General features: G+C 55.1%; 643 protein-coding genes, 7 tRNA genes and 4 pseudogenes (2 of these 654 only partly in view). 260 read left to right on the forward strand and 394 right to left on the reverse strand.

Features of this window, described 5'->3' with window-relative positions; genetic code table 11:
• The 3 genes from CRO08_RS12295 to CRO08_RS12305 all read right to left on the reverse strand — a co-directional run.
• On the reverse strand, positions 1-358 hold the 5' portion of the coding sequence (locus tag CRO08_RS12295; RefSeq protein ID WP_097036435.1) for an iron-containing alcohol dehydrogenase. 821 nt of this gene lie to the left of the window's left edge; the window shows 358 of its 1,179 coding nt (coding positions 1-358); the start codon lies at positions 356-358; the stop codon falls past the left edge of the window.
• A 125-nt stretch (positions 359-483) separates the two neighbouring features.
• Positions 484-3,048: an InlB B-repeat-containing protein gene (locus CRO08_RS12300; RefSeq protein ID WP_097036436.1), complete on the reverse strand. Its 2,565-nt coding sequence runs from the start codon at positions 3,046-3,048 to the stop codon at positions 484-486.
• Positions 3,049-3,156: 108 nt separating this feature from the next.
• Positions 3,157-4,620 (reverse strand): glycosyl hydrolase 53 family protein, encoded by a 1,464-nt coding sequence (locus CRO08_RS12305; protein ID WP_255252358.1) that lies wholly within the window; start codon positions 4,618-4,620, stop codon positions 3,157-3,159.
• 141 nt (positions 4,621-4,761) lie between these two features.
• Between CRO08_RS12305 and CRO08_RS12310 the strand changes: the two genes are divergently transcribed.
• Positions 4,762-6,171: a class I SAM-dependent methyltransferase gene (locus CRO08_RS12310; protein ID WP_097036438.1), complete on the forward strand. Its 1,410-nt coding sequence runs from the start codon at positions 4,762-4,764 to the stop codon at positions 6,169-6,171.
• An 86-nt stretch (positions 6,172-6,257) separates the two neighbouring features.
• Positions 6,258-6,935, forward strand: a complete 678-nt coding sequence (ung, locus tag CRO08_RS12315; RefSeq protein WP_097036439.1) for a uracil-DNA glycosylase — start codon at positions 6,258-6,260, stop codon at positions 6,933-6,935.
• A 23-nt stretch (positions 6,936-6,958) separates the two neighbouring features.
• Here the strand turns inward: ung and CRO08_RS12320 are convergent, their stop codons facing one another.
• Complete coding sequence (locus CRO08_RS12320; protein WP_176495148.1) at positions 6,959-8,614, reverse strand: fibrobacter succinogenes major paralogous domain-containing protein; 1,656 nt, start codon at positions 8,612-8,614, stop codon at positions 6,959-6,961.
• Between the two features lie 106 nt (positions 8,615-8,720).
• On the opposite strand from CRO08_RS12320, the gene CRO08_RS12325 reads away from it, so the two are divergent.
• Entirely contained in the window at positions 8,721-9,050 is a 330-nt protein-coding gene (locus tag CRO08_RS12325) for a DUF4321 domain-containing protein (protein WP_072811277.1), read from the forward strand.
• On the forward strand, positions 9,050-10,468 hold the full coding sequence (gene gatA, locus CRO08_RS12330) for an Asp-tRNA(Asn)/Glu-tRNA(Gln) amidotransferase subunit GatA (protein ID WP_097036441.1): 1,419 nt from the start codon (positions 9,050-9,052) through the stop codon (positions 10,466-10,468). The genes CRO08_RS12325 and gatA overlap by 1 nt, the downstream gene beginning before the upstream one ends.
• 175 nt (positions 10,469-10,643) lie before the next feature.
• On the opposite strand, the gene CRO08_RS12335 is transcribed toward gatA, so the two are convergent.
• Both CRO08_RS12335 and CRO08_RS17400 read right to left on the reverse strand, forming a co-directional pair.
• Positions 10,644-11,570 carry an FISUMP domain-containing protein gene (locus tag CRO08_RS12335; protein WP_097036442.1) on the reverse strand — a complete coding sequence of 309 codons (927 nt, stop codon included), beginning with the start codon at positions 11,568-11,570 and terminating at the stop codon, positions 10,644-10,646.
• A gap of 19 nt (positions 11,571-11,589) precedes the next feature.
• Positions 11,590-12,198, reverse strand: a complete 609-nt coding sequence (locus CRO08_RS17400; protein WP_255252359.1) for an FISUMP domain-containing protein — start codon at positions 12,196-12,198, stop codon at positions 11,590-11,592.
• A gap of 22 nt (positions 12,199-12,220) precedes the next feature.
• On the opposite strand from CRO08_RS17400, the gene CRO08_RS17405 reads away from it, so the two are divergent.
• The gene (locus tag CRO08_RS17405; protein WP_255252360.1) at positions 12,221-12,532 is read left to right on the forward strand and encodes a hypothetical protein; all 312 of its coding nucleotides are present in this window, start codon (positions 12,221-12,223) and stop codon (positions 12,530-12,532) included.
• On the opposite strand, the pseudogene CRO08_RS17640 reads toward CRO08_RS17405, so the two are convergent.
• Positions 12,508-12,894 (reverse strand): annotated as a pseudogene (locus CRO08_RS17640) (FISUMP domain-containing protein); the annotation flags it as partial. The gene CRO08_RS17405 and the pseudogene CRO08_RS17640 overlap by 25 nt on opposite strands.
• A 38-nt stretch (positions 12,895-12,932) precedes the next feature.
• A pseudogene (locus CRO08_RS12345) lies at positions 12,933-14,291 on the reverse strand (FISUMP domain-containing protein); the annotation flags it as partial.
• Positions 14,292-14,354: 63 nt separating this feature from the next.
• On the opposite strand from CRO08_RS12345, the gene CRO08_RS12350 reads away from it, so the two are divergent.
• Complete coding sequence (locus CRO08_RS12350) at positions 14,355-14,909, forward strand: methylated-DNA--[protein]-cysteine S-methyltransferase (protein WP_072811283.1); 555 nt, start codon at positions 14,355-14,357, stop codon at positions 14,907-14,909.
• A 45-nt stretch (positions 14,910-14,954) separates the two neighbouring features.
• On the opposite strand, the gene CRO08_RS12355 is transcribed toward CRO08_RS12350, so the two are convergent.
• The 3 genes from CRO08_RS12355 to gatB form a co-directional block, all read right to left on the reverse strand.
• A complete protein-coding gene (locus tag CRO08_RS12355) occupies positions 14,955-15,689 on the reverse strand; it encodes an IMP cyclohydrolase (RefSeq protein WP_097036445.1) in 735 nt (244 codons plus the stop codon).
• A gap of 6 nt (positions 15,690-15,695) precedes the next feature.
• Positions 15,696-16,040: a hypothetical protein gene (locus tag CRO08_RS12360; RefSeq protein ID WP_255252362.1), complete on the reverse strand. Its 345-nt coding sequence runs from the start codon at positions 16,038-16,040 to the stop codon at positions 15,696-15,698.
• Positions 16,041-16,111: 71 nt separating this feature from the next.
• Positions 16,112-17,569: an Asp-tRNA(Asn)/Glu-tRNA(Gln) amidotransferase subunit GatB gene (gatB, locus tag CRO08_RS12365; RefSeq protein WP_097036446.1), complete on the reverse strand. Its 1,458-nt coding sequence runs from the start codon at positions 17,567-17,569 to the stop codon at positions 16,112-16,114.
• Positions 17,570-17,757: 188 nt separating this feature from the next.
• On the opposite strand from gatB, the gene CRO08_RS12370 reads away from it, so the two are divergent.
• Positions 17,758-18,558: a hypothetical protein gene (locus tag CRO08_RS12370; protein ID WP_097036447.1), complete on the forward strand. Its 801-nt coding sequence runs from the start codon at positions 17,758-17,760 to the stop codon at positions 18,556-18,558.
• 11 nt (positions 18,559-18,569) lie between these two features.
• Here the strand turns inward: CRO08_RS12370 and CRO08_RS12375 are convergent, their stop codons facing one another.
• Together CRO08_RS12375 and CRO08_RS12380 are read right to left on the reverse strand one after the other, a co-directional pair.
• Positions 18,570-19,019, reverse strand: a complete 450-nt coding sequence (locus CRO08_RS12375) for a PIN domain-containing protein (protein WP_097036448.1) — start codon at positions 19,017-19,019, stop codon at positions 18,570-18,572.
• The gene (locus tag CRO08_RS12380) at positions 19,016-20,092 is read right to left on the reverse strand and encodes a hypothetical protein (protein ID WP_255252363.1); all 1,077 of its coding nucleotides are present in this window, start codon (positions 20,090-20,092) and stop codon (positions 19,016-19,018) included. Before CRO08_RS12380 ends, CRO08_RS12375 begins: the two co-directional genes overlap by 4 nt.
• Positions 20,093-20,230: 138 nt before the next feature.
• Here CRO08_RS12380 and CRO08_RS17060 point away from each other — a divergent pair, with 138 nt between their 5' ends.
• Positions 20,231-21,682, forward strand: coding sequence for a hypothetical protein (locus tag CRO08_RS17060; RefSeq protein ID WP_176495150.1), 1,452 nt, complete (start codon positions 20,231-20,233; stop codon positions 21,680-21,682).
• Positions 21,683-21,740: 58 nt separating this feature from the next.
• Here the strand turns inward: CRO08_RS17060 and CRO08_RS12390 are convergent, their stop codons facing one another.
• From CRO08_RS12390 to CRO08_RS12425, 6 genes are all read right to left on the reverse strand, one after another.
• Entirely contained in the window at positions 21,741-22,514 is a 774-nt protein-coding gene (locus CRO08_RS12390; protein ID WP_097036450.1) for a TIGR03915 family putative DNA repair protein, read from the reverse strand.
• Between the two features lie 117 nt (positions 22,515-22,631).
• Entirely contained in the window at positions 22,632-23,981 is a 1,350-nt protein-coding gene (locus CRO08_RS12395; RefSeq protein ID WP_097036941.1) for a putative DNA modification/repair radical SAM protein, read from the reverse strand.
• Between the two features lie 777 nt (positions 23,982-24,758).
• The gene (locus CRO08_RS12410) at positions 24,759-25,727 is read right to left on the reverse strand and encodes a fibrobacter succinogenes major paralogous domain-containing protein (RefSeq protein ID WP_097036453.1); all 969 of its coding nucleotides are present in this window, start codon (positions 25,725-25,727) and stop codon (positions 24,759-24,761) included.
• 463 nt (positions 25,728-26,190) lie between these two features.
• Positions 26,191-27,960: a PA14 domain-containing protein gene (locus CRO08_RS12415; RefSeq protein ID WP_176495151.1), complete on the reverse strand. Its 1,770-nt coding sequence runs from the start codon at positions 27,958-27,960 to the stop codon at positions 26,191-26,193.
• A 424-nt stretch (positions 27,961-28,384) separates the two neighbouring features.
• Positions 28,385-28,846 (reverse strand): 23S rRNA (pseudouridine(1915)-N(3))-methyltransferase RlmH, encoded by a 462-nt coding sequence (locus tag CRO08_RS12420; protein ID WP_072811314.1) that lies wholly within the window; start codon positions 28,844-28,846, stop codon positions 28,385-28,387.
• Between the two features lie 153 nt (positions 28,847-28,999).
• The gene (locus tag CRO08_RS12425) at positions 29,000-29,728 is read right to left on the reverse strand and encodes a metallophosphoesterase (RefSeq protein WP_097036455.1); all 729 of its coding nucleotides are present in this window, start codon (positions 29,726-29,728) and stop codon (positions 29,000-29,002) included.
• Positions 29,729-29,756: 28 nt separating this feature from the next.
• On the opposite strand from CRO08_RS12425, the gene CRO08_RS12430 reads away from it, so the two are divergent.
• Positions 29,757-30,353 carry a peptidylprolyl isomerase gene (locus tag CRO08_RS12430; RefSeq protein WP_097036456.1) on the forward strand — a complete coding sequence of 199 codons (597 nt, stop codon included), beginning with the start codon at positions 29,757-29,759 and terminating at the stop codon, positions 30,351-30,353.
• An 85-nt stretch (positions 30,354-30,438) separates the two neighbouring features.
• On the opposite strand, the gene CRO08_RS12435 is transcribed toward CRO08_RS12430, so the two are convergent.
• From CRO08_RS12435 to CRO08_RS12475, 9 genes are all read right to left on the reverse strand, one after another.
• Positions 30,439-31,068: a hypothetical protein gene (locus CRO08_RS12435; protein WP_097036457.1), complete on the reverse strand. Its 630-nt coding sequence runs from the start codon at positions 31,066-31,068 to the stop codon at positions 30,439-30,441.
• Between the two features lie 252 nt (positions 31,069-31,320).
• Positions 31,321-32,424, reverse strand: a complete 1,104-nt coding sequence (locus CRO08_RS12440; protein ID WP_097036458.1) for a glycosyltransferase family 4 protein — start codon at positions 32,422-32,424, stop codon at positions 31,321-31,323.
• Between the two features lie 47 nt (positions 32,425-32,471).
• Positions 32,472-33,764, reverse strand: coding sequence for a pyridoxal phosphate-dependent aminotransferase (locus tag CRO08_RS12445; protein ID WP_097036459.1), 1,293 nt, complete (start codon positions 33,762-33,764; stop codon positions 32,472-32,474).
• The gene (locus CRO08_RS12450; RefSeq protein WP_176495152.1) at positions 33,764-34,729 is read right to left on the reverse strand and encodes a fibrobacter succinogenes major paralogous domain-containing protein; all 966 of its coding nucleotides are present in this window, start codon (positions 34,727-34,729) and stop codon (positions 33,764-33,766) included. The genes CRO08_RS12445 and CRO08_RS12450 overlap by 1 nt, the downstream gene beginning before the upstream one ends.
• A 47-nt stretch (positions 34,730-34,776) precedes the next feature.
• Positions 34,777-35,115, reverse strand: coding sequence for a hypothetical protein (locus CRO08_RS12455; protein WP_097036461.1), 339 nt, complete (start codon positions 35,113-35,115; stop codon positions 34,777-34,779).
• Between the two features lie 12 nt (positions 35,116-35,127).
• Entirely contained in the window at positions 35,128-36,699 is a 1,572-nt protein-coding gene (leuA2, locus tag CRO08_RS12460; protein ID WP_255252364.1) for a 2-isopropylmalate synthase LeuA2, read from the reverse strand.
• A gap of 612 nt (positions 36,700-37,311) precedes the next feature.
• Positions 37,312-37,518, reverse strand: a complete 207-nt coding sequence (locus CRO08_RS12465; protein ID WP_255252365.1) for a type II toxin-antitoxin system Phd/YefM family antitoxin — start codon at positions 37,516-37,518, stop codon at positions 37,312-37,314.
• 3 nt (positions 37,519-37,521) lie between these two features.
• A complete protein-coding gene (locus tag CRO08_RS12470; protein ID WP_097036462.1) occupies positions 37,522-38,703 on the reverse strand; it encodes an OmpA family protein in 1,182 nt (393 codons plus the stop codon).
• On the reverse strand, positions 38,703-39,101 hold the full coding sequence (locus tag CRO08_RS12475) for a hypothetical protein (protein WP_097036463.1): 399 nt from the start codon (positions 39,099-39,101) through the stop codon (positions 38,703-38,705). Before CRO08_RS12475 ends, CRO08_RS12470 begins: the two co-directional genes overlap by 1 nt.
• Positions 39,102-39,275: 174 nt before the next feature.
• On the opposite strand from CRO08_RS12475, the gene xseA reads away from it, so the two are divergent.
• On the forward strand, positions 39,276-40,562 hold the full coding sequence (gene xseA, locus CRO08_RS12480) for an exodeoxyribonuclease VII large subunit (protein WP_255252366.1): 1,287 nt from the start codon (positions 39,276-39,278) through the stop codon (positions 40,560-40,562).
• Positions 40,563-40,634: 72 nt separating this feature from the next.
• Here the strand turns inward: xseA and CRO08_RS12485 are convergent, their stop codons facing one another.
• The gene (locus CRO08_RS12485; RefSeq protein ID WP_097036465.1) at positions 40,635-42,026 is read right to left on the reverse strand and encodes a folylpolyglutamate synthase/dihydrofolate synthase family protein; all 1,392 of its coding nucleotides are present in this window, start codon (positions 42,024-42,026) and stop codon (positions 40,635-40,637) included.
• A gap of 159 nt (positions 42,027-42,185) precedes the next feature.
• On the opposite strand from CRO08_RS12485, the gene CRO08_RS12490 reads away from it, so the two are divergent.
• Positions 42,186-42,911 carry an endonuclease gene (locus CRO08_RS12490; RefSeq protein ID WP_097036466.1) on the forward strand — a complete coding sequence of 242 codons (726 nt, stop codon included), beginning with the start codon at positions 42,186-42,188 and terminating at the stop codon, positions 42,909-42,911.
• Positions 42,912-43,427: 516 nt separating this feature from the next.
• Here CRO08_RS12490 and CRO08_RS12495 read toward each other — a convergent pair.
• The 16 genes from CRO08_RS12495 to CRO08_RS12565 all read right to left on the reverse strand — a co-directional run bounded on the left by CRO08_RS12495 (position 43,428) and on the right by CRO08_RS12565 (position 65,487).
• On the reverse strand, positions 43,428-44,528 hold the full coding sequence (locus tag CRO08_RS12495; protein ID WP_097036467.1) for a type IV pilus twitching motility protein PilT: 1,101 nt from the start codon (positions 44,526-44,528) through the stop codon (positions 43,428-43,430).
• Positions 44,521-47,355: a tetratricopeptide repeat protein gene (locus CRO08_RS12500; RefSeq protein WP_097036468.1), complete on the reverse strand. Its 2,835-nt coding sequence runs from the start codon at positions 47,353-47,355 to the stop codon at positions 44,521-44,523. Before CRO08_RS12500 ends, CRO08_RS12495 begins: the two co-directional genes overlap by 8 nt.
• Positions 47,356-47,613, reverse strand: a complete 258-nt coding sequence (locus CRO08_RS12505) for a Trm112 family protein (protein WP_072811351.1) — start codon at positions 47,611-47,613, stop codon at positions 47,356-47,358.
• 78 nt (positions 47,614-47,691) lie between these two features.
• Positions 47,692-49,380 carry a glycosyltransferase family 2 protein gene (locus CRO08_RS12510; RefSeq protein WP_097036469.1) on the reverse strand — a complete coding sequence of 563 codons (1,689 nt, stop codon included), beginning with the start codon at positions 49,378-49,380 and terminating at the stop codon, positions 47,692-47,694.
• 5 nt (positions 49,381-49,385) lie between these two features.
• The gene (locus CRO08_RS12515) at positions 49,386-50,099 is read right to left on the reverse strand and encodes a polyprenol monophosphomannose synthase (protein WP_097036470.1); all 714 of its coding nucleotides are present in this window, start codon (positions 50,097-50,099) and stop codon (positions 49,386-49,388) included.
• A 25-nt stretch (positions 50,100-50,124) separates the two neighbouring features.
• Positions 50,125-51,054 (reverse strand): glycosyltransferase family 2 protein, encoded by a 930-nt coding sequence (locus CRO08_RS12520; RefSeq protein ID WP_072811357.1) that lies wholly within the window; start codon positions 51,052-51,054, stop codon positions 50,125-50,127.
• 13 nt (positions 51,055-51,067) lie between these two features.
• Positions 51,068-54,169 (reverse strand): DUF2723 domain-containing protein, encoded by a 3,102-nt coding sequence (locus tag CRO08_RS12525; RefSeq protein ID WP_255252367.1) that lies wholly within the window; start codon positions 54,167-54,169, stop codon positions 51,068-51,070.
• A gap of 21 nt (positions 54,170-54,190) precedes the next feature.
• Positions 54,191-54,649, reverse strand: coding sequence for a transcription antitermination factor NusB (gene nusB / locus CRO08_RS12530; RefSeq protein ID WP_072811361.1), 459 nt, complete (start codon positions 54,647-54,649; stop codon positions 54,191-54,193).
• Positions 54,650-54,651: 2 nt separating this feature from the next.
• Complete coding sequence (ribH, locus tag CRO08_RS12535) at positions 54,652-55,116, reverse strand: 6,7-dimethyl-8-ribityllumazine synthase (protein ID WP_097036472.1); 465 nt, start codon at positions 55,114-55,116, stop codon at positions 54,652-54,654.
• Position 55,117: 1 nt separating this feature from the next.
• Positions 55,118-56,359, reverse strand: a complete 1,242-nt coding sequence (locus CRO08_RS12540) for a bifunctional 3,4-dihydroxy-2-butanone-4-phosphate synthase/GTP cyclohydrolase II (RefSeq protein ID WP_097036473.1) — start codon at positions 56,357-56,359, stop codon at positions 55,118-55,120.
• Positions 56,346-56,945, reverse strand: coding sequence for a riboflavin synthase (locus CRO08_RS12545; protein ID WP_072811528.1), 600 nt, complete (start codon positions 56,943-56,945; stop codon positions 56,346-56,348). Before CRO08_RS12545 ends, CRO08_RS12540 begins: the two co-directional genes overlap by 14 nt.
• Before the next feature lie 90 nt (positions 56,946-57,035).
• Positions 57,036-61,085 (reverse strand): ATP-dependent RNA helicase HrpA, encoded by a 4,050-nt coding sequence (hrpA, locus tag CRO08_RS12550; RefSeq protein ID WP_097036474.1) that lies wholly within the window; start codon positions 61,083-61,085, stop codon positions 57,036-57,038.
• On the reverse strand, positions 61,082-61,219 hold the full coding sequence (locus CRO08_RS17065) for a hypothetical protein (RefSeq protein ID WP_175547229.1): 138 nt from the start codon (positions 61,217-61,219) through the stop codon (positions 61,082-61,084). The genes hrpA and CRO08_RS17065 overlap by 4 nt, the downstream gene beginning before the upstream one ends.
• A gap of 68 nt (positions 61,220-61,287) precedes the next feature.
• Complete coding sequence (gene rfbD, locus CRO08_RS12555; RefSeq protein ID WP_097036475.1) at positions 61,288-62,202, reverse strand: dTDP-4-dehydrorhamnose reductase; 915 nt, start codon at positions 62,200-62,202, stop codon at positions 61,288-61,290.
• Between the two features lie 36 nt (positions 62,203-62,238).
• Positions 62,239-63,069 (reverse strand): Cof-type HAD-IIB family hydrolase, encoded by an 831-nt coding sequence (locus CRO08_RS12560; protein ID WP_097036476.1) that lies wholly within the window; start codon positions 63,067-63,069, stop codon positions 62,239-62,241.
• 48 nt (positions 63,070-63,117) lie between these two features.
• Positions 63,118-65,487 carry a sodium-translocating pyrophosphatase gene (locus tag CRO08_RS12565; protein WP_097036944.1) on the reverse strand — a complete coding sequence of 790 codons (2,370 nt, stop codon included), beginning with the start codon at positions 65,485-65,487 and terminating at the stop codon, positions 63,118-63,120.
• Between the two features lie 103 nt (positions 65,488-65,590).
• On the opposite strand from CRO08_RS12565, the gene CRO08_RS12570 reads away from it, so the two are divergent.
• The 3 genes from CRO08_RS12570 to tsaA all read left to right on the forward strand — a co-directional run bounded on the left by CRO08_RS12570 (position 65,591) and on the right by tsaA (position 68,263).
• Positions 65,591-66,373, forward strand: a complete 783-nt coding sequence (locus tag CRO08_RS12570; protein WP_097036477.1) for a hypothetical protein — start codon at positions 65,591-65,593, stop codon at positions 66,371-66,373.
• 84 nt (positions 66,374-66,457) lie between these two features.
• Positions 66,458-67,567, forward strand: a complete 1,110-nt coding sequence (locus tag CRO08_RS12575; RefSeq protein WP_097036478.1) for a histidine phosphatase family protein — start codon at positions 66,458-66,460, stop codon at positions 67,565-67,567.
• A gap of 12 nt (positions 67,568-67,579) precedes the next feature.
• Positions 67,580-68,263 (forward strand): tRNA (N6-threonylcarbamoyladenosine(37)-N6)-methyltransferase TrmO, encoded by a 684-nt coding sequence (gene tsaA, locus CRO08_RS12580; RefSeq protein WP_097036479.1) that lies wholly within the window; start codon positions 67,580-67,582, stop codon positions 68,261-68,263.
• A 131-nt stretch (positions 68,264-68,394) separates the two neighbouring features.
• Here the strand turns inward: tsaA and CRO08_RS12585 are convergent, their stop codons facing one another.
• Positions 68,395-69,639, reverse strand: a complete 1,245-nt coding sequence (locus CRO08_RS12585; RefSeq protein WP_097036480.1) for a sialate O-acetylesterase — start codon at positions 69,637-69,639, stop codon at positions 68,395-68,397.
• Between the two features lie 177 nt (positions 69,640-69,816).
• Between CRO08_RS12585 and CRO08_RS12590 the strand changes: the two genes are divergently transcribed.
• Positions 69,817-70,323 carry a lipocalin family protein gene (locus CRO08_RS12590; RefSeq protein ID WP_097036481.1) on the forward strand — a complete coding sequence of 169 codons (507 nt, stop codon included), beginning with the start codon at positions 69,817-69,819 and terminating at the stop codon, positions 70,321-70,323.
• A 212-nt stretch (positions 70,324-70,535) separates the two neighbouring features.
• On the opposite strand, the gene CRO08_RS12595 is transcribed toward CRO08_RS12590, so the two are convergent.
• From CRO08_RS12595 to nadE, 4 genes are read right to left on the reverse strand one after another with little or no spacing between them, the layout of a single operon-like run.
• Entirely contained in the window at positions 70,536-72,524 is a 1,989-nt protein-coding gene (locus tag CRO08_RS12595; protein ID WP_097036482.1) for a transglutaminase family protein, read from the reverse strand.
• Positions 72,521-73,777: a DUF58 domain-containing protein gene (locus CRO08_RS12600; protein WP_097036483.1), complete on the reverse strand. Its 1,257-nt coding sequence runs from the start codon at positions 73,775-73,777 to the stop codon at positions 72,521-72,523. Before CRO08_RS12600 ends, CRO08_RS12595 begins: the two co-directional genes overlap by 4 nt.
• Before the next feature lie 14 nt (positions 73,778-73,791).
• Positions 73,792-74,700, reverse strand: a complete 909-nt coding sequence (locus CRO08_RS12605) for a MoxR family ATPase (RefSeq protein ID WP_097036484.1) — start codon at positions 74,698-74,700, stop codon at positions 73,792-73,794.
• Between the two features lie 44 nt (positions 74,701-74,744).
• Entirely contained in the window at positions 74,745-76,307 is a 1,563-nt protein-coding gene (gene nadE / locus CRO08_RS12610; protein ID WP_097036485.1) for an NAD(+) synthase, read from the reverse strand.
• 216 nt (positions 76,308-76,523) lie between these two features.
• Between nadE and CRO08_RS12615 the strand changes: the two genes are divergently transcribed.
• Complete coding sequence (locus tag CRO08_RS12615) at positions 76,524-77,720, forward strand: ATP-binding protein (RefSeq protein WP_097036486.1); 1,197 nt, start codon at positions 76,524-76,526, stop codon at positions 77,718-77,720.
• Positions 77,721-77,982: 262 nt separating this feature from the next.
• Here the strand turns inward: CRO08_RS12615 and CRO08_RS12625 are convergent, their stop codons facing one another.
• The 14 genes from CRO08_RS12625 to CRO08_RS12685 all read right to left on the reverse strand — a co-directional run bounded on the left by CRO08_RS12625 (position 77,983) and on the right by CRO08_RS12685 (position 98,806).
• Positions 77,983-79,161: an RHS repeat-associated core domain-containing protein gene (locus CRO08_RS12625; RefSeq protein WP_097036488.1), complete on the reverse strand. Its 1,179-nt coding sequence runs from the start codon at positions 79,159-79,161 to the stop codon at positions 77,983-77,985.
• A gap of 162 nt (positions 79,162-79,323) precedes the next feature.
• Positions 79,324-79,704 carry a hypothetical protein gene (locus tag CRO08_RS17070; protein ID WP_176495153.1) on the reverse strand — a complete coding sequence of 127 codons (381 nt, stop codon included), beginning with the start codon at positions 79,702-79,704 and terminating at the stop codon, positions 79,324-79,326.
• 5 nt (positions 79,705-79,709) lie between these two features.
• The gene (locus CRO08_RS12630; RefSeq protein ID WP_217990594.1) at positions 79,710-81,467 is read right to left on the reverse strand and encodes an RHS repeat domain-containing protein; all 1,758 of its coding nucleotides are present in this window, start codon (positions 81,465-81,467) and stop codon (positions 79,710-79,712) included.
• A gap of 82 nt (positions 81,468-81,549) precedes the next feature.
• Positions 81,550-82,731, reverse strand: coding sequence for a hypothetical protein (locus tag CRO08_RS12635; protein WP_097036489.1), 1,182 nt, complete (start codon positions 82,729-82,731; stop codon positions 81,550-81,552).
• A gap of 71 nt (positions 82,732-82,802) precedes the next feature.
• Complete coding sequence (locus CRO08_RS12640) at positions 82,803-83,669, reverse strand: SDR family oxidoreductase (RefSeq protein ID WP_097036490.1); 867 nt, start codon at positions 83,667-83,669, stop codon at positions 82,803-82,805.
• On the reverse strand, positions 83,669-85,108 hold the full coding sequence (locus CRO08_RS12645) for a DnaA/Hda family protein (RefSeq protein ID WP_255252368.1): 1,440 nt from the start codon (positions 85,106-85,108) through the stop codon (positions 83,669-83,671). Before CRO08_RS12645 ends, CRO08_RS12640 begins: the two co-directional genes overlap by 1 nt.
• Positions 85,109-85,516: 408 nt before the next feature.
• Positions 85,517-86,998, reverse strand: coding sequence for a hypothetical protein (locus CRO08_RS12650; protein WP_097036492.1), 1,482 nt, complete (start codon positions 86,996-86,998; stop codon positions 85,517-85,519).
• Positions 86,995-89,748, reverse strand: coding sequence for a TIGR02171 family protein (locus CRO08_RS12655; RefSeq protein WP_176495154.1), 2,754 nt, complete (start codon positions 89,746-89,748; stop codon positions 86,995-86,997). The genes CRO08_RS12650 and CRO08_RS12655 overlap by 4 nt, the downstream gene beginning before the upstream one ends.
• A 42-nt stretch (positions 89,749-89,790) precedes the next feature.
• On the reverse strand, positions 89,791-92,592 hold the full coding sequence (locus tag CRO08_RS12660; RefSeq protein WP_097036494.1) for a TIGR02171 family protein: 2,802 nt from the start codon (positions 92,590-92,592) through the stop codon (positions 89,791-89,793).
• Between the two features lie 35 nt (positions 92,593-92,627).
• The gene (locus CRO08_RS12665) at positions 92,628-93,398 is read right to left on the reverse strand and encodes a transglutaminase family protein (RefSeq protein WP_097036495.1); all 771 of its coding nucleotides are present in this window, start codon (positions 93,396-93,398) and stop codon (positions 92,628-92,630) included.
• Position 93,399: 1 nt separating this feature from the next.
• A complete protein-coding gene (locus CRO08_RS12670; protein ID WP_255252369.1) occupies positions 93,400-95,391 on the reverse strand; it encodes a hypothetical protein in 1,992 nt (663 codons plus the stop codon).
• A gap of 17 nt (positions 95,392-95,408) precedes the next feature.
• On the reverse strand, positions 95,409-95,861 hold the full coding sequence (locus CRO08_RS12675; RefSeq protein ID WP_097036496.1) for a hypothetical protein: 453 nt from the start codon (positions 95,859-95,861) through the stop codon (positions 95,409-95,411).
• 9 nt (positions 95,862-95,870) lie between these two features.
• Complete coding sequence (locus CRO08_RS12680; protein WP_097036497.1) at positions 95,871-97,205, reverse strand: U32 family peptidase C-terminal domain-containing protein; 1,335 nt, start codon at positions 97,203-97,205, stop codon at positions 95,871-95,873.
• A gap of 5 nt (positions 97,206-97,210) precedes the next feature.
• Complete coding sequence (locus CRO08_RS12685; protein ID WP_255252370.1) at positions 97,211-98,806, reverse strand: capsule assembly Wzi family protein; 1,596 nt, start codon at positions 98,804-98,806, stop codon at positions 97,211-97,213.
• Between the two features lie 219 nt (positions 98,807-99,025).
• Here CRO08_RS12685 and CRO08_RS12690 point away from each other — a divergent pair, with 219 nt between their 5' ends.
• The 5 genes from CRO08_RS12690 (at position 99,026) to rpsD (ending at position 107,008) form a co-directional block, all read left to right on the forward strand.
• A complete protein-coding gene (locus CRO08_RS12690; protein ID WP_176495155.1) occupies positions 99,026-101,176 on the forward strand; it encodes a carbohydrate-binding domain-containing protein in 2,151 nt (716 codons plus the stop codon).
• Positions 101,177-101,513: 337 nt separating this feature from the next.
• Entirely contained in the window at positions 101,514-104,228 is a 2,715-nt protein-coding gene (locus CRO08_RS12695; protein ID WP_176495156.1) for a glycoside hydrolase family 55 protein, read from the forward strand.
• Complete coding sequence (locus tag CRO08_RS12700; protein WP_141398365.1) at positions 104,132-104,512, forward strand: hypothetical protein; 381 nt, start codon at positions 104,132-104,134, stop codon at positions 104,510-104,512. The genes CRO08_RS12695 and CRO08_RS12700 overlap by 97 nt, the downstream gene beginning before the upstream one ends.
• Before the next feature lie 12 nt (positions 104,513-104,524).
• Complete coding sequence (locus CRO08_RS12705; RefSeq protein WP_141398366.1) at positions 104,525-106,231, forward strand: hypothetical protein; 1,707 nt, start codon at positions 104,525-104,527, stop codon at positions 106,229-106,231.
• A gap of 171 nt (positions 106,232-106,402) precedes the next feature.
• Complete coding sequence (gene rpsD / locus CRO08_RS12710) at positions 106,403-107,008, forward strand: 30S ribosomal protein S4 (protein WP_072811493.1); 606 nt, start codon at positions 106,403-106,405, stop codon at positions 107,006-107,008.
• A 228-nt stretch (positions 107,009-107,236) separates the two neighbouring features.
• Here the strand turns inward: rpsD and CRO08_RS12715 are convergent.
• A tRNA-Arg gene (locus tag CRO08_RS12715) sits at positions 107,237-107,310 on the reverse strand.
• A 90-nt stretch (positions 107,311-107,400) separates the two neighbouring features.
• Here CRO08_RS12715 and CRO08_RS12720 point away from each other — a divergent pair.
• The 8 genes from CRO08_RS12720 (at position 107,401) to CRO08_RS12755 (ending at position 115,900) form a co-directional block, all read left to right on the forward strand.
• Positions 107,401-109,689, forward strand: coding sequence for a penicillin-binding protein 1A (locus tag CRO08_RS12720; RefSeq protein ID WP_097036502.1), 2,289 nt, complete (start codon positions 107,401-107,403; stop codon positions 109,687-109,689).
• 150 nt (positions 109,690-109,839) lie between these two features.
• A complete protein-coding gene (gene rlmN / locus CRO08_RS12725) occupies positions 109,840-110,907 on the forward strand; it encodes a 23S rRNA (adenine(2503)-C(2))-methyltransferase RlmN (RefSeq protein ID WP_072811500.1) in 1,068 nt (355 codons plus the stop codon).
• Positions 110,907-111,527 (forward strand): methyltransferase, encoded by a 621-nt coding sequence (locus tag CRO08_RS12730; protein ID WP_072811501.1) that lies wholly within the window; start codon positions 110,907-110,909, stop codon positions 111,525-111,527. The genes rlmN and CRO08_RS12730 overlap by 1 nt, the downstream gene beginning before the upstream one ends.
• 162 nt (positions 111,528-111,689) lie before the next feature.
• On the forward strand, positions 111,690-112,187 hold the full coding sequence (locus CRO08_RS12735) for a YchJ family protein (RefSeq protein WP_072811502.1): 498 nt from the start codon (positions 111,690-111,692) through the stop codon (positions 112,185-112,187).
• A gap of 49 nt (positions 112,188-112,236) precedes the next feature.
• On the forward strand, positions 112,237-113,199 hold the full coding sequence (gene argC, locus CRO08_RS12740) for an N-acetyl-gamma-glutamyl-phosphate reductase (protein WP_097036503.1): 963 nt from the start codon (positions 112,237-112,239) through the stop codon (positions 113,197-113,199).
• Entirely contained in the window at positions 113,199-114,251 is a 1,053-nt protein-coding gene (gene obgE / locus CRO08_RS12745; RefSeq protein ID WP_097036504.1) for a GTPase ObgE, read from the forward strand. The genes argC and obgE overlap by 1 nt, the downstream gene beginning before the upstream one ends.
• 3 nt (positions 114,252-114,254) lie before the next feature.
• Positions 114,255-114,728, forward strand: a complete 474-nt coding sequence (smpB, locus tag CRO08_RS12750; protein WP_097036505.1) for an SsrA-binding protein SmpB — start codon at positions 114,255-114,257, stop codon at positions 114,726-114,728.
• Positions 114,729-114,745: 17 nt separating this feature from the next.
• Entirely contained in the window at positions 114,746-115,900 is a 1,155-nt protein-coding gene (locus CRO08_RS12755) for an N-acetylmuramoyl-L-alanine amidase (protein WP_097036506.1), read from the forward strand.
• Between the two features lie 26 nt (positions 115,901-115,926).
• On the opposite strand, the gene CRO08_RS12760 is transcribed toward CRO08_RS12755, so the two are convergent.
• The 4 genes from CRO08_RS12760 to CRO08_RS12775 form a co-directional block, all read right to left on the reverse strand.
• A complete protein-coding gene (locus CRO08_RS12760) occupies positions 115,927-116,958 on the reverse strand; it encodes a hypothetical protein (RefSeq protein ID WP_176495157.1) in 1,032 nt (343 codons plus the stop codon).
• 186 nt (positions 116,959-117,144) lie between these two features.
• Positions 117,145-117,891 (reverse strand): YebC/PmpR family DNA-binding transcriptional regulator, encoded by a 747-nt coding sequence (locus CRO08_RS12765; protein WP_097036508.1) that lies wholly within the window; start codon positions 117,889-117,891, stop codon positions 117,145-117,147.
• Positions 117,892-117,922: 31 nt separating this feature from the next.
• Positions 117,923-118,663 (reverse strand): hypothetical protein, encoded by a 741-nt coding sequence (locus CRO08_RS12770; RefSeq protein WP_097036509.1) that lies wholly within the window; start codon positions 118,661-118,663, stop codon positions 117,923-117,925.
• A 29-nt stretch (positions 118,664-118,692) separates the two neighbouring features.
• Positions 118,693-120,306: a phosphomannomutase gene (locus CRO08_RS12775; RefSeq protein ID WP_255252371.1), complete on the reverse strand. Its 1,614-nt coding sequence runs from the start codon at positions 120,304-120,306 to the stop codon at positions 118,693-118,695.
• A 220-nt stretch (positions 120,307-120,526) separates the two neighbouring features.
• Here CRO08_RS12775 and CRO08_RS12780 point away from each other — a divergent pair, with 220 nt between their 5' ends.
• From CRO08_RS12780 to CRO08_RS12790, 3 genes are all read left to right on the forward strand, one after another.
• Positions 120,527-121,036 (forward strand): hypothetical protein, encoded by a 510-nt coding sequence (locus tag CRO08_RS12780; protein ID WP_097036510.1) that lies wholly within the window; start codon positions 120,527-120,529, stop codon positions 121,034-121,036.
• 67 nt (positions 121,037-121,103) lie between these two features.
• On the forward strand, positions 121,104-122,060 hold the full coding sequence (gene dapA / locus CRO08_RS12785) for a 4-hydroxy-tetrahydrodipicolinate synthase (RefSeq protein ID WP_097036511.1): 957 nt from the start codon (positions 121,104-121,106) through the stop codon (positions 122,058-122,060).
• Positions 122,061-122,177: 117 nt separating this feature from the next.
• Positions 122,178-122,864 (forward strand): hypothetical protein, encoded by a 687-nt coding sequence (locus tag CRO08_RS12790; protein WP_097036512.1) that lies wholly within the window; start codon positions 122,178-122,180, stop codon positions 122,862-122,864.
• Between the two features lie 397 nt (positions 122,865-123,261).
• On the opposite strand, the gene CRO08_RS12795 is transcribed toward CRO08_RS12790, so the two are convergent.
• A complete protein-coding gene (locus CRO08_RS12795) occupies positions 123,262-124,608 on the reverse strand; it encodes a BamA/TamA family outer membrane protein (protein WP_255252372.1) in 1,347 nt (448 codons plus the stop codon).
• A gap of 117 nt (positions 124,609-124,725) precedes the next feature.
• Here CRO08_RS12795 and CRO08_RS12800 point away from each other — a divergent pair, with 117 nt between their 5' ends.
• Entirely contained in the window at positions 124,726-125,193 is a 468-nt protein-coding gene (locus CRO08_RS12800; RefSeq protein WP_073114916.1) for a hypothetical protein, read from the forward strand.
• 80 nt (positions 125,194-125,273) lie between these two features.
• A complete protein-coding gene (locus CRO08_RS12805; protein ID WP_097036514.1) occupies positions 125,274-127,889 on the forward strand; it encodes an ATP-dependent helicase C-terminal domain-containing protein in 2,616 nt (871 codons plus the stop codon).
• 216 nt (positions 127,890-128,105) lie between these two features.
• On the opposite strand, the gene CRO08_RS12810 is transcribed toward CRO08_RS12805, so the two are convergent.
• Entirely contained in the window at positions 128,106-131,117 is a 3,012-nt protein-coding gene (locus CRO08_RS12810) for a CotH kinase family protein (RefSeq protein ID WP_255252373.1), read from the reverse strand.
• A gap of 171 nt (positions 131,118-131,288) precedes the next feature.
• On the opposite strand from CRO08_RS12810, the gene CRO08_RS12815 reads away from it, so the two are divergent.
• The 3 genes from CRO08_RS12815 to CRO08_RS12825 all read left to right on the forward strand — a co-directional run bounded on the left by CRO08_RS12815 (position 131,289) and on the right by CRO08_RS12825 (position 137,146).
• Positions 131,289-132,488 (forward strand): glycoside hydrolase family 18 protein, encoded by a 1,200-nt coding sequence (locus CRO08_RS12815; RefSeq protein WP_255252374.1) that lies wholly within the window; start codon positions 131,289-131,291, stop codon positions 132,486-132,488.
• 85 nt (positions 132,489-132,573) lie between these two features.
• Complete coding sequence (locus CRO08_RS12820; RefSeq protein ID WP_097036516.1) at positions 132,574-134,133, forward strand: DUF4832 domain-containing protein; 1,560 nt, start codon at positions 132,574-132,576, stop codon at positions 134,131-134,133.
• Positions 134,134-134,368: 235 nt separating this feature from the next.
• A complete protein-coding gene (locus CRO08_RS12825; RefSeq protein ID WP_097036517.1) occupies positions 134,369-137,146 on the forward strand; it encodes a valine--tRNA ligase in 2,778 nt (925 codons plus the stop codon).
• Between the two features lie 233 nt (positions 137,147-137,379).
• On the opposite strand, the gene CRO08_RS16780 is transcribed toward CRO08_RS12825, so the two are convergent.
• Positions 137,380-137,748, reverse strand: coding sequence for a hypothetical protein (locus CRO08_RS16780; protein WP_141398368.1), 369 nt, complete (start codon positions 137,746-137,748; stop codon positions 137,380-137,382).
• A gap of 25 nt (positions 137,749-137,773) precedes the next feature.
• Between CRO08_RS16780 and CRO08_RS12830 the strand changes: the two genes are divergently transcribed.
• Positions 137,774-138,103: a transposase gene (locus tag CRO08_RS12830; protein ID WP_097034692.1), complete on the forward strand. Its 330-nt coding sequence runs from the start codon at positions 137,774-137,776 to the stop codon at positions 138,101-138,103.
• Between the two features lie 17 nt (positions 138,104-138,120).
• A complete protein-coding gene (locus CRO08_RS12835) occupies positions 138,121-138,969 on the forward strand; it encodes an IS3 family transposase (RefSeq protein ID WP_176495013.1) in 849 nt (282 codons plus the stop codon).
• Positions 138,970-139,039: 70 nt separating this feature from the next.
• Here CRO08_RS12835 and CRO08_RS16785 read toward each other — a convergent pair whose 3' ends face one another.
• Complete coding sequence (locus CRO08_RS16785) at positions 139,040-139,462, reverse strand: hypothetical protein (RefSeq protein WP_141398369.1); 423 nt, start codon at positions 139,460-139,462, stop codon at positions 139,040-139,042.
• A gap of 419 nt (positions 139,463-139,881) precedes the next feature.
• Between CRO08_RS16785 and CRO08_RS12840 the strand changes: the two genes are divergently transcribed.
• The gene (locus tag CRO08_RS12840) at positions 139,882-140,601 is read left to right on the forward strand and encodes a class I tRNA ligase family protein (protein WP_255252375.1); all 720 of its coding nucleotides are present in this window, start codon (positions 139,882-139,884) and stop codon (positions 140,599-140,601) included.
• Positions 140,602-140,733: 132 nt separating this feature from the next.
• Here CRO08_RS12840 and CRO08_RS12845 read toward each other — a convergent pair whose 3' ends face one another.
• From CRO08_RS12845 to CRO08_RS12875, 7 genes are all read right to left on the reverse strand, one after another.
• Positions 140,734-141,069, reverse strand: a complete 336-nt coding sequence (locus tag CRO08_RS12845; RefSeq protein WP_072808079.1) for a GerW family sporulation protein — start codon at positions 141,067-141,069, stop codon at positions 140,734-140,736.
• 125 nt (positions 141,070-141,194) lie between these two features.
• Complete coding sequence (locus tag CRO08_RS12850) at positions 141,195-142,058, reverse strand: hypothetical protein (RefSeq protein ID WP_254794705.1); 864 nt, start codon at positions 142,056-142,058, stop codon at positions 141,195-141,197.
• A gap of 21 nt (positions 142,059-142,079) precedes the next feature.
• Entirely contained in the window at positions 142,080-142,931 is an 852-nt protein-coding gene (locus tag CRO08_RS12855) for a hypothetical protein (RefSeq protein WP_097036519.1), read from the reverse strand.
• A 19-nt stretch (positions 142,932-142,950) separates the two neighbouring features.
• Positions 142,951-143,802 (reverse strand): archaetidylserine decarboxylase, encoded by an 852-nt coding sequence (gene asd, locus CRO08_RS12860; RefSeq protein WP_097036520.1) that lies wholly within the window; start codon positions 143,800-143,802, stop codon positions 142,951-142,953.
• A gap of 111 nt (positions 143,803-143,913) precedes the next feature.
• Positions 143,914-144,759, reverse strand: coding sequence for a hypothetical protein (locus tag CRO08_RS12865; protein ID WP_255252376.1), 846 nt, complete (start codon positions 144,757-144,759; stop codon positions 143,914-143,916).
• 148 nt (positions 144,760-144,907) lie between these two features.
• Positions 144,908-145,849, reverse strand: a complete 942-nt coding sequence (locus CRO08_RS12870; protein WP_097036522.1) for an asparaginase — start codon at positions 145,847-145,849, stop codon at positions 144,908-144,910.
• Positions 145,849-146,811, reverse strand: coding sequence for a hypothetical protein (locus CRO08_RS12875; protein ID WP_141398370.1), 963 nt, complete (start codon positions 146,809-146,811; stop codon positions 145,849-145,851). Before CRO08_RS12875 ends, CRO08_RS12870 begins: the two co-directional genes overlap by 1 nt.
• Before the next feature lie 82 nt (positions 146,812-146,893).
• On the opposite strand from CRO08_RS12875, the gene CRO08_RS12880 reads away from it, so the two are divergent.
• From CRO08_RS12880 to fliB, 5 genes are all read left to right on the forward strand, one after another.
• Positions 146,894-147,715, forward strand: coding sequence for a TIGR02147 family protein (locus CRO08_RS12880; protein ID WP_097036524.1), 822 nt, complete (start codon positions 146,894-146,896; stop codon positions 147,713-147,715).
• Between the two features lie 5 nt (positions 147,716-147,720).
• On the forward strand, positions 147,721-149,268 hold the full coding sequence (locus tag CRO08_RS12885; RefSeq protein ID WP_097036525.1) for a DUF2341 domain-containing protein: 1,548 nt from the start codon (positions 147,721-147,723) through the stop codon (positions 149,266-149,268).
• 226 nt (positions 149,269-149,494) lie between these two features.
• The gene (locus tag CRO08_RS12890) at positions 149,495-150,262 is read left to right on the forward strand and encodes a prohibitin family protein (protein ID WP_097036526.1); all 768 of its coding nucleotides are present in this window, start codon (positions 149,495-149,497) and stop codon (positions 150,260-150,262) included.
• Positions 150,263-150,303: 41 nt separating this feature from the next.
• A complete protein-coding gene (locus tag CRO08_RS12895) occupies positions 150,304-151,059 on the forward strand; it encodes a fibrobacter succinogenes major paralogous domain-containing protein (protein ID WP_097036527.1) in 756 nt (251 codons plus the stop codon).
• 67 nt (positions 151,060-151,126) lie between these two features.
• A complete protein-coding gene (gene fliB / locus CRO08_RS12900; RefSeq protein WP_097036528.1) occupies positions 151,127-152,221 on the forward strand; it encodes a flagellin lysine-N-methylase in 1,095 nt (364 codons plus the stop codon).
• Here fliB and CRO08_RS12905 read toward each other — a convergent pair.
• The 3 genes from CRO08_RS12905 to thiL all read right to left on the reverse strand — a co-directional run bounded on the left by CRO08_RS12905 (position 152,218) and on the right by thiL (position 156,713).
• Complete coding sequence (locus tag CRO08_RS12905; RefSeq protein WP_097036529.1) at positions 152,218-153,636, reverse strand: MATE family efflux transporter; 1,419 nt, start codon at positions 153,634-153,636, stop codon at positions 152,218-152,220. The genes fliB and CRO08_RS12905 overlap by 4 nt on opposite strands.
• Before the next feature lie 162 nt (positions 153,637-153,798).
• A complete protein-coding gene (locus tag CRO08_RS12910; protein WP_255252377.1) occupies positions 153,799-155,733 on the reverse strand; it encodes a GspE/PulE family protein in 1,935 nt (644 codons plus the stop codon).
• On the reverse strand, positions 155,730-156,713 hold the full coding sequence (gene thiL / locus CRO08_RS12915) for a thiamine-phosphate kinase (protein WP_097036530.1): 984 nt from the start codon (positions 156,711-156,713) through the stop codon (positions 155,730-155,732). The genes CRO08_RS12910 and thiL overlap by 4 nt, the downstream gene beginning before the upstream one ends.
• A gap of 153 nt (positions 156,714-156,866) precedes the next feature.
• Between thiL and CRO08_RS12920 the strand changes: the two genes are divergently transcribed.
• Positions 156,867-157,289, forward strand: a complete 423-nt coding sequence (locus CRO08_RS12920; RefSeq protein ID WP_097036531.1) for a hypothetical protein — start codon at positions 156,867-156,869, stop codon at positions 157,287-157,289.
• A gap of 63 nt (positions 157,290-157,352) precedes the next feature.
• Positions 157,353-158,330 carry a hypothetical protein gene (locus CRO08_RS12925; RefSeq protein WP_097036532.1) on the forward strand — a complete coding sequence of 326 codons (978 nt, stop codon included), beginning with the start codon at positions 157,353-157,355 and terminating at the stop codon, positions 158,328-158,330.
• 86 nt (positions 158,331-158,416) lie between these two features.
• On the opposite strand, the gene CRO08_RS12930 is transcribed toward CRO08_RS12925, so the two are convergent.
• The 3 genes from CRO08_RS12930 to efp all read right to left on the reverse strand — a co-directional run bounded on the left by CRO08_RS12930 (position 158,417) and on the right by efp (position 161,846).
• On the reverse strand, positions 158,417-159,997 hold the full coding sequence (locus CRO08_RS12930; RefSeq protein ID WP_097036533.1) for a carbohydrate-binding protein: 1,581 nt from the start codon (positions 159,995-159,997) through the stop codon (positions 158,417-158,419).
• Between the two features lie 100 nt (positions 159,998-160,097).
• A complete protein-coding gene (locus CRO08_RS12935; RefSeq protein ID WP_255252378.1) occupies positions 160,098-160,871 on the reverse strand; it encodes a fibrobacter succinogenes major paralogous domain-containing protein in 774 nt (257 codons plus the stop codon).
• A 390-nt stretch (positions 160,872-161,261) separates the two neighbouring features.
• Positions 161,262-161,846 carry an elongation factor P gene (efp, locus tag CRO08_RS12940; RefSeq protein ID WP_088636920.1) on the reverse strand — a complete coding sequence of 195 codons (585 nt, stop codon included), beginning with the start codon at positions 161,844-161,846 and terminating at the stop codon, positions 161,262-161,264.
• Positions 161,847-161,887: 41 nt separating this feature from the next.
• Between efp and CRO08_RS12945 the strand changes: the two genes are divergently transcribed.
• Entirely contained in the window at positions 161,888-162,862 is a 975-nt protein-coding gene (locus tag CRO08_RS12945; protein ID WP_097036535.1) for a KamA family radical SAM protein, read from the forward strand.
• 99 nt (positions 162,863-162,961) lie between these two features.
• On the opposite strand, the gene CRO08_RS12950 is transcribed toward CRO08_RS12945, so the two are convergent.
• The 6 genes and pseudogenes from CRO08_RS12950 to rpsT form a co-directional block, all read right to left on the reverse strand.
• On the reverse strand, positions 162,962-164,413 hold the full coding sequence (locus CRO08_RS12950) for a BamA/TamA family outer membrane protein (protein WP_176495158.1): 1,452 nt from the start codon (positions 164,411-164,413) through the stop codon (positions 162,962-162,964).
• Positions 164,414-164,421: 8 nt separating this feature from the next.
• The gene (locus CRO08_RS12955) at positions 164,422-167,295 is read right to left on the reverse strand and encodes a hypothetical protein (RefSeq protein WP_097036537.1); all 2,874 of its coding nucleotides are present in this window, start codon (positions 167,293-167,295) and stop codon (positions 164,422-164,424) included.
• A 4-nt stretch (positions 167,296-167,299) separates the two neighbouring features.
• Positions 167,300-167,809: a hypothetical protein gene (locus tag CRO08_RS12960; RefSeq protein WP_097036538.1), complete on the reverse strand. Its 510-nt coding sequence runs from the start codon at positions 167,807-167,809 to the stop codon at positions 167,300-167,302.
• 11 nt (positions 167,810-167,820) lie between these two features.
• Positions 167,821-168,237, reverse strand: coding sequence for a roadblock/LC7 domain-containing protein (locus tag CRO08_RS12965; protein WP_072808144.1), 417 nt, complete (start codon positions 168,235-168,237; stop codon positions 167,821-167,823).
• 379 nt (positions 168,238-168,616) lie between these two features.
• A pseudogene (locus CRO08_RS17645) lies at positions 168,617-169,204 on the reverse strand (ATP/GTP-binding protein); the annotation flags it as partial.
• A gap of 199 nt (positions 169,205-169,403) precedes the next feature.
• Positions 169,404-169,664 (reverse strand): 30S ribosomal protein S20, encoded by a 261-nt coding sequence (gene rpsT / locus CRO08_RS12975; protein ID WP_072808151.1) that lies wholly within the window; start codon positions 169,662-169,664, stop codon positions 169,404-169,406.
• Positions 169,665-169,775: 111 nt separating this feature from the next.
• Here rpsT and CRO08_RS12980 point away from each other — a divergent pair, with 111 nt between their 5' ends.
• Complete coding sequence (locus CRO08_RS12980; protein WP_097036540.1) at positions 169,776-171,026, forward strand: DegT/DnrJ/EryC1/StrS aminotransferase family protein; 1,251 nt, start codon at positions 169,776-169,778, stop codon at positions 171,024-171,026.
• Positions 171,023-171,535 (forward strand): acyl-CoA thioesterase, encoded by a 513-nt coding sequence (locus CRO08_RS12985; protein WP_097036541.1) that lies wholly within the window; start codon positions 171,023-171,025, stop codon positions 171,533-171,535. Before CRO08_RS12980 ends, CRO08_RS12985 begins: the two co-directional genes overlap by 4 nt.
• Before the next feature lie 55 nt (positions 171,536-171,590).
• Here CRO08_RS12985 and CRO08_RS12990 read toward each other — a convergent pair whose 3' ends face one another.
• Positions 171,591-172,280 (reverse strand): fibrobacter succinogenes major paralogous domain-containing protein, encoded by a 690-nt coding sequence (locus CRO08_RS12990; protein ID WP_097036542.1) that lies wholly within the window; start codon positions 172,278-172,280, stop codon positions 171,591-171,593.
• 116 nt (positions 172,281-172,396) lie between these two features.
• Between CRO08_RS12990 and CRO08_RS12995 the strand changes: the two genes are divergently transcribed.
• Positions 172,397-173,737 (forward strand): MATE family efflux transporter, encoded by a 1,341-nt coding sequence (locus CRO08_RS12995; RefSeq protein WP_097036543.1) that lies wholly within the window; start codon positions 172,397-172,399, stop codon positions 173,735-173,737.
• Between the two features lie 82 nt (positions 173,738-173,819).
• Here CRO08_RS12995 and CRO08_RS13000 read toward each other — a convergent pair whose 3' ends face one another.
• Both CRO08_RS13000 and CRO08_RS13005 read right to left on the reverse strand, forming a co-directional pair.
• Complete coding sequence (locus CRO08_RS13000) at positions 173,820-174,749, reverse strand: fibrobacter succinogenes major paralogous domain-containing protein (RefSeq protein ID WP_097036544.1); 930 nt, start codon at positions 174,747-174,749, stop codon at positions 173,820-173,822.
• A gap of 8 nt (positions 174,750-174,757) precedes the next feature.
• Positions 174,758-176,392: a fibrobacter succinogenes major paralogous domain-containing protein gene (locus CRO08_RS13005; RefSeq protein ID WP_141398372.1), complete on the reverse strand. Its 1,635-nt coding sequence runs from the start codon at positions 176,390-176,392 to the stop codon at positions 174,758-174,760.
• 624 nt (positions 176,393-177,016) lie between these two features.
• Between CRO08_RS13005 and dnaG the strand changes: the two genes are divergently transcribed.
• Genes dnaG through CRO08_RS13020 form a run of 3 tightly spaced genes read left to right on the forward strand, consistent with a single transcriptional unit; the run spans position 177,017 to position 180,667 of the window.
• Complete coding sequence (gene dnaG, locus CRO08_RS13010) at positions 177,017-178,942, forward strand: DNA primase (RefSeq protein WP_097036546.1); 1,926 nt, start codon at positions 177,017-177,019, stop codon at positions 178,940-178,942.
• Positions 178,943-178,946: 4 nt separating this feature from the next.
• On the forward strand, positions 178,947-179,690 hold the full coding sequence (gene sufC / locus CRO08_RS13015; protein ID WP_097036547.1) for a Fe-S cluster assembly ATPase SufC: 744 nt from the start codon (positions 178,947-178,949) through the stop codon (positions 179,688-179,690).
• A gap of 2 nt (positions 179,691-179,692) precedes the next feature.
• The gene (locus tag CRO08_RS13020) at positions 179,693-180,667 is read left to right on the forward strand and encodes a SufD family Fe-S cluster assembly protein (protein ID WP_097036548.1); all 975 of its coding nucleotides are present in this window, start codon (positions 179,693-179,695) and stop codon (positions 180,665-180,667) included.
• Between the two features lie 348 nt (positions 180,668-181,015).
• Here the strand turns inward: CRO08_RS13020 and CRO08_RS13025 are convergent, their stop codons facing one another.
• The 3 genes from CRO08_RS13025 to CRO08_RS13035 form a co-directional block, all read right to left on the reverse strand.
• The gene (locus CRO08_RS13025) at positions 181,016-182,923 is read right to left on the reverse strand and encodes a SulP family inorganic anion transporter (protein ID WP_097036549.1); all 1,908 of its coding nucleotides are present in this window, start codon (positions 182,921-182,923) and stop codon (positions 181,016-181,018) included.
• A gap of 88 nt (positions 182,924-183,011) precedes the next feature.
• Positions 183,012-183,527: an OmpH family outer membrane protein gene (locus CRO08_RS13030; protein ID WP_073114874.1), complete on the reverse strand. Its 516-nt coding sequence runs from the start codon at positions 183,525-183,527 to the stop codon at positions 183,012-183,014.
• Between the two features lie 16 nt (positions 183,528-183,543).
• Positions 183,544-186,279 carry an outer membrane protein assembly factor gene (locus CRO08_RS13035; RefSeq protein WP_255252379.1) on the reverse strand — a complete coding sequence of 912 codons (2,736 nt, stop codon included), beginning with the start codon at positions 186,277-186,279 and terminating at the stop codon, positions 183,544-183,546.
• A 299-nt stretch (positions 186,280-186,578) separates the two neighbouring features.
• On the opposite strand from CRO08_RS13035, the gene CRO08_RS13040 reads away from it, so the two are divergent.
• Positions 186,579-187,916, forward strand: a complete 1,338-nt coding sequence (locus CRO08_RS13040) for a phenylacetate--CoA ligase family protein (RefSeq protein ID WP_097036550.1) — start codon at positions 186,579-186,581, stop codon at positions 187,914-187,916.
• Positions 187,917-188,033: 117 nt separating this feature from the next.
• The gene (locus tag CRO08_RS13045) at positions 188,034-188,459 is read left to right on the forward strand and encodes an ACT domain-containing protein (RefSeq protein ID WP_072808187.1); all 426 of its coding nucleotides are present in this window, start codon (positions 188,034-188,036) and stop codon (positions 188,457-188,459) included.
• Positions 188,460-188,605: 146 nt separating this feature from the next.
• Here CRO08_RS13045 and CRO08_RS13050 read toward each other — a convergent pair whose 3' ends face one another.
• The 19 genes from CRO08_RS13050 to CRO08_RS13140 form a co-directional block, all read right to left on the reverse strand.
• Positions 188,606-189,034 (reverse strand): FISUMP domain-containing protein, encoded by a 429-nt coding sequence (locus tag CRO08_RS13050; RefSeq protein WP_255252420.1) that lies wholly within the window; start codon positions 189,032-189,034, stop codon positions 188,606-188,608.
• Between the two features lie 118 nt (positions 189,035-189,152).
• Entirely contained in the window at positions 189,153-190,001 is an 849-nt protein-coding gene (locus tag CRO08_RS13055; protein WP_176495016.1) for an IS3 family transposase, read from the reverse strand.
• Between the two features lie 17 nt (positions 190,002-190,018).
• On the reverse strand, positions 190,019-190,348 hold the full coding sequence (locus CRO08_RS13060; RefSeq protein WP_073321178.1) for a transposase: 330 nt from the start codon (positions 190,346-190,348) through the stop codon (positions 190,019-190,021).
• A 39-nt stretch (positions 190,349-190,387) separates the two neighbouring features.
• Positions 190,388-193,477, reverse strand: a complete 3,090-nt coding sequence (locus CRO08_RS13065; RefSeq protein ID WP_141398374.1) for a collagen-like protein — start codon at positions 193,475-193,477, stop codon at positions 190,388-190,390.
• Between the two features lie 214 nt (positions 193,478-193,691).
• Positions 193,692-195,251 (reverse strand): choice-of-anchor I family protein, encoded by a 1,560-nt coding sequence (locus tag CRO08_RS13070; protein WP_255252380.1) that lies wholly within the window; start codon positions 195,249-195,251, stop codon positions 193,692-193,694.
• Positions 195,252-195,261: 10 nt separating this feature from the next.
• A complete protein-coding gene (locus CRO08_RS13075; protein WP_097036554.1) occupies positions 195,262-195,759 on the reverse strand; it encodes a hypothetical protein in 498 nt (165 codons plus the stop codon).
• A gap of 10 nt (positions 195,760-195,769) precedes the next feature.
• Complete coding sequence (locus CRO08_RS13080; protein ID WP_097036555.1) at positions 195,770-196,981, reverse strand: hypothetical protein; 1,212 nt, start codon at positions 196,979-196,981, stop codon at positions 195,770-195,772.
• Between the two features lie 87 nt (positions 196,982-197,068).
• On the reverse strand, positions 197,069-198,031 hold the full coding sequence (locus CRO08_RS13085; protein WP_097036556.1) for an adenosine kinase: 963 nt from the start codon (positions 198,029-198,031) through the stop codon (positions 197,069-197,071).
• Between the two features lie 26 nt (positions 198,032-198,057).
• The gene (locus CRO08_RS13090) at positions 198,058-198,924 is read right to left on the reverse strand and encodes a rhomboid family intramembrane serine protease (RefSeq protein ID WP_255252381.1); all 867 of its coding nucleotides are present in this window, start codon (positions 198,922-198,924) and stop codon (positions 198,058-198,060) included.
• 44 nt (positions 198,925-198,968) lie between these two features.
• Positions 198,969-199,469: a pantetheine-phosphate adenylyltransferase gene (coaD, locus tag CRO08_RS13095; protein WP_097036558.1), complete on the reverse strand. Its 501-nt coding sequence runs from the start codon at positions 199,467-199,469 to the stop codon at positions 198,969-198,971.
• A gap of 34 nt (positions 199,470-199,503) precedes the next feature.
• On the reverse strand, positions 199,504-200,406 hold the full coding sequence (locus CRO08_RS13100) for a hypothetical protein (protein WP_097036559.1): 903 nt from the start codon (positions 200,404-200,406) through the stop codon (positions 199,504-199,506).
• 82 nt (positions 200,407-200,488) lie between these two features.
• Complete coding sequence (rsmD, locus tag CRO08_RS13105) at positions 200,489-201,049, reverse strand: 16S rRNA (guanine(966)-N(2))-methyltransferase RsmD (RefSeq protein WP_073116142.1); 561 nt, start codon at positions 201,047-201,049, stop codon at positions 200,489-200,491.
• A 2-nt stretch (positions 201,050-201,051) separates the two neighbouring features.
• A complete protein-coding gene (locus CRO08_RS13110; RefSeq protein ID WP_141398375.1) occupies positions 201,052-202,065 on the reverse strand; it encodes a hypothetical protein in 1,014 nt (337 codons plus the stop codon).
• The gene (locus CRO08_RS13115) at positions 202,062-202,979 is read right to left on the reverse strand and encodes a hypothetical protein (protein WP_073116135.1); all 918 of its coding nucleotides are present in this window, start codon (positions 202,977-202,979) and stop codon (positions 202,062-202,064) included. The genes CRO08_RS13110 and CRO08_RS13115 overlap by 4 nt, the downstream gene beginning before the upstream one ends.
• Positions 202,980-203,016: 37 nt before the next feature.
• Positions 203,017-203,493, reverse strand: coding sequence for a ComEA family DNA-binding protein (locus CRO08_RS13120; RefSeq protein ID WP_097036561.1), 477 nt, complete (start codon positions 203,491-203,493; stop codon positions 203,017-203,019).
• Positions 203,494-203,513: 20 nt separating this feature from the next.
• Complete coding sequence (locus CRO08_RS13125; RefSeq protein ID WP_097036562.1) at positions 203,514-204,236, reverse strand: 3-deoxy-manno-octulosonate cytidylyltransferase; 723 nt, start codon at positions 204,234-204,236, stop codon at positions 203,514-203,516.
• 36 nt (positions 204,237-204,272) lie between these two features.
• Positions 204,273-204,560 (reverse strand): Asp-tRNA(Asn)/Glu-tRNA(Gln) amidotransferase subunit GatC, encoded by a 288-nt coding sequence (gene gatC, locus CRO08_RS13130; protein WP_072808223.1) that lies wholly within the window; start codon positions 204,558-204,560, stop codon positions 204,273-204,275.
• A 56-nt stretch (positions 204,561-204,616) separates the two neighbouring features.
• On the reverse strand, positions 204,617-207,070 hold the full coding sequence (locus CRO08_RS13135; protein ID WP_097036563.1) for an ATP-dependent helicase: 2,454 nt from the start codon (positions 207,068-207,070) through the stop codon (positions 204,617-204,619).
• Positions 207,071-207,174: 104 nt separating this feature from the next.
• Entirely contained in the window at positions 207,175-207,813 is a 639-nt protein-coding gene (locus CRO08_RS13140) for an alpha/beta fold hydrolase (RefSeq protein ID WP_097036564.1), read from the reverse strand.
• Positions 207,814-207,953: 140 nt separating this feature from the next.
• Between CRO08_RS13140 and CRO08_RS13145 the strand changes: the two genes are divergently transcribed.
• Together CRO08_RS13145 and CRO08_RS13150 are read left to right on the forward strand one after the other, a co-directional pair.
• Positions 207,954-208,895, forward strand: coding sequence for a DUF6175 family protein (locus tag CRO08_RS13145; protein ID WP_097036565.1), 942 nt, complete (start codon positions 207,954-207,956; stop codon positions 208,893-208,895).
• Positions 208,896-209,861 (forward strand): YgcG family protein, encoded by a 966-nt coding sequence (locus CRO08_RS13150; RefSeq protein ID WP_097036566.1) that lies wholly within the window; start codon positions 208,896-208,898, stop codon positions 209,859-209,861.
• A 245-nt stretch (positions 209,862-210,106) separates the two neighbouring features.
• Here the strand turns inward: CRO08_RS13150 and CRO08_RS13155 are convergent, their stop codons facing one another.
• Complete coding sequence (locus CRO08_RS13155; RefSeq protein WP_097036567.1) at positions 210,107-211,261, reverse strand: DUF3300 domain-containing protein; 1,155 nt, start codon at positions 211,259-211,261, stop codon at positions 210,107-210,109.
• A 194-nt stretch (positions 211,262-211,455) separates the two neighbouring features.
• Here CRO08_RS13155 and CRO08_RS13160 point away from each other — a divergent pair, with 194 nt between their 5' ends.
• The gene (locus tag CRO08_RS13160) at positions 211,456-213,261 is read left to right on the forward strand and encodes a CotH kinase family protein (RefSeq protein WP_097036568.1); all 1,806 of its coding nucleotides are present in this window, start codon (positions 211,456-211,458) and stop codon (positions 213,259-213,261) included.
• On the opposite strand, the gene CRO08_RS13165 is transcribed toward CRO08_RS13160, so the two are convergent.
• Positions 213,236-216,841, reverse strand: coding sequence for a fibro-slime domain-containing protein (locus tag CRO08_RS13165; RefSeq protein ID WP_255252382.1), 3,606 nt, complete (start codon positions 216,839-216,841; stop codon positions 213,236-213,238). The two genes, CRO08_RS13160 and CRO08_RS13165, sit on opposite strands and share 26 nt — an antisense overlap.
• Positions 216,842-217,400: 559 nt before the next feature.
• Here CRO08_RS13165 and CRO08_RS13170 point away from each other — a divergent pair.
• Positions 217,401-219,572, forward strand: a complete 2,172-nt coding sequence (locus CRO08_RS13170) for a fibrobacter succinogenes major paralogous domain-containing protein (RefSeq protein WP_097036569.1) — start codon at positions 217,401-217,403, stop codon at positions 219,570-219,572.
• Positions 219,573-219,585: 13 nt separating this feature from the next.
• Here CRO08_RS13170 and CRO08_RS13175 read toward each other — a convergent pair whose 3' ends face one another.
• From CRO08_RS13175 to CRO08_RS13195, 5 genes are all read right to left on the reverse strand, one after another.
• On the reverse strand, positions 219,586-220,572 hold the full coding sequence (locus CRO08_RS13175; RefSeq protein WP_097036570.1) for a hypothetical protein: 987 nt from the start codon (positions 220,570-220,572) through the stop codon (positions 219,586-219,588).
• 18 nt (positions 220,573-220,590) lie between these two features.
• Entirely contained in the window at positions 220,591-222,036 is a 1,446-nt protein-coding gene (locus CRO08_RS16790) for an FISUMP domain-containing protein (protein ID WP_176495159.1), read from the reverse strand.
• Positions 222,037-222,152: 116 nt separating this feature from the next.
• Positions 222,153-223,838, reverse strand: a complete 1,686-nt coding sequence (locus CRO08_RS13185; protein ID WP_072808248.1) for a glutamine--tRNA ligase/YqeY domain fusion protein — start codon at positions 223,836-223,838, stop codon at positions 222,153-222,155.
• Positions 223,839-223,977: 139 nt separating this feature from the next.
• Positions 223,978-225,276 (reverse strand): DUF1565 domain-containing protein, encoded by a 1,299-nt coding sequence (locus CRO08_RS13190; RefSeq protein ID WP_097036572.1) that lies wholly within the window; start codon positions 225,274-225,276, stop codon positions 223,978-223,980.
• A 43-nt stretch (positions 225,277-225,319) separates the two neighbouring features.
• Positions 225,320-226,018, reverse strand: coding sequence for a hypothetical protein (locus tag CRO08_RS13195; protein ID WP_097036573.1), 699 nt, complete (start codon positions 226,016-226,018; stop codon positions 225,320-225,322).
• An 89-nt stretch (positions 226,019-226,107) separates the two neighbouring features.
• On the opposite strand from CRO08_RS13195, the gene aroE reads away from it, so the two are divergent.
• The 6 genes from aroE to CRO08_RS13225 all read left to right on the forward strand — a co-directional run bounded on the left by aroE (position 226,108) and on the right by CRO08_RS13225 (position 232,956).
• Positions 226,108-227,001: a shikimate dehydrogenase gene (gene aroE / locus CRO08_RS13200; RefSeq protein WP_097036574.1), complete on the forward strand. Its 894-nt coding sequence runs from the start codon at positions 226,108-226,110 to the stop codon at positions 226,999-227,001.
• A 1-nt stretch (position 227,002) separates the two neighbouring features.
• Positions 227,003-228,613, forward strand: a complete 1,611-nt coding sequence (aroB, locus tag CRO08_RS13205; RefSeq protein WP_097036575.1) for a 3-dehydroquinate synthase — start codon at positions 227,003-227,005, stop codon at positions 228,611-228,613.
• A 10-nt stretch (positions 228,614-228,623) separates the two neighbouring features.
• Positions 228,624-229,607 carry a GDP-mannose 4,6-dehydratase gene (locus CRO08_RS13210; RefSeq protein WP_097036576.1) on the forward strand — a complete coding sequence of 328 codons (984 nt, stop codon included), beginning with the start codon at positions 228,624-228,626 and terminating at the stop codon, positions 229,605-229,607.
• Positions 229,608-229,689: 82 nt separating this feature from the next.
• Positions 229,690-230,736, forward strand: coding sequence for a hypothetical protein (locus CRO08_RS13215; RefSeq protein ID WP_097036577.1), 1,047 nt, complete (start codon positions 229,690-229,692; stop codon positions 230,734-230,736).
• Entirely contained in the window at positions 230,736-231,539 is an 804-nt protein-coding gene (hisA, locus tag CRO08_RS13220) for a phosphoribosylformimino-5-aminoimidazole carboxamide ribotide isomerase (RefSeq protein ID WP_097036578.1), read from the forward strand. Before CRO08_RS13215 ends, hisA begins: the two co-directional genes overlap by 1 nt.
• Positions 231,508-232,956 (forward strand): glycosyltransferase, encoded by a 1,449-nt coding sequence (locus CRO08_RS13225; protein ID WP_097036579.1) that lies wholly within the window; start codon positions 231,508-231,510, stop codon positions 232,954-232,956. The genes hisA and CRO08_RS13225 overlap by 32 nt, the downstream gene beginning before the upstream one ends.
• On the opposite strand, the gene CRO08_RS13230 is transcribed toward CRO08_RS13225, so the two are convergent.
• Positions 232,951-233,493, reverse strand: coding sequence for a DUF4416 family protein (locus CRO08_RS13230; RefSeq protein ID WP_097036580.1), 543 nt, complete (start codon positions 233,491-233,493; stop codon positions 232,951-232,953). The two genes, CRO08_RS13225 and CRO08_RS13230, sit on opposite strands and share 6 nt — an antisense overlap.
• 7 nt (positions 233,494-233,500) lie before the next feature.
• Positions 233,501-234,739 (reverse strand): hypothetical protein, encoded by a 1,239-nt coding sequence (locus CRO08_RS13235; protein ID WP_097036581.1) that lies wholly within the window; start codon positions 234,737-234,739, stop codon positions 233,501-233,503.
• A gap of 137 nt (positions 234,740-234,876) precedes the next feature.
• On the opposite strand from CRO08_RS13235, the gene CRO08_RS13240 reads away from it, so the two are divergent.
• Complete coding sequence (locus CRO08_RS13240; protein ID WP_097036582.1) at positions 234,877-237,204, forward strand: DNA internalization-related competence protein ComEC/Rec2; 2,328 nt, start codon at positions 234,877-234,879, stop codon at positions 237,202-237,204.
• A 43-nt stretch (positions 237,205-237,247) separates the two neighbouring features.
• Here CRO08_RS13240 and hisN read toward each other — a convergent pair.
• Both hisN and hisC read right to left on the reverse strand, forming a co-directional pair.
• Positions 237,248-238,050: pseudogene (gene hisN / locus CRO08_RS17650) on the reverse strand (histidinol-phosphatase).
• Position 238,051: 1 nt separating this feature from the next.
• Positions 238,052-239,140 carry a histidinol-phosphate transaminase gene (hisC, locus tag CRO08_RS13250; protein WP_097036583.1) on the reverse strand — a complete coding sequence of 363 codons (1,089 nt, stop codon included), beginning with the start codon at positions 239,138-239,140 and terminating at the stop codon, positions 238,052-238,054.
• Between the two features lie 64 nt (positions 239,141-239,204).
• Between hisC and CRO08_RS13255 the strand changes: the two genes are divergently transcribed.
• A complete protein-coding gene (locus tag CRO08_RS13255; protein WP_097036584.1) occupies positions 239,205-239,903 on the forward strand; it encodes a hypothetical protein in 699 nt (232 codons plus the stop codon).
• Positions 239,904-239,994: 91 nt separating this feature from the next.
• Here CRO08_RS13255 and CRO08_RS13260 read toward each other — a convergent pair whose 3' ends face one another.
• Positions 239,995-242,547 (reverse strand): ATP-dependent Clp protease ATP-binding subunit, encoded by a 2,553-nt coding sequence (locus CRO08_RS13260; protein WP_097036585.1) that lies wholly within the window; start codon positions 242,545-242,547, stop codon positions 239,995-239,997.
• A gap of 272 nt (positions 242,548-242,819) precedes the next feature.
• Here CRO08_RS13260 and CRO08_RS13265 point away from each other — a divergent pair, with 272 nt between their 5' ends.
• On the forward strand, positions 242,820-243,137 hold the full coding sequence (locus tag CRO08_RS13265) for a hypothetical protein (RefSeq protein WP_097036586.1): 318 nt from the start codon (positions 242,820-242,822) through the stop codon (positions 243,135-243,137).
• Between the two features lie 84 nt (positions 243,138-243,221).
• On the forward strand, positions 243,222-243,851 hold the full coding sequence (locus CRO08_RS13270; protein WP_097036587.1) for a hypothetical protein: 630 nt from the start codon (positions 243,222-243,224) through the stop codon (positions 243,849-243,851).
• Positions 243,852-244,218: 367 nt separating this feature from the next.
• Here CRO08_RS13270 and CRO08_RS13275 read toward each other — a convergent pair whose 3' ends face one another.
• From CRO08_RS13275 to CRO08_RS13345, 14 genes are all read right to left on the reverse strand, one after another.
• A complete protein-coding gene (locus CRO08_RS13275; RefSeq protein ID WP_097036588.1) occupies positions 244,219-245,607 on the reverse strand; it encodes a TldD/PmbA family protein in 1,389 nt (462 codons plus the stop codon).
• 1 nt (position 245,608) lies between these two features.
• Complete coding sequence (hisF, locus tag CRO08_RS13280; RefSeq protein WP_072808310.1) at positions 245,609-246,400, reverse strand: imidazole glycerol phosphate synthase subunit HisF; 792 nt, start codon at positions 246,398-246,400, stop codon at positions 245,609-245,611.
• Between the two features lie 105 nt (positions 246,401-246,505).
• Positions 246,506-246,829, reverse strand: a complete 324-nt coding sequence (gene trxA / locus CRO08_RS13285; RefSeq protein ID WP_072808313.1) for a thioredoxin — start codon at positions 246,827-246,829, stop codon at positions 246,506-246,508.
• Between the two features lie 40 nt (positions 246,830-246,869).
• Complete coding sequence (locus CRO08_RS13290) at positions 246,870-247,529, reverse strand: hypothetical protein (RefSeq protein ID WP_097036589.1); 660 nt, start codon at positions 247,527-247,529, stop codon at positions 246,870-246,872.
• Positions 247,530-247,573: 44 nt separating this feature from the next.
• A complete protein-coding gene (locus CRO08_RS13295) occupies positions 247,574-249,349 on the reverse strand; it encodes a PCMD domain-containing protein (protein ID WP_097036590.1) in 1,776 nt (591 codons plus the stop codon).
• Positions 249,350-249,358: 9 nt separating this feature from the next.
• Positions 249,359-250,780 carry a PCMD domain-containing protein gene (locus CRO08_RS13300; protein ID WP_141398376.1) on the reverse strand — a complete coding sequence of 474 codons (1,422 nt, stop codon included), beginning with the start codon at positions 250,778-250,780 and terminating at the stop codon, positions 249,359-249,361.
• Positions 250,781-250,789: 9 nt separating this feature from the next.
• A complete protein-coding gene (locus tag CRO08_RS13305) occupies positions 250,790-251,746 on the reverse strand; it encodes a hypothetical protein (protein WP_097036592.1) in 957 nt (318 codons plus the stop codon).
• A 101-nt stretch (positions 251,747-251,847) separates the two neighbouring features.
• Positions 251,848-253,410, reverse strand: a complete 1,563-nt coding sequence (locus CRO08_RS13310; RefSeq protein ID WP_097036593.1) for an FISUMP domain-containing protein — start codon at positions 253,408-253,410, stop codon at positions 251,848-251,850.
• 118 nt (positions 253,411-253,528) lie between these two features.
• Positions 253,529-254,119 carry a DUF1007 family protein gene (locus CRO08_RS13315; protein WP_097036594.1) on the reverse strand — a complete coding sequence of 197 codons (591 nt, stop codon included), beginning with the start codon at positions 254,117-254,119 and terminating at the stop codon, positions 253,529-253,531.
• A 13-nt stretch (positions 254,120-254,132) separates the two neighbouring features.
• Entirely contained in the window at positions 254,133-255,737 is a 1,605-nt protein-coding gene (locus CRO08_RS13320) for a hypothetical protein (protein WP_141398377.1), read from the reverse strand.
• A gap of 88 nt (positions 255,738-255,825) precedes the next feature.
• Positions 255,826-256,596, reverse strand: a complete 771-nt coding sequence (locus CRO08_RS13330; protein WP_097036596.1) for an RsmB/NOP family class I SAM-dependent RNA methyltransferase — start codon at positions 256,594-256,596, stop codon at positions 255,826-255,828.
• A 59-nt stretch (positions 256,597-256,655) separates the two neighbouring features.
• Positions 256,656-256,726: transfer RNA gene (locus tag CRO08_RS13335), tRNA-Gln, on the reverse strand.
• A gap of 53 nt (positions 256,727-256,779) precedes the next feature.
• Positions 256,780-258,183 (reverse strand): hypothetical protein, encoded by a 1,404-nt coding sequence (locus CRO08_RS13340; RefSeq protein ID WP_097036597.1) that lies wholly within the window; start codon positions 258,181-258,183, stop codon positions 256,780-256,782.
• A complete protein-coding gene (locus CRO08_RS13345; RefSeq protein ID WP_072808341.1) occupies positions 258,180-259,034 on the reverse strand; it encodes a TIGR02147 family protein in 855 nt (284 codons plus the stop codon). Before CRO08_RS13345 ends, CRO08_RS13340 begins: the two co-directional genes overlap by 4 nt.
• A 418-nt stretch (positions 259,035-259,452) precedes the next feature.
• Between CRO08_RS13345 and CRO08_RS13350 the strand changes: the two genes are divergently transcribed.
• From CRO08_RS13350 to CRO08_RS13360, 3 genes are all read left to right on the forward strand, one after another.
• A complete protein-coding gene (locus CRO08_RS13350; protein ID WP_097036598.1) occupies positions 259,453-260,232 on the forward strand; it encodes an alpha/beta hydrolase in 780 nt (259 codons plus the stop codon).
• A gap of 210 nt (positions 260,233-260,442) precedes the next feature.
• The gene (locus CRO08_RS13355; RefSeq protein ID WP_097036599.1) at positions 260,443-261,126 is read left to right on the forward strand and encodes a hypothetical protein; all 684 of its coding nucleotides are present in this window, start codon (positions 260,443-260,445) and stop codon (positions 261,124-261,126) included.
• 14 nt (positions 261,127-261,140) lie between these two features.
• Positions 261,141-261,584, forward strand: coding sequence for a hypothetical protein (locus CRO08_RS13360; protein WP_072808347.1), 444 nt, complete (start codon positions 261,141-261,143; stop codon positions 261,582-261,584).
• Between the two features lie 9 nt (positions 261,585-261,593).
• Here the strand turns inward: CRO08_RS13360 and CRO08_RS13365 are convergent, their stop codons facing one another.
• On the reverse strand, positions 261,594-262,313 hold the full coding sequence (locus tag CRO08_RS13365) for a UDP-2,3-diacylglucosamine diphosphatase (RefSeq protein WP_097036600.1): 720 nt from the start codon (positions 262,311-262,313) through the stop codon (positions 261,594-261,596).
• A 108-nt stretch (positions 262,314-262,421) separates the two neighbouring features.
• Between CRO08_RS13365 and CRO08_RS13370 the strand changes: the two genes are divergently transcribed.
• The 4 genes from CRO08_RS13370 to CRO08_RS13385 all read left to right on the forward strand — a co-directional run bounded on the left by CRO08_RS13370 (position 262,422) and on the right by CRO08_RS13385 (position 266,266).
• The gene (locus CRO08_RS13370) at positions 262,422-262,979 is read left to right on the forward strand and encodes a hypothetical protein (protein ID WP_097036601.1); all 558 of its coding nucleotides are present in this window, start codon (positions 262,422-262,424) and stop codon (positions 262,977-262,979) included.
• 1 nt (position 262,980) lies between these two features.
• Positions 262,981-263,664 (forward strand): 16S rRNA (cytidine(1402)-2'-O)-methyltransferase, encoded by a 684-nt coding sequence (gene rsmI / locus CRO08_RS13375; protein WP_097036602.1) that lies wholly within the window; start codon positions 262,981-262,983, stop codon positions 263,662-263,664.
• Between the two features lie 6 nt (positions 263,665-263,670).
• The gene (gene lnt, locus CRO08_RS13380) at positions 263,671-265,638 is read left to right on the forward strand and encodes an apolipoprotein N-acyltransferase (RefSeq protein ID WP_255252385.1); all 1,968 of its coding nucleotides are present in this window, start codon (positions 263,671-263,673) and stop codon (positions 265,636-265,638) included.
• 214 nt (positions 265,639-265,852) lie between these two features.
• Positions 265,853-266,266 (forward strand): hypothetical protein, encoded by a 414-nt coding sequence (locus CRO08_RS13385; protein WP_141398378.1) that lies wholly within the window; start codon positions 265,853-265,855, stop codon positions 266,264-266,266.
• A 50-nt stretch (positions 266,267-266,316) separates the two neighbouring features.
• Here the strand turns inward: CRO08_RS13385 and CRO08_RS13390 are convergent, their stop codons facing one another.
• The gene (locus tag CRO08_RS13390; RefSeq protein WP_141398379.1) at positions 266,317-267,381 is read right to left on the reverse strand and encodes a hypothetical protein; all 1,065 of its coding nucleotides are present in this window, start codon (positions 267,379-267,381) and stop codon (positions 266,317-266,319) included.
• 109 nt (positions 267,382-267,490) lie between these two features.
• On the opposite strand from CRO08_RS13390, the gene CRO08_RS13395 reads away from it, so the two are divergent.
• Complete coding sequence (locus tag CRO08_RS13395) at positions 267,491-271,300, forward strand: SNF2-related protein (protein ID WP_097036605.1); 3,810 nt, start codon at positions 267,491-267,493, stop codon at positions 271,298-271,300.
• A 65-nt stretch (positions 271,301-271,365) separates the two neighbouring features.
• On the opposite strand, the gene CRO08_RS13400 is transcribed toward CRO08_RS13395, so the two are convergent.
• From CRO08_RS13400 to CRO08_RS13440, 10 genes are all read right to left on the reverse strand, one after another.
• Complete coding sequence (locus CRO08_RS13400) at positions 271,366-271,833, reverse strand: hypothetical protein (RefSeq protein WP_097036606.1); 468 nt, start codon at positions 271,831-271,833, stop codon at positions 271,366-271,368.
• Positions 271,833-272,297: a hypothetical protein gene (locus tag CRO08_RS16795; RefSeq protein WP_141398380.1), complete on the reverse strand. Its 465-nt coding sequence runs from the start codon at positions 272,295-272,297 to the stop codon at positions 271,833-271,835. Before CRO08_RS16795 ends, CRO08_RS13400 begins: the two co-directional genes overlap by 1 nt.
• A 17-nt stretch (positions 272,298-272,314) precedes the next feature.
• Positions 272,315-273,208, reverse strand: coding sequence for a riboflavin biosynthesis protein RibF (gene ribF / locus CRO08_RS13405; protein WP_097036607.1), 894 nt, complete (start codon positions 273,206-273,208; stop codon positions 272,315-272,317).
• Entirely contained in the window at positions 273,205-274,131 is a 927-nt protein-coding gene (truB, locus tag CRO08_RS13410; RefSeq protein WP_097036608.1) for a tRNA pseudouridine(55) synthase TruB, read from the reverse strand. The genes ribF and truB overlap by 4 nt, the downstream gene beginning before the upstream one ends.
• Positions 274,132-274,485, reverse strand: a complete 354-nt coding sequence (gene rbfA, locus CRO08_RS13415; RefSeq protein WP_072808365.1) for a 30S ribosome-binding factor RbfA — start codon at positions 274,483-274,485, stop codon at positions 274,132-274,134.
• A complete protein-coding gene (gene infB, locus CRO08_RS13420; protein ID WP_097036609.1) occupies positions 274,485-277,508 on the reverse strand; it encodes a translation initiation factor IF-2 in 3,024 nt (1,007 codons plus the stop codon). The genes rbfA and infB overlap by 1 nt, the downstream gene beginning before the upstream one ends.
• Positions 277,509-277,546: 38 nt before the next feature.
• Positions 277,547-278,764: a transcription termination factor NusA gene (gene nusA, locus CRO08_RS13425; RefSeq protein WP_083535450.1), complete on the reverse strand. Its 1,218-nt coding sequence runs from the start codon at positions 278,762-278,764 to the stop codon at positions 277,547-277,549.
• Positions 278,765-278,778: 14 nt separating this feature from the next.
• The gene (gene rimP, locus CRO08_RS13430) at positions 278,779-279,225 is read right to left on the reverse strand and encodes a ribosome maturation factor RimP (RefSeq protein WP_097036610.1); all 447 of its coding nucleotides are present in this window, start codon (positions 279,223-279,225) and stop codon (positions 278,779-278,781) included.
• A gap of 164 nt (positions 279,226-279,389) precedes the next feature.
• A complete protein-coding gene (locus CRO08_RS13435; RefSeq protein ID WP_097036611.1) occupies positions 279,390-280,430 on the reverse strand; it encodes a hypothetical protein in 1,041 nt (346 codons plus the stop codon).
• A gap of 118 nt (positions 280,431-280,548) precedes the next feature.
• Positions 280,549-281,988, reverse strand: a complete 1,440-nt coding sequence (locus tag CRO08_RS13440) for a nitroreductase family protein (RefSeq protein WP_141398381.1) — start codon at positions 281,986-281,988, stop codon at positions 280,549-280,551.
• A 207-nt stretch (positions 281,989-282,195) separates the two neighbouring features.
• Between CRO08_RS13440 and CRO08_RS13445 the strand changes: the two genes are divergently transcribed.
• Together CRO08_RS13445 and CRO08_RS13450 are read left to right on the forward strand one after the other, a co-directional pair.
• The gene (locus CRO08_RS13445) at positions 282,196-284,211 is read left to right on the forward strand and encodes a cellulase family glycosylhydrolase (protein ID WP_097036613.1); all 2,016 of its coding nucleotides are present in this window, start codon (positions 282,196-282,198) and stop codon (positions 284,209-284,211) included.
• A 109-nt stretch (positions 284,212-284,320) separates the two neighbouring features.
• Positions 284,321-287,995, forward strand: a complete 3,675-nt coding sequence (locus CRO08_RS13450; RefSeq protein ID WP_097036614.1) for a PD40 domain-containing protein — start codon at positions 284,321-284,323, stop codon at positions 287,993-287,995.
• Positions 287,996-288,054: 59 nt separating this feature from the next.
• On the opposite strand, the gene CRO08_RS13455 is transcribed toward CRO08_RS13450, so the two are convergent.
• The 5 genes from CRO08_RS13455 to CRO08_RS13475 all read right to left on the reverse strand — a co-directional run bounded on the left by CRO08_RS13455 (position 288,055) and on the right by CRO08_RS13475 (position 293,271).
• Positions 288,055-289,956, reverse strand: a complete 1,902-nt coding sequence (locus CRO08_RS13455; protein WP_176495160.1) for a homocysteine S-methyltransferase family protein — start codon at positions 289,954-289,956, stop codon at positions 288,055-288,057.
• A gap of 4 nt (positions 289,957-289,960) precedes the next feature.
• A complete protein-coding gene (locus tag CRO08_RS13460) occupies positions 289,961-290,410 on the reverse strand; it encodes a hypothetical protein (RefSeq protein ID WP_073114626.1) in 450 nt (149 codons plus the stop codon).
• A 3-nt stretch (positions 290,411-290,413) separates the two neighbouring features.
• Positions 290,414-291,301, reverse strand: a complete 888-nt coding sequence (locus CRO08_RS13465; RefSeq protein WP_255252386.1) for a hypothetical protein — start codon at positions 291,299-291,301, stop codon at positions 290,414-290,416.
• 66 nt (positions 291,302-291,367) lie between these two features.
• Entirely contained in the window at positions 291,368-291,817 is a 450-nt protein-coding gene (locus CRO08_RS13470) for a hypothetical protein (protein WP_141398382.1), read from the reverse strand.
• 116 nt (positions 291,818-291,933) lie between these two features.
• Entirely contained in the window at positions 291,934-293,271 is a 1,338-nt protein-coding gene (locus tag CRO08_RS13475) for a class I SAM-dependent RNA methyltransferase (RefSeq protein WP_255252387.1), read from the reverse strand.
• A gap of 81 nt (positions 293,272-293,352) precedes the next feature.
• Between CRO08_RS13475 and CRO08_RS13480 the strand changes: the two genes are divergently transcribed.
• The 9 genes from CRO08_RS13480 (at position 293,353) to CRO08_RS13520 (ending at position 306,355) form a co-directional block, all read left to right on the forward strand.
• A complete protein-coding gene (locus tag CRO08_RS13480; RefSeq protein ID WP_097036619.1) occupies positions 293,353-295,137 on the forward strand; it encodes an FISUMP domain-containing protein in 1,785 nt (594 codons plus the stop codon).
• Between the two features lie 15 nt (positions 295,138-295,152).
• The gene (locus CRO08_RS13485) at positions 295,153-295,983 is read left to right on the forward strand and encodes an FISUMP domain-containing protein (RefSeq protein ID WP_097036620.1); all 831 of its coding nucleotides are present in this window, start codon (positions 295,153-295,155) and stop codon (positions 295,981-295,983) included.
• A gap of 115 nt (positions 295,984-296,098) precedes the next feature.
• Positions 296,099-297,157 (forward strand): ABC transporter permease, encoded by a 1,059-nt coding sequence (locus tag CRO08_RS13490; RefSeq protein ID WP_097036621.1) that lies wholly within the window; start codon positions 296,099-296,101, stop codon positions 297,155-297,157.
• A gap of 9 nt (positions 297,158-297,166) precedes the next feature.
• Positions 297,167-297,949: an ABC transporter ATP-binding protein gene (locus CRO08_RS13495; RefSeq protein ID WP_072808392.1), complete on the forward strand. Its 783-nt coding sequence runs from the start codon at positions 297,167-297,169 to the stop codon at positions 297,947-297,949.
• Between the two features lie 12 nt (positions 297,950-297,961).
• Complete coding sequence (locus CRO08_RS13500) at positions 297,962-298,888, forward strand: MlaD family protein (RefSeq protein WP_097036622.1); 927 nt, start codon at positions 297,962-297,964, stop codon at positions 298,886-298,888.
• 10 nt (positions 298,889-298,898) lie between these two features.
• Positions 298,899-299,564 carry an ABC-type transport auxiliary lipoprotein family protein gene (locus CRO08_RS13505; protein WP_255252388.1) on the forward strand — a complete coding sequence of 222 codons (666 nt, stop codon included), beginning with the start codon at positions 298,899-298,901 and terminating at the stop codon, positions 299,562-299,564.
• Positions 299,565-299,725: 161 nt separating this feature from the next.
• Positions 299,726-302,089: a CotH kinase family protein gene (locus CRO08_RS13510; RefSeq protein WP_097036623.1), complete on the forward strand. Its 2,364-nt coding sequence runs from the start codon at positions 299,726-299,728 to the stop codon at positions 302,087-302,089.
• A 123-nt stretch (positions 302,090-302,212) separates the two neighbouring features.
• Complete coding sequence (metH, locus tag CRO08_RS13515; RefSeq protein ID WP_097036624.1) at positions 302,213-305,857, forward strand: methionine synthase; 3,645 nt, start codon at positions 302,213-302,215, stop codon at positions 305,855-305,857.
• 78 nt (positions 305,858-305,935) lie between these two features.
• Complete coding sequence (locus tag CRO08_RS13520) at positions 305,936-306,355, forward strand: hypothetical protein (RefSeq protein ID WP_072808402.1); 420 nt, start codon at positions 305,936-305,938, stop codon at positions 306,353-306,355.
• Between the two features lie 4 nt (positions 306,356-306,359).
• Here CRO08_RS13520 and CRO08_RS13525 read toward each other — a convergent pair whose 3' ends face one another.
• Entirely contained in the window at positions 306,360-307,190 is an 831-nt protein-coding gene (locus CRO08_RS13525) for an ATP-binding cassette domain-containing protein (protein ID WP_097036625.1), read from the reverse strand.
• Positions 307,183-307,395, reverse strand: a complete 213-nt coding sequence (gene xseB, locus CRO08_RS13530) for an exodeoxyribonuclease VII small subunit (RefSeq protein ID WP_072808406.1) — start codon at positions 307,393-307,395, stop codon at positions 307,183-307,185. The genes CRO08_RS13525 and xseB overlap by 8 nt, the downstream gene beginning before the upstream one ends.
• A 60-nt stretch (positions 307,396-307,455) precedes the next feature.
• Here xseB and CRO08_RS13535 point away from each other — a divergent pair, with 60 nt between their 5' ends.
• The 7 genes from CRO08_RS13535 (at position 307,456) to CRO08_RS13565 (ending at position 315,961) form a co-directional block, all read left to right on the forward strand.
• The gene (locus CRO08_RS13535) at positions 307,456-308,205 is read left to right on the forward strand and encodes a hypothetical protein (protein WP_141398383.1); all 750 of its coding nucleotides are present in this window, start codon (positions 307,456-307,458) and stop codon (positions 308,203-308,205) included.
• Positions 308,202-309,785, forward strand: coding sequence for a carboxypeptidase regulatory-like domain-containing protein (locus CRO08_RS13540; protein ID WP_097036627.1), 1,584 nt, complete (start codon positions 308,202-308,204; stop codon positions 309,783-309,785). Before CRO08_RS13535 ends, CRO08_RS13540 begins: the two co-directional genes overlap by 4 nt.
• Complete coding sequence (locus tag CRO08_RS13545) at positions 309,782-311,173, forward strand: hypothetical protein (RefSeq protein WP_097036628.1); 1,392 nt, start codon at positions 309,782-309,784, stop codon at positions 311,171-311,173. The genes CRO08_RS13540 and CRO08_RS13545 overlap by 4 nt, the downstream gene beginning before the upstream one ends.
• The gene (locus tag CRO08_RS13550) at positions 311,170-311,796 is read left to right on the forward strand and encodes a hypothetical protein (protein WP_097036629.1); all 627 of its coding nucleotides are present in this window, start codon (positions 311,170-311,172) and stop codon (positions 311,794-311,796) included. Before CRO08_RS13545 ends, CRO08_RS13550 begins: the two co-directional genes overlap by 4 nt.
• Positions 311,797-311,818: 22 nt before the next feature.
• Positions 311,819-313,441, forward strand: coding sequence for a PEGA domain-containing protein (locus CRO08_RS13555; RefSeq protein WP_176495161.1), 1,623 nt, complete (start codon positions 311,819-311,821; stop codon positions 313,439-313,441).
• Between the two features lie 96 nt (positions 313,442-313,537).
• A complete protein-coding gene (locus tag CRO08_RS13560) occupies positions 313,538-315,175 on the forward strand; it encodes a hypothetical protein (RefSeq protein WP_141398384.1) in 1,638 nt (545 codons plus the stop codon).
• Between the two features lie 171 nt (positions 315,176-315,346).
• Positions 315,347-315,961, forward strand: coding sequence for a DedA family protein (locus CRO08_RS13565; RefSeq protein ID WP_369684805.1), 615 nt, complete (start codon positions 315,347-315,349; stop codon positions 315,959-315,961).
• A gap of 36 nt (positions 315,962-315,997) precedes the next feature.
• Here the strand turns inward: CRO08_RS13565 and CRO08_RS13570 are convergent, their stop codons facing one another.
• Entirely contained in the window at positions 315,998-316,642 is a 645-nt protein-coding gene (locus CRO08_RS13570; protein ID WP_097036633.1) for a toxin-antitoxin system YwqK family antitoxin, read from the reverse strand.
• A 51-nt stretch (positions 316,643-316,693) separates the two neighbouring features.
• Here CRO08_RS13570 and CRO08_RS13575 point away from each other — a divergent pair, with 51 nt between their 5' ends.
• On the forward strand, positions 316,694-318,199 hold the full coding sequence (locus tag CRO08_RS13575) for a radical SAM protein (protein ID WP_097036634.1): 1,506 nt from the start codon (positions 316,694-316,696) through the stop codon (positions 318,197-318,199).
• A gap of 413 nt (positions 318,200-318,612) precedes the next feature.
• On the opposite strand, the gene CRO08_RS13580 is transcribed toward CRO08_RS13575, so the two are convergent.
• A complete protein-coding gene (locus tag CRO08_RS13580) occupies positions 318,613-319,575 on the reverse strand; it encodes a hypothetical protein (RefSeq protein ID WP_141398385.1) in 963 nt (320 codons plus the stop codon).
• Positions 319,576-319,682: 107 nt separating this feature from the next.
• On the opposite strand from CRO08_RS13580, the gene CRO08_RS13585 reads away from it, so the two are divergent.
• From CRO08_RS13585 to CRO08_RS13615, 7 genes are all read left to right on the forward strand, one after another.
• Entirely contained in the window at positions 319,683-321,032 is a 1,350-nt protein-coding gene (locus tag CRO08_RS13585) for a hypothetical protein (RefSeq protein ID WP_141398386.1), read from the forward strand.
• Between the two features lie 25 nt (positions 321,033-321,057).
• The gene (locus CRO08_RS13590; protein ID WP_097036637.1) at positions 321,058-321,414 is read left to right on the forward strand and encodes a histidine triad nucleotide-binding protein; all 357 of its coding nucleotides are present in this window, start codon (positions 321,058-321,060) and stop codon (positions 321,412-321,414) included.
• A gap of 188 nt (positions 321,415-321,602) precedes the next feature.
• Positions 321,603-322,418 (forward strand): DNA repair protein RecO, encoded by an 816-nt coding sequence (gene recO, locus CRO08_RS13595; protein WP_097036638.1) that lies wholly within the window; start codon positions 321,603-321,605, stop codon positions 322,416-322,418.
• A 168-nt stretch (positions 322,419-322,586) separates the two neighbouring features.
• Positions 322,587-323,333 carry a 3-methyl-2-oxobutanoate hydroxymethyltransferase gene (gene panB / locus CRO08_RS13600; RefSeq protein ID WP_097036639.1) on the forward strand — a complete coding sequence of 249 codons (747 nt, stop codon included), beginning with the start codon at positions 322,587-322,589 and terminating at the stop codon, positions 323,331-323,333.
• A 435-nt stretch (positions 323,334-323,768) separates the two neighbouring features.
• A complete protein-coding gene (locus CRO08_RS13605; protein WP_097036640.1) occupies positions 323,769-324,047 on the forward strand; it encodes a hypothetical protein in 279 nt (92 codons plus the stop codon).
• A 211-nt stretch (positions 324,048-324,258) separates the two neighbouring features.
• On the forward strand, positions 324,259-324,672 hold the full coding sequence (locus tag CRO08_RS13610; protein ID WP_097036641.1) for a hypothetical protein: 414 nt from the start codon (positions 324,259-324,261) through the stop codon (positions 324,670-324,672).
• Positions 324,665-325,687, forward strand: a complete 1,023-nt coding sequence (locus CRO08_RS13615; protein ID WP_097036642.1) for a phosphatase — start codon at positions 324,665-324,667, stop codon at positions 325,685-325,687. The genes CRO08_RS13610 and CRO08_RS13615 overlap by 8 nt, the downstream gene beginning before the upstream one ends.
• A 78-nt stretch (positions 325,688-325,765) precedes the next feature.
• Here CRO08_RS13615 and CRO08_RS13620 read toward each other — a convergent pair whose 3' ends face one another.
• The 5 genes from CRO08_RS13620 to CRO08_RS13640 form a co-directional block, all read right to left on the reverse strand.
• Positions 325,766-326,725, reverse strand: a complete 960-nt coding sequence (locus tag CRO08_RS13620) for a class I SAM-dependent rRNA methyltransferase (protein WP_097036643.1) — start codon at positions 326,723-326,725, stop codon at positions 325,766-325,768.
• A 76-nt stretch (positions 326,726-326,801) separates the two neighbouring features.
• Positions 326,802-327,248 carry a transcriptional regulator NrdR gene (nrdR, locus tag CRO08_RS13625; protein ID WP_097036644.1) on the reverse strand — a complete coding sequence of 149 codons (447 nt, stop codon included), beginning with the start codon at positions 327,246-327,248 and terminating at the stop codon, positions 326,802-326,804.
• A gap of 57 nt (positions 327,249-327,305) precedes the next feature.
• Positions 327,306-327,965 carry a fibrobacter succinogenes major paralogous domain-containing protein gene (locus tag CRO08_RS13630; RefSeq protein ID WP_097036645.1) on the reverse strand — a complete coding sequence of 220 codons (660 nt, stop codon included), beginning with the start codon at positions 327,963-327,965 and terminating at the stop codon, positions 327,306-327,308.
• Positions 327,966-327,971: 6 nt separating this feature from the next.
• Positions 327,972-328,985: a fibrobacter succinogenes major paralogous domain-containing protein gene (locus CRO08_RS13635; RefSeq protein ID WP_255252390.1), complete on the reverse strand. Its 1,014-nt coding sequence runs from the start codon at positions 328,983-328,985 to the stop codon at positions 327,972-327,974.
• A gap of 166 nt (positions 328,986-329,151) precedes the next feature.
• Entirely contained in the window at positions 329,152-331,227 is a 2,076-nt protein-coding gene (locus CRO08_RS13640; RefSeq protein WP_097036646.1) for a transketolase, read from the reverse strand.
• 149 nt (positions 331,228-331,376) lie between these two features.
• On the opposite strand from CRO08_RS13640, the gene CRO08_RS13645 reads away from it, so the two are divergent.
• Both CRO08_RS13645 and CRO08_RS13650 read left to right on the forward strand, forming a co-directional pair.
• The gene (locus CRO08_RS13645; protein WP_097036647.1) at positions 331,377-333,983 is read left to right on the forward strand and encodes an NPCBM/NEW2 domain-containing protein; all 2,607 of its coding nucleotides are present in this window, start codon (positions 331,377-331,379) and stop codon (positions 333,981-333,983) included.
• 16 nt (positions 333,984-333,999) lie between these two features.
• Positions 334,000-334,914: a glycosyltransferase family 2 protein gene (locus CRO08_RS13650; RefSeq protein ID WP_073187659.1), complete on the forward strand. Its 915-nt coding sequence runs from the start codon at positions 334,000-334,002 to the stop codon at positions 334,912-334,914.
• Positions 334,915-334,998: 84 nt separating this feature from the next.
• On the opposite strand, the gene CRO08_RS13655 is transcribed toward CRO08_RS13650, so the two are convergent.
• The gene (locus CRO08_RS13655; RefSeq protein WP_097036648.1) at positions 334,999-337,014 is read right to left on the reverse strand and encodes an FISUMP domain-containing protein; all 2,016 of its coding nucleotides are present in this window, start codon (positions 337,012-337,014) and stop codon (positions 334,999-335,001) included.
• 10 nt (positions 337,015-337,024) lie between these two features.
• Positions 337,025-338,350 carry a hypothetical protein gene (locus tag CRO08_RS13660; protein WP_097036649.1) on the reverse strand — a complete coding sequence of 442 codons (1,326 nt, stop codon included), beginning with the start codon at positions 338,348-338,350 and terminating at the stop codon, positions 337,025-337,027.
• Between the two features lie 233 nt (positions 338,351-338,583).
• Here CRO08_RS13660 and gmk point away from each other — a divergent pair, with 233 nt between their 5' ends.
• The 12 genes from gmk (at position 338,584) to CRO08_RS17435 (ending at position 347,245) form a co-directional block, all read left to right on the forward strand.
• The gene (gmk, locus tag CRO08_RS13665) at positions 338,584-339,147 is read left to right on the forward strand and encodes a guanylate kinase (RefSeq protein ID WP_072808880.1); all 564 of its coding nucleotides are present in this window, start codon (positions 338,584-338,586) and stop codon (positions 339,145-339,147) included.
• Positions 339,148-339,328: 181 nt separating this feature from the next.
• Positions 339,329-339,778 carry a 30S ribosomal protein S16 gene (rpsP, locus tag CRO08_RS17515; protein WP_072808458.1) on the forward strand — a complete coding sequence of 150 codons (450 nt, stop codon included), beginning with the start codon at positions 339,329-339,331 and terminating at the stop codon, positions 339,776-339,778.
• 78 nt (positions 339,779-339,856) lie between these two features.
• Positions 339,857-340,426 carry a ribosome maturation factor RimM gene (gene rimM, locus CRO08_RS13675; RefSeq protein WP_097036650.1) on the forward strand — a complete coding sequence of 190 codons (570 nt, stop codon included), beginning with the start codon at positions 339,857-339,859 and terminating at the stop codon, positions 340,424-340,426.
• Positions 340,426-341,130 carry a tRNA (guanosine(37)-N1)-methyltransferase TrmD gene (gene trmD / locus CRO08_RS13680; protein ID WP_072808882.1) on the forward strand — a complete coding sequence of 235 codons (705 nt, stop codon included), beginning with the start codon at positions 340,426-340,428 and terminating at the stop codon, positions 341,128-341,130. The genes rimM and trmD overlap by 1 nt, the downstream gene beginning before the upstream one ends.
• 16 nt (positions 341,131-341,146) lie before the next feature.
• Positions 341,147-341,494 (forward strand): 50S ribosomal protein L19, encoded by a 348-nt coding sequence (rplS, locus tag CRO08_RS13685; RefSeq protein ID WP_073114659.1) that lies wholly within the window; start codon positions 341,147-341,149, stop codon positions 341,492-341,494.
• 24 nt (positions 341,495-341,518) lie between these two features.
• A complete protein-coding gene (locus tag CRO08_RS13690) occupies positions 341,519-342,430 on the forward strand; it encodes a cyclic nucleotide-binding domain-containing protein (protein WP_097036651.1) in 912 nt (303 codons plus the stop codon).
• Positions 342,430-343,356 carry a cyclic nucleotide-binding domain-containing protein gene (locus tag CRO08_RS13695; protein WP_097036652.1) on the forward strand — a complete coding sequence of 309 codons (927 nt, stop codon included), beginning with the start codon at positions 342,430-342,432 and terminating at the stop codon, positions 343,354-343,356. Before CRO08_RS13690 ends, CRO08_RS13695 begins: the two co-directional genes overlap by 1 nt.
• A 75-nt stretch (positions 343,357-343,431) precedes the next feature.
• Positions 343,432-343,818 carry a preprotein translocase subunit YajC gene (yajC, locus tag CRO08_RS13700; RefSeq protein WP_097036653.1) on the forward strand — a complete coding sequence of 129 codons (387 nt, stop codon included), beginning with the start codon at positions 343,432-343,434 and terminating at the stop codon, positions 343,816-343,818.
• The gene (gene def / locus CRO08_RS13705; RefSeq protein WP_097036654.1) at positions 343,818-344,357 is read left to right on the forward strand and encodes a peptide deformylase; all 540 of its coding nucleotides are present in this window, start codon (positions 343,818-343,820) and stop codon (positions 344,355-344,357) included. Before yajC ends, def begins: the two co-directional genes overlap by 1 nt.
• A gap of 76 nt (positions 344,358-344,433) precedes the next feature.
• Entirely contained in the window at positions 344,434-345,864 is a 1,431-nt protein-coding gene (locus tag CRO08_RS13710) for a SpoIID/LytB domain-containing protein (RefSeq protein WP_097036655.1), read from the forward strand.
• 212 nt (positions 345,865-346,076) lie between these two features.
• Entirely contained in the window at positions 346,077-346,361 is a 285-nt protein-coding gene (locus tag CRO08_RS17430) for a hypothetical protein (RefSeq protein ID WP_255252392.1), read from the forward strand.
• 5 nt (positions 346,362-346,366) lie between these two features.
• Positions 346,367-347,245, forward strand: a complete 879-nt coding sequence (locus CRO08_RS17435) for a MiaB/RimO family radical SAM methylthiotransferase (protein WP_255252393.1) — start codon at positions 346,367-346,369, stop codon at positions 347,243-347,245.
• Between the two features lie 797 nt (positions 347,246-348,042).
• On the opposite strand, the gene CRO08_RS13720 is transcribed toward CRO08_RS17435, so the two are convergent.
• Positions 348,043-350,754 (reverse strand): fibro-slime domain-containing protein, encoded by a 2,712-nt coding sequence (locus CRO08_RS13720; protein WP_176495162.1) that lies wholly within the window; start codon positions 350,752-350,754, stop codon positions 348,043-348,045.
• Between the two features lie 267 nt (positions 350,755-351,021).
• Between CRO08_RS13720 and CRO08_RS13725 the strand changes: the two genes are divergently transcribed.
• The gene (locus CRO08_RS13725; RefSeq protein WP_097036657.1) at positions 351,022-351,636 is read left to right on the forward strand and encodes a hypothetical protein; all 615 of its coding nucleotides are present in this window, start codon (positions 351,022-351,024) and stop codon (positions 351,634-351,636) included.
• Positions 351,637-351,957: 321 nt separating this feature from the next.
• Here CRO08_RS13725 and CRO08_RS13730 read toward each other — a convergent pair whose 3' ends face one another.
• Entirely contained in the window at positions 351,958-352,833 is an 876-nt protein-coding gene (locus CRO08_RS13730) for a DUF3078 domain-containing protein (RefSeq protein ID WP_072808482.1), read from the reverse strand.
• A 105-nt stretch (positions 352,834-352,938) separates the two neighbouring features.
• Between CRO08_RS13730 and CRO08_RS13735 the strand changes: the two genes are divergently transcribed.
• Positions 352,939-353,490: a hypothetical protein gene (locus CRO08_RS13735; protein WP_097036658.1), complete on the forward strand. Its 552-nt coding sequence runs from the start codon at positions 352,939-352,941 to the stop codon at positions 353,488-353,490.
• 102 nt (positions 353,491-353,592) lie between these two features.
• On the opposite strand, the gene CRO08_RS13740 is transcribed toward CRO08_RS13735, so the two are convergent.
• Genes CRO08_RS13740 through CRO08_RS13750 form a run of 3 tightly spaced genes read right to left on the reverse strand, consistent with a single transcriptional unit; the run spans position 353,593 to position 356,567 of the window.
• Complete coding sequence (locus CRO08_RS13740) at positions 353,593-354,864, reverse strand: argininosuccinate synthase (RefSeq protein WP_097036659.1); 1,272 nt, start codon at positions 354,862-354,864, stop codon at positions 353,593-353,595.
• Between the two features lie 42 nt (positions 354,865-354,906).
• Complete coding sequence (locus CRO08_RS13745) at positions 354,907-355,770, reverse strand: hypothetical protein (protein ID WP_097036660.1); 864 nt, start codon at positions 355,768-355,770, stop codon at positions 354,907-354,909.
• A 47-nt stretch (positions 355,771-355,817) separates the two neighbouring features.
• Complete coding sequence (locus CRO08_RS13750) at positions 355,818-356,567, reverse strand: phosphatase PAP2 family protein (protein ID WP_097036661.1); 750 nt, start codon at positions 356,565-356,567, stop codon at positions 355,818-355,820.
• Positions 356,568-356,646: 79 nt separating this feature from the next.
• Here CRO08_RS13750 and CRO08_RS13755 point away from each other — a divergent pair, with 79 nt between their 5' ends.
• The 3 genes from CRO08_RS13755 to CRO08_RS13765 are packed head-to-tail and all read left to right on the forward strand — an operon-like array spanning position 356,647 to position 358,453.
• Entirely contained in the window at positions 356,647-357,057 is a 411-nt protein-coding gene (locus tag CRO08_RS13755; RefSeq protein ID WP_255252394.1) for a very short patch repair endonuclease, read from the forward strand.
• A gap of 52 nt (positions 357,058-357,109) precedes the next feature.
• On the forward strand, positions 357,110-358,045 hold the full coding sequence (locus CRO08_RS13760) for a bile acid:sodium symporter family protein (RefSeq protein WP_097036663.1): 936 nt from the start codon (positions 357,110-357,112) through the stop codon (positions 358,043-358,045).
• Positions 358,046-358,048: 3 nt separating this feature from the next.
• Positions 358,049-358,453, forward strand: a complete 405-nt coding sequence (locus CRO08_RS13765; protein ID WP_097036664.1) for a GNAT family N-acetyltransferase — start codon at positions 358,049-358,051, stop codon at positions 358,451-358,453.
• Here CRO08_RS13765 and CRO08_RS16800 read toward each other — a convergent pair.
• The gene (locus CRO08_RS16800; RefSeq protein ID WP_141398387.1) at positions 358,434-358,664 is read right to left on the reverse strand and encodes a hypothetical protein; all 231 of its coding nucleotides are present in this window, start codon (positions 358,662-358,664) and stop codon (positions 358,434-358,436) included. The genes CRO08_RS13765 and CRO08_RS16800 overlap by 20 nt on opposite strands.
• A 56-nt stretch (positions 358,665-358,720) precedes the next feature.
• Between CRO08_RS16800 and CRO08_RS13770 the strand changes: the two genes are divergently transcribed.
• The 3 genes from CRO08_RS13770 to CRO08_RS13780 all read left to right on the forward strand — a co-directional run bounded on the left by CRO08_RS13770 (position 358,721) and on the right by CRO08_RS13780 (position 363,297).
• Entirely contained in the window at positions 358,721-359,065 is a 345-nt protein-coding gene (locus CRO08_RS13770) for an addiction module antidote protein (protein WP_097036665.1), read from the forward strand.
• 363 nt (positions 359,066-359,428) lie between these two features.
• Positions 359,429-361,084 (forward strand): site-specific DNA-methyltransferase, encoded by a 1,656-nt coding sequence (locus tag CRO08_RS13775; RefSeq protein ID WP_097036666.1) that lies wholly within the window; start codon positions 359,429-359,431, stop codon positions 361,082-361,084.
• Positions 361,085-361,092: 8 nt separating this feature from the next.
• A complete protein-coding gene (locus tag CRO08_RS13780) occupies positions 361,093-363,297 on the forward strand; it encodes a DEAD/DEAH box helicase (protein ID WP_097036667.1) in 2,205 nt (734 codons plus the stop codon).
• Between the two features lie 61 nt (positions 363,298-363,358).
• Here the strand turns inward: CRO08_RS13780 and CRO08_RS13785 are convergent, their stop codons facing one another.
• A complete protein-coding gene (locus CRO08_RS13785; protein ID WP_097036668.1) occupies positions 363,359-364,657 on the reverse strand; it encodes an ATP-binding protein in 1,299 nt (432 codons plus the stop codon).
• 834 nt (positions 364,658-365,491) lie between these two features.
• On the opposite strand from CRO08_RS13785, the gene CRO08_RS13790 reads away from it, so the two are divergent.
• Complete coding sequence (locus CRO08_RS13790) at positions 365,492-366,457, forward strand: IS110 family transposase (RefSeq protein WP_097036669.1); 966 nt, start codon at positions 365,492-365,494, stop codon at positions 366,455-366,457.
• A gap of 141 nt (positions 366,458-366,598) precedes the next feature.
• On the opposite strand, the gene thrS is transcribed toward CRO08_RS13790, so the two are convergent.
• Together thrS and CRO08_RS13800 are read right to left on the reverse strand one after the other, a co-directional pair.
• Positions 366,599-368,536 carry a threonine--tRNA ligase gene (gene thrS, locus CRO08_RS13795; RefSeq protein WP_097036670.1) on the reverse strand — a complete coding sequence of 646 codons (1,938 nt, stop codon included), beginning with the start codon at positions 368,534-368,536 and terminating at the stop codon, positions 366,599-366,601.
• Between the two features lie 136 nt (positions 368,537-368,672).
• Positions 368,673-369,638, reverse strand: a complete 966-nt coding sequence (locus tag CRO08_RS13800; RefSeq protein ID WP_097036669.1) for an IS110 family transposase — start codon at positions 369,636-369,638, stop codon at positions 368,673-368,675.
• Positions 369,639-369,844: 206 nt separating this feature from the next.
• Between CRO08_RS13800 and CRO08_RS17440 the strand changes: the two genes are divergently transcribed.
• The gene (locus tag CRO08_RS17440) at positions 369,845-369,973 is read left to right on the forward strand and encodes a hypothetical protein (RefSeq protein ID WP_255252395.1); all 129 of its coding nucleotides are present in this window, start codon (positions 369,845-369,847) and stop codon (positions 369,971-369,973) included.
• A 101-nt stretch (positions 369,974-370,074) separates the two neighbouring features.
• Here the strand turns inward: CRO08_RS17440 and CRO08_RS13805 are convergent, their stop codons facing one another.
• The gene (locus tag CRO08_RS13805; protein WP_097036671.1) at positions 370,075-371,121 is read right to left on the reverse strand and encodes a hypothetical protein; all 1,047 of its coding nucleotides are present in this window, start codon (positions 371,119-371,121) and stop codon (positions 370,075-370,077) included.
• 265 nt (positions 371,122-371,386) lie between these two features.
• Between CRO08_RS13805 and CRO08_RS13810 the strand changes: the two genes are divergently transcribed.
• The gene (locus CRO08_RS13810) at positions 371,387-373,252 is read left to right on the forward strand and encodes a glycoside hydrolase family 9 protein (protein WP_176495163.1); all 1,866 of its coding nucleotides are present in this window, start codon (positions 371,387-371,389) and stop codon (positions 373,250-373,252) included.
• A gap of 94 nt (positions 373,253-373,346) precedes the next feature.
• Here CRO08_RS13810 and coaE read toward each other — a convergent pair whose 3' ends face one another.
• Together coaE and CRO08_RS13820 are read right to left on the reverse strand one after the other, a co-directional pair.
• On the reverse strand, positions 373,347-373,934 hold the full coding sequence (gene coaE / locus CRO08_RS13815) for a dephospho-CoA kinase (RefSeq protein WP_097036956.1): 588 nt from the start codon (positions 373,932-373,934) through the stop codon (positions 373,347-373,349).
• 61 nt (positions 373,935-373,995) lie between these two features.
• Positions 373,996-374,868 carry a DMT family transporter gene (locus CRO08_RS13820; protein WP_097036673.1) on the reverse strand — a complete coding sequence of 291 codons (873 nt, stop codon included), beginning with the start codon at positions 374,866-374,868 and terminating at the stop codon, positions 373,996-373,998.
• Between the two features lie 84 nt (positions 374,869-374,952).
• Between CRO08_RS13820 and mscL the strand changes: the two genes are divergently transcribed.
• On the forward strand, positions 374,953-375,393 hold the full coding sequence (gene mscL / locus CRO08_RS13825; RefSeq protein ID WP_097036674.1) for a large-conductance mechanosensitive channel protein MscL: 441 nt from the start codon (positions 374,953-374,955) through the stop codon (positions 375,391-375,393).
• Positions 375,394-375,637: 244 nt separating this feature from the next.
• Here the strand turns inward: mscL and CRO08_RS13830 are convergent, their stop codons facing one another.
• Genes CRO08_RS13830 through CRO08_RS13845 form a run of 4 tightly spaced genes read right to left on the reverse strand, consistent with a single transcriptional unit; the run spans position 375,638 to position 380,197 of the window.
• Entirely contained in the window at positions 375,638-376,909 is a 1,272-nt protein-coding gene (locus tag CRO08_RS13830) for a DNA replication/repair protein RecF (protein WP_097036675.1), read from the reverse strand.
• Entirely contained in the window at positions 376,906-377,937 is a 1,032-nt protein-coding gene (locus CRO08_RS13835) for a hypothetical protein (RefSeq protein WP_255252396.1), read from the reverse strand. The genes CRO08_RS13830 and CRO08_RS13835 overlap by 4 nt, the downstream gene beginning before the upstream one ends.
• Complete coding sequence (locus tag CRO08_RS13840) at positions 377,934-379,559, reverse strand: hypothetical protein (protein ID WP_141398388.1); 1,626 nt, start codon at positions 379,557-379,559, stop codon at positions 377,934-377,936. Before CRO08_RS13840 ends, CRO08_RS13835 begins: the two co-directional genes overlap by 4 nt.
• Positions 379,560-379,561: 2 nt before the next feature.
• Positions 379,562-380,197 (reverse strand): outer membrane lipoprotein carrier protein LolA, encoded by a 636-nt coding sequence (locus CRO08_RS13845; RefSeq protein WP_097036677.1) that lies wholly within the window; start codon positions 380,195-380,197, stop codon positions 379,562-379,564.
• 107 nt (positions 380,198-380,304) lie between these two features.
• Here CRO08_RS13845 and CRO08_RS13850 point away from each other — a divergent pair, with 107 nt between their 5' ends.
• On the forward strand, positions 380,305-381,447 hold the full coding sequence (locus CRO08_RS13850; protein WP_097036678.1) for a hypothetical protein: 1,143 nt from the start codon (positions 380,305-380,307) through the stop codon (positions 381,445-381,447).
• Positions 381,448-381,481: 34 nt separating this feature from the next.
• Complete coding sequence (opgC, locus tag CRO08_RS13855) at positions 381,482-382,534, forward strand: OpgC domain-containing protein (protein ID WP_141398389.1); 1,053 nt, start codon at positions 381,482-381,484, stop codon at positions 382,532-382,534.
• Between the two features lie 288 nt (positions 382,535-382,822).
• On the opposite strand, the gene CRO08_RS13860 is transcribed toward opgC, so the two are convergent.
• Positions 382,823-383,884, reverse strand: a complete 1,062-nt coding sequence (locus CRO08_RS13860; protein ID WP_097036680.1) for a lipoprotein — start codon at positions 383,882-383,884, stop codon at positions 382,823-382,825.
• A gap of 146 nt (positions 383,885-384,030) precedes the next feature.
• Here CRO08_RS13860 and CRO08_RS13865 point away from each other — a divergent pair, with 146 nt between their 5' ends.
• From CRO08_RS13865 to CRO08_RS17520, 5 genes are all read left to right on the forward strand, one after another.
• The gene (locus tag CRO08_RS13865) at positions 384,031-385,461 is read left to right on the forward strand and encodes a glycogen synthase (RefSeq protein WP_097036681.1); all 1,431 of its coding nucleotides are present in this window, start codon (positions 384,031-384,033) and stop codon (positions 385,459-385,461) included.
• Positions 385,452-385,525: transfer RNA gene (locus tag CRO08_RS13870), tRNA-Ile, on the forward strand. Before CRO08_RS13865 ends, CRO08_RS13870 begins: the two co-directional genes overlap by 10 nt.
• Positions 385,526-385,615: 90 nt before the next feature.
• Positions 385,616-385,810 carry a DUF362 domain-containing protein gene (locus CRO08_RS13875; RefSeq protein ID WP_255252397.1) on the forward strand — a complete coding sequence of 65 codons (195 nt, stop codon included), beginning with the start codon at positions 385,616-385,618 and terminating at the stop codon, positions 385,808-385,810.
• A complete protein-coding gene (locus CRO08_RS13880) occupies positions 385,803-387,020 on the forward strand; it encodes an NAD(P)/FAD-dependent oxidoreductase (RefSeq protein ID WP_097036682.1) in 1,218 nt (405 codons plus the stop codon). The genes CRO08_RS13875 and CRO08_RS13880 overlap by 8 nt, the downstream gene beginning before the upstream one ends.
• Positions 387,021-387,142: 122 nt before the next feature.
• On the forward strand, positions 387,143-387,952 hold the full coding sequence (locus CRO08_RS17520; protein ID WP_303621506.1) for a prepilin-type N-terminal cleavage/methylation domain-containing protein: 810 nt from the start codon (positions 387,143-387,145) through the stop codon (positions 387,950-387,952).
• A 58-nt stretch (positions 387,953-388,010) separates the two neighbouring features.
• Here the strand turns inward: CRO08_RS17520 and CRO08_RS13890 are convergent, their stop codons facing one another.
• Positions 388,011-388,739 carry an NAD(P)H-binding protein gene (locus CRO08_RS13890; RefSeq protein ID WP_097036683.1) on the reverse strand — a complete coding sequence of 243 codons (729 nt, stop codon included), beginning with the start codon at positions 388,737-388,739 and terminating at the stop codon, positions 388,011-388,013.
• A 9-nt stretch (positions 388,740-388,748) separates the two neighbouring features.
• Positions 388,749-389,357 (reverse strand): fibrobacter succinogenes major paralogous domain-containing protein, encoded by a 609-nt coding sequence (locus tag CRO08_RS13895; protein WP_097036684.1) that lies wholly within the window; start codon positions 389,355-389,357, stop codon positions 388,749-388,751.
• A 332-nt stretch (positions 389,358-389,689) separates the two neighbouring features.
• On the opposite strand from CRO08_RS13895, the gene CRO08_RS13900 reads away from it, so the two are divergent.
• Complete coding sequence (locus CRO08_RS13900; protein WP_097036685.1) at positions 389,690-389,926, forward strand: hypothetical protein; 237 nt, start codon at positions 389,690-389,692, stop codon at positions 389,924-389,926.
• 21 nt (positions 389,927-389,947) lie between these two features.
• Here the strand turns inward: CRO08_RS13900 and CRO08_RS13905 are convergent, their stop codons facing one another.
• Complete coding sequence (locus tag CRO08_RS13905; protein ID WP_097036686.1) at positions 389,948-391,123, reverse strand: ATP-binding protein; 1,176 nt, start codon at positions 391,121-391,123, stop codon at positions 389,948-389,950.
• A gap of 793 nt (positions 391,124-391,916) precedes the next feature.
• Between CRO08_RS13905 and CRO08_RS13915 the strand changes: the two genes are divergently transcribed.
• The 5 genes from CRO08_RS13915 to CRO08_RS13935 all read left to right on the forward strand — a co-directional run bounded on the left by CRO08_RS13915 (position 391,917) and on the right by CRO08_RS13935 (position 396,648).
• Positions 391,917-392,462: a hypothetical protein gene (locus CRO08_RS13915; protein WP_141398390.1), complete on the forward strand. Its 546-nt coding sequence runs from the start codon at positions 391,917-391,919 to the stop codon at positions 392,460-392,462.
• Between the two features lie 20 nt (positions 392,463-392,482).
• Positions 392,483-392,833, forward strand: coding sequence for a DUF2019 domain-containing protein (locus CRO08_RS13920; RefSeq protein ID WP_097036689.1), 351 nt, complete (start codon positions 392,483-392,485; stop codon positions 392,831-392,833).
• A 15-nt stretch (positions 392,834-392,848) separates the two neighbouring features.
• Positions 392,849-393,205, forward strand: coding sequence for a hypothetical protein (locus CRO08_RS13925; protein WP_097036690.1), 357 nt, complete (start codon positions 392,849-392,851; stop codon positions 393,203-393,205).
• Positions 393,206-393,209: 4 nt separating this feature from the next.
• On the forward strand, positions 393,210-394,049 hold the full coding sequence (locus CRO08_RS13930) for a hypothetical protein (protein WP_141398391.1): 840 nt from the start codon (positions 393,210-393,212) through the stop codon (positions 394,047-394,049).
• Between the two features lie 124 nt (positions 394,050-394,173).
• Entirely contained in the window at positions 394,174-396,648 is a 2,475-nt protein-coding gene (locus CRO08_RS13935) for a glycogen/starch/alpha-glucan phosphorylase (RefSeq protein WP_097036692.1), read from the forward strand.
• 222 nt (positions 396,649-396,870) lie between these two features.
• Here the strand turns inward: CRO08_RS13935 and CRO08_RS13940 are convergent, their stop codons facing one another.
• Entirely contained in the window at positions 396,871-397,845 is a 975-nt protein-coding gene (locus CRO08_RS13940; RefSeq protein WP_097036693.1) for a Gfo/Idh/MocA family protein, read from the reverse strand.
• Positions 397,829-398,524: a 4'-phosphopantetheinyl transferase superfamily protein gene (locus CRO08_RS13945; protein WP_255252398.1), complete on the reverse strand. Its 696-nt coding sequence runs from the start codon at positions 398,522-398,524 to the stop codon at positions 397,829-397,831. Before CRO08_RS13945 ends, CRO08_RS13940 begins: the two co-directional genes overlap by 17 nt.
• 63 nt (positions 398,525-398,587) lie before the next feature.
• Between CRO08_RS13945 and ybaK the strand changes: the two genes are divergently transcribed.
• Positions 398,588-399,088, forward strand: a complete 501-nt coding sequence (gene ybaK, locus CRO08_RS13950) for a Cys-tRNA(Pro) deacylase (RefSeq protein WP_097036694.1) — start codon at positions 398,588-398,590, stop codon at positions 399,086-399,088.
• A gap of 72 nt (positions 399,089-399,160) precedes the next feature.
• On the opposite strand, the gene CRO08_RS13955 is transcribed toward ybaK, so the two are convergent.
• Positions 399,161-400,168 carry a glycoside hydrolase family 11 protein gene (locus CRO08_RS13955; RefSeq protein WP_097036695.1) on the reverse strand — a complete coding sequence of 336 codons (1,008 nt, stop codon included), beginning with the start codon at positions 400,166-400,168 and terminating at the stop codon, positions 399,161-399,163.
• Positions 400,169-400,294: 126 nt separating this feature from the next.
• Between CRO08_RS13955 and CRO08_RS13960 the strand changes: the two genes are divergently transcribed.
• On the forward strand, positions 400,295-401,269 hold the full coding sequence (locus tag CRO08_RS13960; protein WP_097036696.1) for a glycoside hydrolase family 16 protein: 975 nt from the start codon (positions 400,295-400,297) through the stop codon (positions 401,267-401,269).
• A gap of 17 nt (positions 401,270-401,286) precedes the next feature.
• On the opposite strand, the gene CRO08_RS13965 is transcribed toward CRO08_RS13960, so the two are convergent.
• On the reverse strand, positions 401,287-402,174 hold the full coding sequence (locus tag CRO08_RS13965) for a hypothetical protein (RefSeq protein WP_141398392.1): 888 nt from the start codon (positions 402,172-402,174) through the stop codon (positions 401,287-401,289).
• The gene (locus CRO08_RS13970) at positions 402,167-403,027 is read right to left on the reverse strand and encodes a TIGR02147 family protein (protein ID WP_097036698.1); all 861 of its coding nucleotides are present in this window, start codon (positions 403,025-403,027) and stop codon (positions 402,167-402,169) included. The genes CRO08_RS13965 and CRO08_RS13970 overlap by 8 nt, the downstream gene beginning before the upstream one ends.
• Before the next feature lie 197 nt (positions 403,028-403,224).
• Between CRO08_RS13970 and bioB the strand changes: the two genes are divergently transcribed.
• Genes bioB through rph form a run of 4 tightly spaced genes read left to right on the forward strand, consistent with a single transcriptional unit; the run spans position 403,225 to position 406,580 of the window.
• Positions 403,225-404,196 (forward strand): biotin synthase BioB, encoded by a 972-nt coding sequence (bioB, locus tag CRO08_RS13975; protein WP_097036960.1) that lies wholly within the window; start codon positions 403,225-403,227, stop codon positions 404,194-404,196.
• Between the two features lie 49 nt (positions 404,197-404,245).
• Positions 404,246-404,929, forward strand: coding sequence for a C40 family peptidase (locus CRO08_RS13980; protein ID WP_097036699.1), 684 nt, complete (start codon positions 404,246-404,248; stop codon positions 404,927-404,929).
• Between the two features lie 55 nt (positions 404,930-404,984).
• Positions 404,985-405,836: a prephenate dehydratase gene (locus tag CRO08_RS13985; RefSeq protein ID WP_072808584.1), complete on the forward strand. Its 852-nt coding sequence runs from the start codon at positions 404,985-404,987 to the stop codon at positions 405,834-405,836.
• A gap of 18 nt (positions 405,837-405,854) precedes the next feature.
• Positions 405,855-406,580, forward strand: a complete 726-nt coding sequence (gene rph / locus CRO08_RS13990) for a ribonuclease PH (RefSeq protein ID WP_097036700.1) — start codon at positions 405,855-405,857, stop codon at positions 406,578-406,580.
• Positions 406,581-406,648: 68 nt separating this feature from the next.
• On the opposite strand, the gene hisH is transcribed toward rph, so the two are convergent.
• From hisH to pgk, 5 genes are all read right to left on the reverse strand, one after another.
• A complete protein-coding gene (hisH, locus tag CRO08_RS13995; protein WP_097036701.1) occupies positions 406,649-407,263 on the reverse strand; it encodes an imidazole glycerol phosphate synthase subunit HisH in 615 nt (204 codons plus the stop codon).
• A gap of 101 nt (positions 407,264-407,364) precedes the next feature.
• A complete protein-coding gene (locus CRO08_RS17525; protein WP_097036702.1) occupies positions 407,365-408,639 on the reverse strand; it encodes a prepilin-type N-terminal cleavage/methylation domain-containing protein in 1,275 nt (424 codons plus the stop codon).
• Between the two features lie 150 nt (positions 408,640-408,789).
• Positions 408,790-409,143: a hypothetical protein gene (locus CRO08_RS14005; protein ID WP_097036703.1), complete on the reverse strand. Its 354-nt coding sequence runs from the start codon at positions 409,141-409,143 to the stop codon at positions 408,790-408,792.
• 8 nt (positions 409,144-409,151) lie between these two features.
• On the reverse strand, positions 409,152-412,352 hold the full coding sequence (locus tag CRO08_RS14010) for a glycoside hydrolase family 9 protein (RefSeq protein WP_097036704.1): 3,201 nt from the start codon (positions 412,350-412,352) through the stop codon (positions 409,152-409,154).
• A gap of 342 nt (positions 412,353-412,694) precedes the next feature.
• The gene (pgk, locus tag CRO08_RS14015; protein WP_097036705.1) at positions 412,695-413,951 is read right to left on the reverse strand and encodes a phosphoglycerate kinase; all 1,257 of its coding nucleotides are present in this window, start codon (positions 413,949-413,951) and stop codon (positions 412,695-412,697) included.
• Between the two features lie 197 nt (positions 413,952-414,148).
• On the opposite strand from pgk, the gene CRO08_RS14020 reads away from it, so the two are divergent.
• A complete protein-coding gene (locus CRO08_RS14020; RefSeq protein ID WP_097036961.1) occupies positions 414,149-415,195 on the forward strand; it encodes a hypothetical protein in 1,047 nt (348 codons plus the stop codon).
• The gene (gene folB / locus CRO08_RS14025; protein ID WP_097036706.1) at positions 415,189-415,554 is read left to right on the forward strand and encodes a dihydroneopterin aldolase; all 366 of its coding nucleotides are present in this window, start codon (positions 415,189-415,191) and stop codon (positions 415,552-415,554) included. The genes CRO08_RS14020 and folB overlap by 7 nt, the downstream gene beginning before the upstream one ends.
• Before the next feature lie 72 nt (positions 415,555-415,626).
• Here the strand turns inward: folB and CRO08_RS14030 are convergent, their stop codons facing one another.
• Positions 415,627-417,153, reverse strand: a complete 1,527-nt coding sequence (locus CRO08_RS14030) for a YifB family Mg chelatase-like AAA ATPase (RefSeq protein WP_097036707.1) — start codon at positions 417,151-417,153, stop codon at positions 415,627-415,629.
• A 9-nt stretch (positions 417,154-417,162) separates the two neighbouring features.
• Positions 417,163-417,498, reverse strand: a complete 336-nt coding sequence (locus CRO08_RS14035) for a SpoVG family protein (protein WP_254794687.1) — start codon at positions 417,496-417,498, stop codon at positions 417,163-417,165.
• Positions 417,499-417,688: 190 nt separating this feature from the next.
• Between CRO08_RS14035 and CRO08_RS14040 the strand changes: the two genes are divergently transcribed.
• Positions 417,689-418,240, forward strand: coding sequence for a carbohydrate-binding family 9-like protein (locus CRO08_RS14040; protein ID WP_073114735.1), 552 nt, complete (start codon positions 417,689-417,691; stop codon positions 418,238-418,240).
• 16 nt (positions 418,241-418,256) lie between these two features.
• Complete coding sequence (locus CRO08_RS14045) at positions 418,257-418,808, forward strand: pseudouridine synthase (RefSeq protein WP_097036708.1); 552 nt, start codon at positions 418,257-418,259, stop codon at positions 418,806-418,808.
• A 4-nt stretch (positions 418,809-418,812) separates the two neighbouring features.
• Here CRO08_RS14045 and CRO08_RS14050 read toward each other — a convergent pair whose 3' ends face one another.
• From CRO08_RS14050 to CRO08_RS14060, 3 genes are read right to left on the reverse strand one after another with little or no spacing between them, the layout of a single operon-like run.
• On the reverse strand, positions 418,813-419,151 hold the full coding sequence (locus CRO08_RS14050) for a hypothetical protein (protein ID WP_072808607.1): 339 nt from the start codon (positions 419,149-419,151) through the stop codon (positions 418,813-418,815).
• A 9-nt stretch (positions 419,152-419,160) separates the two neighbouring features.
• Entirely contained in the window at positions 419,161-419,751 is a 591-nt protein-coding gene (locus CRO08_RS14055) for a hypothetical protein (RefSeq protein WP_097036709.1), read from the reverse strand.
• A gap of 9 nt (positions 419,752-419,760) precedes the next feature.
• Positions 419,761-420,297 carry a sulfurtransferase TusA family protein gene (locus CRO08_RS14060; protein WP_097036710.1) on the reverse strand — a complete coding sequence of 179 codons (537 nt, stop codon included), beginning with the start codon at positions 420,295-420,297 and terminating at the stop codon, positions 419,761-419,763.
• Positions 420,298-420,485: 188 nt separating this feature from the next.
• Between CRO08_RS14060 and CRO08_RS14065 the strand changes: the two genes are divergently transcribed.
• On the forward strand, positions 420,486-422,036 hold the full coding sequence (locus tag CRO08_RS14065; protein WP_097036711.1) for a glycosyltransferase: 1,551 nt from the start codon (positions 420,486-420,488) through the stop codon (positions 422,034-422,036).
• Positions 422,037-422,040: 4 nt separating this feature from the next.
• On the opposite strand, the gene CRO08_RS14070 is transcribed toward CRO08_RS14065, so the two are convergent.
• The 7 genes from CRO08_RS14070 to CRO08_RS14100 all read right to left on the reverse strand — a co-directional run bounded on the left by CRO08_RS14070 (position 422,041) and on the right by CRO08_RS14100 (position 428,015).
• Entirely contained in the window at positions 422,041-422,250 is a 210-nt protein-coding gene (locus CRO08_RS14070; RefSeq protein ID WP_097036712.1) for a PilW family protein, read from the reverse strand.
• Positions 422,229-422,738, reverse strand: coding sequence for a prepilin-type N-terminal cleavage/methylation domain-containing protein (locus CRO08_RS14075; protein WP_176495164.1), 510 nt, complete (start codon positions 422,736-422,738; stop codon positions 422,229-422,231). Before CRO08_RS14075 ends, CRO08_RS14070 begins: the two co-directional genes overlap by 22 nt.
• Complete coding sequence (locus CRO08_RS14080) at positions 422,735-423,754, reverse strand: hypothetical protein (RefSeq protein ID WP_097036714.1); 1,020 nt, start codon at positions 423,752-423,754, stop codon at positions 422,735-422,737. The genes CRO08_RS14075 and CRO08_RS14080 overlap by 4 nt, the downstream gene beginning before the upstream one ends.
• Complete coding sequence (locus CRO08_RS14085; RefSeq protein WP_097036715.1) at positions 423,744-424,910, reverse strand: hypothetical protein; 1,167 nt, start codon at positions 424,908-424,910, stop codon at positions 423,744-423,746. Before CRO08_RS14085 ends, CRO08_RS14080 begins: the two co-directional genes overlap by 11 nt.
• Positions 424,910-426,664 carry a type II secretion system protein GspD gene (locus CRO08_RS14090; protein ID WP_097036962.1) on the reverse strand — a complete coding sequence of 585 codons (1,755 nt, stop codon included), beginning with the start codon at positions 426,662-426,664 and terminating at the stop codon, positions 424,910-424,912. The genes CRO08_RS14085 and CRO08_RS14090 overlap by 1 nt, the downstream gene beginning before the upstream one ends.
• Positions 426,665-426,814: 150 nt before the next feature.
• On the reverse strand, positions 426,815-427,354 hold the full coding sequence (locus CRO08_RS14095) for an alpha/beta hydrolase (protein ID WP_097036716.1): 540 nt from the start codon (positions 427,352-427,354) through the stop codon (positions 426,815-426,817).
• 16 nt (positions 427,355-427,370) lie between these two features.
• Positions 427,371-428,015 (reverse strand): ABC transporter permease, encoded by a 645-nt coding sequence (locus tag CRO08_RS14100; protein WP_097036717.1) that lies wholly within the window; start codon positions 428,013-428,015, stop codon positions 427,371-427,373.
• A gap of 147 nt (positions 428,016-428,162) precedes the next feature.
• On the opposite strand from CRO08_RS14100, the gene CRO08_RS14105 reads away from it, so the two are divergent.
• Together CRO08_RS14105 and CRO08_RS14110 are read left to right on the forward strand one after the other, a co-directional pair.
• Positions 428,163-428,534 (forward strand): hypothetical protein, encoded by a 372-nt coding sequence (locus CRO08_RS14105; protein ID WP_141398393.1) that lies wholly within the window; start codon positions 428,163-428,165, stop codon positions 428,532-428,534.
• A 20-nt stretch (positions 428,535-428,554) separates the two neighbouring features.
• A complete protein-coding gene (locus tag CRO08_RS14110; protein WP_097036719.1) occupies positions 428,555-429,019 on the forward strand; it encodes a hypothetical protein in 465 nt (154 codons plus the stop codon).
• Positions 429,020-429,111: 92 nt separating this feature from the next.
• Here the strand turns inward: CRO08_RS14110 and CRO08_RS14115 are convergent, their stop codons facing one another.
• The 5 genes from CRO08_RS14115 to CRO08_RS14135 all read right to left on the reverse strand — a co-directional run bounded on the left by CRO08_RS14115 (position 429,112) and on the right by CRO08_RS14135 (position 431,344).
• Entirely contained in the window at positions 429,112-429,399 is a 288-nt protein-coding gene (locus tag CRO08_RS14115) for a BrnA antitoxin family protein (protein WP_097036720.1), read from the reverse strand.
• Positions 429,377-429,571, reverse strand: coding sequence for a hypothetical protein (locus CRO08_RS14120; RefSeq protein WP_141398394.1), 195 nt, complete (start codon positions 429,569-429,571; stop codon positions 429,377-429,379). The genes CRO08_RS14115 and CRO08_RS14120 overlap by 23 nt, the downstream gene beginning before the upstream one ends.
• Positions 429,572-429,730: 159 nt before the next feature.
• Positions 429,731-430,036, reverse strand: coding sequence for a hypothetical protein (locus CRO08_RS14125; protein WP_097036722.1), 306 nt, complete (start codon positions 430,034-430,036; stop codon positions 429,731-429,733).
• A 112-nt stretch (positions 430,037-430,148) separates the two neighbouring features.
• Entirely contained in the window at positions 430,149-430,997 is an 849-nt protein-coding gene (locus CRO08_RS14130) for an IS3 family transposase (protein ID WP_176495013.1), read from the reverse strand.
• A gap of 17 nt (positions 430,998-431,014) precedes the next feature.
• Positions 431,015-431,344: a transposase gene (locus CRO08_RS14135; RefSeq protein WP_097034692.1), complete on the reverse strand. Its 330-nt coding sequence runs from the start codon at positions 431,342-431,344 to the stop codon at positions 431,015-431,017.
• Between the two features lie 238 nt (positions 431,345-431,582).
• Between CRO08_RS14135 and CRO08_RS14140 the strand changes: the two genes are divergently transcribed.
• Complete coding sequence (locus CRO08_RS14140) at positions 431,583-431,993, forward strand: hypothetical protein (protein ID WP_097036723.1); 411 nt, start codon at positions 431,583-431,585, stop codon at positions 431,991-431,993.
• A 141-nt stretch (positions 431,994-432,134) separates the two neighbouring features.
• Here the strand turns inward: CRO08_RS14140 and ettA are convergent, their stop codons facing one another.
• A complete protein-coding gene (gene ettA / locus CRO08_RS14145; RefSeq protein ID WP_097036724.1) occupies positions 432,135-433,829 on the reverse strand; it encodes an energy-dependent translational throttle protein EttA in 1,695 nt (564 codons plus the stop codon).
• Between the two features lie 109 nt (positions 433,830-433,938).
• Here ettA and CRO08_RS14150 point away from each other — a divergent pair, with 109 nt between their 5' ends.
• Entirely contained in the window at positions 433,939-435,090 is a 1,152-nt protein-coding gene (locus CRO08_RS14150) for an A/G-specific adenine glycosylase (protein ID WP_097036725.1), read from the forward strand.
• Here CRO08_RS14150 and CRO08_RS14155 read toward each other — a convergent pair.
• From CRO08_RS14155 to fmt, 4 genes are read right to left on the reverse strand one after another with little or no spacing between them, the layout of a single operon-like run.
• Positions 435,087-436,799, reverse strand: coding sequence for a hypothetical protein (locus tag CRO08_RS14155; protein WP_097036726.1), 1,713 nt, complete (start codon positions 436,797-436,799; stop codon positions 435,087-435,089). The genes CRO08_RS14150 and CRO08_RS14155 overlap by 4 nt on opposite strands.
• Positions 436,799-437,431 carry a hypothetical protein gene (locus CRO08_RS14160; protein ID WP_097036727.1) on the reverse strand — a complete coding sequence of 211 codons (633 nt, stop codon included), beginning with the start codon at positions 437,429-437,431 and terminating at the stop codon, positions 436,799-436,801. Before CRO08_RS14160 ends, CRO08_RS14155 begins: the two co-directional genes overlap by 1 nt.
• Positions 437,428-438,669 (reverse strand): transcription antitermination factor NusB, encoded by a 1,242-nt coding sequence (locus CRO08_RS14165; protein ID WP_255252399.1) that lies wholly within the window; start codon positions 438,667-438,669, stop codon positions 437,428-437,430. Before CRO08_RS14165 ends, CRO08_RS14160 begins: the two co-directional genes overlap by 4 nt.
• Positions 438,663-439,589, reverse strand: a complete 927-nt coding sequence (gene fmt, locus CRO08_RS14170; RefSeq protein WP_097036729.1) for a methionyl-tRNA formyltransferase — start codon at positions 439,587-439,589, stop codon at positions 438,663-438,665. The genes CRO08_RS14165 and fmt overlap by 7 nt, the downstream gene beginning before the upstream one ends.
• 42 nt (positions 439,590-439,631) lie before the next feature.
• Between fmt and CRO08_RS14175 the strand changes: the two genes are divergently transcribed.
• The 3 genes from CRO08_RS14175 (at position 439,632) to CRO08_RS14185 (ending at position 441,062) form a co-directional block, all read left to right on the forward strand.
• The gene (locus CRO08_RS14175) at positions 439,632-440,057 is read left to right on the forward strand and encodes a CidA/LrgA family protein (protein WP_097036730.1); all 426 of its coding nucleotides are present in this window, start codon (positions 439,632-439,634) and stop codon (positions 440,055-440,057) included.
• Positions 440,054-440,743 (forward strand): LrgB family protein, encoded by a 690-nt coding sequence (locus CRO08_RS14180; protein WP_176495165.1) that lies wholly within the window; start codon positions 440,054-440,056, stop codon positions 440,741-440,743. The genes CRO08_RS14175 and CRO08_RS14180 overlap by 4 nt, the downstream gene beginning before the upstream one ends.
• A 106-nt stretch (positions 440,744-440,849) precedes the next feature.
• Positions 440,850-441,062, forward strand: coding sequence for a hypothetical protein (locus CRO08_RS14185; protein ID WP_072808652.1), 213 nt, complete (start codon positions 440,850-440,852; stop codon positions 441,060-441,062).
• A gap of 1 nt (position 441,063) precedes the next feature.
• Here CRO08_RS14185 and CRO08_RS14190 read toward each other — a convergent pair whose 3' ends face one another.
• The 5 genes from CRO08_RS14190 to CRO08_RS14210 all read right to left on the reverse strand — a co-directional run bounded on the left by CRO08_RS14190 (position 441,064) and on the right by CRO08_RS14210 (position 445,896).
• Positions 441,064-441,801, reverse strand: coding sequence for an NUDIX domain-containing protein (locus tag CRO08_RS14190; RefSeq protein WP_255252400.1), 738 nt, complete (start codon positions 441,799-441,801; stop codon positions 441,064-441,066).
• 33 nt (positions 441,802-441,834) lie between these two features.
• On the reverse strand, positions 441,835-442,902 hold the full coding sequence (locus tag CRO08_RS14195) for a hypothetical protein (protein WP_141398395.1): 1,068 nt from the start codon (positions 442,900-442,902) through the stop codon (positions 441,835-441,837).
• 31 nt (positions 442,903-442,933) lie between these two features.
• On the reverse strand, positions 442,934-443,761 hold the full coding sequence (locus CRO08_RS14200; protein ID WP_097036732.1) for a peptidase M23: 828 nt from the start codon (positions 443,759-443,761) through the stop codon (positions 442,934-442,936).
• Between the two features lie 97 nt (positions 443,762-443,858).
• On the reverse strand, positions 443,859-444,524 hold the full coding sequence (locus CRO08_RS14205; RefSeq protein ID WP_097036733.1) for an STAS domain-containing protein: 666 nt from the start codon (positions 444,522-444,524) through the stop codon (positions 443,859-443,861).
• 76 nt (positions 444,525-444,600) lie between these two features.
• On the reverse strand, positions 444,601-445,896 hold the full coding sequence (locus tag CRO08_RS14210; protein WP_097036734.1) for a hypothetical protein: 1,296 nt from the start codon (positions 445,894-445,896) through the stop codon (positions 444,601-444,603).
• A 198-nt stretch (positions 445,897-446,094) separates the two neighbouring features.
• Here CRO08_RS14210 and CRO08_RS14215 point away from each other — a divergent pair, with 198 nt between their 5' ends.
• Positions 446,095-447,054, forward strand: coding sequence for a tyrosine-type recombinase/integrase (locus CRO08_RS14215; protein ID WP_097036735.1), 960 nt, complete (start codon positions 446,095-446,097; stop codon positions 447,052-447,054).
• 26 nt (positions 447,055-447,080) lie between these two features.
• Here the strand turns inward: CRO08_RS14215 and CRO08_RS14220 are convergent, their stop codons facing one another.
• From CRO08_RS14220 to CRO08_RS14300, 17 genes are all read right to left on the reverse strand, one after another.
• A complete protein-coding gene (locus CRO08_RS14220) occupies positions 447,081-448,232 on the reverse strand; it encodes a hypothetical protein (protein WP_097036736.1) in 1,152 nt (383 codons plus the stop codon).
• An 8-nt stretch (positions 448,233-448,240) separates the two neighbouring features.
• Entirely contained in the window at positions 448,241-449,410 is a 1,170-nt protein-coding gene (locus tag CRO08_RS14225; RefSeq protein ID WP_097036737.1) for a hypothetical protein, read from the reverse strand.
• Between the two features lie 14 nt (positions 449,411-449,424).
• Complete coding sequence (purT, locus tag CRO08_RS14230; RefSeq protein ID WP_097036738.1) at positions 449,425-450,609, reverse strand: formate-dependent phosphoribosylglycinamide formyltransferase; 1,185 nt, start codon at positions 450,607-450,609, stop codon at positions 449,425-449,427.
• A 36-nt stretch (positions 450,610-450,645) separates the two neighbouring features.
• Complete coding sequence (locus CRO08_RS17180) at positions 450,646-451,767, reverse strand: fibrobacter succinogenes major paralogous domain-containing protein (RefSeq protein WP_217990596.1); 1,122 nt, start codon at positions 451,765-451,767, stop codon at positions 450,646-450,648.
• A 30-nt stretch (positions 451,768-451,797) separates the two neighbouring features.
• Positions 451,798-453,357 carry a hypothetical protein gene (locus CRO08_RS14240; RefSeq protein WP_255252401.1) on the reverse strand — a complete coding sequence of 520 codons (1,560 nt, stop codon included), beginning with the start codon at positions 453,355-453,357 and terminating at the stop codon, positions 451,798-451,800.
• A 524-nt stretch (positions 453,358-453,881) separates the two neighbouring features.
• A complete protein-coding gene (gene ftsZ / locus CRO08_RS14245) occupies positions 453,882-455,447 on the reverse strand; it encodes a cell division protein FtsZ (RefSeq protein WP_073114770.1) in 1,566 nt (521 codons plus the stop codon).
• Between the two features lie 41 nt (positions 455,448-455,488).
• The gene (ftsA, locus tag CRO08_RS14250) at positions 455,489-456,730 is read right to left on the reverse strand and encodes a cell division protein FtsA (protein ID WP_097036739.1); all 1,242 of its coding nucleotides are present in this window, start codon (positions 456,728-456,730) and stop codon (positions 455,489-455,491) included.
• A complete protein-coding gene (locus CRO08_RS14255) occupies positions 456,723-457,565 on the reverse strand; it encodes a cell division protein FtsQ/DivIB (protein WP_255252402.1) in 843 nt (280 codons plus the stop codon). Before CRO08_RS14255 ends, ftsA begins: the two co-directional genes overlap by 8 nt.
• Complete coding sequence (gene murC / locus CRO08_RS14260; RefSeq protein WP_072808677.1) at positions 457,562-458,944, reverse strand: UDP-N-acetylmuramate--L-alanine ligase; 1,383 nt, start codon at positions 458,942-458,944, stop codon at positions 457,562-457,564. The genes CRO08_RS14255 and murC overlap by 4 nt, the downstream gene beginning before the upstream one ends.
• Complete coding sequence (gene murG, locus CRO08_RS14265) at positions 458,944-460,014, reverse strand: undecaprenyldiphospho-muramoylpentapeptide beta-N-acetylglucosaminyltransferase (protein WP_097036741.1); 1,071 nt, start codon at positions 460,012-460,014, stop codon at positions 458,944-458,946. The genes murC and murG overlap by 1 nt, the downstream gene beginning before the upstream one ends.
• Positions 460,011-461,243: an FtsW/RodA/SpoVE family cell cycle protein gene (locus CRO08_RS14270; RefSeq protein WP_097036742.1), complete on the reverse strand. Its 1,233-nt coding sequence runs from the start codon at positions 461,241-461,243 to the stop codon at positions 460,011-460,013. Before CRO08_RS14270 ends, murG begins: the two co-directional genes overlap by 4 nt.
• Before the next feature lie 30 nt (positions 461,244-461,273).
• Positions 461,274-462,662: a UDP-N-acetylmuramoyl-tripeptide--D-alanyl-D-alanine ligase gene (gene murF / locus CRO08_RS14275; protein ID WP_097036743.1), complete on the reverse strand. Its 1,389-nt coding sequence runs from the start codon at positions 462,660-462,662 to the stop codon at positions 461,274-461,276.
• On the reverse strand, positions 462,656-464,080 hold the full coding sequence (locus CRO08_RS14280; protein WP_073114775.1) for a UDP-N-acetylmuramoyl-L-alanyl-D-glutamate--2,6-diaminopimelate ligase: 1,425 nt from the start codon (positions 464,078-464,080) through the stop codon (positions 462,656-462,658). Before CRO08_RS14280 ends, murF begins: the two co-directional genes overlap by 7 nt.
• Entirely contained in the window at positions 464,080-465,948 is a 1,869-nt protein-coding gene (locus CRO08_RS14285; protein ID WP_255252403.1) for a penicillin-binding protein, read from the reverse strand. The genes CRO08_RS14280 and CRO08_RS14285 overlap by 1 nt, the downstream gene beginning before the upstream one ends.
• The gene (locus CRO08_RS14290) at positions 465,941-466,255 is read right to left on the reverse strand and encodes a hypothetical protein (protein WP_097036744.1); all 315 of its coding nucleotides are present in this window, start codon (positions 466,253-466,255) and stop codon (positions 465,941-465,943) included. The genes CRO08_RS14285 and CRO08_RS14290 overlap by 8 nt, the downstream gene beginning before the upstream one ends.
• Positions 466,252-467,265 (reverse strand): 16S rRNA (cytosine(1402)-N(4))-methyltransferase RsmH, encoded by a 1,014-nt coding sequence (gene rsmH, locus CRO08_RS14295; RefSeq protein ID WP_097036745.1) that lies wholly within the window; start codon positions 467,263-467,265, stop codon positions 466,252-466,254. Before rsmH ends, CRO08_RS14290 begins: the two co-directional genes overlap by 4 nt.
• Entirely contained in the window at positions 467,252-467,728 is a 477-nt protein-coding gene (locus CRO08_RS14300; RefSeq protein ID WP_097036746.1) for a division/cell wall cluster transcriptional repressor MraZ, read from the reverse strand. Before CRO08_RS14300 ends, rsmH begins: the two co-directional genes overlap by 14 nt.
• Positions 467,729-467,736: 8 nt before the next feature.
• Between CRO08_RS14300 and CRO08_RS16810 the strand changes: the two genes are divergently transcribed.
• The gene (locus CRO08_RS16810; protein WP_141398399.1) at positions 467,737-468,174 is read left to right on the forward strand and encodes a hypothetical protein; all 438 of its coding nucleotides are present in this window, start codon (positions 467,737-467,739) and stop codon (positions 468,172-468,174) included.
• Between the two features lie 339 nt (positions 468,175-468,513).
• On the opposite strand, the gene CRO08_RS14310 is transcribed toward CRO08_RS16810, so the two are convergent.
• Positions 468,514-469,377, reverse strand: coding sequence for an NAD(P)/FAD-dependent oxidoreductase (locus CRO08_RS14310; protein ID WP_097036748.1), 864 nt, complete (start codon positions 469,375-469,377; stop codon positions 468,514-468,516).
• A gap of 121 nt (positions 469,378-469,498) precedes the next feature.
• Between CRO08_RS14310 and CRO08_RS14315 the strand changes: the two genes are divergently transcribed.
• Positions 469,499-470,611, forward strand: a complete 1,113-nt coding sequence (locus CRO08_RS14315) for a glycosyl hydrolase family 8 (RefSeq protein WP_097036749.1) — start codon at positions 469,499-469,501, stop codon at positions 470,609-470,611.
• 15 nt (positions 470,612-470,626) lie between these two features.
• Entirely contained in the window at positions 470,627-471,553 is a 927-nt protein-coding gene (locus CRO08_RS14320) for an FISUMP domain-containing protein (RefSeq protein ID WP_097036750.1), read from the forward strand.
• A 126-nt stretch (positions 471,554-471,679) separates the two neighbouring features.
• Here CRO08_RS14320 and argJ read toward each other — a convergent pair whose 3' ends face one another.
• Positions 471,680-472,897 (reverse strand): bifunctional glutamate N-acetyltransferase/amino-acid acetyltransferase ArgJ, encoded by a 1,218-nt coding sequence (argJ, locus tag CRO08_RS14325; RefSeq protein ID WP_097036751.1) that lies wholly within the window; start codon positions 472,895-472,897, stop codon positions 471,680-471,682.
• 74 nt (positions 472,898-472,971) lie between these two features.
• Here argJ and greA point away from each other — a divergent pair, with 74 nt between their 5' ends.
• Both greA and holA read left to right on the forward strand, forming a co-directional pair.
• The gene (gene greA, locus CRO08_RS14330; RefSeq protein WP_073115074.1) at positions 472,972-473,439 is read left to right on the forward strand and encodes a transcription elongation factor GreA; all 468 of its coding nucleotides are present in this window, start codon (positions 472,972-472,974) and stop codon (positions 473,437-473,439) included.
• Between the two features lie 12 nt (positions 473,440-473,451).
• Positions 473,452-474,420 carry a DNA polymerase III subunit delta gene (gene holA, locus CRO08_RS14335; RefSeq protein WP_097036752.1) on the forward strand — a complete coding sequence of 323 codons (969 nt, stop codon included), beginning with the start codon at positions 473,452-473,454 and terminating at the stop codon, positions 474,418-474,420.
• Between the two features lie 109 nt (positions 474,421-474,529).
• Here holA and pilQ read toward each other — a convergent pair whose 3' ends face one another.
• The 9 genes from pilQ to pyrR all read right to left on the reverse strand — a co-directional run bounded on the left by pilQ (position 474,530) and on the right by pyrR (position 484,446).
• The gene (pilQ, locus tag CRO08_RS14340) at positions 474,530-476,134 is read right to left on the reverse strand and encodes a type IV pilus secretin PilQ (RefSeq protein WP_097036753.1); all 1,605 of its coding nucleotides are present in this window, start codon (positions 476,132-476,134) and stop codon (positions 474,530-474,532) included.
• Positions 476,131-478,215, reverse strand: coding sequence for a hypothetical protein (locus CRO08_RS14345; RefSeq protein ID WP_097036754.1), 2,085 nt, complete (start codon positions 478,213-478,215; stop codon positions 476,131-476,133). The genes pilQ and CRO08_RS14345 overlap by 4 nt, the downstream gene beginning before the upstream one ends.
• On the reverse strand, positions 478,212-478,811 hold the full coding sequence (locus CRO08_RS14350) for a type 4a pilus biogenesis protein PilO (RefSeq protein ID WP_097036755.1): 600 nt from the start codon (positions 478,809-478,811) through the stop codon (positions 478,212-478,214). Before CRO08_RS14350 ends, CRO08_RS14345 begins: the two co-directional genes overlap by 4 nt.
• A 1-nt stretch (position 478,812) precedes the next feature.
• Positions 478,813-479,448 carry a PilN domain-containing protein gene (locus CRO08_RS14355; protein ID WP_097036756.1) on the reverse strand — a complete coding sequence of 212 codons (636 nt, stop codon included), beginning with the start codon at positions 479,446-479,448 and terminating at the stop codon, positions 478,813-478,815.
• Positions 479,448-480,584 carry a pilus assembly protein PilM gene (gene pilM / locus CRO08_RS14360; protein WP_255252404.1) on the reverse strand — a complete coding sequence of 379 codons (1,137 nt, stop codon included), beginning with the start codon at positions 480,582-480,584 and terminating at the stop codon, positions 479,448-479,450. Before pilM ends, CRO08_RS14355 begins: the two co-directional genes overlap by 1 nt.
• A gap of 101 nt (positions 480,585-480,685) precedes the next feature.
• A complete protein-coding gene (locus tag CRO08_RS14365; protein WP_141398400.1) occupies positions 480,686-481,705 on the reverse strand; it encodes a PilZ domain-containing protein in 1,020 nt (339 codons plus the stop codon).
• Positions 481,706-481,708: 3 nt separating this feature from the next.
• Positions 481,709-482,956 (reverse strand): dihydroorotase, encoded by a 1,248-nt coding sequence (locus CRO08_RS14370; RefSeq protein WP_097036758.1) that lies wholly within the window; start codon positions 482,954-482,956, stop codon positions 481,709-481,711.
• On the reverse strand, positions 482,949-483,884 hold the full coding sequence (locus tag CRO08_RS14375; RefSeq protein WP_072808723.1) for an aspartate carbamoyltransferase catalytic subunit: 936 nt from the start codon (positions 483,882-483,884) through the stop codon (positions 482,949-482,951). Before CRO08_RS14375 ends, CRO08_RS14370 begins: the two co-directional genes overlap by 8 nt.
• 1 nt (position 483,885) lies before the next feature.
• Positions 483,886-484,446 carry a bifunctional pyr operon transcriptional regulator/uracil phosphoribosyltransferase PyrR gene (gene pyrR, locus CRO08_RS14380; RefSeq protein WP_072808725.1) on the reverse strand — a complete coding sequence of 187 codons (561 nt, stop codon included), beginning with the start codon at positions 484,444-484,446 and terminating at the stop codon, positions 483,886-483,888.
• A gap of 104 nt (positions 484,447-484,550) precedes the next feature.
• Here pyrR and CRO08_RS14385 point away from each other — a divergent pair, with 104 nt between their 5' ends.
• The 4 genes from CRO08_RS14385 to CRO08_RS17085 all read left to right on the forward strand — a co-directional run bounded on the left by CRO08_RS14385 (position 484,551) and on the right by CRO08_RS17085 (position 487,379).
• A complete protein-coding gene (locus CRO08_RS14385) occupies positions 484,551-485,096 on the forward strand; it encodes a peptidylprolyl isomerase (protein WP_097036759.1) in 546 nt (181 codons plus the stop codon).
• 131 nt (positions 485,097-485,227) lie between these two features.
• Positions 485,228-485,300, forward strand: a tRNA-Ala gene (locus tag CRO08_RS14390).
• Positions 485,301-485,391: 91 nt separating this feature from the next.
• On the forward strand, positions 485,392-486,135 hold the full coding sequence (locus CRO08_RS17080; RefSeq protein WP_176495166.1) for a M23 family metallopeptidase: 744 nt from the start codon (positions 485,392-485,394) through the stop codon (positions 486,133-486,135).
• Positions 486,136-486,164: 29 nt separating this feature from the next.
• Complete coding sequence (locus CRO08_RS17085; RefSeq protein ID WP_176495167.1) at positions 486,165-487,379, forward strand: hypothetical protein; 1,215 nt, start codon at positions 486,165-486,167, stop codon at positions 487,377-487,379.
• Positions 487,380-487,434: 55 nt separating this feature from the next.
• Here the strand turns inward: CRO08_RS17085 and CRO08_RS14400 are convergent, their stop codons facing one another.
• Complete coding sequence (locus CRO08_RS14400) at positions 487,435-488,172, reverse strand: DUF2334 domain-containing protein (RefSeq protein ID WP_097036760.1); 738 nt, start codon at positions 488,170-488,172, stop codon at positions 487,435-487,437.
• Between the two features lie 156 nt (positions 488,173-488,328).
• Here CRO08_RS14400 and CRO08_RS14405 point away from each other — a divergent pair, with 156 nt between their 5' ends.
• Positions 488,329-489,177, forward strand: a complete 849-nt coding sequence (locus CRO08_RS14405) for an undecaprenyl-diphosphate phosphatase (RefSeq protein ID WP_097036761.1) — start codon at positions 488,329-488,331, stop codon at positions 489,175-489,177.
• Between the two features lie 4 nt (positions 489,178-489,181).
• On the opposite strand, the gene CRO08_RS14410 is transcribed toward CRO08_RS14405, so the two are convergent.
• The 7 genes from CRO08_RS14410 to trpS form a co-directional block, all read right to left on the reverse strand.
• The gene (locus CRO08_RS14410) at positions 489,182-489,973 is read right to left on the reverse strand and encodes a hypothetical protein (RefSeq protein ID WP_141398401.1); all 792 of its coding nucleotides are present in this window, start codon (positions 489,971-489,973) and stop codon (positions 489,182-489,184) included.
• A gap of 19 nt (positions 489,974-489,992) precedes the next feature.
• Positions 489,993-491,159, reverse strand: a complete 1,167-nt coding sequence (locus tag CRO08_RS14415) for a hypothetical protein (protein ID WP_097036763.1) — start codon at positions 491,157-491,159, stop codon at positions 489,993-489,995.
• Between the two features lie 20 nt (positions 491,160-491,179).
• On the reverse strand, positions 491,180-492,328 hold the full coding sequence (locus CRO08_RS14420) for a hypothetical protein (protein WP_097036764.1): 1,149 nt from the start codon (positions 492,326-492,328) through the stop codon (positions 491,180-491,182).
• Positions 492,329-492,558: 230 nt separating this feature from the next.
• The gene (gene cysK / locus CRO08_RS14425) at positions 492,559-493,491 is read right to left on the reverse strand and encodes a cysteine synthase A (protein ID WP_097036765.1); all 933 of its coding nucleotides are present in this window, start codon (positions 493,489-493,491) and stop codon (positions 492,559-492,561) included.
• A 171-nt stretch (positions 493,492-493,662) separates the two neighbouring features.
• On the reverse strand, positions 493,663-494,949 hold the full coding sequence (locus tag CRO08_RS14430) for an O-acetylhomoserine aminocarboxypropyltransferase/cysteine synthase family protein (RefSeq protein ID WP_097036766.1): 1,287 nt from the start codon (positions 494,947-494,949) through the stop codon (positions 493,663-493,665).
• A gap of 388 nt (positions 494,950-495,337) precedes the next feature.
• Positions 495,338-495,796: an Rrf2 family transcriptional regulator gene (locus CRO08_RS14435; RefSeq protein ID WP_097036767.1), complete on the reverse strand. Its 459-nt coding sequence runs from the start codon at positions 495,794-495,796 to the stop codon at positions 495,338-495,340.
• A gap of 15 nt (positions 495,797-495,811) precedes the next feature.
• Positions 495,812-496,807: a tryptophan--tRNA ligase gene (trpS, locus tag CRO08_RS14440; RefSeq protein ID WP_073115093.1), complete on the reverse strand. Its 996-nt coding sequence runs from the start codon at positions 496,805-496,807 to the stop codon at positions 495,812-495,814.
• A 73-nt stretch (positions 496,808-496,880) separates the two neighbouring features.
• Between trpS and CRO08_RS14445 the strand changes: the two genes are divergently transcribed.
• The 11 genes from CRO08_RS14445 to CRO08_RS14495 all read left to right on the forward strand — a co-directional run bounded on the left by CRO08_RS14445 (position 496,881) and on the right by CRO08_RS14495 (position 512,258).
• Positions 496,881-498,035, forward strand: coding sequence for a ribonuclease D (locus CRO08_RS14445; RefSeq protein WP_097036768.1), 1,155 nt, complete (start codon positions 496,881-496,883; stop codon positions 498,033-498,035).
• Position 498,036: 1 nt separating this feature from the next.
• A complete protein-coding gene (locus CRO08_RS14450) occupies positions 498,037-498,627 on the forward strand; it encodes a 5-formyltetrahydrofolate cyclo-ligase (RefSeq protein ID WP_255252405.1) in 591 nt (196 codons plus the stop codon).
• 30 nt (positions 498,628-498,657) lie between these two features.
• Entirely contained in the window at positions 498,658-499,572 is a 915-nt protein-coding gene (locus CRO08_RS14455; RefSeq protein ID WP_097036769.1) for an RNA methyltransferase, read from the forward strand.
• A gap of 59 nt (positions 499,573-499,631) precedes the next feature.
• Positions 499,632-501,377 carry an AAA family ATPase gene (locus CRO08_RS14460; protein WP_097036770.1) on the forward strand — a complete coding sequence of 582 codons (1,746 nt, stop codon included), beginning with the start codon at positions 499,632-499,634 and terminating at the stop codon, positions 501,375-501,377.
• Positions 501,378-501,396: 19 nt separating this feature from the next.
• Positions 501,397-502,734 carry a hypothetical protein gene (locus CRO08_RS14465; RefSeq protein ID WP_097036771.1) on the forward strand — a complete coding sequence of 446 codons (1,338 nt, stop codon included), beginning with the start codon at positions 501,397-501,399 and terminating at the stop codon, positions 502,732-502,734.
• A gap of 48 nt (positions 502,735-502,782) precedes the next feature.
• The gene (locus CRO08_RS14470) at positions 502,783-503,964 is read left to right on the forward strand and encodes a LysM peptidoglycan-binding domain-containing protein (protein ID WP_072808753.1); all 1,182 of its coding nucleotides are present in this window, start codon (positions 502,783-502,785) and stop codon (positions 503,962-503,964) included.
• A gap of 125 nt (positions 503,965-504,089) precedes the next feature.
• Positions 504,090-506,129: a cell wall metabolism sensor histidine kinase WalK gene (locus CRO08_RS14475; protein ID WP_097036772.1), complete on the forward strand. Its 2,040-nt coding sequence runs from the start codon at positions 504,090-504,092 to the stop codon at positions 506,127-506,129.
• 1 nt (position 506,130) lies between these two features.
• The gene (locus tag CRO08_RS14480) at positions 506,131-506,841 is read left to right on the forward strand and encodes a response regulator transcription factor (protein ID WP_097036773.1); all 711 of its coding nucleotides are present in this window, start codon (positions 506,131-506,133) and stop codon (positions 506,839-506,841) included.
• A gap of 11 nt (positions 506,842-506,852) precedes the next feature.
• Complete coding sequence (locus tag CRO08_RS14485) at positions 506,853-509,378, forward strand: PQQ-binding-like beta-propeller repeat protein (RefSeq protein WP_097036774.1); 2,526 nt, start codon at positions 506,853-506,855, stop codon at positions 509,376-509,378.
• A 135-nt stretch (positions 509,379-509,513) separates the two neighbouring features.
• On the forward strand, positions 509,514-511,286 hold the full coding sequence (locus tag CRO08_RS14490) for an ABC transporter substrate-binding protein (protein ID WP_255252406.1): 1,773 nt from the start codon (positions 509,514-509,516) through the stop codon (positions 511,284-511,286).
• Positions 511,287-511,454: 168 nt separating this feature from the next.
• Complete coding sequence (locus CRO08_RS14495; RefSeq protein WP_255252407.1) at positions 511,455-512,258, forward strand: phosphatidylcholine/phosphatidylserine synthase; 804 nt, start codon at positions 511,455-511,457, stop codon at positions 512,256-512,258.
• Here CRO08_RS14495 and mpaA read toward each other — a convergent pair.
• From mpaA to ruvC, 3 genes are read right to left on the reverse strand one after another with little or no spacing between them, the layout of a single operon-like run.
• Positions 512,255-512,956, reverse strand: coding sequence for a murein tripeptide amidase MpaA (mpaA, locus tag CRO08_RS14500; RefSeq protein WP_255252408.1), 702 nt, complete (start codon positions 512,954-512,956; stop codon positions 512,255-512,257). The genes CRO08_RS14495 and mpaA overlap by 4 nt on opposite strands.
• Before the next feature lie 6 nt (positions 512,957-512,962).
• Complete coding sequence (locus CRO08_RS14505) at positions 512,963-513,643, reverse strand: M15 family metallopeptidase (protein ID WP_097036775.1); 681 nt, start codon at positions 513,641-513,643, stop codon at positions 512,963-512,965.
• Between the two features lie 5 nt (positions 513,644-513,648).
• A complete protein-coding gene (ruvC, locus tag CRO08_RS14510) occupies positions 513,649-514,227 on the reverse strand; it encodes a crossover junction endodeoxyribonuclease RuvC (RefSeq protein ID WP_097036776.1) in 579 nt (192 codons plus the stop codon).
• 253 nt (positions 514,228-514,480) lie between these two features.
• Between ruvC and CRO08_RS14515 the strand changes: the two genes are divergently transcribed.
• The 6 genes from CRO08_RS14515 to CRO08_RS14540 all read left to right on the forward strand — a co-directional run bounded on the left by CRO08_RS14515 (position 514,481) and on the right by CRO08_RS14540 (position 521,657).
• Positions 514,481-514,810 (forward strand): transposase, encoded by a 330-nt coding sequence (locus CRO08_RS14515; RefSeq protein ID WP_073321178.1) that lies wholly within the window; start codon positions 514,481-514,483, stop codon positions 514,808-514,810.
• Between the two features lie 17 nt (positions 514,811-514,827).
• A complete protein-coding gene (locus CRO08_RS14520; protein ID WP_176495016.1) occupies positions 514,828-515,676 on the forward strand; it encodes an IS3 family transposase in 849 nt (282 codons plus the stop codon).
• A gap of 56 nt (positions 515,677-515,732) precedes the next feature.
• Entirely contained in the window at positions 515,733-516,371 is a 639-nt protein-coding gene (locus CRO08_RS14525; RefSeq protein ID WP_097036777.1) for an FISUMP domain-containing protein, read from the forward strand.
• Positions 516,372-516,499: 128 nt separating this feature from the next.
• On the forward strand, positions 516,500-518,380 hold the full coding sequence (locus tag CRO08_RS14530; RefSeq protein WP_097036778.1) for a CHC2 zinc finger domain-containing protein: 1,881 nt from the start codon (positions 516,500-516,502) through the stop codon (positions 518,378-518,380).
• The gene (locus tag CRO08_RS14535) at positions 518,380-519,582 is read left to right on the forward strand and encodes a glycosyltransferase (RefSeq protein WP_097036779.1); all 1,203 of its coding nucleotides are present in this window, start codon (positions 518,380-518,382) and stop codon (positions 519,580-519,582) included. The genes CRO08_RS14530 and CRO08_RS14535 overlap by 1 nt, the downstream gene beginning before the upstream one ends.
• A gap of 20 nt (positions 519,583-519,602) precedes the next feature.
• On the forward strand, positions 519,603-521,657 hold the full coding sequence (locus CRO08_RS14540; protein WP_176495168.1) for an LTA synthase family protein: 2,055 nt from the start codon (positions 519,603-519,605) through the stop codon (positions 521,655-521,657).
• On the opposite strand, the gene CRO08_RS14545 is transcribed toward CRO08_RS14540, so the two are convergent.
• The 9 genes from CRO08_RS14545 to CRO08_RS14585 all read right to left on the reverse strand — a co-directional run bounded on the left by CRO08_RS14545 (position 521,654) and on the right by CRO08_RS14585 (position 533,645).
• On the reverse strand, positions 521,654-522,271 hold the full coding sequence (locus tag CRO08_RS14545; RefSeq protein WP_141398402.1) for a hypothetical protein: 618 nt from the start codon (positions 522,269-522,271) through the stop codon (positions 521,654-521,656). The genes CRO08_RS14540 and CRO08_RS14545 overlap by 4 nt on opposite strands.
• Positions 522,272-522,489: 218 nt before the next feature.
• The gene (locus tag CRO08_RS14550) at positions 522,490-525,138 is read right to left on the reverse strand and encodes an MMPL family transporter (RefSeq protein ID WP_097036782.1); all 2,649 of its coding nucleotides are present in this window, start codon (positions 525,136-525,138) and stop codon (positions 522,490-522,492) included.
• A 92-nt stretch (positions 525,139-525,230) separates the two neighbouring features.
• Entirely contained in the window at positions 525,231-527,249 is a 2,019-nt protein-coding gene (locus CRO08_RS14555; protein ID WP_255252409.1) for an LTA synthase family protein, read from the reverse strand.
• A 72-nt stretch (positions 527,250-527,321) separates the two neighbouring features.
• Positions 527,322-528,509 (reverse strand): glycosyltransferase, encoded by a 1,188-nt coding sequence (locus CRO08_RS14560; protein ID WP_097036783.1) that lies wholly within the window; start codon positions 528,507-528,509, stop codon positions 527,322-527,324.
• Positions 528,506-529,543: a hypothetical protein gene (locus tag CRO08_RS14565; RefSeq protein ID WP_097036784.1), complete on the reverse strand. Its 1,038-nt coding sequence runs from the start codon at positions 529,541-529,543 to the stop codon at positions 528,506-528,508. The genes CRO08_RS14560 and CRO08_RS14565 overlap by 4 nt, the downstream gene beginning before the upstream one ends.
• Positions 529,544-529,568: 25 nt before the next feature.
• The gene (locus CRO08_RS14570; RefSeq protein WP_097036973.1) at positions 529,569-530,297 is read right to left on the reverse strand and encodes an NTP transferase domain-containing protein; all 729 of its coding nucleotides are present in this window, start codon (positions 530,295-530,297) and stop codon (positions 529,569-529,571) included.
• Positions 530,294-531,328 carry a histidinol-phosphate transaminase gene (locus CRO08_RS14575; RefSeq protein ID WP_097036785.1) on the reverse strand — a complete coding sequence of 345 codons (1,035 nt, stop codon included), beginning with the start codon at positions 531,326-531,328 and terminating at the stop codon, positions 530,294-530,296. The genes CRO08_RS14570 and CRO08_RS14575 overlap by 4 nt, the downstream gene beginning before the upstream one ends.
• 59 nt (positions 531,329-531,387) lie before the next feature.
• A complete protein-coding gene (locus tag CRO08_RS14580) occupies positions 531,388-532,197 on the reverse strand; it encodes a phosphorylcholine transferase LicD (RefSeq protein ID WP_097036786.1) in 810 nt (269 codons plus the stop codon).
• Entirely contained in the window at positions 532,197-533,645 is a 1,449-nt protein-coding gene (locus CRO08_RS14585) for an oligosaccharide flippase family protein (RefSeq protein WP_097036787.1), read from the reverse strand. The genes CRO08_RS14580 and CRO08_RS14585 overlap by 1 nt, the downstream gene beginning before the upstream one ends.
• A gap of 94 nt (positions 533,646-533,739) precedes the next feature.
• Between CRO08_RS14585 and rpiB the strand changes: the two genes are divergently transcribed.
• The 4 genes from rpiB to CRO08_RS14605 all read left to right on the forward strand — a co-directional run bounded on the left by rpiB (position 533,740) and on the right by CRO08_RS14605 (position 538,490).
• Positions 533,740-534,213, forward strand: a complete 474-nt coding sequence (rpiB, locus tag CRO08_RS14590; protein WP_217990597.1) for a ribose 5-phosphate isomerase B — start codon at positions 533,740-533,742, stop codon at positions 534,211-534,213.
• Between the two features lie 82 nt (positions 534,214-534,295).
• On the forward strand, positions 534,296-534,790 hold the full coding sequence (locus tag CRO08_RS14595; RefSeq protein ID WP_141398403.1) for a hypothetical protein: 495 nt from the start codon (positions 534,296-534,298) through the stop codon (positions 534,788-534,790).
• A 21-nt stretch (positions 534,791-534,811) separates the two neighbouring features.
• Positions 534,812-536,830 (forward strand): UbiD family decarboxylase, encoded by a 2,019-nt coding sequence (locus CRO08_RS14600; RefSeq protein WP_097036789.1) that lies wholly within the window; start codon positions 534,812-534,814, stop codon positions 536,828-536,830.
• Positions 536,820-538,490, forward strand: coding sequence for a hypothetical protein (locus CRO08_RS14605; protein ID WP_141398404.1), 1,671 nt, complete (start codon positions 536,820-536,822; stop codon positions 538,488-538,490). The genes CRO08_RS14600 and CRO08_RS14605 overlap by 11 nt, the downstream gene beginning before the upstream one ends.
• Before the next feature lie 86 nt (positions 538,491-538,576).
• Here the strand turns inward: CRO08_RS14605 and CRO08_RS14610 are convergent, their stop codons facing one another.
• From CRO08_RS14610 to CRO08_RS14640, 7 genes are all read right to left on the reverse strand, one after another.
• Positions 538,577-540,040: a T9SS type A sorting domain-containing protein gene (locus tag CRO08_RS14610; RefSeq protein ID WP_141398405.1), complete on the reverse strand. Its 1,464-nt coding sequence runs from the start codon at positions 540,038-540,040 to the stop codon at positions 538,577-538,579.
• A gap of 56 nt (positions 540,041-540,096) precedes the next feature.
• Entirely contained in the window at positions 540,097-540,945 is an 849-nt protein-coding gene (locus CRO08_RS14615) for an IS3 family transposase (protein WP_176495013.1), read from the reverse strand.
• 17 nt (positions 540,946-540,962) lie between these two features.
• Positions 540,963-541,292, reverse strand: a complete 330-nt coding sequence (locus CRO08_RS14620; RefSeq protein WP_097034692.1) for a transposase — start codon at positions 541,290-541,292, stop codon at positions 540,963-540,965.
• Between the two features lie 135 nt (positions 541,293-541,427).
• A complete protein-coding gene (locus tag CRO08_RS14625; protein WP_097036792.1) occupies positions 541,428-543,044 on the reverse strand; it encodes a glycoside hydrolase family 57 protein in 1,617 nt (538 codons plus the stop codon).
• A gap of 30 nt (positions 543,045-543,074) precedes the next feature.
• Positions 543,075-544,241 carry a DUF4912 domain-containing protein gene (locus CRO08_RS14630; protein ID WP_097036793.1) on the reverse strand — a complete coding sequence of 389 codons (1,167 nt, stop codon included), beginning with the start codon at positions 544,239-544,241 and terminating at the stop codon, positions 543,075-543,077.
• Positions 544,242-544,261: 20 nt separating this feature from the next.
• Complete coding sequence (locus CRO08_RS14635; protein ID WP_097036794.1) at positions 544,262-545,503, reverse strand: hypothetical protein; 1,242 nt, start codon at positions 545,501-545,503, stop codon at positions 544,262-544,264.
• Positions 545,500-546,885: a hypothetical protein gene (locus CRO08_RS14640; RefSeq protein ID WP_097036795.1), complete on the reverse strand. Its 1,386-nt coding sequence runs from the start codon at positions 546,883-546,885 to the stop codon at positions 545,500-545,502. Before CRO08_RS14640 ends, CRO08_RS14635 begins: the two co-directional genes overlap by 4 nt.
• A 134-nt stretch (positions 546,886-547,019) precedes the next feature.
• On the opposite strand from CRO08_RS14640, the gene thrC reads away from it, so the two are divergent.
• Positions 547,020-548,360 carry a threonine synthase gene (gene thrC / locus CRO08_RS14645; RefSeq protein ID WP_097036796.1) on the forward strand — a complete coding sequence of 447 codons (1,341 nt, stop codon included), beginning with the start codon at positions 547,020-547,022 and terminating at the stop codon, positions 548,358-548,360.
• 395 nt (positions 548,361-548,755) lie between these two features.
• Here thrC and CRO08_RS14650 read toward each other — a convergent pair whose 3' ends face one another.
• From CRO08_RS14650 to hemW, 6 genes are all read right to left on the reverse strand, one after another.
• Positions 548,756-549,214 (reverse strand): hypothetical protein, encoded by a 459-nt coding sequence (locus CRO08_RS14650; protein WP_097036797.1) that lies wholly within the window; start codon positions 549,212-549,214, stop codon positions 548,756-548,758.
• Between the two features lie 25 nt (positions 549,215-549,239).
• Positions 549,240-550,172 (reverse strand): fibrobacter succinogenes major paralogous domain-containing protein, encoded by a 933-nt coding sequence (locus tag CRO08_RS14655; protein ID WP_097036798.1) that lies wholly within the window; start codon positions 550,170-550,172, stop codon positions 549,240-549,242.
• A 3-nt stretch (positions 550,173-550,175) separates the two neighbouring features.
• A complete protein-coding gene (locus CRO08_RS14660; RefSeq protein WP_097036799.1) occupies positions 550,176-553,826 on the reverse strand; it encodes a S8 family serine peptidase in 3,651 nt (1,216 codons plus the stop codon).
• A gap of 72 nt (positions 553,827-553,898) precedes the next feature.
• Positions 553,899-558,119: a hypothetical protein gene (locus CRO08_RS14665; protein WP_141398407.1), complete on the reverse strand. Its 4,221-nt coding sequence runs from the start codon at positions 558,117-558,119 to the stop codon at positions 553,899-553,901.
• Positions 558,120-558,140: 21 nt separating this feature from the next.
• Positions 558,141-560,861, reverse strand: a complete 2,721-nt coding sequence (locus CRO08_RS14670) for a hypothetical protein (protein WP_141398408.1) — start codon at positions 560,859-560,861, stop codon at positions 558,141-558,143.
• Positions 560,862-560,959: 98 nt separating this feature from the next.
• Positions 560,960-562,096 carry a radical SAM family heme chaperone HemW gene (gene hemW, locus CRO08_RS14675; RefSeq protein ID WP_097036802.1) on the reverse strand — a complete coding sequence of 379 codons (1,137 nt, stop codon included), beginning with the start codon at positions 562,094-562,096 and terminating at the stop codon, positions 560,960-560,962.
• Between the two features lie 66 nt (positions 562,097-562,162).
• Between hemW and CRO08_RS14680 the strand changes: the two genes are divergently transcribed.
• The 3 genes from CRO08_RS14680 to CRO08_RS14690 all read left to right on the forward strand — a co-directional run bounded on the left by CRO08_RS14680 (position 562,163) and on the right by CRO08_RS14690 (position 563,534).
• A complete protein-coding gene (locus CRO08_RS14680) occupies positions 562,163-562,342 on the forward strand; it encodes a hypothetical protein (RefSeq protein WP_072808828.1) in 180 nt (59 codons plus the stop codon).
• Between the two features lie 7 nt (positions 562,343-562,349).
• Positions 562,350-563,438 carry an adenylate/guanylate cyclase domain-containing protein gene (locus CRO08_RS14685; RefSeq protein ID WP_072808830.1) on the forward strand — a complete coding sequence of 363 codons (1,089 nt, stop codon included), beginning with the start codon at positions 562,350-562,352 and terminating at the stop codon, positions 563,436-563,438.
• 23 nt (positions 563,439-563,461) lie between these two features.
• Positions 563,462-563,534 (forward strand) — tRNA-Gly (locus CRO08_RS14690).
• Between the two features lie 305 nt (positions 563,535-563,839).
• On the opposite strand, the gene CRO08_RS14695 is transcribed toward CRO08_RS14690, so the two are convergent.
• From CRO08_RS14695 to CRO08_RS14735, 9 genes are all read right to left on the reverse strand, one after another.
• The gene (locus CRO08_RS14695; protein ID WP_097036803.1) at positions 563,840-565,429 is read right to left on the reverse strand and encodes a hypothetical protein; all 1,590 of its coding nucleotides are present in this window, start codon (positions 565,427-565,429) and stop codon (positions 563,840-563,842) included.
• Between the two features lie 127 nt (positions 565,430-565,556).
• Positions 565,557-566,114 (reverse strand): anaerobic ribonucleoside-triphosphate reductase activating protein, encoded by a 558-nt coding sequence (gene nrdG, locus CRO08_RS14700; RefSeq protein ID WP_097036804.1) that lies wholly within the window; start codon positions 566,112-566,114, stop codon positions 565,557-565,559.
• Between the two features lies 1 nt (position 566,115).
• Complete coding sequence (gene nrdD / locus CRO08_RS14705) at positions 566,116-566,262, reverse strand: anaerobic ribonucleoside-triphosphate reductase (RefSeq protein ID WP_072808836.1); 147 nt, start codon at positions 566,260-566,262, stop codon at positions 566,116-566,118.
• Positions 566,263-566,287: 25 nt separating this feature from the next.
• Positions 566,288-568,618 carry an anaerobic ribonucleoside triphosphate reductase gene (locus CRO08_RS14710; RefSeq protein ID WP_097036805.1) on the reverse strand — a complete coding sequence of 777 codons (2,331 nt, stop codon included), beginning with the start codon at positions 568,616-568,618 and terminating at the stop codon, positions 566,288-566,290.
• A 342-nt stretch (positions 568,619-568,960) separates the two neighbouring features.
• Positions 568,961-569,743, reverse strand: a complete 783-nt coding sequence (locus tag CRO08_RS14715; protein ID WP_097036806.1) for an SIMPL domain-containing protein — start codon at positions 569,741-569,743, stop codon at positions 568,961-568,963.
• Between the two features lie 32 nt (positions 569,744-569,775).
• Positions 569,776-571,245, reverse strand: a complete 1,470-nt coding sequence (locus CRO08_RS14720) for a sodium:solute symporter (RefSeq protein WP_097036807.1) — start codon at positions 571,243-571,245, stop codon at positions 569,776-569,778.
• A gap of 2 nt (positions 571,246-571,247) precedes the next feature.
• Positions 571,248-573,032 (reverse strand): sensor domain-containing diguanylate cyclase, encoded by a 1,785-nt coding sequence (locus CRO08_RS14725; protein ID WP_255252410.1) that lies wholly within the window; start codon positions 573,030-573,032, stop codon positions 571,248-571,250.
• Between the two features lie 81 nt (positions 573,033-573,113).
• Positions 573,114-574,229 (reverse strand): LptF/LptG family permease, encoded by a 1,116-nt coding sequence (locus CRO08_RS14730; protein ID WP_073114944.1) that lies wholly within the window; start codon positions 574,227-574,229, stop codon positions 573,114-573,116.
• Positions 574,226-575,626, reverse strand: coding sequence for an LptF/LptG family permease (locus CRO08_RS14735; protein ID WP_097036808.1), 1,401 nt, complete (start codon positions 575,624-575,626; stop codon positions 574,226-574,228). Before CRO08_RS14735 ends, CRO08_RS14730 begins: the two co-directional genes overlap by 4 nt.
• 64 nt (positions 575,627-575,690) lie before the next feature.
• Between CRO08_RS14735 and CRO08_RS14740 the strand changes: the two genes are divergently transcribed.
• The 5 genes from CRO08_RS14740 to CRO08_RS14760 all read left to right on the forward strand — a co-directional run bounded on the left by CRO08_RS14740 (position 575,691) and on the right by CRO08_RS14760 (position 580,818).
• Positions 575,691-576,545, forward strand: a complete 855-nt coding sequence (locus tag CRO08_RS14740) for an outer membrane protein assembly factor BamD (RefSeq protein WP_097036809.1) — start codon at positions 575,691-575,693, stop codon at positions 576,543-576,545.
• 7 nt (positions 576,546-576,552) lie between these two features.
• A complete protein-coding gene (locus tag CRO08_RS17090; RefSeq protein ID WP_176495169.1) occupies positions 576,553-577,602 on the forward strand; it encodes a hypothetical protein in 1,050 nt (349 codons plus the stop codon).
• Positions 577,602-579,272 (forward strand): PHP domain-containing protein, encoded by a 1,671-nt coding sequence (locus tag CRO08_RS14750; RefSeq protein ID WP_097036810.1) that lies wholly within the window; start codon positions 577,602-577,604, stop codon positions 579,270-579,272. The genes CRO08_RS17090 and CRO08_RS14750 overlap by 1 nt, the downstream gene beginning before the upstream one ends.
• 80 nt (positions 579,273-579,352) lie before the next feature.
• Entirely contained in the window at positions 579,353-579,763 is a 411-nt protein-coding gene (locus CRO08_RS14755; protein WP_097036811.1) for a hypothetical protein, read from the forward strand.
• Positions 579,764-579,834: 71 nt separating this feature from the next.
• Entirely contained in the window at positions 579,835-580,818 is a 984-nt protein-coding gene (locus tag CRO08_RS14760) for a rhomboid family intramembrane serine protease (protein ID WP_097036812.1), read from the forward strand.
• Positions 580,819-580,837: 19 nt separating this feature from the next.
• Here CRO08_RS14760 and CRO08_RS14765 read toward each other — a convergent pair whose 3' ends face one another.
• On the reverse strand, positions 580,838-581,524 hold the full coding sequence (locus tag CRO08_RS14765; RefSeq protein ID WP_097036975.1) for a tol-pal system YbgF family protein: 687 nt from the start codon (positions 581,522-581,524) through the stop codon (positions 580,838-580,840).
• A gap of 118 nt (positions 581,525-581,642) precedes the next feature.
• Here CRO08_RS14765 and CRO08_RS14770 point away from each other — a divergent pair.
• Positions 581,643-581,715 (forward strand) — tRNA-Thr (locus tag CRO08_RS14770).
• A 111-nt stretch (positions 581,716-581,826) separates the two neighbouring features.
• Positions 581,827-583,605: a DNA repair helicase XPB gene (locus tag CRO08_RS14775; RefSeq protein WP_097036813.1), complete on the forward strand. Its 1,779-nt coding sequence runs from the start codon at positions 581,827-581,829 to the stop codon at positions 583,603-583,605.
• 68 nt (positions 583,606-583,673) lie between these two features.
• Here the strand turns inward: CRO08_RS14775 and CRO08_RS14780 are convergent, their stop codons facing one another.
• Together CRO08_RS14780 and rfbA are read right to left on the reverse strand one after the other, a co-directional pair.
• Positions 583,674-584,564 carry a flavodoxin gene (locus CRO08_RS14780; RefSeq protein ID WP_097036814.1) on the reverse strand — a complete coding sequence of 297 codons (891 nt, stop codon included), beginning with the start codon at positions 584,562-584,564 and terminating at the stop codon, positions 583,674-583,676.
• 68 nt (positions 584,565-584,632) lie between these two features.
• Positions 584,633-585,520 carry a glucose-1-phosphate thymidylyltransferase RfbA gene (rfbA, locus tag CRO08_RS14785; RefSeq protein WP_072812910.1) on the reverse strand — a complete coding sequence of 296 codons (888 nt, stop codon included), beginning with the start codon at positions 585,518-585,520 and terminating at the stop codon, positions 584,633-584,635.
• A 78-nt stretch (positions 585,521-585,598) separates the two neighbouring features.
• Here rfbA and CRO08_RS14790 point away from each other — a divergent pair, with 78 nt between their 5' ends.
• Positions 585,599-588,217, forward strand: a complete 2,619-nt coding sequence (locus CRO08_RS14790) for an RNA helicase (protein WP_097036815.1) — start codon at positions 585,599-585,601, stop codon at positions 588,215-588,217.
• 17 nt (positions 588,218-588,234) lie between these two features.
• Here CRO08_RS14790 and CRO08_RS14795 read toward each other — a convergent pair whose 3' ends face one another.
• The 5 genes from CRO08_RS14795 to CRO08_RS14815 are packed head-to-tail and all read right to left on the reverse strand — an operon-like array spanning position 588,235 to position 592,098.
• Complete coding sequence (locus tag CRO08_RS14795; protein WP_097036816.1) at positions 588,235-588,924, reverse strand: hypothetical protein; 690 nt, start codon at positions 588,922-588,924, stop codon at positions 588,235-588,237.
• A gap of 16 nt (positions 588,925-588,940) precedes the next feature.
• The gene (locus CRO08_RS14800; RefSeq protein WP_097036817.1) at positions 588,941-590,086 is read right to left on the reverse strand and encodes an SPFH domain-containing protein; all 1,146 of its coding nucleotides are present in this window, start codon (positions 590,084-590,086) and stop codon (positions 588,941-588,943) included.
• Positions 590,087-590,115: 29 nt separating this feature from the next.
• Positions 590,116-590,637 (reverse strand): membrane protein insertion efficiency factor YidD, encoded by a 522-nt coding sequence (gene yidD, locus CRO08_RS17185; protein ID WP_217990598.1) that lies wholly within the window; start codon positions 590,635-590,637, stop codon positions 590,116-590,118.
• A gap of 57 nt (positions 590,638-590,694) precedes the next feature.
• Positions 590,695-591,480, reverse strand: a complete 786-nt coding sequence (locus tag CRO08_RS14810; RefSeq protein ID WP_097036818.1) for a hypothetical protein — start codon at positions 591,478-591,480, stop codon at positions 590,695-590,697.
• A gap of 18 nt (positions 591,481-591,498) precedes the next feature.
• Entirely contained in the window at positions 591,499-592,098 is a 600-nt protein-coding gene (locus CRO08_RS14815; protein ID WP_141398409.1) for a tetratricopeptide repeat protein, read from the reverse strand.
• A 192-nt stretch (positions 592,099-592,290) separates the two neighbouring features.
• Here CRO08_RS14815 and ispD point away from each other — a divergent pair, with 192 nt between their 5' ends.
• Positions 592,291-593,010 carry a 2-C-methyl-D-erythritol 4-phosphate cytidylyltransferase gene (gene ispD, locus CRO08_RS14820; protein WP_097036819.1) on the forward strand — a complete coding sequence of 240 codons (720 nt, stop codon included), beginning with the start codon at positions 592,291-592,293 and terminating at the stop codon, positions 593,008-593,010.
• A 63-nt stretch (positions 593,011-593,073) separates the two neighbouring features.
• Here the strand turns inward: ispD and CRO08_RS14825 are convergent, their stop codons facing one another.
• The 8 genes from CRO08_RS14825 to rbr form a co-directional block, all read right to left on the reverse strand.
• Positions 593,074-594,561, reverse strand: a complete 1,488-nt coding sequence (locus tag CRO08_RS14825) for an SO_0444 family Cu/Zn efflux transporter (RefSeq protein ID WP_097036820.1) — start codon at positions 594,559-594,561, stop codon at positions 593,074-593,076.
• A gap of 2 nt (positions 594,562-594,563) precedes the next feature.
• Positions 594,564-594,725 (reverse strand): hypothetical protein, encoded by a 162-nt coding sequence (locus tag CRO08_RS17095; protein ID WP_176495170.1) that lies wholly within the window; start codon positions 594,723-594,725, stop codon positions 594,564-594,566.
• 56 nt (positions 594,726-594,781) lie between these two features.
• A complete protein-coding gene (locus CRO08_RS14830; protein ID WP_176495117.1) occupies positions 594,782-595,630 on the reverse strand; it encodes an IS3 family transposase in 849 nt (282 codons plus the stop codon).
• A 17-nt stretch (positions 595,631-595,647) separates the two neighbouring features.
• Positions 595,648-595,977 carry a transposase gene (locus CRO08_RS14835; RefSeq protein WP_073321178.1) on the reverse strand — a complete coding sequence of 110 codons (330 nt, stop codon included), beginning with the start codon at positions 595,975-595,977 and terminating at the stop codon, positions 595,648-595,650.
• Positions 595,978-596,317: 340 nt separating this feature from the next.
• Entirely contained in the window at positions 596,318-597,163 is an 846-nt protein-coding gene (nudC, locus tag CRO08_RS14840) for an NAD(+) diphosphatase (protein ID WP_097036821.1), read from the reverse strand.
• Between the two features lie 3 nt (positions 597,164-597,166).
• Entirely contained in the window at positions 597,167-599,065 is a 1,899-nt protein-coding gene (speA, locus tag CRO08_RS14845) for a biosynthetic arginine decarboxylase (protein WP_097036822.1), read from the reverse strand.
• 14 nt (positions 599,066-599,079) lie between these two features.
• The gene (locus CRO08_RS14850; protein WP_073188957.1) at positions 599,080-600,354 is read right to left on the reverse strand and encodes a saccharopine dehydrogenase family protein; all 1,275 of its coding nucleotides are present in this window, start codon (positions 600,352-600,354) and stop codon (positions 599,080-599,082) included.
• A 220-nt stretch (positions 600,355-600,574) separates the two neighbouring features.
• Positions 600,575-601,114, reverse strand: coding sequence for a rubrerythrin (gene rbr / locus CRO08_RS14855; RefSeq protein ID WP_097036823.1), 540 nt, complete (start codon positions 601,112-601,114; stop codon positions 600,575-600,577).
• Positions 601,115-601,327: 213 nt separating this feature from the next.
• Between rbr and CRO08_RS14860 the strand changes: the two genes are divergently transcribed.
• Together CRO08_RS14860 and CRO08_RS14865 are read left to right on the forward strand one after the other, a co-directional pair.
• A complete protein-coding gene (locus tag CRO08_RS14860; protein ID WP_097036824.1) occupies positions 601,328-602,161 on the forward strand; it encodes a TIGR02147 family protein in 834 nt (277 codons plus the stop codon).
• Positions 602,154-603,500 carry a hypothetical protein gene (locus CRO08_RS14865; RefSeq protein WP_097036825.1) on the forward strand — a complete coding sequence of 449 codons (1,347 nt, stop codon included), beginning with the start codon at positions 602,154-602,156 and terminating at the stop codon, positions 603,498-603,500. Before CRO08_RS14860 ends, CRO08_RS14865 begins: the two co-directional genes overlap by 8 nt.
• 93 nt (positions 603,501-603,593) lie before the next feature.
• Here CRO08_RS14865 and CRO08_RS14870 read toward each other — a convergent pair whose 3' ends face one another.
• The gene (locus CRO08_RS14870) at positions 603,594-604,799 is read right to left on the reverse strand and encodes an aspartate aminotransferase family protein (RefSeq protein ID WP_097036826.1); all 1,206 of its coding nucleotides are present in this window, start codon (positions 604,797-604,799) and stop codon (positions 603,594-603,596) included.
• Positions 604,780-605,571 carry an acetylglutamate kinase gene (gene argB / locus CRO08_RS14875; protein ID WP_073115270.1) on the reverse strand — a complete coding sequence of 264 codons (792 nt, stop codon included), beginning with the start codon at positions 605,569-605,571 and terminating at the stop codon, positions 604,780-604,782. The genes CRO08_RS14870 and argB overlap by 20 nt, the downstream gene beginning before the upstream one ends.
• Positions 605,572-605,706: 135 nt before the next feature.
• Here argB and CRO08_RS14880 point away from each other — a divergent pair, with 135 nt between their 5' ends.
• Positions 605,707-605,904 carry a ferredoxin gene (locus CRO08_RS14880; protein WP_097036827.1) on the forward strand — a complete coding sequence of 66 codons (198 nt, stop codon included), beginning with the start codon at positions 605,707-605,709 and terminating at the stop codon, positions 605,902-605,904.
• A gap of 118 nt (positions 605,905-606,022) precedes the next feature.
• On the opposite strand, the gene CRO08_RS14885 is transcribed toward CRO08_RS14880, so the two are convergent.
• From CRO08_RS14885 to CRO08_RS14900, 4 genes are all read right to left on the reverse strand, one after another.
• The gene (locus tag CRO08_RS14885; protein ID WP_097036828.1) at positions 606,023-607,465 is read right to left on the reverse strand and encodes a LamG domain-containing protein; all 1,443 of its coding nucleotides are present in this window, start codon (positions 607,463-607,465) and stop codon (positions 606,023-606,025) included.
• Positions 607,462-608,310: a TIGR02147 family protein gene (locus CRO08_RS14890; protein WP_097036976.1), complete on the reverse strand. Its 849-nt coding sequence runs from the start codon at positions 608,308-608,310 to the stop codon at positions 607,462-607,464. Before CRO08_RS14890 ends, CRO08_RS14885 begins: the two co-directional genes overlap by 4 nt.
• Positions 608,311-608,465: 155 nt before the next feature.
• Positions 608,466-609,215 carry a hypothetical protein gene (locus tag CRO08_RS14895; RefSeq protein ID WP_141398410.1) on the reverse strand — a complete coding sequence of 250 codons (750 nt, stop codon included), beginning with the start codon at positions 609,213-609,215 and terminating at the stop codon, positions 608,466-608,468.
• Positions 609,216-609,828: 613 nt separating this feature from the next.
• Complete coding sequence (locus tag CRO08_RS14900) at positions 609,829-612,234, reverse strand: Tex family protein (RefSeq protein WP_097036830.1); 2,406 nt, start codon at positions 612,232-612,234, stop codon at positions 609,829-609,831.
• A 304-nt stretch (positions 612,235-612,538) separates the two neighbouring features.
• Between CRO08_RS14900 and CRO08_RS14905 the strand changes: the two genes are divergently transcribed.
• On the forward strand, positions 612,539-612,919 hold the full coding sequence (locus tag CRO08_RS14905) for a hypothetical protein (protein ID WP_097036831.1): 381 nt from the start codon (positions 612,539-612,541) through the stop codon (positions 612,917-612,919).
• Here the strand turns inward: CRO08_RS14905 and CRO08_RS14910 are convergent.
• Positions 612,907-613,836 carry a lysophospholipid acyltransferase family protein gene (locus CRO08_RS14910; protein ID WP_097036832.1) on the reverse strand — a complete coding sequence of 310 codons (930 nt, stop codon included), beginning with the start codon at positions 613,834-613,836 and terminating at the stop codon, positions 612,907-612,909. The genes CRO08_RS14905 and CRO08_RS14910 overlap by 13 nt on opposite strands.
• Before the next feature lie 164 nt (positions 613,837-614,000).
• Here CRO08_RS14910 and CRO08_RS14915 point away from each other — a divergent pair, with 164 nt between their 5' ends.
• The 4 genes from CRO08_RS14915 to putP all read left to right on the forward strand — a co-directional run bounded on the left by CRO08_RS14915 (position 614,001) and on the right by putP (position 618,743).
• On the forward strand, positions 614,001-614,834 hold the full coding sequence (locus CRO08_RS14915; protein WP_072812243.1) for a TIGR02147 family protein: 834 nt from the start codon (positions 614,001-614,003) through the stop codon (positions 614,832-614,834).
• Positions 614,827-616,158, forward strand: coding sequence for a hypothetical protein (locus CRO08_RS14920; RefSeq protein WP_097036833.1), 1,332 nt, complete (start codon positions 614,827-614,829; stop codon positions 616,156-616,158). The genes CRO08_RS14915 and CRO08_RS14920 overlap by 8 nt, the downstream gene beginning before the upstream one ends.
• Before the next feature lie 66 nt (positions 616,159-616,224).
• On the forward strand, positions 616,225-617,148 hold the full coding sequence (cysK, locus tag CRO08_RS14925; RefSeq protein WP_097036834.1) for a cysteine synthase A: 924 nt from the start codon (positions 616,225-616,227) through the stop codon (positions 617,146-617,148).
• A gap of 53 nt (positions 617,149-617,201) precedes the next feature.
• On the forward strand, positions 617,202-618,743 hold the full coding sequence (gene putP, locus CRO08_RS14930) for a sodium/proline symporter PutP (RefSeq protein ID WP_097036835.1): 1,542 nt from the start codon (positions 617,202-617,204) through the stop codon (positions 618,741-618,743).
• An 88-nt stretch (positions 618,744-618,831) separates the two neighbouring features.
• Here the strand turns inward: putP and CRO08_RS14935 are convergent, their stop codons facing one another.
• A complete protein-coding gene (locus CRO08_RS14935; RefSeq protein WP_097036977.1) occupies positions 618,832-621,393 on the reverse strand; it encodes a sialidase family protein in 2,562 nt (853 codons plus the stop codon).
• Between the two features lie 191 nt (positions 621,394-621,584).
• Here CRO08_RS14935 and CRO08_RS14940 point away from each other — a divergent pair.
• Positions 621,585-621,657 (forward strand) — tRNA-Gly (locus CRO08_RS14940).
• Positions 621,658-622,514: 857 nt separating this feature from the next.
• On the opposite strand, the gene CRO08_RS14950 is transcribed toward CRO08_RS14940, so the two are convergent.
• Positions 622,515-623,468: an FISUMP domain-containing protein gene (locus tag CRO08_RS14950; RefSeq protein WP_097036837.1), complete on the reverse strand. Its 954-nt coding sequence runs from the start codon at positions 623,466-623,468 to the stop codon at positions 622,515-622,517.
• Between the two features lie 390 nt (positions 623,469-623,858).
• Between CRO08_RS14950 and CRO08_RS14955 the strand changes: the two genes are divergently transcribed.
• A complete protein-coding gene (locus tag CRO08_RS14955; RefSeq protein ID WP_097036838.1) occupies positions 623,859-624,542 on the forward strand; it encodes a hypothetical protein in 684 nt (227 codons plus the stop codon).
• On the opposite strand, the gene CRO08_RS14960 is transcribed toward CRO08_RS14955, so the two are convergent.
• From CRO08_RS14960 to CRO08_RS14970, 3 genes are all read right to left on the reverse strand, one after another.
• Positions 624,520-625,425 carry an HAD-IIA family hydrolase gene (locus CRO08_RS14960; RefSeq protein ID WP_097036839.1) on the reverse strand — a complete coding sequence of 302 codons (906 nt, stop codon included), beginning with the start codon at positions 625,423-625,425 and terminating at the stop codon, positions 624,520-624,522. The two genes, CRO08_RS14955 and CRO08_RS14960, sit on opposite strands and share 23 nt — an antisense overlap.
• Before the next feature lie 16 nt (positions 625,426-625,441).
• The gene (locus CRO08_RS14965) at positions 625,442-626,104 is read right to left on the reverse strand and encodes a hypothetical protein (RefSeq protein ID WP_255252412.1); all 663 of its coding nucleotides are present in this window, start codon (positions 626,102-626,104) and stop codon (positions 625,442-625,444) included.
• Positions 626,105-626,207: 103 nt separating this feature from the next.
• Complete coding sequence (locus CRO08_RS14970) at positions 626,208-627,119, reverse strand: aspartoacylase (protein ID WP_097036840.1); 912 nt, start codon at positions 627,117-627,119, stop codon at positions 626,208-626,210.
• Between the two features lie 34 nt (positions 627,120-627,153).
• On the opposite strand from CRO08_RS14970, the gene dusA reads away from it, so the two are divergent.
• Positions 627,154-628,179, forward strand: a complete 1,026-nt coding sequence (gene dusA, locus CRO08_RS14975; protein ID WP_097036841.1) for a tRNA dihydrouridine(20/20a) synthase DusA — start codon at positions 627,154-627,156, stop codon at positions 628,177-628,179.
• Positions 628,180-628,512: 333 nt separating this feature from the next.
• Positions 628,513-629,472, forward strand: a complete 960-nt coding sequence (gene argF / locus CRO08_RS14980; RefSeq protein ID WP_097036842.1) for an ornithine carbamoyltransferase — start codon at positions 628,513-628,515, stop codon at positions 629,470-629,472.
• A gap of 152 nt (positions 629,473-629,624) precedes the next feature.
• Here the strand turns inward: argF and CRO08_RS14985 are convergent, their stop codons facing one another.
• The 3 genes from CRO08_RS14985 to CRO08_RS14995 all read right to left on the reverse strand — a co-directional run bounded on the left by CRO08_RS14985 (position 629,625) and on the right by CRO08_RS14995 (position 633,605).
• Complete coding sequence (locus tag CRO08_RS14985) at positions 629,625-630,824, reverse strand: hypothetical protein (RefSeq protein WP_097036843.1); 1,200 nt, start codon at positions 630,822-630,824, stop codon at positions 629,625-629,627.
• Complete coding sequence (locus CRO08_RS14990) at positions 630,821-631,675, reverse strand: DUF4423 domain-containing protein (protein WP_097036844.1); 855 nt, start codon at positions 631,673-631,675, stop codon at positions 630,821-630,823. The genes CRO08_RS14985 and CRO08_RS14990 overlap by 4 nt, the downstream gene beginning before the upstream one ends.
• A 292-nt stretch (positions 631,676-631,967) precedes the next feature.
• On the reverse strand, positions 631,968-633,605 hold the full coding sequence (locus CRO08_RS14995) for a fumarate hydratase (RefSeq protein ID WP_097036845.1): 1,638 nt from the start codon (positions 633,603-633,605) through the stop codon (positions 631,968-631,970).
• 232 nt (positions 633,606-633,837) lie between these two features.
• Here CRO08_RS14995 and CRO08_RS17100 point away from each other — a divergent pair, with 232 nt between their 5' ends.
• Positions 633,838-634,512 carry a hypothetical protein gene (locus CRO08_RS17100; RefSeq protein WP_176495171.1) on the forward strand — a complete coding sequence of 225 codons (675 nt, stop codon included), beginning with the start codon at positions 633,838-633,840 and terminating at the stop codon, positions 634,510-634,512.
• Between the two features lie 770 nt (positions 634,513-635,282).
• Here CRO08_RS17100 and CRO08_RS15005 read toward each other — a convergent pair.
• Positions 635,283-636,479 carry a hypothetical protein gene (locus CRO08_RS15005; protein WP_176495172.1) on the reverse strand — a complete coding sequence of 399 codons (1,197 nt, stop codon included), beginning with the start codon at positions 636,477-636,479 and terminating at the stop codon, positions 635,283-635,285.
• Between the two features lie 208 nt (positions 636,480-636,687).
• Here CRO08_RS15005 and CRO08_RS15010 point away from each other — a divergent pair, with 208 nt between their 5' ends.
• The 17 genes from CRO08_RS15010 to CRO08_RS16820 all read left to right on the forward strand — a co-directional run bounded on the left by CRO08_RS15010 (position 636,688) and on the right by CRO08_RS16820 (position 665,979).
• On the forward strand, positions 636,688-643,275 hold the full coding sequence (locus CRO08_RS15010; RefSeq protein ID WP_176495173.1) for a glycoside hydrolase family 9 protein: 6,588 nt from the start codon (positions 636,688-636,690) through the stop codon (positions 643,273-643,275).
• A 57-nt stretch (positions 643,276-643,332) separates the two neighbouring features.
• Entirely contained in the window at positions 643,333-648,981 is a 5,649-nt protein-coding gene (locus tag CRO08_RS15015; RefSeq protein ID WP_141398411.1) for a glycoside hydrolase family 9 protein, read from the forward strand.
• Positions 648,982-649,025: 44 nt separating this feature from the next.
• Entirely contained in the window at positions 649,026-649,355 is a 330-nt protein-coding gene (locus CRO08_RS15020) for a transposase (RefSeq protein WP_097034692.1), read from the forward strand.
• Positions 649,356-649,372: 17 nt separating this feature from the next.
• Positions 649,373-650,221 carry an IS3 family transposase gene (locus CRO08_RS15025; protein WP_176495013.1) on the forward strand — a complete coding sequence of 283 codons (849 nt, stop codon included), beginning with the start codon at positions 649,373-649,375 and terminating at the stop codon, positions 650,219-650,221.
• 72 nt (positions 650,222-650,293) lie between these two features.
• Entirely contained in the window at positions 650,294-650,533 is a 240-nt protein-coding gene (locus CRO08_RS15030; protein ID WP_097036850.1) for a hypothetical protein, read from the forward strand.
• 21 nt (positions 650,534-650,554) lie between these two features.
• Positions 650,555-652,918, forward strand: coding sequence for an ATP-binding protein (locus CRO08_RS15035; protein ID WP_097036851.1), 2,364 nt, complete (start codon positions 650,555-650,557; stop codon positions 652,916-652,918).
• On the forward strand, positions 652,918-653,292 hold the full coding sequence (locus tag CRO08_RS15040; protein ID WP_097036852.1) for a response regulator transcription factor: 375 nt from the start codon (positions 652,918-652,920) through the stop codon (positions 653,290-653,292). The genes CRO08_RS15035 and CRO08_RS15040 overlap by 1 nt, the downstream gene beginning before the upstream one ends.
• Before the next feature lie 3 nt (positions 653,293-653,295).
• The gene (locus tag CRO08_RS15045; protein WP_255252413.1) at positions 653,296-654,759 is read left to right on the forward strand and encodes a sigma-54 dependent transcriptional regulator; all 1,464 of its coding nucleotides are present in this window, start codon (positions 653,296-653,298) and stop codon (positions 654,757-654,759) included.
• Positions 654,760-654,783: 24 nt separating this feature from the next.
• A complete protein-coding gene (locus tag CRO08_RS15050) occupies positions 654,784-655,512 on the forward strand; it encodes a pseudouridine synthase (RefSeq protein ID WP_255252414.1) in 729 nt (242 codons plus the stop codon).
• Between the two features lie 86 nt (positions 655,513-655,598).
• On the forward strand, positions 655,599-656,426 hold the full coding sequence (locus CRO08_RS15055) for a metallophosphoesterase (protein WP_097036855.1): 828 nt from the start codon (positions 655,599-655,601) through the stop codon (positions 656,424-656,426).
• Positions 656,427-656,519: 93 nt separating this feature from the next.
• Complete coding sequence (locus CRO08_RS15060) at positions 656,520-657,182, forward strand: hypothetical protein (protein ID WP_141398412.1); 663 nt, start codon at positions 656,520-656,522, stop codon at positions 657,180-657,182.
• A 42-nt stretch (positions 657,183-657,224) separates the two neighbouring features.
• Entirely contained in the window at positions 657,225-658,409 is a 1,185-nt protein-coding gene (locus CRO08_RS15065) for a DUF6588 family protein (RefSeq protein WP_097036857.1), read from the forward strand.
• A gap of 29 nt (positions 658,410-658,438) precedes the next feature.
• On the forward strand, positions 658,439-659,971 hold the full coding sequence (locus tag CRO08_RS15070; protein ID WP_097036858.1) for a carbon starvation protein A: 1,533 nt from the start codon (positions 658,439-658,441) through the stop codon (positions 659,969-659,971).
• A gap of 31 nt (positions 659,972-660,002) precedes the next feature.
• Entirely contained in the window at positions 660,003-662,126 is a 2,124-nt protein-coding gene (locus CRO08_RS15075; protein ID WP_255252421.1) for an ATP-dependent RecD-like DNA helicase, read from the forward strand.
• 125 nt (positions 662,127-662,251) lie between these two features.
• Positions 662,252-663,250: a hypothetical protein gene (locus tag CRO08_RS15080; RefSeq protein WP_097036860.1), complete on the forward strand. Its 999-nt coding sequence runs from the start codon at positions 662,252-662,254 to the stop codon at positions 663,248-663,250.
• 329 nt (positions 663,251-663,579) lie between these two features.
• Positions 663,580-665,214 carry a 2,3-bisphosphoglycerate-independent phosphoglycerate mutase gene (gene gpmI, locus CRO08_RS15085; RefSeq protein ID WP_097036861.1) on the forward strand — a complete coding sequence of 545 codons (1,635 nt, stop codon included), beginning with the start codon at positions 663,580-663,582 and terminating at the stop codon, positions 665,212-665,214.
• 93 nt (positions 665,215-665,307) lie between these two features.
• Positions 665,308-665,979: a hypothetical protein gene (locus tag CRO08_RS16820; RefSeq protein ID WP_141398413.1), complete on the forward strand. Its 672-nt coding sequence runs from the start codon at positions 665,308-665,310 to the stop codon at positions 665,977-665,979.
• 132 nt (positions 665,980-666,111) lie between these two features.
• Here the strand turns inward: CRO08_RS16820 and CRO08_RS15095 are convergent, their stop codons facing one another.
• Both CRO08_RS15095 and CRO08_RS15100 read right to left on the reverse strand, forming a co-directional pair.
• The gene (locus CRO08_RS15095) at positions 666,112-667,116 is read right to left on the reverse strand and encodes a hypothetical protein (protein WP_097036863.1); all 1,005 of its coding nucleotides are present in this window, start codon (positions 667,114-667,116) and stop codon (positions 666,112-666,114) included.
• A gap of 124 nt (positions 667,117-667,240) precedes the next feature.
• Positions 667,241-668,719 carry a carbohydrate binding domain-containing protein gene (locus CRO08_RS15100; RefSeq protein WP_097036864.1) on the reverse strand — a complete coding sequence of 493 codons (1,479 nt, stop codon included), beginning with the start codon at positions 668,717-668,719 and terminating at the stop codon, positions 667,241-667,243.
• Positions 668,720-668,987: 268 nt separating this feature from the next.
• On the opposite strand from CRO08_RS15100, the gene CRO08_RS15105 reads away from it, so the two are divergent.
• From CRO08_RS15105 to CRO08_RS15120, 4 genes are all read left to right on the forward strand, one after another.
• A complete protein-coding gene (locus CRO08_RS15105; protein ID WP_097036865.1) occupies positions 668,988-669,929 on the forward strand; it encodes a hypothetical protein in 942 nt (313 codons plus the stop codon).
• Between the two features lie 218 nt (positions 669,930-670,147).
• Positions 670,148-670,390 carry a hypothetical protein gene (locus CRO08_RS15110; RefSeq protein ID WP_097036866.1) on the forward strand — a complete coding sequence of 81 codons (243 nt, stop codon included), beginning with the start codon at positions 670,148-670,150 and terminating at the stop codon, positions 670,388-670,390.
• Positions 670,375-670,674: a hypothetical protein gene (locus CRO08_RS15115; RefSeq protein ID WP_097036867.1), complete on the forward strand. Its 300-nt coding sequence runs from the start codon at positions 670,375-670,377 to the stop codon at positions 670,672-670,674. Before CRO08_RS15110 ends, CRO08_RS15115 begins: the two co-directional genes overlap by 16 nt.
• A gap of 15 nt (positions 670,675-670,689) precedes the next feature.
• Positions 670,690-672,483: an NAD(P)H-hydrate dehydratase gene (locus tag CRO08_RS15120; RefSeq protein ID WP_097036868.1), complete on the forward strand. Its 1,794-nt coding sequence runs from the start codon at positions 670,690-670,692 to the stop codon at positions 672,481-672,483.
• A 14-nt stretch (positions 672,484-672,497) separates the two neighbouring features.
• On the opposite strand, the gene CRO08_RS15125 is transcribed toward CRO08_RS15120, so the two are convergent.
• From CRO08_RS15125 to CRO08_RS15140, 4 genes are all read right to left on the reverse strand, one after another.
• Positions 672,498-672,752 carry a hypothetical protein gene (locus CRO08_RS15125; RefSeq protein WP_097036869.1) on the reverse strand — a complete coding sequence of 85 codons (255 nt, stop codon included), beginning with the start codon at positions 672,750-672,752 and terminating at the stop codon, positions 672,498-672,500.
• 95 nt (positions 672,753-672,847) lie between these two features.
• A complete protein-coding gene (locus tag CRO08_RS15130) occupies positions 672,848-674,623 on the reverse strand; it encodes a polysaccharide lyase family 1 protein (RefSeq protein WP_097036979.1) in 1,776 nt (591 codons plus the stop codon).
• Between the two features lie 244 nt (positions 674,624-674,867).
• Positions 674,868-676,025, reverse strand: a complete 1,158-nt coding sequence (locus tag CRO08_RS15135; RefSeq protein ID WP_097036870.1) for an FprA family A-type flavoprotein — start codon at positions 676,023-676,025, stop codon at positions 674,868-674,870.
• A 53-nt stretch (positions 676,026-676,078) separates the two neighbouring features.
• The gene (locus CRO08_RS15140; protein WP_097036980.1) at positions 676,079-676,780 is read right to left on the reverse strand and encodes an SIMPL domain-containing protein; all 702 of its coding nucleotides are present in this window, start codon (positions 676,778-676,780) and stop codon (positions 676,079-676,081) included.
• 53 nt (positions 676,781-676,833) lie between these two features.
• Here CRO08_RS15140 and polA point away from each other — a divergent pair, with 53 nt between their 5' ends.
• A complete protein-coding gene (gene polA / locus CRO08_RS15145) occupies positions 676,834-679,680 on the forward strand; it encodes a DNA polymerase I (protein WP_097036871.1) in 2,847 nt (948 codons plus the stop codon).
• Here polA and CRO08_RS15150 read toward each other — a convergent pair.
• From CRO08_RS15150 to CRO08_RS15165, 4 genes are all read right to left on the reverse strand, one after another.
• Entirely contained in the window at positions 679,677-680,771 is a 1,095-nt protein-coding gene (locus CRO08_RS15150) for an FISUMP domain-containing protein (protein WP_097036872.1), read from the reverse strand. The genes polA and CRO08_RS15150 overlap by 4 nt on opposite strands.
• A gap of 253 nt (positions 680,772-681,024) precedes the next feature.
• Positions 681,025-681,873, reverse strand: coding sequence for an IS3 family transposase (locus CRO08_RS15155; protein ID WP_176495013.1), 849 nt, complete (start codon positions 681,871-681,873; stop codon positions 681,025-681,027).
• A gap of 17 nt (positions 681,874-681,890) precedes the next feature.
• Positions 681,891-682,220, reverse strand: a complete 330-nt coding sequence (locus CRO08_RS15160) for a transposase (RefSeq protein WP_097034692.1) — start codon at positions 682,218-682,220, stop codon at positions 681,891-681,893.
• A gap of 55 nt (positions 682,221-682,275) precedes the next feature.
• On the reverse strand, positions 682,276-684,225 hold the full coding sequence (locus CRO08_RS15165) for an FISUMP domain-containing protein (RefSeq protein ID WP_097036873.1): 1,950 nt from the start codon (positions 684,223-684,225) through the stop codon (positions 682,276-682,278).
• A gap of 193 nt (positions 684,226-684,418) precedes the next feature.
• Here CRO08_RS15165 and CRO08_RS15170 point away from each other — a divergent pair, with 193 nt between their 5' ends.
• Positions 684,419-686,095 carry a glycoside hydrolase family 5 protein gene (locus tag CRO08_RS15170; RefSeq protein WP_097036874.1) on the forward strand — a complete coding sequence of 559 codons (1,677 nt, stop codon included), beginning with the start codon at positions 684,419-684,421 and terminating at the stop codon, positions 686,093-686,095.
• Positions 686,096-686,571: 476 nt separating this feature from the next.
• Positions 686,572-688,764 (forward strand): glycoside hydrolase family 5 protein, encoded by a 2,193-nt coding sequence (locus tag CRO08_RS15175; protein ID WP_097036875.1) that lies wholly within the window; start codon positions 686,572-686,574, stop codon positions 688,762-688,764.
• 214 nt (positions 688,765-688,978) lie between these two features.
• Here CRO08_RS15175 and CRO08_RS15180 read toward each other — a convergent pair whose 3' ends face one another.
• The 8 genes from CRO08_RS15180 to CRO08_RS15220 form a co-directional block, all read right to left on the reverse strand.
• Positions 688,979-691,300, reverse strand: a complete 2,322-nt coding sequence (locus tag CRO08_RS15180; protein WP_097036876.1) for an NADP-dependent malic enzyme — start codon at positions 691,298-691,300, stop codon at positions 688,979-688,981.
• A gap of 168 nt (positions 691,301-691,468) precedes the next feature.
• A complete protein-coding gene (locus CRO08_RS15185; RefSeq protein WP_097036877.1) occupies positions 691,469-692,221 on the reverse strand; it encodes an AgmX/PglI C-terminal domain-containing protein in 753 nt (250 codons plus the stop codon).
• Between the two features lie 19 nt (positions 692,222-692,240).
• Positions 692,241-693,026, reverse strand: a complete 786-nt coding sequence (locus tag CRO08_RS15190) for a hypothetical protein (protein WP_097036878.1) — start codon at positions 693,024-693,026, stop codon at positions 692,241-692,243.
• Positions 693,027-693,126: 100 nt separating this feature from the next.
• Positions 693,127-693,282: a DeoR family transcriptional regulator gene (locus CRO08_RS17655; protein WP_097036981.1), complete on the reverse strand. Its 156-nt coding sequence runs from the start codon at positions 693,280-693,282 to the stop codon at positions 693,127-693,129.
• Positions 693,283-693,570: 288 nt separating this feature from the next.
• Complete coding sequence (locus CRO08_RS15200; protein WP_097036879.1) at positions 693,571-694,161, reverse strand: hypothetical protein; 591 nt, start codon at positions 694,159-694,161, stop codon at positions 693,571-693,573.
• Positions 694,162-694,247: 86 nt separating this feature from the next.
• Complete coding sequence (locus CRO08_RS15205) at positions 694,248-695,519, reverse strand: IS256 family transposase (protein ID WP_097034567.1); 1,272 nt, start codon at positions 695,517-695,519, stop codon at positions 694,248-694,250.
• 258 nt (positions 695,520-695,777) lie between these two features.
• Entirely contained in the window at positions 695,778-696,728 is a 951-nt protein-coding gene (locus CRO08_RS15215; RefSeq protein ID WP_097036881.1) for a hypothetical protein, read from the reverse strand.
• 180 nt (positions 696,729-696,908) lie between these two features.
• The gene (locus tag CRO08_RS15220; protein ID WP_097036882.1) at positions 696,909-697,754 is read right to left on the reverse strand and encodes a metallophosphoesterase; all 846 of its coding nucleotides are present in this window, start codon (positions 697,752-697,754) and stop codon (positions 696,909-696,911) included.
• Between the two features lie 155 nt (positions 697,755-697,909).
• Here CRO08_RS15220 and CRO08_RS15225 point away from each other — a divergent pair, with 155 nt between their 5' ends.
• The 3 genes from CRO08_RS15225 to CRO08_RS15235 all read left to right on the forward strand — a co-directional run bounded on the left by CRO08_RS15225 (position 697,910) and on the right by CRO08_RS15235 (position 701,027).
• A complete protein-coding gene (locus tag CRO08_RS15225; protein WP_255252416.1) occupies positions 697,910-698,893 on the forward strand; it encodes an Rpn family recombination-promoting nuclease/putative transposase in 984 nt (327 codons plus the stop codon).
• Between the two features lie 169 nt (positions 698,894-699,062).
• Positions 699,063-700,496 carry a sodium:alanine symporter family protein gene (locus tag CRO08_RS15230; protein WP_097036883.1) on the forward strand — a complete coding sequence of 478 codons (1,434 nt, stop codon included), beginning with the start codon at positions 699,063-699,065 and terminating at the stop codon, positions 700,494-700,496.
• Positions 700,497-700,514: 18 nt separating this feature from the next.
• Entirely contained in the window at positions 700,515-701,027 is a 513-nt protein-coding gene (locus tag CRO08_RS15235) for a hypothetical protein (RefSeq protein WP_097036884.1), read from the forward strand.
• 5 nt (positions 701,028-701,032) lie between these two features.
• Here CRO08_RS15235 and CRO08_RS15240 read toward each other — a convergent pair whose 3' ends face one another.
• Both CRO08_RS15240 and CRO08_RS15245 read right to left on the reverse strand, forming a co-directional pair.
• On the reverse strand, positions 701,033-701,356 hold the full coding sequence (locus CRO08_RS15240; protein ID WP_097036885.1) for a hypothetical protein: 324 nt from the start codon (positions 701,354-701,356) through the stop codon (positions 701,033-701,035).
• An 8-nt stretch (positions 701,357-701,364) separates the two neighbouring features.
• Entirely contained in the window at positions 701,365-702,570 is a 1,206-nt protein-coding gene (locus CRO08_RS15245; RefSeq protein WP_097036886.1) for an NAD(P)-dependent oxidoreductase, read from the reverse strand.
• A gap of 219 nt (positions 702,571-702,789) precedes the next feature.
• Between CRO08_RS15245 and CRO08_RS15250 the strand changes: the two genes are divergently transcribed.
• On the forward strand, positions 702,790-704,181 hold the full coding sequence (locus tag CRO08_RS15250) for a polysaccharide deacetylase family protein (RefSeq protein WP_097036887.1): 1,392 nt from the start codon (positions 702,790-702,792) through the stop codon (positions 704,179-704,181).
• 233 nt (positions 704,182-704,414) lie between these two features.
• Here the strand turns inward: CRO08_RS15250 and CRO08_RS15255 are convergent, their stop codons facing one another.
• The 21 genes from CRO08_RS15255 to CRO08_RS15355 form a co-directional block, all read right to left on the reverse strand.
• The gene (locus CRO08_RS15255; protein ID WP_097036888.1) at positions 704,415-706,121 is read right to left on the reverse strand and encodes a Na/Pi cotransporter family protein; all 1,707 of its coding nucleotides are present in this window, start codon (positions 706,119-706,121) and stop codon (positions 704,415-704,417) included.
• On the reverse strand, positions 706,118-707,509 hold the full coding sequence (locus CRO08_RS15260) for an ATP-binding protein (protein ID WP_097036889.1): 1,392 nt from the start codon (positions 707,507-707,509) through the stop codon (positions 706,118-706,120). Before CRO08_RS15260 ends, CRO08_RS15255 begins: the two co-directional genes overlap by 4 nt.
• A complete protein-coding gene (locus CRO08_RS15265) occupies positions 707,506-708,183 on the reverse strand; it encodes a winged helix-turn-helix domain-containing protein (RefSeq protein ID WP_097036890.1) in 678 nt (225 codons plus the stop codon). Before CRO08_RS15265 ends, CRO08_RS15260 begins: the two co-directional genes overlap by 4 nt.
• 299 nt (positions 708,184-708,482) lie before the next feature.
• Complete coding sequence (locus CRO08_RS15270) at positions 708,483-710,168, reverse strand: Na/Pi cotransporter family protein (protein ID WP_255252417.1); 1,686 nt, start codon at positions 710,166-710,168, stop codon at positions 708,483-708,485.
• A gap of 233 nt (positions 710,169-710,401) precedes the next feature.
• The gene (locus CRO08_RS15275; protein ID WP_097036892.1) at positions 710,402-714,061 is read right to left on the reverse strand and encodes a peptidase A26; all 3,660 of its coding nucleotides are present in this window, start codon (positions 714,059-714,061) and stop codon (positions 710,402-710,404) included.
• A 61-nt stretch (positions 714,062-714,122) separates the two neighbouring features.
• Positions 714,123-714,608, reverse strand: coding sequence for a 2-C-methyl-D-erythritol 2,4-cyclodiphosphate synthase (gene ispF, locus CRO08_RS15280; RefSeq protein ID WP_097036893.1), 486 nt, complete (start codon positions 714,606-714,608; stop codon positions 714,123-714,125).
• 32 nt (positions 714,609-714,640) lie between these two features.
• Positions 714,641-715,225: a hypothetical protein gene (locus CRO08_RS15285; RefSeq protein ID WP_097036894.1), complete on the reverse strand. Its 585-nt coding sequence runs from the start codon at positions 715,223-715,225 to the stop codon at positions 714,641-714,643.
• Positions 715,226-715,248: 23 nt separating this feature from the next.
• A complete protein-coding gene (locus tag CRO08_RS15290; RefSeq protein ID WP_097036895.1) occupies positions 715,249-718,176 on the reverse strand; it encodes an FISUMP domain-containing protein in 2,928 nt (975 codons plus the stop codon).
• Between the two features lie 168 nt (positions 718,177-718,344).
• Positions 718,345-719,820 (reverse strand): NADH-quinone oxidoreductase subunit N, encoded by a 1,476-nt coding sequence (locus tag CRO08_RS15295; RefSeq protein ID WP_097036896.1) that lies wholly within the window; start codon positions 719,818-719,820, stop codon positions 718,345-718,347.
• A complete protein-coding gene (locus CRO08_RS15300) occupies positions 719,813-721,615 on the reverse strand; it encodes a NuoM family protein (RefSeq protein ID WP_097036897.1) in 1,803 nt (600 codons plus the stop codon). The genes CRO08_RS15295 and CRO08_RS15300 overlap by 8 nt, the downstream gene beginning before the upstream one ends.
• Positions 721,615-723,651, reverse strand: coding sequence for an NADH-quinone oxidoreductase subunit L (gene nuoL / locus CRO08_RS15305; protein ID WP_097036898.1), 2,037 nt, complete (start codon positions 723,649-723,651; stop codon positions 721,615-721,617). Before nuoL ends, CRO08_RS15300 begins: the two co-directional genes overlap by 1 nt.
• A gap of 1 nt (position 723,652) precedes the next feature.
• Positions 723,653-723,967, reverse strand: a complete 315-nt coding sequence (nuoK, locus tag CRO08_RS15310) for an NADH-quinone oxidoreductase subunit NuoK (protein ID WP_072812383.1) — start codon at positions 723,965-723,967, stop codon at positions 723,653-723,655.
• On the reverse strand, positions 723,967-724,509 hold the full coding sequence (locus CRO08_RS15315) for an NADH-quinone oxidoreductase subunit J (protein ID WP_072812386.1): 543 nt from the start codon (positions 724,507-724,509) through the stop codon (positions 723,967-723,969). Before CRO08_RS15315 ends, nuoK begins: the two co-directional genes overlap by 1 nt.
• Positions 724,509-725,075, reverse strand: coding sequence for an NADH-quinone oxidoreductase subunit I (locus CRO08_RS15320; protein ID WP_073115156.1), 567 nt, complete (start codon positions 725,073-725,075; stop codon positions 724,509-724,511). Before CRO08_RS15320 ends, CRO08_RS15315 begins: the two co-directional genes overlap by 1 nt.
• Positions 725,075-726,430: a complex I subunit 1 family protein gene (locus CRO08_RS15325; protein ID WP_097036899.1), complete on the reverse strand. Its 1,356-nt coding sequence runs from the start codon at positions 726,428-726,430 to the stop codon at positions 725,075-725,077. Before CRO08_RS15325 ends, CRO08_RS15320 begins: the two co-directional genes overlap by 1 nt.
• A complete protein-coding gene (locus tag CRO08_RS15330) occupies positions 726,430-728,022 on the reverse strand; it encodes a 2Fe-2S iron-sulfur cluster-binding protein (RefSeq protein WP_097036900.1) in 1,593 nt (530 codons plus the stop codon). The genes CRO08_RS15325 and CRO08_RS15330 overlap by 1 nt, the downstream gene beginning before the upstream one ends.
• A gap of 4 nt (positions 728,023-728,026) precedes the next feature.
• Positions 728,027-729,334, reverse strand: a complete 1,308-nt coding sequence (gene nuoF, locus CRO08_RS15335) for an NADH-quinone oxidoreductase subunit NuoF (RefSeq protein ID WP_097036901.1) — start codon at positions 729,332-729,334, stop codon at positions 728,027-728,029.
• 2 nt (positions 729,335-729,336) lie between these two features.
• Positions 729,337-730,398 (reverse strand): NAD(P)H-dependent oxidoreductase subunit E, encoded by a 1,062-nt coding sequence (locus CRO08_RS15340; protein WP_097036902.1) that lies wholly within the window; start codon positions 730,396-730,398, stop codon positions 729,337-729,339.
• A complete protein-coding gene (locus tag CRO08_RS15345) occupies positions 730,395-731,588 on the reverse strand; it encodes an NADH-quinone oxidoreductase subunit D (RefSeq protein ID WP_097036903.1) in 1,194 nt (397 codons plus the stop codon). Before CRO08_RS15345 ends, CRO08_RS15340 begins: the two co-directional genes overlap by 4 nt.
• Entirely contained in the window at positions 731,585-732,187 is a 603-nt protein-coding gene (locus CRO08_RS17190) for an NADH-quinone oxidoreductase subunit C (protein ID WP_097036904.1), read from the reverse strand. The genes CRO08_RS15345 and CRO08_RS17190 overlap by 4 nt, the downstream gene beginning before the upstream one ends.
• A 6-nt stretch (positions 732,188-732,193) precedes the next feature.
• Positions 732,194-732,829 carry an NADH-quinone oxidoreductase subunit B gene (locus CRO08_RS15355; RefSeq protein ID WP_072812402.1) on the reverse strand — a complete coding sequence of 212 codons (636 nt, stop codon included), beginning with the start codon at positions 732,827-732,829 and terminating at the stop codon, positions 732,194-732,196.
• Positions 732,830-733,168: 339 nt separating this feature from the next.
• Between CRO08_RS15355 and CRO08_RS15360 the strand changes: the two genes are divergently transcribed.
• The 5 genes from CRO08_RS15360 (at position 733,169) to CRO08_RS15380 (ending at position 739,422) form a co-directional block, all read left to right on the forward strand.
• On the forward strand, positions 733,169-733,993 hold the full coding sequence (locus CRO08_RS15360) for a TIGR02147 family protein (protein ID WP_097036905.1): 825 nt from the start codon (positions 733,169-733,171) through the stop codon (positions 733,991-733,993).
• A 53-nt stretch (positions 733,994-734,046) separates the two neighbouring features.
• A complete protein-coding gene (locus tag CRO08_RS15365; RefSeq protein WP_097036906.1) occupies positions 734,047-735,702 on the forward strand; it encodes a carboxypeptidase-like regulatory domain-containing protein in 1,656 nt (551 codons plus the stop codon).
• A gap of 190 nt (positions 735,703-735,892) precedes the next feature.
• The gene (cysS, locus tag CRO08_RS15370) at positions 735,893-737,347 is read left to right on the forward strand and encodes a cysteine--tRNA ligase (RefSeq protein ID WP_097036907.1); all 1,455 of its coding nucleotides are present in this window, start codon (positions 735,893-735,895) and stop codon (positions 737,345-737,347) included.
• 172 nt (positions 737,348-737,519) lie between these two features.
• Entirely contained in the window at positions 737,520-738,176 is a 657-nt protein-coding gene (locus CRO08_RS15375) for an MBL fold metallo-hydrolase (RefSeq protein WP_097036908.1), read from the forward strand.
• A gap of 55 nt (positions 738,177-738,231) precedes the next feature.
• Complete coding sequence (locus tag CRO08_RS15380; protein WP_097036983.1) at positions 738,232-739,422, forward strand: acyltransferase family protein; 1,191 nt, start codon at positions 738,232-738,234, stop codon at positions 739,420-739,422.
• 134 nt (positions 739,423-739,556) lie between these two features.
• Here the strand turns inward: CRO08_RS15380 and CRO08_RS15385 are convergent, their stop codons facing one another.
• Positions 739,557-739,826 (reverse strand): hypothetical protein, encoded by a 270-nt coding sequence (locus CRO08_RS15385; RefSeq protein WP_097036909.1) that lies wholly within the window; start codon positions 739,824-739,826, stop codon positions 739,557-739,559.
• 81 nt (positions 739,827-739,907) lie between these two features.
• Here CRO08_RS15385 and uvrB point away from each other — a divergent pair, with 81 nt between their 5' ends.
• Entirely contained in the window at positions 739,908-742,139 is a 2,232-nt protein-coding gene (uvrB, locus tag CRO08_RS15390; protein ID WP_097036910.1) for an excinuclease ABC subunit UvrB, read from the forward strand.
• A gap of 96 nt (positions 742,140-742,235) precedes the next feature.
• Here the strand turns inward: uvrB and CRO08_RS15395 are convergent, their stop codons facing one another.
• The 4 genes from CRO08_RS15395 to CRO08_RS15410 form a co-directional block, all read right to left on the reverse strand.
• On the reverse strand, positions 742,236-743,258 hold the full coding sequence (locus CRO08_RS15395) for a branched-chain amino acid aminotransferase (protein WP_097036984.1): 1,023 nt from the start codon (positions 743,256-743,258) through the stop codon (positions 742,236-742,238).
• A gap of 295 nt (positions 743,259-743,553) precedes the next feature.
• Entirely contained in the window at positions 743,554-744,369 is an 816-nt protein-coding gene (locus CRO08_RS15400; protein ID WP_255252419.1) for a fibrobacter succinogenes major paralogous domain-containing protein, read from the reverse strand.
• A gap of 15 nt (positions 744,370-744,384) precedes the next feature.
• A complete protein-coding gene (locus tag CRO08_RS15405; protein WP_141398415.1) occupies positions 744,385-745,908 on the reverse strand; it encodes a hypothetical protein in 1,524 nt (507 codons plus the stop codon).
• 181 nt (positions 745,909-746,089) lie between these two features.
• On the reverse strand, positions 746,090-751,087 hold the full coding sequence (locus CRO08_RS15410) for an InlB B-repeat-containing protein (protein ID WP_097036913.1): 4,998 nt from the start codon (positions 751,085-751,087) through the stop codon (positions 746,090-746,092).
• 318 nt (positions 751,088-751,405) lie between these two features.
• On the opposite strand from CRO08_RS15410, the gene CRO08_RS15415 reads away from it, so the two are divergent.
• The 5 genes from CRO08_RS15415 (at position 751,406) to CRO08_RS15435 (ending at position 756,960) form a co-directional block, all read left to right on the forward strand.
• Positions 751,406-752,698: an aminotransferase class I/II-fold pyridoxal phosphate-dependent enzyme gene (locus CRO08_RS15415; RefSeq protein WP_097036985.1), complete on the forward strand. Its 1,293-nt coding sequence runs from the start codon at positions 751,406-751,408 to the stop codon at positions 752,696-752,698.
• 33 nt (positions 752,699-752,731) lie between these two features.
• Positions 752,732-754,021: a citrate synthase gene (locus CRO08_RS15420; protein ID WP_097036914.1), complete on the forward strand. Its 1,290-nt coding sequence runs from the start codon at positions 752,732-752,734 to the stop codon at positions 754,019-754,021.
• A 92-nt stretch (positions 754,022-754,113) separates the two neighbouring features.
• On the forward strand, positions 754,114-755,133 hold the full coding sequence (locus tag CRO08_RS15425; RefSeq protein ID WP_097036915.1) for a YafY family protein: 1,020 nt from the start codon (positions 754,114-754,116) through the stop codon (positions 755,131-755,133).
• A gap of 135 nt (positions 755,134-755,268) precedes the next feature.
• The gene (locus CRO08_RS15430; RefSeq protein WP_097036916.1) at positions 755,269-756,702 is read left to right on the forward strand and encodes an ATP-binding protein; all 1,434 of its coding nucleotides are present in this window, start codon (positions 755,269-755,271) and stop codon (positions 756,700-756,702) included.
• 21 nt (positions 756,703-756,723) lie between these two features.
• Positions 756,724-756,960: a WYL domain-containing protein gene (locus CRO08_RS15435; protein WP_255252422.1), complete on the forward strand. Its 237-nt coding sequence runs from the start codon at positions 756,724-756,726 to the stop codon at positions 756,958-756,960.
• A 1-nt stretch (position 756,961) separates the two neighbouring features.
• Here the strand turns inward: CRO08_RS15435 and CRO08_RS15440 are convergent, their stop codons facing one another.
• The 8 genes from CRO08_RS15440 to CRO08_RS15475 form a co-directional block, all read right to left on the reverse strand.
• Positions 756,962-758,686 carry an AAA family ATPase gene (locus CRO08_RS15440; RefSeq protein ID WP_141398416.1) on the reverse strand — a complete coding sequence of 575 codons (1,725 nt, stop codon included), beginning with the start codon at positions 758,684-758,686 and terminating at the stop codon, positions 756,962-756,964.
• Positions 758,687-758,804: 118 nt separating this feature from the next.
• On the reverse strand, positions 758,805-759,653 hold the full coding sequence (locus CRO08_RS15445; protein WP_176495066.1) for an IS3 family transposase: 849 nt from the start codon (positions 759,651-759,653) through the stop codon (positions 758,805-758,807).
• Between the two features lie 17 nt (positions 759,654-759,670).
• Entirely contained in the window at positions 759,671-760,000 is a 330-nt protein-coding gene (locus CRO08_RS15450; RefSeq protein ID WP_097034692.1) for a transposase, read from the reverse strand.
• Positions 760,001-760,240: 240 nt separating this feature from the next.
• Complete coding sequence (locus CRO08_RS15455) at positions 760,241-761,389, reverse strand: hypothetical protein (RefSeq protein WP_097036919.1); 1,149 nt, start codon at positions 761,387-761,389, stop codon at positions 760,241-760,243.
• Positions 761,390-761,445: 56 nt separating this feature from the next.
• Positions 761,446-762,294 (reverse strand): IS3 family transposase, encoded by an 849-nt coding sequence (locus CRO08_RS15460; protein WP_176495013.1) that lies wholly within the window; start codon positions 762,292-762,294, stop codon positions 761,446-761,448.
• 17 nt (positions 762,295-762,311) lie between these two features.
• Positions 762,312-762,641: a transposase gene (locus tag CRO08_RS15465; RefSeq protein WP_097034692.1), complete on the reverse strand. Its 330-nt coding sequence runs from the start codon at positions 762,639-762,641 to the stop codon at positions 762,312-762,314.
• 668 nt (positions 762,642-763,309) lie between these two features.
• Positions 763,310-764,158: an IS3 family transposase gene (locus CRO08_RS15470; protein WP_176495013.1), complete on the reverse strand. Its 849-nt coding sequence runs from the start codon at positions 764,156-764,158 to the stop codon at positions 763,310-763,312.
• A gap of 17 nt (positions 764,159-764,175) precedes the next feature.
• Positions 764,176-764,505 carry a transposase gene (locus CRO08_RS15475; protein WP_097034692.1) on the reverse strand — a complete coding sequence of 110 codons (330 nt, stop codon included), beginning with the start codon at positions 764,503-764,505 and terminating at the stop codon, positions 764,176-764,178.
• Positions 764,506-764,751: 246 nt separating this feature from the next.
• Between CRO08_RS15475 and CRO08_RS15480 the strand changes: the two genes are divergently transcribed.
• Entirely contained in the window at positions 764,752-765,300 is a 549-nt protein-coding gene (locus tag CRO08_RS15480; RefSeq protein ID WP_141398417.1) for a hypothetical protein, read from the forward strand.
• A gap of 23 nt (positions 765,301-765,323) precedes the next feature.
• Here CRO08_RS15480 and CRO08_RS15485 read toward each other — a convergent pair whose 3' ends face one another.
• The 3 genes from CRO08_RS15485 to CRO08_RS15495 are packed head-to-tail and all read right to left on the reverse strand — an operon-like array spanning position 765,324 to position 769,877.
• Entirely contained in the window at positions 765,324-765,662 is a 339-nt protein-coding gene (locus tag CRO08_RS15485) for a DUF1232 domain-containing protein (RefSeq protein WP_097036921.1), read from the reverse strand.
• A gap of 3 nt (positions 765,663-765,665) precedes the next feature.
• A complete protein-coding gene (locus tag CRO08_RS15490; protein ID WP_097036922.1) occupies positions 765,666-768,623 on the reverse strand; it encodes a glycoside hydrolase family 44 protein in 2,958 nt (985 codons plus the stop codon).
• Positions 768,624-768,656: 33 nt separating this feature from the next.
• Positions 768,657-769,877 carry a tRNA-dihydrouridine synthase gene (locus tag CRO08_RS15495; protein ID WP_097036923.1) on the reverse strand — a complete coding sequence of 407 codons (1,221 nt, stop codon included), beginning with the start codon at positions 769,875-769,877 and terminating at the stop codon, positions 768,657-768,659.
• Positions 769,878-770,004: 127 nt separating this feature from the next.
• On the opposite strand from CRO08_RS15495, the gene CRO08_RS15500 reads away from it, so the two are divergent.
• Entirely contained in the window at positions 770,005-770,361 is a 357-nt protein-coding gene (locus CRO08_RS15500) for an HU family DNA-binding protein (protein ID WP_176495176.1), read from the forward strand.
• Positions 770,362-770,429: 68 nt separating this feature from the next.
• Here the strand turns inward: CRO08_RS15500 and CRO08_RS15505 are convergent, their stop codons facing one another.
• The 7 genes from CRO08_RS15505 to CRO08_RS15535 all read right to left on the reverse strand — a co-directional run.
• Positions 770,430-771,134 (reverse strand): pseudouridine synthase, encoded by a 705-nt coding sequence (locus tag CRO08_RS15505; protein ID WP_097036924.1) that lies wholly within the window; start codon positions 771,132-771,134, stop codon positions 770,430-770,432.
• Positions 771,134-772,210, reverse strand: a complete 1,077-nt coding sequence (locus CRO08_RS15510; RefSeq protein WP_097036925.1) for a hypothetical protein — start codon at positions 772,208-772,210, stop codon at positions 771,134-771,136. Before CRO08_RS15510 ends, CRO08_RS15505 begins: the two co-directional genes overlap by 1 nt.
• Positions 772,210-772,788: a phospholipid-binding protein MlaC gene (locus CRO08_RS15515; protein WP_097036926.1), complete on the reverse strand. Its 579-nt coding sequence runs from the start codon at positions 772,786-772,788 to the stop codon at positions 772,210-772,212. Before CRO08_RS15515 ends, CRO08_RS15510 begins: the two co-directional genes overlap by 1 nt.
• Before the next feature lie 9 nt (positions 772,789-772,797).
• On the reverse strand, positions 772,798-774,162 hold the full coding sequence (locus CRO08_RS15520; RefSeq protein ID WP_097036927.1) for a TolC family protein: 1,365 nt from the start codon (positions 774,160-774,162) through the stop codon (positions 772,798-772,800).
• Positions 774,163-774,230: 68 nt separating this feature from the next.
• A complete protein-coding gene (locus CRO08_RS15525; RefSeq protein ID WP_141398418.1) occupies positions 774,231-774,917 on the reverse strand; it encodes a transglycosylase SLT domain-containing protein in 687 nt (228 codons plus the stop codon).
• On the reverse strand, positions 774,907-775,596 hold the full coding sequence (locus CRO08_RS15530; protein WP_072812453.1) for a hypothetical protein: 690 nt from the start codon (positions 775,594-775,596) through the stop codon (positions 774,907-774,909). The genes CRO08_RS15525 and CRO08_RS15530 overlap by 11 nt, the downstream gene beginning before the upstream one ends.
• A gap of 3 nt (positions 775,597-775,599) precedes the next feature.
• Positions 775,600-776,987 carry the 3' portion of an alpha-amylase/4-alpha-glucanotransferase domain-containing protein gene (locus CRO08_RS15535; RefSeq protein WP_097036929.1) on the reverse strand. 466 nt of this gene lie beyond the right edge of the window, so the window shows 1,388 of its 1,854 coding nt (coding positions 467-1,854); the start codon falls outside the window, past its right edge; it ends in the stop codon at positions 775,600-775,602.

A 776,987-nucleotide genomic window follows, 5' to 3' on the forward strand; every position in this document is an offset into this window, starting at 1 on the left:
CCCAGAAATCGCCATCGTAAACAGCACCCATCGCAATGGCCTTGGAGCTGTCAATCGTAGAGCCGCCGCCCACCGCAAGGATAAAGTCTATGCCGTTCTGGCGGACAATCTCGATGCCCTTGTACACGAGCGAATCGTGCGGGTTCGGCTTCACGCCGCCAAGTTCCACATGCGGGATACCAGCCGCATCCAGGCTCGCCTTCACGCGGTCGATGAGCCCCGAACGCACGGCGGAACCGCCACCGTAGTGGATAAGCACCTTCGTGCCGCCATACTTCTTGACGAGCGCACCGCATTCATTTTCGCGGTCCTTACCGAATACAAATTCCGTGGGGCTGTAGAAATTGAAATTTTCCATGTTCCATCCTTTTTCTTGTTTTTTTGCTTAAAAATACAAGAATTTTGCCGAAATTGCGCACAAATTCGGCTTTTTTCTGTGTACAGGGGGAAACAGGAATTCTTTAACCCGCTGCGGCGAGGGTACTATTTCACATTGACCCTGTGCGCCTGGCGGCCCACTTGAACCAGATAATTGCCTGCACGGCGTATTTCAAGCGCGAGGTTTCCGCCGGCATCCACTTGTCCGCGGGCAATTACCCGGCCCTGCATATCGAACACGTTTACCTTTGAGCCCGCATGGGCGCCATAGACTTGCAGCAGGCGACCCGCGGCATTGACGCCGAACGAAAGCGTCTTGGAAACTTCGCGAAGCGATTGCCTTATACCACTCGACCAGATGGTACCATTGTTTGTGTTTACGCAACTGTTCACGAAATTCGGGAAGGTGCCCGCATCATCCGGATGCCAGAAAAATTCTTCCCATACGGACTGGCTGTAATAATCGTTGACAAACAGTCCCGAAATGCTGTGGCCGTTGGATTGATAAACAGGAGTGGTGTCGCCCCTGCTCAGTACGCCAATGGGGTGCCACAGTACAATTCCGTCCACCCAGTTGCTGTCGCCGTCCACGAGGGCCTCGTTGACGACAATGTCGTTTTTCTGCCAGGCGCAGGGATGGGTTTCCGTAACCTTGACGCTATCAAGCTTGTTGCTCGTATACAATGCAAACCAGTACAGTTCATTGCGATCCGAGAGGATGTAGCAGCCGTTTTCGTTTTTGGCGGGCTTCTTGGGTTCGGGATACCAGTGCGCATAAAGGTCGAAATCGCGGCTGTAGTAGGATGTTTTCCCGAAACTCTTGATTTCGCTGGAATAAGTGAGTTTGTCAAACCAACCTACAAAAATAAAGCCTTTACGGGTCGGTTCTTTTAAGGTGATGTCGGTGTCGAAATTGAATGTTGCCGGATTAACGGGGTCATTCTCGCCACCGTTCAAGTGGTACGTGATCTTATAGTTGTTCGTTATCCACTTTGCATATAACGTGATATCGTCGTGGCGTTCCTTCGCAAGCTCTTTCACAAGCGTTTTGAACGTGGAATCGGCATACCAGCCGTCAAAAGTGTAGCCTACTTTTTCAAGCCCCTTTAATGTATAGGCCGCGGAATCCGAGGACCAGCGCGAGGGATTGATTTCGGGCTCCATGCCGCCATTGGCAACATAGGTCACAAGATATTCGCTCTCCCACCTGGCGTAAAGGGTATAGTATTTTTTGGTACCGGCCTTGATGGTGTCAATCCGTTCCTTATACAGGCTGTCGGCAAACCATCCTTCAAAGGTATCGCCCTCCTTTGTGGGACTTGACAGAATAACGGCGGAATCGATTGTGTAGTACTCCGGGTTTTTGTCGCTGTTCACGCCACCGTTCAATTTGTAGTCAAGGTAATACCTCACATTGGAACTTAAAACCGGGTATGGATCTACGCCCACGCTTTGTTCCCATGCGGCACCATAGGTGCCCTCCTGCAATTTCCCTAGAACGGTCCCGTCCCTGAATTCGTCCGCAGTCGCCTTTGATCCACCGTATTGGGCTGCCCCATCGCCGGCATAGTAGGAGTTCTTGATTTCAACATGGTGGCGGGAACTGTCATAGTAACACCATTCAAGATTATGATAACCAAAAATGGCATCGCCACTGTCAGAAACGGTTCCGATGTTGAATACGTTCTCGAGGGTTAAATCCTGCGCTTGACCGACAATGCCTCCGGTTCCATCATATGGGCGAGATGCACCGGAAACGCGGCCCGCATTGTAGGCGTTGATAATCTGAGTCACGTTGCTCGGGTTCATCGTGGGCCATTCGGGCTTTGCTAGGGCAGGCTTTGCCAAGGGAGGCGGAGCACAAAGGCACGACCAGTCTTCCTCGCTTATAATTGCACCGGCAATGCCGCCGGCGCTACCGCGCGCGACAACCGTCGCCTCGCTAAAAACATTGACAAGAAGCGCCGACTGTTTTATATAGCCGACAATACCTCCTGCATAAGGGGTACCTTCAAAATAGGAATCCTTAATACCCAAGTTCCTTACGACGGGGGGCTTGCCGGCGCCTTCATAAAGCTTAGAGAAAAACCCGGCTTCATACTGTTTTTTTGTATAAAGCCCCGAAATGGTGTGGCCGTTGCCCTCAAATATTCCGCCAAATGCAAAAGGCTGCCAGTACATGATGTCATTGCGGGTGGAGTCCGGGTTCCCTTCCGCATCCAGCAGATTTTCATTGACCACGATATCGTTCTGGAGTTCTATGCAAGCAAAGGTGGAAAGTTTGGGGATGGCGTAAAGTTCCTCCTTGGAGGTGATTTGGTAACAGCTGTCAGCACTTAACTGGGGTTCCTTGACTGCAGGGGCCCAAAGCGCTATCAACGTGTATTTGTCTCCACTGCAACGGGATATACTTTTTTGGGGAGCGTCGTAAAAAACACCGGTGGGAGCTTCTTTAAACCAGCCCAGAAACCGGGATCCTTCGCGGGTCGGCTCCTGGAGCGTAATCGTGCATTCGCTAGAATCTGCTTTTATGACGACATAGCTATCCGGATTCGCGGGGTCATTCACGCCCCCGTTCAGGTAATAGGTGATAGTCCGCGTGTCGCCTACCGCGGCAAAGCCGAAGCCAGCCAACGACAACAGCAATAAAAAGGAATACAAACACTTCATATCCTTAATATAATCACAAATAAGTTAATCCGAGCAAAAAAAAGTAGAAAAACACGTAATTTCACGGAACGACGCACCATCTTTGTGCCATCTTAGGTGTAAAAAGAACTACCGCATAGGGAATTCTTCGAAGGCCTTGCTGTTCGCCTGCAAGTTGCTACCCTTCCAGTCGAAGAGCGCGGGGCCCCAAGCACCGCTGAGTGTCGGTTCCCAGAAGAACGTGCCTATCCAGCGGTCAAGACCCTTCACCATCTCGGTCGTGCGCTTGCGCGAGCCGTCGAAATTGTAGTGGTTCTCCGCATCGCCGCCGTTGTATTCCGCGACGATGAATTCAAGATTCGGATAGCTTGAAGTGACCGTCTGGAAGAGCGATTTCCAGTCATCGGGAGCCTTGTCGCCATACGCCGTGTAGGCGGAGAATCCCATCACGTCGGCGGGGACCTTCTGGTTCTTGAATATTTCCGTCATCCACCAGGTGACGGTATTCGCCTGGCGTATGCGTTCAATATGCAGCACAGTCTTGGTATTCGGCGAAACTTCCTTGACGGCCTTGATGCCCGCCTTGAAGTACTTCGCCGCGTTCGCCTTGCCGCTCGAGGTGCTCATGTCGCCGGCAATCGCAGCGGAGGCCTTGTCCACATTGTCGCCCCAGCAGTTTGTACTGCTGTTCGGCACGTGAACGAGGATGCCCGGCGTGGTCTCGTTGCCAATCTGCACCATCTCGGGAACCGCCCCCACCTGCTTGAGCGCATTCATCAGGTCGAGCGTGTAGGCATACACGGAATCGGCAAGGGCGTCGGAGCTGTTCACCTTGCGCCAGCGCTCCGGAATAATCTGCTTACCGGGATCGGCCCAGTTGTCGCTGTAGTGGATGTCAAGCAGAAATGCCATGCCCGCAGCCTTGATCTTTTGCGCGTAGGCAACGATGTGGTCCTTGTCGGCATAGGCTTCTGCATCGTGGTCGCAACCCGCAGCGGCATAGCCGTACTGCGCCTTCGGGCTTACAAAAGTCTTTAAACGGATGGCGTTGAAGCCGTGGCCCTTGAGGAGCGTGAAAATGTCCTTCTCAGTTCCGTCAACGTCGAAGAACTTCGCGCCGAAGCGTTCGTATTCCTGCACGGTCGAGATGTCGGCGCCGGTGTAGAAACCGAAACTGAGCGGCGGTTCGGAAGCGGAGGACTGCGGAATTTTAGACGAGGACGAAGGCGGAGGTTCATGCGCCGAGGAGCGCGGGGGTTCCATGCCCGAAGAAGAACGCGGAGGGATACGGATCGAGCTGGAACTGAAATACGAATCCCACAAATAAGACGAAGATGAAGCAAAGGGCGGGAGCGGTACAGAAGAAGAGAGCGGCCCTGCGGACGAACCTGCGGGGGGATTGTCGGAAGACTGCGGGAATTCGGAAGACCGCGAGACATCCGAGGATGACGAGATTGCCGCGACATCGGAGGAGCCACCCAAATCGGGCAAGGACATGCCCGCGGAGGAATCCCCCACGATTTCGTAGTCGTAACCGGCACCGCTGCCGGAATCGCCGCCGCATGCAACGAAAAGAACCCCAGCCGCAGCCATCGCCGCGACACACCCAAAACGGCACAAGTGCCGTACTCTAAAACAACCCTGTTTGTATCCCATGCCTTAAATTTAAACTAAAAGTTTGGCAAGCGGTGCGCCGGAGCCCATAAAATCGTGCAAATAATTTAAATTTACAATATGCAACCGTGGAATTTGCTCGCATCTGACACTGTACAGGGCTTTATCGAAGAGGCCCTTACGCGCAAGTGGGACGCCTTGCAAGTTTCGACCGCGCTCCAGAAGGCAGGCTACAGCAACGAGGAACGCGCGGCTATCATGGACTACATGGCGCTCGTGCCCAAGTTCCGCGAGAAGTTCTGTGCCGCTGAACACATTGCAAAAGTCGGCGCTGCCCGCAATTCCACAAATAACGAGACCGCCCGCGGGATGTTCCTCCTGTGCGACAAACTCGCGCTAGAACAGAGCACCGCACAGGATATCGGGCGCTGGAAGGCGAACCTTTGGCCGCGCGGGAACGACGCAACCGAAAATGCAACTGGCGCAGGCGCGGAAGTTCACGACCTGTGCTGCGGCATGGGCGGAGACAGTTTTTACCTGCCTGCGGGCCTGAAAGTGACGGGAGTCGACCTGGACGAAAACCGCCTCGCGATGTATAGCCACAATATGCAGGCGTTCGGGAAGGCCGCGGAGACACTCAACAAAGATGTCCGCGAAGTCGCTCGCGAGAACGGCGCAAAGATGCCCGCCTCCGCGGGCATGACGAAAGCGGACTACTTCACCATCGACCCGGCACGCCGCGCCATTGAAGGCGAGAACCAGCGCGACCTGAAGAACCTCACGCCCACGCTCGAGGAAGTCGTGGAAATCAGCAGGCACTACAGGGGCGGCATGGCGAAACTCCCGCCCGGCTACCCGCCCGCCGAAATCCCGGACGGAACCGAAATCCTCTACCTGGGCGGGCACAGCGACTGCCGCGAATGCCTCGTGCTCTTCGGGGAACTCGCAAAACACCCGGACACCGTCCGCGCGGTCATTGTCGGGAAGGCAGGCGAAACGCTTGCAGAATGGACCCGCAGGCGCGACCGCTCGCTCGAGACCCTCGACGACGACCTGCAGGAAAAACTCGACCGGAACGACAGCCTCGAAGGCAAGGACCGCACCTACCGCACGGCGACGAGCCGGAGCGACCTGCCCCTCGGGGAAATCGGCAAGTACATCGCAGAACCCGCGCCGGTACTTATCCGGAGCCACCTCTTCAATGCGGCTGCCCTCGCCCACGACCCGAATGCTCACCTGATTTCGGAAGGCATCGCGTATGTTTCGAGCGACAAGCCGCTCCCTGCACCGGGATTTTCCTGCTACGAAGTGCTCGCGCATACCGAAATCGCGACAGGCGCCGTCCGCAGCATGCTCAAGGAACACGACATCGGGAAAATCACGCTCAAGCTGCGCGGCGTAAAACTCGACCCCGATGCCGAAACCAAGCGACTCAAGCCCAAGGGCAAGAATTCCGCAATCCTGTTCTACACCCGTGCCAAAGGCGAAAAGGTTGCTATACTAACAACAAAAACGAAAAATCAAACCTAGATTCTTCGACTTTGGGCTTCGTTCTCCACTCAGGATGACACTTTTTTATCATAACTAATGACTATTGACCAACAACTAATGACTATATGAGCGTAAAACTTGAACAATCCTGGCTGAACCTGCTCGCCGACCAATTCGAGCAGCCGTATTTCAAACAAATTAAAAACAAACTTTTGCAAGAGAAGGCGGAGCATCACGTGGTCTATCCGCCCGGCTCCAAGATTTTCGCGGCACTCGACTACTGCCCTGTAGATAAAGTAAAAGCGGTCATCATCGGGCAGGACCCCTACCACAATCCGGGCCAGGCGCACGGGCTGTGCTTCTCGGTGCCCATGGGTATCGAGCCTCCCCCGTCACTCGTGAACATTTTCCAGGAACTTCACGATGACCTCGGCATCACGCCGCCCCCGCACGGAAACCTCGAAAGCTGGGCGCACCAGGGAATCCTTCTCCTGAACGCATCGCTCACGGTCCGCGCCCACATGGCGGCAAGCCACGCCGGAATCGGCTGGCAGCAGTTCACCGACACCGTCATCCAGCGCCTCTCCCAAGTGCGCGAGAATCTCGTGTTCTTGCTCTGGGGCAGTTTCGCCATCAAAAAGCAGGCACTCGTGGCCCCGAACCGTGGCCACCTGATTCTCACCGCGCCACACCCGAGCCCGCTTTCGGCCTACCGCGGTTTCTTCGGTTGCAAGCATTTTAGCAAGGCAAATGCATACCTCGTCAGCAAGGGTCTAGAACCCATCGACTGGAGCATCAAGTAAGCATCGGCCGACAGGACTGTTGCCTAATCCAATATGCAGCGGACCGAATAAGCCCTCGCTTTATAGAGGGATACATGTTCGGCCTCGCGTTCGCTAGAATAAAGGGCCATACCTTCCGCCCTATCGGTAAAGTCTTCACTGGTCGACCAGAAATATGTTCTATAGCCCAAGCCCGTATAAAGTCCTGAACTTTCCCCCTGGCCTGCAGGCAGTGCAGAAAAGCCATTGTCGACGCTTTCGTAACTACCGGACCAACCGCTAGTCGATTTCAATTTCGTAGTCGTGCTGTCTGCCGCCAACAAGGCCGACCAGTCATTATGCGAAGGCAAGTGCCAACCTTCAGGGCAAACACCTCGAGCCTGGCCATCCGGGCTCTTGCGGACTGAATTACCGCACCCCTTGCAAGCGTCACTCCAGACACCCACGCTATCGACGGCAGCGCTCCAGGTGTAAAGGCGACCATACCTGGCGCAATTGGTCGAGTCATCCTTATAGCAATAACTTTTCGGAGTCTTGTAGTTGAGGTTCTGCGCCATCCAAATACGGCGTGCGATGTAAACCATCCTGTAAGTTTGGCCATCGCGGGCATCCACAAAGCAGCTGTCATCCGTTTCTACATTGCAGGGAGGCGGCACCGGTTCCGAACTTGACGATTCCACGACACTGCCAGAAATTGCCGGCGTATCGGGGTCATCCATCACACAGCGAACAGAGGCTCCCTCGTACTTCGTCAAGGATGCCGTAAATGTCGTGGACCCTTGATCCAGCCTTATGGCAGTGGCCTGTTCGCTCCGTTCATCCGTCGATGTCCAGAAATATGCTTCCTTGCCCTCGCTAAAGAAATCTGCTGATTTGTAACCGGCAGGGAGTGCAGCAAATCCGAAAGAATCATAACCATTACCGTCATCCTCAAAAATGGCACTCCAGTCCCACCCCGAAGTGGCCTTGAGGTACATTCCCGCCGTCGTTATGGAGCCCTCTACCCGCGCACCTCCGACGCCCGAGTAGAACAGAACGACCCACTCCGCCTTGCTCGGCAAGTGCCAGCCGCTGGGGCACACGCCCCGTATGGGTTGCTTGAATTCGCAAATATATCCATTGCCACAGATCCTGTCGATTGCATTCCGGAGAGCCGCGCTATCGATGGCAACGTCCCACGTGTAATACCTGCCGTACTTGGAACAGTTGGCGGCATCGTTTTTGTAACAGGTACTGTACCGCGCCGCATAGTTCAGATTTTCGGCCATCCAGGTTTGCGAGCCGATCGTTACCGTCTTGTACGTCTGGCCGTCGCGATCGTCGACCAGGGTCCCATACACGCAGTTGTCCTCCGTCTCTGTCTTGCAGGGAACTATCTGCGAAGAACTGGAGGAACGGGCAGAACTACTGCTGGACACACTTGTCTCGCTAGAGCTCGACCGCGGCGTGACGTTACTGCTGCTGGATACGGCAGACGAACTGCTCGACTTGGCCAACGAACTGCTAGACTTGGCCAACGAACTGCTAGACACGCTGGACGAAGACGACTCTTCGGTGCTGCTGCAGGATTTTTCATCCTCTCCCGGCCTCACTGCAAAGGACTCGTCGTCACCGCATGCCACAAAAATGGCCACGACAAGCATAAACGAGGCAATCAGACTGAATTTTTTGAGGGGGGCGCTGTATTCTAATTTTTTCATATACATCATTTTCTCCATTACAAATATAAATAAAGTGTTCCTTCCGGGCATAGTTCAAGGAGTATTATCCGGTTCAAACAAACGATTTCTTACTATATTTAGCCATATGACTAACAGAAACACCTTCGGACGACTCATCCTCTTTATCGTGCTCGGCCTCATCATCGGCGGAGTGCTCGGTGAATGCCTCGGGCTCCTCTTCGGGGAACTCGGCGAACTCATGAACGCGGGCGGTTACGACAACATCGTGCACAACTTCTTCGTGAAGTCCTTCTCGCCCTCGTTCGGGTTTAACGGAGATAACGCGAGCCCTGCGGTTCTCGACCTCTACATGATCAAGCTCGCCCTGGGAATCAGTTTCAAGTTTAACGTCGTCAGCATCATCGGCATGGCCATCTCGATATACATCATGAAATGGTCCGGAGGAAATAGGTAATGGATACCATCAAGAATTTGAGCGCCAAGCTCGCCAGCGGCGAGACTTCGGCAGTTGCTCTCGCGCAGGACTCTCTCGCAAAAATTGAAGCTACCAAGAATTTGAATGCATATATCAGCGTGCTGAACGAGCGCGCCCTCGCGAAGGCCGCGGAATCGGACAAGCGCCGTGCCGAAGGCAAGAGTCTCGGCGCGCTGGACGGCATCCCCGTTGCCGTGAAGGACAATATGTGCCTCGAAGGTACGCGCACTACGGCAGCCTCCAAGATTCTCGACAACTTCGTCGCCCCCTACACCGCTACCGCCATCGAAAAGCTCGAAGCGGCAGGTGCGGTTATCGTCGGCAAGACGAACATGGACGAATTCGCGATGGGCTCGAGCAGCGAGACCTCGTACTACGGGCCGGTAAAGAACCCTCTCGACGAATCCCGCGTGCCGGGCGGTTCCAGTGGCGGTTCGGCCGTAGCCGTGGCCAGTGGCACGGTCGCCTGTGCGCTCGGCTCCGACACCGGTGGTTCTATCCGTCAGCCCGCCGCCTGCACAGGCGTCGTGGGCTTAAAGCCCACCTACGGCCGCGTGTCCCGCTATGGCCTGCTGGCCTATGCAAGCTCCCTGGACCAGATTGGACCCTTCGGCACTACCGTCGCCGACTGCGCCACTCTCCTTAACGCCATCTGCGGCATCGACCCGCACGACAACACCACGAGCACCCGCGAACCCGAGGACTTCGGCGCGAAGCTCGACGCAGGCGTGAAGGGCAAGGTCATTGGCGTCCCGAAGGAATACTTCGCCGAAGGTCTCGACCCGGAATGCAAGGCCGCTATCGAGACAATGCTCAAGAAGATGGAAGCCGAAGGCGCTACGCTCAAGGAAGTGAGCCTCCCGCACATCGGTTTCGCGGTATCGAGCTACTACATCATCGCAACCGCCGAAGCGAGCAGCAACCTCAGCCGCTACGACGGCGTGCGCTACGGCTACCGCAGTAAGGAAGCCCGCAAGCTGTTCGACCTGTATGCCAAGTCCCGCAGCGAAGGTTTCGGCAAGGAAGTCCAGCGCCGTATTCTCCTCGGCAGCTACGTGCTTAGCGCAGGCTTCTACGACGCCTACTACGTGCAGGCCCAGAAGGTGCGCCGCCTCATCACGGACGACTTCAGCAAGGCGTTCGAAAGTTGCGACGTGATTGCAAGTCCCACGATGCCGGGCCTCCCGCTCAAGTGCGGCATGAACGAGTCCGACCCGATGGCGGTTTACCTGAGCGACATCTACACCGTGAGCCTGAACCTCGCCGGTCTCCCGGGCGTGAGCGTGCCCTGCGGCATGGCAGGCGGTCTCCCCGTCGGCCTGCAGTGGATTGGCAAGCCGTTCCAGGAAACGGACCTGCTCAGTGTCGCCGCCGCGACCGAAAAGCTTGCAAAGTGAGTGTCGCACCGTCAAGTTTACTTGACGGTATGACCGAACGCAGCAGCGGACGCCAAAGGCGTCAAAAGCTGAACAAGTAGTTTAGTGGATCCTATCGGGCTTCGCCCTCCAGGATGACATTATGAAAAAGGCCTGACCCGCGGCAGGTCTTTTTTTTGCGCAATTAAGCTCGCTATTAGTCCTTTATGCAGCGGACTCCGAAGAAGTTATCAGTCATTTTTTCAAGACTAATATCATCAACGTACATTCTCTGTTCTACAACTTTAATCAAGAGATAGGAATACACACTTTCAGAAACAGCCCACGTTGCCGAGTAAAGGCCCTTAGAAGTGGACCTACCATTAACATATTCCCCCATGCCAACGAAAGACAGTCCATAAACATCGAGCCCGGGAGCAATTATCTTTACCCCGTCTCCCCAGCCGTTCGCAGACCTTACATAGTCAAGACGGTCGTCCACTGCCCAGTCAAAATAATACATCTCTTTCCAAGAAGGGATATGCCAGCCGTCAGGACAGATTCCCTGAACAGGTTCATCACCCAGATTGCAGACTTTACCTGGAATACATGCATCATTATTCATCGCCGCAGTACGGTTGTAGAATCTACCAAGCAGTTCACAATTCCGTTCATCGTTATCGTAGCAATGGGTATTCCCTTTTATCACAGTACTCTTTGTAGAATCTGCATAATTCAGGTTCTCTGCCATCCAGACCTGTCCATTGAATTCTATGGTCTTGTACTTTTTACCGTCGCGCGGGTCCGTCATTTCGCCATAATCGATTTCCGGATTAAATATATCGTCTTTCGTCGTGATGTTAATTTCAATTGCGGAAGCAGGGTCGTCGGGCGGGTTATTGCTGCTAGAAGAACTGACACGCGAACTGCTGGAGCGGGAATTTTCGCTCGACGAGGAACCGTCACTATCCGAAGATTTTACGCTACTGGATGATTTAACACTATCCGAGGATTCAACGTCATCAGCCCCCTGTTTTCCAGAGACCGGAGAAAAATCATCATCGTCACCACACCCCACAAGAAATGCGAGGCCAAAGGCAAGAGCGACAAGGCCGGCTATTTTACAATTAGAAAAACGTTTCATATACACCTATTAAACTCCATTAGTTCTTCACGCAGCGGATAGGGAAAAACGGGTCATACTCGGCATCATCCATGACCGCTATGGTCCCGTTTCCCGATGCGCTTTTTCCTACATCCATCAGATACCAATTTTCATTCGGGGTCGACGCGTCGTAAACCCACAGATTGGTATAGTTTCCCTTTCCCTTAAATCCGACAGAGCCGGTTTGGCGTTGATACACACCGGTTCCTACAAAGGACATGCCCGTAGAATTGTTGCCTCTACGGTCCGTAGCCCACCCATAAGACGAATTCAGACTACTAGCCTGATTCCCGTTCAAGTTCGCCAGTTGTTCCGCCTCGCTTTTCGAAGGGATATGCCACCCGCTGGGGCAGATGCCCTGAACATTGCCAGACATCGAGGGGCACGTTCCGTTATAACATGTGCACCGACTGTCATTCAGCGCAGCCTCTCTGCTGTACAGGCGCCCGAAGGCTACACATTCGCTCGGGTCATCGCCATAGCAGCGGTTGTTCCCCTCCAGGATGGGGAGTTTCGAAGAATCCGCAAAGTTCAGGTTTTCCGCCATCCAGGTGTGCCCCGCTATATTCAACGTCCTGTACGTCTGTCCATCGCGCGAGTCCGTCATTTCACCATAGCTTTCCGCCGAATTGAAAAGCACGGTCTTATCAAACGAACTCGAAGATTCTTCGCTCGAGGAACTTTCGCTGCTCGACGAGACTGTTGACGAACTCATACTGCTAGAAGATTTCGCACTGCTCGAAGACACACTTGACGAACTGAACGACGACGAACTCACGCTACTCGATGATTTCACGCTAGACGAAGACACGCTCGAAGACGAACTTTTCGCGGAACTAGAAGATGCAGGAGCCTTGTCTGCTATGCAGCGGACGGGAAGGTGTACCGGGAAGGTGGTAAAGCCGCTGACGGATACACTTTCCCCATTGAGAGAAAGGTAGGAACTGTTTGTCGAAGGCTCGTAAACCCAAATAAATCCAGCGGTACCCATACTCTTGAAGCTGGTGCCATTATTCGGCCAAAGAGCCCCCGTTCCAACAAAGGATAGCCCGTAGATATCTGTTCCTGGCGGGACTGTCGGCTTCCAGCCCTTAGCGGACCTTAGTGCGCTGGATTTTCCTTCCACAAAATTCTTCAGCGACAGCGCTTCATTATAGGATGGGATATGCCATCCGGACGGGCACACGCCCTGGACAGGCTTGCTTCCCAGTTCGCATGGGAATTTATAATAACACACGGAGGTATCCATTGCCACATCTCGGGCATATAGGCGGCCATACAACTCACAATACGCCGTGTCCATATTGAAGCAGAAGGATTCCCCCCCTTGTGACGTGCATAGTTCAAGTTCTCCGCCATCCAGGTCTGTCCGTTAACGACGACTGTTTTGTATACTTGGCCGTCGCGCGAGTCCCTCATTGTACCATATTCGATGTCCGGGTTAAACTGTTCGCCCTTTTCTTTCAGGTAAGGCTCGACATCCATCTTGGAGTATCTTTCCGATGAACTGCTGGTGGGGAAAATGCTGAAGGAAGAAGAACTAGACGAGCTGGAGCTGACTCCGCTGCTCGAAGATGAAATGCTCGAAGAACTACGGACACTTGATGACAAAGAGACTACATTCAGCGTGTCATCCGATACACAGCGGACAGAAGCAAAAAGATTGTATGAAAAACCAGAATGTATAATAATATCATTACCCGACTCTCCGCGGAAAACTAGGTAACTCAAATACGGTCCTTTTATATATGCCCAAACGATTCCAGTCCTTCCAAGATTATCAAAATCTTTATTATAGAAATTGAGCCCCCCCGTTGCCGGCATCGAAAAGCCCGTGGTATTACCCCCTTCGTTATAAAAGGACCAGGTTTTTGCAGACCGGACTTCTTCAAATTTATCGCCAAATGCGTCTACTAGAGCCGTAGCCTCGTCGCTAGATGGAATATGCCATCCCTTGGGACATACACCGCGAACCAAGGTATCCCCGATATCGCAGGAAGATCCAAGTTTGCAGGCGATGTTGTCCATAGTTGCTTCACGTGAATACAAGCGGCCCAGCAGGGCGCAGTTATCATCATCGAAATTAATGCAAGCCGAACGTTCGAGCACTAGCGGATAATCGTCGTTGCCAGCAAAATTGAGGTTCTCGGCCATCCAGACTCTGTTTCCAATGACAACGGTTCTATAGACCTGGCCATCGCGTTCGTCCGTCATTGTTCCGTATTCGATTTCCGGGTTAAACAATTCGTCCTTAGAAGTCATGGTAAAGGGGATGGACGCCAGTTTGAAATCGTCCTTATCATAAGACCAAGTGATATCAAAATCAAAACTTGAGGAACTGTACAGCAAACTGCTAGACGATTCCGCTTGGTGGAACTCGCGACCTTCCGCAGTTAGCGTATCGAACTCGCCCACCCAGATGTAGACGGAATCGGCGCGGTCAAAGCGGCACTCGTAACGGTCCTTGTCTCGCCCGATAACGGCTTCTCGGCCCTCGCGCATCTCGTTGCACGGGGTTTCCGACAAGCCCTTCGCCGTCGTGTACGCATAGTCGTAACCGCGGTCCTTCGCGACCGGAGAAAAGTCGTCATCGTCGCCACAGGCGACCAAAAAGAGAGCAAATAGCGTGCCCGCAACAAAAAGCGAGCCATGACCCGGCAGCAACAGGAACTTTTTCATGATTTCTCCTTTATCCCACATACCCCAACAGGTACAAAATATAGATTTTTTTCTTTCTCCCCGTAAAAAGTGTATATTTCTAGTATGAAAAAACCGGAAGTAGACATACTGACCATCAAGCACCGCAATATGTGGGGCGAGTGGACCTTCAAGTTCGAAGGGAACCTTCTGTGCGGGCTCCGGTTTACCGGCGCTGATGAATCGATTGTGCCAAGCACGGTCAAGGCCTGCGCATACGCAAAACCCGACAGCGACGAAGCTCTCCCGCGCGCCACAGCAAGGGTTTACAACAACGTTGTACGCGAACTCAACCAGTACCTTTCGGGCAAACTCAAAAAATTTTCCATCCCGATTAAGTTGTCCGGCACCAAGTTCCAGATGAACGTCCTCGAAGCCATCATGGACATTCCCTACGGCAAAACATGGACCTACAAGCAGGTTGCCGAAATTATCGGGCACCCGAACGCAGTCCGTGCCGTCGGGAATGCGCTCCACAGCAATCCCCTGCAGGTCATAATCCCCTGCCACCGCGTGGTCACGAGCCGCGGGCAGATTGGCGGTTACGCCCTCGGCACCGATTTAAAAAGGCGCCTCCTGTGCATGGAAGGCGCCATTCAAAACGAGCTGGAACTGGAATAAATCCCGCCGTCATCCCCGCGCAGGCGGGGATCTGCGAGCATTCTTTTACTTGTTCTTATTCACGATAAGCGTTTTCGCCTTGAAGGTCTTCTTGTCGATCCACTTGACCATCAGGGAAACCTTGTTGTCCTTGTTCAGGGCGGCCCAGTACTTCTTGAGCGTGTCTTCGGCGTTGTCAAAAATCGGCATCAGCTTCGGGAAGCCGTTGAAGCTAGGAATCGGGCATCCATCGGTTTCGTAGGTGCTGATGAAGTGGCCAAGACCCGGCAGAGCCTTCTCGTATTCGAACGTCATGCGTTCGCAACCGGCATCTTCACTGTTCCCCCTGCTCTTGAGGATGGAGAGCTTGTACACGGCGGGGCTTGCGTTCTTGTAGTGGATGCCGGAAATACGCGGCGTGAAGTTCGGGGCGTCGTCTTCGTACTGGCGCGTGCGGAGGGCACTTTCGAAGGTGCCGCCGAGCTTGATAGCATCGTAAATCGTGTCGGTCTGGTCGCCGTTCGTGATAATCTGGACGTCGGAAGTGTGGCGTGCCGGGTAGTAGATAATCAGGTGCGGGTCCGAGAGCTTGGATTCGTCGAAGGCCTTCGTCTTCATGAAGCCGGTCTTGGATTCCATTTCGAAAATGCGGTTACGGCTGTTGACGCTACGGCCCATAATCCAGTAAACCTGCACGTAGGACTTGCCGTCGGCACTTTCGCCGAGGATAATTCCGCGTCCGGGATAGGGGTTGTTGGAAAGGGCCTTGAAATTCTGTTTTGCTTCGTCTGTGTATTTCATAAGAATCTACCTTTTCGGGTTATAATTGTTCATCAGGACCATGGCGACGGCAACGCAGAGCATAATGACGCTCCCCACGACAACCTGCTGCTTGTGGTCGTAATCGCGCTTGATGTACTTCGGGTCTTCTTCGTTGAGTTCCTGGAGGGTCGGTCCCTCGGCGAGTTTCGTGGAATCAATGCCGCAAATTTCAGCAATCTGCTCCTCGGTCATGTTCAGCGTACTCACGCGCAGGCTATCGCACTTGTTCGTGACTTCAGCGGCAGCCGCGGGAATCGCGAGGACGAGAAAGAACAACAAAAGAATGAAGAATGTCTTATTCACATTCACTTTTAATCCTTCTTTCTTCATTATTCATTCCTGGATCCTTCGACTTCGTGCTACGCACTCCGCTCAGGATGACACCTTCTACAATAAACCAACTAGCCTTCCTTCGCGAGCTTGTCGAGAATCTGGTTCACGAGGCCCGGGTTAGCCTTGCCGCCGGATTTGCGCATGGTCATACCCACGAGGAAGCCCTTCAGCGCAACCTTGCCCGCCTTGAATTCGGCGAACTGGGCAGCATTTTCGGCACAGACCTGTTTAACGACTTCTTCGATGGCACCGGTGTCGGTCACCTGCACAAGCCCCTTTTCCTTAACGATGGCTTCGGGGTCCTTGCCGCTTTCGAACATCTCGGCGAAGACCGTCTTTGCAATCTTACCGTTGATGGTGTTGTCAGCAATCAGGTTCACGAGCTTGCAGAGGTCTTCGGGCTTAATCTTGAGGGCGCTGAGGCCGCCTTCCAGTTCCTTCACCTTGGCCAAAAGTTCGGTAATCACCCAGTTGGCGAGCACCTTGCCGTTCTTGCAGTTCTTCGCGGCGGTGTCGTACCATTCGCTCACGTCGCGGTCTTCGGTGAGCACCATGGCGTCGTATTCGGAAACACCGAAGTCGTCCATGAAGCGCTTGCGGCGGGCATCCGGCAGTTCCGGAAGCGTGCGGCGGATTTCTTCCACGAAGGCAGGGTCGGTCACGAGGCGGACCATGTCCGGTTCCGGGAAGTACTTATAGTCGTGGGCGTCTTCCTTGGAGCGAATCACGATGGTCTTGTCCGCATTGGGGTCGTAACGCTTGGTGCACTGTTCCACTTCCTTGCCTGCATCGAGGGTCGAGGCCTGCAGGTTCATTTCGCAGTAGAGAGCCTTTTCCAAGTTCGTGAAGCTGTTCAGATTCTTGATTTCGGCGCGGATACCGAACGGAGCGTCTTCACTGGCACGCAGGGAAATGTTACCATCGCAGCGCATGTTGCCGTTTTCCATGTTGGCGTTGGAAACACGGGTGTATTCAAGCGTCTGCTTAATCTTCTTGAGAACGAGCACGGCTTCTTCGGGGCTACGGATATCCGGTTCGGTCACGATTTCGCAAAGCGGGGTGCCGCAGCGGTTCGCGTCGAAGTGGGAATCGGTCGGGCTCATGTCGTGGATGAGCTTACCGGCGTCTTCTTCCATGTGGATACGGGTAATGCCCACGCGCTTCTTGGTGCCGTCTTCCTTCACGATTTCGAGCCAGCCGTTCTTGCAAATCGGGTGGTCGTACACCGGAAGTCCGCCCGTCTGGGTAATCTGGTAGCCCTTCGGCAGGTCCGGGTAGAAGTAGTTCTTGCGGGTCCACATCGCGTTCAGGTCGATTTCACAGTTGAGCGCGAGGCCCAGGCGAATCGCGTATTCCACCGCCTTCTTGTTCGGCACGGGCATGACACCCGGCATACCGAGGCAAACAGGGCAAACGTGCTTGTTCGGGGTCGTATTCACTTCGATTTCGCAGCCGCAGAACATCTTGGTTTTAGTTGCGAGCTGGCAATGGATTTCAAGACCGATAACAGGACAATAGTTAGGCATAAAAACTCCGTAATTTTACGGGAAAAAGATAGTATTTTAGAACTTAAAACTTAGAACTTAGAACTTGATATGCGGAAAAAAACGGGGCCGGGATGCAGGAAACAAGAAGAATACTGACATTACGTTACCCTCTTCGTAAAAAAAAGATTATTTTAAAAAGCAGCCCATTTTTTTCCAGGAGTTCGGCCATGAAAACTTTAAAGATTCTTGCCATCATCGGGGCCACGAGCCTGTTTGTCGGTTGCGCCTCCATGCCGAGAGAACTTTCGGACCACAAGGAAATCCCCGGCGGCGAATACACCGGCGAAGCGCAGAACAACCGCCCCGAAGAAATCAAGTACCAAAAGCTCCCCGACAACATGCAGTACGTGCGTGCAAGCGACTCGCTGGTTATCGCGACTTACAACAAACTAAAAGAAGACCTTTCCGTCGAAGAGGGCAATCTCCCCATCGCTGACTACCTGTTCCTGATGCCGGGAACCTGGGAAAAGATTTCTAGCACCGGCCAGAACGAGAACTTCAACAAGCGCAAGAACACCTACACCGTCGAGGCGGGCCCGGAAAAGTTCAAGTTCAAGTACGCAATCCCCAAGACCGACAAGTCCGCAAGGCACGCCTGGGAGGGAGTCCGTAAGGAAATCCGCCACCCCGCCTTCTACACGGCACCCGAGGGCAGCGAAGAAGCAAATGCCGTTGGCGAAATTTCCATACGAGCCATAAGCACCGAAGAAATGGCGACCATCGTGTGGTTCAGCCCGTTCAAGATGGTGGAACCGCTCTTCATAGTGAACAACACCTACATGCTCGGATTCAACAAGAAGGGTCAGTTGGAAGTCATCGACGAACTCCCCTACTACCTGCCCTACGCCGAAAAAATGAAGGCCATCATCGCCGATTACGAGCGGCAGAAGCAGGAGTATGAGCGACAGAAGCAGGAATACGAGCAGAAGAAAAAGGAGTACGAAGAGGCCAAGAAGAATAGCAAGTAGCCTAGACCAGCCTACACTTCGTCCAGCGTAACAACAAGCGCATCCGTGAGGGTGCGGAAGTTCGCGCATTCCGTGAGAATGCAGTCGGCACCGTTCACAAACGCCGTTGCAAGGCGAAGCGACTCTGCCTCAGTAATTTTGTGATTCGTGCGGGAGGCCGCGGCAAAAAGTTCCGCCGCCTTCACGGAGATCTCGGAATCCACGGGGCACACCTTCACGTTCCTCGAATGCTCAAAGAACTCGCGATACTGGCGGGCAAGCACACCCTCATTTGCACCGAACGCTTTCTGGCTAATTTCAAACAAGGTAACAGGAGAAACAAGAACCTGCACGTTCTTCTCGTACACCATGTCGAGCACGCCCGATACCGCCGGATAAAAATCCGGGTGCATCTGCAATAGCCGGACCAGCGGGCCGGAATCCAGAAAAAGAACGCGGCTCTGTCCGATATCCCTTATCACTCGTAAATTTCCATGTAGGCGATATCGTAGCGCATGCCGGCACGCACCATCTTGAAGCGTTCTGCCTTCGGGTAGTAGTACCAGATCATCCACTCGCCGCTCATGTCGGTACGCTTGGTCTTGATGGCTATGGGCTTTTCGCCCTTGTAGAATTCGCGCTTGTGCGGGATCACGTGTTCGAACGGGCGGTAGGTATGCACGGTCTCGCCCGCCTTGCGTTCGATAAAGCCCTTGCCGCCCTTGCTCCAGGTAATGAACACCGGGCCGTTTTCGTCCTTCATCTCTTCGCAGCTGTCAAAACCGCTACCACACCAGAAGAACTCCTTGAACTTGAGCTGCACCTCGGGCATGTTGAAACTCGCGACCTTGCGCGTGTTGCCCTTGTAGGTTCCGTAGTCGCCCTCAAGCTTGTACTGGCCAGCATTGTACTCGTTGCAGCCGCGCTGAGCGACCTTCACCTTGCGGCCCGTCACCGCGATATCTACCGTACAGCCATCTTCCTGGTAAGCCAGACGCGCGTTGCCGTTGGATTCGCGAATTTCCAGGTTGCCCATCTCGATTTCGGCGCGGTTGCCCTCGGGCCCGTTCTGGATGGTCACATCGAACCGCTTGGGGTTGTTCGGCGACTTTTTCAGATAAACGCTACCCGTCGCAGAGGCATACTCGCCGCTCAGGTCGAGCGCTTCCTGCTGGAATCGGGCCAGTTCCGCACGGCGCACCCACACTGTGCCCATTTTACAGTCAATAGGCACGTATGTCGGCGGTTCCTTCGGATCCTGTTCAACCCAGGTCACCACCTTCTTCTTCTTGGTCTTCGTCTTGACGCGGCCCTTCTTGTCCTTTACCGGGCGACCCTTCCTGTCGGTCACCTCGACGGTCTCCTTGACCCAGCTAACCTTCTGCACCTTGTCCTTGGGGATGGGCAGTTCCTTTATCCAGTCCGACTTGGAAAGCTGGCCTACGGGAGCGGACTCGTCCACATCGTTTTTTACTTTCTTGTAAACGGGAAGGGTTTCTTGTGCGAGCGCGAACGTTACGAACAAAACGGCAATAAAGCAGAAAAGTCTTTTCAAATTAATCCTCATGGCACGAAAAATTAACTTTTTTTCAAAAAGTTGAAGTAATTTATCCCATTTTTGGGGGGAATTCTCCCATTTGTTCGTTAAATTGCTAAACTTTTGACATATTAATTACCAAAGGAGAATTCCGAGATGAAAAAGATGATCCTCGCTTCTTGCATTATGGCAGCGGCCGTATTTGCCGCCCCTGATGCAGCAGCAACTGCCGCAAAGGCAGACGTTGCACAAAAGGAACTGGACAAGGCTACAGCCGACAAGGCAGCCCCCGCAGCAGCCCCTGCCGCTGAACAGGCTGCACCGGCCGAAGCAGCACCTGCCGCTGAAGCCGCTGCCCCCGCAGCAGCCGCTGAAGCACCCGCTGCAGAAGCCGCTCCCGCTGAAGCAGCCCCGGTAGCCGAAGCAGCACCTGCCGAACAGGCCGCCGCTGACGCTTCGACAGGCTCAGCAACCGCCGCTCCGGCTGAAGAAGCTCCGGCCGCAGACGCAGGCTTCGCCGAACCCGCGGCTGCCGAAGAAAAGGTCGCAGCCGCCGACGAGCAGAAGCCCGCCAAGAAGAAAAAACGCCACAAGAGGAAGAAAATGATCCAGAACGCCGTGCTCGAGACCCCGAAGATCGCGTTCGATATCAATGCTGACTTCGAATTGGAAGCCGGCAAGGTCTTCTGGACCACCGAAGACGACGAAATGAGCGACAACCTTGAAACCTGGAACGGCGAAGCCAACTTTGCCGTGCTCGCCGAAGGCGAAGACTTCAAGGGCAAGATTGCCGTAGCGTTCTACCCCGGCGATCTCCGCATGTCCGACGAATCCCTCGACAAGAAGGCCAAGAAGGAAGCCCTCCGCGAAGGTACCGAAAAGGGCACTGACGACTACTTCAGCCTCGACGAAGCCTGGGCATTCCAGGAAACCGACATGTTCAACTTCAAGGTCGGTCGCTGGGACAACACCGACAAGAACGGTGACTACTTCGGTGGCTACATCGACGGTTACCTGACCGGCTTCATGTCTACGCAGGCTTCCGAAAACCAGCTGCAGTTCGGCTTCACCCCGTCCGAGACGATGGATCTGAATATTTCTCTCATCAGCAAGTCCGTCAACCTCAACAAGGGTGACCTCCGCGCCGTGTTCAACTTCCACAACCTCGAAGCCCTCAACAACATGAAGATTCAGCTCGGCTACCGCAGCAACATCTTCGACGTTGTCTACGACTCCGACGCCGAAATCAAGCACAATGTGTCCCTCAAGGCAAACGTCCCCGTGGTCACGAACCTGTTCAACATCTTCGGCGAAGTGGCTCTCATGAACCTGAGTGCCGATGACGACATGGTCATGCCCATCACGGGCGGTGTCTCGATTTCGCTCCCGGTTATCGACCGAATCATCCTCGAAGCCGAATACGTGGGTGACCGCGACGAGCACAAGGAATACCAGGGCTTCGCAGCCAAGCACGTGAAGGACGTTCTCGGTGCAGTCTACGTCGAGAAGGCCTTCACCGACCGCTTCAGCCTCTCTGCCGGCTTCCACAGCTACGGCAGCACGAAGGACTGGATGCTCTCCGGCAACCTCGTCGGCAGAATCAATTAGTTATTAATTGCATAAATTTCAAAGAGCTCGCCGATGGCGGGCTCTTTTTTATTGGGGATTAGAGCGCGGGGGTGCGGGCTGCCTGACGTTCGGGCAGGTTCTTCCAGTAGCGCACGGGTAGGCAACGCCGGAGCAGTTTCGGGTTTTCGCGCTCCTTGATGGCGATGGACTTGTAGTAATCCTGCCACAGCTGAGTAAAGCCATCGGACTGGATAGCCTTCACGAACGATTCCTCGTCGGGAAGCGTCACCACTTTGCTCTCCCCCACCTTGTCGTGCAACAGGGCATACTTGCGCTTGGAATCATATATAATCCACTTCTCGAACGCGAACCTGTTACGGAAATGCGGTTCCATCATGAGGAGGATATCGTACTTCGGTTCTATCTTTGATATGTAGAAATTGCCTGGCCCTTTCGAAAAGCGGACCATCCCGAGCATATTGCCCGCCTCATGGCGCACGGAACCCGCAATCTTGTACAGCGGGAGCATCTCTAGCGATGCGGGGTTCTTGCCGTAGTTCGGGTCATCGCCCGAAAACAGTTTGCGGAGGTAGGCAAAGATTTTCATTTCTATCCCGCGCTCTTCCGAGAGGAACGCAGTTTCTAGCAGGGTAAGCACTTCTTCGCTTGCGTTGTTCACTATGGCGCGGCGCAGGCGCATCGCGGAATCCTCGTTCGTCTCCACGCGAAAATTCTGCTGGAACAAATCAACGGGGGCATCGGTATCACGATCCGGGACGAAGTTTTCGACATCGAGCCGCTGGGAATAAATTTCGAATATGGCGGAAAGGAAACCGTCAAATGATGAATCGTATGAAATGGAGAGAGTCATAAAAACAATTGATGATTGATAATTGATGATGCAGGATGTGTAATGTATATTTCGGGATGCGGGATGTTTTTAGTTGGCAGAACTTAGTTGGCAGTAGGCAGTGTTTGTCGCGGGCGACTACGCGGAGAGTGCCGCGGGCTGCGGGAAGTTTATCGAAGGCGTCGGCGCAATTGTCGGCATCGCTGGCGCCGGCGCTATCGCTGGCATCACGGGTGTCGGCGAAGGCAGCGCAATCGGATTGCTGTCGAACAGGTCGAGCTGGCCGGATTTCGGACGCGGGAGCAACAGCGGGCGAATCATCTCAGGGTAAAGCCGCCGGAGCGACGCGGGAATATCGGGATGGTAGATGAAGTACTTCGCGCGTTTCAAAACCACGCCCATCTTCTTCAGGTTCTCGAGCCGTATCTTGCAGTACCGCCGTCCCGAAACAATCAGCCGGGCAGACTTCACGCCGATTCCGGGAACCCGCAACAGCATCTCGTAATCGGCAGTCTGGATATCTATCGGGAACAGTTCCAGGTGCCGTAGCGCCCAGCCCGCCTTCGGGTCCAGATTCAGGTCCAGGTTCGGGTTCTGCTCGTCAAGAATCTCGTTGTACTCGAAGTTGTAAAAACGCATGAGCCAGTCGGCCTGGTAAAGCCGGTGCTCGCGCAGGAGCGGCGGCTTGGTGGTAATCGCGGGCAGGCGCTTGTCGGCATTTACGGGAACGTAGCCCGAAAAATACACGCGTTTCAGGCGTTGCTGGCGGTAAAAGCCCGCCGAAAGCGTGAGAATCTGGAAATCCGTTTCGCCCGAGGCGCCCACAATCATCTGCGTGCTCTGCCCCGCAGGCAAAAAGTTCGGGGTGTACCTCCCCCGCGCGCCGCCGTACTCGATCTTGCGTTCGGCAAAGTAGTTCATGGGAGCGTACACCGAAGCGTAGTTCTTGTCGGGAGCGAGGTAAGTGAGCGACCTCTCCGAAGGCACCTCGATGTTCACGCTCGTGCGGTCTGCATAGAGGCCAGCCTCATGAAGCAACTTCTCGGAGGCGCCCGGAATGCTCTTCAGGTGGATGTAGCCCCCGAAACGGTGCACGGTACGCAGTTCCTTCGCGACCTTCACCAGCAGTTCCATCGTATAGTCGGGCGAGCCCACCACCGCAGAACTCAGGAAGAGCCCCTCGATATAGTTACGGCGGTAGAATTCCAGCGTGAGGTCTATGACTTCCTTCGGGGTGAACGTCGCCCGCGGGATATCGTTGCTCCGGCGGTTCGCGCAGTAGGCGCAGTCGTACTTGCAGGCATTCGAAAGCAGGACCTTCAGTAGCGAAATGCAACGGCCATCGGAAGACCACGTGTGGCAAATACCCGCCGGGCAAGCATCGCCCAGCCCCCTCGGGGGCGCAGAACGCCTAGAGCCGCTCGACGTGCACGAGACATCGTACTTGGCGGCAGCGGAGAGAATATTCAGTTTTTCGCGGACATCCATACTTGCCTTTTTGTTTAGTTGCACCTTTGTTCACTACAAATATAAATAAAACTGCACAAAAAAGCAAGTGTTTTTTTTTGGCTATGTCAAGTCATTCCGTATTTTTTTACAAGGCTGCGGTGTCATTGCGAACCAACTGCGTTCCGGCTGCGGTTTCTTGGCGGACTCTGTCAAGCTTGGCTGTATGTTTGCGAACCTGCTACGGTTATGCTGCGGAAACCGAAAATGGCCAAAATAGCCTAAAAACAGCATTTCCGAGGTGAATTTGCAGGTTTCGATGGGCTGACGGATTCGGAAAGTTTTGCTAACCCAAAATTCTACAACTGGATCAACCCCATATTCGAACGCCAGTTCATTTACGACAGCTATAGCAGCCGCATAGGCAAGGGAACGCTTAACAAGACTCTCCATGGGGCACCGCCCAATTGCGGGCTGCCCATCGGGAATTTGACCAGCCAACTCTTCGGGAACATCTACCTGAACCCGCTGGACCACTTCATCAAGAGAGAACTAAAGCTTACCTTGCACCCTAAGAAAATCTACCTGCAACCGGTTACCAACGGCTTCCCCTTCCTGGGAGCATACCTCCTCCCCTACCGCACCTACCCCAGGCGACGCTTTGTGGGAAACTTCAGGCGGGCCATTATGCAACCGGACAAAGACAAACAAAAGCAGGATAACAGGATTACAAGCTACAAAGGGCTGTTTTCCCATTTTGACTGTTACAAAATGGAAAAGAAGTGGATTCGTTAAAAAAATTTTCGGCCCGGCTCCGCCCTAGTCCTTGAGACAACGAACAGAACGCCCGTAGTACTTATAGCTGCCGTACAGGCCCGCGATGTCGTAGTCGTAGTTCAAGTACATGCTGTACGCGCTGCTGCTATTGCCCTCCGTAGAACTCCAGAAGTCCGCGTAGTGGCCCTCGCCGTAGTAATTCCCATCGTAGTCCCTGTAGCCGGCAGGCAACGCCGAGAACCCGAAAGCATCCGTGCCGTTGCGGTCATTATACCAGCCACCGGTGGATTTAAGGGCCGTACCAGCTCCATGCCACTTATAAGCGTAATCTTCATCCTGCACTCCGCCCACCGACGTGATCAGCGTGTTCCATTCCGTGGTGTCCGGTAGGTGCCAGCCCTCGGGGCAAATGCCGCGTATAGTACCGGTTGGTGAGCATTCCGAACCATAGCCGCAACCCTTGCCATTTGTGGTCCATGTGCCGACGCTGTCCATGGCTGCCGCCCAGGTGTACAGGCGACCGTACTTGGCACAGTTGGAGGGATCGTCATCATAACAGTAGCTGTTCTCCGTCTCGTAATTCAGGTTCTCCGCCATCCACACTTGGTCGCCGATGGTCACCGTCTTGTAGGTCTGGCCGTCGCGGGTATCGGTCAGGGTACCGTAATTGCAATCACCCCCTGGCAATTCGCTACAGGGAGACGCCTCGCCTGTAGCACCGCTCGACTTCGGCGTGACGCTGGAGGAAGACTTCGCTGAACTGCTCGACTTCGGCTGGTCGTAGGACCGGAACCACTCATCTCCGTCACATTCATAGTTCTCCCCGAGGTCGACCACATAGACCTTCTCGCCGATGACGTCCATGCTGCACTCGTAGGTTTCCAGCTCTGCCTTGTCGGCCACCTCGGCAGGCAAGCCACCGGACGGGCGCTGGATAAAAGAGTCGTCGTCGCTGCAGGCCACGAGCAGGGCCCCGGAAAAAAGGAACGCCAAGGACAATCTGTTTCGCATACGGGTTTCCTCCTGTTTTTTTTACAAAATAGCAATTAAGTTGACATTTCTCGGCACGGGACGCACTAGTTTATCCCGCATCGTCATGCCAATGGACACACTTGCCACTACGTGGCGGCGGTGTGACGAGGGTTCCCGACTGCGGGTGCGGCGCCATGCGGGTGCATTGCCATGGACCCTATCGCCTTCGGCTCCAGGGTGACAGCGGGTGTGTGACGGTCGGCAACGCCGAGAACAAGGTCTCGAATTCAGTTTTGCTGGGCAGGTGCCAACCCTCGGGACAAATGCCACGAACGGGATAAGTCGGCGAGCAAATCTTATTGTACAAATAGGCAAAAAATACGTTTCCGCTACGAACTCGCTGCGGCGGTCAGATTGCCATTTTCGGGGAAATGGCGTAGAGCGGGCAAATCTGAACTGGAGGATTCCATAGCAAGATCAACCGATTCGAAACAAGTGTTGATTACTTGATGTTGGAATAGCCTTTGGTTCTTCCCAAAAGGTCGTAAAGCTTGCCATTTTTTTGTGGTATCTGTCGTGCTTTGACTTTATGGATGCGAGTCGTTGTTTGTTGTGGCACTGCCAGTTTTTGCATCGGGTCTCCGATAATCGATTCTCCATAGAACCAATCGTAAAGGTCTTCCTTGTGACTGTACTGGTTCCTTTTCACCCTTTCGTTTACCCATTCCCGGAACGATTCGCCAATGAATTTGTGTTCAAAGGCGTAGTACATGAAACCATCCATTTGGTCGCTTCCGCTGGTTTTGGATGAACCGATACTTACAAAACCGCCGTTAATCGTGTTAAAGATATGCTCGCTTCCAACAGAGGCGCTATTGGCGTTGCCGTAGAAATCATAGCAGGTAAGTGGACCACAGCAAGCAAAGTGGAAAAATCTCGGTGACACGCACATGTTTCTTTCCACTTGTGTTATATCCAGCCCGTTTCCAAGGCCAGTCTGGCCTCCGTGCCCACCGTAAAGGGCCCAATCATACTTATCTGATTTTATGTTGTCTAGATATTCCTGCCCGTCAGCGATAGACTTATCAAGGGAGTCTGGGGAATAAAGAAGACTCAAACCATCAACGAATTTCTGGTCTAGAGGATTGTTTAAGCCTCCTTCCTCAGTTAGGAACATGGCACTACGCGTACGTTTCTTGAACAAACCGAGATAGTAGCTGTGGATTTTCTTGAAATATCTCAATAAAAGTGTTTTTGGGTTACCGTAGAAACCAGCCGTGTTGGGGTCAATTCGAGAAACCCATATTTCAAAGGAATCAGAAACCGCGCCACTTTTGGAATAGTGCCCGTCAAAAACTCCATTGGATTTTCCAGAAATCCAAAGGTGCTTTATGTCTTCTTCGGGGAGCGAATCTTTCATGAAAATATTTCCGTAATAGGTTTGGTTGAGACCGCGTGTGCTCTTGTCATTTTGACGCCAAACGGAATCAGGGATTGGTTCATAGGAGGCATTATTCCCGCATTTCCATTTTAGTGTAAGATAAGCGGCGCCATATTCCTCTGCATAGTTTAGTTTGAATTTGTAGAGACTGTCTTTCTTGAATTGAAAAGCGCTGTAATATGGAATGTCCCAGTTGTTGAACCATGCGTCAACGAGCAGGGAATCGTTTATCCAAAGGCGTCTGTCGTTGTCCGTGGTAAGTTGCAGGGAACAAAGTGCGCTGACTGGAGATTTGATGTATCCGGAATACGCAATTGAAAAACTATCCACCGGTACTTTCCCTGGTATCGGAGAACCGTCGAATGCATTGAAGTTTAATGTTGTCGTGGTGGTATCGAACAACTTCCCGCCATGGGCTTCGGGGCCTCCGGCAGCAGTGTCTTTCCAAATACCGTCAAGATCCATGAAGTAAAAGTCCGTTACCCAACGTTGGTATCGGAATCCGTATTCTGTTTTCTGGTAGAATTCAAATTGAGCCCGCGGAATGTCTCCAACAAAAACGGCTCCCATGATGGAATCCTTCTTGCTTACGAGTATTTCTTTTAGGTCGGTGGCCTTCCCGCCGTTCTTCTGGGATTTGAAAGATACAATAGAGGCGTTTACTTGATAAGTATTCCAAATGTCATCTGTATAGGTGTTTAAGGCATTCCTGATTTCGTTGTCTTTTATCATTTCGTCGTCAACGACGATGAGGATGTCAGATGCTCTACTCCATGCGCAAACAGAAAATAGGAGAAGCACCCCCAACAAATATTTAAGTGTATTTTTCATGAAATCCTCCCTAGACCTCATTATGGACAAAGTCCTTTTTTTGGGAAAAATATAATTTTATTCTGCTCGAAAGGGCTACGATAATCTTCATTGTGCATGTATATGAATGGGTTCTGCCAAAATTCCGTCAAAAGACTCCCTGAAACAACCTGCAGACGCTTCATGACAAGGACGATTTCGAGACAAGCCTGTTCGTGGAGCTATATGCAGGTGCCTTTATCGGAAATTTCTACCCAAGCTACAGCATAGGCAACTACTCTCCCGGTCTGGATGCCGAAGACACAAGCGTCCATATGCCTTCAATCACCTCGAACTACTTTACGCTAGGATACCATATAAACAAGAATTTCGCGATATCTCTAGGGGCCGTCGGCTCCGATATCGATTCCCACTGGCATTGGGCTGGGTCGGGCGGACTGCATTACTACCTATGATGGTACGGGTGGTTCTGCATCACCATCTGCACGCGGTATAGTTGCTCCGCCATAATCACGCGGGCATGGTCGTGCGTGAACGTGAGAGGCGAAAGCGACAAGAGCAAGTCCGCGGTCTTTTTCAGGTTCTCGTCGATACCGTAGGCAGAGCCAATAAGGAACACAATATTCCCCGGGAAACGGTCGCGCAACGTATCGGAGAGCTTTACCGTATCCATGAGTTTGCCCTCTTCAGACAAAATAACGCGACGGTATTCCGACTTGGGGAACTTCTTCTCGAAGAGGGCCGCTTCCTGGGCAAGCGACTGTACGCGGTCATCGAGTTTGGATTCCTTGAGTTCCACGACCTCGAGCGGGAACATGCCACCACGCAGGCGCTTCACATACTTTTCCACCTCGTCCGCAATAAACGGCGAGCCGGCCTTACCAAAAACTGCGAGAACCCATTTCATACTAGACGAAAGACGAAAGACGATAGACGATAGGAAAACTTGTTAGACGAAAGACGAAAGAGAAACACCTCTATAACATCATATATTTTTTTATATGGAGTACTCATACCTAAAATCTTTCGTCTATCGTCTACCAGCGCAGCGGTCTTTCGTCTATCTCCCTACGCTCAGGCGTTCGATGAGGAACTCGGGCATGCCCGCCTTGCGCATGCGTTCCTGCGTCTGGAACACGTCGTATTCCACGCGTATAATGCGCACACACTTCGTGTCGGTATCGAGCAGGCACCAGCTGGCACGGCAATCGCGGTCACGCGGCTGGCCCACGCTGCCCACGTTCACCAGCAGGCGTTCGGTATTCGCGATGGTGTACTCGTACTCGTCCAGAATCTTGGGGATAGCCATCGGGCGGCTCGCCACAATCACCGGGCTGTGCGTATGCCCGATAAAGCAGTACGTTCCGTGAAAATGGTCAAAGGCGTCGAGAGCCTCTTCGAGGTCGGTCACATACACCCAGTCCGCAGGGGAAAGCGGGGATGCATGCACGAAGGTAATATCGTTTTCTTCCTTGATGTAAGGGAGCGCCTTAAGGTACTCGATTGATTCCTTGCACATGTGCGACTGCGTCCATTCGATGGCCTGCTTCGCATACGGGTTGAACCCTACGCTCGACTCGTACTTGATGGCCACGCTGTCGTGGTTACCGATGAGGCAAAGGTCCATATTGTCGCGGGCAAGTTTCACGCACTCGTCGGGGTCTGCGCCGTAGCCCACAAGGTCGCCCAGGCAGACTCGCCTTTCAACGCCGTTGTCATTCATGGACTGGAGCACGGCCTCGAACGCCGTCGCATTGGAATGAATATCAGAACAAATACCGTAAAGCATGCGGAAAATTTAATATATTTGCGCGCGTATGGAAGTAATCGAAGACAAGACCAAGGTAAGCATCGCCTACGTGCTGCTCGAAAAGGGCGGACGCATACTGGAAGAAATTCCCGCGACACACCCGTTTGTCTATATCCACGGCTACAACAACATAATCCCGGGGCTCGAGACGGCACTCGCGGGGCGCAAGCTCGGCGAGAGATTCAGCGTCGACATCCCGGCGAACCTCGGTTACGGCCCGTACCGCAAGGACCTTATCCTTAAAGTCCCCAAGGCAGAACTGCAGGACGTGGGCGAACTCTGGCTCGGGATGGAACTCGAGATGTTCATGGACAACGACATCCGCGAATTCCAGTTGCCCGAAACGGCGGACGAGTTCGTCGAAGACCTGAACCTCGACAGCGACGAGAGCGACGGCATATACACGGTCAAGGAAATCTACCGCGACTCCGTGCTCGTTGACGGGAACCACCCCTTCGCGGGCAAGGACCTCACATTCGAAGTCGAAGTCGTCGATATCGAGGCGCCTAGTTTTTCGGAACTGGAATCCGGGTTCCCCGACCAGGACGAATACGACGACGGGTACGAAGACGGCTACGACGACCAGTACGGAGAGAAATTCTAACCCGCAGCGAGATGCGCGAGTACACATAAACTAAAAATCCCCCGGCAAAGCCGAGGGATTTTTAAGTTCGCAATTTTCCGCGAGACTAGGCTTCGTCAGCGAGTTCGGGAGCCTTCTTGATCACGTTGCGGCGGCCATAGCGGACCTTGCTCGGGTCGAAAGTCGTTTCGACCGGGGCAACTTCAGCAGCGGCGGGAGCGGCAACCGGAGCGGCTTCGACTGCGGGGGCAGCCGGAGTTTCAACCGGGATACGCGGAGCGAGCGGGCGGCGGGCTTCGGCAGCTGCAGGGGCAGCGGCTTCGACTGCGGGGGCCTGTTCGGCGGCGGCAGGAGCAGTAGCTTCGGCAGCCGGCTTATTGAATTCGCGGCGCGGACGGTCGGGACGGCCTTCACGGCGGTCACGGCGCGGGCCACGGTCGGGGCGCTGTTCGTTGCGGTCACGGTTCTGGGCAGGCTGGGCCTGCTTGTCACCACGAGCGTCCTTGTTATTCTGACGATCCTTGCCATGATCCTTATTGTTGTTACGGTCACCGCGCTGAGCCATTTCCTGGGCACCGACGGGGCGGCGGGAATTCGGCTTCAAGTTCATGTCCGGGGTGAGCTTTTTAACAATCGGAGTATGGAGATTGTCGAGAATCTTGTTAACCTTAGACAGGATAACGATGCTCAAAATCACTGCGACGAGCGACAGAGCAATTGCGATGTAGTTTTCCATCTGGGCACCTCATAAGTAAGGGTTAAGCCACAACGGAAGGCTGGAAAAGACCCGCCGTAGGGGTGATTGCGAGTGTGTGTTGTTTAGGGCCATCTTAATAGCGCTTCTATGGAAGCTTGACGGCCAGGAAGGCTCCTATCCAGCGGATCTAGTCCGGCTCAGGAATCTGGAGCAGGGCGGTTTTCGCCGCAGCGATAAACCGCAGGGGGCAATCACGGGCGGAAATTTAAAAAAAATTTGTGTCAAAAAACGCTAATTCAGCGCTTTTTCGATAACTTTTTCCATTTTTTCGGCCATGGCATCCCAACTCATAGTCAGGGCGCGCTCGCGGGCGTTCCGTTCGAGCTCGGAGAGGCGGTCCTTGTCGTGCAAAACGGCCGCAGCCTTCTCGCAGAACCCCTCGGGATCGTCGTTCTCGTACAGGAGGCCGGTCACGCCATCCACCACGGAATCCTTGAGGCCAGCAACGTTGTTGCTCATCGAAATCGTGCCGCAGAGGTTCGCCTCAATGTTGTTGATGCCCCAGCCTTCCTTGAAGGAGGGGTTGATGAACAAGGAGGAGCGGCTCAGGAGGTCGCGCTTTTCGTCTTCGGAAACGCGCCCGAGGAACTTCACGGAATCGCGCACGCCGAGTTTATCGACCAGTTTTTCGAGTTCGGCGCGATAGTCCCCACCACCGGCGACTTCGAGCACGATACCCGGCACCAGTTCGCGGAGGCGCGGCATGGCATTGATGACAAACTGCGCGTTCTTGTACTTCATGAGGCGACCCACGTAAGAAATCACCGGAGGGTCGGCCTTCTTCTCGGTCGGGTGGAAGTACTCCGTATCGATGCCCGGCTCCACCACCTCGATCCACTTGGCCTTGATGCCCATGTCGGCAATCTCGTCGGCGGTGCTCTGCGAAATCGCAAGGAAGTTCTCGCCCTTGTAGAAGAGCGCCACCGCACGTTCCATCAGGTACACGTAAAGCGCCATCGGGAAGAACGCCTCGCGGAAAATCGACTTGCGGAAAAAGTGCATCACCATGTGGAGGCGCTTTACCTTCGTGTTGCAAGGCGTGAAGAACGGAATCTTGTTCAGGTCTTCCACGATGAGGTCGTATTCGTGCTGGTGCTTGCGGGCATAGCGGTGCGCCGTGTAGTTGAACAGGAACTTGTTGCCCGTACGGATGGTGCGCATGCCGTCGACAACTTCTTCGTCGGGCAGGCCCTTCACGCTATGCGAAAGAACCGTCACCTCGTAGTTGCGGGCGTTGATGCGCTTGAAAATCTCGTGAAAGTACAGTTCGGCGCCGCCCGCTTCCGGGTTCTTGATATCGCGCCAGTTGATAAGCAAAATCTTTTTCTTTTCCACGTTAGAACCTAATTTTTATCCGCGTGTAATATACAAATTTTCAGGTGCTAGGAATCCGCAAGCGAGCGCATCCTCGCAACAGCGTCCTTAAACAGCGCCGGTTCCTGCAGGAGCGAGACCACCACCCAGCCGTCCTCGTCGAAATCGAAGAAGAACCCGGGCTGCACCAACACGTGCTTTTCGCGGAGTAAACGGAGCGTGAGTTCCTCGTCGTCTTCGCCCAGGCGCACTACCGCGTACCAGCCGCCGAGAACCTCGGGGCAGTACTTGGAGGGGAAAGCTTCGCGGAGGGTCTGCCAGTTCTGCAAAAGGCGTTCCTTGACGCGCGATTCGTAGGCGGCGGCCGCGGGCAATAGCGCGGTGCCGAGAGCCTGTGCGGGTGCGGACACGCTCAGGTAGGCGTCTTCCACGAATTCGAGAGCGGCTCGGATAGGTTCGAACTGCTCGCGCGGGGCATAGAAAGCCATCCAGCCTAATTTGAGCTGCGGGGAACCCACGGCCTTGCTTAAGCCATTCAGCCAGAAAATCGGGCACTTCGGACCATCTTCGGGCAAATAGGCCAGGTCGTTTCCGCCCGCATCGAAGAAGTTCGCAGGCTCAGGCTTGCCGCCCATCAGGTATTCCCAACTGCGGCGGACCTCCAGCGAAAAACCGTAATCGCCGAAGACTTCGTCCACCACGAGAATCATGTCGTTCTCTTCGCAAAAACGAACCGCCGCATTCCATTCTTCGCGGGAAACGCAGTGCCCCGTCGGGTTGTGCGGCGAAACGAGCAGCAGGATTTTCGCTTTCTCAGGAGCTGCCAGCAGGCTGTCAGAATCCAAAACAAAGCGGAATGAGTTCACTTCGGCTGGCGCAGAGCGCCGCTCAGTGACCTTCTTAAGGTCGGTGAGCTTGTCGAACCGCTCCCGTTGCAATTTTAAAAAGTACGGCGCACATTCCAGGTGTTCCAACTGCGCAAGCGTATCGAGCAGCGGGTAGCCGGGCATAGGCGTGAGGATTACGTCGCCCGGGTCGCAGAATGTCTTGAACAGTACGGAGTAAGCTTCGCTGGTGCTCGCGGTCAAAAGGATTTGCCCCGCCGTAAAGTTACCGCCACGTTCGCGGTAATATTCTACCACCGCCTCGTGCGCAGACTTCCACCCCGCTGCATCGGGATTCCAGCAACCGAAATCCTTGCGCGTCTCCTCCACCGCTGCATCCAAGTCAATCGGCAATCCCGCCCTTACGGGGCTGCTTACCGTCATATCGATAAACGGTTTCGCGGAGGCCTTCGCACGTTCCAGTTTGGCAAAGAACGGCGACGGAGAAAGGTCTTTAGGGAGTCGGGATGAGAGCATCAATCCTCATCCTTTATGCAACGAACGGAGTACGCGCGATTAGCGCCATCATCGTCGTAGTAATTAAATCCCGCGTAGAAATTAAGGTACAAATAAAAGGCAGTAGAGGTTGAATTTCCATTTTGTACCGGAGTAGAACTCCAAAACAGCGCATTATCGCCCAAGTATATGTAGTATGTGAGGCTGTCATTAAAGAGACCTGCAGGTCGAACAGAGAATCCGTAAGCATCAGTACACCCAGTACCGCAACTGCTCCATTCATCGACAGTCATCAATTTTCGCTTAGCATCCTTACCGCCTACGGATTCATAAAGAACATTAAATTCCGTCCGTGTAGGCACATGCCAACCCTGAGGGCAAACACCCTGCACCCTCTCAGCGGGATTGCAACCGTGAATATACCCGCATCCTATGCCGTCATCGCTATAAACAGCAGCACTGTCCATCGCGGCACTCCACATATACAAGCGACCATATTCCTCACAATTCGAAAAATCATTTTCATAACAGAAACTGGAGGAATCCAAATTAGCGGTCGGCCACAAATAGGCAAAATTCAGATTCTCGGCCATCCACCACACATCACCAATTTTCACGGTCTTGTAGGATTGTCCATCACGGTCATCAATCAAAGTTCCATATTCGCAATCGTCAAAGCCCTCGCCTCTACAAGGTTCCACATAAGCCACGCTTATACTACTGCTATACGAACTAGAAGAAATTTCGGAACTGCTACTAGACACCCTTGTCTCGCTTGAGCTCGACTGCGGTGTGACCGACGAAGAAGACCTCACACTCGAAGAATACCTGTCCGAAGACGAGGATGATTGGGCGGAAGATGACGAAACATCCGAAGACTCCGTGTCAGAGCGCGTCAGGAAGACATCGCTTCCATCGTCTCCGCAAGAGACAAGCATTGTGCAGGCAAAAGCACCGACCAAGGCCAGCAACTTCCACGGAGACAACCTTAAAATTGATTTCACCATTTTTCCTCCTCTTTACAACAAAAAAACTACTTCTTGCGTTTCAGCATGCTTGCGAGCGCCACCGCGATGAGAATACCCGCAGGGAGCACGACCGCGATGGTCAACAGGATGAGCTTCTGGAAGTCGGAGAGGCCCTTGATGGATTTCTTAAAATCCTTGAGTTTGGCTAACAGGCCGGGCTTGCCGCCCGAGGTGGAGCCGTCGGATTCCTGGCCCAATTCCTCGGAACCCGCAAAGGCTTCCATCTTCGGGAGCATCGCGAACAACTTAGACGCCGATTCCTTGACCGGTCCGACAAAGCCATCCAGCTTACCGCGGTACTTTTCGTAGTGTCTCTTGAAAGGGCGCTTGAGTTGTTCGAGCATGGGGCCTCCGAATTACTTCTTATACAGGAGGTTCACGCCGCCGAAGAGGGCGCGCATGTTGGCCTTGAGCGTATCGCTACTGACGCCGCGGCCTTCGACCTCGACATCGCCCGCCTTCAGGAGCATGCGGCTAAGCCCGCGGCCAGCCCACAATTTGTCCTTCTCGGGAACGACGAGCTGGCGGTATTTGACGAGTTCCACCGGCATGCCGATTTCACGCATGAGCATGAGGGCGGCCTCAATTGGGCCTTCTGCAGTAATGGACCTCACCAGCGGTTCGCCATCCTTCTTGAAGTGGAAAATGAAGCGGTTCTCATCGGGGATAACCTCGATGTTGTTGAACACCAGGCGGCCGTTCACGTTCACGCGCTGCTCGCGGAACACGTCGAGCACGCGCTCGGCGCTGAGTTCGCCTTCCTTTTCGCTGTAGGCCTTCAGGATCGGCTGCAGTTCGGCAGCTTCGGCCAGCGAGAGCTTGTAGCCGAACTTCGTGATAATCTCGTACACGGCGGTACGGCCGCTCTGGCTCGTGAAGCTCAGGGCGTCGTTCTGGTGGCGGCCGATGATGGAGTAGTCGATCGGGCGGTAGGCGCCCTTCTTCATGTCCTTCGTCTTGGAGGCGCCATCCTGGTGGATGCCGCTACGGTGCACAATTGCCTCGGCGCCGATCAGCGGGGCGCGGCTGTAGATGTTGATGCCGGACCACTGCGAGATGAGAATTGCCGTCTCGTAGATGCGTTCCATGTGCAGGCCGGTCTCGACGCCGGAGTTGTGCAGCGCGACCGCAACCTCGTAGAAATTCGTGTTGCCGCAGCGTTCGCCCAGGCCGTTCAGAGCGACTTCCAGCTGGGTCGCACCCACGAAGAAGCTTTCGACCGTCGCGGCCGTCGCCATGCCCAGGTCGTTGTGGCAATGCACCGAAATCGTGATGTCCTTCGGGAGCGCCTCGTACACCTGCTTGATCTGGTTCACGTACAGCAGCGGGCGGTAGCGTTCCACGGTGTTCGGCAGGTTGATGGTCGTCGCACCCGCTTCGACCACAGCCTTCAGCACGTCAATCACAAAATCCATGTTCTCGAGGCAGTCGCCGAAGTGCTCGGCGCTGAACTCCACGTCGCCCTTGTCACCCACGAGCGACTTCGCAAACTTCACGCAATGAACCGCCTTCTCCTTGACCTGTTCGGGGGTCAGGTGCAGCACGTGCTCCATCGAGAGCGGGCTTGTCGCAAGGAAGGTATGGATGCGCGGGTGCGGCGCAAACTGAACAGCCTCCCAGCAGCGCTGAATATCACTTTCCACGCAACGGGCCAGGCCCGAGACAACCACGCGCTTTGCCACCTCGTCGCCTTCCTCGGCCATCTTCGCGGTGAGCTGCGCCAGTTCCTTGCACGATTCAAAATCCATCTCGCTCGAAGCCGGGAAGCCGACTTCGGCACCCTGCACGCCGAGCTTCAAGAGCTGCAGGTATACGTCCTTTTTCTGGGCATTGTTCCAGGGCTTCGGGAGCGCCTGGTTGCCGTCCCGCAGGGTGACATCGTAAAAGAAAGGTTGTCTGTTCGCCATATCGGCACTTACATTGCTCATTTTTCATCTCCTTGCCGGCTTCCATGCGCCGCAAAGTTCTTTTTCGTGTTCAAAAATAGCATTTTGCCATAAAAAAGAACCCGCTTCGTCACGGAAGCGGGCCCTTTAAGTTAATTCCTATTCAAAACGAAATAGCCTAAAACCTCGCTCCGTGCGCGATGCTAAGTAGAAGTCGAAGGTTAAGGATCTTTCTCATGCTATAGAATATACAAAGTTTCAGGTAGATTGGCAAGGGCCCGTTTCAAGACGCCCGCAACAGTTGAACTGGGGCAAATGACGAAAAATAGGGGCGGAAAGGGCGCAAATCGGGGGTCAAAAAGGGAAAAAACGCAAAATTGGGGATTAAACAGCCTGATTTTCGCCCGTTCAATCCCCAAAATTTTAATTTATCTGTAATAAAAACGGCAATATTTATGTTCATTGGGGATGAAACCGCCATAAAATCTCATTTTAATCCCCATAAAAAGAGATTTCACCCACCCTGACGGGTCCGCGGCGCTCAAAATCCATTACTTTGTATACAAAAATGGGGATTAAAACGCCGAAAATTAACGTTTTAATCCCCAATTTCGGGCAATTTCGCTTTTTTCGTTCCCCCCATTTCTGGACGGCCTAGCGTTCCTCCCAGATGCTGTTCGGGAGCTTGCCGATATCACGAAAGTCCAGTTCACCGCCGGAGCGCGCAGAAGAAACGTTCACGAGACGCGCGAGCGGCTTGCCCGCACGTTCAATCACGATTTCTTCTTGCGAGAGCGAGACCTGGTTCAGCAGGTTGCCGAAGTTCTGCCTCGCCTCCATGGCGGTCACTGTCTTTGCCATCGGTTACTTAGCCTCCGGAGCGGCACCTTCAGCAGGAGCAGCGGGTTCAGCCGCAGGTGCAGCATTCTGCAGGGCCTTATCCTGAATGACGAGGTCCACGCGGCGGTTCTTCTGGCGACCTTCCTTCGTCTTGTTGTCGGCAATGGGCATGGTCATCCCGAGCCCCTTGGCGGTAAGGCGGCCAGCGTCAATGCCCTGTTCCACGAGGAAGTTCTTCACGTTGTCGGCACGCTGCTGCGAGAGTTTCATGTTGTGTTCCGCAGAACCCGTGTTATCGGTGTTGCCCTCGATGGAGACATTAAACTGCTGGTACACGGAGAGGATTCCCGCAACCTTCGCGAGGCTCGTCTTGAGGTCGGCCTTGAGGGAAGCCTTGTTCACGTCGAACAGGATGTCAGACATGGAAAGGATAATGCCGCGGGCGTCCTTCGTCACCTGGATGAGCTTGGACTGCAGTTCGTTCAGCTTGTTCATGGCTTCGGCCTGGCGAGCCTCGGCCTTCGCGCGTTCTTCGGCAAGGGCCTTCTTCTCGGCCTCGAGCTGCTTCTGCAAATCGGCCTGCTGTTTCTGCAGGTCGGCCTCGCGCTTGCCCGCCGCCTTGAGGGCGGCCTGCTGTGCGGCGGCCTCGGCCTGGAACTTTTCCTGGTTCTGCTGCATTTCGGCCTGGAGGCGCGCGCCCTGGTCCTGCAACTTGGCCTTTTCGGCCTCGAGGTCGTTCACCTTGCCGCTACGGGCCTGGTTGATCTGTTCCTGGATAGCCTCGATGGAGCGGGCAGTCGCGGCGCGCTTTTCCCAGTTTTCGGCAGTACGGTTGCGGAGAGCCTGCGTTTCGGCCTGCGCGGCAATCAGCTTCACGTAAGTGTCGCAATTCGCCGTAAGCGTCTGGACCGTCGCGGATTCCGGGTCCTTCTCGAGGGCGTAAGAAAGTTCACCCGCGTTGGCAAGCGCCTCGCCGTAGGTAAACTTCGCCGTAACGGCGTTCGACGGGATTGCCTTGCCCGCATTTTCCACAGCGGCAAGGCACTTTTCGGCAACGGTCTGCTCGGCGGCCCCTTCGACTGGCTCAGGGACCTTGTCAATCTCGGTTGCTTCCGAGCCACCGGTTGGTGAGCTTGTCGAACCATCGGCAGCAAAGCAAACAGATGCGGCAAGCGCAGAGATAACAAACAAATTCCTAGTCTTCATTACTTCGCCTCCGCCTTCTTGGTTTCCTGGTCAAGAATGCTCTGGTAGATGAGCTTCCGTTCCACCTCGCTGCGGAGTTCCGCCTCGACGCGTTCGTCTTCCTTCTTGGCGGCATCGCGTTCGGCAGTCGCAATCGCAAGCCTGTACTCGAGGGCGCTCTGGTCTGCAAGGGCAACAGCCTCCTCGTTCTTACCCGCGGCTTCGAGGGCCTTCGCGGAATCAAGTTTCGTATTTGCCGAAAGCATCTGGAGAGAATCGGCACTCGCCTCTTCAGCGATGGTCTTGGCTTCGCAGGCCATAGTTACCGAGCGGTTCGCCTGGGCGGCACCACCGGCGCAGCCAGAAAGTACAGCAAGCGATGCCACGGCAAGGCCTGCTACAAAAAATTTCATTTTCATAAATGCTCCTTTATCAAAACCAATCAAAAAATAATATAGCAAAGGACGCCTTGCCAGACAAATAAATTCTTTTTTTCGTTTGCAATAAAAAACGGCAAACCGGCGTTTCAATTTATTTACAGGATTTTCCTGCGCTCAAAAATTTACTATTCTTCACCCACAATGGAACAGCACGTGCGCACATTCTCTGTCATGCAGTACATGACCTCCATCAAGAACAAACTCGCCGATACACCGGCGGTCTGGGTGCACGGGGTCATTACCCGCCTCACGGACAAGGGCAAGGTCGTCTACATCAGCATCGCGGATTTCGAAGAAGGCAACGTGAAGCCTATCGCGACGGTCGACCTCACCTGCTTCGCAGGGCAGTACGCAATACTCCGCGCAAAAACGGAAAACTCTGCAACACCGTTCACCATCAGGGAACAGCTCAAGGTCTGTTTCCAGATAAAGGCCGACGTCTATATCCCGAGCGGCAAGCTGCAGGCGAAGATACTCGACATCGACCCGGTCTACACGCTTGGTGAACTCGCTCTCACGCGCATGGCCATATTGAAGCGACTCGCCAGCGAAGGGCTGCTCGAAAAGAACAAGCAGACCGAACTTGCACAAATGCCGTTACGCGTGGGGCTCATTACCGGCGAAAGCACTGCGGCCTACAAGGACTTTAGCACGAGGCTATCGGCATCGCCGTTCAAATTCACGGTCGTGACAGCGTACGCGAAGATGCAGGGGAACGACACGGAATCTAGCGTGATTGCCGCACTCGATGCGCTCCGCAAGGACGAAGAAATCGACGTAGTTTGCATCGTGCGCGGGGGCGGCGCAAAGACGGACCTGAACTACTTCGACAGCGAAGCGCTCTGCCGTGCCGTGGCAAACTACCCTATTCCGGTATTCACGGGCATCGGGCACGAAATAGACAAGAGCCTGCTCGACGAGGTGGCGTACCTATCGTGCATCACCCCGACCGATTGCGCCAAGCGCCTTGTGGAACGTGCACAGGAAAGCTGGACCGACCTTGTAGAAACCGCGCGGAGCATCGCAAGTTCTGCACGCGACATGCTTACCGAAAACCGCCAGCGGCTAAGTTCTGCGGCAGCGCGCCTGCAACAAGACGTAACCCTGCGCATCCAGGGCGAAAAGACAAAAATCGTGAGGATGTTCACTTCGCTCGAAAGGGATACGCGGTTCATGCTCCGCGAAGAGACCGCAAGGCTCGACCGCAACGTTGAAGGCCTGCGGCAAGGTACGCGCAAGATTCTCGACCTCGCCCAATCGCAGTTCAAGCTGACGGAACTGCGCGTCAAGAGCGCAGACCCCGAGACGGCACTCGCGAAGGGCTACACGCTCACTCTCGATTCCAGCGGCAAGTTTATCCGCAACGCGGCACAACTGAAGTCCGGAGACACCTTACGGACAAAGTTCCGTGACGGGACGGTAGAATCCGTAGTACAATAAGACGTACACATAGACTGCGTATTTGTGTAATAGCAGTGTATTCGTGTAAGAACTGCGCCGGACTCGCGCCGGTCAGCGGTGTTCGTTTGTCGTGGGTTCGAGTCCGCGGAAGAATGCGAGTTCCGTAAATTCATCGCGGAGCAACTGGATGCTCGCGCCAATCATGTAAAGACTACCCGTTATCAGGAGCGGGGCTTCGTTTTGTTTATCCGCGTCGCTAGCGGCCCGCACCTCATCAAGGTATTCGCGGGAAAGTTCGCCCTCGCTTGCAACAGGCAGGCCAAGCGCCTGCATTTCGCCACGCAGGTCAGCAAGTTCACGGAAGCGCGGGTACGGCGTCTTTGTAATATGCCAGCAGGCAACGTGAGGCGCCATAAGCTTGAGCATCTCCCCCACATCCTTATCCTTGAGGGCGCCAAACAGGCAGTGGAACTTTTTCCCCGGGTAATACGTGCGCAAGGCTTCCACCAGGCGGCGAACCGCGTGCGAGTTGTGGGCTCCGTCCAATATAACGCGGGTCCTGCCGTCCGGGCCTGCAAGCAGTTGCATGCGGCCAGCCCACGAGCGGGTCGCGAGAGTCTTGAGCGCGAGGGCGTCGTCATAGTTTATTGCGCCATCTATAAACTGCGCACCGTTTATAGCCTGCGCAGAATCCGATATAAACTGCGCGGCAGCCGCCAGCGATAAACTTGCATTCTCGACGTAATGGCGCCCGAGATTCGGGAGCACGATGTCGCCACGAATTTCGGGCACAACGCACTTGCACCCAAGCGCAGCCGCATATTCGCGCGCTTCCTCGAGCAAGGCACCAGAAATTCCGCCAACGATAAACGTCTTCCCGCGTGCGACTTCGCGCGTGTCGCCCCGGCCTTCGCCCGGCACGCCCAGCACCCCCATCTTCTCGCGGAGAATCGCCGATTCCGTAGGCCCCAAAACCTCGGTGTGCTCGAGCCCGATGCTCGTCACGACCGCAATCTCGCCACCCGCAACAGCGGTGCTATCGAGCCTGCCGCCCATACCCGCCTCGAGAACAGCGACATCAATCTTCTGCTCCGCATAGTAGAGGAAGGCGACCAGCGTCAGGACTTCAAAAAACGTGGGTTCGACCGGAGATGCACCCGCGGCCACGCGCCCCGCCGACACGGAATCTGCGGCGGCCTTCACTTTTAAAAGCAACCGGTCCAAATCTTCTGCCGGAATGGGAACGTCGTCTATCCGGATACGCTCCCGCAGGCTTACCAGGTGCGGGCTCACGTACAGGCCCGTCTTGAGCCCGTGCGCCTGCAATACGCCCGCGAGGTAATAACTGGTGGAGCCCTTCCCGTTCGTACCGACCACGTGAATCGACCTGAACTTTTTTTCGGGATTGCCGAGAGCGTCGCATAGCGCACGCGTCGATTCGAGCCCAGGAACCATCCCGAACATCAGGCGCGATTCCAGATATTCCATGCCTGCAGATTGCATGCGCCAAATATAGTTATTGGTCATTAGTTGTTGGTCATTAGTTGTTGGTCATTAGTTATTAGTTGCTGGTCATTGGTTACCGGGGGGCGGGTTTAGTCTTTTCTATTGATTGCAAGCAATAATAATCTATATTCAAGATATCACACTACGGTTTTTATTATGAAATTATTAGGCCCTATCCTGGTTCTGGCGGTGCTTTCGTCTATTGTATTTGCGCGCGTAGACCCGACTGCCGCACCCCGGCATTACAACTACCGCGATGCAAGCAAACAAATGCGGCGCGTCTATTACGGCGAACTGCAGGAGACTCTCTACTGCGGCTGCAAATACGACGACAAGAAGAACGTCGACTTCAGCAGTTGCGACTTCAAGCCGCGCGAAAACCCGAACCGCAAAAGCTACAAGCGAGCCGAGCGCATCGAGTGGGAACACATGGTAACCGCGCACAACATGGGGCACTTTCTGCCCTGCTGGAAAGACGGCGGACGCAAGAACTGCAGCGCAAACGACACGACGTTCAAGCTGATGGAAGGCGACATGCACAACCTCTACCCCGCCATCGGCGAGGTGAACGGCGACCGCAACAACTTTATGTACAGCCAGTGGACAAACAATCCAGAACCGATGTACGGCGGCTGCAAGACCATCGTAGATTTCAAGGAAAAGAAGGCGCAGCCCCGCGAAGAGGCCCGCGGAATCATCGCACGCGCAAGTTTCTACATGGAAAAGACGTACGGCGTAAAGCTATCGAAGCAAGACCGCAAACTATTCGAAGCCTGGGACAAGATGTACCCCGTTACCGAAAAGGAATGCGAACGCGACCGCCGCATCTTCAAAGTGCAGGGCGACCACAACCCCTTCGTATACGAAAAATGTCCGCATTGAAATAAAACGGCTCTTGAAGCAAACATTTCCAGCATCTATAGCCGTTTAATTAATTACCCGACTTTCGCGAAGCCCGCAGGGATTAACAATCACAAGGGCTTCGCAGTGCAGACAAACAACATCTTCCCTGCAACATACATTCCTTTTTAGATACACTCTTTTCTTTTTTGCGTAGAGAGCCGTTTCGTTAAGCGAACACTGGAACGAAGTGATTGTGAGAGCGAACAAAACGGCTCTTGAAGCAAACATTTCTAGCATCTATAGCCGTTTAATTAATCACCCGACTTTCGCGAAGCCCGCAGGGATTAACAATCACAAGGGCTTCGCAGTGCAGACAAACGACATTTTCCCTGCAACATACATTCCTTTTTAGATACACTCTTTTCTTTTTTTTTGCGTAGAGAGACGTTTTACTAAGCGAACACTGGAACGAAGTGATTGTGTGAGCGAGTAAAATGGCCCTCGAAGCAAACATACTTCGAAGGCCTTTTCAATAACGTATTGCGGGGCTGACAACTACATCCAGCCGCGGTCGGACGTACCAGAAATACCGCGAATCTTGAGATCGAAGTCATCCTTGTTCGTGGCGGCATTCATTGCCGTCTCGAGCGAAATCTGCTCCGTCCTGTAGAGTTCAAGCAAGGCCTGGTCGAACGTCTGGCTATGATACTGCATGTGGCCTTCGGCAATGGCGTGTTCCACCAGCGAAAGCTTGTCCTTGTCGCGGATGTATTCCTTGATGGCAGCAGTATTCACGAGCACCTCGGCGGCGGGCACGCGGCCCTTGCCATCGGCAGTCGGCAACAAGCGCAGCGAAATAATACCCGCAAGCACTTCAGAAAGGAGAATACGGATTTCGTCGTGCTGGTGCGGCGGGTACATCGAAAGCACACGCTGAATCGTTTCGGTCGCATTCGTCGTATGGATGGTCGCAAACACCATGTGGCCCGTATCGGCCGCAGTCAGCGCAATCTGCATCGTCTCGAGGTCACGGACTTCGCCCACCAGCAGCACGTCCGGGTCCTGACGGAGGGCGGCGCGCAGGGCATTCGCGTACGAAAGCGTATCCACGCCAATCTCGCGCTGCGAAATGATGGACTTGTTATCGCGGTAAAGGTATTCAATCGGGTCTTCGACGGTAATGATGTTCACCGATTCCGTCTGGTTGATGTAATCCAGCATGGAAGCAAGCGTCGTCGACTTACCCGAACCCGTCGTACCCGTCACAAGCACAAGGCCACGGCGAGTAAGCGCAAGGTCACGGATAACTTCGGGCAGGTGAAGTTCCTCGAATGCAGGAATCTTCGCCTTGATATGACGAATCACCATGGCAATCGTGCCGCGCTGGCGGAAAACGTTCACACGGAAACGGCCCATGTCGCGGGCGCCCACGGCAAAGTCGCATTCCTTGTTAGTCTCGAAACGGTTTTTCTGGTCGCGGTTCATGATATCGTCCATGAAGGAATCCATCATGCCGGCATCCACACGCGTTTCGAACAACTTTGTCAGTGCACCGTTAATACGGTAAATCGGAGGAACGCCCGTACGGATGTGCAAGTCAGAAGCCTTGTTCTCGACCATCGCACGGAGCAACTGCTCGATTCTCAAATCAGCCATTCTGTTCGCCTCCGAACTTGGAATCGTAGGCCTTCTGGACTTCGGCCAGGCGGTTGGCTATAGCCTCGTTTTCGGGGTCTTTTTCGGCAAGTTCCTTATAAATTTCAAGCGCCCTGTCATAGTGACCCTGTTCAAAATAAATCTCGCCAAGCGTCGGCGTTTTCATGCCATCGTCCAAATCCGAAGACTGCTTATCAAGCGGAGCCGTCGGGTCTGCAACGAGGCCCGCAGAAACTTCATCATCGGAATCTCCCGACATAAGGAAGTCTACGCCCTTGTTACTCGGAAGGTCGGCCTTCTCGTCGAGGGAATCATCGTCGGTATTGAAGAGTTGCTTGAACGCACCGGAGAATTCCGATTCAAGACTGCTTTCGATACCGGCATTGCCTTGCGTTGCTGATACTTCGGGCAGTTCTTCCGCAGCAGCAGGTTCTGCAGTAGCATCTGCAGCAGGCGCTTCTGCAGGCTTCAGGTCCGCTTCATCAAGCGCATCGTCTTCGCCAAACAGGCTGCTGAAAGACTTGTCCAAATCGGATTCGAGAGCTGCATCGGCAAGAGGGGCTTCCTCGAGCGCGGCGCCCGTATCTTCCTGGGTCGCTTCCGGAGCGGCAGCGGCTTCCGGCTTCGATTCTTCCACAGGCAGGTCGTCATCTTCGGCAAACAGAGACGAGAATGCGGAATCCATTTCCTTGTCGAGCTCCGCCCTATCGGAATCAGATTCGGCAGCATCTTCGACAGGCTCAGTTGTCTCAGTTACGTTGTCCAAAACTTCCGATTCGGCACTCGCGGTTTCGGCAGGCTTTTCTTCCGGGAGTTCGTCGTCATCGGCGAACAGCGCATCGAAGGCCTTGTCCACACTGAAGCCGACATCAGCAGATTCATCTGCAGGCTTTTCCTGTGCGGGTTCTTCAGCGGGCAGTTCAAGGTCTGCGGCCTCTTCTGCCGGAGTTTCCTCCGCGGGCAGTTCAAGCGAAGGCTCTTCTGCAGGAATATCCAGCGCAAATTCTTCAGCAGGGGCTTCTTCAACAGCAGGTTCTGCCGGAGTTTCCTCGGCAGGCATTTCAAGCGCAGACTCTTCCGCGGGCATTTCAAGCGAGGGCTCTACCGCCGGCTCTTCAGCGGGCAGTTCAAGGTCTGCAACCTCTTCTGCCGGAGCCTCATCTGCGGCGGGCAGTTCTAATGTAGGCTCTTCCGCAGGAGTTTCTTCTTCGGCAGGCAGTTCGAGACTTGCATCATCCGCAGGCTTTGCATCCGGGCTCCAGTTCGCGATATCGAAGGTATCGAGCGATTCTGCAGGCTTGTCGTCAGCGGGTTTCTCTTCCGACGGCATTTCCAATTCGTCGGTCAAAGCGCTTGTAGAATCATCGAGCGAGGGCAGTTCCAGATCCGCATCTTCGGTTAGTGCGCCTGTCGAACTATCAGCCGGGAGTTCAAGGTCGGCGGAAACATCGGATTCACCAGCAGGCTGTGCCGGCGGCAATTCCTCGGGCAGTTCGTCTTCGCCGAAGATATCGGCAAAAGCGCTGTCCAGACTCTGCGGCTTGTCCGCTTCCTTCGCGGGTTCCGGTTCGGGCTCCTCGAGCTTAAGGTCATCTTCTTCTGCACCCAGGCCCATATCGGCCGCGGCAGACTTCTCGAACATACCACCAGAGAACGATTCTTCCTCAGGCTTCTGTTCTTCGGCAGGTTCTGCCTTCGGGGCTGCAGTATTGCTCGGCAGTTCCTCGGGCAGTTCGTCTTCACCAAAGATATCGCCAAACGCATCGTCAATGCTCTGCGGCTTATCTTCAACGGCTTCCTCGCCAAACACGTTCTTCGCAGAATCCTCGGGAGCGGCTGGTTCGTCGTCGAGGCTCGTGGGCAGGTCCATCTGGGCAAAAGGCGAAGCGGGCTTCGATTCGGTTGTTTCGCCAAACGAATCCATGTCGTCTTCTTCACCGAACAGGTCGGCAAACGCAGAACCCACGTCGTTGCCCGAAATCTCTTCGGCTTCCGGGATGTCCTGGTCCAGTGTAATATCGGTCGCGGCATCGCCCAGCGCCGATTCAAGCGACTGCTGGAGAGAATCAATCGAGGATTCGTCCGCAAGGGAATCATCGTTACCGAGCGAACTCAGGGCCGCAAACGGATCTTCGTCATCAGAAGCAGAGAACGGGGACGCGCTGGCCTTCGGCTGTTCCGGTTCTTCGGCAGCTTCCGTCGCAGGAGACTCGATATCCATGTCGAGCGACTTGGAGAACAGGGAATCCTCTTCCTTCGCGGCAGGTTCTTCGCCTGCAGTTGCATCAGCAGAGGCCTCCACCGCCGGTTCGGCAGATTCGGCAGCGGTATCCATCGTAAACTCGCCCATGTCGGGCATTGCAAATTCACTATCCGCGGCAGCCTCGCCCGCAGCGACAGCACCGGCAACGGCGGCAGCATCGACCGCCGCATCAGGAACGGCTTCGTATTCTTCTTTCCAGAACGTATCGATCGGGTCCATATCGTGAACACGGCGGTAGCAACGGTTACGTTCGTCTATGTTTTCAAGTTTCTCGTAGGCCTCGCCCATGCGCTTCTGGGCAGAAAGGCAGAACGGCTCCTTCTGGAGAATCCGCTCACATTCCTTGACGCACTCCTCGAAGTCGCCCAACTGGAACAACAGCTTGGTGCGGACCAGCATACCGGGAATGTCGCCCGGGTAAAGCTGCAAGCCGGCATCGACACGGGCAAGAGCGGTCGTTGAATCGCCCGCCTGGTTCTCGTAGTCGGCAAGCCAGGCAAACGCCATGGACTTGACTTTTTTCTTGCCAACGGTCTTTTTCAGGGAATCCAGAGTAACAGCCATTTATCCCTCCAAGGGAAGCAAAATCGCTTCATCTGCCAAAAGGACAGGTATGCCTTCGCGAACGATATAGGCACGGGAGCCCGCCTCGTTCACGAGAGCCTCGGTCAAAGTCTCAGAAATTTTCTCGCCCGCGGCATTCTTCAGGGTGCCCGCGGCACTGGCCTGATTGAGGGTCGCCAAGAGGGCATCGTCTGCCATACGGAGTTTACCCCGGGTCTCGGGGCAGCAAAGAATATCCAAAAGTTTATAATCGAACATAAAGCCTTTATAATCAACAACTTATAGTTGATATAAAAATAACTCTATTTTCAAGAAAAGGATAACCGGAGAGGGCTTTTAGTGCAGATATTTGAGGTCTACGAGGGCAAAATTGCCGTTTTTGCCGTTTCCGATGAGCAAATATACCCTCAGGCCGAGCTTATCGAGCCAATTTATGTCAAAATCCTCGCGATAACCCGAGAAATTGGACACGACCAGGAGCTCGCGGCAGCCCGTGCGGTTGCAGATGCTTTCCATGTCGGAAAGAGGGCCGAGCAGGTGCTTGCGGTTCTCTTCGGAGAGCTTTTCGGGCTCCCCGCTCACGCAACCGAGAATCTCGATGCCGGGAATCACGTTGTAGCTATCGAACCAGTTGTTCAGGGAATCTTCGCGACCGCCGAGCAAGATGGAGCGGTGGCGTTTTTTGGCAAAGATGCGGTAGAAATAGTTTATCCAAAATGCGATACGGCGCCAGGCAAGGAGAGCGAGCGGGATAAAGAGGCTGGAGCAAACCACCAAGGTAATCCAATGAGATTCGTAAGGCAAATAAGTTGAAGCGTCATCGATAATTGGAGTTTGGGTAAAATAGCGGAACGCAGAATATCCGCCCACAGCAAACAGGTTCAGAGGCACAAGGTAGCGCAAGAATTTTTCGCCCTTGAGGCTGGATTCTGTGTATTCACCACGGAAAATAAGGAATACCATATTGATAATGGCGACCAAGCCGACAAGCCACCAGTCTTCGAACTGTGCTAAATCCATAATGGGATGTTTTATAATCGTGCTAGTCCCAGCACACCCACTTTCAAGGCAACTATCTTGGAAGCATATATCCGAAACGACACTCTCATAGTTCAGGAACGTAAACGCCCACAAGGCAATCACGCCCAAATCGAGGAACATCTTCCAGAACTTCGGGATAAGGCGCGAGAACATGCCCACGAAGGCCGCAAACATGATACCGAACGACACGAGGAAATTCGGGACAAAGTAAAGGTCCTTGTGCTTTTTCACAAAGATGAGCATCGCCTTGTAGAAATCCAGGTAGGAATCCCAGCGGCGGGTACGGCAACTCTGGCCCTTGAAATGCAGAATATTCGTCGAAGGCGTGTAGTAGTTCTTGCAGCCGGCAACCTTCGCCCTGAAACACAGGTCCAAGTCCTCGCCGTACATGAAGAAGTCTTCGTCGAAACCGCCCAGCTTTTCGTACAGGTCGCGGCGCATGCAGAAGAACGAACCACTGATGGCATCGACCTCGGTCACTTCGTCCGGGTCGGCGTACGTCATGTTGTAGCTTGCAAGAGTCTTGTTCTTCGGGAAGAGGGCGGCAAGGCCAATCGTCTTGGAAACAGCGGAGACAATCGTCGGGAACGAACGGCGGCAAGCCCACTGGAGCGAACCATCCTCGTTTAGAATGCGGCAGCCGACAGTACCCGATTCAGGGTGTTCTTCCATGAAGTCGAGCACCTTGGTAAAGGAATCACGCGAGACGACCGTATCGGGATTGATAAAGAACAGGTACGGCTTGGTCGCACGCTTTTCGGCGAGGTTACAGCCCTTTCCAAAGCCAAGGTTTTCCTTGGAATCAATCCATTCCACTTCGGGGAAGAACTGCCTGATTTCGGGCAGAATCGGCTCGACCGAGCCATTATCAAGCACAATAACCTGCGCATCGATTCCCTCGCACGCATCGCGAACGGACTTCAAGCACGCGGGAATGAAATCGCAGGAATTATAGGCAACGATGATAATGGAACAGGAATACATGAGCGCTATGCGAGTCCAAGACGAAGCTTGAGAACCAGGAAGAATGCTTCGGAGATGATTCCGCCGCTCATCTTGGAGGTTCCGCGGGTGCGGTCAGTAAACACGATGGGGATTTCCTTCACGCGCATGCCCTTCTTCCAAATCTTGAAGGTAGTCTCTATCTGGAAGCAGTATCCGTCGCTCTTCATCTTGTCGAGGTTCAACGCCTGCAGGGCCTCGCGACGGAAGCACTTGAAACCGCCGGTGGCATCACTCACCGGGAGGCGCGTCACCATGCGGGTATAGACGTTCGCACCGTAACTAAGAATCAGACGGCGCAAATCCCAGTTCACCACGCTGATGCGATGATTCTGGTAACGACTCCCGAGAACCAGGTCGGCATCCTCAGCGGCTTCCAAGAAGCGCACGAGGTCTGTCGGGGCATGGCTAAAGTCTGCATCCATCTCGAACACGCGTTCATAATCGCGCTCGAGCGCCCACTTGAAACCGGTCACGTAGGCAGAGCCGAGGCCCATCTTGCCCTTGCGGCGGATCAGGTGCACGCGCGGGTTAGCCTTCGTGAGTTCGTCGACCATGTCGCCGGTACCGTCGGGGCTGCCGTCATCTACGACAAGCACCTCGAGGCATGCGTTCTGCTCGAGAATCGCCGAAATGATGAGGAGGATGTTTTCCTTCTCGTTATACGTGGGAACAATAACCAGACTCTTCGGGAATTCCATAATCTATACAACTCCTAACGACAATCTACAAATCTTTGACTCCAAAATTTTCCGCCACAGGGTACGTTCTGCGCCGGTTGCCGTTCAGCATCTCGCCCAGAAGCCCGAGCGAAAAGAACTGCACGCTCATCACGAGCGAGAAACCGCCCGCAAGCAGGAGCGGACGCACGTGCATCGCACCCGTCTGGAGCCATTCGTAACCGAAATAGCCACAAACGCCAAGCCCGAGAAGCATAAAGACAAGGCCAATCAGGCCAAAGAAATGCAACGGCTTGTTCGAGAAACTGCGCATGAACATGAGCGAAACCAGGTCGAGGAACCCGGAAACGAGGCGCGAAATGCCGTACTTGGACACGCCATGAATGCGGGCGCGGTGCGCGACGGGCATCTCGGTAATGCGGAAGCCCTGCCACTTGGCCATCACGGGGATAAACCTGTGGTAATCGCCATAGAGTTCAATATAGCGCACCACGGAACTGCGATAAGCCTTGATGCCGCAGTTGAAATCGTGCAGGCGCTTGCCACAGACAATCGATACGGTCAGGTTGAACAGCTTGGAGGGGAGCGTCTTGTGCCAGGGATCGAGCCTGCGCACCTTCCAGCCCGAAACCAGGTCGTAACCTTCCTCGAGAATCTTTATCATCTTGGGAATCTCGAGCGGGTCATCCTGCAGGTCGCCATCGAGGGTCGCCACGTAGCGACCCGTCGCCTTCGAGAAACCGAAGGCGAGAGCGTCGGCCTTGCCGCAGTTGAACTGGAAGCGGAACCCCTTCAGGAAGGGGTATTCCTTCGAGAGCCCTTCGAGGACTTCCCACGTGTTGTCGCGGCTGCCGTCGTCGATGGCGATGACCTCGTAGGTAAAACCCGTGGGTTCCATCGCGGCGACAATCTCTTTCATGAGTTCCGGAAGGTTTTCGCTTTCTTCCTTGACCGGAATGACCATGCTTAAATCCATCACGACCTCTACGCTAGTTGGCGGCGGCTACCACCGGATTGGAATCTGCGCTGGCGGAATCGGGCTGTGCCGTATCTGCGGCAGGCTCCTCGACCACCATCGGCTTTTCGGGGCTATTCTTGATCTGTTCCTTGCTCATCATCAGGCGGGCACGGCCACCTTCGTCGTATTCAGGAACGTTCTTGAGCCCGAGTTCAAGGACATCCATCGCCTTCTGCTTTTCGCCCACGATATCGTAGACAAACGCAGCGGCCCAGTAGCAGCGCCATTCGTCGCTAAACTGCTTCTGGCCGAGTTCCAGGTACTTGATTGCAGCACTGGTAAGGCTATCCGCCTGGGCCTTCTTTTCGGCGGTAAACGGACGGCTCGCACGGAGCGCCGCAATCTTTTCGCGGGCGTCGAACGAAATCTGCAGGTACAGGGAAACGTAGCTCGAAAGCAGGCGGTTCGTTTCGTCGTTGATGTATGCCGTGCCATCGCCGAGACCGCGGAACTTAAACACGGTATCGATGAGATCTGCTGCATACTTCGCGTCAAACGCGTTGCGCTTCGGTTCAAGGTCGCCCTTCACCAGGTTATAGACGAGGCCTTCCTGCACCATGTACTTCTCGAGGCCCATGAAGTTGGAGGTACCGACCGTCGTCGAAATCTCGATGGGCTTGTCCATGTTCTGGAGGGCAAGGTCAATCACGAGCTTGTGCTGGGTAAGCATCGTCGAACTGCGGGTACGTGCGGCCCATTCGGTAAAGGCATCCCACACCTGGTAATGCACCTTGAACTGCAGGAGCTTCGCGGAATCGGCAGCAGAAAGCTGCTGGCCTTCCATCTGGTCGATGCGTTCCTTGAGTTTCGGCATCAGGCGCTGGGCGTTCTTGACCCAGGTAGAAGTCGCATGGTTCGGGTTGTTGTACGAACTGTTGTCGAGCACCATGTCGCTATCGATGGTCTTGTGCGTGTAGCTGAGCTTCAGGACCGGCTCGTTATCGAGCATCTGCTTGATATACCAGTCAGTATTGCCCAGCGAGAGGTTCACCACGCGCACGTCCTTGCGGATGCCCGCCACTTCCTGTGCAAACCACAGCGGGAAGGTATCGTTGTCGCCGTTCGTGAAGAGAATCGCGTTCGGGCGGCAGCTATTCAGCAAGTTGTAAGCGTAATCCCAAGGCACCCACAGGCCGGAACGGTCATGTTCCTTGTAGTTGGAGGCGCACGGGACTGCAAAGGAAACAAGCACGAGAATTGCGGCAAGAGGCATCGTAAACGCAGCCGCGGAACTTGTCGCGCAGGTAAACACGAGAATGCCTGCACCCACGCCAAAAATCAGGCTCATGAAGATGAAGGCAGGCGTGTAGAAATAGTCACGTTCGCGCACTTCCATGTGGACTGGTTCCGGGAACGGGGCACGGAGACCGCGCTGGGCAAAGCCGCTCTCGGTTTTCTTCCAGTTCACCCACGCTGGAGAATGCTCGTAAACGTCAATTTCCTTCTCGACCTTTGCAATGTCGCCCGCAGAAGCACCGCGCTGGCGCATAGTTTCTACGCGCAGTTTGGCACGTTCGATATTCTGGCGGAGGTCAATCAAGTCGTTCGGATCGGGCACGGAGCCAATCTGTGCGCCCATGGAATTCAGGTCGCCCACGTTACGGGTCATGACGGACACCCAGTAATCGTGCTCGCGGCCTTCCATGCGGGTACCGTCGGCAAAGTTGATGTAGAACAGAAGCCCGAGCGAGCAGAGCCCGTAAAGCACCGACGTAAATATGCCCAGATGCTTGTTGCGCTTGTAGATGAACACGCAGACAAGGACCAGGAGGCCGTTAAAGATGAGGAATACGAAGAACTGCTTGATAAAGTTATCGCCCATCATCGTCATCTGCGTCGGGAAATCATAGCCGAAGCGCTTGAGGGGCACGTTTTCGGACTTGTCGAAGGTATAGACACCGTTCGCGTAGTTCACGCCACCCACCTTGTAGGGCAGGTACTGCGCCATCTGGTAACCGCCGTAGCTCATGTTCGGGAACGAGAGCACCTGGTGTGCCACCTGGGAACGGCGGTAGAACGCGCGGGTAAGCATGCTTTCGGAACCGTACTGCTTGCGCTCCACGAAGTTGTTGAACGCTTCCCAGTTCTGGCTCTTGAACAGGTTACCGAGCTGCAGGTTGCCCTGCTCGTCACGGATGTTGATTTCGGGATTGTTCTCGTCGATAATCGGGTTCAGTTCCGAACGGATAGGAATGTAGAGGTGCGTGCTGTAGCCAATCAGGGCAAAGAACGCAAATGCGAGGGAGAGTCGCACGGCGTGGTTCACGTTCGCAGAGAACGGCTTTGCAAATGCAAGTATGGCAAGCAAGACAAGGCAAATAAAAGAAATCTCGATGAAAGCCGAGACCATGTATATCACGGAGCAGAGGAGCGTTCCCGTAATCCAGATGGGCAGACGTTCCGGGATTTTCTTGGGCTGGGCAACGAGCAGGAGCACGAACACGGCAGGAACCGTGAGCATCGTGTAGAGGTGCGCGCCCACGCCGAGGAAGGCGATGTAGCAGATGAAAATCAGAATCTTGTCGCTGCCCTCTTCGTCGCGCTTCTTGTACCACACAAGTCCCAGGTACGAGATGAGCATCAAAATGAACATAGCGACGCCGTAGACTTCGGCTTCGACCGCGTTGAACCAGAAGGTGTCGGAGAACGTGAGGAGGAAACCGGCCACGAGAGCGGCTGTGCCGAGAACGATCGTGCGGACATTGCCGCTAATCTTGTCTGCAAGCCTATCAATGATGGTTTCACCATTCCGCGCAACGCTGGTCTTCACGGAATCGAGAACGGCGGCAAGGAGTTCCCAGGCAAAGAGGGCCGTCACATAGACCGTTGCCGCAGAACTGAACACCGAGATGTAGTTCACGCGCTTCGCGATTTCTTCGACAAACGGGAGCAGCACGATTACCGCACGGGCGAAGAACACGAAGAAAGGCGTTCCAGGAGGGTGCGGGATGCCGAGGGTGTTAGCGCAGGCAACAAACTCGCCACAGTCCCAGAAGCTCACCGTGGGCGCCATGGTCAGCGCATACACGACAAGAGCGACGAGGCAGGAAATACCTGCAAATATGTGTTTCATCCATTTTTCCTTGAGCATGAACTATACTCCCTTATTCGCTTTAGATTTTTGAGTCGGCGTGGTTGCGACAATATTGTGTTTCTGCATGAACCCGGTAAGGAGTCCGTTCACAAAGGCACCCGAGCCATCCGTGCTGTACTTGGTCGCGATTTGCACCGCTTCGGAAATAGCCACCTTGATGGGGATATCGGGAACGTACAGGAGTTCGACCATCGCGATGCGCGACACAATGCGGTCGAGTTTCGCCATACGGTCAATTTCCCAGTGGGCCGATGCCGACTTGATATCTTCGTCAAGTTCATCCCTGTGTGCCTGCACCAGGTCGACAAGGTTCATGCCGTACTTTTTCTGTTCGTCGGCAAGAGGCTGGGATTCAAGAATACCCGGAAGCGCCTCCCCCGGAGTCTGGCCCGTAATTTCCATGGCATACAGGAGCTGCATGGCAAAAACGCGCGCGGGTCTGTAAGATATTTTCGGCATGATTAAATGACCTTATACAAATTCGCCATTTCGACGGCGGTGGATGCCCAGTTTGCACCGAGGTTACCCGCCTTGAGGCCAGCGCGGTTCATCGCCTGGTCAACGGTATCGGTCGTGAGGATTCCGAGAATCACGGGGAGCTTGCCTTCGGCAGCGATGCTTGCGACACCGCCGGTAGAGGCGTTCACCACCACGTCGTAGTGGCTCGTCTCGCCGCGGATTACTGCACCGATGGCCATCACTGCACTGTACTTCTTGGAATCGGCGAGCCTGCGGCAAACGCCCGGGAGTTCGAATGCGCCCGGAACGCGCACGACAGTCATGTCCTTGTCGGCAACACCCAGCAGTTCGAGCTGGCGGAGCGCCCCTTCCAGGAGCTTGTCGGTCACCACCTCGTTGAAGCGGGCGACCGCGATTGCAATCTTGAGGCCAGAGCCATTCAGGGAATTCTTGATTTCTTTAGCCATCTTATTTTTCCTCTTTCAAATTCTCTTCGGGCACCGCGCCATCGATATGCAGCTGGTGGCCCATCTTCTTCTGCTTGGTGAGCAGGTAGAACAGGTTTTCCTTGTTCGGCTTGATTTCTATGGGAACGCGCTCCACAATCTTGAGCCCGTAGGCGGTAATGCCCGAAATCTTGCTCGGGTTGTTGGTGAGCAGGCGCATTTCCTTCACGCCGAGGTCGGCAAGGATCTGCGCGCCAGTGCCGTACTGGCGGAGGTCCGACTTGAACCCGAGGTGCAGATTCGCCTCGACCGTGTCCATGCCCTTTTCCTGCAGTTCGTAGGCACGCAACTTGTTGCAGAGGCCAATACCCCTACCCTCCTGCCCGCGCATGTACAGGAACACGCCGCCGTGCTCGCCGATGAACTTCATGGCGGCGGCGAGCTGTTCGCCGCAATCGCAGCGGAGGCTACCGAAAATATCGCCCGTAAGGCATTCGCTGTGCACGCGCACGTAAACCGGCTTGCTGAAGTCGGGGTTACCCGCGACCCACGCCACGTGTTCCACGCCGTCGGTCTTGCTCTTGTAGGCGTATGCGGTAAAGTCGCCGTACTTGGTACTCACATGCGGGGCGGCCACGCGCTGCACCAGCTTCTCGTTCTTGAGGCGGTAGTCGATGAGGTCGCGGATGGAGATAATCTTGAAGCCGAACTTCTTCGCCACTTCCTGAAGCTGCGGCATGCGAGCCATCGTGCCATCCTCGTTCATGATTTCGATGAGGGCGGCGGCGGGCCTTAGTCCGGCAAGCTTCGCGAGGTCAACGGCTGCTTCGGTATGGCCTGCACGGCGAAGCACGCCTTCTTCCTGCGCGTAGAGGGGCGAAATATGCCCCGGACGGCCAAAATCGCTCGGCTTGGAAGCAGGGTCCGAAAGGGCAAGAATCGTCGCAGCACGGTCGTGGGCAGAAACACCCGTGGTGCAGCCTTCAATCTTGTCCACCATGATGGTGAACGGCGTACCCAGAATCGAGGTATTTTCCGCAGTCTGGCGGGTCAAATTCAGTTCATGGCAGCGCTGGATAGGCAGCGGGCAGCAAAGCACGCCACGGCCCTCGTGGAGCATGAAGTTCACCTTCTCGGGCGTAATCTTTTCGGCGGCGATGACGAAATCGCCCTCGTTCTCGCGGTCTTCGTCGTCGACCACAATCAAGAACTTGCCGTTCTTAAAATCTTCAATGGCCTCTTCAATCGTATTAAGCAAGGTCACGTTCCTTCAGATAATTTTCAATGTACTTGCCGAGCATGTCGACTTCCACGTTCACAATGGTCCCGGCAACCCAGTTACGCAGGTTCGTGCGGGCAAGGGTTTCCGGTATGATGCACACGCGGATGGAATCCTCGAACTTCTCGGCGACCGTAAGGCTGATGCCGTTCAGGGAGATGGAACCGCGGCGGATAATGTAACGCTTGAGATCCGCAGGCATCTTCAGGTCGACTTCCACGCCCGTTTCGCGCGGAACCACCTGGATGACCTCGGTAACGCAGTCCACATGGCCCATCACGAAGTGCCCGCCCATAAAGCTGTCGGCACGGCACGGAAGTTCCAGATTGACCAGTTTACCGACTGCAGCCTGCTTGAAGGCGGTATTTTCGACCGTCTGGTGCATCAGGCAAAAAACCGCTTCATCATCGGTACAAGATTCAATGGAAAGGCACACACCGTCGTTAGCGACGCTATCGCCCAGTTTGCAATTCTTGAAAAATCCCGGCGACCTGAGGCGCATCGAAAGCGCATCGCCTCGAGACTCTATCGAGACGATTTCGCCGGTAGATTGAATAATTCCCGTAAACATACGGGGGAAAATGTAGAAAAAAGGCGAGAGCTGCGACAACGCAAGTATTGCGTTGGCATAGCCGAGCCGCCCTAGTTTGGCGCGCGGGGCTTACTTTATCCGTCCAAAGCGGCTCTTGAGCCTGGCGAGGCTATCTTCCTCGATGGAATCCTCGCTATCGTCGCCCTTGCGCTTGAACTTGAGGATTTCGAAGTCCTCGAGCATCGCGCAAGCCTGCAGGTAGAGTTCCGGATATTCCGGATCGTCCTGCTGCATACGTTCCATCTTCGAAAGGATTTCACGTGCATTTTTGAGTTCGTGGTCCTTCATGAAGCGAGCCTTGAGGAAGGGACGGAACTTTTCGCGGAGGTCCTTGACGGAGAGGTCTATTTTTTCTCCGGTTGGGGATGAATCGCGGGCATCAAGTGTTTTTGAATCGCAGGCTTCAAGTGCGCCGCCGAGCACGTTGAGCCTTTCAAACAAAGTATTATTCCGGTCAGGGGAATAAAGAGTGACAATGTGCGTGATGGACTTGTTCCTTGCCATGAGTGCGGCAATGGAATCGCGTGCGTGGTCGCCTCCCTGGCGCATCGCAACCGAAAATTCCCGAAGAACATCCCAGAACTTGACAAAGGATTCGGCCCCGAGAAGGGCGGATTCATACGTGGCTCGCACGAGTGCAAGGCGGACAACCTCATCTTCATTGCGGGTAGTTGCGGCAAGGTTCCTGAAGTCGCGAATTTTCTTGCCGCGGGAATATTCAAGGCCCGAAAAACGCACGCAACGGTTTGCATCTAGTTTATCCGCAGTGAGCGATTTCAACACCCACGACTTGAGCGCGGTCTTGAACCCGTCGGAATAGAGGCCGCCCGACTCAAGCATGTTCAGGCGGTCGACAATGAGCGAGGAGGAAGCATCGGTCACTTCGGCTGGCTCAGTGACCTTGCCAGGTTGGTGAGGTCGGTTGGTGAGCATTGCCGAACCATGCCGAACCACCACGCGTTTGCGGAACGCCTGCCAGAAGGCGGATTCTGCCGGGGTCATGAGAGCTGATTCGCCTAGGCGCCAGCCAAAGCGCATGTCACCGAGGGCAAAATCGATACCGAACGTTACGAGAACGGGGCGGACCGCGGCAAAGAGCCGGAAACTCCCCCACTCGGGATTGAGTTCGACGGCAAACTTTTCCGGGAAACCGGGCTTGAACACCTTCATGTGCAAGCGCAGGTGGTTTTCCTTTTCGGGCGTGACCGTCGGGATATCGGCAACGGTTCCGCCGGTGCCATCGCGCAGTTCCTTCAGGTTCGCAAGCGTTTCGTACAGGAGCAACAACGGGGCCTTGTGCGGGTTCGCCTTGAGCTTGTCGCAGAAGGCGTCATCGATAAACGTGCGCCTGCCTTCCAGTAGCTTTTTAGCGGCCTTGGGCATCGCGCGGATGATAGATTCTGCCATCCATTCGCGCCACTGGTGAATTGAAAGCGCGAGTGTCGCGGGCGTCACCTGCGGGAGCATGTCGTAAGGCAAGTCCAGCGTGATACCGTCGCAGTCGCGCATCGCATCGAAGACCATCTCGCCCACCACCATACGGCTGGAACCGTCGAGCCCTTCGATGCGGAACTGTTCGAGGGAGCCGCCGAGAGTGGGCTCCGGTGCCTTGGCGGCGTTTTTCTTCTTGTCGCCCTTCGCTAGTGTATCGAAAGCGCGGTTGCTGAATCCCGAATCCGTGTAGCTTACGCCCGTTTCGCTCTGGTCCAACCAATACTTCGTATCGAATTTCAGGAACTGGTCCGTGTGCTCGCGGATGTAGTCCTTCAATGTCTTGATGGAATTGACTTCATGCGCGATGCGCGTGTAGTAATCAACCAAAGCATCTTCGCTCGGGGCTAGCCCGAACTGGCGCTTGCGGGCTTCCAGCGCATGCAAGTCATCGACCACACGCTCATTGTGCGTCATGAAGGCGAACGGGCGTGCCATCTGGCCGAGCACCACGGCCTCGCGCCAGAAAATCTCAGCGCATTCCTCGGGGTTCACGCGGGCGAAATCCACGCGGTGACCGCGGCTAATCACGAGCCCGCGGAAGCACACCTCTTCCACCGCTTCTACAAAACCGCGTTCCTGGTTCCACGTGGGCGCAAACCAGCGACGCGTGCAGAAAGGTTCCGCCACCTGCATAATCCATTCAGGCTTTATTTCGGCAGCCTTGTTGAGGAATATGCGGCTCGTCTCGCGCACTTCGGCGCTAAAAAGCCATTCCACGCTTTTGCCGTAAAGGTCACTGCCCGGGAACACGTGCGTCTCGCGCCCGCTCACCAGGCGGTAGCAACCGTTCTCAATATCACGCAGGGCAATGCCGCCCAGGAATCCCGAAAGCAAAGCGATGTGTAGGTTGTCGCGATGGAAGCTGTCCAGCGGGCACACGCGATTCTCGAATTTCACGTCGAGGATGCGCCCGAACTGTTCATACAGATCGATCCATTCGCGGCACCGCAAAAAGTGAAGGCTGTTCTTGTCGCAGAACTTGCGCAGCTTATTCCAGGTCTTGCCATCCCATTCGCTACAGAAGGCGTTCCACATGCAGATGAACGTGAGGAAATCGCTCTTGTGGCCAGCAAACTTGCGGTGCAGTTGGCGGATGCGGGTGCGTTCGGGCTCCTCGCTCGGCACCACGCGCGGATCCTGGATGGAAAGCGCCGAGCAAACAATCAATGCGGGCTGCAATACGCCGGCATCGCGCGCCCGCAGGAGCACCGCCGAGAGTGCCACGTCCATCGGGAGGCGCGTCATCTCGCGGCCGAGCTTGGTTACATGCCCGCTGGAATTATCGGCGGTAAGCGCGCCGAGTTCAAAAAGCGTCTTGTACGCGCCACGGAACGCCGAATGCGGTGGCGACTGCAGGAACGGGAAATTTTCGAGTTCCAGCCCGAGGCTGCGCAACTGCAGGACAACGTTCGCGAGATTACTCCGCCGGATTTCCGGCTCCGTAAACTCGTCTCGCTTCTCGAAATCCTCGGGAGAATAGAGGCGGATGCAAACGCCGGGCTTTACGCGCCCCGCACGCCCTGTACGTTGCCGCGCAGACGCTTTCGAGATGTCCTCGACAGGCAATCCCTGGATACGCGACTGCGCGTTGTACCGCGAAATGCGGGCCGTACCCGTATCCACCACGTAGGCGATTCCCGGAATCGTGAGCGAAGTCTCCGCGATGTTTGTCGCGAGCACCACGCGGGTCTTTTCCGTATGCTTGAAAATGCGACGCTGTTCATCAGGGCTCATGCGCCCGTACAGCGGGAGAATATCGAACGTCGCAGAATCTAGTTCGTGAGCAAGTTCGCCCGCCAAATCCTGGATGTCGCGTTCCGTCGGTAAAAAACAGAGCAGGTGGTCGCGGTGGCGCGTTTCCAAATCGAGAATCGCATCACGCGCCTCGTCGAGCAAGCCCGAATCGCCCTTGCCGCTGGTGTCGCGGTTTCTCGGCCCTTCGGCAAGCTCACTTCGGCTACGCTCAGTGACCTTACTTAAGGTCGGTGAGCCTGTCGAACCGTCGCCGAAATAATACTCCACATCAACGGGGAACGTTCTTCCCTCGGCTTCCATCACGCAGCTGTTGTCGTAAAATTCCTCGAAGAGCTTGGCATCGAGCGTCGCGGAGGCCACAATCAGCTTGAATTCCGGTCGGGCCTGCAAAACCGTCTTGAAAATGCCGAGCAGAATGTCGATGTTCAGCGAGCGTTCATGCGCCTCGTCAATCACGATGGCCGAATACTGCCTAAAAAGCCTGTCGCGGCGGAATTCCTGCAACAAGATGCCGTCCGTCATCACCTTGATGGGGGCGTCACTCTGGCCCTGCTCCCAGAATCGTATTTTCGTAGAGACGAGCGTTTCGTCCTTGAGTTCTTCACGCAGGCGGTCCGCAATGGAAATCGCCGCCAGCCGGCGGGGCTCCGTCACACCTATTTTAAAATGCCCTAGATCCTTCGACTCCGCTTCGCTCCGCTCAGGATGACACTTCGCAAACCACTCTAGCAAAAACTTCGGCAACTGCGTCGACTTGCCGGAACCAGTGTCCGCTTTAACAATCACCACCTGATGCTTCTCGAGCATCTCGAAAAACTCTTCCCGATGTTCAACAACAGGAAGTTCAGGATAGGTGATTTTTAGCGTCATTCCTTAATGTGTCCGCACTTGTCGCAGGTGAGCTTGTAGCTGTTGTCCGGGTCGACGACCATCACTCCGTCACATTCCGGCACTTCACACGGGAGTTCTCCCGGCATCACTTCGCGGTAAGTTTCCTTATCCATTTTACAATTCCTCACTAGATTCTTCGACTTCACGCCTGCGGCGTTTCGCTCAGAATGACACAACAAACCTACGCTTCAATTTCCTTCAAGTAACGGGCCAGGGCATCCTGCCATGTGGGGAGCGGCTTGAATCCGGCTTCCACAAGTTTGCTCTTGTCAAGCCTGCTGTTGAACGGGCGCGCAGCCTTGCTGAGGCCGTATTCGGCTGTAGTCACCGGAACGACCTTCGTCGCAAGCCCAGCCTGCCTGTAGATTTCGCAGGTAAAGTCATACCAGCTGATGAACCCGCCCTCGTTTGTCGCATGGTAATAGCCGTACTTCTCGGTTTCGTTCATGTCGATGAGCAAGCGAGAAAGGTCGAGCGTGTAGGTAGGCGTGCCAATCTGGTCGTTCACCACGCGCACCGTGTCGTGAGTCTTGCCCACGTTGAGCATCGTCTTGATGAAGTTCTTGCCGTTGAGGCCGAACACCCAGGCGATACGCACAATAAAGTACTTCTCCAAGGTTCCGCTCACGGCGAGTTCACCTTCGAGCTTTGTCTGGCCGTAAACGTTCAGGGGCTTGTAATCCTTGCAGTCGGGCTTCCAGGGTTCCGTTCCCTGGCCGTCAAAAACGTAGTCCGTGCTGATGTAGGTCATCTTGCAGCCGAGTTTCTTGCAGGCATTTGCGATGTTCTGCGTACCGCCGGCATTTACCGCACGGACTTTCGCCACGTTCGCATCGTCTTCGGCCATATCGACCGCAGTCCATGCCGCACAATGAATCACCGCATCCGGGTTCACTTCAGAAATTGCCTTTTCGACAGCGGCGGCATCCGTAATGTCGAGCTGCACGTAGGGCATCGTCGTCACGGCACTGCCATCGGCAACGCCGCTATAGGCCGGAGCCATATCCGAGCCCACACCCGTATGTCCGCGCTTCGCAAGTTCATTCATCACGTCGTGGCCCAGCTGGCCACCCACACCTGTCACAAAGAATTTCATAGTAAAACCTCTGGGGAGAATATAGAAAATCTATCCCTAGCCCAGCACGAACTTCTCGATAACCTCGGTGATTCCCGAATGGTTGTTATCGTTTACCGTCACGTAGTCGGCAATGTCCTTCGCCACCTGCGAGGCGTTCGCCATCGCGACACCTGTACCTGCCGCCTCGATCATGGGGCAATCGTTCTCTTCGTCGCCCACCGCAATCGTATCGGCAACCGGCACCTTGTAGAAGTCGGCCATAAAGCGTACCGCAGCTCCCTTGTTGCTCTGCATGTGCGAAAATTCGAGCATTTCGGGCTTGCTGAACACGTCGAAAAGCTTGCCCTCAGTAGTCTTGCGCATCTCGGTACGGAAATCCACGAGGCCCGAATGTTCGAAGGGCGTAATGATGTTCACCTTGATGGGGGGCTTTACGACGACATTCACAAACTTGCCGTAATACTCGCGAATGTCATTTACAACAACGTAATCCATCTTCATCAGGCGGCAATACGTCTTGAGCTGTTCCGTCTCGTATTCCGAAACAACCAGGTCGCCCGAGTAGGTGTGCGCGTGCATCCCGCGGGCGTGAGCAGCATCCATGATGGCCTTGACCTCATCGACGGGAATGTACCGCGTGAGAATCGGCTTCTTTTCGCCGCAATCGTAGATGAGCCCGCCGTTGAAACTCACGAGGAAAAATCCCGGTTCCAGGAACCCGTACTGTTCTGCCAACTGTTTGACGCTCGTGAGCGGCCGGCCCGTAGTCATCACGAACTTGTGGCCCGCATCGATCATCGCGCGGATAGAGCGCATATCGGTTTCCGAAATGCGCTTGCCGTCGGTCAATAGCGTGCCGTCAAGGTCTGTGAACAGGATTTTCATCGCAGGCAAATATAGAATTAGTCCTGGACGTAACGGACGGAGAGTCCACTAGAAGAACATATCTCCAAAGCGGACGATGACGCCGGCAAACACGACGCTCACCATAGTCATGAGCTTGATGAGGATGTTGAGCGAGGGGCCGGCGGTATCCTTGAACGGGTCGCCCACGGTATCGCCCACCACGGCTGCCTTGTGCGTATCGGAGCCCTTGCCGCCGTAGTTGCCCTTCTCGACAAACTTTTTCGCGTTATCCCAGGCGCCACCCGAGTTGTTGAGCATGGTGGCAAGCGCAAACCCGCTTGCAAGCCCGCCGGCCAACAGCCCGAACACGCCCGCTACACCCATGAACAGCCCCACCAGCACGGGCACGACCACCGCAAGGATGGAGGGCACAATCATCTCGTGCTGGGCACCCGTCGTCGAGATATCCACGCAGCGCGCGTAGTTCGGCTCGGCGGTGCCCTCCATGATTCCCGGAATCTCGCGAAACTGGCGGCGTACCTCCTCCACCATAGCACTTGCAGCACGCCCCACCGCCTTGATGGTGAGCGCACAGAACACGAACGTCATCATCGCGCCGATAAACAGTCCGCCGAGCAGCATGGGGTTCATCAGGTTCAGGTTGTATATCTGCATGAAGTCCGCGTAATTTACCTTGTTCGCGACCATACCGAGCAGGTCGCCGTTCTCGGCAATCGCACGCGTGCCGCCATCCAGGAACTTGACGCCAGCGACTCCCGAAAGCGCATTCGCAAGGTCGCTCGCGCCGTTCGCAAACGCGACGGAGCCCACCTTCCACACGCCCTCCGCAGAGGTCGCGAGGTGCCCGAGCCAAATCTTCACTTCTTCTACGTAAGAAGCGAGCAACGCCATCGCGGTAAGGGCGGCAGAGCCAATCGCGAATCCCTTGCCCGTCGCGGCGGTAGTGTTCCCGAGCATATCGAGTTCGTCGGTACGGGCGCGCACTTCGGGGTCGAGGCCCGCCATCTCGGCGTTACCGCCCGCGTTGTCAGCAATCGGCCCGAAGGCATCGGTCGCAAGCGTGATGCCGAGCGTGCTGAGCATGCCCACCGCGGCAAAGCCCACGCCGTAAAGGCCCATCGCCATGTTGTCAAATCCGCCGGAGCAGCCGAACGAGAAGATGATACCCACCACAATCGTCACCACCGGGAGCCCCGTGGAGAACATGCCCACGGAAATGCCGTCGATAATCGTAGTCGCGGCCCCGAGTTTCGCCTGGCCCGCAATGCCGCGCGTGGGCTTGTACGCATCGGAAGTGTAGTACTCGGTAAACTGCCCGATAAGGATTCCCGCGGCAAGGCCCGAAAGCACGGAGCCGAAGATTCCCATCGAGATGAAGTCGAGTTTCACGAGCACAAGGAGCGCCACGAGGATAAGCACCGAGGAGCCGAGCGTTCCCGTAAGGAGCGAACGCAACAGCGACTTCGTGTCGGCGGTTTCCTTCGTGCGGACTGCAAATATACCCACGAGCGAAAGGAGTATCCCGATTGCCGCCACCACCATCGGGGCGATTACGAGCTTCATACCGCCCATCGGGAGGGCCGCCCCGAGGGCAGCCGTCGAAAGTATGGACCCGCAGTAAGATTCATAGAGGTCGGCGCCCATCCCGGCGACATCCCCCACGTTGTCACCGACGTTATCCGCAATGGTCGCCGGGTTGCGCGGGTCATCCTCGGGGATGCCCGCCTCGACCTTGCCCACAAGGTCGGCACCGACATCGGCCGCCTTCGTGTAGATACCGCCACCCACGCGGGCGAACAGCGCCTGCAGGGAAGCGCCCATCCCGAAGGTAAGCATGGTCGTGGTGATTTCCACCATCTTCGCGTGCGCCCATTCGGCGTTATTCACCATATCGGCGCTCCAGACCCCGAGCGAGAGCTTTGTGGCCACACCGGCACCGAAATTCCACACGTTGTGGTCGTAGATGTAGTTGAGCGCAAAGAACCAGGCCGAAATATCGAGCAGGCCGAAACCCACCACCACGAGCCCCATCACAGCACCGCTCCGGAAAGCGATGACAAGCCCGCGGTTCAGGCTGCTGATGGCGCCGTTCGCCGTCCTGGAACTCGCGTATGTCGCGGTCTTCATGCCCAAAAATCCGCAAAGCCCACTGAAGAAGCCGCCGGTCAGGAAGGCTACCGGCACGAACGGGTTCTGGATGCCCATGATGGCAAGCACCACGAATATCACGAAAAGCACGGCAAATACGATGGAGACCGTCTTGTATTGCCGCCTGAGATAGGCAAACGCCCCTACGCGCACGAAATGCGCAATCGCCTTCATCTTGCGGGTGCCGTCGGGTTGCCGCTTCATGAAACGGTAGAAGAAAAACGCCATGGCGAGCGCAATCAACGCTGCAACCGGGACCAAATACCAATAGCATGGAATAGTAAGCATAGAGACCTCTTTTTTACTAGACCTGGCCGGCATCCGACGACCTTATAAAGAAATCTATACCCAAAAGAGCCGAAAAGGACTAATTTTTTTAAATTTTCCCTCCATGTTGGAAAGCCTCAACCTCCATTTCGCGTTCTACGACTGGCTGCTCGTGTTCATGGTGACCGCATTGGGCGTTTTCAGCGCCTACACCAAGGACCCGCAACTCAAGGCCGTAGCCGCCACCATCCCCATCCCCTGCGGGTTCGCCTACATAGCCGTCGGGCTCCCGATGGGGGCCGCAAACGCCATTTCGGGGTTCATGTGCTTTCTCTACGTGCATATCGTGCGAATCCTCCACTACAAGGTCAAAATCCCGATTATTCCCTCCATCGCGCTCGGACTCGCCTTCTTTGTCGCCCTCGGCACCTTCCTCATGCCTATCGTCCCCGATACCGAGGCCATGTTCCTCGGGGTGTGCGCATTTGACTTCATCGTAGGCATAATCTTCTTCCAAAAGCAGAAGTACAAATCCGGCGTGCGGTACAAGACCCCGCTCCCCGTGTACATCAAGGCCCCGGCAATCGCGGGCGTCGTCTCGGGCCTCATGGTCATCAAGCACCTCATGGGCGGTTTCTGCACGAGTTTTCCGATGATGAACTCCATCGTGAGTTACGAGAGCCGCTATTCTCTGGGTGACCAGTGCAGGCAACTCCCGCTGTTCCTCATCGCAGGCCCGATCATGTTTATCGAGATGCGCTACCTCGAGACGCTCCTCCACCTGAACCACTGGATTGTGCTCCTGTGCGGGTATGCCCTGTTCGCATGCATCTACTGGCCGCTGAACCAGGAACTCAAGCGCCGCAACGAGCGCGCCGACGCATCGTATTCGGGCGAAAAGAAGTGAAAATTGCCACAAAAGGGCGTTTTGGGGCACCTTTTGCCAAATTTTTACTTGTAAATCAGGGTGGAATAAGTTAGATATAGAATTATGAAAAAGTTAGCAGTACTCCCCATTTCCCTGTTTGCCGCCCTGGCTCTTACCGCCTGCGGTGACGACAGTTCCAGCGGTCCCGACAACACGACCCCGAGTTCCGGCATCGAACAGCCGGGTTCCTCCGACGGTACCGACCCCACGTCTTCGGCAGGGCCAGAGGGAACTCTCCCCGGCACGTCTTCCGACGGCATTCCGCTTTCTTCTTCCAGCACTGACCCGGTCGGTCCCACCCCGACTTCGAGCGGAACCATAGACGCAGTCGCGTTCTCGACCGAAGCGGTCGCGCTTCCGGACATGGGCTGCGTCACCGAACCCGTAACCTTCGGTTCGGGCGTAAAGGTCACCTGCAACGGTGAATTTGCGGGCAACATCCTCGACGACAGCGACACCTCCCCGTTCGACCCGAACGCAGCCGCCTACACGAACTTCGTCGGCATCAAGAAGATCTTCGCATCGCTCCAGCCCACCGACAAGGCAGTGTTCATCCTGCGCCACGCCCACCGCACGGCCAGCACCGACGTGGACGGAGTCCTTACCGGACTCGGTTACGAACAGGCTATTTCTGTCGGCAAGCAGATTGCAAGCACCGAAGACGTGAAATACTGGCATTCCGAAATCCCGCGCACGCAGCAGACCTGCATGGCAATAGCCCAGGGTCGCGGGCAGACAACATTCTCGCACATGGCCCTCAAGGACCTGAACGGAGGCTGGTTCGAGAAGGATCACGCAAAGATTGAGGAATACAACGCGACTGTTTCGAGCAGCTACGACGTCGTTTCTCGCTGGGCGTACAACGAATACCCTGACCCGACCGTAAACTACGACGAAGGATTCTACGACCTCATGGAACGCGGCACCCAGTTCATGAACGAGATCATCATCGCCCAGGTCGCCGCACAAAGCCGCATAAGTGTCGTGGTCTCGCACGACCAGATGCTCTACCCGCTCACGATTTTCGCAACGAGCAGGCTCCTGGAAATGAAGCACCACGAAGACAAGAGCTGGCTCAACTTCCTCGCGGGCGTCGCCGTGATTATCCACGCCGACGGTTCCGTCAAGTACGTGCCGGTCATGGGGCTTGACGAAGGTACGGTGCAGTCGTAGGCCATTCCGGGCATGGACAGCCTGAACCTCAAGATAATCGCACGCATCAAGAGCGACTTTCCCGAAAAATTCGGGATACCCAGGCAGAGCGGGCTTGCACCCGCCCTGCATTCTGTTATACGGTTCGAGCCCGAATTCAGGAATGCGGACGCACTCCGCGGGCTGGAAGGATTTAGCCACCTGTGGCTCCTCTGGATATTCTCGGAGAACGTGCGCGAAACCTGGAAGCCGACAGTGCGCCCGCCGCGCCTCGGCGGGAATACGCGGCTCGGGGTGTTCGCCACCCGCAGTAGCTTCAGGCCGAACCCGATTGCGATGAGCTGCGTGAAGATTGAGGAAATCCGCCTTGAGGGAAACGACGGTCCCGAGATTGTCGTGAGCGGCGCCGACCTTATGGACGGCACCCCCATCGTAGACATCAAACCCTACCTGCCCTACGCGGACTCTATCCCGAACGCATCGGGCGGCTTTGCAGAAAGCAGGCGCTACGACAACCTGCAGGTAGAAATCGCACCGGAAATTCTCGGGCACATTCCCGGAGACAAGCGGGATGCGCTCATCCAGGTTCTGGAACAGGACCCGCGGCCCCACTACCACGATGACCCCGAACGCATCTACGGGATTGCGTTCGCCGGAATGAACGTGAAATTCAAGGTAGCGGGCAAAGTGCTGACTGTAACCGGAATCGACAAATAAAAAGCCCCGAGGCTTACGCCCCGGGACCTACTCGAACACTACCCTATCACTCCATTCCAAGCCAAACCCAAGGTTGCCTCATAACCGGCTTTTCCTTGTTTGCGATTAGAGTTCGCGTTCCAGTATTCTAATTACTTTATCTGAACCTTCTGCACGGAGCGTTCAGAACCGACCTGCACGGAGAGCATGTAGCTGCCCTGCGGGAGCCTTGCGGTATCGAACCCGAGCGAACCGCCTGCAAAACTGTCACTGAAGTCGAGGACGGCCTTGCCCTGCATGCTGAACACCTTAGCGACAATCGGACTCTTTTCCATCGCGACCGGGATTGTTACCTTGCCCGCATTCACGACAGCCTTGCCGATAAAGCGGGACTGGGCCTGCGGCACATTGATTGCTGTAGGATCGATCGTACCGATATAAGAAGAGGAGTACGACGGCCAGCCGTGATGGCGGCTAGAGCTGGACGATTCCACTACAGCCTCGCTCGAGGAGCTCTCAACGACAGCTTCACTACTGCTTGACTCGGCTGCAGTCCCGACAGGCTTGACCTTGTCGCCCAGGACCTCAATCATCTTTTCGGCATAGCGCTTACCGAAGTCGCGGTATTCCTGTGCGGTAAAGTGCACGTTCTGACCATCGCCCAGAGCCTGGTTGAAGCCTTCGGAAGAGACCACGTAGAAGTTCTTGGACTGCTGCGGGAGTTTCGCGATGTTGTTGTTCGCTCCGGCACTGCTACCGCTGCGCAAGACCTCACCCGCGAGGAACGGGATATCGTTACCGAGCCCCAGATCCTTGACGATGTTGTCGTAGACGCTCTTGACCTTGGAGGGCCACTGGCCGTTACCGGCATCCGTTTCGCCCTGGTGGAAGATGATGCCCTTGATGACGCCGACTTCCTGCGCTATCTTGCCCATCTCGATCAGGCGGCCATAGGGATTGCCTCCGTATTCGTTGATGCGCTGGGTCATCCAGCTCTGCTGCGACCTCGCATAATTTGCGTAGTTGTTCTTGTCAAACAGGTCGATACTGCATCCTGCAACAGCCACCACGATGACACCCACCTTGATCTGGGAATCCGTTTTTTCGACCATGGTACGGCCGAAGTAGTCCGTGGGGCCGAGTTTCGCTCCCTGACAGTGCGCCAGCGGAGGCACGGCAGTAGACCATTTGCCCTTGGTCTTGCCCGAGCAGGAACCGTTATTGGCGGCCCAGAGAACCTGGAAACGCTCATCGACAGTCTTGTCCTGCTGCCCGACATCGCCCTGACCTTCCATGTTGGACTGGCCAAACGCGAGATAGATGTGGAAATTCGGGTCCGGAGCAGCGTATACAGCCGTAGCGGCGCACGCTGCGAGCGCCAAAGTCTTAAGATTCATTTTTTACTCCATAAACAACATAGGCCCATAACCCAAGCCTACAGGAGTTAAAATAAATACAAATCGGGGCCACTTGACGCCCAAAACAGCAAATTCCGTTGTATAAAAGAGCAACACCAGCCCCTTTTTGCCCCAAAATTTATATATATTCCTAAAAAACATTCCCGGAGGAATACTATGAAGAAAATTTTCCTGACCGCCATCGCCGCAGCGAGCCTCTGCTTCCTTTCTGCCTGTAGCGAAGACGAAAGCGAACCGACCCTTGAAGAACTCTGCGCCGCGGGCCTGAACGAGGACTGCCTCGTAGGCACCTGGAACCTGAACGGCATCGAAACCATGGACGGCTCCCAGGTATGGCACAATTACGGGACAGCACCGAGCACGCTCGTCATTACCGACGACGGCAAGTTTGAATTCACGTTCACCACGAGCAATGTTTCTGAAATGGCATCAAGCGGATGTGGCGGAACCAAGACCTACGGCAGTTGGGAAATCCTCGGCGCAAGCCTCAAGATCAAGATTGGGCGTTCCGATTGCCTGATTACGGGACAATCCTACACGCTTACACCGACCCTCAGCGTAACCAACCTCAACTTGAACAAGGTTGTGTTCCACGAGAACGACATGACGGACGCACTCACGAAGGCGAACTCTACCGAGAACTTCGTCCGCGTGATGCAGTAGTCTGGTACCGGATATTACACGAGAAGCCCCGCCGCAAGCGGGACTTTTCTTTTTTGCACCGAAGGGGCCGCCGTGCGAGCCCCGCCCTAGTCCATCGCACCGAAGGTGCGCATGCTCTAACACGCAGACACGTTGTTTAACTCATGCATGGCGTGTTTGAGCGTGCCGGGTGGGTCTTAGGGAGGGGCCGCCGTGCGAGTCCCTCCCTAATCTCATATTCTCCAGCGCTGCTCCTCGTACTCCCGAAGGAACTGAATCGCAGACTGCAGGCGTGCCTGCATCCTTCGGGATACGCGAGAATCCTTTTCGCCCGCAGGCATTTCGCTTTCGCAGCGGGCAAGGAACGCACCGACCGTTTCTCCGGGCTCGCGTACAAGCCCGATTCTTGCAAGTGATTTTTCCGCAGCCTCGAGACCCTTGACCCAGTGCTGCACGGACTGTGCCAAAACCGCATTCGACCTGCGACGGCGTAGCGCCCGCACAAACCTGAACAAAACAACCGCAAGCGCGATGCACCCGAGAACAACGTAGAGGGCAGTCCCCGAGAAGATGTTCTGCACGGCATCTTGCCAGGAATTCAGCGCAAGCCTCCATTCCCCGTCACGCAGCACATGGAATATGCGGGCTGAACGCGCGCGGAGTGATTCTAACTTCATCGCAAACCAGGAGGGGCGCTCCACCTTTACCACGAACAGCGGAGGCGTCGGGTCAAACGTTGTCCAGAAACCCATGCTGCGCATTTCTACCCACGCATGCGACGAGTTGCGGCGGAATATGGCATACGGGCGTCCCGGCTCGATTTCCGGGCGGGCAAAACCCGTCACGTAACGCGCCTTGATACCTGCACGGCGCAACAGGAGCACAGACAACGTCGCATAATACTCGCAATAACCGGAACGGGTCGCCCAGAAGACGCGCAACGGGTCAGGTTTCGCACCCAGTTTGTCGGCCACCTTAGATTCGTCAACACGCAGGGAATAAGCAAAATGGCGCAAGAAGTAATCGCTTATTGCGCGAGAGTATCTAGAAGCCCTCATTATAGCCGGCTTGTCAGGAATCGTATCGAGTCCAATTTCCATCGCAACCGTATCAAGGAAGCCTGCGAGGGGCGCAAAGACCTGCAAGTAGGAACTGTCCGGCGTATCGCTAGCGTACGTACCCATGACGTACGGCCCCGTGGGGCCGCTCGGCAGCGGCATATAGTAGAACCAGTCTCCCCGCCGGGTTTCGCCCTGCTTGAACACATTCGACTTGAAATACTCCACGGAATCCGCATTCTTCACAGCAACCGCAACGGCATTGTAGGGGGCGAAAATAAACCCGAAATTATCGAGCGTAGACTGTACCCACACCGGGTACGTGCTATCGGCTGACGACACGGAATCGCGAGTCTCGAACACGGCGTAATCCACCTTGTAGCGGGCAGAATAAAGCATGCGGTCACGGTGTGCCGGGAGTTTCCAGATGCCGCCCACGTATTTTTCGTACACGGCGGCGCGCATGTATGTCGGAGCGAGAGTGTCCCATACGCGCAGGACAACCTCGCGATTGTACTTGCCCGCAAAGTTAGATTCAAACGATCCGAGCTTTACCACAGGATCAAAGCCCATCAGGTGGCGCTTGGCGTAATAGTCGGCCATCCTTTCGGCACGGTTATGCCCATGCGATTGCCAGTACTTGAGCCCCCCGAAAGATATTGCCGAGAGCCCCAAGAACAGCAGCAGGAACAGCGCATGCTTCCACCACTTGACTCCAGGACGAGCATAGGCATGCAGCAGGAGCAACAACGCAAAGACATTAAGCAAGACTCCATAGCGCGATGCCTGAAAACAACTGAGCAGCAAAACGGCAACACCGTTGAACAGCACGAAAACATCATAACCGCCATTCCCGAGACTGCGTTTTTGCAGGTACGCGAGCGAAAGCAGGTAGTAAGCGGGGATGAACACGAGCCAGGGAGACATCCCGTATTCCATCTCGGGGCTAAGCACCCACCAGATGGCGAAGGGAACAATTAACCCGTAGGCGATTGACTTGCGGTAAACGGGAACGTGCGACGCATCGTAGCGGAAAAGGAGAACGATAAAAGCTGCGACAAAGATAATGCCAAGCCAGGACAAGTCGGAAGATAAGCCCAGGTTCAGCGAAGCTGCGCAAAGGAGGAATGTCTTCGCCTTTTCGCGGAGGGAGAACCTTCTCATAGGGAGACCTCCCCCGCATCCAGGTTTTCTGCGGGCACAAACAAGGTGTCGTCGCGCGATTCAGCCGGCTTGTCGCAAACCACGACCTGCTTGTTCACAAGCGGGTCGACTGCCGCAAACAGCCCCACGCGGAGCACGGGCCCCATCGGGCGCGCCGCGGGCGACCAGAGTTCCGGCTCGCGGGAAGTTTTTTTCGGGTCGCGGGCATTTTTTTCGCGTGCATGTTTATCGCGCGCATGTTTATCGCGGGTATAAATTTCCGCGCGGGGTATGCGCGCAAGCGTTTCGAGCAATACGTTCGCGCCGTCGGCCCCTGCAAGCGAAAACTCGTCATCGCATACGAAGAGACGCCCGAGAATGCCGCGGTCCAAAAGCCACATCCCGATGCCTGCCGCAAGCCGGATCATCGGTTCCAGCAGGGACTTTTCACGCAGATTCCGCGCCCGCGTATCGAGTACGAGCACCACACCCGCACCGCGTTCGCCCTCGAACTCCTTGGTGAACGGTCTCCCGTAACGGGCGAACGCCCTGTAGTACAGGTCGCGCAGGGAATCGCCCTCGCGGTATTCGCGCACGCCCGCAAAATCGAGCCCGCGCATAAAGTTGCTCATCAATAGCGGCACGAAGGCGAGCCCGCTCTGGCCCGCCGTCAAAAACGGGAAGGCGACAAGCTTCTTCGGGCGAGGGTAAACAAGCAGTTCAGCCTCGCCCACCTTGAACGGATAGCAGAGCATGCCCTTGATTTCGGGAAAGGTGAGCGAAACCTTCGGAATGCGGTAGGCGCCCCGGAACCTGGTGCGGATGCAGGCCCGCAGTTCGCCAGTACCGCCCGCGGGTAGCCCGCGGATTTCCGGAGAGTTCTCGCCAGCGAGCGACGGGTCCATGCGGGAGCACGACGCCCACACGCAATCTATTGCGGTTCCTGCCTGGAGGTGCACCGAGACGTAGGCGTTTTCGCCCTCGGTAGCGTGCTCGACGCGGGAGATTGTACCCGAGACCTTTGTCTTTTTCGCCGTGAGGAAGAGCGACGGGACCAGCGAGAGGAAGAAGAGGAAAACGAAACCCGAGAACACCCAGGCAGCCCAGAAGCCGGCGAATGCACCCGCGAAAATCGAGAAGAGGAACAGGGCGGCGCAAGCGCGGCCCGGGTACGTGAAATACTCCCCCCACACGTAGTAGAGGCGCATCAGGAGGCCCGCACGCTTGGGCGCACGGGGTATCGCACCCAGGAACCAGCTCAAGAATCGGCGCATAGTTCCCCGCGGTTCTATTTCGGGATTTTCACTTCGCGCACGATGGCTTCAAGAATCCGGCGACTCGCCCCCTCGCCCGCATTCTTCGGGAACACGCGGTGTTCCATGACCGGGTAGAAAACTTTCTGGATGTCGTCCGGATTCACGAAGTCGCGCCCCGCGACATAGGCCGAAGCCCGCGCCATTTTCACCAGGTTGAGGCCGGCGCGGGGGCTTGCGGCAAGTCGCACGCCAGCGTCACTGCGGGTCGCCTGCACGAGCTGTACCGCATAGCGTTCGAGCGCCTCGTCGATATGCACCTTGCGCACATTCTCGCGAGCCACAAGAATCTCCTGCACGTTCGTAACCGGTTCCAGACGCGAAAGCGGCGTGCCTTCGCGGTGCCCGTGCAGTATCTGCATTTCGGTTTCGAGAGTCGGGTACCCGATGGAGAGCCGCACCATAAAGCGGTCCATCTGCGCCTCGGGCAGCGGGAAAACCCCGTGGAACTCCACCGGGTTTTCCGTCGCAAGCACAAAGAAGAGTTCGGGCAGCCTGTGGGTTTCGCCCTCCAAACTCACCTGGCGTTCTTCCATCGCTTCCAAGAGCGCACTCTGCGTGCGGGGCGATGCGCGGTTAATCTCGTCGGCCAACAGCACCTGCGTGAACACGGGACCCTTGCGGATTTCAAAATCTCCGGTATTCGCCCTGTACACGGCGCCCCCCGTAACGTCGGCCGGCAGCAGGTCAGGCGTAAACTGGATGCGGGCAAAGTCCGCCCCTATGGCCACGGCGAGCGCCTTCGCAAGCGTCGTCTTCCCGGTACCGGGAACATCCTCGATAAGCACGTGACCGTCGGCCAGGAGCGCCATCACGAGCATTTCAACACTTTCGTGCTTGCCAAGCAGCACAGAATCGAGAGCATCCAACAAGCGCTTCACCATAACTTACCTGCCTGTCTAACGTTAACCTTCCAGAAATTCCGGGCCTACACGCCCTGGCTCTCGCGGTACTCGCCGCCAAAAGCCATCCCGCTCAGCGAAAGGATGGGCGGGAACTGGATGCGTTTTGCCACAGCTATGCCACGGAAGCGCCTGTGCCATGCGCGCATGTCTTCGAGCGCATCGGCCTTCGTCTTGAAAAGCTTCTTGAAGTACTTCGGGTCCGCCCCGATTTCCCTGCAGAGAGTTCCCTTCTCGAGCAGTTTCTCCGTATCCTCGAGACCATGGTTCTGGTCCACCCAGTAGGCGAACAGCCTGTCGTGATATGGGTACTTGATCGGGTCGCCCTTGCCCTCGTCCACGTTCATCGCCTCGCTGAGTTCAGCACTCGCCGGGATATCGATGGAGGCCTTCGGGATAATTTCCTTCTTGCGGTTGATGTATCGGGCCAGTTCGTACACCTGCGTCTTCCACAGGTCACCGAGCGCACACATCACGCCGCAGCTGTCGCCGTAAAGCGTGCAGTAGCCGGCAGTGGCCTCGCTCTTGTTACCGTTGCAGGTGACACCGGCGCCAAGCACGGAGGCAACGGTCAGAAGCACCGAAGCCGAACGCGTACGCGCCTGCAGGTTCTCGTAGTTGAGGCCTTCCACCTTAATCTTCTTGTCGCTACGGACAAACTCGCACTTGCCGAGACTATCGCAGACCGCATTCAGCATGTCCGAAATCGGGGCCACCATGTAGGGCGTCTTCAGGTTCTTCGCAAGGTCGCGGGCCGCATTCTTCGTCGTGTCGGAATTGAAGCGGGTCGGCATGTTCACGAGGTACACGTTCTCGGGCCCGATCGCTTCCGCATACAGAACCGCAGACACGGCGCTATCGATACCGCCGCTCGCACCGATGACCATGCGGGCGATATGGAACCGCGCGAGGTTCTCGCGGATCATGTACACGAGCGCATCGTGAATTTGGGCAATCCTTTCGGCAGGCTTCGCGGACTTCGGCGCGGGCTTGCCGTTCAGCGGCAAAGCCTTCACCTTGCCGTTCCTGATTTCGACGAGCGCCTCGCCCGCCTTGAACTGCTCCATGCGGAAAGCGACCTTCCCGTTTGCATCGTAGACACGGCTTGCACCGTCAAGCGCGTAGATGTTCTTGCCGGAATTTTCGGTTCCCACCGCGTTCACGTAGATTACGGGCTTCCTGTTGTCCTTCGCGAACACTCCACAGACGGCGTCCACCTCGCTTTCCTTTTCCAGCGTAAACTGCTGCAGGCCGGAATACACCTCGAAATCATGCTCCCAGCCGTCCATATTGCCGTTCACGTAGTGGTTGTACATGCACACGTCGAACTCCTCGCTGCAACCCACCAGAATCTCGATACCCTTCGAGAGTTTCTGCAGGGCATTTTCCGCATCGCAGCAAGCCTTCTGGAACGACCATTCCGTATTCCTCGAGCCGAGCCCCTCGTAATTCCCGGAAACGGCACAATCCGGGAACACGACCATTTCCGCACCCGCCTTCTTGGCGCGCGCGACAGCGGCCTTCATCGTCTTGAAATTTTCTTCCGGCTTTCCCGGAACAACGTTCATCTGCGCTATATAAACCTTCATGGCAAGCCTCTTATATACTCAATCCAATCATAGGAAATTTTAAGTTTATCCGTTTCAGGCCCGTCTCGCTAGACCAGTTTTTTGCAACGAAAACGACGTTTTCAGGCTCTTTTTGACATTTGCTTAACTAAATAAGCAAATTTTGCACAAAAACGCTCGTTTCATTAAGCAAAATAACGTATATTTAAACAAAAACAGCAATCAGAGGTCCGGCTTATGGAACAATTGCAAGCCCAACATTTACGTATGCTTTCCCGGCTCGACATGCCCAACCAGCGAAGCCTGATGTCGAAAATCAACTGGGAATCGCGTCTGATTGCCATACGCGGGGCACGCGGTGTCGGCAAGACCACCCTGCTCCTGCAGCATATCAAGAGCGAATACGGAACCGCGCCCGATGCATGCCTTTACGCAAGCCTGGACCACATCTACTTTGCCCGTCACACGCTTCTCGATTTGGCGGATGAATTCTACAAGCGGGGCGGGAAATGCCTGTGCCTGGACGAGGTCCACAAGTACGATGGCTGGAGCCGTGAAATCAAGAACATCTACGACGGTTTTCCCGACCTGAAAGTCGTGTTCACGGGTTCTTCTCTCCTGAACATCCTGAACGCCGAGGCGGACCTTTCGCGCCGCTGCGTGAGTTACGACATGCAGGGGCTGTCGTTCCGCGAATACCTGCTTTTCAAGGAGGGTATCTCGCTGCCGGCTATTCCGTTAGAAGACATCCTGCAACATCCGCTAGACGCATCCACAGCAGTTGTCAGCGCCTGCAAACCGCTCAAGTACTTCAAGCCCTACCTAAAGGAGGGCTACTACCCCTTTTTCCTGGAAAAGAACATCGACTACCTGACGCAGGTTCAAAAAGTGGTGAACCTGATTCTGGAAATCGAGTTACCGCAACTGAGTGGCGTCGATATCGCAAACGTGCGGAAACTCCGCAGCCTGCTTGCGGTCGTGAGTTCCGGGGCTCCATTCGCCGTCGACATCAGCAAGATGGCGCAGACGGCGGAACTAAACCGCAACACCATCGTGAATTACCTTTCTCACCTCGGCAGGGCGAAGTTGATTAACCTGCTGTATAGCGATACACAGAACATCAAGCGGATGCAGAAGCCCGACAAGATTTATATGGAAAACTGCAACCTGCTGCATGCGCTGTCGCTTATGCAAGTCGAAATCGGGACGGAACGCGAGACATTCTTCGCCAACCAACTCTCGTACCAGCATACGCTGGAATACGCAAACCGCGGAGACTTCCGCATCGATCGCAAATGGACTGTCGAGGTGGGCGGGCAAAGCAAGGACGGGAAACAGATTGCCGGAGTCACGAACGCGTTTATCGCTTCGGACGATATCGAGTATGCCCTGGGCAACAAAATTCCGCTCTGGCTTTTCGGCTTTTTGTATTAGTTCTGGAAAAAGGCCGCCGTGGCGACCTCTAAAAGTTTTTATTTAACTGGATAAGTGCTATAAATGATATTCATGTCTTGTAGCATCCAAATAAATAAAAATATCAAAAATACAACATACATAATAAGAAATAATATAAAAACTATAGGACTTTCTTCCCAATTTACTTTAACACTACGATATCCGATGCTTTTATTTTTTATGGAATAGCAAATACAGAATAGTGTTATAAAAAAACAAAAGAAATTTATCATAATTCTATTTACTCCTCAAAATAAGGAATAGATGTGTTTGTTCTATCTGCAGGAGCTGGGCCAGAAGTCGGTAACATCATTGTAGGGCCATCATCTTTCATATATGTAGATATTAAATGCCTCGCTTCAAGAGATAATAAATCTAAAGCCAAATTTACACCAATGCGTCCTTCAAGTGTTTTTGCATTGGCTGTAATTCCAATAATACCTATAGTAACTTCCACAGGGTCTTTTGTGTAGATACCTTCTGCTAGACTCATCCCGCCATAAAGAAGAGTGAGGAACAAACGACTTTCCGGATCTGAATCAAAGGTTGCTCCAACGGCGGCCATATCTTTAGAAAGACGCCAAAGCTCTCCAGAAAGCTCTTCTGCTGTTTGTTTTAATGCTTCGCCAGTATTGTATTCTAAGTCACGCAAAAAGATGCCAAGAACCTGACTTCCTAAATCATCCTGGTTCCCATCTGGATCAATTCGCATAATCGGATTATTTCCGGCATAAAGATACGGATTCTGGTACTGCCTTGCTGGATCAACTGAAGTCCACATTCCGAGCATCGGGTCTAGATAACGTGCACCGAAGTAATCCAGCTGAGTCTCGTCATCCTTCTCCTTGCCGGTGAAATTCTCGGTCACCTTGCCCGTTGACGGTGACGTGAGTTCTATCTGTTCGCCGAAACTGCGGTAGTCGTAGGCGGCACGCAGTTCGCCCTCGGGCGAGATGCCCAGCGGGTCGGGGAATCCAGTCCCGTACACGACCATCGTGGAGCCCAGGTGGTTCTTCAGGTACCACTCGAACGCCTGCGGGGCGCCGTTCTCGTTGACTTGGCCCACATCCTGCAGGGCGTAGCGCCCGAGTCCATGCGGCAGCGGGATGACTGCCTTCACCGTGTCGGGCAGGGGGCATGCGGTAGAAGCGTTGCCGCCATAGTCCGGGTTCGCGGAAACACAGTGTTCCACCCCCGCAGAGTCCGTATACCGCACGAAGTTCCTTGGCTTGTATTCGCGTATCTCCGTGCCTATGCCCGTGTAGTGCGTCACGAGGGTCGTGTCCCAGCCCTGCGAGTCGCTCGCCCTCGTAAGGAGAGTCTTGGAGATGCGTCTGCCCGACCCGTCGTACATCATCACGAGGCGGGTTGCATGGCTGGAACCTCCGGAAGGTTCCTGCTGTAGGAATTCTACGGGCATACTTCTTTAATTATAGGAAATTTTCAGGCGCCTATTATTTGCGGAAGCACCTCTTGTCTGATGTTTTTAGAATATCAAGTAACAAATTATTTTTTTGAGAAAAGCCGGTATAAAGTGGTCGGTTTTTTCCTGTCGAAAAAAAAACGACCTCTTTAGAATTTTTTAATTATCATCTTTATTATGCGAAAAAGGCCATGATATTATCATTGGTTTTCCATGAATAATTCTGTTCAAGAAAACCTCAAACCATGCTGCCAAGCCCATACATGGGCATAATATCAAAACTAAAGCGCTATCCCAAATTGTTCCGGTAGATTGAATTATTTGAGGGATTACCCACAAAATTAACCATGGAATTGGAATAAACAAGGAGGCGAACAAATAAGCATTTAAACTAGATCGCATTATTCGTGACCATATCCAGAATAAAAATGAAAATCCCAAAAATGGCATAAATAAGCCATTATATTTGAAAATTAAGACAAGTATAATGGAAAGAGATTCTAGGGATGCAATAAATGTAAAGATGATAGATTTCGTCATATTTTTTATTTAGAGTCTGAATCCGTGTTATTGAGATCTGCTTGGTCCTCTAATGCTTCATTACGTTTACTTTCAGTTTTGTCAGAAAAAAATTTGCCAAGATCAATGGTATAAGTATCATAATAACCTCCTCCAATACCTATTCCGACTGAAGAAGGAATTGTAGAACCATCTTTAAAAGATCCTTGTAAAGGAATCATCCCCAAACTAACATCTATCTGTGAATGCCATCCCGTTTCATCATCTTTAGCATCACCACTAGAGCCTCCAGAAACACGTTCTGCCTTTTTCACGGCTTTAAGCACCCTAAATCTTGGAAGTTTTTTTATGGGCAATCCAAGATCAAGACCAACACCATAGCCTACAGTAAGTAAAACTTTGTTTCTGGCAGGGTTTTCAGAATCATATCTCACAGTAAGATTAATTAACCCACCAGCAATTGCGGCTCCTTTACAACCCACATTAATATCTAAGCCCCAATCCCCTTCCGGATCAATAATATTCACCGGATTCATGCCATTCCCTGCATACAGATACGGGCTCGCAAATTGCCTTGCTGGGTCTACAGAAATCCACATTCCCAGCATGGGGTCCAAATAACGGGCACCGAAGTAGTCCAGTTGCGTCTCGTCATCCCGTTCCTTGCCCGTGAAATTCTCGGTCACCTTCCGCGTGAACACGAGCAGGTCAAGCTGTTCCCCGAAACTGCGGTAGTCGTAGGCGGCACGCAGTTCGCCATCGGGCGAGATACCCAGCGGGTCGGGGAATCCGGTCCCGTACACGAGCATCGTTGAGCCCAGGTGGTTCTTCAGGTACCACTCGAACGCCTGCGGGGCGCCGTTCTCGTCTACTTGGCCCACATCCTGCAGGGCGTAGCGCCCGAGTCCATGCGGCAGCGGGATGACTGCCTTCACCGTGTCGGGCAGGGGGCATGCGGTAGAAGCGTTGCCGCCATAGTCCGGGTTCGCGGAAACACAGTGTTCCACCCCCGCAGAGTCCGTATACCGCACGAAGTTCCTTGGCTTGTATTCGCGTATCTCCGTGCCTATGCCCGTGTAGTGCGTCACGAGGGTCGTGTCCCAGCCCTGCGAGTCGCTCGCCCTCGTAAGGAGAGTCTTGGAGATGCGTCTGCCCGACCCGTCGTACATCATCACGAGGCGGGTTGCATGGCTGGAACCTCCGGAAGGTTCCTGCTGTAGGAATTCTACGGGCATACCTCTCCAATCATAGGAAATTATCAGTCCCTTGGACCTGTCCTCGACGAGATTTCCATCACAGTCATAAACGAAGTTGTCACCCACACTCATATCACGACCGTCGCCCGTACCACCCATGCCTTCCGCTACGGATTTCAGTCTGTTCGTACTGTCATAGTAAGCATATTCGCCACCTTGTGCGCTATCGGCCCTATGGGCACGGCGCTGCGCAGTAATTCGACCCTGCGCATCGTATTCAAAAAAGTCGTCAAAATAATCCTGGCTCAAGTCATCCGTCTTTGTAAGACGGTTCAGTTGGTCGTAATAATACGCCACGTCGCGAATTTGCACGAAATCGCGGTTGTTGTGGGCAATTCTCTGTACCATATAGCTGATATTGCCGTTATACTGCAGTTCACATTCGTTGTCACCGCAATCCTCGTAATGAAGCATCTCAGAATACAGTTCACCTCCATTTGCGGTTTCAACTTTTGCAGTCTTTAAGGCCCCGCTGATATGGTAGGTATAAGAAATCGTGAGCGAATTGCCCATGTTTACAGTCTTCACGCTCCCTGTCGGGTAGTAGGAGTAGGTAGCAAGCAACAAGACCGGCAACGTCAATATCGCTCAATGGCGTTCAGCCTCTTCACTATTCGTACTCCGGAGCAATCCAGTCCTCGGGAATCGGCGGATCGTCCGGGTCCGAATTGCCGTAGTTGAAGAACGAGCCGGCCATCCATTTCGAGACGGAGCCCATCACGGCCGGAGTGCACTTGCCGCCCAGGCAGCCGGTCACCTTCATCAGCAACTGGTTACCGTAGACATCCCACGTTCCCTGCTTGAGCGCCTTGTTCTCGTTGCCCTTGAAGGCCTTCACCTCGAAGGTGCGGTCGGTGCGCATGTCAAGGGACCAGGCGAGGCCGCCTTCGTCAGACTCCCATTCGCCCTCGAGATCGGCCGCAGGAACTTCGTTATACTTCAATTCGCTCAACGTGCACGAGACATCTTCCGCTGATATAGTCAACGTCTTATAATCCGAACTTACGGAAGCCGACACCAGCGCATATACGGCACTGCTATAGAATAGCGGGCGCATCAGGAGCTTGCCGCGGTGGATGTCGTAATAGCCGGCAGACCAGGATACAAGAGAATCGTTCGTTTGTTCGGCATTTCGGACAACATCGGTAGCCACATAGCGGCCCTTATAGAAGCTATAACCCGTAAAAGTATTCTCGCCGGTCTTGCAAAAGAGTTCCTTCGATGCAAGGCTGTCGCCGTTCCAGACAACCGAGGAATTCTTCTTGACGGAAGTCTCGCCAACATCCTTGTATTCCCCGCCATCCAGGGAATACTGCAGCTGGTCTTCCTCGTTCACGATAAATCTCATGGAGTGGTCGGAATCCTTCTCCACAAGCTTTTCCATGGACTTAATCGCATCGGCTTCGACCTTGATAGACGTAATGGCACCCTGGCTGAATTTCAGCACGCCGTCATCGAAATCGGACGGGGCGGCAAGCCATGCCGTATCGGGAATCCAGAGAGAGAACAGGCCGTGCTTCTCACCCGTCGCAAGGTAGATGTCGCGCCCGAACAGGCCCTTGAGGGCCATGTTCTTCTCGAGGTCATCGAGGGTAGCAGCGCGTGCCCCCTTGGGAATATCCTTCGAGACAGACGAGGAAGACTCGTCTTCAGTGACCGACGAAGAAGATTCGGTCTTTTCGCCCGGGGAAGAAAGAATATCGTCTTCGGTATCGGACGGAGAACTGTCGCCACAGGCGAACAACGCTAACGACGCGGCGGCAACACCCGCCAACAGGAAAGAATGCTTCATATCATATCCTCTTTTACAGGGAATATACTTTCTTTTAGGGCAAAAATGCAAAAAAAAGCAAAAAAACAGGGCTAGAGAGCCTTTTCCGGGTTATAATCGAGGTCTTTTCGCGCGTTTTCGATGTCAGGAACTGCATCATAGAGGAATCCGGCCAGCGCCTGCTCGGCAGAAACGCGCCGCCCGCCAATCCAGTTCCGGAGTACCGCAAGCCTTTTCGCAATCCACCAGGGCAGCGGAACCATCAGGTGGCGTTTCCCCGCAGTTCGCAAGATGCGCGCCGCCATCCCGGCCATCGTCAAGACCTCCGGGCCCGCAAGCGCATACGTATTCCCGATAGCCTCGGGAGCAAGGCCCGCGGCGGCGATTCCCTTCACAAGGTCGACACTCCGGACAGGTTTCTTGCGCGCCGTACCGCCCCCCGGGAGCGGGTAGACCGGGAACCTGCAGACAAAGTCCGCATACATCCTGAATTCCACGCCCCCGCCGTCGCCAATCACGAGGGTCGGCCGCACGATGGTCCAGTCGAGCCCGGATTCCCTTACCGCAGATTCCCCCGCAAGCTTGCTTGCCCCGTAGGGAGTGAGCACCGGGTAGGTCACCGAAATGCTGGAGACATAAAGCAGGCGATGCACGCCTGCATCCTGGCAGGCAGAGACCACGTTGCGCGTTCCGCCCGCGTTGATGCGTTCGAACGCGGATGCATCCCTCGAAAGGAGTATCGCCGCCAGGTGGAAAACGCAGTCCACCCCATCGAACGCGGGCCGGATGGAGGCATAGTCGGCGACATCGCCATAAACAACTTCTACGCCTTCCGGGAGCAAATCCACGCCGGTATCGCCCGGGAGAGTCAGGACACGCACACACACTCCGCGTGCCTGAAGTTCCCGGCAGAGCGCCTTCCCTACGACGCCTGCACCTCCCGTTACAAGGACCTTCATCAGGTTTCCAGCATGTAACGGAGGTCCTGTACCCTTCGCGCCAAAGCGGCGTCGGATTCCATCATGGATACAAGGGACCTTATGGCGGCGATTACCGTGGAATAATCGCGATTAAAAATCTTCCCCACTTCGATTTCGGTTTCGCTCGTGAGTTCGCGACAGAGGAACATGGCCACCTTGCGCGGGATGGAGGCTCCCCTGTCCTGGCGCTTCGACGAGAGCACCACCATGTCGACATTGAACGAAGCGGCGACCGTTTCGCTGATGTTCTTCAGCGTGAGTGTCGCACCGTCATTCTGCGGAGATACAAGCAACTGCTTTACACAATACAGGCTCAGTTCCACGCCGTTCAGGCTGTGCATCGCATCGAGCCAGTTCAGCGTCCCTTCGATAAGGCGGAAGTTCGCACGCGGCGGAATGGAAAGGAACCTGCAAATCTCTTCGCGGTCTTCGCTAGCAAACGGGAGGCGTTCCGACTTCTGGCGGATGACTCCCATGCGCGTGTTCAGGTCGGGCTGGTCGACGCCCACCGCCACGCAGTTCTCGAGATGGTTCAGCAGGGCGGAGGTCAGCTCGGCCACGTCGGAATCGTTCGACGGGCGCGCACCTTCGGCAAGTCGCTTGAACGATGCGGGCTTGCGGTCGCTCGAGAGCAGCACCAGCTTGCCCTCGTTACGCATCTTGTTTATCGTCTTCGCGAGGAATTCCTGGCAGTAGACGCTCTTCTTGAGCAGCTGAATATCGTCAATGACGAGCACGTCACATTCCGAATAAAGTTGCTGGAACCTTTCGGCGAGTTTGTCGCGGAGTTCCCAGTTCTTCGCCTTCGCCGCCTCGAACACCGAAACCGTATCGCGCAGAAAATCGTACGCCTGGCGATAGACGACACGGAACTCGGGCCTATCCTGCACGAGCTTCGCCGCCACCGCCTGCAAGAGGTGGGTCTTGCCGAGGCCCGATGCACCGAAAACCAGCAGCGGGTTCATGCCCTTGTCGCCCGGGTTCTCGGCCGCGGCGAGGCATGCCTTGTATGCCGTAGAATTGCACGAGCCCACGACAAAGTTATCGAACGTATAGCGCGCGTACATCGGCGATCCGAGTGCGCGGTTCTTGCGCGGGCGCGCAGGTGCCGCCGGGCGCTTTACCACAGGCTTTGCCGGCGTAAACTTCATCTCGGGAACAGGTGCGGACACAGCACGGAGGATCACGCGGTAATCGACAAACGCGCTACCCATGACGCTTGCAAACGCCTTGCGCAAAAGGGAACCATAGTGGCTATCGAGCCAGGTTTCACGGAACTTGTCAGGAACAGACAGGCAGACGATTCCTTCTTCCATACCTTCGTAACTCACGGTATCGAGTATGGCCATGCCGAAATCGTTGCACTGGGAACGCACGTAGTCGAGCACGGACTGCCAGGGCGACGCTGATAAATTCAATAAGGTAACAGTATTTTCCACAATAAACCAGTAAAAACGAGAGAGGCAACTATTGGGTTGGGTCAAAAAAAATAGATAACGGCCCCTGCCGAAAAATTCCACTTTCGTAAGGTTTTTATAAGCCCCCCGAAAAATGCCCAAAAAAGGCATTTTGCCCTCAAAAAAAATTTATTACCGCTTCAATCCCCATTTTTGGGGTGTTTAATCACGCAGGAATCAAACTATCATCCCTACCCAAAGCACAACATATCAACAGAAAAATTTTGAACTATCCCTTGACAAAGAAAATAATGAACAAATTAGCACCATTTTGCCAAAAATCGCCATTTTTTGTCAAATTTCGGCAATTTTCAAGATACAAATTTTCGTAACTCGTTGATATTGTTGTCGTTATGTGAGTTTAAAATATTATTTTTTGCAGAAAACGATATAGAAGTCATCCACATGGCAGGCGTCCCATTCCGGGGAGTCCCGGAGAACGCCCAAAAGTGCGCCCCAGCGGGCATAAAAACGCAGCGGAAACACGGCCCGGTCGACCCCCAGCGAGTCCGCGTCGCGCAGGAACGTTTCGGGCTCGCGGGCATAGCTCAGGTAGCGCGCGAAAAACTCGGCAGATTTCAGGATAAACCGACCATCCATATATATGGAGTCGCGCGGATTCACGAAGGCCAGGTAACCGCCCGCACGGTCATCGTTGAAAAGGCGGCCACTATGCGGGTGTTGCGCCATCCAGGCGGCCGCATTCACGGGAACGCGCTGGTAGGCGACCATGTGTTTATCGTACGAAGTGAGCGACTTAGCCCAGAAGCCGAGCAGGCAGGCTATGATGACGACAGAGACAATGTATGCGCGGGACCGGTTCATCAGCCCCAATTGCAAGGAACATGCCATCGCAACAAGTAACGGCAACAGCAGCACAAAGTTTCTTTCGGCCACAAGCGCAAGCACCGCCGTTACAAACAACGTTGTCCAAAGCACAAGCTTTTCGCGGCTACGGACCAGCCTCATGACGGCATATACCGCCCCGAAAACAGCGAGCACGACCATCAAGGCACTTGCAAGCACGTTTTCGCGGGCAAGGAGAAGGGTAAGCGGGCTACGGTTCTCGGCGATCTCGCTCGCAAAGATTGCGGCAGAAGGAGTGAGGCCTAGCAGTCGGTCGAGAAGCCCGAACGGATAGAGGAAAAGCCGCAGGCCATCTGCGTGCAAGAAGGGCATCGCAAACAGGAGGGCGAAAAATGCGGCAGGCAAAACAACAGACGCAAACCTCCGTGCGGGCAAGCGCGCAGGCCGGTTCCTGTACAACGCATCTGCAAGGCACAGGAGCGCAAAGAGCGGGCCCAATATGTACAGCCCTTGGAACCTGCACCAGAGCCATTGCAATACGAGCAAGGCGATTGCGACAAGGCATGTCCTTGCGCATTCCGCGGCACGTCTATCACCAGGTATCGCTTTTTCGCCCGCATCAAGCCGCGCAAGCAGCCACGGCACAGCATTCCAGTAAACCCCAAGGAACAGCAGCGTAAATACGACCGGGCGCATCTCCATCTGGTAACGGAATACAAAGAGCAACACCGCCGAGGCTGCAACCGCGAGCGGGTTACCGAATACGCGGGCATTCCTTCCCCGCCGCCCGACCGCGGGCACCAGGAACAGCGCAAAAACGCCACCCCACAGCAAAGCCTTGAAGGCGACAAGCAGCGGGGCACCTCCGGCGCAGTACACGGCATAAACCACCTGCTGAAAGTATTCGTGCACGTTCACCACAGGGCCACGCACCGGCGTCCACGCGGTTACCCACTCCCGCGCGCACGCCATGTGCCACCATATATCCGTATCCGTAAGCGGAAAAATGGCAAACAGTACCGCAAGCAGGAGCAAAAGAATCATTCAAGCGTTCCCAGGAGAGAATCCAGTCGTGCAGTCAGCTGGCTAGCCCCCTTCTTGCAAAGATGGTCCATGTTGAACGCCATATCGGGGCCGTAGTCATGGTTCCCCATCTTGTGCTCATCCATAAGGATAAAGTTGGGGTACTCTTCCTGGTACGCGGCCAGGGCATCCACAATGTTCTGCGCCTCCGCGTGGGTCAAGCCGTACCTTCCGTACGCTTCCGTCGACCTGTATTCCGGATTCTGCGGGAACACGATTCCTATTACAGTCACGTTCTTCTCCCGCGCGCTCCTGATTATCTCCACCAGACGCAGCATGTTGGCGTTCAGCAAGGCAGGGTTCAGCGAGCACCAGTTCACATCGTAATCGGTAGTGGGTTCCGCCCAGTCCTCGCATTCGACAACATGATACCCGCGAGTCGGCATATACTGCTTGTTGTAAGGTTCCGGAGCATTTTCCGTCATCTCGAGCAACCCTTCCGGGTACCCGTCACTCCAGTAATCGTGATTCTCGTCGTACACGTATCCGGGGTAGTTCCTGTATTCCTTATAGAAGAAGTTGTCGTAGTCGTTGTCGTACGTCTTGAACCACATATCAATATCGAGCGAAATCACCAGGTACTTCACCTTCTTCATGTGGAGCAGCACGTAGTTTTCGAACAGGTAGTCCGAAACGAAAAGCGAGTTCGGCACGTTGGAAAGGTTCACCGCGAAGGCATTCTTTATCTGGCCGGGATCGAGACCGGCCTGCGGGCGCGAGGAACCGAGAATCACGAGGTCAGCCGAGTCACGGAACTTCCAGAGGTTTTCCATCGCGACGCGTATGCTCGCTGCCGCGGCAGAGCCCTGCGCCACGTAATACACGCCCGCACTGTCCGGAGAAAGGCCCGCATCTTCATCAATAACGCTGGTAGACTTCACCCACACGCACGGGTGCCAGATTTCTTCGCCCTTCAATATCTCGGTAACTTTCCCGCTGGAAAGGTCGACCAGCGCGACCTTCTCGTGTGCGCCATTGGTATTCACGAGCGTCGCCACGAGCAGGTTCGGCGTCGAGGAAGTTCGCCCGATGGCCCATTCCGTATGGTCGAACGAATAGCCCGAAGGAGCGGCAATACTCGCGACAAGTGCACCCGTGCTGTCCATCACCAGCAGGCGCTCGTGGACCGCATACGACTCACCAACAAATTCGCGGCCTGTCGCCGATGCAAAATCGAGGAACGCCGTACGTTTCGAACCGTCCTTCGAGAGGCTCGCATTGCACGCCTGCTCGCCATTGTACCACACCGTATCGCGGGCGTCGGTGTATGTGTTTGCACCCGCCTTCGCAATGCGCGCACGCAGGAGCCTTGCACCCGTAACAGCAAGCCGGCCGTCGTCGCTTATGCCTCCATGATACGCGCCGTCAAAAAGTTTTTGCGGTTCGCCGAACATGCCTCCCGAAAACTTCACCTGCCAGGTAGACTTCGCACGGAACGCAGTTTCATCCTTGTTGTTGCCCGCATCGTTCACGTACACGATTACCGTATCGCCGTTCTCGAGAACACGCCAGCGCGGAATTGCTGCCGATTCAACATCGAGCTTCACAAGCCCCGTTCCCGAATCGTCGAGGTCGCGCACGTACAAGGCGGACTTTCCGGAAACACCCTCAAGGCCCGTGCAGAATGCAACACGCATGCCATCGGGCGATATGTCGGGGTGGTAAACCTGCATGGTGTCCGCGATTTCGTGAACCAGGTAACCCGCGACAGAATAGTCGATATACGCGAGATTCCCCGTAACGTCGTTACGGAACGCGAACTTTGTCTTGAACGTTCTCGTAAGCGAGCGCACCGTATTCGCCATCACGAGCGACGAGAAACCTCCACCCACCGGAGGTTTCTCCGTCCCTTCAAACCACGTGGCAGCCGGGATATTCCCGAAGGCGAGCCTGAACCCGACATAGTTCGTCCTCGATGCGGATGTAGTCGTATAGACATCCCCGCGCGTGACAAGCCCGACCGTCGAGGGTTCCTGCCTGTACGAGCCACCCTTCAGCACCCGTTCCCCCAAGGGACCGCCATCGGTAGCCCCCACATAGTTTGCCACCAGCGTGTCCTTGAAATTCCCTAGCCAGTCGTTTACCCACTCCATCGCGTTCCCCGCCATATCGCAGAGGCCCGCAGCACTTTCGGGGAGGGAGCAGACGGCGTGAAGGGTATTGCCCGCATTGCGCGACGTCCATGCATTTTCGGTATTCCATCCAATCCCTGCAGCATACACCCATTCCGCTTCCGTAGGAAGCCTGAACGCATCAACCGTCGGGTCGAACTTCAGGTCAGACAATCCCGAACAGCCGTCCTCTCCAAAAGATGCAACCGCATAGGTATAGGCGGTATCGTAACCTAGCCTTTTCGACATCTCGTTCGCGAACAGGACTGCATCGAAATAGCTCACGTTCACTACCGGCAACGAGTCGCTTTCGCAATCCGGCAGATTAGCATAGGCGTCATAGTCCTTCAATACACTCCTGAAATCCTCGCAGGTCACCTCGTTCTTGCCGATATAGAACCTGTAATCGAGCACCACGTCCATCGAAGGCTTCTCGCTGGTTTTGGCCTTCTCGTCATCGGAACCGAGAGTCACCATCTTGTCCTTATCCGCGAAAACGACAAATTCCATCGAGCCGAACTTCTTTGTATCCGCAGAATCATCCGACACGGAATCCGCATTGGAACACGCCACCAGAGAAAGCAGGCTTGGCAAAACCAAACACAGCATCCACAACACAAGCAACTTATTTCTTTTCAACCGTTACTCCTTCCCCAACGTCTTTAGCAGTGAATCCAGGCGATGCGTCATCTGAACTGCGCCATCAAAGGCAAGATGGTCCGTATTGAGCGCCATACCGTCGGTGTAGTCATGCGCCCCCATCCTGTTTTCGTCCATCACGTAAAAATTCGGGTATTCCCCTGCAACCGCACGCACGGAATCCAGCAGGGCACGGGCTTCGCCCCGCAACAGGCCATAGCGCCCGAACGAACCCGTTTCACTATACCGGGGGTTCTGCGGGAAAACAATACCCACCACGGCAACGCCCTTCTCGCTTGCTGCCGCAACAAACGTTCGCAGGCGCTCCATTTGCCACCCGACAATTTCGGGTTTCGAGGAGAGCCAGGCGGAATCGATTTCTACAAGAGGTTCTCCCCAGGAGGCCGCACTGTTGTAGTGATAGCCGCGGCTCGCATAGAATACATTCCTGTTTTCCTCGCTTGCAGGGTACGACTCGTTCACGAAATCCACGAGCGATTCCGGCACGCCGGATTTCCAGAAGTCGTGATTCCTGTCGTAGGCGTAGCCGGGAGCCCCGGAAACGAGTTCATCCGTATATTCGCCCGCAATCTGCCACAGGTCAAAGTCCAGCGAGAACACGACCGCCTTCAAATTCCTCGCGTGATTGAGCGCGTAGTTGCGCGCCACGTAGAACGAGGCGTCCATCGAGTTCATCGGGTGGCCCATGTTGAGCGCAAACCCCGCAGTAAGCGAATCCGGAATCAGCCCGTCCTCGACGCGCGAACTGCCCACAAAGATGTATTCGAGCCTCTCCACGTTGTTCCAGAAGAGTTCCATCTTCACGCGGAGCGCCTCATGCGAGGCGTCGAGCCCCGGCACAAGATATGCGCCCGCGCTGTCCGGGTCCAGGAGTGCATCTTCAGAAGGAGAAACCCCTTGTTTCGCCCACAAGGCGGGGTGCCAGAGTTCATCGCCCTCGGCTAGTTCCACGATGGAAGAATCCGCGAGATTCACGACCGCAATCTTTTTGTGCGCACCGTCATTGTTTGCAAGTGTTGCAACGGCAAGCGCGACATTCCCGCTACCCGCCCATTCGCTATGGTCAAACGAATAGCCCGCAGGGGCGGCAACAGACTGCACCAGGTTGCCGGTAGAATCAAGCACCAGCATACGCTCGTGCACCCCGTAATCCTCGCCCACAAATTCATGGCCCGTCTTGCTTGCGAAATCCAGGAATAACGTGCGCTTGCTGCTATCCTTGGCAAGCGATGCATTGCAGGCCTGCTCGCCATTGTACCACACCGTATCGCGGGCATCCCCGAACACCGTCGAACCGTGAGAAGCGATTCGCGCACGCAGGAGCCTTGCGCCGCTCACCGCGAGAGTCCCGTCATCGCTTATGCCACCATGATACGCGCCGTCAAAAAGTTTCTCGGGTTCGCCAAACTTGCCACCCTTGAAAGGCACCTGCCAGGTAGAGGCCGCCCGGAAGGTTGCTCCGTCCTTGTTGTTGCCCGCATCGCTCACGTAGACAATCACCGTATCGCCATTCCCGAGTACGCGCCAGCGCGGTATGGCTGCAGATTCAACACGAAGTTGCACAGGGCCCAAGCCAGAGCCGCCAAGAGAACGCACATACACAGAAGACTTTCCGGAAACGCCCTCAAGCCCCGTGCAATATGCGACAAACCTTCCATCGGGAGATATGTCCGGATGGTACGCGCCGTAGGTATCCTGCAATTCGACAACGGACTGGCCTCCCGTAGAATAGTCCACATATGAAAGGGAACCCGTAACGTCGTTGCGGAAAACAAGTTTGCTCCGGTATGTTCCCGTAAGCACCCTGATTCTCGTGGAATTCGCCAGCGGAACAACTCGGCTTTCGGCCGCATAGCCATCGCGTCCGATCCAGGCGGGTTCGGGAATTGCTCCGAACGCCAGGCGGAACCCAACATAATCGGCACGGGTAGAAGACGTCACCGTATAGACATCGCCACGGGTGTATAGCGCAATCGAGGACGCAGCATTGCGGTAGCTGCCTCCCTTAACGACGCGCTGTCCAAGCGTTCCCCCGTCCGATGCGCCAACGAGATTCCTGTACCTCGACGAATTGTAATTGCCAAGCCAGTCATTCACCCACTCCATCGCGTTCCCAGCCATGTCACAAAAACCGTCTTTTGCAACCTTCCCGCATACGGCATGCAGGCTATAACCCGAATTTTCGGCAGTCCAGCCATCCTCGGCATTCCAGCCCTGGCGCGCGGCAAGCACCCATTCGGCTTCGGTCGGGAGTCTATATGCATCTATTTCCGTGTGGAACGCAAAGCCCTCCAGATTCGTGCAATGATTCCCCGCATCAAAGCTGGCCGAGGCGTAAGTATAGGCGGTATCGAGACCTTCGGCCTTGCTGCGGGCGTTGGCAAAAAGTACAGCATCGTAGAAAGTAATGTCGGTCGCAGGAATGTCACCGTTTTCGCAGGCCAGTTCGAGACCTGCCGCTTCTTTCATCAGCGCGTTAAATTCACCACAAGTCACTTCATGACGACCCATCGAATAGTCATAAGAGAATTCTGCAATGGAAACAGGACGGTCGATCGGGCGGGAACTTTCATCCGAGCCCAAAATTACCGATGCGCCAGCAGCCCTTACACGGAGCATGCCTTCGAGAGTATCAGAGGCTATTTCGACCGATGTGGAATCTGCCGGGTCGGAGGGCATTTCCGAATTCGAACACGCACCCATGATGCAACACAGGAAAGCGCTCGCCAGGGCAAACGCACTCCGTACACCAAAAATGGCCTCAATGTTAGACACGGGTCGCATATCCCTAAAATAGATTTTTTAAAGGCGTGAGCCCATTAGAACTTGTCGGGAAGGCGGCTCTTCGCTATTTTCTGGTTCTCGGAGATTCCCGGATACTCGGGGAAAAGGTCTCCAGCCAGCCGGTACCAGCGCAGCGCGCGGGTCGGTTCCGTTTCTAGATACAAATTTCCCATGTCGAATGCGGCTAGGCCCGTAAACTGCGCAGGCGTAAGCGGTTTGAATTCAAGGCCGGTCCATCGACCCGCCTTGTACTTCTCGCGGTATTCCTCATCCGTGTAGGTATAGCCGCGCCGATTGGGTTCCAGGTTCACCGTTTTTGACGCAGATTCTGCCTGCGCGCGGCCGTCATCCTTGCCGTAGCGCAAATAAACGTGCCCCGGCAGGAGAATTACCTCAAGCGGAATTCCGCGGGCTTCGGCGACCATCATCGCTAGCCACGAAAGCCCCATGCAGCCCGACTTCCGCGTTTCAAGTACCCGCAGCGGGAGTACCGCATCCTGGACGATGGACGCCTCGCCCGCCCCCGCAAATTCAATGTTCCAGAATTCCCACAGGAGTGCCTTCAGCGATGCAAGCGTATCGCCTGTTACAGACAAACTACTGTCATAAAAAGCAAGACCCTCGTGCCAGTCGCGAACACTGTCAATACACGCGGGTGCTCGGTTCTCGAACGTGCACGCCATCTCGGTATAGCGCACGTTTTCAGGGCGGCCCGTCCACAGCACAAGCGTGAGCGAAACCGCCAGCAGCACGACTAGCAGAGGCCAGAAAAAACGGGAGAATATCGACGAGAGGCGTGCAAGCATCTTACCTTAGCGCGTCCCATTCCATCGGGGACTGCCAGAAATCGCGCGCGGTCATCATGTAGACGACAAGCCTCTTGCTCTGCATATCCTTCTTCATCTTCATCATGCGGTGGTAAACGCCCGGGCCTCCGCCCCAGCTGGTAAGCACCTGCACGTCGAGCCCCGTCGCATAGGCCAGCAGGGAACCCGGCCCGCCGCTCTTCTGGTCCACGGACTCGAACACGCCCGTAAAGGAATCCCCCATCAGGAGAATCGGCGCATTCTTGCCGCCCTTGTAGGGTTCGGCGCCCTTGAAAATCTTCATTGCAGGCAATGTGTCTGCAGGGTACTTCGCCTTCTCGGCATCGGGCAGGTGCGCCACCAGGTCGCCCTCGCGCAAGGTAGTCGTCTCTTGCATGTTGAGCGAACCCGGCTTCGCTCCGGCATCGCCGTACCAGCTGTACTGCGTCACACGAGCGGCAAGCTGTTCCATGGCGGCAAGCATACCGGGGAGCGACCAGTGCGTGTCGTAGCGCTGGTAGCTAAAGTGCGGGGGCTCGTCGCCCGCCTTGGCCGCCATGAGCGCCGGGTAAATGTCAAGCACGTCAAGCCCTGCGGCAAGCATCTCGCGGGTAAACTCGCGACCCGCGGGGTTCACGCAGAGGTCAGCAGGCGTCCCCGCCACAAGGCGCTCGGCGTAAATCTCTTCCTTCACGGGAACGGGAACCACGAGCAACTGCACCCCGATGGAATCCAGGTAGTGTTTAAGTTCCAGCAGGCGCGGGAGCGGGTTGTGCAGGCTATCCTGCCCGGTTATCTTGTCTGCAAGCAGGTAGTTCGCATTGCGGCGGAACCAGAGGAAGGTCTCTGCGGGCGATGCTCCCGCAGTCGCCCAGGCGTTCTGTTCCTTCGGGAGTTTCGCAAGCGTATTCTCGAGCGCCGAGCGGAACTTCGCGGTTTCCGCGTTCGCGGGGCAAGAGCCTTCCAGCGAGGCAAGCGTCTGCAGGCGCGCATCCGAGGTCGTGTCAAGCACGCGGTTTACCGGCACAACTTCGCCCGCGGCGGCAAGCGAATCGGCCACCTGCTGGGCACGCAGAGCCTCGTCCGTAAGGCGGAAGGCAGGCACGTCAAAGGCAATCCACATGGGTTTCCCCATCGGGTTCCCGCGCATTACGGCAAAGGGCCTGCAGTCGGCCTTCGCCTCCCACGGGACGCCCGCAGAATGCGGTTCCAAATCGGTATTGAGCGTCGGGTACCAGTACGAAGACAGCGTACGCGCCCAGTTCTGGGCATCTTCCGCATTCATCTCCGCCGTGAGGTAAAAGTTCAGCACCTCGGCAGTTTCGCCACGTGAAGCTAGTTTCAGTTTCCCGTAAAAAGCCGTACGTCCGGTCCACTGCGCAGGCATCACTTCGGCCCACCACTCGACAGAGCCGTCACTCATGGGCACGCCCCACAGGCGGGTCACCGTCTGGAAAGCCCTGAACACCTCGGGTTCATCCCACTTGACCGCCTCCACTGCGCCAATGACCTGCGCAAGGGAATCACTCCCCGTCTGCGTATAGAGCAACTTGGACAAAGGTTCCCACGCCACCGGCATACGCCCGTTCACGGCAGAAGGTTCATGTTCCTGTATCGAGTCAAGCATCGGGAACGGATAGTCCGGCAACTTTACGCCGGCCATCTTTCCCTTATAGTTCTCAGGCTTTTCGTCCTTGCCCGCAAGGCGAATCGGGTTCGCAAAGTAGGCGGCAAAATCAAGGGCGGCCATCGTGGGCTTGCCGACAATTCGCCATTGCCGGTCCTCGTCGACCACCCGCATCTCAAACATCGTCGAAGGTACAGTCGAATCTGCCGGCAAAGCCGTCACACCGGGTGCACCCGCACTCATTTCCGTCGATTCTGTCTCGGGTTTCGGGGTATCACCCGAAGCACAGGCAAACAGGGCAAGCGAAAAAGATGCAAACACAACGCCCGCTAAAGCGCCGTTCCTACGCAAAAAATTACGGGTCATAGGTTCTCCCGGTTACCTTATGTCTTGTTAGAATCTTCACCGTGGCCCGATTCCTTGGCCTTCAAGGATTCGATACGGCGTTCCAAAAGTTCCTGCACCTGCGGGAGGAGCGAGCCCTTCACGCGTTCAAGGTACAGGCACTGCAGCTGAATCATGCGGTCGCGATGCCTTCCCGCGTGTTCCTGAATCCAGTTGCTTACCGCCGCCTGGCGGTTTTCGAGCTGGCTTCGCAGCGTCTGCTGGATAAAAGTCCTCTGGACTTCCATGTAGCGCTGCATGTTGAAAGGGAGGCGGTACGTGCGAATAAACTGCTTCAAGAGTTCCAGGAGCGAAAGCCCCTGCCCCTTGTGGGCATCGACAAACTTCTTCAGGTCTTCCAGATGATCCTTGAAAAAAGGCACGATTGCCTTATCGTCAATCTGGTAAAGTTCTAGTTCGTCCTGTTTCTTTGTCGCTTCGTCGACTGCCATACTTATAATTTACGTTTTCAGCGATTCCCGCGCTGTGATATTCTTTACAAAGAACCCAAAAACAGCCTTTTCTGTGTCCTTTAGCACATTTCCCTGTAAAAAAACACGCCCTTCCGTACCCGGGTTCAACCGGTCGGCGGCAGCGCCCCTGAAATCGAGCAGGCTATCCACCTCGCAGCGGCACATGCCCGATGGGGTCATCAGTTCGAGCGTATCGTCCATGCAGAAGGGGTTCTTCACGTTCACGCGGCAGGAGTTTGTCGCGGGGTCGTAATCGAGCACCTGGGCAGCAACGCACCCGCCTTCGGCAGCCACATGGGTAGACTCGTAATTCTGCGGGAGCGGTCCACGCAAAAAGCCGGGCATGAACCCGCGGCCATCCACGAACTTTATCGCCCTGCGGGATTCCTGTGGCACAAGTTCCGGTGAAACCTCGGCACCACCTTCCAGCGCCCCGTGAACGGCATCGATTGCCATGCGGTAGGCGCGTACCACCTGCGAGAGGTAATAGACCGAGCGCGTACGTCCCTCTATCTTGAAGGAATCGAGCCCGCCCTTCACCAGTTCCGGGATAACATCCAGCGCACACAGGTCGCGACTGCTCATGAAGTAGGTTCCCCAGGTATCCTCGTCGAGCGCTACCGGAGGGAGTTCCGGGCGGTCCGTGCGTTGCAAGCTGAACTCGCCCTCGTGCTCGCGGTAATCCTCGACCTGCGGGCCGGAGTTGGCATACAGGCGGTAAGGCATGCGGCAGCTGTTGTCGCAGGCGCCCTGATTCGCATCGCGGTGGGTCACCCAGTTGCTGAGCATGCAACGGCCCGACATGGCCATGCACACCGCCCCGTGAACGAACACTTCCAGTTCAAGGTCCGGCAACTTTTCCTTTATCTCTAAAATTTCAGACAAACGAAGTTCGCGGCTCAATATGATGCGGCGCACCCCCAAGTCGTGCCAGAACTTTGCGGCCAGGTAGTTCGTGGTATTCGCCTGCACCGAGAGGTGTATCTCCACATCGGGGCGTTCCTTCCGGAGCCAGCCCACAAAACCGGGGTCAGCAACAATGAGGGCATCGGGCCCCAGTTCTATAGCCGCAAGCAGAGCCTTCTGGAACGATTCCACCTTCACGTTACGGGGAATCACGTTGCTCGTGAGGTAAAACTTCTTCCCGAGTTTTCGCGCATACGCAATGCCTTCGGCGAGGTCGTCCAGGTTCTTGAACCCGTTCTCGCGGGCACGGAGAGAAAACGCGGGCTGCCCCGCATACACGGCATCCGCGCCGTATGCATAGGCATACTTCATGCGGGTCAAATCGCCCGCAGGCGCCAACAATTCAGGCTTTTTCATCCGTACTACCACTTGAATCCGGCACGCAGGTAAACCTTGCGGTCGTCAATGAAGGTAATCTCGCCCATGAAGCTCACGTATTGCCCCTCATAGCTTATCGCGGGCGTGATTGAGTACTGCATCTTCGCGCCGTCGAGGAACTTCTTGTGAATCTTCATGTGGTTGTGGTGCGGGGTCGTATCGTTCACGGCACTCCCGTAATCCGTCCCCTTCCAGAACCAGGTATTGCGAACCGATGCAAATATATGCTTGTCGAGCCGCCCGTACACGGTCCAGTCGATGGTCTGGCTATTGGGGCCACCCTGGTTCCCGAGCGGGTAACCGAGATGCGCCATCTGGGCGGTGTTCTTTATAAAGTGCGAGTAAACATAAGGTTCCACACGGGCGTATTCGGCAATCGTACCGGCCTCAATCCTGTGCCCCTTGAGATAGAAGTCATGGCCCGCCTGCAAACCGGCCATCCAAGCCCACTTCGCCTCGATGTTGTCGTTTTTCACGAGGCTAATCGGGGATTCCATGTCGTCCAGGAAGAATTCCGTGTAAAGGCGCACGGTATTAAAGAGCCTGTAGTTAAAGTCCATCGCCAAGGCACCGTTGTTACTGCTCTCGGAATAGTTGCCTTTCTCCATAAAGAGCGGTACAGTCGGCACAAAGAGCCAGGGTTTCAGGTTATCGTAAAGAATCGTAAGTTCGCTGATGCCAAACGTGGCGTTCCCGACAGCAAGTTCATAGCGATGACCGAATATATTGCGGGTTTCATCCTTGTTCTTGTCGCTCATGCTGCCATAAATACGCAGGTCGCCGTAAAAACTGAATACATGGAGAGGTCCAAGCTGCAAATCCACAGAAAGCATATTGTACGGGAGCGCGAACTGGTTCAACGTCAGGTTGTTGTAATAGCCCGGGCCCCAGTGCAGCACGTCGCGGGCAAGGTCCACGCGAATCCAGTCGTAATTGAACGCGAAGTGCGTACGGTAGCGAGCGTAACTCGTGTACTCCATGCCGGAATTGTTTTCTTCTTTCTGGAATTCCAGGAACTCGCGGTCCCACGATTTCGGGTACGAGGCAGAATGCCCTTCGTCATAGATGCGCGCATCGAGCACGAATTCTAGAGAATCCGCGTAGCCGCGCAGGTAGACACCTCCATCGATTCCCGGCCAGATGGTATCGCCGAGAGTTTCTCCCCCGCGGTAGTCAATACCGCCTACGACGCTTGTCGCAATCGCAATCGACGGGAGTTTCGTCTGGAGTTCGTTCTTTACGCGCACGCACGCCGTATCACCGTCGTGGCACGTCATATCGATTCCGTGCCCCGATATGGCGCCGCCCCGCATGTTGTCGTAATACAGGAGCGCCTTGCCTTCCGTTTCGGCAAAGTGCCGGATAAACGAGGTATCGCGCTGCGGGTAGGCAAAGAACTGCCTGCCCTCCCCGACAGTCTGCCGGTGGTATTCCAAAAGCATCGGCGCCATCTCGAGCGTGCGCAGGTTACGGGAGTGTTCCGTACCGATTACGGGCGAACCCGCAACCGCTTGCGTAGAAAGTAACGTCGTGGCTACAAGAGCCGTAAAGGCGTATGTGCGTGATTTTACAAGAATCATAACCGCAATTTAGTTTTTTTTAAACTGTACGCAGAATGTTGTCAAAAACGCAACAGGTCTTTTTTGACCCGATTCGTTCCGAACGGAACAAAAGCCCCCGATAACTTTTTCGTATTTCAAAAAAATTTGCAAAAAAATATCCCAAAATCGAGTTGCAACAAGGTAACTTTTCAAGAAGACAAGCCCATCCCGGGTTGTTTGGAAAAAGGGATGTTTATCATGAAAACAAATATTAAAAAAGGACTCACAATTTCTAGCCTGATTGCGTTCGGGCTCCTCGCAGGCTGCTCCGACGACAGTTCCAGCGTTCAGTCTCCCGCAACAGGCGATTCCGGAACAGATTCGGCAGAAGCTACTGCAAACATCTGCAACGCAGACGGATACACCGGCTTCTACGCCGCCGACGGCGCGACCATCATGTGCCTCGACGCAAACGGCAGTCTCGCCTTCTGGATTAACCCGGACGGCACTATCGGCACGCCTGTAGAAGAGGCTCCCGCAAGTTCCGCGGCAATGGATGTTCCACAGGATCCGGGCACAACGCCGCTGCCTCCCGAAGACGTACCCGTCATTCCGTCTTCCGCATCGGCCACATGCGATGCAGGCACGGCAACCTTCCTTTACAAGCTTGCGGATGTTTCGTACTACCGCGACACCGACGGAGCAACGTTCTTCTTCGACAGCGATTGCAACAAGCAGTTCCTGACAGAAATCGTCGTGTCGTCTTCGTCCGAAACTCCGGCAGAGAAGGCCAGTTCCAGCAGTACCACAGGCGACAACCCGTACAAGCCCACGTCTTCGGCAGGCACCGAAACGAGCAGTGCAAGCGTTGTCCCGGTTGTCGAGCCCTCCAACGGGAACACACCCGTGATTACCTACGCCGCTAGCGGTGCAAGCGTAGCAAACAACAACAACTGCGTCGAGGTGAACGGCGGCGAGGTTCTCATCACCTGCGCGGGCGACTACGACTTCAGCGGTTCCTACACGGGTAACGATGCACAAATCCGCGTATACTCTCCCAAGAGCGACAGCGGCGTATACCTGAACCTGCGCGGGCTCACGCTGACCAACAATGCCGATGCCGTCATCTACGTGCAGATGGCAAGCAAGGCGTTCGTCGTCGCGAAGAGCGGAACCGAAAACACGCTTTCTGACGGCAGCTCCCGAACCAAGTCGTTCACCTACGTGAACGCGGACGGCGAGACGAAAGTGGATACGACCGGCGCCTGCATCTACGCGAAGGACGACCTTACCATCAAGGGCGAAGGTTCGCTGACCGTGAAGGGCAACTACAACAACGGCATCCACACGAGCAACGACCTGCGCTTCCGCGGCGAAACCACCGTAAACGTGACCGCGAAGAACCACGGCATGAAGGGCAAGGGACTTGTTGACATCGAAAAAGGCACCATTACCGTCAAGGCGACTAGTGGCGACGGCATCAAGAGTGACGAATACGCAGTGAACGGCAACGACACGGTTATCGTCGAGGGCAAGGGCATCGTAAGCATCACCGGAGGCACGATTGACATCACCGCAGGCGATGACGGCATCCAGGCATTCAACAACATCATCTTTGATGCAGGAACCGTGAAGGTCAACGCCTCCAATGATGGCATTCACAGCGAGCAGAACGTGCAAATGAACGGCGGAACCATCTCGGTCACCGCAGGCGACGACGGCATCCACGCCGATTCCGCGCTCCACCTGGCCGGTTCTACCGTGAACGTCGTGAAATCGGGCGAAGGCATGGAAGCCTTCTACATCTTTGCAGAAGGCGGCATCACCGCGACATACGGCACTGACGACGGCTGGAATGCGGCAGGCGGTTCTGCCGACCCGGGCACCTCCAGCGGTTCCCAGTGGGGCGGCTTCGGCGGTGGCGGCATGCAGAGCAGCAGCAAGGGCTACATCGTCATCACCGGTGGCTACCACTACATAAGCGCCTCGGGCAACGACATCGACGTGCTCGACGCGAACGGCACGGCAAAGCAGAGCGGTGGTGTAGTCATCGTAGAAATTCCTGCAAGCAGCGGCGGCATGGGTGGCGGCAGCAGGCCCGGCCAGAGCGGCAGCTCCGGATCTTGTTCCACCAATATGGCAGGCGGCCTCATCGATACCGACAACGGGTTCACCATTACGGGCGGTGTGTTCCTCGGGTTCGGTAGCCAGACCGAAGAATACCCGAACTGCACAGCCACATCGTACACCGCAGGTACAGCCTACGGTAGCGCAAGCGCGGCATTCTCCCCGAAAGGTTCGGGCAGCATGATCCTCTACGGCGGCTCCGTGACCTCCGTAGCGCAGGTAAATACCAGCGGCATGCAGACGGTGGACTTCCCCAACGGTCTCAAGTACTACTACAAGTAGCGAAAGTGATTTAAATCACACCCGCAAAACTGGCGAAGCTTTTTTTGAGTAAAAGCCTTCGCTAGCCACCCCAAAATTACTATACTTGTAATACTCCAAACCAACCCCAAGGCCAGGCAATGCTCTGCACTGCCTGGCTCCTTTTTTAGGCTCAAATCAGGCCCAAAAGCCTATATATTCATGTCATTTTGGTGACCATGCGTCCACACCCCATCAAAAAAAGGTAATTTAAGGGTGTATGGTACCCCAGAACGAGGTCTCAATGTATTCTTATCGCTTTTTTTTGAGTTTTTTGTGCTGTCTCGCACTTTCTGCGTACGCCCAGATGGAATTCCCGATGGGTTCAGACGTTGTCAATGTGAAGGAAGAACCGTATAACGCGAAGGGCGACGGCAAGACCGACGATACCGAGGCCATCCAGAAGGCTTTGAGCGACCATCCCGACGGCGACTTCATCATCTACCTGCCCCATGGCATCTACAAGATTTCATCCGCACTTACCTGGCCCACCGCCGACAAGCCCGAAAAGGACTACCGCCGCACTATCCTCCAGGGCGAAAGCATGGGCGGCACCATCATCTCGCTCCAGGACGACGTTCCCGGATTCGAGAACCCCGACTTTCCGCAGGCAGTGATTTACACGGGCGACGGCCCCAACGCACGCCAGCGCAACTCCATCCGCGACCTTACCCTCCGCACAGGCAAAAAGAACCCGGGCGCCATCGGTATCCGCTTCAACGCCTCGGTGCAGGGCACCATCAACAACGTGAAAGTCGCATCGGGCGACAGCGCAGGCGTTATCGGCATAGACCTCGGTTTTACCGAAAATATCGGGCCCCTGCTCCTCAAGAACGTAGAAGTGGACGGGTTTGACGTAGGTGTCTATACCGCGGGCAAATCGAACAGCATGACGTTTGAGCACGTGACGCTCGGTGGCCAGAAAAAATTCGGTCTCGACAATGACAACCAGATGCTCGCCATCCGCGGACTACGTTTCAAGGGTTCGACCACGGCGGTCTACAGCCACGGGCCCGACGCCTCCATGGTATTCGTGGACGGCACCCTCGAATACGACCCCGGCAAGAAATCGGCAAAAGGAATTACCGCCATCGTGAACGAAGGCGAGCTCTTTGCACGCGCGGTCGTCGTAAGCAAGTTCAAATCCAAAATCAAAAGTACCAAGAAGGCCTACAACGAATCCTTCAGCAACACTGAGATTGTCGAGTTTTCCACGCAAGAAAACCACCAGCTCTGCCACAGTCCCAAGCAGGCCATGAAACTCGCCGTCACCGAGACACCCAACAAGGCCGAACAGAAGTCCATGTACTGGACATCCATCACCGGCGAATACGGCGGCAAGGCAAACGACGGTTCCGACGATTCCAAGGCAATCCAGGACGCCATTGACGACGGTGCCGAAACGATATTCTTCCCGCCGGGAGGCCGCTGGACCATCAACCGCGACATCTACCTGCGCAACCGCATCCACAGGCTTATCGGTACCGAAGGCAAAATCGACGGCAAGGGCAAGTTCATCATCGAAGACGGCGCATTCGTCGATATCACCATCGAGAGGTTCTCCACGTTCGCAAGCGGCATTACCAACCGCTCCAAGCGAACCGTGGTGCTCAAGAATATGTACGTGAAATCCTACGAATCCGACGACTTCGCCACGGGCGACATCTTCCTGGAAGACGTTTCTGTCGGCACGATTCGCACGAATTTCCAGCGTCTGTGGGGCCGACAGGTTACCATGGTCGGTGACACGAAGGGCCCGAAGATTTCAAACAACGGCGGAAGCATCTGGATTCTGGGCCTTACCGCCCGGGACGGCAACACGGTCCTTCACAACTTCAATAAGGGCTTTGCAGAACTCCTGGGCGTCAACGTCATCGCAAGCGACAAGGCGAAGAACAGCCCGATGTTCATCAACGACAACTCGAGCATGTCCATTGCAGGCCTCAAGGAAACGCTTACCCGCGGGAACCCCTACTCGAAAATCGTAGAGGAATCCCGCCAGGGCTCCAAGGTCTACGCGCTCAAGAACACAGACCTGCCCCACAACGAGACGGGCGGCGTGATGATGGCGCTCTACACGGGATATGCTCCCAAGCAGGGCCAGAATGAGCCGCCGAAACCTTCGATGGACAAGGAGCACATCCTGGTGCAGCCGGGCAAGCTCCACCTGCAAGGAAACGTGGAAGACGACGGTCGCGGCGACGGCCTGTGCCGCGTGCCCGTGGCATGGCGCAAGGGCGCGGGCCCCGGAAAGGTATCCTTCTCGGACTCCACCGAGTACGAGACCGACGTGACGTTCACCGCCAGCGGGCGATACAACTTGCTGTTCAACGCCAATGACGGCTACCAGGACAGGACAGATACTGGCAAGGTCTACGTGTTCGACAAGCGATACACGACGCTCGACCATTCTGGCGATAATATCCCGAGCGGGCGCGGCGCCGATGCATGGATTTCGCAGTTCGACAACTACACGCCGCACAGCACCGACGAACACCTGCGCGTGGCGAACGACCAGAACGATGCCGGAAAAATTTACCTCAAGTACGACCTGTCCGCGCTCCCGGGCCCGCTGTTCGATGCGGCCCTCAAGCTGGAATTCGACGCAGATTCCATCAAGAAGCCCGTACAACTGAACATCTTCGGCCTCAAGGAAACGAGCAAGGAGATGAACTTCGGCGAAGACAAGCTGGGTATCGACTGGAAGAGCGACGAACTCACCTGGGAAAACGCGCCCGCGAACCTCCAGCAGGCGGGCGGGCAGTTCAACATCCGCAAGAACTCCGGTGGCGGCATCGACACCAAGTACGCGGACTTTATCGGCATTATTACGATTAACCCGAAGGCCCCCTCGGCGCGTTCCTGCGTACGCCCGCCCTTACGGAATTCTTCAAGAGGAAGCACGCATCGGGACTCTACACGCTTATCCTTACCGCCGTGGAACCCGGAGAAACGTTCATCAAGTCGAGGAACGCGGGCAAGAACATGGCTCCCGTGCTCTACGTGGGCTACTACGACAATTCCCGCTCCGTAGGTGGCGAGGCGATGGATGGCGGTTACACCCTCACGAAGGTGAACATCGACATCGTGAACCTGGAATGCAACTTTGACCTCACCGTGGGCTACCCGCAGTTCGTGCAGATTGAAATCCTGAACGAATCGGGCAAGCGCATGCTTACCGTCGCTGCACGTGAACTCGCCGGCGAAAAGAAGACCAACTTCAAGTTCAAGGCGAAGGCGTTCCCCACCGGCAAGTACACCCTCAAGATTATCGGCGAAGCCTTCACCGCCGAACAAAAGTTCTTTATCCTCAACTAGGACCGCGCCACTATGACTATGAAAACGACAATCCTCGCTCTCGTACCGCTTGCGCTCCTTTTCGCCTGCAGCGAATCCACGCACACGAACTCGTCGTCCATTACCGACGATAACGGCAGCTACGCCGAAGATTCGTTCAATTCCAGTTCCTCCATCAGCGAACGACTCGACATCGAATACCTCGACACGATTGCTGCCGGCGATACGCTCAACTTCTACATGGAAATGGCCGACTGGGATACCGTCAAGGTCAAGAGGGATACGACCAAGGAAGGTTCAAAGGATTCCTCCTACGTAAAGAAGGTCTGCCACGACGACGTCGTGTGTGTGGATAGCGCGAATTCCACCGTATCGCTGTTCCTCGGGAACTTTCCGAAGGGAACCCGCGTAAGCGTACTCGCCGCAACGAGCGGCATGGAAGGTGACACGATCCGCATCAGGAGCGAGAAGGGCGAAAAGGCCAAGACGCTCAAGCCCGTATGGAACGAAAGCAAGAAGGATTCCCTCTACAGTGACTACATGTTGCCGGGCTCGGGCGCCGACATGCTCCAGAACCAGTTCGTACTGTTCAGCGACGACTTCTATTACCTCGACCTGAAGGCAAAGTTCGACACGACGGCGCACCTGCGCGTCAAGGTCGACGTGGATACCGCCTACTACAACTACACGGGCGATTCCTCGCACGTGGATATCGACCTGCGCGATACCGTCCGCGGGATTCTCGTTATCGGCAGCGCCCCGAAGAACATCGAGATTGCGTTCAACGTCGAGACCGGCTTTAGCGTGAACCTCTCGGTGCAGGGAGAAGGCATCAACAAGTACGAACTCACCGACAAGGACGGCAAGACATACTCCCCCGCCGCCGACTCGCTCGATACGCTGCTCGTGACCAACGATTCCTCGCAGTGGACGCTCAAGCTTACGCCGAGCAACGTGGTGAGTTTCCTCTCCGGCCCGTTTGCCACGTTCGAGGCGGCCACCCGCTTCCGCAGGCTGAACCAGGGCGAATACCTCGCGAAACCCGACTCCATCGTCTACCCCGGCGATACGCTCACGATTGTACGCCCCGCGAACGACTCCACCAAGTACTACCTGCGCCAGGACCACTACGTGTGGCTCGCCGACCTCAAGAAAGGCGACTCGCTCATCGTTTACCACGAAATGGAAGGCTACTGTAAGTACGGCGAATGCAAGGGCACGCCGAGAGCGTACTACGCCCTGCTCAACGCCGATGGGGATTCTGTCGGCACCATAAACAGCCTCGAGCACAGTTTCAAGGCAAAGAGCGACGGCCCCGTGTACCTGCGCTACCTGCAGCTCAATTCCAAGGCCCTCACCGATTCGAACCTCACCCTGAGGACGTTCATCCAGAGGCCGGGTTCGCTCGATTCCCTCAAGTTCTACAACGAGGAGAAAGAGAACACCTACACCTCCATGCGCGTCAAGGCGGGCGACACCGTGAAACTCGCCGACTTCGCGTTCCAGACCGTCCCCTACAAGACGAGCTACAACGTCAAGTGGTACGTGCCCTGCGAGGACCTCACTACCCTCGGGACGGCCTCCTACATCAGCCAGCTGGAAAACTGCAAGAGCGAACAGGAGATTTCCTCGTTCTACCTGATTGCGCAGAACGATGCGGCCGACAAGGATGCCCGACTCATCGCCCAGAGCATGGCTGACCCCCTCATGAGGGACACCCTGACCGTAAACGTCCGCTAAAAAGGCGAATTTTGGGTAAATTTTGGGCAATTTCGGGGCAAAAACGCGCCCGAATCGCCCCAAAACCTTGAATCCGGCAACGGATTTGCTATATTTGCCCTCACTTGCAAGTCGCGCCAAGCTCTGCCAATTTGCAAGTTTAACCAAAGAGCTTCCTCAAAGAGGTATAATATGTCCTCCTTCCGTGGACCCAAAGGCAAGGTCGCCCGTTCCCTGGGCATTGCCGTTTCTCAGAAGACTCAGAAGGCGCTCGACCGCCGCAACTTCGCTCCCGGCCAGCATGGCCAGAACCGCAAGAAGTCCGCTTCTGTGTACAAGCAGCAGTTGGTCGAAAAGCAGCGTCTCCGTTTCACCTACAACATCTCCGAAGCTCAGCTCGCCAAGGCATACAAGGAAGCTAACCGTCGTGAAGGTTCTGCTGGTGATAACCTGATGATTCTTCTCGAAACCCGTCTTGACGCTCTCGTCTACCGCATGGGTTTTGCTCGCACGATTTTCGCCGCCCGCCAGTACGTGACCCACGGTCACTTCACTGTGAACGGCGTCCGCAGCTTCTCTCCGGCCCGCCTCATCAAGGCCGGCGACGTGATTGCTATCCGCGAGCAGTCTAAGGAACACGTCCAGATCAAGGAAGCCGCTGCTAACGCTCCGGCCGCTCCGGAATATCTGGAAGTCGACACGAACAAGATCGAAGGTAAGCTCGTGAAGCTCCCGCTCCGCGAACAGATCCCGGTCAAGCTCGAAGAACAGCTCGTCGTGGAATACTACTCCAGGTAGTAGCAATCTCAGACGCAAGTTTGAAAAGCACACCGCTCCTGCGGTGTGTTTTTTTGTTGCTCACGACCGCTCGTTCGTCGTTCCTAGTGCAGAACCTCCGGTTACTCACTCGCTCTCGCGTTCACGCCCGGCTTCCGCCCGGGCGCGACCTGCTCGCAAAGGCTCCCGCTTCTCGTCCGTCGCGGGTATAAACAAAAGACCCCTCTCTTACCGAGAGGGGCCTTTTTCTGCGGGTGCCAGGACTCGAACCTGGAGCCTTTTGGTTCGTAGCCAAACGCTCTATCCAGTTGGGCTACATCCGCTTGAGTGACCCCAAATATAGCATTATCGGTTGAATTGTCAAGGGATTTTTCTAAATTTGTTTCATAAATTCTTCTTTTTTTGAATCTACGATGGAAAAAGTCAAGCCCATACTCAAGTTCTGCCTTTCTTACCTCAAGAAACTGTTCACGAACAAGAAATTCGTCATTGCCCTTGCAATCCTATGCCTCCCGGTGATTGCCGGGTTCGTCACTGTCATCGTAGTCTACAACCACTACCTGCCGGAACTCCCCTCCCTGTCGCAGCTCGAGCAGATCAACCCGAAACTCGTGACAAACATCTACGACATGAACGGGAAGATTGCACACAAATACTTCGTGGAACGCCGCGAATGGGTCAGTTTCGACTCCATCCCCGAAAACGCAATCCACGCCGTCATGGCGACCGAGGACCGCGCCTTCTACAACCATTGGGGCATGAACGTGTGGGCCATTCCGTCGGCAATCATCGAGAGCGCCCTCAGCGGCAAGCAGCTCCGCGGCGCATCCACCCTCACCCAGCAGTTGACCAAGCTCCTGTTCCTCACGCCGGAACGTTCCATCGCCCGTAAAATCAAGGAGGCGATGACTGCCATCCGCATCGAACAGACCTACACCAAGCAAGAAATTCTCGAATTCTACATGAACGAGGTCTACCTGGGCGGCGGCAACTACGGTTTCCAGGCGGCAGGCAAATACTACTTCGGGCATGCGCTCGACAGTCTCTCCATTCCGGAATACGCAGTCCTCGCCGGTATGCTCAAGGCACCCGAATCGTACCGCCCCGACCGCCACCCCAAGGCATCGCTCGAGCGCCGCAACACCGTCCTTTATGCGATGTACGACGCGGGCTACATCAGCAAGGAAGACTACCACAAGTACGTAGCGACCCCCATCGTGCTCGCCGAAAAGGAACCCGAGAAGGGTTCGGGTCTCTACTACTACGAAGAAATCCGCAAGTACATGGAAAAGAAGTACGGGCAGAACTCGCTCTATGCCGACGGCGTCTCCATCTACAGCACCATCGATCCCGAAATCCAGGAAGTGGCCGACAGCGTAGCGAAGGCGCTCGTCGCCAAGTACCGCACCGAGTTCAAGAAGAAGGCCATCAAGAACCTGAAGCTCGCCGACAAGTACAGCATGGAACCGGACAGCGTGTTCGCCCACTTCGACAGCGTCTACACCCTGTTCAAGAAGGAATACCTGAGCAAGGACACCTCCTCGAACATCAAGAAGTGGCGCTACCCGCCCGAAGTCCGCTACCACGATGCCGAAATGGCGATGGTCATCATCGAGAACGAGACGGGCGCAATCCGCGCGATGGTCGGTGGCAGCGACTTCAACGAATCCCGCTTCAACCGCGCCGTGCAGTCGCTCCGCCAGCCGGGTTCGAGCTTCAAGCCCATTGTCTATTCCACCGCAATGGATAACGGCGCCAGCCCCTGCGACTCGGTGAACGACGCCCCCATTACCATGACCGACGAGACCGCGGCGACCGGCATGTGGCGCCCGCACAACTCCGAAAAGAACTTCGAGGGCATGATGACGCTCCGCAAGGCGCTCTACCGCTCGAAGAACATCCCCGCAGTCCTTACCGCATCGAAGTACGGCCTGAGCAACGTGGTGAACTACGCCCGCGCGTTCGGCATCCGCAAGGCACCGCTCGTCGCAGTCCCGAGCCTCGCCCTCGGTTCCGTGGGCGCGACGCTTCTCGAAATGACATCGGCCTACACGGTGTTCCCGAACCTCGGTACGCGAATCGAGCCCTACATGATCGAATCCATCGAAGACAAAAACGGCGAGATTATCGAGAAGAACTCGAAGGTCGAAAGCGTGGTGATGAAACCCTCTTCCGCATACCTGATGGTGGATATCCTCAAGGACGTGAACATCCGCGGTACGGGCTACAAGATTTCGGCCAGCGGGTTCAACCACCCGAGCGGCGGCAAGACCGGAACCACAAACGACTACACCGACGCCTGGTACATCGGCTTTACCAAGCACTACACCATGGGCGTGTGGGTCGGCTTTGACCAGGCAGTCTCCATGGGCGTGGGCAAGACCGGCGGCAACTACGCGCTCCCCGCATGGCTTGCGGTGATGAGCAAGATTCACAAGGGACTCCCGCAAAAATCGTTCCCCGTACCTCCTGGCGTTATCGGCAAGGGCGTCTGCAACATTACAGGCAAACTAGCAGGCGAGTTCTGCTCCGAAAAGACTTACTGCCTCTACACCACGAACAACTACCCCGACGAAGTCTGCGATGGCGACCACTACAAGGTAAAAACCAAGTCCGCCGACGACGCGACGCTGTTCAGCAACAAGGGCGCCAGGGAAACATCGCCGACGACAACACAGAAAAAGACACGCAAGATGTTCTAGGCATATTTGCTGTTTTTTTGATGTAGAAAAACGTACCGTATCAGGCAGGGTTCACTCGTCAAAGTGGGCCCTATTCCTTTATTTTAAAGGGATTTCGGCCATTTTGACCCTTAACAAAAAACTGTTTTTTTTCTATCTTTACGCGGAACTATGGAATGGCCGCACAACATAAAGTCACTGACCACGGACGAGCTCAAGGCTTGGCTCAGGGACGTGAACGAGAAGCAGTACCGTGCCGACCAGATCCAGAAATGGCTCTTCTGCCAGCAGGTCCGCAGCTTCGACGAGATGGTGAACGTGCCCCCAGCACTCCGCGACAAACTCGCCGGACAGTTCTCCATGCTCGCCCTCAAGGAAGACCAGCACCTGGTCTCTACTGACGGAACGGTCAAGTGGCTCTTCGAGACCCACGACGGCCACCACATCGAGACGGTCATGATTCCCGCGAACGGGCGCTTTTCCGTATGCGTTTCCACGCAGATCGGCTGCGCCCAGAACTGCGCCTTCTGCCGCACCGCAAAGATGGGCTTCACCAGGAACCTCGAGGCGGGCGAAATTCTCGAGGAAATCCTCCACGTGAACTGGTACCTGAAGGACAACGGCATCCTCGATGCAGACGGCAAGATAGCCCAGGTGACAAACATCATCTTCATGGGCATGGGCGAACCGCTCAACAACCTGGAACAGGTCCACCGCGTGTGTTGCACGCTGCATAACCAGAGCCTGTTCAACATGGGCGCCAAGCGCATGACCGTGAGCACCTCGGGCGTTGTTCCCAAGATCAAGGAACTCGTGGACAGGAACACGCCCTGCTGCCTCGCCGTAAGCCTCAACAGCACGAACAACGAGTACCGTTCGTCGGTAATGCCGGTCAACAAGGTGTGGCCCATCGAAAAGTTGCTCGAGGCGGTTGACGAATACATCAGAAGAACCGATAATTATGTGACATTCGAATTCGTACTGATACAGGGAATCACCTGCACCCCAAAGGCCGCGAAGGAACTTATCCGCATCTGCGCGCCCCGCCGCGTGAAGGTGAACGCCATCGTGCTGAACGACGGGGACGACCCGACGCTGCACGCGCCGACACCCGAGGAGGTGGAGGATTTCCTTGCCGCAGTACGTGCTGCCGAAATTCAAATAACGATCCGCAACCCGCGGGGTCGGGACATCCTGGCCGCCTGCGGGCAACTTGCGTACAAAAAGGAAGGTAAATAATGTTAACGCAGAACCTCCCGGAATTCTGGGACAATCTCTATGCCAACGGCAAGGATTACTGGAATTTCAAGAAGGCGACTCCTGCCCTGCTCGAATTTTTCAAGCACCCCTCCTGCCCCGCCACCGGCTCCGTGCTGATTCCCGGCGCAGGTTTCGGCTACGATGCAGAAGCCTGGGCCAAGCGTGGCCACGACGTCCTCGCCGTCGATTTCGCCGCCACCGCGGTGGATGAACTCGACCACCTGAGCCGCGCCCACAAGAACCTGCGTTCGCTCGACCTCGACCTGTTCACGCTTTCGCCGAAGGATGCGAACCGTGGCGGCCAGCAGTTCGACATCGTGTACGACTACGGCACGTTCTCCGCAATCCATCCGGGCCGCCGCGACGAATTCTTCGAAGTGTGCTACCGCATGATGAAGGATGACGGTGTCCTTATCCTGTTCCTCTACCCGCTCATGAACGGCAAGACCCTGCAGGGCCCCCCGCACCCGACGAGCGAAGGCGAGCTCATGGCACGTCTCGGCGGCGTTTTCGACGTTGTCGAACGCATCAAGCCGGTAAACAGCCTCCCCGAACGCGAGGGCAAGGAAGAAATCTGGCTGCTCAAGAAGTGCCTGTAATCTAGAACGGCTCTACAAGCATACAGACGAGAGAAAATATCTCTCGTCTTTTTTGTATACAAGCGCAACTAAACAGAGTGTATTCTCTTTCAAATTTTTCTATTTTTTCATCAAATTTTCTACGCGGCCAAGCCGCTTCAACGAAGACACAAGGATTGAATTATGACTAAAGATTTATGCCCCTGCGGATCTGGTAAAGAATACGGCGAATGCTGCGAACCCATTATCAAGGGTACAGCTCTCGCCCAGAGCCCCGAAGCCCTGATGCGTTCCCGCTACACCGCATACGCCAAGCACGAAATCGCATGGCTGAAGGATTCCCTCGAGCCCACCCAGCGCGGCGACTTTGACGAACCGAGCGTAGAGGCCTGGAGCCGTGAATCCGAATGGCTCGGCATCGAAATCAAGCAGACCAAGACCGAAGAAGAAAAGAACATCGGCTGGGTCGAATTCAACGCCCGCTTCAAGCAGGGCAACGTGACCCGCAACCACCACGAACTCGGCGAGTTCCACAAGGTGGGTGGCGCATGGTTCTTCTACGACGGCCGTGCCGTGAAGCAGGAAACCGTGCACAAGGAAGGCCCGGATGTCGGCCGTAACGACCCGTGCCCGTGCGGATCTGGCAAGAAGTACAAGAAGTGCTGCGGCGCCGGTAAATAGACGAAAGAACGGCTCTTCGAGCCTTTAGACGAAAGACGAAAGAGAAACCATGTTTAAGATATTCGTAGATGGCGAAGCAGGGACCACAGGCCTGCAGATTTATGAGAGACTTGCAAAGCGTAACGACATCGAAGTGTTGCGCATTGCCCCCGAACTCCGCAAGGACATTAACGAGCGCAAGAGGCTCATCAACGAGTCCGACGTGACGTTCCTGTGCCTGCCCGATGCTGCGGCCGTCGAAAGTGCTGCCCTCTGCGAAAATCCGAACACCCGCGTGATTGACGCCTCCACAGCGCACCGCGTGAACCCCGCGTGGACCTACGGGATGCCGGAACTCAGCCCCGCCCAGCGCGAAGCCATCGCGAAGGCCAAGCGCATCGCGAACCCCGGCTGCCACGCCTCGGGCTTTATCCTGGGAGTGCACCCGCTGGTTGCCGCAGGAATCCTCCCGAAGAGCGCGAACCTCGCCGCCTACAGCATCACCGGTTATTCCGGCGGCGGCAAGAAGCTCATCGCCGAATACGAAGAAACCGCAGCCCTGTCGCACGCAGCCGGCGAATCGAAGGCCATCATGGCGCCCGCCCCGTACGCGCTCGCGCTCGCCCACAAGCACCTCCCCGAAATGAAGAAGTACTGCGAACTCGAAAACACGCCGTTCTTCAACCCGGTGCTCGGCCCCTACTACAAGGGCATGGCGGTCACGGTCGCCATCTTCGCGAACGAACTCACCAAGAAGGTCGGCCCCGAAGGCCTCACCGAAATCCTCGCCAAGCATTACGAAGGTTCCCGCTTTGTGAAGGTGATGCCCTATGAAGCAGCCCCCGTGCTGTTCAACGGCCGCCTTGACGCCACCGTCTGTAACGACACGAACAACGCCCGCATCCAGGTGTTCGGCAACGAGAACGTGATGCAGGTGACGACGATTATCGACAACCTGGGCAAGGGCGCCAGCGGCGCCGCCATCCAGAACATGAATATCGCCCTCGGGCTTGACGAAGGGATTAGCCTTTAATGTTCCTAGACGAAAAATCTATTGAAGTTCGCTCCGGCAAGGGCGGTGACGGCATCTGCAGTTTCCACCGCGAAAAGTTCGTACCCCTCGGAGGCCCGGATGGCGGCGACGGCGGTCGCGGCGGTCACGTGATCCTGCAGGTGAACGAGCAGTACTCCACGCTCCTCGACATGGGCAACGCACGCGTGTACAAGGCGGAGAGCGGCCAGCCGGGTGGAGCGAAGCGCTGCACCGGGCGTAGCGCCGAAGACCTCATCGTCGATGTCCCGCGCGGCACCATCGTGAAGGATTCCGACGGGCGCATCCTCGCCGACCTCACGCAGCCGGGCCAGAAGTGGATTGCGGCGCGCGGCGGCAAGGGCGGGATGGGCAACCAGCATTTTGCGACTCCGAAGGTGCAGGCGCCCCGCAAGTGCACGCCCGGCGAAAAGGGCGAAAGGCGCGAACTCTTCCTGGAACTGAAACTCATGGCAGACATGGGCCTGGTCGGGTTCCCGAACGCGGGCAAGTCGAGCCTCGTGAACAAGATTTCGAGCGGACGCCCGAAAGTCGGCGACTATCCGTTTACCACCCTCGAACCGGTTCTCGGCATCGTGCAGACGAACGGCCACAGTTTCGTGGTCGCCGACATTCCCGGCCTGCTGGAAGGCGCCAGCGAGGGCAAGGGCCTCGGGCACCAGTTCCTCAAGCACATCGAGCGCACGCACACACTCCTGTTCGTGATTGACGGTTTTGCCGAGAACGCCTACGAGCAGTTTACCGTGCTCAAGAGCGAACTCAAGGCATTCCACCCGAAGCTCGCCGAAAAGCCGTTCGTAATCGCACTCAACAAGGACGACCTCGGAATCGAGAATGCCATCAAGGAATTCAAGAAGCACCGCCAGAAGGTCATCGTGACCTCTGCCATGACGGGCGACGGCTGCAAAGAACTCGTGCAGGCTCTCGACGAGGCTGTCCCGCACATGCAGAAGAAGAAGGTCGGCTGGGAATCGAAGTCCCTCGAAAGCAGCAAGGCCAGCGGCAAGAAGAGCGGCTGGAGCAAGAAGGCTTAGCGCATGGCCAAGAAGGAACAACAGGGTACACCGGTCATCGCAAACCGCAAGGCGTCGCACCTCTATTTTGTGGACGAGACGTTCGAGGTGGGCATCATGCTCATCGGCTCCGAGGTCAAGTCCATCCGTGACGGCAAGTGTACCATCGGTGAAGCCTGGGTCGATGTCGACGACAAAAAGGACGAAATCTGGCTCATTGGCGCCCGCATCGACGAATACCTTTTCGCGAACAGGTTCAACCACTTTCCCGCCCGCAAGCGCAAGCTGCTCGCCCACGCGCACGAAATACAGAAAATGCGCAAGGCGAAGGAACTGAAGGGTTGCACCATCGTCCCGCTGAAACTATACTTTAAGAACAGACGGGCAAAACTCGAAATTGGAATATGCAGAGGCAAGGATCAACGCGACAAGCGACAGGATATAATCAACCGCGAAGCGAAGCTGGAAATGGACCGAGCCGCAAAGGCACACCGCTAGTTTTCGCCCTGTTGCTGATGGTCGGCTGGGCACTGTCCTTCGCCGATGTCACCGCGGTCGACGCCGAATCCGTATCCCAAAAGATTGGCGCCTCGTTTCACTGGTTCCCCGTCCAGAAATCGTTCATTCTCGTTACCCAAAAAGATACCGCGAAATTTGCTGTCGGCATCCCCTACGCCTCGGTGAACGGCAGTACCATAGACCTAGCGGCAAGCCCTGTTCTCGAAGATGGCCACCTGTGGATTGCAGAAGAAGACGTGAGCAAGCTGTTCCCGCCCAAGAGCGAGGCAACTGCCGCGAAGGCTGAACCCGCGGCAAAGGCTGAGCCCGCAGCAAAGGCTGAACCCGCAGCAAAAACCGAACCCGCGAAGGCCAAGCCCGCAGCAGCGCCCGCAAAGGCAGACCAAAAGGCGGTTACCGCAACCAAGCCGAAGAACGAGACCGCGGGCACCCGCGAAGTCAAGACCATCGTGATTGATCCCGGCCACGGCGGCAAGGACTCCGGAGCGCTCGGCAAGAACGCGCAAGAAAAGGACATCGTGCTCGCCGTCGGAAAACTCCTGAAGAAGGATCTCGAGAAGGCGGGATTCAACGTGAAGATGACCCGCGACAAGGACGTGTTCATCGAGCTCGGGCAACGCGCGAACCTTGCAAACCAGTGGGACGGCGACCTGTTCATTAGCCTGCACTGCAACGCCATCGATGCGACCCCCGAACGCAAGAAGCAAATCAAGGGCTACCACGTGTACGTACTGCGCGCCCCCGAAAGTGAAGAAGACAAGGCGATTGCCCGCCGCGAAAACAAGGTGGCGACCCTCTACGGCGAAAAGAACGCGAAAGAGGAACTCTCCCCCATCGAATGGTTCAAGCTGGAAGCGCGCCTCGAAAAGTACAAGCAGAACAGCTATATGTTCACCGAAGAAATGCTCAAGGCTTTTGACGGCGGCAAAATCAAGCGCCAGGCCGGCGGCGTAGGCGGTGCCGGATTCATGGTGCTCGTGGGAGCGCTGATGCCCGCAGTGCTATTCGAAATCGGGTTCATCAGCAACCTCGAGGACGAGGCCTACATGATGAGCAAAGCCGGCCAGCAAGATATCGCCGCACGCATCGCGAAGGCCGTAAGCACCTACAAGGATGCCGTGCACAGCTACCGCGAGACGCTCGGGCGATAAGCCTCCCCCAAAATAACCCGGCTTTGCTATTCCGTTATTTCGTCAAGTTGTTTTTCGATTAGATTTAGACATTCCCAAAAGATATCTTCGTACTTTTCCCGATAGAGTTCGGTCATCTCGGGCGTTCCGTCCGCACAGGTCTTGGTCTTCGCGATGTATCCGTTAAACCAGCATTCGGAATCGTACTTCAGGCTCACGTATTCCAAACCATAATACTGCCCCCTTTGATAGGGGTACAGATTCCCTCTCAGGGTCTTCTCTTCTCGATTGATGATGCTATCCAGGAACGCCCTTTTCGCTTCGGGCAGGGTATCGTTTTTATCAAGTTCCTTCACTATCTCTTCGTACAGTCCCTTCTGCACATCGGCAAGAATATCTACAAACAGGGCAAAGGAGTCCTGCGGGCAGTTCGTGACCAAGTCTTCAGGCACGGAGCTAGAAGAACTTTCCGCCACAGAGCTGGAACTGTGCGTCTCGTAGTATTCCTCTTTTGTAATATAGGCGATTCCATCTTCATCCGCATACGGCTTGTACGTCTTGCCATCGGAACATTTTAGGTACGTGACCTGATAATGGGGGCAGACACGTGACACGACACCGTAAACTGTCACCGGCTCCTGAACGGCGCCGCACGAAAACAGTTTTTCTTCCCACTTGTTCAAAATCTTTTCCGAAACCGTGGTATCCTTTTTCAGGAACTCCTGCAAATCCATACAAGAATAGTACGGTTCTGTAGATCCGGGGCACTGTTCCTCGAAAGAAAAGGACTTAGTACAGGTTATGGAAGGGTCCCGCGCCAATTTAAGCTGTTCGGCACTTGAAGAGTTCACCCCGTCAGACGAAGAACTCTGCGCCAGGTCAGGCCCGGAAGAAGATTCCGGCACCTGTTCCTCCGAAGAAGAACTTGAGGTTTGTTCGGAATCAGAAGAAACTGTCCCTAGTGCATCGGACGAACTTTCCGGCTCGATACCGGGATTGACTCCCGTCGCCCCGGTTGAAGAATCCGAGTCGCTACCGCAGCTGGCCCAGAAAAATCCCATAACGGACAGACAGCTCAAACGAATAAATCTACGAATATTCATACTTCCTCCTTTTCCCATAAAAATATTCTTTTTTTTCGGCTCGGTAATAATTTATTCAAAAAAAATGTGGACAAAATGTAAAAACCGGATGCATACAGCACCCGGCTTTTAAAGTTTCATGGATTCTATCGGGCCTTCGGCCCTCCAGAATGACACACGAGATTACTCAGCAGCGTCCATGTCGGCTTCGTCGATTTCGGCGTTGTGGTAAACGTCCTGGACATCGTCGTGGTCTTCGAACTTGTCGATGAGCTTCAGGAGCTTCACGGCATCGTCGTGACCGAGCTTCACCGGGTCGTTGGCAACGTAGGTGATTTCGGCGCTCATCATCTCGATGTTCGCGGCTTCGAGAGCCTTGGAAACAGCGTCGAAGGCTTCGGGGCTCGTGGAGATTTCGTGCACGCCGTCTTCGGTGCTCATGTCTTCGGCACCCGCTTCAATCACGAGGTCCATGACCTGTTCTTCGGGGTACTTCTCGGCATCGACGACAATCACGCCCTTGTAGGTGAATGCCCAGGACACGGAGCCGGATTCACCCATGGAACCGTTGTTCTTGTTGAAGATGTTGCGGATTTCGGCAACGGTACGGACCTTGTTGTCGGTCAGGCACTGCACCATGATGGCGATGCCACCCGGGCCGCGTCCTTCGTACAGCGGTTCCGTCATTTCGGTACCGGAGTTCGCACCCGTGCCCTTGGCGATGGCGCTCTCAATGTTCTTAGTCGGCAAGCTCTGGCTCTTGGACTTGAGGATCGCCGCGCGGAGACGGGGGTTGGCGTCAGGGTTTCCGCCGCCGAGCTTTGCAGCAATGGAGATTTCCTTGATAAGCTTGTTCCAAGCCTTCGCGCGAGCGACGTCAGTCTTGGCTTTCTTGCGTTTGGTGGTGGCCCATTTGGAGTGACCGGACATAGATTACCTCTAATATACTAGGTTGTGAAACTTACTTTTTCTTTTTCATCATGAGGCAGCGCTTCTTCTCCTTGGGAGTCAAGCTCGGATCGTCGCATTCATCGCCTCTAGATGCCTTTTTCTTCTTTTTCTTCTTCGGCTGATCTTCTTCGTCAGCCATGTTCTTCATGCGCTGCTTCTTGCTGTCAGAAACAGACACTTCAGATTCCTCCGATGCCGCGCTCTTCTTGCGCTTCAGAGCCTTGAGTTTGCCCTTGTCCATCGGGTCGGCAGAAGCCTTCGTGATGGCCTTCTCGTACTTGCCGCCCCAGATATTACCGAGGAGCGAACCCGAAGAGAGCGCATCGTTCAGGCCCGACTTGGACCAGTCGTCATCGACCGGCGGCAACAGCTTGAACTTGAGATTGCGAATCGTGGTAGGTTCGTCATCATAGTAAAGCATGATGTCGAAAAGGCCCACCTGGTATTCCTCGCCGTTCACTTCCACCGGGGAATTGTCGATGTAGGCAAGCACCGCATAAAGGTCGCCCTCGAAGAGCGCCTCGCGGATGGATTCCGCATCGCCTGTCGGGGAACGGACTTCGCCAATCGCCTGGAATGCCCACGGAGCAACGTCCACCTTCAGGGAGAACTTGAGTGTACCGGGCTTATCGGTATCCTTCAGTTTCAGGAGCGCTCCGGAGAACGCCTGGAACTTCGGTTTAATCGAACCTTCCTGTGCATAGCCGGCCATGACCAGCGCTAGCACGAGCATCATGATTATCTTTTTCATAGAACCTATCCTTTTCCCCAATCCAAAAGTTAATTCTTGAAGAACAGAGCCTTGGCAGCCTCGAACATCGGGTCCTTTTCATCCGGGTTGCGGCATTCGGTGTAAATGCGCACCTTCGGTTCGGTACCCGACGGACGCACGAGCATCCAGGAGTCGTCTTCGAAGATGATCTTCACGCCGTCGAGCGTGAGGAGCTGCTTCACGGTCTTTTCGTTCTTGCCGACCATGACCTTCGCACCCGGCTTCGCGATCGTTGCGATAGCGTCGACCTTGGCCTTGAGCGGGGCACCCACGAGGGACTTGTCCACTTCGAAGCCCGAACGGGTCGGGTAGAAGCGGCCGTACTCTTCGTAAAGGGCATCGAGGTATTCGCTGAGGTTCTTGCCGGTAACGGCCATGATTTCAAGAGCGATGAGGAGGCCGAACTGGGCGTCCTTCTCGAGCGTGTTGTTGAGGCCCGAGATACCGTCGGATTCTTCGAAGGCAACGAGTGCCTTCTGCTTCGCACCCCGGCTGAGCCACGGGCGGAAGTTCTTGAAGCCCACCGGAGTTTCCATCACGGGCACGCCGAGCTTTTCGGCGATGATGTTCACGAAGTTGGAGGTCGCGACGGACTTGGCCACGCAGCCCTGTTCCTTGCGCCAGGTCGCCATGTAGTGGAACGCGATGGCACCGAACTGGTTCATGTCGATTTCGCGCGTACCGTCATAGAAGCGGATGCGGTCGCCATCCGGGTCAAAGATTGCACCCAGGCGGAATTCGCTCTTGCTTTCGTCCAAGACCTTGCGGACCTTCTCGAGGTTCTTGCTGGACGGTTCCGGGGCGATGCCGCCGAACAGGGAGTCATCCTCGTTGCGGAGCGTGATGAGGCATTCCGGATTATCGAGCAGCGCGGCCGGGCGGCGGCGGGTAGAGCCGTGCACGTGGTCGCACACGAGGGTCAGGCGGCCCTTCTTGATGAATTCCTTGATGCGGTCGAACTTGATGGTTCCCTGCTTGACAAGGAATTCCTTGTAAATCTTGAGGGAGTCGATGATTTCCCAGTCAACCTTGCCTACCGGTTCAAACTTCCAGGTGGCCATCATTTCGTTGCTGAGCTTGGTAATGACGTTCGTGATTTCCGGACCGGCAGGACCGCCATCGGCCGGGTTGAACTTGATGCCGTTGTAGTGGCTCGGGTTGTGGCTCGGGGTCATATTGATGGAGCAGGCGGCACCGAGCATCTCGATTGCGGCGCTGAATTCCGGAGTCGGCATTTCGCCACCGTAGTAAACCTTCACGCCGGCCTTCGCGAACTGGTCTGCAACAGCCTCGCAGAATTCGTGACCGAGCAGGCGGTTGTCGTGACCCACGACCACACCGCGCTTCTGGAGTTCGGCAAAGTCCTTCACGCCGAGGGCAGCAAAGAGTTCGGGAGTAGCTTCCTTATAGAGACGCACGATGGCTGCACCCACCACCTGGAGGTTGCGGAGCGTAAATTCGGAACCGATTTCGCCACGCCAGCCAGAGGTACCAAAGCTTACCTTGGCGCTCTCCTGGGAAGTCAGGGCAACCTGCTTGACCTGTTCGACCAGGCCCATGTCGGTAGCCGGGTTGAATTCGGGGGACTGAATCTTCTTCCAAATCTGCGTAATGTTTTCCATAACGGTTCCTTTTTAGTTTTAACGCGGAAAATTTAGAAAAAAAGACGATAGACGATAGACGATTGACGATAGAAAAAGAGGTGCGGGACGAGTGTTTTGGGGATTTAAGGGGGGAAGTCTCCCCCTCGGCGGCACTGCGTTGCCACCTACCCCCACGAGCGGGGACACCCCCCGCAACGCCCCCACAAAATCATATTACAGATTTTGTTAAATTACGAACATGAATCATTTTTTATACAAAGTATTCTTTTCCCTGATTTTCCTCTCAACATTCTGTTTTGCCCATAACGAGCCCCCAGTAAAACAGGAAGTCGATTCTGCCGCCTACTATAAACAACTGTACCAGAACAATCTGGACAAGTACAATTTTGACAAGAAAGCGGCTAACATAACTTGGATTACAGCATGGGTTTCTACAGGATTAGCCGGAGCGTCCACATTCGCAATGTTTTTTTACGCCTTAGAGCAATTTTCAAACAACAACGACCAAAAAATTTCCACATCACATCCATGGTTCATCACAACAATGATAATATGCGGCATTGGAGCCACTTCGTTCCTTGTTTATGGTGGATTTGAGATTGCGGCCGCGATACGAAAAAACAATTATACGGAATATGATATTCAAAGGAAAAAACATGCAACCACCTCCACCGTAAGCATCCGCATAGCCCCGATTATAGACCCGATAAACAAAACCTACGGCGGAGCATTAGCACTAAATTTCTGAAATAACCACAACAATTTACCGCCTACTGCCTACCGCCTACTGCCTACTTTTATATATTTACAGCACTATGCAGATTACAAAAGCTTCTCAACTTACTGGTGTTTTCCCCGCGTTGTTCACCCCGCTGATGAACGACGATCCCAAGTGTCTCCGCAACTCCGTCGACTACAAGAAGATGGAGCATATGATTGACGACCTTATCGCTTCCGGCGTTTCCGGCATTCTCCCTGTGGGTACCACGGGCCAGAGTGCGACGGTCACCCACAAGCAGCACCTCGACATCATCAAGTTCACGCTGGACTACGTGGACGGCCGTGTGCCCGTGATTGCAGGTGCCGGCAGCAACTGCACCCGCGAATCCGTCGAGATGATCGAAGAAGTGTTGAAGATTGCGGAAGTCCCGGTCCTCTGCGTCACGGGTTACTACAACAACCCCTCGCAGGAAGGCATCGAGAAGCACTTCAAGACGCTCAGCTCCGAAACGGGCGCGAAGATTATCATCTACAATGTGCCGGGCCGTACCGCAAGCTACGTCCACCCCGACACCCTCATCGCCCTTTCCGAAGACAAGAACATCATCGGACTCAAGCAGGCGGTCGATTTCCGCATTGGCGAAAAGTTCCACGAAGACACGAAGCGCGTGATTAACGAAACGAAGAACAACGACTTTGCCGTTCTGAGCGGCGAAGACGGATTCTTCATCGACATGCTCGAGATGGGCGGCACGGGCCTCGTGAGCGCAACGGCGAACATCCCCGAAGCGGCAAAGATTTTCGTAGACCTGTACAAGGCTTTCCAGGCCGGCGAGTTCCAGAAGTGCGACGACCTGCAGGACGCCGCCCGCGACTACGTGGAAGCGACCTTCTGCCGCAAGAACCCGATTCCTCTGGGAACCATGTTCAACAGCCCGCTCTTCCAGCCGATGACGAGCGTGAAGGATACTGCCCGCGGTGACGAAGCCGTGGCCCGCATCATGAAGCTCATCAACGAAAAGGCCGAAAGCCTGAAGAAGTACCATATTTAGGCGAAAGAACGCCGCTGCGCGGCTACAGACTAAAGACGAAAGATTTCTCTGAAAAAAAATGGAATTCTTTCGTCTATCGTCTTTCGTCTATCGTCTATTTTAACTAAGGAGAATCCTATGGCCAAGAAATCCATTATTGACGAAATCTGCGACTACATCAAGAAGCAGAAACTCTCCCCCATTCCCGTCCAGACCCTGAACGAGGAAGCTGAATCTACCCGCTACTTCGGTGGCGACCTCAAGGAATTCATTGCCGCGGCCAAGACGCTCGGCGCAAAGGGAATCTTCGTGGAAGAACTCTACCTCGAAGACGATGAGTTCTACTACGACAGCGGCATGGACGATGACGAGTACATGGCGCTCTACGGCAACGAGAACGTGGAATGCGAGTGCTGCGGCGAAGACTGCAAGTGCAAGAAGGGCAAGAAGAAGGTCAAGGACGACGACAGCGATGTCGACGCCGTCTACTTTGAACCCGAAGACCTCGATGGTCTCGACCTCACGCTCCTCAAGCCGCAGATGGCGAAGTTCCTCGACCGCATCGGCGAAGCCTGCGGCGCACGCCTCACGGTTCCGGGTGTCGACCACCTCGAAGTCGAAATCTTCGCTGACTGGTACGACGAATTCGCCGAACTCGTGGACGAAGCCTCCGAAGCAATCGAAATCGACCCGACCGACGCTCTCCGTCAGGCACAGGCCGTTTACGAAGCCGAAGAGAAGACTGCAAAGAGCGTGAAGAAGATTGCGGCTCATCCGCCGAAGGGTAATAAGAAGACCGCAAAGTCTAAAGGCAAGAAAAAGTAATCTGGTCTAAAAAACTTTGTATTAAACGGCCCGCACTGCGGGTCGTTTCTTTTTTTGCGAGCTACGCGTGATTTTTGGTCAAATTAATGCGGACGAACTGCGGCTTTCGGGCTATCTGGCGGTGAAATCAGGATTTTTTCAGTTTTTTCACCGCCACTTTGTTATGTTGTGTGTAGTAATTTGGTTCAGTGAGGAGAATTTCTGAGCGATGTGGCGGTGATTTCTCCATATTTTCTCCAATTTCACCGCCAAAGAAAGCATTTCAACGCAACAATTCCGCACTTTTACTACATACAAAGTAATTTTTGGCGGTGAAATCAAGATATTTTTTGCAATTTCACCGCCACTTTTGCAATTTAGCGGTTTCAACGCCCGATACAACGAGCGAGCGGTCTCATTACCTACTACGCCAACGTGATGAAGTCACCTTGTCGAACAGCCCGAAGTAAAACACCGGTTCACCCCTGTCGGGGCTGTACCCTACCTCGAAGCGAATGCGGTCAAGCGCCGGAATCACGAGATGCACTCCGCCATAGACGGCACCCTCGTAGTTATCCCAGCCGGGGCGGCCCTTGTCCCAGAGCAGGCTCCCGTCGAAGCCCGCCACAAGTTGCACGCCGTAGAAGAAGTTCACACCCATCACGCTTGCGGCCCGGCGCTCCAGCAGTACAAAGCGTTCCTCGAGCGTGAGCAGAGCCTCGTGGGTCCCGAGAGAGCCCGAATCGGCCTCGTGCCCGCGAAACGTATTGGCTCCGCCATGGTAGTAATAGTCGTAAAATTTCACGTCTCCCGGGCGGTAACGCACAAGCGCCGTCGCACCTGTTACAAAGCGCCCGAAGGTCTTGTAGGCGCGCGCATCGGTCAGGAGTTCCCAGTAATTTTCGCCATTATCCGTGTTGCAAAAACGCGATTCCGTTTCGACCGGTTCGTCGGATTCGATATTGGCGCCGCACGCAACATATTCTTCACCCGCGCCCACGTGCGTAAGCATATATTCGAAATACACGCCATCGCGCGTGTCGAGCTTGCTGTCACGATAATCGAAAGCAAAGCCAAGCCCCAATTCAGGAAGATTCGCAAAGTCCCTCAACCGACGGTAGGCGGCAGTCCCCAGCAGCGACAGGTGCGGCAAGAACTTGTATTCCAAATCCAGGTCGAGCAAGATGCTTTTTTCCTGGAAATCGCGGATGTTGTCGTAGCTGTCGGTCAAGAGAAACTCGAAGTTCCACCCGAGCGGAAGCCCGAACAGGTAGGGGGAACTCGCATAGAAGGCGGCCTCGTTCTTGTCGAAGAACGGGTCCACCGTCGTGCGGTACTGCACCTCAAGCCGAATATCTTCGCCCGCCACATTGATGTTCGCAAGCGCGGCTCCGAGCATCAGACCGTCACGGTCGGTCTTCTTGCCCGCGGGTGCCGGAATCCAGCGGAAGATTTCCTTGAAGGAATATGTGAGTTTTACAAGACCCGGTTCGGCAGGCTCACCGGCCTTTTCGCAAGAAACGGAAATCTCGGTGAACAGGTCGAGGTCCTGCAGGCGGAGCTTTTCAGCCTCGAACTTTTCGGCAGAGAACGGCTCCCCCACGCGGTTCACGAGTTCGCGCTCCACCACGCGGGGGTTCGTGTGCTTGAGGCCATCCAGCCGGATAGACTGGACAACGGTACCGTCGGTACAGGTTCCCTGGGCGGCAAGGCCAAGCGAAGCCAGCAGAAGCGCGAGGGCCGATGTCTTTACATAATTTGTCACCACCTATAAAATAGAAAAAACTCGGTACCCACCGGACAGGTACGGGCTGCCAGTGCACAAGGGCTCCTGCGAAATTTTTTATATTTGCAGGCGAAAAATAGACTGTTGAGGTTCCCTATGCTAGATTTTCTTGCCAACTACTGGCCGTGGCTCATCGCCGTTACCGTTGTCGTCCTCGCCGTATTCGCGTTCCGCGGGCTCCGCAAGGCACTCAAGGAAGGCGGTGGCGCGTTCAACCTTGAAACCATCAAGCGCAACACCGACCCGAACTTTGCCGCTCTCAAGCAGAAGTCCAAGGCCCTCCTCGCCGATGCCGACATGATTTGCGAAACGAAGGAAGGCAGCAACCTCGTGATGCCCAAGAAGGAAGACATGATGTTCTTCCGCCGTGCGGTGAAGCAGAAGTACAAGCTCGCCATGTTCCTCGTGCCGGGCACCAACAAGGTCGTGTACTTCTTCTGCAAGACGGAACAGGGCCTGCGCCGCCGTATCGAGAACCTGGTCATCAACCAGAAGTTCCGCGAAGGCAAGCCGCCCTACATGGACGTGGCCACCGGCGAAAAGCTGAAGTACCCGAGGTCGTAATTAGACAAGAGACCGCTGCGCTGGTAGACGAAAGACGAAAGATTTTCTTTCACTCTCTCGTCTAGCAAAAGCCCCGCCTCATGACGTATTACGATTTAGCATTAGCCGAAGAAGAAGGCAAGCTTGAAGCGGCTCTTGCGGAGTCGCGCAACTTGTTGATAGAGGCGCCCACCGGATCGGGCAAGTCGCTGTTTATCCCCTACTTTTTAAGCAAGCACTGCAAGGGACGCGTAGTGGTTCTGCAACCGCGCAGGATTGCGGCACTTTCGCTTGCGCAGTTCTCCGCAAAGTTGCACAACGAGCCCTGTGGCAAGACCATCGGTTACCAGTTCCGGCAGGACAGTTGCAAGAGCGCAGGCACGCGAATCCTTTTCCAGACGTACGGAAACTTTCTGCAGGAACTTTTACACGGCAAGTGCAATGCGGAATGGATTGTGTTCGACGAATACCACGAGCGCAAGGCCGACATGGATTTGCTGTTCGCGTATTTTAGGAATACCGAACGGCCTCGTATTGCGGTGATGTCGGCGGCGCTGAACCGCTCCGAACTCGAAGCGGTTCTCGGCGTCAAGTGCCTAACGCTCGGCCACCCGCTATACCCCGTACAGATTATCAACCAGACTCCCGCCACAGGGAACTCGCTCGTCTCGGGCGTGGGCCTTGACGCCGAAGTGGTGCGGGCGCTAAAGACGCTCTACCGCAACAACATCTGGCAGACCACGCTGGTATTTTTACCGGGCAAGGCCGAGATCACCCGCTGCCACAGCGCCGCCGCCGAAGCGCTCGGGCAAAACTGCGCCGAATTCCTGGAACTGTACGGCGGGCAGGACCGCGAAACGCAGGACCGCATTTTCGAGGTCACGGAACGCCCGCGTGTCATATTCACGACGAACATTGCCGAGACATCCATTACCGTCCCGAACGTTACAGGCGTAGTGGATAGCGGCATCGAGCGCGTAAGCATCTACGACGACAGCGAAAAGGTGAGCGTTCTCCGCACGCTCCCCATCTCGATGCAGAACGCAATCCAGCGTAGCGGCCGCAGCGGCCGTACGCAGAACGGCTGCGCCATTCGCCTCTGGAGCGAAGAAAGCGAAAAGCGCATGCCGCGCGGAATCATTCCCGAAGTCACGCAGATCGAGCCCTCGGAACTGTTGCTGCAGAAGGCGGCACTTGAATCCATGGACCCTATCGGTCGTCCTGCGGACTCCCTCCAGGGTGACAAGCCAGAACACAGGATTAAACTGCCCACGGCGATTCCGGAAGAACGCGAGCAGGCCGCCACCAAATTACTTGAGGGATTCGGAATGCTCAATGGCGGCGCCATTACGGAACTTGGCCTCAAGGCCATACGCACTCCGGTTTCTAGCATCCCACTCGCGCTGCTTCTCGCTACGGCAAACGGCCCGCAGGACCTCCCCGACCTGCTTCTCGCAGCGCTCGCGTGGATTCACTCCGGCACGGAGTACCTGCAAAAAACGAAGTACCCGCAGGATGTATTGACGCTCGCCGCCGACACGCTATCAAAGACCGTCACCGCCCCGCGGGAAGTGAGCTTTACACTCCGGCAGTTGCGGGAATACCGGGACACACTTGCCGCTTCGCGGCTTCGGGGTGACGAGGGGGCGACTTCGCAACAGTCTGACGACCCTAATCGTCATACCGCAGTCGAGCGCCAGCGAGACAAGGGTATCCAAAGCGCATTTCTCTGCAAGCAACTCCTCAAGGCATTCCCGGACAGGCTCGCCACCCCGAGCGGCAATGCATATAAACTTGCAAACCAGAACGTTATCCGTTTGCAGGTCAGCGAACCGCCCTACGCGATTCTCGCGCTCAGCATGCTGCGCACCGGCACCACCAAGTCGGAACTGAAGGTGAACCTCTTTGCCCCTATCGCGCAAGAAATGCTTGCCGGCAAAAGCGCGCAGGCCCGCTACGAACTGCTGTGGCGCAGCGGGCAGGAGCGTTTCATCGGGGTCGAAGTTAGCGAAGCCGCAAATGCGGACGGGAGCACTACGGAACTATCGCGTAAGGAAATCCTCACGCAAGAGGCACCTCCGAAGGTTCTCGAAGAACTCAAGAAGCTTACCGTCGCCGCCTGGAAGGAAAAAATCGAGAAGGAAAACTGGAGCGGGCGCTACCTCACCGAATCCGTGCAAACACTCCTTACCAAGATGCGGCTCGCCGCAAAGCTATACCCGGAATACGGGCTGCCGGAATTCAACGACGAGGACATGGAAATCATCTTCGACGAGTTTGCCGACGGGAAATTCCTGCTCCGCGACATCAACGAAGACCGTTACAGGAACATCGTCGAAGATTACTTCGGCAAGTCGATGCTCGCCTGGCTCGGGAAGACATTCCCCGACCATTTCATACTCCCGAACGGCAAGCGGGCGCGTTACAGTTACCAGGAGGTTGCCACCGACGAGATGCTCGGCGGGCAGGCGGTAGAAAGTGCCGAGGGCGTCCTGGTCGAAATTTCCGCCCGCATCGAGGACTTCATGCAGTTGCGCGGCGAGCACAAAATTGCAGACGGCAAACTGAAAGTGCGCTACGACATCCTGGCACCGAACTTCCGTACCATCCAGAAGACGTGGGACCTGACCGGATTCTGGCAGAACACCTACGCCGAAGTGCGCAAGGAACTGCGCGGGCGTTACCCGAAGCACCCCTGGCCCGAAAAAGTTATTTAGAAAAGACAAGGGAGGGGCTCGCACGACTGTTACTCCCTAAGACCCTCCCAACACGTCGAATTCGCCCTAACTTCTTGTTAAAAAATTCAATGGGTGAATACGAACGTGCGCACACCTTCGGTGTGCATAAGACAAGGGAGGGGCTCGCACGACTATTACTCCCTAAAAAAAACGGTTCCCCTTGCGGGCAACCGTCTTGGGGTTGGTTTGGAGTCTTTACTTGAAACTTGCCGTAAGGGTGGTGACCTCGCCCGGATTGAACGTGCGTGTCGCATTCGTATTGCCGTCGCTCCAGCCGGCAAACACTGCACCCGATTTCGGGACCGCCGTCACTGTCACGGGAACATCCCTGAAGAAGTTCACCGTCATGCTAGCCTTATCGAGCGGCAGGTTGTGTACCAGAATTTGGCCAGAACCTTGCACAGACAACGTTGTTTGTGCAGTTTCGCCTAGGCTAAAGTACTGCTTCATCTCGCTCATAATCGTCTGCTGGCGGCTCTGAGCGAAACTCTTTATCTTCTCCAGATTGCTAGACATTGACGAAGCATCGTAATTCCAGAACGAGGCGTCGCCCGAAATTTCGGCCTGGACCTGCGACTGCAATTCATCGATTTGCGCCAGGAGCCTGTCGGCAGCAAAGTTCATAGACAGAAGCACGCAGAAACGGTTGATGAAGGCCTTCTTGAAGTTCTCGTTTCCGAGCAAGCGAATCATGAGAATCGTATGGTCCGAAATCGAGCCGCTCTGCTGGCCACCCTGCTGACCCATGCCCGGCATCATCATGCCACCCATTCCGTTGGTGCCGTTCGGGTTAGTCACGTAGTTGAACACGTTACCGTTCTGCGTATTGTAGCCTACACCAAAACCGAAGTCCACATCGTACAGGAACCATTTCCATTTTGTCTTCTGGCTTGCCACGCGCCATTTTTTCAGGTTATTGTGCGGCCAGTCTCCATTATTCAGGAACATTTCCGCCTGCATGTAGTTCATGTAGTTTTCCACGTCGACCTGCTCGGCAATTTTGTTGTAGTTCGCATCGCTTGAAAGTTCGTTGCTCTGTAGCCAGCTCAGCATATTCTTGTAATCCGTCGCCGAGCCCGCACCCGCCTCGTTACTGGCGTCAACGAGGTCAATGTCGTTCGGGTCGAGCCCGTACTTGGTTTCGTAATAGTATTCGTTGTTGCGTTCACGCAGGTCGTGCAAGCCGTAGTACTTGCCGTTATAGTACACCACCACGTAGCGCCCACGCTGGTAATCTACGCCGAGCCCTTCCGTCATCGAGGTTCCCAGGCGGTCACGCACATAGTCGTCGCCGCTGTTGTTGCCAAAATTCCTGAGCGAGAATGCCTTGAATTTTTTGAGTTCCGGATTATCCGGGAACAGCGGGTACTTGAGACGCTTGCTTCCATACTCCTCGCGGAGCGTCACGGAGAAGGACTTTTTCTCCTTCGCGCGGCTGTACTGGCCCGAAATCTTGTAGTCGCCCATCACGCCGAACGCGGGTGCCTTCGGCGAGCCGGGTTCAAAGAGTTCCACATACACGGGGAGTTCGCGGTTGCTCCAGAAATTCGCGCCGTATTGCGGGTCCATGCCGCTCGCTCCGTTGCCCTTCACATACAAGCCCGAATCCGCGCTGAACATCGAAAGCGGGTCAGTCGTCACGAACATCGTGGCAATGGACGGCATCTGCCCAAAAACATACGTGCGGACAATCTCTTCGCTCGGGTAGCTGCCGTCGACGTAGGTACGGCAACGCAGCACCGTCGTGCCAGAAACATTCAGGGACTGCACCACGGGGGAATTCGCAGTAGCTTCGGCACCGCCCTGCTCGCAGCGCGTGCCCGCCGCAAACGTCACGGAAATCGCCGAGGAATAGAATCCGGAAGGAGGAATGTTCACCTCGCCAGATTCGGCCTGAGCGGCAAACACCTCGCCCACCGCGTTACCGTACGGGGACGGAGCCGCAAAGCCCCACTTACCCGCATTGTCGCGCGACCACGACGCACCTGTCGGCACGGCGGAATAGCGCACGGAATCCAGCACGCCCGTTTCGCTCACCAGGTACAGCACACCACCCTGGTCCTCTGCCTTGAACGTCGTGTGCGGTTCGTGCCCGCGCTTACGCGCGATGTAAGACGTAATCTTGAGCGTCGTAGATTCGCTACCTTCCGTCTCGGTAGCAAACGTCGTGGCAGTCACGTTATTGCGCTTGATGTCGCCCGCATTGTCCGCAAGCCTTACGTAATACACCGCCGAGGAATCGCCCGTGCCGCGAAGGTTCTTGCCGGTCCACGCACTGAGGGCATCGCCCTCCTTGAAGTTCAATCGGATCTTGTGGTTCTTGGTAATGAACCCTCGGACCACGAGCTGGTCGGCATTGCCGGGCTTCGCGCAGGACTTCATCACCACGCGCGTATAGGAGCCCTTGTTCGGGGAAACCTTCACGACTGCGCCAAGTTCACTTGCACCACCCTCGCTGTAACACAGGGAAGACTTGCCCGGCAAGTTTTCTGCATTCGAGGTCGCCGCACCAGCACCGGCTCCGGCACCACCTACGCCAGCACCGCCACCGATGCCACCGCCCATGCCGCCGCCAAAGTCGCCCATGCCGGGGAACGCGCCGAACCCGCCCGTAGAGGATTCGGAACTGCAATCCGTACCCATCATGTTCACGGAATCAGAAGGCGGGATATAGTCCGCATAGTTCTTGCCCGAAAGGAACACCACCATGTGGCCCTTCGCGGGTATCGTCGCATCGCCGAACACCCAGCGACGCGGGAACTTGATGTCGTTACTCAGGGCAATACCCTTGAGGCTCACCGGAGCGTCACTCGTATTGTAGAGTTCGAGCCAGCCGGGATCGTTGCCGTCGTTGTCCTTGAAGTTCGCGTTCGAGGGGGACACCTCCGAAAAGACCACCGGGAAGTTTCCGACAAAGGGAACCGCCGTATCGACAGCGACCATCTGCTGGTCTTCGCCAGGTAGAGGGCCATCGTGAGAACCTTCAGTTTTTTTTGAGGAAGAAGACGCGACAACCACACCGGAACTTGCGCCACCCTGCTGCGGAATTCCGCCTATCGACGAAGAACTCGCAATAACCGGCAGGCCATCATCACCGATGACGAAACCGCTGCTAGAAAGGCCTTCGGCACCCGAATCTGGAGAAACCGGGTCAGTCCCGGAATCGTCGGAGCATGCCACCACGCATGCCAATCCCAAACAAGCCATGCACCAGAAAGAAAAACTCCTGATATGCATACCCTAATTATACCCGCAAAAATGTCGTTTTTCAAGAAAAAACGCGGTTTACAAGCCTTTCGCCGGCCGCAAAAACGGAACATTTCACCCCTTTTTACGCCTCACGGGACTATTCGCCCCAAAAAAGGATATATTAAAGCCATGAAAGTAGCAACTCTCCTCTTTTTGACAATCGCGGGCGCATGCGTGGCAAACGCAGAACCGCTGTTCATCGGCTATTACCCCGACTGGGGAAAGTGGCACAAGCCCGCCTACACCGTAGACAAGGTGCCGTACGAAAAGCTGACTCACGTGCTGTGGAGCTTTATCACTCCGGATACCGACGGAAGTTTGCGTGGCGATGCCGCAGACGACCCGAGCGCCCTCGACGAGATGGTTACACTCGGGCATGCCGCAGGGACAAAGGTCATCGTCTCGCTCGGCGGTGGCGGACAGAGTGAAAACTTCGTGCCCGTCGCATCGGACGACGCGCTCCGTCAAAAGTTTATCGCGAACCTCGTGAAGTTCGTTGCCGACCACAACCTGGACGGCCTCGACATGGACTGGGAATGGGAATACAATCCCGTGCCCGACGCCGACACCATCGCCTACAACAAGCTGCTCACGGAACTCCGCGCAGCACTGCCCCAAGGCAAGACCCTCTCGGCAGCACTCCCCTGCTCACAATATTACGGGAAATACTTCACGCCCGAAGTCCTCGTGAAAAACCTGGACTGGTTCGGGTTCATGACCTACGACATCACCGGCGACTGGGACGAAAAAGCCATGTTCGATTCGCCGCTCTACCCGCACGATGGTTACACCACCTGGTCGTGGGAACAGACCCGCGACTACTGGAAAAAACGTGGAGTCCCCACCGAAAAGATGGTATTCGGTATTCCCTCGTTCGGGTTTGAATTCAAGGGAGCGACAGGCCCCGGCACCGATTTTACCAAGGGAACCGCCAAGCAAGTCCCGTACAAGGATATTGTCGCGAACACCGAATGGGAATTCTTCTTTGACAGCGTCTCCGTGTCACCTTACGGTGTTTCAAGTACCGGATACGTGACCTTCGAAGACCCGCATTCCTCTGCCGTCAAGAGCCGCTGGGTCAAGGATAACGGCTACGCGGGCATCATGGTGTGGGAAGTCTCGCACGACTACATCGAAGGCACCGGGAACCCGATTCTCGACAGCATCGCGGTAGTTTTGCGCGACGGTTCAACCGACGCAATTCCATACGCCCGCAAGGTCCGCACTAGCTCACAGCCCCGGGCGCAGGGCGTTACAGGCAAGCAGGTGGACGCCCTCGGGAAGAGCGTGAAGGGCAAGCCGAAGTTTATCCGTGTTTTCGAACCGTAAAAGACCCGTTTTTTTACTTGACTTTACGCAAATTCTGTATTAGATTAATAACATCGGGTCTTTTCCCGAAAGGTGTGTGGATTATATGGTGAAAAAATATCTCGCGGGCGCCGCCCCCGTTATCACAACTGCGGCATTGGCAACAGGATTGCTTGCCGCAATGTCATTCGCGGCGGACCGTTCCGTCGCCCTCAACAAAGAAATCGAGACTCTCGAGCCCATGAAAGGCATCGTGTTCTGGCCCGACCAGGCAAAAGACCAGAAGGATTTGCAAAAATCCATTTCGCTCGAATTCTCGTACTGCCTCCCCTGCGCCGTGGTGAAGGGCAAGACCGACGACAAGATTGACTACGACTGGAGCAGTTTCGAAAAGATGCTCGACGATATCGCGAGCCGCGGGCACCAGGCCATCGTGCGTTTCCGCATCGAGTACCCGAGCGCGACCATCACGAACGCATCGGGCTGCACCGAGAAGGTGAAGGGCGCCACCGCAGTCCCCAACTACATCAAGGCGAACAAGTCATACACCGAGACGTATTCCGAAGACCCGGGCGGCGACGGCCCCACCTATTATGCCGACTGGAGCAACAAGGAACTCCTGTGGTTCTACAAGCAGTTCTACACCGACTTTGCCGCGAAATACGACAACGACCCGCGTATCGCATTCGTGCAGGCGGGTTTCGGGCACTGGGGCGAATACCATATCTACGGCACCAAGCTCAATTTCGGAGTCAACTTCGCCACCAAGGATTACCAAGCCGAATTCCTGACGCATCTTGATAGTTTGTTCAAAGAGACCCCGTGGAGCATCTCCATCGATGCGGCAGACAACAACTACACGCCCGTCGCAGGCAACAAGACCTTGCTCGGGCTCAATTTCGGGTTATTCGACGACTCGTTCATGCACAAGGAACACGACATTTCGCAGGGCAACGGCGACAACGAGCGTAACTGGCGCGACCTGGGTACGGACCGCTGGAAAACGGCTCCCGGAGGCGGCGAAGTCAGTTACTACACCGAAAAAGACCAGCACGAATTCCTGAACCCCGCCGGTCTCTACGGCGTCACCTGGGAAGATGCCGCCGCCAAGTACCACATGACGTATGTAATCGGCAACGATGCACCCGAAGGCAGTTACGCCACCAAGGAGCGCGTGTACGAGGCCAGTTCCTATGCGGGCTACAAGTTCGAAATCACGGGCTATGCGGTCAACAAGATTTCTGCCGCCGTCCGCGTAAAAAACATCGGCATTGCACCGCTGTACCACAACGCCTACGTGACCGTGAACGGCGTTCGCAGCGAGAAATCGCTCAAGGGCATCCTCCCCGGTGAAGAAGCGACCTTCACCGTCGCGGGCCTCACAATCGGCGATAGCGAAACGCCCGAGCCCACCATCACCGGCGACAAGCTTTTGAAAGACGCGACCATTCCCTACAAGGCAAACCTCAGCGCCAGCGCCGAAGTCATCGCAGGCCTACTAGACGAAAACGGAACCACCGGCATTGCGGGCGCGCGCAGTTTAAGACCCGATAAAGGCAAAGCCACAAGCAGCCTCGGCAAAGCCCGCGCCAAAACCGACTTGAAGGGCCGCAACGTCCCGAGCAAAGCCGCACACGGGGCGTATTACCCCGTTACAAAGCGCTAGTTCTTTGCACAAAAAAAGAGTCGGATATCTTTTACCGCATCACTAACCACTTTTTCTATCTTGGCGCCCCTTTGGGGCGCATTTAGTACGGCTCGGCCATGTCAAAGCAATGAATTGCTTTGACGTCTGCGACGTCCGTGGCTACGGCTCGAAAATGCAAAAACAAGTTTTTTGCGCTTTCTCGCCTTGCACACTTTTGCCGCGGCACTCGCCTTTTTCTAAATTTGTGCCCACTATGGAAACTCGTTACAATTCTAAAGATGTGGAAGCCCGATGGCATAAGACCTGGGCTGAGAATAACAGTTTTGCACCCAGCGGAAAGGGCGAACCGTTCTCGGTCGTGATTCCGCCCCCGAACGTTACCGGCGCGCTCCATCTGGGACACGCGCTCAACGATACGCTCCAGGACATTTTGGTACGCTACCGCCGTAAGACGGGCCGCGACACGCTGTGGATTCCGGGTACGGACCACGCCGGTATCGCCACGCAGGCAGTCGTCGAAAAGCGCCTTTTCCAGGACGAACACAAGACCCGCCACGACATTGGCCGCGACGCCCTGGTGGAACGCATCTGGAAATGGAAGGACGAATACGAAGCCCGCATCACCCGCCAGCTCAAGAGCCTCGGCGTCAGCTGCGACTGGAGCCGCCAGCGCTTCACGCTCGACCCGGTCTGCGCCAAGGCCGTGCGTCACGCCTTCTTCAACCTGTTCAAGAAGGGCCTCATCTACCGCGGCAAGCGCCTGGTGAACTGGGATACCAAGCTCCAGACCGCCGTCGCCGACGACGAAATCTACTACGAGACCGTGAAGGGCCACTTCTGGACGTTCAAGTACCCCCTGGCCGACGGTTCGGGATTTATCCCCGTTTCGACGACCCGTCCGGAAACCATCATGGGCGATACGGCCCTCGCCGTGCACCCGAACGACGAACGCTACGCGCAGTTCATCGGCAAGATGCTGAAGGTGCCGTTCGTTGACCGCGAAATCCCGGTGATTGCCGACGCCATCTTGGTGGACAAGGACTTCGGTACGGGTTCCGTGAAGGTGACGCCCGCACACGACCCGAACGACTATGCGACGGGCCTGCGTCACAAGCTCCCGATGATCAACATCATGAACGATGACGGCAGCCTGAACGAGAACGCCGGCAAGTTCCAGGGTCTCAAGGGCCAGGCCGCACGCGACGCCGTGGTGGCAGGTCTCGAAGAACTCGGACTCCTCATCAAGGTGGAAGACCACGAAATGGACGTGGGCCACTCCGACCGTTCCAAGACAGTGATCGAGCCGTACCTCAGCGACCAGTGGTTCGTGAAGATGGACATGCTCGCCGAAAACGCGATGAACGCTGTGAAGTCGGGCGAAATCAAGATTATCCCGGAACGCTACGCCAACAAGTATCTGGACTGGCTCGCCGAAAAGCGCGACTGGTGCATCAGCCGTCAGCTCTGGTGGGGCCACCGCATTCCTATCTGGCACACGGACGCTAGCGAAGACGAATTGAAGGCCGCATTTGCCGGCCGCGACGACATCTACTTTTACAAGGCCGAAAACGGCGGCTACCTCGTGTGCAGCCAGGAAGAAGACCTCAAGGAAGACGCCGTTCCGGGTCACGAACTCAAGCAGGAAGAAGACGTGCTCGACACGTGGTTCTCCAGTGGCTTGTGGCCGCATTCTACCATGGGCTGGCCGGAAAACACCGACACGCTCAAGCGCTACTACCCCACCAGCGTGCTCGTGACAAGCCGCGACATCATTACGCTGTGGGTCGCCCGCATGGTGCTCTTTAGCCAAGAGAATATGGGCACGGTCCCGTTCCACACGGTGTACATCCACCCGAAGATTTTGGACGGCAATGGCCAGACCATGAGCAAGTCCAAGGGCAACGGCGTGGACCCGATGGATATCGAAGAGAAGTACGGTACCGACGCTCTGCGTTTTGTGATGGCAAGCCTCTGCACCGACAACCAGGACGTGCGCCTGCCGGTGAAGAAGGAAAAGCAGCCGGATGGCCGCGAAATCAACACCAGCGAAAAGTTCGAAATCGGCCGTAACTTCAGCAACAAGCTGTGGAACGCCTGCCGCTTCCTTTACCCGCAGCTCGAACAGGCCAAGATCAAAGTCAATCCCAAGTCCCCGTGGTATGACGCTAATTTGTTGAAAATTGAAGATTATTGGATCCTCAGTCGTCTAAACACGACCATCAAGGACGCCACCCGCATGCTCGAAGAATACCACTTCGCAGAACTAGCAGGTTTCCTTTATCGCTTCGTTTGGGACGATGTATGTTCTAATTATCTGGAAATAAAAAAATCCGTCATTAATTCTGAACAGCTTACAGATGAAAAAAAGAATGCTATGACTATTTTAAGTCATGTACTTAAGAACGTCATAGATTTATTGCACCCAGTAATGCCGTTCATCACCGAAGAACTCAACAGTATTCTGTTCCCTGAAGATGAGATGGTTATTAGTCGTCCTTGGCCCAAGGCCGACAAAAGCCTTATCAACTTGGACATCGAAAAATCATTCGACAGAGCCTTTGCTGTTGTCGAAGCCGTTCGTGGTGTCAGGGGACGCTACAATGTAAGTCCGTCAACCAAATTGTCGGCTATTATTTCTATCGATGAAGCCCCTGCGTTTGACGGTAAAGAATATGATGTGGTTACAGCATACAACGACAGCAAGGCTATCATTACAGAATTGAGTGGTCTGGAAAAATTCGATGTCGCTGTAAAAGCACCCAAGCCTAAATTCAGTGCTTCGGCGGTGATACCCAACGGAGAACTTTTCATTCCTCTTGAAGGCATTCTCGATCCAACTGCGGAGATTACCCGCCTTGAAAAAGAAATTGAAAAGGCAAAAGCTTTCGCGGCTTCTATTGAGCGTAAGTTGTCAAATGAAAAATTTGTCAACGGAGCTCCGGAAGCGGTGGTAAATGCTGAAAGGACAAAGCTTGCAACGCAGCAAGACATCATTGCGAAAAACGAGGCGGCGTTGAAGGAACTGCGCTAACTCACGTCATTGCGAGGCTCCGCAAGGAGCTGTGGCAATCCATTTTAAAGAGGTGCCCCACGCGGGCACCTCTTTTTAATTCAATCAGAGTCAATCGAATGTGGCAGGATTGGCTGCAGAATATGCGCCCATTTTAATGTTGGGAGCCAATGCCCTTGTTCTTTATAAACATCTGGCCAGAAGAGGATGGATTTGGACATATATAACCTTTTTTTTAATCTATTTACCATTAATTAGAATGATTCTCGCACTTCAGGGGGGACATCATAAAGACTGCTGAGTCGTTTAACATAACAAAGTGCATCTACTGTTCTATATAACGAATAATAATTCTCGTTGTATTGATAATAGTAATAACGCTTTGGGAAGTCACGATCTTCGTAAGATTTCCATCCAAAATCGGTTATTCTCGATGGATCGATTTCATTACAACTGCAATAAACGAATGTATTTCCACTTTTTTCCGGTTTCCAACTATCAATACATAAATCAGGATATATGAAATTTTCCACAACAACAGAGCGGTCTTCATACATGTACTCACGAGCCGTTTGGACCATGCAGGAGTTTAATAAGAGGGTAGCATAAGCTACTATATTCATTGCGCAACCCCCAAAAGGTAAAACAATGGCAAAAATCAACTATAGCTCCGAGACAAGGGAACAGGTCATCAAGCTGGTCCTGAAAGGCGAAAAGTCAGCAAACCAAATAGCCAAGGAACTCGGAATCGGGCCCAATACAGTCGGTCGGTGGGTAAACGAGTACCGCAAGGAACACAACCTGCCGAGCTACCGCGAGGAACGGCGAATCCGCAAGGTGTCCGTCGAGGAACTCGCCGCCAAGAACAGGGAACTGGAAAAACTCCTGAAGAAGCGTGAAAAGGAGCTTGCGGACGAGAAGGAGACGGTAGAGATCCTAAAAAAATCCCTGCACATCTTTATGCGACCACACGACTGAAATGCGAGGCGATACACGTGAACCGCAAGAAATACTCAGTCAGGAAGATGTGCAGAGCCCTAGGAATACCGCAGTGTTCCTACTACCAGTGGTCGCGCCAGCAGGAAAAACGTGCCGAGAAGAAGGCCCGCGAAGAACGGCTTGTCCAGAAGGTCCGCGACACCTTCGAAGAAAACCACCGCGTGTACGGTTGCCCGAAGATGCAGGCGGCACTCCATGACAAGGGTGACGAGGTAAAGGTGTGGAAACTGCGCCGCATCATGCGCGAGAACGGTCTCTATCCGGTCACGCTCAAGAAATGGAAACCCTACCGCAAGGGCAAATGTGACTCCATGTACAGCGAGAACCTGGTGCAGCGGAAGTTCGATCCCGACAGTCTGAACGCCGTCTGGGCCGGCGACATCACCTACGTCAAGACTACGCTTGGCTGGGTGTACCTTGCCGTGGTACTTGACCTATGCAACAAGGAGGCGGTGGGTTATGCCGTGAGCAAGAACATCGACACGGAACTTGTCAAGCGCGCGTTGTCCAATGCCATCATGCAACGCGGCCATCACGACGGACTAATCTTCCATTCCGACCGTGGCGTGCAGTACAGCAGCATGGGCTACCGCACGATGCTCTCGGAGAATGGGATAACGCCCTCGATGAGCGCCCCGGGCTGCCCCTACGACAACGCCTGCATGGAAAGCTTCTTCGCAAGCTTCAAGAAGGAGATGGCCTACAGGCGAGACTTCAAGGACATCGAAGACGTGCGGGAGGCCGTTTTCAGGTACATCGAGCTGTTCTACAACCGGAAACGGCTCCATAGTTCGCTCGGTTACATGACACCGGTGGAATATAGGCTGTCAAAACAGGCTGCCTAGACCACAAGGGTATACCACTTAACAAGAAAAAAGGATATATTTTAACTTAACCGGTAATGAATATGGTTGTTCATGAACCCACTATTAAAAAAACTACAAATCCAGTTTCTTGCACGGAAGCAATCAAAGAACCTTGTGAATATGATAAAGTCACTAATACAGTAGAGTCTATGTTGACATTTTTTTTATAATTATATAAATCTACCGACACTGTTGCTTGTTCAAAGCCATTTGCAACAAGTAAATTTGAATATTCGGTTGCCTGTTCAACAGACATTGTTGCATTTGCCTGACAACCTCCACCAAAGGCATCTGTGTAAGAAATTAATGAATATTCAGGCAAATAAGCATTCGCCAAAGAACATGTGGATGTTGATGGATTTGTTGGATTGAGCGAATTTATTGAATCGGCTCCGCTGCCGGAATCAGAAGAACAGGCAGCAATCAAAAATGAAGATATACCAAAAATAGTTGAAAAGATATTCCTTCTCATAATAACTCCTTAGTTAAATCTTACTGTAAATATACACTTAGATTACATAAAAAGGAATCTCTTTCTAGCAAGCAAAGTTTCAAAAAGCCCCCTTAAAGCCATACAAACGGGCGATTTCAAGGTGATTGTTACCTTGAGAAATGTTGACACGCCGTTTTTGAGCGTTATGTAGTCATCTACCGCATTCAAGAAAACGAACTAATCCTGGAAATGGTCCGCATGGGAACTCATTCGGACTTGTTTAAGAAGTAACTTTTGCGTTAGGGATAGTGACCCCTTGGGGCGGCGCTGTGGCGCCGTTTTAGCAGGTGAGCGGCGAGCGGAGCGATGACGATTACCGCTAAAATATAGCCCGACCTGCACGGGTAGTGCGGGGAACGCCCAAATAAAGAGAGCTCGCCGGGTTCCTGTACCGCTTCGTGTGGGACGACGTCTGCTCCAGCTATCTTGAAATCAAGAAGGCCGTGATCAACAGCGAAACGCTCACCGCCGAAAAGAAGAACGCCATGGCCATCCTCAGCTACGTGCTGAAGAACGTGCTTGACTTGCTCCACCCGGTGATGCCGTTCATTACCGAAGAGCTCAACAGCATCCTGTTCCAGGGCAGTGAAATGGTCATCAGCCGCGCATGGCCCAAGGCCGACGAATCGCTCATCGACGGGTCGATCGAAGCAGCATTCGACCAGGCATTTGCCGTGGTGGAAAGCGTGCGTGGCGTGCGTGGTCGCTACAACGTGAGCCCCGCTACCAAGCTGAACGCCGTGGTGAGCGTCGATGACGCCGCAACGGAAGCAAGCGTGAAGGACTGCATGGCAATCATCACCGAACTTTCGGGACTTGCCGACTTGAGCGTTGCCGTGAAGGCCGCCAAGCCGAAGTTCAGCGCCAGCGCCGTGGTTCCCGGTGGCGAACTCTACATCCCACTGGAAGGCATCCTCGACCCGGCTGCAGAAATCGCTCGCCTGGAAAAAGAGATTGAAAAGGCCAAGGCATTCGCCGCTTCGATTGAGAAAAAGCTTTCTAACCAGAAGTTCGTCAGCGGAGCTCCCGAAGCCGTGGTGAACGCCGAGCGCACCAAGCTCGCAACGCAGCAGGATATCATTGCTAAGAATGAGGCTGCGCTGAAGGAACTGAAGTGACAAAAGCCGCAAAAGCGGAGTCGAAAGATCAAATAAGATTTAAGCCTCGGCCATGCGCCGAGGCTTTTTTATATAAAAGACGCCCGACAGAGCTTGTTCTGAGCAAGCCGATAGGGCGGGCATGACAAAGCGCTATTCTGCGTCAGTCTTCTTGCTGAACTTGTTCACCACGTCGGGGACGATGTCCATGACCTTCGACACTAGCGAGCTATCCTTGCTGATGGGCATGATGCGCACGTCGTCGCCCTTGATGACGAGGAACGCTACCGGTTCGACCGAGGCGCCACCACCGGAAGCGGAGGTGTCACCCTTGGACTGGTGGCCGCCAAAGCCGAAGCCGACAGACACGCGGCTCACAGGCACGACCGTAGATTCACCGGCCTGGATAGGTTTTCCGATAACAGTCTCCGCCTGCGTGATGAAACGGAGCTTTTCCAAAAGAGTTTCTGCAAGTTTTTCGATAGCCATGATTTTAATATAGTTTAAAGACGATAGACGAAAGACGAAAGACGATAGATTTTATTGAAAAAAACACCATTTTTCGTTTCTTTCGTCTTTAGTCTATAGCCGCGCAGCGGCGTTCTTTCGTCTAATCAATAGCGGGCCTCGTAAACGCGGTCGCTTGCGGTAAAAAAGCGGCGTTCCAGGTCGAACCAGCTGAGGTACCCCCAAACAACCACCACTCGACCGCCCGGCAGGTGCGTCGCCATCCCGTTTACGCCCTCACCCACGTTAAAGTACGAGACCTCGACATCCCGTGCGATTCCCTGCGGCGTAACCGGCTTCAACTGGGCTGCCCACTGGCGGTAGACATCGTCTTCCACCTGCTCCCAACTGCGGGCCACGCTCCACTGCAGGTTCGCATCGCGGTAACTTTGCACCAGCACGGGGAAAAACGACTTGAGCCCGAGAAAATTCTGCGTTTGGATAGACGTGCGGTTCGCATCGCGGTGCTCGAATGGCAAACTCAGGAATTCTTGCGGGAACCCCCCGTGATAGCCCGGGAAACCGCGCACGTAGTTTTCCAGGTCTATGCGTTCGTACCTGCGGAAACTGTCGTGCGTGAAGATGAATATGCGGGCATCGGAACGGATACTTTGTTCAAGATGCTCCCCGCGGAGAATCGGGGTTATACCCTGGAAGCGCCCGCTGTTGATGTAGTAGTCCATCGCGTACACGTCACTCTTGAATTCGAGAATCGTCACGTCGAGCGTATCGCCCACCATCATGGGGTAGCGCATATCAATACGCTTCTGCAGTGCCGCGATATGTTCGCCCGCCGGAGTTTCGTTCTCGCGGACCTCAATCGGGCGCACGCCCTTGTAGAGAATTGCCGTATGGTCCACAGGCGGTTCGGGTTCCTTTTCGCACCCGAGCAGCCCGAACGTTACCGCACTCAAGGCGAGCGTGGCGGCTATGCGGGCAACCCCCGCAATATGGCAAAAACGTTCCGGCATACTCCTAAAATTTAGCATTGATTACCTTGAACGTCGGGTGGCATAATCGCAATATTCATAGAGCGGGCACTTGGCACAGCGCTTGGTGCGCTCGCGACAGACAAAATCATCTGCCCCCGCCTCCAGGAAAAACTGCAGGGAATGTGCCACCGTGTACGGGACCTCGGGGCAAAGCGCCTTGCCGTACACATCCATGAGCTTCTGTTTCTGTGCAGGAGCGAGGTCGGCAAACCCTTCTTCGCGGGCGGGGCTGAACATGGCAAGGAACCGGCGGGCACCCATCGTCAAGGGAAGCGGGGGGAGCCCATGCAAGGCCTTCCTCGCGCTGCCTTCCGGCATGCGACACTGCACGCCAAGCCCGAGCGGTTCTGCCGACACGATGCGGTAAATCGCGGCACAGGCCTTCGGGCGGACGGCCGCCTTCCCCATGAAGTAAATTTCACCGAGGTCGCGCCACATTTCTTCGGGAGAGCGTTCGCGCGCCCAGGCAACCAGGTCCGGATGGTGCCGCACAAACAGGCCCACGCTCCAGAAGATTCCCGCGACATGCTCGAACATGCTCCAGTCCCTGCTTTCGAACGTGTGTTCGACCACATCGTTTATCGCACCCGCCGCAGGTACCGGGAGAGTCCAGAGTTTTTCTTCCGGGAAGGCTTCGTAGAAGGCGGAAAGCAGCCTCATGATTTCGGGAATGTCCCTGTCCTGGTAAATCGCCGTCCCGAATAGCACCCAGGCGACTTGCGCCGTCTTGCTTTGGGCGCGCGAGGCTACAGCGACAACCGGGTCAGGCAAGTGCGAAAAACCGCAGATAAACTTGCGGATCGCATCGACCAACGCAGGTTCATCCTGCATGAATCGCTTTACCGAAACCATCTACCCCACCGCAATATCGCTAAAGGGCCTCGCCCACCTTGACCGCCTGGCCAAGCCGCGAAGTAAACAGTTCCGGGTGACGTTCATGGATCTTCTTGTCGACAACGAGAATCACGGTACTGCCCATCTCGAAACGGCCCAGTTCACCGCCCTTCTCGAAGGTAACCTTCGTGCTCGGGACCCAGTCAAAGCGCTTGCAATCCCTGGGAAGCCTGCCCGCATTCACAAGCAGTTCATCGCTATAAACGACACCGATGCGGCCCACGTTCGTGGCCCCCACCTTCACCACGAGAATCTCGGAACCGTCCTCAAGGCGGATACGGCTCGTAAGACGCTCGTTAATGCAGAAGAGCCCTTCCACGCGTTCGACACTCCCCACATTCACCGGCCAGAGCGTGCCCGGGCAGTAGGCGGCATCCACGAGTTCACCCTTCACGGGGCTATGGATGCGGTGGTAGTTGAACGGAGCGAGGTAGATCGTCGCGAAGGCACCGCCCTCGAAACGTTTCGCCATTGCATCGTCACGGAGCAGGTCCTTGAGCGTGTAGTACTTGCCCTTCGCCTGGATCAGTTTCTGGTTCTCGTCGAACACTCCTGTCTGCGATAGCACGCCATCGACCGGAGAGACAATCTCGCTATCGGCAATCGGGCGCGCACCGGGCTTGAGCCTGCGGATAAAAAGTTCACCGAGGTTGCGGTAATGGCTCAGTGGATACTCGGCTTCGGACATATCCAGCTTGTAGTAGTTGGCAAAAACGTTGCGCAGGGCCTTCGACACAAAGGGAATGCGGAGGCGCGTGACAATACCGAAGGCACGGCTCGCGGCGTTCTTCGGCAGGAGTTTCATAAAGACGTAGAAGGGAGTATTCATATTTCTAAAATTAGTAATTAGTCATTAGTCAATGGTCAATCGTTTCTTATAATCGCGCCGAAGGCGCCATATCTTAATCTAATAGCCAATGACTAGGAACCAGTAACTAGATTAGTGGTTTTCCAGTTTGTTCACGTCGGTGCTGAACATTTTCCAAAGGCGCGAAGCAAACGGGGACGCCCATTCCTTTTCGGGAGCGACACGGCTTGTCGTTTCGGCGGTAAATTCAGAATACACGAGGAATACAAGTTCACCATAGCGGGCATCCCACATGCACCAGAGAATCTTCCAGGTGAATCCGCCGCTCTTGCCCAGGTCAGGGAGCATTTCCACATCGAGACGTACGGGCATCGTGATGTAGCGCAGTTCGTACCGGGCGGCGACATCGTTCAGCAAGTTCTTGAATGCGGCGGGCAGTTCGCGGGTCAGCGTCTGTTCCACCCCGTCACGGGAAACCCACGGTTCCAAATTCGAAAGCGCCTTCCCCTCGACAAACTCGCTCTTCAGGAACTTGACCGACAGCGTATCTATGTAAAGGGAATCCGCTTCGGGGAGTCGCATGCCGGGCAAAAGCAGTTCACGGCGCATTTTCGGGAAAGCCTTCATGAACAGGGAATCCTCGACGCGCGCGAGGTCAAAATCGAGGGCATCCGCGCTGAAGCTATGGCACATGCGGCACTTTTCGGGTTGAAGCGCCTTCACCCTGAGCGTCGGGAGCACGCCCACCACCGCAGAGGAATCCAAGCGGGAATACGCCTCGCGGTTCCATTCCCGGTAAGATTTCTCATCGCTTATCTTGAGTTCAATTTCGCCGCGGGCCCCGCATTCCTCGCACGGAGCGTCGCGCATGCCGGAATCCCCGCCCGCAGAGCCCCCGCGGGCATCATCGCGCAGGCCTGCACAGGAAACAAGCCATGCGGCAACAAAAATCAGGGATATTTCAAGAAGGGTTTTCACGCTCTGCAATCTATAAAAAAGTCGCATGAACCGTCAAGAAGAAGTCGCGGGATTGGCAAGGAGATCCCCACCTTGGTGGCCACGCGCACTAAACAACAAGTTGTTAAGTGCTGTCCGCCCGCCTTCGCGGGGATGACAAAGAAATTTCTCAAACAAAGAACTTCTGGATGACCGCATTCTTGTGCGTCACCGTGAGGGCCAGCCGCAAGAGCACCGCCGCCTTCTGCGGCGGGAGCGTCCCTGCGCAGATGCATCCGGGAGCAAGACGTTCGTTGAGCGTCACTACCCCATGATGCGTGCGGCTCGCAATCACGACAGGAATATCAATCTCCCTGAGGGCTTCTGCCCAGGAGAGGCTGAACTCGCCCGAGCCCGCACCCGCAACCACGAGCCCGTCGGAAACGCATGCGGCATACTTGAGCACCTTCGGGTTCGCATCTACGTTAAAGTACACGATATTCACCTGCGGGAGGCATTCCTGACAAGAGATGTCAAAGAAGTTCCTTTCGGCAGGGGCGTTCAGGACTGCGCCAAATCCCGGAGCATCCACCCCCATGGCGTTCAGCGCGCTCGCGCTGCACTTCTGCACGCCACGCGCATCGAAGAGTTCCCCCGCAAAATAGACCCACACCTTGTTCGCGGGCTTGTCGTCATCGACGGCGAAACCCACCGCCACGCGCACCGCCCCGAGCAGGTTCGAGGGCCCGTCCGGGTTCTTCGCCGTCGCGGGCTTCATCGAGCCCGTAAAGATTACCGCCTTCTCGCACCTCACAGTAAGGCTCACGAAGTACGCGGTCTCGTCCATCGTGTCTGTCCCGTGGGTAACGACAATCCCGTCTACGGTGTCATCTTCCTGCAGTTCAGCAATGCGCCGGGAAAGCGCAATCCATATTTTGTCTGTAATATCGTCGGAATTCACGTTACAGACCTGCTCGGCAACCACGTCGGCATATTCCGCAAGTTCCGGAACCGAGGCCACCAGCGCCTCGCCCGAAATCTGGCCCGACACGTAGCCCGAATCCTTGCCCGCCTCGCCCACGCCGGCAATCGTGCCGCCCGTGGCAAGTACCACAATACGTTTTTTCGCCATCACCTTACCTCGTCGAGCAACTGCGCAGCCGTTACCCCGTAAAACTTCTGGAGAGCCTCTTCGTCGCCCATCTTGTGCATGCTCTGGATAAAGTCCCTGAAATACACGAAACTCGCATTGCGTGCAAGCAGGCGTTCCACCATGCGCTGCGAATACCAGTACAGCCGTTCCGCATTGTCGCTCCGGCTTTCCTTCACGAAGGGCGCCGTCAGCGCATCGAGTGTCGGCGCCGCCCCTTCCGGCCTCGGGAGCGCGGTTCGCGAGGCATCGACTACCTGCGCAATGCCCTCGTTTACCCAGAAAGGCACGTGGCTGCGCGTCATCGCCCGAATAAAGGCGTGCGTGAGTTCGTGGAAAAGTACCGGCCTGTAGAGCTCGCGGTACTGCATCATTCCCACGGGAATGCGGAGTTTCCCGTCGAATATCGCCCCCACCCACTCGGGTCGCGGGCCCATTCCCTGATACTCGCTCGACCTGTACAGCACCAGGTGCATCTTGTTTTCGGGCCTAAAGTCAAACAGGTGGCAAAGCGAATCGTAGGCGACCTCGAGCACCGCGAGAGCCTCCATCACGTCGATCTTCGAGAGATTCCCCTCGAACTCCACGCGAAAATGCATGGATCGTTCAATTCCGAGTTCGGCCATTTCCTTCAGGAGCGCCCCTGACTTTTCGTGCAAGAACTTGAGATCTTCGCTTGTGTACCCGAGGCTTTCCACATACGCACGGCAATCCTCGTAACGCTCCTGCTCGTAAAGGATGCCCGCCAGGTGCAGCTGCAGGTTCCTGTCATCCGGAGTCTCGGCAAGCAGGGCGCGAACGCCCTTTTCGGCACAGTTCCAGTCCGCCATTTCCAGACATCCTGTGACCTCCGTCACAAGCGCCTCGTGCCTGTCGAAAGCCTCTTTTTCGCCCTTTTTGACCAAAAAGACCTTTACCGCAAAAGCCGCAACAAGTATTGACAAAAAGGTAACGATATAATTCTTCATAACTGGGAATCCGCTCATATCAAATTATATATTTTTTTACAAATACGGGGCAAGAACAATGCCAACTATATACGATTATACAGACTACCGCGACGCCATTCGGGACTTCTACCTCGAAAAGAAGAAGAGTAACAGCAAGTACTCCTATAGCGTGCTCGGGCTTGCCATTGGCTTGAACGCAAGCCATGTGTTCTGCGTCGTGGAAAAGAAGCGGAACCTGCCCGTCCGTTGCGTCCCCGCCATCAAGAAGCTCCTCGGCCTCACGGGCCGCGCCGCGCAGTACTTTGACCTGCTGCTCGCCGCCACCCGCACCAAGTCCGAAAAGACCCGCGAAGAAATCCTCGCGAAGGCAAGCCTGCTGCGCGACGTGAAGAAGCACTACCTGCAAGAGAAGGAACAGAAGTACCTCAGCGACTGGTGGACCCCCGTCATTCGCGCCCTTATCGAAGTAAACCAGGGCAGAATCAACGCCCAGGAAATCGCCGAGACTCTCGAGCCCAACATCGGCGTCGAGAGCGTACAGGAAAGCATAGACCTCCTAAACGAACTGGGTTTCATCCAGCCGCTCGGAAACGGGCTCGTGAAGCTTGCCGACGCCCATATCAACATTTCGGGCGAGGAACGCGCCCAGGCCATCCGGAAATTCCAGGCAAATGTGATGCAAATCGGCGCCCGTTCCTTGAACGCGATACCCCCTGCGGACAGAGATATTTCTACACTTACAATGGCAGTTGACCAAAAGGGATTTGAAGATATCAAGAATATGATCCAGGAATTCCGGAAGGAAGTGCAGGTACGGGTAGACAAGTGCGGTAAGCCGACACGCGTCCTGCAGATGAACCTTGCATTATTCCCGGTCGCATTCAACAAGAAGAAATAGTAACCATGAACGCCTTGTATAAAACACTTGTACTTGCTCCGTTCGCGTTGTTCTGTGCGTGCACCAATTCCGGTACCGCCGGCAGCACCACCGAAACGGAAAACGCCATCGCACGCGGTGACGGTACGGTTACTATTCGCCTGAACGATGCCGCCAGGGCTGCATACAGGGTTCTCCCCAACAGTTTTGTCGCCGATACGGCCGGGACCCCCGTCCCCGACAGCGCCTATACCTACATGGGCGAAACAGACTCCGCCGGGAGCATCCTTATCAAGGACCACCTCGAAGGCTCGTTCACCATAGAGATTGAAAAAGGCGATTCCGCCATTGCGTTCCAGTACACGCTGAGCAAGGAAAACAAGGAATTCGCCGTCAAGAGTGCGAAACTTACCGCAAGGGGCGCCGTAATGGGAGCCGTTTCCGTTCCTGAAAATGCTCCGCACGCCTGGGTGCATGTGCCGGGTGTCGGCAGGGTCGTCAAGACCGACACGCTCGGGAACTTCCTCATTGAAGGCCTCCCCACGGGCAAGCTCTCGATTGTCTCCTGGAACGTGCAGACGCAAGACACGATTGCGGAAACCTCCGTCGAGGTTCCGGCGAAGGACACCCTCGACCTGGGGCATATCCTCGCCCCGGGCGAAACAATCAACAAGCAGTCCATGTCCGTGAAGGCAAGCGGAATCATTTCCAGCTGGATGAAGCCGGTGAGCATACCCTCCGTGATGACCCTCAGGCTCGATTCCAGCAATTTCGACTTTGCAAGCGCGAAGGGCGACGGGAGCGACGTGCACCTGCTAGACAAGGACGGCAACGAAGTGCCGATGCAGGTTGACTTCTGGGATTCCACTCGCCAGAGCGCGGCTATTTTCGTGCGGCTCGAAACCCAGAAGGATACATCTGCCACATGGACTCTGGAATGGGGCGACCCGTATGCCAAGCCTCAGGAACAGGTGGATGTCTGGAAATCCGTTAGCGACTCGCTCAAGTACGCCCTCAATTCCGTGGAATTTTTCAACTTCGACAGCAAGGCTATCGTAAACGACCTGCCCTCCCCGCTCAAGAAGTACGACTGGTACGTGCAGTTGCATACGGTCGACACGCTTTCTGACTCGGTGACGGTCAAGACCCTCACCCCCGCAAGTTTCTTGCAGGCCGATACCAAGGGGCGTCCGGGAACGGTAGCACATATCGAGTACACTGCCGACTATCCAGACTACATCGTGTTCGGGACCCGCGTTGCACAACACACGCACGACTGGGGCCGCATGGATTCGCTGGTCGTATGGCTCCGTGGGGATGGCGACTACGAGATTATTCTCGAGAACCTTATCGACAGCCTGAACTACAAGGCATCGCACAAGGGCAAGTTGAGCAGCAGTTGGGAACGCATCACGCTCAAGCCCAAGGATTTCGACTATGTCCAGCGCGATTACCACGGATGGGAAGCGGCCCGCGACAAGATAACGCACTTCACGATTTTCGCCTACAATGGCTCGGAAATCTGGATTGACAACGTGCGCGCCTACGGGATAAACGTCGACGAATTCAAGTAAGATTCGCGGCTTTTTACTACAAATAAGTTAACAAAATACAGACAAAAACCGCATCTTTGCGAGCATTTAGTGCGTATCCAGCGCGATTCCAGCGTGCATTTTCGGCAATCCGCCGATTTCAAGCCCGCATTCACCCCGATTTCAAAAAAATCCACCCACATTTTTGCACAAAGAATTATATTATGCAGAGAAATTCAAAAGAGTTACACTCAAAAGGATTTTGATAATGAAAAAGATTTTCCTCACTATGGCAACAGCCCTCGTCTTTTTCGGCTGCGCACAGATTGACGAAACGGAACGCGGCGTCGTTCTCCAGTTCGGCAAGTACAGCGAGACGTTCGAGCCCGGCCTCAACTTCTACAACGTTATTACCAAGGAAGTCGTCCGCATCCCGGTCAGCACGCAGCTCGAAACCGTCAAAATTGAATCCGGTTCGAAGGACCTGCAAACCGTCTACGTAGGCACGAACGTGAACTACCACGTTGACCCGCTGAACGTCGACAAGATTTACTCCAAGTACGGCACACGCTACGTATCTACCGTGCTCCAGCCCAAGATCAAGGAAACCATCACGGGCATCACGCCGCAGTACGTTCCCGAAGAAATGCTCCAGAAGCGCGAAGAAATCCGCAGCCGCATGGAATCGGCACTCAAGGCAAAACTCGATTCCGCGGGCGCACATATCGTGATCGACGGCTTCACCATCACCGAATTCCAGTTCAGTCGCGCATTCAACGAGGCCATCGAGGCCAAGCAGGTACAGGAGCAGGAAGCCCTCAAGGAAAAGAACATCAAGATCAAGATGGACTACCAGAACGAGCAGCGCGTCGCGAAGGCCAAGGCGGACTCCGCCGTCATCGCGCTCCAGATGGAAGCCCTCAAGAAGCAGAACGGCAAGGAATACCTGATGCTCAAGTGGATTGAGAAATGGGACGGCAAGCTCCCGCAGGTAAACGGGAACGATAAAGTCATCCCGATGATCAACATGCAATAAAAAAAGGTTATATTTACATACAACTTGCACCAGGAGTCCATATGAATACATCGTTTGTCGTTTTTGTAGTCCTCGCCATAGTCATTGTCGCTATCTCGGCTTACCGTCTAGGCATCAGGGTCAGCAGGGCCGCAAAACAGGAAGCCCCCGAGGCCCAGAACAAGATTCCGTACGAAAAGTGCGTCGAGAAAAACACGAAGGCGTTCAAGTACGGCACCTTCACCGATGCCCGCGATGGCGAGACCTACCGCACCATAAAGATTGGCGGCCAGACCTGGATGGCAGAGAACCTGCGTTTCAAGACCGAGGGAACATTCGCCCCGAACGACGAGGAATCCAACGTGAAGCAGTTCGGCCGCCTCTACACATGGACAACCGCGCTCGATATTCCGGCGAAATACACCGAGGAATCTACGGGCAACGACAGCGAACTGCACAGCAAAATCAAGGACAAGGACTTCCAGGGAATCGCACCGGAAGGTTGGCACATCCCGAGCAACCAGGAATGGGAACAACTCCTTGCCAATATCGACCCCAAATCGGACGGCAGCGAGTTCCGCAGCGCATGCTCTTGGCAAAAACCGGGCAAGGATACCTTCGGGTTCTTCGCCCTGCCGGCAGGCTACCGCTTCAACAACGGCACGTACCACCACTTCGGCAGGCGAGCACGCTTCTGGAGCAAGGACGAATACGGCAAGGCGAACGCCTTCCGCCTGAGCATCACGAACAACTCCATCGACATCGAGGGAGTATACCGGTCCGACGCAGTTTCCATCCGGTGCGTAAAGAACGCCTAACGCAACAATCCATAGCGAGGCCCCGAGCCCCGCTATTTTTTTACCCTCTTCGCCAGGAACTCTCAAGATGATTCTGCGGAAGCCTGATTTCTACGACACTTTCAAGTGCATCGCCTCGCAGTGTACCGACACATGCTGCGTCGGCTGGGAAATCGATGTGGACAGGAACTCGCAGGAGGTTTACAACAAAGTAGCAGGGACGTTTGGCGAGAAGTTGCGTGCGAACATCGAGGACGGGCATTTCAAGCTGCTCCCCCACGACCGCTGCCCGTTCCTTACCGGCGTGAACCTCTGTGAAATCTACACGAACCTGGGAGAGGGCGCGTTGTGCGACATCTGTCGCGAGCACCCGCGATTCGTGGAGGTCTACGGCAACGTTATGGAGCGGGGGCTCGGCCTCTGCTGCGAAGAGGCAACGCGCCTGCTGCTTGCGGGTAACGGCCCGCTTGCATTCGTGAACGAGGAATGCGACGAGCCCGAAGACGAACTGAGCGAAGATGACAGCGAGATATGCAACGAGGTGCTGTACGAGCGGGAATACATTTTCAGGACTCTTGCCGATTTCGACAAGCCTTTTGGCAACCGGCTATACGACGCCTTCGGGTACACGGGCGACAAGCCATCCGCCCCGCTGAACGATGCCCGCGGACTATATGAATTGCTCGCCAAGACGGAAAGTTTTGGCCCTGCATGGGACGAAGCGCTCGCCCGCATCAAGGCGCGCGTAGATGCAGCGGGCGCAATTCAAGATGCCGCGCAGTCTAAAACAGCCTCGGGTGTTAAAAATATTGTGGGTGTTGAAAACGCCGCAGGGCTCCAGGACGAGGGCTACTTCTCGGAAACAGAAAGTGCACGCCTCCTCGCCTACCTCGTGTACCGTCACTACGCCAAATGCCTCTTTGAGGGGCGCGAAGATGGCAAGCGCAACTTCGCCCTGTTCTTCTGGAACGCAGTTCGGTTCTTTACCCGCGAACTTGCGGACATCCCGGCATCCGAAACAAACAAAGCATCAGAAATAAACGGCATCGCAGAATTAAACAGCGCCGCGCACGAAAAACAGACCGCACAGCGCGTAAAAATCAACGCTATCAAGATTCTCTCCCGGCAGCTGGAATACTCCGAGGAGAACATGGAAATTATCGAAAAAGAACTGGATGGCTAGTTGCCCTTTTCCAGCACGTGCCTGCGCCACTTGCCGCTTTTCCACCGCATCCAGAAAATTATCGGTGCAGTCCCGTACACGGCAACGACGGCAATCCATGCGTAATGCGCCGGCAGGTGGAACACGTATGCGACAACGTACAATGCACCCGCAACACACCAGTTCATTATGGCGCAAGTGAACATCACCCACACCGTATCGCCCGCGCCGCGCAACGCCCCCGCATACACCACAAGCAGCACTTCCACGAATATGTAGACAGTCGCAATCCGCAGCATGAATATGCTCATGGGCCGCGCCGCATCGAAAACCGCAATCGCTTCCGCAGTCGCCTCGGCCACATCGGGCTTGAAGATATCCGTCAATACGCCCGGCAAGAACACGAAGAAAATCCCCATGATAAGCGAGTAGCCCCACCCAAGCTTAAGCCCCGAATAAGTGGAGCGGCTTGCGGCAGCGCCATCCCTTGCCCCCACGTAACGCCCCACAAGGCTAGTAGACGCAATTTCCAATCCCATCAGGGGCACGTACGCCACCATGTCCCAGTTGAACATCACCGAAGATGCCGTCGCCGCCTCGGACCCGAGGGCATGGAACATGAGGATAAGCATCTGGAAGGCGGCCATGTTCAGGAACATCTCGACGCCCGAGGGGATTCCCTTCTTCAACAACTCGCGGGTAAGCGGTGCACTAAACGCAAACGACTTGCGGGAACCGAACCGAGCGTCACAATCGCGCCCGAAGAACTTCACGAACAAGATGACAGTCGATACCAGGTTCCCGATGAGCGTCCCGTACGCGGCACCCGCGACACCCAGCGCGGGGATTGGCCCTAGGCCGTATATCAGCACAAAGTTGCAGGCAACGTTCACGATCATGCCCACGAAGGCAGCCTTCATCACAATCTTGGTCTCGCCGATGCCGCTAAAGAAGCAGGGAGCCGCGTTCCTTACCAGGTTTATGACCCCGCCGAACATCAGGATGTTGAAATATGTCTTCTGGTATTCCAGCTGGTCCGTAGGCAAATTTTCGAGACCGAAAACGAAATGGCCCAAGGGAATCGTCAGGTACAAAATCGGCACGCTCACAAGCGAAACATACAGCGCCTGCATAAAGACCTTTGCGCAATCCCCATGCCGCCTTGCCCCCAGTCGCTGCGCCACCATCGCGGTCGTGTAGCTGATGGCGCCGGTAAAGAACGTCGTGAGAGCAAGCTGTACAGCGCCAGCACCGAGCGCGGCATTCATCTCGGCGGGGCCGAGCTTCGAAAGAAACAGGCGGTCGATAAACGTCATGATGGTATCGAAAGACATTGACAGAAGCATCGGGAGCGCCACGACGAGCACATCCTTCACGTCGCCGTTCTTCTTGAATTTTGACGGCCTGTAGAACCTGTTCAATATTGCATCGACCATATTGGGCGGCAAATATAGAAAAAAAGACAAGGGAGGGCATCAGCCCTCCCTAAGACCCTCCCGACACTTAATAATCCGCGACATTCTTGTCACTAGATTATGGTCCTGCGGATTATTTGCGTGGGCACCTTACGGTGCCCTGTACTTCAACAGAATTATTTATCAATCATCCGGTGCAGATGCGCCCACGGCCTGTTCGAGCGTGGTAAGGCCCTGCAACGCCTTGTTGATACCGTCCATACGCAGCGTAATCATGTCGCATTCCTTCATGGCGCAACGCTTGATTTCGTCACCGGAGGCGCGCTTGATAACCAGGTTACGCACGGATTCGTTCGGCACGAGGAACTCGTAGATACCGCAACGGCCCTTGTAGCCCGAACCATCGCACTTGTCGCAGCCCTTGCCGTGATAGAACTGCATATCGGGAGACAGGTGCAGTTCTTCGCGCAGGGAGTCGGAAATTTCCACCGGCTCCTTGCAGTACTTACAGATGCGGCGCACAAGACGCTGGGCCAAGATGCCCTTGATGGCAGTAGAAACAAGGAACGGTTCCAGGCCCATTTCCAGCAAGCGCGGGAACGAACCGGCAGCATCGTTTGTATGCAACGTACTGAAGACCAAGTGACCCGTCAATGCAGCTTCGATAGCCATGGACGATGTCTCCTGGTCACGCATTTCACCGATCATGATAACATCCGGGTCCTGACGGAGCAGGGCGCGAATGCCCGCCGCGAAGGTAAAGCCCGCGGCGTTGTTAATTTGTCCTTGGTTAACGCCATCGATATTCAATTCCACCGGGTCTTCCATGGTAGAAATGTTAATCGTGGAATCAAGAATCTCGCGAATGGAAGCGTAAAGCGTAGTAGACTTACCGGAACCCGTCGGGCCGGTCACGAGCACAATGCCGTTAGGAGCGTTAATCGCATCGATAAACTGCTTGAACACGCGCGGGTCAAAGCCCATGTCCTTCAGCGGGAACTGACCCGAGTTCGGGTCCAAGATACGCATAACAATCTTTTCGCAAACACCGCGCTTACGCAGCGAAATCGGGAACGAGCTCACACGAAGGTCAACTTCCGAGCCCTTGTAGCGCACGGTAAAGCGTCCGTCCAACGGGCGGCGCTTTTCTGCAATGTCCATCTTGGAAAGGAGCTTGATACGCGAAAGAATCTGCGGCATCAGTCGCGCCGGAATCGGGGCCATCACCTGCAGGTCACCGTCAATGCGGTAACGCAGCTTGAGGAAGGTTTCCTGCGGTTCCAGGTGAATATCGGATGCGTGGCGCGCAATCGCTTCGTGGATAAGCGTCGTCACAATCTTCACGACCGCGCGGCCTTCCTCGTCGGTCAGTTCCGGTTCGTCGTTGCCGCCCTGACCGCGTTCCACGGTCTCAAGTTCTTCGCCATCCTTGCTTTCGCTGATAAGTTCGGCAAGCGATTCCTCTTGCGGGCCGTGCCCCGCAAACACTCGTTCAATGGTCTTCTGCACGTCGACTTCGGATGCCATCACGACATCCACTTCCATCTTGACCTTGAACTTCACAATCTGGATGACGCGCATGTTCGTGGGGTCGGTCATCGCAAGCGTCAAGGCCTCGCGGACTGCCTTGCGGTCGTCATCGTTCTTCGAAACGAACAGCGGTACAATCTTGTACTGCTTGCACATGTCCTCGGGCAGGTACGTGTAGGCGTCCGGGTCGATATTGAAGTTCTCGAGCTTCACGTACGGGACTTCGAACTGCCTCGAGAGAATCTCGACAAGCCTCTCTTCGGGCATGTAGCCCAGTTCCACGAGCGTGCGTCCCAGGCGCTTGCCCGTAGTCTTCTGCGTTTCGAGAGCCTTCTCCAGCTGTTCGGGCTTGATGTAGCCCTGCGCAAGGAGCATCTCGCCGATACGCATCTTGGTCGTGGACTGCATCTGCACGCCAAGGATGCTCGTGAGCGTATCTTCCGACACCATGCCCAAGCGCACAAGGATTCGCGCGAGGGGAATGCCGGTACGCTTGTGTTCGGATGTAGCGTGAGCCAGCTGGTCTTCGTCGAGCACGCGCTGACGGAGCAACAACTCACCGAGGTTCATTTTCACGTTACTAATCATAAATGTGACCAAGCCTGTGCTTTAACAATCGAAACCTTCCCGTCCAAGCCCCGCATGCGGACTTCCGTACCTTCTACGACAGTCCCAATCCTGTAGGCTCCGCCCGGGAGGGCCCCTTTTTCAAGAAATATATCATTTTTGAAAGATTCGGTGAACAGGAGTTCGTACTCTTCGCCACCATTTAACGCAAAATCAAGAGGGTCAAGGCCATAGCGCTCTGCCATTCGCAAGACTTCGGGGTCTACCGGCAACTTTTCGCAGTCAATCTCGATACCCACGTGCGACGCTCCTGCCAGGTGGTTCAGTTCCGAGGAAAGCCCGTCGCTTATGTCCATGCAGGCACCCGAGACGCCAAGTTCCACAAGGCGTGCCCCGCAGCATTCGTCTATTACGGGAGCGAGGTGATAATTTACCAGCGTCGGGAACTCATCGCGCGCTTCCGGGTGGTTCAGCAGTAACCAGAGCCCCGCGCCCGACTTGCCGAGGGTGCCTGCGACATACACGCCATCACCCGGTTTGGCGCCCGAGCGCACCAGAGGCTTTCCACCCGCACATGTTCCTAACAACGTTGTACTGAACATACCGCATTCACCCGCAACCGTATCACCGCCAATCAGCGCTATTCCACGCCTAGCGAAACCTTCGGCAAGGGCCTTGCCCACGCGGGTACGCACCTCATCGTTCCAGCCCCTGTTCACGCAGAGCCCGCAAACGGCAAACCTGGGCACGCCCCCCATCGAAGAAATGTCCGACACGTTAGAAACGATATGCTTCTCCACCGCCTGCTCAGTGCTCGACCAGTCCATGCGGAAATGCGTCCCTTCCACGGAAAGGTCCTTCGTCACGAGCCAGCCGTCGAACATGGCGCAGTCATCGCCCACGGGGAGCCACCCCCGCTTTTCGGGTGCAATTTCACCCATCGGGAGCGACTTTTTTAGCACGGAATCGATAAACTTGAACTCACCCAAATCAACAGACATACCGCAAATTTAAATAAGTCTTGGAACCGCGCAAAAAACATCTTGGCGACAAACGGTGGATAAGTTGGCAATATTCGTGGGGTAAAAAATAAATTTTGAAAATACCCCTAAAAATCTATCCACAATCCGCAATAAATACCTATCTTTTAGGCCATGGGACACATCTTCTTCATATCGCCGTCCGCCCCCGGCAGTCTCGACAAGATGAGCCAGTGGACTCTCCGCTGGCTGCTCGAGAACGACATGGCGGAAGACTGCACGATGTACACCTGCAATTCCGTGGAAGAAGCCACCGGAATCCTCGAAACAGCGCTCATCGTCGGCGAATCCCCGTCCCTCATCATCTTCGACCATGCCGACCGCCCCACTGACGTGAACATCGCGTTCAGCAAGACGCTCCACAGCAGCATCCCCGAATCGTGGATTGTGGAGATTGTCCCGGATTCCATGCCCATCCAGAAGAGCGATGACAGCAGCCTCTACTGGGTACGCAGGCCGCTCGACGAGGACGAATGGCGCGAGACCCTCGAGCAGGTGCTCCGCAAGACCCCCACGCCGCAGTGGGCGAATGATTAATGTGACGTGTGAAGTGTGAAATGAATTATTTCACACTTTATTTTTAAATACTAAATTCTACACATGATTAAAGGTGTAAGCTACTTTGGCGTGCGCGCGCCCAAGCATGTTTTGGCCGACATGGCCGACATCAAAGCGGCAGGCTACAACGCGGTACTCCACACGTGGAGCGAGGAAGACCAGCAGTATTACTACGGCACGATGAAGGATATCGTGGACGGGAGCGCCGGAATGGGCCTCAAGGTCTACGTGAACCCGTGGGGCGTGGGCCGCGTGTTTGGCGGCGAGGCGTATTCGGAACTCACCGCACGTAACCACGACTTGTGCCAGGTGGCGCTCGACGGCAAGCCCAAGGTAGCAGCCTGCCCGAACCATCCGGAATTCCGCGCCTACATGCACAAGTGGATTGAAACCGTATGCGCGACGAAGCTCGACACGATTTTCTGGGACGAGCCGCACTTCTATTTCGAGAAAGGTGGGCTACAGAACTGGAGCTGCAGGTGTGAAAAGTGCCGGGCGCTGTTCAAGGCGCGTTTCGGGTATGAGATGCCCGCAGAACTCACCGACGATGTGAAGAAATTCCGCGAGGACAGCCTGATTGATTTTCTGAAGGAAATGACCGAGGACGTGCATGCCCGAGGCAAGCGTAACTGCGTTTGCATGCTCCCGCCGTGGTTCCCCGCGGGGCTCGACGACTGGGGCCGCGTCGCGAGGCTCGAAAGCGTCGACGAGGTGGCCAGCGACCCGTACTGGGAACGCGGCGCAAGCGAGGAATGGGTGCGCGAGAAATATGCTGAAACCGCCAAGAAGCTCACGGATGTCGCGGCCCGCTACGGGAAGGCCGTACAGATGTGGGTGAAGGCTTACCAAATCGAGGCGGGCCGCGAGAACGACCTCGCCATCGCAGTTTCCGAGAGTCGCGCCGCAGGTATCGACAACATCTTCGCGTGGAGTTACCGCGGCACCGAGACGCTCACCTGGCTAAAAAGCGACAACCCGGATGAAGTCGCCCGGGTGTTCAGAACGGCCGTGTCATCCTGAGCAAGATGCCGCTACGCATCGCGTCGATATACGAAACTAGCCAACTTGTTGACTTAGTTGAGTTAGGTTCGAAGGAGCAGGATCTATTACTTCATCACTCGAATCGTCGTGGAGCCTGCGCGGGATTTTGCGATGAACGTGCCGCCGGTTTTCACGAGGGTTTTCGCGCTGGCGCGGAGTTCCTGCAATCCAGAGGCTCGCACCTTTCCCAAATAGTTGCCGTTCATGTCGAAGATGCGGTAGCTTTCGGTTCCGGACGCATGCGATAGCGCGGGCTTTACAAAGTCCGTACAGTTTGCAAAACATACAATTTCGTCTTCTCCGAACACAAAGTAATCCACGTCCATCCAGGAACCTGTCACCGTGAAGCGCAATATGTGTTCGCCCGCAGGGAGGTTCACTGTCGCCCGCACCTTGTTGTAGTCGTCGTAGTTGTCCTCGCCTTCGTTTTTCGGGACAGAGATTACTTCCGTGATGTTCTTGCCGTCAAGCGACATCTGGAAGCCTGAAGTCTCGTTTGCGGATGCGACCGACGCGTAGAAGGAATATTCGCCCGCTTCCTTCACGTTCACGCTATATTCGAGCCATTCGCCTTCCTGGTTGTAGCCCACGATGTAGCCCGTCGCCTTCTTGTAAATGTCGACGCCCGTACCTTCGCGGTAATTGCTGCCGCCGTGGTCTTCGGAATCGTTTTCCTTGAAGGAGTCGTTGCCCGAGCCGACGCCCGGAATGTCGAAGTCTTCGGCTTCGATCTTGCCCGGAATTTCAAACGACTTACCCTTGAAAGGCTTTTGCGGTTCGGGAACCACCGGAGCGCGGTTGACCGCCTTGAGCATCTGCGCCGCATAGCGCTTGCCAAATGTCACATAGGCATCGTGACCGAAGTGGTAGCGGTCCACGCCGTTGCCGTCAAGGCCTTCGGAAGAAGCGTAGTAGGTATTGTCCATCGTGTTCGGGAGTTTCGACACGCGGTCGGAATAGCAGCAGCCCGAACGCAGAAGTTCGCCCGCCACGAACGGCACCGTATCGGAACTCATGTCGAGCGCCTTGAGGATATCGTCGCGGGTCTTCTTCACGATTTTCGGCCAGTCCGGATAGCCGCCGTCCGTTTCGCCCTGATGGAAGATGAAACCCTTGATGACGCCCACCTGTTGCGCCTTCTTCGCGATATCGATAATCGTCTTCGTCACGTTGCCGTCGCTCGCGTATTCCTTCGCGTAATTCTGGAGCCAGCTTTCGGCAGTCGAGAGGTACGTTGCGTACTGGTCCTGGTCGAAGAGCTTGATGCTCGCGCCGCCCACCGCGACCGGGATAATCCCGATAGTCACGTCGGGCATGCTGTCGGCCATCGTGCGCCCGAACCAGTCGGCAATGGAGATCGTGTTGCCGCAGTTGAAGAGCGATGGCACCGCCGGATAGACCTCGCCGATGGTGTTGCGGCCCTTGCCACTGCACTTTTGCGAGGCGAAAATCTTGAAACGCGGGTTTTCGGCCTTATCGGCGCTCTGGGCATCGGCAGTGCCGCCCATGTTGGACTGGCCATACGCGATATAAATGTGGAAATTCGGGTCCGGAGCAGCGCCTGCAGGCGCGGAACCGAACGCAGCGAAGCCCGCGGCAAAGCACGCCACGGACGTAAACCGAGTGAGTTGTTTAAACATTCCCATACATACTCCTTTCAAACAACATTCTAAATCTACCCTCTAAAACGCGAAAAAGGCGCCCGAAGCGCCCTTATTCCATAGACAGATTGTCAATGGGGAGATTTTAGTCCTGGAGGCAACGAACTGAATACCCGTTGCCCTCGTTGCTGTAGTCCAGGAGCGCACCGTCGTAGCCGTAGTACAAGTTCATGTGGTACGCGCGGTTGCTATTGAACTCCGTAGAACTCCAGAAGAACGCGTTGTCGCCCTCGTGGCTGTAATTCCCATTGCTGTTCCTGTTGCCAGCAGGCAACGCCGAAAACGAGAAGGCATCCGTGCCGTTCCCACTATTATACCACCCAGATGTGGACTTGAGTTTTGTTCCGGCGACCGATGAACCGCCCACCGCCGTGAACAGGGTGCTCCATTCTGTTGTGTCAGGCAGATGCCAGCCTTCGGGACAAACGCCGCGAACCAAGGTCGCTGAGCCCATCGAAGCGACGTTACAAGTCACGCCTTCGCCGCAGCCCTTGCCGTTCGCGCTCCATGTACCAACGCTGTCCATGGCCGCAGCCCACGTGTAGAGGCGACCGAATTTCTCGCAATATTCGACAGAATCGTTGTAGCAGAAACTTTTATCCGTTTCAAAGTTCAGGTTCTCCGCCATCCATACCTGGTCGCCGATCTTTACAGTCTTGTAGGTCTGACCGTCGCGGTCATCCTTAAAGCAGTTTTCGTCAGTTTCAACTTTGCACGGCCCACTTCCATATACAGAACCCGATGACTTCGCCGAGCTACTGCTCAACGAAGACCCGTCCGAAGGACGAGCCGCAAAATCGCTGTCGTCGTCACCGCAGGCAACAAGAACAAAAAGCAGGCAAGAGATTGCCACGGTCACTATGTTCCCTCGCAATGACACTCTAAGCATATTTCCTCCAAATTATGGTCCGCCAAATAATAGAATTTTTTCCTTTCTGGCGGTGAAATCGAGTTTTTTTTATCATTTTCACCGCCATTTTGTTAGTTTATCTACACTATTTCTCTCGTTTTTGGTCAACAAAGGCAACATGTGGCGGTGTTTTTCGTTATTTTCACCCAATTTCACCGCCAACAGAGGCATCAATCAGCGTCTATCGCTCCATTTTTATACATACAAAATAATTTTCGGCGGTGAAAACAGCAATTTTTCTTCCATTTCACCGCCACTTTTGCATTTTCAAGCATTCTAGCAATAAAAAAAAGACCCCCGAACGAGTCGGGGGCGACAAAACGATGGACGACAGCCCTATTACTTCGCGCGTTCGAGGTAAGAACCGTCGCGGGTGTCCACGCGGATCTTGGTGTTGTTCTCGATGAACAGCGGAATCATCACCTTGGCGCCGGTTTCGAGGATGGCTTCGCGCATCACGTTACCGCTGGTGTTGCCCTGCACTGCCGGAGGAGCTTCCACAATCATCAGGTCGACGAAGGTCGGCGGGATGACTTCGATGGGAAGCGTAGAACCGCTCTTCGGGTCCTTCCACCACGTGACTTCGACGGTAGCGCCGTCAAGCAGCCACACTTCGCAGCCGTTGAGGGCTTCCTTGGCGATTTCCATAGTTTCCTGAGTGGTATTGTCTAGGAAGTACCAGGTAGAACCGTCGTTGTAGAGGTAGGTCATTTCGGTGTAGGTCACGTCGGCTTCTTCGACAGTGTCGCCGCTCTTCCAAGTACGTTCGAGAGTACGGCCAGTCACCAGGTTCTTGATGCGAACGCGGTTGAAGGCCTGGCCCTTGCCCGGCTTCACGAACTGGTTCTCGATGATTTCGTACGGCTGACCATCAACCATGATTTTTAACTTCTTGCGGAATTCGTTGGTGCTTACAGTACCCATATTATCCTCTTGTTGATTTTGATGCTAAATTTAGCAATATAATGGACGACGCCACAAAAGTTTTCACGCAAATTAACGATTTTTTGGAATATCTGGGCCCGGAATGCGCGGCAGCCGTCGCAAATGCGGCCCCGCACGGCAAACTAGACTTAAGCCCCAAGTTTCCCTTCGTATGTTCGAGGCACTATGCCGACCTAATCAGGAAGGCCACTGAGCCCGAAGCACTTTTACGCGAAATCTTGCCGCATATTGCCGAGCGTGAAAATGTCGCCGGATTCGTGGACGACCCGGTAGGCGACCTGCCCGCGGGCAAGGCGGACTGCGTCATCCAGAAATACGACCGGAGGGCGTTGATTGTCTCGACCGCCACCTGCGGTGCGCGTTGCCGGTTCTGTTTCCGCAAGAACTACCCCTTCCAGAACATACCCGATGTGGCACGGCAGGTGAGCGACTGGCTCGACACGCACAGCGACATATGGGAAGTCATCCTCTCAGGAGGCGACCCGCTCATGTTGGGCCCCGGAGAATTCCGCGACCTGGTGGAGGCGATTGCCATGCACGGCTCGGTTACCATACTGCGCATCCACACGCGGCTCCCCATAATGCGGCCCGATGTGGCGATGCAGCACTTCGAACTGCTACGCGAACTGCCCGCGCGCTTTGACTGCGTGCTCGTGGCACACGTGGACCATCCGGACGAACTCGACGAGGAATCGCAGATGGTTTTCGGGCAGCTGAAGTACTCCGGCTGGACGCTTTTAAACCAGAGTGTGCTTTTGAAGGGAATAAATGACAGCGCCGAGACTCTCGAGAAACTGAGCCGCAAGCTGTTCACGCAGGGCGTGCTCCCCTACTACCTGCACCAGCTGGACCATGCAAACGGCGTCGCGCATTTTGAAGTGAGCGACGAGAACGCACGTGCGCTTATTGAAGAAATCCGCAAGCGCCTGCCCGGCTACCTCGTGCCGAAGCTGGTGAGAGAAATTGCGGGTGAAAAGAGCAAGACGCCGGTTTAGACGATAGACGATAGAAAGCGTCGCAAGTAAGACGCCTGTGTAAAAGATGCTCGCCTTCGCGAGCATGACGAAAGAATGTGTCGCGAGCACGAATTTCATCTAGAACAGCGTCTTGACGCCGAAGCCGATGATACCGTCGAGGTAATCGCAGCCGTTGCGGAGCGCATAATACAGGTTCACGCTCCAGTTGTTGCGGTACTGCGTAAACCCGATGCCGTAACCCTGCTCGCGCGCCCAGCCGTGGCCAGGAGCGAGCCTGCGGTACAGTCCCGGCTGGTAGAACGCCTCGATGCTCAGGTCATAACCGTCCTGCCACAGGAGAGCAAATTCCGAAAGCCCGTAGGCGCGACTGCGGAGCATGCGGTACTGCATTCCCTTGAAATCGCCCGGGCCGCCAAGCGCAAACAGGTCGGTGCGCCGGAGCGTCGCCCCACTCGGGAAAATTCCGCCCGCCATGCCGGCAAAGCGCGCGATGAAGTTGCCGTACAGCGGGTAATACGCCATCACGTTCGCCTTCGCCGCGAGGTAGTTGTCGAGCGAATCGGGCCGGGCCATCTTCCATGTGGCAGAAGCATCCATTCGCCAACCACTGCGGGGCAAGACAAACCTGTCGAGCGACACGTAAGACATCTCAAAAGAAGTGTGCTTGTCGTCTTCGCTTATACCGAAGAACACGCCGATGCTGAAATCAAACCCGATATCCCGTGTGATGCCCGCCTCGCCCACGATAACCCTCTCAACCGTTTCCTGCGTGGCACCGGACGTGTCGGCGACATCGGCAATGTCGCCAGCATCGGCTGTACCGCCGTTCATGCCGTCTGCGGGTGCATCAAGCGTCTCTTCGTCAAAGTTCCCGCGCACCACTACATTCCAAGCGGTCCCCAGAATCCAGGGCTCCTTGTAGCTGCCCGAAAGGTGCCGCGTATTTTCGCCCGTAAAGCCTTCCAACTGCAGGTCGCGCGCCGTTCCGGCGATGTTGTACAGGTTCACATCCAGCTTGCCTTCCCACACGTTGTCTTCGCTGGAATAGGTCAGCACGCCTTCCGCTTCCGACACGTTCGCCTTCCGCATACTGAACACGGGTACAATCCTGTTTCTTGCGGGGTCGCGGAAGAGGCGCGTAGGAGCCGTGCGGTTGTAGTACCCGATGCGCGAAAGCCTGCGTTCGCTGCGTTCCAGGTCCGTGAGGGACACGGCCTCTCCCGCCTCGATGCCGGAAAGTTTCGCGAACACCTCGCGTTTTGTCCCGCTGGAATCGAGATTCTCGGGCGGCGCCCACACATAACCCGCACCCCGCTGGATTTCAATTTCCAGCACATTCCTTTCGCGCAATTCGCCCCGCACGCGAGCCGCGATAAATCCCTGGTCCTCGTAGTAGCGCGTAAGCTTGGCGGCGGCAGCCTTCCACGCGTCACAAGGCTGCCCGAGGGCGCCCTTCATCAGTGTCTCGTCAAAAGCGGTATGTTCGCCCTTCCATGCAATGCTGTCGACGGTACACGCGCCCTCGCCCTTCGCAAATGCGAAGGCCGCCAAGAGTAATATGTACAACATCCACCTCATCAAAACATCGCCCTCGCTTCCATCGAAAGTTTCTGGAAAATATTCTCTTCCGCATCACCGAAGCGCAAAACATAATGCAGTCCAAAAGAAATGTTCTGGTTCACCGACAGCTGCGCCGAAGCCTCAAGGCGGTTCGTCATGCCTGCGCTGTAGCCCGACATCATCTGGTACGGGATATTATCGTCGGTTTCTACCCGCACCGTCGAAAAACGCGCATATCCGTCGAACAACTTGGTTCTCGTATAGCCGAACCGCAGGCTCGCCTCCCAGAGATACGCGTCAAATTCATTGCCAGCAATTTCTTCACCGGAGCCGTAACGGTAGCGGCCACCGGGTTCAATACTGAATCCATCCAAGAAACTGAAACGGTAACGGCCGGCGACACTCTTGATATTCCATTCCAAGTCCTGCAACGCCTGCAGTTCCACGTTTTCCGTAAACGCTTCCACCCCCACGTAATGGTTATCGTTTATCCTGAATCCGCCCACAATTTCGTGATGGAAAACCGACTCGTAGTATTCGATAAACGAAAGCTTCTTGTCAAACGCAGCAGAAGGCTTGTACGCGAGCGTCGCTCCCGAAGGGTGCGCCCATTCCACATTGCCCGTCCACTGTATGGAACCCGAAGAAAAATCACTGAGCGTAGACGGCAATACCATCGGGAAGTAGATTATCTTGCCCGACGTATCCTCGGTAACCAAACTAAGCGTACCGCCAAGCTTTATATCGCGAAGGATTCCGTAATCAATGCCGAACGCACGACCGGGAGACCACTCGAGACTCGCGTTAAAACTCGCGTTCGAAGCAAGCACCGCCCCGATGGAATCGTTACGGCCCATGCCCTCGTACACGAAGTCGCCGTTATCCACGCCCTCGATAAACGCGCCCGTCAAACTGTCGTACCGCACATCGCCCGTGCCCTTCGCCACCGCCTTGTAAATCGCCGTGTAGGTCTGTTCCTCGGTAAAACCCAGCTTGTACGATACATTCCCGTGAATCGCGGTACGTTCGTTACCGAATCTGGCGTTCAAATCGCCCGCCCAGGCGTGTTCCTCGCCCGAAGCCTCCAGGTCGCGGTGCTCGTACTGCAAAAAGTGCGAAAGGTCAAAATCCTTGAAGTGCATTTCCGCCGACTGCGTCCACCTTATCTGCCTCAGGGAATCGACCCAGTCGTCGAAAGTTTCTTCTCCGGGCTCAAAGTAGGAATCACCGCCGTGGCTTATTTTCCATACTTCGACAACCTCGCGCACATTCCAGGAACTTGCGGCAAGCACGGTACCCACATTGCCCCGTAGCGAAAGTTCAGCATCGTCAAGCGATGCGCTATCACGTTCGGTATAGCGGATATCCGCCCCGACAAGGGGCTGCACCAGGCCGCGAATCCACTTCTCGGAGAACATGCCCTGGAAACGCCGGCGTTCCGCCTCCGTCTCGCTCTGCACATGCACGAGGGAAATTTCCCCTACGCGGTTTTCCTGCTTGTGTACCAGCGTTCCCTTTATGCGCGAGGAATTCCAGTTCATGTCATCGCCCTGGCGGTAGCCCCACGACAAGTTACCCGACCATTCCGGCCCCAAGCGGACACGCATCGCGAATTCATCGTGTCTGTAATTCCCGCGGGAAAGCAAGGAACTGTCCAGGTCCCACTCGTCCTTTAGCTTGTACGAACTCCAGTCGTCATCGCTCCCCTTGAATCCCGTAACATCAAAGCCATTCTCAACATAATTGCCATACACGGAAAAAGCCACCGGGAAGCGTTTCATCGCCGCAGAAGAATCCGTTGTCAAGAACCAGCGGAAGGCGCGGCCCTCGGGCCCACCGATGTTTTCCGAAACCGTATTGGAATCACGCCGCGACATGGCCAGTTCAAGGTCAATAAAATAGCGGTGCCTCCCCTGGAATCGCAATCTTGCTGCAGCCGCATCTACCTTCGACGGTCGGGATAGGCTCCCGAGCGAATCGTCACGCACAAAATCGCTTCCGTCGTCATGTTTCAGCTGCGCATAGTCTTCGTCGGTCCATACGCCCTTCTTTAAGCGGCTCACGTCATTTTCCAGGCGGAAACCCGATACGTCCAAATACAGATTCGGGTGCCGGAACTTACCCGTAGCCGCATACAGGTTCTCGATTTGGTCTTCATCGTAAGCATCGTACTCCACGCGGATTTCATCTTCGATACCGGGCATGCGGAGTCCCTTGAAATTCAGGAGGCCACCCGCATAGTTCACCTCGTAATCGGTACCCCTCTGCAACTTTTCGCCATTCAGCCATACGGTCTCGGAACCGGGAACCACCGAGATGTATTCACCGAACGCGCTAAGTGCATATCCTTCGCGCTGGCCGCTCACTCCGTTGAACGTGCGCACAATGCGGTTTGCCTCGCCCGTACCTGCCGCCGCCCGCACTTCAGACAAATTTGTCTTAAACCCAACCATTGCCCCCAGTGTACTCCGTTCTATCGACATGAGCCCCAGGTCAAAGTCAGTCCAGGTAAGGTCGCCCAGGTGTAGCATCCAGTGCCTCGAAGTGGCGCGGAAATACACCTGGTCCACTTCCTGCAGTGTCGCCGTGGTCTGGTCGCCCGCCTTGCGGTCCACGTCGCTGAGCAATGCGTCGATATACACGCTATCGCCCACATAGCCCATTATGGAAAGCTTGAGCATCTGGTCGACCTGCGTATCGCCGTCGCCCACCGTCACCTGCATGGTCTTGATTCCGTGCGTCTCCAGGTGTGACTGCGTACCCGCCGAATCCTGCGCAACAGGCTCAACGCCTCGCACGAGAATCTCGGGGTTCCACACCGGGAGAGAATCAATATCGAGAGCGAAGGCCTCTACCGCCACAAAGGCGCCCACAAGAAGCATTCGCCACATAAGGCTACCTATCGGATTCTATCCGGAATTGCTTGCTAGATAAAAGCCTACGCCCGGCAACCAGGTCAACGCTCCACTCTCCGGGCTTGAGCAGCTTGGGGGCGATTTCGGTATGGCACACGCTAAGGGTCGACTGCGACTGTCCGCGTGGATCCATACCCTTGCGGAGTTCCTCTGTTTTCAGGATGCAGGGCACCTTCTGGATGGTATCCGTGCCCCAGAACCAGATATGCAGGAGCGTATCGCCGGAATAGCTCACGGCGTTCGAGATCGTGGAGTAGAAATACAGGCGCGTGTTTTCCTCGAAGACGCTATCCACGCCGAAGGGAGTGCCGCGCACCACGTCACGGCACACGACGCTCTGCGCAGGGGAAAGTTCCGCTCCGTAGAAATTCTGGTACGAGGAGTCCTCCATCCAGAAGTTGACGAACCGGTGAACGAAAAAAGCAAAAAAGACAAGCGCCACGACGACGGTCGTCTTTCTCAAGTTGCGAAGTGGCGGAAGGCCTGCCACGGGAAGGGCTCCTACCTGAGTTTACTCGTGTTCTGCGTGAACGCGGGAACGGCATCCACAAGTTTTTCGACCAACAGGCGGTTGAAGTCGTCGATGCGGTTCGGGAGCCTGGAGCCCGGGAAGACCTGCACCAGCAGTAGCGCCTCGTCGACCGGGGAAATGTAGATGGAGCGGTTTTCGCCCGAATAGGATACGGACTGGAACGTTTCGCCGCCAAGCATAAGTCCGACCTGCTTTGCAGAGTCGAATGACGCGGTGCTAAGCACGGCAAGCGGAGTCGCATCGATACCGAGAGAGCCAACTTCGGCGATAATGGAACCGTCACGATGGCAGAGTACGATATAGTCAGCCTTGACGCTCGCCTGGTAAGCGAGCATGAGCCTGCGAACCTTACCTACGTCATCAGAATAAATCGTAAAATCACTCATTCAAACCTGCTACGATAGTCGTAAACTACTTCTTTTTCGGCACGTACGGGCGCAGTTCGATTTCGTCGTCCGACACCTCCGCATTGCCCTTGTCCACTACGCGGCCGAACGTCGGCATGCGCGGGGGTTGCGGCACGGCACGGGGCCTGCCAAACGGGGACGACACCGGTTTCTGGAACGGACTGCCACCGCTAGACGGCATTGCGCCGACAGGGGGCTTGGCTGCGAACGAGGGCATCTTGAACGGGGTCGCTGCCGCGGGAGCGGCGGGAGCGGCGGGCTGGGCCGGTGCCGCCTGCGATACGGAAACGCCTTCCTTGGTGAGGTTCACGTCGTGCACGCCCGTGTTGTTCACGCTTTCGGCCGCCTTGCGGAGGAACCCTTGCTTCACGTTGAACTTTTCAATCACGAGCATCGCGATAGTCTTAAGGGTCGTAACCACGCCCTTGCCGTTGTGGGCCGTAGCCGGGAAGAACGGCACGTTGCGCAGGTTGAGTTCCGCGTTCATCTCTTCGAGGGTGAACACGTTCTCCATATCGCGCTTGTTGTACTGGAGCACGAACGGCATATCGTCGAGGTCCATGCCGTAGTCCTGCAGGTTCTGCCGCAAGTTCTGGAGGCTCTCGAGGTTTTCGGCCTGGCGGGAGCGCTGCGAGTCAGCGACAAACACGATACCGTCTACACCGCGGAGCACGAGCTTACGCGTACTGTTGTAATAAACCTGGCCAGGGACCGTGTATAACTGGAAACGGGTCTTGAAGCCTTTAATATCACCAAGATTCAGCGGAAGGAAGTCAAAAAACAGCGTGCGGTCACCTTCCGTAGCGAGCGACACCATGTCCGTGCGCTTGTCCGAAGGCATCTTCTGGTGGATTACCTGCAAGTTCGTGGTCTTGCCACTAAGACCCGGTCCGTAATACACCACCTTACAACTGATTTCGCGTGTTGCAAAATTGATTGAAGACATTTCTAATCCTTGATACTTGTCCGTAATCTAGTAAATTATCAATCAATGATTTAGCGATATTGTCAAAAAGGGCGTTTTTTCGGAATTTTCGCCACTTTTGAGAAGTTCATCACATATTTATGCACATCTCAAAAAACACAAAACACCGGTGCAGGGGTATGCACCGGTATTAAACCGGACTAAGCCGTTTGCCTAACGATTAGGCGAAGCCGTTAACGAGCTTTGCGACCTTGGCCTTGTAGTTGGCGGCACGGTTCGCATTGAAGCCAGCGCGGCTCTTGTTGGCAGCAACGTCCAACAGACGGAAAAGCTTCGGCATTTCGGCAAGGGCGGCATCCTTAGAGGTAGCAGTACGGATGACCTTGAGGCTTGCGCGAATTTCTGCGCGGGCAGCACGGTTCATGGCATTGGCCTTTTCGGCCTGACGCAAACGCTTTTTGCAAGATTGATGTTGAGGCACCTTATATCTCCGGGTAAAACCTACTTAAAATTTTTTGTAGGGACAAAGATAGTAAAGAATGGGAATTTGTCAAGCCCCCAAATTGGGCGAATTTGCTAAATTTTAGCCATTATGATGCCATTCGTGAACCTGACAGCGCAAAGAGAGGCCTATCGAGAAGAACTCGAGACCGCAGAACGCGCCGTTTTGGACAGCGGATGCTACATTGGCGGGCCCGAGGTGGCGGCCCTCGAAAGGGAACTTGCGGATTTTTGCAATTCTGGGAATTCGGACGCCGGAAAGCAAGGCTCTTTTGCTGGAAAAGGTGGGGTTGTCGCCGGGAAAGACCGCCCGGAGCCTGAAACCAGGGCCATCGCGTGCGCAAGCGGCACCGACGCCCTCACCATCGCGCTCATGGCCCTCGGGATTAAACCAGGGGACGAGGTCATCGTACCCGACTTCACGTTCATTGCGCCGGCGGAATGCGTCGCTTTTTTGGGCGGCACACCGCGTTTCGCGGACATCGACCCCGAAACGCTCCTGATCGACCCGGAAAGCGTAAAAGCGCTGATTGGCCCCAAGACACGCGGGATTATCGGCGTGGACCTGTTCGGGCAAGTTGCGGATTTCAACGAGCTATGGGAAATCGCCGTCGCGAACGACCTCTGGCTTTTAGAAGATGCAGCACAGGCATTCGGGGCGAAGTACGACATCGGAGTGCCGCCATATTCGGATATCATAACGAGCCGCGCCTGCACCCTCGCCACCATTTCCATCACGAGTTTCTACCCGAGCAAGCCGCTGGGCTGCTACGGGGACGGCGGAGCGCTGTTCACTTCGGATGTAGAGCTCGCTGAGAAGGTGAGAATGTTCGCGAACCACGGGAGCAGGGAACGCTACCTTCACGAGACCGTGGGCATGAACAGCAGGCTCGATGCCCTGCAGGCAGCCATCTTGCGGGTCAAGCTCCGCCACCTCGAAGAAGAACTGAAGGTGCGCCGCGAGAACGCCCGCAAGTACGACGAGTTTTTCGCGGAATACAATGCGGGTCTTCGCACTTCCGCAGGTGCGGGCATTTCGGGCGCAAGCGCCGGTGCAAAAATCGTGCCGCAATACATCGAGCACGGATGCACGAGCACCTACGCGCAGTACACCGTGCTGGCCGATGACCGCGAAGCTCTTATCAAGAAACTGGACAAAGCGGGAATCCCGCACTGCATCCACTACCCGCAGCCGCTGCACGAACAGCCCTGTTTCAGGGGGCTCGCACAGGGCAGCGAAAACAAGAACTCCATCATGGCGAGCCGGAAGGCAGTAAGCCTCCCCGTCTGCGCGTTTACCGATGTAGATTTTATCATAAACAAACTGAGGTCCGTCCTATGAGAAACACTGGCCTGATACCCGGAATCGCCAACGACAAGACTCCCCGCAAGGTCTCGGAGTCCGCGCTGGAATCGCACGCCATCGTGCACCCCGTCGACACGAACGCGCTGAACAACGCCTTCGGGGGCTACCTGATGAGCCTCATGGACGAAGCCGCCTGCATCGTCGCCTTCAGGCATGCGGGCCGCAAGGTGAACACCGTCTCCATCGACGGCGTGCGGTTCTTCCGCCCGACGGCGGTCGGCACCATCCTCAATATCCACGCGAGCATGAACCGCGTGTTCAACACCTCCATGGAAATCGGGCTCAAGATAACCGAAACCGACCCCGAGAACGGAGCCGAACTCCCGGTCGCGCACGCCTACTTCACGTTCGTCGCCATCGACGACAACGGCAGGCCCACCGCCACTGCCCCCGTGGAACCCGATTCCGACGAAGCCCGCCGCCGCTACGAGCAGGCGCTTGTCCGCCGCGAAGCAAGGATTGCGCTGGGGAAAAACTTGGGTTAGTCACGAAGGATTTTTATATCCAACGAGCCAGGACTTCAGGTTTGCCAGAGCCCTTTTAGTCCTTAATACAACGGACAGAGCACTTGAGACTCTTAACGTAGTTGGCCAAGAGTGCACCATCATAGTCGGTGCTCAGCAATAGGCAATACGCATAGTCGTGGTTGTTGAGATTGAAGAGTGGTGCGCGTTCGACGGAGCTCCAGAAACGTGTGTATAATCCCGTGTATAATTCCGTTGCGGCCGGCAACGCGGCAAAGCCGAAGGCATCCGTACCGTTGCCACTTTCATCCCAAAGTCTTTCTCCCCCACGATCTTTCCAGTCGACGGTGGACTTGAGCTTTTTTCCAACATTTTCACAAAAAACATTACAACCATCCGGCACATAGCATTCTTTCGTACATTCAAGCCCGTTTCCAACAAATTTCAGCAAAGCATTCCATTCCACGGTATCGGGCAAATGCCAGCCTTCGGGGCAAACGTTCATTGCCGCATCCCATGTGTATAAACGGGCGTACTTGTCACAATTTCTGGACTCGCTACTATTGCAATGACTTTTCGCAGAACCCTCGTTGTATTCGTAATCCAAATTCTCCGCCATCCAGGTCTGTTTGCCGATGGAGACCGTCTTGTACGTCTTACCGTCGCGGGGGTCCGTGAAGGAACCTGTCTGCGGGGCAGCGAAAGCGCAGGCAGCAAAGAGAAGAATAAAGTTCAGTATCAAGATAAGGGATTGAAAAAAGCTCATTTTATCCTCATTTTTTCAATGTAATAAAAAAAACGGTCCAGATTCTGTATACACCGGGAACCATATTATTATATCGGTTGTCTTTTCGCGGGGGTGGCTATTTCTAAAATTGTGCCATGCGCGGACCCCAAAAAGACGTCAAAGACCGCTCCCTGATAAGCCTCTCCTGGCCGCTTATCCTTACGTTCGCCGTGGGCATGATCCAGCCCATGATGGACAGCTGGTTCCTTTCGCGCACTTCCGAAACCGCAGCCGCCGGCGTCGGCGCCATGCTCCCGATTCTCGGGGCACTCTTTACCGCACTCCACGCCTTCGCGCAGTCCGGCGCGAGCATCGTCTCGCAGTACATCGGCGCCAAGCAGAACAGCCACGCAAACAGCACGCAGACGATGGTCCTCTTCGGGAGCATCTTGCTCGGGGTGGCCCTCACGCTCGTCATCTTCCCGCTTTCGGGGCATATCCCGCAATGGATGGGCCTCACCGAGGAACCCGCGAAATACGCGACGATGTTCCTGAGCGTCGTCTCATTCGGGTTTGCTTTCCGCGCACTGCAGACAATCCTCACCGCCCTCATCGCCACGCACGGCCTTACCGTATGGAACCTCGTGGGCAACACGCTCACCATCGCAAGCAACGCCGCCCTGAACGTCGTGTTCCTGGAAGGGCTCTTCGGGCTTCCCAAGATGGGCGTTTACGGCGTGGCCCTCGCGACAGCGCTCTCGTGGCTGATATCTTCGGGCATCCTGTGGTTGGTGCTCAAGTTCAAGGTAAAGCACCAGAGCAGGGCCCGCGACTGGAAGCGCTCCCGCATACTCCTCCCCGACTGGATCCGCATCGGCCTCCCCGCCGCCGCGGAACCCATCAGTTTCCAGCTTTTCCAGGTATTCATCACCGCGATGGTCGTGTACGTGGGCACCACCGCGATGACCGCCCGCGTGTTCGCGGGTAACTTCGCGGCCCTTTCCGTGATTCTCGGGGTCGGCCTCGGCAGCGGAAACCAGATTCTCGTAGCGCACCTCGTGGGCGCACACGACTTTGTGAAGGCGAACCGCCGCGTTTACCAGACGCTTGCCGTGGGCATCACGAGCGGGCTTCTGCTCTCGATAATCGTCGCACTCTTGGGCGAGCACCTGCTACGGCTCTACACTGACAATCCCGAAGTTCTCAGGCTCGGCAAGATCTGCCTCTGGTGCGACGTGGCCGTACAGCCGTTCAAGGCGGTGAACTTCATCCTCACCACGTCGCTGCGTGCCGCGGGCGATTCCAAGTTCCCCGCTATTGTCGGGAGCGGCATGATGTGGACGCTCGGGCTTGCGACTTCGCTTATCCTCGCGTTTGTCGTGGGGCTAGGCCTCCCCGGCCTCTGGCTCGGCATGGCGAGCGATGAATTCTACCGCTCGTTCGCGAACATCTGGCGCTGGCGCAGCGGCCGCTGGAAAAGCAAGGCCGTGGTTTAGTCTTGGCGCTACTGCGTAGCGCAGATACTGCGCCTCGGAAATGGTCGCTCAAGTAAACTTGGCGACCGCTTCACTCGGCTTGTTAATCTTTGAGACAACGAACTGAGAACACGAAATACTTACTGAAGTCATCCAGGAGCGCATCATCGTAGCGCAAGCGCATGCCGCCATCGTCGTAGCCGAAGCGCAAGAGCATGCAGTCAGCGTAACTACAATCGTTCTCCGTAGAACTCCAGAAGAACGCGTCGCGGCCCTCAAGGCTAAATTCCCCTCTGACGTTCCTGTCGCCAGCAGGAAGCGCCGTGAACCCAAAGGCATCCGTGCCATTGCCACTGCTATTCCACCCAGATGAGGACTTGAGTTTTATGCCAGCGGTTGATTTTCCACCTACAGCGTTAATCAAAGTTTCCCATTCAGCCCTGCTCGGCAGGTGCCAGCCACTAGGGCATACACCCTGGAGGTCTCCTGATGGCAGAGAGCATGTATAGCCATAGCCACATTCACTCTCCGACTTGCCTACCGTCGCAGCCCACCTGTAAAGGCGCCCGAACTTTTCACAATACTCGGCAGAATCGTTATAGCAGAAACTAGAATCCACTTCGTAATTCAGGTTTTCAGCCATCCACCACTTGTCACCAATTTTCACAGTCTTGTAAGTCTGACCATCGCGGTCGTCCACCAGTTCACCGTATTCGCAAGTATCCGTGCTATCGGTTTTGCACGGAGTCGCCAAAGTGACTGAACTCGAAGACTCCGCAGAACTGCTGCTGGACTTGGCGCTCGACGAAGACCCGTCATCGCAATCCTCGCACACGCTCGACGACGACCCGTCCGAAGGACGCGTCGCGAAACTGCTATCGTCGTCACCACACGCGACAAAGAAAAATGCCAAGAAAAGCGCAAATACAAGATGTATGGATCCTCGCCGGAGCCTGCCCTGAGCATGCCGAACGGGCGAGGATGACAACAGTCCTAGATGACGACGTTCAGGATGACACCACAAATTCTTCATAATTTCTCCTAATCCTTGACGCAACGCACCGAGAACCCATCGACCTTATAGATGCAGCCCAAGTACGCATAGTCGCCGGATCCCAAGTCCATGTGGTACGCGTAGCTGTTACCGTTCTCCGTAGAACTCCAGAAGTCCGGGTCGCTACCCTCGTCGAAGTAATCCCCATCTTCATTCCTATAACCAGTAGGGAGCGCCGAGAACCCGAAATCATCCGTACCGTTGTCACTACTATTCCTTCCGGACATAGACTTGAGCACATTGCCAGCGGTCGATTGTCCACCGACAGCATTGATCAAAGTTTTCCATTCCGTTGTGTCCGGCAGGTGCCAACCACTAGGGCAAGCGGATGACGCAGCACCCCACATGTAAAGACGGCCGTACTTTTCACAATACTCGGCAGAATCATTGTAGCAGAAACTAGAGTCCGCTTTGAAGTTGAGGTTCTCCGCCATCCACCACTGGTCATCAATTTTCACTGTCTTGTAAATCTGACCATTGCGGTCATCCACCAACTCGCCGTATTCGCAAGTGTCCGTGCTATCGGTTTTGCATGGAGTCGCCAAAGTGACCGAACTGCTGCTAGACACACTTGTCTCGCTATCGCTCGACAGCGGTGTGACGCTGGAAGAAGATTTCGCCGAACTGCTGCTGAATTGCGCAGTTTGCCCAGGAACATCGTCCTTGACGCAACGGACCGAAACAGGATAGTCCTTACTGCCGGTAAACTTGGACATTTCCGCCTTGTCCCATTGATTGCACAAGAACACTTCATACGCATCAATGCTCCTGCGCTGTACAGAACTCCAGAAATACGCGTCTTCGCCTTCGTCGTAATACCCATCGTCACCCAAAAGGCCTGCAGGGAGCGCCGAGAACCCGAAATCATCCGTGCCGCCGCCTTTTTCACCTTTGTAATCATACCAACCAGACATGGACTTGAGTTTTTTACCAGCGATTTCTCTACCGCCAACCGCGGCAAGTAAGGTCGCCCATTCCGTTGTGTCCGGCAGGTGCCAACCGTTAGGGCATATCCCGCGCACGGGATAAATCGGCGAGCAATCCTTCCCAAAACGGCCACAACCCTTGCCGTTCGTGCTCCATGTCCCTGCACTATCCATTGCATCACCCCAAGCATAAAGGCGCCCGTACTTGACGCAATTGGGATCTCCATAACTGAAGCAATCGCTACTTCCAGTTTCGTAGTTCAAGTTCTCCGCCATCCACCACTGGTCACCAATCTTTACCGTCTTGTATTTTTTGCCATCGCGGTCGTCAGTTAATTCGCCGTATTCGCAGTTGTCTTCTGTCTCTGTTTTACAGGGCGTTGCCAAAGTGACCGAACTGCTGCTGGATATAGTACTGCTACTGTACCCTTCGACAGGCTCAGGGACCATTGAGGAACGGCTCGACTGCGGTGTAACGCTGGACGAGGAACCATCTTCGCAGTCATTGCACACGCTCGATGAAGAATCGTCCGAAGGCGAGGTCGTAACATCGCTATCTTTGTCGCTACAGGCGACAAAGAGTGCCGCCAAGATAAGCGAAAGTACAAGATGTATGGATCCTCGCCGGAGCCTGCCCTGAGCATGCCGAATGGGCGAGGATGACCGCAATCCAGGATGACACCACAAATTCGTCATATTTCCTCCTTTTTCCATTATCTGCATAAAATATAAGATATCCTTTTACGTTCAAAATGCCGAAGTGGCGGTGAAATCGGAACTTTTTTGCTATTTTCACCGCCATTTTGTTAGTTTATTTGTAAATATTCGGCATAAAATGAAGTTCTTCCGCGATCATTGGCGGTGAAATTCACATTTTTTACCCCATTTCACCGCCGTCAACACCCTCCGCGACAAGAAAAAGATACATTTCAATACACACAAGTTAATTTCTGGCGGTGAAATCGACACTTTTTACTCCATTTCACCGCCACTTTCACATTTTTTCACATTTTTCTGATCGTGTGAGCGTGCGAAGCGCCCCTCGCAGCAAACATTACCTGAATAAAAACAGTTTAATCTTTCCCCTGCAGTTTAAAGGAAATCCGAAGTGACTAACAGTCACGAGGATTTCCTCCCGCCGCTCATTCCCTACATGCGCCATAGCAATAAACTATTTTCTACCGGAGCAACCGCTACTTTTTGGCGGAGGAGCACACCCCGCTAAGAGAGCACTGGAACGAAGTGATTGTGCGAGCGTGCGGGGCGTGCCCGAAGCCAACATAATTAATCTCCAACAATAAAAATTGCTATCTTTGGCGCATGCCCTTTTACCCGGATGACGTCATTCAGCAGCTCAAATCGCAGGCGGACATTTCGCTTGTGATTCAGCAGTTCTTGCCGCTGAAACGCTCCGGCACAAACCGCTTCGTGGGCGTATGCCCCTTCCACGACGACCACTCCCCATCCATGACGGTAAACCCGACGCTCGGCATCTACAAGTGCTTTGCCTGCGGGGCCGGCGGCGACGTCTTTAAGTTCGTGCAGGAACACGAGAAAATCGACTTCAATGGCGCCGTCGAATGGGTCGCGAACTTCGTAGGGTTCAGCCTTCCCAAGTTCGCATCAAAAGAAAACGCGGAAGTGCAAGAAGAAAAGGGCATGATCCGCAAGCTGAACGAACTTGCCTGCAACTGGTTCGAGCAGCAGCTTTCGCTGAGCGAGAAAGCCCTCAAATATCTCGCAAAGCGCAATATTTCGGAACAGACGCGCAAGCAGTTCCACATCGGCTACGCCCCCGACAAGCGCGAAGGTCTCATCGCCTATGCGGCAAAGAACGGCTTTTCGCCCAAGGACTGCCTCAGGGCGGGCCTCGCCGTCGAAAAGAAGAACGGCGGAATCGACGACAAGTTCCGCGACCGTCTGATGATTGCCATCCAGAACCAGTCGGGGACAGTCGTCGCATTCGGGGGCCGCGACCTCGCGCCCAAGCAGGAAGGCTTCGAACGCCCGAAGTACATGAACAGCCCGGAAACGCCCCTCTACAACAAGAGCGAAATTCTCTTCGGGCTCAACCACAGCCGCACTGCCATCGCAAAGGAGAATGCGGTCATCATCGTGGAAGGCTACTTCGACCTCATCAGCCTCTATCAGGGCGGCGTGCAGAACGTGGTCGCGGCATCGGGTACCGCCCTCACCGAATTTCACGCGAATATCCTCGCCCGCTACGCGAAAACCGCATACCTCGTGTTCGACGGCGATGAGGCGGGGCGCAAGGCAACCCACCGCACCATAGAAATTGTGCTCCCGAAAGGAATCGTTCCGCGAATCTTCGCGCTCTCCCGCCCCGACGGCACAAAGATCGACCCGGACAACTTCGTTAACGAGCAAGGCGCAGAGGCTTTCCGCGAGCAGTTAAAAGGCGCAGAGGACTGGCTTTCGTACCTTTCGCACAACAGCGACCTCCAGGGCATCGAGGACCGCGCGAAGTTCATCACCTACGTGAAATCCGTCGTCAAAAGCATCCAGGACAAGGAACTCCAGAACCAGTACGTGGAACTCATCGCCGAGCGTTTCAACACGAAGCCCACGCTGGAAGGCATCCAGGGAATCCGCCCGCAAAAGAAACCCAAGGCAGCCGCACCCCAAGCCCCGCAAGATATCGCGGAATACGCGGAATACGGAGAAGTGCCGCAACAGTCTGCCGAACCCGAACGCGTCCCGTGGGAACTCCTCTCTCCGCTCGAGGTGCGCTTTGCAAACCTGCTTGTCCGCAACCCCACGCTTTTGGACCGCGCCTGTGAATACTTTGACGTGGAACTCGCCGCAAGCGGCATACAGATATTCGAATCGAGCATCATCGACGAGTTCGTGAACACGGTCATCGCGGGCTACACCGAAACAGGTTACTTTTCGCCCCAGACGCTCTACGAGCAACTTTCCCCGCTGCTCAAGCAGTTCATGGAAAACCTGCCCGAAGAAACGTGGACCAGCCCGAAAGAAATCTACGAATTCTACGAAAGCCTCATGGTCTTGAACCTGCGGCTCTGCGACCGGTTCCGCAAGGGTATTGCGCTCGACACGCCCGAAGGCGTGCAGAAAAGGCTCGACCTGAACAAGTTCATGCAGAACATGGAAAAACTCTACAGCCTCTACAAGCAGGGCAAGCTTTCGCTCGACGCACTCGCCGACCAGCTTATAAAAAGTAAACAACCGCTATTACATATTCTAGCCGCCACGCAAGGATAGTCCTATGTTATCAATCAAGAATCTCAAAGCAAGCATCGAAGACGGTACACAGATCCTCAAGGGAATCAACCTCGAGGTGAAACCGGGCGAAGTCCACGCCATCATGGGCCCGAACGGCTCGGGAAAGAGCACGCTCTCGAAGGTCATCATGGGCCACCCCGCCTACCGCCTGGACGAGGGCAGCGTAGAACTCGACGGAAAGAACCTGCTCGAGATGGATATCAGCGAACGCGCGAACTCCGGGCTGTTCATCAGCACGCAGTACCCGACAGAAATCCCGGGCGTGAACAACGTGGAATTCCTGAAGATGGCGCTCAACAGCAAGCGCGCGTACCTCGGGCTCCCTGAAATGGGCGACGAAGAATTCAAGAAACTTTGCGAAGAAAAAATGCAGTTGCTCGAAATGGACGCACGCTACCGCGAACGCGGCGTGAACGACGGCATGAGCGGCGGCGAAAAGAAACGCAACGAAATCCTGCAGATGGCGATTCTCGACCCGAAGGTGAGTTTCCTCGACGAGACGGACTCCGGCCTGGACATCGACGCGCTCCGCATCGTGGCAAACGGGATCAACCACATCATGAGCCCCGAGAAGGCGGTTATCCTGGTGACGCACTACCAGAGGCTTCTGGACTACGTGAAGCCCACCTACGTGCACGTGCTGCGCCACGGCAAAATCATCCTGAGCGGCGGGCCGGAACTCGCCCTCAAGCTCGAAGAACAGGGCTACGACTGGATCGAGGAATAACGATGGACGCCATTACCCGCATAAAGCAACTGGGAATGCCCCGCAGGAACAACGAACTGTGGACGTTCTTCCCTGTGGCAAAGATTCCCGCGCCCGAATTCCCCGACGCGTGCACCTGCAGTGACGACTTTTCTGCCGAAAACGACTTCGCGGCGCTCCTCCCGGTGGCGCAGAACGCCCGCACGATGGTCCAGAACATCGCCGACGGTTCCGAAGAGATGGCGATGCTCAAGTGCAACAACGACTTCGGGCATACCGTGCTGAACATCGGCAAGAACGCGAAGGTGAGCATCGAGATTCTCGACAACAAGGTGATGCACCCGATTTGCGCCGAACGCTTCGACGTGAACGTGGGCGAAGGCGCCGACGTGGAAATCTTCTTCGCGAACCCCGCGAACGACCTGCCGCTCACCTTCAGGCATTTCCGCATTACGCAGGCAGCCGGCAGCAACGTGCGCTTTTCGGCCATCGAGCGCGGGAACGGCATTACCCGCGTGAGCATCGACGCCTTCCTGAACGCAGCAGGGGCAAGCTTTGACGCACGCACGCTGAATATCCTCGGCGGGGAATCGTCGAGCCACCATAGGCTCCACATCTACCACAACGCCCCCGAAACCACGAGCACGCAGCTTTCGCGCAACCTGCTCGACGGCAACGCAACCGCCAGCTACGACGGGAGCGTCATCGTGAACGCGGACTGCACCAAGGCTTTCTCGAGCCAGCTCGTGAACACCATCCTGCTTTCCGAAAACAGCAGCGTTTCCGTGAAGCCGGTGCTCAAGATCTACCACGACGACGTGGAATGCACTCACGGCAATACCGTGGGCGAACTCGACGCCGAGCAGATGTTCTACCTGGTAAGCCGAGGAATCCCCGAAAAGGCGGCCCGCAAGATGCTCATGAACGCCTTTGCGTTCGACACCTTCGCGCCCCTGCCCGAAGGCCCCGCAAAAAAGCGCCTTTTACAGGAAATCTAAGCGAAAACTTCGGCAAAAAAAGTTTGCCTCGCGCCGAAATTCGCACAAAAAAGGCCACCTCTCACGCAAGAGGCGGTCTTTTTTTAGGAGTCGATTGGAAATTTTATGAGAGAGTATTAAGAAGGTAGAGGGTTACGCCCATGAAGGCAACCATGAAGTTCGCGAAGAACGTTCTAGACGCGAGATCCTTGAGAATTGTTGTCATCATTTTATCCATCCCTTATCCTTACGCTCCATAATATAGAATGTAATATTCCATTTTCAAAGTAATGAAAATCACACTGCGATTTGCGTCACGCGAAATGCGAACGGTCCTTGACAAGCGGGAACCAAGTTCCCAATTTTTCGCTACTTCTTCTCGTTCTCGATAATCTTGATGGGTTCGTCCATCATCTTCTCGGCAATAACTTCGGGCGTCTCTTCGGCAATCGCGGCGTTGGATTCCTCGGGCATCCACGGCTTGTCGAGGCTCTTTTCCCAAGAAACGGTGGGCGCCTGCGGAACCTCGTGCGAGGCATCCACCACAGGCAGGCCAAGCAGTTCACGCGCACGGTTCAACGCCGCGTCGATGTTCCCGAGGGCATTTTCTTCACCGAGTTGCTTGAGCACGCCGGCACGCGTCAAGGCCACCACGGGCTGGGCATGCACGCCACTGAGCAGGAGCTGCGTCCCTTCGCGGTTGCAACGGGAAAGCAGGTCCTCGATCATCTGGATGCCTGCGGCATCGATGCTCGACACGCTACGCATGCGCAGAATAAGAATCTTCGGCTTGTCCGAGATGCGGGCCATCGTGTCCTTGAACTTGTCGACCGCGCCAAAGAACAGCGAACCGGCCAACTCGTAAACCACCACGCCCTTCGGCACCTGGCGGCTGAGCTCGTTGTGCGCGGCCTCCTCGTCGTCATCCTTGAGGGCCTCGGTCACCGTCTCCATCTCAGAAACATCGCTCATGCGCTTAATAAACAGCACTGCCGCAAGCAACACGCCCACTTCGATCGCCACAGTGAGGTCAATTATCACCGTAAGGGAGAACGCCACGAGCATCACGATAATATCGCTCTTCGGGGCCTTGAACATCTTGATGAAGCTCCGGTAGCCGCACATGTTGAACGCCACCTGGAAAAGCACTGCAGCAAGCGCCGCCATCGGGATCATTTCGGCATACTTGCCGAGCACGAGCATAATGAGCAAGAGCACCACCGCATGCACCAGGCCCGAAACCGGGCTCACCGCGCCGTTACGGATGTTTGTCGCGGTACGGGCAATCGCGCCCGTCGCGGGGATACCGCCAAAAATCGGGGAAAGGATGTTCGCCACGCCCTGGCCAAAAAGTTCGGTATTGGAGCGGTGCTTGGTGCTGGTCATACCGTCGGCAACGACCGCACTCAGCAGGGATTCGATGGCACCGAGAATCGCAATCGTGAGTGCCGGCTGGAACACCTTCTGCATCATCTCGATGCTTATGTTGGGCAGGTGCGGCACCGGGAACCCGGTCGGGATATGGTTCTTCATGCCGATGGTCACCACGCCGTGACCCGTAAGCGGGTCATCCCAGCCAAGCACTTTCACCATCACGGTCGCGACGACAATCGCGACAAGCGAGCCCGGAATCTTCGTGGTGATCTTCGGCCACAGGATGCAAACGGCAAGCGCCACGAGACCCACAATTACCGCATACATGTTCACGGTATCAAACGAAGTCGCATACAGCTTGATTTTTCCGATGGCATCGGCCGGGTCCTTCGCGAGGAAGCGGAGCCCGAAGAAGTTCGGGACCTGGCCGAGCGCGATGATGATGGCGATACCCGCGGTAAAGCCCACGGTTACCGGGTACGGAATGAACTTGATTATTGCACCGAACTTCGCGATGCCAAAGATAATGAGCAGGATACCCGCGAGGAGCGTCGCGGAAGCCAGACCGTCGTAGCCGTACTGGCTTACGATACCGTAGACAATCACGATGAAGGCACCCGTGGGGCCGCCAATCTGGAAACGGCTACCGCCCAGCAGGGAAATTGTAAAACCCGCTATAATCGCAGTGTACAGGCCCTGTTCGGGGCCCACGCCCGAGGCGATGGCGAATGCGATGGCGAGCGGAAGCGCGAGGATTCCCACGATAAGGCCCGACATGAGGTCGCTCACGAAGTTTTTCTTGGTGTAACCCCGGCGGAGTACCCGGACGGATTCAGGGGTTACGGTCGCTTTTACGCCCAGTAGGAAGTTCTTGAACGATTCCTTGGCGTGAATATTGGTCATCTGGCACTCCGTGATTTAAAGACGGCGCCAAATTTAGAAAAATTTACACGTTTTGTGTAGGGGGATTTTACCCGCAATTTTTTTTGTACTAACGGCTGTTCAGGTAATCAAGTACCTTGTTGGTCAGGTCGTTTTCCTTCTTCCAGAAGAGTACCGCACCCGTCGCGCGGTCCACGACCATATCGTAGCCTTCCTGCAAGGCAATCTCGTTCACCGCCTTGCGGATAAGCTGGATAATGGGCGCGCTCACCTTCTCGTTCTGGGTCACAAGTTCGCCCTTACGGCCATACACGCGGTCGATAAACGTCTTGAGCTCGATATCCTTCTTGTTGTATTCCGCCTCGAGTTCGCGCTTCTTTTCGTCGCTGAGCATCAGCAACTGCTTGTCGAGCTTTTCCTTGATGGCGGAAAGTTCCTTCTGCAAGAGGTTCGCCTGCTGTTCCCACTTGGCCACCTGGCGGTCGTATTCTTCCTGCGCCTTCTTCGTGCCCTTGTAGCCGTCGAAGATGAGCTTGGAATCCACGTGAGCGATGCGCAGGCCGTCTTCGGCGAAACTCGCGCACGCGAAAACCATCATCAAAGCGATTAGAACCTTGCGAATCATAGAGCCTCCCGATTCCTTAGAATCCCTGACCGATGACAAAGTTGAATTCCATGTCGCCCACCTTGCTGCGCTGCAGGCCCGTGTAGGTTTCGCCCACATCGAGCGGCCAGGCGAAGTCAAACCCGATAATACCGAGCATCGGCACCACCACGCGGAACCCGAAACCGATATCCTTCTTGAGGCTCGTCGGGTCCCATTCGCTGAGCGGGTTCCTGCTCGGCTTTGCGACCTTCGTCTTGGGGTCATAGCGTTCACCGAACACGTTACCCGCGTCAAAGAAGAACGGCAACAGGTAGAACACCTGCGGCACAATGCCGAGCTGGAGTTCTGCACCCGTGTACTGGTAGCTGCGGCCCAGGCGGCGGTAACCAATGGAGCCCGAGCTGTAACCGCGCATGTTGCCTTCGTAGCCCATCACGCCACCCATCGTGAACAGCGTGCGGTACTGCAGCTGGTCGCCGAACATAACGCCGTACTCGTTGGTAAGCGCAATCGCGAGGCGGTCGCGGAACAGCGGGAACCACCACTTGATGGTGAGTTCCGTCTTGATAAATTCGAAATCACTGAACAGCGCGCCGTCCGCCACCTGGATATCAAGCTGGTAGCGGGAACCTTCCGTCGGGAACTGCGGCAAGTTCTTGTCGTCGCGCACCAGTCGGAAGTTGATGGCCGATTCGATACCGGTGTAAACCACATAGCTGCCGTCGATGTTGGGGCCCTGCTTGTTCATGAGCCAGCTGTAGCCGACCTGGCCGTAGAAGTAGTCGTCGGGCCACTTGAGGCGCTTGCCCAGGTACACGGAACCGCCGTAGCGGGTAATGTTCGGGTCGCCGTAATCTTCCATGTTCCACCAGGAGTAGCTGAGGCTTGCACCGAGCGTAATCGGCTTGTCGAGCAGCCAGGGTTCCTGGAAGCTGATGGAGGCGCTCTTCTTGTCGGCACCGTATTCCACGCTCAGGCTTGCGGCCTGGCCGTCACCCATACAGCAGTTCGGGATAGAGATGCTCGCCGTACCCACAAGGCCGTCGCTCTCGCTGTACGATACACCCAGGCTGAACTGGCCGGTACCCGCTTCCTTCTCCTGCACGGTGAAGTCGAGGTCCACTTCCTGCTCGCCGTAAATCTTGATATCGGGCACGACCATGTCGAAGTAGTTGAGCTGCATGATTTCGCGGAAGCTGCGTTCCAGCAGGGACTGGCGGTACGTATCGCCCGGGTACAGGCGCACCTCGCGGCGGATAACCTTCTCGTTGGTCTTCGTGTTGCCGTGGATATAAACCTTGTGGATGCTCGCAGGCAGGCCTTCGCGCATGCGGTACGTGAGATTCACCACGGAATCGTTCACGAACGTGCGTTCCTCGTCGAACTGGGCAAACAGGTAGCCATCTTCGCGGTAAACTTCAAGCAGAGCCTTCCTGGAGGCATCGTAGAGGTACTGGTCGAACACCGCACCGCTATCCAGGCGGAACGCATACCCGAGCACCTTGTCGTTCAGGACTTCGTTCCCCGAGAAGTGCACGTCGCCCATGTAGTAACGGCGGCCTTCCACCATGCCGATATGGATGCAAATATCGCTCGAAGTGTGGATGTTGTCGTACTTGTTCAACAGCGGGAACATGTCCTCTATCATGTAGCGCACGAGCAACTTTTCCTCGTATTCCGAGAGTTTCTTGATTTTCTTGAGCGAATCGATTTTCGGGTTGTTGAACTTGCGGCCTTCCACAATCTTGAGCCATTCCTTGCGGGAATCCTCGTAGCGGATAATGTCGTTGATGAGCTTGAGGGCGTCTTCCTCTTCCTTGACCTGGGGGAGCGGACGGGTCACGTACCCGTGGTGCGACATTTCCTTGGAGGCGCGGAAGAAGTGCGAGACCTGCATCGTGGGCTTGCCCGCCATCTTGTACATGGCAGTCGCCGGGTCGCCCATCGCGCGGTTCAACTGGTCGTAGAGCGGCTGCAGACGTTCGCCCACCGGCACCATGCGTCCCAGGTAGAACAGGCAGCTGGAATCCGGCAGGTATTCGGCACGGTATTCGGTCAGTTCCGCATCCAGGTAGCCAAAGTGGCGGATGGCGTTCAACACCGTGTCGCGGTCGGCCTCAAATACAGTCTCCTTGAACTCGCCACCACCGTACCACTGGTCCACCTTCGTGAGCATGTGGTCGGTAATGTCTATCGCGGGCACGTTGTCGTTACCCGTAATCTTGATATCGCGCACCTTCACCTTCTCGCCCTCGCGGATAATGAAGGTCACCATGTTCTTGTTGTCGTCTACGGGAGTCTCGCGGTAGCCCACCTCGGCAAGCAAAAAGCCTTCGGAATGGTAGTAGTCGATCATCGCCTGGCGGTCACGTTCCAGCTGGCTCTTGCTGTACACCTGGCCCGGAATCAGGCGCATCTTGAGGCGCAAGTCGTCCTCGGAAATCTCGTCGTTACCGTCCAGCACCGCCGTATCGAGGGCGGGCAGTTCCTTAATCTTGAATATGAGGTCCACCTCGGTGCTGTTGTCGATGTAGTCGACCCATGCAGAAACATCGTCGAAGAGGCCCGACTTGTAGAGGGCGGACACCGCCTCCTGGACCTTGTCAGAAAGGATCGTGGGCGAAAAAGTCTGGCCGTCGCGGATGCCGATTCGACTCAACACCGCACGCTGGTCCATGTTCACGTTACCTTCGACCTTGACCTTCCTCACCTTGTTTTCGGCCATATAGTCCACAGGCATCTGGGACATGTCCAACAGCTGGGCCTGCACAAGACCAACAATACACAGAATCAATAAAAACAGACGGGTACGCAGAATAAACCTACCTATAGATTCAAAAAAACTTAAAATACCGCACAAAAATACAAAAATTGAAACTTTCTGCCCAACCGGATTTGCCGAAAAACGCACTTTGTTCGTCAACTTTTCACGTAATGTAAAGAAAGCGGTGCCAAGCGCAAGAAAAGCGGCGTCACAGAAAACATTTTCAAAAATTTTTCTTTTTCTCAGCCATAAAAAGACTAAATTACTTTCCGTAAAAATTTAAACCACTCTTTATTGAGGATTATATGCGTTCAACCGCCTGGAATGACGAAGAAAACAAGGTCCTGCCCGAAATGGCGCTGGATTTTATGCCCGAAGAAAAATTGCGCGACCTGCAGCTGCAGCGTATGCGCGCCACCGTGAAACTTGCCTACGAGAAGGTCCCGCTCTTCCGTGAACGCATGGACGAGAAGGGATTAAAGCCCGAAGATATCAAGAACCTCAAGGACGTAGCGAAGCTCCCCTTCACCATGAAGAAGGACTTGCGCGACACCTACCCGTATGGCCTGTTCGCCGTAGACCTGAGCGAAGTCGTGCGCCTGCACGCAAGTTCGGGCACCACGGGTAAGCCCATCGTGGTCGGCTACACCAAGGAAGACATGGACGTGTGGGCCCAGGTCGTCAAACGCGGCCTCCTCGCCTGCGGCTTCCGCAGCACCGACATTGTGCAGAACTTCTTCGGCTACGGCCTGTTTACCGGCGGTCTCGGCATCCACGGCGGTTTCGAAGCCCTCGGTGCGACCGTCATCCCCATCAGCGGCGGCAATACCGAACGCCAGGTGATGCTCATGAAGGATTTCGGCGTCACTGCGGTGGGCGGAACCCCGAGTTACTTTGTCCGCATCATCGACGTCGCCGAAAAGATGGGTGTCGACATCCGCGACCTGAAGGTCAAGCGCGGCATCTTCGGTGCAGAACCGTGGAGCGACGGCATGCGCGACTACATCGAAGAAAAGACCGGCATCAAGGCGTACGACATCTACGGCCTTTCCGAAATAGTGGGCCCGGGCGTGGGCTGCGAATGCGAGTGCCGCGACGGCATCCACATTTTCGAAGACCACTTCTACCCCGAAATCGTCGACCCCGAAACGCTGGAACCGCTCCCGGACGGCGAAGAGGGCGAACTCGTGCTTTCTACGCTCAGCAAGAAGGCCATGCCCATCATCCGCTACCGCACCCGCGACATTACCGCCATCGAGAAGACCAAGTGCAAGTGCGGCCGCACCATCCGCCGCATCCGCCGCATTGGCCGCCGTAGCGACGACATGATCATCATGCGTGGCGTGAACGTGTTCCCGAGCCAGATCGAGACGGCACTCCTCCGCGCAGAGAAGGCACTGCCGCACTACCAGATCGTGCTCGACACCAAGAACAACATGGACACGCTCGAAGTGAAGGTGGAAGTCTCCCGCGACATGGTGAGCGACTCCATGAGCGCCATGGAACAGCTGAACAAGAAGTTCAAGCACTCCATCGAACAGATTCTCGGCATTTCCGTCATCGTCACGCTGTGCGAACCCGATTCGCTGCCGCGTAGCGAAGGCAAGGCCAAGAGAGTCATCGACAACAGGAAGAAGATGTAGCGCCGATGGCGCAATGTGGAATGTGTAATGTGGAATGAGAAATGAATCATTTAACATCTCACATTTCACATCACACTCTTTATTCCTAACTAAAAGTTTTAAAATAGGAGTATAAAAATGAAGATTCCTCAGGTTTCTGTATTCGTGTCAAACCGTCCGGGCCGTCTCCAGGCGGTGTGCAAGTCCCTTGCCGACGCCGGCGTGAACCTCCTTTCGCTCACGCTTGCCGACTCCGGCGAGTTCGGGCTCATCCGCCTTATCGTGAGTGACCCGGAAAAAGCCGTCGACGTGCTCGCCAAGGCAGGCCTCAGCGCCACCATCACCGACGTGGTCGCCTGCCCCGTGAACGCCGCCATCGGTGGCCTCGCCGAACTGCTCTCCACTGCGGTCGGTAGCCAGCAAATTGACTACATGTACGCCTACCCCTCCACACTGAACGGCAGCAACATCATGATTCTGCGCTTCCAGGATGTGGACAAGGCTATCGAAGCCCTGAAGGCCACAAACTTCAAGGCCATCAGCAAGGAAGAACTGCTGGGATAACGAGCCGTCATCCCCGCAACCTTAGTTGTCATCCCCGCGACCTTAGTTGTCATCCCCGCGAAAGCGGGGATCTTTTTTTGCAAAAAAGCCTCCCGAGGGAGGCTTCAGTTTTTCAGATATCCTAGGTGCGCACGGAGCGCGCCGTGCTATTTGTCCAGGATACAGCGGATGGGCCGATAATCATAAGAACTGTTTTCCTCTTCCACAAATTCAACTCCATGGTAGTAATTAATGCTCATAATATAAACATCACCTGTACCGTCACTATACTTTGTAGAGGATGTCCAGAAGTATGCACTTGTGCCCTTCCCTTGAATTCCTTTTGTTCCATAAGTATAATAATAGCCATCTGGGTATGCCGAGAAGCCAGATTCATTCGTGCCATTTCTACCGCCATCCCAACCGGTTGTTGATTTGAGTGCAGCCGCAGTAGTATGGTCAATCAACGTTTGCCACTCGGCCTTTGTCGGCACATGCCAGCCAGTAGGGCACGCATCTTTCTCTCCAAACCACGCATTTTTCATTCCACCCACATTATAATAGCGAACACCATCCTTAACAAGACTATAGGAGATACCAGCCGAAGAAGTGGATTTGTAGTTTTTTTAATAGTGGGTTCATGAACAACCATATTCATTACCGGTTAAGTTAAAATATATCCTTTTTTCTTGTTAAGTGGTATACCCTTGTGGTCTAGGCAGCCTGTTTTGACAGCCTATATTCCACCGGTGTCATGTAACCGAGCGAACTATGGAGCCGTTTCCGGTTGTAGAACAGCTCGATGTACCTGAAAACGGCCTCCCGCACGTCTTCGATGTCCTTGAAGTCTCGCCTGTAGGCCATCTCCTTCTTGAAGCTTGCGAAGAAGCTTTCCATGCAGGCGTTGTCGTAGGGGCAGCCCGGGGCGCTCATCGAGGGCGTTATCCCATTCTCCGAGAGCATCGTGCGGTAGCCCATGCTGCTGTACTGCACGCCACGGTCGGAATGGAAGATTAGTCCGTCGTGATGGCCGCGTTGCATGATGGCATTGGACAACGCGCGCTTGACAAGTTCCGTGTCGATGTTCTTGCTCACGGCATAACCCACCGCCTCCTTGTTGCATAGGTCAAGTACCACGGCAAGGTACACCCAGCCAAGCGTAGTCTTGACGTAGGTGATGTCGCCGGCCCAGACGGCGTTCAGACTGTCGGGATCGAACTTCCGCTGCACCAGGTTCTCGCTGTACATGGAGTCACATTTGCCCTTGCGGTAGGGTTTCCATTTCTTGAGCGTGACCGGATAGAGACCGTTCTCGCGCATGATGCGGCGCAGTTTCCACACCTTTACCTCGACACCCTTGTCTTGGAGTGCCGCCAGCATCTTCGGGCAACCGTACACGCGGTGGTTTTCTTCGAAGGTGTCGCGGACCTTCTGGACAAGCCGTTCTTCACGGGCCTTGCGTTCGGCCCTTGCCGTTTCCTGTTTTGACCACTGGTAGTAGGAACACTGCGGTATTCCTAGAGCTCTGCACATCTTCCTGACAGAGTATTTCTTGCGGTTCACGTGTATCGCCTCGCATTTCAGTCGTGTGGTCGCATAAAGATGTGCAGGGATTTTTTTAGGATCTCTACCGTCTCCTTCTCGTCCGCGAGTTCCTTTTCGCGTTTCTTCAGGAGCTTCTCCAGTTCCCTGTTCTTGGCGGCGAGTTCCTCGACGGACACCTTGCGGATTCGCCGTTCCTCGCGGTAGCTCGGCAGGTTGTGTTCCTTGCGGTACTCGTTTACCCACCTACCGACCGTATTTGGCCCTATTCCGAGTTCCTTGGCTATCTGATTTGCGGACTTTTCGCCTTTCAGGACCAGTTTGATGACTTGTTCCCTTGTCTCGGAGTTGTAGTTGACTTTTGCCATTGTTTTACCTTTTTGGGGTTGCGCAATGAATATAGTAGCTTATGCTACCCTCTTATTAAACTCCTGCATGGTCCAATAATTAGTGTCAAATTCCTTACACTTTTCACGGTAATCCTTGGTATCGATATAAACGTCGGGAGCCTGCACCCACATGCGGGCTGTATCGCCAACTGCCTGGTCCATACACACATAATAATTGCCTGAATATGTGAAACTTGTCGTATCACCATCTTTCATGCACGCAGAACCGCCTTGACTAGCATATTGCTTTGCAAATATGCTATCCAAAGCCGTACCATACCGCCAGCAGGTATCCTGATAGACGTACGTAATCTCTGTATTCGCCCTTCCATTACGGACGGTACCATTCTTCCAGCCTCCGTCGGGTGCCAACTGCGCCCAGCCAATGGTATCCACCATAATGCCATAGGGGTCCACCCAATTCTTTTCGGATTCACTGCGGATATAGCATGTATATTTCACGCCATTAGAACCATAGGCAACAGCACTGTTGAGGCCATCCACACAGCCCATGCCAACAAGGGCGTCCATCGTCTTGTTATAACTGATAACCCATTTCCCCTTTTCATAGACATATAGCACGTTATTGTGCAACCGGCCCCAGGCAGTATCGCCCACGGCGTGCGAACGTCCAAGCCCGTTCGTATCTACTTCGATATCCTGAGCCTTACGCCAGGTAAACGCAACCGTGAAGGTATCTACACGAGTACTGACTTCGCCCGTACACTTGTACCACCCGGCAGGAATATGGACTAGGGTGTCTTCTTGCTTTCTCGTACATGCCCCTAGTCCAGACATTTCCAAGTCCGTTGCGGGCCTCCAGCCGTTTTCGTCTTTTACATAGTACAGGTTTTCATTAACATTACCTTGTATATAATCACCAAAGACTCCTTCCTTGCCAACAGTATCCTTTTCGTAGTTGGTCGCCTCGCGCCATTCCGTAGGCACAGGCTCGCCTTCTACGAGCGTGTTCCCGTCATTGACACACTTGAACCACATATTTTTAGAAGATCTGACAACACCGTCAACCTTATCCGACGTGCAAGGGCCCAAATAGCTGTCAAGGTCCAAGACCGTGCCGTAGCGCCACTTGCCATTACCGTCGCCGTCAGCATCTTCAAACACATAGATGTGCGACTTGTTCACGTTTCCAAGTCTGACAATCGGGTTGCCATCGCCGGGAACGCCAAAGCCAGCGGTATCGGCCTCCGCAGTTGTCGCTTTGCGCCAAGCAAAGGAATCGGACGCGCCATCGTTTTTGTCGCAAATGTACCACACAGGCTCGCGCTCTACTATGAGGCTGTCGGTCATGCCCCTGTTGGACTCAACACAGGCGGCGTCAAGGGAGGCATCCAGTTCCGTGCCTCGGCGCCAGTTGCCTTCCTTTACGTACACGTAGTTGGTATTGATCTTGCCGTAGACAGCCGTATCTTTAGGCAATTCAGGAGAAAGCGCAGCGACATCCTTCTCAAGGTCGGTCGCGAAACGCCATGCGAACGAGTCGCCGGAAGCCGCGCAAATCAGACGCACCAGGCTGCTGTCGCCGTCGGTGTATGCGGAATCGTTCGCGGCATAGTAGGCGGAGTTCTTGTTTTTGACGGCGAAGAGCGCGCCTTCGTTGTCGGATGAGCACGTGTCCACGCCGAGTTCCTGCATCCAGAAGTTCGTCACGTGCTGTTCGAACGCGGGGGCTGCGCTCTCAGCAAGTTTCCAGCCTTCCACATTCGCGCGAATCTTGGGGAGGCCACCATTCAGGTCGGTTTTCATCGCCCAGTCCGCAATCTGCGCGCGCTGCTTCACGTTGTCCCACTGGCCGTTGTCGCCCAGGTCCACGCTCAGTGATGCAAGGAGGGCAGTCAGTTCGGATTCATTGCGGTCGCCCTGAAGGAGAACGGAGATTGCGAGCAGGGCGGCATTGCCCTTGCCTTCCTTGAGCACGTTTAGGTCTTCGGCCATGCCTTCGAAACCCGAATTGTTGATGCCGAACGCAGTGAAGAGTTCCTTCTCGGCGGCCATCTTCGCCTTGGTTACAGAAGAATCCTTCCTCGTGACAAGATACTGCACGCGGTCATACTCAAGGTGAGTCACCAGGTTGATGTTCGCGGAGGAGCGTCCCTTCAGGTTCGTCAACGCGCGCAGCTTGATGGCGGCGGAACTGTTCTCGCCCGTCACCTCGTTGCGGTAGAAGCCGTCCGCCACAATGTAGGCAAACGCGCTGTTCAATTTTACCGTCTTGATATCGAAGGTACCGTCGGCGCGTTCAATCTTGCCGCCGAACGTCTTGCCGGTCTGCTTGAGCGAGCGTCCGTTCTGCAGTTCGTATGCCGTAATATCCGTGCCGGTAACGAACGGGCCCTTCTGGCTCACGCCGCTTAGGCTAATAGCACTATCCAGAGTAGCGCAGTCCTCGGCACTCACGTTAGCGTCGCATACCTCGGGCTGATCCGCATAGCCTGTCAAATCCATCGTGAAGGATTCTGTACCGCAAGCGATTATAACGGATGTGGCTGTCGATCCCGTAATTGCACAGCTCGTGCCGTCCTTGCCGTTCGTACCATCGGTGCCCGGAGCGCCGTCCTTGCCATTGGTTCCGTTGGTGCCCGGAGCGCCGTCGTCACCCTTCTCGCCCTTTGCGCCGTCATCGCCCTTGTCACCCTTCGCGCCGTCTTTACCGTCGGCGCCGTTCTTGCCGTTACGCACCGTGCCGATGGATTCCCCGTTACAGAAAATCTCGAAGCCCGTGCCGTCGTTCAGGCTCGTGGAGGTACAGACGTTGTCGCCCACGCTCACCGTGTTCACGCCAAGCGCCACCCATTCCTTGCCGTCGCAGCCCAGGAACTCGTGAGTCTCCTTGACGAACGCCGTCTGGCCCGCGATGTCCTCAGTACACGCCGGGAGGTCGTCGGTGGACTTGATTGCGCCAACGTTCGCGTTTATCTGCTCAGTGATGTCGTCACCGCAGGCAGAGAGCCCAAAGGCAAGAGCAGCGGCAAGGGCAAGAACAATACTTTCAGATCCTCGCTGGAGCCTGCCCTGAGCAAGCCGAATGGGCGAGGATGACGTCAAGCAAGAGTGTGACGCGGGTAGAAAACGGGTTAAACGTTTCATAGGACGGCTCCTCATTAGGATACAAACTTACAATTTACATACAAATGTAGTAAATACAGATCCTCCCCGTTCCGAGGATTGTGGGCACATAAGCAATGAATTGCAAGTGCCCACTAACCGCCTTCTCCTCAAAGGGGATAACTCTACTATGGCAACAAGTTGCCAAGTATCGTATAGCGGGGATGACAATGAAAGCCAGGGATAACAATGCCGGTTATTTCACCTGGTATATGGTCAGCGTCTTGCTGTATTCGTAGCCGACAACGAGAAGTGCTGTGCCGTTCGGGCTCTTTTCGGCAGGGATAAATAGCACGCCTTCGGGGCCACGGTCGCTCGGGTCAAGGTAATAGTCAACAAGCCTTGGCGAGGGGTTGCTTGTCTTGCCGAAATCGGAAATGTCGAATACGGCAATACCGCTCGTGCGTTCAAGCCCCACGAAGGCGTATCGCTTGCCCGCGACCTCGCCCACGGTCACATTTTCGGGTTCGCAGCCCTTGTCTTCGCTGCGGGAATCCATCTTGACCTTGTTCTTTTTCGCATTCCAGTTAAAGTAATCGGGAGCGACCTTCGCAATCATGCGTTCGAGCATATCGCCGCTATCCCAGACAAGCGCGCCAGTCGCACCGTCGAAGATGCTCACGCTGCGGGAACCGAACGTGTATGCGTACGGGCAACGGCCACCGGGCGCCATATCGGGCACGGCATCGCAATGTTCCAGGTTACTCACGGAAATCCCGCCCAAATCCCTGACCAGCTCCGGAGTAAACACCTTCGGGTCCAAACGCCCCTGCTGCGAAAGCATCACGAGGCTCGTCACGTCGGTCCAGGCCTTGTAATCGTTCACGGGAGCGCCCTCGTTCGCCGTAACCACAAAAGGCCTGCCGTTTACAACAAACGAAGAAATGCCGTCGGGTTGGCGCAGTCCGCGCAGCGGGTAGTTCGCAATTTCAACTTTCGAATTCTTCTTGGCGTCGAGCCCGAACCCGGGAACGGAATGGTCGACAAAGCCGAGCGGGTACACGTTCGTGATTTTCTTTGCGGCAATGTCCACAACCGCTATAGCATTGTTCTCTTGCAGGCTCACCCACGCCGTCTTGGAATCCGGCGAAACGGTGATGTACTCGGGCTCGAGCGACTTCACGAACCCCTGTGCTCCGGTCCTACGGACGCCCTGCGCCATCAGCGACGCGGTATCGAGCCCGTCAAAGCCCGCAACCGCAATCTCGAGGCGTGACCACGGCCCGCTCTTCGGGGCGGTTACAATCGCGACACCGCCCTCGGGATCTTCGTGGAAATTCATGTCGGGAGAGCCCTCGCAGGCAACCAGGAGTGCCGAGCCATCGGGCGTAAACGTGAGCATATCGGGCTGGTGGCAGACCTCGAAGAACCCGAGAACCTCGAGGCTGTCGGTATAGCGCATCACCTGCACATGGCCCTTTTTCCATTCAGGTGCGTTCAGCAGGCTCACTGCGAAAAGGTTCCCGTTCACAGTCACGCTCGAGGCATCGCCCCCCAGCGAAACAGTCCTTACGACCCTCGGCTTCGCCACGTCGGAAAGGTCGACTATTTCGAGCAGGTTATCGCCACCCACGACAAACAACTTCTTCTTTTCGGGCATGTACGCCGATATTTCCGCAGACTTCATGGGAATTGACGCGAGCGGCTGCAGCGTAGCCCCCAACTGGAACTGGCCCGCAGGCGCATCGCCACCCTTCGCGAGGCACAGCCCCGCACCCAGCAACACCCCCATAACAGCACACAGTCCAAGTCTCATACGGCCTCCGTCAGTCAAAAATCAACCAGAACAGGAGCGCCCCGACAAGCAGGCCCCCCATAAACGAAGACGAGCTCATCACGGCCGCCTTGCGGCGTTCCTCGTCGGCACGGTCCTTGTCCTTCTCGCTCGCCTCGATAGCAATCCCGAGGGCCTTCGCGCAGACCTCGTTGTTCTGCTTCATGGTCTGGTAGCTCTGTTCCCAGTTGGCGCACTTGGCCTCCTCGACCACCACAGACTTGCGGAGCGAATCCTTCTCCACGGCGCAGAGGCTATCGCGAACCTGCATCACGCTATCGCGCAGGGCGAGTTCCTCTTGCATCACGTCTACCGGGACCATTTCTGCAGGGGCGGCGGCAGGCGATTCACCCGCAGGCTGTGCGGGCACGGCTTGAGAATTCGCAACTTGCGCATCGCCTGCATTAGACGGCGCATTGCCTGCATTAGACGGCGCGGCAAACGCGAACGCAACTGCAAAAAGTAGAACAGCGAAAGACTTCACGAACATCGGTTACAACCTACCTGGGCAACACGGCAGTCTTGTGCCACTTGCCGTCGGAACATTTCATGTAGTAGACACCCGGAGCGAGCGTAGCGGAATTCTTCACGATGGAGCCGTCGAGGGTACGGACCTGCACCACGCGGGCAGTTGCACCCTGGGCGGGAGCGGTCACGAGACGCGTAGAACCCTCGGAAGAACTGGACGCAGGTTCGGTTCCCGAAGAAGAACTTGCGGGTGCATCGCCAGACGAAGACGTTCCCGGTTCTGCAGAGGACGAAGTCTCGGGCTTCGTAGAAGAGGACGTGCCGACGCTCGAGGAGGATGCATCCATCCCGTGGCTAGACGAGGATTTCTCTTCGGAAGAGGTCGGCCCCGGAGTCCCGCTGGACGACGAAACAACAGGTGTCTCGCTCGAAGAAGACTTGCCTTCGGAAGAGGAACTCGCGGGCGGATTGCTCGAAGAAGATTCGGGCAAGAGCGGCTTGCGGGAATCGACAAGCACTACCTTGAGAGCCTGGACGCGGACATATTCCGAGCGTATAGTCCTTGTCGGCTGGGAAAAATCCATAGCGTTACGAGCAACCTCGAAAACATGCAAGGAATCCATGCCAATAGAAGAGGAATAGGACCTGCCCGTCGCTCCGTACGTCTTACCATCAATAACCGTATCGAAAACGAACTCGTGGGTAAGCCCGACAAACCACCATTCAAAGGCGAATTCGAACGTCTTGGAAGCCAGCATGTAACCAGAACTGTAGCTATTGTCTTCAGGAATCTTTGCGGGAGCCATACCCAGCAAATTGTACGTATTCGTAGAATCGTACCCATCCAGTTTCATGTTGTGAATATCGAAAATGTATGTAGCAATGCCATCTTCCGAATCCTCTTTCCACTGCTTGCTATTATCCCATGTCGCAAACTTGAACTCCGTACCTCGCCTTTCGCGACACTCCGCACTTATCGAAAGCGGAAGCTTGTTTGCGAACGATTTTGCACTGACCGTCACCGTCTTATACGATTCATGCCGCGTGGAGTTAGAAGAATCCTTCGCCCAGGTGTGCGGATTGCCGTACCAGTTCGATTCCTCAATATAGGCCGGCACAAGTTCAATCACAGGCTGATCGCCAAGCGAAAGGGAATCGCAGACGTTCCGATACGGCGTATCATCCGCCGCATAGAGGGCGGGCACCATCGCGAGTGCCGCAAGAGCAAGGAAAAACTTCTTCATAAAACCTCCCTTTTCTCCTAAATATATATCGTTTTCACGCGAATCGTTAGCGGGCAGGGCTCGCCGGCAACCAAATCTGCAGGCATACTACCCACGGGCAGCCAAAATGCGCTTCCAGCCGTCTTCGGGAATCTGCGCACCCATTACCTGCACCACCTCGTTGCTCACTACGCTCCCGAGGTTGCCGCTGCGTTCCATGTCCCAGCCGTTCATGTAGCCGTACAGGAATCCCGATGCCCACAGGTCGCCGGCACCAGTCGTATCGATGGCCTTCGCGGGGCCAGCCTGCACGCGGGTCACCTTGCCGTCCTTCGCAATGAGGGCGCCACGCTTGCCAATCTTCACCACAGCGACCTTCGCCTTCTGTGCAAGTACATCAAGTGCAGCCTCTTCCTTCACGCCCGCATACGCATACGCCTCGTCCTCGTTCGCGATGATGATATCAATCATCTTTTCGGCAAAGAGTTCATCGAACAGCTTGCGGCAGGCTTCCACCACGCCAAAGCTACTGAAGTCAAGCGCGGTTTCCACACCCAGGCTACGCGCCAGCGTGAAGGACTTCTTGAAGCAGTCCGCATTGAACGCGCGGTAGCCTTCCGCATAGAGCAGGCCCACGCCGTCGTAGAGCGCAGGCACAAAGTCCTCGCTCACAAGGAAGTCAGAAGCCCCGAGGTACGTCCACATGGAGCGCTGGGCATCGGGTGTGACCGCACTGAACACGCAACCCGTAGCCGCATCGCTCATCCCGAGTTTCGATTCCACGCCGTTACGTTCCAGGTGCTCGCGGAAAATCTTCCCGAGTTCGTCATCGCCGACCTTCGAGATAAACGCAGCCTTGCCGCCCAGGCGCGAGAGCCCGACCATCGTATTGCAGGTAGAGCCACCCGGCACGCGCAGCGGGTTCTTGAGCGCCGCAAGGAACTTTTCCATCTGCGGCCAGTCCACCATGTTCATGCCGCCCTTCTGCACGCCCTGAGATTCAATCCATGCGTCATCCACGTTCGCGAGAATATCAACGAGGGCAGCGCCCATACCAAGAACTTTCTTCATAACATTTCCTCTAAAATTGCCCTGAACTAAAAGCCACCCCTGCGGCGGCGCAACTTTTCGCCCGCGCGCAGCAGGAACTGCCGTTCGGATTCAGTCAGCGAGTTGATTCCCTCGCTATTGACCTTCTTCAGGATTTCGTCCATGCGCTTCTGCTCATCGACGTAAAAGACCTCGCCCTCGATAGGCTCGTCACTGCGGGCAGGGCCATTGCGGTAAACGGTACCCTCGCCATCGTTACGGCCACCCTCGTGAACCTTAAAGCGACGGCTGCGGATTTTTTCTTCCATACTGCGGCGCGCCCCCGCAAGCGTATTGCCGAACCCGTGTTCGTACAGGTACATGTAAAGGAATCCGCCCACGACACCGCCCAGGTGGGCAAAGTGAGCCACGCCATCGCTCGAATGCGCCATGAACACATCTACCGCGACCATGAACCACATCGCATACTTGATGCGCATCGGGAAAAAGAAGAACATCAAAAGCATACGGTCCGGGAAGAACTTGTAGTAGGCGACGAAAATGCCCATCAACGCGCCCGAGGCGCCGATAATCGGTGCGTTCGTCATGCCGAGCCAGTACATCGCGAGGCTGAACACCGCAGCAAAAATCCCGCAGAAGAAATACATTCCCGTAAAGTGTTTGGAGCCCATCATGTCGGCGATATCGCTGCCGAACATCCACAGCATGAGCATGTTGAAAAGGAAATGCCAGAAGTCCACATGCACGAACATGTAGGTCACAAATCGCCACGCCTGCTCCGGAGCGAACGGCCAGAAGGCGCCGAAGTATGCAATGTATTCGGCAAGGTTTCCATAACCGAGGCCAGGCAGGTTCAGGTGCAAGCCAAGGATTTTCCCGCCCACATAGGCGAGCAGGAAAATTACCGCATTCACAATCAGCAGGGTCCGCAGGACTTTAGGTAAAAACTGGAAAGGTCTCATAAATCCCCAAGCAACATCGGTACAATACTTTCAGGTACATACTTCGCGAGCAGCTTGCGGCCTTCCTCGTCCTTCGCGAGTCCCGCCTTCAAAAGTTCGCGCACCACCGTGCTCGAAATCATCAGGTGCTCGGGAGCGCTGGAAAGGAAAACCGTCTCGCATTCCGGGTAGAGCATCTTGTTGTTCCACGCAAAGGACTGCTCGAAATCCAGGTCGGCAGCGTTGCGGATTCCGCGAACCAGGTAACTCACGCCGACATCCTTCATGAATTCGGTCGTGAGCCCGTCGAACGCATCCACGTACACATTCGGGATTCCCTCGACAGCCTTCTTGATCATCTCCACACGCTGCGATTCGGAAAACATGTAGTTCTTGGAAACGTTCTTCGCCACAAGCACGTACACATCGCCAAAGCACTCGGAGGCACGCCTCACGATATCGAGGTGCCCGAGGGTAAACGGGTCGAACGACCCCGCGAATACGACATTTCTCTGCATGCCGTAAATATAGAAATTTTGCGATTACCTTCTTTTACAAAAGGACGTAGTAATTACACTCGCCGAGTGAACCTAGTTTCTGAATGAGAATATCGCCCGTAGTTCCGGCCTCGCCCTTAAATTTCAGCTTGATTGCAGCGACCTTTTTTAAGACATCCTCTATAGAAGGGCCAGGGCCCCAGTCTCTCCTGAACTTCGCCCAGGAAAAGTCAACAGCAGTTATAGTATTTGACACAGAAACCGAGGCACGATAATTGACGTATTCAGTCAATGTAGCCTCGTCTTCCACACCGAGTTCAATAAAGAATGGAATCGTAGACTGATAACTGATACACAAGCCTCCCCATTCCGAAACATCGACCCCTTCCTGATTCTCGCTCCATACATTGAAGCCTAGTCCCACATAGGGGTAGTCATAGCCCTCATCCAGGGTCACACTCGCCTTGATTCCGCCATACGCCTCGACAAGCGGGCCAAAGAAATTGTCGTATATGTCCGGTTCCACATCCGAAGGAAACGTGAACCTGGAACTACCACCTTCATAGTCATCGCTGTAATTAAACCAGTAACCAGACGTTTCTTCCGGAGAACCCGTTTCAACTTTACCTTCGGTATCGGTGGTCCCATCCCATAAGAAACGGCTGTAAACATTCTTCCCACTAGAAGAAGACTTTACCGAAGAACTCGACACGTCACCCTTGCTACTGCTGGATTCCGCAGAACTGGACTCTGTAACGGGATTGGGAGCATCACTGCTGCTGGATTTTGCAGAACTGGAACTAGAACTAGCCGGCTCGTCGCCAGAAGACGAGGAGCTCATGATACTCTCGTCAGAACTACTGATCAAGTCATCGGACACAGCCGAAGACACATCATCGTTGCAAGCAGAGCAGAAAAAGGCAATAGCGCCTAGTCCTAGTAGCAGAAACTTTATCATCGCAAGATTCCTCACAAGTAATATACACTATTCCTTGCGAAGTTGCAAACCAGTTTTTCAGATATTAAGAGTAGATCCCCGCCTACGCGGGGATGACATTGCGGTATATCACGAGCGAGGATTCGCCGTAGCGACGGACCTGAACCGTTTCCGCTTCCGCGGCCTCTTTCACCCATGCGGGGAGATTCTTGCTCGGGGCCTCGAACACGGCGACACCACCCGGGTTGAGCCATTCCCAGTACTTGCGCAGGTCAGGGTATTCCCTGTCCTTGAACGGAGGGTCCGCATAGATAAGGTCAAAGCCCTCCGTTGCGCAGAGCGATTCCTTCTCGAGCGTGAGGACGTTCTTTTCTAACAAAGTAACTTTTTCGGAAAGGCCGAGCGCCTTGTACGCCTGGTACACGAGCCTCGCCTGCGAATGCACAAGTTCTACCGCTACAACGCTTGCGGCCCCGCGGCTTATCGCCTCGATGCCCATGATTCCCGAACCCGCAAACAGGTCGAGCATGCGGAAGTTCTCCACTCCCTGCAGAATGTTAAAGAGGGCTTCCCTCGTGCGGGAAGCCGTCGGCCTGGTCTTGTTGCCCTCCGGAGAAGGAACGTTCCTTCCGCGAAGAGCACCTCCGGTAATGCGGATAGACATGCTTACGGGGCGACAAACATCACCAGCGTGAATGCCGATGCGATTGTGCGCTTGGCGAACTTCATTTCGGCCTTCGTGACACCGATGCGAATCGGGGATGCATCGAGGGCGCTCATCAGGGACTGCAGTTCCGGGAAATCGGAGTTCGATGTCACCTGGTAGGTAAAGCGCTTGTACACGCCGAATTCCTCAACGGCAGGCTTGTCGAAACCGTTAAGCGTTACTTTGTTCGCAGCAGCGAGAGCCTTGAAGGCCTTGACTTCGTCGGCAACCTCGCCCACGTTCACGAACTTCGAGACGGCAGCCTTGTTTACGTTGTTCACATTGAACAGGCCAAACGCAGTAATGTCGGTCGCGGGTGCGTTTTCGGGCAGCGGCGGAGTCCTGAAATCGGAACTCACCTGCTTGATACGTTCAAGGAAGCTACGCTGCGACGTGGGCTTGACCGACACGCCACGCACGTAGAAGTAGTTGGGCGACTGGAACACGCAGTCCGAGAACCCGACATCGTCCGGGGTAGCCGTCGTGAGGAACGTAAAGAACTGGTTGATGGCGGCGCGCTGGAACGAAATCTTTTCCATCGGGAGGAACGAGCTGTAGTCTTCGCGTTTGTTGTTGAACAGCACCTGCGGCTTGACCTCGCCCACGACCTGCTTCACGGTCAGGGAATTCCTGTGCTTGATGGCCTCCTCGGCTGCAGCGTTCTGTGCCGCGAGCGAACCACCGGCGGAGGTCTGCTGTCCGCTGCTCAGGGTAAGTGCGGTACGGCTCGGGTCCTCGGCGCCAATAAGCGAGAGGTACGGGCCCGGCAGAACACCCTGCAACGGCTTGGGAACGCCGAACACGCTGATAAAGCAGCTGAAGGCAACAAACACGAACAAGGCGGCAAGCAGCCCGACCAAGGTTTTCTTCTTGGAGGTCTTTACCTGCGCCGAAACGTCGGTCACGCGGACCGGGGTAACGATATCGACGGTGGCCGCGCGTTCGGCGGCTTCCATCAAGTTCAAGCGAATCATACACCCTCCATCACGCTGAGTGCAGTCCCGATAGCGCCGGCGCAGTTAAGTACCGCGGCAGAATCGGCCTCGTCGACCGGGAGCCTTAAGTTGGAGAACGAATCCATCAGAATGAGCTGGCAGCTGTCCGTAAGCTTTTCGCGGAGTTTCTGGACGAACAGCGGTTCCATGGCCATTTCGCCGCAGATATTCACCTGCTTCACTTCGGGCACGGAGTTCTGTTCCTTCGCGAGCTTCATCTGTTCACAAATGCCGTTGGCTAGAATCTCGGCAGCCTCTTCCATCGAGGCGTTCACGAGCGAAAGCGTAGACACGCAGCGGAGCGCATGCAGGTTGTCCTTGCTGAGCCAGAGCATAGTCACGCCAAAGTAGTCGGCCTTGATGACGCACTCGACCTGGTTTATGCCGTCGGCCACGTCCATGAGGTTCATGAGCGAAAGCACGTCCACTTCCATGCTCTTCGGCACGAGGCTCTTGCTGCGGAAGCCCTTGCGGAGCGCCTCGGCCCATTCACGCCGGACCGCGATAAGCAGAACGGTCTCGCCCACGGAGGCGTCGCCGCTCAAGACCTTGTAGTCGAGGATATAAGAATCCTTGTCGCCGTTGGTAATGAGGCCCAGGTACCACTGGACGTAGTCGTCGATGTTCGCGACGGCCTCGGCAGGCACACAGATCTGGCGGACTATCGACCTGAAGGCGGGGACAGTCACCGAGATGGCCTCGACATCTTCCAGACCGTTTTCTTCCATCCAGCCCTGGAGGACGGTCTCGAAAGTGAAAATGTCATCGATGGGGCTCGTTTCCGTCTGGAGCACGGCAGTCTTCAAGACGCGCTTTTCGGCAGCGTCCAAGAGGGCGACTTTCAGGGAAACATCACCGACCTCAATACCTAGGTACAATTTCGTATCACTCATATACTCAACGACTTATGAAGATTTTGACACCCTAAAACTAATCAAAAATCACCCACGGGAGAATGCCCTCCAGCTTTTTTTTACCGATTCCGGGTACTTTTTGCAGGGAGGACGGCCCTCCGAAGGGTCCGTTCGCCTCCCGGAAGGCAATAATCTTGTCGGCGAGCTTGGGGCCGACCCCCTTCAGGGCGCAAAGTTCATCTGCCGTGGCATCGTTGATACGCAAGGGAAAGCGGACGACCGCCTTCTTTTTCTTGCCCCTTTTCGGGGGAGATTTCGCCTGCGGGTCGCCGGCGCTCTCGGCCACGGCGGGCATGTCCGGGACACTCTCCCCCGCATATTCCAACCTGGACTGCGCCACGGCCGAAACTTTGCTCGTTTGAGCATACTTCTGACGGTCTGCAATGTCCACGTTCTCGATGGCGGGCAGCCCCCAGGGGGCAAACCTCACCAGCGTACCCACCGCAAACAGGAATATTGCGATGCGCACGACTTTCTTTTCGGCAGCATTCATCGGACCCCTCCAATTTTAATTTATCTGCTTCCGCGGTTCATCATTTCTTTTTCTATCAGCGCCTCCACCGTGCCCGCGTCAGACGGGACATCCACCGACACCGACGGGTAGGGGCTCTGCACAATGCGTATCGGGCGCCTGCCCAGAATGCGCATCTGCTCCAGCGAGCGTTCCTTCTCCACGGCGTTCTGCGGGAGGGAGGCGAACTCGTCCCGCGACACGCGGGAATACGCGTATATTCCCTGGTGCTGGAACCAGCGGGGAGCATCCGCCGGAGCCACGTTGCGGGTAAAATCTACGGCAAGGTTACCTTCCACGCGGACCTTGACTACGGTTTCCAGAGTCGATTCCGCAGGGTTCAGCGGGCAGGCGACGGTCACCCAGCAATCGGGGTGCAAGGCAAGTTCCTGCGCGACATCGGCGAGCACGGAAGGTTCCACAAGGGGCTCGTCGCCCTGAAGGTTCACCACAAGGTCCAGGCCCAGCATGCGGGCGGCCTCGGCGACGCGGTCGGAGCCAGTCGCCGCGGGGCCGGTCATCACGAAGTCGAAACCCGCGTTAGATACCACCTCCGCAATCTGCTCGCTGTCGGTCGCGCATACGATACGCCCGAAACAGTCCGCAAGGAGCGCGCGTTCCAGCGTCCTTACAATCATTTCCTTGCCGCACAATTTAAAAAGAGGCTTCCCGGGAAACCGAGAAGACCCAATGCGTGCGGGTACAATGCAGTGTACATCCGTCATAATTCTAATAACGCCACTTAGGGCAAAAAGGTGCGACTAGCCGCCGATGACCTTCGGGATGGCGAAGTGGTCGTTTTCCACGGCGGGAGCGTTCGCGAAAGCCTGGTCAAGGGTAAAGCCCTGCACCGGGACGTCTTCGCGGAGAATCGTGGCGCCGTTTTCGACCGCAGTCATCGGTTCGACATTCGAAAGGTCAAGAGCCTTCAGAGCCTCGAGATGGCCGAGCATCTTGTCCAGATGCCCCTTCACCGCAGGGATATCCTCTTCTGCGATGCTCAGGCGCGAAAGCTTCGCCAGTTTCAGTACTTCATCATTCTCTAACATATAACCTCGTTACTTACAGGCAGTAAAATAGCAAATTATTTTCGCAGGGACAACCGCTAACCGATAATCTGGAGGGCGGCGTACTTGAGGACGATGGTCCTTATGGTTCCATCGCTGTTGAACCGCACGTCCACGCGAGCGTTATCGCCGGTGCCGTAGCACTTGACGATGGTCCCGATGCCATACTTCGCGTGGCGCACGCGCACTCCCGGGTGGAACGGGTTCTCGCTGAACTCGTCATATACGACACGCGGGCCACTCGGTACTGCGGGCTTGGGCACGTTGTTTACCTTGATGGGGTTACGGTAGACGATACGCTGGTCGTTCTTGCGGACAGAAGAGGGTACGGACGGCTTGGAGAACGTGCCCCGCGACATTCCGCCTCCAAACGAAGAACCGCGCGAAGCCCCCGGGAAACGGCTTGCACCCGGGAACTGTCCGGAGCGCGGGTAAGGCGCACCCGAGGAGAACCCCTGCGACATGCCACCGATGCAGGGCGTGAACTCCACCACCGACGGGTCAAGTTCCTTCAGGAATCTCGACGGCAAGAACGGGCGGATGGTACCCTGGAAAAAGCGTCGCTCCGCATGGTACAGATAAAGTTTCTTTTCGGCGCGGGTGCAGCCCACGTAGAACAGTCGGCGTTCCTCTTCCATCTGTTCACGCATTTCCTTATCCGTCGCAAACGAGGAACCGCGGACCAGCGGGAAAATTTCCTCATCACAGCCCGCGATATGCACCGTATTGAACTCCAGGCCCTTCGCCATGTGGATAGTCATGAGCGTCACCGCGCCCTTGGAGGTATCTACCTTCTTGTCGGCATCGGTCAAAAGCGATATATCCTGCAGGAAGGCGTCGAGGGTCGCATTCGGGTGTTCCTCGTCGAATTCGCGGATGGCGTTCACCATTTCGTCGATGTTCGCGATGCGCTCGTCCGCCGTAAGTTCGTCGTCCTTGCGCAAGAACTCCTTGTAGCCCGTATCGGCAATAATCGTTTCGGCAAGGATGGGGAGCGGTGTCTCGCCCGCCTTAACCAGTTCCTTCCATTTTAGAATCATGTCGGCAAAGCCCTTGAGTTTCGGGGCGCCACGGCCTGCGCCGTTAGCCTCCGCCACGAGCATCTGCCAGAAGGTTCCTTCGCCCCTGCGCACGCGTTCGAGAATCGACTCTACGGTAGTTTTCCCGATGGCGCGGGACGGGGTGTTGATTACGCGCAGGTGTGCGGCATCGTCCTTCTCGTTGGCAAGGAGCCTGAGGTATGCGAGAATGTCCTTGATTTCCTTGCGGTCCCAGAAGCGCGTGCCCCCGAAAATAACCGAAGGAATGCGCATGTCGTTGAGCGCCTTCTCTATCACGCGGGACTGCGCGTTGGTGCGGTAGAAAATCGCCGTCTTCGAGAAGTTACTCATGCCCGCGGCGCTGATGTTTTCTGCAATCTGCTGCGCCTCGGAGCGGTCATCCATCATGTGTCGCACGCGGATCGGGTCGCCCGCCTCTTCCTTGGAGAACACGTTCTTCTGCATTTCGACAGGGCGGACGTTATGCGCGATTACGGAACCCGCGCCCTTCACGATGTTGCTCGTGGAGCGGTAGTTGCGTTCGAGTTTCACGATGGTCACCGGGGCGAAGTCACGGTGGAAGTTGCGGATAATCTTGATGTTCGCGCCGCGCCAGCCGTAAATACTCTGGTCGTCGTCGCCCACCACGGTCACGTTCTTGTTTTCGTTTATCAGGAGCTTCAGCAGTTCGTACTGCACGTCGTTCGTATCCTGGTATTCGTCGACCACGACAAAATCGAAATGATTCTTTAACTGGTTGGCAAGTCCCGGAACCTTCTGCAGCATCAGGACCGTGTTGAACAGCAGGTCATCAAAGTCCATCGCGTTCGATTCACGCAGGCGCTTCTGGTATTCGGCATAATAGCGCGCGCGCTTTTCTTCGTCGGCAAACTCCGCATGCGCCATCGCCACCTCGGGCGTCTGGAGGACCGCGGAACCAAACTCGTAGAGCACCGTATTCTTGTAGCGCGAAATGGCCCCGTGCACGCGCTTGATTTCGGCGGCATCGCAGTCGTCGCCCAGATCTTCCTTCAATATCTGCTTCAGCAGGCGTTTCTGATCGTCGTCATCGTATATCGAAAAATTGCCGTCGTACCAGGTACCACCAAAAGCCTGGAGAGCCTGGCTCGTGTTGAGGCATTTCTTGAGCAGACGCAGGCACACAGAATGGAATGTCCCCATCCACGAAAAGCGCAACGGGGCATCGAGCAACTTCTGGATACGCGCGGTCATCTCGCGGGCAGCCTTGTTCGTGAACGTCACTGCCAAGATCCTGTCGGATTCCACGTTGTGGTACGACACCAGGTGCGCAATCTTGTACGTGATGGCACGGGTCTTTCCCGAACCCGCACCCGCCAAAATCAGCATAGGGCCTTCAATTTTCTTCGCGGCAGCCGCCTGTTCCGGATTCAGCTCGCTATCCAACACACTCGCATCGACAACACGTGCCATTAAAAACTCCCAAAAGACTCAAAATATCGTTTAATCTATAGCGCGCAAAATATAAAACAATCCCGCCGAAACATTGTCCGGCGGGAACAAAAAAGCAGTAATTTTTAGAACAGCATCATCGGGGGCCAGTGCCCGGACTTGGGGCGTTCCTTGAACGTCGCCTTCGGCAGGAACTCCTTGAGTTTCAATGTCATCGCGGGCGTCACGTCCTGGTCCATGCGGCCATAGAGCACCTGGATATCGTCGCCGTTTTCAATCACGCGGTCAATCCTGTTCTGCACCATGAACCTGAGCCCTTCGGCAAGGCAGTCCGGGTCCATTTTCTGTGCGGCATCGAGCCATTCGTCGGGCCAGTCGCTGAACTCCTCGCCGAACTGATCCTTGAACGCATCCAGGGCGACATTCTTCGAGCCGTGCATCTCGCGCGCCTTGAAGAGAATGTTCTCGGAATTCCACGGGCCGTCCTCGTCGCAAAAGTCGGCGAACGGCGAAAGCAGAATCCACTTCTGCGACTTGGGGCGCTTGGACTGCGCGCACATGAGCAAGAGCGCGCCCAGCCCCCAGCCTACAACAGTTTCCGCCTTCGGCATGCCGTCGATGGCGTAAACGTTGCCGAGGTTAGCGGCCATAGTTTCGTAGGGCACAAAGATATGGTCGGCAGAAGCATCCGCATCTGTCAGGTCGTCTTCCCAGAGGGAAAGATCCGAGGCCCAGTCGGGCAACCATATCCATTTTTTACTCATACCACAAATGTATATATGCAAATTCAAAAAAGAAAACTTTTTTCAAAAAAAATTAATTTTTTTACAGATACTATATTTTGGAATAAGCAAATTGTAATTTTTTGAACAGAACAGCAAAAAATAATATAGATAGGCCACCCATGCGACACCTTGCAATCACTGCAGCTTTCCCGATTATACTCGCCGCCTGCGCCGGCGCACCCGAAGTCGAAACTGAACCCGCAACCGACACCGCGGCCCCTTCGGCAAGCTCAGGGACCTTATCAGTAACCGACGAAACCGCAGCAACCCCCGAACCGGCGAAGCAGCTCCCGGACAATTCGTCGCTCCCGAGCATCCTCGTGACCCCCGCCCAGAACGGCAAGGGAATCTCGGAACTGCAGGTAGTGCAGAACAACCCGATGGCGCGCGCCATGATGGAAGCGGTAAACGAATACCTGACCAAGAAACTCTACGACGTGAAGTCGCTCGAGGGGGACGCAAACCTCAACTCCGTGGTGCAGATGCAGAACGACATCGCCGAGACGGACGAAGACCTCTCCTACCTCGCGAGCCTCGCCCTCGGTGCGGACGTGTACATCAAGTTTTCCGGCAACGTGAAGCCCGGCGCCATCTCCGTCGACCTGAACGCCTACGAATCTTCCACCGCAAGGCTCCTCGGGAGTGAATCCGCCATGGATGACGACTGCGGCGGCAACGACCAGACCGCTATCGCCGAATGCCTCCACAAGGCAGCAAGGCGCGCCATGCCCCTGCTCGAAAAGAAAATCAAGGCATACTGGCAGAAAGATTTAGAACAGGGGATTCAGTACAAAATAATAATGAATATCAAGGGAGAATTCGACGAGGAAGAAATCGAGGACCTGCACGACGATATCGCCTCGGGGCTCAAGAAGGCTTTCAAGCGCGTAAACGTGAACGTGATGACCGCAAAGACCATCGACGCCATCATCTACGCCGACGGGAACGAGTTCCCGGATTCGCAGAGCGTGTACAGCGCCATCCGCGGTATGCTCAAGGGCAAGGGCCAGACCAAGAAAATCAACCTCACGAGAAAACTCATCCTGATGGATATCGAGTAGGTGACCCCGAACCTGAAAAACATTCTCGCGGCAACGCTCGTACTGTGCGCAATCGCGCAGGCGCTCCCCTCGCGGCCCGAAAACAGCCATATATACGACGAGAACCGCCTAGTCCCGGCGCAGCAGCTCAATTTTTTTGACCGGCTCTCGGACGAAGTCGCGAACGAGACGGGAATCAGCATCGATGCCGTGCTGCTGGACGACATCGGGGAGCGCGTCGCTGCAAAATACGCCGAGGAGATTGCGGAAAAATGGCAGACGGACGCCGGCAGTGAAGGCGAAGTCCTGATATTTGTCGCCCAGAAGCAGAGACGCAAGTTTGTCGTGACAAAGGGAACCGCAAGCAGCATCCTTGACGAGGCAAGGATACGCAAGGCCGAGCAGGAATTCCTTGTGCCGAACTTCCGCCAGGAACGCTACGGCGACGGCATACTTTCACTTGCCGGGTGGCTTACCTTCGCCATCAGCGACAACACAGGGAAAAAATTCGACATCGACATGCAGGAAGCACCCGCCGAAGAAGGCATGACCGTGCGCGGGTGGATTTTCATCGCGGTCGTGTTCGGCCTGCTCATCGCCTTCGGGAGAAAGGGCCGGAGGTTCGGGTTCTTCGACAACATGAAGAAGTTGCTATGCGTTAGCGAAATCGAAAAGTCGCAGTGGCCGGGAATCTTCCGGGACGCCTTCGGCGAGAACCTCGTTTCGGCGTTCATCTCGGGCAGGTGCCTCGTGGAAGGTTTCGATGCGCTCGCAACGCCCTGGACTATAGACTTTATCCTCAGGGACAATTCGCCCGAGGTAATCGCGAAGCTTGACGCCTTCCGGGAAAAGGCCCGCAGGGAGAACATCGCGTTCGGGCACTTCTACACCCCGGCAGAAATTGCGCAAATCCGCGACCCGCAGGAACTTGAATATCTGCAAATCGCAAGCAGGAACGCGCCACTATGCGGAAGCCCGCGCACCTAAGGTGCGCTCATGCTCGCAACTACGTCACCAGCGCGGCACAACCTGCATCATGTAGTTGCGTGCGTGCCGGGAAGGTCTTAGGGAGGGCCAGCCCCATAGGCGCCCTCCCTAGTCGCATAAATCCACGCGCTCCGAAGGAGCGCCCGCGCAAATAATCCGCGCATACCTCAACCCCTTGGCCTGAACGAAGCGGATTATTAAGCGCCAGGTAGGTCTTAGGGAGGGCGGAGCCTTCCCTAATCTCACTACCTCCGGCGGATTGCTCCGCCGAAGCCGCCACGCGATGACCCGCGGTCATCGCGCTCCTGGTCGTCACGGCGCGTAGAGGGCGGCGGAGGCGGTGCGGACGAAGAGCCCGAAGACTGCCTGCGATTGTTCGCAATATCCATCGGGTCGTAATCGCTTCCCCGACCGTTGTCCCAACGGTCGTCCCGCGGGCTCTGCGCCCTCGGTGGAGGCGGAGCCGCCTGCATGTTCCTGCGGGTAACGTCGTTACGCGAAGATTCGCGATACACCTGCGACTCGCGGGAATTCAAGTCCACAGGGCGCGTTGCCCCCGAATGGCGCGACACCGCTGCCGCAGGCCTTGAGGCCTGCGGGGCAGGCACCGCCGAAGAACGGCGATTCAGGTCCGGCCCGACGGTATGCCTGTGGCGAGGAGGAGGCGCATAGCGGTGCGGGTGCCTGGGCCCGCGCCTAGGCGCGTGCCAGCGGTGGTCGCGCATGTATATTGCGCGCGCATTCCAGTCAAACCAGCAGGAACCCCATCCCCAGTACCCATAATGCGTGCCGAGCCATACTCCCGGAGCGTAGCTTACACGCACGTACCCGTCGTAATAATTGTAATAAACGACATACGGATTGTACACGGGAACGTAGACGTATTCCGTACGTACCGGCAAAATCGTGATGTTGTCGCCAGTCGTGACCTTCACGTAGTCGTCATTCCGCAAGTGCCCGTGCTCGTTTGCCGCCCTACGCAAGCGCTGCACCGCCTGCATAACGTCTTCCTTCTGGATAAACACTGCATCGCCAAGCTGGTCGGTCCATGCGGCATACCTATTCATCATCGAGAGCACGCGCGGGAACGGGATAAGCGCCTGGACACTCACATCGTAAGGCAGTTCTGCGGCAGCAATCGCGTTCGAAAGCGCGTCGCCCTTCAGGTGCTTGTGCGATTCCGCCCATTCGCTCGCGGGGGCAATCTGTTCGCCGTAAGTAGATGCGGCCAGCACCTGAACCAGGAGCGGGTCTGGGTAAAGTGCGATATTCGCCACCAGCGTGTCCAGTTCCGAAGCGCTGAAGTAACCCTGCGCGCGGCCAACCCCCGGCAGGCAGAAAACTGCCGCCAGCAAGAGAACAAGCCAAATTTCGGAACGTTTCGTCTCATTTCTAGACATAGGAACCTCCTTCCCTATCAATATACAACTATTTGATGAACGGGAAAACCCTTCGGTTTCAAAAAAAATCGCCATTTTTCGCTTTTTTTCGAGTTGTAAGCAAAAACAACGCGTAAACGACAATTAACATAGAAATTCGACATATTACATATACTTTTAGTCTAGACAAATGAACAGGTTTGGTTGGAGGTCACATGTCAAGCCTAAAAAAATTCTCTCTCGCTGTCGGATTCGGCCTGGCTGGCGCTTTCGCGCAGACATACGATTTGCCCATCGTGTTCATCGACACCAAGGGTGAATGCCTAGACAACACTGTGAACGACAAGATGCCCGCCACGATGAGCGTGCTGGACGCGGCAACGAACAACGTAGCCGACAGCGCCAAGGGTACGCACTACGACATCGGCATCAAAGTGCGCGGTCAATCTTCGGCCAAGTTCCCCAAGCCCGGCTACAGCGTGGAAGTCCGCGACAACCAGGGCGAAGGCATAGACGTAAGCATGCTCGGGCTCCCCCCTGCCGACGACTGGGTGTTCCATGGCCCGTACGTGGACAAGAGCATGATGCGCAACGCGCTCGCCCACTGGCTGTTTAGGCAGGCGGGCCACTACAGCCCCCGTACCAAGCATTTCGACCTCTACATCAACGGCGTGTACCGCGGCGTGTACGTGCTTATCGAAAAAATCAAACGCGGCAAATACCGCGTAGACGTGAGCAAGCTCAAAGAAACCGACATCAGCGGCGACGACGTGACCGGCGGCTACATCTGGGCTTTCGACAAGACCGGCACCAATACCGGCGGCATGGGCAACGAAGACATCAACAAGGAAGGCTTCAAGACCGCCGACGGCCTGAACGTCATCATGCACTACCCCAAGAAGGAGAACCTCCAGCAACAGCAACAGGCCTACCTGAAAAAGTACCTGGAAGATCTCGAGAACCTGTTCAAGAACGGCAAGAACGGTAGCGGGTACGAAAACTATGTGGACATGACTTCCGCGCTCGACTACGTGCTGCACGAAGAAGTGACCAACAACTCCGACTCCTACTGGTGCAGCTTCTTCTTGCACAAACCCAAGGATAGCAAGGGCGGCAAGGTGACGCTTGGCCCAGCTTGGGACTTTAACCTCGCCATGAGCAACGGAAGCCAGCCCGAAAACGGCGGCAACAACAACGGCGGCAACAACGGCTTCAACTGGAACATGTGGGGCGGTGGCGGCATGGGCGGTGGCGGAATGGGAAGTTCCGGCACCACCGGCTGGCAAATCGAAAGTACCATGAAAACGGGCATGAGCGGGCTCAAGATCCCCAACTGGCTGCTTGGCATGTGGAAAGACAGCCATTACCAGAGCGAACTGAAAAAGCGCTGGGCGGAACTCCGCAGTGGCGTATGGCACACCAAGACCATGGACGTGTATCTCGACTCCATGAAGACGTACCTGACGAAGGCCGCCGACAGGAACTTCAAGCGTTGGCCGAACCTCGGGCAATCCAGTGGACAGGGTGACAGTGACCCGCAGCCGATGAAATACTGCAACCAGGGCGGTGGTCAGCAAGGCATGTGGGGCATGAACATGCCCATGGGCGGCTACAATGCCGACACCTGGGACGGCGAGTTCGAGCACCTCCGCAAGAAGATGAAGGAACGCATGGCATGGATGGACCAGCAGCTCGGATTTACCGAACCTGCGCAGCCCATCGTCACCGAGCCCGTAATCCACGTTCCCGACTGGGCGAAGGATACCGTATCCAAGGTCGAGCCCCCGCCCGTTGCCCTGGACGATTTCAGCAGGCTCTCGCCGACAAACTTCTTCAACGTGAACGGCGACAAGATTGAAATCATGACAGACCTGGGCGGAACCTTCGCGCTAGTCGACCTGAACGGCGTCACGCTGTTCAAGACCAGAATCAAGAAGGGTGTTACGACCCTGAAGGTGCCGGAAAGCGCTCAGGACAAGCACTGGATTGCAACGCTCAACGGGAAGATGCTAAGCCGCTAAAGTTTTTACCGCGGCGCACGCCCCAGAAATTGTCGTGAACTTGGTGAAGCGTATTTTTACCGTTCACGACAATTTTTATTTCTAGGCGCGAGATGTAGACGCCAGTCCCGACTAGGCGGCCGCTATTGGAACGCATGTTCCATGCAAGGAAGATATTTCCCTTGTTCTTGAGGCAGCCCTCTTCGCCGTACACGCCCTTGTCGGAGCACCTTATCGTATTGGACGTTCCGCCCACGTACTCGCCGAACTGACTGTAATAGAACGTGCGGTAGTGCAATTCCACGGCATCGTCAGATACAATCGTCCTTTCGCCGCTACGGTACTCTTCGAGATTGAATTCGGTTACCTCGCCCGCCTTTACGGCATCGATAAGTTCACGCGCAACGCCCGCTTCCGCAAGTTCCGCATCCAGCTTGCCGCTACGGATGGCATCGAAGAGGTCGGCCTGCGTCACGGTCTGGACGTTCCCTATGGTGATTACCGTATCGCGGCTTGCCTCGATATTCGCCTCCGCCATTTTCGCGAAGAGCTCCAGGTCGCCCTCGCCGACAACGGACCTGTAGTTGTCCTCGGTAATGGAACCGTCCAAAACCCCGTTGATTACCTGCTCGCTAAAACCGTACGAGGTATCCACCAAGTTCACGCGAATGTCGTTGAACAACTGCGTCAAGGCTTCCTGCTCGCTGATGCCGACAATCGTCGTGTCGTAATCAGTTTCGCTCCCGACGCGAGACTTCACGAAGGCATCGAACTTCTCGACGGCATCCTTCGTCTGCTCTACCATAATCTTCGCGATATCAAAATCGACAAGCGAGCCCTGCACGCCGAGCGAATCCGCTATCTGCTGGGCGCTCTGGCTTATATCCGTAATAAGCTTCACCTGCGTAACCGTATCGTTCCCGATAACGCCATAGGGGTCTTCTCCCAGCGAGACTACGCCCGGGTTCTCTACACCGAGTTCCTGGTCGCCCGTAATGGCAACCCACGGATTGTCCCTGTGCGGTACATTCCCGGCAAGGTCCTGCGCACCGCCCTTGGGTGCAAACCTGATCAGGTCACCATCCGTCGGCAGTACAGCCCCGTTCCCGCCCGAGGTATAGATGAGCGTCATGCGCGCTCCCGTTCCGCCCTGCTGCAGAGGCCTTTCGGGCTTCTCGTTTATTCCCGAGCGCATGCAGGTGTATTCAAAGATTTCAGTAAACAGGTGCCGGGACTCTTCAGAAATCGCCTCGCTGAAGGTAATGTCTATAAGCCTGCTCCCGTCCTTGCTTAACTTTTTCGAGGCAGAAAGCACGATGGGTCCGACACCGTCGGCAACCTGCTCGTTCTCGATAAAGAAGTTGCTGACCTCGCCCTCATTTTCGTAGGTAAACCAGTTGTTCAGGCTTCCAGAATAGATTCCCGACGCATCTCCGGTAAACTGCCTACTACCAAAACCGCAAACCTTCCCGGTACATTCCGCGCCAAGGTCTTCGGCAGTAAGCACGATATCGGTCTCGTTCACAATCTTGAAGTTCGATGTCGCCACGAACGTTTCTCCGAAAGTCAGCTGGATAGAATCCAGACGGCTCTTGCCATTGACTGCGCGCTCAAAGTGAACGTACAGGCTGTCGGCACGCCCGTCCCCGTTCCGGTCCATCGCAATAGCCTTCTCCACACGCGGTGCGGGAGGTTCGGCAAACTTCAGGTCGGTCCATACCGAAACGCCCGCCGCGGCGCCCTTCGCCGTGAGCACGGCTCCAGATACGGGAGCATTCGCATGCACGTAGAATGTCGCACGCCCATCCTCGTCCAGGTTCACCGCGCTGATTTTCTTTCCGCCCGGCGCATCCAGGATATCTATCGCCGCATTCGAGAACGATAGGTTTATCTTGCGGTTGTAATTGTTGACGACGGCCCATTCCTCGAAGAACGTGATATTCACCTGGTAAGTCGCATACGCCCAGGGGCCAATCTGCGCCGTATCGCCAGAGACCTGCGTACCGAGGACAGTCCAATCTTCCTTCGCGAACGCGACGCTCGGCACGGAATAGGACGGCACGGTAATTTCCACCTTCGTCACCTGGCTCGGGTCAGCCTTCAGGGTAACCTCCAGGAAGTAGTGCCCGGGAGCAAGCGCGTAGTTCGAAACAATCGCTGCAGAATCTATCGAGAACGTGGAATCGCTCGTAATCTTGATTCCCTCGTAATGGGTACCGATCCCGAGTATCTCGGGCCCCGCGAGGTTACCGCCGGTAAGCTTGAAGGTCGACGCGCCACCGGTCGTATCGCGCTCGGCAGAATTCGCGTCGAAATTGCAGGAAAGCTTGCTCTTCTTGTTGATCTGCCATACCTCGTAACTCATTCCGGAGCCGCGCCTGTCCGAAGTCAGGAACAGCGACGCCTCGACCTGCAGGTCAATAGAAGTGCGCATGCGGAAATTAGACGAACCAGTATGGCGCTCCACGTAAAAGATATGGAAGTCATACGTCTTTCCCGGAACAAGCATGTCGCCGGTATTCTGCCCGATGGTATCGAGATCTACAGCACCCGCCACCTGGCCATGCTGCCCGCCGATATCCACCGCAAGGCGATTGTCGATAAACACCCAAACATCGTCGTCGCCGTAAAAGTCGAAGTACTGGCCCGGGACATACTCGAACGTCGCCTGTATCTTTGCGGCATACCCGAAGTTGTGCTTCCCTATCTTCGTTCCCTTCAGCTGGTCGTAGTAAGGGTTCGGAACCTTCTCCGCATCGTCGAGAAACTCGAAATCGTCCAGCAGGAACATACCGTCCGAATTGGCCTCGTTGCCTTTCGATATCTGGTCCTTCGAAACTTCCGCAAGCCAGAAACCCTCGTCATCCATAGATACATACAGGTCGCGGCAGGTCATGTTCGTGTATTCGTTGCCCGCACTGTCCTTGGCGACAACCTCGGGCAGGAACCAGCTGTCGAGATGCTCCGTAATCTTGCACTTTTCCGGGAAGGGGTCCGCACGCACGGGAACCCCGTTCGCACCGAGCCTGTATTCGACCATACCCGTAACAGCCTTGTCCTTGCCGGAGCACCCGCCCGAACCGAAGTCCGCGCTGACGCCGTTTGCGGGGTCACCGTTTTTTCCGCTTCCGTCGCCATCGCCATCGGTACCGTGCAGCCAGTCGTAGACGGTCACGGGAATCTTCTTGAGCGGGCAGTCGCCAAGCACGCCGGGGTAACCGGAAAACAGCGCGGGAACGTCGGTCTTGTAGCCCTGCACCCAAACCGTATCGGAGAGGGCGGCAACGGAATCCAGCAATATCTCGCTTGATTCCGTAGGTTCCTCGGCGACCATGCCCTCGGCACCCACGTAGTTGAGGCCGACAGTCTGCTTGAAGTAAACCCCGAAGCCCTCGGCGGGCGCATCCACTGTAGCCTTGAACCAGCCGCAGTAATTTTCGAGAGGCGTCATCGTGGCTACGGAATCACCCCCCACGAACAGCACCGCATTTGTGTTCGACCACGGCGTAAAGAAAACGACCGTCTTTTCGGCATGAGCCGTTCCGAGCGTCAAGACGGCTGCCACGGCCAGCATCCTGGCCCTTTCAACCCAATTCACCATAACATCCATCCCTGAGATCATCTACAATGTTCTCAAATTTCAGAAACAAATATAATATCTTTACAATAAAATATATTGTTTTTAAATAAAATTTTACCATTATTTAATAAAGAATGTTCTCACTTTTTAAAAAATGTTCTCATTTCCCCTCAGAAACGACCAAATAAAAAAAAGGCGGCGCAAGGCCACCTTATTCTCCACGTTCTCTCGATATGTATATGGTTTTTGTATTGGACGCTCCGCTACATCTCATTCCCGTGGGAGTCGCGGCAAAACCATAAATGTCCGTATCGCCCTGCCTATCGTACCAGGCGTCGACAGACCGCAGCAACTTGCCCGCAGAATCCGGCCCTCCCTAAGACCCTCACGACGCTTAATAATCCGCTCCATTCAAATCAAGGATTTGTGGTTTGCGCGGATTATTTGCGCGGGCACCTTCGGTGCAAGGATGCCCTTTTTTATGTGATTTGCCCCATACATAGCTGGTTCAAGAACGAAAACATATACACACCTGCTTTCTTTAAATGTATATTACCGTAAAACAGAATGCAGGGCCTATATGACTTCACAAAGAATCCTTGCCGCATTCGGCACAATCAGTTCGCTCGGGCTTTTCGCCTGCGGAAACGCCACCTCCGATGATCCAAATGTATATTTTCCGCCAGAGGACGAAGAACTTGAAGGTTGCTCAATGGAGTCCCTCGCCGATGAATCGGGCGTAAAGGTCCTGTGTGACGGTGATTCCGTCGCCACTCTACTGAATGGGAAAGACGGCTCCGACGGCAAGGATGGCAAAAGTTGCACGGCAGAACCCCTGCAAAACAAGACCGGATTAAAAATCCTATGTGGCGAGGATTCCGTCGGCGTCGTGTACAACGGTCGTGACGGCAAAGACGGTAAGGACGGTGCAGGCTGTTCCATCACAAAGATTGACGAAATCAACGCCCGAATTATCTGTGGTTCGGATTCCATCACGTTCTACGTAGGGCGTTCCGACAAGATTCCCGTATCTATCGATTCGCTGGCAGGCTTTGCGCAGAAGGGCCCCTTCCAAAAAGGTTCTTCCGTTTACCTGTACGAACTAACCGACGGCAAGACACTAAAACAGACAAAGGGGAATTACATCACAACCATCGAATCCGATGACGGTCGTTTCAAGTTTTCAGATATCGACTTGGAATGCCAATACGCCATGCTCCTTGCCGATGGACGATACAAGAACGAAATCACGGGAAAGGGGACTGTTTCCACGATAAAGTTAAAGAGTCTTGTAGACATTTCCAAAGATAGAACCGCAAACATAAACCTCCTGACACATTTGGAGTACGACCGTATACAATATCTTGTTACGCAGAAAAAGATGAGTGTCGATTCCGCCAAGGCAATTGCGCAATCCGAAATATTCAAGACTTTCCATATCGATGCAGAAAAATTCGACAAGTCCGAAAAACTTGACGTAACCGGCAAAACAGATGCCGATGCGGCATTGCTGGCCGTATCTGTATTGTTGCAGGGAGAACGAAACGAATCCGACTTAAGCATTCTTTTAACCGACTTTTCTACGGACATTCGCGAAGATGGAAAATGGAACGACGCAAAAAAACTAGCCTCCATAGCCGACTGGGCCCGAGATTTTGACGCAACCGACACAACCCTTATGAAATCAAACGCAACATTCGCCAAAATCATTCGCCAGTACTGGAGCTTCGAAAACGGGCTCGGCGCATGCGGTAGCGACAGCATTCCCAAAGGAACCGTAAAGAGAGTTACAAACAGCGATTCTAGATTCTACGCTAAGACATACGCCGACACAGCCAAGTCCAAGGAACGCTTTACCTGCGTGGGCGACTCCAAATGGAGACTCGCCACAAATGTCGAGAAAGATACTCTGGAATGGAAACCGAAAAATAGCAAGGATGGCGCAATACTGACGGGACCGATTTCCGGGAGCAAGTACGTATTTGACAAGGACACGCTTCGCCAGGCAACAAAGGAAGAAATCAAGTGGAACAAGGGGTGCGTGAGTTACCTGAAAAACGAAAGCGTTCTACTCGAGAATCAGTATTCCTACTACAAGTGTACCGATGATGGCTGGGCATTCGATTTCGAGCACCTGAACTTCGGTACGCTTACAGACAAGAGGGATGGGAAAACCTACAAGACCGTAGGCATAAAGAGTCAGATGTGGATGGCCGAGAACTTGAATTACGACTACAAGATAGACTCCCTAAGTTACGGGAACTACTGCTTTGACAATGTTCCCGAAAACTGCGAAAAGTTCGGGCGCATTTACCTGTGGTCAGCCGCGATGGACACCGCAAAAACCGGGTGCGGTTGGATGCACAAGTGCTCCCCCAAATATCCGGCACAGGGCATATGCCCCGACGGTTGGCACCTTCCCGATAATAGCGAATTCAACACGCTAATTGAAGCCGTTGGCGGCACAGAAAATGCCGTAACCGCCCTCAAATCCACCGAAGGGTGGGCCATCAACAACGAAGGAAATAGTTCCAATGGAACAAACTTGTATGGATTCAACGCGACTCCTGACGGGTACCGAGAGGAAACCGGGATTTTCATCTCTGACGGGATAATCGTCAACTACTGGAGTCCCACAGAAGATGGCGTGTATTACGGGCATGTGTTAGAATTCCATCACTACACCCAGATAGCGAAAGTTGGAATCGAATTAAAGGATCGAGGAAACTACATCCGTTGCGTAAAAGACTAAGGAATCCCGCCAGTTATTTCTGATTTGACCAGATGACGTAATCCCCGAGGGATTCTATCTGCTTTTTATCAAGGTAGTACGCCAGCGAGGGTTTATTCGGAAGAATAATTTCGTACATGATAAAGGAATTGATCTTCCCTGCCGAAAGGGCCTTGTCCAGGCGGGTAAGAGTCTTTGAATTCGCCTTGCGTTCATCAATTTTCGGCAACAGGCCGGCAAGGCATTCCTTGATCATCGCCTCGCCCATGTCCTTGTTTGCCTCGGCACGCTTCTTGTACTCGGGTTCGAACTTCCACGCAGCCTCGATAAACGCGTAATACATCCAGAGGGTATCGGCCTCCACCACCACGGAACCATCGGGTGTCTGGAGGACACGTGCCTGCGGGTTGAACGCCCAGTGGCTTGAATCAAGCCCGTTAGCCGCATAGATTTTCTGGCGCAGGGATTCGAGCCGCGGGTTGTTGCGGTTCAGCACCTTTGCGATAGAAATCTCCTCGAGGGCCCTTTTCCTGTCGCCCTTGTTGCGGTAAACGTCGGCAAGTAGCCAATGCGCAAGATAATCGATGTAGTTCGCCTCAATCGCCTTCTTGTACCAGGACTCAGCCATGTCCCAGTTCTGCTCTATACCGAAGGTCTGTGCGATGTAGGCCATCACGATGGTCGCATTCGGGTCAAGCAGCAGCACGCGCTTGTAAGCATCGCGGGCCTTCGCGTATTCCTTCTTGGAAAAGAGGTCCTCCGCCTTGTCTAAAGCCTTCTTCACGTCACCCTTGAACTCGAAGGCGGTCACCTTGTATCCCCCATCCACAAACTTGCGGTAGGCGGGCATGTTCAGCAAGTTGCTGCGGTCCGGTTCCGGGAAAGGTTTCTTGAGTTCCTTCACGGAATAGGGAATCTTGGAAACGTTCAATGTCTCCATCGCGCGCTTCAAGGGGTTGTCGTTTTCCGCAAAGGCAACTGCGGCAGATATGCAAAGAATGAGAAGCGTCTTGAATTTCATACTGTAAGTATAAAAAAGTTAATCCTTTACGCAGCGAACGTAGCAACCGAATAGTTTCTCGTTCTTACTCATGCTCGCATAATCACTGCCAACATACAAATAATAGGCAAAACGCGGAGAAACGTCGTAAGAAGCCCAAAGACATGTGGAACTGCCTGTTTGCTGATTATTGAAGACGGGTGGCAGAACCATCCCGCCAGGCATCAGCGAAAATCCGTATTTATCACGGAAAGCACTTTCAACGGTTCTAGAATCATTCTGCCACAAGTTAGACGCCTTCAAGTTGCTATTCCCGGAATGCCGTTCATTGACTGCGTAGAGCATAGTCTGGAATTCAGCCAAATCCGGCAAATGCCAGCCTTCCGGGCAAATTCCGCGAACATCTCTCGCTCTTGTGCAATATGAATCATTGCCACAGCCGACCGCATCATCGGAAAACTTGCCCAGGTAGTCCATGGCCGCAGCCCAGGTATATCCATATCCGTACTTGGCACAGGAATCCTTGTCATCCTTGATGCATCCTGCCCCTTCCGGATAATCAAGCCTCAGATTTTCCGCCATCCATGTTTGATCACCGATCACGACAGTCTTGTATTCACGGTTGTCGCGACTATCCTTGAGTGTCCCGTATTCGCAGTTGTCCTCTTCTTGCGTCTTGCACGGTTCCAGTTGCGCGACATCCGCAGAATCGGGTATCACCTTATAGAAATCGTCATCCTTCACGCACCTTACGGCCATATAGCAGCCACCACTATTGTCTTTCCATTCCACCGGTTTTTCTGCTTCCAAGTTAAAGGAATACAGGCTACCGTACTGGGCATAGTCTGCCGACATGTATATGGCTTTCGTATTGGACCCTCCGCTACATCTCATTCCCGTGGGAGTCGCGGCAAAACCATAAATGTCCGTATCGCCCTGCCTATCGTACCAGGCGTCGACAGACCGCAGCAACTTGCCTGCGGAATCCGGGCCGCCAACAGTCGTCACCAGCTTGCTGAAATCCATAAATCTCGGAAGATGCCAACCCGCGGGGCACGATACTTTCGCATCCATGTCCCAATAGTAGCGCCATACATCAGTGTCGGCAATGTCCGGGGTATAATTATATGAATATTTCGTGGCAGTATCCGTATAGTTCAGGTTCTGCGCCATCCAGGTCTGTTCCCCGATGACCACGTACCGGTAAGCCTGTCCGTCGCGTTCGTCGATAAACACCTGCACGCTGCTCGAACTCTCGGGTTTCTGCGAACTGCTGGATTCTTCTACCGAGCTACTCGATACAGAACTGCTAGACACAGAACTGCTCGATTCCTCGATAGAACTGCTAGAAGCTTCTTCGGAAGAACTTTCCACGGAACTGCTAGATTCCGGTTCCGGGTAATCGAGCGACGACGAGCCGTCATCGGAACACGCCGCCATCGCCAGCGCAACAAAAGCACCCGTCACACATTTCTTGAAATTCATTTGCCTCTTCATTGAGAAACCTCCTATTCAATCTTTTCCAAAGATATATTAAAAGGCGGCACAAGGCCACCTTTAATTTGTTTTTAACACGCGGTATCGCAAAAAAAATCAACGAATTACTTCGCGACGGTTTTTGCGAAAGAATCCTTCAGATCGACAGTCCTATTAAAGACAAGATGACCCGGCTTGGAATCTTCGCTGTCGAGGCAGAAGTAGCCCTGGCGCATGAACTGGAAGCGGTCTTCAAGCTTGGCGTTCGCGAGGCTCGGTTCCACCTTGGCCTGCTTAATCACCATGGATTCCGGGTTCAGGTAGTCGTGCCAGTCTTCGCCCTCGGGAACCTGTGCCGGGTCTTCCAGCGTAAACAGGTTGTTGATGAGGCGCACTTCGGCGTCCACGGCATGCGCCGCAGAAACCCAGTGGATGGTGCCCTTGACCTTGCGGCCATCGGGAGTCTCGCCGCCCTGGCTCTGCGGGTCGTATTCGCAGTGGATCACCGTCACCTTGCCGTTTGCATCCTTCTCGACGCTCTTGCAGGTCACGAAGTAGGCGCCCTTCAGGCGGACTTCGCCATCCGGCTTGAGGCGGAAGTACTTCTTGGGCGGTTCTTCCATGAAGTCGTCGGCCTCGATGTAGAGTTCCTTACCGAAGGGGACTTCGCGGGTACCGGCGGCGGGATCGTTGGGGTTGTTTTCAACCTTGATCATTTCCACCTTGCCGTCTTCCCAGTTGTCAATCACGAGCTTCACCGGGTCGATAACCGCCATCACGCGGTTCGCCGTCTTGTTCAGTTCTTCGCGAATGCAGAAGTAGAGCAGGTTCACGTCCACCATGGAGTCGGCCTTCGACACGCCGATGCGGTCACAGAACTCGCGGATGGAACTCGGGGTAAAGCCACGGCGGCGGTAACCGCAGACCGTCGGCATGCGCGGGTCGTTCCAGCCCATCACGGCCTTCGTCTCCACCAGTTCAAGGAGCTTGCGCTTGCTCATCATGGTGTAGGTCAGGTTCAGGCGGGCAAATTCAATCTGCTGCGGGCGGTTGTCGAGGCCCAGCTCAATCAGGAACCAGTCGTACAGCGGGCGGTGCGCCTCGAATTCCAGCGTACAAATGGAGTGGGTAATGCCCTCGATCCAGTCGCTAAGCGGGTGGGCAAAGTCGTACATCGGATAGATGCACCACTTGTCGCCAGTGCGGTGGTGGGTGCAGTGCTTGATGCGGTAGATGACCGGGTCGCGCATGTTCATGTTCGGGCTAGCGAGGTCCACCTTCGCACGGAGGCACTTCTCGCCGTCAGCGTACTTGCCGTCGCGCATCTCGCGGAAGAGCTTCATGTTCTCTTCGATGCTGCGGTCGCGGTAGGGGCTCGGGCGGCTGGGCTTGCCGGCGTCGTTGCCGCGGTATTCCTGCATTTCGTCGCGGGTCAGGTCTTCCACGTAGGCCTTGCCCATTTCAATCAGCTTTTCGGCAAAGGCGTAAATCTGGTCGTAGTAGTCGCTGGCGAAATATTCGCCGCCCTTCCATTCAAAACCCAGCCACTTCACGTCTTCGCGGATGGAGTCCACGTATTCCACGTCTTCCTTGGAGGGGTTCGTGTCGTCAAAGCGCAGGTTCGTGATGCCGCCGAAGTCCTTGTACTTGATGGCGGTACCGAAATTCAGGCAGATGGACTTCGCGTGCCCGATGTGGATGTAGCCGTTGGGTTCGGGCGGGAAACGGGTATGCACCTTGGTGCGCTTGCCCGTCTTGAGGTCGTTGACGATGATGTCCTGTACAAAATTCGAAGATTCGGGAATATCCATTGTGGCATCCTTTAAAAAATTACGGGGAAAATTTAGTAAAAAAACGCCATGTCGCAGTCACGCCGCAGGCGGGACAAGGGCATCTATAGACACACTTGTCGCTCCGCGACTTCGGTGTGACGAAGGAATGTGACGCAGGCTATTTCGGCATCTGGGCGCCGTAGCCTTCCATGAGGCCAAACAGCAGGAGAGATTCTTCCATCGGGTACTTGTTCATGAACATGGACACCTTCGAAGAGATGGAGCCCTGCTTGTTCATGCCCATCGCGGCGCGGAACAGGTTCGCCGGAGAGTTCTCGTTATACGAGGTCTGTTCGGTGTAGGTCGCATTCAGGAAGCCTTCAAGGTAAGCCTGGTTGATCTTACCCTTGAAAATGCTCGGGTCGCTGATGGAGATGTTCCCGCTCAAGCTCTCGATGCTCGGGGCATCTTCGAGGTCTTCGAACTGGTCGTCGGCAACATTGAGCCAGAGGATGCTCGGGCTCACCGTAACGGTCACGTCGCCCTTCTTGTTCAAGATGAACGCGTTCTTGTCGAGCCAGACCTTCTTCGTTTTCGGGTCACCCTTCGTGTTGTCGAAACCCGCCATCATGTTGAGTGCGAGCAGGTTGTTGTGGATGCGGCTAAAGCAGTTCGTGTTGGAACGCACGCCGAAGCCCATGTCACCGAATTCCTTGGTGCGGGTCCAGGTGAACATCACCGTGTTGTACGCAAATTCGTAATCGACTGCGCCCAGCTTGTTCTGCTTGGCAAGCACATTCGCACCGATAATGCGGTTCGCGATGAATATGTTGTTCAAAACCTTCACGTTGCCCGCGAAGTGGTTCACCTGCAGGGCAATGTTACCGGTGTTCACGAACACGCAGTTCTGGATGGTGAGGTCACCCTCGGAATTTTCGCCATAGAGGCTGTACACGTTCAGCGAGGGGTTCGTGGTGTTGCCCTTTGCGGGCGGTTCAAGCCACATGCCGGTCGCAACGCCTTCGGGCTTGCCGTTTACCGCGTGGTAGCTGTTCGCTTCGCCCTGGTCGAAAATGAAACCGTCAATCACGACCTTTGAGTTCGCGCCCTTGTAGTTGATGTGCAAAATGCCCTGGCCCTTGGTGGAGTTCATCTCGTTGGTGGGCTGGAACATCGTCTTGTTCTTGATGACGTCGCGGGTCTTGAAATCGTCGGAATAGCCGCCGATGAGAGATACCGGCTTGTCGAGCAGAATCCAGCCCTTCTTCATCTGGCCGTTGTAGTTGCCCGCGGCCACGTGAATCACGTCGCCGGCAGAAGCAAGTTCAATAGCCTTCCAGATGTTCTTGAGGGGCGCAGACGGGGACGTACCTTCGTTCTTGTTCTTGCCGCTCGGGCTCACGTACCAATCTGCCGCAAAAGCCTGGCCAGCAAGCGCAAGTGCTGCAGCCACTGCAATCATCTTAATGCTTTTCATATTACTCCTTTAGAAATTATACGGGAAATATAGTTCAAAATCGTTACTGACGGCGCTGTTCCTCGCGAATCTGTTCCATGCGGTTCCTGTATTTCGTATTGACCGCCTTGAGCCTCTCGTCCGAGACGGCCTTCCTGAACGACGGGTTCATCGCCTCGTAAACAAATTCGCGCACGCCCTGGACAAAGAATCTCGCCTCGAAATCCTCGTTGAAACTCTTCCTCATCCCGTCAAAGAGCATGTCGATTGTCACGCCCTGCGCGTAGGAATACTTGACAATCATGGACGTGGTATCGGCAATGACAACCTTCTGGCCCGTAATCGGCCCCGCAAGGGCAATCTCCGGAGCCTTGTCTCCCGCCGCCCTACGTTCCGCGGCCACCTTCTCGTAATGCTCGTTGATATCCTTCCGCTCTTCCTCCGAAAGCTGGAGTTTCCAGGTCGAATCCTTCAGGGCCCTCTCGTTATCGACAATTCCCTGAATCATTGCATCGAGATCGACCATCGCGCCGACCCGCTGGGGCGTATTCATGTACGACGGCAACCCGTAGACCGAGCCCAGGATGTAAGCAAATACTTGCGCGTCCGTCATCGCGCTTGCGGCATCGTTCTGGGGCTGGGCTGCAGCTTGCTGGGCCTTGACCTGTTCCGGAGCGGCCTTTTCCGCGACCTTCTGCGGTTCATCCGATTCACAGGCAAGCAGAGTAAACGCGCAAATACATAAGGCAACAAATTTTTTCATAGTAAATCCTCTTTTGCCTTAAATATTATATATCTTTTGTAAGGATTATTGAGAGTTCAGCCCCAGGTGGGCGGACAAAAGAGGTAAAATTGGACCGTATCGACGGAAAAACAGAGACGCTCTGTATCTTCGGGCATCCGGTGGCGCACAGCAAGTCGCCCGCGATGCACAACGCCCTTTTCGAGGCGCTAGGAATCAACGCACGCTACCTCCCCCATGCACCGGAACCGGAAAAATTCGCGGACGCCATCCGCGGATTCAGGGCCATGAAGTTCCGCGGGGCAAACGTCACCATCCCGTACAAGACCGAATTCGTGGGTTGCGAGGGAAGCCCTAGGCTTGTAGACGAACTCAGCAACATCAGCAAGTTCACCGGCAGCGTGAACACGCTCTACTGGAAAGACGGAATTGTCGGGGGCACTCTCCGCGGGACGACGACCGACCCGTACGGCTGCATCCGCAACCTCGAAGAAAACGGCGTAGACGTCAGCAACAAGCGCGTGGCGCTCCTCGGGAACGGCGGTGCGGCGAAGGCAATCGCGTTCACGCTCGTGGAACAGGGCAACGCGCTCACCATCGTGTGCCGCACGGCAGAAAAGGGCCAGGCGCTCGCAGACAGCCTGAATGCGGTATTTGTCGAAGTCGGGGTAAAGGTTTCGACCTTCGCCGACTTCGAAAGCATCTCCGCCGATTTCGACATCATCATCAACGCGACATCCGTGGGCATGACCCCGAACGAAGGCGAAAGCCCGCTCCCCGCGGAATGCCTCCACAAGGGGCAGGTCGTGTGCGACATCGTGTACGCGCCGCCGCGCACCAGGCTATTGCAGATAGCAGAGGCGAAGGGCTGCAAGGTCGTCACGGGCGAAGGCATGCTCGTACACCAGGGATTGGAAAGTTTCCGCAAGTGGTTCCCGAAGGAGACGGAGGGCCGCACCAACGAAGAACTGACTGCGATTATGCGCAAAGGGATGCAGGGCTAACATGAAAGAGCATATTTTCCTCACCGGATTCATGGCCAGCGGCAAGAGCCGCACGGGCCGCACCCTTTCCGAACGCCTGGGCCGCCCGCTCGTCGATACCGACGCGGTTATCGTCGAGCGCGCAGGCAAGAGCATCAGCGAGATTTTTGAACAGGATGGCGAAGCGAAGTTCCGCGAGATGGAACGCGACGTGATTGCAGAAATCGCGGCCAACGAGACACCCCAGGTGGTATCGCTCGGCGGCGGCGCCATCAACAATCCCGAAAACGTGAAAGTCATCCGCGAATCGGGAACGCTCATCCGCCTGTGGGCCAAGCCCGAAATACTGAGTGAACGCATCGGCCGCAAGAACACGCGGCCGCTCCTCGCGAACCTGAGCGACGAGGAACGCCTCGCGAAAATCAAGGTGATGCTCAAGGAGCGTGAAAAGAACTACGCGCAGGCGGATTTCAGCGTGGAAAGCACGAACGACGTGAACGATTCCCACATCATCGAGCGGATCCTGCGCATGTTGCAGTTCTGGAAGAGCCACGCGCTCGATGTTTACCCGAGCAGCGGGGGCCGCTACCCCATCTTTATCGGGAAGGATATCGTCCCCGAGACTGCATGCCTGCTCGAAGGCCTTCAGCTCGCCCCCTCGCACGAATTTCTGGTATGCACCGACACGACCATCGCGAAGGCGCAGGGCAACATGCTCAACATGCTCCGCGGCCAGGCCGGCAGGTGCCCCGTATTCAAGTTCCAGGCGGGCGAACGCAACAAGACGCTCCACAACCTGAACCAGCTTTTCACGTTCATGCTGCACCGCGGCTACACCCGCAAGAGTTGCCTGTTGCAGTTCAGCGGCGGCGTGGTCGGCGACATGGCCGGCTTCGGGGCCGCCACCTACCAGCGCGGCATCCCGTTCATCCAGTTCCCCACGACCCTCCTCAGCATGGTCGACAGTTCCGTGGGCGGCAAGGTGGCGGTGAACCACCCCGAAGGCAAGAACATGATAGGCGCGTTCTACCAGCCCCGCGCGGTGGTGTGCGACATCTCGGTGCTTTCGACGCTCAACGATACCGAATACCTCGCGGGCCTTGCCGAAATCGTCAAATACGGCGTCATCTACGACGAGGAATTCTTCCGCTACCTGGAAGGCAACGTAAGCGCCATCAAGAACCGCGACTTCGATGCGCTCAAGCACATGATTTTCCGCAGTTGCCAGATCAAGGCAGAGGTCGTGGGCATCGACGAGAAGGAATCGGGCCTGCGCGCCATTCTCAACTACGGGCACACCTTCGGGCACGCCATCGAAAAACTTACCGGCTACAACATGTTCAGTCACGGCATCGCGGTTTCGCTCGGGATGCGCGTCGCCGCAAGGGCCGCCGTAATGCTCGGCATGATGGATGCCGCGGCAGAATCCCGCCAGAACGCGCTCCTCGACGCACTCGGATTCCCGAAAACGTTCAACGTGGATACGGAAAAGGCCTGGGAAGCGATGGCGGTCGACAAGAAGGCCGAAAAGGGCACGCGCGTCTACATTCTGCCCACCAGAATCGGTGCGGTCGAAAAAGTGACGAACATCGAAAAAGAAATTGTAACGAAAGCATGGGATGCAATTAGGTGAGGAATAGCATATGAGCATATTAGTTACAGGCGGTACGGGAGGACTCGGTTTCCACATCCTCTCGAACTTGAGCGGAACAAGCCATGGGCTTTACAGTTTCAGCGACGAACAGCCGCAGCCCTGGCAGAAGGTGGACGGCGTGGAGTTCCTCACTGGCGACATGCTGAACTTCAAGGACGTGCTGGAGATGATGCAGAAGGTCGAGCCTACGCACATCTACCACCTTGCGAGCCAATCCTCCGTGGGCCTCAGCTACAAGAAGCCCTACGAGACCCTGAACATCAACCTGCTCGGCACGCAGACGCTCCTGGAAGCCGCAAGGCAGGTGGTCCCGAAGGCGAAAATCATGCTGCTCAGTTCGAGCGAAATTTACGGCCGCACGGAACAGCACCTCACCTACCTCCACAAGGAAACAGACCTGCCGAACCCGCTCACGCCCTACGCGACATCGAAGGCGTGCATGGAAATTCTCGGGAACCAGTTCAGGAACGCAAACGACATGCACATCGTCGCCGTGCGCCCCTTCCATTTTACGGGCCCGCACCACAGCAGGCGTTTCGCAATCCCCTCCATTACCTACCAGCTGGTAAAGATAAAGTATTACCACGCCGAACCCGTAGTGTATTCGGGTAGCCTCGACATCAGCCGCGACGTGGTGGACGTGCGCGACGTTGCCCGCGCCATGATACAGATTCTCAACACGGCCCCCTCCGGGCAGGTGTACAACATCTGCAGCGGGAAATCTTACACCTTCCGCGAACTCGTCGACATGCTCGTCGAGATTGCAGACGTGAGCGTAGACTTCCGATTTGACCCTGCCTACGAACGCACGAACGATATCCCGTTACTGATTGGCGACCCCACCAAGGTAAACGAAATCGGCTGGAAGCCCATGATCAGCATCGAGGACAGCCTCACCGACCTCTTCAACGAAATGGTCGTGCGCAGGCGCACCGAACTCAAGCTCGGCATGGGCAAGGACCTGCCGCTGTAAAAGCGCTCGTTATCCCGATATTACGCCAAGCGCCCCGATAAAGGGGCGCTTTTTTTCGCCTCATTTTTTTATTTTTAGGAATATGAGACGTTCCTTCGGCATGTTATTTTTTGCAGTCCTCTCCGCATTTGCGGTCCAGGCCGCTTTCGCGGGCGATGTGACGCCCCCCTCTGGCGCCGTGCGCAACCTTACGGCAAGCGATTTTATGCCGCACCAGAACAGCGCGAAGGAATTCAACGAAACATGGAGTTACCAGTTCGTGTTCGACAACGGGACGCGCGCATTCGTGAACTATTCCACGCTTTACGTCCCGGCATCGGGCAAGAAGATTGGCTGCGACATGAGCTTCTGGAACTTCAAGGGTAAAAGTTACGCCGTGGGTCGCCAGTACCCGCCCGAACGCCTGAAGGCCATCAAGGAAAAGAACACCATCGACATCAAGGGCGAATACGCGATGGAAGGCAAGCCCGGCAAGGGTCACCGTGTGTACTTTACCGCCGACAAGGGCGGAAAGTTTTTCATGGACCTCACGTTCGAAAGTGCCGAACAGGGCAAGGTGCTGGGCGACGGCATCTGGAAAGTCGGGGACGCAAAGTTTGCGCAGTACGTGCACATCCCTTACGGTCGCGTTTCGGGCCGCATCGGCTACAACGAGGATACGATTAGCGTGAAGGGCTATGCCTACATGGACCAGATTTGGCAAACCGTGCAGGCGACAGACCTCGCGGTCCGTTCCATCAATTTCAGCACCAATACCCGCTCGCCCTACTATGCGGGCAGAATCTCCATAAGCGAAAAAGGCGGGTTGTTCGGCTATGCGCTCTACAACGCGGGTGAAGGCACCAAACTGCTGTTACCCACGCAGGTCAAGGACGGCGAGGAAACCTACAGCGGCAAGAAGTTCCCGAAGAACAAGCTTACCATCGCATGGAAGGAGGGAGCACCCGAGCTTTCGTTCCCCGTGAACAAGACGTACCAGAAGGCAAGCCTCCTGGACAAGGTGGACGGGTGGTTCGCGAAGAAGGCGATGAAGATAGCCGCGGGCGGAGAGATTCTTTTCTACCGCGGGCGCAGCGATGCGAGCCACAACAAGAAACTCGACTGGACCGTAACGGGAGCGAAGGACTAATGACGAAGTTTCGCCCCTGCATAGACCTGCACGACGGAAAGGTAAAACAGATTGTCGGCAGTTCGCTCAGCGATAGCGGTGCCGGCCTCAAGACGAATTTCGAGACGGACCGTTCCCCCGCCTGGTTTGCAGAACTCTACAAGAAGGACGGTATAAAGGGCGGACACGTGATTATGCTCGGGAAGGGCAACGTGGAAGCCGCAAAGGCGGCCCTCGCGGCATACCCGGGAGGCCTGCAGGTCGGGGGTGGAATCACCGCCGACAACGCGATGGAATACATCGGGGCGGGCGCAAGCCACGTGATTGTCACCAGCTGGATTTTCCCGGAAGGCAAGCTCGACCGCGAGCGCCTGGAACGTTTATCGAAAACGGTGGGCCGCGACCACCTGGTACTCGACCTGAGCTGCAAGCGCATCGCCAATGCAAGCACAGGCGACTCCGTTTTGCACGGGAAAGATTGCCCGCGCTGGAAAATCGCCATCAACCGCTGGCAGACGCTTATCGATATCGAGATTACCGCCGAGACGCTCAATGACCTCGCCCGGTACTGCGACGAGTTCCTGATACACGCTGCCGACGTGGAAGGCAAGCAGCAGGGCATGGACGACGAACTCATCGTGTTCCTCGCCGAAAACAGCCCCATCCCCTGCACGTACGCAGGCGGCGCCAAGTCGCTTGCCGACCTGGAACACTGCAAGCAAATTTCAAACGGAAAGATTGACCTCACCATCGGATCGGCGCTAGACCTTTTCGGTGGCAAAGGAGTGAAGTATGAAGACTGCGTCAGGTTCAACAAAGCTTAAGGCTACCGACGCGCTGGACACGAGACCGCCGATTTTCGGGCGCACGGTCACGAGTACGTTCAGGAAGATGTTCAGTTTCAGGCATCAGCCCCCCGGAAACCTGCGTACCGGCATGATTCCGCCGATTGTTTTCGGGTCGCTACTCCTGAACATCCCGAAGTTACTGAAGTTGCGCGGCTACCTCAAAAAGGAACGCGCCAAGAGACCCGCAGACGACGTGCGCATCCTGTTCTATTCCGACAACCTGGACGAAACGAACGGGATTGCGAACAACCTGAGGAACGTTATCCCGTACATGCGTGCACATGGCATGAAGGCCTTCCTTGCAGGCAACGCGTTCAACACGCGCCCCTGCGGCGTGGTGGAAAACGGCTACTGCATTCTGCTCCCGAGGCTATTCAGCATGGAACAGCTCGGGTACGCGAACAGCGAACTTGCCATCCCGCGCGTGGGCCCGGTGCTCAGGCTGTTGAAGCGCTACCCCGTCGACCTCATCGAGTTCGAGACCCCGAGCCCCGGCGCCTGGCTCGTATGCTTCTGCGCGAAGGTTGCAGGCATCAAGGTATTCAGCCACTACCGCACCGACGTCCCTACCTACACGAAGACCCTCGTGAAGGCAAAATGGATGTTCCACTTTGTGCTGTGGCTCATGAAGATTTTCTACGGGATGACAAAGCCCGTGGTTAGCCCCTGCAAGGACTACGCGGACATTCTCACCTCGCAGCTGAAAATCCCCGCGAACCAGGTGCAGATTCTGCCCCGCGGGCTCCCGCTCGAAAAGTTCTCGCCCGACCTGCGCGGGAAGGGCGTGTGGGAAAAGTACAACGGCTCCACCGAAGCGGTTCAGACCGGAACCGCGCGCAAGGTCCGTTTCTCGTTTATCGGACGTATCTCGAAAGAGAAGAATCTCGAGTTCTTGAACGGCGTGTGGAAGAAGTTCGCCGCCCAGCACAACGACGTGGAACTCATGTACGTGGGTTACGGCTGGTACCTCGAAGAAATCAAGAAGTTCTTCGCAGGCGACAACAGCGTGCATTTTGCAGGCGAGCAGGGCGGCGAGACGCTCGCGAGCCTCTATGCGGATTCGGACTTTTTCCTGTTCCCGAGCGTGACGGACACCTTCGGGAACGTCGTGGTAGAAGCGATGTCTACGGGGACGCCCGCAATCGTGAGCAACTACGGTGGCCCGCACGATATCGTCATGGACGAAGCCGCGGGGCGCATCTTGCCCATCGACGAGAATGCATGGCTGAACGCGATGGAAGAATGCCGCACGATGTTCCTGGAAAAAACCGAAGAATACGCCAAGATGCGCGAGGTCGCCCACGAGCGCACGCTCAAGTACACGATGCAGAATTCTACCAAGGCGCAGTTCGATTTCTTCAAGAAACTGAAGAAAGAAGCCTACAAGCTATAGTTTCACTTTCTGCGCCTTGCGCCAGCGCTCACGTATAAGCTGCAGGTCGTGCTGGTAAGGGTTCCGCTTGAAATCCTCGAACGCCCACGCCGTCGGGTGGAAAAAGCCCTTCGCGTACGTGAGCAGCATGTCTAGCCACACGCCCTCGCCCGCATACAGCTTGAACGGCCCGCGCTTGTAACTCGGAAGTACCACCTTGTCCAAGTCCATGTAGCCGATATCGATATTCACGGTACGCATGTCCGGATTCTCGGCACTTGCCATCGTGAGTTCAAGCTCATTACTGCGCGCCTTTTCCAGGGCAATCGTCTCTGCCGGGATGCACTTCTCGAACGAAACCACACCGCGGTAGAGCCCCTCGCCCATCTCGGGCTCGTAATACGGAGTCTTGTCGAAGGCGAAAAGCGCTCCCTTGTGGCGCAGCGGCCCCCAGGTATTTTCCAGCGCGCACAATACTTCCGGGTTCCATTCCGCACCCTTCTGGAGAACAAACGCGAGCAACTGCACCGGCTCGCAAAACTGTCGCTTAGTCGCCATCGTAACCTCAGTGCGGGTAGACCCGCAAGTTCTTGCGGATGTGTTCCAGCTGCTGTTCCGTAAAGCCGTCCACGCCATCCTCGTTCACTGCGGGGAACATCATGTTATGCGAATCCGGGCAAGAGTTCATATCGAACGCGGTCGCAAACCTCCCGCGCAAGGTGGGCAACCTGGCAAAGTCGCTTACGGGCTTACCGCCACGGCTCTTTAGAAGTCCCGAGGTAAGCAGGTCCTTGCAATACGGAGTATCGGTAAAGCCATCCTCGTAGTTCGAGTAGTCCATGTCCACCTCGAAATCTGCGAGGGTCGCAGTCGTGTGCCTCAACCCGAAGAAATGCCCGGTCTCGTGAATCGCAGTCGATATCATGGATGTGTACGGCACACCCTCCTCGCCCGAGGGAGTCTTGTTGTACGCGCCAATGACGACGGTACTTCCCGTGCCGCCCTGCAAGTTGCTTCCATACAGGAGCGAATATCCCAGCACCCAGTCCGCCTCGATGCGGTGCACCAGCAGAATATCAAGAGCGTTCTTCAGCTTGGGCTCTGGCCAGCCTCCCAGTTCGGTTACAAACATGTCGTCGGAAGACCTGCCTGCAACCCAGGGCTCGTTCGCCGGGTACTTCGAGCCGAGCGTCGGATGTTCATGCGCGTATCGCACATACAAGGTATCAATAACGATAGACGAGTAATACGTCCTGAAATTTGTGAGCAAGAGTTCCGCAAACAAGTTCTCGTTCATGAACGAATCAAGGAAATCGACCTTGCCCACGACAATCAGGTTGAGCGAAAGCGTATCGGAATAGGGGCCCTCTGCAGCAAGGCGAGCCCAGCGCGTTGTACCCTTGTAGAGTTCGCCGTCCAGCACAAGCGTGGTCACCCATGTATTGCGGTCAAGTTCCTCGCACAGGAATTCATAGACATAGCGGCTGCCTTCGAGCTTCGGTTCCAGCGTGCGCACGTGGCTGGTCGAAACGCGGCCTTCACTTACCATCTCCCCTAGGCGGAAAAGCTGGAGCACGGGCGCGTCCTCGATATTCGGATCCTTCTCGAAAGAAAGGGTGTACGAGACCTTCGGGTGCACAAGCAGTTGCAAGCCTTCCGCCACATGGGCCGAGGCAGAATCGTTGTTCGCGAGGTCGTTGGGGTAAAGCACATACGGAGAAAGCGTCCGCGGAAGAATTACGGGTTCACCCGTTTCTTCTTCGGCACAGCCCCAAAAACCGGCCACGAGGAGGGCTAAAAGCATGTAAAGAATTTTTTCACGCATGTTTTGGCTCATTTTCGCATTTCGGGCGTCTTATAGATAGAGGCACCTTCAACCTGGAACAAAACTATAAAAATATGAGAAAAAAACAAAACAGGAAAGCGGTTCTTTTACAGAACATGCGCGATTTGATGGACCCGCTTGCGGGGAAACCGGCACTCGTCGCGGCACTCACCGTGATGGCGACATACGCTAGCCTAGACGCTCCGGAATTTGCGGTGGCACTGCTCGCCCCCATCGCAATATGCACGAGATTTTTCCCGAGGAGCGTGCAGTGGTGCATCCTGGGGGCGCTTGTTGCCGGAGTGACGTGCCACGACCTGCTCGTGGGCCCGCGGGGGGCAAGCCTCCCGGACGACCTGCCCACGAAGGCGTGCGGTAAAATCGAGGCGATGCTCCCGAGGGCGAACGGGACCGCGTTTATCATTGCGGTAAATGAGTATCGCGTGAGGATAACCGAAAAGCGGGATTTGCCCGCACTCCCGGAACCGGGAGACAGCATCTGCTACGAGGCAAAGTGGTACCCGGTCATGGACCCCACGGTTCCCGGCGGGTTCAACACGCGGGAATGGCTCACGAGCCAGAAGTTCGCCGCCTACGGGAAAATGCTCCACTGGGATTCCTGGCGCGGAGGCTGGACGTTCGAGCGGTATTTCCACCGGTTCCGCCGCTGGCTCAAGACGCGGTTCGACGACTACTTGGAACCTGCGGAGACGGGGCTCCTGCTCGGGCTACTCGCGGGCGACAGGAGCGGCATTCCCGAGGCGCTCCGGAACGACTTCCAGCGTTCGGGCCTCGTGCATGTCCTCGCGATTAGCGGCTTCCATGTGGTTCTGCTCGCGGGCATGCTCATGGTGTTCCTGAAGGCGACGCGCCTCCCCCACAAGGCGGCAAGCATCATCGCAATCTGCCTGCTCGGCGTGTACGTGCCGGTCACCGGCGGGTCGCCCGCAGTCATACGCGCGGTGCTGATGTTCGCCGTCCCGCAACTGGGCACGCTGTTGCAACGCCCCGCGAATACACTGAACAGCCTGGGGGTCGCCCTCCTGTGCATTCTCCTGCATTCGCCCGCAGAACTCTGGAATACGGGTTTCCAGCTTTCCGCAGCGGCAACCGCGGGCATCCTCGTAGGCAACAGCTACAACCCGCTCCGCCACCTCCCGGAATTCCTGAAGCGGAGCAAAACCTGGAACGTGCTCGAATCTCTCGCCATCGCCCCTACATACGTTACTTTGTGCGCAACGCTTGCCACGGCGCCGTTCCTGATACATCACTTCAAGACGCTCTCCCCGATGGCGTGGCTCGGGAACATCGTCGTGGTTCCCCCGATTTCGTGGGGAATGCAGGCAGGGCTATTCGCGGCTCTTTCGCCCATCGACTTCATGCGCGAAACATTCTGCTATGCGGCAGGATTCTTCCTCCGGCTTGCAAGTTTGCTTACGCGGCTACTTTCCGATTCGGCGCAGGCATCGGTAACCGTCGGGCCGTTCAATGCCTGGATACTGCTCCTGCTCGGCCTGCTGTTCGTCACGTTGCCCGTGTGTCGCAAGAACCTGGTCGCCCGCGGGTACTGCATCATATGCACGCTTATTTTTTCCATCACGTTCTGCGTCCAGGGCATAACGCAAATTCTGGGCCCTACCTGGAGCATGACCGTCATCGATGTAGGGCAAGGCGACAGCATATTGCTGAAAAGCCCTGGCGGGCGCTACATCCTCGTCGATGCGGGCGATATCGACTACACTGATTCCGGCAAGGACATCATCGTGCCCTTCCTGCACCACATCGGCGTGCAGAGGCTCGACGCGCTCGTGATAACGCACCCGCACAAAGATCACTTCGGGGGTGCCGCAAGCCTGCTTCGCATGTTCCCGGTGAACGAGATATGGACAAACGAATGTTCCCGCACAGCAGACGGCGTAGAATGGCGCGAGATGGTCGAGGAAGCGGTAAACCGCAAGGTTCCCCTGCGCGAAATAAGACGCGGATTTACCTGGAAGGAATCTTTTTTCGGGAGCGACTTCTTTCAACTGCAGGCGATACACCCGAAGGGGCTAAAAGACCGCGAAAGGGAATGCCGCGACCTGAACGAGGCAAGCATCACGTTACGGGCGAGTGGGCTAGGGCATTCCGCAATTGTCACGGGCGACCTGACCGTCCCGGGCGAGAAGACGATTCTGGGGTCGCTCGCCTACCTAAGGAGCGACGTGCTGAAGGTGGGGCACCACGGGAGCAAGACTTCGAGCAGCGAGGAATTCCTGAAGGCGGTGGGCCCGCAGGTTGCCATCATCTCGAGCGGGCGCAGGAACAGGTTCCGCCATCCGCACAAGCAGGTGACTGAACGGCTCGACGCGCTTGGGATTCCTTACCTCAATACGGCGAAAAGCGGGACCGTTACCGTAACGTTCTCGGAAGATTCCGTCACCGTAGAAACAATGCTTAAGTGAGACTAGGGAGGGGCTCGCACGGCGGCGCCTGGCGGCGCATCATTTATTTCAAGCAGTCAAGCGCGACACTATGCAGGGTGCCGTTCGTCGCGACACTCGAGAACCCTTCGTAAATCGGGGCCGTGGGCTTGCCGTCTGCATCAAAGAGCTCGGTCTTTCCGTCGATGGTGCTGAACTTTCCGCCCGCTTCCTTGAAAAGGAGCGGATACGGCGCGATGTCCCAGAGGGAAACGACCGGGTCCACCATCACTTCGGCGCGCCCTGCCGCCACAAGGTAATACCCGTAGCAATCGCCCCACCCGCGGTGGAGCCGAGCCCCGCGCCGGAGCTTCGCGAAACCTTCGCCATAGCCCGAAGTTTCCATGGTGTTTACCGTACCCGAAAGCACGAGAGCCTCGTTCAACTGCGACACGCCCGATACACGAACTGCGCGGCCGTCCAGGAAGGCCCCCCGCCGTTTACCGCCCAGACAGCGGTATTCATCGCGGGAATGCGGATGAGTGAGCATACGGGAATGTTCTTCTTGTAGAGTGCGATAAGCGTGCCGAACAGGGGGACGCCGTGAATAAAAGCCTTCGTACCGTCAATCGGATCAATCACCCACTGGTATTCCGCATCGGGGCTCTCGATTCCGAATTCCTCGCCAATCACGCCGAAGCCCGGAGTTTCCTTCGCCCAGAACTTGCGGCAAAGTTCTTCCGTACTCTTGTCGGCAACCGTCACCGGCGTGTTGTCCTTTTTCCACTCGACGCCGATACCGGACTGGAAATACTTCAGGATATTTTCCTGGGCCATTTCCGCCGCCTTGAGGGCGATTTGCAGCAGGTCGTTGAATTCCTGGGCCATATTACGCCTCGCACCATTTTTTCACGAGTTCCATCAGGAACGCGTTCTCTTCGGGCTTGCCTACGGTCACGCGGATGTATTCCGGCATACCGAAGCTCGTAAGCCCGCGGACAATCATGCCGTTGCTTTCCAGGAACGCGACCAGGTCGCGGGCCTTGGGGCCGATTTTCACGCAAATAAAGTTCGCCTGAGTCGGGAGCACCTTGAGCCCGAGCGCACTGAATTCGCGGGTCAGCACAGCAATGCCCTCGGCATTCATCTTGCGGGTCGCCTGCACGTGTTCCTTATCGCCCAGAGCGGCGATCGCCGCCACCTGAGCAGCCTGGTTCACATCGAACGGCGGTTTTACCTTCCACAGGGCACGGATAACTTCGGTACTGCCGAAGGCATAGCCCACGCGGAGCCCCGCCAGCCCGTAAATCTTGCTGAAGGTGCGGTTCACGAACAGGTTCGAGTACTCGCCAACAAATTTCGCCATGTTCGGGTAGTCCGGTGCCGTCGCGAACTCGGCATACGCCTCGTCCAGGAACACGAGCACATTCTGCGGGACTTTTGCAAGGAAAGCACGAATTTCCGCTTCGGTGTAGTACGCACCCGTCGGGTTGTTCGGGTTGCAAATGAACGCCACGCGGGTCTTCCCATCGATTTTCTTCGCCAGTTCATCGAGCGACGTGCGCGCCTCGCCCTCGCCCACACCGATAAAGTCGGCGCCGTTCGAGAGCGTGGTAAACTTGTACACCGAGAACGTCGGCGTAATGCCCACGCAGTTGTCGCCCTGGCGGATAAACGCCTTGCCCACCATGTCGATAATCTCGTCGGAACCGTTCCCGACCACAATCTGGCTCGTTTCCACGCCGTACATCTTGGCGATGGAGTCTATCAATTTCGGGGCATCGCCGCGCGGGTACAGGTGCAGGCTGTCCGCAATCCCGTGAAACGCCTCGACCGCCTTCGGGGAAGCCCCGAGCGGGTTTTCGTTGGACGCTAGTTTCACTACCTTGTCAAGGCCAAAGCGCTCGCGGATTTCCTCGATGGATTTTCCGGGAACGTAATCGGACAATTTCGAAAGTTCTGGACGCGGTTCTATCATATCAACCTCTTTTCGTGCACAAATCTACATTTTTCGCCAGAGGATTATTTTAAATTTATCGCGTATGAACCGCCTTGTAGCCCTGTTTGTCGCCGCACTATGCGTAAATGCGTTCGCAGTCGATCGCATGTGGGACATCCGCTACACGTTCGGCCCGGACACGCGCCCCTCGCCCCGCTGGGGAATCGGCGTCGGCGCCGTGAGCAACTACGGCTCGGACATTCTCTTCCCGGCAAACATCACTATGGCGCTTTCGCGCGAATGGAACATCGGCGGCAAGGTAAACGTGCAGAGCATCGACAAGTTCGACCAGGTCATCGTTTCGCTAGATGTCGGCGGGCGCTACCTAATAAATGCGAACAACTTCGTAGAGCTCGACGGTAACTTCGGCCTGAACCGCAACAACAGTACAGCAGTCGTGCTGACCTACGGCAACGAGCAGTTTATCTCGAAAAACTTCGCGAACTTCTACGAACTGCGTGCAGGTGCGCTACAAGGCGTTACCGGAGAAGACGGTTACGTAAAATTCGCAGCGGGCATGACACCCACCCTCTATTTCACGACATTCTTCCGCACCTACATCGAAATCAACATGTCCGGGAGCATCGGGAACTTGACGGACGATTTTATGATAGACATCATCCCGAAATTGGAACTGAGCCTCGGGCCCGCGCGGGTCAGACTCGATTTCGACATCGGGATCATGCAGAAGAAAAACAACGACGTGCAAACCATCGCACTCTACGTGATAAGCGCGCTGTAGCCACAAATTGATAATTGATAATGGAAGATTGATAATGCGAAGTGTGTAATTTCACATTTGTCACTACACACCTCACATTTCACATCATTTACTATTTCACCGTAAACGCGGCTCCGTCGTAGTCAATGACCACGGGCTTTGCGGCACTCACGGTACCGGCGAGAATGGCGTGGCTCAGCGGGCGTTCCACGTTCCTTTCCAGGTAACGCTGGATCGGGCGGGCACCGAATTCCGGCTGGTAGGCACCGTCGGCAATGGCATCGAGCGCCTTGTCGGTCAGCGTGAGCTGCAAATCCTGACGGGCGGCGCGTTCGGCGAGCCCCTTGAATTTGAGCCTTACGATGTCCCTGATCTGCGGTTTCGTCAAGCTCTGGAACACCAGCACTTCGTCCAGGCGGTTCAGGAATTCCGGCCTGAAGAAGCTACGGAGTTCCGGCTCGATTTCCTTCAGGGTCACGGGCTTTGCATCACCCGCGCGGTTCTGGAAGTGAGCGGCACCCAGGTTCGACGTCATGAGAATCAAGGTGTTCTTGAAGTTCACGGTACGGCCCTTGCCATCGGTCAGTCGACCGTCGTCAAGCACCTGCAACAGCGTGTTGAACACGTCGGGGTGAGCCTTCTCGATTTCGTCGAGCAGAATCACGCAATACGGATGCGTACGCACGGCTTCGGTCAGCTGGCCGCCTTCTTCGTAGCCCACGTATCCCGGAGGCGCACCGATCAAGCGGCTCACGCTGTGCTTTTCCATGTATTCGCTCATGTCGATACGCACCAGCGCGTTCTCGTCGTCGAACAGTTCCACGGCAAGCGCCTTCGCAAGTTCCGTCTTGCCCACACCTGTGGGGCCCAGGAACAAGAAGCTACCAATCGGCGCATTCTCGCGGCTAAGACCGCTACGGTTACGGAGAATTGCCTCCGAAACCGCTTCTACGGCCTCGTCCTGGCCAATCACGCGGGCATGCAGGCGTTCGTCCAGGTGCAACAACTTGGCCTTTTCGCCTTCGCAAAGCTTCGTGACAGGGATTCCCGTCCAACGGCTCACTACAAGCGCGATGGTTTCTTCCGTCACCTCTTCGCTCAGGTCACTGTCGCTTGCGGACTTCTTGATTTCTTCCGTCTTCGCGGCGATTTCCTTTTCCAGGTTCACAATCTTGTTGTACTTGAGTTCGGCGGCGCGATTCAAGTCGTAGCGGGCTTCGGCCTGTTCCATCTCGTCCTTCGCTTGTTGCAAAGACTTTTTAAGGCCCTGCAATTCGGCGTTCTTCGCGCGCCTCTCCTGCCAGCGGTCCTGCATCAACTTGACTGCAGCATCTGTCGTCGCGAGTTCTTCACGCAACTCTTTCAGGCGCTTTACACTGGTGTCGTCAGTTTCCTTCGCCAAGGCCTGCTCCTCAATTTTCATCTGGAGTTCCTTACGCTGCAAGGTATCCAAGGCTTCGGGCACGGTATCCATCTGCGTCTTCACCAAACTAGCCGCCTCGTCAATCAAGTCAATCGCCTTGTCCGGCAAGAAACGGTCACTGATGTAGCGGTTCGAAAGTTTCACCGCCGCCACGAGCGCGTTATCGTGCAGACGCACGCCGTGGTGCGCATCAAAACCGTCCTTGATGCCACGGAGAATAGAAATCGATTCTTCTTCGCTCGGCTCGTCAACCTGCACGGGCTGGAAACGGCGTTCCAAGGCGGAATCCTTCTCGATGTACTTGCGGTATTCCTGCGTGGTCGTCGCACCGATGCAGTGCAGCTCACCACGGGCGAGTTTCGGCTTGAGCATGTTGCCCAAGTCCATGGAGCCTTCGGTCTTGCCCGCACCCACGATAGTGTGGATTTCATCGATAAATAGCAAGGTATTGCCGTCTTCTTCAAGAGCGTCCAGCACGGCTTTCAAACGTTCCTCGAAATCTCCACGGTATTTTGCGCCCGCCATCAAGGCCGACAAATCGAGCGCGAACAACTTCTTACCCTTCAGAGCGTCAGGCACATCGCCGCGGTAAATACGCTCGGCAAGCCCTTCGACAATAGCGGTCTTACCCACGCCCGGTTCACCGACCAGGCACGGGTTGTTTTTCGTCTTACGGCTCAAAATCAAGATGACGCGGCGGATCTCTTCTTCACGGCCAATCACCGGCGAGAGTTTTCCGTCGGCAGCCATTTCCACAAGCTCACGGCCGTAGAGTTTCAGCGGAGACTGTTCCTCGGCATTGGCGGCACCCGCAAACGGGTCCGACAGCCAAGTTTCCACGACCTCCACGCTGCCCAGCGCATCTTCAAAAACCTTCGCAAGGCCGCGGTCGCCCGAGAATTTCATCAAGGCCACGAGCATATCGCCCGGGGTCACCATACGGTTCACCTGACGCGCCGCCTGCACAGAGGCACGCAAAATGCGGTTCAAGTCGTTATCGGGTTCCACGTCGGGGTTTACGCCCTCCATGCGCGGAATCTTCTGCACGAACGGCTCCAGCTTGCCGCGGAGTTCATTCGTCTTCGCGCCCTTCGACTTATAAAGTTTCTTCAAGGTGGCATCGGGGCCTTCGACAAGCCCCACCGCCAAATGCGCCGCACCCAGGTAGGAATGCGAGCAACGGTCGCGCAAGCTTTGCGCCTTCGCCAACACCTTTTCTGCATCGTTATTAAAATCGGACATAAATAAACCTTCTTTTTATATTTACCGCTTTCTAAATGCAAAACCCGTGCCAAGGGTCTCGTTCGGCAAAAAACGCCCCAAATAGCGCAAAAAACGGCAATTTTCGCCGTAAAAAAGCAAAAAAATGTCGCATTTTTCAGCATCATTTTTTCAAAATAAGACGTCCTGGTGTTTAATTCCGCATAAATAAAGATATGTCCAGAAAGAAGATGAGTTGAAGAACTCACCCTCTTTTTTTAGAGTGCATAGAGCTTTGTGGAGATTTCAGAGTTGTGCTTGAAGGAACTAAAAATCCGGCAAATCCAGTCGGGAAAAAAATAGGCGGCCAGTTCCAGGGAACTGCCGCCACTGCTATAAAAACAGCACCATCAAAAGAAAACCTGACGGCAATCCCATTTATACCGCCCCCAGCTGTTTTGTCGATGCTTCAGATTCGCGACTCCAAAACATTTCTGTCTCAACTGGGGGCCCTTAAAAAGGACTGTCAGTCCCCTTTCAATGATAATCACACCAAAAGGCATGTTGTCCACATGGACGCCCCACACGGGGTGCGCTTCTCGCGCGGTTTATCATTTTATTGGCAGAATTAAATATACCTTTTTTGGGGGCAAAAAGCAATCAAAACTTTTCTAGTTTCCCGTTTTTTACGTAAAAAATTAAACTATATTACCATCATGAAAAAAATTTTTCTCCTATTCGCTGTAGCAGCCCTCCTTTGCAGTTGCTTCAAACCCAGTCGAATCGAGCCCTCTGTCAAGGAGTACACCTTCAACAACATGGGTCGCACCTATGTAAGCAGCAGGACGGTTTTCATCCCCGTTCCGCTCCCCTTCAAATACGAGTTTGGCGGGGCCTGGGATATCCGTTTCAGCGCATTTTCCCTCGAGCAGGAGTTTTCCGCCTTCATCGTCCTGAAAGACGACAAAAAAATCTCAATCCGCGGCGCACGAAAGGACTTTTTCGCCAAGGACTCCACCTTTACCAAGCCCTTTGACGTAAGTGACGAAGAATTTGTCATGTACTACCTGAACTGGGACATGGATTACTGGAAAGATCAAGTAAGCAAAAACGCCCATGCGGGTGACGGGCACGGCCCCAACTACACCGCAGGCAAGGCAACCTACAATTCCGAAAAGAAGTATGGGACCATCAGCCGTTCCCTTCCTTATAGCAAGACATGCACCCTGGCCAGTGTCCAAAAAAACAACTACATCTATATGATTACGGGTTCAACATCCACTGACGACAAGGACGACATGTGCGAAGTCATCGTGGAGATCTGGGAAGGCCGCGCAGAATTTTAATAACGGTCTTTTTTGAACGCGATTTCGCCCCCGTCCCCGGCCGCATTGTAAACCTTTCGCAACAAACGACAATTAAATCGCCTTAACAGCGCCCCTACCCACTCAAAAAACGCTTTTTTTCGCGTATTTCGCGCATTTTCATGTTGTAGGTGTTGTAAACCTTTACAATGGAATTTGGCCCGACCTACTCCCCATAGAGCCCGAATAAATCTACTTTAAACACAGAAACCAAACATCCCATACACCAACAACGGCATCCCTTCGCGGGGTGCCGTTGTGGTTTATACAGGCTTGCGCTAGGCGGCGCAGTTTTCAAACGGCGCAGTTTTTCAGGCGGCGCTATTTGCCACACGCCATTTTTCTGAAATTACCGACCGCCGACGAGAATCTGGTCGACCTTGATACTCGGCTGGCCCACAGTCACGGGAATGTGGCCCGAAGAGGCTCCGCAAATGCCCGCGGCCTGCTCGAAGTCGCTGCCGACCATGCTGATGCGGGGCATAATCTCGTGCCCCTTGCCGATGAGGGTCGCGCCGCGCACCGGTTCGCAAATCCTGCCGTTACGGATAACGTAACCTTCATCGACAGCGAAGTTGAACTCGCCTGTCGCGGGGTTCACGGAACCGCCTGCCATGCGGGCTGCATAAAGCCCGTTATCTACGCTCGCGATCATGGAATCGAGCGTATCTTTACCGGGGGCGATAAACGTGTTGCGCATGCGGCTCACCGGCGCATACTTGTAGCTTTCGCGGCGTGCCGAACCCGTGCGGGCAATGCCCACTTCTGCGGCGCCCACGCGGTCGCTCATGTAAGTCTTCAATATGCCATTTTCAATAAGCGTCGTACGCTGCGTGGGCATTCCCTCGTCATCGTACTTGAGGCTCCCCCACACGCCGTCCATCGTGCCGTCGTCTATTGCGGTAAGGCACGGCTGGCCAATCGCCTCGCCAATCTTGCCGCAGAAGGGGCTCGCGTTCCTGCGTACGGATTCCGTTTCGAGCGGGTGCCCACACGCCTCGTGGAATATCACGCCACCGAACCCGTTGCCCATCACCACGGGCATCTGGCCGCCTGCGATGTAGCCCGCATCGAGCATGCGGACAACGCGTTCGGCACACTCCGTCGCGATTTTTTCGGGAGAGTAGTTTGCCAGCAGTTCGTAACCGCCAAGCGCCCCGGGGGCCTCGTGCGTCGTGAGCCTCTCGGAGCCATCGCTTGCAGTAACCGTCACGTTCACGCGAACCCTGGAACGGTCCAGCACAAGGTTCAGACCCTCGCTGTTCATAATCGTGATAGACGAGCACACGTCGGTCACCGTAGACCCGACCTGTGCAACTTTGTCCGAAACGCTACGCGCTGCCTTGTCGGCGCGGAACAAGAAATCCTGCTTGACCGCCTGGCCCAGCAGGCGCGGGTCCTTGAACGCCGCCATATTGAAGTCGCTCACGCGCTTTTCGGGGCGCAGTTCAAACGGGGCATTCAATGCACCCGCCTTCGCGATACGCCCGAAGGCAAGCGTCTGCACCAGCTTCACAAGGGCATCTTCGCTGTCGTCGCTCGTGAAACCATACAGCACCTCGGTCCCGTACAGGAGGCGGATTCCGATACCATATTCCGTACCCGCCGTAGCGGTCTCTATATGGCGGTCCTTTATCCCGAGCACCGAGCTGCGGGTCTCTTCCTCGAAAATTTCCACAAAGTCGGCGCCGGCATTCCTGCCCGCCTCGAAAATCTTCACAGCGACTGACGGATTCACGCTAGACCTCGCCGTTCATCTTCTTGCGCACAGGGATACCAGCCGCAAGCATTTCCTTCTTGATTCCGGGAACCGTGTAATCGCCAAAGTGCACCATCGACGCGACCAGCGCCGCATCTGCAGCAGTCTTGCGGAACAAGTCCACAATGTGCGCCGGGGTACCCGCGCCACCGCTAGCAATCACCGGCACCTGCACGGCACGCGCCACCTGGTCGGTAATGTTCAGTTCGTACCCGTTGCGCACGCCGTCGGTATCGATGGCGTTCAGGCAAATCTCGCCCACGCCCAGGTCTTCGGCCTTCTTCGCCCACTCGACGGCATCAATGCCCATCGCCTGGCGGCCACCGCGGATATACACCTCGTAACCGCTCTTGAACTTGTCCGAAACGCCCACGAACTTCGCGTCCATGCCAAGCACCACGCACTGGCGACCGAACGCCTTCGCGCCGTCGGCAATGATTTCGGGGTGCAGCACGGCGAGGCTGTTCACGCTCACCTTCTCGGCACCGGCCAACAGGGCCTCGTGCATGTCGTCAAGGTTACGGATACCGCCACCCACAGCAAACGGGATAAACACGCGCTTCGCAATCTGGCGAATCATTTCCATGTCGCACGGGCGGTTCTCGGCGCTCGCGGTAATATCGTAGAACACGAGTTCGTCCACGCCGTCGGCACTGTACTGCGCGCCCATCTCCACGGGGTCGCCAATGTCGATATTTCCCTTGAACTTGACGCCCTTCGTGACCTTGCGGTTACGGACGTCGAGGCAAACGATTAAGCGTTTAGTAAGCATAATAATAGACAGGTCACCCTATGCAATAGTGAAGAATCCAGTTTTGTCATCCACAGCTGGATCCTTCGACTTCGTGCTACGCACTACGCTCAGGATGACTCCAGGTTACAGATTACGGTCGATAACGGCCTTGACGGTCGCCTTGGGCACGGCACCCACCACGTTCCCGACTTCCACGCCGTTCTTGAACAGCTTCATGTTCGGGATGTTCGTGATGCCGAAGCGGGCGCAAATATCCTTCGCGCCATCACTGTCCACGTCCATCTTCGCGATAATGGCCTTGCCGTTGTATTCGTCGGCGAGTTCATCGATAATGGGGCCCATCATCATGCAGGGGCGGCACCAGGTCGCCCAGAAATCAACGAACACCAACTGGCCAGACGAAATGGCCTTGTCAAAATTTTCTGCTGTAAGGTGAATTGCAGGCATAGTAAACTCCGATTTTTTCCCTTAAAATAGAAAATTCGGACTAGAAAGCGTAGCCTATCGCGTAGTTGAGGTCTATACCGAAGCCCGATTCCGCGACCTTGTCGGCATCGCCATCGTCGATATCGTTCGAAGACATCATCGTGTAGCCAAATCCAACTTCCGTAAACGTGACAAAGTGTCCGCTCTGGATCTTCAATCCCAGATAGCAGGCAAAAATGAAGGCGGACGCCTCACCGGACGAAGAACTGCGATGATTGTAGTAATCGCTATCATAGTCAACAGAAATGCTCTCGTAACCGATTTGCGGCGACACGTAAAAACCCTTGTGGCCTTCATTGAAATAGAACCGCACCCCCTCGTAGAGCCCGTAAGCAAAAATATCTCCGTCGGCAAAACTCGCCCACATCAGTTCCGGGCGCGAAGAGAGCGAAAGCCTCGAGGAAAGGTTGTTCTCCACCGTCACATTAAACCAGGGCACCCCGAATATAGCGGTAAAGACAAGCAACGATACGGGATGGATGGAAATAGACCAGCGGGTATTGGGGAGGGTGGGTTCAGGCGAGGGCTGAGCGGGCTGGGTCGAAACATGATCGTCGGAGGACGCAGCGGCCTGGTCAGAGCCATAGTTCGACCAGTTGTTCCCCTGGGCTCCAGCAAAAATGGCAAGGAACAGTGCTACAACAGCAATGCGCTTAATCATTTGTTCTCCTTTTTATATACAACTTTGCCCAAAATTTAGCAAACTCAGTAAATCAAGCGCATTTCGTCGGCCCAGAGAGTCGCCCCGACAGAGCCCTTGTACAGGTTCCCGAGCGCACTGGAGGCCATCACCACGCGGATATGCGTCACGTCGAAATCATCCGGAGAATCCGTCGGGACAACATGATTGTCGATGCCGGCAGAATTCAGAAGTTTCTTGGTAAACAGGCTCGAATTATGGATTGGCGAATTGTCGTGAGGTTCGCCATACTTGAATGCAAGGCGAATAGTCTTGTAGCCGCTGCGCCCCGCATCGGTAATGGAGACCACATCCGGATCGTCCTCGCTCTCAACCGTCGTCGCGCGGTACCAGGCCGAGGCAATCATCGTATTCACGTCGCTGGAAGTACGGTACTGGTTCTTGCCCTCGTTGCTTGCGCGGCTACGGTGTTCCAGAATCACGTACAGGTCACAGGAATCGCCCTTACCCTCATACTTCACGTCAAACTCCACATACTTGGGCCTTCCATAGAACGGCCTTCCAAAATCGATAAGTTCGTTGCCGTCATCGTACTTTGTCAGGTTTAACGTACCCACGCCCTTGGGGTTGAAATAAGCGACAAGCATGTTACCGCTAGCGAATTTTCCTATGCCGAGAATCTTCGCATCAATGGATTCCATCTTGACAACTTGTTCATCCTCGTTCACGGTAAGCGTCTTGGTCGACGAAATGGCAGAGTTATTGCCGTTGTCCCAACCAGCAATATCATTCTTGTTGCCAAAGTCATCCTTGATCCATTCGTTAAATTCGCTACCCGGATACTGATAGCCCGCCTTCACGGTGTAGGTACGCTCGACGCCATCATTTTCCAGCGTCACCTTCAATCCGCGCGCAAAGTTGTAGGACTCGCCCACCTTCACGCTTGCCGTAGCGCCGTCCGAAAGTTCCAGACCCTTTATTTCGAGGTCGCGCAAGTCCAAATCAATCGCGTAATTCATATTCAGGAATACCGTACCGGCATCCTGGTCGATTTCAGCCTCAACTTCACCCGCACCGGCAATAAGCCTCAGGAGTTTCGGGGCATTCGCAGGAACCACCACCGACGAAGAAGATTCCGGCTCATCGCCACCCGCCGAAGAATTGCCGTCGCCGCTGCTGGCAGAATTATCCTCTTTCGCAGAAGAGGAACTGCCGGCAGGTTCCTTGCTGCTGCTCGACGCATCGCTCTTGCCCGAAGAAGAATCGCCTGTCTTGGAACTGCTGGAGCCTTCCTTCGCGGAAGACGAACTGGACTTTGCATCCGTATCGCCGGACTCCTTATTCGACGAGGAAGACTTCACCTTCTTCTCGGGGATTTCAAACACGACCTGCCACAGCGAAGGAATCCCGCTTTCGGAAACGAGCATCAGGTAAACCGTCCCGCTCGAAGGAATGCGCACCTTGTCGCCCTCGTGCAGGCGGTCCTTCGCGTACGAGAGTTCCTGCGCCAGCGAATCCAGCGCGGCGGAATCGCTCGGGAACTCCTTGAACTTGCCATCGACCAGATGGAGCGTCGCCATGGAGCTTATATCGAGCAGGGAAATCGTCGCGGAGTCCCAGGTTTCAAGGCTATCGGGAATCTCGTCAAGACTCACGACAATCTTGTGTTCGTCCGCATAGAGCATCGCCCCACTTTCGCCCTCCTCGAAGGCGATTTCATTGAACACGCGGTAATCGGACTGCCCGAAGGTATCGTAGTCGGCAGTACAGCCGAAGAGGGCTGCGCACAGGAAAGCCGCCAAAAGCCATTTCAGAGAAAGTCCATTCTTAAACATTTTCATTTCTTTCTCCTAGTATATCAGTTTAAAATCATCCAACACGAGCGCCGAATTTTCGCCGCCGCGGTACTTGCCCGAATTGCCCACCGTCCCGCCACACACAACATGCGCGTACGCCGAAGAAGCGAACATCACGTGAATCGAGGTTACGTCCTCTTCACCCGTCCCGAGCGAAAGGCCTTCGGCGACGGGATATTCGCCCGAAAGCAGCCCGAACGGGTCCTTGCCGTAAGAAAGTTCAACCGTACGGGATTTCATTTCCGCGCTGGCCTCGTCCGAGAAGGCGCCGGTCGCGACCACCTTGCCGTTCTTGCCCACGAGCATCACGTACACGAGGCTCTTTTGCGGGTAGTCCGTAGACTTGTTCGCCACATGGCTGTAAGAATACTTCACCGTAAATGCGGTCGGGCGTGCCGTAAACGGCTTGCCGAAGGTCATATCCTTCGAAATGTCGGAGCAGTCCGTTGAAGGAGTACCTCCGTCAGAACCCTGCTCGTAGATATCCAGCGCAGTTTCACCCGCATAGGATCCAGCAAAGTAGAAGCCACCCGCCATCTTCCAGCTACCATCAATAAATAAGAATGAACCTTCCACCTCGCGGGTTGTAACCGTCGCCATACCGCCATCGAATTCAAGGTTCGCCTCAGAAGAAACCTTTATGGCGGCAGAAGATGTCTTCGTCGCCATCGCATCGCTCGTGGTGGCCCAGAAGTCGTTGCGGGCGCTAAAGTCGGAGCCAGGCAGTTGCGGTTCCTCACGTTCGATGCTCGAGGACTCGGGTTCTTCACTGCTCGATGATTCTGCGGAAGAACTGGATTCGGAAACCTCACTGGACGAAGATGCATCCTCCGACGAACTCGAAGCAATCTCGCTGCTCGAGGCAGGAGCAACAGAAGACGAAGAACTTTCCGCGGGCTTCTCGCTCGAGGAACTTTCCACCTTTTCACTGCTGGAAGAAGCCTTCTCAGCATCGCTTGACGACTTAGGTTCGGCGCTGCTCGAGGCCGGAGCAACAGATGACGAAGATTCCACCTCGGGCAAGCTCACCGTCCAGACGGCAACTACGCGGTTCGCATCGTCAAGCACGACAAGCCTAAGGCCTTCTTCGCCAATTTCAAGTTCCGTTCCGGTACTTACCGGGTTATCCCAGTCGATTTCGGGGTCCACCGGGTCGTCGTCGAGCGCAAGGTAGCACTTGTTGCCGCCAAGAGCCGCAATGTTATCGACCTTGAAGGACGATGTGCCCTCGGGGAGCACAATCGAGCGCGATTCCACATCGATTTCGGCTTCATCGACATTTTCGAAAAGCTCGGACAGGTCAGGAGCGGCAACCTGCGTATCCGTTTCGCCAGAACAGGCCCACAGGCCAAACGCCAGCGAGCACAGCGTACCCGCGATAAGCGACTTCATTTTCCCGTGAATCTCAAACCGCATAGCAAACCCCTAGAAGAACGTCACCAGCGAGAAATCCAGCGCCAGGAGGTTTATGGTGAAATTCACGATATTGTACACAAAGCGGCTGCTCGTCTCGTCGTTCTCTTCCACATCGATAATGCTGGAACTCAGGCCGAGCAAGCCCACCGAGGTTTCGAACGCGAACCGGTCCAGCACCATCACGCAGATACCCGGATTGAGACCCGCCTTGATAGACCAGCCCCTGTTGCGGGTCTTCTTCATGTCCTCGCCGTCATCCGTCTGCGAAATGCCGTACGAATACTCCACCGAAACAGAAGTCTCGTTGAACAGATAGAAGATGCGGGAATCCAGGACCTTCAGGTAGTTTTTCAGGAGCGGCTGCACAAAGAACCCGTTGCTCACGTACTTGCGGCGCTCCTTCACGTCCATAAGGTCTTCCATGAGCGAGAAATCGATATCGAACCAGGTGCGCGAATACCCGGCACGCACGCCGAGCGCCATGGCATCGCGGATAAAGTACCCGCCAAAAGCCTCCACCGTGAACGTGTAGCCGTAAGCCTCATAAACATCACCAATGAGAATATTCAACGCATCGTCCTCGGTATTCGCCTGGATAAGCGAGAGCGTCGTGCCCGCATAGAAATGCCCCTTCGATATCGACTCGTCAGGTTCTATCGGGAAAAGCGCATCCAGCAGACCAGCCTTCTTCGCAGGCTTTGCAGAATCGGTCACAACCGGGGCCGTTTCCGTAACCTTTACCGCAGCAGGTGCCGCCGGGGGTTCCACGGCAGGAGTTTCAGCAGCTGGAGCCTCTGCAACCTGGGATTCCTGAACCGGAGCAGATTCTGCCGGTTCAGCCTCCGGCACAGGATTCTCTACCGCCGTGGCTTTAGTTTCGGCCTGCGCAGAATCCGGGACTATGTCCTGGGCTAGCGCGGGCAAAAAGGCAAAAAACAGGGAAATAACAAAGGCGGCTTTTCTCATATACTTTAATTTACATTATTATAAAGCAACGAGGAGCCGCCTACCAAGCGTATGTGAGGAATTTCAACGATTTTGAGCCTGCAAGGGCTTTCTTACAAGCGCTATTCCACATCCTTTACGCAGCGCACGGCATAGCCGAAAGATTTCATGTAGGATTGTTTTTGAAGAAGGTGATCTCCGGCATAGTAATACCCTTCAAAAGCAGAACTGCCAGCGTCCTCTTCAACAAGCCAGAAACGGGCATATCCATCGTATTTCACGATGCCATTGCCGTTCCGTTCCCCGGTCGGGAGCATACCGGCGGCATCGAAGGATACAGAGCCATCGTTAAGTGCATACCCGAGCCAGTTCCAATCAGCCTTTTTCGGAAGGCGCCACCCTTCCGGGCAAATTCCGCGCACCTGTTTTTCAGATTCAAAACATACTTTTGTCGCACATTCCAAGTCGTTCACGGCAGCGGCGTAGGTGTAAAGGTTTCCTTCTTCGCAGCGTTCCCCGTTCGCGCCAATGCACACCGTGTTCCCTACAAGCGCAGGTGATGCTGTTGAATCCGCGTAGCGCAGGTTTTCCGCCATCCAGATAATAAACTCGTTTACCTGCACAACGCGGTACTTGTTGCCGTCGCGCTCATCGGTAATCTGTTCCAGGCTGTTCCAATCTTCGCCGTGACTGTAGGAGTCCCACGCCGAAGACGATGAAACGGAAGAAGACGAGACCTCCGACGAAGACGAAAGTGAAGACGAAGAAACCTCGCTCGACGACGATTCCGCAGAAGAGGAACTTTCCACGGATGAACTTGAACTTTCCTCAGACGAACTCGAGGAAACGCTCGAACTGCTCGGGACCGAGACTTCGACAAACTTGTCGAGTTTCACCTCGCCCGCATCGGCAACGCAGCGGAGCGCATACCCGAAGAACTTCGTATACGACTGGCCCCTGAACGTCGTTTCCTCACGACAACGATAATACTCGTACGCGCCATCGGAATTCGACTGCGTCGCCGTCCAGAACCGCGCGCATTCATCCGAGCGAACATACCCGGCGAACTCACCCGTGGGGGCGGAAGCAAAGCCCGCGCTATCGTTGAGGGAAACGCCCTGGTCGGATGCTTCTGCGAGCAGGACCTTCCATTCGCCCTCCGTAGGCACATGGAAACCTTCGGGGCAAATTCCCCTATGCGGATTCTCTACAATACAAAAAGAATCTGCACATTCGGGATTGTCCATCACGGCAGAAAAATCGTACAGGCAGCCGCTGGAAGCGCAGTCATCAACGATACTCCAGCTGTGCCCTTCAAGCGACGGGGTCGCCACCTTGTCCCTATACCGCAAGTTTTCAGCCATCCATACCTGGTCGCCAATTTTCACCACGCGGTAAACTTCGCCATCGCGCTTGTCGGTAAAGGAATTATACAGCGTATCGCTCACGTAGGATTTTGCAATCGAGCTGCTCGACAGTACGGAAGAACTCGAGGCCAGCGAAGACGAACTTGCCCACCTCGCAGAAGAACTGGAAACATCATCAGAACTATCGGGAACGACCGGGCCCGCCTTTCCGTACGGGGCCTGCAAAAAATCTGAGCCTTCGTCGCCGCAGGCAACGAACGCCAGCGTGCAACAGGCAAAAGAAACAGGAAAAAGCGCCTTATAAAAACTGTTCATCATTCCTCCTTTTCTTGCAAAAATATAGCAACGCAATTCCGAAAGCAGGCCTACAAACCGTAGCCTTCGGACAAAACACCATTTTTTGCCGAAGAAACGCACACGGCAAGGCAATTACGGTCTATTTCTTCTTAAATCTCAAATAAAGCCCCTCTATTTCGGAGCGGAACGCCTTGAACAGGCTCAGGCCATCCAGCGCGTCGGCAAAGTATTCCACTTCCAGCGACTTGGGGGCATCTACGTCCGCGTTTTCCATGTCGCTTGTCATTTGTATGTAATTCGTGGGGTCGGCCACCACCACGACAAGCATAGTCCAGTCCGCAGTTGCAGACATCGAGAAATCGACGACAAAGTCAAGCACTAGCTTGCCCTTGACCATGCTCGCCTTGAAGTTCCTGATTTTCCGGGCCTTCAAGAAGTCAGAACCCGCCTGTACGTAGTTGTAGTAGTTGTTCTTCTCGATAGGGCCAAGGATTGCCGTTTGCAGCGGGGGCTGTTCATCCGCCGAGATTTTCCCGTCGCCGTTCTTGTCGACGGACGAAAGCATTGCAGCACTGTAGATTTCGTCATAGGACCAACGGTTTTCGACACCAACAAAGCCGGTCGCATCGTAGAGGACCTTCACCTTGACATCGGCAAAAACATGCGGATGCGCAAAGGCCTGCACGGCAAGCACCGCTACAAGCGAGACAAGCAGCAACAATCCGCGCATTGCATGGCCCCCGCTAGAAGGCAAACACGACACCCGCCACGAGTAGACCCGCACCGATTACGCCAAGGCCAATGCCTACCGCCGCCTTCGTGTCGCCGGACTTGTTCAGGTCGTGGTTGTCCTTGATGAGCCGCTGGGCCTTCTCGCTGTCGAACACGGAACGGTTGTATTCGTGCTTCTTGTCGGCAGCGTCGCTCCAGTTGCGTTCGGCAAGGTACCAGAGCACCCCGCCCGCAAGGATAGGCGCAATGGAACTCCACAGGAGCACCTTGCCCACGCGGCGGTCGCTGCGCTTCTGGTTGAATTCCCTCTGCCCCTGGATATACTCGATATCGTCTATCGGCTGCAGTTCCACGTTGATGAAGTTCGGCATGAATGCCTTGATTTCAGTGGTAATGGAGGTGTCGCGGTAGCCCACCTTGCGGAAGAACAGCTGCATCTGCGGTTGCGGTTTCACGTCATCCACGATGAGGTCGGTCATGTAGTCGGGGAAGCGGTTTATCGTAGGTTCCTCGCCCACGTACACTTCGACCGCCTCCGGGTTCGTGCTGAGCGTTATCCTCGTAGAGGGGCGCCGCACCGGAATTTCCACCTTGTTCAGGCTATCCGCGTTGATCTTCACGGTAGCCGTGCCCCACCATTCCACGTCGCGCAGGACCTTCATCACGGAAATCGTGTACTTGCCCGGCTTGATGTTCTTGATGGTGTCGGGAGCAACCTGCATAAGCGCAATCCCGTTCACGAACAGCGAGCACGCCTCCGGGTTCGAAGTAACGAGCAGGTTCGCCTTTCCGGGAGGGTACAGTTCCATCTCCTCTTCCTCGTCCTTCACGACGGGCACCACGTAGTTCGAGAGCGAAAGGTCTATCATCACCTTGTCTTCAAGGTTGTACAGGCGCTTGAGGTCAAGCCTGAAAATCTTGATATACGGGTTCTCGACCACGTTTGCAAGGCTATCCTGGATTTCACGCTCGCGGATTTCGGCCTCGACCTTCGCGACCTCTTCCATCTTGAGGCGCTTTTCCTCTTTCTCAAGAGCCGCCTCGAGGTCATCCTCGGCATCGGCGGCAATCTCGGCAGCCTTCGCAGCCTCGGCAGCGGCAATGGAATCGGCGACGGCGGCGGAATCAGTCTTCGCGGCAAGGGAATCCTTCACCGCGTCGGTCATGATAACCTCGGCGGGCTTCTGCGGTTCAGGCTTATCGTCATCCTCGAATTCTTCCTCTTCCTCGACCTTCTGGCCGTTACTTTCCTGGAGCGCAACCGCCTCCTCGTCGCGGATTTCTTCCAGCACCTTCTGGGCGGCATCGTCCGGGGCACGCAGGTAGACGGTATCCTTCTCAATCTTCACGAAGATGGCTTCCTGTTCCACGGAATCACCCACAAGGAAGTAGCGGACGGGCACCTCGCGGGTCGTAGCCGTATCGGCGGGGTTCACTGCAGCAGCCTTCGGGGCCGGGGCGGCAGCAGGCGCCGGAGTAGCAGCGGGTGCTGGCGCGGGTGCCGGGGCAATGGCCGGAACGGCCTCAGGCGCTGGGGCATCCTGTGCAAAGGGTACGGAAAAACACGTCGCACAAAGTACGACCAAAAACACGAAAAGGCTTATTCGTTTCTGCATACCCTAAAGATATATAAAAAAGCGGGAAATGGGAGATTTTTCGTTGGCAGAATGCTATCGGCAGTCGGCAGAATGCAGTTGGCAGAGTTTAGTCGGCAACCGGATTCTTCACGAGGCGGGCGCAGTATATGGGGCCGCAGCCGTTGCACCTGTCGGGCAATATGTGCACCCCGCATTCGGTGCGGTCCGCCCCCTCGGGGAGGTTTTCGAGCGGTTCCACGCGCATCGCGGGCCTTTTTTTCAGGATTCGCTTCACCACATCGTCGTTTTCCATAGGCGAAAGCGCGCAGGTGCCATACACGAGCGTTCCACCGGGTTTCAGGGCATCGATAGCGGATGCCAAGAGCCCTCCCTGTTCCACCGCAAGGCGCTTCACCCGCTTTACCGACCACACCTTGAGATGTTCCGGCGCATTGAGCACGTGCCTGTCCGAAGAACAGGGGGCATCGAGCAGGATCCTGTCGAAACTCTCCTTGCGGTGGAGCCCGAACTTCACGCCATCGTAACCCGAGACGGTCACGACCTTCCGCCAATCCTCCGGCAGGGAATTCTCGATAACGTGCGAAAGGCGGAGTCTCCTGTCCGGAGAGCGGTCGTTACTTTGTAAAAAACCTTCCCCCGCAAGCATAGAGGCAATCACGAGCGTCTTGCCCCCGGGAGCGGCGCACATGTCGAGCACGCTATCGCCGGGGCGAACCCCGAGGGCGCGGGCGGCAAACACGGACGCTTCGTCCAGATAATACGGTTCGAGTCCCTCGCCAAAGCGCAACTCCGTCGCGCGCCCCTCCCCCTTCAGGGATTCAAGGAGTACCGGCCAGCGTTCGCCAAACAGGTTCGTGAAGTAGTCAAAAAATTCCATAAGGCAATTTCAAGATAAAAAAAAACTCTCTGCTCAGGGGTATGAACAAAGAGTTTTCGTTGAGCTACCAGGATTCGAACCTAGACAAACAGAGTCAGAATCTGTTGTGCTACCATTACACCATAGCTCAGTGTGGGCACAACTTTAGAAAAAATTCTTCAGTTGTGCAAGGGGTAATTCCAATTATTTTACAGATTTCGGCAAAGTCGGCGGGGTGTAGGTCATTCCCTGCCATTCCAGCATGTCGCCCTTGGGCAGGTTCACGAAGGTAGTCACCACGTATTCATCGAGCGGGGTTTCCGCCGCCTGCAGGGTCGAAACGACCTTCGTATCGCCAGAATAGAGGAGCAGCTCCTGTTCGCCGGAAGGTATATCCTTGATTCTCAAGGAGTTACAAGTCACCGTACGGACAAAGTGCGCCGTACCCTTCGCGCCCACAACCACGCTGTTCACCATGCAGTTGCTCGACTGCGTAGAATCGCGCGGGTCAATCACGAGGGCAATCGTACTGATCAGCCCGGACTGCGGGGTAAGGCTCGCCTTGCCCAGGTTGAGCGTGTCGTTATCCAGGTCCTTGATTTCGGCATACCTCGCATAGCGGCTCAGGCCCATCATCTTCGTCTTCACGGAATCGCCGAGCCTGTATTCCACGCGGAAACTATCGTAGGGGACGCTGTCGGGCACAGGCAGCCACCAACGGCCCGTACTGTCGGTCACAGTCTGGGCCACGAACTCGGAAGAATCGCCCACGAACTCGAACCCGTAGATGTCGGTAATCGCCATGACCTCGACCCCGGCACAGGGATGCCCCGCACCGCAGGCGACAGAACCCATTATCCTGCTGAGGTTTTCGGGCTCTTCGGGAACCTGCTTCATGAGGCTGTCCACGTCGGAGGTCGTGCTCCAGATAAACGGCCCCACATCGAGTGTATCGCCCGCCTTTGCCTCGAGGGAATCCATGCTCCACACTCGGTAGATGAGGCTATCGGCAATACCCTTGTCCTGGAGCTTCGCCACAATCTGCGGATCGCCCGGGCAGAACCCGAACCACCACGTACCGGCAGGAATCATCATCTTGAACGAATCGCCCGCGAACACGCTCTGCGCGAACGGCATGCCGGGCATGTACACCGTGAAGTGCGACCCGACCGCCACAGCAGGACTGTCCGGTTCGGCGTAGTACATCACGCTCTCGAAGAACGCCGCCTTCTCGAGCTTGATGGTATCCAGGTCCCTGGAACCGCTAACCACGCGCGGCAGGTAAGAGATTTCCTCGGCATCCTGGTCGATAACTGCAATCTGGAACGTATCGGCAATCGCGGAATCGAATGCGAACACGCCCAGCGTATCGGTCTTGACCTCGATAAATTCAGGCACGACCGCCTTATCCTTCGAAGAATAGATTCTCGACATGCGGACGGCGGCTGCAGGCGCACGCGCGCCATCGGTACGGGTAACGGTACCCATCACGGCAGAGGCGGTAAGCATGTTCTCGGTATCGGTAGCGGTACCCGAGAGTTTTTCTGTATCGGAACAAGCAAAAAACAGGGCACTACAGGCGACGGCCAAAGTCAAAGCGTATTTCATTTCGCGTCCTCCCCGTCCTTAACAGACTTGGATTCCTTCTCCTTGCTGAGAGGGAAAAACTGAACGTTCAACTCACACACCATTGTTTCACCGCTATCGGAGCGCACAATATCCAAAACTTCCTTACGGAAAACGTCAATCTTGTTGATGATGCGCTCGAGCCCCTCGGCCGAGACACTCATCGTGGTACAAGATACATTTCTGCGCTCGGTACTGTAGTGGTCCAGGGCGCTTTTCGCAAGGTCAATCATCTGCTTCTGGAACTGGTGACCGAAAATCGGGGCGATTTCGCGCCCGCTCGATATGGTCTTGTTCACGGAGCGGTAGAAGCCGTCTTCGGCAAGGTCGATAAGCCCGAGGTCGAGCAGCAACTGGATAGCCTGCTTCGCCTGCGGGAGCGTAATCTTGGGGTTCAGGAACAGGGCAACTTCCTGAATGTTCTTTTCGTTGATATTGAGTACCGAAAGGGATTCGCGAACCGCCACGTAATACCACTTGCTGTAGTATTCCTGCTGGTTCTTGGTGAGCGTCTTGACCGTGCGGGGCAGAAGCGCCGACATCTGGTCGAATATCTGCTGCTTGGACGCGGGAGTGGTCGCGTGGGTGAAATCCACCATCAGGGTGAAGTAGCGGCTCTCGCGTTCGTTCAGGCCGAGTGCGGCGATGAACTTCGGGAGCATCTGCGGGGTCAGCGACTTGCGGCCGCGGATCAAGTCGAGGTAGAGCCCCGACGAGGAATACCCGGCCTTCTTCGCGAAGGACCTGTAAGAGAAGTAGCGCTGCACGGACTTACGGTACTCATAGTAGTCCTGCAGGTACTTCCTATAGTTGTAATAGGCGTAGACGTTCATTAAAAGCAAAGATAATTTATTTATTTCTTGGGAACACCCCCTTTTTTGCAAAAAGTGGCAAAATTCACCTTTTTCGGACAAAAAGAGCAAAAAAGAACACTTAGAGAACACTTTTTGCTTTTTACCTATACCCTTTCGCCAAAAATTTGGGTATATTTGGAGAACACCCAATCCCATCCCTCGGACCTTCGCTAATACTCCTAGCGAAGGTCCTTTTTCATACCGTGCGCTCGACGTTTCGGGTATCAAGACCTCCGGTAACTCGCGCACTCTCGCCTTCACGGCCGGTTAATACCGGCCGTTCTCGGCTCACGGATAACCGCTCGTTCGTCATTTCGGGTGAGGCCCCTCCGGCTCACGGGAAGCTGCTCTATGTTTATTGCGCCGAAGGCGCCTTTTTATTTTTAAATTTGGGTACATGGATTTCAAGAAGAAGGCTTTAGGGTTGGGCGCGCGGGTACTGCGCATCGCGGGCATCATACTCGTGATATATGTGAGTATGGTGTTCTACCTCGCGCTGACCGAACGCAGGAACGCCTTCCCGCGCGCCATCACGCACAAGGAGGCCCGCGAAGCCATCGCAAGTACCGCGAAGGGCATCACCTGCACTACCGCAGACGGCACCGTTCTCGAAGGCTGGGCCATCGGGAACAGGGGCGACAAAGCCCTCCTCTACTACCCCGACGCCGACGAAGATGCGGCCCAGTTCCTCGCCGAAGTCCAGTCACTGGAAGGAACAACGCTCCTCACGTTCAACTACAGGGGCTCGGGCAACAACAAGGGCACGCCTTCGGGCGAAACCTTCGAACCCGACGCTAACGCCATCCGGGAATGCGCCACCGAATGGGGCGGCGCCCCCGCATTTATCGCGGGTCGCGGCACGGGAGCGATTCTCGCCGCAAAGAACACCAGCAAGGGCCAGACGCTCATTCTCATCGACCCGGTCAAGAGCATCGCAGACGCCATAAACGGAAAATACGGGAACCTTTACCCCAAATTTTTGGTACGTGCAAAAGTGGCCATGCCGGCCGACTTGTCCTATATCACGGAAAACCGCAAGGTACTCGTTTTTGACCGTGAAAAACATCGTGTCAAAAATCACGCATTTTTGAAGGATTTTGACAAACTAGACACCCTGAAGCGGGGCGAAAAAACGCTTCGTAAAACGTTGTCTGTCCCAACAAGCGAACAGCCGTAAACACCCGCGATCCCTTATTTTATGCGGGATTCAGCCTTTCATATACTCTCCCATTGAACAAGTTTCCTTTGTCTAAATTTGTCAGTAATTTACACAAAAACTATCTTTTTTCAAATAACCTTGTCTGAAAAAGGGACTTGACAAAGGGCCCCGAATTATATTAATTTACTTGTTAGGGAGCGAATTAATCATTCACAAGAGGTGTATATTATGGAAAACAAAATTACAATCAAGATGGATATCCGAGGGTTTATCCGTTTTTCCAACCAGGCCGTCAAGGACCTTAAGATCGACAAGAACCCGTACGCGGACGTCGAAATCGATACCGTGGGCAAGCGCATCGCCGTGACCCCGACCAAGACTCTCAAGACGACCTCCTTCCGCTTCATGCCCAACGGCGCAGGCTACCTGCTCTACTTCAAGGGCGCCATGAACAACACCGGTTTCCAGGTCGTTCCCGGTGCCTACACGATGGTCAAGGAAGGCAACAGGGTTGTTTTCTCCGGCAACGCTCCCGCCAAGAAGAAGGGCAGCTGGGAACTGTTCCCCTGCCGTAACTCCGTCGGCATCCCGATGCTCTCCATCGACAGCCGCGGCACCATCATTTTCGACAAGCGTTCCTGCACGGCACTCGAAACCGCGAAGAACGACACCATGGTCGCCGAGTACGACGCAAGCAAGAAGATGTTCAAGCTCACCTTCAGCAAGAAGGGCTTCATCAACGTCCGTACCATCGCAAGCCACGCCAACGCCTCGTTCATGGGCACGCTTTCTTCCCACGGCATCGCCCTTCCCACGAAGAGCTACCGTACGGAATGCAAGATTGCGGGCAAGGTCGTGACCTTCAGCGTCGCACCGCTCATCGCCGAACAGAAGAAGGCAAAGGCTAAGTAACCAAGTAGGCTCCTATGGTAGACGTACTCAAGGCATTCTATTCCGTTCACTACAACTTCGGCATCCTCGCCATAATCATATTGCTTATCGGCATCTTCTTTGCAACGAAGAAGATGTGGATATTCCTTGCGATTACGGTGGCTGTCGTGCTCGTCATGAACGTAGTCCTGTACAAGATGACGGACGGAAAGTCCTGGACCATCGAGGCGGCTGTCGTGAAGAACGCATACGGGACAGAATACAAGGCCGACCCCATGACCTTCTCCGTCCAGAAAAACTGGGTAAGCAAGGAAGGCATCGTGGTGGACCGCGGAGACACCATCCATCACTGGTGCTGGGTCGACCAGCTCTGGGAGGAATTCTCGCAGACTGACGTCATCGGAGCGCTCTGGGGCGAAAACAAGAGCAAGAAGATGATCAAGGCGTCTGAATCGCACGGCGAAGGGGTCGGCGAATAAAAGTTCGCTCTAGAGATTCTCAAGAATTAGCCCGCCTTTTTCCATACGGAGGAAGGCGGGTTTCCATATCCACTCCCCGGGAGAGGCGACCACGCCACCCTCGACATCCCACATGCCTGCGAGATGATGGTGACCGTGGATGCAGAAGTCGCAATTGTTGCGCTTGAGGACGGACTTGCCCCAACTCAGGTATTCTTCGAGGCGGATCTTTCGGGATTCGCCTATTTTTCGGCTATTGCGGCCCACAAAACGCGCAAGCGCCATTCCCCAGTCCGGGTGAACCTGCTTGAAAAGGAAACGGTTCAGCGGGAAGTCGAGAACCCGGCGCATAATCCGGTACCCGAAATCGGATTTGGGAACGCCGTCGCCGTGATGGAAATAAACGCGCTTGCCCTGAATTTCAAGGATCAGGCTCCTGTGGACCTGCACCCCGAGCGCCTTCGGAAAAAAATCCCCGTAGGCAAAGTCGTGGTTCCCGCGCAAGACGTGCACCTCGCAGCCCGCCTGGACAAGTTCACGGAGCGTGAAGAAGAGTTCCATGTGGTTCTTGTTCACGTAGTCGTTGTACTCGTACCAGAACTCGAACAGGTCGCCCACGACAACCAGGTGCGACGCCTTGCCCTTGATGGAGGCGAGGAAGTCCACGAGCATCTTCTCGCGGTCGGGCAACGCTCCCGGAGGGTTTACCCCCAGGTGGGCATCGGATATGAAGTAGGCACAGGATTCCATCACGAGATGAATATAGTAATTGGAAGTTCGTAGTTATTAGTTATTAGTTGTTAGAATATGCGGGTTGCGGGAAGTTTATCGCCAAACAAAAGAATTATATTTAGGGTAATGAATTTTTCCGTAGCAAAATCGCTGGTCTTTGCAGGTTGCGCCCTCCTTGCGGGGTGCTCGATGAGCCTCACGAAATACGACCTGCAGGAATACCCGAAGACTATCCCGTTCTTCGAGCCCATCACGATTGCATACGGCGGGGACACGCTCTACCTCGATACGAACTTGCAGCGCGCCTACACGCGGGTAATAGACACGCTAAGCTACCCGATGGAAAGTTGCCGCGGGGTAGCCCACATCGATGCAAGCGTCTCGCAGGACGAACAGCCAAGCGCCTGGAACGTGGGTCTCGCATTCGTGCCGTTCTGGCCGATTGCCCCCGTGAAAGAAACGTGGACCTACAGGATGGACGTGCGCATTTTTTGCAACGGCTCCCTCACCTTCAAGGCGGAACTCGAAGAAAACGAACACGTGGACGCCTTCTGGTACGGCAAGTTCCGGGCCGACCTCGTGAACGATGCCTCGCAGGAGATGCACCGCAAGCTGCTGGAGCGCATCCGGTACGAAACGCAACTCGGAAGGAACACCGACCTCAATTCCGCGCAGGACTTTTAGCATGCACACTCTCTATATTGTCGCAACCCCCATCGGGAACATGGAAGACATCACCTACCGCGCCGTGCGGATCCTCAAGGAAGTCCCGCTCGTGCTCGCCGAGGACACGCGACACACGCGCATCCTGTTCGACAACTACGGGATAAGTACCCCGATGGAAGCCTACCACGACTTCAACAAGGAGAAGGTGACCCCGAAGTACGTGGAGTTTCTGAAAAACGAGGGCGATATCGCGCTCGTGAGCGACGCGGGAACGCCGGGCGTCGCCGACCCCGCATTCAATCTGGTGCGGCAGTGCGTACGTGAAGGTATCGACGTACGTGCGGTTCCAGGCCCCTGCGCGATGATTACCGCGCTTGTTTCGAGCGGCATGCCCACAGACCACTTCACGTTCCAGTACTTTTCGCCCAAGAAGAGCGCCCAGCGCATCCACCTGCTCGAAAAGCTGAAGGATGAAGAGGCGACGCAGATTTTTTATGCGAGCCCGCACAACATCGACAAGTTCGTCGAGGAAATCGGCCAGGTTTTCGGCGAAATCAAGATTGCGCTGATGCGCGAACTCACCAAGAAGTTCGAGGAACACCTGATTGGCACGCCGGCCGAGATTACGGCACACTTCAAGGCGCACCCGCCCAAGGGCGAATTCGTGCTGATATTCAACCCGAAGGACAAGAGCGGACTGTAAAAACATATGATGGACAAAATTAAGAATTTACTTGGTTCGCTCCCGAAAGTTTTCTGGATTTATTTCGCAGCCCTTTTTATAGCGGAACTTGTCGCGTTCGCGCTCCGGCCCAACGAACCGGGGCTATACTCGAACCCCGTGCACTTCGCGCCGCTCGCCATCGCGCTCGGGTTCCTGTTCACGCGCGAGGCCCGCAAGAACTTCCGCCGCCACATATACACCTACGGCATATTGCAGTTTGCATTCCTCGCCCTCGATTACACCCTCGGGGATTCTACCGGAGTGGGGCATGCTGGCCTGTACCAGATAGCGACCCTCGCCCTCCCGCTGTTTATCTTCTGGCTCGTGCTTTTCGCCCGCTGGAACGTGGCCCGCATCCGCGAGTTCGATTCCCGCAGGGCGCTTCTCCTGAGCGGTATCGCCTGGGGGCTTTTCGCATTCGCCTTCCCGCCTCTCCCGCTCGGGCCCGCCGCCCTCCTGCTTCTCGTGCCCTGGTTCATGGTGCTTGACCGCTACAACAGGAACACCGCGATATTCGCGACGTTCTGGTCGGGAATGATTTACAACACGGTGAACTACTACTGGATTTACAACGTGATGAACGTGGATTCCGCGCCCTCCGGCCTAATCTGCCTCGGCGTGTTCCTGCTCATCGCGTTCTTCAGCGCGTACAGCGTGTTCGCCGCATTCATCTACACGCTCGCAAAGAACATCAAGTTCGGTGGCCGCGCCTGGCTACTCGCGCTCTACCCCATATTCTACGCGGGTCTCGAGATGACGCGCACCCGCGGGGATTTCGCCTTCCCGTGGAGCCACCTCGGTTACGTTTTCGGGAACACGCTCGAATCCCTGCAGGCGCTCTCCGTCATCGGCATCTTCGGGTACACTGCCCTCATCATCGCATCGAACATGATGGTCGCGAAGGCCATCGAAAGCCCGTGGACGCGCAACAGGCGCGACGTTCTCGCGAAACTCCCGCTGGCCGTGCCCGCGCTGGTATACGCCGCCCTCCTGGTTCACGGGAACGTGGTGCTCAGCAGGCCCGAGGCACAGCCCTTCTACGGCGCAGAAGCACCCGAAACGCCCCTGATGGCGATGGTCCAGCCGAGCATCCAGCAGGGGGAAAAGTGGAGCAAGGCGCGGTTCGATTCCATTACCGCAAAGACCTTCGGCATGGTAAACGACAGCGTAATCGCAGGGACAAACCTCATCATCCTCGCCGAGACTGCCGTCCCTGACCACATCCGCAGGCAGCCCGCGACCATCAGGCAACTCCACAGGCTCGCGGAGCGCCACAACGCAGCGGTTCTCACGGGAGCGCTCGATTTCAAGCGCAACGGCCCCGGGAGCCCGCGCAAGTACGACATCTACAACGCGTCGTTCCTGTTCACGCCCGAAGATTCCCATTCTTACCAGCGCTACATCAAGAAGCACCTCGTGCCCTTCAGCGAGCGCATTCCCTTCGACGACATCTTCCCCATCCTCAACTACGTGGACCTGGGCGAGGGCGACTTCGTGCCCGGCAAAGAGACTCCCGTGTACGAGCCGTTCATGTGGACGCCCTTCATCTGCTACGACGCCATCTTCGGCGATCTCGTACGCGAAGCCATCAACGCTGGCTCGCGCCTGATGGTGAACATCACGAACGACGGCTGGTTCGGCCGCAGCACAGCCCCCTACCAGCACCTGAACCTCGTGCGTTACCGCGCCATCGAGAACGGCATGCCCACCGCAAGGCTTGCAAACAGCGGCGTCACGGCATTCATCGACCAGTACGGGCATTTCGACAAGAACACCGAAATCTTTACCGACCGCGTTGTCTCGCGCAAGATGCAGCTCAAGACCCGCGACACGCCCTACCAGCACTACGGTGACAGCATAGAGACCGCCCTCCTGTGGTTCTTCCTGTTGTACCTAATCGCCGTAGCCTCTATGACCATCCGAAATACGGTACGTTCCGACAACCGCAAGTGAAAACTTAAATAAGCGGGGCGTTATAGCCCAACCGGACTTTTCTTCCCGCTTTTTGCAGAACGTCACTCGACATTTTTTGAAAAAAACTGCGTTTTTAGCCCGTGTTTATCTATTTTCCTTCTTGACAGAATGTTTGGCACGCTTTTTGCGACAGCAAAACTGAAAAACAAAACTGAAAAGTAAAAAGCGTAAAACCAATCAACCAAAGAGGTGTATGATGAAAACCAAACTGATTCCCATACTGACACTGTCTATCATGGGTATCTTTGCAACAACGTCCTTCGCTCAGGACGAAGTTGTCCCGGCATCGGACGAAAGCGTTGCTGAGGAAGTCGTTTCTACAGACAAGGCTGACCCCAGGGCTGACCGCGCCAAGGAACGCTTCGAACGCAAGGATGCCAAGAAGGCAGAAATTGCAAAACACAAGGCCGAAATGAAGGCCCTGAAGGAAGAACGTGCCGCGGCCCGTGCCGAACGCAAGGAAGCGAAGAAAGCCGAAATTGCAAGCCACAAGGCCGAAATGAACGCTCTTAAGGAAGAACGCGCAGCGGCCCGCGCCGAACGCAAGGAAGCCAAGAGGGCCGAAAAGGAAGCCCGCAAGGCGAACCGAGTCAAGGGCCACTCGTAATATTCCTGCCGAAAGCAAACCCTAAGGGACGCGATCCAAATCGCGTCCTTTTATATTTCCCAGCTGACGCCCGCCTTGAATTCGGTAAAGAACGTCCGCCTGGGTTCCGTAAAGTACTTGTATTTTTTCGGTATCGCAAAGAACAGCCTATAGAACTGTTCCGCCCCCGCATACACTCCGAACACGCAGGGTTTCCAGGACAAAGTAACCGCCCAGGAACCACTGAGTTTTTCAACCTTTTCGTACTGTTTATCCGGGCCGTCCACTACATACCCGTAGAACAAGTTCGCCTTCGCATCTATCGATATCTCTGTCTTGAACCTGAACGAAAGGGACGGATTGAACGACGGGCCGAACCACTTGAGCCAATACGGCGTGCTGATGGAATCGGCCTCGAAACGCGCACCCGCGAAAACGGAAGCCTTCCATCCGTATTTCACATAACGACGCCACGAGACATAGGCCGCCGCGTACAGGGGACCATCGAGGTTTTCGTACCCCCAAAGGGAGATGCCCAGTTTGTGCGTCCCCAGATGCACGGGCTGAAACTCGAACATGGCGTAGAATTCGGGGACCCAGTCATCGACTTCAGAAACATTGAAGTTCGCCCCGACATCCAGGGCCAGGGACTTGCCGACAAGGCCATACCCCACCCCGAGCGAAGATTCCCACGCGCTCGTATCCAGCGAACGCAAGTCATCCTTGTCTACAAACCAGCCTCCCGACACGCTAAGGTCAAAGGAATGGCTCCAGTTCCAAGAATCGTACTCCAGCGATGCCGTCGCCGCAGTAGCTATTTCGCTACCGAACTCGCTCCCGGAAATTCCGCGGCTCTTGTAAAGCAGCCCGACATACCCCACCCGGCCCGACGAATGGAATTCCCAGGAATCGGAGAAGAGCGCCTCGTTGTAGTCATCGATGATTTCCTGGAGTTCCGCCGTATAGGGGCCACCCGCAGTCACGGCAGAATCAAAGAGAGCAAGAGCCCGCGTGATATCGCCGGCCTCTTCCGCCTTCAATGCACGGTAGTAGAGTTCCCCCTGGGTTTCCTCGTCTGCAAGAGAAAGGCCCGCAAGGAAAAACAACAAGCAACAAACAACCACACGACACCGCATAACCACCAGTAAATATACCTAAAAAAGCGCCACGGAGAGCATTCGCCGCATCACAACATTTTTGCAAACTTTGCCCAAATGTGCAGTCAATTTTACTATATTTGGCGCGATGGATTTTGGAACACGCGTAAATACCTGGTGGAGCCGCAAGTGGCTCGACACGCTCCTGGAATCGGCCGACGAGCAGGCCGTGAAGCAGGGGCTAAAGTTCGTGGAACACGGACAGGTAACGAGCATCGACATCATCGACAACCGCGTGATTTCCGTAGTGAAGGGCCCGAACGGCGGCGTCCACAACAACTACATCGTATTCCCGAAGTTCAAGGACGAGAAGGCCGACGTGTTCATGAACCTGCTGATGCAGCAGCCCGCCGAGATGCTCGCGCTCAAGAACGGGGCGATGAACCCGCCGCTCGAACTTCTGCTCGCAAAGAGCGGGCTCACGCTTTTCGACAGCATCGCCGACGTGAAGATGGGCTGCGACTGCCGCGACCCCGTGCCCTGCAAGTACATCGTGGCGACCTTCGTGAAGATTGCCGAGCAGGCCGATTCGAGCCCCAACCTGCTGTTCAAGCTGCACGGGCTCGACCTGGAGGCCTACCGCGAGCACCACACGCTGGAAGCGAACCTCGAGGCCCCGCAGGAACAGAAGATCGTGCGCGCCCTGGGCGGCAAGAGCAAGATTTTCGAACAGACGATAGACAACCGGCTCGACTTCGCCGAGGATTCCAGCGACAGCTTGTTTGCAAACTCGCAGGGTTCCGTCACCCGCACGCCCCGGCAGATACTTCCGCAATTCGATTTCGATTCCTGGAAGGACTACTCGCGCATACTGCCCGCGATGCTGCCCAACTACCCCAAGTTCTGCCCCGCCGGGAACTTCCGCAAGAGCTTTACCGACGAGCTGGAAGGCTGCCGCAAGTTTTTCGCAAACTACGAGTACTTCGACCAGTTTCTGGAGCACTACCGCGTAAACAACTCCAAGACGTTTATCGCCGAGAACGAGGCCCTGCGCATCTACCACAAGAACGGCTGGCGCTGGCATTTCGACCACCTGAACGAAGGCGGGAACGTCATCGAGACGGGCCTCAGCGTGCCCCAGGTAATGGGAGCCGTGAGCTGGCTCGGGGGCCGCAACCTCGCCTGGCACCACTACACCGCATGCTACCTGTTCTTGCTACTGAAGGTGGCGTTCCACCTGGTACGCACTGGCGCCATCTACCCGCAGGTTTTCTGGACGCACAAGGATGTCGCGCAGGTGCGCTGGCTCCCCGCCGAAATGCTGCCCGATATCCTCGGGATTGTCGCGGACCTCGAGGCGGCCGCCCCGCAAAAGTTCGCGTTTACCGCCCGCGAGGAGGAATTCGTGGAAATGGCGGAACCCGCGGAACAGGTGCTCTCGCTTTTCATCTCGCAACTGCTGCGGTTCGCGCACACGTACAAGCCCGCGCTCAAGACAAACCACGGGAACCTGCTCTCCTTCTTCTTCACGTGCGTCTCGGGCAGGCTCGCAGGCAACATGCTCTCCGTACCGGCGGGCATCCAGAAGTGGTTCTCTGTCTATTCGAGCCTCGACTTCCGCACGCAACTGCTATTCAAGTGCTACGAGAGCGGCGAGCAGGTCGCACTCGAAGTTTTCGTCATCGATACGGACAAACTCACACCCCTTTCTACTTTATTCGAAGAGAACGATGCGCGTCTGCTCTCGATTTTAAACATCCTGAACGGCATCGCAGATTCCTTCAAGCCGATGGGCACCTACATCGAGAACCGTGCGGCCTCCCCCATCATGATGCAGGGTGCCGTACTGCTCCAGTTTTTACAGGATTGCCTCAAGAAACTCGAGATTTTCGGCATCAAGACCGAAATCCCGAAGAACCTGATGAACGTGGGCAAGCCCAAGCCCAAGATTCGCCTGCAGGGCAGCATGAGCTTCGGCGCGTTTACCGCGAACGACCTGCTCGATTTTGACTGGGAAGTGGCGATTGGCGACGAGAACGTGTCGGCGGAAGAATTCCTGGAACTTGCCGAGAATGCGGATGGGCTATTAAAATACAAGTCGCAGTATGTGGAGGTGAGCGCCGAGGACCTGCAACGCATCCGCGAACAGATTGAAGGCCGCGCGAAAGGTGCGAAAGGCCCAGATGCGGGTACGGAAGGCGCCGCAGACAGCGAAAACGCGGGTAAAGACGGCGCGGGTTCCGCCGCAGGTAATGAAAGCGCGGACAGCGAAAATGCAGACGACGCCCCGGTCATCACGCAGGCGAAACTCGTGCAGGCGTGCTTCACCGGAGAATGCGACGGCATCCCGGTCGACATGGCGGGCGAATTCAAGCAGCAGTTCGATTCCTGGCGCAGCGAAACCGAAGTCGCCCTCCCCGAACACCTGAACGCAACCATGCGCCCCTACCAGGTGCGCGGCTACTCGTGGATGTACAAGAACCTCGAAATCGGTTTCGGCTGCATCCTCGCCGATGACATGGGCCTCGGAAAGACCCTCCAGGTCATCGCGTTCCTCCTCAAGATGCACGAAGAAGGCAAACTCGCCGAAAAGAAGGCTCTCGTGGTGATGCCCGCGGGCCTGTTGTGCAACTGGCAGGTCGAAATCAAGAAGTTCGCACCCGACCTCACGTTCTTCGCCTACCACGGCGGGAGCCGCGACCTCGAAAAATTCCACGCCGATGTGCTGCTCACGACCTATGCCACCTTCCGCAAGGACTTCGAAGAACTGAACGAACGCCCGTGGCAGGCCATCGTCATCGACGAAGCGCAGAACATCAAGAACGCCGACAGCGAGCAGAGCAGGCTATTGCGCCGCATGCGCGCCCCCATGAAAATCGCGATGAGCGGCACCCCCGTCGAGAACCGCCTCATGGAATTCTGGACCATCATGGACTTTGCGAACCGCGGGTTCTTCCCGAGCGCAGCCGAATTCCGCGAAAAGTTCGAAACGCCCATCCAGAAAATGGGCAACGAGAAGATGGCGGAAACGTTCCGCAAGATTACGGCACCCTTCATGCTGCGCCGCCTCAAGACCGACAAGAGCATCATCAGCGACTTGCCCGACAAGATTATCCAGGACGAATACGCCGAACTCACCAAGCCGCAGGCCGCACTGTACCAGAAGACGCTCGAGCACTTTATGCAGGAACTCGAGATGGAACAGGCGCTGAGCGAGAAGGCGAACGACGCGCACGCGCTATTCAAGCGCAAGGGAATCATATTGCAGATGATTCTCGCCTTGAAGCAGATTTGCAACCACCCCGCGACATTCCTGAAGGGAGCCGCCGCATCGCAGGAGAAGATCGCTGAGCCGGCCGAAGCGACACCAGCAGAAAATGTGCCGGCCACAAGCGCGCCAACAACAAGCGCGCCGGCACTTTCCTCCGGCAAGATGCAGATGCTCCTCGACCTGCTCACCTCCATCCAGGAACAGGGCGAAAAGACGCTCATCTTCACGCAGTTCGCCGAAATGGGATTCCTGCTCGAAAAGACCATTACGGAGGAACTCGGGCTCCACACGCACTTCTACCACGGCGGATGCACGCAGACGCAGCGCACCTCCATGATCGAGGACTTCCAGAAGAACCCCGAATGCAAGGTGCTCATCCTCTCGCTCAAGGCGGGCGGTACGGGCCTCAACCTCACCGCCGCATCGCAGGTCATCCATTACGACTTGTGGTGGAACCCCGCCATCGAAGCGCAGGCCACCGACCGCGCCTTCCGTATCGGGCAGACACGCAACGTGCAGGTCCACAGGTTCATCACCAAGGGAACGTTCGAAGAAAAAATCAACGCGCTTTTGGAAACCAAGAAGTCCATCGCGAACATGACCGTGAGCGCGGGCGAAACCTGGCTCGCTGACATGGACGACAAGCAGCTCGGCGAAGTCTTCGGGCTCGACAACACCCTCGTCTAGCAAGCCTCCAGCACAGGCACATAACGCAAAAGGCCGCCGGAGCGACCCTCTTATTAAAACTTAATCTATTTTGATTTCACTTTTTCTTTGATGAAGAAAAAGTGTAAATCCCCGCTAGGTTCATTTTCTCTTTGTACTATATTGGTCCCATTCACACAAAAAACTTGCGTTTCTTCAATCATCCAATTTCCAGGGAATTTTTTCGTAAACCATTCCTTATATTTCTCGCGAAACGGAACCAACTTGTACACAAAATAACACAGAGAATCACAAATTTTAGGATTTTCTTGGAGATTCCCGTCTGTTATAGGACAGTAATATCGGTCAACGAGACCTAATCGATAATGGATCGAATCACCCTCATCTCGTTTAAATTTTTCGATATACTTTAAAACAGAATCGGCATCTACATAGTCAGGGCAATACACGCCATTTACAACTTTATATTCAAGTTCTTTGTTATTCTTTTCACCTTGTCCAAAAACAAGACAAAAAGAAGAAAGCAACAATAAAAAAAGCAACTTTTTATTCATTAGAATAGAATTCCTTCTTTTATATTGTAGCAAGCACCTGAATTATTCACATCAATCCACGCATTTTCCCATATAGGAAAGCCATCTATTTCTGCATTGTAATAATAGTCATAATCAACAAGAACAAAATTTAAAGAATCTATTTCTGCAACTTCAGCCTTCGAATTCCATTTTTCTATACAATAACTAAAGGCATCCTCTGAAATACTACGCACAACATAAACAAAGGAATCTTCTTCAACACTGCAATAGTTTGAATTATCACAATGATTTTTTCGTCCAGATGTATTAAAGATCTTTTTCGCAATATCTTTATCTAACCGGCAAGGATAAGGAACAGGGACGTCGCTATCCGAACAAAGAGGGCTTTGACTCTGTTTTGGATGAGTAAAACAAGAACAGAGAATCAAGCATAGTGAAAGAATTAAATGCTTTGAAATCCTCATATAACTGACGACATTCATTAAGAAAGGCCTGATTTCTATTCGGCCCAGTGGTTGCCGTTGTAATTCTTGGCAGTGTCGGCATCCATGCCGATTTGGCGCACAAGGTCTTCCATGCTGGCAAATTTCTGTTCGGGGCGCAGGTAGGCCATCAGGTCGAGCACCAGATGCTGCCCGTAGATATCCTCGCTAAAGTCGAGAAGGTAGGCCTCAATAGCCATCTGGTGAGGCCCGGGCGCAGAGGGCTGCACGCCGATATTCACCACGGCGCGGCAAATGCGGCCATCCGCAAGCCTCGCGGACGCCACGTACACGCCGGATTTCGGCAGGAACTTGTACTGTTCCACCTGCAGGTTCGCGGTCGGGAACCCGATGGTATGCCCGAGGCGCTTGCCCACGACTACGGTTCCGGAGAGGCGGTAGGGTCGCCCGAGGTATGTCTGCGCGCGGGAAACGTCGCCGTTCAATAGCGCGTTGCGCACGGCAGAAGAACTCACGCGTTCGCCCTTGTGCAGCACTATGGAAAGCATCTGCGTGCTGAGTTCCGGGAACGCGGCGGTAATCGTCTCATAGTTGCCCTTGCCACCCGCGCCAAAGCAGTGGTCGTGCCCGAAGAACATGGAGCACACGCCGCGCTTCTCGATGAGTTCCTTACGGACAAATTCATCGAACGGGAGTCTAGCGACTTCGGGCGTAAACGGCAGCACCAGAAAGTCGAGCCCGAGACTCTCGATGAACTCTCGCTTTTCTTCGGTGGTGGTAAGGAGCAGCGGGTCGCCGGGGCCACGCAACACGTAGTTGGAATGGGGTTCGAAGGTGATGACGGTCGGAATCCAGCCGTTCACTTCGGCGACGGCCTTCAGGGTGCGGAAAAGCGCCTGGTGCCCCAGGTGGCACCCGTCAAAATTACCCATCGTCACGGCACGTTTCATTCGTCTTCCCCTAGATATATCTTCGGGCAAATACGTCCCGGTTCATAGCGGCACACGCTCAGCACATTGCCATTCGCATCGGCAGCAAACACGAGCCTTTCGCAATCGTCGCCACGGCCCTGCTGCTTTTCAACACCTTCAATGGCTTCGCGCCACGGGACCCAATTGCCCTTGCGGATAACCGCCATCTGGTCTGCATCGAGTTTCACGACCGGAAAGTCGAGCACCTGCTCCACGGACTTGAGGTGTTCGCGCGTCAGGTCTTCCCCGCGCACAGCAGATTCCACAGAGACCTTCCCGATGCGGTGGCGACGAATCTGCGAGACGCACCCGCAGGTCCCGAGAGCACGGGCAATGTCGCGCCCGAGCGCACGCACGTAGGTTCCCTTGCTGCAAACGCACTCGATATCGAACGTCGCAAATTCCTTGCCGGAGCATCCTTCGGTAACGCCGCCCTCGCCCACAACCTTGAGCGACTCGATGTGGATGCGGCGCGGCTTCATCTCGAAATCCTTCCCGCGTTCGGCCCAGTCGCTCGCGCGACGACCGTCAATCTTCACCGCGCAATAGCGGGGCGGAACCTGGTCGATATCGCCCGTGAACTGCGGAAGAACGCTTTCAAGGGCGGTGCGGTTCACTGCACACGCAGGCCCCTGCTCCACGACATCGCCATCCCATTCGAGCGTGTCGGTCTCGTAGCCCAGATGGAGCCTGAACGTGTAGCACTTGTCCTTCGCCTCCACGTAAGGCAACAGGCGCGTCGCACGCCCGGTGGCAGCGATAATCAAGCCCGACGCCCGCAAGTCGAGCGTCCCGGCATGCCCCACGCGCTTAGTACAAAAGACCCTTTTCAACGGGAAAAGGGCCTTGAACGATGTTTCGCCGGCAGCTTTGTCCAGCAGGATGAATCCCGAAGGAGCCAACTAGAGTTCCCCTTTCTGCTTCAGCTCGGCGAGGATTTCCTCGATGTGCATCGCATGTTCCAGGTTCTCGTCCAGCACGAACTTCAGTTCGGGAATCTTGCGTATCTTGAGCGACTTACCCAGCACGCCGCGGATAAAACCCGCGGAATTGTTGAGGCCTATCAGGGAATCGGTCTTTTCCTTGTCGGTACCCATGACGGACACGAGAATCTTCGCATAGCTCAGGTCCTCGGTAATCGTCACGCGGGTAATGCTCGCAAGGCTGCTCACGCGAGGATCCTTCAAGCCCTTCTGCAAGAGCTTTCCGATTTCCTCGCGGAACTGTTCGCCCAGTCTGTCTGTTCTGCGACTCATTAGGCGTCCTTTTCCTCGGCGGCCTTCTTGGCCTTCTCTTCGGCTTCTTCGCGGGCGACGTCTTCAAGCGTACGGGCAACCTTGACTTCCTTGAAGAAGATGAGGCTGTCGCCTTCCTTGATATCGTCGTAGCCCTTGAGGCCGATACCGCACTCGAAACCACGAGCGACAGACTTGACGTCGTCCTTCATGCGCTTGAGCGACTGAACCACGGTCGTACCGAGTTCCACGCCGTTGCGGTACACGCGAACGTGAGAGGTGCGGTCCACTTCGCCGTCGGTAACCATACAGCCGGCGATGAGGCCGATCTTCGGAATCTTGAACACCTGGCGGATTTCGGCTTCGCCCGAAAGTTCCTCGCGCATGATCGGCTTGAGGAGGCCTTCCACGGCGTTCTTGATATCCTCGATGCAGTCGTAAATCACGCGGTAGTTGCGGATTTCGATGCCTTCCTTCTGCGCCATCTCGCGGATAGAGAGCGAGGGCATCAGGTGGAACGAGACGATAATGGCAGATGCGGTCGTCGCAAGCAGAATATCGGATTCCGTAATGGTACCCACACCCTTGCGGATGATGTTGACGCGCACTTCCCTGTTGGTAAGCTTTTCGAGGGATGCGGCAAGAGCTTCGGCAGAACCTCCCACGTCGGCCTTGACGATGAGGTTGAGTTCGGAGAGCTTGCCTTCCTTCTTGTCGTTGAAGGAGTTCTCAAGAGAAACGGTCTTGCGGGCGCGCAGGTCGCGTTCGCGAGCGGCCATGCGGCGCTTGCTCGCGATCTCACGTGCCGTCTTTTCGTCGTCGACCACGATAAGGTCGTCACCGGCCTGCGGCGTACCGTCGAAACCGAGCACCTGGCACGGGCTGGAAGGCGGCACGGCCTTGAGCTGCTCGCCACGTTCGTTGAACATGGCGCGCACGCGACCGGCGTAGATACCACACACGAACGGGTCACCCACATGGAGCGTACCGTTCTGCACAAGGATCGTAGCCATGGAGCCCTTGCCCACGTCGAGCTTGGATTCCACGACGGCGCCACGGGCGTGAGCGTCCGGGTTCGCCTTGAGTTCCTGAACTTCGGCTTCGAGCGCGAGCGTTTCCAGGAGCTGGTCCATGCCCTGGCCCGTACGGGCAGAGACTTCCACACAGCTCGTGGTACCACCCCACTGTTCCACTTCCACGCCGCGTTCGGCGAGCTGGGCGCGGATCTTGTCGGGGTTCGCCGTCGGAAGGTCGATCTTCGTGATGGCGACAACCATCGGGACCTTCTCGCGCTTTGCAAGATCAATACATTCTACCGTCTGGGGCATCACCATGGAGTCGGCAGCCACGACGAGCACAATCACGTCGGTCACCTGAGAACCGCGGGCACGCATGGCGCTAAACGCCTCGTGACCCGGAGTATCGAGGAAGGTCACCTTGCCCTGTGCCGTCGTTACTTCGTATGCACCGATGTGCTGAGTAATGCCACCCGATTCGCCAGAAACCACGTGGGTCTTGCGGATCCAGTCGAGGAGAGAAGTCTTACCGTGGTCCACGTGGCCCATCACGGTCACCACCGGATGGCGCGGCTTCAGGTTTTCCTGGGATTCCTCTTCCACGCCGAGAGCTTCCTCTTCGTATTCTTCCATGAGCTGGGCCTCGTAGCCGAACTCGTCTGCAAGAATCTGGATGGTCTCGAAATCGAGGCGAGCGTTGATGGTCACCATCATGCCCATCTCCATGCACTTCGCAATCACGCGGGCAGGCATCTGGTCCATAAGGCCGGCGAGTTCGCCCACGGTAATGAAGTCGGAGGTCTTGAGAATCTTCTTCTCTTCGCCGGAACCGTTGTCGTTGTGTTCCTTGCGATAAACTTTCTTGACAGGCTTCTTGGAAAGGTCGGCCATCACGCGCGAAACGTTCTGGCGTACCATTTCCTGCTGCTGTTCTTTCTGCTGTTCCTGGCGGTCACGGCTGTTGCCACGGCGATTCTTGTCGTTGCCATGACGGCCATTCTGGCCCTTGCCCTGAGCGTTGCCGCCCTTGCCGGCATTCTGCGCGCCCATACCGGATGCGCTCGCGTTGAACGCCTCCTGCATGGAACCGCTGGAGAACCCGCCGTTACGGCCGGTGTAGCCGCCGCGGGAACTGCTTGCGCCACCCTGACCGGGCCTGCGCTGGCCACCGTTACGGTTATCGCCCGGGCCGCTGCTACGCGGGCCGAACGAGCCGGTGTAACCCTGGGCATTGCTCGGGCCACGTCCACCGGGGCCGGGGCGACGGTTGCCACCCGGACCGCGGCCGCCCTGCTGTTGCTGCTGGCTCTTCGCGATACGCGCGAGGATTGCTGCATCGGGCTTGAAGACCTGGGCCTTCATCGGGGGCTGCTTGAGTTCAGTATTCGCCGTCATCATCGTCGGCGCTGCCGGTGCGGGTGCCGGAGCCGGAGCTGCAACAGGCTTTTCGGGAGCAGCAGCGGGTTTTTCGGCAGCCGGGGCCTGCGGCTTCGGAGCCTCAGGCGCGGCAGACGCAGGAGCGGGAGCGGGCTTCGGAGCGGCAGGCGCTTCGGCCTTGGCGGGCTCGACCTTCGGGGCCTCGGCGGGAACCGCGGGGGCAGCCGGAGCTGCCGGTGCGGGAGCGGCCGGCTTTGCCGGGGCTTCGGCAGCGGGCGTTTCGGCAGCGGCAGGCTTTGCCGCAGCCTTCGGCGCAGCGGGCTTGGCCGTCGCCTTCCTAGTCGTGGTCGCCTTCTTGAGGCTAATCTTCACGCCGTCCTTCGTCGTCGACGTAGTCGTCGACTTCTTCTTTTCGGTAGAAGATTCCGCATCGGAAGATGTGTTCTTCTTCAGGTTCTTGGTGCGGGCTTCCTGCTTCTTCTTTTCATCGGCGACGGCCGCTTCGATCTTTTCGAATTCCGAAGCGTTCACCTTCGACACCTGCGTCAACACCTTGACGCCGTTGTCGCGCAACAGTTTCACGACGAAGTCACTCTTGACTCCGTGTTCCTTAGCCCAATCGACCGGTTTAATCTGTTCTTCAATACTCATTAATTAGCCTGTTTATTGATCCCGTTTTTTAAGAGAGACTAGCCTTCCTCTCCCTGTTTTTCTGTATTAGCAAAGAGGGATTCTGCCTTGCTTACAGCACTGTGGCGAAGTTCGTGAGCACGCGGAGCCAAGACCTGGGCCTTAGCATCGGCGTCCTTCTCGGACCATTCCTTCTCGCCGAACACGTCGAGGTCACGTTCCACGAGCTGGGAGGCAAGCTTCACGTTCTGGCCGTTCTTGCCAATTGCCTGTGCGAGGTTGTCGTCGTTGATGACCACCACCACGCGGGAAGTGCCCGGCACTTCATTGAGCATCACGACGTTCGCCGGAGAAAGCGCACGGGTGATGAAGGTCTGGATATCCGGATTCCACTGCACGATATCGATGCGTTCGTTGCCAAGTTCGCGCACGATGGTCTGCACGCGGGCACCCTTCATGCCCACACATGCGCCGACCGGGTCGATCTTCTCGTCGCGGGAGTACACGGCAATCTTGGCGCGGTAACCCGGTTCGCGAGCAACGCCCTTGATTTCGACGGAGCCTTCGTAAATCTCCGGAACTTCCTGGCGGAAGAGTTCCTTGAGGAAGTCGCCGCTTGCGCGGGAAAGCACGACCTGCGCGCCGTTCTTCGCGGATTCTTCCACGCGGGCGATGACGGCCTTCACGGACTGGCCCTGCTGGAGGCGTTCGTGGCCAATCTGTTCGCGGGGCGGAATCATGGCTTCGGTCTGCTTGCCCAGGGAAACAATCACGTTGCGGCCTTCGAGGCGGAGCACTTCGCCGCTGATCATGGAACCGATGCGGTCCTTGTAGGTATTCATGATCTTCATGCGTTCGGCATCGCGGATCTGCTGGGTCAAAAGCTGCTTGGCGGTCTGGATGGCCTGGCGACCGAAGGAGGTGGTCGGAACTTCCATTTCGAGGAAGTCACCCGGCTGCGCGTCCTCGTTGTATTCCTGCGCCTCGGCAACGAGCATGTAACCTTCGTCCATCTCCTCGACTTCCTCGGCGGTCATGTTCGGGTCGTAGTCCGGATAGTCGTCCACCACTTCGACGCGGAGGAACACGTGGATTTCGTTCGTTTCCTTGTCGATATCCACTTCAATCTTCTTGTCGATGTGCAGGTACTTGCGTGCGGCAGAAATCAGGGCCTGCTTGAGTGCGCCCTCGATGACGGAGTCGTCCATGTTCTTGGCGTCCATCACTTCCTTGAGCACTTCAACCAGATTAACCTTGGGTTCGTTCTTTTTAGCCATTTTAGACCTTCCTATTATATTTGTACATCTACTTTCGCAACCAGCACCTCGGAGCGGGGAACGACCACGTCGCCCGCGTTACCCTTGAGGGTGAGCGTCAAACTTTCTTCGTCTGCAGCCTTGAGCTTGCCCGTAACGGGCTTACCGGTGCTGCGCGTGACCCGCAAAAAGCGACCGATGTTGCGGATAAAATCGGCGACCGACTTCAAGGGGCGGTCCAACCCGGGGGACGAAACTTCGAGCGTGTACGCCCCCTCGATAATCTCCGGGTCCAGGTCGAGGGCATCGGAAAGGTGACGGCTCACGCTTGAGCAGTCGTCTATCGTGACGCCTTCGGGCTTGTCGATATAGAGGCGGAGCGTCTTGCGCTTGCCCGCACGGAACATATCCTGTTCCACCAACGTGACGCCTACGGCCTTGCATGCCTCGGCGATAAGCGTATCCAGTTTCTGGTTAGCCAAATAGACCTCGTATAATAAACGGCGTTCGTATACGGCCCCGAATTCTGCTCATTTAAGCCGAAATCGGGTCCACGAACGTCAAGACGCACCAAATAGAGAAATTTTTTCGCCTTCGGGCAACCGGCAAGGCCGGAAACAGGGGCTGTTGGAGGGGAAAGCGGGGCTTACTTTATGGTCCAGCGTTCCAGTTCCTTCCACCAGTCGGCAAGCAGGTCGCCCTTCTCGATGCTGTTTACCAGCTTCTGCTTGGCCTCTTCTTCGTCAAAGCGGCCAACGCCCTTGAGGGTTGCCCCGAGGGTAAAGTACGTTTCGCCCTTGCAGGAACTACCGTTCAGGGCCACCACCTCGGTGCAGGTAACGCCAAGTCCGCCTTCCTTGCACTTCGGGTCCGAAAGTTCAAGGCTCAGCACGAGCCCGATTTCGCAGGCGGAATCCAGCACCGTCTGCAAGAACACCTTCTTGGAAAGCTCCTGGAAAATCTTCGCGCCTTCCTCGGCCTCGAGCACGCCTTCAAAATAGATGTGGTAGCGGCTCTTGAATTCCTTGTAGCCTTCCTGGGCCTTCTTGTAGTTTTCCTCAATCTCCGCCTGGTTGTCGGCAGCCCCGAGGGACTGCAGCACCAGGGCAGATTCCCTGTAACGGGAATAGGCGGCAGTCATCTTGTCGTAGTTTGCGAACTTCTCAAGCGGGTGGTTCGTCATCTCGAGCACTGCCATCGAAGACACCAGCGCATCGCGGGCACTCTGATAATCCTCGCGGTAGGGCTTAGCCGCATCGGTTTTTGCCATGCAGGCCACCACACCGACAACGCCTTCGCGGGCAACAGTCTCCAGCACACGCACGTCCTGGCGATTCCTTATGGTAGCAGAAACCTGCGAGGTACGCTCGTACGAAGATGTCACGCTCTCCTGGCCTTCGGCATTCACATCAGAACCGACCTGTGCCTTGCTGATGGAGGTAACCGAACTCTGAATCTGGATGGCAATCTGGTTCACCGCGTTCTCGAGAGCGTGGTCATAATCGCCCGCAAGGCCCGACCCGCGGAGGTTACCCTCGGGGCAGGTAAACAGTTCAAGTTCGTGGGATACCGGCACCTGCGGTGGCGGAGGGGGCGGCGGAGTCTGCTGCACGACTTCCTTTGAAGAGCAGCCGAGAAGGATCAGGGCCATACCGCCCATGGCAATTATGTTACGCGAGAGTTTCACAAATCACTCCTAAAAGCACTGTTTTTACGCAAATAATATAATTTAAATGTGGTGTTAGTGAACTTTTCTTAACAGAAAATATTGTGAAAAAGAAATGCAAAACGGTCAAAAGCGGAGTCTAGCGCCCCACGAGTACTTCGGAAAGGATGCTTTCGCTCTCGGGGATGCGGAGCGCCTTCTTGAGTTCAGCCTCGCAGAAGAACGGCTCGCGGCGCGCGAACTTGCCGAGCCCGCGGGCAGATTCGCGCAGGATTTCTGCGACATAGCCCGCGTTCATGTTCAGATAGCGGTAGGCGCGTTCGCCCAGCATGTTGCAGGCCTCGTTCAGGTCCGCCGTGAAGATAACCGCAAACGAGACGTTCTCTACGGAATCGTCGCACAGGTGCGCGCCGGCGAATTTTTTGCGGTCGCTGAAGTTTGTCTGTAAAAAGAGCGACTTCTTTACGGGAAGGTAGCGGTAGAGTCCCGGATAAACTAACTGCACGTCAAAGGAGAGCACCCAGATTTTCAGGAGGCCCGCGCCGAATGCATTCAGGTTGCAGATTTCCATCCAGCGGAGCACCGTCGAGAAATCGTCGAGGGATGCCTTCCAGGGCTTGAAATTGCGGAAGCTGACCGCGCCGGGCCCGAGGAACTCGTACTCGCGGAAAAAGTATTCGTTCGGGAACTTGAGCGGGGTCAGCGGGAATTCCTCGCCCTTGAAGGGGCTCGCGACCACGCGGCACACCTTCATGCAATGCGAGAGATCGGTAATACATTCCACGCGGTTCTGGAGCATGAACCGCGCCATGTAGCGGTTCGCGCCCTCGCTCGAAACCGGGTGCATCTCGGTGCGGTTGCTATAAGCAAATTCAGATACGGTCTCGTACTTCTTGAGCGCCTTTGGCATAATGCAGAGCGCCGCGAGCGGGACTTCCGAAGGGGACAGCGAAAGAGCCACGGCCACCTCGTCGTCGACAAAGGCGCTGAACGGGATGGCGATGCCCCCGAGGGAGCGCGCGAGGATGGCAACTAGCCCGGCGTAACTGCCCGCGTCCAGCTGCAACTCCCTGTAGGCGGCCTCCTTGTAGCGCCACACGATGCGGTCGAGGATTCCCGTGAAGAACAGCGTTATGCCCGCGGCCTGCATGATTTCGTTCGGCGGGAAGGCGCCCTTGAGCGTCTCGATGTTCGCGCGCTTCGCCTTTGCACCTGCGCCCGAGCCACCAGCGGGCAATTCAACCAGTTCGTCTGACGTGGGGTCGAAATAATAGAGCCCGTCGGGGATATTCTGGCCCTGCAAGAGCGCGTACACCCCGATGGAACGCAGGCCATCGGCACACACGTCGTTTTTCAATTGCGAAAACACGCGGTTGAGCATGGAGGAAGGCTCGCCCACCAGCGAGAAGAGGTCGCCGTCCAGCGCCTTCGTGTGGTTTTTAGACACAGAGTAGCGCTTGGCCCCCGCAAAACGCTTGTCGGGCGGCATGCGGGTTTCCCAGTGCAATGTGATCGGGTCCCCTGCCGAGCGGCGGGAATAGCGCAAGGAATCGTGATATGCGACGGAAAAGAAGCCCACGGGCAAAATATATTAAGAATTGCGCCCGATGGAGGGCTTTTTGCGCCAAATGGAGGGTGGATTGCCCGCAAATTTTCCATAATTAATGTGATTTTCCTCAAAAAACCGTAAAACACTTGATACACTTTAGCACATTTTATCCCATTGAGAAATTCTCCGGGGAGCATAATTACATATATTAGACTCGTAAAGTAAAAGAGGTATACTATGCTTTTCAAGAAATTACTCCCCATCACCGCAGCAGGCATCCTCGCCATCGGGCTTTCCGCCTGCGGCGATTCCGACAGCGCATCCAACCCGGGCAATACGCCCGAAGATCCGGGCACCGTCCCCACCGACTCCATCCCCGACAATCCGGCCAACCCGGGCGATAGCATCGTAACCCCGACAGACTCCCTGCCGCCTGCAACCGACACGACAACGACGCCAACCGAATTCACGGTGCCCGAAGAGGCAGCCGAAATCACTCCCGCAGTCACTATCCCGAAAGAGGCCGGCAAGGGCTTCCTCATTGACGATTTCGAGGACGGCGACAACGAGAGCCTCATCCCGAAGGCATTCTGGTACACCTACGACGACAACGACAACGATGGCGCGTCTGTCATCCTGACCCCGCTGAACGACGAGGGCTACCCGAAGGCAAGGCGTTCCGACAACGGCACCGAATACGCATTCGCCGTCTACTACAACCTCGACAAGGGCGAATACGCCTACGACCCGTACGTTGGCTGGGGCGTGCAGATTCCCGACACTCTCAACCTGGCCAGTTTCGGCGGCATCAGCTACTGGTACAAGGGCGGCAAGCACGAAATCCACGTGGAAACCTCCGACGTGAAGGACTACGACGTGCACCTCGCCACCGTGAAGGCCTCGCGCACATGGAAGCAGGTCTTTATCCGCTTCAAGGACCTCGCACAAGGCGGCTGGGGCGAAGAAGTTGAATTCGACCCGGCCCACATCACCGCAGTCAGTTTCCAGGCCAAGGGCAACCGCGTGAAGGACTCCGTGCTCATCGACAACGTGTACTTCCAGGACACGAGCGAAGTCGCGAAGGACACCGCCGACATGCAAATCATGGATCCGGAAATTCCCGAGGTGACCATCGGTGATATCGCCATCGCAAACCCGCTCCAGGAAAAGGCGATGAAGTACCTCAACAAGGGCATCAACATCACCAACTGGCTCGAAGAGGACAAGACCTACTTCAAGGGCGAATTCAAGTTCAATGAGGATGACGTGAAGCTCATGGCCGACAACGGAATCAAGTCGCTCCGCTTCCCCATCGACCTCGACAGGTACGCCACCAACCGCGATGAATTCGTGGCCGACACCACCAACACCATCGAGCTCAAGCTCGACGACGCAAACCTCTTCGCCGTACTCGACTCCTTCGTGGAATGGACCGGCAAGCACGGCATGTCGTTCGTGATTGACTACCATGAATACGACAACAGCTACAACGCCACCAGTTCCAAGAACCCGCGCTACATGAAGATGATGGCGAACGTGTGGAAGCACGTGGCTGCCCACTACGCAAGCAACGAGCGCGAAGACATCTTCTACGAACTCCTGAACGAGCCCGACATGAGCAACGGTAAGGCGACCTCTGCCAACTGGCGCAAGGCTGCTCAGGAAGACATCGACTCCATCCGCACGGTCGACAAGAAGCACACCATCATCTTCGGCGATGCTCAGTGGTACTCCATCGACCTGCTCAAGAAGGGCAAGCCCCTCAATGACGACAACGTTGTCTATGCCGTGCACACCTACGACCCGTTCGTATTCACGCACCAGAGCGCAAGCTGGGCCGATACCAAGACCATCAAGAACCTGATGTTCCCCTACGACAAGGAAAAGTGGTCCGAATTCTCTGCCGACTTCGGCGTGAACAAGAGCACCGCCAAGTGGGTGAAGGATGCCGTGAAAGATTACTACAAGAACGGCAGCAAGGAAGCCATCCTGAAGATTGTGCTCCCCGCCAAGGAATGGGCTGTGGCGAACAACGTGCCGGTCATCATCAACGAATTCGGCGCTTACAACGTGAAGACCGACAAGCAGTCTGTGCTCAACTACATGACCGCCCTGAGGGAAATCAGCGACACGCTCCAGATTCCTCTCCAGCACTGGGGATACACCGGCGGGTTCTCGCTGTTCGAATCCACCGACGGCGTGAAGGGCACCAAGCTCATCGAGGGCATGAAGGAAGCCTACGGCCTGGAATAACTCTTTTTCAAAGTTCTCCTCCTAACAAAAGCGCTGTGCGGGCAACCGCACGGCGTTTTTTGCTTTTTTTATGGGTTTTCAAGCACGAATTTCCTAAATTTATAAGACAATGCTCTTCGACGCGAAAAAAATCCGCGCTAAGGTTGCGGCTACACTTGCGGGCACATTGCTGCTTGCGGGTTCTGCCTTTGCGGCCGGTTTCTACGGCAACCAGAGCGACATCAAGTGGAAGACCGCTGACACGAAGCATTTCCAGTTTATTTACCCGCAGGAATACACCGAGCACGCCTCCGCGCTCTCCGCATACGCAGAGGCGGTCTACGATTCGGTGGTGGGCCGCTACAAGAAGGACTTGCCGGGTCGCGTGAACGCGGTGCTCAACAACGCACTCTACAGCAACGGCAGCGCCGTCCCGAGCGAGAACGCGGTAAACCTGTGGCTCACCAACTGGGATTTCAAGATCCGCAGCAGCCACGGCTGGCTCGCCGACGTCATCACGCACGAATTCAGCCACCTGGTGAGTATCGAGAACGGGAGCAAGTTCAAGCCGAGCATCTACGGTGTACAATTCAGCTACACCGACTACTACAACGAGCGCATCACGAGCGACTTCGCGACGTTCATCCCCTTCACGCTGCAGCCGCTCTGGTTCGCCGAAGGTACGGCGCAGTTCGAGTCCGCCCGCATGGGCTTTGACGCCTGGGACACACATCGCGACATGCTGTTGCGCGTCGCGGCCCTGAACGACACCCTGCTCCCGCTCGAATACATGCACGACTTTTCGGACAACTCGCTTTTTGCCGAACTCGGGCCCTACACGCAGGGGTTCTCGCTCGTGCTCTACATCTCGAGGCACTACGGCGAAGATGCCGTCCCGAAAATCTGGACGGAACTTTCGAAGCCCTACCGCGTGACGCTCGACGGCGCACTCAAGAAGGTCATCGGCATCGGCGAGAAGGAACTCTACGAAGCCTGGAAGAAGGAAATCACCGAGGCGTACAAGGCGCAGAAGGATTCTCTCGGGCCCCTCGTCGAAGGCAAGAAGATTACCGCCGAAGCCTTCTGGCAGGACTTCCCCGTAGTCGCGGGCAAGCACCTCTACGGCGTTTCCAACTTTGGCGGGCCGTGGTTCGACGGCGCAGTTTTCAAGATGCCGCTGGAACCGGACAGCAGCGCTACGGACTCTACGGCAAAGGCCGACGAAAAGATTGACGGTATCGAGATCGGGCAGATTTCCATCGAAGAAGAGGAAAGCGACTCGACCATCGATATCAACGACTACGCGAAGAGCGGCTTCCGCGCCAAGAAGCCCTGGTTCGACAAGGGCATCGACGTGTACGACGCTCCGGACAAAGGCCCGATCCTCGCATACGTGACATTCCAGAACCGCGACAAGGACGGACACGCTCACTTCGACATCGCGGTGAGCGACACGAACAAGAACAAGCTGAACCTCACCCACCTCGTGGACGCGGTCTACCCGGCATTCAGCCCCAAGGGAAACGAGGTCGCCTTCGTACGGCGTGAACCCTTCAGCACGCGCTTCGTACTGAGCAAGGTTCCCTTCACCGCGGACTTCAGCGAATACACGGCAGAAGACCACATCGACATCTACGTGCCCGACGCGAAGTTCAAGTACTACAATATCTATAGCCCCAAGTACAGCCCCGACGGGAGTCGCATCGCGTTCAGTTTCTTCGACGACGTGCACCGCGGTATCGCCGTGATAGACGCGGACGGCAAGAACATGAAGGTCATGAGCACCGAGGGCTACGACGAGCGCGACGTAAACTGGATCGACAACAGCAAGATTGTGTTCGCGAGCAACAGGAACGGGATATTCAACCTCATCGAGAAGAACATCGACACCGGATACGAACGCCCGCTCACGAACGTGGTCGGCGGCGCATTCACGCCGGTACTCGCAGGCGACACACTCTACTTCACGCAGTACGACAAGGACGGGTTCTCGCTTTACAAGCTCCAGTACACGAGCGTCGCGATGGTAAACGACACGACGATGAACATCGTGGAAGACGAAGAGAGGATGTCGGCAAACACCGTCATTAGATGGGCGTGTGTAAACGATTCCCTTGAAAAAATCATAAGGGACTCTATCGCCACGTTCAGATCCCAGAGTGACAGCAGCTGCATAAGACTTCCTGTTCACACGATGCCTGAAGACATCGTTACCGATTCAATATGGAGATGTACAGACTCTACTAGCTACATAATAGATTCAGTTGCTTATGCACGGATTCAGGGTGATACAACCTGTACAAAGATTCCGATGCCTACAAAGGGCGATAGCGTCATCAGGTTCTACGACACGACATACACAATCACGCAGAGGCCCGCCCCGAGCGAAATCGTGCTCAAGGGCTCGCCCCTCCCGCGCATCGAGAAGCATATCGAACTCGAAAGCCGCGAATTCGCCGGCACCGAACGCGACTACAAGCCCATCCCGACAGTCCCGCTGTTCATCCCCATGCTCGCCTTCTACGAGAACGCCCCCGACCTCACCGTATTCGGCGACGGCCAGCTCAAGGCAAAAATCGGGCTTGCCGCCATCATCGCCGACCCGCTCAAGAAGAACACCCTGCAAATCGGCCTCATGCTCGAAATCGGGAACGGCATCGACTACATCAACGGTTCCGGCCTCAACCCGGAACAAGAAAAAGAATTCTTCGTCGCATGGGAGAACAGGAGCACGCCCATCGATTTCGGGATTTCGTACACGTACGCGAGCTACACGAGCAAAGATACCGTGCGTTACGAGGATGTGCGCGCCAATGACGGAGACAGCCTCGGCATCAGCAACTACGCCGTCCCGATGCAGTCGATTGTCGCAATGGCGGGTTACAGCCCGTTCAAGAGTGTCGACACGCTTCAAATCGCCGCAAGTTACGACTGGGCAGACTTCAACCTGTACGAAGACAACTTCGCGTGGACATACCAGAAGCGATTCAGCGTGATGGCGCTATTCGGGCTCTACGGCGACAGTGAAGGCGAAGACGGAACGGGAATCAGCGGGCAGGGCGACGGAGCCGTAATATCGTACCAGTATTCCAACAGCGACCTCTACCGCCCCGGTACGTTCGCCGAAAGTTTCGTCGTCACCGAGAGCGGGAAAATCAAGCCCAAGTACAGGAACTTCAACATACACGAATTCGGCCTGAGCCTCTACGGGAGCATTCAGAGTCCACTCACCGGAGCGCGACTCGCCGCAGGTGCTAAGCTCGGAGGCATTTTCAACTGGGATACCGACGCGAAGGATTCTACCGGCGCCAAGGTGGATACGCTTGACTCGTACTATTACAGCGCCGTGTTCCTGGAAGGTTACCCCTACCTGCGCAGTTCAGAGAACTACACGCGCGCAGGCACCAAGACCGCTATGGCGGAAGTCCATTACCTGTTCCCCGTCTACGACGACTGGCGTAAGGGTTTCTGGATTTTCGAGACGCGCGCATTCTACATCGACGCATTCGCGCAGATCGGTGCCGCATGGAACAGCAAGTGGTTCGATACGGACAAGTTCACGGACCACGATTTCTGGGACCGTTCTGCGGGCCTTAGCTTCAGGTGGAGCAACAAGATTTTCTACAGCATCCCGCTCGACATAACGCTCACGTTCGCACGAGCACTCAGCCGCATCGGCGACGATGAAGGCCGCGAAGGCAGTTGGAAGCCCACGACAATCGACGTGCCGCTTTTACCGGACGCGATTGCGCCCACGCGAATCAAGTTTACGCTCGGGATGGGATTTATCAACAGCTGGCAGTAAAGATCCCCGGTCGGAGCCGGGGATGACGATCGTGCATCGGTCAAAGCTGGGGATGACAGCTACATTGCCTTCAATGCGGCAGCGAGTTTTTTCTTCGCATCGGGTACGCGCGAAAGCACTACGTCTTCGAGCAGGCAACACATGCGGTAAGGGATTTCCTCGTAAGCGGGGATTTTCTCCGGCTTAGCGATGTAAAAATCAAGCCCAGCCTTTTTTGCATAGTGCAGGAACACGGACGTAAGTCCGGGCCTCGCCTTCTCGAGCCCGCTTGCATGCAACCCGAGCTTCTGGACATCGCCCAGGATATGCGCGTACGGCAGGTTCGCCTTCACGTAGCGGCACACCTTGAACAGCAGGTTCATCGCATCTTCCAGTGGTTTGCCCTCGTGTTCCACGCAGGGTTCGAACACGATATCTTCGGCAAGGAAATTGAGTTTGCCCACCAGCAGGCGGTACATGCGCTCGATAATTTCGGTTTCGCGCGCGAAGGTATCTGCAGCGCCCTTCTCGTCTTCGGCAAAGCATACCAGCGCAAACCCGCGCTTGCGAATTTCCTGCGCCTTCGTGAGGAAGATTTCTTCACCTTCTGCGAGGCTTATACTGCGCGCGATTCCCTTCCCCGAAATGCATTCGATTCCGGCGATAAGCAGGTCCCAACCGCGTGAATCCATCATCACCGGGCATTTCGCAAGCGACTTGTCATCGAGCATCTTGCCCATGAACGCCTGTATCTGCGGAGGCTCGGTATCGTAGGAATCCAGGTTTACGTCCAGGATTTCAGCACCGTAGGTAACCTGCCTGTGCCCGAGCGCAATGGCATCGGCAAGGTTCCCTTCGCCAAAGATTTTCGCGAACTCGGGAGATTCCTCCCGATTAAACACGTTGCCCACGCAAATGCAATTCCCCGCACCTGCTACCGTCATGGGAGCAAGCCCGCTCAACAGCATGTTGTACCGGCGGGCAGGGATTCGGCGGGGGCGGCTACCCTTGAGCGCCTTCACCATGAACTTGAGTGACTCGGGCGTGGTTTCCTTGCCGCCACCCACGATATTCACGAGGCCCGAATCGGCATAGCGCCAGAGTTCCTTTGCGCGGCCCTTCACGGAATCGCTGTCGTGGGGTTTCATGCCCTCGAGCGAAACATTCACCATCACGCTCATGCGCACGGGAGCATTCTCGATTTCTTTCAGGAGGTCATGCAGGTCACACGCTTTCTCTTCCGCCGAAAGCCCGATACTGAATACCGGGAAACTGCTCACGGTATGCTGCAACGCCCTTGCGGTAAGGCCTGCCAGCGTGCCTGCACCCGCTTCGGCAATTTCGCCCGAAACCATCACGGGCACAAGTTCCTGGCGTTCGGAACACACCTTGAATACGGCGTGCAGGGCCGCCTTCACGTTCAACAGATTACGGAACGAATCCAACAGCAGTATGTCCGCATTCCCGTCCAGAAGGCCACGCACAACCTCGCTGTAGGCATCGACCAGTTCACGGAAGCCCACATCCGCGGAATCTTCCGCAGGTCCCATCACGCCCGCGACATACTTGCGTTCGAGCGTCTGGCCCAGCTTGCCTGTTTTGCACTGAAGAATGTCGTCGTTGTATTCGGCAATCGACTCGCAGGCGATGCGCGCCCCCGCAAGAGCAATGTCGTACGCCATGTTCTCGAGCCTGAACTTTCCCTGCACAATCGGGTTTGCGCGCACGGTGTTGGTGCGGATAATGTCGGCACCCGCCTCCAGGTAGGCACGGTGGGCCTTTTTCACGACCTGCGGCGCAGTAACGCAAAGTATATCGTCGTTGCCCTGCAGGTCCACCGCGTGGTCCACGAACATTTCCCCGCGGTAATCTTCTTCACGCAAATCGCACGCATCAAGAACAGGCCTTGCCGGCCCATCCATCACAAGGATGCGCCCGATGCTCGCCCTCGCGAGTTCCTGGTAGGACTTCGAGAGGTTCATGGAACTATCTCCGCGTGTTCGGGACCTCGCCCGGGAGCAACTGCCCCGGGCTCGTGCGCTGGGCATCGCGCCCCTTGAAATTCGGATTGTACTGTTGGACCTTCGCCTTCTTCACCTCGGACTGCACCTCCATCAGGTGACTTTCCCAGTCCTTCATCGCGTCGTCAAGTTCGCCGCGCGCCTGCAGCATGAGTTCGCGCAGTTGCAGCAGTTCTTGCATCTGTTCGCGCTTCATTATCCAGAGTTCCTCTTCCTCGGGCATACGCTCGATATTGAAGAGCAGGTTCAGGTAACGTTCTTCAGCTTCCTTGTACGCCTTGTACGTTTCCTTGTACATCATGTAGCGGTCGTCGACCATCGTCTGCTGGGGCGAAGGGTGCGAGGTACAGCCCGAAAGCACCGCCGCAAAAGCGACAGCAAAAACGGCACAGGCTTTGCGGAAGGGGGTCATCATAGGCTACTCCGCGGTCTGGTTGCGCTTGATGTTGAAGAGGCGTTCGTGCGTGATGTTGCTTTTGAAGGTGGCCGTGTCCTTCGTGACCGGGTGCACCATGTAGTGCGTCCCCACCTTCACTTCACGTTCCTGGCACGGGATGCCCGTCTCGGGGTCGATCATGATTTCGTACTCGGTGTCATATTCCGCCTTGTGGCCGGCAGTGTACGCCATGAACTTTTCGGGCACAATCTTGCTGTTCACGTGCTGCTCCCAGATGTAGTAGGGGAAGCTTTCCGTCTCGTGCAGGTAAATCTTGTAATCCAGGCAACGACGGTGGTCGCGGTTCTCAAAGCCCTTCGTGACCACGGAATCAATCTGGATCAGCGCAAAATTGAGCCTGCCCTGGTCCTTGAGCATCTGCGTGATGTTCGCCTTCACAGGGACAGTCCCCTTGAGCAGGTGGTCCATTTCCCAGCGATGCTTTTCGAGGCGGCGCAGGTGCGGCTTGTAATCCGGGTTCAGGAGCTGCTTGCGCCAGCGTTCGGGCATCGGGATGTGCGCGAGAAGCGTGTCGTAACCGTCATCGAGGCCGGTAATGCTCGTCACTTCGCGGTCCACGGCCGCAAGGTTCACCTCCTTCACGCGCCATGCAAGTTCGGAGGGCATAAAGTTCTTGAGGTAGCCGCGAGAATTGTTCACGCGGTACAGGCGCTGCACCTTCGTGGTATCGCCCGCAGTAGAGTAGTTCAGGTCCACATAGGCGGCAGTAATCGTGCCCATCTGCTCTTCGCCCTTCAGATCAATCGTCGCGAAGTAGCTTTCGGTATAGACTTCCACGTCCACAGGCTGTGCAAGCTTGTAGTTGAGCGTAACCTCAGATTCGCCGCAACCGACAAGGGAAAAAGGCATAACACAAAGAGACAGGAGCCCGCCGAAGCCGGCCAGAAGTTTACTACGAATCATCGAAAATTCCAATTACTGTTTGTTCTTGATAAGCGTGATTTCTTTCACGGCTAGCAGGCGGTCGCCCGTAGTAGCCTCGATAACAATCTGGCCCGGAGCATGGTGGCGAGTCATTTCTGCTGCGGTCATAAGCCCTCCGCGCTTGGAGTGGCCCTGGAGCGTATAAACGCTCACCTTCTCGTTCACCTTGGTTTCGTACTTCCAGATTTCCTTGCCCTTGTTAGCGGCAGTACCCTCGTAGAAGGCTATCTTGATGGTCGGGAAATCGAAGCCCGTACCGTAGCGGAACTGCACGATCATCGGGTTGATAAGTTCAAATTCGCTGGTAGTATCGGCAACCAGCTGCAAAGCCGGATTCCATTCACGACCACACACGATGTGCGGATCTTCGGTGGAGCAGGACGAGAAGAATGCCCCCATGGCAATCACCAAGAAAATAGCGAGTTTTGAAAGTCTGATCATTTTAAGCCTTCCTGGAAAAACACCTGATTAACAAATTAGCAAAATCCCCCCGAATTGCCATATTCGTTGCGTTGTTTTTTACAATATGTGGCGTTTTTGGCCGTTTTAGGCGGTTTCTAGCGGGTCAGAACGAGCATCATTTCGAGGTGGGGAGTCTGCGGGTAGAAGGCAAAAGCCTCCGCACGGCGGATTTTGAAGCCCTTTTCGGCAAGGAGGGCGGTATCGCGGGCAAGCGTCACCGGGTGGCAGGACACGTAAATCAGGCGATTCACTGAGGAATCCGCTATGGCGTCGAGGGCTTCTTTCGGGAGGCCGGTGCGCGGCGGGTCCACGATGAGCGTCGCGGGGATGTTTACCACGTTGCTCGCGAGCCATTCCTCGGCCGGGGCGGAAACATTTTCTATCGCTGCGGCCTGTTTATCGTTTATTGCGCCGCGCGTTTCAGACAAATTAACTTCCGCGTGTTGCAGGCATTTTTCTTCGCGTTCCACGGTCGTCACGCGCTTGAACTTGTCCATAAGCATCGCGGCGAAGAACCCTACCCCGCTAAAGAGGTCGATAAGCCATTCGTCGCTCGCCTCCCCGCTTGCTAGGCCCTCGTCTACGGCATCGCGCACGGACTTCACCAGCGCGGGCAACAGTGCGAGATTGCTCTGGAAGAACACGCCCGCGTCGGCCTCGATTTTCTTTCCGCAGATTTCGGAGACGCTTACCGCATTCTCGCAGAATTCGCGGGCAGGCATTCCCTCGTAATAGTACGAGATTTCACCCGCGCCGTTATCGAAGAGGTTCACTTCCATCTCGCGGCCGGGGCGGAACTCGCCCGCAAAAATCTCGCGGGCACGCCCCTGTAGGAACTCGTTCAATGCGGGCGTCAATACGGGGCAGTTCTTGAACAGCGCCACACTATTGCTTTCCTGCTTGCGAAATCCGAAACGCACAATCGGCTTGTCGCCGGCCTGGTCGCAAACCACGACGACCCGTGCGCGGTTGCGATAACCCCACGCGGGGCCCGTGTGCACAGTAAAGCTTTCGGGCAATTCTATGCGGGCAATGCGCCGGAAATTCTCGCGCTCGACTTGCGCCAGGTATTCCGCCTGCTTTTCGCTGTCCAGGTGCTGCAAGCTGCACCCGCCGCACTTGCCGTACAGCGGGCAGCGCGCCTCTACGCGGTCGGGATTTGCGCCTTCCAGCACTTCCACAACATGCCCGCGGGAAAAATCCTTTTTCGTGAACGTCACCGCCACCTTGCAGAGTTCGCCCGGCAACGCGCCCGCGACAAAGCACACGCGGCCATCAGGCAGGCGCGCCATACCCTCGCCGCCCTGCACCATTTTCTCGATGCGGACTTCTAGCACCTCGCGGGCGGGCGCAGAATATGCGGGGCGTGCAGACGCAGGGCGCTTGTGGCCCGGCCTGCGCGGCTTGCCAGGTTTGTCAAAACGACGGAACATGGGCATAAAGATAGAATTTAAGGAGCAAAAAGTAAAATCAGCGGTGAAATAATATATTTTTCTTCTAAAGGAGGAAATTAAATGAAACCCCACGCACTTCTATTCCCGGTACTCCTGTCTTTTGCGCTCCTCACTGCCTGCGGCGATGACGACTCGTTCATCCCGAAAGTCCCCGAGCTGCCCGGCGAAGTGGCAGACATGGACGAGCTCAAGGAGTTCGAGTGCAACGACGACCTCATGGGCGAAAAGGTCTACGTAAGAGACCTCGAAACGGACTACGAATGCGATGGCGACCACTGGTTCGAAACCATCGATACGGGCAAGTCGAGCTCGTCTTCCAAGAAAACATCTTCGAGCAGCGCAAAGTCCAGCAGTTCTGCAGAATCTTCGCCCAGCGAGAAATCCAGTAGTTCCGCAGAGTCTTCATCCAGTGGAAAGTCGAATTCCAGCGAGACAAGCGTGTCCAGCTCCGCAAAGTCGAGTTCGAGCTACACAACCCCATTGCTCTCTCACTGCGATATAGGTACCGACGAAAACTGCTTTAAGGACGCCCGCGATGGGCAAACATACAGAACGGTCAAAATCGGAAATCAGGTTTGGATGAGGGACAATCTGAACTTCAGAACAGGAAGTAGTTCCTGTTATAACGATGACACCAGCTTCTGCACTAAGTACGGTTTACTCTACACCTGGGCAACAGCCTTAGACAGCGTTGGCGTATTCAGTACAAACAGCAAGGGCTGCGGATATAACGCATTGTCGTGCCGACCAGTTTCTCCGACATACGGAATCTGCCCAGATGGATGGAGAATTCCTTCAACCATCGATTGGAGTATTTTGTTTGGTAAGGTTGGAGGCAAGGATGTTGCCGGCAAAGCCCTCAAATCCGCATCTGATTGGCTAAATGACGGCAACGGGACAGACGAAGCATCGTTCACGGCCTTGCCGGGAGGACGTTTCGAAGAAGGAATATTCTATCTCATAGGTAACGACGCATCTTTTTGGGCCAGCAATCCCAATACTACCACATATGTCAAATTAGTTGATTATGTAGCTATGTCTGACGATCTCGACAAGGCAGCTGATTACCAGACTGAACCATACAACAAGCGTTACATTCGTTGCATCAAGATTGATACTGCTCAAACAGCATCTTCGTCCAGCATCACATCGAAGTCGAGTTCAAGCGAGTATACACCTTACGACCATCAGAGTGATCTTTTTGCAGACAGCCTGAACTCCGGTGCGTACAAGAAATTTACCGACATACGAAACGGAAGGTCGTATTACTATCTCACGATTAACGCAAAAGATGGTGACGAAGATGTTTCGGTAACGGTCATGGCCGAAAACCTGAATATCGGCATCGATGTGCCGGGAACAGAAGACCAGAGCGACGATGAGAATATTGAACGCTACTGCTACAATGACGACACGACCAACTGTGACAAGTACGGCAGCCTTTACCAGTGGGCCGAGATGATGCAATTGCCGAGTCGCTGCAATGTTGACGCTTGCGAAGACCTTATCGAGGAAAATCACCGGGGCATCTGCCCTGAAGGCTGGCACGTGATGACCTATGACGAGTATGTCATTGTATTAACGGCCAATAAGGAAGAAAAAAATATTCGAGCTATATCCTTTGGCGGGGATAATCTAACCGGATACAGCTTAATCGGAGCTGGTCATAACCGGAATCATCAATTCGCTGATTTAGACAACATGACATTCTGGTTTTACCCGGAAAATGGCACTATGTCAGAACCGTCAGCATTTTCAGGCTATCAACTAAAATCTTCCGCCGGAATGGATTTTACAAGCAGTCGCAAATCATATGCCAACTCCGTTCGCTGCGTGAAGGACTAAAAGGGGGGAAATAAAATGAAGCACTCACTCTACACCGCATTTGCATGCGCAGCATTCCTCGCCGCCTGCGGTGACGACGACAGCGATTTTATCGCGCGCCCTGATGGCGCAAAGTCTTCGTCGAGCATGGCAAGGAATTATTCCAGTACAACGGAACCTTACACCATCGTAGACCAATTTAACCCCAAGATTTCGTACGGCGAGATGGTTGATGACCGAGACGGTCAGACATACAGGACCGTAAAAATTGGGGACCAAACCTGGATGGCAGAAAACCTGAACTACCGAGACCTGCGCAAAGTATGGGATTATGATTCAAGCAGCTTCTGTTATAACGATTCAGCCATTTATTGCGAAAGATACGGACGTTTTTACCCATGGAGTACAGCCATGGACAGCATTGGGACTTGGAGTACTAACGGCAAAGGTTGTGGAGGAAACGGATGCACTCCGACTTATCCAGTACGAGGCATTTGTCCAAGTGGCTGGCACCTGCCAGACTCGACAGAATGGAGAATCTTGATTAACTCAGCGGGTGGAGACTCAATCGCAGGCGAACATTTAAAATCCAGAAGCCCAGATTGGGAAACTCAAGTCAATTATGATGACAAAAAAAGATATGGAGGAAAAGACACTTACGGATTTTCCGCACTTGCTTCTGGCACATATTGGGACATCCGTGTAGGTGTTGCATGCATTCCACGCCTTTCAACGGAAATATGGACATCAACATCTTACTATTCGACAGACGCATACGCCATACATTTGGATATATTCAACAACAACGCGTGGTATTATACCCCCAAAAAAAGATCAAGTAATCCTGTCCGCTGCGTGAAGGACTAGCGCTTTTAGCCCGCGACAGCAACACTTTGTCGGCAAAACATGCCCGCTATCCGCTTAATGGTCAAAAGCGGGCTTTTTTGGGTGTATTTTTCTATATTTCGCCCGAAATTGTACCATGACGACTATTCTCTTGCCAGATACGCTTACGGCGGCGAACAGCAAAGACTTGCTGAGGAATTGCAAAAGGCAACTCCGTAGCGGTGCGCTGTGCCTTGACGGGAGCAACCTTGCAAGCATGGACTATAGTGGCGACGCGTTCTTCGCGCTACTCGCCGAACTTTCCGAAAAGACGGGCAACACGCTTACCCTCGCCCACTTCAACGCCGACATCAAGGCGCACCTTTCGGCACTCCGCAAGATGGAACCGCCCGCAAGGCCGGCGAAGGGTACGAACAACGTTCTCGAGATGCTCGGCGGCATCGGTTTTTCTGTAATCAAGGAAACCTTCGAAGTTCTGACGCTCCTGTTCATGTCCATCTACTGGACCATCTTCGGGCCGTTCGACAAGGGCAAGATCCATTTTGGCGGTGTCGCCAAGCAGATGTTCAAGCTCGGGAGCGAAGCCATGGGAATATGCTTCCTGATGGTCGCCCTCATCTGCCTTACGATGGCGCTCCAGAGTTCCATCATGCTGAACGCGGTGGGCGGCGGCTCCTACCTCGCCTCGGGTCTCGGCTTCCTCATCTTCGCAGAAATCGGCCCGCTCCTCACGACCATCATCCTCGCGGGCCGCTCCGGCAGTGCCGTCGCCGCCGAAATCGCGAACATGAGCGTGTGCGAAGAAGTCAAGGCAATCAAGTCGATGGCTATCCCGCCGGTGCAGTACCTGGTGGTGCCGCGCTTTATCGCCATGAGCATCGCGACCCCCATTCTCTCGTTCTGCGCCTCCATTTTCGGGTGCTTCTCGGGGTTCCTCATCGCCTACTTCTTCTGCGACATTTCTTTTTCCAACTACATGATGGGCATCCGCGACGGCATTGCGCCCATCACGTTCTTAAAGAGCAGCATCAAGGCGCTCGTCTTCGGTTGGATCGTCACGCTCATCGCCTGCAACAAGGGCCTGAACGCGCACGGCGGCGCAGAAGCCGTGGGCAAGGCAACCACATCAAGCGTGGTCGCCGCAATTTGCTGCATCGTGCTCGCCGACACCCTCTTCGCCTTCATATTCTACTAGGGAGCAGCAATGGAAGAAATCCTGAAAGTAGACCACCTGAAGGCAAGTTACGGGCGTGAGTCCATTCTGAAGGATATTTCCTTCGGGGTGAAGCGCGGTGAAATCCGCATGGTGCTCGGGAGTTCGGGCTGCGGTAAGTCAACACTCCTGAACAACATCCTGAAGTTCATCAAGTCCGACGCGGGCACTATCACCTACTTCGGCAAGACCTTCGGTGCAAAGGAAGGCCTCGACAGCGAGACCCGCATGCGTACGGGCGTGCTCTTCCAGAGCGGGGCCCTCATTGCGGACTTGACCATCGCCGAGAATGCGATGTTGCCGCTCAAACGCAGCATGCCCTACATGCCCAAGAGCCAGATGGAGGCGATTGTTGCCGACCGCCTGGAGAAGGTGCACCTGCTACACGCCTTCCACAAGTACCCGGGCGAAATTTCGGGCGGCATGAAAAAGCGCGCAGCCCTCGCCCGCGCCATCGCGCTCAAGCCGGAACTGCTCTTTTGCGACGAACCTTCCACGGGCCTCGACCCGGTAACGGCCCGCTCCCTCGACGAACTTTTGCTCGAACTGCGCGACACGCTCAAGGTATCGATGGTCATCGTGAGCCACGAACTCGAGAGCATCAAGATTATCTGCGACCGTTTTGTGTACCTCAAGGACGGCTACGTGCTCAAGGACGCTACGCTGCAAGAAGGCATGGAATCCGACGACCCCACGTTACGTCACTTTTTCAACCGGCAGTGCCCCAAGGAAGAATACTCCGAGGGACTCTACCACTTTAATTTTATAGATTGATTCGGAGAAACGATGGAAACCACCCGATCCGAAAGAATTAAACTTGGCGCGTTCATGCTGCTGTGCGGAATACTCATCTGCGTATTCCTTGGCTACGTGCTCAAGCGCTACCTGAGCGAACAGTACGACAACTACTACACCATCTTCGACACCTCGGTGAACGGGCTCTTTGTAGACGCGAAGGTCAAGCTGAACGGTATCGATGTCGGTAGCGTCACGCGCATCACCATCAACGAAGAAAACCTGAACGAGGTCGTAGTCGCCTTCAAGGTGACGCACGGCACGCCTATCAAGATTGGTACCCGCGCAGGCATGACGGCGGGCATGAACCTCACCGGCGAAAAGCAGGTGGTGCTCTCGGGCGGCTCGTTCTCGGAACCGAATGTGCCCGAAGGAGGGCTCGTGCCGGCGGAAGTCTCGCACTTCGACCACATCACGAGCCAGGCGGGCGATATTGTCGCGCACGTGGATTCCGTGCTCGTGAACGTGAACGCGCTGCTCTCGGCCGAAAATGCGGAGAACCTGAGCAAGGCCATCAAGAATTTCGAGGAAGTGACGCAGAACCTGAAGCGCATCACGCAGGGGCTCGCGAAGCCCATCGAGAACATTTCCAAGTCCGCCGAATCGATGCACCGCGTGATGGGCGAAATCGAAGAAGCAAAGATTGCCGCAAAGGCGGGCGAAGACCTCGACATACTGAAGCAGAAACTCGACGCGCTTGACACGAAGGCGATGAACGAGAATTTGACGAAGGCGATGGAATCCATCAGCCAGCTCTCGAAGCGGCTCGACGGCATGGTCTACAAGAACCAGGACCAGGTGGGTGAAGCCATCGTGGAACTGAACGCCGTGCTCGAGAACCTCGAAGAGTTCAGCCAGAAAATCAAGAACAACCCCTCCGCGCTCATCCGCGAGCCCGCGAAGACCCGCCGCAAATAAGAGGTAGAATATGAATAAAGTTTTTAAGATTCCCGCCTGCGCGGGAATGACGAAGAAGGCCGCGGGAATGACGAGAGCCGCGAAAGTGTTGTTTGTCGCAATTGTCGCGCTTGCCGCCATGACGCTTACCGCATGCTTCGGCGGGAGCACGAGCGAACCCACCCGCTACTTCACGCTCGCCGTCGAAAACATCGACATGCCAAATGCAGGTGAAGTAAACGGCCGCCTGCAGGTGCGCAAGTTCACCATCGACCAGGCCTACCAGAGGAACAACATCGTCTACCGCGAATCCGCTTACGACTTCATGTTCTACGACCTGGACCTGTGGGCATCTCGCCCCGAGCAGATGGTGGCGCAGGTCGCCGCAGAATACATCGTGAGGAGCGGGCTTTTCGCATCGGTGGATACCCGCGCCTCGGGCAAACCCGATTTTGAACTCCTGGGCCACATCGACGCCATTGAGGAAATCGACGAAGGCTCCTCGCAGTACGCACGCCTTTCCCTCAAGCTTACGCTCCAGAAACCCGACAGCGACGCCCCCCTCTGGGAGAAGCGTTTTGACGAAAGGCAATCCGTGAGCAGTCGCGAGCCCCGCCTTGTGGCAGAGGCCATCTCGAAGCTCCTCGGCAAGTACATGGAAGAAGCCCTCGGGGCCATCGCCGGCGCAGGCAAGTAAATCTGGCACGAGAATGCCCGCCGGCGGCCATTTTCGGGCATTTCACACTATTTTAGCGTATAAAAACGCACATCGGATGTAAAAAAAAGTGAAGGTTTAATCCCTTTGCTTTTTTTGATTTTAAATTTACTACGGGTTTGGTTGTATACTCAAAATACGGTATGGTGTACAAGATGTTTGACAATTCCATCTCTCGCAAGTTTTTCCCCGCGACGCTCGCCTTTGGGCTGAGCCTCTCATTCCAGGCATGTTCTGACGACCCTTCCTCGCCCAAAGGCGAAGACGAGTCCATACCCGTCCCGAAAGAGGAACTGCATACCTCCGAAGCACCGACGCTCAGGCTTACCGAAGTTTCTTCGCTCAACCTCTCGTGGCTCGATCACGAGGGCGATGACCCCGCGTGGGTAGAAATTTTCAACTCGGGCGACAAGGACGTGAACCTCAAAGGCTACTCGCTGGTCGAGAACCTCACGAACCCGCAAAAATGGGTGTTCCGCGGCGAGACCATCCCCGCGGGCGCATACCGCACCGTATTCCTCGACAAGAAGGACATCTCCACCATCGAGGGCATGGTGGACGGCGTCGATGACGAAGGCCACGTGCTGCACGCCCGCACGCACACCAACTGGAAGCTCGACAAGAAGGGCGGCACGCTCTACATCATCGACAACCACAACGCCATTCACGACAGCCTCACCTACCCCGCACTCCCCGCCGGCATCAGCTACGGCAAGGTTTCGGACGGAAGCCTCAAGTATTTTGCCGTCGCGACTCCCGAAGCCCTCAACGACGATGCGGGTGCATACGCGACACTCGCCCCCACGTTTGACTTCGGCACCAAGAGCGCGGGCTTTTACGCAAGCGAAATCACGCTCGACCCGCCCGCCGTACCGGAAGGCACCACCGTCCGCTGCACGCAGAACGGCTCCAAGCCCACCGAAGCCTCGCCCGAATTCACTGCACCGATTACCATTTCAAAAAACACGGTCTTCCGCTGTGCCGCGTTCCAGCCCGGAGCGCTCACGACCGACGTGATTACCAAGACGTTCTTCATCGGCGAAACGGCCCGCATGCCGGTCGTCGCGGTCAGCGTCGATTCCGCGTTCTTCAAGGAAAGCTACATCAAGACCAACGCCGAAACTCCGAAAAGCGCACCCGCGGGTCTCTTCGAAGAAAAGGAATTCCCCGTGCACGTGGAATACTTCCCCGACGGTAGCAAGTCCACTGCACCCGCATGGGAAGTCGACGCAGGCATTTCAATTATGGGCGGCTACAGCAGGCTCAAGGACAAGAAGTCCGTCGCAATTGTGATGCGCGAGCAGTACCAGGACGGGAAAATCGACTACCCGCTGTTCGAGACCCGCAAGGACATCAACAGCAAGTTCCGCGGGTTCAACCTGCGCAACAACGGCAACCGATTCGTGAGCGACTACATCGGCGATGCAATGGGCGGCGCAATTCTCGAAGGGAGTGGCGTCGACTACCAGCGTAGCCGCCAGGTGGTGGTGTTCTACAACGGAAAGTACTACGGCATCCACGACATGCGCGAGCGTTTCAACAAGCATTACGTAGAAACTAACTACGGAATCGACGCGAACTCGGTCACGATGGTAAAGCACCTCGGCCACGACGTCACCGCAAGCAACGGATCTGTCGACGAATACAAGACTCTCCTGAGTTTCGTGGCGCAGAACGACTTCAGCGGCGAAGGCAACAAGAACTACGAAATGGTAAAGACCCTCATGGACGTGGGCAACTTCGCCGACTACATGGCGGCAGAAATCTACATCCACAACGGCGACTGGCCGAACAACAACGTGCGCGCCTGGAAGAGCCCCGAACAACCGTGGAAATTCATGGTGTACGACCTCGACCACGGATTTGATTGGATGTGGGGCGTGAACGGCGGCGAATTCAGCCAGAGCACCGACATTTTCCCGTGGATAAAGAAGGGCGGCGGAAACAAGCCCTGCAAGGACGAAGGCTGTTTCGCGAATCTTTACATACAACTTATCAAGAACCCGGAGTTCCAGCGCGTGTTCCTGAACAGGTCCGCCATGATGCTGCAAAACAACCTGAACGGGGCCAACGTGACCCGCGTGGTTGACGCGATGACAGCGACCATCGACACGGCCGAAATAAACCGCGACCTGAAAAAGTTCAAGCAGGACGAAATGTACTACAAGAACTCCTGCGGCAAGGGCTTCAGCAAGACGGGCAGTTGCCTCAAGGAATGGTCCGAAGAGCGCGACGCAAGCGTTGTGCAGGACTACTACTTCGAATTCGGTATGACGAGCATGGTGACCATGAACCTGAACGTCACCGGAAACGGCTACATCGCCGTGGAAGGCAGGCCCGCCCCCACGCCGGCTTATGCGGGCAAGTTCTTCGCGGGCATCGGGATGATCATCACCGCAGTCCCGGTCAGCGGCTCCGTATTTACCGGATGGAGCGATGGCGAGACCGCAAACCCGAGATTCGTCGTGAACGAAGAAGGCGCGAGCTACACCGCCGTGTTTAAGTAGTAACCCTTTCAAAAGAACGCTATGGCGACCCTCAGGCCGCCATTTTTTATAAAAAAGATTGACTATCCAGGCAGTCTTTTCTACATTTATGCATAAAATTGAATAAATGCATAAGGGAAGAAGATGACGCTACGCGAAGCTTTTGAAAGCAAGATGATGCTGTTGGATGGCGGAATGGGTTCCGTTATCCAGACTTACGGCATCAAGGGCGCGAACAACGACATGCTCTCCATCGAGAAGCCGGAAATCATCCTCGATATCCAGCGCCGCTACGTGGATGCGGGCGTAGACTGCCTGACCACGAATACGTTCTCGAGCCAACGCGTAAGCCAGCACGAATACCACCAGGAACACCGCATTGCCGAGATGAACCGCGCCGCCGTGAAGATCGCGAAGCAGGCTGCGGCAGAGGCCATGGAAAAATACGGCCGCCAGGTGTATATTCTGGGCGACGTGGGCCCCACGAGCAAGATGCTCTCCATGAGCGAAGACGTGAACGACCCCGCCAGCCGTAGCATTACCTTTGACGAACTCGAAGACGCCTACTTGGAACAGATTCAGGTGCTGGTGGAAGAAGGCGTCGACGCCATCCTGATTGAAACGATTTTTGATACGCTGAACGCGAAGGCCGCTGCCAGTGCATTTACTAAAGTCATGGAAAAGCGCGCTGCCGCCACCGGGAAAGCCGCCGACCTCAAGCCCGTTGAGGTAATGTTCTCCATGACAGTGAGCGACGCCTCGGGCCGTACGCTTTCGGGCCAGACGGTGGAAGCGTTCGCCGTGAGCGTGATGCACATGCACCCGCTTTCTATTGGTTTGAACTGCGGTCTCGGTGCCGACGGTATGGTGCCGTACCTGCGCCGCATGGGCAAGGTCGCTCCCTGCTACATTAGCTGTCACCCGAATGCGGGTCTCCCGAACCAGTTCGGCGGTTACGACGACACGCCCGAAGACATGGTGCGACTCATGGGCGTTTACCTGGACGACAAACTCGTGAACATGATTGGCGGTTGCTGCGGAACCACACCGGAACACATCGCCGCCATGCGCAAGATGCTCGATGCCCTGCCGGCCGATTACGAACGCCGCAAGCCCGCACCCAAGTATGCCACGAGCCCGTTACTCCGCCTCGCCGGCTTGGAGCCGCTGTTCAAGGAACAGGTGCGCCCCAGCGACGGTGCTGACAGCTGCAATGCCGAAGATTTTGTGAAGGTGGGCGAACGCTGCAACGTGGCTGGCTCCAAGAAGTTCCTGCGACTGATTAACGAGAAGAATTACGACGAAGCTCTTGACATTGCCCGCAAGCAAGTGGAAGACGGTGCCGACGTGATCGACGTGAACATGGACGATGGCTTGCTCGACGCCACCGCCGAAATGCAGACCTTCCTGAACCTGATTGCCTCGGACCCGGCCGTGAGCCGTGTGCCCATCATGGTGGATTCTTCCCGTTTCGAAGTCATCGAGGCGGGCCTCAAGTGCATCCAGGGCAAGAGCATCGTGAACTCCATCTCCCTCAAGATGGGCGAACAGGCGTTTATCGAGCATGCGCTCACCATCAAGCGCCTGGGTGCCGCCGTCATCGTGATGCTCTTCGACGAAGAAGGCCAGGCCACCAACTACGAGCGTCGCGTGAATATTGCCGCCCGCGCCTACGACATCCTGGTGAAGCAACTGGATTTCGCGCCATCGGACATCATCTTTGACCCGAACGTGCTGACGGTCGCAACCGGCATGGCAGAACACAACGCCTACGCCATAGACTTTATCCGCGCGGTCCGCTGGATTATGGACAACCTGCCCGGCGTGCGCATCTCGGGCGGTCTTTCGAATCTTTCCTTCGCCTTCCGCGGCAACAACTACCTGCGCGAAGCGATGCACACGACCTTCCTGCATTACGCGATCCCGAACGGCATGGGCATGGCCATCATGAACCCGAGCGCGATTATCGAATACAAGACGATTCCGCTGGAACTCCGCATGGCCATTACCGAAGTGCTGTTGAACACGGAACCGGATGCGAGCGAAGCGCTGATTGAAATTGCAAGCCGCATGACCGCGGCCGCCGCTGCCGCCAAGGAAGCGGGCACCAAGTACGACCCGAAGGCGATTTTCGCCATGAGCACAGGCGCGGGTTCCGCGACCAGCGATGCCGGCAACGCATCCGACTCCGCGCAGGCAAAAACCACGCCCGAAGAACGTTTGCAAGAAGCTCTCCTCAAGGGAACTTCTACAACACTCCAGCCCGACCTGATGGAACTCATCAACCGCGGCGATAGCCCGGTGGGAATCATCTCCGGCCCGCTTATGGACGGCATGAACGAAGTCGGTCGCCGCTTCGGTGAAGGCAAGATGTTCTTGCCGCAGGTGGTGAAGACTGCACGCACCATGAAGAAGGCGGTGGAAATCTTGCAGCCCTACATCGAGGCAGGCAAGGACGCCAACGCATCGAGCCGCGGGAAAATCGTCATCGCAACCGTCAAAGGCGACGTGCACGATATCGGCAAGAACATCGTCTCCGTGATTATGGCCTGTAACGGCTACGAAATGGTGGACCTCGGCGTGATGGTTCCCGAAGACGTCATCGTGAAGGCAGTCATCGAGAACAAGGCCGACATCTTGAGCCTCTCCGGACTGATTACGCCCTCGCTCGAAGAAATGTGCACCGTGGCAAAGGCCATGCAGGCTGCGGGCCAGCGCATCCCGATTATCGTCGGCGGCGCAACGACCTCGCCCACGCACACGGCCGTAAAGATTGCCCCGTGCTACGAAGGCCCCGTATTCCACGTGCGCGACGCCGCCAGTAACCCGGGCCTCGTGCAAAAGCTCTTGGACCCCGCGACCAGCGAGCAGACCATTCAGGAAAACCGCGAAGAACAGCAGCGCATTCGCGACAAGCAAAACGGCATCCAGACCGAAGCCGCAAGCGCCATGGCCGCAGCAGAGAAGACTCCGCTCGAACGCCGCTACCTTTGCGACTGGAGCAAGTACCAGCCCGTGGAGCCTCCGTTCATGGGCGAAAGCAAGCTCCCGCCGATTCCGCTTGAAAAAGTCATCCCGCTTATCAGCTGGGAATACTTCTTCTTCACTTGGAAAATCAAGCCCGACCAGGAAGAAGCAAAGAAACTCAAGGCCGACGCCGAAGCACTCATCAAGAGTCTCACAAAGCCCGAGTATGCGCTGCGTGCCGTGCAGGCGTTCTACCCTGCAGCCGGTACAGAAAATTCCATCAAGTTCAACACGGGCCGTACCGGCACCGACTCCGACTTTGTCGAAGTCGCCACGGCACGCCAGCAGAACCCGGAAGGTACCTGCCTCGCCCTCTGTGACTACGTTGCACCCGCAAACGCGAACACCGCAAGCATCTTCGCCGCTCCCGCCGGTAAGGACGCTTTCCGCGACATCGTGGGTGCCTTCGCCGTCACCGTGAGCGACGCCTTCGTCAAACGCCTCGAAAAGCTGAAGGCCGAACAGGGCGGCAGCGACTACGACGTTCTCCTGATGCAGACCGTCGCCGACCGCCTCGCCGAAGCGGGCGCCGAATACCTGAGCCAGGAACTCGCCCACACCAAGGGCTGGAAGGGAATCCGCCCGGCCGTCGGCTACCCCGTGCTCCCGAACATCAAGGAAATCTTCAACGTCGCGAAGCTCATCGACTTTGGCAGCGTGGGCATCAGCCTCACCGAGAACGGCGCCATGTACCCGCAGGCCTCCGTGAGCGGCCTCTACATCAGCCACCCCGAAATCGACTACTTCCACGTGAAGGTGTAAATCGCCCGTTTCGCAAAAACGCCCTATTGACTTCGCACTGTTTTTTGATTAAATTAACAGCAGATTGCGAGGTACATTATGAAAGACAGACAAGATCTTCCCGAACTAGCCAAGGCGTACCTTTTTGCTATAAAGATTACATTTGACAACATTCTCCCCGACAAGGCAGAGGAATTTAACGAGCTCGCGAACAACCTTTCGGCACGCTGCCGCAAGGTCAAGTTTCTCAAGGAAAACACGAGCGACGTCTACACCATCGTGGAAATTTCTTTCGACGAGTTCGAGGACTTCCTCGTCACGACCTGCATCAAGAACGAATACCTGAAAAGCTTCCGCATGACAATCGACCACTACTCGTCGAACATGAAGCTCGTCTACAGCGAGAAATTCTTTGACTGCAAGGCCGTCTACGTCGAGGAATTCGCCTACGACAAGTTCGACACCAACCAGGAACGCCTAGTCAAGACCATCGGCGTCAAGTGCAAGCGCGGACATTAAAAGATTATCTTTTTATAGTAGGTACACACGAAAGTAGTTTTTTCGTGTATTCGTGCTGAGGGTCCGTAAGCACGGAGTCTGCGGGCCCGCGCTCCACCACCTTGCCGAAGTACATGACAAGCACGTCATCGGAAATCGCGCGCACCACCTGCATGTCGTGGCTAATGAAAAGAATGCTCAGCCCGAGATCGCGCCTCAGGTCGTCGAGCAAGTGTAGAATCTGCGCCTGCACCGACACGTCCAACGCGCTCGTAACCTCGTCGCAAAGCAGGACCTTCGGTTCGACCATCAGGCTACGCGCAATGCAAAGCCTCTGCCGCTGGCCTCCCGAAAACTCGTGCGGGAACTTCTCCATCGCGCCGTGCGGAATGGACACGCGTTCCAACAACTCGACTGCACGCTGCCGCGCCTTCTCGAAAGCAACCTTGCGGGCCACCAGCGGGGCTGTCAGGATTTCCTCTACCGTCTGTCGCGGGTTCAGGCTGCTGAACGGGTCCTGGAACACCATCTGCACCACGTCGCACACGCGCGCAGGCTTCTCGCCCCCCTCGGGAGCAATCTTCCCGCACTGCACGCCCCTCCCGAAAATTTTCACGCTGCCCGACGCAAGCGGCACGAGCCCCACCAGGGACTTCACGAGGGTGGACTTCCCGCAGCCCGATTCGCCCACCACGCTCAGGGTCTTGCCCTGTTCCAGCGTGAACGAGACGCCATCGACCGCGGTGAAGTAGTCCTTCACCTTTCCGAACACGCCACCCCGCACCGGGAACCGGACCGTAAGCCCGCTCGCCTCGATGGCGGGTACACCCGCGGGAGCCGCCTGCTGGTTAGGCATCGGCCTCCCCGTCCAGGCTTTCCAGGGCTTCCTGGACATTCTTCTCCGTCTCGAGGAGAATCTGGCGGCACTTCTTCAGCAGGGCCGTCGCCTCCTGGACACTCCCCGCCAGCTCGTCAATCTCCATCTCGGAATTGTCGATACGCGTAAGGATGGCCTCCAGGCGCTCCATCGAGTTCTTGTACTCTAGATTTTCTTTGCTCATGTGTGGGAATATAGTTATTTGTACAAAACATTCGTCCGCTTTTAATTACATTTACCCCCAGTGGAGAAAAAAGAGACTCACAGCCTGCGGATGACACCCGCGGGTATGCGCAAGGGTTTCCGCATCGCGTGCGGGGCGGTTTTTGTGGTCGTTGCGCTCGCGCTCTCCGGCTGTCTCGACATTCCCGACGCGCCTAACGAGAGCCAGTACGTGGAACGCGTCGACGTGTTCCTGTTCCAGGACGGCACCCCGGATTCCACGCTCCTCAAGATTCGCCCGAACGACTCGGCCGTCATCAAGGCTTCCGTCTATCCGAGGCAGTTCAAGAACAACCTCACGTTCCGCTGGCTTTTCTGCATCGGGGATTCCACAGCCGTCATCGGCGACAGCCTCACGTACACAATCCCGAGTTCGCCCAAGATACACGACATCCCGAACGCGCTTGAGGTCGCGGACGGGGTCGGGAACACCATCCGCAAGGATTTCAAGGTCAGCGTGAACATGGCTCCCGCGCTCCATTCCACCACCATCCCCGCCAACGGAGCAACGCTCTACGGCAACAAGCACACGTCCATCCTGTTCAAGTGGAAATCCTACGACTTCGATTCCTTCGACGAGAACAGGCTCGAGCACACGCTCGTCATCGACGGTGTGGAGTACCCCGTAGGCCGTCTCGAAGAGATTATGCAGTCCGGATTCGGCGAAGGCGAGCACACGTTCCAGATTATGGTGAAGGATTCCTTCGGCGATGCGGATACGCTCCCGGTCTACAGGTTCTACATGCTCGACACGCTCGGGGGCAGCCTATGATGCTCGCCCTCCGTACGATTTTCGCGTTCACGCTCGCGCTCGCACTCGCGGGCCAGTTCTCGGCATGCAGCAACGGCGAGGACTACCTCTACGACGAGGAACAGTCCACGTTTATCGAGGTTTCCGCCGAGATGGCGTCTTCGTTCGATTCCAGCAGCACGCGGGCGAAGTCCGACACGCTCACTCCCGCCGACACGCTCATTTTCATCGCGAACATTCTCCCCTCCAAGTCCATCAAGATAAAGCGCTACCTTTGGACTATGGACGGCGAACCCCTCTCGTACGATTTCAGTTTCCGCAAGAGCATCGAGGAACCGGGCCTGCACAAGATTGCGTTCTTCCTCGAGACCTACCTGGGCGACACGCTCTCGGACACGCTCTCCCTGCTCATTTCGAACCTCCCGGTACTCGACGAGAACAAGTTCATCCCCGCGCGGCACTCGCAGGGGCTCCCGACATCGGGCGGGGTCTCGTTCGCGTGGGATGCCTACGACCCGGATTCCATCGCGGCCCTCTACTACCACTTTACCATCGAGGGCATTGTCGATACCGTAGTTCCGGAGCAGGGCTTTACCTACTGGGGCGACCTCCCGCCGCTCGAACACCTGCGGTGGAGCGTGCAGGCGATAAACGAGTTCGGGTTTGCTTCGCGCGAAAAAATCCACGGGGATTTCTTTACCCGCGGTGGCATCGGCGAGGCGGGCCTTACGGGCGCGGTCACCACGAGTGCCGCGACAAGCGGCTCGGGTCAATTCGATTTCGGTGTGAACGTCACCGTACGCGACACCTTCGAGCGGGTTGTCCTCACGAAAGACTTCCCGAGCAACAACCTTACCACGGGGCCATTCGCCGTATCGCCCTTAAGTGCGGGCAGATACAGCATCGAGGTTTCCATTCCCGAATATCCCAACTTTGCCGGCGATACGTTCGACGTTACGCTCCAGGCGGGCGAAGTGCTTGACCTGGACACGATTACCCTGCGCGATACCGTGCGCCCGCACATTGCCGTGCTTGCCGCGGGCTCAGCATTCACGAAAATCGACACGCTCGACTACAGCGACACGCTCAAGTTCCTCGTGCTGGATTTCGGTACGCCCTCCTCGCAGGTGACCGTTTCCGCGTTCCTGGAATCCACTCTCCTTACCGAGACAGCGGTTTCGGGCGACACGTTCACGGTAATCCTCCCCTCGTCCGCACGCACATGGAACAGGCGCCTGCTCGATATTGTCGCCATCGACGCGAGCAAGAACAAGACCGTGCGCAACTACGTCATCGAGGGGGCCGATTCCTGGTTCAGGTCGAACCCCAACCCCACCCTAATCACGAGCGATTCCGTCCGCCTCTACATCCTGGACAACAACCGCTACGGATTCAAGCCCGACACGTTCTACTTCCACTTCGGCAACCGCAAAATCGCGCAGTACGCCAACGACGTTCCGCTCTACTCGCAGACGTTCCTGAAAATTGAATTCAACGAGGGCGAAAACACAATCATGAGCGGGATCCGCTACACGAACGGGATTACGCAGTGGAAGCGCTGGACGCTCATCCGGAACAACTCTACGGGAGGCTCGCCATGAAACGCCTAGCCTCCGTGATTTCCATGCTCGCAACCGCGGTCGCATTCTTTGCCTGCGGAGATTCGCACCTGGTCGAAGACAGCGACCAGCCTACACTCGACCAGCACATCTTTGTGCTGCCCGACCGCTTTGCTGGGCAACCCTACAACTTCGGCTCGCCCGCAACGAACGTCTATCTCGACACGAACCAGTCCGTGAAATTCTGGGCGACATACAGCCTGGACGGGCAGTTTATTTCCACGGATGCCGGCGAGGAACTCTACCTGAACCACAACTGGATTATCGACGGAGAGAACTACAACATCTCGCCCCTGCGCCACAAGTTCTCGACACCCGGATTAAAGCGCGGAATACTCGAGACGGTAGACCTGCTGAACGACACGCTACGCGATACGGTGAACATCTACGTGAACACCCCCGTCTCTGTCGACATCATCGCCCCGATCAACGGTTTCAACCGCGTGTATCCCGGCCCGAACAGCAGCGTGGAACTCCGCTGGACCCTTGCAGGCGCCGACCCCTGGGAAAAATCCACGTGCTATGTGCACGCGGCTTACGACAGGGAAAACGTGTGGCGTAACGCCATCGGCAAGGTAGACTGCAACGAAGGCGCCACTCTCAACGGCACGTTCCTGGGCGATTCCCTCACGAGCTACATCATGGCCCACCCCGAGCGCGACACGTCCGTTTCCATATACTGGGGCGTAAAGGCAATCCTTTCTACCGATGACGGCTTCGAGGAACGCGACTCCACCGACATCTTCTATTTCTCCACGATGTTCATGCATACCGATTCTGCGGTCATCAGCATCCCTGTCGTGTACGACAATCTGCGCAACATGTCGATACACACGAGGCTCCTTGTAACAAGCAGTACCGGCGACACGCTCGCCCAGCTCAATTCGAAGACCAACCCGACGACTTTCACCACGAAGGTCGCGGCACAGACCGGTATCCGCATCCATGTCGACGACGGCAACAGGAAGGAATTCCTGTCCGACGACGTTATCGTGAACACGTCCGCCGGCGCATTGACCATCGTGGATACAATCCACATGCAGGACCATGTGCAGCCGCAGGTGGCCCCGCTCAGCAACGCCATTGGCTTCAACGACAGCATTGCCTTCTACGTTCTCGATGACGGCACGGGAATTAACCCCAACCGCATCCACGTTTCCGTAGATTCCGATTCCGTCGAATTCAATTACGACGAGCCGTTCATCAAGTTCAGAAGCAGGTGCTTTGTCGGGTGTACCATCCGGATTTCTGTCGAGGACAACGCCCGCAACATGAACCCCAAGGTGTTCTGGGAAACCAGGGCAAAGCAGGGATTCCTCGACACGCTCTATATAGACGGTCCATTCACCGAACTTTCGGGGGAAAGATGATTTCGAAGTTTCCCCTGATATTCGCGCTCGCTCTCGCCTCCCTCGCCCTTGCACAGGAGGCGCACAGGTATCTGCACATCTCGACGAACCCCTCGTACGCAGATGCCTATGTGAATTCCACCCGCAAGAACTTTGCCGCGAATCCGGACATAAGCCTCCCCGGCTACATCGAGGTTCCCGCTGGCGAGGGCAACGTGCTCGTGACCATATTCAAGCCGGGCTACAGGGACACGACCATCAACGTGACTGTTTCTGACAAGGATACATCGTACCTCATCGTTTCGCTTTCGCCCAGTTACGACGACGTGTATCTTGAACGCCAGCAGAAGGCGCTTTCGCACCGTACGCGCAGGAACATAGGCTTCAAGCTCGCCATCGCATCGGCGGCCCCGCTTGTCGCAAGCGGAATCGCGGCGCTCGTGACCGAATACAACATCGGCAAGGCGAACGACAAGAAAGACCTTATCGAGAAGAGCGTCATACGGGAAGGCGACGAATATGCGCGCAACCTGGAGCGCTACGGGGAATACCGGGATGATGCGGAATCGGCAAAAAAAGTCACCGTAGGGACATTCATTGCGGGGGTAGCACTCCTCGGATTCGGCTTGATACTTTCGTTTTAGCGGGTAAACCATGAGCAGCACCATGAAAAAGATTTTCCTCCTTCTAGCGGCAAGTTTCTTATCGCACGCATTTGCGGAAGACCCGCAGGGCATGCAAGTTATGGTCGAACTTGTCTCGGGCACAAAACAGAAGGCGCAGTTCCTCGGCATCGCAAACGATACCGTGAGCCTCGGGGGCTATATCAAGAACGAATTCACCGTGCTGAAGTTCCCGAAGAGCCAGTTCAAGAGCATTCTCGATTCCCTCGGGAACAACATCCTTGCGGCCCCAAGCGCACCCGCCCAGGCAGATCCCGCGCAGGAATACGAGCCGGTAGACCCGAACGCCCCCGGATTTGTAAATGAGGAGGCCGCCGCAGGCGACACCGCAGGCGATACGCCCGAAGGTGACACCGCCGGGCTCGACACGGGTAGCGAACGGCCCGCAGGCACAAACCCCGAGCCGGCCGCAGGCGACTACATTCCAGACAAACTATTCGCCGGGTTCGAAACCGACGGCGTAGATTCCGGCAAAGCGAGCCTCCTTACGGCAGTGACCTTCGAGATAATGCGCGAACTCGACCCGCGGTTCGGAATGCGCGGGTTCAGCGCCACCCCGCAATGCAACGACCGCGCCTGCGTGCAGGATTACTGGAAGACATACGGCGTGAAGGATATCTACTTCGGGAAGATTTCGAGAGCATCGCACCCGGATTCCGCGAACGTGGAAATCACGCGGGTGCTTTACGAGGAGGAACTCCCCACCATTTCGAAAGAGCAGGTGACGCTCTCGCTCGACTCGCTCCTGCAGGATGCCGTCAAGGATGGGGCCCTCGTGAACCTCGTCAAGAAGGCGGCCGGGTTCCCCATACCCTCGAAGCGCAAGCGCAGCTACATCCACGTGGAAACCGACCCGGAATCCGCCACCATCTCGCGCCCCGAAAAGGATGCGATATGCAAGTCTCCCTGTACCTTCGCCGTTACGGATACGGGCAAGATTGAGATAAACGCGTACTGGAACGTGGATAAGCACCTGTGGGGCGCACAGACCTTCGTGCGCCCGCTCCCCGGCGATACGGTGAAGGTCTCGCTCAAGCTGAAGCGGGTGATTCCCGAAATAAAAATCGTGTCGAACCCGGTCGGCGCAGAGATTTTCCCGGGCCAGGAAGAAATTACCCGCAACAGCAAGTCCATCGGCTCGACTCCAAAGATTGTCTCGCTCACCAATCCGGGCATGACCCACCTGCGCCTCCGCCGGGAAGGCTACCGCGATACGCTCGTGAGTTTCTACGTTGCCCCCGTCTCCGAAATCAATCTCGACATCTCGATGGAGCACCTCACCGACTTCGAAGAAATCAAGAAGCAGGAGGAATGGGTGAAGCAGCGCCGCAAATCGTTTATCGGGCAAGTGCTGATGGGTTCTTCCGTCGCCCCGGTACTCGCGGGTGCACTCCTTTTTTACCTCGCCCAGCAGAACTACGACGACGCCGACGACATCAAGGCCGAACTCAAGATGCCGAGCGCCGCGAAAGGCGAGAACTACAACAGCAAAAAGCAGAAGAACAAGGACCTCGTGGACACGGGCGACCGCTACAGCATCATAGGCGGGAGCCTCATCGGTGCGGGTATAGCCGTGTTTGGCCTGGGGCTTTTCCTCACCTTCTAGCAAAAAACGCATAATTCGCCGTAAAAAAGGCAAAAAAACACTTTTTTAAACGGACAGCCGTCCGTTTTTGCTTTTTAAAAAACTAGATTTAGAGCGATGCGTAAACTACTTATTTCATTCATGCTTTTGACCGTGGCGGTCTATGCGGCTGATTTCGAGCGCTCCAATTGGCGAGCCCAGATGTACCTGCAGGCCGAACCCGCCTTTATTCACTTTGAATCCGAAGAACCGCAACTGTTGAAAGAGTCCATCGACAAGGAACTCCTCACCATCCCCGTGAGCGTGGGCTTCCTGTTCAACCCCTTCTTTACTCCGCTGTTCAAGGCCGATATTCCGTTTACCTTCTGGCTCGGTGCCGAAGTCAACTCCATCCAGTTCCGTGAAATTGCGAGCGACCCCGCCTACTGGGGTGTCGGCGACGACGGCAAGCGCGTCGAAGACGAAAAGCACGACCTTTCCGAAGCGGGCGAAGGCCGCACGCTCTCGTTCCGCGCATACGCCCCGTCCGTGGTGGGCGGTTTCTCGTTCAACCTCGGCGGCGACTTTGACCTTCGCGTGCTGGGCGGCTACGGGTTCCACTTCTTTACCTTCGTGGACAACTACTCCACCAGCACCAAGGACCACACCGAGATGGTCCCGACGGCATTTGTCTCTGGCGCTCTCGAATACCGCATCACCGAGATTTTCCAGGACGTGGACATGAAAATCGGCATCAACGTGCGCAGGGAATTTTTGCCCTACGAAGACATGATGGCGACCTACCCCTACAAGTACGACAAGGAAAACCCGACCCCATCCTCCGGATTCTCGGGAATCACCTTCAGCAAGGTTTCTTACAAGTGGCCCGTACGCGTGGGCCTCGAACTTTCGTTCGACTTCGGGCGTGAAAGCCGCCGCGACCGCCGCATGCGCTTTACCCTGCGCGACCGCGACCAGGTGCTGCGCGACAACAGCGAAGTCAAGGACACCCTCAGCGATTGGGACTGCATGGCCATCGAGCGCGACTACCGGTTCTTCCTCGACGAGAACGGCGAACTGCCCGACATGAGCGACGCCTACACCAAGACCCAGTTCTCCGACGTGCTGGAAAGCTTCCTCGCCTTCTGCCACCCGGCAGACCTCGCCACGAAGGAAAAACTTTACGCCTCTCTCGATTCCGGAAAGGTTGAACTGAAGGAATACCAGGTACGTCAGGAAGATTCCCGTTTCGACCAGGTCATGGCGTCTAACGACCCGGAAATGCTCGAGATGTTCCTGCAGTACTACCCCGATTCTCCGCGCCGCGGCGAAGTCGAGGCCAAGATCCGCACCCTCAGCGAATACCACAAGTTCCGCGAGATCCAGGCACAGAACACCTTCAAGGCATACCTCTCCTACCTGAACGACAACCCGAACGGGGCTTTCAGGGACGAGGCCGAAGCAGGCATCTTTGAACTTGTCCGCAACAGCAACCGCATGAAGGACTACGAGATTTACCTGAAGCGCTTCCCGAACGGCAAGTACGTCGAAGAAGCGAAGGCCGCACTCAAGGGCGCAAACAACAGCGCTCCTTCCCAGATAGAATACCAGGCCCCCGAATACGTCGAACCTCCTGCAGAGGAACCGGCGGTCGAGGAACCCGAAGAGGAAGAAGAAGAGGAAGAGGTAAAGCCGACGCCGAAGAGCAAGAAGGCTAAGGCCAAAGCCAAGAGGGCCGCAAGCAAGAAGAAAGCAAAGTCCAAGAAGAGAAGATAGGCCTTGAAAAAATTCGCCCTACTCGCAATCCTTGTCGCAGGCATGAGCCTCGCGACGTTCGCACAAGTTGATTCCAGCACGGTGCAGGCAAGTCCGGCAGCCCAGGTCGAAGTTGTTCCGGAAGCGACCTCCGAAGAAGGCGCGACCGCCGACGGCCCCCCGAAGACCAGCATCTACGACCAAGTCATCAACTGGTACAACGCGAACCTGAACTACGGCACCGTCGCTCTCCTCATGGCGGTGGAATCCTCGTTCATCCCCTTCCCGTCGGAACTGGTGGTGCCGCCCGCCGCATACAAGGCGATGCAGCCGGAATCGGGCCTGAACATCGTATTCATCGTGCTCTTCGCTACCCTCGGGGCACTCGCGGGAGCATTCATCAACTACTTCCTCGCGAAGCTCCTCGGGCGCCCGATTGTGTACAAATTCGCAGACAGCCGCCTGGGGCACTTTCTGCTTCTCGATTCGGGCAAAGTAACAAACGCCGAGAGGTTCTTCCTCGAGCATGGCGCAATCTCTACGCTCGTCGGCAGGCTCATCCCGGCAATCCGCCAGTTGATTTCTATCCCGGCGGGGCTTTCCAAGATGAAGCTCTGGGCGTTTTCGCTCTACACCGCCATCGGCGCCATCTTCTGGAATATCATCCTCGCAGTCCTCGGGTACATCGCCCACGGGCAGAAGGACCTGATTCAGGCGTACAGCCACGAACTTTCCATCGGGCTCGTTGGGCTCGGCGTATTGTTTATCGGCTACATGACCTGGTGCGCGCTCAAGCCGAAAAAGTAGAAAGCGTGAAACTACTCATTTCACACTTCACATTAGTTAAAAGTCGCAGTTCTTGACGCAGCGGTTGTTTTCGAAAATCGCCTCGAGCGTCTTGACGCCCTTGGTAAACCGGCGGTACGGCCCGTTGCGGAGCCCTTTCTCGAACGTCATCTCTTCCTTGATGGCACCGAGGTCGTCGTAGATTTTTGCGATGCCGTGGATTTGCCCGTTCACGTAGGGCAGCGTGCGCACCAGCAGTCCGCGTTCGCTCCACACTTCGCTCGCGCCGTCAAGCACGCCCATCTTGTAGACCTCGCGGGATTTCTTGATTCCGTTCTCGTAAAATTCCGTGCTGGTCCCGTCCTCGATTCCTTCCTTGTAACCGATGGTCTGCCAGACCTTGCCGCTTTCGTAGTAACTCTTGAACACGCCATCGAGCTTGCCGTTCTTGTACGGGGCCTCGACCGCCAGGTTGCCGTTGGGGTGGTACGTGTAGGCAACCCCCTCGCGGATGTCGGTACCCTTCTGCACCGTGTACAGGCGGGCGATCGAGCCGTCATCAAGCGTAGTGCGGACAGTATCCAGTTCCACCCCGCCTTGCGATGCGGGCTTGGCCGCGGGCTTCTTCGGGGCCTTAGCAGGGACAGCGAAGGCGTTGAGAAAACCGCAACACAGGAGTAACACGAAAATTTCTTTTTTCATCACCGATAAATGTAGTTTTATCGTCGAGAATTATGTATTTTGCAGTTGCTTATGCGTATTACTTTTTTGAATCCTCCGTTCCATCCGATGTTCAGTCGCGAGTCGCGCAGCCCCTGCGTGACTAAATCGAGCACTCTTTACTGGCCCATGTTCCTGAGTTACGCCGCCGGCACTGCCGAGGCGGATGGCAACGAGATTCAGCTGATTGACAGCCCCGCGATGGAGCTGGACTTGCCCAAGACGCTCGAGGGCATCAAGAAGTTTGACCCGGCGCTTGTCATTTGCAGCACGAGCACCCCGAGCATCTTGAACGACCTCAAGGTGGTGCATGCCATCAAGGATACGCTCCCGAATGTGAAGGTCGCCATCATGGGTACGCATGCGACGGCAGAACCGCTCGAGAGCCTGGAGATGGAACCCGCGCTCGACTTCGTGATTATCGGCGAGGCGGACTACACCTGCCGGAACCTCGCAAGGAGCCTGCGCGGCGACGGTGTTCCCGTAAACCAGATTGCGGGCCTCGCCTTCCGCAAGGAAGACGGCACGACCGACTTCCAGCCCGAGGGCCCGAAGATCGAGAACCTGGACGAACTCCCGTGGGTCTCGAAGGTCTACCGCAAGCATTTGTACAGCTGCTACAAGAAGTATTTCTACGGTGCGAACCTCAACCCGCTGATTGTGATTTTGAGCGGGCGCGGTTGCCCGAACCGCTGCAGCTACTGCGTGATTCCGCAGACGCTCAACGGCCACAAGTTCCGCCGCCGCACGCCCAAGGACGTGGTGGACGAACTGCAGTACATCAAGGACAATTTCGAAGATCTGGGCGAAGTCTTCTTCGAAGACGACACGTTCACCGCAAGCCACGAGCACGTGCGCGAAATCTGCAACCTGATTCTGGAACGCGGCCTCAAGATTACGTGGAGCTGCAACGCGCGCGCAGATGTTCCGCTGGATTTGCTCAAGCTGATGAAGAAGGCGGGCGGCCGCGAGATGTGCGTTGGGTTTGAAAGCGCCTCCCCCGTGGTTCTTGAGAACATCCACAAGGGCGTGAAGAACACCGACAAGGCAATCGAGTTCACGAAGAACGCCCGCAAGGCAGGCCTGCTGGTGCACGGCTGCTTCATGGTGGGTAACCCGGGCGACACTCCGGAAACACTCCGCATGACGCTCGACTACGCCAAGAAGTTGAACCCCAACACGGCGCAGTTCTACCCCATCATGGCGTACCCCGGAACCGAGGCCTACAAGGAAGCCCTCGAGAGCGGCGCATTACAGACAAAGGATTACAACCAGTGGCTCGACAAGGACGGGTTCCACCGCACCACCATCCAGCGCGGAGAACTCACCAGCCAGGCGCTCGTTGACTTCTGCGACAAGGCCCGCCGCGAGTTCTACCTGCGCCCGAGCTACATTTTCCGCCAGGGAATCATGGCCATCAAGAACCCGCGTGAACGTTACCGCGTGTTCCGCGGCTTCGGCACGCTCGTGAAGCACCTGTTCCGCAAGCACGGGCAGCTCGCTCCTGTCGCGCGCCAGGCCCCGACGATAAAGCAGTAGCCCGCGGATCTGCGGGTCGCGACGGTTGTTCCACGGGTCCGCGGCGGCGATTCTGCGGGTCTACGGCTTAAGGGACGCCCGCGGCGGTGGATTTTTGACTTTTGGCAATGTATTTTATTGTTTTGGCGGTGAAATCAGGAATTTTTCTTCAATTTCACCGCCACTTTGATAATTTGTCTGCAACATTCTTGATAAAAATGCGCGGTGCGGGCCGTTTGTGGCGGTGATTTTCGGGATTTTTGCCGGTTTTCACCGCCAGCAGGAGCATGAGCAGGCCACCAAGCCCCCTTCTCCCGCCGTTTTTACTACACACAAACTAGTTTTTGGCGGTGAAATCGCGATTTTTTTGTTCATTTCACCGCCACTTTTGCATTTTCAGGCCTCCACTCGAGCTTTCACCCCCCCCCAAAACGTCACACCAGCTGCTCGAGCATTTTTTCCACCATCATAGAATTGAGCGGGCGGTCGTGCGTTTCCGTGGTCATCACGAAGTTCTTGCCCATACAGAAACCATTCTGCAAGTACATATCCATCTTGGAGGCCATGTTCTGGCAATACTCCGGCACATCGATCATCCCGAAATGCTCCCAGACGAACTCCTGGTGCGTCCGCACGTTCAGGCACGTAAAATCCGGATACACGACAACGCGCTTACAGCCTCGCGCCCGCAAATCACCGCGACCGCCAGCACCGCGGCGACCCGCGAGAACTCCGCCACCACCGCGACGACCCGCACGGGCACCACCGACATGATCCCCAGCCGCGTGTGAATCCTCCACCCCGCGCGCCGCCCCCGCAAGCAATTCGTGCGGATACTCATAGCGGTAAGGAATCCCCCTGCGGAACAACGCATCCGCAATGATGATTTCGGACTTCGAACGCACACGCTCGCCCCGCGCCGTCATCAGCACAGGCCCGTCCGCATCGAAATCACGCCCGGCGTACTTCACCGCACTCCAGCGCTCCACAAAATCTTCATCGGGATACACAAGCGGGGTCACCAGCGAGCGCCGCGCCGGATGCAACTGCGCGTACAGGTTTTCCGCAATCGACACATTGTATTTCTCCACGCATTTTTCCAAAACCCAGCGCAGCCTCTGAATTTCGGCCAGGATTTTCGCGTCGTAATCGCGCTGGGCAATAGCCGCCGCAAGCGACATTTTCTCTTCCGGAATATACTCGCCCTTGCGCCCCGTCTTCGCCGTCGCGCGAAAATACTGAAACCCGCCACGATGCGGCGACACATTCAGCACGCCAGCCGGCGCCCGCGAAAGCCTTTTCGAAAGCGCCGCCTCGACAGCGGACAAATCTGCTATCCGCCCGCGAAGCAACGGCAACACACAATCCTTTGGCAAATGCTCTATAACATTTTCCATAATAATTCCCTAATAAATGATGTGAATGGGCGTAAAATACAAATTTATTTCTACATTGACCCGCAGAGGCCAACATGATTTGCAAGAAGTGCGAAACGGAATGCGATTTGCGCGCAGGGAAAGCCCTGCGGTGGCTGAAATTTTTCTTTCTAAGCCTTATCGCCTCCGTTGCTATCGCATGGATTGCAAGCCTTTTCATTGACCCTGAATTACGAAGGGGGTTCGTGGATTTTTGCGCAAGATGGCTAGTTGCGGCAATTGCATTCCCCTTTTATCTACCCTTCATCATCCCGACTATCTTCGCCATCGTTTCGCTATGCATCGCCGTTTATAAATGCAGCAGATGGCTAATCCACGCAGAAAAAGAACTGAACCGGGTCTCCGAAGCAAAGATTGTCCCGTGGGAAGACGTCTCCAGCGCGTTGATTCTCCCCTTATTCCCTTTTATACACTTTTTCATACTCAAGGAACTGCTCTCGCAGCAAAAAGAGACGCTCGACAAGAACAATCTCGAAAGCGAAACCCCTCCGCAGTGGGTTCTCCCCGGCATACTCGGTGGCGGCATCGCCGCCTACGCCTCCTTTTTCCTGATACTGAGCAACAAAAGCCCCGCCATCAGCCACATCTCCATCGGATGCTTCATCGCGTTCGTCATTCTCCTTTTCGCAAGTTACATCAAGATTATACGCACCATCACCGCGAACACGAGCGCACTGTATTCCCTGCCGGATGCCATCTCCACAGCCGACTCACCAACCGACACCCCGCCTACCGACGCACCCGACGACACTGCGGCCAGCACCGAACCAGACTACGGCACCCAAGAACAAAACAGCGACGACGACAGAGCGGAGGCCAGCATAATTTGCCAAAAGCGCGCCAGCAAGACAATATTCTGGTTCATGGTCTGTTGCACACTGTTCCTTGTCAATATAATTCTCAATGACACTCTGCTCACGCTTGCCTTGATCTTTTTAATGTTTGGCGCACCGGAACTCCTTCTACTAGCCATGCTCCCCTTCCTGATTGCGCTTTATAAATTCTGCAGGTGGTTGCTCTGCATCGAAAAAGAACTGAACCGCTTTAGGAGCAAGCCTGTTCCACCATGGGGAACACTCATCAGCGCCCTGATACCTTTTATATTTCCGCTAGCCCATTTTAGTATTTTCCGCGAACAGCTTTTACTGCAAAGAGAGGCCCTCGAAAAGAACAAGCTGGAATTCCAGGATATCCCGAAATGGGGGCTTTTCGCCATACTTATTTTCGGATTTTTAATGCAACTCTGCCTGTACTTCTATTTGGGAGGAACCATTGCCGCGAAGATAGTGACCTTCATCGTTTGCATCGTTCTTTTGGTCAGTTACATCAAAGTCATCAGGACCATCACAGCGAACACAATCGCGCTCCTTTTCCCGCCCACCGACGCTCCCAGCGACACCCCAACCGACATTTCCTAAAACTTTTACTACTATTTATAATACTATGAGTGAAAACTGCCTTTTCTGCAAAATCATCAAGGGTGAAATCCCTTCCAAGAAAATCTACGAAGACGATGACGTTTTCGCCTTCTACGACATCGCCCCGCAAGCTCCGGTGCACTTCCTTGTGGTGCCGAAGCGCCATATCGCGACCATCATGGACATGAAGCCGGAAGATTGCGAACTGGTGGGCAAGATGCTCTACCGTGCGCAGCTCATCGCCAAAGACCTCGGCCTCGAAGAGGGCGGCGCCCGTTTCGTGTTCAACTGCAAGGCCGATGCCGGCCAGACCGTGTTCCACATCCACCTGCACGTCGTTGGCGGGCAGCAGATGGGCTGGCCTCCGTTCCCAGCGAAATAGACGAAAGAACGGGCCTTCGGCCCTATAGACGAAAGACGATAGATATACCTGTCCAAAATTCTTCATAAAATTGCTTGGTATATCAACAAATACAATTCTTTCGTCTATCGTCTACCAGCTATACAAAACTTGGCAACTTGTTGCCTTAGTTGTTGTTATCCACCTTGTGGAGAAGCGATCTTTCATCTATGATTAAAACCCGCGCGATAGTCCTGCACCGCTTCCCCTACAGCGATTCCAGCTGGATCGTGAAGGCGCTTACGGAAGAAACCGGCACAGTCTCCTTCATCGTGAAAGGAGGCAAGCGCAAGGATAGCCCGTTCAGGGGGGCGCTCGACCCGCTCGCCCTGTGCGAGATAGTGTATCGCGAGAACCCGAATACGGAACTGCAGTTCCTGAAGGAAGCGAGCGTCATCAACTGGCACGCGCACCTTCGCGAAGACCTGCTCGCCCTCGCGAAGGCGCAGGTGATGGCCGAAATCGTACTGCGGTACGCACCCGCGGGTGTCCCGCTGGAAGGGGAATTCGCCCTGCTGGAAGAGGCGCTCGCGACACTTGACGAACCCGATATTAAACTGCCCGCGGGCAATTCGCCGGAATCTAAACTGCCCGAAGCAGGCGTTGCTGCCGATATTAAACCGCCCGCAAACAAGTCGGGTGTTTTCGCCCGCTGGCTCCTGGACATCAGCGAACTCTGGGGCTACCACCTGGACATGCGCTCCTGCAGCCGCTGCGACCACCAAATCGAAGGCGTTCCGGCCGATTTCCATCCGGAAACAGGCGCATTCGTCTGCAAAAGCTGCCTCGGGGTCGAAACTCCCCGCGCTCGGCCCGAGACGCTCGCCGGTTTCGAGGCGCTGCGCACCGGCAGGGCAATCGCGCACCCGGAATACGTCGAGAACGCTCTCCTCGCCTACCTGCGCAGCCACATCGGGTTCATGCGCGAAATAAACTCGCTCAAGTTCCTGAATGAAACACGAAAGTTATACGACCGCTCGCGCTAGATTCCTGAATTAAATTACTCCGGTTTGCGCTCACTCCCACCTGCGACGACCTCGCGCCAAGTTCCAACATAATTTCTATCTTTTACACGCTGTGAAAAGCGCAGTTTATAGAAAGCGCTGTTCACAGAAAGCGCGGTTTATAAGCGCGGTTCATAAATAGGAGATGCTATGCTTACTGCGGAAAATATCCGCGCCTTGAAGGGCACGGGCAAGAAAGTTTCGATGATTACCGCCTACGACTTCGCGTTCGCCCAGATGGCAGAAGCCGCCGGAGTCGACCAGATTCTCGTGGGCGACAGCCTCGCGAACACCATGCTCGGCTACAAGAGCACCCGCGAAATCGGCATGACCGAAATGCTCATCTTCGTCGCCGCCGTCTGCCGCGGCGCACCCAACACACACGTGGTGGCCGACATGCCCTACAGAAGCGACAAGGATCCACAAACCGCATACGATAACGCCAAGCGCTTCATGGACTTAGGTGCAGCAAGCGTCAAGCTCGAGGGCACCCCCGCAGGCGTCATCGAATACCTGAGCAGCAAGGACATTCCCGTCTGCGCACACCTCGGACTGCTCCCGCAGACCGCCGAGAACTTCAAGCAGAAGGGCAAGACCGAAGAAGAGGCCCGCGCCATCGAAGACGCCGCCAAGTTCGTGGATAGCCTCGGATGCTTCGAGACGGTGCTCGAGCACATCCCCGAAGAACTCGGCAAGAAGATTACCGGCGAAGTGAAAAGCGTCACCATCGGTATCGGCGGCGGCAAGTTCACCGACGGACACGTGCTCGTGATGCACGATGCGCTCGGAATGCACCAGAAAAAGCTCCCTCCGTTCGCGACGAAGTTCGTCGACATGTATTCCCTGGGCGTAGAAGGCTTCCGCAAATACGTGGAGAGCGTGAAGAACGAAGCGTAACGCACCGCAAGCAGAATATTTTCACGGCGCGATGAAAAAGAAATGCCGCCGCGCAAAAAAATCTTGATTGAATGAAAAATTTTCTCTCGCGAATGAAAAATTTTTGGTGAAAAGAAAAAAAATCTCGTCGATGGCGGGATTTTTTTTGCAAGTGTTACGAAAATCACAAGTAATTCTTTGAGTATCATCAAGTTACAATCACCACGTAACGCACAGGTCAAAAAAGAGGCCAATCGCCTGTAACCCGCGTCGTTATTGGGCTCGCGTCATTTTACATACAAAGTAATTTTTATCCCTTATAAGACAACTTTTCCATCTTGTCAATATCTTTTTGAAAAAAAATGAAAAAATTTTTAAAAAGGTGTTGACTTTTTGTGAAAATAAAGTTATTTTAATGTCATCAAAACAATTAACCCTCAAAAAAGGAAGAATACAATGGCTACTACAAAGAAAACTGTTGCTAAGAAGGCTCCTGCCAAGAAGGCTGCTCCGGCTAAGAAGGCTGCCGCCAAGAAGCCGGCTGCTAAGAAGGCTGCTCCGAAGGCTGCTGCCAAGAAGGCTCCGGCCAAGAAGGCTGCCCCGGCTAAGAAGGCTGTTGCCAAGAAGGCTCCGGCCAAGAAGGCTGCTCCGGCTAAGAAGGCTGTTGCCAAGAAGGCTCCGGCTAAGAAGGTCGCTGCCAAGAAGGCTCCGGCTAAGAAGGCCGCCAAGAAGTAATTTTTATTCTTCTTTAAAGCTCTCTTTTGGAAAGGTCCCGCTCTGCGGGCCCTTTTCATTTTTGCACGTTTTAAACACAAATAAACATCCCGAAGCCATCAATCAATTTGAAACTTCATTTTATGCAGGGTATAAACAGTCTTATAAATGGAAGGCGTCGGCCAAGGCATCATTTAAAATCATTTTAAAGATAATTTCTATCTTTAAAAACATGATTTCGGAAAAAGACCTCGAAGAACTCCAGAAAATTCCCCTAGATGAACGTGTCAAGCGCGTCGAAGCGCTGCTCGAAACAAAGGAAAACCCGCGCGGTTTCGAACTCGGGCTCCTCCTCGCCCTCAAAATGGGTCAGGAAATCCGCGAAAAGAAACCCCTCGGGAGCGAATCGGGCGACCTCGTGGTAAGCTGGAAGGACAGATATTCCGAATATGTGATTGAAGAAGCCATCGCAAGTGCGAAGGAATTCCTGCTGCACCCGGCAAGCATCGCCGAAAAGATCAAGGCGGGCATGGACAAGTTCAACAAGGTGCCGGAGGATGCCGGGCATGACGTAGCCGGGCATGACGAAGCCGGTCAGCAAAACGCCACCGAGTCGAAGGACCAAAACGAGGCAGAAAATGGATAACAAACTCCAGGCCACCGTAGATATCGGAAGCCACAGCTGCATATTGCTGATCGCCGCATTCGAAGACGCTCCCGCAAGTTCACCAGCCGAAACAGCCGAAGCAGAAGTTAAGCCGCGCCAAAATTTGGTGCCAAAACTCCAGAAAGTGGAAATCTGCCGCCTGGGTGAAGACATTTACGAACATGGCGCCATCACGCCGGCCCGCATCGAGGAACTCTCGAGAGTGCTGACCAAGTTCCGCATGGACCTGCACGCGCTCGGCGCCGACCTCAAGGCGGCCGTCATGACCGAAGCGATGCGCAAGGCATCGAACCCGGACGAAGTTCTCGACGCGGCAGAAAAGGCGCTCTGGATGCGCCCGCGAATCATCAGCGGCGAAGAAGAAGGCAAGCTCACCTACCGTTCCGTGAAGGAATGGCACGGCGAAGGCATCGTCACCATCGATATCGGTGGCGGTTCCACCGAGCTCAGCAACGGCGAGACAACGTTCTCGATACCCGTCGGCGCACTCAAGATGTTCAAGGCGATGGGCCCGATTCCTGGACCGGAATACAAGAAGTTCGTGAAGGAGACATTCAAGGAAGTGAGCTTCAAGGGCATGACCAAGAAACCCGTCTACCTTATCGGCGGCACGGGAACCGCACTCGCGATGGTCTACCTCGACAAGCCGAAGTTCGACTACAAGGCCATCGAAGGGCTCGAGATGAGCATCGCCGACCTCGACGCGGTCACCACGCGCATATCGAACCTCTCGAAGGAACTGCGCGCGATGCTCCCGGGACTCGAGAACGGCAGGAGCGACGTGATTATCTGCGGGCTTTTCTGGCTCAAGTCGCTCCTGGAAAAACTGCGCGTAGAAACCTTCCGCATCAGCACCGCGGGCATCCGTTTCGGGCTCCTGTACCCGCCGGAACCCGAACCCGAAGCAAAACCGAAGGCGAAAAAGACACCACCCTGGCTGAAGAAGAAGTCCGAAGAGAATTCTGCGGAAGAAGGCGCGACCGACGCCGAATAACGTCATCCTGGAGGCCCATTGAGGCCGATAGGATCCATAGACTCTATCGCTGCTACGCTGCTCCAGAGTGACAGACCGTCATACTTCCACGAGCGTCGCGACGAGGCAAGAATCCTTCGTAGCGCCACTACCTGCAAAATCGATATCCTGTCCGCGCTTCCAAGCAGTGCGGGCTTTTTCGTGTACCGACCTGACAGCGGCAAGCACGTCGTGCGCAAAGGAATCAAGTGCGAACTCGCTGTAGTTGGAACTCACCATAATGAAGGCTCCCGCGTTCAGGAGCGCCGCACATTCCGAGACGAGCAGCATCAAGTGTTCGCGCACGTTGAAGTTGAACCCCTTGAAGCGCGCGAAACTCGGCGGGTCGAGCACGATACCATCGAACTTGAGTCCCTTCTTTGCGGCCCAGCGCACATATTCGAGCGCATTCCCGCGGAAAAATTCACCGGGGCGCAAGTCGAGCCCGTTCAGCGCATAGTTTTCGCGGCCCTTGTCAAGAATCTTCCCGCTGATATCGGCGTTCGTGGCGACTGCGGCACCCCCGAGGCGCGCGTGCACCGAGAAACTGCACGTATAGCTGAAGAGGTTCAGGAATCGCGCGTTATTAATCATCGCGCGGAAGCGATCTTCCACCTCGAGGCGCACGTGCCTCATGTCGAGGAACAGCCCCGGATTGACGGTATCGAGCAAGTCCACATGGAAGCGCGCGTTGCCCTCGCGCACCGTACCTACGGCCGCATCGCAGGTCCCGAACGCCACCTCCATGGGCGCGTTCTCAAGCGACTTGCCCGAACGGGAAAGCCTCTCCTTCACCACAATGCACGCGGGGTTGAACATCGCGGCCACCGCATCCACGAACTCGCGACGGCGCGGGAGCATCTCCGGCCCGAAGAACTGCACCTGCAAGCGGTCGCCGAAGCGGTCGAGCGTAAGCCCCGGGAACCCGTCGGCGGCTCCGTTCACAATGCGATAAGCGTCCGTCACCTCGAACAGCGACGCACGCTTTTCAAATGCAGTCCTAAGTAAATTCTTCATCATCTATAACGCATGCCCAAAATTTTCGAAGACTTCTTTCGTCTTTCGTCTGTAGCGAGCATGGCGAGCGTTCTTTCGTCTAAGTTTTGTCCATTGACTTGATCTGGTCCACGAACTCGCCCACTTCCTTGAACTCGCGATAGATGGAGGCGAAACGCACGTAGGCGACCGCGTCAAGTTTCTTGAGTTCCTGCATCACGAGGTTTCCGATGGTATCGTAGCCCACCTCGGAATTGTCGTTCACCGGCAGGGCGTTTTCCACGCGGGTCGCGAGTTCTTCGATGTCCTCGGGCGTAATCGGGCGCTTCTTGCACGAGTTCATAATGCCGCGAATCAGTTTTTCGCGCTGGAAAGGCTGCTTTTCGCCGCTCCTCTTCACGACCGTCAACGGCTGGAGTTCAATATACTCGCGGGTCGTGAACCTGCGACCGCAAGCCAGGCACTCACGCCGTCTGCGGATGGCGGTTCCACTCACGCGGCTATCGACCACCTTGTCGTTGTCGTTCTTGCAAAAAGGGCAAATCATGGCTAGAATATAGGTTATTTTGCGAAAAATTGCAAATTTTTTATTCTTTACAGCCCGCTAGTCCTTAATGCAGCGGACACTGAGCCATGTATCCTTGGGGAATGCGCCCGATTCCACGGATTCCTTTTCGTAGTGCATCACGAACATGAGCGCCCTCGCGTCGTTTTTCTCCGTGGCGGTCCAGAAGAAGGCGCCGTTGTTGCTGAAGCTACGCACGCCGTTCGTGTTGACATGCGAAACGGCCGCAGGCAAGGCAGCAAACCCGTAGTCATCCGTACCGACGACATAGTCCTTCTTGTCCTTGTCCCAATCGCGAGCAGCCTTGAGTTTCGTACCCGCGGTTGCGGAATCGCCCACGGCAGCAACCAGGTCGTTCCAGTCGTCTTCGCCCGGCAGGCGCCAATCGCGGGGGCATGCGTCAATCGCATCTTCCCAGGCGTACAGCCGCCCGTACTTTTCGTGAGACTTCCCGTTGTATTCAGGGAAAACCACGCTAGTTTCCGTTTCGTAATTCAGGTTCTCTGCCATCCATACACGCCCGCCGATAGTGACCGTGGCGTAAGTCTGGCCATCGCGCAGGTCGTGCAGGGTACCCGCGTCGGCATCGTATTCGCTTCCGCCGTTCCCATTCCCCGGCGTAACAAAGTCTCCGCCGTCATCGCTACAGGCGGCAAAGAAAAATGCCAAGGCAAGTGCCATGTAGAAAGCGTGTTTCATAGTCTCCTAGTCCTTTACACATCGGACAGAATTCAGACGACACTTATAGCCATTGGAGATGTACGCATCGTCATTATAACGCAGGTATAGGTAGTACGCCGAGTAGTTGTTTTTTGCTTTCTCCGTAGAACTCCAAAAATACGCGTAATCGCCCTCATCTTCGTAATTCAAACTAGAGTTATCGTCAACCTTGTAGCCTCCAGGTAACGCCGAGAATGCATAGGTATCCAAGCCGTTACCATTACCACTCCAGCCATTCGTTGACTTGAGCTCTTTAGCCACTACATCGGAGCCGCCAACTGCCGTGAACAATGTATCCCATTCTTCTTTAGTTGGCAGGTGCCAACCCTTGGGACAAACTCCGCGCACAGGGTATGTCGGAGAACACATCACAGTGTAACCGCACCCCTTGCCGTTCATGCTCCAAGTACCCACGCTATCCATGGCCGCAGCCCAGGTGTAAAGGCGACCATACTTGGCACAGTTGCGAGAGACATCGTCATAGCAAAAGGATTTTTTCGTCTCGAAGTTGAGATTCTCCGCCATCCAAGTCTGCGTCCCGATCGTGGCTGTTCTATATATCTGATTATCGCGCAAATCCTTAAGCGTTTTTGCAACATCATCATATTCGCTCCCCAAATCTATTGTCGAAGAAGAAAGAACAACGCTGCTGCTAGATTTCACAGAGCTGCTGCTGGACTTCGCGGAGCTGCTTGAAGCAACACTGGAGCTTGACTTAGCGCTCGAAGAGGACTTCTCGCTGCTAGATGTCATGCCGGCCGATGTGCCGGGATCGCCATTTTTGCTACTACTAGACACACTTGTCGAGCTAGAGCTCGACTGCGGTGTGACGCTAGAGGATGACGATGATGGCGCAATGCTACTGCTAGATAGATTCCCGGACGAGCCGGGGATGACAGAAGAAGAGGATTCTTCCTCCTCCGGCCGCACGAAACTACTCTCGTCATCACCACATGCCGCGAGGAAAAATGTCAGGGCAAGTACTGTCAGTAGATACACTTGCAACTTCGCTGCTGCGGTATGACGTATGGATCCTATCGCGCTACGCATAAAGTTCCTCCTTCATTAGTCCATATATAATATAAAAAAAGGAGACCCCCGCTCGGAGGCGGGGGTGACACTTAATAACGCAAGGGTGAAAAATTTGCAGTGCGGAGACTACAAATTACCCGTTCACCTTCTTGAAGTCGGCGACGTTCTGGGCAAACTCGGCGAGGTATTCCTTGGCCTTCGCAGCGACTGCCTCGGGCACGTAGCCGAATTCCTTCTCGAGCACGCCAGCCGGAGCGGATGCGCCGAAGCGTTCCAGGCCGCAAGCCTTGCCGAACCCGCCGACCACACGGTTGAAGAGAACCGGGAGGCCGCTGGAAAGCGCAAACACCGGAGTCCAGGGCACAATCACCTGGTCGCGGTATGCCTTATCCTGCTTGAGGAAGAGAGCCGGGCTAATCATGGAGACAACGCGCACGGCCTTGCCTTCGGCACGGAGGAGTTCGGCGGCCTGGTGTTCCAGGAGCACGTCGGAACCGTTCGCGACGAGAGTGAGGTCCGGGTGGGTGCCAGCAGCGGTATTGTCGCTCACGATGTAGGCGCCCTTGCGGCAGGCCTTCGCGGCTTCGTAGCGGTTTTCGCCGGGGAGCGTGTTCACCACCTGGCGGGTAAGGATAAGCGCCGTCGGGCTGTCGTTGTTCTCGAAAGCCATTTCCCAGGCGGCGAGAGTTTCGAATGCGTCTGCCGGACGGAGCACGAGCATTTCGGCCTTGCCGTTTTCCTTCGTGAGGCCTTCGAGCAGGCGGATCTGCGTCTCGTGTTCGATGGGCTGGTGCGTCGGGCCGTCTTCGCCCACGCGGAAGCTATCGTGCGTGAACACGTACTTGACAGGCAGGCCCATGAGGGCGGCCATGCGAATAGCGGGCTTCATGAAGTCGCTGAACACGAAGAACGTGGCACAAATCGGGAACAGGCCCTTCTGCAAGGCGATACCGTTCATGATGGCGCCCATCGTAAGTTCTGCAACGCCCACCTGCACGAACGCGCCCTTGAAATCGTTAGCGCGGAAGATGCCCGTCTTGTTGAGGAACGCCTGCGTGTTGTCGGAGTTGGAGAGGTCGGCGGAACTGCAGATGATGTTGTGGAAGTTCTCGGCGAGGTAGCCGAGCACCGTACCGCTCGTAACGCGGGTAGCGACCCCTTCCTTGATGGGGAGGTTCGAGAGGTTGAGCACCGGAGCCTTGCCGGAGAGCCATTCATTGAGGGTCGCGGACTTTTCGGCATTCGCAGCATCCCAGGCGGCCTTGGCCTTCTTCCATTCGGCGACAACCTTGCGGAGTTCGTTTGCGCGGGCTTCGAATGCAGCCTTCACGTCGTCGAACACCTGGAACGGGTCGTCCGGGTTACCGCCGAGGTTCTTGACCGTAGCGGTGGTGGAAGCACCGGCAGCGTTGAGCGGCTGCCCGTGCGTAGAAACTTCGCCTTCGTAGCTCTTGCCATCTTCGGCGACGGCACCCTTCGCCATCGTGGTGTGGCCGAACACGAGCGTCGGCTTTTCCTTTTCGGCCCAAGCGGCCTTGAAAGCCTTGCGGAGTTCGGCGATGTTGGAACCGTCGCATTCGATAACGCGGAAACCCCATGCCTTGTACTGGCCGACGAAGTCGTGGCTCATCACGTCTTCGGTCTTGCAGCTGAGCTGCACCTGGTTCGCGTCGTAGAAGAAGATGAGGTTCGAAAGCTTGAGGTGGCCCGCGATGCGGCCCACGCCGTAGGCAATTTCTTCTTCGAGGCCGCCGTCAGAAACAAGGCAGACCGTCTTGTGCTCGAGGATGGAGCCGAAGCGTTCCACCATGAAGCGTTCGGCGATGGCGGCGCCAAGTGCGATGCCGTGGCCGATGCCGAGCGGGCCCGAGGAGTTCTCGATGCCGAGCATCACGTCGAGTTCGGGGTGGCCGGGAGTGCGGCTGCCGAGCTGGCGGAAGTTCTTTACGTCTTCGAGGTTGAGGCGGCCGGTGAGCACGAGTTCGGAGTACAGGAGCGGGCTCATGTGGCCCGGGTCCATAAAGAAGCGGTCGCGGCCCATCCATTCCGGATCGTCCGGGTCGTAGCGCAAAAATTCCGCAAACAAAAGCGTCGTGGCGTCGGCGGCGCCCATCGCACCACCCGGATGCCCGGACTTCGCCTTCTGCACCATCGCGGCAGAGAGAATTCGGACGTTGTCAGCTGCTTTTGTAACTAGGGAGTCTTGCACGGTAAAACCTCTTTAGGGTGTTATTATTTACGCGCCAAATTTAGTTTTTTTCGCGCAATTTCACAAGGTCGAAAAGCCCAGTTAAAGCACGATAACATAAAAAGTTATATTTTGCGGGTAGACAAAAAACACGCATTACGGCTTCAAAAATGAAGATTAAAGACTCTATTCTGTTGACACTCAAGAACTTACTGCACCCCGCAGGCCTTATCGGCCTGGTTATCGCCCTCATCATCCCGGCCATCATCTGGTTTCTCGGTCGCCCCAGCGGAGGCCACAAGGAAATCATCCGCCAGCTCGACCTGAACCTCCCCCTCCCGCTGTTCCTGTTCCAAATGGCGGTCGCCATCATCCTGTTCGCGTTCCTGAACAAAGATTTCCGCGAATGGTTCAAGGGAATCCTCCCCCAAAAGCCGTTCAGCATCCTCGCCATAGCGGCGGCCATCGGCATCGCGGTATTCGCCGGCACCCAGATAGAGGCCCGCCACCGCGTACAGAGCGACGAGAGCGTGTTCATGTCGGTCGCCCAGAACATGTACCACAACCACGAATCGGGCACGTGCAACCAGGGCATATTCGACGGTTCGCACCTCAACTGCATCGCCAAGTCCAATAGCTTCAAGACGAAGGGGCTCGCCTTCCTCTACTTCCTCGGCATGCCCCTGTTCGGCACCGACCTGCACTGGATTTTCAACGCAGAACTCCTGATGCTCCCGCTCGCGTTCCTGCTAATGTTCCTCGCGATTGTCGCCTGGACCAAACAGCCCCTGCTCGCATTCCTCGCCGCCCTCCTCATGGCACTGCAGCCCACCGTGCTCTTCCAGTTCCGCGCCATGTCGGTGGAACCGCTCTACATATTCCTCTCCGCGCTCTCGCTGTTTATTTTCAAGTGGGCCTACGACCGCAACACCGTAATGCACTGGGCTCTCCTCGCCATCACGCTGGCATTCTTCGCACAGACCCGCCAGGAAACCGCATTCTGCCTGCTTTCCTTCATATTCTTCGCCTTCCCGAAAATCCTCGACAAGAAGGATTTCAAGGCGCCCACGTTCTTCGTGACGCTCTCGTTGTTCTCGGTACCGGCACTACTCACCATCAGCTACTTCCAGGGATTCGGGTTCCAGGGCGGCGAGTTCGAAGCCCACGGGCATTTCCTTGAAGACCTCAAGCGCAACTGGATCGAGATGACCCGCCCTCTCAAGGAAAACGGCGAACTCGAGAACCCGTTCCTCACCTACTTCAACTACCTGTTCGCCATCGGCGGAGTCTACCTGCTGTTCCGTGCCATCTACGACACCGCAAAGGGCTGCAAGTTCTACCTGTGGATGCTCGTGTTCCTCGTGCTCTACCACGTGCAGACCTACATGATTCTCGAGAACGTCTCGGGCGACTTCAGCATCCAGATTAACCAGCGCTACAGCCTGGTGATGCTGCCCAGCATGGCGTTTGTCGCAGCGCTCCCCATCGCGCACGCCATCGAGTATTTCGCAGCATCCGCAAGCAAGAAAGAGGCAAAGCCGCTTGCGTTTGCGGGCATGGTCATCGTCGCCATCATCCTCAGCGCATGGACGTTCCACTACAAGGAAGACTTCAACAAGAACATCATGTACAACCGCAACCACCTGACCACCGAGGAGCACGAAATTCTCGGCTGGCTCAAGGAACAGCCCGAAGCGGACCGCCTGTTTATCTACGGGAGGCCCTGGCACTTCGTGGGTTACGGAGTATCCTCCATCCACTACGACAAGGCGCGCCAGATGAGCGATGCCGAACTGCAAAAGTACATTGACAAGTACAACGGCGAAGTCTACTACATCCGCGGACTCGACTGCTGGGACAGCCAGACCTACCACAAGAAGGCGGTAGAACACCGCATCGCCACGACCTGCGACGTGTTCGAGCGCGAAATGGACCTCGTTGGCGTGAAAAACATCCTCATCACCAACAACTACTGGGTGCAAATCGCGAAGTTCAACGGGCGCAAGCACTACAACCCCACGAACATCATCCAGGTTTCTGAACCCGCGAAAGGCATAGCCGCACCGGCAAACGACAGCGCCACCGTAACTACAGGCGAGAGCGCCGTGGAAAATACGAGCGAAGCCCCGCTGCTCCTGAATTACAATCTCAAGGAACAGGCAGAAGCAACCCGGAACTGGGCACTCCGGATTACGCTCGACAGGTTCCTGGTAAAGGATACCGCCTACGCCCCCGGAGAATTCAACGTCCTGGTGGGTTACGACAAGTTGCAGCCCGGCTACAACACCATCCGCTATATCGTCACGGACACGCAGAAGAACACGAAACTAGCCGACATTTCCAAGTACTACTTCAACGCAGCCGGCGGGGCCTCCGCACTCGAACAAGGCTCAATAACCGAGCATCGCCAGGACTGGGGCAACCTCCGCTGGAACAAGAGCATCGAGAACCACGAGATGACGATAAACGGTAGCAAGTTCGAAAACGGGTTCGGCACGCACGCCAACTCCGAAACGACAATCGGCCTCGAGGGCAAGTATCGCGCGTTCCGCACGTCTTTCGGGCTCGACGACGAAAGCCTCTGCAGCGAGGGAGTCTCGGTGCAAATCATCGGCGACGGGCAAGTGCTCGCCACAAGCCCTGTATTCCAGAGCGGCGTAGTCCACACGCTTACCGCCAACACCGAAGGCGTGCAGAAACTGGTGCTCAAGACCACCGCGAAGGGCAGTATCGACTGCAGCCACGTCGACTTCGTACACCCCGTATTGATTCCATAATTTCTATTATTTAGCCATGCTCTTATCCGTAATCATTCCCGTATTTAACGAAGAAGAAATTGTTGCCGAAACTTACCGCGTCCTGGAAGAGGAACTCAAGGAATACGAGCACGAGCTCATTTTCGTGAACGACGGTTCCAAGGACCGCACCCGCGAAATCGTCGAGGGCCTGCTTCCGGGCAACCCGAACAACAAGATTATCAACTTCAGCCGTAACTTTGGCCACCAGGCCGCCTTCAGCGCGGGCCTCGACCATGCCACAGGCGATGCGGTGGTGATTATCGACGGCGACCTGCAAGACCCGCCGAGTCTCATCCACGAGATGATGGTCAAGTGGCGCGAGGGCTACCAGGTCGTTTACGCGCAGAGGAACAAGCGCAAGGGCGAAACCATCTTCAAGCGCTTTACCGCGTTCTGCTTCTACCGCCTTATCGGCAAGCTCACGAGCATCGATATCCCGCCCGATACCGGCGACTACCGCCTCATGGACCGCTGCGTGGTGGACCAGCTCAAGAACCTCCCCGAAAGGAGCCGCTTTTTGCGCGGACTCGTGTGCTGGGTAGGCTTCAAGAAGATCGGCGTCAAGTACGACCGCGCAGAACGCACCGCGGGCACCTCCAAGTACCCGCTCAAGAAGATGATGCGGCTCGCCTTCGACGGCATTACCGGATTCAGTTCCGCACCGCTCAAGGTCAGTTTCTACATGGGATTCTTCGCGACCCTCGTCGGCCTCGGCGTGCTCGTGTGGTCCATCCTCGAGAAGTTCCTCTCCCCCGCCACGACCGTGCCGGGCTGGGCATCGCTCATGACCGCCATCGTGTTCTTTGCAGGCGTGCAGCTCATGTCGATAGGAATCCTCGGCGAATACATCGGCCGCATCTACGACGAAGTCAAACAGCGCCCGCTGTACATCGAGGACAAGAACAAGTAATTTTTTAGACGGCGAACAACTTTGATACAAAAAACCGACCCACGCAGGGCCGGTTTTTCTGTTCCTTAAGCGCATTAGCCTTTTTTATTCGCGCAAGGACGAATATATAAGGCGAATGGGGAACAATTGAGTCTTGGGTCGCGACTCTATGCTGTAATCGTGTCCGGCATTACCTTTGGGATAGAAACAGAGCGCCTTTGCTGTTTCGGAGTCTTTATTTCCTGACCACAGCCAAAAACACGTTACATTGTCTTTGTTTTGATGTTCATAATTCGTTCCGTCCGATGTACTAAAATATCCCGAAGGAAGGGCGTAAAAACCGGATTCGTTCGTACCATACATTTCTACAGACCAGAGTCGACCCACATTTCCGACAGCCTCTAGCAATGCCGCAGCCTCTGTCGAATCCGGCAAAGTCCAAGCTTGATACTGTTCGTCCTTGTTGACTGCGTCCATGGAGGCAATATCAAAAGCACTCCTGTAGTCATAGTAGACACCGTTGCTATCACAAGGGGCTTGATCGATTGCTTTATTGCGGCACCGCATAATATGTTCAGGTGTTTGCAACGCGCCACCATAATAATTAAGGTTTTGCGCCATCCATTTCTTGCCACCTATCGTAACAGTCGCATAGGGTCCCGAATCCTGCAAGTATGTTTCTCTTGAGATAAAGACTGACGAAGAAGAACTTCTCGGATTTTCTGTTGTAAGGGATTCTGTCACGCAACGGACTGCAAAAGAGGCAGACGCTGAATTTTCTTCCAGAATCTTCTTATCTACACCGACAACCGCGCCAGATTCTCTGTTATTACTGAATTGAAGAGCATACACTGTATCATCCTTAGATGATTGCGTCCAGTACATTCCCTCATTTTCAGTCTTATGTCCCTCTGTCATAAGGAAATAGCCACCTAATTTGCTCCTCAAATCAACCTTCTCTTCAAGTCCCTTAGAGTTATTAAACTCATCTATTGTCGGGAGGCGCCAACCTGGCGGGCAGGCTTCTTGAGCGGATTTCCATGAATACAGGGGATGTGAGAAATTGCCCATTTCCATTTGATCTGTTCGATAACTCAAATCCTCGTCCATCCAGACAAGACCGTTATACCTCACATACGGGTAGATATGCGATGGGCCCCCATTGTCAGGACGAGGATCCTTAAATTCACCACTTGAACTATAATCGGAAGACGAGGAGGATGTTGCCGAACTGCTGCTCAATGGTTTCGCATCCTTCATGCAGCGAACTGAGCGACGATTACTCGCCAGGGTGTATACTTCAATTTTTGGATGAGAGTCTGCCCAATACATTCCCACGCCCCACGCATCATAGCTGTTTTTCACTTCGCTCGTCCAGAAAGCAGCATCAATCCCTTTGCCCGCATACTTCACGTCAGATCCTGTATCCGAGCCTCCTGCAGCAAACGCAGAAAATCCAAAGGCATCATCTCCATTGCCATCGCCATTTTTAGTCCAGCTCGTCGTTGCTTTGAGGTGTGTAGCCGCAGTTGCCTTTCCACCCACCGACTCAAACAAAATGCTCCAGTCGGTCGTATCCGGCAAGCGCCAACCTTCGGGGCAAACTTTCATAGCAGCATCCCACGAATAAAGGCGGCCGTACATATCACAATACTTGGTGGAATCTCTATAACAGGAACTACCATCCACCACGGCATTCATATTTTCCGCCATCCATTCCTGATTGCCGATTGTGGCTGTCCTATACTTTTGCCCTTTGTAATCAATTTTGCCGTAACTTCCTGGAGGCGGGGTGTAGCTGGACATCGGAACTATTGAAGAAGACGAGGATTCGGACGAACTACTCGACTTCGCGGAGCTGCTGGATACTTCTTCCGAACTCGATGTCGGGACAGAAGATGACGACGGATTATTGCCATCCGAAGACGAAGGCAACGGATTATCGCCACCCGACGGAGAAGATTCGCCCTCGTCGTCCGCATATTCCAGCGCCCCGAAGTTGTTGTCGAACTCTTCCTGGTAGTTGCTACAGGCAGCGAAGAGGAACGCGAGGATAAGCGCAAAGAACGGCGACTTACTCAATCTTTCGTCTTTCGTCTTTCGTCTTTCGTCTATAAACATAATTTCCTCCCTAGAACGCAAGGCTTATGCCTAGCCCGATTCCGCCCACAATGGCTATGCCGATGCCTGCCGTACGATACTTCTGGTACTTCCCGATGTCGTCGTGGCGGTTATTGAATTCTTCGCGCGAAGCCGGCATTTTTTCGCTTTCGCTTTTCGCCTTGTTGTTATACACCACAGCAAGCGTCGTGCCCGCAACGAGCGCCGCCGCCGAAATCCCGAGGAACACCCAGCGTGCGCCGCTCGACTTCTTTGCTTCGGGCAAGCCGTTATCCACATTGTCGCCCGCCTGCGGGGCCGGTTCCGCTACCGGAGCGGTATTGGACACCGTTCCCGAGGCGGTTACCACCTCGGATGCAACCGTCTTCGTGTTCATCTTGGGCATCGCCTTGATGGCCGTAGAATCGCGCCCCCAAATCCAGCGGCCCACGAGGTCGTTGCTCGCCTTCTCGAACTCCACGCGGCCCTTGTAGGTGGCCATCTCGCCGTCGCGCCCCTTCGGGAAGTTCACCGACTTGTCCTTCATGTCCACCAGCAGGTGCGCGTTCTCCTTGCCCGAAGGAATCTGCGTCACGTTGAAGAGTTCGGCGCCGCTCAGGTAGTACGCGCCCGCCACCGGCCTGTTCAGGTCCAGGTAGAGCGAGAGGTCGCTCGTATCGAGCACCACCTTCAGGTTCGTCTTCGTATGCAAAAGCGAATCGTTCATGTGGTCGAGCGCCTGCACAAAGAGCGGCGCAAACTCGTCGCCCGACTTGCGCAGCACAATGTCACCGCACTTCGAGAGCCAGAGTTCGGTAAAATGCTTCTGCTGGTCCATGCGGCGTTCGTCGTAGCGCAGCTTGAAGTTGTAAGATGCATCGAAAGCGCCCGCATGCGAGAGCGGTTCCAGGTCCACGCCGCCCTCGATTTTCAGGAGGTTCTCCTTGCTCGCGATAATGCGGGAAAAAGCGTCGGTACAGGCGTCAATCTGCTGCGTGCGCTGTTCCAGGTCGTTCGCCATGGTCACCACGCCCAGGCGCAGTTCGCCGGTCACTTCCATATAGCGCGATTCGAATTCGGGGAGTTCCACGGCATAAAAATGACCGCACTCCTCGTCTAGCACGTCGTTTATAGAAACCATGCTACACCGGTCGTTCATTTTCGCGATGCGGTTCGCACGGGTAATCAGGGAATCAAGTTCGGGATTATCGCTCCCGATGCCCGCCTTCAACTGCTGCAGGTCGGCCTGTATCGCCTGGAACTCGGAGGCGTCCTTCACAAAGATAGATACAGTCGGGTCGGCAAAGGCCATGCCTGCAAGGCACGCCAAGGCAACAACAAGAAAACAAGATTTCATACCATCTCCTACACCCTTACACCATTTGCAAACAAATATAATAACCCAAAAACTTTTTTCCTTGCGGCGATTCCTTCCAATTGCGTTAAATCACACTCCAGGCCTCTATTTACTTGAGTAAAATCACATTCCCGATTTCTCGTTTGTTGCAAATCACATTTCAGCCAGGATTCACGCAAGCGGGTTTCACCGCCACTTTGGCATTTTCACCGCCTTTTACTACATTTGGGGGCATGAAAAACAAGCTTTTCGTGATGAGTGCCGCTAGCGGCGCAGGCAAGACCACCCTCAAGGACAAGGTCATCGGCGAATTCCCGGACATCGTGTATTCCATCTCGGCAACGACGCGCAAGCCCCGCGAGGGCGAAGTCGACGGCGTGCACTACTTCTTCAAGACGAAGGAAGAATTCGAGCAGATGATCAAGGACGATGCGCTGGTGGAATACAACCTGGTGCACGGCAACTACTACGGTACTCCCAAGTTCTTCGTGGAAGACATGCTCAGGCAGGGCAAACGAGTCCTGTTCGACATCGACGTGTTCGGCAAGGTGAACTTCGACAAGGTCTACCCCGAGGCGACGGGCATCCTCATCCTCCCCCCGAGCGAAGAAGAACTCGAACGCAGGCTCCGCGGCCGCGGAACAGACAGCGAAGAGGTCATCCAGACCCGCCTCCACAACGCGAAAAAGGAGATGGAATTCGCGAAAACGCAGGGGAAATACGAATATACCATCGTGAACGACGACCTCGAGAAGGCGGCAAACGAGCTCCGCGCTATATTAAAAGGCGAGGCTTAAAAAAGCACTTTTTTGGCGATTTTGAAGAAATTTCGCCAATTTTTATAGTTTTAGACGTTAGTTTATATGTAAAGAACGGAATTTTTTACATTTCCGTCCTTTACACACAAAAGTTTTATTTCTATATTGCCTCGGCAAAAACAATAACCCCGTATTACGGGACCCCCAAAAAGAGGTTAAAATGGCAACTGTTATCCGTCTCGCCCGCTTCGGCAAGCGTCACAACCCCATCTACCGTGCCATCGTCATCGACAACCGCAAGGCTCGCGACGATAGCTTTATCGAACAGGTCGGTTTCTACAACCCGAACCTCAAGAAGGCCGAAATCCGCTTCGACCAGGAAAAGATTCTCAAGTGGCTCTCCGTCGGCGCCCAGCCGTCCGACACCGTCCGCAACCTCCTGAAGCAGGTCGGCATCCTCGACCTGTTCCACGAAATCAAGGCCGGCCGTTCCATCGAAGGCAAGACCGCCAATCCGCGTCCGGAAAAGAAGAAGGCCGTGAAGCTCGGCCCCAAGGCCCTCGCCAAGATCGAAGCCGAAAAGGCCGCCAAGGAAGCCGCCGCTGCTGAAGCTGCCGCTGCCGCCGAAGCCCCGGCTGAAGCTGCTGCCGAGGCTCCTGCCGAAGCATAATCATGCTTTTCTAAAGAGTCCTGTGCCCCGCGCACGGGACTTTTTTTATCCACCGAAACGCACAACTCCAACTCACCGATGTCCGATTCCGAAACCTACATCACCGTCTGCCAGCTCATGCGCACGCATGGCGTGAAGGGTTACATCAAGGCGATGCCCCTCACCCACGACATTACGCGCCACAAGAGCCTCAAGGACGTGCGCCTCAAGAAGACGAACGGCGAGGAACTGGACCTGCGTATCGAGGATTCCAAGCAGGCGAACGACATCTGGCTATTGAAGTTCGAGGGCTACGACACGCCCGAGTCGCTTACGCATTTCGTGAACGGCGACGTGATGATTCCGGAATCGGAGAGGTTGCCCGCACCCGAGGGCGAGTACTACATCGACGACCTGGAAGGCTTCCGCGTCCATACGGAAGACGGCAAGGACATTGGCGAAGTGCTCGAGGTCCAGGAACTGCCGACGGTCAACGCTTTCAACATCAAGTTCGACGACGCGTTCAAGTCCGAGTTCAGCAGCAAGTCCATCCTCGCCCCGTGGATAGACGACTGCGTGCTCGATATCGACGAGGACGGAGAGTTCATCGTGTGCGACGCGGCCTACCTGAAGGCGCTCTGCCCCGAGGACCATTCCGCGGAGGCATGATGGTTATCGACTGCATCACCATATTCCCCGAGATGTTCGCCCCGATGAAGCAATCCATCATGGGGCGCGCACAGGCGAAGGGCCTGCTGGAATTCAACACGGTCTACCTGCGCGACTTCGCGATAAACGACTACGGCCAGGTGGACGACGTGCCCTACGGGGGCGAACCGGGCATGGTGCTCCGGCCCGAACCGCTCGCCGCCGCCATCCGCAGTACCGGAGTGAAGCAGGACGGCGGGAAGGTCATCTACCTCACGGCAGACGGCGTGCCCTTTACGCACAAGATTGCGGAAGAACTCTCGCACGAATCCCACCTGGTTCTCGTGTGCGGGCACTACAAGGGCATCGACGACCGCATCCGCCAGACCGAGGTCGATATGGAGATTTCCATAGGCGATTTCGTGGTCAGCGGCGGCGAACTGCCCGCAATGCTCGTGACCGACGCGGTCGTGAGGCTCATCGACGGCGCCCTCGGGAACCGCGAGAGCGGCGATACCGACTCCTTCGCGCAGGGCGTACTGGGGTGGCCGGTCTACACCCGCCCGGAGGAATTTGAGGGAAAAAAGGTGCCCGAAGTGCTACTTTCGGGCCATCACAAGAACATTTCTGAGTGGCGGAGGCAAGAATCTTTAAAAAGAACGCAAGAAAGACGCCCCGACATCTTTGAAAAACTGAAATTAAATACTAAATTTGGCGACAAATAAAAAGAGGTACACAATTATGTCCCTGAACATCGAAGCAATCCACAGCGAAAACGTTAAGTCCGACGTGCCTGCCTTCCGTGCCGGCGATACCGTCACTGTCAACGTCAAGGTCATTGAAGGCACCAAGGAACGTATCCAGCCGTTCAAGGGTGTTGTCATCCAGCAGAAGAACTCCGGCATTTCCAAGACCCTCACGGTCCGCAAGATGTCCGGCTCCGTGGCCGTTGAACGTATTTTCCCGATCAACAGCCCCCGCATCGATTCCATCGTTCTCGATCGCGCCGGTAAGGTCCGCCAGTCTCGCATCTACTACATGCGCAACCTCCGCGGCAAGGCTGCCCGTATCGAAGAACGCGAAGCCTAATCAGGCTTCTGGGGTAGTTTCCCGATGTACGGGAATTCCCGGCAACAAGTTATCCCGCCCACGCGCTCCCGCGTGAAGGCGGGTTTTGTTGTTTATTCTCCCGAATCGGACACGCGGGAACTCATAATCCTGGACGAGGGCGAGCTCATTGCCGTCGACAAGTCGGGGGGCAACCGCGACATCAAGTTCAAGATGCACCCGGGCGATATCGTGGGCGTCGCAGCGCTTTTCGAACGCGAACCGCTCCGCTACACCATCGAGGCCTCCGAGGATTCCGTCATCACAGTTCTCTCGGAAGAATGCCTCGAGTCCGAACTCAAGAACATCCCCGTCTGGCTGCTCGCCATCCTCAAGAACCTCTCCGTCCGCACCCGCGAGTTCAAGCACGATTCCAAGCGCACGCCCGTCGAGAACACACTCAAGAGCCTCGCCGAATACTGCGCCCACCTGGATTCGAACATCAAGTACCCGCTGGAGGAATTCATCCGCGAGTTCAACTGGCTCACGCGCATTCCGGCGGCAACGGTCAAGGGCGATATCAAGGCGTTGCTCCGCCGGAGTTTCATCGGCCTCGCGAAAGATGGCGAAGACCTCTACGTGCAGGTCCACAACGCCACGCTCATGCAGATTTATTCCGACTACCTGCAGGCACAGGACGATGGCGCACTCTGGGCTCCGCTCCGGCTGAACCTCGCACAAAAACGCATCCTGGTGCACCTCACCACGCTCGACGAACACGTGCAGATGGAAGCGCCGGAATGGATTGCCTACCTCAACCGCAAGGGACTTGCCATCGACGTATCGCAGTGGATAACGCTCGAGGACCTCGGGTGCTTTGCCACTGGCGAAGAGAGCAAGTACCATATTGACCAGGCGAAGGTGGAATACTACCTCACCGCCATCCGTTACGATTCCAACCTCCGGGGGGCCGTCTGATGCTCGTGAGAGAAGGCGAATACCTGTTCCTGGAAGGCGACAAGGCCTCTAGCCTCGTCATCGTGAAGTCGGGCATGCTGGTGGGCACTTCCAAGCAGTTCCGCAGGAGCCGCTTCCAGAACTTCGGGCCCGGTTCCCTCATCGGGGAATTCAGCATTCTCGAAAGCAGCCCGAGGGAATTCACCGTCCGCGCCGTCGAAAACAGCGAGGTGCTGTTCATCGAGCAAAAGGACCTGTTGCGCGAACTCGAGCACAAGCCGGGCTGGTTCCGCTCCACGCTCACGTTCCTCGCAAGCCATTGCCACCTCGCCGAAGAAACCAGCAAGAAGATGCGGATTGTGCAGGCGCTCCCCTCGCTCCTGTTCCTGTTCAAGAACCACCTCGAGACATCGGGTTCAGACAACATAACGCTAGCGGCACTGCAGCAGAAGATGCTCGTTCTCGACAACGTCGACTACTCCGATACCGAAAAGCTCTTGCAGATTCTCGAAGGGCTCGAACTGCTCCGCATCGAGGGCGACACCGTGCGCGTCTCGAACCTGCAGATTGTGCCCATGCTCTACGATGCGCTCCAGTTCCGCGCACTCAACAAGCAGGTATCGCCCGAGATACTCCCCATTACCGACCAGTTCGTGCTTACCACGTTCGTGAAGGCGGTGCGCGAAAACGGCATTCCCATCCGGAGTGCGTGCACGACCGTCAGCGCCACCCTGTTTATCGCGCAGGCGAAGAAGACCATGTTCGGGAGCCTTACCATGCGCACGCTCGCACCGCTACTGCAAAGCGGCGTGCTCTCGACCGAGCCCGCCTATAGCGAGGCCACCACGCTCGAGACCATCAAGAGCATCTCCGGCGACTTCGAGCATATCCTCGACCTGCTCGAACTCAACCGCATTTTCCCGTTGCTGGATAAGAAGCTGGTGTAGAGGCGCTGCGCGCCTTCTGGCACATTTTCTATATTTACATCTGTAATAAACCATCACCTTAAAACAAGGCAAAACATGAAACTTTCCGCACTCATCGTGACCCTCTCCTCCATCGCCGCATTCGCCCAGGAAGCCGCCGAACAGGCTGAACAGCAGCCCGGTCTCCTTGGCAGCCCCATCCTGATGATGGTGCTCATCTTCGGCGTGATGTGGCTGTTCTTCATCCGCCCGCAGAGCAAGGAAAGGAAGAAGATGGACGAAATGCGCAAGGCCCTCAAGAAGGGCGACAGGGTCATGACCACCGCCGGCATCCTCGGCACCGTCACCAACATCGACGAAACCGGCACGACCGTCACCGTCCGCACGGGTTCCACCACGTTCATCGACTTTGACAAGCAGGCTATCCTCCGCGTAATCAACCCCGAAGTGAAGGCCGAAGAAAAGAAGGACGAAAAGAAGTAATGGCTCTTCTCCCTATCAAGACTTACGGCGACCCGGTGCTCCGCAAGAAGAGCGAACCGATTACCGAGATTACGCCGGAACTCCGCCAGCTCGCGCAGGACATGCTCGAGACCATGTACGACGCGCCGGGTTGCGGGCTCGCCGCTCCACAGATCGGGAGGAACATCCGCCTGGTCGTCATCGATACGGCGATTCCCGACGAAGAGGAACCGCGCCCGTACATCATGTTCAACCCCGAGTGGGAACCGGAAGAAGACGCGAAGCCCGCCTGCAACGAGGAAGGCTGCCTCTCGCTGCCGGATATCTTCTGCAACGTGACGCGCCCCGACAAGGTGTGCGTGCGATTCTTCGACATCAACGGCGAGCCGCAGGAAATCCACGACTGCGAAGGGCTCTTTGCCCGCTGCATCCAGCACGAAACAGACCACCTGAACGGCGACCTGTTCGTGGACAAGATTTCTACCGCCGACCGCACGATGAACCAGTCCAAGCTCCGCAAGATGGCGAAAGAAACCCAAGCGAAGCTGAAGAAGAAGTGACATTTTCGCCGTAGGCTAAAATGTCATCCTGAGTGCAGCGACAGCGTCGCGGAATCGAAGGATCCTGTTTTAAGCAATGTCCAACGCGCGTCTTAAAATCCTCTGGCTTTGCCTGCTCGCATTCCCGGCGATAGTTTTCGCCGGCGATTTTGACCTGCCGGAACTGCCCGAAGCAAAGACCGCACCGGAACCAACAAAAGCATTCAAGCCGATTGCCGAACCGGCCGCAAAACCTGCCCCTGAAAAAGATGCGTCTAAGGACTCGCCTAAAGGTGCTAAAGATACGCCTAAAGATGCGCCGGAACAATCGGATTACGTCGGTCCCGTAAACTTCGCGCCCATCGAAGCGACAAACGTTTCCGACGCGCACAGCGCGGGCGTAAATTTACCCGCAGGCATCGTCGCGAAGAAGATTCCCGCGAACCTGAACCGCCCCCTGCAGGTGGGCGTATTCACCGGAGTGAAGGAACTCCTCTGGAAGTCGCACGACGCAACATACAAGTTCACCGCGGAGGGGAACAAGGTTATCGCCTCCGGGCCGGGGAAACCGCAGCCCGAAAGCAAATACCAAATCAATACGGACGGAGCATGCATTGCGCTCGCCCCCACGCAAAAGGAACTTGCCACCTCGTGCTACCCGGGCAGTTTTACCCTCACGGCAAAGGGCGGGCTCTTGACCGCAGTGAATACCGTCGACGTAGAAGAATACCTGCGCGGCGTGGTGCCCTACGAAATCGGCAAGCTCGACAGCAGCAGGTTCAGCGCACTCGAATCGCAGGCGATTGCCGCACGCACGTACGCCTACAAGCACTTCGGCAGCCGCGAATCCATGGGGTTCGACGTGTACGCCGATACCAAGGACCAGGTTTACAAGGGGCTCGCGAGCGCAACCCCGCTTACCGACAGCGCCGTGAAGGCCACCGCCGGAATAGTCATGACATACAACGGCGAGTTCATCATCGCGTACTACCATTCCACCTGCGGGGGCATGAGCGAGACGCTCGCCACATGGGGCCGGCCCGACCTCCCCTACCTCAAGAGCAAGCCCGACCTGCGGCCCGATGGAACGCCGTGGTGCAACGAATCAAGTTACAGCAAGTGGGAACGCAACTTTAGCGAAAAGGAACTCCCCGCGCTATTCAAGAAAAACGGCAAGGAAGCGAACGCGAAGGTGCCCGAGTTCAAGCACGTGAAGGCGATTGGCGTGAAGGACACGCTTGCAAGCGGAAGAATCCTCACGCTCGAAGTCACTACGGACAAGGGAAAGTTCACGGTCGCGGGCGACAAGGTGCGCTGGCTGTTCAAGAAGAACGGGACAATACTGCCCTCATCATTCTTCAGGGTAAAGCACCACAAGCAGGAATGGAAAATCGAGGGCAAGGGGTTCGGGCACGGAGTCGGAATGTGCCAGATGGGCGTGCGCGCCCGCAGCGCCGCAGGCCAGGACTTCGCGACCATACTCACGCACTATTACCCGGGAATCACGCTGGAGCGTTTCGAGAAATGAGCGCCGAGAATCCGGTATTTGCTGTACTGAGCCAGGGGTGTGCCGCAAACTTCGGGGACGGGGAAAGGATTGCGCGGGCGCTAGCCGCACGATACAACGCGCGGGTCGTGTTCCGCCTGCCGGATGAGCAAGATGCAGCGGGAAGCGTTCGCAATTTACAGGATGCAGCAGGATGCGCGCCATCCGCACAAGATGCGCCTAGGGTGCAAAATGTGTCTAGGGCACAAGATGCGCCGGACGCCATATACTTGAATGTCTGCACGGTGAAGGGGAACGCGGGTGCTTTGAAACTGCTCCGCACCGCAAGCGAAAGGTTCCCTGGCACACCGCTGTTCATTACGGGATGCGCCCCGAAGGACTTCCGCGAAGAAGCGGTCAAGGTTACAGATAAAGTAGTATTTACGAGTTTAGAGGAAATCTCCGCCTCCGCCGACGTGAAAAAACAAGCCGCAGCGACAGAATCCACTCTCAACCCCTGCGCGAATCGCCGCTCGTAGGCATCGTGAATATTGAGGAAGGTTGCCTCGACGCCTGCGCGTTCTGCAGCACGCACCTCGTGAAGGGGCGGCTCAAAAGCTATGCCCCCGAGGGAATCGTCGAGCAGGTCAAGCGTCTTGTGGCCGACGGATGCACCGAAATCCAGCTGACCGGGCAGGACTGCGCCTGCTACGGGTTCGATATCGGCACGAATCTCGCCTCCCTCGTGCAGAGCATTCTCGTGCATGTTTCCGGCAATTACAAGATACGCCTAGGCATGGGAAACCCGCGACACGTATGCGATTACGCAGGCGCCCTGCTCGAATGCTTCCAGGACAATCGCGTCTACAAGTTCATGCACGTTCCCGTACAGAGCGGGAGCGACAGAATCCTGAAGGCGATGAACCGGAGGCACACTGCAAGCGAGTTCCGGCGACTCGCAAGCGAGTTCAATAAACGGTTCCCGCTCGCCACCCTCAGTACCGACCTGATTGTAGGCTATCCCGGCGAAACGGAAAGCGACTTTCGCGAAACATTGCGACTGCTCGAAGAAACTCGCCCGACGGTATGCAACATCACCCGCTTTGTCGCCCGGCCGGGTACGGCCGCCGCGCGAATGGAGGCAGATGCAGGCCTCAGCATTCCTGATAGCGTCAAGCACGAGCGTTCCGCCCGCCTAGCAGAAGCGTTCCAGAAAATCGCCCGCAAGAACAACGCCCTGTGGGTCGGCAAGACCTGCAACGTGGTGGTAGAGAAACCAGGGCACCGCGCAGGCACCTCCATCGCGCGGAACGAGGCCTACCGCCCGGTAGCCCTCGCCGGCGACATTCCCGCCGGAACAAAACTGCAAGTGCGCATCACCGACGCAGAAGCATTTGCGCTAGTCGCAACTACAGAAAAATAGCGTGCCGAAGCTTGTGAGCAACAAGCGCCCAGTATTGCGATTACATCGCATAAACCGGCGCCTCAACAATAGAAACAAGTAAACTTGTTTCTGCTGCACTCGGCTTAGGTTTATTTAACTGGGCGTGGTTGCGAGAGTGAGCGCAAACCATAGTATTTATTCAACATCTAGCGCGAACGGATCGCCACAGAACACCAGAACGAAGTGATAGTGTGAGCATGTACGACACGCCCGCAGCCAAGTATCTATAAACAAAGAACTTCAACAAACGCTTGCCTCTCGCATATTCCCGCAGTTTAATGGAAGCCCGTCAGTGACTAACAGTCACTAGGGCTTCCTCCCGGTAAATCATCCCCTGTTTGCGACAAAGCAATAAACTGTTTAATGCCGGAGCCTCCGCTTGTTTTTTGGCGGAGGATCGTGCCGAACTAAGCGAACACCGGAACGAAGTGATAGTGTGAGCGTGTACGACACGCCCGCAGCCAACATCTTAGCGCAAGCATAAAAAAGCAGTTTAATTTTTATCCAGCAGTTTAATGGAAGCCCGTCAGTGACTAACAGTCACTAGGGCTTCCTCCCGGTAAATCATCCCCTGTTTGCGACAAGGCAATAAACAGTTCCTGCCGGAGCCTCCGCTTGTTTTTTGGCGGAGGATCGTGCCGAACTAAGCGAACACCGGAACGAAGTGATAGTGTGAGCGTGTACGGCACGCCCGCAGCCAACTATATTACAAACAGCCTATACGCAAATAACAAAAAAACCCGGCAGAGCCGGGCCTTGTCGCAAAAATCTACAAACTACTTGTCGGTACGGCGGTACCCGCGCGTAGTCGTGAACGAAGCACGCTGGTACGGAGCATCCACGTACTGGAAGCCGCCACCGCCCATGTAGGCGCAGTACACATAGTGTTCCTTAATAATGGACACCTGGTAGATGTACGGACCCGTACCGATCTTACGACCCTGCTGGGAAACCGGGTACATCTTGATGGTCACCATCATTTCGCCCACACCAGTTACATTGGCATAGTCGGTACCGTCGGTACAAGTATTGGACGTCGCGTTCGGCACAGTCTGCGCACTCACCATAGCCTTGAACTGGGCAGGGTCGGTAACGCCTTCGGTGTACTGGCTAATGAAGTGGCCAAGGTGGTCGAACACGCGCACGTTCACCTGGAACGGCTGAGACGTACGGAACGAAATGCTGGAGCAGCTTTCCGTGCCGTTCGCATCGGCGTAGCAACGGCCCGAAGCGGCACCGCCCTTATCGCTCACCACAGCCGCACCCGGGCTAGACACGCCACCGTTGGCATGGCCATCGGCACCCACCGGAGCCGCAGTAATTTCGGTCCAGTGATCCTCGAGCCAGCCGTTCTGGTCGCCACCGTCGATGAATCCAGGCGGAAGCGGCGTAATCAGGAGTTCTGCCGTAGAGTTCTTCGGCAGGTCATCGCCACCGGCCTTGTCGGTAAGTTCCTTGTTGTCGAATTCCGGACGCACGAGCGAAGTATCCTTCATCTCGATAACCGTCGTCGGGTTCACAAGCAACTTTGCAGAAGCCCACTCCGGCGGATACGTTTCCACAGTTTTGCCCGCCTTGGACGAGACAAAGAGCGGAGTACCGAACATAGCGAACGTACCGTTGTACATCATGGTCGTCCAGTAGTTGTTGGCTTCGCTCAGCGGGTCGTTGTTCGGGTAGTTGAAAGCAATCTCGTCACCGGCCTGGAGAGAGTATTCGTTTCCGGCCTTGTCCTTGAGCTTGCCCTGGAGGTCATAGATAACGCCATCGGCGCCCTTGTCCATCGTGAAGTTAGCGCTTTCGACAAACATGCCAAGTGTATCGTGAGCAAGGCACGTTGCAGCCTCGATGCTGTAGTTGGTGCAGCGGACAACCACGAGTGCAGGAATAGTCCCGTTCTGGCCGCCGGCAACCATCATGGCGAGCGTTTCGTCAGAAAGTTCGGTATTCAAGATAAGGCTCGTCGTAGCGACACCGTCGGTAACCGTAACTTCGGCACCGGTAACGGTCGGCTGGCCGTACTTGGTCGGAGCAATTTCGGCAAGGGAGGTGCGCATGTACATGTTGGAACCATCGGACTGACGGTCAGCATAGAAGAAGTGCAGGTGGTGCCAGGTATTGTCGGCCCAAGAGCCGTCCGGGTTCAAGAAGCAGTTCTGGCCAGCAGCAGTCTGGTTCATAAGAGGAGGATCCATGTAGCCGCTCGCCGCAAGCACAGGGTCGGCATGGCAGCCGTGGCCGTTAGCGGCAAGCACGGAAATGTCCACGCGGCCCGGAGCGGCAAGGTGAGTACCACCGAGGTCCACCACGAGCACGCCGTCCACGAAAATCCACATGTCGTCGTCACCAGTGAACTCAAAGATTTCCGGGTCCGGAAGGCCAGCGGCGTTCACCTGGTTCTTGGAGTTGTACTTGAACTTGGCGTAACCCATCATGGTAAAGCCGTAGTTGCGGAGGTGACGGGGGCCAAGCACCGCATCGCTGTTGGCAGCGGTCAAGGCAGCAATCGGGCTACGCGGGCCACCCGCCATGAGCCACGTGGCACAGAGGCCGGCGGTCTTCGAACCCATCATGTCTGCCTGGGTAGAGGCGTACTGGTAGTCGTACGGCGGGCAGAAAATGGAGAGCGTCTGCGGACCGTACTGGTCGCACTGGTCCGTGGTGCATCCGCCGTTAGCCTTGGTCGCCATGTCCAAACGGGTCTGGGAGTTGGTATCCACGATATCGAGCGGGAAGTAACCACCGTTACCGTAGTTGTAGTCCATCGCGTAGATGTTCTTGGAAGAACCGGCCACGTTCGCGGGCGGGAGCGTAAGCACCGTGTTGGAACGCTTGGCAAATTCGTTGTTGTCGGAATACCAGTGTTCAAAGAAGAAGTTGTCGCAGGCGTCCTTTGCCTTCAAAATTTCCACGCCATCAAGCATGTCGATTTCGGCACCGGCAGCCGCAGGAGCAAACTTCAGGAACGGCTGGACCATGCCCGGAGTGTAGTACACGGCGTTCGACCAGACGTTGCCGTTACACTTCGTACCGCTGACCATGCCGTCAACGTACTTTTCGTAACCGCGCTGGGTATAGCCGCGAGCAGTCTTGTTGTTGCATTCACCGTACTTAAGCGTATCGGCCGTAGTCGTCAACTGAAGGTACGACGGGAGCATCGTGTTCGGCAGGTGGGGCCTACCGTCCTGGCCAATCCAGTCACCCGCCTTGGAACGACCGTTACCGCAGGTCGCATGGAACGGAGCGTAAGTCGTGTACCAGGCGGCATCGTAACCAATAGCGCCCTTCGACAAGCTCGTATTAAAAATCAGTTCACCACACGTACCGCCCGTAGCGCCATGGTTCGTACAATAGTAATTGTCACCCGTGCTGATGAACTCTTCCGAAAAGTTCTCGAAGTCCGGATGCGTCACCGGGAAGTCGCGCACCACAATGTCGAGGTTCGCGGCACCAGCCACGTCGGCATGAACCGGCGTAAAGCTAACCAAACCAAAAGACACCGCGGAGAGTGCCAATCCTGCTACCAATTTTCTTTTCATAATATCCAATCTCCACCTATTTGCACAATAGGTAAACAATACATACCTAAATATAAACCAAAATTGCGCTTTTATTCCCGTCTGGAATTGAAAAATATCATAAATATGGGCATTTTTCGCATTTTTGTGACCTAAAACATAGCGTTTAGACCACCTCCCCAGGTCCAAACGCCCCGTTTTTCCAAATTTGCAGGGTACTGTTCTATATTTGCGGGCATGAACTGGTCGCTACTTTTTGTCATCATCATCATGATTCTCCTGCTCCGGGTCGTGTACCTGAGGCTCAAGGCAAACTCTATCAAGGCGGAATCTTTCCGGAACCTGAGCGACCGCGACCAGATGGCGGTCCTCAAGGAATGCCTGCTCAACACCCCCACACGCACAAACCTCGAGAACCTCGCCGAATTCGCGAAGGCCCGCGGGTTCAATGTCGATACGGCAACCTACCTCAAGTTTATCGAGAGGCACATGAAAAACGCCTGGGGCAAGAACGCCATCGCCGAAGACAACGAGATTTACGCTGCGGAATCCGCTTGGGTGGACGCCATCCGCCCGCTGGAATTTGCAGAGGCGGAAAAGGCGCGCGCCGATGGCGACATGGAGAAGTTCGTGAAGTGCTGCCTCGAGGGCGTATCGCGGCTGTATTCCGACGAGGCGATTATGGCCGAACTGGAAAAACTGGTTCCGCACTGCGCGAAGGCGAAGTCGCTTATCGAGGGGTACCGCGACCTGATCGCCGCCCGCGACGCAAGCGAGGCCGACGACAAGTCGCTCGAGAAGCTGCGCAAGAAGCGCGACGCGTGGATGAACGAGTTGTTGATTGATAATTGATGATGGATGATTGATGATTGATAATTGATGGTGGATGCGGGGGGCGAGAAGTTTGTCGCAAGTGGCGAGAAGTTTGTTGAGGGAAACGAGAAGTTTATCGCGGGGCTTATAGACCAAACTCACGCTTTATGGCATTTTGGTCCGTATGAAATTAGTTTATTTACAAAAAAAAGCCCTCGGGTTTAACCGAGGGCAATTGAAAGAGCGCGAGCGGTCTCTCGCGAGCCGTAGTCGCCGATATTAATCGGCGATGGAGGCGAGAGCGAGTAAGAAACCGGAGGTTCTACGCCCGAGACGTCGAACGAGCGGTCTCCTAACTACTTAAAACCAGCGCCAAGTGATGCCGAAGAGCACCATCGTCTTGTACTGTGCGTCTTCGTCGAGATCCTTGTCGTAGGCCATATCGTAGCCGACCTGCAGTTCGATGTACGGCACGATCGTCACAGCGAGGAGGTTTTCCCACTTGCCGTCGATTTCGTCGACACCCTTGAAGTTCACGAAAGCCCACAGGCGGGTCTTGAAGCTAGCGATGGAAGATAACGCGTACTTGAATTCCGTGATGGATTCGAGACCCGGTTCGTCCTTGAACTTTTCAACCTTGTCTTCGGTATCCTTGTCATCAGCAAAGCCGTAGCCGTTAGAAATCGTCATACGGTTAGCAAAACCGATACGCTGGCTGAACATGTCGTTCGGGACGTAGGCAAGACCGGCGACCTGCGTTTCGTATGCCGGGTCCATGAAGCAGGAGATGGCCTTCTTAATTTCGTTGCCTTCTTCGTCTTCACTGTAGGAGTAGCCCGAAAGGAACTGCGTTTCGAAGCGGTTGCCAATGTAGGGCTTCAGGACTTCGGTCATGTTGAAGTCGAGCATGGATTCCCAGAAAATCTTGTCGGCGGACTTGCGCTGACCGAGACCGTCAGTCCAAGTCTTGCCCAAGGCGAGGTTCACCAGGTTACGCCAGTTGGCGACCTTCCACTTGCCCTGCACGTCGGCATCGTAAGTGATGAGCCAGGTGTAGTTGGATGTTCCGTCCTGCTGCCAGTTAGAGAAGTTGTAGTAGTTCCACTTGACAGCGGCGACCACATCGGCAGTCCAGTTTTCGGGAAGGGCGCCTTCGAACATGCCGCCTTCCGCCATTGCAGGGGCGGCAAGAGTGCAAGCAGTAGCGCAAGCCAAAAGAAGCGATTTGATTTTCATATCTTTTCCTCGTTATGGCCCGTGGTATTCCCGCAAGGCCGGTTTGACGCCTTAAAAATAGCACATTTGTATTTTTTTGGGAAGGTACTTTCTATAATTTAGCGCATGCTGAAGGCTTTTTTGAGGTTTATCGCCACTGCAGGGCTCGTACTTTGCACCGCCGCAACTGCGGGTGCAGCGGACCAGAGTGTCGCAAGCGCGGGGCAAGCCGGCGACGCCACCCCCTGGCACTTTGGCGCGGGCGTATCGGCAGGCAGGCTCACTCCGGTAATGCTCGAGGGCTCTGTTCGCTACAAGGCAGCCACATTGCATGTCGCCGGATTCGGGTTCCACAAGGGAGCAAACGACTTCTGGTGCGGCATTCGCGGCAACATCGGGTGGACGTTCCTGCGCGATTTCCCATTCAACATGTTTTTGGGCATTGGCGGCGGGTATGAATTTGCGGAAGCCCCCAACGAGATGCACCGCGCAGTGAACCACGCAAATAACGCGATGTACCTGTACCCATACAACTACAAGGAACTGCTCGACATTACTGCAGACCTGCGCATTAACTTGTTCGGACTGTTCACTCAGATATCCTTCCCCGCTTACAGGTTCAAGGACCACGACGCGCCCGACTTCAGCTGGCGGGTGGGCTACCTGATGGAATTTTGATGATTGATAATTTGGTGTCGGGTATGGAATGAAAAAATCCTCGGTTAAACCGAGGATTTTTTTGGATCCTATCGCGACCTTCGGTCGCTCCAGGATGACATCTTACTTCTTGGGGAGCTTCACTTCCTTGCCGAAGTCCACGTTCGTCTTGTTGCCGAGCAACAGGGCGCGGGTCTTGAGCGGGAGGCCGAAGCAGCGGATGAAGCCCGTTGCGTCCTTCTGGTCGTACATGTCGACGTCGGTGAATCCACCGAGGCCCATGTCGTAGAGGCTGTAGGGGCTCTTGATGCCGGCCGGAATGATGTTACCCTTGTAGAGCTTGAGCGTCACTTCACCGGTCACAACGCTGTTGACTTCAGCGAAGAAGGCGTCCATAGCCTGGCGGAGCGGAGTGAACCACTGGCCATTGTACACGAGGTTCGCGTAGGTCATAGACATCTTCTGGGCTTCGAACAAGGTTTCCTTGTCGAGCACGAGCTGCTGCAGGCATTCGTGAGCCTTGTACAGGAGCGTGCCACCCGGAGTTTCGTACACGCCGCGGCTCTTGAGGCCGACGAGGCGGTTTTCGACGATGTCGAGGAGGCCGCAAGCGTTCTTGCCACCGATCTTGTTCAGGAATTCGAGGAGTTCCACAGCGCCCATCTTCTTGCCGTTGATGGAAACCGGGTTGCCCTTCTCGAAACCGATGGTCACGTGGTCGGCCTTGTTCGGGGCCTTCTCGTACGTGGCGGTGTGCTTGAGCATGTCATACTTGTGTTCCTTGTCCGGGAACTCGAGGATGCCACCTTCGTGAGAGAGGTGCCACAGGTTACCGTCTTCGGAGTAAATCTTCTTCTTGCTGATGCCGTTGAGCGGAATCTTGTGGGCGGCAGCGTAGTCGATAGCGTCTTCGCGGCTGTGGAAGTGCCACTTCGGGTCCTTCCACGGGGCGATGATTTCGAGCTTCGGGTTCAGGGCGGCGTAGGTCAGTTCAAAACGGACCTGGTCGTTACCCTTACCGGTAGCACCGTGAGAAACAGCGTATGCGCCTTCCTTTTCGGCAATCTTCACCTGGTACTTCGCGATGAGCGGACGAGCGAAAGAGGTGCCCAGGAGGTAGGTGCTTTCGTACTTTGCACCGGCACGGACGGTCGGCCAAACGTAGTCTTCGAGGAATTCCTTCTTGAGGTCGAGAACGTAGCACTTGCTGGCACCAGTAGCGAGAGCCTTCTGTTCCAGGGCCTTGGCATCGGGGAAGTCGTTCTGACCGAGGTCGGCAGCGAAAGCGATCACTTCGCAATCGTAGTTTTCCTTGAGCCAGGGGATGATGATGCTGGTATCGAGTCCACCGCTGTAAGCGAGGACAACCTTTTTCTTGGATTCTTTCTTAGCCATTGTATTTCCTTTGAGAAAATTTTAGACGAACCAAATATAGAATTAAAAGCCGATAACGGCGCCCAGGTAACCGGACATAGCCCAGGAATCAACGGACCTGTTGAAGAAGCGCTGGAAGCCAGTTTCGATAGAGACCCATGCGGCGGAGAGGTGCTTTTTTGACCAGGGCCAAACCGCCTGGAGATTGTAGGCTATACCCGGAGCAATCGTGAGCAGCTGGGCTCCGCCGAAATTGTATTCGTATAGGATGCTCGCCGTAGCGCCAAGCGTGTTCCAGAACTCGATGCCACCGCCCAGGTCTACACCGATGGAAAAACCGTCCAGCGAAAACATCTTCTCGCAGTCTTCCACTTCCTGTTCGTTCTTCGTGGAAACGCCGGGAATCCAGCCTTCCATGTCGCGCTGGTGCCATTCCTCGCGGATTTCCTCGAGGTCCGTGGATTCAAAACCGACAACCGGGCTCACGTACCAGCTCCAGCGCCCCTGCGGGAAATGGAATCGCGTATTGATGCGGTAGCGCTGGTAAAGCACGGACTTGTCGGCATCCAGGTCACCGCCAAAGAAGCGCACATCGCCACCCGCACTTATCCAGTCGCTGTAGAAATACTCGAACTGCCCCTGCCAAACGCCCAGGCAGTCGCATTCCTCGGTCGGGTTGTAGAGGCCAAACGCGAGACCCACCAGCAGGCCGTAACCCGTATAGGCGGAAAGGCGCGGGAGCGGAACGCTATGGCGCTCCGAAACTGCCGTATCGGGGTCTGCAGTGTCCGCAACAGCACCCGCGGTATCAGTACTTGCGGCAACGTTCGCGGAATCTGTGTTTTCAACAACGTTCGCAGTATCCCCCACGGCAGTTTCCGCGAGGGCATTCAAGGCAAGGAACAATATCACCCAGAATATCCGCATATTCTTTAATTATACAAAATAAATCTTCAGCAAGCCACGCAGAGCCTCTACTTCACCTTCTTGCCGTTCTTTGCGGCAGAAAGTTTCTTGTATTCCTCGCGGGCCTTGCGCATATCGGCCATAAACACATCGTTTGTATGCAGGCTCGGGTAAGCTCCCGAAACAAGCACCTTGGAGGCATCCACGTCGCTCTGCCAGTGGAATCCGGCAATCACGCGGCTCTGGCCCCATTCGTATGCGTATTTCAACAAGGCATCCTGAGCAGACGGGTTCACCTCGATCAGCAGCAGGGCCATCGACCATGCGCGAACGGTATGCCCCGACGGGTAGGAACCATTCGTTCTCAGGCGTTCTTCTTCGGCAGGGACAAGAGTCGGTTCGTTGAAGCGGTCGTAGGGGCGACGCCTCATGTAATGCCTCTTGGGAAGGCTCCCCACCTGCTTGAGCGTCCGGACTCCGCGTTCGAGCAGGTTCATGATGGCGGGAGTCTTCTTTGCCGAAATTTCCATGCCGAAGGGTTCGCTGAACATCTTGGCCATGTCCTCGACCGTTTCTACCGCCTGGGCTACGGCCAGGGCCGCACGTGCGGAATCGGCACGCATCTTTTTACCCCAAATGTACTGCGACATATCGTACATGAACTGCGGCGACATGGTATCCGGGGGCGCCGGGTAGAAGTTCAGTGCGTTCGGGAGCGCATCTGCTTCCACGTAAGGTTTGACATCTGCAGCGAAACAGCAAAGCGACGCACCACAAAAGGCGACTACGATAAAAGCTTTCTTGATAAAATTGTTCATGCCTTGAATATAAATAAAAAAGACTATCTTTTCAAATGCTAATCCCATGAAAAAATGCCGTCGTAAAAAACACGCTCCCATGAACCGTTCGCAAATGATGCAGGCGGTCCATTCGGAAGACACCCGGCCCGAACTGCTTGTGCGGCAGGCGCTGTTTAAGGCGGGACTGCGTTACAGGCTGCACAGGCACGATTTGCCCGGCTCGCCAGACCTGTTTATCCTCAAATACGGCGTGGTTGTATTTATAAACGGCTGCTTCTGGCACCAGCACGGCTGCAAGTTTACGAGCCGCCCCAAAAGCAACCCTGAATTCTGGAATGAAAAGTTCACGAACAATATGGTGCGCGACATCAAGACGAACTGGAAACTTTCGCTACAAGGCTACCGCGTTGCAACCATTTGGGAATGTTCCGTCAAGAACGATTTCGACCACACTATTGAACGCCTCAAGGCCTTTATTGCAAGCGATGAAGAAAGCATAGAGATTTGAACCACAGGTCGGAAAAAGACTATCTTTCTTTTTGATTTTGAAAGGTTTAAAAATGCAAGTTCTTGAAAAAATCAGTGAATTCGTGGGCAAGTGGATGGCGGTTGTGGTTTTAGCAATCGCGGCGCTCTCGCTGTTCCTGCCCAAAGCCACACTCTGGATTGAGCTCAGTTGGGTGAATTACCTCTTGATGGTCGTGATGTTCGGCATGGGGCTCACGCTCAAGCTAAGCGACTTCAAACTCGTGTTTGCCCGCCCTAAGGAAATCACCATCGGGTGCGCGGCGCAGTTCGTCGTGATGCCCGCACTCGCATTTGTGCTCTCCAAGGCGTTCGGGCTCGACGCGGCCCTCATGGCGGGTGTGGTTCTCGTAGGCACATGCCCAGGAGGCACTTCGAGTAACGTCATCACTTACCTCTCGAAAGGCGACGTGGCGCTCTCCGTGGGCATGACGAGCGTGAATACGCTTCTCGCTCCCGTATTGACGCCGGCAATTACCTACCTGTTACTCCGCACCACCGTGAACGTGGATGTGATGGCCATGTTCCTTTCCATCGTAAAGGTTGTCATTGTGCCGATTGCGCTCGGGTTTGTTATCAACAAATTCTTTGGCAAATGGACGGCGCGTGCCGTGAAGGTCTTGCCGCTCGTCTCGGTGATTGCCATCGCGATGATTGTGGCCGCAGTCGTCTCACACAACGCCGCAAAGATTCTCTCCACGGGCGCCATCGTGTTTGCCGTGGTGATTCTCCATAACCTGATCGGTTACGGCTGCGGGTTCGGCCTCGGGAAGTTGCTGAAATTCTCGACGCCCAAGACGAAGGCACTCTCCATCGAAATCGGCATGCAGAATTCAGGCCTTGCCACGAGCCTTGCGGCGACTTCGTTCTCGAGCCTTGCTATGGCAACAGTTCCTGGCGCCATATTCTCCGTGTGGCACAACATCTCCGGCGCGATACTCGCGAACGTTTACCGCCGGTGGGAAAAGTAAGACATGAGCATCGAATACAAAGACATCCACGATTTTTCTGAACAAGATTTAAAAGACCTCTTCCTCTCCGTCGAATGGTCCTCGGGACATTTCCCCGACAAACTCGTCGTCGCGATGAAGAATTTCAAGACCGTCATCTCGGCCTGGGACGGCGACAAGCTCATCGGCATGATTTGCGCGATGGACGACGGTGTCATGAACGCCTACGTGCATTACCTGCTCGTGCGCCCCGAATACCAGGGCAAGGGCATCGGCAAAGTCCTCGTCGACAAGGTCCATGAAATATACAAGGATTACCTCCGCATCGTCGTAGTCGCCTACAACGAAGAACTCGCCTTCTACGAGCATTGCGGCTTCAATAAAGCTGAAGATGCGAGCCCGATGTTTATTACGAGTCTGTGGACGTAGAAAGCCCTTTTTTCAAATCACGAAAAACTTGAACACCCGATTTTACTCGTCCTGCCTGAAGGTCCATTTCTGATAGCCGAAGCAAAGCTTGAAGATTCAGAGCATCTTGCTCCTTTTTATTTAATTCGTTTTCGTTGTACATAGGCAATCCTGTTTTTTCAAGAAATATAAACAGTTTAAAACGAGGAGTCAATAGCGCTGTTTTTTTCAAAAAAAAAACAATTCAAACTCTTGACAAGCTGTATCCGATTAGATACATTGATGTGTATGCACAAGCGCTTAGACATTGCCGAATACCTCGACAGCGAAGAAATCGTCGCCGAATATTTGAACTTAGTCAGCGAATCAGATGATCCCGCGCTGTTTCTCCGTGCAATCGGGCACATCGCCAGAAGCAAGGGAATGTCGCAGATTGCCGAAAAGACCGGACTCGGCCGTGAAAGTCTTTATAAGGCTCTAGACGAAAAAGCTCATCCGCGTTTCGAAACCATTTTCAAGGTGCTGAACGCCATGGGAATCCAGATGACTCTCGTTCCTAAAGTGAAATTCAAGAAACGCCGTAAACAAACGGAACTTTGCGTTGCAGAGAAAAGAGCGCGGTATAGGGTGTAGGGCAATTTCGAACGACCTCGCCCCTTAAATTGTCATGCCGAGCTTGACTCGGCATCTCCATTCTCTCAGAATAATCTATATTACACGATACATAGCCCCGTACCGAATGGTGCGGAGCGACCGGTTTTTGAGTTTCGACTCTTATTCTTGTTGCGGAAAAACGACCAAAAATTTCAACACTCAAGAATAAGACGAACACTCACGTCCCAATCGGGGCGTGAGTTGTTTGTGCTTATTGAGTGTTATGGTTTCTTGGTCGTTACCACCGCAACAGTAGGCCTTACGACTCACGCCTTTTTTTGTTTGGTGTCATCAAGGTCTTTTGAAAAAGTGTCGAACAGACACTTTTGATAAGGAGATGACATGGCTAACGTTTCGAAACAGCACCGCGACGAGCTGCTAGAAAAGATTTCCAAAATTCGCGAATTTATTGCGACTTCCAAAGCGAACAAAAATACCCGCAATCTCCTGCAATATCTGAATGAAATCACAAAGGACATCAAAGGCAAAAAATACGGTCTTGTATTCGAGGAACACCGCGAAGCCATCGATGAAAAACTTGATACGCACATTCCCGTATTGGTTGAAGAAAAGAAACTTGCTATTGATAACGGCGGCGAACAGAATTTCTTGATTGAGGGAGACAATCTTGCCGCTCTAAAACTCCTAGAGAAAACTCACAAAGGGAAAATTGATGTTATCTACATTGATCCTCCGTATAATACGGGTGAAAGTTTTATTTACAACGATCATATTGTAGATGATACAGATGCTTTTAAGCATAGCAAATACGCTTCATTTATTAGCGAAAGAATTACAATAGCAAAAAAACTTCTTTCTCCTAATGGAATAATGTTTATCTCAATTGATGATAAAGAACAAAGTACAATGAGACTTGTGTGCGATGACATTTTTTCTGAATCACATTTTTTAACAACAATAGGATGGGAAAAAAGAACAAAGTGTCAAAATACAAAAACCGCAAAAAAGATGTTGCAACCCAAAATAGAATACATCTTGGTTTATAAGAATACAAATAAAAGAATTGAATTCAATTGTCATGTAATTGGTCAAAAAGAGTATCCTGAAAAAGATGATGTAGGAATTTTCAGGATAGAGGAAATTGGACAAATGGGTAAAGGTGGAGTTCGTGGAAGAGCGAGTATGATTTTCCCAATTCTTGGAGTTTCTCCGAATGAGGGAAATCAGTGGAAGCTTGGGAAGGATACGATTCTTGAATTAATTGAAAGAAATGATGTTTTTAAGAAGAACGGGAAGGTGTATAGAAAAGTAAGGCCGGACGATGAATCTTGCGATAGTATAAAGCCTTTTTGGGCATATTTCTCCGCAGAACAGTATGGAACCGCAGAATCAGCAAAAAAAGAACTTGGGAAAATATTAAACAAAAAAGATCATGAGTTTGAAACCGTTAAACCGACTCAGATGATTGAAGAGTTGATTTTTCAGGCTTCAAGTGAAGAATCTACAATACTTGATTTTTTTGTAGGAAGTGGAACGACAGCTCAGTCTGTTCTAGAAACAAACGTTGATTATGGCGGAAGACGAAAGTTTATCGTTTGCACAAATAATGAAAATAACATTTGTCGCGATATTACTTACCAACGAATCAAGACTGTAATCACAGGAAAGCGCAAAGACAAAACTAAGTATTCAGATGGTATTCCTGGGTCACTCAAATACTTCCGCGTAGATTATGTTCCTATCAGTGACAAACTCTACTACGAGTATGCCGATGAACTTCTGCTACATATCCGCGAACTTGTAGAACTTGAAAACGGTATTAATTTTAGCAACAACGGCGAAATTGCCATTGTCTTGACTGACGCCGAGATGGAAAAATTCGTAGAGGACAACAAGAAGAAAAAAATTATTGATGTCAAGAAAATCTACCGTGGACACAATGTTCTCCTTTCAAATGCTCAGACAGCATTCTTGAAGAAGCATAACATCAAGATTAACGTCATTCCTGACTACTACTATCAGGAACTCGCCAAGTAGGAGGTTTTATGGAACTCAAGAATTTTCAATTCAATACAGTCCTTGCCATTAAAGAGGCAATGAACAATTCTAAAAAAGAGATCGTCCTAAAAAGTCCTACCGGTAGCGGTAAGACATTAATGCTTACCTATTTTATGGACGATTATTGCAAGAGTTTTCCCAAAACGGTTTTCGTTTGGTTTACACCCGGAAAAGGGAATCTTGAGGAACAGAGCAAGCGAAAAATGGATCAATATTTTCCGAATTCCAGCACAAAGCTTATTGGCGATGTGATGACATCGGGTTACGAAGAAAATGACTGTTGCTTTATTAACTGGGAAATGCTCACCAACAAGACCAACAACGCCATGAAAGATGGCGAGAGGAAAAATTTCAAGGAACATGTGGAAACGGCAATTGAGAATGGCCTTCATTTTGTAATTATCGTAGACGAAAGTCACCAGAATGACAGCATCAAAGCAAAAGAAGTTGTTGACCTGTTTCATGCGGACAAAATCATTAGAGCGTCAGCAACTCCCAAAAATTTCTCAAATGCGACAGCGAAATTAATCGATGTCAACGAAGAAGATGTCATAGCCGAAGGTCTCATCAAGAAGTTACTTGTTGTGAACGAAGACTTTCCGCAAAAAACAACCGTTAAAGACGAAATAGAGTTTTTACTTGACAAGGCTCTTGAAAAACAACAGGCGATTGCGGCGGCGTTTGCAGAGATAAAGACATTCATCAACCCGTTAATCGTTGTTCAGTTACCGAACAAAAACGAAGTCCTATTAGATAGGGTTGAACGCTACTTTGAGAGCAAAGAAATTTCATATGAAGATGGTTCGCTCGCTGTATGGTTAAGCAACAAAAAAGAAAATCTTGACGGCATTGAAAATCTAAACGCCAAACCCATTGCGGTCATCATTAAACAGGCCATTGCAACTGGGTGGGATTGTCCAAGAGCACACATTCTTGTAAAACTTCGTGACAATATGAGCGAAACCTTCGAAATACAAACCATCGGAAGAATTCGCAGAATGCCAGAAACGATGCATTACGAAAACAACCTTTTGGATAATTGTTACCTATATACCTTTGATGAAAAATTCACAGAGGGTGTTCAACAGTCTCTTGGAAAAAGTGCGCTTAATGCAGTAAAACTGTTTGTCAAGAAGGAATTCAAAACTTTCAGTTTAAAAGGCGAATACAAAGCGGATCTGGAATATACACCTCGTGATGGTCAAGCCTCACTTGACGCGATTGCAACATACTTCAAGAAAAAATACAACACAGGTAAGTCGTCTAAAGAAAATCAGAAGTTGTTACAGGCTTACGGGTACGTCTTTGACTCTGACATTGTAAAGCACACCGTCACTGGAGAAGTCGCTCATTTACAGCAAAAAGACTTCGAAAATCTGAATGACGCCTCTTTCAAAACACCCCTAAACACGCATATTCATGGTCGTGATTTTCATCATGAGCTTGCCGATATCGGTTTAAAGATTGGATTATCATACGACCAAATGAATCTTATTGTGAGAAGGTTATTTAGTAAAGAAAGTTCTTTTTCTAAAAGAATTCTTGACCTCGAAATAAGGCTGCTTTATGCATTTGTAATCAATAATGCAAATCGCCTGAAACTGGATATCGCAACATCGATGTCCGAAAATTTAGGACAGCAACAGCTACCCAATCCTGATAAAATTAGATTGTACGATTTTCACATTCCACAAGAAACATTGTTCACGTACAACGGCAATGCAAAATCACAACAGATTATTTCAAAAAATGTTTATGAGGGATATTTATCATCTGCGGAACCGCGTTCAGATCCTGAAAAGAAATTTGAAAAATTCCTAGAAAAGAGCAAATTTGTCAAGTGGTACTATAAAAATGGAGACAAGGGTCAAGAATATTTTTCCATCGTATATGAGGACAACTTTGGAAAATTGAAATCCTTCTTCCCCGACTACATAGTCTGTGACAAGAATGACGAAATATGGATTTTGGAAACCAAGGGTGGCGAAAGCAAGTCGGGGAACACCGAAGATATTGACAAATACTCCCCTAAGAAATTTGTAGCGTTGAAAGCCTATCTGCAAAAACACAATCTTAAGGGAGGATTCGTCCGCGAAAAGAAAGACGAAAATGAGCTTTGCATTTGCACAGAACAATATTCCGATGACCTGAGTGATAATAATTGGTTATTGCTGGAAGATGTTCTTGCATAAAGCAAGCCCAAGCGATGCGGGGGCGGCACCTGAGCCCCCGCTCGAAAGGGGCGCAATTGCGTCACCCCAAAGAAATCAAACTATTCGGCTCCATCAAGAAATCAATGACGTTCATGGTTAAAATTCCATTTTCGTCATAGAAGGCCGGCACAAAATCCTTTGTGACGACAATTTTCTTGAACGAATCCCGAACCGTCTTGAAGGGCCTAATTTCCTGGGTCCTCTTTTCGTTGTCGGGCAATGAAAATGCCGACTGAATGTAGTAACGTTCCGGCCCTAGATTACAGACAAAATCTATTTCAAGATTCTTGCGGGAAACAGAACCGCTCTCGTTCTTTTGCGAAAGCTCCACCACGCCGACATCCACGTTAAAACCGCGATATAGCAGTTCATTGTATATGGCGTTCTCCATCAAGTGCGTTTCCTCGAACTGCCTAAAATTGAGTCGCGCATTTCGCAGACCCAAATCCGCAAAGTAGAACTTCTTCGGTGCTCCGATATACCGTTTGCCCTTGATGTCATAGCGCGAAGCCGAACTTATCAGGAAAGCATCTTCCAGATAATCGATAAATTTCGCTACGGTATTGCGGGTTATCTTGGATTTTTTTTCGCTATGGAACGTGTTCGTTATCTTTTCTGCGCTCGACAGCGAACCCACCGACGAAGACAAGACATCAATCAAGTCCCTTAAATCGTTTTCGTTCCTGATTTTATTCCGCTTGACGACATCGCGAATATAGACTTCGTCAAAAAGACTCGACAGGATGCGGCGTTTCTTTTCGGCATCGCGCTCCTGCGCCACTAGCGGCAAGCCTCCGTAAAGCAGATACTCCGCAAAGCCCTGGTACTTGTCCCCAGAAAAATTTTCCATGAACTCGCTGAAAGAAAGCGGCAACAAATGAATCTGGTCACTCCGGCCTGCAAACTCCGTAATCAAATCCTTCGACAAGAACTTCGCGTTACTTCCCGTTACAAAAATTTCAAATTCTGGTTTCCGAAGATATGAATTCAAGACAGACTCAAACGCACCCAGCTCCTGGATTTCGTCCAGCAGCAAGAAATACCGTTCGCCTTCCTTGATGCACGTTTTCAGATAGTCCATAAACTTTGTCGGATCCACCTGCCTTTTCTTCAATTGCAGTTCAATCGGATTTTCGCCGATTCGTTCAAGGTCCTCGGCGGAATCGAAAGCGAACCGGATTATATGCTCGTCATCCGTTACATTGTATTTCAGGTAGTCGTAAAAGAGGGTGTTCAACAAAAAGGACTTGCCGGAACGACGGATTCCGGTAACCACCTTGATAAAGCCATTCCCGATGGAATGCACCAATTTGTCCAGATAGGCCTGTCTTTTGTACATTTCGCCCTCTTTTAGGAATTATTTTTGCATATTTTATCAATTTTCATTCCTAATATATAAAAATACAGCCTAAATGGACGATTTTAGAGATTTTTTTTGCATATTTTGCAGTTTTTCTTTAATTTTTTTAACATTGCTACGATAGTCCCATTCTATTTTAACCCAAACTGGTATGCCCGAGCCGAACAATTTGGGGTTGAATTCGGGAAACGTACCAAACAAAAAGAACTTTGCGTCGCCGAGAAAAGGGCGCGATATAGGGTGTAGAGTTTTATCGGGGGTTTTAGGGGCCGGGCCCCTAGGCGAAGGAGTAGCGGAAAACACAGGGAGATCCCCGCCTTCGCGGGGATGACATGGGGTTGAAGCGAGGGGGATTCTTCCCCCTTTGTATTATCAGTGCTAGATTCTTCGCTTTCGCTCAGAATGACGCTTTTTAGTCGTTTTTCACTACCATTCTTTCGTCTTTGTAAATTCGCTTCGCTCATTTACCAAATGCTGGCCTCGGTCATGCCCAAGCAAGCTTGGCCGCGACACTCGGCCTACGCATTTGTCGTCTAAAAGCTATCTTGGCACGCTTCGCGTGCATTTAGCACGGCTCGGTCCTATATTTAAAAAGGACGAAAATCACTCCTTCATTAGTCTATTTTTAGAAATGGGTAGGAGATGGGCAACCCGCCGGCTCGGTAGCGCTAGACGCAGTGCATGACATTGGGACCCATCTCCCTCAACCCAGGACCCCGAACAAGTATGCTGGCAAAACGCAGATGCCGAATACCTTTGGACAATGGGGCGTGGGGTGATTACCCGTTAACAATATAGCAAAGGAATCTTAAAATGGAAACATGGGTCGGCATTGACATCTCCAAGGACACTTTCGACGCAGCCTGGATTATGGACGGCAAGAAGATTCATCTGAAGCTGGAAAATAGTTCCAACGGTTTCAAACGTCTTCTGAACGAAGTGCCGGCTGAGTCCCGTTTTGCGATGGAAGCTACAGGAGAATATCACCTGAACTGTGCCAGATACCTATCCAGCCGCGGAAATCCGGTTGCTGTCTTGAACCCATTTGCCGTGAAAATGCATATGCAAAGCGACCTCAGGCGTTGCAAGAACGACAGGGCCGACGCCTATTCGATAGCGAAATTCGCAGCGGAAAAGAATACCGATTGCTGGACATGCCCGACAGACGACGAAATAAGGCTCAAGCATCTTGATGCCGTTATAGACAACTTGCAGAAACAGATCCGTCAAAGCAAGAACATACTGCATTCGCTAACCCAGGTCAATTTACGAGACGACCAGGCCGTTTCCATCATCAAGAAAACAATATCCAGTCTGGAAGCCCTCATGGAAAAAGCCAGGAACAGGCAACTTGAAATGGTCGAGACCGGCAAGAAAGAAGAAATCGCCTTGGCATGCTCCATTCCCGGGATCGGTCTGGAAACATCGCTGAAGTTTTTCACACACGTTGGGAACATCGAAAGGTTTGGCAGTTCCAGAAGCCTGATTTCCTGGATAGGCCTGACTCCACGGAATGCACAATCAGGGACAAGCATCCATAAAAACGGAAGTATTTCGAGAATGGGCTGCACAAGGCTGCGAGGGCAATTCTATATGTGTGCAGTCGTCGCGATAAAATACAATCCTGATTGCAGGTCATTCTATACACGATTGAAGGAATCGGGCAAGCCTAGCAAAGTAGCCTTGATTGCAGTGGCGAACAAGCTGCTTCGACAACTTTATGCAGTCCTTACGAAAAAAGAGGCCTATGTACCAAATTTTTGTACAAAAGCCTCTTGACATTTAATACAGTATGTCATGCCGGTGTGCAAGCACCCCGTCGCGACACTCGGCTTGGGCGGTAATCGCCTTCCTTACGCTTACGCACAAAAAAACGTAGGCTCAAAGAAAGCCTACGTCTGAATTGTATTCGTCTATTGATTAGCGAACGACTTTTCTGTCTTCGGCGGTCATGTCGAGGAAGGCCTGGACAGTCATGTTGCCCTTGTCCCCTTCTTTACGGCGGCGGACAGAGACAACACCATCGGCGACTTCCTTCTCTCCCACGATGAGGAGGTACGGCACCTTCTGCAATTCGCACTGGCGGATCTTGTAGCCGAGCTTCTCATTGGATTCGTCGACTTCGACGCGGACGCCGGCGTTCACAAGTTCCTTCTCGACCTGCTTCGCGTAGTCCACGAACTTCTCGGAAATCGGGAGCACGCGGGCCTGCACCGGAGCGAGCCACAGCGGGAAATCGCCCATGAATTCTTCAATCAAAATGCCGAGGAAGCGTTCGATGGAACCCACGGCGGCACGGTGCAGCATCACCGGCACGTGCTTCTGGTTGTCCTTGCCGACATACTCGGCACCGAGGCGCATAGGCAAGTTGAAGTCCACCTGGATGGTACCGCACTGCCAGTCACGACCGAGGCTGTCCTTCAGCGTGAATTCGAGCTTCGGGCCGTAGAAGGCGCCTTCGCCCGGGTTCAGGATGTAGTCGAGGCCAGCGAGCTTCGTGGCTTCGGCGAGGGCGGCTTCAGCCTTGTCCCAGATTTCGTCGGAACCCACGCGTTTTTCCGGGCGGGTGGAGAACTTCACCACGATATCGTCGAAACCGAAGTCGTGGTAGATTTCCTTCACGAGGGCGCAGAAGTCGGCCACTTCGCTTGCAATCTGGTCTTCGGTACAGAAGATGTGGGCGTCGTCCTGCACAAAGCCGCGCACGCGCATCAGGCCGTGCATGGTACCGGCAGGTTCATAACGGTGGCACTTACCGAATTCGGCAAGGCGCATCGGCAGGTCGCGCCAGCTACGGAGACCCGTGTTGAAAATCTGGATGTGGCAGGGGCAGTTCATCGGCTTCACGGCCATTTCCACGTCGCCAGCGAGCGTCTTGAACATGTTCTCGTTGTACTTGTCGGCGTGGCCGGACTTGATCCACAAAGTCTTGTTCACGATTTCCGGCGTAATCACTTCAAGGTAGCCGCGACGGTCAATCTTTCCGCGGATGTAGTCCTTCAGGGCGTTCACCATCTTGGTGCCCTTCGGATGCCAGAACACCATGCCCGGAGAATGGTCTTCGATGTGGTAGAGGTCCATTTCCTTGCCGATCTTGCGGTGGTCGCGCTTTTCGGCCTCTTCCAGGAACTTCAAATAAGTTTCAAGACCTTCCTTGTCAGCGAAGCAGGTACCGTACACGCGGGTCAGCTGGTCGCTGTTCTGGTCACCGTGCCAGTAAGCGCCCGACATAGAGAGCACCTTGAAATTCTTGAGCTTGCCAGTACTCGGCACGTGAGGGCCGGCGCAGAGGTCTTCAAAGTTCTTGCCCGGTTCGCCAGTCACGTAGAAGCTGAGCGTTCCGTCGCTACCTTCGCGGGCGAGAGCGCGTTCAGCGTTGTCCGTCTTGTATTTGTCGCCTTCGGTGCGCTTCAGTCCGTCGGCGGCGCTGACTTCGCAACGGGTAAACGGACGGTCTTCCTTGATGATTTCCTTCATGCGCTTTTCGATGCGCTCGAAATCCGACTGCTGGATCGGGGTCGGTGTCATCAAATCGTAGTAGAAACCCTTTTCGATAGCCGGACCGTAGGCGAGCTTGGTGCCCGGGAACAGGTCGCAGATGGCTTCGGCGAGCACGTGGCTGCAGCTGTGACGCAGGAGCATCAGTGCATCCGGGTCGTCGTTGCTCGGCGTGATAATCTTGATAGTGCCGCTCTCGGTGAGCGGGCGCGTGAGGTCGAGGACCTTGTCACCGAGCTTAACGCCAAGCGCCTTGCGTGCAAGACCTTCGGAAATGCCCTTCGCAATTTCGAGGCCGGTGGTGCCCGATGCTACGGAACGTACGGAGCCATCGGGGAAGGTGAGTTCGATTTGAGACATAAGTAATCCTTTTTGTGGGCGGTTCTCGCCCGGTTCCCCAGAAATACGACATCTGGCGGTGCGCGCAAAGATAGCTAAAGGCGAGCGTCGCGGCAAACAAGCTTGCTTGGTTTGACATGACATACTGTATTAAATGTCAAGAGGCTTTTGTACAAAAATTTGGTACATAGGCCTCTTTTTTCGTAAGGACTGCATAAAGTTGTCGAAGCAGCTTGTTCGCCACTGCAATCAAGGCTACTTTGCTAGGCTTGCCCGATTCCTTCAATCGTGTATAGAATGACCTGCAATCAGGATTGTATTTTATCGCGACGACTGCACACATATAGAATTGCCCTCGCAGCCTTGTGCAGCCCATTCTCGAAATACTTCCGTTTTTATGGATGCTTGTCCCTGATTGTGCATTCCGTGGAGTCAGGCCTATCCAGGAAATCAGGCTTCTGGAACTGCCAAACCTTTCGATGTTCCCAACGTGTGTGAAAAACTTCAGCGATGTTTCCAGACCGATCCCGGGAATGGAGCATGCCAAGGCGATTTCTTCTTTCTTGCCGGTCTCGACCATTTCAAGTTGCCTGTTCCTGGCTTTTTCCATGAGGGCTTCCAGACTGGATATTGTTTTCTTGATGATGGAAACGGCCTGGTCGTCTCGTAAATTGACCTGGGTTAGCGAATGCAGTATGTTCTTGCTTTGACGGATCTGTTTCTGCAAGTTGTCTATAACGGCATCAAGATGCTTGAGCCTTATTTCGTCGTCTGTCGGGCATGTCCAGCAATCGGTATTCTTTTCCGCTGCGAATTTCGCTATCGAATAGGCGTCGGCCCTGTCGTTCTTGCAACGCCTGAGGTCGCTTTGCATATGCATTTTCACGGCAAATGGGTTCAAGACAGCAACCGGATTTCCGCGGCTGGATAGGTATCTGGCACAGTTCAGGTGATATTCTCCTGTAGCTTCCATCGCAAAACGGGACTCAGCCGGCACTTCGTTCAGAAGACGTTTGAAACCGTTGGAACTATTTTCCAGCTTCAGATGAATCTTCTTGCCGTCCATAATCCAGGCTGCGTCGAAAGTGTCCTTGGAGATGTCAATGCCGACCCATGTTTCCATTTTAAGATTCCTTTGCTATATTGTTAACGGGTAATCACCCCACGCCCCATTGTCCAAAGGTATTCGGCATCTGCGTTTTGCCAGCATACTTGTTCGGGGTCCTGGGTTGAGGGAGATGGGTCCCAATGTCATGCACTGCGTCTAGCGCTACCGAGCCGGCGGGTTGCCCATCTCCTACCCATTTCTAAAAATAGACTAATGAAGGAGTGATTTTCGTCCTTTTTAAATATAGGACCGAGGCGAGCGGGAAGGACTCCGAAGGAGTCCCCAAGGGTCAGATGACCGTTGCCCAGTTCTTGGAAATGACCGCTGACGACCGCAAGGTCGTGCGGTAATAGACCCTATCGTCGCCCTGCGGGCTTCCTCCAGGGTGACATACGGTAAAATTAAAACGCAGACTCAACCGAGTCTGCGTTTTTTTCATATCAATAAAAATCTAAGCCAGTTCGTTCACGTGGTCGAGCACGAGCTTCTGGGCAGCCGCATTGTAGAGCACTGCCTCGTATTCCTCGCCGTTCTTGCCAATGCGCTTATCCACGAGAATCCCCGCGGCAAGGCCCTGTTCCGTAGGCGAGAAGGAGACCTTCCCCACGACGCTCCTGCGTTCTTCGAGCAGGCCTTGCGCCACGAACCAGTCGCGAATCTTCTTGAAGTACAGCTGTTCGATGTTCGCACCCTCGGGGAGCAGTGCATTCAGGCGACGCGCGATTTCACTTACGGGCAGGGGCGATTCATCGACGGCGAAGTTCCCGATTTGTGCTTCCGTCAGGTGGAACTTTTCCTTGCCCGCGCGCTCTGCACGTGCCCCCGCAAATTCGTTGCGACCGTCGGTCGCATTCGCAATGCCCGAAGCCTCGCGGGCAGCACGTTCCGCATTGCGCCTTGCCAGGCGTGCATTCGCCTGCGCCACCGCCTTCTGGATATTTTCAATCACGAACTTCTGTGCATCCATATTGCACTTGGTGTAAATCGAGAAATGCCCGCGGATGTCGGCCTCGGCCCGCACAAAGCCCTTCTCCTCGCCCTGCGGGGTCGGAAGGTTGGTTTCCTTGCCGGCGACGCCCTCCTGCTTCTGGAGGTAGCCTTCCTGCGTTAGCACTTCGGCCACGTCGGCATACATGAGGGGCATCATGCCGCTACCCTCGGGAATGAGCGCGTTTACCCGGCGCACGATGCCCGAAAGCGAGAGCGGTTCTTCCGAGAATTCAAACTTCGCAAGAGTCTCTTCCGTTAGGGCCAGTTCCTGGTTCGCCTGTTCCCGCTTGCGCTTGGGCGTCAGGGGCTTTTCCGCCTTCGCGGCCTTCGGTTTAGGACAAACTATCTGCTGCAGGTAATCCGCAACGTACAGGAGACACTTGCTGATTCGTTCCTGCCGGCAAGTATCATTTTCGGGCAGGGTTTCCTCGGTGAGCGGGTTCACCCCGCAGGCGAGTTTACGCAAGTACATTTCGGCACGTTCCAGTATCTTTGATTCTGCAGCCATTTCCGTTTTCCTTTCTATTTTAGCATTCCTATTTGGCGGTACTACATATTCCGCACATTTTGCCTATGGGACAATATACATCTTTTGCAGGCAAAATAAGGGCTTTTTGGGTAAACCTTTGTAATTTTTGGGCTTTATCGGACACGCCCGTAAACAAAATAGGCCCTTGTTTTCAAGAGAAAACACTTTTGTAACCGCCGGATATACCCCGCAGGCGTTTCGCAATTTAAATTTCTATACAAACAAAGGGAAGGTTCCAATGAACATGAAAAAGATTCTCCTCATTTCGGCTGTCGCGGCACCCGCGATTTTTGCCGCAACGGCATACCAGAACCAGGTCGGATTCATGACCAACGGTCTAAAGCAGATTGCAGTGGTCGATGCCGCCGGCAAGGATGTCGTATTCAAGGACAAGGACGGCAATACGGCCCTCACGGTGAAGGCTCCGGAAGCCTCCATGTGGAAGCCCGCCAACGAGGAAGCATCGCTCGTGGACTTTTCCGAACTCAAGACGCCGGGCACCTACCAGGCATACGTGGGCGACGAGGCCGTGGGCCACCCCATCGTGATTGCCGACAACGCGCTCGAAGACGTGACGAAGGCTTCCATCAAGTTCTTCTACTTCCAGCGTTCTTCCACCGCACTCGAAGAGGAATACGCGGGCAAGTACGCACGTGCCATGGGCACCCCGGATACCGCGGTCATGTACCACGAATCCACCGGCAAGGAAGACCTCACCGGCACATTCAACGGAGCGAAGGGCTGGTACGATGCGGGCGACTACGGCAAGTACGTCGTGAACTCGGGCATTTCGACCTACACCCTTCTGCAGCTCTACCAGCAGAACAAGGCCTATTTCGACACGCTCAACCTGAACATTCCCGAAAGCAAGAACAACGTGCCCGACCTGCTCGATGAAATCCGCTGGAACATCGAATGGATGCTCACCATGCAGGATGACGATGGCGGCGTGTTCCACAAGCTTACCACCAAGCAGTTTGCAGGCATGGTGCTCCCCGAAAAGTCCACCAAGCAGCGCTATGCCATCGGCAAGAGCGTGACCGCCACCTGGGACTTCGTGGGTGTTACCGCTCTCGCAGCCGACATCTACAAGCCCTTTGACCCCGAGTTTGCAGAAAAGTGCGCAAAGGCCGCCGCAGATGCCCGCTGGTGGGCCCGCCAGAACCCGTTTGCCTTCTTTACCCAGCCCAGCGACGTGGGCACGGGTTCCTACACCGACGGCAACGCAGTTGACGAACAGATCTGGGGTGCGGCGGAACTCTACCGCATTTCCCCGAAGCCGGAATTCCTCGAAGACATGCACAAGTACCTGCTCACCAAGCCGCGCCGCAAGCTTCAGGGCTGGCAGACGGTTTACGCACTCGCTGCCTTCACTATCGCCACCAACCCGCAGATCTTCGACGAAGCCGATGTGGATTCCGCAAAGATTCTCATCTTCACGCTGGCCGACAGCTATATTGAGCAGTTGAACAACGGTTACGGTCTCGCCATCGACAACAGCGACTTCTATTGGGGTTCCAACAGCGTCGTCGCGAACAAGGGCATGGTGCTCATTCACGCCTACATCCTGACCAAGGAACAGAAGTACCTCGATGCAGCACAGGGAATCCTCGACTACCTCCTGGGACGCAACCCGCTCGACCTTTCTTACCTTACGGGCTGGGGAGTGAACCAGGTCATGAAGCCTCACCACCGTCCGAGCCAGGGCGACACGGTTGAAGCTCCCGTGCCGGGAATGCTTGTGGGTGGCCCGAACTCCTCTGCCGACGACTGCGCCAAGAAGCTCATCGACAAGGATGCCCCGGCAAAGTCCTACTATGACAATTCCTGCAGCTACGCCACCAACGAAGTCGCCATCAACTGGAACGCTCCGTTTGCCTACCTGGCCGGTTCGCTCCAGGCGATTACCGCCACGGGCAAGGTCTACGAAATCGGCTCTGACACCCCGAAGGCATACGAAGTGGACAAGATTCCGCTGGCCAAGACGAACTTCAGCAAGCAGGCAGAAGGTAGCCGCCTCGTGTTCAAGAACGGCGTTGTCCAGGTCGAAAGGACTCTCCGCGACGGCACCGTCCGCTACTTCAACCTGCGCGGCAAGAACCTCAAGTAAGTTTTCATAACCTCCTCCAAAAAAAAAAGCGGCCCGAAAGGGTCGCTTTTTGTTGAACTTGACCTTGTCACTGCACCGAAGGTGCCCATGCAAATTACAGGAGGAGCTGATCCAGCTGGTTCACGATGGCGGGCTTTCCTTCCGCGTTTTCGAGCACTCGCACGCACTTGCCCGGGAAAAGCGATTCGTCGCATACCCCGCGCTGGTTCTGGATGCGGAGCCGCGCATCTTCCTCGCCAAGCCCGCGGGCGATCAGCCTGCGAAGCCGCACGTCCTCCGGAGCCTTCACAATCCAGATTTCATCGAGCATCGCGACTATCTCGGGTGTACGCGAAAAGAGGGCGGCCTCCACGAACTTCACGCCCGAACCACCCGGAATTTCGCTCATGAGGAAATCCCCCACGGACTTCGTCAGGTAAGGGTACACCAGGTTCTCGAGCCTTTCGCGGGCACTATCGTCCTTGAATATCAGGCCGGCAAGGTACTTGCGGTCGACACCTTCCGGCGTAAGGCTCTCCGCGCCAAACGCCTGCGCAATGGAAGCCCGCAGGGGTGTACTCGTGCGGTACAGTTCATGCACCTGTCTGTCGGCATCGAGCACCATACAGCCACGTTCCCGCAGGAGCGAGCCCACAAAGGACTTGCCCGAACCTATGGAACCCGTGATGCCGATTTTCTTCATAAAAGACATTATAGAAAAATACGACAAAGGAGGGTTCAAGCGATGGCCTGCGGGCTTGCCCCTACCCCTTGCCGAGCGATATAAGGCAAAGACCCGCGACAATCCCGAGCAGGGCCAGGAACTTGAGCTTGCTCTTGCGTTCGCGGAAAATCAAGATACCCGCGATAAAACTGATGAACACGCTCGACCTGCGAAGCACCGTGATGATGGAAATCAGCGCATCGGGATTCCCCACCGCAAGGAAATAGCAACGGTCCGCGATAATCAGGAGCGCCGCCACAGCAAGGAAACTCCACCGGAACTTGAACGGGGTCGTCTTCTTGCGGGTCGGGTACCACGTGAACGCAGTCGTGATGAACTGCACCGCGAGCATATAGACACTGAACCACACCTGCACCGTCAAGGGTTCAAAGTTCATGCGCTGCAATATGAATTTGTCATAAATGCCGCTGCAGCTGGCAAGAAGCGTGCCCAGGAGCATCGAAATCACCCAGCCGTTGCTGAAAAAGTGCCCCATCTCCTTCCTGCCCGCGAGACTCAGCCCGATGTACGAGCACACGCAGACGGCAATCCCCACCCACTGGAGCGGGAAGGGGCGTTCCCCCATAAACCCCACCGCAATCATGATGGTAAAGAGCGGGGCGAGCGCGCGTATCGTGGTCGATATACTGAGCGGCATGTGCGCAATGGCATTGTAGGTAAACAGCCAGCTGAGCCCCACGATGACAGCCTTCGCCATCAGCAACAGGTGGTCGTGGAACGACAGGGGTTCGCAGTGCCCCAGGAACAGGACCGGGAGCATAAAGAGGGCATAGAAGGCGCTGCACAGGCAAAGGACCGGACGTACAGCGTTGTCCTGCACCGACTTTTTCTTGGCCAAATCGTAAAAACCAAGAAACACTGCAGACGCAAAAGCCAGAAACAACCATGACATAGCGCACACAATTTAGAAAATGCCTTGCCAAACTGCACGACAATACTATTTTTTTCAAAAGCAACATTAACAAAAGGAGCCCACATGGGTATCAAAGGTAAAGCATCGTCCCTTCTCGAAGAGTTCAAGGCCTTCGCGTTCAAGGGCAACATCGTCGACATGGCCATCGGTGTTATCATCGGCGGCGCATTCGGTAAAATCGTCACCTCCTTCGTGAACGACATCGTGATGCCGAGCGTAACGGCCATCATCTCCATGGCCGGTGGCAAGGACGCGGGCGAAGGCCTCAAGGCTCTCGCCTACACCACCGCTAACGGCGTGACCATCCCGTACGGCAACTTCATCGGCGGCATCATCGACTTCCTCATCGTCGCCATCGTGGTGTTCATCGTGATGAAGAAGTTCCTCGGATTCATGCAGAACATGCGCAAGAAGGAAGAAGCCCCGGCTGCTCCTCCGGCTCCTCCTGAGCCGAGCGCCGAAGAGAAGCTCCTCACCGAAATCCGCGACCTGCTGAAGAAGTGACACTACGTGTCATCCTGAGCAACGAGGCGTAGCCTCGGCGTCGAAGGATCTAAAAATTTCAGAGTAAAGACCGCCCCGGCGGTCTTTATTTTTTTGTTCACGCGAGGCCCGCCCTAGTCGTTAAAGCACACCTCCGGTGTGCGCATGCACTTAATTGCCAACGCCCTCAATTTGTTTCCAGAAATATGGCAATTATGTGCATGGCGGGAGGGTCTTAGGGAGGGGCCGTCGTACGAGCCACGCCCTAGTCGCTTAGGCTTATTTTCGAATCCGCCTTAAACGGCAGTTCCTCGACCTGCGGGGTGGCGATGAGCACCTGGCAGTCCTTCTCGCGGATGAGCGATGCGACCGCCCCGCGGCGATCCACGTCAAGTTCGGCGAATATATCGTCAAGCAGGAGCACCGGTTTTGTGAGGTAGCGGGCAGCCACATCCACCGCAGCAAAGCGCATGGCGATCGCCGCGGAACGGCACTGCCCCTGCGAGCCCACAGAACGCATCTCGTGGCCCGATGCACAAAGCGCGAGGTCGTCCTTGTGCGGGCCAGACATCGTAATTCCCTGCAACTTTTCAATAAACTCCAGGCCCGCGAGTTTTTCCGCGAAGGCGTTCTTCAGCATTTCTTCGCTCACGGGAGCGTCGCTCGCACTGCCGCTACCCGCAACACAAGCGTCATTCGGATTGCTGCCAGCGCCGTTTTGACCTGCGCCGTTTTCACCCGCATCGCATCCCTCCGGAGCGTACTGCGGGCTACTTTCAGCAGCAACCGCCTCCAGCTCATTCTCGTCCATGAACACCGCCGCATCCAGCGCGTCCAAATCCTTCAAGATGGAGCTCTTGTAATTGCAGGTAATGGTATCCACCCCGCCCGAGAGCCGCCTGTAGTATCCGGTGATTATCGGGGAAATCTCGTTCGAGAGGCTAATGCGCGCCGCCCAGAGCTTCGCCCCGAGCGCAACAAGCTGGTCCGTAAGCACGTGGAACAAGTCCTCGCCGCCAAGCGCCGCGCCATCCTTCTTGAACTGCCGGAGCCACTGGTTACGCTGCTGCAATACGCGCCTGTAGTCGCGCAGCACCTTCGCGTTCGATGCCGACCTAAAGCACAGAATCTCGTCAAGCCAGCGCCGGCGTATTTCGGGTGCACCGCGCAGCAGTTCTATATCGGAAGGCTGCATAATCACCGCAGGCGCCTTCCCGAAAAACTGCGAAACCGCGCGCAACGGCTCGCCATTTTCCTTCACGATGTTCTTGTAGCGCCCGACCTGCACAGCACGTGCAAGTTCGCGCCCGTCGTACTCGAATGCGCCCCGCAGAATCATCTCGTTCGCATTCCAGGCAATAAGTTCCTTCAGGTCATGTGCCCGAAACGAGAACCCCTGCGCCAGCAGGTGCACTGCCTCCAGCACCGTAGTCTTTCCGCACCCGTTCTTTCCGTGAATCACGTTGATTCCGGGTACAAAGCGGTATTCCCGCCCGTCAAGACTGCGGACGTGCGCTAGCGACAGCGAACTTATCACGGGATAAAGCCCCTCACGCCAAGGCTGAGCGGGTTCCATAGCCCTGCACCGGATTCGTAAGTCAGGGCATAGTTCACGTCGAACAGGTAACGTTTCTTGCCTATGCGTATGTTGAACTTGTATCCCAGGCCAATCATCGCATCCAGGTCGTCCATGCCTATACGCACCGTTCCGTCGGGAATAATCTCGCACTCGAAACCTACGCGGCCCGTCCACACGTGATGCTGCGGGTCGAACACGAGCAAGGTATCTGCCACCTGATAGTCGAGCGCTTCCATCCAGGCATATACGGGCTTGCCCAGCACCTTCGAGCGGTAGCCGAGCCCCACCTGCAACACCTTCGGGCGTACGCCTTCCGTAGAGGCTATGCTGTTGTCCGTACTCGGGCTGCGAGACCAGCGGGCCGAAAGGTTCCTGCCGAAGCTGATGTTCCTGATGACAACCGACGTGGACCACTTTTCGTTCCACTGCCTGAGCCAGCCCAGGTTTATCGCCACCGGGCTCGTGAAGCCGTCCACCATCTCGATGCCGTCGTAGTATTCGGCGACATCCATGTTGTCGTAGCCCAGCGAGAGCGATATACCGAAGGCATCGCGGCGAGTCGCGCGGTAAGAGAACCCGAGATACATCATCGTGAAAAACGGGGTCGCCGTACCGAGAGTCTGGTCGTCATCATCAATCACGTCGAAGTTTATATCGCCGCGGTAGAGCATCGCGAACCCCACGCCCATGCGGTTTCCGACCGGCGTTTCGAGTCCGAGGGAACCGCCCATGCGGTCAAGGCTCCTGCGTTCGGCATTGAGCGTGTAGTTGAAGTTCTGGCGGAACCCGAGAATAGCGGGGTTCCAGTAAGCGCCAGGCATAGAGGCCGTATCCGCAGAGCCCGTATTGCCGCGCCCGAGTTCGCGCGCACCCGCGCCCATACGTTCCACAAAGCCGTCAAAGCCACCGAGGGCAGCCTTCTTGTCGACAACGCCAGCAAATACAATGCCGGCCAGGAGCAGGAGAGTCACAAACAATTTTTTCATTTGCTCCCCCCTAGCGTCATGACCTTACCCCAGCCCACGTGGCCATGGTTATCCTTCACGCGCACGTAGTACACGCCCATCGCGCAGGGGTTCCCGTAATCGTCAAGCCCGTCCCAAACATCTTCCTTCGCGTTCGTGGAGCGCGAGGCATCCGCAAAGCGCGGGGCGGATTTCACAATCTTGCGCACCTTCTTCATGTCGTAACTGAACACCTCGATGGTAATCTTCGAATCCTTGCTTACCTTGTACGAAACAAGCGATTCGCTACCCGCAGTTATCACCGAGGGAACCATGCGCACCGTTCCCAGGTTTCCGCTCAGCTTCGCGCGGTTCAGTATCGGGGTCCAGGTCCGCCCCGTATCCGCCGAAACAGATATGCCGTTGCCGTAGGTGGCAACCGCAAGCCCTGTCGTATTCTTCTCAAGCGGGAACGCGGCTATATCGCAAATCATCACGTCGCGGTCGGTCACACCCATCTCGAAACCGAAAAGCCACTGGCTTTCTTCGTCATTCTCGTAGGCGCGCACACCAAGCGAATCGACCCGCAAGAGCCCGGTCACGGAGCCGCCCACGGTCCGTACCGCAACAAGCGCCTGTTTCCCGACAAAGGCCACATTGCTTACCGTGTAATCGGCATTATCGTACACGTCCTTCTTCTGGGAGTTTCCCTTCACGTCGATAAACGGCACCTTCGCAAAATCGCCCGACTTTTCTACATACTTGCGCCAGAGGCCACCCTTCATGGATTCCTTGCCCTGCGCCTGAGTCTCGGCAATAACCATAAGCGGCTCGCCGCCAACCCACACGCCCGTAACACGCATGGAATCAAGCACCTTCGATGCACTAGCAAGCCCGCCATCCGCAGAAAGCACCCAGAGCCCGCGGGCGGTTGCCATCCACAGGTCGCGCGTATTCGGGTCCAGCGCCACGTCAAATACCTCGGTGTACTTCTTGAGGTCCTTCGAGGCATTCAGCTTGAGCGTATCGAGCGTCTTGTTCTCGCGGTCAAAGATAAGCCTGAATTCCTTCGGGTCGTTCGCACCGCGCGAGATGTCGTAACCCGTAAGGCCGAGCATGCCGCGCGCAATCCAGAGAGTCTTCCGCGTCGAATCGTAGGCAAGGCCGCTCACCGCATACGTCATCGCAGAATCGAGCTCTTCCGCCGCGCTCGGGAGTTCAAGCGGTGTCTCGAAAATGTCCTCGGTACTGCGCACCGAGATAATACCCTCGGGCTGGAGCAAGTTCCCGTTGTTGTCGAGTCCGTACATCGGGTAAACGAGCCCGAGCCTGCCCGCATTCTCGGCAGGTATGCGGCGGTGGTTCGCATTCACGTCCGTAAATATGCCATCGTGCACGGCAGTCACCGAATCAGAGAGCGGGCCCTGTTCCGTAGGCGAAAGCTGCACTTGTCCGGAAGCAGACACATTGAGGTTCAGGAGCGTTACCCCGCTATTCATTTCGCCACGCGAAAACACCCACAGGGATCCCGTGGCCGAGCCCGGCGCTACAGAAAACGCCCAATTGCTGAACAGCGTCTCGGTGGCGGCAAGGGCAAGCGAAGACGCCACAGCAACAACTCCCGCGGCACGCCTAGCAAAACCCGCATTTACCAAAAAATTCATCGTTACCTCATGTCGATTTCGTCGACATCCTTGCCCGGTTTAAACTTGAAATCGTCGGGCGAAACCTTCTTTACCACGTTCAGTTTGAGAATGTTGTACCACGAGGAGTTCCCCGCGGGGTCAACCGTAAACAGGCGCACCGGCGAAAAGTCCTTCTTCGAGAGCCATACTTCCATCTGGTCGAACTGGCCCGCATACTTCGAGGCGTCGAGCTTTAGCACCCACAACTTTTGCTTGTTGAATTCCGCTTCCTTCAGTTCCTTCGCCTTGCATTCCAAATACTTGAACAGCATCTCGGAGGGGTGGAACGCCGAAGAAAGGTCCTCGATAGCCTTGATGAGCACCTGGTTCTGCTCGGGATTGTACTGCCACAGGCTCTCGCCGTCGCTCACGAACTCGATTCCCGCGACCTTCAGGCGGAACCTGTCGGCATCGGCCACCAGGAGCGTTCCCGTCTGGCTTACGATATCGGGCGACTCCGCATAAAAAATCTGCACCTGGAACTCGAGATTCCAGGCCTTGCCGGACTTGAACCACTCCTTGGAGCCCTTGAGGGCCTCGTCGGCGGTAACCGCGAAGGAATTGACGGCCAAGACGCCCAATGCACACAAAGCAATAAACAGACTACGAATTTTCATAAATCTCCTGTATATACACAAAAATACAAAACGTAAGCGCCCTCGACGTTGGGTTTTTGCAAGATATATTTCTATCTTTTGTCCAAGAACTTTTTTGGAAGGATTTTATGCGCAAACTCATTTTGCCCATCGCCCTCGCGTCCGCATCTTTTGCCCTCGCCTTGGATGTCGAACTGCACGGTAACGTAAACTTTGACTACGGCAGCTATTTTGACAGCGATTTCGACCCGACTAATGCCGCCAACCAGGATATCGACCTTGCCGCCAAGGCAAAAATCGACGAGAACGTGTCCGTAACCGTGAAGGCCAACACGCACAGCACCTACGTCGATTCTTCCGACGGCATGGCAAAGGCGTCCGAAACCCGCCGCCACTACTTTGCCCGTTCCACCGCCATGGGTGACGGCGGAAGGTTCACCGAATTCAACTTTGATGGAGTGGAACTCCGCTGGGACGTGACCCATTCCATCGGCCTCGTGTTCGGCGACCTCACCTACTCCGCAGGCGCGTTCAACTACTACTACTGGCGCGACCCCGCCCGCTACGCGGTCATTGTCCGTGAATCGCACCTGCGCGGTGCCGGTATCGAAGTCGGCAACGAGAAGTACGGCAACGGTAAGGTCTATATGGGTGCATCCGAAAACAATGTGCACTCCATGGCCCTTTTCGGCACGTACTCCTACCCCATCCTGAACCACGTGGACGAACACCTCGTGCTTACCCCGAGCGTGGACTGGCTGTTCGGCAGCGAAATCAGCCGCAGCTACACCTACACGTTCGGCCTGGAAGTGGACTACACCAAGAGTTTCGAGAAGATGAACTACGGCATCTACGCCGTGTGGGGCATCCACCCGTACAAGGGCAAGGGCGTCCACTCCTTCCTCCTGGAACCGAGCTTCAACTACGACTTCTTCAACCTGAACATGAACTTCTTCTACGCGATTACCGACGAAGAATACGACGCCGAACCGCAGATCTTAACAGAAGACCAGATGATGTTCTCCGTCGAGCCGAGTTTCAACCTGCACAAGAAGTTCACCATGGGCGTGAGCTACGAATACCACGACCGCGACACCAACAAGGATAGCAACAAGTCCGAAAACTTCGACGACTCGTTCCACTACCTCGGCATGAACTTCTACCTGTACCCGACCCTGAAGACGGAACTCGTGTTCTGGTTCGGCTATAACTTCAACGACCAGGTCGATACCGACTTCGCGATGGGTATCAGCGCGAAGGCCAGCTTCTAGCCTTTGACAGGCGAGCCTTCCCCCGGAAGAATCCGTGAGAATCAGGGCGCTTGACTCGATCCGCGGGCTTCTGCTGTTGCAGATGACCCTCGACCATTTCGGAAGGCCCATATCGTACTACCTGTACCAGTGCTTCGGCTTCTTCAGTGCGGCCGAAGGCTTTTTTTTCCTGTCGGGATTCGTCGGGATGCTTGCCGCCACAAGCAAGGGAGTGAAGGACCCGAAGCAGTCCTGGATGCGTTGGCGTGCGTTCAAGACGTGGCGCTACCACGTGGCAACGCTCGCCGGCCTGAGCCTTGCGGCGTGGCTGTTCCTGCCGCGAGTGGGCTACCTGTTCGAATCCATCTACAGCCACCCCGCATCGGGAAGCGCGTTCAGCCTCCTGCTTGCCAATACACCCGAGTATCTCGACGTGCTGCCGCTGTACGTGATTTTCCTTCTGGCGGGTTCGTTCGTGTTCCCGCTGTTTACGCGGGCGGCGCGCAAGCGGCAGGTGCTGTGCCTCTGGCTCCCCGTCCTCGCGCTCTGGATAGCGGCGCAGTTCGGGCTCCGCGACGCGTGTAACGGTATCTTCCCGCAGTGGATACACCACGGGGACTTCGACCCGTTCGGCTGGCAGTTCGTGTACTTCTCGGGAGCGGCGACCGCCTCCTGGTGGCGCATCGCCCGCAGGGACGAATCCGCCGGCAACGCGCTCGCCGTAAACGCGGTCCGGCGCGCGACCCCCGCAATCATCGTGCTTCTCGTTTTCTGCTTCCTCTGGTCGCACCAGTTTATCGCCCTCGCGGAGCCGGCCAGTTTCTGGACCAGCAAGGTGCACGTCGGCCCGCTCCGCTTCGCGAACTTCTTTACCTTCATGCTCTTGATATGTGCGGTTGTGCGCAGGTGGCCCGCCCTGCTCGACTTCAGGGCGACCAACGTGATGGGGCGGCATAGCCTGGACGTCTATACCGTGCACATCGTGCTCATTTATCTCTGGATGGCGACCCCCGGAACGGTCCGTTACCACGGGCCGTGGAACGTACTTGTCCCAATCGTAGCCTGCGTTTTGCTTTGGGCCCTCGCGAAGGCCCGCGAACCCAAATGAGACTAGGGAGGGCACCTAACGGGCTAGCCCTCCCTAAGACCCTCCCGACACTTAATAATCCGCTTTATTCCAATTACAAGATTGTGGTATGAGCGGATTATTTGCGTGGGCACCTAACGGTGCTAAGAAAAAAGCTCCTCGCCTATCCTTGGCGGAGGAACATGCTTCACTAAGTGAACACTTGAACGAAGTGATCGTGTGAGTGCGTGAAGCATGTCCGAAGCCAACTATATAAAACAAGGCCCCGGCGAAGCCGGGACCTTTTTACATTCTCTGTAGCAATTACAACTACTGACCGAGGAACTTCTTGCCGATGCCGAATTCATCCTTGTACTGGATGTAGTCCGGAACGAAGCCCTTCTCGAAACTGAAGGTCACGTTCAGGCCGCACTGGAATTCGTTCATCAGCTTGCCCTTTTCGCCGGCCTTGAGGTTCTGGCGCTTCTTCTCGATCTTTTCGTCGCCCTTCTTGCCCACGAGCACTTCGGCTTCGCACCAGCCAGTACCGGCCTTGGCGTTCACAGACTTGCCCTCGGTAGAGACGAGCGTGATGTTAGCCGGGTCGAGCACGGTGTTGTTGCCGGTCGATGCCCAGAACTGCAGTTCGCCGCTCAGGGAGGTGGCGGTCATCTTGATGGTCGGGAGAGCCATCACGTAGCCCCACTTGTCCACGCGGTTCTTGCCGGACGGGTCGGGAATGTTTTCGCCGAAGATGAGGAAGTAGCCACGCGTGCCCTTGCGGCTCTTGTTGAGCGCAGCCTTCACGTCGGCATTTTCCGGAGCGATTTCGGCAATGCGGAGCAGGTTGTATTCGCAAACCACCGGATCGGTTTCATCGTTCGCTTCGGCGAGGGCCGGTCCGACATAGAGGTTTTCTGCTTCGGTACGGATGGTCTTCACGGAGGCCTCACCCACGTTCATCCTCTTCGCGATGGAGAGCGCAGTGTCGATCTTTGCGAACGCCTGAAGGGTAGAACCGTAGTCCAGTCCCTGCTGGGCAGCCTGCTGCTTACCAATGGTCGCATAGCTCGTCACAAATTCTTCAATCACTTCGGGCTTCTGCACCTTGGAAATGTTAGTGGCGGCCTTGTCGAAGTAACCGCTGATAAGGTCGCTGTTGATGTTGCTCTTGGCTTCGATGTTCGCGCCGCGCACAAGGGCGAGCGTGAAGTTGTCGTAGAACTCGTCTGAGACTTTACCCTTCTTGAGGGCATCCAGGTAGGAGTTGATGGCGTTCCTGTAACGCTGGTTTTCCAGGTGTTCGTCGCCACGCTTTTCGTTGGCACCCTTACAGCCGGAGAGCGCAAAGGCGACCGACACGGCTAAAGCGGCAAGAAAAATTTTCTTCATTGATTTAATCCTCAAGGATAAAGTTCAAAATAAGCCCCAAATCGAGCCAAAAGCGCGTTTCAGGTTTACCATACGATAATTTAATTAAATAAATTTGTCATATATCACTCGTATTCGTAAATTTTTATTTGGAGTGTGTATAGGGAATGAGAATTCTGGTCGTCAGTCCAGAAGCGGGCAATTGGCTAGTGCCCAGTCCGCTCACCACGGCAGTCAACCGACTTGCCGACGCATTCGCCCAGGCCGGGGTGAATGTTGTTACCTGTTCCCCGTTTTTCAAGAACCATTTACAGAATTCGGAAAACTACAAGTGCGTTTTCCGCGGGACGGAGCGCCTTCAGGGCAAGGTTTACGAAATATGGAAATCCGAGACCGACCCGCTGCACACCTATATCTATAACGAGGAATACTTCGGCAGGCCCTACGTCTACGGCCCTCCTAAAGACGTCCCCTACGGCGACAACCACCTCCGGTTCGCCTTCCTCGCTTCGGCCTGCCTGAGCTACGCCATCGAGTCCAAGACCGAATTCCAGGCAATTCTCGGGCACGAATGGGGCGGAGCACTCGCCGGAGCCCTCGCGCACAACACCTACAAGGAAGAATTCGGCGACGTGCCGTTCTTCTTTACCGTTCACAACATCACCTACGACTTCCACGTGAGGTCCGAGGAAATCGAGAAGATTGGCCTCCCGCGCGAAAGGTACAACATGGACGGCTACGAGTTCTGGGGCAAGGTAAGCCTCCTCAAGGCGGGCATCTGTTTTGCCGAGAAGGTCCTGTTCCCCTCGCCCGGCTACCGTGACGCGATGCTCAACACAAACCTGCCCGGCGGACTCAGCGGCTTTTTGAACCACAACGCCGACAAGCTTATCGGCGTCCAGTTCGGTGTAAGTTACCGGGTATGGGACTTCAACCGCGAAGAACAGCTCCCCATCAAGGAAGCGAAACACAGGGCCAGGCTTGCGCTGCAAGAGCAACTCCACGTGGACTTCGGGTCGAAGTTGGTCCTCTACGTGCACCTCGACGAAGAAGCGGGCAACACCTCCGAGACGCTCGCGACAATCCTCGCCGACATAACGAAGCAGGACGTGTTTATCGTCGTGGGCATCTCGCCCGAAGACCCGGAATGGAATTTCTACCAGGACGTGTCGAAGCAGTACCCCGACATCATGCACGTGATGCCCATCGACCGCGAGACCGAGAACGTCCGACCGCTCAAGGAGGTCCTCGCCGGTTCCGACATCCTGTTTGCCGCAAACCTGCGTGAACCGTCCACATCGATTATCCTCAAGGCGCTCGCCTGCGGAACACTCCCGCTCACCGGTTTCAATGTCGGCGTAGCCACAATGCTCGACGACTACACTCCCGAAACGGCAGGCCGCGCAAACGCATTCCTCGTCGAAGACGCGAACGCTCCGCACCAGATGCTGCGCAGGCTCAAGGACGCGTTCCACGTGTACAAGAACGAAGTCGCCGACTGGGACAAAGCGGTGGTAAACGCCTACAGCGGATTCCACTACGAGTGGGCACGCACAATTTCAAAATATTTGCTAATATTGGGCGAACTGGGGCTTTAGCTCAATCGGTTAGAGCCACGGACTCATAACCCGTTGGTTCCCGGTTCAAGTCCGGGAGGCCCCACGAAGGCCCCGCAGCATTCATTGTTGCGGGGTCTTTCCTTACCCACTGTCATCCCCGCGTAGGCGGGGATCTCTTTTACTATATTATCTCATGATGAAGAAACTCGTTCACGACCGTAAGATCTGCCTCGCCTGCGCGGGCTGCGTAGGCATTTGCCCCAAGATGGCGCTAGACATGTTCGGGCTCGACCTGCAGATTGATTCCGAAAAATGCGTGCGCTGCGGCATCTGCGTGAAGGCGTGCCCCGTCGGTGCGCTAAAGATTACGGAGGTGAACGATGCTTGATTCCCGTTACGATGTCGTGGTGATTGGCGCTGGGCCCGGCGGCTCCGTTGCCGCAAGGAACCTCGCACGGGCGGGGCACAAGGTATTGCTCCTCGAGAAGCGCGAACGCATCGGCTTCCCGGTACGGTGCGGGGAGGCGAGCACTACGCTGGCCGACCTCCAGACATACGGCCCCATCGACGAGAGCTGCATCGAGAGCATCATCAACGGGCTCTACATTTACGGCCCGAACGGCGTGAACATCGAAGTCCCGAAACCGAACACGGGCATCATGCTCAACCGCGAAATCTTTGACCCGTGGCTTGCAAAGCTTGCTGCCGACGACGGCGCCCAGGTAGAAACCTGCGCACGTGCCGAATTCGTGGGCGATGTCGAGGGCGATACCCGCATGGTGCGCGTCGTGCTTGGGAAAGGCAACGGCGACGGTAGCGTGACCGAAACGGGCACGCAGGAAATTTTTGCGAAGATGGTCATCGCGGCCGACGGCGTGGAAAGCCGCATCGGGCGCATGGTCGGCCTCAAGAGCGTCCAGGACCCGCGCGAGACGTGCACGGGTGTCGACATCCAGGTGCAGGGGCTCCTGACCAAACCCGACTACCTCACCTTCTGGCAGGGCCACGACTTTATCAACGACGGCTACATCTGGAGTTTCCCGAAGCAGAAGTCAAACGTCACGAACTTCGGCGCAGGGTTCCTCGCCGCAGGCAAGCATGCGGGCAACATTCTCGAAATCACGATGGAATGGCTCGAGAAACTCTTCCCGGGGGCAAAAATCAACCATACTGTAGGCGGGCTCGTGCCTGTTTCCAGTACGCTCAAGGACTACACGCTCGACCGCCTGGCCCTCGTGGGCGATGCCGCCCACCACACCAACCCGCTCACGGGTGGTGGCATCGCTGCAGCGATGAGGGCCGGCCGATTCTGCGCCGATTACGTGGACATGGGCCTCAAGGCTTCCTCTGGCGAGGCAGCGGCACTTAGCAGCAACTTCCTCAAGCAGTACGAAAAGCGCTGCTACGAGTACTTCGGCAAGACGCACGATTTCGAGTACAAGTTCCGCAGGTTCCTGCTCGCCATCAACCGCGAAGACCAGATTGGCCTGTACAAGGTACTGCAGGGGTTCGCCCTGAGCGGGTACAAGAAGAGCGCCTTCCTCAAGACGCCCGTCCAGACCGCAAAATACCTTTACAAGTTCTGGAAATTCAAGTAAAAAATCTCCTTCTGCGGCCGGCAGTTTGTCGCTTATCACAGTAATCGGGCCCTCTTCTCCATAGGCGAAAAAAGTATTGCGCCTAGCGTTTTCATATATTATATTTTTGTTATCGTAAACTTATGATTTCTGCAATCTTTTCAAAAGAGCCTCTCATGGATAAAAAGAACGGCTTCACCATCATCGAAATAATGGTCGTCATCGTCATTATGGGCATTCTTGCCGCAGTCGGCGTCCCCAAGCTGTTCGGCATGATTGCCAAGGCGAAAGCTGCAGAAGTCCCCACGGCGGCAGGCGTCTACGTCCGGTTACAGGACGCTTTCGTCCACAACGACCACGGCATTGGCTCCTGGAAAGACATCGGATACGCAGCACCGGGCGACGGAAAGACAAACAACTTCGAATACGGCGACTGCGTCGTGGCGAAAAAGGAAATAGACAAGGACGCAGAAAGTTTTCTCGGATGGAGCGCGACGAACCTGAGTGCGCTCAACGAATGTTCCGCACGTAGCGCCTGGGGCATAGTCATCGACCCCGTCGCGGAAAGTACGGTCAATTTCACGCAGGTCGTCTCTTCTCAGGAATGTGCATCGCTCACCAGCAACTGGCCCGTCGGAAGCGTTGACGCAAGCGCATGCAGCGCAGGTGCAACGCAAACTGCAGAGCCGGAACCGCAGCAAACTACAGAGCCAGAACCTAAGGAGACTACAACGCAGACGGATGATAAGGAGACGGATGATACCGAAAAAGAGAAGAAAGACAAGAAAGACAAGAAAGAGAAAGAAGATTCTTCTTCACAAGATATAGATTGCCAAGCATTAGAGGAACATAAGAAAACAAACAACGAAGATAATCACATCTATATTCCCGAATGCGGTTTTTATGTTCCCAATGGTCATGCACCCAAACAATACAAGAAGAATAATAAGTAGTCGTCTATTCCATTAACACACGTCAATAGCTTAACTAGCCTTGCAATAAAACTCTTTCTTAAAAAACGTCAGCCGGCGTTTGCGCCAATATTCTGTTATATATGATGCGCTTGCCCTTCACGCCGTCGCTTGCGCACACATGTTCAAAAGGCGGCTTGAGCATCGAGGCCACGAGATGAGCCGCGACGGCTTCCGCGAACACCGGGCGGATTCTCGCCGGCAGTATCGCGAGATGCTTGCCAAAAATCTTCTGCATCAGTTCTTCGCCGAACCGCTTGTCCTTGTGTTTACCGAGCAGCAGCGACGGGCGCACGAGCGTGAGCGCATCGAAGTTCATCATCGTGAGACCTTCCTCGAGCATGCCCTTCAGGCGGTTGTAGAAGAACGGCGAATGCGTATTCGCGCCCTGCGCACTCACGCACAAAAAATGCCTCACGCCAGCCTTCTTCGCAACAGCCGCAAGCGATAGCGGGAGCCTCACATCGATTTTTTCTTGCGCGGGCTTGCTACCCGCCTGCTTGATAGTCGTGCCGAGGCAGCATATCGCCGTGTCGAGGCCCGCAAACTTCTCGCGCAACTTGTCCACCTGTTCAAAGTCGACCACGTCGAAGTCGATTTTCGCGGCTTCGGTTGGTGAGCCTGCCGAACCATCCAGAATACCGGTTTCGGCGGGCTTGGGCACGCGACGCACCGGGCAGTACACACGCTCCACCTGGTCAAGGCGCACCAGGAGTTTCAAGACATTTTTTCCGACAAGGCCGGTCGAACCGAAAAGCGCAACTTTCATACTATAAATTTAATCCTTTACGCAGCGGACAGAGTTTCCAAAACCCCGTCCCCTATAATAAAAATAAGGAGCATTATCAGCATCGACCAAATTCATCTCGCAAAGTTCCTTGTTCGCATTTTCCGTAGAACCCCAAAAGCCAGTACCAACAGTCTCTTCAGAGAACCCTTCATCATCCCCCGTGGTTCCCCCATCGAACCAAGTACCGGCAGGCAGCGCCGAAAAACCGAAAGCATCCGAACCATTGCCACCATCATTCCAACCGTTTTTCGATTTCAGTTTCTCACCCGCAATTTTTTCACCGCCGACAGTCTCTATCAAAGCCTTGAATTCATCCATACTGGGCAAGTGCCAGCCCGCAGGACACGCCTTCAACGCAGCATCCCTCGTGTAAAGGCGACCATATTTTTTGCAGTTGCTAGTGTCATTGTTGTAGCAATAACTGTCCGCTATTTCGAAGTTCAGATTCTCAGCCATCCAGATCTGCGAACCAATTTGCACAGTCTTGTACGTCTTGCCATCGCGCAAATCCATGAACATTCCCGTCACAGAGGAATTTGCCGCCACCGCAGCAACCGCCATCAATGCAATCAAAATGAAAACCAGCCTTTTAGACATGTTTTAAATATATGTTATTTAATCAATTTGAGTTCAAAAATACGTCCCTTACATACTATTTTGCCTGTTGGGGGGCTTTAGTATGTAATTTTCGCAAAATCACAAATAAACTAACAATCAAAAAGCACTTTTAACAGTTTATTTTACATACTAACAAAGCATTTTCCGACATCTAGTATGTAAAGCATCACGCGAAATCCCCCACACGTCCACATTCTTACATACTTTTTCATCTCTTTTGCCGTTTTAGTATGTAAGAGTGTCAAAAAAGCCACCCCAAACCATGTGCAAGCCACCTCTTAGGACGACTTTTCTTTTTTATCTTTATCATTATGGCATTCTTCACGAGATCGAACCTTGACGACCTGCGGCGCGAAGCGGACCAGCTTTCCATCTGCGTCGAACATTTCCTGTACGCCTCCGAAATCGTGCCCGAGTGGGACGAGAAAACCAAGGGGTTTTACGATAACTGCATCGAAAAATGCAACGGCCGCCTCAAGGCCATCCACTTCCTGATGGAAAATATCCGCACCCAGAAGGAATCGGCCCCGGAATCCGAAGAACAATAGGACCACCCCGCCAAGTTGCACTCAGTAGTTCAACCCAAATGCCCATAGGGGAATGGTGTTGAGGAAGCCACTTTCAATATCATCCTTTACAACATAGCCATTTTCGACAGATTCAATCTGCTTGTGCTTCTTGTTTTTACCGCCGACCTCAAAGGTCATACCTTCTATTAAAAAATCCGATACAGGTGAAGATGCCACCTTGTTGTTCACTCGCATCAAGGAATAGAATGCAGTTTCACGCAAATTACCGACATCAGGTTTCTCTCCTGATTGAGCGAAGCAAAGTGTCGGATTCGACAAGTAAACTTTGTCCACCTTTTCCAAAAGAACCATTTTGTCATTGGCATGGCGCAATCTAGAAATAAGACCCGCCTTCTCCATATAAACGAAATAATCCGCTACAGTTCCGCGATCGACATCAATAGCCCGGCCGATTTCCGAAAAATTCGGCTTGAACGGGACACTGCGAGCTATGATGAAAAGAAGCCTTTTCAACTTTAGAGATGTTGCGACGTTCATGTTCGCGTATGTGGGAATATCGACTTCCAGAGTTTGATTCACAACGTTATCCAAACGCATATAGAAATCGTCTTCCCTAAAAAACGGATAATATCCCATCTTGAGATAATCCATCCACAACGGAATCGGATGCGGTATGCTGGCGGGCAGAACATACGAATTGGAAATAATATTTGATAACGGAACAGGCTTTAGGTCTGTACCAAGCGTAAAATTAAGATACTCACGAAAAGACATCCCCTCCAAATTATAAATAAGGGCTCGCCGACTTAAGTCGGCCTCCGTCCCCTTCGTGATATCAAGAACAGATGAACCGGTCACAACAATATGCAAATCGGGCAAGTTGTCGTACATCATCTTGACTTCTGTGGACCAGTTCTTGTACTTGTGTACCTCGTCTATATAAAGATATTTTCCGTTGAGCTTATGAAATTTAGACGCCACTTCGTACAACGTGTTGTCTGCAAAATAAATACTGTCGGCACTCAAATAGAGCGAATCCGATTCCGATTCCGTCAACTTGATATGCTGAAGCAACATGGTTGTCTTGCCGACACCCCTTGCCCCCGTAACGACAATCAACCTAGAGTTCCACTTGATTTTGTCGTGAAGATAGCGGACAAATCTCGTATCAACTCTCGCCAGGCGGTTCGTGTATATTTCGAAGAGTGTTTCCATATTGCAGACTCCTTCCCACTAAAAATAACAAAAATGCGGAGTAAAAGCAACACTTTTTTTAAAAAGTGCGGAACGCAAACCGCAACTTGATTAAAATGTGTTTTTTTTCGTCAAAATCGGCATTTCTCGCAAAAAATTATAGGCATCAACATCAAAGTGATTCATTTACGACCCTACTTCGCCTCCACTATGTCATACGAACGGACGAATTATACTATTGTTATTTCTAATAAGCGAATAGAAAAAAGGCCCCGAACGTGACAAACCGGATTAAAACAGTCAATTCCACGAACGTCATCTTCCTGATTATTTCAACAATAATCTGCGTTTTGCAGTATGCCGTTTTTCGCATAGATCGTTTTGTCGCTGCAGGTGTCTATGATTCACATGGTAACCCCGATACATTCTACACCCGCGACTTAATGAGTTTAGGCAGTGATGACAATGGAATCATGTTTACCATGATGCTTTTCAGGATTATTTTCATTTTTATTACTTTGCTAAACTTGAAAAAGCGGTGCTTGAAATTTTTCATCATTCCATTTCTTTTTGACATATTGTGCCTATGCCTAATATCAGATACGACAAGCATTGGCCGAACAATTGTTGACAACGGCGTTTTTCTAGCATGGTTCTTGATATGGATTATTAGTTTTGTAGGCTGCATTTTTGTGATGTATCGTCAATGCACTCGATAATCAAATCACTCAAGTCGTCCAAAGTACGCACTGTTGCATTTGTTGTCTGTTGCGTAATTTTAGGCTTAATCGGAATTTTGCAATATAATTCCTTCGTGCTGAATATGTGGTGGCCTGAGTACGTTGAGAAAAACGTGGATCAAGGAATTGAATTTGTCGCCATGACACACAATGATACTTCCTCTACTTTTCCTGATATTGAAATCAGCCATGAATACAGGCTTTTTGCGAAAAGAAAATGGAATTATCCTTATGACGAACTGTTGAATGACTTTTTCTTTTTTGACCAAGATTCTATTCCGGCTTCGAGTTTTGTCCCTTATGCAAGAGTTTTTAATTTTGATGGGACGAACTACATCGCCGTATTCGAAAAAATTTTAGATCGGGAACATTATACCAACCACGAGAAATTGCAGATGAATAATCGGTTGTCTAAAATATTCATCTTTGCCGATAACCAGCGAAAAGGCGAAGGTGTATATTATAGCAAGATAACGGATACATTAAATTGCCGCGTAGATTCGGTTCTGTCTGCTAGCAAAGACAAGATGATGAATACCAAAGCGCTTCTACACCAGTTAGGCCAAGATACAACGTGCATTCAGCGCATTATTGATTTTTATTTTCCAAATATGAAATAAAATTTGTTAAAATAGGGAAAATGAAAATAACTGAATGTAAAATAATTCAAGAATACGCTCACCTTTCAGATTTGTATGGCGACGCAATAGAAACGGGCAACCATAAAAAGGCGAATAAAGCCTACGACGAGTTGATGGCAGTTTATCAGCAAATCAAGGCACAAGGTGCTTTGACCAGCGATGCTTTTCATGAATTACTTTCCGCTCCGTCTATGGGAACAAGGCTTTGGGCTGCAACGCATTATCTTGCAATTTCATATGAGGAATCCGAAAAGGTTTTGACCGCACTTGGCGAAGTTTCGAATTGTTTGCTGGCTGTATCCGCCAAAACGACACTTGACGAATGGAAAAAAGGAAATTTAATTTTGTAAGTTTGATAAAAGACGATGAATAAAAACGATTACGTTGCGATGAAAAATTTTTTTAGGGGTGTCTCGATTGTCGCCCTTTTGGGTTCTTTTCTAGGTTCTTTCGTATTTACTTGCTTGGCGCTGTTGGCTCCATTACGCCCGTATGATGACGGCTCTCAAGATGCTTTATCGTTGCAGGTAGATGATGATTGTGTTACTTTTATTGGTGCAGCATGTTGTTTCAGCCTTTTCTTATTGGGCATATCATTGATAATTCTAAAATTTGGAAAATTTGATTTTTCAAGAAAGCCGCCTACGAAGATTGTTTATATGTTCTGGATTGTGGTTACTATGGCAAGATTGTTTTATGTAATCCCTTGTTTTCACGGTTAGTTTTGTGTTTGCCAAAATCCTTATGAAATTAATTACATGTAAAATAACTACCATCGTAGCGATTTTGGCTCTGGTCTGCTCTGCATATTCGTGGGATGACACCTTCCCTGTTTACGTGAACATTACGAAAAAGCACATGGACGTTGGCGCCGAAGGCGGTCATCTGCCTGATGTCTTCTATACAATGCAATTGGACCGTTATGGTTCTCGCTACATTTCTCTTCATAAGGAAAATGAAGCTGATCCAGGTCGCATCGTATGGGCCTTGTACTCTGAAAAGAACGGCATGTTGGACAGCGCGATTGTAGATGAAAAAGGCAAATTGTACAAATCGGTTGGCGGTGGCGCAGGCGGCAGGATTCCGCCCCCGTTAAAAGAAAATCTAAAATACAGCGATTCGGAAAATGTTGTTATCGCCCCCTTGTCTGCTTTTGACGAAATCGCTGTTGATTTGAAGAGCCTCGATGGGAATGGTTGTCCATTGTGCGAGCGAGGCAAAATTACTTTTGTCTTGGAACTCGATAGTGATAGAAAAAGTTTTATTCGACGCCTTCAGTCCTATGAGCCTTTATTTCAACTGGCTCGCAAGGCCGGATTCTCAGTCATTGATTTTGCTTTACTTTGTAGCGAATTCTCTTGTGGTGATTTGTCACTTTTTCTAGAGATGTTTGAATCAGTCGGTCTGGAGCCGCCCCCACCTCCCAAAAGCAAGAAACTTACCCAACCTCCCAGCACAGGTGGCGACGTATTAAAGCCTTTAAAAAATACCGACAAAGACTTTGATAAAGTGCTAAAAGAAATCGAAAAACTCGGCACAACCAAGGTGAAGCGAAAAAAGCGCTGAACAAGCCCCCTTCACCCCCGCTTTTATTAAAATCCTTTTACATACAGGACAGTTTTTTCTAAATTTACCGCCGTAAAATCGGGTTTCCCGAACAAGTTTGAACCATAAACCCATAGGCTTAGTCATGGCAAAAGCAACCAAGAAAGCAGAAGAAGTCGAAGTGCTCGGCACCGACGCGGAATCGTTCCGCAAGGCGTTCACCGACCACATCCACCACACGCTCGCCCGTAACAAGGTGACCGTGACCGACCACGAGAAGTTCCTCGCTGTCGCATACGCCGTCCGCGACCGTCTCGTGGACCGCTGGATCAAGACGCAGGAAACCTACTACAAGCAGGACGTGAAGCGCGTCTACTACCTCTCCCTCGAATTCTTGATTGGCCGCACGCTCGGTAACTCCGTGCTGAACCTCGACGTCGAAAGCGCCGTCACCGAAGCGCTCGACGAAATCGGCATGACCCTCGAGGAACTCCGCGAACAGGAAGTGGACGCTGGTCTCGGTAACGGTGGCCTCGGCCGCCTCGCCGCCTGCTTCCTCGACTCCATGGCAACTCTCGAACTCCCGGCCACCGGCATGGGCATCCGCTACGAATACGGCATGTTCAGCCAGAAGATCGTGAACGGCGAGCAGGAAGAACAGCCGGACAACTGGCTGCGCCTCCCGAACCCCTGGGAAATCGCCCGCCCGGCCAACGCCATCAAGGTCCCGTTCTACGGCTACGTGGTGAGCTGGATGGACGAGAAGGGTAAGCTCCGCAACCGCTGGGAAACGAAGGACTACGTGCTCGCCCTCCCGTACGACACCCCGATTCCGGGCTACAAGAACAACACCGTGAACAACCTGCGTCTCTGGAGCGCGAAGTCCACCGACGATTTCGGCCTCAGCTACTTCAACAACGGCGACTACATCGCCGCCGTGCAGGACATGGAACTTTCCGAAACGATTTCCAAGGTGCTGTACCCGAACGACTCCTCCATGAACGGTAAGGAACTGCGCCTCAAGCAGCAGTACTTCCTGTGCTCCGCCTCCCTGCAGGATATCATCAAGCGCTTCAAGAAGCTCCATGACGGCGATTGGAAGAAGTTCCCCGAGAAGGTCGCCATCCAGCTGAACGACACGCACCCGGCAATCTCCATCGCCGAAATGATGCGCATTCTCCTCGACATCGAGAACATGGAATGGGACGAAGCCTGGGACATCGTCACCAAGACGTTCGCCTACACGAACCACACCCTGATGCCGGAAGCCCTCGAGAAGTGGCCCGTCAGCCTCTTCGAGAAGCTCCTCCCGCGTCACCTCCAGATCATTTACGAAATCAACGCTCGCTTCCTGCGCATGGTGAGCATGAAGTGGCCCGGCGACAATGCCCGCCTCGCCCGCATGAGCCTCATCGAGGAAGGCGGCTGCAAGATGGTCCGCATGGCCTACCTCTCCATCGTGGGTTCGTTCGCCGTGAACGGCGTGGCCGCTCTCCACTCCGACCTCCTGAAGACCACCCTCTTCAAGGACTTCTACGAACTGTGGCCCGAAAAGTTCAACAACAAGACGAACGGCGTGACGCCGCGTCGCTGGGTCCGCAAGGCCAACCCCGCCATGTCCGAACTCATTACCAAGAAGATTGGCGAAAGCTGGGTCAAGGATCTCGACGACCTGAAGAAGCTCGAGAAGTTCGCGAAGGACGCCGCATTCCAGAAGGAATTCATGGCCGTCAAGAAGCAGAACAAGGAACGCCTCGCCAAGTACCTCAAGGCAACGCAGGGCGTCGATGTCGATACCGACACGTTCTTCGACGTGCAGGTGAAGCGCATCCACGAATACAAGCGCCAGCTCCTGAACATCCTCCACGCCATCCACCTGTACATCCAGGTGAAGGACGGCAAGGAAATCATGCCGCGCACCATCATGATCGGCGGTAAGTCCGCTCCGGGCTACTGGATGGCCAAGCAGATTATCCGCCTCGCGAACGCCGTGGCCGCCATCATCGACGCCGACCCGGTCTGCAAGGGCAAGCTCAAGATGGTGTTCCTCGAGAACTACCGCGTCTCCTTCGCCGAGAAGATTATCCCGGCGGCTGACCTCTCCGAACAGATTTCTACCGCGGGCACCGAAGCCTCGGGTACCGGCAACATGAAGTTCGCCCTCAACGGCGCGCTCACCATCGGTACGCTCGACGGCGCCAACGTGGAAATGAAGGAAGAAGTCGGCGACGAGAACATCTTCATCTTCGGCCTCACCGTGGAAGAAGTCACCGACCTGCTCGCCAAGGGCTATCGTCCGCGCGACTTCTACGAGAAGGACGACGACCTGCGCCGCGTGATTGACCTCATCGGTTCCGGCTTCTTCAGCCCCGACCGTCCGGACCTGTTCAAGCACATTGCAGACAAGCTCCTCACCCACGACCCGTACATGCTCTGCGCCGACTTCCGCAGCTACGTGGACATGCAGGCCAAGGTGGCGAAGGAATACCAGAACAAGAAGGCCTGGGCCGAAAAGGCTATCCTCAACGTGGCCCGCATGGGCAAGTTCAGTTCCGACCGTACCATCAAGCAGTACGCCGAGGAAATCTGGAACGCCAAGCCCTGCAGCATCAAGCTGTAACTTAGACGAAAGGACGGACCTGCGGTCCTATAGACGAAAGACGAAAGATTGCAGGTTCAGCGTAATCCTGAACGGAGTACCGCGAGGCACGAAGCGAAGGTTTTAGGCAAGAATGTCAAAAGTCCCGCGAGAAATCGCGGGATTTTTTATTCATTTTTTTGCAAGCGTAAGATTCGTCCTTATTATAAAAACGAAGCTATACGAAGCAAATGGAAAAATTACTTATTGCCGAGAGGCGATTTTCACGCAGTCCGCCGCAATCCGGGCAATGCGCTTGCCCCAGTCACCGCAGGCTCCGTCCAAAAGTTTGAGGAAGAACCTGTGTTCGTTCTCGAGTGAATCGGGAATGTGGGCAATTTCGCCGTTGTCGAGATATCGCGCGAGGCTCACGGTGTAATTGGAGCCGGGAGAGCCTCCCTGCCGGCCATAGCTCACGGAAATCGTGCGTACATCCACGTCACTGTCGCGGTTCACGTAAAAATCCGCAGTCACGCCCTTGTAGGGCCCGCGCGCTACCTTCAAATACATCCTTGCCCTATCGCGGGATTCGGCAGATGTCTTGAACGAGACTTCGACATCTTCGTACCTGAACAAAGTAAAGAACAGGCTCAGGTCGTGAACGAGCAGGTCAAGCGATACGTTTACATCGCGGCAACGTTCGGAATACTTGTGCTCGCGCCGGAATTCCAGACGCACGTTACCCGCGGGCAGTTTATCGCCAACAACAAGCATATCGCCAGTTCCTAATTGTTTATCGCCTGCACCTAATTGTTTATCGCCGGCCTCAAGACGCGCGTTAAGTTCCGCAAGGAAATGCTTGCGGAAGTTCAGGAAAATCGGGTTGAAGCATTCCGACTGCGCAACAAACAGAAGCGTATCGTTTTTCACAGCCAGGTCTACGAGTTCCTGCGCCGCCTCGCCGGAGATGGCAAGCGGTTTTTCGACCAGCACGGGAATTTTACGCTCCAGGAAGAACTTCGCGTAGGCATAGTGCGTCGATGCCGGCGACGCGATTACCGCAAAGTCTGCGGGCAGCCCACCTGCAGTCCCGCACGTTAATTTATCAGCAATCCCGTCAAATTCTTCTTGATTGTCCGCAGCAGCGATAAACTTCACACCGCACATTTCAAAACGCGCACGGTGCCGCCCGCCCATAGTTCCATTCCCGACAAGAATCGCCTTATACCGTCTTTTCATTCACTCCCCCTAAATCAATCTCCGCAACCTTCACCGGGTGCGTCTCCGGCGCTCCCTTCAGGCAATACGCATACCGAAAGCCGTCATCAAAGTCTAGTTCGCGGAACAGATACTCGGGCCTTACGCCATCGTGGTCAAGAACTATTCCCTCCGGCGACATCGTCAGCGTAAACTTGTCCGGCGAGAGCGCCATCCCGCGCCCGGTGACCTTCATGTAACATTCCTTCAGCGTCCAGAGCCTGCAAAAAGCAATATCCTGCGCATAGCCTTCCGGGAAGGAATGTATCCACGCATTCTCGGATTCCTTGAAGAAGCGCTCCGCAAGGCGAGAACGCCCCGAACGCACGCGTTCCACGTCGCAACCCGCCTCGTAGGGCGAAATCACGCACATCACGCGCGTCTTGGAATGCGAGAGGTTGAAGTGTATATCCGGCTCATCGCGAAAGGCGGGCTTCCCGTTCTCGCCGAGCACCACATGGGCGTCTGCGCCTTCAATCCCGAAATCGCGACAAGCTATACGCAACAACAGGCCCACCCCGAGCGACTGCGCACGGCCACCCGGGAACTTGAAACGCATCGCCTTCTCGCGCCGGTACTCGGGCACCGTCCCGAGCAGCCTTTCAAAAACTGCGGGGTCATTCAGAGCCGAAATATCTGCCGTATAGACAAGCGTATCCATACCGCGCAATATAGCAATTTAGGCCTATTGCACGCCATACCGCAAAGATTTATATTTTACCACATGGATATCAAGAAGACAAACGCGGCACGCATTCTCGACCGCCAGAAAATCAGTTACGAACTCATCCCCTACAAGGTCGACGAAAACGACCTCGGCGCACAGCACGTTGCCGACAGCCTCGGCGAAGACATCAATCAGGTATTCAAGACCATCCTCGTTCACGGCGACAAGATTGGCTACCTCGTGTGCGTGGTGCCGGGAAATCTCGAAGTGGACCTGAAGGGCGCCGCCAAGGTCAGCGGCAACAAGAAAATCGACACCGTCCCGCTCAAGGACTTGACGCCGCTTACCGGCTACATCCGCGGCGGCTGCAGCCCGCTCGGGCTCAAGAAGAATTTTCCCATCTTTATTCACGAGACGGCGATGCAGTTTCCGTTCATCTACGTAAGCGCGGGCGAACGCGGCCTGCAACTGAAGGTTGCTCCCGCCGACCTCATAAAGGCAACCCGTGCAACTGTCGGTGTAATCGCGAGAGTTCCGCCCGAAGCCCCGCAGGACTAAACGAACAACAAAATTCGCCGCATAGAAAAAGCCTCTCCCGAAGGAGAGGCTTAAATTTTTCGACAAACCGGATTACTTCACCGTGATGCTACGGACCGTTCCGCCCTGCTTTACCAGGAATACACCGGAATGGAACCTGGCCTTGATGGCCGTGGTCAAGGCAGCATCGTTTTCCGTTTCGAAGGAACTGAGGAACTTGCCCTGGGCGTCGAATACGAGCGACGTATTGCTGCCGACGGTCACGGAGCGTATTCCCTGGAGAGCCGTGGTCGACGAACTGCTGACCTCAGGAGCAACAGAAGAACTCGACGGCGTATCACTTTCGATATAGACCTTCGCATAGGGGAAGTCATATTCTCCTTTGGCTTTTGCCCCTTCGGAGTTTCCTGCTTCACCAAGAATCTTTGCCTCGTGCATCTTGCCCATCTTCATGCCGAGTTCTTCCCACTTCTTGAAGTGTGCGGTAATGTCGATGGTGCCGCAGTCGCGCTTCGAGGTACGCACACTGAAATACTGCTTGAAGTACTTGTTGTCTCCATCGATGGAATAGGAGGTTCGGTCGCCTTCGTAAACCGTATACTTCGCGCCATCAATGTCATAAACGCCATGTTTCTTTGCTGAGGATCCCTGGGCCACCCAATCGCCGGGCATGTAGTCACTGCCGGTGTTATCGACGATGTACCACTCCACCAGCGGTTCGCGGGTCCAACCGTAAATACCGATATAGGAATACTGGATTCCCGAAAGATTGCTCTTGACCAACTTGAAATCCGCCTTCATGTGGCCAAGTTCGGCATGGGTCTTGTCGCTATTGAAAGAAAGCCCCGCGCGGCAAAGGTAGTCCTTGGCGCCGGTCATCTGGCAGTTGAAAGAACCATCGTCGTAGAATGTCGCGGAACCACCGTTGCCGCCTTCGTTCCAGAGTTCGTATCCGATACCGTTACTGAACGAACCCACATTGTTCGTGGAGACCTCCACCTTGGACCCGCTATGGGCGGCAGTGTTGCAGAAATCCTGCGCAAACGCATTTGCAGCCAGGGCACACGCGGCAACCAGGCCATACTTGAGAATAGCTTTCATATAAACATCCCTTTTTCAAGAAATCTACTACAAAAACACGTCTTTGCAGGGAGCATTCACCGCGCCCGTTATTCCAATTTGGAGTATCCAGGGCACTGACGCAGGAATTTAGGCTATATTTAAAGAATGTTCCAAAAGTTCACAGCGCCCCTTGTAATCGCCACGGCAGCAAGCGCCGCCTTTTTCGCATGCTCCTCCGATTCGAGCAGTTCCGGCCCCGCAGAAGAACCGCCCGCGAGCAGCAGCAACAAGATTGCCACGAATTCTTCGAGTTCGCTTCGGCTCAGCTCAGCGAACTTATCATCCTCTTCAATAGATGTTTCCGTCTCCGCTGAGACATCCTCCAGCGACAAGGCCACTGATAAGGTTGGTGAGCCTGCCGAACCTGCCGAAGTGTACCTGTGGCACGACGAATTCGACTCAATCGACACCACCACATGGACATTCGAGACAGGAGCGAGTGGCTGGGGCAACAACGAGTGGCAATACTACACCGCGCGCAGCGAGAACGCCTATGTGCAAGACGGCATCCTCCACATCCGCGCGAACAAGGAAGATTACGAGGGCGCAAAATACACGTCGGCCCGCATGATTACCAAGGGCAAGTTCAGCTTCACCTACGGCACGGTAGAGGCCCGCATCGCGCTACCCGTAGGCAAGGGAATCTGGCCCGCATTTTGGATGCTCGGCGAAAACATCGACGCAGTCTCCTGGCCCGCCTGTGGCGAAATCGACATCATCGAGGCCGTAAACGACGAGAACGTTGTCTACGGCACCAACCACTGGCAAGCCGGAGGGAACCAAGCCGACTACGGCAACAACACCAGAGATTACTACGGCACAAGCAAGGAACTCGACATCACGCAGTTCCACAACTACAAGATGGTCTGGAACGAAAAGCTCATCGCGATGTACGTCGACGACTTCAAGTACCAAGAAATCGCAATCGAGAACGCGAAGGACGGCCTGGAGGCATTCCACAAGCCGCAATTCTTCATATTGAACGTAGCCGTCGCAGGCAACTGGCCCGGATTCGAGGTAGACGATTCGCAGTTCCCGAACGAGATGCTCGTGGACTACATCCGCGTCTCGCAGCCGTAAGGCTCGCTACTCCGCGCCTACTCTGTCCACTCGTAATCTGTGTCAATCACCGGGCATTTCCCCGCACCCGGGTCGCGGTCCGCATAAATACGATTCTCGAAGGGCATGCGGTCCATTTCACCGCAGTAGATGAACACGAATCCAAATACCTGGCCCTGGGTACTCCTGCAATTGCTGTCGCGGATATCGAGAACCGTAAGCGTATCGCTTGCAACGCCCACAAGCATGTGCGCGATGGAGCCTTCCTGACCACGCACGTTGTACAGGAACGTTTCGCAGCTCGAATCTTCTGCGGCCGCCTTCTGGGCCTGCGCGACAAGTTCCTTTGCCGATTCCGGGAACACGCTATTCAGGGCTTCGAGCCTGCCGCTCATCTTGTGCAGGCCGGGGCTGTTCAGTTCCGTCACAGCACCCTCAACCGGCTGATCACCCGTATTCGAAGAATCATCCGGAGTCTGGGGCGGATTCAGCGTACTGACGGATTTCGCGGAATACACAATCGCAGAGGCAATGACCGCCTTGTCGAACTGCGCATCCGACACCCCGTAGAAACTTGCATAGTCTTCAAGCCCTGTCGGATTCATGGCGGGCTCACCGGGGCTAACGGAAGAAGAACTGCTTTTCAGTTCCGGCAGCATGGACTCACTCGGCTTTTCCGACGAGCTGGATGCTGGTTCATTTTCCGACGAACTGGACTGCGGCTCATCTAGTTCCGAACTGGACAGGCGCTCTTCCGGTTCCAAGCAGGAACTAGAAGATTCCAAGGCCAATTCGTTCGGTTCTACAGCGGTACCAGCAAGCTTGTCGGAATCGGAACAACCGCAAACAAGCGCAACAGCAAGAACCGCAAGCGCAGACAAAGTAAAATGCAGGCGAACCGCCGAGAATCCAAAAGCCTTATTCATCGTCATTCTCCTTGTCGCTGCAGGCAACGGCATCGCCTTCCTTGATGTTCTTCGTCAGCGGGAAAAGTTGCAGGTTCAGGCGGTAAACCTGCTCGATGTTCTTTTCTTCCGAAGCGAGCGCCACTATCCGGCGGAGGCATTCGTCAAGTTCCTTCACGATTCGCCCGTACAGTTCCCTGGATACGCCCATGGTGACGCCCGTGAAGTTGCGTTCGTTCACGGGGAGTTCCAGCGCGGGTGTCGCGAGCTTGGACATCTGGCGGTGCATTCCGCGCAGGGCAAGCCTTGTGGCATCAGGCGTTCCGGTAATTGAACTTTCCGTCTGCAAGAAATTCTCGTCTTCGGTCTTTTTCAGGAGTCCCGACTTCGTGAGAAAATCGAGCGACTCGCGCACCTCGGCGGCACTCACGTCGGCATAGAACTTCTTCGCCATCTCGCCCGGTGTCGCTCCCGGCATCTGCGGTGCAAGTTCGCGCACCACCGGGTTCTGCCACGTCTCGTAAAACTTGAACAGGTCGCCTTCCAGCACGCGCACCTTGTGCACCTTCGCAATAGCGAGCATGTTGTTGTAGGCGGCGACCTTCTTCTCTTCGGATTCCACCTGACCGTATTCCACCATCGCGCGGAAATATTCCATCTCGAACCCCACGAGGCCCATGGCAGCCCCCGTGCGTTCCACGCCAATCCGGCTGAGTTTGCTCTTGCCGTCGCAAACCACCTTCATGTACGAAGAAGAAGTGAAGCCGGCGATTTTCGAGAACTCACGCCACGAAAAGGCGGAGCAGCGCTTGCGCTCCTCGTAAAAATCCAGCATGTACTTGCGGAAATCGGAATATTCGACAATCGGTTTCATCACTCTCAAATATACATTCCGCGACCATCAAAAGCAAGCGTTTCATAGAACAAAATCAAAGTTTTTGTTAAAATTTAGTCATTTTTAGCAAATTTTATCATATTTTTGCCACGTATTGAACATTTTGTTGCATATACGCACGGATGCACGACCCGCATTTTTCTACATTTGGCACCGACTGTTTCAAGGAGCACGCCATGTCTTTTGTCAACGACCTGAAGAACAAGGTTTTGCAAGGTTACGAAATCAACCGCGAAGAGGCTATCCAGCTGCTGGACGCCGACCTCGGCGAACTCACGCAGGCCGCGAACGAAATCCGCGAGAAATTTCACGGAAACGACTTTGACTTTTGCTCCATCGTGAACGCCCGCAGCGGGCGCTGCTCCGAAAACTGCAAGTATTGCGCACAAAGTAGTTACTACCACACGGGAGCACCCGAATACAAGTTGCTCAGCGCCGACGAAATCGTCAAGGACGCGAAGAAGAAAGAAGCGGCAGGCATCCCGCGCTACTCCATCGTCACATCGGGACGCACGCTTTCGAACCGTGATGTCGAACAAATTAGCGAAGCCATCCGCAGACTCAAAAAAGAAACCAAACTTTCCGTATGCCTTTCGGCAGGGCTCTTGAACAGGGAGCAGTTTGAGAAGCTCAAGGAGGCAGGCCTCACCCGCTTCCATAACAACCTGGAAACCTACCGCAGGCACTTCCCCGACGTGTGCACCACGCACACCTACGACGACAAGATAGCCACCTTGCATAACGCGCTTGCCGCAGGGCTCGAAATCTGCAGCGGCGGCATCATGGGGCTCGGCGAGACGATGGAAGACCGCATCGACATGTGCCTCGACCTGCGCGGGCTCGGCGTGAAATCCACTCCGGTAAACGTACTGAACGCCATCCCCGGCACGCCCTACGAGAACCTCCCGAAACTCACGAACGACGAGTTCTGCCGCATCGTGGCAATCTACCGCTTCATCAACCCGAAGGCGTTTATCCGGCTTGCGGGCGGGCGCGGCGTGCTGGGCGACGACGGCAAGCGGGCATTCCAGAGTGGTGCGAACGCGGCCATCACCGACGACATGCTCACTACCGCCGGCGTAAACAGCTGCAAGGACTTCGAACTCGTGAAGGGTCTCGGGTTCGAACCGCACGGATTCATTGGATAGGAAAGCCCTGCCCCCTAAAAGGAGCGCGTTTTAATTACATTTCGTAGCGATGGTTTCGCTTTCGAAAATCGCAGGCTTGATGTTCATCCCGATTTGTGCGGGGCTTGTGTGTTGCGCATTCCCCGAACGCACGGGTTACGACCGTAACATCGGCGACTACAAGCCGGCATCCACAGATGCGGGCGCGGCACAGGCAAGCAATACAAGCGAAGATGCGCCGGCAAAAAATGCGCAGGGAGAAGCAAAGGCAGAACCCGCAAGAACTGCGGCAAGGAGCGATTCTAGCCAGCACAAGAACTCCGCACAGAAAGTCCGCGACGCGGCGACCCGGAAAGAAGCGGCAAAGGCGGCGCCGAAACCCGAATCGAAAGGTTCGCTCGAAAAATACGCAAGCGGATGGATTGGCGCGAAATATGTGTATGGCGCCGCAAGCAAGAGCAAGACCGATTGTTCCGGATTCGTGATGCAGGTTTACAAGGGTTACTTCAACATAGCGCTAGACCACAATGCAGCAAGCATGTACAAGGACAGCCGCGGGTCAAGCGTGAGCCGCGGGAGTCTGCGCGAAGGCGACCTAGTGTTCTTCGGGAGTTTCTGGAAAATCGACCACGTGGGCATCTACCTTTCGGGAGACCGGTTCATACATGCAAGTTCCAGCAAGGGCGTGATGATATCGCCCATGAACGACAAGTACTGGAGCCACAAGTACCAGGGCGGGAGAAGGTTTAGGTAATTGATAATTGATAATTGATGATTGATAATACACACTGTTTTCTATCTTTCACACTATGAAGAAAATCGCATTTCAGGGCCGTCGCGGGGCCTACAGCGAAAGCGCCGCATATCACTTGTTCGGAAACGATATCGAAGTTGTCCCGATGGACACGTTCGAGCAGATTTTCCAGGGCATCGAGACCGGCGCCGTGGACGGCGGGGCTATCCCCATCGAGAACTCCACCGCGGGTTCCATCTACGACAACTACGACCTGCTGTACAAGTGGCGCCACCCTATCGTGGGCGAAGTCAAGCTCCAGATTTCGCATAGCCTGTGCGCGCTCCCCGGAACAAAGCTTGCAGACCTGAAGGAAGTGCTGAGCCACCCGCAGGGCCTTGCGCAGTGCAGCCGATTCTTCGGGCGCAACCCGAAAATCAAGAGTACCGCGTTCTACGATACCGCAGGCAGTGCCGAAGAGGTCGCGAAGCGCGGCGATAAAACCGTAGGCGCGATTGCGAGCGCCTACGCCGGCAAGTTCTACGGCCTGGATATCTTGGCCGAAGGTATAGAGAACTTGCCGGGGGTGAACTTCACCCGGTTTTACGCCATTCAGAAGACGGCGAACCCGCTCCCGGAAGAAGGCACGATCAAGACAACGTTGTTGTTCATGCTGAGCGATTCCGGCAAGTCAGGAGCATTGCATGCCGCACTCGGGTGTTTCGCGAAACGCGACCTGAACCTCACCCGCATCGAGAGCCGCCCGCATCCTGACCGCCCGTGGGAATACATATTCCACCTCTCCTTCGAGGGGAGCCCGAAGGACCCCGCCGTCATCGAGGCGCTCAAGGAACTGCAAAGCTACTGCGACTTCGTGTACCGCCTCGGGAGTTTCCGCGAAGGCACGACGGAGAAGTTGAGTTATTAATTGATAATTGGAGCAATTATGGCTTACGAACGTACTGACCGCAAATTCAACGAATACCGTAACCTAAAGATGACCACCGGCTTCATTTCGAGTGCCGACGGTTCTGTGCTCATCGAGATGGGACGCACCCGCGTCATCTGCAATGCGACCCTCCTGCCGAAAGTTCCCGACTGGCTCGCCGGTCGCGGTACCGGATGGATTACTGCCGAATACAGCCTGCTCCCGCAGAGCACGGGCAAGCGCGTGGAACGTGAACGCAAGGGCGCGAGCGGCCGCACGCAAGAAATCCAGCGCCTGGTGGGCCGCTCGCTGCGCGGCGCAGCCGACCTGGCAGCACTCGGCGAGAACGCAATCGTGGTCGACTGCGACGTGATCGAAGCCGACGGTGGCACGCGTACCGCGAGCATCATCGGCGGCTTCGTGGCCCTTGCCATTGCCCTCAAGAAAATCAAGGAACGCCTCGGCATCACGCAGCAAATCCTCAAGCACGGCATTACCGCAATTTCCGTGGGAGTCGTCTCGGGCAAGCCGCTCTGCGATCTCTGCTATGTGGAAGATTCCGCCGCCGACGTCGACATGAACGTCGTAATGCAGGACGCGAAGAATTTCATCGAGGTGCAGGGTACGGGCGAACACGCGAGTTTCGACCGCAACATGCTCAACACGCTCCTCGACCTCGGCGAGAACGCCTGCAAGGATATCTTCAAGAAGCAGATGGAACTTATCGGCGGCGAATTACCGTAGCGACATCATTTCAACTAGTAAAGGCCCGTTTAACACGGGCCTTTTTCGTTCACGGGGCGACCGCTCTACTATACGTTCCAGTCGCAGAAATTCTTGAGCATCGCAAGACCCACGTCACCGCTCTTTTCCTGGTGGAACTGGCTTGCAATCAGGTTGTCCTTGCCGATGAGCCCCTGGAACGTCTGCGTGCCGTAAGTCGTTTCGGCAAACGCATATTCCGCAGGTACCACCGGGTGGTACGAATGCACGTAGTAAAAATCGCAACCGCTGCGGATGCCCTTCATAATCGGGTGCTCGCGCGTGAAGTTCACCTGGTTCCAGCCCATGTGCGGAATCTTGAGGCCGGGTTCATCCTTGAATCGAACCGCCTTGCCGGGGATTAGCCCGAGGGTCTTGACACCGCCGTCTTCTTCGCTCTCTTCGAGGATAATCTGGCAGCCGATGCAGATGCCGAGCACCGGGTTCCCCGCCTTCACCACCGCCTTGATGGCATCGCCGATACCCGTGCGGGTAAGCGTCTCCATCGCCGATGCCGCAGCACCCACACCCGGGAAAATCAGGCGCGTCGCCTTCGCGATTTCGTCCGCATCGCGGCTGGACTTCGCGTCTACCCCGATACGGGCAAGCGCGTTCATCACGGATGTCAAGTTACCGGCGTTGTAGTCGACCACGATTACGGACATGGGAATTCCTTTTGCTAAACCGATATCAAAGATAGAAAAATAAAAAAGGCGGCATGCGCCGCCCTTTGGAAAATGATTGGAGTATGGATTAACAAAGCAAATTACCATGTTGTGCAAAAATAGGTGTTACCATGCTTTGCTTTTTCCTTGCACTCAGTTTTATGAATCCACACATCACATCCATTTGTATTACCCGTAGTACTATGGATACAATAATCTGTGTTGCTGTTAAAATTGCCACTAGCGTTTTCATCCGTACCAGCATAACCCTTTTCCATCCACTGCGTACATTTCGTAGTTTTATTCTTGCCTTGTCCGACCGTTTCCGATGCTAAGCAAATATCATTATCAGAGTTATAGTCTTTATAGTCACCAAACCCTTTATAACCCGTTTCCGACGCAGACCCCTTTGGTGCGCCACCATTCCCATCGCCACCAGTACTTCCCGAACTACCATTTGTATTTGTCACATTTGAGGAACTCCCAGGCACTGTACTCGCGGAAGAACTAGCGGAACTTTGAGTTGCACTGCTCCCAGCACTGCTCTCCGCATTACTTTCCGGTTCCACCTTTTCGCAAGTACCTCCCGTTTGTTTTTTCTTCGGAGCATCACCAACAGTAAAGCCGGCATTCCTCGCCTTGCCCGGAGGAGCGAACATTCCGCAAGCAGAAACGCAGACCCAACCATACTTGTTGCCGTTGTCGTTCTTAATCGAGGACGCAAGCGCATCGCAATCACCCTGCTGGCTTGAACTACTCTGCGCAGTCGTGTTTTCGCCTTCCTGCGGGGGCGTACCCGGATCCGACGGATCTTCTGTCGGTGTTTCCGTCGGAGTTTCCGGCTTATCCGGAGTCTTGTTCTCCGTCCCCGCCACATGCAGTTCGCCCGTAGTTTCGCACATACCCTCGACGGTTTCGCCCACGACGCCCCAGGTAGTAGTCAGCGCAGCGCACTCCGGCGAAGAAATTATCTTGCGGTAGTCAATTTCACGTTCACCTGCCGGGTCTATCACGACGGCCCACGCACTCCCCGTCACGCAGGAATTCAGGCCCGCACGGCTCGTCGCCTGCCAGCCCGGCATGTCCGGTTCCATCTGATCAAAAACAATCGTCCCGTTGATGCAACCGCTGTAGTCAAAATACTCCGTCTGCCCGTTCCCGGGAGCACCGTACCCGATGTTCTTCCAGCTGCCGATGCCGTTGTTTTCGTGCAGGTAGGCGTTCTGCAGGCTCACGTATGTACCCGCAGCAACGGGAACTTCAGAAGCTCGCGCCTTGGCGATAACGCCAAACAACTTGGGCACCCCCACCCCGGCAAGGACACCCAGGATGACGACCACCACCATTATTTCTACGAGAGAAAAACCCTTTCTCATACACCGGCCTCTTATCAATTGTTATCCAAACATAAAAATACATTGCTCCGGCTGTAAAGTCAATAGATTTGCGACAAAATGTAAAGGAAAATAAACAAAAAGTGTCCAAAAATACACATTTTTGGACACTGACAATAAAATTCTATGGAATTACTGGTTCAGAAAATCGAGCGCCTCGCCCGCAAGTTCCACACAGCGATTGCACGGGATGACCTTGTTCGGGCGAATTTCGGCGCACTTGGTAAACCCCTGCGCGCCACGCCTGAAAAAGTCCTCGATGGCATCGGCATGGTCGGGCTGCATCATCTTGGCCGCATAGAGTGCACCGCAGGCGCCGTTCGGGGCCTTGCCGCCACCGAAAGCACGGAACATCTCAGCCGCCTCAACGGCTTCCGCCTCGGACTTGCCCGTAGCGCGGGCATAACCGTAAGCCACCGACATCGCGCAGTTCCCGCGATGTTCTGCGTGAAAGTTCTTCGAAATTTCAGAAATCTTCTCTGCCATATAGAACCTTATTTAACCCTGATGACCTTCGACGCAAGTAGCTTGTTGCCAGCCACGAGTCTCGCCACCAAAACACCGCGATGGAGGTTCTCGAGGTTCGCACGGGCCTGGGCCCCTTCAAAACTCTGGGCCAGCAGCTGGTTGCCGAGCAGGTCGAAGATTTTCAATGTCTTGGTACCCCGGGCGCTCGTCTGCATGTAGAGCGTGTTGCGGCTGAGCTGCATCTGGGTGTCAAGTCTCTGTGCGACTCTCACAAAGCCTACGCGGTCGTCGGTAGTATTTGCGGGGCCGTAACCCCACAGGAGCTTACCCTTGCCACGGACGACGATGTAGGGATTCTGAGGCGCTTCCTGAATATCGCCTTGATCCTTGTCCCAGTCAGGAGCGCCGTCGTAGGCGGGAGCGTCCTTGCTGGCCTCGTGGGCGACAAAACTCCAGCCTTCCGTTACCTTGACCTTGGCGGGTGTGCGAAGTGTTTCGCATGTATTACCCTCCTTAATACCGGAAGATACGCCTACGTCCATTCGGATTCTAGTTCCAAGTCCGATACCTCCGACATAAATGGGTTGTACCCATGTGTACGTCTTTTTCTCTTCGTTGTAGGTGTCTTCGGCCTTTTGAGGTCCATGGCTCCTCATATAGTTTCTTATTTCCGAATCGTTACTGCAAGCCTTGATGAATCCGGCCATATCGTAAGTTGCGCATAGGTCTTGATCGAATATGACCCCGCACGCATCCACATCTTCTTCGGTTGCGTCAAAGTAAATGTAGGCCATAACGCTGTCAACGTCTTTCATAGTTTCATTGAAGATTTGAATATTGAACATATCCATGTCTGTCCACGTATAGTGGTATGCCGTTGCATAGACCTCTTCAGAGAACGGATTGATTTCGCCGGTCTTGCAGTTGTCACACTTCTTTTCGTAGTAGTCGCTTCCGCCGTTGCTGACGATGGTAAGGGCAGAAAGAAGTGTTGCGGAAGCGTCGAGGCAGGTTTCAGACAAATGATAATCTTCCCAACTCATTTCGCTTCCCGGAACCAACGAGCTTGAATCGCCAGGAACAGTCCCACCAAAAAGGGCTCCTACGGGGCAATTATACTTGTAGTTAAAACCCGGAGAGGTCTTGCCTTCGGGGTTAGAAGCACGGTGATGCGGGTGAGCGTCGTTCTTATCGCCAATGCCGTACACAAACGAAACGTCCCACGGATTCACGCCGAGCATGTAGTTCAGCTGGTTGATGCCGAGCTGGCGCATTTCACTTGCCTTGAGGCCCGTACTTGCCATAGCCGGGAGCGTGGCGCCCTGCTTTTCAATATCGGCGGCTACATCGGCGTATGCCAAAACTTCAAAGATGTTTCCCGCTTGATAACGGTTGAAATTCCATTTCTGGTCGGTAAGCATCGTGTACCAGATGGGGTTGTACTTTACCGTATTGCCTTTGAAGGCGACGCCACCTGCCGGAAGCACAACCGATTCGCTCCCGATGTTTCCGCTTACATCACTGAGGTTCGCAATCATGTCGGCAAGGCAGTCTTCAATGGCCGCGAGGCGTTCAGCTTCGGTAAGACCGTATTCAGATGTTGCCTTGGTCTTGTCGGCAAGAATCAACTTGTACAAAGCGTACAGCGCGAAACTATGGGCGTTAGCCCAGCTGGTGTTCTTTGTGTTTTTAAGCATGCCACTCGCATCGGCAGCGAACCAGCCGCCACCAAAGAAGCCTGCGCCGTCGATGATTTGTTGACCTTTGAAAAGTTCCGTCGTGCGGATCATATCGTCGGCGTAATCTTTTTTGCCTGTAGCGTACAGGAGCGCCACCGAAGCGAGCGCCAAGTCGTCGGTAAACTCATTGTTGCCGTTATAGGCGGGAGAACTGAAGGTAGTCTTATTGTTCTTGAAAGTCTTGCCCTGGGCCAAATCCTTGGCAAAGGCGTACATCTTTTCGGCAACCACCAAGCAACTATCAGCAAACTTCTTGTCGTACTTGGCGTAGTCCTTGGAGAGAATGGCGAGACCCGCGGCAATATCACTGGAAATGTTGGCGCCGAGTTCGCCGAGTCGCACGATTCTGGCTGCGGGACCACCACGGTCTGTGGCAACGGAAGAATTGTCTGTCGGGAGATAATCCTGAGCTTCGGGGCGTCCCCACCAGCCGTGATCACTGCCGAAGCTGCCCACGGAAACGGGCATGTCGTCAACGACGCCCTTTGCAAATTCGTACGCTTTCAAGAAGAAGTCAGCACCATGCTTGGCCTCGCGCAAGACATCGGGCACGCCGTCGGTCTTGACAAATTCGCCCTGATTGTAATCGTAGTGGTCCACATCTTTACCGGGATTGGTGGCATGCATCACGGCAAGGGTCACGAAGGCATACGCCATGGTCTGGGATTCCTTCAGGTGATCGCCGCAATCGTACCAGCCACCAGCAAGGGAACCTGCCCTAGATGCGTCAAAGGAAGAGGTAGTATCTCCTGCCGTAGTAATCGCGCCGCCGCCGTCTTTGGTATGGCTCGGTCCGTGGAACCAGGACTCGGAGTTACCGCTGCGCTGGATTCCGAAGAACTTGAGCGTGGCGTCCTTTGCCATGGTGTAAACGTCGTCGCTCACAATGAAGGTGCTAGAGATTTCGTCACCAACCTTGATGCGCAGGCGCTTTTCGGTAGGTACATTCTGCGGAATGTTTCCAACCTGGATAATGCCGGAAGGACCAGTGAATTCAACTTTGTAGCGCCGTTGATCATTTGTTGTTGCGTTTGTGCCGGCAACAATGGTCCAGTTGCTCGCCGTTTCGGTGGTGGTCGTGGTAAAGAGACCGGTCACCTTAGTGCTGAGCGACTTTCCGTCGGCATCCACAATTTCAAAGTCCTTAGCGTTGCCCACATAATAGAACTGGCGGACCTTGTCGCTCTTGAGGTAGCCCGCCTGGTTCACGCGGATCGGCGAAATCTTGGTATTGATAGCATCGAAGTAGGCCTGGTCCAGGGTGTCGGGCATAAGTGCCCCCGCCTTGAAACTTGCGGGAGTAGCCTCTTTCGGAAGCATACCTGTTTTCTTGGTGACCGTCGTGTCAAAGTTTTCGAACACTTTCGCGTCCCAGCTCAAGGGCCAGGTCGGGCGAATCAGGTCGTATGGCGTGGTAGCGGCCATTGCCGTAGAGGCCGAAATGGCGGCCAGGGTAGAAATTGCAGTTAGTACCCCAAAATTCTTCATAATCTTCCTCCTTTTAGGATAAGTTATAATATAATATACCGCACCCCCATTTGCAAATATTTATGCGCAAAAGTTTGGTAAAAACGCCCACCCCCAGCAACACACACTTAAAACAGGGCAAACGAAGCAAATTAAATCGTAATTCGTCTAAAAACAAAAACTCCGCAAAGAATATTGCGGAGTCTTTATAAAAATCAGGAATTTGCGCAAGCGCAAAAAAAGCCTTTAATTAATAAATTGTAATTCGTCTAGAAACGAGCAAGACAAGAAACGCGAGCCGAAGCTGTATAAGACATACAGCGAGAGCTCGCGTGACGCAGTATTGCGAAGTTTATCGACGAATTACTTATCCGTGAGGACAGCGACGCCCGGCAGCACCTTACCTTCCAGGAGCTCGAGGGAAGCGCCACCACCCGTAGAGGTGTGGGTCACCTTCTTATCGGCGCCGTACTTCTTGGCAGCCGTAGCGGTATCGCCACCACCGATCACGGTGATTGCGCCAGCAGCGGTAGCTTCGACGATAGCGTCGGCCATAGCCTTGGTGGCCTTTTCGAAGGCTTCGAATTCGAACACGCCTGCAGGACCGTTCCAGACGATGGTCTTGGCGGACTTGATAGCGTTCACGAAGAGCTTGGTGGATTCAGCGCCCACATCGAGGCCCATCCAGCCAGCCGGAATGCCTTCGGCGTCAGAGACAGCCTTGGTAGCAGCGTCGGCAGCGAACTTGTCGGCGGCGATGTAGTCAACGGGGAGGATGATTTCCTTGCCGGCAGCCTTTGCCTTGGCCATCAGATCCGGAACGAGCTTGGCACCTTCTTCGTCAAACAGGGAAGAACCGATTTCGATGTTGTTCAGAACCTTCTTGAAGGTGAAAGCCATGCCACCGCCGATGATGATCTTGTCGGCCTTGTCGAGGAGGTTGTTGATGAGCTGGATCTTGTCAGCGACCTTTGCACCGCCGAGGATGGCGAGGAACGGACGCGGAGGATTGTTGAGCACCTGGTCGAATGCCTTGAGTTCCTTGTTCATGAGGAAACCGGCAGCGCGCTGCGGCAGTTCAACACCAGTCATGGAGGAGTGGTCGCGGTGAGCGGTACCGAAAGCGTCGTTCACATAAACGTCAGCGAGCTTGGTGAGGCTAGCGCGGAAGGCCTTCACGGCTTCCTTGTCGGCCTTTTCCTTAGTTTCGGTGCCATCGGCGTTCTTGATCTTGCGCTTGCCTTCTTCTTCGATGTGGAAGCGGAGGTTTTCGAGGAGGATGATTTCACCCGGCTTGATAGCGGCGCAGGCAGCTTCGACTTCAGGACCGCAGCAATCGGAGAGGAACTTCACCGGCTTCTTGATGAGTTCTTCGAGCTTCTTTGCAACCGGAGCGAGCGTGTACTTCATGTTCTTTTCGCCATTCGGACGGCCCAGGTGAGAGGCGAGCACGACGGCTGCACCGTGATCGAGAGCGTACTGGATGGTCGGGAGGGCGGCTTCGATACGCTTGGTGTTGGTGATTTCGCCAGTCACCTTGTCCTGCGGAACGTTGAAGTCAACACGGATGAACACGCGCTTGCCGGCGAGTTCGAGATCTTCGATAGAGAGCTTTGCCATTATGGATTCCTCTTTTAGGGTTAAAATTTACGGGCTAAAAAGTAGAATTTTTCGTGTCGAAATACCATATAAATGGCAAGAAAGATTGTTCTACATCATAAAATGGGGTTAAAAGCCTCAAAAAAACTTATTTTTTTTAACATCTTCCCTTTTTTTTATATATTTCGTTGAAAAGCAATTCCGTATTGGAGTACAAAATGAAGCGTTTCTTAGTGGCATTCTGCCTTTCCATTGCAACGGCTTTCGCCGGCTCTTACGATATTGAAGAATTTACCGCAACCGACGCCGGCACGCCCGACGAATACATCACCGCCGAATTCGGTGGCCAGTTGAAGACCGCTCCGGCAGACGAGGTCAGTTCCCTCCAGGACGGTCGCCTGGTTGTTCGCCAGAAGTTCACCGACCCGTTCGGCGAGACCCCCACAGCCTACCAGCTCTACCAGGGTGGCAAGGGCGACCTCTCCGGACTCGTGGCCCTGACTGCAGAAGGTGTCGATTATTCCAAGCTAGTCACGACCCGTATCTACGCCCGCAGGGGCATGCCTATCGAGGAAGACGTCGAGAAGGTCTATTTCGACGGCAAGGCCGTGTATGTTCCCGGTCTATCTTCCGCTATTGCATTCGTTGACGGCAGCATGGTGCAGTTGAAGGGCGACGAATCGGCAGCACCCGCCGAAGAAGAAGCACCTGCACCCGAAGTCGCCTCCAGCGAAGAGGAAGAATGCGACGAGTACGATCCGGACTGCGAGGACGAGGAAGAAGACGAAGATATCGACGTCAAGGGCGACCTCGACGAATCCAACTCCCGCGCCGATGAACGCGACTACGCCATCAGCGACGCTTCCGAAAATGCGACCGACCGTTTCGGTATTGCTGACGAAGTCCGCTTCTGGACTGCCGTGGGCCTTTCCGCCCTCGCCGTTACCGGCGCCGTTGTCGGCGTAATGCAGCAGATGGAAGCCAACAAGGCCAAGGACGCCTACGACGACCTCGACGAAGTCCATTCCGGTATCATGGCCGGCATCACGAGCGCCTGTGCGGCCGACAAGGAACCCGCGGCCTGTGAAGTGGCAATGAAACAGTACGCCACCTACAACACGACCGAAAAGTACACCCTTGCCGACCTCGAAGCCCGCATGGACACCAACAAGAAGACACAGGATTCCTACACCTTCGCCCGCAACCTCTGGTTCGGCGTGACGGCGGTATCCCTGACTGCAGCCATCGTGCTCTTCGTATGGTAGTCGAAACCGGCAAAATTTCGCTAAAAGACCTGACGTTCGATTGCATTATCGGAACGCTCCCTTTCGAGAGAGAAAAGGAGCAGCCGATTGTATTGAACGTTTCCATCTGGCTTGACTTTACGCAGGCCGCCCGTAACGACGACCTGGTGCATTCCATTGACTACGCCCTGCTCTCCGACAACCTCAAGGAGTTCATCCGCGGGGCGAAGTTCCAGCTCGAAGAGACCCTCGTGCTGGAAACGGCGAAGTACATCCTGGGGAACTACCCCAAGGCCCTGGCGGCCGAAGTGCGGGTAAGCAAACCGAACGCCATCCCGAATTGCGCAGGCGCCGAATCCAGCATCCGCATCCGCCGGTAAGGTTCCGCGCTCAAAGCGCCACCCCAAGTTCTAGAAAAGAGGCCGCAACGACGCGGCCTCTTTTTTTGACAGTCAGTTGATTGTCCTGTAACGCAGGGCCTCCGAAATGTCCACGACTTCCACATTCGGCGCCTCCCGCATATCCGCAATGGTGCGCGAAACCTTCAGCATGCGGTAGAACCCGCGGGCACTCAGGTTCATCCTGTCGGCGGCAGAAACCGCAAAGCGTTCCACTTCGGGCGACATGCCCGCAAACTTTTTCGCGCATTCCGACGACATCTCCGCATTGGACTTGAACGGCAGGTCCTTAAACCTCTGGCGCTGGATGGCACGTGCCGCACAGACCCGCTTGCGGATTTCGGCGGAACTTTCGCACTTGCGGTTATCCACGAGAGCGCCCGCCTCCATGGGCGGCACGCTCACCTGGATATCGATGCGGTCCAATAGCGGGCCCGAAATCTTTTCGCGGTAACGCTTGCGCGCATCGGGCAGGCACGTGCACACACGCTTCGGGTCCATCGCAAACCCGCAGGGGCACGGGTTCATCGCAGAGCCCATCATGAATCGTGCGGGCCACACCACGGTCCCGCTCGCACGGCTTACCGAAATGAAGCCATCTTCCATCGGTTCTCGGAGAGCCTCCAGAACAGTCCGGTTGAATTCCGGGAGTTCATCCAGAAAGAGCACGCCATTGTGTGCGAGGCTCGCCTCGCCCGGCAACAGCCGGGCACCGCCGCCCACCAGCGACACCATCGAGGCGCTGTGGTGGGGCGTGCGGAACGGGCGAACGACCACCGGCCTGAATTCCGCGGAGTCGCCCGAGCGGCGAGCGCACGAATGTATGCGAGTCGTCTCGAGGATTTCCTCGTCAGTCATATCGGGAAGGATTCCCGGCAGGCAACGCGCGCACAGCGTTTTGCCGGCGCCCGGGGAACCCACGAGCAAAAAGTTATGCGCCCCCGACGCCGCCACCTCGAGTGCGCGCTTCACGCCCTCCATGCCAACCACGTTCTTGAAGTCGGGAACCTCAAGGGAAGGGGGCTGGGGCCTCGTTTGTATGCCGGACGCGATTGATGGTTTCGAGCCCCCGCCCCCTTCTAAAAATTCTACGCATTCCCTCAGGGAATCCGCACAAACGTAATGAAGACCTTCCACCAGCGAAGCCTCGGAAGCATTCGCCCGGGGAATCACCAGGATGTTCTCGCTATCCCGCGGTAAACCCATCGCGATGGACAAAACCCCTCTCACTGGCTTCAACAATCCATCCAGCGAAAGTTCACCGACAAAGACATAGCGCTCCACCTCCTCTACATTTATCTCTCCTGTAGAAACGAGCATCCCGATAGCCAGTGGAAGGTCTAGTGCACTCCCCTCCTTCCGCAAATCCGCTGGCGACAGGTTTACCGTAGTACGGAAACCCGTCACCACCTTCCCGATGGAACGTATCGCCGAAACGACGCGCTCTCGGGATTCCCTCACCGCATTGTCCGGGAGGCCGACCAGAGTAAACCCAGGCAAGCCCTGCGAGGCGTCAACCTCTACACTCACAGGGACGGCCTTGATACCAAACAAGCAGTAAGAACGGATTCTGCGGAACATTTGCACCTACTAAGCTACGGCAGCCTGGTACTTTTCCAGGATGCAATTTTCAATGTGCTCACGCAGCTGGCGTGTAATCGGATTGCAGATGGACTTGAAGTCCTCGCCCTTGTAGAACGGGTCGAGCGGGTAGCTCACGAAGAGCCCGTTCACGCCATCCATCACGCGGAGCCCGCGAATCACCATCTGGTCGTTCAGCACAATCTGCGCGAGCCCCTTCAGATGCCCGAGGCTCGGGCCTTCCTTGAACGGGAACACCTGCACCTGCGTTACCGCAAGGCAGTCGAAAGCGGGATCCACCTTCTGCTGGGCAGCATTGCCTGCTGCATTCGTATTTTCTGCCATATTATGGCCTCCTATATTTTGTGTTAAACCGCCTCCACGGCAACCCATTTGCCGCTTCCGACGGGCACCCCTATAGTTGCAATTTCCGTGCCAATTTTAAAATGCCGTTTTTCGTAAAAATTCGCCATATCGCGACACCCCTACCTAGTGATTAATCGATTAAATCACTGATTTATCTATTTTAATCACTATGCTATTAAAACCGAATATGAACTGGAAAGCGAACCAGGGAATCCAGACCCCGACCGTGATGGCGAACGTCTCGGAAGAACGTGAATTTGTACAGATTGACTTCTACGTCGAGGAACCGCTCGACTGCTTCAGGGCCGAAGTCATGGAAGACGGCGGCCACAGCTGGGAAGATTCCTGCGTCGAGGTGTTCCTGCAGAACCCCGCAAACGCAGAAGAGTACTTCAACTTCGAGGTCACGAGCCGCGGGGCCCTGCTTGCCGCACGCGGAAAAGGGCGCGAGAACCGTACCGTACTCAGTGAGGTGGCACTCTCGCAAATCGCGCGTACCAAGCAACTCGCGAGCATCATCGGGGAATTTATAAGCTGGGGCATAAGCCTGCGCATCCCGGCGAGCATATTCGGGCTCGACGCCTTCGAGGGCGGTCACCTGCGGGGGAACCTGTACAAGTGCGCCGACAAGGCGAAGACCCCGCACTACCTGAGCGCCTTCCCCATCGATACCGAGAAGCCGGACTTCCACCGCCCGGAATTCTTCCAGGAACTCGCATAGGCATTCTGGGTAAGACATGTCTACCGTAATCCTCTTCAACAAACCGTTCGGCGTACTGAGCCAGTTCACGCCCGAATCGGGCCACCCGGCGCTCAATACATTTGCCTTCCCGCCGAGAGTGTACGCGGCAGGCAGGCTCGACCATGACAGCGAAGGCGCATTGCTCCTTACGGACAACGGGAAACTCATCAAGAAGTTGCTGGACCCGCAATTCGAGCACCCGCGCACCTACCTGGCACAGGTCGACGGGCAGATTACCGAAGAGGCCGTGCAGCGGCTCGCAAAGGGAGTGGACATCAAGGGCTACCGCACCAAGCCCTGCAAGGCGGAGATTGCCGAAGAGCCCGACTGGCTTTGGCCGCGCAACCCTCCGGTACGGTTCCGCGCGAACATACCCACAAGCTGGGTGCGGCTCACCCTTATAGAAGGCAAGAACCGGCAGGTGCGTCACATGACTGCCGCGGTCGGGTTCCCCACGCTACGGCTCATCCGCATACAAATAGGAAACATCCCGCTGGGCGATTTGAAGCCCGGCGAGTGGAAAACGGTTACCGATAGGGTAATTTGATTCTTTAGAGCAGGCCCTTCTTTGCCGAACGCATCAGGTTCTTCACCTGCTTGTTCGTGAGCTGCGGGACTTCCGCGTCCTTCTGGGCACGGGACTTCGGGGCGCATTCCTCGCAGTAGTGCTTGAACACCGTCCCGAAACTGGCGGCACCGTCCATGCGGTCCGTCTGGCGGCTACGGAAGGCTCGCACCATGGTTTCCTTGTGGCACTTGTCGCACACGCCCATCTTGGGGGCGGCAGGCTGACGCGGACCGCGGTCCTTGTTCCCATGTTCCGTAGTCATGTCCCAGGCACGTCTCTGGGCTGCAATCTTTCTGGCAAAACCATCATCTAAAAGACTCATATCAGCTCCTTATTTATCTTCTAACTCTCTTAATATACAATCTTGCAAGAAAAGCGATTCGAGCGTAATGCACAAAGAGGTGGGTTTTGCGTCTTCCGAATACAGACTGCGGGCAAATTTGCCCCTTTCCAGTTGCTTTTGCTTGAAAATTTCCGCATGCCCCGCGAAGTCGAACACCTTCACCCGCGAGGCGAACTCGGTTTCAAACGCCCGGATGGCATTGTTGAGGATTTCCACCTTGTCTTTCACGCCGGGCACGGAATCCGGAGGGACCGTTACCGTAAAGATGCCGGCCTGGGTCTTGTTGACAAGTTCACGCACGAGGCTCGTGTAGTTCTCTGCCGTAAGGAAGCCCGAACCCGAATCCTTCTTGAGGTCGGTCAGCCCGAGGCCGAGCACGATGCGCCCCGCCTTCTTGCCGATAATGTCGGAAGCGGCCCGCGCCAAGAGCTGCGGCAACGAAAGCGGAACCGGAGAATTGATGGAAAACTGCATGGGCCTCGACGGCTGCCGGCACAGGAGCATCTCGGCCACACGGGAGGCCACCTCACCCTGTTCTCCGAAGAGTTCGTCGCCGATTATGAGAATCCTGTTTTCCATGCCTTTAATTTACTTACTATCGAGGGGTTTGACCACAGAAATTTCCCAAAAACCGTCTTTTTTTTCGCGGGAGACAATGCTACAGCCGTCCGCGACCAGCGCTCCGGGGACATTCTCGATAGGGGAACCCTCGTCGAGATCAATCTTCAGCACGCGCCCGCGGGGGTAACCCGACATCACGAGCCTCGAACGGGCGGCATTGCCAGGGCAAACCACGCCCCGAAGGTCGAGCACGTCGGGAACGTCGACCGTCACTCCGGGCAGCGGCTCGCCGGACTTGGCCTTCTCGCAAAACGCGGCTATTTCCTCGCAATGACGTTCCGGATGTTCGAGCCAGCGCCCGACCGGATATGCAGACAGGTCCGCAAGCATCACCCTGGAAAGGGCATCCTCGGGCGCAAGTTGCACCCCGAATGTCACGCGGAGCCACTCGACACACGCATACGAGATAAGCGATTTCAGTGCATCACCGAAACCGGCATCGTCCCTGTGCGAAAGCATCCATTTGACTACCGTAGACGGTTCGCCCGAATTCCGTTCATCCATTTTTTTTACCTAAATATACAATTTAATTGCACTTCGTCGCAAAAATGCGAAAAAACGCGATTTTTTGTAAAAAAGTTAAGTCCGTCACTCTTTTTTTCCATAAAAATAGCAACGAAACATAGCAAAAAGAGGCTTTGATTTCTATATTTGCGCCCAAGCATTTGATTATGCAAAAGGTTTTGTAAACGATGAATACAGTTCTCCTCTACGCAATGTTCGTAGTCTATGTCATCGCCGGCGTGGGATTGGTGATTTACGGGTTCAGTTGCTACTACAGCATATATCTATTCCTGAAGAATAGCCGCCATACTAGACTATCAGACCGCAAAAAGATTCTCAAGTTCTACCGCGAGCATTCCATCAATGACCTCCCGCAGGTCACGACCCAGCTCCCCATATTTAACGAGGCGAACTGCGTGGAACGACTGCTCGACGCGGTCTGCGCCATTGACTACCCCAAGGACAAGCACGAAATCCAGGTCCTGGACGACTCCACCGACGAATGCTACGAAGTGGCGAAGAAGAAGGTGGCCGAACTTGCAGCGAAGGGTTACGATATCAAGCTTATCCACCGCACGAACCGCCAGGAATTCAAGGCCGGCGCCCTCAAGGAAGCCATGGCCGTCGCGAAGGGCGAATTCCTCGCGATTTTCGACGCGGACTTCGTCCCCGAGAAGGACTTCCTGTTGAAGACCATCCCCTACCTGGTGATGGACGACCAGATTGGTCTCGTTCAGGGCCGCTGGGGCCACCTGAACCGCACGGAATCGGGCCTTACGCTCGCCCAGTCCATCGGTATCGACGGCCACTTCGTTATCGAGCAGTCCGCCCGTAGCTGGGGCAAGCTGTTCATGAACTTCAACGGTACTGCAGGCGTGTGGCGCAAGCAGGCTATCTACGGCGGTGGCGGCTGGGAAGGCGACACCCTGACCGAAGACATGGACCTCTCCTACCGCAGCCAGCTCGCCGGTTGGAAGATGAAGTTCGTGTTCGACGTGATTGTGCCGGCAGAACTCCCGAACGACATCAACGCCTACAAGGCACAGCAGTTCCGCTGGGCCCGCGGTTCCATCCAGACGGCTATCAAGATTTTGCCACGCGTGTGGAAAGCGAAGGTCCCGCTCCGCATCAAGATTGGCGCGTTCCTGCACACGACCCATTACTCGATTCACCCCTGCATGCTGTTTACCGCCCTCTGCGCCTGGCCGCTGCTTGCGTTCTTTGAACCGGTCGCACATCTGCCGAGTTGGGCATACACCATCGGTTTCAGTTTCATTTTCCTCGCCGCTATCGCACCTTCCGTCCTTTACTTCGTCGCCCAGCGCTGCTCGGGCTACACCGGCTGGAAGATCCGCATGCTCAGCCTCCCCATCCTGATGGCGCTTGGCGTGGGCATCGCCGTGAACAACACGCGCGCCGTGTTCGGTGCAGTGACCGGCGTGAAGGGCAGTTTCGTCCGCACCCCGAAGAGCGGCGGATCCAAGAAGAAGGCAAAGAGCCACTACGCCCAGAAATTCCCCTGGATGGCAGTCCTCGAACTCGGCGTTGGCGTGTACTGCATCTTCGGTCTCTTGGAATACATCGGCGCCCAGAAGTTCATCATCGGTCCGTTCCTCGCCCTCTACGCAGTAGGCTTCCTCTCTGTGGGCGTGCTCAGCTTTATGCACTTTATCGGTAACATTATCGAAGTGCACAAGGCCCGCAAGGAACACGGCAACGTCGAAGAGCAGGAATCGTAATCCGCTACAAACGATTTGCATCAGGGCATCCGCGAAGTTCGCGGATGCTTTTTTGCATGGTATGGATATATTCAGTCGAGCGGGAATCGTAGGCGGCAAGGATGTGCACGTATTCGCGGTGGAACATGCCGTAGAGCCCGAGCGCGGACGAGACAAGGATGCCCGCAATTGCGAGCGCCACCATGAGTTCCATTAGCGTGAAGCCTTTTTGCATCGGGAGAGCCTCCTGAAAGTATAGTCGGGCGTGCGGATTTCGAGCCACTGGAGCGATGTGGCGGGAACGGGGATGATGGTTATTGCGGGGGAATCGTTTGTCGCGAGTTGATTGCTTATTTCGGGGGGATCGTTTATTGCGGGCGGAGTGTTTATTGCGGGCGGGTTGCGGGTTAGGGATGCGCGGCGGGTATAGACGGTGTCGGCGCAGGGCGGGAGAGAAACTGCAAGGGAATCGATGTACGCGGCTGCAGCAAGCGCGGAATCCGAGCGGGAGAACTCGAGGGCAGAGATGCGCCGGAACGCCCCCAGGTACAGCGAGAGGGTGGCCGCCCCTGCGGCAAGAACCGCAAGCGCGACGAGGACCTCGAGCAAAGTAAAGGCTTTTCGTTTATCGCAGGCGAGGTGTTTATCGCAAGGTGCGAGTCGCTTATCGCAGGCCACGAGAAGTTTATCGCTGGAGGCAAGATGTTTATCGCGGGTAATCACTGCGCGGACCTCCGGAATACGACTTTCTCGCCGTCAAAAAATGCGGGTAGAAGGGCTTGGGCCGAGTCGCGCACGGTTCCGGGAAACGCAGCACCCGCGAGACTGTCGGGAACATCGAGCTCGACCGTGCCGCCCGGCGCAGCGAGCACGCCCGCAAAGGAGGTTCGATTCAGGAAGGCGATGCGCCCGCTGCCCGACCCGAGCGATACGGCAACGCTCGGGAAATCTGCCCGTACACGGTCGCGAATTGTCACGACATCTCGGGCATAGAGCAGGCCCGAGAACCGGAAGGAGGAATGCACCTCCAGCGATGCGCCGGAATAGACCTCGAGATGCGCGACCGTGACTTCGCCGCCGAGGGTTACATCGCCCTCGGAATAGATGCGCAGCGTGTCGAAACGCGCCCGCCCCTTCATGTTCACGGAGCCATCGACCAAGAAGGCGGCGGAAGGGACTCGTGTATCGAAATCGAGCGTGAGGTCGCCATCGCTCACATGCAACGCGATTGCGGTATCGAGCCGGAAGATGCGGCGATTGCCGGACATGACGCGGAAGCCCCTTGCCGTCGTGATGGACTCGCGAAGGGCGGCACGGTATTGAGTCATGGCGGTGTACCAGTCGTCAAACCGCAGGCGGGAATAGCGCGTGCCGTAATATGCACATAGGCTGGGGGCCGTATTTGCTGATGCAGGACGCAATGTATTTGCAGGCATGGAATGCGGGATTTTTGCTGGTACAAGATGCCCGCCGACCAGTAGCGGGGCACAAATGCGACCCCACGGGCCAACAGCCTCGGCACTTACCGGCGGGAGCCCCGCAAAGAACCCGTCAGGGAATCCCGAGAGATTCGCGATGATTGCCGATTCCGCATCGTAGACCGCCTGCACTTCGCGCGCGTAGTGGTTCGTGGAACGCAACACGCTTCCCGGCACCCGCAAAAGGCAACCGAACAGGATGGTGAGTGAAAGGACAAGCGTGAGGACAAATCCCAAAACGAAACCGCGCTTACATTCCATTGCGAACCTCCCGAGTTTCGCCCCCGCAGGCAAGCTGCACACGGTCCTTCCCGATAGAAACGACTTCGAAGAGCCCGATGGAATCCCCGAGGCTGTACCAGGAAGGCGATGCGCCCGCAATCGATGCGCTGAAGATGCGACCCGCCACGACGCCATGCAAGCGGACAGGAGGAAGTTCGCAACCAGGCGCCGGTTTGAGGGTGCTGCGGGCATCGCCGATTTCTGATACGCCGCGAACGTCGCTCTTAAACGGCGCATTTACTTCTTTGTTAAACGGCGCGCGCATCTCGCCCTCATTAAACTGCGCGACCGCCTCTTCGCTCGAGCGCATCTCCGGCGGAGGCGTGAGCGCCGGAAGTTCCGCACCTGCAGGCGATATTACTTCGGGTGCCGCGCCCGGCAAATCTCCCGAAAGAACGTTCCACCAGGTACTAACCGCAAGCAACAGCGCCACGCCCGCAGCAAGCGCAGGCAGCACAAACTTCCCGCGGGTTCGTACCCGCCAGAACGGATCGCTCCCCGCACGACGCAGCCAGCGAAGCCTTTCCGGTTCCGGCACGCCCCCTACGTCCATAAACGCGCAGTACCATTTTTCCGCCCGCGAAAACAGGTCGTCGTTCCGGAGAAAAACGTCAAACCGCCCGAGACGTTCCTGCACGCTTTCTTTATTATTATACTGAGGTTCCTCGCTCCAGTGGCAAAGCCTTCCTTCAAAGAACACGAGGATGTACAGCCAGCCGTTGTCCAGAAATGCGAAGCGGCAGTTCCCGCAACTTTCGCGCAGGCTGCACCCGCAACAAACGCTATCGCAATCTTCCTCGCGCATTAGTTTATCTGCACACCCGTAGAGCATCACCGTCCGGGGCAAGATGCGCTCGCCTCGCCCGCGATATTTCGCAGGTTCCTTTTCTAATTCGCGCTCGTTCGCAAGCATCACCAGGTAGCGGTGCTTTCGCCCGTCCGTGCTGTTGAAGCTCACCATTTCCCGGAACACGGGTTGCGCCGTGCATTCCGCGTTCCGGCAAGATTCCGCGACGGTCGGGAAATCCTCGGCGAAACGATTTCGCAACGTTACCGGGTCCAGCACACCATCGAAGCCTGTCACCACCTCCCAGGTCCAGAGCCGCGCCTCCACAAAAGCCGTTCTCGCCCACATCAGAATTCCACCTCGGGCGTGATGAAGATGGCCAGCTCGCTCTCGTCTTCGACCTCGCTCACATAACTGAAAAGCCTGCCGATAAGCGGGATGCTCCCGAGGAACGGCACCGCCGTGCGCACCTCCGACTTGCCTTTCCGCACGAGGCCGCCCAGGCAAAGTGTCTCGCCGTTTTTCAAGGTGACGGTCGTCTTCAGGTTTCGCGTGCTGATATCGCGCGGGCCGTCACCGCTCGAGCGCCCCGCCGTCTTGATTTCGGGCGAAATGTTCAGCGTGATGCTCCCGCCCTGCGTGACCGTCGGCGTGATTTCAAGCGAGATTCCGTCATTGAAACTGCGGTAATCCGTAATCGGGTAGCCGTCGGCGGATACCTGGCTCACCAGGTAATACACCGTATTCGTCACGTTCAGTTCCGCCTTGTTGCCGTTGAGCGTCGTGAGCCGCGGACGCGCAAGGACTTCGGCCCTGTTGTTCTCTTCCATCGCGGAAAGTTCCATCTCGAAACGCGCCGGCAGAATCCCGATTTTCCCGAACGCTCCCGAGGTGGAAACGTCCTTCCCCATAAAGTCCCAGAACCCGCGCACGCCCAGGTCGTTCTCGCCCGTCTTGCGCGTAGAACCGCTGTGGAGCCCGATTTCGAAATTGCGCCCGCGCTTGAGTTCCACAATCACGCACGAGATGGTCACCTGCATGGCGGGCCTGTCCAGGTTTTCAAGGATGGCGATTGCCTCCGCAATTTCTGCGGGCGAGCCGCGCAGCATCAGCGCGTTCTGTTCCTTCACCTCCGACACGACAAGCCCCGAACCCGGCAGCAGTTTGGAAAGCTGCGGCACGAGTGATTCCGGCGTCGTTGCCTTCAGCGGGTAAAGTTCCGTTCGCGAGAGCACGTTTTTCGCCCCGCGTTCTGTTACAAACAAAGTATTTGAATCCTGCGCATAGGTGTAGCGGCTCCCGCGAAAGAGTGACTGCAGGAGATTCGCAAGCGGTTCGCGTTCAAAACGCATCTGCAAGTTCTCGCGCACGTCTCCGTACAGCACCAGATTGAGGTTCGATACCCGCGCCAGTTCCTTGAGGAAAATGTCCAGCGGGGTGCCGTCCAGTTCTACCGTATAGAGAGAGTCGTCCTGGGCTATATCCGGCACGGAATTTGCGCCCGCGGGCGAAGCGCCGTTCGGGCCCGAGCCACCCGCGGGAGAATTGCGCGAGCGTTCCACACGGAAGCAGTCCGCATCGCGCCTCACGCGGAAACCGTGCGACTCGAGCAGCACCCGGAGCGCTGTCCCGGGCGGTACGGATTCCAGCCGGCCACTCACAGGGCCCGCAACATCGGGCGAAGCCACCACGTTCAGGCCCGTATTCGCGGAAAAATCCCGGATAAACTCGCGAACGTCGCGCTCCCGCACGTCGAGCGACACGAGCGAATCTGCTACCCGAAAAAAATTCTCGCCACGTTCCAGCCGCTTGCGGATATGGAAAACCGTCCCGTCACGAATGAGTTCCAGCCCGAGGGTAGAACACAACGACGTGAGCCCCTCCAGGAGCCCGACGCCATCGAGGTGGAACGTGACGCGCGCCTCCGCACCGACGTCCACAAGCACGGGCACCCCGTAGGCAAGCGAAACCGAACGGGCGACATCCTGCAGGCTCGCATCCACGAAATCGAGCGAAACCTTGTCGGGCACGTCGCGCTCAGCGCACCACGCGCGCCCCAGGCAAAGAAGTAAAATAATAACGAGGCAAGCTACCGCAGGCATAAAGCATCCGCGACTTTCCTCCGCATTTTTGCGAGGCACAATCGTCCCCTAGATTTTTACACTATAATAAAAGGGCGTCACTCGACAGCCGACACAACCCGAAAACGAGTTGAGCCTAATCTACAAAATTAAAAACGGAAAAACCAGCAATTAGAGATTTTTTTCAAATTCTTTCAGGAGGGTGCGCCCTTCTTCCCATTCGCCGAGGTTCGAAAGCGCATTGATATGGCCCTTGCGGCCCACGTCAAAGAACATCGAGCCCCACGCCTCCGCAAACATACGCGCACGCTCGATAGTCACGTACTCGTCGTTCTCGCTCGCGACAACGCACGAGGGCACCGGCAACTTTTCCAAAGGCATCGGAGCAAAGTCCTCGACAATGTCAATCACGTCGATATCTGCAGGAGCGACAAGGAACACGCCCTTGACTTTTGCCGGAACGGCACCTTCCCTCGCCTTCTGCATAAGCCAGAGGACCGTCGTCGCAACTCCCAGACTGTGCGAAACGAGAACCGTATCGGACTCGAGCGCAGCCACCGTCCTGTCGAGCGTATCGACCCAATCCGCCTTGTGCGGGTGTTCCCAGTCGTGCTGTTCAACGCGGCTTGCATCGGGCATGTTGTTCGCCCAATAAGTCTGCCAGTGAGTGGGGCCAGAATTGCTGTAACCGGGAACAATCAGATAATGCATCAAGAACCTTGTTGAATTACATGCTCACGAACTTGCGCATGCTTAGGATAGCAGTGAGTACGCTGAAGGCCAGACTTACAAGCAACGTAACCGCGGGAATGAAAAGCCCGACCAGGAACGTCTCGTGGAACAGCTGGACCAGGAGGAGCAGCGGGACTACAACGAAAAGCGAGATGTGCGCCGCGGCGCGGACCGTCTTCACGCGGAGCGAAAGCATCAGCGAGAACGATGTCGTGAGGAACACCGCCGAGAGCGCGCCGAGAATAGAAGCGAGCGCCGCGACGGTCGAAATATCGGGATGCGACGCCCAGTAGACGAACTGCGCCAGGAGCGCGAAGCCCACCGGGAACGGAACAATCGCGAGTAACTTGCCCCAGAAAAGCCTCGCAGGCGCGATGGGAGAAAGTTGCAAAAGTTCAAGCGAATTGCGCTCGCGCTCGCCCGCAAACGAATCCCCGGCCAAAGGCGAACCCATCGGGGCCATCAGGCAACCGAGCAAAAGCATCATGTAGCCTTCCATGCCTTCCATAATCTGCCCGCCGTACCGCGAAACCGCAATTCCCTGGCTCGCCGCGAGAATCACCGGCGGGATGATGAACGGAATCCAGAATCGCGGATCCCGGAATATCAGGCGAAGTTCGTGTCTAAAAACGTGGAGCATATTTTCGCGACTAAAAATACAATTATTCGAACAAAGAGCGGGCTAACGTGCGCCAAAAACATTTGTTTTCGCTTGCGGAATGAGGTAAAAATGGGTATATTAAGAGAGGTAAGTTTATAAAGACACTTTTTGCGTCAGGATAAAGACATGAAAAATTTTCTCATAATCAGTCTTACGCTAGCAGCTCTTGTTGAAGCGACAACGTATGAAATAAAAAGCAAGTATTGCACCGTACTATACGATTCCTTCTCCCATAAAATAAAAACCAATGGGGATTGCTTGGTAAAAAATGCATCTGGCAACGAACAGCTGTTCATGGAATGTTTTTACAAAAAAACGTACGAAGCATTCATTCAACTTGTATATGTCAATGAAAACGATTACTTCATTACACAAGTAAAAGAAGGCAAAACGACCTCAAATTCATATGATTTCATCAATTTTTCATCAGACCTCAATAACGGAGCTTTTAAAAATTGCCAGTTAAAAAGAACAATGACTATTAACGAAAAAAAATAAAACTCACTTTTCAGAATAAAATGAGAAAAAAAATATTTATCCTCCTCATCATCGCAACATCTTTATCTTTTTGCGCTGATTCAAAAATTATTGAATATTCCTACGGCAAGTGTTCCGTTCAATTTATAAGGGATAAAAATGGTCACAGCGTATGGTACGACGAAAAAGAATGTATCGGAGGAAAGAATGGATTCGGAGGGTTAGGAGGTTTCATTATGCGTCGTCAAAACATTGGCGCAAAGAAAACCCGGGAAATCGAGTTTCATTTTGGTGGACTAGGAGATTATGTAATCGCAAATTATATAGAACCAGAATTTTCCGATAAAACAGGACAACCAATCAAAGCGAAGTACGACAAAGACAACTACAGATGGGAAGCCCTTTTTGAAGAGTTTGATACTGGGCTGTTTGACAAAATGGAATGCACTGTAGACGCACACATGAAAAGAATAAAAAACATTCCAAAGGAAGCCCGCAGGGACTAACAGTCACAAGGGCATCCACCCGCCGAAGCCAACATCAATCCGTTTTTCGCTTGCGGAACCGAATAAATAAAAGTATATTCAGAAAATAGATCCTAGCCTAGAGCTGCTTCTAGAACTTCATTCATTAGCGTCTGGTAGCCTACGCCATCAGACGCAGCCTTCTTCTTGTAGCCCTCAATTACGCGCACGGGAATGCGTATAGTGACGGCCTTCGATGCCTTCTCGGCCCTCCTTGCCTCACTCCTAGCCCGCGCCATAGCGAAGAACTGGTCAGGAGTCATATTTTCGCCGACGAAACCGCGTCCGGAATCCACAGCCTTGCGCATTTCGTCGCCGAAGTCATGTTTCTTGTAGAAATCAACGTCCATGCTTTTCTTCATAGAGCCTTATCTCCTTTCCGTGCGCCCTTCGGGCAGTGATTACCTTTCCCGTGTTCCTGTTCGCGACGATTGTCCAGAGTTTTCCATCCCACTTTCCAGTGATGAGTTCGGCATCTTCGTCGTGGTTTGACGGTGCCGACACGAACTTTCCCTGGAGGATGCGAAACATCATCTCGGGGTAGATGCTCCTTTCGTCAGCCTTTTCAAGTCCATGCTTTCCGATTTTCATTGTAAATATAACCTGTATTTACATATTTGTCAATACATTTTTGGGCGTTTTTCAGTGAATTTACTCCACTAACTATAGAAACCATATATTTATTGGAGGAAATCAGCCATTCCGTGGCCCCGCGAGAAGATCGAAAACAAACCAGGCAATCAGCCCACACAAAGCGAGAACGCCTCCAACAAAAGACAAAACAGCCAAAGTTCCGCTCAACAAGTCATTGTACATCAGCCAAAACGAAGCAAGCACCACCAACGCAAGTGACACGGGAATCAAAAGGCGAGCCTTATGCAGAAAACGGCCAGCGGGCTTCAATATTGCAAGCCACACAAAAGCCCATAAGAAGCCGAAAGCAAAGGCCACAGCCTCTATCATCAGCACAACAATGGCACCAACACACATCGATTCCATAAAAAACTTGGATTTGTAGTTTTTTTAATAGTGGGTTCATGAACAACCATATTCATTACCGGTTAAGTTAAAATATATCCTTTTTTCTTGTTAAGTGGTATACCCTTGTGGTCTAGGCAGCCTGTTTTGACAGCCTATATTCCACCGGTGTCATGTAACCGAGCGAACTATGGAGCCGTTTCCGGTTGTAGAACAGCTCGATGTACCTGAAAACGGCCTCCCGCACGTCTTCGATGTCCTTGAAGTCTCGCCTGTAGGCCATCTCCTTCTTGAAGCTTGCGAAGAAGCTTTCCATGCAGGCGTTGTCGTAGGGGCAGCCCGGGGCGCTCATCGAGGGCGTTATCCCATTCTCCGAGAGCATCGTGCGGTAGCCCATGCTGCTGTACTGCACGCCACGGTCGGAATGGAAGATTAGTCCGTCGTGATGGCCGCGTTGCATGATGGCATTGGACAACGCGCGCTTGACAAGTTCCGTGTCGATGTTCTTGCTCACGGCATAACCCACCGCCTCCTTGTTGCATAGGTCAAGTACCACGGCAAGGTACACCCAGCCAAGCGTAGTCTTGACGTAGGTGATGTCGCCGGCCCAGACGGCGTTCAGACTGTCGGGATCGAACTTCCGCTGCACCAGGTTCTCGCTGTACATGGAGTCACATTTGCCCTTGCGGTAGGGTTTCCATTTCTTGAGCGTGACCGGATAGAGACCGTTCTCGCGCATGATGCGGCGCAGTTTCCACACCTTTACCTCGTCACCCTTGTCATGGAGTGCCGCCTGCATCTTCGGGCAACCGTACACGCGGTGGTTTTCTTCGAAGGTGTCGCGGACCTTCTGGACAAGCCGTTCTTCGCGGGCCTTCTTCTCGGCACGTTTTTCCTGCTGGCGCGACCACTGGTAGTAGGAACACTGCGGTATTCCTAGGGCTCTGCACATCTTCCTGACTGAGTATTTCTTGCGGTTCACGTGTATCGCCTCGCATTTCAGTCGTGTGGTCGCATAAAGATGTGCAGGGATTTTTTTAGGATCTCTACCGTCTCCTTCTCGTCCGCAAGCTCCTTTTCACGCTTCTTCAGGAGTTTTTCCAGTTCCCTGTTCTTGGCGGCGAGTTCCTCGACGGACACCTTGCGGATTCGCCGTTCCTCGCGGTAGCTCGGCAGGTTGTGTTCCTTGCGGTACTCGTTTACCCACCGACCGACTGTATTGGGCCCGATTCCGAGTTCCTTGGCTATTTGGTTTGCTGACTTTTCGCCTTTCAGGACCAGCTTGATGACCTGTTCCCTTGTCTCGGAGCTATAGTTGATTTTTGCCATTGTTTTACCTTTTGGGGGTTGCGCAATGAATATAGTAGCTTATGCTACCCTCTTATTAAACTCCTGCATGGTCCAACTCCTCACACAAAATATATATAAAGCAAGCGTCAAAAAATGTCAACGGCAACCAATTTCCCAAAAAATAGCCTTAATATCACGAACCAATCTTTTTTAAAGAACACCGCCGCAGCCAACATAATACAAGAACAATGTCGACAAAGATTCCTAACTTTTAACCATGGACAGTATATTTGCATTCATTGGCGGGCTCTACCTGGGGATTCATTACACCCGCACTAAGAAAATTGACTACGTCTTCAAGATCCAATGGAAAGAGCAACCCGTACTGTTCGGCATCATCATCATTCTCTTTTGGTTCTTCGCGCTGGACAGTTTTTACGATACGCTCGACTTATTCGGACTCTCTCCCATTTCCGGGAGACCGCTGCAACTCCTGGACATCATCACATTCTTCGCAATATTCTTTGTCGCAACCATCGCGAGCATTTTCACGAAGCAGGTCGAGATAAGGAAAAAGATTTACACCTGGCAAGACAGGCCACTAACCAGAAGTTCCATTCTGGTCATTTGCCTACTCTTGACAAGCATTTTTGTGAGAGAACTGCTGGAGTTCTTCGCAATTTTATAATTAAATAGATCCCCACCTTGGTGGCCATGCGCACTAAACAACAAGTTGTTAAGTGCTGTCCGCCCGCCTACGCGGGGATGACATAAAGAAAGGCGGCTTCCTTCGACTGTCGCTCAGGACAGGCTCTAGCCGCCTTTTTGATTACTGTCTCGTGAGAGTCTTGTACTTGATGGGCTTCGGGTTGTCGGCATCTTCGCCAAGGCGCTTGCGACGGTCGGCTTCGTACTCACTCCAGTTACCTTCGAACCACACGACCTTCGAATCGCCTTCGTAAGCGAGGATGTGCGTGGCGATGCGGTCCAGGAACCAGCGATCATGCGAGATAATCACAGCACAGCCCGCGAACTTGAGGATGGCCTGTTCCAGAGCCTGCAACGTTTCGATATCCAAGTCGTTCGTCGGTTCGTCAAGGAACAAGAGGTTACCCGGCTTCTGCAGGTTCTTCGCCATGAGCACGCGGTTGCGTTCACCGCCCGAAAGCGTGGTGAGCTTCTTCTGCTGGGCAGCACCCGTGAAGTTGAAGAGTCCGCAGTAGGCGCGGCCGTTCATCTTGCGGTCACCCACCATGATCTCGTCATTCCCGCCGGTGATTTCTTCCCACACGGTCTTGCTGTCATCGAGGCTATCGCGACCCTGTTCCATGCTGATGATTTCCACGGTCTCGCCAATCTTGAGCGTACCGCCATCGGGCTTTTCCTGGCCCATAATCATCTTGAACAACGTTGTCTTACCTGCACCGTTCGGGCCGATAATGCCCACGATGCCGGAGCGCGGCAGGCTGAAGTTCAAATCGTCGAAGAGCACCTTGTCGCCAAAGGCCTTCTGCAGGTGTTCCGCCTGAATGACGATATCGCCCAAGCGCTTGCCGTTTGCAATGTGAATCTGCGCCACCTTGATCTGTTCGCGGGAATCCTCGGCCAAGAGTTCCTCGTAAGCCTTGAGACGGGCCTTGCTCTTGGCCTGACGCGCCTTCGGGCTCTGCTTGACCCATTCCTGTTCGCGGGCCAAACGCTTCTGCCTGTCGGATTCGCCCTTCTCTTCGCCACGGAGGCGTTCCAGTTTCTGATCAAGCCACTGGGCGTAATTGCCTTCCCAAGGAATGCCGCGACCGCGGTCGATTTCCAGAATCCAGTTCGTTACGTTGTCGAGGAAGTAACGGTCGTGCGTCACGAGAATCACGGAGCCCTTGTATTCGCGGAGGTGGCGTTCGAGCCAAGCAACCGTTTCGGCATCCAGGTGGTTCGTCGGTTCGTCAAGGAGCAACAAATCCGGTTCTTCAAGGAGCAAGCGGCAGAGAGCCACGCGGCGCTTTTCACCGCCGGAAAGGTTCGTCACCGGCCAGTCACCCGGCGGGCAACGGAGAGCGTCCATTGCAATTTCGATATTGCGGTCGAGGCTCCACAAATCCTGCGCATCGATGATGTCCTGAAGTTTCGCCTGTTCGTCAAGGAGCTTGTTCATCTCGTCGTCTTCCATGGGTTCGGCGAACTTCATGGAAATCTCGTTAAAGCGGTCGAGCACAGCCTGCTTCTTGGCCACAGCCTGCATCACGTTTTCCTTGACGGTCAGGTTCGGGTCGAGCTGCGGTTCCTGCGGCAGGTAACCCGCGGTGCGGCCCGGCTCGATCCAGGCTTCGCCCTGGAATTCCTTGTCGATACCCGCCATGATGCGCAAAAGCGTCGACTTACCGGCACCGTTCTGGCCGATGATGCCAATCTTTGCGCCGTAGTAGAAGCTCAAGGAAATGTCCTTCAGCACCTCCTTGTTAGGCGGGTACGACTTGGTCATCTTGTACATGTAGAAAACGAATTTTTCTGCTTTATTCTGTTCGGCCATATTCAGGTTCCAGATATCAGGTTACGGGTTTTTATTTCTCCGTTCAATAATACAAAAAACGCGCACCCGCCCGGGCAAGCGGCGCACCCAATATTGATATATTTGACGCATGGAAAGCAACATCCTAAAACGCCTGCGCGAGTGGTTCAAGAAAAACGCGGCAACGCTCCCGTGGAGGCCCGCCGACCTGGACGCACCACGCGACCCGTATGCGGTCTGGATTAGCGAGACGATGTTGCAGCAGACGCAGGTCGCGACGGTACGCGACTACTACATAAAGTGGATGAAGCGCTTCCCGGATATCGAGACTCTCGCCAAGGCGAGCGAGGAGGAAGTGTTCCGGTACTGGCAGGGGCTCGGGTACTACAGCCGCGCAAGGAATATTTTAAGAACCGCAAAAACCGTCTGCGAGCAGGCGGTTCGGCAAGCTCACCGACCTGCCACAATGCCGCGGACCCGCAAGGAACTGGAAGCATTGCCGGGAATAGGCGCGTACACCGCAGGGGCAATACTGAGCCTCGCGTACCACCAGCGGGAAGCGATTCTGGACGGGAACCTCGTGCGCATCTTTGCACGGTTCTACGCGCTTGACTTTCTCCCGACGGATAAGGCGAGCGCAGGCAAGAACACCACCGGCAAGAATGAGGATTGCGCCGAGGCTTACTGGAAATACGCCCGCGAGGTCGCAGACTCGCCCAAAGCATACATGCACAACGAGGCCCTGATGGAACTCGGGCGCACCGTATGCAGGAGCAAGAATCCCGACTGTGCAAACTGCCCGCTAAACGGCGGATGCCGTGCCAATGCCGAAGGGCGCACCGGAGAGTTCCCGCCCAAACGCGAGCGCACGCAGAGGGATTGGCACGGCACGGCGCTTGTCATAGAAAGCGCCGACGGCAAGTTGCTTGCCGTATCCGCCGGACAAGCCTTCCTTGCGGGGCAGGCGACGCTCCCGCATTTTGAAAGCCCGAGGAACGCCACCGCGGGTTTGCCCGCAGAAGCGGAAACCTACCTTAACGCAGACAACGTTGTACATACACGCGAATGCGGGAGTTTCCGGCACAACATCACGGTGCACAAGATTGAATGCAATGTATTGCACGTAAAGCTCTCCACAAAGGCAAGCAAGTGCGTCGCCAGCTCGGGCAAGAAAATTGACCCGCGGTTCAACGCAACGTGGGTGAAGAAGGAAGATGCCGCGAAGGCGTTCGCGAATAGCTTCAGTTTAAAGGCTTTAAAAATCGCGGGGATGACGATTTAGAACGTTTTCTTGACGGTGCAGACGAAACGGATGCGGTCGTAGTCGCCGTTAGGCACCTGCACCACCTCGTCAGCAAGCACATGGATAAGCGTACCCGCAAGGTAAAGCCCGAGCCTCGGGAACTGCTGCTCGAATGTAGCGTCCCAGTACCAGTCGCCCTTCACCACGAGCGGGTCGTGCCCACGCAGGTTCCACTGGGCATCGCTCCTGTAGCGCAGCGAATGCGAAACGCGGAAACTCTTGCGGATAAGCCAGTCGCCGGTAAACGCGACAAAGAATTCCGAAGGCGTGACCTCGAAGCGTTCCATAGGCCCGTCGATGCGTTCAAAACCCGCGAGCGCACGGAACTTGAACATATCCTCGTACCACGCGTCAATCCAGAGTTCGCCCGTAATGCCCTTGATCCAGGAATTTATGCGGGCAACATCTCCATAGCGGAACTCGAAGGCGTCATCTTTCACGAAACCTTCCACGTCGAACGTCTCGGCACCGTGTTCCGCCCAGAAGCTTGCGCGCCCGCCAAGCGAAATGGAAGCGACCGTATCGGCAAACGCGAGGTAACCCTGCACCAGGTTCATCTGGCCATCCGGAGCAAGGTCTATTTCGTCATTCACTCCCTTCATGTTGAAATATTCAACGTCGTCGGCAAGCGGGTTCAAGCGCGTACCCGAGATATTCTTGACGCCCAGCGTAACGCCCATGCCCTTCACGGGAACGGGCGCACCCATCTCTACGCTATCCTGCACGAGCCAGTCAGAATCGTTCATGCCGAACATCACGTCGGCGCGGAGCCAACGGAGCGGCTGTACACGCAACTGCATAAACGGCCAAAGCACGCGGTCGTTATCGAGCCCGGTATAAACGTCGCCATCATCGCTCACAAAGCGGAAGGCCAAGCCTGCCGAAATCTGGAAAACACCCTTCTGGCAATCTTCGCCGCACTTATAAAGCACGGAGCCGCTCACCTCGTCGCGCTCGCCAGATTCACCGACTCGCTTGTTCTGGTATTCCGCGTGCTCGTAAGCGGCAGTCAGCGCGAAGTTCCAGAAATCCACACGGCCTTCCACGCGGGGCGCCATGTGTACCGGAATCCAGCGGGACGATTCCATGTATTCCCAGATGTATTCCTCGCCCGCAAGCACGGAAGCGTTCACAAAATCGTTCGTATAGCCCAGCCCGCCGTAGATGGAGCTGAACATCGGGTAATTTTCGCCGAACAGCGAGAACTCGTCATCGACCATCTTCTTGCGGTAGCTTGCTGTCCGCGCAGAATAGTGGTCGTCCTGGAAACCGCGGGCGGTTGCCCAGAATCCCTTGAAAGCAGGAGTCCTGAAGCCCCCTTCGAGAATGGGCGTGCGGTTCGTGGGCCTGTCCGTCTCGGTAATCACGTCCTGGTAAATCATGTCGCCGAGTTCGTTACCCGTCTTGACCCACACGGAAGGTTCCATCGGCTCCCACGAGGGCAGTACCGACATGCGGTTGAACAGGAGGCGATTGCGCAATTTTTGCGGAGTCCAGAGTTCACTTTCGGAGTGGATTCCGCCCGCGCCGAGAATGCGGTCGAAGAAGTATGTAGGCCCGCCGACAAGGAATGTTCCGTCGTCACGGCTAACCGGCTCCATCCCTTCCATTTCGGGGTCAATCGCCGCACTTGCATTTACCGCCAGCAGGGCAACAGACAACGTTGTCAACAAGGAGGAAAACTTCATTACCAGACCCTCCTTTCAATGTAGAAGCCCACGGTGAGCATATTCGACCTTTCCGGGAGAGTCCACAGCTGTTCCCAGAGTACGTTCAGGCCCGCCGTAAAGTCCTTGAAGTAGAGGAACGGCATGTTCATGCGGGCAAACCACCCGAATTCCGTTTCGTTATCGAGAAGCATGCCGCCACGGCCCTTCAAATAGTCCTCCTCGCCATCGTAATCGGCACGCGTCCAGTTGCAGGTGAAGCCCGCACCCACGGCCAGCGGGCGGATGCGTTTCCAACGCCAGTCAAGCCCGAGGCGACCAACAAACTGGTGCACGCCAGGGAACGGGATACCTTCGGCACGCACCTTCACGTAGGCGTAGTTGAAATGCACAAAGCCGTCAAAGTCATCCCAGTAACTGTAACGCAGCCCGACACCCCCATAGAACGAATTTTCCACGGCATCCTGAAGGTCGCCGAAGGGGTACATCTCGCCACCCTCGATAGACACATACGCTTTCGAGAAAGCGGAATCCGCAGGGTTCGCCTTAACAGAATCCGCAGGAGTCTGTACAACGGCCGAATCAGCAGTCTGCGCAAACGGAACCGTCGCAAGGCACAGAACGATTGACGACAAAATAAATTTCAGTTTCATACTTTTTTCCGTTCCAAAGCCTGTGCAAAAAATCCGTCAAAACGATTATCCTGCGCACCGGGGAGCACATGTTCGCCACGCTTGGCAAATTCAGGGTGGGCCTTCAAGAAACGGTTCACGACCTGGGTCGTTTCTAGCGGGTCGGGGCTGCACGTGGCATATACGAGAACGCCGCCTTCCGCAAGGTGATTTGATGCGGATTCAAGAATTCCGTACTGCAGTTCGGCAAGTTCCTTCATGGAATCTTGCGTAATGCGGTACTTTGATTCGGGCCTGCGGGGCATAACGCCCATGTTGCTGCAGGGCACATCGAGCAAGATGCGGTCGAACTTCGACTGCTGCGGCGAAAGCGCGTCGATGCATTCCAGCCGCACGTTCTTGAGGCCCAGGCGGTCCACCACGTCGTGCATCTTTTCTACGCGGAATGCGGAAACGTCGCTTGCGAGAATATCGAGCGAACTGTCCATCTCGCCCATCAGCGCGGACTTTCCGCCGGGAGCGGCACACGCATCCCAAACCTTCTGGCCGGGTTTCAGGTCGAGCAGTTTCACGACCTCGTACGCGGAAGGGTTCTGCATGCTGAACTCGCCCTTCGCGAAAGATTCCGATTCCAGAATCGGCTTGAGTTTCGCATCTTCGGGAACCTGGATGTAGCGGTCGTAGAGAATCGAAGCACCCGTAAGCCCGAGCTTCTGGGCAAGTACCGGGGCGGAAGTCTTCTGCAGGTTCACACGAATCCATTCCACCGGGCGCTCGAGTGTCGCCTTCGCAAGCGATTCTGCACGGTCACCGCCGTAAATATCGAACCAGCGACGCACCAGCCATTCGGGCACGGAGTTTTCAATCGAAACGCGACGCACGCGCTGTTGCGGAAGTGCGGGCAACCCGGACCTCCGCGCGGAATGCAGCACGGCGTTCACGAGCCGCGCGGAACCTTCGCCAAGGTTCGCCGCCTTCGTGAGTTCCACGCTCGTCGATACGGCGGCGTGGTCCGGGATTTCCATAAAGAACATCTGGAAGATTCCCATTTCAAGCACGGTCGCCACTTCAAGCGAAGGCATTTTCTTTACGAGAGTCTTTAAAAAGTATTGCAGGTACAGGTGCCTGCGGCACACGCCCAGGGCAAGTTCCATCGCAAACGGAGAAAGCCCACTTTCTTTAATAAAGCTGCCGTCCTTCTGCCACAGCAGAAGCACGCGATATGCGTCCATGCGCTCTTTCAGGGAATCGTCTAGCAAAAGCAAAGTCCTTCGCGCTTCTGGATTCCGCGCATAAAGTCGGCGACAGGCATAGGCTTCTTGCCTTCAGCCTGAATCTCGATGACCTCGAGCAGGCCCGCGCCCGTACCCACGTAAAAGCGATTGTCCTTGAATTCCACTGCACCCGGAGCAAGCTTCGGGCCCGCCTCCGGAGTATCCGTCTTGCGCAGGTAAACCATACGGCCGCCCAGTTTCCCGTAACCGCCGGGCCACGGGTTGAATGCGCGAATTCTATTGTGAATCACCTTTGCGGGCAGGTTAAAATCAATCAGGCCTTCTTCCTTCTTGAGCTTCGGCGCGCCACTTGCCTGCGCATGATCCTGCGTCAAGTCCTTCTCGCGACCGTCAAGCAACTGGTGAATCGCATCGTCCAGCGCGTCGCAACCGGGTGCAACCATCTTTTCCAGGAGCGATGCCGTCGTATCCTGATGGTCTATCGCCACTGTGCGTTGCGCAAGAATCGGGCCGTGATCCATCTTCTCGTCCAAACGGAAAACCGTCACGCCCGTCTCTGGCAGTCCATCGGCAATCGCGCGCTGGACCGGAGCGGCACCGCGGTACTTCGGCAAAAGGCTCCCGTGAACGTTCACGGCGCCGAACTTCGCGACACCCAGGATGTTCTTCGGGAGAATGGAATAAGCGACAACAACAAACAGGTCTGCCCCGAAGGCGCGCAGGGCGCTCTCGAATTCGGGCGACTTCAGGTCGGTCGGCTGCAGCACGGGGAGCCCGTATTCGAGCGCCAGTTGCTTGACTGGCGGGGGCGTGAGCACGCGCCCGCGCCCTGCCGGGCGGTCAGGCTGCGTGACAACAGCCACCACGTCCACAAAATCAGATTCCTTGAGATGCTTCAAAAAACAGGCCGCAAATTCCGGCGTTCCCATAAATACGACTTTCATAATATGAAATATAGAATATACTTTTCTAAATTTACGCCCGCAATGAGAATCCCGCTCCAACTTGCCGTCATTTTCGCCATCTGCCTTGCCGGGGAATTCCTCCACCGCATCGTGGGCGTGCCCCTGCCGGGGAACATTATCGGCATGGTCCTGCTGCTCATATTACTTTGTACAAAAGTCATCAAGCCGGAGCAGATTTCGGGAGTTTCGAACTTTTTCCTAAAGCACCTCGCGCTGTTCTTCTTGCCGCCGAGCATCGCCATCATGGCCGTCGGTGACGACATCCTTTCCAAGTGGCCGCTACTCCTGTTCCTGTGTATCGCCTTCACGCTCATAACAATCGCGATGGGCGGCTGGGTCACGCAGTTTTTTATCCGCAGGCAGGAATACCGGGAAAACCTGGCCCTGCGCGCAGAACGCCTTTCCAAGCGTGCAGAGCGCAACGGCACAATCGGGGGCGAAAAATGAACGCCATCATCAACTCTCCCCTGTTCGGCATATTCCTCACGCTCGTCGCTTTTGAAACCGGCGTGTTCATCAGCAAAAAATTCAAGTATTCCTTTCTGAACCCGCTCCTGATAGGCAACATCCTCATCGTCGGATTCCTGCTCATCACGGGCATCAGCCTCGAAAGTTACAACGTGGGCGGAGACTACATCTCGGTGATGCTCTCACCCGCGACCGTCGTTCTCGCCGTACCGCTCTACAGGCAAATTTCCAAACTCACGCAATTCTGGAAGCCCATACTTGCGGGCATCTTCGCGGGTAGCCTCACCTCGATTGCGTGCGTGATTCTTTTCAGCAAGCTGCTCGGGCTGAGCAACACGCTCATGCTCTCACTGCTCCCGAAATCCGTCACCATCCCGATGGGGAGCGTCATCTCGTCACAAATCGGCGGCATTCCTTCCGTCACCATCATCGCCATCACCGTCACGGGAATCACGGGTGCGGTCGCGGCCCCCGCCGTATGCAGGTTCTGCCACATAAAGCACAAGGTAGCGCAGGGAATCGCCATCGGTACCGCAAGCCACGCGCTCGGCACCACCCGCGCCATGGAGATGGGCGAAGTACAGGGCGCCATGAGCAGCCTTGCCATCGGGATTGCAGGGCTATTCACCGCAGTCGTCGCGCCATTACTGACCGCGCAGTTCTAGACGACGGTTCTGTACGGCGGTCTGAACTGCGCTCTCGCCTCCGCTTCCGATTTAACATCGAGGGCTTCGGCTCACACTAACTACTCGAAATTATTATATTTAAACCATGGCTTACGTACTCTTGATTCTCGCTACCCTTATCGGTCTTGCAATCTGCGCTTACTTCTTGCGCAAGAACATTCTCGTAATCCGCGAGAAGAACAAGAACGAACCGAAGGCGTACAAGCGCGGGCTCAACTACGTGCTCACGGGCCTATGGTACGGCTACCTCGCCGTATTTTTCATCGGTTTGACCGTCAACAATATCGGTAACTGGTAATCTAGCGCTGCGAATCTAGCCAGCGTTCGTACAGGAACAGCGCAATCAGGTTCTTGCCGTCGATAAACTTGTGGGCGGCTTCCTCGTAGGGCAACACTACCGTCCTAATCCATTCGTTCTCTTCGACATACGTCTGGTTCTTGCCGTCCATCGCCTTCAGCTGTTCCGGCGTCACGTCGCGCTCGATGGCGTACAGGCGAATGCGCTCGTCCAGGAGTCCGCAACTGCCTGCAAAGCCTTCCGTCATGCCCTTCCACCAGAATTCGGAAAGGTCAATGAGTTCCGAATCTTCCGCCTTTATCTGCGCTTCTTCTTCAAGCTCAGAAAGCGCCACCTTGCGGTAATCGCCGCTCCAGTCCAGAATCCCCGCAGGTATTTCGAGCGATGCTTCCTCGGTAATGGCAAGCCTCGGCTGGCGAACCAGCAGCAGGTACTTTTTCCCTTCGCAGCGGAGCACCACGAGCACGCCCACCGCATTCCCGCGCAAGAGCACCACGCCGTGCACGGGCCTGCCATCGGGCAATGTCGCCGTCGCGGTAATCTTGATGAACAGCGGGCGGTGTACACGGCTAAAGTAGTCGACCGAATCCACATGGATGTGCGTCACCGCAAAATCCTTGCGCGCCTTCGTAATCCAGTCCTTGAAAAACGGGCAATCGACGATTATCTGGTAGTCACTTTCGGGAATGTCCGTCGCGAACGAGTATTCGATATTATCTTGCAGCATCTTTACTTCCAATAGGTTCCGCGAAGAATACGACATGCAAACGATTTACTTTGCCGGCGCGACCTTCGCGGATTTCCAGGTACCGTAGAGCGAATCCGCATCGAGGGAATCCGGGAACACGCGGTTGCGGCCCATGTCATAGATAAACACGTCCTTCAGTGCAGAAGGCCCGCAGGCGCTCTCGGACTCGTCAGGAACCATAAGTTCACGGATAAAGTTCACGTTCTTCCCCAGCGCGTATCCTACCACCCGGAAGGAATTCATCGTGGCGCATTCGGGAAACTCCTCTACATAGTAGAGGCTCGTAAACCACACAGTATCAGCGCGTTCCTGCACAGGCCCGACCGCAGAAGAATCGTTCACCCAGCGGTTCACCACGCAGTAGGTGGAATCGTCGGACGCGCACGCCTTACGGATAGGCACGAGGGCAGTATCGGTGAGGCTCCAGGCCATCGGGAACAGCGTATCGTTCACGACAGAATCGCACATGTCGATGCGCAGTTCGCAAGACGATTCCATCGCGCGCCAGTAGAACACGCGCGGGTTGAGGCTATCAAGCACCTTCAAGACCGAGGGAGAATCCTTGGTGCGGAGCGGGAGCGAAGAAACCGTATCGAAGAGGCTATCCACGTAGATGGTGAAAGTATCGAGTTCGAACTTGCCGCGACGCAAAAGAACCGTATCGAGAACGTTGCCCTCGTCGTTACGCACGCGGAGAACCGTCGCATCCCCAAATTCTTCGGCAGGGGGCAACAGCTTGATTACCGTATCCGGGTGGAGGAACGGCGACGGGCAATCCTTACCATCGGACTCGATGATTATCTTCGGGAAAAACACGAGAGCGTCACCTTCGTGCGAGGTATCGATTTCGATTCGCTTGAGCGCGCAGTTGGAATAACTCCAGAGGCTGTCTATCCGCAGGTAGAGCGTATCGGACACGAGATGGATAAGCGAGTTGGAATCGAATTCGGCAATGCGGAAAAAGCCCGTACCCACGAAGGAATCGTCTTCTGCAGATACGGGAATCGCGCCATCATCGTCGCGGGTACACGCGGACACGCAAAGCATGGCCGCGACCGCAGCAAAAATCCCGATGATAAATGACTTGCGCACCTGCACTCTCCTAAATCAAACCGCCCTAAACCTAGAGCTCAATCTTCTGCAGGAATTTAGCAATTTCCGCGCTGTCGAGCGGGTGCGTCTGCGAATACAAATCGGCCCAGCGCACGAAAAACCCGTTGTGCCGCACCGTAAGGTAGAACGTCGCGCTATCCCTGGGAGCAAGGCGCCCCACGATGGAATTCATGTCGAGATATTCGCCCTCGAGGAACGGGAGCGTATCGGCAGGGTTCACCGGGTACATGCCCGACATGCGCGAGGTCACGTTGTTGCCGTGATCCAGTACGACGAACTGGCCCAGTGAATCCTTGCCCGACGAAAGTACGATTCCGGGCAGAATCGGATGTATGGGAGCCTCCCCGATTCCAAGCATCGCGTCCATCGCGAGGAGCGATTCCTGGCCCTCGAAATCGAAGTCACCCGTAATGGTAAGCGCCGACCAGTCCAGCGGCTGCCTCGGGCATAGTCCGGGATAGCGGCACCCGTCGGCGATATCGACCCAGTAATAAAGCGAATCCTGACCCCTCACGTGAATGAAGGTACGTACAAGCGAATCTTCCACCTGCACGAGAACCGCTTCGGAAAAACGGTCGCGCGGGGCAACCCAGTGAAGTTTCGGGTGCATTGAATTTGTCTGTGACGCTATGTAGCGCAAAAAATCGTTCGGCAGGTAGAACACGGAATCCGAGACGACCCAGGAACACTGGCCAAGACCGTTCTTGAGTTCAAAGGCCTTGCCGCGCATAGTTTCGCACCGGGATTTCCAGTCGCTTGCCTCCACAACAGTCGAACCCGGCAACAGCTGCACGACCTTTTCGGCAAAGCCAAGACGCACGAAAAGCACCACGGCCACACAAAAAAGGAGAATGCGCACTACAGGGTAATTGTAGCGCTTGGGCTTGTATCTTTTTTTACAGCGATGTTCCGAAAAACCTTCAGACATCCTTCAATCACATCAAGAAGAAGGCCGCAAGGCCACCGAGAACAAGAAGGACGAGGATGATGAAGAATACAGTTTTTCCCGACGAGGATTCCTCTTCGAACGGCATGTTCATGCCCTTCGAGGCAAGCTTTTTCTCGTCTTTCACGACAGCGTTGAAGCTCTTGGTAAACCTGCGGTTGTGGCCCGTACGGCGTTCGGAACGGAACTCGCCCGACATCGAGGGAGCATGACCGCCATTCTGCGAGGCGACAGGAGCCGCTTCGGGTTCCGACGGAGCGGCAGGGGCCTGCTCACGGGGAGGCAGTTCTACAGGATCGTGGCTATGCAGCGAGAAAGTCATCATTTCGGCTTCGGCACCGAACACCTTGAGCGTACGATCGAGCCCGGCCTTCTTCAGACCGTCAGCGATGGTCGCACTGTTGCTGAGGAGCGCGAGCATGCCACCCTTGCCCGAAAGTTCGCACTGGAACTGGACAAAAGCATTGTAGGCATCGCTGTATACAAAATCGAGACCCATGAGGTCGACCGCGACGAACTTGTCGTCGGGGTTGTCGTCTATCAGCTTGCGGACATCTTTCTTGAACTGTTCGGCGTCAAACGCCCCTATAGGGTTGAGAGGGGCAGACAAAAGGTCAAAAATGCCAACTTCACGATAGTTCTTCAATTGCGTCATGGTAAGAAATATAAACTAAAAAATGGTTAATGTGCAAAAAATCACAGACAAAAGTTAAAAAAAAGCGAAAAAAAGGCTACTCCTCCCAGTACACGCCTCCAGAGGGCGCGGGTTCAAGAACCTCGTCGGAAGATTCTTCCACTACAGGCGACTGCGGGGCGGAAGCCTCAGGGGCTGGTCCGGCAGGCTGGCTGGTTGTCTGGCTAGCCTGTTGTCCGTCGGCTTGGCCCGCGGGTTGAGCAGTACCTTCCGGTGCGGCTTCAGATGCGGCTTGTGGCGCGGCGGAGTCCGGGCCTTCATCGGGCTCATCCGGCTCGGCGCCGAGCAGGCTGCTACCCACACTGCCACGCCTTGCGGCTTCAGGTTCGGGCTTGGGCGCATGCGCAAACAGGTAGGGGCTCACGCTTATGCTCACGCGATGCACCGGAGAGAGAACCGGGTGCGACTCAAACGCGTAATCGACCCGCAGGAACTTCGCTATGGTAAGCCCGGCACCCGCGGTCACGCTCTTGAAGGTGGTAAAACTCGAGAGGCCCGCACGCACGCTGAGCCCGAAATCAAAGGCGAACTCGATACCGCCGCGGCCACCCGAAAGCCAGTCAAGCGGGCTTTCCCAGATGCGGCCACCCACATCATCGTCAGTCTCGTACCCGAGCGCGCGCGCCTCGCGGTGGAGCAGTCCCGCGCCCTGCCAGTAAAGGTTCAGCTTGCCGTACAGGTAGGCGACAGGCAGGGAATAACTCGCCGCCAGGTAGAACTCGGGCGCGGAGTACTCGAACTCGCCCGACTCCCATGTAGTTGCAGAAGAAGTCCAACCCTTGAGGAGGCCCGCGACATACAGTTCGTCAACTACGCGATACCGGAGGGAAGCATCGCCCCGGAAGCCCCAGCCAGTCTGGTCCATGTCGCGGTACAGCAGGTGGAAGCCCACCCCCAGGTCAAAACGGTTGAACAGGCGCCTGCCCCAGGTTGCAGAAAACATCCAGTCGTCATAGGAAAGCGTATTATAGTCGTTCCCCTCGGGAAGCGGTTCGCCCTCGCGTATATAGGGGATGTCGTCAGCACCAAAACGCGCAAAAGAAATACCCAGGCCCTGACCCTCGGAAAGCGGGATAACCGCAGACGCAAAATCATAGCGGGTATCCTCGTAGTATGCGGTATGCGAAAACGACGCCCAGAGGTAGCGCACCGATGACAGCTGGTGCGGGTTCGAGACAAGCCCGAGGTAATCGCCATCGACCGCCATCGTAGCAGAACCGAGGGCAGCAGACCGCGCTCCGGGTTCCATGTTCATGGTCTCGTTTGCGCCCGCCACACGGTCGGCGGCAAGGGATGCGCCCGCAAACAGCAGGGAGGCCGCCAGAGCGACCACCGCCCGACGGCACGCAAAAGCGACCGCCGCCCGACGGCACGCAAAAGCGACCGCCGCCCGAAAGCGGCAGTTCACAAGAGCACGTGTGTCTAAAATGCGCGCGAGACTCATACCTTGTCCATAAAATAGATTTTTCGCCGGAGCAAGACCAACCGAAAGCCCCCTTATTATGGTCATTTGTTTATTAAATTATGCGACATGAACCTTCCGGAACACATAGAGCAGTTCTTGCAGTACATTGCGGAGAGGCGGCGCTTTTCGCCCCGCACGGTGGATACCTACAAGAAGTCGCTCGTGAAGTTCCTCGAGCACCTGGGCGGCACGCCCATACCCGCGGGCAAAGCGGGCGTCGAGAACGCGCAGGGAATCGCGGGCATCGAGAATGCGCCCGCGCTTTCCGCATTTTCCGAGATGAACGTGAAGGGCTTCGTGTGGGACCTGAAGATGAAGCAGAAGCTGGCCCCCACGAGCATCTGCGAGCACCTCGCCGCACTGAAAAGTTTCGGCAAGTACCTGGTCCGCTCGAAAGTGCTGGAAACAAATCCCGCCGAAGCAGTTCCCATGCCCAAGCGCCCCAAGAGGCTCGTGAACGTGCTCGGGCAGAAGGACCTCGCCGAAGAAAAATTCCCGGAACTGCCGCCGGATGCCAAGCTCCCGCAGGTGCGCGCCCGCATCCTGCTCGAACTCATCTACGGTTCGGGCCTGCGTATCTCGGAATGCCAAAACCTCACGTGGGACCGCATAGATACAAGCGCGAAACTCGTGCGCGTGCTCGGCAAGGGCAACAAGGAACGCATCGTGCCGCTTACCGAAAGTTTCATCGACCGCATCGCGAACTTCAAGCAGATGGAAACGGAAGCGGGCCACCTCCCCACCGCAACGGGATATGTATTCCTCAGCGAAGACGGCAAGCCGTTCGGGCTGCGCACGCTCAGGAACGACATCCACGACCTACTGCGCGAAATCGGCTGGGAGGGGAAAGCGAGCCCGCACGTATTGCGCCACAGTTTCGCCACGCACCTGCTCGAAAACGGCGCCGAAATCATGAGCGTCAAAGAGATGCTCGGGCATTCGAACATCTCCACCACTCAAGTCTATACGCATGTAAATGCAGAACGCCTGCGCGCCGCCTTCAAGAAGACCCACCCGCGGGCATAACACCCGCGAGCATAATTCCCGCGAACCTAGAAGAAGCTTCCCTTGATGCCGACGGCGATAGTCCACTGCTGGCCAAAGTCACTCCAGTCCGGAGCGTCCCACTTGCGCATGGGGCTTTCGTCGTATTCGTCATCGGGGTCAGCGGCGTTACTCTTGTCGTGGAGCGGTAAGGAGACCGCGAGGAACACCGGGAAGTCCGCATTCGAAAATTCGATGCCATAAGCAAAGGCGAGAGACCAGGCCTGATGATCGGGGTCGGGGCGCGGGTCATACGTACCCGCCTTCTCGGAACTGATCCAGGCAACGCCCAGCGGCACGGAGAAGTTCAGGCCAAAACTCTGCACTATACCCGGGCGGCCGCGATAGCCATAGGCAACAGACGCACTCACGGAAGGCGGAGTGAAGGCACCGAGGTCGTTTTCGCCGTAGGGCTTGAAGCGGTATTCAAAACGGTCGCCATCGTGTTCGATGTTTTTCCAGTAGCTGTCGTTGAACTCGTTCTCGCCCGAAATCAAATGCATTGCGAACGGGTACGTGAACGTAAGCCCATAGAGCCAGATTCCCTTGTCGGTATCGCGACTGTAGTCCCAGCCGAGCGTGAGCGAATACAGGCCCGAACCCTTCTGGAAACTTGCAGGCAAGATTTCTTCGGAAGCATCGGTACCGCGCTTGATGTCGTACTGGCCGGTAGGAATCGTGAGCGATGCAGAAAGCGACGCCGCCCCCCCACTGCCAATCGTCTTGCTAAAGTCAAACGAGATATCGCCAAGCCCGCCGGTACTGCGGTCGGTCGGAGCCTGGTTACTACGGTACTGGACTTCACCCTGGTGCGAAACAAACGGTATGGACACGCCGAGTTTCGTGGACCATGTAGGCTTGATGGAAAAATGCGGGGTGAGCGTGAGGCCCGAGAAATTCTGGCCGACGCTGTACTTGGTAAACACTTCCGTTTCGAGGTAGCCGCCCGAAACGCCCTGGCCAATCCACTTGATGCCATCGCTCGCACCGCCACCAGAACCGCCGGCACCGCACCCGCCAATGGATTCCCAGGGGGTAGCGGGTTCGACCGGAGCGTTGTATGCCGCAAGGAACGCACAGGTAGCGACTGCCGCAAGAGAAGCGACCGCACCGAATTTTTTGCCAAATTTTTTGCCAGACTTGAGTAAGGAATTCTTCATTGCGCACCTCACGGAAGTTCCAGCAAATAGCCGTAGTTTGTACCGGTGGCAAGGAACCTGCCATCGGGAGAGCGCCCGCCAATCATGGGAATGGAGGCAATTTCACGAACATCTCCGACCCACTCTACCGCAAGGTCGCTCGGGGCACCCGCATTCAGGCGGACTTCGCGCATCACCGTGCGGCCCACGGAACCATCCTGCACGGATTCCTGCGTGAGATCGTTCTTGTTGAGCATTTGCGAGCCCTGCGGGAATTCCGTCCACACCACAAACAGCCTGCCACCAAACGCAAACCAGTGCGGCTGTGCGGGTTCCGAAAGCGAGTTCTGCCCGCGTTCGATTTTCACCGGCGAAGAGTTCGCGGAAAGTTCCTGGATGTAGGCTTCCCACGTCGTCGGGTTCTCAAGCACGTTATAGACGATGAAGTTACCGTCGGGCGAAATCATCGGGGCATCGATGCTCCAGCCAGACTTGCCAGAGGGCCTGGCCAGCGTCTTCGCCTTATCCAGCCCACCGTTCGCAAAATCAACAAACACAATCTTGTCTTCGTCGTTCACGTAAGTCAGGCGCACCTTGTCCGTGCCAAAGAAGCCTTTCACCGTAGAATCCGCGGCATCCTCGTCAACAGAGGCATCCGGCGAAACCCACAGGTGCGGGGACGCCGTCTCGATAATCTCCTTGTCGTAGAACCAGAACCGCTTGCTATCCGACATGCGCACGGCGAAAATACCGTAATCCAGATTCTCGCAAGCCTTCTTCCCGTCCTTGTCGTAGGCGCGGAGCGCGACAGCGTAATCGGCATGCGTACTCCATTCCGGGTCCTGGAACTGGCATTCACCCGCCGACGTATCGCGCATCATGTACCAGAGCACCTTGCCCGAAGTATCTGAAATAGTCAGGCGGTCGTGCTGGATTACCCCGCTTGTCGTAAAGCCAGAATCCGGCGGAGTCACCTTGAGCGTACCGCCAAAGTTCAGCCAGAGCATCGCAGCAGGATAGTTCACCGTATCCTGGGACACGGAAGGGTTGCAAATCTGCTTCTGCGTGTTCACCGGGAAAACCGTCCCGATATCGGACTTGCCACTGGACGCGGACTCGACCGATTCAGCCTCGAAAGGTTCCGGCGAGTAGCACGCGACAAGCAGCGCGGGCAGGAGTAATTCAAACAGTTTTTTCATCGACACGTAAATATTTACAGAGTGACCTTCACTTTTTCTCGCATGGCCATGACCTGCGCCTTGGCTTCTTCAACGGAGTCGCGGCGGGCAAGCAACACGCCCAGGCGGCGGTGGCCCTTGAGTTCGGGCTTGCCGAACAGGCGGAGCGCCGTATCCGGTTCGGCGAGCACCTCTTCGAGGCCGCCAAACTTCACGTGATCAGAATTTCCGTCCACGACGATGGCCTTGGATGCACTCGGGCCGTGGAACGCGATGTTCGGGATAGGCAGGCCGAGAATGGCGCGTGCATGCAGCGCAAATTCAGAAAGGTCCTGGCTGATAAGTGTCACCATGCCGGTATCGTGCGGGCGCGGGGAAACTTCGCTGAAGAGCACCTGGTCCTTGCATACGAAAAGTTCCACACCGAAGATGCCGCGGCCACCGAGAGCGTCGGTAATCTTCTTCGCGATGTCCTTCGCCTGTTCCAGGAGTTCCGGCTTCATCGGCTGGGGCTGCCAAGATTCCTGGTAGTCGCCGCCCACCTGATGGTGACCCACCGGTTCAAGAAAGCTGGTTCCGCCCACATGGCGAACCGTAAGCAATGTTATCTCGTAATCGAACGGCACGAAACCTTCCACGATTACGCGGCTGGCATGGCCGGTGCGGCCCTCGTGCTGGGAAATGTCCCACGACTTCTGGATGTCGGCCTCCGTCTTGATGACGCTCTGACCGTGGCCCGAAGAACTCATCACCGGCTTCACCACGCAGGGGATGCCGATTTCCTTGACGGCCTTCTGGAAATCCTCGAAGTTGTCGGCAAAGCGGTACGGGCTCGTCTTGAGGCCCAGTTCCTCAGCGGCAAGGCGGCGGATGCCCTCGCGGTTCATCGTGAGCTTGGTGGCCTTCGCGGTCGGGATGACGTTGAAGCCTTCCTTCTCAAGTTCCACGAGCGTGTCGGTCGCAATCGCTTCGACTTCCGGGACGATGTAGTCGGGCTTCTCCAGTTCAATCACGCGGCGAAGTTCGGCACCGTCGAGCATGTTGATGACGTGGCTACGGTGGGCCACCTGCATACCCGGGGCGTTGGCATAACGGTCCACGGCGATAACCTCGACGCCGAGACGCATCATCTCGATGATGACTTCCTTGCCGAGTTCGCCCGCTCCGCAAAACAGCACCTTCGTGGCGCTAGAACTTAGAGGTGTACCGATTTCTGCCATAAAAAACTCCTTGGTTTAGGAATAATATAAATATAGTTAGTCCTTGAGGCAACGGACTGATAAACTGAAGTTCTCGTCAGCGAAGGTGAGGGTCGCACCGTCCGCTCTCAAGTACCAGTAGTCAGCGGAATGGTTATCATACTCAGTAAACTCAGCGGCTCCCCAGAAGCGGGCTAACCCGCCGACATCGTAGAAAGCGCCACGCATGTAGCCGCCGGCAGGAAGCGCGGTGAACCCGTACGCATCGGTTGCATCGGGCCATCCATCAAAGCCCTTCGCCTGCATGGCATTCGACGATTTGCCCATCACGCTATACAGCGTTCTCCATTCCGTAGAATCCGGGATATGCCAACCTTCCGGGCAAATACCACGCGCAGGAGTCTTTATGGTACATTCTACATCATAGCCACAGCCCTTGGCATTATCCGAAAACACCGCAGCGCTGTCCATGGCATCGGCCCAGGTATAATAACGGCCGTACTTGGCGCAGTATTTAGCGGAGTCGTTGTAGCAACGGCTGCCATCTGTTTCAAAGTTGAGGTTTTCCGCCATCCATGTCTGGGTCCCGATGGTCACCTTCTTGTATATCTGCTTGTCACGAGCATCTATGAAAAAGTTCTCGGCCCCTTCAATGCTCTTGCCGTCTTGACCATCTTTACCATCGTTGCCGTCTTCGCCCTTGTCGCCTTGTTCTCCTTTTTCGCCGTTCAGCACAACGCCGACGGAATCTCCGCCACAGATGACCTTGAAACCGCTGCTATCGGGCAAGGACTCCATTGTGCAAGAAGTACCAGCTTCACCAGTGTCCCCCTTTTCTCCAGATTCGCCCTTGTCGCCTTTGACTCCTTGGTCACCCTTATCGCCTTTCGCACCATCTTCGCCGTCTTTACCGTCACGGCCATCCTTACCATCAGCGCCGTCCTTACCGTTGAACGAAGTCCATTTGCGGTTGATGCAGGCGTACGACGCAGCAGAATCCAGCGCATAAACCATTGTGCCTTCGTTTTCCGTGGTGCACTCGGGCAACTTCTCGCCCTCTTCGACAATCTTCATGCCGGTCTCGTGGACTTCATTCACTTCGGTGACTTCATCGCCGCAGGCCGTGAGGAGCGTGGCTGTTAACGCCACAATTCGGGTTAAAGAGTGTTTCAGGGACATGGGTGCTCCTTTGAAGGGGTTAGCCTCTTTTTAAAACTTCGTATCGACCGGGTTAAAGGTGAACTTTACGCCGGAACGTATCCAGCCATCGTACCCGTCATCACCATTCTCATGCGCGAGGTTTTCGTACTTGCGAAGGCCCCCACCCAGATAAAAACTGAACCAGTTGTTCACCTTCATCTTGTAGAGGGCGTCTATCAGGTACTGGGCCTCTTCCACGCCGGAAGGTGAAGTATCGCCACCGGCGAGCGCCACATTGTAGTCGGTATACATTTCCTTGTCGCCCTGGCGCAGCCATGCAAGCGTGAGTGCTAGCGAGTGCTTGCCATACTGCCAGCCAAAATCGAACCACACGTCGAGAGCGTCGGCTCCGCGGCGGTAGCCTATCGGGTAATCCACAAAGTAGGCATCGGCATAATCGGGGTCGTCCTGCTCGCGGAAGTTGCTGCGGTAGTTGCGGCGGCTCGTGTACTTGAGCAGCGGGAGCCTGCTATTGCCAGCCACGGGGTCGGTGCGCACCACGTCGAACCTCCAGCTGAACTTGCCGTAGAGCGCGGTCGAAAGTTCGTGATAGTAGCCCACGAGGTAGTTGATTACAGAGCGGCTCGTGCCCTTGTCATCGTCCTCGCCCACCGGGCTGTTGATGTCTTCCATGTTTATCTGGCTGTAGAACTTCGCGCCGTTGCTCGTCTTGTAGCCGAGTTCCACGGAGGTCGCCGCCGACGTGTAGCCGGTCGCGTAGTTGTCGTGCCAGTATATGAACGGACTCATGGAGCGGAACTCGGGAGCCTTGCCGCCAATCATGCTCTGCTCGGCGATGTAAATCCAGAACTTTTCGGTTTCGATGCCGAACTTGTGGAACATGAAGGTCTTGATGTTGTCGTCGTAGGTGCGGTTGCGCTGGTTCGCCACCTGGTTGTCGCGCTCGGTGCATTTTTGCGCGTAGGCCTCGGTACCCACGGGCGGGCAGCCGGTCGAATGGTCAATCACGTCGCCGTAGAGCCAGGCGTTGAGCGAACTGAACAGGAAGTCGTAGCGGAACATACCGGCAGCGAATTTCCAGCGCAGGCCGTCGTGGTAGGGAGCACCGCCCACCAGGATATCGTTCCTGGAAACTTTCAGGTCGTCGAGCGCGAACCGCCCGAACTGCACGTAGCCCACGGGGTTTTCCCACACGGCGTAGGCGTTGTTCGGCACGTTTATATCGAGTTCGCTCGGGTCGTACGTAAAATTCTTGTGAAGGTCATCCTGGTACCAGGCCTCGAGATCGCGGCGGAGCGGGGCTTCCAGGAGCACGTGAAAGCTCTTGTAGCCCGCGCGGAAACTGAGGGTGAAGAACGGGTCGAGGTGGTCCTCGTAACTGCGGGCGTTATTGAGCGGAATCTGGAGACCGCGCCAGTTGCCCCCGAACCAGTCGGCAGTATCTACCGCGAAGGTGGGGTCGGTCGGGCCGCCGTTGAGCCCGAAATCGAAATCGGTGCCTATCTGAAAATAGCCGCGTTCGCCCGACTGCGGGGGCGCCGGGTATGCAAAGCACAGGGCAGCCAGGCCAAGTGCGCAGAGGGCTATGGTGCGAACGCGAGCGCTCATGCCTTGTAAAATAGCAAAAAATGGTGCAGTCCTCCCGCCACGGGTCTTTTTTGATGTTTTTCAGGGCGAAGTTGCGGGCAAAACACATAAAAATCGCAAAATTGGGGATTAAAAGCACCCCAAACCGCTCCTTCAATCCCCATTTTCACAAACAAATTAGTCAATTTTTAGAACAAAACAGCAGTAAATAACGCATTTTTTGCGACCAATGGGGATTAAAACGAGAAAAGGCAGCCATTTAATCCCCACTGCAGGGGCTTAACCGACAGCTTGTTCACAAACAAACTAAGAAAATGGGGATTAACAGCCCTCAAAAAGTGGATTTCAATCCCCAATTTCAACGAAATGGCACCCGAAACGTCGAGCGTGCGGCCCTAGAAGAACTTTTTCATCGTTTTACGATGCAAAAGGACTACCCAGGCAGGGAGACCCAGGTAGTCCCTTGTGTGTTGTGGGGATGTGCGCGGAATACGCACACCCTGTGTGTGTGTTATTCTTCTTTCTAGAAGTTCTTCAGAGGCATCTTAGAAGATGTCGCTCAGGGCGTTTCCACGGAGGAAGGCGGGCACGTCGTAATCGACGCCGCTTGCCTTCTTGATGGAACCGGGGTCATCCTGCACCGTCTTGGAGGCAACGGTAGTCGCGAGGGCTTCCTGACGCATGAAGGTCGGGGTCTCGAGCGACTTCGCATCCATCTGCACAGACTTCGCCGGGGCTTCATGAACGCCGTTCATGTCGTCGGTATCGGCGATTTCGGAGAATTCCTGGGTGTCGTGCAGGGAAGCGTTCGGCGTGCCGAGCATGACTTCTTCGGCAGGAGCGGTTGCCGAGAAGCCCGGGGCGGCAAAGCCGACCGGATTTTCAACGGAGGGCATCGGGATCGTGCCGCGCGCGATGGCGGCAAAATTGAATGCCGTCGGGCGCGGGGTCGCCTGCACCGGCTGCGGAGCCACGGGGGCCTGCTGCACCGGGGCGGCAGGAGCAGCGGGTGCTGCCTGCGGGTAGTTGGCGGCAGGGCCACCGATGCTGTTCACGAGGTCGGTCGGACGCGGGGCCGGGGCAACTGCGGGCTGTGCAGCCGGCTGCGTGAAAGCAGCGGGCTGGTTGCCGGTGCCACCGCAACCAGTCGCGATGATGGTGATGCACACCTTCTCGCCAAGTTCCGGGAGGAGGATATCGCCGATGATGATGTTCGGGTCACCCATGTCGCCCACAGCTTCGTAGATGTGGTCCATGGCCTCGCTGTATTCCATCATGGAGAAGTTTTCGCCGTGGGACACGTTCACGAGCACGCCGGTAGCGCCTTCCACGTTCACGTCTTCCAGGAGCGGAGAAGAGAGCGCCATATCGACGGCCTTGAGACCGCGGCCGTCGCCTTCGGCAATGCCAGTACCCATGAGGGCGGAACCGCCGTTGGTCATCACGGTCTTCACGTCGGCAAAGTCAACGTGGATAAGGCCGTGGCGGAACATGATGTCGCAAATGCTGCGCACTGCGTTGCCGAGGATTTCGTCGGTAAGCTTGAACGCACCGTCAAGAGTCATGCTCCTGTCCACGATGTTCATGAGCTTCTTGTTGTCGACGACGATCATGGTATCGACCTTGTCGCGCAGGTCCTTGATGCCCTTGTCGGCATTACGGCCACGCACGGGGCCTTCGTACCTGAACGGCTTGGTCACGACGGCAATCGTGAGGATGCCCATTTCGCGGGCAACCGCACCGACCACGGGAGCGGCACCCGTACCCGTACCACCGCCCATACCGGCAGTGATGAAGATCAGGTCGGCGCCCTTCATGGCTTCCTTCAGGTCGTCGATGTTCTCTTCGGCAGCCTTGCGACCCACATCGGGCTTCGCGCCGGCGCCAAGAGTCTTCGTCGTCTTCTGGCCAATGGCAATCTTGTGGTCAGCGAGGCTCAGTTCGAGTGCCTTCGCGTCGGTATTGACGGCATAGTATTCTACGCCTTCAATATTCATGCCGACCATGCGGTTTACGGTGTTTCCGCCGGCGCCACCTACGCCGAACACCTTCACCTTCGCGTTATTGAGGGTGGTTTCGTCCATCTCGATGTGGGATGTGATTTCACTCATGGTTTATCTCCCTGTGATTGTTTGAGTGTTTGATGTTTTAGTTAAAAGTACGTGCGAACCATGTCCTTGAACCATTGGATTCCCTTCTTTACGGAAACAGTCAACTGCGCGCCCGTATCGTGCTTCTTGTTTACGCTCTGCTGGCGTGCAGCATAGTGCAAGAGGCCGATGCCGGTTGCATAGGACGGCTTATGGAACGCTTCCTGGATACCGCTCGTACCCTTCGGGTAACCGATGCGGACCGGTTTCTTGAATACCTTCTCGGCAATCTCGTCGATTCCCTCGAGAGCGCAGCACCCGCCGGTAAGCACGATGCCACCGTTGATGAGGCCGTCAATCTTGTGGGTCTCGAGATTATCCTTAATAATCTTGAATATTTCTGCCACGCGGGCAGTAATCACCTTAGCAAGGAGTTCGCGGGAGCACTGCACGTCGCCACGATCGCCGACGCCCGGAACCGGGAACGTCTCGTCTTCGAGGAGGTTGTTCAACTTGCAGGTACCGTACTTCTTCTTGATTTCTTCTGCCTTAGAGAGCGATATAGGCACCTTGAGGCACTTGCTGATGTCGCTGGTAATCTTGTTGCCCGCGAGGTCGAGCGAGGCGGTGTAGCGGACAGACTCACCCACGAACACGGCGATATCGGCAGAACCCGCGCCAATATCTACCAGGGCAACGCCCAGTTCCTTTTCGTCGGGAGTAAGCACGGCGTATGCGGCGGCAAGGGGTTCGAGCACGAACTCCACGGTATGCAGCCCCGCGCTGCGCACGCACTTGTCAAGATTCTGGATGGCATTGAGCCTTGAGGTGACCACCTGCACTTCCACGCCCAGGCGACGGCCGTTGAGGCCCTTCGGGTTACGGATGCCCGGCTGGTCGTCGAGCGTGTATTCGCCGGGGAACACGTGGATTATCTGGCCCGCGTTCTCGGGAATGGTGCTCGCCTGATCCTTGACGGTCTCAATATCCTGGCTGCGGACTTCGCCGGTCGGGAGCGTAATGAGGCCCCTATAATTGAATGAGGACACGTGCTTCCCTGCAATGCCCACGTAAACATCGTGGACATCCACGCCCGCTGTCGATTCGAGCGTCTGCGCGGCCTTCTTCAGCGTTTCGACAACGTTGTCGAACTCGTCTGCGTTCTTCAGCGGAAAATCGCCGCATTCAAGCACGCGCACGGAAGATCCATTCGCCACACCGACGAACAGATTGATTTTAGAGGCACCGATGTCCAGACCGAACAACAAGTCCTCTTTCCTTATTTCATTTTTGGGTTCATCCATTGACACACCTCTTATCAAAGTTCCTTACATAGGCAAAGCCAACAAATCGTAAATCCACTTCACCTGCACAACGTATATCTTGCGGGAATCCCGCCTTGACCATATCGTAAAGGGCGAACATGTCGCGGTTCCAGCCCGACTGGGGGTAAAGCACGTGGAAGGCGACATCCCTGAAAAACACCTCGAAGGCAAGGTTCTCTGCGGACCACCCCACCTGCGACACGAGCGAATACTGCCTGGGGTCGAGTTTCTGCATTTCGGCGAGGAACCTGCTTATCGCCTTCACGTTCTCGAGCGAGCCCTGCTCCACTACGGGGAGGCGGAACGCGGTCGACGTAGAAAGCGGAAGCGGGAGGCCCCTCTCGGAATAGACGGTCGCCTTCCCCGCATCGAAATACGACACGACGGGTTTCGATTCCTCGAGCGAGATGGACATCGAAGACGGGAAATGCTTCGTGACCGAAACGGACCGGATGAGCGGGGAGCGCATGAGCATCTTCTCGATAGAATCGGGAACGACTTCCGACATGAGCATGCCCGGTTCCACCTGCGCGTTCTGGATGACGTCTTCCCAGGTGAGCATTCGGTTACCCTCGATATCGATATACTTCAGGTGGCGAAGCTCGAGCGGATTGAAGCGCTGCACATAGAAGCGGTTTTGCCACAGAGCGACACCTGCAGCCACGACGAGGATGCAGAGAATCCAGCCACAACGCTTGAACCAGCGTAAAGCACCCTTGAACCCGCGCTTGATCTTCTCCTTGCGGGCCTGCTTACGCTTGCTCTCGTTATAGCCTATGCGACGGCCTAGAAATGTCGTCCCGGATTCGCTCAAATACATTCCTCCAAGATTCGGGTCCCGAGTTTATAGATGTTGCCTGCACCCATGAGAACGACCACGTCGCCTTCACGGAGTTCTTCCTTGAGGATAGGCAAGATGTTCGCCTGGTCGCCCACGAAGCGCGCATTGCGGTGACCGCGGTCGCTCGCGCTGTTTGCCACGAGCGCGCCGGTAACGCCTTCAATGGGGCGTTCACGTGCGGGGTAAATGTCGGCAACCAAAAGCACGTCGCAGTTCGCGAACGCCATGCCGAAGGCTTCATGCTGGTCGCGGGTACGGCTGAAGAGGTGCGGCTGGAACGCCACCACGATTCGCTTGTCGGGGAACGCCTCGCGGAACCCGAGAAGCGTGGCGGTCGCTTCCGTCGGGTGGTGTGCGTAGTCGTTGAACACCATAACGCCCTTCTTCTCGCCCATGAATTCAAAGCGGCGGGTCACCCCCTGGAATTCGGCGCATGCCTTGCGCGCGATATCGGGAGCAATACCTTCCTCGTTCGCGAGCGCCACGGCGGCAGTCGCGTTGAGCACGTTGTGGCGGCCCGGAATCTGGAGCCTGAATTCGCCGAGGCTCTCGCCATCGTTCAGGATGTCGAATACCGGGTAACCCTTCTCAAAGCGCAGGTTATCGACGCGGTATTTCGCCTGGCGGCTAAAACCGTAGGTAATCACGGGTTTCCTGACGCGCGAAAGGATTGCCTGCACGTTCGGGTCGTCGAGGCACAGAATCGCCTGCCCGTAGAAAGGAATCTTGTTCACGAACTGCACGAACGCATCCTTGATATCCTCGATATTCTCGTAGGTATCGAGATGGTCGGCATCGATGTTCGTGACAATCGCCGAAGAAGGCATCATCGAAAGGAAACTGCGGTCGAACTCGTCGCTTTCGGCAATCAGGTAGTCGCCGCAGCCCACCTTGGCGCCGCTGCCCTTACCCTTCACCACGCCGCCCACGATGATGGTCGGGTCGAGGCCGGCCTCTTCCCAAATCTGGCCCACAATGGACGTAGTCGTCGTCTTGCCGTGCGTACCCGCAATCGAGAGCGTGTACTTGAGGCGCATCAGCTCGCCGAGCATCTCGGCACGGCGAATCACCGGAATGCGGCGATTGCGCGCTTCCACAAGTTCGGGGTTATCGTGCGGAACAGCCGAGGAATAAACGACAAGGTCCGCGTTTTCCACATTTTTCGCCTCATGCTTGGGGGCAATCGCGATCCCGAGCCCCTTCAGGTAATCGATAACCGGGCTCTCGCCCGTATCGGAACCGCTCACCACAAACCCATTGTCGTGAAGCACTTCCGCGATGCCGGACATACCGGCACCACCGATGCCTACAAAGTGCAGTTTACGGACGCGCTTACAATCATTTATCTGCATTATGCGTTTTCCTTTTCCATGATGACTGCCGCAATGCGGTCTGCGGCATCGGGCATCCCGAGGCCCTTCGCCGCGACGGCCATCTTCTCAAGTTTTTCTTCGTCCGAGAGGAGCGAGAGCGTCTTGTTCCACAAGTCGTTCGGGTCACTGTCAAGCTCCACGAGGGCGGCACCCGCCTTCTCGACCACACGGGCATTGTGTTCCTGGTGGTTCGCAGTCGCGTGCGGGAACGGCAACAGGATAGAGGGCTTGCCGAAGGCAAGGATTTCAGCGAGGGCCGATGCGCCCGCACGGCTGATAATCAAGTCCGCATGGCTCATGTAGGAATAGATACCGTCGAGGAACCCGCGAATCGCTACGTTCGGGACTTCCCCGACGCGGCCGCTGATCGCTTCCACGTTCTTCACGCCCACCTGCCACACGACATTCACGTCGCTGCGGGAGGCAATATCCTTGATGCTTTCTTCAATCTTGTTGTTGATGCCTACGGCACCCTGCGAACCGCCCACGATAAACACGGCCTTCTTGCCTTCCGCAAATTCAGCCGGGCGCGGGAGTGCACCCGCATCGGGGAGCTTGCGGACCGGATTGCCGAACACCATACACTTTTCTGCGGGGAAGAACTTCGCCGCATCATCGGAGGTCACAAAAATCGTCTTCGCGTAACGGGAACCGACCTTGTTCGCGATACCCGCAACCGCATTCTGTTCCTGCAGGTACACAGGAATACCAAGCGAGCCTGCCGCAAGCACAATCGGGAGCGACACGTAACCGCCGGTAGCGACAACTACGTCGGGTTTAACCTTCTTGAGCACGCTCTTAGCGCGGACAAGCGACTTGGAAAGTTTGAACGGGAGGGCAAGATTCTTGAGGAACGGGCCACGGTGCAGCGGTTCTGCCGTAATGTACTCGTAAGGCCAGTTCTTTGCCACAAGGCGTTCCTCCATGGAATCCTTACGGCCTGCAAACGTGATGTCTTCGACACCCATCTTCTTTAGGCTCTCGGCAATGGCGACTGCCGGGAAAATGTGGCCACCCGTGCCACCGCATACAAACAGGAACTTTTTCATGTTTCAGCCCTCGTTATGTTAAATCCACCTATGGTGTAGGTATCCGTGTTGATGCCGCCCATATAGGGTTCGGTCAACTTCTTGCCGGTACCCGCCTTCGAAATATTCAAGAGAATCCCGATAAAGAGCCCAGCAACAATAAGGTTCGTACCACCGTAACTGATGAAAGGCAGCGGCTGACCCGTCGTAGGCATCAGGCCCGTACTCACGCACACATGCACCAGGAAATTGAAGAAAAGCGAAACCGTAAGCGCCACCGCCAAGTACTTTCCAAAACGCGTCGTAGAATTCCTCGCAATCTCGAAGCCCTGGTAGAAAAGGATGCTGAAGGCGGCAAGCACGGCCAGCGTACCCACGACACCGAATTCCTCGCCCACCACGCTGTACACCACGTCCTTGTGGGCTTCGGGCAGGTACCCCAGCTTGTGGGCGCTGTTACCGACACCCGTGCCCAGGATTCCGCCGTTACCGAGCGCTTCCAGGGATTGCTGCGTCTGGTACATCTTCTTCTTTACAAGTTCAGTCTGCATCGCAGGGTCACCCGACGCATAGAACGCGCCAAACCTGTCCTTAACATGCTGGTATATGGGTTTATCCTTGCTCCCAGAAATGGCCTTGACAAGTTCCTTCAACATGACCACGACAGTACCTGCACCCGCAGCAATGCCGTAACTCTTGAGCATATGCTTGAAGTTTGCGCCAGCCACCAGGAGCATTATCGTAAAGATTCCAGCAAACATGCCGACCATCGAGAAGTTCGGCTGCAGGGCAAGCAGGATTGCCGCAATCAAGAACGGGATGCCAGGCTGGATAATACTGCACTTGAGCGACTTGATTTCGGTACCGGCATCGGAAAGCTTTGTCGCCACCATCAGGATAAAACCGAACTTGAGGATTTCGGAGGGCTGAATACCCCAAATCCAGCGATTCGCCCCATTGATGGTCGGGCCAACCAGGACTGCGGCAAGCGTCAGGGCGCATCCGACAATAAATACCGGGCGGGCAGCCTTTTTCCAGATGGAGTAATCCACCCGGGATGCAACAAACATGGCGACAAACGCAATCAGGACCTTGCTGCAGTGAGCCTTCAGGTAGAATTCGGGATCCCCGTACTTCTTTATCGCAGCAGGAGCGGACGCAGTATAAACGACAGCAACGCCGAACAGTATCAACAGGATTGTCGATACCAACAGCAGCTTGTTTACGCCTACGGACTGGTTGTTACTCATCGCTATCTAAAGCCTCTTTACCTACAGTTGCTAGTCCTTGGAAACCGGAGAAAGTTTCGTGAGCGCATCCACGACCTGCTCCATGTGCATACCGCGGCTGCCCTTCACCAGCACGACATCGCCTTCCGACACGACATCGCCCAGAAATTCAATCACTTCCTGCACGGAATCGAAGTGGTACGCCTGCGCCATGCCGGCAGCACGCGCTCCCTTCACGAATTCCTGCGCATCCTTGCCTACCGCAAGGAGGAGGTCAAAGTTCATCTCGGGCACGAGGGCGCCGATTTCCTTGTGCAAATCCTTGCTCGCCTTGCCCAGTTCGAGCATGTCGCCGAGCACCGCGATGCGGCTCCCGCGAATATCCATGTGGCCGATGGTCTGGAGCGCCATACGGGTAGAAGACGGGTTCGCATTGTAGCAGTCGGACACAATCTTGAAGCCAGCCGCCTTGCGGATTTCCATACGCATGTTGGTCGCACGGAAGTTCCCGAGGGCACGCGCGATGGTGGTACGCGGCACGCGGAATGCATCGCCCACCGCAATGGCGGCAAGCGCGTTGTAGAGGTTGTGCGTGCCCGGCACGTTCAGCACAAAGTGCGTACGCCCGATGTAGAAATCGGCACAGGCATTCTCGTTCCAGGTAAGCTTTTCGGGTTTGATGATACCGCGCTTCACGCCGAAGGTCACCACGTTCATGTTCCTCGTCTTGCGCACCTTGCAGAGGCGCGGGTCGTCCGCATTCACGATAAGCGTGCCGCCCACCTTCAGGCCTTCCCTGATGGTGATTTTCTCCCTGAAGACTCCGTCCAGGTCACCGAGACGTTCAAGATGCGAGGCGCCAATGTTCGTAATCACCGCCACATCGGGTTCTACCGCCATGGAAAGCGGGCGAATCTCGTCGGGGCCACTCGTGCCCATCTCGACGACGGCCGCCTCGTGGCTATGCTTCAGCTGGAACAGCGTCATCGGGACACCGATATGGTTGTTGAAGTTCCCCTGCGTGGCGTGCGTATTGTATTTCGCCGAAAGAACAGCCTTCACCATTTCCTTCGTGGTGGTCTTGCCGTTACTGCCGGTAATGGCGACCTTCTTCACCTTGAAGATGCGCTGGTAGCCTTTCGCGAGCTTGAGAAGGGCCTTGGTGGTATCGTCCACCGGGGCGTACATCTTGATGGTATTCTCTTCAACGGATTCCTTGTTTACTACGCTCATCAGCGCTCCATCCTTTTCCATTTGAGGAACAAACTTGTGGGCATCGAAACGCGTGCCCTTTATAGGCCAGAACACAACGCCCTTGGCCTTCTCGCGTGAATCCAGGCAAAGATTCACCTTCCTTTTCAGAGTGCGGGCCGGAACGCCGACTGCATCGGTTTCCAGGATTTCCAGCATCTGTTGCACTGTCAAATCAAGTTTCAGCATTCTTCCATCGCCTTCACCGCCTGTTCGCGGTCGTCAAAATGGTGTTTCGTCTTCCCGACAATCTGGTAATCCTCGTGCCCCTTGCCCGCAATCACGAGCCAGTCGCCATCCTTCAGGGCAGCACATGCCTTGCGAATCGCCTCGGCACGGTCGGGGACAACCTCAAACTTTTCCGTCTTCATTCCGGCACGCACGTCCTCGATAATCGCAAGCGGGTCTTCCGTGCGCGGGTTATCGGAGGTGAGCCAGGCCTTGTCGGCAAGGGTTTCCGCAATATGCCCCATAATCGGGCGCTTGGTGCGGTCACGGTCGCCGCCACAGCCGAACACGGTCGAAAGCGTGCCGCGGCAGAGGCTACGTGCCGTATTCAGCACGCGCTCGAGGGCATCGGGCGTGTGGGCGTAATCCACAATCACGTGGCGGCCACCCTTGTTCCAGACCTTCTCGAAACGGCCCGGCACACGCACGCTCGCAATTGCCGCACGCATAGCGAGTTCCTGAATCCCGATGGCATTCGCCCAGGCGAGCACCAGCAATACATTATCCACGTTGAATTCGCCACATAGCGGCGTTTCCAGCTTTTCCTTCGCAATCATCGGGAGCAGCATCTCGAGCCCTTCCTCGGTGCTCTTCACCGCCCCCTCGGGCTTCACATCGGCCTTCGCATTCCCGAGGCGCGATACGGCAACCGCCTTGCGGCCGGCCGCTTTCATCTCGTCAAAAATCTTTTCACCATGCGCATCGTCGATGTTCAGTACCGCAACGCCATCTTCTGCGAGGTACTTCGTGAACAAAAGCTTCTTTGCCTCGAAGTAGTTCTCCATCGTCTTGTGGTAATCGAGATGGTCCTGCGTGAGGTTGCTGAAGAGCGCGCTCCTGAAGCGGATTCCCGCCACGCGCCCCTGCACCAGCGAATGCGAGGAGGCTTCCATCACCAGGTCGGTGCAGCCCGCCGCCACGGCCTTCGCGGCAAAAGCGAACAGGTCCAGAAGCCCGGGCGTCGTAAGCGTCGCCACCACGGAGGTATCGCCAATCTTGTTCTTGATGGTCCCGAGGAGGGCCGTCTTCTTGCCCGAAGACTCGAGCATCGCGTTCATCAGGAAAGCGCTCGTCGTCTTACCGTTCGTACCGGTAACGGCATGGCAGGCCAGTTTCGCGAACGGGTCCTTGTAGAAGATCCTTGCGGCCTCGAGGCGCGCCGCCTTCACGTCGGACACCTGAATCCACCTGGAGGTAAGCCCTTCGGGCGCAGGCAACTCGCTCACCACGGCAACGGCACCCGCGGCAACGGCATTGCGCGCAAATTCCTCGAAACCTTCCGTCGAAAGCGAGAAGAACAAATCACCAGGCTTCGCACGGCGGGAATCGTCGCACAGACCCTTCACAGACAAGTTCTGCATCAATCCTTCCGAAATCATCAGCCTCTCTCCTTGAGCGTCAACTTGCAAATGGTCCCCTTGCGGAGTTCTTCCTCGGGCTTCGGGGACTGCGCCACTACGCGGCCCTTGCCTTCGTATTCCACATTCACGCGTATATTGCCCATAATTTCCATAGCGTCACGGAGCGAAAGCCCGTTCAGGTCCGGCATTCTGGATGCCGAAACGTTCCCGAGCGAAAGCACAATGCCCGCATCGCCCGTTCCGTCCACATTCTGCGACATCACGCGGTTGCCTTCACCCACGAAGGTAACCTTGCAGCCCTTGTCATCGGCAAGTTTCTTGGCGCCATCGACAGTCAGGCCCATAAATTCCACATCGCAGGGGTTCTGCGGTTTGACCTGCGCGAGGTTATGCGAAAGCGGCGATGTTTCCGGATTGTAGTAGATGCCTTCCATAATCCGGCGGAAAATCGGGCCCGCGGTAAGGCCGCCCACGTGCTTGCCCTGCGGGTCATCGACCAGCACCAGGCACACGTAGCGCGTATCTTCCACAGGGGCAAGGCCAATGAACGATGCCACCTGATGGTCGCGGTCATACTTCTGCGTTTCCTGGTTGAACTTTTCTGCCGTACCCGTCTTGCCGCCGAACAGCACATCGGGAATCTTCTTCGAGACCACCTTCTTCGCCGTACCGCTGTTCACCACGCGGTAGAGCATGGAGCGGATTGTCGACGCAGTACTTTCCGAAATCACGCGGCGCACGGGAGTCGGCGCTCTTTTCTCGACAACGCTATCCTGGGCATCGCGCCATTCACGCACAATCATGGGTTCCATCAATACGCCACCATTCGCGACTGCCGCATAAGCCATCGCCATCTGGATAGGCGTCACGGAAACTGCGTGGCCAAAACCCATCGTCTTCAGCGTACGGTCATCGCGCTTGAGTTCGTAGGGTTTGAGCAGGCGGCCATTTTCCTCGCCGGCAAAAAATTCCGACGTCGGCATTCCGAAACCAAAACTGCGCGCCATGTGGTAGAGCTTGTCCGCGCCCACCTCGTCGGCAATCTTTGCAAACACGATGTTCGAGGACTGCACCATCGCCTCGCTCATGTCCATGTCGCCGTAGATATGCGTATCGCAAATCTTTTCCGATTTCGGGTTCCATTTCCAGCACTTGCCTTCGTTCTCGTAAATGCGGGCCGGGTCAACCACCTTGTTCTCGATTGCCGCAGCGGCGGTAATTACCTTGAAGGTAGAACCCGGTTCGTACGACATGGAGACGATATCGTTTTTCGACATGCGGCCAACGCCCTGCGTCTTGGAGTTCGGATCGAACGTCGGGTAGCTCGCCATCGCAAGTATTTCGCCCGTGTACGGCTCCACCACAACCGCGCTCGCGCTCTTCGCGTCAAATTCCTCGACACCGTCCTTAAGTTCCCTCTCGACAATTTCCTGTATATTCTTGTCGATGGTAAGCACGAGACTCATACCGGGTTCGGCCTTCGCCACTTCGCGGGAACGCGTGTAAAGGTCCTTCACCCCGACCCTGAGGCCACTAACGCCCCTCAGCTTTTCGTCAAAGGTAAGTTCAAGGCCCATGCTGCCCTTTCCGTCGTGCCCCACCTTCCCGATGAGCTGGCTCGCAAGCTTACCCTGCAAGAAAAGGCGGCTATAGTTGTTCGCCGAATCGCTGACATTATCCGCGAACACGTTTCCATTACGGTCCAGAATACGGCCACGGTCGGCATGCACGTTTTTCGTGCTGACCACCATGCTCTCAGTCTGCGTCTGGTAAACTTCGCGGTTCACCACCTGGATGTTTATCGTCTGCCACGCAAGGATAGCGATGAGGCTCATCAGGAGCCACTTGATAAAGGCGAGCGGTTCTATCTGGACTTTGTTATTCACCGGCCCCTCCTTCGCCCATGACCTTCACCGGCACGGCATTCAATTCAAGCCCAGCGACCTTGGCAAAGTCCCTCAAGCGTTCCAGCGAAGAATACTGGTTCACCTTGAGTTTCAACTGCAGTATATCGCTCTCCAGGACATTCGTCTCGTTCGAAAGCCTGCTATATTCCTTGTAGAGCGCGTTGATCTTGTTCTGCAAGTATAGCGGAGTCATGATACCGATCACGATAGCGAACGCGGCGAGCACGACGATCAAAGCGATCATCTTGTTCGTCTTCAGTACAGGCATTTTCACAGTTTCGCTCATACCCGTTCGTAAACCCTTAGTTTTGCAGAGCGAGCCCTGCTGTTGTTCGCAATTTCTTCGTTTGTCGGCAAAATCGGCTTGCGATTGACCTTCCTAAGCTTCTGGTGATTGCCACCGCACACGCATACCGGCAGGTTCTCCGGGCAAATGCAAGCGCGTTCGAATTCGGCAGCAGTTTCCTTCACGCAGCGGTCTTCCACGGAATGGTAGCTCATCACCACCAGGCGGCCACCCACCTTGAGGCAATCCACCGCGGCGCGGAGACTGTCCTCGATTTCCTTCAGTTCACCGTTCACTTCCATGCGTACCGCCTGGAATACGCGGGCCAAAAGGCCGTTCACTTCGCGCTTCTTGTCGGGGAATACCGATTCCACAACAGACTTCACGTCCGAGGGCAAAATGGCACGGCCTTCCTTTTTGGCGATAGTCGCCATTTCTACAAGGCGGGTCGCAAGTTTGAACGCACGGTCCATATCCGAATTCTTGCGGAGAGCACCGGCAAGTGTTTCTGCATCGACATTCTTGAGCCATTCCTGCGCAGAGGTTCCTTCACGGCGGTCCATGCGGAGGTCGAGCGGGTTATCGCCCACAAAGGTGAACCCGCGCTTGGAATCGTCGACCTGGTGGCTGCTGATTCCCAAATCGTAAAGGATGCCATCCAGAGTGTTCGGCGCAATCTCGTTCTTCAGTTCGCCAAAGCGCACCGGATGTACAACGAACTTGCACTTCACACCCGCAAGGCGCTTGGTCGCAAACGCAACGGCTTCCTCGTCGCGGTCAAACGCGTGGAGCGTTCCTTCTTCATTTAATTTGTTTGCAATCGCGTAGGAATGCCCACCACCGCCGAGCGTGCAGTCACCATAAGTTCCGTTAGGCCTGATGTTCAATCCATCAAGGCATTCGGCAAGCATCACGGGGTCGTGATAGAACACGCCATCGGTAGCGCCTGCAAGCGCAGCAGAATATTCGTTTGTATGTAAATTAGTTTGTCTGAGGTCAGCGTTTGCCATCAAGACCTCCCGACGAACCGATTAGGCGGAACATCTCGTCGAACGACTTCTGGGCAGCATCGGATTCGATGTTGCTCTTGCTTTCGTATCGTTCGGGGTTCCACAATTCCAGAGAGCGTCCACGACCAGGAGTGTAAACCACTTCTGTCGTGAGACCCGCATATTCCAGCAATTTCTTGGGAATAAGAATGCGGTTCTGGCCATCCATTTCTACTAGGCTGGCATCGAGCTGTTTCCGGAATTCATCGGCTCGAGGGCGATCATAGAACGCATCGAGTTCGGACATGAATTTAGCGTACTCAGGCAGCATGTACAACCGGAGGGTGTGGTCCGAGTCGCGAGCGACTACGAACTCAGTCCCTTCGGAAGCCCACAGCTGGCGACGGAGTTCCCTAGGGAAGGAAGACCTTCCCTTTCCGTCAATCGCCGTCTTGGCGCTGCCTATGAAATAGCCTAAATCCATTTGATTCCTTGACACACTTTGCCACAACACTTATAACACATGGTAAATGTACCCATTTTCTCCCACGATGGCAACAAAAAAAAGAGAAACATGGCAAAATAGCAGGTCAAAACAAAAAACTTACAGAAAGCATACCTCGTACCGAGGTCCGATTCCGTTTTAGTGTTCAGATGTGCATTAGCAAAAAAATGACCCTATCGGGCCAAGTTGGATTTATCAAACTAGATTTTGACTACGCCACGCTCTTCGGCATGCTGGCGCTGCCCTCTACTATCTGGTTCGGCCTTGCCATTTTCATCATGTGCAATGCCGGAGCGCTCCCGCCCGGAGTCAAGCCATACGAATACGTGGTCGAAGACGAATTCGACAAGGCACTAAAGAGCATGAAAAAGAATAAGGAAAAGGACAACAAGCCCAAAGGAAAATACCAAGTGCTTAACCAATAAAACAAGGGAGGGCTCCAAGCCCTCCCTAAGACCCTCCTGGCACTTAATAATCCGTGCATAGGGAGGGCTAAAAGCCTTCATTTTGACATTTTAGCAGACCAAATCGGTTAAAAGCAGTCATTTAGTCTGCTTTTTTACAAACAAAGCAACAACATTTGTCTTTTTTTCAAACAAAATATGACAAAAAAAGTCTTTTTAACGCAGAATTTGCATTAAAAGGCGTTAAAGAAGCAAATTTTATTACGCACAAACTAATATATTGCAGACTAAACGTCCACAAGCAAGGCATTGGGTCTGCTATTTTGGCAAAAAAGCCTTGCGGATTATTTGCACGGGCACCTAGCGATTTTCGCGCAGATACTTGATGGCGGCAAGGCTAGCAATCGCGCCCTCGCCCACGGCGACAGCGACCTGCAGCGTACCGCCGGTGCAGTCTCCCGCGGCAAACAGGCCGGGAACCGTCGTCATGTAATCCTTGTCCAGCACGACGCTGCCACCGTCGAAGGCGGCTCCCGCCTTCCGCGCAAGATCCATGGCACTTGCGCTGCCGAGGGCGACAAACAGCCCGTCGAGTTTCAGTTCCTCTCCATCATCGAACTTTACGCCGCCAAACGTTCCCTCGCCCACAAGGCCCGCGAGCTTTCGCTTGTCAATCCTTACTTTGTCTGTGAATTCAGCCGTCGGTTCCGCACCATTCGTAAGGAGCGTCACACTTCCGACCACATTCAGGAGTTCATTGCATTCATGCAGGGCATACTCGCCCGACCCAAGAACCGCGACATCCTTCCCGCGGTAAAAGAACGCATCGCACACCGCGCAGTAGCTCACGCCGTGGCCTTCCATCTCGGCCATACCCGGGAGAGGAGTCTTCTTGCGGGCAGAACCCGTCGCCATGATGCACGCACGGCCACGGTACTCGCCCTTGAGCCCCGTCGCCACGAATTCCTTCCCGTCAAAGAACAGGTCGGTCACCTCGTCCTCTACAAGGTTCGCCCCAAGACGCTCGGCCTGCTTCTTGCCCACCTCATAGAGTTCTGCGCCCGTCAGCGGTTTCTCGAGCCCGTAATAATTCTCTATCATGTGCGCCTTTTCGAGCGCACCGGCGCCCTTCCCGACCAAGATAACGTCCAAGCCGGCACGCAACGCATAAAGCGATGCCGAAACGCCCGCCGGGCCCTGTCCAATAATCAACATATCTGCCATAAATACCTCTTGTTGTAAAAATACGAATTTTTCGTACATATTTTTTACACTTGTTTTAAAAAAGCGGTTTTGCATACGGGACAAATTAAGTTATTTTAGATAATAGAATAGAGGATTTTATATGGAACGTAAAAAGCCCCGCGACATGTTCGTCGAAGCAGGCTACGGCCCGAACTTCGCCGACCAGCTAATCCAGAACGCATTCAGCAAACTCTTCGAGGGCGACCCCATCGACGAGCGCGTGTGCTTTGATGCAGCCGACGACATGGCATACATCATCGACATCGGCCACGACGACATCCGCTCCGAGGGCATGAGCTACGGCATGTTCATTGCCGCCCTCACCGGCCACGACAAGCTTTTCCAGAAACTCTGGAACTTCGCGAAGAAATACCTGCGCAACGACGACGGCCCGCACAAGGGCTACTACTCCTGGCAAGTCTCCACCACCGACTTCTCGATGATGGACCCGGGTGCAGCCCCCGACGGCGAGGAATACATCGCGGCAGCCCTCCTCATCGCCGCAAAGAAGTTTGGCCGCGACGACTACAAGCAGGAGGCCATCGAACTCATCAACTGGATCAAGAACAAGCCGTTCAACGAACTCGTGGGCCCGATGATCGACCCCGAAAGGAAGCTCATCAAGTTCTCGCCCGTGCTGGGCAACGACTTTACCGACCCGAGCTACCACACCATCGCGTTCTACCGCGCCTACGCCGACGCGACCGGCGACAGCGAGTGGCTCGAAATTGCGAAGAACAGCATCGATTACCTGAAGAAGGCCGCCCACCCCGAAACCGGCCTCTGCGGCGACTATTCCGAATACGACGGCACCCCGAAGGCAATGCCCTGGTTCCCCGAAAGCAACTGCTTCAGCGGAGACGCCTGGCGCGTTGCGCTCAACCTGAGCCTCGACTACGCACTCTTTGGCGGCGACGAGAGCGAGAAGGAAATCTGCACGCGCCTGCTGAACTTCTTCGAGAACAGGAGGCCCTACCTCTCTGACTACGCGACCGACGGCGGGCCCTACCCGCGCCAGGGCCGCAACGCCACGCCGGGCATTATCGCGATGAACGCGGCTGCCACGCAGGTACTCGATTCCGAAGACCCGCTGGTAAAGCCCTTCGTCAAGGACCTCGCGGCACTTTCCGTCCCGTTCCGCTTCTGGCGCTACTACGACGGCATGCTCTACATTATCGGGCTCTTGGCCACCGCCGGTAAGATTGAATTCTAGAACAAGGAGAACACGATGAAACAGAGAACCACCCTCATTGGCGCTACCCTTGCGGCAGCACTTGCATTCACCGCCTGTGACGACATCCGCGTGCAGGAATTCCCCGACGGAAAGGTGCGCATGGAAACCACCTACGTCAAGGACAAGAAGCAGGGCCTCGAGAAGGAGTACTACAACAACGGCACTCTCCGGCGCGAAACCACCTACAACGCCGACCGCAAGGAAGGCCTGCAGAAGGAATACTACGAGGACGGCACGCTCCAGGCCGAAACCCCGTTCGCCGACGGCTACATCGAGGGCGAAGTCGTGAAGTACCACAAGAACGGCAAGCTCGCCTCCAAGGCCAAGTACCAGAAGAACAAGCAGGTTGAATTCGGCGAGGTGTTCGACCCCGACGGAAGCCCCGCAACCGACGGCAACTACAAGGACCCGCGCGACGGATACGCCTACCAGTGGATTCGAATCGGCACGCAGCTCTGGACCGCAGAGAACATGAACTTCGGTACCTACGAAGGTTCCGTGTGCAACCAGTGCAACCACTGGGGCCGCCTCTACAACTTCGAGAACGCGAAGAAGGCCTGCCTCGAAGGTTTCCACATGCCCACCAAGGATGAATGGAAAACACTCCTCACCTTCGCCGAGACAAGCGGCAAGGCCGGCACCGTGCTCAAGGCCGGCTTCGGCTGGGACCCCATCAAGGAAGGCGGCAACGACTACGGCAACGGCAAGGATGAACTCGGGTTCGGCGTGAAGGCCGGCGGCGCACACTTCGCGAAGAGCGATGTTCCGCTGAAGGAACGCAAGTTCGAAGATGCCGGCAAGAAGGCCTACCTCTGGACAGCCGAAGGCGAAGTGCTCGTGTTCTACCACGACAAGGATATCGCGAAGTTCGAGAAGTTCGATCCCGAATTCGGCGCGAGCCTCCGCTGTCTGAAGGACTAGGCAACAAACCTTTCAAATAGACGAAAATCGCCCCGGCCAAACCGGAGCGTTTTTTTTCCAACGAGAAACTTCTTTCGTCTTTCGTCTATAGCAAGTCTCGCAGAGACTTGCGTTCTTTCGTCTAAATCACGTCGTGTATTCCGCGTTGATCTTCACGTAGCCGTAGCTCAGGTCGCAGGTAAACGCGCTTGCGGATGCCTGCCCGATGTTGAGCACGAGCGTTACTTTGTATTCACGCTGGCGCACCACGGCATGGAGTGCCGCCGTCTGGGCCTCGTCAAGCTGGAGCGGGCGCCCGCCTTCCAAGACCTTCACGTCGCCGAAGTACAGGTCGGTGTGTTCGGCCACCATGTTGCAACCGCTGGAACCCGCGCTGCTGAGGATGCGGCCCCAGTTCGGGTCTTCACCGAACATCGCGCACTTCGCAAGGTTGCTGGTACCGATAAAGCGGGCCATGCGGAGCGCTTCTTCGTGGCTTTCGGCCTTCTCGATACGCAGTTCGATAAGCTTGGTGGCACCTTCGCCATCGCGCACGATGTCTTTTGCGAGGTTCTGCATGATGAGCATGAGGGCAGCACGGAACTCACCCTGTTCGCTCAAGCTCAGGTCCTCGTAACGAAGCCCGCTCATGCCGTTTGCTAGCAAGATGCACGTGTCGTTCGTGCTCGTGTCGCCGTCCACCGTAATCGCATTGAAGGAATCCGCGATGTCTGCACGGAATTCGGCGAAGAAGTCTATGGGGAGCGAGATGTCGGTCGTGATGAAGGCAAGCATCGTCGCCATGTTCGGGTGAATCATGCCCGAACCCTTGCAGGCGCCGCCAATCGTAATCACGCCCTTCTCCGTCTGGATTTCCACGGCGTGGCTCTTGAGGGCAAGGTCGGTCGTGAGGATGGCGCGCCCGAATTCCTCGGAAGCATCGGCATGCAGTTTTTCCACAAGCTTCGGGATTCCCGCCTCGATCTTGTCCATCGGCATCAGGTGGCCAATCACGCCCGTGCTGCAAACGAGCACGCTCTTCGGAGTAAGGCCAAGAGCCTCCTCGGTCATCACGGCCATGCGTTCGGCATCCTTGTAGCCCTGTTCGCCGGTACAGGCGTTCGCGTTGCCGCTGTTCACCACGACTGCAGTCGCGAAGTGTGCGTGTTCAAGCGCAGCCTTGTCGTACAGTACCGGAGCGGCCTTCACCTTGTTGGTGGTAAAAACGGCGAAACAGCGGGCCGCCTTCTCGCTTTTCAAAAGCGCCATGTCGGCGTTACCGCTGGCCTTGATGCCAGCGCAAATTCCAGATGCGGTAAAGCCCTTGGGTGAGCAAACGCCGCCTTTTTCCAGCACAGTGTACATAGTATCTCCTAAAAAGAAGCTTTCTTTGCGATTCGGGGCTCGCAACGCCCGTTAAAATTTTTACCTTGTAGAGCATGGAAAAGATCAAGTTTACACAGGAAGCTTTCGACAAGCTCATCAAGGACCTAGAAAATTTAAAAAATGTTGAACGCCCGCGCGTATTGCAGGAACTGGTTGATGCCCGTGCGCAAGGCGATTTGAGCGAAAACGCCGAATACCACGCAGCGAAGGAACGCCTTTCCTCCATCGACAACATCGAGATGCCCAGGCTCCAGGACCAGATTGCCCGCGCCGAAGTCGTCGCGTTCGACCCGAATTCCGACACCATCCGCTTTGGCGCGAAGGTCACGCTCCTCAACGCAAAGACCAAGAAGAACGTCGTATACCAGCTGGTGAGCCCCGAAGAGGCAGACGCCCTCAATGGCAAAATCAGCTTCAAGAGCCCCATCGGAGCCGCCCTCATGGGCCAGAAGAAGGGCGAAACCATCGAAGTCACGACCCCGAGGGGCGTAAACAAGTTCCAGATTATCGACTTCAGCTAATCAGGCCCGCAGATGATTATCGCGCTCATCGGCAATGACGATTTCTCGAAGGACATGCGCATCGAGAAATTCCTGCAAGATACCCTCGGCGACCGCAAGGACGACCCGATGGCAAAGCAGATTCTGTTCGCGACGGACCCGAACATCGCCTCCATCGCGGAGTCGGTCATTACTGCATGTGACAGCGTATCCATGTTTTCGCCCGAACAGACGGTCGTCGTCCGCAAGGCCGACGAACTCAAGGCCGACGACACGCGCGAACTCACCAAGTGGCTGAGCCACAAGCCCAACTGCACGCTCCTTTTCGAGTTCTCGAAACTCGACGGACGCGGGGAACTGTACAAGACACTCAAGAGCGTGGGCGAAATCGAGAAGTTCGACGAACCGCCCCAGTACAAGATGGCCGACTGGATTGCGGCCGCAATTCCCTCGCACTTCAACAAGGCAATCGACAGGGACGCCTGCTACTACCTCGCCGACGCGCTCGGCAACAAGACGAAAATCGTCTGCGAGGAAGTCGAGAAGGTCCTGATGTACGACCCCAACTGCAAAAAAATTACGCTCGACCTCGTGAAATCCATGGTGGTTCCGCAGCGCAAGAACGCGTCGTACGAGATAAACACGCCGTTCGGGCTGCGCGACGTGAAGGCATACACCCGACTGCTGAACGAAATGTTCAGGAACGGCGTGGAAGCAGTCCCCATAGTCGCATCGCTCTACTACTACGCCATTGACCTGCTGAACTTCATGACCCTGACCGAAAAGAAGATGTCACCTGCCGATGCCGCAAAGGCCATGGGCAAGAACGACTACGTGTTCAACAAGCTGGGGCGCGCCCCGGAATGCGCCAAGCGCTGGAGCAAGCCTCTGCTCTGCAGGGTAATTCGCCGCCTCTCCGACCTCGACTACGAAATCAAGAGCGGAAAGTGCAGCACGAAGATCGCACAAGAACTCGCGCTCGCCGCGCTTGTCGTGCGGTAGTGCGACTAGGGAGGGCATACGCACGGCTGGCCCTCCCTCTTTAAAACAATTCCAATATAAACAAAGAAGCCCGCTTGGAGCGGGCTTCTTAAGTTCTTGGAGGAACGGCTTAGTTCCAGTCGTCCTGAACGTCGTTTGCAGCGGGTTCCGGTGCGGCGGGAGTTTCCGCAGCGGGCTCGGATGCCGGAGCAGGTTCCGCAGCCGGGGCAGGTTCCTGTGCAGGAGCCGGACTGGTTGCTGAGCCTGTCGAAGCATCAGCGGCAGGTGCGCTCTGAGCGGCAGGTTCAGCAGCCGGAGCAGCCTGCGATGCGGGCTGTGCAGCCGGAGCATCCACCTTCTGCATCTGCGGAGCGCCCTGTTCAGCCACTTCGGCGGAAGGTTCGGAAAGTTCCACGTTGCCGATGTAATTGCGGATAATGCGCGGGGTCACGAAGATCACGAGGTCCTTCTTGACCACGGAATGACGCGTATACTTGAAGAGGTTGCCGAAGAACGGAATGTCCTTGAGGAACGGAATGCCGCGCTCGGATTCCTGGGTCTCGTTACGGGTCAGGCCGCCGATAATCACGGTCTCGCCGTCAGCCACCACGACCTTCGTCTTGGCTTCCTGCGTACTGATCACGATTTCGCCCTTGGAGTCGTAATCGTAGGAGTTGTTTTCGGGGTGCAGGTCAAGCAAGATGCGGTTGTCGCCCGAAACGTGCGGGGTAACCGTCAGCTTGATACCGGTTTCCACAAGCTGCGTAGAAGATTCACCGCTATCGTCAATCACGCGGATAGAAACCTTGTCACCCATGAACACCTGGGCTTCGGTATTGTCGAGCGTAGAAACCTGCGGGCTCGCGAGCACTTCGGTAGAAGCGTCACCCATCAGGCTCGACACGGCAAGCTTCAGGTTGTTATCAAAAAGGCTCGTCGTAATCGTCGTTGCGGCACCGCTAACAGCAGGCATTGCACCGTTGTTCGGGAAGGACGTAACCATGGCAGCGCCACGGCTAGACCCTGCCTGGCTTCCGTAAGTACCGTTTGCCGCACCCGGAGTCATAGAGACGTTGTTGCCGAGCATCGCGCTCCAGTCCACACCGAGTTCGCGGGCGCGCTGGCTGTTCACCACCACGAGCTTCGCAGTAATCATGATCTGGAGGGTTTCCACGTCAAGTTCGGTAAGGGCATTTTCCATCTGCTCAATCTTGGAATCGGTATCGTACACGATAATGGAGTTCGTGCGTTCCACGACGGTGATACGGCCACGACCGCTCTTCATGCTTTCGAGCACCTTCACGAGTTCGTCGGCCTTCGCGTGGTGAATCTGGAAGTTCTTGCGTACGAGCGGAGCAGTATCTTCCTGCTGCTTTTCCTCGTCGGCAATCTTCTTCTGCTTGGCCTGGTAAGTACTCTGGCGCTGAACCACGATGTACTTGTCCTGAATAACCCAGGTGAGGTCATTGATTTCGCAGATAATGTCGAGCGTTTCCTGCCAGGTCTTCTTGGTGACCTTGATGCTCATCTTGCCCTTCACATCGGGAGCAAGCAAGATATCGACACCCGCAACCACAGAAACAGAGCGGAACACGGCACTGAAGTCAGTGTCCACGAACGAGAAGTCGTACAGCTTCTTGTTGGGTTCCACGGAACCCGACGCGGGGGCAGCACAGACCGAGGAGAGTCCCACTACCAGGGACAGGACCATGAGTATTTTAATCAGCTTTTTCACTTTTGACCCCCAAATTTATCGGGAAGACCCATAGAGTAGCGACGGCTCACGCCAAATTCTTGAATAAGGAAGAGCACGTCTGTTTGTGTGATTTTAAGAACTTTTCCGTTGAGAATCTTGTCGCCTTCCTTAAGCGTGTAGGATATGGAAGGATTCTTGGATTCCACGAGGAGCGCCATCGGGACATCGGATTCCCAGATGATGCCGACAAGTTCGACCTGGTCGATGTTGATGCCTTCTTCCACGAGGCCCTTGATTTCGACAAACGGGTCACGACGGCCGAAGGAACTGTAGGTCACGCGGTCATCGTAGAGGCCATCGAGCTGGCTGCCAGCAATCTCGCCACTCTCGGAAACAATCTCGCCCCTTTCCTTGTCAACCTGCTTCAGGCGTTCCGTCTGCACGGCGGAAAGTTCATCCATGTAACTGACCGCGCGCTTGTTCACGAAGCCGATGTGGCTACCGAACTGCACCTTGCAATAGAGGCCCGAAACATCGAGGCTCACGAGGCGGTCACCGAAGGTGAGGCGCTTGAGCACCTGCGAGTTGTCGTTGGGCGCGGCAAAGAGTTCAATTTCGTCGGCGACGACAATGAGTTCACGTACCACAGGGCGCAGGTGGAATGTCTGCGAACCCGAGACGAGCTTCTTGCTTTCCTTGTCGTGCTTGCTCACGAAGGTTTCAAAGGAGGGCTTTTCTTCGGCCGATTTCATCCAGTCGCGCACGAAGATTCCATCCGGATGGGCGCTCCAGAAGAGGAAGCCATCCTTCTTGATGGTCGTTTCCTGGACCTGCAAAATAAGCGCACCTTCCTGCACCACGATAACGGGCTTCGCGTTCTGCTGCAACTGCACCTTGAGGCCGTTCGCACCCCAGGTCACGTGCTTCACGAGCGTACCCGCACCGATCTTGAACACCGGCGACTTTTGCGGGCCTGCAAGCCCGATAACAATCGTACCCGCCTTATCCGGGCCGGTCACATGCTGGAGTTCAATCGGAGTCGTCGCCACCAGGCGGAACTGTTCCATGCCGGAACCTACGAGCACCGTCATTTCCTTCAGGTTCGGGAGGAGTGCAGAAATCTTGCCGCCTTCCTTGATAGCCTTGTCGAGGTTCTTCTGTTCCTCGGCAATGCGCTTCTCTTCTTCCTTCGCGGCCTTTTCCGCAGCCTTCTTCTCTTCGAGGGCGCGCTTCTCGGCTTCTTTCCTTTCGGCAGCCTCGCGCTTGCGTTCCTCGAGAGCAGCCTTCTCGGCAGCCTTCTTTTCTTCAAGGGCACGCTTTTCAGCGGCCTTCTTCTCTTCGGCAAGGCGCTTCTTTTCTTCGAGAGCGGCCTTTTCCGCAGCCTTCTTTTCTTCGAGAGCACGCTTCTCGGCGGCCTTCTTTTCTTCGAGGGCACGCTTTTCAGCCGCCTTCTTCTCTTCGGCTAAACGCTTCTTTTCTTCGGCGGCAGCCTTTTCTGCGGCCTTCTTGTCGAGAGCGGCCTGCTTTTCGGCAGCCTTCTTCTCTTCGGCAAGGCGCTTCTTTTCTTCAAGGGCAGCCTTCTCGGCGGCCTTCTTTTCTTCGGCGGCACGCTTCTTCTCTTCGAGGGCGGCCTTTTCAGCAGCCTTCTTTTCTTCGGCAGCGGCCTTCTCGGCAGCCTTCTTGCGGTCGGCAAAGAGCTTCGAGAGCGTCCAGGCCTTCCCGCCCTTGCCGGCGAGTTTCAGCATAAAGTCCGACTTGTTGAGAGCAATCTCGTTCTTGTCAGATTTAATCGCAGAACCGACAATCAAGTCAATCTTCAAGAAATCCGTCCCGCGGAAGGGTTCCTTGTAGACCTTCATGGACTTGACCCATTCCGAGGAGGGGTCAATTTCAAACGCACCCATGCCAAGAGCGAACTCACTCGTCGAAAAACCGAGGGTAAGCTTGTGCGACTTGGCATCGTACTTCTGGAAGAATGAGGGCAAATCCTTGTCCGAGGCAAACTTGAACGTGACGGCGCAATTGCTCTTATCGCAACCGAAACTCACATCCTTAATCTGAGCAGCGTTCACGGCCACCGCGACGAACAGGAACAAAGTAATTAATTTGTTCATCATCATGGGCCAACCTTCTTGGATGTATAGGTGGTCAGGTTAAACGACACCGACACCGTAATGGGAGTCCAGCCGTGGGTTTCCGCCTTCTGGAGTTCGGCGGCAATCCCCGAGTAGCGGTTCAACCTGAGGTTCGTAATCGCCGTCGGGTAATTAAAGTTCGCGATTTCCGCAAACAGGTAACCCAGCATGTGGTAACCCGAGTTGACCGCGATGGAGTAGCGGTTCTCGATGTAGTGTTCCTTCTGAGAAGAACCTTCCGGATTGAACTTCTGGATCTGCACGCCCGAACTGCGTAGCACGGCATACAAATCCTGCAGGCGCAGCGGAAGCTTTTCCTCTTCGGGGAACATTTCCTTCAGCTTTTCGAAATCCTTCTCGGCCTGCACGAGTTGCAGTTCAAGTTCCGCGATGCGGTGCTTCTTCGCGTTAATCTTGTCGAGTTCGGACTGTGCAGTGCTGAGGTCAGATTCTAGTTGCTGCTTCCTTAACTCATACGGGTTATACACGTAGTCCCATGTATAGTAGACAAGGCCCACAATAAGGAGACACACGACAATCAGGTATATATTCTTCTTGTCTTTAATATCGAAATTACCCATACTAGCCCTCCCCCAGGTCCTGCTTCAGGACTATCTTGATGGTAAAGCTATACGCTTCCTCGCCATCGACCTTGGTGGTAGCGATAGTCAGAAGCGACACCTTCTCAACACTCACCTGCTTCTCGAGCTTGACCATGTACTCGGCCACTTCCGAGAAATCAAACGTCATGCCCTTCATCTCGAGGTTGTCTTCCGACACCTGGTTGAGGCTCGTGAGCCACATGTTGGGCGGCAGCACCGACGACACGTTCTCGAACAACACCACCCAGCTTCTCTTGCTCACCTGGATGCTCTTGAGCGCGTTGATTTTCGTATTGACAATCGCCTGCTTCTGTTCGAGATCGCCAATCTTCGTGAGCAACGGGCGTTCACGTTCGACTTCCGCCTTCACACGAGACACATCGTTCTCGAGGTTCATGATTGTTTCGTCAATCAAAATGTTCGCGTACACGAACCCGACAATAGCGACAATCAATGCCAGCGTAGGCCAAACAATGCGGCGGTCAGTAATCCACGAAAGATCCTTCTTGACCTTGCGGTACTCCGGAGGCAAGAGGTTAATCGAAATGCATACCGAACGCTTTGCGGCGTTCCTCGCTTTCGTCTTCGTCTTAGTCTTTGTTTTCTTTTCTGCCATTAGTCAAACTTCCTCATAGCAAGCCCAAGCGCTGGCGCAAGGATGTTGGATAAAGCGAGGGACACGCCCGATTCGCCCACCACGCTCGCATCACATTCAACGTAACGGAACGGGTTCACGGTGTCGGTCTCTATGCCGGAACGTTCGGCGATATATTCCTTCAAGCCCTTGATGGAGGCGCCACCGCCGCCGAGCAAGATCTTGTTCAGCGGTTCGGAATCTTCCGAAGAAGAGTAGTAGCGGATACCGAATTCCACCTGTGCCATAATGTCTTCAAAGGCAAGCTTCAGGGCCTCTTCCACTTCGGCTTCGGCAAACCCGTCCACGATGCCCAGATCGCCCGTCTCGAAAATCTCGTGGCACTTGGCGGCATCGACACCGAGCGTAACGCCGAGCTTTGCAATAATCATGTCGATCGAGCCACCGGTCATGGCACGCATGGAGTGGAACTTGCCCTGCTGGATGAACCCGATGCTCATCTTCTTTTCGCCGATATTGATGACGGCGGTCGTCTGCTTGAGGTCTTCTTCGGAAGCAGTCGCGGTATAGGCGTTCAAAAGGCCAAAGATATCGACGTCCATCGCGGTGAGCTTGAGCCCCTTCACGGTAAAGAACTGGGCCCAGGAATCAAGGAGCGCGTTTTTCGCGGCAACGACGTTCGCCTTGACTTCCTCGCCTTCGCGGGATTCAATCTCGTAGTCAATCACGTTGTCCTGGTCATCGAAGGGCGGACGGGACTGCGCGGTCTGGAGAATAATCGCCGACTCGTTGCCGTTCTTCGGCACCTTCACGCTAATCCTGTCGACCAGCACGCCGCCGGCGCCAGCACCGCAGTTCACGCATGCGACAATATCGGTATTGGCATCGCGGGTATGGCGCATCATCATCTTGGTGAGCGCCTCGCTCAAAAGTTCGTAGCCGTCCTTTTCCTTCTTGCCGTCGGGGCCTGTCGTAGGTTCGCCCTCGCGACGCTGGATTTCGCCGTTAATGACGGAGCCTTCCGGAACGGGTTCCGTATCAATCTCGACGACAACATGGCCACCGCGACTGTTGTGGTAAACCTTCACGTACTTGATGCTGTAATGGCCAACATCGATGCCGATAGTCTCGCGTTCACCGCGAATTCGAGCGAGCAAATCTAGTGCCAAAGTAAACTCCGATCGGAAACAATACTACCCTAATTCTACCTTTATAAAAGCAAAATGTCAAGCGAAAAATGCATCTAAGTCATTAAAAATCAACTAGTTAGCGCATTTTCGGCCATTTCTTTTGCCTTTTTTCGCTTATTTACCTCAAATATGTACTGCAAAACGCGTTCCTGGGTCCATCCGAAGGCTCCGGTAAAGGATGCCGTCATGGAGAAAAGTTCCGGATAATCGCTGTTTTTATGGCCTAAACTGCGCAAAATCTCAATTTCCACGTCTTCGGGGCCAAAACTCGGAAGTTCGAAATGGATATGCACGTGGGTACCGCCCGGGTATTCCTGCGGAAGCCCGATAAGAATACCGCCGGCAGACAGGTCGTAGAGGACGCCCGAAATCTTGGAACCATCGGCAAGGGCGACTTCGACCGGGAAATTGACAATTTCACGGAGCCAGCGACGCAGCTGCTGCTTTTCAAGATCGTTCGAATGGCGCAGGACAAGCTTCCCGGGTTCACTATCCATTACCTTCACATACGCAGAATAGACCGCGTCCTCAGGACGGGTCCAGCGGATGCGGACTTCCTTGCCCACGTAGGACTTGCCCGGACCGAAACTGTCGTCGTAGGAGACCTTCCAGTACTTCTCGCGGCGTGAAAGGATTTCGGAATGCTTGAGCTTTGCCCCGCCGTCGAACAGGATGTCGACACGGTTACCCACGTTGAACTGGCGCGTACACACGATTACGGTGAGCGGATTCGCCGCATCGAACGCAAGTTTCTCGCGCAGCCCCGTTATGGCGTCCAGCGTCTCGTCACGAACCTTGTCCACATCGCGGAAATCGTAGAAGTCGCATACGGCTGCCTCGAACAGGCGCGAGGAATTCAGCACGGCATCCTTGTTTTCGAACTTGGATGCACGGACCAGTTTCTCCATTGTCCGGATTTCCTTCGGCGTAAGGCCGCGTTCTTCCACCTTATTCTCGAAATCCTTCGTCCCGAACATTTCCGCGTTTTCGCGGCGGTCATTGGAACGATGGATCTCTATGAGGACCAGGAGCACCAGTCCCAAGATGGCGATCGAACAAATCCAGAACAACTGAGCAGGCAGAATCACAGGCTAGCCCTCGTTCCAGTTTCCGTTGATATAAGTGCCGAGGATACGGGAAGGCAACTTCTTGCCCAGGAGCGGGCAGTTGCGGGTCTTGCCCGCAAACATCGAGGAGACAACTTCCGTTTCTGCATCCGGGTCAAGGAGAACCAGGCTCGCCTGTCCACCCTGCGAAAGCGTTGCGGGTTCAATACCGGCAAGCTGTGCCGGGGCGGTGGAAAGGAGTTCCACCGCGCGCGCGGCGGAAAGCCGCGTGCAGAGCGGTTTCCAGATTGCGGGGAGCGCGACTTCCAGCGAAACCGCTCCCGGCACCGCATCCTCGAAATTCACTTCCTTGTCCTGCCTGAGCACCGGGTCGTGGTTCACGCTGATTGCATTCACGGTTCCCGACTCGAGCCCTTGCCACAAGGCCTCGCGGTCTTCCACAGAACGGAACGGCATAGGCACGTTGCAGTGCGAGTCGAGATCGAACAGGCAGCTGTCGTCCAGGAGCAGGTGGTAGATATCCACGTCGCAGGTCACGTCCACGCCCTGCGTGCGCGCACGTTCGATAAGCTTGAGCGTCTCGCCGCAGCTCACCTGCTTCAGATGCACCGGCACCTTCAGGAAGCGCGCCATTTCAAGAATCCGGAACGCTTCCATCGTCTCGGCGATGCGCGGGATTCCCTTCATGCCGAGCGTGTCGGCGAAACTGCCCTCGTGCACGAGCCCGTGGTGGCGGAGCGAATCATCGAGCGGCATAAAGAAGAAGCGCTTGCCCGTCATGGAACCGTATTCCATCGCGAGGCGCAGGAAGCGCGAACGCGAGCAGTTGTGGTTGCCGTCGCCGAAGCCGACCACGCCGCCTTCGGAAAGTTCCACCATTTCGGCGAGGTCCTTGCACTGGTAGCCCATGCTGAACGCGCCCAGGAAGGCGAACGATAGGCCGCACTTCGCGCTAATCTGCTGGATGGCGGCAAGCTTCAGGGAATCGTCGATGGCGTTCGCGCTGCTTTCGTAAAGGCCGCCGTAGAAGCCGCCACGACGCATGGCCTCCACACCGTCCTTGAAGGTGTAGATGTCGTCGCGCAGGGGTTCCTTGAAATCGAGCCCGAGGCCGAAGAGCGCCGGGAGGGCGACTGCGCCCTTCGCATCAAATTCAGGTGTCCCTTCGGGTGCAGACGAGGCCCAGGCCCCATCCACGAGGCAAATCTTCGCAGGTTCAGCAATCTTCCCGTCAACAAAGGGGCGGACGTTGTTCAAGACGATATTACGCATTTGCACGACCTCCAGCCAAAAGGTAAAGCACGGCCATTCGCACGGCCACGCCGTTGGTCACCTGGTTCAGGATGACCGAATTTTCTCCGTCGGCAATTTCGCTGTCGAGTTCCACCCCGCGGTTGATGGGCCCAGGGTGCATCACCAGCACCTGGTCCTTCACATTTTCGAGCAGGTCGTGCGTGATACCGAAGGTGTTGCGGTATTCGCGCATGCTGGGCAACAGGGCATCGTCCATGCGTTCCTTTTGCAGGCGAAGCGCGATGATCGCATCCGCATTTTTCACGGCCTTCTTCACATCGCTTTCCCAGGTGACCTTGTCCATCAGTTCGGTATTGCGGGGGACCAGGGTGCTCGGTCCGCAGAGCGTCACGTGCGCACCCATCGTCGTCATGCCCCAGAGGTTACTGCGGGCCACGCGGCTGTGGCGGATATCGCCCACAATCGTCACGTTCTTGCCTTCGAGGGTTCCGAGCTTCTCTTCGATGGTGAGCATGTCGAGGAGCGCCTGCGTGGGGTGCTCGTGCGCACCGTCGCCCGCGTTCACGATAATCGCATTGCTGTTGTCAGCGAGGAACTTCGGGACGCCCGTCCCCTTGTGGCGGACGACCACGATATCGATCTTCATGGCCTCGATGTTACGGAGCGTATCGACAAGCGTTTCGCCCTTCTTCACGCTGGAGTTGGAACTCGTGAAGTTCACCGTATCTGCAGAGAGTCGTTTTTCTGCAAGTTCAAAACTCGTGCGGGTGCGGGTGCTGTTCTCGAAGAACAGGTTCACGACCGTCATGCCGCGCAGGCTCGGAACCTTCTTTACCGGGCGTTCCAGAATTTCGCGGAACTGCTTCGCGTTATCGAGAATCATGCGGATATCGTGCTTCGATACCCCGCGCAGTCCAAAAAGGTGTTTAATCTCAAGCGCGCTCACGCTATGCCTCCACTTCTACGAGATAAACGGAATTTTCACTGTCAATGGGTTCAATCATCACGCGGACTTCCTGGTTCTGCGCGGTCTCTACCGTAAGGCCCACGCAGTCCGGGGCAATCGGGAGTTCGCGGTGGCCGCGGTCCACCAGCACGCAGAGCCGGATGGCGGCGGGGCGCCCGAGGTCGAGGATTGCCTGCATGGCGGCACGCACCGAGCGGCCCGTGTAGAGCACGTCGTCCACAAGGATTACCGTCTTGCCTTCCACGGAGGCGGGCATCTCGGTAAAGCGCATCTCGGTAGAGGCGCTGGGCTTGCGGTAGTGGAAGTCGTCGCGGTAGAATGTCGCGTCAAGGCAGCCCATCTCAATGGGCTTGCCGAATTTTTGCGAGAGCCTGTCGCTCAGTTTCTTTGCCAGCGGAATCCCGCGGCTTGCCATGCCGAGAACAATCAGGTTTTCGGCAGACGGGTGCATTTTCGCAATTTTCGCGGCCATTTCGTCGAGGGCGAATTCCATGGCCTGCGCGGAAAGCAATTCCTGGATACGTTTGCAGTTGTCTTTCATATACCTAGAAATTAGTTTTTTTAGGGCCAAATCGCTTTTAAAAGTTGTAATTTTCGTCCTATTTTTTATATATATGGGAAAAACAATAGATACCGGAGAAACATATGTTCAATCAGCTGGATAAACCGCAGCCGGGCGAAACCATCGCCATCATGACCACCAACCACGGAGTAATGAAGCTCCGCCTCTTCGAAGACCGCGTGGGCGAATGCGCCACGAACTTCATCGAACTTGCAAAGCAGGGCAAGTACGACGGCGCCCCGTTCCACCGCATCATCAAGGATTTCATGATCCAGGGTGGCGACTTCACCAACAGGAACGGCACCGGCGGGCATTCTGCCAAGGGTCCGGGCACCACCATCGGCGACAAGTACGACCCGTGCCTCACCCACATGCGCGGCGCCCTCAGCTGGGCAAAGACCGCCATGCCGAACAGCATCGGCAGCCAGTTCTTCATTGTCCACGGTGACAACGTGCACTTCTTGGACCACGACCAGGTGGGCCCCGGCCCGGCTGACGGCTACTCCGTGTTCGGCCAGCTCTACGAAGGCTTCGACGTGCTCGACGATATCGCAAACGTCAAGACCGACCGCCGTGATGCCCCTTACGATGACGTGATTATCGAGTCCGTGACCATCGAGAAGGCGTAAAATAGACGAAAGTACGGCTCTGCGAGCCTACAGACGAAAGACGAAAGAGGTAACGGACAATTTTTTTTGAAAAAAAGTATTCCGCCCCCTTGACAAGGGCCAAATAATTTTCTCTATTTGGCTCACCTTTCGGGGTTATAGCTCAGTTGGTAGAGCGCCTGCATGGCATGCAGGAGGTCAGGAGTTCGACTCTCCTTAGCTCCACGAAAAAGACTCGCTCAAAAGCGGGTCTTTTTTATACCCGGCCACGCAAGGAAAAACGGAGCCGACGTAATAAATATGTATCTTTCTCCACATGAATACGGTTTTGAACAAAGTTATATGCTTCGCCCTCGGTTGTGCAGGCATTTCCCTTGCACAGCAGTCCCCCTGCAACGAAGAAACCATGGATGCGTTCGCCTACGAGGACTGCCTCGCCGAACATAACTTGACTGTTCCCGGCGCAGAGGCCAAGCCCGCAAGCGACGGCCCCCGCCTGACGGTACTCGGCGCAAAGCAGCCCCCGTACAGCCCCTTCAACAAGGACGCCTACCTCACCTCGAGTTTCGGCGAAAACCGCGGTACGCGCTACCATGCAGGTTTCGACTTCTCTACGCAAATGGAGGAAGGCTGGGTCGTCTACGCCCCCGAGAACGGAACCGTGACCGAACTGAGCGTATCGCCGTTCATGTACGGGAAACTCATGCTATTCAAGGGCGAAAGCGGCAAGACGTGGGCGTTTGCGCACCAGAGCAGTTTCGGCAAGCTCGACGAGATGGTGATGGCAAAGCAGTACGCCACCAAGAAAAACGACGTGAAACTGAAACCCAACGTACGCTACAAGAAGGGTGACACGCTCACCTTCGCCGGGAGCAGCGGCATCGGAAACCCGCACCTGCACCTGGAAGTGCGCCTCGACAACGACCGCATCATCAACCCCGTCCTCGCGGGACTGTCATCAGCGATACCATCGCACCACAGATTTTCGGAGCAGCCGTATGGCAGGGCAACGAATTCGCGACCACCAGCGCAGAGGCCTTCAGCAAGGGCTGCGCCGTAAACCCCGTAAAGAACGAGTTCCCGCTCCACATGGCAATCAAGATTGCCGACTACAGCCGGGAACCCAAGGATAACCCGATGTCCATCCGCCGCATAGAAGTGTGGCGCTACGACGAGAAGGTCTACAGCAAAACGTACGACACGCTCAGCTACAAGAAGATGATCAACATCAGGGACGAACTCCTGTGGGCCGAAGAAGCCGACACCGCCGGCGACTGGCACTACATCGGCGCAAGGATTGCCCCGCTTTCCTCGTACCGCCTCGAGGTAGAAGACTTCGCGGGCCACGTCACCACGCGCAAGTTTACATTGCACCCCAAGTGCAAGGGCAACTCGCAGCTCGTGACCACCCATTTCCAGACTTCCCCGCTCTACACCTTCCTTGCAAAGCCCATGGTTGACCTGTTCCGCTGCGAATCGGGCTACACCTTCAAGGCAATGGGCAGCAAGGACGCGACACTTTCCGAAGACCTTTGCAAGGTGTTCAAGCACAAGCCCACGCTGCTTGCAAAAATCGTGGAGACCTACCCCGACCTGAAGGCAATCCAGTACAGTGCCGACGCGAAGTCCACCGGCAACGGGCGCGAGGTCGACGAGACCATCGCCGTGTTCCCCTTCGGCAAGCACCAGACCAGCATCAACTGGAATACAAAGATTGGCGATATCGCCGTTGGCCAGAAGATTAGCGGCATCCCGGTCGGGCACGATTCCACAATCCGCGTGCTCGCCGTGACACGCACCCGCACCGACAGCGTGGACTACCTGGAATTCCACCCCAAGGGACTACAGTTCCGCGGAAAGTGGGACGTGTGCATCGAGAACCCGGACAATCCCGCACCGCTCTACTGGCTGGGCGAAACGAGCCGCAACTGGTTCATATTCAGCAAGCAGAGTTCGGGTAAAAAGCGCTGCGCCAGCACGAACGAACTGCGCGACATCGCAAGCATCCAGAACGACGAGCCCCCGACGCTCGGGTTCCCCTACTGGGCAGACGCGATGGCGTTCGGCCTGAACCAGCCCGTGCTCAGGATTCCCCTGATATACAAGTACGACGGCATTCCCGACGGCAACGCAATTAACGTAAAATCGGGCAAGAACTGGATTGCAGCGGAATACGATTCCGAACCGCGCGAAATCGTGATCCTCGCAGAAAAGCTCCCCGATGCAGGCGAAAAAATCAACATCCAGATTCAGGACGAGGCAAAGCACAAGGTAAGCTACGACATCACCATCCCGGAGATGTAGCAAGCATTCTCTCTTTAGGGAATAAACCGAGCCTAGGGAATTACCGTGCGGCGAACTAGAGTTCGCCGTAATGTGTGAGCGTACGCCGGTTGTTTAACGCCGCGCGCACCAGGTCGCGAACGACTCCCCTCATGCGCGGGTAATCGTCCGGATGTATCGCCAGGCGGGGAATCCCTACCGGCAACCTCATGATAAGCGACCCGAAGGCTACCGCAAGTTTTTCAAGGCTTGCAGGCAGTCCCGCAAAACTTGCCACCGGAGAGGCATAGCGGAAACCCTTCGCCGTCGTGAGGGAAAAACGGTCTTCGTAGAGCATTTTCGCTGCACGCACCTGGCCCGGAAGATGCCGGTTCGAATACCACGTCGGCGGGATAAACGCCGCAGGCAGCGTATGCGTCACGACGCTCGTGGAACCTTCCGCAGAAAAAAGATCGTTCCAAGCCTTAAGGCCGCACTGCAACAGGCGCGAGGATTCGTACTCGCAGAGCCCCGCAAATTCGGCCTCGCCCCCCGTAAGGTTCATGCCCACAAGGCCCATGTAGCTGCGTCCCTGGCTGAATTCCGCCTTGTGCTTGTATCCGTGCAGGGCAAGTTCAAAGCCCTCCGATTCCAGTTGCAACAGCGTGTCACGGAACTCGCGCACAGCCTCCGGCGTAGCACCGTCGGTGCAGGGAATCACGAGCAGGCTGAACCCGCGCCCGCAGAGATCCTTGAGCGAGCGGATTTCGGGAATGACCTTCCGGTAATTCCAGATGTTTATATCGTGAAAGCAGAGGAGAAATTTACGGGCCATGCTGTGAAGATAGTAATATTAGACGAGAGAACGTGCCTTCGGTCTTACAGACGAAAGAGGAAAGAGGAAAAATGGCGCTTCACGCAATAAAAAAAGACTAAGATTCTATCGTCTATCGTCTATTGCCTACCGTCTAAAAACTACATTTACCTTACTATGTTCGAATCCATCATCCTCGGCCTTTTGCAGGGCCTCGCCGAATTCCTCCCCATTTCCAGTTCGGGCCACCTCGTGCTCGGGCACGAACTCCTCGGCATGAACGAAGCGGGCATGTTCTTCGACATCATGCTCCACGCAGGCACGCTGCTTTCCATCTTCGTGGTGTTCCACAAGAAGATTACCGACATTATCGTGGGTTGCCTCCACCGCGACCGCGACCAGCTCCGCGAAGCGGGCTACATTATCCTCGCCTCCATCCCGACGGCGCTTATCGGCCTCGGCTTCAAGGACGTACTCGAGGGCCTATTCGAAAACCCGCGCGCCGTATGCGTTGCGGAACTCTTTACCGGCATCCTGCTGTTCACCTCGCAGTGGGGCCCGACGGGCGCCAAGCACCCGGAAAACGAAGGTGTCAAGATGAACTGGTGGCGCGCCCTCGTGACCGGTACCGTTCAGGGCATCGCCTGCATCCCGGGCATCAGCCGCAGCGGTTCTACCATCAGCGCCATGATGTTCATGGGCGTGAACCGCAAGTACGCGGGCGAATTCAGCTTCCTCATGAGCATCCCCGCCGTGGGTGGCGCCGCACTGCTCGACTGCATCAAGTGGGCAAAATGTCAGAGCGCAGAAAAGGTCGCGCAGATGGCCCTCGAGAATCCCGAAAAGGCGCTTGCCTGCAAGGACGCCGGCAACTTTACCCCCGAACTCCTCGTGGGCATGGTCGTGTCGTTTATCTTCGGGATTATCGCCCTCAAGTGGCTCATGAACTTCGTGCAGAAGGGCAAATTCCAGCACTTCGCCTGGTACGTATGGGCCGTGGGGATCCTCGGGCTGATCTTCCTGTAGTAATTTAGCCGCCCATCGGTACGACGGTGTGCCATCTACCGTTGTCGCAACGGTACATCCACTGGCCGTCAATCACTACCGATTTGCCGTCCTGATTGCAGGGAACGGCATCGGGCAGGACTCTCGGGCTGCCGCTGCAGTACTTCATTATGCCGAAATACATGCAGAGGTCCGCATCGCTGTACCCGCACCGTTCCTGGGTGGTATCGCAGTCCTTGGCCGCAATCCACATCCCGGCAGCACACATGTAGAGTGAGTCACTGTTAGCGCAGTCCGCCTTGAGCGTGTAATCGGGAGCGTCGCAGTCCCACCTGCTTGCGCTTTCGCTATCGGAAATGTGGATGCACATATCCGCATCCTTTACCCAGAAGCCATCCGTACACGTGTAGGCTTCGTTCGTGAAGCAGTCTACGGCATGCTTGCCTTCGTCACCGAAGCACCAGGGATCGGAATCGCTGTCGGGAGGCATGTCGCTCATATGGATGCACGTTTCGCCGGAATTTGAAGAACTAGAGTTCCTGGAGTTCACCGCAGAAGACGATTCCGGAATCTCGACCGACGAGGAACTTTCACCGTTTTCAACGCTTGAACTGGAAACTTCGACGATAGACGAGGAACTTTGCTCCGGGCAGTATTGCTTCTCGCCCATTCTACAGAGTTCTTCGACGGTGTACCCGCATTCAGGAGCAAGCGCTGTGCATTGGTCAGGAACCGAACTCGAGTCATCTCCGCAGGCGACGAGCCCGAATGCGGCAATCATTGCCACGGAACTGATCGTCAAAACATTACGCTTCATGCTTTATTCTCCGTTCGCGTTACCTTGTCGGAGGTGGCATAAATTCGTACTTGCCATCTCGACATTGGAAGTCACAGCCGTCCTTGCTAATCCATGAAGTTTCAGGATCCCTTTCGTTGCAGGTCGTACCGATGATGTCGCTCTGCCAGCAATCCTGGAAGCCGCCCAAGCAGTCCTTGTCCGAGTCGCAGTTGCCGTAGTAGTTCGAACGCTTTTCCCACTTGCCGTCGACACAGACGTAGCTGATCAAGCGAAAACTCGTGGAATCGGTAGTGTCGTATTCCCTGTAATCGCGGCCACGGCCTTCTTCGCAGGGTTCGTTCAGCCAGTCATCGCTACAGTATTCCCTGAGATTGTAATTCATGCAGAGTTTGTAGTCGTCGAACCCGCACTTTTCCTTGGTGGTGTCGCAACCCGTCGCGTTGAGCCAGATTCCGTTGGCGCACATCATGTAGAAATTCTTGGCGCAGTCCATGGCGACATCGAATTCAACATCGCAGGGGTGCGGTTTCATCGGATCGCCGGTGTCGGTAATGTGGCGGCAGGTTTCATCCGCGACGGTATTCCAGCTACCGTTTTCGCAAACGTACACGTCGCTTGTTTCGCAGTCGGGAAGTCTTGTCCCCTCTTCTTCGGCCGTGCACATCGGAATCTGGTACGTGATATGCAAACTATCAGCGAAGTGCGGCATGGGCACGCACTGTTCCTTGGATTGCGACGAACTCGAATTCACCGCAGAAGAAGATTCCGGATTCACCATCGAAGAGGAACTCCCCGTGCAGTACTGGGTCATGCCCATCGCACACAGTTCCTCGGGCGAGTATCCACATTCCGGCATAAACGCATTGCACTGTGCCTTGAAGGAACTGGAACTCACGATAGTCATTGACGAAGAACTCCCCGTGCAGTACTGGGTCATGCCCATCGCGCACAGTTCCTCAAGCGAGTATCCACATTCCGGCATGAACGCATTGCACTGCACCTTGACAGAACTGGAACTACCGGCAACGTCGCTACTCGACACCGGATTACCATTGCTTGAATCGGGCAAACCATTCGTCTCCGAACTCGTAATTTCATCGGGAACAACAGGACTGCTGGAACTGTCGTCACCACAGGCAACAAGCCCGAACGCGGCAAATACCGTTGCGGTGCCAAGCACCTTGATAATCTTTTTCTGGTTCATAGTTTTTCTCCTTTCTAAACTTATTCGTTCGCCAGTTTCGGCACAAACACATACTCGCCATTACGGCACTGGTAGTCGCAGTCACCCTGATGGATCCATTCTTTTTCCGCATCGTTCACGTCGCACGGCGTACGGACAACGGCCGCGTCGACACAACGCAAAGATTCGTAGGTACCCCTGTACTTTTCCCACTTGCCTTCGAAGCACATGAATATTGTATGTTCTCTCGCTCCGGCGGAAGTCTCTATGTAACCTTCCAGGATGCCGCCATCCACCAGGCAGGTATCCCCTATGGTGGGATTGATTTGCTCCCAGAAGCCCGCGCTCAAACATTCATATTCAACGTTTCTTGCGCAATCAACAGTCCTTGCCCCCTTGTTTGAGCACTTCCTGCCATCAGATCCATTTTTAGCTCCGATTATACGGCTGCAGGATTCCGTCTCCTTCATGGGAGTCCAGTAGGCATCGGCACAAACATACTCTTCACCACTCCCGCAGTCAATAACCGTCTTCGGGGCGTTCGAGTTGCAAGGCACGCGACCACATTTTGCGGAATCTCCCGTGCACGGAATCAGCACCACGTTCAGGCACTGGCTTCTATCCGCCAGGTTCCAGAGTCCGTTCTTGCACTGGTATACACCTCCGGTTACGCAGTCTTCCGCCATCATCCCTTCGTCATAGCATTCGCTGCAGGGCCTATAGGGAATGGGGCAATCGGGACCGTCGCAGTTCCGGCACATGCGCGCAAAGTTAATGCATTCTTCCAGGAATCCCGCGGAACTCGACTCGGCTATGGAAGAAGAACTCACGGCCAAGGAGGAACTCGAAATGCAGTACCGCGCCTGTCCCATGTTGCAAAGTTGTTCTGCGGTCCACCCGCACGAAGTATCCATCGAGAGGCAGGTCGCCGAACTTTTCGGCAAGAAGGAGGAAGAACTCTCGGCAATAAGCGAGGAGGAAATCGGGTTATCCGTTCCGGAACTCGAGAGAGCGTCGTCTCCGGAACTAGAAAATCCCTGCTCGTCCGAACTGGAGAGAGCGGCACTATCGGAACTATAATCCAGGCCCGACGTTTCCGGGGCGCTGGAGCTGTCGTCACAGGCAACAAACGCGAATGCGGCAACTGCCACCGCGACACCCAAATTTTTGAACAGTAAATTCCGGCGCATACCGTACTCCTTTTTCGTTTACGGTATGAATATATAATCGTTTTTTCAAAAAGTCAAGTATTCCATGCAACAAAATTATGAAATTTTCGCAAAATTCATCACATTTCACAAAATTTATACACTTCTTGCCACTACATGCAACACATTGTTGCATATACAGAAAAACGGTGCCGCAGGCGCGACACCGTTTCACTATGTCTAATTGACGGAAAGATTCTTCCGCTAACCGTTTATTCCGCGAACAAGGCGGTAGAGAGGTAGCGGTCGCCGGTATCCGGGAGGAGCGCGACGATCGTCTTGCCCTTGTTTTCGGGACGCTTCGCGAGTTCCTTTGCAGCCCAGAGGGCAGCACCGGAAGAAATACCCACGAGCACGCCTTCCTTCTTGCCGATTTCGCGGCCGGCTTCAAAAGCAGCCTCGTTCTCGACAGCGATGATTTCGTCGTAGACCTTGGTGTTCAGCGTGTCAGGCACGAACCCGGCACCGATACCCTGGATCTTATGGGAGCCCGCGACGCCCTTGCTGAGCACCGGAGAGCTGGCCGGTTCAACGGCGACAACCTTCACGTTCGGGTTCTTGCTCTTGAGGAACTCGCCCACGCCGGTCACGGTACCGCCCGTACCCACGCCCGCCACGAAGATATCGACCTTGCCGTCGGTGTCTTCCCAGATTTCGGGACCGGTAGTGGCCCTGTGGGCGGCCGGGTTGGCCGGGTTCACGAACTGGCCCGGGATGAAGCTGTTCGGGATTTCCTTCGCGAGTTCGTCGGCCTTCGCGATGGCGCCCTTCATGCCCTTCGCACCTTCGGTCAGGACGAGTTCGGCACCGTAGGCCTTCATCAGCTGGCGACGTTCAATGCTCATGGTTTCCGGCATCACGATGATGATGCGGTAACCGCGGGCAGCGGCGACGGAAGCAAGACCGATACCGGTGTTACCGGAAGTCGGCTCGATGATGACGGAACCGGCCTTGAGCTTGCCGCTCTTCTCGGCGTCGTCGAGCATCGCCTTCGCGATACGGTCCTTCACGGAACCTGCGGGGTTGAAGTACTCGAGCTTCGCGAGAATCTTGGCTTCGAGGTTGTTGGAAGCTTCGACGTGAGTGAGTTCGAGGAGGGGGGTGTGACCAACAAGCTGGTCGGCGGAGGTGTAAATCTTAGACATTTTGAAATTCCTTTTTTTTGTGATCCCCGCTAGTGCGCGTAGCCATCAGAGCGGGGATCTTGTTTAAAATTTTGTTGATGTTAAGCCGCGGTCGACGGCCCGAATGAAAAGCCTACTACCAGGGCTAACATCGAACAGAATTAAGGTAAAGTCCGTACATACTATAATTCCTTAGATGGCGTTCAGTGCCTGGTCGAGGTCGTTGATGATATCCTCGTAGTGTTCCGTACCGATGGAGAGGCGGACCGTTGCAGGAGAGATGCCCGCTTCGGAAAGTTCCTTCGGAGTGAGTTCGGAGTGAGTCGTCGTGTAGGGGTGCACCACCAGACTCTTCACGTCGGCAACGTTCGCTAGCAGGCTGAAAATCTTGAGGCTGTCGATGAACTTGAACGCTTCGGCCTGGCCTCCCTTCACGTCAAACGTGAAGATGGAACCGCCGCCGTTCGGGAAGTAGCGTTCGTAAAGCTTGTGGTCCGGATGGTCGGCAAAGCTCGGGTGGTTGACCTTCGCGACCTTCGGGTGCTTCACGAGGAACTCGAGGACCTTCTTGGTGTTTTCCACGTGGCGGTCGAGGCGGAGCGAAAGCGTTTCCGTACCCTGGAGCAGCAGGAAAGCGTTGAACGGGGAAATCGCGGCACCTTCGTCACGCAGGAGAATGGCGCGGATGTACACGATGTAGGCAGCGGCGCCAGCAGCGGCCGTGAAAGGCACGCCGTAGCTCGGGTTCGTCTCGGTAAACTGCGGGAACTTGCCACTTGCAGCCCAGTCAAACTTGCCACCGTCAACGATGACACCGCCGAGAGTCGTGCCGTGACCGCCGATGAACTTCGTAGCAGAATGGATCACGATGTCGGCGCCATGTTCCAGCGGACGGATCAGGTAAGGAGTACCGAAGGTATTGTCGATGAGCACCGGAATCTTATGCTTGTGCGCAATTTCAGAAATCGCCTCGATATCCGGGATATCGGAATGCGGGTTGCCGAGCGTCTCGATGAGCACGAGCTTCGTGTTTTCCTTGATAGAAGATTCGACTTCCTTCAGGTCACGAGTATTCACGAACGTGGTGTCAATGCCGAACGGACGGAGCGTATGTTCCAGAAGGTTGTAGGTGCCGCCGTAGATGGTGCGCTGGGCTACCACGTGGTCACCCTTGCGGGCGAGAGCCGTGATGGCGTAAGTGAGGGCTGCTGCGCCAGAAGCGACGGCGAGACCTGCGATACCGCCTTCGAGGGCAGCGATGCGCTTTTCAAAAACATCCTGCGTCGTGTTGGTGAGACGGCCGTAGATGTTGCCCGCATCCTTCAGGTGGAAACGGTCAGAGGCGTGCTGAGCGTTATGGAAAACGTAGGAGGTGGTCTGGTATATAGGGACTGCGCGGGAATCGGTTGCGGGGTCTGCCTGTTCCTGGCCAACGTGGAGCTGAAGAGTTTCGAAGTGGAGCTTGTTCTGAGTAGTCATGTGTGAAATTCCTTTTTTTTGTTTTGCCATCCCCGTGCGGGATGCTTGTTAAATAGTGCCCCTTTATTTCAAGCCGGGGCCCAGCCTGGCGGATTTAAGCTCCGCGAGCCTCACTTAGGGTACACATTCGATATTTCATAAGCTATCCTGCCTTCGCGACTCTATCGCCTTGCTGTTTCTAGGTTTTAAAGGTCCTGGGCGGCATTTCCGCCCGACGGGGAGTAAATTAGAACTATTTTCCCACCTTTTCAATAGGAAAACAGGTCGGCATGTAAGAATTTTGCTTACATTTTTCTTACTAATAGGTTTTACCTATAACTATTTATAAGCCAAAGGAGGTGAACATAAAAAAAGGAGGGTTACACCCTCCTTAAATACTTGGCTTAGCCTACAGCCCGCAGTTCCAGGACTTTCCTGCAGGCACCTTCCCCTTGGCTTCGGGAGTATTGCGCAGGAACTGGTCTAGCTTGACGCTGTCCAGGTAATTCTTGATAAGGGAACTGAGTTCTTTCCAAACCGGGAGCGTTGCGCAAATATCGGCGCGGTCGCAACTGTTCTCCGGTTCGTCAAGGCAGGCCACAGGCGCAACGGAAGTCTCTACCAGCGATAGAATCTGCCACACGCTACATTCCGTTGGCTCGCAATTCAGCTTGTAGCCGCCCGCCTTGCCACGTGCGCCCGCAAGCAGTTTCCCGCGGACAAGCGCACCCAATATGCCTTCAAGATACTTTTCAGAAATGCCTTCCCTCTCGGCAAGTTCCTGCAACTTCACGAAATCGTCCTTGCCGTTCTCGGCAAGGTCGATCATCACGCGGAGTGCATATCTGCCCTTGGTGGAAATTCGCATTTCTCTAGCACGTCCTTAGTACGTCCCCAGCAGGCTGCGGACCTTCTCCATCATGGCCTTGGACTTCACGCGGGCCTTCTCCTTGCCGTACGCGAGAATCTTGTCGATTTCCTCGGTATGGTTCAGCAGGTAGAAGTACTTTTCGCGAGCGGCACCCAGGTGTTCTTCGAGAACGTTCTGGAGTTCCTGCTTGGCGTGCCCCCAGCCCATGCCACCGGCGCGGTAGCGGGCAGCGAGAGCCTCGGTCTGTTCCGGAGTCGCGAAGAGTTTGTACAACTTAAACACGTTGCAGGTATCCGGATCCTTCGGTTCCTCGATGCCCTGGGAGTTCGTGACAATCTTGCCGATTTTCTTCTTGAGGGCCTTGCTCTCGAGGAAGATGTCGATGACGTTGTCGTAAGACTTGCTCATCTTGCGGCCGTCAAGACCCGGGATGATTCCGGTCGTTTCCTGGAACACGGGTTCCGGAATCGTGAATACATCTTCGCCAAAATGCTTGTTGAACTTGATGGCGATATCGCGGGCGAATTCCACGTGTTGCTTCTGGTCCTTGCCCACGGGCACGATGTCAGCGCTGAACATCAAAATGTCGGCGTCCATCAAGCACGGGTAGCAGTAGAGGCCCATGTTCACGTTCGCATCCGGGTCCTCGCCGGCGGCTTCGTTCTTTGCCACCTTGTCCTTGTAGGCGTGGGCGCGGTTCATGAATCCCTTCGGCGTAAAGCAGCTAAGCGCCCAGCTGAGTTCGAAAATTTCAGGAATGTCGCTCTGCTTGTAGAACAGGCCCTCTTCGGGGTTCAGGCCCAGCGCAAGCCAGGTCGCCGCAATCTTGTAGATGTTCGCGCGCATCTCGGCACCATTCTGGACGGTGGTGAGGGCGTGGTAGTCGGCGATAAAATAGACCGTATCGTAGGTCTTGGAAAGTTCAAGAGCGGGGCGGATGGCGCCCAGGTAGTTGCCTAAGTGCGGCGTGCCAGTGGGCTTGATGCCCGTAAGGGAAATTTTCTTCATGGGCGCAAATATAGCAAGATTTGCAGGACGGCCAAAATCAGTACGTGTTATTTATTTAAATTTATAGGAAAAGATGCAGAACGAAAAATACATACTTGTAGATAACGAAGAAAGTCTTGCAAACCTTGTTGCGGACCTCGAACTCTACGATATGGCGGCCGTCGATACCGAGGCCGATTCCATGCACCATTACCACGCAAGGCTCTGCCTCATCCAGATTACCATCGGCGAACACCACTATATCGTGGACCCTCTCTGCGGAGTCGACATTTCTCCCCTGTTTTCCACGAAGGCGATGCAGACCGTCATTTTCCACGGTGCGGACTATGACCTCCGCCTGCTCTGGCAAGCCTACCAGTACTCCCCCAAGAGCATCTTCGACACGATGCTTGCCGCAAAGTTCCTGGGAGCGCAGCATCTCGGACTAGCCGACCTCGTGCGCGAGAACTTCGGCGACGAACTGAAAAAAGAAAACCAGCGCGCCGACTGGACCATAAGGCCCCTGCCGCTCGAGATGTGCGAATACGCCATCCACGACACGTTCTACCTGCACGAACTGTGCGCCATCCTTTCAGAAAAGCTGATTGCGGCCGGGCGCATGGGCTGGCTCATGGAGCAATGCAACGCCCTGATCGAGCACGCAAAGATGCCGAGCGAAAGGACCCGCGAGCAGTGGAGACTCACCGGTTCAAGCCTGTTTAACCCCTGCAGCCTGAACATTCTCAAGCATCTCTGGGAATGGCGCGAGGCCCAGGCCGAAGCCATGGACCGCCCGCCCTACAAGGTAATGCCCGCAGAACTCATGCTCGCCATCGTGCGGGCAATGAATGCCCACTATCCCGAAATCAAGATCGAGAACCTTCCCAAGCTGCCCCGCAACTTCAGGGACGAACGTCTTGATTCGTTCAAGGCGATGCTCGAGAGCGCAGTCGCCACTCCGGACAGCGAATGGCCCGAACGCCTGCCCAAGGCGCCGCCCCCGCCGGTCATCCCGCACTCGGAACTTCTCGCCGCCCTCAAGATATGGCGCGACGAAGAAGCCGCAAAACTCAAACTTGACCCGTCCCTCCTTGCCAACAAGGGGCAACTCATCTGGCTCGCCGCTCCCGGCGACATGCCCTGGGAAGTACGCTACAACGAGGCGCACCTGATGGAATGGCAAAAGAAAATCTGGAACGGAATCCTCCGCGAAAAGCTCCCTTCTGCAAAACGTATCGGCGAGGACTAGCATGAACATTGTCACCGCCGTAATAGCCATCATCCTCGTGATGCTCGTATTCGGGAGCAGCCAGATCGTGGAACTCGTGCTCAAGAAGCGTCGCGAAAAACGGGGCGAAGACATCATCAGGGACCCGTGGACGGAGATTCACGAAATTCCCGGCTACAGGAACTCAAGGAACATCGCCGCATTCTACCCCCTCAAGGGCGAGGCAAACATCATGCCCATCCTCGAGGAACTCGCGCTCGAAGGCAGGCTTCTTCTCCCGCGCTGCGAGGGTGACGGCATCATGAATTTCTACAAGGTAAATAGCCTGCGCAAGGACCTCGCGAAAGGACACTTCGGAATCATGGAGCCGCGCGAAGGGCTCGAAAAATTCGAAGGCGAAATTCCCATATTCCTCGTTCCGGGTACAAAGTTCAACTGGGACGGCTGCCGCGTGGGTCACGGCAAGGGCTACTACGACAGGTTCCTCGCCAAGTACCCCAAGTCATACAAGGCGGGCATCGCCACCCCGGCACAGATATCGCAGGAGCCCCTCCCGCAAAAGGAAACCGACATCCGGATGGACGTGATTATCGCCTGCAAGGAACGGTACTAAGAACCATTCACAATTAAACGGAGTATTTCAATGGGTTTCAACAATGACGGCAACCGTCGCGGTTTCAGCAGCGACCGCAGGCAAGAATTCGGATACGAGCGCCGGTTCGAAAAGAGGTTCGACAACCGTGGCGAAAAAAGGTTCGACAGGCGTCCGCCTGCAGAAAAAGTCGTCACCGCCATGGGCGATGCCGACGCCAAGCCCCAGGTCGCGGTCGGCGGCATCAAGGAAGTCACCGACGTGCTTACCAAGGAACCGCTGAAGGTCCACCGCGTGCTCTTCATGCACCAGTCCGGAAACCCGAAACTCTACGAACTGCAGAAACTCGCAAAGAAGGCGCACGTTCACGTGCAGCAGGTCGACGGTAAAATCCTTGACAGCTACGCGCGCCCGAACCAGGGTGTAGTCGCCCTCATGAACGAGAAGGAACTCCTCGACTGGCTCGACGTTCGCGAAGAACTGTTCGCCGCAAAGGAAAAAGGCGAGAAGAAACTCGTCGCCGTCGCGACCAACATTGAAGACCCGCGCAACCTCGGGGCATGCATCCGCAGTTGCCTCGCCCTCGGGGTCGACCTGTTCCTGATACCCGCGAAGGGAATGTGCGGGATTACCCCGAGCGTCGCCCGCACGTCTGCCGGCGCGCTCGAGAAGATGCGCGTATGCAGGCCCGACAATCTCGAAGCCGCAATCGGAGAACTCAAGATGGCCGGCTACCAGGTCGCAGGCCTTGACGCCGATACCGAAACAAACCTCGCCGACTACAAGTTCGCAGACCAGGTCGTTATCGCCGTCGGCGGCGAAGACGTAGGCCTCCCGCCGTTCGTGAAAAAGCAATGCGACGCCATCCTCCGCATCCCGATGATGCCCGAGGCACACTCCTACAACGCGTCCGTGGCCCTCTCGCTCGGGCTATACGAATTCGCGAGGCTCCGCATCAAGGCATAGGGCCAACGCGCCGCCGGCAAAAAATTATCTTGAAACCATAGACAGCACAGAGGTCTCTTATGGAAAGCGCAAGAAAAATCATCAACACGTTCCTCAAGACGAAGTACAGCCCGAACGAACTGAAGGGCGAACTCTTCAAGGTGGGCGAAGCCGCCAAGGAAGAAGGCTGGACCTTCATGGATGCGAGTTTCCAGCTTGGCGGAAAGGCCCGCGACGAAGGGCTTTCTCCGGACGAAGTTGAACAGATCCTCCGCCGCGCTTTCTCCTCCGAGAAGCGTTCCTCCGAACGCGAAGAAGCCCAACCCGCAGCGCAGGCCGCACCCGCAGCCGCAGCGCAGGCGGAACCTGCCGCCATGGCAGCCCCGGTAAAACCCGCGATAATATCGCCGCTTTCTACCGGCATGATTTCGATGGAGCAGATGCTTGCGCTCGGCCTCGACACGCAGTCCATGGAACTGTTGCAGAACTTCAAGATTGACCCGGAAGCGCTTTCCATCCCGTGGCCTGCTGCCGACTGGCGCAAGGACCTCGCTAAACTCCTGGACATCGCCTTCGAGACCGACGAGACCATCGAGTTCAAGATTTCAGACACGCCGAACGCGACGTCGGAACTCGTGTCGAACATCGTGGGCCGCGACGATGCCATCAAGAAAATCATGAAGAGCCTCGACAGCCAGGAAGGCGCGCTCATCTGCGTGAACGCGACCAAGGGCGGGGCTGATGCCGGCGACGAAAGCTGGCGCTACCGTTACGCCGTCATCGACAACCCGAAGATGTCCCTGGCCAAACAGCTCGCCTACTACAAGGCATTGAACCTCCCGTGCGCCGCCCTCGTGAACACGGGTGCAAACTCCGTGCAGGCGTGGATCAAGATTGGCGCCAACGACCGCGAGGAATACGACGAGCGCATTGACTTCCTCTTCAAGACACTCGATTCCCAGGGTTTCAAAGTAGATTTCTCCAACAGAAGCCCCACCATGATGGCCCGCATGCCGGGCGTGCTCCGTGGCGGCAAGCAGCAGTACCTCATCGGTACCGAACAGGGCGCGAAGAATTTCAAGGAATGGAAGGAATGGGTCGAGTACTCCCTCGACGGCAAGCCGCTTATTGAACTTGCCAGCGACAGCGAGGAACCGCCGAAAAAGGACGCGAGCATTATCGAGAACATGCTGCGCGCAGGCGAATTCTTCCTGTTCCAGGCTCCGCCCAAGAGCGGAAAGTCGCTCGCCCTCATGGACATGGCGCTTTCCATCTGCTACGGCGAAGACTGGTTCGGCAACAGCACTTCTTCCAACGACGTGCTGTTCATCAACTTCGAACTCACGAAGTCCGTGTTCCTGAACCGCCTGCACCTGCTCGGCAACAAGCGCGGGCTCAACGCAAGTACACCCAAGTTCGGCTTCCTGAACCTGCGCGGTACGGCACTCTCCCCGCTCGAAACCGCACAGCTTATCGCGAAGCGTATCGAGGGCGCCAAGAAACTCGAGAACCACGATTACCGCGTGGTGGTCATCGACCCGATATCCGCCGTGCTCCACAACCCGAAGTCCATGCGACTCACCGGCTCGCCGCACCAGATTCTGATGCAGATGGTCGATACCATCATCGCGCTTACCGGGTGTGCAGTCGTTACCGCATGCAATAACGACGAGTACCCGTATCTTGAATCCCGCGCCGACAGCGTCATATCGCTTTCACCGGTGGAAGGCGGCCTGAACCTGTTCCAGATAAACGGCTCGTTCCGCGAATTCCCGAAGATGCTCGCACGCGAATGCTCGTGGATTTACCCGCGGTTCCTCGTATAGTTACAAAGAGTTCTAGCAAATGTTCGACAGACAAAAGAAATACTCCACTCGCGCTCCCAAGAAGCTTGTCGCAGGCAGGTTCCACAGCGCTCCCGCAAAGTCCGTCCCCGAAAAGGACTCTGCAGCGAAGAAGGCTACCCCCGTACGCAGGGTCCTTCCGTTCGAAGAAATCAAACGGCAGCTTACGGCATGGGCCGAAGACAACCGCATTCCCGGAAAGTTCCAGGCTTGGTTCACCAAGGAACCCGCGAACGACCACTGCGACTGGCGCATACTGAACAAGCTCGTGAACAACCACGAATCACTCGTGCTCGACGCCCCCGCACGCGACATGGATGCACCCGCAGTAGTGAAGAACGTTTTCGACCAGCTGCGCAAGGACCACCTGCACACGCTCAAGAAGGCTCTGCGCCAAATCTGGTTCAGGGCCACCGGCGACGGACGCTACGCGCTCCTCGTGCAGGCGAACATCCACGGGCGCAATTCCGGCCACGAGATAAAATCGTTTATCGAATTTTTGCAGCACAACTGCCCGCAGGTCATCAGCTGCCACCAGGTGCAGTGCACGCCGAACCACCTGTTTGACCCCGCCCTCCTGCAGAACACGCGCGTCGACGTGAAGGCCGCGTTCGGGAGCGCGTTCATGCCCATCGCGGGCACGGGCCTTTCCATGCACGTGCTGGACTGGGCCCCCAGAATGAAGGACGCGTGGCTGGAACTCCCCCTCCGTATCAAGGACGCAGTCCACCCCGCGAAAGGCGACCGCTTCTTCGAGTTCTTCAGCGCATCGGGCTACGTTTCCGCAAGCCTCGCCCAGGACTTCGAGCAGGTCGAATCCCTCGACTGTCGCGAGACCGCGATGGAATCCGCAAAGATGAACGCGCGCAGCCTTGCAGGCAACAACATGCGTTTCCACCGCAGTCACCTAGACCGTGCCTTCCTCGAAAAGTTCTTCGGAAAGCGCGACAACGAGGGCAAGTGGACTTTCTACCTCAACGAACCCGAGGCTGAACCCATCACGAGCGACCTCGTGCAGGCCATCGCCGCCTCGCGCCCCGAACGCATCCTGTTGCAGGTGACCGACCTCGAGAACGCCGCAAAGCAAATCAAGCGGTTCCGAGCCGAGGGCTACATGCTCCGCAAGAACATCCCGCTCTACCTGGAACCGGGCAGCGGCAAGTTCGAGCTGCTCATGCTGTTCGTACCCGACCGGGCGGGTCTTTTGGGCGGATTTGCGGCCCAGAACGGCCAAAAACGCTCCGTCAAGCGCCCCCAGGAGCGCATTTCGGGCAAAAATCAGGCCGATATACCCCATTTTGTGCAAAAAAAGGGTACTCCCAGGGCAAGAAAAGATTAAATTATAAGCAGTTAACTCGTTTTCATTCAAAGGGTTACAAGGTTTTCTATGAATTTCTTCAAGTGTGCGACAATCACCCTCGGACTTTCGGCCCTGGTCGTTTCCGCCTACGTGGTCAAGGAAGGCGACACCCTCTGGGACCTGAGCGACGAATACCTGCACGACCCGTTCGCCTGGCCCGACCTCTGGGAAAACAACAGGCACATCCAGGACCCCCACTGGATTTATCCCGGCGATTCCATCTACCTGGGCGACAGCGTACGCGAAGAACCGGTAATGCAGATCCCAGCCGACAAGAAGAAATACCCCTGCAAGGCGGCTGTAGCCGATTCTAACCTCCCGAAGGGCAAGGGCTACCAGATCCAGAGCGTCGGCTGCGACGAGAACGACGAACGCAACGGCGAGTTCGAGAACATGCTCGGCAACCTCCGCGACAAGGACAAGAAGCAGAAGAAAAAGAAACAGGAAGCGGATTCCTACTACTACAAGAAGCGCCCCGAACCGAAGATTTTCAACGGCTACTACCAGATTCTCGCACCTGAAATCTACACGCTCGATTCCCTGAAGAACGACAGCAGCTTTATCTCCATCCGTTCCGGCGAAAAGAAGGAACCCATCCTGCACATTCCCGAAATGGAAGTGGTCGTGGGCATCGGCAAGAAGACCTACCCGAATCTCAAGAAGGGTGACCTCGTAGAAATTCTCGACGCGAAGAAGATTGAAGTGCCGGCCCGCAGTGGCGGTTTCGAGAAGTTCGCGCTTCTCAAGCTTTCGGGCGTTGCAAAGATTGTCGCCATCGGTGACACGCTTTCTCGCGCGATGATCATGCAGAGCTTCCGCGAAATCAAGATTAACCAGTCGAAGGCCCGCCTCAAGCAGCCGATCAGCCCCATCAACGTTACCGGCTATGGCGACGTTCCCGAATCCAACATTGATTCCATGGCGCAGATCCGCTACGCGATGGACCCGATGCTCATCATCGGCAGCTATTCCTACGTGCTTATCGACAAGGGCGCCGAACAGGGTTACGGTACGGGCGACGCCATCGCCATCTGGGAAGCCGACAAGTCCGACGCCTCCATCCCGCCGCGCCTGCTCGGCAGGGGCATAATTGCACGCGCATCGCAAAACGAAGCGGCAGTGCTTGTCCGCGAAGCCTATTCCAACAACCGCCGCATCGAAACCGGCCACAGGGTCTCCGTGACCCACAAGGCAAACATAGCCAAGTGACAAAGGCTCTCCTCATCACGGCAGGTCTTGCCCTCTCGCTCTCGATGCTGCTCATGGCAAGTTGCGTCCTGGTACTTCTATTCCCAAGTATCTCGGCGAGCCTACCCCTATAAAGCGGGGTGGCGATGCACTTCTCGAAAGGAAACCTGATACTCATTCTCGTGTTCGTGGGCGGCATCATTTTGCCCACGGCAATCCTTTCGTTCCTCGGGTTCCGCAACATCCAGAACGAGATGTTCCTCGCGCAAAAGAACTTCGACGAGAACCAGGCCGCTCTCGAGAAAGACATCGAGGATGCCATCGAGAAGGAACAGGAAAAAATCTACCAGGAAACGAAGGCTGCATCGCTGTTCCTGTACGAACAGCCGCGCAGCCTGCTCGAATTCGGCAACGCGGCCTCGTTCAAGGACGTCGCAGGCATCGAGGCCATATTCCTCTACAACAACGGCAAGCTCGTCTATCCCGATATTTCCTCGAAGCACTTCTATCCGACGCACGACTTTTCGGCAATCGTCGCTAGCCCTAACGAGCAGAGACTGTTCGAGGCAGAACAGGACACCAGTAGCCGTGAAGTCCTTCTCCACAGGCTCATCAAGACCAACTCTCCGTTCATCACCAGGAACGAGCAGGTGGTAAATATCCTCGGGATTGTGCGCCTCTGCTACAAGGAAAAAAACTACGAAGAGGCGCTGAAGTGGCTGAAGGTCCTTGAAAGCAACCCGCACCTGCAGGGCTACCTGCACGCAGACCTCACGCGTTCGGTGAACCTGCTGCACTTCGAAATCCTCGTCAAGCAGAAGAAGCACGCCGAAGCCGAGGACTACAGCCTCTCCGTGCTGAACCAGTTCCTGCAGAGCGAAAGCATCGAGGATATTCCGTCGGCAAAGTTCTTCTTCGAGACGGCCTTCTCGCAAATACTTTCATTCGAGGACCTCTCCCAGGAGAAGCGCGAATCGTTCTGGAACCTGCGTGCGAACTTCAACCGCCAGCTAGGCTACATGGAAATCCTTTCCAAGTACCGCAAGAACTTCGAGGATCTCCTGAGCAACGACTTCATGTCGAAGGACGGCATCCTCTACCGGAGCAGGGACGATGTTACCTTGTTCAAGATGGGCTACCCCTTCCTTTCGGGCAACCAGATTGTAATCGCAAAGATTGACACCGAAGCGTTCCGCGCGCGCCTCATCGAGAGAGTCAAGAACGTATCGCAGCGCTGGAAGAACGTACCCTTCTCCATTATCGACGAAAAAGATTCCCTGCTCGCGGGCGCCATCCCCGACAGTTCGGGCGTGATATCGCAGACGCGCATTTCGGGTGCGTTCGACTGGGAATTTTCGCTCTACGAAAAAGACATGAAGGAAATCCGCAGGGAATCGCGCCAACGCATGTACCTGATGTACGGCCTGTTGCTGTTCTCGCTCATTACGGTCGTGTTCGGTTCGTTCTTCATGCTGCGCTTCATCATTCAAGAACACAAGCTTCTCGCAATGAAGGCGAATTTCCTTTCGAGCGTATCGCACGAACTCAAGACACCGCTCACCTCCATCAAGATGTTCGCCGAGATGATGGCCCGCGGGCGCGTCGCGAAGGTCGAGAAGGTGCAGGAATATTCCGGGCTCATCGGCAAGGAGGCTACCCGCCTCGAGAACCTCATCGGGGCAATCCTCAACTACACCCGCATGGAGCACGGCACGGGCGCGTTCAAGTGGGAACGCCTCGACTTCTCGGTATGCGCGAAGAAGGTGTTCGAGGCCGTCGAGGATATCGGGGTCGAGAAGGGGCTCGAGTTCCATACAAAGTTCGAGCCCGGTGCATACGTGATGGGCGACTACACCGCGCTCTACAGCCTCGCGCAGAACCTCATCGAGAACGCCATCAAGTACACGAACGCTCCCGGCGAAATTACCATCAGCGTCTATAACGAAGAAGACCGTGCCGTATTTTCTGTCGCCGACACGGGAGTCGGCATCGATTCTTCTGAACAAAAGAATATATTTAACGATTTCTACAGGGTCGGTGACGAAATGACCCGCAGTACAAAGGGTTCCGGACTCGGGCTCGCCATCGTGAAGAGGGTCGCCGAAACGCACAAGGCAACCATCTCGCTATCGAGCAAGCTGGGCAAGGGTTCTACATTTACTGTCAGATTCAAGAAGGTGGACTGATATGCAACACAAGATACTCATCGTCGAAGACGAAGAAATCATCCGGCTCGGGCTCCAGGATAACTTTGAGCTCGAAAACTACATTGTCGAGACCGCCGCCGACGGCGAAGAGGCCGTCGCGAAGGCGGACTCGTTCCTGCCTCACCTCGTCATTCTCGACCTGATGATTCCCAAGAAGAGCGGGTTCGAGGTCTGTCGCATCATACGCAAGAAGCACCCGGAATGCTTCATCATCATGCTTACCGCAAAGACCGAAGAGACGAGCAAGGTCGCAGGCCTTGAAATGGGCGCCGACGACTACGTAACCAAGCCCTTCTCCATACTCGAACTGCTCGCCCGCGTGAAGGCGTTCCTGCGACGCACCGAAGTCGCCGCCCCACAAGAGGCGCCCGCCCTGCAGGCGCAGGATTCCATCGACTTTGCCGACATCCACCTGGATTTCAAGAAGTACGAAGCCACCAAGGGAGGCGAGCCGCTCGAGATGTCCGCCCGCGAATTCCAGATTCTCAAGTACTTCTGGCAGCACCGCGGCGAAGTCGTTCTCCGCGAAGACCTGCTCACCGATATCTGGGGCTACACTCCCGACAACATGCCCTCGACGCGCACCATTGACAACCACATCGTGAACCTGCGCAAAAAGCTCGAGGACGACCAGACGAACCCGAAAATCATCGTCTCCATCCGCGGCGCGGGCTATAAGTTCGACGCATAAAGGTACAGCAGATGTTCACCCGGCAAGACACACGCATCGCAAAGAGAAAGGCGTTTATCGCCTTCCTTGCGGTATTCTGCATTTGCAACGCGAGTGCCTTTGCCGAAAAGATGAACGCCCTCATACAGGAAGCCATATACGATTTCGAGATGAAGGGCGAAACCGCCGAAGCAATCCGCCTGCTCGAGAAGGTCAGCACGCAGGGCGACAAGGAAGACCGCGAGAACGCCTTCTTCTACCTCGGGAAAATCAAGGAGCTTGCAAGCAACAGGAACTCGGCGAATTTCTACTACCAGCAGAGCCTGAACACCACCCGCGACACGGACCGCGCCTACTGGCTATCGGAACGCGAGGCCGCCACCAGCAATACGAACGACGTGCTCATCAAGAACAAGTTCACACTGCGTTCCCCCATCGCGAAGGTTTTCAAGAACGAGGCCACCTACCTGCTGCTCCAGAACGGGAACATCAAGAAGGTGCTCGCCGATACCATCATCGACATCCGCACGGGTATTCCCGCACGCTCCGACATCCTGAAGATTGACGATTTCGGAATCTGGTACCAGAATGCCGACAAGGACAGCCTGCTCTACAAGCCCCACAACACCAAGTACCCGTCCAAGAAATATCCCGTCGTCGCCACGAAGGAATTCTTCTCGAAGGGCGACTACGCCGCCGCACAGAACGGCCACACGCTCTCCCTGCTGAACAAGAAGGGAATCATCGCCCAGGTAAAGGAAACGTTCAACGGCTGCCACGTAGAAGACTTCTTTGAACCCACTGGGCACTATGTCCTCAACTGCACCGACAACGCGCTCCATTTCGTCTCGAGCGCCGACGGCAGCGAATCCTTCGCGCTCTCGCAGTTCGACGCCATCAAGAACGTCATTACCGACGGCAACTTCATCTACCTGCTTTCGGGCAACTACCTCTTCTGCTACCAGCCCAGAGCAAGTTCCTCCCCACTGTGGCGCGTACTGTTCAGCAACGCCGAAGTCGTGATTCCCTTCAACAAGGGCATCGTCGTGCTCGAGGCATCCGGCAGAATCACGCTTATCGACAAGGCGAGCGGCATGGTCAAGAACACCATCCGGAGCGATGCGAGTTCCATATACCCTCTCGCGCTCGGGACGCTCGGGCTGTTCTCCAACGAGGGCGACCTGATTGCGGTCGACACGCTGCTACACCCGCTATGGCATTTCAATTTCGCGCGCCCCATCACGGCGGCCCCCATCCATACCGAGAACGGCATATTCCTCGTATTCGACGACACGCACCTCATGAGCATCGCGCCGCACTATTACGGCAAAAAAGCCCTGCAGTCCGACCTGCTTACGCTCAAGGCCGCCGTCATGGCCGAGGCGGGCGCATGGGACGAGATTGCCCCCCTGCTCGATTCGCTCCTGAAACTGGAACCCGGGAACGCGGAGGCTTGGCTCTACAGGGCTCTCCTGCTCGAGGCCACCAAGGGTAGCGAGAAGGACCGCCAGAAGGCATGGTCCGAGGCGGTAAGGCTTTCCGTAAGTACCTCGCACACGAGCAGCATCATCCTCGGGCGTTACAGCAAGGCAATCGGCGCAAAGTTCGTGAGCCTTTTGAACATCACACCCAAGACCCGTTACCCGCAGTTCTTCGGCCACAAGAAGAACATCTACACCATCGACCCCGCCGCAGAGAAACTCATCTGCATCAACGCCGACAACGGCGAGCAGCGCTGGGCCAGGAACCTCCCGCGCATGACCGACAGCCCCGTGATGAACAGCGACGAGAACACGCTCGCCATCGCCTCGGGATTTGCGCTCTACATCTACGACCTCGACCGCGACGCCACCCCGCAGACGCTGCAGCTTCCCGGAAAGGCGTTCAGCATCCAGCAGACGCCAAGCGCCATCTACATCGCCACCTGGAACGGATTCCTGCTCAAGGTGACCCGCTCCGAAAACAGGCTCGCCTGGTCGCGCAAAATCTACTCGTCGCCCTTCATCTTCACCCCGCACGAATCCACCATCTACGCGGCAAGCCTCGAAGGCGAAATCAAGTACATCGGCGACAACTCGGGGCAGGCGAACGAGTTCAGCCCGCGGCTCCCGGGAAGCGTATCGCAAGTCGTGAAGGCCGATACCACCATCGTGTTCGCGACCGACAACAACCGCCTCTATCTCTACAGCGCGGGCGACATCACGAAGGATCCGGCGCAAATCCTGCTGGAATCCCCGGTACTCTCGCTCCAGGTCACGCGCGACCACGACTCTAGAAACATCCTCGTCGGCCTCGCCGACCAGAGTTTCCTCCTGTATTCCTCGTCGGGAACGCCCCTCTGGAAGTTCCAGGGCAAGAACTCCATCTTCGGCAAGCCCTACATAGAGGGGAACCTCGCCTGGATAGACCAGGGGAACGAGGTCATCGCGGTCTCCCTGAAAGACGGGAGCGTGGTCCACAAGTTCAATACCCCCGGCGGAGCGGGTACCCCGTTCGTCATGAACAAGACCCTCTACAGCGCATCTTCAAAGCGCCTCCTCTACGGTTTCTCGCTGTAAAAATCGCGTGACGGCCATCACTTTTTGTAAATAATTGGAGATATTTGCAAAAATGGGGCAATTTATTCCACTTTGGAATTACTGTAAAGAAATTTTAGTAGCAATTTTCTAACATTCTCACTAGATTTTAATATTATGAGCGAATTTGTCAAAATAATGCATAAAGCCGTGGCCGGCTCGCTGGTAATCCTGGCGGGCGTATTCGTGGCCTGCGAAAAGGATTCCGCCGATAAATCCGTCGCAGAAAACTCCGAATACCCGCGCGCAGAGACCCTGTATATCGGCGGTTTCGACTGGGCTCCCCCCACGACCTTCAACCCACTGGACTACGACCCGAACTTCCCCATCGACGGAAATGTCCGCCTGATGTACGAGACGCTCGTCACCTACAACCAGATTACCGACAAGCTCGAACCGATGCTCGCCGATTCCTTCACGAGGACGGATTCCAGCATCGTGGTCCACCTGGACAAGAACGCCAAGTGGAACAACGGCACCCCGGTTACCGTCGACGACGTCATCTACTCGTTCCATATAGATTCCATTCTCCCCACGCCGCGTCACGGCAACTGGGAATACCTCGCCTCCGTCACGGCAGACAATAGCAACAACATCACGTTCCTCTTCAACAAGAAGAACAAGAACCCGCTCATAATCCTGAACGCTATTGCCGAAACGTCCATCCTCCCGAAGGCGGTCTTTGAACCGATTATCGAAGGCGCAAAGGATGGCAAGGCCTACAACTTCGGCAAGGTCGTGGAATTCAAGAACGACAATTCGCCGGTCGTCTCGGGCCCGTACAACCTCAAGACGTTCTCGCCCGACAAGATTGTGCTCGAGCGCAACGACAGCTACTGGGGCAACGTGAACCACGGCGGCAAGGCGCCTGCGCCCAAGTATATTATCCATTCGCTCTACAACGGCAACAACCACTTCAACAGCGCGATGACGAAGGGCCACCTCGACGTGTCCTCCATCTTCCTGCCGCAGATCTGGAACAAGGCGAAGGACAACATCCGCGCCTGGAGCCGCGAGGAACCCTATCACCTTCCGGGTTCCATCACGACGCTCATCATCAACCACCAGGTCGAACCGTTCAACGACCCGGCATTCCGCCAGGCCCTCGCCCACGCAGTGAACTTCGAGAAAATCAAGTCCCGCGCCATATCGAACTACACGCCGGCAATCCAGGCAGGCTTCATACTGCCGTTCGGCCCCGAGGCACGCTTCTTCAACAAGGAAGACGCCGACAAGTTCGGTTACTCATACGATACCGAGAAGGCGAAAGAAATCCTTACCGCCGCAGGCTACACCTGGGATACCGAAGGCAAGCTCGTGGACAAGCACGGCAAGCCCGTTCGCCCCATCAGCCTCGAATGCCCGCAGGGCTGGACTGACTGGGAAGACGTCATCAAGGTCGTCGCGGAATCCTTCGGCGAAATCGGTGTCACTGCCGAACAGAACTTCGTGGACTACAGCGTATGGGACAAGGACCTGCGCCAGTGCACGTTCGACCTCGCCATGAAGACGCAGACCGCGGAACTCTCCGCAGCCACCCCGTGGACGCGCTTCGACCAGGTGATGGGGAACGTCGCCCTGAAGCCCGTCGGCGAGGACGCATTCTCGAACCAGGGACGCTACAAGAACGACGAGGCGAACAAGCTGCTCGCGAAAATCCCGACGATTGCCTCCGAGGACGAACTCAAGAAGGCCTACCGCGAACTGAACAGGATCTTCATGGAAACCGTACCGGTTCTCCCGGTCATGTACCGCCCCACGCAGTACTACCAGTTCTCCACCAAGCACTGGACCAACTTCCCGACCGAAGAGAACCCCTACGCACCGCCGCAGCACCTGATTGTCGCCGCAGGCGTGAAGGCACTGTGGGAAATTCAGCCGGTCAAGTAGACAGCGCAGACATTTAAATACAGAGGCTAGTTTCTAGCCTCTTTTTTTTATTCCAGGCCTGTTTTGCTAGCCTTTCATCGCGCAATTATGCATCTCGTCGCACACTTGCAAGCGAGCCCCTTTCTAGCACTAACGCTATTGAGAATATTTTTATATCTTTAACATGTAGTGAAAACTAAGGAGACTATCGTGGGTAAGACACGCTTTATTTTGCCGAACCTGTTTACGAGCCTGAATTTCCTTCTGGGTGTATTTTCTATCTGCTGGACCACCGGGGCATTCGCCACCGCCGACCCGATTCTCATGGGCGCCTACTTCATTATCCTGTGCGTCCTGCTCGACAAACTCGACGGTTTTGCCGCACGCCTCGTGAACGCAAGTTCGGAATTCGGAGCGCAGTTCGACAGCCTCGCCGACCTTATCGCGTTCGGCCTCGCACCCGCCTTCTGCATCCTCTTTGCCTACAAGAACCTTGCCCCCACATTCTTCGAGGCGAACATCCCCCTGATGGTCATCGCGTTCTCCGTTTACGTACTCTGTGCCGCCATGCGCCTCGCCAAGTACAACGCCTGCGATAGCGATAGCTACCACCACCACTTCTCCGGAGTCCCCACCACGTTCGTCGGTGCAATCAACTCCATCCTCATCGTGTTCCTCAAGAACGTGGGCCTGTTCCAGAATGCCGACAGTTCCGCCCTCTATCTGCCTGTCGCAGTCCTGTTTGTCACGGGCCTCCTGATGGTCGCCCCGCTGTTCCTCCCCAAGTTGCAGCCCCGCAAGAACAAGGCATTCAACATCTTCCAGGCAGTGCTTATCGTGATTACCTACGTCTGCGGGTTCATGTTCATCACCGAAAAGATGATTATCCTCGAGTTCCTGCTCGTGCTCATTGCGTGTTACTTGATTATCGGTCTTACCGTCGGGCTTATCCAGCGCAAGAACATTATCGAGGAAGCAAAGGCCGAGAACTAGTCTTGAGCCGCGAGGAATCGCGCGAAAGATTCACCGTAACGTTCAAACAGGAGCTCCGGCGCCAGGCGCGGGAGCTCTAGCGTTATGCACTCAATCTGGTGCTCGCTGCACCAGGTTCCGAAACTGCCCGGAGTGGGGTAACCGATATCGGGTTTCCACGGGAGGTTCAGGGCTCCCTGCAACCGCTCCACGAGGAGCGTGCGTGCGGGGGCGTCGATGCACCCGATGGGGGAATGCATCGCAATTACGGACTCCGGCTTCAGCGACTCTATGAGGGCGACAAGCGCCTGCGTCTCGGGCTCGCTGCCGGGGGCCTTCCCCGGGCTTAAAAGCGTATCTCGGGCGGATTCCAGGATAGAGCGCGACGGTACCGGAGATGCACTCCAGTTCGAAGTCGCGAAGTTGCGGTTGAGGTCCACCCCATTCGCGTTTCCGCGGGTCCCGAGGGCAACACCGTCGGGGTTCGCGCAAAGCACGAAGGCGACATGCTCGAAGTTCGCGTCGAAGGCGCGCAAGGCGCGGCTGAGCAGGAACGTGGTTTCCGGTTCTTCGCCGTGGATGGCGGCAAAAACAAGAAGGCTGCAGGCGCTACGGCACGGGTAGTAATGGAGCGGGGCCCCTAGTACGGAGCGGCCGTATTCGCGGGCTTCGAGGCGGACAATGCCGCGATGTTCCGGAGTGAATTCCATGCAGGCCATGAGAGTCTAGATAAAGTAGGGGTAAATAAAGTCTTCTGCGAGGGAATCGAGACGCGCAAGAATGACGCGCTTGCAGGCGATATCCGTAGCCTCGTAGATCTTGCGCAGGGTATCGAGCGAGAAGCCTTCCAGCAGGCGGCGCGACGTGGGCAGGTGCGCAATGTGCCAGCCTTCGGGCTTGATTTTCCCGCGGCCAGGCACGAACACTCGGCTGAACCCGAAGGCCTCGTTTGCGGCAAAGCGCGCGTCCAGGAACTTGTGGAACTTGGCGAACATTCCCGTGCATTCGTCGGGCGTGAGCTGTACCTCGTAACCCTCGGGGCAGGCATTACCGTCTACCACGTCGATATCCGTACCCAGGTGGTGGCGGCTCGCGCCCGGCAGTGCCGACCACGTGAGGATGGCATACATCAGTTCTTCCTCGTCCTGCGGGCGCTGCATCGGCTTGCCAAATTCATCGAGCAGGGCGAGTTCCCCGCGGGCCTTGCGGTTCCAGATGGAGAGTTGCTTCTCGAACGGGCGGTATGCCGATTCCAGTCGTAGCCTGAATCCGTTTTCTTTCAGGAGGGCGGCGAAACGCGCGAGGTCACTGCATATATCTTTGCAGACAAAGTAACCATTCTGAAATTCAACCAGTTCGAGCGAGCCAAGGCCGTAAGGCAAAAGGTCCGCAGATTCCATATTCATAAAGCTCACGGCAACTTCCCTCCCATCTTCTCGATAAGTGCCTTCCAGTCGGCGACACTCGCCTTTTTCTTGCGGCCGGCGGGCCTCTTTGCATGCGGAGCCAGCGCCGCCGTGAGCGGGGCCGGGTTCGCGTGCGTCCACGCAATCGCGAGCGCGTCGCTCGCATCGAGCGGCAAGTCGGAGGGCTCTATCCCGAGTCGCGCGAAAACCATGTTCGCCACCTGCTCCTTGGCCGCACTCCCGTCACCCGTGACGGCCTGCTTTACCACCTTCGGCGGGTACTCGTTGAATGTCATCCCGCGCTTGCGGCAGGCTACCAGGATTGCCCCGCGTATGTGGCCCAGCACCAGGGCGCTCTTCGCGTTCTTCGCAAAGAACACGCCTTCCATGGCAAGCGAGTCGGGCTTGTACGTATCGAGCCTCGATTCCAGTTCCGTAACGATATGGAGCAGGCGGTCTTCCACAGGGCGACCCGCCGGGGCATGCAACACCCCGTATTCGAGCACTTTCGTGTGCCCGGATTCCGCCTGCAGGAAGGCGTACCCGGTCGTGATGGAGCCGGGGTCGATACCTAGAATTATCATGCGCTTTAAAATAGATAAATAGAATAGTTGTCATATCGCGGGGATTGACTTTTTAGGCTTATAATTATAGTTTAGGAGAAGAGTGTAATCGGACAGAACATGAAACGCTTTTTTGCCATATACTTTTTTTGGCTACTCGGCTATTCGTGGTCGAGCTCTCGGTGCTGAAGATGCCGTTTGGACCATGCAGGAGTTTAATAAGAGGGTAGCATAAGCTACTATATTCATTGCGCAACCCCAAAAAGGTAAAACAATGGCAAAAGTCAACTACAACTCCGAGACAAGGGAACAAGTCATCAAACTGGTCCTGAAAGGCGAAAAGTCCGCAAATCAGATAGCCAAGGAACTCGGAATAGGGCCAAATACGGTCGGTAGGTGGGTAAACGAGTACCGCAAGGAACACAACCTGCCGAGCTATCGCGAGGAACGGCGCATCCGCAAGGTGTCCGTCGAGGAACTCGCCGCCAAGAACAGGGAACTGGAGAAGCTCCTGAAGAAACGCGAAAAGGAACTCGCGGACGAGAAGGAGACGGTAGAGATCCTAAAAAAATCCCTGCACATCTTTATGCGACCACACGACTGAAATGCGAGGCGATACACGTGAACCGCAAGAAATACTCAGTCAGGAAGATGTGCAGAGCTCTAGGAATACCGCAGTGTTCCTACTACCAGTGGTCAAAACAGGAAACGGCAAGGGCCGAACGCAAGGCCCGTGAAGAACGGCTTGTCCAGAAGGTCCGCGACACCTTCGAAGAAAACCACCGCGTGTACGGTTGCCCGAAGATGCTGGCGGCACTCCAAGACAAGGGTGTCGAGGTAAAGGTGTGGAAACTGCGCCGCATCATGCGCGAGAACGGTCTCTATCCGGTCACGCTCAAGAAATGGAAACCCTACCGCAAGGGCAAATGTGACTCCATGTACAGCGAGAACCTGGTGCAGCGGAAGTTCGATCCCGACAGTCTGAACGCCGTCTGGGCCGGCGACATCACCTACGTCAAGACTACGCTTGGCTGGGTGTACCTTGCCGTGGTACTTGACCTATGCAACAAGGAGGCGGTGGGTTATGCCGTGAGCAAGAACATCGACACGGAACTTGTCAAGCGCGCGTTGTCCAATGCCATCATGCAACGCGGCCATCACGACGGACTAATCTTCCATTCCGACCGTGGCGTGCAGTACAGCAGCATGGGCTACCGCACGATGCTCTCGGAGAATGGGATAACGCCCTCGATGAGCGCCCCGGGCTGCCCCTACGACAACGCCTGCATGGAAAGCTTCTTCGCAAGCTTCAAGAAGGAGATGGCCTACAGGCGAGACTTCAAGGACATCGAAGACGTGCGGGAGGCCGTTTTCAGGTACATCGAGCTGTTCTACAACCGGAAACGGCTCCATAGTTCGCTCGGTTACATGACACCGGTGGAATATAGGCTGTCAAAACAGGCTGCCTAGACCACAAGGGTATACCACTTAACAAGAAAAAAGGATATATTTTAACTTAACCGGTAATGAATATGGTTGTTCATGAACCCACTATTAAAAAAACTACAAATCCACCTAAACAGACTTGGATGATAGAAAATTTGAATTTTGCCTATTTACAACCAACTTCAACATTAGATTCCTCAAGTTGGTGCTTGGGCAACGATCCTAGTAACTGCGAAAAGTTTGGCAGATTGTATCTTTGGTCTGCTGCCATAGATAGTGCGGCATTGTTTAGTGAGGATGCCGATGGTTGTGGCTTTTTTTCTTTAGAAGAAAACTGGCATAAATGTCAGGGAATATCGATATCGCTTTGGGATGACGAAAAAATTCCTTTTACGCGAGGTGTTTGTCCTAAAGGATGGCACTTGCCAACATATGATGAGGAACTTAGTGTAATGCATTGGCGATATTGCTGTGACATGCATGATGAGTTTAATTATCAAAAGGCTCAGTTCAGCATTTATGATTTGATGTCAGATTATTTTGATGAATATCTAGGACACCCTGCGTTGTGGGTGGCCATGGAATCTGATTACCAACAGGCGTATATAGATATAATGTCATATAATGATATTTTAGTATCAGAAGGCTATGATGTTATTGTCCCTGTAAGCAAACAATATGCTGTTGCCGTCCGTTGCGTTAAGGATGCCCCAGACTGATTGTATATTGGCGAAATGGCATCCTGCGTAGAAACCTTCGGAGATAAATCCGTTTTTCTAGTAAAAAACGCCTAGCTTAACATAAGACAGGTGCATTTTCTTATTAGATTTTCATTGAGAGGTTTTATATGGTTGTCGATCAAGAACACACCGGTATCATGCGCAAGAAGACTCACCCGCGGCAATTGGGCGTACCCCTGAACCGCTGGGGCCGTAACCTTATTTCGTGCTGTCCGTTCCATTCGCCCGAAGAGACGTCGCTGTTCTTCTACGACGCGCTGGGCTACTGGCGTTACCGCTGCCTGCAGTGCGGCAGCGAAGGCGACCTGGTCGAATTCGTGATGCGCAGCCGCTTCAACGGGCTCGAGGAGCCCGCTGCCCGCGCCGAAGCCATGGAATTCCTGGGAGCCCAGGAACACGAGCAGGACAGCGACCCCGACGAACATCCGTGGATTAAGGAAATCGGCGGTGAAAAGTCCCGCGTGCTCGAGAACTTTGTGCGCTACTGCCACTGGGCCGCCTGCAAGAGCCCATCTTCCGCTGAATTCTTCGAGAGCCGCGGCTGGAGCATCGGCCAAGCACAGCTCTACGGTCTCGGCTACTACAGCGGCGATCCGGAACCGTTCTACAGTTACTGCATGCTTTCGGGCATCGAGCGCCACCAGGTATCGTTCTACCTCGACAACCTCGAGGCCTACCACGAACCGCGCATCACCATCCCGGCACGCAACTCCAAGGGGCTCATCCACTCCGTGTACGGTCGCTCCATGGAAGATGACGGAGTGCACAACCCGTACATCTCGTATGCCTCGGGCCCGGTCGACATCCCGTTCAACATCCAGCCTGACAACGACAACCCGATTATCGTGGAAGGCATGTTCGACGCGCTGACCGCAGACCTCGCGGGCATCCCCGGCGTGGTTTCCACGATGTACCAGGACCTCACGATGAGCCACCTGTACAAGCTCAAGGCTTGCGGGGCGAACTCCGTGACCCTCATCCTCAGGCGCGACGCAAACCGCAGGAGCCAGGAATACCGCATCCAGGACTACCTGAAGATGGCGGAAACGCAGGGACTCAAGTTCAAGTCCATCGTTCTCCCGAAGGACGAGACGGTAGACCTGATGGTGCGCAACTACGGTGCAGACCACCTGCTGAACCTCATCAACGAGACGGAAGAGGATACGGTCCACACGCACCGCCGTTCCATGCTGCTGCAGGACATCAAGGAAAACTTCGACACCGCGATGGGCTGCCCGCCCGACGTGAGTGTGGGCTACCCGCTCAACACGTTCCCGCAGCTGTCCAGGGATATTGACGGTATCCAGTCCGGCATCTTCTACGTGTCGTCGAACCCGTTCAACCTGAAAACTTCCCTGCTTTCGAGTTTCGCGCTCGACCTCATCGAAACCAACAAGGAAATCAAGCTCATCTACATCGCGCTCGAGACTCCGCGCCGCCAGATATTTGACCGCATGGTCGCGATGCTCACCGGGCTTTCGGTGCTCGACGTGCGCAAGAAGAACACGAACGAAGAAGTCAACGCAAGGATTCTCGAGGCGACGCGCGCCCTCATGGGCTACGTGCGCGACAACCGCCTGGAAATCTGGGAAGACCAGCCTTCGTTCGACAACAAGGAACTTCTCGCTACGCTCAAGGAAGAACAGCGCGAACACGCGGGCCTCGTCGTGATTATCGACGGCATCGACCACTTCAAGGTGACCGACCGCCCCGACCTCGCCGACATCCACGAGAGACGTTCCTCCGTAATGCTCGACATCTACAAGACGCTCGACATCCCGCTGTTCATCGGCGGCGAAATCGTGGACGAGAACGGTTCGCTTATCGCGCCGCGCGCCTACCTGCGCGATTCCGACGCCATCTACTGGCTTGAATCCAAGGACGGCGAGCTCGCACTGAACGTCAATTCCAAGCGACTCGGCAACAACAACTTCTACAACGGCAAGCTTTCGATAGACCCGCAGTCCAACCGCATCCAGGAAGCCTGATGTTCACCATCGTGGACTTCAACAACTTCTGGAGCCCCTCGGGCGGCGGCGTGCGTCGTTACCACCTGCAAAAGATGGCATTCTACGAAAGGCTCGCTTCGCGCGACCCTGGAGCGGGCGTGCTTTCCGTATTCGTGATGCCCGATTCCAAAACGTTTACCGAAGTCAAGAGCAAAAGCCTCGTCATCGAGCACGTGCAGGCGTTCAAGTTCCCGGGCAACTGGGAATACCGCTTTATCTGGAAACTCTCGCAGGTAGAACCGGTTCTTGCAAAATACAAGCCCGATATAATCGAGGTGGGTTCGCCCTACATCCTCCCGACGGTGGTGCGGCGCGCGGCAAGGCGCGTGAGCCCCGAATCGAAACTGGTGGGGTTCTGGCACGCGGACTTTCCCGTGACCTACGTGGGCCGCCCCGTCGCGAAAAAACTCGGAGTGGGCCTCGGTACGTTCGCCCGCAAGGAGGCGTTCTGGTACGCCCGCAAGGAATTCAAGGGATTCGACTGCATCCAGGCATCTTCCAAGGAGGCCATGGCGAGGCTACGCAAGAATAGCCTGCCCGACCCGCGGTGGATTCCGCTGGGCTGCGACATCGAGATGTTCTCGCCCACAAAGCGCGATGAATCGCTTGTTGCCGAACTCAAGGCGGGCAATCCCGAAAGACTCACGATGTTCTTCCCGCACAGGCATTGCAACGAGAAGGGAATCGACCTCGTACTCGGGGCTTACGACATCCTCACGAAAAAGCTCGGGCACGAGCCCGCCATCGTATTCGCGGGCACGGGACCGAGCCTCCCGCTTGTCAAAGAAGCGGCAAGCAAGCACGAGCATATCCGCTACATCGGGTTCGTGAATTCCATCGACGAGATGGCGCGCTACTACGCGAGCGTAGACCTGGGTCTGGCGCTTTCGGGCTGGGAGACCTTCGGGCTCTCGATTCTTGAAAGCATGGCAAGCGGGAACGCGCAAATCGGTGCCTCCGCGGGGGCCGCATTCGAGCACGTTACCGAAAGCGGTGCGGGCATAATCCTCAAGGAGCGCACGCCCGAAGCGCTCGCCGACGCCATCGTGGAACTCTACCACAGCGATATGGCGGCCATGAAGCAGAAGGCCCGCGCATACGCCGAAAAGTTCAGCTGGAACGACTGCTTCAAGCGGCAGCTGGATCTCTATAGACAAATTTGTAACAAAGACCAAGAATGAAACCGGCTTTTTTAAACGTATTGAAGAAAATAGGGGCTAGTGTCGCCCCCCTGCAGAACCTCGTGCTCATTTCGCTTGCGGCATGGGTCACGCACATCATTTTGCGCGTACTGCTCCTGTTCCGCAGCAACCCCTACGGCTTCCCGTTCGTCTCTAAGCCGGACTGGTTCATTTTCCATGCGGTGTGCATTGACTTCATGTGGATTGTGAACGCCCTCGTGGTGTTCCTGATTCTGGGCGGAATCGCCGTCCGCATCGCTAACGGCTCTAATGCAATCGGGACAGGGACCGCCGCCACCCGCAGAGTCGCGGTAGTCACAAAAGTCACGACCATTCTCTACGCCGTTTTCCATACCGCAATCTTGCTCCTGACGCTTCTGGACAACGAGACGCAGCGATTCCTGGGCGGGCATCTGACCTTCGGGCTTGTAGACACCTACAAGGACACGTCCTCTATCATCGTGTTCTACGACTACGTGGCAAACGACCTTTCTGTACCGTACCTGCAGTTTGTGGTGTTGGCCCTCATGCTCCCGCTAACATACGGTGTTTACAGATTGCTTTGCAAGTGGTACCGTTCCCGCGAGGGCTTAAGCGAGAACCGTTTCTACGTCAAGAAATCCGTCATCGCGATGCTCATCTTCTACATCGCATCGTACTCGTTCGTCTACTTTATCTGGACAGGCAACGCCCGCATGACTAAGCTCCGCCCGGTCGTTTCGCTCATCTATAACGACCTGTTCGTGGCAAAGAAGGCCGTAGGCCTTACGGATGCGGATCTAGGCACGTACCGCACGGCCTACCAGAACCTGTGGCAAAAAATCGAGGGCGATTCCGACTGGACCTTTACGGACAGCGACTCAGGCAACCACCTGCCGCTCTATCGCGAACCGACGCAGGCCCTACTCCAAAGCGAAAAACTCAAGGCCCAGCGCGAAATGCAGCCGAACTTTATCCTGGTGCTCATGGAATCGCAGCGCGGACGCAATACGGGCTACATGAACCCGCAAATTCAGCCCTCGCCCACGCCTTTCATGGATTCGCTCGCAGCACATTCCCACGTGTGGATGCGCATGCATACGAGCGGCGTGCCCACTACCGGCGGCGTACTCTCGACGCACATCGGCGTTCCGCACCATTCCAGACTTGCGCAGGCGACCGACCTCGCGCACGTAACGCTCCCGAGTTTTGTGCAGGTACTGACCGAAAACGGCTACAGCACGCATTACATGTCCGCCGCCGACCCCGCCTGGGATAACCTGGGCGTTTGGATGTCCAAGTGGTACACCGCACAGCACTACAGTCGCGAACGCGAAGACGATTCCACCTTCATCGACAACGCGATTGAATACGTGCGCGACACGCTTTCTAAAGAGGGCAAGCCGTTCTTAGCGACTCTCATGACGCGTTCCAACCACTACCCGTTCAACTTTGCCGCAGGCATGACCGACGAAGAAAAGAACCGCCCGCTGCAAGAGCGCATCAACGTGACCATGGGTTACGCCGACAGGCAAATCGCCCGCTTTATTCGCGCCGTCGAAAACGAGGAATGGTACAAGAACACCTACGTGATTATCATGGCTGACCACGGATTCCCCCTGGGTGAAAACGGCGTTTCTACCATGAACGGCGGCGGATTTTCGAACGTGAGCTGGATCCCGTTCTTTATTCACGGGAAGGGGCTCGAAGCCGTTCGCGATACGACTCCTGCCGCTCAGATTGACATCGCGCCCACGGTGCTTGAACTTGCAGGATTTGCCGTACCGAATATATTTATGGGACATAACTTGCTTCGCGGTGGTTCGGCAAGCACACCAACCGAGGCCGATTCCGTGCCGGAACCGCTCGCGGGCCTTTCCCTCGGGGCGTACTCGGGTTATGCCGCCATCGGGCTCGACGGTTACCGCTTTATCGCGAAGTACCCCGCCCAGGACGAAACGCATATCTTTGCCGACAGCGACACCCGCCAGGAAAACGAACTCACCGGCAAATTGCAAAATGAAGAAGGCCGCCTTTCTGCGACCCTCGACACACTGCTGAAGATTTCAGATTACAGCCTCGAACGCGGGCTCTAGATCCTAAACGCGATGCCCCCGCTCATAAAGCCGCGATAACCCGCACCCAGTTCGGCATACACGCTCACGTACGGGAACAGGAATTCCAGACCGACAGGCGTCAACTGGACGGAAGGCAATCCGACACTTTCCAGTCCGTCATCAAATTCAAGCATAGTCCCGATGCCGATTCTGCTGTAGGGCCTAAGAATGTCGAAAAGCGTGAACCAATTGAACTTACCTTCGAGTGCAATATGGACTAAATGGTGGTCCAGAAAGTCGCCCCTGCTGCATTCCGAATCGGACACCTTGCCCTCGGGGCAATTCTGCGCAAAGGAACTGTAGTACTCGTAAGAGGCGGCAATGCCCGCTTCGATATTCGGGGTAAAGATGTAGCGCGCGCCAAGACTCCCCACCACATAATTCAATTCCGGATGGGTCTCGTCAGCAGGTTCATCTACCCCATCGCTAGAATCCCAGTTCTGCATGTCTATGGAAAGCGCAATCAGGCTGGAGTAGGTTGCAAAACCGCCACCCACATCGATGGCAAAACGTTCCTGCTTTTTCGCGTCCTCGGCAATGGCAGGTGCAGCGAGCAGGAACGCCGCAACTAGAGACAAGCACAGTCTTTTCATAGACAAGAAAATACAAAAAAAGCGCCGAAAAAGCAACTATTAAAACAAGCCGAAGCTAGAAGCGAGCAGAACGACGCCGCAGACCCCGAAGCCGTATAAATATACGGCGAGAGTCCGAGAAAATCTATGAGGCGAACGCAGCGCAAGCATATTTATATGCTTGCATTGCTGAGCCGATTGGATTTCTGCAAGGATGTTATGCGAAGCTTATAGCGAGACTATTTCTTCTTGAGCCAGGCACCGCACAAATACATCGTAAAGATGATGCTCGTAATGAGGAACATCGCGATGCTGATGCATGCCAGGTCACCGATGCCCTTCAGGCCGCGGTGCGTCGTGAACAGGAACCCGACAAAGCCCGCAATTGTCGTGGTGGAACTTGCCATCACGTTACGGCCTGTGGTATCCATCAACTGACGGAGCGTCAGGTTCTTGTCGCTCATCCACGAGGTAATCATGTGAATCGTGGAGTCGATTCCGATACCGAGCGCCATCGGGATAACAATCACGTTGTAGATGCTTATCTTCCCGAACTCGAACAAGTCCGTCAAGAGGCCGAGCAGCCCGAGGGTCAAAAGCGTTCCCATGCCGAACGACACGCAGCCCGCGAGGAAGAGTTTCGGTTTGCGGAACGATATTACGAGCGTACCGAAAATCACGAGGATAATCACAAGCGCAAGCCTGAAGCTATCCTTCTTCACGGAGTCGATCACGTCGGAAAGAATGAACTGCGAAGAGAACGTACGCAGTTCTTCGCCGTCAAAGTTCCAGTGACCATAGCGTTCCTGGAAGCGATGCAAGGCGTGGGCTTCCCAGCTCGGGAAGTCACCGTAGATAAAGCCAATCTTGCCGTAGCTCCCGTCTTTTTCGCGGAGCAAGTCCAGAGTCCAGCTCGGGACATCTTCGGCAGTAAACGTGTTTTCGACCGCAGAAAGCTTGCGGAGGTTCGCGATATTCACGGAATCCTCGCCTTCGGCGCGGTCAAACACACGGGCCTCGGCAAGTTCACGAATTTCTTCAATTACCTCGAGGCGCTGCTTCTGTGAATCCTGCGGCGGCACGAAGCTCTTGAGCGTAAGGAAACTGCCAAGCGTCGAATCGTGTTCCACGTGCAGGCGCACCATCAGCGTGTCGTAAAGCTTGTCGAGCTGTTCGGGCTTGCTTCCCATCACGGCGGCCGGCGTCGAGGTTACCGCCTTGCCCGTAGCACGCGTCACCTTCGTAGAAATCTTATTCTTCGAGGCCGATACGTTCGTCGAGACGCGGCGCAGGTTACGGAGGTTGTGTTCGAAGTCCACATCCTGTGCAAACCAAATGGAAGCCGCACCGAGAGCAAAGCCCGCAAAGGCCACATACTTGAAGAACTTGAGGATTTTCGCCTCGTCCCAGGACTTGGGCAGCAGGGAATTTTCCGGAGCCTTCGGGATACCGCCCATGCACTTGATAAACACCGGGAGCACGAGCACCGAGGTGAGCATACTGAACAGCACGCCCATCGAAGCCACCACGCCGAACTCATAGAACCCGCGGAAATGCGCAGCGAGCAAAGTCAGGAATGCAGCAATTGTCGTGAAGCTTGCAAGCACGAAGGGCTTGAGCATCTTCCTCTGGGCATGTTCCAGCACTTCCTCGAGAGTCGCGTACTTGTGCAACAGTTTCTGCGAAGTACCCAAGATATGAATCGAGTAGTCGATGCCGATGCCCAAAATGATGGAGGCGACAAACACCGTGAACGGGTTCAGCTTTCCGTAGAAGATGGCCGTAAATGCAAGCGTCGGGAGGCAGGCATACAGCACCGATGCCGTCACGAGAATCGGGCCCTTCACGCTCCTGAAGAAGAAAATCGTGAGGAAGATGATGAGCACCAGACTGATGCCGAACGAGAAGATGGAATCGTTCGCGACCTCGTCGACTTCCTTGAGGCCCTCGTAGGTACCTTCGACAGTAAAGCGGGTCGGCACCGGGTAAGTCTTGCTGCTGAAATAGGCAAGCAGGGAATCGGTGCGGGCCAAGATATGCGTCACGAATTCATAGTCGGTAGAAGGCTTGATGAGTTTCGCGTTCACCACGCCGTTAAAGAGAATCTTTCCGGTGCTATCCGGGCGCGGGGAACCAATCAGGCGGTTCTTGAGTTCTGAAGGAATCGTGGATTTCGGGTTCCATTCCTCTTCCTCGTTCGCGGCCTTCGCGATATCGATGGAATCGGCCTTGTCCTTCTTGAAGAATGCGGCAAAGGCGCTCACCGCCTCGTCAGGGAGTCCGAGTTCCTGCGGCAGGTTTTCGTCAAACCACACGCGTTCCTTTTTCGCGGGCGCGGCAGCCACTTGTGCGGAGTCAGGTCCCTGAGCCTGCCGAAGGGACGAATCAGTCGAGGCGTCGCCCAGCAAATCCACAACGAGCGGGCCATTCTTGCGGCCAATTTCAAGCTGCAAGTCTTCCAGATTGTCGCGAATATTTTCCAGATGCTTTACCGGCAGGTAAAGGAGCGCATTGTCCTTGAAGAACTGGTTGTCGTTATCCACCTGGGTCGAAACGAAGTCACCCTGCCAGTTCTTGTGGATGTAATCGGCAATGGAATCCTGCAGGGCCACCACCAGGTTCACGTCTTCGCTCTGGATGGCTATCATGAACTTGTCAGTGGAACCGAAACGCTGGTACGATTCCTCGAGCGCCTTCACGCTCGGGGTGCCCTCGGGCAGCAAGTGCGAAAGGTCGGCATCAAGTTTGAGGCCCGGCTTAAAGAGAATGGGAACCGCAAAAAGAACCGCCAGAATCAGGTAAAACGCAAGTGCCTTGTACTGGTGCCTGCAAATCAGCGGAATGTACCAATTGGAAAATCTTTCGGGAAGTGATTTCTTGTTAGCCATAAAAGGCAATATAATAAAAAGGGCCGCATACGGCACGGCATGCGACTCAAGTTATTGATAATCGGTCAAATAGGGCGATAGAGGGTTCTACCCTACGGCATCATGATGTCGTTGCGGAGCACAGAGCGCACGGCCTTCGCGGCTCCCACGGCCTTCTTTTTCCAGGCAAGGTCGCTTGCATCCGTCGTGAGCGCATACGGGGATTCGCCACCGGAGGCGGCGCGGAACACGTCCTCGTTTTCGAGGCCGCCAGCAAGCACGTGGTCGCGGAACCCGAGGTAGTAGGCATTCTGCGAGAAGAATACCGACGGCTGTTCTGCAGGGCGTTCCTGAGCGAGCAAGTCGTAACCCCAGAAATGGTTCGGTTCGCGCACCTGCGCAAGGTCAAAGATTGTCGGGCCCAAATCCAACTGCGAGGCGACATCTTCGCGAATCGTCAGCCCGTTAAGCAACGCCGTATCCGGCGTAAAAATTCCGATAAAAATCTGCGAAGCGGAAAGCCCGAGCGGTTGCGGGACCATGTAATCGATAGAATCTACGGGAGTATCGTGGTCACCCAGGATAAAGACGACAGTATTCCCGAAATCAGGACGCTTGGAAAGCGCGTCGAAGAATCGCCCGAGTTGCTGGTCGGTATAGCGGACAGCATTCCTGTAGCGCGCCATCGCGTCGTCCGGTTTTGCGGCAAATGCATCGGGATAACCGTAGAACGGAATATGCGAAGAAATCGTGTTGAATGAAAGTTCCCACGGCCTATCTGCCGGCATTTTCCTGAGCACGTCAATTGCGAGATCCACGCCCAAACTATCCGCAGTACCTTCCACCTTCTCCTCGCCTATCAGGTGCCAATCCTTATCGAAGAACTTCTCGATAAAGGGCAAAGTGTGGTCGAAAATCGGGTTCGAAACCGTCACATACGCCCGCTGATAGTTTGTCAGGAATTCGGGCCAGCCTTTGAACTTGTTCGCCGCATAGAAACTGGGCACGTCACGGTTCGGGTGCGAGGGGAATCCCATGTAGGTCGCCATCGTGCCGCGCACCGTCGGGTAGCCGCCGCTAAAGGCGTTCTTGAACCATAGGGCTCCACCCAGCGCATTGCCGGCAGAATCCTTTTCGAAGTAAGCGCCATTTGCAAGTTTCCAGATGTTCGGCGCCACGGCGGTATCGCCTTCGAGCATCTTGTTGAATATACGGCCCTTGAACGATTCGCCCATGATGAACACGATGTTATACGGCTTTTTCGCCCTGTATTCATGAGCCGGCGCGCTACGGTACATCGGGAGTTCCATGGCATCGCTGCGACCCGTCGCGAAATCCTTCGGCAAGAAGGCATCCAAATCGCCGACAAGTTCCTCGGTAATCTTCGCGTTGTCATGAATGAACTCGAAAGTCTCGACCGCGGCAATGTGCAAAATCGGCGCCGTAAGCGTATGCTTGCCGAGCGTAAACCGCATATCCACCTTCGTGTGCGTCACCGGGATTTCAATCCACCCGCGCGTTCCCGTAAGGAACAGCACGAGCGGCACCAGCGAGAGCGCCATACCTACGGCGAACATCACGCCGGGAACTTTACGGGAAGCAGGTTTCCAAGCGCCATTGCGGTTATCGAGCACGAGCGTCTGGCGGCGCGTACGTAGCCGGAGCGTATAGGCCACCACGAACGCGATTGCACCCGCAAAGCAGAGCACGACCATCGATACCCAGAGTACTGTGCCGAGCAGGTCACCGCCCAGCGTAGAAACCGTCGTGGCATCGGTGATGTTCGAGATATGGAAATACGTGCGCAAGAAGGAATAGGAAAGACGCTGGTGCGAAAAGCGGAAAACGTCATAGTCCGCGACAGCAATAAAGAAGTAGAGCGCATAAAAGACGGCAAGCCCGCGGGGAGCGCGCGCAAAACCGAAAAGGCCCGCCATGGCAAGCACCGCGCCGAAGGCCATGAAAATCTGCCAGAGGGTCTTGCCCTCGAACATCTCGGCCATCGAGAGCCCGAGCGGATCGGGCAGGCTATAGAAAAACACCAGCAGCACGCTCTGTACCACAAGGGCAATGAGCGCCATCGCGAGATAAGGATTCTTGAGCAGGTTCTTTATTTTAACAAACAGGGACATAGGCAAAAGCAAAGGAAGATCCCCGCCTTGGTTCGACTTCGCTCACCACAGGTCGAGGGGATGACACAGGAATCAACGTTTCAGTATAAAATCTACAGCCTTTTCTAAATCTTCGGCCTGGCGGGCGTGAACTTGCGCGTAGCGTTTCGGGGCGCGTTCTGCAAAATCCGCATAGATGCGGGCGTCGAGCAATTGCACCAGGCGGTTCTTGATTTCGCTTACGGAATACGGGTCAAAGTACAGCACTGCATCGCCGCAGACCTCGGGAATGGAAGTCGTGCCGCTCGCCGCTACGGGTACGCCATAGCGCATGGATTGCACCGGCGGGTAACCGAAGCCTTCGTTCAGGCTCGGGAACACGAACGCGTACGCATTCTTGTGCAAGAATTCCAGTTCCTTGCTTTCCACATAGCCGAGAAGCACAAAGCGATCCCTGTGCTTGAGGTGGCGCAGGTAGGCACGCGCATTCGTAGCGCCGGTAATGACCATCTTCATGTCGAGCGACTTGCCCTGCGATTCGTACATGCCCACCAGTTCATCGAACGCTCGGGCGGCGCGCAGGTTATTCTTTTCCCAGCGGGCTCCGCTCGTGAGCAAGAAATATTTTTTCGCGGCTACTCCCGGCGGCAAGAATCCTTCGGGTTCATATTCCTTCATCGGGCTGTAGAACACCGGAATTTCCAGGTCCATGAGTTCCGGGAAGAACGCCTTGATGGAGGCGCGGCTATGCTCGCTCACCGTAATGGTACGCACCTTGCGACCGTTCGGCCCCGAAGTCAGCGACTCCGCCATACGCCGCGCCAAGTCCTGATACTTGGGCTTGTAGAAATACTTTTTCCAGCTTTCGCGGTAACGCACCAGCGCCTCGAACTTTTGCCCGAGTTTCTTGGCAAAACCTACACCCGCCCAGCTGTACTGCATTTCGAGCGCTCGCACGCCGTGCCAGGTAAACACGAAATCCTTCACGTCAATCGCCCACTTCTTTTCGAGCGAATAGAGCGGCGTGTAGAAGGTATCAATCTGGTTTGCGTCGATGATTTCTTGCGGGGTCTGCACGCTGATATCGAACAGCGGAATGTTTTTTCCTTTGCAGGCCTCGACAATTGCCGGGTCCAGATATTTTTTGCTGTCGTAAGCGCAACTGAACTGCACGCCACGCTTCACCAGCGCCCAGAAAATCACTTCGCCGTAACTGCCACCGCCGTGAAACTTGGCGCTGTGAATCGGCTGTACCGCCACCAGGTTGAAAAGCAGGTTCACTTGCGGCCCCCGCGATTATCCTTCCCGAGAAGCGTTCCCAAGATTCTCAGCGGGAACACGAGGAAAGGCATCTTCTTGTAAATCCACGCGAGCGACTTCGCGAAGGCGTAGCTGCGGATAATGTAGGCGCCACCGGCACCCACCTTGCGGGTCTGGAACTCGAATTCTTCCTTGGCGTGGGCAATCACGTCGTCATAATACTCGTTGATGGTAATGCTCTTGTCGGCGTTGACCTTCACCGGAATGTTCTTCAGGTTGGTGTAGAAATCCTTGCGCAAAATCTTGGGCAGGAACAGGTCCATGCTGGCGGGCACCTTGTGGCCGCGGGTATCGATGATTCGCGAGCCGAAGAAGTGCAGCACCTTCGCCGTGGGCAAGAACCTGTTGCCGTAGGCCAGCTGGCAGTTCCAGCCACCGGGCATTTTCTTGGTGATGTAATTAAACTTGAAGTTCGTCTCGGCGAGGCTTGCCATGTCGTACGGGAAGTTCTTCGACACGCAGTAAAGCCAGAGTTCGTGCCAGGTCTCGAAGAACTTGCGGGCTTCGGGAGTATCTGCGGCATACATCACGCCCCCATTGAAAATCTCGTCATTCAGGATCGGCGAGAAGCCCATCATCTTCGCGTTGTTCAAGACCTTCTTGCGGTTAATTGCCTTCGAGAGGTTCGTGTGGAAATCGAGCACCGCATAGATACCGCCCTTCCATTCTTCCGGAATCGAGAGGTCGCCCACGATGGCGATGTCAGAATCCATGTAGAGAAAATCGCCATCGATTACATTGCGCATGACCGTCTTGAGGTAGCGGGAGCGCAACATGGGAGTAAACTTTTCATCGAGGGTCAATACCTTGAGTTCATCGACTGCATCCTTGAGGGCCGCACGCGGGCCGGTGAGCGTTTCCGCAGTCTTGTCGTCGGTCAAAAGCGTCACAAAGGCGCCCGGGTTATGCACCCGCAAGGAGGCAATCGCCACCAGCGTCTGTTCACAGAAAAAATCCTTCGGGGAACTCGTCAGAACAAAAAGGTACTTGGTCATGGGCTAACCTCCCCCATCAATTTGACTAGTCCAGCGGAATCGTGGACTTCGCGTTTTCAAAATCCTCGACCGTATCGAGTTCGCAGGAGAAAAAGTCCGACGCATCCAGAACGGAATACGTATGGCCCTGCGGAATCAGGCGTTCGAAGGCAAGTTCGTAGAACGTATTTTCCAGGTGTTCCACGTTCATCATCTTTTCAAGTTCAGCGTAAAGGGCGGTAGAATAGCCCGCGCCAATCTTTTCGATACCGAGGCTTTCGCCTGCGGCAGCCTTCGGCGAACAAGTCTTGCTGATTTCGGAAATATTTCCGTCTTCACCAAGAACAACCTTCATTTCTTCTTCGCCGAGTTCATGGCGAATGAGCGTAAGCACGTTCGCTGCCTTGGAGGCGAGCACATTCTTCACGATTTGCGGGTCATAGAGCAGGTCACTATCGAGCAGCAGAAATTCCTTGCCCGCAACCGCCTGGCCTGCCAGCCACAGGGAATAGATGTTATTCGTGGAATCGTAAAGAGCGTTATGGATGAAGGTCGTGCGGATGGAATCGCCGTAATGTTCCTTCACGAAATTCTCAATCATGTGGTTCAGGTAACCCGTCACGATTACGAATTCCTGAATGCCGGCGCCTTTCAATGCGTCCATGGAGCGTTCCAGGAGCGAACGACCCTTCACGTCCAGGAGGCACTTGGGCGTATTGTCCGTGAGCGGGCGCAAGCGCTTCGCCATACCTGCAGCAAGAATTACGGCAATCATACGGCAGCGCAACGCTTGATGGTGTCGACCACCACCTGAATCTGTTCCTTACGGCCTAAGGTAATGCGGAGGCAGTCCTCGAGACCCTTGTCGCTCATGAACTTGATCTTGTAATCCTGTTCGGCCATAGCCTTCTGCAGGGCTTCCTTGATGCGGGTCGGGTACTTGATCAAAATGAAGTTTGCGACACTCTTGTAAACCTTGAAGCCCGGCAGGTTGCCGAGTTCCTTCTTGAACAACTGGCGGTCCCATTCCATTTCATCGGCGACCTTGCGGTAGTGATCTTCACTTTCGATGGCGGCCATCGCCACGGCTTCGCTAAAGCGGTTGTAGCCCAAGTACTTGTTGGCGTAGCTCAGGAAGGACTCGTGGCCCTTGCCCATGAAGCCAAAGCCCATACGCAGACCCGGGAGGCCGAAGAACTTGGAAAGCGTGCGGGAAATAATCAGGTTCGAATACTTGTTCACGAGCGGAGCGATGTAGGCGGTATCGGTCGTGATAAAGGAAGCGTACGCCTCGTCAATCAGCACCATCGTATCGTTCGGGATATTTTCCATGATGCGACCGATTTCTTCGGGCGTAAGGCAGTTTCCGGTCGGGTTGTTCGGAGAGGCCAAGAGCAACATACGCGGGTGAATCTTGTTCGTGAGCGCGATGACTTCGTCAACATCGTAGGCGAAAGTATCTTCTTTTTCGTGGAGCGGATACATTTCAAAGGAACCACCACATTCACCGGCGATGCGGTTGTAGTACCACCAAGAAAATTCCGGAATCATGATGGTCTTGTTTTCGCCCACCATCAGGTAGTAATGGACAGCGTTCTTGAGAATGTCTTCGCCACCATAACCGAGCAGCACCTGTTCTTCGGGCACGTTGTAAATTTCAGAGAGCTTTACCGAGAAAATGCTCTTTTTGCCTTCATCGTAAATGCGGGTGTAGAAGCAGAGCTGTTCGGGGTCAAAATTCTTGACGGCATCGAGCACCTTCTGCGAAGGCTTGAAGTTGAATTCGTTTCTGTCCAAGTAGTTCATGTTTTACCTTTGTGGGGCTTGTACCCCGATTCAAAACCTTTTTAAATATAAATTTTTCCTTATTTCCACCACACATCAAGCCCGTGATTGTAGCGTTTTTCTTCGGGCGGAAGCTGCATGTAGTCGCGGTAGAAGAGCGACAGGTAGTAATCGTAGTTCCTGTAACCGCTAAACTTGCGGTTCTCGAACGGGTAGTCGACCGTTTCTGCAATCTTTTCCAGGTCCAAAATGCGGTCGGTTTTTGTGTCGAAGAATAGCGTTGCAACATGGCCCGAATGGGCTGTCGGGTAGCGGCGAATCACGCGTTCCACATAGCGGCAGAAGCGCTTTTTGCCCACGATGCAGGCGATGGCATAAAAGAACCGCTTGTACAGAAGCGTCCAGGCGTCGTAACCCTTCGACTTGAAGTCGGTCGTAATGGCGAGCGTAATCACACGCAAAAAACTGCAGTAGAGCACGAACGCCTTTTCAAAGAAACTCGATTTCGGGAGTCCATCCAGCGGGAAGATATCGACCCAGATTCCCATCTCACCCTTGTGGCGTTCCATCTTGACCGTTGTGCGGTTGTCGTATGCCTTTGCAAACGGGTAGAAGTAGCCGTCGCAAGTATCGTCCACGAGCGTAAGCCATTCCTTGTGGCCTGCCGCATTCTCGTCTTTCAAGATGGCAATGAGCTTCTCGTAATCTTCGCGCAACATGCAGATATCAATGTCATCGTCCCAGGGAATGTAGCCTTTGTGGCGCACCGCCCCGAGGAGCGTGCCGTAGGCAAGACTGTACTTCAGGTTGTTTTCCTTGCAAATGCGGTCAATCTCGTCCAGAACGGACATCTGGATTTCGCGACATTCCTGCTGTTCAATTTTCTTCATTATTCAGCCTTCCCGCTAGTAAGTTTTTCCCTATCGGCATCCATTTTCTTCTTCACGATTTTCCAATAGATACCGAGCAACGCGAGGACCGCCAGATAAATCCCGCCCTTTTCGACAAGCGAAAGTTCCGGCTGTTTCACGTTGAGCATTACATAGAAAGTAATCAATCCCGCAATCCATGCGACCTGCGACACAAGCCGTACGGAATATGGCCTGTAGCCCATCTTGATAAGGTAGATGTTGTTGCAGATAATCGCCATGATGTTGTAGCCGAGCATCGAGAGGGCTGCACCCACGAGTCCGAAAGCGGGTATCAGGAAGTACCCTAGCGCGAGCGCCACACCCAGCGAAATCACGTCCATGATCAGGGAGTACAGGCTCTTGCCCATGCCGTTCAACACCACGATGGACATGCCGCCAAAGCCCGCGACGAGATGCACCAGCAGGAGAATCCCGAGCGCCTCGGGCTGCACGATGAAGTCCTTGCCCGCGATAGAAAGAATTTCGCCCGGGAACAGCACGATGAAGAACCCGATAAGCAACTGGATGAAGGTGACCATGAACACGCAGTAGCTATAGACAGGCTTGAGGTCGGTCTTGAGGCGTTCCTTGTCCATACCCGCAACAACCGGAGTGAGGATAGGAGTGAACCCCACGCGGATTGTCTGGAGGGCGTTCGAGATGGTGACCATGATACCGTAGGCACCCGCCTTCTCGGGCCCGAGGAAGAGCATCACCAGCCAGAGGCTAGAGCGCGTGAGGAACGAGGAAACAAACTCGCCGAACCCGAGCGGGAGCGAGTAGAGCAGCAGGCCCTTCGACACGAGTTTGCCCGGATTCATGGGCATCTCGGGGAACTGGCGGCGCACCAACACAAAGTGCACACAGAAGCCCACCACCTGCCCCACCAGCAGGCCCAGCGGGAGCGCATGCGGGATTCCCATGAAGTGGAGCGCGATGGAAGTCGCGGGCGCGAGCGTCACCGTCAGGAACGAATTCACGAACACGGCATTCTGCGGACGGCGGTTGCCTTCGGATGCAGTACTGAAAACGTACGTGCCCACGTAGAACAGGAGCGAGACCGCGTACCACGGGAGTTCCTTCGAGATATACGGCGTAAAGGAACCGACAAAAATGACTCCGGTGCAGAACAGCGCGATGGCGGCGGCAATCCAGAACGATTCCATGATGCCATCGTGTGCAGGGCGGCCGTTCAACTTGTTCTGCGGCAGGTACCAGTAGAGGCCCTTGTCGAGCCCGAGGGTTGCCGAGTGCGCAATCGTGAGGAGGAGCGTCTGTGCCGAAACGAATATACCGAATTCTGCAGCACCAAAAATGCGCGCCATCACAAAGGTCAATAGCGGGCCGCAAACCTTGAGGATAGTCCCCACAACGTTCACGATCATCGCCTTCTTCAGGAACTTGCTGTCGGTCTCTAGATTGCCCATAACTGGCCCAAAAATAGATTTATTTCGCACCGGCCCCCAACCGTTTTGAGCCATAATCCGACGAATTATCTATATTGCCCGATAAAGTTCGCAGATGCGTACTTTTCCACTCGTAAACCGGGAAATTATCATGTTCAAGACCATCGCTATCGGCTGCGACCACGCCGCTTTCGAATACAAGGAAAAACTCGTCAAGTTTCTGGAAGGCAAGGGCTACAAAGTCCTCGACATGGGCACTGATTCTACGGAATCGTGCGACTACCCGGTGTTCGCTGACAAGGTCTGCAACAAGGTAACCGGCAAGGAAGCCGACTGCGGAATCCTCATCTGCGGTACGGGCATCGGCATGAGCATGGCCGCCAACAAGCACAAGGGCATCCGCGCGGCAGTCGTCGGCGACCTCACCTCCTGCGAATTCACGCGCCTCCACAACGACGCGAACGTGCTCTGCATGGGAGCCCGCATCATCGCCTACGCGCAGTGCGAAGTTTTCGCGACCAAGTTCCTCGAAACCGAATTCATGGGCGGCAAGCACAAGAAGCGCATCGACATGTTCGAGCCGGCATAGTTTTAGGCCATTTTTGCCTAATTTGAGCAATTTACAGATTTTTCGTTCACTTTCGCGCTTTTTTTGCTAAATTAATTAACGTATGGTGCAGTTCAGTCAAACGTCATGGCAAGAGTTCTCGCTTCCGAATGTATTGGAAACGCTTCAATATGCTCCCCTGAACTTGACTATCGGCAAGAGCCCGCTTCTCCATTACATATTCCCTAAGGAACTTGCCGCCGGTGCAACAATCAAGTACCAGCTGCAGTTCGGCTTCAGGGTCATCAGGTGGACCGGCATCATCAGTTCGGTCAAGGACAACCAGGTGACGGTGCGGCTGGGCCAAGGCCCGTTCCGCGGGTTTACCGCCAGCCACAAGTTCGTACCCGAAGGGCACATGACCGCCTGCTACGACGAATTCTCGTTCCAGGGGTTCACGAACATCCTCGAAGAGACTTTCGCAAGCATCATGGCAAGCGCAAGCGTCGTTTACGCGATATACGCCCGTAAGGACACGCGCGACATAGTCCTTTCCGTAGAATCCCAGAAAAAGACGCAGGCATTCGAATCGCTCGACCTGGGTGCCACGGCGGGTTAAGCCCGCACCGGGGGTTCCGCCATGTATTCCTCACTGGAACAAGCGCTGCTTGACCTAGAAAAGGCAGGCATGCTCAGGCGTATCCGCGAAGAGGTGGACCCGTACCTGGAAATGGCTGAAATTGCACGGCAGGCATTCGACAGCAAGGGGCCGGCACTGCTTTTCGAGAAGGTAAAGGGGAGCAGGTTCCGCGCCGCATGCAACATCTTCGGCACGCGCGAACGCATGGATTTCTTGTTCCGGGATACTCTCGAAAGCACAAAGACCGCGGTCCTGTTCAAGTCCAACCCCGCAGAATTCTTTAGGCATGCGGGCCCCGCCACGTTGTTACGCGCGGCAAAAGCGGGCATCCGTTCACTCCCCAGGCGCTCGGGCAGTATCCGCGACTTCGAGGAATGCACGCTCGCCGACCTCCCGCAAATCGTAGGCTGGCCCGAAGACGGCGGGCCGTTCCTCACGCTCCCGCAGGTGGCGACACTCCCGAGTGACGGCGCGAAGATTCTCACCGCAAACCTCGGCATGTACCGCGTGCAGATTGCGGGGAACGACTTTGCCCCCGACGAATGCGGCATCCACTACCAGATAAACCGCGACATCGCACGGCACCACCGGAAGGCGCTCGAAGAAGGCCGCGCGCTCAAGGTAAGCGTGTTCCTGGGCGGGCCTCCCGCACATACCGTCGCCGCGGTGATGCCCATGCCCGAGGACCTTTCGGAACTTACCTTCGCCGGAATGCTCGGCGGGCGGCGTTTCCGCTACTTTATGCACGATGGCTACATCGTCTCGAGCGATGCGGACTTCTGCATCCTGGGAGAGGTTGCACCCGAACTCAAGCCCGAGGGGCCATTCGGCGACCACGTGGGGTACTACTCCGGCAAGCACCTCTTCCCCTACCTGAAAGTGAAGAAGGTGCTCTGCAAGAAGAACGCGATTTACCCGTTCACCTCCGTAGGCAGGCCCCCGAAAGAGGACACGGTTTTCGGCGAGTTCATACACGACATTACCCGGCCGATGGTCCCCTCGTCGCTCCCGGGCGTAGAGGCAGTCCACGCGGTCGACGCGTCGGGAGTGCACCCGCTGTGCCTCGCCGTCGCGAAGGAAAACTTTATACCCTACATCAGGCCCGAGGAACGCGAGCCGCTCGAACTTTTAAAGACCGCAAATGCGCTGCTCGGATTCAACCAGGTATCGCTCGCGAAGTACCTAATGGTGGCCGCGAAGGAAGATGCCGGCGTTAAACTATCCGCGGGTGCCGATGCGTCCGGCATTAAACAACCTGACGGCATTAAACGGCCCGACGGCAAAAATCAGGATACTCGCAGGGCACAGGATGTTCGCGGGGCAAAAAACGCCTCCGGGGCGCTGGATGCCCGCGACGTTCCTGCATTCTTCGCGCACGTGCTCGAGCGCGCAGACTTCGCGCGGGACTTGCACTTCCAGACCTCCACCTTCATCGACACGCTCGACTATACGGGAACGCGACTCAATCACGGTTCCAAGCTCGTGATTGCCGCGGCAGGCATCAAGCGCAGGGAACTGCGCGAATGCGCGGGCGACCTTGACGGGCTCAAGCTGCCCGTGGGCTTCAGCAATGCGAAAATTGCGATGAAGGGCGTGCTCGCCATGCAGTGGAACGACGGTTCAAGTGCCGCCGAGCGCACCACCGAATTAAACGGCGACGCGGGCAATCCGGGCGAAAACGGCGCCCACCCCGCTCCCGAAAACATCGCGCAGCTCCGCGATGCCCTCGCAAGCTGGGAATACCACGAAAACTACCCGTGGGTGAGTATTGTGGACGACACCTCCACCATCGGCGGCAACTCGCAAATGAGCCTGGACGATTTCCTGTGGCTAACGTTCACGCGTTCCGACCCCGCGCAGGATATCTACGGACTGAACGAGCGCTTTGTGCAGAAGCACTGGTCAATAGACGCCCCGCTCATCGTAGACGCGACCATCAAGCCACGCCACCAAAAGGCACTCGTAGTTCCGGACAACGTTGTTTTGAAATCGAAGGAGGTTCTAGAAAATGCACGCTAGTTTCCTCCCCTCCATACCCAAAGTTCTGCTTTTAACAGCAACAATCCTTGCTACAGCGATTGCGCCCGCACAGGCACAGAAATGCGGCATGGCCTTCGCGCACCAGAACAGCAGGCAAAAATCCGTATTGCACCCCGCCGCAGCACTCCGGATCAAGAACTGCGATGCGCGCGAATACTACGACAGCGTCTATACCCGCGAAACGGAACACTTCCAGATATTCTACACGCTGGGTATAGGCCCGCACGCAACCAGGCCCGAATTTGTAGACTCGCTCGCCGTAACGCTCGAAAATGCGCTGACATTCCACACGAAAACCATGAAAATGCGCGCACCGCAGGGCATCGACACCACGAGTCACTACCAGATGCCCGTGAAGGCCGGGCTCTACCCCGTCGAAGTCGCCGAAATAGACTTTCTCCGCGACCCGAGAAGCGTGCTCAAGGCAGACGCCTGCAACGGTTGCTACGGAGTGACATACCCGAGCCCCAAGGATTACCACAAGTCCGAAATAATCATCGACAACGATTTCAAGTACGTGCCGGAAAACGCGACCGCCACAAGTTCAATCGTGCGGGACGAAAAGACCTGCACCTACCCCACCTCAACCGTAGAGCAAAACAGCACCGCCTACCAGTACTCCTACAACAAGGAGTTCGCCAAGGGCATCCAGGTCACCATATACCACGAGATGTTCCACGCCGTGCAGTTGCAGTACATGGACCTGTTCAATCACTGGACTTACTGGATAGAGGCTTCCGCAGCCGGGAACGAGGAAGTCGGAGCCCCCGATATCGACGACTACTTCCTGTACGTCAGCAGGTTCTTCAACTACGGCGGAACCGCGATAGACGCAATCGAGTACGAGTACGGCCTCGTAATTCTCTACTTGTACCTGTACAACCACGTGGACAAGCACTTCGACAAGGAAATCTGGGAACTTTTCGAAACCAAACCGAATGCGCCCTTCAAGGAAAACCTCAAGAAGGTTCTTGAAAAGCGGGGCTTGGACGGCGATTCGCTATTCCACGACTTCGCGACGTCGGCAGCGCTCTCCGGAAAGAACGCGAACGCAGTAAGCAATGCACGCTGGATTCACGAAGACCAGCCAAGATGGGCTCCGGCGACCGCGAAACGTTCGACGTTTGTCGACGGAAGCGAAGGTCAAGACAAGTTCACGCCCGGCATTCCTCTCTACTCACTCGACTTCTACCTGGACGGCACCCCGGACCTTGACGAATACAAAGGCAAGGCTACGGCGCTTGTGTTCAACGGCGAAAAGATCGGCATCAGGGAAATCAAGAACACGGCCTCGGTGGATTCCATCATCAAGGACGCCTTCTTCGCCGATTCCATCATGTGGGTGTTCAGCAGTTTCGACAATCCGAAACGCATTCCCGAAATGGTAAAGGATTCCACGCTTCGCGCCTTCCCCATGCCCTGGCGCGGCAACGGCTCGCTCTGCTTTACACCGCTACCGGAATCAAAGAAGTTTATCGAAATTCGCAACGCCCGCGGGGACCTGGTGCTGCGCGAACCCTACGAAAAGACGACGCACTGCATCAACGCAGACAACGTAAAGAGCTCGATGAAGCCGGGCGTGTACCGCTTCCGTGCAGGCTCCAGCGGAAAGACGCAGAAATTCATTGTAACGTATTAAATTTACGGACTAAATTTTCGTCCACAAACACATCAAAAAAGAACCCGTCCTTTTCAAGACGGGCTCTTTCGCATTTTACACCGCAATCATCGTATCACTATCCGGGTCGTTCTCTGGGCCGTACTGTTCCAGACGCGTACAATGTAGTTGCCCCGATCCAAATGGCCTAGGCTGAAGCTTCTGGAACCCGCAATGTATTCATCGACGGTTTCCATGAGCTGGCCATTCATGTCGAACACCTGCAAGCGAACATTCGAAGGAACATCCACCGCAACGGTGAACATATTTCGGGCAAATCCGATCTTAAAGTTCTTCTGCAAGTCATACATAGCGACGATGGCATCGCCCTTTTCACTAGACGAGGATTCCACCTTCGAACTAGAGCTAGACTTTGCAGAACTGCTCGATGCCGTGGAGCTACTGGACTTCGTAGAACTGCTAGATGCCACAGAACTACTGGACTTCACAGAACTGCTAGATGCCACAGAACTGCTGGACTTCACAGAACTGCTAGATGCCACAGAACTGCTGGATTTCACAGAGCTGCTAGACGCCACGGAACTGCTAGACGCAACAGAACTACTGGACATCACAGAACTGCTAGACGCAACAGAACTCGAACTCGGGGGCGGATCTACACAAAGCTTCGCGTAGGTCGCAACGTAGGTCGCTTTTGCGGTAACATCTGCTATCTCGTTATCCCATGCGTCAAAGCTATAGGTACAAAGCCCGATAGTCGTATCCGCAAGTTCGGGGACATCAATGTCGGTAGCCTTCGTTCCATACGGATATTCCGCAATCATCAGGCTATCCACAAAGCCTTCGTGGTTGAAAGGATCCTTGAAGGTTATCTCGTACTTACGGATAGTCGAGTCAAACGTTGCCGTATACCGCGTATCCTTGGTAACAGCGACAACCGTCGGGCTCCACCCAGCAAAACTGTAAGTGTACTTGGCAGTGTTTTCCCTAACCGGAGTTGCACCGTTATAGTTCGGCGTATCGCCGGCACTGTAACGTTTCTGTTCCAACGTATTGCCATTGTAGTTGAGCCAGGTTACGGTGTACTGTTCGCCGCAAGTCGTATCGAACTGCGCTCTGTAAAGCACGTCTTCGGTCACATCGGCAAGTTCCGGAGACCAGCCAGTAAATTCGTAGAAGCAGTTTCCGATAGTCGTATCGCGCACTTCCAAGACTTCGAGGTCTTCAACCTTGGTTCCATAGGCAAGGTCGTAGTTTTCAGACCATCTACCGCGAATCGGGTCATAGAATTCGACATAATATGTCCTGGCAATGCACCTCGAGGAATATTGTGCCGTATACTCCATGTCGCCCTTCACGGTATCGCTTGCACCGACGGTCCTCACCCACTTTTCAAAGTTATAGTAACATTCCGGGGTTTCCTTTTGCGGACCCCAATCACGTTCAACGACTTCGTTGTAGTAATGCCGTTCCGTATCCCATTCGTCGTCATCATACGTCTTGAACACAACCGTATAAATCCGTGGATTTGTAGTTTTTTTAATAGTGGGTTCATGAACAACCATATTCATTACCGGTTAAGTTAAAATATATCCTTTTTTCTTGTTAAGTGGTATACCCTTGTGGTCTAGGCAGCCTGTTTTGACAGCCTATATTCCACCGGTGTCATGTAACCGAGCGAACTATGGAGCCGTTTCCGGTTGTAGAACAGCTCGATGTACCTGAAAACGGCCTCCCGCACGTCTTCGATGTCCTTGAAGTCTCGCCTGTAGGCCATCTCCTTCTTGAAGCTTGCGAAGAAGCTTTCCATGCAGGCGTTGTCGTAGGGGCAGCCCGGGGCGCTCATCGAGGGCGTTATCCCATTCTCCGAGAGCATCGTGCGGTAGCCCATGCTGCTGTACTGCACGCCACGGTCGGAATGGAAGATTAGTCCGTCGTGATGGCCGCGTTGCATGATGGCATTGGACAACGCGCGCTTGACAAGTTCCGTGTCGATGTTCTTGCTCACGGCATAACCCACCGCCTCCTTGTTGCATAGGTCAAGTACCACGGCAAGGTACACCCAGCCAAGCGTAGTCTTGACGTAGGTGATGTCGCCGGCCCAGACGGCGTTCAGACTGTCGGGATCGAACTTCCGCTGCACCAGGTTCTCGCTGTACATGGAGTCACATTTGCCCTTGCGGTAGGGTTTCCATTTCTTGAGCGTGACCGGATAGAGACCGTTCTCGCGCATGATGCGGCGCAGTTTCCACACCTTTACCTCGTCACCCTTGTCATGGAGTGCCGCCTGCATCTTCGGGCAACCGTACACGCGGTGGTTTTCTTCGAAGGTGTCGCGGACCTTCTGGACAAGCCGTTCTTCGCGGGCCTTCTTCTCGGCACGTTTTTCCTGCTGGCGCGACCACTGGTAGTAGGAACACTGCGGTATTCCTAGGGCTCTGCACATCTTCCTGACTGAGTATTTCTTGCGGTTCACGTGTATCGCCTCGCATTTCAGTCGTGTGGTCGCATAAAGATGTGCAGGGATTTTTTTAGGATCTCTACCGTCTCCTTCTCGTCCGCAAGCTCCTTTTCACGCTTCTTCAGGAGTTTTTCCAGTTCCCTGTTCTTGGCGGCGAGTTCCTCGACGGACACCTTGCGGATTCGCCGTTCCTCGCGGTAGCTCGGCAGGTTGTGTTCCTTGCGGTACTCGTTTACCCACCGACCGACTGTATTGGGCCCGATTCCGAGTTCCTTGGCTATTTGGTTTGCTGACTTTTCGCCTTTCAGGACCAGCTTGATGACCTGTTCCCTTGTCTCGGAGCTATAGTTGATTTTTGCCATTGTTTTACCTTTTGGGGGTTGCGCAATGAATATAGTAGCTTATGCTACCCTCTTATTAAACTCCTGCATGGTCCATTATGGGAATGTTACAGTAAAACATTCCAACTTGGAATAGTTCCGCCGAATTTTAGTGATTTAGAGCAATTCCCCGATCCACGGGAAAAGATTGTCTTGATTTTCGAGCTTATTCAAGAGCGACGTATCGGGCTTCTTGCGGCCCATCGCAAGGCTTGTCATCGCAGAGGCATAGAGTGCGCACACGTTCCTGTAATGCGTATTCTCGCGGAACCGCGCGTAGTCTGCCGCAGACTTGTTGTGAATCATAAACGCCCAGTCCGAAGCCTGGAACAGCAGGAGTTCGCGGGCAATCTGCGCGTAATACCTGCGATACAGCCGGGTCTGCGCGGTCTTGCCCTTCTTCTCGCGGGCAACGAGCGCGCGGCGGAACTCTTCCATCATGCCGCGCATGCGGAAGAATAGCGGGTACGCATGACTCACCTCGTCGTTCATCCAGACTTCACCGAAACCGCCCTCGCCCCATGAGGAGAATATCGGGCTGTGTACCGCCTCGTCGCAGGAGGAATACATCGTGGTTTCGAGAGAGGCCATCTCTACCGTATTGGATGCGGCGGCGCGCTCAAACATCTTCTCGATAAACAGCGGGCCCTCGAACCACCAGTGCCCAAAGAGTTCCGCATCGTAGGGGCACAGGATGGAGACCTTGTTGCCTTCCATGTTCGGAAGGAGTTCAGTGACGGTCGCCTCGCGGTTCGCTACGAAGAGTCGCGCGTGGTCCTCGACCAGGCGCATCGCGTTCCACGGGCGGTAAATCTGCTTGTCCTCGCTCCCGGTAATGCGGTAGTACTTGAGGCCGGTCTCGATGGGAGTATCGCCCGCCATAAAGTAATCGCCCAGGTAGCCACGGTCGCGTTCATTTGCGATATCCTTGAAGAACTCGCGGTACTCGGGGTGCCCCGGGTAGCCAGTCTTCCGGCTCCATACTTCCATGGAACTCGCCTGCTCGCGGCCCATGCAATAAAGCCCCGCAGGGGTCTTTATTGGCGCAAATACTCCGTATTTGGGCGCGGGCTTTGCCAAAAGCACGCCGTGGGTCTCGAGGAAGAAGTACTTGAACCCGAATTCGGCGAGAAGGCGGTCAAGACCTTCGAAGTACCCGCACTCGGGGAGCCAAAGCCCGCTGGGCCTGCGCCCGAAGGCGTCTTCAAATGCACGCACGGTAACGCCCAGCTGCAGTCTAATTGCCTGCACGTCGGACTGGTACGCGGGCAAGAACGGGTGGGTCCCCACGCAGGTAAGGAGGTTGAGCTTGCCGCATTCCTCGAGTTGCTTCAGCGCGGGCACAATCTCGCAACCGCAGTCGCGTTCCCACGTGTCAATAAGCGCAACCTGTCTCCGGTAGTAAAAATCCACCACGGTCGCGATGTCATCGTTCCCGCGGGCGCGCTCGCGTTCCTTCTCGATAAGTTCCATCTGCATGTGCAGATGACGTGTGAACTTTTCAAGCAACAAGCTGTCGGTAAGCATCGCGAGGAGCGCAGAGGAAACGCTCAGGTTGAGCGTTCCCGGCACGCCCTTCTCCTGCAGGCGGCGGAGCATCTGGATTAGCGGCAGGTATGTTTCCGCCATAGCCTCGAAAAACCAGTTTTCTTCCAGGAACCGGTCATATTCGGGCTCGCGCACAAAAGGCAGGTGCGCGTGCAGCAGCAGGTGTATTTTACCGGGCGCGGACAATTAGCCCTCGTGGGTTTAGAGCAGGCTAGCCTACTCCGTGCGCTTCACCACAATAGGGACAATCGTTGTCGGGAAGTCGCCATCCTTGTCGGTAGCGAACACCGGGATAATCTTCGTAGAATCCGGCAGGTCTTCCTCGAAACTGAAGGTGCCATCCGGGTTCAGCGGGAACGGTTCGCCGCGCACCTGGAGGTGTGCATCCGGGCGGGTTCCACCGTACACAATCAAGCGGGTCTTGACCCACAGGAAGAAATCCTTCCCGTAGTTCACGGAATCCTTCGGGAGTTCAAGCTTGTTGCTCTTGAGGGCGGCGCTGGAAAGTGCACCCGAGAACATGGAACCCGAGGAACTGGAAAGCGTGCCGAGCGCGTTTTCGAGCCAGTTCTTCGCAGACATGCTCGAAAGTCCCGAACTGCCGAAACCGCCCATGGCGGCGCCGCCGAGGGACGCCTTCACGAACACGTCGTCCACGTTCACCTGGGAACCTTCCGGAGAGTAGGCCTGCACCGGGACGGATTCCACGAGCGGCATGAAGTTCTTGCCCTGAGCAAAGCCGAGCACGGCCACCGTATTGGAGGTAGCCTTGTTTTCCACATACCAGCTGCGGGCATCGGCGGGCACCACCACGTCGTGGAACTTGCGCTTCTTGCTGCGCTTCACGGTGAGGTCGTCCGAAATATCGAACAGGCGGAGCACCAGCTTGCCCTTGCCCTTCTTGGCGCGCTTGATACGGTCCTCGGAAACTTCCCAGAAGGCCTGCATCCAGTTCGGGTCCTTCTGCATGAGCACGAGGTATTCGGGGTCGAAGTTCTGCGCCATGCTGGCAGTCTTCGTCACGGGCTTCGCGGCGGCCTTCGGGGCGGTGACCTTCACCGACTTCGCAGACTTCCTTGCGGTAGATTTCAGCACCACATCGGTCTGTTCCGATGCCTTCGGGGCAGACTTCGCGGAAGCCTTCGCCGTCACCTTCGCGGCAATCTTTGCGACGGGTTTCGCCGCAGTCTTCGTGGCGGTCTTTACCGCAGTCTTTGCGGCACTCTTTGCCGTAGCGGTCTTCGTCGCGACCTTTTCTACCACCTTTTCGGCTTCCTTGGCGGCAGTCTTCACCGCCTTCGTTATCTTGGAGGTCGTTTCCTTGACGGCCTTTTCCACCACCTTCTTGGTGGCCTTAGTCTTTGCTGTTTTTTTCGTAGCCATTACTAGCCTCCTTCGAAAATCTACCTGCGGGACTGTCCCCAGCTGCCGATACCCATCAAGCCGAGACGGATTCCCAGGAACACTTCATCCCAGTTGCCCTCGGATTCAGAGAAGCGCTTGCCGCCCTGGAGCGCGAGATCCACGGCGATGCCCTTCCTGCCCAGCGGGAAGTTCGCACCAATGGAACCGCCCACCTCGTAAACGTCCTCGATGTACCAGTTCTTGTACCATGCGCCTGCACGGTAGGTAATCCTGTCCCAGAACGGGTCGTAGTACAGCCCACTGCCATCGCGCTGGTAACCTATGGACGCGACAAAGTCGTTCTGCGTCTTGGTCACGCTCCGCATGTCGTAGCTATGCCCCACGTTATCGATGTCCTTGTCCCAGGCGCGCCACTGCAAGTCGGCCATCACGTTGTGCCTCTTGGCAAGGCGGTAGTTGACACCGGTCGCAAACATGGCGGGGACCTCGATGCGACGGTCAATCTCGCTCGGCACAAGCGTATCAATTTCCGAGAACCGGAAGTTGTATTCCAGTTCGTTCAAAAGCGTATAGCCCGTCGTGTACGAGAAGTAGAACGAGGACTGACGACCGCGATACTGCACGGAGCCGGTGTAGTAGCCGGGGTGATGCTCAACTTCCCACGAGCCTTCCACGTAGTCCGTAATATCCCTGTTGTTGGTGGCCCACAGGTCTTCTTCAGCGACGGATTCCTTGTTCGGGCCAAGCGTAAGGCTGCGCTTCATGCTACCCATCACGATATGCATGGACGCACCCAGCGAAACATTGCGGAGGTACGGGAGACGCACCGCGTATGTCGGCACAATCTCGTAGACGCTTCCGTTGTATTCAATCTTCGCGTTGGCAGATAATGCGGAATCGGAAATCTCCTCGCGGATAACGGAAGAATAATGCTGCCAGAGAGACACGCCGAACGCGCCAAAATCGCCCATCGGGAACGAGAGGTTGAACGAGGGCATGGCGATGTTCTTCGTGAAGTAGCTTTTGCCGTGAGCTTCTGCAGTATAGAGGTCCAGCAGGAAGTTCAGGTTGAACACGACCTTGGTATCGAAGGCCATGCGTGCCGGGTTCGTGACGGAAAGCCCTTCGGATTCACCCGTCTTTGCACCGCCGGCAAAACCGCGGCCTGCCGCAGCGACGGAACCGCCCACAGTCTGTTCTTCACCGAGGGCATCGAGACCAATCATCGACGCCTGCGTAAACGCGACAAGGCAAACAATCAATCCTAGAATCTTTTTCATTCTTCACCCCCGCGCTTGGTGGCAAGCCAGAGCTTGAGCGTTGCCGGCTTGCTGAACGATGTACCGAAGTCGTACCGGGCGTAATCGAAATGGCTAAAGAACACATACGACGTATCCGTCTTGCCTGTCGTCGAATCCTTGAAGGCGTAGTCCACGTAGGCGGAATCCATCGCCTGGAGCGTCGGGTAGCCGAGGCGCACCATCATCTTGAGATTGCGCCCGCTCTTTGCCTGGTTGATAACGTCGCGCATGCCGTAGGTCACCTGCAACGAGAGTGAATCTCCGTCGAAGAACACGATGTTCGGGTGACCGGATTCCACAATCATCTTGCGGTTCAGCCTGTATTCTTCCATCTTGCGGACTTCCGTTCCCAGGCTATCGATAAACGTGCCCACCACAACCTGGATGGGCAGTCCCAGTTCGTTTATGCCCTCGGAATCGTCTCGCGGGAAGGTTATCTGCGCAAGCACCACCGCCTGGCGCACGTCGTTGCCGTCACCCTCGTCGAAGGGGAAGGCATCGCCGTAAAAGTCCGAGAGCGCCTCGAGAACCTTATCGACAGGGTACTCCACCACGATGGAATCGAGCACGCCGCCATGCAGCAACAGGCATCCGTCGCAGGTATCATTGTATGTAACAACTTCACTCATACGGAAAGCGACAAAGTTCTTGTAGGTGGTATCGGAGAACGTCTTCACACGCATGAAGGGTGGCAGCCCAGTCCCCGTACCGTAGATACGGTAGGCTCGCTTGGATTCCGGAGCGGAAAGGCGCAACTGCAGGTGCGTCGCGGAGCCCGATTTCTTCAAGTCCTCGACCAGCGCAGAAGGCATGGGAATCTTCACGAGGGAATCCTTTGCATCAATGGAAAGTTCATACGTGGTATCGGCGGAATTGTCCGCCTCCCATTCCATGAGGCTTTCACGCCAGGCGGAATCCGAGATGTCCTTGATGCTGTCGACAAAAGCCTTGGGCTTGCCCTTGCCCACATCGAGTTTCCATTCCACCTTCAGGTTGAGCGTTTCCTTGTACGGGAGAGAATCGGCCGGGAAGTACTTCGCAGAATAGAACGGATTGAGCACGAACAGGGTAACGAACGCCGCCGCGGAATCCGATTTGGACAGAGAATCGATGAAAGCCGAATCCCTGAACGCGATATCGAGAACGAGGTCGTGCGTGAGCCCCGCCTGCGTGCCGAAGATTGTCCTGTCGTACGCAGGGAAAACGGTCCTGCCCGCAAACGCCTCCGCCGACACCGGAGTCAGGTCTTCTATAGTAACAGTCTGGACCTTGTAGCTATCGGGCAGGCCCTGGTCTCTAAGCCAGCCGCTGAGCGCCGTATCCTCGGAATCGAACAGGCACGCCGACAGCGTTAACGCCATTACAGCCAAAAAGGACAATAGAACAAATTTTCTCTTTTTCACTCGGTTCTCCGAATCTAGTCTAAAATTCGCCCTATAATATAGAAAATTTGCCCCTTTTTACTATATTTGTCCCCGAAAATCAAGAGGACATTATGGCCCAATTCAACGCGCATTTCAGGAACATCAACGGGGACGACACCTACCCGCTGACCGACGTCATTTACCGCAGCAAGGTGGACGGCAGCCTTTTGGAAGTCGAACACGACCGTGCAGCCCTTGCCGAGAAGAGCCCCGAGGAATGGAAAAAGCTCTTTGCCGAACGCCGCATGAGCTTTGAACCGGCCGACATGAGCGGCATCTGGAGCAAGCGCGAAATGGTGCTCCCCGACATGCCCCTCGAAGACATCGTCACGATGCGCGAAGGCTGGAGCCCGCTCTTTGACGCGGCCCCGCTCGCAAAAGAAATGGGCATCAAGAGCCTCAAGGTCAAGCTTTGCGGCAACTCCCACACCGGTTCTTTCAAGGACCTCGGCATGACGGTCCTCGTGAGCCAGGTGAACCACATTATTAAGAAGAAGATTCACGAAATCGACGCCGTGGCCTGCGCCTCTACCGGCGACACCTCCGCAGCCTTGAGCGCCTACTGCGCGAAGGCCGGCATTCCGAGCATCGTGTTCCTGCCCGCCGGCAAGACAAGCGTCGCCCAGCTGATCCAGCCGATTTCTAACGGCAGCATCGTGCTCGCCCTCGACACCGACTTTGACGGTTGCATGAAGATCGTGCAGCAGGTGACTGCCGACAACCGCATCTACCTCGCGAACTCCATGAACAGTCTCCGCGTGGAAGGCCAGAAGACGATTTCTCCGGAAATCTGCCAGGAAATGGGCTGGAAGGTTCCCGACACCGTGATTATCCCGGGCGGAAACCTCGGCAACGTGAGCGCCCTCGCGAAGGGTTTCGAAGACTGCAAGGCTATGGGCCTCATCGACCGCATCCCGCGCATTATCGTCGCCCAGGCCGAAAATGCGAATCCGTTCTTCCAGGCTTACGAACGCGGCTTCGACAAGTTGGTCCCGATGCAGGCCAAGAAGACTCTCGCAAGCGCCATCCAGATCGGTAACCCGGTCAGCTACCCGAAGGCCGTGCGCGCCATCCAGAAGACGAACGGCATGGTCGTGAGTGTTTCCGAAGAAGAACTCGCGAACGCCGCCCACCGCGGCGACCGCATCGGTCTTTACTGCTGCCCGCACACGGGTGTCGCCCTCGGCGCCCTCGAAAAGCTCGTGGCCGCAGGTAAGATCGACAAGGAAGAGAACGTGGTCGTCATCAGCACGGCACACGGCCTCAAGTTCACCGAATTCAAGGTCGGCTACCACGAAAAGAAGCTCGAGAACATCTGCTCCAAGTTCGCGAACCCCGTGTTCAAGGCCCCGGCAGACCTCGGCGCCGTCATGGACATCCTCAAAAAAGAGATGACTGAAAGAAGGCGCTAATCAGCGCGTCATCCTGAAGCGCGAAGCGCCGAAGGATCCAGACTTGCGTTAGAAAAGACTCCATTATTTTATGGAGTCTTTTTTCTGCAAATTCTCCTTCAATAGTTATCGTCTTGTAAACTTGTCCATCACGGTCATCAGTCATTTCGCCATGCGATACTACATACACATTCATTGAGGAACTACTTTGTTCTACAAAAGAACAACTCACAAGCAAGGAACTTGATACAAGCAAACTTTCGTTAGATGAGGATGCGCAGGAAGCATTACTTTCTGCTACAGGAGAAACGTCCTCTGAAGAGGAAATCGCCAAAGGCTCTATCGCAGAAGACAACTCTTCAGAAGGTCCCTCAGGATACTGTTTTGCGCATAATCTGTTCTATGGAGAAAGGAAGTTACTCCGGATAAGCAAAAGCGCCAACAAAACGAATGCTATTTATATCATGGGGCGTTTGCAATTGATGATAAGTCACAAGAACCCTGGTTCGTTCGTTAAAAGCGTTGAGTAAGAATGCCGCATTCAAAACAACTGCAAGAGCATCAACGTTCTCTATGGGATCCTCTATCAAGAACGGCCTCAAAATATGTTGAGCCTTTGTTGTGTCTAGAGTATTGTCATTAGTATAGGGATATGTCGTGAAGTTAGTCGTGTCCAAATTAGAACAAAGAGAATCCTGCCCTATGTTGAACCGAACCCCACCAGATATTTCGGTTGAAAGATTACAAATGTAACCAACATCATAACACTGGCCAGGAAGCAAGTGCGATTCTGGATTATCGAGATAGCATACTTCTGCCGCAAAGGATATCGCGGTTATAAATGCAATCAAAATAAAAAACATTGACTTGCTCATCGTTTACTCCTTTTTTATCGTATGTTTATTCAAGAATGACATCTTTTAAGCAACGGATTGACATACCGACAGATTTTGGAAAACAATCTGTAAGACTGACCGATTCAACAAACATATAATAAGCTTCTCTGCAACTCATTTCAACAGAAGTCCAAAAGTAAGCGGTCACTCCCATTGCAGCAAACACATCGGCTCCATATGAGGATCTCTGGGAAAAAATACCCGCTGGCAAAACATTTAAACCTTTGCTATTTGTCCCATTACTGTCATCATTCCAACCAATATCTGATTTAATCGAAGATGCGGATGCATAGAACCCATCGCTTACCGACAACCAATCTTTTTCAGATGGCAACCGCCACCCTGCCGGACAAACACCTCGAATTTGCCGATCCATAATTTCGCACATTTCGCAACATAATTCTGTGCCGCATTGAAACTCTCGTTCAAGCCCGCATTTTTTCCCATCATCACTAAACAAAGCGGCGCTGTCCATGGCTGCTGACCACAAATAGAGCCGTCCGTACTTTTTACAGTTCTCCGGGTCGTTATCATAGCACCAGCTGGACGAATCCAGTGTTGATGTCGGCTGAAGATAAGCATAGTTGAGATTTTCCGCCATCCATATCTGATTGCCGATTTTTACCGTCTTGTATGTTTGACCATCTCGATCATCAACAAGTGTTCCATATTCGCAGTTGTCTTCAGTTTCTGTCTTACAAGGTATGATGATAGTAGGGGCACTGCTAGAAGAAATGCCTTTGGTTTCCGACGAAGAACTAATCGAAATATCCGACAAACTAGTACTAGAGTAAAATTCATCTTGCGAACAACTGTACAAAGTGTCGCCACTAAAAGAACTTTGTCCGACAACATTAGACGACTTGTCATCGGAACAACCCACCGAGGAAAGCAATAGGCTTATTAGTAATGGAAAAACAAAGAAACGTCTGGTCATTGTTTATTTCCTTTTTTTATATATTGGCAGGAAGGGCATCATAAGCGTTGAATAGGGAACAGACTGTATCTTCTGTATTCCGAACCCCCATCCCTCATACTTATCGTCGCTATCTAGTTCAACAATCAACTTATCCGATTTGACCTTAACAGTCTTGCCCGCCAACTGGTTTGAGACATATGTCCCCAACGAAGTTTTGTCTGCATCAAAAAGCTTAATGGTATCCCCTGCAGCAGCAAATGTTCTATCGTCAAAAGTAATACGATTTAGGCTTGATTTGTTGAAATTGTATGTACAGCGGTATGTCGTTTGCGGTGCGTAATTATGAACGACACTGCAGAAATTGCTCTCCTTAAGGGAGAAGTCGCTAACGAGCGTCGCCACCTGCGCATTGCTATCCGCATTGTTGTAGTCCTCGAGTCGTCGACCCCTCACGACAATCTGCCATTCACCCAGCTCGGGAAAATCTACGTCTACAACTTCAACATTGTTCAGATGGTCGAAACAACTATAATCAATTTTATTGCTAGACGAGCAAATCCTATATGCGTTATGAACATCACTATCGAAAATTCTTTCAAATCCCGTCATTTTATTAGAGTGAGTTCCATCTTTCGTAATAAATTCTGTAGGTAGCGTGTCTAGACGCCAAGGGTAGTAATATTCACCGGATGGACTAACAAGATACATGTCAAGGTCATTGACCAATTTTGATTCCTTGAAGCGCGTCTCATCTATCGCCATCCTCCTGATTCCCGGTGAATCGTCCCATACAAGTGTTGCTCTTAGACGTTGTTTCCCGGGGGAGACAACCGTTGTCCATCTTTTCTCAACCCCATTCCCGATTTCTATTTCGCGAAACCTTGCAAATTCCTTCGTATTTTTGTTGTAGTCGGAAATCATATCCAGAGCGGACTTGCCATCGACATAGCCCCATCCCGTAGCAAAGTCCGGACCCTTGCCGTAGGGAGTATAGTGAGGCATACTATCATGATGCGTAGCATACAAATCCGGGTTGCTGGAAAAATGGGCCTGTTCGGAATCTTCCATATCTATTGCTGTATGAATCATGAGTGCTTTGACCGCAGAGTTCCTCATGGAATGCTTGTGCAGGGAATCTCCCGTAGTGTCGCGGAATTTCTGGTACATAAGGGCGGCAATGCCGCTCACGAAGGGTGCTGCTTGCGAAGTTCCGCCATCTGTTAGGGATTGATATCCGCAGGAATCACTTTTACAGGTATCAGGCGAAACAATGCTTTTTATAAAACTGAAATCCAGTCTCAAAAAATAAGCATTGATGGTGGTGTCGAGGGAAGATAGCGAAAAACGCTTCACAGAATATTTATTAGAGTCTTCCCAGACAGTGGGAACTTTAACCTGCCAAACATTATCTTTAAAATTTTCATTAGGATATATCACGCTAAGGGAATCAACGAGTGAAACGGGTGGTGGATAGAAGCCTGATTCATGCGTTCCGAAGAATGCGGCGCCAAATATCGTGTTATCACTCCATCCCTTCCCTTTACGGAAACGGACCTCTATTTCGTCTGTCGGTGAGACAGATACAGAATCAAAATCCCAGAGTGCCGAAATGCCCAGTTGCGAAGTGTTGCCACAACTGAACTTGTAAGCAAAGGCTCCTGCATTAATCGTGTCAATCGACGCAGTAGCGAGTGCATTTCTCAAAAAAGCAGATTTTGCAGGAAAGGCGTTAGAATCTAAAACGAGATAAGGCGTGTCGGAGCCTTGTCGGTAAAGCTTTATAAAATCAACGTATATCTCGACAGAATCTTCCCCTGTTGCAACAATCTGGCTGGTAGCACCAGGAGCCATAATATCGGGCTTGATGCGTCCGTCCCATGTGGGCCCCATGCTGGAATGGTGGAATCGAACTTTTTCCTTGCTGGTCATGTTACCGACGACGATTGCGTTTTTAGAATTGGAAAGAATGGTGTGATAGCCTCTCAAAATTCCATGTTTGTAATGCGAATCCCCTAAATCATCACCATTATTACATGCCGCATACACAACTGTTTTCACCAACGAGTCGCCTTCAACACAATTCAAAATTTTCCCCAGATTTGATTGTCCTGTAGCAATATTTGTACATTCGCTTTTCCAGTTTCTAAAAATAGCATCATCCATTGTATACTCATTTTTTATATAGAACCCCTTAGTATGGGTCATATGCGAATGGTTTACCACATGCCCCACTTGCGCTTCAGGGGAAGCTGGGCTTTTATATGCATAAAAATGAACTTTTGGAGCAATCCCGCGAATTAAGTGTCCGTTACTATTGTTTCCGTTCCCTCCAATGATGCCTGCAACACTGCTACCATGGGCTTCTGTATAACCAACTAATTTGATGCTGTCGATTTCGTCAAATCTTACTCCAAAATACTCACTCGAATCCATGACTCTTGGCTTCAATTTTCCCGTAGAATCATATTCGTTAAAGTCGGGATGATGAAAATCTATACCGGTATCATACACCCCCACAACAATCCCTTCTCCTGTGTACTCCAGTCCAGAAAGCCATTCTTTTGTCGCACTATCCATCTGTAGTGCGCGCTGCCATGCAGTATCGCTTTGCAACACCGAAATATTCACAGCGTCGCGGTCAACGGGACTGCTTGCGAGGCCCAATTCGTGTTGAACAACAAGCCCGTCAATATTCACGTTATGGCTAAGGCATTGGAGCGAATCCTTCCTGACCTTCGCAATCAACAATCCGCGGGCAACGCCAATATCGTCGCCCCCACATGCAGCGACTTCTTCAACGCACGTATTGACGGAGACATCGGGCCAGCAGTATATTTCCATATCAATCCTTGATGAATCCTCGTACAGACTATCCTGATAAAACTCTATCTCTACCGGAGTGGAATCGTCCACGGCAACCGTGTTGTAGAGCCCCGCAATCAGGCTGTCCAGCAGACTCTTCTGCACATCGGTTTCGCTACGAAACAGGGCGAGAGTCTTGCCCTGGTGCCTACCTACGGAATGCTTGACGATTCCACGCTCGGCAAGCAGGTTCCGTTCCTTCGGAGAGATGGGCGTGTCCTTGAGCAGCCAGAATCGACCCGCCGGGACAACCTCGGTCGAGTCGCCATCATACCGTTCAACCGTAAAATTGCTACCACGGTCAGTCCACAGCACGACATCGGGAGCATTGCTGTTTCCACCAAGCGGGTCGAAGCCCCAAAGAATATTGTGTGATGCGTCATAGACCGCCATGAAGTAGTTCGGCTCGTAGACCTCGGCATTATGCTGGTATGACAAGTCGTTAGACGAATCCCAGCCCATCAAAAAACCTTCGCTATAGATGCGGCAATGAATTTCAACGGAATCCCCAGGGAAAAGAAGACCGTGAAGGGAGAACTTGACTACAGTGTATTGCCCCGCCTGCACCACGGATGCCGTTACGGGATTTAGACCGGAGGAAACATCCACTTCAGCCCCAAGCGGAGCCTGAGCAGCATAATAATTGATTTCGGGATTTAGGACAGGCGCAGTTGACGTGTTCGTAAGTCTAAATCGGTAATTGACGAAGTTCCATGCAGTCACGTGACGGTCGCTTGTCAACCGCACCGATGGGCTCGACCAAGCGAGCCCGATAACAATCAAAAGAAGAAATTGCAAGGCTATCTTCATAGAAGACTATAGAACTCTAACCCATTTTGATACACTTGCCCCACTATGCGGGAGTACGTACACTGCAAGCCGTCACTTCTTGTGTTTCTTGCGGCGAACGCCCCACTTGTCCTTGATTTCTTCTTCGATCTTCTTCTTTTCGTAACGGACAACCATCTTGAACTGCACCGTGTAAACGCCGGTACCCACGAAGCGGCCGCGATGGTCCTTGAAGTTCCAGTTCACGAACAGCTTCTGGTCGGAGACAAGGCAGTTTCCGCCGAACTTCGGGCTGTTACAGGGCACCAGGATGGTCGTGTCGTTCACGTACTGTCCCAGGTGGTCATAGTAGTTCACGACAAACGTGATGAACACCTTTTCCGGGTCAAGAGAATCGAGCACGGACGGGTCCACCGTTCCATCGGCAGAGATCTGCGCGCGGTCAAGGAGTTGCGGCACGAACCGCTCGCCCAATTGCACGAGCTGCCCGAGGGCACCCTCCTTCTCCATGTCTTCCTTGGTCGTAGAACTCGGCATGTAGCGCAGGTTCACGGAGCTCAAGGTCTGCAGCACTTCGTCTTCGCCGTCGAAGGTACCCATATTGGTCGCTTCCACCAGGTGGTTCAGGAGGCCCGCAATCACCACGGGGCTCGGGTCATCGCCCGCAACGTTACCGTAGTTATCCTCGATAACGCTCTTTTCGCCATGCACCACCATGAGCGAGTCGCCCGGGAGAATCGTAGAGGCACCGCCGTCGACGATAATCTTCACGCTCAGGCCATCGGCAGCCCAGTCGAGCCCCTTCGGGTTGATATCGATGGTGTCCTTGCCGTGGATGTAGCTGAAGAAGTCGTCACCCTTCAGGTCCTTGTACTTGATGACCTCGGAGAAGTAAACGATGAGCGTATCTGCCTTCTTGCCGTAACTGAGGGTAACCGCAGAAACTACCGGCGACATCTTGTCGACCAGCGGGGCGGATTCCTCGTTCACAAACGTCTGGCCGAGCACGTCGTAGTACGTGTAGATAGTCGCCTGCGGGAGCGATTCGCTGATGCTCGTGACGCCCTTCGCAATCGGGGTCGTCGAGACCACGTTCCAGACCACGCGGGTAGAATCCTTGCCGTCGAACTTGAGGTCGGCGGGCTGGGCCTGCAGCTGGATCATGAGCCCGCGCTCGCTGTACCACGGGTATGTCGCATACAGCATGTTCTTCTCGGTCTCGGTCAGGGGGCCACTGAAGTTGGTCACTATCTGGTCCAGCACGCCATCGCCATCGGTATCCCTGTATTCCACATCCACCACAGAGGGCAGGCGATCAATGACCGTTATGGGCACCTCGCGTTCATACTCGTCGGACGTGAGATACTTGAGATTGTTGAACTGCACGCTCGGATGCAGAGACACGCTATCGCGCTTGTCGCCCTTCAGGCCCATGTTCTCGCCCACGAGAATCACCATGTTCCTGGTCGGCATATAGATATTGGTGATCTGGTCCAGGTTGAACCCGTAGCGCTTGCCTTCCTGCTTCAGGAGCACGAGCATCTCGGGCGTAGCGAGGTCCCTCGGGATAAGGTCGATATTGAACTCGATAAAGAGCGAATCCTTGCCGTGCACGTCGCGGATGGCGAAAGCATCCTTGATGACGCGGCTACCGACTTCGATAATGTAGGCATCGCGCGTATACGCGACATCGTCGTGGATGTTCTTGTAGGTAATGACCGCATAGGCGTCTTCGGGGAACTTTTCCGGGAAGTCGAGGTCAGCCACATCGATGCTGATGCGGTCGCGGGTTCCGTTCAAGGTTGGCTTGCTCTTGGGCTTGAGCGTATCGCCCTTCACCACAAGAACCACCGACGATACCTCGAGTTCGGAAATCAGGGTATCCTTCAGGACGATTTCAACGTAGTCAAGCGCCTGGTCGCCATCGGTATCCTTGATGTAGCCCAGTTCGGCATCCGGAATCGGGTCATAGAAGTTTATGTTGTCTATAATAATGGTCGTACCGCTCCCCGGGTCGTGCACGATGATGGAACCACCATTCACAACACTGTCGGCAGTCACCCAGATGGTAACGGAACCGTCGGCATTCACGCGGATGGTATCGCTCGGGTTCGGATTCTTGGGGTCAACGAGCGTAAGGCCCGAAGCTGTCGCGAACGTGAGGCTGTCCACATCGCCAAAGTATTCCTTCACCTTATCCGGATCGAGCGTAAGGGCGACAACCTGCCCCACCTGGGCGGAGTCAAGCCCGGAATTCACGTGCAGGTCGAGATTGAGCGCAACCGGGTTGTTTTCTTCCATGTAGTAGTTCTCGCCAATCTTGATAATACCCGTACCAGCCGTGGAATCCACCGGCAGGAGAACCGTTGCAGTCGTAACGATGGAATCGCCCTTCTCGAACTTGTCGTCGGACGGGTAGAAGTCGATACCGCCGCCACTGCTAGAAACATCGAAGTCCTCGAACCCGACATACACGCGGGAAGAACTGGACCCGAAGTTGATATCCTCGGAACCGCCCTTATTGGAGGAGCTGCTGCCGGAGTTACCACCCGAGGAACTGTTACCGGAATTACCGCCGGAAGAACTCGTGCCCGGATTGTCGCCAGAAGAACTGTTACCGGAGTTGCCACCAGAAGAACTGCTGCCGGAATTGCCGCCGGAAGAGCTGCTGCCGGAGTTGCCACCGGAGGAACTCGTGCCCGGATTGTCGCCAGAAGAGCTGCTACCGGAGTTGCCACCGGAGGAACTCGTACCCGGATTGTCGCCAGAAGAGCTGCTGCCGGAGTTGCCGCCGGAAGAACTCGTACCCGGATTGTCACCGGAAGAGCTACTACCGGAATTGCCGCCGGAAGAACTCGTGCCCGGATTGTTGCCCGAAGAACTAGTGCCAGGATTGCCACCGGAAGAACTTCCCGGCCTGCTGGAACTGCTCGAATTCACGCTGGAAGAGGATTCCTCGTACACCACGCGCGAAGAACTGAACCCGATGCTGCTGCTCGAGACCTCGACATCGGAACCGGTATTTGCGCCCGTACGCACGACACCTGCACCCGAAAGCGGGGCAAGGTCATCGAGGTAGTTATCAATCCACTGCAGGTGAACGAGCACGTTGTCGTTGATTTTCTTGTCAGGGTTCGCCGCGTAGTCCACGAATACGAGGTGACCCGTATTGCTCGCCACAAACAGGTGACCCATGCCGTCGACCGTACCCTGGTCAAGGCGCCAGCCCACAAAGCCTCCGTCATTGGTTCTCGGAAGCGTCAGGTGATTAAGATCTTCCTGGAAGAAGTACTGGCGCAGGTCAATGAAGGCTACAACCTCGGCCTTCATCTTGCCACCTTCCTTGTAAGGCCTAATCTGCACGATACGCGAACCGCCGAACACGAAAATCGTTTCGGAATACGGGTCGTACGTACCACCATGTGCACCTTCAAGCGAGTCGATAAGGATTGTCGTACCGAGCTTGGTAATCACGGAATCGTTAACTTCGCCACCGATAGAATCCTTATTCGACGCAGTCACCTTGGTCCAGGTCGTATCGGTGATGTAGCCGAAATAGGCTCCCGACCTATTAGATTTCTTCTGGTTGTCGCTACAGGGGTTTCCCGTGTTGGCATTCGTCTCGCAGCCACCGCCCAGATAGTTGGAATACGTAAAGAAGGCTTTGCCGTCCTTATCCCATATAAGCGTAGTCAGTTTGTGGTGCTGCACGCGGTCTGTACTTTTAGGAACAAGTTCCACCCTGTAGCCCTTGTCCGCAAAGTTCCTTGCAGCAATGTTGTTCGAATCAATTTTGGTCGAGAACCTGTAGAGGTAGCCGGGAATGCCCGCCGCCCAGAGCCATTCCTGATTCGGGTCCATCATCAAGTGCCAAAAGCCCTCGGTACTTGTCGCCGGGGTCGATGTCTTCACGAGGCACTTGCCACTGTTGGTTCCTTCCTTTTTTGCGGTCTTGCTAATCTTGTGGACGTTCGGGCCCTGGGCCGCTATGAGCAAGTCGCCATCCGGATGGTGCACGATGCCATCGGCTCCTTTCATCCCGTCTTCCTTACCGCAAAGCGTATCCTTCTGCAACAGTTGTAGGTAACCCGCACCATCGTAGTAGTACTGGAGGCTCTTCACTGCGTCTTTCTGATAACTCGCATACTTCGTGTAATACAGGGTTGCCTTAGTGGAGGCATGAGGAACAATATCGCCAACCTGCTGAATCCAGATACCGGTCGCCGGGTTTTCCGGTGCCGCCATAGTGCCTTGAGCCATGGCAAAGCCACAGCCGAACGCTAATGCTAGTAATGTCTTCACTATCGTTTTCATAGTGTTAACCTCCGAAAGGCGCTAGTCCTTGGACCGAATCTTGCGAGACCCGGTAATGCCCCAATTATAGTACCTTTCCACTTTAAAACTTTCCTTCGCACCATACACGCGCACCTTAATGTGCGCGACATACGCACCCACGCCAACGCGCCTTCCGTTGTTGTCACGCATGTTCCAACGCAGGTACAGCTGGTGCGGGTTTTCAAAACAGTTTCCATCAAAGATATCGCGGTCGTCGCACTTGATTTTTTCCGACGCCTTCGCGACAAACATTCCCAGGTTCGTGTACACGTAGAGTTCCCAGTCCAGGCCTATCTTCGAAAGGTCCATCTCCACGTCATCAGTTTCTTCCTTGAGGATAGTCGCGAAGCTCACGTCCATGAGCACGCCGAGCGCCTTGTGGGCCTCTTCCGAGGTAAGCCCGTCGGCCACCTCGAAGGTAATCGCCTCGTCCACGGACTCGTCGATATTCTGCCTGGATGCAAACGAGTAGTTCTGCGTAATCACGCGCGGGTCACCCTCGACCATCACCGCGGGAGCAAGTCCCGAAAGTCCGTTGCCCTCGCTATCCTTGAAGCTCAGGCACGACGCATCGAACCTCACGGAATCGGCGGGGTTCATGCGCTCCACAAGGCGGGTGCCGCTTTCCATGCGGATTTCGGCAGACTTGCCATCGGGCGCCCACACGACAGCAGTGAACGGGATACTCACCCACTCGCCATCCACGTGGAACTTGAACGCATCAGCGGCACCTTCCACGTTCTTGTAGTCAATCGCCTCGGAGAACTCGATGAAGAACACGTCCGACGCCATCTTCTGGTAGGATTCCGGCTTGAGGAACGTACCCGAGATTACAGGTGCCATGCGGTCGTGCATCCCGAGGGTATCCGTTTTCTCTTTCTTCTCGCCCTCAACCATTTCGAAGTAGGTCACCGTAACGTAGCCGTATTCCTCGCCCGACTTGGAGTAACCCTCGTCTATCGAGGTCAGTTTTTCCTTGATGCCGTACTCGTCCTTCTTGAGGTTGAGCGCAAAGCCCACGAGGGTTCCGTCTTCGGAAAGCGTGAGTTTGTCCGTATCGGGCACGATTTCAATCACCTGCCCGTTCGTATCGAGCCAGTAGTAGCGGATGACCATCTTCTCGAGGTCCTCGCGCGTAATCGGCATGTCGAAAGCGACCGAGGCACTGTCCATGCGACCGTCGCCATCGCGGTCGAAGAACGCGTTCTTCTCGTCATCTACGTAGATGCGGCCCGAGTTCTCGACAACCGCAGGATTATTCTTGCCCGTCTCGTTACCATCCGCCGCCTTCACGAGGCCATCGGGGCACGCCTTGTCGGCACAGGTCGTCGCAATCTTGATGGAATCGCCGAAATCCACGACGCCCGTATCGAGCACGAACACCCAGCGCTTGCCATCCTTCTTAATGGCCTCGAGGTTAATCGGGGTGCCGTTCAAAATGTAGCCCTTGCCCTCATTCCACGACTCGTCAATAGGCTTGTTGTAGAAGAGTTCGAGCGTATCGGTGGCGCCATCGCCCGGAATGAGACTCGCCTTCAGGATGACAGGGCCAATCCTGTCAATCATGGTGCCCTCGGCGCTGGCGGAAGCCCCGGTGTTCACCGACTTCATGTCGACCTTCAGCTTGCCGTTGCCGGAATCTTCCGGGACATCCGAATTCACGTTGGTCAGTTCAAGCAGGCCAGTCTTCTTGGACCAGTCCCATTCGCCATCGTGCTCCACGAGCTTGCCGCCATCCGGCCAGGAGTAGAAGAACTTTTCCATGTCCACGGAATCCTTGCGGCCCGAGAAGTATGCGGCGATGCTGTCGCCTGCGCCGTCACCGTTGGTATCGAAGATGAACGCGCTATCCAGAACAGGCATGTCGGGGTTCACAAACTGCAGGTTGCCGGGGAATTCCTGCGTCACGATGAAGTTCGTGTCGCCTTCCGCCGTGAGGTCGATATAGGAATTGATGGTGAACGGGGAATCGTCGCCAACCACCGCCTTCGTCGCGTGGATGACGAACACCGCACGGCCGTTGCGGAAATCAATTTGGTAGCCGAACGGGCGCAGCGGCAGTTCCTCGCCGGAAAGGCTGTAGTAGCGGAGCGCCGATTCGAGCGGCTTGATGTAGAAGGTCTTTTCGAGGGTGGAATCCGTGACGCCCTTGTCGGGGCCGACCGGAATAAAGGCGCGGGCATACACCACGAGCGAGTCGCCCACCTCAAGCTGAATTTTGGTCACGTCGCTTATGGGTTTTTCGCACTTGCTATCCTCGCAAAACTGCACTCCGGGCACGTAGTAGTTGTACACGCGGGCGATAGAGTACGTGCCATCGTTCTCGAGGGCGGTACCCACCGCGACGTTGTAGATGGGGTAAAGCGCATCGAAGATGACGCCCTGCACGCCGGTCTCGCCGGAGTTCACGACCTTCATGTGCGAAATCTTGTCGCCGCCGTTCTGGAGGGTGAGGCTGACGGAATCGGAATTCGCCTTGGGCGCATAGACGTAGAAGTCCTTGTTCGGAATTGCGTTCGCCGGGATGGCGTCCTTTTCGCCATCCACCACGAACAGGCCGACGCCCTTGGCACCCGCCTCGAGGCGCTGGTACACGCAACGGTCGTCAGGTTCGTCGCCCGAGTAGTCGATGCAGTCCACCGTCTCTTGCGCCAAAAGCCCTGCCGGGAGCAACAGCAACCACAGGAGCAAACACGCGATATTTCGACTCAGGAACTGCATAAAAACCTCAAAAACGGACAATACGACACGTATGGACCATAATACATTATTAAATGTATCTTTTTTTTTAGGAAAATGGGGCGACTGGAGGGGCGATTCTATTCCATCTTGGAATAAACATCGAGCACGACCGTATCCATAAATAGCCATCCCCGACCGACTAGGCGGAAAACGCCCCCGGAAAGCTCGGCATAGCCCTCCGAGACCCACCTCAAAAGGGCCTCTTCCGGAACGGAAAATCCCAGTTTTTTCAGTCCGTCAAGGCGCATTCCATACTTTGTACGTAACGAGAGCTGCACGTATTCGGCGGCAACATCCTCGGGCGTGAGCGCATCGAGCGTGAGCCCCTCCCTCGGGCAGCCGTTTTTCACATATTCGCGCCATCTAGCATACTTTTCGGGGGCGTAGAACCGCACTCCCCCGTAGAACCCGTGGGCGCTCGGCCCGAAGGCCAGGTACTCCCCGCGGTTCCAGTAGTTCAGGTTGTGCAGGCTTTCCTCGCCTGCGCGGGCGAAATTCGACGTCTCGTACCGCGAAAAGCCGCATTTTTCGAGCAAATCGACGCTTTTCAGGTACATTTCCGCATACAGGTCCTCGTCTACGGTCTCGAGACCCTTGGAAACGCGGATTCCCAGGCGCTTCGCCGGGTCGACCTTGAGCCCGTAGAGGCTGATGTGCCCGACTCCGCTACCCGCGAGCCGTTCCACGTCTTGCAGAAGGTCGTCCAGCGATTGCCCCGGCAGGTCGAACATGAGGTCGGCGTTCACCCGCAGGTTCCCGCCCGAAAGGAGCAGGTCCAGGGCGCGCATGCCCGTTTCTACGCTGTGGGAGCGCCCCACCCGGTCGAGCAGGCGCTGGTGCAGGCTCTGGAGCCCGAGACTCGCCCGCGTGATGCCGCATTCCCGGGCCACGGCCAGCCTTTCCTCGTCGCAGGATTCCGGATTGAACTCGAAAGTTGCCTCCTTCAGGCGGCCAAAATCGAGACCCGCGCCCGCAAGGATCCCAAAAAGGCGGGCCATCTGCTCGGGCGAGAGCGCAGAAGGCGTCCCGCCACCCACGTAGAGCGTCTCGACCGCCGAAAATGCCCCCGGATGCCTTTCCGCGAAGGCGGAAACCTCCCCCGATACCAAGTCCAAATATTCCAACTTCAACCATTCGGGAGCCGGAAACGCGTGAAAATCGCAATAATCGCAGATTTTCTTGCAAAAAGGGACATGAATATACAGGCCAAGCATCTTTTTTAAGAATTTTTGGTAATTTTGGGCATACTTTTTGTAAAAATTTAATTTATATCCGTTAATATGGAAGACCCGAAGAACAAAAAATTCATCGCCACGTTGAAAAAGCGAATACCCCTGTTCGTCTTCCTCGCTATCGCCACGATAGCGTTTTTCCTCGCATCGACCCTTCTCCTGGACGATTCGTACAAGGACATTATCCTAATCGCGATGGTGTGGTCACTCCCCCTGTTCATCCACTGACCGCCCCATGATAACCCTGACCCGCCAAACCGAAAGAAAGTTCAACGCCGTCTGCTTCTACGTGCTCTGCTGGATACTCGCTTCAGTGGGTATTTCCATGCTTGTCACGTACGCCGAGCGCGGCTACTTCGACCTGGGAATCGTGCTCCAGATGCTGCAGTTCGCGCTGTTCATGGGCTTTTCGCACGGGGTCTACGACATCCTTATCCTAAAGGACGAGATGGACTGCCGCCCGGTGTGGCATTCCCTGCTCATACGCTCGCTGTACTTCCTTGCGGCGATAATCACGAGCAAGATTCTCTGCATACTCCTTCTGCGCATCAAGAGCGGAGAAGGCCTTATGAACGAGGACGGCTTCTACGCCCTCATGGACGCCATACACAGCCCCTCGGAACAGGCGCAGGTCATAACGTTCTTCCTGGTGGCCTACCTCATCACGTTCGTGAGGAGCGTGCACAAGAAATTCGGTACGCGCGTGTTCTGGAATACGCTCCTGGGCAAGTCGCAGGAACCGCTCGAGGAAAACCTGATTTTCATGTTCATAGACCTGCGGCATTCCACCGCGCTCGCCGAGGAACTCGGGCACGTGAAGTACAGCAACTTCATGAAGGACTACTACAAGTTCCTCTCGAACTGCTGCGAGGAGAACCGCGGGCAGATCTACCAGATTGCAGGTGACGGAGCGTTCCTGACCTGGCCCATTTCTGCCTGCAGGAACAGGGCGCGACCCATCGACTGCTTCTTCGACTTTTGCGAGTGCCTGGAGCGCATAAGCCCGAAATTCATCAAGAAATACGGTGCCGCGCCCAAGTTCAAGGCCGGGGCGCACTGCGGGACCGTCGTGACCACCGAGGTCGGGAACTTCGGCAGCGAGATGGCCTACCACGGCGACGTGCTCAACACAACGAGCCGCATACAGTCGCTCTGCGCGAGGCTCGGCCAGGAATTCCTTATCTCGGAAGACCTCTACAACGTGCTGCCGAAGCCTTTCCCGCACGGGTACATGAGCAAAAAGGAAGGTTTTTTCGAATTACGCGGAAAAAAACACGAAATTTTGATATTTTCTTTGCAAAGGCCCTTGACAAGTCTAAATTAATATTCTATAATTGGTCTCACCTCGCGGGAATAGCTCAGTTGGTAGAGCACGACCTTGCCAAGGTCGGGGTCGAGGGTCCGAGTCCCTTTTCCCGCTCTAAAAAAGAAAACCACCCTTTTGGGTGGTTTTTCTTTTTTTTATAGAGCGGAAAAGGGACGCACACGAGACCCCTTGGGGTCGAGGGTGCGGCATAAAGTGCCGTGGGCGAAGCCCATACAATAGGCACTTTATGAGCTTGACGCGAGCGTTAGCGAGTGTCGAGCCCGAAGGGCGAGGTTTTGGCTCGCGCAGCGAGTGACCAAAACCTCGCATTCCCTTTTCCCGCTCTCATTTCTCATACAAACTAAAAAAAGCCCTGTCCCTTTCAGGGCAAGGCTACATACAAACTAATTCTTTCTTGCCTACGGCGCAGGTATCATATCGCGACACATGCCCACGGCCCCGATTCGCTGAATTAAGAAATCTCCCGTAGTCCCGGCCGCGCCCGAGAACTTCAGCCTAACAGAAGCAACCTTTTTCAAGGCATCCGTTAAATCGGGGCTTACGCCGGCACCGCAGTTGTTCTTGAACTTTTCCCAGCCGAAATCGCTGATTTTTTCGCTTGTAGAAGCCGGAACACTCGCCACAAAACTGCAGGAACCCATTGTAGGGAACGCACCCTCTTCAAGGCCAAGTTCTATCTCAAAATCAATAGATGATTTGTACTGAAGGCAAAGTCCGCCCCACGGATAGACATTCACCCCTTCCTGTTCCTCGCTCCAGACATTGAAAGCAACCCCTGCATACGGCTTTTCATAGCCACTTCCGAAAGCGACTCCTAGCTGAACTCCGCGATATTTTTCAATGAGTTCCGGAAATGGAGAACCATAAATGAGTGTATCGACGTCAGGCGGGAACTCAATTGTAGAAGATCCCCCTTCGCTATTGTCGTTAAATTCATACCAGTAACCCGAAGTCTTATCACCACCCGTAGAAACTTTATCAGTTCGATTACTAAAGCCATCCCAGAGCATGTTCCCGATAATGAGCTTGGCACTAGAAGACGATTCCGCAACGCTAGACGAAGAGGACTTCGGCGCAACAGCGGACGAAGACACCGGAGCGCTGCCGGAGCCGCACTGCCCGAGCGACCCGATTTTCTTGAGAAGGAAATCCCCCGTATCTCCCGCCTTGCCTTCGAATAGCAGATGGACCGCAGCCGCATTCGCAAGGACCTTAGACGCATCGACATCCATTCCCAAACCGCAACTCGAGCCGAACTTGCTCCACGGGATATCGACGACCTTCTTGGATTCCGAAGCGCCGATACTGGCAATAAAATCGCACTCCAACATCGTCAGGTCATATTCAGGAACAATCTTGACCTGGAATTTGAGCCCAGAAGAGTATTCCAGGCAGAGGCCTCCCCATTCCGTGACATCGGCACCATCCTGGTCCTCGTTCAAGGTGTTGAAACCGAGACCTACGTGCGGAACTTCGGCACCAGCGCCCAAAACAACCTTTTCCTTTATTCCGCCATAGGTTTCCATCATGAATTCGAAGCAATTGACACTTTCATACCAGTTACCATTACAATATTCTTCAATATCCGGCGGAAAGGTAAATTTCGAGGAGCCACCATCATCAATGTCGTTAAAATCGTACCAGTATCCCGCCATTTCACCGTCACTTCCGGTCACTACGCGACCTTCCTCATCGGTAGAACCGTCCCAAAGGAACTTAGGCCAGACTCCCCCCGAGACCAGGGAGCGACTTTCGCTCGAAGCGACTGAAGAAGAAGACTCCTTTACCTTGCAACACGTCGTGTCGGGTGGAAGTTCGCTGGAAGACGACGGACTGGATTCATCGTGACTGTCGCCACTCAGGATAGCGGCAGAAGAAGAACTTTCGTTCCCGGATGTTTCAGGAGAAGTGGACGAAGAATCGTCACCGCAGGCCGCAAGCATCGCGGCAAAAGAAACGGCAATACAGCCGGCAAACAGCTTTCTCATGGAATTCCTCCTTACAGGCCCCTAAACATTTTGTTTTCTTAATATAAATTAAAAATTCCCGCCTATACCGGGCGAGAACCTTATTTTTTCGTTTCAGGGTAATTACACCCACAAAAAAGGTGTTTTTTTACCCGAAATGCCAGTCCGGATGTTCTTCCATCTCCTGAAGCTGAATCCTGTGCAACACCACGTGCCCTTCGGAAAGGCTCTTCTGCACGTCGATGATGCGCTGGTTGCTGGACCCGCGGAACTTGAGTTCGAGCGACTTCTTCGCCATAACGAACGGGCCGTCGATAAGGATATCGGCATACGAGAGCAGTTCCAGAAATTCCGGTTTTTCCTCCCAGTGCTGCTGCAGGTACTCGAACGTGTATCCCGTGAAAATCACGAGATTCTTGTCGCGGTCCTTGATGGCGCTTGCAAGCGGGATGAGCGCCGCAGCCTGGTCCATCGGGTCGCCACCGCTGAACGTGACACCGTCAAGCAGCGGGTTCTCGTCGAGCATCGAGAGGATTTCCTCGATATCAATAAAATGACCCCCGTTGAAATCGTGGGTCTGAGGGTTCTGGCACCCGGGGCAATTGTGATGGCACCCCTGGGTAAACACTACCATGCGGATTCCGGGACCGTCCACGAAAGATTCGGGCTCGATACCGGCAATCCGCAAACGCGGGTATTCGTCCATGTTATACGCCGTGCTTCACGCGGTCGTTCACTTCGGCACGCTTTGCGTTGTTGAAACGGTCAACCGTACCCACGAGGTAACCCGTGATGCGGCGGATGCGTTCGAAGCACACGCCTTCGCCATAGAGAGATTTTTCTTTTTCGGACATGTTTTTACTCCTTGGTTAAAATGATTTATCTAATGCCACGGAAAGCAGGCATTCCCGGAAACTTCTTCCGGAGTTCGTTCAGTTTTTCTTCAGAAATGTAATGGCCTTCGCTACGTCCGCAACGGGGGCAGGTATCACCGATGACTCCCACGAAACCGCAGACCGGGTCGCGGTCCACTGGGTGGTTGATGGAACCGTAACCGATACCCACCTCGGCCATGTAGCGCACGATCTTCTCGAACGCGTCGAGGTTCTGCGTCGGGTCGCCGTCAAGCTCGATGTAGCTGATGTGGCCCGCGTTGGTGAGCGCGTGGTACGGGGCTTCGAGAGCGAGCTTCTTGAAGGCCGAAATCTTGTAGTACACCGGCACGTGGAACGAGTTGGTGTAGTAGTCGCGGTCGGTAACGCCCGGGATAATGCCATACTTCTTCTTGTCCATGCGGACGAAGCGGCCCGAAAGGCCTTCCGCCGGCGTGGCGAGCAAGCTGAAGTTGAGGCCGAGGCGCTTACTTTCCTTGTCGCAGAAGTCGCGCATGTGGCCAATAATCTTGAGGCCGAGTTCCTGGCTGGCTTCGGATTCGCCGTGGTGCTTGCCCGTAAGCATGACGAGCGTTTCGGCAAGGCCGATAAAGCCGATGGAGAGCGTACCGTGCTTGATGACTTCGCCCACCGTGTCTTCCCAGCCGAGCTTGTCGGAATCAATCCACACGCCCTGCCCCATGAGGAACGGGAAGTTCTTGACCTTGCGGCGGCTCTGCACGGCGAAGCGTTCCATGAGCTGGTCGCTCACGAGCTGCAGCATGCGGTCGAGTTCCTTGAAGAACAGGTCCACCGAGCGCATCTTGATGGCGATGCGCGGAAGGTTGATGGAGGTGAAGCTCAGGTTGCCACGGCCGTAGGAGATTTCGCGGGTCGGATCGTAGTTGTTGCCGATAACGCGGGTACGGCAGCCCATGTACGAAATTTCGGTTTCCGGGTGGCCTTCCTTGTAGTACTGCAGGTTGTACGGAGCATCCTGGAAACTGAAGTTCGGGAACAGGCGCTTCGCGCTCACCTTGCAGGCAAGCTTGAACAGGTCGTAGTTCGGGTCGCCCTCGTTCAAATTCACGCCCTTCTTCACGCGGAAAATCTGGATCGGGAAGATGGCGGTTTCGCCACCGCCCAAGCCCTCGTCCGTGGTGAGGAGGAGGTTACGCATGACCATGCGGGCTTCCGGATCGGTGCACATACCGTAGTTGATACTAGAGAACGGAGTCTGCGCACCGGCGCGGCTGTGCATGGAGTTCAGGTTGTGGACAAACGCTTCCATCGCCTGGAAGGTAGCCTTGTCAGTCTCTTCGTAAGCCTGCTTCTCGGCGAACTTCTGGGACTTCATCACGATTTCGGTATCGAAGGTCTTGGAAAGTTCACGGGCTTCGGTTTCCACGAACTTCTCGTTCGGCACGAGGGTCGCCACCATGCCCATCTGTTCCATTTCGGAATGGAGCTTCTTCACGATAGGCAAGATTTCCTCTTCTTCCTTGCCGGTGAAGAGGATGAGGGCCTTCACCATGTTAGAGAGGTAGGCCTTGCGATAGGTGATGCGCACGCCGTTCGCCATCGCGTAGTCGAAGTTCGGCACCGACTGGCCGCCATGCTGGTCGTTCTGGTTACTTTGTATGGCAATCGCCGCAAGGGCAGCGTAGCTGCGGATATCCTTCGGTTCGCGGAGATGGCCGTGACCGGTATTGAAGCCGTTTTTGAACAACTTAATAAGTTCAATCTGGCAGCACGTCATGGTGAGCGAGTAGAAATCCAGGTCGTGGATATGGATATCGCCATCCGAATGGGCACGGCTGTGCTCGGGCTTGAGCATCATCATCGTGTAGAAGTGCTTCGCAGATTCGCTACCGTACTTGAGCATCGTGCCCATCGCGGTATCGCCGTCGATGTTCGCGTTCTCGCGCTTGAGGTCGGATTCCTTCGCGGAACTGAACGTGATGTCGCGGAGCGTGTGCATGAGGCGAGTGTTCACCTCGCGGATGCGGGTACGCTCGGCACGGTACAGGATGTAGCTCTTGGCGGTATCGGCGTAGTTGTTGTCGGTAAGCGCCTTTTCGACCGCGTCCTGGATCTCTTCGATGTCCGGCTTGGTCTTGCCTTCGGCCTCGAGGCGGCCCACGGCGTAGGCGGCTACCTTTAGAGCAGTACTGCTCAAAACGTCTTCGTGGCCAAGCAGGTCAATCTGTTCCTGGGATGCCTTGATCTGTTCATTGAGTTCGCCAGAGGCGCGGAAGGCCTTGACAATGGCGTCAGAAATCTTCTCGATGTTGAACGGCATTTCGCGGCCGTCACGCTTCCTAACTGTAAAAATCATACCAATCCAAAAAAAAGTTCAACACACTACATCTTGTGCAAGAGGTCGAACCGCCACCACAAGATGTAGGTAACAAGATAATAAAACATTTTGGCAAAAGAATGATTTTTTTCAAAAAAAACAGTAATTTTTTTGTAATAATACGAAAAACTTATCAACAACTTGTAAAAAGGTTGTAGCCGGACCTCGACCGCTGGTCGGGTTTTGAAAAATCCAACTCCCTATGGCACAAACATTTAGACGTTTCGGGGGTTCCGGAAAACTATTCACACCCCCAAAAAGGGGCTATTTTCGCCCCAGCGGGTTGACAAGGGAAAGCGGTTTGAGCAGTAGTTTTGGGGGTTACTTCAGTTCCACGACAATACGGACAGAAGCGCTGACCTCGACGGAATCGGCGATGGCGTTTTCGTCGGGGCCCATTTCGGCAGCGCCGTCCAACATCGCCGCTTTCGCCATCATGAGGCCATTCGTGCGGTACCTGCGATTGTAGGTAATTCCGCCGCCTTCCCCGTTAATCTGGAGAACGCGACCGAGCTTGGCGTCAACACCTTCGGCATAGTCGCGGGCCTTCGCCAGCGCCTTCTTGCCCGCAGCCTTGATAACCTGCGACTGGACGCCATCGACATCCTTAAGCTGGGCCGCCGTCCTATGGATTTCGACATCCGGCTCGGCCGCAAGCGCCTGCACGAGAGCGGCGGCATCAATTTTGCGATTTACCGTAACGACAAAATTCTGCGTGGCCACGTAACCGACAAGTTCGCGCTTTCCACTACGGTACGACCAATCCTTGCGGACATCCACGCTGTTCTGCTCCACGTTGGACTGCGGAATTTCAAGCGACTTCACGTTTTCGAAAATCACAGAGCGGCGTTCCGCCAGACGCCTAGTTACAGTTTCCTTGTCCCTGCCGCGGATTTCGAGGCTGAAGCCCATCTCGAACTTGTCGGCGGCAAACTTCTTGGACTCCGAAACCGAGACCTCGATTTTCGGGACGTCGTACACCGTCGTACCGTCAGAAGAAACCGCAGGCACAACCGCGGGTTCGGCCTTCACTGTGCGGATAAGGACGCATGCGCAGGCAATCAGCAACACGAGACAGATGATGTTAAGCAGTTTTGCAATCATCGTTCAAACCTCCTTCTTTTTTAAAAAACAGCCTATTTCTTCGCGAACGGGAGCGCCGCAAACTTGAGCACGACGGCGACGAGCACGGTGGTCGTCATGCTGATAAACGGCATCCACGGCCAGCTGAAGACTTTATCAAAAACGGCAGGCACGCCAAAGGCGGGAATTCCCTGAATCAAGACAAGACTTACCATGCCGCAAATAACGGCGGTAATCACTTGCCAACTCTGCAAGCCTTTCACGAAGAACGCGAGGAGGAACATGCCAAGGAGCGGGCCCGTGAAAAGTCCCGTAAAGAAGAGGGCGTTCTTGAGGAGGCTCCCCTGCTGCGTTGCGGCAAAGAGGGCAAAGAACACGCCGAGCACGCCCCAGACAACCGTCCAGATTTTCGCACGCTTGAGCCCGCCCATTCCCGCAGATTCATCCCAGCCGAGAAAATCGCGTTCGGACGTATTGCTGAGCGAATTGATGGAACTAGAAAGGCTGCTCATGGCCGCCGCGCAAATGGCGGCGACAATCAGGCCCGTCACGCCAACCGGAAGGCCGTTCACGATAAAGTAAGGGAACACGTCGTTCTGCCCGACATTCCCAGGAAGATGCGCCACCTGCGAAACATTGTAATAAACGTAAAGAGCGGCGCCCACCCAGTAGAAAAGAATCGAGACAAAGCAGCCGAGCACCATCGAAAGCACGCTCGAGCGGTTCGCCGCCTTCACGTCCTTGCAGCTCAGATAACGTTGTACAAACTGCTGGTCACACCCGCGTATCGCAATTTCAAGAATCGCATATGCAAAGCCCGCCGAAATAAGCGTGCGCGCGTTGGAGACATCCATCGAGGCATCCCACCACTTTGTCTTGCCGGCCTCGCTCGCCATGGCCGCCATCTCGCCAAAACCGCCTACCGCGTTCGAGATAAGCACGAGCACCAGAACGCCACCACCAAAGAACACGCAGAACTGCATCACGTCGGTCCATATAACGGCCTTGATACCGCCAAACCACGTATAAAAAATCGCGACCGCGGCAGAAACGACAATGGCCAGTTTCAAGTCTATGTGCAGGATTTGCGCCAGCACGAGCGACGGTGCATAAAGCAATATGCCCGTACGCAACAGCAGGTGCAGGCTGTAGAACACCGCGGCAAGCCGGCGCACCGACTTGCTCCCGAAACGCACTTCGAAAAGTTCGTACGCGCTGGAAATGCCCGACGTGCGAAACCGAGGAATGAACACAAAGCCCACGACGACGATGCTCAGGAGAGCGCCAATCTGGAACATGAGGAACGTCATGTTGTCGCCGTACACATCGGCAGGCGCACCGAGGAAGGTGGTCGCGCTCACGGAGGTGGCGATGAGGCTTATGCCCACGGCGACCCACGGCATGGAACCGCCGCCGAACATGTATTCCTTGAGATTCTTGTTGCCGCGGGAAACCCAGAGGCCAATAAACAGCGAAAGCAACAGGTAGGCGGCGAGCACTACCCAGTCAAGCAACGTAAACACGACTAGACTCCCTGCTCAACGGCAACGTGTTCTGCGGTCTTGTCAGTGTACTGGATAACCTGGTTACGGCCGCCTTCCTTCGCCTTGTAAAGCGCCTGGTCCGCATAAGTCACCGCCTTCTTCATGTCGTGGAAGTCGGGCGTCACGAGGAAGGCGCCGATGCTCACGGTCACGCGGAGGGGATCCTGCTGGTGCACGTCGAACTCGAGCTTCATTACCGCATGGCGAATGCGTTCCGCCGTCTCGATCATCCCTTCGGGGGTAGTATCGACAAGGCCAACGACAAACTCCTCGCCACCGTAACGGGCGACAATGTCTATTTCCTTGCGGATTTCGCCACTGATGGCCCCCGCGATTCCCTTGATGACCACATCGCCGATGGGGTGGCCGTAGGTATCGTTCACGTTCTTGAAGTGGTCGATATCCATCATGAGCACGCCGATATTGTACTTCTGGCGGTCGGCGCGAATCTTCTCGGTACGCAGGTTCTCGTGGAGCGTACGGTGGTTGATAAGCCCGGTAAGGCCGTCGCGCGTCGCGAGGTCCTTGTCGCGTTCCACCTGGCAGGCACGCGCATACGCAAAACCCGCAACACCCGCAAAAGCCTTGAGCAGGTTCATCTCGTGTTCGGAATAGCGGTCGCTCCGGCGGCTTTCAAGACAGATGGCGAGTTCTGCCTGTTCCGCGTTCGCGTCGGAAGGTACCGGCATCACGAACAGCTGGCGGATATCCATGTTCTTCTTTTCCTGGCTGTCGATACGCGGGATGTACGCATTGAACGCCGACTGGTTGAACGTGCGTTCTACCGGACGGTTATGGTACAGCGCGAGAATCGCAAGGCCCTTGTCGGAAAGCGTAAATGTCTTGTTCTCGAACTGGTCGGCATCGATACCGTAGCAGCTCACTACGCGGCCCGTACGTTCCTGGTGCAGGTTGTAGTCGTTCTGGCGGTCGAGGGCCAGAATCATCATGCGGTCGAAGGGAATGTTGCCCTTCACGTATTCCGAAATCTGGCGGTAGATTTCCTTCACCGACATGTTCTTGAAGAACTGGTGCTGGTAATGGTACAGCACGCTGAACTGCTGCTGCTCGATGTAGTTCTTTGCCGAAACAAAACTCTTGAAATAGAGCGTGTAGAGCGTGCTCGCGATGTAGGTAAGCGCCTGCGCCGTATGCTGGTTGAACGCACTCGGGTAGAGCGAATCCATCACGACAGCACCCACGCGGTTCTTGCCGCGGTCAAGCATCGGGACCGCGACAACGGACTTGATCATCGGGTTATCAATGTAGTAGAGCAGAGGCTTGCCGCCCGAAAGGTCGCCCTCGAGCAGGCGGTTCACATCGAGGCGGAAAAGCTGGCTAATGAGGCCCGTGTTCTCGGTAATTTTCACGTCGGTTGCAATCTTCGCCTCGGGATTCGAGCAGGCATACGCGCGGATTCCCCATTCCTTCATGGAATTGAGGGGCGAAAAGACCACGAGGGAATGTACGTTCGGGACAATGCGCTTGAGGCCCTCGAGCATATCGCCGAAGGCTTTTTTCACGTCGGCATCGGCGCGCGCCCACACCTGGTTTACACGGAGGGTCGAACCGGGCTCGTTGTAATCGGTCTCGGAATCCCCGAAGGAATTCTTGAGTTCGGGCGTGACGGCAGGGGTAATTCCCGTAGCGCGCACAGCACTCCCCACCACAGGGAGCGACGCGGTCTTTCCGCCGGGAATACGCGGCAGGTTCATGTAACCGAGAGCCGCGGCGACACCCGCAAAGGGGATCAGGAACAGGAACATCCCCCCTGGAGCGAAAGACCCAGGAGGAAGCCTGCAACAACGAACAAGATTATCGACATCTGCATCTGCGTCCTCTGAAACTTACAGCCGGAATGAGCGGTAGAGCATGGAGCAGGCGACTCCCGCGAACAGGAAATGGCTTATCCATGCGGCAAGGAATGGCGACAAAGCCCCGTTTTCACCCATCTTCAATCCGATTCTTTCTAGAATATAATAACTAAAAACGAGCAACAGGCCAACTCCGAACTTCTGGGATAGCCCTCCAGAACGACTATACCTGTGGCAAAGGGCGGCCCCGATGAGGAGCACTATCAGGTTCATCCAGTGGGCCGAGCGCTTGAAGTGCAACGAAGTTTCCATGGCGCGCGTATCTTCGCCAGAGCGCTTCAGCACCTCGATGCGTTCCATTACCATCTTCGAGTCCATCTCGTCGGAAACCTGGCGTTCGTTGATGAGGTCCTCGGGCCGGGTAAACACCTTCCCGAGCATCTTTTCCCTGTGGAACGTCAGTACCGTCACCGAGCCGTCCTTGTTGAACACGCGCTTCATGCCGCGTTCGAACAGCCAGCACGGTTCCTCGCGCAGGGAATCGGGCTTCGTGGTATCGGGTTCGAGCCAGCGCACCGTCTTCGCGTCGTAACGTTCCGCAAGCCTTCCCTGCTCGCGCAGGAGCAGCACCACGTCGCGGCCCATCTTCGCCTTGCCCGAATAGAACTTGAAGAACCAGCTCGCCTTCTCGCTGTCGATAAACGTGAAGTCGTTCTTTTCCTTGATGCGCGGGTTCTTCTTCTTTTGCGCGTTCGTCTCCATGATTTCGAGGCGCTTGTGGTTCGCGTCGGGCAGCCAGTGTTCGCTCATCTCGTACGAACCTATCGAGGCGAGCACGCCCAAAAAGAATATCGGGAACAGCGTCTTGAGCGGGCTCTGGCCCGAGCTCTGCATGGCGCTCATCTCGAGATGGCGAGACATGTTACCCACCGAAGCCAGCACCGCGATAAACATCGAAACCGGCGTGATAAGGTACAGCATGTACGGCAGGTAGCAGAAGTAGTAGTCGAGAGCGTCCTTCGTATCGCGGGCAAGCCATGTCTTGATGTTGCCCACGAAGTCAATAACGGCGAACATGAAGATGGCACCGATGGTCACGATAAGGAACATCTTGAGGAAATTCCAGACTAGGTACCTTGAAAACTTCATGCGCGGCCCCTCCCTATGGAGCGGAACTTGCGGCCCGCCGCCCTCATGAACCTGAAGAACTTGGAATCGCCGGTAAAGCGGTCACGCACCATCGCCACCGTAATGAATATGCCGAACACGCCGATGATGATGTTCGACGCCCACATGGCAAGTTCCGGCGAGATGATAAGGCGGTCGGCCAGGTTCTCGCCGCCGATAAGGCAAATCCAGTAAATCACGAAAAACGCAAGACTGTAGATGATGCCCGTACCGATACCGCCCTTGCGGGCCATGATACCGAGGGGAGCACCGATAAGCACGAAAATGAAGCACGCGAACGAGGTGCTGAACTTCTTGTGGATTTCGACCAGGTACTGCGCGGCACGCTTCTGTTCGGATTCCATGCGGCCCCACAGCCTCTCCGTATTGCGCAACGAAGAAATCTCCTGCATGCGCAGGCGTTGCAGGGACTTGCGCCTCTGGATAGAATCGAGCTCGGTATCCGCCTTCGCATCCTTGGGCACAATGCTATCGCCCTTCACGAAGTCGCGGGTAGCGACGAGGGTCGGCAGGCGCTTCTCGAAGGCGACCTGCGATGCGGTATCGTACTTCGCGCGGGCCTCGTTCACCACGTCCATCATCATCTCGACGGGCATCTCGCGGTCGCTACGGTAACTGCGGCTCCTGCGTTCCAGGCGGTCGTCCACGTTCTGCAGGGCAAGGTCCTGCGAGAAGAAGCGGATTCGGAAATAGTTCTCGGGCTTGTCCGGGTCCACCGTATGCGTTTCGCCACTGCGGAGCCTGAACATGAGGGTCGCACCGTTATCCACGTAGTCAAGCGTCGCACTGTCGGCATAGACAATCCTCGGAGCGCCCTTCTTTTCCATCTCGTACACCTGGATGCCGTAAAGCACGCCCGATACCGGGTCGATGCGGTTCACCCACAGGTGTACGTCCGGGAACTGCGTGATTAGGCGCCCCGCGTCGATAAACACGTGCGGTTTCTTGCGCGAGACCGCATTCATGAGTTCTACGGAGCGGTGGTTCGCCTCGGGCAATACCCAGTTGTTGAAAAGAATCATGAGCACCACAAGGAGCGAGGCCACAAGCATCACGGGGCGCATGAGCGACAAGGGAGAAACACCTGCCGCCTTGACCGCAGTAATCTCGTGGTCGCCCGAAAGGCGCCCGAAAGCCATGAGGCATGCGACAAGCACCGCCATCGGAATCGAGAGCGAAAGCATCCATGCGAGGTTCAACGCGAATATTTCGAGCACCGTCGATGCGGGCAGGCCCTTCGACAGCACGTTATCAAGAATTTTTACAAGAAAATCGACAACAAACAAAAACGTTATGCCAAAAAGCGCCGCCAGGAACGGACCAATAAGCTCTTTCAACACATAACGGACTAGAATCATTTTTCCTTACGTTCGATTTTTTCTACTTTAACGGTGAAAAATTAGAATTAACCGAAGAAAAAAAATGAAACTGACCCTAAAGACAGCACTGTTCTCAAGCATTTTTCTTAGCGTAGCCATTTTTAGCGGCTGCTCCTCCGATTCTTCGGGCAGGGTAACGCACACGCAGTTCTGCAAGAACAAGTACGACAAAGCCGAAGAGCTCTTCAAGAAGGAAAAGTACGGGCGCGTCATCGACAAGGCCGAAGAAATCATGAGCTACTGTGCCGGTACGGGCTACCTGGAACAGACTTCGTTCCTGCTCGCCGAGAGCCACTTCAACCTGGAAAACTGGATCGAGGCGCGCGGCGAATACGGCAGCTTCATCGCGAACTTCCCCGGCTCCCCGTTTGCGGAATCCGCCGAGTTCAAGAAGGCCATCTGCTCGTTCAACATGGAATTCCGCGTGAGCCGCGACGAGGCGAACACCACCGTCGCCATGAAGGATTTCGAGCGTTACCTCTCGAACCACCCCGACACCCCGCTCCGCGACTCCATCAACTACTACTACGGACTGCTCGTGGAACGCATCGCCGAGAAGGAATTCCAGACGGCAAGACTCTACCTGCGCATGGACAAGCCGCAGGCGGCGGTCATCTACTTCAAGGAATTCCTCGAGACCTACCAGCAGTCCAAGCGCCGCAAGGAAGCGTTGTTCCTCACCTCGCAGGCATACACCGACCTCGACCAGTTCGAAGCAGCACGCGAATACCTGAACATGGCGAAGCTCGAACTCAAGGATGACGACAAGGACGGTCACAAGCTCCTCGAGAAGACCGAGAAGAAAATCGCGAAGGCCGAAGAAAAATTCGAGAAGCGTATGAAGAAGGATTCCGAAAAGAAGCGCATCCTGAAAGAAGAACGCGAAATGCTGAACTAGGTCTCTTATGCGTCAAGCGGGTTTCAAGTCCATCCTCGTGCTATTCGCCACGCTGCTCTGTGCGACGGGCGCAATCGCCGATGACGAGGAATCCAAGCCCACGCGCGACCTTTCCAGGCTTTCCGTTTTTGCACAGCCTTCCATTTCATTCCTGAGTTTTGACCAGCGCAAGTATTTCCAGAACGCCGTCGACACCATCTACGCCGAGTTCAAGTCACAGGCGGTCGACGCCGAGGAATCGCTGTACGTGGCAAAGCAGAACTTCCAGAAGGTGAACTTCTGCTTCCCGGTCACGGCAGGCCTACAGTACCAGGTGACGGACGGACACTTCTTGAGCGCGGGCATAGGGTTCATCTACGACAACGAATCGGTGGTGCTTTCTGACCGCAAGAACAAGGCGCACAACTACAGTTACACCATCCAGGGCGTCCCCGCATTCTTGGAATACAGGCTCGCGATACCCGGGAACCTCATCACGCTTTCGAACGGTGGACTGTTCAGCGTCGCCGTACGCTGGTACTGGACTCTCCCCGGAACGGAAATCTACACCACCTGGGGCAAGCTCGAGGCAAACAACAAGCCCTGGGGCGCTGGCTTCGGCGTGAGCCTCGGGTACCTGATAGCAAGCTGGAACGGACTCAACGTGTTCGGCGACATCGGGTTCAGCACCATCAAGGTGGAATCGAAGGAAACGTTTGCGGACATCGTTCCGGATGGCCCGACCGAGAAGGCCAAGTGGGATATCGGAGGCCTGCAATTGCAGATCCGCATGAGCTTCGGGCTCATCAAGATGCCCACAATGAAGCTCGAGGACGCCGTCGCGAAAGGCAAGGATGCAAAGGCGAGCAACGCGACAGCCGTCGCCGACACGACTGCAGCGCCGAAGCCGGCCACCGACACGACTGCAGCGCCGAAGCCGGCGGAAAAGCCGGTCGAGAACGCTACGCCTAGCAGCGAAGCCGCCGAGAAAAACGCCGGAGATGCCGCGGGTAATGAAACTGCACCGGCAACCACGGCCGAACCGCCTGCAGAAAAGATTCAACCGAAGGCGGAATAATGAGCCTGCTCCCGGGGGAAAAGCCGCAGTACGCGGAAACGCACTTCAAGTTCCGGCTGCCTTGGTCGCTGCTGTACAGGCCGTGGCCCGAAATAATCGTGGACGCGCCCTTCCAGTTTATACCCGGAGCGGAACCTACCCTATGGATAGTCGTGCGTGACGCGCACCGGTTCCCGACACTCATCGAGAAGATGGATGTTGAAATAAGTTCCAAGGGTTTAGCGGATGCTTCAAGTTTGTCAGGTTTTGCAAGTTTGGCGGATGCCAAAAGTTTGCCGGGGGCAAATTTCATACCAAACAGGACTATCGATTTAAACATTCGCGCTACGGAACAGTTCGGTTTTTACCCTGTGAACCTGGGAACGCTCCCTGCGGGCAATTACGAGATCCGTTGCAAGGTGACTGCCCGCCGCATTGACTCTTCGACAAACGATGCTACAGATAAAGTAAGAACGTTCACCCGCTGGAACCTGCCCGGGCTAAAACCCGCCCCGCTAAAGATACAGGTACTTGCGCAGGACCCGCCGAAGGCCCCCAGATTTATCGCCGGCGAAATGCACTGTCACACGCGATACTCCTGCGACCACGTGGAACACGGGGCCTCTCCCGCGGTACTGCAACAGGCGGCAAAGGCCATCGGGCTCGATTTCGTGAGCTGTACCGATCACGCCTATGATTTCGCATTCTCCGAAGAAGACTACACGAAGGAAGCGCCTTCGCCCGCACCGCGCTTCCAGGCGCTCCGCGACGAGATTGCATCGCTCCCTTCCGGCGAAGGCATGCCCCTCCTGCTCGCGGGCGAAGAAGTTTCTGCCGGCAACAGCAAAGGCGAGAACGTTCACATGCTCGCCCTCACCCCGGACGGTTACCTGCCCGGGCTCGGCGACTGCGGGCGCTACTGGCTCGACAACAAGCCCACGATGAAGATTCCGCAGCTCCTGCAGGCGACAGGCGCGCACTGCTTCGCGGCACACCCCTTCCAGCAGATGGGATTGCTCGAGAAGTTCATATTCCGGCGCGGGTACTGGAATCACAAGGACCTGAACCTGGACGCAGCCCACAAGATACGCGGGCTGCAGTTCTGGAACGGAATTCGCGACGAAGGCTTCAAGCTCGGGCGCGAGTTCTGGATCGAGGAACTCGGCAAGGGGAACTTCTTGCTCCCGATTGGCGGCAACGATGCGCACGGCGACCTGAACGACACCACCTCCGTCGCGACGCCGCTCTGCACGCTCCGGCACACGCGCGACCATATTTTCGGAAAGGTGCGGACGGTGGTAAGCCCCCCTCGTCTTACCGGTGACGATGGCACCGTCATCACGCAAGAAGCCCTCAACGAAGCCTTCGCAGGCGACAACTGCTACATCACCGACGGGCCCGCCCTCTGGTGGGAACGCGCAAGCATCCACGGGAGCAAGGGAATCATATTCCACGCCCGTAATACGAACGACTTTGGCGGAGCATTCCGCTACATTCGCATATTCGGGCGCCGCTACACTACAGGCGGCAAGCTCGCGAAGCAAGAGGAACTCTGCATAGAAAGCCTCGTCGCCGCACCCGCAAGCAGCGACATCGAAATCCACTTCGACAACTTCGCCTACCTGCGCGCCGAATGCGAAACTGCGACAGGCAAGTTTGCCATGACCTCCGCCGCGAAGGCGAAGGACTGACAAAGAGAAAAAAACGCAGTCCTTTACTTGACAAAACTCCCCTTATATACGATATCATAGCAAGGATATAGGGAAATTTTATGACAAGACCCACCTTCGGCAAAATTGCAGCAGCCGCATTCCTGATTGTTTGCGTAACCCTTCTCGACGGTTGTGACGACTGCGGTAACTGTATTGACGGCATCATGGAAATGGACATGCCCCAGGAGGACGGTTCAACGAACTGTCTTTACTTCGGGGAATCGGAAAAGTTCATCTTCAACGTTCCTGCAGACAGCCTATGCCCCAACACGCTCCGAATCCGGAGGGAAGCGCTGCAGTACAAGGGAATAATGGGCCTTACCTTCATAGACGAGAGCCTAATCGCGGGAGGCACCGTTTTCTACAACCTGCCCGACTGCCTTGAAACGGAGGGCGATTTAGAAGGATTTGAATTCTCGACAGGGCTTTTCCTGTGCTCGCTCCTATACAGCAAAAAGGCGATTCCCTGACTCACGGCGGCCCGCCAAAGCAATAAAACACGCAACGGTTCCACGACAAGGCAATTTGCTATATTGAAAACATGCCCCGTCTGATGTCACCCCTACGCCCACGCTACATGCGAGTCCCTTCGGACCCGCATCGCGCGGACTTAGTACCGAGCGGAAACGAAAAGCCCGTAGACACCCCCGCCGAGGAAGTTCCCGAGGAATCCTCCCGCATCGCAGAGGGTACTTACAGACAAATTCGCGACTACAGTTTGGTACTGCTGTCGCAGGGCATTGTCCACCGGCTGGAACGCAGCCCCGAAGGGCCGTTCGAGATTTTTGTCAAGCCGGAACACGAACCGCAGGCGTTGCACCAGCTGGAGCTCTACCGCAAGGAAAATCCCCCGAGGGAAGAAAACCCGCCGTTACCGCTCAGCCTGAGCCTGCAACCCGCGTGGGTGCTACTCGTGCCCGTGGTCTGCACGCTTCTCGACTTTTCGGGCAAGGTCGCCCGCATGCATAGCCTCGGCCTTTCCGATGCCGACAAGGTAATGCACGGGCAGTGGTGGCGCACCATCACCGCCCTTACATTGCACGGCGACGCCCGCCACATTGCAAGCAACCTGCTTTCGGGCTATATCGTCCTCACCCTCTTGTCGTACCGCACGCCGCTCGCCCGTATGGCGCCCTTCCTTGCCGTCGCGAGCGCGCTCGCGAACTTCTGCACCGTCCTCACCGTGCAGACGGACTTCCGCTCCCTCGGGTTCTCCACGTTCGTGTTCGCCGCCATCGGGGCACTTGCCGTAATCGAGTTCAGGCTCATGCCCAGGGAGACTCACGGCCAGCTCCGGCGCTTCGCACCGCTGTGCGGCGCCGCCTCGCTCGCCGTATTCCTCGGGCTTGGCGAAAACGCCGACATTCTCGGCCACGCCTACGGGTTTATCGCGGGGCTCTTCTGCGGGTTCATCCCCAAAAAGAAGGCGCTCCGCTGGGGAACGCCTACCAAACTGGTTGACCTCGTGTGGGTCGCTATCTATTTCGCGATTTTCGCTATCGGCTGGAAGTTCGCACTCGCCTAGCCCGCGAATCCGTTAAATCCTAGATGCTCGCGAGGAACTTCTTCGCCTTGTCGGCATACATGCCATTGTCGCCGTACACCTCGATGATGCGTTCGGCAACCGACTTGGCCTTGTTGTTCGAGCCAAGTTCCTTGTGGAGCAGAACGAGCTTCCACATGGCGTCCGGAACAAGCGGAGTTTCGTCGAGCGGTTCTTCCTTCTGGAAGCGATCTTCCTTGTCGCCCGTACGCTTGCCGAATTCCTTCACAAAATCTTCGAGCAGCTTGGCGGCGGCGGAATAGTCGCCCTTTTCCATCTTGGCGGAAGCAAGACCGTGGATGGCGGCCGAGCGCACGAGCGCGACGTCACCCGCATTGTCGATAGACTTCTGGAACAGCGCGATAGCACCGTCGTAGTCGGCCTTCTCGTACTTGATGTTGCCGGCAAAGAGAGCGGCCTTCGCGAGGGCAATTCCCTTCACATCGCCGGCCTGGATACGGGCCTCGAACTCGGCGAGGGCGTTATCCTTGTCGTTCACGTAGAGGTAGGTGTACCCCTTACCCAGGAGCTCGGTCTGTTCGATGGCGGCAGCCTTGCGGCTGTCCCTGAACTGGACGATTCCCGCGACAACCACGAGCAAAACGACAAGCCCAACGAGCACCTTGGTACCGTGCTGGACAAAAAATTCCTTGATTTCAGAATTATTCTGGTTAGATTCGTTAGCCATTTTCGACTTCCATTTTGAAATTTCGTAAGCCAAACATAGAAAAACTCGCCGACTTTGCCAACTGAAGGCTCCCCATCTTGACAAAAAAACGCCCTTTTGCTATTTTTGACCCCGCTATGCCACTCTAGCTCAGCTGGTAGAGCAGCTGATTCGTAATCAGCAGGTCGGCAGTTCAAATCTGCTGGGTGGCTCGAAAGCCCCGATTCCCGCAAGGAACCGGGGTTTTTCTTTTGTCCGTGACGGCCTCACGCGCTGGTCGCCCCCTAACCAAAAAACGCATTTTTTACTATATTTGGCGCCCTATGAATCCGAATGGCGCCATTATTGTTCAGAGCAACCTCGAAATCATGGTCGAGGTCGATTCCCCCTCCTACGAAGCGGCACGAGACGCGATTGCTCCCTTTACCGAACTGGTCAAGAGCCCCGAGCACCTGCATACATACAAGATATCGCACCTGAGCCTTTGGAACGCCGCAGCGACCGGACTCCGCGCACCCGACGTGCTGGAACGCCTCGAAAGCCAGAGCCGCTACCCCATCCCGCAGAGCGTCATTACCGAAATCGAGGACTACATGGCCCGCTACGGCCTGCTTCGCCTCAAGATGGACGACTGCGGCAACCTCATCATGGAATCCGACGACAAGATCATGTTCGTCGAAATCTGCAAGCTGCCCGAAGTCGCCGAGTACGTGAAGGAATTCATCGACGACACGCACGCCATTATGGACGGAGAACGCCGCGGCCACATCAAGATGGCACTTACCAACGCCGGGTTCCCGGTCGAGGACCTCGCGGGTTACACCGTGGGCGACCCGCTCCCCATCCACCTGCGCAAGACCACCCTCAGCGGAAAGGAATTCAACCTCCGCGACTACCAGAAGGAAGCGGCCCAGATTTTTTACGCGAGCGGTTCCGAGAAGGGCGGCTCGGGCGTTATCGTGCTGCCTTGCGGTTCGGGCAAGACGGTGATTGGCCTTGCAACGATGGCCCTCATCCAGACCAAGACGCTCATCCTGACACCGAACATTTCGGCAAGCCGCCAGTGGATCCGCGAGATCTGCGACAAGACCGACTTGACCATCGACCAGGTGAAGGAATACTCCGGCGAAGTCAAGGAAATCGGCCCGGTGACCGTCGCGACCTACCAGATATTGACCCAGAGGAAGCGCGTCAAGAAGGACGAAAACGCGAACGTTACCGAAGAACTCGAGATGAGCGACGAGGAAGTGAAAAAAGAACTCGCAAACTTCCCGCTGTTCAGCCAGGAAAAATGGGGCCTCATGATTTACGACGAGGTGCACCTGTTGCCCGCTCCCGTGTTCCGCCTGAGTACCGAAATGCAGGCGACCCGCCGTCTTGGCCTCACGGCGACGCTCGTGCGCGAAGACCACAAGGAAACGGAAGTATTCAGCCTTATCGGCCCCAAGAAGTACGACATCCCGTGGCGCATCCTGGAAGCGCAGGGCTGGATTGCCACTGCCGACTGTAACGAGATTCGCATCCCGATGGAAGCGGAACTCAAGATGAAGTATGCCCTCGCGCCTATCCGCGAGAAGATTACGCTCGCAAGCACGAACCCCGAAAAAACGGACATCGTGGAGCGCCTGCTCAAGCACTTCGACAAGCCCGACGACCGCGTGCTGATTATCGGGCAGTACATCGACCAGCTCGAGGCCCTCTCCGACGACTTGCAGATTCCGCTCATCACGGGCAAGACCCCGAACAAGGAGCGCGAACGCCTGTATGCCGCCTTCCGCGACGGCAGCCAGAAGAACCTGATGGTTTCGAAGGTGGGCAACTTCGCCATCGACCTTCCCGACGCGAACGTGCTTATCCAGGTTTCGGGAACGTTCGGAAGCCGCCAGGAAGAAGCCCAGCGACTGGGCCGCGTGCTGCGCCCCAAGAGCGATGGCGGTGCGGCGCACTTCTACAGCATCGTGACGCAGGATTCCAAGGAACAGGAATTCGCCATGAACCGCCAGCTGTTCCTCACCGAACAGGGTTATGCATACAAGATAATCAAGCGCGGCGATTGGGATATACTTGCGAGAACTCCTGAAGAACTTGCAGCAAGACAGTAAGACCTAAACGAAAAGCCTCCGACGAAACGGAGGCTTTTTCATAGACTGCGGGAAACTTTCCGCAAACTCTACTTTTCCATGACGATGAGTTCCGGTTCGCCACGGCCTGGGAGCGGCTTGAATATTTTCACCATCGTCTCGGTCGGAGGGCGGTTGAACCCGCTTGTCGTGCACACGAAGAGGTAGTTCATACCGGCAACGACCTGCGTGGCAACGCTCAACGGAGCAAGTTTCAAGTAGGCGTAGTCCTTCGTCGCGGCTGCAAACACTGCAGAATCTTCCGCTGTAAGCGCTCTCTGGTCGGTAAAGCCGCCCATGAGCATCTCGTCCGTCTTGCCGGTAGCAAGGTCCGCGAAGAAACCTTCGACTTCCTTCGTTGCAACTTCCGCACCGTTTTCCGCGGTTATTCGCTTGTTCGAAATCCCATAAGCAAGCGTCACGTTCGCGTTCGGTTCAAGCGTCTTGAGTTCTGCGGCAGATGCCTTACGACCGCCGCTCCCGTAGGTGCAGAACGGCACCACCACCTTGCCCGAAAGGTCATTCGAGTCGAGGAAGGTATAGACCGGCGGGGCAAAACTCCCGAACATAATCGGGTATCCGAGATACACCGTATCGTATTTCGCAAGGTCGGCCTTCGCGTTTACAAGTGCGGGCCACTGCTTGCTTTCACGCTGGGCGCCCACTGCGGCAATCGTGCTGTCGTATGTCGAGGGGTACGGCGTCACCGTCGCAATCTCGAACATGTCCGCGCTCTTTGCCTTCTGGAAAATTTCCGCGAGTTTCTTGGTGGCTCCCGTCTGCGAGTAATAAACGACAAGCGATTTCGAAGATGCCTGCGGGGCCGCCGCCTCGGGCTGCGCGCCCTTCTCGCCCGTCTTGGACTGAGCGCTCTCCTGGTTGCAGGCGGTAAACGCGCACATCGCAACCGCAACAAGAATCAAGCCAAATTTCTTTCTCATTTTACTACTCCTTGTCTAGATCCTGCTCCTTCGAACCTTACGGTTCTTCGCTCAGGATGACACTCTCTCTAGTACCTGATTTTCCCTTCGGCGACCTTGCGCAGGTGCTGACCGTAGGGAGACTTCCCGTACTTGGCGGCAGACTCGAGCAGTTTTTCCTTGCTGATCCAGCCGTTCACGTAGGCAATCTCTTCCACTGCGGAAATCTGGATGCCCTGGCGGTTCTCAATCATCTTCACGAACTCGCCCGCTTCGATCAGGCTGTCCATCGTGCCGGTATCGAGCCAGGCAAAGCCACGGCCCAGGAGTTTCACGTCAAGTTCTCCCCTGTCGAGGTACGTCTTGTTCAAGTCGGTAATCTCGAGTTCCCCGCGGGCGCTCGGTTTCTGGGCCTTCGCAAATCCGCTCACGCGGTTGTCGTAGAAGTAGAGGCCCGTAATCGCGTAGTTGCTCTTGGGTTCCTTCGGCTTCTCTTCCACAGAAATCACCTTGCCGTTGTCGTCGAACTCCACCACGCCAAAACGTTCCGGGTCTTCCACGTAATAACCGAACACGCTCGCGCGTCCGTTCTCCTCGGCGTTCTTCACCGCGGCCTTCAAAAGCGGGCTGAAACCATTGCCGTAGAAGATGTTGTCGCCCAGCACCATCGCGCAGCAGTCGTTACCGATAAATTCCTCGCCCAGGATAAACGCCTGTGCCAGGCCATCGGGGCTCGGCTGCACCTTGTAACTCAGCTTGAGGCCCATCGCAGAACCGTCGCCCAGCAAACGCTCGAAATTCGGCAGGTCCGTCGGCGTCGAGATGATGAGGATTTCGCGGATGCCCGCGAGCATCAAGGTCGAAAGCGGGTAGTAGATCATGGGCTTGTCGTAGACCGGCAAGAGCTGCTTGCTGGTGACCATGGTCAGCGGGTAGAGCCTTGTGCCGGAGCCCCCGGCGAGAACGATTCCTTTCATGCTAGGTTCCTTTTATTTTTTCAAAATAATAGAAATCTTAAAATTACAGTCGGGACAAAAGAACTATCTTTGCGCATTATGGCAGAGCAAAACAAGGCCACACTCAAGGATTTCATTGCAAGATTCACCGCAAACCCGGCAGGAGGCCACTCTGCGCCCGCTTCCGAGGACATCCTGGAAGCATTCATGGAATGGGCGCAGTCCCGCGGAACAACGCTCTACCCCGCGCAGGAAGAAGCCATCCTCGAACTTCTGGACGGAAAGAACGTTATCCTGAACACGCCCACAGGTTCGGGCAAGTCGATGGTCGCACTCGCGCTCCATTTCGACAGCATCGCGCATGGCCGCAAGAGCGTGTACACCTGCCCCATCAAGGCGCTCGTGAACGAGAAGTGGATGGCGCTCTGCAAGGAATTCGGGCCCGAGAACGTGGGGCTTTCTACCGGTGATGCGACCGTGAACCGCGACGCCCCCATCCTGTGCTGCACCGCAGAAATTTTAAGCAACATGGCGCTCTGCGAAGGCGAGAAACTCACGATTACCGATATAGTGATGGACGAATTCCACTACTATTCCGACCGCGAACGCGGAGTCGCCTGGCAAATACCGCTCTTGACGCTCCCGCAGTCTCGATTTCTCCTGATGAGCGCGACCGTCGGCGCAACTGAATTTTTTGAACGCGAGATGACGAAGCATACCGGCAGGCAGTCGGTCACCGTCCGTTCCTCGCAGAGGCCCGTCCCGCTCGATTTCAGCTACAGCACCACCGAAATTTCGACCGAAGTGCAGAAACTCGTGAACGAGGGCAAGGCGCCCGTATATGTAGTTCACTTTACTCAAGCGGCAGCGGCAAGCAACGCGCAGAACTTCATGAGTCTCGACCTCTGCACCAAGGAAGAGAAGGTCAAGATAAACGAAGCCATCAAGGAAGTGCGGTTCTCTAGCCCCTACGGTCCCGATGTCAAGCGCTGGCTCAAGCAGGGAATCGGCCTGCACCACGCAGGTCTTTTGCCCAAGTACCGCATCCTCTGCGAAAAGCTCGCACAGCAGGGCTTATTGAAAGTCATCTGCGGTACCGACACGCTCGGCGTGGGCGTGAATGTGCCTATCCGCACGGTACTCTTCACGCAACTCTGCAAGTACAGCGGCGACAAGACCGCAATTTTAACCGCACGCGACTTCCACCAGATTGCGGGCCGCGCCGGCCGCAAGGGATTTGACAACATCGGATACGTGGTGGCGCAGGCTCCCGAACATGTAATCGAGAACCTGAAACTCGAGGCCAAGAGCCGCCAGACCGGAAAAAAGTTCCAAAAGCGCAAACCGCCCGAGCACGGCTACGTTCCCTTCGACGAGAGCACGTACAGGCGCCTGATTGACGCGCAGCCCGAACCGCTCACCTCGAGCTTCCGCGTAGACCACGGGATGCTCCTGAACATTCTGAGCCGCGAGACCGACGGCTGCAAGGCAATGCGCACGCTCATCAAGGATTGTCACGAGAGCGCGCCGAGCAAGAAGCAGTTACAGCACCGCTCCTTCCAGCTTTTCCGCAGCCTGGTAGAAAAGAACATCGTGGAATTCGTGAAACCCGTAGCCGAGGGCTACAGTCACCTGCGCGTGAACATGGACCTGCAAGACGACTTCGCGATGAACCAGCCGCTCTCGCTCTACCTGGTAGATACGCTCCCGAAACTGGACGCGGAATCCCCGGAATACGCGCTCGACGTAATTACGTTGTGCGAAAGCATCGTAGAGAACCCGGAGGCGATTCTGCGCATCCAGCAGAACAAGGCCCGCACGGCAAGGCTCGACGAGCTCAAGGCGCAGGGCATGGAATACAACCAGCGCATGGAAGAAATCGAGAAGGTCGAGTACCCCAAGCCACTGCGTGAATTTATATACGGCACGTACAATGAGTTTGCGGAAGTTCACCCGTGGGTCGACGTGAACGTGGAACCCAAGAGCATCGTGCGCGAGATGTTCGAGAACTTCAGCACCTTCAGCGGCTACGTGAAGCAGTACGGCCTGCAGCGCATGGAAGCGATTTTGCTCCGGCACCTGAACTACGTATATAAGGTTTTGAGCCAGACGGTGCCCGACGGCTACAAGAATGACGAACTCCACGAGATGGAAGACTACCTCGGTGACATAATACGCCGCACCGACTCGAGCCTGCTGGAAGAATGGGAAAAGATGGCCCACCCCGAGGACTACCAGAAGCGCTTGGATGCAGGACTCACAGAAGACGAGGCAGAGAAGGCCTTCGGCGCCGACAAGGCCGCCGCCGACATCACCTACGACAAGAAGCGATTCCTCGGCATGGTGCGCCAACGCATTTTCCAGATCATGGGCAACCTCGCGAAGCAAGATTTTGCCGCAGTCCTCGACAGCCTCGCGGACGACCTGGAAGAAGGCCAGATGCTCGTGGACGGCGAAGGCAAGCCGTGGACCGAGAACATGCTCACCGAAATCATGGCCGCCTACACGGCAGAGCACCACAAGTTCCGTCTGGACGTGGAAGGCCGCGCACTCGCCCACACCATCGTCACCTACGAGGGCGACGTGATGCACATACAGCAGATGCTGCAGGACGAGGAAGAATTCAACGACTGGAGCATCGACTTCGAGATAAACCTCGCCGACAGCCGCGAAGCCGGAATCCCGCTGCTGAAGCTTTTAAGAATCGGCGAAGCGTAGGGAGCGGGCAGCCGTCCCTAATGCTGTGCTTTCAAGACAAAGTTTCGCTTATTCAGGAGCTTGACAACCTTTTCCAATAGCTCTAGGGTTGCAGCATCGTCCTTTGCTTCCACCTTCCCTTCAATTTCACTGAGCAGGCCCACGATTTCATCTTCCTGAACCTTCACGCTTTCAGAAGTCTTGATGGGGCTTGTATGCGCAATGGTATACACATCGTTGATCTTGTCCTTCAGCTTCTGGTCAGTAGCAATGGACTCGATATACTTCAGTGTTGAAGAGATTGTCTTTATGAAGCTGTTCTGGGCATCGTGCACGGCCTGCTTCTTAGCGATCGTATCGTTCATAAGCAAGTTCGATGCAAGAATGACAACGCAGGCAACCGTCACAATCACCTGAAGCGGCAAGACGACTATATTGCCAAATTCCTTGTCGATGAGCATCTCGTACGCCAGAACCGCCAGCATAAGGACAAACTCAACCGCATAGTAGGCATATGCTATTGAAAGAGACGTGAGCTTGGACTCGTACGCCGTCTTCCCTTTCGCTTCAACCACCGGAACGACCAGGGTCGCTATGCAGGCGATGTGCAGAAAGGCGTAGCAGGTCCACACGGGTGCCGAATGGTCACTCCCCGTCGCAAAGAAGAAGATGATATTGAAAGCGACCAGAAACGCCAGGCTTACAATAAGTGAAAGTGTCTTCGTCATAACAGAGTTCCTTCTATTACATCGAGCTTAGAATTTCAGCCTTCTTGGCATCGTATTCGGCCTGTTCGATCAACCCGGCATCAAGCATCTTCTTTAGCTTAGCGAGCGTTTCCATAGGATCCGGAGCGGCTGCAGCCGATGCGGGAGCAGGCGCCTGCATACCAGGCTGCATGCCCGGTTGCATTCCAGGCTGCATGCCCGGCGCAATATTCGGGTTGAACATCTGGGCGGCCATATTGCCAAAAGCGCCAGCAGCAGCGACGCCCATGCCAAGGCCCGCACCCATCTGCCCGGCAACGTTTCCGGGGTTGGACGCCATCGCCTTAAGCACTTCTGCCGACTGCTGCTGGGCCCAGTTAATGCCCAGCGTATCTAGGGCTACCTTCTGGGCCTGTGCGCCCCTGATGGTCTCGATCTGCTTCATGCCAATCTGGTCATACTTTTCACGCAGGCCGTTCTCGTCGTCGATGTCGATTGCCGCAATCGCAAAAGCAGCGCACTTCAGGCCGTAAGCCTGCAGAAGCTCATGGACCTTGGGCTGGATAAGCTCGGAGAACTCGTCAAGACGAGCGTCAATCCCAAGAACTTCCGTCTCGCTTGCGCTCAGTTCCTTAGCCACAGCAGACTTGATCTTGCTCTGGAACTGCGTGATGAAGAACTTGTTCATGTCCTCCTGTGTGGCACACTGGATGTTGTTACCGACGATAGTCTCCAGGAACTTTGCCGAATTGTCGACCTGGATCTTGTAGGAGCCGCGGGCACGGAGCTTCGTTGCAATCTGGAGGACCTTATCGCGTACCTGGATGGGCGAATCCGTACCCCACTTGATTTCAACGCTGCTGGCCTTGCGGACAAAATAGACCACGCAGTTGAAGGTGCTGATACCACCGGAAAGGGCGTTCCTCAGGCGGCTCAGGAAAGGATAGTTGTTGGTCGAAAGCTTATAGGTTCCATTTTCAAAGACCTGTTCGATTACGCCCTGGTTCACGAAGATGGCTTCTTCACCAGGCATCACGATAAGGGTCGAATTTGTGTTAAAGTCTTCTTCCGGCTGGCGCCAAAGTAGCAGGTTGCCATCGCCGGTATTCTTGATGACATCAACCCAATGTTTCTTTCCGCCTGCGTAGGCAGCTTCATTCGGATTTCTAGAAAACAGTCCCATGTTTCTTCCTTTTTTTGTTGTTCAAACGATTACGGATAATCAATCCTATACTTGTTGCCATGACATCTTCGACATCTGTCAATGATTTTTGGCACACCCCGCATTACGCCATACTTGTTCAATGCCAGAACGGCATATTCGGAGCAGGTGGGCTTGAAGAGACACGACCGGCGTTTTTCCTCTGGCGAAAAGCGCTGATAGACGTGCACAAGCCCTATCAAAAAAGTTTTCAAAAAGAACGACAGCATTATCAGGAACGAGAACAATGCCAGAGCAAGAAAAAACCTTTCGGGGTTTGCTGACATTTCCTGCTGTGCAACAGTAAGCACACGTTCCAGGTAATGGTCAAACAGGTAAAATAAAACGCTCGTCAACCCAACAACGGAACTTAGGAAGATCAAGCACCACTTCAGCATGGTAAAAATAGTGACATGCGGGCGCACCAGGACCTTGTTCAGCACGTAGTCTTCTGCTTCGATCTCTTCTTCCGTCTTCCTTGGCGGTTCTTCACCATCCTCCAGAACAGGATGTATGGCCTTATTCTCAAACATGCAAAAAATAGAGAGCCCAACCCCAGCGCATGGGGTTGAGCTCACCCAATCTATTCCTTAGTTGTTCTTCTTGTCGCGAATCATGCCCTTCATGGCCTTGACGCCATTAACCTGTTCTTCCGACGTAACCGTGTAGGCACAGGACATCGTGTCACCAGGGACAACGACTTCAAAGAAGCAGCTCTTCTTCGTCCAGCGGCCTTCCCTGTCGATCGTTTCGTCAAGGGATTCGGTCACCTTCACAGACGTAATGTCCTTGTACTGGTATTCAAATGTCGTTTCTTTCTTGCTGTTGCCATCCAGATAGAACACGCACTGGTATGCCAGCAGGGAGGTCTTGCTGAAGAACACCCAGGTTTCCTTCCAGCCCGTAGAACGGACGAAGAAGTCGTCGCCCAGCTTGAACTTGGCATCGTCAAAGATGTAGCCCGCGAAATGAATCGGGTCGGCTTCTGCGACTTCCGTCTCGTCCACCTGAAGAGCTTCCAAGGCCTTTGCCCTGAAGTCTTCCTTTTCAACGATTCTCTGCACGAGGGCATCGTAATCGGCATCAGACAGGAAATGCTTGGACTTCTTGCTAAAGCAGCCCTTCTTGTCGTCATCGAAGTACGGACGGGTTTCCACAGTGGGCATCTTGCTCTTGAAGCAGCCCTTTCCTTCCTCCTTTTCTTCCTTCTTCCCAAAGCAGCCCTTGGGCTCAGCCAGGTTTTCGTCGCTGAAGTAGAAGGCGGCCATTCTCTGGTCATCCGTTCTGAAGACGTTCTTGCGGTACTCCATGTTGAAGAGTTCACCCGCAAGTCCTTCTTCCGAGCCACCTTTTCCGAGAAGATTTAGCAATCCCATAATATGCTCCTTTGTAGTTTAGGAAAGTTTTAAAACAGAAGGGATTTCCTGCTTTAATATTGTGAAGAGCTGTTCGACATCGGCGGGCGAAAGACCGTCCGCATTTGCCTGCGCAAGGCATTCATCCCATTTCGGAGATGTATTCAGGAACTTGCGCTTAAAGAAGTCGTGCTTGATATAGGCCTGGAAGTACCGGAAAATACCCCTTTCTTCAATCATCAGAGCCGCATTGATATACGTCTCGATCCTATCGATATCCTTACGGGGAGTCACAAAGGGCTTATTTCCCGCAAGGATGCATGCCGCGGCATAGAGATACGTTTCAGGGTTGTTCAGGTCGCGCTCGATGGCCTTATCAAACTTTTCCAGGGCCTTGTCGTAGAAGCCCATCTTCAGGTAGCAGAAGCCAAGCGAGTTGTTCAGCTCGGCGCTATCAGGATCTTCGGTCAGGTTGCTCTCGTAGGACTTTGAATACTTGCTAACGTTCGCAGCCGTCATTTTGAATATGTCGGACATGGTGGTAACGATAATCGGGCCATGGCACCATTCACATTCCTTCTGGTTTATCTGCACTCTTGCGCCGCAGCCAGGACACGTTTCAATATGTACTTGAGACATTCATCTTCCTTTTTTGCTTATGTTTACATGAGCAATCTATATAAAAAAAAAAGTAAAAAGCATGCCGCATAATGTAAATATTTACAAACATTTGTAACTCATTGACAGTCAAGGGATTCGCCGATTCTAAATCGTATGCGAAATAAAATTTCGCCCCTTTCACCCTTCCAATACTTTTATATCTTTACCGACATGCAGAACTTGAAAGGCAGATTCGCGGCAGTCCTCCCCGCAGGGGGCCTTGGCAAACGCATGGGTGGCAACATTCCCAAGCAGCTGATGCTCCTGGGCGGCAAGCCCGTCTACCGCTATAGCCTCGAGACTTTCCTCGAGATGGAAGAAATCGCAGAAGTCGTGATGGCCGTACCCGCCGACTGGAAGGATCATTTCGAAAAGGAAATCTTCGACAGCGAACACTCCGGCAAGCTCGGCGAACTTATTGCCTGCAAAATGAAGATTGTCGTGGGCGGTGCGGAACGCTGGCAGTCCGTCGAAAACGGCGTGAACGCACTTACGAGCAACGCGGAATTCGTTCTGGTCCATGACGTGGCACGCCCCTTCGTGAGCAGGGAAATCGTCCGCGACGTGTGCGAAACGCTTCTAACCAAGGGCAGCTGCCTTGTGGCAAAGCCCGCCGTCGATACCATCAAGATTGCGAAGGACGGGCGCGTCGAATCCACCATCGACCGCAATACCGTCTGGATGGCACAGACCCCGCAGGCCGCCTCCATCGCGCTACTGAAAAGGCTCTACGCGCGCATCGCCGCAGAGCCCCTGAACTTCACGCCCACCGACGAGGCGAGCATCCTCGAATACTTCGGCGAGAGCGTCTACATCGTGAAGGGCAACGCCGCGAACGACAAGCTCACCACTCCCGAAGACTTCGAGATTTTCGCCAGCCGCGCGAAATAGTATAAACGTCACTCCGCGCGAAATAGGTTCTCGTCATGCCCGGCTTGGCCGGGCATCTTCTCTTTAAACCTTCCCGCCGAACTCGAAGCCGGCTTCTTCCACCGCCTTCCTGAGCGCACCTTCATCGATATCGTGTACGTCGTGCCATTCCACGCGAAGTTCCTTCTTCGAGACATCGGCCTCGGCAAATTCCACGCCGTCCAGCACGCGAACCGCCTTCTCGACACACGCCTTGCAGTGGCTGCAGCTCATGCCGTTCACGCGGTAAGTCACGAGAACGCATTCATCGCATTCCTCTTCGTGCTCGTGGCAGCAGTTTCCTTCGTGGTCATGGCCGCACCCGCAATGTCCACCATGTTCGTGCCCACAGCCGCAGCCCTTGTGCCCGAACTTCGCGTAGATCATGAATGCTGCGAGCAGGCCCGCACATACATAGTCAAACACGCCTAGCGCCCCGTGACCATGACATTCCGCGCCACCCTGCGGGAGCATCGCCGCAAGGAAGGTGTCCATGAAGAACGTATCGACAATCAGCCCGAAGCCAATCGCGCCGACCGCAATCGAGACGAGGTATGCCACGAGAGTCCGCTTGCCAAACGCTTTCCCCACCACAAGCATGCTCGCGATACTCGTCGCAGGCCCCGCCATGAGCAGCACGAGGGCCGCCCCCGGAGTAATTCCCTTCGCCACGAGCGCAAGCGCAAGCGGAATGGAACCCGTCGCACACGTGTACATCGGCATCGCGAGCATGAGCACGGCAAGCATACAGAGCAGCGGATATTCACGCAGGGCAAGGAAGAGCTCGTTCGGGACAAACGCCGAAATCAAGGCGCCCAGCAAGAGGCCAATGAGCAGCCACTTGCTCACGTCGCCCACCATGTTCACGAGCCCGTAGCGGAAAGTCTCCACAACCTTCTGGCCAAAAGACATGTGGTGCACATCGCGCGATTCGCAACCGCAGCCATGTTCGCCGCACCCGCAATGATCGTGATGGTCATGTTCGACGCATTCGGTCCCTGAGCCCGTCGAAGGGTCGCAGTGGCCGCAACCGCAGTGATGATCGGTATCGCAGTCGTCAAAGTCGATAGTTTCAGGGTGAGCCTCGCCATGCACCGCAGCATCTTCCCCACGAGACACGATGTTCGTGAGCACGCCACCGAAAAGCGCCGTCGTAAACGCCGCAATCGGGCGCAAAATCGCAAACGGAAGCCCGAGCAGCGAATACGTCGCGAGGATAGAATCCACACCCGTCGCAGGCGTCGAGATGAGGAAACTCACGCTCGCCCCCTTGCTCGCCCCCTCCTTCCGGAGAGCAATCGACGTGGGAATCACGCCGCAGCTGCAAATCGGGAGCGGCACACCGAACAGGGCCGCCCACAGCACCGACTTGAAATTCGACTTGGAAATCTTGGGAACGTACAGGTGGTTAGGCACCCACACGTGCAAAATGCCCGCAAGCAAGAAACCGAGCAGCAGGAACGGCGCCATCTCGGAAAACAGCGTGATAAACTCATGTACAAAGACCTTAATGATATCGACGAAGGAATCCATGTCTACTTTCCTTTCTTGTGGAGAATGTGCGTGAGGCCCGTATTGAAAATGAGCCCGATATGCTCGTCATCGAGCGAATAGAACATCTTGCGGCCATCGCGGCGCGGCTTCACGAGTGGATTTGTAGGTTTTTTAATAGTGGGTTCATGAACAACCATATTCATTACCGGTTAAGTTAAAATATATCCTTTTTTCTTGTTAAGTGGTATACCCTTGTGGTCTAGGCAGCCTGTTTTGACAGCCTATATTCCACCGGTGTCATGTAACCGAGCGAACTATGGAGCCGTTTCCGGTTGTAGAACAGCTCGATGTACCTGAAAACGGCCTCCCGCACGTCTTCGATGTCCTTGAAGTCACGCCTGTAGGCCATCTCCTTCTTGAAGCTAGCGAAGAAGCTTTCCATGCAGGCGTTGTCGTAGGGGCAGCCCGGTGCGCTCATCGAGGGCGTTATCCCGTTCTCCGAGAGCATCGTGCGGTAACCCATGCTACTGTACTGCACGCCGCGGTCGGAATGGAAGATTAGTCCGTCGTGATGGCCGCGTTGCATGATGGCATTGGACAACGCGCGCTTGACAAGTTCCGTGTCGATGTTCTTGCTTACGGCGTAGCCCACCGCCTCCTTGTTACACAGGTCCAACACCACGGCAAGGTACACCCAGCCAAGCGTAGTCTTGACGTAGGTGATGTCGCCGGCCCAGACGGCGTTCAGGCTGTCGGGATCGAACTTACGCTGCACCAGGTTCTCGCTGTACATGGAGTCACATTTGCCCTTGCGGTAGGGTTTCCATTTCTTGAGCGTGACCGGATAGAGCCCGTTCTCGCGCATGATGCGGCGCAGTTTCCACACCTTTACCTCGACACCCTTGTCTTGGAGTGCCGCCAGCATCTTCGGGCAACCGTACACGCGGTGGTTTTCTTCGAAGGTGTCGCGGACCTTCTGGACAAGCCGTTCTTCGCGGGCCTTCTTCTCGGCACGTTTTTCCTGCTGGCGCGACCACTGGTAGTAGGAACACTGCGGTATTCCTAGGGCTCTGCACATCTTCCTGACTGAGTATTTCTTGCGGTTCACGTGTATCGCCTCGCATTTCAGTCGTGTGGTCGCATAAAGATGTGCAGGGATTTTTTTAGGATCTCTACCGTCTCCTTCTCGTCCGCAAGCTCCTTTTCACGCTTCTTCAGGAGTTTTTCCAGTTCCCTGTTCTTGGCGGCGAGTTCCTCGACGGACACCTTGCGGATTCGCCGTTCCTCGCGGTAGCTCGGCAGGTTGTGTTCCTTGCGGTACTCGTTTACCCACCGACCGACTGTATTGGGCCCGATTCCGAGTTCCTTGGCTATTTGGTTTGCTGACTTTTCGCCTTTCAGGACCAGTTTGATGACTTGTTCCCTTGTCTCGGAGTTGTAGTTGACTTTTGCCATTGTTTTACCTTTTTGGGGTTGCGCAATGAATATAGTAGCTTATGCTACCCTCTTATTAAACTCCTGCATGGTCCAAAAAATGCGAACGCAAATAATCGCGGCGCAATAAGGGGAAAACGAAATGTTGTCGGAAAAAACGAGAAAGTCTACTTACTGCACAAATGAACACCTTCCATATCGCACAGGAGGAACGGACACGCGACTTCTTGCAAGCAACTTGTTTCATATCATTAAATTTACACTCAAATAGATATAATGTCAATAGGGCAACGGCTTATTTGGCGAAACAAGCCTCTTTATTTCGCGTATTTCCCCATTATTCCATATTGGAATATTCAAGTTATTCCAGCGTAAATCCGCGCCTGAAGTTCTCGATGAGGCAGCAGCTGATGCTCACGTCAGTCTCGTACTCGGGAATGTCTTCGCGCTTAACCCACATGGCTTCGGAGAGTTCTTCTTTTTGCATGTGGATGGTGTCGTCGCCGTCGAGTTCGGCGGTGAAGCCCGCGATGAGCGAGTCGCTGAAGGGCCACGGCTGGCTTCCGAAATAGCGGATATTTTTCACGCGGAGGCCCGCCTCTTCCAAAACTTCGCGGTGCACGGCCTGCTCGAGGCTCTCGCCCACTTCCACGAAACCCGAGATGAGGAAAAGTCGCGGGTTCGGGTTATCGATGTTGTGGGCCATCAGGAGCTTGTCGCCATTGCGGACAGCCACAATCACGACCGGCGAGATGCGCGGGTACACGGTGTTCCTGCATTTAGGACAAACTACTGCGCGTTCCTTTTCGCTACGGGTCATTTCACTTCCGCAGCGGCCGCAGAACCTGTTGAGCGATTCCCAGTGAGCTATGTGCGCGGCGGTAGCGCCGCCCATGCGCAAAAGCGGATCGCCCATATAGCGGTACGTGCGTGCCGGGCAAAGGACATAATCGTCCGACGCGGATTCCACCAGTTCCTTCGAAATGCTTAAATCCGCCAGGAAATACGCCGCATCGTCAATGCTGAAAAGGTAATGGCACGGGATATTTCCCTGATTGAAATCTTCTATCTTGGGAATTTCAAAAGAAACGCCGTTCTTTTTGAGAAGGCTTTTGTCCCCGAAAAAAACGACAAGAAAATCCGACGGCTTCGGGCTTTGAACCCGGAACTCGTTATGCAATTTATGTGGCGCGATTTCGTGAATCACGGTCTATTCCAGATACGTGTACCCGTAAAGGCCGCCGCGGTAGATGTTCAGGAATTCCTTGCCTTCTTGCAGGCTAATCTTCCCTTCCTTCACGGAGCGCGACACCCAGTTTTCCATGGTGCGCACAAGGGCCTTGTCGCTGAAGTTCACGTAGTCGAGCACGTCTTCCACAGATTCGCCGTCAATCACCTTGTCGATTTCGTAGCCGCCCTTGTCGTTGCACACGATATGGACTGCGTTCGTATCGCCAAAGAGATTGTGCAAGTCGCCGAGGATTTCCTGGTAGGCGCCCACGAGGTAGACCGCGATGTAGTACGGTTCGCCGTTCTTGAGTTCATGCAGCGGGAGCGTGCGGCTCACGTCGCCACCACGGACGAACATATCGATTTTTCCGTCGGAGTCGCAAGTGACATCCTGGATAGTCGTCTCGACCGTAGGTTCCTCGTTCAGGCGCTGGATAGGCATGAGCGGGAAAACCTGGTCCACGCCCCAGCTGTCGGGCAGGCTCTGGAACAAACTGAAGTTGCAGAAATACTTCTGTGCGAGCAAGCGCGGGAGTTCGCTGAGTTCGTAAGGCGGATGGCGCAAATCCTTCGCGAGCTGGTCCACCTTGCGCACGATGCTCCAGAACAGGCGTTCGCACATGGCGCGCGTCGGCAGGTCGTAATCGCCCACCTTGAAACCGTTCAGAACGTCATCGTTCAGCTGGATAGCATCGTGCCAGCTTTCGAGCAGGTTCTTCGGGGTAAGTCCCTTGTAGATGCCGTACAAATCCTTCAATGCATCGGGAGCGTCGTCGTCAATCTCGTGCGTATTCTCGTCGAAGAACGCCTGGCCGGCGGTTTCGAGCACGTTGAACACCAAAATGGAATGATGCGCCGCAAGAGCACGGCCCGATTCCGCAATGATGTTCGGGTGCGGCACGCCCCCGTTTTCACAGGCTTCGTACATGGCATACACCACGTCGTTCGCGTATTCCTGGATGGAGTAGTTCACCGAGCTCGCATTGGAACTGCGGGTGCCGTCATAATCCACACCGAGGCCGCCGCCCACGTCCACGAATTCAAGGCTCATGCCCATCTTGCGAATCTGCACATAGAACTGCGAGACTTCGCGCAGGCCCGATTTAATGTGGCGGATGTTCGTAATCTGGCTACCCAGGTGGAAGTGGATGAGCTTCATGCAGTCTTCCATCTTCTCCTGCTTGATGTAGTCCAGCGCTTCGAGCAGTTCGGAACTGTTGAGGCCGAACTTGCTGTGATATCCGCCAGATTCTTCCCACTTGCCGCTGCCGGAACTTGCCAGCTTGATACGGATGCCGATGTTCGGGCGCACGCCGATACGGCGGGAAAGTTCCACCACCAGGTGGAGCTCGTTCATCTTCTCGACGACGATGAAAATCTTCTTGCCCATCTTCTGCGCGAGGAGGGCAAGTTCAATGAAGTCCTCGTCCTTGTAGCCGTTGCAGATAATCAGCGAATCCGGGTTGTCCATGTTCGCGAGCACCGCATGCAGTTCCGGCTTGGAACCGGCCTCGAGACCGATGTTGTATTTTTTGCCGTGGCTGACGATTTCTTCGAGCACGGCGCGTTGCTGGTTCACCTTAATCGGGAATATGCTGTAGTAGCTCCCGTTGAAACCATATTCCGTGCGGGACTTGTTGAAGCACTCGTTTATCTTCTCGATGCGGCTGTCCAGGATATCCGGGAAGCGAAGCAGCATCGGGGTGGAGACGTCGCGGAGCGAAAGTTCCTGCACAAGTTCGTACAGGTCGATGTCCGGGCCGCCTTCCTTGAGCGGATGAACAGTCGCGTGGCCCTTCTCGTTGATATCGAAGAAGTTCACGCCCCAACCCTTGACATTATACAAGTCGCGGGAATCGTCAATGCGCCATTTTTTCATTGCTCTGAGTCTCTCTAGTCAACGAGAACAGGGTTGAAGTTTTCCTTCCACGGGAGGCCGTACTTGGTGAGGGCTTCCATGAACGGATCCGGGTCGAATTCTTCCACGGTATGCACGCCCGGCTTGTTCCACTTGCCGGTGAGCACCATCATGGCGCCGCACATGGCCGGTACGCCCGTAGTATAGGCGATAGCCTGGCTGCCGAGTTCCTTGTAGCATTCCTGGTGGTCGCACACGTTGTAGAGGTAGTAGGTCTTCGGCTTGCCGTCCTTGGTACCCTTGAAAATGCAACCGATGTTGGTCTTACCGACGGTGCGGGGGCCGAGGCTTGCCGGGTCCGGAAGGAGAGCCTTGAGGAACTGGATAGGCACGATTTCCTGGCCCTGGAACTTGATCGGTTGCGTGCTGAGCATGCCCACGTCTTCGAGGCAGCGCATGTGGTCGAGGTAGCTCTGGCCGAATGTCATGAAGAAACGGATGCGCTTCACGCCCGGGATGTTCTGGGCGAGCGATTCGATTTCTTCGTGGTGCAAGAGGTACATGTCCTTCTTGCCCACTTCGTCAAACACGTATTCGCGTTTGATGCTCATGGCCGGGATTTCGACCCAATGGCCCTTGCCGTTAGCGTCGGTGTCCCAGTAGCTGCCCGGAGCGGAAACTTCGCGGAGGTTGATTTCGGGGTTGAAGTTCGTCGCAAACTTGTAGCCGTGATCGCCGCCGTTGCAGTCGAGGATGTCGATTTCTTCGATGGTGTCGAACTGGTGTTTCAAAGCGTAGGCGCAGTAGGCCTGAGAAACACCCGGGTCAAAGCCCGAGCCGAGCAACGCCGTGAGGCCGGCCTTTTCAAACTTTTCCTTGTAAGCCCACTGCCAGCTGTAGTCGAAGTAGGCGCTGAAGCCCTGTTCCTTGCAGCGCTTGTCGTAGACCTTGCGCCATTCCGGATCGTCGATGTTTTCGGGCTCGTAGTTCGCCGTGTCCATGTAGTTCACGCCGCATTCGAGGCAAGCGTCCATGATGGCGAGGTCCTGGTACGGGAGCGCGATGTTCATCACCAGGTCGGGCTTGTATTCCTTGATGAGCTTAGAGACATTTTCGGCCTTGTCCGCATCCACGGCGGCAGTCGTGATGACCGTCTTCGTGTTCGGGCGCAGTTCCTGGGCGAGCTTCTCGCAGTTTTCGCGGTGGCGGCTAGCGATGCAGATTTCGCTGAACACTTCGCTTGCCGTGCAGCACTTCTTGATAGCAACCGTGGCGACAGCGCCACAACCGATAATCAATGCTCTTGCCATTTTTTGTTTTTACCTCATTATGGAATTGTTAGCCCCATAAATTTAGAAAAAAAGAAACCCCCGGCCGAAACCGGGGATGGAAACATTCAAAACGAATGGTCATTCGTGACGAACGAGCGGTCTTTCGTGAGCCGGAGCCACTGATATTAATCAGTGGCGGAGGCGAGAGCGAGTGAGAAACCGGAGGGGCCTCACCCGAGACGACGAACGAGCGGTCTTATTAGTAATTTTCAGCGGTCACTTCGAAGAAGGACTGCGGGTGGGCGCACACCGGGCATGCGGCCGGGGCCTTGGTGCCCACGACGATGTGGCCGCAGTTGCGGCATTCCCACACCTTGACTTCGCTCTTTTCGAACACGGCGGCGGTTTCCACGTTCTTGAGGAGGGCACGGTAGCGTTCTTCGTGGCGCTTTTCGATGGCGGCGACCATGCGGAACTTGTTGGCGAGAGCCTTGAAGCCTTCGGCCTCGGCGGTCTTCGCGAAGTCTTCGTACATGTCGGTCCATTCGTAGTTTTCGCCATCGGCGGCGGCCTTCAGGTTTGCTGCGGTATCGCCGAGACCATCGAGTTCCTTGAACCACATCTTGGCGTGTTCCTTCTCGTTTTCGGCAGTCTTCAAGAAGATTTCTGCAATCTGTTCGAAGCCTTCTTTCTTGGCGCAGCTAGCGAAGTAGGTGTACTTGTTGCGGGCCTGGGATTCGCCTGCGAATGCGGCCTGGAGGTTCTTTTCGGTCTGGGTTCCGGCGTACTTGTTTGCCATATTGTATCCTTTTGTGAATTGTGTCTCTTTGTCTTGCTAATGTAGATTATTTTGAACCCAAAAAGCAACACTTTGCTCCAAATAATACGAATTGTATAATTCAGAAATAAAAATTGAAAAATTCTATAAAATTTTGCCATTTTTACAGAAATTTCTTCATTTTTGTATAATTCAAATATTGACTTCCGGGATTAAGAAACCTATTTTAAAAGCATGAAACCGATTCTCGAATACAAAGATTACCGCGCCTACATGCAGGACTATTACGATTACCGTAAAAGTCACGGAGCATTCTCGTGGCGCGAATTCTGCAAGCTCGCCGGGTTCACATCGCCGAACTTCCTGAAACTCGTCTGCACGGGGCAAAGCAGCCTGAGCAAAATCAAGATCGCCCCGGTCGCAAAGGCCATGGGGCTTGCCGGGTTCGAGGCGGAATACTTCGGGCTGATGGTCACCTACGGGAACGCGACAAAGGACAGCGACAAGAAGGCGGCCCTGCTCGAGATGGAGCGCATCGCCCGCGAGCACAGGGTACGCGTCGTAGATGCGGACGCCTTCCAGTATTACGAATCCTGGAAGTACCCGGTAATTCGCGAACTTGCGCCGATGATGCCGGGAGCACAGCCGCGCAAAATTGCGGACGAATGCAAGGAATATGTTTCGGCAGAAGAAGTCCGCGACATCCTCGCCTTCTTGGTGAAGGCCGGATTCCTGAAGAAGGACGGAGAAAAAATCTACTCGCAAACGGAACAGACCGTCATCGGGTCGAAGGAGGCCCTCCCCATCGCCATACGCGCGATGCACAAGGAGATGGGCAACATGGCCGTACGTGCAGTGGACCGCTACAGCGCAAGCGAACGGTTCATTACCGGGGCAACCCTCGGCGTATGCGAGGAGGCCTACAGCCGCATTGTTGAAGAAGTGAGCAACTGCTGCAAGAAGGTCGTCGACATCGCAAACGAGTACAAAGACCTGAACCAGGTCTACCGAATCAATTTTCAATTTTTCCCTTGCACGGGCAAGGTGAAGGAGGAGCACCATGCTTAACAAGAAACTTATCACAGCTGGGAGCATCGCGCTAGTCGCGCTTGCAGCCTGTTCCTCGGACGAGCCGTCGACCGCCGGGGCAACCGTCGACCCGAACACCATTGCGGACAACGACTCCATCGTCTTTGAAGGCGGCATGCCCGTCATTCCCGAACTCACAGATCTTTGTTTCGCAAAGCAAGGCAGCAGCAATACCACCCCTCTCTGCGGTGCAGACGAGGATTTCACCTTCTACTCAAAAATCACCGCATTCGAGACAGAACCGGCCTCCCTAAGCAGTGACGTGGATAGCCTTGACATCAAAGTCTACGACAAGGAACATGGAGCGGCAGCGACTTGCACCGCAGGCGACCAGTCCTTCAACGCGAAATTCAAGATGGCCTCAAGTTACGGCTACATCCTAAAGACATTGACAATGCACAATGTCGGGGCAGCCTGCGACAGCATCCTCCAAGAGTTCCAGGGAGCATGCAACACCAACCCGAAAATCATCGTACAAGGCGGTTACAGGGGGTTCTGCACATCGAAGGGGGATTTGTACGCCTTCTGCGCCGATTTCAGCCACGTCACCATGGAATGTTCCGAGGCCGAAGCTGACGGGACAAAGAAATGCCATGTAAAACGGGATTCCTCGACTGCTCTCGACACGAACCGCTTTATCCAGGACTTCGTAAAGAAATCCGAAAGCGTCTGCACCGACATTACCGCCGGCAAACTAGACGTTTCGGACTTTGACCCCATCGAAGATTACTGGACTCCGGGGCATAACCCCATCGACCACATCGACGCAAGCGAAAAGGGCGAGCCTATCGATACGGCCTCGTTTACCCTAGAAAAACATGCGGAGCAGTTCGCGGACATTTCCGCTGAACTTTCGTTCGATAGTTCCATAGTCGCCTACCGCATCTTGCCTACAAGCGATGTTGTTATTGACACGACTACAACCAGCGGGCTCACCATCAAGGAAGCCTCGCCCGCCGAAATCGCCAAGTACTTCCCGATGACATCGGCCATCACCGGCAACAGGTTCAATCCTGAGCACTGCGACATTTACACCATCGCGATGTCAGGGTATCTATCGATAGCAAGCTTCTTGACGAATATCGAATACGGCCAGGCCAAATTTGCGTTTATCTTTGCCAACGGGAAATGCAAAACGGGCGATGATGTCGCACAGGTTTTCCTTGTAAAGGACTGCACCGGGGAACTAGATTTGGAGCCACAGTTTGATGCCGACTTTATCGAAACTTCTCCATGGACATGCGAGGAGAACGGACTACCGCCAGGCAGAGAAAATGACCTCTACAGCGAATGGTACCGCGCAGATTTGCGCCAGTAAGAATTCCTCTTTAAAAACGAAAACCGCAACGAAATTCGTTGCGGCTTTTTTCAAAAATGGGAGATTCCCGCCTACGCGGGAATGACATTTAAGCTACTTCGCGGCAGCTTTGGCGAAAGCCTTGCCGAGCTTTGCAAGAGCTTCGTCGCACTCCGCGGCGCTCACATTCAGCGGCGGGAGGAGTCTCAGCACGTTGCCCTTGGCGCTCAAGACCATCAGCTTTTCGTTGCGAGCGGCAGCAATGATGTTACCCACCGGCATAGATTCATCAAGAACCACACCGAGAATCAGACCTTCGCCGCGGACTTCCTTGGCGAATGCATACTTCTCGACGAGAGCCTTGAGGCCAGCCTTAATCTGGGCAGAGCGTTCGGCGACATTCTTCAACAAGCCCGGAATCTGCTTCACGACAGCGAGACCTGCAGCGCAAGCAATCGGGTTGCCGCCGAAAGTAGTACCGTGGTCACCGGCCTTGAGCTGGTCGGCAATGTGCTGACGCAGGAGAACCGCGCCGAGCGGGAGACCGCCACCGATACCCTTGGCAAGCGTTACGAGATCCGGATTCAGGCCATACTTTTCGAAACCGAGGAAGGTTCCGAGCCTGCCCACACCCGCCTGCACTTCGTCGACGATGACGAGGCAACCGAATTCCTTCTGCAGGCTATTGATCGTTGCAACCATCTCGGCAGAAAGCGTCATCACGCCGCCTTCGGCAGCGAGCGATTCAAGCATGATGGCGCAAGTGTCCTTGTTGACTTCGGCCTTCAAGGCAGCACAGTCGTTCCAAGTCACGTGCACAAAATCACCCGGCATGGAGCCGAAGCCTTCCCTGATAGCCGGCTGGCCCGTCGCAGAAAGAGCTGCGAAGGTACGGCCGTGGAAGCTGTTCACGAAGGTAATGATTTTCTGCCGGTTCTTTTCGCCCTTCCGGTCGAAGTACTTACGTGCGAACTTGATAGCGCCTTCGTTGGCTTCGGTACCGGAGTTGCAGAAGAATGCCTTGTCGAACTTAGTGATTTCAAGGAGTGCCTTGCCGAGATTAATCTGCGGGTAGTTCGGGTAGAGGTTGCTGATGTGGTTGAAGTGGTTCATCTGCTCCACCACCGCATCCTTGATGGCCTGGTTCTGGTGACCGAGCGCATTCACGGCGATACCCGCCACGAAATCCAGGTACTGAGTGCCCTGGTCGTCATAGAGGTAAGAGCCCTCGCCCTTCACGAAGTTGATGTCTGCCTTGCCGTAGAGCGGCGCGATAATTTGTTTGTCCTGTTCGAGCAGGTTAGCGCAAGATTGTGCCATAGTTTAAATCTCCATTAATTTGTTTACCAAAGTGTTCCGCGTCCTTCCAACCCACGATGTGGATACTCTTGAGTCCTCGTCGAATCGACTTGAAACTCTCGCGGACTTTGGGAATCATACCGCCGGAGATGACGCCAGCTTCAATCAGCTTTTCGGCGTCCGCTTCGCTCAGTTCGGGAATTACATTCTTGTTTTCGTCCATCACGCCCGGCACGTCGCTCACCAGCACGAACTGGTCGGCCTCGAGCGCCACAGCCAGTTCGCTTGCAGCCGTGTCGGCATTCACGTTCCAGCTCACGCCGTTACCGTTAGCGTCAGGACCAATAGAAATCGGGCTCACCACGGGAACAAACCCCGCACCCCAGAGCGCGGTCACAATGCCCGGGTTCACCTTCTTGATTTCACCCACCAAGCCAAGGTCCACCTTGCCCTGCTTCTTTTCGACCTGGAACAGGTTCGCGTCTACGCCCGAAATACCGACGGCGCCACAGCCGTTGTTCAGGAGCATGCGCACGAGCTTCTTGTTCACGTGGCCAGAGAGGGTCATCTCCACCATCTTCATGATGCCGGGAGTCGTGACTCGCAGCCCATCGATGAATGTCGGTTGTTCCTTGAGCAAGGCAATGTTTTCGTTGATGTCCTTGCCACCGCCGTGAACCACGGCCACCTGACAGCCACTACCGGGGAGGGTAGAGACTGCCGACACAAAATCAGCCAGCTTGGCTTCGTCGATAGCCAGGCTGCCACCAATTTTTACAACCACTTTTTTCATCGCTCGGTTTGTTCCTCTCGAGTTTTGCCTTGCAAGGCAGTGAAATTACGCGCAAAAATAAAAAAAAGAGGCCGCAGCGGCAATGTTTTTATTATATTATACCCATAATTCAACCAAAGACACAAGAGGTATATTATGGCAATCACGAAAGTTTGGCTCGACGAAACCAACGACGAGTGCGTTTCCTGCGGCGCTTGCGAAGCTACTTGCGACGCAGTGTTCGAAGTTCCCGAGAAGATGAAGGTCAAGGAAGGCGTTGACTATTCTGCTTACGAAAGCGAAATCAAGGACGCTGCTGACTCCTGCCCGGCAGGCGTGATCAAGTACGAGTAATACCGAGATATTGACGCCGTAGTGAAACGAGGCGTCCGTAATCTTCACTCTTACTGAAAACTTTTAAAGCCCCGTCTTCATGACGGGGTTCTTTTTTTGCAACTCTCCAAGAAAACGGTTATTCCGGTTTCAACGCCTCGTACTTCGCCCTTATCCACTCGGGGCTACGGGCTCGGGTTTCGATGCTGACCTGGTCAATCGCCCCGTTCCAAGTCTCGGTCTCGACTTCGTTGCCACCCACGCGGAAGGGAACGCTGCGGGTCAGTTCGTTCGGCACGAACTCGCCCGCAAATTCGGCACCTTCGCTACCCGCAATCGCTACGGGCTTGCCGTTCACGTACATGCTTACCTTGTGGTCCCTGGACACGAGCGTGAGCATCGCCCACTCGCCCACAGGCACGCTTGCAGAATCCCCGAAGAGCACCGCCTCAGGCCTGCCCGGCACGCTCTTCATCACGGCAAACGACCCGCTATTTACCTCGTAGTGCCACTGGAACCTTGACGTAGAATCGCTCCAGTAAGCGCGCTGGCAGAACAGCACCTGATGTTCACCGTTGGGGCCGTTCCATTTGGTCCAGAGCGAAAGCGTAAAGTCGCCACCGGTCGGGTTGAGCGTATCGAGGTCGATATACTGACCCGGTTTGAGCAGTACGGCCTTGCCATTCACGCCATCCACGTAATCCACGCTGTCCGCCAGCTTTCCATTATGGCCGAACACCTGCTCGTCACCAGTCATATTGATATTTACCGCACTGCGGCTGGTATCGAACCTAACAACATAATCGGTATGGTAAGAGTTAAACCCGTACGCATCTGCAAGCAGGGACAGGTCAGGGTTCCAGAGGAATCCGTCATAGTTTTCAAGCTGCGGGAGGACAACGGTATCGCCCGCATCTTGTATGGTAAACGGAATGTAACCCAGTACGGAATCGCTTTCTGAATAAATTAATTCTTCCTGCATTCCCGGCGGGATAGAATCAAAACTGAACGAACCGTCTTCCTGTATGTCGGCGCTAAGATGCGTCCCGCCGATGTGAACCTTGCCCGAAGCCACGCCGGACATGCTCCCGCGCAGGGCCTTGCGCGAACCGATACGAACCTCGGTCGCCTTTCCACTCGGCGGAAGCGAGATACCCGAAAGGGAACCCGACCGTGCATACAGATAAACACCCGCGAACGCGTTTATCACGCCCCTTGCGGAATCTGCATACTGGATGGCAGTTGTCTGCCCGTTTTGCAGATAACCGTGCATGTCAGCGCTTGCCACCTTGATCTCGAACTGCGCATTCGAATCGGCAACGGTTTCCACCGAATCCTCAATCGCATAACCGTTATCCCAGTACAGCGTGAGCCGTGCGGCAGGCATCTTGTTGCCCTGCATGTCGACAACGGTCCCCGCAATCTTTGTCGTATCCGGTTCACGCGCAATAGAATTCCCGATATCGGTCACGCCACCCGCAACGTCGTCCCCGTTCGAGCAGGCAAAAAACGCAAGGGAAGCGGCAAGGGCGAGCGCCCATACTTGGCAAGGCTTTTTAAGACAAACAATCAAGCGATTCATCCTTCGGCCTCCTTCCCCACCTTCTTGCTCATCGGGAACGCCACGAGCATCATCTCGTAAACGCGTTCCACGTTCGTGTCGTTGGACGCACGGGCAATAATCTTCTTGCGGGCTTCTTCGAGGACTTCCACAGCATAATTATAGGAACTTTCGCTCATGGCAAGCGTCGTGAATGCGGCAAAACGCTCATCCTTCGGCATCGACTCCACCGCGCCTATCGCATGCTGGATATACTCGCGACGAATCTGCCGGAGGGCAATCGGCGGGATTTCTGCAGCATCGAGCATCTGCGAGGTCTGCACGTAACGGCCGTCGTCGAGCTTGCGCAAGAGCCCCCATTCCAGCAGGTTCTTCACCGCATCGCGCGCCTCCTCCGTGGTTATCTGCGGGGTAAGCGAGCGGGCCAACACGCGGTAGTCGCCGTGCCACTGCGAATCCGCCGCAAGTTCACGAATTACCGGGTAGTACCACTTGCTGAAGTAGGCCTGCTCGCGCGTGGTGATGTGCGTGAATTCTATCTGCTTGCGGATTTGCAGAATCTGCTTCCAGGCCTGGTCGCGCTCGTCCACCTGCTGCGCCTGGTTGTACTGCACAAGCGCCTCGAAGTATTCCTTTTGCAGGGGTTCGAAATCCATCGCCTTCGAAATCTTCTCGATAGATTTCGGCGTGAGGTTGAACCGCCCGCGAATCACGTTCAGGCAGTACGAGGAACTGCTGAACCCCGCCTTCGCCGCAAAGAAACGGTGCGAAAACACGGAGCGCATTTTCTTCTGCTCTTCGAAATAGTCCTGCATGAACTTGCGGAAGTCATCGTAATCAAAAAGATGTTCCAGCGCGATACTCATGCCCATAAACTACATTATTTTTACACAAAAATGCAGTTTTTGATTAAAAAAGCGTGTAAAATGCGTTTAAACTGCAAATTTTTGCTACACAGTGTCAAAAAAAAAACTAAGATCCCCGACCAGGTCGGGGATGACAACGGAATGACTAGGAGAAATTACGCGACCTGGCGGAGGGTGAAGACGACGGAAGCGGGCCGTCCCTCTTCGTCCCTCTCGACAAGGATAAACGAAAGCTGGACCCTGCCATGCAACTTCCCCTGACACTCCGCAAAAATCAGGCTCTGCTGATCCAAGCGAGCCGGCAGCGTTTTCAAGTCCAGGAATTCGAGCATCTGCAGCTTGTCCTCGGTCTCGACAAGCGCAAAGACAGCGCGCTCGATGTTTGTCGCCAGGTTGTCCTCGTCACGAACGACATCCGAGACAAAGGGGTCGCGCTGCACCACCTCGTACGTATCATTCTTCAAGTCGACAACATACACGCATTGGTAAAGCGAGGTAATCGCGCGCGTGACTCGGTCCTTGTGCTCCTCGTCGCGGTACTTCTGGTCAAGCACGATATTGCTGGTATAGATGCTCCTGAAGTGATTAGATATGCGGTTGCACAGATAATAGCCCGCCATTCCAATCGCGATGGATTCAATCGTATAGCCGCCCATCACCGCAATGAACCAATCCAGCGGCTCATGGAAATCACTACGGACCAGGGAGCGGAAATCACTCACCAGCACGTTAGACACAAGAATCATCGCATAGTTCAAGGCAACGCTGATAAGGTAAATTTTCTTTTCGCAATAGAACAGGCTCACCATGGGCACAAGCGCGTAGGTAATATAGACACCCACCTTCGCCGTACACATGAACGTGAGGACCCCCATAAAGCCAACCAGCCCCAAAAAACGGTCCACAGGCTAAGCGGGAAATAGCGGTTCAGGATTTTTTGACCAAACGAAAGAATAATGAGGGCCAAGCTCATCAGTACACACGACGAATACGAGACCTCACAGTAACCCAGGAAACGGTCAAGCGCGATGGCCGGGCCCGCAAAGGCGCAGAAGAACAGAATCTTGGCCATAGACTCGTTCATCGAACGTCTATTCTTTAGAACAAAATCTCTATACCTGTTGATTCCGCTATCTTGCACTGGCATAAATCTCCGCTTTCAATACAAGATAAAATAATCAAAATAAAGTTCAATAGAGCGCAATGCAAATAATTTGTAAGAAAAAAGTTTACTTTGCAACGAGAAAATAATTTTTTGATATGAAAAAGCCCCGCACAAGGCGGGGCTGAATTTGAATGGGAGATCCCCGCCTGCGCGGGGATGACAGAACCAAACTATCTACCCTGGCGCTGCTACCTGCCTTGGCGCAGCTTCGCAGCGCAAGGCAAGGCGCCTCGGTCATAGGAACAAGTTTCTTTGATGCTTTCAGCATCTGTTTGCTACGGTTCAGAAATGCCGAAAAACAAGTTTTTCTCCATTTCGTTCACCTCGCAAACACTTGTTCCTGCGACTCTCGGCTATCGGCCTTTCTTCATCTGCTTCAGGAGGGCGCTCATTTTCGGGGGCTGGGCAACCACGTTCTTCTTGGGAGCAAAACCCGGGCGATCCTTGCCCGCAATCTTGTTCTTGAGGTCCGCGATGGTCGCATGGCCCTGGATGCCGCCCTGCGGGCGGGCATTGCCGCGAGCATTGTCGCGGCCGCGGCCACCGAAGTTTCCGCGAGGACCGCCGACACGCTGGCCGCGAGGGCCACTCACACCCGCACCTGCCACACCGTCGGTAGATTCCTGCTTCATCGAGAGGCTGATGCGCTTCTGGTTCGCATCAACCGCAACCACGCGCACCTTCACGACATCGCCCACGGTCAGGACTTCCTTCGCGTCGGTCACGTACTTGTCGCTGATTTCAGAAATGTGAACGAGGCCATCCTGGTGAACGCCAATGTCCACGAACGCGCCGAAGTTCGCCACGTTCGTGACCACGCCTTCCATCCAGCTGCCCGTAACGAGGTCGTTGATGGTCTTGATGCGGTCATCGAATTTCGCATAACGGAATTCCTTACGCGGGTCGCGGCTCGGCTTCTGCAATTCCTTCACGATATCGTCGAGGGTAGCCTTACCCACCTCGTCGGAGAGGAACTCATCGACCTTGATACCCTTCACCGCTTCGGCATTGCCCACGATATCCTTCACGGGGACGCCGACCTTCTCGGCCATCTGTTCCACGAGGGCGTAGTTTTCGGGGTGAACCGCGGAATCGTCCAGCGGATTTTCGGCACCCGGAATGCGCATGAAGCCCGCCGCCTGCTCGAAGGCCTTCGGACCGAAGCCCTTCACCTTCTTCAGGTCTTCACGGCTGGCAAACGCGCCGTTCTCTTCGCGGTACTTCACGATGGCTTCCGAAAGCGTATTGCTGAGGCCCGCCACATGGGCAAGGAGCGGAGCGGATGCGCTGTTCACGTCCACACCCACCATGTTCACGCAGCTTTCCACCACTTCGTCGAGGCGCTTCTTGAGTTCGCGCTGGTTCACGTCGTGCTGGTACTGGCCCACGCCGATAGACTGCGGGTCCACCTTCACGAGTTCGGCAAGCGGGTCCTGCAGGCGGCGGCCAATCGAAATCGCGCCGCGGGTCGTCACGTCTTCCTTCGGGAATTCCTGGATGGCAATCATGCTTGCGCTGTAAACGGAAGCACCGGCTTCGCTCACGATAACGCGCGGCGGAACCTTGCCCTTGAACTTGAGGGCCATCTCGCCACAGAAGGCGTCGGTCTCGCGGCTCGCGGTACCGTTACCGATGGCGATGAGGTCAATCTTGTACTTGTCGATGAGCTGCATCAGGTACACAGCGGCACCGGCCTTGTCGTTCCACGGTTCATGCGGCTTGATAATGCCATGATCCATGAACTTGCCGTTTTCGTCGAGCACAGCCACCTTGCAGCCCGTACGGAAACCCGGGTCGAGAGCGAGCACGGCCTTGTGACCGGCAGGGGCGGCAAGCAGAACGTCTTGCAGGTTCTTGCTGAACACCTTGAAGGCTTCCTCTTCGGCGGCGTCCTTGAGCATCAGGCGCACTTCGCTTTCCATGCTCGGCTGCAGCAGGCGTTCCCAGGCGTCCTGGCACATGGCCTCCAGGTACGGAGTCCAGGTCGTTTCGCCCTTGATAATCTGGGTCTTGAGGTAGCCGACCATTTCTTCGTTCGGCACTTCGATGGTGAGGCGCAGCACCTTCTCCTTTTCGCCACGGCGGAGCGCAAGCATGCGGTGGCTCGGAATCTTGCTGACCGGCTCGCTGAAGTCGTAATAGTCCTTGAACTTTGTTTCCTGCTTCTCGAAATCCTTCTTGACCTTGGAAACCATCACGCCGGTCTTTTCCATCTTGGCACGGAGGTACTGGCGGAATTCGGTATTGTCGGCAACCTCTTCGGCGAGAATGTCGGCGGCACCCTTGAGGGCGGCCTTCGGGTCGGCGAGGCCCTTCTCTTCGGAGAGGTAGATGCGGGCGATTTCTTCGGCGGTGTTGCCGGTATTTTCCTGTGCCCACATCAGGCGAGCCAGCGGTTCAAGACCGAGTTCCTTCGCGATGGTCGCGCGGGTGCGCTTCTTGGGCTTGTACGGGGCGTAAATATCTTCGAGGAGAGTCTTGTCCTTGCAGGCCTCGATCTGGGCCTTGAGTTCGGGAGTGAGCTTGCCCTGTTCCTCGATGCTCTTGAGCACCGTTTCCTTGCGGTCGGCAAGTTCCTGCAGATAGTCGCGACGGTGGCTGATGTCGCGCAGTTCAATTTCGTTCAGCGTACCCGTCTGGTCCTTGCGGTAGCGGGCGATAAAGGGGACCGTGCCCCCCTGGTCCATGAGTTCAAGCGCCTTAGCGACGCGCCATACTTCGAGCTTCAGTTCTTCGGCAATAATTGCGGAAAAATCCATGTTTATTCCTATATGTAGATTCCGTTTCCGGTTTTTAGGGTCATAAATGCCCTGGGTTACAAAGCCGTACGGCCTACGCCGCACGCACTCCCATACGGGAGTAAGCGGAATATAGCAAATGAAAATGTCAGTTTTATGACAGAAAAGGCCTTTTTACAAGAAGCATTTTTTTCCACGCACCGTCAAAATGACCCTATTTCGTTGAATATCAACATTTTAGCCCAATTGTGAAAAATCCCACACAACATTACCGCAAGCGGGAAATTTTTGGTATTTTAAGGAAGAAGCCCAACAGGAGTTCCGGATGAAAAGACTTATCGCCATCGCCATGTGCGCGATTTTTGCGGGGTGCCTAGAGCCCCAGCAGGTCAAGGTAGAAATACCTGCCCAGGAGACGCACGCCAAGGCGGAATCCATTTTCGACAGCAACCTGGGCTGGACTCCGGTAAAGACAGTCAAGATTTACACGCTCGGCGAAAAGAGGGTCGAGGTGGAACAGATTGCCGTCAGCAGCAAGCAGGATATCGACAGGGCCCTGAAGGAAGGCGTCAAGCACTGGATTACGGACTCAATCTTTATACACGAATCCGCAGACTTTATACTCATCCGCGAATACAGGCGCGACGCTCCGCGGTTCTACGAATACCCGCGCAGCCAGTTCGTATTCGAGTTTCAGCCCAAGTAGATTTCGGGATTTTTAGAATAGAACCTGCGATGAGTCCAGCCGTACCAGAGGGCTGGATTTTCTTTTATGCGGGATTCGAGCCAGGCGTTGAAGGCGGGCATGACAGACAAACTATTGTTTGCTGGATTATCGCTCGGGACCTCGCCTGCAGTACCGCGCGGAACCTCGGTTGCATGGAGAATGCGGGCACCGCTCGTTTTAAACTGCCCGCAGGCATCCTCCAGCCAGCAGATATACACGGGAGTCTCGGGGCGGTGCCGGAGCAAGAATTCCGGAAGCGGGTTGTTGCGCACGGGCCTGTGCAGGAACTCGCCCTCGAGCGCGCTCGGGATTCTGCTATCCTGGTCGGCCAGCAGACAAACTAACTTCCCGTCAGCAAGCAGGCGCAAGAACTCCCGCGGGGTGCGCGCATCTACGCCGTAAGGGCGACCATCGACGGCCCGGATTCGTTTATCCAGAATGCGATTGAGCCACGCGGGCCTTAGCGGGATGTAGCTTGCCACCAGCGGGATTCCGAGGCGGCAGAGCCACGGGCCTATCGCCTCGTAGTTCCCGAAATGCGCCGTAAGAAAAATTCCGCCGGCACGCATTTTCTCGAGAACCGGGGCAGAACCTTCCGCGAGGGCAAAGTTCCAGCCGTCGATGCGGCAAGGATATGCGGAAAGATCGCGGGGCAACTTCTTGAACGAGCCGAACCGGAAAAGGATTTCGCCCGCATGGCGCGTGAGGTTGCAGATGAGCATGCGGTAGAACGTTCCCGGCTGGGAAATGCGCTGCAGGCTCCCTTCACGGGGTTCCGCGCCATCCACGTGTCGCAAGTTCGCGTACACCGTAGAGCGCTTCCACCCGCTGGAGCGGAGCACGAAACCGGCGGTTCGCGCGAACACTTTCGACATGATGGAACGGAGTACGGGCATATTACAGCAAAATATACTTAAAAATTGATATGATACGCACCGTATCATTCCCATAAAAATATTGAAAATTTTTGTCTAAAAAATTAGGTTTTTACAACAATTTTCTCATTTTTGTATCATTCCAAGTATTGCTTTTTCAAAATACAGAAGATAAATTTATAGACATGAAACCGATAACCGAATACAAGGACTACCGCAAGTTCATGCAGGACTTCTACGACGAGCGCAAGCGCACGGGCGCGTTCTCGTGGAGGGAATTCTCGAAACTTGCGGGGTTTGCATCCCCCACCTACCTCAAGCTGGTATGCGAAGGCAAGAGTGGCCTGAGCAAGGTCAAGATGTTGCAGGTTTCCAAGGCGATGGGGCTCACCGGTTACGAGGAGGAATACTTCTCGCTGCTCGTGACACTTGCCAAGGCAACCAAGGATGCCGACAAGAAGGCAACGCTGCTCAAACTGGAAAAGATTGCAGTCGAGCACAAGGTGCGCGTTGTCGATAGCGAAGCCTTCCAGTATTACGAATCCTGGAAGTACCCGGTAATTCGCGAACTTGCGCCAATGATGCCGGGAGCACAGCCGCGAAAGATTGCCGACGAGTGCAAGGAATATGTTTCCGCCGAAGAAGTCCGCGACATCCTCGCCTTCCTGGTGAAAGCAGGGTTCCTGAAGAAGGACGGCGAGAAGGCCTATTCACAGACCGAGAAGGCTGTCATCGGTTCGGCAGAAGCGCAACCTATTGCCATCCGCGCCATGCACAAGGAAATGGGCAATATGGCCGTGCGTGCGGTAGACCGCTACAGCGCAAGCGAGCGGTACTTTACCGGAATGACCATCGGCGTGAACGAATCCAACTATGCACGCATCGTCGCCGAAATCGATGCCTGCGCCAAGAAAATCGCCGCCATCGCAAACGAGGGCGGCAAACTGGACCAGGTCTATGGCCTGAACTTTCAACTTTTCCCGTTTACAAACAAGATAGAAGGAGTGAACCATGCTTAACCTCAAGAAGAATCTCTATATCGCAGGCGCGTTCGCCCTTTGCGCTCTGGCAGCCTGCTCTTCGGATAACCCCTCTTCGGCGGGCTCCACGACCATGCCGAACGCGACTGCCGAAAACAGCAGTTCTTCGGACGAGGTGACAACAAGTTCCTCGGACAACGCAATTACTAGTTCGGCAGACGAAGAAATCAACAGCAGTTCCTCCGTAAATTCTTTCGTTCCAGGTAAAGGCATCGTCTTCACGACCGCAGCCACATCGGTAAAGAAAATCAATCAGGGCGAAGTCACCGTCTACGGCAATGAAAACGGAGCGGAAGCGACCTGTTCCGCAGGCAAGTACGCCAGCACGAAGAAATACCTGGCGAGAATCAGCATTGCCGACGGTGAAACCATGGAACGGACAATCGGGTTATACAACTTCGGAAGTGCCTGCAACGATATCTACAAGGCTTTCCAGGAATCGTGCAATTCCGGCTTGGTAGATGTCGCACCAGATGCAGTATGTAGCGGGAACGGAGACTTAAAGGCTTTCTGCTACGCTTCCAAAACTGATTCCGTTACGACATGCAATGCAAGAGGCGAATGCGTCACAGCAGGGCCGGATTCCACAATCAACTTCGACACGCTTCTTGAAAGTTTCACCAAGGAATCCAACGATATCTGCGGCACCATCGCCGATGGCGTAGACTCTACAGAATACGACATTCCCAAATCAGAGCCCGACAGCAGTATCAAGGCGAATTCCGGCAGGGTATTCATCCTTGAACCTAATACAGATAAACTAGATGTTACCGATGAAGAGCGTGCGGTTCTGGACAGTCTTGCATCGGCTTTCCCGGAAAAACGCAGGATAGACGAAATCGACGGCATGACCATTTTTATCAACGACGATGCCGAATACTACTTCACGACGGAAGGCAAGAAATTCTTCCGCGAAGGTAGCTGCAGCGGAGCCATTTTCGAAGAAGAATTCGGAGTAAAAAGACATAATTATTTCAGTAACCCCTTCGGATTTATAACGGCAACAACAATCCTTTACGATAAGGCGATTGTCTACCTGGCTCGCGGAGAAAACACCCAGGATGCCCGAGACATATTCATCGCGGAATGCGAGGCGGCAAACGGTTCACTTTACGACTATCGCCCCGACGGAGTCGTTCTAGCGGTAGCATGCGCCGTCAAGAACTTCACGGAAACACCGTTCTCGACAATTGTGAGCGAACAGGCAAATTTCTGCGACATAATACATACGAAGTTTGAGCTGCCTATCCAAGATCCAATCGACCTCGACACTACTATTGTATTCGACAGCCATCAACAATAGAGCCAACTTTCAAAAAAATATACTAGATTGTTATCCGTTGCGGCACCTGTCGCGACGGAGTTTTTTATGGCAATTTTCAATAGCATTCTCGAAACCATCGGCAACACGCCGCTCGTACGCATCAACAAACTGAACAAGGGCGGGGCCGAAGTCTACGTAAAACTCGAAAGTTTCAACCCGCTCGGAAGCGCGAAGGACCGCGTGGCGTTCAACATGATTGAACGCGCCGAAAAGGAGGGCAAGCTCAAGCCGGGCGCGCTCATCATCGAGCCGACCAGCGGCAATACGGGCGTAGGCCTTGCCTACGTGGGTGCGGTGAAGGGCTACAAGGTGGTGCTCACGATGCCCGATTCCATGAGCATGGAACGCAGGCTGCTATTGAAGGCGCTTGGGGCCGAGGTCGTGCTGACCGAAGGCGCGAAGGGCATGGCGGGCTGCATCGAGAAGGCGAACGAGATTGCAGCGCAGAACCCGGGGAGTTTTATCCCGCAGCAGTTTGAGAATCCGGCAAATCCGGAAGCACACTACCTCACGACGGGCCCCGAAATCTGGCGCGATACCGACGGCAAGGTGGACGTGTTTATCGCGACGGCAGGTACCGGCGGAACAGTGAGCGGAACCGCAAAGTTCCTTAAGGAAAAGAACCCGAACGTCTACGTAATCGCGATTGAACCCGATGACTCCCCGATGATTAGCAAGGGCGTGGCGGGTCCGCACAAGATACAGGGAATCGGCGCGAACTTCATCCCGAAAATCTACGACCCGAAGGTGGTCGACGAGGTGTACCTCACCAGCACGGAGAAGGCGGGGAACGCGGCCCGCGCGGCAGCAAGCGAAGAAGGCATCTTTGTCGGGATATCGTCCGGAGCGGCTCTGGAATGCGCGTTGACGGTCGCCAAGCGCCCCGAATTCAAGGGCAAGAGAATCGTTGCGCTCCTCCCCGATACGGGCGAGCGTTACCTGAGCACCTGGCTCTGGACGGAAAAGTAGCCCGTATAGTTATATTTCAATAAACAAGTATTCGAAAATAGGAGATTCACCAAATGGTCATTACCGTATTTATCCTGTACCTGCTGATGATGCTCGGTATCGGATTCTACTTTTCCAAGAAGGCGAACAGCCTGAACGCCTACTACCTGGGCAACCGCGGTATGAACAAGTGGGTGGTCGCGATGTCCGCACAGGCCTCCGACATGAGCGGCTGGCTCTTGATGGGCCTCCCGGGCGCCATCTTCGTGAGCGGTTTCTCAGAAGCGTGGATCGGCATCGGACTTGTCATCGGCACGTACCTCAACTGGAAAATCGTGGGCCGCAGGCTCCGCAAGTACAGCCACTTCTGCGGCGACTCCATCACGCTGCCCGACTTCTTTGCGAACCGCTTCCGCGACAACAAGGGAATCATCCGCGTCATCGCCTCGATTTTCATCCTCGCGTTCTTCCTGTTCTACACGGTTTCGGGCTTTGTGGCGAGCGCTAAACTCTTCGGCACCATCTTCAACATGAACTACACCACGGGCCTTATCATCGGTGCGGTCGTCGTGGTGAGCTACACCTTCATGGGCGGCTTCTTCGCCGTCTGCTGGACCGACTTTATCCAGGCGACCATGATGCTCATCGCCGTCATCGCCATTCCCTCGATTATCATGGCCGGTTCGGGCGGTTTTGCTGCCACCATGGATGCCGTGAACGCGCAGAACCCCTACCTGATGAGCCTGTTCACCAACGCCACCACCGGCAAGTCCATCGGGCTTATCGCGTTGATTTCAAGCCTCGCGTGGGGCCTCGGCTACTTCGGCATGCCGCACATCCTGGTGCGCTTCATGAGCATCAAGAACGCCGAAGACATCAAGTTCTCGCGCCGCGTTGCCATGACCTGGGTCACCATCTGCCTCGGTGCCGCAATCATGATTGCAATCCTCGGCCGCTACTACGTGGAAGCGAACGGCATTACCGTCGCCGACCCGGAACGCATCTTCATGATTCTCTGCCAGGCGCTCTGCCACCCGGCGATTGCCGCCATCCTCATGGCCGCTATCCTTGCCGCCATCATGAGTACGGCCGACTCGCAATTGCTGGTTTCGGCATCTGCCTTCAGTAACGACCTCTACAAGCACCTGTTCCGCAAGAATGCGAGCAACAAGGAAGTCATGTGGGTGAGCCGCGGCGTCGTGGTGCTCATTACCTTGATTGCGGTCATTGTCGCCATGCAGGGCGCTCCCAGCGCCGACGGTGTCAAGGAAGGCAAGAGCTTTCTCGACGTGGTGATGAGCCTCGTGAGCTTTGCCTGGGGCGGATTTGGCGCCACCTTCGGCCCGATTATGCTCCTTGCCCTGTTCTGGAAGCGTACCACGCTTCCGGGCGCCATCGCGGGCATGCTCGTGGGTGGCATCACCACCTTCGTGTGGAAGTTCTACCTCTCCGGATTCTCCGCCGAAATCTTCCAGATTTACGAACTCGTGCCCGGCTTCGTGCTTAGCTTTGCGACCATCGTAATCGTGAGCCTCTGCACCAAGGCCCCGAGCAAGGAAATTCAGGAAGAGTTTGACCAAGTGGAAAACACGCGCCTCTCCGATATGAAGCTGTAATCCACCGAAAAGGCTTTAGCATTTATTTCATTTGAAAAACACCCTGCGTAAAAGCAGGGTGTTTTGTTTTTACATTGAGGTAAATAAACTATTTCAGCGTCACGAACTTGTTCGCAAGCACCTTCCCACGGGCATCAAGCAGCTTTGCCACATAGCGGCCCGCAGGGATTTTTTCAAGCGAAACGTGCGCGAGCCCTGCCACCTGCTTGGAAAGCACCGCCTTGCCCGTCACGGCGAATAGCGAGAGCGTACTGCCCGCAGGCGCCGTCACGTGGAGCATACGTTTTTCCAACTGCAGGGACGGCACGAAGTTCGCCACCTGGCGTGCAGCACGAACCGTAACGAATTCCGTACCTTCGGGCGCTCCGACAATCGTCCCGCGGCCCACGGTGCTCATGTACACCACACCGAAGTTGTTCATGTCGCCCTGCACAAAGTTCCCGTTACCCGGGCCGCCGAACTGGTGCTTGTCGTCGTTGATGCGTTCGAAAGTCTTGCACTTGTCGGTACTGCGGTAGATTCCAATCGGGTCGCCTTCCTTCGCGGCACCCCAGATAAATATCGTCTCGTAGTCGGCTCCTTCCTTGGCCTTGCCGATACCCACCGCGATGGCTGTCTTCGCGCCTTCGCAGCGCGTCCAGTCCTTGCCGCCGTTCTCGCTGTAGGCAAGGCCGTTCTCGCTGAAGCCCTTCGGGAGCCACATCTGCGCCTGGTCCATCGGGACCCACACGTGGCCTTCCCTGCCCGGCACCGTGCGGATGAGGCCGCCGCCGTTGTAGTATTCGCCCGCAGCGTCGTTCTGCAGGCGCGCGCCGTATTTCGCGAAGCTCTTGCCGCCGTCGTCGGAGCGGTACAGGTTCGCCTGCGCATCCATCACGTAGAACACATCCGGATTCACGGGGTCGGCGACAATGCGGGAATTCTGCGTCTGCCCGCCGTCGAGTTCCACCGCGGTCCAGGTCGCGCCGTTATCGGCGGAGCGGTACGTGGTCGAACCCATCTCGGGGCGGTGCAACATCACCTTGCCGTCGGCAGAGAGCACCACCATACCCTTCGGGCCCTTGAGCGTCGTCTTCACGCTGTCCCAAGTCTTGCCCATGTCGTCACTGCGGTACATCACGTTGTAGTTGATGCTCTCGTACTGGCCGTAGACCGTAATCACGCCCGTGCGCAGCAGGCTTCCGCTGAGCGGCGCGAACGCCATGCTCTCTGTGGAGCCGACCGTCGGCGTGTGCCTCTGGGCGCTCGCGTTGATATCGGTATAGACGGCGCCGTCATAGTCGCCAATCGCGGTCACCAGCGGGCCGCCCGGAATGCTCACGATATCAAGCGGGACAGTCTCCTCGATGCCGCGGGACATGAACTTCCACACGGGCACCTTCGCGGTGATGTCGTCGGTCATGAATATGCCGTTGCCGCTCGTGACCCATGCCTGCTTGTTGTCGAACGGGTTAATCTCGAGCGAGCCCGCCCAGTGGATGGCGTTGCCCGGAATCCAGTCCGTGCCGTTCGCGTCGATGTTGATGCCGTCACCGTAATGCTGCCCGTGAATCCACGTCTTGCCGCAATCCGTGGTCGTGTAGATGCGGTCGCCGTAGTTGTCGCGCTCCTCGCCCTTCGCGTTCTTCGCGAGGTGACGCCCCGTGTACTTGCCGAGCGTCGAGACCACGATATGCTTCGGATCCTTCGGGTCGATGGAAATGCCACCGTAAGAACTATAGTCCTTCTCGTAGGTGGTGGGGCTCTGCTCGTGCGTCACCGAATCGCTCGGGGTGATATCTTCCCACGTGCCGCCCGCAATGTTGTACTTGTAGACAGCGCCGCTGCTGATGTTGTGCGGGCCCGGACCGTCGGCGTAGGTGATGTACATGTCGCCACCCACAATCTTCGCGCGGTGGGGCATCAGGTTCGCGGGGCCACCCGATACGGTCTTCCACGTGGCACCGCCATCGTTACTCACCTGCAGGTTGTCCTTCGTTTCGGAGATGCCGATGTAAATCGTCTTGGTCGAGCCGTCGGCATTCGTGCCCTGCGCCTCGTCGAACATCACGAAACTGATACCGTTCACGTTGGTGAGGCTGTTCCCTTCGGCATTGGAAAGCGCGACCTTGTAGGCGCTCGTCCACGTCTTGCCGTAGTCGCTGCTCTTGTAGAGGCCCTTCGTGCGGCTCCCGCAGAAGATAATGTTCGGCTTGTTCGGGTCCACCGCGAGCTTTTCGCCGGTCTGGCGTCCCATGCCGTTGCCGTGGGCGAGCATTTCCACGTAGCTCGTGTCCCAGGTGGCACCGTAGTCCTCGCTCCGTAGCACAGCGGTGCGGCCCTGGCTAAAGTAGCCCGTCCCGCCGAGCACGTAGATGCGCTTCGGGTCGGTCGGGTCGAGCGCGAACGCCTCGGTGCCGTACAGGCCCTTGTCGTTCTCCGAGATCCAGTCCATCAGCGGGATCCACCTCTTGTTCTCGAAATCGAAACGGTAGATGCCACCCACGTCGGTACGCGCATAGAGCACATTTTCGGCCTTCGGGTGGAAGATCACCGCCGACACGAAGCCGCCACCATCGAAGCGGACATTGCCCCAGTTGTAGTTTTCGGCCTGCGAAAGGCCCGCACCCGCCGCGACCAGCGCAGCACCCAGCATCAATTTTTCGAACATATTCTTACCAAACATAAAGGTACAACACCCCCATACACCGTACATGAAAATATATTATTGGGCTCCGGTGTGCCACGAAATGCGGCAAGGGCGCCCCAAAAGCGTTTATGCAAACACAACAAGGCAAAAATCGCCCCAAATTTCCAGAATCCCTTTACAAAACGGCCTTTTTTATTAAATTTGGAACATTCGCGGGAGTAGCTCAGTTGGTAGAGCGCGACCTTCCCAAGGTCGATGTCGAGGGTTCGAGACCCTTTTCCCGCTCTAAAAAAGAAAAGCCACCCAATGGGTGGTTTTCTTTTTTATGGGTCGGGAGAAAAAGGTGGCGAGAACCCTCGAAGAGGGTTCGGCACAAAAGTGCCGTGGGCACGAAGTGGCCATGAAATAGGCACTTTTTGAGCTTGATGCGAGCCTGCGAGCATCGAGCCCGTAGGGTTGACAATCAGCCGCGTAGCGGTGTCTGATTGGCAACAAACCCTTTTCCCGCTCGAAAAGAAGACGCCTTCACGGTTTCTTTTTTTTGTTTTGACGGGGGAAGTCTCCCCCTGGCTTCCATCGCCAGTCCCAGTGACAAAGGTCCCTGAGCCTGTCGAAGGGCCGCCACCCCCACGCCTAGGTGGCTCTGCCCCCTAAAACCCCCGAATGTCACCCTGGAGCCTGTCATTCTGGAGCCACGTAGTGGCGATAGAATCCATTGTTTCTTGATAATTATGTTTGCTTCGAGGGGCATTTCGCACGCAGACAAAATCACTTCGTTCCATTGTCTGCTTAGCAAAACGCCCCTCTCCACAAAGAATCACGAGAGGGGTTCTGGAACGGGACCGCTTATTGCAGGAACATGCAAGAATCAGGTACTGCGAAAGCCTTGTGATTGTTAATCACTGCGGCCTTCGCGAACCGCGGGTTTCGTATTAAACTGCAGGAAGATATTTTATTCGGCTTGATTTTCAACCATCACACAACGGACAGAGAAACCAGATATCTTTGATTGGAAACCCGAGCTAATTCGTGATTCTGAAGCATTCGTACTTCCACATGAAGCTCTCATTTCTTTTTCATATTGTTCAAGTGGGTAGAACCAAAAAGCTCCATCATTCAATCGTTCAAACCCCCCATCAGCATTACGAGCCCCCCCCCCCGACAAGGCTGAAACCAGTATCATTACTACCACCGAACCCAAATGTAGAACGAGTTCCCTTTACTCCATCCTTATTTCCATTGCTGTTTATGATAAATTTGAAATCATCGGCAGTCATCAAGCGCCAGCCATCCGGGCAGATTCCCTGGTGATTCGGCTTGATCTGATCGGCGCAGCTCTTGGTGTTGCATTCGCTAGGCAGCTGCATCATCTCGGCCCACTGGTACAGGGCTCCGTAATAATAGCAGTTGAGCGTATCGTCATCATAGCAATAACGCTCGATCTTAGAGTCATCTTTCTGGTCTTTAAAACCCCAAACCATTTCACCGATGTTTAGGTTTTCGACCATTGCATAGATAAAAGTCGAAGAATTGTTATTTTCAAATTTTAAGTACTTATACGTCCGATTATTGCGAGTGTCGGTAAATTCAAGACATCCACCATGAGCGTTACAACTAAAAGGCCACCATTCCTCATCAGTTCCCCACGGATTTTCAATACTGCTACTGGACTCACTCGAGCTCGATTTTGCAGAGCTACTCGACTTCGCCGAACTGCTAGACGCGACACTAGAAGAAGACTTCACCGAGCTGCTGCTCGACTTCACGCTGCTGCTCGACACAGACGAGGAACTCGATTTCGCGCTCGACGAAGACTTCGCGGAACTGCTACTCGACAGATCCTCGCCCCCTTCGGCTGAGCTCAGGGCAGGCTCCGCCGAGGATGACGAACGCACCGAGCTGCTGGATCCTATCGTTCCTTCGGAACTCCAGGATGACGACATGGGTTCGTCGTCACGCGGGGCGAAACTGCTGTCGTCATCGCCGCAAGCCGCCAAAAGAGCAAGTGCAAAAGCAATGGCAAAAACCAAAACGCTAGTAAAAGATTGCTTCATCGCAGCGCTACTCGCAAAGACATGTCCAATGCCGTTTTTCATCAGAAGTTCCTCCTAGAACCATAATGCTGACAATTTAACAAAAATCCTAGCAATCTTCGGGTTAAAAAAAGCCAATTTTGCGAAAAATGGGTACCAAATGGGAGTCTTTCGCCTGTTTTGGTACCCAATTTCAAGAACAACGTAATTGCTCCGTGAACCAACTGAAGACAAAACAAGCACAAATCAATCCCGACTGGGTATCAAAAAGCCTTTTTCCTGCTGTTTAGTACCCTCATGCAATCAATTTTCAACCTCACTCACTTAAATTTCGCCCTCCACGCCACATACAAACTAACAATTTGGGTACCAAATGGTGTAAATTCGGGCGGTTTGGTACCCAATTTCGGGAATTTAAACGAGATTAGGCTACTTATTTTCTATCATTGTCGCATGCATTTCCGCAAAAACGTTTTCAGCATCTTCGCAGCGACCATCATGCTCACCGCATTCTGCGCAAGCCAGAGCGCCGCCGAAGAGGAAAAATCCCTGTGGCAGCGTTTCGTCGACTGGTTCAAGCCCGCACCCTCGCTCGAAGGCGAAGGCCCGCTTTACGACGAGCTGCGCGAACTGGAAACCCAGATTGACCGCATCGAAGGACGCTACTCGCGCGAACGCAGGCCCGGCAACAAGACCCGCCTGAAAAAGGAAATGGAAGACCTCAAGACAAAGCGCGAAAAGCTTATCGACAAGATCCGCGAAGAGGAAAAGGCCAAGAAGAACGCGCAGGGCACCACGGCAAACAGTGCAGCCACTCCGGCAAGTTCCGCAAACAACGCGCCGACAAACAGCGCCCCTTTGACAGACGCTTCGACAGGTGCTTCGGCAAGCTCAGCATACCACTCAGTATCCTTATCACAGACGGTCTGCGCACACGACACCGTCTTCGTGCGCGACACGGTCATCGTTCACGATACGTTGTACGTAATAGTTTCAGGTAAGCCCGGCGAGCAGCAGGCACCCGCAGCGCAGTCCAATACTGCGCAGCCCACCGGAAAAGCCTCCCCCGCAGATTCTGGCGCGGTTCAGCCCACGACAGCACCCGCGGGTTCCGCTACGGTTCCAGGTAATAAGTAGGCCTCACGCCCAGCAGTTTCTCGTCGGCATCAAGTTCTGCCGCCGGCTCATTGCGCCCGACAACAAGCGCGCTATCGAAACCCGCGACATACGCGCCGTAGACATCCGTCCCGAGCGTATCGCCAATCATAACCGCTTTCGCGCCCTCGGGCAAAGTCGCGCGGACCTTCTGCCAGATGCCGGGGAAAGGCTTGCCGAAGTATTCCGCAGCGCAACCCGTCTCCCGGCGCAGGCGTTCGCAAAGTTCGCCCGAGACAGGCGCGCGAGTCCCGTCAATCCGCGGGGCCCACGCATCCGGGTTCAAGACAAGCAGCAGCGCTCCGGGCCGGCGCAAGATAGCTACCGCCTGCGCGTACATCTCGTCCGTCGCCGTCGAAGAAGAAATCGCCACCACGGGCGAAACCGGATTCTCCACGGCAGCAATCCCGCATTCGGCGAGCACGTTCACGCCCGTCGCACGCCCGATATAAAAGACCTCGCGACCTGCACCAAAAGGCGAGCCGCCCGCAGGCAGGCCCGACAGCCAGCCCTTCAGCAGGCTACCGGAAGAAATCGTTTCTGCGACGGTGAAATCGAACCCGCGGGCATCCGCCTCTTCGGCGAGGGCCTGGTCCAGATTCGATGCCGCATTCGTAACCAAGCGAATTTGCTTTCCTGCACGCCTCAGCGCGCCAAACCACTCCTTCGCGCCTGGGTACACGAAGTCGCCCCGGTTATAGAGCGTGCCGTAACCGTCAAAACAGAAGGCATCGTAGCAGTCGAGGATATCGGAGAGGCGCACGCGCGACGGTTCCCCATCGGGGCTAGTACGGCCCGAAAAAGCGCCCGACTTTTCGACAAGCGCGCGGTACCGCCCGTATATTTCGAGTTCGAGAGCTTCCATCGGCAGGCGAAATACGCTAGGCGTCGCTTCTCAATATGCCGTAGTCACGCCCTTCCACAGGAATTACCAACTGCATCTTGGAAAGCGTACCGATATACTTCTTGAACACGGACTTGAAATCCTCGCCCAAAACCTCTTCGTCGTCGTTTTCAAGGTTGTAGGCCACGTAGCTCCCGTCCGCAAAGATGCTTATGCAGCAATCCCAGGTAATGTCGCCTTCCTGTTCTTCCTGGTCGTCGTCGCGGTCCTGGCTTTCGAGCATGAGCATCGGGCGCGGAGCCGGGATTGCCTCCGCATGGCCGTTCTCATAGACAAAGTAATTGCGGCTGATGAGTTCGTGTTCCAGCGCCATCGTAGAAGGCTCACGTTCAAACTCGCCACGCAGGCGGCGGATGTTTCCGAGGTCGTCCTCGTAGGGGTCCTCGAAATCCTTCGGGAGCACAATCTGGTAGTAGTCGAACTGCTTGCCGCTCGCAGCATACGTGTCCTTCCATGCCTGCGGAGGTTCGGGGCGCAACGTCAAGAAGTCCTCGAAAGAATCAAGAATATCGTGAAGGCGCGATTCCCAGCCTTCACCCCTCTGAGCCTCAATCAACTGCATCAGGTTGCCCAGGCGCTCTTCGCCCGAGATGGAAGAAAGTTCCTCGCCCGGCACGCCACTCATGTCAAAGTCTTGCATACTCTTCTCTTTTCAAATCAAACATTCATTCCTAGATCCTTCGACTTCGAGGCTTCGCCTCGGAGTTTACCCTGAGCTTGTCGAATGGGCTCAGGATGACACCTTACCACATTTCCACGCTCTTCACGGTCAGGCTCATCGCGATGTCCTTCTCGTAGTACGCGGGCTCGTTGATGAAGATGGGCCACACGCTCTCGCGCCCGTCGGCCTCGCCTTCGTACAGAATGTCCTTCCCGTCGAAGGTGCGGAACAGTTTGTCGCCCTTCTTAAGTTCGCGATAATCCGCTCCAAGCAAATCGGGGTGGATCATCGCCTCGATGGGGGCGCCCGCCCATGCCTTCGGGTAACCGAGGTCGCGCAACTGCGTGTAGACTTCCACCTGGATAGGGGCGCGCTTCTGCAGTTCCCCGCGGTTCCATTCGTCCGCAAGTTCCAGGTAACGCTTCACCAGTTTTTCCGCCTGTTCAAAGAGGCGGGCATCCAGCGTGCCGTGCTGCTGCGGGCCAATTTCAATGCACACGTCCGCCTTCGCGACCGTGCCAAAGTAGGGCGACGCACTGCGCTCCTCCGGCTGGTAGTAAATCCAGGCGTCATCGAATTCCTGTGTCAAGACGGCGGAGGCCTTCATCGTGAACGGGTCACGCGCCGAAAGAATCAGGCACAGCCCCATGTTCGAGCCCGTATTGTGCACGTCGAGCAACAGGTCGGTCTTCGTGTTTGCGCCCTTCGGGCCGTAAATGCGGTTCAGTTCGCGCGCACGCCTAAACTCGTACTGTTGCGGTTCAAGAGAAGCGTCGAGACAGACCTGCGAAAAGGAACGGTTCAAATCAAAATCGCGATAACGCCGGTTAAGCCGCATGGCCTCCGGGTTCGCAAGTACCAGCGAAACATCTGCGCTGGGGCAGCACGCGCCGTAGCATTCGGGGCACGCCATCCACTTCTCGACCAAGCGAACACCCGTCCGCTCGTTCCCGTGCGTCCCGCCAGCAACGACAATTTTGCGAATTAAGCTCATGTAATATATTATAGTAATTTCTACATTTGCGCGCATGGACCTGGACCTCAACCGCAGACTTTCCATCGCACCGATGCTCGACTGCACCGACCGTCACGAGCGCTACTTTCTGCGCCTGATTTCAAAGCATATCTTGCTCTACAGCGAGATGGTTGTCGCAAACGCGGTGCTCCACGCAAAGCCGGAACAGTTCCTCGGGCACGAAGCCTTCGAGCACCCAGCAGCACTGCAGCTCGGGGGCAGCAACCCGGCCGACCTCGCGCAGGCAAGCAAACTCGTGGAAGCCACGGGTTTCCAGGAAGTGAACCTGAACTGCGGATGCCCTTCGGACCGCGTGCAGAACGGAAACTTCGGGGCTTGCCTCATGAAGGATAAGAACCTCGTGGCCGACTGCTTCAAGGCCATGCAAGATGCGGTGAGCATTCCCGTCTCCATCAAGTGCCGCATCGGGGTCGACGAGTTCGACAGCTGGGAATTCTTCACTGATTTTGTACAAACTATCAGCAATGCAGGTTGCAGGGTTTTCATCGTACATGCGCGCAAGGCCTGGCTCCAGGGGCTCAGCCCCAAGGAAAACCGCGAGGTCCCGCCGCTGCACTACGACTTCGTGCACCGCCTCAAGGCAGAGATGCCTGGCCTGAACGTAAGCATCAACGGCGGCATCAAGACGCTCGACCAGGTGGAAGAGCAACTGCAGGACCTGGACGGAGTGATGGTCGGACGCGAAGCGTACGAGAACCCGTGGTTCCTGCACGACGCCGACGAGCGGATTTTTAACGACCTGCGACCGGCGAGCGACAACCCCGCAGACATTATCGCCGGCAAGGCACGCCCCGCCACCCGCAAGGCGCTGCTCGAGGCCTACCTCCCCTACGTGGAGAAGCAGACCGCCGAAGGCTGCCCCGCAACCATCCTCGTTCGCCACCTGTACGGGCTGTTCACCGGACTCCCCGGTGCCCGCAAGTTCCGCCAGATGCTGAGCAACAATGCCCCGCGTGCCGCACAGTTCGGCGGGGCCGCGGCACTTATCCGCCAGGCGATGGACCAGGTAACCGAGTAATTTGCGTTTTTCGGTAAAAAACAGCCCCGTCCGCACCCCCTAGTCTGCCCTAAAATCCCTCTTTCCCCTTGACAAGAGGCCAAAAATTTTCTCTATTTGGGGGCACATTTTTAAGTTTAACCTTTAACGGAGATACAACCATGCCTTGCGGAAAGAAAAGAAAGCGCAGGAAGATTGCGACCCACAAGCGTAAAAAGCGCCGTCGTCGTGACCGTCACAAAAAGAAACTTCGCTAATATCCGTTAGCATCTTCTTGTGATTTCCAAAAGACGGAGTGAAAAACTCCGTTTTTTTAGTTTTTTTTGTTTTTAGGGCTTGCCCAAAGGAATCAAAATGATTGATCGCAACAAGCACTTCCTCCGCCTGATGGACTGGAGTGAAGAAAAAATCCTCGAAACCGTCGAAATCGCCTCCCGCCTGAAGGCCGAGGTTCACGCCGGCAAGGTGTCCGACCGTCTGCACGGCCAGAACATCGCCATGTTCTTCGAGAAACCCTCGCTGCGTACCATCACCACGTTCCAGGTAGGCATGAACCAGCTCGGCGGCCACGCCGTGCTCCTCGCCCCGGATTCCATCGGGCTCGGCAAGCGCGAAAGCGTCAAGGACGTCGCCCGCTGCCTCAGCCGCTGGGTGAACGCCATCGTGGTCCGCTGCTTCAAGCAGCAGCTCGTGGAAGAACTCGCCGAATTCGGTAGCGTCCCTGTGGTGAACGCCCTCACCGACGACTGCCACCCCTGCCAGGCCATCGCGTTTGCGCAGATGATTTGCGAGAACCTCGGCGGTTTCAAGAATGCCAATGGCAAGCCGAAGACAGTCGCCTTCATCGGTGACGGCAACAACGTGGCAAACTCCTTCCTTGCGCTCGCCTCCAAGGTGGGCATGAACTTCACGCTCGCCTGCCCCAAGGGTTTCGAGCAGCCGAAGAACGTGGTGGAAGAAGCCGCCGCCGGCCTCAAGAAGCACGGCTGCCAGTACCGCGTGTTCAACGACCCGAAGGAAGCCGTCAAGGACGCCGACATCCTCTATAGTGACGTCTGGGTGAGCATGGGCCAGGAAGGCGAAAAGGCCGAAAAGCAGAGCCACTTCTTGCCGTTCCAGATTAACGACGAACTCCTGAAGCTCGCTCCGGCACACTGCAAGGTGAGCCACTGCCTGCCCGCACACCGCGGCGAAGAAATCACGGACTCCGTGATGGACAACCTCGACGTAAACATGAGCTTTGAAGAAGCGGAGAATAGGCTTCACGCCCACAAGGCTGTACTTTGGCAGGTAATGACGCCGTTTAACGCCTAAACTGAGCCACACAAAAAATTAAAAATCCCGTCGGTTCACTTCCGGCGGGATTTCTTTTTTTGAAGATCCCCGCCTTCTCCTCAAAGGGGATAACTCTACTATGGCAACAAGTTGCCAAGTATCGTATAGCGGGGATGACACAACAGAGTCTTTTATTCCTTGATAAAGTCGCTGGGCTTGACGCCGTAGAACACGACATCGTCTATCCAGAATTCAGTCTCGTCGTAGGAGGCTATCGAGATGGTCGTCACCGCCTTGCTGATGACATCCCAGCCGAGATTGCCGTACATATCGTCGCGCGGCTTGAAGTTTGCGGGCTTTATGACGCGACGCACCCATCCATCTGTATTGAGGGTATCATAGGCCAGCGTCTTGCCTTCTTCGTTCGAACTGCCGAGCGTTTCAAGCGTAATCGAGATGACACCGTTCCCGCGGGCATAGAACACGATGGAATCCGTCGCAGACAGATCGCACGGAGATTCCTCCGGGCAAACCCAGATTCCGTAGAACGACCAGCGTCCGCGCCCCGCAGAAGATACCCAGTGCAAGGCGTTACCGGCACGGTCGGCACCCGATTCCACGAAGAATTCCGCAATGTCCTCGCGCGTCTCGGGCACCGTCGACACCTCGGGAGTCGTCTTCACGCTCGTATCCGTAGAAGACATGTAACCCGCCGCGCTTATGCCAAGTTCCCGGATAACAAACTGCGCATCCGCAGATTCAAAGTCCAGCACCTTGATAGAATCCGGTTCAAACGTGCGGACATTCGCGAGCGTCTCCTTCCCGGGCCAAACTTCCGCATATTCGTCCACAATACTATCGCCCACAACCACACGCAGGTCATAATCATACGCCGGGAGCGAATCCATCTCGTAGAAGCCCTCGCTGTCGGTTTTTACCAGGCGGTCAGTTCCATATACCTGAATCCATGCATGGTCAACGCCTTCCGGCAGGTAAACCCTACCACGCATGCTCCCCGTCTTTGCCAACACAAACCGCTGGCCATCGAATTCGCGCAAGTCTTTGGCAAAAATCTTCCGGAACAGGCCCTTGCCCTTATCTACAATCTCAATCGTCGCCACATCAACACCGAGACTATCGATACGGATGCAGCCCAGGGAATCCGTCACAAATTCCTCATAGTATTCCGGTGCAGCGGAATCTCCGTCAATACTGCGGACAAAACTTGCGGCACGCATACGGGCCAACACACCTGCCGCAGGCAGGGAATCCTCGTGAACAACCTGAATCAGGTAGGCGTTCTCGGTCTCGACCGTGCTGATGCCCGCCACCTTGTCGTTCGAGCACGCACAAAGAATCACGGCCACAAGGAATAAGAGGAACTTCTTCATTTTCTCACGCCCTCCTTTTTCACCTGATTGCCGTTCTGCACTTCGGCAACCGGGTAAAGGGCAAACACAAACTGCATCGCCTTGTTCGGCACCTTTACCTCACCCACCCTCTTCTGCACCTGGCGCCTGAATTCAAGCGTCATCTCGTTCAGGTCGGCAAAGCAATCTTCATCGACACCCACGAGCAGCGAAGAAATATTGCGCCTCGCAGGCTCGATGGCAACCAGGGCGTTCTGCGCGAGGGCCAGCAACTGGTTCTGGTAACTGCGTATGGCAGCAGTCTTCGTGGGCGAACTACCCGATGTAAAATTGGCCGTCGTCGCCGCATAGCGTTCCGACGCGAGCGGAGTAATGAGCTTCAGGTCCTTGAGCACCTTTATGGCTTCGCGCACCTGGTCTTCCGAAACCGTCGGTGTAATCTGCTTCACCAGGCGCGAGACTTCAGCATGCCCGCCGTTCATCTCGATAAGCGCGCGTACCACGGGAATCCACCACTTGCTTAAGAACAAGTATTCGCTCGGATTGAACTTGCGCAGGTCAACATCCTGCAGGGCAAGCGCCATCTTGTAGAGCTTGTCCTTCTTTGCGGGCGACTTTGTCTTGGACGCCGCCACCAGAATCTCGAAAATCTCGCCACTGCGTCCCTTCAGGTCCAAGAGGTCCTTGGCCAGCGGAATACTGCGGTTGGGCAAATGGAGTTCCTTGTTCAGCACGCGGAACACCTGGCTCGTTTCCAGACTGAGCTTCTGCCCCAGCATCTTGTAGGAATACAGGGGCATCTCCAGCTTGCGCTGGGTATAGTAGTTCTTCAGCAGATCCCTGTAATCGCTTATTTCGTCAATATTCAGCATAGGCACATTCTAGAAAAGACATTTATCCAATCAATAAAATAATCTATTCTGGCCTAAAAAAGGCACCGGCAACCAACTCCCCATTGAAAAAAATACAATGAATTGTTATAAAACAGCCCCATTTTGCCCCTTCAAGTAGGTAATTTCTTATCTAGGAAGATATTTCCGCCAATAAAGTTTCACATCCACACACAAAAAAATCCCGCCGGTAAACTCCGGTGGGATTTTTTAGTTGCGAAAGATTCCCGCCTTGGTTCGGCGACGCTCACCACAGGTCGCGGGAATGACGACGCTAGATCAAGCCTTCAAAGAAATTATTTCCCTTATCGTCGACCAAGATGAAGGCGGGGAAGTCCTTGATGGTGATCTTGCGGATGGCTTCCATGCCGAGTTCCGGGAAGGCCACGATGTCGTTGCTGAGGATGTTCTGTTCGGCGAGGATGGCTGCCGGACCACCGATGGAGCCGAGGAAGAATCCGCCGTACTTCTTGCAGGCGTCAGTCACGTCCTGGCTGCGGTTGCCCTTCGCGACCATGATCATGGAGGCGCCCTTGCTCTGGAAGCGCATCACGTAGGGGTCCATGCGGTTAGCCGTCGTCGGGCCGAAGCTACCGGTGGGCATGCCTGCCGGAGTCTTAGCCGGGCCGGCGTAGTAAATCGGGTGGTCCGAAACGACCTTCAATACGGTCTTTTCTTCGTCGGTGAGTTCTTCGCCGCGTTCCTGCTTGTCGAAGATTTCAGCGATTTTGGCGTGAGCCATGTCGCGGGCCACAATCATCGTGCCCTTGAGGGAGAGGCGCGTCTTCACCGGATACTTGGTGAGGTCGGCGAGCACTTCCTTCATCGGGCGGTCAAGGTCGATTTCCACTGCCGGAGCGAGGTTCACGGCATTGCCTGCCGGAATATAGTTTTCCGGATGGTGTTCCATCATTTCGAGCCAGAGGCCGTTCTCGTCAATCTTTGCCTTGATGTTACGGTCGGCAGAGCAGCTCACACCGATAGAAACCGGGCAGCTTGCAGCATGACGCGGAGCGCGGATCACGCGTACGTCGTGCACCAGGTACTTGCCGCCGAACTGGGCGCCAATGCCCGTCTTCTGGCAAATGTGCAGAACCTTTTCTTCCATTTCGAGGTCGCGGAAAATACGGCCGCCTTCGGAACCCGTGGTCGGAATATCATCGAGGTAACCGCAACTAGCGAGCTTCACCATGTGCGTGTTCATTTCGGCAGAGGTACCGCCAATCACAATCGCGAGGTGGTACGGAGGGCAAGCCGCAGTACCGAGCGTTTTCACCTTTTCGGCGAGGAACTTTTCCAAGGACTTCGGGTTGAGGAGCGCCTTGGTCATGGGCCAGTAGTAAGTCTTGTTGGCAGAGCCGCCGCCCTTCGCCACAAAGAGGAACTTCATCTCGGCGCCTTCTTCGGCGTGGATGTCGATCTGGGCAGGCAGGTTGCAACCGGTGTTCTTTTCTTCGTACATGGTCAAGGGTGCAATCTGGCTGTAGCGCAGGTTCTTGGTGGTGTAGGCGTTGTAGATACCTTCCGAAATCGCTTCGGCGTCGTCGAAGCCGGTCCACACCTGCTGGCCCTTGTGGGCAACGCAGATTGCCGTACCGGTGTCCTGGCAGAACGGAAGCACGCCCTTTGCGGCAACGCAGGCGTTCTTGAGCATGGTGAGGGCCACGAACTTGTCGTTGTCCGAAGCTTCCGGGTCCTGCAAAATCTTGGCGACCTTGGCCGTGTGGGCCGGGCGCAGGCAGAATTCCACTTCTTCAAAGGCGGCCTGGGCAATCTTGGTGAGCGCCTCGGGGGCGACCTTCAGAATCTTCTTGCCTTCGAATTCGGCGACGGAAACGCCGTCTTTACCGAGGTTTACGTATTCGGTAGTATCTTCACCGTGCTGGACGGTTGCTTCGTATTTGAATGCCATAATTTGTGTCTCTAGTGAGGGGTTAAATTTTGATTCATAAGATAAAAATTGCCCCGACCGAAGGGGGCAGTCTCGCCGGGCACAAAGCCTTTTTTTGTAAAAAACGCCGATGAACGTACAAAAAAAAGGGAATTATTTGAATTTTTTTATTTTTTTTTTAGCAATTCGCCCCAAGATGTGCTATTTTTTAGAGCGTAAGTTTAAAAACAACCCCTAAAGAGGAATGGAATCTATGATGAAAAAGATTTTGATGGTCTCCATGCTCGCTGCGGCAGTCGCATTCGCCGCGCCGGCCAAGTCCGCCAAGAAGGCAGCCCCCGCTGCCGCACCGGCACCTGCCGCCGAAGCGGCTGCACCTGCAGCCGCTCCTGCTGAGGCTGCCCCGGCTGCTGCACCTGCTGCTCCGGCCCCTGCCGCTGAAGCTGCCCCGGCCGCCGCTCCCGCTGCCGAAGCCGCACCGGCTCCCGCCGCTGAAGCCGCCCCGGCCGAAGCTGCCGCTGCTCCTGCTGCCGAAGCTGCTCCTGCCGCTGCCGACACCGCCAAGGCTGCCGAAGTTGCTGCTCCTGCTGATTCTGCTGCCGCTGCTGCCGCACCGGCAGACTCCGCCGCCGCTCCGGCTGAAGCCGTAGCCGCCGCCGACACCGCCAAGGCCGACACCGCCAAGACCGAAGTCCTCGAAGCCAAGACCGAAGAAGCCCCGGTAGACTCCGCCGCTCTCGCCAAGGCTGAAGAAGAAAAGAAGGCTGCCGAAGCTGAAGCCAAGGCAAAGGCCGAAGAACAGCAGAAGATGGAAGCCCAGAGCATGGGTTCTGCAAAGACCACCATCATGGAAAACCCGTGGGAATTCCTCGTGGTGTCTGCGCTGTTCGTCGCTTCTGTTCTCGTGATCATCTTCACCGGGGATTGATAAGCGACCGTTCGTTCGGCATTCCGGGTGATGAAACCTCCGGTTTCTCACTCGCTATCGCAATCGCGACCGATTAATATCGGTCGCTTTTTGCTCACGAAAGCGACCGTTCGCGCTTGATGCGTGACCCACGCCTCCGGACCGCGCTCACTTTCGCAACCGCCCTCGATTAATATCGAGGGCTTTGTTGCTCACGGAAGACCGTTCGTTCGACAACAGGTTTAAAAGGCCGGCTGAAAGCCGGTCTTATTTTTTGCAACAAGCCCCAGACTCCACGCTATTTTGCAAATCTGGCGGTGAAATGGACTTTTTTTCGCTGTTTTCACCGCCACTTTTTTAATTTATCTAAAAAGAACAGGCTATTTTTTCAAATTTTCCATAAAAATAGCCCCCTTTTTCTCTTTGAAACAGCAAATAGACCGTATTCCTATGGGGAAAAAGGCGTTTTCCCTGCAAAAAAGGTACACACAAAGTAATTTCCGGCGGTGAAATCGGCCTTTTTTCATCATTTTCACCGCCACTTCCGCAACTTTGCCCCCAAAAATACGACAAGGGAGGGCACATAGCTCTCCCTAAAACCCTCCTGACACTAATCCGCTAAACAGGTATAAAAAGGAGATCCCCGCCTACGCGGGGATGACAGCGGATTATGTGAGCCGGAGGCGGCTCGTATCAACGAGCCGTCGTAGGCGAGAGCGAGTGAGGAACCGGAGGTTTCAATGCCCTAGATGACGAGCGAGCGGTCGCATTTGCGAGCACCTGCGGTGCACTTACTTATTCACGACGCAGATTGCCGTAACGGAAGCCTCGATGGAATACTTCTTTCCAGGAGCGCAACCCGCCGGGTTGAAGTAGGCAAAGTTGGACTGTTCCACGCCGTCCCAAGTCAGCTTCAGGCTCATGTAATCCGCTCCGACCTTGGGTTTGCACCCGATGGTGCAGTTAGAAGGCGCACCAGCAGGGACCTGCACCGTCATGGGCGTCTGGGCCTGGATGAACAGCGAATCGGGCAAGTTCGGGAGAACAGTCTCTCCGTAAGAAGCCTGATCGTTGATGCTGCCCAAAGCAAGCACCAGGTCCACCGATTCGGGGTCAAGCACGGTCACGCCGTCGCACTGGTATGTCTGCGTGGTCCTGTCGTCGTTCGTCACGGCGACAACGGGGGCCACCTTCTGCTTGTGCATAGACGCTTCTGCAGATAAAGTAGCACTCGTGCCGGAGCCGGAAATTGTCCCGAGCGTAGACGTCCAGGAATACCCGGTAATGGTCGCCTCGGATTCCGCCTCGACGGTCCACGTGATTGTCTCGCCCGCCTTGGCAGTTTCCTTGTCGGCCTTGCAGGAATTAATCGTTATAGGAATACCCTGCACCTGCAAGGGTTCGCAGGCAATTTCGGTTCCATCGACATTCAGAGTCGCCGTGTAGGTTCCCGACTGTTCGTAGGAAACATTCACGGAGTTCATCCCGTTACCCTGCACAGTCTTGCTCAGTTCCGGGAAGGTCCATACAAACGGCGCCATGATGGCATCAAAAACGTCGCCCGACTCGCGGAAGAACGACCAGGTCGCCATTCCCCCCTTCTCGATTATGGCGGTCTTCGGGCCACAGGCTCCGTTCACAGCCATCCTGGGCTCGTTCAATACCTCGTCAGAAGAAGCGGTCGCCGTCTTGGACGAAGAAGACACCACAGGCTGGGGCGCCCTCGAAGAAGACGAATTCGTTGTTTGCGTCGACGAAGACGTTACAGACGGCGGAATTTCACCCTGCGACAAAGGGGTATCGGAAGAATTCTCAATGGGGTACTGCGAAGCCGTACTGGTCGGCTCCGGCGTATCCGGGCTGGAAGGATCCTCTCCACAGGCAGAAAGGCCAAAAACAGCAAGACCGCTCGCAAACGCGGCCGGAACAAATTTGTAAACAAATTTTTTCTTCAATAAAGGCAATATCTTATCTTGAACTGAATTCATATTCTGAAATATATAAAAAAAAGCCCGAAAGTGTAGTTTTTTTTGATACGGATTTTACGGCCGACCTTAAAAAAGTCTATTTTCTATATGGGATGTTTTGCGCACTTCTTTAAGGGAGGGCTTTATGCCGCTGTTACTTGTTCCAGTCCTTTTGCTGGTGTCTTTATGTTTTGCCGCTGTTGACCAAGAGCAACCGACACCTTATGATTTGATTAGACCGATTTGGCCCATGAAGTGGGATACTGCCGCGACCGACAATGGCGGTACCGTCGAAAGTTTCAGCAAGTACACGCCCAACCGCAAGAAGCACAATACCGTACCTAAAATTGGTTCGATGCCCCAGGACTTTGTGCCGAACGGGATTATCCCCGACTCACTGAACCAGGCATATCGTGACGCCCAGAACCTGCGCATAGGCCGTATCCGCATCAACCAGGCGGGATACCTGCCCGAAGACCCTGAAAAGCAGTTCTACTATGTTTCTGCCGGGACCTGTGGCGAGAACTTCTCTGTCGTCGACCTGGATGGTAACGAAGTCTTTACAGGAGGAACTTTCACCAACACCGGCAAGTCGACCGGTTCGAGCTGGGATATCAAGGCGGGCACCGACGCCGCGACAAACGACCAGGGACGCTATACCGCCAGCGCCGAGGGCCCCACGGGCAAGGTATGTATCGGCAACCTGACCCAGGCAACGGGCCTCGAGATGAACACCCGCTACCGCGTAAAGGTGCTCAACCAGTATTCCGCTACATTTATTATTAGTGACAAGGTCTACTCGATGGTCCGCGACGCGACCCTCAAGTTCTACGGCATCAACCGTTCCGGCAACTCTGAATCCTGGTTCCACAAGCCGAGCCACACCAAGGACGGTGCAGGCAAGTTTGTAAAGGGTGTCGGCGCCGTTACCGGGTTCACCCCCAAGGAAGGCGCCCTGCAGGGCGGCTGGTACGACTGCGGTGACCACTTGAAGGAATCCCAGACCCAGGCTTACGCCTTCATGGTGCTCGCTGTAATGGCGGCTTCTAGCCCGGAACGCGACGAGGACCACTACGCCTACAACATGGGCGAAACCATCAATACCGACGGTATCCCCGACATTCTGCGCGAGGCAAAGCACGGTGCGGACTTTTTTATGCGCGCCTACACCTTCGCGAACGGGGTCATCGACAACATGGCGGTCTCCATCGGAAACTTCGGTGCGGACCACGGATGGTGGGGCCGACCCGAAAACCAGGACGCCCTCCCGACGACCTTGACCGGACGCGGCGGGCCGCACGAACGTGACATCCGCCTGGGCGAACTGGGTTCCAACATCTCGGGCCAGATTGCAGCGGGCCTCGCCATCTTGAGCAAGGAATACGCGACATACGACAAGCCCTTCGCAGACAGCTGCCTTGTGGTTGCCGAGAAGATGTACGATTTCGCCAAGAACCTGAAACTCAAGGAAAAGAGCCTTGGCCCCGGAACCTACGACGGCGGAAAGGCCTACGTGCACAACACGATTGCCGACGGCTGGTCGAGCCCGGCCTACAACGGCAACAACGAATCCCATGACGACCTGGCCATTGCGGCTATCGCACTCCACTACGCCACCTACGAAAAGACCGGCAAGATGGACTACCTGAACGACGCCGTGGAAGATACGCAGATTGGCGTGCCCCAGGAAGCCTCGACCGGATTCTTCAAGGGCGGTTGGATGGCCTGGAGCCGTGACGGCATGCGCAAGTCCAGCAAGAACACGAGCTGGGCGAACGCCTACACCTACACGCTGTACGGTTTCTATAAGATGCTCCTGAAGGACAAGGAAACCGGCCTCAAGTACGGTATCGACGACAAGACACGCCTGACCTACGCCGAAAACGTGGCCCTGATTCTCGGAACCAACATCAGTTACCTGAGCGGAAGCGGTTCCCAGAGCATTACTATCCCGACCCTGAACGGCCCGACCCCTGTTTCGTTCGGCGACCTGTGGTACAACATGCAGACCGACCAGACCTGGATTTACAACCGCTACCAGGCAGGCAATATCTTTGAAGTGCTCGCTTACTCCGACGTGACCAAGGACCTGGAAGGCATCAACCTGCCGCAGAAGGGCATGCAGAACTGGAACTCCGCCGAAATGAAGCAACTGGGTATAAACCAGCTCAACTACATGCTCGGCGTGAACCCCTGGGATGTTTCCTTCTTGCTGGGCGTGGGTGATAAGAACGACGCCCACCCGCACCACCGTGCCTCCAACCCAGAAGGCAAGAACATGCCGGGTGCAGGCTACAAGTACAATCCGCCTACCGGCGCATTGTTCGGCGGCGTGACCCCGGGTACCGAGAATGCCTGGTCGCCCTCAACCCTCAGCTGGGAAGACTACCACCTCTCCGAAACCTGTATCGACGCTACGGCAATGTTCGTGGCATCGTGCGCCGTTGCCGTCCGTGAAGAGGACCGCAACCGCGCCCCCTCGCAGATTAACGTGGAAATCCGCTACGTGGGTTACGATTCCGCCATCGTGAAGGTTACCCAGGACATGCGCGGCCCCGCGATGATCCTCTACAGCACGAACGAGACCGGCCCGTTCAATATCCCCGCGAAGGATACCGTGAACGGCGTGAGCCACGAGATTCACCTGACCGGCCTGCAGAACGGCACCACCTACTACTTCAAGGTCATTGCGATTAACATCCGGAGCGAGGCGTATGCCACCAAGTGGCTCGTCGACAGCACTACAACCCCGTTCACGTTCACGACCCTCGTGAGCCCGCCGGCGCCTGCCGACATCCAGAACGTGAAGGTCTGCAACCTGAGTTCCGACAGCGCCGAGATCATGTGGTACACCCCGAACGGCCAGTACGAATCCAAGGTCTACTGGGATACGACACTCACAAGCTACGACAAGATGACCTGCCCCGTATCGGGAACGGGCTCTTGCGACATCAACGGCAATGCCGACGTTTCGGGAATCCCGACCAGCTTCCACTACGTGAAGATTGGCAAGCTCAAGGAAAAGACGACATACTACTACTGCGTGGAAAGCAACGGCGTGCAGCGCTGTACCGACGATAACGGCATGCCGCTCAAGTTTACCACCCCCGTGACGCACTACGACTTCGACGTGAGCGTGTACCAGTACGAGTTCGGCGGGATGGACTTCTTGAACCTGAACCTCACCAACAACGAGGACCGCGCGTTCAACGAACTGACCTTGCGATTCTACGTGACCGCAAAACCCGAAGACATCGAGGCACAGCCCGGGCAGAACAACCAGCCGGGTACCTGCCCGCTGCTCGTGGACGAAGATATTTGCCAGGCCTACGACGAAGCGGGCTTCAACCGCCCCTGCGTGAACCAGGCCGGCGAAAGCGTAGACGACTCGCTGCGCTACTACCTGCGCCATGCAGTACCCGTAAAGCTTGAAGACACCTACAACCCGGCAACGGGCGAATACGACTGGTACATCCCGGTACCGCTGGGTGGCACGACCATCAAGTCGTCCTCGCGTATGCGTATCGACCTCGGGTTCTCGAGCGGTATCTACCAGAACAACATGTGCGAAACCCTGCGTACCCCCGCAAAGAAGCGCCTCGTGACCGGCGGTAATTCTCCCGACTGGTCGTGGGCGGCCCACAAGCGCGACGTGGACGGCGCCGACTACGAAGGCGTGCCCGCATGGGACAAGGACCAGGGCGACTTCGAACAGGCTCCCATCAACCCCTACATCGTAGTCTACCGCAAGGACGAGTTCATCTCCGGCTTCAGCCCCTCTTACAAGGAAATGACCACCAAGCGCGCCCACTACGACATGACCGTGGCATTTAACCCGCCGTTCAACGTATCTAACGGGTCTTACGTGCAGATTGATTCCGCAAGGAGCACGATGTACCTCACGGGTACCGCCCTGATTTCGGAAAGCGGTTACGTGAACGCCATCTGGGTAAACGGCGTTGCCCTCTCGAAGGAACAGCTCACGAAGGCTGCGGTCTATAACTACGAGACCGGGCGATTCGACCTGAATATCCCGGCAAAGATGACAATCGGTACCAACAAGGTGGACGTGACCATATTCGCAGGCCCGAACCCCGAATGCGCCGAATGCCAGGAGAATGGCGGATGCGCGTTCGTGAACCGCACCTACTATGTACAGTTCAGCAAGGGCGACCGCACGCAGGGCAAGCTCCTGCTGGTGCAGAAGGATGGCAGTTCGGTAACGAGCCCCGCCCCGATCGACGGTTCTCTCCAGTTCCAGATCCAGCTGCGCGACAAGGACAACAAGAACAACGCGAACATGCCCGTGAAGCTGTTCAATTCCCGCACGGGCGATTCTACCGAAGTCATTCTGAGCCGCACCAACGACGCGCTGGGCTACTTTGAAGGCGAATGGCTCAAGGCATCGACGAGCGAAGCGGGTCTCCCCAATGTGAACTTCCTGGGTGGCGATACCATCTGGGTCAAGTACCAAGACCCTGCCGACGACGAGGAACGCGACTCCGTTTACTTCTACTCGCAGCCGACCCGACCCGACCCCAAGAAGGCGCTTATTGCTAGCGACGTGTGCACCATTACCGGCGATGCCGTCACGGAAAACACCCTGAGCATTGAATTCAGCGGAAGCCAGTTCGACGGAACCAGGAACATCCTGGACAGCGTCGAGGTAACGCTCACCTCCGCAAATTCTGCAGAAAGGTCGTTCATGCTGACTCCGGCCGCTCCGGTAGTCGGCGCTACGGCAACATTCACGTTCGCGGATTCCCTTGTCGGGCTTGCAAACCCGAAGGGCTTGGTGACAGTCTACATGCGTGAAGATGGCAAGCAGCAGATGTCGTCCGCCACCATTACCGACGCCGTCAAGCCCAAGCTCGTCAGCGTCTCTATTCTCGAAAACGAGAACCACGAGAATGAAAACGACACGCTCAAGGTTAGCTTCTCCGAACCCATCAACCTGCCTTCCAAGACAGAATGGCCGCTGACCGTCTATGACGGAACATCTGAAGTGGTGCAAGCCGGCATCCGCGTGATTTCGGCAACGACAAGCGACGAAGGCAAGAGCTGGATGTACGTGATTCAGGGAAATGCCGGTGGTAACTTGGTGAAGCCCGGTTTCCGTGCACAAATCGATGCCGCATTCAACGTGACCGACATGGCGACAAACACGCTCGCCACATGCGCTCCGGTAACCATCATCGAATCGAGCCGCCCCGTGCCCGTGCACTACGCGACCATAACCGACCTCGAAGGTGACGGCCAGCCCGATGAAATCTACATCGAGTTCGTGCGCGTGCTCAAGGACAAGAACATCCCCGACACGGTCGATGTGTACTGGGGCAACCCCTCTACATACGTACCGTTCGCAATCCCTGCCGGCGGTTGGGACATTACCACGGTCTATGGCGAAAAGACTCCTGTCGCCATTACGAAGCTGGATTCCGCAAACGGAACCTGGATAAAGGGAACCGCCAAGAAGACCTGCATCGACTTCAAGGACGACACGACCTACGTAACGCAGAAGGTCTACACCTACACCTACGTCGATGCCGAGGAAACCATCAAGGCCGACAGCACGCTCCTGAGGATAGATACCATCTCTACAACCGTATCGCAGAAGTGCGCACAGTACCAGACCACGCAGGATTCCACGTTCATTCCCAAGGTCGACACCCTCGGCTGGGATTCCGTGCAATCCGAACACAGCGCGTTCACGATCAAGATTCAGGGAGACCTGTTCAAGAACATGACCTACGGATCCAGCGGCGGCAACGGAGCAATCCTCCCCCGCAAGGGACCGATCGAGAGCCTGCTCGATGCCACGAACGCGACACTCATCGACAAGTGCCCGCCCATCATCGTGAAGGCGACAAAGACCTCTGCCGGCGCTTACGAGTTCCTCGAAGCGACCATGTCCGAACCGCTCGTTGTCATCGACAATCCGGCGCTGGAATACATCGAACGCAAGCGCAGTTCGCAGGAAGGCATCTATCTGAAGCCGCTCTCCGTATCGACAAAGCAGGACGTGAAGGAAAACTTCGGTTACACCGAGGAATCCGAAGGCGCTGTACGCATCGGCGACTATATCAGGCTCGTGCCCATCAAGGAACTTTCGCGCTACAAGGACAAGGCGGGCAACTTCCCCACCATAAACAACCCGTGGGTTATCGTCTCTGGCGCCACCGCCGAAAAGACAAAGTTCAAGGTCACGCTCGCAAGCGATGTTACCAAGCCGCCTCGTGAAGTTCCGTATATGGGAACCGCCGTAAGCGAAAACGAAATCTTCCGCGCGACCATCATGAACCCGAACGGGACAGAGCTGCTCACGAAGCTTGTTGACGGAACCGTTATCCCGACAACAACCGTACTCGACACGAATTCCTACAAGCACGCCGGCCCGCAGTTTATCGTGGATATCACGATGCCTTCGGCCCTGCAGACCGACGACTTCGGGAAGCCCATCTTCGATTTCGTCATCCGGTTCACGATGAACGTCTACGACAACCTCGGGCAGTTTATCGCCAAGCAGGATATCCGCATGAACATGAAGGATATCGGCTACGACAAGATTACGGAAGACGGTGTATTGAAGCTGAACCTCGAATGGATGGCACCGGATGGTTCCCCCGCAAGCAAGAGCGGCAAGAAACTCGGCACGGGTGCCTACATCGCGAAGTTCGATTTCGATGCGAAGGCGACATACGTCGCCGACGAACCGACAACCAACGAAGACGGAAGCACGTCTTACAAGAAGGGTGATGTTATCAAGACGACGGACAACACCACGAAGACCTTCGGGTTCAAGCGTGCGAAGAAATAGACTGGATACAAGTTTTTTGATGAAGTTATTTAAGAAGGAAAGTTGAAATTGAAGTACTTGAAAAGATTGTTCGCTATTTCGTTCATCTTGGGAGAAGTGCTGTGCGTGAACGCCATGGCACAACTCCCGGAAATCGACCGCACCTGCAAGGATTGCGACCGCAGGTACCTCGACTCGTTGAACGTGTACAACCGCAGGCCCATCCGCGTGAACCAAGCGGGTTTTAGGCCGCAGGACAACAAGTACGCCTACGTGGCCGACCCGACGGACATGACGTTCAAGGTGGTCGATGCGAATACGAAGCAGGTCATCGATGTGGGGAACTCAAACCTCACGCTTATCGATGCCGCAGCACCGAAGCCGAATATATGGGTGAACGGTGCGTTCAACTCGCTCGACGCGCTCTATGAATTCGGTAGCAAGGATTCCACAAGCAGAAATACAGAAAAGCTCTACAAGGCAGACTTCACGAACCTGACCGCCATCGGCGAATACTTCATCGTGAACGGGCACGATACCTCGGCCACGTTCCACGTGCACCCCTCCATATTCAACGCCGTGCTCGAGAACTCGCTCAAGTTCTTCGGCATCCAGCGCTGCGGCAACACGGATTCGCACCTGCATGCCCCCTGTCACCTGAAGGACGGTTCCGAAATCGGGCACGACCTCACCGGCGGATGGCACGACTGCGGTGACCACTTCAAGGTTTCCGAAACGCTCAGCTATACGGCCTATGCTCTTGCGATGACCTACCTCGTGTACCAGGACAAGGCAGAAGACCGCTATGGACATTCCTACGGCGACACAATCCCGGACGGCTACCCCGACATTCTGTACGAAGCCAAGATCGGTGCCGACTACATCTACAAGCTCTACAAGGCATCGAAGGAAGACGGCCTTATCGCCCAGCACGACATGTACCATTCCATCGCCGTCGGCAGCGAAGATCACCAGTTCTGGGATGTGCCCGAAAAGCAGGATGCGCAACCCCATTCAAAGGGCGGTCCGGACCGTCACGTGGCCAAGGGAGCGGGAACAAACTCGGGCGTATTCGCGGCAGCACTTGCATACTTCGCCATGGGCTGGTACCCGTACGACCCGGTATATGCCGACTCGCTTATCGAGGCTGCCAAGGACATCTACAAGAACGTGCTGAAACCGCAGACCTACGGCTACGGCGGACACTACACCAACACGGATGAATTGGGAGGCTTCTACCCGGGCGGCACTAGCGAAACGAACATGATTGACGACGCCGCCGCTGCCGCACTCGCCCTGTGGTTCGCCACTGCAGATACCTCTTACCAGTTCGACCTGTACAAAGACCTGAAAATCAACGACAACTCCACGAACTACGGCTACAACAACGAACCCGATGATGCGGGCCCGTACTTCAAGGGCGGATTCCTCGGACTCAAAAGTGGCTTTACTCCAGGTGGATGGGCAACAGACTTCGAGAACATCCATTCCTACGTACTCTTCTCGTTCGTGAAACTCATCCTGAAGGACAAGGAAACCGCGCAATACTACAACGTGGGCGAACTGGAACGCGACACGCTCATACAGCGCGCCACGAACTGCCTGCGCCGCCTTACCGACGACGGCTCGCAGGGTTCAAACCTCATCTACAAGAACCGCTTCGGGCAGGTCACCTCCGACGGGCCGTATAACCTCGTATGGACTTCGAGCGCCTGGGGTTTCAACCGCTACAACATGGGTGCAGCAAACGCCATCTTCATGCTTTCTGAGCTCTTGCCCCCGGGTGCAGAAAAGGAAGCCTACAAGAATTTGGCCCTCGACAACATCTACTACAACCTGGGCGCAAACCCGTGGGATATTTCCTTCTTGATGGGCGTGGGCGACAAGAACTCGAACCACCCGCATAACCGCGCGGCCAATCCGGACGGCTACAATGCAGGCGGCATGCCCTACAAGTACAAGTGCCCGCGCGGCGCCCTCATGGGCGGTGCGGCACCTACCGCAGTATTGCTCGAAGACTGGAGCGACTATACCGCAACGGAAACCTGTATCGACTTCTCAGTACAACTTCTGATTCCGGCACAAAGCTTTGCAGAAACGCTCCCTATCGACAACGAAGGCCCTCTGTTCAGCAACATCGCAGGCACCCCGATTTCGGATACCGAGGCAATCGTAAGCTGGGATGCCAACGAAGTCGCCCTCGTGACCGTATTCTATGCGGAATCCCCCGATGAATCCGCGACACTATCCGTACAGCAGACTACAGCATCGAAGGGCGGTGCCGTAACGCTCACAGGCCTCACCCCGAACAAGACCTACTACTTCTTCCTCGAGGGCATGGACACGAAGCACAACCTCACGACCGACAACAATCACGGTCAGTGGTACCAGTTCACCATGACGCCCAAGATGACGTCCATCAGCGGAGTCACTATCTGCCAGGTGGACAACAGGAGTGCAAAGATATACTGGTGGTCTAGCGACCGCATGAACGGCGTCGTGAACTACGGTACATCTCCTAGTTCATATACGCAAGCACAGGCCGCAGAAGGCGGAGCGGTACTCTTCCACGAGGCAAAGCTCACCGACCTCAAACCGGGAACCACGTATTACTTTACCGTATCTTCGGGTGCGGCAAAATCCGAGGAATACAGTTTTACCACCGAAGCCTACGCGACATACGCCGATCTGGACGTGTGGATAAAGCCCAGCGCCTACCAGAATACAAGCAACTGCTCTCCGTCTAACGGCTGGCAGAAATGTGGCGACTTCATTATCGAAATCGACAACAACGATACGCTCGTGTTCGAGGATTTCGAACTCCGTCTGTATCTGGGCAACAACACAAACATACAAACGCCGGTCAGCTACATCGGTCAGGTATTCGACGGCACCGGTCTTGTGGTCGGCATGCCGCAACTCACCTTCGGGACGCCTACACCCGATGGCGTGGGGCAGTACTACATGCCCATCACGGTCAAGAGCAAGCTCTACGTTTCGGGCCGCATCATATTCCAGGTCAAGTGGCTCACCACCACGTATGCAGATTTCGATACGCAGGCATGGTCGCTCACCGCACACACGGGCGAAAACGCTCCCGAAGATTTCAATGGTGTAGACCTCACGCAGGCGCCGTACTTCACCGGTTCCGAAACTTCACAGCTCGAAACAAACTCGCAGGGCGTGAAGGTCGTAGGCTTCACGCGTGACCCGTACATTCCGGTGTACTACCACGGCAAGCACATCTATGGCTACGGAGCGGACTACACTCCCGAAACAGGACCGCAGATCCACCGCACCGTCACAATCAACTTCGAAACGCCTTTTACAAGCCCCGCCTTCTCTATCGAACAGGAAGGCTATGAAGCACGCTACAGCGGCACCAGCAAGGTATCCCCGATGGGCGTCCTCGACGACCTCGAAATGAACGGAACTTCCTACTTCGAACACACCATGTACATGCCCGACACGCGCAAGGATTCGCTGATTTTCTTGCTGGACACGACGCTTTCTTACGGCAACAACTACATGGAATGGGTCAGCTGGCACAACCATGGTGCGAACCAGAGCGCAGAAAACAAGTATGATTGCGCCTGCACCGTGGTCCGCAGCAACGTGGAAGTCGACTCCATCACGATTCCGCCCGAAATTCGTTACCTCAAGTTCACCGTCGATACGGTGCGCGTCTATACGGGCAGGATGGTCGAAGTCCACCTGGAACTACTCGATTCGAACCTCGAAATCCTGAAGATTGACCCCATCAGCGTGCTGCTCACTTCTGAATCCGGCTTCGCGAAGTTCTACACTTCGCCCACGTCCACAACCCCGGTCGAGCACATCGACATCATCAAGGGCGAGGCAGTGTTCTACCTATCCTCCGACAAGCCGACCACCACAATCTTGAAGGCCACCGGAAACAACACGTCCAAGTTCAACTACATTCCGGCAACGGTTCCGCTTATCATCGAAGACCTGCCGCCCTGGCCGATTATCGACAACGCCCTCATGGTCGATACCGACTGCGACGACATTCCCGATGCCATGCAGATTACGCTTTCCAACGAATACATCGCAGCAGACAACCAGTCGTTCAACTCCATCAAGTTTACCTACGCTGGCGATACCGTCACGAGCACGAACCTGATTTCGCAGAACGGCAGGGACATCATCGTGGGTGCAAACCTCACGGGCGCCACCGTGAACACGAACCCCGAAGGAAGCATCACGCTTGTAAGCAACACGAAGGATGGCAAGAAGGAATCCGCCGACTTCTACAGGGATGGCGTTCCGCCTAATCTCGAGTCCGTTTCTGTACTCGAAAGGCTTTCTACCGCAACAAGCGACTTCGTTTATATCCAGTTCAGCGAACCCGTGAAGGAACCTTCGCCGGAATGGCCGCTCATGATTGACGGGGCCAATATTCCTGCACACGTGAAGGGCGTAAAGCTCTACAACGAGGCGCAGAACATCTGGGAATTCGAAATCGACTTCGACGCAGGCGGAGGCTCGCTCGTTACCGAAGGCATGAAGGCTTCGCTCTCGCCCACGGCAACTATCAAGGATCTCGCGGGCAACGGCATTGGCCCCTGCGCCCCGAAGGTGGTAGATGTCGTGCTGAAGATTCGCCCGATTCCGATGACCTACGCAAGCATCTCTGACCTGGACGAAGACGGACTTGCAGAACATATCGAAATCCAGTTCCTGCAGGCGGTAGACGCAAAGCACTATCCGGATTCCATCTCGATTGTCTTCGGCAGCTCCACTCCCGAAACGCTCACCGTGCGCAAGGCCCAGTTCATGCTGAATGCCGACCAGATGTCGAGTTCGTTCGACCTGCCTGTACCGTTTATGCTGGGCAACACGAACGGCAGTTACGAAGACACCCTAAACGGCAAACTCCTCGTGGGTGCGGGCCTCGTGATAGAACATCTCGGTACCGGAGCCGCCTACGAAACGGCAACAGTACTTGCAGAAGACCTCGCCGGCCCCGTATTCGTATCGGCAAGCCTGAACTCTGCAAACTACGAGGTGCTCAACGTGTACCTGAGCGAGCCCGTCACAACCGTCGATTCGACAGCGATTCTCTACGTGCGCGAGCGCAACCTCATGAACATATCCAAGATAGACCTTATAGGCTGGAGCCTGAGCAACGGCGGGACAACCCTCAATGCACTGTTTACCTCCGACGCGGCATCGGCCGTCATGGAAGGCGACCGCATCAATCTTGCCCCGAAAACAGCGAGCGCGTTCATGGACAAGAACGGCAACCGCCCGGCAGAGAACAATCCGAAGGTCACTATCGGCGGCGAGGGCAACCCGAAAATCAAGTTCGATATCCATCTCGCAAGCCAGGTAACGACAGTTTCTGCCGCAACGCCGTCGCTTATCCCGAGCAAGAAGACGATAAACGTCTACGTGGTGAACCCGGCGACCCACAAGCTTGACCGCATCGAAGACGGTGCAGTTGTGCAGACGGGTATCGACACGCTGGTAACGCCGCTTACGGGAGCCGTATGGACCATGGACCTCACCGTACCGCGTGGCGGCCCGCTGAGCCAGCCGGCCTACTGGAGAAGCCTCAAGGTGAAGTACAGCATACCCATATACTCGAACCTAGGCAACTTCGTGAACCGTGCCTCAGGCACATTCACCGTAGATTCTGACGTTTACTACTCGGCGAACAACAAGGTGACGTTTGGACCATGCAGGAGTTTAATAAGAGGGTAGCATAAGCTACTATATTCATTGCGCAACCCCCAAAAGGTAAAACAATGGCAAAAATCAACTATAGCTCCGAGACAAGGGAACAGGTCATCAAGCTGGTCCTGAAAGGCGAAAAGTCAGCAAACCAAATAGCCAAGGAACTCGGAATCGGGCCCAATACAGTCGGTCGGTGGGTAAACGAGTACCGCAAGGAACACAACCTGCCGAGCTACCGCGAGGAACGGCGAATCCGCAAGGTGTCCGTCGAGGAACTCGCCGCCAAGAACAGGGAACTGGAAAAACTCCTGAAGAAGCGTGAAAAGGAGCTTGCGGACGAGAAGGAGACGGTAGAGATCCTAAAAAAATCCCTGCACATCTTTATGCGACCACACGACTGAAATGCGAGGCGATACACGTGAACCGCAAGAAATACTCAGTCAGGAAGATGTGCAGAGCCCTAGGAATACCGCAGTGTTCCTACTACCAGTGGTCGCGCCAGCAGGAAAAACGTGCCGAGAAGAAGGCCCGCGAAGAACGGCTTGTCCAGAAGGTCCGCGACACCTTCGAAGAAAACCACCGCGTGTACGGTTGCCCGAAGATGCAGGCGGCACTCCATGACAAGGGTGACGAGGTAAAGGTGTGGAAACTGCGCCGCATCATGCGCGAGAACGGTCTCTATCCGGTCACGCTCAAGAAATGGAAACCCTACCGCAAGGGCAAATGTGACTCCATGTACAGCGAGAACCTGGTGCAGCGGAAGTTCGATCCCGACAGTCTGAACGCCGTCTGGGCCGGCGACATCACCTACGTCAAGACTACGCTTGGCTGGGTGTACCTTGCCGTGGTACTTGACCTATGCAACAAGGAGGCGGTGGGTTATGCCGTGAGCAAGAACATCGACACGGAACTTGTCAAGCGCGCGTTGTCCAATGCCATCATGCAACGCGGCCATCACGACGGACTAATCTTCCATTCCGACCGTGGCGTGCAGTACAGCAGCATGGGCTACCGCACGATGCTCTCGGAGAATGGGATAACGCCCTCGATGAGCGCCCCGGGCTGCCCCTACGACAACGCCTGCATGGAAAGCTTCTTCGCAAGCTTCAAGAAGGAGATGGCCTACAGGCGAGACTTCAAGGACATCGAAGACGTGCGGGAGGCCGTTTTCAGGTACATCGAGCTGTTCTACAACCGGAAACGGCTCCATAGTTCGCTCGGTTACATGACACCGGTGGAATATAGGCTGTCAAAACAGGCTGCCTAGACCACAAGGGTATACCACTTAACAAGAAAAAAGGATATATTTTAACTTAACCGGTAATGAATATGGTTGTTCATGAACCCACTATTAAAAAAACTACAAATCCAGTTCTTTGTGGAATGGGTGAACGCCCCCAATGGAGGTATCCGCTCACAGCAAGGCAGGGCCGTGGGCACGGGAGCCTACATCTACAAGGCTGAACTGGAATGCAAGTTCTACCCGAACCCCAACCAGGACGAGAAAAACAAGGAACGTTTCAACACATCGAATTCTTACGATAAGACTGAGACCTTCGGCATACGCCGACTCAAGTAACAACTATCGGTGGGATAGCCTTTGCACGAGATTCTCTTTACAAATTCACCCATTACGATTATCTTTTCGGCAACGGCTCTCCTGCTGACGTTCGCCTTCCCCACCATATTGGGGCAAAAGACCGGACTCAAGCGCTTCCCGAAAGCAATTTACCAGCTGATGCTCATCTGCATCTTCTGGAACGCTTCAAGCCTTGTGGGCGGCATATTCTTCGGCGGCACGGAATTTTCCCTCGCCGCAAAGATTCTGTTTGGCGTGCAGGCAATCGCATGGGTGCAGGCGGGCAACGCCATCTACCATATCTGCGCAGATTCCCTCATGTTGCGCCGTTCTAACTTCTGGCGGCTCTTGAACGCGCTGGGGGCAGCAAACGTCATTGCGGTAACAACCATTTTCTGCCTCAACGAATCGTTCTTCACGCAATTCACGATTCTCGGGATCAGGCCATTCCAGGAATTCCCGTACTTCAAGGTCTATTCCATCCTGTTCTTTATCTTCGTTGTACCGAACCTAGTCCTTACCATATTCAAGCTGACACGAAACACCCTGCAAACAAGCAGCAAGGATGTCATACAAATCAACTTTTACGCGACAACCAGTTTCACGTTCTTCGTGCTGTTCTCTTTTTTACTGGACTACGTGCTTCCCGTTTCGTGCAGTTTCAACGTCAACGGCAATCCCCCCGTATTCTTGCAGTTCCACCAGTATTCGTGCATATTCCTCGCCATCCTTTGCGGGCAGTACTTCACGTCCATTTCGTTCAAGAACAAGAGTTCGAACTGGCTCATGAAAAGCCTTATGAACCAGCTGAGCGACTGCGTATTCACCTTCCAGCCCGACGGGAGAATAAATAGCAGCAATTCCGCCGCGCAGCTCCTGTTCCGCATGACAGAATCCGAAATGAAGATGCACCGCATCCAGGACCTGATTCCAAACATCCTCCTTGAAAACGAAATCTTCCGCGAGAACGAAAAAATCCAGATTAACGACGAAGTCCATACCTTCAACACGTCCCTATACAAATACCGAACCACGCTTTCGACGTTCATGTGGTTCCTGCTATTGAGCGACCAGACAAAATCGCTTTTCTACCAGCAACGCATCAAGACGCTGAACAGCCAGTTCACGGAATACAAGAAGGACCTCATCCGCTACCAGGACCGTCTCGACAATTCCGAAAAGAAATTCAAGGAGCAGAACAACTTCAGTTCTACCCTCATCAACGCACTCCCGTTCCAGTTCTGGTCCAAGAACGAGCAGGGCGTTTACATGACGCAGAACATTATGGACATCAGGTCCCGCGGGAACCTTATCCAGACCACCGACTCGCCAAGCAAGATTTCTTACCGCGAAATGCAGGCACGGAACAACGGGCTTTCGAACATACATACCAGCTACGAGAACGAGCACCACGAAGAAATCACCGAGGAAGAAGCGAACATACTTATCCGCGACAACAAGCCGGTATTCATTTACAACGTGCAGTTCATCCCGATTATCGCGGGGCAAAAGCCGTACAAGATTATCGGGCTAAAGCAGGACATGACCGAGCAGAAGCGGCTTGAACGCGAGCGCGACATGTTGAGCGAGCAGAAGCGAATCCATTCGAGGCTCGAAGACCTGGGAACCATGCTCGGCGGCTTTGCGCACGACTACAAGAACAGTATCGGCGCCCAGATCGGATTCTGCGAACTCGCGCAGGAGCTTCTCAAGAACGCTCCGACAGACGGCGTTCCCGAAACAACGCTTAAGGGCATAAACAAGGCAGGCGAACTCATCGCCGAAGCGAACAAGGCGGCAAACAAGGCGAAGGATTCCGTGAACCAGGTGCTGAGCGCCATCCGCAACGAGACATCCATCGCCCCGAAGCCCGTACAGTTCTCGCCGTTTCTCATCATCGAGGACGTCATCAAGAAACTTTCGCTCACGCTCCCCGCAAACATCCACATTTCGGCCGAAAATCTCGACCACGAACTGCAAATCGTCTGCCTGCCCGCGGCGCTCGACCGCATATTGAGCAATCTCGCGAACAACGCCATCTTCGCCATGAAGGAGACCGGCGGCACCCTCACGTTCGCGCTCGAACGCGAAGAGGTCAAGCGCAAGATTACACACCCCTTCTCGGACCCCATCGAAAAGGGAATTTATGCGAAATTCACGATTGCCGACACGGGCTCGGGCATGGATTCCAACACGCTGGAACGCATCTTTTCGCCGTTCTTCACCACAAAATCGCCCGGCGAAGGGCTCGGGCTCGGGCTTTCTTCGGCGCTTAGGTTGTTAAAAGACGGCAATGGGCGATTCACAGTGACCACCACCCTCGGCAAGGGCACCAAATTTAATCTATATTGGAATCTAGCAAACGAAAAAACGGAGGATGCGTAATGTCCACCATCTTGATTATCGACGATGACGAGCAGTTCAACCTGATGATGAAAACCGCTCTCGAGGTTAAAGGGTACGAAGTAGAAACCGCAAGCAACGGTAAGGAAGCGAAGGCCCTGTACCAGAACAAGAAGTACGATGTCATCGTGACCGACATCATTATGCCCGACGTGGACGGCTACGAGGTCATTCTGGACCTGCGCCGCATGGGCATGAGTGACCGCACCATCGCCGTGAGTGCCGGCGGACGTACTGCTGCAGACGACTACCTGCTCACCGCCAAGCATTTCGACGTGGCATGCACGTTCAACAAGCCCATCGACATCCAGCAGTTCCGCGACAAGGTCGAAGAAATCATCAAAAGCCACCAGTAATCCATGCCGATGAACATCCTGATTGCTGATTCCGACAAGGAGTTTATCAGCGACATTCGACGTTCCTGGAACCTGGACGACACGGAGATTATCCTCTGTGACGACAAGGACAATTTGATGCCACTGGTAAAGAACGACCCGATAGACCTCGCGTTTATCGAGGTTCCGCTCCTTACCTTCGACAACATGGACTTGGTCAGTTTTCTCAAGGAGAAAAATCCCGGCATAGAGATTTTTGTCCTGTGCGACAACAAGAACTGGCCCGGCGCCACGAGCGCCATCAACCGCGGTGCAAACAGCTTCCTCATGAAGCCGACCACCGTGAACCAGCTGGAAGAGACGGCAAAGAAAATCCAGACCCTCCAGCAGAACAAGTCCACGCACCAGCTCATGGAATCGCAGGTGCTGGACAGCCTCCTGGGCGATACGCCCGAGATGCGGAAGATTCTCAAGACGGTCTACAAGATTGCCCCCACCACGAGTACCGTGCTCATTACCGGCGAATCCGGTTCGGGCAAGGAATTCCTCGCAAACGTGATCCACCGCTACAGCAAGCGGGCGGGCGAACCGTTTATCGCGGTCAACTGCGGGGCAATTCCTGAAAACCTGGTCGAAAGCGAACTCTTCGGCGCAAAGAAGGGGTCGTACACCGGGTCCACCGCCGACAAGAAGGGCCTGTTCGAGGCCGCAAACGGCGGCACGCTGTTTCTTGACGAAGTGGGCGAACTTTCTGCCGCAACGCAGGTAAAGCTCTTGCGCTTTTTGCAGAATCACGAGATACGCCGCGTGGGCGAGACCGAGGCGCGCTACCTCGATATCCGCATCATTGCGGCTACCAACCGCGACCTGCAGGCATCGATGCTCGAAGGTTCGTTCCGCGAAGACCTCTTTTACCGACTGAACACGTTCCACCTCACGCTCCCGCCGCTGCGCGAACGTAAGCCGGTAATACCCACGCTTATCCGTTACTTCATCCTCAAGTACAAGGAAGCGCACGGCAAGAACATTACCGATATAGAACAGGCAGCCCAGTACGCGCTGACCAAGTACCCCTACCCGGGCAACATCCGTGAACTCGAGAACATCGTGGAACACGCGATTGTGCTTTCGGAAGGCGGAATTATCCGGCTCGAAGACCTGCCCGAAAACGTGCAGGAAGAGGCCCGCGAAAAGATGCCCGCCATCCCGCACATCAAGGACGGGAACGGGAAGACGCTCGCGCTCCCCGCAGGCGAAAGCGCGCCCGCAATCCATATCCAGGGTGGCGATACGCAGGGTAGTCACGACACAGATGCAAGCGAAGAAATCCTCTCGCTCGAAGAGGTGGAACGCAGGCACATACTGCATGCGCTGAGCGTGTGCAAGAACAACAAGACCGAAGTCTGCCGCAAGCTCGGCATTAGCCGCGCCACACTCTGGAGAAAACTCAAGGAACTGCAAATCCAGATGGACGGCGAAGAAGACTAGGACGCACCTCACGGATATTTTACCATGATGCGAATAAACAAGTTTATTTCCCTGTGCGGTATAGCAAGCAGGCGCGCAGCCGACACGCTCGTGCAGGAAGGCCGCGTGCAGGTGAACGGCGCTACCGTCAAGGACCTGGGCCACCAGGTAGACGAGAATACGGACGAGGTTCTCGTGGACGGGAAGAAGGCGACGCTCCCGAAGAAGACGAAGGTCATCATGTTCCACAAACCCGCGGGTTGCGTGTGCACGAAAGATGACCCGCAGGGGCGACGCACCGTATATGACTACCTGCCGCCGGGGTATGCATCCTTCAAGTATGTGGGAAGGCTTGACCTGCAAAGCCGCGGGCTATTGCTGTTTACCGATGACGGGGAACTGCTGCACCGGCTGACGCACCCGAGTTTTGAAATCCCCCGCAGTTACTATGTGTGGACGACGCGCCCGCTGAGCGATGCCGCCGCGCAGAAACTCGTGGACGGCGTAGACATCCGTGACCCCGAAGACCCGAACGCACAAGAAGAAATCGCGTTTGCGACCGACGTGTATCTCGAAAACGGGTTTGCGGAACTCGTGCTTATCGAGGGCAAGAACCGCGAAATTCGCCGCATGATGCGCGCCATCGGGTATGAGATTCGCGACCTCAAGCGCGTAAGCTACTGCAAGCTCCAGCTGGGCGACTTGCCCGCAGGCGAGTTCCGCGAGCTTACCGCCGACGAGATGAACAAGTTGCGCCAAGCAGTACACATTTAGACGAAAGACGATAGACGAAAGATAGATGCTTGTATTTATCCATCATCAATTATCAATCATCAATTATCCATTATCAATTATAAACCATGTCCAGGACTCTTTACATAGGTGACGTTCACGGTTGCGCAGATGAACTCGAGCGCATCATCGATGCCTTCGGGTTCGTGCGCGGGAGCGATACGCTCTACCAGACGGGCGACATCATCAACAAGGGTCCCGATATGTGGCGCGCCCTGCAGACCGTTCTCGACCTCGGGATTCTTACCGTGCGCGGAAACCACGAGGAGCACCTCATCCGCATGATGGAAACGCCGGAAAACACCTGGACCGACAAGCAGAGGAAACGCTTCAAAGCGCTCCCGCTGGAGCAGTGGAACTTTATCCGCGATACGGTGAAAGACTGGCCCCTCTGGCGCGACACCCCGCACGCACTCTTAGTACACGCTGGCCTCGAGCCCGGCAAGGCACGCCTTGAGGACATGAGCCCCGAGGTGTTGCTTTCTATACGCAAATGGAATGACCGCCCGTGGTTCGAGCAGGTCAAATGGAACAAGACGGTCGTGTTCGGGCACTGGGCCAAGATGGGCTTCGTGAACGTTCCCGGATTCATCGGGCTCGATTCGGGCTGCGTGTACGGCAAGTCCCTTACCGCCTGGTGCCCCGAAGAAGACAAGTTCTACACCGTGCCCGCCGCCCGCGAGTACACTCCGGTAAAGGACAAGGCGAAGGAATCCGAAGGCGCCCCCTGCAAGGTGCTGGGCGACAACACCCCCGAATCCGTGCCGCCAAAAACATTCGACGAAATCAAAGCGCGCATTGAAAGCGGGGACATCGCACCCGCCAAAGATTCGCCCGAAGATGCGGCCATACGCAAGGCCAGCCCCTCCATAAGCGCGGAATGGGCCGGATACTAAGCAAGCGCAAAAGCCCCAGTTTTTCCGCTAGTTGAAACACAACGCATTTTTGTATATTTGTACAGCAATTGGGGTTTTGGGGTAAAGGAAAACATGAAGCGTTTTATTATTATACTTTCACTGTTGTTTGCAACCGTATCTTTTGCCGAAGACGCATGGCCCCGCACATTCTTCGGCAGCGTAGGCATGGGCCTTTACGCAAGCAAGGGCGACCTTAACGAAAGAGTCCTTTCCCTGAAAGATACTTCCGGCCAGAAGCAGACCATCCATTCCCCTGCACTCAATATCTTCGCGAGCCCGGACTTCACTATCGGCGTGAACGTGCGCGAATTCACCATCGACCTGAACTTTCAAATCTGGGAATCCGAGCAAGTCATAAACGGGTTCCCCGACGAATCCGTAAGGGGTAACAGCCTGTACTGGCGCATAAGCATGGAATTTATATACAACCTGTTCTGGCCTGAATTTTTCCAGGTAGGGCTCGGCGGGTCACTTTCCTACACGACGCTCACCACCGACAACACGGCCTATTCCGGCGACGAGGTGAGCGAATCCGAATTCATGGGCTCGTCAATCGGTTTTATCGCCAATATCAAGTACTACGTGCACGACAACATTGCCATTGTTCCCTATGCCAAGATTTACGAGAACTGGTTCAGGAACGTGTACACCGAGGCCAGCGGGCTTTGCGACCTCGATTCGTACATGTGGCAGACGTTCTTCTTTGTGGGCGTAAATATCCAGTTCCAGTTCTAGCCCCCGAACGCACCTGGCCCCATTTTCTATATTTGGCGGCGTATGAAAACGCTTGCCAAGTACACTATCGCAATTTTAATGGGAGCATCCACCTTCGCACCTGCCATGGACGAAGACGGATGGGCATCCATCTACGAATCCATCGCCGCATTCGAAGACCGCCCCGGCGGAGACACCCGCATCTTCAACCGCCCCGGCTACGTAAAGCCCATCATCGAAAACCTGGGCAACGTGCTCAACAGCAACTGGTACGTAAGCGCAAACGTTCCGCAGAGCCTGAACTTTGAATTCGGCTTGCCCATTTCGCTCATCCCGATTGGTGATGACGACAGGACATTCAGCGAGAAGGACGTGTTCGGCAATTCCCGCGACGTGCCCACAATTTTCGGCGACAAGTGGGACGCGACTGCGGACCCTGCGAACCTGAACAATTTTGTCTACGGCAACGAGACCCTGAACGGGCTCGGCGTATTCACCTACCCCTATCTGCAAATCGGCGTGAGCGCATTCCACGCGCGCGTGGTGCTTCGCGGAATGTGGCTCCCGGCAGTAAGCGAACTGCGCGGTTTCAGCCTGCTCGGCTTTGGCCTGCAATACAGTTTTGGCAGGTGGTTCCAATACATGCTCCCGCCGGCGGCACAGGGCCTCGACGTGAGCCTTGTTTTCGGTTATAACTCGAGCAGCATCGGCTACAGGCCCAAGGATTACGATGGACAGCTTGACCTCGATGTGAGCGCAACGACATTCGACCTGGTTATCGGATACAAGCCGTTCAACTTCTTCGAAGTCATGATGACTCTCGGCTACCAGTCCGCAACGATGGAATCTTCGGGACACCTGGAATTCAAGGAAAACCCCACCGGCATGTTCATCAACCCGAATATTTCTGTTGACGGGAATTGCGGTTTCAAGTTCGGCATCGCTATAGCACTCCAACTCGGCAAGAGTTACCACCCGGTTGTCGGGTTCGATTATGCGGGCAGGTCGAGCTTCACGACGAACATCCTCTACCTGCGCCAGCAATTCGGCGAAGACAAGACGCCGGATGAAATCGCGAAGGAAAAGGGCTACGTGCGCGGCGCAAAGAAAGAAGACAAGGCCAACGAGACTGCAGAAAAGAACTCCGCTACGGAAGAAGCAAGTAGCGACGCCCAGCAGGAACTGAGCCAGGAGACGGAACAGCCCGCAGAACCTGAACCGAGTGAACCCGCAGAAGATATTGAATAAAAAATGACACGTAAAAAAGAAGGCATAACATGATTACATTCCTTATCGGTGTCGCCATACTGATTGGCGGATACTTTACCTACGGAAAGTTTGTCGAACATGTCTTCGGCCCTGACGACCGCAAGACTCCGGCACTCGCTAACCCCGACGGCGTTGACCGCGTCCCGATGAAGCACTGGAAGAACATGCTCATCCAGCTTCTGAACATTGCGGGTATCGGGCCAGTCATCGGCGTGATTCTCGGCATCAAGTTCGGCGCCATCGTGTTCATCATCCTCCCGCTGGGTAACGTATTGGGCGGTGCGGTGCACGACTACTTCAGCGGCATGATAAGCATGCGCAACAACGGCTACAACGTGCCGGCACTTTCGCGCAAGTTCCTGGGCAAGGGCCCCTCGAAGGTGGTGATGGCGCTCATTTCCGTGGCGCTCATCCTCGTGGGTGCTGTGTTCACTAACACGCCGGCGCAACTCATCAACACGCCCATCATCGCGGGTTCCGCAGTCTCCCCCACGCTCTTCTGGGTAGCGGTCGGCGTGATTTTCGCCTACTACTTCGCAAGCACATTCTTCCCCATCGACAAAATTATCGGCCGCATCTACCCGATTTTCGGCGGCATGCTCATTCTCGCCTCCCTCGGAATCATGATCGGTATCGCCCCGCACCTCAACGTGCTTAGCGAATTCAACCTCTCCGACATCGCATCGAACTTCACACAGCATCCGGCACACCAGCCCATTATCCCGATGCTCTTCGTGACGATTGCCTGCGGCATCATCAGCGGTTTCCATAGCACGCAGAGCCCGCTCGTGGCCCGCACCGAAGTTACCGAAAAGACTGGCCGCCAGACGTTCTACGGCATGATGATTATCGAAGGCCTCATCGGCATGATCTGGGCCGCGGGCGGCATGTTCATCTACCACATGCAACCCGAACTCATGGCGGCAGGCGGCGTGAAGGTATTGAGCGTCCTCGTCTCTACCGTCATCCCGTTCGCTCCGATTTCCATCCTCGTGGTGGTGGGTGTCATCATCCTTGCGATTACGAGCGGCGACACGAGCCTGCGTAGCCTGCGCCTCACGATTTCGGAACTCTTCGGCATCGACCAGACCGACCCGAAGAAGCGCCTGCTCCTCACCGTGCCGATGTTCGCCATCTGCCTCGTGATTATCTTCTGGAGCAACCTGAACCCGCAGGGCTTCAATATCCTGTGGAACTACTTCAGCTGGAGCAACCAGCTCATGGCCGTGTGCAGCCTGTGCGTAGCAACAGTTTACCTCCGCAGCAAGAAGAAGAACTACGTGATTGCACTTATCCCTTGCATGTTCATGGCGTTCATCTGCTTCGATTACATCCTGTGGGTGAGCCCCGAAAACCTGAAGGGCGCCCCGCTCGGATTCGGGCTTGACTACAAGACCGCCCTCGTGCTCGCTATCGAGAATGCGGCCGTGCTCGGCGCGCTCCTGTGCCTGCGCGGCAAGAAGCTCGCCTCCAACAAGCAGTTCGACCCGGACAAATGGGACAGTTCTATCGATGCGAAGAACGACTACGAACCGGATTAAGGAGCGCTAGCCTCTGCAGCTCGAAGGAACCATCAAGAGCGTCACGTTCCACAGCGCCGATAGCGGGTTTTCCGTTTTCCGCGTGACCGTGGAAGGCGAAAAAGCCCCCGTCGTGGTGACGGGGACTTTTCCCGATTTGGGGAGCGGAGAAAGACTCCTGATGGAAGGGGAATGGGGGCGCCACCCCAAGTACGGCAGACAGTTCAAGTGCACCTCGTACAAGGTCGCGGCCCCGCAGGAAAGCGATATCGGCGCATACCTCGCCTCGGGTATATTCCGCGGCATCGGCCCCAAGACGGCAGAAGCAATCGTGAAGGTGTTCGGCGACGATACCGCGGACATTCTCGACAACCATCCGGACATTTTCCGCAAGGCAAAAATCAAGGGGTTCCCGGCAAAGAAGGTCGAAGCCTTCCTCGCCGCATGGCAAACAAACCGCCACAGCAGGGAAACGATGCTGTTCCTGTACGGGCACGGCATCGCGGGCAGTGTTGCGAAACGCCTGTGGAACCAGTTCGGCGCCGAAACGATTGCCCGCATTACCGAGAACCCGTACCTGCTCTGTGAAGAAATCTGGGGCATCGGGTTCCTGAAGGCCGACGAAATCGCGATGAAGGTCGGCATCCCGAAGGAGAGTCCCAAGCGCCTGCAGTCCGCCCTCATGTACGTGCTGCAGGAATCGAGTTTCAGCGAAGGCCACGTGTACCTCCCCAAGGATATCCTTCTTGAAAAGACCTTCCGGATTCTGCGCATCCCGATGGAAGACGACGACGCCGTCTACGGGCTTATACAGCAGTTCGATTACCTGTGCGAACGCGAGCGCATCAAGCGCATCGACGATGACTGCTTCTACCCGCCGATTTTCCGCGCCGAACAGAGCATTGCAGACAACATCCTGTACCGGCTTGCGGGCAACGCGCTCCCCACCGCGGGCTTCGAGCGGGCGCTCATGGACTGGGAACACCAGCACAAGTTCGCGTTCGACCCCATCCAGCGGCAAGCTATCCAGATGGCGCTCGCCTACCGCATATCGATTATCACCGGCGGGCCCGGCACCGGCAAGACGACTATCCTGAAGGGGATCCTCCACCTCGCGCAGAAGATGGACGAGAGTGTATTCCTCGCCGCCCCCACGGGCCGCGCCGCCAAGCGCATGGGCGACCTCTGCGGCATAAAGGCGCGCACCATCCACCGCATGCTCGAGATGGACCCCGCCACAAAGAAATTCAACCGCAACGCCGAAAACAAGCTGCCCTGCGATTTGCTCATCATCGACGAGTTCAGCATGGTCGATACCTGGCTTGCGGCGGCACTGTTCGAGGCGGTTCACGCGAAGACCCGCATCGTTCTCGTGGGCGACGCGGACCAGCTTCCGAGCGTGGGCCCAGGCAACGTGCTGAACGACCTCATCCGCTGCCCGAAAATCCCCACGACGCGCCTGCAGCACATATTCCGGCAGGCGGGCGGGAACGACATCGCCGACAAGGCAGCGAAGATAAACCAGGGCATAGTTCCCTCGCCCATCGACGGCCCGAACTTCCATTTTATTCCGTTCGAGGAACCCGAGCAGGCAAAGCAGATTATCGCGGACCTTCTCGCTACGGGCGTGCGGAGCAAAATCGATATCGACCAGAAGGCCGACCTGCAAATCCTTTCCCCCATGCGCAAGGGCCCGCTCGGCATCTTCGAATTGAACGCCTTCCTGCAAGAACTGCAGAACCCCGGAGTCGCCCGCCACAGGATTATGGGAGTCCCCTGGAGCGACGGCGACAAGGTGATGCAGATAAAGAACAATTACGACAAGAACGTGTTCAACGGCGACGTGGGCGTAATCTTCAAGGTACACAAGAGCGACGACAAGGTGACGGTGTTCTACGACGACAAGACCGTCGAGTACGAGGGCGACGAACTGGAACAGCTCGCGCTCGCCTACGCCTGCACCATCCACAAGAGCCAAGGAAGCGAGTACCCGGCGGTCATCGTGATTCTCGATTCGAGCCACTACATGATGCTCCAGCGGAACCTGATATACACGGCAATCACCCGAGCGAAGGGGCACGTGTGGGTACTTTCTGCACCGGGGGCGTTCGCGACCGCCGTCCGCAACAACAGGAGCGTGCGCCGATTTACCCGCTTGACTGAGCGGCTCGGGTAGCGAAATCTCTAAAAAGCGCCCTTTTTCGGGCTTTTTTCGCCTTTTTAAAGTAAAAAAAAACATTTTCTCCTTTGCTTTTTCGTTCATTTTTGTTTATTTTCATAGAAAACAAACAGAGGTAACTCATGAACTTCAAAAAGATTCTTCTTGGCTCGGCTATCGCCGCAGCTTCTTTCGGTTTGTATGCTTGCGGTGACGACTCCAGCAGTCCCGATACTCCGGTCAATCCCGACAATCCGGGTGCCGAGGTCATCGACCTTCCCAAGCAGTCTGAACTTTCCCCGGTGATTTTTGACAACCTGAAAATCACGGTTATGTCGGGCATCAACTCCCTGCGCGGTTCCCTCTCCGGCATGATCAAGCTCGACGATACGTTCCTCGACACGAGCGAGCCCTACACTGCCGATGTCGACGTCAAAATCGATAGCGTCGGTTTTGCCGTGGGTAGGCTCATCGATGGCAACGCGTTCCAGGAAAAAATCAACATCCACCTCGACGGCGTGGTGTTCCCGACCGAACGTGTTTCCCTGTCGCAGAAGTACTTCGAATTCTCCGACCTGAGCGGCTGTGGCGAATTCAAGCTCTACATCTTTGTGTACTCGAGCAGCAAGGAAGAAGGCATCCAGACCTCGCTCTACACGAGCGTCTATGACCAGCTCACCTTCACTCGCCCCGAACAGGAATGCCAGGCAGCCCTGCCGCCTTCTTCCTCTTCTGAGGTCCCGCCTGCACCGTGCACTCCGGTTACCGCACACCCGGTATCCCTCTCCAACAGCATGGGCACGAGCCAGAGCGCCATTAACTTCGAAACCGGCCTCGCCGACAATCCGCACATCACGATCAAGTTCGCGAACAACATGGCCACTATCGTTCCGGGCGCAGGCGTGACCGTTTACGAAGACAACTCGCAGACCACCGGTCTTGATGCCGAACCCAAGGCCGGCCAGACCCAGATTTGCCGCGAAGACTTCGTGAAGTCGAACTTCCAGCTCGAAGACGAACTCACCAGCGGTCTCTGGATTGACGTTGTCACGGCTGACGGCAAGATGTACCCCGTGATGATTAAGAAGGCTATGTTCGAAAGCGCCACGAAGGGTACTGTCGACATCGTCTACTACAACTAGTCTCGAATAAAGACCTTTACAGGAGCCCTCCCCTCACGGGAGGGCTTTTTTTCTATCTTGGCGCTCCTTCGGAGCGCATTTAGTACGGCTCGGCAATGCCAAAACAACTAGTTGTTTTACGTTTACAACGTAAGTGGCTGCGGCTCGAAAATGCAAAAACAAGTTTTTGCGCTTTCTCACCTTGCACACTTTTGTCGCTGCGCTCGCCTTTGACACTCTTCGAGTGTCTTTTGCTAGGCTCAGAAGTGGGCCTGTAAACAGCCCCGTTTCACTCGCCTTACGCAAAAGTTTCTAAATTTACCCGCGTAAATTTAAACACGGAGTAAACTATGCTCAAGAAGCTTTCCAATTTCCCCGGCATCAAGGGACCCGTTGTCACAATCGTGATGGACGGTTTTGGTATCACCGATAAGGTCGAAGGCAACGCCATCAAGGCCGCCCGCACCCCGACTCTCGACAACCTCTTCAAGATGTACCCGAACGTGCTTTTGAAGGCTCACGGCCGCGCCGTGGGTATGCCGACCAACGAAGACATGGGTAACTCCGAAGTGGGCCACAACGCCATCGGTGCCGGCCAGGTCTATAACCAGGGTGCCGCCCTCGTGCAAGACGCAATCGTCTCCGGCGACATCTTCGGTCGCGATGCCTGGAAGGAAATCGCCGAGAACGTTCGCGCCAAGAACAGCGTGCTCCACTTCATCGGCCTCTTCAGCGACGGTAACGTCCACTCCAACATCAGCCACCTGAAGGCCATGGTCGCCCAGGCCAAGAAGGAAGGCCTCAAGAAGGTCCGCGTGCACATCCTCCTCGACGGCCGTGACGTGCCGGAAACTTCCGCCCTCGATTACGTCGGCCCGTTCGAAAAGTTCCTCGACGAACTCCGCAGCCCGGAATTCGACGTCTGCATTGCTAGCGGCGGTGGCCGTATGCAGATTACCATGGACCGTTACAACGCCAACTGGAAGATGGTGGAGCTCGGCTGGAAGACCCACGTGCTGGGCGAAGGCCGCTACTTCGACAACGCCACCCAGGCTATCGAAACTCTCCGCGGCGAAACCAAGGCCATTGACCAGGACCTCCCGCCGTTCGTGATTGCGAAGGACGGCCAGCCGGTCGGTACCATCAACGACGGCGACTCCGTGGTGTTCTTCAACTTCCGTGGCGACCGCGCCATCGAAATCACCCGCGCCTTCGAAGAAGAATCCTTCAACGAATTTGACCGCAAGCGCTTCCCGCATGTGTGCTACGCCGGCATGCTCCAGTACGACGGCGACCTCAAGCTCCCGAACCGCTTCCTCGTTCCGCCTCCGGCCATCAAGGAAACTAGCGGCGAATGGCTCGCTGAAACGGGCGTGAAGCAGTTCGCCTGCTCCGAAACGCAGAAATACGGCCACGTGACCTACTTCTGGAATGGTAACCGTTCCAGCAAGTTCGACGGCGAAACCTACCTCGAAATTGAATCTGACGTTGTTCCGTTCGAACAGCGCCCGTGGATGAAGGCCGCCGAAATCACCGACGCCATGATCGAAGCTTTGAAGAGCGGCAAGTACCAGACGCTCCGCTGCAACTTCCCGAACGGCGACATGGTGGGCCATACCGGTTCCTTCCGCGCCGCTACGATGGCTATCGAAGCTGTGGACATCGGCCTCGCCCGCTTGCTCCCGGTGATCGACGCCCTCGGTGGTGTCGCCATTATCACGGCTGACCACGGTAACGCCGACGAAATGTACGAAATCGACAAGAAGACCGGCATGCCGAAGATCAACAAGGACGGTACCTTCAAGGCAAAGACCAGCCACACCTTGAACAAGGTACCTTGCATCCTTTACGATAACGTAACGGGTGGCAAGCTCGGCCTCAAGGAAGGCGACTGGGGTCTCTCCAACATCGCAGCCACGACCGCGAACCTCCTCGGCCTCGAAAAGCACGAAGCGTGGGACGAATCTATGTTGATTATTAAATAATCAACATAATGTGAAATGTGTAATGTGAAATGAGGAACCCGCAAGGGTTCCTTTTTTTTATATATTCATAGTAAGCAAAAAAGGAGAACAACCATGTCTATTCGAAAGTATAAACGCAAACTAGCCTTATGTATTGCGGCCTTATTTTGGACCGCCTGCGACAATGATTCTAGCACAGGATCAGACGAAAGTGTTTCTCCGACAGTATCATCAAGCAGTCCCGATAATCCCTATATACTCGCAATCCGCCCTACTGTACACTGTAAAGACTCCACCATCTTTCAAAAGGCAACCTGTAAAAATGCCGCAGTCCCCAAAAAATCTTCTGATATAAAATTTGCAGCACCCCTTTACGGAGTACCATGCATAGCCGAAGATAGAAACACTCCTATATTCAAATGTGAAGATGGAAGTATGTTTCCCAATAATAATACATTTTCCCTTGTTGGTGACACTATAGTTCAATTCACCGATTTCTGTGAAGAATTGATTGAAGAACGAACGAGAGCCGACGAATGCATCGCAAAAAAGGCCGAAGAGGCGGAAGCCAATCCGGAAACACCGTACAAACTTGCAAGCGACACGACAATTAACTGCAAACAGACCTTCAAACCCATACTTTCAAAACTTGAGCCCATTCTCATCGGTGTTCAATCCGAATACCTTATACCCGAGGGTTGTTTCAAGTGCGACGATGGAAATATATATGAATGGGATGACATGCTCAAAGATGAAAAAGGTAACCTATGGAAGAAAGAAAACTAAGCTTCCGCACCATAGGCTCAGAGATTGCTAAAGGACGAAAGAAAGGGAACCCGCGAGGGTTCCTTTTTTGCATTAACATAAGGATAAAAAAAACGCCCCCGAAGGAGCGCTTTTGGCCATAAAATCAAGCGATTACTTGCAAGAACCCTTCGGGCCAACTTTGTAGATTGCAAACTCACCCGGATCACCATCGGCAGCATTTTCTTCTCCCTGAATCTTGAACTTAAGAGAAGAAAGCTGCTTGGCAGACTGAGCACCGGAAAGAACCTTCGTGGCCCAGTCAGGAGGTGCAAACGATGCCCAAGAGAGATCCACAACCTTCTTGGCAGTAGATTTCGGCAACTCATAGAAGGCGTTTGCGCCGCCATCAATAGTCTTTTCCTTAGCCGCCGTAAGACCAAGTTCCAAGTGGATGGGTGCAGTAGAAGCGTATTCCACACAAACACCAAGCATCGCGCTCGCATCACCGGAATACTTATTGTCTGGCCCGAAGCCGAACGCAAAACCGATGAACGGTTGCCATTCATTGGTACCCACGATTAGAGTGTATGAACCACAGAGAGAGCCATCGCACGCTTCAAGCACGGGAGTCATGTCACCATTAGTGCCCGGCTCACCTCCCCAAGTAATCGTGGATTCACCACCATTGTTGCTATCATCGTAGCCATACCACCAGCCACCTTTCTTATTGCTGACAGGGACTTGCGGTTTAAGTTCAGAAGCATCCCACAGTTCCATAGTGATGGTTCCGTCATCTACAGCGGCGGAACTCTTCGGGACAATCGCGGAGGAGCTAGACCTAACAATCGCAATGCTGCTGGAGCTGATAGCGAAAGAGGAACTGGACACGGTCGGGAAAACCATGGAGCTGCTGGACAGCGGCATAATAGCGGAACTGCTCAGGAAAAAGTCCACGGACGAGGACGAGAACGGGTCGATTGTGGCAGAAGACATTGCCTGCGCCGCGTTAATCGAATCGAGCACATGCTGGTAAATGGAGTCGGCATTCACCTGCTGCGGGTTCGGGTCCTGGTAAGCGTTCTGGTTGCCGCCCGATACGGGAGCAACTGCGGTTTCGCCGGATTCATTGCAAGCCACAAGAGTGCAGATTGCCAAAAGTCCGAGTATCTTTTTCATCTTGTTTTCCTCACTGTTGTAAATTCCAGTTAGTGAATATATATTTTTTTACTACAAAAAGCAAAATGCCTTCCGTTTTTTTACATCACGAAAGGCATATTTGGGGCATTCCCGATATATTCCGCTACTTTACGGAGAAAATCCGGTTAAAGCTGCCGTCCTTGACCACATAGAGGCCCTTTTCGATGTTCATCGCATCGAGTTTCGCCTGCACGTCGCCCATGCGGGTCGCCTTCAGCTTGCACACGAAGGCGCCCTTCATGTTGTACACGCCGAACGTCCTTTCGCCCGTCTGCAGAAGGACCTTGCCCGCAATGGAGGTCGTCTCGCCGCCGCCGACTTCGGATTCGTCGATTTTTGCAATAACAACGTTGTCTATATATACGCTCCCCTTCGCGAGGCCCGCATTGAAGGAAATGCGCCCGTTCTCGTCGGTAGATTCCTTCATGGTAAACGTAATCTCGAAGTTCTTCTTGTCAGTCCCGAGGTCAAACGTCTTCGCCTCGCCCAGGTAGCTGGTCCACGGGTCAGTATCCTTCTCGAGGTTCACTTCGAGCGACCTTGCCTCGGAGCCGTACGCATCGAAGGTCAACTTGTAGCTCTGGCCCTTCTCGTAGTGCATCCCGTTCTGGATCATCTGGATGTCGTATGCGTTCGTACCCACGCTGGTCACCTTGATTTCGGCCATGCCTTCGGTATGCTTCAGGGAACCTTCGCCGCCATGGGTCTGCAACTTCCATCCGGCAAGCTTGAGCGAATCCGAGAACGTTCCGTTGAAAACGGCATCCCTGTTGGTCGGGACCTCGATTGCACCCGCAACGCCGTCGAGCGAGAACATCTTCACGAAGTTCCAGATATCCGAGACATCTGCCTTGGAGGGGCTATGCATACGGCCCTCGAGCTTCAAGTGCTTCACGTAGACACCGTCATCGCACGGGCCCCAGGAATAGAGCGTCGCCCTGTTCTCGCTATTCGGGTGGTTTTCCTCGACTTCCGCCTGCGCGGGGCAGTTGAACTGCTGGCGGTAACTCTTGAGGTTGTTTTCGAGATTGTTGTAACCCACCACGTCGTCCTTGGTTCCATGCGTATGGAAAATAGGCACAGGACGCATGGCCTGGCCCGGGCCGCCCATCAGGTAGCCGGAGCAGGGGGCGAACGCAGCAATTTTGTCTGCAATCTTGCCCATCGCATGGTAGCTGAGCATGCCGCCCATCGAGAAGCCCGACATGTAGACGCGCTTGGTATCGATGTCGTAGTCCTTGGCGAGCTGGCTAATAATTTCGGTAATCCACTTGGTGTCCTTGTCACCGCTAATGTCCCACGTGCTGTAGCCCGTAGCGCCCTTGGGGTATGCAACGACAAAACCGGCCGTATCGGCGACCGCCTCCCAGTGGGTATTCGACTGCTGATAATTGGGGTCCTGGTCCATGCCATGGAAAGAAAGCAGCAACGGGCTCTTTGCCGCGACACCGGACGGCGCGTAGACATAGACATCCCGGCCCGAAACCGAGACCCTCTTGTAATCGTTAATGGATTTTCCACCGCCTCCCCACTGAGCGAAAGAAAGCGTAACGGCGGCTAACAGAAGTATTGGAAACTTCATATCTGTACTCCTCAGAATTTCCAGTTTTTACATCGTGTTGGCCTCCATATACCTACCCATATATAATGTATATCAATAATGTAGGAATGGGACTGCGGCCAACCAAATTGCGGTGTAAACGACTACAACGCAGTAAATGGCGAAATTAGTACAAATTAGGCGGTTTTTCGACATTTCACAACAAGCAGTTGGGTTTTCCCGAGAAATACAGGCGTGTTGACATTTTTCAGTACAGTTTGTATTTTCGTCGCAAGCAACGGTACATCCCTTGGAAAAAGTTTTCTACCACCTTCCCGGACTGTTTGAGTTTTACGACCTGTACAAGGCCTTTTTGCCGCTATGGCGCGACCACCGGGAATACTTCTACGACTGGTGCGATATCGGCTCCATCTACGGTGCGCCGAGGGACTGCATCTGGGGTGGCGGACGCGTCGGTTTCGGGGATGCCGAGCCAGAAAAGGTTGCCGCACTCGTAAAGGAATACGGGATTTCGGCTCGGCTCACTTTCAGCAATTCATTGATTCGCGAAGAGCATCTGGCCGATGTAGAGTGCAACGCATTGTGCAGGATGTTCGAGAGCGTGGATACTGGGCTTGCCGATGGAAGGAACGGCGCTGGAAACGGTGCGGGTTTGAACGGCGCGGGCATCATCGTCCACTCGGACCTTCTGCTCGATTACATCAGGACAAAGTACCCCGGATTCTATTTCATATCTTCCACCACGAAGGTGATTACGGACTTCGAACAGTTTGTCGCCGAGCTGAACCGCGATGAATTCCGTTACGTTGTCCCAGATTTTCGACTCAACAGGCAATTTGATAAACTGAACGCGCTTACCGATGCGCAAAAACAGAAAGTCGAGTTCCTTTGCAATGAATGCTGCTGGTTCGGCTGTTACGACCGCAAGGCCTGCTACGAGAACGTAAGCCGCAAGAGCCTCGGCGAAGATTGCGCAGACCATAAATGCGTCTCGCCCACAGCGCAGAGAGGCTACCGTTTCTCCGACGCGATGAAGAACCCTGGATTTATCGGGATTGACGACATCCAGAACGTATATGCGCCCGCGGGATTCAGGCACTTCAAAATCGAAGGGCGTAGCCTCGGCAGCGCCATCATCCTGGAATTTCTGCTTTACTACATAACCAAGCCCGAGCACCAGCTCAAGGTGCGCGAAGAAATCTACTTGGACAGCTCGCTGGATTTGTTCTAACTCAAATACGCAATTGTTGGAACACAACACTTTTTTAAGATGTCATGTTTTGACATTTTGTTTATTTATATTTGATCGTGAGCAGTACAAAAGCGACATCAAACACGAGGGGGCTAATAAAACTTTTTCTTAGAAGCAAGCACTTATAATTGTATTTTGGCATAATTTTAAGGGTTTTTAGTGTATTGACAATTTGTAATACAATTTGTATATTAATTATGAAAATCATAAAACACGCATTTGAAAAATTCGATGAGAGAACATTCACTCCCGAAATGGCTGCAAAACTCGTCCATGGTAGATGTTTGTTTAGGCGTTCAAATTCTTTTCCAGACCGATACATAGCAATCGGAGAGGTAGATGGTAAAATATGGTCAGTCGTACTAGAAAAAGACCTGTACACAGTCGTCACGGCAAGGCGCGCACACAAAAACGAGGAAAATCTATGGAATTCAAGGTAATGGAAAAGCCCGACATGACGGAAGAAGAACTCCGCTATTTTAACGAGCACGATTTTGCAGAGGAATTTCGCAAGGGTTTGGAAGATGGCACAACGATCGTCAGCAACGGCCCCTGGGAAGAAACCGTAAAGGAAATCAAGGCCCGCAAGGCCCGCGAAGCAACGAAGATGGCATCTTTCCGTTTACCGACTTGGGTCATTGAAGGGCTGAAGCGCAATGCAGCAAAAGGCGGCGTCAAATACAGCGAATACGCCATCGAAGTCTTGTCAAAGGCCGCTGTATAAATTTATATTCAAGGTATGAAACACCTCGACCAGTTCAGTTATACCGAAGTCATGCCCGTCCTCTCAACAGAGGGAATGAGGGCGCTTGACAAGGCCGCCAAGGAAGCGCTCGCCAAGGACGTTCGCCAGACAGACGCCCAAATTGAAGGTGAGACGCGCGCGGCGATTGAGGCCGGTTATGAACTGATGAAACAGGCGGGTGCCGCGCTGTTCCAGAAGGTGGTCGAGGTTTTAGATGCTTATCGCGGGGACGTTTATCGCGGGTCTGGTAATGCGCCCGAGACGCAGATTAGAACTGCGCCGCGATCGGTGGCGGTATTTGTCGGCGGGGGTAACAACGGAGGTGACGGGCTCGTACTCGCGAAGTTGCTTATCGAAGCGGGAATCCCCTGCACAACGTATTCGCTTGCCGCCGCAAGCAAGTTCCAGAACGAAGCCAAGATGGCGCTGGAAGATTTTGCGCAGGCGGGCGGAAGGCTTGTCATGTCTTCTCCGGTACCGGAAAGTTTATCGCAAGCTGAAACAGCGCTGGAAAGTTTACCGCAGGCAGAAACTGCGCGGCGGATGCCGAGATTTGCAGGCTTCACGCTGGCCGTAGATTGCATGCTCGGGAACGGAGCGCACGGCGAACTGCGGGAACTGTACGCAGCCGCGGTCCGCGACATTGCCGCATCAAACATCCCGGTTGTCGCGGCCGACGCACCCACCGGATACGACTCACAGGAACACGTGCGTCGCGAACCCTGTACCCGCGCATGCGAAACCCTCCTGTTCGGGTTCCCGCGGCTGGATGCATACACGCGCGAAGGCGGGCCCATATTTGGGGAAGCCTCGGTCGCGCCGCTCGGCTACCCCGCAAGTACCGTAGCGCAGTTCAACGAAAACACGTTCCTCGCCACCGAATCGCTCATCCCGCAAATCTTGCCCGAGCGCGACGACTGGGGCGACAAGCGCAAACAAGGCTGCGCGATGATTGTCGCAGGTTCCGGCGATATGCCGGGAGCCGCCGCGCTCTGCACGCAGGCCGCCCTCCGGAGCGGCGCCGGCCTCGCGACCCTCGCAAGCCCCGAAGCCGTGATGCCCGTACTGCAGGCGAAACTCTCGGAACCCGTATTCGTAAACTTGCAAGATATCGCAGGGCAAGATGCAGATTCCACGGACGACCGCGCCACAGCACTCTCGCCCGCGCACATCCCGCAAATTCTCGAGAAGGCGAAGCACAACCAGGCGCTCGCCATCGGGCCCGGAATCGGATGCGCCGAATGCACGCGCGACGCCGTCATCGAAATACTCCCGCAGCTCAGTTGCCCGCTGGTCATCGACGCCGACGCGCTGAACGCCATCGCCACACTCAACAAGACATCCGCAAGCCCCACTTCGGGCGCGGCATCTTACCTTCACAGCATCGAAACTGCAGCAATCCTCACGCCGCACCGCCGGGAATTCGAAAGGCTTTTCGGAGCGCTCCCGACAAACGACATCGATATACCAAAACTACTTCGTGACATCGCCCGCAATACGAAGAAGGTCATTCTCCTGAAGGGCACGCCGACCTTCGTCGCCGTTCCCGACGGACGCGTATTCGTGATTCCCGCACATAACTCGGGCCTTGCCAAGGGCGGCTCGGGCGACGTGCTTACCGGCATCATCACGGCTCTGCTCGCACAAGGCCTGCCCACCGCCGAATCGGCCGTCCTCGGCGCACTACTGCATCAAAAAGCGGGCCGCATAGCCCGCGAAAAAATCGGCGCATTCAGCATGCTCCCGAGCGATGTCATCGACGCGCTACCGCAGGCATTTGGCCGATAAATTTATCCTTAGAACTAATCCTTGAGGCAACGGACTGAATACGCGAAGTACTTGAAGTCGATGCCCAGGAACGCTTCTTCGTCGTCGTAGAGCAAGATCAATCTGCTCGCACCTTCGATACCGCCCTCTGTAGAACTACAGAAGTACGCATCGGTGCCCTCATAGTGCCAACCCTTGGGACATACGCCGCGCACAGGGTATGTCGGCGAGCATTCCGTTCTGTAACCGCAACCCTCGCCATTTGTACTCCACTCGCCTACGCTGTCCATTGCCGTAGCCCAAGTGAACCTCCCATTTTATACACAATGTAAAAAAGCGCCCGCTGTTACGCGGACGCCGGTATTTTGGAGGAGAAATTTTTCGTTTAGCGGGCATTCACGCGCATGGTGCGCGGGCCGATTTTCAGTATAAACGTTCCCGTATGCGGGAGCAGCGCCGACTCGACGGAAGTCGCTATGCGTTTGGTCAAGAGCAGGCGGCCCTGCATGTCGAAAATCGCCATCGTTTTGCCCGCTGCATTCTGGACTTGCAACACGCGACCTGCGGTAGAGACCGTGAACTGCGGGGCAAAACCCGTTCCGCGAATTGCATCGGAAGCCTCGCTGCTGCTGGACACGTCTGTCTCGCTATCACTCGACTGCGGTGTGACGCTACTGCTGGACTTTGCAGAGGAACTCGACGCCGGAGTTTCGCCATTCCCAGCCACCACGGTAATCGTCCCGCTCTTCGAGGCATTCGTCGTAGCGCCCGTCGTAGTGACGGTAAACTTGTACGCACCCGGCGCCACCGTCGCAGAGACCGTTCCCGAAATGTAGAAGTCAGAACCCTTGAGCGTACCCGACACGCCATCCGGAAGCCCCGTCACCGTGGCACCCGTCGCGCCCGCAATCGTGTAGTAGAATTCCGCAATCGATTCGCCTGCGGCAACCGTCTGCGTGGTGCTGCCCGAGCCGTGCTTGGTGAGAGTCGCTTCGCCTGCGACAGGCCCCTGCGACGAGCTGGACTTCGCAACGCTGCTGCTGGACTTCACGGAAGAACTCGATGCCACGCTGGAACTCGACACTTCGGCAGGCTCAGTGATCTTACTGCTCGAGCTTGCCGGAGTCACCACAGAACTGCTGCCCGGATCCGGAAGCGTTGCACCTGCATACAACTTAATTGAATCGCGCAGGGCATACGCCTTCGCCTGTGTGCTCACGTCAGTCAAGCTCATGGAATAGCTCGGCTTGAACGCCGTACCCGTACCGGCTTGCGGCTTCTTCACGTTCTCTTCGTAATTCTCGATCATCTGCGCCGCCGTGATGGCGCCGTCGCTCGTGTAGAGGTCAAGAGCCTTCTGCACACCGATGAACACGTTCCTTTCGATGCGGATATCCGCCTCGATGGCCGCACGCACGCAGTAGCTCGCGTCCTTGCTGTCGAAGAGGTTGTTCGCCACATGCACCTTGCCAAAACGCACGCGCGGCATGCGTTCCACCACGCCGTCCGCCCACCACGTATGGTGAATCGTCACGTTCAGGTGTCCGCGGTCGCTCGTCTTTGTCTTGCTGTTGCCAATCAGGTTGCTGAACTGGTGGCCGGTCGATGCCGAGGTATAGCTGAACTTGGTCCACGAAATCGTCACGTAGTCCGAGGCGTTGGTAATGTCCAGGTTGCCGTCGTGACCGTCGTAAACATCAACGTGGTCAATCCACACGTTCTTTGACTCGTGATTCACCTGCAGGCAATCCTCGTCATCGTCGTCGTGCGCGCCGACGCCCTTGAATTTCAGGTTGCGGATGATGACGTTCTTCGAGCCGCTCAGTTTCATGGCGCTGCCCGAAGTGGGCTGCGCGATGATGGCGCCCTGGTAACCGTAAATCGTCACGTTGCTGCCGACCTCGACGGGGCCCATGTACGTCCCCGGCTTCACGTAAATAATCTTGTTACCCGCCTTGGCGTAGCTCTTAAGGTCACTCACGTTGTCCACCGTGACCTCGGAATAGCCCTTGCCGCCCGTGGTGCCGCCATTCTGCGTGGCAAAGCCCGCCATCGGGAAATCCGGCGAAGTGACCGCGAACGCGGAAGTCGCCGTACCGACAACCGTCGCCCCGCACACAAGCAGTGCCGAGAGCAACATTTTCAACGAATTACGACCCATAACATCCATCCTTTTTTTGAGCCGCAGGCAACCCGCCCGCATTGTTCTCAAAATTTTTCTCAAAATTTATATTCAAAAAAGGAAAAAGTCAATAGGAATTTTTAACATTTCGCCGCTCTTTCGCCCGTAATTAGCCACAAAACAAACAAAAATGGCGAAATTCAAAGAAATTCGCCATTCTTAAAATGTTCTCAAAAATTTATTTTACAATTACAACAGGTCGGGTATCCGAGAAAACATGCGCCTACACAAGTTCTTGAACGAGTTTGTCCATCGCAGCTTCGGATTCGGCGCCGAGCGTCGACTTCACCGTCACCACCGTTTCGGCGAGCGTCACGTTCTTGAGCGAGGAGAGGATTTCGGTCATCTTCTTTGCGGCCATCGGGGCCCACGTGCCGTTTTCGACAACGCCCACCTTGCGGTTGCTGTAGTTCTTCGCCTTCAGGTGATTCAAGAAGTCTTCCATCACCGGGAAGAGGCCCGCGTCGTACGTGGGGGCTGCCACCACCATGCGGTCGTAGCGGAAGGCGTCTTCGATGACTTCGGCCATGTCGCTGCGGGCAAGGTCAGAGACCACCACCTTCTCGACACCGGCGGCCTTGAGTTTTTCACCGAGCAATTCCGCGGCCTTCTTGGTTCCGCCGTAAATCGAGGCGTAAGCCACGAGCACGCCCTTGTCTTCGGGAGCGTAGCTGCTCCAGGTGTTGTACTTGTCGATGTAGTAGACGAGATTTTCGGTGAGCACCGGGCCGTGCAGCGGGCAAATCGTCTTGATGTCGAGTGCAGCCGCCTTCTTGAGCACCGCCTGCACCTGGTTGCCGTACTTGCCCACGATGTTGAAGTAGTAGCGGCGGGCTTCGCAGGCCCAGTCGTCCGGGTCGGCATCGTACACGCCGAACTTGCCGAACGCATCGGCCGAGAACAAAACCTTTTCACTCTGTTCGTAGCTGAACAGCACTTCGGGCCAGTGCACCATCGGCGCACCGATAAACTGCAAGGTGTGCGCACCGAGCGAAAGCGTATCGCCTTCCTTCACGGTCTGCTTCTTGACCGATTCGGGGAGCGCCATGAACTGCGGCAGGAGCGCGAAAGCCTTCGCGGATGCCACGAGCGTCGCCTCCGGATACTTCGCGACAAAATCAGCAATGCCTCCGGCATGGTCCGGTTCCAGGTGATGAATCACCAGGTAGTCCGGCTTGCGGCCAGCGAGAGCGGCATCCAGATTGGCAAGCCATTCATTCACCTTGTGGGCGTCCACCGTGTCGGTCACGACAATCTTTTCGTCCACAATCACATACGAATTGTACGCCATGCCCTCGGGCACCACGTACTGGCCTTCGAACAAATCCAAGTCGCGGTCATCGACTCCGATGTACTTGATATTTTCGCTAAAGTTCTTCATATAGACTCCTCATATTTTCGCTGAGAATTTAAAAAAATATCGAACGGATGTTCCTAATCTTCCAAGAAATACTGCACGTTCGTCACGACGCGGACTTTCTTGATGTACGGCGTATTTTCGTCGCGGTTTTCAATGGAGAACACTCCCTGCGTAGCCGTCTTGATTTTGCCAAGTTTGCTGTCAGAATCCTTGGCAAATTTCTCGGCAGCGGTGCGCGCGTTCTTAGTCGCTTCGTCAATCATGGCAGGCTTGATTTCGTTGAGGCCGTTAAAGCTATAAATGGTACGGTACTGGTAATCGCTACCGCTAAAGGCAATTCCGTTCTTCAGGAGTTCGCCTTGCTTTTCCATGGTCTTGCGGACAAGGGCCACATCGTTTGTCGCCACCGTTGCAACCACGGTTGCCACATAGCGATAATTATGTTTGCCGCCGCTGTACAGTTCGCCATCGGCATCGACAATGGCCGGGGTCGAGTAAGTAATGTTTTCTTTTTTAACGCCGTTTTCGAGCAGGAACTTTTCAAGAATCTGCGACTTGGACTGTAGCGTTGCAGAAAGTTCCGCAAGGTCGTTGCCCACTTCTTTGTAAACGATCGGCCAAATCACGAAATCAGCCGGCACCTCGCGTTCGGCAAGGCCTCGTACGAACACCACGCGGTCGCGGTCCTTGACATCGATTTGCGCGCGATAGAAAAATGCACCCAGGCACAAAATGGCGAGCGCCAAAATGACAGTCTCTTTAACTCTTGATTGCATATTCAACTCCATTTTTACATAAATCCAATATACAAATTTTCTACATTCAAAACATGTCTGAAAAAACTCTACTTTTGCTCGACTCCTACGCGCTTGCGTTCCGCATGTTCTACGCCTATTCGCAAAACCCGCTCAAGAACAGCCAGGGCGAAGACGTTTCCATGATGCACGGTTACTGGGGTGCGGTGCTCCGCATTTTGGCCCAGCACAAGCCGACGCATTTTGCGATTGCACGCGACGTGGCACATACGAAAACTTTCAGGCACGAACTTTACCCCGACTACAAGGCCAATCGCGGCCCCATGCCCGAGGAGATGGCAGCGCAGATGCCGCTGTTGGGCGAAAGTCTTGAAGCGAGCGGAATCCCGCTCTTGTCGGAGCCGGGTTACGAAGCGGATGACGTAATGGCGAGTACCGCTATGGCCGCCGTGGACGCGGGCTTTGACCATGTAGTGATTTTGAGCAAAGACAAGGACATGTCGCAGATTGTAAGCGACAAGATTCACCTTTTCCACTTGACGAAGGGCGCCGACGGCATTGACTTCGGTCCGGAACAGGTGCTCGAAAAATACGGGCTTCCGCCGGAAAAAATCCGCGACTACCTGGCGCTCATGGGTGACGCAAGTGACAACGTTCCCGGCGTGCCGAAGGTGGGGCCCAAGACGGCCATCCAGTTGCTGAACGATTACGGCGACATGGACAACCTGTATGCGAATCTCGACAAGATTACCAAGAAGGGTTTGCACGACAATTTGGCGAACAACCGCGAAAAGGCTTTCCTCAGCCGAGAACTGGTGACGCTTCAGACCAAGCGCGCCTTTAGCGGGAATTTAGATGCCCTCGAATACAACGGTCTGCACGTGGATACACTCGCGCAAATGTTCAAGGACCACGAAATCAACAGCCTGTTGCGCCTGCTCGAGAAAGTTCCGAGCAAGGCTGGATTCGTGCGTGACGGCGCCACGGAAAATGCGGGCACGGAAGGCGCCGGCGAAAACGGAGACAGCGAACTTGTTGCCGCAAGTTTCCCCGTAGAAGACTTGCCCACGTATGTCTGCGTCGATACCGATGAAATCTTTGAGCAGATGAAGGCCGAATTTGCGGCCGCAAGCACCGTGGGCATCGACACCGAAACAGACGGACTCGACCCGATGCAATGCAACATCGTGGGCCTCTGCCTTTCGGCAGACCCGGCGAAGGGCTACTACATCCCGCTTGCGCACACCGACGAAATCGGGTTCCCGCTCCCCGCAAGCAAGGGCGGCAACTTCGACTTTAACAAGGTTGCGAACTGGTTCAAGGAATTCATTGCGGATACCGCCCCGATGGAAAACACCGGGAAGCCGCGCGCGTTCGTATTCCATAACGCAAAATTCGACCTGCATGTTCTCGCACGCGCATTCAAGATTCCGCAATCCGTTATCGACAACGCAAACATCATCGACACGCTGATTGCCGCCTGGATGCTTTCGCCGGGGCAATCTGGCCTCGGGCTCGATAACCAGGTGATGCAGCGCCTGCAGCACGAGATGATTCCCATCGAGAACCTCATCGGACGCGGCAAGAACCAGATTACGTTCAACCGCGCGCCCATCAAGGACGCCACCGAATACGGCGCCGAAGATGCAGTCTACACGCTCCGCCTTTGGAAGCCGCTCAAGCAGGAACTCGAAAAGCTCGACTACGTGAAGTACTTCTTCGCGCAGGAAATGCCGCTGCTGAAGGTACTGTACCAAATGGAATCCGTGGGAGTGGCGATTGATGTTCCGGCCCTCAAGACGCTGGAGCAGGAACTTGCCCGCCGCATCGAGAATCTGGAGAAGGAAATCTGCGACATGGCAGGCGTCGAATTCAACATCGGTTCGCCAAAGCAACTGGGCGACGTGCTTTTCGATACGCTCGGACTCCCCGAAATCAAGAAGCGCAGTACCGATGCCGTCGTTCTCGAAGAACTCAGCTTCAAGGCGCCGCACCCGATTGTCTTCGCCGTCATCGAGTACCGCGAACTCAAGAAGATGCAGAGCACCTACATTTCGGTGCTCCCGACGCTCATCAATCCGGACACGCGCCGCATCCACACGAGCTTTATCCAGTGGGGTACCGCGACGGGACGCCTTTCGAGCCGCGATCCGAACCTGCAGAACATTCCCGTGCGTAGCGACTTGGGTAAGAAGATTCGCGCAGCATTCATCCCGCAGAGTAAGGACAACATAATCCTTGCGGTAGACTACTCGCAGATTGAATTGCGTATGCTCGCCCACTTGAGCGGAGACGAAGCGCTCATCGAAAGCTACAAGGAAGGTATCGACATTCACGCCCGCACAGCCGCCGCAATTTACGGGGTGGATCTAGACGCCGTCACGAGCGACATGAGGCGCGATGCAAAAGTCGTGAATTTCGGCGTGCTCTACGGGATGACGGCCTTCCGCCTCGCCCGCGACTTGAAAATCCCGATGTCGCAGGCAAGGGATTTCATCGACGGTTACTTCGGGATGTACCAGGGTGTACAGCAGTTTATTGAAGATACCAAGGCGGCCGCCCACCGCGACGGCTACGTAGAAACGCTTTCGGGCCGCCGCCGCTACATCGCAGGTATCGACAGCAGCGACCGCATGGAATCGCAAATGGCCGAGCGCATGGCCGTGAATACTCCTGTGCAAGGCTCCGCCGCCGACCTCATCAAGATTGCGATGATACGCATCCAGAAGCGAATCAACGAAGAAAACCTTCCGCTCAAAATGATGCTACAGGTGCACGACGAACTCGTGTTCGAATGCCCCCGCGACCAGGTGGAAGCGATGGCCCTGATGGTGAAATCCGAGATGGAAGGCGCCATGGAGTTGAAGGTGCCGCTGGTAGCAAGTGTGGGCTTCGGCGAGAACTGGCTCGAAGCGCATTAATCCTTTATGCAGCGGATGCTATACGCATCCGATACCACGCCTCCCGAAACGGAGCTCGTAACAAAGTTTACTTCCTCGCTGGACAAATAGAACGCTTCATACTCGTTCAGCGAGCAGTCCTGTGCATACCAGAACCACGCTTCCTGCGAAGCGCTTCCATACGAGTTCGCTCCATACATGATTCCGCCAGGGAGTGCCGTAAAACCAAGCACATCAGTTCCGTTCCTGCTATGTCCCGTATTATCGGACCAGCCTTCCTTCGCCCGCAAACCATTCTGCGGGTCACCACCCATAAGCACTATAAAATTGTACAGGTTCATCCAATCCGATATCGACGGTAAACGCCAACCCGCAGGGCATACCTGGCTGGACAATTCGCAGGAATAGAACGAGCCGTAGGTGTCGCACTGATCAGCCTCATTGTCGTAGCACCAGCGGTTCCCTTCCAGTTCGGGCTTTGCGACAGAATCCCTGTAGTCCAGGTTTTCGGCCATCCATGTCTGGCCCCAGATGTCAATTGTCTTGTACACCCTGCCGTCGCGCGCATCCGTGAACGAGCCGTATTCCCACGCGGTCGAATCTATTTTCCAGCCCTCTTCGCTGCACACGAAATGCGTATTGTTCACCGTGATTTTTTTGCCATAGATATAACTTGTACAACCCAAATTCAATCGCATTTCCCTCTCCGTAGGCAACCGGAATCCGCCATTCTCGCAAACGTAGACGCGGCCAGTCGCATTATCGTGCTTGTTATGGAAAGTACCATCACCATATAGCCCCGTCGCACTACACTCATCCCGGTCTTCGTAGGTATCATTGTATATCAGCGGAGCCGTCTCCCATTGCATGTGAACCGCACGCCACGACACGTAGCGACACACATAGTATTCACCTTCATACTTCACCTTGGACGTATCTCCCTCTACCATGCACGGGGTACCTCCCAAAGCATAGAGAACGCTATCCATCTTGGTTCCCTCGCGCCAATGGCCATCCTGGAACACACAGTAGCGGCCATTTGACGGGCATTCCACGACTGTGCCCTCGTCGTAATCGGTGCCCAACATTATCTGGTCCACAGTGGAATCCATTGTCCCCACCCAAGTGCCATTATCGCAAGTGTACCATACGGATTTAGACGACCTCGACAATTCCCCCTGTCGCGCCGCAGTACAGCCACCAAGTCCTAACTTGCAGTTGGAACTATCGCGTTCATACCAGGCACCATTATCGTAAACATTGGATTTGTAGTTTTTTTAATAGTGGGTTCATGAACAACCATATTCATTACCGGTTAAGTTAAAATATATCCTTTTTTCTTGTTAAGTGGTATACCCTTGTGGTCTAGGCAGCCTGTTTTGACAGCCTATATTCCACCGGTGTCATGTAACCGAGCGAACTATGGAGCCGTTTCCGGTTGTAGAACAGCTCGATGTACCTGAAAACGGCCTCCCGCACGTCTTCGATGTCCTTGAAGTCTCGCCTGTAGGCCATCTCCTTCTTGAAGCTTGCGAAGAAGCTTTCCATGCAGGCGTTGTCGTAGGGGCAGCCCGGGGCGCTCATCGAGGGCGTTATCCCATTCTCCGAGAGCATCGTGCGGTAGCCCATGCTGCTGTACTGCACGCCACGGTCGGAATGGAAGATTAGTCCGTCGTGATGGCCGCGTTGCATGATGGCATTGGACAACGCGCGCTTGACAAGTTCCGTGTCGATGTTCTTGCTCACGGCATAACCCACCGCCTCCTTGTTGCATAGGTCAAGTACCACGGCAAGGTACACCCAGCCAAGCGTAGTCTTGACGTAGGTGATGTCGCCGGCCCAGACGGCGTTCAGACTGTCGGGATCGAACTTCCGCTGCACCAGGTTCTCGCTGTACATGGAGTCACATTTGCCCTTGCGGTAGGGTTTCCATTTCTTGAGCGTGACCGGATAGAGACCGTTCTCGCGCATGATGCGGCGCAGTTTCCACACCTTTACCTCGTCACCCTTGTCATGGAGTGCCGCCTGCATCTTCGGGCAACCGTACACGCGGTGGTTTTCTTCGAAGGTGTCGCGGACCTTCTGGACAAGCCGTTCTTCGCGGGCCTTCTTCTCGGCACGTTTTTCCTGCTGGCGCGACCACTGGTAGTAGGAACACTGCGGTATTCCTAGGGCTCTGCACATCTTCCTGACTGAGTATTTCTTGCGGTTCACGTGTATCGCCTCGCATTTCAGTCGTGTGGTCGCATAAAGATGTGCAGGGATTTTTTTAGGATCTCTACCGTCTCCTTCTCGTCCGCAAGCTCCTTTTCACGCTTCTTCAGGAGTTTTTCCAGTTCCCTGTTCTTGGCGGCGAGTTCCTCGACGGACACCTTGCGGATTCGCCGTTCCTCGCGGTAGCTCGGCAGGTTGTGTTCCTTGCGGTACTCGTTTACCCACCGACCGACTGTATTGGGCCCGATTCCGAGTTCCTTGGCTATTTGGTTTGCTGACTTTTCGCCTTTCAGGACCAGCTTGATGACCTGTTCCCTTGTCTCGGAGCTATAGTTGATTTTTGCCATTGTTTTACCTTTTGGGGGTTGCGCAATGAATATAGTAGCTTATGCTACCCTCTTATTAAACTCCTGCATGGTCCACATAGCACATACGCGGATCAGAGCCTTCCCACAGCGTTTTGCCTTCCACCGCACCCGTCCACTTGAACTCGTTATATTCGTCAATGCTCATTGTAACCCAGCCGCTATCGGCACAGACCAGGTAAGATATGTAATTGCAATTGATTGTCTCGTACCGGGTCTGATCCGTGCACGCAAAACTCGGGTTGTAATCATTGACACAGCGGACCGGGAAACGGTCAGTCGTATTCAGCAATCCATTCATTACTGTTCCCGTATTCGAAAATTGAAAGGAATACGAAAAAATGTACTGATAATCCTTAGCATACGAACTCGTCCAATAATTCGCACTCGTCTGCCCCGCAGGTATTGTCGCAAAACCATACTTGTCCATTTCGGAAGCTGATGAACTACTTATATACTTGAACATGTAGTCCCATTCTTCCTTGCCCGGGAGGTGCCAGCCATCCGGACACGCACTGCGCGCATCGTTCCACGTATAGGTTTCTTCGCCCCCATAATTCAGGTTTTCCGCCATCCATCTTTGGCTTCCAATATACACGTAGCGGTAGATTCGGCCATCACGGCTGTCAATCATCTTATAGTACCTTGCATTTTCGTCACCGTCAAAAAGTTTCCATTCCTTCCCGTAACAGAAGTACACATTGTTCGTATCGACAACGCCATGCTCGATCTTGCCAAAGAACTGACAAGCCAGACCCCTCGTATCCTTCTCAAAGTCGCTCAGCCCAGACAAATCCGTAGTATCCGTGACACCGCTTGTATCGGCAACACTAGCTGTATCCTTGACCTGCGTGGTATCCTTAACACTTGTAGTGTCCTTGACCTGCGTTGTATCCACGGCCGATGTATCCGCGACTGCGGTAGTGTCGGCAACATCTGTCGTATCCCTAACCTGCGTCGAGTCCTTGACATCCGTGGTATCCTTACCGTCTTCTACCGTCCTTTCGGGGATCCACTTGCCGTTCTTGCATATAAAATAAATGCCCCTATTTGCACTGTAGGGATTGTCGTTCAGCCATGCGGCCCCATCCAACGTTGAGTCGCACGCATCGAACCCATAGATTTTCCACCAGAAGGAATCTATGTAAGAAACGACCTGCGTACGGAACGAATCGAACTTGCCGTTCAAGCCCTGTTCCACCGCCCAGTCTGCCATATTCGCGGCGGTACGCCCGTTTTTCCAGAAGCCATCACTTTCAAGGTCTTCTGCAAAATCCGTGATTCGCTCAGCAAGTTTCGAGTTTTCCTCGCCATCGTCATTCTTCGTTGCAAGGCCGAACGGGAGTCCGGATTCGCCATCCTTCTCCAGACCACCCAGCATAATCACGCTTATCGCTAACAGTGCCGCATTTCCGTCGCCATTGCTATAGATATTCAGGTCTTCGGCCAGGGCAAAGTCGCCACTGATTCCAAAGGCCCTGAGCACCTCTCGCTCCGCCTGCATTTTCGCTTCCGCGACGGTCAAGCCCTCTTCCCTTACAAGATAGAGCACGCGCAAATATTCTAGGTGCGTAAGTAAGTTCACGTTCGCCGACTTGCGGGCAGTAAGGTCTACCAGCGCATTCAAGGTCACCGTCGCTTTTGATTTTTCACCCGTGAGTTCATCGCGGTACGTACCCACGGCCGTAAGCAGTGCATACGGGGATTCGAATTCGCTGAATTCCAGGGAGTAGGTTCCCTCGTCGTTCAGAACCGTACCTTCGATCTTTTCGCCTACCGGCAAAAGTGTAACCGCGTCAAGTTCCTGTATCGAAATTTTTGAGCCCTTCGAGAACGGGCCCTTCTGTACAAAGCCCGAAAGCGTCCTTTTTTCGGTATACGGGGAATCCAGTTCTTTGTCGGTACCGCTATCACCGCACGCACCAAGCAAAGCAAACAGCGTCGCATATACAAGAGCAGCAAAAAATGTCCGACCAAAATAAATCATCCTAGCCCGCCTTTTTCGAGAAAAACACCCTATTGGAAATATAAAAACTCTTCTCGCAACAAAAAATTTACACTTTGTTGTAAATTGTTCAATAGTATTTGGGCAGGGCAGTCAATTTTTCGCGCACTCCTACCATTTTCAATATACATTTGAGGCGTGTAGTGGTATTAGGGTTACTTTCAGAGGAATCCAAATGAAGCATATTCTGCAAAAAACGGCAATTTTCGCCATCGCAGGCGCAATCTCTGCAACGGCGGCGCTCCCCACTGCAAAGCAGGTCCAGGCCAACATGGGCATGGGGTTCAACATCGGCAACTCGATGGAGGTGCCGAACAACCCGACCGCATGGGGCAACCCCTTCCCCACGCAGGCCCTGCTCGACTCCGTGAAGGCGGCAGGCTTCAACACGGTGCGCATTCCCTGCGCATGGGATAGCCACACGAGCGGCGGCAAGGTTACCGAGACCTGGCTCGATTCCGTGAAGACGGTCGTCGACTATGCGATGCGCGCGGGCCTCTACACGATTTTGAACATCCACCACGAAGGCGAAGGCGGCTGGTTCCAGACAAACATCGGCACGAGCGTCAACTCGACTGTCGACAACAAGATGAAGACGTACTGGACGCAGATTGCGAACAAGTTCAAGAACTACAACGAACGACTGATTTTCGCGGGCGCAAACGAGCCCGGCCCGAATGTGAACACCTGGACGGCCCAGCATGTAAGCACGCTGATGCACTACTACCAGACGTTTATTGACGCCGTGCGCGCCACGGGCGGGAACAACGCCACCCGCACGCTGATTATCCAGGGCCTCAATACCGACATCGACAAGTCTGTCGCGAACGCGCCCGTAAGCACGTTCCCTAAGGACAAAGTAACAGGCTACCTGATGTTCGAGGTGCATTACTACGACCCGTACCAGTACACGCTCATGACAAGCCAGCAGGACTGGGGCGCAAGCGAGCCCATCATGCCGCAGTACTACTACGGTAATTACCAGAAGGCGAGCGAACCCAAGCGCAATGCGGGCTACAATGCGTGGGCAGGTTCCATCGATTCCAAAATCGCAGGCATCGGCCACCCGCAGGAACAGTTCGCCAAGATGAAGACAAACTACGTGGACAAGGGTTACCCGGTCATTGTCGGCGAATTCGGCGCGAACGTGCGCTCACCGGAACTGAGCGGATCCGACCTGAACCTCCACAAGCAGGGTCGCGTGCAGTGGCACAAGGACGTGGTGAGCGCGGCCAAACAGTACGGCCTCACCCCCATTCTCTGGGACATGGGCAACGAGAGCAATTCCGGCTACGACAACATGGCCTACATCCGCAGGCAATCTTCCCCCGTGGGCAAGGTGCTCGAAACTGACGTCATCAACGCGATGCGCAGCGTGTATAACCTCGGCAACTACAACAACACGGGCGTGACCCACGTGGAAGACTTCATTACCGGCGGCAGCGAGAATCCGGCTACGAGCAGCAGCACGGTCGTTCCGCCGTCTAGCAGTTCCAACATTGCGCCGGTATCGAGCAGTTCCGCAATCGCGCCTGTTTCCAGTTCCGCAATTACGCCGGTATCGAGCAGCACGGAAATCTATCCCTGCGATGCCATGATTCCGGAATGCGGCTGGACCGGCTGGAACGTCGGCGTGCCCGAAGTCGCAGGCACGCAGGTCAAGTTCTACCGTGAAGGCAATACGCTCCGTTCCAATGCAACCATCCGCCTGTTCGACCTGAACGGCAATATGGTGCGGGATGCAAGCGCAGAAATGGCAAGCGGCCATAGCGAAATGGACCTGCGCGGGCTCCGTCAAGGCATGTACATTGCCCGCAGCGGTGCGCAGACCCTCCGCGTGCAGGTGAAATAGGCCCGCGGGTCCCGAAAACGCCCCGAAATATTAAAAACTCCCTTTACATACCATCATATAGCAAAACAACCCCACGGTATGTAAAGGGTTGTTTCTTTTTTTCCGGTTTACATACTTTTTCGGCTTTTTCAGGCATTTAGTATGTAAAATTCAAGAAAAAATGGTTTAAAAAGCAACTTTTTCAGGCAAAAATCAGCAAAAACACGCCTAGAAGTCGATTTTTCACACGATTTTCGGCCATTTTTACATACTAAAAGCGTGTTTTCATGCATTTAGTATGTAAAGATGCCTAAAAACAGCAGTAAAACCGGCAAAAACAACCCGAAATCGGCCCTGTTGTACCCCGTTGAGTATTCTACACCGCAAAAATCGTGCAGGGACACATTTTTCTTTTAAAATGCACCCGCAGAATCTAATTTCATAGAAAACAGACAACCGGGCAAGTCATGCCCACACATACCATATAAGGAGTCAAAATGTTTGGTATTGGAAAGTTTGGTATCGCGGTCGGCGCGCTCTCGCTCGCAAGCACCGCTGCGTTCGCCCTCCCCAAGGCGACCGACCTGGTCGAGCCCATGGGCATGGGCTACAACATCGGCAACACCATGGAAGTGCCCGAAAACCCGACCGGATGGGGCAACCCGCTCCCGACCGCAGCCTACATCAAGGCAATCAAGGCAGCCGGCTTCAACACCGTGCGTATTCCTTGCGCCTGGTATTCCCACTCCGACGCCCTCGCCAAGGATATCGCCGCATACGGCGGCACCGCAGACAACTCCACCTACAAGCACGTAGGCAAGGACGCCTCGTTTACCACCCCGACCATTGACGGCGCTTGGCTCGCCCAGGTGAAGGAAGTCGTGGACATGATCATCGCCGAAGGCATGTACGCGGTGCTGAACTCGCACTGGGACGAAGGCTGGCTCGAAGACCGCGTGTATGACGGTACCGCCAACCCGCGCAGCGGAGCAGGCGATATCACCAACAGCTCTGCAACGACCAAGGCCCGCCAGGCCGCCTACTGGAAGCAGATTGCCACCTACTTCAAGGACTACGACGAGCACCTCCTCTTTGCTGGCGCCAATGAACCGGCCGTGAACGACCCATGGGGCGCAAGCGGTCAATGGGCATTCGACGACTCCCGTATGCAGATTTTAAAGGGCTACTACGAAGCATTCATTACTTCCGTGCGTAGCGCAGGCGGCAACAACGACACCCGCACCTTGATCGTGCAGGCTCCGCGTACCGAAATGGACAACGCCCCTATGCTCAGCACGAACTGGCCGACCGACCCGGCTGGCGCTGGCTACATGATGGCCGAAGTCCACTACTACCCGTACCAGTACTCCCTCATGACCGCTGACGAAGATTGGGGCAAGCAGTTCTACTACTACACCGGCCTTTCCAGCACGACCGATACGGAACACAACATGGGCTGGAACGTTTACTCCAACAGCATCGACAACAATGCGCTCGGCACCCCGAACCAAATCAAGAAGGCTTTTGGTGAACTCAAGACCATGTTCTGCGACAAGGGCATCCCCGTAATTATCGGCGAACTTGGCGCCATCAAGCGTACCGGCCAGATTACTGATGCAGCAAACCTCAAGCTCCACTTGCAGGGCCGCGCCCTCTTCTACGGTGAAGTCGCGAAGAACGCGAAGGCCAACGGCATTGTTCCCTACGTCTGGGATACCGGCGCCGAAAACGACGGCAACATGACCATCATTACCCGCCAGAAGGGCACCTACAGCATTCTCGACCCGGACGTGTTGAACGCACTGCAGAAGGCTTACGGCCAGGAAGGCAACAACCAGAGCAACCTCGACAGCCTGGTGAACGAAAACGAAGTTCCCGAAACCGAAGCAGGCAAGGGCGTGTTGGTGACCTACGCGACCAAGACTTCCGACTCCAGCGAAGTGGGCACGCTCCGTATCAACCTTTCTGGCACCAAGAAGGACCTTTCCCAGTACGTGGGCATTGAAATCCGCCTGAAGGGTTCTGTTGAAACTGCAGGCGGTTGCACCGGTGCAGGCGAAGGCTGCGGAGAATACGGCTGGACCTCCATGGACCTCTTCATGATGACAGGCGGTTCCTGGGCATGGTTCGACGCGCCCGTTATGGAACAGGCCAACCAGGAACTTGATGCTAGCGCATTCCAGAAGATCCAGGTCAAGTGGGATGATTTCCGCACCGCGCCTACGGACCTCAACGATGCAAACGCCATCGGCCTGAACCTCTACGGCACACAGGTCACCGGCACAATCACCTTTGACTACATCGCAGGCATCAAGGCCGACGGTTCTACCGAAATCATTGACGACTTCGACAAGAAACCGCAGCTCGAAGGCACAGCCTCCGGCAAGGTCGTCGCCCTCGGCGGCACGGGCGATATCGGATCAAACGCCATCAGGCCTGTCCGCGCGGCAAGTTCCAAGATGCTCGTGAGCGTACGTCCGGGATCGGTGACCGCCTCGTTCAGCGCAGCCACCGCAGGCATGGCAAGCGCCACGCTCATGAACTTCATGGGCCAGGTCATCGACCAGAAGAACTTCAACGCAAGCAAGGGCGCGAACAGCGTCGAACTGCAGAGCAACTACCGCGGGGCCGCAATGCTCATCGTGAAGCAGGGCAGCCAGCGCTACGCCCAGAAGGTTCTCCTGAAGTAACATAAAGCCCGCAAGGCAGGAGTGTCCTTGTCGGGCTAATCCCCAAGAGGGATGTGTGGAAAGACCCCCGCGCTAAATGCCGCGGGGGTTCTTTTTCAGACCGTTCGTTCGTCGTTTCGGGAACTGAACCTACGGTGTCTCACTCACTCTCGCCTCGACGACTCGTTAAGACGAGTCGCCTCTGGCTTACCAGACCGCTCGTTCGTCGTGGTCCTTACCACATTTTGTCGAACTTCTTGCGGTTCTTTTCCTCGTCCTTCTTCTCCTGCACAATCGCGTCGATTACGGCGGCGACCGTCAGGTTGAAGATATCGTGCACGGAGGCGTCGGAGTCGGTGAAATGCACCGGCTTGTTCAAGCCCATCTGCACAGGACCGATGGACTCGCCCACGCCCATCTCGAGGAGCATCTTGCAGGTCGTATTTGCAGAAGAGAGGCACGGGAAAATAAGCGTGTTGACCGTCTGACCCTTGAGCTTGTTGAACGGGTACTTGGTATCGCGCAGCTGCTTGTCGAGCGCCACGTTCACCTGCATTTCGCCATCGATCATGTAGTCCGGGAACTGCTCGTGAATCATCTTCACCGCATCGCGGGCCTTGTTTGCCGTACCGCGGGCCGCTTCCTTGTCACTGCCGAAGTTCGCGTAGCTGAGCATCGCCATCACCGGTTCGTGAGCGAAGAACCGCACCGCGTCGTGTGTGAGCTTCACGACATCCACGAGCGTTTCGGCATCGGGGTCGCGGTTCACGAGCGTATCGGCCAGGAAGAACGTTCCCTTGCGCGTGCTCAGGATATGCATTGCACCGAAGTGCTTGTATTCCTCGCGGATGCCGATGATTTCCTTCGCAAGTTCAATCGTCTCGCTGTACTTGGAGTAGCCGCCCGTAATGAACGCGTCGGCATCGCCCGTCTTGACCATCATCATGCCAAAATGGTTCGGTTCGAACATGTCATCGCGGGCCTCGTCGAGCGTCACGCCGTTGCGGCCGTTCTCCTCGGCATAAATCGTCGCGTACTTGCGGCGGCGTTCGAATTCCTCGGGCGAGCGCGGGTTCACAATCTTGATGCCCGTAAGGTCGAGCTGTTCGCGCTGGGCGATAATCTGGATGCGTTCCGGGTTGCCGAGCACAATCGGGTGTGCAACGCCTTCCACCTTTGCCTGCACGGCAGCCTTGAGCATGTTCAGGTTGCTCTCGGCGAACACCACGCGCTTCGGGTTGCTGCGGGCAGTATCGCTGAACTGGCGGATAAGCTTGTTGTCGTAGCCCATCATGTCGCGGAGCTTGTCGTAATAAGCGTCCCAGTCGGTAATCGGCTTACGGGCCACTCCACTCTCGATGGCCGCCTTCGCCACCGCGATAGAAACATCCGTCAAGAGGCGCGGGTCAAGCGGCTTCGGAATCAAGTATTCCTTGCCGAAGGTAAAGCGCTGCGCGTTGTAGGCGATGTTCACCACATCGGGCACCGGCTGGTGCGCAAGAGCGGCAATCGCACGCACGGCCGCATGCTTCATGTGCTCGTTGATGCAGGTCGCGCGCACGTCCAGGGCACCGCGGAAAATGTACGGGAAACCGATGACGTTGTTCACCTGGTTCGGGTAGTCGCTGCGGCCCGTCGCAAAAATCAGGTCGCCACGGCTCGCCATCGCCTCTTCGTAGCTGATTTCGGGAGTCGGGTTCGCCAGTGCGAAGACAATCGGCTGGTCGGCCATGCTACGCACCATCTCGCGGGTCAGGATGTTGCCCTTCGAGAGGCCAACGAACACGTCGGCGCCCTTCATGGCATCTTCAAGAGTCTCGATGTCGGTGCGGTCAGTCGCAAAGAAAGCCTTCGCCTCGGTTAAGCCCTTGCGGTCCTTGCGGATAACGCCCTTGCTGTCGCACATCACCAGGTTTTCTTTCCTGAGGCCGAGCGACAGGTACAAGCGGGTGCAGGCGCAGGCGGCAGCGCCGGCACCGTTCACCACCATCTTCACGTCGCGGATGCTCTTGCCCGCAACCTCGATGGCATTCAGGAGGCCCGCCGAAGAAATGATGGCCGTACCGTGCTGGTCATCGTGCATCACGGGGATGTCGAGTTCCGCCTTCAGCGTGTTCTCGATCTCGAAGCATTCCGGAGCCTTGATATCTTCCAGGTTGATGCCGCCGAACGTCGGGGCGATACCCTTCACGATTTCGATAAACTTCTTCGGGTCCTTCTCGTTGATTTCAATGTCAAATACGTCGATGCCCGCGTAAATCTTGAACAGGAGCGCCTTGCCTTCCATCACCGGCTTGCCCGCGAGAGCGCCGATGTCACCGAGCCCGAGCACCGCAGTGCCGTTAGAAATCACCGCGACCAGGTTGCCCTTGCCCGTGTATTCGTAGGCCAGGTTGTTATCCTTTTCAATTTCCAAGCAAGGAACAGCTACACCAGGAGTGTACGCAAGACCCAGGTCGGTCTGCGTGCTGTGCGGCTTGGTCGGCACGATTTCGATCTTGCCGGGCTTGCCCATGGAATGGTATTCGAGCGCCTGTTCCTTCAAATCCTTGCTCATCTTGGCTCCTTTCCGCAGGCACCTGGCCCCATTTTTAGGCATTTTTTGCCATTTCGGGCGTCAGGACGCGCGGACGTTCATTTTTCGCGCGCAAATATAGAAAAAAGTTTACATTTCTACAAGGAGGGAGAAGCGGGATATTTTCGACGAAAATAGCGAAATTTCGGGCTATTCCGAGAAAGTGAACGGGATTGACACCGTCGTATTGCCGGATTTCACCTTATTGAAAGTCCAATTACCAACAGCTTCCTTAATTTGGGCATCAAATTCCCCATAGCCCGTCGTAGAAGAAACAACAGAAACGCTGATGACTTCGCCTCTCGGAGCTACTGTAAATTTCAGAGTAATCTTACCCTGAAATCCAGGCTTAATTTTCAAAAATTTATTGTAAATATGGCGTAGCCCCGGCGTTCGCTGGCGCACGACTTTCATAATGTCAGCTGCAGAACGAGATCCGCCACCAGAGTTAATCTCAACATCTCGTGCCGAAGGCGTCTTTATGTTTCCCTTGGCTTTTGTCGCGATACCCCCACCAAAACCACCATAAAGACCAGCGAGACCATCACCATAACCATAGCCTCGTCGGCCACTGTCATCATTAGCAGTTTCCTCATCGCATTCTTCAACCGAAGTCGTCAAATACGCAATATAATCCGGATGATTAATGTTTTTTTGCAAGTCATTTTCCAATCTCCAGTAGTCGTTTTCGCTGTACTGTAGTTTTATCTTTCTGAAAACGCATTCACAAACATTGCGATTTGCGCCCTGGGAACATTCCTCCACAAAACGTATTTGAGTTTCATAGGAGTACGAGAACCCTTTCGCCTTGCTTTTCTTGGCGACAACAGATGCCGCGCCTCCAGCCTGTACACATGCCACAGCAACCAGCATCCCGAGCAATATGATTTTTAGGTTGAGCATAGATTGACCTCCCTAAAGGCTATTCGACAGCACATTTTGTAGCATACATTGTAAACATGGCAACAAACAATTCCTTGTCCGCAATCATACCTGCAAAAATTGATTTCATCGTATATTCTTTTTTTATGGATTTCATAATACACTGACTAATAGATTTAGGAAGACCCCGTTCGTTCAATAATTTGATAAAAGTCTTTTCAATTTCTGGCGTAAACTTTTCTGGTATACAATCTAACGCATAGTTGATGCCCCACATTTTATTATCTTCAGGATACCCTTCTTCCATAACAGTTTGAACAAAGCGTTCCCGGTCCTTGACAATATTGTCGTAAACACAGCCACGTATTTTCCTTGCTGTATTTTTCCCAAACGCTTCCATCAATTGCGGCGGAATTTCATCGACAAAATCTCTCCTTTTCGTGGTTTTCACCCAATTGTCCACATATGTCTTCGCCTCTTCCTCGGTTATCACAGAGGAAGCCTCCTCGTATTCCTTATCGCACGCAGTCACAGCATCTGACAGGAACGACGTAAAATTATAGTCCTGATCACCCCTCTGCATTTCGGCATCGAGCCTTAGGTATTCCTTCTCGCTGTACGAGCCCTGCAGACGCCCGAGAACGCACCCGCAAACCCACTCGTTCGCATTTTCGGAGCAATCCTTCAAAAACGCCTGCTGCGTAGCCTCCGAGAACGCAAATTCCCCGGTATTGCTCTTCTTGGCAACAAACGACGCCGCGCCGCCTGCCATTGCATAGGCAGCAGCAAAAAATAGCCCGATTAGCAATAATTTCACGTTCCGCATGGTACAACCTCCGGAAAATGGTCTTCAACCATAAAGATACATTCTTCGGGTGTCAAAAGATGACAATCGCGAAAATTTTCGTAAAAAAGGCGAAAAATCCCTAATTTACTTTCCAATAGCCGTTTTTGTTGGCGCCAACGCGAGTAATGAGGTTTTGCTGTTTCAACAGTTGCAAATCTCTTCGGATTGTTTTTTCTGTAACGCCAAATTTTTCAGCGAGCTTTTGTGCCGACGTATGAGCGTCTTTGTTTTCAATCGCAGCATTTTCCTCGGCAAAAAATCAATAAAATACGGCGAATTTTTATAGATTACGTATTTCGTTGAAAAGTTTTCGAGAATTCTACTACAATTTTGAATTTTTGTAGTCGTTTTGTACAGGAAAAACAAATTATTTAAAATATTTTGCTGAAGATTATAAGTCTCGCACCAAATCTATACCAGCCAATTCATACTGTCAAGGTAACGGATTGCGAAGGAAATTTGCAGTTTCGTCCCTTGCCAAAAATAGACCAGATTACAAGGCGGCTAGAGACTTTTTTAGAATTTACCCTAAATAAATTCCCCTCAATCTTTCCAAATCCCTATCCTTATCAAAATTTGTTCGCATTTCTTCTAAAGCCCAATCTCCGAAGATTCCTTCTGCGGGCAAAGTTTCGCCGTTCATCGCATCAATAAACTTTGAAATATCTTTCCGGATTTCTTCATTGCAAGAAACTGTTTCTCCATCTCTTACAAGCGGCAACAAACGGAATACATCGTACTTATGCTTATTCAAATCATATTCTTCTACGGTGCGCCCTTTCTGCTTTTCCGTATCCAAATTAATCCACGCGTACATTTTCAAAGGAATCAGATATGGGGCTTGGAGCGTCCATACGCCGTTGATTTTTTCACGTCCTTGCATTGCAAAATTGTAATAAGAGTCCGAAAGCAGCATGGCGGAAAGCCCTGACGGATCTTTATCTGTTTTTACATAAGTAATCCGCCTTTTCCCCTTCATATTTAAAGCATTCCGAGAAAACAGTTCTATCATTGTGGGAAAGCCTTTAGTTTTCGGTTCCATAAAACGGTACAATCTCTTTGTTCCATTCGCTCTTTCTTCACAATAGTAATCACCATCATCGATGAATTCCAAAAGTTGCTCGGCAAACTCATTGAAGCGAGGAGAATCGAATTTGTCCCTTTTTTAGTTGAAAATCCAGGTCTCCAACTGGTGTAAATCTAGGCTATTAGCGCTTCATTGTCAAGTAATTTCATGCTCTTTTCCCGAAGTTTTTCGACAAGTTCGGGGATTTCCGCATAGCCGTCCAACCGTCTCCAGTTCTTTTCGCGGTGGAGGACCTCAGCGGCCATCCAGCGTTTGAACATTCCAATGTCCCTGTAGCGCTTCACGTTCTTCTCGATGGCGTCGAGACCGTTGAAGGTGGACTCGATTATGTTGGTCGTTATGAGCGACTTGCGCAGGAGCGCGGGGATGCCCAGCCGGTGGACCGTAAGCAGCCTCTCGCCGCCCTCGGAAAGCGATTTGGCGGCACTCGTGTTTATGCCTTCGAGCCACTCGTGGACCTTGAGAAGTTCCCTTCTCGCGTCCTCGTAGCCCACCATCCCGATGGCGTTGTTGTAGCGCCTGTCGAACTCGGCCCGGTACATCTCGGGCAGATGGGACTCGACGTTGCGCCTCTTGTGGATCACGCAGCGCTGGTGCTTGAGGTCCTTGCCGAAGCGGTCCTTGAGGGCGCGGTTGAGGCCCGTCCCGCCGTCGGTCACGAAGATGATGTCGGGGTGCAGGGCGAGGCCCCTGCTCTCCATGTCGGAAAGGAACGAACGGCACATTTCGGTGTTTTCCGAACTGCCCTGCCAGAGGCCAAGCACGCGCTTGTAGCCTTCCGCGTCAACGCCTATGGCGGCCATCACGACCTCGCCGCAGCGATGCATTGCGTCCATGAAGACGGCAACCGCCTCGAAGTCCTCCAGCCTGCGCTCGTTCAGTTCCTTCAGTTTCCTTGTGCATGCGGCAACGACCTTGCGCGACACCGACGACTTGCTTACGCCGAACGCCTCCCCGGCAGTCGAGAACACATCCTCGTAACGCCTCCCGGACAGGCCTGAGAGGCATGCGTGCAGCAGGTGCTCGGAGAACGCGTCGGGGTCTTTCAGACGGGCGTAGATACGCGATTTGACCTCGCCGTTTTCGTCCCTGAGCCTGGGTACGCGCACCTTCGCCTTGCCACCCGCGATGTACACGGAACCACCCTGGCTGGACCACTTCTTGAAGCCCTTCCTGGGGTGGTATGCTGCACCGCCGAGCTGTTCCCTTTCGGCCAGGAGTATCGCCTCCACGAGCCTTGCGCCCATCTCCCTCGACAGCGCGTCAAGGCAGCTTTTCCCCTGTTCGGCAAGGTCGGCCAGAACCACCCCGACACTGGTCGAAATGTCGATTTCTTCGCGGCGGACGATTGACAGTTTGGGGGTTCTTTTTGTACTTTTCATCATGGTGGTTATCCTCTTGCTTGGTGTTTTTTTGCTGAACCAAATTTACAAGTTGGAGACCACCTTTTTCTTTTTGGTTGCAGAAATTTCAACTAACTTTGGGGCATCTTCGAGAATCAACAAGCAATATCATATCGATATCCTGTGTTGCACGGAAATCCAATGTCGCATTTTCCATTAGCACGGAACAGGCGGTACCGCCAATTACTGTGTAACAATCTTCAAATGATTGAAATTTTTCCTTAAATAAATCTAATCCGTTTACCATTGAGCCTTCTCCAACATTTCTTTTAAGCATGCCTGAACGCGTTCATTAGGCGAATCCTTAAGCGACAGGTATAATGAAACTATATCAATTCGCCTGTCCATAGCAAATGGAGCCGGGTCGTATTTCCAAATTTGCAGTCGGACAAAACTATTCTTAAAAAATCCCAAATTTTCAATCGCTAGACCTTTCTCTTTAGCTAAATTCGCATGGGGGCCGCATGCAGCAAGACTTTCTTTGGGCGGTGCCAGCATGGAAACTTCAGAAAGGGCGGTTTCTCCAGCTTTAGGGAGCGATTTAAAAGCCTGTGACGGAAAAAGTATTATTTCTTTTTTGATAGGAGAATCCAAATAAGGGAGAGCCTTATCGAAAAGCAATCTCCCTATTTCGGAGCAGCTGATTAATGTGGAATTTCCTTCTTTAGTTTCGTTTATGAGCCCGCGATCCAAAAGCTCCCTGCAATAACGAGAAACGGACATCGGAGTGAGGTTATTTTGCCGAGCCGCTTCACTTTTAGATATCTTGGTTTTTTTGACTTTGTACATCATGAATAGAAAAAAAGCCTGTGCAGAAGCGGTCAACTTCGACAGGGTGATATTTTTTTTCTGATTTTTTTTCGAGAACGTTTTCCTCTGCTTGCGATAAGCAATTCCGAGAAACGGCAAAAAAAAGGACGATGTCGAAACATAAGGAATTTTTGCTTGGACCAGCCCCTTTCTTTGTGTTTCGTTCAACACGTCAAAGCCTAATGCAACAGGCATGTTTGTATTCAATTCAATTTGGTCTAAAATTTTCTTCTGAGTTTGCCAACGTAGGCTGCTAGCTCCGACATAGGATACAAGCAGAAAACGCCCGCCAAGAACATGTATTTCGTGGAACGCTTTTCCCTGACTGATATAGAAAGGGAGCCCCTTCGGCCCATCAGCAGGTCGAATTTCACATTGCATACCAAAATCGTTGAAGGCTTTTTCGATTTTTGGTCCGATTTCGTCTTTGAAAAAGAAGAAAAAGATAGCTTTATCCTCGTTTTAACATTTTTTATAATATAACATTTTGTTGTGTTAAAAGCAAGAAAAATGTTAAAAGAACGCATGAAAATCGTAAATTTACGCAAAAAAAAGCCTTTTTCACTCCACCTCCACCAAGAAATCTTCCCGTTTTAGCCCGTGTTCCGCAAAGGGGTTCTCGTCGGGGTACCCCACAGGATTGCACAGCAACAGGTGTTTTTTGCCGAACTTGTCGGTATATTCACGTTTGATGGCGGTATGCGTGTGCCCCGCTTGCCAGATGCTCCCGTCATCCAGGTTCTCGAGGTACTCCGCCCCGTGGAAATAGAAAAAGTTTGAGCAGGGATCTTGCCGATATCGCTCCGGCATCCCGAATTCCAGCGGAAGAAAGTGCGACATCATGATTTTCGGGTGCCTAGCGGTAAGTTCACGGAACACGATGTCGTAATGCCGCCAGAGCTTGTCGGCGTTGTTCTGCATGTATTTCCAGTGACGAGCGTCGAACCAGCGTGTCGCCCACAGGATTTTGTTCGCAATTTCGGATGCGGCAGGAGAATGCTTGTACTTGAAATCGCACATGCCCATGCAGCCCGCAACGCCTTCTGCTATGCGATTTTCAAGCAACTGAATGTTCGGGATTTTCCCAGCCTCGGCAAGGAAGTATTTTATCTTGCTTTCGGAGGTAAGAAAATCCCTATCGGAGCCGAATTCCCCTAGATGCTCAGTGATGATATCGTGGTTTCCAAAACACACATAGACGGTATCGTATTTTTCGGCAATGAACTTCAAGAACTCCACGTAGTTGAAGTAGTCGTTCGCGATATCGCCCGCGATGCAGCAGGCATCTGCCGGTAGAAAGTTCCGTTCGAAGAAGACTTCGAAACTTTTGCGCAGTATGGTGAGTGTGCGGAACACCGGCGACACATAGAAATCCACATGTAGGTCGCTGATAAAATAGTAGGTCATGTCCCCAATCTATACTCCCGCACAAAAGCGGTCAAGGGCTCCAGCCGCGAGTCTCAATTATTCCATTTTCCCCAACTGATTAAAAACGATAAATCACTGATTTAATCGATTAATCACCGCCCCGCATTTTTCAAAGTGCCTTTTTTATCGCGGAAATGGCATTTTTTGTTTGGCTCGGTTCTTGCAACTATAAGGGCATGGAACAACAGCAAAAACACCGCAAGTCCTTCAGGGACTGTCTCATTAAAACGGGCGAAGACGGCCCGTTCGCAAACCTCCTCGTTGACCTGGCTTTCAAGAAGGCGTTCGATCCGGACAAGCCTACCAGTCGCGAGAACCTCATAAACCTTTTGAACGACCTTCTGGAGCCGCAACTCAGGCGGCCCATCAGGAACGTCATGACGCGCAGCGTGGCGAAGAACCTGAGCGGGAGCCGCGAATCGCGTTCGGCGATTTTTGACCTGCACTGCGAAGATGACGCGGGGAACCTTATCGAGATTGAGGTACAGATCCGCAAGTTGAAGAATTTCCGCAAGCGCCTTGCCTTCTACGCGAGCGAAATGGTTGCGAACCAGGCGGAACCGGGTCAGGAATGGAGATTCAGGGTAAAGCCGACATACGTAATCGCGTTTGCGCGGCATGAGGTGTTTGACGACGACCGTATTGTCCACCGGGCGACCGTTACGGATTTGGAAACTGGCGAGCAGTTCGTAGATACCTACAATTTCACGACTATCGAACTCTCGAAGGTTCCCTTCTTTATCGAGGCCTCGTCCGATAGCGTGAGCAAGTGGCTGTTCTTCTTCAGGTTCCTGAACAGGCTGAAGGACTTGCCCGCGGAACTTGCTGAGCGCAAATTCGAACTATTGACAGAAAGTTCGAAAGTATCTAACTTGTCGAAAGAGGAATTCAAGGATTACCTAGCCATGTATCACAAGGAATGGGACCATAACGCCATGGTAGAGGGCGTGTTCGAGGAATTCGCGGACGAGATTAACGCGAAGGTCTCTGAAAGCGTCGCTAAAAGCGTTGCCGAGAGCAAACGAGAGACTGCCAAATCCCTGCGTATGCAGGGTGTCGCCGATTCCATCATCGTGACGGCTACGGGTCTCACTGAAGCCGAAGTCAAGGCTTTGTAGCCCATATTTGTCCTCTCCCGCTGACAGCCCAACCCCATTTTCCTATCTTTTTGTCTGTCAACGAGTTACGACAGCCACATTCTGTAAAGATTCCCGCCTTCGCGGGAATGACATCATCCGCGGGGATGACAATAGGAAGCGGCGCCGTTTAAGAAAAAAGGACTCCAAAATGGAAACTTTAAACGCTATTCTCGATACCATCGACGGTTACGTGTGGGGTATCCCGCTCATCGCCGTAATCCTGTTCGTGGGCATCTTGCTTACAAGCCGACTCGGCGTGCTGCAGGTGACAAACCTCGCCAACGCGCTGCGCTACATGACAAGCAGCGAAAAAGACGGCGAGGGCGAAGTTTCGAGCTTCGCCGCACTCTGCACGGCACTTGCGGCTACGGTCGGTACCGGCAACATCGTGGGTGTCGCGACCGCCATCGGCACGGGCGGCCCGGGTGCACTCTTCTGGATGGAAGTTGCCGCCTTTTTCGGCATGGCCACAAAATACTCCGAAGGCCTGCTCGCGGTCAAGTACCGCAAGGTCGATACTGACGGCAAGGTATTGGGCGGCCCCTTCTACTACATCGAGACTGGCATCAAGGAACGTTTCGGGCTCAACTTCAAGTGGCTCGCCGTGCTGTTCGCGGTGTTCGGCGTGCTTGCGGGCCTTCTCGGCATCGGCACCATCACGCAGGTGAACGGCATTACCTCGGCGGTCGCGACAGTCATCCCCACCGGCGAATTCATCAACCTCGCCGGCAACTCGGTCTCTTACTCCACTGCCATCGCGGGCCTGCTCTGCGCGGGCTTCACTGCCTGCGTCATCATCGGCGGGCTCAAGCGCATCGCGAAGGTTTCGCTCTACATCGTGCCGTTCATGGCCATCTTCTACATTCTCTTCTGCCTGCTCATCCTGGGCTTCAACTTCTCGAAGCTTTCGGGCGCCATTGAGACCATCATCCAGGCGGCATTCAACCCGAGCGCCGTCACAGGCGGCGTGGTAGGCACCATCTTCATCGCGATGCAGAAGGGTATCGCCCGCGGCATCTTCAGTAACGAGGCGGGCCTCGGCTCGGCCCCGATCGCAGCCGCAGCGGCCAAGACCAAGGAACCGGTTCGCCAGGGTCTCGTAAGCATGACGGGCACGTTCATCGACACGATCGTCATCTGCTCCATGACCGGCCTTGCCATCGTGGTCACGGGCGCGTGGACTCCGGAACTCGGCCTGCAGGGCGTGAACATCACCATGGAAGCATTCACCCGCGGGCTTACGAACCTGCCCGCCGGCGCAAGCATCGCCCCGTACGTCCTTACCGTGGCACTCGTGTTCTTCGCGTTCACCACAATCCTCGGGTGGGCTTACTACTCCGAGCGCTGCCTGGAATACCTTATCGGGCGCGGCAAGAAGAACGCCATCCTCGCCTACCGCTGGGTGTACGTGGCCGCGGTGTTCATCGGTCCCTACCTCACGGTGAGCGCCGTGTGGACGAGCGCCGACATCTTCAACGGGCTCATGGCTTTCCCGAACCTCGTGGCATTGATTTTGCTCTCTGGCATTGTCGCCCGCGAGACGAAGAAGTTCTTCGTGAAGCTCGAGAAGGAGAGAGGGTAAGTTTACTACTTTCTCGACATGGAACTTTCTGACGAAGAATTTTCAGCGTACGAAAAGGAAGTCGACCAGCTTAGCCTTGTCGACTTGTACAGGCGACTGGCGGAACTCCCCGAAGACCCGAGCGACGAGCGTAGGCAACTTGTCGAGTTCCGTATCGACGAACTGAAGGAATTGGCTTTCAAGGAACTGGACGAGCGACTTGAGCGCGAATACCAGAGCAAGCCCCACTGGGGAATGTTCGCATTCAAGACATTCTGCGCTGTCCTTTTCGGAGGAGGATTTGCCTACTACTATATGGTCGGCGACTCCGGCGAACTGCTCGCTGGAATAACTTCGCTTATCTCACTATCGCTATTCGGCATTTCGGCAATCATCGAGAAGCGCTTCCACGTTCTCGGAGACAGCGTTTACCACAAGGCAAGTCACCCCAAGATGTACTGGGCCAACGTGATTTGCTCTTTCGTATTGGGAATAATCTTCTTTGCCATCGCGCTGACGAATTACCTGGGCGTCTGGGCGACACCGAATTAGCCTTATCAATAAATGCTCCCAGACGGAGACTTATCGGTCGGCCTATAGGCAAGGGAATCGAGCATCGTATTCAGCACCCACCCCATGCACGCGGGTTTCGTATCGCTGCAACCCCATTTCGAGCATCTTCCGTCAACTACGGACAAGAGCGAAAGCGTGTCCGCGCTCTTTACAATGCGGATGCTATCGCCTGTCTGCAAGTAGCACAGGACCTCCTGCCTATCCCTGAGTTTGTACACAGGGATATTGCCTTCCTTGTAACTACGGTAAGAAATAGCACAGCCAATCAGTGCCGCAAGAACTGCGAGTAGCGCGAATTTCTTGAGCATCGCCCCACCTACCAACCCATCATCTCGGCGATTTCTGCGCCGATGAGGCCATCTTGCATGGTCATGGAGAGGATGCGCTGTTCCAGGTCGCTTGGCGGGTCCATCGGGCCCGCATTTTTCGTGCCCGAGATGCCCGCGGCCTTATCATAAACTGCGCCGCCTTCTTGCAGCAACAACTCCCCGAGGGCGGCATGCAGCGCGAGCGACGCATCGATATACTTGAGGTGCGTCGGTTCCTCGAGGATAAAGTTCAGCGGTTTCTTTTCGGCGAGCACGCGACTCGCCGGGACGCCTGGCCCATATTCGTCCTCAACGCCCATGTTGGCAAGCACCGCGCCCGAGGCAAGCAGGGCTTCCACTACCTGCGGGCGGTCAAGCGCGCCCTTCACGCCGGTCGCAGTCACCACGAAGTCGGCACCGCGCACGAGCGACGCGACCGCATCGAGGTCGTTGCAGTCCGTGACAGGCACGCCGTTGGCATCTAGGAACGGGTTTGCACCTCGCGAGCAGTCCGTCACCACATGGACATCGGCACCGGAGCGCAACAGCTGCAACACAATGCCCTGCCCCACCTTTCCGCTCCCGAACACGACAAACTTCTTGCCACCGGAAGGCGCGCCGTCCGTACCCGAATCTAAAGTGTTGCGACCCGCATCAAGACCGCCGTCCGTACCCGAATCTAAGCAAAAATCGTACCCGAGTTGCGCGAGCGCCCGCACGTAGCCCTCGCCCGTCCCGAGGCAGGTCTCGATGCGTTTCACCACACCGCTATCGGCCACATACACCGGATGTTCGCACTTCTCGTAAAACTGCACTCCACTGCGCGTGAGTTCCACAAACCCGAACCGCGGGTGGCATGCCGAAAACTGGCCCGCACAATCCAGAATCAGGTCGAACGCGCAATCACCCGACTCCGCGCAACGGGCCTCCATCTCGAGGGCCTCTTGCAGCCCGATTACGGGAATCCCGTTCCCGCGCAAGACTTCCACGATACCCGGGTCGCAGGGCATCCCGCCTGCCACGCCCACGACAAGATCCGCACCGCCCGCGATAAGCGCCCGGTACTCCAGCAGCGTATTGCGAAATACGGGTGTCGCCACCAATACACGGAGAGCCCGAAACGGCCTCGTACCCGACCATTCGGCAAAAAAAGCGGAAAGTGCCGGGTATTCACGTTTTTCGTAGGCGTCATTCAGAATCTCGTCAAAAATCATGCCCCTAATATAGAAATCCGGCGCGGCCCGAAAAGCCGGGGTAAACCGCCCCGCAGCGCCTGTAAAATTTTAACAACACCCGCAAAAAACGGTCATTTCGCTCAAAATTCGCCATTTTTGCGTTGCTAACCTATACAACGGAAACGCTTTGCCGCATAAGCAATCGCACCGACAAAAACATAATTTAATGGTATAAATCATGATTATGGAGTATATCTTATGAAAAAGATTCTCTTTGCCGCATCTGCGGTTGGGTTGTTCGCGGTGGGTTCCGCGTTCGCGCAGAGTGTCGAAATCGCAACCTGGTCGGGCTTCCGCAAGGGTGCCGCCTCGTTCACGTTCGATGATGGCGCACCGAGCCACGTGAGCGACGCTGGTCCGATGTTCAAGAAGTATGGCTACAAGGCTACCTTCAACGTGGTGGTGAACTGGAACCCCAACTGGAGCGGATTCCAGGGCCTGGCCGACGAAGGGCATGAAATCGCAAGCCACAGCAATAGCCACGGCAATAACATGAGCGGCGAAGAAGCCTCTTCGAAAAAGTCCATCGAAGGCAAAATCAACCAAAAGTACGGCGTCATCACGGTCGCCTACCCGAACTGCAACGTGCCTAACGAAAGCGCCGTTCTCCAGAACTACATCGTGGGCCGTATCTGCAACGGCAGCTGGAAGGGCATGAATGATGAAATGGGCAAGGACGGCCCCTCCAACTGGGCTCAGGTCCCTGCCACCATGACCGGTGCCGAAGGCCAGCTCAAGAGCACGAACGACTTTACCGGCAGAATGCAGAAAGTCATCCAGAGCAACGGCTGGGCCGCATTCCTCACCCATGGTTTCCAGGGCAAGCAAAACGGCAACGCCAACTACTCGCCGACGGATATCAACGCCATCGATGGTGCCCTCAAGTGGGCCCAGCAGAACGATAAGGACATCTGGGTCGCCCCGATGGGCCATGTCGCCATGTATCTCAAGGAACGCAAGGCATCGAAGGCCGAAGTTTCCACTAGCGGTGGCAACATCACTGTCAAACTCACGCACAACATCAAGGACAACATTTCCAATTACGACTACCCGCTTTCGCTGCGCGTCAAGTACAGCGGCTCCACGGCAAACGTAACGCAGGCGGGCGCCAAGCTAGAATCCAAGATTGACGGCGGCTACGTGTACTTCGATGCAGTGCCGAACGCAGGCGACATCGTCATCGCGGGCGAAGGCGGCTCGGGCCCCACTCCGGAATCCTCCAGTAGCATCGTGGCGGAATCCTCCAGCAGCAAGACCGCGAAATCCTCCTCTTCTCGTAACAATCCGTGGGAACGTACTTCTTCCTCGTCTCAAACCAACCCGTGGGGACCGTGGAACCCGCAGTCTTCTTCGGGCACGGACGCTATCGAAGATATCGCCTTCACGAACCAGCACTTCTCGGTGTACAGGTCCTCTGACAACTACATCGTGGTCGGTGGCGCTCAGGGCATGCCGATTACGGTCTACAACCACATGGGCCAGGTCGTTCGCGTTACCCGCGGGCTCGGCTTCGAACAGAAGGTCTATTCTGGAGCGAAGGGAGCATACATCGTGCGCGTAGGCAACAGGACCTTCAAGGTTAGCCTCTAAGTTTCATAGGAATCTCACAAATCCATAAAAGGAAGCACCCTGCAGGGGTGCTTCCTTTTATTTGCGAGGAGTCTGCCGAAGGTCACACCGATGCTGGGCGTAGCCCGGCAAGTGTGTCTGGATACTCTTGCGCCTTCGGCGCTGCGGTATGACGCGGGTAAGGAACAGCAAGTGGACACGCTTGTCGCTGCGCGACTGCGGTGTGACGATGGTTCGCGAACGGCGGTGTGACGTCAGGTCGAAAACTTCTTGTTGGTATGCGCCTCGACCACGTTCACCACGTAGTCGCCCAGCTTTTCGCAGTCGTTGATCAAGTCCATGTAGTGGACGCCCATCTGGTAGCTGTAGCGCTGCGCATTGAGATCGTTCACGTTCATTTCCTTGAGCATCTTGCGGTAATCGTTGATTTCGTATTCAAGCGTCAATACCGCCTTCGGGCTCGCTTCGGGCTTGTTCTCGACAATCAGGAGCATCTGTTCGAGCATCTGGTCGCAGAACTTCACCATGCCGTCAATGCGGCGGTACTGTTCCTCGGTATAGTCCTCACCGCAACGGTACCTGCGGTTGATGACGCGGGCCATGTTGTAGCAGGCGTCGCCGATACTCTCGATTTCGGAAATTTCCTTGAGCATGCACTGCAGCTTTGTCTTACTTTCGGGACTCAAGCGGCCTTCGCTCACCTTGTTCAGGTATTCGCCGATTTCCATTTCGAGCTTGTCGCTGATGCCTTCGTATTTTTCAATACGCGCGAACAGTTTCGCGAATTCTTCATCGTTCTTCAAGCGGAGCAGTTCCGGCACCATGCGGAACATCTTGAGGATGCGTTCGGCAAACAGAATTATTTCCTTGCGGGCTTCGTAAAGCGAAAGTTCCGCGGTACTCATGAGGCCACCGCTGATGAACTTGATGCCGAAATCCTCGCCATCTTCCTTATCCTTGATAATCTTGCAGATGAGTTTTTCCATCGGCTTGATGAACCAGATAAGGAGCAAGACGTTACACAGGTTAAATGCGGTATGGAACCCGGAAAGGGCGTAGGTCACGCGCACGCTCGCATGGGCGATTTCTTCTTGGGTCTGCGGCACGAAATTCGGGTCGAAGCCCACAAAATGGCAAACCATGTTCACGAACGGATTGAAAATGATTAGCACCCACACCACGCCGAACACGTTGAACAGCATGTGCGCCAAGGCCGCGCGCCTCGCCTGCGTACTTGCCGAAAGGGCCGCCAGGTTCGATGTCACCGTGGTACCGATGTTTTCGCCCATCACGAGCGCGATGCCCTGGTAAATCGGGAGCACGCCGCTACTGCAAAGGATAAGCGTAATCGCCATGATGGCGGCGGAAGACTGCACGCACATCGTGAGAATGCCGCCTAGGAGCAAGAAGAGGAGTGTCGAGAGCATGCCCCAGCCGCTCGTGGTCGCAAAGAAGTTGATAATCGCCTCGTTGTGAGCGAGGTCCATCGCCACCGCATTTTCACGCAGCGTGGTAAGGCCCAGGAACATGAACGCGAAACCGAACACGAACTCGCCGAAGCTCTTCACGCTGTTCTTGCGCACGTAGCTGAGCGCAATGCCGAGCCCGAAAAACGGCCACACGAAACTGCTCATGTTGAACTGGAAACCGAAAATCGACATGATCCACGCCGTTGCCGTGGTACCGATGTTCGCCCCCATGATGACAGGAATGGCCTGTTTGAGCGTCAGGAGCCCCGCATTCACGAAGCTCACCGTCATCACGGTCGTCGCCGTAGAGGACTGCACGGCGGCCGTCACGAACGTACCCGTCAAAAGCCCGCCCAGGCGATGTTTGGTCATGGTGCCAAGTACGGCGCGCAAGTGCCCGCCGGTAAGTTTCTGCAAGCCTTCGCTCATCGTCTTCATGCCAAACATGAGGAGCGCAAGGCAACCGATCATTTTTAGAATTGCAAGTATCATAAAACCTTATTCGTTTTTGAAAGGGTTGTAAAGCCGACCTTGATTTCGGTACCGAGACCAACGATCGAATTCAAGTGGATTGTCGCATGGAGGACTTCGGCGATGTGCTTTACGATAGCAAGCCCGAGACCCGTTCCGCCGGTTTCCTTGGAGCGGCTCTTGTCTACACGATAGAACCTCTCAAAGATGCGGGACTGGCATTCCTCCGGGATTCCAATGCCAGTATCCTTCACGGCAATGGAGCCCTGTTCCACGAGCACGACGACCTTGCCGCCCGACTCCGTGTAACGTATGGCGTTGTCCACCAGGTTGAAAATCATTTCGTATAGCAGTTTGGAGTTCGCGATGATTTCTGCGGATGTTTCGCCTTCCAGCGAAAGCGAGATAGACTTCTTGCTCGCGTTCAGGCCGAGGCTCTCTACACAGGAATGCGCAACATTCCAGAGGTTCACCTTTTCGCCCAGCTCGAACGGTTCGCCACCATGGTTGTCGAGCTTCGACAGCGTGATGATGTCGTTCGCGATGGACTGCAGGCGGTTCGCTTCCTTGTGGATTTTGCCCGCGAACGTCTTGACATCCTCGGGTTTCGCCATGCCGCTCTCGATGAGTTCCGCATAGCCCGAAATGGAGGTCAGCGGAGTCTTGAGCTCGTGCGAAGCATTCGCGGTAAATTCATCCTTCAGGTGGGCCATCTTCTGCTTTTCGTTCGAAAGCTGTTCGATAGTCAGCTGCAGTTCCAAGTCCTGCTTGCGGATGGTATTCACGAGGGGCGCGATTTCCTTGTAAACGTTCTCGATTTTCATCCATTCGGGAGTGCCGAGCTGATCCACGAGCTTCTTGAGCGGGCTTACGAAGGTACGGCTGAGCCCGATGGCTATCAAGATAGCTGCTGCCACAATGGCCGCGAGCAGCACGACAAGGTACGGGATTGTCTTGGAATACACCTTCTGCAGGTTCGCCTGACGCATGCCGAGCCTGAGCACGTTCCCGTCACTCAGGCGCTTCGCGAAATAGAACACCTGCGCCTGCAACGTGGAAGAATAACGCAGGTCCTCGCCCACGCCTTTCGCGAGCGCATCGATAATCTCTTCGCGGTCGTTGTGATTTTCCATCTTGGCCGCTTCGGCATCGCTGTCGTAGAGGATTCCGCCCTTCGAATCGACAAGCGTGATGCGGAGGTCCTTGCTTGCAAACTTCGCGAGCTTCTGGGGCTCGTCGCCGAGTGATTCCCCCTTGTACGAAGTTTCTATGAGGCGCAGGTTTTCGCGCAGGTGTCCCTTGAGCTGCTCCGCCATTTCGCCTTCAAATACACGCGTCGTAAAAAAGACTGCAAAGAGCGCCGCAATCACTCCCATGTATATCAGGCTGTAGCGGATGCGGTCTTTCATTGTGCCTTGTACCCTACGTTTCGGACCGTCTGGATAATCGCACCTCGCTCGCCCAGTTTTTGTCGGAGCGTCTTGACGTGCATATCGACCGTCCGCGTATCCATCTTGAAATCGATGCCCCAGATTTTTTCCAGAAGCTGCTGCCTGGAATAGACGAGCCCCGGATGCGACACGAGAAGCTTCAGGAGTTCGTATTCCTTGTAGGTGAGTTCCACATTCTCGCCGCCCGCCGTGACGGTGCGCTTGGCCTCGTCGAGCGAGACATCCCCGAGCGAAATAATTTTCGGTTCATCCGCTTCGACATTCACCATGCCCGAACGACGGAGCAACGCCTTGACACGCGAAATGAATTCCAGGACACCGAACGGCTTTGCGATATAGTCGTCGGCCCCCAGATCGAGCCCCTTGACCTTGTCCAGTTCGGAACTCTTCGCGGTAAGCATGATGACGGGAACATTGCACGTGGATTCCTGCGTACGGAGACGTCTCAGGATGCTAAGGCCGTCTTCGCCCGGCAGCATGATGTCGAGGACAAACAAGTCAGGCACGCGGGCCTTGACAGCCTCGTCAAGGCTTTTCCCGCAATCGAAGGCTCCGACTTCGAAACCGCTACTTTTGAGAGCGTAAGCTTCCATTTCGCGGATTTCGGAATTGTCTTCAACAATGTAAATCATATTCACAATTTACCCAATAATAAGATAAAAAGACCTCCGCATTTATCCAATACCCGACGGAACGGCTTCGCAAAGGTTTTATCCGTGTTTTACATAGATTTTACTTGTAAAAAATAGACTGTACAAAAACGCTCGGAGCAAAAGGCTCCTTGACACCATATTTACAAAATTTCCGGCCATACACCGCCGTGCAAGAGTTCGGCGAGTTAGTTCACATGACGCCGTATGGCGACGCTTATCCCACAATTCGCCTAGAAGCGAGCGTGATGCAGTATCGCGCAGCTTATAGGCGAATTAGACTAGGTAGAGAACTTCTTGTTGGTATGCGCCTCGACCACGTTCACCACGTAGTCGCCCAGCTTCTCGCAGTCGTTCACCACGTCCATGTAATGGACGCCCATCTGGTAGCTGTACTTCTGGTTCTCGATATCCGCGACGTTCTTTTCCTTGAGGAGCTTGCGGTAATCGTTGATTTCGTTTTCCAGGTTCAGCGTACGGTTCGCATCCACCTGCTGGCTATCGTCGAGAACAGCTATCATATGCTCGAGCGCCTTGTCGCACAGGCCCATGATATGCTTGATATGCTCGTACTGCTCCGCGGTAAAATCTTCCTTGCTGCGGAACTTGCGGTTGATGGCGCGCGCCATGTTGTAACAGGAATCGCCAATGCTTTCGATTTCGGAAATTTCCCTGAGCATTGCCTGAATGGTTGTCTTGCTCTCCGGGCTCAGGCGGCCTTCGCTCACCTGGTTCAGGTACTTCGCAATCTCTATTTCCATGTTGTCGCTGATGCCTTCGTACTTCTCGATGCGGGCGAACAACTTCACGAAGTCGTTCTCTTCCTTCATTTCGAGCAGGTTCGGTACGAAGTTGAACATCTTGCGAGTGCGGGTCGCAAACAGGCTGATTTCCTTGCGGGCCTCAAGGAGCGAAAGTTCGGGAGTGCCCATGAGGCCGGAGCTGATGAAGTGCAGGCGGGAATCCTCTTCCTCTTCGGAATTCTTGGGTTTGATGACCTTGCAAACGAACTTTTCGATGTACTTGATGAACCAAATCTGGATAAAGGTGTTCGACACGTTGAACGCGGAATGGAACGAGGCGAGCACCACAGAAATTTTCGCGAGGTTCTTCTCGTAACCGGGCTCACCCATGTGGATGGAAAGGTCGAAACCGACCACACCGCAGACGGCGGCGAGGAACCACTTGAGCACGATAACCACCCAGATAACGCCTATCACGTTAATTGTAAAGTGTGCGAGGGCCGCGCGCCTTGCCTGCGTATTGGCAGAGAGGGCCACGATGTTCGCGGTAATGGTGGTACCGATGTTCTCGCCGAGCACAAGCATGATGCCCTGGTCGATGTGGAGTACGCCGGTGGAGCAGAGGATCATCGTGATGGCCATGATGGCGGCAGAAGACTGCACGCACAGGGTAAGGACCGTTCCCATCACGAGGAAGAACAGCGAGTTGAAGAAGTTCGGATCGCTGAAGCGGGCAAAGAACGAGCTGATGGAAGCGCTCGCACTCGGATCCTGCACCACCGCGAAGCCGGTTTCCTTGAGGGTCGTAAGACCGAGGAAGAGGAATCCCACACCGAACAGGAACTCGCCCAGCACGCGCTTCTTGTTGAGGTACACGAGAATGATGCCCACGAAAAACGCCGGGTAGACGAAGTTCGCAATATTGAAGGAGAACCCGAGGCTCATGATCCACGCGGTCACCGTCGTGCCGATATGGGCACCGAGGATAATCGAGATGGCCTGCATGAGCGTAAGGAGCCCCGCATTAACAAAAGAGACCGTCATCAACGTGGTGGCGGTCGAACTTTGTACCGAGGCTGTAACGAACATGCCGGTGAGCATTCCCGTGAAACGGTTCGTGGTCATGGTTCCGAGCACATGGCGGAGCTGCGGACCAGCCATTTTTTGCAAAGCCTCGCTCATGGACTTCATGCCGAACATGAGGAGCGCCAGGCACCCTAACATTTTTAACGCCATCCAAGTCATAATTATAGGACCTTCCTATGAAGCGCCACTACCGGATCATCGTCGCTGCCTTTCAGCTAGTTCGGGCTCATGGCGGTGAATTGTTGTTTGTAAAACTGACGTAAAATATAGAAATAAGTCAAAAGCCCTGCGACCCGCGCAAGGCTATGAAAACAGAAAAATTTTATTACGACAAAATCACCGCCTTTGGGGCGAGAATTTTAGTATCAAAATTAGCGAATCCGCACCTTCCGGGAACGGTTCGCATTACGTACGATGTAAAAGCCTGCACGAGGCACGTTCAGGGTTGCAGACGCCCTATGCACGCGGGCCGAGGTCACCAGGCGCCCCTTCATGTCGAGCACGAGCACGGCATCGCCCTGCCGCAGGCCAGAAACCGTAATATCGTGGCCGGAAACCGAGACATGCATCGGGAGAGCCTTCGCCTTCATATCGTGCGGCTTCGGGGCCACAGGAGTCGTCCCATGAGGGTCGCCGCCAGTAGTATCGGCATACAAGACATCCAGCAGGTAACCCACGCTGTCGGCAAAGCTTTCCTCGAAGAAGTCCTCGACCACATTCACGGCGCAAACCGAGGTCGTGTCGGCCTCCATCCTGGGGAGGCAATTCCCGAACACCCACGGGCCCGCTTCCGCATTCAGGTATTCGAGTTCGCCCTTCATCTGCTCAAAAGTCTTTTCCTCGACCTTCTCGTAGATATTGGAACCGCCCTCCGCAAGTTTCACGACTGCCGGGGAAGCATTCCAATTGTTCTTCCCATAGTAGAGGTAATTCACGATGTTCCCGTCGCCCTCGACCTCGTAGGCAATCGTACCCACGCTGTTCCCCGACAAAGTATCGGTGAAACTGTAGCCCCGAGAAATCGTCACGAACTTGCCACCACCAACCATACCGCCCGTAAAGCGATTCGACGACTTGCCCCCGTTCTTTACAAAGGCCCTGTTGTAATCGTCCTGGAGTACAAGGTTCGCCGCATACCCGATGATGCCGCCCGCATACGAGGTGTCCTTCGAGGTTACCACATGCACGGGGCCGTAGTTGAACGACTGGATAAACCCACCCGCGTGGTAGAGCGTGCCGCCAGCCAAAAGCGTTAGCCCGCTATAGCGCCCCACAAGACCACCCGCATACGCACGGTCAGAGGAAACCACATGCACACGGCCCCAATTGCCCACACCCGAGATGGAATTGATGGAATCCGCCAGGCCGACAATGCCACCGAGCATTATATCGCCCCTCTGCACGGAGCCCTGCACCAGGCCGGTATTGTAACTATCGCTTATGGTGGTACGCAGGGCATAACCCAAGATGCCACCCGCAAACACGATGGTATCTGCCGTAACGAGCACCGCACCCGTATTCGATGCCTGGGAAACGATATTCGGGCCATGACCATAGCCGTTCGTGCTACCCGCGATGCCGCCCGCGACGCGCCCCGAAATTTTGCCCGAGTTACTCGCGCCCGAAATCACCGCCTCGTAGGAGTAACCAACGATGCCTCCCGCGACCCCATTGGAGTATACCGAAGTGTTCTCGTTCTTGAGGTTGAGCAGCGTCTTGAAGTTCAGCACCACAAGCCCAGCCGCAGCATCGTCGCCACGGACAAGGCTATTGCGGATCGTCACGTTGCGCACGCAGCCGTTGTTCTTGATGGTAACGCCAGCCGCAGAATAGCCCAGGTCGTTTCCGAACCTGCTGTTCGCAATCGTAAAGTTCTGCACGAGCGAATTCGAGTCGAGACAATGGAACATCGAACGTTCCATGTCGAGGCCGTAAATCGTATGTCCCTTGCCATCAAACTGCATCGACACGCACCGGCCCACAGAATCAACAGACATCTTGCGCATCGAGAGGTGCAGGGAATCCTTGCCCATCACGATATCGTTCGCCAGTTCCGCCTTGTAGGTCTTGGTACTCAAGATGCGCCCGAGTTCCAAGAAGGCGCGCATCTCGTCGGCGGTAGAAATCGTGTAGAGGGTCGTATCGTTCTCGACCCGTGACGGCGGGAGAACGAACTTGTCCATGTTGAAATAGACGGAATCGTTCAGGTACACGCTATCGAACGTGAACACCGGATACCCGCCGCGACGCACCCACAGGTGGCGATCGGCCTCAGTGCCGTTTACCGTGTTGAGCGTGGCGAGCATCTCGTCGCTCTGCAGTTCGGCAGTAGTCTTCTTGCATTGCGGGCACGGAGTCTCACTAGAGTACACGTAACCAAAGGCATTCAAATCTACAAGCGAGCCATCGAAATACACATTGGACGCTTGCTCTGCCTGGTACATCTCCCCTATAATCCCACCGGCCGTTTCAGCACCCTTCACGCTTGCGGCAGCACTGTAGGCATTCACGATGCTGTCGGCACCGTAGTTACCCAAATCCGCAAGGATACCGCCCACATACCTGTAGTTGCAATACCCCTTCAACAAGACATTCCCGCGGTTATACACATCGCTCACATTCATGCTTTTCATGGTCGCGAGTATACCACCCACTTTCACGGTTCCCTTATCCGCAGGGCAAACAGCCGTCACGTCGCCATAGTTAAACGACTCGCGCAGTTGCGGCAACTTCATGTTGTTAAGCCCGCTCATCGAGCCAATCAGGCCTCCTACAAGCACCTCCTTATTTCCTTCGGCATAGATGCTTCCGCGATTTTTCACCTTCGCGATACCGTTCTCGTTAATTTGCATTTCAGCCCAGCCGGCAAAACCGCCCGCATTCACCGAGACCTCTTCCGTGTTGTTGCGAATCTCGATAGAGCCACGGTTCAGCGTATTTCTCACGTTCGGCTTAACCAGCGAACCCGCAATGCCGCCCGCATAGACGCTGCCCCGCATATTCGTTCCCACAGAAATAGCGATTTTCCCATCGTTCAGCATGTCCAATGCCGATGTCGCGTAGTAGGTATCCAGGCTTATCTGGCCCGCAATGCCACCCACCCGCCAAAGCGACTCGTTCCTACTCCAGTCGAACTTGGCCGAAGGCAAGTTACCCGCAGTAATGTTCCCGTAGTTCTGCAGGTTTTCCGCCCCGCCAGAAATCTCGCCCGCAATACCGCCGGCATACACGGTGAAACGCGAACCGGACACTTCCACATCGCCACGGTTAATGCAGGATTCCAGAACAGAGCCGTCACGCACTTCGGCACTGCCCGCGATACCGCCGATGTACGCCGGAATGGAATCGGCCTGCGCCTTGCCGGCCAGAATAACCTTCGCCGAATTGTTCGAGCCATACACGCGGCCCAGAAGCTGGCCCACGATGCCGCCCACATACGTCCCGCCGGTAACGGAACCGCCCTCGACGTTGCAGTTGAGTATCACGACAAGTTCATCTTCCGACGAGATAAGGCTTGCGGCAATACCGCCCGCATTGCCCGCCGCGATAACCTTCGTGTTGATGACGTTCACGTTCTGGACAACGCCTTGCTGGAATTCAGTGATGGCTGCAGTTGCATACGCGGAATCGCTACCGAAGGAGCTGTTCGCAATATCCAGGTTACGAACCACGCCCGCACCCATCCCGACGCTCTTGAACAGAGCTTTTTCGGCATTCAAGCCATAAACCGTGTGGCCCTTGCCGTCAAAGACGCCTGAAAAGTAGTTCTGGTCCGCATTTCGGGTCCAGCGCTTGGAACAGAGCTTGGTAGTATCTTCGCCAAACACGATGTCGTTCTTCAGGTAGGCATTCAGGGTCTTGTCGCCTATCCTTGCCGGTGCGATGGAATCGAGAAACCCGACAAGTTCCTCGGGGGTCGTGATCTCGTACGCGCCCGAAACAACCTTCGGGACCTTCGCGGAACCGTTCCATGCAGCAAGGGATACCTGCGCCAAAGCAAGCAGGGCACATACGGCAATCCATTTTCTCATATTTCCTCCTTTCCTGTGACTACCCCAAATATAGTCTTTTGTTCTAAAATTCTACAACAAACTAAATACTGCGGACCATTGCGACGGCCTGGCTCGCAATGCCCTCGCCCCTGCCCGTAAATCCGAGCTTTTCAGTCGTGGTGCCCTTGATGCCAATCTGCTTGATATCCAGGCCCAGCACGCGGGCGATGTTTGCCTTCATGGCATCCTTGTGCGGGTTCACCTTCGGGCGTTCGCACATCACGATGCTGTCGATATTGATAATCTCGTAACCCGCCTTACGGACTTCCTCGCCCACCTTGCGCAACAGTTCCAGACTGTCAGCGCCCTTGAATGCCGGGTCCGTATCCGGGAAGTACGTACCGATATCGCCGAGGCCCGCGGCACCCAGCAGGGCATCGCTTATCGCATGCAGCAACACGTCGGCATCGCTATGGCCCAAGAGGCCCTTCTCGTACGGGATATCCACCCCGCCAATAATGCACTTGCGGCCTTCCACCAACTTGTGAACGTCAAAACCGATACCCGAACGATAAATCTTGTCCATAATAAAATCCTTTTTTCACAAATTTAAAAAAATCATCCCTTTCCAAAATAAAGCTTGTCCATCGTTTCGGCTACTTCGGGGAAATCGTGTTCGTCGACGAAGAAGATTTCCTTGTCAATAACAAAAACATACATATGACGGAAAAGCCCCGTTCTGTACCTCTTTTTTAGTATATCCGTCTTGCCAAACGGAAGGACAGCCTCGTCATTGAGCCTGTACAACACAAAATCGTCCTTGCGACATTTTATTTCGCGCACGGCCTTGATGGAGTAGCCGGCATCAAAGAAAAAAACAACAGATACAGCAAGAGGTATAAAAACTGTTAAAAGAAGATTCTTCGTAATCGGTTGCCTAAAGAGTTCACCAAGCATGCAAACAAAGACCATAAAGACAAATAGTGCTATACAATATTTGCACACCAACAGAATTTTCCCGTCACGTTTCTTGCGGGCCTTATACGTAAAGAATACTTCTTTCTCCGGGGCATTTTCAATTTGAGAACCGGAAGGTTCCGCCCCCTCGTCAGGCTTCTCTTTTTCTACGGGCTTTGCCGCACCGCACCACGGGCACTGCGGCTCGTAGTAGTTATACCTTTCTCCACATTCCGGACAAATCATCTCGCCAACCCCCGACGCACCCGCTAGTCTTTCACGCAGCGCACGGAATACGAGCGGCTTACCTCATCCGTGAATATCGTCGGATTGTCGCCACCATAGGTAAACCGGATTCCAAGAGGTTGCCGGTTGGTAAGATTCGCAATAACATCTGCAGCAGCAAAATAGGCCCTTTCGTCGGTAGTCCACGTCACGGGCGATGCAGAAAATCCGAACAAATCCCCGGACCAGTTAATGCGATAACTCCAGCCATCCTTACCCTTCAACCCGCCGCCGTAACCCGCACCGTCATTGTAGTACGAAACATACTGGAACAGTTGCGACCATTCTTCTACCGTGGGGATATGCCACCCGGCGGGGCATATCCCCTGCACCGGCAGGCAAAGGTTCTCTTCCACAATTTCCTGGTCAAAATAGTTCGGGACACCAACCGCGGCATACCAGTAGTAAAGCCTTCCCGTCGCTTCGCACTGTTCCACATCGCTTGCGCACCCTTGCGGGTCTGTCATGTTCGGGTTCGCCACCGGGTCGTAGTAATTCAGGTTTTCCGCCATCCACGTCTGCTTGCCGATAGTCACCACGCGGTAACTGCGGCTGTCACGCGGGTCCGTAATGTAGCCATCATGCGCTTCTACCGGAGCGCCACGCGCCGCAAGCACATCATCGCTACAGGCATCAATCTTCACGCCTTTCTCGCCGACGTTCTTCCTTGCAGGATACTGGCCATAATACTGTTCGTCCACCCGCATCATCACAAAGTTTGCATTCGTATCGTAGTCACATACAAAGTAATACTTTTGGGACATAAAGTTGTTCTTGTCGCTTCTCCACCTTGCGACAGCAGCATCGCAGGGCTCAAGTCTCGCCATATACTGGTCGGCAAGCTTGTCAGCCAAGGCCTTTTCCTCAATTGGTTCCAAGTGGTATTCGCCACCTGTCTCGACGCAGTAATACAAATACCCGTACGCATCCCTCGTGTAGTGTATTTCTTCGCCTGCATCATTACAGAAACCGGACTCCCTCGCCTCCCTCAGGCTCTCGTAGCGTTTCAGGTCCCAGTAGTCCACCTGCCCGTATACATACTTGCCTTCGACATTCGAGCAATGGTAGAACACATTTACCGTAGATTCATACCTTGTGACGTTATACGGGCAATCAATAATTTCGAGCGTATCGGATTTATCGGTACAAGCAGGGAGCGTTTCCACAAACTCGCCGCACATGGCCTGTCTGCCTGCCTTTTCATCGATCTCGTAGTACTGATACTTGTCATTCCTGGTTTCGCAGTGGTAAAAGCTGTTGCCAATCGAATCGTACACATACTGGTACGCATTCACCGGATCGCACGGTTCCTGCATTGCGATAAACGCAAGCGAATCGGCGACACCACTCGAAACCCCCTTGAAGGAATATATTGCAGGCATATCGCCAATCTTCACATCGTCACACCTGTAATAGAACAGGCCGCTATAAGAGAACGAACGCAGGGCATCCGTTTCCCTATTGCACTTGCGCTGCTCTGCAAGGAACTTATTGATATCGTTCGCAGGGTTCCACCGCATGCTCAAGGAATCGTGCGTACAGACATATTCCGAAGAATCCGGCATGCGCCCGAGCGTCCAGACGCTACCCGTATCGCATTCGCCCAGGTAGAAACCGACAGTATCCTGGCTTTCGTAATTCCAGGAATACGTATCGTCCGAAACCACGTGTTCGCGGACGAATATCGAGTCGTGGAACAAGGACTTTTGGCCCAAGTTTTCGGAATGGCATGCGCCAAAGTGATAATTCCGGATAAACTCGTCATCCGCTACTTCCCACCCGTTCTTGAATTCCATGCGGTAACCGTCCGCAGACAACCCGTACGAGGCATAATTGCCTGTGCACTTGTAAGAAAGTTTCTCGCTCACCTTTTCCAGCCGAGGAGTGCTACCGACAATGCAGGGGCCAAACTGTTTCTCCAAATCGGTTAGGAACCTCCTGAAATACACAAGCGAGTCATTCTTGTTAAGGACAGCATCGCATACCAGCGAATCCTTGTAATAAGAGGATTTGGAGTTTGCAACCGAATCGACCTTACCCAGGCGGTCCTTGCAGTCCGGGAGCCCGAAGGCTTCTTCAACCATGCGTTCAAAGAACTTCCACTTGTTTACGCCGGCTGTCGAATCCAACTTATCCAGCAGGGAATCTACACCCAGCCATCTATTGACAATGAACTCGGCAAACTCGATGTTTTTATCAGTATCGTCGATAGTCCCATCCGAGAGGTCTTCTTTCAGGTATGACTTGTTTTTGGCAAAGCTACCTTCCGACAGGCCTCGCAACAAGTATGCGTACAGTCCGGCAACTTCCTCGAACGGGCGCGCATACAATTCTGCAGGGAGCGTATCCTGCTCCGTAAAGTGGAACGCCTTCGCCACATCCTGCATGGCCTTCTTTTTCGCCTCGCTGAACGAGTAGCCCTCTGACACGAATTCCCAAATCATCGGGGCATCAATATCCGTCATCAGGTCAATCCTCGGATTTTCCACTTCCGAAATATCCGTTATCACGGAGAAAGAAATTCTGTTCGCCGTGGTGGGCCACATAATGCGTGTAACATAGAACAGCGAGACTGTTACGTAAGGAGACTTGTAATCGTGAGCAGGGAATTCGAATTCGCTCCTGCTAGCATCGACAGGGTAACCTTCCACCGAGTCAATTACATAGAGCGAGGAATCAAGCACATAGGCGACGGTTCGTGAATCCGGGATAAACCATGCATTGGGTGCCATGTTCCGCACGCGGAACGACTTGCCTATCAGGGCATAGCCTTCAGGAATTACATCGTCCTCGATTTTCGAGTCCACGCCCGCGCGGTTATAGTCCGAACCGCCGTCACAGCCCATAAGGCATAACGCGCCCAGAACGAGCGGCAGACAAGCGGCATATGCGAACTTGAACAAATTCATCATTATAAATATAGATTCTAAAGTTCGAAAAAGCGACTGGGCAGTCCCTATTCCCGACAAAACGCATATTTATGCGACAAGGGAGGGCTCCCTGCCCTCCCTAAGACCCTCCCGGAGACAAAAAAAAGCCCGGTCCGTAGCGGAGCGGGCTTAAGGTCAGATATTCGAGATTTATCCGAGCAGGGCCTTGCCGGGGAACATGCTCATGGCGATGAGGGCAATAGCAGAAATTGCCACCGCGAACTTGAGCATGTAGGTGAACGCAACCTGGGACTTGCAGCAGCAACACGTGCTTGCGCATTCATTCTTGAACGGCATAAACAGCACGTAGGCAATGCGCAGGTAGTACACCGCCGCCACCAGCGAAAGCGCGAAGGCGAATATCGCAATGGCGCCATGGCCCGCAGCGAACACGTCGGTAAAGAGCGCGAACTTCGCGAGGAAGCCAGCAACAGGCGGGAGGCCGGCGAGGCTAGCGAGGCACACCGTAGCACCGATCGCCACGAACGGATGCTTGCGGCCTGCACCCTGCAGGTCTTCGAGATTTTCCTTGCGGTCACCCTTGCCCGAAAGGTAGGCGACACCCGTAAGGGCACCCGCACTGGCAACGGCGTAGGTCACCAAGAAGTAGAACATTGCACCAAGCTGCACCGTACCGTTCTTCAGGTAACTCGGAACCAGGAGGCCGAGCACAATGAAGCCCGCGTTCATCACGGCGGAGAACGCAAGAATGCGGCGGATGGACTTCTGGGCAAGGCCGCTGAACGCACCGACAAGGATCGAGAGCACGGCGACAATCACCACCAGGTAGAACACCGGCTTGGACTGCCCTGCGGCAGTAACCTGTTCGGAGAGGTTCCAGGCACCGGCGACACCGGCGCGGGTAACGAGCATGCCGAGCCACACGGAACCGAGAGCGGCGAGCGCACCCACCTTCACGACGGCAGCCATGAAGCCCGTGACCGCGACAGAAGCGCCCGTATAGACGTCAGCCACCCAGTAGTGCACCGGAGCGGCGCCCGCCTTGAACAGGAGCCCGAAAATAGTGAGCAGAATGCCAATCGCATAGATGGGTTCACGGCCCTGCAGAATCAGCGCACTGAAGTGAGTCGTGCCGGTCGCACCGTAAACGAGCGCCACACCGTAGAGGAATATGGCACTGAAGATGGAGCCCGAAACGAAGTACTTGAACACGCCTTCGCCCGCATTCGTATCCTTGCGGCGGATACCCACCAGGGCGTACACCGGGAAGCTCGTGAGTTCCATGGCGATAAACAGGGCGACAAAATCAATCGCCTGAGTCATGAGGAGTGCGCCGGTCGAAGCAAGCAGCATGAGCCCGTAGGCCTCGCCACCCTTGTGGTCTTCGTGACCGAGGGTCCACTGCAGGCCCGAAACGCCGAGCAGCGTGCAAAGCAGCACGGCAAGCCCGAGCAGGCGACGGACCGGGTCCATGGCGAACAGGTCGTGGCACGTATCGGTTGTCACAAGCGCGAAAGACGCCATGCCCAGAGCCACGAATACGGCTGCAAACCAGGGGATAATCTTGTGCTTGTTGTCGTCCTTAAGGAACGGTTCCATCACCAGGGTAGCGAGGGCACCGAGAGCGACAACGATTACCGGGAAAAAGTTGACGATACTAGTCATTGGAAGCCTCCTTCTCGTTCACCGGAGCGGCATCTGTCGCGGGGTGAGCGTCCATTTCGGCATCATTGAGTTCGTAGTCCTTGTCTTCGACGCCGCGGACCTGAGTTTCTTCTTCGCGAGCCTGCTTTTCTTGGGCAAGCACCGTGGAGCGCGCAATGTTCGCCTCGGTCTCGATAACCTGGCGGATAAGTTCCTTGCGTTCTTCTTCGGAGAAGCCCGCCTTCACCAGCGAGGAATCGAGCTTGCCGATATCGCTGGAAGTAACGATGTGGGATTCGAGCGGTTCGACCTCGCCTTCCTCCTCTTCTTCGACTTCTTCCTCAACGACCTGCTCTTCGGCAACAGGCGCCTCCTCGGTCTGTTCGACTGCAGATGCGTCATTGATAAGCAGGGATTCCGTCACGAACGACGGGTGGAAACCGAACACGAGGAGAAGCAGGAGCATCGCACCGTAGGCAACACCCTCGAGGCCCGAGACCTTCACGCCTTCCTTGCATTCGCGCTTCGCTTCGCCGAAGATGACCTTCTGGATAAAGCGGAGCACGTAGGCCGCAGAGAGAATCATGGAGAATCCCATGATGCCCGCGCAAACCGGGCTCAGGTCCCACAGGGAAAGCAGCACGGTGAATTCACCGATAAAGCCCGCCGTTCCGGGAACCGCAAGAGCCATCACGCCGGCAGCACCGAACAGGAAACTGAACGCAGGCGCCTTGTGGGCAAGCCCGCCCATTTCGTTGATGTCGCGCGTGCCCGTCATGCGCTCGGCAATGCCAATCAGGTAGTACTGCACGCCGGCCGAAATACCGTGGGCCACCAGCAACACGAGAACCGCCGGGAGCATCGCCTCGGAGAGGCTGAACACGCCCGCGACCGCAATGCCCAGGTGGCTCATGGAACTGAACGCAAGCAGTTTCTTGCCGTCGCGCGCACGGAGCGCCATCAGGGCGCCGTAGATTGCGGAAGCAAGCCCGAGCCACACCATCGTAGAAATCTCGGTCATGTTGAAGGGGAACACCGGAAGCACCCAGGCAATGAACCCGAACACGCCAGCCTTACTCATGGCACCCGTAAGGATAGCCGAGAGCGGAGCCGGAGCCTCGGAATAGGTAATCGCCTGCCAGCCGTGGAACGGGAAAATCGGGGTCTTCACGATAAACGCCATCAGGAAGCACAAGAGCAGCACGAGCTGCGTGTTTTCCGGCAGGCTCTGCACTGCGAGCGCCACGGAGAGGAGCAGCGAGTTGTCCGCAATCGTGAGCAGGTACCAGAGCGCCACCATCATCGGGGCAGAACCGACCAGCGTGTAGATTGCAAACGTCATGGCCGCTTCCTTGCGCTTCTCGCCGCCGAAGCCCGCAATCAGGACGGCAGCCGGAATAACCATCGCTTCGAAGAAGAAGAAGAACAGCACAGCGTCGGCGGCAAGGAACGTTCCGTTCATCGCACCCATCAAGGAGAAAATCCCGATGGCGAAATTACGGTAGTTGTTCCCGAAAAGCCCGCGTGCAGAGATGAGGGCCACAAGCGAAAGCCCGCAAGAAAGGAACACCATCCAGGCGCCCAGACCGTGGCTGTAGAGGTAGTAGTACGTGGGGCCCTTGCAGCCGGGAATCCAGAACCATTCCACCGGAGTGGTGGCGATGTTCCCGCCCGAGACAAGAGCGACGGAAAGCCCGAGGAACACGACGGCGAAGAGAATCGCCATGCGGGTCGCCGACCTGAAGTCTTCCTTGGAGTTGAGGACCATCAGGATGGCGGCAACAAACGGGGCAAAGACAAGGAGATGTAAAAGCATTAGACCAAACCTCCAGTCAAGAGAACAACAAGCACAAGGAGCGCCACGCCGAACAGGCTAAGCGTAAGTTGCAGGCGCACCTTGCGAACCTGGAACACGGTCGCGCCGTCGCCCACGATGGAGACGATGGCCGAGAGCGTCCACTGGAACGCCTGCAGCACCTTGTCGACAACTACGTCGCAAATCCAGGCGACAATAAGCACAACCTTGATAAAGAACAGGTGGACGTAGTCCCAAAGGAACGTCCAGCCCTTGGCATAGCCCTCGGGAGCGGTAGAAGAGCCCTTCGCAGAAGCCTTGATGTCGGCCTTGCCCCAGCCCTTCCAGGCAACGAACATGCCGAAGAGAGCAGCAAGCGTACCGAGCGCGGCAAAGAGCATCGGGTTCACGTGCGTCGTGACGCGCGGGATAAATTCCTCGAGCATCATGTCGGGGCTAAACATGCGTGCGGGGTCGAACGCCTGAGCGGCACCAAGCACCGGAGCGAGCGAATCGGCAAAGAACGTGATGCCGATGGATTCCGCCCACAGGTAACCCGCGAAGATGGAACCGAACGTGAGCACGACCATCGGGATGAGCATCACGGCAGGTGCCTCGTGGATGTGCGATTCGGTTTCCTTGTCGCCGCGGTATTCGCCGAAGAACGTCATGATGATGAGGCGACCCATGTACACCGCAGTGATAACCGCAGTGAAGAGGCCCGTCACGTAGAAAATCTTGTTCATGGGAACGGCGCCATCGGCAAGCCAGGTTCCCGTGAATACCCAGTTGCAGTTCGTGAAGATGCGTTCAAGAATCAGGTCCTTGGACCAGAAGCCAGCAAAGCCGGGGAACCCGACAATCGCGAGGAACGCGAAAATCATCACGCAGGCAGTGACCGGAGTCTTCTTGATCATGCCACCCATACGGCGCATGTCCTGCTCGCCTGCAAGCGCGTGGATAACCGCACCCGCACCGAGGAAGAGCGACGCCTTGAAGAATGCGTGAGTGAACACGTGGAAGATGGAAGCATCGAACGCAGATACGCCCGCGGCCATGAACATGTAACCGAGCTGGCTAATCGTCGAGTAGGCAAGCACCTTCTTGATATCGTTCTGGAAGAGGCCCGCGAATGCAGCCCAGAAGGCGGTCAACGCACCCACGACGAGAATGATGTTCAGCACGTCGGGGCAGAGCACGAACATGTTGGAGAGGCGCGCCACCAGGTAGACACCGCTCGTGACCATGGTCGCGGCATGGATGAGGGCAGAAACCGGAGTCGGACCCGCCATGGCATCGGGCAGCCACGTAAGGAGCGGAATCTGCGCGGACTTACCCGTGCAACCCACGAAGAACATGACAGAAGCGAGCGTGAGCATCGGGAGCACGAGTTCCACGTGCCCGCCAGCAATGACCATCTGGATAAACTGGTTGAGCAGGTCGTAGTTGAGGGCGCCAGCACCGCCAACCGTAACGAGGCAGAGCATACCGAGCAAGAACCCGATATCGCCCACACGGTTCACGATGAAGGCCTTGTTGGCAGCCTTGCAGTTCTTGAGGTCCTTGTTCCAGAAACCGATGAGCAGGTAGGAGCAGAGTCCCACGCCTTCCCAGCCGAGGAAGGTGAGAAGCAGGCTATCGGAAAGCACGAGCACAATCATGCTGAACAGGAACAGGTTGATGTAGGCGAAGAAGCGGGCAAAGCCGCGGTCGCCGTGCATGTAACCGATGGAGTACAGCGCGATGAGCGTGCCGATACCCGTCACGAACAGGAGCATGATGCGGGAGAGAGCGTCGAACAGGAATCCGATATCCACCTTGAGGAGCGGAATATCAATCCAGTTGCAGAGCGTCTCGCGGATGCCGGAGACAGGCATATTCGTAGCGAGGGCAGCGACACTCACGAACGACATCGCCGGGAGCAGCACGGCAATCGCACCCACGATACCTTCGGGGGCACCCTTCTTGTTAGACGAAGAAGCGACGGCGATGCTCCCGAGGATGATGGTTCCGAGCAGCGGGAAAAGCGGAATGAGCCACAAAGGAATATTCGTCATCTTAGCCCCTCATATCGGAATAGGTGTCGGCATCGATACTTTCGCGGTTGCGGAAGATAAAGATGACCATTGCAAAGCCCACGCACGCCTCGGCGGCGGCAATGGCGATGGAGAACAGCGGAATAATCTGGCCCGCGACACTCATGGTATCGGGAAGCGTCTTCGCGAAGCCCACGAAGGAGAGGTTCACCGCGTTCAGGGCAAGTTCAATGCCCATGAGCACAAAGAACAGGTTCCGCCTGGAAATAGCCACCATGATACCGATGGCAAAGAGCGCCAGGGCAAGCAGCTGGATGAAAATGGGTTGGAGTTCCATCAGTGTTTATCCTCCATATTTTCAGATTCAACGGATCCGAGACGCTTCTTCGCGAGAAGCACCGCAGCCACCATCGAAGAAAGCAGCAGCAGGCCAAGTGCCTCGAAGAGCACGAAGTAGCCGGGGCCAGTCTGAGCCACATCGAAGAGAGTCTTGGACGTGAGGGCAACGGAACCGCGGAGCGTCGTCGTATCGAACGCGAGCGGGCTACGCACCAGCGCAAAACCCACGAGGCCAGCGAGCACGATAACCGCCGGGATAATGAAGAGCGACACCTTGTCGAACATCGGAGTCTTGGAATCGCGGGCACCGTTCAGCACCATGATGACGAACGTGACGAGCATCATGATTGCACCGGCGTAGACCATGACCTGCACGACGCCCAGGAACGGGCTACCGATAAGGCCGTAGATTCCGGCGAGCGAGACCATCGAAACGATGAGCGAAAGGCCGCCGTAGAGAGGATGACGGCTCAGGAGCACGCACGCAGCGGCACCGAGCGTAATCACCGCGAGAATGATGAAATAAATCAGGGCTAACATTACTTAACCTCCATTCCCCAGACCTTTCTGGCCTCGGCATTCTTGGTACCGCCCGGAGCCACCTGGCTCTGTTCGTCGTCCGGGTAATCCTTCGGATCCCAGTTGGTGAGGTCCTCGAGGTGGGCGACAAACTCCTCGCGAGAGCGGTGTTCAAAGGAAATCTTCTTCGTGTCCATGCGCAGCGCATCCACCGGGCAGGCTTCCGCACAGAGGCCGCAGAACACGCAGGTCAGGTGGTCGATGTCGAAGCGCTTGACCTTCTTCTCGATGCGCGGGTCATCGCTGGCCGTAGCCTCGATAAAGATGCAGTGGGCCGGGCAGGCAGCCGCACACATGCCGCAGGCGACACAGCGCGGAGTGCCATCGGGGCGCAACATCAGGCGGTGCTTGGCACGGTAGGTATTGCGGACTTCCGGCTGGCCTTCCGGGTAAGAAATCGTCGGGAGTTCTTCGTAGCGGAACAGACCGCGGGCAGCGTGCTTGAGAGTCGTGAACAAGCCACGCAGGGCCTCGAAAATGTAGAGGCGTTCGCCCAGAGTCATGGGTTTCTGTCTAATAACGCGCATTAGTTACCTCCTACAAGCTTCGCGATGACCGCAGTCACCACAAGGTTGATGAGGGCGATATTCAGAATAATCTTCCAGCCGAGGCTCATCACGTGGTCATAGCGGAAGCGCGGGAGTGTCCAGCGCACCCAAATCCACACCCAGCAGAAGATCACGCTCTTGACCACGAGCACAAGCAGGTGGATGAGCGCGGTTCCGAGGGCAGTCGAGAGGCTGCCGACGGCGACGCCGCCGATGACCATGGACTGCGGATTGTAGAAGAACCAGGCGAAGAAGGCGAGAATCACGAGCACCACGACTGCGGTCCATGCCACGATGTTGTAGAGCTTGTATTCGCGCAGGATTTCAAAACGGTTCGTGAGGTTCGTCGCAGCGAGCTTCTTGGAATAGCGGTGAATCATGTGCAAGAAGGCGAGCGCGAGGAACGCGAGCACGCCGCAAAGCACCGCAAGGGAGCCGCCCATGTGGGCCTGCATAGTCTCGGTCGTAATGAACGGCACCGAGTAGCCACCCAGGAAGAGTGTTGCAATGAGGAAGCTGTTGATGCAGATATGCGAGTATTCACCCATGTAGAACAGGCCGAACTGCATGGCGCCGTATTCGGTATGGTAACCGGCGACCAGTTCGGGCTCGCCTTCAGCGACGTCGAACGGGGCGCGGCTGGTTTCGGCGATACTTGCAATCAGGAAGCAGAAGAACGCCACCGGCTGGGCAACGATACCCCAGACGTGATGTTCCTGCCAGCTAACGATATCGGTCAGGTTGAAGGAACCCGCGAGGAGCAATATGCCCATCATAGAGAGGCCGAGGCACACTTCGTAACTGATGGTCATGGAACTCGTACGCAGCGCACCGAGGAAGCTGTACTTGGACTTGGAAGCCCAACCGGCCAATACGGCGCCAAACGCGGAGAGCGAGCTGAAGCCGAACAGCAGGAGCACGCCCACGTCGGAATCGATGATGGAACCCGGGATGCGGACCATCTGGCCGCCCCATTCGAACACCATCGGGCCAAACCACGGAATCACGCAGGGGCTCAGGAACACGATGGCAAACGGGATTGCCGGAGCCACGTAGTAGAGCACCTTGTTCACGCCCGCGGGGGCGAACATTTCCTTGAAGAACAGCTTGGTACCGTCGCACATGTTCTGTACGTAACCGAGCAAGCGGATCTTGCCGAAGTACGGAATCTTGATGTACGAGCGGTTCGGGCCCTGACGGTCCTGCATAAAGCCCGCACCACGACGTTCCATCGGGATAAGGAGAAGGATATACAGCACCGGCACGAAGCAGAAGGCGAACTTCGCAATCGTGATGAGCCATTCTATCCAGGTTTTGGATTCAATAATATCCATTATGCTTCACCTCCTTCGAGGAGTTTGCCTGTGCTCTTGATGGCATCGTACGTGAGCCCGGCGAGGACCGGCGCATACTCGCCCGCCTTCTTGAAGGCGTCGGCTGCGGCCTCGAACTTGGACCCGGCCATGTAAGATACCACCTGGTAGGCAGCCCAGAGATTTTCGTCGGGGCAAACCGGGCAGGCGTTCAGTTTCTGCAGCATGTTGAGGCTGTTCACCATCGTGCCCTGGACTTCGCTCCAGTGGCGAACACCCATCGCGATGGTCGCCTTCTTTGCGGTAGCATCGTCGAACGGGGTAATAGCGATACGGCAATTGATTTTCTCGAGAACGCCAGCCGCAGCCGGGTCCTCGCCGAACAGGTCGGCGTTCACCGTCACGAGGGTCTCGAATTCAGTGGCGCGCTTCATGAAGTCGGCCACATCGGCAAAGCCCAGGAGCGTCATGCCGGCGCGGTTCGCCACCGGATCACCGCTCTTCGCGATACCGTCGGGAGCGTTCACCTTCAGGAGGGAGCCGCCGAAGATTTCAGCGCGGTCACCGAGAGTCTCCTTGAGCATACGGATTGCGGCGAGGTCTTCGAGTGTGCAGGATCCACCCGCAACGAGGGCAATCTTGCCGTTCCCGAAAGCCGGAGTATGCACTTCCATTGCCGGGAGGCGGTTCTTGTCAAACTGCAGGAACGCGAGGCGGCTCGTGTTAGAGAGCCAGCTGCGGTTCACCACCGGGTTGCAACGCGGCATCACGCGGTAGATGTGGCCGTCAGCATAGTCGAGCCAGATGTTCGCACCGAGGGAATCATCCATCGAAATAGTCGGCGTGTGGCTGAGCAACCAGACGCGCTTCTGGAAGCGGAAGTACTTCGCGGTCATGGCGCCCACCGGGCAAACATCAGTGACGCACAAGTCGTATTCGTGGTCAAGCTTTTCGCCCGGGAAGGTCGTAATGTAAGTGTGGTCGGCGCGGCCGGCGAGCTGCAACTGTTCGGAACCGGCAATGGTACGCATAAAGCGCACGCAACGGTCGCACTGCACGCAGCGTTCTTCGTCAAGCAAAACGCGGGGGCCTAAATCCACATGCTTACCGCCACGGAGCTGACCCTTCGCATCAATGAACTGGTGCGCGGGATTGCCGTGGTAGTTCTTGCCGTATTCAGGGCGCATGCGGGATTCGTTCTGGCCCGCTTCCATGTAGTTTTCCTGCAGGGTGCATTCACCGGCCTTGTCGCAAATCGGGCAATCGAGCGGGTGGTTTACCAGCATAAATTCCTGCGTTGCCTTGCGGGCGTTCTTCACGCGGGCACTAGATGCGGGCGTGTAAATCTTCATGCCCGGAGCGACCGGCGTGTAGCAGGCAATCACGAGCATGCGACCGCGGGGGCCTTCTTGCTCCACCAGGCACTGGCGGCAGTTACCGGACACCGGCAAATACGGGTGGTAACATACGTGAGGAGTTTCAATCCCGACAGCCTTCAAGGCTTCGAGGAGGTTCGTGTCGCCCGGAACCATCACCGGCTTGTCGTCCACGAAGATTTCCACCTTCGGGCTGTTCTCAGTCGGGAGTTTCGGCATGTTGTAGTAGTTACTCATATTATTACCAGAAAATTCCAGGACGATAGTTTTCCTGAACACGCGGCTTGGCATGTTCGGGGTTCTTTGCGATTAATTCGTCAAAGTCCTCGCGGAACTTTGCGGTGTAAGATCCAACAGGGCCACCGAGCGAAATGGAGAGCGGGCAAATCGTCACGCCACCAAATCCGCCACACAGGCTCTGCATCAGTTCCACGTCGCCATCGTGACCCTTGCCTTCCACAATCTGGTTCAGAATGCGGTGCAACAGGCCAGTACCCTCGCGGCACGGAGTGCACTGGCCGCAAGATTCGTGGCTGTAGAAGTTGCCAAGCACGTTCAGGAGTTCGGCCATGTTGTGCGTATCGTTAATCACGATCATGGCACCCGAACCGAACATCGTCTTCATCGAGGCGAGGCATTCGTAGTCCATCGTGGCCACGGCGCATTCGCCCGCGTTCAGCGGAGCACAGGAAGAACCGCCCGGCAGCACAGCCTTCAGGTTCCCGCCTACGATACCGCCGGCATATTCGTTAATCATCGTCATCATCGGGGTCCCGAGAGGAGCCTCGTACACGCCCGGGTTCTTCACGTCGCCCGAGATGCAGAACACCTTCGTACCGCCGGCACGGGGCGTACCCATCTTGGCGTATTCGCTCGGGTCATGCTGCAAGATCCACGGGAGAGCCATGATGGTTTCCACGTTGTTCACGCAGGTCGGGGACTTCCAGGCACCGCTCACCGCCGGGAAAGGCGGTTTGAGGCGGGGCTGGCCCTTCTGGCCTTCGAGCGAGTTGATAAGAGCAGTTTCTTCACCGCAGATGTAGGCGCCGGCACCGCGATGCACGAAGATATCAAAGCAGAACTTGGTGCCCATGATATTCTCGCCGAGGTAACCGGCAGCGTATGCCTGGTTCAAAGCCTTGTTGATGCTCTCGATGCAGGGCAGGAATTCGCCACGGCAGTAGATGTATGCCGCGCGGCTACCGAGCGCCCATGCTGCGATAATCAGGCCTTCGATAAGACGGTGCGGATCTTCCATCATCAGGAAGTGATCCTTGAACGTACCGCCTTCGCCTTCGTCGGCGTTCACCACGATGTACACGGGCTTGCCGGAATTGCGGGGAACGAAGCTCCACTTCATGCCCGTCGGGAAGCCAGCGCCGCCACGACCGCGGAGGTTGGAACGTTGTACGTAGTCAATGAGCTCGAACTGGCTCATGTTGAACAGGCGTTCCGAAATGTTCGCGTAGCCGCCCAGCTTCTTGTAGACTTCGATGTCCTGGGCGCCCTTGCCGAAATTCGCTGTACAAACTTTTACACATTCAGCCATAATTACTTAGCCTCCTCGACCGGAGCCGGCTTCTGGGTGGTCACGGCCTCGTTAGAAGGCTTGGCCGTGCGTTCGCCCGAAGTGGCAATCATGCGGTACACATCGCCGACCTTGCCGGCAGCATCCACAAAAGCCTTGTCCTTCACGCCGGGCTCGCCCACCGCGACCCAAGAAGAGCCGTTCTTCTTTTCCACCACAATCTTCGTGAATTCGGGAGCGCCCTTCCATGTGAGGGTAGCACCCGTCTCGTCGGCCTCGGCCTTCACGTTCAAAACCGGGGACGGAGGAGCGTAGTCAGGCACCTGCGGCTTGGCCGTTGCACCCGGAGCGCCGGGGTGGCCGCCGTGGCCCTTCACGATTCCGCCAAGCACATCGTGCTTCGGCACGTTGTTCGCATGAGCATTGCACCATTCGATAATGCGGTCGATGCTCGCTTCGGTAAGGGTCGTACCGCGCTTCATCTTGAGTTCGCCGTCCACGACGTCGGTCGCGAAGTCATCGTTCACGAGCATCATCGGGCCGTTGCCGCAGCTGCCCAGGCATTCCACCTGGAGCACGGTAAACATGCCGTCGGGAGTGGTTTCGCCGCTCTTGACACCGAGCTTGTTTTCCACATACTTGATGAGCGGCTGGGCGCCCTTGATGGAGCAGCTGATGTTGCGGCAGAACTGCAGCAGGAACTTGCCCTTGGGAGCGTGGTTATACATGGTATAGAAGGTTGCAACACCGAGCGCATGGGCCGGAGCACAACCGCAAACGTTTGCCGCCCAGCGGATGCCTTCCGTAGGCACCCAGCCGAACACGCCCTGCACGAGCCACAGCACTTCGAGGAGTGCACCCTGGCCCACCGGGTAACGGCTGAGCAGGTCCGCGCAGCGTTCCTTGATTTCGGGAGTATCGAGTTTCGCAAGCACTTCCTTCGGGGCAGGCTGCGGAACAGGCTTGTTCACATAGCCAAAAGTCTGACCCGGATCCGGAAGAGCCGCAATAGCTTCGCTCGGACCATCAAACTTCAAATGGTTGTTCGAAACGAACTGGACTGCACCTTGAATATGTTCTCTCATCGGTCAAGTTCTCCAGCAATGATGTTGAGGCCCGAAAGTACGGCCATAGAGTCGGCAAGCTGGCCACCTTCCACAAGTTCGTGGAATGCGGCAAACTGCGTGAGGCAGGGCGGGCGCACCTTGATGCGGTACGGATGGCCCGAGCCGTCAGAAACAATCGTGAAGCCGAGTTCGCCGTTCGCGCACTCGCTCCCGCAGTAGTATTCTCCCTCGGGGACGCGGATGCCTTCGTACACGCTCTTGAAGCGCCCGATAAGGCCTTCCATATCCTGGTAGGCGAGCTTGTGCGCCGGCACGCGGATGCGTGGGTCGACGATGTCGACCGGGCCTGGCGTAAGGCGCTTCAGGGCCTGGCGCACGATCTTCACGGATTCCTCGATTTCAGCGAGGCGAACCTGCAGGCGGTCGTTGCAGTCGCCCTGGGTGCCGACCACGACTTCCCAGTCGTAGGTCTCGTAATCGTAGTAGGGTTCGTCCTTGCGCAGGTCGGATGCAACACCGCAAGCGCGCAGGCACGGGCCCGTCCAGCCGTAGCTGATGGCGCGTTCTGCAGAAATCTTGCCGATTCCCACCGTACGGTCCAGGAAGATGCGGTTACGGTCGAGGCACGCGTGCAGGTCCTTCAGGGCCTTCTCGGTAGAATCGAGGGCGGCGAGCACATCCTGTTCAAAGCCTTCGTAGCTATCGCGGTAGAGGCCGCCAATGCGGGCAAAGCTGTTAGTGAGGCGTGCACCCGTGAGCTTTTCCCAGATGCACATGATTTCTTCGCGCGGGTTGAACGCGTACATGAACGGGGTCGTACCGCCCAGGTCCTGGAATGCGGCAGCGACGCACACGAAGTGGTCGTTGATACGGCTAAGTTCGTTCACAATCACGCGGAGCACCTTCGTGCGTTCCGGAATCTCGACGCCGAACATGTTTTCCACAGCGCGGCAGTACGCGATGTTGTTCATGATGGCCGAGCAGTAGTTGAGGCGGTCGGTATACGGGACCACCTGCTGCCAGGTGCCGCGTTCCACCATCTTCTCGAACCCGCGGTGCAGGTATCCGATTTCTTCTACGCTCGCGACAATCGTCTCGCCGTCCATCGCGGCCAAAAAGCGCAAGCAGCCGTGAGTGGCCGGGTGGCTCGGGCCCACGTTCAGGGGCATCAGGTTAAGCTTATCGCCATTCTTATCCAGTACAATCATTCCTTGATACTCCCTTCCAAGAATTCGTTATCGTTTGTCTCCACTTCCTTGCTGCGCTGGATGACCCTGTAACCGAGGTCCTGCAGGCGCTTTTCAAGTTCCGGGAGCAGGTAGTCGTTCGTCGAGAGCCACTGGCGCTTCTGGGCCGGGTAGTCCTTGCGGAGCGGGTGACCGACAAATTCAACGTGGTTCAACAGGCGGCGGAGGTCCGGGTGGCCTTCGAACACAATTCCGAACTGGTCGTAGACTTCACGTTCGTACCAGTTGGCGTTCGCATACAGGTCGCTAATCGTCGGGACCTTCAGGGAATCCTCCCCGACCAGCACCTTGAGACGCACGCGCACGCACGGGGCGGCGACCGTCTTGAACGAGTAAGAAACCGCAAAACGCGGGCCCTCGTGGTTCGGGTAGGTCAGGTAGTCGATGCCCGCGATATCCATGAGCATGTCGAACTTAGCGTCGGCGCCATCCTTGAGATACTCAACCGCATTGTGCAGGTAGGCGGCGCTCACAACGGCGGTAACGCCCCACTTGTCGAGCGTCTCGCGCTTTGCGCCAAACTTTTCTTCTAGGCAAGCGAAGATTTCTTCAGCAGTCATTATCTTCTACTCCTTCCAGAATTGGGCTTTCTTTACGAGGTTCTGTTCTTTTTCCACGACGAAGTCCTTGATGTCGGTAACCTTCTCCTGGGCAAAGGCCTTCGCATTGGCCTTGGCTTCGGCAGTCTTCGCCTTGATCATCTCGAGCTGGTCCTTCACCTGTTCGGCGCGCTGCTTCATGAACGATTCGTCCTTGATCTTCTTCTGCAGGTCGAACATGGCATCGAAGAACGCTTCCGGACGGCTGGGGCAGCCACCGATATACACGTCCACCGGGATAATGTGGTCAATGCCCGGAACCGTGCAGTAGCAGTCGTAAAAACCGCCCGAGCAGGCGCATGCGCCCATAGCGATAACCCAGCGCGGTTCGGCCATCTGCTCGTAGATACGCTTCAGAATCGGAGCCTGCTTGTAGGTGATCGTGCCAGCGACCAAAAGCACGTCGGACTGGCGGGGCGTAAAACGCACATACTCTGAACCGATACGAGAAAGGTCGTAGCGGCCCACTTCCGTACTCATGAACTCGATTGCACAACATGCCGTACCGTAGGGGAACGGCCACAGGGAATTGGTACGGCCCCAGTTGACCAAAAAGTCAAGGGAGGTCGTTATGATATTCGGCTTTTCTGCCTCATTACCCATGATGTTACCTCATAAAATTCGCGCCAAAAGATAGAAAAAACGCCATTATCGGCGGAATTTCCCGCCCAAACGGAGCCCCGTCTGCCATTACGGAATGCTTATAATTTTCTGTCAATCCTAAGAGTATCAATACGTTACGACATATTTCACGTTTTGTAACGCCCCGGGAGCGCCCACAGTCATGCCACTACAAAAAATGTTCTCAAAATATTTCTCACTCCCGATTTAAAAATGTATATTTATAACTAAAGACCCAAGATTACTGGCCAACAACCAACACCCATTTATTATTGACCACCGACTATTGACTATTGACTATTGACCAATAACTAACAACGCATGAATCGTTTTTTAGACATATACCAGTTTACGCACTTCCGCAAGTTCCTGGAAGAATACCAGACCGCCCGCGCACAGGCGGAACCGGGCTTCACGCGTACCGAAATCTGCAACCTGCTCGGGCTCGAGAAGAGCCGCAGCTACTTTGCCGATGTCCTCAGGGGCAAGAAGGTCAGCCCCCGCATGGTGGCAAAGTTCATCGAAATCCTCGAACTCGACAAGAAAGAGGCGAAGTACTTCGAGACGATGGTGGAACTCGACCAGGCGAAAAACGACGCCGCCCGCAACGCCGCGATGCAGGAACTGCTGAAACTGCACCCGAACCCGCAGCATATATTAAATGAAGACGCCTACGAATACTACAGCCGCTGGTACCACAGCGCGCTCTTCGCCATACTGGACGCGATGGACGTGGGCGACGACATGGCGCCCGTGCAGAAGAGGATTTTCCCGAAGGTCCCGCTCGGCAAGCTGAAGGATTCGCTCGCCCTGCTGGAAAGGCTCGGGCTTGCCCGCAAGAACGAAGAAGGCTTCTGGAAACCCACCAAGGAAAGCATCAGCAGCGGGCCGTACAACAACGCGGAACTCATCAAGCAGTACCAGTTGCAGTGTTTCGAACTCTCGAAGCAGGCGCTCATCACGCCGCCCAAGAAGCCGACCGTCATGAGCACGCTCACGTTCAGCATTTCGAGCGAGGCGTACAAGAAGCTCGAGGCCGAACTGCAGGAATTCAAGGCGAAGGCAAGGCGCATCATCGGCGAAGACAAGGAAAAGGCCGACGGCGTCTACCAGATGAACATCCACCTGTTTTCGAATTTGGAGTGACGTAGTCATCCTGAGCGGAGCGTAGCGAAGTCGAAGGATCCAGAAGAGGTTTTATGTTTGGACGAAAGATTTATTCGAATGTCATCCTGTTCGCGGGGGCGGTTTTCGCGCTCCTCAGCGCATGCAGCAACGGCACGGACACCGCGGGCGTGATTTCCGAGACGGAATCGGGACAGACAGCCCAGGCGGAATACGTAAAGGTGACCGGCATCGTGAACGGGACGGACGGCAAGCCCATCCCGCAGGCACGCGTGTACTTCACGGGCGACGACTCCCTCACCCACCACACCATAGTCCTCGACTCCACCATGTCGGATGACGACGGAACGTTCGCCTTCGACAGCATCGCCGATTGCACCCGGCGTCACGGATGCACTGCAAGGCTTTTCGCAAAGGCCACCGTCAAGGAAGATACGCTGGTCGGCTTCATTTACGACTACCATTATTTCTCCTCGCGTGATTCGAGCATCGTCCATCAAAATATCGAAATCGGCGAACCGGCGACACTCAACATAGCCACGGCAGAATTGCGCGATTATCACGATGTTGACGCCGATTCCATCTGCTTCGAAGGAAGTTTCGTCTGCGCGGCCATCACGCAAGAGGACATCGAAAACGGTTACCTCACCATCGAAGGAGTCCCCCCGGGAATAATCGGCGCCAAATGGATTTGGCACGAAGGAGAGGCACAAGAAGCGGGGGGCACCCTGGAACTCAAGCCCGGCAGCACATTCTTCTGGGGCGTGGGAGGCGGTGGCTATGCAGTCGATTCCATCAGGCTCGCTCTTCCCGAACGCGCACTCCACATGCTCGATTCCCTCGGGCTCGAACCAACTCTGGACTCCCTGTTCATTCCCTACAAGCTTTCGACAAAGGTCTACGATTACCCGGAAAACGACGACTACGGCAACACCCCCGATCCGCTCGTCGACGAGTTCGGCAACCGCATCTTCTCGCTGAAGGCCGAAGGCGAAACGCAGGAAGCCCGCTACTGGATGTCCGTCAGCACGATCGGCAAGGATACGCTAACAGCCCGCTGGCTACAGGGCGGCTATATCAGTGACGAAATCTACCCCAACATTCAGCACCTCTACGCCTCCATTAAACCGGGAACCTCGTTCGACGACACGCTGTTCAATACCCACCATGACACCTACGTAACATGCGTCATGTACAAGCGGCAGCAAAATACGGCATCCACAGAAATTGCATCGGACAACTGCAGGGAAACAGGTTCTTACGACTGGCAAGAAAACAGTTTCGCAGTCAGCTTCTGGCTCGACACCAAGGATATCGACACCGACTCAAAGCCCGTCCTCTTCTCTGCGGGCAACGACACGCTGGGTTTCAAGATTGCCCAGTGCGAAAGCGACCCGCAATCCGTGTGCACCATGCTCAAGGCAAGCGCAGACTCGGCCAATAGCGAAATATACGGAAAGACAAAATTCTTCGACGGAAAGAAGCACCACTTCTCTCTTGTTATCTACGAGAAGCACCTAACCATCGCCATCGACGGGCAGACCGTCCACGACACCGACCTGAAACCCGCAGCGGAATTCTACGGCGGAATCCGCGGAATCCGTACCGGCGACTACACGCTCGAGGACTTCGTCGTATTCCTCCCCGGCAGCTACATCCGCAAGGACGGCGAAAAGGACTGGATCCGCCTCCAGGCATGGCTCATGGCCTTCTACGAACTTCAATTATAAAGACACGCTCAAACACGCCTTGCGCATGTTAAACATCAAATTAGCGTGTTAGAGCATGCGCACCTTACGGTGCAAAACGTACAAAAGCGAAAAATGTGCCAAATGGGACGTGAGATTTTGTTTACGTGGCAAGGAATTGCTATATTTGCCCCCGCTTGGCGCATGTCGCGCCGCATTAACGGAGGCTAAAATGGCTCTACAGTTCTACAACACCGCATCGCGCAAGAAAGAAGTATTCACTCTCCCGGAAGGCGTTCCCGCCGTGCGCATGTACTGTTGTGGCCCGACGGTGTACCATTTCGCCCACATCGGCAACCTCCGCACCTACATTTTCGAAGACTTTTTGGTCCGTACGCTCAAGTACTACGGCTACAAGGTGAACCACATCGTGAACATCACCGACGTGGGCCACCTCACCAGCGACGCCGACTCCGGCGACGACAAGATGGAAAAGGGCGCCGCCCGCGAAGGCAAGTCCGTTTGGGACATCGCGAAGTTCTACACCGACGCCTTCATGGCCGACTGGCACCGCTTAAACATCCAGGAACCGACCCGCTGGACGCCTGCCACGCAGCACATCCAAGAGCAGATTGACCTGGTAAAGACCTTGGAAGAAAAGGGTTACACCTACCGCACCAGCGACGGCATCTACTTCGACAGCCTCAAGTTCCCGCGCTATGCCGACTTTGCTCGCCTCGACGTGGAAAACCTCCGCAAGGGTAGCCGCATCGACATGGGCGAAAAGAAGAACGCCACTGACTTCGCTCTGTGGAAGTTCAGCCCGAAGGACAAGAAGCGCGCTATGGAATGGGACAGCCCGTGGGGCGTTGGTTTCCCCGGCTGGCATATTGAATGCTCCGCCATGGCCATGAAGTACAACGGTCCGACGCTTGACATTCACTGCGGCGGTACGGACCACATCCGCGTGCACCACACCAACGAAATCGCCCAGAGCGAATGCGCCAACGGCGTGACCTTCGCCCGCTTCTGGATGCACGGCGAATTCCTGCGCACCGCTAGCGAAGAAAAGCTGGAAGACGGCACCACCGAACAGAAGTTCGGCAAGATGAGCAAGTCCAGCGGCGAATTCCTGACGGTCTCGCTCCTGATGGACCGCGGTTTCAACCCGCTCGACTACCGCTTCTTCGCCATCGGCAGCCACTACCGCAACTACCTGAACTTCACGTGGGAAGCCCTGGAAGGCGCGAAGGAAGGCCTCAAGAGCTTGCACAAGAAGACGGATCCGCTGATCGGTAAGGCTACCGCGATTACAAGCGATGCCGCCAAGGCTTTCCAGCAGGAATTCAAGGATGCCATCGGCGACGACCTGAACATGCCGCGTGCACTCGGCATCATGAACACGATGCTCAAGAGCGATATCGATGATGGCGAAAAGGCTGCACTCGTGGCCGACTTCGACCAGATTTTCGGTTTGAAGCTCGACGAGCCCCGTGAAGAATACGCCAAGAAGGGAGCAAACGACGGCGTGGATGTCGCAAAGATCGAAGCGTTGCTTGCCGCCCGTAAGGAAGCCCGTGCCGCCAAGAACTGGGCCGAAAGTGACCGCATCCGCGACGAACTCGCCGCCATGAACGTGGTCATCAAGGACTCCAAGGAAGGCACGACCTGGGAAATCAAGGCGTAAGTCCACTTTGGACGTAGGCAAGCAAGTGCCTGCGCCAGATTAAGGTTGACAAGTGCCCGCGTTAGATTGTGGTTGACAAGTGCCCGCGCGAAATGCCGCGGGCATCTTCTTTTTCATCATCCTGGAGCGAAGCGATAGGATCCACTGAATTATCATTTGTATATTATTGATTATGAATCTCAAACCTTTCGTTTTCAATCCCTTCGGCGTGAACGGTTTCGTTTTAAGCAACGATGCCGGCGATGCGATTCTGATTGACCCGAGTGTCAGCAACGAGCGCGAAGAAGCGGCGTTGGCGAACTATATTGCCACAAACAACCTGACCGTGCGCCATCTCCTGAACACGCACCTGCACCTGGACCACGTGCTGGGCAACGCGTTTGTCGCCCGCAAGTACGGCGTGCAGCCCGAGGCGCACGAAGAAGACGCCTTCTTGCTTGACCTGCAGGAAGAACAGAGCCAGATGTTCGGCCTCCCGATGCGGGAACATTCGCCCGGACTCGGCAACTACCTTGCCGAGGGCGATGCCGTCGAGGTTCCCGGCATCAAGCTGCAAGTTTTCCACATCGCAGGCCACTCCCCCGGCGGCATCGCGTTTTACTGCGAAAACCCGGGCGAAGTGAACGGGCAAAAAGATGTTCCTCCCCTGCTGTTTCCCGGCGATATCATATTTGCGGGGAGCAGAGGCCGGAGCGACCTCTTCGGCGGGAATGACGAAGCACTTGTAAGCGGAATTAAGAGCAAGTTGCTCACGCTCCCGAAAGAAACCGTCGTGTTCCCTGGACACGGACCGATGACAACGATTGCAGATGAAAGCAGGTGGTACTGATTGAAGATCCCCGCCTTCGCGGGGATGACAAGCCAAGAGCATGAGCGACAAGGCGATGGCAAGAATTGGGTGGATTGACGAGTTCAAGGGATTCGTGTTGTTGCTCGTGTGCCTTTATCACGTGGAGCAGTCCTTCCCGCAGGCGCAAATGGGGATGTTACACCTGAGTGCGCTCCGCATGTCGGCCTTCTTCTTCATTTCGGGAATGCTCTTTAGCACGCGGCGTTTTCCTGATTTCAAAAGCTACCTTGTTCACAAGACGCGCGTCTTGCTCGTCCCCTACATCCTGCTTTCGCTCCTGTTTCTGGCGATAGACCCGGTGCTTTACAACTTTGACTTGTTCCCGAAGGCGCCGCGCATGACGGTCATGAACATCAAGCCCGAAATCGCGACCGTGTGGGATTATATCTACTGGAACCTCGCGAAAATATTTGTGGCCGGAAAATCTTCCATCGGATCGGGGCCGCTGTGGTTCGTGTTCACGCTATACTCGGTAAGTTTGCTGTTTTACGGGGTGCAAAAAGTTGCGGGCCGTATTTCTGTGCGCCGAAGAAGGGAGATCCCCGCCTGCGCGGGGATGACAACGGGAATCATCGCACTTGCCGCAATCGCAAGTCTCGCAGGCGGCTGGTTCCTGTATGTCAATCACATCCGCTTGCCGCTCGGGATAGAGCGCGATTTGACAGTGCTTTTCTTCTTCGCGAACGGCTGGCTATGCAAGGGCGCGTTGAAAGATCCCCGCCTTGGTTCGGCGACGCTCACCACAGGTCGCGGGGATGACGTTCGAGGCAAAAACATCTTGGCTCTTGTCGCCGCCACCATCGTCGCATTCGCCGCCTACGCCTACATCGAAGTTCCAGACCCGAACTTCAGCATCATGAACAACAATCTCGGGAAATCCCTCCCCGTATTCCTCGCCAGTTCCGTCTTCGGCATCGCTGGCCTTGTCGCCACATTCATGTTTGCAGACAAACTACCAAACATTGCGCCATTCCGCATCATCAAGGGAATCCTCCGCAACATCTCGCGCAATGCGCTCGTAATCCTCGCCGTTCATTGGTACATTCTGCTCGTCATGCGCCTGCTTTTCCGCGACACGTTCAACAAGCCGGGCATCGCCTACCTCGTCATCCCCGTGGTTGCAGCCGTGGTTATCGGGGCAATTCCGCTGTTCCGCTGCAAGCTCTACCGCCTGCTCGGCAAAGAGAAAATCCGCGTCCGCGAGAGCTTAAACATCAAGGACTAGGGCCGCGCATTTTTACACACAAATTCCATGCGCATTTCGTAACCGCAATTGCTTTCTATAATCGTTGGCCGCGCAGTTCTTGCCTGCACATTAAACTGCACTAATCGACGCATTAAACTGCGCCACTAAAAAAACTAGAGGTAGCTCTTGCACTGGCGAACGGGCTCGGCCTCTTCGGGCTTCTTTTTCGGCACATACACCTTGATGGCGTAAACATTCTGTTCCGTCTCCGCCACGATATCGCCTTCCTGCAAATCCTCGTTCAGTTCGATTTCCACCTCGACTCCATCGCGGGCAATGCAGCGGATAGAACGCGCCGTCAGTTCCTCGTGCAAAAGAGGAACGTCAACGACTTTCTTGTAAGTACCGTGATGTGTCGTGCCGAGAATTCTGTTACAGTGCATGCGTCGCAATATAGAATTTTTAGTCATCGGCCATTCGCGATTAGTTGTTGGCTTGACTTTTTCTATCTTTCGCAAAGAAATATGGCACGCGCACGCAAGACAATTACACCTGACCCGTATGCGAAACCGATAGCGAAACCGCTACCGCCCGAACAGAGCCTGCCCGGGCATTTAAAACAGTTCCAGTCACCCACGCGTGCAGAATTTGAGCTCGTGAGCCCCTATGGTGCAGCAGGCGACCAGCCGAAGGCCATCGAAGAACTGACGGAAGGTTTCAAGCACGGAGAACAGTTCCAGACGCTGCTTGGCGTGACTGGTTCCGGCAAGACTTTCACCATGGCGAACGTCATCAAGAACGTAGGCAAGCCGACGCTGATCCTCACGCACAACAAGACGCTTGCGGCGCAGCTCTACCAGGAATTCAAGGCATTCTTCCCGCACAACGCGGTGGAATACTTCGTGAGTTACTACGACTACTTCCAGCCCGAAGCATACATCCCGCACACGGATACCTTCATCGAGAAAGACGCAAGCATCAACGACGAGATTGACAAACTCCGCCTGCGCGCCACCGCAAATTTATTGACCCGCAGGGATGTGATTATCGTTGCCTCCGTGAGCTGCATCTACGGTTTGGGAAGCCCGAGCGAATATTTTGACTTGATGGTGCGCATCAAGAAGGGTGACGTTTACGATCGCGATAAGATTCTCCACGACCTGGTGCGAATCCAATACACGAGAAACGATTTCAGCCTGGAGCGTGGCTCTTTCCGCGTGCACGGCGACGTGATTGAAATTCACCCGAGCTACGACGAAGAAGGCCTCCGCATCGAACTTTTCGGTGATGAAGTCGACAGGCTCGTTCGCTTCAACATCATTACCGGCGAAGTCACTCAGGAAATGGACGAGATGACCATCGCTCCGGCAAAGCACTTTGTGACCAAGGAAGAAGGCCGTGCAGGAATCTTGCAACGCATGCAGGTGGAATTGACCGAGCGCCTTGCGGAACTTGATAAGGAAGGCAAGGTGCTGGAATCGGCCCGCCTCTCGAGCCGCACCCGCTACGACATGGAAATGATTCGCGAAACAGGCCAATGCAGCGGCATCGAGAACTACTCCCGCATTATCGAGAACCGAGCACCGGGTACGCGCCCGTTCACGCTCATCGACTACTTCGGCGATGACTGGCTCCTGATGGTGGACGAATCCCACGTGAGTATTCCGCAGGTGGGCGGCATGGCCGAGGGCGACAAATCCCGCAAGACGACGCTTGTGCAGTACGGGTTTCGCCTCCCCTGCGCGCTGGACAACCGCCCGATGAACTTTGCCGAATTCGAGTACATGTACCCGAAGCAGGTGCTATTCGTGAGCGCCACCCCCGGCGATTACGAACTTACCAAGACGGGCGGCGTCGTTACCGAACAAATTAACAGGCCCACCGGCCTTCTGGACCCGAAAATCGAGATGTTCCCCATCAAGGGCCAGATGGACGTGCTCCTGTACCGCATCGAAGAAGTCGTCAAGAACGGCGACCGCGTGCTGGTCACGACGCTCACCAAGAAGATGGCGCAGGACCTCACCGACTTCTTTGTAGAAGCGGGCATCCGAGCGCGCTACCTGCACAGCGACATCAAGACTTTGGAACGCCACGAACTCATTCGGGGCTTACGCACCGGAGAGTTCGACGTGCTCGTGGGCATCAACCTGCTGCGCGAAGGCCTGGACCTGCCCGAAGTGAGCATGGTCGCGATTCTCGACGCCGACAAGGAAGGATTCCTGCGCAACTACCGCAGTTTAATCCAGACGATGGGCCGCGCAAGCCGTAACGTGAACGGCACAGTCTTACTCTTTGCAGACAACATGACCGACAGCCTGGAAAAGGCTATTTCCGAAACCGCCCGCCGCAGGGCCGTGCAGGAAGAATTCAACAAGGAACACGGCATCACGCCGAAGTCCGTGACCCGCAAGATTGAAGATGATTTGAAGATTAACGACCCGCTGGGAATAGACGGCGACGATTCCGTCGACGACGATCAGTTCCCTGAGCCCGCCGAAGGGAACGAACCCGGAATCCGTCCGATGGAACCGCTGCAGCCCAGTTCTAGACGAAAGAAAGGTTCTAATTACTCCAAGCGCGCGGAGAACGCCAAACTGAGTGCGGCCGTCGGCGCCACTGCAACACGTCATCCTCGCGCAGGCGAGGATCTATCGGCAAAACTTGCCGACCTCGAGCGCCAGATGAAAGAAGCCGCCGCGCGACTCGACTTCGAAGAAGCCGCACGCCTCCGCGACATCATCCGCGGCATGCAATAAACCCTCATGTCATCCCCGGCTTGACCGGGGATCTCCCATAAAAAAATCCCGCGAATTTCTCCGCGGGATTTTTCACATTCGTCATGTTCGCGACAATTACACGTCGACCACTTCCGTCCAGCCGAACGGGTCGGGAGCTTCGCCGAACTGGATAGCGGTGTACTTCGTGAAGAGTTCCGTGCAAACCGGGCCCGGATTCTTGCCGTCACCGTAAGTGAATTCCTTACCGGCAACCGGATCCACAATCTTCTTGATCGGGGTAATCACGGCGGCGGTACCGCATTCGGCAGTTTCGGAGAATTCAGCGAGTTCTTCGAACGGGACCTGGCGGCGTTCCACGGTGTAGCCCAGGTATTCAGCAAGCTGCTGCAGGCTCTTGTTCGTAATGGACGGCAGAATGGATTCGGACTTCGGGGTCACGTAGGTCTTGCCCTTGATGCCGAAGAAGTTTGCCGGACCACATTCGTCGATGTACTTCTTTTCCTTCGCGTCCAGATAAATCGTGCTGGAGTAGCCGAGCTTCTTGGCTTCGGCGAGGGAAAGCAAGCTGGCAGCGTAGTTACCGCCGACCTTCACCGTACCCGTACCCTGCGGAGCGGCGCGGTCGAAGTTGCGGCTGATCATCATATCGACAGGCTTGAAACCGTCCTTGAAGTACGGACCCACCGGAGTCACGAACATCAACAGCAGGTATTCGTCGGAGGGCTTCACGCCGACTTCCGGGCTCGTACCGATGAGGAGCGGGCGGATGTAGAGCGTTGCACCATGACCATACGGCGGAATAAAGCGGGCGTTGGCCTTCACCACTGTGTGGACCATCTCGCGGAACAGCTCGACCGGCGGCACGGCCATGAGCACGCGGTTCGCGGTGTTCTGCATGCGCTTGGCATTCTCGTCGACGCGGAAGATACGGACCTTGCCGTCCTTGCCCGTGTAAGCCTTGAGGCCTTCGAAACCTTCCTGGCCGTAGTGCAAGCAAGTAGCGGCCATGTGGATGCTGATGTCCTTGGAAGAAGAAAGTTCAACCTTGCCCCACTTGCCATCGCGGTAGTAGCAGCGGACATTGTAATCGGTATCGTAATAACCGAAGGGGAGCGTCTTCCAATCGACAGTGTTCAAATCAAGCATAATTTAACCTTTTTTGCAGTTTGTGCATTTTTAAAGGTATCATTCGGTACCGCACAGAAAAATACAATTATCGCAGGGATTTTGGCACGATTTATTTGTAAAAAAGGGGGGAAGAATCCCCCTCATTGCAGCCCCGCCCTCGTGTCATCCTGAGCGGAGTGCCGCAGGCACGCAGTCGAAGGATCTAGGGCGGGTCTTCCATTACCCCCTCGCCTAGGTGGTTCCACCCCCTAACACCCCCAAATGTCACCCCGGACTTGTTCCGGGGTCGCCACTCATCGCCACATCACTCATCCTTAAGGCAACGAACAGAGAACCCGAGGTCCTTGTAGTCGCCGTCCAGGAACGCATTGTCGTTGTAGTCCAAGGCCATGCGGTACGCGCCTCTGCTATAGCTCTCAGAAGAACTCCAGAAGCTCGCGTAGCTGCCCTCGAGGATGAAATTTCCACTGCTGTACCTGTAGCCAGCAGGCAACGCCGAGAAGGAATAGGCGTCCGTACCGTTGACGCTACTGTTCCAGCCACTAGTGGACTTGAGCATCTTGCCCGCCGTCGATTGGCCCCCGACCGCGGTAAACAACGTATTCCATTCCGTCTGCGTAGGCAGGTGCCAGCCCTCAGGACAAACTCCGCGTACCGGATATGTCGGCGAGCAAGTCTTGCCATAGCCGCAGCCCTTGCCATTTGTAGACCATGTTCCCACACTGTCCATCGCGGCGGCCCAAGTGTAAAGGCGACCGTATTTAGTGCAGTTAGCGGCGGCATTGCTATAGCACCAGCTAGTGGAATCAGAGGTGTTGCCGCTATAGTTATAGGGAACATCAGTATAAGCGTAGTTCAGGTTCTCCGCCATCCAAGTCTGCGTACCGATAGTGACCGTCTTGTAGGTCTTGCCATCGCGGGTGTCTGTTAGAGTCCCTTCGGCAGGCTCAATGGCCTTGCTAGAAGAAGATTCCGCTTTTTCCGAACTGCTTGATTTAGAGTCACTGGATCCTTCGCTACTGCTCAGGATGACGTCCTTCGCAGAACTGCTGTCGTCGTCGCCGCAAGCAGTAAACAACGTCGCCACAACTGCAACCATCAAGAATTTTTTCAAAGCCATAAACTTCAGTCTCCTTTATTTTTTCCCCGCCGATTTCACGGCACGATCCATGACCTTGCGATATTTAGGGTTTATATATTTTTTGATGTCTGCATAATCCAGGAATATTCTGGCTGTTGGCGTATTGAACTCAACAGGGACTATTTCATCCATTTTATTGAAAGAGAACCACCAAGAAGTCGGAAATTCCTTTATCCCCGAGAAAGGGCCCATTGCAGCAGAATGACGCAAATAGATACGGAATTGCTCGCCAAATTTTTTTGGCTGCTCTTTTATTTTTGTTGTGTCAACAAGAAATCCTGCCAAATAAAGATTGTGGGAGTTGATGAACTTCATAAATCCAGCCTTGTCCTTTATGAGATCTTTTGCAGAGATTTCCGTTCCTGTTTTCTTATCAAAAACAACAAAAATGTTATTTGAGTTACCCTGCATGGATTGATCCTCGAAACCAAAGGAAATCAAGCCATCACCCAGTTGCAGCAACATACTTTTTCCATCTCTGTGTTCCGGAATCCATTTTTTGACACCTTCGATAACCAATGTGTCCAAGTCTCCTTTATTATGGCCGAACATAATATCAAGCATACGATTTCGAATTTTCTTGGTATTGGAGCAGCCCTTCAGTTCCATGGGAATGAAAACATCCCTATTATGAGGAGAACCGTTAACTCTCCTAAAATGATATTTCTTTATCTTGTCGCCATATGCGTTTGTCGCCATCGATATGGTATAGCCCTTATCTCTAGCCATCAAGGATTTTGCGTAATCCGTCAGTACAAAGTATACACTATCGTTCTTATCGACAATATGCGAATCAGTCGAGTCATCATAAAATACTATACCGTCTTTGTCAATTTTGTCAACTTTTACTAAAGTTACAGAGTCTCTACCATATTCAAACTTCACCCTATTGCTCGGCAACAAGTCCGAAACTTGTATTCGTTTTCCGGATTCAACGTCGTATAGTTCATACATTTGATTATCATCGCCCCAGTCCCGGAGCACTTTTGCTTTTACAATTCCATGAGCTGCTGAAATTTTCACACCTCTAGTAAAAGTCTTTCTTTTACTATCAGAATAGCGATTGATTTCAGCATTAAACGCGGCTGTGTCCGAGCCTTGAACAAAAACATCGTAGCCTTCCATTTGGCTCAATTTGGCCACTACTTCATCAAGGTTTTTCGCCCCCTTTGTTTCGCCAAACATTAAAGTTTGAAGAGAGTCATCATATTTACTAGCGCCAGCTACGAAATTCGCCACATCCTCCTGCAAATATTGGTTACTGAGAAAAGCCACAGCCTCCTCGTTGTAATACAGTTCAATTTTTAAAAGATATTCTTCATACCTCTGTTTCTCGACTGTTTTACGGTCAACATCATCCATGCCGTTTTTATAAACTTTCACCTCTGTAGTGTAAGGTTTCATCTCTTTAGACCTTAGCAACACCGACTTCGTGACATTAGGTACTTCCCCGGCAAGCGAACCGTTTACCATGGACAAAATGGCTACGGCAATCAATAAAAAATTTCTTGTTCTCATAAATTCTCCAGAATTTTAAACAATAATTTTCAAGGTCATTAGTTACACTCTAGATCAATATGCATAAATATACATTCAATTTTCAGCGATGCACCATCGCACAAATTTTTTATAAAAAAAACGGTTCATCAGGGAACCGTTTTTCGTTCATCGCAACAGAGCCCTTGCAGGCCCTGTTCCGCTATCGCACAAGCACCTGCCGCACCTGGGTACCAATACGGACAAGGTATCGTCCGCTTCGTGCCACAGGTACAGCGAAATTCGCCACATCAACGGTCCCGGTGCGGAGAACACGCCCCTGCAGGTCAAACACCGCATACGCACTGCCAGCGCGCGCGCCCGCCACCTGGATAGTGCGGCCCAATGCATATGCACTGAATGTAGGCGCCGCCGCAATCGCGGGTATCGCGTTGCCGTCTTCGCTAGAACTGCTTTCAGGTTCGCTGCTGCTGGAACTTGCCTCGCTGGAACTGGACTTCACAGAACTGCTGGAACTTTCCTCGCTAGAACTGCTTTCGGGTTCAATCGGCGCGAAGTTCGCCTTGACCGTAGTATCGGCAAGAACTGTGATTCTGATTTCCGTCTTGTTGTTCTCGAGAGCATCGCCCCAGTAGGCAAGTTCATAGCCCTGGTTGGGTTTGGCCGTCAGCAATACGATGTCGCCATACTTGTACTTGCCGTCGTTATTGAGGCCGGTCACCATGCCCCACTTGGAGTTGTTTACTTCGACAGTCACCTGGTAGATTATCTCCTGCCACTTGGCGTAGAACACCTTGTCGGCATGGTCCTTCGCAGAAATTTCGGTAACGGCATTGCCACTGAAGAACCTATTTTCGAACCAACCCTTGAATTCGTGACCATCGCGCTTGGGCGTGGGCAAGGTCAGGCCTTCTCCATATTCGTAAGAGACGGGTGCGTTTTCGAGTACCCCGCCATCGAGCACGAACGCGATGGCAAAGACAGTCCTAGTCAGGAGTTCCGGGTAATTTTCGCCCTGAATCCAGGCCGAGCCCTTGATACCGCCTTCGAGTTCAACGCCTTCGGCATCCTTCTGCACGTAGGCACGCAGGACATTTGCCACGGAATCGTTCTTGAACGCTTCGGCGGAGGCCGCAATTCCGAAATCGCTAGTCACACCTTCTACCGCGAGATAGAAGTTGTTTTCTGCCTGGAGCGTACTGCTGGCTTTGCTCTTGACGGCGATAAGATTAGTTGTATAACCTTGCTCTATCGAGCCCATGGAGTAGTTGTTCAGCAGCATGGTCGTCTCGCTCCCGGATGTAGAAACCACGCCCACGAGACCACCCGCCTTGCCGAATCCCGTATTGGCAGAAACATTACCCAGGTTGTAGTTGTTGGCAATGACGGTCGCCTTCGTCGTCTCGCCCATCAAACCGCCAACAGGACTAGAATACCCAGTGGAGCGGACATCGCCCGTATTATAATTCTGGAAGAACGTAAGCGTTGCATTGCTCACTCCGACAAGGCCTCCCACAGAACCGGAACCCACAATTTCAGCGGTATTGTAGCTATTCGAAATGTTCATCGAAACGCCTCGAGCCGCCGCTATCAAACCAGCCGCACCACCAGTACTTGTAACCTTACCCGTGTTATAGGAATTCGTTATACTGCTCGAATAATTCTGACTGGCGTCGACCACAAGGCCCGCGGCACCGTTGCTTTCGCCATTAATCTCGCCCAAGTTAGCGCTATTCATAATAATCAGCGAACCCGACGTACCGCCGACCAAGCCTGCGGCGGCCTTTCCAGAGACCCTGGCCATGTTAATGCAACTGTCCAGCGTAAGCGTTGCCGAATTGTGCCCAACCAGGCCACCTGCCTCCTGCCAGCCACCGCCCACAATCTTTGACTCGATAACCCCATCAAATTTCACGTTCGTGATATTGACAATAGGATTACTCGAAAGGTCAGCAAAGACGCCGCCCACGTAGCCCGATCCATAAAAGTACGTATCCTCGAACACGACATCGCGGACAACAATCGGAATCTGGTTGTAATTATTGTCATAGCGGTAATTTATCGTCGAAATGAAACCCTGCGCCGTAGTATCCCGGGAAATAAACAGGCCCGAAATCTTGTGGCCGTTACCCAGGAAATCACCACCAAACAAGCTAATTGGTTCCCACTTCAGGAATGTCGTCATGTTCGCGCTGTCGAGCACGCCATCCTTGAGCACACCCTCGTTAACCACGATGTCCTTGGTAAGTTTGCCACAGACGTTGGAATTCTGACGGGTGGACATGCCATGCTTTCTACCGACAAAGGCGGCAAACCCGTAGAGTTCCGCAGCATCGGAAATCGCGTAGCAGTTGTCCGCTTCGTCAAGTTCCGGCATCTTCATCTTGAACCATGCCGCATAATACGTCTTGTCGCCAGTATCTTCGGCAGTGATCGTGACAACCGGCTTGCCCGTAAGTTCCTCGTTGTCGTACCAGCCGGCAAATATGCAGGAATCGCGGGAGACGCGCCACGGGAGCTGAACCCCGATGCCTTCCGTATAGTCCGCGACATATCCGGAATCAATTATCCCGCCGTTCACGACAAACCTCACACCAGAAACCTTGTTGATCTTCGCCCAGAATTCCAGTTCGCCGGTGGCATCCTTCGAAATGACCTTCAGGGGAGACCCGCTAAAGTCGGCATCTGCAAACCAGCCAAGAAATTCGCCATTCTCCATGAGGACAGTATCCGGGAGGGGCTTCTCGAAACCAGGCATGTAGGCATCGAAGTACTTGGCCGTATCGCCCTCGAACGTATGGAACGTCACCTTGTATGCGTCCACTTCCGAATTCTCGATTTCGCCCGAGAGTACCGGGTATTCATCCGTACCTACATTCTGGCCCCAAGCCAGGCCATTGAACTGTTTATAGACGCCGTTGTGCAGCATGTAAGCGAGGGCGCCGTTCTTGACCTGTTCAGCGGATGCGGAGTAACCTCCACGTTCCTTGTTCCCGGCAGACACAGGGTAGTACGAATTGACGATTTCAACCTTATTGTTGTAGGTGCTTCCGCTGACAAGCGCCTTCCTGTTTTCCTTGGACATTGACTCACCAGGCACCAAGCCGAGGCAGTTCACGAGGGTAGCCTTGTCCGACCAGGTGGTTTGTCCCAGGATTCCGCCGGTATAGCTGGTTCCACCGATATGCCCGATATTGTAGCAGTTGACAATGTACACATGCGGTTCGCTATATACTGCCGCCACTATTCCACCCGCGGTTGCAGTTTTTGCATAGAGTGTCGACGCATTGTAGCAGTTCTCTATGATGGTGAGGCCGGACGAGGCCATGGAATACACCTGCCCCACAATGGCGCCCACAGAAGACCTTGCGCGCATGAACGAACCCTCAAGCCCGACATTCCTGATGGTAACCGTATCGTCGGCATCGATCACGCCGGCATTTCCAAACAGGCCGATGATGGGGCCATAATACGTCGTATCGTCATAGAACAATCCGGAAATCGTATGGCCCTGGCCATCGAAGGTACCGCCGAAACTGTCAATCGGGTTCCACGGCGTATGGTCAAACTTGGTCTCTTCATTGAGCGTGCCGTTTTCACCCAACACGTCCTTGTTCACCACGATATCCTTCGTGAGCTTGCCGCAAGCCTTCCTCTGCGGGGTCTTGATACCGTCGGTCGCATTCACGAGTGCGGCAAATCCATAGAGTTCTGCAGCGTTCGAAATTTCATAACAGCCGTTTTCATCCTGCTTCGGGGATTCCTTCTTGAACCACTTGGCATAGAAAACCTTGTTCCCCGTATCGGACGCGCGGACGCTGTCCGTCGCATGCCCGCTAAACTCCTTCGACCCATACCAGCCGGAGAACACGTAGCCGTTGCGCGAGACATGCCTCGGGAGTGCGGCGCCGACACCTTCCGTGTACGATTCGACCAGCAGGGAATCGATCGTGCCGCCATCCAGTTGGTAAGTAATCCTCGAGACCTTCTTGAACAGCGCCCAGAATTCCTGCACGCCCGTAGCCGAGGCCGGGACAAAGCCGATGGAATCACCCGTAAAGCCGGCGTTATTGAACCATCCGCGGAAGGTATAGCCTTCGCGGGTGGGAACAGGGAGCCTGTAGGCAAACCCGGGAACATATCTCCGAGGATACGCAGTAAGGTCGCCCTCGTAGGTATGCAACGTAAGCATCTGGGTTTCGACTAGCGGGGTTTCCGTCAGGGCCTTGCCGAGCACCGGGTAAGCGTCACCCCCTATTTCCTGGCCCCAGACAGAGGCATCAAGCCCTTCGTAATTGTAATTGCGGAGCAGGTAGGCGACAGTGCCGTTTTCGAACTGGTCCTGTGACATGGCGACCCCCATGGAATCCTTGTCGCCACCGTCAGGGTCCGCGCTGAAGTAGAATACGTTTTCATGGATGTTCGGCGACCAGTTATAACCGACAACAGGCTTGACATAGATGGTCTGAGTTGTCGCAGTCACCCTCCCCACATTAAAGACATTGACCATCTCGGCACTATACGAATCCAGATACCCGACAATACCGCCCACGCGTTCCGTGCCGGTAACGTCCCCGGCATTGTAGCTGTTTTTCATGATAAGCTTGTCGGCAAAACCGACAAGGCCTCCCGCGGCACCGTCGTAGGCAATTACGTGCGAATTGGTATAGCAGTTTTCGATGCGGACGGGGGCATTCGAATTGATCATGCCGACAAACGTGGCAGAATAGTAGGAACCGTAGAAATAGGAAGCGAGAATCCCCAGGTTCTCGATAACAACCGTGTCTTTGCTGAAACCCGAAGTCTGTATATAGCCGATAAATGCCGCATCGTTAGACGTACTGTTGACGTAAAGGCCCGAAATGGTATGGCCCTGACCGTCGAACCTGCCGGCGAACTTTTTCATCGGAGGCCAGTTGAGAAAATCTCCCGACGCATCTTCATTGAGTTTGCCCTCATCCGTGAACACATGCTCGTTCACGACGATGTCGTCCGTGAGTTTCGCGCAATCGGTAAAGTACTCGTTGCGGCCGACGTTGTTCACGAGGGAAGCGAAACCGTAGAGTTCGGCGGCAGTCGAAATCTCGTAGCAGCCGTCGGCTCCTTTTTCCGGAATTTCGGGGGTGATGGTCGCCGCGACAGCAAGCGAACAAGAAAGCGCAACCGATGCGCAAACGAGGGATCTCGCGCTCTTAAGCATCTCTGTAACTCCTGATTATTGTTCCTAGCATACAAACTGCTTTTTTATTGCTGTTTTGTGAAGACGCGCAGGAACTTTCGCGTTGTAAAGTTTTACTATGCGAAATTCGCTCAAAAACGGGATTTTAAGGTTTCTTTCCCGCCATCTGAACTTTTCAAAAAGTGTAATAAGTTCTAAACAATTTTCGCAAGCAAATATTTTCCCTTTTTTCTATGCAAAAAAACACTTACAGGGGATGTGCGGCTGGGCCTAAAATTTCTATCTTTGCGCGCCGAAAAGAGCGCGGCGTGCGCCCGAAAAAAAAACAGGACCAAGGTCATGAGCTACAATCCTCTCGCCGAACAAGCAAACGCGGAACTCTCCGCAAACGGCTGCAACGTTCTCTCCATGCTCTCCGAAAAGGGCAAGGCAATCTTCTTCCCGCGCAAGGGCATTCTGGGCCAGGGCGCCGAAGCCAAGGGCTCCGAAATCAACGCGACTATCGGCACCGCCCTCGAAGACGACGGGAGCCCGCTCGTGCTTGACTGCGTGCTCAAGAGCCTGAACCTCCCCAAGCAGGCGTTCCTGTACGCCCCGAGTTTCGGCAACCCCGACCTCCGCAAGGCCTGGAAGGAACAGATTGTCCGCAAGAACCCGAGCCTCGCCGGCAAGCAGTTCAGCAACCCGGTCGTGACCTGCGCCCTCACGCACGCCATCAGCTGCGCGGGCTACCTCTTCCTCGACCCGGGTGACGAAGTCATCATCCCGGACCTCTACTGGGACAACTACGAGCTCGTGTTCGTGAACAGCTGCGGCGCGAAAATCAAGACATTCAACACCTTCAAGGACGGCGGGTTCGATACCGAAGCCCTCAAGGCCGCCCTCGCCGAAAGCAAGAGCCAGAAGAAGGTCGTGCTCCTGAACTTCCCGAACAACCCGACCGGCTACACCGCCACCGAGAAGGAAGCCGTCGAAATCGCGAAGATCCTCACCGACTGCGCCGCCGCGGGCAACAAGGTCGTGGCCCTGCTCGACGACGCCTACTTCGGACTCGTTTACGAGGAAGGCGTGACCAAGGAATCCCTGTTCGTGAAGCTGCTCGAAGCCAACGAGAACCTGCTCGCCGTCAAGCTCGACGGCCCCACCAAGGAAGACTACGTGTGGGGCTTCCGCGTCGGGTTCATGACCTTCGGTTTCAAGGGCGCCACCGAAGCCCAGCTCAAGGCCCTCGAAGACAAGGCCGCCGGTACGGTCCGCGGCAACATCAGCAACGGCCCCTCCATCAGCCAGAGAATTTTGCTCGCCGCCTACCAGAGCCCCGAATACGTGGACCAGAAGGCCGAGAAGTACGCGACCCTCAAGAAGCGCTACGACATCATCAAGGAAGTGCTCGCAAGCCACCCGGAATACAAGGAAGCCTTCGAGGCCATGCCGTGCAACAGCGGTTACTTTATGTGCATCAAGCCGAAGGGCGTGGATGCCGAAGAACTGCGCCAGAAGCTCATCAAGGACTACAGCACGGGCACCATCATGCTTTCGGGCCTTATCCGCATCGCATTCAGCGCCGTCCCGACCGAAAAGCTCGGCAAGCTGTTCGAAAATATTTATAATTGCATTTTGAAGATGAAATAATTGGCGGTTGAAACCCGCCCCTCCGGAGGATAAATGTCCGAAAAGGCTACACTGAACTATAATGGCAAGAGCTTCGAGCTCCCCGTGGTTGAAGGCACCGAGAACGAACACGGCCTCGACATCAGCACGCTGCGCAAGGATTCCGGGCTTGTCACGCTGGATTACGGCTACCTGAACACGGGCAGCACCAAGAGCGCCATTACGTTTGTTGACGGCGAAAAGGGCATCCTCCGCTACCGAGGCTACTCCATCGAAGATCTTGCCGAGAAGGCGACCTTCCCCGAGACCGCGTGGCTCCTGATTTACGGAGAACTCCCCACGCAGGAACAGCTCGGGCACTTCCGCACGCTCCTTACCGAGAATGCGCTTTTGCACGAGAACCTGCTGCACTTCTTCCGCGAAATGCCGCCGAGCGCGCACCCGATGGGCATCCTCAGCTCCATCGTGAACGCCGTGGGCCTCTTTACCCCGCGCTTCTACGACGACGAAAACATCGCGAGCGCCTTCGAGCTCACTACCGCAGGCCTTATTTCCAAGATCCGCACCATCGCCGCCTTCGCCTACAAGGCAAGCATCGGCGAACCGTTCGTGTACCCCGAGGCGGAACGCAGCTACTGCAGCAACTTTTTGAACATGATGTTCAGCAGTAAGGCCCGCCCCTACCACCCGGACCCGATCATGGAACGCGCGCTCAACACGCTCCTGATTGTGCATGCCGACCACGAGCAGAACTGCTCCACCTCGACCGTGCGCATGGTGGGCAGCTCGCAGGCGAACCTCTACGCGAGTATCTGTGCAGGCATCTGCGCCCTGTGGGGCCCGCTCCACGGCGGAGCGAACCAGGCCGTGCTCGAAACGCTCCTGCGCATCCAGCAGAGCGGCATGACCATCGAGCAGGTGATGGACAAGGCCAAGGACAAGAAGGACCCGTTCCGCCTTTCCGGATTCGGCCACCGCGTGTACAAGAGCTATGACCCGCGCGCCAAGGTGCTCAAGAAACTCATGTACCAGGTGTTCGAGCGCGAACACGTGCACGACCCGCTCCTGGATATCGCCATCAAGCTCGAAGAAGCCGCCCTGAAGGACGACTACTTCATCGCACGCAAGCTCTACCCGAACGTGGACTTCTACTCGGGTATCCTCTACCGCGCCATGGGCATCCCGACGAACATGCTTACCGTGATGTTCGCCATCGGGCGACTCCCCGGCTGGATCGCCCACTGGAAGGAAATGCACGACGACCCGAATTCCAAGATCAACCGTCCGCGCCAGATTTACACTGGCTACACGGAACGGCCCTGGATCGACAGGGACAAACGATAACTCGCCTGCCCTGCAAACCACTTTAAAGCAAAACGAGCGGACGACAATTATTGTCGTTCGCTTTTTGTATATTGAGGATAACAGGAGGCCCTATGGCAGAACAAACCCGCGGCGAGCGCATGATACGCATTTTCGTTTACCTAATGGCGCACTACAACAACCGCTACAGCGTAGCCGACATCATGGGGAACCTGGACATTCCCGAAGGCGACCTGCGGAGCGTCCAGCGCGACATGCAGGCCCTCATCGACATCGAGGGCGGCTATATCCGGCGCATCGTCGATAGAGGCAAGACCGAGTACCAGGTGGCACTTGAACGCGCAAACAAGCTCGTGTTCCCGGAATTTGGCGACACGCTACTGCACTTCATGTTCCTGCAGCGCATCGCAAATATCTACCCTGCGACATCAAACCTCATCGAGAACCTCACCGAGAGGATTACGCAGGACTTGCCTGCACGTGAGCAGTCCACCCTGGCCCATTACGCGAAGGAACTGAACGGGCGTATTCTGTTCATGGGAACGCCCCCGAGCATCGACGAAAATGTCGGCAAAAACCTGCCGGTCATCCTTGATGCCATCCGCAAAAAACAGAAAGTGCTAATCACCTACACCGACAACTGGGGAGCCATCACCAACAAGCCGCGCATTCCGCTGATGGTCGCCATCAACCACGGCGAAATCTACATCGGCTGCGTATCGCAGCACCACCCCGACAAAACTTACGCTCTTAAGCTCCGCCGCATACAATCCGTAAAACTGTTGCGCGAGCAATTCGTCGAAGACCCTAAGGTTGTCGAAATCCTCCGCAGGCGCATCCGCTCGGGCACACTGCTTTCCGGCGACCAGGACCAGCCTTGCGAGAAGGTGGTCATCTATTTTCCCGGCTACGCCAAGAACTTCCTGCAAGAACGCCCCTACCACCCCAGCATGAAAATCAAGGAACTGCCATGCGGCGACTTGCACGTGACAATGAATGTTGCGGTCAACGCGTTACTCAAGCAATGGGTCATGTACTACGGTTCCATCGCCGAAGTGCTGAAGCCCGCCAAGCTCCGCCAAATGGTACTCGACAGCGCGAAGGAACTGGTAGGGATGTACGAACGGGAATAGGCATTTTTGGCGAAATTTGAGAATTCTCTCCAAAACTCGACATTTTGACCGACTTTTGGACACTATTTTTCAAAAATCTTCCCCAAAAGTCGAAATTTTAAACCACTTTTGGGGAAGATTTTGTATATTTGGGTTATGAAAGCCAACCAAAACCCTCTTATCGGCCGCGAAAAAGAAATCGCCCAGTTGAAGCATATCGTCGATTCAAACCGTTCCGAATTCGTCGTTATTTTCGGAAGACGGCGCATCGGCAAGACATTCCTCGTCCGCAAGTTTTTTGAAGACCGCTACCATTTTTCGTACGTAGGGCAAAGGGATGTTACCGACGCTGTCCAGCTTCAGCGTTTTGCTCTCGCGCTGCAGAATTACGCAGGACTCGAAAATGTTCCCGATTTCAAAAACTGGTTCGAGGCTTTCGACGCGCTTAAAAAATATCTGGGTTCCTTAGACGCAAAAAAACGCAAGATAATCTTTATCGATGAAATGCCATGGATTGACCGCAAGCAATGCGACTTCGTCAAGGCATTGGAAGACTTCTGGAACTCCTGGGCCAACCTCCGCGATGACATCGTCTTTATCGCATGTGGCAGCGCGACATCCTGGATGGTTGATAACCTGATGGAAAACCAGGGTGGCTTGCATAACCGAATCACGAATAAAATCTATCTTCACCCATTTACACTAAAAGAAACCGAACAATATCTTGACTCCATCGGTTGTCCGTGGGACCGCTACCAAATTGTAGAATGCTATATGATTTTGGGCGGAGTCCCTTTTTATTTGACTCTACTCGACCCAAAAGAAAGTTTAGCTCAGAATGTCGACCGTCTGTTCTTCAATAAGAACGCCCTGTTGTCACAAGAATTCAACGAACTCTACAATTCGCTATTCACCAACGCCAACAAATACATAGACGTCGTGGCCGCACTTTCACAAAAGAAGGAAGGCCTCGACCGTACAGAAATTTCGGAATCAACCGGAATTAGCGGAGGAATGCTTACGACCATCCTCACAAATTTGGAACGGTGCGACTTTATTCTCAGTTATTCCAGATTCAACACGAAAAAGAACGGCTCGGTATATAGGCTTTGCGATTTCTATTCGCTATTTTACTTCAACTTTATTGCGGAAAATTTCTCCAAAGATGAAAATTTCTGGACACACCATCTGCAATCACCCAGACTCCGGACATGGCAAGGTCTAACGTTTGAAATAGTTTGCCTGCAACATTTGGACCAAATAAAAACCGCTTTGGGCATCTCCGGGATGGCGACCGAAGCATCGATTTGGCGTTGCAACGACCCAGAGCAAGGTAAAGCGCAGATAGACCTCTTGATAAAGCGGGCGGACAGGATTATAGACCTATGCGAAATCAAGTTCTGCACCGAAAAATTTTCTATAGACAAAAGCTACGCAGAACGCATACGGAACAGGACGGCATTGTTCCGCATGAAAAGCAAGACCCGGTATGGACTAGCCAATATCTTCATCACGACATTCGGCATTGTGCAAGGCAAAAATTCTGGAGTCGTTGACGGAGAAATCACCGCAAATCAGCTGTTTGCTTAAGTAACGCTACAAAAAATCGTCATCTATTTCCCGGGATACGCCAAGAACTTTCTGCAGGAACGCCCCTACCACCCCAGCATGAAAATCAAGGAACTGTCATGCGGCGACTTGCACGTGACAATGAATGTCGCAGTCAACGGGTTACTCAAGCAATGGGTCATGTACTACGGTTCCATCGCCGAGGTACTGAAGCCCGCCAAGCTCCGCCAAATGGTACTCGACAGCGCGAAGGAACTGGTAGGGATGTACGAGAAGTAAGCTACAGCCCCAGCTTACGGCCTTGATGGTCATCTTTATTGGCAACTTCTTCGAGTATGTTCTGCAAGATGAGTTCCTTCGTCCGTAACTCAGTAGGCACATATTCTAGCTTGCGGCGCACATTCTGAAAGTCGCTAATCGCGACATTGTCACAGCGCAGAATTTCCTTGGGGCAATGGCCCCCGAAAAACGCAGTCCATGTCCTTGAAATTTGCGGCAGGTCCATATAGTCAAACGCCAGTTTCAGCTGAAAACGCCTGCGAATAGCCCAATCCAAGACATTCTCGTAGTTTGTCGCAGCAATCAGCATCCCATTGAACGAATCCATCTGGCAAATGAACTCGTTCACCAAAGTCACTTCCCAATGGTTTTTCGCATTGCCCCGGTTTTCAAAGAAACTGTCCGCCTCGTCGATAAAAAGAATCGCATCGCTCCGTTCCGCTTCACGGAACATGGCGCTAACGTTATGTTCACTTTCACCCACATGGCACCCCAAAATATCGCTTGCCCGTTTCACGATAATCTCGCGATCTAGAATGTCATGCGCGACATGCTTTGCAAAAGCCGACTTTCCGGTACCGGGAGGGCCATACAGGAATATATTCAGGTTTTCCCTGCGACCCGTCAATTTCGAATCTTTCCAGCGGGCATCAAAATTCCTAAGCATCGGCACGACATAATCTACATTCCGAATATCTCCGTTCGAAATACGGACGCAATCCAAATTATACTCCGATCTTGATTCCTGCGGTAAAGTCGGTATACCCAAAAGTTTTGCATGCGAAGAGGCGATCTCGCGAACCACATTCAAAGGTGGCATGTTCTGAGATTGCATCCGCTGCGCCAGCCGGACCGCCAAAGTAGCGCACCCCGCCATCACCGGAATTTCCTTGGCGACACATTCAATTTCTTCGCTATGCATCATCGATTCCGCCTGTTGCGTTTTCAGAACGGACTGCCAAATCGCAATGCGTTCACTTTTGCTGAACGAGAAAAACTCCAGCGAGTAATCGAAACGACGGCGGGTACTATTTTCAATCATCGCAATATTATTCGTAATCCAGATAACAGGCGTTTTCAGGCTCTCGAAAACAATATTCAGCAGCCCCTTTTCCGCCTTGTTCAAAACCAAGTCCGCCTCATCCATCAAGATGATACCGCCACTCCGCTCGCATTCCCAATCGGCCAAAAGCATCGAACGCAAGCGCGTCTGCAAAAGGGTTTCCTCGCTCATCGATTCATCACCGATACCCACCGAAAGCAGCGTTACATTCAGCTCTTGCGCGATTGCCTTGGTAAGTTCCGTCTTGCCCGTCCCTTCGCGGCCATAAAAAAGAATGTTCAGCGGAGTGCCCATCTGGTGCGATTTCAACATCTGCAGAACAAAAGACGCCTGCGGATTCGTCTTGGCAATCTGCGCATAGGGAACAGACGGTTTCGTCGCCGGCTTGAAATTCATAATCTGCGACATATCCGAAAAGCCGTACAGATAATTGCTCACATCGTCTGCCAAGTACAGTTCCTTGCGTTTGATTCTCAAATCCGTATTGCGGAACGATTCTTCCATTTGAACCAAATGGAACTTAAGAAGCGGACTATCCTTGGAGCAAAGTTTCTGAAGCGTTGCGGCATCAAGCCCCGTCAGCAAGGCAATCCGACTAAAGCCCCCGCGTTCATTAGGGTCAAAAGTTTCCCCCTCTTTCTCGCGAAAGGTTTCTAGTCTCAAGTACAAACGCTGATTGGATTTGTAGTTTTTTTAATAGTGGGTTCATGAACAACCATATTCATTACCGGTTAAGTTAAAATATATCCTTTTTTCTTGTTAAGTGGTATACCCTTGTGGTCTAGGCAGCCTGTTTTGACAGCCTATATTCCACCGGTGTCATGTAACCGAGCGAACTATGGAGCCGTTTCCGGTTGTAGAACAGCTCGATGTACCTGAAAACGGCCTCCCGCACGTCTTCGATGTCCTTGAAGTCTCGCCTGTAGGCCATCTCCTTCTTGAAGCTTGCGAAGAAGCTTTCCATGCAGGCGTTGTCGTAGGGGCAGCCCGGGGCGCTCATCGAGGGCGTTATCCCATTCTCCGAGAGCATCGTGCGGTAGCCCATGCTGCTGTACTGCACGCCACGGTCGGAATGGAAGATGAGCCCGTCGTGATGGCCGCGTTGCATGATGGCATTGGACAACGCGCGCTTGACAAGTTCCGTGTCGATGTTCTTGCTTACGGCGTAGCCCACCGCCTCCTTGTTACACAGGTCCAACACCACGGCAAGGTACACCCAGCCAAGCGTAGTCTTGACGTAGGTGATGTCGCCGGCCCAGACGGCGTTCAGGCTGTCGGGATCGAACTTACGCTGCACCAGGTTCTCGCTGTACATGGCGTCGCATTTGCCCTTGCGGTAGGGTTTCCACTTCCTGAGTGTGACTGGATAGAGCCCGTTCTCGCGCATGATGCGGCGCAGTTTCCACACCTTTACCTCGACACCCTTGTCTTGGAGTGCCGCCAGCATCTTCGGGCAACCGTACACGCGGTGGTTTTCTTCGAAGGTGTCGCGGACCTTCTGGACAAGCCGTTCTTCGCGGGCCTTCTTCTCGGCACGTTTTTCCTGCTGGCGCGACCACTGGTAGTAGGAACACTGCGGTATTCCTAGGGCTCTGCACATCTTCCTGACTGAGTATTTCTTGCGGTTCACGTGTATCGCCTCGCATTTCAGTCGTGTGGTCGCATAAAGATGTGCAGGGATTTTTTTAGGATCTCTACCGTCTCCTTCTCGTCCGCAAGCTCCTTTTCACGCTTCTTCAGGAGTTTTTCCAGTTCCCTGTTCTTGGCGGCGAGTTCCTCGACGGACACCTTGCGGATTCGCCGTTCCTCGCGGTAGCTCGGCAGGTTGTGTTCCTTGCGGTACTCGTTTACCCACCGACCGACTGTATTGGGCCCGATTCCGAGTTCCTTGGCTATTTGGTTTGCTGACTTTTCGCCTTTCAGGACCAGCTTGATGACCTGTTCCCTTGTCTCGGAGCTATAGTTGATTTTTGCCATTGTTTTACCTTTTGGGGGTTGCGCAATGAATATAGTAGCTTATGCTACCCTCTTATTAAACTCCTGCATGGTCCAACTTGCAAGTGTACTTGGACTTTTCGGACCCCTCATACAGCACATGGTTTGCACCACCACCCTGTTTTACACAGCGAGCATTCACCAATGCAAAAACCGAAGGGAAAGCGATTCCGCAATATTTACAGTAAAATTTTGGGGACATGGGAAAAACATCCGTTAACATTAGGAAAACTCATTCGCTATAGCATTTAATAATTTTATTAAATTTTTTATGATACCAGAAAAATGACTTTTTTTACTAATTTCATCCAATATTGGATAGATCGCGGTACCATTAGTTTCTAAATCAACTGATTTTAGAACATCTCCATTATGATAGTAAAACTTATCAGACGTCAAAACAAAACATTCCTTACCCATAAAAATAGTGTCATCGTAATACACCAAAATATCATGTGGTGACACACGATTTGAAGATGTAAATTCATACAACCTAGATTTAAACACATCAATATCACACACGCCTCTTATATACAAATCTCTATCTATTTTTTTTCCCAAAAACTGTAATGAATAACATAGAACAACCATTTTTTTCCATTCATTTTCACGAATAGCATCTCGATAAATTCTTGCTCTATAGTTGTCGCTCAAAGTATTTAAATACTTTATTTTTATATCAGCAGACACCTTTTTAACCCAACAACCAAGCGATACTAACCGTATATCGTTCTTAATGGGTCCATTTAAAACCATCTCCCTGATTTTACTCCAGGTGCCAATCTCACGTGTTCCGGGATCTACATATTTTCCCCAAGCAAATAGCATGGAGTCAACATGCAAGTCTTTTTGAAAATTATTTATGTGCTTATTAATTTCACCAATCACTCTTTTCAAACTTTCATTTGCTTCGCCGATAAGACTCTGAGTCAAATTTTCTAATGGCAAAGACGCCCAATTTGACGCAAACTTCAATGCTACTGCACCCAAGATAGCAATCGGAGTAGAAACATGGGGAACTACCGCTTTCAACATGGATTCTGCAATAGAATCATTGACGATGTCAAAACCAGCATTGTTAATCTTTGGTGAATTCCTTGCAATCGTTTCAATATAAGATTCCCATGCCCCCATTTTTTTCAACACGAGATAAATTAAATAATTTGCTGAAATAGCTCTAAAAGTTTCATCTTTCCCATACTTATAACAAGAATCCGCAGATTGTCCTATTTTGGGCTTAGCAACACTACGAACTTCAACAACATCGTACAAATCCTTATAATTAGACAAGCCTTCTAACAAGATTCTGTGATATTCTTGTTTTGGATTTGTAGTTTTTTTAATAGTGGGTTCATGAACAACCATATTCATTACCGGTTAAGTTAAAATATATCCTTTTTTCTTGTTAAGTGGTATACCCTTGTGGTCTAGGCAGCCTGTTTTGACAGCCTATATTCCACCGGTGTCATGTAACCGAGCGAACTATGGAGCCGTTTCCGGTTGTAGAACAGCTCGATGTACCTGAAAACGGCCTCCCGCACGTCTTCGATGTCCTTGAAGTCTCGCCTGTAGGCCATCTCCTTCTTGAAGCTTGCGAAGAAGCTTTCCATGCAGGCGTTGTCGTAGGGGCAGCCCGGGGCGCTCATCGAGGGCGTTATCCCATTCTCCGAGAGCATCGTGCGGTAGCCCATGCTGCTGTACTGCACGCCACGGTCGGAATGGAAGATTAGTCCGTCGTGATGGCCGCGTTGCATGATGGCATTGGACAACGCGCGCTTGACAAGTTCCGTGTCGATGTTCTTGCTCACGGCATAACCCACCGCCTCCTTGTTGCATAGGTCAAGTACCACGGCAAGGTACACCCAGCCAAGCGTAGTCTTGACGTAGGTGATGTCGCCGGCCCAGACGGCGTTCAGACTGTCGGGATCGAACTTCCGCTGCACCAGGTTCTCGCTGTACATGGAGTCACATTTGCCCTTGCGGTAGGGTTTCCATTTCTTGAGCGTGACCGGATAGAGACCGTTCTCGCGCATGATGCGGCGCAGTTTCCACACCTTTACCTCGTCACCCTTGTCATGGAGTGCCGCCTGCATCTTCGGGCAACCGTACACGCGGTGGTTTTCTTCGAAGGTGTCGCGGACCTTCTGGACAAGCCGTTCTTCGCGGGCCTTCTTCTCGGCACGTTTTTCCTGCTGGCGCGACCACTGGTAGTAGGAACACTGCGGTATTCCTAGGGCTCTGCACATCTTCCTGACTGAGTATTTCTTGCGGTTCACGTGTATCGCCTCGCATTTCAGTCGTGTGGTCGCATAAAGATGTGCAGGGATTTTTTTAGGATCTCTACCGTCTCCTTCTCGTCCGCAAGCTCCTTTTCACGCTTCTTCAGGAGTTTTTCCAGTTCCCTGTTCTTGGCGGCGAGTTCCTCGACGGACACCTTGCGGATTCGCCGTTCCTCGCGGTAGCTCGGCAGGTTGTGTTCCTTGCGGTACTCGTTTACCCACCGACCGACTGTATTGGGCCCGATTCCGAGTTCCTTGGCTATTTGGTTTGCTGACTTTTCGCCTTTCAGGACCAGCTTGATGACCTGTTCCCTTGTCTCGGAGCTATAGTTGATTTTTGCCATTGTTTTACCTTTTGGGGGTTGCGCAATGAATATAGTAGCTTATGCTACCCTCTTATTAAACTCCTGCATGGTCCACTCTTGATATTTTTTCAGTTCTTCAGCAAGCTTTTCTTGAGAATAATCGAATTCATTAGCCATTTTGTTGTCTCCTTATCACATTAAGCCAGCAATCAATGCAGTACTTCTGAACAGATTTCGCTAGCAGTTTTGTTAAGTTCGAGAGTTTTTTTTCATAAAGTTCTCGCATTTATCCACAGGTTTTGCCGACAGTCCTTAATATAAAATGAGCGAGCGACAATAGATGTCGTTCACTCTCGGCTGCCAGAACTCCACAAAAAAAGCGTGGAGTTCATGCAACTTACTCATTCAAGGTTCGGCAAAACCATCACGGAATAAACGCAAAAACCCACGCCATTGGGCGCGAGTCAGTGCACTCAGTCTTCCGTGAATACAAAATTTTGCCGATTTTGAATGAAAGCCAAGAGCAAAGCTCAAACTTATGTCAAAAAACGCGATTACCTTATATAAGCCTCTTTTTTCACCAATATAATCTAATTTTTACGTTGGATTTGTAGTTTTTTTAATAGTGGGTTCATGAACAACCATATTCATTACCGGTTAAGTTAAAATATATCCTTTTTTCTTGTTAAGTGGTATACCCTTGTGGTCTAGGCAGCCTGTTTTGACAGCCTATATTCCACCGGTGTCATGTAACCGAGCGAACTATGGAGCCGTTTCCGGTTGTAGAACAGCTCGATGTACCTGAAAACGGCCTCCCGCACGTCTTCGATGTCCTTGAAGTCTCGCCTGTAGGCCATCTCCTTCTTGAAGCTTGCGAAGAAGCTTTCCATGCAGGCGTTGTCGTAGGGGCAGCCCGGGGCGCTCATCGAGGGCGTTATCCCATTCTCCGAGAGCATCGTGCGGTAGCCCATGCTGCTGTACTGCACGCCACGGTCGGAATGGAAGATTAGTCCGTCGTGATGGCCGCGTTGCATGATGGCATTGGACAACGCGCGCTTGACAAGTTCCGTGTCGATGTTCTTGCTCACGGCATAACCCACCGCCTCCTTGTTGCATAGGTCAAGTACCACGGCAAGGTACACCCAGCCAAGCGTAGTCTTGACGTAGGTGATGTCGCCGGCCCAGACGGCGTTCAGACTGTCGGGATCGAACTTCCGCTGCACCAGGTTCTCGCTGTACATGGAGTCACATTTGCCCTTGCGGTAGGGTTTCCATTTCTTGAGCGTGACCGGATAGAGACCGTTCTCGCGCATGATGCGGCGCAGTTTCCACACCTTTACCTCGTCACCCTTGTCATGGAGTGCCGCCTGCATCTTCGGGCAACCGTACACGCGGTGGTTTTCTTCGAAGGTGTCGCGGACCTTCTGGACAAGCCGTTCTTCGCGGGCCTTCTTCTCGGCACGTTTTTCCTGCTGGCGCGACCACTGGTAGTAGGAACACTGCGGTATTCCTAGGGCTCTGCACATCTTCCTGACTGAGTATTTCTTGCGGTTCACGTGTATCGCCTCGCATTTCAGTCGTGTGGTCGCATAAAGATGTGCAGGGATTTTTTTAGGATCTCTACCGTCTCCTTCTCGTCCGCAAGCTCCTTTTCACGCTTCTTCAGGAGTTTTTCCAGTTCCCTGTTCTTGGCGGCGAGTTCCTCGACGGACACCTTGCGGATTCGCCGTTCCTCGCGGTAGCTCGGCAGGTTGTGTTCCTTGCGGTACTCGTTTACCCACCGACCGACTGTATTGGGCCCGATTCCGAGTTCCTTGGCTATTTGGTTTGCTGACTTTTCGCCTTTCAGGACCAGCTTGATGACCTGTTCCCTTGTCTCGGAGCTATAGTTGATTTTTGCCATTGTTTTACCTTTTGGGGGTTGCGCAATGAATATAGTAGCTTATGCTACCCTCTTATTAAACTCCTGCATGGTCCACGTAAAGGAACTAACAAAAACAAAAAAAATGGCCCGAAAGCCTCTTTTTTGCTTTTTTCCCTACTCGTCGCCATCAAAGCAGCACTCCACTCCGAGCTCTTGTGCGCGCGCACAGAATAAAATAGATTAAGAAACACACTACAAGCGCTCTCGCGAGTCAAGGAGTCACGCATGTCCTGGAACATATCTGTATATGCCGAACAACATATTAATGGAGCATGGAATTACATCATGCCGCTACACGATAACTTCAAATGGTTAATTGACTATGATTATTTTGAAAATCTGCAAGACCTTCCTGCCAATGAATTCAACAACGTGTCTAACGAACTAAAAGCAGCATATAGTGAATCGGATTCCGACGATTTATTCGCCTTTTGTTCAGTCAAAAAGACAACTCCCGCCAAAATGTATTCCTATGCAAGTTCCCTTATAGAAAAAAGTACAGCCATCAAAAAGACAATTTGGGCCGCACTAGGGCTTCCAGAATACACCGATGACGAATACGAAGACGTTCTCGATGACAAGTACGACTCCAATGGCAACATAGACCCAAACTGGAATCCATTGACACATCCCGTCGCAAAAGAACTCTTCTCAAAATTGCAGGAAGCAGACTTTGGCACACTCAAAGGGTACAGAATTCTCGGCATGCTCGACACTTTGGAGGCAAATAGCGACTTTGGCGCCAACATTCGCCTTATCTTAGTAAGGGGATAAAACCCACTTTTGGAAAAGATTTCTTACTTCGCAATCAGCGCCACAATCGCGGCAATGAGCCCGCCGAGCAACAGCGCGGCGATCACGACGGCGATGACCATGAACCACTTGGCGTATTTCAGGATTTTCACCATGGCGGAATTCTGGTCCTTCGTGAACTGCTGCACGGCATTCATCGTCGCAGTCACAAGGAAGCCGACATCATCGAGCCAGCCCACCACGGGAACGGCATCGGGCACCAAGTCGATGGGTGACGCAGTGTACAAGAGCGACATGATAACGAAGAATACGGCGAGCCCCTTCTGCATGGGCGAGGCGCCGTTCAATTCCTTCACATCGTGTACTTCGGGTTCTTTATCCATATCTTACCTCAGTCTCCTCAGTCCGCGCGGCATCGGGATTTCCTCGCCGTCTTCGCCAAGCAGGTAGATGTTGTCAAGGCTGATGTAGCCCATGCCGCTATGGCGTGCGCGGAAGGCGAAGTTCTTGATCTTTTTCGGGTCGAGTTGCGGGATAGTCTTGCCCCAGCCTTCCTGTTTCATGTTCTCCCAGATGAGCGTGTCGCGCACCCAAGAACCGCGGGTGTTCTTGAAGCGGACCATGAACTCGTCGTAGTCTTCCACCTGGCTGCTCGCAATCTGCACTTCGAAGTAGCCGTCGGGATTGTTGTGGTTCGTCGCATAGTCAAACACGATACCCACGGAATTGTGGACTTCTTCGGGTATTACGTAGTAGGCACCCGCGAAGTTCGGCCAGCTCTGTGCAGGCGGCTGCTCAATCTGGAAATCATGGCGGATAAAGCCTCCGTGCGGGGGCGCTCCGTTGAACACCTTCGCGCCAATGGTTGTCGAGTTGTCACCGTTCGCGACCGGGTACCAGTCAACCGCGTCGAGCCCGTTGTCAAAGTTCTGCATGACCATCGTCGTGCGGTAGGCGCCACGCACGCGGAACGGGATATCGAGTACGGCAACCTTCCCGCCAAGCCCCCGTACAGCAACGCGGAGTTCCCGCGGGGCGGAATACATTTCGGGCGGAATCGGGATTTTCACGTTGAAGCTCTCGATGGACGCATTCCACTTGCCGTCATCGGGAACGGCGGCTACCTCGATCATGCCGCGCTTGCCCCAGTTACCCACGCTCACGGAGCCATTCGTGAGCTGGCCGTTTTCCTGCACCGCCGTCACGAACAAGTCTATCGTATCGCCTGCAAGGAGTACCTTCTTCTCGAGGGAAGCAGCGATGATTTGCGGGGTCGCCGCATCCTCCTTCGTCGCCTTGTCAAGCCCGACGACCTTCGGGTTGATGCGCACCACGGCAAGCCCGAACGCGGGAATCGTGATGTCCTTCGACTTGCTCGGGTTTATACGGCGCCCACTCGGGCCCATTTTCGGGTACGGGAAGGCATCCTGCCTAGTCCCTACCCACTTGAACTGCTCGGCGCCAAAGATATCCACCTCGGTACGCACCAGATCGCCCTTGCCCACTTCGGTACTCCCGGTAGCGGCAACGCTTGCGCGGTCCACCTGCACCACCTGCGGGACTTCGGACAAGTTCACAAGCATCACACGCACGGAATCGCCCTTGCCAATCGCATACGCCTCCACATCGGGGCTCGTGCTCGAAACGGGCAGTACGGCAAAACCGTCTTCCAGGAACTGCTTGTACGTCATGTACAGCCCGTAATATTCCGCCGTCGGTTCCAAGGACTTCCAGTAATTCCAGGAACCTTCCTTCAACAACGCCGTCATGCTGATGGTACCCCAGGTATCGTCCGGGCCCTTGAACAGGTTGCCGAACGCATCCCACGGGAGCACCTGCAGGCGGTTACCAAAGCGCATCGCGTGCTGGGCAAAGATGCTCGCCACCGCGGTCGCCTGCGGGTAATCCATGAGCAGGCTGAATCCCTGCACGCACGTGCTGAATTCCGAGAGGAACACGCGGCGTTCACCTTCGAGGTGGCGTTTCATCCACACATCAAGAGTATCCATGTTCGGGCCCACGTCAAGCATCGCCTTGAGCATCTCGGCAGGCTTCGGCTCGTTGGGCGTCCAGTACGGATAATTATGCAAGTCCACCACGTCGAGGTAGCGCTTGCCATCCTTCTTTTCGGCCTCGCCCACAATGCGCAGGAATTCTTCCATCCAGTACTTGCCATCGAGCAGGCCTGCGCCCTTCTGCTGCATCTTGTGCGTGCTGAACAGCGGACCATGCAAGACAATCGTAGAATCCACGGCCTTCATCGCGCGGGCGTATTCCAGGTAACGCGCGGCGTAGTGCCTTGCCGAAATCGGGCCCGATTCTTCCCACTCGCCGTCAAGTTCGTTACCGATTTGCCACTGCTTGATGTTATAGCCTTTTACTTTGTTTGCATAGCGCACCCACGCGGCGGCTTCCTTCGAGGTTCCCGTGCCCGCGTTCACGCAAATCACGGCCTGCGCGTTCGGGAGCGTCTTGATGTATTCCATAAACGCTTCGAAATCCCACTTGATGTCGGTCCAGTCCGTGCGTGCCTTGTCGCCATTGCGCGTAGACATCGCGTAGAACTTGTAGTTGTTGCCCTCGAGCAAGTCACTCTCGCCGCTGAACAGCTTCATCTCGCGAATCTGCACGCCCTTGCTCGGCAGGTCGGGAGTCTTGAAGCGTATCGCCACGTAGCGGGTGCGGAGCTGCTTGAACTTGTACTTGGTGGTCTCAGAATTCACGCGTACCACGGATTCCGTCTTCAGCTTGTTTTCAAGCGCCTGGTGCACGCCCGGATATTCGGCATAATCCGTAGTCCAGTACGCAAACTCGAACGCCTTCGGGCGCAGTTCACCCCAGTCAATCTGCAACGAATCGAGATTCATCTTCTCGGGGAATTCCACCACTATCCACGGCGGGTCCACCGGGTCGAGGATTTCGCCCCACCACATCGTTTCCTTCTTGCCGTCGGCAAGGTGGCTCCTGCGAACAAAGCCGTAGTTGTCCTTCGTTGTGCCGCGGTAAATCGTCTCGCCCAAGAATCCGCGAGCCCACTTCGTAGTATCCGCGGTCCAGAGCCCGGTGCTATCGTAGCTGCCGATTCCGTTCCAGTGATAATCGTTCGAAAGGCTTCCGTTCGGGAAGCGGAACAGCGTGTAGCCGCCGTCCACAAGCGCACTGGTCATATCGTAGTAACGGCTGGGCGGGTTCCAAATCGCAAGGTCCGCCGCCATCATGTTCTGCTTGTCGATAACGACGCCCGGATGCAGGTCATCGACAATCACCGCGTTCTGGGCGGCAAGGGCAGTTCCAACACCAGCGAGTACAGAAAGCGCACCCGCGAACAAAGGGGAAATATTCATAGAAACCTCACCTTGTAAATATAATATAGGCGACTAACGGCCCTTGAACTGGTCGCCGAACTTGAGTTCAGTTTCCTTGGCGCCGTTCAGGTTCACAAGGCGGCCGGGGTCAAACACCAGGTCCTTTGCCAAGCCTTCCTTGAGCGAATCGGCACGGTCCAGCAGTTCGGCAGAGCAACTGCTCGAAAGGAGCGCCTGTCGCACCTGCATCGCGACATCCTCCGCGCCGTTCAGCACCTGGATCCTATCGCCTTCGGCTCCAGGATGACATTCCGGCGAGGCAGCCCCATCTTCATTTAAACAGAATCCTTTGCAAAGCCTTGCCGCAAGCTGCTTGAGCCTGCCTTCGGCACCCTTGTCGGTACTGCCGTCCTTGATCTTGAAACCGTAGTAAAGCCTGAATACGTCGAGCGCCTCGCCCGCGGTTATCACGCGCTTCGGCTTGCCTTCCCAGGCATCCGCAATCTGCCCGAAAATCCACGGGTTGTGCATGGCGCCGCGCCCGATGGCCACGCCGGACACACCATAGTTCTCGATCCGCTCGCGGGCAACTTCCACGCTGTTCACGTCGCCGTTCCCGATTACGGGAATCTTCGCGGCAGCGGCGACCTTCCCTATCCAGTCCCAATCGGCGAGGCCGTTATAGCCCTGCAGGCGGGTGCGGCCGTGCACCGTAAGCATTTCAACGCCCTCGCCCTCGGCAATCGCAAGCGTCTCCAGCACGTTGATGCTCTCAGAGTCCCAGCCGATACGGCACTTGAGCGTAAGAGGCATATCCACCCCGCAGCCGTCCAGCGCGGCACGCACGTCGTGCAGTATCTCCTGCAGGCGGGGCAAATCCCGCAACAGACCCGAGCCGCTGCCCTTGCCCGCCACCTTCGGCGCCGGACACCCCGCATTCACCTCGATATAGTCGGGCTTGAGCGCCACCGCAATCTTCCGGGCTGCATCCGCCATCTTGTCGGGGAAGCGCCCGAAAATCTGCACCCCGAAAGGCCTCTCCTCCGGGAAAAACCGGAGCTGCTTGTGGCCTTCCAGGTTGAACACCGCATCGCCGTCCGTGGGCACGAACTCCGACACCAGAAGCCCCATGCGGTCACCCGAAAGCACGCGGCAGAGCCTGCGGAAGGGCGCGTCCGTTACCCCGTCCATCGGGGATAGAATCGTGTTCGGGAACACCTCCAGCCCCCGCAGACGGAACGTTGTCCGTGGCGGCTTTTCGGCGTTTTTCAAACTTTCAACATTTTTCAACATATTAACAACAATTATCCACACATTGTCCGCAACGAGAGCCCCAAAAAAATATTTAATTTTCGGTTAGGCCTTCCGCTAACTCTTTGTTAAACTTATATTTAAGGCATCAACTAATCTATCAACCAAGATTCTAGTCGTGTCCAACATAACAAAACAATCCCTGATTCAAGATATCGCCAAGTCCACCGGATTTGTGCGTAACGACATCAAGACTGTCATTGAGCAGTTCCTCGACCTCCTCGGAGAAAAGCTCATCGAAGGTAACACCATCGAAATCCGCGGATTCGGCACGTTCGCTTGCAAGCCGCGCAAGGCCCGCCCCGCACGCAACCCGCGCACCGGCGAGACCGTCCAGATCGAAGAACGCATGGTCCCCACCTTCAAGTTCAGCAACGACATCAAGAACAAGATAAACAGCCTCGAGGGCGTTGTCGGCGAAACCGTCGAAGAGCCCGAAGAAGATACTGTCCAATCCGAGATTTAACCCGAGCCGGCTTCCGCAGAGCCCGCACGGATATGCAAAAACCGACGCATTGCGCCGGTTTTATTTTTTTACATCAGCGAGGCTATTTCGGCCTCTGTCAGGAACCGCCAGCCCCCCTCTCCAAGACTCTCATCCAGCACAAGCGGACCGATGGAAATGCGTTCCAGCGTCTCCACGTGGTTCCCTACGGCAGCAAACATACGGCGGACCTGGTGGTAGAGTCCCTCGCCTATGGTAATCACCACCGAGCCTTCCTCGCGCACAATCTCGCGGGCCAGTACGGGCCTCCGCTCGTCCTTGAGCATCACACCCGCAAGGAGTTCCTTCTCCTGCGCTTCGGTGAACTCGCGGGCCAACGTCACACGGTAGCGCTTGAGGCACCCCTTCTTGGGGCTTTCCACCCTGTGGATAAAGTCACCCTGGTTCGAGAACAGGATGATTCCCGAAGAATCCGCATCCAGGCGGCCCGCCGACTGTATGCCCATCGCCGAAAAGCGGTCGGGCAACAGTTCGTACACCGACCTGTGGTCACGCGGGTGATGGCTGCACTCGAAATCCACCGGCTTGTGGAGCATTACGTACAACTTCTCGACGGTCGGAACCTCTTCCCCGTTCACCGTGATGTTTTCGGGGCGCTCCTTGAGTTCCATAAACGGGTCGTCAAGCACGTTGCCATCCAGTTCGACAAGCCCCATACGCACAAGCGCGCGGGCTTCCTTGCGGGAACCAAAACCGATACTTGCCAACAGGCGGTCCAGGGTCAAAGCGGGCATCAATCCTCCACGAAAAAGGCGCGAATCTTCTGGCGGACAAACCCGAGCTCCGGCAGTTCGCCGGTCTTGAGCACGCGGGCACGGCGACGCCAGAAAATCAGGAACACGATACCCGCAAGCAGCGCCAATTCAAGCAGGTAGAACAATACGCGGCACAGGTTCGTGCGGGCAAGGATATTCCCCTGCACCCGCAAATCCTTCTCGTTGCACCAGTCCATGCGCAAGTCCCAATCCTTAAGGAACGGGAAGCCCTTGATAACGCCGTTGAGTGCCGCACCGTAGCCCATGGTCTTGTAGTCGGCACGGATGCCTTCCACAAAGCAGTTCTCGAACTTCACATTGAACAGGCGGACAAGGTCCACCAGAAGGCGCTTCACGTAACGGAAGCCGCGCTCGTCCAAATCCGGAGTGAGCACGAGCGTCCAGAATTCAAAATCCGTAAGGTCGCGTTTTTCGGGCTTCTTGTTACCGGCAGGCTGCGCGGATTCTGCAGACGCAGCAGGCGTTTCGACCTTCGCAGGCTGTTTAACTTCCGCAGGCTGCGCGTCGTCCGCTTTCGGCGAAGTTTCAACCGGCGCAGCATCCTTTGCAGTTTCAACCGGTGCAGTTTTCTCCTGCACAGCCTCCTTTGCCGTTTCAACCGGCGCAGTTTTTTCCTGCGCATCGGCCTTCACTTCGATTGGCGATGAGGTCCCTGAGCCGGTTAGTGAGCCTGCCGAACTAGCCGAAGGGGCAGCCTTCTTCTCCACAGGCTTTGCAGGGGCCGTCGCGACAAACTCCGGCACGGCGCTGTCTTCGTCATGCGATTCACTCGAAGAATCTTCGCGCGACTTATCCGTGGAATCGTCATGCGACTTGCCCGCAAATTCATCGTCGTCCAGCGACTCATCCGAGCCGTGGCTCTTCCCCTTGCGGAACTTTTCCCATGTGTAAAAATTCTTCTTGTATATGTAGAACTTCGCCCCGCCGCCATTCTCGTCCGCACCGAAGTCAATCCGGAAGCGAATCGGGAAAAACAGCACCACCAGCGCGACAGCGCAGGCGAAAATCAGCAAGCCAAGAAGAACACTGCCCATTACTTTTCGGCTTCGTCAGCCTTCTTGCTGATAATGTCGATGAGTTCGGCAAAACTCTTGTTCTTCAAGATCTGGCCGAACTGTTCCTTGTAGTTGCGAGCGGTCGAAAGGTCGTCGATTACCAGGTCCCATGCCTTCCAGTTGCCGTTCACGAGGCTCATCTTGTACTCGAGCACGGATTCCTTGCCCTTGTTCCACAGGTGCGCCACCACGCGGGCCTCGTCGCTGCCCTTCATCTTCGCGGGTTCGTAAATCGTGGAATCGGCGCGGTAGAGTTCAAGCCTCTTCGCGCTGGAATTGCGGACCATACGCTGGAATTCCGCGACAAACTTTTCCTGCGAGGCGGCATCCTGCTTTTCCCAGTCACCCTTCGCAAGCGACTTCTTCGCCAGGAGCGCAAAATCGAACGAGTCGTTCAGCAGCGACTTCACGCGTTCAATCTCCTTCGTGTTGCGGCTCGACTTCTTGAGCAAGGTCTGCAGTTCCGCATCCTTCTTCTTCACGGCAGCAACGGGGTCTTCGGCTGCAAACGCCATTACGGCAAACACCGTAAGCAGGGCAAACATCTTCCTAATCATACACTTCTCCTATTTGTTAAATTCCCCGCGGAATTCCCTGAGCGACATGCCCATGCGGGAAATCAGTTCCGCGAATTCCACGTTATACTTGCACACGGCAAAGTAATAGTCCTTCTGCATCGTCACGTTCTGCGTGTATGCATTCACCAGGTCGCCTGTCTTGGACTTGTCCAGGTCGTACTGCATTGCAGCACCCTTCAATATGGCTTCCGATGCACGCAGGCTCTCCTTGAGCGCGTCCATTTTCTCCTTGGCGGCTTCCACCTGGTAATACTGTTCCACCGCCTGCGCCACGAGGCCCGAGGCGGCATAGTTCTCCTTGAGCTGAAGCCCGCGGTATTCCGTACGTGCGGCACGGAAATCCGACCAGCTCTTCCAGAAGTTCAGGCGGTAACGCAGCCCCACCCCGATAAGGCCCGAAAGTTTATTCACTGCATCTTCGGCAAAGGCGTCCTTCACCATCACCTTGCGGTTACCGGCCCAGCTCTTCACGTACTCGATTTCGCCCATGATAAAGAACTCGGGCGCAAGTTTTGCCTCGGCAAGGTCCATCTGGAGCTTGCGGGCATCGAGCCCTGCGGCAAGCTGCTTGAGTTCCGGGTGGTAGCGCATGGTAAACTGTTCTACCTCTTCCAGGCTCGGCAAGCGTTCAGGGCGCTCCGTGAGGCAGGTATCCTCGGCGGTAAACACGTCATCTTCATTAAGCCCGAGCGAGAACCTTATGGCAAGCTGCACCCGCTTCATGCCCAGGTTCGCCTCGGTGACGCCTTCCTTCACCGTATGGAGTTTCGCCTTCAGATTAAGCAAGTCCATCTGCGAAACGTTCGGGTCATCGTCGTCGAGCGCCTCCTCGAGCTTTTCGTAGGCCTCGTCCACACGCTTCTGCGCATCGTTTGCAAGTTTCTGCATTTCACGGGCGAGCAGGTAGTTGTAGTAGTACGACTGCAGCTCCACATCCTTCTTGTGGATTTCCTGCTCAATGGCGAACGTTTTCTGCTTTAAGTCGGCCTCCAGGGCCTTCTTGCCCGTACGGTACTGTCCAAAGTTGAGCGGCTGGATGAACTTGCCCTCGACACCCCAGAACGGGCCCATCTTGGAAAAGTCGTACACATCCACCGTATCGCCCCAGTTATCCACGGATTCCTTCAAACCGGGGGCAGGGCCCACCATCATCGCGATATTGAGCGTCGGGAGGATTACCTCCGAGGTCAGCGCGTCAAGGCTGTTTTTCTTTGCCTCGGTCGCGAACTTGGCCTCCACAAGGCGTGGGTCCTTCGCAAGCCCCTCTTCCACAAAATGCAGGCAGTCGTACCGGATTTCTCCGGCCAGGGCGAGCCCCGCAAAAACGAGTGGAAAAAGAAGCCTAAAATTCATCAACCTAAATTTACTAAAATGCAGGCACACTTTCTGCCCCCACCCGACGAAACTAAAAAAATATCGGATTAAAGGAACGACTTGTTCGCGAGGTTCCTGTACTTCGCGAGCACCTTCTCGTAATAGCCCGTAGGCAGCGGCTGGCCCTGTTCTAGCATCCTGTCGACAGCGGAATGCCCGATGTTGTAGGCGATAAGCGCCTCCTTCCAGTTGCCGTACTTGCCTATGAGGCGGATCAGGTAGGCCGTACCCACGGTCACGTTCACCTCGGGCTTCAGCAGGTCTTCCGTAGATTCAATGCGCATCCCGAAGCGGGCAGCCATCTTCTGCGCCGTCTCGAGCTTAATCTGCATGAGCCCCAACGCACCGGAAAACGCTCCCGACTGCAAGCGACCGCGGGCATTCGGGTTCCCGTGGCTCTCTTGCGCCACCACCGCCAAAATCATGAGCGGGTCAGTCGTATAGGAATGCGAAATCTGCCAAATCTGTTCCGTAAGTTCCCGGCGGGTATCCTCGGTAAGGCGGCCTTTCGAAAGGTAGGCAAGTGCCTTGTCTATCTTCACGTACTCCATGGTCCAGCGGCCCCAGGTATCGAGCCTCTGCAAGTCGCTACGCAGGCTCATCTCCTGCTTGCCCAGTTCCGCCATGTGGCGCTGCCTCACAAGCCAGATGTCGGCAAACACGAGTATCGTCAGGAAGGCGACCGCGAACAGCGCGATCACGAGCGGGCCGGGAATCCGCACGTTACTTTTCACGGCGGCTATTCTCCAGGAATTCGAGATACGACACCCAGTCCTGAATTACACCGAACGACGTAAGCATCGTGGTGTCTTCAATAACGCCCAGCTTACGGAGCGGACCAATGGAGGTTTCCAAGCGCTCGATTTCGTGCACGTAGCGGTCTTTCTGGCTCTGCAACGCTACAATCTGGGCCTGCTTATCGGCAATGTCGCGCCCCTGCGCAGCGATTATCAAGAACAAAGTAATTGCCCAGCCGACAATCAATAGCGAAAGCGCGATAGCCACACTCGGGCTCAATCGTATGCCCGTCTTGGAACCGTAATGCACGCCAATCTGCAGCAACTGCTTAGAAAGTCCGGAATCCTTGTAGGCCTCGCGGCTCTCGTATATCTCAAAGATATTCCTGTACTTCGCGAAGTAGGCTTCCTGTTCCTCGTTCTTGAAAATGAGAATCAGCTTGGAATCCTTCGCCTGCAACTTGTTCAAAAGTTCCAGGAACAAGTCAAGGTAGTCGCCCACCTTGAAATGCGCGTGCTCCAGGTTCACAAAGATAAAGCAACCGGGGCCATCGGCAAGCATTTCAATCTTCTCGCGCACGGCGGCAAGCTGGTACGACCCGAGCGAACCGGAGAGCGTAATCTCCACATCGTCGCCGTGGTCTTCGACCTGTATGTCAATCAAGTCCGCGCGCACGTGTTACCCCTTCGATACCGAAACAGTAATCTTGAAGTTCATCTCGTCGGCAACAGAAAGTGCCGTACGCCAGAACGGGTACACCCTCACGCCCTGGAACAACTCGGGCGCAGCCGAAGAAGATGCACCGAAAATTGCCCCGATAAATACCGCAGCAGGCTTTACAAAAGACATCGTGACGGTACACTTCGTGCCATAATCGTGTATTTCCAGCTTATTGGCTTCCGGATAAACTAACGGGTTCTTGCCGTCCCACTTCATGTCGAAACCGTCCACCACAATGCGGCCGCCGGCCTCGCCCATCAGGCCGAACTCGAATATGGAACCGAAGAAGCAACGGGAATCCATGTAGGTGGAATTGCCCAGCTGGTAATTCGCGACAATCTCGGAGGTAGACGGGTTCAGCGTGAACGTCTTGTCCACATGGAACACGCCGCGTTTTGCCCCCACGGCAAAACCCTGCTCTTCCAGGAGTTCAATCTCCGCTCCAGAATCGAGGCGTTTAATACGGTACTCGTACGGGTCGCGCAAAAGGTACTCACGCATCGAGAGCGCCTGCTCTATCTGCTGCGCGGTCATGTCCGCATTCGGCAAGAGGCAATCCAAAAAGCCGAAGGTCGGTTCCGCATCGTCGCGCCAAGCGTTCAGCAGGTTCACCGCGGAATCCTTGTGGTAAAGGGAACGCAGCACGCCACCCGCATGGTAATCGAGCAACAGCGACATGTCCGGGTTTTCGACCCATATCTGCTTGCGGCCCTGCAGCAGGTAGTCGCAAACCTCTATGCGGAGCCCGTTGAATTTCATCAGAGAATCGAGCGTGCTGGACGCAGACACCAGGTAGCGGAAACCCCACTCGCGCACCTTCAGGCTACGCATGCCCTCTTCGTTCGCGAGGTCGCGGAAGAACATCGGGGACATCGCCGGCAAGAGCGCGTCACAGAATTCCGTGAAGTCCTTGCCCGCAAGCTTGTCGCGTCCGCGGCGGTACAGGTTCAGGAGGGATTTCTGGAACAAATTAATCTCCGGCCTGCGCACAAGAGTCTCGCGGCATGTCATCGCGGAGGAAGGCAGCCCGAGCTTACGGCCTGCCGACATCAGGTAACTGAGCGAACCTTCCGGCGGGAGCTGGTTCACCAGGTAACCCACAGGCCAGGTCTGCACGTCATTTGTCTCTACAAAGTCAACAAGACGCTCGAAGAACGCCACAATCTCGCTTGCCTGCGCGGGTAAATCGAGCACCACCACCGCGGACTTTCCGCCATGGCAGTACGATTCCGCAACCACCCTCCACCTCAGGTCGTCCTTCTCGATGGCTTCCGTCAGGCTATCTGCCACAGGTACAACGCGCATGAGCGTTCCGCGGTCTTCGACCGTAAACCAGCCCGATACAG

Source organism: Fibrobacter sp. UWT3, from assembly GCF_900230125.1.
In the GTDB taxonomy this organism is placed as follows: Bacteria; Fibrobacterota; Fibrobacteria; order Fibrobacterales; family Fibrobacteraceae; genus Fibrobacter.

Bases quoted from the DNA above. Each gene is read 5' to 3' on its own strand.
- CRO08_RS12300 (WP_097036436.1), bottom strand. From the start codon at position 3,048: ATGAAGTGTTTGTATTCCTTTTTATTGCTGTTGTCGTTGGCTGGCTTC.
- CRO08_RS12305 (WP_255252358.1), bottom strand. From the start codon at position 4,620: ATGGCTGCGGCTGGGGTTCTTTTCGTTGCATGCGGCGGCGATTCCGGC.
- CRO08_RS12310 (WP_097036438.1), top strand. From the start codon at position 4,762: ATGCAACCGTGGAATTTGCTCGCATCTGACACTGTACAGGGCTTTATC.
- ung (WP_097036439.1), top strand. From the start codon at position 6,258: ATGAGCGTAAAACTTGAACAATCCTGGCTGAACCTGCTCGCCGACCAA.
- CRO08_RS12320 (WP_176495148.1), bottom strand. From the start codon at position 8,614: ATGAAAAAATTAGAATACAGCGCCCCCCTCAAAAAATTCAGTCTGATT.
- CRO08_RS12325 (WP_072811277.1), top strand. From the start codon at position 8,721: ATGACTAACAGAAACACCTTCGGACGACTCATCCTCTTTATCGTGCTC.
- gatA (WP_097036441.1), top strand. From the start codon at position 9,050: ATGGATACCATCAAGAATTTGAGCGCCAAGCTCGCCAGCGGCGAGACT.
- CRO08_RS12335 (WP_097036442.1), bottom strand. From the start codon at position 11,570: ATGAAACGTTTTTCTAATTGTAAAATAGCCGGCCTTGTCGCTCTTGCC.
- CRO08_RS17400 (WP_255252359.1), bottom strand. From the start codon at position 12,198: ATGACGGACTCGCGCGATGGACAGACGTACAGGACGTTGAATATAGCG.
- CRO08_RS12350 (WP_072811283.1), top strand. From the start codon at position 14,355: ATGAAAAAACCGGAAGTAGACATACTGACCATCAAGCACCGCAATATG.
- CRO08_RS12355 (WP_097036445.1), bottom strand. From the start codon at position 15,689: ATGAAATACACAGACGAAGCAAAACAGAATTTCAAGGCCCTTTCCAAC.
- CRO08_RS12360 (WP_255252362.1), bottom strand. From the start codon at position 16,040: ATGAAGAAAGAAGGATTAAAAGTGAATGTGAATAAGACATTCTTCATT.
- gatB (WP_097036446.1), bottom strand. From the start codon at position 17,569: ATGCCTAACTATTGTCCTGTTATCGGTCTTGAAATCCATTGCCAGCTC.
- CRO08_RS12370 (WP_097036447.1), top strand. From the start codon at position 17,758: ATGAAAACTTTAAAGATTCTTGCCATCATCGGGGCCACGAGCCTGTTT.
- CRO08_RS17060 (WP_176495150.1), top strand. From the start codon at position 20,231: ATGAAAAAGATGATCCTCGCTTCTTGCATTATGGCAGCGGCCGTATTT.
- CRO08_RS12390 (WP_097036450.1), bottom strand. From the start codon at position 22,514: ATGACTCTCTCCATTTCATACGATTCATCATTTGACGGTTTCCTTTCC.
- CRO08_RS12395 (WP_097036941.1), bottom strand. From the start codon at position 23,981: ATGGATGTCCGCGAAAAACTGAATATTCTCTCCGCTGCCGCCAAGTAC.
- CRO08_RS12410 (WP_097036453.1), bottom strand. From the start codon at position 25,727: ATGCGAAACAGATTGTCCTTGGCGTTCCTTTTTTCCGGGGCCCTGCTC.
- CRO08_RS12415 (WP_176495151.1), bottom strand. From the start codon at position 27,960: ATGAAAAATACACTTAAATATTTGTTGGGGGTGCTTCTCCTATTTTCT.
- CRO08_RS12420 (WP_072811314.1), bottom strand. From the start codon at position 28,846: ATGAAATGGGTTCTCGCAGTTTTTGGTAAGGCCGGCTCGCCGTTTATT.
- CRO08_RS12425 (WP_097036455.1), bottom strand. From the start codon at position 29,728: ATGCTTTACGGTATTTGTTCTGATATTCATTCCAATGCGACGGCGTTC.
- CRO08_RS12430 (WP_097036456.1), top strand. From the start codon at position 29,757: ATGGAAGTAATCGAAGACAAGACCAAGGTAAGCATCGCCTACGTGCTG.
- CRO08_RS12435 (WP_097036457.1), bottom strand. From the start codon at position 31,068: ATGGAAAACTACATCGCAATTGCTCTGTCGCTCGTCGCAGTGATTTTG.
- CRO08_RS12445 (WP_097036459.1), bottom strand. From the start codon at position 33,764: ATGCTCTCATCCCGACTCCCTAAAGACCTTTCTCCGTCGCCGTTCTTT.
- CRO08_RS12455 (WP_097036461.1), bottom strand. From the start codon at position 35,115: ATGCTCGAACAACTCAAGCGCCCTTTCAAGAGACACTACGAAAAGTAC.
- leuA2 (WP_255252364.1), bottom strand. From the start codon at position 36,699: ATGAGCAATGTAAGTGCCGATATGGCGAACAGACAACCTTTCTTTTAC.
- CRO08_RS12465 (WP_255252365.1), bottom strand. From the start codon at position 37,518: ATGGCAAAGACAGTGACCGCCATGGAGGCGAGGCAGAACTTCGGCAAC.
- CRO08_RS12470 (WP_097036462.1), bottom strand. From the start codon at position 38,703: ATGAAGACTAGGAATTTGTTTGTTATCTCTGCGCTTGCCGCATCTGTT.
- CRO08_RS12475 (WP_097036463.1), bottom strand. From the start codon at position 39,101: ATGAAAATGAAATTTTTTGTAGCAGGCCTTGCCGTGGCATCGCTTGCT.
- CRO08_RS12485 (WP_097036465.1), bottom strand. From the start codon at position 42,026: ATGCAATCTGCAGGCATGGAATATCTGGAATCGCGCCTGATGTTCGGG.
- CRO08_RS12490 (WP_097036466.1), top strand. From the start codon at position 42,186: ATGAAATTATTAGGCCCTATCCTGGTTCTGGCGGTGCTTTCGTCTATT.
- CRO08_RS12495 (WP_097036467.1), bottom strand. From the start codon at position 44,528: ATGGCTGATTTGAGAATCGAGCAGTTGCTCCGTGCGATGGTCGAGAAC.
- CRO08_RS12500 (WP_097036468.1), bottom strand. From the start codon at position 47,355: ATGGCTGTTACTCTGGATTCCCTGAAAAAGACCGTTGGCAAGAAAAAA.
- CRO08_RS12505 (WP_072811351.1), bottom strand. From the start codon at position 47,613: ATGTTCGATTATAAACTTTTGGATATTCTTTGCTGCCCCGAGACCCGG.
- CRO08_RS12510 (WP_097036469.1), bottom strand. From the start codon at position 49,380: ATGTATTCCTGTTCCATTATCATCGTTGCCTATAATTCCTGCGATTTC.
- CRO08_RS12515 (WP_097036470.1), bottom strand. From the start codon at position 50,099: ATGGAATTCCCGAAGAGTCTGGTTATTGTTCCCACGTATAACGAGAAG.
- CRO08_RS12520 (WP_072811357.1), bottom strand. From the start codon at position 51,054: ATGGATTTAAGCATGGTCATTCCGGTCAAGGAAGAAAGCGAAAACCTT.
- CRO08_RS12525 (WP_255252367.1), bottom strand. From the start codon at position 54,169: ATGAAACACATATTTGCAGGTATTTCCTGCCTCGTCGCTCTTGTCGTG.
- nusB (WP_072811361.1), bottom strand. From the start codon at position 54,649: ATGCCGAAAATATCTTACAGACCCGCGCGCGTTTTTGCCATGCAGCTC.
- ribH (WP_097036472.1), bottom strand. From the start codon at position 55,116: ATGGCTAAAGAAATCAAGAATTCCCTGAATGGCTCTGGCCTCAAGATT.
- CRO08_RS12545 (WP_072811528.1), bottom strand. From the start codon at position 56,945: ATGTTTACGGGAATTATTCAATCTACCGGCGAAATCGTCTCGATAGAG.
- hrpA (WP_097036474.1), bottom strand. From the start codon at position 61,085: ATGACGCTAAAAATCACCTATCCTGAACTTCCTGTTGTTGAACATCGG.
- CRO08_RS17065 (WP_175547229.1), bottom strand. From the start codon at position 61,219: ATGGATAAGGAAACTTACCGCGAAGTGATGCCGGGAGAACTCCCGTGT.
- rfbD (WP_097036475.1), bottom strand. From the start codon at position 62,202: ATGAAATTCTTTGTGACAGGTGTGGGTGGCCAGCTGGGCCACGACGTG.
- CRO08_RS12560 (WP_097036476.1), bottom strand. From the start codon at position 63,069: ATGAAAATCCTGTTCACAGACCTTGACGGCACGCTATTGACCGACGGC.
- CRO08_RS12565 (WP_097036944.1), bottom strand. From the start codon at position 65,487: ATGCTTACTATTCCATGCTATTGGTATTTGGTCCCGGTTGCAGCGTTG.
- CRO08_RS12570 (WP_097036477.1), top strand. From the start codon at position 65,591: ATGTTGGAAAGCCTCAACCTCCATTTCGCGTTCTACGACTGGCTGCTC.
- CRO08_RS12575 (WP_097036478.1), top strand. From the start codon at position 66,458: ATGAAAAAGTTAGCAGTACTCCCCATTTCCCTGTTTGCCGCCCTGGCT.
- tsaA (WP_097036479.1), top strand. From the start codon at position 67,580: ATGGACAGCCTGAACCTCAAGATAATCGCACGCATCAAGAGCGACTTT.
- CRO08_RS12585 (WP_097036480.1), bottom strand. From the start codon at position 69,639: ATGAATCTTAAGACTTTGGCGCTCGCAGCGTGCGCCGCTACGGCTGTA.
- CRO08_RS12590 (WP_097036481.1), top strand. From the start codon at position 69,817: ATGAAGAAAATTTTCCTGACCGCCATCGCCGCAGCGAGCCTCTGCTTC.
- CRO08_RS12595 (WP_097036482.1), bottom strand. From the start codon at position 72,524: ATGAGAAGGTTCTCCCTCCGCGAAAAGGCGAAGACATTCCTCCTTTGC.
- CRO08_RS12600 (WP_097036483.1), bottom strand. From the start codon at position 73,777: ATGCGCCGATTCTTGAGCTGGTTCCTGGGTGCGATACCCCGTGCGCCC.
- CRO08_RS12605 (WP_097036484.1), bottom strand. From the start codon at position 74,700: ATGGTGAAGCGCTTGTTGGATGCTCTCGATTCTGTGCTGCTTGGCAAG.
- nadE (WP_097036485.1), bottom strand. From the start codon at position 76,307: ATGAAGGTTTATATAGCGCAGATGAACGTTGTTCCGGGAAAGCCGGAA.
- CRO08_RS12615 (WP_097036486.1), top strand. From the start codon at position 76,524: ATGGAACAATTGCAAGCCCAACATTTACGTATGCTTTCCCGGCTCGAC.
- CRO08_RS12625 (WP_097036488.1), bottom strand. From the start codon at position 79,161: ATGCCCGTAGAATTCCTACAGCAGGAACCTTCCGGAGGTTCCAGCCAT.
- CRO08_RS17070 (WP_176495153.1), bottom strand. From the start codon at position 79,704: ATGACGAAATCTATCATCTTTACATTTATTGCATCCCTAGAATCTCTT.
- CRO08_RS12635 (WP_097036489.1), bottom strand. From the start codon at position 82,731: ATGAAGCATTCTTTCCTGTTGGCGGGTGTTGCCGCCGCGTCGTTAGCG.
- CRO08_RS12640 (WP_097036490.1), bottom strand. From the start codon at position 83,669: ATGAAGGTCCTTGTAACGGGAGGTGCAGGCGTCGTAGGGAAGGCGCTC.
- CRO08_RS12650 (WP_097036492.1), bottom strand. From the start codon at position 86,998: ATGATTCTTTTGCTCCTGCTTGCGGTACTGTTTGCCATTTTTCCGCTT.
- CRO08_RS12660 (WP_097036494.1), bottom strand. From the start codon at position 92,592: ATGCGACCCGTGTCTAACATTGAGGCCATTTTTGGTGTACGGAGTGCG.
- CRO08_RS12665 (WP_097036495.1), bottom strand. From the start codon at position 93,398: ATGCTTGCACGCCTCTCGTCGATATTCTCCCGTTTTTTCTGGCCTCTG.
- CRO08_RS12670 (WP_255252369.1), bottom strand. From the start codon at position 95,391: ATGACCCGTAATTTTTTGCGTAGGAACGGCGCTTTAGCGGGCGTTGTG.
- CRO08_RS12675 (WP_097036496.1), bottom strand. From the start codon at position 95,861: ATGGCAGTCGACGAAGCGACAAAGAAACAGGACGAACTAGAACTTTAC.
- CRO08_RS12680 (WP_097036497.1), bottom strand. From the start codon at position 97,205: ATGAAAAAGCCTGAATTGTTGGCGCCTGCGGGCGATTTGACCCGCATG.
- CRO08_RS12685 (WP_255252370.1), bottom strand. From the start codon at position 98,806: ATGATTCTTGTAAAATCACGCACATACGCCTTTACGGCTCTTGTAGCC.
- CRO08_RS12690 (WP_176495155.1), top strand. From the start codon at position 99,026: ATGAAAACAAATATTAAAAAAGGACTCACAATTTCTAGCCTGATTGCG.
- CRO08_RS12695 (WP_176495156.1), top strand. From the start codon at position 101,514: ATGGGTTCAGACGTTGTCAATGTGAAGGAAGAACCGTATAACGCGAAG.
- CRO08_RS12705 (WP_141398366.1), top strand. From the start codon at position 104,525: ATGACTATGAAAACGACAATCCTCGCTCTCGTACCGCTTGCGCTCCTT.
- rpsD (WP_072811493.1), top strand. From the start codon at position 106,403: ATGTCCTCCTTCCGTGGACCCAAAGGCAAGGTCGCCCGTTCCCTGGGC.
- CRO08_RS12720 (WP_097036502.1), top strand. From the start codon at position 107,401: ATGGAAAAAGTCAAGCCCATACTCAAGTTCTGCCTTTCTTACCTCAAG.
- rlmN (WP_072811500.1), top strand. From the start codon at position 109,840: ATGGAATGGCCGCACAACATAAAGTCACTGACCACGGACGAGCTCAAG.
- CRO08_RS12730 (WP_072811501.1), top strand. From the start codon at position 110,907: ATGTTAACGCAGAACCTCCCGGAATTCTGGGACAATCTCTATGCCAAC.
- CRO08_RS12735 (WP_072811502.1), top strand. From the start codon at position 111,690: ATGACTAAAGATTTATGCCCCTGCGGATCTGGTAAAGAATACGGCGAA.
- argC (WP_097036503.1), top strand. From the start codon at position 112,237: ATGTTTAAGATATTCGTAGATGGCGAAGCAGGGACCACAGGCCTGCAG.
- obgE (WP_097036504.1), top strand. From the start codon at position 113,199: ATGTTCCTAGACGAAAAATCTATTGAAGTTCGCTCCGGCAAGGGCGGT.
- smpB (WP_097036505.1), top strand. From the start codon at position 114,255: ATGGCCAAGAAGGAACAACAGGGTACACCGGTCATCGCAAACCGCAAG.
- CRO08_RS12755 (WP_097036506.1), top strand. From the start codon at position 114,746: ATGGTCGGCTGGGCACTGTCCTTCGCCGATGTCACCGCGGTCGACGCC.
- CRO08_RS12765 (WP_097036508.1), bottom strand. From the start codon at position 117,891: ATGTCCGGTCACTCCAAATGGGCCACCACCAAACGCAAGAAAGCCAAG.
- CRO08_RS12770 (WP_097036509.1), bottom strand. From the start codon at position 118,663: ATGAAAAAGATAATCATGATGCTCGTGCTAGCGCTGGTCATGGCCGGC.
- CRO08_RS12775 (WP_255252371.1), bottom strand. From the start codon at position 120,306: ATGGAAAACATTACGCAGATTTGGAAGAAGATTCAGTCCCCCGAATTC.
- CRO08_RS12780 (WP_097036510.1), top strand. From the start codon at position 120,527: ATGAATCATTTTTTATACAAAGTATTCTTTTCCCTGATTTTCCTCTCA.
- dapA (WP_097036511.1), top strand. From the start codon at position 121,104: ATGCAGATTACAAAAGCTTCTCAACTTACTGGTGTTTTCCCCGCGTTG.
- CRO08_RS12790 (WP_097036512.1), top strand. From the start codon at position 122,178: ATGGCCAAGAAATCCATTATTGACGAAATCTGCGACTACATCAAGAAG.
- CRO08_RS12800 (WP_073114916.1), top strand. From the start codon at position 124,726: ATGCTAGATTTTCTTGCCAACTACTGGCCGTGGCTCATCGCCGTTACC.
- CRO08_RS12805 (WP_097036514.1), top strand. From the start codon at position 125,274: ATGACGTATTACGATTTAGCATTAGCCGAAGAAGAAGGCAAGCTTGAA.
- CRO08_RS12810 (WP_255252373.1), bottom strand. From the start codon at position 131,117: ATGGCTTGTTTGGGATTGGCATGCGTGGTGGCATGCTCCGACGATTCC.
- CRO08_RS12815 (WP_255252374.1), top strand. From the start codon at position 131,289: ATGAAAGTAGCAACTCTCCTCTTTTTGACAATCGCGGGCGCATGCGTG.
- CRO08_RS12820 (WP_097036516.1), top strand. From the start codon at position 132,574: ATGGTGAAAAAATATCTCGCGGGCGCCGCCCCCGTTATCACAACTGCG.
- CRO08_RS12825 (WP_097036517.1), top strand. From the start codon at position 134,369: ATGGAAACTCGTTACAATTCTAAAGATGTGGAAGCCCGATGGCATAAG.
- CRO08_RS16780 (WP_141398368.1), bottom strand. From the start codon at position 137,748: ATGAATATAGTAGCTTATGCTACCCTCTTATTAAACTCCTGCATGGTC.
- CRO08_RS12830 (WP_097034692.1), top strand. From the start codon at position 137,774: ATGGCAAAAATCAACTATAGCTCCGAGACAAGGGAACAGGTCATCAAG.
- CRO08_RS16785 (WP_141398369.1), bottom strand. From the start codon at position 139,462: ATGAGAAGGAATATCTTTTCAACTATTTTTGGTATATCTTCATTTTTG.
- CRO08_RS12845 (WP_072808079.1), bottom strand. From the start codon at position 141,069: ATGGCTATCGAAAAACTTGCAGAAACTCTTTTGGAAAAGCTCCGTTTC.
- CRO08_RS12850 (WP_254794705.1), bottom strand. From the start codon at position 142,058: ATGCCGGAACGTTTTTGCCATATTGCGGGGGTTGCCCGCATAGCCGCC.
- CRO08_RS12855 (WP_097036519.1), bottom strand. From the start codon at position 142,931: ATGGTTTCGGTAAAGCGATTCATGCAGGATGAACCTGCGTTGGTCGAT.
- asd (WP_097036520.1), bottom strand. From the start codon at position 143,802: ATGAATACTCCCTTCTACGTCTTTATGAAACTCCTGCCGAAGAACGCC.
- CRO08_RS12870 (WP_097036522.1), bottom strand. From the start codon at position 145,849: ATGGCGAAAAAACGTATTGTGGTACTTGCCACGGGCGGCACGATTGCC.
- CRO08_RS12880 (WP_097036524.1), top strand. From the start codon at position 146,894: ATGCCAACTATATACGATTATACAGACTACCGCGACGCCATTCGGGAC.
- CRO08_RS12885 (WP_097036525.1), top strand. From the start codon at position 147,721: ATGAACGCCTTGTATAAAACACTTGTACTTGCTCCGTTCGCGTTGTTC.
- CRO08_RS12890 (WP_097036526.1), top strand. From the start codon at position 149,495: ATGAAAAAGATTTTCCTCACTATGGCAACAGCCCTCGTCTTTTTCGGC.
- CRO08_RS12895 (WP_097036527.1), top strand. From the start codon at position 150,304: ATGAATACATCGTTTGTCGTTTTTGTAGTCCTCGCCATAGTCATTGTC.
- fliB (WP_097036528.1), top strand. From the start codon at position 151,127: ATGATTCTGCGGAAGCCTGATTTCTACGACACTTTCAAGTGCATCGCC.
- CRO08_RS12905 (WP_097036529.1), bottom strand. From the start codon at position 153,636: ATGGTCGATGCAATATTGAACAGGTTCTACAGGCCGTCAAAATTCAAG.
- CRO08_RS12910 (WP_255252377.1), bottom strand. From the start codon at position 155,733: ATGATTAGTAACGTGAAAATGAACCTCGGTGAGTTGTTGCTCCGTCAG.
- thiL (WP_097036530.1), bottom strand. From the start codon at position 156,713: ATGTCTGTTGATTTGGGTGAGTTCAAGTTTATCGATTCCGTGCTAAAA.
- CRO08_RS12920 (WP_097036531.1), top strand. From the start codon at position 156,867: ATGGGACACATCTTCTTCATATCGCCGTCCGCCCCCGGCAGTCTCGAC.
- CRO08_RS12925 (WP_097036532.1), top strand. From the start codon at position 157,353: ATGATTAAAGGTGTAAGCTACTTTGGCGTGCGCGCGCCCAAGCATGTT.
- CRO08_RS12930 (WP_097036533.1), bottom strand. From the start codon at position 159,997: ATGGGAATGTTTAAACAACTCACTCGGTTTACGTCCGTGGCGTGCTTT.
- efp (WP_088636920.1), bottom strand. From the start codon at position 161,846: ATGGGTACTGTAAGCACCAACGAATTCCGCAAGAAGTTAAAAATCATG.
- CRO08_RS12945 (WP_097036535.1), top strand. From the start codon at position 161,888: ATGGACGACGCCACAAAAGTTTTCACGCAAATTAACGATTTTTTGGAA.
- CRO08_RS12950 (WP_176495158.1), bottom strand. From the start codon at position 164,413: ATGTTGTACATATTACTCTTGGCGGCCTTCGCATTTGCGAAGGGCGAG.
- CRO08_RS12955 (WP_097036537.1), bottom strand. From the start codon at position 167,295: ATGTGGCGAATGCTTCTTGTGGGCGCCTTTGTGGCGGTAGAGGCCTTC.
- CRO08_RS12965 (WP_072808144.1), bottom strand. From the start codon at position 168,237: ATGAGTGATTTTACGATTTATTCTGATGACGTAGGTAAGGTTCGCAGG.
- CRO08_RS12980 (WP_097036540.1), top strand. From the start codon at position 169,776: ATGATGCCATTCGTGAACCTGACAGCGCAAAGAGAGGCCTATCGAGAA.
- CRO08_RS12985 (WP_097036541.1), top strand. From the start codon at position 171,023: ATGAGAAACACTGGCCTGATACCCGGAATCGCCAACGACAAGACTCCC.
- CRO08_RS12990 (WP_097036542.1), bottom strand. From the start codon at position 172,280: ATGAGCTTTTTTCAATCCCTTATCTTGATACTGAACTTTATTCTTCTC.
- CRO08_RS12995 (WP_097036543.1), top strand. From the start codon at position 172,397: ATGCGCGGACCCCAAAAAGACGTCAAAGACCGCTCCCTGATAAGCCTC.
- CRO08_RS13000 (WP_097036544.1), bottom strand. From the start codon at position 174,749: ATGAAGAATTTGTGGTGTCATCCTGAACGTCGTCATCTAGGACTGTTG.
- CRO08_RS13005 (WP_141398372.1), bottom strand. From the start codon at position 176,392: ATGACGAATTTGTGGTGTCATCCTGGATTGCGGTCATCCTCGCCCATT.
- dnaG (WP_097036546.1), top strand. From the start codon at position 177,017: ATGCCCTTTTACCCGGATGACGTCATTCAGCAGCTCAAATCGCAGGCG.
- sufC (WP_097036547.1), top strand. From the start codon at position 178,947: ATGTTATCAATCAAGAATCTCAAAGCAAGCATCGAAGACGGTACACAG.
- CRO08_RS13020 (WP_097036548.1), top strand. From the start codon at position 179,693: ATGGACGCCATTACCCGCATAAAGCAACTGGGAATGCCCCGCAGGAAC.
- CRO08_RS13025 (WP_097036549.1), bottom strand. From the start codon at position 182,923: ATGACCAATATTCACGCCAAGGAATCGTTCAAGAACTTCCTACTGGGC.
- CRO08_RS13030 (WP_073114874.1), bottom strand. From the start codon at position 183,527: ATGATTCGCAAGGTTCTAATCGCTTTGATGATGGTTTTCGCGTGCGCG.
- CRO08_RS13040 (WP_097036550.1), top strand. From the start codon at position 186,579: ATGCGTTCAACCGCCTGGAATGACGAAGAAAACAAGGTCCTGCCCGAA.
- CRO08_RS13045 (WP_072808187.1), top strand. From the start codon at position 188,034: ATGAAGATTCCTCAGGTTTCTGTATTCGTGTCAAACCGTCCGGGCCGT.
- CRO08_RS13060 (WP_073321178.1), bottom strand. From the start codon at position 190,348: ATGGCAAAAGTCAACTACAACTCCGAGACAAGGGAACAAGTCATCAAA.
- CRO08_RS13065 (WP_141398374.1), bottom strand. From the start codon at position 193,477: ATGAAACGTTTAACCCGTTTTCTACCCGCGTCACACTCTTGCTTGACG.
- CRO08_RS13070 (WP_255252380.1), bottom strand. From the start codon at position 195,251: ATGAGACTTGGACTGTGTGCTGTTATGGGGGTGTTGCTGGGTGCGGGG.
- CRO08_RS13075 (WP_097036554.1), bottom strand. From the start codon at position 195,759: ATGTTCGTGAAGTCTTTCGCTGTTCTACTTTTTGCAGTTGCGTTCGCG.
- CRO08_RS13080 (WP_097036555.1), bottom strand. From the start codon at position 196,981: ATGAAGAAGTTTTTCCTTGCTCTTGCGGCACTCGCGATGGTGCCCGCC.
- CRO08_RS13085 (WP_097036556.1), bottom strand. From the start codon at position 198,031: ATGAAGAAAGTTCTTGGTATGGGCGCTGCCCTCGTTGATATTCTCGCG.
- coaD (WP_097036558.1), bottom strand. From the start codon at position 199,469: ATGCAGAGAAATGTCGTATTCGCGGGGTCGTTCGACCCGTTTACCCTC.
- CRO08_RS13100 (WP_097036559.1), bottom strand. From the start codon at position 200,406: ATGATAAAGTTTCTGCTACTAGGACTAGGCGCTATTGCCTTTTTCTGC.
- rsmD (WP_073116142.1), bottom strand. From the start codon at position 201,049: ATGTCTATCCGCATTACCGGAGGTGCTCTTCGCGGAAGGAACGTTCCT.
- CRO08_RS13110 (WP_141398375.1), bottom strand. From the start codon at position 202,065: ATGATTCGCTTGAACTTGATGGAAGCCGCCGAACGCGCGGCCACCGTC.
- CRO08_RS13115 (WP_073116135.1), bottom strand. From the start codon at position 202,979: ATGAGTGATACGAAATTGTACCTAGGTATTGAGGTCGGTGATGTTTCC.
- CRO08_RS13120 (WP_097036561.1), bottom strand. From the start codon at position 203,493: ATGAATGCTGCCGAAAAGAAAGTCGTGCGCATCGCAATATTCCTGTTT.
- CRO08_RS13125 (WP_097036562.1), bottom strand. From the start codon at position 204,236: ATGACGGATGTACACTGCATTGTACCCGCACGCATTGGGTCTTCTCGG.
- gatC (WP_072808223.1), bottom strand. From the start codon at position 204,560: ATGTTAGAGAATGATGAAGTACTGAAACTGGCGAAGCTTTCGCGCCTG.
- CRO08_RS13135 (WP_097036563.1), bottom strand. From the start codon at position 207,070: ATGGCACGTGTTGTCGATGCGAGTGTGTTGGATAGCGAGCTGAATCCG.
- CRO08_RS13140 (WP_097036564.1), bottom strand. From the start codon at position 207,813: ATGAGTAAAAAATGGATATGGTTGCCCGACTGGGCCTCGGATCTTTCC.
- CRO08_RS13145 (WP_097036565.1), top strand. From the start codon at position 207,954: ATGCGACACCTTGCAATCACTGCAGCTTTCCCGATTATACTCGCCGCC.
- CRO08_RS13155 (WP_097036567.1), bottom strand. From the start codon at position 211,261: ATGTCTAGAAATGAGACGAAACGTTCCGAAATTTGGCTTGTTCTCTTG.
- CRO08_RS13160 (WP_097036568.1), top strand. From the start codon at position 211,456: ATGTCAAGCCTAAAAAAATTCTCTCTCGCTGTCGGATTCGGCCTGGCT.
- CRO08_RS13165 (WP_255252382.1), bottom strand. From the start codon at position 216,841: ATGGTGAATTGGGTTGAAAGGGCCAGGATGCTGGCCGTGGCAGCCGTC.
- CRO08_RS13170 (WP_097036569.1), top strand. From the start codon at position 217,401: ATGACTTCACAAAGAATCCTTGCCGCATTCGGCACAATCAGTTCGCTC.
- CRO08_RS13175 (WP_097036570.1), bottom strand. From the start codon at position 220,572: ATGAAATTCAAGACGCTTCTCATTCTTTGCATATCTGCCGCAGTTGCC.
- CRO08_RS16790 (WP_176495159.1), bottom strand. From the start codon at position 222,036: ATGAATTTCAAGAAATGTGTGACGGGTGCTTTTGTTGCGCTGGCGATG.
- CRO08_RS13185 (WP_072808248.1), bottom strand. From the start codon at position 223,838: ATGGATATTCCCGAATCTTCGAATTTTGTACAGGACATCATCGTCAAC.
- CRO08_RS13190 (WP_097036572.1), bottom strand. From the start codon at position 225,276: ATGAAAAGCATTAAGATGATTGCAGTGGCTGCAGCACTTGCGCTTGCT.
- CRO08_RS13195 (WP_097036573.1), bottom strand. From the start codon at position 226,018: ATGAAAAAATTTGTTGCCTTATGTATTTGCGCGTTTACTCTGCTTGCC.
- aroB (WP_097036575.1), top strand. From the start codon at position 227,003: ATGAAAGAGCATATTTTCCTCACCGGATTCATGGCCAGCGGCAAGAGC.
- CRO08_RS13210 (WP_097036576.1), top strand. From the start codon at position 228,624: ATGAGCATATTAGTTACAGGCGGTACGGGAGGACTCGGTTTCCACATC.
- CRO08_RS13215 (WP_097036577.1), top strand. From the start codon at position 229,690: ATGAGACGTTCCTTCGGCATGTTATTTTTTGCAGTCCTCTCCGCATTT.
- hisA (WP_097036578.1), top strand. From the start codon at position 230,736: ATGACGAAGTTTCGCCCCTGCATAGACCTGCACGACGGAAAGGTAAAA.
- CRO08_RS13225 (WP_097036579.1), top strand. From the start codon at position 231,508: ATGAAGACTGCGTCAGGTTCAACAAAGCTTAAGGCTACCGACGCGCTG.
- CRO08_RS13230 (WP_097036580.1), bottom strand. From the start codon at position 233,493: ATGGCGACTAAGCGACAGTTTTGCGAGCCGGTGCAGTTGCTCGCGTTT.
- CRO08_RS13235 (WP_097036581.1), bottom strand. From the start codon at position 234,739: ATGCTTTTAGCCCTCCTCGTGGCCGGTTTTTGGGGCTGTGCCGAAGAA.
- CRO08_RS13240 (WP_097036582.1), top strand. From the start codon at position 234,877: ATGCGCGATTTGATGGACCCGCTTGCGGGGAAACCGGCACTCGTCGCG.
- hisC (WP_097036583.1), bottom strand. From the start codon at position 239,140: ATGATAGAACCGCGTCCAGAACTTTCGAAATTGTCCGATTACGTTCCC.
- CRO08_RS13255 (WP_097036584.1), top strand. From the start codon at position 239,205: ATGAACCGCCTTGTAGCCCTGTTTGTCGCCGCACTATGCGTAAATGCG.
- CRO08_RS13260 (WP_097036585.1), bottom strand. From the start codon at position 242,547: ATGTCCGATTTTAATAACGATGCAGAAAAGGTGTTGGCGAAGGCGCAA.
- CRO08_RS13270 (WP_097036587.1), top strand. From the start codon at position 243,222: ATGAAAAAAATTTTTCTCCTATTCGCTGTAGCAGCCCTCCTTTGCAGT.
- hisF (WP_072808310.1), bottom strand. From the start codon at position 246,400: ATGCTTACTAAACGCTTAATCGTTTGCCTCGACGTCCGTAACCGCAAG.
- trxA (WP_072808313.1), bottom strand. From the start codon at position 246,829: ATGCCTGCAATTCACCTTACAGCAGAAAATTTTGACAAGGCCATTTCG.
- CRO08_RS13290 (WP_097036589.1), bottom strand. From the start codon at position 247,529: ATGATTAAGCGCATTGCTGTTGTAGCACTGTTCCTTGCCATTTTTGCT.
- CRO08_RS13295 (WP_097036590.1), bottom strand. From the start codon at position 249,349: ATGAAAATGTTTAAGAATGGACTTTCTCTGAAATGGCTTTTGGCGGCT.
- CRO08_RS13300 (WP_141398376.1), bottom strand. From the start codon at position 250,780: ATGCGGTTTGAGATTCACGGGAAAATGAAGTCGCTTATCGCGGGTACG.
- CRO08_RS13305 (WP_097036592.1), bottom strand. From the start codon at position 251,746: ATGAGAAAAGCCGCCTTTGTTATTTCCCTGTTTTTTGCCTTTTTGCCC.
- CRO08_RS13310 (WP_097036593.1), bottom strand. From the start codon at position 253,410: ATGATGAACAGTTTTTATAAGGCGCTTTTTCCTGTTTCTTTTGCCTGT.
- CRO08_RS13315 (WP_097036594.1), bottom strand. From the start codon at position 254,119: ATGCGCGGATTGTTGCTGCTTGTCTCGCTTGTAGCGGTGCTTGCCGTG.
- CRO08_RS13320 (WP_141398377.1), bottom strand. From the start codon at position 255,737: ATGCAGAAACGAATAAGCCTTTTCGTGTTTTTGGTCGTACTTTGTGCG.
- CRO08_RS13330 (WP_097036596.1), bottom strand. From the start codon at position 256,596: ATGGAATTTTTTGACTACTTCACGAACCTGTTTGGCGAACGCTGGCCG.
- CRO08_RS13340 (WP_097036597.1), bottom strand. From the start codon at position 258,183: ATGAAATACGCTTTGACTTTGGCCGTCGCCTGTAGTGCCCTGTTTTTT.
- CRO08_RS13345 (WP_072808341.1), bottom strand. From the start codon at position 259,034: ATGAACGTCTACGCCTATTACAACTATAGGAAGTACCTGCAGGACTAC.
- CRO08_RS13350 (WP_097036598.1), top strand. From the start codon at position 259,453: ATGGATTTCAAGAAGAAGGCTTTAGGGTTGGGCGCGCGGGTACTGCGC.
- CRO08_RS13355 (WP_097036599.1), top strand. From the start codon at position 260,443: ATGGAAAACAAAATTACAATCAAGATGGATATCCGAGGGTTTATCCGT.
- CRO08_RS13360 (WP_072808347.1), top strand. From the start codon at position 261,141: ATGGTAGACGTACTCAAGGCATTCTATTCCGTTCACTACAACTTCGGC.
- CRO08_RS13365 (WP_097036600.1), bottom strand. From the start codon at position 262,313: ATGGAATCCTGTGCCTACTTCATATCCGATGCCCACCTGGGGGTAAAC.
- CRO08_RS13370 (WP_097036601.1), top strand. From the start codon at position 262,422: ATGAATTTTTCCGTAGCAAAATCGCTGGTCTTTGCAGGTTGCGCCCTC.
- rsmI (WP_097036602.1), top strand. From the start codon at position 262,981: ATGCACACTCTCTATATTGTCGCAACCCCCATCGGGAACATGGAAGAC.
- lnt (WP_255252385.1), top strand. From the start codon at position 263,671: ATGATGGACAAAATTAAGAATTTACTTGGTTCGCTCCCGAAAGTTTTC.
- CRO08_RS13385 (WP_141398378.1), top strand. From the start codon at position 265,853: ATGATGAAAACCAAACTGATTCCCATACTGACACTGTCTATCATGGGT.
- CRO08_RS13390 (WP_141398379.1), bottom strand. From the start codon at position 267,381: ATGCGGTGTCGTGTGGTTGTTTGTTGCTTGTTGTTTTTCCTTGCGGGC.
- CRO08_RS13395 (WP_097036605.1), top strand. From the start codon at position 267,491: ATGGATTTTGGAACACGCGTAAATACCTGGTGGAGCCGCAAGTGGCTC.
- CRO08_RS13400 (WP_097036606.1), bottom strand. From the start codon at position 271,833: ATGAATAAAAAGTTGCTTTTTTTATTGTTGCTTTCTTCTTTTTGTCTT.
- CRO08_RS16795 (WP_141398380.1), bottom strand. From the start codon at position 272,297: ATGAATGTCGTCAGTTATATGAGGATTTCAAAGCATTTAATTCTTTCA.
- ribF (WP_097036607.1), bottom strand. From the start codon at position 273,208: ATGAAACGTGCCGTGACGATGGGTAATTTTGACGGGTGCCACCTGGGG.
- rbfA (WP_072808365.1), bottom strand. From the start codon at position 274,485: ATGAGTCGCAGAACAGACAGACTGGGCGAACAGTTCCGCGAGGAAATC.
- infB (WP_097036609.1), bottom strand. From the start codon at position 277,508: ATGAGTATTGAAGAACAGATTAAACCGGTCGATTGGGCTAAGGAACAC.
- nusA (WP_083535450.1), bottom strand. From the start codon at position 278,764: ATGGCTAAAAAGAACGAACCCAAGGTTAATCTGGTTGAAGTGCTCAAG.
- CRO08_RS13445 (WP_097036613.1), top strand. From the start codon at position 282,196: ATGCTTTTCAAGAAATTACTCCCCATCACCGCAGCAGGCATCCTCGCC.
- CRO08_RS13450 (WP_097036614.1), top strand. From the start codon at position 284,321: ATGCTCTTCGACGCGAAAAAAATCCGCGCTAAGGTTGCGGCTACACTT.
- CRO08_RS13455 (WP_176495160.1), bottom strand. From the start codon at position 289,956: ATGAACCTCTCGAAGTCCTACCAGGAACTCGCGAGGGCGAGCATCGGG.
- CRO08_RS13460 (WP_073114626.1), bottom strand. From the start codon at position 290,410: ATGATGACCCCCTTCCGCAAAGCCTGTGCCGTTTTTGCTGTCGCTTTT.
- CRO08_RS13465 (WP_255252386.1), bottom strand. From the start codon at position 291,301: ATGCCTTTTTCCCTTGTCGGTTGCGGCGAATCTGAGGTTACGCTCAAC.
- CRO08_RS13470 (WP_141398382.1), bottom strand. From the start codon at position 291,817: ATGATCAGACTTTCAAAACTCGCTATTTTCTTGGTGATTGCCATGGGG.
- CRO08_RS13475 (WP_255252387.1), bottom strand. From the start codon at position 293,271: ATGTTCCGTCGTTTTGACAAACCTGGCAAGCCGCGCAGGCCGGGCCAC.
- CRO08_RS13480 (WP_097036619.1), top strand. From the start codon at position 293,353: ATGAAACCCCACGCACTTCTATTCCCGGTACTCCTGTCTTTTGCGCTC.
- CRO08_RS13485 (WP_097036620.1), top strand. From the start codon at position 295,153: ATGAAGCACTCACTCTACACCGCATTTGCATGCGCAGCATTCCTCGCC.
- CRO08_RS13490 (WP_097036621.1), top strand. From the start codon at position 296,099: ATGACGACTATTCTCTTGCCAGATACGCTTACGGCGGCGAACAGCAAA.
- CRO08_RS13495 (WP_072808392.1), top strand. From the start codon at position 297,167: ATGGAAGAAATCCTGAAAGTAGACCACCTGAAGGCAAGTTACGGGCGT.
- CRO08_RS13500 (WP_097036622.1), top strand. From the start codon at position 297,962: ATGGAAACCACCCGATCCGAAAGAATTAAACTTGGCGCGTTCATGCTG.
- CRO08_RS13505 (WP_255252388.1), top strand. From the start codon at position 298,899: ATGAATAAAGTTTTTAAGATTCCCGCCTGCGCGGGAATGACGAAGAAG.
- CRO08_RS13510 (WP_097036623.1), top strand. From the start codon at position 299,726: ATGGTGTACAAGATGTTTGACAATTCCATCTCTCGCAAGTTTTTCCCC.
- metH (WP_097036624.1), top strand. From the start codon at position 302,213: ATGACGCTACGCGAAGCTTTTGAAAGCAAGATGATGCTGTTGGATGGC.
- CRO08_RS13520 (WP_072808402.1), top strand. From the start codon at position 305,936: ATGAAAGACAGACAAGATCTTCCCGAACTAGCCAAGGCGTACCTTTTT.
- CRO08_RS13525 (WP_097036625.1), bottom strand. From the start codon at position 307,190: ATGCCTAACCAGCAGGCGGCTCCCGCGGGTGTACCCGCCATCGAGGCG.
- xseB (WP_072808406.1), bottom strand. From the start codon at position 307,395: ATGAGCAAAGAAAATCTAGAGTACAAGAACTCGATGGAGCGCCTGGAG.
- CRO08_RS13540 (WP_097036627.1), top strand. From the start codon at position 308,202: ATGATGCTCGCCCTCCGTACGATTTTCGCGTTCACGCTCGCGCTCGCA.
- CRO08_RS13545 (WP_097036628.1), top strand. From the start codon at position 309,782: ATGAAACGCCTAGCCTCCGTGATTTCCATGCTCGCAACCGCGGTCGCA.
- CRO08_RS13550 (WP_097036629.1), top strand. From the start codon at position 311,170: ATGATTTCGAAGTTTCCCCTGATATTCGCGCTCGCTCTCGCCTCCCTC.
- CRO08_RS13555 (WP_176495161.1), top strand. From the start codon at position 311,819: ATGAAAAAGATTTTCCTCCTTCTAGCGGCAAGTTTCTTATCGCACGCA.
- CRO08_RS13560 (WP_141398384.1), top strand. From the start codon at position 313,538: ATGCGTAAACTACTTATTTCATTCATGCTTTTGACCGTGGCGGTCTAT.
- CRO08_RS13570 (WP_097036633.1), bottom strand. From the start codon at position 316,642: ATGAAAAAAGAAATTTTCGTGTTACTCCTGTGTTGCGGTTTTCTCAAC.
- CRO08_RS13575 (WP_097036634.1), top strand. From the start codon at position 316,694: ATGCGTATTACTTTTTTGAATCCTCCGTTCCATCCGATGTTCAGTCGC.
- CRO08_RS13580 (WP_141398385.1), bottom strand. From the start codon at position 319,575: ATGGAAAATGTTATAGAGCATTTGCCAAAGGATTGTGTGTTGCCGTTG.
- CRO08_RS13590 (WP_097036637.1), top strand. From the start codon at position 321,058: ATGAGTGAAAACTGCCTTTTCTGCAAAATCATCAAGGGTGAAATCCCT.
- recO (WP_097036638.1), top strand. From the start codon at position 321,603: ATGATTAAAACCCGCGCGATAGTCCTGCACCGCTTCCCCTACAGCGAT.
- panB (WP_097036639.1), top strand. From the start codon at position 322,587: ATGCTTACTGCGGAAAATATCCGCGCCTTGAAGGGCACGGGCAAGAAA.
- CRO08_RS13605 (WP_097036640.1), top strand. From the start codon at position 323,769: ATGGCTACTACAAAGAAAACTGTTGCTAAGAAGGCTCCTGCCAAGAAG.
- CRO08_RS13610 (WP_097036641.1), top strand. From the start codon at position 324,259: ATGATTTCGGAAAAAGACCTCGAAGAACTCCAGAAAATTCCCCTAGAT.
- CRO08_RS13615 (WP_097036642.1), top strand. From the start codon at position 324,665: ATGGATAACAAACTCCAGGCCACCGTAGATATCGGAAGCCACAGCTGC.
- CRO08_RS13620 (WP_097036643.1), bottom strand. From the start codon at position 326,725: ATGATGAAGAATTTACTTAGGACTGCATTTGAAAAGCGTGCGTCGCTG.
- nrdR (WP_097036644.1), bottom strand. From the start codon at position 327,248: ATGATTTGCCCTTTTTGCAAGAACGACAACGACAAGGTGGTCGATAGC.
- CRO08_RS13630 (WP_097036645.1), bottom strand. From the start codon at position 327,965: ATGAAACACGCTTTCTACATGGCACTTGCCTTGGCATTTTTCTTTGCC.
- CRO08_RS13645 (WP_097036647.1), top strand. From the start codon at position 331,377: ATGAAGATTAAAGACTCTATTCTGTTGACACTCAAGAACTTACTGCAC.
- CRO08_RS13650 (WP_073187659.1), top strand. From the start codon at position 334,000: ATGCTCTTATCCGTAATCATTCCCGTATTTAACGAAGAAGAAATTGTT.
- CRO08_RS13655 (WP_097036648.1), bottom strand. From the start codon at position 337,014: ATGTTTATAGACGAAAGACGAAAGACGAAAGACGAAAGATTGAGTAAG.
- CRO08_RS13660 (WP_097036649.1), bottom strand. From the start codon at position 338,350: ATGAAATCTTGTTTTCTTGTTGTTGCCTTGGCGTGCCTTGCAGGCATG.
- gmk (WP_072808880.1), top strand. From the start codon at position 338,584: ATGAAAAACAAGCTTTTCGTGATGAGTGCCGCTAGCGGCGCAGGCAAG.
- rpsP (WP_072808458.1), top strand. From the start codon at position 339,329: ATGGCAACTGTTATCCGTCTCGCCCGCTTCGGCAAGCGTCACAACCCC.
- rimM (WP_097036650.1), top strand. From the start codon at position 339,857: ATGTCCGATTCCGAAACCTACATCACCGTCTGCCAGCTCATGCGCACG.
- trmD (WP_072808882.1), top strand. From the start codon at position 340,426: ATGGTTATCGACTGCATCACCATATTCCCCGAGATGTTCGCCCCGATG.
- rplS (WP_073114659.1), top strand. From the start codon at position 341,147: ATGTCCCTGAACATCGAAGCAATCCACAGCGAAAACGTTAAGTCCGAC.
- CRO08_RS13690 (WP_097036651.1), top strand. From the start codon at position 341,519: ATGTACGGGAATTCCCGGCAACAAGTTATCCCGCCCACGCGCTCCCGC.
- CRO08_RS13695 (WP_097036652.1), top strand. From the start codon at position 342,430: ATGCTCGTGAGAGAAGGCGAATACCTGTTCCTGGAAGGCGACAAGGCC.
- yajC (WP_097036653.1), top strand. From the start codon at position 343,432: ATGAAACTTTCCGCACTCATCGTGACCCTCTCCTCCATCGCCGCATTC.
- def (WP_097036654.1), top strand. From the start codon at position 343,818: ATGGCTCTTCTCCCTATCAAGACTTACGGCGACCCGGTGCTCCGCAAG.
- CRO08_RS13710 (WP_097036655.1), top strand. From the start codon at position 344,434: ATGTCCAACGCGCGTCTTAAAATCCTCTGGCTTTGCCTGCTCGCATTC.
- CRO08_RS13725 (WP_097036657.1), top strand. From the start codon at position 351,022: ATGAACTGGTCGCTACTTTTTGTCATCATCATCATGATTCTCCTGCTC.
- CRO08_RS13730 (WP_072808482.1), bottom strand. From the start codon at position 352,833: ATGAAAATCAAATCGCTTCTTTTGGCTTGCGCTACTGCTTGCACTCTT.
- CRO08_RS13735 (WP_097036658.1), top strand. From the start codon at position 352,939: ATGCTGAAGGCTTTTTTGAGGTTTATCGCCACTGCAGGGCTCGTACTT.
- CRO08_RS13740 (WP_097036659.1), bottom strand. From the start codon at position 354,864: ATGGCTAAGAAAGAATCCAAGAAAAAGGTTGTCCTCGCTTACAGCGGT.
- CRO08_RS13745 (WP_097036660.1), bottom strand. From the start codon at position 355,770: ATGCGGATATTCTGGGTGATATTGTTCCTTGCCTTGAATGCCCTCGCG.
- CRO08_RS13750 (WP_097036661.1), bottom strand. From the start codon at position 356,567: ATGAACAATTTTATCAAGAAAGCTTTTATCGTAGTCGCCTTTTGTGGT.
- CRO08_RS13755 (WP_255252394.1), top strand. From the start codon at position 356,647: ATGAACCGTTCGCAAATGATGCAGGCGGTCCATTCGGAAGACACCCGG.
- CRO08_RS13760 (WP_097036663.1), top strand. From the start codon at position 357,110: ATGCAAGTTCTTGAAAAAATCAGTGAATTCGTGGGCAAGTGGATGGCG.
- CRO08_RS13765 (WP_097036664.1), top strand. From the start codon at position 358,049: ATGAGCATCGAATACAAAGACATCCACGATTTTTCTGAACAAGATTTA.
- CRO08_RS13770 (WP_097036665.1), top strand. From the start codon at position 358,721: ATGCACAAGCGCTTAGACATTGCCGAATACCTCGACAGCGAAGAAATC.
- CRO08_RS13775 (WP_097036666.1), top strand. From the start codon at position 359,429: ATGGCTAACGTTTCGAAACAGCACCGCGACGAGCTGCTAGAAAAGATT.
- CRO08_RS13780 (WP_097036667.1), top strand. From the start codon at position 361,093: ATGGAACTCAAGAATTTTCAATTCAATACAGTCCTTGCCATTAAAGAG.
- CRO08_RS13785 (WP_097036668.1), bottom strand. From the start codon at position 364,657: ATGTACAAAAGACAGGCCTATCTGGACAAATTGGTGCATTCCATCGGG.
- CRO08_RS13790 (WP_097036669.1), top strand. From the start codon at position 365,492: ATGGAAACATGGGTCGGCATTGACATCTCCAAGGACACTTTCGACGCA.
- thrS (WP_097036670.1), bottom strand. From the start codon at position 368,536: ATGTCTCAAATCGAACTCACCTTCCCCGATGGCTCCGTACGTTCCGTA.
- CRO08_RS13800 (WP_097036669.1), bottom strand. From the start codon at position 369,638: ATGGAAACATGGGTCGGCATTGACATCTCCAAGGACACTTTCGACGCA.
- CRO08_RS13805 (WP_097036671.1), bottom strand. From the start codon at position 371,121: ATGGCTGCAGAATCAAAGATACTGGAACGTGCCGAAATGTACTTGCGT.
- CRO08_RS13810 (WP_176495163.1), top strand. From the start codon at position 371,387: ATGAAAAAGATTCTCCTCATTTCGGCTGTCGCGGCACCCGCGATTTTT.
- coaE (WP_097036956.1), bottom strand. From the start codon at position 373,934: ATGAAGAAAATCGGCATCACGGGTTCCATAGGTTCGGGCAAGTCCTTT.
- CRO08_RS13820 (WP_097036673.1), bottom strand. From the start codon at position 374,868: ATGTCATGGTTGTTTCTGGCTTTTGCGTCTGCAGTGTTTCTTGGTTTT.
- mscL (WP_097036674.1), top strand. From the start codon at position 374,953: ATGGGTATCAAAGGTAAAGCATCGTCCCTTCTCGAAGAGTTCAAGGCC.
- CRO08_RS13835 (WP_255252396.1), bottom strand. From the start codon at position 377,937: ATGAAAAAATTGTTTGTGACTCTCCTGCTCCTGGCCGGCATTGTATTT.
- CRO08_RS13840 (WP_141398388.1), bottom strand. From the start codon at position 379,559: ATGAATTTTTTGGTAAATGCGGGTTTTGCTAGGCGTGCCGCGGGAGTT.
- CRO08_RS13845 (WP_097036677.1), bottom strand. From the start codon at position 380,197: ATGAAAATTCGTAGTCTGTTTATTGCTTTGTGTGCATTGGGCGTCTTG.
- CRO08_RS13850 (WP_097036678.1), top strand. From the start codon at position 380,305: ATGCGCAAACTCATTTTGCCCATCGCCCTCGCGTCCGCATCTTTTGCC.
- CRO08_RS13860 (WP_097036680.1), bottom strand. From the start codon at position 383,884: ATGAAGAAAATTTTTCTTGCCGCTTTAGCCGTGTCGGTCGCCTTTGCG.
- CRO08_RS13865 (WP_097036681.1), top strand. From the start codon at position 384,031: ATGAGAATTCTGGTCGTCAGTCCAGAAGCGGGCAATTGGCTAGTGCCC.
- CRO08_RS13875 (WP_255252397.1), top strand. From the start codon at position 385,616: ATGATGAAGAAACTCGTTCACGACCGTAAGATCTGCCTCGCCTGCGCG.
- CRO08_RS13880 (WP_097036682.1), top strand. From the start codon at position 385,803: ATGCTTGATTCCCGTTACGATGTCGTGGTGATTGGCGCTGGGCCCGGC.
- CRO08_RS17520 (WP_303621506.1), top strand. From the start codon at position 387,143: ATGATTTCTGCAATCTTTTCAAAAGAGCCTCTCATGGATAAAAAGAAC.
- CRO08_RS13890 (WP_097036683.1), bottom strand. From the start codon at position 388,739: ATGAAAGTTGCGCTTTTCGGTTCGACCGGCCTTGTCGGAAAAAATGTC.
- CRO08_RS13895 (WP_097036684.1), bottom strand. From the start codon at position 389,357: ATGTCTAAAAGGCTGGTTTTCATTTTGATTGCATTGATGGCGGTTGCT.
- CRO08_RS13900 (WP_097036685.1), top strand. From the start codon at position 389,690: ATGGCATTCTTCACGAGATCGAACCTTGACGACCTGCGGCGCGAAGCG.
- CRO08_RS13905 (WP_097036686.1), bottom strand. From the start codon at position 391,123: ATGGAAACACTCTTCGAAATATACACGAACCGCCTGGCGAGAGTTGAT.
- CRO08_RS13920 (WP_097036689.1), top strand. From the start codon at position 392,483: ATGAAAATAACTGAATGTAAAATAATTCAAGAATACGCTCACCTTTCA.
- CRO08_RS13925 (WP_097036690.1), top strand. From the start codon at position 392,849: ATGAATAAAAACGATTACGTTGCGATGAAAAATTTTTTTAGGGGTGTC.
- CRO08_RS13935 (WP_097036692.1), top strand. From the start codon at position 394,174: ATGGCAAAAGCAACCAAGAAAGCAGAAGAAGTCGAAGTGCTCGGCACC.
- CRO08_RS13940 (WP_097036693.1), bottom strand. From the start codon at position 397,845: ATGAAAAGACGGTATAAGGCGATTCTTGTCGGGAATGGAACTATGGGC.
- CRO08_RS13945 (WP_255252398.1), bottom strand. From the start codon at position 398,524: ATGGATACGCTTGTCTATACGGCAGATATTTCGGCTCTGAATGACCCC.
- ybaK (WP_097036694.1), top strand. From the start codon at position 398,588: ATGGATATCAAGAAGACAAACGCGGCACGCATTCTCGACCGCCAGAAA.
- CRO08_RS13955 (WP_097036695.1), bottom strand. From the start codon at position 400,168: ATGAAAGCTATTCTCAAGTATGGCCTGGTTGCCGCGTGTGCCCTGGCT.
- CRO08_RS13960 (WP_097036696.1), top strand. From the start codon at position 400,295: ATGTTCCAAAAGTTCACAGCGCCCCTTGTAATCGCCACGGCAGCAAGC.
- CRO08_RS13965 (WP_141398392.1), bottom strand. From the start codon at position 402,174: ATGAATAAGGCTTTTGGATTCTCGGCGGTTCGCCTGCATTTTACTTTG.
- CRO08_RS13970 (WP_097036698.1), bottom strand. From the start codon at position 403,027: ATGAAACCGATTGTCGAATATTCCGATTTCCGCAAGTACATGCTGGAT.
- bioB (WP_097036960.1), top strand. From the start codon at position 403,225: ATGTCTTTTGTCAACGACCTGAAGAACAAGGTTTTGCAAGGTTACGAA.
- CRO08_RS13980 (WP_097036699.1), top strand. From the start codon at position 404,246: ATGGTTTCGCTTTCGAAAATCGCAGGCTTGATGTTCATCCCGATTTGT.
- CRO08_RS13985 (WP_072808584.1), top strand. From the start codon at position 404,985: ATGAAGAAAATCGCATTTCAGGGCCGTCGCGGGGCCTACAGCGAAAGC.
- rph (WP_097036700.1), top strand. From the start codon at position 405,855: ATGGCTTACGAACGTACTGACCGCAAATTCAACGAATACCGTAACCTA.
- hisH (WP_097036701.1), bottom strand. From the start codon at position 407,263: ATGTCCGTAATCGTGGTCGACTACAACGCCGGTAACTTGACATCCGTG.
- CRO08_RS17525 (WP_097036702.1), bottom strand. From the start codon at position 408,639: ATGAGAAAGGGTTTTTCTCTCGTAGAAATAATGGTGGTGGTCGTCATC.
- CRO08_RS14005 (WP_097036703.1), bottom strand. From the start codon at position 409,143: ATGGCAGAGAAGATTTCTGAAATTTCGAAGAACTTTCACGCAGAACAT.
- CRO08_RS14010 (WP_097036704.1), bottom strand. From the start codon at position 412,352: ATGAAGAATTTTGGGGTACTAACTGCAATTTCTACCCTGGCCGCCATT.
- pgk (WP_097036705.1), bottom strand. From the start codon at position 413,951: ATGGCAAAGCTCTCTATCGAAGATCTCGAACTCGCCGGCAAGCGCGTG.
- CRO08_RS14020 (WP_097036961.1), top strand. From the start codon at position 414,149: ATGAAGCGTTTCTTAGTGGCATTCTGCCTTTCCATTGCAACGGCTTTC.
- folB (WP_097036706.1), top strand. From the start codon at position 415,189: ATGGTAGTCGAAACCGGCAAAATTTCGCTAAAAGACCTGACGTTCGAT.
- CRO08_RS14030 (WP_097036707.1), bottom strand. From the start codon at position 417,153: ATGTTCCGCAGAATCCGTTCTTACTGCTTGTTTGGTATCAAGGCCGTC.
- CRO08_RS14035 (WP_254794687.1), bottom strand. From the start codon at position 417,498: ATGGCAGAAAATACGAATGCAGCAGGCAATGCTGCCCAGCAGAAGGTG.
- CRO08_RS14040 (WP_073114735.1), top strand. From the start codon at position 417,689: ATGCTATTAAAACCGAATATGAACTGGAAAGCGAACCAGGGAATCCAG.
- CRO08_RS14045 (WP_097036708.1), top strand. From the start codon at position 418,257: ATGTCTACCGTAATCCTCTTCAACAAACCGTTCGGCGTACTGAGCCAG.
- CRO08_RS14050 (WP_072808607.1), bottom strand. From the start codon at position 419,151: ATGAGTCTTTTAGATGATGGTTTTGCCAGAAAGATTGCAGCCCAGAGA.
- CRO08_RS14055 (WP_097036709.1), bottom strand. From the start codon at position 419,751: ATGGAAAACAGGATTCTCATAATCGGCGACGAACTCTTCGGAGAACAG.
- CRO08_RS14060 (WP_097036710.1), bottom strand. From the start codon at position 420,297: ATGGATGAACGGAATTCGGGCGAACCGTCTACGGTAGTCAAATGGATG.
- CRO08_RS14065 (WP_097036711.1), top strand. From the start codon at position 420,486: ATGAATACAGTTCTCCTCTACGCAATGTTCGTAGTCTATGTCATCGCC.
- CRO08_RS14070 (WP_097036712.1), bottom strand. From the start codon at position 422,250: ATGCAAAAAGGCTTCACGCTAATGGAACTCATGGTGGCGCTCGCAATT.
- CRO08_RS14080 (WP_097036714.1), bottom strand. From the start codon at position 423,754: ATGGAATGTAAGCGCGGTTTCGTTTTGGGATTTGTCCTCACGCTTGTC.
- CRO08_RS14085 (WP_097036715.1), bottom strand. From the start codon at position 424,910: ATGTGGGCGAGAACGGCTTTTGTGGAGGCGCGGCTCTGGACCTGGGAG.
- CRO08_RS14090 (WP_097036962.1), bottom strand. From the start codon at position 426,664: ATGCCTGCGGTAGCTTGCCTCGTTATTATTTTACTTCTTTGCCTGGGG.
- CRO08_RS14095 (WP_097036716.1), bottom strand. From the start codon at position 427,354: ATGCATTATCTGATTGTTCCCGGTTACAGCAATTCTGGCCCCACTCAC.
- CRO08_RS14100 (WP_097036717.1), bottom strand. From the start codon at position 428,015: ATGCTCCACGTTTTTAGACACGAACTTCGCCTGATATTCCGGGATCCG.
- CRO08_RS14105 (WP_141398393.1), top strand. From the start codon at position 428,163: ATGAAAAATTTTCTCATAATCAGTCTTACGCTAGCAGCTCTTGTTGAA.
- CRO08_RS14110 (WP_097036719.1), top strand. From the start codon at position 428,555: ATGAGAAAAAAAATATTTATCCTCCTCATCATCGCAACATCTTTATCT.
- CRO08_RS14115 (WP_097036720.1), bottom strand. From the start codon at position 429,399: ATGAAGAAAAGCATGGACGTTGATTTCTACAAGAAACATGACTTCGGC.
- CRO08_RS14120 (WP_141398394.1), bottom strand. From the start codon at position 429,571: ATGATGTTTCGCATCCTCCAGGGAAAGTTCGTGTCGGCACCGTCAAAC.
- CRO08_RS14125 (WP_097036722.1), bottom strand. From the start codon at position 430,036: ATGGAATCGATGTGTGTTGGTGCCATTGTTGTGCTGATGATAGAGGCT.
- CRO08_RS14135 (WP_097034692.1), bottom strand. From the start codon at position 431,344: ATGGCAAAAATCAACTATAGCTCCGAGACAAGGGAACAGGTCATCAAG.
- CRO08_RS14140 (WP_097036723.1), top strand. From the start codon at position 431,583: ATGGACAGTATATTTGCATTCATTGGCGGGCTCTACCTGGGGATTCAT.
- ettA (WP_097036724.1), bottom strand. From the start codon at position 433,829: ATGGCCGAACAGAATAAAGCAGAAAAATTCGTTTTCTACATGTACAAG.
- CRO08_RS14150 (WP_097036725.1), top strand. From the start codon at position 433,939: ATGGAAAGCAACATCCTAAAACGCCTGCGCGAGTGGTTCAAGAAAAAC.
- CRO08_RS14155 (WP_097036726.1), bottom strand. From the start codon at position 436,799: ATGAAGTTTTCCTCCTTGTTGACAACGTTGTCTGTTGCCCTGCTGGCG.
- CRO08_RS14160 (WP_097036727.1), bottom strand. From the start codon at position 437,431: ATGAAACTGAAATTTATTTTGTCGTCAATCGTTCTGTGCCTTGCGACG.
- fmt (WP_097036729.1), bottom strand. From the start codon at position 439,589: ATGAAAGTCGTATTTATGGGAACGCCGGAATTTGCGGCCTGTTTTTTG.
- CRO08_RS14175 (WP_097036730.1), top strand. From the start codon at position 439,632: ATGAGAATCCCGCTCCAACTTGCCGTCATTTTCGCCATCTGCCTTGCC.
- CRO08_RS14180 (WP_176495165.1), top strand. From the start codon at position 440,054: ATGAACGCCATCATCAACTCTCCCCTGTTCGGCATATTCCTCACGCTC.
- CRO08_RS14185 (WP_072808652.1), top strand. From the start codon at position 440,850: ATGGCTTACGTACTCTTGATTCTCGCTACCCTTATCGGTCTTGCAATC.
- CRO08_RS14205 (WP_097036733.1), bottom strand. From the start codon at position 444,524: ATGACGCAATTGAAGAACTATCGTGAAGTTGGCATTTTTGACCTTTTG.
- CRO08_RS14215 (WP_097036735.1), top strand. From the start codon at position 446,095: ATGAACCTTCCGGAACACATAGAGCAGTTCTTGCAGTACATTGCGGAG.
- CRO08_RS14220 (WP_097036736.1), bottom strand. From the start codon at position 448,232: ATGAAGAATTCCTTACTCAAGTCTGGCAAAAAATTTGGCAAAAAATTC.
- CRO08_RS14225 (WP_097036737.1), bottom strand. From the start codon at position 449,410: ATGAAAAAACTGTTTGAATTACTCCTGCCCGCGCTGCTTGTCGCGTGC.
- purT (WP_097036738.1), bottom strand. From the start codon at position 450,609: ATGGCAGAAATCGGTACACCTCTAAGTTCTAGCGCCACGAAGGTGCTG.
- CRO08_RS17180 (WP_217990596.1), bottom strand. From the start codon at position 451,767: ATGTCCCTGAAACACTCTTTAACCCGAATTGTGGCGTTAACAGCCACG.
- CRO08_RS14240 (WP_255252401.1), bottom strand. From the start codon at position 453,357: ATGAGCGCTCGCGTTCGCACCATAGCCCTCTGCGCACTTGGCCTGGCT.
- ftsZ (WP_073114770.1), bottom strand. From the start codon at position 455,447: ATGAGTGAAATCACATCCCACATCGAGATGGACGAAACCACCCTCAAT.
- ftsA (WP_097036739.1), bottom strand. From the start codon at position 456,730: ATGGATGAACCCAAAAATGAAATAAGGAAAGAGGACTTGTTGTTCGGT.
- murC (WP_072808677.1), bottom strand. From the start codon at position 458,944: ATGCAGATAAATGATTGTAAGCGCGTCCGTAAACTGCACTTTGTAGGC.
- murG (WP_097036741.1), bottom strand. From the start codon at position 460,014: ATGAAAAAGTTCCTGTTTGTATGCGGTGGCACGGGTGGCCACATTTTC.
- CRO08_RS14270 (WP_097036742.1), bottom strand. From the start codon at position 461,243: ATGAGTAACAACCAGTCCGTAGGCGTAAACAAGCTGCTGTTGGTATCG.
- murF (WP_097036743.1), bottom strand. From the start codon at position 462,662: ATGCTGAAACTTGATTTGACAGTGCAACAGATGCTGGAAATCCTGGAA.
- CRO08_RS14280 (WP_073114775.1), bottom strand. From the start codon at position 464,080: ATGATTTCGGAAGGATTGATGCAGAACTTGTCTGTGAAGGGTCTGTGC.
- CRO08_RS14290 (WP_097036744.1), bottom strand. From the start codon at position 466,255: ATGAGCGAAACTGTGAAAATGCCTGTACTGAAGACGAACAAGATGATC.
- rsmH (WP_097036745.1), bottom strand. From the start codon at position 467,265: ATGGCAAACGCTGACCTCAGACAAACTAATTTACATACAAACGAATAT.
- CRO08_RS14300 (WP_097036746.1), bottom strand. From the start codon at position 467,728: ATGGATTTAGGCTATTTCATAGGCAGCGCCAAGACGGCGATTGACGGA.
- CRO08_RS14310 (WP_097036748.1), bottom strand. From the start codon at position 469,377: ATGGCAGATATGTTGATTATTGGACAGGGCCCGGCGGGCGTTTCGGCA.
- CRO08_RS14315 (WP_097036749.1), top strand. From the start codon at position 469,499: ATGGAACGTAAAAAGCCCCGCGACATGTTCGTCGAAGCAGGCTACGGC.
- CRO08_RS14320 (WP_097036750.1), top strand. From the start codon at position 470,627: ATGAAACAGAGAACCACCCTCATTGGCGCTACCCTTGCGGCAGCACTT.
- argJ (WP_097036751.1), bottom strand. From the start codon at position 472,897: ATGTACACTGTGCTGGAAAAAGGCGGCGTTTGCTCACCCAAGGGCTTT.
- greA (WP_073115074.1), top strand. From the start codon at position 472,972: ATGGAAAAGATCAAGTTTACACAGGAAGCTTTCGACAAGCTCATCAAG.
- holA (WP_097036752.1), top strand. From the start codon at position 473,452: ATGATTATCGCGCTCATCGGCAATGACGATTTCTCGAAGGACATGCGC.
- CRO08_RS14345 (WP_097036754.1), bottom strand. From the start codon at position 478,215: ATGATGATGAACAAATTAATTACTTTGTTCCTGTTCGTCGCGGTGGCC.
- CRO08_RS14350 (WP_097036755.1), bottom strand. From the start codon at position 478,811: ATGGGTAATTTCGATATTAAAGACAAGAAGAATATATACCTGATTGTC.
- CRO08_RS14355 (WP_097036756.1), bottom strand. From the start codon at position 479,448: ATGGCAGAAAAGAAAACAAAGACTAAGACGAAGACGAAAGCGAGGAAC.
- CRO08_RS14370 (WP_097036758.1), bottom strand. From the start codon at position 482,956: ATGCGTAATATCGTCTTGAACAACGTCCGCCCCTTTGTTGACGGGAAG.
- pyrR (WP_072808725.1), bottom strand. From the start codon at position 484,446: ATGAAAGACAACTGCAAACGTATCCAGGAATTGCTTTCCGCGCAGGCC.
- CRO08_RS14385 (WP_097036759.1), top strand. From the start codon at position 484,551: ATGTTCAATCAGCTGGATAAACCGCAGCCGGGCGAAACCATCGCCATC.
- CRO08_RS17080 (WP_176495166.1), top strand. From the start codon at position 485,392: ATGAATACGGTTTTGAACAAAGTTATATGCTTCGCCCTCGGTTGTGCA.
- CRO08_RS17085 (WP_176495167.1), top strand. From the start codon at position 486,165: ATGGCAATCAAGATTGCCGACTACAGCCGGGAACCCAAGGATAACCCG.
- CRO08_RS14400 (WP_097036760.1), bottom strand. From the start codon at position 488,172: ATGGCCCGTAAATTTCTCCTCTGCTTTCACGATATAAACATCTGGAAT.
- CRO08_RS14405 (WP_097036761.1), top strand. From the start codon at position 488,329: ATGTTCGAATCCATCATCCTCGGCCTTTTGCAGGGCCTCGCCGAATTC.
- CRO08_RS14410 (WP_141398401.1), bottom strand. From the start codon at position 489,973: ATGAAGCGTAATGTTTTGACGATCAGTTCCGTGGCAATGATTGCCGCA.
- CRO08_RS14415 (WP_097036763.1), bottom strand. From the start codon at position 491,159: ATGAACCAGAAAAAGATTATCAAGGTGCTTGGCACCGCAACGGTATTT.
- CRO08_RS14420 (WP_097036764.1), bottom strand. From the start codon at position 492,328: ATGCGCCGGAATTTACTGTTCAAAAATTTGGGTGTCGCGGTGGCAGTT.
- cysK (WP_097036765.1), bottom strand. From the start codon at position 493,491: ATGTCTAAGATTTACACCTCCGCCGACCAGCTTGTTGGTCACACCCCC.
- CRO08_RS14430 (WP_097036766.1), bottom strand. From the start codon at position 494,949: ATGACTACTCAGAACAAGCTCCACTTCGAAACTCTTCAGCTCCACGTT.
- CRO08_RS14435 (WP_097036767.1), bottom strand. From the start codon at position 495,796: ATGCGAATTTCCACCAAGGGCAGATATGCACTCCGCGTGATGATCGAC.
- trpS (WP_073115093.1), bottom strand. From the start codon at position 496,807: ATGAAGAAAATTTCCCTTACGGGCATCAAGCCCACTGGCACGCCGCAC.
- CRO08_RS14445 (WP_097036768.1), top strand. From the start codon at position 496,881: ATGCAGAACGAAAAATACATACTTGTAGATAACGAAGAAAGTCTTGCA.
- CRO08_RS14450 (WP_255252405.1), top strand. From the start codon at position 498,037: ATGAACATTGTCACCGCCGTAATAGCCATCATCCTCGTGATGCTCGTA.
- CRO08_RS14455 (WP_097036769.1), top strand. From the start codon at position 498,658: ATGGGTTTCAACAATGACGGCAACCGTCGCGGTTTCAGCAGCGACCGC.
- CRO08_RS14460 (WP_097036770.1), top strand. From the start codon at position 499,632: ATGGAAAGCGCAAGAAAAATCATCAACACGTTCCTCAAGACGAAGTAC.
- CRO08_RS14465 (WP_097036771.1), top strand. From the start codon at position 501,397: ATGTTCGACAGACAAAAGAAATACTCCACTCGCGCTCCCAAGAAGCTT.
- CRO08_RS14470 (WP_072808753.1), top strand. From the start codon at position 502,783: ATGAATTTCTTCAAGTGTGCGACAATCACCCTCGGACTTTCGGCCCTG.
- CRO08_RS14475 (WP_097036772.1), top strand. From the start codon at position 504,090: ATGCACTTCTCGAAAGGAAACCTGATACTCATTCTCGTGTTCGTGGGC.
- CRO08_RS14480 (WP_097036773.1), top strand. From the start codon at position 506,131: ATGCAACACAAGATACTCATCGTCGAAGACGAAGAAATCATCCGGCTC.
- CRO08_RS14485 (WP_097036774.1), top strand. From the start codon at position 506,853: ATGTTCACCCGGCAAGACACACGCATCGCAAAGAGAAAGGCGTTTATC.
- CRO08_RS14490 (WP_255252406.1), top strand. From the start codon at position 509,514: ATGAGCGAATTTGTCAAAATAATGCATAAAGCCGTGGCCGGCTCGCTG.
- mpaA (WP_255252408.1), bottom strand. From the start codon at position 512,956: ATGGCCTGCATGGAATTCACTCCGGAACATCGCGGCATTGTCCGCCTC.
- CRO08_RS14505 (WP_097036775.1), bottom strand. From the start codon at position 513,643: ATGAATATGGAATCTGCGGACCTTTTGCCTTACGGCCTTGGCTCGCTC.
- ruvC (WP_097036776.1), bottom strand. From the start codon at position 514,227: ATGATAATTCTAGGTATCGACCCCGGCTCCATCACGACCGGGTACGCC.
- CRO08_RS14515 (WP_073321178.1), top strand. From the start codon at position 514,481: ATGGCAAAAGTCAACTACAACTCCGAGACAAGGGAACAAGTCATCAAA.
- CRO08_RS14525 (WP_097036777.1), top strand. From the start codon at position 515,733: ATGAATATGGTTGTTCATGAACCCACTATTAAAAAAACTACAAATCCA.
- CRO08_RS14530 (WP_097036778.1), top strand. From the start codon at position 516,500: ATGGTTGTCGATCAAGAACACACCGGTATCATGCGCAAGAAGACTCAC.
- CRO08_RS14535 (WP_097036779.1), top strand. From the start codon at position 518,380: ATGTTCACCATCGTGGACTTCAACAACTTCTGGAGCCCCTCGGGCGGC.
- CRO08_RS14545 (WP_141398402.1), bottom strand. From the start codon at position 522,271: ATGAAAAGACTGTGCTTGTCTCTAGTTGCGGCGTTCCTGCTCGCTGCA.
- CRO08_RS14550 (WP_097036782.1), bottom strand. From the start codon at position 525,138: ATGGCTAACAAGAAATCACTTCCCGAAAGATTTTCCAATTGGTACATT.
- CRO08_RS14555 (WP_255252409.1), bottom strand. From the start codon at position 527,249: ATGTCCCTGTTTGTTAAAATAAAGAACCTGCTCAAGAATCCTTATCTC.
- CRO08_RS14565 (WP_097036784.1), bottom strand. From the start codon at position 529,543: ATGACCAAGTACCTTTTTGTTCTGACGAGTTCCCCGAAGGATTTTTTC.
- CRO08_RS14570 (WP_097036973.1), bottom strand. From the start codon at position 530,297: ATGATTGCCGTAATTCTTGCTGCAGGTATGGCGAAGCGCTTGCGCCCG.
- CRO08_RS14575 (WP_097036785.1), bottom strand. From the start codon at position 531,328: ATGAACTACTTGGACAGAAACGAATTCAACTTCAAGCCTTCGCAGAAG.
- CRO08_RS14580 (WP_097036786.1), bottom strand. From the start codon at position 532,197: ATGAAGAAAATTGAACAGCAGGAATGTCGCGAAATCCAGATGTCCGTT.
- CRO08_RS14585 (WP_097036787.1), bottom strand. From the start codon at position 533,645: ATGGGCAATCTAGAGACCGACAGCAAGTTCCTGAAGAAGGCGATGATC.
- rpiB (WP_217990597.1), top strand. From the start codon at position 533,740: ATGCGTACTTTTCCACTCGTAAACCGGGAAATTATCATGTTCAAGACC.
- CRO08_RS14595 (WP_141398403.1), top strand. From the start codon at position 534,296: ATGGTGCAGTTCAGTCAAACGTCATGGCAAGAGTTCTCGCTTCCGAAT.
- CRO08_RS14600 (WP_097036789.1), top strand. From the start codon at position 534,812: ATGTATTCCTCACTGGAACAAGCGCTGCTTGACCTAGAAAAGGCAGGC.
- CRO08_RS14605 (WP_141398404.1), top strand. From the start codon at position 536,820: ATGCACGCTAGTTTCCTCCCCTCCATACCCAAAGTTCTGCTTTTAACA.
- CRO08_RS14610 (WP_141398405.1), bottom strand. From the start codon at position 540,040: ATGAATATGGTTGTTCATGAACCCACTATTAAAAAAACTACAAATCCA.
- CRO08_RS14620 (WP_097034692.1), bottom strand. From the start codon at position 541,292: ATGGCAAAAATCAACTATAGCTCCGAGACAAGGGAACAGGTCATCAAG.
- CRO08_RS14630 (WP_097036793.1), bottom strand. From the start codon at position 544,241: ATGGCTACGAAAAAAACAGCAAAGACTAAGGCCACCAAGAAGGTGGTG.
- CRO08_RS14635 (WP_097036794.1), bottom strand. From the start codon at position 545,503: ATGAAAAAGATTCTAGGATTGATTGTTTGCCTTGTCGCGTTTACGCAG.
- CRO08_RS14640 (WP_097036795.1), bottom strand. From the start codon at position 546,885: ATGGCGTTAACGCTGTCGGCGTGCCTGTTCGATTCCGAGGATACGGCG.
- thrC (WP_097036796.1), top strand. From the start codon at position 547,020: ATGGCCCAATTCAACGCGCATTTCAGGAACATCAACGGGGACGACACC.
- CRO08_RS14650 (WP_097036797.1), bottom strand. From the start codon at position 549,214: ATGAGCAAGTCAATGTTTTTTATTTTGATTGCATTTATAACCGCGATA.
- CRO08_RS14655 (WP_097036798.1), bottom strand. From the start codon at position 550,172: ATGACCAGACGTTTCTTTGTTTTTCCATTACTAATAAGCCTATTGCTT.
- CRO08_RS14660 (WP_097036799.1), bottom strand. From the start codon at position 553,826: ATGAAGATAGCCTTGCAATTTCTTCTTTTGATTGTTATCGGGCTCGCT.
- CRO08_RS14665 (WP_141398407.1), bottom strand. From the start codon at position 558,119: ATGAAAACGATAGTGAAGACATTACTAGCATTAGCGTTCGGCTGTGGC.
- CRO08_RS14670 (WP_141398408.1), bottom strand. From the start codon at position 560,861: ATGCAGTTCCTGAGTCGAAATATCGCGTGTTTGCTCCTGTGGTTGCTG.
- hemW (WP_097036802.1), bottom strand. From the start codon at position 562,096: ATGCTTGGCCTGTATATTCATGTCCCTTTTTGCAAGAAAATCTGCGAT.
- CRO08_RS14680 (WP_072808828.1), top strand. From the start codon at position 562,163: ATGGAAGACCCGAAGAACAAAAAATTCATCGCCACGTTGAAAAAGCGA.
- CRO08_RS14685 (WP_072808830.1), top strand. From the start codon at position 562,350: ATGATAACCCTGACCCGCCAAACCGAAAGAAAGTTCAACGCCGTCTGC.
- CRO08_RS14695 (WP_097036803.1), bottom strand. From the start codon at position 565,429: ATGAGAAAGCTGTTTGCCGGCTGTATTGCCGTTTCTTTTGCCGCGATG.
- nrdG (WP_097036804.1), bottom strand. From the start codon at position 566,114: ATGGACGAATACCCGCGTTTGCGGATTGCCGGTATCGAGCCCGAATCT.
- nrdD (WP_072808836.1), bottom strand. From the start codon at position 566,262: ATGTCCGAAAAAGAAAAATCTCTCTATGGCGAAGGCGTGTGCTTCGAA.
- CRO08_RS14710 (WP_097036805.1), bottom strand. From the start codon at position 568,618: ATGATTTTTACAGTTAGGAAGCGTGACGGCCGCGAAATGCCGTTCAAC.
- CRO08_RS14715 (WP_097036806.1), bottom strand. From the start codon at position 569,743: ATGATTGCAAAACTGCTTAACATCATCTGTCTCGTGTTGCTGATTGCC.
- CRO08_RS14725 (WP_255252410.1), bottom strand. From the start codon at position 573,032: ATGTTCCTGTTCCTGATCCCCTTTGCGGGTGTCGCCGCGGCTCTCGGT.
- CRO08_RS14730 (WP_073114944.1), bottom strand. From the start codon at position 574,229: ATGAAGTTTTCAAGGTACCTAGTCTGGAATTTCCTCAAGATGTTCCTT.
- CRO08_RS14735 (WP_097036808.1), bottom strand. From the start codon at position 575,626: ATGATTCTAGTCCGTTATGTGTTGAAAGAGCTTATTGGTCCGTTCCTG.
- CRO08_RS14740 (WP_097036809.1), top strand. From the start codon at position 575,691: ATGAAACTGACCCTAAAGACAGCACTGTTCTCAAGCATTTTTCTTAGC.
- CRO08_RS17090 (WP_176495169.1), top strand. From the start codon at position 576,553: ATGCGTCAAGCGGGTTTCAAGTCCATCCTCGTGCTATTCGCCACGCTG.
- CRO08_RS14750 (WP_097036810.1), top strand. From the start codon at position 577,602: ATGAGCCTGCTCCCGGGGGAAAAGCCGCAGTACGCGGAAACGCACTTC.
- CRO08_RS14755 (WP_097036811.1), top strand. From the start codon at position 579,353: ATGACAAGACCCACCTTCGGCAAAATTGCAGCAGCCGCATTCCTGATT.
- CRO08_RS14760 (WP_097036812.1), top strand. From the start codon at position 579,835: ATGCCCCGTCTGATGTCACCCCTACGCCCACGCTACATGCGAGTCCCT.
- CRO08_RS14765 (WP_097036975.1), bottom strand. From the start codon at position 581,524: ATGGCTAACGAATCTAACCAGAATAATTCTGAAATCAAGGAATTTTTT.
- CRO08_RS14775 (WP_097036813.1), top strand. From the start codon at position 581,827: ATGAATCCGAATGGCGCCATTATTGTTCAGAGCAACCTCGAAATCATG.
- CRO08_RS14780 (WP_097036814.1), bottom strand. From the start codon at position 584,564: ATGAGAAAGAAATTTGGCTTGATTCTTGTTGCGGTTGCGATGTGCGCG.
- rfbA (WP_072812910.1), bottom strand. From the start codon at position 585,520: ATGAAAGGAATCGTTCTCGCCGGGGGCTCCGGCACAAGGCTCTACCCG.
- CRO08_RS14790 (WP_097036815.1), top strand. From the start codon at position 585,599: ATGGCAGAGCAAAACAAGGCCACACTCAAGGATTTCATTGCAAGATTC.
- CRO08_RS14795 (WP_097036816.1), bottom strand. From the start codon at position 588,924: ATGACGAAGACACTTTCACTTATTGTAAGCCTGGCGTTTCTGGTCGCT.
- CRO08_RS14800 (WP_097036817.1), bottom strand. From the start codon at position 590,086: ATGGGACTGTTTTCTAGAAATCCGAATGAAGCTGCCTACGCAGGCGGA.
- yidD (WP_217990598.1), bottom strand. From the start codon at position 590,637: ATGTTTGAGAATAAGGCCATACATCCTGTTCTGGAGGATGGTGAAGAA.
- CRO08_RS14810 (WP_097036818.1), bottom strand. From the start codon at position 591,480: ATGGGATTGCTAAATCTTCTCGGAAAAGGTGGCTCGGAAGAAGGACTT.
- CRO08_RS14815 (WP_141398409.1), bottom strand. From the start codon at position 592,098: ATGTCTCAAGTACATATTGAAACGTGTCCTGGCTGCGGCGCAAGAGTG.
- ispD (WP_097036819.1), top strand. From the start codon at position 592,291: ATGCAGAACTTGAAAGGCAGATTCGCGGCAGTCCTCCCCGCAGGGGGC.
- CRO08_RS14825 (WP_097036820.1), bottom strand. From the start codon at position 594,561: ATGGATTCCTTCGTCGATATCATTAAGGTCTTTGTACATGAGTTTATC.
- CRO08_RS17095 (WP_176495170.1), bottom strand. From the start codon at position 594,725: ATGAATATGGTTGTTCATGAACCCACTATTAAAAAACCTACAAATCCA.
- CRO08_RS14835 (WP_073321178.1), bottom strand. From the start codon at position 595,977: ATGGCAAAAGTCAACTACAACTCCGAGACAAGGGAACAAGTCATCAAA.
- speA (WP_097036822.1), bottom strand. From the start codon at position 599,065: ATGAAAAAATGGCGCATTGACGATTCCCGCGACTTGTATAATGTCAAG.
- CRO08_RS14850 (WP_073188957.1), bottom strand. From the start codon at position 600,354: ATGGCAAGAGCATTGATTATCGGTTGTGGCGCTGTCGCCACGGTTGCT.
- rbr (WP_097036823.1), bottom strand. From the start codon at position 601,114: ATGGCAAACAAGTACGCCGGAACCCAGACCGAAAAGAACCTCCAGGCC.
- CRO08_RS14860 (WP_097036824.1), top strand. From the start codon at position 601,328: ATGAAACCGATTCTCGAATACAAAGATTACCGCGCCTACATGCAGGAC.
- CRO08_RS14865 (WP_097036825.1), top strand. From the start codon at position 602,154: ATGCTTAACAAGAAACTTATCACAGCTGGGAGCATCGCGCTAGTCGCG.
- CRO08_RS14870 (WP_097036826.1), bottom strand. From the start codon at position 604,799: ATGGCACAATCTTGCGCTAACCTGCTCGAACAGGACAAACAAATTATC.
- argB (WP_073115270.1), bottom strand. From the start codon at position 605,571: ATGAAAAAAGTGGTTGTAAAAATTGGTGGCAGCCTGGCTATCGACGAA.
- CRO08_RS14880 (WP_097036827.1), top strand. From the start codon at position 605,707: ATGGCAATCACGAAAGTTTGGCTCGACGAAACCAACGACGAGTGCGTT.
- CRO08_RS14885 (WP_097036828.1), bottom strand. From the start codon at position 607,465: ATGAATCGCTTGATTGTTTGTCTTAAAAAGCCTTGCCAAGTATGGGCG.
- CRO08_RS14890 (WP_097036976.1), bottom strand. From the start codon at position 608,310: ATGAGTATCGCGCTGGAACATCTTTTTGATTACGATGACTTCCGCAAG.
- CRO08_RS14900 (WP_097036830.1), bottom strand. From the start codon at position 612,234: ATGGATTTTTCCGCAATTATTGCCGAAGAACTGAAGCTCGAAGTATGG.
- CRO08_RS14905 (WP_097036831.1), top strand. From the start codon at position 612,539: ATGAAAAGACTTATCGCCATCGCCATGTGCGCGATTTTTGCGGGGTGC.
- CRO08_RS14910 (WP_097036832.1), bottom strand. From the start codon at position 613,836: ATGCCCGTACTCCGTTCCATCATGTCGAAAGTGTTCGCGCGAACCGCC.
- CRO08_RS14915 (WP_072812243.1), top strand. From the start codon at position 614,001: ATGAAACCGATAACCGAATACAAGGACTACCGCAAGTTCATGCAGGAC.
- CRO08_RS14920 (WP_097036833.1), top strand. From the start codon at position 614,827: ATGCTTAACCTCAAGAAGAATCTCTATATCGCAGGCGCGTTCGCCCTT.
- cysK (WP_097036834.1), top strand. From the start codon at position 616,225: ATGGCAATTTTCAATAGCATTCTCGAAACCATCGGCAACACGCCGCTC.
- putP (WP_097036835.1), top strand. From the start codon at position 617,202: ATGGTCATTACCGTATTTATCCTGTACCTGCTGATGATGCTCGGTATC.
- CRO08_RS14935 (WP_097036977.1), bottom strand. From the start codon at position 621,393: ATGTTCGAAAAATTGATGCTGGGTGCTGCGCTGGTCGCGGCGGGTGCG.
- CRO08_RS14950 (WP_097036837.1), bottom strand. From the start codon at position 623,468: ATGAAAAACGGCATTGGACATGTCTTTGCGAGTAGCGCTGCGATGAAG.
- CRO08_RS14955 (WP_097036838.1), top strand. From the start codon at position 623,859: ATGCATTTCCGCAAAAACGTTTTCAGCATCTTCGCAGCGACCATCATG.
- CRO08_RS14960 (WP_097036839.1), bottom strand. From the start codon at position 625,425: ATGGAAGCTCTCGAACTCGAAATATACGGGCGGTACCGCGCGCTTGTC.
- CRO08_RS14965 (WP_255252412.1), bottom strand. From the start codon at position 626,104: ATGCAAGACTTTGACATGAGTGGCGTGCCGGGCGAGGAACTTTCTTCC.
- CRO08_RS14970 (WP_097036840.1), bottom strand. From the start codon at position 627,119: ATGAGCTTAATTCGCAAAATTGTCGTTGCTGGCGGGACGCACGGGAAC.
- dusA (WP_097036841.1), top strand. From the start codon at position 627,154: ATGGACCTGGACCTCAACCGCAGACTTTCCATCGCACCGATGCTCGAC.
- argF (WP_097036842.1), top strand. From the start codon at position 628,513: ATGATTGATCGCAACAAGCACTTCCTCCGCCTGATGGACTGGAGTGAA.
- CRO08_RS14985 (WP_097036843.1), bottom strand. From the start codon at position 630,824: ATGAAGAAGTTCCTCTTATTCCTTGTGGCCGTGATTCTTTGTGCGTGC.
- CRO08_RS14990 (WP_097036844.1), bottom strand. From the start codon at position 631,675: ATGCTGAATATTGACGAAATAAGCGATTACAGGGATCTGCTGAAGAAC.
- CRO08_RS14995 (WP_097036845.1), bottom strand. From the start codon at position 633,605: ATGGCATTCAAATACGAAGCAACCGTCCAGCACGGTGAAGATACTACC.
- CRO08_RS17100 (WP_176495171.1), top strand. From the start codon at position 633,838: ATGATGAAAAAGATTTTGATGGTCTCCATGCTCGCTGCGGCAGTCGCA.
- CRO08_RS15005 (WP_176495172.1), bottom strand. From the start codon at position 636,479: ATGAATTCAGTTCAAGATAAGATATTGCCTTTATTGAAGAAAAAATTT.
- CRO08_RS15020 (WP_097034692.1), top strand. From the start codon at position 649,026: ATGGCAAAAATCAACTATAGCTCCGAGACAAGGGAACAGGTCATCAAG.
- CRO08_RS15030 (WP_097036850.1), top strand. From the start codon at position 650,294: ATGAACCCACTATTAAAAAAACTACAAATCCAGTTCTTTGTGGAATGG.
- CRO08_RS15040 (WP_097036852.1), top strand. From the start codon at position 652,918: ATGTCCACCATCTTGATTATCGACGATGACGAGCAGTTCAACCTGATG.
- CRO08_RS15045 (WP_255252413.1), top strand. From the start codon at position 653,296: ATGCCGATGAACATCCTGATTGCTGATTCCGACAAGGAGTTTATCAGC.
- CRO08_RS15050 (WP_255252414.1), top strand. From the start codon at position 654,784: ATGATGCGAATAAACAAGTTTATTTCCCTGTGCGGTATAGCAAGCAGG.
- CRO08_RS15055 (WP_097036855.1), top strand. From the start codon at position 655,599: ATGTCCAGGACTCTTTACATAGGTGACGTTCACGGTTGCGCAGATGAA.
- CRO08_RS15060 (WP_141398412.1), top strand. From the start codon at position 656,520: ATGAAGCGTTTTATTATTATACTTTCACTGTTGTTTGCAACCGTATCT.
- CRO08_RS15065 (WP_097036857.1), top strand. From the start codon at position 657,225: ATGAAAACGCTTGCCAAGTACACTATCGCAATTTTAATGGGAGCATCC.
- CRO08_RS15070 (WP_097036858.1), top strand. From the start codon at position 658,439: ATGATTACATTCCTTATCGGTGTCGCCATACTGATTGGCGGATACTTT.
- CRO08_RS15080 (WP_097036860.1), top strand. From the start codon at position 662,252: ATGAACTTCAAAAAGATTCTTCTTGGCTCGGCTATCGCCGCAGCTTCT.
- gpmI (WP_097036861.1), top strand. From the start codon at position 663,580: ATGCTCAAGAAGCTTTCCAATTTCCCCGGCATCAAGGGACCCGTTGTC.
- CRO08_RS16820 (WP_141398413.1), top strand. From the start codon at position 665,308: ATGTCTATTCGAAAGTATAAACGCAAACTAGCCTTATGTATTGCGGCC.
- CRO08_RS15095 (WP_097036863.1), bottom strand. From the start codon at position 667,116: ATGAAAAAGATACTCGGACTTTTGGCAATCTGCACTCTTGTGGCTTGC.
- CRO08_RS15100 (WP_097036864.1), bottom strand. From the start codon at position 668,719: ATGAAGTTTCCAATACTTCTGTTAGCCGCCGTTACGCTTTCTTTCGCT.
- CRO08_RS15110 (WP_097036866.1), top strand. From the start codon at position 670,148: ATGAAAATCATAAAACACGCATTTGAAAAATTCGATGAGAGAACATTC.
- CRO08_RS15115 (WP_097036867.1), top strand. From the start codon at position 670,375: ATGGAATTCAAGGTAATGGAAAAGCCCGACATGACGGAAGAAGAACTC.
- CRO08_RS15120 (WP_097036868.1), top strand. From the start codon at position 670,690: ATGAAACACCTCGACCAGTTCAGTTATACCGAAGTCATGCCCGTCCTC.
- CRO08_RS15125 (WP_097036869.1), bottom strand. From the start codon at position 672,752: ATGGACAGCGTAGGCGAGTGGAGTACAAATGGCGAGGGTTGCGGTTAC.
- CRO08_RS15130 (WP_097036979.1), bottom strand. From the start codon at position 674,623: ATGGGTCGTAATTCGTTGAAAATGTTGCTCTCGGCACTGCTTGTGTGC.
- CRO08_RS15135 (WP_097036870.1), bottom strand. From the start codon at position 676,025: ATGAAGAACTTTAGCGAAAATATCAAGTACATCGGAGTCGATGACCGC.
- CRO08_RS15140 (WP_097036980.1), bottom strand. From the start codon at position 676,780: ATGCAATCAAGAGTTAAAGAGACTGTCATTTTGGCGCTCGCCATTTTG.
- polA (WP_097036871.1), top strand. From the start codon at position 676,834: ATGTCTGAAAAAACTCTACTTTTGCTCGACTCCTACGCGCTTGCGTTC.
- CRO08_RS15150 (WP_097036872.1), bottom strand. From the start codon at position 680,771: ATGGATTCCACTGTGGACCAGATAATGTTGGGCACCGATTACGACGAG.
- CRO08_RS15160 (WP_097034692.1), bottom strand. From the start codon at position 682,220: ATGGCAAAAATCAACTATAGCTCCGAGACAAGGGAACAGGTCATCAAG.
- CRO08_RS15165 (WP_097036873.1), bottom strand. From the start codon at position 684,225: ATGATTTATTTTGGTCGGACATTTTTTGCTGCTCTTGTATATGCGACG.
- CRO08_RS15170 (WP_097036874.1), top strand. From the start codon at position 684,419: ATGAAGCATATTCTGCAAAAAACGGCAATTTTCGCCATCGCAGGCGCA.
- CRO08_RS15175 (WP_097036875.1), top strand. From the start codon at position 686,572: ATGTTTGGTATTGGAAAGTTTGGTATCGCGGTCGGCGCGCTCTCGCTC.
- CRO08_RS15180 (WP_097036876.1), bottom strand. From the start codon at position 691,300: ATGAGCAAGGATTTGAAGGAACAGGCGCTCGAATACCATTCCATGGGC.
- CRO08_RS15185 (WP_097036877.1), bottom strand. From the start codon at position 692,221: ATGCTCAACCTAAAAATCATATTGCTCGGGATGCTGGTTGCTGTGGCA.
- CRO08_RS15190 (WP_097036878.1), bottom strand. From the start codon at position 693,026: ATGCGGAACGTGAAATTATTGCTAATCGGGCTATTTTTTGCTGCTGCC.
- CRO08_RS15205 (WP_097034567.1), bottom strand. From the start codon at position 695,519: ATGATGAAAAGTACAAAAAGAACCCCCAAACTGTCAATCGTCCGCCGC.
- CRO08_RS15215 (WP_097036881.1), bottom strand. From the start codon at position 696,728: ATGCAATGTGAAATTCGACCTGCTGATGGGCCGAAGGGGCTCCCTTTC.
- CRO08_RS15220 (WP_097036882.1), bottom strand. From the start codon at position 697,754: ATGACCTACTATTTTATCAGCGACCTACATGTGGATTTCTATGTGTCG.
- CRO08_RS15225 (WP_255252416.1), top strand. From the start codon at position 697,910: ATGGCATTTTTTGTTTGGCTCGGTTCTTGCAACTATAAGGGCATGGAA.
- CRO08_RS15230 (WP_097036883.1), top strand. From the start codon at position 699,063: ATGGAAACTTTAAACGCTATTCTCGATACCATCGACGGTTACGTGTGG.
- CRO08_RS15235 (WP_097036884.1), top strand. From the start codon at position 700,515: ATGGAACTTTCTGACGAAGAATTTTCAGCGTACGAAAAGGAAGTCGAC.
- CRO08_RS15240 (WP_097036885.1), bottom strand. From the start codon at position 701,356: ATGCTCAAGAAATTCGCGCTACTCGCAGTTCTTGCGGCACTGATTGGC.
- CRO08_RS15245 (WP_097036886.1), bottom strand. From the start codon at position 702,570: ATGATTTTTGACGAGATTCTGAATGACGCCTACGAAAAACGTGAATAC.
- CRO08_RS15250 (WP_097036887.1), top strand. From the start codon at position 702,790: ATGAAAAAGATTCTCTTTGCCGCATCTGCGGTTGGGTTGTTCGCGGTG.
- CRO08_RS15255 (WP_097036888.1), bottom strand. From the start codon at position 706,121: ATGATACTTGCAATTCTAAAAATGATCGGTTGCCTTGCGCTCCTCATG.
- CRO08_RS15260 (WP_097036889.1), bottom strand. From the start codon at position 707,509: ATGAAAGACCGCATCCGCTACAGCCTGATATACATGGGAGTGATTGCG.
- CRO08_RS15265 (WP_097036890.1), bottom strand. From the start codon at position 708,183: ATGATTTACATTGTTGAAGACAATTCCGAAATCCGCGAAATGGAAGCT.
- CRO08_RS15270 (WP_255252417.1), bottom strand. From the start codon at position 710,168: ATGTTAGGGTGCCTGGCGCTCCTCATGTTCGGCATGAAGTCCATGAGC.
- CRO08_RS15275 (WP_097036892.1), bottom strand. From the start codon at position 714,061: ATGAGAAAATGGATTGCCGTATGTGCCCTGCTTGCTTTGGCGCAGGTA.
- ispF (WP_097036893.1), bottom strand. From the start codon at position 714,608: ATGGACAAGATTTATCGTTCGGGTATCGGTTTTGACGTTCACAAGTTG.
- CRO08_RS15285 (WP_097036894.1), bottom strand. From the start codon at position 715,225: ATGATTTGTCCGGAATGTGGAGAAAGGTATAACTACTACGAGCCGCAG.
- CRO08_RS15290 (WP_097036895.1), bottom strand. From the start codon at position 718,176: ATGATGAATTTGTTCAAGTTCGCATATGCCGCTTGTCTGCCGCTCGTT.
- CRO08_RS15295 (WP_097036896.1), bottom strand. From the start codon at position 719,820: ATGACTAGTATCGTCAACTTTTTCCCGGTAATCGTTGTCGCTCTCGGT.
- CRO08_RS15300 (WP_097036897.1), bottom strand. From the start codon at position 721,615: ATGCTTTTACATCTCCTTGTCTTTGCCCCGTTTGTTGCCGCCATCCTG.
- nuoL (WP_097036898.1), bottom strand. From the start codon at position 723,651: ATGACGAATATTCCTTTGTGGCTCATTCCGCTTTTCCCGCTGCTCGGA.
- nuoK (WP_072812383.1), bottom strand. From the start codon at position 723,967: ATGGAACTCCAACCCATTTTCATCCAGCTGCTTGCCCTGGCGCTCTTT.
- CRO08_RS15315 (WP_072812386.1), bottom strand. From the start codon at position 724,509: ATGTTAGCCCTGATTTATTTCATCATTCTCGCGGTGATTACGCTCGGT.
- CRO08_RS15320 (WP_073115156.1), bottom strand. From the start codon at position 725,075: ATGCGCGTTATTAGACAGAAACCCATGACTCTGGGCGAACGCCTCTAC.
- CRO08_RS15325 (WP_097036899.1), bottom strand. From the start codon at position 726,430: ATGGATATTATTGAATCCAAAACCTGGATAGAATGGCTCATCACGATT.
- CRO08_RS15330 (WP_097036900.1), bottom strand. From the start codon at position 728,022: ATGAGTAACTACTACAACATGCCGAAACTCCCGACTGAGAACAGCCCG.
- nuoF (WP_097036901.1), bottom strand. From the start codon at position 729,334: ATGGCTGAATGTGTAAAAGTTTGTACAGCGAATTTCGGCAAGGGCGCC.
- CRO08_RS15340 (WP_097036902.1), bottom strand. From the start codon at position 730,398: ATGAGAGAACATATTCAAGGTGCAGTCCAGTTCGTTTCGAACAACCAT.
- CRO08_RS15345 (WP_097036903.1), bottom strand. From the start codon at position 731,588: ATGATTGTACTGGATAAGAATGGCGATAAGCTTAACCTGATGCCCCTG.
- CRO08_RS17190 (WP_097036904.1), bottom strand. From the start codon at position 732,187: ATGACTGCTGAAGAAATCTTCGCTTGCCTAGAAGAAAAGTTTGGCGCA.
- CRO08_RS15355 (WP_072812402.1), bottom strand. From the start codon at position 732,829: ATGGGTAATGAGGCAGAAAAGCCGAATATCATAACGACCTCCCTTGAC.
- CRO08_RS15360 (WP_097036905.1), top strand. From the start codon at position 733,169: ATGAATCGTTTTTTAGACATATACCAGTTTACGCACTTCCGCAAGTTC.
- CRO08_RS15365 (WP_097036906.1), top strand. From the start codon at position 734,047: ATGTTTGGACGAAAGATTTATTCGAATGTCATCCTGTTCGCGGGGGCG.
- cysS (WP_097036907.1), top strand. From the start codon at position 735,893: ATGGCTCTACAGTTCTACAACACCGCATCGCGCAAGAAAGAAGTATTC.
- CRO08_RS15375 (WP_097036908.1), top strand. From the start codon at position 737,520: ATGAATCTCAAACCTTTCGTTTTCAATCCCTTCGGCGTGAACGGTTTC.
- CRO08_RS15380 (WP_097036983.1), top strand. From the start codon at position 738,232: ATGGCAAGAATTGGGTGGATTGACGAGTTCAAGGGATTCGTGTTGTTG.
- CRO08_RS15385 (WP_097036909.1), bottom strand. From the start codon at position 739,826: ATGCACTGTAACAGAATTCTCGGCACGACACATCACGGTACTTACAAG.
- uvrB (WP_097036910.1), top strand. From the start codon at position 739,908: ATGGCACGCGCACGCAAGACAATTACACCTGACCCGTATGCGAAACCG.
- CRO08_RS15400 (WP_255252419.1), bottom strand. From the start codon at position 744,369: ATGGCTTTGAAAAAATTCTTGATGGTTGCAGTTGTGGCGACGTTGTTT.
- CRO08_RS15405 (WP_141398415.1), bottom strand. From the start codon at position 745,908: ATGAGAACAAGAAATTTTTTATTGATTGCCGTAGCCATTTTGTCCATG.
- CRO08_RS15410 (WP_097036913.1), bottom strand. From the start codon at position 751,087: ATGCTTAAGAGCGCGAGATCCCTCGTTTGCGCATCGGTTGCGCTTTCT.
- CRO08_RS15415 (WP_097036985.1), top strand. From the start codon at position 751,406: ATGAGCTACAATCCTCTCGCCGAACAAGCAAACGCGGAACTCTCCGCA.
- CRO08_RS15420 (WP_097036914.1), top strand. From the start codon at position 752,732: ATGTCCGAAAAGGCTACACTGAACTATAATGGCAAGAGCTTCGAGCTC.
- CRO08_RS15425 (WP_097036915.1), top strand. From the start codon at position 754,114: ATGGCAGAACAAACCCGCGGCGAGCGCATGATACGCATTTTCGTTTAC.
- CRO08_RS15430 (WP_097036916.1), top strand. From the start codon at position 755,269: ATGAAAGCCAACCAAAACCCTCTTATCGGCCGCGAAAAAGAAATCGCC.
- CRO08_RS15450 (WP_097034692.1), bottom strand. From the start codon at position 760,000: ATGGCAAAAATCAACTATAGCTCCGAGACAAGGGAACAGGTCATCAAG.
- CRO08_RS15455 (WP_097036919.1), bottom strand. From the start codon at position 761,389: ATGAATATGGTTGTTCATGAACCCACTATTAAAAAAACTACAAATCCA.
- CRO08_RS15465 (WP_097034692.1), bottom strand. From the start codon at position 762,641: ATGGCAAAAATCAACTATAGCTCCGAGACAAGGGAACAGGTCATCAAG.
- CRO08_RS15475 (WP_097034692.1), bottom strand. From the start codon at position 764,505: ATGGCAAAAATCAACTATAGCTCCGAGACAAGGGAACAGGTCATCAAG.
- CRO08_RS15480 (WP_141398417.1), top strand. From the start codon at position 764,752: ATGTCCTGGAACATATCTGTATATGCCGAACAACATATTAATGGAGCA.
- CRO08_RS15485 (WP_097036921.1), bottom strand. From the start codon at position 765,662: ATGGATAAAGAACCCGAAGTACACGATGTGAAGGAATTGAACGGCGCC.
- CRO08_RS15490 (WP_097036922.1), bottom strand. From the start codon at position 768,623: ATGAATATTTCCCCTTTGTTCGCGGGTGCGCTTTCTGTACTCGCTGGT.
- CRO08_RS15495 (WP_097036923.1), bottom strand. From the start codon at position 769,877: ATGTTGAAAAATGTTGAAAGTTTGAAAAACGCCGAAAAGCCGCCACGG.
- CRO08_RS15505 (WP_097036924.1), bottom strand. From the start codon at position 771,134: ATGCCCGCTTTGACCCTGGACCGCCTGTTGGCAAGTATCGGTTTTGGT.
- CRO08_RS15510 (WP_097036925.1), bottom strand. From the start codon at position 772,210: ATGGGCAGTGTTCTTCTTGGCTTGCTGATTTTCGCCTGCGCTGTCGCG.
- CRO08_RS15515 (WP_097036926.1), bottom strand. From the start codon at position 772,788: ATGATTAGGAAGATGTTTGCCCTGCTTACGGTGTTTGCCGTAATGGCG.
- CRO08_RS15520 (WP_097036927.1), bottom strand. From the start codon at position 774,162: ATGAATTTTAGGCTTCTTTTTCCACTCGTTTTTGCGGGGCTCGCCCTG.